This window comes from Acinetobacter baumannii (assembly GCF_009759685.1).
Taxonomy (GTDB): domain Bacteria; phylum Pseudomonadota; class Gammaproteobacteria; order Pseudomonadales; family Moraxellaceae; genus Acinetobacter; species Acinetobacter baumannii.
The window spans coordinates 1,037,228-1,959,973 of sequence record NZ_CP046654.1 but is presented as its reverse complement, the minus strand read 5'-3'; the positions used below and the strand labels follow the sequence as shown (position 1 = coordinate 1,959,973).

The 922,746-nt window shown below is 40.2% G+C and carries 836 protein-coding genes, 21 tRNA genes, 9 rRNA genes, 11 pseudogenes and 3 riboswitches (2 of these 880 only partly in view); of the genes and pseudogenes, 404 read left to right on the top strand and 473 right to left on the bottom strand.

Features of this window, described 5'->3' with window-relative positions; genetic code table 11:
- The 4 genes from GO593_RS09295 to GO593_RS09280 form a co-directional block, all read left to right on the top strand.
- Positions 1 to 728, top strand: partial view of an NAD(P)-dependent oxidoreductase gene (locus GO593_RS09295; RefSeq protein WP_001008368.1) — the 3' portion only. It extends 139 nt beyond the left edge of the window; only the last 728 of its 867 coding nucleotides appear in the window; its start codon lies beyond the left edge, outside the window; it ends in the stop codon at positions 726 to 728.
- 16 nt (positions 729 to 744) lie between these two features.
- Positions 745 to 1,539, top strand: a complete 795-nt coding sequence (locus GO593_RS09290) for a hydroxypyruvate isomerase family protein (RefSeq protein ID WP_000532984.1) — start codon at positions 745 to 747, stop codon at positions 1,537 to 1,539.
- 81 nt (positions 1,540 to 1,620) lie between these two features.
- Positions 1,621 to 2,022 (top strand): ribosome silencing factor, encoded by a 402-nt coding sequence (gene rsfS / locus GO593_RS09285; protein ID WP_001047580.1) that lies wholly within the window; start codon positions 1,621 to 1,623, stop codon positions 2,020 to 2,022.
- Positions 2,023 to 2,273: 251 nt separating this feature from the next.
- Positions 2,274 to 3,095 carry an SDR family NAD(P)-dependent oxidoreductase gene (locus tag GO593_RS09280; RefSeq protein WP_000697819.1) on the top strand — a complete coding sequence of 274 codons (822 nt, stop codon included), beginning with the start codon at positions 2,274 to 2,276 and terminating at the stop codon, positions 3,093 to 3,095.
- 52 nt (positions 3,096 to 3,147) lie between these two features.
- Here GO593_RS09280 and GO593_RS09275 read toward each other — a convergent pair whose 3' ends face one another.
- Genes GO593_RS09275 through GO593_RS09265 form a run of 3 tightly spaced genes read right to left on the bottom strand, consistent with a single transcriptional unit; the run spans position 3,148 to position 6,068 of the window.
- Complete coding sequence (locus GO593_RS09275; RefSeq protein ID WP_000394402.1) at positions 3,148 to 4,602, bottom strand: NAD(P)(+) transhydrogenase (Re/Si-specific) subunit beta; 1,455 nt, start codon at positions 4,600 to 4,602, stop codon at positions 3,148 to 3,150.
- Between the two features lie 12 nt (positions 4,603 to 4,614).
- On the bottom strand, positions 4,615 to 4,929 hold the full coding sequence (locus GO593_RS09270) for a proton-translocating transhydrogenase family protein (RefSeq protein WP_000230434.1): 315 nt from the start codon (positions 4,927 to 4,929) through the stop codon (positions 4,615 to 4,617).
- Between the two features lie 11 nt (positions 4,930 to 4,940).
- A complete protein-coding gene (locus GO593_RS09265) occupies positions 4,941 to 6,068 on the bottom strand; it encodes a Re/Si-specific NAD(P)(+) transhydrogenase subunit alpha (RefSeq protein WP_001165468.1) in 1,128 nt (375 codons plus the stop codon).
- Between the two features lie 238 nt (positions 6,069 to 6,306).
- On the opposite strand from GO593_RS09265, the gene GO593_RS09260 reads away from it, so the two are divergent.
- The 5 genes from GO593_RS09260 to GO593_RS09240 all read left to right on the top strand — a co-directional run bounded on the left by GO593_RS09260 (position 6,307) and on the right by GO593_RS09240 (position 10,909).
- On the top strand, positions 6,307 to 7,233 hold the full coding sequence (locus GO593_RS09260) for a DMT family transporter (RefSeq protein ID WP_000703577.1): 927 nt from the start codon (positions 6,307 to 6,309) through the stop codon (positions 7,231 to 7,233).
- A 67-nt stretch (positions 7,234 to 7,300) separates the two neighbouring features.
- Positions 7,301 to 7,708, top strand: coding sequence for a RidA family protein (locus tag GO593_RS09255; protein WP_001031025.1), 408 nt, complete (start codon positions 7,301 to 7,303; stop codon positions 7,706 to 7,708).
- Between the two features lie 18 nt (positions 7,709 to 7,726).
- Positions 7,727 to 8,911, top strand: a complete 1,185-nt coding sequence (locus tag GO593_RS09250) for an MFS transporter (protein WP_000106683.1) — start codon at positions 7,727 to 7,729, stop codon at positions 8,909 to 8,911.
- Positions 8,912 to 9,059: 148 nt separating this feature from the next.
- Complete coding sequence (gene dusA, locus GO593_RS09245) at positions 9,060 to 10,064, top strand: tRNA dihydrouridine(20/20a) synthase DusA (protein WP_001191168.1); 1,005 nt, start codon at positions 9,060 to 9,062, stop codon at positions 10,062 to 10,064.
- 335 nt (positions 10,065 to 10,399) lie between these two features.
- Positions 10,400 to 10,909, top strand: coding sequence for a hypothetical protein (locus tag GO593_RS09240; RefSeq protein WP_000587862.1), 510 nt, complete (start codon positions 10,400 to 10,402; stop codon positions 10,907 to 10,909).
- Positions 10,910 to 10,916: 7 nt separating this feature from the next.
- Here GO593_RS09240 and GO593_RS09235 read toward each other — a convergent pair whose 3' ends face one another.
- The gene (locus GO593_RS09235; RefSeq protein WP_000956773.1) at positions 10,917 to 11,810 is read right to left on the bottom strand and encodes a LysR family transcriptional regulator; all 894 of its coding nucleotides are present in this window, start codon (positions 11,808 to 11,810) and stop codon (positions 10,917 to 10,919) included.
- Positions 11,811 to 11,913: 103 nt separating this feature from the next.
- On the opposite strand from GO593_RS09235, the gene GO593_RS09230 reads away from it, so the two are divergent.
- Positions 11,914 to 12,036: a hypothetical protein gene (locus tag GO593_RS09230; protein ID WP_001984446.1), complete on the top strand. Its 123-nt coding sequence runs from the start codon at positions 11,914 to 11,916 to the stop codon at positions 12,034 to 12,036.
- A gap of 61 nt (positions 12,037 to 12,097) precedes the next feature.
- On the opposite strand, the gene GO593_RS09225 is transcribed toward GO593_RS09230, so the two are convergent.
- From GO593_RS09225 to GO593_RS09190, 8 genes are all read right to left on the bottom strand, one after another.
- A complete protein-coding gene (locus GO593_RS09225; protein WP_001281713.1) occupies positions 12,098 to 12,862 on the bottom strand; it encodes a tRNA threonylcarbamoyladenosine dehydratase in 765 nt (254 codons plus the stop codon).
- 124 nt (positions 12,863 to 12,986) lie between these two features.
- Complete coding sequence (locus GO593_RS09220) at positions 12,987 to 13,460, bottom strand: RidA family protein (protein WP_000532213.1); 474 nt, start codon at positions 13,458 to 13,460, stop codon at positions 12,987 to 12,989.
- 120 nt (positions 13,461 to 13,580) lie between these two features.
- Positions 13,581 to 16,337: an aconitate hydratase AcnA gene (gene acnA / locus GO593_RS09215; RefSeq protein ID WP_001151969.1), complete on the bottom strand. Its 2,757-nt coding sequence runs from the start codon at positions 16,335 to 16,337 to the stop codon at positions 13,581 to 13,583.
- A 124-nt stretch (positions 16,338 to 16,461) separates the two neighbouring features.
- The gene (locus GO593_RS09210; protein ID WP_000550001.1) at positions 16,462 to 17,274 is read right to left on the bottom strand and encodes a TatD family hydrolase; all 813 of its coding nucleotides are present in this window, start codon (positions 17,272 to 17,274) and stop codon (positions 16,462 to 16,464) included.
- Positions 17,274 to 18,215, bottom strand: coding sequence for an RsiV family protein (locus tag GO593_RS09205; protein ID WP_000958103.1), 942 nt, complete (start codon positions 18,213 to 18,215; stop codon positions 17,274 to 17,276). The genes GO593_RS09210 and GO593_RS09205 overlap by 1 nt, the downstream gene beginning before the upstream one ends.
- Positions 18,216 to 18,302: 87 nt before the next feature.
- On the bottom strand, positions 18,303 to 19,145 hold the full coding sequence (locus tag GO593_RS09200) for a hypothetical protein (protein ID WP_001054080.1): 843 nt from the start codon (positions 19,143 to 19,145) through the stop codon (positions 18,303 to 18,305).
- Positions 19,146 to 19,214: 69 nt separating this feature from the next.
- On the bottom strand, positions 19,215 to 20,807 hold the full coding sequence (locus GO593_RS09195) for a peptide chain release factor 3 (protein WP_000008538.1): 1,593 nt from the start codon (positions 20,805 to 20,807) through the stop codon (positions 19,215 to 19,217).
- 204 nt (positions 20,808 to 21,011) lie between these two features.
- Complete coding sequence (locus GO593_RS09190) at positions 21,012 to 21,875, bottom strand: iron-containing redox enzyme family protein (protein WP_000037619.1); 864 nt, start codon at positions 21,873 to 21,875, stop codon at positions 21,012 to 21,014.
- 330 nt (positions 21,876 to 22,205) lie between these two features.
- Here GO593_RS09190 and GO593_RS09185 point away from each other — a divergent pair, with 330 nt between their 5' ends.
- Positions 22,206 to 22,778 carry a TetR/AcrR family transcriptional regulator gene (locus GO593_RS09185; protein WP_000043988.1) on the top strand — a complete coding sequence of 191 codons (573 nt, stop codon included), beginning with the start codon at positions 22,206 to 22,208 and terminating at the stop codon, positions 22,776 to 22,778.
- 216 nt (positions 22,779 to 22,994) lie between these two features.
- Here GO593_RS09185 and GO593_RS09180 read toward each other — a convergent pair whose 3' ends face one another.
- The 5 genes from GO593_RS09180 to GO593_RS09160 all read right to left on the bottom strand — a co-directional run bounded on the left by GO593_RS09180 (position 22,995) and on the right by GO593_RS09160 (position 29,814).
- Complete coding sequence (locus GO593_RS09180) at positions 22,995 to 23,558, bottom strand: TetR/AcrR family transcriptional regulator (protein WP_001984454.1); 564 nt, start codon at positions 23,556 to 23,558, stop codon at positions 22,995 to 22,997.
- Positions 23,559 to 24,164: 606 nt separating this feature from the next.
- Positions 24,165 to 26,219 (bottom strand): bifunctional diguanylate cyclase/phosphodiesterase, encoded by a 2,055-nt coding sequence (locus GO593_RS09175; RefSeq protein ID WP_000510198.1) that lies wholly within the window; start codon positions 26,217 to 26,219, stop codon positions 24,165 to 24,167.
- 330 nt (positions 26,220 to 26,549) lie between these two features.
- Positions 26,550 to 27,566, bottom strand: coding sequence for a ketol-acid reductoisomerase (gene ilvC, locus GO593_RS09170; RefSeq protein ID WP_001165443.1), 1,017 nt, complete (start codon positions 27,564 to 27,566; stop codon positions 26,550 to 26,552).
- 32 nt (positions 27,567 to 27,598) lie between these two features.
- Positions 27,599 to 28,090, bottom strand: coding sequence for an acetolactate synthase small subunit (gene ilvN, locus GO593_RS09165; protein WP_001215920.1), 492 nt, complete (start codon positions 28,088 to 28,090; stop codon positions 27,599 to 27,601).
- Positions 28,090 to 29,814, bottom strand: a complete 1,725-nt coding sequence (locus tag GO593_RS09160; RefSeq protein WP_000422094.1) for an acetolactate synthase 3 large subunit — start codon at positions 29,812 to 29,814, stop codon at positions 28,090 to 28,092. The genes ilvN and GO593_RS09160 overlap by 1 nt, the downstream gene beginning before the upstream one ends.
- A 504-nt stretch (positions 29,815 to 30,318) precedes the next feature.
- On the opposite strand from GO593_RS09160, the gene GO593_RS09155 reads away from it, so the two are divergent.
- The 7 genes from GO593_RS09155 (at position 30,319) to GO593_RS09125 (ending at position 39,873) form a co-directional block, all read left to right on the top strand.
- Entirely contained in the window at positions 30,319 to 30,654 is a 336-nt protein-coding gene (locus GO593_RS09155) for a DUF4124 domain-containing protein (RefSeq protein WP_001054466.1), read from the top strand.
- A gap of 186 nt (positions 30,655 to 30,840) precedes the next feature.
- Complete coding sequence (leuS, locus tag GO593_RS09150; RefSeq protein WP_000155773.1) at positions 30,841 to 33,465, top strand: leucine--tRNA ligase; 2,625 nt, start codon at positions 30,841 to 30,843, stop codon at positions 33,463 to 33,465.
- Positions 33,466 to 33,492: 27 nt separating this feature from the next.
- Complete coding sequence (locus tag GO593_RS09145) at positions 33,493 to 34,002, top strand: LPS-assembly lipoprotein LptE (RefSeq protein WP_000549819.1); 510 nt, start codon at positions 33,493 to 33,495, stop codon at positions 34,000 to 34,002.
- Between the two features lie 19 nt (positions 34,003 to 34,021).
- Positions 34,022 to 35,011, top strand: coding sequence for a DNA polymerase III subunit delta (gene holA, locus GO593_RS09140; RefSeq protein ID WP_000762831.1), 990 nt, complete (start codon positions 34,022 to 34,024; stop codon positions 35,009 to 35,011).
- 107 nt (positions 35,012 to 35,118) lie between these two features.
- Positions 35,119 to 36,459 carry a MacA family efflux pump subunit gene (locus GO593_RS09135; protein ID WP_001124212.1) on the top strand — a complete coding sequence of 447 codons (1,341 nt, stop codon included), beginning with the start codon at positions 35,119 to 35,121 and terminating at the stop codon, positions 36,457 to 36,459.
- Between the two features lie 2 nt (positions 36,460 to 36,461).
- Complete coding sequence (locus tag GO593_RS09130) at positions 36,462 to 38,456, top strand: MacB family efflux pump subunit (RefSeq protein WP_000165905.1); 1,995 nt, start codon at positions 36,462 to 36,464, stop codon at positions 38,454 to 38,456.
- A gap of 22 nt (positions 38,457 to 38,478) precedes the next feature.
- Complete coding sequence (locus tag GO593_RS09125) at positions 38,479 to 39,873, top strand: efflux transporter outer membrane subunit (RefSeq protein WP_162540300.1); 1,395 nt, start codon at positions 38,479 to 38,481, stop codon at positions 39,871 to 39,873.
- Positions 39,874 to 39,942: 69 nt separating this feature from the next.
- On the opposite strand, the gene GO593_RS09120 is transcribed toward GO593_RS09125, so the two are convergent.
- The 3 genes from GO593_RS09120 to orn form a co-directional block, all read right to left on the bottom strand.
- Entirely contained in the window at positions 39,943 to 40,746 is an 804-nt protein-coding gene (locus tag GO593_RS09120) for an enoyl-ACP reductase FabI (protein WP_002027450.1), read from the bottom strand.
- A gap of 136 nt (positions 40,747 to 40,882) precedes the next feature.
- Positions 40,883 to 41,614 carry a Bax inhibitor-1/YccA family protein gene (locus tag GO593_RS09115; RefSeq protein WP_001191562.1) on the bottom strand — a complete coding sequence of 244 codons (732 nt, stop codon included), beginning with the start codon at positions 41,612 to 41,614 and terminating at the stop codon, positions 40,883 to 40,885.
- Positions 41,615 to 41,769: 155 nt separating this feature from the next.
- Positions 41,770 to 42,336: an oligoribonuclease gene (orn, locus tag GO593_RS09110; RefSeq protein WP_000099436.1), complete on the bottom strand. Its 567-nt coding sequence runs from the start codon at positions 42,334 to 42,336 to the stop codon at positions 41,770 to 41,772.
- Between the two features lie 125 nt (positions 42,337 to 42,461).
- On the opposite strand from orn, the gene rsgA reads away from it, so the two are divergent.
- The 4 genes from rsgA to secB all read left to right on the top strand — a co-directional run bounded on the left by rsgA (position 42,462) and on the right by secB (position 44,789).
- Positions 42,462 to 43,520 (top strand): ribosome small subunit-dependent GTPase A, encoded by a 1,059-nt coding sequence (gene rsgA / locus GO593_RS09105; protein ID WP_001173998.1) that lies wholly within the window; start codon positions 42,462 to 42,464, stop codon positions 43,518 to 43,520.
- Between the two features lie 97 nt (positions 43,521 to 43,617).
- The gene (locus tag GO593_RS09100; RefSeq protein WP_000443006.1) at positions 43,618 to 44,034 is read left to right on the top strand and encodes a rhodanese-like domain-containing protein; all 417 of its coding nucleotides are present in this window, start codon (positions 43,618 to 43,620) and stop codon (positions 44,032 to 44,034) included.
- Positions 44,035 to 44,045: 11 nt separating this feature from the next.
- Complete coding sequence (grxC, locus tag GO593_RS09095) at positions 44,046 to 44,303, top strand: glutaredoxin 3 (RefSeq protein ID WP_000729828.1); 258 nt, start codon at positions 44,046 to 44,048, stop codon at positions 44,301 to 44,303.
- Between the two features lie 27 nt (positions 44,304 to 44,330).
- On the top strand, positions 44,331 to 44,789 hold the full coding sequence (secB, locus tag GO593_RS09090; RefSeq protein WP_001288260.1) for a protein-export chaperone SecB: 459 nt from the start codon (positions 44,331 to 44,333) through the stop codon (positions 44,787 to 44,789).
- Between the two features lie 67 nt (positions 44,790 to 44,856).
- Here the strand turns inward: secB and GO593_RS09085 are convergent, their stop codons facing one another.
- The 14 genes from GO593_RS09085 to GO593_RS09020 form a co-directional block, all read right to left on the bottom strand.
- On the bottom strand, positions 44,857 to 45,513 hold the full coding sequence (locus GO593_RS09085; RefSeq protein WP_001085071.1) for a 4'-phosphopantetheinyl transferase family protein: 657 nt from the start codon (positions 45,511 to 45,513) through the stop codon (positions 44,857 to 44,859).
- A gap of 117 nt (positions 45,514 to 45,630) precedes the next feature.
- The gene (der, locus tag GO593_RS09080) at positions 45,631 to 47,040 is read right to left on the bottom strand and encodes a ribosome biogenesis GTPase Der (protein ID WP_000805592.1); all 1,410 of its coding nucleotides are present in this window, start codon (positions 47,038 to 47,040) and stop codon (positions 45,631 to 45,633) included.
- Positions 47,041 to 47,227: 187 nt separating this feature from the next.
- A complete protein-coding gene (bamB, locus tag GO593_RS09075) occupies positions 47,228 to 48,373 on the bottom strand; it encodes an outer membrane protein assembly factor BamB (protein ID WP_001072121.1) in 1,146 nt (381 codons plus the stop codon).
- Positions 48,373 to 49,071, bottom strand: coding sequence for a YfgM family protein (locus GO593_RS09070; protein WP_000058788.1), 699 nt, complete (start codon positions 49,069 to 49,071; stop codon positions 48,373 to 48,375). Before GO593_RS09070 ends, bamB begins: the two co-directional genes overlap by 1 nt.
- A 28-nt stretch (positions 49,072 to 49,099) precedes the next feature.
- A complete protein-coding gene (hisS, locus tag GO593_RS09065; protein ID WP_000095254.1) occupies positions 49,100 to 50,392 on the bottom strand; it encodes a histidine--tRNA ligase in 1,293 nt (430 codons plus the stop codon).
- Entirely contained in the window at positions 50,389 to 51,504 is a 1,116-nt protein-coding gene (gene ispG, locus GO593_RS09060; protein ID WP_000572095.1) for a flavodoxin-dependent (E)-4-hydroxy-3-methylbut-2-enyl-diphosphate synthase, read from the bottom strand. Before ispG ends, hisS begins: the two co-directional genes overlap by 4 nt.
- Before the next feature lie 21 nt (positions 51,505 to 51,525).
- Positions 51,526 to 52,317 (bottom strand): helix-turn-helix domain-containing protein, encoded by a 792-nt coding sequence (locus tag GO593_RS09055; RefSeq protein ID WP_000405163.1) that lies wholly within the window; start codon positions 52,315 to 52,317, stop codon positions 51,526 to 51,528.
- Positions 52,308 to 53,108, bottom strand: a complete 801-nt coding sequence (gene pilW / locus GO593_RS09050; RefSeq protein ID WP_001984465.1) for a type IV pilus biogenesis/stability protein PilW — start codon at positions 53,106 to 53,108, stop codon at positions 52,308 to 52,310. Before pilW ends, GO593_RS09055 begins: the two co-directional genes overlap by 10 nt.
- 15 nt (positions 53,109 to 53,123) lie before the next feature.
- Positions 53,124 to 54,356 (bottom strand): 23S rRNA (adenine(2503)-C(2))-methyltransferase RlmN, encoded by a 1,233-nt coding sequence (gene rlmN, locus GO593_RS09045; RefSeq protein ID WP_000093084.1) that lies wholly within the window; start codon positions 54,354 to 54,356, stop codon positions 53,124 to 53,126.
- Between the two features lie 122 nt (positions 54,357 to 54,478).
- Positions 54,479 to 54,910 carry a nucleoside-diphosphate kinase gene (ndk, locus tag GO593_RS09040; protein WP_000963851.1) on the bottom strand — a complete coding sequence of 144 codons (432 nt, stop codon included), beginning with the start codon at positions 54,908 to 54,910 and terminating at the stop codon, positions 54,479 to 54,481.
- Positions 54,911 to 55,023: 113 nt separating this feature from the next.
- Positions 55,024 to 55,224 (bottom strand): Fe-S cluster assembly protein IscX, encoded by a 201-nt coding sequence (gene iscX, locus GO593_RS09035; RefSeq protein WP_000524329.1) that lies wholly within the window; start codon positions 55,222 to 55,224, stop codon positions 55,024 to 55,026.
- A gap of 99 nt (positions 55,225 to 55,323) precedes the next feature.
- Complete coding sequence (locus tag GO593_RS09030) at positions 55,324 to 55,875, bottom strand: phosphatase PAP2 family protein (RefSeq protein WP_000669565.1); 552 nt, start codon at positions 55,873 to 55,875, stop codon at positions 55,324 to 55,326.
- Positions 55,876 to 55,899: 24 nt separating this feature from the next.
- Positions 55,900 to 57,198 (bottom strand): glycosyltransferase family 4 protein, encoded by a 1,299-nt coding sequence (locus tag GO593_RS09025; RefSeq protein WP_001984466.1) that lies wholly within the window; start codon positions 57,196 to 57,198, stop codon positions 55,900 to 55,902.
- Positions 57,199 to 57,336: 138 nt separating this feature from the next.
- Positions 57,337 to 59,520 (bottom strand): carboxy terminal-processing peptidase, encoded by a 2,184-nt coding sequence (locus GO593_RS09020; protein ID WP_000776302.1) that lies wholly within the window; start codon positions 59,518 to 59,520, stop codon positions 57,337 to 57,339.
- A 192-nt stretch (positions 59,521 to 59,712) separates the two neighbouring features.
- On the opposite strand from GO593_RS09020, the gene nagZ reads away from it, so the two are divergent.
- Both nagZ and GO593_RS09010 read left to right on the top strand, forming a co-directional pair.
- Complete coding sequence (nagZ, locus tag GO593_RS09015; RefSeq protein WP_000578589.1) at positions 59,713 to 60,732, top strand: beta-N-acetylhexosaminidase; 1,020 nt, start codon at positions 59,713 to 59,715, stop codon at positions 60,730 to 60,732.
- A gap of 325 nt (positions 60,733 to 61,057) precedes the next feature.
- Positions 61,058 to 61,900, top strand: coding sequence for a class I SAM-dependent methyltransferase (locus GO593_RS09010; protein WP_000191934.1), 843 nt, complete (start codon positions 61,058 to 61,060; stop codon positions 61,898 to 61,900).
- A gap of 53 nt (positions 61,901 to 61,953) precedes the next feature.
- On the opposite strand, the gene GO593_RS09005 is transcribed toward GO593_RS09010, so the two are convergent.
- On the bottom strand, positions 61,954 to 63,267 hold the full coding sequence (locus GO593_RS09005; RefSeq protein ID WP_001084487.1) for an alpha/beta fold hydrolase: 1,314 nt from the start codon (positions 63,265 to 63,267) through the stop codon (positions 61,954 to 61,956).
- A gap of 299 nt (positions 63,268 to 63,566) precedes the next feature.
- Here GO593_RS09005 and GO593_RS09000 point away from each other — a divergent pair, with 299 nt between their 5' ends.
- Positions 63,567 to 64,832 (top strand): glutamate-5-semialdehyde dehydrogenase, encoded by a 1,266-nt coding sequence (locus GO593_RS09000; protein ID WP_001154158.1) that lies wholly within the window; start codon positions 63,567 to 63,569, stop codon positions 64,830 to 64,832.
- A gap of 105 nt (positions 64,833 to 64,937) precedes the next feature.
- Here GO593_RS09000 and GO593_RS08995 read toward each other — a convergent pair whose 3' ends face one another.
- From GO593_RS08995 to edd, 5 genes are all read right to left on the bottom strand, one after another.
- The gene (locus GO593_RS08995) at positions 64,938 to 66,566 is read right to left on the bottom strand and encodes an NADP-dependent glyceraldehyde-3-phosphate dehydrogenase (protein WP_001072702.1); all 1,629 of its coding nucleotides are present in this window, start codon (positions 66,564 to 66,566) and stop codon (positions 64,938 to 64,940) included.
- Between the two features lie 172 nt (positions 66,567 to 66,738).
- Positions 66,739 to 67,251: a gluconokinase gene (locus tag GO593_RS08990; protein ID WP_001978744.1), complete on the bottom strand. Its 513-nt coding sequence runs from the start codon at positions 67,249 to 67,251 to the stop codon at positions 66,739 to 66,741.
- Between the two features lie 17 nt (positions 67,252 to 67,268).
- Entirely contained in the window at positions 67,269 to 68,627 is a 1,359-nt protein-coding gene (locus GO593_RS08985) for a GntT/GntP/DsdX family permease (protein WP_000450961.1), read from the bottom strand.
- Between the two features lie 195 nt (positions 68,628 to 68,822).
- The gene (eda, locus tag GO593_RS08980) at positions 68,823 to 69,443 is read right to left on the bottom strand and encodes a bifunctional 4-hydroxy-2-oxoglutarate aldolase/2-dehydro-3-deoxy-phosphogluconate aldolase (protein WP_000034283.1); all 621 of its coding nucleotides are present in this window, start codon (positions 69,441 to 69,443) and stop codon (positions 68,823 to 68,825) included.
- 20 nt (positions 69,444 to 69,463) lie between these two features.
- The gene (gene edd, locus GO593_RS08975) at positions 69,464 to 71,317 is read right to left on the bottom strand and encodes a phosphogluconate dehydratase (RefSeq protein ID WP_000365488.1); all 1,854 of its coding nucleotides are present in this window, start codon (positions 71,315 to 71,317) and stop codon (positions 69,464 to 69,466) included.
- A gap of 762 nt (positions 71,318 to 72,079) precedes the next feature.
- On the opposite strand from edd, the gene GO593_RS08970 reads away from it, so the two are divergent.
- The 4 genes from GO593_RS08970 (at position 72,080) to GO593_RS08955 (ending at position 77,920) form a co-directional block, all read left to right on the top strand.
- A complete protein-coding gene (locus tag GO593_RS08970; RefSeq protein WP_000236000.1) occupies positions 72,080 to 73,282 on the top strand; it encodes an acetate/propionate family kinase in 1,203 nt (400 codons plus the stop codon).
- A 43-nt stretch (positions 73,283 to 73,325) separates the two neighbouring features.
- The gene (pta, locus tag GO593_RS08965; RefSeq protein ID WP_001092294.1) at positions 73,326 to 75,470 is read left to right on the top strand and encodes a phosphate acetyltransferase; all 2,145 of its coding nucleotides are present in this window, start codon (positions 73,326 to 73,328) and stop codon (positions 75,468 to 75,470) included.
- A gap of 227 nt (positions 75,471 to 75,697) precedes the next feature.
- On the top strand, positions 75,698 to 77,224 hold the full coding sequence (locus tag GO593_RS08960; RefSeq protein WP_000207467.1) for a fumarate hydratase: 1,527 nt from the start codon (positions 75,698 to 75,700) through the stop codon (positions 77,222 to 77,224).
- 141 nt (positions 77,225 to 77,365) lie between these two features.
- A complete protein-coding gene (locus GO593_RS08955; RefSeq protein ID WP_000155518.1) occupies positions 77,366 to 77,920 on the top strand; it encodes a DUF2059 domain-containing protein in 555 nt (184 codons plus the stop codon).
- A gap of 24 nt (positions 77,921 to 77,944) precedes the next feature.
- On the opposite strand, the gene GO593_RS08950 is transcribed toward GO593_RS08955, so the two are convergent.
- From GO593_RS08950 to tig, 4 genes are all read right to left on the bottom strand, one after another.
- Positions 77,945 to 78,661, bottom strand: coding sequence for a DUF2846 domain-containing protein (locus tag GO593_RS08950; RefSeq protein ID WP_001269735.1), 717 nt, complete (start codon positions 78,659 to 78,661; stop codon positions 77,945 to 77,947).
- 147 nt (positions 78,662 to 78,808) lie between these two features.
- The gene (clpX, locus tag GO593_RS08945) at positions 78,809 to 80,122 is read right to left on the bottom strand and encodes an ATP-dependent Clp protease ATP-binding subunit ClpX (RefSeq protein WP_001289250.1); all 1,314 of its coding nucleotides are present in this window, start codon (positions 80,120 to 80,122) and stop codon (positions 78,809 to 78,811) included.
- A 101-nt stretch (positions 80,123 to 80,223) separates the two neighbouring features.
- Positions 80,224 to 80,829 carry an ATP-dependent Clp endopeptidase proteolytic subunit ClpP gene (gene clpP, locus GO593_RS08940; protein WP_000289452.1) on the bottom strand — a complete coding sequence of 202 codons (606 nt, stop codon included), beginning with the start codon at positions 80,827 to 80,829 and terminating at the stop codon, positions 80,224 to 80,226.
- Between the two features lie 192 nt (positions 80,830 to 81,021).
- Positions 81,022 to 82,356, bottom strand: a complete 1,335-nt coding sequence (gene tig, locus GO593_RS08935) for a trigger factor (RefSeq protein WP_001198432.1) — start codon at positions 82,354 to 82,356, stop codon at positions 81,022 to 81,024.
- A gap of 414 nt (positions 82,357 to 82,770) precedes the next feature.
- Here tig and GO593_RS08930 point away from each other — a divergent pair, with 414 nt between their 5' ends.
- The 7 genes from GO593_RS08930 (at position 82,771) to rdgB (ending at position 91,162) form a co-directional block, all read left to right on the top strand.
- A complete protein-coding gene (locus GO593_RS08930) occupies positions 82,771 to 85,002 on the top strand; it encodes a TonB-dependent receptor (protein WP_001984473.1) in 2,232 nt (743 codons plus the stop codon).
- 104 nt (positions 85,003 to 85,106) lie between these two features.
- Entirely contained in the window at positions 85,107 to 85,790 is a 684-nt protein-coding gene (locus tag GO593_RS08925; RefSeq protein ID WP_001984475.1) for a Fe2+-dependent dioxygenase, read from the top strand.
- 458 nt (positions 85,791 to 86,248) lie between these two features.
- Positions 86,249 to 87,946 (top strand): 2-isopropylmalate synthase, encoded by a 1,698-nt coding sequence (leuA, locus tag GO593_RS08920; protein WP_000978841.1) that lies wholly within the window; start codon positions 86,249 to 86,251, stop codon positions 87,944 to 87,946.
- An 83-nt stretch (positions 87,947 to 88,029) separates the two neighbouring features.
- A complete protein-coding gene (gene metX, locus GO593_RS08915) occupies positions 88,030 to 89,190 on the top strand; it encodes a homoserine O-succinyltransferase MetX (RefSeq protein WP_000009640.1) in 1,161 nt (386 codons plus the stop codon).
- Entirely contained in the window at positions 89,190 to 89,783 is a 594-nt protein-coding gene (gene metW, locus GO593_RS08910) for a methionine biosynthesis protein MetW (RefSeq protein WP_001217230.1), read from the top strand. Before metX ends, metW begins: the two co-directional genes overlap by 1 nt.
- A complete protein-coding gene (locus tag GO593_RS08905) occupies positions 89,780 to 90,367 on the top strand; it encodes a tetratricopeptide repeat protein (RefSeq protein WP_000751692.1) in 588 nt (195 codons plus the stop codon). The genes metW and GO593_RS08905 overlap by 4 nt, the downstream gene beginning before the upstream one ends.
- 168 nt (positions 90,368 to 90,535) lie before the next feature.
- Positions 90,536 to 91,162 carry an RdgB/HAM1 family non-canonical purine NTP pyrophosphatase gene (gene rdgB, locus GO593_RS08900; protein ID WP_000106725.1) on the top strand — a complete coding sequence of 209 codons (627 nt, stop codon included), beginning with the start codon at positions 90,536 to 90,538 and terminating at the stop codon, positions 91,160 to 91,162.
- 192 nt (positions 91,163 to 91,354) lie between these two features.
- Here rdgB and GO593_RS08895 read toward each other — a convergent pair whose 3' ends face one another.
- Positions 91,355 to 92,230, bottom strand: coding sequence for an AEC family transporter (locus GO593_RS08895; protein WP_001196406.1), 876 nt, complete (start codon positions 92,228 to 92,230; stop codon positions 91,355 to 91,357).
- A gap of 252 nt (positions 92,231 to 92,482) precedes the next feature.
- Here GO593_RS08895 and GO593_RS08890 point away from each other — a divergent pair, with 252 nt between their 5' ends.
- From GO593_RS08890 to GO593_RS08870, 5 genes are all read left to right on the top strand, one after another.
- Positions 92,483 to 92,701 (top strand): Sec-independent protein translocase subunit TatA, encoded by a 219-nt coding sequence (locus GO593_RS08890; RefSeq protein WP_000908081.1) that lies wholly within the window; start codon positions 92,483 to 92,485, stop codon positions 92,699 to 92,701.
- An 11-nt stretch (positions 92,702 to 92,712) separates the two neighbouring features.
- Positions 92,713 to 93,150 (top strand): Sec-independent protein translocase protein TatB, encoded by a 438-nt coding sequence (gene tatB, locus GO593_RS08885; protein WP_000887766.1) that lies wholly within the window; start codon positions 92,713 to 92,715, stop codon positions 93,148 to 93,150.
- The gene (gene tatC, locus GO593_RS08880; protein WP_001072722.1) at positions 93,147 to 93,917 is read left to right on the top strand and encodes a twin-arginine translocase subunit TatC; all 771 of its coding nucleotides are present in this window, start codon (positions 93,147 to 93,149) and stop codon (positions 93,915 to 93,917) included. The genes tatB and tatC overlap by 4 nt, the downstream gene beginning before the upstream one ends.
- 173 nt (positions 93,918 to 94,090) lie before the next feature.
- Positions 94,091 to 96,271, top strand: a complete 2,181-nt coding sequence (locus GO593_RS08875) for a PhoX family protein (RefSeq protein ID WP_000205462.1) — start codon at positions 94,091 to 94,093, stop codon at positions 96,269 to 96,271.
- A 208-nt stretch (positions 96,272 to 96,479) separates the two neighbouring features.
- A complete protein-coding gene (locus tag GO593_RS08870; protein ID WP_000137994.1) occupies positions 96,480 to 98,813 on the top strand; it encodes a PhoX family protein in 2,334 nt (777 codons plus the stop codon).
- Positions 98,814 to 98,856: 43 nt separating this feature from the next.
- Here GO593_RS08870 and GO593_RS08865 read toward each other — a convergent pair whose 3' ends face one another.
- Positions 98,857 to 99,636: an NRDE family protein gene (locus GO593_RS08865; RefSeq protein WP_000335016.1), complete on the bottom strand. Its 780-nt coding sequence runs from the start codon at positions 99,634 to 99,636 to the stop codon at positions 98,857 to 98,859.
- Between the two features lie 127 nt (positions 99,637 to 99,763).
- Positions 99,764 to 100,318, bottom strand: coding sequence for a DUF2726 domain-containing protein (locus GO593_RS08860; RefSeq protein ID WP_000062196.1), 555 nt, complete (start codon positions 100,316 to 100,318; stop codon positions 99,764 to 99,766).
- A 12-nt stretch (positions 100,319 to 100,330) separates the two neighbouring features.
- On the opposite strand from GO593_RS08860, the gene GO593_RS08855 reads away from it, so the two are divergent.
- From GO593_RS08855 to msrA, 16 genes are all read left to right on the top strand, one after another.
- On the top strand, positions 100,331 to 100,585 hold the full coding sequence (locus tag GO593_RS08855) for a hypothetical protein (RefSeq protein WP_001085092.1): 255 nt from the start codon (positions 100,331 to 100,333) through the stop codon (positions 100,583 to 100,585).
- A gap of 3 nt (positions 100,586 to 100,588) precedes the next feature.
- A complete protein-coding gene (locus GO593_RS08850) occupies positions 100,589 to 101,812 on the top strand; it encodes a replication initiation factor domain-containing protein (RefSeq protein ID WP_000611160.1) in 1,224 nt (407 codons plus the stop codon).
- Positions 101,802 to 102,113, top strand: a complete 312-nt coding sequence (locus GO593_RS08845; RefSeq protein ID WP_001159853.1) for a hypothetical protein — start codon at positions 101,802 to 101,804, stop codon at positions 102,111 to 102,113. The genes GO593_RS08850 and GO593_RS08845 overlap by 11 nt, the downstream gene beginning before the upstream one ends.
- Before the next feature lie 80 nt (positions 102,114 to 102,193).
- On the top strand, positions 102,194 to 102,370 hold the full coding sequence (locus GO593_RS19060) for a hypothetical protein (RefSeq protein WP_000283920.1): 177 nt from the start codon (positions 102,194 to 102,196) through the stop codon (positions 102,368 to 102,370).
- Positions 102,371 to 102,382: 12 nt separating this feature from the next.
- Complete coding sequence (locus tag GO593_RS08840) at positions 102,383 to 102,631, top strand: major capsid protein (RefSeq protein WP_000504297.1); 249 nt, start codon at positions 102,383 to 102,385, stop codon at positions 102,629 to 102,631.
- Between the two features lie 60 nt (positions 102,632 to 102,691).
- The gene (locus GO593_RS08835) at positions 102,692 to 104,041 is read left to right on the top strand and encodes a virulence factor TspB C-terminal domain-related protein (RefSeq protein ID WP_000248217.1); all 1,350 of its coding nucleotides are present in this window, start codon (positions 102,692 to 102,694) and stop codon (positions 104,039 to 104,041) included.
- Entirely contained in the window at positions 104,041 to 104,325 is a 285-nt protein-coding gene (locus GO593_RS08830) for a DUF2523 family protein (protein WP_000516239.1), read from the top strand. Before GO593_RS08835 ends, GO593_RS08830 begins: the two co-directional genes overlap by 1 nt.
- Before the next feature lie 65 nt (positions 104,326 to 104,390).
- The gene (locus GO593_RS08825; protein WP_000585018.1) at positions 104,391 to 105,506 is read left to right on the top strand and encodes a zonular occludens toxin domain-containing protein; all 1,116 of its coding nucleotides are present in this window, start codon (positions 104,391 to 104,393) and stop codon (positions 105,504 to 105,506) included.
- A gap of 469 nt (positions 105,507 to 105,975) precedes the next feature.
- Positions 105,976 to 106,968 (top strand): IS110 family RNA-guided transposase, encoded by a 993-nt coding sequence (locus GO593_RS08820; RefSeq protein WP_001199681.1) that lies wholly within the window; start codon positions 105,976 to 105,978, stop codon positions 106,966 to 106,968.
- A gap of 51 nt (positions 106,969 to 107,019) precedes the next feature.
- Positions 107,020 to 107,838 carry a prolipoprotein diacylglyceryl transferase gene (lgt, locus tag GO593_RS08815; RefSeq protein WP_000959084.1) on the top strand — a complete coding sequence of 273 codons (819 nt, stop codon included), beginning with the start codon at positions 107,020 to 107,022 and terminating at the stop codon, positions 107,836 to 107,838.
- 73 nt (positions 107,839 to 107,911) lie between these two features.
- Positions 107,912 to 108,271, top strand: a complete 360-nt coding sequence (locus GO593_RS08810; RefSeq protein ID WP_000889267.1) for a hypothetical protein — start codon at positions 107,912 to 107,914, stop codon at positions 108,269 to 108,271.
- Between the two features lie 10 nt (positions 108,272 to 108,281).
- Positions 108,282 to 108,644 (top strand): hypothetical protein, encoded by a 363-nt coding sequence (locus GO593_RS08805; RefSeq protein ID WP_000881947.1) that lies wholly within the window; start codon positions 108,282 to 108,284, stop codon positions 108,642 to 108,644.
- Between the two features lie 122 nt (positions 108,645 to 108,766).
- On the top strand, positions 108,767 to 109,609 hold the full coding sequence (gene thyA / locus GO593_RS08800; protein WP_001203165.1) for a thymidylate synthase: 843 nt from the start codon (positions 108,767 to 108,769) through the stop codon (positions 109,607 to 109,609).
- 44 nt (positions 109,610 to 109,653) lie between these two features.
- Positions 109,654 to 110,163: a dihydrofolate reductase gene (locus GO593_RS08795; RefSeq protein WP_000312546.1), complete on the top strand. Its 510-nt coding sequence runs from the start codon at positions 109,654 to 109,656 to the stop codon at positions 110,161 to 110,163.
- Between the two features lie 14 nt (positions 110,164 to 110,177).
- Entirely contained in the window at positions 110,178 to 111,233 is a 1,056-nt protein-coding gene (locus GO593_RS08790) for a DUF4105 domain-containing protein (RefSeq protein ID WP_000551512.1), read from the top strand.
- Positions 111,234 to 111,333: 100 nt separating this feature from the next.
- Positions 111,334 to 111,855, top strand: a complete 522-nt coding sequence (msrA, locus tag GO593_RS08785) for a peptide-methionine (S)-S-oxide reductase MsrA (protein ID WP_001183413.1) — start codon at positions 111,334 to 111,336, stop codon at positions 111,853 to 111,855.
- Between the two features lie 60 nt (positions 111,856 to 111,915).
- Here msrA and GO593_RS08780 read toward each other — a convergent pair whose 3' ends face one another.
- The 5 genes from GO593_RS08780 to GO593_RS08760 all read right to left on the bottom strand — a co-directional run bounded on the left by GO593_RS08780 (position 111,916) and on the right by GO593_RS08760 (position 115,762).
- Positions 111,916 to 112,320: an ExbD/TolR family protein gene (locus GO593_RS08780; RefSeq protein ID WP_000885431.1), complete on the bottom strand. Its 405-nt coding sequence runs from the start codon at positions 112,318 to 112,320 to the stop codon at positions 111,916 to 111,918.
- The gene (locus tag GO593_RS08775) at positions 112,320 to 112,940 is read right to left on the bottom strand and encodes a MotA/TolQ/ExbB proton channel family protein (RefSeq protein ID WP_001011663.1); all 621 of its coding nucleotides are present in this window, start codon (positions 112,938 to 112,940) and stop codon (positions 112,320 to 112,322) included. Before GO593_RS08775 ends, GO593_RS08780 begins: the two co-directional genes overlap by 1 nt.
- A 44-nt stretch (positions 112,941 to 112,984) precedes the next feature.
- Positions 112,985 to 113,740 carry an energy transducer TonB gene (locus tag GO593_RS08770; protein ID WP_001984490.1) on the bottom strand — a complete coding sequence of 252 codons (756 nt, stop codon included), beginning with the start codon at positions 113,738 to 113,740 and terminating at the stop codon, positions 112,985 to 112,987.
- A gap of 391 nt (positions 113,741 to 114,131) precedes the next feature.
- Positions 114,132 to 114,995 (bottom strand): formyltetrahydrofolate deformylase, encoded by an 864-nt coding sequence (gene purU / locus GO593_RS08765; protein ID WP_001057506.1) that lies wholly within the window; start codon positions 114,993 to 114,995, stop codon positions 114,132 to 114,134.
- Between the two features lie 74 nt (positions 114,996 to 115,069).
- On the bottom strand, positions 115,070 to 115,762 hold the full coding sequence (locus GO593_RS08760) for a TetR/AcrR family transcriptional regulator (protein WP_000056617.1): 693 nt from the start codon (positions 115,760 to 115,762) through the stop codon (positions 115,070 to 115,072).
- A 112-nt stretch (positions 115,763 to 115,874) separates the two neighbouring features.
- On the opposite strand from GO593_RS08760, the gene GO593_RS08755 reads away from it, so the two are divergent.
- The 4 genes from GO593_RS08755 (at position 115,875) to GO593_RS08740 (ending at position 119,752) form a co-directional block, all read left to right on the top strand.
- Positions 115,875 to 117,323, top strand: a complete 1,449-nt coding sequence (locus tag GO593_RS08755) for a coniferyl aldehyde dehydrogenase (protein WP_001088254.1) — start codon at positions 115,875 to 115,877, stop codon at positions 117,321 to 117,323.
- Between the two features lie 167 nt (positions 117,324 to 117,490).
- A complete protein-coding gene (gene rpmB, locus GO593_RS08750) occupies positions 117,491 to 117,727 on the top strand; it encodes a 50S ribosomal protein L28 (protein ID WP_000048256.1) in 237 nt (78 codons plus the stop codon).
- A 12-nt stretch (positions 117,728 to 117,739) separates the two neighbouring features.
- Positions 117,740 to 117,895 carry a 50S ribosomal protein L33 gene (gene rpmG, locus GO593_RS08745; RefSeq protein WP_001205031.1) on the top strand — a complete coding sequence of 52 codons (156 nt, stop codon included), beginning with the start codon at positions 117,740 to 117,742 and terminating at the stop codon, positions 117,893 to 117,895.
- Between the two features lie 147 nt (positions 117,896 to 118,042).
- Positions 118,043 to 119,752 carry a cation:proton antiporter gene (locus tag GO593_RS08740; RefSeq protein WP_001119808.1) on the top strand — a complete coding sequence of 570 codons (1,710 nt, stop codon included), beginning with the start codon at positions 118,043 to 118,045 and terminating at the stop codon, positions 119,750 to 119,752.
- Between the two features lie 37 nt (positions 119,753 to 119,789).
- Here GO593_RS08740 and GO593_RS08735 read toward each other — a convergent pair whose 3' ends face one another.
- From GO593_RS08735 to GO593_RS08690, 10 genes are all read right to left on the bottom strand, one after another.
- Positions 119,790 to 120,068, bottom strand: coding sequence for a hypothetical protein (locus tag GO593_RS08735; RefSeq protein ID WP_000027403.1), 279 nt, complete (start codon positions 120,066 to 120,068; stop codon positions 119,790 to 119,792).
- A gap of 112 nt (positions 120,069 to 120,180) precedes the next feature.
- Positions 120,181 to 120,684, bottom strand: coding sequence for a DUF6586 family protein (locus tag GO593_RS08730; protein WP_002027464.1), 504 nt, complete (start codon positions 120,682 to 120,684; stop codon positions 120,181 to 120,183).
- 80 nt (positions 120,685 to 120,764) lie between these two features.
- The gene (locus tag GO593_RS08725; RefSeq protein WP_001183876.1) at positions 120,765 to 121,124 is read right to left on the bottom strand and encodes an ASCH domain-containing protein; all 360 of its coding nucleotides are present in this window, start codon (positions 121,122 to 121,124) and stop codon (positions 120,765 to 120,767) included.
- 7 nt (positions 121,125 to 121,131) lie between these two features.
- Positions 121,132 to 121,371 carry an RNA recognition motif domain-containing protein gene (locus GO593_RS08720; RefSeq protein ID WP_000699342.1) on the bottom strand — a complete coding sequence of 80 codons (240 nt, stop codon included), beginning with the start codon at positions 121,369 to 121,371 and terminating at the stop codon, positions 121,132 to 121,134.
- 73 nt (positions 121,372 to 121,444) lie between these two features.
- Positions 121,445 to 123,424 (bottom strand): ATP-dependent helicase, encoded by a 1,980-nt coding sequence (locus tag GO593_RS08715; RefSeq protein WP_000050356.1) that lies wholly within the window; start codon positions 123,422 to 123,424, stop codon positions 121,445 to 121,447.
- 116 nt (positions 123,425 to 123,540) lie between these two features.
- On the bottom strand, positions 123,541 to 124,113 hold the full coding sequence (locus GO593_RS08710) for an HdeD family acid-resistance protein (protein WP_000859453.1): 573 nt from the start codon (positions 124,111 to 124,113) through the stop codon (positions 123,541 to 123,543).
- Positions 124,114 to 124,250: 137 nt separating this feature from the next.
- Entirely contained in the window at positions 124,251 to 125,009 is a 759-nt protein-coding gene (locus GO593_RS08705; protein ID WP_000265769.1) for a hypothetical protein, read from the bottom strand.
- An 87-nt stretch (positions 125,010 to 125,096) separates the two neighbouring features.
- Positions 125,097 to 127,733 (bottom strand): type I DNA topoisomerase, encoded by a 2,637-nt coding sequence (topA, locus tag GO593_RS08700; protein ID WP_000024260.1) that lies wholly within the window; start codon positions 127,731 to 127,733, stop codon positions 125,097 to 125,099.
- 35 nt (positions 127,734 to 127,768) lie between these two features.
- Positions 127,769 to 128,218 (bottom strand): hypothetical protein, encoded by a 450-nt coding sequence (locus GO593_RS08695; protein WP_000368721.1) that lies wholly within the window; start codon positions 128,216 to 128,218, stop codon positions 127,769 to 127,771.
- Positions 128,219 to 128,365: 147 nt separating this feature from the next.
- Complete coding sequence (locus GO593_RS08690; protein ID WP_001029769.1) at positions 128,366 to 128,743, bottom strand: winged helix-turn-helix transcriptional regulator; 378 nt, start codon at positions 128,741 to 128,743, stop codon at positions 128,366 to 128,368.
- A gap of 99 nt (positions 128,744 to 128,842) precedes the next feature.
- Between GO593_RS08690 and GO593_RS08685 the strand changes: the two genes are divergently transcribed.
- Complete coding sequence (locus GO593_RS08685; protein ID WP_000648638.1) at positions 128,843 to 129,853, top strand: zinc-binding alcohol dehydrogenase family protein; 1,011 nt, start codon at positions 128,843 to 128,845, stop codon at positions 129,851 to 129,853.
- 47 nt (positions 129,854 to 129,900) lie between these two features.
- On the opposite strand, the gene GO593_RS08680 is transcribed toward GO593_RS08685, so the two are convergent.
- Entirely contained in the window at positions 129,901 to 130,146 is a 246-nt protein-coding gene (locus GO593_RS08680; RefSeq protein ID WP_000165735.1) for a SlyX family protein, read from the bottom strand.
- 32 nt (positions 130,147 to 130,178) lie between these two features.
- Here GO593_RS08680 and GO593_RS08675 point away from each other — a divergent pair, with 32 nt between their 5' ends.
- The 4 genes from GO593_RS08675 (at position 130,179) to GO593_RS08660 (ending at position 135,284) form a co-directional block, all read left to right on the top strand.
- Entirely contained in the window at positions 130,179 to 132,089 is a 1,911-nt protein-coding gene (locus GO593_RS08675; RefSeq protein ID WP_000323468.1) for an ATP-binding cassette domain-containing protein, read from the top strand.
- Between the two features lie 141 nt (positions 132,090 to 132,230).
- A complete protein-coding gene (locus tag GO593_RS08670) occupies positions 132,231 to 132,863 on the top strand; it encodes a LysE family translocator (protein WP_000886290.1) in 633 nt (210 codons plus the stop codon).
- A 119-nt stretch (positions 132,864 to 132,982) separates the two neighbouring features.
- A complete protein-coding gene (gene lpxL, locus GO593_RS08665) occupies positions 132,983 to 133,918 on the top strand; it encodes an LpxL/LpxP family Kdo(2)-lipid IV(A) lauroyl/palmitoleoyl acyltransferase (RefSeq protein ID WP_000078880.1) in 936 nt (311 codons plus the stop codon).
- Positions 133,919 to 134,183: 265 nt separating this feature from the next.
- Complete coding sequence (locus tag GO593_RS08660) at positions 134,184 to 135,284, top strand: glycosyltransferase family 4 protein (protein ID WP_000867106.1); 1,101 nt, start codon at positions 134,184 to 134,186, stop codon at positions 135,282 to 135,284.
- 56 nt (positions 135,285 to 135,340) lie between these two features.
- Here GO593_RS08660 and gltP read toward each other — a convergent pair whose 3' ends face one another.
- Positions 135,341 to 136,627 carry a glutamate/aspartate:proton symporter GltP gene (gene gltP, locus GO593_RS08655; RefSeq protein WP_000787677.1) on the bottom strand — a complete coding sequence of 429 codons (1,287 nt, stop codon included), beginning with the start codon at positions 136,625 to 136,627 and terminating at the stop codon, positions 135,341 to 135,343.
- A 689-nt stretch (positions 136,628 to 137,316) separates the two neighbouring features.
- Entirely contained in the window at positions 137,317 to 138,438 is a 1,122-nt protein-coding gene (locus GO593_RS08650) for an endonuclease/exonuclease/phosphatase family protein (RefSeq protein WP_000639217.1), read from the bottom strand.
- A gap of 189 nt (positions 138,439 to 138,627) precedes the next feature.
- Here GO593_RS08650 and asd (GO593_RS08645) point away from each other — a divergent pair, with 189 nt between their 5' ends.
- From asd (GO593_RS08645) to truA, 5 genes are all read left to right on the top strand, one after another.
- Positions 138,628 to 139,746 (top strand): aspartate-semialdehyde dehydrogenase, encoded by a 1,119-nt coding sequence (gene asd / locus GO593_RS08645; protein WP_000862762.1) that lies wholly within the window; start codon positions 138,628 to 138,630, stop codon positions 139,744 to 139,746.
- A 148-nt stretch (positions 139,747 to 139,894) separates the two neighbouring features.
- On the top strand, positions 139,895 to 141,259 hold the full coding sequence (locus GO593_RS08640) for a type IV pilus assembly protein FimV (protein WP_000128063.1): 1,365 nt from the start codon (positions 139,895 to 139,897) through the stop codon (positions 141,257 to 141,259).
- Between the two features lie 59 nt (positions 141,260 to 141,318).
- Positions 141,319 to 142,578 carry a hypothetical protein gene (locus GO593_RS08635; RefSeq protein WP_000967563.1) on the top strand — a complete coding sequence of 420 codons (1,260 nt, stop codon included), beginning with the start codon at positions 141,319 to 141,321 and terminating at the stop codon, positions 142,576 to 142,578.
- Between the two features lie 58 nt (positions 142,579 to 142,636).
- The gene (locus GO593_RS08630) at positions 142,637 to 143,608 is read left to right on the top strand and encodes an asparaginase (RefSeq protein ID WP_000717069.1); all 972 of its coding nucleotides are present in this window, start codon (positions 142,637 to 142,639) and stop codon (positions 143,606 to 143,608) included.
- Positions 143,609 to 143,622: 14 nt separating this feature from the next.
- The gene (gene truA, locus GO593_RS08625; protein WP_001190102.1) at positions 143,623 to 144,420 is read left to right on the top strand and encodes a tRNA pseudouridine(38-40) synthase TruA; all 798 of its coding nucleotides are present in this window, start codon (positions 143,623 to 143,625) and stop codon (positions 144,418 to 144,420) included.
- A gap of 19 nt (positions 144,421 to 144,439) precedes the next feature.
- Here truA and GO593_RS08620 read toward each other — a convergent pair whose 3' ends face one another.
- Complete coding sequence (locus GO593_RS08620) at positions 144,440 to 145,450, bottom strand: AraC family transcriptional regulator (RefSeq protein WP_002009591.1); 1,011 nt, start codon at positions 145,448 to 145,450, stop codon at positions 144,440 to 144,442.
- A gap of 263 nt (positions 145,451 to 145,713) precedes the next feature.
- On the opposite strand from GO593_RS08620, the gene infA reads away from it, so the two are divergent.
- Entirely contained in the window at positions 145,714 to 145,935 is a 222-nt protein-coding gene (gene infA / locus GO593_RS08615) for a translation initiation factor IF-1 (RefSeq protein ID WP_001284370.1), read from the top strand.
- Positions 145,936 to 145,986: 51 nt separating this feature from the next.
- Here the strand turns inward: infA and GO593_RS08610 are convergent, their stop codons facing one another.
- On the bottom strand, positions 145,987 to 146,355 hold the full coding sequence (locus GO593_RS08610) for a lysozyme inhibitor LprI family protein (protein ID WP_000724603.1): 369 nt from the start codon (positions 146,353 to 146,355) through the stop codon (positions 145,987 to 145,989).
- Positions 146,356 to 146,523: 168 nt separating this feature from the next.
- Here GO593_RS08610 and GO593_RS08605 point away from each other — a divergent pair, with 168 nt between their 5' ends.
- Positions 146,524 to 146,931 carry a hypothetical protein gene (locus tag GO593_RS08605; protein ID WP_001098159.1) on the top strand — a complete coding sequence of 136 codons (408 nt, stop codon included), beginning with the start codon at positions 146,524 to 146,526 and terminating at the stop codon, positions 146,929 to 146,931.
- Positions 146,932 to 146,984: 53 nt separating this feature from the next.
- Here the strand turns inward: GO593_RS08605 and leuB are convergent, their stop codons facing one another.
- The 4 genes from leuB to leuC form a co-directional block, all read right to left on the bottom strand.
- Positions 146,985 to 148,064, bottom strand: a complete 1,080-nt coding sequence (gene leuB, locus GO593_RS08600; RefSeq protein WP_000043186.1) for a 3-isopropylmalate dehydrogenase — start codon at positions 148,062 to 148,064, stop codon at positions 146,985 to 146,987.
- Between the two features lie 31 nt (positions 148,065 to 148,095).
- Positions 148,096 to 148,686, bottom strand: a complete 591-nt coding sequence (locus GO593_RS08595; protein ID WP_001984507.1) for a hypothetical protein — start codon at positions 148,684 to 148,686, stop codon at positions 148,096 to 148,098.
- Between the two features lie 112 nt (positions 148,687 to 148,798).
- A complete protein-coding gene (gene leuD, locus GO593_RS08590) occupies positions 148,799 to 149,446 on the bottom strand; it encodes a 3-isopropylmalate dehydratase small subunit (RefSeq protein WP_000649450.1) in 648 nt (215 codons plus the stop codon).
- Between the two features lie 18 nt (positions 149,447 to 149,464).
- A complete protein-coding gene (leuC, locus tag GO593_RS08585; protein WP_000907601.1) occupies positions 149,465 to 150,883 on the bottom strand; it encodes a 3-isopropylmalate dehydratase large subunit in 1,419 nt (472 codons plus the stop codon).
- A gap of 237 nt (positions 150,884 to 151,120) precedes the next feature.
- Between leuC and GO593_RS08580 the strand changes: the two genes are divergently transcribed.
- The gene (locus tag GO593_RS08580) at positions 151,121 to 151,375 is read left to right on the top strand and encodes a DUF2061 domain-containing protein (protein ID WP_000244900.1); all 255 of its coding nucleotides are present in this window, start codon (positions 151,121 to 151,123) and stop codon (positions 151,373 to 151,375) included.
- Positions 151,376 to 151,492: 117 nt separating this feature from the next.
- Positions 151,493 to 152,353, top strand: coding sequence for a LysR family transcriptional regulator (locus tag GO593_RS08575; protein WP_001046500.1), 861 nt, complete (start codon positions 151,493 to 151,495; stop codon positions 152,351 to 152,353).
- 5 nt (positions 152,354 to 152,358) lie between these two features.
- On the opposite strand, the gene GO593_RS08570 is transcribed toward GO593_RS08575, so the two are convergent.
- A complete protein-coding gene (locus GO593_RS08570; RefSeq protein ID WP_000164722.1) occupies positions 152,359 to 152,595 on the bottom strand; it encodes a hypothetical protein in 237 nt (78 codons plus the stop codon).
- A gap of 95 nt (positions 152,596 to 152,690) precedes the next feature.
- On the opposite strand from GO593_RS08570, the gene GO593_RS08565 reads away from it, so the two are divergent.
- Positions 152,691 to 153,287: a hypothetical protein gene (locus GO593_RS08565; RefSeq protein WP_000114045.1), complete on the top strand. Its 597-nt coding sequence runs from the start codon at positions 152,691 to 152,693 to the stop codon at positions 153,285 to 153,287.
- 54 nt (positions 153,288 to 153,341) lie between these two features.
- Here GO593_RS08565 and GO593_RS08560 read toward each other — a convergent pair whose 3' ends face one another.
- Positions 153,342 to 153,992, bottom strand: coding sequence for an HAD family hydrolase (locus tag GO593_RS08560; protein ID WP_000761586.1), 651 nt, complete (start codon positions 153,990 to 153,992; stop codon positions 153,342 to 153,344).
- Positions 153,993 to 154,174: 182 nt separating this feature from the next.
- Here GO593_RS08560 and GO593_RS08555 point away from each other — a divergent pair, with 182 nt between their 5' ends.
- The 3 genes from GO593_RS08555 to katG all read left to right on the top strand — a co-directional run bounded on the left by GO593_RS08555 (position 154,175) and on the right by katG (position 159,712).
- Entirely contained in the window at positions 154,175 to 154,660 is a 486-nt protein-coding gene (locus GO593_RS08555; RefSeq protein ID WP_000567254.1) for an RNA pyrophosphohydrolase, read from the top strand.
- Positions 154,661 to 154,745: 85 nt separating this feature from the next.
- Positions 154,746 to 157,040: a phosphoenolpyruvate--protein phosphotransferase gene (gene ptsP, locus GO593_RS08550; protein WP_000069130.1), complete on the top strand. Its 2,295-nt coding sequence runs from the start codon at positions 154,746 to 154,748 to the stop codon at positions 157,038 to 157,040.
- Between the two features lie 515 nt (positions 157,041 to 157,555).
- Complete coding sequence (gene katG / locus GO593_RS08545) at positions 157,556 to 159,712, top strand: catalase/peroxidase HPI (RefSeq protein WP_000064289.1); 2,157 nt, start codon at positions 157,556 to 157,558, stop codon at positions 159,710 to 159,712.
- A 66-nt stretch (positions 159,713 to 159,778) separates the two neighbouring features.
- On the opposite strand, the gene GO593_RS08540 is transcribed toward katG, so the two are convergent.
- Entirely contained in the window at positions 159,779 to 160,831 is a 1,053-nt protein-coding gene (locus tag GO593_RS08540) for an MBL fold metallo-hydrolase (protein ID WP_000653392.1), read from the bottom strand.
- A 733-nt stretch (positions 160,832 to 161,564) separates the two neighbouring features.
- Between GO593_RS08540 and hcaR the strand changes: the two genes are divergently transcribed.
- Both hcaR and GO593_RS08530 read left to right on the top strand, forming a co-directional pair.
- Positions 161,565 to 162,464 (top strand): DNA-binding transcriptional regulator HcaR, encoded by a 900-nt coding sequence (gene hcaR, locus GO593_RS08535; protein WP_000423241.1) that lies wholly within the window; start codon positions 161,565 to 161,567, stop codon positions 162,462 to 162,464.
- A 263-nt stretch (positions 162,465 to 162,727) separates the two neighbouring features.
- Positions 162,728 to 163,405: a DUF1345 domain-containing protein gene (locus tag GO593_RS08530; protein ID WP_000232918.1), complete on the top strand. Its 678-nt coding sequence runs from the start codon at positions 162,728 to 162,730 to the stop codon at positions 163,403 to 163,405.
- A gap of 58 nt (positions 163,406 to 163,463) precedes the next feature.
- Here GO593_RS08530 and GO593_RS08525 read toward each other — a convergent pair whose 3' ends face one another.
- The 4 genes from GO593_RS08525 to GO593_RS08510 all read right to left on the bottom strand — a co-directional run bounded on the left by GO593_RS08525 (position 163,464) and on the right by GO593_RS08510 (position 166,491).
- The gene (locus tag GO593_RS08525) at positions 163,464 to 164,069 is read right to left on the bottom strand and encodes a glutathione S-transferase family protein (protein ID WP_000053842.1); all 606 of its coding nucleotides are present in this window, start codon (positions 164,067 to 164,069) and stop codon (positions 163,464 to 163,466) included.
- Positions 164,070 to 164,118: 49 nt separating this feature from the next.
- Positions 164,119 to 164,814: a helix-turn-helix transcriptional regulator gene (locus tag GO593_RS08520; RefSeq protein ID WP_000091410.1), complete on the bottom strand. Its 696-nt coding sequence runs from the start codon at positions 164,812 to 164,814 to the stop codon at positions 164,119 to 164,121.
- Positions 164,815 to 164,887: 73 nt separating this feature from the next.
- Positions 164,888 to 165,562 carry an HAD-IA family hydrolase gene (locus GO593_RS08515; RefSeq protein ID WP_000054127.1) on the bottom strand — a complete coding sequence of 225 codons (675 nt, stop codon included), beginning with the start codon at positions 165,560 to 165,562 and terminating at the stop codon, positions 164,888 to 164,890.
- Complete coding sequence (locus GO593_RS08510; RefSeq protein ID WP_001089412.1) at positions 165,559 to 166,491, bottom strand: RluA family pseudouridine synthase; 933 nt, start codon at positions 166,489 to 166,491, stop codon at positions 165,559 to 165,561. Before GO593_RS08510 ends, GO593_RS08515 begins: the two co-directional genes overlap by 4 nt.
- A 722-nt stretch (positions 166,492 to 167,213) precedes the next feature.
- On the opposite strand from GO593_RS08510, the gene GO593_RS08505 reads away from it, so the two are divergent.
- The 4 genes from GO593_RS08505 (at position 167,214) to GO593_RS08490 (ending at position 172,986) form a co-directional block, all read left to right on the top strand.
- A complete protein-coding gene (locus tag GO593_RS08505; RefSeq protein ID WP_000827321.1) occupies positions 167,214 to 170,546 on the top strand; it encodes an Rne/Rng family ribonuclease in 3,333 nt (1,110 codons plus the stop codon).
- 192 nt (positions 170,547 to 170,738) lie between these two features.
- Positions 170,739 to 172,580 carry a long-chain-acyl-CoA synthetase gene (locus GO593_RS08500; RefSeq protein ID WP_000084317.1) on the top strand — a complete coding sequence of 614 codons (1,842 nt, stop codon included), beginning with the start codon at positions 170,739 to 170,741 and terminating at the stop codon, positions 172,578 to 172,580.
- A gap of 232 nt (positions 172,581 to 172,812) precedes the next feature.
- Positions 172,813 to 172,888 (top strand) — tRNA-Lys (locus GO593_RS08495).
- A 22-nt stretch (positions 172,889 to 172,910) separates the two neighbouring features.
- A tRNA-Lys gene (locus GO593_RS08490) sits at positions 172,911 to 172,986 on the top strand.
- 63 nt (positions 172,987 to 173,049) lie between these two features.
- Here GO593_RS08490 and GO593_RS08485 read toward each other — a convergent pair.
- Positions 173,050 to 173,946, bottom strand: a complete 897-nt coding sequence (locus GO593_RS08485; RefSeq protein ID WP_000375496.1) for a LysR family transcriptional regulator — start codon at positions 173,944 to 173,946, stop codon at positions 173,050 to 173,052.
- Between the two features lie 112 nt (positions 173,947 to 174,058).
- On the opposite strand from GO593_RS08485, the gene GO593_RS08480 reads away from it, so the two are divergent.
- Positions 174,059 to 174,814 carry an SDR family oxidoreductase gene (locus tag GO593_RS08480; protein WP_000207243.1) on the top strand — a complete coding sequence of 252 codons (756 nt, stop codon included), beginning with the start codon at positions 174,059 to 174,061 and terminating at the stop codon, positions 174,812 to 174,814.
- Between the two features lie 51 nt (positions 174,815 to 174,865).
- On the opposite strand, the gene hemW is transcribed toward GO593_RS08480, so the two are convergent.
- Positions 174,866 to 176,020 (bottom strand): radical SAM family heme chaperone HemW, encoded by a 1,155-nt coding sequence (hemW, locus tag GO593_RS08475; protein WP_000279709.1) that lies wholly within the window; start codon positions 176,018 to 176,020, stop codon positions 174,866 to 174,868.
- 117 nt (positions 176,021 to 176,137) lie between these two features.
- On the opposite strand from hemW, the gene GO593_RS08470 reads away from it, so the two are divergent.
- Together GO593_RS08470 and abeM are read left to right on the top strand one after the other, a co-directional pair.
- Complete coding sequence (locus GO593_RS08470) at positions 176,138 to 176,599, top strand: DMT family transporter (protein WP_001984522.1); 462 nt, start codon at positions 176,138 to 176,140, stop codon at positions 176,597 to 176,599.
- A gap of 33 nt (positions 176,600 to 176,632) precedes the next feature.
- The gene (gene abeM / locus GO593_RS08465) at positions 176,633 to 177,979 is read left to right on the top strand and encodes a multidrug efflux MATE transporter AbeM (RefSeq protein WP_000073361.1); all 1,347 of its coding nucleotides are present in this window, start codon (positions 176,633 to 176,635) and stop codon (positions 177,977 to 177,979) included.
- Positions 177,980 to 178,013: 34 nt separating this feature from the next.
- On the opposite strand, the gene GO593_RS08460 is transcribed toward abeM, so the two are convergent.
- Together GO593_RS08460 and GO593_RS08455 are read right to left on the bottom strand one after the other, a co-directional pair.
- A complete protein-coding gene (locus tag GO593_RS08460) occupies positions 178,014 to 179,264 on the bottom strand; it encodes an acyl-CoA dehydrogenase family protein (protein WP_000205420.1) in 1,251 nt (416 codons plus the stop codon).
- 33 nt (positions 179,265 to 179,297) lie between these two features.
- Positions 179,298 to 180,545: pseudogene (locus tag GO593_RS08455) on the bottom strand (SfnB family sulfur acquisition oxidoreductase).
- A 257-nt stretch (positions 180,546 to 180,802) separates the two neighbouring features.
- Between GO593_RS08455 and GO593_RS08450 the strand changes: the two are divergent.
- From GO593_RS08450 to GO593_RS08440, 3 genes are all read left to right on the top strand, one after another.
- Positions 180,803 to 182,101, top strand: a complete 1,299-nt coding sequence (locus GO593_RS08450; RefSeq protein WP_001096917.1) for an ABC1 kinase family protein — start codon at positions 180,803 to 180,805, stop codon at positions 182,099 to 182,101.
- A gap of 101 nt (positions 182,102 to 182,202) precedes the next feature.
- A complete protein-coding gene (locus GO593_RS08445; RefSeq protein ID WP_001224256.1) occupies positions 182,203 to 182,457 on the top strand; it encodes a type B 50S ribosomal protein L31 in 255 nt (84 codons plus the stop codon).
- 252 nt (positions 182,458 to 182,709) lie between these two features.
- The gene (locus tag GO593_RS08440) at positions 182,710 to 183,042 is read left to right on the top strand and encodes a HopJ type III effector protein (RefSeq protein WP_000046495.1); all 333 of its coding nucleotides are present in this window, start codon (positions 182,710 to 182,712) and stop codon (positions 183,040 to 183,042) included.
- A 502-nt stretch (positions 183,043 to 183,544) separates the two neighbouring features.
- Here GO593_RS08440 and crcB read toward each other — a convergent pair.
- From crcB to GO593_RS08420, 4 genes are all read right to left on the bottom strand, one after another.
- Positions 183,545 to 183,925, bottom strand: a complete 381-nt coding sequence (gene crcB, locus GO593_RS08435) for a fluoride efflux transporter CrcB (protein WP_000291733.1) — start codon at positions 183,923 to 183,925, stop codon at positions 183,545 to 183,547.
- A 124-nt stretch (positions 183,926 to 184,049) separates the two neighbouring features.
- Positions 184,050 to 184,116, bottom strand: a riboswitch (Fluoride riboswitch).
- Positions 184,117 to 184,160: 44 nt separating this feature from the next.
- Positions 184,161 to 184,571 carry a GFA family protein gene (locus GO593_RS08430; protein WP_000075982.1) on the bottom strand — a complete coding sequence of 137 codons (411 nt, stop codon included), beginning with the start codon at positions 184,569 to 184,571 and terminating at the stop codon, positions 184,161 to 184,163.
- A 77-nt stretch (positions 184,572 to 184,648) separates the two neighbouring features.
- Positions 184,649 to 185,854, bottom strand: a complete 1,206-nt coding sequence (locus GO593_RS08425; RefSeq protein ID WP_000066776.1) for a TIGR03862 family flavoprotein — start codon at positions 185,852 to 185,854, stop codon at positions 184,649 to 184,651.
- The gene (locus GO593_RS08420) at positions 185,844 to 186,482 is read right to left on the bottom strand and encodes a class I SAM-dependent methyltransferase (protein WP_001984526.1); all 639 of its coding nucleotides are present in this window, start codon (positions 186,480 to 186,482) and stop codon (positions 185,844 to 185,846) included. Before GO593_RS08420 ends, GO593_RS08425 begins: the two co-directional genes overlap by 11 nt.
- An 87-nt stretch (positions 186,483 to 186,569) precedes the next feature.
- Here GO593_RS08420 and GO593_RS08415 point away from each other — a divergent pair, with 87 nt between their 5' ends.
- Positions 186,570 to 186,764 carry a DNA gyrase inhibitor YacG gene (locus GO593_RS08415; protein WP_001138289.1) on the top strand — a complete coding sequence of 65 codons (195 nt, stop codon included), beginning with the start codon at positions 186,570 to 186,572 and terminating at the stop codon, positions 186,762 to 186,764.
- Here GO593_RS08415 and GO593_RS08410 read toward each other — a convergent pair.
- The 5 genes from GO593_RS08410 to GO593_RS08390 all read right to left on the bottom strand — a co-directional run bounded on the left by GO593_RS08410 (position 186,761) and on the right by GO593_RS08390 (position 191,170).
- The gene (locus tag GO593_RS08410) at positions 186,761 to 187,405 is read right to left on the bottom strand and encodes an MBL fold metallo-hydrolase (RefSeq protein ID WP_000942275.1); all 645 of its coding nucleotides are present in this window, start codon (positions 187,403 to 187,405) and stop codon (positions 186,761 to 186,763) included. The two genes, GO593_RS08415 and GO593_RS08410, sit on opposite strands and share 4 nt — an antisense overlap.
- Before the next feature lie 23 nt (positions 187,406 to 187,428).
- Positions 187,429 to 188,445: a ferrochelatase gene (gene hemH, locus GO593_RS08405; protein ID WP_000007335.1), complete on the bottom strand. Its 1,017-nt coding sequence runs from the start codon at positions 188,443 to 188,445 to the stop codon at positions 187,429 to 187,431.
- A gap of 73 nt (positions 188,446 to 188,518) precedes the next feature.
- Positions 188,519 to 189,523, bottom strand: a complete 1,005-nt coding sequence (locus tag GO593_RS08400) for a DUF4062 domain-containing protein (protein WP_000887653.1) — start codon at positions 189,521 to 189,523, stop codon at positions 188,519 to 188,521.
- 120 nt (positions 189,524 to 189,643) lie between these two features.
- Complete coding sequence (murI, locus tag GO593_RS08395) at positions 189,644 to 190,510, bottom strand: glutamate racemase (RefSeq protein WP_000125347.1); 867 nt, start codon at positions 190,508 to 190,510, stop codon at positions 189,644 to 189,646.
- 48 nt (positions 190,511 to 190,558) lie between these two features.
- On the bottom strand, positions 190,559 to 191,170 hold the full coding sequence (locus GO593_RS08390) for a DUF1285 domain-containing protein (RefSeq protein ID WP_000248027.1): 612 nt from the start codon (positions 191,168 to 191,170) through the stop codon (positions 190,559 to 190,561).
- 186 nt (positions 191,171 to 191,356) lie between these two features.
- Between GO593_RS08390 and GO593_RS08385 the strand changes: the two genes are divergently transcribed.
- Entirely contained in the window at positions 191,357 to 193,069 is a 1,713-nt protein-coding gene (locus GO593_RS08385) for an electron transfer flavoprotein-ubiquinone oxidoreductase (RefSeq protein ID WP_000400008.1), read from the top strand.
- A gap of 95 nt (positions 193,070 to 193,164) precedes the next feature.
- Here GO593_RS08385 and tusA read toward each other — a convergent pair whose 3' ends face one another.
- Complete coding sequence (tusA, locus tag GO593_RS08380) at positions 193,165 to 193,422, bottom strand: sulfurtransferase TusA (protein WP_000003406.1); 258 nt, start codon at positions 193,420 to 193,422, stop codon at positions 193,165 to 193,167.
- 184 nt (positions 193,423 to 193,606) lie between these two features.
- On the opposite strand from tusA, the gene GO593_RS08375 reads away from it, so the two are divergent.
- Together GO593_RS08375 and lnt are read left to right on the top strand one after the other, a co-directional pair.
- Complete coding sequence (locus GO593_RS08375) at positions 193,607 to 194,446, top strand: HlyC/CorC family transporter (protein ID WP_001154809.1); 840 nt, start codon at positions 193,607 to 193,609, stop codon at positions 194,444 to 194,446.
- A complete protein-coding gene (gene lnt, locus GO593_RS08370; protein ID WP_001203085.1) occupies positions 194,443 to 196,002 on the top strand; it encodes an apolipoprotein N-acyltransferase in 1,560 nt (519 codons plus the stop codon). The genes GO593_RS08375 and lnt overlap by 4 nt, the downstream gene beginning before the upstream one ends.
- 1 nt (position 196,003) lies before the next feature.
- Here the strand turns inward: lnt and GO593_RS08365 are convergent, their stop codons facing one another.
- The 4 genes from GO593_RS08365 to gspF all read right to left on the bottom strand — a co-directional run bounded on the left by GO593_RS08365 (position 196,004) and on the right by gspF (position 198,910).
- Positions 196,004 to 196,342 (bottom strand): tRNA-binding protein, encoded by a 339-nt coding sequence (locus GO593_RS08365; protein WP_000434938.1) that lies wholly within the window; start codon positions 196,340 to 196,342, stop codon positions 196,004 to 196,006.
- A 145-nt stretch (positions 196,343 to 196,487) separates the two neighbouring features.
- Positions 196,488 to 196,832 carry a hypothetical protein gene (locus tag GO593_RS08360; RefSeq protein ID WP_000643174.1) on the bottom strand — a complete coding sequence of 115 codons (345 nt, stop codon included), beginning with the start codon at positions 196,830 to 196,832 and terminating at the stop codon, positions 196,488 to 196,490.
- A gap of 267 nt (positions 196,833 to 197,099) precedes the next feature.
- Positions 197,100 to 197,681, bottom strand: a complete 582-nt coding sequence (gene gspG / locus GO593_RS08355; RefSeq protein WP_000865306.1) for a type II secretion system major pseudopilin GspG — start codon at positions 197,679 to 197,681, stop codon at positions 197,100 to 197,102.
- Positions 197,682 to 197,704: 23 nt separating this feature from the next.
- Positions 197,705 to 198,910 (bottom strand): type II secretion system inner membrane protein GspF, encoded by a 1,206-nt coding sequence (gspF, locus tag GO593_RS08350; protein ID WP_001112089.1) that lies wholly within the window; start codon positions 198,908 to 198,910, stop codon positions 197,705 to 197,707.
- A 148-nt stretch (positions 198,911 to 199,058) separates the two neighbouring features.
- On the opposite strand from gspF, the gene GO593_RS08345 reads away from it, so the two are divergent.
- The 6 genes from GO593_RS08345 to GO593_RS08320 all read left to right on the top strand — a co-directional run bounded on the left by GO593_RS08345 (position 199,059) and on the right by GO593_RS08320 (position 206,443).
- On the top strand, positions 199,059 to 201,287 hold the full coding sequence (locus GO593_RS08345; RefSeq protein ID WP_000156661.1) for a primosomal protein N': 2,229 nt from the start codon (positions 199,059 to 199,061) through the stop codon (positions 201,285 to 201,287).
- A gap of 76 nt (positions 201,288 to 201,363) precedes the next feature.
- On the top strand, positions 201,364 to 203,205 hold the full coding sequence (locus GO593_RS08340; RefSeq protein WP_000008979.1) for a monovalent cation:proton antiporter-2 (CPA2) family protein: 1,842 nt from the start codon (positions 201,364 to 201,366) through the stop codon (positions 203,203 to 203,205).
- 165 nt (positions 203,206 to 203,370) lie between these two features.
- The gene (gene hslO / locus GO593_RS08335) at positions 203,371 to 204,246 is read left to right on the top strand and encodes an Hsp33 family molecular chaperone HslO (RefSeq protein WP_001281765.1); all 876 of its coding nucleotides are present in this window, start codon (positions 203,371 to 203,373) and stop codon (positions 204,244 to 204,246) included.
- Positions 204,247 to 204,383: 137 nt separating this feature from the next.
- The gene (locus GO593_RS08330) at positions 204,384 to 204,995 is read left to right on the top strand and encodes a LysE family translocator (protein WP_001105726.1); all 612 of its coding nucleotides are present in this window, start codon (positions 204,384 to 204,386) and stop codon (positions 204,993 to 204,995) included.
- 150 nt (positions 204,996 to 205,145) lie between these two features.
- On the top strand, positions 205,146 to 206,102 hold the full coding sequence (locus GO593_RS08325) for a DnaJ C-terminal domain-containing protein (RefSeq protein ID WP_001107918.1): 957 nt from the start codon (positions 205,146 to 205,148) through the stop codon (positions 206,100 to 206,102).
- Between the two features lie 11 nt (positions 206,103 to 206,113).
- Positions 206,114 to 206,443, top strand: coding sequence for a chaperone modulator CbpM (locus tag GO593_RS08320; protein ID WP_000207459.1), 330 nt, complete (start codon positions 206,114 to 206,116; stop codon positions 206,441 to 206,443).
- A 246-nt stretch (positions 206,444 to 206,689) separates the two neighbouring features.
- Here GO593_RS08320 and GO593_RS08315 read toward each other — a convergent pair whose 3' ends face one another.
- The 3 genes from GO593_RS08315 to rpsO form a co-directional block, all read right to left on the bottom strand.
- Positions 206,690 to 207,901, bottom strand: coding sequence for a magnesium transporter CorA family protein (locus tag GO593_RS08315; RefSeq protein ID WP_001198549.1), 1,212 nt, complete (start codon positions 207,899 to 207,901; stop codon positions 206,690 to 206,692).
- A gap of 84 nt (positions 207,902 to 207,985) precedes the next feature.
- Positions 207,986 to 210,073: a polyribonucleotide nucleotidyltransferase gene (pnp, locus tag GO593_RS08310; protein WP_001985790.1), complete on the bottom strand. Its 2,088-nt coding sequence runs from the start codon at positions 210,071 to 210,073 to the stop codon at positions 207,986 to 207,988.
- Positions 210,074 to 210,330: 257 nt separating this feature from the next.
- Entirely contained in the window at positions 210,331 to 210,600 is a 270-nt protein-coding gene (rpsO, locus tag GO593_RS08305) for a 30S ribosomal protein S15 (RefSeq protein ID WP_001229357.1), read from the bottom strand.
- 212 nt (positions 210,601 to 210,812) lie between these two features.
- On the opposite strand from rpsO, the gene GO593_RS08300 reads away from it, so the two are divergent.
- Positions 210,813 to 212,111, top strand: a complete 1,299-nt coding sequence (locus tag GO593_RS08300) for an EstA family serine hydrolase (RefSeq protein ID WP_000689275.1) — start codon at positions 210,813 to 210,815, stop codon at positions 212,109 to 212,111.
- 716 nt (positions 212,112 to 212,827) lie between these two features.
- On the opposite strand, the gene recD is transcribed toward GO593_RS08300, so the two are convergent.
- The 3 genes from recD to GO593_RS08285 all read right to left on the bottom strand — a co-directional run bounded on the left by recD (position 212,828) and on the right by GO593_RS08285 (position 222,025).
- Positions 212,828 to 214,579 (bottom strand): exodeoxyribonuclease V subunit alpha, encoded by a 1,752-nt coding sequence (recD, locus tag GO593_RS08295; protein ID WP_000369439.1) that lies wholly within the window; start codon positions 214,577 to 214,579, stop codon positions 212,828 to 212,830.
- A 108-nt stretch (positions 214,580 to 214,687) separates the two neighbouring features.
- Positions 214,688 to 218,386, bottom strand: a complete 3,699-nt coding sequence (locus GO593_RS08290; protein ID WP_001088734.1) for a UvrD-helicase domain-containing protein — start codon at positions 218,384 to 218,386, stop codon at positions 214,688 to 214,690.
- Between the two features lie 3 nt (positions 218,387 to 218,389).
- Positions 218,390 to 222,025 (bottom strand): exodeoxyribonuclease V subunit gamma, encoded by a 3,636-nt coding sequence (locus tag GO593_RS08285; protein ID WP_000511246.1) that lies wholly within the window; start codon positions 222,023 to 222,025, stop codon positions 218,390 to 218,392.
- 171 nt (positions 222,026 to 222,196) lie between these two features.
- Between GO593_RS08285 and GO593_RS08280 the strand changes: the two genes are divergently transcribed.
- A complete protein-coding gene (locus tag GO593_RS08280; protein ID WP_000687235.1) occupies positions 222,197 to 222,703 on the top strand; it encodes a hypothetical protein in 507 nt (168 codons plus the stop codon).
- A gap of 22 nt (positions 222,704 to 222,725) precedes the next feature.
- Here the strand turns inward: GO593_RS08280 and pap are convergent, their stop codons facing one another.
- Positions 222,726 to 224,144 (bottom strand): polyphosphate:AMP phosphotransferase, encoded by a 1,419-nt coding sequence (pap, locus tag GO593_RS08275; protein ID WP_000003544.1) that lies wholly within the window; start codon positions 224,142 to 224,144, stop codon positions 222,726 to 222,728.
- 207 nt (positions 224,145 to 224,351) lie between these two features.
- Here pap and GO593_RS08270 point away from each other — a divergent pair, with 207 nt between their 5' ends.
- The 14 genes from GO593_RS08270 (at position 224,352) to GO593_RS08205 (ending at position 240,308) form a co-directional block, all read left to right on the top strand.
- Positions 224,352 to 225,059, top strand: a complete 708-nt coding sequence (locus GO593_RS08270) for an FFLEELY motif protein (protein WP_000039805.1) — start codon at positions 224,352 to 224,354, stop codon at positions 225,057 to 225,059.
- Positions 225,060 to 225,207: 148 nt separating this feature from the next.
- Positions 225,208 to 226,155, top strand: a complete 948-nt coding sequence (ubiE, locus tag GO593_RS08265) for a bifunctional demethylmenaquinone methyltransferase/2-methoxy-6-polyprenyl-1,4-benzoquinol methylase UbiE (protein WP_000064213.1) — start codon at positions 225,208 to 225,210, stop codon at positions 226,153 to 226,155.
- Positions 226,156 to 226,166: 11 nt separating this feature from the next.
- Positions 226,167 to 226,835, top strand: a complete 669-nt coding sequence (locus GO593_RS08260) for a ubiquinone biosynthesis accessory factor UbiJ (protein WP_000269705.1) — start codon at positions 226,167 to 226,169, stop codon at positions 226,833 to 226,835.
- A 12-nt stretch (positions 226,836 to 226,847) separates the two neighbouring features.
- The gene (locus GO593_RS08255; RefSeq protein WP_000612218.1) at positions 226,848 to 228,467 is read left to right on the top strand and encodes an ABC1 kinase family protein; all 1,620 of its coding nucleotides are present in this window, start codon (positions 226,848 to 226,850) and stop codon (positions 228,465 to 228,467) included.
- A gap of 123 nt (positions 228,468 to 228,590) precedes the next feature.
- Positions 228,591 to 229,904, top strand: coding sequence for an FAD-dependent oxidoreductase (locus tag GO593_RS08250; protein ID WP_000856567.1), 1,314 nt, complete (start codon positions 228,591 to 228,593; stop codon positions 229,902 to 229,904).
- 153 nt (positions 229,905 to 230,057) lie between these two features.
- Positions 230,058 to 230,831, top strand: a complete 774-nt coding sequence (gene hisIE, locus GO593_RS08245) for a bifunctional phosphoribosyl-AMP cyclohydrolase/phosphoribosyl-ATP diphosphatase HisIE (RefSeq protein ID WP_001066569.1) — start codon at positions 230,058 to 230,060, stop codon at positions 230,829 to 230,831.
- Positions 230,832 to 230,840: 9 nt separating this feature from the next.
- Positions 230,841 to 232,343 (top strand): UvrD-helicase domain-containing protein, encoded by a 1,503-nt coding sequence (locus tag GO593_RS08240; protein ID WP_000065138.1) that lies wholly within the window; start codon positions 230,841 to 230,843, stop codon positions 232,341 to 232,343.
- Positions 232,344 to 232,366: 23 nt separating this feature from the next.
- The gene (locus GO593_RS08235) at positions 232,367 to 233,749 is read left to right on the top strand and encodes an AAA family ATPase (protein ID WP_000764512.1); all 1,383 of its coding nucleotides are present in this window, start codon (positions 232,367 to 232,369) and stop codon (positions 233,747 to 233,749) included.
- A gap of 314 nt (positions 233,750 to 234,063) precedes the next feature.
- A complete protein-coding gene (locus tag GO593_RS08230; protein WP_000381594.1) occupies positions 234,064 to 236,913 on the top strand; it encodes a monovalent cation/H+ antiporter subunit A in 2,850 nt (949 codons plus the stop codon).
- Entirely contained in the window at positions 236,910 to 237,278 is a 369-nt protein-coding gene (locus tag GO593_RS08225; protein WP_000624229.1) for a Na+/H+ antiporter subunit C, read from the top strand. Before GO593_RS08230 ends, GO593_RS08225 begins: the two co-directional genes overlap by 4 nt.
- Complete coding sequence (locus tag GO593_RS08220; RefSeq protein ID WP_000459268.1) at positions 237,278 to 239,089, top strand: monovalent cation/H+ antiporter subunit D; 1,812 nt, start codon at positions 237,278 to 237,280, stop codon at positions 239,087 to 239,089. The genes GO593_RS08225 and GO593_RS08220 overlap by 1 nt, the downstream gene beginning before the upstream one ends.
- Before the next feature lie 2 nt (positions 239,090 to 239,091).
- Positions 239,092 to 239,619: a Na+/H+ antiporter subunit E gene (locus GO593_RS08215; protein WP_001177205.1), complete on the top strand. Its 528-nt coding sequence runs from the start codon at positions 239,092 to 239,094 to the stop codon at positions 239,617 to 239,619.
- Positions 239,616 to 239,891 (top strand): monovalent cation/H+ antiporter subunit F, encoded by a 276-nt coding sequence (locus GO593_RS08210; protein ID WP_000154076.1) that lies wholly within the window; start codon positions 239,616 to 239,618, stop codon positions 239,889 to 239,891. Before GO593_RS08215 ends, GO593_RS08210 begins: the two co-directional genes overlap by 4 nt.
- Positions 239,892 to 239,903: 12 nt before the next feature.
- Positions 239,904 to 240,308, top strand: a complete 405-nt coding sequence (locus tag GO593_RS08205) for a Na+/H+ antiporter subunit G (RefSeq protein ID WP_001167533.1) — start codon at positions 239,904 to 239,906, stop codon at positions 240,306 to 240,308.
- 56 nt (positions 240,309 to 240,364) lie between these two features.
- Here GO593_RS08205 and GO593_RS08200 read toward each other — a convergent pair whose 3' ends face one another.
- The 8 genes from GO593_RS08200 to tpiA all read right to left on the bottom strand — a co-directional run bounded on the left by GO593_RS08200 (position 240,365) and on the right by tpiA (position 247,134).
- Positions 240,365 to 240,766 (bottom strand): ribosome-binding factor A, encoded by a 402-nt coding sequence (locus GO593_RS08200; RefSeq protein ID WP_000897046.1) that lies wholly within the window; start codon positions 240,764 to 240,766, stop codon positions 240,365 to 240,367.
- On the bottom strand, positions 240,766 to 243,465 hold the full coding sequence (gene infB, locus GO593_RS08195; protein WP_000130326.1) for a translation initiation factor IF-2: 2,700 nt from the start codon (positions 243,463 to 243,465) through the stop codon (positions 240,766 to 240,768). Before infB ends, GO593_RS08200 begins: the two co-directional genes overlap by 1 nt.
- Before the next feature lie 10 nt (positions 243,466 to 243,475).
- The gene (nusA, locus tag GO593_RS08190) at positions 243,476 to 244,960 is read right to left on the bottom strand and encodes a transcription termination factor NusA (RefSeq protein ID WP_000532248.1); all 1,485 of its coding nucleotides are present in this window, start codon (positions 244,958 to 244,960) and stop codon (positions 243,476 to 243,478) included.
- A 37-nt stretch (positions 244,961 to 244,997) separates the two neighbouring features.
- Positions 244,998 to 245,522, bottom strand: coding sequence for a ribosome maturation factor RimP (gene rimP, locus GO593_RS08185; RefSeq protein ID WP_000777730.1), 525 nt, complete (start codon positions 245,520 to 245,522; stop codon positions 244,998 to 245,000).
- Between the two features lie 215 nt (positions 245,523 to 245,737).
- Positions 245,738 to 245,814: transfer RNA gene (locus GO593_RS08180), tRNA-Met, on the bottom strand.
- A 42-nt stretch (positions 245,815 to 245,856) separates the two neighbouring features.
- Positions 245,857 to 245,941 (bottom strand) — tRNA-Leu (locus GO593_RS08175).
- 56 nt (positions 245,942 to 245,997) lie between these two features.
- Positions 245,998 to 246,327 carry a preprotein translocase subunit SecG gene (secG, locus tag GO593_RS08170; RefSeq protein WP_000555569.1) on the bottom strand — a complete coding sequence of 110 codons (330 nt, stop codon included), beginning with the start codon at positions 246,325 to 246,327 and terminating at the stop codon, positions 245,998 to 246,000.
- A 12-nt stretch (positions 246,328 to 246,339) separates the two neighbouring features.
- Positions 246,340 to 247,134, bottom strand: coding sequence for a triose-phosphate isomerase (gene tpiA / locus GO593_RS08165; RefSeq protein WP_000016932.1), 795 nt, complete (start codon positions 247,132 to 247,134; stop codon positions 246,340 to 246,342).
- A 290-nt stretch (positions 247,135 to 247,424) separates the two neighbouring features.
- Here tpiA and pilB point away from each other — a divergent pair, with 290 nt between their 5' ends.
- From pilB to coaE, 4 genes are read left to right on the top strand one after another with little or no spacing between them, the layout of a single operon-like run.
- Positions 247,425 to 249,137, top strand: coding sequence for a type IV-A pilus assembly ATPase PilB (gene pilB, locus GO593_RS08160; RefSeq protein WP_001274985.1), 1,713 nt, complete (start codon positions 247,425 to 247,427; stop codon positions 249,135 to 249,137).
- A gap of 29 nt (positions 249,138 to 249,166) precedes the next feature.
- On the top strand, positions 249,167 to 250,393 hold the full coding sequence (locus GO593_RS08155; protein WP_000279216.1) for a type II secretion system F family protein: 1,227 nt from the start codon (positions 249,167 to 249,169) through the stop codon (positions 250,391 to 250,393).
- Entirely contained in the window at positions 250,393 to 251,253 is an 861-nt protein-coding gene (locus GO593_RS19315) for a prepilin peptidase (RefSeq protein WP_001152283.1), read from the top strand. Before GO593_RS08155 ends, GO593_RS19315 begins: the two co-directional genes overlap by 1 nt.
- Before the next feature lies 1 nt (position 251,254).
- Positions 251,255 to 251,851 (top strand): dephospho-CoA kinase, encoded by a 597-nt coding sequence (gene coaE, locus GO593_RS08145; protein WP_000874125.1) that lies wholly within the window; start codon positions 251,255 to 251,257, stop codon positions 251,849 to 251,851.
- Here coaE and GO593_RS08140 read toward each other — a convergent pair.
- The 4 genes from GO593_RS08140 to GO593_RS08125 form a co-directional block, all read right to left on the bottom strand.
- Positions 251,848 to 252,762, bottom strand: coding sequence for a DMT family transporter (locus GO593_RS08140; protein ID WP_000075011.1), 915 nt, complete (start codon positions 252,760 to 252,762; stop codon positions 251,848 to 251,850). The two genes, coaE and GO593_RS08140, sit on opposite strands and share 4 nt — an antisense overlap.
- A gap of 35 nt (positions 252,763 to 252,797) precedes the next feature.
- Positions 252,798 to 253,547, bottom strand: coding sequence for a 23S rRNA (guanosine(2251)-2'-O)-methyltransferase RlmB (rlmB, locus tag GO593_RS08135; protein ID WP_001118149.1), 750 nt, complete (start codon positions 253,545 to 253,547; stop codon positions 252,798 to 252,800).
- A 101-nt stretch (positions 253,548 to 253,648) separates the two neighbouring features.
- Positions 253,649 to 253,975, bottom strand: a complete 327-nt coding sequence (gene ppnP, locus GO593_RS08130) for a pyrimidine/purine nucleoside phosphorylase (protein WP_000099685.1) — start codon at positions 253,973 to 253,975, stop codon at positions 253,649 to 253,651.
- 76 nt (positions 253,976 to 254,051) lie between these two features.
- Positions 254,052 to 255,362 (bottom strand): tetratricopeptide repeat protein, encoded by a 1,311-nt coding sequence (locus GO593_RS08125; RefSeq protein WP_000753285.1) that lies wholly within the window; start codon positions 255,360 to 255,362, stop codon positions 254,052 to 254,054.
- Positions 255,363 to 255,476: 114 nt separating this feature from the next.
- Here GO593_RS08125 and recN point away from each other — a divergent pair, with 114 nt between their 5' ends.
- The 3 genes from recN (at position 255,477) to ruvX (ending at position 258,265) form a co-directional block, all read left to right on the top strand.
- Positions 255,477 to 257,144 carry a DNA repair protein RecN gene (gene recN, locus GO593_RS08120; protein WP_000955432.1) on the top strand — a complete coding sequence of 556 codons (1,668 nt, stop codon included), beginning with the start codon at positions 255,477 to 255,479 and terminating at the stop codon, positions 257,142 to 257,144.
- Positions 257,145 to 257,270: 126 nt separating this feature from the next.
- Entirely contained in the window at positions 257,271 to 257,825 is a 555-nt protein-coding gene (locus GO593_RS08115) for a YqgE/AlgH family protein (RefSeq protein ID WP_001979301.1), read from the top strand.
- Positions 257,825 to 258,265, top strand: coding sequence for a Holliday junction resolvase RuvX (gene ruvX, locus GO593_RS08110; RefSeq protein WP_000127528.1), 441 nt, complete (start codon positions 257,825 to 257,827; stop codon positions 258,263 to 258,265). The genes GO593_RS08115 and ruvX overlap by 1 nt, the downstream gene beginning before the upstream one ends.
- A gap of 56 nt (positions 258,266 to 258,321) precedes the next feature.
- Here ruvX and GO593_RS08105 read toward each other — a convergent pair whose 3' ends face one another.
- From GO593_RS08105 to GO593_RS08095, 3 genes are read right to left on the bottom strand one after another with little or no spacing between them, the layout of a single operon-like run.
- Complete coding sequence (locus GO593_RS08105; protein WP_001072477.1) at positions 258,322 to 259,323, bottom strand: HlyD family secretion protein; 1,002 nt, start codon at positions 259,321 to 259,323, stop codon at positions 258,322 to 258,324.
- A gap of 39 nt (positions 259,324 to 259,362) precedes the next feature.
- Positions 259,363 to 259,569, bottom strand: coding sequence for a DUF1656 domain-containing protein (locus GO593_RS08100; RefSeq protein ID WP_000503613.1), 207 nt, complete (start codon positions 259,567 to 259,569; stop codon positions 259,363 to 259,365).
- Entirely contained in the window at positions 259,562 to 261,661 is a 2,100-nt protein-coding gene (locus tag GO593_RS08095) for an FUSC family protein (protein ID WP_000925021.1), read from the bottom strand. Before GO593_RS08095 ends, GO593_RS08100 begins: the two co-directional genes overlap by 8 nt.
- Before the next feature lie 495 nt (positions 261,662 to 262,156).
- Between GO593_RS08095 and GO593_RS08090 the strand changes: the two genes are divergently transcribed.
- On the top strand, positions 262,157 to 262,930 hold the full coding sequence (locus GO593_RS08090) for an IclR family transcriptional regulator (RefSeq protein WP_001018361.1): 774 nt from the start codon (positions 262,157 to 262,159) through the stop codon (positions 262,928 to 262,930).
- A gap of 194 nt (positions 262,931 to 263,124) precedes the next feature.
- Here the strand turns inward: GO593_RS08090 and GO593_RS08085 are convergent, their stop codons facing one another.
- From GO593_RS08085 to GO593_RS08060, 6 genes are all read right to left on the bottom strand, one after another.
- Positions 263,125 to 263,736, bottom strand: coding sequence for an alpha-ketoglutarate-dependent dioxygenase AlkB family protein (locus GO593_RS08085; protein ID WP_000171257.1), 612 nt, complete (start codon positions 263,734 to 263,736; stop codon positions 263,125 to 263,127).
- Entirely contained in the window at positions 263,733 to 264,587 is an 855-nt protein-coding gene (locus tag GO593_RS08080) for a methylated-DNA--[protein]-cysteine S-methyltransferase (RefSeq protein WP_001178159.1), read from the bottom strand. Before GO593_RS08080 ends, GO593_RS08085 begins: the two co-directional genes overlap by 4 nt.
- A 122-nt stretch (positions 264,588 to 264,709) precedes the next feature.
- A complete protein-coding gene (gene pgsA / locus GO593_RS08075; protein ID WP_000206941.1) occupies positions 264,710 to 265,297 on the bottom strand; it encodes a CDP-diacylglycerol--glycerol-3-phosphate 3-phosphatidyltransferase in 588 nt (195 codons plus the stop codon).
- Between the two features lie 118 nt (positions 265,298 to 265,415).
- Positions 265,416 to 266,210: a thioesterase family protein gene (locus tag GO593_RS08070; RefSeq protein ID WP_000055168.1), complete on the bottom strand. Its 795-nt coding sequence runs from the start codon at positions 266,208 to 266,210 to the stop codon at positions 265,416 to 265,418.
- Between the two features lie 120 nt (positions 266,211 to 266,330).
- Complete coding sequence (gene uvrC, locus GO593_RS08065) at positions 266,331 to 268,130, bottom strand: excinuclease ABC subunit UvrC (RefSeq protein ID WP_012300759.1); 1,800 nt, start codon at positions 268,128 to 268,130, stop codon at positions 266,331 to 266,333.
- Between the two features lie 133 nt (positions 268,131 to 268,263).
- On the bottom strand, positions 268,264 to 268,794 hold the full coding sequence (locus GO593_RS08060; RefSeq protein WP_000929586.1) for a CHAP domain-containing protein: 531 nt from the start codon (positions 268,792 to 268,794) through the stop codon (positions 268,264 to 268,266).
- Between the two features lie 139 nt (positions 268,795 to 268,933).
- Between GO593_RS08060 and GO593_RS08055 the strand changes: the two genes are divergently transcribed.
- Positions 268,934 to 269,305 carry a hypothetical protein gene (locus GO593_RS08055; protein ID WP_001092667.1) on the top strand — a complete coding sequence of 124 codons (372 nt, stop codon included), beginning with the start codon at positions 268,934 to 268,936 and terminating at the stop codon, positions 269,303 to 269,305.
- 347 nt (positions 269,306 to 269,652) lie between these two features.
- Here the strand turns inward: GO593_RS08055 and lpxO are convergent, their stop codons facing one another.
- Positions 269,653 to 270,567 (bottom strand): lipid A hydroxylase LpxO, encoded by a 915-nt coding sequence (lpxO, locus tag GO593_RS08050; protein WP_000598899.1) that lies wholly within the window; start codon positions 270,565 to 270,567, stop codon positions 269,653 to 269,655.
- Positions 270,568 to 271,138: 571 nt separating this feature from the next.
- On the opposite strand from lpxO, the gene fadB reads away from it, so the two are divergent.
- Together fadB and fadA are read left to right on the top strand one after the other, a co-directional pair.
- On the top strand, positions 271,139 to 273,292 hold the full coding sequence (gene fadB / locus GO593_RS08045; RefSeq protein ID WP_000580938.1) for a fatty acid oxidation complex subunit alpha FadB: 2,154 nt from the start codon (positions 271,139 to 271,141) through the stop codon (positions 273,290 to 273,292).
- Positions 273,293 to 273,304: 12 nt separating this feature from the next.
- Entirely contained in the window at positions 273,305 to 274,477 is a 1,173-nt protein-coding gene (gene fadA / locus GO593_RS08040; protein WP_000212712.1) for an acetyl-CoA C-acyltransferase FadA, read from the top strand.
- 43 nt (positions 274,478 to 274,520) lie between these two features.
- Here the strand turns inward: fadA and GO593_RS08035 are convergent, their stop codons facing one another.
- Positions 274,521 to 275,012, bottom strand: coding sequence for a hypothetical protein (locus GO593_RS08035; protein WP_001010132.1), 492 nt, complete (start codon positions 275,010 to 275,012; stop codon positions 274,521 to 274,523).
- A gap of 237 nt (positions 275,013 to 275,249) precedes the next feature.
- Positions 275,250 to 275,897 carry an RBBP9/YdeN family alpha/beta hydrolase gene (locus tag GO593_RS08030; protein WP_074162217.1) on the bottom strand — a complete coding sequence of 216 codons (648 nt, stop codon included), beginning with the start codon at positions 275,895 to 275,897 and terminating at the stop codon, positions 275,250 to 275,252.
- Positions 275,898 to 275,968: 71 nt separating this feature from the next.
- Here GO593_RS08030 and GO593_RS08025 point away from each other — a divergent pair, with 71 nt between their 5' ends.
- The gene (locus GO593_RS08025) at positions 275,969 to 276,334 is read left to right on the top strand and encodes a MerR family transcriptional regulator (RefSeq protein WP_001046658.1); all 366 of its coding nucleotides are present in this window, start codon (positions 275,969 to 275,971) and stop codon (positions 276,332 to 276,334) included.
- A 21-nt stretch (positions 276,335 to 276,355) separates the two neighbouring features.
- Here GO593_RS08025 and GO593_RS08020 read toward each other — a convergent pair whose 3' ends face one another.
- Positions 276,356 to 277,114 (bottom strand): hypothetical protein, encoded by a 759-nt coding sequence (locus GO593_RS08020; RefSeq protein WP_001255246.1) that lies wholly within the window; start codon positions 277,112 to 277,114, stop codon positions 276,356 to 276,358.
- A 177-nt stretch (positions 277,115 to 277,291) separates the two neighbouring features.
- On the opposite strand from GO593_RS08020, the gene GO593_RS08015 reads away from it, so the two are divergent.
- The 3 genes from GO593_RS08015 (at position 277,292) to GO593_RS08005 (ending at position 280,518) form a co-directional block, all read left to right on the top strand.
- Positions 277,292 to 277,996, top strand: coding sequence for a DsbA family oxidoreductase (locus tag GO593_RS08015; protein WP_001261850.1), 705 nt, complete (start codon positions 277,292 to 277,294; stop codon positions 277,994 to 277,996).
- A gap of 358 nt (positions 277,997 to 278,354) precedes the next feature.
- Positions 278,355 to 279,494 (top strand): hypothetical protein, encoded by a 1,140-nt coding sequence (locus tag GO593_RS08010; protein ID WP_000846675.1) that lies wholly within the window; start codon positions 278,355 to 278,357, stop codon positions 279,492 to 279,494.
- Between the two features lie 121 nt (positions 279,495 to 279,615).
- Positions 279,616 to 280,518, top strand: coding sequence for a hypothetical protein (locus GO593_RS08005; RefSeq protein ID WP_001984552.1), 903 nt, complete (start codon positions 279,616 to 279,618; stop codon positions 280,516 to 280,518).
- 83 nt (positions 280,519 to 280,601) lie between these two features.
- On the opposite strand, the gene htpG is transcribed toward GO593_RS08005, so the two are convergent.
- The 5 genes from htpG to GO593_RS07980 all read right to left on the bottom strand — a co-directional run bounded on the left by htpG (position 280,602) and on the right by GO593_RS07980 (position 286,485).
- Positions 280,602 to 282,521: a molecular chaperone HtpG gene (htpG, locus tag GO593_RS08000; protein WP_001294941.1), complete on the bottom strand. Its 1,920-nt coding sequence runs from the start codon at positions 282,519 to 282,521 to the stop codon at positions 280,602 to 280,604.
- Positions 282,522 to 282,623: 102 nt separating this feature from the next.
- Positions 282,624 to 282,977: a lysozyme inhibitor LprI family protein gene (locus GO593_RS07995; protein ID WP_001080202.1), complete on the bottom strand. Its 354-nt coding sequence runs from the start codon at positions 282,975 to 282,977 to the stop codon at positions 282,624 to 282,626.
- A 184-nt stretch (positions 282,978 to 283,161) separates the two neighbouring features.
- Positions 283,162 to 283,752: an OmpW/AlkL family protein gene (locus tag GO593_RS07990; protein ID WP_000475288.1), complete on the bottom strand. Its 591-nt coding sequence runs from the start codon at positions 283,750 to 283,752 to the stop codon at positions 283,162 to 283,164.
- A gap of 325 nt (positions 283,753 to 284,077) precedes the next feature.
- Positions 284,078 to 285,502, bottom strand: a complete 1,425-nt coding sequence (locus tag GO593_RS07985) for a Na+/H+ antiporter family protein (RefSeq protein ID WP_000994938.1) — start codon at positions 285,500 to 285,502, stop codon at positions 284,078 to 284,080.
- A gap of 104 nt (positions 285,503 to 285,606) precedes the next feature.
- Positions 285,607 to 286,485 carry an alpha/beta fold hydrolase gene (locus tag GO593_RS07980; protein WP_001984558.1) on the bottom strand — a complete coding sequence of 293 codons (879 nt, stop codon included), beginning with the start codon at positions 286,483 to 286,485 and terminating at the stop codon, positions 285,607 to 285,609.
- Positions 286,486 to 286,602: 117 nt separating this feature from the next.
- Between GO593_RS07980 and GO593_RS07975 the strand changes: the two genes are divergently transcribed.
- Positions 286,603 to 287,100: a DUF4442 domain-containing protein gene (locus tag GO593_RS07975; protein WP_000996189.1), complete on the top strand. Its 498-nt coding sequence runs from the start codon at positions 286,603 to 286,605 to the stop codon at positions 287,098 to 287,100.
- 28 nt (positions 287,101 to 287,128) lie between these two features.
- On the opposite strand, the gene GO593_RS07970 is transcribed toward GO593_RS07975, so the two are convergent.
- The 30 genes and pseudogenes from GO593_RS07970 to GO593_RS07825 form a co-directional block, all read right to left on the bottom strand.
- Positions 287,129 to 287,485: a YMGG-like glycine zipper-containing protein gene (locus tag GO593_RS07970; protein ID WP_001034851.1), complete on the bottom strand. Its 357-nt coding sequence runs from the start codon at positions 287,483 to 287,485 to the stop codon at positions 287,129 to 287,131.
- 213 nt (positions 287,486 to 287,698) lie between these two features.
- Positions 287,699 to 288,064 (bottom strand): hypothetical protein, encoded by a 366-nt coding sequence (locus GO593_RS07965; RefSeq protein WP_000738603.1) that lies wholly within the window; start codon positions 288,062 to 288,064, stop codon positions 287,699 to 287,701.
- Positions 288,065 to 288,230: 166 nt separating this feature from the next.
- Complete coding sequence (rpoC, locus tag GO593_RS07960) at positions 288,231 to 292,424, bottom strand: DNA-directed RNA polymerase subunit beta' (protein ID WP_000653927.1); 4,194 nt, start codon at positions 292,422 to 292,424, stop codon at positions 288,231 to 288,233.
- Between the two features lie 86 nt (positions 292,425 to 292,510).
- Positions 292,511 to 296,599, bottom strand: a complete 4,089-nt coding sequence (rpoB, locus tag GO593_RS07955) for a DNA-directed RNA polymerase subunit beta (RefSeq protein ID WP_000331899.1) — start codon at positions 296,597 to 296,599, stop codon at positions 292,511 to 292,513.
- A gap of 305 nt (positions 296,600 to 296,904) precedes the next feature.
- Positions 296,905 to 297,276, bottom strand: a complete 372-nt coding sequence (gene rplL, locus GO593_RS07950) for a 50S ribosomal protein L7/L12 (protein ID WP_001229360.1) — start codon at positions 297,274 to 297,276, stop codon at positions 296,905 to 296,907.
- A gap of 42 nt (positions 297,277 to 297,318) precedes the next feature.
- Positions 297,319 to 297,825: a 50S ribosomal protein L10 gene (gene rplJ / locus GO593_RS07945; RefSeq protein WP_001196213.1), complete on the bottom strand. Its 507-nt coding sequence runs from the start codon at positions 297,823 to 297,825 to the stop codon at positions 297,319 to 297,321.
- A gap of 319 nt (positions 297,826 to 298,144) precedes the next feature.
- Positions 298,145 to 298,840 (bottom strand): 50S ribosomal protein L1, encoded by a 696-nt coding sequence (gene rplA, locus GO593_RS07940; RefSeq protein ID WP_001096694.1) that lies wholly within the window; start codon positions 298,838 to 298,840, stop codon positions 298,145 to 298,147.
- A 3-nt stretch (positions 298,841 to 298,843) separates the two neighbouring features.
- Entirely contained in the window at positions 298,844 to 299,272 is a 429-nt protein-coding gene (gene rplK / locus GO593_RS07935; protein WP_001074682.1) for a 50S ribosomal protein L11, read from the bottom strand.
- Positions 299,273 to 299,380: 108 nt separating this feature from the next.
- Entirely contained in the window at positions 299,381 to 299,914 is a 534-nt protein-coding gene (gene nusG, locus GO593_RS07930; protein ID WP_000832994.1) for a transcription termination/antitermination protein NusG, read from the bottom strand.
- Positions 299,915 to 299,921: 7 nt separating this feature from the next.
- Entirely contained in the window at positions 299,922 to 300,362 is a 441-nt protein-coding gene (secE, locus tag GO593_RS07925; protein WP_000063880.1) for a preprotein translocase subunit SecE, read from the bottom strand.
- A gap of 75 nt (positions 300,363 to 300,437) precedes the next feature.
- Positions 300,438 to 300,513: transfer RNA gene (locus tag GO593_RS07920), tRNA-Trp, on the bottom strand.
- A gap of 60 nt (positions 300,514 to 300,573) precedes the next feature.
- Entirely contained in the window at positions 300,574 to 301,764 is a 1,191-nt protein-coding gene (tuf, locus tag GO593_RS07915) for an elongation factor Tu (RefSeq protein ID WP_001029610.1), read from the bottom strand.
- A 163-nt stretch (positions 301,765 to 301,927) separates the two neighbouring features.
- A tRNA-Thr gene (locus GO593_RS07910) sits at positions 301,928 to 302,002 on the bottom strand.
- A gap of 13 nt (positions 302,003 to 302,015) precedes the next feature.
- Positions 302,016 to 302,091, bottom strand: a tRNA-Gly gene (locus tag GO593_RS07905).
- Between the two features lie 37 nt (positions 302,092 to 302,128).
- Positions 302,129 to 302,212 (bottom strand) — tRNA-Tyr (locus tag GO593_RS07900).
- A gap of 56 nt (positions 302,213 to 302,268) precedes the next feature.
- A tRNA-Thr gene (locus GO593_RS07895) sits at positions 302,269 to 302,344 on the bottom strand.
- A gap of 98 nt (positions 302,345 to 302,442) precedes the next feature.
- Complete coding sequence (trpE, locus tag GO593_RS07890) at positions 302,443 to 303,936, bottom strand: anthranilate synthase component I (RefSeq protein WP_000209091.1); 1,494 nt, start codon at positions 303,934 to 303,936, stop codon at positions 302,443 to 302,445.
- A 108-nt stretch (positions 303,937 to 304,044) separates the two neighbouring features.
- Positions 304,045 to 304,713: a phosphoglycolate phosphatase gene (locus GO593_RS07885; RefSeq protein ID WP_000109461.1), complete on the bottom strand. Its 669-nt coding sequence runs from the start codon at positions 304,711 to 304,713 to the stop codon at positions 304,045 to 304,047.
- A gap of 65 nt (positions 304,714 to 304,778) precedes the next feature.
- The gene (locus GO593_RS07880) at positions 304,779 to 305,408 is read right to left on the bottom strand and encodes an FHA domain-containing protein (RefSeq protein WP_000219966.1); all 630 of its coding nucleotides are present in this window, start codon (positions 305,406 to 305,408) and stop codon (positions 304,779 to 304,781) included.
- 40 nt (positions 305,409 to 305,448) lie between these two features.
- Positions 305,449 to 307,719, bottom strand: coding sequence for a type II secretion system secretin GspD (gspD, locus tag GO593_RS07875; RefSeq protein ID WP_001196431.1), 2,271 nt, complete (start codon positions 307,717 to 307,719; stop codon positions 305,449 to 305,451).
- A 41-nt stretch (positions 307,720 to 307,760) separates the two neighbouring features.
- Complete coding sequence (locus tag GO593_RS07870; protein ID WP_000870031.1) at positions 307,761 to 308,597, bottom strand: type II secretion system protein N; 837 nt, start codon at positions 308,595 to 308,597, stop codon at positions 307,761 to 307,763.
- Positions 308,597 to 309,340 (bottom strand): type II secretion system protein N, encoded by a 744-nt coding sequence (gene gspN, locus GO593_RS07865; protein WP_000730343.1) that lies wholly within the window; start codon positions 309,338 to 309,340, stop codon positions 308,597 to 308,599. Before gspN ends, GO593_RS07870 begins: the two co-directional genes overlap by 1 nt.
- 332 nt (positions 309,341 to 309,672) lie before the next feature.
- The gene (locus GO593_RS07860; protein WP_000801427.1) at positions 309,673 to 309,999 is read right to left on the bottom strand and encodes an H-NS histone family protein; all 327 of its coding nucleotides are present in this window, start codon (positions 309,997 to 309,999) and stop codon (positions 309,673 to 309,675) included.
- A gap of 194 nt (positions 310,000 to 310,193) precedes the next feature.
- Positions 310,194 to 310,635, bottom strand: a pseudogene (locus GO593_RS07855) (acyl-CoA thioesterase).
- Between the two features lie 7 nt (positions 310,636 to 310,642).
- Entirely contained in the window at positions 310,643 to 311,836 is a 1,194-nt protein-coding gene (locus GO593_RS07850) for a membrane protein (RefSeq protein WP_000681780.1), read from the bottom strand.
- Between the two features lie 9 nt (positions 311,837 to 311,845).
- Positions 311,846 to 312,685 carry a hypothetical protein gene (locus GO593_RS07845; RefSeq protein WP_001230200.1) on the bottom strand — a complete coding sequence of 280 codons (840 nt, stop codon included), beginning with the start codon at positions 312,683 to 312,685 and terminating at the stop codon, positions 311,846 to 311,848.
- Positions 312,686 to 312,693: 8 nt separating this feature from the next.
- Entirely contained in the window at positions 312,694 to 313,461 is a 768-nt protein-coding gene (locus tag GO593_RS07840; protein WP_000897410.1) for a uroporphyrinogen-III synthase, read from the bottom strand.
- Between the two features lie 4 nt (positions 313,462 to 313,465).
- Positions 313,466 to 314,383 (bottom strand): hydroxymethylbilane synthase, encoded by a 918-nt coding sequence (gene hemC / locus GO593_RS07835; RefSeq protein WP_002159654.1) that lies wholly within the window; start codon positions 314,381 to 314,383, stop codon positions 313,466 to 313,468.
- Between the two features lie 100 nt (positions 314,384 to 314,483).
- Positions 314,484 to 315,224, bottom strand: coding sequence for a LytR/AlgR family response regulator transcription factor (locus tag GO593_RS07830; protein WP_000865988.1), 741 nt, complete (start codon positions 315,222 to 315,224; stop codon positions 314,484 to 314,486).
- A gap of 60 nt (positions 315,225 to 315,284) precedes the next feature.
- Positions 315,285 to 316,424: a sensor histidine kinase gene (locus GO593_RS07825; protein ID WP_000269792.1), complete on the bottom strand. Its 1,140-nt coding sequence runs from the start codon at positions 316,422 to 316,424 to the stop codon at positions 315,285 to 315,287.
- On the opposite strand from GO593_RS07825, the gene argH reads away from it, so the two are divergent.
- Together argH and GO593_RS07815 are read left to right on the top strand one after the other, a co-directional pair.
- Entirely contained in the window at positions 316,415 to 317,848 is a 1,434-nt protein-coding gene (gene argH, locus GO593_RS07820; RefSeq protein ID WP_000213740.1) for an argininosuccinate lyase, read from the top strand. The two genes, GO593_RS07825 and argH, sit on opposite strands and share 10 nt — an antisense overlap.
- Before the next feature lie 9 nt (positions 317,849 to 317,857).
- Positions 317,858 to 318,127 (top strand): oxidative damage protection protein, encoded by a 270-nt coding sequence (locus tag GO593_RS07815; RefSeq protein WP_000089996.1) that lies wholly within the window; start codon positions 317,858 to 317,860, stop codon positions 318,125 to 318,127.
- 314 nt (positions 318,128 to 318,441) lie between these two features.
- Here the strand turns inward: GO593_RS07815 and phoU are convergent, their stop codons facing one another.
- The 4 genes from phoU to GO593_RS07795 all read right to left on the bottom strand — a co-directional run bounded on the left by phoU (position 318,442) and on the right by GO593_RS07795 (position 322,178).
- Positions 318,442 to 319,164 (bottom strand): phosphate signaling complex protein PhoU, encoded by a 723-nt coding sequence (gene phoU, locus GO593_RS07810; protein WP_000075183.1) that lies wholly within the window; start codon positions 319,162 to 319,164, stop codon positions 318,442 to 318,444.
- A gap of 107 nt (positions 319,165 to 319,271) precedes the next feature.
- Entirely contained in the window at positions 319,272 to 320,618 is a 1,347-nt protein-coding gene (gene abuO, locus GO593_RS07805) for a multidrug efflux outer membrane protein AbuO (protein ID WP_001984569.1), read from the bottom strand.
- 80 nt (positions 320,619 to 320,698) lie between these two features.
- Positions 320,699 to 321,604 carry a DMT family transporter gene (locus GO593_RS07800; RefSeq protein WP_000624464.1) on the bottom strand — a complete coding sequence of 302 codons (906 nt, stop codon included), beginning with the start codon at positions 321,602 to 321,604 and terminating at the stop codon, positions 320,699 to 320,701.
- Positions 321,597 to 322,178: a TetR/AcrR family transcriptional regulator gene (locus GO593_RS07795; RefSeq protein ID WP_000999888.1), complete on the bottom strand. Its 582-nt coding sequence runs from the start codon at positions 322,176 to 322,178 to the stop codon at positions 321,597 to 321,599. Before GO593_RS07795 ends, GO593_RS07800 begins: the two co-directional genes overlap by 8 nt.
- A 110-nt stretch (positions 322,179 to 322,288) precedes the next feature.
- Between GO593_RS07795 and GO593_RS07790 the strand changes: the two genes are divergently transcribed.
- From GO593_RS07790 to gluQRS, 6 genes are all read left to right on the top strand, one after another.
- Positions 322,289 to 323,368, top strand: coding sequence for a hypothetical protein (locus GO593_RS07790; protein ID WP_000722618.1), 1,080 nt, complete (start codon positions 322,289 to 322,291; stop codon positions 323,366 to 323,368).
- A gap of 34 nt (positions 323,369 to 323,402) precedes the next feature.
- Positions 323,403 to 323,537, top strand: a riboswitch (TPP riboswitch).
- An 89-nt stretch (positions 323,538 to 323,626) separates the two neighbouring features.
- Entirely contained in the window at positions 323,627 to 325,504 is a 1,878-nt protein-coding gene (thiC, locus tag GO593_RS07785) for a phosphomethylpyrimidine synthase ThiC (protein ID WP_001072861.1), read from the top strand.
- Between the two features lie 75 nt (positions 325,505 to 325,579).
- On the top strand, positions 325,580 to 326,206 hold the full coding sequence (locus tag GO593_RS07780; RefSeq protein WP_000029221.1) for an NUDIX domain-containing protein: 627 nt from the start codon (positions 325,580 to 325,582) through the stop codon (positions 326,204 to 326,206).
- A 4-nt stretch (positions 326,207 to 326,210) separates the two neighbouring features.
- Positions 326,211 to 327,023: a 3',5'-cyclic-AMP phosphodiesterase gene (gene cpdA / locus GO593_RS07775; protein WP_000143915.1), complete on the top strand. Its 813-nt coding sequence runs from the start codon at positions 326,211 to 326,213 to the stop codon at positions 327,021 to 327,023.
- Between the two features lie 210 nt (positions 327,024 to 327,233).
- Complete coding sequence (gene dksA / locus GO593_RS07770; RefSeq protein ID WP_001262524.1) at positions 327,234 to 327,770, top strand: RNA polymerase-binding protein DksA; 537 nt, start codon at positions 327,234 to 327,236, stop codon at positions 327,768 to 327,770.
- A gap of 2 nt (positions 327,771 to 327,772) precedes the next feature.
- A complete protein-coding gene (gene gluQRS / locus GO593_RS07765; protein ID WP_000216736.1) occupies positions 327,773 to 328,705 on the top strand; it encodes a tRNA glutamyl-Q(34) synthetase GluQRS in 933 nt (310 codons plus the stop codon).
- A gap of 49 nt (positions 328,706 to 328,754) precedes the next feature.
- Here the strand turns inward: gluQRS and ftsW are convergent, their stop codons facing one another.
- The 5 genes from ftsW to GO593_RS07740 all read right to left on the bottom strand — a co-directional run bounded on the left by ftsW (position 328,755) and on the right by GO593_RS07740 (position 333,868).
- A complete protein-coding gene (gene ftsW / locus GO593_RS07760) occupies positions 328,755 to 329,951 on the bottom strand; it encodes a putative lipid II flippase FtsW (protein WP_000907680.1) in 1,197 nt (398 codons plus the stop codon).
- Positions 329,952 to 329,975: 24 nt separating this feature from the next.
- Positions 329,976 to 331,322, bottom strand: coding sequence for a UDP-N-acetylmuramoyl-L-alanine--D-glutamate ligase (gene murD / locus GO593_RS07755; protein ID WP_000908241.1), 1,347 nt, complete (start codon positions 331,320 to 331,322; stop codon positions 329,976 to 329,978).
- A gap of 160 nt (positions 331,323 to 331,482) precedes the next feature.
- The gene (locus GO593_RS07750; RefSeq protein ID WP_000942501.1) at positions 331,483 to 331,734 is read right to left on the bottom strand and encodes a DUF6587 family protein; all 252 of its coding nucleotides are present in this window, start codon (positions 331,732 to 331,734) and stop codon (positions 331,483 to 331,485) included.
- Positions 331,735 to 331,754: 20 nt separating this feature from the next.
- Entirely contained in the window at positions 331,755 to 333,608 is a 1,854-nt protein-coding gene (feoB, locus tag GO593_RS07745; protein ID WP_001278227.1) for a ferrous iron transporter B, read from the bottom strand.
- Positions 333,605 to 333,868 (bottom strand): FeoA family protein, encoded by a 264-nt coding sequence (locus tag GO593_RS07740; protein ID WP_002134273.1) that lies wholly within the window; start codon positions 333,866 to 333,868, stop codon positions 333,605 to 333,607. The genes feoB and GO593_RS07740 overlap by 4 nt, the downstream gene beginning before the upstream one ends.
- Positions 333,869 to 334,011: 143 nt before the next feature.
- On the opposite strand from GO593_RS07740, the gene xerD reads away from it, so the two are divergent.
- The 4 genes from xerD (at position 334,012) to thrC (ending at position 338,635) form a co-directional block, all read left to right on the top strand.
- Positions 334,012 to 334,932: a site-specific tyrosine recombinase XerD gene (xerD, locus tag GO593_RS07735; protein ID WP_000608735.1), complete on the top strand. Its 921-nt coding sequence runs from the start codon at positions 334,012 to 334,014 to the stop codon at positions 334,930 to 334,932.
- A gap of 146 nt (positions 334,933 to 335,078) precedes the next feature.
- On the top strand, positions 335,079 to 335,894 hold the full coding sequence (locus GO593_RS07730; protein WP_000011163.1) for a DsbC family protein: 816 nt from the start codon (positions 335,079 to 335,081) through the stop codon (positions 335,892 to 335,894).
- Positions 335,895 to 336,138: 244 nt separating this feature from the next.
- Complete coding sequence (locus GO593_RS07725) at positions 336,139 to 337,440, top strand: homoserine dehydrogenase (protein ID WP_000805827.1); 1,302 nt, start codon at positions 336,139 to 336,141, stop codon at positions 337,438 to 337,440.
- Positions 337,441 to 337,495: 55 nt separating this feature from the next.
- The gene (thrC, locus tag GO593_RS07720) at positions 337,496 to 338,635 is read left to right on the top strand and encodes a threonine synthase (protein WP_000063594.1); all 1,140 of its coding nucleotides are present in this window, start codon (positions 337,496 to 337,498) and stop codon (positions 338,633 to 338,635) included.
- Positions 338,636 to 338,743: 108 nt separating this feature from the next.
- Here thrC and pbpG read toward each other — a convergent pair whose 3' ends face one another.
- Complete coding sequence (gene pbpG / locus GO593_RS07715; protein WP_001984577.1) at positions 338,744 to 339,790, bottom strand: D-alanyl-D-alanine endopeptidase PBP7/8; 1,047 nt, start codon at positions 339,788 to 339,790, stop codon at positions 338,744 to 338,746.
- Positions 339,791 to 340,002: 212 nt separating this feature from the next.
- On the opposite strand from pbpG, the gene gacA reads away from it, so the two are divergent.
- Genes gacA through GO593_RS07700 form a run of 3 tightly spaced genes read left to right on the top strand, consistent with a single transcriptional unit; the run spans position 340,003 to position 343,662 of the window.
- A complete protein-coding gene (gacA, locus tag GO593_RS07710; RefSeq protein ID WP_000633799.1) occupies positions 340,003 to 340,638 on the top strand; it encodes a response regulator transcription factor GacA in 636 nt (211 codons plus the stop codon).
- 10 nt (positions 340,639 to 340,648) lie between these two features.
- Complete coding sequence (locus tag GO593_RS07705; protein ID WP_001160331.1) at positions 340,649 to 342,217, top strand: sensor histidine kinase; 1,569 nt, start codon at positions 340,649 to 340,651, stop codon at positions 342,215 to 342,217.
- A 23-nt stretch (positions 342,218 to 342,240) separates the two neighbouring features.
- Positions 342,241 to 343,662 carry a sigma-54-dependent transcriptional regulator gene (locus GO593_RS07700; protein ID WP_000840559.1) on the top strand — a complete coding sequence of 474 codons (1,422 nt, stop codon included), beginning with the start codon at positions 342,241 to 342,243 and terminating at the stop codon, positions 343,660 to 343,662.
- 3 nt (positions 343,663 to 343,665) lie between these two features.
- On the opposite strand, the gene GO593_RS07695 is transcribed toward GO593_RS07700, so the two are convergent.
- The 4 genes from GO593_RS07695 to lptF all read right to left on the bottom strand — a co-directional run bounded on the left by GO593_RS07695 (position 343,666) and on the right by lptF (position 348,709).
- Positions 343,666 to 344,850: a S41 family peptidase gene (locus GO593_RS07695; protein WP_000939110.1), complete on the bottom strand. Its 1,185-nt coding sequence runs from the start codon at positions 344,848 to 344,850 to the stop codon at positions 343,666 to 343,668.
- A gap of 15 nt (positions 344,851 to 344,865) precedes the next feature.
- Positions 344,866 to 346,413: a 2,3-bisphosphoglycerate-independent phosphoglycerate mutase gene (gene gpmI / locus GO593_RS07690; RefSeq protein ID WP_000128749.1), complete on the bottom strand. Its 1,548-nt coding sequence runs from the start codon at positions 346,411 to 346,413 to the stop codon at positions 344,866 to 344,868.
- Between the two features lie 125 nt (positions 346,414 to 346,538).
- Complete coding sequence (gene lptG / locus GO593_RS07685; RefSeq protein ID WP_000881094.1) at positions 346,539 to 347,609, bottom strand: LPS export ABC transporter permease LptG; 1,071 nt, start codon at positions 347,607 to 347,609, stop codon at positions 346,539 to 346,541.
- Entirely contained in the window at positions 347,609 to 348,709 is a 1,101-nt protein-coding gene (gene lptF / locus GO593_RS07680) for an LPS export ABC transporter permease LptF (RefSeq protein ID WP_000586912.1), read from the bottom strand. Before lptF ends, lptG begins: the two co-directional genes overlap by 1 nt.
- A 143-nt stretch (positions 348,710 to 348,852) precedes the next feature.
- Here lptF and GO593_RS07675 point away from each other — a divergent pair, with 143 nt between their 5' ends.
- The 4 genes from GO593_RS07675 (at position 348,853) to GO593_RS07660 (ending at position 351,727) form a co-directional block, all read left to right on the top strand.
- A complete protein-coding gene (locus GO593_RS07675) occupies positions 348,853 to 350,301 on the top strand; it encodes a leucyl aminopeptidase (protein WP_000673448.1) in 1,449 nt (482 codons plus the stop codon).
- Entirely contained in the window at positions 350,294 to 350,701 is a 408-nt protein-coding gene (locus GO593_RS07670) for a DNA polymerase III subunit chi (RefSeq protein ID WP_001151592.1), read from the top strand. The genes GO593_RS07675 and GO593_RS07670 overlap by 8 nt, the downstream gene beginning before the upstream one ends.
- A gap of 38 nt (positions 350,702 to 350,739) precedes the next feature.
- Positions 350,740 to 351,378 (top strand): cell division protein BlhA, encoded by a 639-nt coding sequence (blhA, locus tag GO593_RS07665; RefSeq protein WP_002037252.1) that lies wholly within the window; start codon positions 350,740 to 350,742, stop codon positions 351,376 to 351,378.
- Positions 351,379 to 351,508: 130 nt separating this feature from the next.
- A complete protein-coding gene (locus GO593_RS07660) occupies positions 351,509 to 351,727 on the top strand; it encodes a hypothetical protein (RefSeq protein WP_000354154.1) in 219 nt (72 codons plus the stop codon).
- A gap of 58 nt (positions 351,728 to 351,785) precedes the next feature.
- On the opposite strand, the gene GO593_RS07655 is transcribed toward GO593_RS07660, so the two are convergent.
- The 6 genes from GO593_RS07655 to glnK form a co-directional block, all read right to left on the bottom strand.
- Positions 351,786 to 352,445, bottom strand: a complete 660-nt coding sequence (locus GO593_RS07655) for a riboflavin synthase (protein ID WP_000493866.1) — start codon at positions 352,443 to 352,445, stop codon at positions 351,786 to 351,788.
- Positions 352,446 to 352,487: 42 nt separating this feature from the next.
- The gene (locus GO593_RS07650) at positions 352,488 to 353,780 is read right to left on the bottom strand and encodes a DNA adenine methylase (RefSeq protein ID WP_001083669.1); all 1,293 of its coding nucleotides are present in this window, start codon (positions 353,778 to 353,780) and stop codon (positions 352,488 to 352,490) included.
- Entirely contained in the window at positions 353,777 to 354,862 is a 1,086-nt protein-coding gene (gene ribD, locus GO593_RS07645; protein ID WP_001292503.1) for a bifunctional diaminohydroxyphosphoribosylaminopyrimidine deaminase/5-amino-6-(5-phosphoribosylamino)uracil reductase RibD, read from the bottom strand. The genes GO593_RS07650 and ribD overlap by 4 nt, the downstream gene beginning before the upstream one ends.
- 15 nt (positions 354,863 to 354,877) lie before the next feature.
- The gene (nrdR, locus tag GO593_RS07640; protein ID WP_000543541.1) at positions 354,878 to 355,336 is read right to left on the bottom strand and encodes a transcriptional regulator NrdR; all 459 of its coding nucleotides are present in this window, start codon (positions 355,334 to 355,336) and stop codon (positions 354,878 to 354,880) included.
- Between the two features lie 158 nt (positions 355,337 to 355,494).
- On the bottom strand, positions 355,495 to 356,892 hold the full coding sequence (locus GO593_RS07635; RefSeq protein WP_000738522.1) for an ammonium transporter: 1,398 nt from the start codon (positions 356,890 to 356,892) through the stop codon (positions 355,495 to 355,497).
- Between the two features lie 57 nt (positions 356,893 to 356,949).
- Positions 356,950 to 357,288: a P-II family nitrogen regulator gene (glnK, locus tag GO593_RS07630; RefSeq protein WP_000780326.1), complete on the bottom strand. Its 339-nt coding sequence runs from the start codon at positions 357,286 to 357,288 to the stop codon at positions 356,950 to 356,952.
- A 279-nt stretch (positions 357,289 to 357,567) separates the two neighbouring features.
- Between glnK and GO593_RS07625 the strand changes: the two genes are divergently transcribed.
- Both GO593_RS07625 and GO593_RS07620 read left to right on the top strand, forming a co-directional pair.
- A complete protein-coding gene (locus GO593_RS07625; RefSeq protein ID WP_000894500.1) occupies positions 357,568 to 357,795 on the top strand; it encodes an accessory factor UbiK family protein in 228 nt (75 codons plus the stop codon).
- 65 nt (positions 357,796 to 357,860) lie between these two features.
- Complete coding sequence (locus GO593_RS07620; protein WP_000010469.1) at positions 357,861 to 359,348, top strand: YifB family Mg chelatase-like AAA ATPase; 1,488 nt, start codon at positions 357,861 to 357,863, stop codon at positions 359,346 to 359,348.
- 14 nt (positions 359,349 to 359,362) lie between these two features.
- Here GO593_RS07620 and pdxR (GO593_RS07615) read toward each other — a convergent pair.
- Positions 359,363 to 360,797 (bottom strand): annotated as a pseudogene (gene pdxR / locus GO593_RS07615) (MocR-like pyridoxine biosynthesis transcription factor PdxR).
- A 111-nt stretch (positions 360,798 to 360,908) separates the two neighbouring features.
- Here pdxR (GO593_RS07615) and GO593_RS07610 point away from each other — a divergent pair.
- Both GO593_RS07610 and GO593_RS07605 read left to right on the top strand, forming a co-directional pair.
- Positions 360,909 to 361,685 carry an aldolase gene (locus GO593_RS07610; protein ID WP_000845035.1) on the top strand — a complete coding sequence of 259 codons (777 nt, stop codon included), beginning with the start codon at positions 360,909 to 360,911 and terminating at the stop codon, positions 361,683 to 361,685.
- Between the two features lie 15 nt (positions 361,686 to 361,700).
- Positions 361,701 to 362,579, top strand: coding sequence for a dihydrodipicolinate synthase family protein (locus tag GO593_RS07605; RefSeq protein ID WP_000772985.1), 879 nt, complete (start codon positions 361,701 to 361,703; stop codon positions 362,577 to 362,579).
- Positions 362,580 to 362,621: 42 nt separating this feature from the next.
- On the opposite strand, the gene GO593_RS07600 is transcribed toward GO593_RS07605, so the two are convergent.
- Together GO593_RS07600 and GO593_RS19365 are read right to left on the bottom strand one after the other, a co-directional pair.
- Positions 362,622 to 363,434, bottom strand: a complete 813-nt coding sequence (locus GO593_RS07600; protein ID WP_000975212.1) for a TorF family putative porin — start codon at positions 363,432 to 363,434, stop codon at positions 362,622 to 362,624.
- 56 nt (positions 363,435 to 363,490) lie between these two features.
- Entirely contained in the window at positions 363,491 to 363,661 is a 171-nt protein-coding gene (locus GO593_RS19365) for a hypothetical protein (RefSeq protein WP_001984583.1), read from the bottom strand.
- 697 nt (positions 363,662 to 364,358) lie between these two features.
- Here GO593_RS19365 and GO593_RS07595 point away from each other — a divergent pair.
- Positions 364,359 to 365,675, top strand: coding sequence for an OprD family outer membrane porin (locus tag GO593_RS07595; protein ID WP_000910009.1), 1,317 nt, complete (start codon positions 364,359 to 364,361; stop codon positions 365,673 to 365,675).
- Between the two features lie 104 nt (positions 365,676 to 365,779).
- On the opposite strand, the gene ppa is transcribed toward GO593_RS07595, so the two are convergent.
- A complete protein-coding gene (ppa, locus tag GO593_RS07590; RefSeq protein WP_000122443.1) occupies positions 365,780 to 366,307 on the bottom strand; it encodes an inorganic diphosphatase in 528 nt (175 codons plus the stop codon).
- Positions 366,308 to 366,434: 127 nt separating this feature from the next.
- The gene (locus GO593_RS07585) at positions 366,435 to 366,833 is read right to left on the bottom strand and encodes an MAPEG family protein (RefSeq protein ID WP_000546045.1); all 399 of its coding nucleotides are present in this window, start codon (positions 366,831 to 366,833) and stop codon (positions 366,435 to 366,437) included.
- Between the two features lie 106 nt (positions 366,834 to 366,939).
- On the opposite strand from GO593_RS07585, the gene GO593_RS07580 reads away from it, so the two are divergent.
- On the top strand, positions 366,940 to 367,323 hold the full coding sequence (locus GO593_RS07580; protein ID WP_001187000.1) for a hypothetical protein: 384 nt from the start codon (positions 366,940 to 366,942) through the stop codon (positions 367,321 to 367,323).
- Positions 367,324 to 367,361: 38 nt separating this feature from the next.
- Here GO593_RS07580 and GO593_RS07575 read toward each other — a convergent pair whose 3' ends face one another.
- The 6 genes from GO593_RS07575 to GO593_RS07550 form a co-directional block, all read right to left on the bottom strand.
- Positions 367,362 to 369,041, bottom strand: coding sequence for a long-chain-fatty-acid--CoA ligase (locus tag GO593_RS07575; protein WP_000411991.1), 1,680 nt, complete (start codon positions 369,039 to 369,041; stop codon positions 367,362 to 367,364).
- Between the two features lie 297 nt (positions 369,042 to 369,338).
- Positions 369,339 to 371,558, bottom strand: a complete 2,220-nt coding sequence (parC, locus tag GO593_RS07570; RefSeq protein WP_000202262.1) for a DNA topoisomerase IV subunit A — start codon at positions 371,556 to 371,558, stop codon at positions 369,339 to 369,341.
- Between the two features lie 153 nt (positions 371,559 to 371,711).
- Positions 371,712 to 373,031, bottom strand: coding sequence for a niacin transporter NiaP (gene niaP / locus GO593_RS07565; protein WP_000366688.1), 1,320 nt, complete (start codon positions 373,029 to 373,031; stop codon positions 371,712 to 371,714).
- Positions 373,032 to 373,113: 82 nt separating this feature from the next.
- Complete coding sequence (locus GO593_RS07560) at positions 373,114 to 373,758, bottom strand: trimeric intracellular cation channel family protein (RefSeq protein WP_000927792.1); 645 nt, start codon at positions 373,756 to 373,758, stop codon at positions 373,114 to 373,116.
- 45 nt (positions 373,759 to 373,803) lie between these two features.
- Positions 373,804 to 374,271, bottom strand: coding sequence for a YchJ family protein (locus tag GO593_RS07555; protein ID WP_000194000.1), 468 nt, complete (start codon positions 374,269 to 374,271; stop codon positions 373,804 to 373,806).
- A 71-nt stretch (positions 374,272 to 374,342) separates the two neighbouring features.
- The gene (locus GO593_RS07550; protein ID WP_000575779.1) at positions 374,343 to 375,935 is read right to left on the bottom strand and encodes a TerC family protein; all 1,593 of its coding nucleotides are present in this window, start codon (positions 375,933 to 375,935) and stop codon (positions 374,343 to 374,345) included.
- A gap of 326 nt (positions 375,936 to 376,261) precedes the next feature.
- Between GO593_RS07550 and GO593_RS07545 the strand changes: the two genes are divergently transcribed.
- The 4 genes from GO593_RS07545 to dinB all read left to right on the top strand — a co-directional run bounded on the left by GO593_RS07545 (position 376,262) and on the right by dinB (position 380,368).
- Positions 376,262 to 376,885: an LOG family protein gene (locus GO593_RS07545; RefSeq protein WP_001089658.1), complete on the top strand. Its 624-nt coding sequence runs from the start codon at positions 376,262 to 376,264 to the stop codon at positions 376,883 to 376,885.
- A gap of 198 nt (positions 376,886 to 377,083) precedes the next feature.
- A complete protein-coding gene (gene mdtD, locus GO593_RS07540) occupies positions 377,084 to 378,475 on the top strand; it encodes a multidrug transporter subunit MdtD (protein WP_000994604.1) in 1,392 nt (463 codons plus the stop codon).
- 77 nt (positions 378,476 to 378,552) lie between these two features.
- Positions 378,553 to 379,311, top strand: a complete 759-nt coding sequence (locus tag GO593_RS07535) for a glycoside hydrolase family 25 protein (protein ID WP_000163508.1) — start codon at positions 378,553 to 378,555, stop codon at positions 379,309 to 379,311.
- A gap of 1 nt (position 379,312) precedes the next feature.
- On the top strand, positions 379,313 to 380,368 hold the full coding sequence (dinB, locus tag GO593_RS07530) for a DNA polymerase IV (RefSeq protein ID WP_001226142.1): 1,056 nt from the start codon (positions 379,313 to 379,315) through the stop codon (positions 380,366 to 380,368).
- Between the two features lie 58 nt (positions 380,369 to 380,426).
- On the opposite strand, the pseudogene GO593_RS19230 reads toward dinB, so the two are convergent.
- Positions 380,427 to 380,489 (bottom strand): annotated as a pseudogene (locus tag GO593_RS19230) (hypothetical protein); the annotation flags it as partial.
- Between the two features lie 199 nt (positions 380,490 to 380,688).
- Between GO593_RS19230 and GO593_RS07525 the strand changes: the two are divergent.
- Positions 380,689 to 381,042, top strand: coding sequence for a RidA family protein (locus tag GO593_RS07525; RefSeq protein ID WP_000216804.1), 354 nt, complete (start codon positions 380,689 to 380,691; stop codon positions 381,040 to 381,042).
- Positions 381,043 to 381,187: 145 nt separating this feature from the next.
- Here GO593_RS07525 and GO593_RS07520 read toward each other — a convergent pair whose 3' ends face one another.
- The 4 genes from GO593_RS07520 to GO593_RS07505 all read right to left on the bottom strand — a co-directional run bounded on the left by GO593_RS07520 (position 381,188) and on the right by GO593_RS07505 (position 386,406).
- Positions 381,188 to 381,688, bottom strand: a complete 501-nt coding sequence (locus tag GO593_RS07520) for a DUF2726 domain-containing protein (protein WP_000291528.1) — start codon at positions 381,686 to 381,688, stop codon at positions 381,188 to 381,190.
- A 313-nt stretch (positions 381,689 to 382,001) separates the two neighbouring features.
- On the bottom strand, positions 382,002 to 384,380 hold the full coding sequence (locus GO593_RS07515) for a YgiQ family radical SAM protein (RefSeq protein ID WP_000102049.1): 2,379 nt from the start codon (positions 384,378 to 384,380) through the stop codon (positions 382,002 to 382,004).
- Between the two features lie 214 nt (positions 384,381 to 384,594).
- Positions 384,595 to 385,854, bottom strand: a complete 1,260-nt coding sequence (locus GO593_RS07510) for an esterase-like activity of phytase family protein (RefSeq protein WP_000039487.1) — start codon at positions 385,852 to 385,854, stop codon at positions 384,595 to 384,597.
- 147 nt (positions 385,855 to 386,001) lie between these two features.
- A complete protein-coding gene (locus tag GO593_RS07505) occupies positions 386,002 to 386,406 on the bottom strand; it encodes a helix-turn-helix domain-containing protein (protein WP_000351004.1) in 405 nt (134 codons plus the stop codon).
- Positions 386,407 to 386,487: 81 nt separating this feature from the next.
- On the opposite strand from GO593_RS07505, the gene GO593_RS07500 reads away from it, so the two are divergent.
- The 3 genes from GO593_RS07500 (at position 386,488) to GO593_RS07490 (ending at position 388,470) form a co-directional block, all read left to right on the top strand.
- Positions 386,488 to 386,973 carry a DUF2938 domain-containing protein gene (locus GO593_RS07500; protein WP_001098164.1) on the top strand — a complete coding sequence of 162 codons (486 nt, stop codon included), beginning with the start codon at positions 386,488 to 386,490 and terminating at the stop codon, positions 386,971 to 386,973.
- A 16-nt stretch (positions 386,974 to 386,989) separates the two neighbouring features.
- A complete protein-coding gene (locus tag GO593_RS07495) occupies positions 386,990 to 387,556 on the top strand; it encodes a flavodoxin family protein (protein WP_000859331.1) in 567 nt (188 codons plus the stop codon).
- A gap of 305 nt (positions 387,557 to 387,861) precedes the next feature.
- Positions 387,862 to 388,470, top strand: coding sequence for a lytic transglycosylase domain-containing protein (locus GO593_RS07490; RefSeq protein ID WP_000667181.1), 609 nt, complete (start codon positions 387,862 to 387,864; stop codon positions 388,468 to 388,470).
- Positions 388,471 to 388,525: 55 nt separating this feature from the next.
- Here the strand turns inward: GO593_RS07490 and cysK are convergent, their stop codons facing one another.
- The 8 genes and pseudogenes from cysK to GO593_RS07450 form a co-directional block, all read right to left on the bottom strand.
- Positions 388,526 to 389,524, bottom strand: a complete 999-nt coding sequence (gene cysK, locus GO593_RS07485) for a cysteine synthase A (RefSeq protein WP_000102368.1) — start codon at positions 389,522 to 389,524, stop codon at positions 388,526 to 388,528.
- 206 nt (positions 389,525 to 389,730) lie between these two features.
- Complete coding sequence (locus GO593_RS07480; RefSeq protein WP_001159740.1) at positions 389,731 to 390,273, bottom strand: GNAT family N-acetyltransferase; 543 nt, start codon at positions 390,271 to 390,273, stop codon at positions 389,731 to 389,733.
- A 163-nt stretch (positions 390,274 to 390,436) separates the two neighbouring features.
- A 5S ribosomal RNA gene (rrf, locus tag GO593_RS07475) occupies positions 390,437 to 390,551 on the bottom strand.
- Positions 390,552 to 390,735: 184 nt separating this feature from the next.
- Positions 390,736 to 393,628 (bottom strand): 23S ribosomal RNA (locus GO593_RS07470).
- 340 nt (positions 393,629 to 393,968) lie between these two features.
- Positions 393,969 to 394,044 (bottom strand) — tRNA-Ala (locus GO593_RS07465).
- 55 nt (positions 394,045 to 394,099) lie between these two features.
- Positions 394,100 to 394,176: transfer RNA gene (locus tag GO593_RS07460), tRNA-Ile, on the bottom strand.
- 59 nt (positions 394,177 to 394,235) lie between these two features.
- Positions 394,236 to 395,772 (bottom strand): 16S ribosomal RNA (locus GO593_RS07455).
- Between the two features lie 519 nt (positions 395,773 to 396,291).
- Positions 396,292 to 396,862 (bottom strand): annotated as a pseudogene (locus tag GO593_RS07450) (TetR/AcrR family transcriptional regulator).
- A gap of 87 nt (positions 396,863 to 396,949) precedes the next feature.
- On the opposite strand from GO593_RS07450, the gene GO593_RS07445 reads away from it, so the two are divergent.
- Positions 396,950 to 398,164: an oxygenase MpaB family protein gene (locus GO593_RS07445; RefSeq protein ID WP_001177956.1), complete on the top strand. Its 1,215-nt coding sequence runs from the start codon at positions 396,950 to 396,952 to the stop codon at positions 398,162 to 398,164.
- A gap of 69 nt (positions 398,165 to 398,233) precedes the next feature.
- Here the strand turns inward: GO593_RS07445 and GO593_RS07440 are convergent, their stop codons facing one another.
- From GO593_RS07440 to def, 4 genes are all read right to left on the bottom strand, one after another.
- Positions 398,234 to 398,440: a hypothetical protein gene (locus GO593_RS07440; RefSeq protein WP_000182542.1), complete on the bottom strand. Its 207-nt coding sequence runs from the start codon at positions 398,438 to 398,440 to the stop codon at positions 398,234 to 398,236.
- 53 nt (positions 398,441 to 398,493) lie between these two features.
- Complete coding sequence (locus GO593_RS07435) at positions 398,494 to 400,608, bottom strand: TonB-dependent copper receptor (protein WP_001120684.1); 2,115 nt, start codon at positions 400,606 to 400,608, stop codon at positions 398,494 to 398,496.
- A gap of 72 nt (positions 400,609 to 400,680) precedes the next feature.
- Positions 400,681 to 401,109, bottom strand: a complete 429-nt coding sequence (locus tag GO593_RS07430; protein WP_000231976.1) for a DUF2946 family protein — start codon at positions 401,107 to 401,109, stop codon at positions 400,681 to 400,683.
- A gap of 36 nt (positions 401,110 to 401,145) precedes the next feature.
- The gene (gene def / locus GO593_RS07425; RefSeq protein ID WP_001196539.1) at positions 401,146 to 401,676 is read right to left on the bottom strand and encodes a peptide deformylase; all 531 of its coding nucleotides are present in this window, start codon (positions 401,674 to 401,676) and stop codon (positions 401,146 to 401,148) included.
- Between the two features lie 122 nt (positions 401,677 to 401,798).
- Between def and GO593_RS07420 the strand changes: the two genes are divergently transcribed.
- From GO593_RS07420 to GO593_RS07410, 3 genes are read left to right on the top strand one after another with little or no spacing between them, the layout of a single operon-like run.
- Positions 401,799 to 402,953 (top strand): LysM peptidoglycan-binding domain-containing protein, encoded by a 1,155-nt coding sequence (locus tag GO593_RS07420; RefSeq protein WP_000755112.1) that lies wholly within the window; start codon positions 401,799 to 401,801, stop codon positions 402,951 to 402,953.
- 20 nt (positions 402,954 to 402,973) lie between these two features.
- Positions 402,974 to 404,104, top strand: a complete 1,131-nt coding sequence (gene dprA, locus GO593_RS07415) for a DNA-processing protein DprA (protein ID WP_001984977.1) — start codon at positions 402,974 to 402,976, stop codon at positions 404,102 to 404,104.
- A gap of 50 nt (positions 404,105 to 404,154) precedes the next feature.
- Complete coding sequence (locus tag GO593_RS07410) at positions 404,155 to 404,724, top strand: L-threonylcarbamoyladenylate synthase (protein ID WP_000633612.1); 570 nt, start codon at positions 404,155 to 404,157, stop codon at positions 404,722 to 404,724.
- Positions 404,725 to 405,115: 391 nt separating this feature from the next.
- Here GO593_RS07410 and GO593_RS07405 read toward each other — a convergent pair whose 3' ends face one another.
- Both GO593_RS07405 and GO593_RS07400 read right to left on the bottom strand, forming a co-directional pair.
- Entirely contained in the window at positions 405,116 to 406,036 is a 921-nt protein-coding gene (locus GO593_RS07405; RefSeq protein ID WP_000084546.1) for a DMT family transporter, read from the bottom strand.
- A gap of 105 nt (positions 406,037 to 406,141) precedes the next feature.
- Complete coding sequence (locus tag GO593_RS07400; RefSeq protein WP_001984979.1) at positions 406,142 to 406,792, bottom strand: TetR/AcrR family transcriptional regulator; 651 nt, start codon at positions 406,790 to 406,792, stop codon at positions 406,142 to 406,144.
- A gap of 136 nt (positions 406,793 to 406,928) precedes the next feature.
- On the opposite strand from GO593_RS07400, the gene GO593_RS07395 reads away from it, so the two are divergent.
- The 4 genes from GO593_RS07395 (at position 406,929) to GO593_RS07380 (ending at position 410,342) form a co-directional block, all read left to right on the top strand.
- The gene (locus tag GO593_RS07395) at positions 406,929 to 408,143 is read left to right on the top strand and encodes an MFS transporter (RefSeq protein WP_000372842.1); all 1,215 of its coding nucleotides are present in this window, start codon (positions 406,929 to 406,931) and stop codon (positions 408,141 to 408,143) included.
- 21 nt (positions 408,144 to 408,164) lie between these two features.
- Positions 408,165 to 408,929, top strand: a complete 765-nt coding sequence (locus tag GO593_RS07390; RefSeq protein ID WP_000786954.1) for an AraC family transcriptional regulator — start codon at positions 408,165 to 408,167, stop codon at positions 408,927 to 408,929.
- 122 nt (positions 408,930 to 409,051) lie between these two features.
- The gene (locus tag GO593_RS07385; RefSeq protein ID WP_000194678.1) at positions 409,052 to 409,597 is read left to right on the top strand and encodes a glutathione peroxidase; all 546 of its coding nucleotides are present in this window, start codon (positions 409,052 to 409,054) and stop codon (positions 409,595 to 409,597) included.
- 145 nt (positions 409,598 to 409,742) lie between these two features.
- Positions 409,743 to 410,342 (top strand): hypothetical protein, encoded by a 600-nt coding sequence (locus GO593_RS07380; RefSeq protein ID WP_000757143.1) that lies wholly within the window; start codon positions 409,743 to 409,745, stop codon positions 410,340 to 410,342.
- 61 nt (positions 410,343 to 410,403) lie between these two features.
- On the opposite strand, the gene GO593_RS07375 is transcribed toward GO593_RS07380, so the two are convergent.
- The 10 genes from GO593_RS07375 to GO593_RS07330 all read right to left on the bottom strand — a co-directional run bounded on the left by GO593_RS07375 (position 410,404) and on the right by GO593_RS07330 (position 418,579).
- The gene (locus GO593_RS07375; RefSeq protein ID WP_000224542.1) at positions 410,404 to 410,823 is read right to left on the bottom strand and encodes a F0F1 ATP synthase subunit epsilon; all 420 of its coding nucleotides are present in this window, start codon (positions 410,821 to 410,823) and stop codon (positions 410,404 to 410,406) included.
- 17 nt (positions 410,824 to 410,840) lie between these two features.
- The gene (gene atpD, locus GO593_RS07370; RefSeq protein WP_000094481.1) at positions 410,841 to 412,235 is read right to left on the bottom strand and encodes a F0F1 ATP synthase subunit beta; all 1,395 of its coding nucleotides are present in this window, start codon (positions 412,233 to 412,235) and stop codon (positions 410,841 to 410,843) included.
- A gap of 30 nt (positions 412,236 to 412,265) precedes the next feature.
- Positions 412,266 to 413,135 (bottom strand): F0F1 ATP synthase subunit gamma, encoded by an 870-nt coding sequence (gene atpG / locus GO593_RS07365; RefSeq protein ID WP_001284971.1) that lies wholly within the window; start codon positions 413,133 to 413,135, stop codon positions 412,266 to 412,268.
- 77 nt (positions 413,136 to 413,212) lie between these two features.
- Positions 413,213 to 414,757: a F0F1 ATP synthase subunit alpha gene (gene atpA / locus GO593_RS07360; RefSeq protein WP_001186635.1), complete on the bottom strand. Its 1,545-nt coding sequence runs from the start codon at positions 414,755 to 414,757 to the stop codon at positions 413,213 to 413,215.
- 46 nt (positions 414,758 to 414,803) lie between these two features.
- Entirely contained in the window at positions 414,804 to 415,340 is a 537-nt protein-coding gene (locus tag GO593_RS07355; protein ID WP_000818997.1) for a F0F1 ATP synthase subunit delta, read from the bottom strand.
- A 12-nt stretch (positions 415,341 to 415,352) separates the two neighbouring features.
- The gene (locus GO593_RS07350) at positions 415,353 to 415,823 is read right to left on the bottom strand and encodes a F0F1 ATP synthase subunit B (protein ID WP_001024691.1); all 471 of its coding nucleotides are present in this window, start codon (positions 415,821 to 415,823) and stop codon (positions 415,353 to 415,355) included.
- A 38-nt stretch (positions 415,824 to 415,861) separates the two neighbouring features.
- Complete coding sequence (gene atpE / locus GO593_RS07345) at positions 415,862 to 416,107, bottom strand: F0F1 ATP synthase subunit C (protein ID WP_000424060.1); 246 nt, start codon at positions 416,105 to 416,107, stop codon at positions 415,862 to 415,864.
- 84 nt (positions 416,108 to 416,191) lie between these two features.
- The gene (atpB, locus tag GO593_RS07340) at positions 416,192 to 417,067 is read right to left on the bottom strand and encodes a F0F1 ATP synthase subunit A (RefSeq protein WP_000718586.1); all 876 of its coding nucleotides are present in this window, start codon (positions 417,065 to 417,067) and stop codon (positions 416,192 to 416,194) included.
- A gap of 104 nt (positions 417,068 to 417,171) precedes the next feature.
- Positions 417,172 to 417,570, bottom strand: coding sequence for an ATP synthase subunit I (locus GO593_RS07335; RefSeq protein ID WP_000084237.1), 399 nt, complete (start codon positions 417,568 to 417,570; stop codon positions 417,172 to 417,174).
- Between the two features lie 169 nt (positions 417,571 to 417,739).
- The gene (locus GO593_RS07330; protein ID WP_000490209.1) at positions 417,740 to 418,579 is read right to left on the bottom strand and encodes a metal ABC transporter solute-binding protein, Zn/Mn family; all 840 of its coding nucleotides are present in this window, start codon (positions 418,577 to 418,579) and stop codon (positions 417,740 to 417,742) included.
- 127 nt (positions 418,580 to 418,706) lie between these two features.
- Here GO593_RS07330 and GO593_RS07325 point away from each other — a divergent pair, with 127 nt between their 5' ends.
- The 3 genes from GO593_RS07325 to znuB are packed head-to-tail and all read left to right on the top strand — an operon-like array spanning position 418,707 to position 420,778.
- Positions 418,707 to 419,204 (top strand): transcriptional repressor, encoded by a 498-nt coding sequence (locus GO593_RS07325; protein ID WP_000093118.1) that lies wholly within the window; start codon positions 418,707 to 418,709, stop codon positions 419,202 to 419,204.
- The gene (gene znuC / locus GO593_RS07320) at positions 419,177 to 419,965 is read left to right on the top strand and encodes a zinc ABC transporter ATP-binding protein ZnuC (RefSeq protein ID WP_001112013.1); all 789 of its coding nucleotides are present in this window, start codon (positions 419,177 to 419,179) and stop codon (positions 419,963 to 419,965) included. Before GO593_RS07325 ends, znuC begins: the two co-directional genes overlap by 28 nt.
- 3 nt (positions 419,966 to 419,968) lie before the next feature.
- Positions 419,969 to 420,778: a zinc ABC transporter permease subunit ZnuB gene (znuB, locus tag GO593_RS07315; protein WP_000970834.1), complete on the top strand. Its 810-nt coding sequence runs from the start codon at positions 419,969 to 419,971 to the stop codon at positions 420,776 to 420,778.
- Position 420,779: 1 nt separating this feature from the next.
- On the opposite strand, the gene GO593_RS07310 is transcribed toward znuB, so the two are convergent.
- A complete protein-coding gene (locus GO593_RS07310) occupies positions 420,780 to 421,406 on the bottom strand; it encodes a LysE family transporter (RefSeq protein WP_000058355.1) in 627 nt (208 codons plus the stop codon).
- Positions 421,407 to 421,564: 158 nt separating this feature from the next.
- Here GO593_RS07310 and GO593_RS07305 point away from each other — a divergent pair, with 158 nt between their 5' ends.
- Positions 421,565 to 422,485 (top strand): Dyp-type peroxidase, encoded by a 921-nt coding sequence (locus GO593_RS07305; protein ID WP_000126812.1) that lies wholly within the window; start codon positions 421,565 to 421,567, stop codon positions 422,483 to 422,485.
- A gap of 45 nt (positions 422,486 to 422,530) precedes the next feature.
- Here the strand turns inward: GO593_RS07305 and GO593_RS07300 are convergent, their stop codons facing one another.
- Entirely contained in the window at positions 422,531 to 424,228 is a 1,698-nt protein-coding gene (locus GO593_RS07300; RefSeq protein WP_000623106.1) for an NAD-dependent malic enzyme, read from the bottom strand.
- A 496-nt stretch (positions 424,229 to 424,724) separates the two neighbouring features.
- Between GO593_RS07300 and argS the strand changes: the two genes are divergently transcribed.
- Together argS and GO593_RS07290 are read left to right on the top strand one after the other, a co-directional pair.
- A complete protein-coding gene (gene argS, locus GO593_RS07295; RefSeq protein ID WP_001090284.1) occupies positions 424,725 to 426,515 on the top strand; it encodes an arginine--tRNA ligase in 1,791 nt (596 codons plus the stop codon).
- A gap of 153 nt (positions 426,516 to 426,668) precedes the next feature.
- A complete protein-coding gene (locus tag GO593_RS07290; protein ID WP_000467262.1) occupies positions 426,669 to 427,295 on the top strand; it encodes an SPOR domain-containing protein in 627 nt (208 codons plus the stop codon).
- 43 nt (positions 427,296 to 427,338) lie between these two features.
- Here GO593_RS07290 and GO593_RS07285 read toward each other — a convergent pair whose 3' ends face one another.
- The 7 genes from GO593_RS07285 to guaA all read right to left on the bottom strand — a co-directional run bounded on the left by GO593_RS07285 (position 427,339) and on the right by guaA (position 433,165).
- Positions 427,339 to 428,007, bottom strand: coding sequence for a glutathione S-transferase (locus GO593_RS07285; RefSeq protein ID WP_000626445.1), 669 nt, complete (start codon positions 428,005 to 428,007; stop codon positions 427,339 to 427,341).
- 112 nt (positions 428,008 to 428,119) lie between these two features.
- Entirely contained in the window at positions 428,120 to 428,527 is a 408-nt protein-coding gene (locus GO593_RS07280; protein WP_000127662.1) for an OsmC family protein, read from the bottom strand.
- Entirely contained in the window at positions 428,524 to 429,471 is a 948-nt protein-coding gene (locus GO593_RS07275; RefSeq protein ID WP_000069621.1) for a pirin family protein, read from the bottom strand. The genes GO593_RS07280 and GO593_RS07275 overlap by 4 nt, the downstream gene beginning before the upstream one ends.
- Before the next feature lie 156 nt (positions 429,472 to 429,627).
- Positions 429,628 to 429,933, bottom strand: coding sequence for a DUF3861 domain-containing protein (locus GO593_RS07270; protein WP_000809284.1), 306 nt, complete (start codon positions 429,931 to 429,933; stop codon positions 429,628 to 429,630).
- 60 nt (positions 429,934 to 429,993) lie between these two features.
- On the bottom strand, positions 429,994 to 430,521 hold the full coding sequence (locus GO593_RS07265; protein ID WP_001249783.1) for a PadR family transcriptional regulator: 528 nt from the start codon (positions 430,519 to 430,521) through the stop codon (positions 429,994 to 429,996).
- Positions 430,522 to 430,742: 221 nt separating this feature from the next.
- A complete protein-coding gene (ant(3'')-IIa, locus tag GO593_RS07260) occupies positions 430,743 to 431,531 on the bottom strand; it encodes an aminoglycoside nucleotidyltransferase ANT(3'')-IIa (RefSeq protein ID WP_001112624.1) in 789 nt (262 codons plus the stop codon).
- A gap of 65 nt (positions 431,532 to 431,596) precedes the next feature.
- Positions 431,597 to 433,165, bottom strand: coding sequence for a glutamine-hydrolyzing GMP synthase (gene guaA, locus GO593_RS07255; protein WP_000210750.1), 1,569 nt, complete (start codon positions 433,163 to 433,165; stop codon positions 431,597 to 431,599).
- A 387-nt stretch (positions 433,166 to 433,552) separates the two neighbouring features.
- Here guaA and GO593_RS07250 point away from each other — a divergent pair, with 387 nt between their 5' ends.
- The gene (locus GO593_RS07250) at positions 433,553 to 434,770 is read left to right on the top strand and encodes a DUF445 domain-containing protein (RefSeq protein WP_169518027.1); all 1,218 of its coding nucleotides are present in this window, start codon (positions 433,553 to 433,555) and stop codon (positions 434,768 to 434,770) included.
- A 59-nt stretch (positions 434,771 to 434,829) separates the two neighbouring features.
- On the opposite strand, the gene GO593_RS07245 is transcribed toward GO593_RS07250, so the two are convergent.
- Positions 434,830 to 435,267 (bottom strand): DoxX family protein, encoded by a 438-nt coding sequence (locus tag GO593_RS07245; protein ID WP_000483007.1) that lies wholly within the window; start codon positions 435,265 to 435,267, stop codon positions 434,830 to 434,832.
- A 193-nt stretch (positions 435,268 to 435,460) separates the two neighbouring features.
- On the opposite strand from GO593_RS07245, the gene GO593_RS07240 reads away from it, so the two are divergent.
- Positions 435,461 to 436,102 (top strand): DedA family protein, encoded by a 642-nt coding sequence (locus GO593_RS07240; RefSeq protein ID WP_000421341.1) that lies wholly within the window; start codon positions 435,461 to 435,463, stop codon positions 436,100 to 436,102.
- Positions 436,103 to 436,109: 7 nt separating this feature from the next.
- Here GO593_RS07240 and GO593_RS07235 read toward each other — a convergent pair whose 3' ends face one another.
- From GO593_RS07235 to GO593_RS07215, 5 genes are all read right to left on the bottom strand, one after another.
- A complete protein-coding gene (locus GO593_RS07235) occupies positions 436,110 to 436,700 on the bottom strand; it encodes a LysE family translocator (protein WP_000573143.1) in 591 nt (196 codons plus the stop codon).
- Positions 436,701 to 436,915: 215 nt separating this feature from the next.
- Entirely contained in the window at positions 436,916 to 437,302 is a 387-nt protein-coding gene (locus GO593_RS07230) for a hypothetical protein (protein ID WP_000677531.1), read from the bottom strand.
- A gap of 10 nt (positions 437,303 to 437,312) precedes the next feature.
- A complete protein-coding gene (locus tag GO593_RS07225) occupies positions 437,313 to 438,155 on the bottom strand; it encodes a ParA family protein (RefSeq protein WP_000957990.1) in 843 nt (280 codons plus the stop codon).
- Between the two features lie 76 nt (positions 438,156 to 438,231).
- On the bottom strand, positions 438,232 to 438,624 hold the full coding sequence (locus GO593_RS07220; protein WP_000338675.1) for a SirB2 family protein: 393 nt from the start codon (positions 438,622 to 438,624) through the stop codon (positions 438,232 to 438,234).
- A gap of 11 nt (positions 438,625 to 438,635) precedes the next feature.
- Positions 438,636 to 438,944, bottom strand: coding sequence for a BolA family protein (locus tag GO593_RS07215; protein WP_000051228.1), 309 nt, complete (start codon positions 438,942 to 438,944; stop codon positions 438,636 to 438,638).
- Positions 438,945 to 439,174: 230 nt separating this feature from the next.
- On the opposite strand from GO593_RS07215, the gene GO593_RS07210 reads away from it, so the two are divergent.
- Both GO593_RS07210 and GO593_RS07205 read left to right on the top strand, forming a co-directional pair.
- Positions 439,175 to 439,250, top strand: a tRNA-Gly gene (locus GO593_RS07210).
- Positions 439,251 to 439,295: 45 nt separating this feature from the next.
- Positions 439,296 to 439,371, top strand: a tRNA-Gly gene (locus tag GO593_RS07205).
- A gap of 98 nt (positions 439,372 to 439,469) precedes the next feature.
- Here GO593_RS07205 and GO593_RS07200 read toward each other — a convergent pair.
- The 9 genes from GO593_RS07200 to abaR all read right to left on the bottom strand — a co-directional run bounded on the left by GO593_RS07200 (position 439,470) and on the right by abaR (position 456,338).
- Positions 439,470 to 440,231, bottom strand: coding sequence for a 4'-phosphopantetheinyl transferase family protein (locus GO593_RS07200; protein ID WP_001286027.1), 762 nt, complete (start codon positions 440,229 to 440,231; stop codon positions 439,470 to 439,472).
- A complete protein-coding gene (locus GO593_RS07195) occupies positions 440,224 to 442,089 on the bottom strand; it encodes an alpha/beta fold hydrolase (protein WP_000369415.1) in 1,866 nt (621 codons plus the stop codon). Before GO593_RS07195 ends, GO593_RS07200 begins: the two co-directional genes overlap by 8 nt.
- A 53-nt stretch (positions 442,090 to 442,142) precedes the next feature.
- Positions 442,143 to 443,417 (bottom strand): hypothetical protein, encoded by a 1,275-nt coding sequence (locus GO593_RS07190; protein ID WP_000191725.1) that lies wholly within the window; start codon positions 443,415 to 443,417, stop codon positions 442,143 to 442,145.
- Complete coding sequence (locus GO593_RS07185; RefSeq protein WP_000256265.1) at positions 443,414 to 447,064, bottom strand: outer membrane lipoprotein-sorting protein; 3,651 nt, start codon at positions 447,062 to 447,064, stop codon at positions 443,414 to 443,416. The genes GO593_RS07190 and GO593_RS07185 overlap by 4 nt, the downstream gene beginning before the upstream one ends.
- A 24-nt stretch (positions 447,065 to 447,088) precedes the next feature.
- Positions 447,089 to 451,048, bottom strand: a complete 3,960-nt coding sequence (locus GO593_RS07180) for a non-ribosomal peptide synthetase (RefSeq protein ID WP_001060987.1) — start codon at positions 451,046 to 451,048, stop codon at positions 447,089 to 447,091.
- A complete protein-coding gene (locus GO593_RS07175) occupies positions 451,045 to 451,305 on the bottom strand; it encodes an acyl carrier protein (RefSeq protein ID WP_001030690.1) in 261 nt (86 codons plus the stop codon). Before GO593_RS07175 ends, GO593_RS07180 begins: the two co-directional genes overlap by 4 nt.
- Positions 451,302 to 453,077: an acyl-CoA dehydrogenase gene (locus tag GO593_RS07170; RefSeq protein ID WP_100223352.1), complete on the bottom strand. Its 1,776-nt coding sequence runs from the start codon at positions 453,075 to 453,077 to the stop codon at positions 451,302 to 451,304. Before GO593_RS07170 ends, GO593_RS07175 begins: the two co-directional genes overlap by 4 nt.
- Before the next feature lie 50 nt (positions 453,078 to 453,127).
- Positions 453,128 to 455,017: a fatty acyl-AMP ligase gene (locus tag GO593_RS07165; RefSeq protein ID WP_000279952.1), complete on the bottom strand. Its 1,890-nt coding sequence runs from the start codon at positions 455,015 to 455,017 to the stop codon at positions 453,128 to 453,130.
- Positions 455,018 to 455,621: 604 nt separating this feature from the next.
- Positions 455,622 to 456,338, bottom strand: a complete 717-nt coding sequence (gene abaR, locus GO593_RS07160; protein WP_000446781.1) for a LuxR family transcriptional regulator AbaR — start codon at positions 456,336 to 456,338, stop codon at positions 455,622 to 455,624.
- Between the two features lie 758 nt (positions 456,339 to 457,096).
- On the opposite strand from abaR, the gene GO593_RS07155 reads away from it, so the two are divergent.
- Both GO593_RS07155 and abaI read left to right on the top strand, forming a co-directional pair.
- Positions 457,097 to 457,513: a DUF4902 domain-containing protein gene (locus GO593_RS07155; protein WP_001984992.1), complete on the top strand. Its 417-nt coding sequence runs from the start codon at positions 457,097 to 457,099 to the stop codon at positions 457,511 to 457,513.
- A 63-nt stretch (positions 457,514 to 457,576) separates the two neighbouring features.
- Entirely contained in the window at positions 457,577 to 458,143 is a 567-nt protein-coding gene (gene abaI / locus GO593_RS07150) for an acyl-homoserine-lactone synthase AbaI (protein ID WP_001984993.1), read from the top strand.
- A 55-nt stretch (positions 458,144 to 458,198) separates the two neighbouring features.
- Here the strand turns inward: abaI and GO593_RS07145 are convergent, their stop codons facing one another.
- The 7 genes from GO593_RS07145 to GO593_RS07115 form a co-directional block, all read right to left on the bottom strand.
- Positions 458,199 to 459,551 carry an MFS transporter gene (locus GO593_RS07145; RefSeq protein WP_001193289.1) on the bottom strand — a complete coding sequence of 451 codons (1,353 nt, stop codon included), beginning with the start codon at positions 459,549 to 459,551 and terminating at the stop codon, positions 458,199 to 458,201.
- A 119-nt stretch (positions 459,552 to 459,670) separates the two neighbouring features.
- Entirely contained in the window at positions 459,671 to 460,696 is a 1,026-nt protein-coding gene (locus tag GO593_RS07140; RefSeq protein WP_001091037.1) for an enoyl-CoA hydratase/isomerase family protein, read from the bottom strand.
- Between the two features lie 12 nt (positions 460,697 to 460,708).
- Entirely contained in the window at positions 460,709 to 461,482 is a 774-nt protein-coding gene (locus tag GO593_RS07135; RefSeq protein WP_001198690.1) for an enoyl-CoA hydratase, read from the bottom strand.
- A 21-nt stretch (positions 461,483 to 461,503) separates the two neighbouring features.
- Positions 461,504 to 462,631: an acyl-CoA dehydrogenase family protein gene (locus GO593_RS07130; protein WP_001160765.1), complete on the bottom strand. Its 1,128-nt coding sequence runs from the start codon at positions 462,629 to 462,631 to the stop codon at positions 461,504 to 461,506.
- 11 nt (positions 462,632 to 462,642) lie between these two features.
- Entirely contained in the window at positions 462,643 to 464,292 is a 1,650-nt protein-coding gene (locus GO593_RS07125) for an AMP-binding protein (RefSeq protein WP_000969580.1), read from the bottom strand.
- Positions 464,293 to 464,373: 81 nt separating this feature from the next.
- A complete protein-coding gene (gene mmsB / locus GO593_RS07120) occupies positions 464,374 to 465,264 on the bottom strand; it encodes a 3-hydroxyisobutyrate dehydrogenase (RefSeq protein ID WP_001017299.1) in 891 nt (296 codons plus the stop codon).
- A gap of 11 nt (positions 465,265 to 465,275) precedes the next feature.
- Positions 465,276 to 466,793 (bottom strand): CoA-acylating methylmalonate-semialdehyde dehydrogenase, encoded by a 1,518-nt coding sequence (locus tag GO593_RS07115; protein WP_001092381.1) that lies wholly within the window; start codon positions 466,791 to 466,793, stop codon positions 465,276 to 465,278.
- Between the two features lie 165 nt (positions 466,794 to 466,958).
- Here GO593_RS07115 and GO593_RS07110 point away from each other — a divergent pair, with 165 nt between their 5' ends.
- Entirely contained in the window at positions 466,959 to 467,840 is an 882-nt protein-coding gene (locus GO593_RS07110; RefSeq protein WP_000861801.1) for a LysR family transcriptional regulator, read from the top strand.
- A gap of 57 nt (positions 467,841 to 467,897) precedes the next feature.
- Here the strand turns inward: GO593_RS07110 and GO593_RS07105 are convergent, their stop codons facing one another.
- The 5 genes from GO593_RS07105 to GO593_RS07085 all read right to left on the bottom strand — a co-directional run bounded on the left by GO593_RS07105 (position 467,898) and on the right by GO593_RS07085 (position 474,060).
- A complete protein-coding gene (locus GO593_RS07105; RefSeq protein WP_000178994.1) occupies positions 467,898 to 469,328 on the bottom strand; it encodes an amino acid permease in 1,431 nt (476 codons plus the stop codon).
- 370 nt (positions 469,329 to 469,698) lie between these two features.
- Positions 469,699 to 471,138, bottom strand: coding sequence for an amino acid permease (locus GO593_RS07100; RefSeq protein WP_000205436.1), 1,440 nt, complete (start codon positions 471,136 to 471,138; stop codon positions 469,699 to 469,701).
- 162 nt (positions 471,139 to 471,300) lie between these two features.
- The gene (locus GO593_RS07095) at positions 471,301 to 471,660 is read right to left on the bottom strand and encodes a RidA family protein (protein ID WP_000071347.1); all 360 of its coding nucleotides are present in this window, start codon (positions 471,658 to 471,660) and stop codon (positions 471,301 to 471,303) included.
- A gap of 10 nt (positions 471,661 to 471,670) precedes the next feature.
- The gene (gene alr / locus GO593_RS07090; RefSeq protein ID WP_001137876.1) at positions 471,671 to 472,774 is read right to left on the bottom strand and encodes an alanine racemase; all 1,104 of its coding nucleotides are present in this window, start codon (positions 472,772 to 472,774) and stop codon (positions 471,671 to 471,673) included.
- Positions 472,775 to 472,794: 20 nt separating this feature from the next.
- Positions 472,795 to 474,060: a D-amino acid dehydrogenase gene (locus GO593_RS07085; protein WP_001263981.1), complete on the bottom strand. Its 1,266-nt coding sequence runs from the start codon at positions 474,058 to 474,060 to the stop codon at positions 472,795 to 472,797.
- A 136-nt stretch (positions 474,061 to 474,196) separates the two neighbouring features.
- Here GO593_RS07085 and GO593_RS07080 point away from each other — a divergent pair, with 136 nt between their 5' ends.
- Positions 474,197 to 474,664 carry an Lrp/AsnC ligand binding domain-containing protein gene (locus GO593_RS07080; RefSeq protein ID WP_001247568.1) on the top strand — a complete coding sequence of 156 codons (468 nt, stop codon included), beginning with the start codon at positions 474,197 to 474,199 and terminating at the stop codon, positions 474,662 to 474,664.
- A gap of 40 nt (positions 474,665 to 474,704) precedes the next feature.
- On the opposite strand, the gene GO593_RS07075 is transcribed toward GO593_RS07080, so the two are convergent.
- The gene (locus tag GO593_RS07075) at positions 474,705 to 475,850 is read right to left on the bottom strand and encodes a DUF1624 domain-containing protein (protein WP_000051098.1); all 1,146 of its coding nucleotides are present in this window, start codon (positions 475,848 to 475,850) and stop codon (positions 474,705 to 474,707) included.
- A gap of 75 nt (positions 475,851 to 475,925) precedes the next feature.
- Between GO593_RS07075 and GO593_RS07070 the strand changes: the two genes are divergently transcribed.
- Entirely contained in the window at positions 475,926 to 478,016 is a 2,091-nt protein-coding gene (locus tag GO593_RS07070; protein ID WP_001216141.1) for a TonB-dependent receptor, read from the top strand.
- Between the two features lie 44 nt (positions 478,017 to 478,060).
- On the opposite strand, the gene GO593_RS07065 is transcribed toward GO593_RS07070, so the two are convergent.
- The 4 genes from GO593_RS07065 to GO593_RS07050 form a co-directional block, all read right to left on the bottom strand.
- Positions 478,061 to 478,441, bottom strand: coding sequence for a nuclear transport factor 2 family protein (locus GO593_RS07065; protein WP_000059268.1), 381 nt, complete (start codon positions 478,439 to 478,441; stop codon positions 478,061 to 478,063).
- Positions 478,442 to 478,469: 28 nt separating this feature from the next.
- Positions 478,470 to 478,844: a ribonuclease E inhibitor RraB gene (locus GO593_RS07060; RefSeq protein ID WP_001078193.1), complete on the bottom strand. Its 375-nt coding sequence runs from the start codon at positions 478,842 to 478,844 to the stop codon at positions 478,470 to 478,472.
- 110 nt (positions 478,845 to 478,954) lie between these two features.
- Positions 478,955 to 479,620 carry an RluA family pseudouridine synthase gene (locus GO593_RS07055; RefSeq protein WP_001130507.1) on the bottom strand — a complete coding sequence of 222 codons (666 nt, stop codon included), beginning with the start codon at positions 479,618 to 479,620 and terminating at the stop codon, positions 478,955 to 478,957.
- Positions 479,621 to 479,731: 111 nt separating this feature from the next.
- Positions 479,732 to 480,433, bottom strand: a complete 702-nt coding sequence (locus GO593_RS07050) for a DUF1003 domain-containing protein (RefSeq protein WP_000428563.1) — start codon at positions 480,431 to 480,433, stop codon at positions 479,732 to 479,734.
- A gap of 802 nt (positions 480,434 to 481,235) precedes the next feature.
- Here GO593_RS07050 and GO593_RS07045 point away from each other — a divergent pair.
- Positions 481,236 to 481,937, top strand: coding sequence for an SDR family NAD(P)-dependent oxidoreductase (locus tag GO593_RS07045; RefSeq protein ID WP_001063530.1), 702 nt, complete (start codon positions 481,236 to 481,238; stop codon positions 481,935 to 481,937).
- A gap of 48 nt (positions 481,938 to 481,985) precedes the next feature.
- Here GO593_RS07045 and GO593_RS07040 read toward each other — a convergent pair whose 3' ends face one another.
- The 4 genes from GO593_RS07040 to GO593_RS07025 form a co-directional block, all read right to left on the bottom strand.
- A complete protein-coding gene (locus GO593_RS07040) occupies positions 481,986 to 482,834 on the bottom strand; it encodes a hypothetical protein (RefSeq protein ID WP_000633325.1) in 849 nt (282 codons plus the stop codon).
- Between the two features lie 112 nt (positions 482,835 to 482,946).
- Complete coding sequence (locus GO593_RS07035) at positions 482,947 to 484,233, bottom strand: type VI immunity family protein (RefSeq protein WP_000107748.1); 1,287 nt, start codon at positions 484,231 to 484,233, stop codon at positions 482,947 to 482,949.
- 10 nt (positions 484,234 to 484,243) lie between these two features.
- On the bottom strand, positions 484,244 to 485,242 hold the full coding sequence (locus GO593_RS07030; RefSeq protein WP_000938194.1) for a hypothetical protein: 999 nt from the start codon (positions 485,240 to 485,242) through the stop codon (positions 484,244 to 484,246).
- A 2-nt stretch (positions 485,243 to 485,244) separates the two neighbouring features.
- On the bottom strand, positions 485,245 to 488,091 hold the full coding sequence (locus GO593_RS07025) for a type VI secretion system Vgr family protein (protein WP_001178477.1): 2,847 nt from the start codon (positions 488,089 to 488,091) through the stop codon (positions 485,245 to 485,247).
- A gap of 260 nt (positions 488,092 to 488,351) precedes the next feature.
- Here GO593_RS07025 and GO593_RS07020 point away from each other — a divergent pair, with 260 nt between their 5' ends.
- Positions 488,352 to 489,044, top strand: coding sequence for a tetratricopeptide repeat protein (locus GO593_RS07020; protein WP_000694318.1), 693 nt, complete (start codon positions 488,352 to 488,354; stop codon positions 489,042 to 489,044).
- Between the two features lie 9 nt (positions 489,045 to 489,053).
- Here GO593_RS07020 and GO593_RS07015 read toward each other — a convergent pair whose 3' ends face one another.
- A complete protein-coding gene (locus tag GO593_RS07015) occupies positions 489,054 to 490,280 on the bottom strand; it encodes a beta-ketoacyl synthase N-terminal-like domain-containing protein (protein WP_000442893.1) in 1,227 nt (408 codons plus the stop codon).
- Positions 490,281 to 490,946: 666 nt separating this feature from the next.
- Between GO593_RS07015 and GO593_RS07010 the strand changes: the two genes are divergently transcribed.
- Complete coding sequence (locus GO593_RS07010) at positions 490,947 to 491,231, top strand: hypothetical protein (protein ID WP_001985004.1); 285 nt, start codon at positions 490,947 to 490,949, stop codon at positions 491,229 to 491,231.
- A gap of 192 nt (positions 491,232 to 491,423) precedes the next feature.
- Positions 491,424 to 491,768, top strand: coding sequence for a hypothetical protein (locus GO593_RS07005; RefSeq protein WP_001110159.1), 345 nt, complete (start codon positions 491,424 to 491,426; stop codon positions 491,766 to 491,768).
- A 234-nt stretch (positions 491,769 to 492,002) separates the two neighbouring features.
- Here the strand turns inward: GO593_RS07005 and GO593_RS07000 are convergent, their stop codons facing one another.
- The 10 genes from GO593_RS07000 to GO593_RS06955 all read right to left on the bottom strand — a co-directional run bounded on the left by GO593_RS07000 (position 492,003) and on the right by GO593_RS06955 (position 501,847).
- Complete coding sequence (locus GO593_RS07000) at positions 492,003 to 492,308, bottom strand: hypothetical protein (protein ID WP_000710467.1); 306 nt, start codon at positions 492,306 to 492,308, stop codon at positions 492,003 to 492,005.
- A 369-nt stretch (positions 492,309 to 492,677) separates the two neighbouring features.
- Positions 492,678 to 493,253 (bottom strand): DUF4126 domain-containing protein, encoded by a 576-nt coding sequence (locus tag GO593_RS06995; protein WP_000447804.1) that lies wholly within the window; start codon positions 493,251 to 493,253, stop codon positions 492,678 to 492,680.
- Between the two features lie 122 nt (positions 493,254 to 493,375).
- The gene (locus GO593_RS19150; protein WP_001983336.1) at positions 493,376 to 493,510 is read right to left on the bottom strand and encodes a zinc ribbon-containing protein; all 135 of its coding nucleotides are present in this window, start codon (positions 493,508 to 493,510) and stop codon (positions 493,376 to 493,378) included.
- Between the two features lie 322 nt (positions 493,511 to 493,832).
- A complete protein-coding gene (locus tag GO593_RS06985; RefSeq protein ID WP_001212192.1) occupies positions 493,833 to 494,771 on the bottom strand; it encodes a PDDEXK family nuclease in 939 nt (312 codons plus the stop codon).
- A 255-nt stretch (positions 494,772 to 495,026) separates the two neighbouring features.
- On the bottom strand, positions 495,027 to 495,734 hold the full coding sequence (locus GO593_RS06980) for a DarT1-associated NADAR antitoxin family protein (RefSeq protein ID WP_001129309.1): 708 nt from the start codon (positions 495,732 to 495,734) through the stop codon (positions 495,027 to 495,029).
- A 9-nt stretch (positions 495,735 to 495,743) separates the two neighbouring features.
- The gene (locus GO593_RS06975; protein WP_000200802.1) at positions 495,744 to 496,361 is read right to left on the bottom strand and encodes a DarT ssDNA thymidine ADP-ribosyltransferase family protein; all 618 of its coding nucleotides are present in this window, start codon (positions 496,359 to 496,361) and stop codon (positions 495,744 to 495,746) included.
- A gap of 68 nt (positions 496,362 to 496,429) precedes the next feature.
- Positions 496,430 to 499,036, bottom strand: a complete 2,607-nt coding sequence (acnD, locus tag GO593_RS06970) for a Fe/S-dependent 2-methylisocitrate dehydratase AcnD (RefSeq protein ID WP_001093582.1) — start codon at positions 499,034 to 499,036, stop codon at positions 496,430 to 496,432.
- Entirely contained in the window at positions 499,036 to 500,193 is a 1,158-nt protein-coding gene (gene prpC, locus GO593_RS06965) for a bifunctional 2-methylcitrate synthase/citrate synthase (RefSeq protein WP_000097514.1), read from the bottom strand. The genes acnD and prpC overlap by 1 nt, the downstream gene beginning before the upstream one ends.
- A gap of 66 nt (positions 500,194 to 500,259) precedes the next feature.
- Positions 500,260 to 501,144: a methylisocitrate lyase gene (prpB, locus tag GO593_RS06960; RefSeq protein WP_001118924.1), complete on the bottom strand. Its 885-nt coding sequence runs from the start codon at positions 501,142 to 501,144 to the stop codon at positions 500,260 to 500,262.
- A complete protein-coding gene (locus tag GO593_RS06955; protein ID WP_001153627.1) occupies positions 501,137 to 501,847 on the bottom strand; it encodes a GntR family transcriptional regulator in 711 nt (236 codons plus the stop codon). Before GO593_RS06955 ends, prpB begins: the two co-directional genes overlap by 8 nt.
- A gap of 515 nt (positions 501,848 to 502,362) precedes the next feature.
- Between GO593_RS06955 and GO593_RS06950 the strand changes: the two genes are divergently transcribed.
- On the top strand, positions 502,363 to 503,577 hold the full coding sequence (locus tag GO593_RS06950; RefSeq protein WP_000486246.1) for an amino acid aminotransferase: 1,215 nt from the start codon (positions 502,363 to 502,365) through the stop codon (positions 503,575 to 503,577).
- A gap of 48 nt (positions 503,578 to 503,625) precedes the next feature.
- Here GO593_RS06950 and dld read toward each other — a convergent pair whose 3' ends face one another.
- The 4 genes and pseudogenes from dld to lldP form a co-directional block, all read right to left on the bottom strand.
- A complete protein-coding gene (dld, locus tag GO593_RS06945; protein WP_001193008.1) occupies positions 503,626 to 505,332 on the bottom strand; it encodes a D-lactate dehydrogenase in 1,707 nt (568 codons plus the stop codon).
- Positions 505,333 to 505,657: 325 nt separating this feature from the next.
- Positions 505,658 to 506,809 (bottom strand): FMN-dependent L-lactate dehydrogenase LldD, encoded by a 1,152-nt coding sequence (gene lldD, locus GO593_RS06940; protein ID WP_000587282.1) that lies wholly within the window; start codon positions 506,807 to 506,809, stop codon positions 505,658 to 505,660.
- Positions 506,806 to 507,539: pseudogene (gene lldR, locus GO593_RS06935) on the bottom strand (transcriptional regulator LldR). Before lldR ends, lldD begins: the two are co-directional and overlap by 4 nt.
- 37 nt (positions 507,540 to 507,576) lie before the next feature.
- Positions 507,577 to 509,244, bottom strand: a complete 1,668-nt coding sequence (lldP, locus tag GO593_RS06930; protein WP_171056823.1) for an L-lactate permease — start codon at positions 509,242 to 509,244, stop codon at positions 507,577 to 507,579.
- 366 nt (positions 509,245 to 509,610) lie between these two features.
- Here lldP and GO593_RS06925 point away from each other — a divergent pair, with 366 nt between their 5' ends.
- Positions 509,611 to 510,981 (top strand): phosphohexomutase domain-containing protein, encoded by a 1,371-nt coding sequence (locus tag GO593_RS06925; protein WP_000209960.1) that lies wholly within the window; start codon positions 509,611 to 509,613, stop codon positions 510,979 to 510,981.
- Between the two features lie 43 nt (positions 510,982 to 511,024).
- Here GO593_RS06925 and galE read toward each other — a convergent pair whose 3' ends face one another.
- From galE to tviB, 16 genes are all read right to left on the bottom strand, one after another.
- On the bottom strand, positions 511,025 to 512,041 hold the full coding sequence (galE, locus tag GO593_RS06920) for a UDP-glucose 4-epimerase GalE (protein WP_001062908.1): 1,017 nt from the start codon (positions 512,039 to 512,041) through the stop codon (positions 511,025 to 511,027).
- Positions 512,034 to 513,704 carry a glucose-6-phosphate isomerase gene (pgi, locus tag GO593_RS06915; protein WP_000045496.1) on the bottom strand — a complete coding sequence of 557 codons (1,671 nt, stop codon included), beginning with the start codon at positions 513,702 to 513,704 and terminating at the stop codon, positions 512,034 to 512,036. Before pgi ends, galE begins: the two co-directional genes overlap by 8 nt.
- Entirely contained in the window at positions 513,701 to 514,963 is a 1,263-nt protein-coding gene (locus tag GO593_RS06910) for a nucleotide sugar dehydrogenase (protein ID WP_000686128.1), read from the bottom strand. The genes pgi and GO593_RS06910 overlap by 4 nt, the downstream gene beginning before the upstream one ends.
- A 115-nt stretch (positions 514,964 to 515,078) precedes the next feature.
- Positions 515,079 to 515,954, bottom strand: a complete 876-nt coding sequence (gene galU / locus GO593_RS06905; RefSeq protein WP_000591441.1) for a UTP--glucose-1-phosphate uridylyltransferase GalU — start codon at positions 515,952 to 515,954, stop codon at positions 515,079 to 515,081.
- Positions 515,955 to 515,978: 24 nt separating this feature from the next.
- Positions 515,979 to 516,599 carry a sugar transferase gene (locus GO593_RS06900; RefSeq protein WP_000826956.1) on the bottom strand — a complete coding sequence of 207 codons (621 nt, stop codon included), beginning with the start codon at positions 516,597 to 516,599 and terminating at the stop codon, positions 515,979 to 515,981.
- A gap of 12 nt (positions 516,600 to 516,611) precedes the next feature.
- Complete coding sequence (locus GO593_RS06895) at positions 516,612 to 517,439, bottom strand: glycosyltransferase (protein ID WP_000493225.1); 828 nt, start codon at positions 517,437 to 517,439, stop codon at positions 516,612 to 516,614.
- 6 nt (positions 517,440 to 517,445) lie between these two features.
- Positions 517,446 to 518,480 (bottom strand): glycosyltransferase family 4 protein, encoded by a 1,035-nt coding sequence (locus GO593_RS06890; RefSeq protein WP_000697210.1) that lies wholly within the window; start codon positions 518,478 to 518,480, stop codon positions 517,446 to 517,448.
- A 3-nt stretch (positions 518,481 to 518,483) separates the two neighbouring features.
- A complete protein-coding gene (locus tag GO593_RS06885) occupies positions 518,484 to 519,524 on the bottom strand; it encodes an EpsG family protein (RefSeq protein WP_000053677.1) in 1,041 nt (346 codons plus the stop codon).
- Positions 519,525 to 519,606: 82 nt separating this feature from the next.
- Complete coding sequence (locus tag GO593_RS06880) at positions 519,607 to 520,698, bottom strand: glycosyltransferase (RefSeq protein ID WP_000697420.1); 1,092 nt, start codon at positions 520,696 to 520,698, stop codon at positions 519,607 to 519,609.
- Positions 520,699 to 520,789: 91 nt separating this feature from the next.
- A complete protein-coding gene (locus GO593_RS06875) occupies positions 520,790 to 521,953 on the bottom strand; it encodes a glycosyltransferase (RefSeq protein WP_000690116.1) in 1,164 nt (387 codons plus the stop codon).
- A 176-nt stretch (positions 521,954 to 522,129) separates the two neighbouring features.
- The gene (locus GO593_RS06870) at positions 522,130 to 522,696 is read right to left on the bottom strand and encodes an acyltransferase (RefSeq protein WP_000728108.1); all 567 of its coding nucleotides are present in this window, start codon (positions 522,694 to 522,696) and stop codon (positions 522,130 to 522,132) included.
- The gene (locus tag GO593_RS06865) at positions 522,693 to 524,045 is read right to left on the bottom strand and encodes a lipopolysaccharide biosynthesis protein (RefSeq protein ID WP_001238749.1); all 1,353 of its coding nucleotides are present in this window, start codon (positions 524,043 to 524,045) and stop codon (positions 522,693 to 522,695) included. Before GO593_RS06865 ends, GO593_RS06870 begins: the two co-directional genes overlap by 4 nt.
- 34 nt (positions 524,046 to 524,079) lie before the next feature.
- On the bottom strand, positions 524,080 to 525,159 hold the full coding sequence (locus GO593_RS06860) for a DegT/DnrJ/EryC1/StrS family aminotransferase (protein WP_000564784.1): 1,080 nt from the start codon (positions 525,157 to 525,159) through the stop codon (positions 524,080 to 524,082).
- Position 525,160: 1 nt separating this feature from the next.
- Complete coding sequence (wbpD, locus tag GO593_RS06855) at positions 525,161 to 525,739, bottom strand: UDP-2-acetamido-3-amino-2,3-dideoxy-D-glucuronate N-acetyltransferase (protein ID WP_000011808.1); 579 nt, start codon at positions 525,737 to 525,739, stop codon at positions 525,161 to 525,163.
- Positions 525,736 to 526,686 carry a Gfo/Idh/MocA family protein gene (locus tag GO593_RS06850; protein WP_000712681.1) on the bottom strand — a complete coding sequence of 317 codons (951 nt, stop codon included), beginning with the start codon at positions 526,684 to 526,686 and terminating at the stop codon, positions 525,736 to 525,738. The genes wbpD and GO593_RS06850 overlap by 4 nt, the downstream gene beginning before the upstream one ends.
- Positions 526,687 to 526,716: 30 nt before the next feature.
- Positions 526,717 to 528,012, bottom strand: a complete 1,296-nt coding sequence (gene tviB / locus GO593_RS06845; protein ID WP_001175092.1) for a Vi polysaccharide biosynthesis UDP-N-acetylglucosamine C-6 dehydrogenase TviB — start codon at positions 528,010 to 528,012, stop codon at positions 526,717 to 526,719.
- Between the two features lie 360 nt (positions 528,013 to 528,372).
- Between tviB and GO593_RS06840 the strand changes: the two genes are divergently transcribed.
- From GO593_RS06840 to GO593_RS06820, 5 genes are all read left to right on the top strand, one after another.
- Positions 528,373 to 529,473 (top strand): polysaccharide biosynthesis/export family protein, encoded by a 1,101-nt coding sequence (locus GO593_RS06840; RefSeq protein ID WP_000872595.1) that lies wholly within the window; start codon positions 528,373 to 528,375, stop codon positions 529,471 to 529,473.
- A gap of 4 nt (positions 529,474 to 529,477) precedes the next feature.
- Positions 529,478 to 529,906, top strand: a complete 429-nt coding sequence (locus GO593_RS06835) for a low molecular weight protein-tyrosine-phosphatase (RefSeq protein ID WP_001165994.1) — start codon at positions 529,478 to 529,480, stop codon at positions 529,904 to 529,906.
- A 19-nt stretch (positions 529,907 to 529,925) separates the two neighbouring features.
- Entirely contained in the window at positions 529,926 to 532,112 is a 2,187-nt protein-coding gene (locus tag GO593_RS06830) for a polysaccharide biosynthesis tyrosine autokinase (protein ID WP_001075976.1), read from the top strand.
- Between the two features lie 192 nt (positions 532,113 to 532,304).
- Positions 532,305 to 533,027 (top strand): FKBP-type peptidyl-prolyl cis-trans isomerase, encoded by a 723-nt coding sequence (locus tag GO593_RS06825; RefSeq protein ID WP_000030405.1) that lies wholly within the window; start codon positions 532,305 to 532,307, stop codon positions 533,025 to 533,027.
- 49 nt (positions 533,028 to 533,076) lie between these two features.
- A complete protein-coding gene (locus GO593_RS06820; RefSeq protein ID WP_000724216.1) occupies positions 533,077 to 533,772 on the top strand; it encodes an FKBP-type peptidyl-prolyl cis-trans isomerase in 696 nt (231 codons plus the stop codon).
- Positions 533,773 to 533,817: 45 nt separating this feature from the next.
- On the opposite strand, the gene murJ is transcribed toward GO593_RS06820, so the two are convergent.
- Together murJ and ampD are read right to left on the bottom strand one after the other, a co-directional pair.
- Positions 533,818 to 535,368 (bottom strand): murein biosynthesis integral membrane protein MurJ, encoded by a 1,551-nt coding sequence (gene murJ, locus GO593_RS06815; RefSeq protein ID WP_169518025.1) that lies wholly within the window; start codon positions 535,366 to 535,368, stop codon positions 533,818 to 533,820.
- A gap of 72 nt (positions 535,369 to 535,440) precedes the next feature.
- Complete coding sequence (gene ampD, locus GO593_RS06810; RefSeq protein ID WP_000810002.1) at positions 535,441 to 536,010, bottom strand: 1,6-anhydro-N-acetylmuramyl-L-alanine amidase AmpD; 570 nt, start codon at positions 536,008 to 536,010, stop codon at positions 535,441 to 535,443.
- Positions 536,011 to 536,181: 171 nt separating this feature from the next.
- Between ampD and nadC the strand changes: the two genes are divergently transcribed.
- Positions 536,182 to 537,027: a carboxylating nicotinate-nucleotide diphosphorylase gene (gene nadC / locus GO593_RS06805; RefSeq protein WP_000026927.1), complete on the top strand. Its 846-nt coding sequence runs from the start codon at positions 536,182 to 536,184 to the stop codon at positions 537,025 to 537,027.
- Here nadC and GO593_RS06800 read toward each other — a convergent pair.
- The 3 genes from GO593_RS06800 to GO593_RS06790 all read right to left on the bottom strand — a co-directional run bounded on the left by GO593_RS06800 (position 537,024) and on the right by GO593_RS06790 (position 540,966).
- Positions 537,024 to 537,191 (bottom strand): ABZJ_00068 family colistin stress protein, encoded by a 168-nt coding sequence (locus GO593_RS06800; protein WP_000938939.1) that lies wholly within the window; start codon positions 537,189 to 537,191, stop codon positions 537,024 to 537,026. The genes nadC and GO593_RS06800 overlap by 4 nt on opposite strands.
- Positions 537,192 to 537,612: 421 nt before the next feature.
- Positions 537,613 to 539,781, bottom strand: a complete 2,169-nt coding sequence (locus tag GO593_RS06795) for a phosphocholine-specific phospholipase C (protein WP_001081735.1) — start codon at positions 539,779 to 539,781, stop codon at positions 537,613 to 537,615.
- A gap of 156 nt (positions 539,782 to 539,937) precedes the next feature.
- Positions 539,938 to 540,966: an IS701 family transposase gene (locus GO593_RS06790; RefSeq protein ID WP_079255106.1), complete on the bottom strand. Its 1,029-nt coding sequence runs from the start codon at positions 540,964 to 540,966 to the stop codon at positions 539,938 to 539,940.
- A gap of 159 nt (positions 540,967 to 541,125) precedes the next feature.
- On the opposite strand from GO593_RS06790, the gene GO593_RS06785 reads away from it, so the two are divergent.
- The gene (locus GO593_RS06785) at positions 541,126 to 541,929 is read left to right on the top strand and encodes a DUF4942 domain-containing protein (RefSeq protein WP_001056778.1); all 804 of its coding nucleotides are present in this window, start codon (positions 541,126 to 541,128) and stop codon (positions 541,927 to 541,929) included.
- 117 nt (positions 541,930 to 542,046) lie between these two features.
- On the opposite strand, the gene GO593_RS06780 is transcribed toward GO593_RS06785, so the two are convergent.
- Both GO593_RS06780 and GO593_RS06775 read right to left on the bottom strand, forming a co-directional pair.
- Positions 542,047 to 542,550 carry a hypothetical protein gene (locus GO593_RS06780; RefSeq protein ID WP_001211019.1) on the bottom strand — a complete coding sequence of 168 codons (504 nt, stop codon included), beginning with the start codon at positions 542,548 to 542,550 and terminating at the stop codon, positions 542,047 to 542,049.
- 4 nt (positions 542,551 to 542,554) lie between these two features.
- A complete protein-coding gene (locus tag GO593_RS06775; protein ID WP_001015461.1) occupies positions 542,555 to 542,938 on the bottom strand; it encodes a hypothetical protein in 384 nt (127 codons plus the stop codon).
- Between the two features lie 551 nt (positions 542,939 to 543,489).
- Between GO593_RS06775 and GO593_RS06770 the strand changes: the two genes are divergently transcribed.
- The 5 genes from GO593_RS06770 to GO593_RS06750 all read left to right on the top strand — a co-directional run bounded on the left by GO593_RS06770 (position 543,490) and on the right by GO593_RS06750 (position 546,677).
- On the top strand, positions 543,490 to 543,897 hold the full coding sequence (locus tag GO593_RS06770; RefSeq protein WP_000067575.1) for a hypothetical protein: 408 nt from the start codon (positions 543,490 to 543,492) through the stop codon (positions 543,895 to 543,897).
- Positions 543,898 to 543,962: 65 nt separating this feature from the next.
- Positions 543,963 to 544,433: a hypothetical protein gene (locus tag GO593_RS06765; protein ID WP_001180368.1), complete on the top strand. Its 471-nt coding sequence runs from the start codon at positions 543,963 to 543,965 to the stop codon at positions 544,431 to 544,433.
- Positions 544,434 to 544,444: 11 nt separating this feature from the next.
- Positions 544,445 to 545,395, top strand: coding sequence for a hypothetical protein (locus GO593_RS06760; protein WP_000205465.1), 951 nt, complete (start codon positions 544,445 to 544,447; stop codon positions 545,393 to 545,395).
- A gap of 531 nt (positions 545,396 to 545,926) precedes the next feature.
- On the top strand, positions 545,927 to 546,286 hold the full coding sequence (locus GO593_RS06755) for a hypothetical protein (RefSeq protein WP_000916257.1): 360 nt from the start codon (positions 545,927 to 545,929) through the stop codon (positions 546,284 to 546,286).
- A gap of 13 nt (positions 546,287 to 546,299) precedes the next feature.
- Positions 546,300 to 546,677 carry a hypothetical protein gene (locus GO593_RS06750; RefSeq protein WP_000592534.1) on the top strand — a complete coding sequence of 126 codons (378 nt, stop codon included), beginning with the start codon at positions 546,300 to 546,302 and terminating at the stop codon, positions 546,675 to 546,677.
- 55 nt (positions 546,678 to 546,732) lie between these two features.
- Here GO593_RS06750 and GO593_RS06745 read toward each other — a convergent pair whose 3' ends face one another.
- From GO593_RS06745 to GO593_RS06710, 7 genes are all read right to left on the bottom strand, one after another.
- Positions 546,733 to 547,707 (bottom strand): hypothetical protein, encoded by a 975-nt coding sequence (locus GO593_RS06745; protein ID WP_000856068.1) that lies wholly within the window; start codon positions 547,705 to 547,707, stop codon positions 546,733 to 546,735.
- Positions 547,708 to 547,846: 139 nt separating this feature from the next.
- Complete coding sequence (locus GO593_RS06740) at positions 547,847 to 548,359, bottom strand: hypothetical protein (protein ID WP_001098394.1); 513 nt, start codon at positions 548,357 to 548,359, stop codon at positions 547,847 to 547,849.
- Between the two features lie 73 nt (positions 548,360 to 548,432).
- Positions 548,433 to 548,885 carry a hypothetical protein gene (locus tag GO593_RS06735; RefSeq protein WP_000891992.1) on the bottom strand — a complete coding sequence of 151 codons (453 nt, stop codon included), beginning with the start codon at positions 548,883 to 548,885 and terminating at the stop codon, positions 548,433 to 548,435.
- A 5-nt stretch (positions 548,886 to 548,890) separates the two neighbouring features.
- Complete coding sequence (locus GO593_RS06730; RefSeq protein WP_000145713.1) at positions 548,891 to 549,310, bottom strand: hypothetical protein; 420 nt, start codon at positions 549,308 to 549,310, stop codon at positions 548,891 to 548,893.
- A gap of 9 nt (positions 549,311 to 549,319) precedes the next feature.
- The gene (locus tag GO593_RS06725) at positions 549,320 to 549,691 is read right to left on the bottom strand and encodes a hypothetical protein (protein WP_000633833.1); all 372 of its coding nucleotides are present in this window, start codon (positions 549,689 to 549,691) and stop codon (positions 549,320 to 549,322) included.
- A 901-nt stretch (positions 549,692 to 550,592) separates the two neighbouring features.
- Positions 550,593 to 550,835, bottom strand: a complete 243-nt coding sequence (locus GO593_RS06715; protein ID WP_001229660.1) for a hypothetical protein — start codon at positions 550,833 to 550,835, stop codon at positions 550,593 to 550,595.
- 20 nt (positions 550,836 to 550,855) lie between these two features.
- On the bottom strand, positions 550,856 to 551,272 hold the full coding sequence (locus GO593_RS06710) for a DUF7673 family protein (RefSeq protein ID WP_000147519.1): 417 nt from the start codon (positions 551,270 to 551,272) through the stop codon (positions 550,856 to 550,858).
- 420 nt (positions 551,273 to 551,692) lie between these two features.
- On the opposite strand from GO593_RS06710, the gene GO593_RS06705 reads away from it, so the two are divergent.
- A complete protein-coding gene (locus tag GO593_RS06705; protein WP_000258666.1) occupies positions 551,693 to 552,304 on the top strand; it encodes a recombinase family protein in 612 nt (203 codons plus the stop codon).
- 20 nt (positions 552,305 to 552,324) lie between these two features.
- Here GO593_RS06705 and GO593_RS06700 read toward each other — a convergent pair whose 3' ends face one another.
- A complete protein-coding gene (locus GO593_RS06700) occupies positions 552,325 to 553,308 on the bottom strand; it encodes a Fic/DOC family protein (RefSeq protein ID WP_000006272.1) in 984 nt (327 codons plus the stop codon).
- Positions 553,309 to 553,363: 55 nt separating this feature from the next.
- A complete protein-coding gene (locus GO593_RS06695) occupies positions 553,364 to 553,564 on the bottom strand; it encodes a hypothetical protein (RefSeq protein WP_001083416.1) in 201 nt (66 codons plus the stop codon).
- Positions 553,565 to 553,755: 191 nt separating this feature from the next.
- Between GO593_RS06695 and GO593_RS06690 the strand changes: the two genes are divergently transcribed.
- From GO593_RS06690 to GO593_RS06675, 3 genes are all read left to right on the top strand, one after another.
- Positions 553,756 to 554,151 carry a WD40 repeat domain-containing protein gene (locus GO593_RS06690; protein WP_001084814.1) on the top strand — a complete coding sequence of 132 codons (396 nt, stop codon included), beginning with the start codon at positions 553,756 to 553,758 and terminating at the stop codon, positions 554,149 to 554,151.
- 187 nt (positions 554,152 to 554,338) lie between these two features.
- The gene (sul2, locus tag GO593_RS06680) at positions 554,339 to 555,154 is read left to right on the top strand and encodes a sulfonamide-resistant dihydropteroate synthase Sul2 (RefSeq protein WP_001043260.1); all 816 of its coding nucleotides are present in this window, start codon (positions 554,339 to 554,341) and stop codon (positions 555,152 to 555,154) included.
- An 86-nt stretch (positions 555,155 to 555,240) separates the two neighbouring features.
- Positions 555,241 to 555,543 (top strand): phosphoglucosamine mutase, encoded by a 303-nt coding sequence (locus GO593_RS06675; protein WP_000251875.1) that lies wholly within the window; start codon positions 555,241 to 555,243, stop codon positions 555,541 to 555,543.
- Between the two features lie 175 nt (positions 555,544 to 555,718).
- Here the strand turns inward: GO593_RS06675 and GO593_RS06665 are convergent, their stop codons facing one another.
- The 3 genes from GO593_RS06665 to GO593_RS06655 form a co-directional block, all read right to left on the bottom strand.
- Positions 555,719 to 557,212 (bottom strand): IS91-like element ISCR2 family transposase, encoded by a 1,494-nt coding sequence (locus GO593_RS06665; RefSeq protein WP_001120888.1) that lies wholly within the window; start codon positions 557,210 to 557,212, stop codon positions 555,719 to 555,721.
- A 210-nt stretch (positions 557,213 to 557,422) separates the two neighbouring features.
- A complete protein-coding gene (locus GO593_RS06660) occupies positions 557,423 to 557,647 on the bottom strand; it encodes a hypothetical protein (RefSeq protein ID WP_000743213.1) in 225 nt (74 codons plus the stop codon).
- A complete protein-coding gene (locus GO593_RS06655) occupies positions 557,644 to 558,381 on the bottom strand; it encodes a recombinase family protein (RefSeq protein ID WP_001366550.1) in 738 nt (245 codons plus the stop codon). The genes GO593_RS06660 and GO593_RS06655 overlap by 4 nt, the downstream gene beginning before the upstream one ends.
- 147 nt (positions 558,382 to 558,528) lie before the next feature.
- Here GO593_RS06655 and GO593_RS06650 point away from each other — a divergent pair, with 147 nt between their 5' ends.
- From GO593_RS06650 to GO593_RS06630, 5 genes are all read left to right on the top strand, one after another.
- Positions 558,529 to 558,861: an ArsR/SmtB family transcription factor gene (locus tag GO593_RS06650; RefSeq protein WP_000447876.1), complete on the top strand. Its 333-nt coding sequence runs from the start codon at positions 558,529 to 558,531 to the stop codon at positions 558,859 to 558,861.
- Complete coding sequence (gene arsH, locus GO593_RS06645; protein ID WP_001239389.1) at positions 558,858 to 559,625, top strand: arsenical resistance protein ArsH; 768 nt, start codon at positions 558,858 to 558,860, stop codon at positions 559,623 to 559,625. The genes GO593_RS06650 and arsH overlap by 4 nt, the downstream gene beginning before the upstream one ends.
- Entirely contained in the window at positions 559,622 to 560,128 is a 507-nt protein-coding gene (locus GO593_RS06640) for an arsenate reductase ArsC (protein WP_000140066.1), read from the top strand. Before arsH ends, GO593_RS06640 begins: the two co-directional genes overlap by 4 nt.
- Positions 560,125 to 561,192, top strand: a complete 1,068-nt coding sequence (arsB, locus tag GO593_RS06635) for an ACR3 family arsenite efflux transporter (RefSeq protein ID WP_001272375.1) — start codon at positions 560,125 to 560,127, stop codon at positions 561,190 to 561,192. The genes GO593_RS06640 and arsB overlap by 4 nt, the downstream gene beginning before the upstream one ends.
- Before the next feature lie 114 nt (positions 561,193 to 561,306).
- Complete coding sequence (locus tag GO593_RS06630) at positions 561,307 to 561,510, top strand: hypothetical protein (protein WP_000131871.1); 204 nt, start codon at positions 561,307 to 561,309, stop codon at positions 561,508 to 561,510.
- Positions 561,511 to 561,546: 36 nt separating this feature from the next.
- Here the strand turns inward: GO593_RS06630 and GO593_RS06625 are convergent, their stop codons facing one another.
- The 10 genes from GO593_RS06625 to GO593_RS06580 all read right to left on the bottom strand — a co-directional run bounded on the left by GO593_RS06625 (position 561,547) and on the right by GO593_RS06580 (position 569,187).
- Positions 561,547 to 561,771, bottom strand: coding sequence for a type I toxin-antitoxin system ptaRNA1 family toxin (locus GO593_RS06625; RefSeq protein ID WP_000211355.1), 225 nt, complete (start codon positions 561,769 to 561,771; stop codon positions 561,547 to 561,549).
- A 63-nt stretch (positions 561,772 to 561,834) separates the two neighbouring features.
- A complete protein-coding gene (locus GO593_RS06620) occupies positions 561,835 to 562,083 on the bottom strand; it encodes a hypothetical protein (protein ID WP_000213809.1) in 249 nt (82 codons plus the stop codon).
- Between the two features lie 4 nt (positions 562,084 to 562,087).
- Positions 562,088 to 563,515 carry a P-type conjugative transfer protein TrbL gene (gene trbL / locus GO593_RS06615; RefSeq protein ID WP_001405816.1) on the bottom strand — a complete coding sequence of 476 codons (1,428 nt, stop codon included), beginning with the start codon at positions 563,513 to 563,515 and terminating at the stop codon, positions 562,088 to 562,090.
- Positions 563,516 to 563,525: 10 nt separating this feature from the next.
- Entirely contained in the window at positions 563,526 to 563,762 is a 237-nt protein-coding gene (gene trbK, locus GO593_RS06610; RefSeq protein ID WP_000718002.1) for an entry exclusion lipoprotein TrbK, read from the bottom strand.
- Between the two features lie 12 nt (positions 563,763 to 563,774).
- On the bottom strand, positions 563,775 to 564,554 hold the full coding sequence (trbJ, locus tag GO593_RS06605) for a P-type conjugative transfer protein TrbJ (protein WP_000836966.1): 780 nt from the start codon (positions 564,552 to 564,554) through the stop codon (positions 563,775 to 563,777).
- Positions 564,555 to 564,694: 140 nt separating this feature from the next.
- Positions 564,695 to 564,883, bottom strand: a complete 189-nt coding sequence (locus GO593_RS06600) for a FitA-like ribbon-helix-helix domain-containing protein (protein ID WP_000024442.1) — start codon at positions 564,881 to 564,883, stop codon at positions 564,695 to 564,697.
- A 1,032-nt stretch (positions 564,884 to 565,915) separates the two neighbouring features.
- Positions 565,916 to 566,797: a replication protein C, IncQ-type gene (gene repC, locus GO593_RS06595; protein ID WP_000743064.1), complete on the bottom strand. Its 882-nt coding sequence runs from the start codon at positions 566,795 to 566,797 to the stop codon at positions 565,916 to 565,918.
- Complete coding sequence (locus GO593_RS06590) at positions 566,784 to 567,611, bottom strand: helicase RepA family protein (protein WP_001162384.1); 828 nt, start codon at positions 567,609 to 567,611, stop codon at positions 566,784 to 566,786. The genes repC and GO593_RS06590 overlap by 14 nt, the downstream gene beginning before the upstream one ends.
- A 4-nt stretch (positions 567,612 to 567,615) precedes the next feature.
- Positions 567,616 to 567,792 carry a helix-turn-helix transcriptional regulator gene (locus GO593_RS06585; protein ID WP_002035511.1) on the bottom strand — a complete coding sequence of 59 codons (177 nt, stop codon included), beginning with the start codon at positions 567,790 to 567,792 and terminating at the stop codon, positions 567,616 to 567,618.
- A gap of 192 nt (positions 567,793 to 567,984) precedes the next feature.
- Positions 567,985 to 569,187: a tyrosine-type recombinase/integrase gene (locus GO593_RS06580; RefSeq protein WP_000954590.1), complete on the bottom strand. Its 1,203-nt coding sequence runs from the start codon at positions 569,185 to 569,187 to the stop codon at positions 567,985 to 567,987.
- A gap of 97 nt (positions 569,188 to 569,284) precedes the next feature.
- Between GO593_RS06580 and GO593_RS06575 the strand changes: the two genes are divergently transcribed.
- The 3 genes from GO593_RS06575 to GO593_RS06565 are packed head-to-tail and all read left to right on the top strand — an operon-like array spanning position 569,285 to position 572,087.
- On the top strand, positions 569,285 to 570,157 hold the full coding sequence (locus GO593_RS06575; RefSeq protein ID WP_001095971.1) for a hypothetical protein: 873 nt from the start codon (positions 569,285 to 569,287) through the stop codon (positions 570,155 to 570,157).
- Complete coding sequence (locus GO593_RS06570) at positions 570,157 to 571,212, top strand: KfrB domain-containing protein (RefSeq protein ID WP_000763668.1); 1,056 nt, start codon at positions 570,157 to 570,159, stop codon at positions 571,210 to 571,212. Before GO593_RS06575 ends, GO593_RS06570 begins: the two co-directional genes overlap by 1 nt.
- On the top strand, positions 571,212 to 572,087 hold the full coding sequence (locus tag GO593_RS06565) for a hypothetical protein (RefSeq protein ID WP_002134726.1): 876 nt from the start codon (positions 571,212 to 571,214) through the stop codon (positions 572,085 to 572,087). Before GO593_RS06570 ends, GO593_RS06565 begins: the two co-directional genes overlap by 1 nt.
- A 198-nt stretch (positions 572,088 to 572,285) precedes the next feature.
- Here GO593_RS06565 and GO593_RS06560 read toward each other — a convergent pair whose 3' ends face one another.
- The 8 genes from GO593_RS06560 to GO593_RS06530 all read right to left on the bottom strand — a co-directional run bounded on the left by GO593_RS06560 (position 572,286) and on the right by GO593_RS06530 (position 579,305).
- Positions 572,286 to 572,462 (bottom strand): hypothetical protein, encoded by a 177-nt coding sequence (locus tag GO593_RS06560; RefSeq protein WP_005142541.1) that lies wholly within the window; start codon positions 572,460 to 572,462, stop codon positions 572,286 to 572,288.
- A 157-nt stretch (positions 572,463 to 572,619) separates the two neighbouring features.
- On the bottom strand, positions 572,620 to 573,126 hold the full coding sequence (locus tag GO593_RS06555) for a hypothetical protein (RefSeq protein WP_000350027.1): 507 nt from the start codon (positions 573,124 to 573,126) through the stop codon (positions 572,620 to 572,622).
- Positions 573,127 to 573,138: 12 nt separating this feature from the next.
- Entirely contained in the window at positions 573,139 to 574,227 is a 1,089-nt protein-coding gene (locus tag GO593_RS06550) for a DUF6685 family protein (protein ID WP_000887567.1), read from the bottom strand.
- A gap of 86 nt (positions 574,228 to 574,313) precedes the next feature.
- A complete protein-coding gene (locus tag GO593_RS19050) occupies positions 574,314 to 574,487 on the bottom strand; it encodes a hypothetical protein (protein WP_001985060.1) in 174 nt (57 codons plus the stop codon).
- Between the two features lie 634 nt (positions 574,488 to 575,121).
- Positions 575,122 to 576,099 carry a hypothetical protein gene (locus tag GO593_RS06545; protein WP_001228897.1) on the bottom strand — a complete coding sequence of 326 codons (978 nt, stop codon included), beginning with the start codon at positions 576,097 to 576,099 and terminating at the stop codon, positions 575,122 to 575,124.
- Between the two features lie 132 nt (positions 576,100 to 576,231).
- Positions 576,232 to 576,948, bottom strand: coding sequence for a ribonuclease PH (rph, locus tag GO593_RS06540; protein ID WP_001217232.1), 717 nt, complete (start codon positions 576,946 to 576,948; stop codon positions 576,232 to 576,234).
- 158 nt (positions 576,949 to 577,106) lie between these two features.
- Entirely contained in the window at positions 577,107 to 578,249 is a 1,143-nt protein-coding gene (locus GO593_RS06535) for a fatty acid desaturase family protein (RefSeq protein WP_085944000.1), read from the bottom strand.
- A gap of 30 nt (positions 578,250 to 578,279) precedes the next feature.
- Positions 578,280 to 579,305 carry a ferredoxin reductase gene (locus GO593_RS06530; RefSeq protein ID WP_000994548.1) on the bottom strand — a complete coding sequence of 342 codons (1,026 nt, stop codon included), beginning with the start codon at positions 579,303 to 579,305 and terminating at the stop codon, positions 578,280 to 578,282.
- A gap of 173 nt (positions 579,306 to 579,478) precedes the next feature.
- Between GO593_RS06530 and GO593_RS06525 the strand changes: the two genes are divergently transcribed.
- Together GO593_RS06525 and GO593_RS06520 are read left to right on the top strand one after the other, a co-directional pair.
- Positions 579,479 to 580,117 carry a TetR family transcriptional regulator gene (locus GO593_RS06525; protein WP_000027529.1) on the top strand — a complete coding sequence of 213 codons (639 nt, stop codon included), beginning with the start codon at positions 579,479 to 579,481 and terminating at the stop codon, positions 580,115 to 580,117.
- A 136-nt stretch (positions 580,118 to 580,253) separates the two neighbouring features.
- The gene (locus tag GO593_RS06520; RefSeq protein WP_001047027.1) at positions 580,254 to 580,901 is read left to right on the top strand and encodes a TetR/AcrR family transcriptional regulator; all 648 of its coding nucleotides are present in this window, start codon (positions 580,254 to 580,256) and stop codon (positions 580,899 to 580,901) included.
- Between the two features lie 78 nt (positions 580,902 to 580,979).
- Here the strand turns inward: GO593_RS06520 and GO593_RS06515 are convergent, their stop codons facing one another.
- The gene (locus tag GO593_RS06515) at positions 580,980 to 581,597 is read right to left on the bottom strand and encodes a thiol:disulfide interchange protein DsbA/DsbL (protein ID WP_000737567.1); all 618 of its coding nucleotides are present in this window, start codon (positions 581,595 to 581,597) and stop codon (positions 580,980 to 580,982) included.
- Between the two features lie 179 nt (positions 581,598 to 581,776).
- On the opposite strand from GO593_RS06515, the gene ubiG reads away from it, so the two are divergent.
- From ubiG to GO593_RS06455, 12 genes are all read left to right on the top strand, one after another.
- Positions 581,777 to 582,490, top strand: a complete 714-nt coding sequence (ubiG, locus tag GO593_RS06510; protein ID WP_000080759.1) for a bifunctional 2-polyprenyl-6-hydroxyphenol methylase/3-demethylubiquinol 3-O-methyltransferase UbiG — start codon at positions 581,777 to 581,779, stop codon at positions 582,488 to 582,490.
- Positions 582,487 to 583,188: an HAD family hydrolase gene (locus tag GO593_RS06505; RefSeq protein WP_000973871.1), complete on the top strand. Its 702-nt coding sequence runs from the start codon at positions 582,487 to 582,489 to the stop codon at positions 583,186 to 583,188. Before ubiG ends, GO593_RS06505 begins: the two co-directional genes overlap by 4 nt.
- A gap of 65 nt (positions 583,189 to 583,253) precedes the next feature.
- On the top strand, positions 583,254 to 584,000 hold the full coding sequence (locus tag GO593_RS06500; RefSeq protein WP_000877608.1) for a YciK family oxidoreductase: 747 nt from the start codon (positions 583,254 to 583,256) through the stop codon (positions 583,998 to 584,000).
- 217 nt (positions 584,001 to 584,217) lie between these two features.
- On the top strand, positions 584,218 to 584,628 hold the full coding sequence (locus tag GO593_RS06495; protein ID WP_000732883.1) for an RcnB family protein: 411 nt from the start codon (positions 584,218 to 584,220) through the stop codon (positions 584,626 to 584,628).
- Between the two features lie 221 nt (positions 584,629 to 584,849).
- On the top strand, positions 584,850 to 585,170 hold the full coding sequence (locus tag GO593_RS06490) for an RcnB family protein (protein ID WP_000724539.1): 321 nt from the start codon (positions 584,850 to 584,852) through the stop codon (positions 585,168 to 585,170).
- A 120-nt stretch (positions 585,171 to 585,290) separates the two neighbouring features.
- On the top strand, positions 585,291 to 586,646 hold the full coding sequence (argA, locus tag GO593_RS06485) for an amino-acid N-acetyltransferase (protein WP_001142458.1): 1,356 nt from the start codon (positions 585,291 to 585,293) through the stop codon (positions 586,644 to 586,646).
- Positions 586,647 to 586,979: 333 nt separating this feature from the next.
- The gene (locus GO593_RS06480; protein ID WP_001173275.1) at positions 586,980 to 587,948 is read left to right on the top strand and encodes a sulfonate ABC transporter substrate-binding protein; all 969 of its coding nucleotides are present in this window, start codon (positions 586,980 to 586,982) and stop codon (positions 587,946 to 587,948) included.
- Between the two features lie 71 nt (positions 587,949 to 588,019).
- Positions 588,020 to 589,003 carry a sulfonate ABC transporter substrate-binding protein gene (locus GO593_RS06475; protein ID WP_001164664.1) on the top strand — a complete coding sequence of 328 codons (984 nt, stop codon included), beginning with the start codon at positions 588,020 to 588,022 and terminating at the stop codon, positions 589,001 to 589,003.
- 26 nt (positions 589,004 to 589,029) lie between these two features.
- Positions 589,030 to 590,205 carry an FMNH2-dependent alkanesulfonate monooxygenase gene (gene ssuD, locus GO593_RS06470; protein ID WP_000689552.1) on the top strand — a complete coding sequence of 392 codons (1,176 nt, stop codon included), beginning with the start codon at positions 589,030 to 589,032 and terminating at the stop codon, positions 590,203 to 590,205.
- Positions 590,202 to 590,999 (top strand): aliphatic sulfonate ABC transporter permease SsuC, encoded by a 798-nt coding sequence (gene ssuC, locus GO593_RS06465; protein WP_000031022.1) that lies wholly within the window; start codon positions 590,202 to 590,204, stop codon positions 590,997 to 590,999. Before ssuD ends, ssuC begins: the two co-directional genes overlap by 4 nt.
- A gap of 13 nt (positions 591,000 to 591,012) precedes the next feature.
- Positions 591,013 to 591,813, top strand: a complete 801-nt coding sequence (locus GO593_RS06460; RefSeq protein WP_000183289.1) for an ABC transporter ATP-binding protein — start codon at positions 591,013 to 591,015, stop codon at positions 591,811 to 591,813.
- A 260-nt stretch (positions 591,814 to 592,073) separates the two neighbouring features.
- Positions 592,074 to 592,694 (top strand): TetR/AcrR family transcriptional regulator, encoded by a 621-nt coding sequence (locus GO593_RS06455; protein ID WP_001186827.1) that lies wholly within the window; start codon positions 592,074 to 592,076, stop codon positions 592,692 to 592,694.
- A 34-nt stretch (positions 592,695 to 592,728) separates the two neighbouring features.
- Here GO593_RS06455 and GO593_RS06450 read toward each other — a convergent pair whose 3' ends face one another.
- Both GO593_RS06450 and GO593_RS06445 read right to left on the bottom strand, forming a co-directional pair.
- Complete coding sequence (locus tag GO593_RS06450) at positions 592,729 to 593,295, bottom strand: 5'-methylthioadenosine/S-adenosylhomocysteine nucleosidase family protein (RefSeq protein WP_001090743.1); 567 nt, start codon at positions 593,293 to 593,295, stop codon at positions 592,729 to 592,731.
- A gap of 80 nt (positions 593,296 to 593,375) precedes the next feature.
- Positions 593,376 to 594,509 carry a TDT family transporter gene (locus GO593_RS06445; RefSeq protein WP_000828359.1) on the bottom strand — a complete coding sequence of 378 codons (1,134 nt, stop codon included), beginning with the start codon at positions 594,507 to 594,509 and terminating at the stop codon, positions 593,376 to 593,378.
- Between the two features lie 208 nt (positions 594,510 to 594,717).
- On the opposite strand from GO593_RS06445, the gene ribF reads away from it, so the two are divergent.
- From ribF to GO593_RS06420, 5 genes are all read left to right on the top strand, one after another.
- Positions 594,718 to 595,719 (top strand): bifunctional riboflavin kinase/FAD synthetase, encoded by a 1,002-nt coding sequence (ribF, locus tag GO593_RS06440; protein WP_000771824.1) that lies wholly within the window; start codon positions 594,718 to 594,720, stop codon positions 595,717 to 595,719.
- A gap of 61 nt (positions 595,720 to 595,780) precedes the next feature.
- The gene (ileS, locus tag GO593_RS06435) at positions 595,781 to 598,618 is read left to right on the top strand and encodes an isoleucine--tRNA ligase (protein ID WP_001281022.1); all 2,838 of its coding nucleotides are present in this window, start codon (positions 595,781 to 595,783) and stop codon (positions 598,616 to 598,618) included.
- Positions 598,611 to 599,141, top strand: coding sequence for a signal peptidase II (lspA, locus tag GO593_RS06430; protein WP_001133879.1), 531 nt, complete (start codon positions 598,611 to 598,613; stop codon positions 599,139 to 599,141). Before ileS ends, lspA begins: the two co-directional genes overlap by 8 nt.
- A 1-nt stretch (position 599,142) precedes the next feature.
- Positions 599,143 to 599,625, top strand: a complete 483-nt coding sequence (locus GO593_RS06425; RefSeq protein ID WP_000136002.1) for an FKBP-type peptidyl-prolyl cis-trans isomerase — start codon at positions 599,143 to 599,145, stop codon at positions 599,623 to 599,625.
- 133 nt (positions 599,626 to 599,758) lie between these two features.
- Positions 599,759 to 600,301, top strand: a complete 543-nt coding sequence (locus GO593_RS06420; RefSeq protein ID WP_000964178.1) for an NADPH-dependent FMN reductase — start codon at positions 599,759 to 599,761, stop codon at positions 600,299 to 600,301.
- Between the two features lie 45 nt (positions 600,302 to 600,346).
- On the opposite strand, the gene GO593_RS06415 is transcribed toward GO593_RS06420, so the two are convergent.
- The 8 genes from GO593_RS06415 to GO593_RS06380 form a co-directional block, all read right to left on the bottom strand.
- Positions 600,347 to 600,697, bottom strand: coding sequence for an ankyrin repeat domain-containing protein (locus GO593_RS06415; protein ID WP_001985065.1), 351 nt, complete (start codon positions 600,695 to 600,697; stop codon positions 600,347 to 600,349).
- Between the two features lie 121 nt (positions 600,698 to 600,818).
- A 5S ribosomal RNA gene (gene rrf, locus GO593_RS06410) occupies positions 600,819 to 600,933 on the bottom strand.
- Positions 600,934 to 601,117: 184 nt separating this feature from the next.
- Positions 601,118 to 604,010, bottom strand: a 23S ribosomal RNA gene (locus GO593_RS06405).
- A 340-nt stretch (positions 604,011 to 604,350) separates the two neighbouring features.
- A tRNA-Ala gene (locus GO593_RS06400) sits at positions 604,351 to 604,426 on the bottom strand.
- 55 nt (positions 604,427 to 604,481) lie between these two features.
- A tRNA-Ile gene (locus GO593_RS06395) sits at positions 604,482 to 604,558 on the bottom strand.
- 59 nt (positions 604,559 to 604,617) lie between these two features.
- Positions 604,618 to 606,154 (bottom strand): 16S ribosomal RNA (locus tag GO593_RS06390).
- 391 nt (positions 606,155 to 606,545) lie between these two features.
- The gene (locus GO593_RS06385; RefSeq protein ID WP_001985167.1) at positions 606,546 to 607,103 is read right to left on the bottom strand and encodes a peptidylprolyl isomerase; all 558 of its coding nucleotides are present in this window, start codon (positions 607,101 to 607,103) and stop codon (positions 606,546 to 606,548) included.
- A gap of 143 nt (positions 607,104 to 607,246) precedes the next feature.
- Positions 607,247 to 608,317 (bottom strand): alpha/beta hydrolase, encoded by a 1,071-nt coding sequence (locus GO593_RS06380; protein ID WP_000123590.1) that lies wholly within the window; start codon positions 608,315 to 608,317, stop codon positions 607,247 to 607,249.
- A 210-nt stretch (positions 608,318 to 608,527) separates the two neighbouring features.
- Between GO593_RS06380 and GO593_RS06375 the strand changes: the two genes are divergently transcribed.
- Positions 608,528 to 608,854, top strand: coding sequence for a hypothetical protein (locus GO593_RS06375; protein WP_001274776.1), 327 nt, complete (start codon positions 608,528 to 608,530; stop codon positions 608,852 to 608,854).
- Between the two features lie 173 nt (positions 608,855 to 609,027).
- Here the strand turns inward: GO593_RS06375 and GO593_RS06370 are convergent, their stop codons facing one another.
- The gene (locus GO593_RS06370; protein WP_000733015.1) at positions 609,028 to 609,258 is read right to left on the bottom strand and encodes a hypothetical protein; all 231 of its coding nucleotides are present in this window, start codon (positions 609,256 to 609,258) and stop codon (positions 609,028 to 609,030) included.
- 391 nt (positions 609,259 to 609,649) lie between these two features.
- The gene (locus tag GO593_RS06365; protein ID WP_000765229.1) at positions 609,650 to 610,516 is read right to left on the bottom strand and encodes an MBL fold metallo-hydrolase; all 867 of its coding nucleotides are present in this window, start codon (positions 610,514 to 610,516) and stop codon (positions 609,650 to 609,652) included.
- A 107-nt stretch (positions 610,517 to 610,623) separates the two neighbouring features.
- Here GO593_RS06365 and GO593_RS06360 point away from each other — a divergent pair.
- The 6 genes and pseudogenes from GO593_RS06360 (at position 610,624) to GO593_RS06335 (ending at position 617,157) form a co-directional block, all read left to right on the top strand.
- A pseudogene (locus GO593_RS06360) lies at positions 610,624 to 611,552 on the top strand (LysR family transcriptional regulator).
- Positions 611,553 to 611,680: 128 nt separating this feature from the next.
- A complete protein-coding gene (gene grpE / locus GO593_RS06355) occupies positions 611,681 to 612,235 on the top strand; it encodes a nucleotide exchange factor GrpE (RefSeq protein WP_001262789.1) in 555 nt (184 codons plus the stop codon).
- A 153-nt stretch (positions 612,236 to 612,388) separates the two neighbouring features.
- Positions 612,389 to 614,329 carry a molecular chaperone DnaK gene (dnaK, locus tag GO593_RS06350; RefSeq protein ID WP_001062605.1) on the top strand — a complete coding sequence of 647 codons (1,941 nt, stop codon included), beginning with the start codon at positions 612,389 to 612,391 and terminating at the stop codon, positions 614,327 to 614,329.
- A gap of 330 nt (positions 614,330 to 614,659) precedes the next feature.
- Positions 614,660 to 615,577 carry a matrixin family metalloprotease gene (locus GO593_RS06345; RefSeq protein ID WP_000714210.1) on the top strand — a complete coding sequence of 306 codons (918 nt, stop codon included), beginning with the start codon at positions 614,660 to 614,662 and terminating at the stop codon, positions 615,575 to 615,577.
- Positions 615,578 to 615,658: 81 nt separating this feature from the next.
- A complete protein-coding gene (locus tag GO593_RS06340) occupies positions 615,659 to 616,669 on the top strand; it encodes a M57 family metalloprotease (RefSeq protein ID WP_001237494.1) in 1,011 nt (336 codons plus the stop codon).
- 101 nt (positions 616,670 to 616,770) lie between these two features.
- Positions 616,771 to 617,157 carry a hypothetical protein gene (locus GO593_RS06335; RefSeq protein ID WP_001985173.1) on the top strand — a complete coding sequence of 129 codons (387 nt, stop codon included), beginning with the start codon at positions 616,771 to 616,773 and terminating at the stop codon, positions 617,155 to 617,157.
- A 49-nt stretch (positions 617,158 to 617,206) separates the two neighbouring features.
- Here GO593_RS06335 and GO593_RS06330 read toward each other — a convergent pair whose 3' ends face one another.
- The 4 genes from GO593_RS06330 to GO593_RS06315 all read right to left on the bottom strand — a co-directional run bounded on the left by GO593_RS06330 (position 617,207) and on the right by GO593_RS06315 (position 621,378).
- Positions 617,207 to 618,499, bottom strand: a complete 1,293-nt coding sequence (locus GO593_RS06330; protein WP_001252442.1) for a lytic murein transglycosylase — start codon at positions 618,497 to 618,499, stop codon at positions 617,207 to 617,209.
- 689 nt (positions 618,500 to 619,188) lie between these two features.
- Entirely contained in the window at positions 619,189 to 620,310 is a 1,122-nt protein-coding gene (locus GO593_RS06325) for a 5-(carboxyamino)imidazole ribonucleotide synthase (RefSeq protein WP_000361782.1), read from the bottom strand.
- Between the two features lie 9 nt (positions 620,311 to 620,319).
- On the bottom strand, positions 620,320 to 620,832 hold the full coding sequence (gene purE / locus GO593_RS06320) for a 5-(carboxyamino)imidazole ribonucleotide mutase (protein ID WP_000994663.1): 513 nt from the start codon (positions 620,830 to 620,832) through the stop codon (positions 620,320 to 620,322).
- Positions 620,833 to 621,015: 183 nt separating this feature from the next.
- The gene (locus GO593_RS06315) at positions 621,016 to 621,378 is read right to left on the bottom strand and encodes a DMT family protein (RefSeq protein WP_085943970.1); all 363 of its coding nucleotides are present in this window, start codon (positions 621,376 to 621,378) and stop codon (positions 621,016 to 621,018) included.
- A gap of 241 nt (positions 621,379 to 621,619) precedes the next feature.
- On the opposite strand from GO593_RS06315, the gene mpl reads away from it, so the two are divergent.
- On the top strand, positions 621,620 to 622,993 hold the full coding sequence (gene mpl / locus GO593_RS06310; protein WP_000550103.1) for a UDP-N-acetylmuramate:L-alanyl-gamma-D-glutamyl-meso-diaminopimelate ligase: 1,374 nt from the start codon (positions 621,620 to 621,622) through the stop codon (positions 622,991 to 622,993).
- Positions 622,994 to 623,062: 69 nt separating this feature from the next.
- On the opposite strand, the gene GO593_RS06305 is transcribed toward mpl, so the two are convergent.
- Positions 623,063 to 624,313, bottom strand: a complete 1,251-nt coding sequence (locus GO593_RS06305) for a low temperature requirement protein A (RefSeq protein WP_001266010.1) — start codon at positions 624,311 to 624,313, stop codon at positions 623,063 to 623,065.
- A gap of 135 nt (positions 624,314 to 624,448) precedes the next feature.
- Here GO593_RS06305 and GO593_RS06300 point away from each other — a divergent pair, with 135 nt between their 5' ends.
- From GO593_RS06300 to GO593_RS06265, 8 genes are all read left to right on the top strand, one after another.
- Complete coding sequence (locus tag GO593_RS06300; protein ID WP_000051341.1) at positions 624,449 to 625,045, top strand: phosphatase PAP2 family protein; 597 nt, start codon at positions 624,449 to 624,451, stop codon at positions 625,043 to 625,045.
- 318 nt (positions 625,046 to 625,363) lie between these two features.
- Positions 625,364 to 626,320, top strand: coding sequence for a TerC family protein (locus tag GO593_RS06295; protein ID WP_000447698.1), 957 nt, complete (start codon positions 625,364 to 625,366; stop codon positions 626,318 to 626,320).
- Positions 626,321 to 626,508: 188 nt separating this feature from the next.
- Positions 626,509 to 626,874, top strand: a complete 366-nt coding sequence (locus GO593_RS06290) for a hypothetical protein (RefSeq protein ID WP_001256724.1) — start codon at positions 626,509 to 626,511, stop codon at positions 626,872 to 626,874.
- Positions 626,875 to 626,895: 21 nt separating this feature from the next.
- On the top strand, positions 626,896 to 628,056 hold the full coding sequence (locus GO593_RS06285; RefSeq protein ID WP_000823197.1) for a glutathionylspermidine synthase family protein: 1,161 nt from the start codon (positions 626,896 to 626,898) through the stop codon (positions 628,054 to 628,056).
- A gap of 290 nt (positions 628,057 to 628,346) precedes the next feature.
- On the top strand, positions 628,347 to 629,402 hold the full coding sequence (locus tag GO593_RS06280; RefSeq protein ID WP_000991558.1) for an aromatic ring-hydroxylating oxygenase subunit alpha: 1,056 nt from the start codon (positions 628,347 to 628,349) through the stop codon (positions 629,400 to 629,402).
- Between the two features lie 56 nt (positions 629,403 to 629,458).
- Positions 629,459 to 630,784, top strand: a complete 1,326-nt coding sequence (guaD, locus tag GO593_RS06275; RefSeq protein WP_000052283.1) for a guanine deaminase — start codon at positions 629,459 to 629,461, stop codon at positions 630,782 to 630,784.
- A gap of 214 nt (positions 630,785 to 630,998) precedes the next feature.
- A complete protein-coding gene (gene hpt / locus GO593_RS06270) occupies positions 630,999 to 631,526 on the top strand; it encodes a hypoxanthine phosphoribosyltransferase (RefSeq protein ID WP_000214980.1) in 528 nt (175 codons plus the stop codon).
- Between the two features lie 172 nt (positions 631,527 to 631,698).
- A complete protein-coding gene (locus GO593_RS06265) occupies positions 631,699 to 631,950 on the top strand; it encodes a GlsB/YeaQ/YmgE family stress response membrane protein (protein ID WP_000269732.1) in 252 nt (83 codons plus the stop codon).
- A 53-nt stretch (positions 631,951 to 632,003) separates the two neighbouring features.
- On the opposite strand, the gene GO593_RS06260 is transcribed toward GO593_RS06265, so the two are convergent.
- Both GO593_RS06260 and dmeF read right to left on the bottom strand, forming a co-directional pair.
- Complete coding sequence (locus GO593_RS06260) at positions 632,004 to 632,702, bottom strand: DsbC family protein (protein ID WP_000592161.1); 699 nt, start codon at positions 632,700 to 632,702, stop codon at positions 632,004 to 632,006.
- A gap of 95 nt (positions 632,703 to 632,797) precedes the next feature.
- Complete coding sequence (gene dmeF, locus GO593_RS06255; RefSeq protein ID WP_001154496.1) at positions 632,798 to 633,772, bottom strand: CDF family Co(II)/Ni(II) efflux transporter DmeF; 975 nt, start codon at positions 633,770 to 633,772, stop codon at positions 632,798 to 632,800.
- A 57-nt stretch (positions 633,773 to 633,829) separates the two neighbouring features.
- Between dmeF and GO593_RS06250 the strand changes: the two genes are divergently transcribed.
- A complete protein-coding gene (locus GO593_RS06250) occupies positions 633,830 to 634,093 on the top strand; it encodes a metal/formaldehyde-sensitive transcriptional repressor (RefSeq protein WP_000018128.1) in 264 nt (87 codons plus the stop codon).
- A gap of 46 nt (positions 634,094 to 634,139) precedes the next feature.
- Here GO593_RS06250 and mnmE read toward each other — a convergent pair whose 3' ends face one another.
- The 5 genes from mnmE to rpmH form a co-directional block, all read right to left on the bottom strand.
- Positions 634,140 to 635,495, bottom strand: coding sequence for a tRNA uridine-5-carboxymethylaminomethyl(34) synthesis GTPase MnmE (gene mnmE, locus GO593_RS06245; protein ID WP_000556120.1), 1,356 nt, complete (start codon positions 635,493 to 635,495; stop codon positions 634,140 to 634,142).
- Between the two features lie 90 nt (positions 635,496 to 635,585).
- Positions 635,586 to 637,346 carry a membrane protein insertase YidC gene (gene yidC / locus GO593_RS06240; protein WP_001188089.1) on the bottom strand — a complete coding sequence of 587 codons (1,761 nt, stop codon included), beginning with the start codon at positions 637,344 to 637,346 and terminating at the stop codon, positions 635,586 to 635,588.
- A gap of 5 nt (positions 637,347 to 637,351) precedes the next feature.
- Positions 637,352 to 637,672 (bottom strand): membrane protein insertion efficiency factor YidD, encoded by a 321-nt coding sequence (yidD, locus tag GO593_RS06235; RefSeq protein WP_000251652.1) that lies wholly within the window; start codon positions 637,670 to 637,672, stop codon positions 637,352 to 637,354.
- Positions 637,673 to 637,682: 10 nt separating this feature from the next.
- Positions 637,683 to 638,075 carry a ribonuclease P protein component gene (gene rnpA / locus GO593_RS06230; protein WP_001240375.1) on the bottom strand — a complete coding sequence of 131 codons (393 nt, stop codon included), beginning with the start codon at positions 638,073 to 638,075 and terminating at the stop codon, positions 637,683 to 637,685.
- Between the two features lie 29 nt (positions 638,076 to 638,104).
- The gene (gene rpmH, locus GO593_RS06225) at positions 638,105 to 638,239 is read right to left on the bottom strand and encodes a 50S ribosomal protein L34 (protein WP_000831329.1); all 135 of its coding nucleotides are present in this window, start codon (positions 638,237 to 638,239) and stop codon (positions 638,105 to 638,107) included.
- 670 nt (positions 638,240 to 638,909) lie between these two features.
- On the opposite strand from rpmH, the gene dnaA reads away from it, so the two are divergent.
- The 5 genes from dnaA (at position 638,910) to cybC (ending at position 645,601) form a co-directional block, all read left to right on the top strand.
- A complete protein-coding gene (gene dnaA, locus GO593_RS06220; RefSeq protein ID WP_000964768.1) occupies positions 638,910 to 640,307 on the top strand; it encodes a chromosomal replication initiator protein DnaA in 1,398 nt (465 codons plus the stop codon).
- A 97-nt stretch (positions 640,308 to 640,404) separates the two neighbouring features.
- A complete protein-coding gene (dnaN, locus tag GO593_RS06215) occupies positions 640,405 to 641,553 on the top strand; it encodes a DNA polymerase III subunit beta (protein WP_001237350.1) in 1,149 nt (382 codons plus the stop codon).
- 14 nt (positions 641,554 to 641,567) lie between these two features.
- Positions 641,568 to 642,650 (top strand): DNA replication/repair protein RecF, encoded by a 1,083-nt coding sequence (recF, locus tag GO593_RS06210; RefSeq protein ID WP_000550807.1) that lies wholly within the window; start codon positions 641,568 to 641,570, stop codon positions 642,648 to 642,650.
- 52 nt (positions 642,651 to 642,702) lie between these two features.
- Positions 642,703 to 645,171 carry a DNA topoisomerase (ATP-hydrolyzing) subunit B gene (gyrB, locus tag GO593_RS06205; protein ID WP_000093729.1) on the top strand — a complete coding sequence of 823 codons (2,469 nt, stop codon included), beginning with the start codon at positions 642,703 to 642,705 and terminating at the stop codon, positions 645,169 to 645,171.
- 37 nt (positions 645,172 to 645,208) lie between these two features.
- The gene (gene cybC / locus GO593_RS06200) at positions 645,209 to 645,601 is read left to right on the top strand and encodes a cytochrome b562 (protein ID WP_000987632.1); all 393 of its coding nucleotides are present in this window, start codon (positions 645,209 to 645,211) and stop codon (positions 645,599 to 645,601) included.
- Positions 645,602 to 645,686: 85 nt separating this feature from the next.
- Here the strand turns inward: cybC and GO593_RS06195 are convergent, their stop codons facing one another.
- Both GO593_RS06195 and abc-f read right to left on the bottom strand, forming a co-directional pair.
- Positions 645,687 to 646,244, bottom strand: coding sequence for a VTT domain-containing protein (locus GO593_RS06195; protein ID WP_001009202.1), 558 nt, complete (start codon positions 646,242 to 646,244; stop codon positions 645,687 to 645,689).
- A gap of 249 nt (positions 646,245 to 646,493) precedes the next feature.
- A complete protein-coding gene (gene abc-f, locus GO593_RS06190; protein ID WP_000613973.1) occupies positions 646,494 to 648,425 on the bottom strand; it encodes a ribosomal protection-like ABC-F family protein in 1,932 nt (643 codons plus the stop codon).
- Between the two features lie 256 nt (positions 648,426 to 648,681).
- Between abc-f and GO593_RS06185 the strand changes: the two genes are divergently transcribed.
- From GO593_RS06185 to erpA, 4 genes are all read left to right on the top strand, one after another.
- Positions 648,682 to 649,686, top strand: a complete 1,005-nt coding sequence (locus GO593_RS06185) for a putative solute-binding protein (protein ID WP_000746542.1) — start codon at positions 648,682 to 648,684, stop codon at positions 649,684 to 649,686.
- Positions 649,687 to 649,941: 255 nt separating this feature from the next.
- Complete coding sequence (locus GO593_RS06180) at positions 649,942 to 650,949, top strand: putative solute-binding protein (protein ID WP_000724999.1); 1,008 nt, start codon at positions 649,942 to 649,944, stop codon at positions 650,947 to 650,949.
- A gap of 342 nt (positions 650,950 to 651,291) precedes the next feature.
- A complete protein-coding gene (locus GO593_RS06175; RefSeq protein WP_001212536.1) occupies positions 651,292 to 652,296 on the top strand; it encodes a putative solute-binding protein in 1,005 nt (334 codons plus the stop codon).
- Between the two features lie 124 nt (positions 652,297 to 652,420).
- The gene (gene erpA / locus GO593_RS06170; protein WP_000993572.1) at positions 652,421 to 652,756 is read left to right on the top strand and encodes an iron-sulfur cluster insertion protein ErpA; all 336 of its coding nucleotides are present in this window, start codon (positions 652,421 to 652,423) and stop codon (positions 652,754 to 652,756) included.
- A 55-nt stretch (positions 652,757 to 652,811) separates the two neighbouring features.
- Here the strand turns inward: erpA and GO593_RS06165 are convergent, their stop codons facing one another.
- Positions 652,812 to 653,657, bottom strand: a complete 846-nt coding sequence (locus GO593_RS06165; protein ID WP_000366392.1) for an alpha/beta fold hydrolase — start codon at positions 653,655 to 653,657, stop codon at positions 652,812 to 652,814.
- Between the two features lie 127 nt (positions 653,658 to 653,784).
- The gene (locus GO593_RS06160; RefSeq protein WP_001274588.1) at positions 653,785 to 654,912 is read right to left on the bottom strand and encodes an anhydro-N-acetylmuramic acid kinase; all 1,128 of its coding nucleotides are present in this window, start codon (positions 654,910 to 654,912) and stop codon (positions 653,785 to 653,787) included.
- Between the two features lie 61 nt (positions 654,913 to 654,973).
- Between GO593_RS06160 and tyrS the strand changes: the two genes are divergently transcribed.
- Positions 654,974 to 656,206, top strand: coding sequence for a tyrosine--tRNA ligase (gene tyrS, locus GO593_RS06155; protein WP_000335558.1), 1,233 nt, complete (start codon positions 654,974 to 654,976; stop codon positions 656,204 to 656,206).
- A 159-nt stretch (positions 656,207 to 656,365) separates the two neighbouring features.
- Here the strand turns inward: tyrS and GO593_RS19145 are convergent, their stop codons facing one another.
- Positions 656,366 to 656,698, bottom strand: coding sequence for a hypothetical protein (locus GO593_RS19145; RefSeq protein WP_228146349.1), 333 nt, complete (start codon positions 656,696 to 656,698; stop codon positions 656,366 to 656,368).
- A 503-nt stretch (positions 656,699 to 657,201) separates the two neighbouring features.
- On the opposite strand from GO593_RS19145, the gene GO593_RS06145 reads away from it, so the two are divergent.
- From GO593_RS06145 to GO593_RS06120, 6 genes are all read left to right on the top strand, one after another.
- A 16S ribosomal RNA gene (locus tag GO593_RS06145) occupies positions 657,202 to 658,738 on the top strand.
- A gap of 59 nt (positions 658,739 to 658,797) precedes the next feature.
- Positions 658,798 to 658,874: transfer RNA gene (locus GO593_RS06140), tRNA-Ile, on the top strand.
- Between the two features lie 55 nt (positions 658,875 to 658,929).
- Positions 658,930 to 659,005, top strand: a tRNA-Ala gene (locus tag GO593_RS06135).
- A 340-nt stretch (positions 659,006 to 659,345) separates the two neighbouring features.
- A 23S ribosomal RNA gene (locus GO593_RS06130) occupies positions 659,346 to 662,238 on the top strand.
- A gap of 184 nt (positions 662,239 to 662,422) precedes the next feature.
- Positions 662,423 to 662,537, top strand: a 5S ribosomal RNA gene (gene rrf, locus GO593_RS06125).
- 138 nt (positions 662,538 to 662,675) lie between these two features.
- Positions 662,676 to 663,275, top strand: a complete 600-nt coding sequence (locus GO593_RS06120) for a glutathione S-transferase family protein (RefSeq protein ID WP_000587892.1) — start codon at positions 662,676 to 662,678, stop codon at positions 663,273 to 663,275.
- A gap of 57 nt (positions 663,276 to 663,332) precedes the next feature.
- Here the strand turns inward: GO593_RS06120 and GO593_RS06115 are convergent, their stop codons facing one another.
- A complete protein-coding gene (locus tag GO593_RS06115; protein WP_000698067.1) occupies positions 663,333 to 664,025 on the bottom strand; it encodes a TIGR04219 family outer membrane beta-barrel protein in 693 nt (230 codons plus the stop codon).
- Between the two features lie 629 nt (positions 664,026 to 664,654).
- On the opposite strand from GO593_RS06115, the gene GO593_RS06110 reads away from it, so the two are divergent.
- Both GO593_RS06110 and GO593_RS06105 read left to right on the top strand, forming a co-directional pair.
- Positions 664,655 to 666,133, top strand: coding sequence for a sodium-dependent transporter (locus tag GO593_RS06110; protein WP_000132723.1), 1,479 nt, complete (start codon positions 664,655 to 664,657; stop codon positions 666,131 to 666,133).
- A gap of 12 nt (positions 666,134 to 666,145) precedes the next feature.
- Entirely contained in the window at positions 666,146 to 666,289 is a 144-nt protein-coding gene (locus GO593_RS06105) for a methionine/alanine import family NSS transporter small subunit (protein WP_001097630.1), read from the top strand.
- A gap of 42 nt (positions 666,290 to 666,331) precedes the next feature.
- On the opposite strand, the gene rsmB is transcribed toward GO593_RS06105, so the two are convergent.
- Both rsmB and fmt read right to left on the bottom strand, forming a co-directional pair.
- Positions 666,332 to 667,636, bottom strand: a complete 1,305-nt coding sequence (rsmB, locus tag GO593_RS06100; protein WP_000084722.1) for a 16S rRNA (cytosine(967)-C(5))-methyltransferase RsmB — start codon at positions 667,634 to 667,636, stop codon at positions 666,332 to 666,334.
- Positions 667,633 to 668,595 (bottom strand): methionyl-tRNA formyltransferase, encoded by a 963-nt coding sequence (gene fmt, locus GO593_RS06095; RefSeq protein WP_000691205.1) that lies wholly within the window; start codon positions 668,593 to 668,595, stop codon positions 667,633 to 667,635. The genes rsmB and fmt overlap by 4 nt, the downstream gene beginning before the upstream one ends.
- A gap of 348 nt (positions 668,596 to 668,943) precedes the next feature.
- Between fmt and ilvD the strand changes: the two genes are divergently transcribed.
- The 3 genes from ilvD (at position 668,944) to GO593_RS06080 (ending at position 673,186) form a co-directional block, all read left to right on the top strand.
- Positions 668,944 to 670,773: a dihydroxy-acid dehydratase gene (gene ilvD / locus GO593_RS06090; RefSeq protein ID WP_001113593.1), complete on the top strand. Its 1,830-nt coding sequence runs from the start codon at positions 668,944 to 668,946 to the stop codon at positions 670,771 to 670,773.
- 313 nt (positions 670,774 to 671,086) lie between these two features.
- Positions 671,087 to 672,376, top strand: coding sequence for a hypothetical protein (locus tag GO593_RS06085; protein ID WP_000055250.1), 1,290 nt, complete (start codon positions 671,087 to 671,089; stop codon positions 672,374 to 672,376).
- Between the two features lie 78 nt (positions 672,377 to 672,454).
- Positions 672,455 to 673,186 carry a sulfite exporter TauE/SafE family protein gene (locus tag GO593_RS06080; RefSeq protein WP_000143321.1) on the top strand — a complete coding sequence of 244 codons (732 nt, stop codon included), beginning with the start codon at positions 672,455 to 672,457 and terminating at the stop codon, positions 673,184 to 673,186.
- An 8-nt stretch (positions 673,187 to 673,194) separates the two neighbouring features.
- On the opposite strand, the gene GO593_RS06075 is transcribed toward GO593_RS06080, so the two are convergent.
- From GO593_RS06075 to GO593_RS06060, 4 genes are all read right to left on the bottom strand, one after another.
- Entirely contained in the window at positions 673,195 to 674,085 is an 891-nt protein-coding gene (locus tag GO593_RS06075) for a LysR family transcriptional regulator (RefSeq protein WP_001209840.1), read from the bottom strand.
- Between the two features lie 79 nt (positions 674,086 to 674,164).
- Complete coding sequence (locus tag GO593_RS06070; protein ID WP_000073454.1) at positions 674,165 to 675,460, bottom strand: solute carrier family 23 protein; 1,296 nt, start codon at positions 675,458 to 675,460, stop codon at positions 674,165 to 674,167.
- A gap of 300 nt (positions 675,461 to 675,760) precedes the next feature.
- Positions 675,761 to 678,445 (bottom strand): phosphoenolpyruvate carboxylase, encoded by a 2,685-nt coding sequence (gene ppc / locus GO593_RS06065; protein ID WP_000250585.1) that lies wholly within the window; start codon positions 678,443 to 678,445, stop codon positions 675,761 to 675,763.
- 170 nt (positions 678,446 to 678,615) lie between these two features.
- The gene (locus GO593_RS06060; RefSeq protein ID WP_001195320.1) at positions 678,616 to 679,239 is read right to left on the bottom strand and encodes a TetR/AcrR family transcriptional regulator; all 624 of its coding nucleotides are present in this window, start codon (positions 679,237 to 679,239) and stop codon (positions 678,616 to 678,618) included.
- Between the two features lie 149 nt (positions 679,240 to 679,388).
- Here GO593_RS06060 and GO593_RS06055 point away from each other — a divergent pair, with 149 nt between their 5' ends.
- From GO593_RS06055 to dnaJ, 4 genes are all read left to right on the top strand, one after another.
- Complete coding sequence (locus GO593_RS06055; protein ID WP_001985070.1) at positions 679,389 to 680,489, top strand: efflux RND transporter periplasmic adaptor subunit; 1,101 nt, start codon at positions 679,389 to 679,391, stop codon at positions 680,487 to 680,489.
- A gap of 2 nt (positions 680,490 to 680,491) precedes the next feature.
- On the top strand, positions 680,492 to 683,617 hold the full coding sequence (locus tag GO593_RS06050; RefSeq protein WP_000671288.1) for an efflux RND transporter permease subunit: 3,126 nt from the start codon (positions 680,492 to 680,494) through the stop codon (positions 683,615 to 683,617).
- A gap of 139 nt (positions 683,618 to 683,756) precedes the next feature.
- On the top strand, positions 683,757 to 684,134 hold the full coding sequence (locus GO593_RS06045) for a hypothetical protein (RefSeq protein WP_000529425.1): 378 nt from the start codon (positions 683,757 to 683,759) through the stop codon (positions 684,132 to 684,134).
- Between the two features lie 104 nt (positions 684,135 to 684,238).
- Positions 684,239 to 685,351 (top strand): molecular chaperone DnaJ, encoded by a 1,113-nt coding sequence (gene dnaJ / locus GO593_RS06040; protein WP_001119029.1) that lies wholly within the window; start codon positions 684,239 to 684,241, stop codon positions 685,349 to 685,351.
- Positions 685,352 to 685,465: 114 nt separating this feature from the next.
- Here the strand turns inward: dnaJ and GO593_RS06035 are convergent, their stop codons facing one another.
- Positions 685,466 to 685,813, bottom strand: coding sequence for a hypothetical protein (locus GO593_RS06035; RefSeq protein ID WP_000555687.1), 348 nt, complete (start codon positions 685,811 to 685,813; stop codon positions 685,466 to 685,468).
- Positions 685,814 to 685,997: 184 nt separating this feature from the next.
- Between GO593_RS06035 and dapB the strand changes: the two genes are divergently transcribed.
- Both dapB and GO593_RS06025 read left to right on the top strand, forming a co-directional pair.
- Complete coding sequence (gene dapB, locus GO593_RS06030) at positions 685,998 to 686,819, top strand: 4-hydroxy-tetrahydrodipicolinate reductase (RefSeq protein ID WP_001271383.1); 822 nt, start codon at positions 685,998 to 686,000, stop codon at positions 686,817 to 686,819.
- Between the two features lie 51 nt (positions 686,820 to 686,870).
- Positions 686,871 to 687,524, top strand: coding sequence for an START domain-containing protein (locus tag GO593_RS06025; RefSeq protein WP_001036017.1), 654 nt, complete (start codon positions 686,871 to 686,873; stop codon positions 687,522 to 687,524).
- Positions 687,525 to 687,564: 40 nt separating this feature from the next.
- Here the strand turns inward: GO593_RS06025 and GO593_RS06020 are convergent, their stop codons facing one another.
- On the bottom strand, positions 687,565 to 688,755 hold the full coding sequence (locus GO593_RS06020) for an MFS transporter (RefSeq protein WP_001097146.1): 1,191 nt from the start codon (positions 688,753 to 688,755) through the stop codon (positions 687,565 to 687,567).
- Positions 688,756 to 688,759: 4 nt separating this feature from the next.
- On the bottom strand, positions 688,760 to 689,563 hold the full coding sequence (gene dkgB / locus GO593_RS06015) for a 2,5-didehydrogluconate reductase DkgB (protein WP_001025231.1): 804 nt from the start codon (positions 689,561 to 689,563) through the stop codon (positions 688,760 to 688,762).
- A 120-nt stretch (positions 689,564 to 689,683) separates the two neighbouring features.
- Here dkgB and GO593_RS06010 point away from each other — a divergent pair, with 120 nt between their 5' ends.
- A complete protein-coding gene (locus GO593_RS06010; RefSeq protein WP_000843079.1) occupies positions 689,684 to 690,586 on the top strand; it encodes a LysR family transcriptional regulator in 903 nt (300 codons plus the stop codon).
- Here the strand turns inward: GO593_RS06010 and GO593_RS06005 are convergent.
- Positions 690,570 to 690,944: a hypothetical protein gene (locus GO593_RS06005; RefSeq protein ID WP_000770105.1), complete on the bottom strand. Its 375-nt coding sequence runs from the start codon at positions 690,942 to 690,944 to the stop codon at positions 690,570 to 690,572. The genes GO593_RS06010 and GO593_RS06005 overlap by 17 nt on opposite strands.
- Before the next feature lie 90 nt (positions 690,945 to 691,034).
- Here GO593_RS06005 and GO593_RS05995 point away from each other — a divergent pair, with 90 nt between their 5' ends.
- On the top strand, positions 691,035 to 692,459 hold the full coding sequence (locus GO593_RS05995; RefSeq protein ID WP_000143924.1) for an aminotransferase-like domain-containing protein: 1,425 nt from the start codon (positions 691,035 to 691,037) through the stop codon (positions 692,457 to 692,459).
- A gap of 2 nt (positions 692,460 to 692,461) precedes the next feature.
- Here the strand turns inward: GO593_RS05995 and ahr are convergent, their stop codons facing one another.
- The 8 genes from ahr to GO593_RS05955 form a co-directional block, all read right to left on the bottom strand.
- Positions 692,462 to 693,490 (bottom strand): NADPH-dependent aldehyde reductase Ahr, encoded by a 1,029-nt coding sequence (ahr, locus tag GO593_RS05990; RefSeq protein ID WP_000069843.1) that lies wholly within the window; start codon positions 693,488 to 693,490, stop codon positions 692,462 to 692,464.
- Positions 693,491 to 693,528: 38 nt separating this feature from the next.
- Complete coding sequence (locus GO593_RS05985) at positions 693,529 to 694,089, bottom strand: DNA-3-methyladenine glycosylase I (protein ID WP_000857017.1); 561 nt, start codon at positions 694,087 to 694,089, stop codon at positions 693,529 to 693,531.
- A gap of 30 nt (positions 694,090 to 694,119) precedes the next feature.
- Positions 694,120 to 694,365, bottom strand: coding sequence for a hypothetical protein (locus GO593_RS05980; RefSeq protein WP_001287365.1), 246 nt, complete (start codon positions 694,363 to 694,365; stop codon positions 694,120 to 694,122).
- A 9-nt stretch (positions 694,366 to 694,374) separates the two neighbouring features.
- On the bottom strand, positions 694,375 to 694,911 hold the full coding sequence (locus GO593_RS05975; protein ID WP_001252461.1) for a M23 family metallopeptidase: 537 nt from the start codon (positions 694,909 to 694,911) through the stop codon (positions 694,375 to 694,377).
- 47 nt (positions 694,912 to 694,958) lie between these two features.
- Positions 694,959 to 695,993 carry an A/G-specific adenine glycosylase gene (gene mutY / locus GO593_RS05970; protein ID WP_001113869.1) on the bottom strand — a complete coding sequence of 345 codons (1,035 nt, stop codon included), beginning with the start codon at positions 695,991 to 695,993 and terminating at the stop codon, positions 694,959 to 694,961.
- A 140-nt stretch (positions 695,994 to 696,133) separates the two neighbouring features.
- Positions 696,134 to 696,496 (bottom strand): HIT family protein, encoded by a 363-nt coding sequence (locus tag GO593_RS05965; RefSeq protein ID WP_000130110.1) that lies wholly within the window; start codon positions 696,494 to 696,496, stop codon positions 696,134 to 696,136.
- A gap of 185 nt (positions 696,497 to 696,681) precedes the next feature.
- Entirely contained in the window at positions 696,682 to 697,419 is a 738-nt protein-coding gene (locus GO593_RS05960) for a dienelactone hydrolase family protein (protein ID WP_000100765.1), read from the bottom strand.
- 171 nt (positions 697,420 to 697,590) lie between these two features.
- The gene (locus GO593_RS05955) at positions 697,591 to 697,749 is read right to left on the bottom strand and encodes a DUF1328 domain-containing protein (protein ID WP_000490267.1); all 159 of its coding nucleotides are present in this window, start codon (positions 697,747 to 697,749) and stop codon (positions 697,591 to 697,593) included.
- Positions 697,750 to 697,943: 194 nt separating this feature from the next.
- On the opposite strand from GO593_RS05955, the gene GO593_RS05950 reads away from it, so the two are divergent.
- From GO593_RS05950 to GO593_RS05940, 3 genes are all read left to right on the top strand, one after another.
- Positions 697,944 to 698,402 (top strand): YcgN family cysteine cluster protein, encoded by a 459-nt coding sequence (locus GO593_RS05950; RefSeq protein ID WP_000102818.1) that lies wholly within the window; start codon positions 697,944 to 697,946, stop codon positions 698,400 to 698,402.
- Between the two features lie 112 nt (positions 698,403 to 698,514).
- Positions 698,515 to 699,684, top strand: coding sequence for a PQQ-dependent sugar dehydrogenase (locus GO593_RS05945; RefSeq protein ID WP_074162152.1), 1,170 nt, complete (start codon positions 698,515 to 698,517; stop codon positions 699,682 to 699,684).
- Between the two features lie 105 nt (positions 699,685 to 699,789).
- Positions 699,790 to 701,055, top strand: a complete 1,266-nt coding sequence (locus GO593_RS05940) for a replication-associated recombination protein A (RefSeq protein WP_001285409.1) — start codon at positions 699,790 to 699,792, stop codon at positions 701,053 to 701,055.
- Positions 701,056 to 701,070: 15 nt separating this feature from the next.
- On the opposite strand, the gene GO593_RS05935 is transcribed toward GO593_RS05940, so the two are convergent.
- The 5 genes from GO593_RS05935 to dapA form a co-directional block, all read right to left on the bottom strand.
- Positions 701,071 to 701,910 carry a formate/nitrite transporter family protein gene (locus GO593_RS05935; RefSeq protein ID WP_000349489.1) on the bottom strand — a complete coding sequence of 280 codons (840 nt, stop codon included), beginning with the start codon at positions 701,908 to 701,910 and terminating at the stop codon, positions 701,071 to 701,073.
- 285 nt (positions 701,911 to 702,195) lie between these two features.
- A complete protein-coding gene (locus tag GO593_RS05930) occupies positions 702,196 to 702,399 on the bottom strand; it encodes a hypothetical protein (RefSeq protein WP_000418560.1) in 204 nt (67 codons plus the stop codon).
- Between the two features lie 192 nt (positions 702,400 to 702,591).
- Positions 702,592 to 703,311 (bottom strand): phosphoribosylaminoimidazolesuccinocarboxamide synthase, encoded by a 720-nt coding sequence (gene purC / locus GO593_RS05925; protein ID WP_000917863.1) that lies wholly within the window; start codon positions 703,309 to 703,311, stop codon positions 702,592 to 702,594.
- 37 nt (positions 703,312 to 703,348) lie between these two features.
- Positions 703,349 to 703,951 (bottom strand): hypothetical protein, encoded by a 603-nt coding sequence (locus GO593_RS05920; RefSeq protein ID WP_001177091.1) that lies wholly within the window; start codon positions 703,949 to 703,951, stop codon positions 703,349 to 703,351.
- A 15-nt stretch (positions 703,952 to 703,966) separates the two neighbouring features.
- On the bottom strand, positions 703,967 to 704,860 hold the full coding sequence (gene dapA, locus GO593_RS05915; RefSeq protein WP_000193600.1) for a 4-hydroxy-tetrahydrodipicolinate synthase: 894 nt from the start codon (positions 704,858 to 704,860) through the stop codon (positions 703,967 to 703,969).
- 329 nt (positions 704,861 to 705,189) lie between these two features.
- Between dapA and pncA the strand changes: the two genes are divergently transcribed.
- From pncA to GO593_RS05900, 3 genes and pseudogenes are all read left to right on the top strand, one after another.
- A complete protein-coding gene (gene pncA / locus GO593_RS05910) occupies positions 705,190 to 705,834 on the top strand; it encodes a bifunctional nicotinamidase/pyrazinamidase (protein WP_001985076.1) in 645 nt (214 codons plus the stop codon).
- A 54-nt stretch (positions 705,835 to 705,888) separates the two neighbouring features.
- Entirely contained in the window at positions 705,889 to 706,827 is a 939-nt protein-coding gene (locus tag GO593_RS05905) for a bile acid:sodium symporter family protein (protein WP_001275071.1), read from the top strand.
- Between the two features lie 178 nt (positions 706,828 to 707,005).
- Positions 707,006 to 708,348, top strand: a pseudogene (locus GO593_RS05900) (MATE family efflux transporter).
- A 9-nt stretch (positions 708,349 to 708,357) separates the two neighbouring features.
- Here GO593_RS05900 and GO593_RS05895 read toward each other — a convergent pair.
- Entirely contained in the window at positions 708,358 to 708,831 is a 474-nt protein-coding gene (locus GO593_RS05895) for a 2-thiouracil desulfurase family protein (RefSeq protein ID WP_000924611.1), read from the bottom strand.
- Positions 708,832 to 709,351: 520 nt separating this feature from the next.
- On the opposite strand from GO593_RS05895, the gene hppD reads away from it, so the two are divergent.
- Positions 709,352 to 710,407 carry a 4-hydroxyphenylpyruvate dioxygenase gene (gene hppD, locus GO593_RS05890; protein ID WP_000353163.1) on the top strand — a complete coding sequence of 352 codons (1,056 nt, stop codon included), beginning with the start codon at positions 709,352 to 709,354 and terminating at the stop codon, positions 710,405 to 710,407.
- Positions 710,408 to 710,472: 65 nt separating this feature from the next.
- Here the strand turns inward: hppD and GO593_RS05885 are convergent, their stop codons facing one another.
- From GO593_RS05885 to fahA, 4 genes are all read right to left on the bottom strand, one after another.
- Complete coding sequence (locus GO593_RS05885; protein ID WP_000568800.1) at positions 710,473 to 711,252, bottom strand: IclR family transcriptional regulator; 780 nt, start codon at positions 711,250 to 711,252, stop codon at positions 710,473 to 710,475.
- A 299-nt stretch (positions 711,253 to 711,551) separates the two neighbouring features.
- Positions 711,552 to 712,100 carry a VOC family protein gene (locus GO593_RS05880; protein ID WP_000141645.1) on the bottom strand — a complete coding sequence of 183 codons (549 nt, stop codon included), beginning with the start codon at positions 712,098 to 712,100 and terminating at the stop codon, positions 711,552 to 711,554.
- A 17-nt stretch (positions 712,101 to 712,117) separates the two neighbouring features.
- A complete protein-coding gene (gene maiA / locus GO593_RS05875) occupies positions 712,118 to 712,750 on the bottom strand; it encodes a maleylacetoacetate isomerase (RefSeq protein ID WP_000781233.1) in 633 nt (210 codons plus the stop codon).
- The gene (gene fahA, locus GO593_RS05870) at positions 712,737 to 714,044 is read right to left on the bottom strand and encodes a fumarylacetoacetase (protein WP_000435856.1); all 1,308 of its coding nucleotides are present in this window, start codon (positions 714,042 to 714,044) and stop codon (positions 712,737 to 712,739) included. The genes maiA and fahA overlap by 14 nt, the downstream gene beginning before the upstream one ends.
- A gap of 358 nt (positions 714,045 to 714,402) precedes the next feature.
- On the opposite strand from fahA, the gene GO593_RS05865 reads away from it, so the two are divergent.
- The 3 genes from GO593_RS05865 (at position 714,403) to zigA (ending at position 718,045) form a co-directional block, all read left to right on the top strand.
- Positions 714,403 to 715,791: an amino acid permease gene (locus GO593_RS05865; protein WP_000107088.1), complete on the top strand. Its 1,389-nt coding sequence runs from the start codon at positions 714,403 to 714,405 to the stop codon at positions 715,789 to 715,791.
- Between the two features lie 162 nt (positions 715,792 to 715,953).
- Entirely contained in the window at positions 715,954 to 716,637 is a 684-nt protein-coding gene (gene zrlA / locus GO593_RS05860; RefSeq protein ID WP_000833243.1) for a D-Ala-D-Ala carboxypeptidase ZrlA, read from the top strand.
- 142 nt (positions 716,638 to 716,779) lie between these two features.
- Positions 716,780 to 718,045, top strand: coding sequence for a zinc metallochaperone GTPase ZigA (zigA, locus tag GO593_RS05855; protein WP_000624547.1), 1,266 nt, complete (start codon positions 716,780 to 716,782; stop codon positions 718,043 to 718,045).
- A gap of 32 nt (positions 718,046 to 718,077) precedes the next feature.
- On the opposite strand, the gene GO593_RS05850 is transcribed toward zigA, so the two are convergent.
- The gene (locus GO593_RS05850; protein WP_001246949.1) at positions 718,078 to 719,190 is read right to left on the bottom strand and encodes an acyltransferase family protein; all 1,113 of its coding nucleotides are present in this window, start codon (positions 719,188 to 719,190) and stop codon (positions 718,078 to 718,080) included.
- 351 nt (positions 719,191 to 719,541) lie between these two features.
- On the opposite strand from GO593_RS05850, the gene hutC reads away from it, so the two are divergent.
- The 10 genes from hutC to murI (GO593_RS05800) all read left to right on the top strand — a co-directional run bounded on the left by hutC (position 719,542) and on the right by murI (GO593_RS05800) (position 731,732).
- A complete protein-coding gene (gene hutC / locus GO593_RS05845) occupies positions 719,542 to 720,294 on the top strand; it encodes a histidine utilization repressor (RefSeq protein ID WP_001138319.1) in 753 nt (250 codons plus the stop codon).
- Entirely contained in the window at positions 720,291 to 720,866 is a 576-nt protein-coding gene (locus tag GO593_RS05840; protein ID WP_000593445.1) for a HutD/Ves family protein, read from the top strand. The genes hutC and GO593_RS05840 overlap by 4 nt, the downstream gene beginning before the upstream one ends.
- 251 nt (positions 720,867 to 721,117) lie before the next feature.
- Positions 721,118 to 722,794 carry a urocanate hydratase gene (hutU, locus tag GO593_RS05835; RefSeq protein ID WP_000214181.1) on the top strand — a complete coding sequence of 559 codons (1,677 nt, stop codon included), beginning with the start codon at positions 721,118 to 721,120 and terminating at the stop codon, positions 722,792 to 722,794.
- Between the two features lie 87 nt (positions 722,795 to 722,881).
- Positions 722,882 to 724,420, top strand: coding sequence for a histidine ammonia-lyase (hutH, locus tag GO593_RS05830; RefSeq protein ID WP_000421600.1), 1,539 nt, complete (start codon positions 722,882 to 722,884; stop codon positions 724,418 to 724,420).
- A gap of 64 nt (positions 724,421 to 724,484) precedes the next feature.
- Complete coding sequence (locus GO593_RS05825; RefSeq protein ID WP_000081468.1) at positions 724,485 to 725,897, top strand: amino acid permease; 1,413 nt, start codon at positions 724,485 to 724,487, stop codon at positions 725,895 to 725,897.
- Positions 725,898 to 725,948: 51 nt separating this feature from the next.
- Entirely contained in the window at positions 725,949 to 727,154 is a 1,206-nt protein-coding gene (gene hutI / locus GO593_RS05820; protein ID WP_000737786.1) for an imidazolonepropionase, read from the top strand.
- 10 nt (positions 727,155 to 727,164) lie between these two features.
- Complete coding sequence (gene hutG, locus GO593_RS05815; protein ID WP_001016896.1) at positions 727,165 to 728,085, top strand: formimidoylglutamase; 921 nt, start codon at positions 727,165 to 727,167, stop codon at positions 728,083 to 728,085.
- 253 nt (positions 728,086 to 728,338) lie between these two features.
- A complete protein-coding gene (locus GO593_RS05810; RefSeq protein ID WP_000797605.1) occupies positions 728,339 to 730,165 on the top strand; it encodes a DUF885 domain-containing protein in 1,827 nt (608 codons plus the stop codon).
- A 104-nt stretch (positions 730,166 to 730,269) separates the two neighbouring features.
- Positions 730,270 to 730,908 carry an HAD family hydrolase gene (locus GO593_RS05805; RefSeq protein ID WP_000415727.1) on the top strand — a complete coding sequence of 213 codons (639 nt, stop codon included), beginning with the start codon at positions 730,270 to 730,272 and terminating at the stop codon, positions 730,906 to 730,908.
- Positions 730,909 to 730,931: 23 nt separating this feature from the next.
- Complete coding sequence (gene murI, locus GO593_RS05800) at positions 730,932 to 731,732, top strand: glutamate racemase (RefSeq protein ID WP_001063715.1); 801 nt, start codon at positions 730,932 to 730,934, stop codon at positions 731,730 to 731,732.
- 85 nt (positions 731,733 to 731,817) lie between these two features.
- Here murI (GO593_RS05800) and glmS read toward each other — a convergent pair whose 3' ends face one another.
- The 8 genes from glmS to GO593_RS05760 all read right to left on the bottom strand — a co-directional run bounded on the left by glmS (position 731,818) and on the right by GO593_RS05760 (position 740,079).
- Complete coding sequence (glmS, locus tag GO593_RS05795; protein ID WP_000334190.1) at positions 731,818 to 733,656, bottom strand: glutamine--fructose-6-phosphate transaminase (isomerizing); 1,839 nt, start codon at positions 733,654 to 733,656, stop codon at positions 731,818 to 731,820.
- A 12-nt stretch (positions 733,657 to 733,668) separates the two neighbouring features.
- Entirely contained in the window at positions 733,669 to 735,033 is a 1,365-nt protein-coding gene (glmU, locus tag GO593_RS05790) for a bifunctional UDP-N-acetylglucosamine diphosphorylase/glucosamine-1-phosphate N-acetyltransferase GlmU (protein ID WP_000108584.1), read from the bottom strand.
- Positions 735,034 to 735,049: 16 nt separating this feature from the next.
- Positions 735,050 to 735,565, bottom strand: a complete 516-nt coding sequence (locus tag GO593_RS05785; protein ID WP_000380673.1) for a phosphatidylglycerophosphatase A family protein — start codon at positions 735,563 to 735,565, stop codon at positions 735,050 to 735,052.
- Positions 735,543 to 736,460 carry a thiamine-phosphate kinase gene (gene thiL / locus GO593_RS05780; RefSeq protein WP_000807408.1) on the bottom strand — a complete coding sequence of 306 codons (918 nt, stop codon included), beginning with the start codon at positions 736,458 to 736,460 and terminating at the stop codon, positions 735,543 to 735,545. Before thiL ends, GO593_RS05785 begins: the two co-directional genes overlap by 23 nt.
- A 15-nt stretch (positions 736,461 to 736,475) precedes the next feature.
- Entirely contained in the window at positions 736,476 to 736,925 is a 450-nt protein-coding gene (gene nusB, locus GO593_RS05775) for a transcription antitermination factor NusB (protein WP_000084188.1), read from the bottom strand.
- Positions 736,926 to 736,928: 3 nt separating this feature from the next.
- Positions 736,929 to 737,399 (bottom strand): 6,7-dimethyl-8-ribityllumazine synthase, encoded by a 471-nt coding sequence (gene ribH / locus GO593_RS05770; protein WP_001007829.1) that lies wholly within the window; start codon positions 737,397 to 737,399, stop codon positions 736,929 to 736,931.
- An 11-nt stretch (positions 737,400 to 737,410) separates the two neighbouring features.
- Positions 737,411 to 738,532 carry a bifunctional 3,4-dihydroxy-2-butanone-4-phosphate synthase/GTP cyclohydrolase II gene (gene ribBA, locus GO593_RS05765; protein ID WP_001131388.1) on the bottom strand — a complete coding sequence of 374 codons (1,122 nt, stop codon included), beginning with the start codon at positions 738,530 to 738,532 and terminating at the stop codon, positions 737,411 to 737,413.
- Between the two features lie 239 nt (positions 738,533 to 738,771).
- On the bottom strand, positions 738,772 to 740,079 hold the full coding sequence (locus GO593_RS05760) for a hypothetical protein (protein WP_002000748.1): 1,308 nt from the start codon (positions 740,077 to 740,079) through the stop codon (positions 738,772 to 738,774).
- Positions 740,080 to 740,138: 59 nt separating this feature from the next.
- On the opposite strand from GO593_RS05760, the gene serB reads away from it, so the two are divergent.
- The 3 genes from serB (at position 740,139) to GO593_RS05745 (ending at position 742,840) form a co-directional block, all read left to right on the top strand.
- Positions 740,139 to 741,362: a phosphoserine phosphatase SerB gene (serB, locus tag GO593_RS05755; protein ID WP_001206799.1), complete on the top strand. Its 1,224-nt coding sequence runs from the start codon at positions 740,139 to 740,141 to the stop codon at positions 741,360 to 741,362.
- 409 nt (positions 741,363 to 741,771) lie between these two features.
- Positions 741,772 to 742,107, top strand: a complete 336-nt coding sequence (gene aciT, locus GO593_RS05750; protein ID WP_000255593.1) for a ciprofloxacin tolerance protein AciT — start codon at positions 741,772 to 741,774, stop codon at positions 742,105 to 742,107.
- Positions 742,108 to 742,360: 253 nt separating this feature from the next.
- Positions 742,361 to 742,840, top strand: coding sequence for a hypothetical protein (locus tag GO593_RS05745; RefSeq protein ID WP_000778126.1), 480 nt, complete (start codon positions 742,361 to 742,363; stop codon positions 742,838 to 742,840).
- Between the two features lie 39 nt (positions 742,841 to 742,879).
- Here GO593_RS05745 and dtd read toward each other — a convergent pair whose 3' ends face one another.
- The gene (gene dtd / locus GO593_RS05740) at positions 742,880 to 743,323 is read right to left on the bottom strand and encodes a D-aminoacyl-tRNA deacylase (RefSeq protein WP_001202018.1); all 444 of its coding nucleotides are present in this window, start codon (positions 743,321 to 743,323) and stop codon (positions 742,880 to 742,882) included.
- Positions 743,324 to 743,523: 200 nt separating this feature from the next.
- Between dtd and GO593_RS05735 the strand changes: the two genes are divergently transcribed.
- The 6 genes from GO593_RS05735 to GO593_RS05710 all read left to right on the top strand — a co-directional run bounded on the left by GO593_RS05735 (position 743,524) and on the right by GO593_RS05710 (position 750,280).
- Positions 743,524 to 745,047, top strand: a complete 1,524-nt coding sequence (locus tag GO593_RS05735) for a catalase (protein ID WP_000476843.1) — start codon at positions 743,524 to 743,526, stop codon at positions 745,045 to 745,047.
- 129 nt (positions 745,048 to 745,176) lie between these two features.
- On the top strand, positions 745,177 to 745,662 hold the full coding sequence (locus GO593_RS05730; protein ID WP_000639068.1) for an ankyrin repeat domain-containing protein: 486 nt from the start codon (positions 745,177 to 745,179) through the stop codon (positions 745,660 to 745,662).
- 140 nt (positions 745,663 to 745,802) lie between these two features.
- The gene (pncB, locus tag GO593_RS05725; RefSeq protein ID WP_000074557.1) at positions 745,803 to 747,017 is read left to right on the top strand and encodes a nicotinate phosphoribosyltransferase; all 1,215 of its coding nucleotides are present in this window, start codon (positions 745,803 to 745,805) and stop codon (positions 747,015 to 747,017) included.
- Between the two features lie 150 nt (positions 747,018 to 747,167).
- Positions 747,168 to 748,016 (top strand): sulfurtransferase, encoded by an 849-nt coding sequence (locus tag GO593_RS05720; RefSeq protein ID WP_000174475.1) that lies wholly within the window; start codon positions 747,168 to 747,170, stop codon positions 748,014 to 748,016.
- A complete protein-coding gene (gene asd / locus GO593_RS05715) occupies positions 748,013 to 748,864 on the top strand; it encodes an archaetidylserine decarboxylase (protein ID WP_000011220.1) in 852 nt (283 codons plus the stop codon). The genes GO593_RS05720 and asd (GO593_RS05715) overlap by 4 nt, the downstream gene beginning before the upstream one ends.
- Before the next feature lie 219 nt (positions 748,865 to 749,083).
- Entirely contained in the window at positions 749,084 to 750,280 is a 1,197-nt protein-coding gene (locus tag GO593_RS05710; RefSeq protein ID WP_000619874.1) for an alpha/beta fold hydrolase, read from the top strand.
- Between the two features lie 68 nt (positions 750,281 to 750,348).
- On the opposite strand, the gene phoR is transcribed toward GO593_RS05710, so the two are convergent.
- The 3 genes from phoR to GO593_RS05695 form a co-directional block, all read right to left on the bottom strand.
- The gene (gene phoR, locus GO593_RS05705) at positions 750,349 to 751,707 is read right to left on the bottom strand and encodes a phosphate regulon sensor histidine kinase PhoR (protein ID WP_000273193.1); all 1,359 of its coding nucleotides are present in this window, start codon (positions 751,705 to 751,707) and stop codon (positions 750,349 to 750,351) included.
- A gap of 9 nt (positions 751,708 to 751,716) precedes the next feature.
- Positions 751,717 to 752,427, bottom strand: a complete 711-nt coding sequence (phoB, locus tag GO593_RS05700; protein ID WP_000650776.1) for a phosphate regulon transcriptional regulator PhoB — start codon at positions 752,425 to 752,427, stop codon at positions 751,717 to 751,719.
- A gap of 255 nt (positions 752,428 to 752,682) precedes the next feature.
- Positions 752,683 to 753,354, bottom strand: a complete 672-nt coding sequence (locus GO593_RS05695; RefSeq protein WP_000224581.1) for a TetR/AcrR family transcriptional regulator — start codon at positions 753,352 to 753,354, stop codon at positions 752,683 to 752,685.
- 196 nt (positions 753,355 to 753,550) lie between these two features.
- Between GO593_RS05695 and GO593_RS05690 the strand changes: the two genes are divergently transcribed.
- Entirely contained in the window at positions 753,551 to 754,384 is an 834-nt protein-coding gene (locus GO593_RS05690; RefSeq protein ID WP_000787757.1) for an SDR family NAD(P)-dependent oxidoreductase, read from the top strand.
- Between the two features lie 56 nt (positions 754,385 to 754,440).
- Here the strand turns inward: GO593_RS05690 and GO593_RS05685 are convergent, their stop codons facing one another.
- The 5 genes from GO593_RS05685 to GO593_RS05665 all read right to left on the bottom strand — a co-directional run bounded on the left by GO593_RS05685 (position 754,441) and on the right by GO593_RS05665 (position 759,583).
- Entirely contained in the window at positions 754,441 to 755,808 is a 1,368-nt protein-coding gene (locus GO593_RS05685) for an MATE family efflux transporter (RefSeq protein ID WP_001135127.1), read from the bottom strand.
- A gap of 106 nt (positions 755,809 to 755,914) precedes the next feature.
- Positions 755,915 to 757,069, bottom strand: a complete 1,155-nt coding sequence (locus GO593_RS05680) for a pyridoxal phosphate-dependent aminotransferase (protein WP_000939864.1) — start codon at positions 757,067 to 757,069, stop codon at positions 755,915 to 755,917.
- 27 nt (positions 757,070 to 757,096) lie between these two features.
- Positions 757,097 to 758,407: a DUF445 domain-containing protein gene (locus tag GO593_RS05675; protein ID WP_001055481.1), complete on the bottom strand. Its 1,311-nt coding sequence runs from the start codon at positions 758,405 to 758,407 to the stop codon at positions 757,097 to 757,099.
- Positions 758,408 to 758,420: 13 nt separating this feature from the next.
- On the bottom strand, positions 758,421 to 758,984 hold the full coding sequence (locus tag GO593_RS05670) for a CC0125/CC1285 family lipoprotein (RefSeq protein WP_000876373.1): 564 nt from the start codon (positions 758,982 to 758,984) through the stop codon (positions 758,421 to 758,423).
- Between the two features lie 59 nt (positions 758,985 to 759,043).
- A complete protein-coding gene (locus GO593_RS05665; protein WP_000999596.1) occupies positions 759,044 to 759,583 on the bottom strand; it encodes a DUF924 family protein in 540 nt (179 codons plus the stop codon).
- A gap of 168 nt (positions 759,584 to 759,751) precedes the next feature.
- Between GO593_RS05665 and gshA the strand changes: the two genes are divergently transcribed.
- The 5 genes and pseudogenes from gshA to GO593_RS19140 all read left to right on the top strand — a co-directional run bounded on the left by gshA (position 759,752) and on the right by GO593_RS19140 (position 767,044).
- Complete coding sequence (gshA, locus tag GO593_RS05660; protein WP_000082284.1) at positions 759,752 to 761,329, top strand: glutamate--cysteine ligase; 1,578 nt, start codon at positions 759,752 to 759,754, stop codon at positions 761,327 to 761,329.
- Between the two features lie 14 nt (positions 761,330 to 761,343).
- Positions 761,344 to 761,859 (top strand): disulfide bond formation protein B, encoded by a 516-nt coding sequence (locus GO593_RS05655; protein ID WP_001240040.1) that lies wholly within the window; start codon positions 761,344 to 761,346, stop codon positions 761,857 to 761,859.
- A gap of 164 nt (positions 761,860 to 762,023) precedes the next feature.
- A pseudogene (locus GO593_RS05650) lies at positions 762,024 to 764,899 on the top strand (type VI secretion system Vgr family protein).
- Positions 764,900 to 764,902: 3 nt separating this feature from the next.
- Positions 764,903 to 766,501 carry a glycoside hydrolase family 19 protein gene (locus tag GO593_RS05645; protein WP_001038353.1) on the top strand — a complete coding sequence of 533 codons (1,599 nt, stop codon included), beginning with the start codon at positions 764,903 to 764,905 and terminating at the stop codon, positions 766,499 to 766,501.
- Positions 766,502 to 766,516: 15 nt separating this feature from the next.
- Positions 766,517 to 767,044, top strand: coding sequence for a hypothetical protein (locus GO593_RS19140; protein WP_000759831.1), 528 nt, complete (start codon positions 766,517 to 766,519; stop codon positions 767,042 to 767,044).
- Between the two features lie 56 nt (positions 767,045 to 767,100).
- On the opposite strand, the gene GO593_RS05635 is transcribed toward GO593_RS19140, so the two are convergent.
- Complete coding sequence (locus tag GO593_RS05635) at positions 767,101 to 768,444, bottom strand: alpha/beta fold hydrolase (protein WP_001139636.1); 1,344 nt, start codon at positions 768,442 to 768,444, stop codon at positions 767,101 to 767,103.
- Between the two features lie 212 nt (positions 768,445 to 768,656).
- Between GO593_RS05635 and GO593_RS05630 the strand changes: the two genes are divergently transcribed.
- The 3 genes from GO593_RS05630 (at position 768,657) to GO593_RS05620 (ending at position 772,389) form a co-directional block, all read left to right on the top strand.
- Positions 768,657 to 769,238, top strand: a complete 582-nt coding sequence (locus tag GO593_RS05630; RefSeq protein WP_001021725.1) for a YqiA/YcfP family alpha/beta fold hydrolase — start codon at positions 768,657 to 768,659, stop codon at positions 769,236 to 769,238.
- 14 nt (positions 769,239 to 769,252) lie between these two features.
- Positions 769,253 to 771,136, top strand: coding sequence for a DNA topoisomerase IV subunit B (gene parE, locus GO593_RS05625; RefSeq protein WP_000195980.1), 1,884 nt, complete (start codon positions 769,253 to 769,255; stop codon positions 771,134 to 771,136).
- Positions 771,137 to 771,594: 458 nt separating this feature from the next.
- Positions 771,595 to 772,389 carry an SDR family NAD(P)-dependent oxidoreductase gene (locus GO593_RS05620; RefSeq protein ID WP_000365670.1) on the top strand — a complete coding sequence of 265 codons (795 nt, stop codon included), beginning with the start codon at positions 771,595 to 771,597 and terminating at the stop codon, positions 772,387 to 772,389.
- A gap of 103 nt (positions 772,390 to 772,492) precedes the next feature.
- Here GO593_RS05620 and GO593_RS05615 read toward each other — a convergent pair whose 3' ends face one another.
- Together GO593_RS05615 and alc are read right to left on the bottom strand one after the other, a co-directional pair.
- Positions 772,493 to 772,996, bottom strand: a complete 504-nt coding sequence (locus tag GO593_RS05615; protein WP_002059459.1) for an ureidoglycolate lyase — start codon at positions 772,994 to 772,996, stop codon at positions 772,493 to 772,495.
- Complete coding sequence (gene alc / locus GO593_RS05610; protein ID WP_000212413.1) at positions 772,993 to 774,003, bottom strand: allantoicase; 1,011 nt, start codon at positions 774,001 to 774,003, stop codon at positions 772,993 to 772,995. The genes GO593_RS05615 and alc overlap by 4 nt, the downstream gene beginning before the upstream one ends.
- A gap of 199 nt (positions 774,004 to 774,202) precedes the next feature.
- On the opposite strand from alc, the gene hpxO reads away from it, so the two are divergent.
- Positions 774,203 to 775,360 carry an FAD-dependent urate hydroxylase HpxO gene (gene hpxO, locus GO593_RS05605; protein WP_001103529.1) on the top strand — a complete coding sequence of 386 codons (1,158 nt, stop codon included), beginning with the start codon at positions 774,203 to 774,205 and terminating at the stop codon, positions 775,358 to 775,360.
- Positions 775,361 to 775,413: 53 nt separating this feature from the next.
- Here the strand turns inward: hpxO and GO593_RS05600 are convergent, their stop codons facing one another.
- The 5 genes from GO593_RS05600 to puuE all read right to left on the bottom strand — a co-directional run bounded on the left by GO593_RS05600 (position 775,414) and on the right by puuE (position 779,542).
- A complete protein-coding gene (locus GO593_RS05600) occupies positions 775,414 to 776,139 on the bottom strand; it encodes an outer membrane protein OmpK (protein WP_001176275.1) in 726 nt (241 codons plus the stop codon).
- A 122-nt stretch (positions 776,140 to 776,261) separates the two neighbouring features.
- The gene (locus tag GO593_RS05595) at positions 776,262 to 777,629 is read right to left on the bottom strand and encodes a nucleobase:cation symporter-2 family protein (RefSeq protein WP_001016455.1); all 1,368 of its coding nucleotides are present in this window, start codon (positions 777,627 to 777,629) and stop codon (positions 776,262 to 776,264) included.
- A 24-nt stretch (positions 777,630 to 777,653) separates the two neighbouring features.
- Positions 777,654 to 777,977, bottom strand: coding sequence for a hydroxyisourate hydrolase (gene uraH / locus GO593_RS05590; protein ID WP_000626024.1), 324 nt, complete (start codon positions 777,975 to 777,977; stop codon positions 777,654 to 777,656).
- The gene (uraD, locus tag GO593_RS05585; RefSeq protein WP_000477669.1) at positions 777,974 to 778,477 is read right to left on the bottom strand and encodes a 2-oxo-4-hydroxy-4-carboxy-5-ureidoimidazoline decarboxylase; all 504 of its coding nucleotides are present in this window, start codon (positions 778,475 to 778,477) and stop codon (positions 777,974 to 777,976) included. Before uraD ends, uraH begins: the two co-directional genes overlap by 4 nt.
- 99 nt (positions 778,478 to 778,576) lie before the next feature.
- The gene (gene puuE, locus GO593_RS05580; protein WP_000004726.1) at positions 778,577 to 779,542 is read right to left on the bottom strand and encodes an allantoinase PuuE; all 966 of its coding nucleotides are present in this window, start codon (positions 779,540 to 779,542) and stop codon (positions 778,577 to 778,579) included.
- A 252-nt stretch (positions 779,543 to 779,794) separates the two neighbouring features.
- On the opposite strand from puuE, the gene GO593_RS05575 reads away from it, so the two are divergent.
- The 4 genes from GO593_RS05575 (at position 779,795) to dsbD (ending at position 783,472) form a co-directional block, all read left to right on the top strand.
- The gene (locus GO593_RS05575; protein ID WP_001019316.1) at positions 779,795 to 780,145 is read left to right on the top strand and encodes an HPF/RaiA family ribosome-associated protein; all 351 of its coding nucleotides are present in this window, start codon (positions 779,795 to 779,797) and stop codon (positions 780,143 to 780,145) included.
- Positions 780,146 to 780,303: 158 nt separating this feature from the next.
- Positions 780,304 to 780,849: an ankyrin repeat domain-containing protein gene (locus GO593_RS05570; RefSeq protein ID WP_000958427.1), complete on the top strand. Its 546-nt coding sequence runs from the start codon at positions 780,304 to 780,306 to the stop codon at positions 780,847 to 780,849.
- A gap of 12 nt (positions 780,850 to 780,861) precedes the next feature.
- A complete protein-coding gene (locus GO593_RS05565) occupies positions 780,862 to 781,629 on the top strand; it encodes a transporter (RefSeq protein WP_001258758.1) in 768 nt (255 codons plus the stop codon).
- A 28-nt stretch (positions 781,630 to 781,657) separates the two neighbouring features.
- A complete protein-coding gene (gene dsbD, locus GO593_RS05560) occupies positions 781,658 to 783,472 on the top strand; it encodes a protein-disulfide reductase DsbD (protein ID WP_000733817.1) in 1,815 nt (604 codons plus the stop codon).
- Here the strand turns inward: dsbD and GO593_RS05555 are convergent.
- Together GO593_RS05555 and GO593_RS05550 are read right to left on the bottom strand one after the other, a co-directional pair.
- Positions 783,464 to 784,657 carry a GGDEF domain-containing protein gene (locus tag GO593_RS05555; protein ID WP_000702287.1) on the bottom strand — a complete coding sequence of 398 codons (1,194 nt, stop codon included), beginning with the start codon at positions 784,655 to 784,657 and terminating at the stop codon, positions 783,464 to 783,466. The two genes, dsbD and GO593_RS05555, sit on opposite strands and share 9 nt — an antisense overlap.
- A 175-nt stretch (positions 784,658 to 784,832) precedes the next feature.
- The gene (locus tag GO593_RS05550; RefSeq protein ID WP_001025107.1) at positions 784,833 to 785,744 is read right to left on the bottom strand and encodes an alpha/beta hydrolase; all 912 of its coding nucleotides are present in this window, start codon (positions 785,742 to 785,744) and stop codon (positions 784,833 to 784,835) included.
- 149 nt (positions 785,745 to 785,893) lie between these two features.
- Here GO593_RS05550 and GO593_RS05545 point away from each other — a divergent pair, with 149 nt between their 5' ends.
- Complete coding sequence (locus GO593_RS05545; RefSeq protein WP_000717015.1) at positions 785,894 to 786,331, top strand: DUF2147 domain-containing protein; 438 nt, start codon at positions 785,894 to 785,896, stop codon at positions 786,329 to 786,331.
- Positions 786,332 to 786,368: 37 nt separating this feature from the next.
- On the opposite strand, the gene GO593_RS05540 is transcribed toward GO593_RS05545, so the two are convergent.
- Together GO593_RS05540 and GO593_RS05535 are read right to left on the bottom strand one after the other, a co-directional pair.
- Positions 786,369 to 786,719 (bottom strand): arsenate reductase, encoded by a 351-nt coding sequence (locus GO593_RS05540; protein ID WP_000913165.1) that lies wholly within the window; start codon positions 786,717 to 786,719, stop codon positions 786,369 to 786,371.
- A gap of 455 nt (positions 786,720 to 787,174) precedes the next feature.
- Positions 787,175 to 787,999: an exodeoxyribonuclease III gene (locus GO593_RS05535; protein WP_000612365.1), complete on the bottom strand. Its 825-nt coding sequence runs from the start codon at positions 787,997 to 787,999 to the stop codon at positions 787,175 to 787,177.
- A gap of 38 nt (positions 788,000 to 788,037) precedes the next feature.
- Between GO593_RS05535 and pyrE the strand changes: the two genes are divergently transcribed.
- Positions 788,038 to 788,688: an orotate phosphoribosyltransferase gene (gene pyrE, locus GO593_RS05530; protein WP_000211303.1), complete on the top strand. Its 651-nt coding sequence runs from the start codon at positions 788,038 to 788,040 to the stop codon at positions 788,686 to 788,688.
- Positions 788,689 to 788,737: 49 nt separating this feature from the next.
- Here pyrE and GO593_RS05525 read toward each other — a convergent pair whose 3' ends face one another.
- Together GO593_RS05525 and GO593_RS05520 are read right to left on the bottom strand one after the other, a co-directional pair.
- Entirely contained in the window at positions 788,738 to 790,927 is a 2,190-nt protein-coding gene (locus GO593_RS05525) for a TonB-dependent receptor (RefSeq protein ID WP_005143404.1), read from the bottom strand.
- Positions 790,928 to 791,155: 228 nt separating this feature from the next.
- A complete protein-coding gene (locus GO593_RS05520) occupies positions 791,156 to 791,368 on the bottom strand; it encodes a DUF1737 domain-containing protein (RefSeq protein ID WP_000781166.1) in 213 nt (70 codons plus the stop codon).
- Positions 791,369 to 791,528: 160 nt separating this feature from the next.
- On the opposite strand from GO593_RS05520, the gene gshB reads away from it, so the two are divergent.
- The 8 genes from gshB to lpxC all read left to right on the top strand — a co-directional run bounded on the left by gshB (position 791,529) and on the right by lpxC (position 800,765).
- Positions 791,529 to 792,473 (top strand): glutathione synthase, encoded by a 945-nt coding sequence (gshB, locus tag GO593_RS05515; protein WP_001265491.1) that lies wholly within the window; start codon positions 791,529 to 791,531, stop codon positions 792,471 to 792,473.
- Between the two features lie 237 nt (positions 792,474 to 792,710).
- Positions 792,711 to 793,808 carry an undecaprenyldiphospho-muramoylpentapeptide beta-N-acetylglucosaminyltransferase gene (murG, locus tag GO593_RS05510; protein ID WP_000132435.1) on the top strand — a complete coding sequence of 366 codons (1,098 nt, stop codon included), beginning with the start codon at positions 792,711 to 792,713 and terminating at the stop codon, positions 793,806 to 793,808.
- Positions 793,809 to 793,819: 11 nt separating this feature from the next.
- Positions 793,820 to 795,268 carry a UDP-N-acetylmuramate--L-alanine ligase gene (murC, locus tag GO593_RS05505; RefSeq protein WP_000075473.1) on the top strand — a complete coding sequence of 483 codons (1,449 nt, stop codon included), beginning with the start codon at positions 793,820 to 793,822 and terminating at the stop codon, positions 795,266 to 795,268.
- A 37-nt stretch (positions 795,269 to 795,305) separates the two neighbouring features.
- Positions 795,306 to 796,232, top strand: coding sequence for a D-alanine--D-alanine ligase (locus GO593_RS05500; RefSeq protein ID WP_000063661.1), 927 nt, complete (start codon positions 795,306 to 795,308; stop codon positions 796,230 to 796,232).
- 2 nt (positions 796,233 to 796,234) lie between these two features.
- Positions 796,235 to 797,089 (top strand): cell division protein FtsQ/DivIB, encoded by an 855-nt coding sequence (locus GO593_RS05495; protein WP_000057904.1) that lies wholly within the window; start codon positions 796,235 to 796,237, stop codon positions 797,087 to 797,089.
- A 60-nt stretch (positions 797,090 to 797,149) separates the two neighbouring features.
- Entirely contained in the window at positions 797,150 to 798,412 is a 1,263-nt protein-coding gene (gene ftsA, locus GO593_RS05490) for a cell division protein FtsA (RefSeq protein WP_001287630.1), read from the top strand.
- 164 nt (positions 798,413 to 798,576) lie between these two features.
- Positions 798,577 to 799,752, top strand: a complete 1,176-nt coding sequence (gene ftsZ / locus GO593_RS05485; RefSeq protein ID WP_000135734.1) for a cell division protein FtsZ — start codon at positions 798,577 to 798,579, stop codon at positions 799,750 to 799,752.
- 110 nt (positions 799,753 to 799,862) lie between these two features.
- Positions 799,863 to 800,765: a UDP-3-O-acyl-N-acetylglucosamine deacetylase gene (lpxC, locus tag GO593_RS05480; RefSeq protein ID WP_000240701.1), complete on the top strand. Its 903-nt coding sequence runs from the start codon at positions 799,863 to 799,865 to the stop codon at positions 800,763 to 800,765.
- A gap of 97 nt (positions 800,766 to 800,862) precedes the next feature.
- Here lpxC and GO593_RS05475 read toward each other — a convergent pair whose 3' ends face one another.
- Positions 800,863 to 801,303, bottom strand: a complete 441-nt coding sequence (locus tag GO593_RS05475) for a DciA family protein (RefSeq protein WP_000042455.1) — start codon at positions 801,301 to 801,303, stop codon at positions 800,863 to 800,865.
- 107 nt (positions 801,304 to 801,410) lie between these two features.
- Here GO593_RS05475 and GO593_RS05470 point away from each other — a divergent pair, with 107 nt between their 5' ends.
- From GO593_RS05470 to GO593_RS05450, 5 genes are all read left to right on the top strand, one after another.
- Entirely contained in the window at positions 801,411 to 802,103 is a 693-nt protein-coding gene (locus GO593_RS05470) for a M23 family metallopeptidase (protein WP_000557460.1), read from the top strand.
- A 250-nt stretch (positions 802,104 to 802,353) separates the two neighbouring features.
- Complete coding sequence (gene aceE, locus GO593_RS05465; protein ID WP_000896433.1) at positions 802,354 to 805,071, top strand: pyruvate dehydrogenase (acetyl-transferring), homodimeric type; 2,718 nt, start codon at positions 802,354 to 802,356, stop codon at positions 805,069 to 805,071.
- A gap of 2 nt (positions 805,072 to 805,073) precedes the next feature.
- Positions 805,074 to 807,056 (top strand): 2-oxo acid dehydrogenase subunit E2, encoded by a 1,983-nt coding sequence (locus tag GO593_RS05460; RefSeq protein ID WP_001166123.1) that lies wholly within the window; start codon positions 805,074 to 805,076, stop codon positions 807,054 to 807,056.
- A 148-nt stretch (positions 807,057 to 807,204) separates the two neighbouring features.
- Positions 807,205 to 807,477 (top strand): hypothetical protein, encoded by a 273-nt coding sequence (locus tag GO593_RS05455; RefSeq protein ID WP_000900282.1) that lies wholly within the window; start codon positions 807,205 to 807,207, stop codon positions 807,475 to 807,477.
- Between the two features lie 36 nt (positions 807,478 to 807,513).
- Positions 807,514 to 807,710: riboswitch (yybP-ykoY riboswitch) on the top strand.
- Positions 807,711 to 807,725: 15 nt separating this feature from the next.
- On the top strand, positions 807,726 to 808,301 hold the full coding sequence (locus tag GO593_RS05450; protein ID WP_001154986.1) for a TMEM165/GDT1 family protein: 576 nt from the start codon (positions 807,726 to 807,728) through the stop codon (positions 808,299 to 808,301).
- 58 nt (positions 808,302 to 808,359) lie between these two features.
- On the opposite strand, the gene GO593_RS05445 is transcribed toward GO593_RS05450, so the two are convergent.
- The gene (locus GO593_RS05445) at positions 808,360 to 810,516 is read right to left on the bottom strand and encodes a TonB-dependent siderophore receptor (protein ID WP_000194063.1); all 2,157 of its coding nucleotides are present in this window, start codon (positions 810,514 to 810,516) and stop codon (positions 808,360 to 808,362) included.
- Between the two features lie 227 nt (positions 810,517 to 810,743).
- Between GO593_RS05445 and GO593_RS05440 the strand changes: the two genes are divergently transcribed.
- From GO593_RS05440 to recJ, 6 genes are all read left to right on the top strand, one after another.
- Positions 810,744 to 811,541, top strand: coding sequence for an oxygen-binding di-iron domain-containing protein (locus GO593_RS05440; protein WP_000505322.1), 798 nt, complete (start codon positions 810,744 to 810,746; stop codon positions 811,539 to 811,541).
- A 91-nt stretch (positions 811,542 to 811,632) separates the two neighbouring features.
- Positions 811,633 to 811,998, top strand: coding sequence for a YkgJ family cysteine cluster protein (locus GO593_RS05435; RefSeq protein ID WP_000952246.1), 366 nt, complete (start codon positions 811,633 to 811,635; stop codon positions 811,996 to 811,998).
- A 135-nt stretch (positions 811,999 to 812,133) separates the two neighbouring features.
- Positions 812,134 to 813,600: an IMP dehydrogenase gene (guaB, locus tag GO593_RS05430; RefSeq protein ID WP_000956023.1), complete on the top strand. Its 1,467-nt coding sequence runs from the start codon at positions 812,134 to 812,136 to the stop codon at positions 813,598 to 813,600.
- A 149-nt stretch (positions 813,601 to 813,749) separates the two neighbouring features.
- On the top strand, positions 813,750 to 815,087 hold the full coding sequence (gene glmM, locus GO593_RS05425; RefSeq protein ID WP_000119871.1) for a phosphoglucosamine mutase: 1,338 nt from the start codon (positions 813,750 to 813,752) through the stop codon (positions 815,085 to 815,087).
- Between the two features lie 10 nt (positions 815,088 to 815,097).
- Positions 815,098 to 815,754 carry a pyridoxamine 5'-phosphate oxidase gene (gene pdxH, locus GO593_RS05420; protein WP_001286113.1) on the top strand — a complete coding sequence of 219 codons (657 nt, stop codon included), beginning with the start codon at positions 815,098 to 815,100 and terminating at the stop codon, positions 815,752 to 815,754.
- Complete coding sequence (gene recJ, locus GO593_RS05415) at positions 815,755 to 817,455, top strand: single-stranded-DNA-specific exonuclease RecJ (RefSeq protein WP_000161608.1); 1,701 nt, start codon at positions 815,755 to 815,757, stop codon at positions 817,453 to 817,455.
- A gap of 44 nt (positions 817,456 to 817,499) precedes the next feature.
- Here the strand turns inward: recJ and GO593_RS05410 are convergent, their stop codons facing one another.
- Positions 817,500 to 818,267, bottom strand: coding sequence for a putative porin (locus tag GO593_RS05410; RefSeq protein WP_000731728.1), 768 nt, complete (start codon positions 818,265 to 818,267; stop codon positions 817,500 to 817,502).
- A 392-nt stretch (positions 818,268 to 818,659) separates the two neighbouring features.
- On the opposite strand from GO593_RS05410, the gene prfB reads away from it, so the two are divergent.
- From prfB to GO593_RS05385, 5 genes are all read left to right on the top strand, one after another.
- Positions 818,660 to 819,755 (top strand): peptide chain release factor 2 gene (gene prfB / locus GO593_RS05405; RefSeq protein WP_096640204.1). Its coding sequence is split into 2 segments (ribosomal slippage): positions 818,660 to 818,731 and positions 818,733 to 819,755, totalling 1,095 coding nucleotides; the frame shifts between segments, so codons are not numbered across the junction.
- A 199-nt stretch (positions 819,756 to 819,954) separates the two neighbouring features.
- A complete protein-coding gene (locus GO593_RS05400; protein WP_000350419.1) occupies positions 819,955 to 820,257 on the top strand; it encodes an ArsR/SmtB family transcription factor in 303 nt (100 codons plus the stop codon).
- 28 nt (positions 820,258 to 820,285) lie between these two features.
- Positions 820,286 to 821,344 (top strand): alkene reductase, encoded by a 1,059-nt coding sequence (locus GO593_RS05395; protein WP_000819048.1) that lies wholly within the window; start codon positions 820,286 to 820,288, stop codon positions 821,342 to 821,344.
- Between the two features lie 168 nt (positions 821,345 to 821,512).
- Positions 821,513 to 822,805: a 3-deoxy-D-manno-octulosonic acid transferase gene (locus GO593_RS05390; protein WP_000224843.1), complete on the top strand. Its 1,293-nt coding sequence runs from the start codon at positions 821,513 to 821,515 to the stop codon at positions 822,803 to 822,805.
- Entirely contained in the window at positions 822,802 to 823,509 is a 708-nt protein-coding gene (locus GO593_RS05385; protein WP_001028401.1) for a 16S rRNA (uracil(1498)-N(3))-methyltransferase, read from the top strand. Before GO593_RS05390 ends, GO593_RS05385 begins: the two co-directional genes overlap by 4 nt.
- Here GO593_RS05385 and GO593_RS05380 read toward each other — a convergent pair.
- Both GO593_RS05380 and GO593_RS05375 read right to left on the bottom strand, forming a co-directional pair.
- Positions 823,489 to 824,469, bottom strand: coding sequence for a mechanosensitive ion channel family protein (locus GO593_RS05380; protein ID WP_000752853.1), 981 nt, complete (start codon positions 824,467 to 824,469; stop codon positions 823,489 to 823,491). The two genes, GO593_RS05385 and GO593_RS05380, sit on opposite strands and share 21 nt — an antisense overlap.
- 112 nt (positions 824,470 to 824,581) lie before the next feature.
- A pseudogene (locus tag GO593_RS05375) lies at positions 824,582 to 825,159 on the bottom strand (DUF805 domain-containing protein).
- 294 nt (positions 825,160 to 825,453) lie between these two features.
- On the opposite strand from GO593_RS05375, the gene acs reads away from it, so the two are divergent.
- Positions 825,454 to 827,403, top strand: coding sequence for an acetate--CoA ligase (gene acs / locus GO593_RS05370; protein WP_001002959.1), 1,950 nt, complete (start codon positions 825,454 to 825,456; stop codon positions 827,401 to 827,403).
- Positions 827,404 to 827,449: 46 nt separating this feature from the next.
- Here acs and GO593_RS05365 read toward each other — a convergent pair whose 3' ends face one another.
- Positions 827,450 to 827,992 (bottom strand): cysteine hydrolase family protein, encoded by a 543-nt coding sequence (locus GO593_RS05365; RefSeq protein WP_000806358.1) that lies wholly within the window; start codon positions 827,990 to 827,992, stop codon positions 827,450 to 827,452.
- Positions 827,993 to 828,097: 105 nt separating this feature from the next.
- On the opposite strand from GO593_RS05365, the gene GO593_RS05360 reads away from it, so the two are divergent.
- Positions 828,098 to 828,511 carry an Lrp/AsnC family transcriptional regulator gene (locus tag GO593_RS05360; RefSeq protein ID WP_001019413.1) on the top strand — a complete coding sequence of 138 codons (414 nt, stop codon included), beginning with the start codon at positions 828,098 to 828,100 and terminating at the stop codon, positions 828,509 to 828,511.
- Positions 828,512 to 828,602: 91 nt separating this feature from the next.
- On the opposite strand, the gene sfnG is transcribed toward GO593_RS05360, so the two are convergent.
- Together sfnG and msuE are read right to left on the bottom strand one after the other, a co-directional pair.
- Positions 828,603 to 829,715: a dimethylsulfone monooxygenase SfnG gene (sfnG, locus tag GO593_RS05355; RefSeq protein ID WP_000192764.1), complete on the bottom strand. Its 1,113-nt coding sequence runs from the start codon at positions 829,713 to 829,715 to the stop codon at positions 828,603 to 828,605.
- Between the two features lie 45 nt (positions 829,716 to 829,760).
- Positions 829,761 to 830,498: an FMN reductase gene (msuE, locus tag GO593_RS05350; RefSeq protein ID WP_000145706.1), complete on the bottom strand. Its 738-nt coding sequence runs from the start codon at positions 830,496 to 830,498 to the stop codon at positions 829,761 to 829,763.
- Between the two features lie 376 nt (positions 830,499 to 830,874).
- On the opposite strand from msuE, the gene GO593_RS05345 reads away from it, so the two are divergent.
- Positions 830,875 to 831,525, top strand: a complete 651-nt coding sequence (locus GO593_RS05345; protein ID WP_001023261.1) for a response regulator — start codon at positions 830,875 to 830,877, stop codon at positions 831,523 to 831,525.
- A gap of 42 nt (positions 831,526 to 831,567) precedes the next feature.
- On the opposite strand, the gene GO593_RS05340 is transcribed toward GO593_RS05345, so the two are convergent.
- Together GO593_RS05340 and GO593_RS05335 are read right to left on the bottom strand one after the other, a co-directional pair.
- Positions 831,568 to 832,335 carry a hypothetical protein gene (locus GO593_RS05340; RefSeq protein ID WP_001026735.1) on the bottom strand — a complete coding sequence of 256 codons (768 nt, stop codon included), beginning with the start codon at positions 832,333 to 832,335 and terminating at the stop codon, positions 831,568 to 831,570.
- Between the two features lie 393 nt (positions 832,336 to 832,728).
- Positions 832,729 to 836,226 (bottom strand): hybrid sensor histidine kinase/response regulator, encoded by a 3,498-nt coding sequence (locus tag GO593_RS05335; RefSeq protein WP_001089744.1) that lies wholly within the window; start codon positions 836,224 to 836,226, stop codon positions 832,729 to 832,731.
- A gap of 183 nt (positions 836,227 to 836,409) precedes the next feature.
- Between GO593_RS05335 and GO593_RS05330 the strand changes: the two genes are divergently transcribed.
- The 4 genes from GO593_RS05330 (at position 836,410) to GO593_RS05315 (ending at position 841,452) form a co-directional block, all read left to right on the top strand.
- Entirely contained in the window at positions 836,410 to 836,742 is a 333-nt protein-coding gene (locus tag GO593_RS05330) for a DUF485 domain-containing protein (protein WP_000372818.1), read from the top strand.
- A 1-nt stretch (position 836,743) separates the two neighbouring features.
- Positions 836,744 to 838,459: a cation acetate symporter gene (locus GO593_RS05325; protein WP_000871879.1), complete on the top strand. Its 1,716-nt coding sequence runs from the start codon at positions 836,744 to 836,746 to the stop codon at positions 838,457 to 838,459.
- A 167-nt stretch (positions 838,460 to 838,626) separates the two neighbouring features.
- On the top strand, positions 838,627 to 839,319 hold the full coding sequence (locus GO593_RS05320) for an ion channel (RefSeq protein ID WP_001256565.1): 693 nt from the start codon (positions 838,627 to 838,629) through the stop codon (positions 839,317 to 839,319).
- Positions 839,320 to 839,484: 165 nt separating this feature from the next.
- A complete protein-coding gene (locus tag GO593_RS05315) occupies positions 839,485 to 841,452 on the top strand; it encodes a BCCT family transporter (RefSeq protein WP_001139471.1) in 1,968 nt (655 codons plus the stop codon).
- Positions 841,453 to 841,509: 57 nt separating this feature from the next.
- Here GO593_RS05315 and omp33-36 read toward each other — a convergent pair whose 3' ends face one another.
- A complete protein-coding gene (gene omp33-36, locus GO593_RS05310) occupies positions 841,510 to 842,409 on the bottom strand; it encodes a porin Omp33-36 (RefSeq protein ID WP_000733005.1) in 900 nt (299 codons plus the stop codon).
- Between the two features lie 990 nt (positions 842,410 to 843,399).
- On the opposite strand from omp33-36, the gene GO593_RS05305 reads away from it, so the two are divergent.
- The gene (locus tag GO593_RS05305) at positions 843,400 to 845,106 is read left to right on the top strand and encodes a GGDEF domain-containing protein (protein ID WP_000016109.1); all 1,707 of its coding nucleotides are present in this window, start codon (positions 843,400 to 843,402) and stop codon (positions 845,104 to 845,106) included.
- Positions 845,107 to 845,139: 33 nt separating this feature from the next.
- Here GO593_RS05305 and uvrA read toward each other — a convergent pair whose 3' ends face one another.
- Positions 845,140 to 847,974, bottom strand: coding sequence for an excinuclease ABC subunit UvrA (uvrA, locus tag GO593_RS05300; RefSeq protein WP_000083355.1), 2,835 nt, complete (start codon positions 847,972 to 847,974; stop codon positions 845,140 to 845,142).
- A 296-nt stretch (positions 847,975 to 848,270) separates the two neighbouring features.
- On the opposite strand from uvrA, the gene GO593_RS05295 reads away from it, so the two are divergent.
- The 4 genes from GO593_RS05295 to GO593_RS05280 all read left to right on the top strand — a co-directional run bounded on the left by GO593_RS05295 (position 848,271) and on the right by GO593_RS05280 (position 850,667).
- Complete coding sequence (locus GO593_RS05295; protein WP_000826320.1) at positions 848,271 to 848,873, top strand: TetR/AcrR family transcriptional regulator; 603 nt, start codon at positions 848,271 to 848,273, stop codon at positions 848,871 to 848,873.
- A 3-nt stretch (positions 848,874 to 848,876) separates the two neighbouring features.
- Positions 848,877 to 849,854: a zinc-binding dehydrogenase gene (locus tag GO593_RS05290; protein WP_001256570.1), complete on the top strand. Its 978-nt coding sequence runs from the start codon at positions 848,877 to 848,879 to the stop codon at positions 849,852 to 849,854.
- A 65-nt stretch (positions 849,855 to 849,919) separates the two neighbouring features.
- Complete coding sequence (locus GO593_RS05285; protein WP_000580166.1) at positions 849,920 to 850,273, top strand: DUF1304 domain-containing protein; 354 nt, start codon at positions 849,920 to 849,922, stop codon at positions 850,271 to 850,273.
- A 52-nt stretch (positions 850,274 to 850,325) separates the two neighbouring features.
- Positions 850,326 to 850,667 carry a GlpM family protein gene (locus GO593_RS05280; RefSeq protein WP_000263327.1) on the top strand — a complete coding sequence of 114 codons (342 nt, stop codon included), beginning with the start codon at positions 850,326 to 850,328 and terminating at the stop codon, positions 850,665 to 850,667.
- 50 nt (positions 850,668 to 850,717) lie between these two features.
- Here GO593_RS05280 and tenA read toward each other — a convergent pair whose 3' ends face one another.
- On the bottom strand, positions 850,718 to 851,392 hold the full coding sequence (tenA, locus tag GO593_RS05275) for a thiaminase II (RefSeq protein WP_000899418.1): 675 nt from the start codon (positions 851,390 to 851,392) through the stop codon (positions 850,718 to 850,720).
- A 262-nt stretch (positions 851,393 to 851,654) separates the two neighbouring features.
- Here tenA and GO593_RS05270 point away from each other — a divergent pair, with 262 nt between their 5' ends.
- From GO593_RS05270 to GO593_RS05235, 8 genes are all read left to right on the top strand, one after another.
- The gene (locus GO593_RS05270) at positions 851,655 to 852,737 is read left to right on the top strand and encodes a DUF475 domain-containing protein (RefSeq protein WP_000680211.1); all 1,083 of its coding nucleotides are present in this window, start codon (positions 851,655 to 851,657) and stop codon (positions 852,735 to 852,737) included.
- 146 nt (positions 852,738 to 852,883) lie between these two features.
- Positions 852,884 to 854,248: an MFS transporter gene (locus tag GO593_RS05265; RefSeq protein WP_001985116.1), complete on the top strand. Its 1,365-nt coding sequence runs from the start codon at positions 852,884 to 852,886 to the stop codon at positions 854,246 to 854,248.
- Between the two features lie 51 nt (positions 854,249 to 854,299).
- Complete coding sequence (gene ssb, locus GO593_RS05260) at positions 854,300 to 854,881, top strand: single-stranded DNA-binding protein (protein ID WP_001215080.1); 582 nt, start codon at positions 854,300 to 854,302, stop codon at positions 854,879 to 854,881.
- Between the two features lie 155 nt (positions 854,882 to 855,036).
- The gene (locus GO593_RS05255; protein WP_002147669.1) at positions 855,037 to 856,263 is read left to right on the top strand and encodes a site-specific integrase; all 1,227 of its coding nucleotides are present in this window, start codon (positions 855,037 to 855,039) and stop codon (positions 856,261 to 856,263) included.
- Positions 856,256 to 857,812 (top strand): site-specific integrase, encoded by a 1,557-nt coding sequence (locus GO593_RS05250; RefSeq protein ID WP_000163911.1) that lies wholly within the window; start codon positions 856,256 to 856,258, stop codon positions 857,810 to 857,812. Before GO593_RS05255 ends, GO593_RS05250 begins: the two co-directional genes overlap by 8 nt.
- Positions 857,805 to 859,928 (top strand): hypothetical protein, encoded by a 2,124-nt coding sequence (locus GO593_RS05245; RefSeq protein WP_000369336.1) that lies wholly within the window; start codon positions 857,805 to 857,807, stop codon positions 859,926 to 859,928. Before GO593_RS05250 ends, GO593_RS05245 begins: the two co-directional genes overlap by 8 nt.
- 1 nt (position 859,929) lies before the next feature.
- Positions 859,930 to 860,349, top strand: a complete 420-nt coding sequence (locus GO593_RS05240; protein WP_000046992.1) for a hypothetical protein — start codon at positions 859,930 to 859,932, stop codon at positions 860,347 to 860,349.
- Between the two features lie 387 nt (positions 860,350 to 860,736).
- A complete protein-coding gene (locus GO593_RS05235) occupies positions 860,737 to 862,692 on the top strand; it encodes an AAA family ATPase (protein ID WP_000593543.1) in 1,956 nt (651 codons plus the stop codon).
- Positions 862,693 to 862,962: 270 nt separating this feature from the next.
- Here GO593_RS05235 and GO593_RS05230 read toward each other — a convergent pair whose 3' ends face one another.
- Entirely contained in the window at positions 862,963 to 863,283 is a 321-nt protein-coding gene (locus GO593_RS05230; RefSeq protein ID WP_001081101.1) for a type II toxin-antitoxin system Phd/YefM family antitoxin, read from the bottom strand.
- A 187-nt stretch (positions 863,284 to 863,470) separates the two neighbouring features.
- Between GO593_RS05230 and GO593_RS05225 the strand changes: the two genes are divergently transcribed.
- Entirely contained in the window at positions 863,471 to 865,684 is a 2,214-nt protein-coding gene (locus GO593_RS05225) for an AAA family ATPase (protein WP_000955310.1), read from the top strand.
- 299 nt (positions 865,685 to 865,983) lie between these two features.
- Here GO593_RS05225 and GO593_RS05220 read toward each other — a convergent pair whose 3' ends face one another.
- Positions 865,984 to 866,307, bottom strand: a complete 324-nt coding sequence (locus tag GO593_RS05220; protein WP_000082714.1) for an AzlD domain-containing protein — start codon at positions 866,305 to 866,307, stop codon at positions 865,984 to 865,986.
- Positions 866,304 to 866,999 carry an AzlC family ABC transporter permease gene (locus tag GO593_RS05215; protein WP_002147673.1) on the bottom strand — a complete coding sequence of 232 codons (696 nt, stop codon included), beginning with the start codon at positions 866,997 to 866,999 and terminating at the stop codon, positions 866,304 to 866,306. The genes GO593_RS05220 and GO593_RS05215 overlap by 4 nt, the downstream gene beginning before the upstream one ends.
- 68 nt (positions 867,000 to 867,067) lie before the next feature.
- On the opposite strand from GO593_RS05215, the gene GO593_RS05210 reads away from it, so the two are divergent.
- Together GO593_RS05210 and GO593_RS05205 are read left to right on the top strand one after the other, a co-directional pair.
- Positions 867,068 to 867,616, top strand: coding sequence for a helix-turn-helix domain-containing protein (locus tag GO593_RS05210; RefSeq protein WP_000081859.1), 549 nt, complete (start codon positions 867,068 to 867,070; stop codon positions 867,614 to 867,616).
- A 305-nt stretch (positions 867,617 to 867,921) separates the two neighbouring features.
- Positions 867,922 to 869,364 (top strand): amino acid permease, encoded by a 1,443-nt coding sequence (locus tag GO593_RS05205; protein ID WP_000718865.1) that lies wholly within the window; start codon positions 867,922 to 867,924, stop codon positions 869,362 to 869,364.
- Positions 869,365 to 869,424: 60 nt separating this feature from the next.
- On the opposite strand, the gene pdxR (GO593_RS05200) is transcribed toward GO593_RS05205, so the two are convergent.
- Positions 869,425 to 870,924 (bottom strand): MocR-like pyridoxine biosynthesis transcription factor PdxR, encoded by a 1,500-nt coding sequence (gene pdxR, locus GO593_RS05200; protein WP_002135142.1) that lies wholly within the window; start codon positions 870,922 to 870,924, stop codon positions 869,425 to 869,427.
- A gap of 155 nt (positions 870,925 to 871,079) precedes the next feature.
- On the opposite strand from pdxR (GO593_RS05200), the gene gabT reads away from it, so the two are divergent.
- Together gabT and GO593_RS05190 are read left to right on the top strand one after the other, a co-directional pair.
- Complete coding sequence (gene gabT / locus GO593_RS05195) at positions 871,080 to 872,372, top strand: 4-aminobutyrate--2-oxoglutarate transaminase (RefSeq protein WP_000380899.1); 1,293 nt, start codon at positions 871,080 to 871,082, stop codon at positions 872,370 to 872,372.
- Complete coding sequence (locus GO593_RS05190; RefSeq protein ID WP_000615686.1) at positions 872,369 to 873,817, top strand: NAD-dependent succinate-semialdehyde dehydrogenase; 1,449 nt, start codon at positions 872,369 to 872,371, stop codon at positions 873,815 to 873,817. Before gabT ends, GO593_RS05190 begins: the two co-directional genes overlap by 4 nt.
- Before the next feature lie 104 nt (positions 873,818 to 873,921).
- Here GO593_RS05190 and GO593_RS05185 read toward each other — a convergent pair whose 3' ends face one another.
- Both GO593_RS05185 and ycaC read right to left on the bottom strand, forming a co-directional pair.
- Entirely contained in the window at positions 873,922 to 874,896 is a 975-nt protein-coding gene (locus GO593_RS05185; RefSeq protein WP_000912180.1) for a LysR substrate-binding domain-containing protein, read from the bottom strand.
- 20 nt (positions 874,897 to 874,916) lie between these two features.
- Positions 874,917 to 875,543: an isochorismate family cysteine hydrolase YcaC gene (gene ycaC, locus GO593_RS05180; protein WP_000046156.1), complete on the bottom strand. Its 627-nt coding sequence runs from the start codon at positions 875,541 to 875,543 to the stop codon at positions 874,917 to 874,919.
- Positions 875,544 to 875,820: 277 nt separating this feature from the next.
- Here ycaC and GO593_RS05175 point away from each other — a divergent pair, with 277 nt between their 5' ends.
- From GO593_RS05175 to GO593_RS05160, 4 genes are all read left to right on the top strand, one after another.
- A complete protein-coding gene (locus GO593_RS05175) occupies positions 875,821 to 876,693 on the top strand; it encodes a pirin family protein (protein ID WP_000713961.1) in 873 nt (290 codons plus the stop codon).
- 439 nt (positions 876,694 to 877,132) lie between these two features.
- Positions 877,133 to 878,431 carry an NAD(P)/FAD-dependent oxidoreductase gene (locus GO593_RS05170; RefSeq protein WP_000350212.1) on the top strand — a complete coding sequence of 433 codons (1,299 nt, stop codon included), beginning with the start codon at positions 877,133 to 877,135 and terminating at the stop codon, positions 878,429 to 878,431.
- 4 nt (positions 878,432 to 878,435) lie between these two features.
- A complete protein-coding gene (locus GO593_RS05165; protein WP_000645062.1) occupies positions 878,436 to 879,263 on the top strand; it encodes an SAM-dependent methyltransferase in 828 nt (275 codons plus the stop codon).
- Positions 879,264 to 879,271: 8 nt separating this feature from the next.
- Positions 879,272 to 879,694 carry a GFA family protein gene (locus GO593_RS05160; RefSeq protein ID WP_000114353.1) on the top strand — a complete coding sequence of 141 codons (423 nt, stop codon included), beginning with the start codon at positions 879,272 to 879,274 and terminating at the stop codon, positions 879,692 to 879,694.
- A 642-nt stretch (positions 879,695 to 880,336) separates the two neighbouring features.
- On the opposite strand, the gene GO593_RS05155 is transcribed toward GO593_RS05160, so the two are convergent.
- Together GO593_RS05155 and sxtP are read right to left on the bottom strand one after the other, a co-directional pair.
- Positions 880,337 to 880,412, bottom strand: a tRNA-Thr gene (locus GO593_RS05155).
- A gap of 124 nt (positions 880,413 to 880,536) precedes the next feature.
- Positions 880,537 to 881,781 (bottom strand): multidrug efflux MFS transporter SxtP, encoded by a 1,245-nt coding sequence (sxtP, locus tag GO593_RS05150; RefSeq protein ID WP_001089015.1) that lies wholly within the window; start codon positions 881,779 to 881,781, stop codon positions 880,537 to 880,539.
- 138 nt (positions 881,782 to 881,919) lie between these two features.
- Here sxtP and sxtR point away from each other — a divergent pair, with 138 nt between their 5' ends.
- Positions 881,920 to 882,840, top strand: a complete 921-nt coding sequence (gene sxtR / locus GO593_RS05145; protein WP_000423156.1) for a multidrug efflux pump transcriptional activator SxtR — start codon at positions 881,920 to 881,922, stop codon at positions 882,838 to 882,840.
- On the opposite strand, the gene GO593_RS05140 is transcribed toward sxtR, so the two are convergent.
- Complete coding sequence (locus GO593_RS05140) at positions 882,837 to 883,724, bottom strand: DMT family transporter (protein ID WP_001061065.1); 888 nt, start codon at positions 883,722 to 883,724, stop codon at positions 882,837 to 882,839. The genes sxtR and GO593_RS05140 overlap by 4 nt on opposite strands.
- Before the next feature lie 228 nt (positions 883,725 to 883,952).
- Here GO593_RS05140 and GO593_RS05135 point away from each other — a divergent pair, with 228 nt between their 5' ends.
- Positions 883,953 to 884,696: a hypothetical protein gene (locus tag GO593_RS05135; protein ID WP_000597385.1), complete on the top strand. Its 744-nt coding sequence runs from the start codon at positions 883,953 to 883,955 to the stop codon at positions 884,694 to 884,696.
- A gap of 24 nt (positions 884,697 to 884,720) precedes the next feature.
- Positions 884,721 to 885,113, top strand: coding sequence for a hypothetical protein (locus GO593_RS05130; protein ID WP_000789137.1), 393 nt, complete (start codon positions 884,721 to 884,723; stop codon positions 885,111 to 885,113).
- A 45-nt stretch (positions 885,114 to 885,158) separates the two neighbouring features.
- Here GO593_RS05130 and GO593_RS05125 read toward each other — a convergent pair whose 3' ends face one another.
- Positions 885,159 to 886,160 carry an aldo/keto reductase gene (locus GO593_RS05125; RefSeq protein ID WP_000877463.1) on the bottom strand — a complete coding sequence of 334 codons (1,002 nt, stop codon included), beginning with the start codon at positions 886,158 to 886,160 and terminating at the stop codon, positions 885,159 to 885,161.
- Positions 886,161 to 886,271: 111 nt separating this feature from the next.
- Positions 886,272 to 887,174 carry a helix-turn-helix domain-containing protein gene (locus tag GO593_RS05120; protein ID WP_005143485.1) on the bottom strand — a complete coding sequence of 301 codons (903 nt, stop codon included), beginning with the start codon at positions 887,172 to 887,174 and terminating at the stop codon, positions 886,272 to 886,274.
- Between the two features lie 762 nt (positions 887,175 to 887,936).
- On the opposite strand from GO593_RS05120, the gene GO593_RS05115 reads away from it, so the two are divergent.
- Positions 887,937 to 888,488: a TetR/AcrR family transcriptional regulator gene (locus GO593_RS05115; RefSeq protein WP_000792722.1), complete on the top strand. Its 552-nt coding sequence runs from the start codon at positions 887,937 to 887,939 to the stop codon at positions 888,486 to 888,488.
- A 117-nt stretch (positions 888,489 to 888,605) separates the two neighbouring features.
- Here the strand turns inward: GO593_RS05115 and GO593_RS05110 are convergent, their stop codons facing one another.
- The 4 genes from GO593_RS05110 to GO593_RS05095 form a co-directional block, all read right to left on the bottom strand.
- Positions 888,606 to 889,346, bottom strand: coding sequence for an RloB family protein (locus GO593_RS05110; protein WP_000534315.1), 741 nt, complete (start codon positions 889,344 to 889,346; stop codon positions 888,606 to 888,608).
- Between the two features lie 14 nt (positions 889,347 to 889,360).
- Positions 889,361 to 890,599, bottom strand: a complete 1,239-nt coding sequence (locus tag GO593_RS05105; RefSeq protein ID WP_000582594.1) for an AAA family ATPase — start codon at positions 890,597 to 890,599, stop codon at positions 889,361 to 889,363.
- A 383-nt stretch (positions 890,600 to 890,982) separates the two neighbouring features.
- Positions 890,983 to 891,201: a DUF6500 family protein gene (locus GO593_RS05100; protein ID WP_001243392.1), complete on the bottom strand. Its 219-nt coding sequence runs from the start codon at positions 891,199 to 891,201 to the stop codon at positions 890,983 to 890,985.
- Between the two features lie 27 nt (positions 891,202 to 891,228).
- Positions 891,229 to 891,564, bottom strand: a complete 336-nt coding sequence (locus tag GO593_RS05095) for a winged helix-turn-helix transcriptional regulator (RefSeq protein ID WP_000128771.1) — start codon at positions 891,562 to 891,564, stop codon at positions 891,229 to 891,231.
- Positions 891,565 to 891,680: 116 nt separating this feature from the next.
- Between GO593_RS05095 and GO593_RS05090 the strand changes: the two genes are divergently transcribed.
- The 4 genes from GO593_RS05090 to GO593_RS05075 all read left to right on the top strand — a co-directional run bounded on the left by GO593_RS05090 (position 891,681) and on the right by GO593_RS05075 (position 894,243).
- The gene (locus GO593_RS05090) at positions 891,681 to 892,238 is read left to right on the top strand and encodes an NAD(P)H-dependent oxidoreductase (RefSeq protein ID WP_000753356.1); all 558 of its coding nucleotides are present in this window, start codon (positions 891,681 to 891,683) and stop codon (positions 892,236 to 892,238) included.
- Between the two features lie 173 nt (positions 892,239 to 892,411).
- A complete protein-coding gene (locus GO593_RS05085; RefSeq protein WP_000492966.1) occupies positions 892,412 to 893,368 on the top strand; it encodes an AbaSI family restriction endonuclease in 957 nt (318 codons plus the stop codon).
- On the top strand, positions 893,362 to 893,820 hold the full coding sequence (locus GO593_RS05080; RefSeq protein ID WP_000917503.1) for a hypothetical protein: 459 nt from the start codon (positions 893,362 to 893,364) through the stop codon (positions 893,818 to 893,820). The genes GO593_RS05085 and GO593_RS05080 overlap by 7 nt, the downstream gene beginning before the upstream one ends.
- Before the next feature lie 81 nt (positions 893,821 to 893,901).
- The gene (locus GO593_RS05075; protein WP_001017483.1) at positions 893,902 to 894,243 is read left to right on the top strand and encodes a DHCW motif cupin fold protein; all 342 of its coding nucleotides are present in this window, start codon (positions 893,902 to 893,904) and stop codon (positions 894,241 to 894,243) included.
- A gap of 63 nt (positions 894,244 to 894,306) precedes the next feature.
- Here the strand turns inward: GO593_RS05075 and GO593_RS05070 are convergent.
- Positions 894,307 to 894,396, bottom strand: a tRNA-Ser gene (locus GO593_RS05070).
- 118 nt (positions 894,397 to 894,514) lie between these two features.
- Here GO593_RS05070 and GO593_RS05065 point away from each other — a divergent pair.
- On the top strand, positions 894,515 to 896,392 hold the full coding sequence (locus tag GO593_RS05065) for a potassium transporter Kup (protein ID WP_001181658.1): 1,878 nt from the start codon (positions 894,515 to 894,517) through the stop codon (positions 896,390 to 896,392).
- A gap of 55 nt (positions 896,393 to 896,447) precedes the next feature.
- Here the strand turns inward: GO593_RS05065 and GO593_RS05060 are convergent, their stop codons facing one another.
- Complete coding sequence (locus GO593_RS05060; protein ID WP_000581860.1) at positions 896,448 to 896,891, bottom strand: hypothetical protein; 444 nt, start codon at positions 896,889 to 896,891, stop codon at positions 896,448 to 896,450.
- Positions 896,892 to 897,146: 255 nt separating this feature from the next.
- On the opposite strand from GO593_RS05060, the gene GO593_RS05055 reads away from it, so the two are divergent.
- From GO593_RS05055 to GO593_RS05045, 3 genes are all read left to right on the top strand, one after another.
- Positions 897,147 to 898,226, top strand: coding sequence for a DNA/RNA non-specific endonuclease (locus GO593_RS05055; protein ID WP_000157130.1), 1,080 nt, complete (start codon positions 897,147 to 897,149; stop codon positions 898,224 to 898,226).
- A gap of 96 nt (positions 898,227 to 898,322) precedes the next feature.
- Entirely contained in the window at positions 898,323 to 898,922 is a 600-nt protein-coding gene (locus tag GO593_RS05050) for a LysE family translocator (RefSeq protein ID WP_000458278.1), read from the top strand.
- Between the two features lie 45 nt (positions 898,923 to 898,967).
- Positions 898,968 to 899,210 (top strand): hypothetical protein, encoded by a 243-nt coding sequence (locus GO593_RS05045; RefSeq protein WP_000476054.1) that lies wholly within the window; start codon positions 898,968 to 898,970, stop codon positions 899,208 to 899,210.
- A gap of 178 nt (positions 899,211 to 899,388) precedes the next feature.
- Here GO593_RS05045 and aqpZ read toward each other — a convergent pair whose 3' ends face one another.
- Both aqpZ and GO593_RS05035 read right to left on the bottom strand, forming a co-directional pair.
- Entirely contained in the window at positions 899,389 to 900,078 is a 690-nt protein-coding gene (gene aqpZ, locus GO593_RS05040; protein WP_001045987.1) for an aquaporin Z, read from the bottom strand.
- A 132-nt stretch (positions 900,079 to 900,210) separates the two neighbouring features.
- A complete protein-coding gene (locus tag GO593_RS05035) occupies positions 900,211 to 901,215 on the bottom strand; it encodes an AraC family transcriptional regulator (RefSeq protein WP_001135866.1) in 1,005 nt (334 codons plus the stop codon).
- A 108-nt stretch (positions 901,216 to 901,323) separates the two neighbouring features.
- Here GO593_RS05035 and GO593_RS05030 point away from each other — a divergent pair, with 108 nt between their 5' ends.
- Positions 901,324 to 901,962 carry a hypothetical protein gene (locus tag GO593_RS05030; protein WP_000911637.1) on the top strand — a complete coding sequence of 213 codons (639 nt, stop codon included), beginning with the start codon at positions 901,324 to 901,326 and terminating at the stop codon, positions 901,960 to 901,962.
- A gap of 41 nt (positions 901,963 to 902,003) precedes the next feature.
- Here the strand turns inward: GO593_RS05030 and hisF are convergent, their stop codons facing one another.
- Positions 902,004 to 902,762 (bottom strand): imidazole glycerol phosphate synthase subunit HisF, encoded by a 759-nt coding sequence (gene hisF / locus GO593_RS05025; RefSeq protein WP_000880078.1) that lies wholly within the window; start codon positions 902,760 to 902,762, stop codon positions 902,004 to 902,006.
- Positions 902,763 to 902,874: 112 nt separating this feature from the next.
- On the opposite strand from hisF, the gene GO593_RS05020 reads away from it, so the two are divergent.
- Genes GO593_RS05020 through GO593_RS05010 form a run of 3 tightly spaced genes read left to right on the top strand, consistent with a single transcriptional unit; the run spans position 902,875 to position 904,899 of the window.
- Positions 902,875 to 903,825, top strand: a complete 951-nt coding sequence (locus GO593_RS05020; protein ID WP_000118178.1) for a homoserine kinase — start codon at positions 902,875 to 902,877, stop codon at positions 903,823 to 903,825.
- A 12-nt stretch (positions 903,826 to 903,837) separates the two neighbouring features.
- Complete coding sequence (locus GO593_RS05015) at positions 903,838 to 904,467, top strand: DUF1294 domain-containing protein (RefSeq protein WP_001205595.1); 630 nt, start codon at positions 903,838 to 903,840, stop codon at positions 904,465 to 904,467.
- Between the two features lie 36 nt (positions 904,468 to 904,503).
- Positions 904,504 to 904,899 carry a DUF4870 family protein gene (locus GO593_RS05010; protein WP_001088855.1) on the top strand — a complete coding sequence of 132 codons (396 nt, stop codon included), beginning with the start codon at positions 904,504 to 904,506 and terminating at the stop codon, positions 904,897 to 904,899.
- 32 nt (positions 904,900 to 904,931) lie between these two features.
- Here GO593_RS05010 and GO593_RS05005 read toward each other — a convergent pair whose 3' ends face one another.
- On the bottom strand, positions 904,932 to 905,834 hold the full coding sequence (locus GO593_RS05005; RefSeq protein WP_000075494.1) for a DMT family transporter: 903 nt from the start codon (positions 905,832 to 905,834) through the stop codon (positions 904,932 to 904,934).
- Between the two features lie 98 nt (positions 905,835 to 905,932).
- Here GO593_RS05005 and GO593_RS05000 point away from each other — a divergent pair, with 98 nt between their 5' ends.
- Positions 905,933 to 906,484 (top strand): helix-turn-helix domain-containing protein, encoded by a 552-nt coding sequence (locus GO593_RS05000; RefSeq protein WP_000083591.1) that lies wholly within the window; start codon positions 905,933 to 905,935, stop codon positions 906,482 to 906,484.
- Between the two features lie 68 nt (positions 906,485 to 906,552).
- Here GO593_RS05000 and hisA read toward each other — a convergent pair whose 3' ends face one another.
- From hisA to hisB, 5 genes and pseudogenes are all read right to left on the bottom strand, one after another.
- The gene (gene hisA, locus GO593_RS04995) at positions 906,553 to 907,284 is read right to left on the bottom strand and encodes a 1-(5-phosphoribosyl)-5-[(5-phosphoribosylamino)methylideneamino]imidazole-4-carboxamide isomerase (protein WP_000905538.1); all 732 of its coding nucleotides are present in this window, start codon (positions 907,282 to 907,284) and stop codon (positions 906,553 to 906,555) included.
- 94 nt (positions 907,285 to 907,378) lie between these two features.
- Positions 907,379 to 908,019, bottom strand: a pseudogene (locus tag GO593_RS04990) (3'-5' exonuclease).
- Between the two features lie 86 nt (positions 908,020 to 908,105).
- Positions 908,106 to 908,654, bottom strand: coding sequence for a DUF805 domain-containing protein (locus tag GO593_RS04985; RefSeq protein ID WP_001087821.1), 549 nt, complete (start codon positions 908,652 to 908,654; stop codon positions 908,106 to 908,108).
- Between the two features lie 153 nt (positions 908,655 to 908,807).
- On the bottom strand, positions 908,808 to 909,425 hold the full coding sequence (hisH, locus tag GO593_RS04980) for an imidazole glycerol phosphate synthase subunit HisH (RefSeq protein WP_000196732.1): 618 nt from the start codon (positions 909,423 to 909,425) through the stop codon (positions 908,808 to 908,810).
- Complete coding sequence (gene hisB / locus GO593_RS04975) at positions 909,425 to 910,018, bottom strand: imidazoleglycerol-phosphate dehydratase HisB (protein WP_000194096.1); 594 nt, start codon at positions 910,016 to 910,018, stop codon at positions 909,425 to 909,427. The genes hisH and hisB overlap by 1 nt, the downstream gene beginning before the upstream one ends.
- Before the next feature lie 102 nt (positions 910,019 to 910,120).
- On the opposite strand from hisB, the gene GO593_RS04970 reads away from it, so the two are divergent.
- The 3 genes from GO593_RS04970 (at position 910,121) to GO593_RS04960 (ending at position 910,887) form a co-directional block, all read left to right on the top strand.
- The gene (locus GO593_RS04970) at positions 910,121 to 910,504 is read left to right on the top strand and encodes a GNAT family N-acetyltransferase (RefSeq protein WP_001123235.1); all 384 of its coding nucleotides are present in this window, start codon (positions 910,121 to 910,123) and stop codon (positions 910,502 to 910,504) included.
- A gap of 105 nt (positions 910,505 to 910,609) precedes the next feature.
- Positions 910,610 to 910,685: transfer RNA gene (locus GO593_RS04965), tRNA-Phe, on the top strand.
- 126 nt (positions 910,686 to 910,811) lie between these two features.
- A tRNA-Phe gene (locus GO593_RS04960) sits at positions 910,812 to 910,887 on the top strand.
- Positions 910,888 to 911,058: 171 nt separating this feature from the next.
- On the opposite strand, the gene GO593_RS04955 is transcribed toward GO593_RS04960, so the two are convergent.
- The 5 genes from GO593_RS04955 to ompR form a co-directional block, all read right to left on the bottom strand.
- On the bottom strand, positions 911,059 to 911,490 hold the full coding sequence (locus GO593_RS04955; protein ID WP_000469967.1) for a GNAT family acetyltransferase: 432 nt from the start codon (positions 911,488 to 911,490) through the stop codon (positions 911,059 to 911,061).
- A 130-nt stretch (positions 911,491 to 911,620) separates the two neighbouring features.
- Entirely contained in the window at positions 911,621 to 913,135 is a 1,515-nt protein-coding gene (locus GO593_RS04950; RefSeq protein ID WP_000059345.1) for an acetyl-CoA hydrolase/transferase family protein, read from the bottom strand.
- A gap of 35 nt (positions 913,136 to 913,170) precedes the next feature.
- Positions 913,171 to 913,299, bottom strand: a complete 129-nt coding sequence (locus GO593_RS04945) for a hypothetical protein (RefSeq protein ID WP_085940424.1) — start codon at positions 913,297 to 913,299, stop codon at positions 913,171 to 913,173.
- 27 nt (positions 913,300 to 913,326) lie between these two features.
- Positions 913,327 to 914,784 (bottom strand): ATP-binding protein, encoded by a 1,458-nt coding sequence (locus tag GO593_RS04940; protein ID WP_000051217.1) that lies wholly within the window; start codon positions 914,782 to 914,784, stop codon positions 913,327 to 913,329.
- Positions 914,785 to 914,801: 17 nt separating this feature from the next.
- Positions 914,802 to 915,566, bottom strand: coding sequence for an osmolarity response regulator transcription factor OmpR (gene ompR, locus GO593_RS04935; protein ID WP_000060753.1), 765 nt, complete (start codon positions 915,564 to 915,566; stop codon positions 914,802 to 914,804).
- A gap of 655 nt (positions 915,567 to 916,221) precedes the next feature.
- Between ompR and GO593_RS04930 the strand changes: the two genes are divergently transcribed.
- Together GO593_RS04930 and GO593_RS04925 are read left to right on the top strand one after the other, a co-directional pair.
- Entirely contained in the window at positions 916,222 to 918,570 is a 2,349-nt protein-coding gene (locus tag GO593_RS04930) for a Tex family protein (RefSeq protein ID WP_000131195.1), read from the top strand.
- 303 nt (positions 918,571 to 918,873) lie between these two features.
- The gene (locus tag GO593_RS04925; RefSeq protein WP_001111065.1) at positions 918,874 to 921,063 is read left to right on the top strand and encodes a bifunctional SulP family inorganic anion transporter/carbonic anhydrase; all 2,190 of its coding nucleotides are present in this window, start codon (positions 918,874 to 918,876) and stop codon (positions 921,061 to 921,063) included.
- A 67-nt stretch (positions 921,064 to 921,130) separates the two neighbouring features.
- On the opposite strand, the gene GO593_RS04920 is transcribed toward GO593_RS04925, so the two are convergent.
- Positions 921,131 to 922,021, bottom strand: coding sequence for an SDR family NAD(P)-dependent oxidoreductase (locus tag GO593_RS04920; RefSeq protein WP_001035486.1), 891 nt, complete (start codon positions 922,019 to 922,021; stop codon positions 921,131 to 921,133).
- 273 nt (positions 922,022 to 922,294) lie between these two features.
- A protein-coding gene (locus GO593_RS04915) for an O-acetylhomoserine aminocarboxypropyltransferase/cysteine synthase family protein (protein ID WP_000221152.1) crosses the window boundary here: on the bottom strand, positions 922,295 to 922,746 show its final stretch. Its footprint extends 826 nt past the window's final position; 452 of the gene's 1,278 nt are visible here — the last part of the coding sequence; its start codon lies beyond the right edge, outside the window — the gene reads right to left on this strand; its stop codon occupies positions 922,295 to 922,297.

Below are 922,746 nucleotides of genomic sequence, written 5' to 3'. Positions count from 1 at the left end.
ATATTGGCGCGCATGCACTCGATCTTTCCAACATCGGACAGTACCCTCTCATTTTAACTTGCCTAGCCGACGATAAAGCTGTGCAAGCAGTATTTGATCAAATTCAAACAAACTTAAAAGCGGGTCAGGTCATTGTCGACTTCTCAAGTCTCTCTGTTGCTGCGACAAAAGTACTTGCTCAGGCTGCTGCTTCACAAGATGTGATATGGATTGACTCCCCCGTTTCAGGCGGTACAGCTGGGGCAGAACAAGGCACGCTAGTGATTTTTGCAGGTGGCGATGCTCAAACTATTGAAGCTTTAAGTCCTGTTTATAATGTTCTTTCCCAACGTGTCACACGAATGGGAGATACAGGCACAGGACAAGCAACTAAAATTTGCAATCAACTCATTGTGGCAGCAAACAGCGCCCTGATTGCCGAAGCAGTTGCACTGGCAGACCGCGCGGGCGTAGATACCACTTTATTCGCTCCTGCCCTAGCTGGCGGATTTGCCGACTCAAAACCTTTTCAAATACTGGCACCACGTATGGCGACTCATACTTTCGAACCTGTTCAGTGGAAAGTTCAAACATTATCGAAAGACCTTAACAACGCAGTAACATTGGCTAACAATGTTAATTTAGACATCCCCGTTGCACAAAAAGCTCTATTACAGCTACAAACTCACCAAAAAAATGGCTTTGCTGAGAAAGATTTAGCTACTATGATTCAAGTAGTAGAGCAATAATAAACGGAGTTTGTGTATGGGTCGTCTTGCCGTTAACTTATCCATGATTTTTACCGAAGTTCCTTTAATTGAACGCTTTGCATTAGCCCATGCAGAGGGCTTTGAACATGTAGAAATTCAATTCCCATACGAGCTTGCCATTTCTGATATTCAAGACCAACTTGAACGTTACAACCTAAATTTATGTTTAATTAACGTTCCTGCTGGTGACCTTATGCAAGGTGGAAATGGCTTAGCAGGTATACCGGGTCAAGAGGCAGCATTTCGTGAGGCATTACAGTTAGCGATTCGCTATGCCACAGCATTAAAAGTACCTCGTGTTAATATTTTGGCAGGTAAGCAACCTCAAGACTCTGACTTACTTCCTTGCCTTAAGACACTTGCAAGCAACTTAAAATTAGCCTGTGATTTACTGACAGAACACGATATTGAACCTGTATTTGAAATGATTAATGGCACAGATATGCCACGCTTTTTGGTACAGAACATTGCCCAAGCCCAAGAAATGCTAGAAGCAGTCAATCACCCTGCCTTAAAAATGCAATATGACTGTTACCATATGGCAATGATGGGTGAAGATGTACTTGAAGGGTTACAAGAAAATATTCACCAGATTGGCCATATTCAGTTTGCAGATTGTCCGGGACGCCATGAACCCGATACAGCTCAAATACCGTATGAGCAAATTTTTTCATGGATTAAGCAAAGTGCTTATGAGGGCTATATTGCGGCAGAATATAAACCTAAAAATGGCTCAAATCAGTCATTTACATGGAAAAAGAAATATTTTTCCGATGATGTAAATATATAAACTGTTACTAGTTTTGTTTGAAATTCTGAGTGAAAACCACTATATTAGATAGTGAGTAATTGTCAGGAAAATATACCCTATATGAATTTAGAACCATCGCCCAGCGTGTCTAATTCTCACGATTTCGCAATGAACACCTCAAATAAAGACGTACAAGCTTGTCTTAAAGTCGTCCATGACGCTTTAGTTGATGTAAAAGCAAAAGATATTCTACAGTTAGATGTTAGTTCTATTAGCAATGTTGCTGATGCTATTGTCATCGCGAGTGGTACTTCTACTCGTCACGTCAAAGCACTTGCTGACAATGTTGCAGAAGAAGCTCGAAAAGCTGGTTTCCGCCCGATTGGCGTTGAAGGCGAACGAGATGCCGAATGGATCTTAATCGATCTTGGCTTTGTTGTAGTACATGTGATGCTACCAACTGCCCGCAAATTCTATGATTTAGAAAGCTTATGGCGTACTGCTCCAGAGTCGGTCGCATAAAATTTTGCTTTTAAAAAAAGCGGCTCTTTTGAGCCGCTTTTTGTTTATACACTTACTGAAACTTTTATTATTTAAACACCCACCTTTACCCTCATGTTCTATGAAAAGCTGGTAACTCAACAAAACTTTAATAACACTAACAAGCAAGTCATCACTCTTATTTAAAATTGACATGACAAATTGTCAGAATTCCAGCACTATACCAATTCTTATAGTCTCATCAATAAATAGCATAACCGGAGCACTAAAAAGTGAAGATACTCATTACTGGCGCCAATACAGGTATTGGTTTTGCCACAGCAGAACAACTTGTAAAACAAGGACAACATGTCATTTTGGCATGCCGAAATCCTCAAAAAGCACAAGAGGCACAAAACAAACTACGCTCACTCGACCAAGGACAAGTCGATGTCGTTTCTCTCGACTTAAACAGCCTTGAATTAACTCAAAAAGCTGCAGAAGAAATTGCAGATAAATATGGCAGCCTTGATGTACTTATTAATAATGCCGGTCTATTTTCAAAAACAAAGCAACTCACCGTAGATGGGTTTGAACAGCAATTTGGCGTTAACTATTTAGGTCACTTTTTATTAACTCAAAAACTACTCCCCGCTCTAAAGCAGTCTCCTCAAGCACGTATTATTCATCTAGCGTCTATTGCTCACTGGGTTGGTTCAATTAAGCCTAATAAATTTCGTGCGGAAGGTTTTTACAATCCCCTGTTCTATTATGGACAATCCAAGCTTGCAAACTTATTGTTCAGCAATGCATTAGCTGAACAACTAGCAGACAGTTCAATTACCAATAATGCATTACACCCCGGTGGTGTTGCTTCCGATATTTATCGCGATTTACCAAAACCAGTTTATGCAGCCATGAAAGTAGGTTTAGTTCCAACATCGGTTCCTGCAAAGCTCATTACAGAAATGGCGACTGGTGACACATGGCACAACCGCAATGGTGAATATGTCAGTGCGCATATGCCAGACTGGAAATCTTCCCATGCCAAAAACCAGCAATTAGCACGCGACCTCTATCAGCAATCTATGTCTCTAGTGGAAAAGTTCCTCTAACCTTCAAAAAATAAAAAACCACCCGAAGGTGGTTTTTTTATATCAAAGCAACTTAGTGGCCTGTACCGTTAATTGCTTTCGTCATATCTTCAACAACTTTCTTAGCATCACCAAAGATCATCATTGTTTTTTCGTTATAGAACAAATCATTATCAAGACCAGCATAACCTGTCGCCATAGAACGCTTAATCACCATGATTGTACGTGCTTTATGTGCTTCAAGAATCGGCATACCATAAATTGGTGAACCTGGGTCATCTTTTGCAGCAGGATTCACAACGTCGTTTGCACCAATAACAAGTACTACGTCAGTTGCCGGGAAGTCTGAGTTGATCTCATCCATTTCCAAGATGTCTTCATATGCTACGTCTGCTTCAGCAAGCAATACGTTCATGTGACCAGGCATACGACCTGCAACCGGGTGAATTGCGAAACGGACGCGAACACCTTGTTCTTTTAGAATTTCACATAACTCTTTTACAGCATTTTGTGCACGACCTTGCGCCATACCATAACCCGGCACAATCACAACGCTGTCTGCATTTGACATTAAGAAGCCAGCATCATCAGCAGAACCTGAACGGTAGTTACGTTGAACTTGTTCACCTTTAGCAGCTGTAGAAACTGCTGCACCACCCATTGCACCACCAAACAATACGTTGATGATTGAACGGTTCATTGCTTTACACATGATGTATGACAGAATCGCACCAGATGAACCCACAAGTGAGCCCGCAACGATCAACATGTTGTTTTCAAGGGTAAAACCAATACCTGCTGCTGCCCAACCAGAGAACGAGTTAAGAAGCGATACCACTACAGGCATGTCACCACCACCTACCGGTGCAATCCATACCCAGCCAAATGCAAGTGCAAGTGCGGTCATTGCCCAGAAAGCAGTCATGTTGCCAGTTGTGAAGAAGTAGAAACCACAAGCCAACATCGCAACAAAGATAAGTGCTTGAACAGGTTTAACCCATGCACCAGAGATTGTTTTAGCCCATTTTTTCGCAGCCAATTTACCGTAAGCAAACACAGATGCTGTAAAGGTAATCGCACCAACGAAACAACCAACAAACAATTCAAATAGGTGAACCTTACTCATGTGTGCATGTTGCACGCCAGCCGCTGTTAATGCTGCCTCATTTTGAGCAAACAATGCTGTAAGCTGGTTGTTATGCAAAATTGCTGCAACTGCAATCAAAACCGCAGCCAAACCCACCAATGAGTGCATAAGTGCAACAGTTTCAGGCATTTGAGTCATGGGTACAGTACGTGCACGTGCAATACCCACAATCGCACCAAGCACCATTGCACCACCAATCATCCAAATAACTGGGTTATTGGCAACAAAGAAGGTTGTTACAACTGCAATCGCCATTGCGATCATACCGTAACGGTTACCTTGAATTGCTGTTTTAGGACCAGATAGGCCGCGAAGCGTCAAGATAAAGAGAATTGCGCCTACAAGGTACAACCAGTTTGCATTTGCTTGAATAAATTCCATGTCAAAGCCCTCTTATTTCTTTTGCTTAGGCTTGAACATTTCCAACATGCGTGCAGTTACTGCGAAGCCGCCGAAAATATTAATGCTTGCTAAAAATACTGCAATCGCACCAAGTACGCTCACAACATTCACACTTTGAAATGCAACATTTGCATCTACACCAAGTACAGGCAGGCCAACTGTTTGCAACATCGCACCAACAACAATAATCGATGACAATGCGTTGGTTACCGCCATAAGTGGCGTGTGCAAAGCTGGTGTAACACCCCAAACAACGTAATAACCTACGAAGATGGCAAGGACGAAAATTGTAATAGTTTCAACCATGAGAAATCTCCTTAACCACGCTTAAGCAGCACTTGACCGCCATGAGTGACCAATAGGGCTTTTTGGATTTCGTCTTCTTGATTAATCGCAAAGTTTTTCTCTTTGTCGAATAAAGTCTCTACGAAATTAAAAACGTTACGTGCATATAATGCAGAAGCTTCTGTCGCAACAGTGGCTGGAATATTTGGAATACCCAAAATTTTTACACCATTTTCAGTGACAACAGTTTCGCCAACTTTAGAACCTTCAACGTTACCGCCTGTTTCAACTGCCATATCTAAAATGACAGAGCCTGGTTTCATTTTGGCAACAGTTTCAGCTTTGATCAGACGCGGTGCATCACGGCCTGGCAACAATGCTGTTGTAATCACGATATCGGCATTCGATACAGCTTTATCTACAATCGCAGCTTGGTCTTTGATGTATTGCTCACCCGGCATCCAGCCATAACCATTTTTTGCTGCATCTGCTGCACGTTGCTGTTCTTCTTCAGACATTGGTACGTCTAACCACTTACCGCCTAAAGACTCAACCTGATCTTTTGCTGTTGGACGCAAGTCAGTTGCTTCAACAATTGCACCCAAACGTTTTGCAGTAGCAATCGCTTGAAGTCCTGCAACCCCAACACCCATAATCACAACACGTGCAGGCTTTACAGTACCAGCAGCAGTCATAAGCATTGGGAACATGCGTTGATATTCAGCAGCTGCAAGCAAAACTGATTTATAACCAGCTAAGTTTGCTTGAGAAGACAACACATCCATGTTTTGTGCACGAGAAAGCGTACGAGGAAGCAATTCCAGAGCAAAAGCAGACACTTGCTGATTCGCAAATTGGTCTAGCTCGGTATTACGATAAGGATCAAACATTGCTACAACAGTTGTATTTGCTGCAAGTTTTTGAATTTCCCCGCCTTGTGGCGCACGAACTTTCAAAATAATTTGACTACCCGTATAGGCATCATCCGTAATGGTTGCACCGACCTGTTCATAAGCACTGTCAATGTACGCAGCCTTTACACCAGCACCACGTTCAATCACAACGCTATGACCAGCGCTAATCAACTTCTTTACTGTCTCTGGCGTAGCAGCTACACGATTTTCACCGACGACAGTTTCGGTTGGGATTCCGATCTGCATGAGCGTTCCTCAAGCTAATTTCTCATTGTCAAAAACATTGCAACCCGCAATGTTTCCCCCATGTGTATTCTTTGTACAGAATTTGGATTCTAATTGAACTTTTTGAAAATACCACCCACTATTTATTTAATAAATACCCATATTTTGAACTGATGATTCACGATACTTGATATGAGGTGTAGTATAGGAAAATTTTTCTTTTTTTGCAGACAATAGTCTCTCTTATACAGTCCTGTATATGAAAATTTCTTTATCTTCGTTTCAAATTGGGTCTTTTTTTGCGCTTTGCTCTGCTTTTCTATTCAGCACAAAAGCGATTTTCATTAAACAAACTTATGCCCTTTCTCCATTAGTAGACGGTACAGTCCTGATGGCTTTACGGATGTTAAGCGCTTTACCGTTTTTTCTATTAATTTGCTGGTTCAATAGGCATCATAATCAGGGCATAAAAAAGAAGGATTGGCTAATTTTAATTTTTGCCGGTCTGTTAGGCTACTACTTTGCCAGCTGGCTCGATTTCATGGGCCTCATGTTTATTAGCGCTTCTTTAGAGCGAATCATCCTATTTTTATATCCCACACTTACCGTGATCGCTTCAAGTCTGCTCTACAAACAAAAATTAGATGTAAAAAGTTTATTCGCCATTTTTCTTAGTTATGGTGGAACCGTGTTAGTGATGCTGCAAGAGCACAACAATGCACCAATTCAGGGCAACTTTTGGCTCGGAACAAGTTTTGTATTTGCTAGCGCTGTAGCTTTTGCCGGTTATTTACTGCTGACTCCACCATTAATTAAAAAATTTGGTTCTTGGAATTTCACAGGCTTAGCTTTAACAGTTGCCTGTATAGGTACATTAACCCATTACACTTTAAGTACCCCTCACCCGTTTCAACTCCTATTACAACTTCCCTCAAGTGTAATTTGGTACGGGATTGGCTTAGGCTTTTTAGTCACTGTCTTACCTACCGTTATGCTTATGCAAAGCATTGAACGATTAGGTGCCTCTCAATCTGCAATGATTGCTTCGATCGGACCAGTTTTAACGATTTTGCTTGCCGTTGCTTTTTTAAATGAACACCTAAATATATGGCAATGGGTCGGTTGTTTCCTCAATATAGTCGGTGTAATGATGATTACTTTAAGAAAGAAAAGACTAAAACACTAAATGCTCTTGACCTCAACTTAAGTTGAGGTTGGATACTCATCTAAATTTTATTAAACGGTTGAGTTCCATGAACAAAGAAATTTTTAAAATCATAAATCCTTCTACTTTATATGACCCAACACCTAACGCTTATAGTCATGTCGCTGTAGTAAGCAATTTTAACAATATTATTCATATTGCAGGTCAAGGTGGCGAAGACCAACAAGGTCAATTAAGTTCTCATTTCAGCGAACAAGTCCTACAAACATTTGAAAATATTAAATATGCGTTAGTAGCTGCCAATGCAGAACTTACGGATATCGCCGTTTTAAGAATTCTAGTTGTTGACCATTCGGTAGAAAAACATGAGATTTTGATTAAAATTATGAAGGATTTATGGAAAAATCACCCTTTTCCAGCCTGCACACTCATTCCTGTGCCGCGTCTTGCACTAGAACATATGCTCATTGAAGTCGAAGCAACGGCATACACTTAATAAAATCGAGAGAACATCATGTCTACCCCTGAAGATATCAGTCAAAATAAACCTTTACTTTGGTTGATGGCAGCAGCATGTGGCCTATGTGCAGGTGTGAATTACTATTGCCAACCACTTATTCACTCTATTCAGCAAGATTTTGCTGTAACTCAAGCACAAGCTGCTTTAACAGTAACATTCGCTCAGGTGTCTTATGCCTTAGGTTTACTCTTTATTGTTCCGATGGGTGATATTGTCAATAAAGCCAAAGCTATTCCGTTTTTAATGATGCTTTGTGCAGTTGGCCTATTTACCTCTGCTTTTGCTGTTAACTTACCTATGCTCTGGATCGGTACAATTTTAGCGGGTTTGTTTTCAGTTGCAGCTCAAGTGCTTATTCCTCTTGCAACAATGACGGTTAAACCTGAAAAAACTGGTGAGATTATTGGCTTCTTAATGAGTGGCTTATTGGTCGGGATTTTACTCTCTACCAGTCTGGCTGGCTTATTTTCCAACCTTTTCCACTGGAAAGTCGTTTATGCCATAAGCGGTATATTAATGCTTTTGTTGGCCTATACCTTAAAAAGCCGCCTACCTTATGTCATGCGTATGAAACTGAACTATGGACAAATCTTTATTTCCATGGCTCAGCTTTTAAAAGAGGAAAAGCGTCTATTATTAAGAGCGCTTACAGGTGCTTTCGCCTTTGCAGCAGTAAGTATTCTATATTCCACCATCGCATTACTTCTCACCTCGGCACATCATTTACCCGATCTATTTATTGGACTGGTACCTTTAGTCGGTATCTTTGGTGCGTTATCAACACGTTATATCGGCAAATATGCCGACCAAGGCTACACACGTTTACTCACCTGGATGGGTTGCGGGCTATTTTTGGTAAGCTGGATTTGTTTCTATTTCGGACAAACTCTACTTTCAGCTTATGTTATTGGTTTTGCTTTAATTCAATTGGCACTTGCCCTTGTCCACACCAGCAACCAAAGTATTATTTTCCGTTTACGTCCCGATGCCAAATCTCGTATTAATGCTATTTATATGACTACTTATTTTATTGGTGGTGCAGCTGGTTCGGCATTAGGGATTTTTGCATGGAATCGTGGTGGATGGACCATGACTTGCCTAGCAGGTGTGGGACTCGTTGTGTTTTGTATTTTATTTAGCATGATTGATGCTTTCTTACAAAAAAAGCAAATGGCTTAGCTATAAGGTAATTTGTTAAAAATCATCTTTCTATATTTAACATTAGGGCGGTTATAAATTACGCAGTTAAATGCCACTGTCGATTCAGGGCTAAACCCCGTATAATGCTGCCCTTTCTTTAATTTAGCGACTTTTGGGTCTATCGGTTATGCAATCACTTCAATCGTTACAACCTCGTATTTCAGTAGCCCCTATGATGGACTGGACTACAAAGGACTACCGATTCTTTGCACGGTTGTTTAACCCAAACGTTGTACTTTATACAGAAATGGTGACTACGGGCGCGATTCTATTTGGCGATGCAAAACGCCATTTGGACTATAACGCTCAAGAACACCCGATCGTATTGCAGCTTGGCGGCTCAAACCCACAAGAGCTTGCCACTTGCACAAAAATGGCTGAAGACTGGGGTTACGATGAAGTCAACCTGAATGTAGGCTGCCCAAGTGACCGTGTACAGAACAATAAAATCGGTGCATGTTTAATGGCAGAACCAGACTTGGTCGCTGAATGTATTCACAGCATGCAAAAAGCCGTCAATATTCCGGTAACGGTAAAACACCGTATCGGTATTGATGACATGCAGTCTTACGAAGAAATGCTGCACTTTGTAGATACTGTAGCAGCAACAGGTTGTACTCACTTTGTTGTACATGCCCGTATTGCGATATTGAAAGGTTTGTCTCCGAAAGAAAACCGAGAAGTACCACCGCTACGCTATGAAGATGTTTACCGTTTAAAGCAAGAACGCCCGCATCTGACTATTGAAATTAATGGCGGTATTAAAACTTTTACCGAAACTCAAGCTCATTTACAGCACGTTGACGGCGTCATGATTGGCCGTGAAGCCTATCACAACCCTTACTTACTTGCTGAGCTCGGCCAACTTTGGAACCTAGAAGCACCGGATCGCTTCGATATTATGGAACAAATGCTACCGTATATTGAACAACGTCTAGCTGAGGGTGCGCCACTCTCTATCATTACGCGTCATATTTTAGGTTTATTCCAAAATTTACCGGGCGCTCGCAAATGGCGTCAGGCGCTAAGTGGTGGAAATGCAAAAACTTTAACTGATGTCGAGAATGCAATCCATAATATGCAAGCTGCCATTATCCGTACTGAAGAGTATTTAAAGGAACACCAATTTTAAGCCAGCCCATGTTTCTAAAATTGTAAGAAAATGTGGCATTTTAAATCAGAGACTTAGATTTTGAGTATATTCGCAAATGTTGGCTCGAAATATTCAAAATTAGGCTCTGATTAATTATTTATATTCAATAATATCAAAAACTTAATTTGTATGATTTCAAAAGCTCTTTTAATTAGCCCTTTTTTCCATAGCCAGAAATAAAAACTGGCAAAAAGATACGTTATTACATAACATAAACAAAACTTTTAAGTTTGGGCCATTAGTATCTCTGAACGCCACAGGTAGGTGGTGATTTTCTAAATACGGATATAGGTAGTACGGGTAGAGATTTCACGATGATTATTTATGACGGACAAGTAGCTGATAACTATATGTATCAGGATTCAAATCAGGCAGCCATTGTTGTATCCCACAGCACACCAAGCCTCCCTTATCCATTCACCATGAAACCCAATAATCACTCCACTGAAACCAACACTCCTCCAGCCATTGATGTAGAAAAATTCGTAGCTAAATTAGAAAGTATTACCTCTAGACGCAGTAAAGCGCGTTGTGCACGTAGCATCCGTATTGCGCTTGAGTCTGCTGGTGCCGATGTTGAAAACCATCCGATTGCAGCATCTGATTGGGGCGATACCCTCAAGAAAATTGGCTATAAAGAAATAAATCCAGCCTTTGATGAGCCACAAGAAGGCGACATTTATATCATTCACAGAACCCGCAACCATATTTACGGTCATATCGCTGGTTACACAGGAAGCGAATGGGTGTCGGACTTTAAACAAAGTAGTTATGACGTCTATAAAGATGATAACGTCACCTATACTTACTATAGATTAGGCTAATTCACTTCTAAGATAAAAACATTTGATGAATTTGCTCGGCGCAGTGCTGAATGATTTCATCATGGTCCTTTCTATAGACCAGCAAAACTTCCGAAAGAGATAGGGAATCTTCCAAAGGTATTAGTTTTACATTGGCGGGTAAGATTTGTTGAAACTCCGCAGGAACAATACCTACCCCTAAATTTGCCGCCACGAGCTGTAACTGTGAAATCTTACGCGACTGAATGGAGGTTTTTTGTGGGGTAAATCCTGCGGCTAAACACAGATTTGCGACCAAATAACTTAAGCCTCCTCTTTCGGCATGAGGTGTTGATACAAAACACTCATCTTTTAAGTCTTTTAAATAAACCTTTTCTGATTTAGCAAACTTGGCATGATCAATATGCACAGCCACCATTAAAGGCTCTTCATATAACTTAAGAGTATTTATACCATCTAAAGTATGCCGAACTGGTGGGCGGATCAAACCGATATCAATTTCACCATTTAATAACGCTAAGATTTGCTGCTCCGATGACAAGGTATTGATCTCAAAGCTCAAGTGCTGCGTTAAGCTAACTTCTTTTAATATCTGCACCTTTGTATTATCCACGACAATACTGCTGGAATGAGCAATTTTAATCTGTCGATTTTTCCCTTCCGAAACACTTTTAGAAAGATCAATAATTTCATTTAAATAAAGCAAGTTATCTTTTATTTTCTTATAGAAGACCTCTCCCGCTGGCGTGAGTCTTGCTCTTTTGTCCGTACGATCAAACAACTGAAAATCAATTTCTTCTTCTAATAGCTTCATTTGTCGACTTAAAGCAGACTGGGCAATAAATAGCTTTTCGGAAGCAGCGGTAAAACTCCCTTCTTCAACAATTTTTATGAAATATTGGAATTGTTTTAATGTGAGCATTATCATCTCAAAATTAGATCATTTGGTCTATTTTCTATATTAGATTAGATAGATTCCCTTCGCTAGAATTTTAATCAAGACCATTCACTTGATTGAATTCTTCATGAAGTATTTAAAAGGTTTCGCAATATGCACCATCGTTATTTTAATTTTATGGTGTTTTAAATTTTATGATCAGCAATTACCCACACAGCCCAAACAAGACAATATAGAGCTATATGATTAAATAGTTTTTCCCAAAAAAAAGCATGCCCCCCACCTAAGCGCATGCCTTTTCCATATTTAAATTAGGCTTTCTTTAAATCGAGCTTTTTCAAAACTTCGGCTACAGCAATCATGGCAAAGCTTGAAGTCACCACCACCGCTGAACCATAGCCCCCACAGCGCAACCCAGCCGATGGGCAGACATCTGCGCTTGAAAATGGATTGTCGATTGAGTAAATACAGGTAATGCCAAATTTCTCTTTTGGCTTTTTACAGATGCCGCGAGCGCGAAGCTGACTACGTAGCTTTGCTAACATTGGGTCTTGTTCTGTTTTTGATAGATCGGCCACACGAATTTTAAGTGGATCGAGCTTACCACCAGCTCCACCCGACACAATTAAAGGAATTTTATTAAAACGACAATGGAGCATTAAAGCCAGTTTTGCTTTAACGTCATCAATGCAGTCCAAAACAATATCCGGTACAGGGTTTAAAAGCTCTGCAACATTTTCAGGTGTTAAGAAGTCATCAATAATATTGACTTTAATGCGTGGGTTAATTTGGCGACAACGCTCCGCCATAATTTCAACTTTTTCACAGCCCAGAGTTGAGGTCATTGCAGGTAGCTGACGATTCACATTTGATGCTGCAACTACATCCATATCGACTAATGTAATCTCACCAATACCTGTACGCGCTAAAGCTTCTACTGCCCAACTGCCGACCCCGCCAATACCAATCACCATCACATGACTTTTTTCATAGTGCTGGAACGATGAATCACCATAAATTTTGGCTACACCTGCAAAACGGCGGTCATATTCATCATTTTGTGGTAAATCGGACATGGAAATGGCTTTCTCTAAAAAATCAAACCATATATTTTACTGTTTTTTACGTAGTGCGTCTTGCCGCTCTTACAAATAAAAATACCCAGTAAAATTGAAATAATTGAATTCCACCAACTTACTTTTATTTCAAAGCAAAAATGAAGTTGATTTCAACAGATGCATTTTTTGGAAGTTGGTACACGCTGACCGATGTACGTGTATGCCGTCCCGTATCTAAACCCAAAATTTCATAAAGTATTTCAGATGCTCCATCAGCAACTTCGCTTTGCTGTATAAAAGATGACGTTGAATGAACAAATACATTCATTTGTAAAACTTTTCCAATAACATCTAAAGTCCCATAGTGCTGTTTTAAAATTGCTAAAGCTCTCATGGTGCTAATACTTGCAGCAAGCTGTGCATCTGATAAATCAACATCTAATCCAACTTTTCCACAAATCTGTACCGTATCTCCCACTCTTGGAATTTGACCACTAATAAATACAAGTCCAGCGTGTTCAATTAATGAGGTATATTTACCTCCTATTTTTATATCCCCTGAAAAATCATATCCCAATCGAGATTCAACTTTTAAAAATACTGTATCTCTACCCATAATTGCTTCTTCTTATAACAAAAATTATTTTATTTATATTTAGCTTATCCATTAAATAAAGACAATAAAAAAGCCTCATGAATATAAGGCTTTTTTATATAGCTTTTGAAAAATAGACATTTATGAAGCAATCAAATTCCGAAGTACATAATGCAAAATACCACCTGCCTTAAAGTACTCAACCTCATTTAACGTATCAATTCGACATAACACATTAAAATGACTAGCTACTCCATTTGGCCCTTTCACATCAACCTCAAGAATTTCATGAGGCTGAATACCATCCGATAAACCACGAATCGAAATGACTTCATGACCCGTTAAGTTGAGGGACTGCCTGGTTTGGCCATCAACAAACTGGAGTGGCAACACGCCCATACCCACCAAGTTTGAACGGTGAATACGTTCAAAACTTTCAGCAATGACAGCTTTTACACCTAATAAGTTCGTTCCTTTGGCAGCCCAGTCACGTGAAGAACCCGTTCCGTATTCTTTACCAGCAATAATCACAAGCGGTGTATGTTCTTGTTGGTAACGCATTGCCGCATCATAAATGGCAAGCTTCTCACCACTTGGCACATGTATGGTATTACCGCCTTCTTCGCCGCCGAGCATTTCGTTCTTAATACGAATGTTAGCAAAGGTGCCTCGCATCATGACTTCATGGTTACCACGTCGTGAACCATAAGAGTTGAAGTCTTTTGGCTCAACACCTTGCTCTTGTAAATAGCGGCCAGCTGGACTGTCTTTTTTGATATTACCCGCTGGTGAAATATGGTCGGTTGTTACCGAATCACCAAGCACTGCCAAAATACGTGCTTGTTCAATATTCTTGATTGGTTTTGGTGGCTCACCAATACCCTCAAAGAACGGCGGATGACGAATATAAGTCGAGTCATCAGCCCATTCGTAAGTTTTACTTTTTGGAATCTGAATCGCTTGCCAGCTTTCATCACCATCAAACACCGCAGCATATTCTTTGTGGAACATGTCAGTATTTACTTTTTGTAAGACGGCATCAATTTCTGCCTGACTTGGCCAGATATCTTTTAAGTAAACAGGTTGCCCATCTTTACCTTGCCCGATTGGTTGAGTCGTTAAGTCTGTACGGATATTCCCAACTAAACCATAGGCAACCACAAGTGGTGGTGAGGCAAGCCAGTTGGTTTTAACTAATGGATGCACACGTCCTTCAAAGTTACGGTTACCCGAAAGTACAGATGCCACGTTTAGATCATGACACTGAATTGCATCTTCAATTGGTTCAGGTAAAGGACCTGAGTTACCAATACACGTTGTACAACCATATCCGACCAAGTTATAGCCCAACTCATCTAAATACGGCGTAAGCCCAGCCGCCAATAAATAGTCAGTCACGACTTTAGAACCAGGCGCAAGTGAACTTTTTACCCACGGTTTACGCTGCAAACCCTTTTCAATTGCTTTTTTAGCAAGTAAACCGGCTGCCAACATGACACTTGGGTTAGAAGTATTGGTACATGAAGTAATCGCTGAAATGACGACATCACCATGATTTAACGGATATTCTTGTCCTTCAATTACACAAGATGGGCTTTCATGCTGAATATTGGCTTTGGTCGCTTCTACAGCCGTACCGCCACCGCCTTCATTTTCTAAACGCTCTTTCGCTTCTTTAGCTGGCTTAAGCGTTAATTCCATGAGTGCATTAAAGGTTTTAGGTACTTCCGATAAAAGTACGCGGTCTTGAGGACGTTTTGGACCTGCCAAACTTGCCTGAACCGTACTCATATCTAAACTTAACGTATCTGTAAACACAGGTTCATCACCCGGATTACGCCATAAACCTTGCGCCTTGCTATATGCTTCAACCAATGCAATACGGTCACTTTGACGACCAGTTAATTTCAAATAACCCAAAGTCACTTCATCAATTGGGAAGAAACCACAAGTTGCACCATATTCAGGCGCCATATTGGCAATGGTTGCACGGTCAGCAAGTGGTAAATCGGCTAGACCATCGCCATAGAACTCGACAAATTTACCTACCACTCCTTTTTGGCGAAGCATTTGAGTAATGGTGAGCACCAAGTCAGTTGCCGTAATCCCTTCTTGTAATTTGCCGGTTAGTTTAAAACCGATCACCTCAGGAATGAGCATAGAAATAGGCTGACCCAACATGGCAGCTTCTGCTTCAATACCCCCAACTCCCCAACCTAATACCCCTAGACCATTAATCATGGTGGTATGTGAGTCTGTACCCACTAAGGTGTCAGGGAAAGCAAAGGTCTGTCCGTTGTCTTCACCTAGCCACACTGCTTGAGCCAAATATTCTAAATTGACCTGATGGCAAATACCGGTACCCGGTGGCACAACACTAAAGTTATTAAATGCAGATTGTCCCCAACGCAAAAATTGATATCGCTCGCCATTTCGCTGCATTTCAATTTGAACGTTTTCTTCAAAAGCCTGATCATCGGCAAAATGGTCTACCATCACAGAGTGGTCAATAACCAGATCTACAGGTGATAACGGATTAATTTTTTCAGGGTCGCCCCCCGCTTCAGCCATTGCAGCACGCATTGCGGCTAAGTCAACGACTGCCGGAACGCCAGTAAAATCTTGCATTAAAACCCGTGCAGGTCGATATTGAATTTCTTGATCTGAGGTACGGGTTTTTAGCCACTCAGCTAAAGCATAAATGTGTTCTGTTTTAACACTGTGCTGATCTTCAAACCGTAATAAGTTTTCCAACAGTACTTTTAATGATTTCGGCAGTTTGGCAATGTCACCTAGCTTTTTCTCGGCTTGGGTTAAGCTAAAAATCTGATAATTGCTGGAACCTACTGTTAGCGTCTGTAAAGCATTAAAACTATTGATATTGCTATACTTAGCCATTGGGTTATCCTCCCATGTCTGGCAATGTTATTTTTCACGTTTTTACATGTTGTTTTCTTACTTTAAGCTTCTTTTTTAATCGCTGTGTTTTGTTTTAGTTACTATTTCTAATCTTTGATTTTTATTACGATAATTTCAAAGCAGATAAAGAGTTTTTCCACAGCAAATCTGCTAATTCTGACTCTGCCATATTTAAATTTTCAGCCAAACTTTTTAGTACATAAGGTAAATTCACAGGCGTATTTCGAGTACGCTGCTCAGTTGAAGTTTGACAGCAAAGTGGCGTCATATCAGGACAGTCTGTTTCAATCACTAAATGCTCGGCACCTATAGTCTGCACAACTGTATGAAGCTTTTTCGCATTGGGGTTCGTGATTTGTCCCGTCACACCAATTTTAAAACCAAGTTTAATCAGGCCTTTTGCCTCCTCCACTCCGCCACTAAAGGCATGAGCAATGCCACCGAGTTTAAACTTATGCGTTTTTAATAGTGCGAGCACATCACCATGTGCTTTTCGTATATGAAGCAACACCGGTTTTTGGTATTGAGTTGCCAGATCTAACTGATCAGCAAAATACTGTTTTTGCTTGGCATATATATCGGGCTGCTTGTGTTCCTTTAAGAAGGTATCTAAGCCGATTTCTCCTACTGCGACGCAGTCTTCTTGCTGCAAAGTCTGTTCAAGATGAGAAAGATGCTCTGGTCTGTGCTGCTCAATATAAAACGGATGCAACCCCGGTGCTAAATAAGAAGTAGGCACGTTGTCCCACTGCTTGAGCTGATGATGGGTTTGTACCAACTCATCAAAACGTGACTGTAAAAAGCCAATTAACACCAAAGCATCCACACCCATTTTTTTAGCTTCAAGTGCTAATTGCTGCCGATCTTCATCAAAATCGGCAACATCAAAATGGGTGTGAGTATCAAACAGATGCATTAGCTGGTACTTTTTACGGCAGGTGCCGAAGCTGGTTTAGCTTTAGGCTGCGGCAGATATTCTTCTTTCAATACATCTTGTAATTGGACATATGGAATAACTAAACGAGGTAGCCCGACCACATAAGGTCCAATTTCATATTCGCCATATTGAAGAATCAAGCCTTGGTCACCTAACAGAAAATTTTCTGTGAGTTTAAACGGCCAAGCTTGCTCATATTCACTCACACTATTTGCAAGTTTTGAGTCTGTCACCCAAGCTTTAAACGCTTCATGTGCTAATTTTTCTAAAGCCGCTTTTTTCTCTGGACGTAACAAGTCTTCAAGTTTGACCTGCTTTTCTTTCTTTAAGTCAAAATTATAATATTGCTGCGCTGCCGAGCCATGTGCCCCGCCTAAATAGCTACTACTATTTACAACAACGGTTACGACTTTACCTTGAGACTGTATGATTTTAGGTTTCACCAACAGATTAATCTGGTGATTACTACTTAGAGCCTTTAACTCATTGTCCAAATCAATAAATGAATTTGCATAGCGCTGAACCTGAGCATCGAAACTATCTTGTTGCTCTGTAGCGGCAGCTGCTGAAGCTTCTGTCTTCTTATCAGCTTGTGCTGCTTTTGCATCTGGTTCTGCAATTTCAAGAATCTGACCGAGTGCTTTTAAAACTTGTTGATCAATAATCTTATCAATAAAAGGGAAATTACTTTGTAGGCGTTCTACCGTAAATTCAGGACAAGTTTTACCATCACAATCCGGTAAAGTCACTTTACTTGGAACTGTTTCTCCTTTCAAAGTCAGTTCTACAGGCTTTTGTTCAACCACAGCCGGTTTTTGCTGATCTTCCGACTCTTTAGGATCACTTTTAGGCTGACATGCCACCAAAAATATCGCAGAAGCAAGTAGCGTTAAACGTAGCGAAGCCTTAGAAGTTAACATCATATTTTGCCTTTATTCTGAGAAGATTATGCATAACTCATATGAAGTTAGCGCATCTACAAGTAGGTTGCAAATTCTGCTACTAACTTAAAACATTTGTTCATAAACCTGAGGTTGCAATATTTTTTTCGTTTGTTCTGTTGTTAAATAAATATCAAGTTGAGGCGCATCTTTCGTAATCTGATTTGCCTGATAGTGCAAACCTACCCCTTCACCATCAAAGAACCAGTCAGCTTGTCCCCAATATAAAGTTTTTGGGGCCTGTTTTTTGACATCGGCAGTTTGCTTTTTCAACCAGTCCTGATACGCGGTTTGAACAATTTGATGTACTGTCGGTTGCTGGTCTTTTTTAAGCACATCAAGCAACGTTAAGTTTTTATGCAGTTTACGATCAGCCACGAAAAAATAATAACGGTCTTTTATGGTGATTTCTTCTTGTTTACTGTCTAAAGCCAGTTGCAATAACACATACTGGTTACGCTGCGAGGCAATGCGTGTACGAATGTGTAACTCATAAGCACGATTTTTAGAATACTTATCTTGCCATTCATCCGACTTTTTCACGTAAGCATTAATCGCTTGTTGAAGGCTTAAATCTTTTTTCAAATTAATTTGAGCCTGAATAACTTTCGCCTGATTTTTTTCAATCCAGCTATTTAACCACGCATCTTGGGTTTTTATGGTTTGAATATCGACATCAATACAATTTTTCTTTTCACAAAACGGCACTGCATAACTTGCTTTGGTTTCGGTCAAATTTAAATAAGGTAAAACCTCTGCTTTCTCAACCGGATGGTCTTGAGTAGAAGCTGAATTTTCTTGAGAAGATGATGAAGACTGAGGCTTTTTCCAGACAAATACACAAATAGCCAAAATTAGAGCTATGGCTGCAACCACAAGCGCAATAATTGTCTTTTTACTCAAGTTCATTTCATCATCCTTTCTTATTTTTCAAAACAAAACAGCTTCTATTCGAAGCTGTTTGTCACATTTACATGATTAGTGTTCACGTGTGCTACGGAACTCAATATCAGGCCAACGCTCTTGCATAATCTGCAAATTCACTCGGCTTGGCGCAAGATACGTTAAGTGTCCGCCACCATCAATAGAAAGTTGGTCATGTGCCTTTTTCTTAAACTCGTTAAGAATCTTTTCATCATCACAATGAATCCAGCGTACCGTATTTACACTTACTGGCTCATAAACACAGTCAACTTTATATTCTTCTTTCAAGCGGTAAGCAACAACGTCGAACTGAAGTACACCCACAGCTCCCACGATCAAATCATTGCTAATTTGTGGCATAAATACCTGAGTTGCACCTTCTTCAGACAACTCTTTCAAACCTTTTTGCAACTGTTTTGACTTTAATGGGTCTTTCAAACGTACACGGCGGAACATTTCCGGCGCGAAGTGAGGAATACCTGTGAAGTGCAAGTTTTCACCGCTAGTGAAAGTATCACCAATCTGGATTGTACCGTGGTTGTGTAAACCAATAATATCGCCCGGCCATGCTTCTTCTAAGTGCTCACGCTCGCCTGCAAGGAAAGTCAACGCATCACTAATACGAACTTCTTTACCAATACGTACGTGATTCATTTTCAAGCCTTTCTCGTATTTACCTGAACAAATACGCATGAAGGCAATACGGTCACGGTGTTTAGGGTCCATGTTGGCTTGAATTTTAAATACAAAGCCAGAGAAACCTTCTTCTTTTGCTTCAACCATACGCTCTTGCGTTGGATGTGCTTTAGGTTCAGGTGCCCAGTTCATAAATGCATCGAGAACGTGGTCAACACCAAAGTTACCTAATGCTGTACCAAATAAAACAGGTGTTTGTTTACCTTGTAAGAAAAGTTCACGGTCTAATGGCTCATTTGCCATTTGTACAAGCTCAAGTGACTCTTCAAAAGAAGCCCACGCTAACTCACCAACTTTTTCACGAATATCAGCGTGATTATAGCCATCACGTACTTCAATATCGGTAATGGTTGAACCAAAACCTGCTTTGTAGACATACAATTTATCTTCAAGAATATTGTATACACCAGCAAAGTCACGACCCATACCAAGTGGCCATGTAATTGGTACACAGCGAATGTTTAAGACATTTTCAATTTCATCTAACAACTCAAGTGGCTCACGAATTTCACGGTCCATTTTGTTGACGAATGAAATAATTGGTGTGTCACGCATACGACACACTTCCATCAATTTGATGGTACGTTCTTCGACACCTTTTGCACCATCAATCACCATTAGTGCAGAGTCAACAGCAGTAAGGGTACGATAAGTATCTTCCGAGAAGTCTTCGTGCCCCGGTGTATCGAGTAAGTTAATCGTGTGACCTTTATATGGGAACTGCATAACAGACGTGGTGATCGAAATACCACGTTCTTTTTCCATTTCCATCCAGTCAGATGTAGCTGCACGATCAGATTTACGGCTTTTTACCATCCCTGCAACCTGAATCGCTTTACCCCATAACAACAGTTTTTCTGTCATGGTGGTTTTACCGGCATCGGGGTGGGAAATAATAGCAAATGTGCGTCGTTGAGCGACCTGTGCCGCTAACTCATCTTTAAAACTCATGAAATACACCTACTGCGGAGATTGCAGTGCCAAAGATCTAAAGTCGATCAAAATAAAAATTGGCGTAATTGTAGCAGATTTATAGGTCCTGTTTAGAGATTGTTGAGTTGTCTATCCGTGTTTTCATATTTGGAATATTTTTAATTGAGCCATTAAAAAAGCCTGTTCAATATCAACAGGCTTTTTACGAATAAACTGAACAGCTTATGCTAATTTCTTTTCTTCAATAAATTGGACATCGGCAATTTGTGCATCCCAAAACTCAGTCCACAATGCACAATAATCAAGACATAGTTGAGTCAAGTTTTCATAGTCATCTTTGGTAATGGCTTGAGCCAACGCAAACCAAAGGTCATCTTGATGGTCATCATCAGCAGCTTCAGCTGTTTCATCTGTTGAAACGCCATGTACATGGTAATAACCACCACCCTCAACATCGATATTTACAAACTTGGTTGCTTGTCGTAATGGCGGGCTAAAAAGAATGACTTCTTCTTCTGCCACCGCCAATAATGCCACCACATTAATATAACGATCGTAAGAAGCTTCTAAAAATGTTCTCACCTGATCTGCAATTTTTGAAGGTTTATAATTACGGCGGTCAGCCTCAGTCAAACCATAGTCATTTAGCAAATCTTCATATAATAGATAATGTGCATATTCAGGGTTGCCTAAATAATAATGATCTTTATCTAAACCCGGTCGAAAACCAAATTCATCTAATATATTTAAGCTCAACAACACCCGTGGAAACATTTTAGCGCCCGAGTGAAGCTTTGGCTCCAATTGTTTTGTCAGAAACTGCGCCTTTAATAAAGCATCGGTAAAAATCTGAACAATGGCATGACGATATTCTAAATGAATACGAGTCAGGGTTTGTTTATCAAGATAACCGTTATTTAATATTTCAATTGCAGGGTGTTTACTTACTGGTAATTGCGCAATTTTATTCCTTAATTGTTTGAGAAACTGTAAGTTTTCTTCCCATTGTGAAGCGGGAATACTATCTTTCATCCCCTGCAATGCTTTTTCTCTTGGATTATTAAAGTCTTCAATTTTTTTTGACATAATCATTCTCAATAAAAAGTTTTTCTTATAGTTAAGCTAAAGGCTATCCCTCTATTTCCATTACGTATTCAAACGTAAAAAGGATAAATTCCTTATACCCATACTTAACGAATTGATATTATGATTATTATCTCAACAAATCAATGGATTAATTAATATTATTTAAAAAAGTAAACTATTGCCAATAAAATATTTATTTCTTTATTTATCAAGGCAAACCAAGCTATTGAATAAATATAATTTTTTAAATATCATTAAATAAGTTTTATTTAAGCTTTCATACTTTACAATAGCAAAGTTAATCAAAAAATATCTATGACGGGGCAACCAATGTCAAAAAGAGAAACGATTATAACAACAGCAATGACCCTTTTTAATCAGAAAAGTTATACCTCAATTGGGGTAGACAAAATTATTGCTGAATCTAAAGTTGCAAAAATGACTTTTTATAAGTACTTCTCTTCTAAAGAAGTTTTAATTGAAGAGTGTCTTCGCCGAAGAATTTTAGAAGTCCAAACTTCTTTATTAGATAAAGTTAATAGTGTAGATGACCCATTAAATAAACTGAAAAGTATTTTTAATTGGTATATCGACTGGATTAACACTGAAGATTTTAGTGGTTGTTTATTTAAAAAAGCAACGATAGAAGTCCTGCAGCTCTATCCTTCTATTAAAAAACAAGTAAATAAATACCGTGAATGGATTTACAGTTTAGTTTTATCTATATTTTTAGAGTTAGAAATTGAAGATCCAAAAGTATTAAGCAGTCTTTTTCTTAACATTATAGATGGGCTTATTATTGACGGGACAATTAACAAACCAGAAATTAACTCTGAAGAAACATGGTCTTATATAAATAAACTCATTGAGCTTGAAACAAAACAAAAATATGAAGCTGCTTAAAAAATTTAATTATTACGGTTCCTTACCATATTATAAGTTTTATTTTGAAGATGAGAGGATCTGTAATACATGCTCTATCAGGTGATCAGATCTGTTTTTTTATCTGGTTCAATATAAAGTTCAGGCCGATATGTTTTAAAAGCACAACCGCCTGAACTCTATATAAATTTAGTTATTCTAAATATATCAATTAATAAACATATAGATTTTAATAAATTAATCTTTAAGAAAAATACCCTTTAAAATATAAGCGAATAACAGTTCTCTCGTATCACCCCTCGTTTCATCTAGCAGCTGAATAATGGCCCCCTCTAATGTAAATAAAAACATATCGCTATCGCTTTTCGTAGCATCTTTCTTCACAGTTAAAAGCAATTTATAAACTTCAGTAGTTAACCAATGCCGATATTGTATAACCACTTGATAGGCTGCGGGATAGAGTTTCTCAATTTCAAAAATAGCCCTAAATAGCAAGTGATAATAACCATCCAGACTGGTATGTAAAAAGAAAATCTTCTTGAGTTTTTCACGCAAGATTAAATCTTTTTGTATGTAAATGATTGAGTGCACTTGTTCTTTTAAGACGTCTTTTTGAAAGTGTAGGCATATTTCAATAAGCCGTTCTTTAGAGTGGAAATAGTTATAAAACGAAGCTTTTGGCACCTCTGCTTCTCGCACAATGCGGTCTACTCCTACGTTATGAAAACCATGTTTATTAAAAAGATATCGAGACTTATGGAGCACGCTTAACGCGCGAAATGAGAGATCTGAATATGGCATATAGTTACCGTTATAAAATAATTTCTTGTTGTGTTTAAAAGAGATAAAACGACTGCAACTTTTGCTCTAAGCAAAAAAAGCATGCAAAGGCCCCAAAGACTGCCCTAACGCATCTCAAGTTTTATTGTTGATATGATTTTTAGTCGTGAAGAACTGACGCCTGAAAACCTAAAGGTGATCAAACTGCATAAAGACTAACTGGGAGGGGTAAAAATAGTATGCATAGCCAACTCCTTATTTGGGGAGTTCTGCCAAAGCATTAATAAAAGATTATGGTGGCAGAACGAGCAAGGGTTCGCAGACTGATAGTAAAGAATCAGCACACCCAAAGGTGTCCCTCACTCGTCCTACCGCAACGAGCGAGGGACGATTGTACACACAAGACTACTCCTCAGAGGGAATAATCTGATGCCTTTACTAATCGGTCTGCGACAACCGGCTGGCAATGTAGGCCAGCAGGCAAAGGATAATCTGAGAGTTTAGAAGTGTCAATGTGGAATTTATGACAAGTTTTAAAAATTCTTATTATTTTTCATTAGATTAACTAAATTATTATTTTAGATATTATATTAAGTAGTAGTTTTTAAATTTAACCAAATATCTGGGTTAAACAAAATGAGCACCTTGCGACTGAATCAGTTGCCCTACATTTACAGGCATACCCAACAAATAACCTTGGAACTGCTGACAGCCCAAGCGTGTTAAAATCTCAACTTGTTGCTGTGTTTCCACCCCTTCGGCTGTTACGGTTAAACCTAACTTTTTCGCCAAATGAATAATACTTTCTAAAATGACTTCTTCTTTTGAGCCCGGTTTTAAATCGACAATAAATCCACGGTCAATTTTAAGTTCATCGACTGGTAAATCTTTTAAATATAAGAAGCTTGAGTGCCCTGTTCCAAAGTCATCAATTGCCACCCGAATACCCATATCGCGCAGTCGTTCACAAGCACGAATGCTTAAGTCGATATGCCGCATTGCGGTTGATTCGGTAATTTCAATAATGAGGTGATGAGGCTGAATTTGGTATTTTTTTAATAAGCCTTCGAGAGTACTAAAGAGCTTTTTATTTTCGAACTGCAAGGCCGATAAATTGACTGCAATAGGATAAAACTGCGTATTGCTACGTTCCCATTCCTGAATTTGTTGGCAAGCTTGCTCAAGCGCCCAATATCCCATTGGAATAATTAAACCTGTCTTTTCTGCGCCACCAATAAACATATGCGGTGTCAGCATACCTAAGGACGGATGGTTCCAGCGAATGAGTGCTTCTACCCCACAAATCTCAAGATTGGTATTAAATTTTGGCTGGTAGTAGAGAACAAATTGTTTTTCTTCGACTGCTTTGTATAAATCATTGATCAGTTTTGACTGACTTCTTGTTTCTTGTTGATGGGTAGAATAACTAAAGACGGTATAAGTATTGCGGCCCTGCTCCTTAGACATCAGCATGGCAGCATCGGCATTCATCAGCAGGTCTTGAACATTTTGCCCATGTTCAGGGAACAGTGCGATACCTAGACTTGCTGAAATATTAATTTCTTTACCGGAAATTTGGTAACTGTCTTGAATAAGATGTAATACTTTTTCAGCAAGTTGCATTGCCTCTTCAGTATCAGTGTTTTCAGCAATTAGTAAAAACTCATCCCCACCAATTCTAAGCAATTTACATTTTTCATTGAGTTGCCAATGTAAACGATTGGCCATTTGTATAAGCAGTTGATCACCAAAGTGGTGTCCAAACGCATCATTTACCGATTTAAAACGGTCTAAATCAATATAGAGAAAAGCAATTTTTTGGTCTTTATAACGGTGATCTGACAGGAGAACTTCGGCGTAATCCACTAAATAAAGTCGGTTTGGTAATTTAGTTAAGTTATCTTGAATAGAGAGGTTGGCTAATTCTTTATTGGCTTTGCGCAGTTCTAGATTTCGCTGGTTCAGTCGTTGTTCAAGCACGGCAACAATAAAACTCGCGACCAGCACCAGACAGGTAACTAAAATAATTGTAAATAACAGCAAGTCATGCTCAGCCTGATATTGGCTTACAAACTTATCAGTAATATTTGTCGAAATAAGTGCCGTATAGTGCATCCCCATAATACTTAGGGTCATCATCACTGCAAAGGCTAATTTTAAACTTATACGGTGACGTTCACTTTCTTTTAATTTATAGGCCAGCAAGAAAGCTAGTCCCGACCCGCTCATGGCAATTAAAACAGAAAATAAAATAAGAAAAGAGGTATAGTCTTTCTTATAAATATCAATATTCCAGCCTAACATACTCACATAATAAGAAGCAGAAATCCCAATTCCCATAATGATTGAGCTTAAAATGAGTCTAAATATAGGAAGTGTAAAACGAGAAGTCAGCCAAATTGCGACACTTGAAAGTACAGCACTAATTCCAAAAGCCAGTGTAATTAAAGGAACGTTCGAAGAAGCTGCTTCAAATAAATGGTAAGCATGCATGCCGACAATATGGACAATACTAATCGCTGCTGCGAGTAATAATCCATTGAGTAATAGAATAAACGGCTCAATCTTTTTATAAGTTTGCTTAAATATTAACTGCTCCATGGAAATCACAATATAGCAAATAGCGCCAGCCGCAATAAAAGAGCCGACGATCAATGTGCTATCGTAATCAACATGACCCATATTGGACTTCCATGATTATTCAATACTTTTTTTTATTTTGTTCAACTCATTGCACAAAATACAATTAAACACGTTAAAGAAAAATTAGTAAATTCGACTTTTTTAGTCAGTTATAAACAATAACATTATCTAACATTTGGTCAAGTATTTTTTACTTTAGAAATCAATAAAGTAAACAAAAATTAAGCATCCAATTATATGAAAAATATAGGATTTCTTAAGTCTAGGTCAATTGACCTTAATGATGTTTTTTTAAACTTGTTTTAGGGACTAATAAAATAAAAAACCCTGCATTTAGCAGGGTCCTTTTAAAAACAATAGAAAAGAGAATTAGTTTTTCTCTTTGTCTACGATCTTGTTCGCTTGAATCCAAGGCATCATTGCACGTAATTTAGCACCAGTTTGTTCAATACCGTGTGCAGCATTTTGACGACGACGAGCTGTCATAGATGGGTAGTTCAACGCACCTTCTTGGATGAACATCTTCGCGTATTCACCAGATTGAATACGTTTTAATGCATTACGCATTGCTTCACGAGACTGTTCATTGATTACTTCAGGACCAGTTACGTATTCACCGTACTCAGCATTGTTAGAAACTGAGTAGTTCATGTCAGCGATACCGCCTTCGAACATCAAGTCAACGATTAACTTAAGTTCGTGTAAGCATTCGAAGTAAGCCATTTCTGGTGCATAACCAGCTTCAACCAAAGTTTCGAAGCCCATTTTCACTAGTTCAACTGCACCACCACAAAGAACTGCTTGCTCACCGAATAAGTCAGTTTCAGTTTCTTCACGGAATGAAGTTTCGATAATACCTGTACGGCCACCGCCTACGCCAGAAGCGTAAGAAAGCGCAACGTTACGTGCATTACCAGAAGCGTCTTGGTGAATTGCGATTAGGTCAGGAACACCTGAACCACGTTGGAATTCTGAACGTACAGTGTGACCAGGAGCTTTAGGCGCAACCATGATTACGTCTAAGTCTTTACGTGGAACAACTTGGTTATATAGAACAGAGAAACCATGAGCAAATGCTAAAGTCGCGCCTTCTTTGATGTTTGGCTCAATCACGTCACGGTAAAGTTGTGATTGGAATTCATCTGGAGTCAAAATCATTACGAGGTCAGCTTGCTTAACTGCTGCTGGGACTTCAGCAACTTTAAGACCAGCGTTTTCAGCTTTCTTCCAAGAAGCTGAACCAGCACGTAAACCTACAGTTACGTCTACACCTGAGTCTTTAAGGTTAAGTGCATGAGCATGACCTTGAGAACCGTAACCAATAATCGCAACTTTCTTGCTTTGGATGATTGATAAGTCACAGTCTTTATCGTAAAAAATTTGCATTTGTGTTCTCCGCTAAAATACTTTTTAAAAAATTAAATGGCTAAAACTTTTTCGCCACGGGCGATACCTGATACACCTGAACGAACGACTTCAAGAATGGTGTTTTCTGCAAGCGCATCGATAAAACCATCTAATTTTTCAGTTGTCCCTGCTATTTGAATGGTATAGGTCGTTGGTGTCACGTCTACAATTTGCGCACGGAAAATATCCGCAGTGCGTTTAATTTCAGCACGTGAAGCACCTAATGCTTTTACTTTGATTAGCATAAGTTCACGCTCAATGTGTGAACCTTCTGATAAATCAACTACTTTTACCACCTCAACAAGCTTGTTGAGCTGTTTCGTAATTTGTTCGATCTTATGGTCATCGCCATAAGTCGTTAACGTCAAACGCGATAATGTCGGATCTTCGGTTGGTGCAACATTAAGTGTTTCAATGTTGTAGTTACGTTGACTGAATAAGCCCACCAAACGAGAAAGCGCACCAGCTTCGTTTTCAACGAGTACAGAAATAATATGTCTCATTAAATGCGCTCCCCTTTAGAAATCCACATATCACGCATAGATTGACCTGCAACCTGCATTGGATAAACGTGTTCGCTACGGTCAACCATAACGTTGATAAATACGCATTTATCATTGATTGCCATTGCTTCTGCAAGCTTAGATTCAAGTTCATCGGCATGATTAATTTGAATGCCTACATGACCATAAGCTTCCATTAACTTGGCAAAGTCAGGTAATGACTCAACATAAGAACTTGAATGACGACCTTCATAGTTCATATCTTGCCATTGTTTCACCATACCTAATGCACGGTTGTTCAAGCACAAGATTTTTACGTTCAAGCCATATTGTTTACAGGTTGAAAGTTCCTGAATACACATCTGAATTGAAGCTTCACCCGTAATACAAACAACTTGCTGGTCTGGGAAAGCAAGCTTCGCAGCCATTGCATAAGGTAAACCAACACCCATAGTGCCAAGACCACCTGAGTTGATCCATTGGCGAGGACGTTTGTACTTATAATAAAGTGCACCAAACATCTGATGTTGACCTACGTCAGAAGTAATAATGGCATCGCCATTGGTCACTTTATATAAAGTTTCAACAACCTGCTGTGGCTTCATAGTGCCATCAGATGGATTTTCATATTTCAAACCATGAACTTTGCGCCATTCATTGATTTGAGACCACCAAGCTGCAATTGCTTCAGGATTTGGTTTAGACACATTTAATTGTTTTAACTGTGCCAACATTTCTTGAAGAACTGGCTCTACTGCACCAACGATCGGAATATGAGCCATAATCGTTTTTGAAATGGTTGCAGGGTCGATATCGACATGAATCACTTTTGAGTTCGGGCAGAATTTGGCTGGGTTATTTGTTACGCGGTCATCAAAACGCGCACCAATCGCCAAAATTACGTCTGCATGGTGCATTGCCATATTGGCTTCATATGTACCGTGCATACCCAACATGCCAATAAACTGTGGGTCATCGCCCGGGAATCCGCCTAACCCCATAAGTGTGTTAGTTACCGGATAACCAAGTAAATGCGCAAGTTCGGTTAATAACGCAGAAGCATTCCCTTGTACGACACCACCGCCTGTATAAATAACAGGACGTTTTGCAGTTAGTAATTCATCAATTGCTTTACGAATTTGACCAGAGTGGCCGCGTGAAGGTGGTTGATATGAACGCATCTTCACTTTTTCAGGATATTCGTATGCAAACTTTTCTGCAGGGTTAGTCGCATCTTTAGGAATATCGACTACAACTGGACCAGGGCGCCCACTTGATGCGATATAGAATGCTTTTTTAATAATTGCAGGGATTTCACTTGCGTGGCGGACCTGAAAGCTGTGTTTCACGATAGGACGTGAAATACCAACCATGTCAGTTTCCTGGAAAGCGTCTTCACCAATCAGATGTGATGCAACCTGGCCAGACAAAACCACCATTGGGATTGAGTCCATATAAGCTGTTGCAATTGGAGTTACTGTATTGGTTGCGCCTGGACCAGAAGTGACCAGTACTACGCCAGTCTTACCTGTAGCACGCGAGTAGGCATCTGCCATATGACCAGCAGCTTGCTCATGGCGCACGAGGTAATGATTGATTTTGTCTTGTTGAAATAGCGCATCATAAATATGTAATACTGCGCCGCCTGGATAACCAAAAACATGTTCAACGCCTTCGTCCGCAAGAGCGCGAACGAGCATTTCACCACCAGATAAAAGTTCCAACGTGATTCACCCTAAAATCTTATATCACTATTTTATGGAAGGCATAAATAGTGTTTCATTCATTGAATTGTCTGCACTGTTATAGCACACATATTGTCTAGTTTTCGTTGCAATAGAAAAATTTCTGTTTTTCAGCCGTATAAGCTGTTTTAACATTAATAAAGCATGTCTGGATATACATACTTTAGTAAAATCAATCTCTCGGCTAGAGAGAATGTCTATTACAAAACATGACAGTTATTCGAAGGGTGATCGAGTAAATGCATATAAAACTAGAGAAAGCATTTTTGTTGTTTCTATATACAAAGTCAAGAATAAAGAAAAGGTTTTTCCATAAAAAAATTTAGCTGCTGCTTTTTTAATCTAATATTAAATCGTGAATTTACTCTTCTTAGCTCATTATTTATTAAAAATTCATTATTTTTATATAAAACGATCCATTCTAAATTGCTTATTTATAAAGTTTATTTAAATATAATCAGTTTACATTGGGGAAGAACTGACATGAATTTATCTTATTTAAAAACAAGCCTGTATACAGCCGCTACAACAGCAATTTTACTTTGCTCAAGTCAAAGTCAGGCACAGCAATATTATAAATGGATAGATCAAAGTGGGTCTACACATTACACCACGACGCCACCACCTCAAGGAGCGAAACATTTGAACAAAGTTTCGACTTACGGCAGTCAACCATTGTTGAAAAATCCAACATCAAACTCAGAACAATCATCTCAGGATAAAGATAAAGTCGTACAAGAAGTAACTAATGTAACAGTAGAAAAAGGTGCACCTGCTGTCCCAGTCCCACCTGCCCCGTCTGTATCGGCACCAAGATAATTAAAATGAGAGTGGTGAATATTTTTACCACTCTTCGTTTATTTAAAATAAACAAGAATGGATTGGGAAATTTTATAGCGCAGATTAAAAGATAAAATCCTGCTCTAAAAACTGACATTTTCCTCTATTTTGCGCTATGCTGTGCAGCAATCTTTCATTTCAATTTTCGTTGTATAGCTTACGTCTATGACTATTTCTCACATTGACCCAGAATATCAAGCAAACACGATTGAACCATCAGTCCAACAAGATTGGGAAAATCGTAAAGTCTTTAAAGTTGCCGACACTGTCGAAGGTAAACATCGCTACATCCTGTCAATGTTCCCTTACCCAAGTGGCAAACTGCACATGGGTCATGTGCGTAACTATACCATTGGCGATGTAATTAGCCGTTTTTACCGTTTAAAAGGTGAAACCGTATTACAACCTATGGGTTGGGATGCATTTGGTTTACCAGCGGAAAACGCTGCAATTGCCCATAAAGTTGCTCCGGCAAAATGGACATTTGAAAACATCGCTTACATGCGTGACCAATTAAAAAAATTAGGTCTATCTGTAGATTGGGACCGTGAATTTGCAACGTGTACACCAGAGTACTATCACTGGGAACAATGGTTGTTCGTTCAGCTTTATAAAAAAGGTTTAATCTACCGTAAACTTTCAACAGTAAACTGGGACCCGGTTGACCAAACAGTTTTGGCAAACGAACAAGTTGAAAATGGTCGTGGCTGGCGTTCAGGTGCATTGGTTGAAAAACGCGATATTCCAATGTACTACTTCCGTATTACGGACTATGCACAAGAATTATTAGACGACCTAGACACTCTACAAGACGGCTGGCCTCAACAAGTGTTGACCATGCAGCGTAACTGGATTGGTCGTTCTACAGGTATGGAAATTACCTTCCCATCTGCCAATACTGAAATTTATGCTGACGGCTTAACTGTTTATACAACACGTGCCGACACACTTATGGGTGTGACGTACGTTGCCGTTGCAGCAGAACACCCTCTTGCGCTTAAAGCTGCTGAAAATAACCCTGAATTGGCTGCATTTATTGAAGAATGCCGCATGGGTTCAGTTGCAGAAGCTGACTTGGCTACAGCCGAGAAGAAAGGTATGGCAACAGGTTTGTTTGTAAAACACCCTGTAACTGGCGAAGAGCTTCCTGTCTGGATTGCGAACTACGTATTAATGTCTTACGGTTCTGGTGCAGTGATGGCTGTACCAGCACATGACGAACGTGACTTCGAATTTGCTAACAAGTTCAACTTGCCAATTAAGCAAGTCATTGATGCCAAAGGTGCTGACGATGCAGACTACTCTGCTACCGAGTGGCAAGAATGGTACGGTTCTAAAGAAGGTAAACTTGTTAACTCTGGCGAGTTTGACGGTCTAGAATTCCAAGCTGCATTTGATGCATTCCTTGCGAAATTAGAACCACAAGGTTTAGCAAATTCTAAAGTTCAATTCCGTTTACGTGACTGGGGTGTTTCTCGTCAACGTTACTGGGGTTGCCCAATTCCAATGATTAACTGTGATACTTGTGGTCAAGTCACAGTTCCTGAAGATCAACTTCCGGTTGTATTACCAACTGACGTTGTTCCAGATGGTTCAGGTAATCCACTAAATAAAATGCCTGAATTCTATGAAACGAAATGTCCTTGCTGTGGTGGCGATGCACGCCGTGAAACAGATACATTGGACACATTTGTAGAATCATCTTGGTACTACGCACGCTATGCATCTCCAGACTTTACTGGTGGTATGGTAAAACCTGAAGCAGCTAAAAACTGGCTTCCTGTAAACCAATATATCGGTGGTGTTGAACACGCGATTCTTCACTTACTTTATGCACGTTTCTTCCACAAATTAATGCGTGATGAAGGTGTTGTACAAGGTAATGAGCCATTTACCAACTTGTTAACTCAAGGCATGGTGCTTGCAGATACTTTCTATCGTGAAGCAGAAAATGGTAAGAAAACTTGGTTCAACCCTGCTGACATCGAATTAGAACGTGATGAGAAAGGTCGCATCATTTCTGCAAAATATTCAGGTGATGGTCAAGAAGTGATTATCGGCGGACAAGAAAAAATGTCTAAGTCGAAAAATAACGGTATTGACCCACAAGCCATTATTGATCAATACGGCGCAGATACAGCTCGTGTATTTATGATGTTTGCTGCACCACCAGATCAATCTTTAGAATGGTCTGATGCAGGTGTTGAAGGTGCAAACCGTTTCTTGAAACGTGTATGGCGTCTGGTAGCAAGCTTCCTTGAAAAAGGAAACTCTGCAACAGCAATCGATAAAGCAAACTTGTCTAAAGATGCTCAAGATTTACGTCGTAAGACACACGAAACCATTCAAAAAGTAAGTGATGATATTGAGCGTCGTCATGCGTTCAATACTGCAATTGCTGCATTGATGGAATTGTTAAACGCAAGCAATAAGTTTGAAGCAAAAGATGACAATGACGTTGCTGTAGAACGTGAAGCAATCACCACATTGTTAACTTTACTTGCTCCATTTGCTCCGCATTTAAGCCAGACTTTATTGGCTCAGTTTGGTACGGACTTAACAGAAGCAACTTTCCCTGAAGTTGATGCTTCTGCATTAACCCGCAATACTCAAACGATTGTTGTACAAGTAAATGGTAAACTTCGCGGTAAACTTGAAGTTTCTGTTGATATTTCTAAAGATGAGTTATTAGCTCAAGCGAAAGCATTACCAGAAGTTCAGCAGTTCTTAACAGGACCAACCAAAAAAGAGATTGTGGTTCCAAACAAATTGGTTAACCTCGTGGTTTAATTACAGGTATTAATGAGAGGATCAAGCATGCACTTAGCCCAACGTTTAGCCGCTGTTGTTTTAACCTTAGGCCTTAGTGCAGGCTTAGTCGGGTGTGGTTTCCATTTAAAAGGAACTAACCCGACTGCGACTCCACTTGTTTATAAAAAATTAAGCCTTGAGTTACCGGCAAAAACCGATGACCTTGAAACACAATTAAAAGTGTATTTAACGGCAAATGGTGTTCAGCTCAGCAATGACAACGACGCCTACGTTCTTCGTGTTTTAGAATACACGCCTCGTCGTCAGCTTCTAAATGGTAAACTTACAGAAGTGTTATTACGCTTGACTGTAACTTTCCAAATCGAAGACCGTCAAGGTAATAAAATTACAGAGCCGCGTACTTTAACCGCAGCTCGTAGTTATCAATATGACTTGGCAACGGTCAACACTGAGAACCAGCAAGAGAGTTACTTGCAACGTATTGTAATTGATGACCTTGCACAGCAAATTACTCGTCAAATTTCAGCCAATCGCTTACCAAAAGCTCAACCATAGACATATCTTTTCTTAAGTAATGAAACTTGACTATTTACAAGCCCTCAAACGCATTCCGGAAGCTCGGGGTGCGTGGATCCTGCATGGACAGGAACCTTTATTAGAACAAAATTTACTCGACACTTTTCGCAAAAGCTGGCAGCAACAAGACATTGAAAGACAGCGCTACGATATTAGTAGTGTAAGTGACTGGAAAAATGTCTTTAATGCACTGAACAGCCTATCTTTATTTTCTCAGCAACTTGCGATTGAAGTTCACGGCAATATCAAGCCCGATGCCAATGGTTTAAAACAGCTAAAAAGTTATATCCAGCATAATGAAACTAACTTGCTGTTAATTGTTTTACCCAAACAAGACAGTAGCAGCTTAAAATCTGCTTTTTTCCAAGTTGTTGAAGCGAACGGTGTGGTGGTTGCCCTTACTGCTAACTATCCGCAAGACCGCCAACGAATATTAGCCGCTGAGGCTGAGAAGTTAGAAATTCAACTCGACAATGATGCTTGGCAGTGGCTCATGCAGCATCATGAGCATAACCTGCTCGCTGCTAAAAATAGCTTGATGCGGGTAAGAGATACTTTTCCAGACCAGAAACTAATTCAAATTGAACAGTTATATGCATGTCTACAAGATCAGTCTCGTTACACCACTTACGATTTAAGCGATGCGTTATTAGAAGGTAATCTTGCTCAGTCCATTAAGATCTTTCAATATTTAATCGGTTCCGGTGAACCGGAAAGCTTGATCTTATGGACATTAAGTAAAGAAATGCGTTTATTAATGCAGTTGTTTGAACAACCACATAATGCATTACAACTGGGTATATGGAAAACAAAAGTTAGCTTATATCAACAAGCATTAAGAAGACTCAATCCACAGCAATTTTTGGGATGGTCTGCTCTACTTTTACAAATTGATGCCGCAATCAAAGGCATGTCAAATGAGAATGCCCAACATTTAATGCAACAAGCCATTGCCGAGCTGTGTGGAAAAACATTATTTATACATTAGCGCAGCCAAATCATTTGCCTGCTTTATTGAAATATCATAAAAATTCACGTTTTATCCTCATTTGACTCTTATACTAAGTTAAATTTTAGACTTTTCGACCTCTCGCCATGCCAAAAATAAAGCCAATTAAACTCGTAATTATTGTCGTCTGTATCGCCATTATTGCTGTCTTAGCTTGGAAATTCTTAAAGCCTAAACAACAGCAGCCTCAATATATTACAGCAGAGGTAACTCGCGGGGATATTGAGAATAATGTACTTGCAACCGGTACACTTGATGCAACCAAGCTCATTAGTGTGGGTGCTCAGGTATCTGGTCAGGTTAAAAAGATGTATGTGCAGCTTGGTGATCAAGTAAAACAAGGTCAACTTATTGCACAAATTGACTCGACCACCCAAGAAAACAGTTTAAAAACATCTGATGCCAATATTAAAAATTTAGAGGCACAGCGTCTTCAGCAAATCGCTTCTTTAAACGAGAAACAACTCGAATATCGTCGTCAACAACAAATGTATGCTCAAGATGCAACACCTCGTGCAGATTTAGAGTCGGCTGAAGCTGCTTATAAAACTGCTCAGGCACAAGTTAAAGCATTAGATGCACAAATTGAGTCTGCAAAAATAACGCGTTCAACAGCACAAACCAATATTGGCTATACACGTATTGTTGCGCCAACTGATGGTACGGTTGTTGCGATTGTGACTGAAGAAGGTCAAACGGTAAACGCAAACCAAAGCGCTCCAACTATCGTCAAAATTGCAAAACTTCAAAATATGACGATTAAAGCACAGGTGAGTGAAGCCGATATTATGAAAGTGGAAAAGGGTCAGCAGGTCTATTTCACGACCTTAGGTGATGAAACCAAGCGCTATGCAACCTTACGTCAAATCGAACCTGCTCCAGATTCAATCTCTAGTGAATCAAACAGCACCACAAGTTCAACAACCAGCTCAGCCGTTTACTACAACGCTTTATTTGATGTTCCAAATACGGACGGCAAATTGCGTATTGATATGACTGCACAAGTTTATATCGTATTAAATTCAGCAAAAAATGCCTTATTGGTTCCATCTTCTGCGTTAAGTAGCAAACAATTTTCTGGCCAAAGAAAACAGGGGCAATCGGCAGATAAAGCAAGTTCTACTCCAAGTGCAGAACGCAAGCATCAAGGTAACGGCGCCCGTTTAGAACGCTTAAATTTAACTCCTGAACAAAAACAGCTTATTGAACAAGGCAAAGCAACTCTGAGTGTAGTTCGCGTTTTACAAGCAGATGGTACGACTAAACCAACACAAATTTTGGTAGGTATTAATAACCGTGTAAATGCACAAGTACTTGCCGGATTAAAACAAGGTGACCAAGTTGTGATTGCTGATAGTTCAGAAAACTCTGCAGCTTCTGCAAACAGTGGTAATAACCGTCGCCGTAGCGGTCCAATGGGAATGTAAGCATGACAAAACAAGCTTTGCTTGAAGTCAGCAATCTGGTCCGGGAATTCCCTGCTGGCGAAAGCACGATTCAAATTTTAAAAGGCATTGACCTGACTATTTATGAGGGTGAGCTGGTTGCCATCGTCGGTCAGTCCGGCTCTGGTAAATCAACGCTCATGAATATTTTGGGCTGTCTGGACCGCCCAACAAGTGGTAGTTATAAGGTTAATGGACAAGAAACCGGTAAACTTGAGCCAGACCAGTTAGCACAGTTACGCCGTGAATATTTTGGCTTTATTTTCCAGCGTTATCATTTACTGGGTGACTTATCAGCTGAAGGTAACGTTGAGGTTCCGGCTGTTTATGCTGGTGTTACTCCAGCAGACCGTAAACAGCGAGCTACTGCCCTGCTCACAGAGCTAGGTTTAGGTACTAAAACGCAAAACCGACCAAGCCAGCTTTCAGGTGGTCAACAGCAACGTGTATCAATTGCACGTGCCTTAATGAATGGCGGCGATGTGATCTTGGCCGACGAACCAACAGGGGCACTCGATTCACATAGCGGCGTTGAAGTGATGCGAATTTTGCGTGAACTCAACGCGGCTGGCCATACGATTATTTTGGTAACGCACGATATGCAAGTTGCAAAGAATGCAACGCGCATTATCGAAATTAGTGATGGGGAAATTATTAGTGACCGTCCTAATGTTCCAGACCAGTCTTTAGAAGAAGTTAAATCTGATCCAGATGCAGCACCTGCTTTACAAAATAAGCAGAAAAAAGGCAAAAGTATTTCGGCTTGGCGTTCAACTCTAGATCGCTTATCCGAAGCCTTTCAAATGGCTTTACTGTCTATGAATGCCCACCGCATGCGTACTTTCTTAACCATGCTGGGGATCATTATTGGTATTGCCTCTGTCGTAACGGTAGTTGCGCTAGGTAATGGTTCTCAACAACAGATTTTGAGCAACATTAGCAGTTTAGGCACCAACACAATTACGGTATTCCAAGGTCGTGGTTTTGGTGATAACTCCAAGACAGCCAATTTTAAAACGCTGGTTCCTGCCGATGCCGATGCATTAATGACACAGCCTTATGTCAGTGCAGTTAGTCCGATGGTCAGTACATCCAAGACCATGCGTTATCAACAAAATGAAGCAAATGCGACTATTAACGGTGTAAGTAACGATTATTTTGATGTAAAAGGTCTAGTTTTTAAAGACGGCCAAACCTTTGATCAACGAAGTGTCCGCGACCGTTCACAAGATGTAGTCATTGATACCAATACGCAAAAACAATTCTTTAGTGATGGTACTAACCCAATCGGGCAAGTCGTGTTACTGGGTAGCGTACCAGCTCGTATTATCGGCATTGTAGAACCTCAGACCAGCGGAATGGGTTCGGATGACACGCTGAATGTATATATGCCTTATACCACGGTCATGAGCCGTATGTTAGGGCAAGCCCATGTCCGTAATATTGTCGTACGTATTAATGATAAATACTCGACCAGTGCTGCTGAAAACGCCATTGTTAACTTATTAACCCAGCGCCACGGTGCCCAAGATATTTTCACCATGAACAGTGACAGTATCCGACAAACCATTGAGAAAACCACAAGTACTATGACTCTCTTAGTATCAGCAATTGCTGTAATTTCTCTGGTAGTTGGCGGTATCGGGGTAATGAATATTATGCTGGTTTCGGTGACTGAACGTACGCAAGAAATTGGTGTGCGTATGGCTGTGGGTGCTCGACAAAGTGATATTTTGCAGCAGTTCCTGATTGAAGCAATTTTAGTATGTCTGATTGGTGGTGTACTTGGCGTACTGCTATCACTTGGCTTAGGACAACTGATTAATAAGTTTGCCGGTGGCAACTTTGCTGTCGCCTATTCAACCACATCAATTGTTGCTGCGTTTGTGTGTTCAACATTGATTGGTGTCGTATTCGGCTTCTTACCTGCCAAGAATGCAGCAAAACTTGACCCTGTTGCAGCACTATCACGAGAATAAGGAAAATTGCATGTCTTTTTCTATGACTAAACTTAGCGCAGCACTTCTCCTCACTAGTTCTCTTGTGGGATGTGCCGCTGTAGTAAAAACACCTTACCAAGCACCAGCTGTACAAGTTCCGGGCAGTTTTCAGTACGATAAGGCTAAAGCTAAAACAGCATCGGTTGAGCAATATTCTGACCGTTGGTGGACATTGTTTAGAGATACACAGCTCAACCAACTCGTAACTAATGTTTTAGAGCGCAATAGTGATTTGGCTGTTGCGGGAATCACACTCCAGCAAGCACGCTTGCAAGCTGATTTAACCGCGAATAAACAAGGCTTACGGACCAGCTCTAGTGTTTCTACAGGGCATTCTTTCGACTTAAATTCGGGAGATGACAGTGCGAAAGGTTTATCAATGAGTGCTGGGGTGAGCTATGAACTTGATTTGTTTGGCAAGCTTGCTCGTCAAACTGAAGCAAGTAAATGGGAAGCGTTAGCAACCGAACAAGATCTTCAAGCTACTGGTCAAAGTCTGATTGCCACTACTGCGAAACTCTACTGGCAACTTGGTTATTTAAATGAACGGTATGCAACTGCACAGCAAAGCTTAGCCACTTCACAAAAGCTTTATCAGTTAGTTCAAACTCAGTATAAAGCAGGTGCAGTTTCAGGATTAGACCTTACGCAAGCCGAGCAGTCTGTTCAAAGCCAAAAAGCAAGTTTAAGCCAGATTGAGCAACAGCTTGTTGAAACGCGTACAGCCATTGCTGTGTTATTGCATGAGCCAGTACAGCAACTCAATATTCAAGAGCCACAGCGTTTACCACGTACAGCGCTGCCTGCTATTGGTGCGGGTTTACCAGCGGATATTTTGTCACGCCGCCCAGACTTGCAAGCAGCTGAGCTTCGCTTGAGAAAAGCACTAGCAACTAAAGATGCAACTAAAGCAAGCTACTACCCGTCAATTAGCTTAACCAGTAGTTTAGGTTCAAGCAGTACATCTTTAACGGAGTTATTACGTAACCCTGCCCTTACGCTTGGAGCGAGTTTAAGCTTACCGTTTTTGCAATATAACGATATGAAAAAAGATATCGCGATTAGCAACCTAGATTATGAAAAAGCGATTATTCAATATCGCCAAACGCTTTATCAGGCTTTTGCTGATGTAGAAAACGCGTTGTCGAGTCGTACAGAACTCGACAAACAAGTAGCTTTACAAGAGCGTAATGTCGAACTTGCAGAAAAAACTGAACGTTTAACTGAAGTCCGCTACCGTTATGGCGCTGTTGCATTAAAAACACTTCTTGATGCACAGCAAACTACACGTACTGCGCGCTTGAGTCTTGTTGAAACCAAACAAAGCCAATACAACGCTTATGTCACCCTTATGCAGGCATTAGGTGGTTCGCCTGTAAAAGAACTGCCGCAATAACTTGCGCCCAGTAAAAAAGCCGTAGTCCTTCAACTACGGCTTTTTTTATGTCTGAATAAATCTTAAGATTTATTCATCATCCATCATAGATTGGCTCATACCTACAGTATTGAAACCAGCATCTACATATAGAATTTCACCAGTAATACCTGAAGCCCAAGGTGAGCATAGGAATAAAGCTGCGTTACCCACTTCTTCAATGGTTACGTTACGCTTTAACGGCGCAACTTTTTCGTTAGCATCTAGCATTTTACGGAAAGATTTAATACCAGAAGCAGCCAAAGTACGGATTGGACCCGCAGAAATCGCGTTTACACGGATACCGTCAACACCAAGGCTTGATGCTAAATAGCGAACACCAGCTTCTAAAGAAGCTTTTGCCATACCCATTACGTTGTAGTTAGGCATAACGCGCTCAGAACCTTGATAAGTCAAAGTTAATAAACAACCTTGGCGAGCTTGTAATAAAGGTTTTGCAGCACGTGCCATTGCAACAAAGCTGTATGCGCTAATGTCATGAGCAATTTTAAAACCGTCACGGTCAGTCACGTCAGTAAAGTCACCGTCAAGCGTGTGTGCAGGTGCAAAGCCGATTGAGTGCACAACACCGTCTACGCCGTCCCAATGTTTTGCAAGTTCCGCAAATGCATTATCAATTTCAGCATCAACGGCAACATCACATGGAAACACAAGCTTAGAACCGAATTGCTCAGCAAACTCATCTACACGTTTTTTTAATTTTTCGTTTGGATAAGTAAATGCAAGCTCAGCACCTTCACGGTGTAATGCTTGTGCAATACCATAAGCAATTGATAATTTACTAGCAACGCCTGCAATCAAAAAGCGTTTACCTGCTAAAAGTCCTTGTGTCATGCCGATCTCACTCAAAATAATTTTCAGCATAATGCCAATATTCAACGTTTTTCGAAATTGCATAATGCATCTTTTTTCAAAAATCGCACGAAAAAAAATCGCTCCGATTTAGGAGCGACTTTTTACCAACTCATTTTTAGTCGTCAGACAATAAGCCAAGTAAACGTAAGAAAGAGATATACATCCATACTAAAGTTGCAAGTAAGGCAATACCACACAACCATTCCATGAATTTTGGTGCACGATATGCTGCATTGGTTTCGATCAAATCAAAATCTAAAATTAGGTTCAGTGAAGCAATCACTGCAACAAAAGCAGCGAAACCAATACCTAACCAGTTGCTTTCAAAAATATAAGGGATGCTTGAGCCAAACGCTAAACGCATCACCATCTGCACGATAAATACAATAAAGATCGCCAAAGATGCAGAGATTACAACTGACTTGAACTTTTCAGTTGCGCGTATGATTTGAAACTTATATAGACCAAACATCACCAAAGTCGTGACGAAAGTTGCCAATAAAGCTTGAAGAGGAACGCCCGGATATTTCAACTGGAAAGTAAAAGAAATACCACCTAAGAAAGCCCCTTCAAATAAAGCATAAGGAATTGCTAAAGTTGGTGCAGTCGTTGGTTTAAAAGTCGTAATTAAAGCTAAAACCAAGCCGCCAATTGCACCCACAATTGAAGCCGCATAAGCAATACCAACATTTGCAGTAAAGGCTGCATAAAAAAATAAAGCGACACCCACTGCGGCTGCAATGATGGTCAACATAACAGATTTTTGAATCGCACCTTGCACGGTCATCGGTTGACTATAGTCACTGACCGTTTCAACGCGTGTCAGTATCGGGTTATTACTTTGCATAAATGCTCTCTTTTTATAATAAATAAACTTAAAACATCATTTTAAGCAAAATGAATATGAAAGCCAAATTCCCACTTGGCATTATTGTAACAATGACCTTTAAACAATAAAAAAGGGAGCTTTCGCCCCCTTTTCTTCTTACTTGAATAACCTAATCAATCTTTACCGTCAGTATTCATAATGAAGAAGTATTCGCGGTAATACTTAAGCTCAGAAATGGAATCACGAATGTCATCCATCGCCAAATGTGATGCATTTTTTTTCAGACCACTCATAATTTCAGGACGCCAGCGTTTTGAGAGTTCTTTTACTGTTGATACGTCAAGATTACGATAGTGGAAATACTGCTCTAGTTCAGGCATAAGACGATGTAAGAAACGGCGATCCTGACAAATCGAGTTACCACACATTGGTGAAACTTTTGGATTTACCCATTTTTTTAGGAATTCTAAAGTCTGTAACTCAGCATCACGAGCGGTCAATTTACTACGACGAACTCGTTCAATTAAACCTGACTGGCCGTGCTGACGCGTATTCCACTCATCCATTGCATTTAAAATACGATCAGGTTGATGAATAGCCAAAACCGGACCTTCGGCAAGTACATTTAAATGATCATCTGTAATAATTGTTGCAATTTCAATAATCTGGTCGTTGTCGGTATCTAAACCTGTCATTTCCAGATCAATCCAAATTAATCGTGTATTTAAAGTACTGCTCATGAATGTACGTTCTAAAGTGCCGTAAAAACATCAATAGTAGCAAATTTCTTGCTTCTGCGCTGTAATTCGATACCAGCTTCGTGCTATTTTTGCGGTCTTCAAACAATGGTTTTTTTGGGATATGAATGGCTCTAATTCGTAAGCGTCGTTTAACTGAGCAACAGCAACGTCGTATTGAAAAACAGCATAAAACTCGCCAAGAAGAAGTCGATACTTCACAAGATCTAGATGGGCTGGTTGTACAGCACTATGGACGTCAACTTGAAGTACAGGCACTTTCTGTACCCGATCATCACCCAGAAAAACCGCAAGTCGCCGAAGGCGAACCAGAACCGTTTTGGAAACCCATTGAATTAAATAGCGTTTGGCGCTGTCACACCCGTACAAACCTTGAATTACTGGTCACTGGTGACCGAGTGAAGTGGCAAGCTGACCCTAATACAGGTTTAGGGATTATTACCGCAATTCATCCACGTACATCTTTACTTACACGCCCGGATCGCTATCACAAAGTAAAACCTGTAGCTGCGAATATCAGCTTAATCGTTATTGTTTTTGCCCCACTGCCAGAACCGGCACCTACTTTGATTGACCGCTACTTAGTGGCATGTGCAGATGCGAATATTCCGGCTCTTTTAGTGCTTAATAAATCAGATTTACTCACTGAAAATGACCCGATTCTCGACATGCTCAAAGAGTATGAAAATTTAGGCTATGAAGTCATGATTTGTCATTCTAAAGGTGACATCTCAGCATTGTCCCAGCGTCTTGATGGCGAGACAGTAGCTTTTGTAGGTCAGTCAGGGGTTGGGAAAAGCTCACTTATTAATGTGCTCATTCCAGATGCTGAACAAAAAACCAATATCATTTCTGAAAACTCAGCACTTGGACAGCACACCACAACTTCTACACGTTTAATCAACTTTGGTAAAAATGGCGCCTTGATTGATTCACCGGGAATTCGCGAGTTTGGGCTTTGGCATCTCGATTTAGATAAAATTCGTATGGGCTTCCCTGAAATCGAAGCACATTTAGGTTCGTGTCAGTTCCGTAATTGTACTCATACTCATGAAAAGAACTGTGGCTTAAAACAGGCTGTTGAAGCAGGTGAAATTTTACCACGCCGCCTAGACAGCTTTTTACGTTTAATCGATGAGATTCAAGAAGCGCAGCAAAAAAACTAATTTTCTACCCCATTTGCCCTTGAAGTGGTGATTTTGATCACCATCTATATACGCTATACTCTAGGTCAATTTTGTTTTTAATTTTTTTAGGTGACTTGTGGAACGCTGGTTAGAGTTTATGGGGAATCACCCCATTTTGTTTGGTACACTCGGAGTCTTGATCGTATTGTTCTTCATTTTTGAAGGTCAACGTAACGGTCGTAAAATTTCTCCACAGTCGCTTGGTATTTTAGTGAAAGCGAAAAATGCCCTTTTGATTGACTTACGCGATAGCAAAGACTTCCGCGAAGGTCACATTAGTGGTAGCCGCAATATTCCTTATAGCCAAATTGCAAGTCATGCTGATGAATTAAAAGCAAGTGACCGTCCATTGGTATTTATTTGCAACCTAGGCCAAGTTGCTGGTAGCGCTTTACAGAAAGTCGCTCACCATGACAGCTATCGCCTTGATGGTGGTATCAGTAACTGGAAAGCTCAAGGCTTACCTCTCGTTAAAAGCAAACCAAAAGCTTAAGGAGAATTGTTATGGCAGCAAATGTCATTGTTTACTCAACTTCTGTATGCCCGTACTGCGTTCGCGCGAAACAATTACTTGAGCGTAAAGGTGTTGCTTACAAAGAAGTAAATCTTTCTGTTGAAGCGCCAGAAGTACGTGCTGAATTAATGCAACGTACAAATCATCGCACTGTTCCACAAATTTTTATTAATGATCAGTTTATCGGTGGTTTTGACCAACTTTATGCTTTAGAGCGTGAAGGTAAACTCGACGAATTATTGGCTTAACATCGCATCCATATTAAGGAAAAAACAATGAGCGAAGAACAACAAGTTCAACCACAATTAGCTTTAGAGCGTATTTATACAAAAGATATTTCTTTTGAGGTTCCAGGGGCACAAGTTTTCACTAAACAATGGCAACCTGAACTTAACATCAATCTTTCTTCAGCTGCTGAAAAGATTGACCCAACTCACTTTGAAGTATCTTTAAAAGTTGTGGTTCAAGCCAATAACGATAATGAAACAGCGTTCATCGTAGATGTAACTCAATCTGGTATTTTCTTAATCGATAATATCGAAGAAGACCGTTTACCTTACATTTTGGGTGCATACTGCCCGAACATTTTGTTCCCGTTCTTACGTGAAGCGGTAAACGATCTAGTAACAAAAGGTAGCTTCCCACAGTTACTTCTTACTCCAATCAACTTTGATGCAGAGTTCGAAGCAAACATGCAACGTGCTCAAGCTGCTGCTGTTGAAGGTCAAGCTTAATTTTATAGCTTACCCTAAACTCAAAAAACCGCGTAATTCGCGGTTTTTTTATGAGAGTAATTTAGATTTAACGGTCAAGTGAATGAATCTGAATAGAAGGAAACTGGAATCCACGGCATGATTGCTCTGAACGCCATGCGACTGTTAAGATCATATTACCTAACACAAAGTTTTGGTAGGCAAATGTCCCAATAAGCTCATGCGAACATAATCCGCCCTGATTTGTAGGATGTGCTTGGGTGTTTAAGGTATTTAAATCTAAACGTATACCCAGACCCGATGCTTTTAAAACAGCTTCTTTAGTCGTCCAGACTTTAAACCAATATTCTCTATCTTGTTCTAGACTTTGCCACGTTGCATATTCATCAGAATGAAAAGCATGTTGTGCCAGACTATCCAGACGTACTTTACGATCAAGCTCTTCAACATCTATACCAATATCTTTAATTCGCTCACTCAGCGCTAAAGCATAATATTGTTGGCTATGGGAATGATTAAAATGCAAAGTGTGATTCAATAAATAAGGTTTGCCATGTTCATGCTTGGCAAACTCCAATTCCGTTGAAATGAGTTGTAGTTTCTCTACAATCAGTCTATTTCTGATACTCTTTATTTGCTGTTTTTTATACTCATTAAATGTACGAAAGTCGGGAAAGTCGTGTTGTTTTCGTTTTAAAAAATCATTGAGTTTTCCTATATAAATGTCCACATGTTTACTATTCATTTTATTAATCCGAACCATCCATAATTCACTGCTAGCATTAAAACCTTACTGATACCTGATTAGACAATACAATAAAAAGCCCAAAGAAGACTTTGGGCTTTTTCAATTAAAAACAGATTAACGTTTAAATTTCTTTTCTGCTTTTTTGAATTTCTGAATATAACGACGACGACGTGCAGCAGTACGCTCATCGACCTGACTCTTACGGCCTTCAAACGGGTTTTCAGAAGTCTTAAATTCAATTTTAACCGGTGTACCTTCAAGCTTATAAACCTTACGGAACACATTCTCTAAATAACGGCGATAATCTGCCGGAGTCTTATCCACCTTGTTACCGTGAATCACAATAGTCGGTGGATTTTGTCCACCCATGTGCGCATAACGCATTTTAATACGACGGCCTTGAACTGTCGGCGGCTGATGCTGATCAGTTGCATCATTCAAAATCTGCGTCAATTTCGCAGGAGATACCTTTAAGTTTGCAGACTCATAAGCACGGTGAATTGATGGATATAACTCACCCACCCCAGTACCATGTAGAGCAGAAATAAGGTGAATTCGAGCCCAAGGAATAAAGTCAAAACGGCGCTCAACATCAAGCTTACACTGCTTGCGGTCGTATTCACTCATGTTGTCCCATTTATTGATCGCAATGACCATGGCACGCCCAGCTTCCAGCGCATAGCCAATTAAATGTAAGTCTTGCTCAACAATACCTTCACGGGCGTCAACTACAACCACCACCACATGTGCGTCTTTCATCGCTTGTAAAGTCTTCACAATTGAGAATTTCTCAATCATTTCATCAACTTTACCTTTACGGCGTACACCTGCTGTATCAATTAAAGTGTATTTACGGCCTTCACGCTCGAACGGAATATAAATAGAGTCACGAGTTGTACCCGGTTGGTCAAACGCTACCACACGGTCTTCACCAAGTAAGCGATTTACTAACGTTGATTTACCTACGTTCGGACGACCAATAATTGCTAGACGCAATCCGGTATCTTTATCATGCTCTTCAGGATTTTCATCTTCTGGAATATCTTGAAGTACATCCTCAAGCATTTGTTGTACGCCACGGCCATGGCTCGCTGCAACTTGTAATGGTTCACCCATACCAAGCTTGTAGAACTCAACCAAAGCAGCTTCAGCATGAACACCATCAACCTTATTGGCAACAAGATAAATTTTCTTGCCTAAAGTACGTAATTCACGGGCAATTTGCTCATCGGAAGCTAACAATCCGGCACGCGCATCTACCACAAAAATAATAATATCTGCTTCATTGATGGCTGTTTTCGACTGCTCGGCCATGTAGTTATCGATACCGCCTTCACTTTCACCAATACCGCCAGTATCAACAACAATGAAAGACTTATTTTGATAAGTCGCATCACCATATTTACGGTCACGAGTCAAACCCGCGAAGTCGGCTACAAGTGCATCACGACTCTTGGTAATCTGGTTAAATAACGTTGATTTTCCGACATTCGGACGACCAATGAGCGCAATAACGGGTTTCATACAATAACCTTAATTCAAGACCAGCCATATCTCATGGCATGAGCATTAGAAACAGTACAGGAGATATATTTTAAGGTCAGATATGACCATAATAAAAGACGGGGCTTTGAACTGATTTAATTCAAACACCCCGATATTTTTAACAGCGTAATTTGTTAAGCGGCTATTTTAGCACAAGCGAACAAAATTAACGATTCTGCCAAATACTTAAATCGCCTTTTCGGGTCGAAACATAGAGCTGATTCTCAATCACACGTAATGTATTGACCTCACCACTTGTTTTAGAACGACCAATCAACTTACCTGTTGTCGGGTCGATTAGGTGTAAAACACCATCCAAATCACCAACAATAAGGTCCGATCCCAAGACGACAGGATTACTTAAATGACGGTTTAAGAGACTATCATTTTGCCAAAGCTGTTCGCCTGTTGTTAAGTCATAAGCAGTAAGCTTGCCATCAGTTGACGAAACAAACACTTTATTATCATAAACTTCTGGACGATTGGTGCTACTTGAATCTTCACTCCAAACCACACGTTGAGAAGCAAGATCAGTAACAGTTACTTGGCCTTGGAAACTAGTTGTTACCATGAGTTGACCCGCAACAACCGGATCACCATCAATGTCAATTAAACGCTGAATATCAGAACGCCCTTCACTTACTGCAACACGGCGTTGGAAGCGCGGAATACCACTAATCGTATCAATTGCATAAACATATGCATTTGCAGAAGCAATTAAAACAGTACGAGGATCAAGACTCACTGGCGATGGCTGACCACGTAAACTGAACTGAACATTTGGCAATTTATATGCCCAAACTTGTTGTCCTGATGATACATCATGTGCAAATACAGTACCGTCATTTGCAATTGTAATCACGCGGCCAGACTGAACTAAAGAAGGACTTAATAAAGCACCAGATAATTGTGCAGTCCATTTTTGTTCACCCGTTGCCTGATCTAAAGCAAATAACTGACCTTTACTGTTACCAACAACAACAATACCTTCAGCTGCTTCAACACCAGAGCTTAAGCCCAATTTACTAACTTTTTTCTCCCAAAGACGTTGTTTACCACGATATGCAGCAACTTCACCTTTAGGATCAAGGGTAAAAACGACACCTTCGCTAGCGTCAAGTTGTAAACGTAATGGATCTGCCTTATTCGTAGAAGAAACACTGCGTGAAAACACGGGCACCAAACTCTTATTTGACTCAGTCAATTTCGGTAGTGGATTTGGTTTTGCTTCTTTTACTTTGTTGCTAGAACATCCGACCAATACAGCCGATGCGATTGCAATTGCCAAAGGCAGTTTGAATTTCTGATTCATTAAGACTCTTCCACCTGTGTTTCCAAAATTGGGCGCTCAATCTGTGGATCTTCAACTAAAACGCCAACACTTTCGAGTTTAATTTGTAAAATTTGTCGCTCTTGTTTACGTTCCAGTAACGAATCCCATGCAGCTTGATATGCTTTTTTAGCAGAATCAATATCTTTCTTAGCAACAAAGATATCACCGCGTAACTCTTCTACTGTTGCTTTAAATGCCGGATCGACATCACCAGACAAGGTTTTTAGAGCTTCATCATATTTGTTTTGCGCCAATTGTGCATCTGCTAAACGCAATTTTACAACCTGAATCAGTCCTTCATCTTTTACTTTTGAATTCTCAACTTTTTTCAAAGCTTTTTCAGCAGCAGCATAATCTTGTTTTTCATATGCAAGTTTTGCCAATACAAATTGAGTTTGTATCGCCTGAACTGAATCAATATCGTCTTTTACAATCTTATCTGCCGAAGCTGTTATTGAAGCTAAAGCATTTGGATTATCGGCTGTTGCATTTGCTTCATCCATTAACTGCTGTACTTTTGCAGTTTCTGTCTGACTCGTTGCAAGGTTTCTTTTTTGCCAATATTCCCACCCGAAAAAGGCAATCAATGCAATGAGAATCCCGCTAATCATGGCAGAACCATATTTTTTGGCGAACGACTTTAAGCTGTCGAATTGTTCTTCATCACTTAAGCTCATGTGATTGTCCTTTTCCAGATGTTTCAGTTTATTTTGTAAATTTTTCAATTAAGAATGGTACGAGTTCAGCCAACGCAACTTGTGATTGCTCAGCTGTTGCCAACTCTTTTACAGCAAGCTGCTGTGCTTCCCACTCACGTTCACCCAAAATTATGGCGTAAACAGCCCCAGCCTGATCAGCTTTTTTCATCTGACTCTTCATGCTGCCTTGTGAACCCGTTTTAATGCGGATGTTACTATTCGCAGCTTCTAACTGGTCACGTAATTGTTCTGCTAGAACTAAAGCTTTAGATTGATAAGCAGGCTCCGCAACCAAGAACGCTTCACAGTCACGTACAATTTCAGCCTGTTCGACTTGCTCAAGTAGAAGCAATAAACGCTCCATCCCCATTGCAAAACCGACCGCTGGAACAGACTGATCAGCCTTACCTTTTAACTGGCCAACCAAACCATCATAGCGTCCACCTGCACATACTGTACCTTGCGACCCTAATGCTGTTGTTGTCCATTCAAAAACAGTTTTATTGTAATAATCTAGACCACGTACCAATTTTTGGTTAATTACAAATTTAATGCCTGCGGCAGTCAAATAATCTTGTAATTGCTGGAAGTGGCTTAAACTGTCTTCTTTTAAGAAGTCATGTAATTTCGGCGCATTTTCCAGAATTTTCTGAGTCGACTCAATTTTAGAATCTAAAATACGTAATGGGTTTGTTGTTAAACGGCGCTGTGAATCTTCATCCAAAGCATCTTTATGTTCATTTAAGAACGCAACCAAAGCATTACGATATTCCGTACGCTCATCTGTTTCACCCAAAGTATTCAACTCAAGTTGAACCATGTGATCAACACCCATACGCTTCCACAAACGCGCAGTCAACATAATCAATTCAGCGTCGATATCAGGAGTCGCTACACCAAAAGTTTCCACACCAAACTGGTGGAACTGGCGGTAACGGCCTTTTTGTGGTTTTTCATAACGGAACATAGGTCCCATATACCACACACGTGGCGTAGCACCACGCAACAAGTTATGTTCAACCAACGCACGAACACAACCCGCTGTTCCTTCCGGACGTAAAGTCAGTGATTCAGGTGGGTTTCCTTTATCGAAGAATGTATACATTTCTTTTTCTACGATATCGGTTGCATCACCAATAGCACGTTTAAACAGTCCCGTTTGTTCAACGATCGGCAAACGAATTTGTTGGTAACCATAAGCATCCATTAAAGATGCTAAATGCTGCTCGAGACGTCTCCACGCTGCTGTTTGCGTTGGTAAAACGTCGTTAAAACCTTTGATTGCGACAATTGAACTCATGATGAACTACGAATAATTTCTTTAGATTTAGCTTCTTCAAGCTCTTGGACACGTTGACGAACCATAGTTTCGATTTCATCAACCAATTGATTGGTATCAATTAAATGGCTTTTCTCACCATTACGATAAACCAATGAACGAGGTGCAGCCCCAACAACCCCGATATCTGCTTCTTTTGCTTCACCTGGGCCATTTACCTTACAGCCAATAACCGAAACGTCCATTGGTGTACGGATATCTTCTAAACGCTCTTCTAAAGCCTGCATCACCTGAATCACGTTAAATTCTTGTCGAGAACAACTTGGACAAGCAATAAAGTTGATACCGTTAGAACGTAGACCAAGCGATTTTAAGATATCAAAACCGATCTTGATTTCATCTTCAGGTTCAGCAGCAAGCGAAATACGCATCGTATCGCCAATGCCTTCCATTAATAACCCACCAAGAGCAATCGCTGATTTCACAGTACCTGTACGGTAAATACCAGCTTCAGTCACTCCAAGGTGTAATGGATTATCAATTTGTTGAGAGAGTAAACGATAAGCATCCATAGTTAAAAATACATTCGATGCTTTTACGCTGACTTTAAACTCATGGAAGTCAAGACGGTCTAAAATATCAATATGACGTAAAGCTGACTCAAGAAGTGCCTGCCCTGTAGGCTCGCCATATTTTTTCTGTAAATCTTTTTCTAGAGAACCCGCATTCACGCCAATACGCATAGAAATACCGTGATGACGTGCCGCAGCTACAACTTCACGAACTTTCTGGTCTGAACCGATATTGCCCGGGTTAATACGCAAGCAGTCCGCACCATAATCTGCAACTGCCAAAGCAATTCTATGGTCAAAATGGATATCAGCTACTAATGGAACTGAAACACGCTTACGGATTGCACCAAAGGCTTCAGCAGCTTCCATAGAAGGCACTGAAACACGCATAATATCTGCACCTGCATCAACACAACGCTCAATCTGAGCCACAGTTGCGTCAACATCGCAAGTTTCGGTATTTGTCATACTTTGCACACTAATAGGTGCATCGCCACCGACATAGACCGAACCAACACGGATTTTACGTGTTGGTCGACGTTTAATTGGGTTCTCTATCATTGTATCGCTCAACTCATGGTATTAGCGGGATAAACGGAATTCAGCTTTACCGTTTACCGTATATGGAGACAATGAAATCTGTTCTTGGTTTAGACTTAATGACACAGCCGTTGCATCATCAAGACGAATCTGGAATGGAGACTCACCATTTAAGGTTAAAGTCGATGCCTGACGACCCGTCGCTAAAACCTTCCCTGTTGCATCTACAATATGAACAGAAGTTGGACGGTTAAAGTTTAACACCAATTGGTCACCCACTGTTGCAGAGGTGTTCCCTTTCATAGGTAAAACTTCAACATTAGACTGATTTGCTTTTGGCAGCTCAGCATCTTCTTTGTTTGAGGTCCATTTTTGGACACCCATCACAATTAATGACACAACAGCAATAATCAAAATTGCAAGCAGTGCGCGCTTTAACCATTTTTTGTTACGATCACTATTAGAACCCGGTAATTTACCCATGATTTTAATTGGTGAGTTGTTTAAAGCATGATTTGGCAAAAGCCCAGTATCGTTTGCATAAATCTCATCAAAACGCTGGATAATTGCAGTTGCATCAGTATTTAAATACTTCGCATAAGAACGATAATAGCCTTTGATAAAAGTCGCTTCTGGCAAAGATTTATAGTCGTCTTGCTCTAACGCATTGAGCGTTTTCAGCGGCATATTTAAATCTGAAGATACTTGCTCTAATTCTTTTTTCTGAGAAACACGAATTTGACGTAAATACTCACCAGGACGTTGAATATTTCCTAAAGCAGAAGTCGGTAAGCTTGAGCCAGTTGGCTGCTGTGAATTAGGATTTATTTCCATACGGCCTCAGTACTATACTGTAATTGCAAATAACGTTGATATTCTGGACTTTCCGGGAATAAAGCACGTAACTGGTTTACTAAAACTTGCATTCCCATTTTATCCGCATTGGCTCGAGCCACTCTTAAACCAATCCAAAGTGCGCGTGCACCCTGATTTTTCTGCCCCACTGTACGAACATATTGTTCATACATTTGTGTAGCAGCCGGAATCTGCTGCTGCAAATAAAAAATTTCTGCTAACTCTAACATTGAAATATAAGAGTCGCGGTTAGCAAGAAGTGCTTGTTTGAATGTTTTTTCAGCACTCGCAATATCGCCTAGTTTTAAATAAATTCGCCCCAGATTTTCTAAAGCCTGGTAACGTTGATCATAGCCTAATGTTGCACCAGCAATACGAAATTGCTCAATAGCATCATTATAACGCTCCATTTGGTACAAATACGTACCATAATTATTACGTGCCTGAGCATTGTCTGGTTCAGACGAAATTGCACGCTTAAAGTAATGTTCTGCTTTTTCTAAATTGGATTTACTGCCTTCTTGTTGCAATAAAATACCCATCATCATATTTGCCGTTGCATCACGACTATCGACACTTAACGCTTGGTCAAGAGAACGCTTTGCAGAATCCAAGTCACCAGAACGAATGTATTCGGCAGCAAGCTGCGTACGCACTTTTACTGCTTTTTCCGGGTCCTTTTTAACCGTTTGCGAAGTCTGGCAACCACTTGCCAAAAGTGCAACAGCAACCCCCATACATAACATGATCTTCAACTTCGGAGTACTCAAAGTCTGCCCTCAATATTATCCTTGTGTACGTAAAATCTCTTGTCGTTGAGCCACTTTCTTTTGCCACTGCTCAGCACGACGCGTACGGTCAGCAACTTGGCCGACCAATTGTCCACATGCGGCATCAATATCATCGCCACGTGTTTGACGAATCGTACACACAAATCCTGCATCAGACAAAGTTTTTTGGAAAGAGATGATACGATTTCGACTTGAGCGTCCATATGGCGCATGAGGGAACGGATTAAATGGAATCAAGTTAATTTTACTTGGTAAGTTTTTAAGTAATTTAAGCAACTGCTGTGCATGTTCAGGTTGGTCGTTCACACCTTCTAACATGACATATTCAATGGTCACATGTTTACGCGCACTTTCATTACCATCTTTAGCAATATAACGCTGACATGCCGCAATCAACTGAGCCAATGGATATTTTTTATTAATAGGCACAAGTTCATTACGCAATTCATCATTTGGCGCATGTAGGGAAATTGCTAAAGCAACATCAATATCTTTTGCAAGTTGATCAATTTTTGGCACAACACCTGACGTTGACAAAGTCACACGACGTTTTGACATACCATAAGCAAAGTCATCGAGCATAATGTGCATTGAGCTTAATACGGCATCGTAGTTGAGCAATGGCTCACCCATACCCATCATCACGACATTGGTCACTGAACGCTCGCGCTCAGCAACAGGCACTTCTTCCATATAGGAATAGTTTGCCATCCAAAGTTGCCCAATAATTTCATCCGGCGTTAAATCGCGCTGAAAACCTTGCTTACCTGTTGAACAAAATGAGCAGTCCAATGCACAGCCCACTTGTGAAGAAATACACAAAGTTTTGCGTGAACCTGTTTTATCTTCGGCAGGAATTAATACAGTTTCTACTAAAGAGCCAGAACCTTCACCTACGCGAAACACCCATTTACGTGTTCCGTCTTTTGAATAATGACGGTGTACCACTTCAGGAGCTTTAATTTCACAAATTTGTTCAAGCTTTGCACGCAATTTGCCTGAAATATTAGTCATTTCAGCAAAATCAGTAACAAAGTATTGATGAATCCATTTCATAACCTGACCGGCACGAAACTTTTTCTCACCAATATCTTCAAAGAATTTTTCTAATTCAGCACGTGACATGCCGAGTAAATTCACTTTTTCGGCAGCAGGCGATGCTGGCGTGGACGAAGATTGCTGCTGTCCATCAAGATTTTCAGATGAAACGACCACTGCAGAACTCATGTGTATTTACCTAAACCATGTCAAAAAAAGAATATATTGTTCAAGAATCAAACAATATGCTCTTGAGAGAATAAAAAAACCAGATAAGTAGTATACCACTTATCTGGTTTGAATGCTTTCGATTAACGAGTGCGTGGGCAGATCTCGTTGTCAGCAAAGAAGTAAGCAATTTCACGCTCTGCAGAAGCAACTGAGTCAGAACCGTGAGCAGCATTTTCATCGATGCTTACAGCGAAATCAGCACGGATAGTACCAGGAGCCGCTTCTTTAGGGTTTGTAGCACCTAAGATTTCACGGTGAGCAAGAACTGCGTTTTCACCTTCAAGAACAGATACAACAACTGGACCAGAAGTCATGAATGCAACTAAGTCACCAAAGAAACCGCGTTCTTTGTGCTCTGCATAGAAACCTTCAGCATCAGCTTGAGAAAGGTGTTTCATTTTAGTCGCAACAATTTTTAAACCCGCTTTTTCGAAACGAGCAAAAATTTCACCGATGTGGTTTTTAGACACAGCATCTGGCTTTACGATAGACAAAGTACGTTCAATTGCCATGAGTGGCTCCTTTATTTTAAGATTTAAACTTTAAAAAATTTGCCGCATTATACCGATGTCATAGGCAATAATCAGCTTTGAATGTGTAAAAGTTGCGATTTTTTCCACTGTTTTTAGCGAACTTCATCCAACCAAGCCATCTGGATGGCTTCTAGCAATCCTTCGGTTGATTTATTTGGGTCATCACTAAAGTCTGGTAACGCACAAACCCATGCATGTAAATCGGTAAAACGAATCCATTGCGGATCAACTTCTGGATGTGCTTCTGACAATTCAATGGCAATATCAATCGTATCTGTCCAACGTAAGCCCATAGCGGCTCCTATCTGTTTAATCTGCTAAATCAAGAACTGTGTACTTTAGCAAATCCACAAACCTAATCGATAGCTTAAGCTGATAAAAATTACTGTTCGTTATAAAGCAATGCCCAATAATGGCGCGACAAAAATAATCAGACTTGCTACTGCTGCACCAATAAGTGCGCCCACAATCACATCACTCGGATAGTGAAGTCCAAGTACCATACGAGACAATGCCACAAGCACCATGAACGGCAACATCGCTGCAAGCAACACAGGTTGGATATACCCCAACACAATTGTCACCATGACAGCATGTAACGTATGACCTGATGGAAAACTAAAGTGATCGAGTGGTCTTTCACCGAGAACAATCACCTGATGTACTTGGTAAGGACGTGGACGCGTGGTTTTATGTTTTAAGAATTTATAAATTGCTGTTCCAACCGAACCACCAAGTAGCAAATAGATAATTTGCAAGCTATAGGTAATGCCCTGCATTCCCCATACAATCGCCAACATAAGGTACCAAAAAGGTCCGTCACCAGCACGGCTAATAATTTTGAAGAATAATGCCACACGCTGTGAATGAGAGAAATTATTGAGATATAAGCAGCCTCGTAAATCGAGATCGAGTATTTTTATTTTTGCATTCTTAAATTTCATGGTTGTTCTCCTATTTTAGGATACTTAGGTGAAGTCCGCCGAGGGTTCCTTCACTACCTGATAAAATGCCTGTTCTAATTGCTGTACCGGAAGTTGCCAACCGCTTTGCTGTACTTTATGACAGGCTTGTATGCCCATTTCTCTAAGTTGTTGTATTGAAGGAAGCTGATAAATTTGTTGTATAAAATGGTTCTTATGCCCAAGTGGGCTTAACCAACCGTTTACGCCATGTATTAAATACTGGTGTGCACATGCATAATCATACGCGATAACTGGCAAACCGCTCGCCATTGCTTCCAAAACTACGTTACCAAACGTTTCAACTTGGCTTGCAAATACAAAGACATCGGCACTTGCATATGCGACTGCCAAATCGTGCCCGCGCAAACTACCCGTAAAAATAACATTTTTCGCTTCAGGTAGTGCTTTTAATCGAGCAAGATCCGGGCCATCTCCCACCACAACCAGTTTAGTTTTCTGTTGCTGAATGTTTTGCATAGCTGCATAACTCTCAACGATCAGCTGGACTTCTTTTTCCGGTGATAAACGACCTACATACAACATGACACGTGTATCGGAATCAACGCCCCATTGCTGGCGTAAGTTTTCTGAGCGATGTTTTGGTGAAAAACGAGTAGTATCCACTCCTCGCCCAACAACGACTAGAGGACATGTAATGCCAATACCGCGTAAAGCCTCTTCCGTATCTTTACTTGGAACACAGGTCACTTGAGTATTGTTATGGAACCAGCAAAGGTATTTTTGAATCGGTTTCACCAAAAAGGCTAAATCGAAGAACCGGCTAAAATCTTGAAACGGCGAATGAAAACCGCTAGAGACCGGAATATCTTTAGCTTTTGCAGCTTGCATGGCTGTTAAACCTAACGGTCCTTCAGTCACAATATGTACGACATCTGGCACAAATTTTTCAAAAGCTTTTGAAACTTTTAAATATTGGGGCCAGCCAAATTGCAAAGTTGGATATTTTGGAATCGCTTGTGACATGACCAGACATTCTTGTTCTGGCAAAAAATCATGACATTTGGCTTTTTGCTCAGGTCGAACAAGTAGAATTTTATGCCCTTGTTTCTGTAAACCTTGGCATAACTGCAACAAAGAGAGTGCTACACCATTAATTTCAGGCGGCCATGTTTCTGTCACAATCGCAATTTTTAAACGAGGACGAACCAACTCGTGAAGTTGGTGCAATTCCTGAGTATTAGACAAATGCTGTTTTTGTTTAAAATAGAATTGGAAGCTTTCAGGAAGTTGCTGTTGTTTTAATAGTGCTGTCGCGTATGAGCCTTGCATAGCGCCATCCATCAGTATATTTATTTTCATGCTTAAAGATTAAGCAGCTTTCTTGACACTTTGATGATAAATGCATGACAGTTTACTGACATAAAAATTAAAAAAGCACGCTGAGAACAGCGTGCTTTTTCATAAAGCAGACAAGAGAACTTAACGGTTCTGCAATTTCGCATAATCCATCAATACATTCGCAGCTTCATTTACGAACGTTTCTTCTTCTGGCAACGCAGGACGTTGATTAGCTTTCATTTTGGCACGAGATTCAGCTAGAGCATCTAGAGAAGCCTGATAGCTTTCCCAGTTAGGGAAAGGTTTTTGACCTGTTGCTATACGACGTTCATTTTCAGCATCTAAAGTTTGCTTTTCTAAACTCAAAAGCTCTGCACGGCGCTTATCAATATCAAGCACAACTTGTTTCTGGTCACTCGTAACCTTCGCAATTGCCGTACGTTTATTTAAATACTTAAACTGTGGATCAACAGCAACACGTTGTTCCGAAAGTTGAGACAGCTTCGCTACATATGGCTGCACTGAACCTTCACGCTTAAATGGTGCAGTCGGAATCGTATCCCACTTCAACGCATTTTTCGATTTACGCTCACCAAACTCTTCGTTATAGATATCAACAAGCTTAATATCTGGCACTACACCTTTGTTTTGTGTACTACCACCCGTTACACGGTAGAATTTACGCTGAGTTAAGGTTGCTTGACCATATGCCAAAGTATCGAGTTGAACCTGAGCTGTACCTTTACCTGTGGTTGTACTACCAATGATAATGCCACGCTCATAATCTTGAATTGCAGCAGAGTAAATTTCACTTGCAGATGCTGATGCCAAGTTCACCAATACAGCGAGTGGACCTGTATAGATTTGCTGACCACCATCGTTGTCTTCAAATACACTTACGTTGCCATTGCCATCACGAATTTGCACAACTGGACCTGACTTAATCACTTGTCCGAGCATACGTGCAACTTCTTCTAATGAACCACCTGGGTCATTACGCAAGTCAATAATAATACCTTCAACTTTCTTGGCTTTTAATGCCTCAAACGCATTTGCAGTATCTTCAGAAACTGAGCGATATTGCTGACCAGCACGACGTGAACGATAGTCAAAATAGAACGATGGAATTTCAATCACACCTAATAGATGCTTTTTACCATCACGTGTCACTTCAACTGTACGTGAACGAACACCGGCATCTTCTTCTTGAATAACATCACGTACCAAAGTCACATTGCGTGCTTGACTCATTGATGCACCAGCACCAAGAAGCTTCAACGTTACTTTTGTACCGCGCTTACCACGAATCAACCCAACAATTTCCGAACTCGACCAGCCGACCACATCGATCATTTTGCCGCCCTCTTGAGCGACACCAACGATTCGGTCTCCTGATTTCACTTGACCAGACTTACTTGCAGGACCACCTTCTACAATGGTTTCAATCTTGGTGTAATCTTCATTACCACGTTCTGGGCGAATCGATACCCCAATACCTTCAAGTTGTAATGTTGTTTGGCGGTTCAGCTCTATCGCATCAATTGGCGGATAATAGTTACTGTGCGGATCATAAGTTGCCAACATTGCATTTAATGTTTTATCCAACACATCGTCGCTTTTCACACGACTAATTCTTTCAAGCTGACGTGTATAACGCTTAGTCAAAGTCTGAGCTGGCGTTAAATCTTCTGGGCCTGTTAAATCTTGACCATCAGCAAGTGAAGGGTTTTCTTTTAACGCCTTTTGTTTCGCCTGCTCTTCTTCACGGCTAATCGTTAAATTAATTAATTGAGAAACTAGCATTTTACGCCAGTGATTTTGCTGTTCAGCTGACGTTTTAAAATACGGTGCTTTTTCGCGGTCTACTTCAATAAAAGTATTTGGCTGTTTTAAATTTTGTGGTTTCTTCAACTCAGCAAGCATGAACTCATAAAACTGTTTTAAGCGCTCACGATATTGCTGGTGAATAGCAAATGGCCCAGTTAAATTCCCCGCTTTTAATGAAGCACCAAAATTTGAACCATAGAGCTTTTTATAGTTTTGAACTTCAGCGTCTAAAAATAATGAGTGGTCCGGATCAAGACTGTCTAAGTACATATCAAGAATACGGTTAGATGTGTTCGCATCCAGACGCATATTTAAATAATGTTGGCGGTCTACTAAAGTTGCCAGTTGACGAGCCACCAAGGCTTGCTCTTGCGTTGGCTGGATCGATTGAGAAACAGCAGCAGTATTGGTTGCTGCTCTTGCTTCGTTCATCGTATGAGAGAAGAATAAACCGCCAGTCGCGATTGCTACTGCACAAGCTATAGTTTGAAGTTTCATAAATTCTTAATACTTCCTTGGGTGTTCGTATCTTACACGCTCTGTTTTCGATATGAACTAAGCAGATTCAACATCTTAACCAACTAAATTGTTTATACCGTGTAGTTTTATCATATTCTGTACTGACAAAATGTAGCAAATCATTGCAAAATTCGCTTATTGTTTTTCAATCAAAATTCAAATGGAACCAATATGATTGGCGCGTTGATGCTGGACATAGCCGGCACAGAACTTACTCAAGAAGATATTGAACTATTACAAGCTCCGCAAGTCGGTGGCATGATTTTATTTGCACGAAATATTGAATCACCACAACAAGTCCGTGCTTTAACCGACCATATGCGCCAAGTTCGCCCAGATATTTTGATTGCTGTCGACCAAGAAGGTGGTCGCGTTCAACGTCTAAAATCTGGCTTTACATTATTGCCAGCCATGGGCCGTTTTGGCGAGCTCTATATCACTCAACCTCAAAAAGCACTTGAATTAGCTGAACAGTGCGGCTGGTTAATGGCAACTGAAGTTTTGGCTGTGGGGATCGATTTTAGTTTTGCGCCAGTTTTAGATCTGAATGCAATTAGCGATGTAATTGGTGACCGTGGCTTCTCTAAAAATATTGAAGATATCGCTCCGCTCGCTGGCGCATTTATGCGCGGTATGAAAAAAGCCGGCATGGCAAATACCGGTAAGCACTTCCCTGGTCACGGTTCGGTAAAAGCCGATTCACATGTCGCAGCTGCAATCGATAGCCGTAGCTATGACGAAATTTATAACCATGACATGCAAAGCTTTATTAAGCTTATGCCTGAGCTAGATGCGCTCATGCCGGCACATGTAATTTACGATCAGGTTGACCCAAATCCGGCAGGTTTCTCACCTTTCTGGATTCAAGAAGTCCTTCGTAATCGCTTGAATTTTAATGGCGTACTTTTCTCCGATGACTTAAGCATGCAAGCTGCTTGTGTCGCTGGGGGTGCAGATGCGCGTATTCAAGCGGCTCTGGCAGCAGGCTGTGATATGGGGCTAGTGTGTAATGACCGTAGTGCAGCATGTACAGCACTTGAAGGTATTGCAAACTTAGAACTACCAAATCAAGAGCGTTTAGAACGTATGCGTGGTCGAATTCCACAAATCCAAGTTGGTGAAACTTTATCGCTTGGAAATGACTGGCAAGCTGTCAAAACAGCCATTGAAGAGTTTAAGAATTCGATTTAAGTTAGTAAAAATTTTAATTGGCTACAAAAACCTATTCACTATCTGATACGCGGATAAGTCATACGCAACCTGCTCATCTGCTGAAGGATATTGATTGCTTCAATATATTTGATAGATGCAGAAAGTGAACAGGTTTTGCGTATGACAATGGTTTTGGTTACTTTTCCCGAAAGAAAAGTAACTCCAACTGAAAGTTCATCCCAGAATGCCAACCTAATTGACAGGACTCCGTCATGCAGGTTCATTCACCATCAATGCATTAGAACCTCTTCATTGTTATTAATAATGAAGATCACACAAAAACAATAAATCGAGTTCAGGACGAATGACACAACACCTTTCAAAACACCGCCACATCTCTTTTACAGCCCACTATACGGGTTATATCTGGTATCAAATGGGGATCTCACATGAAGCACTTGCCACCAGCAAAGGCAAATCACTGGCATATTTAGTTCACCCATTAGAGTCTTGGGCAGAGAAATATGTGGGCGGCAGCATGCGCACGACGCTTAAACAGCGCCATACCATGCTTGATCATGATTTAGAGAAGTTAATTCAAGAAAACCCTGATTTACAGGTGCTTGAAATTGCTTGTGGTTTATCACCACGTGGTTGGTGGTTTAGGCAGCATTATCCTTCCATTAGCTATCGAGAGCTTGATTTGCCCGATATGGCTCAAACAAAACAAAATGCACTACAACAAATTGAAAAAAATGCACCTGAAATTTTATCGGTCGATTTATTTACCGAAGCGTTTGCTCAAGCATTTGAAGTTTTTGACTCTAATCGCCCACTGGTTGTAATTAGTGAAGGTTTAATTAACTATTTTGATAAAGACTTATTAAAGCAACTGATCCAATCCATTGCCCACTATGGCGCTTCCTTTAAAAAGCTTCATTATTTAACTGACCTGTATCCTGAACCCGTTAAAAACAAACTTGCTAGTATTATCTGGAACAGCAGTAAATTACTTAAACTTATGTCTCGAAGCTCATTTAGTTTTCATTTTAAGACTCCACTAGAAGTTAAAGACTTTTTTAAAGATGCAGGCTTTAGTCAAGTTAACGTTGAACAACCTCAAATATTCTTTGGACAAGTTTCTAAAGACAGCGATGAAGAGCATTTAGGCGACTTAGTCTGGACTATCCATGCTCAATTAAAATAAAAAATGGAAGCCTCGTGAGTTTTGAGGCTTCCAAATCATAAAAGAATTAAACGTTAAGCTGCTTGTTTCTGGCGACCAATGAAGCGGCTTAAACGGTCAGCAAGCTCAAAGCTACCATGTTTAAATAAGGCACGGACTCCTTGTTCAGTAGCTTCAAAGATTAAACACTCAATCGAAAAAGCGCCCTCTTCATCTTCTAAATGTAAAGCCAAATCACGTGGATGTTCATTTACAAACTCAAGCTGTGCTACATCATCTAATTTCAAATACATTCCAAAAAAAGTCACGTCAACAATCGTCACTGGCACCTCTGTTTCACATTCACGGTGGCTCAGTTTCGTTTTAGGCTGGAGAACTGGTATACGCTCTTCACCTCGGCGTTCCATGTTTTGCATTTGCTCACGCGTCATTGGAATAATGCCATCCAGATTTTGGATAGATTCACCTTTCAAAAATGAAGTGAACAAACTCATAGTTTCTTTACGGCGCTGGAGCTGCGGCACATGGTCGGCGTTAGCAATCAGAGCAAATTCCATATCCGGACATTGCAAAGCAAAATTGGCATTTTCATGAGGCAAAGTAAAACTATCGTACTGCCCTGCTGCGACCAGTGTCTTACATTCTGGAATAGGTACATCTGTTAAACGCAAAAGGCGATTACAGTTAATTTCATAACGCTCTCGTTCAGTACCCGTAAATTCTGCCATTTGCCTAAAAAATAATTTTTTAGCTGTAGGCGACATACGTGTTTTATCTAATTTGGCATGATTCACCAAATATAAAATTACCGCTTGCCCAAACTCTTCCATACGATTTTCTTGCATGAGTTTGAGCGACTCTTCCAGTATCATCCGCCAGCTTTTACGGGTCTTTTGCATGACACCCATTAAAATCATGCGGTCCATCAAATCTGGACGATGATAAGCAAAACAAGAAGCAACAACTGACCCCAATGACATTCCCATTACAGAAACTTTTTGAATTCCGACGATATCTAACCAACGTCCTAACATTTCTGACAAATCAGGTAGTTCTAATGTTCCAGCAGAAATTCCGGTATCTCGATTGGTAATTTGTTGATTTGCACCCATTGATGGCAAGTCAATTAGAATGACCGGGCCACTTTCAAATAGTTGTTCAACACAATATTTATACGAGTTAAAATTTTGAAAAGCACCGCCAACAATCACAATCGGTGTTTTGTGAATCGTTTGTGGGTCTGCAATCGCCATGTATTCAATTTTCCAACCGTCAATCCATGTGGTACGAGCTGGCTGTTTAAAACTATCTCTATGGTAGATATCGAAAAACCCAAAACCGGCATAAGCTTGGTTTATCTCCGAATCCATTTGAATAATGGAATTCATATCCTTGCTTCCTCCTTGCTGTAATTTTTTTATGCTGCAAGAGTTCCTTCTTGAACATGTAATCTTTTATGCACAAATCTTTAAAATTTGTATTAGTTTGTATTGCACAAGTCCATTCTAAACAATTGTCTGAAATATACGCAATCGCTGAATTGACCGCTCATCCTGTTTAAGCCGCGAATAGTTTGCAAAATATTTAAATGTTTTTTTATAGCGGTCACATTTTTGAAAAAAAGCCATTCATTGTTCCGCATTTGACTGCTACTATCGTAGTCATTGGTAAATGATTAAAAAATGCTATGCAAGATTCAATTGAACAATATATGCAAAAAGTTGGGCAACAAGCACGTGATGCTTCACGCGTCTTAACAAGTGCTTCTACCTCACTTAAAAATCATGCACTCTCTGCTATTTATACTGCTTTGGAAAACAACCAAGCAGCTATCTTGGCGGCGAATCAAATCGACATGGAAAAAGGCCGTAGCAACCAGCTCGACAGCGCCTTACTTGATCGTCTTGAGCTTACGCCCGCACGTTTTAAAGGGATGTTGCAAGGTTTAAAAGATGTGATCGCGCTTGTCGATCCAATTGGGGAAATTACGGATCTTGCATATCGCCCCACAGGCATTCAAATTGGGAAAATGCGTGTACCTCTAGGTGTCGTTGGTATGATTTACGAATCACGTCCAAATGTCACACTTGAAGCTGCATCCTTAGCAATTAAATCGGGCAATGCCATTATTTTACGTGGTGGCTCAGAAGCACTTGAGTCAAATAAAGCAATCGCAGAAGCGGTGAAGCATGGCTTAAAAGTTGCTGGTTTACCTGAGCACTCAGTACAAGTGATTGAAACTTCTGACCGCGCAGCGGTTGGTCACCTCATTACTATGGCTGAGTATGTAGATGTCATTGTTCCACGTGGTGGCAAAAGCTTAATTGAGCGTGTAACCAACGAAGCTCGTATTCCTGTGATTAAGCATCTTGATGGTAACTGTCATGTGTTTGTAGAAGCTCAAGCAGACTTACAAAAAGCGTTACCAATTACCTTGAATGCTAAAACACATCGTTACGGCGTTTGTAATGCAATGGAAACTCTGCTCGTTGATGAAAAAATTGCAGAAGTTTTCTTACCACACATTGCTGAGCTTTATGCTGAAAAACAAGTTGAGCTACGTGGTTGCCCAGAAACACGTCGTATTTTAGGAAGCTCTGTAAAACCTGCGACAGAAGAAGATTGGTATACCGAATATTTAGGGCCGATTCTTGCCGTTAAAGTGGTTAGTGGTATTGATGAAGCAATTGACCATATCAACAAATATGGTTCGCATCATACCGATGCAATTGTGACAGAGAACTATACTTTGGCACGTCAGTTCTTGGCTCGCGTAGATTCAAGCTCCGTCGTAGTTAATGCATCAACTCGTTTTGCCGATGGCTTTGAATATGGTTTAGGTGCTGAAATTGGTATCTCAACAGATAAGATTCATGCACGCGGCCCTGTTGGCTTAGAGGGTTTAACTTCTCAAAAATGGATTGTGTTAGGTGACGGTCAAATTCGTCAATAAGCCTCCTACTTAAATAAAAACGCCTGATCCATATCAGGCGTTTTTATTTTGTTATTTCCCATAAAAAAGCCAGCCCGAAGGCTGGTTTTTTTAATTGTATATCAATTAGAAAATAAAGTCGGTATTCACAAATTTAGAATAGTGCTCAGACACCATAGAAGCCAGCATACCTTTACTGTCATCCGTCTGTTTAGCCGCAATCATAGAGCGAATCGAGAATGCACGAAGCGCATCATGCACAGAAAGTGTACCTTCTGCAGAATCTTTACGGCCACCAAATGGGAATACATCAGGACCACGTTGACACTGACAGTTGATGTTTACACGACAAACTTGATGTACGAGTGTGTCGACTAAATGGCCAATTTGCGCTGGGTCACTACCAAAAATACTCACCTGCTGACCATGATCAGAAGTAGTGACATAATCCAATACAGTTTCAATATCATCATAAACAGCAACTGGTACCACTGGACCAAACTGTTCTTCGCGATACAGTCTCATCCCCTCAGTCACTGGATAAACTACGGCTGGATAGAACATGGTTTTGCAGAATTCACCACCTTCCGGATTAACCACTTTTGCTCCTTTTGCCACAGCATCTTCAATCACTTCAGTCATGTAGGCTGTACGGTGCATGCCCGGTAGCGGCGTAATAGATACACCTTTTTCCCACGGCATACCTACTTTCAACTTAGCCAGCTCAGTCGTTAAACGGTTAACAAACTCATCGGCTATCGAACGGTGCACCATCAGCATTTTTAAAGCTGTACAACGCTGACCATTGAATGACAATGCACCCAACAGGCACTCTTTCACTGTCAGGTCCAAATCAGCATCTGGCAAAATGATAGCTGCATTCTTCGCATCCAACCCCAAAATCGCACGCAGACGGTGAGATTTAGGATGTTGCTTTTTCAAGTGGTCGGCCACTTTACTAGAACCAATCAGTGCCAGTACATTAATTTGCCCAGATGCCAGCAAATGCGGCACCACTAGAGAACCTGGTGCATAAATGGTATTGATCACCCCTTTTGGAAATGAATCACGAAATGCCTCTAACAATGGTTCAAATAGTAAAGTTCCAAATTGAGGCGGTTTAAAAATAATGGTATTACCCATCAGCATAGCTGGGATCAGGGTCGCGAAGGTTTCGTTTAGCGGGTAGTTGTATGGTCCCATACACAACACAACACCTAATGGAGTACGACGAATTTGACCAATGGTGCCTTCAGCAATTACAAAGCGGGAGTTGGCATTATCTAGATCTTTCAGGGCATCAATGGTTTGACGCATGTAGGTAATAGTACGATCAAACTCTTTCTCTGAATCAGCCAAGCTCTTGCCAATTTCCCACATGATCAGCTTAATAATCAGATCTCGTTGCTCTACCATGCGCTGAATGAAATTTTGCATACATGCAATACGCTCACTAACCTTCATCATTGGCCATTCGCCACGACCATTGTTATAAGCTCGTACCGCTGCTTCTAATGCTTCATCGCTTTCTTTTTCGCCCATGACTGGATAACTACCAAGTTCAACTTGCTGTAGGCTACCGTCAGGCTGCTGAATCCAGATCGGAGATAATGTTTTCTTGGTTGCACCAGCCCATAACTTCAACTCACCATCCACGAGTGAGACACGCTGATGAATTTGAGATGGCAAACGTACACTTTCAGGAATACCGTCCACTACTGGAAATTTATGCTGTAAATTATTTAACTGATTCATTCTTCTTAATACCTTATTATTTGTATGTCTTTATATATCCCCGAACCGTATACTGTAATCAGTTCTTCTTCGGATCAATACCACTATTATTATCAGTACTCACCTTGCTTGAACCGTAGACCACAAGGTGAATTCTTAAAGCATGGATAGTTTCGATATTTTCTAGTTGAATTTACCCCCGACACACACTATCAGTTACCCCTAGCTTCTGGATAACTTGTTCAATGATCTGTTCTGGTGTGAGAGCAATATCAATAGCAATTGCTTCATTCACATCAGGTTCCTCTAATGTATCTAGTTGGGTTTGTAACAATGCCGGATCAAAAAAATGACCAGATCTTTCTGCAAGTCTTTGCTGTAATAGTTCATAAGAACCTTTTAGGTATACAAACTTAACATTCTGGTCCTGCCCTCTTAAAATATCGCGATACATCCGCTTTAAAGATGAGCATGTAAACACAGCCGTTTCACCATCTCTTTGTTTTGCTTCAATTGCCTGACGAATAGCTTGCAACCACGGCAAGCGGTCTTCATCGGTTAAAGGGATACCTTGGCTCATCTTACTTTTATTTGCAGCTGAATGAAGCGTATCGCCATCAAGAAACTCACAAGCCAAACGCTCTGATAACAACTCACCAATAAGGGTTTTCCCTGTGCCACAAACACCCATTGCTATCACTATCATGGATTACCTACCTCTAATTACAAAACAGCACTAAGCAACAATGTGAAAGACAAACCAAGTACCGAAATAATTGTTTCCAGTACAGACCAAGTCTTCAGTGTCTGCCCAACTGTCATTCCAAAATATTCTTTGATTAGCCAGAAACCAGCATCGTTTACATGCGAGAAAATTAATGATCCAGAACCTGTCGCTAATACTAAAAGTTCAGGTCTAACGACTACACCTGCTGCTGCCGCAATAGGTGCAACAATGCTACAAGCCGTGGCCATCGCAACAGTAGCCGAACCTGTTGCCAGACGTATGAGAGCAGCAACAAGCCATCCTAATAACAATGGTGAAAGGTTTGCTTTCAAAGCAGTAGAGACGATTTCATTAGAAATTCCACTGTCTCTTAAAATACCGCCGAAACCGCCACCAGCACCAACAATCAGCAAAATACCCGCAATTGAAGCTAGACATCCACCACAGAATTTTTCAATTTGTTCACGGTTAAAACCCTGCATGGTGCCAAAAGTAATAAAGCTGACCAAAACAGCAATAAGCAATGCAATATCAGAAGTACCAATAAAGCGTAATAACTCATTTGGGAACGTTTTTGGTGCAAAGAAAACATCTGCCCAACTACCAACTAACATCAATGCAACCGGTAGCATGATCGTAAATAAGGTTATCCCAAAGCTCGGCAATTCACGTGTGTTGTTAGCATCTGCTTCAACAAACTGCTTTGCTAAAGGATTATTTTCAGGCAATTTGACATATTTGTTAATCCATAATGCATACAATGGACCTGCAACAACCGCCGTCGGGACGCCAACCAACAAACTGTACATAATGGTTTTACCGATGTCGGCATGGTAAGCCTGTACCGCAAGCAAAGCGGCTGGATGCGGTGGAATCAACCCATGTACGACCGATAAACCCGCAACCATAGGTAAACCAACAATTAATAATGATTTACCTGTACGTTTGGCAATATTGAATGCAATTGGAATAAGAAGTACAAAACCAACTTCAAAAAATACCGGAAGCCCTACAATTAACGCAATGAACATCATAGCCCAGTGAATATGTTTTTCACCAAACCATTTAATTAAAGTAATTGCTATTCGTTCTGCACCACCTGACTCAGCCATCATCTTGCCAAGCATGGTTCCTAACGCAATCACAATCGCAAGGTGACCTAGTGTTTTACCGGTACCTGCTTCATATGATTTAACAATCCCGTCCATTGGCATGCCAACTGCAAGAGCTAAACCAAGAGAAACAATAATAAGAACTAAAAAGGGGTAAATTCTAAACTTCGCGATCATGACAATCAAAGCAACGATCGCAATTAAAGTATAGACAAGCAACATGCCACCCTGAACCGTCTCCATGTGACACTTTCTCCTTGGAATAATGTTATCTAGGCACTGCCTAAATAAAAGCCTTCAACCAGAGATATACTCATTGTTGAAGCACTCATTTTTTATATTTAGTATGACTGGCAACCGCCAGTCACAGCATCACAAAAAATCTAAAGCACCTAAAAGACACTTTAGATTTTTAAACCACAATTACTTTCGTAAAACTCACAACTGACTTGCAATTTGGGCTAAACGGGTAATTTCAGCCCAATCTTGTGCAGCGACAACAGGTTTAGGCGTTAACCATGACCCACCTACACACACCACATTAGGTTGCTTTAAAAAATCTGGAGCTGTCTCTGCTGTAATTCCACCTGTTGGGCAGAAACGTAAGTTTGGAAATGGACCATAAAATGCTTTTAGCATCTCAACCCCACCTGCCTGTTGAGCAGGGAAAAACTTCACAATGTCGTAGCCCAACTCAATCGCTTGAATGAGATCACTCGGTGTCATTACGCCTGGTAAAAGAGGTAAACCTGCATCTTGTGCAGCCAAATGCAAGTCTTTGGTCAAACCAGGTGATACCCCAAATTTAGCACCAGCCTTTTTAGCTTGCGCACAATGCTCAGGCTTAGTAATCGTTCCTACACCTACCACAATGTCATCTGCTAACTGAGATGCACGTTCAATGGCAGCAAGCCCAGCAGCTGTACGTAAAGTAATTTCCAGTACCTTTACACCACCAGCATGCAACGCACGTGAGACATGTTCACCTTGTTCGGCAGAGTCAAAAGCCAACACCGGAATTACTGGACCTAATTTGACAACATCTTCAATCTTGCTCATTACTTTGTAATTCCTTTGTCTTAAATCTGCCCTTGTGGCTCTTCGCCAACAAGTGCACCAAACACAGATGCGCCATGTTCAGCAGGCGCTGCTGCCGCACGGAACACACCAAATAATTCACGGCCAAAACCAACTTCGTTTTCTGCCTGATGTTCTGGTTGAGCAACAGGACGTGACTGCCAAGTCTGCTCATCTAACTCAATATCGAGTACACCAGCTTCAGCATCAATGATTAACATATCTCCGGTTTGAACTTTGCCAATCGGACCATTCAATAACGCTTCTGGAGACAAATGAATGACTGCCGGTACTTTGCCTGAAGCACCAGACATACGACCATCGGTTACTAATGCAACATGGAAGCCTTGATCTTGTAAAACACCCAACACAGGAGTCAAGCGGTGCAACTCAGGCATACCATTAGCACGCGCACCTTGGAAACGAACAACCGCAATAAAGTCTCGGTGCAATTCACCACGATCAAACGCTGCCTGTACCGCTTCTTGCGAGTCAAAAACAATTGCCGGTGCTTTCACTTTACGGTGCTCTGGCGCAACCGCAGAAATCTTGATAACACCACGGCCAAGGCGACCTTGCATTAAGCGCAAGCCGCCATCTGGCTGAAACGGCGCATCAATGCTACGGAGTACTTTGTCATCAAGGCTTTGAACTACCCCGTCAACCCAAGTAAGCTTACCGTCAATCAATTTCGGTTCTTTGGTGTAATGCTGTAAACCTTTACCAGCGACGGTCGTCACATCGTTATGTAACAAACCAGCCTCAAGTAAGTTACGAATAAGGAAGGCTACCCCACCCGCAGCTTGGAAATGGTTTACATCGGCCTTGCCATTTGGATAGATTTTTGCGAGCAATGGAACAACTGCAGACAACTCATCAAAGTCATCCCAGTCAATTAAGATGCCAGCCGCACGCGCAATCGCAATCAGATGTAACGTATGGTTGGTTGAACCGCCTGTAGCCAATAAAGCCACAATACCATTAATAATGGCTTTTTCATCAATAACATGGCCAATCGGCGTGTAGTTGCCTCGCTCGGCAGTTAAGTCAAGTACACGTTTAGCAGCTTCGGCAGTGAGCGCATCACGTAATGGCGTATGAGGATGAACAAATGCCGCACTTGGTAAATGTAAGCCCATCACCTCCATCAACATTTGGTTACTGTTCGCAGTACCATAGAATGTACATGTGCCCTGACCATGATAGGCAGCCGATTCAGCTTCAAGTAAGGCATCGCGTCCTACTTGACCTGTCGCGAATTGCTGGCGGATTTTAGCTTTATCATCATTCGACAAACCGCTACTCATTGGCCCCGCAGGGACAAAAATGGTTGGTAGATAACCAAACTGCAAAGCACCAATCAGCAAGCCCGGAACAATCTTATCGCATACCCCGAGACACAATGCGGCATCGAACATGTTATGGGAAAGTGCAATCGCAGTCCCCATCGCAATGGTTTCACGTGAAAATAATGATAATTCCATACCGGCATTACCTTGAGTAATACCATCACACATTGCCGGTACACCGCCCGCAAACTGTGCAACACCACCATTTTCACGTGCAGCTGTTTTTATAATGTCAGGGAATGTTTTATATGGGGCATGTGCTGAAAGCATTTCATTATATGAAGACACAATGCCAATATTTGGTTCACGGCCAACTTTAATAATTAATTTTTCATTATCTTCCATGCCAGCAAAACCATGAGCCAGGTTGGCACATGAGAGTGCACCACGAGCTGGGAATTTGCCTTGGGCATGTTCAATACGTTGTAAATATGCAGAACGAGTTTTTTGGCTACGCGCAATTACACGTTCAGTAACTTTTGCCAATACTGGATTCGGCAAGTCCATGCTGGACGCTCCTGTACAACCGGATAAGCCGGAACATAAAAATAGACCAAATGATATATTTCATCATCATTTGATAAGGGGGAGGAACAATATTATTAAGGCAAAAAGCGACATGCAAGCCCTAGTCAACTTTACGGTAATACTCGAGCATCGGTATTAAATACAAATTATGTTTAAGTTTTAAACGAGAAGCTGGTTTTATTTTTGACTATATTTATTGGTATATCTGCCTCTATTAACTATGAGAAAATTCTCATAATATCAAAGCAATAAAATATTCTTATAAATGTATTAATACCGACTTTTTTATACTAAGTTTTATATTAAAAATGTTTATGATTTATTCATTTTAACCTATATATAAACGATTAAAATTTAATTTCATTTACGTATATTATTTGTAATACTCCCCTCTAGTTTGATTAAAATAACAGCACTTCTTTTTTCTTAAAAAATTTATACCAAATATTTGAAAAATACATTAAATAGAAATCTACCTTTCATAAATATATACAAAAAACTGTTTAATTCTTCTACAAAAAAACAATAAATACAGTGGTTAAGCTTTATACTGAGCGAATATTAGTTATAAAAAATTTAATGGTCGATAGTGCTTAAGTCTAATGGGCTAAAGTCTATCTTGGACAGAAAAACAACACATGTTAAAACATCACAACCTGCTCTTAATGCATCACACAATTAATGCCTTTTGATCAGGAAGTTAGGAAAACTATTTTTATATCAGGACTTGGGTATTTCAACGTGGCTACATCAGTATTAGTTATTAATTGCGGTTCTTCATCTATTAAATACGCACTGGTTTCAGAGCGTCGTGAAGATCGTATTTACGGTTTAGCAGAAAACTTAGGGGCAGCTGATGCTCGTATTAAAGGGATTACCGTCGGTGGAGAACCGCTAGAGCTTTCAATTCCTTATGCTGACCACGCCAAAGCTTTAGAAACTTTACTTGCACGTCTTGCAAACTATAAACCTCAAGCAATCGGTCACCGTGTCGTACATGGTGGAAGCCTTACCAAAGCTGAATTACTCACCCCTGAAATTGTAGAACGTATTCGTGCAGCCACTCCGCTTGCACCGCTTCATAATCCTGCTCACTTAATCGGGATTGAAGCAACGATGCGCCTATTCCCTGAATTACCTCAAGTTGCCGTATTTGACACCGCATTTCATCAAACTATGCCTGCACATGCATACCGTTATGCAATCCCTAAGTTTTTATATACAGAACATAATGTTCGTCGCTATGGTTTCCACGGTACAAGCCATGCTTATGTGTCTGACCGCGGCAGTGAACTGGCAGGAAAATTCCAAAAAGGCGGTTGGTTAACAGCACACTTGGGCAATGGTAGCTCGACTTGTGCAGTGTGGAATGGACAAAGTGTTGATACTTCTATGGGCCTTACTCCACTTGAAGGTGTTGTAATGGGAACACGTAGTGGTGATGTCGATCCAAGCTTACACAGCTTCCTTGCTAAAAATCTTGGCTGGGACTTAGCAAAAATCGATAAAGTTTTAAATAACGAAAGTGGATTACTTGGCTTATCACAACTCTCTAACGATATGCGTACAGTGATTGAAGCTGCTGAAAATGGCAATGAAGATGCTTGCCTTGCGATTGAAGTATTTAGCTATCGCCTTGCAAAATCACTTGCTGCCCTAAGTTGTGGTTTACCAAGTATTGATGGCTTGATCTTTACAGGCGGTATTGGTGAGAACTCAGCTTATATACGTGAAAAAACTCTAGCTTATTTACCTCATTTCGGTTTACAGCTCGATAAAGACCAGAACAACAATTTAAAACGTGGTACAGAAGGCCGTATTGATAGCGGCACAGGTCCACAAATCTGGGTGATTCCAACCGATGAAGAAGGCCGTATTGCCAAAGAAACTCGTCAGGTTGTAGAGGTTTCACAAAATACATCTCCTGAAGTAAGCCTTGCTTAATTACAGTAGTCAAAAAACGCTATTCATTTATTTATAGGTTTATATGAATACAATTTTATTAATTCCTACAGGTGAAGGGGTTGGTTTAACCTCTGCCTGCTTAGGTATGATTTATGCACTTGATTGTAATGGGATTAAAGCAGGCTTTTTAAAACCGTTCTCTCAGGTAGATCAAGAAAATTTAGACCGAACTACATCTTTATTTGGTCATTTATTTCAAAGCAAAACTGTTCAATCCATTTCTCATGAAAAGCTAACCCAACGCATTGCGGCTGGTGAAGTCGATGAGTTACTTGAAGAAGCAGTAAGTCTTCATCGCAGTATCGCAGCAGACAATAATGTGATTATTGTTGAAGGCTTATTACCAAATGGGCAAGACCATTTTGCCAGTGAACTTAATGCAAGCCTTGCTCAAGCGCTTGATGCTGAAGTGGTTTTAGTCAGTACAGCAGATATTCAAAACCCACGTAAAACAGCAGAGAAAGTTGAAGCTCACTTACGGCAGTTTGGTGGTGCAACCTCTAACCGAACAGCGGGCGTACTCTTTATGCGTACACGCGGGTTGTCTGAAGAGACAGCTCAAATACCTGTCGCATTTGACCCGTCGTTACGTCCAACTGAAGACATCGCAAAATTTACGGCAGAATTGCAAAAATATAACCGCTACTTTGGATCAAGCGATTTACCAATTATTGGTCTAGTTCCGTTTAGTAATACCTTAAGTGTACCTAGAACATTAGACATCGCGAGCGTGATTGATGGCCAATGGGTAAATCAAGGCGAAGCAAAAACACGTCGTATTTTGCACTCAAGTTTAATTGCCTCAAGCATTGAATATGAACTGAATAAATTCATTGCTGGTGAACTGATCATTAGCGCCTCTGAACGTACCGATGTATTACTGGCAAGTAGTCTCGCCACCAGTAATGGTATTCCACTGGCAGGCTTGGTGTTGACTGAGCGTGAAGCTCCTGCTCCCAAGCTTTTAGAGTTTTGCCAAAGTGCAATTAAACAAGGGTTGCCAATTTTACATACCCATTTAAATACACTAGAAACTGCGCAGCGCCTATCCGATTTTGGTAATGAAATTCCAACCGATGACACTGAACGTGCCGAACAAGTGACCCGATTTGTTTCAAGTCACATAGATGTCGAATGGCTTAAACAGCATAGTAATAACGGTGCTACACCACGTCTTTCCCCTTCTGCATTCCGTCATGAACTAGTGCAAAAATCAATTGCAGCTAAAAAACGGATTGTCCTTCCAGAAGGTGATGAGCCACGCACTATTGAAGCTGCTGCTATATGTCAGGCTCGTGGTATTGCGCATTGTATTTTGTTAGCAAAACCAGAAACTGTACATGACGTAGCAAAAGCACGTGGTATCGAGTTACCAGCCGGGTTAGAAATTATTGATCCAGATCAGATCCGTGACCAATATATTGCACCAATGGTTGAACTCCGCAAAGGCAAACTCAACGACCTACAAGCTAAAGAGCAATTACAAGATACTGTAGTTCTCGGCACCATGATGCTAGCTCTAGATCATGTGGATGGATTAGTTTCGGGGGCAGTTCATACAACCGCCAATACAGTGCGTCCAGCGTTCCAGCTGATTAAAACCGCGCCAGCGTACTCACTGGTTTCATCCATTTTCTTTATGCTTTTACCGGATGAAGTCTATGTCTACGGTGACTGTGCAATTAACCCGGATCCTACAGCCGAACAGCTTGCCGAAATTGCGATTCAGTCTGCTGACTCTGCAAAAGCGTTTGGAATTGACCCACGTATTGCCATGATCAGCTACTCAACTGGTACATCTGGAACGGGTGCTGATGTTGAGAAAGTACAGCAAGCGACTCAAATTGCACAGCAACGTCGCCCTGATTTACTGATTGACGGTCCACTACAATACGATGCGGCTTCAGTTGAAAGTGTAGGACGCCAAAAGGCGCCAGACTCACGCGTTGCTGGCCGTGCCAATGTGTTTATTTTCCCTGACTTAAATACGGGTAACACAACCTATAAAGCAGTACAACGTGCAGCAAATGTAGTTAGCGTTGGGCCAATGCTGCAAGGCCTAAATAAGCCAGTCAATGACTTGTCTCGTGGTGCTTTAGTAGATGACATCGTCTTTACTATTGCATTAACAGCCATTCAGGCCGAGCAGCAAGCTGCTGCCAAATAATTAATATCATTTAATCTTTTCTACCTCTCGCCATTTGATATCCGCTCAAATGGCTTTTTTTATTTTTTAAAAAATAAGCCTGATTCTAGGTTGTTCTTAATTTTAAATAACTTAGCCTTTGTGTTATTCGACTTTCGGTCAAAAGATCAACCAATCCCCCACAAGATTGTCTTTTTGTCATATAATTTAGCCCGCTAGCTAACAGCCCGCTCAAGAGATTTTTTGGTATGACAACGATTATCAAACAAGATGACTTGATTACATCAATCAAGGACGCCCTACAGTTTATTTCGTACTATCACCCGCAAGACTTTATCCAAGCGATGAGCCGTGCTTATGATCGCGAAGAAAACAAAGCTGCAAAGGATGCAATTGCACAGATTTTAATTAACTCTCGCATGTGTGCGGAAGGTCATCGTCCAATTTGCCAAGATACTGGTATTGTTAACGTTTTCCTTGAAGTGGGCTTAGATGTTAAATTTGATTTAACAATGAGCTTAGACGATGCAGTAAATGAAGGTGTTCGCCAAGGTTACCTTGAAAACAGCAACGTTCTTCGTGCATCTGTTCTTGCTGACCCTGCATTTGGTCGTAAAAATACAAAAGATAACACCCCTGCCGTTATTCACTACAAACTCGTACCAGGTAACAAAGTAGATATTACTGTTGCTGCTAAAGGTGGCGGTTCAGAAAACAAATCTAAACTTGCGATGCTTAACCCATCTGACTCGATTGTTGACTGGGTTCTTAAAACCGTTCCAACTATGGGTGCAGGCTGGTGTCCTCCTGGTATGCTCGGTATCGGTATTGGTGGTACTGCTGAAAAAGCCATGATGCTTGCGAAAGAAGCACTCATGGAAGAAATCAACATGGACGAATTACTTCGCCGTGGACCAGAGAACAAAATCGAAGAACTTCGTATCGAAATCTTTGAAAAAGTAAACGCTCTTGGTATTGGTGCACAAGGTCTTGGCGGTTTAACGACTGTTCTTGACATTAAAATCAAAGACTACCCATGTCACGCTGCTGGCAAACCAGTAGGTATGATTCCTAACTGTGCTGCGACTCGTCACGCTCACTTCCAGCTTGATGGTTCAGGTGTAGCTCATATTCAAGCACCAAAACTTGAAGACTACCCATCTGTAACTTGGGATGCTTCACAATCTAAACGTGTAAACCTTGATACCATTACTCAAGAAGAAATGGATTCTTGGAAACCGGGCGACACATTACTTCTTAGCGGTACAATGTACACAGGTCGTGACGCTGCACATAAACGTATGGTTGAAATGATCGACAACGGTGAAGAATTACCGGTTGATCTTAAAGGCAAGTTTATTTACTACGTTGGTCCTGTTGATCCGGTACGTGATGAAGTGGTTGGTCCTGCCGGTCCTACAACGGCTACACGTATGGACAAATTCACACGTAAAGTACTCGAGCATACTGGTCTATTCGGTATGATTGGTAAAGCTGATCGTGGTCCTACAGCAATTGAAGCAATCAAGGACAACAAAGCAACTTACCTTATGGCAGTGGGCGGTGCAGCTTACCTCGTATCTAAAGCTGTTCGCGAAGCTGAAGTGGTTGCATTTGCAGATTTGGGTATGGAAGCAATCTACAAATTTGTAGTGGAAGATATGCCTGTATCTGTTGCAGTTGATGTAAACGGTACATCAATTCACGCAGTAGCTCCAAAAATCTGGCAAGCGAAAATTGGTAAAATTCCAGTAATCGATGCCGCAGCTGGTTAATCAAGAAAAGCACCGGATTCGGTGCTTTTTTTATGCCTTTTAATATTTTTTTGAAATTGAAAAGAATTGTAACAATTGGTTCGCCAATCTGTGCTATTAATGAATATACCCACCCGCCCTACACTGCATATAGGTCATTTCATGACTATTCGCCCTATTCTTAAAAATCTTTCAATCAGTCTCTGTCTAAGCTGTATTACCACGAGCTTATTTGCTTCTCCTGCCAAGTTAAGTTCAGTAAAAGAACTCATGCAAATGAGCCAAATTGATTATCTATTGAAAGAATCAATCAATGAGTTAACGCCTTACTATGATCAACAAGCTGAACAGATCATTAGCAATATTACGGGCATCAAAACTTTAGGCCCGAAAGAAAAAGAGGCAGCGAAAAAGTTAGGCTTACTTTTAAAAGATTCGAGTAACCAACTGATTAGCAGCCCTAAAACGACTCAAGCCTTACAAGATATTTATTTAAAAACGTATACCGAAGAAGAAATCCAAGCAAATTTAAAGTTTTTGAAAACCCCAGAAGGCCAATCAATTACCCGTAAAAATGTACAGATTATGGGGCAAATTTCAGAATATATGATGGAATTGGGACAGCAAACTTTTAATGACCCTAAAGCACGAGATCATATGCAAGAAGAAATGCTAAAAATTATTGCACCATTAATAAAAGATAAAGAAAAGTCTTAACTTTTCTTTATCGACCTCAAATTGTTACCAAGTTAAAGGGTTCCACAATTTAAATGGTTTTATCAGATGTACATCTGACTTTTCATTATATTTAGCAGGTTTTAATTCTTGGGGTTTATGACATATTTTTCCTGAAGCATCTTCAGCAACAAAATTATAGCTAGAAGATTTAAGCTCGGTAAATGCAATTTCTCTACGACCAATATTATCTTGCATTAACATGAATGGACCCGTGTGCTCACTACGGTCCATTTTATTTTCTTCATCATACTTCAAATAATAAGATGCGCCTGCATCTACCGTAATATCGATATATTTAGGTTCTTGAAAATGAATCCCCAACAAAGGGCGGCTCGCTGAAATACGGTAAGTTCCTGCTGGCAGTTCAATCCAGTAATAATGGTTATGCAATAAACTTGGAATTCGTTTTCCATTTACAAATAAATTGATGGCTGCAATTTCTTGACGATTCCATTTCGTGTCTGGACGGTAAAGATAGACAACTGCTGCCTGCTCATTTTGGGGTTTAACTGGCGCAAATGTCTGACCTAACTTTTGATTTACCCATCCCCCTACAGTGAAGCCGCCTAAACGATATTGATCCAATAAACCGGGTTCTTTATCCACATCAACTTTAGGTAAAGTGGCGGTCAGCTCACCTGAATTCTTTTCTAAGTGTGATGAACTTTGGCAACCTGCAAGTAATGCGGCACAACTTAAAGCAATAATTAAATAACGCATGACATCCCTCAAAGCGTTTTCTTTTGATTTTTCTATATCGCAAAACTATGCGTATTTTGTTTTTTTAGATTAACACCACCTACATGAATTGAAAACAAAAAAAGCATGAATCACCGAGGCAATTCATGCTTTTTAGATGAATGAAATCTAAGCAGACTTCGAATCAATTACTTTTAAATCTGCCTTAGCAACACTTTCATGTGTTACAGCTTCTTTAGGCTGACGTTCTGACTTGTAGACAGGTTCAGCTTCACCATTAATAACTGCTTCATTAATGAAAACTGTTCCTACATCTGTACGGCTTGGCAAGTCATACATCGTTTCAAGTAGAACATTTTCCAAAATCGAACGTAGGCCACGAGCTCCGGTATTACGCTCAAGCGCTCGCTTAGCCACTGCACGTAAAGCTGAATCTTCAAATACGAGGTCAACATTTTCCATATTGAACAGGTATTGATACTGACGAGTTAATGCATTTTTCGGTTCAGTTAGAATTTGCATTAACGCTTCTTCATCAAGCTCTTCAAGCGTTGCAATCACTGGTAAACGGCCAATGAATTCTGGAATTAAACCAAATTTAACTAAATCAGTTGGCTCAACTTGACGGAATAATTCAGCAAGTTTTTTGGTTTCATCTTTGTTTTTAACATCAGCCGTAAAGCCAATTCCACCTTTCTCTTGACGCTGTTGTACAATTTTTTCCAGTCCAGCAAATGCACCACCACAAATAAATAGGATATTTGAGGTATCAATTTGAATGAACTCTTGCTGCGGATGCTTACGTCCACCTTGTGGTGGAATTGAAGCTACAGTACCTTCAATCATCTTAAGCAAAGCTTGTTGTACACCTTCACCAGACACATCACGAGTAATCGATGGATTTTCAGATTTACGTGTAATCTTGTCGATTTCATCAATGTAGATAATGCCCTTTTGAGCTTTTTCTACATCGTAATCTGCTTTTTGCAAAAGCTTTTGTACGATATTTTCAACGTCTTCGCCAACATAACCCGCTTCAGTCAAAGTAGTCGCATCTGCCATTGCAAACGGCACATCTAACAAACGAGCCAATGTTTGAGCAAGTAATGTTTTACCTGAACCGGTAGGCCCAATCAGTAGAATGTTACTTTTAGCAATTTCCACATCTTTAGACACATGACCAGATTGCCCGACTTTCAAACGCTTATAATGGTTATAAACGGCAACAGATAATGTCTTTTTGGCAAGATCCTGACCAATCACATATTGATCAAGCGCAGCACGTATTTCATGTGGTTTTGGCAATGCCTTGCTCGCCCAGTCACCTGCTTCAACCTGTTGGCTGGTTTGTACAAGGTCTAAGCAGACATCTACACACTCATTACAAATATATGCGTCCTCGCCCGCAATCAGTTTCCCGACTTCAGACTGCGTTTTACCGCAAAATGAACAATGTTTTTGTCCTTGAGGATGTTCGGACATATTCTCTCCACAAATAGAATCTTAAATATGAGGGCAAGCGATAGGGTTAAATGACTATATGGAGGCGTTTTCCAACAACTCAAGCCACTTAATATTTTCCCTTATGGACGCTTACTTAATACCTGATCGACCAAGCCATATTCTTTTGCTGCTTGTGCAGTCATAAAGTTATCACGATCGGTATCACGAGCAATCGTGTCATAGTCTTGACCACTGTGTTCTGCCATCAAACGGTTCAAGCGCTCTTTAATAAATAGAATTTCACGAGCATGAATTTCAATATCTGATGCTTGACCACGGAATCCACCTAATGGTTGGTGAATCATTACACGTGCATTTTCAAGGCAATAGCGTTTACCTTTAGCACCAGCATTTAATAAGAATGCGCCCATAGATGCAGCCTGCCCCATACAGTATGTCACTACATCAGGTTTAATAAATTGCATCGTGTCATAAATCGCCATACCAGCAGTGACCGAACCGCCTGGCGAGTTAATATAAAGATGGATATCTTTATCTGGGTTTTCAGCTTCCAAGAACAACATTTGGGCAACAATTAAATTTGCCATGTTGTCTTCAACTTCACCAGTTAGAAAAATGACGCGCTCACGTAAAAGTCGTGAATAAATATCAAAAGAACGTTCGCCGCGAGAAGATTGTTCAACCACAACAGGAACTAAAGCATTTTCAATTGTTGGAACATACATACGTTATTTATTCCTAAATTTTTTGTGACTTAACCTATGGCAACAATATGCGGGATAATTTCTCAAATTGCAAAAGGTTCGCACTGAAATATTATATTATTTATACCTAAGTACTTAAGACGTACTCAAATTAACCATATACCTAAAAATGAAAAAGGCGCCTAAAGCGCCTTTTCCTGACTTCTCAAAAGATTAGCCCATACGGCGAGCTTGTTGTTCTTTCAATAAATCTTCATAAGATACTGCTTTGTCAGTCACTTTAGCAGAAGCTAAGATGTGATCAACAACTTGATCTTCTAACACAACAGCTTCAATTTGAGCGCGTTGTTGAGCATCATTTTTGAAGTATTCAATCACTTCAGTTGGATCTTCATAAGAAGAAGCCATGTCGTCGATGTAAGCATCAACACGTGCTTGGTCAACTTCAAGTTTAGCATCAGCTAATACTTTGCTTACCAATACGCCAAGCTTAACAGAACGTTCTGCTTGTTCTTTGAACAATTCGTCAGGAAGCATGCTCTTGTCAAAAGATTGCGCGCCTGCACCACCAAATTGTTGAGTGAACTGTTGAACCATTTGTTGACGTTGACGGTCAATTTCTTGAGCAACCATTGCAGCTGGAACTTCAATTTCGTTAGCAGCAACAAGAGCATCAAATGCAGCTTGTTTAACTTGGTTACGTAAACCATTGCGAACTTCACGTTCCATGTTTTTACGAACGTCAGCTTTTAATTTTTCAATGCCTTCTTCTTCAGAAACACCGAAGATTTTTAAGAATTCAGCATCAATCTCTGGAAGTTTAGGCTTTTCAACTTGCTTCACAGTGATTTTGAACTGAGCTGCTTTACCCGCTAAGTTTTCAGCTTGGTAATCTTCAGGGAAAGTTACATCAATAACTTTCTCTTCACCAGCTTTCATGCCAATGATACCGTCTTCGAAGCCAGGAATCATACGGCCTGAACCTAACACAAGTTTAAAGTCTTCAGCAGAACCGCCTTCGAACTTCTCACCGTCGATAGAACCTTCAAAGTCAAAAGTCACTTGCATGTCTTTTTTCGCCATACCCTTGGTTACAGCCCAAGTTTGACGTTGCTTTTGCAAGTTTTCGATCATGGTGTCAACGTCAGCGTCTTTAATTTCAGCTGTTTTACGTTCAACTTCCAAACCGTCAAATGCTTTTACTTCAACTTCAGGATAAACTTCTACAGTTGCTTCAAAAACTAAAGCATCTTCTTTATGTTCAACTTTCTCAATGTTCGGCATACCTACCGCATTGATTTTTTCTTGTTGAATTGCTTCAAATACGCTGTCACGAATGATGTCATTCACAACTTCTTGATAAATACTTGCACCGTATTCGCGGCGAACAACGTTTGCAGGTACTTTGCCCGGACGGAAGCCGTTGATCTTCACAGTTTTGGCAGTGCGCTTCAAACGAGCTTCAAATTGCTCGTTAATACGGCTCGTCGGTACAGAAACATTTAAACGACGGGCAACGCCCGAAACCGCTTCAGTCGTTACTTGCATGGCTTCCTCGATAAAAATTAGTTAGTAGGAACAGTTTTTAAAAAAGTGCTGTATTATATGACAACTTTCAAGATATACAAAATTAACCGATCAGATCATAAAATTGAAGGACGTATTTTTAGGAAATTTCACAGTAATTTTATGATTTTTTAATTTTTTTTAATGCAACGTTAAGCAAAAGTAATTTTTTAACTATTCTTTACAAATCTAAAATTACAATTAATTTTAATAAAGTTATCGATTTTCCAAACAGTTAAGTTTAATCAAATAATTAGGGCCAATTTGCAACTAAAAGTGATTAAAACTTTCACATTTCCTTCATAATTCTATCGGCAAATCCAATTAACACAAACTGTACATATAAATAAGAATTATTATTATTCGCATAACGTTTATATTTAAGTCCTGAAAGTCATGTCATTGATTAGAACACGTAAAAAAATTGTTTCCTCTGCAATCGCCTCATCGCTCTCGATGATAGCAACAACTGCGATGGCGCAAGAAGCAGTTTCGCAATTACCAACTATCCATACTAAAGCGACTCAAGAAGAATCTTTAAAGGTTGATCAATCAGCAAACTCTAAATTTGTTGCTCCCCTTCTAGATACTCCTAAATCAGTATCAGTTATCTCAAAACAACTTATAGAAGATACAAAAGTAACAACTTTAGCAGATGCATTGCGTACTGTTCCTGGCATTACTTTAGGTGCAGGTGAAGGCGGTAATCCGAATGGTGATCGACCTTTCATCCGTGGTTATAGTTCAGAAAGCTCTATGTATATTGATGGTATCCGCAACTCTACCTCACAAAACCGTGAAATGTTTGCGGTCGAGCAAGTAGAGGTAACCAAAGGTTCTGCATCAGCAATGGGTGGTGCAGGTTCAGTTGGTGGCAGCATCAATATGATTTCCAAGGTAGCTAAAAAGGGTGATTTTCTAGAAGGCTCAGTAGCCGCTGGTACTGATAACTACCAACGTATCACTTTAGATGGTAATAAAGACTTTGGAAATGGCATTGCAGCACGTGTAGCTGTTTTGGGACATCAAAATGAAAAGGCTGGCCAAAGTAATGGGGCTGAATATAAACGTGTTGGTATTGCACCAAGTATTACTTTTGGCTTAGATACACCGACACGTGCAACTTTGAGCTACTATTATTTACAAACTGATGATAAACCTGATTCAGGTATTCCTTATTGGGATTCATCTCTTGGAAAAGCTCAAGGTAAACCGGCTGAAGTCAAACAAGGTACATATTACGGCTGGAAAGATCGAGATTTTCAAAAGCAAGAAAATCACATCGGTACAATTAAATTAGAACACGACCTTACCGACAATATAACTATTACTAATACGGCCATGTATGCCAAATCAAAAAATGATTATGTCTGGACAAACCCAGATGACTCAAAAGGTAATGTTGGCAAAGGTCTTGTTTGGCATCGTTTGAACTCAGCTATTACAGATAGTGAGACATTTACCGATCAATTAGCACTTACAGGTAAATTTGATACTGGCTTCTTAAAGCACAGATTTAATGTAGGAGCAGAGTACAGCAAACAAAAAACTGATAAAGGCGGCTATAACATTATTGATGCCAAAGGTAATGTTTCTAGTACTGGCTTCTATAGCGATTGTTCAGACTTATCAACAAATTGGTGTACTTCGCTCAATGGTCCAACTCAAAAGCCATTTGTTGACCGTTTACAAGCACGCCCAGACTTTGATGCAACTGTAGAAAGTACTTCTGTCTACTTACTCGACAATATTGAAATCACACCAAAATGGTTATTAGATCTTGGCCTGCGTTGGGATAAGTTTGAAGCTGAACAAAACTTCTTAGCTACTTCTAGTGCAGCGGCCTATACAGCAAAAAATAATTCAGATTTCGTGACCTATCAAGCGGGCATTACATTTAAACCAACAGAGAATGGCTCAATTTATACAAGCTATGCAACCTCAGCTAGTCCAGTCGGCTTAAATGCAGGTTGGGGGGATAATAGCGAAACAATTAATGCCAATAATCAAATGATTGATCCCGAAGAGGCACAAACATTTGAAATCGGTACGAAATGGGATTTCCTAGATAACCACCTAAATTTAACAGCTGCTATTTTCCGTACTGAAAAACAAAATACACGTGTACAAATCGACCCAACTACTTATGCAAATGTAGGTGAAAGTAAAGTTGATGGTTTTGAATTAGGCTTAAATGGTGAAATTACTGATAAATGGAACATTTCAGCTGGCTACACTTATTTAGACAGTGAACTAACCAAAAATGGTAAATCTTGCCGTAGCGGAAAATGTACTGACCAATCCATTTATAATGGCAACCAAATGCCAAACGTACCTAAGCAAGCTGCTACGTTATGGACTACCTATAAAGTACTTCCACAATTGACGGTAGGCGCTGGCGCTGTTTACTCTGACAAAGTATATGGTGATGTAGCAAATACTAAATGGGTTCCATCTTACGTACGTTACGATGCGATGGCACGTTACAACGTAAATAAAAATGTTGATCTTCAATTAAATATCAACAACCTATCTGATAAGCGCTATTTCACTAAAGCTTACGCTTCTCACTATGCAACAGAAGCAGAAGGCCGTAGTGCAGTTCTAGCAGTTAACTTTAAATACTAAGTTAACTTAGAATCCCATAATATTTTTATGGTTTCTGATATAAAATAGCCTCTCTTGTTAGAGGCTATTTTAATTTTCTACTATTATTACTCGCAGGTATCACCGTGATCCACCATATTCCCAATGTATTGAGTAAAGAACAGGTCCAATATTTTCGTAATGAAATGGACAAAATTGAATGGGTCAATGGCAAAGTAACCGCTGGTACACTCTCTGCAACTGTAAAACGCAATCAGCAATTACCTGAAGATCATCCGCTTACTCACCATCTGAGTAATATTATTCTTGAGGCATTAGGCACTCACCCATTATTTTTATCTGCTGCAATACCACTTGATATTATCCCTCCCCTGTTTAATCGTTATGAAAATCAGGAGTCTTTTGGTTTTCATGTAGACAACTCTATCCGTCGTATACGTGGTACAAACGAACGACTTAGAACCGATTTGTCATGTACTTTATTTTTAAGCGAACCTGAAGAATATGAAGGTGGTGATCTGGTCGTAGAAGACACTTATGGTTATCACGAAGTCAAACTTCCAGCAGGAGATATGATTTTATATCCATCTACCAGTTTGCATGAAGTGACAGCAATTACTTCTGGCTGTCGTATTGCTTCTTTTTTCTGGGTGCAAAGTATGGTGCGTGATGATGCCGAACGACATATGCTTTTTAACCTAGATCAAACAGTACAAAACCTAAGAATGCAGCTAGGTGACAATCATAGCGAAGTCATTAAACTGACCAACCTTTACCATAACTTGATGCGTAAGTGGGCTGAACTATAACTCTATTTATTTTTGCCTTATTTAGTCTAATCAATTATTTTTATCTCAATAAGGCAAAATAATGAAAATTATTTTCGATAAAATATAGAACAATGCAAAATTAGAAAATTATTTTCTGAACACTAAAATTAAAATGTGTATAAGACTTTTGCACAACGTGTAATCATTGTTTAGATGTGATATATCTAAACAATAAGCATATTAGCAAACCACCAAACTTACTATTACATGGTCTATAGATGAAAACGAATCACTTGTTTGCCCAGCCTACTCAAGCAAGACATCATCTCGAACTCCTGATGCTGCGCCTCGCGCGCGTATAAATTTTTGTCTGTATTTTAGAGCAGACCTTTTCAAATTCCCTTTAATTTTTCTGTATTAGATACCATATATAACTGTAGACGTTGCCTTTCACACGATACTTGACGCAACCGTGCTACGAGATAAGGAGTTTTCTCATGATGTTGGCTGACCCTAGCAAAAAATACCGCCGTATGTACCAGCGAGTCGATTTACCAGATCGCCAATGGCCAAATAATGAAATTACAAAAGCGCCAATCTGGATGAGCACGGATTTACGTGATGGTAACCAAGCAATTTTTGAACCGATGAACATGGAACAAAAGTTCAAAATGTTCAAAATGCTTGTAAAAATCGGTTTTAAACATATTGAAATCGGCTTCCCTTCTGCGTCTCAAATTGACTTCGATTTTACTCGTATGTTGATCGAAGAAAATCATATTCCTGATGATGTATACATTGAAGTATTGGTTCAGGCACGTGACCATTTAATTGAGCGTACTTTCGAAGCTTTAGCAGGTGCTAAGCGCGCAATTGTGCATATTTATAACTCTAACTCTCCAACCTTCCGTCAAAAAGTGTTGAATGTAGATGTAAATGGTGCAAAACAGTTGGCGGTGAATGCAGCTCAGAAAGTGAAAGAATATGCTGCGCAATATCCTGAAACTGATTGGATTTTCCAGTATAGCCCAGAATGCTTCTCTGCAACTGAATTAGAAGTAGCAAAAGAAGTCTGTGATGCGGTTACAGAAATTTGGGATGCACGCCCAGATCATAAAGTTATTTTGAACTTACCTGCGACTGTCGAAGTTTCCACACCAAATGTTTATGCAGACCAAATCGAATGGATGCATCGTAATTTGGCACGTCGTGATGGCGTCATTATTTCTGTTCACTGTCACAATGACCGTGGCTGTGGTATTGCTGCATCAGAACTTGCCATTATGGCAGGTGCCGACCGTGTGGAAGGCTGCGTATTTGGTAACGGCGAACGTACCGGTAACGTTGACGTTGCTGCTATCGCATTGAACATGTACACCCAAGGTGTAGCACCAGAATTAGATTTCTCTAATATTAATGAAGTCATTGCAACGGTTGAAGAATGTACTGGTTTACCTGTACACCCTCGTCATCCATATGCAGGTGACTTGGTATTTACTGCATTCTCTGGTTCGCATCAGGACGCAATCAAAAAAGGCTTTGAATACCAGAAAAACGAAGAAATCTGGGATATGCCTTACTTACCAATCGACCCAAAAGATTTGGGCCGCGACTATGATGCTGTCATTCGTGTGAATAGTCAGTCTGGTAAAGGCGGTATCGCTTACTTATTAGAATCAAACTATAACGTTGTATTGCCTCGTCGTTTACAAATCGAATTTAGTCAAGTTGTTCAACAATATACTGATGAGAATGGTACAGAGATTAGCGCTAAACAAATCTGGACCTTATTTAAAGACACGTATGTTGAAGTGAAAAACCACCATTACACGGTCAAAAACTATAAGTTATCTGACATTAATGGTACTCAAATTATTGAACTTGAGATTGATGTTGAAGGTGAAACTCAACAATTACGTGGCGAAGGTAATGGTCCTATCTCTGCATTCTTAAATGCACTTCAATTACCAATTGATGTATTGAACTACGAAGAACGCAGTATTAGTTCAGGTGCAAATGCCAAAGCATTAACCTTAATTGAACTTCAAGTGAAAGGTACAGGCAGAGGCTCATTTGGTGCAGGGGTTCACGACAATACAGTCACTTCATCTATTGAAGCTATTATTGCATGTACCAACCGTTTGATTGATCAAGGTGTTTTAAGTACAGATCAGGTTGTTGCCGCCGCTGTTTAATTAAAAAAAAGACTTTGGAAAGGATACCTAGCTTGGTATCCTTTCTTTTTATTCCTGAAAGATTTAAAAGGCGAAATGTTCCCGTGTCTTTTCCAGCTGACTCAGTGGGGTTAGTCACTCCGCAAAAGTTCCAATTTGAAGAACCCTTACATCTTGAATGTGGCCGTGTTTTACCGCGCTTTGAGTTAATGGTTGAAACTTACGGCACTTTAAATGCAGATAAATCAAATGCGATTTTAATCTGCCATGCCCTTTCCGGACATCATCATGCAGCGGGTTATCACCATGAAGATGATAAAAAAGCTGGATGGTGGGATAGCTGTATTGGCCCGGGCAAGGCAATCGACACAAATAAATTTTTTGTAGTTGCGCTTAATAATATTGGCGGATGTAGTGGATCAACCGGTCCAACTTCACCAAATCCTGAAAATGACAATCGCCCGTATGGTCCAGATTTCCCGTTAGTAACGGTCCGTGACTGGGTCAAAACTCAAGCCATGCTTTCTGACCGCTTAGGAATAAGTGTCTGGTATGCGGTGGTCGGCGGTTCTTTGGGTGGCATGCAGGCGTTACAATGGTCGGTAGACTACCCTGACCGTTTACAAAAATGTGTCGTTATTGCCAGTGCGCCAAAGCTTTCAGCACAAAATATTGCGTTTAACGAAGTGGCACGTCAGTCCATCTTGTCCGACCCAGACTTCCATCATGGCCGTTATTTGGAAAATGATAGCTATCCGAAGCGTGGTCTAATTTTGGCTCGTATGGTTGGCCATATTACTTATCTTTCTGAAGAAGCCATGAAACAAAAATTTGGTCGTGATTTAAAATCCGGCAAGTTTATGTACGGTTTTGATGTCGAGTTTCAGGTCGAAAGTTATCTCCGTTATCAAGGTGAACAGTTCAGTCGTAACTTTGATGCCAATACTTATCTCATTATGACCAAAGCTTTGGATTATTTTGATCCATCGCGTGAGTATGGCCACTCGCTTACAGAAGCGATGAGTAAAACCAAATGCCAGTTCCTGATTGTCTCATTCACCACTGACTGGCGTTTTGCACCAAGCCGCTCACAAGAAATTGTAGATGCACTCATTACCAATCATAAACCGGTAAGTTATCTTGATATTGATGCTGAACAAGGTCATGACTCGTTCTTATTCCCGATTCCACTGTATGTCAAAACACTGCGCGCTTTCTTAGGCGGTGAAGAACATTTAAAATCGACATCACTGGAGGCAAGCTAATGCGTATTGATCAACAACTGGCAGAAAAGTGGATTAAACCCGGCTCTAGCGTACTCGATTTAGGGTGTGGTGACGGTGAATTACTCGCTCATATGAGCCAAAAGCATCAAATTCGTGCTTATGGTTTAGAAATTGATCAAGAAAAGATTGCAATTGCCGTCAGTCGCGGGTTAAATATTATTCAACAAGATTTGAATCTCGGTTTAAGCCGTTTTGCCGACCAGTCTTTTGACTATGTGGTTATGGCACAGGCTTTGCAAGCCGTAGATGCACCCGATGTTTTATTAAGAGACATGGTGCGTGTGGGTAAACAGGCCATTATCACTTTTCCAAACTTTGCACACTGGAAGACTCGCTCTTTTCTAGCATTAAAAGGGATGATGCCTGTATCGGATGCTCTACCATATATGTGGTATAACACCCCCAACATTCATTTATGTACGTTTAAAGATTTCGAAGCACTATGTGCGGAAAATCAAATACAAATTATTAATCGACTCGCCGTCAATGGAAACCAGCAGGGAAGCCTGTTAAGCAAACATGTTCCGAATTTGTTTGGTGAAGTCGCTATTTATCGAGTGAGTGCACTATGAAAAAGACATTATTTAGCACACTAATTGCAGGACTGCTAAGTATGCAGGCTCATGCAGATTATATCGCCCAGCCACAATCGGTTGCGAGCCAAGCTGCGCGCTTCTCCACAATGGGGATTCATGACCTTCAAAAAGCGGCTCAAGCGGGTCAAGCTGGAGCACAGTTTTATCTTGGTACACGTTATCAATACGGCAAAGATGTAGCAAAAGACGATAAACAAGCATTTGCATGGTTTAAAGCTGCTGCTGATCAAGGTCTTTCACCTGCGCAATTAAATGTTGGCCGTATGTATGCTGATGGTATTGGCGTTAAGAAAGACGAAGCTATGGCTCGTAAATATTTCGAAAAAGCGGCAAGTAACGGCGATAACCGTGCAAGCTACAACCTTGCGATGATGGAAGAGCAAAAGAAAAACTACGTAGGTGCTTACCAGTGGTATGAACTTTCAACTCGTGATGGCATGCTCGACAATAAAGTGATTAGCTTATCTGAAGGTAAAAAGACGGCTCTTGCTGCAAACTTAACTCAAGAGCAAATCCGTATGGCACGTGACCGCGCGGATAAATGGATTCAAGCACAATAATAATCCAGCTTATACTTACTCGACTAAAACCACCTTATATCATCTATAAGGTGGTTTTAGTTTTTTAAGCTTCTAATTTTATATTCTATTTGTTTTGCTCTATATCCCCTTTCAAAAAACACGTAACATAGCTCACGTTCAATATTGGTTATAAAGTTTGGTTATCTTATGTCTACCCCACATTGGTTTGATCAGGGTTCTTTAGTCCTTGCAAGTAACAACAAAGGTAAAGTCGCAGAGTTTGAAAAACTTTTTGAACAGCTCAAGTTGCCTGTAGAAATTATTCCTCAGGGTCGCCTAAATATTCCCGATGCCATTGAAGACGGCTTAAGCTTTATTGAAAATGCCATTATTAAAGCGCGTCATGCCTCTAAAATTTCAGGGAAACCTGCTATGGCTGATGACTCCGGTATTTGTGTTCCGGTTTTAGGAGGTGCACCTGGTATTTATTCAGCACGTTATGCTGGAGAACATGGTGACGATTCAGCGAATAATGCCAAATTATTAAATGACCTTTTGCCATTTCGTAAAAATGGTGAAGCGATTGAAGGTATGTTTGTGTGCGTACTTGCTTTAGTGACTCATGCGGAAGATCCATTGCCACAAATTTTCCAAGGCATCTGGCATGGTGAAATTTTAGAAGCGCCACGTGGTGAAAATGGTTTTGGCTATGACCCACTGTTCTGGTTACCAGAGCTTCAAGTTTCTAGTGCTGAGTTGTCTAAAGAAGAAAAAAATAAGATTAGTCATCGTGGACAAGCGATGCAGTTATTTAGAGAGAGCCTGCAGAAGTAGGCTGATCACACGGCCAAACTATACAGCGTTAAAACAGATTAAACTTTGTATAGGCGAACCTTACTTTTCAAAGATGAAAAGTAAGCAAAAATCTTTTGTTAGACTGATGGCACTTCCCTGTGCCACAGTCTAACTGGCGGCATCCATGCCGCCTTCGCACAAGTAAATGTGGGGAAGAAAATTTAAAATTAATTATAATGCTACATGTAAAAACATCGCATAAATCGCAATACACACACAACTCACAATCGTCCCTGAAGCGATATAAGCAGCAGATCTACCCGTCCCTTGATAATGAGTTTCTAGAGCTACAATATTGGCTGCTGGCGGCAGACAGAACATTAAAAACATTACTCCAATTTGCTGACTTATATTTGGAATCGGTAAAAATCTATAACTTAATCCACAAAGTACAAATCCACAGGCCACTTTAAATGCTTGAGCTTTTGTACTGTAAATTAAATCTTTTGTATAAACTCTGGTACGGCGCAGCCACATTCCAAGCACACACATACCTGCAAAAGTCATTGCAAATTTAGCAACCTCATAAACCCAATGTATAGCAGGGCTTTCGATATGTTGGGCCCCTAAAAGTCTGAGCACAACAGCACAGAATATCGATATACAAGGCGGAGAAGTTAAAACCTTTTTTAATATATTGAGCTTACTTTGCGGTGCCGTAGTAACGGCAGTCACAGCCCAAGCATTGCCAAAAAGTGACATTCCAATATATAAAGCAACAATTGGAGCAGTTGCTTCAGGGCCAAATAAAGCCATAGCAAAAGGAAAACCAAGCCATCCCATGTTGGTATAACTTACGCAAAGCGCCAATAAGCGGTCTTTGAACAAAGCCAAATAAGCAAAGAAAATAATGAATGCCGAACCAAAACTAAAAAGCATTAAGCTCAAGCTTCCCGATTGATAAAAGACCATGTTGTAAATAATCACAATCGGAATCAAGAGTCGTGCAAGCCAAGCTGAGAGAATAGGTTTTACGGTTTCTGAAATGGAGGTCTGAGCAAGTAGAAGTCCTGTGATAAATGCCAATACAGGCAGTAATAATGCCACGCTCTCTCCTCTCGCTCGTCAAAATCAGCTTGTTATGCTACACCTTTTGATTTTGAAATGTATGATCTATTTCAAGTAAATTCGTCTAAGAACGAAGCTCGATAAAATTTAAAAATCCTCCCAAAAAATATCCTTAAAAATCTGGTCATAAGTGTCTACTTATAAATATTGTCTTAAAAATGAAATATAAATGTCACATTCCTGTCATGGCAACCTGTTGATATAAAGCGAACTAAAAAGAGGTATAAAATCATGGCTGGTTTATCTATTTGGCATGTCGTTATTTTCGCAATTGTCGTTATTTTATTGTTCGGTACATCTAAGCTAAAAAATATCGGTAAAGATGTAGGCGGTGCAGTAAGAGATTTTAAAAAGTCAGTTCGTGAAGAAGACGAAGCTGCATCTTTAAATAGCCCTCGTACAATTGATGCACAAGTTAAAACATCTGAAAGCACATCAGTGAAAAGCTAAAGGTTTGACCCATGCTTGATGTAGGAATGACAGAGTTACTCTGTTTTGCAATTATTGCAATTTTAGTTTTAGGTCCAGAGAAGCTTCCGGAAGCTGCACGCTTTGCAGGTCGCTGGTATGTTCGACTAAAACGCTATATTACGAATCTGCAAAACGAGATTGATCAGGAGCTACGTCTGTCTGAGTTCCGCAAAGAAATGCAAGAGGAACTTAACCGCATTGAAGCATTAGAACGTAAAGTACAACAACAGCTTGAAGAAATACAAAAACAGCAGGTTTCAGAAACTTTAGAAACAACTGAAACAGCTAAAACAACACAAAAGCCTATTCGGAAATGTACTCCTATATCGGGCCATTACAAAGTGCCGTATCTGACTAAAGTTACGCCTTTGGCTCCTCAAACTGATATTTCAGAAACATCTCCTGTTGAATTGAAGATTGCCGTATGAACCAACTGCCTTCAACCGCTGTAAATAGTCAAGAAAACCTAGACCAAATGCCAATCATGAATCATTTGGTGGTTTTAAGACGTCATTTATTTAGGATTGTAGGGGTAACATTATTCTTATTTTTTTGTTTATTGCCCTTTCGAAATCATACTTATCAATTATTATCTGAGCCTCTAAGGTTACAACTTCCTGCCTCATCTTCCATGATTGCAACGGATGTTACAGCAACCTTTATGGCGCCATTTAAACTTAATTTATTTGTTGCGCTCATGCTGGCAATGCCATTTATTCTTTATGAAATATGGTCTTTTGTTCGCCCGGCGCTTTATCAAAAAGAGCGTCATTTAGCGCTGCCGTTACTGATTGGTAGTATTATTTTATTTTATGCAGGTGTCGCTTTTGCTTATTACATTACCCTGCCTGCCATATTACATTTCTTTATTAGCGTTTCACCTGAAACAGTAGCCCCAATGACCGACATTAATAGTTATTTAAGCTTCTGCTTAAAGCTATTTTTGGTGTTTGGTGTCACTTTTGAAATTCCTATCGCGACCTTGCTACTCATTTTGATTGGTGTGGTAAATACGCAAAGCCTTGCTGAAAAACGACGTTTTATTATTGTAGGATGCTTCTTTGTAGCGATGTTTATTACCCCACCCGATGCGATTTCGATGGTGATGCTAGCAATTCCAATGTGGCTACTTTTCGAAATAGGTTTACTCTTCGGCAAAATTCTTGAAAAGAGAAAAACCCATTCTGCTGAATAAAAATAATATATAAAAGCCTGAACTTCTAAGTTCAGGCTTTTTTTATGTAGAACGCTTTTTAATCTACAAAGCAATAAACTGTCTTCAAAGTGACTTAAAAATGTAAGAAAAGTGTCATTTTCAATCCATAGAATCGACTCAACAAATATACACACAAAAGTTACGGATTTATTATGACCACTGCTTCTAACCACCCAACACGTCGCGATATTTTAAAATGGTTTACGGGGATCCCTTTTCTTCCATTAGGTGCGATGGCTACGGCAGCAACGTTAGCAGGTTGTAACGATAGCGATAACGACTCATCTATTGTCACTCCGTCAAAGCCAATTAACTTTAAGAATGCAACGTTCACTTCAATGCCAGCTCCTTCAACGGTAGCAGATATTGCCACAACAGCATGTGCATCAAAACTTGCTATTTCATGGGAAGACGGCAGCAAAACAGAATACCAACTCGCTTACAAACCATTCTTCTTAACAGGTACAGAAGTGCCTGATGGTAAAGGAGGAAAAGTCATCGCGGGTGGTTATTACGATATTAATAATAAGCCAATTATTGATAAATCAGTTGCAGGTAAAGAACGTCAATTCTTCTCTGACTGCCCAGATGGTAGTTCTCTCATTAGTTTCAAACAAGCAACAGGCAAAGATTTCACAGATGCTGACAAAAAAGCATTAGGTGTAACCGGTAACCCAGTGTTCCATGTGGTCCAATTTGAATATCTATCAAAAGACCAAAATGGTGGTGATACTTACGGTAAATTATCATCTCCGATTGCTGTCTTAACTTTAGATCAAGATCCAAAGACAGGTCACTTAACTTTAATTAAATACCATAACGTTGATACTTCAAGTGCACATGGGCTATGGATTACTTGTGGTGCAAGTTTATCTCCATGGGGAACTCATCTTTCTAGTGAAGAATACGAACCAGATGCTTTTGACCAAAAATTAGGTCAATCACTTTCAACACTTAAAGCCTTCAGTAAAAATATATATGGCGATGAAAACATTGCCAATCCATATAACTATGGCCACTTGCCAGAAATTACCGTAAATGCAGATGGCACTGGTCGCGTTACAAAGCACTATTGTTTAGGCCGTATTTCACACGAACTTGTACAGGTTTTTCCTGATAACCGCACTGTGTTAATGGGTGATGACTATACCAACGGCGGACTATTTATGTTCGTTGCAGATAAGGAGAAAGATTTATCTGCAGGTACACTCTACGTTGCAAAATATACAACAGTACTTAGTGATACAACGACTGGTCAGATTTCTTGGATCAGACTTGGTCATGCAACAAGTGCCGAGATTGAAAACCTCATCAAGAGCGGCATTAAAGGAACTGATATTTTTGAGTCAGTTCTACAAATTGCTAAATATCCAAGCGATGCAACAACAGCAGAGAAAGAGGCTATTGATGCAGGCGACAAAGGTACTCCTGAACAACAAGCTTTAGCCAAAGCTGCAAAAGAGCGTTTAAAACTACAACAAACTGCCCAAAAAGCAGAATTGGAAGCTCAAGGTTTTAAATTTACTTATTTAAGTAAAACTGGCGTATATCTCAAGCTTAAAGATAATAGCGACAGAACTAAACTTGCAGCGGCTTTCCTTGAAACACACCGTTATGCTGCTTACATGGGTGCTTCAATGGCATTGACCAAAAATGAAGGCACAACAGTCAATATTGCAGATAAAAAAGCTTATTCAGCTTTAGCTAATATTGTCGACTCAATGGTTGAAGGTGGTAGCGGTTATCTTGCTGAGCACAACGTTAAATTCCCGAAAATCACTGCTGGTGGTATTTTGGAGCACACATTAACTGGTGGACAGAAAGACAGCTCAAATGTTGCAATCAATAGTGAGTGGGTACCTAGCCAATCTAACCTTCTCATTAAAGGTAAAGATATTAGCTTTGACAGCTTAGGGAACACCGCTGACCCAGAGCAAATTGCTAGCCCTGATAACTTGAAGTTCTCAGAAAAGCTTCGCACTTTATTTATCGGTGAAGACTCTGGTAACCACTTAAATAACTTCTTATGGGCTTATAACGTTGATACCAAACAGCTCATCCGTATTTTATCTACACCGGCAGGTGCTGAATCGACGGGTCTACATGCAGTCGACGAGGTAAACGGTTGGACTTACATCATGAGTAACTTCCAGCATCCAGGTGACGAATGGAACCGTTTCTACAAAGAAAAAGATGGTGTTCGTACTGGTATTAGCGCAGATTTACTCGCTCAAATTGATACTGCAATTAATACAAATTACAGTAATAAATTTGCAGCAGCAGTTGGCTATATCACTGCCGACCCAATTGCACCATCTGTTGTGAAGAAATGATTTCTTTCAACACTATAAAAGAGGCCTGCTTTATGCAGGTTTCTTTTATTTTTAAAGTCTCATTAAAAAAATAAAATTCCTTCAACCTTTCACTAAACGGTCAAATATTTCATTAACTTATCATCAAAACGTCAAAGCCTCGTCACATTCACAAACTAAGCTCATGAAGACTTTTAGAACAATCTCTTTATTAACTTAGGAATTTCCCATGACAGAGCTGACGCCATATCATGAAGACCAAGAATTGGACAATAATACTTCTGACAATATCCACTTTCGTGACATTTTAGAACAACACATCAGTCGTCGTAGTTTAATCACCAAAGCAGCAAGCGGTGCAGTAGCACTGACTTTAGCTTCTACTTTAACTGGCTGTAATGATAACGATGATGACTCTGGCTCTAATAATGGTGGAACCACACCTGTAGACCCAAATAAAAAACCGGAAAAACTCACTTTTACGCCCGTAGCTAAAAATTTAAATGATATTGTGACTGTACCTGAAGGTTATGAAGCCAATGTTATCTACGCTTTAGGTGACTCAATCAATCCAAGAGTTGGAGATTGGGACGACAATAATATTCCATCTGGCCCAAGCTTCCAGTTTCGCTCTGGCGACTGCCATGACGGCATGCATTATTTTGGCTTAAACACATCAACAAACCGCTTTGACGAGACTGTGTCAGCACAAGGTTTGTTGGTGATGAATCACGAATATATTAATCAGACCTTCCTTCATCCCAAAGGTCCTACAAAAGTGGATGGACGTCGCCCTGAAGATGAAGTCATTCGTGAAACCAATGCACATGGGGTTTCTGTAGTTCATATTAAAAAAGATCCAACCACTCAAAAAGTAGAAATTGTTAAAAATTCTATTTTTAATCGTCGTATTACAGCTTCTACAGTTATGGAGTTTGCAGGTGCTGCAGCGGGTTCAAGCCTGCTTGCAACTCGCTTCTCACCTGCTGGACGTCAAACACGTGGCACTCATAATAACTGCGGTAACGGTTATACACCTTGGGGCACTTATTTAACCACTGAAGAAAACTTTATTGGTTATTTCCAACGTTCGGGTAGCGATGAATATGCACGTACAGATGCAGAAAAAATTGCATTAAAACGTTATGGTTTAGGCGTTAAAAAAGATGAACCTTATCTGTATGAGAAAGATGAAAAAGGTGCACCTAAAAAAGATAAAGATGGCAAGATCATTTACTTAAAAGATAAAAATGGTGAGTTAATCCCTAACGTTGATGAACAAGGGCGACAAATTTATTTAGGCACAAGTTCGCGTTACGGCTGGGAAACAGCAATTGGTCAAGTAGAGTCACAAGACTTGTATGATCGCTGGAATGCCGATGTAAAAGCAGCTCAAGCTACCCAAGATTACCGAAATGGGCCAAATACATTTGGCTGGATGGTTGAGATTGATCCATTTGATGGACGCCAAAATCCGGTTAAACGTACTTCATTAGGCCGTTTCGCACATGAAGACAGTGCTTGCCGTGCCGTAGTAGGTCAACCATTAGCATTTTATATGGGTGATGACTCTCGTGGTGAATACATCTATAAATTCGTTTCAACCGCTGTGTGGGACACCAAAGATATAAACGGTGGTTATACAGCTGGCGACAAATACATGAATGCAGGCAAATTGTATGTTGCTAAGTTTAATAACGATGGTTCAGGTCAATGGATTGAACTTGCTTATGGCAAAAATGGCTTAAATGAAAGCAACACCACCTACCCGTTTAAGTCACAGGCAGACGTTGTTACATTTGCACGCTTAGCAGCAGATTCTGTAGGCGCTACAAAAATGGACCGCCCAGAATGGTGTACGGTCAATCCATTAAATGGTGAAATTTATGTCACACTCACCAATAACTCAAATCGTGGTAAAGACTATGCAACTGATGCAGCTAACCCACGTAACTACACAGACCTATATGCAGGCACAAAAGAACAAAAAGGAAACGTAAACGGTCATATTATCCGTTTTAAAGAAACTGATGATAAAACGACTGCTGAAACCTTCAAATGGGATATCTATTTATTTGGCGCAGAAGCAGCAATGGCTTCAAACATCAACTTATCCGGCTTAACAGATAACAATGATTTTTCATCTCCGGATGGTATGTGGTTTGACCCACGCGGTGTTCTCTGGATTGAAACCGATGACGGCGCTTACACTGATGTTACTAACTGTATGATGCTTGCAGCTCTGCCGGGTCAAATCGGTGATGGTAGTACAGCAACAACTTCAAATGGTCAGCAGACCATAACAGGTGCCAAAGTTACAGACGCAACATTACGTCGTTTCTTAGTCGGACCAAAGCAATGTGAAATTACTGGTATTGCCATGACTCCTGACTACAAAGCAATTTTCATTAATGTTCAGCACCCTGGTGAAGATTCACCAAGTTACGCGAAACCAGAAAGTAACTGGCCTGCCACACAAAAAGACCCAAGCAATAAAACTGCGCGCCCACGCTCAGCAACTGTTGTGATTACCCGTAAAGATGGTGGCGTTATTGTCGGTTAATTGATTTACCCAAAAAAATGCCGATCACTTGATCGGCATTTTTCTAACGGTTTAAAAGCACCTGTTGCTGCACAATTTGACCACTATGTTCACCTTGCTGGGTCTTTTCCAACCATATCCATTCATTATTGGTCATTCTTAAAAAATTCGAACACCGTGTTCCATATACGGGGCTTTGAATAAAAGTCGATGACAATAATTCTTCCATTTCCGGCTGAATGCCCGTGTTTGGCAACAATGCTGTGGTGACCTTACGCTCATCTTCTAAAATATCCCACGCTGCATGCTGCAAACTTAACTCTTCTGTTTTGTGCTGATGCATAGGCAGGAACTCTTGCGTAAAACGTGTACGTAAATGTCTGGTTTTTTCCCAGTGATCGGACATTAAACCATTCGAAACCACATATACGCCGTTGGCTAATACTTGAGGAGCCTCACCGCGGTTACTTATATAGACCGCCTGATCAGCAGTTCCCATAAACAGGTTAAAACCAGCAAAGTTCTGTTGCTGTTGTTCTAATTGCTGAGCAAAGCGAATCGGTAACAAATCAGACTCTAAAAAAGCCTGAACCAAATGACCACGAGAGGTCTCATATTGTTTTTTATCACGTCCATCACGGAAATTGGTTAACACAGCCCATCGGCCCTGCGGCGTAACACCCATCCAAGTACCACCCGACTGTAAGTCTTGCCCTGCAATGATTGGCGTATGTTCCCATTGATGCAACAATGCGGTTGGTCGATGATAAAATTCATCACGATTTGAAATCAGACACAAGGGCATATCATCCAGAACATGCCATGCTAAAGCCACAATACACATTGATTCTTGTTCCCTATGTTTACACATTGAATGTACAACATTTTTCACATCATTCCGCTTGTATCTTGACTCCATGGTTTAGTGCAGTCGAATAGAGGCATGAATCTTCAACACTTAGAAAAATGTTCTACTTTAATTCGGGTGTTTGAACTGATAGATCATCCCTTTCAACAATAATTGAATCCGATACAAATTTCGTTTTAGTTTCTGGAATAGGGGGTAGAGTGGTTGATATGTTAGTAATGCCAAAATCTAAATGTACCTGTTCAGTTTCTGGAGTTCGTTTATACCGAATTACCTTAAAACCTGCCTCATTGATTAAAGCGTCTCTTTCAGCATCAGTATGCTCTTTTCCTTTATGGCTTGAATCATCTAATTCAACAATTGCAATAATATTGAAAGATTTATCAAGCACTACAAAATCAGCTACTTTACGATTAAATAAATTACGTGTTGTATATCCCTGTGCTGTCATAAAAGCACTGAATGCAACTTGTGCCAAAATAATGTGTTCTGGTAATGCTTCTCTTAACTTTAAAAATGTTGGTTGTTCATTCATTGTAATAATCCGCTTTCCTTTGATCGGATTGCGCGTTCCCCTTTTTGTTTCCCCTTTCTTTAAAACATTCATAACAGCAACAGCAATTATTACCAATAAGAAAATGCCAATCAGCATAGACATGAAGGTATCCCCGTGAATTCAAAAATTATTTTTCAAGATCAAGTCAGTTTTACGCAAGCTGCCTTCAATGAAGTAACTCGCATCATCTCTCAGCATGGCGTTTCTGTACTGGATTGTCTAGTCCCAGCTTTAAATACTCAGCAATGTTTAGAACATCTGGCATTTGTTGCATCTGAATATGGCTATGACTACTCATTTATTGATGCCCATTTAGAAACTTATAAAAAAGCAAATAGCGAATTTCAAGACGCTTACGGGGAAGAATAAAAAATGATCAATACACGTAAAAATACGGCAGAAATCACCCCCTTTTATAAGATGGGGGTAACGAATTCTCGCATGGCATCTGAAGAGTTCACTTTCCCTAGAAATCTCGATAATCAGAAATTAATTAAAACTGAAGATGGCGTATTGCCAGTATTACATTCAGTTCCATGCGATATTCATGGCATAGCTGCTGTTGATTGGGTGACTTTTAGTTTTGGTCAAGAAACCTTTGGCGAAAAATATGCATTCCTTGAACCAGAGGAAGTTGACGAATCGCTTACTGAAGCGATTGAAACATGGCTGGATCAGATTCTTTTTGAAATCTTTGGCTTTGGACTTGCCGTTAAACGTGACAAAGGTATGCATTTCCATACTTGCTCATACGAATTACAAGATAATTTGGGCATGGTCTTATATGGTCATGCTAACAAAAAGATTTCTGTACAAATCAACGGTACTGGTTGTGCCTTAGCTCGTAAAGGTTGGGAATCACAACTTTATAAATTCTTAATGCGTGGATGTAAACGTCCTAAGCTTAATAGAATTGACCTTGCTCATGATGATTTCGAAGGCAATCACTTAACAGTTGATTTAGCTGATTCATGGGACAATATTGATGGTTTCTGGTGTGGTGGTCGTGAACCTAATGTAGAGCATAAAGGTGCTTGGAAGCGTCCAAACGGTAAAGGTAGAACCCTCAATATTGGCAACCGTGATAGCGGTAAATTCTGCCGTATTTATGAACGTGGCAAAAAGGAAGGTGATGTACTAAGCCTTTGGACTCGTGCAGAGGTCGAATTTAAAGGTTCTGACCGCTTCATCCCTTTTGATGTTTTACTCAATCCAAGCTCATATTTCATTGGGGCTTACCCATGTTTTGAATGGCTTGCTAAAGAACTTACTCAAGAAATGATTTCACCAGAAAAACCTGAAATCGTTAAAAAGCAATCCGTGATTAATTTTGATAAATCAATCGAAATTATGAAACATCAGTTCGGCAAATATATTCGTCAATTCTCAAAAATTATTGCCAGTGATGAACTGGTAGCAATGCTTTCATCTTCAAAAGATGAAGTGCCAAAACGCCTTAAGTTTTCTCATGCTGCTGTGATGCAGTCGTTACGTATCAATCAACCTATTCAATCACTAAATGAAGACTACTCGCTATTCGTGGGTGTCCCTTTAGTTAATCAAACTCAATATAAGGATTTTATTCATGCAATTTAAAACTGAAATGATCATCTTGGGGGCAAAGTCATCTAAAGGTGAATTTAACGGTAAACCATATGATTCAACTACTGTGTTTTATCAAGCGGATTTGCAATCAGGCGAAAACTTTGTAGGTCAGGTTGGTGAATCAATTAAATGGGGTACATCATTTAATTTTGAGCGTATTAAAAATCTACCATTTCCATTTACCTGCACTGCCACAATGGAACAAGTTTCTAATGGTAAATCTTCAGTACTGATTTTGGTTGATTTAGACCTAAGCAAAGTTTCCCAATCCACTTCTGCAAAGTTAGCTTAGGCTATTTAGTATAACGACTAAAAGATTACTGATTTTTGGGGGCTTTAAAAGCAGATCAGTAAATAATAAAGGATTAAAAAATGTACCAATGTGCCCAACTAGACGAAGTCACAAATCAGTGCCTTACATGGGTACAAGTTGGTTTTCTAGGATTACCCGAAATCACTAACGGCCAAGCGGGTGATATAGCCATCAAGATAGGCATTTGTATTTGCTTAGCTTGGGGCTTTAAAAAAATTGGTCAACTGCTCAAATAAAGGGGAAAAACCATGGGCGAACTTACTACTGTTCAAACTCAACCACAAACTAAACGCCAAGGCGTTCCATCTCGTGCTTTAGCTACTTCACTTGTATTGTCTGCTTTAGCTATGGCAAATGCTGCTCACGCTGATATCGATGTAACACCAGTTACAACTGAATTAAGCGGTTTAACAACTCCGATCGGCTTGGTTGGTGCTGCATTCTTGGTTGTTCTAGTAACGATCAAAGGATGGAAAATTATCCGCCGAGCTTTGTAATAAAACAAGATGTAATCGGGGCACTAGTTGCCCCATCTTTCTTTGAGGGGTTTGTATGTCATGGTTAATCGTTATAGTTTTCGTAATTTGTCTTTTGATAATTTTAAATTAATTACATGGCTACAGATCTTCATTATAGCCATTGCGCCTAACTTCATTTTCTATCAATCAGCCAATGCAACCTCTGTCGCGGGTGAGGGTTGGTCTGTTACTAAACGCTTAGTTCAGGGTGCTACAACATTCTACGATGGCACTAAAAATATTGTTCTGAATGGCAAGAATTACGCTGCTACTGGAGCAGCTAAAATTACACCTGCGGCTAGTCAAGTTTCTAAAATGATTGTTAGAACTGGCGCTGTACTTGCTGTTGATTTGGCAATTAAAACTTTGATTGGTGCTGTTGATTACGTAATGGATCCTGCAAACAATCGCGTTAAATATTATGTTGAGCCTACTAGTAACACACCGCAACCCACTGATCTCTATATGTGGAAGTATGAAAGCAGTGTAACTGGTACAACTTATTTTCGTTATCCGGGTGTGCCTTCATCAATTTGTCAATCAATCCTTACTATGTGGTCTGGTAAAACTCCTTGGAAGTATGACAAAGTTGCTCTTTCATCATCTTCAACAACATCAGTTGTTTGTTATTTATCTAGTACAACAACTAGTTACGATGGTAATTCTGGTGTTGCTCGTGTCAATAACCCTGCATACAATCCAAACGCACAACCTAATCGAGAGGAAAGATATTTACCCTATGATGCTGTAGCTACTCAAATTGTAAGTGATGCCACAGCAGATAAATCTGAAGGCAAAGCTTATGTTTCTTCAGTCGCTGACACTGCACTAGAAGAAGACGAACAAAAACAAATCGTTCCTGCTAACGATATGATCCAACAATTAACCCAATCACAAGCAATTCCTACTACTGGTACGGGTACTGGTACTGCTGTACCTGCTCCAACAACTGGTGAGCCTACAACTGGTGATCCTGCTGCAGCTACTCCACCTTATGATATTAAATTAAATTTTCCTGTTTTCTGTGATTGGGCACCTGTTGTTTGTCAGGCTGCACAAGTTGCCATTAACTTCCCAACTACTGTCGCGGGCTATTGGACTACTTTTAATAAATGGATGAATGAGTCAGCTACAGATTCAACTGATACAAAACCAGAAATTAAGGATCTACAACTAAATTTTGACGATGGTGATCGTGTCTCTTTCGACCAGACTTGCCCACAAGCCGAACCTATAGAAATCACTATTAAGGGCGTTTCATCTGAGACGAATTTCTCTTTTGAACCTCTTTGTAATTTCATGATCATGATTAGACCTTTTGTGATTGGATCTGCCTATTTAATCGGAGCTTATATCGTTATGGGTTTATCAAGGGGGAATAGTGAGTAATGGGAAAAATAATCTATACAGCATTAACTTTACTGCTCGGATCTGCAATTAAGCGCCTCCTTTTAGGGGCAGGAATAGGCATCTTTACAACAAGTGTTGTACAGGGATTTATCAGCATGTATATCGCCCGTGCAACTTCAAATATGAGCTTTGGTCCTTCTACTGCACTTGCATTTTTGGGGATGTGTGGTGGGGATAAAGCAATTGGCATTCTCATAGGCGCTTTAAGCACTTATGCAATTATTAAATCTGCCCAAATAGGCATACAGAAATTATCAAGCTGATCTATTTCGTTTGGCGTGCCGTGCACGCACATAACGAAATAGATTAGCTTGGCGGAGTTTATAAAATGATAATTCTAGTCACAGGTACTCCAGGCTCGGGGAAAAGCCTATTTGTTGTTTCAAAGATATTAGAACTACAAAAACAATTCCCTGAACGTCAAATCTTTGCCGATATTGAAGGCTTACAGATCGATGGCGTTGAGAAGTCACCAGAAGATTGGAGAACTACTCCAGACAACTCAATTGTTATCTATGACGAAGCCCAACAACATGAGCGCTTTAGATCTGGAACATCAGCAAACAAAGACGAAGTAGTACAGAAATTACAAGTACATCGTCATACTGGTCATGATATTTGGTTCATCACACAAAGCCCACGATTCCTAAATGCATTTGTTTTAGATCTGGTCGGTGAACACTATCATTTACACCGTCCATATGGGGCAAAATTGGCAAGTGTTTACTACTGGAGATCTGTGCGTAAACAGCCCCAATCTTTATCGTCTCGAGAGCTAGCAGAGAACGAATTTTTATTTAAATACCCTAAAAACCTGTTCAGCTACTACAAGTCTGCAACTGCTCATCACGTTAAGCTGAAACTACCGAAAAAACTTGGGTGGGTTCTATTGGGTATTGCTTGTTTGGTGGGATATGGAATCAATGCATTCTTGAAGCCTTCCACTCAGAAAATGATTAACCCATCTGCTTTTACACAGTCAAAAGATGATAAAAAACCTAAGCAAATCGATGGGTCTGGATTAACTCCAGATCAACGCAAAGATCTTGAAAATCCAGATAAAAGAAATGCAGAGCTTCAAGCTAAAAACGATGTCCGGATGGAGACAATTGCGATTAAATATAATCCGAATAAACCCTTTGACGTTGACCAATCCCAAATCGAGTATACGGTCACTTCTAAGCCTGTTTTCAGTGGTTGTATTAAAAAGAATGGTCGTTATGTTGCATACACACAGCAAGGCACTATTTTGCACGATGTGGCGCAATCTGACTGTAAAAAGCTAATAGAACAGAATGATCGACCGTTTAACTATTTCGCTCAGTCTAAGACTCCTGAGCCAGTAGCTAGTGTTCATCAAGAACAACTTGCACAACCTGCATTAACAGAACGAGTGTCTACGAGTGAACAGACACAAGAAAAACCTTCAACCTTTTCTCTCTGATTACAAGCTCCCAGTTGAGCATAAACGAGTTTAACCGAGCTACGCTCGCCGAATATTTGGAGAATTTTATGAAACATTTTTTGTTGTATTTAATTATTTTTGCACCTATTTCTATTCTCATTTTAGGAGCTTTTTTGCATCAAGGGTCAGTAAGATAATTAGTGTCTGAACATTTGAGTAGGTTTTTAATTAATCCACTTACTATATTGAAAATTAAAGTTATTTATGGATTTTTGAGATTTTATTTAATTTTATATTCTCAAATTTCTGTTATATTAATTAAGTTGTAATTAGCTATTACAACTGTAGATTATTGAGTTTCGCATTCCGCTAAATTTAGTTTGTATTGTAGAAAAAACCATAATCTACTCTTTTCACACGAAAAAAACTGAATGGTATCTAAGCACATTTTTATGATGCTGTATTAACAAGCTAAGTAGTGTGAACGGTTTCTCTTGGGGATGTAATTGTGCAATATCTAGGTATAGATATTTCTAAAAATAAATTTGATTGTTGTATTTTTTTGAATAATCAAAAAAAGAAAACTAAAGTATTTGATAATAACCACTCTGGTTTTATTAAATTAAATGAGTGGTTACAAAAGTTAGAAATTGAGATATTAGAGTTAGTTGCAGTTATGGAAGCAACCTCTATTTATCATGAAAATTTAGCTTATTTTCTCTACTCTAATAACATTAAAGTTTGTGTTGCTAATCCCGCGCGAGTACGTAAGTTTGCTGCTGGTATCTCAGTTCTAACTAAAACCGATGAAGTAGATGCAGAAGTTTTGGTTAAATATGGTGAACTCGCTCCGTATAACATTTGGCAGCCTGATTCAGACCAACTTCGTTTATTAAAACAATTAATACTCCGTCGGGACGCTTATACTTCTGAATTAAATAGGGAGAAAAATAGATTAGATCAAGCATATTCAAACAATACGAATTCTAAACTTATTGAGATTATTCAATTAGATATTGAGAATATTAACAATAGGATTCAATATCTTGATAAATTGATAGATGAAACTATTAATGATGATATTTCTTTAAAACAAGATTTATGTTTACTTGAATCTATACCAGCTATTGGAAAACGTACTGCCTTGACATTATTAACTTTATTCAAAGGTAAAAGTTTTACAAATGCTGGTCAAGCTGCTGCATTTTGCGGTCTTGTTCCTCTACAAAGGCAATCTGGCTCTTCAATTCGTGGTGTTTCAAAAATCTCACGTTCGGGCTCTTCTAAAATTAGGTCTAAATTGTATATGGCAGCTGTAGTTGCAATTCGTCATAATCCTCATATTAAAATCGTATATGATCGACTACTAAGAAATGGCAAAGCAAAGATGGCTGCTCTTTGTGCTGCGATGCGAAAATTAATCCATATTGCGTTTGGTGTCCTCAAACACCAAAAGCCTTACAATGAAAATCTTATAGGTTTTGCAAAGATTCCTTGTTGACAGCCAAGATGGTATCTACAATCTGTCAAAACGTAAGATCAAGGAGCAGCAATGCTGACCTATCCTAATATCGATCCGGTCGCAATACATCTAGGACCTCTTCAAGTCCATTGGTATGGACTCATGTATTTATTGGCATTTTTATGTGCTTGGGGGCTTGCTTCCTACCGTGCCAAACAGCGTGATGGCTGGACATCGGACATGGTTTCCGATCTGGTGTTTTACGGTGCCTTAGGTGTTGTACTCGGCGGACGTATCGGCTATGTGCTTTTCTATGAGTTTGATAAATTCCTTGAAAACCCAATCTGGTTATTCCAAGTCTGGACAGGTGGTATGAGCTTCCACGGCGGCTTCTTAGGCGTCATGATCGCAATGCTATTCTGGTGTAAAAAATATCAAAAAACATGGTTCCAGACACTCGACTTTATTGCCCCTTGTGTACCGACAGGCTTAATGTTCGGACGTATTGGTAACTTTATTGGCGGAGAGTTATATGGCCGTGCGGTCACAGATCCAAATTATCCATTCGGAATGATTTTCCCAACCGATCCATTACATTTGGTTCGCCACCCATCACAAATCTATCAAGCACTTTGCGAAGGGCTATTACTCTTTATTATTTTGTGGTGGTTTAGTTCAAAACCACGCCCACGTATGGCTGTATCTGCCCTATTTTTAATGGGTTATGGTGTTGCACGCTTTGTGATGGAATTCTTCCGTCAGCCGGATGCCGACCAAGGTTTCATCTTGTTTGGCTGGATGACGAAAGGACAAATCCTCACCGTTCCAATGCTACTGATAGGCCTTTGGATGATGTGGTATGCCTACCAAAAGAAAATTTATGACTGGGGCCCTCAAAAGAACAGTTAACATCTAAATCAGAGGAGTTTCGGCTCCTCTTTTTTATGCTACAGTTTTTATCTCCCAAAAAAGAAGATTCGCCATGCTGGAATTCTGGTTTAATACGCAAGTCCCGACTTTTAAAAAATTAATCATTTTAATTATTACCCTCTTAATCTGTATTGGGTTATATCAATATCAACCATTGCCTTTAGATACCATTTTAATGTTTACAGGAACTGGGATTATTTTTTTAATCTGCCGTTACTTTAAATTGCATTTTGCTCAAAGTAACCCGACTGGTTTACTTTACCGCCTATTTACGTGGGTTCCTATCGCTCTTTTATTTGCACTTATCTTTGTAAAAACCATGCCTAACTTGCTGATCTGGGGCGTTCAAGGAATCGCATTTATGGCGCTTGCTGCTTTTATTTTTTCACCACAATCGTTATTTAACAAATAGGCTCATTTTTATGTTGGCTTATTGGTATAACGCACCGCGTCACATCAAACTCATCTTCATTATTGTCGTTTGTGCTGCAATTTATGCAGCCAATCAAGTACAGCCTTTATCGCCGACTTACACTGTTCTTAGTCTCGTGTTAGGGTCCGGGCTTCATTTCGGGCAATATTTACAAACAAAAATTCCAGAGCACAGTTCATATAAACTTAAGCTCCCGTATCTGCTTAGAATTTACCCTCTCATTATTGTTGCTATTATAATGTGGTTACTGCCCCCTCAACACAATTGGATTGCAACAATACAAGCTTTAGGCTTTGTACTGGATGGATTTTTTCTTGTTTCGATTTATCAAAATCGGGCCAAACGTTTTTAAACAGTAAATGTAGCTCTCTTTCCTACCTATCGTTAAAGCATGCTATTATCTTCCACGGTTTATTAATCCATGAACCGTCTCCCCTTTTATTTTATGGAAATTAATCCGAACTCGAGAGTGTTATGCGTGCATATTTAGACCTTCTACAACATATCCTTGATAATGGCGGTGACAAAGGCGACCGTACAGGCACAGGAACCCGTTCTGTATTTGGTCATCAAATGCGTTTTGATCTCTCTAAGGGTTTTCCTTTACTCACCACAAAAAAAGTTCACTTTCGTTCTATCGTGATTGAGTTACTTTGGTTCTTAAAAGGCGATACTAACGTTAAGTACTTACAAGACAATAAAGTCACCATTTGGGATGAATGGGCAACAGCAGAACAAACTGCCCGTTTCGGCCGCCCAGAACATGAGCTTGGCCCAGTTTATGGCCATCAATGGCGTAATTTCGGCGCAACTAAAAATGCCGATGGTACTTATAACCAAGATGGTTTTGACCAAATTAAATGGTTAATTAATGAAATTAAAACCAACCCAAATTCACGCCGTTTAATTGTCTCTGGCTGGAACCCAAATGAGGCCGGACAAGTTGCTTTACCGCCTTGCCATACGCTCTTCCAATTCTTCGTACAAGACAACAAGTTGTCATGCCAGCTTTATCAACGTAGTGCTGACGTATTCTTAGGTGTGCCATTTAATATTGCCAGTTATGCCTTACTCACTCATATGATTGCTCAAGTGTGTGGCTTAGATGTTGGTGATTTTGTTTGGACAGGTGGCGATACGCATCTTTATGCCAACCATTTTGAGCAGGCAAAACTACAATTGACGCGTGAGCCATTACCACTTTGCCAATTAAAACTTAATCCGGATGTTAAAGATATTTTCGACTTCAAATTTGAAGATATCGAGATTGTAGGTTACGAGTCACATCCGGCAATTAAAGCACCAGTTGCAGTATAACGACGGCTTAAATTTCATTAGATTACGGTTTAGAGAATAAGATTATGGCATGGCAAAATGTAGAAGTTGTCCACGTTGTCGCAATGGACAAAAATCACTGTATTGGTAAAGGCAATGCGTTGCCATGGCATATCTCTGCCGACTTAAAACACTTTAAAGAAATCACACAAGGTGGTGTGGTGATCATGGGCCGCAAAACGCTTGAGTCTATGGGCCGTGCTCTACCGAACCGTGTGAACTGGGTGATTACCCGTGACATTAACTGGCATTTTGACGGCGTAAAAATTGCGTATTCAATTGAAGATGCTTTAAATGCTGCTTTAGAAGATGCCAAAAATACCGAAAAGCAAGCTTTGTTCATTATTGGTGGTGGTGAAATCTTTAAGCAAACCTTGTCAATTGCAGACCGTCTTGAGCTCACTCATGTTGACTTAGATGTACAAGGTGATGCACATTATCCAACAATACCGAATGAATTCCATAAAACTGCAAGTGAGCAGCAAGTAGATGAAAAATCAGGAACTTCATTCGAATTTGCCACTTATAAAAAATAATTTTCTGGTCGCCTATGCACAATATCGGAACACGTGAATTTATTATCGCCCTCCTCTTCGGCGCTTTACATAGTTTATTCACGTTGTTTATTGTGCTTTCCAGCATTTGGGTATGCTTAGCCCTATGGGTCCAACAACCTTTTGGCTGGTTAGGCAGCCGTATTATTATTGGCATATGGATTGCCTTTGCTTTAAGTATGGCGGGTTTATATTTTAATGGGCATATCATTAGCCGTCGTACAGACGTTTTAATCTACCTGTTAGCTTTTGCCTGCTCTTTGGTTTGGTACTTTTCGATTACTGCACGTCAAGACCGTGACTGGAACCCTGAAGTTGCCAATATGCTAAGTTACGAAAAACACGGCGATGTTATTACTTTGCATAATGTCCGTAACTTCAACTGGCATCCTGATGGAACCTATGATGTTCGCTGGGAAACCCGTACTTTTGACCTGAACCAGTTAAATGGCATAAATATTATTACTTCTTACTGGATGGGGCCACAAATTGCCCATACGCTAGTCAGTTTCGAATTTAAAAATCAACAACCTTTAGTTTTTTCGATCGAAATTCGAAAAGAAAAGACCGAAGAGTTTTCAGCAATTGGCGGCTTCTTTAGAAAATATGAACTGAGCTTAATTGCATCTGATGAAAAAGATATTGTCTACACGCGTAGCAATATCCGTAAAGAGCAAGTTTATAATTTCCCAGTCAATATGCCTCGCTCTGAGCAAAAAGCGCTATTTTTAGAATATCTTAAAAAAGCAGATGAACTACGCGCAGAACCAAAGTGGTACAATACCCTCACAAGTAATTGTACAACTTTAATTTTTGATATGGTTCAAGCCATTAACCCATATCAGCTTCCTAAAGATTATCGGTTAATTGCCTCTGGTTACTTACCTAATTATTTATATGATCTTAAAGCACTCGATCAAAATATTAGCTTGAAACAGTGGTACCAAATTGCACACATTAACCCACGTACTGAACATTTTGAACAATTTGCAGACCAAAGCAGTGAGCATTTTTCTCAAATCGTTCGACAGGGTCTACCTAAAGTAAAATGAAATAAGTAATGCACTTTTCTTTACTTTTTTATACACGCTTTACTTTGTAATCTAACTAGATAAACCCTATTGTAATAGGCAGGAAATAGAGGAAAAAACAATGCAACAGGCATTATTTGGCGGCGGCTGTTTTTGGTGCGTCGAAGCCGTATTTTTACAAATACGTGGTGTAGAAAAAGTAACAAGTGGTTATGCTGGTGGGCATACAACTCACCCAACTTATGAGCAAGTATGTCAAGGTGACACTCAGCATGCTGAAGTGGTCCTTATCGACTTTGATGAACAACAAGTTACATATTCTCAGTTACTTGATGTGTTCTTTGCAACGCATGATCCAACGACTTTAAACCGCCAAGGTAATGATATTGGTACTCAATACCGCTCTGTTATTTACTATTTTAATGAAGAGCAAAAGCAGGCAGCAGAACACACCATTCAGACGTTAAAAGATGACGATCTTGATATTGTGACTGAATTATCTCCTGCTCCTACATTCTATCCAGCAGAAGACTATCATCAAAATTACTATGAAAAGAACCCTTCACAAGGTTACTGCAACTTTGCAATTCCACCTAAGCTATTAAAGTTACATAGTAAATTCCAACATCTCATGAAAAATTAATAAATGAGAAAATAAAAAAGCAACCGAATTGGTTGCTTTTTTATTACGTGAAACTAGATTTTAATTTTCACTTACAAAGGCAATATCGCTCAGTCCGGCTTCACTGGCGCGAGACATTACCTGAGCAACAGTATCGTACTTCGACTCTTTATCAGCGCGAAGTTGAACTGTCGGTTTAACCGCACCTTGACCTGCTTCTTGGAAACGTTTTTGAAGCTCATCAAGGCTAATTACTTGAGTATCCCAAGCCACTTCACCATTTGCATTGATACTAATCGTAATTGCTTTTGGTGGTGGATCAATAATTTCAGCAGTTGTTTTAGGAAGCGTTAATGGAATCGATGGGTTGGCAACTGTTGCTGTGACCAAAAAGATGATCATTAACACCAACATAATGTCGATTAGCGGAATGAGATTCATCTCATTCATGCCACTATCGTGGTCTTCACCCAATTGAAAAGCCATTAAGCTTGACCTCCAACATAACTTTGCTGTGCAGTTTTAACATCAGACTTTACAGTTGAGTCTTGCTGCAACATGGTGTCGATTAACAAACTGTGTGCTTGATCTTGTAAATCATGAGCAAGGCCACGATTCGCACGTAAACAGATGTTATAAGCCAATACCGCTGGAATCGCAACTGCAAGACCAAGACCAGTCATAATAAGTGCTTCACCTACTGGTGTAGCCACTTGAGCTAAACCTGCCTGTCCGCTCTTACCAACGGCAACTAACGCGTGGAAAATACCCCATACTGTACCAAACAAACCAACGAATGGTGCAATTGAAGCAATTGTTCCTAAAACTGAAATACCTTTATCAGCATTGGCTTTCTCAGCAGAAATCTGACGCAATAATGCTTGCTCTGCAACTGCTTTACGTTGTTCAAAACTCAAAGGTTGTAACTTTGCTTTGAGCGAAGTAATAGCCTGAGAGAGTTGAGCATAAGCTTGTTGTTTTAGTTGGCGAGTCCCCATCAAACGTAAGATGAAAACTGTCCAGGTAGCAATCGACATTGCCAATAAGATGAAATACAGGGTTTTACTCACTGCATCTGCATGTTGCCAATAGATTGAAAAGTTCATATTCGAACTCCTGATTAAGGTTAGCCGTTGGGACTCAAATTCGTTTAAGGGGTTAAGTCAAACGGTTGCTCTGCTTTAATTGGATAAGCAACACCGTTTTCCATATAAGGTTTAAATTTTGCAGTACGTACAGCACGGACTACTTTGTCATCTAGACTTGGAATACCGCTGCTACGGGTTACGCGCACGTTAGTAATCTTGCCTTTCTCATCGGCTTCAATAAGTACAACAACCGAGCGTGCTTCGCCCTGTAAATCTTTTGGTGAAACAGTCAAACGTGGTGAGCGGCTCCACTGTACACCTGAACCGCCAATTGAAACGCGTTTTGGCGATGGATCTGGAGCAGGTTGAGCTTTAGGTGCTTCTTGAACCACTGGCTTTGGCTTTTCAACGACTTTTTCAGTCACAGTAGTCGTTGGCGTTACTATTTTTGGTTCAACTTTAGGTTCTGTTTTTACTGTTTCTTTAGGTGTTTCAGCCTTTTTGACCTGCTGAATTTTTTCCACTTTCTTAGGTGGAGTTACAGGTTTCTCGACAACTTTAACCTCTTTCACTTCTTTTTTAGGCTCCGGCTTTTTAGGCGGTTCTTTTGGTTTTGGTGGTAAAGGTTTTGGTTGCTCTTGAATTTTTACAAAACGGACTTGTAAAGGTTTCTTTTCAATTGGCTTTAGTTCAGCAGGCTTAATGTGGCTGACTGCCCATAAGACCCCGATATGACCAATTGCAACCGCAATTAGTGCCGTGATGACTTTCTTTTTCATCGGATTGGGAGAGTTTAAGGCTGCGGAAGATTGACTCATAAGAATCTAATTACCTAATGGATGATGATTTCGGTTTTCAATTTATAGAAACGATTTCAAACATCGGATAGAACAATAAAGTGCCACAATAATAAATGAGAAGTGTTTTCATTTGCAACTACTTTTTTATGAAAACATTCCGCATTATCGCGAAGTCTAACTTGATAAAGTGATATCACCTTAGTTTTCTCATGCTTAGACAACGCACTAAAATTTGTAAGTTCCCTATTTTCACTTATCAGATCGCGCTCAGCTTAAAAAATAATTAAGTAGCTAGATATTAAAAGTATTCTATAGAGCAACAGACTCTAGTTATGTTATAACATTTTAAATTTATTTTAGCCATAAAAAAAGCACGCTCAAAAGCATGCTTTTAAAGGAATATAAGTTGTTAGAAAACAACAGTCTTATTGCCATCTACAATAATTCGGTCTTCTAAATGCCATTTAACAGCACGAGCTAATACATTACGTTCAACATCTTCGCCAAGCTCACGTAACTGCTCAACATTATAATCATGGCTCACACGTTCAACGTCTTGCTCAATAATTGGGCCTTGGTCTAGGTCAGCAGTCACATAGTGAGCTGTTGCACCAATCAACTTTACACCTTTTTCATATGCTTGCTTGTATGGGTTTGCGCCCACAAAAGCAGGTAAGAATGAGTGGTGAATATTGATAATTTTCATTTCCCATTTAGAAACAAAATCTTCGCTTAAAATCTGCATGTAACGTGCTAGAACTAATAAGTCATTGCCTTGCATCATTTCATGAATTTGAGCATAAGCTTCCGCTTTATTGTCTTTGGTTACTTTAATGACTGTAAATGGAATACCAAAGTTTTCAACCGCTTCACGTAAATCTTCGTGGTTAGAAATTACGTGGGTAATTTCACACGGTAAAGAACCACGTGCATGACGCCACAATAGCTCAAGCAAAGCATGGTCAACTTTAGAAACTAAAATACCAACCTTTTTAATATCATTAACAAAAGCAAGACGCCATTGCATGCCATAACGTTCCGCTACATTTGCTGCGAAAGTCTGAATTAAAGCATCTTTACGAGACTGTAAATGATCAAGTTCAAATTCAACACGCATGAAATAACGTCCGCCTTGAGCTTCCGTCGCATACTGATCAAGCGCGGTAATGTTTGCACCCTGATGGTACAAAAAGCTCGATACAGCCTGTACGATCCCAGGCTTGTCTTCACAAGTAATCAGTAAACGGGCTGTATTGGCAGTGGTCATATTCATTTGGTTAATATCACTTAATTGAGACAAAATTTTGATAAGCCGAGTATTCTAGCGCTCTAAATAAACAAGCACAACTATTCATCTTTTAGGGACGATAAGCTGGCAAAAAGATCAGAAGGTCCAAGCGACTCCAATAATTGCTCATAAGTCGCACGGCTTTCCCCCATTAAATAAGGGCCTTCTAAAAAAACCATTTGACGTAAAGCTTGCCAAACCCATTTTTCTTCAAGGTGGTTATTGTCACTAATGTGTCCGGACATATATAGAAAGTTGGTCCAGTTGGTTAAGACAATCCAGAGGTTAATAATGAGCGCTTCAATTTCCGATGGCGTCATTTTCATAAGCCCGGCATCAACAAAGGCCTGATAAATTCTTTGCCCTTGCTGCATGACCAGCCCTGCAAAGCGGGGATAGATCTTTTTAAAGTCTTCGTTACTTTCAACTAAATGATAAACATCACGGTGAATAAAACGATAGTTCCATAGCTGACCACTGAGTACCTGAAAATAATTAATTTTGTCATTGGTCGTTAATGGTCTGTCCTCAGGTAAAGAGAGCATTTCTAAAGTCTCGACCTGATATTGGTGCATTAATTCCTTAATGATTTCATGCTTGTTTCGAAAGTGATAATACAAGTTTCCAGGACTAATCCCCAACTCTGCAGCAATATGATTGGTAGTGACAGACCGTTCGCCACGCTCATTAAAAAGCTGCAAACTGATTTGTAAAATCCGGTCTTTTGTCTTCAGAGCTTTAGGTAGAGACATTTTAATAACCTTCGTTAATTCATATGGTTAAGACTTGCACACAGAAACCAACTTGACTATTTAGAGTATTTACTCTAAAAAATAAGTATATCAGTATATTTGGTAAGTACCGATGAACAGTCAAACAAAAACAAATCCAGAGACTCAGGTTCCTTATGATGTTAAGCATTTACATGATTTGCTTGAGCAGCAAAAGATTGCCTACTTACGTCATCCGGTACCCACTGCTAAAGAGCGTATTGATCGTTTAGCTCGTCTTAAAAGAGTCTTGGTAAAATATCAAGATCAGATTGCCGAAGCAATTAACCTTGATTATGGCAATCGTGCCATTATGGAAACCAAAATTGGTGAGTTACTTACCTGTCTTGAACAAATCAAGTATTACAGTAAGAACCTGACCGGATGGATGAAACCATCAAAACGCCATATCAGTGTATTACATCAGCCAGCAAAAGGTTGGGTACAATATCAACCAATGGGTGTTATTGGCATTATTACACCTTGGAACTATCCATTACTACTTTCCGTTGGCCCACTCATCTGTGCTTTGGCGGCTGGTAACCATGCCATGATCAAAATTTCGAGTGCTTCTCCAAATTTTGGACAGGTTCTTGAAAATGCTCTTTCTGAAGCTTTTCCACAAGAATTGGTTGCTGTGGTTAATGGCGGTGGTGTGATCTCTGATGCGTTTAGTCACCTGCCTTTTGACAAAATGATTTTCACAGGCTCGACTTCTGTCGGTAAAACAGTCATGGCGGCTGCAGCTCAAAACCTTGTGCCAGTCATTCTTGAGTTGGGTGGTAAATCTCCTGCGCTTGTACATGCTTCCGTAGACATGAAAGATGTCGCACAGCGTATTGCTGTGGGTAAATTATGGAATGCAGGCCAAACTTGCGTTGCGCCAGACCATATTTTCTTGCCGCGTGGTAAAACTGCCGAGTTCATTGAAAACTTTAAATTGATTGTGGCTGGAATGTATCCTCATTTTCGTAACAATCAAGACTACACTTCTATTATTAATGATAAGCAGTACAACCGTATTCAGGGTTATCTAGAAAATGCCCGTGATCAGGGTGCTCGTATTATTGAAATTAATCCTCAAAATGAAATTTTAGATGATGTCCGCAAAATTGCACCGACTCTGGTTACTGGTGTAACAACTGCAATGGATATTATGCAAAATGAAATTTTTGGTCCTGTTCTACCAATTTTAGAATATGACCAAATCGAAGAAGTCATCGAATTTATTAATAGTCGACCACGTCCTTTGGCGATGTATTATTTTGACTATGATCAGGCACGCGCCGATTATATCTCTCAGCATACTCATTCAGGGCATTTCGGAATTAACATGGTGATTACCCATGTAGCACAAGATGATTTACCTTTTGGCGGTATTGGTGCGTCAGGTATGGGTAAATATCACGGACCGGAGGGCTTTTTTGGGCTTTCGCATGAACGTTCGGTCATGTCAAATCCAAAACTTTATAGCTTGAAATATATTCTTCCACCGTTCAATAAACCGATTCATCGCTTCATTTCGAAAACCTTGTTGCGTTAACTGATCAAGGCATGATCTGTTATACTAGATCATGCCTCGTTTTTACCAATTTCGCTTGTCTTTTAATCGTATTTTTGGTATAAAACGCCCCTTGAATGAATTCATCCGTTTACATTTAGTATGACTGGCCACAGATTTGCTGTTGGCTAAATCAATGGAGTTACACCATGTCTAAGGTTTGCCAAGTTACCGGCAAGCGTCCAGTCGTTGGTAACAACGTCTCACACGCCAACAACAAAACCAAGCGCCGGTTCGAGCCGAACCTGCACCACCACCGTTTCTGGTTAGAAAGCGAAAAACGTTTTGTACGTCTTCGTTTAACCACTAAAGGTATGCGTATTATTGACAAATTGGGTATCGAAAAGGTTGTTGCAGACCTTCGTGCTCAAGGTCAAAAGATCTAAGGAGTCTGAGCAATGCGTGATAAGATTCGCCTCGTTTCTTCAGCTGGTACAGGTTACTTCTATACCACGACTAAAAACAAACGTACTATGCCGGAAAAAATGGAAATCAAAAAATTTGATCCAAAAATCCGTCAACACGTGATTTTCAAAGAAGCTAAAATCAAATAATTTTAGCCTCGAAAAAAACGACTTCTTTATGAAGTCGTTTTTTTTTGCATTTTTTTTATACCAGCCTTTTTGTTAAACTTTCCACATATTCCGCCTTGGCATTTTTTATGCTTGTCTTTAGCCTAACTCACGTAAAAGGAGTTTTTAGTGCCGCATGACGTAGATTTAATTATTTTACTTGCTGTTGGTTTCGGCGTTGCCCTGTTTTTTGGCTATATTGCCGCCCGACTACGACTTCCCCCTCTTATTGGCTATCTCATTGCCGGAATTATTATTAGTCCTAATACTCCTGGTGTTGAAGCAGATATTCATCTTGCAAACCAACTTGCTGAACTCGGTGTAATGTTCCTCATGTTTGGCGTTGGTATGCATTTTTCCTTAAATGATCTTTTACTTGTTCGCCGCATTGCCTTGCCAGGTGCAATCTTACAAATTGCTGTTGCAACTTTACTGGGTATTGGCGTTTCAATGTTATGGGGCTGGAGCTTTGGCTCCGCACTCGTTTTTGGCTTAAGCCTGTCATGTGCGAGTACAGTTGTATTATTAAAAGCTTTAGGAGACCGTGGTCTTCTAGATTCTGTAAACGGCAAAATTGCTGTGGGCTGGCTATTAGTTGAAGATTTAGTCATGGTACTTGTTTTGGTACTTCTTCCAGCTACAGCTGTTTTACTTGGCGGAAAAGCCCCAGCAGGCGCAGAAGGTAACATCTGGCTAACACTTGGAATCACCCTATTAAAGGTTATTGGCTTTATCGCCTTTATGCTGATTGTCGGTAAGCGCGTTGTGCCTATTATTATGCAGTTTGTTGCTCGCTTAGGTTCAAGAGAGCTATTTACGCTTACTGTAGTCGCTGCTGCTGTATCGATTGCCTATGGTTCTTATGCCATCTTTGGAGTTTCAATGGCATTAGGGGCATTCTTTGCCGGAATGGTCGTTAAAGAATCAGATTTTAGCCATCGCGCAGAAGAAGAAACGCTACCACTACGTGAAATTTTCTCGATTTTATTTTTCGTTTCAGTAGGAATGTTGTTTGATCCACATATCCTTATTGAACGTCCACTACATATCTTGGCTGTTATCGCGATTATTATGGTGGGTAAAACACTTGCTGCAATGGCCTTGGTTTTATTCTTCCGCTATCCAATCAATACTGCTTTAACAGTCGGGGCCAGCCTTGCTCAAATTGGTGAGTTTTCATTTATTTTGGCTACCCTTGGTGTCTCTTTAGGTCTACTAACGTTAGAAGCTCAAAACCTGATTTTAGCAGGCGCATTATTCTCAATTACACTAAACTCTTTCATCTTCTCAGCAATTGAGCCGGTACAACGTTGGATTCGTGAACGCTCTCATTTAGCACGACTTCTTGAACGTAGTGGCGACCCATTAGCCATGCTGCCCGATGAAGTCGATCAATCTTATCTACGCGATCAAGTGGTGATTGTAGGGTATGGTGGCGTTGGACGACGTATTACTGAAAATTTAATTAATCAAAATATTAAAGTCGTAATTGCAGAAGAGAATCGTGAAATCGTAGAAAAACTACGTCAGGCAAATATTGCAGCTGTAAGTGGTGTAGCAACCGAACCTGGCGTTTTAATTCAAGCACATATCATGCACGCACGACTCTTGGTAATTTCACCTATGGATATTTTAGATATTCATCGGATTGTAGATATTGCGAAGCAATTGAACCCTCAAATTCAGGTTTTAATTTGTGCAGAAAGTAAAGAAGAAGCCGCAGTGATTAGAGACGAACACATTGGTGAAGTATTCTATGCGAAAGAAGAAATGGCTAAGAATATGAGCCATCATATTTTAAATCAAATCGAACTTGCGCATCAGTCCACACATCATTAATGCATACAAAAAAAGCGTACTCAAGAGTACGCTTTTTTTAACTTAAGAATTTAGGCTGCTCATCCACAACTTCAGCCTGCCATTCATTGACCTGCTTTTCTAACAGCCCAAACAAAGCAGCTTGAATCATATGTTGTGCAACTATAGGCGTCTGTTCACCTAATATTGCCTTTAGTTCATCACTAAACTGAATTTTAACCAAGGGCTCTTTTTCAGAACCAGCATTACGCAAGGCGAGCTCACCACCTTCTAGTTGGACTAATTCCAACACTGCTTCTTGATTTCCAAATAACTCTTTCAATTGCTGTATAGACATATACTTCCTCCATGTTTCAACATGGTGGCAAAGCACCCTTGCACTTTGCATCTCTCGTCTTATTTATATAGGCGCACTGGGATTAAATTTCAAGCGCTCAGATAGTTTAATTTTAGAACTCGACCATTTCGTTACGAAAACCATCAATTAAATGACTTAACTCTCTATGCCATTCACGCAAAATTTTCACATCAGGTAACCATGATTGTGGTCCCTGAGTCACTTTAATGATCAAATTAGAAGAAGTTTCTTCTTCCGGTGTCGGTTCAGTTGGTTCCGGTGCATATTGGCACATACGGTAAGCACGTTTTAATTCTGCAACGAAGCCATCTTTTGCCAATTGCTGCAAAACAGAAACTTCCGGAGAAACTTGTCCTTTTGCCGCCATATGCTCTTCAATAGATTTTAATGTCGGTTGCAAGTCATTTAAACGGTAATAACGTACCAATTCTTGCAAAAATGCCAACATCGCACCATGTAAATGAAATACAGCTGCTTCACGATACGCTTGTACCTGCTGTACATGATCAGTTTGCTCTGCTTGTTGACACGCTAAGCGTGCAAAATAGAGTTTTTGATTGGTACGATCGGCATGATAACGAGCAACACGTGACATAACTAAACTTTCCTGTTCTAAAATTGCCATCTATATGGCTATTCTTAGCTTAACGACTCCATTGATAAAATCAACGTTATTTATGGTAAATCCAGAGAGACTTGATAAATTTTACGTTTAGCCGGAACTTTCAACTGTCGCTTCATAGGACGCACATTACTTAGAACCCAAGCAAAATATCCTTCACTCCAACCAGAGGCACAGGCAGGTTCAATCTCATCGTTTCGCCAAACATGAATAGAATCAACATCGACCAAAGCGACGGCAACTCCCTCTTCTTCATCACCATCATTTATTAAAAAATTTTGGTTCTCAACAATGAATAGATCTTTAAGAGGCAGCTGTGCAGGGACCCATGAACGAACTTCAAGTGTTTTTATTCCCTGAGCTATACGTGTTCCATTTGGAGCAACCACAGAAAGAGCTAAAAATTGTTGCATAAAAGCCTTACTCTTCAGCTGCCTTAACCCGAATACCGTAACCTTTTACTTTAAGTGTATTTAGACCTTTGATTGCTTTAATGGCTTCACGCGGATTCGGCATTTCGACAAAACCAAAGCCCTTTGATTTACCCGTATCTTTATCGGTTACAACGACACAAGACTCAACTTTACCATAAGCTTTAAACAGCTCTAAAACTTCAGCTTCAGTCACTGAACGATCTAAATTACGAACTAATATTTTCATTTTCCAACCTTCATTGACCATCAAAAGAAAGGCCAATATACATTTGAGTATTCACAGTGTCTTATACAGTAATTTAGTCAAGATCGATACCAAAACCTAAGTTTACTGTTCGTGAAGTATTCCATTGTTTTTTGGCAAATGGCTGTGGCACCTGACGATGAATTTTGGCCTGAACCAAATGGGCAGGTAAATCATTTAGAAAATAGCTTTCGATTTTGCGGCCTTGTTCGTCATACGTGTCTTGTGACCATGTATTGAGATTTTGCTTCGTCAAAATCAATTCATTTTCCGCACGTGTTAATGCAACATACAATACTCTGCGCTCTTCTTCGACTTCATCAAAATCGCCCTGTGCACGCGCATAGGGATATTGGTTTGGTGAGACATGCGGTACATAACACACTTTCTGTTCTGCACCTTTAGCGGAGTGAATTGTAATTAAGGTCACTAAATCATCATCACCCGCTTTTTCAATTTCAGAAATTGAAATTGGTTCAAGCACATATTCTTCAAGAAATTCACCAAGAGATGCATGTTTACGCGCAAGTTGTTTAACTAGGTCGAAATCCCTAGCACGACGTGACCAGTCTTTAGTTTTATAGTTTTGCTCTAACTGTTCACTTAATGCATCAAGTGCTAGACCAATACTTGCCTCAACATGCTGCTGTAGCACATCAAGCTGTTTCAAAATCAAAATGGCCTGTAAAGGAACTTTTCCATGACGCTCCAAACGCTGACAACGCTCTTCGACCTCACTAATGCTCATTAACTCTTGCGCTAACTTGCTGGCACCCACATCTCCAATTCCATCCCATAAGGTTAAAAAGCGCATCCAAGCCAAGTCATCCTGCGGGTTACTCACAATACGCAATAAACTGAGCACATCCTTTACATGCGCTGATTCAAGTAACTTTACGCCACCAATAAAACGATACGGAATTTCAGCGGCAATAAATGCTCCTTCCAAATAGCGTGCGCTATAGCCTGAGCGGACTAACACCATATGGTCGTACCAATTTGCGCCCTGTTGGTGTCGCTCTATTAAGTCTTGTGCAATCCAGTTGGCTTCTTCAAATTCATTACCAAACAAATGGAGTTGTGGCTTTTGTCCTTTGCCACGATGAGCCTGTAACTGTTTTTGATAATCGATTGGACTGTGGGAGAGTAACCAATTTGATAAATCTAATATTTCTTGAGTCGAGCGATAATTCAGATCCAAGGTATGAATCACTGCATCTGGAATACGTTCTTTAAAAGAATGAATGTTTTCAAAATCAGCCCCACGGAAACCGTAAATCGACTGGGCGTCATCTCCCACACAAAATAATTTCACCTTACCAATCAGTGGCTGCAAAAGTGCCCACTGTAAAGGGTTGGTATCTTGCATCTCATCAACTAACAAAGCTTGGCAGAAACCAGCAACCCAGTTCGTCAGTGCTTCCGAGTTTTGTAAATGAACAGCGACGATCGACAAAATGTCATCATAGTCTAAAAAATTACGCTCTCTTTTACGCTGTTCATAGGTTTTCATTAACTCAGCAATTTGTGATTTATATTCATATGCTTCAGGTAATTGCTTGAGTAATGCTTCAGAAAGCTTCGATTGCGTATTTCGGGCATAAGAATATAAATCACACAGCTCTGCCGCTTTAGGCAAAACATTATCTTTGTCTTTGCCTCTTAATAAGCGAAACATGAGTAACTGATCATCACGATCAATAATACTAAATTGGGTTAAACCAAACGCTTGCGGATTACGACGCAATAAATACATGCAAAAGGTATGGAAAGTGGATGCACGAAGACCTTTGGCTTGTGCTCCAACATGCTGTTCGACCCTTGCAACAATTTCACTCGCAGCTCGGCGGGTAAACGTTAAAATCTGAATTTGATTTGCAGGCAAACCTTGATCAATTAAATAAGCTGCGCGAGCAACAATAGTTTTCGTCTTGCCACAACCCGCTCCAGCCAAAACCAAACAGTTTTGAGCCATAGTCGTCGCTGCTTTTTTTTGCTGAGCATTTAATTCATTAATTAACTTTGCAAGACTCATAACACATATCGCTAAAACACCAAGGCTTAGTTTAACAGACCCATGCCATGAGATGGACCTTCGCTCACTAAAAACAAAAAAGAGCACCCTAAGTGCTCTTTTGTTCGTTATTTATTTTAAGAAACTGTTTTTGAGCTAGAAGGTAAATACTTAATCGCAGAAGCGAGTCCTAAAAAGTTAATGCCCTGAAATAAAATATCTACTGCCAAAAACATTCCTAACACCCAAAACGGAGAATCTTTAGACACTAAAATTAAAATACCTGTAGCAAGGGTTAATAATCCTGAAAATAAGGTCCAGCCCCACCCTGCAATTGGTCTTAATAAAAATGCATTTATAGTGCGGATTACTCCCGCAATAATCAGAGCAATTGATAATAAGCTTGTTAAAACCACAGCCGTAGTAACAGGCGTAGAAAATGCATAATAGCCTGCCATTAAATACAGCACTCCAAAAAGTGCCCACAGCCATCGGCTACCGCCTTTAAATACACTTAAGGCAGCAATTAAATGCAATACACCACCCACCATCATTAAAATACCAAACAGAAAAACAACCGAAAATGTGGCAAATGGCAGTGAGCTAAATAACACCAAACCAAAAATAATGAGCACAAAGCCTAATATTAGATACCATTTACGATCAGCATGTAGCTGATTACGAACCAAATCATTACCTACAGTTTTCATGACGGCGACTCTTATTATCAGGTATTAGGAAGTTTATATAATGTCATTATAGTGATGTACTTCACATTTATTGTCTGTATAAGATGTGCATCGTTTATTAACAATTGATGTGGATAAAATAGTATTTATCCACAATTTTATTTCAGCCACCCCACTTCTTGAGCTGTTGGTAAACCTATGACGGTTTCTTGTAAATCACTTGGCATTTTGCTGGTCTGCTCAGATAATGGCGTTCGACCACCCATGATTTCTGCTCGCTTTTGTGGATAAAGAGGTACTTTTTCAGGTTGTGCATATCCTAATGGATATATGGGCTGACCTGTTTTTAAATCATATTTATCTTTTGCCCCAAAGCCATGCAATAGCTCATGAACGATTACAACCCGATTTTGTAGTGCTTGTCCACGTGTAGCAAACAAATTAACACTACCAATACGGCCCTTTTCTAAAGCAGTCGAATGCACCAAAACTTTTTGATAATTGGGATCGTAATAATTTAAATAAAGTTTGAGTGATGCTCCATTATCTTCAGGCTGTTGTTGTCGCCAGGCATAAAAACGAAACTTTAAACTCCACCAAACCACATGAAAAATACCAGCATTTTGTGGCACCTCAGGTGGACGCTGCTGTAACTGTTGCCCCAAACGTATTTCAAAGTTTGCTGATTGCCCCCGATAATGTTGCGACCATTCACTTAAATAGCTTTTAAGCGTCTGGAAATCAGTGTTTTGTAACTGATGAATATAAGCTTGTGTGGTTTGTAAGCCATCTGCATTTATTGGGTGCAATACCACCACAATAGGCTGATTCCAGTCTTGGTTTTGGTCACGCCACGCTTGAACTGCAACGATTAATAAAACAATTAATAGACATAAAATCCGAATGTTTTTCCACATTCTTTTTCCCCATAAAAATTAATATTTTCTTTTATTGTTGTAGATGAAAAAAATGCTAGCTGAGCTAGCATTTTTTATCTGTCTTATTTAGCCTTCAATCCATTTACCGTCTTGATAAATTAGGCTCCATTTGGTTTGTTTACCTTCTGGTGTTTCAGAACCCACATATTGTGATTGGTTCTTACGACTAAACTTCACAATGGTTGGGTTACCTTCAGGGTCTACATCTGGAGCTTGTAAAATAAACTGGTATTTTGGATCAAGTTGATCAGCTACGCTACGAAGCTCAGCAACTTTTGGTGCACGTGTTTCACGAATTTTCGGGAACTTACTTGCAGCCAAGAACAGACCAGCCGCGCCATCACGTAACACAAAATAATCATCATGCTTGGTTGAACGCAAGTGTTCCATCTTGATTGGTTCTACACGTGGTGGCGCAGGTTGACCATTTTTCAAGACTTTACGAGTATTGTCACAGCTTGTACAAGCGAAATATGGGCCGAAGCGACCAGTCTTAAGCTGCATTTCACCATCACATTTATCACATGGAATGGTTGGGCCATCATAACCTTTGATCTTGAACTCGCCTTCTTCAAGCTCATAGCCATCGCAATCCGGGTTGTTACCACAAACATGTAACTTACGGCCACCATCAATGACGTAGCTGTCCATTGCTGTACCACATTTCGGACAACGATGTTTTGACATCAAGTCTGCTGTTTCAGCACTATCATCATCAGATAACGCTGCTAGAGACTCAACTGGCGTTAAGTTCAAGGTCCCTTTACAGCGTTCCTTAGGCGGCAAGTTATAGCCAGAACACCCTAAGAATACGCCTGTAGTGCCCGTACGAATCTGCATTGGACGTGAACATTCAGGGCAATGTACTGCTGGTACTTCAACTGGCTGGTTACGACGCATTCCCTGCTCACCTTGAGCATTGGTCAAACGCTTTTTAAAATCACCATAGAATGTGTCTAGCAATTCCTTCCAGTTACGCTCACCTGTTGCAACTTTATCGAGCTGACCTTCAAGGTCTGCTGTAAATGCATAGTTCATCAGGTTATTAAAACTTTCATCAAGACGATCCGTTACGATCTCACCCATTTTCTCAGCAAAGAGACGGCGATTTTCTAACTTAACGTAACCACGTTCTTGAATCGTAGAAATAATGGCAGCATAAGTCGACGGACGACCAATACCACGTTTTTCAAGTTCTTTTACTAAAGATGCTTCAGTAAAACGAGCTGGCGGTTTGGTAAAATGCTGACTTGGATCTAGCTTTTCGAGCTTTAAAATTTCACCCACTTTAATTGCAGGTAAAATGATATCGTCATCAGATTTATTGGCACCACGAACTTTAGTAAAGCCATCAAATACAAGCGTACGGCCTTTTGCCTTTAACTCCACATTGCCAGCTTCAACTGTTAAAGTTGAAGATAAATATTCTGCCGGAGTCATTTGGCAAGCTACGAACTGACGCCAAATTAAATCATACAAACGCTGAGCATCACGCTCTACACCAGCAAGTTGATCACCAGTCAGCGCAACATTTGATGGACGAATAGCTTCGTGGGCTTCTTGAGCACCTGCTTTATTACCATAGCGATTTGGCTTAGCTGGTAAATATTTTTCGCCATATTGGCTTTCAATATGCGCACGTACCATACTTACAGCATCATCACTCAAAAACGTTGAGTCAGTACGCATATAAGTAATGAAACCAGCTTCATACAAGCGCTGCGCCAACATCATGGTTTTCTTTACAGAGAAACCTAAACGTGTACTTGCAGCTTGTTGCAAAGTCGAAGTGATGTATGGGGCGCTTGGATTCACCTTAGTTGGTTTATCTTCACGCTGAGCAACTTTATATTCAGCGCCTTTTAATACATCTAACAGGGCATCTGTTTCAGCTTTATTTTTTAATTTAAGCGTTTTACCCGCCTGTTTAACAGCCTCAAGACGAATGTCATCTTTTTTAGCTTTAGTGTCTGCAAAGACTTGCCAATATTCTTCTGGAATAAAAGCACGAATTTCACGTTCACGTTCAACAACAAGCTTTACCGCTACAGACTGTACACGACCTGCCGATAAACCACGGGCAATCTTTTCCCATAATAATGGCGAAACCATGAAGCCTACTACACGGTCCAAGAAACGACGTGCTTGTTGTGCATTAACACGGTTTAAGTCGAGACGTGTTGGCTGTTTAAATGCTTCTTGAATGGCATTTTTAGTAATTTCGTTAAATACCACACGATGATAACGGCTATCGTCACCACCAATCACTTCGCGTAAGTGCCAAGCGATTGCTTCCCCTTCTCTATCCAAGTCCGTTGCGAGATAGATTGCATCTGCATCTTTAGCAAGTTTCTTGAGTTCAGCAACAACATTTTCTTTGCCAGGCAGAACTTCGTAATGCGCTTGCCATCCATGTTCCGGATCGACGCCCATACGATTGATTAAAGCCTGATTCGCTTTTTGTTCTTTTTCAGCCTCAGTGAGTTTTGTCCGGGCAGCCGGCTTTTTCTCTGTTGCTTTACTGCCACCTGTTGGCAAGTCACGTACGTGACCTACAGAAGACTTAACAATGTACTGCGAACCTAAATATTTGTTGATGGTTTTCGCTTTGGCAGGCGACTCCACAATCACTAAGGCACGTTTATGTGCAGCAGAGGCAGAAGATGCTGTGCTTTGAGATGCAGAGCGCGAGGTATTCGCCATATAAAATGTTATTCCTATACCAATAAATTTAAAAATCAGGCTTCAGCCAAGGCCAACAGATAAGCCTTCATCTCATCTAATTGCGTAGCTTTCAGGTCCGATTCCTCATCCCAATAAAGGCCTACACAGTTTGCCTGCATATCAATAGCATAAATCCCTTTTAATGCAATGGGAGAATCATTAAATTTCTCATCGCCTTGCACAACTTTTAATTTTCCGTCTATAACGCGAGCACGCATGAGCGGTAAACGAGCATCGGGGATTAATACACTATAGTAAGCAACCATGCTGGCACGCTTTTCAGTTGCCATCGGGACATGTGTCCATTCAGGTGCAGCAATTACGCGTGGATGTAGCCCCATTTTGCGGGCTTTGTCTCGCATAATTCCCAGCGCCTTTTCACGTGGACTCACTCTTAAACCAAAAATGGAGCCTAGCACGAAAAGAACAATGATAACGGTAACCCAAATTCCGATATTGTCCATAGCAAAACCTATTAATCTCTTTTATTAGAGTTGCATAAGCTGACCAGAAAACGCAAGTTACATCATAAAAATAATGTCCAATTAACCGACAAGGCTAAAAACTACAACATTTCCTCATAGATATTTTTAACAATCTAGGCAGAATATTTAGGCGCTCTTTTCAGTTTCAAGAGTAGTTAACTTACCAAACCGATCCAGATGCGCATCTCCCCAAGTTTTTAAAGCAAGAAGTATCTGCTCAAGCCCGCGCCCTAAATCAGTTAGACAATATTCCACTTTAGGAGGCACTTGAGGATAAACCTCACGATGAATAATGCCATCTTGTTCTAATTCCCGAAGCTGATTGGTCAGCATTCTTTGTGTAATGCTTGGAACTCGTTTACGAATTTCATTAAATCGTAAAGTTCCTTCATTTAATAAATGCCAAAGAATGACACATTTCCATTTGCCATCAATCAAACTTATTGCGGCCTCAACTGAACAACCTGGTGAGCAGTCAAAACTTGAATGTCGAGCTTTTGCCATTTTACAGTATCCTTTTTGACACTATGAGCGTTATTTGTCTGTAGTCACTATTTTTAAGCTTACGTTATGATCAAACTCTCAACAAGAGGAATGATGATTATGAAAGCTGTGGCATATCAAAAAGCGGGGCCTATTACATTGCCAGAGGCACTCGTAGATATTGAACTCGACACTCCAGTAGCTAAAGGACATGATTTACTTGTTCGTGTTCAAGCTGTATCAGTAAATCCAGTCGATACCAAAATACGTAAAAATGTAAGTGCTGAACAATCTGGCTGGAAAGTTCTTGGATGGGATGCTGTAGGCACGGTAGAAGCGATTGGCGATAAAGTTACTCAATTTAAAATTGGTGATGTGGTTTGGTATGCAGGTTCTTTAAATCGCCAAGGCAGTAATAGTGAATTGCAATTAGTTGATGAACGTATTGTCGGTCATAAACCAAAAACTTTAGAAGCGACTGAAGCTGCGGCTCTTCCTTTAACAGCAATCACAGCTTGGGAAATGTTATTTGATCGTCTCCAAGTTCCAAAGACTGCGCCTGCTAATACGACTATTTTAGTGATTGGTGGAGCTGGCGGTGTAGGTTCAATTACCATTCAGCTTCTTAAGCAATTAACTCACCTCACGATTATTGCTACAGCTTCACGCCCCGAAACAAAAGAATGGGTAGAACAACTAGGTGCTGATTATGTATTAGACCACCGTCAGCCTTTAGCTGCACAAATTAAACAATTAGGTTTAAGTGCACCTTTATATGTATTCTCAACCACTGAAACAGATCAACATTTATCAAATATTGTAGAGTTAATTGCTCCACAAGGTCATTTTGGACTTATTGATGACCCTGATCAGTTAGATATTAAACCGTTTAAATCTAAGTCTGTCTCAGTTCACTGGGAATTTATGTTTACGCGCTCAATGTTCCAGACTGAAGATATGGAAAAACAAAGTGCGCTACTAAATGAAGTCAGTAAACTGGTGGATGAAGGTAAAATCAAAACAACTGTAACTCAGGTTTTAAGCCCAATTAATGCTGAAAACTTAACACGGGTTCATGAGCAAATTGAAAGTGGTTCAACCAAAGGGAAAATCGTTTTACACGGATTTTAAGTTGCACTTACGAAAATAAATGGCAAGCGTAACGCTTGCCATTTTATTTAATAATGCGGTGGCTTATTCGTTAATGGATCAAAAGGTGCAACACCCTCTGATAAATCTGCAGATTCCACACGTTGATAAAGTAATTGCATTTGTTTTTTTAAATCAGCTATTTCTAAAGTTTGAATCGCGAGTTGCTGATTTAATTCCTCAACTAAATCATCTAAAAATGCAATTCGCACTTGCAAATCTTCAATGGGTGCGGAAAATGACGCTTGATCATCATGATATGGTGGTTTAGTCATTTAAGTCCTCATTTGAGATTTTGGAAAACATTATGGCCTATATTACTTTAAGGGATGTCCAACTTGCTTTTGGCGGACCTGCCCTGCTCGATGGCGCGAACTTCAACCTAGAACGTGGCGAACGAGTCTGTTTAATTGGTCGTAATGGTGAAGGTAAGTCTACTTTACTTAAACTCATTGAGGGAAGCCTACTACCAGATTCTGGTGAAGTTTCTGTCCAAAATGGTTTAACTGTTTCTATGTTAGCTCAGGATGTTCCAATGTCATCGGGCAAAGTTGCAGATATTGTAGCAGAAGGTGCAGGAGAAGCCGCTGCCGTACTTAAAGCCTATCATGAAGCAAGTGATGCCTGTGTACTTGGTGACATGGAAGCTTGCGATCGTATGGGATCTTTACAGCATAAACTTGACCAACTTGATGGATGGGCATTAGAAAATAAGGTCAACACGATTTTAGGTAAAATGGAGTTAGATCCGAATGCAGATCTAGCAGACCTATCAGGTGGTCGTAAACGTCGCGTTTTACTCGCCCGCGCCCTACTTACCCAACCAGATGTGTTATTACTCGATGAGCCAACTAACCACTTAGATGTTGAAAGTATTGAGTGGCTTGAGAAATTCCTGCTTGATCAAAATAATTTAACCTTACTCTTTATTTCGCATGACCGTTCTTTTGTAGACCGCCTTGCAACTCGTATTGTGGAATTGGATCGCGGCATATTACGCAGCTATGAAGGAAACTATTCTCGTTATCTTGACCTAAAAGCTCAGCAGCTTGAAGCTGAAGAAAAACAAAATGCCTTGTTTGAAAAGAAACTTGCCGAAGAAGAAGCATGGATTCGTCAAGGTATTAAAGCACGTCGTACACGTAATGAAGGTCGTGTTCGTGCCCTTAAAGCATTACGAGAAGAGTCAAAAGCTCGCCGTTTCCAACAAGGCAAAGTCAATATGGGCGTTCAAGAAGCACAGCGCTCAGGCAAACTTGTATTTGATATTGAACACTTAAGCGTAAGCTACGATGGACAAACCCTCATTAGAGATTTCTCTGCCATTGTTATGCGCGGTGACCGCATTGGTTTGGTCGGTGATAATGGCGTCGGAAAGACTACTTTAATTAAAGCGATCTTAGGCGAAGTTCAGCACGAAGGTGTTGTCAAAACAGGAACTCAGCTTGAAATTGCTTACTTCGACCAATTACGTAATCAGCTTGACCTTGAAAAGTCGGTTTCTGAAAACGTTTCTGAAGGTTCAGATTTCGTTGATGTAAATGGTCAACGTCGCCATATTCTCAGTTACTTACAAGACTTCCTATTCTCTCCGGAACGAGCTCGTACACCGGTAAAAGCACTTTCTGGTGGTGAGCGTAATCGTGTCCTGTTAGCAAAACTATTGCTCAAGCCATCGAACCTGATTGTAATGGATGAGCCAACGAATGACTTAGATATGGTCACACTTGAGCTACTTGAGGAGATGTTGTCTGAATATAAAGGTACTTTGCTTCTAATTAGCCATGACCGTGCTTTTATGGACAACGTTGTGACATCAACTTGGGTATTTGATGGCAAAGGCGGTATTGCAGAATATATCGGTGGTTATCAGGACTATTTGATTCAGCGTCCAAACGAGAGAGTCGTTGACCAAAAAGGCGATGTAAAAAAAGCTCAGGCTAAAGCAGAAGCTGAAAAAAATGCAGCTCAAACGAACGTAAAAAAGGTCAAACTAAGCTACAAAGATCAACGTGAACTTGAGCAATTACCGGCAGAAATTGAAAAGTTAGAAAATGAGCAAGCTGAACTTTCTGACAAACTTGCTGACGGCTCATGGTTCGTAACGGATGCCGATGCGGCAACCAAAGCAAGCCAGCGTCTAGCAGAAATTGAAGAGTTACTCCTTGAAAAGTTAGAGCGCTGGGATGAACTTGAGCAAATGAGTAAAGGGAATTAATTTTTTTACCTGCTGATTAATTTAAAAAGCCTCCTAGATTAGGGGGCTTTTTTAAATATAATTTAAGATATTTTTTCAAATAAGATTTATAAAAATAATTATGTTATACCTATCAGTATAATAATATTTAAGGATATTTCCATGCTAGATCTCTCTCAAATTTTGGCATTTGGATTCATTTGTCTGGCGATGGTACTCACCCCTGGCCCAAACATGATTTATCTTATCTCTCGTTCCATTAGTCAGGGCAAACTCGCAGGTTTTATTTCTCTCGGTGGCGTTGCGGTTGGTTTTGTATTTTATATGCTCTGCGCTTCTTTCGGGATTACGGCACTTGTGGTCGCAGTTCCATATGCCTATGACACTATTCGTATTGCCGGTGCGATGTACTTACTTTGGTTAGCATGGAAAGCTTTACGCCCCAATGCCACACCTATTTTTAATGTTAAAGATTTAGCGGTTGACTCACCATTAAAGTTATTTTTAATGGGCTTTTTGACTAATTTACTTAATCCTAAAATTGCGATTATGTATTTATCTTTATTACCTCAGTTTATTCACCCACAACAAGGCAGTATTTTAGCGCAGTCTATCCAACTCGGGACTATACAAATTTTTGTAAGCGTTTCAGTAAATGCGCTGATTGTATTTTCTGCTGGTAGCATTGCTCTTTTTCTACAAAAAAAACCACTTTGGGCAAGCATTCAACGCTGGGTCATGGGTACAGTATTAGCCGGCCTTGCGGTTCGTATTCTTCTAGAACACCGCCGATAACCCGCTTTATTTTTCTTTATCGCGTCTAAACCTTCAATTTACTCCTGTGTATTACGACGATAAATTCAGTTCGTGATACACTTTTGGCAGTTTTAACTTTTTAAATTCTTTATATCGTTATGAGCCAAAAGCAGCCTTATACGCCCGGTGAGTTTCAATGGTCCTTTTTGTTGCCTAAATATTGGGGTGTGTGGATTGCGATTACTTTCCTGATGCTTTTGGCTATTTTACCGTGGGCAGTTCAATGGCGCTTAGCTCATGGATTGGCAAACCTTGCTTGGAAATATTTAAAGTCTCGTCGTAAAACCACAATTCGTAATTTAGAAGTTTGTTTCCCTGAATGGTCACCTGAAAAAGTACAGCAACAAGCAAAACAAGTTTTTGTAGATATGATGCTTGGTATTTTTGAGACCTTAAATGCATGGTATAAACCTTACTGGTTTAAAAACCGCGTCACTATTGAAGGCTTAGAACACATTACCAATGCACAAGCTCAAGGCAAAGGTGTTTTATTGCTTGGTACACATAGTACTTTACTCGATGCAGGTGGTTATGTATGCGCCCAATATTTCGAGCCGGATGTTGTGTATCGCCCTCAAAACAACCCCCTCCTCGATATGCTAATTTATCGTTGCCGCGGCACAATTTATAAAGCACAAATTGATCATGATGACATGCGTGGTTTGATTCGTCATCTTAAAGAGGGTGATGCAATTTGGTATAGTCCCGATCAAGACTTTGGGCTTAAACAAGGTGTTATGGCACCATTTTTTGGAGTGCCAGCTGCCACTGTAACCGCTCACCGTCGTTTATTAAAAATTTCCAAGGCGGTTGCTGTGCCTTTATATTTTTATCGTCATGGCGATGTACAGAACCCTAAATATCATATCTTGATTGAGCCAGCGGTTGACAATATGCCAAGTGAAGATGAAGTCGATGATGCAACGCGTGTGAATAAGATTATTGAGAACCAGCTTCGTATCGCACCAACTCAATATATGTGGTTTCACCGTCGCTTTAAAACACGTCCAGAGGGATATGAAGAGATTTATTAAGATAAGGCTGTAATAATTTTAGATTAGTAATAGGCACAGCCTCGATTTAAAGTGATATTCAAAGACTTTCGGATAGGCAGACCTTACTTTTTAGGGATAAAAAGTAAGCAAAAATCCTTTGTTCCGCTGATGTTACATCCTTGTAACACAACGCAACAGCGACATCCATGTCGCTATCACGATAGTAAACTCTGGATAATGATTTAGTTTGAGATGATGTATCTATGGATGATCCATCTTTTATGAACGTATAAGGCAAAAAATAATGAAAGTGATGCAACTTCTCCCAGAACTCAATAGCGGTGGCGTAGAACGCGGCACACTGGAAATTGCACGTGCACTGGTTGCACAAGGTCATCAGTCTCTAGTTGTGTCTAATGGCGGGCGTTTGGTCTCACAACTTGAAGCTGAAGGTTCCACACACTTAACACTGCCGATTCATAAAAAATCATTGTCGAGCTTGTGGCAAATCCGTCCATTACGTCAGCTTATTGAAGAACACCAACCAGACATTGTACATGTGCGCTCTCGCGTACCTGCATGGCTAACCCACTTCGCTTTAAGAAAAATACCAGCGAATAAACGCCCTCACCTCATTAGCACGGTACATGGTTTCTATTCAGTTAATCGTTATAGTGCGATCATGACTCAGGCAGAAAAAGTGATCGCTGTTTCTGACAGCGTAGTTAAATACATCACAGGCCATTATAAAAACTGTCCACCACAAGATATTATCCGGATTTATCGAGGAATTGACCCTGCCGCTTTTCCGCATAACTATCAACCTTCAGCACAGTGGTTTAACCAAGTCTTTAACGACTTTCCCGAACTTGAAAATAAATTTTTACTTTGCCTACCTGGCCGTATTACTCGTTTAAAAGGACATGAAAGTTTAATTGAACTGATGCAGCAACTTCATTCGCAATATCCTCAACTGCATGCTGTTGTTGTAGGTGGGGCTGATGTAAAAAAACAAGCCTATTTAAGTGAGTTGCAAAACACCATTCAAAGCAAAGGACTTGCAGATAAAATTACATTTGTAGGACATCGCTCAGATATACGCGAATGGCTCGCTTTTAGCGATATAGTGCTCTCTCTATCCAATCAAGCAGAAACATTCGGTAGAACAGCATTAGAAGCGCTCTCTGTCGGTACGCCGGTCATTGGCTGGAACCGTGGAGGTGTTGCCGAGATTTTATCTCATGTGTACCCGCAGGGTCTTGTTGAAGCAGAAAATGAAAAAGCTTTATTAGAAATAGTAAAGCATCATATTGAACAACCTCAAACAGTCGCTCCTGTGACAATGTTTAGTTTAAAAGATATGTGTGACCAAACCCTTGAGCTATATCAAAGTGTATTGAAATAACCCAATAAAAAAAACCCGCGATGTTCGCGGGTTTTTTCGACTAAAAAACTTCTCTATTACTTAAGAGATGCTTCATAAGCAGCAGCTTTTTCATAGTCGTATTGTTTTTCCCATTTACTGATTACAAGTACAGCAAGCGCGTTACCTACAACGTTCAACGCAGTACGAGCCATATCCATGATACGGTCAACACCAGCAATAAATGCTAAGCCTTCTACAGGAATACCAACACTGCCTAATGTCGCCAATAACACAACAAATGATACCCCAGGAACACCTGCAATACCTTTAGAAGTAATCATTAACGTTACAACTAAAATCACTTGTTGGCTGATTGACATTTCAATACCGTAAAGCTGTGCAATAAAGATTGCTGCGATACTTTGGTAAAGCGTAGAACCGTCAAGGTTAAATGAATAACCAGTTGGGATTACAAAACTAGAAATCGCTTTTGGCGCACCATAAGCTTCCATTTTTTGCATAATACGCGGTAAAACTGTTTCCGAACTTGCAGTCGAATACGCCAAAATTAATTCATCTTTCAAAATCTTAAACAAAGTAAAGATATTGATGCTGAACATTTTTGCAGTAATACCTAAAACCACTAAAGCAAAGAATAAGATTGCACCATAAACCAATACAACCAATTTACCCAATGGAATAAGCGAAGCAAAACCGAAGTTTGCAACAGTTACAGCGATTAAGCCAAATACACCCACTGGCGCATATTTCATGATGATGTGTGTTACACGGAACATTGTTTCCGATACAGCATGAAATACATTTAATAATGGGTCTTTTGTTGTTGCTGGTAATGAAGATAAACCAATACCAAATAGCACAGCAAAGAAAATCACTGGCAACATTTCGCCATGCGCCATTGAACTAATAATGTTCGTTGGGATAAGCGATAATATCGTCTGGATAATACCATGAGACTGTGACTGTACTTCTTCAGTTGTATGCTTATATTGAGAAATATCAGTTTGTACCAGTTGAGACATATCAATGCCTGAACCTGGATGGAAGATATTCGCTGCAAACAAGCCAACCAAAATAGCAATAGTAGTAATAATTTCGAAATAGAGAATGGTTTTAAAACCAAGACGCCCTAGACTTTTTGTACTGCCAACACCAGCAATACCTAAAATCAATGTAGAGAAAACGATTGGGATTACAATCATTTTAATCAGGCTAATAAAGATCTTACCTAATGGAGTAAGAACGTTATTTACAATACTATCTTTGATTTCAGGCTGGTTATGTAAAACAGCCCCGACAACTATCCCTAGGATTAAAGCAATTAAAATTTGCCATGCAAGGCTAAATTTAAAATTCTTCATAAGACAATCCTTATGCACCGCAAAGTATCAAATATGAGAGGGAGAAGACCACTACTTTAGAGTGAAACCTCAATATGTACACGAATTTCCAAACAGAAATTTAAATGCACAAGCAAATCACAACCCGCCGATCCGGCGAAGTAAACAACAATGCCTGTTGACGATCCAACATGTCAACGATCGGCACATTCTATTGAGATTTGCCAATTAAACAAGTCCAATTTATATCTAAATAGGTCAAAGCCTAGATTTATCCGTCAATAATCTATAAAAACAAAAACTTAACAAAAAAGTTTTTTGTATCCATTTTCATTAAAAATTGCTCAGATATATAAAAAAATTTATGGACGATGACTTATAATTAAGTAGATTTTAAAATTAAGAATACCTTAAAAATATTGGTTTTATTTACAACGAATTAAATGATATATCTATAAAATATCAACCCGAGTTCTGCGTCCTGCAAAACTCGGGTAAATGAGGTTGTGCTTTCAGGGTATATAATTCTTTTTATCGCTTCCGTTCTAACATCTTATCCGTGATGTCGTTCCATATCAGCTTAGTGCATCCTTACTTGGGATTATCCATTCCCGCTTCCGTGTGCCGATGAATGTAGAATACGGGTTTTAACTCTGTCTGCCTATTGGACCTAGACTCAAATCTTTGTACGTTATTGCTTACAACTCACTTTATATATTTTTCTCTTTATAAGGCTGTGCAATTTCATCAGTCACGATTTTTTCTTCTTTTTCAGCTTTAGCAATACCTTCTTGTATCGCGGCTTGAGCTTCTTCTTCATCGGCTTGAGTTTGTTCTAATTCCTCGTGAATCTCTTCAAATATTCGACCTGTTTGTAAAACGACATAGACAGGAAAATGGTCTGATCCAATATGAGATAAACGCTGCATTTTTACTAAACCGAAGTCTGTACTATGAAAGATATGGTCAAGTGACCAGCGCAATAAAGGATAGTCCGCATGAAAAGTATTAATAAAATGTCGCCCCACTCGTGGATCGAGTAGCCCACTAATACGTTGAAATAAACGGGTTGTTCGTGACCACGCTACGTCGTTTAAATCCCCCATCACAATACAACTTTCATCAAGATCTTTAATTTGGTCTCCGACAATTAAAAGCTCAGCGTCACGCAGTGTTGAATCTTTTGCTTCAGTTGGGCTAGGTGGCTTAGGATGTAAACAGTAGAGCTGAACAGGCATGCCAGATCGCAAAATTACCGTGGTATGAATAGAAGGTATTTCATTACTTAAAATGAATTTAACCTCAGTATTTTTAAGCGGTAACCGGCTATATAAATGCATCCCGTATAAATTATCTAAAGGTACGGGCACACGGTATGGATAATCTTTCTCGATCTCTTTTAAAGCATTTTCCCAAGTTGTATCGCTCTCTAAAGTAAGCAATAAATCAGGTTTCAACGTCCGTACATGCTCAAGTAATAAATGATATTTATCATTCGGGGTGAGCACATTAGAAACTATCAGTGAAATCTGTTTTGTAGGATCTAGCTGATGCTGTTTGACCTTTTTAACCTGTTTTTTCCAAAACAGCGTATACGGTAAAACCATTTTAAGTTGGTAGGCAATCGCTGCGATGAGTACCGCAAGCAAAAGCTCACGCCATACATCCCATTCGGTCGGCCAAAACAACATACCAATTAAAGCAATTAAGCCAATAAACAGAATTTGTAATCTTGGAAAATCTGCACCTCGAAACCACCACTCATCACGAGGAATAAGTGACCAGAAGCTTAACCAAATCACCACTACTGCCAGTACTTCGATATAAATCATTGAAATTACTCTTTTAAGATGATTTGTTTTTTAATGTTTTTGTCATCTTTATCAATTTTGTATGTAACATAAACAAGATATTCTACTCAATAAAATTGCTGTTTTGATTCTGTAACGCTTGCAGTTGTGAGCACTTTTGATACACTCAACTCCCCCTTTAACAATTTTAACGCACCGAGGCAAAATGACATGAAAGTAGGTCTGGTCGGTTGGCGCGGGATGGTCGGTTCCGTCCTTATGCAACGTATGGTTGAAGAGAATGATTTTGCTCATATTGAGCCATTCTACTTCTCTACCAGTAATGCAGGTGGTGAAGCTCCTTCATTTGGTGGTAAGACTGCCCCAGCACTTATGGAAGCTACAGACATTACCAGTCTGAAGCAAATGGATGTCATTATTACCTGTCAAGGTGGTGACTACACGTCTGAAGTTTTCCCAAAGTTAAAAGCAACTGGTTGGGATGGCTACTGGATTGATGCGGCATCTACTTTACGTATGACTGATGATGCAATCATCGTTCTTGATCCGGTTAACCTTAATGTAATTAAAGACGGCTTAGCGAAAGGTACTAAAACTTTCGTTGGTGGTAACTGTACAGTATCACTCATGTTGATGGGTGTTGGCGCACTTTTCCAAAATAATTTGGTTGAGTGGATGACTGCAATGACTTATCAAGCGGCATCAGGCGCTGGCGCACAAAACATGCGTGAGTTGTTAACAGGTATGGGTTATTTATATAACAATACCAAGACTTTGTTAGACGATCCTAAATCTGCAATTCTTGATATTGACCGTCAAGTTGCCGAGTTACAACGCGGTGAAGGTTTCCCTTCTGCGAACTTTGGTGTGCCACTTGCTGGTTCATTAATTCCTTACATTGATAAACAACTTGAAAGCGGTCAGTCAAAAGAAGAATGGAAAGGACAAGTTGAGACCAACAAGATCTTAGGTAACTCTCAAATCGTTCCTATCGATGGTCACTGTGTTCGTATCGGTGCAATGCGTTGCCACTCTCAAGCATTAACCATCAAATTGAAAAAAGATGTTCCGCTTGATGAGATCGAAGATATGATTCGCAACTCAAACCAGTGGGCTAAAGTTGTACCAAATACACGTGAAGCATCAATGACTGATCTTACACCTGTTGCTGTAACTGGTACCCTAACTGTACCTGTAGGTCGTTTACGTAAACTCAATATGGGTAAAGAGTACCTCGGCGCATTCACAGTAGGCGATCAGTTACTTTGGGGTGCTGCTGAGCCTCTACGTCGTATGTTACGTATTTTAGTAGAATACAAAAGCTCATAATTTGATCTGAATTATTCAGTCAAAATAAAAAGCCGATCACATTTGATCGGCTTTTTCGTAACTGGTTTGTAAAAAATTAACAATTTATTTACATTCCATTATTGTATAATTTTGAACGACTTTACGACTGATCAGGTCATGGATTGAGATGACTGCATATAACAAATTAAAAATTGCCATTTTCACCATTATGTCTTCGCCTTCTATTTATGCGATTACATTAGATCCTATTCAAATTCAATCTGCACCTGGGGAATTACTTTATGCAGAAATGAATTTTCAGCAAGCAGATCCTAATACCCCATTGCAAGTCAGTTTGGCCACTCAAGATGATCTCAATGGTTTGGGAGTAACTCATCAACCTCCGGGTAACCTAAACTTTTATACACGCCAAAATGGTCAGGGTTCTGGCGTTATTGTGATTACCTCATCGCGTCCTATTATCGATCCTGAACTGAATATTGTCGTAAAAGTCAGTGAAGGTAACGCAACCCGTCTTCAACATATTAAAACCGTTTTAAAGCCATCGCCTATAAAAAAAGCCGCCATTAACGAAAGTCCACTTTCACCGCAATTTATCGTAAATGAAAAAGATATCGCACTAAATTTACCTGAAAGTACTCAGTACACACCTACTGAAAATACATCAAACGTGGCTGAAACCACAGGTAATGAACATAATCTAAATATTAGCACTGGTACTGCTCCAGCTTTGAATAGTTCTAGCCCTGCTCCTGTGGCTCCTTTTACCGAAAAACCTTCGACTCAAACACCTCAGCCAACTATAGCTACAATGAATATCGAATCATCGGCTGTAGAGAAACAACCCTCGACTTCACTCAAATCAAGTGGTGGCAATCAAACAACTACCGTCAAAAAAGCAGCGCAATCTAAAACTGCTCAACAAAAAAATGTATTAAGTAAAAATGCGTCGAAAAAGCAAAAAATTAGCACTTATAAAGGCCCGGCACCTACAGGTAAATATATCGTACAACGTAACGAGTCTTTATGGAGTATTGCCAATCGTATTGCAGCACAAACTAAACAACCTGTAGCTAAAGTCATGAGAGATATCCAAGCTCAAAATCGACATGCTTTTATTCAAGGCGATGTAAACCGTTTACGTCAGGGAAGTTCGCTAAACTTAACAACAAATACAACTAAAGCTTCCCATTTAAAACCTAAATCGAGTGAAGCTCACTTGGCAAAACCCTCTTCTGGCAGAGCTAAATATCGTTTACAACAAGCTGAAATGAGCATTGTGGCAGAGAACAGCCCAAATTTTGCTCATGGAAGTGCAAAAAAGAGCACACAACAAAGTCAAAACAATACTGAGTTAGCAGTAAAAGTTATGACAACTCGCAAAAAAACCGTTACATTACAAAGGAATGTAACCAAACTAAATCAAACTTTAAGTTTAAAAGACCAACGTATTCAACTCTTGAATGCGCGTTTGGCAGAGTTACAACAGCAATTACAGGCACAGCAACAAACTCACAAGCAAAAACATTAAGTTAAAACCAGAGTTAGCACGCTTTATATTGCAAATATTTATTTTTTAAGGGGAAAGTAATGTTATATGTGATTCCGTTTATCATATTACTCGTGGTCGCCGTTATTTTAAAAAAACGCGAGAATAGTCAAAAACAAGAGGCCACTTCCCCAAAAAATATAAATAGAAAATCCGGCAAAAAAGCGAGTGCTAAATCAAGCAAAAGCTCGCGTGAAAAAATAAAAGCCAAGGTCATTGAGGAAAATATTCCTGCTATCCCTCAAAGTAATCCTGTACCGGAAGCTTTACGACACAATATTCAACAGCTCATTCAAGAAAAACAGTTTTCAGCAGCTGAAGCTCAAGTCAATCAGGCGCTAAAAAAAGATAATACTCAACATGAACTGTATTTATTACTTCTTGAAATTCATATTGCTCAGAAAGATGAATTTGCAATTCAACAGTTGATTAGCCATATTCGTAGCTTAGGTTTAAATGAAATAGCAGCTCAAGCAGAAACTCGACAAAAAGAATATGAATCATCCAGACAACCTGATGCTATTGATTTCCCTCAAGCTCAAACATATGAAGAACCGAAAAACACAGACACAACGGCTCAGTTCGATGAATTAACAACAAGTTCTTCCGAGGCTTCTTTTGATGGCCTACAGAAAGACTATACGCCGGTAAAACAAGAACCTGCTGTTGAAATTGAACCTTTAGAGTTTAACTTTTCATTCGAACAGACTTCGGCTACGGAAAATACCAACCGACCAGCACAACAACCTGAGTTATCATCCACTCAAGAAACAAATGAGCTGGCCGATTTAGAGTTTTCTTTTGACTTGGCCCCTCTGCATGAAACTGAGGAAAAATCTCAAGCAGTAGAGGTAAAAGCAGACCAAGAAAATAGCATCAATGCATTAGATTTTAACCTTGACTTAAATCCTTCAAGTCCAGAGACGAAATCTGTTGAACAAGCTCCATCATTAGATGAAATTAAGCTCATAGAACAAACCCCATTAGAAGCGACTTCTATCGCACCTCTTGAGTTTTCATTAGATGAGCCTGCCTTAGTTACAGCGCCAGAGATTGAAATTCAAAATAATGAGGTAGTAAACGAAAGGGTTACTCAAACCCAAATAGAGGATCCGCTTTTAGAAGCTTTTCCAGAATTAAAACAAATAAATGAAAATGAACTCGATTTAAAATTAGCTGAACAATACATTAAGTTTGGAGCGAACCAAGCAGCGCGTAATTTACTACAGAGTAATGAGCAAAAATTCAACACAGAACAACAACAACATGCGAAAAACCTACTTAATCGCATAGCTTCTTAGAACTGTTCGATTTACCATAAGCAGTCAGAGATGACTGCTTTTTTATGCCTGCAAAAAGATGAAAAAAATAGCTTTATTTTATATGGGTGGTACTTTTGGTTGCATTGGTGAACCTTTAGCTCCTATGCCTTATGACCAATTCCTACCTCAACTTGAGAAAGTGATTCCCCCACACTTAACAGTTGATTGCTTTGCTGCGCCCAATATTGTCGATAGCAGTGCATGTACAGCACCTGACTGGTTACGCCTAATTCAACGCATACAACAACTACAACTAGAAGGCTATCAGCATTTTGTTGTGATTCATGGTACAGATACGCTCAGTTATGCAGCTGCGACTTTAGCTCGCTTTTTAGGGCAAAGCTGTCATATTGTGATTACTGGTAGCCAATACCCGTTACTCAATATTCAAGGTGATAACACCCGTGAATTTACTGATGCAATTGAAAACTTATATCTTGCATTAGAGAAGGTCATTGCACTTCCGGTTGGTGCTTATCTCGCTTTCCACCATCAAGTATTTCACGCACAAACTGCATTAAAAACGCATACCACTGAACTTGATGCATTTTCAGGGTTAAGTAGTAACGTTGAGTTTACGCCTCAGCAAAATGAATTGATCGTACAAGATGCTCAAATTGAAAAAGCTGCTTCCTTTCAGATTTTAAACTGGATGATGCAACCGATTGCAACACAGCATTTAGTACAACAATTACGTCATTTACTGCCTGCCCCACCACACTTTTTAGTGTTGCAAGGTTTCGGTACAGGTAATATCGCCGTAAACGATGAATTTTTGGCAACATTAGATGAACTCTATGCTCGTGGATGTGTACCAATTTTGGCGACACAAGTCACTTTTGGGGGTATTGACCAACGTTATGCAATTAGTGCTTGGGCCAAAATTGCAAAAATTGTCATTAATGATGCCCATAGCCATGCAGATCTCTATGCAAAAGCGCTTCAAATCTATTTAAAATACCCAACCCCCGAACAATGGTTGAACCATTGGAATGAAAATCTGCATTAAATAGAGGTGAAGCCATGCAACGTTATGCGGTCGGTATTGAATTTAGTGGTATTCAATATCGAGGTTGGCAAACACAACAGCCAGGCGTTGCCAGCGTTCAGGAAACTATAGAGCGTGTACTCAGCAAAATCGCGGATGAACCGATCACACTTCACGGTGCAGGTCGAACAGATGCAGGAGTACACGCAACAAATATGGTGGCCCATTTTGACACCAATGCAATTCGTCCAGAGCGTGGATGGATCATGGGAGCAAATAGCCAACTTCCTAAGGATATTTCAATTCAGTGGATTAAACAGATGGATGAAGAGTTCCATGCACGTTTTAAAGCCACTGCTCGTCGCTACCGCTATGTTGTATATAACGCTCCACATCGCCCTGCACTTTTACATAAACAAGTCACGCATATTTATCAAAAATTAGACGTGCAAAAAATGATTAAAGCTGCCAGCAAATTTGAAGGTACGCATAACTTTGAAACCTTCCGTGCAGCAGCCTGCCAGTCAAATCAACCTGTACGACATGTAAAGCATTGCCGTTTGTTTGAACATGGACGTTATTTGGTTTTAGATATTCAAGCTGATGGCTTTTTACATCATATGGTTCGAAACATTATGGGTTGCTTACTTGAAATTGGGCAAGGCATGTATGAAATCGACCATATTGATACAATGTTCGCAGCCGAAGATCGAAAGGCAGCAGGAATTACCGCCCCACCTGATGGTCTCTATTTTATTCAATGTTATTATCCCGAGCAGTTTGACTTACCACAACCACCGCTCGGGCCACATTGGTTAAACCTACCTGAGTAGGCTTAACCAATTTTTAGTTCTAACGATGTTGCTTACGCTTACGGTACTCAACCGGTGTTTCGTTAGTCCAGCGCTTAAACGCGCGGTAGAATGTACTCGGTTCAGAAAAACCTGTTAAATACACAATACGCTCAACACTCTCATTAGTGTTAGCTAAAAGTTTTTTAGCTAAACGACAACGGTAGTCAGAAAGTATTTGCTGGAAGCTGGTATTTGCTTCACTTAACTGCGTCCGTAAACGACGCGGCGTAATATTTAATTGTGCCGCTACGGTTTCTAGCGTCGTTTCTCCACTTTCAAGTGTCGAACCAATCGCACGACGAACCTCACCCACTAAATCATAACGGGCAAGTTCTTGTAACTTTTCAATCGCCAATTGTTCATGCAATTGAAGTAATTCAGGCTCTGCCTGCCAAAGCTGAAAATCTAAAATGGCAGGGTCAAAATATAGCCGTGTTTCTTTCTGCCCTAAGCTTACCGGACAGCCATAGACACGGAAGTATTCATCTTCAGAAGCACCTTCACTGAAATTAAAATCAATGAAGATCGGATGAAACTGGCCTTCGGTAATAAATTTGAAGAATCTGAGCACACCTGAAATCGCACATTCTGAAAAATGACGATTAACAAGGTTGTCTGCCCCTACCTGCTCACCATTGGTCAAATAGCAGCGTCCATCTTCAACCACCAGTTTTGCATCAAATGCATCACTAATGAGACGCTGGTAAGCCAAAGCTCGTTTAAGCCCTTCACCAAAAGTTTCACTACTAATAAATAAATGTTCAATCACCTGACCACGGTACAAAGGTAAATGCTCACCTAAATGCAAACCGATGTCTGGATCTTTACTGACTTCCTGAGCAGCAGTCCAAAAGGCATACTGCGCACTTAACGGAGTACGTGCGTTTGTATCGACCTGATTTAAAGCGACTCCCGCTTTAGTTAATATTTCTTCTGTTGGCAATCCTGCACGACGAATTGCTTGATAGCCAAAACGTAATACAACTGATGCATCTGTTAGCTGACCCACGCAGTGCCCTTCCATGTAGATACTTCATTGATACTTAGGAGCTGTTGACTCTTTATGCATGAACAGTCCCTAATAACTATGATTTTAGATTAGCGTTGATTGACCAAACTGACAACAGAATTAGAGTTCTTTTGTGAAAAAAATTACATCTTTTTTATTAGTCATACTTTAACCAGATGCTTTCACAAGAAGATGTCTATCTTGTTTTTTTTAAATAAATTGACTATAATTTGCGCCTTTCCAATTTGATCATCAGGTAGGCTATGGCCAATAAAGAGGAACTCATTGAGTTCGAAGGCGTTGTCACCGAAACGCTTCCTAATACGATGTTCCGTGTACGTCTTGAAAACGGTCACGAAGTTATTGCACACATTTCTGGTAAAATGCGTAAACACTATATTCGTATTCTTACTGGCGACAGTGTGAAAGTCGAAATGACTCCATATGACTTAACCAAAGGTCGTATTACGTACCGTGCTCGCTAATTAGTGAATGCAAAAAAGCCACTTCATCATGTGGCTTTTTTATTGCGTTTTTTATTCACTTAATCGACTGGTTTTACATCCCACCGTTTGGCATTCACGCAATCTTTCTTGCAGCCAATGGTTTCTTTCTTGCGTTGTCTGTAAACGACACTGCACGTCTACGCTATTTCTATTAGAATCTGTACATTCAGCATCACGTTGGCGTATCCAAGCAAGCTGCGACCTCTTAAGTGTATTTCTTTGTACTGTATTTAATTTCGCTCTTAATGCCTGATAATTCTTATTCAGGTCTGCATCAGCACTCGCATAGATTTTATTGGTACAGTAAATATCATCATAAGTATTACGAGCACTATCACAGTTATCAGCATAGACCGCGGTTATTCCGAAACACAAAAAGGCAAAAACTATTTTTTTCATACTCTTCTTCCTTAAGTTTTGGGCAATTATTATTAGTCTGTAAATATAAGAATAAGTCTAAAGGTAAACTCACCTTCTATTTATCATAATCCTGCTTTTTTACTTTACAAGTTAGCAAATCCAACCTATTGTTCTTTAATGATAAATATAATTCTATATAGAGAAAAAATGAATACATCTACCTTATGTCAAATGAGTTTGCTTTCATTCATGCTGCTTAATATTAACGGCTGTGCTAGTCATCCACGCCAATCTGTAGATTTGCAAGAATATTTAAAAAATTTTATAGGCAAATCATCTACAACGATTCAGCAAGATCTCAACTTACAGAGTCTTGGCTTTCAAGTCGCCCGCACACCACAAAAAACTTCTGATCAACTTATTTATACGATTTTACGGCCCTTAAGCATCCCAATTCCGATGGTGAGTAATGTCGATATGAGAGGTGGTTCTGTTCCCATACAATCAGGTAATTTGAGCGGCAACTCTTATGATATTAACTTTAATTGCAAGGTTATTTTTAAGCTCAAAAATGACATTGCCGAATCTATTCAATACGAAGGTAAAGCTTGCTAAACACAACCATAAAAAAACGCAGCTTTAAGCTGCGTTTTTTAGCAAAGTAGCGATTAAGCAAGAGCAGCAACAACTGCTTCACCCATCTCGGCTGTACCAACTTTAGTCATGCCTTCAGACATAATATCGGCTGTACGTAAACCTTGATCAAGTACTTGCCCTACTGCATCTTCAATTGCTTTAGCAGCAGCTTCTTCACGGAAGGTATAACGAAGCATCATCGCAACTGAAAGAATGGTTGCCAACGGGTTTGCAACGTTTTGCCCTGCAATATCAGGCGCTGAACCATGACAAGGTTCATACATGCCTTTGCCATTTTCATCTAAAGAAGCCGATGGCAACATACCAATTGAGCCGGTAAGCATTGCTGCTTCATCAGACAAAATATCGCCAAACAAGTTACCTGTCACGATTACATCAAACTGTTTAGGCGCACGTACAAGCTGCATGGCAGCATTGTCCACATACATATGTGAAAGCTGAATATTTGGATAGTTGGCTTGCTGTAAATCCGTGACCGTTTGCTTCCAAAGCTCTGTTACTTCTAAAACATTGGCCTTATCTACAGAACACACTTTACCGCCACGCAATCCTGCAAGTTCAAAAGCAACTTTTGCAATACGCTTAATTTCGCTTTCAGAATAAACGTCAGTGTTATAGCCCTGTTTTTCACCATTTTCGAGTTCACGAATACCACGTGGTTGACCAAAATAGATACCACCAGTCAATTCACGAACGATCAAAATATCTAAACCAGCAACTATCTCAGGTTTTAAGCTAGAAGCATCGGCTAATTGTGGATATAAGATTGCTGGGCGCAAATTAGCAAATAAGTTAAGTTCACTACGAATTTTTAAAAGACCGCGTTCAGGACGGATAGAACGTTCAATAGTGTCCCACTTTGGTCCGCCAACAGCACCTAATAAAATGGCATCAGCCTTCTTTGCTTGCTCGCTAGTTACTGCTGGGTACGGTTCTCCATGAGCATCAATCGCTGCACCACCTAACAAGCCATGTTCCCAAGTCAACGACAAATTAAATTTTTCATTTACTTTATTTAATACTTTTTCTGCTGCCCCAACAATTTCAGGACCAATCCCATCGCCAGCCAAAATTAAAATCTGTTTAGACATGAAGTTTTCCATTTTCAAAGACAAGACAGCGTTACGACTGCCGTGGTGTTAGTTTTTTCTGTTCGAGAAATTCACCTAGTCCTGTGGTGACATCAAATGGTCGACAAAAACGGCGAATTACCCGCCCATCCTGCTCTAAGTCAACACATAATGGATCTGGTACAGAAACATTCAGCAAACTACCCGAACGGTTAGATTTGTCTCGGTACATTTTAAACATATAGCGATGGTTAGCTTTGAATTGGTGAATAACATGAATCGTTTCAGCCCGATCTGGAGAAATCGGATAGTAACGAATCACCACTTCATATTGTTTGGCAGGCACAGATAGATACAAACTATTGCTTTGACTTAACACCGAACCATTTAATCTCACAATTCCTTGATGAATTGCCTGATTACTAATACGACGTGTCTGTGCATCAACAACAGTAATATCATTTAGCCGTTCAAATTCGCAACTTTTTGCGCCCGAACAATATATTGCTGCATTCTGCCCCAAATTTTCTTGTTCAGCCTGCTTAATACGAACAGTATCCACTACATTGTAAGTGCTCTGACAAGCACTTAGTGTTATCGCGCACAGGCTCAACAAAAAGCTATGAGTAACGTTCCTCTTCATTGTTCAAGCCCAATCCTCATCTAGTGCATAATTTTAAGCTGTTGTTATGCTTTAGCATGTTAGCAAGAGTTTGAACACGACGCCATGACTATGTTTAAAATGTACCGAAAGGTTAATTTATCTCTTGGAATACCCAAGGACGAACCTGTTTGGTTTTTTCTTCATAAGCGCGAATTGCGTCCGCATTTTGAAGTGTCAAGCCAATATCATCCAAACCATTTAACAAGCAATGCTTACGAAATGGATCCACTTCGAATTTAAATGCTTCTCCAGTTGGTGTACGAACTTCTTGCGCAGCCAAATCAATTGTTAATTGATACCCTTCTTGCGCAGCACATTCCTTAAATAACTGATCAACAATGTCTTCAGGCAAAATGACTGGCAACATACCGTTTTTAAAACAGTTATTAAAGAAAATATCAGCAAAGCTTGGCGCAATAACGGTACGGAAACCATATTCATTTAATGCCCAAGGTGCATGCTCACGGCTTGAACCACAACCAAAGTTAGTACGAGCAATTAAAACGGTTGCCCCTTGATAACGTGGCTGATTTAAAACGAAATCCGGATTTTTTGGACGTACTGAATTGTCTTGTCCCGGATAGCCTTCGTCTAAATAACGAAGTTCATCAAATAAGTTGTCGCCAAACCCAGTACGTTTAATCGATTTTAAAAACTGTTTTGGAATAATTAAATCTGTATCAACATTGGCACGATCTAATGGTGCAACGATACCTTGTTCAACTGTGTAAGCTTTCATGGTTTGCTCCAGACCGAATTAAAATGAACGAACGTCAACAAAATGACCTGCAATCGCAGCCGCTGCTGCCATTGCCGGACTGACCAAGTGAGTACGGCCACCATTACCCTGACGACCTTCAAAGTTACGGTTCGAGGTTGATGCACAATGCTCACCCGGTTGTAACTTGTCTGCGTTCATTGCTAAACACATTGAGCAACCCGGCTCACGCCATTCAAAGCCAGCTTCCAAGAAAATTTTATCCAAACCTTCTTTTTCAGCCTGTTGTTTAACTAAACCAGAACCTGGAACAATCATGGCTTGCTTAATGCTAGGTGCCACTTTACGGCCTTTAACTACTTCAGCAGCAGCACGAATATCTTCAATACGTGAATTCGTACAAGAACCGATAAAGACACGATCAAGCTGAATATCAGCTAATGCCTGACCTGCATTTAAGCCCATATACTGATAAGCACGTGTCCAGTCATTGCGTTGTACGTCATCTTTCGCTTGTTCTAAAGTTGGTACAGCTTTCGAGACAGGAATAACCATCTCAGGTGAAGTACCCCAAGACACTTGTGGTTCAATCTCCGCACCATTTAATTCAACAACTGCATCAAACACAGCATCATCGTCTGAATGCAATGTGTTCCAGTAAGCAACTGCTTGATCCCATTGCTCACCTTTTGGTGCATAGCTACGACCTTTTACGTATTCAATGGTTTTATCATCAACAGCAACCATACCCACACGAGCACCAGCTTCGATCGCCATGTTACATACTGTCATACGTCCTTCAATCGACATATCACGGAATACCTGACCACCAAATTCGATTGCATAGCCCGTACCGCCAGCGGTACCAATTTTACCGATAATGGCTAACACTACATCTTTTGGTGTTACACCTTTACCCAATACGCCATCGACGCGAACTAACATGTTTTTAGATTTTTTCTGAACCAAACATTGTGTTGCTAATACATGTTCAACCTCAGATGTCCCAATACCATGTGCCAAGCAACCGAAAGCACCGTGAGTCGCTGTATGTGAGTCACCACACACCACAGTCATACCCGGTAAAGTTAAGCCTTGTTCAGGACCAACAACATGCACAATACCTTGGCGAATATCATTAATACCGAATTCAACGATATTAAATGCCTTACAGTTATCATCTAAGGTCTGAACCTGAATACGAGATGTATCATCTTCAATACCAGCGATGCCCTGATCACGTTCTTTTTTAGAGGTTGGAACGTTGTGGTCTGGGGTAGCTACGTTTGCACTTAAACGCCATGGTTGACGACCAGCAAGTTGCAAACCTTCAAATGCTTGTGGACTTGTTACTTCATGCAATAAATGACGGTCGATATAAAGTAAGCACGAACCATCATCACGCTGAGTAACTACGTGGTCATCCCACAATTTGTCATATAAAGTTTTGCCTGCCATGTCGTCTTGCTCCATTGGACTGGGTAATTCTAATCTTTCTTCGATTATAGCCAGAGTTTTACATAAATCTAATTTATCATTTTTATAAATTAGAAAACTTTTAGGAATCATTCCTGAATGTTTTAATATCGGTCAAAATATATAAATCGGATTTGTTAATGATTATCATTTGCATAATCCATTTTTAATCTTATACTCTCATCTCTATACTAAAAATATCAAATACAGGTAGAGAGAATGGTTATGGCTAATATTCAAAAATTCGTTGTTAATAATCAACGTACATTAAAGAAAACCTTAAGTTACTACATAATGCATATTACGGTAGCCATGTTAGTTGCCTACTTTGTAACGGGTAATATTTGGATGGCTTTAACATTAAGTATGTTAGAACCAACAGTACAAGCTTTTGCATTTTTCTTTCATGAAAAAGTATGGGCAGCAAAAGACCGCCGTATATCAGCTTTAAGCGAAAACGAGACGACTGCTTAGATTAAGATTAATACGCTAAATCACAACTTTATAGAACGTTAAGCTGCAAGCATGATACGATTTTGGCTTGGCAACTTTAGCCTCTCTCGATTTTTCTATTCCAAGTAGAGTTGTATTATGAATCTTGCAGCCTTTGAAGCTTTTGTAAAAGTTATGGAAACAGGTTCGATCTCTGTGGCTGCGGATCAACTATTTATTACCCAACCTGCTGTCACCAAACGTATTCATAGCCTAGAAGAGTACTTTGGCGTAAAGTTATTTGAATCGGCAGGCCGTGGGGTTCAAGCAACTCATGCTGCGCATTCATTATTACCAAAAGTTAAAAGCTGGTTAAATGAACTTCGTGATATTCACCACACGCTAAGTCATGAACAAACCCAAATACAAGGTCGTTTAAAAATCGGGACGAGTCATCACATCGGTTTGCATCACTTGCCTGCTCCGCTTAAACACTTTGTTCAGCAGTTTCCTCAAGTCACGCTAGACGTACATTTTGTTGATTCCGAACAAGCACACGAACAGGTACTTGCTGGCGATTTAGAGTTAGCATTTTTAACACTCCCGCCCTCAGGTGATGAGCGTCTTAACTATATTACGATCTGGAATGATCCTTTAGTTTTTGTAGCTGCTCCATTTCATCCATTGGCTCAAAAAAAGAATTTAACCTTACAAGATTTAATTGAATATCCAAGTTTGCTACCTGCCGCACAGACTTATACAGCTCAAATCACTTTAGCTGAGTTTGAAAAACAAGGCCTTAAACCGAAAATTACCATGAGCAATAACCCACTAGAGTCAATTCGTATGTTGGTTTCTATTGGTTTAGGTTGGTCAGTTTTACCAAAAACTCTGCTGAATCAAGATATGCAGCAGCTTGATTTAAATGTCGAGATGAACCGTCAGCTAGGTATGGTATGGCATCCTGCACGTACTCAATCTAGAGCCATGCAAGAGTTGATTAAAATGATGCAAGAATAACGGTATTAATGGCTATATTTTTTAACAAGGATATAAATCAAAGCCGCGAAAGGTAGTAGTAAAAATAGAACGCCCCAACTGAAACATATAGCAGCGAAAATAATTCCGCCAAGTGCACTCATAAACAGTAAAGCAATGATATAAATAAGTAACTCACCAAAAATAGCGGTAATGAGCTGATCTATAAATTCTTGAAAGAAACCATTGCTACCTTTACTTTTAGTGCGCTTATTTTTAGTCATGCTATTTTAATTAATAAATTTATATATTGATTAGAAATAATACTATAAATATATACCCTTTACTCTACTATCATTATACTTTTCACTTAAGATTCATGAGCGTGAAGAATCAATATTCAAAGATAATTAAAATCGGTTTATATATATTTATAACTTTAGCTATCTTAGTTCTAGTTACATTTATTTGGTTTAAACCGATACGTGTTATTTTCGCCCATCACCTTTCATTGTTACATTGTGATGGTCAAGTCTGTGTAGATGATCCAAAGACACAGCCTCTTGCAAAGACACTTTATAATCAGGCATTAAAAGAGACCCAAAATAAAGTAGGTGCTTTTCATCAACAACCCACTATGGTTTTTTGCTCAACTCCACAATGTGCAAATACCTTTGGTATGGAAAAAGCAGCCGCTAAAGCGGTTGGTAATTTGGGGTTATTGGTTGCACCGCGAGGCTGGAAAGATTTCTATATCACTCATGAGCTTATTCATCATCGACAAGTAGAAGAATGGGGAAATATAGCAATGCTAACTAAACCTAAATGGCTGGTAGAAGGCATGGCTTATAGCTTAAGTGATGACCCACGACCTACTTTATCGGTTCCTTTTCAACAATGGCGAGCTCAATTCAAGCTTTGGCATCAACAAAATCCTGATTCAAATATTTGGCTTACCACAGAGAAAGTTAAATAATTTATTAGAGAGCTTCCGGAATATTACATTTTTCTAGGAAGCTCTTGCTTTAAATTAAATCGACCAGTCCTGAATTTCCCAGTTGTGCTCTTGAGCTAACTTTTCAAGGCGATCATCAGGGTTGACTGCAATCGCATGCGTTGCATATTCAAGTAAAAAACGGTCATTAATTGAATCTGAATAAGCCCAAGACTCAGAAACGCTACGACCGTCCAGCCATGCCTCAAGACGTGCAAGTTTGCCCTTTTGATAACACGCTAAACCCGCCACTTTACCTGTATATTTACCATCAGCAACCTCGGCGTTAGTTGCTAAGATTTCAGTAATTCCAAATTCACGGAAAATCGGCGCAGTAATAAAATCACTTGTTGCTGTAATACCTACAATGGTATGGCCTAAATCTTGATGTTTTTTGATTGCATCAAAACCTTTTGGTCGCATTTGAGGGCGGATCACTTTTTCCATAAACAACTGATGAAGCTCAGTTAAGTAGTTATTGTCATGCTTTGTTAAAAAGCCGAAAACAAACTCATTATAAGCATATGGATCTAGTTGCCCTGCTTTGTAGTCTTCATAAAATTTATCATTCATCTGACGATGATGAACCGGATCAACCAAACCTTCATTGACTAAAAATTCACCCCACGAGTGGTCTGAATCGGTATTTAACAAGGTATGGTCTAAATCAAACAACGCCAGTTTCATGAAAATTCTCGTTTAAACTGAAATTTAAGAAAAAAAATGTAAATCTATCTCCGCTAGTCGATAGAAATTCGTTAAGATCGTAACAATTTAAACATTTTACTTTGATCTTTTCGAGCTGGACATAAAAAAGTGTTTGTCCCCGTGATCGAAGTCAACGATATAGACAATATTTAGGTAGCCAAATGATCGACTCAGAAGGTTTCCGACCCAATGTCGGGATCATTTTGGCAAACGATGATGGACAGGTTTTATGGGCAAAGCGCATTGGTCACAATGCTTGGCAATTTCCACAAGGAGGCATCCAGTTTGGAGAAACCCCTGAACAGGCACTTTTTCGAGAACTGAGAGAAGAAATCGGCTTATTGCCCGAGCATGTCCAGATTATTGCGCAAACCAAAGGATGGCTGCGTTATCGTTTGCCACATCGGTATATTCGGTCAGACTCTGACCCCGTATGTATCGGACAGAAACAGAAATGGTTTTTACTGAAGTTAACTGCGCCTGCAAAAAACATTCAGTTAAACCTCGCCGACCCGCCTGAATTCGATGAATGGCAGTGGGTTAGCTATTGGTATCCTCTTGGTCAAGTGGTGAACTTCAAACGTGATGTTTACCGTAAAGCCATGGTGGAGTTGTGTACACAGTTGCCAGTGCAACAATTACCCTAAAAATCATTTATCTAGCAAATGATTTTTATTAAAAGTGCTGTTATAAATACATTCATAGTCTAAAAAAATACTGGAGTATACATCCATGTCAAACATGCAACTCGACACTCTAAGACGCATTGTCCAAGAGATTAATGCGTCCGTGAGTTTGCATGAATCGTTAGACATTATGGTCAATCAGGTTGCTGAGGCCATGAAAGTGGATGTTTGCTCTATTTATTTACTCGATGAACGCAATCAACGTTATGTATTGATGGCCTCAAAAGGCTTAAATCCAGAATCTGTTGGGCATGTTTCATTGCAGTTAGGTGAAGGCTTGGTGGGTCTGGTTGGGCAACGTGAAGAAATTGTTAACCTTGACAATGCGCCAAAGCACGAACGCTTTTTGTATTTACCTGAAACGGGCGAAGAAATTTATAACTCATTCCTTGGCGTACCCGTCATGTATCGCCGTAAGGTTATGGGTGTTTTAGTTGTCCAAAATCGACTTCCTCAAGATTTTAGTGAAGCTGCCGAATCATTTTTAGTCACCTTATGTGCACAGCTCTCAGGTGTTATTGCACATGCGCATGCGGTTGGAAATATTGATGTATTTCGTAAGCCAAGCAATGGGCCTGCCTATAAGACCTTTCAAGGCGTTTCCGGTGCAGGTAGGGTGGCTTTAGGTCGCGCTATTATTTTATATCCGCCTGCCGACTTAGGTTCAGTACCTGACCGCGAAGCAGAAGATATCAGCGATGAACTCCGCATTTTAGATCAAGCTATTTCATCGGTACGTTCAGAGATTCGTTCTTTAGATGAAAAAATGCATGACTCGCTCATGGCAGAAGAACGTGCTTTGTTTAGCGTATTCTTAAGAATGCTAGATGAAAATGCCTTACCTGCAGAAATTAAAGAACTGATCCGTGATGGGCATTGGGCACAAGGTGCAGTGCGCCGTGTAATTGAAAAACACACTGCCCTATTTGCACAAATGGAGGACGATTATCTTCGTGAACGCGTTTCTGACCTTAAAGACTTAGGGCGACGTATTCTAGCGTGCTTACAAGAAGAAGATTCAAGCCATCGTGAACTTAGCCCAGACAGTATTTTAATTGGTGAAGAAATTAGTACCGCTGCGCTAGTAGAATTACCAGTAGATAATATCGCAGCGATTGTGACGTCAGAAGGCGCAGCCAATTCGCATATGGTGATTGTTGCCCGTGCATTAGGGATTCCAAAGGTGGTCGGCGTAACCGAACTGCCTGTAAATACGCTTGATGATGCAGAAATGATTGTGGATGCCTATCAGGGCCGTGTTTTTGTAAACCCTCCACGTCGTTTACGTCAACGTTATAAAGAAATTCAAAAAGAAGACGAGCAAATCGCAAAAGATCTCAAACAATATGAGACCAAAGAAGCGATTACACCAGATGGTGTCTCTGTTCAACTGTTTGTGAACACGGGCCTCATGATCGATGTAGTCCGCGGTGTACAACGTGGCGCTCAAGGTGTGGGTTTGTACCGTAGTGAAATTCCATTCATGTTACGGGAACGTTTCCCGGGTGAAGAAGAACAACGTGCCATCTATCGCCAACAGTTGAGTCACTTTGCCAATAAGCCGGTAGTCATGCGTACCCTAGATATTGGTGCCGATAAAGACTTACCTTACTTCAGTATTGAAGAAGAGAACTCGGCATTAGGGTGGCGCGGTATTCGTTTCACGCTCGACCATCCGGAGATTTTCTCAGCACAAATCCGGGCAATGCTTAAAGCCAGTATTGGTTTAAATAATTTGCATATCCTATTGCCAATGGTAACGACAGTAAGTGAAGTCGAAGAAGTACTTTATTTACTTGAGCGTGACTGGATTGCAGTACAAGAAGAAGAACAAGTTAAAATTACTAAACCAAAAATCGGGATTATGGTTGAGGTACCGAGTGTACTGCTACAAATTGATGAGTTCGCAGAACTTGTCGATTTCTTCTCGGTTGGTTCAAATGACTTAACTCAATACTTACTTGCTGTGGACCGTAATAATCCGCATGTCGCAAACGTCTATTCACACTTCCATCCGTCTATTTTGCGGGCTTTAACTCGACTCGTGAAGGAATGTCATAAATACCAAAAACCGGTAAGTATTTGTGGTGAGATGGCGGGTGATCCGTTATCGGCAATCTTACTGATGGCCATGGGCTTTAATACCCTTTCGATGAGTTCAAGTAACATCCTGCGTGTCCGAAAAGCAATTTGCCATGTCCCAATGTCAGATGCCCAAAAGCTGCTTGATGATGTCATGAAAATGAATAATCCGCTTATTGTAAAAAGCTGGCTTGAGTACTACTTTAAAACTCACGGTCTAGCCGATATGGTTAAATCTAACCGCCTTGTAAGCGTATAAATATTTAAAAAAGGAGAGTCAAAAAGCTCTCCTTTTTCAATTCATCTATTTTTAAATTTTCTCTTCATTTTTAAGCTTCCACTTAGCGCACTCCTGATCTTTAATCCCCCAAAAATCGGTTTTACCAATTAATATGGACAATTTAATCCATTTGAAAAATAAACAATCAGATTCTAGTATATTTAAAGAACGAAATTGAAAGATATTGCGATGTTTCAATGATTAAGGAGCTCATGCTATGCGTCATTATTTGCAAAATTTGAACCATTTTCCCTCTTGTTTTTTAGCCTTCATGCAGTAAATTGAAGGAATAATAAACAAAGGAAACTCATGTATTGTTGAATAAAACTGATGAGCTGACATAACAGTGAAAAATTTTTAAAACGGTTTCTCTCACCATTTGTTCTCTCATTTCTTTATTCGATACGCATCATTTTTTTAACCCAGAAGTCCAGGAAAATGAGCCTTCAGTTTTATTAAGAGCTCAATAAATATTACCCAGAGAGAATATAATCATGTCAAACGAATCAAAATGTCCTTTTTCAGGTCATAACTCAAAACCGCAAGTAACAGTCGGTGGTGGCACGGCTAATTTACACTGGTGGCCAAATCAATTACGTGTTGACTTACTTAATCAACATTCAGAACGCTCTAATCCACTCGGTAAAGATTTTAATTACCGTCAAGAATTTAAAAAACTCGACTACTACGCACTTAAAGCCGATATCAAAAATGTATTAACCGATTCCCAAGACTGGTGGCCAGCCGACTGGGGAAATTATACGGGCTTATTTATCCGTTTAGCGTGGCATGCTGCCGGTACATATCGTATGGGCGATGGCCGTGGTGGTGCCGGTCGTGGTCAACAACGTTTTGCTCCATTAAATAGTTGGCCTGACAATGCAAGTTTAGATAAAGCACGCCGTTTACTATGGCCAGTTAAACAAAAATACGGTCAAAAAATATCTTGGGCCGATTTATTTATTCTTGCCGGGAACATCGCACTTGAGTCTTCTGGTTTCCGTACCTTTGGTTTTGGTGCCGGTCGTGAAGATGTTTGGGAACCAGACAACGATGTAAACTGGGGCGATGAAAAAGAATGGTTAGCTCATCGTAACTCTGAAGCATTGGCGGGCAGTAATCTTGCTGCAACCGAAATGGGCCTAATTTATGTGAACCCTGAAGGACCACAAGCGAGTGGTGACCCACGATCAGCAGCACCGTTTATTCGTGCCACTTTCGGCAACATGGCAATGGATGATGAAGAAATTGTTGCCTTGATTGCTGGCGGTCATACTTTAGGTAAAACTCACGGCGCTGCCTCTGCTGACCATGTCCAAGCAGACCCAGAAGGTGCACCAATTGAACAAATGGGCTTTGGTTGGGCAAACAGCTATGGCACAGGTGTCGGTAAAGATGCGATCACTTCAGGTTTAGAAGTTATTTGGTCACAAACGCCAACACAATGGAGCAATTACTTCTTTGAAAACCTCTTCAAATACGAATGGGTACAAGAACGTTCACCTGCTGGCGCAATTCAATGGGTAGCGGCAGATGCTGAAGCAATCATTCCAGATCCTTTCGACCCATCAATTAAACGTAAGCCAACCATGCTTACTACAGATTTGACCTTACGTTTTGACCCTGAGTTTGAAAAGATCTCTCGTCGTTTCCTTAACGATCCACAAGCCTTTGCCAATGCTTTTGCTCGTGCTTGGTTTAAATTAACTCACCGCGATATGGGACCAAAAGCACGTTATTTAGGTCCAGAAGTTCCTGCTGAAGATTTAATTTGGCAAGATCCATTACCTGCTGCTAGCGCTACACCATCTTCTGCAAGCATTGCTGATGCAAAAGCAAAAATCGTTGCTCTAGGGTTATCTGCTGGTGAGTTGGTTTCCCTTGCATGGGCATCTGCATCAACATTCCGTGGTGGAGATAAACGTGGTGGTGCAAACGGTGCACGTATTGCTTTATCACCACAACGTGAGTGGGAAGTAAACAAAAAAGCTGTTGAGACTTTAACTAAAATTGAAGAGCTCAAGGCATCAACCCAATTGTCATTGGCGGATTTAATCGTGTTAGCTGGTAATGTTGGTGTAGAGCAAGCTGCTCAAGCAGCAGGTTTCAATATTACCGTTCCGTTTGCCCCTGGTCGTGTTGACGCATTACAAAGTCAAACCGATGTTGAATCATTCCAATTACTGCTCGGTCTTGCTGACGGTTTCAGAAATTGGAAAAAACAGGGAGTCAACACACCAGCTGAAGTCTTATTAATTGATAAAGCACAACAACTGACTTTGACTGCACCAGAGTTAACTGCATTGATTGGTGGTTTACGTGTACTAGGCACTAACTGGGATGGTTCTCAACATGGTGTCTTCACTCAGCAAGTTGGTGTACTCAGCACAGACTTCTTCACAAACTTACTCGACATGTCGAATGTATGGGCACCTGTTGATTCAACAAGTGAAGTATTTGAAGGTAAAGACCGTAAATCAGGCACAGTGAAATTTACCGCAACACGTAATGATTTAGTCTTTGGTTCGAATTCTATCTTACGTGCATTAGCAGAGGTTTATGCTCAGGCAGATGGTAAAGAAAAATTTGTTCAAGACTTTGTTGCTGCATGGACTAAAGTCATGAATCTTGACCGTTTTGACTTAGCTTAATTTAAGCCAAAATAATAAAAAGCCAGTTCAAATTGAACTGGCTTTTTTAATACAAAACAATGAATTTTAGACAGTCAATTTATGCCCTTCTCGAATGCAATAAAAAGGATTAGCAAGCTTTGATGAAGCTTTAATGGCTTGAGCTAACGCATGTTCAGGATCTTCACGCCCCTCATCCGTTAACTGAAAAGTTCGATAGTGAATTGCCACAGACCGATGTGCTTGTAAATCTAAATGCGCATGAACTGCATCTTGCGGATTCATATGAACATAGCTCATTAATTTACGAGGTTCATAAGCTCCGATTGGAAGTAAGGCCACACGCGGCGCGCCATAGCGCGTATGAATTTGTTTGAAGTGGCCCGCATAACCGGTATCACCCGCAAAGAAACAATGTCCTGTTTTGGCCAAAACCGAAAAACCGCCCCAAAGTGCCTTATTTTGGTCACGTAAACCCCGCCCCGAGCCATGCTGAGCAGGTGTATAAACAATTCTTAATTCGTGATAAGGAATTTCCTGCCACCAATCCATTTCAATTACATGGAACTCTTTAGGTAAGTAAAATCCGTTGCCAAGCCCTGTATAAATCGGCATAGCAAACTTCTTATGCAGCCACTCAAGCGTTGCTAAATCCATATGGTCATAATGGTTATGGCTCAACAATACCCCATGAATGGTAGGTAACTGTTCTAAAGCAAAACCCGCTGGGCATACACGGCGTGGACCACGGCCATGTAAAGGACTTGCGTAGTCACACCATACCGGATCGGTAATAAAGTTATAAGGTCCAATTTGAATGAGTACCGTAGCATGCCCTACAAACCAAACTTGCCAATCATCTAAATCCGCATGTGGACGGTTTTGTGGTAAAGCAATTGGTGTATTAACACGTACATCATATTCATTCTGAATATCAACATTCCAAGTATAAGACTCACGAGTGACTAACCAACGCAATAACTCTTTCGATCCTCGTGCAGGCGATCTAGGCTGCTGATTATAAAAACGGGTATCATTTTCATGGCCCAGTTCAGGATGACAAAAAGGTGGTTTTATCCATGTATGCGTCCAACAGGACTGAGTCGGCAATTGATAAGTTAATGTCGGCTTGTCTTTCATGGGCTTATTCTATGGTTGTAGCATCAGGAGGATGAATCATTCAGTTTTCTATCTTAGCGATTTAAATAAATTAAGCTATGACACTTACACTTATTTATCATATAAATATCCCTTTTATTTTTGTCACAGCCGACATAGATCAATCTAAAGTGCCACAAAAAATGTTTAGATGTGTTGAGTTTGTGATTCGTTAATTACTATTCTTATTAAAAGCTACTGTATAACATAACAATAGAATATAATAAGCAAAGACTTACAACAGAGGTGAGCTAGTTTCTTTGTGGTTAATCTCTTATTTTTAAAACTGCTCAATTTTATCAATTTTGCTTCATATATAAACTATTAAACCAAGTAGCACATGCATTGAAAAAATTAAAAAAAATAGCAAGATGAACCGAAACATTTATTAACAAAATACTCCTTACACATTTTTTGTTAGAAATTAAGATTCTCAATTGTTAAATTAACAATACTTTTTTTCATAATATGAGAAAACTTTAAGTGAATTTCTGAAAAGTAATTTAAATTTCTTTTCTAAATTTAAAATCACTTTGGTTATGAATATGAATTAATATATTTTACAAATTAATAATTAAATAAAATTTCATATTAATTTCATAATGATTTATAAATTTTCATTTATTTTATAAATACCTAAAGCACCTTCACGCTATATAGTTTTATGCTTTATACTTTACTTAAATCATAGTAAGACATTTTTTGGATTAGTCTTATGGAATTACGCCATCTTCGATATTTCATTACAGTTGCTGAAGAATTAAATTTTAGTAAGGCCGCTCTCAAACTCTATACTGCTCAACCCTCCCTTAGCCAACAAATTAAAGATTTAGAAGAAGATGTCGGGGTACGACTTTTAAACCGCACAAAACGTAAAGTTGAGTTAACAGAAGAAGGTGAAGTATTTTTAGAGCATGCCCGTTTAACGCTTGCTCAAGCTGATAAAGCAGTAGCGATGGCCCGCCAAGTCTCAAAGGCTAAACAACAATTATTACGTATCGGTTTCGTCCCCATAGCAGAAATGAAAATTTTTCCATACGTACTTCCAAATCTGCGCTTACAACACCCTGACCTCACCATTGAATTATCAAGTTTAAATAACGCTGAGCAACTCAAAGCCTTAAAAAGAGGTGAACTCGACATCACGTTTACCCGTGATAATACTGAAAATGATGAAATCCAAAGCCAATTTGTCTTAACAGAACCTTTAATTTTTTTATTACCAAGAAACCATCCACTTGCGAAATATGACCGTATTCCGGTCAAAGCTTTGCATGGTATTGATTTTATTATTCCGGCAGCTGAACAATCTAATACACTACACAATACAATTTTAGAGTTTACTAAAACTCATGGTATTGACCTCAATATTGTACAAAAGGCCGATAGCATTTTACTTAATATAAACTCTATTGGTTCAGGCTTAGGTTGTACTATTTTACCTGCCTATGTCGCGCCTTTAGGGGTCTCTAACACTGTAGTTCGCCCTCTAGATGTCGAATTACCTTCTTTAGATTTATTTGTTAGTTATCGTAAAAATACAGAGTCAGTCGGTGTAAAAAGATTTATTGATCAACTCAACAAAGTATTTCATCTTGATAAAAATCTAGATTAAACACTTTAGGTATATTGACGCTTATTATTAAAGAATAAATGAGTTAGAAAATTTAAATGTATGTATAAATAAATGAAATTAAAATTTATTTAATATCTTTTATCGATTAATTAATTTGAGATAATTTTTATTATATTTTAGATTGTCACACTTAATAAAAACAAAAATGACGATCTAAAGTATAAAGGTTATATAAAACCTAATGTTAAATTAACCAAACAGTAAAAAATATATTTAAGATAACAGCAAGGAGAGTTAACAAGATGGTTGGACTATTTCAGCATTTAGGACGTAGTGTACAAAACCGCCCTCACTTCTTTATTGCTTTAATTTTTGGAGTAGTTGTTGCAAGTTTATTGGCATGGCTCACTTCATGGAAATGGTCTACCATTTTATTAGCAAGCTGGAATGGCTCGATCAGTTTATATTTACTCCATGTCTGGAAACTGATGAGAAGTGCCGACCATTCACAAATGCAACAGCAAGCCAAAAAACAGGACGAAAGTAAATGGGTCATTATGCTCATTGTTTTATTGGCCATCACAATGAGTCTAGTTGCAATTTTGGTACAACTTTCCCAGCTCCCTTCTGGGCATTATGAAAAGTTAGGACATGTAGCGTTAGCTTTACTCACCATTATTTCAGCATGGCTTTTCATGCATACCGTTTTCGCTTTGCATTATGCCCATGACTTTTATATGGCTCTATCCAGAAATGAAGAGAATGGTGGATTAGACTTCCCGGGTACCGAACATCCGACCTACCCTGACTTCTTATATTTTAGCTATATTATTGGCACCTCAGCACAAACCGCCGATGTTTCAATTACCAACAAACATATGCGTCTTTTAAACTTATTTCATGCTGTATTATCTTTTGGCTTCAACACGACCATTTTAGCGATTTGTATTAACGTTGCTGCTGGCTTTCTTACCAACTAAGACCTTTATTTAAAAACAAAAAAAGCCCCATTTAGAGGGCTTTTAAGAATAACTATACTTACAACAGTTGGCCCATACTGCTTTGTTTTAAGCCTTCGCGCTGTTTGATCGTTTCAACATAACGTGTAATAGCTGGGTGCGATTCAATCGTTTTCATTTTTAATTGCCATAATAGCATGGCTCCAACACTTACATCTGCAGCGGTAAATTGTTCACCACATACATACGGATTTGCTTCACTCAGTCCTTGAACTAAAGCTTGATAAGCATCGTTATAATCACCATAACCCACAAACATTTTTTGCTCAGGTGCGATTTCTATTCCTAAAGCTTTATCGACACCAGCAGCTTCCCAAGGACCCGCCATCATAAAAAGCCAACGATAGTACAAACCACGTTTCGGATCATCTAAAGCAGGTGCCAAACCTTTGTCACTAAATTTGTCTGCCAGATATGCACAAATTGCACCTAATTCATAAATAACGACATCGCCATCTACCAATACAGGCACTTTCCCAAACGGGTTAAGCTTTAAATATTCTGGTGATTTCATCTCGGTTCGGTATGCTACTTCAATACGTTCACATTCCACACCAAGTTCAACCAAAAGCCAGTCTATAACGACACCACGCGATTCATTGTTAGTATAAAGTTTAAGACTCATTCTTATTGCTCCTTGTTTATCGTGATTCCTAGTCTACAAATACCTTTTGTCAGTTTTTGTCAGTAGTCCTTTGCATTTCTTGTTTCCACCATCTTTGAAACAGATGTTTTTTAAATTCAGGATATATTTCCTCACTCATTTGCAAGTTATGAATACGATCTATCCGAAAATGGCGAAAGGCCTGCCGTAATTCACACCAAGCAGCAAGTACAACTTTGTCATGTAAATACCCTAAAGCAAAAGGCCAAAGAGAACGTTGACTCATACGCTTGTGTTCATCGCAATAATCGACTTTGATCTTTACTTGTTTACGAATCGCTAAACGTACTTGTTCTACTAAAGCTTCATCAACCGGATGCCAGTAATGTGTAACACCTAGCGTCATGTCATCGATCAAATATTTCCGGTGCTCTGGTAAAACTGCATAAAGTTTGGAATAAATTGAAACGGCTGCCGATTTCATTGCCTGATCTGGAACGTCTTTCAACCACTCTAAAGCTAAAAATAGAGCCTCGGCTTCATTCTCATTAAAAGTAACCGGTGGTAATAAAATGTCTTCTTTAAGCTGAAACCCCAAACCTGCCGATGCATCTATTCTCACACCTTGAGCACGTAAACTATCAATATCACGGTAAATGCTGCGAATACTAATTCCCAAGCATTCAGCCAAGACTTGAGCAGTAACGGGATAACGAGATTCACGGAGTTGCTGTAAAAGATTTAATAGACGAATAGAGCGGCTCATTTTTTCTCTTCTTATTGTTCTTTAGTTTTAAAAAGAAGGAGGAATAAATTCCTCCTTCTTACATCATTTTAAATTACGCTACGTCTACAGTAGATAACTTTGCATACTCTCTTAAAAAGTTGTGCAGCTCAGATACATCTTTAGCAATGGTTAAAGGCTGGAACTGTTGTAGAACTTCGACCGAGTGCACTCCATAGCCCACCCCAATACGAGGCATACCTAAACGCTGAGCCATTTCAAGGTCATAACTACTATCACCAATCATAACTGCCTGTTCGACACTTACTCCAGTTACAGTCAAGATTTCTTGTAACATGAGCGGATCTGGTTTTGAACGGGTTTCATTGGCTGCTCGAGTAACATCAAACAGATGAGTACTCTGTGTTTTTGCAATCACACGGTCTAATCCACGACGGTTTTTACCCGTCGCAACTGCAAGTTTTAAACCTTGAGCTTTTAAGTCATGAAGTAGTTCAGAAATACCTTCAAACCATGCATCATTTGTCGAGTTGGCAATATAGTGATCGCCATATGCTTTTAAAATCGAATCATGCAAATCAGGTACTTCTGGAAATAAGGTCTGCATCACTTCCGGCAAACCTAAACCGATAATACTCTTTGCGGCTTCATCAGTCAGAGTTAACTTATGCTCTTCTGCCGCATGCTGTAAACTTGCAACAATCTGACCAACAGAATTATATAAAGTACCATCCCAGTCAAAAATCACTAATTCGGTTTTCAGACTCATTTTGCTACTCTCAAAGCCTCTAATAACTGGGTCATGTCTTCTGGCAACGGTGCTTCAATCGTTGGATAACCCGGAATATCCAAACGCATGGCATGTAAACACAAACGGCGTGCTTCAGGCCCCGTATATGCAGTGTTGTGCCCATATTTATCATCGCCAACCAACGGATGTCCAATACTTAAACCATGTACACGAATTTGATGGGTACGGCCTGATAAAGGAGATGCATGAACTAAAGTGGCATTTTTAAAGCGCTCTGCAACCACCCATTCGGTTTTACTTGGCTTACCTTCTTTAGATACACGTACACGACGTTCGCCATTGGCTAACTCATAACGAAATAAAGGCGCATCAATGAGCTGTTTATCAAGACTCACCTGACCTTTTACAATCGCTGCATAGGTCTTACGAATTTTGTGTTCACGCAACATATCTTGTAGCAGTTTTAAAGTGCTACGCTTCTTACTAATCATAACTAGGCCAGAAGTATCGCGGTCAATACGGTGAATCAGTTCTAAATATTTTTTACCTGTTGCCGCACGTAGTGCCTCAATCAAACCATAAGCCACGCCACTACCGCCATGTACAGCAATACCTGATGGTTTATTTACAACTAATAGTCCTTCATCTTCATAGACCACACGGCTTAATAAACCTTGAGCCACACTGTCGCTTACAGGAACAGCAGTTTCATCTTTTTGTTCATAGCGAATAGGCGCAACACGAATCTGGTCCCCAATTGCAAGTTTGGTCTCGGCTTTAATACGTTTTTTATTCACGCGAACCTGACCTTCACGAATCAAACGATAAATTCGACTCTTTGGCACCCCCTTTAAACGTGAAAACAGGAAATTATCGATTCGTTGTCCTGCTTGATGCTCATCCACCTCAAACCAAGTGACACTTTGCCATTGCTGTGTAGAATTCATACTAATATTTAAACCTGAAATTTTACGAAATTTGATTAATAAATGACCGATTAGCTTAGTTTTTTCACAAGAAATCTAAGCTTAGCCCATAGGCAGATGCTGCAAGGTTTGATATAGTCAGCGCACGGATACCACCGTAAGTGAACATCTAAAGGGAAATTTCCCTGATTGAAACCTCAATCAAAATGATGCTTTCATCACCAGCTCGGACAGGTCCTAAAGAATTATGCCGACGCCGAAGGCTTATTATATCGGCAAAATGACAAACTGTTGCGTTTAATTCAGTTTGTTCAAAAAAATATGTTACCAACTCTAGTTGGTTATGGAACGTAAACTGATACACATCAGACAAATCGCTCCTTAATGTTGCCTTCAGGCTAAAGCGTTGATGCATTGGAACTGCCGAAAGCACCGATACGATGAGCATTCCGTATCAAACTTCCAATAAAGAAGTCACTTCGCGCCCAATGACAGTGAAAGTCATTAACCAATGCACCGCTCACCCGCCAGTGAAGCAAAAAGGAATTCCGATTTAAAGGTTGAAGCAGTATTGCCTACATCACAGACGAGAATCGAAGCTAAGGCTAAATGTAGCCGGTAACAGATGACTCAGACCACAAGTATTTTGAGATCTGGGAAATGATCCGTCATGTTCGATGTTCGTTCAGAACCTTTAAGTTTGTTTGGTTTGTTTGTGTGAGTCACTATTAGGTGTCACACCCATGAAACGTATGTTGATTAATGCAACTCATGCCGAAGAAGTTCGCGTTGCACTTATCACTGGTAATCGTCTTTACGATTTTGATTTAGAGAATCGTACCCGAGAACAGAAAAAATCCAATATCTATAAAGGCCATGTCACCCGCGTAGAACCATCTTTAGAAGCTGTTTTTGTTGAATATGGCGCAGGTCGTCAAGGCTTCTTGTCTATGCGTGAAATTGCGAATAGCTATTTTCAGGCAGACCCACGTCAAACTTCAAACATTCGTGAACTTATTACTGAAGGCACAGAGCTTTTAGTTCAGGTTGAAAAGGAAGAACGTGGTAATAAGGGTGCAGCACTTTCTACGTTTATTTCCCTTGCAGGCCGTTATTTAGTTCTTATGCCAAATAACCCGAAAGGTGGTGGTATTAGCCGTCAAATTTCAGGTTCAGTACGTGAAGAATTAAAAGAAATTTTAGCTTCTTTAAATGTACCTCGTGGTATGAGCGTGATTGTACGTACCGCAGGTATTGGGCGTACCCAAGAAGAATTACAACTCGATTTGCAACACTTGCTTGACCTTTGGGCACAAATCCAAGGTACAGCGAGCTCAGGCCCATCTCCAATGCTTGTTCATCAGGAAGCGGGTGTGGTAACACGTGCAATTCGTGATTACTTACGTGATGACGTTGCTGAAATCTTAATTGATAGCGAACAGGCTTATAACGAAGCATATAACTTTGTTAAAGCAGTGATGCCGCGTCAATTAGACAAATTAAAAACTTATACTTTAAACGAGCCATTGTTTGCTCATTTTGGTATTGAAAGCCAAATTCAAACTGCTTATGAGCGTGAAGTAAAACTTCCTTCTGGCGGTTCAATCGTCATTGACCAGACTGAAGCTTTAGTTTCAATCGATATTAACTCTGCGAAATCGACTCGTGGTCATGATGTTGAAGAAACTGCACTGAATACTAACCTTGAAGCAGCAGAAGAAATTGCTCGCCAGCTTCGTTTACGTGACATTGGCGGTTTAGTTGTTATCGACTTCATCGATATGACTAAAGAACGCAATCAACGTATGGTTGAAGCAAAACTTCGTGAAGCAACACAAAGCGATCGTGCCCGTATCCAGTTCGGTCAATTGTCTCGTTTTGGCTTAATGGAAATGAGCCGCCAACGCTTACGTCCATCGCTTGAAGAAGCAACTGGTTATGTATGCCCTCGCTGTCATGGTACAGGCATGGTTCGTGACTTACGTTCGCTTTCTCTTTCAATTATGCGTAAAGTTGAAGAGATTGCACTTCGTGAACGTCATGGTGAAGTTCAGGTTGAAGTTCCAGTTGAAATTGCAGCCTTCTTGCTTAATGAAAAACGCCATAGTCTGGTGTATTTAGAGCAAACTTCTGGTGTACGTGTGACTGTATTACCACACCCGCACTTAGAAACTCCACATTACGAAATTGCATATAACCCAGATGGCTTTGCTCCATCTAGCTATGAACGTACAGAAGCAACCCGTTCTAGCGAGAAAGAGTTAGGTTATGAGTCTTCTGAATGGCATTTAGAAGAAGCAGATCATGGCCATGCTCATGTAACTGCTACAGCTTCAACTCATGCTGCGGCTCAGAAAAAAGCAAATCATGCAACTCAACCTGTAGCACAACCTTCTGCTCAAAAAGCAGCAAGCCCATGTGCATGGTTAGAAAACCTGTTTGTTCAAAAACAAGCGCAAACAGTTGATCAATCTCGTTCAGCACAAAATGCTGCTGCTGCGATTGAGCAAATGGTGAATACAGGCGCAGTAAGCCGCGGACAGTTCGGTCAAGTAGCCGTACCTGCTGTTGCAGAAGTTGCGCCAGTTCAATCAAATAACGCTTATATTTCACAGTCACCTGTGAAACAAGACGTTCGTGAACATGTTGAAAAAGATGATAAATCTCAGCAACAACGTCAGAACAACAAAAAGCGTAAACATAAAGAGCAACGTGAACAACATCACCAATCACATGAACAGCAACATCAAGTTCATGAAGAAGTGGTTCAATTGTCACGCCAAGAACAACGTGAGTTAAAACGTCAGCAAAAACGTCAACAGCAGCAAGATCAGCAACATCAAAATAATGATGTACAACACACTGAAAATGCTGTGCCACGTCGTGACCGTAATAATCAACAACGTCCAAACCGTCCAAATCGCCACCGCGATCCAAGTGTATTAAATGAAAATCAAAATACACCGGTTGTTGTTGATGAAAAACAAATTAAGGTTGATGTGATTGATGCACCTAAGCATGATGTCATGAACACTGCTTTAATCATCAATGTTGATCAAGGTCAAAGTGAGATTGTTGCACTTACACCTGAGCGTCGTCACGTTGAGCGAGTTGAAACGACTTCTACTGAAGTTGCTCAAGAGCCAACTCCAGCTCCTGTTGTAGCCGAGAAAGCTGCTGTAGTTGAAACAAAAGAAGAAGCTCAGCCAAGCCAAGAAGCTGCTCAGCCACAAATCAAACGTGCTAGCAATGACCCTCGTATGCGTCGTCGTCAGCAACGTGAGGCTAAACACGCTAAGGCAGCTACGCCATCTATTGTGCCATCGCAAATTCCAACTTTGGCACAACACACAATCGGTAGTTTAATCCGTCATGTGTATGGTGAAGATTGCACCGTATTGATTGAACAATTTGGTCTAGTTCCAACGTTTAATCGTGCTTTGCAGAAATTTGCAGAACAGTACGCAAGTACGTTAGTAGTTGAAGTTACTGCTGAAACGGAAGAGAAAAAGCCGGTAACTCGTGATGCAGAACTTCCAAGCCACAAACCGGCTGAAGAAGCAGAACCTGCACCAGTACTTCCGCTTACTCCGCCACAAGCACCAGCTCCACGTGTTGCAAATGACCCGCGTGAGCGCCGTCGTTTAGCAAAACTTGCTGCGGAACAAGCATTTGAGCAAGTGAAACAACAACATTCTGCTCAAGAAGAAGTTGCTACTCCGGCTCCTGTAGCAGAAGAAACCGTTGCTGCTCCAACTGCTGAAACACAAGCAACAGTTGAACCAGCACAGCAACCGCTTGAACTTAATCAGTCAACTGAAGTCGTACAACCTGAAGCCGCTCCTGCAGAGGAAAAAGCTACAGAAGAAACAGTAGCTGAAGCTCCTGTGGCAAAGGAACCTGCGCCATCAAAAGCAGCAAGCAAAACGAAAGTAGCGGCTGAAGAAACAGTACCTCCGACTGAAGCAACAACTGATGCCGAATCAGAAGACGTTAAGGCAGATAAGGACAAACCGAGCCGCCCTCGTCGCCCTCGTGGCCGTCCGCCAAAAAAAGCTAATCCTGTAGCTGAGTAAGCCATTTGCTCAATTGCAGCTAATTTAAACAAACCTAGTCATTTCGATGACTAGGTTTTTTTTGTTATTTTTAGCCAATTAGGTTGATTGCACTAGAAGAAAAGTTTTAAAAGCATGGTGAACCATGAAAACTATTGGACTTTTTGCCCACACAACCTTTTTTGGATTGATCGAAAAATAAATAGGATTGATATGAGCCAGACAACACAGACCGATATCATTACGCTTGGTGATGTTGCCACAAGACTTCCTAGCTTCATTCCCAAAGTACCCCATATCCTAAATGGTCTTAAACAGGCTTATTTAAGAACATCAAATACTCCAACAGGTTTGGGTATTGCTTTTGAAAAAGCTGTTAAAAGAAATCCGAAAGGCACGGCATTATTATTTGAAGATCAAAGTTATTCTTATGAAGCTTTAAATGAATGGGCAAACCAGATTTCCCATTACTATCTTTCTCTCGGAGCGCGTAAAGGGGACGTCATTGCTGTAATGATTGAAAACCGCTCTGAGCTGATTGCAACAATTGTTGGTTTAGCCAAAATTGGTGTGACAATTGCACTTGTAAATACATCTCAAGTCGGTAAGGTTCTCGCTCATAGCATCAATCTTGTAAAACCTATTGCCGTTATTGCTGGTGAAGAAGTCCGAGCTGCTATTGATGAAATTCGTCAGGACTTAAATGTACCTAAAGACCGCTTCCACTGGTTCGCAGATCAGGCAACACGTCAAAACTCGGGTACAGCGCCTGAAGGCTATGTCAATCTTGCGGACCAAATTGATCAATTTCCAAAATTCAATCCGTCTACTACCCGTTCTGTCACTGGTAACGATGGTCTGTTCTATATCTACACATCAGGTACAACAGGTTTACCAAAGGCGGTTATTTTCAAACACAGTCGCTGGACATTAGCGTATGGTACTTATGGCCATATCTTAAACTTAGGCCCAGATGACGTTATGTACGTAACCTTACCGCTTTACCATGCAACAGGCGTGGTGGTTTGCTGGTGTGGCGTTATCGCGGGCAGTGCAACACTTGCGATTCGACGTAAATATTCAACTAGCGCATTCTGGAAAGATGTTCAAAAATTTAATGCATCTGCCATTGGGTATGTTGGTGAACTTTGCCGCTACTTGATGGATGCTCCTGTCACCGAGCTTGACCGCAACCATCGTGTAACCAAAATGATTGGTAATGGTATGCGCCCAAATATCTGGGACAAGTTCAAACAACGCTTTGGTGTTAAAGAGGTACTTGAGCTTTATGCATCGAGTGAAGGCAATGTTGGATTTAGTAATATTTTCAACTTTGACAATACGGTTGGCTTCTCTCCTACTCCATATGCCATTATCCAGTTCGATAAAGAGAAAAATGAACCAATACGCGATAAAAATGGCTGGTGCCAGAAAGTAAAAGCAGGTGAAGTTGGCCTACTCATCGGGAAAATTACCAGCCGCTCGCCATTTGATGGCTACACCGACCCTGAAAAGAACAAGTCTGTGATCTGGAAAGATGTTTTCAAGAAAGGTGATTCTTATTTCAACACAGGTGATTTGGTCCGTGACATCGGCTTCCGTCATGCCCAGTTTGTTGACCGCCTAGGTGATACTTTCCGATGGAAAGGTGAAAACGTATCAACGACTGAAGTTGAAAATATGGTATGCGAATACGACAAAATTGCCGAAGCTGTCGTTTATGGGGTAGAAATTCCAAATACCAATGGCCGTGCCGGTATGGCAGCGATCACTCTCGCAGATGGTGAAGAGCTAAATGATGCTGATTTAACCGAAATGGTGACCGTATTTAAGAAATGTTTACCTACCTATGCAGTACCTGTATTTTTACGTGTACAAAAAAAGGTCGAAACAACAGGTACATTTAAATATCAGAAGAATAAACTGAAGGAAGAAGCGTTTAATCCAAGCAAAACTTCTGAACGTTTACTCGCTTTATTACCTGGTGCAAGCAGTTATTGTGATATCACAACTGAAATTTTTGACAATATTCAGACGTATAAATACCGTTTTTAGTTTATTTTTTAGCTAAACAAGAGGAAATCGTGCTTTTTATAAGCAATCATGCAAATGTTTTTAAATTTCCTCTTGTGTTAGTTGAATAACTTGCTAAAATACGCGACATCAAAACGATACAGTGTTTAGAAGTGTTACTTCTCTCTGAGTTAGTTCGAGTTTGATTGCTAAAGAAAATTATAGATTTTCTCCTGCATTCAAGTAAAACAAGGTTTTACTTAATTCTCGCTCAGGGTCGTTAGCTCAGTTGGTAGAGCAGCGGACTTTTAATCCGTTGGTCCCGCGTTCGAGTCGCGGACGACCCACCACTTATTAGTTTTGAACCTATTTGGGTCGTTAGCTCAGTTGGTAGAGCAGCGGACTTTTAATCCGTTGGTCCCGCGTTCGAGTCGCGGACGACCCACCAAATTCTAAAAAGCCTCTCAGTTCGAGAGGCTTTTTTTATTGTTATCCTATTTTCTTTTTATGACTAAAAGATGACGATACATTTGCGATTTAAAACTTCCCCCACCCAATTCATAAAAACTTCTAGTCGCTTTGGAATATAACTCCTGTTGGGATACAAAATATTAAGTGGAAGCGATGGTGCACTGTAAGCACTCAGCACCTCAACTAAAATCCCCCGTTCAATTTTATCCTGAACATCATAATAAGGAAGTTGAATAATTCCCAAACCTGCACAAGCAGCGGCGATATAGGCCTCGGTATTGTTCACACTTAAAGCACTATCCATCATCACAGTTCCACCTTGATATATAAATTCTCCCTGCTTTTCTCCTACAGCTCCTGCGTAATTAATTAATTTATGCTGTTCAAGATCATTTAACTGCTCAGGAACACCATAATCTTGTAAATATTGCGGACTGGCACAATTCACCATCACTAAATGTCCAATAAATCTTGCAATTAAACTGCTGTTATCTAGCTCTCCTACCCGAACAACACAGTCAATTCCCTTTTCAATTAAGTCAGTCAGGTCATCAGAACTATTGAGCTGTAAATGAATATCCGGATAACGATGATAAAAATCAGGCAGCTCAGGAATAATCACTTGATGCACAATCCGGCTAGGCATCGAAATCTTTAATGTGCCCCTATAATGCTGTTTTTGTGTCTGGATCAACTGTTCTAATTGTTCATAATCAAACAACAGGTTTTGACATTCTGGCAATATTCGTTGGCCATCTTGAGTAAGACTGACTTTACGGGTAGTCCGATGAAATAAGCGTACTCCATAGTGAGTTTCTAACTGTTGAATGGCACTCGTCACTGTCGAGCGAGGTAGATCAAGCTGATTTGCTACCTCACTAAAGCTTTGTCGTTTAGCGACTTCTGTAAAAATATAAAATTGCTGCAACCGATCCATTTTAATTGTTCGTATTTTCCGAATAGTTAAACCAAACTAGCATAATTGATCACAAATTACTGCCAATCTAGACTTAAAAACACTAAAACAATTCATCATAGGAACAATCATCATGACAACTCATAGCCTCAAAGATAAAGTTGTATTGATTACTGGCGGTGCTAAAAACCTAGGCGGACTCATTAGCCGTAAATTTGCAGAACAGGGTGCAAAAATCGCAATTCATTATAATAGTTCGGAAACTCAGACAGATGCAGAGCAGACCTTAGCAGATGTTAAAGCATTGGGTGCAGATGCAATTCTAATTCAGGCAGATCTAACTCATATTGAAAATATTGAAAAACTGTTTATAGATACGAAACAACATTTTGGTGGTATCGATATTGCGATTAATACCGTCGGAAAAGTCCTTAAAAAACCGTTTTTAGAAACCACCGAACAAGAGTTTGATAGCATGAGTGATATCAACTCAAAAATTGCCTATTTCTTTATTCAATCAGCGGGTCGACATTTAAATAACGGCGGAAAAATCTGTTCAATCGTAACCTCTCTTCTTGCTGCTTACACAGGGTTCTATTCAACCTATGAAGGTTTAAAAGCACCTGTTGAGCATTACACCCGCGCTGCATCGAAAGAATTTGGAGATCGCCAAATTTCTGTGACTGCTGTTGCACCGGGACCAATGGACACACCATTCTTTTATGGTCAAGAGTCTGCCGAAGCAGTCGCTTACCATAAATCAGCTTCAGCTTTAGGTGGACTTACTAAAATTGAAGATATTGAACCTCTAGTTCGCTTCTTAGTCACCGACGGCTGGTGGATTACAGGTCAGACGATTTTCGCAAATGGTGGTTATACCACCCGCTAAAATTACAAAAGCCGCATCTCATCGTGCGGCTTTTTCTTTATAATGCTTTGATTATAAGAACTCTTCGAGTACCGAGTTTAAGAAAATATGCCCCTGCTCTGTACAAGCCAAACGACCGCTATCCTCTACCAATAACTCTCTCGAACGCAATGAAGTAAGCAGATCATTTAAATCATCTAAAATTAAGCCTGTGCGCTGTTCATATAACTCAGCTTTTACGCCATCATTTAAACGTAAAGCGTTCATCATAAACTCAAAAGGTAGTTCATCTGCTTCAATCTTTTTCATTTGCAAATGTTCGGCTGGAACCTTAGCCAAATAGTCTTTAGGTAAACGAGTCTTTTGAAAACGATATACACCATCCGGTCGGGTTACTTTGCCATGTGCTCCTGCACCAATCGCAAGATAATCACCAAATTGCCAATAATTTAAATTATGAGCTGAAGGCTGCTCTTTACGCCAAGCTGACACTTCATAATTGATAAAGCCATTTGCTTTTAGATAGGCTTCACCTTGCTCTTGAATATCTTCTAACACCTCATCTTGAGGTAAAACAGGCTGTGTTCGGAAAAATACGGTATTTGGCTCAATGGTCAGTTGATACCAACTGATATGTGTCGCACCATGCTCTACAGCCGTCTTTAAATCATAAAGTGCTTGCTCTAGTGTTTGTTCTGGCAAGCCATGCATCAAATCGACATTAACTCGCTTAAAACCTGCTTGTCGTGCCTGCTCAATTGCATCCATAGCATTGTTGGCTGAATGAATACGCCCAAGCTTTTGCAGGTGATCGGTATTAAAAGTCTGTACACCAATCGATAAACGATTAATTCCTGCTTCTAAATAGCCTGCAAACGGGTCATGTTCTAGTGTTCCCGGATTAGCTTCTAAAGTAATTTCACAGTCATCTTCAAAGTTAAGCAGCGATTTAAGCTGTTCAAATAGCCATGCATAACCTTTAGCAGAAATAAGTGAAGGTGTTCCACCACCAATAAATACACTGTGAATTGAACGTCCTTGTGCCATCTCGACTTGAGTTTCAAAGTCGGCTACCAATGCTTTTAAATAAGTTTGCTCGAGTTCTGCCGAAAGCGCACCATCAGGCACCGCATGTGAGTTAAAGTCGCAATAGGGACATTTACGCACGCACCAAGGCATGTGGATATATAAAGATAAAGGAACAGAAGCAGGATTTAATACGGCCAAGGAACAGGGTCCAATTTACACAATATTTCTATTTTAACATGACTGCATCAATGGGCTTATGAAAACATACCTTAATTGCTTTAGACTGTTTTTAAACATACTTAAATATTGATAAAAATGATGAAATTCTCTAGTCAACTTTTCCTGATCTTACCCTTAGCTATGGGAATCGGTGTTGCCATGGCTTTTCAGACTGCAATTAATGCTCAGCTTCGTGAGCAATTACACTCACCATTGCAAGCAGCATTGTTATCATTTTTCATAGGTACTATCGTCTTAGCCATTATGGTGTTCTTCCAAAGTGCCGAGAAACCGAGTTTAAGTGAAATATCCAATATTCCATGGCTTCTCTGGACCGGAGGATTTCTTGGGGTTTATGCAATTAGCATGAGCATTTATACTGCACCTAAGCTTGGTTTTTTAACCTTTACAGGGTTAGTCGTTTTTGGGCAATTGGTCATTTCTATGTTACTTGACCATTTTGGCTGGTTAGGTACCGAAAAGACACCTGTTACATGGCAACGGTTTCTAGGTGGAGTGGTCATCTTTGTTGGTGTATTACTTACCTTGCAACGCTAGTTTCATTTTTTATATTTATAAAGAGTACCTTTTGTGTCGAATGTCACGTCGTTTCGGTCTGAATTAAAACAACTCTTCCATTTAATGTTACCTATTTTAATTACGCAGTTTGCTCAAGCAGGGTTCGGGTTAATTGATACCATTATGGCTGGGCATTTATCTGCCGCAGACTTAGCCGCTATTGCGGTAGGTGTAGGCTTATGGATTCCAGTCATGCTCTTGTTCAGTGGCATCATGATTGCAACCACACCATTAGTTGCCGAAGCAAAAGGCGCTAGAAATACAGAGCAAATTCCAGTGATTGTCCGCCAATCATTATGGGTTGCAGTAATTCTAGGGGTATTGGCAATGCTCATTTTGCAGCTTATGCCATTTTTCTTACATGTGTTTGGCGTACCAGAAAGTTTACAACCTAAAGCCAGTTTATTCTTACATGCAATTGGTTTGGGTATGCCCGCTGTAACCATGTATGCAGCGCTCCGAGGCTATTCCGAAGCATTAGGCCATCCCCGCCCTGTCACGGTCATTAGCTTACTAGCCTTAGTGGTTTTAATCCCGCTTAACATGATTTTTATGTATGGCTTAGGACCAATACCTGCTTTGGGTAGCGCAGGCTGTGGTTTTGCAACATCCATTTTACAGTGGCTGATGCTCATTACGTTAGCAGGCTATATTTATAAGGCTTCGGCTTATCGAAACACATCTATTTTTAGCAGATTCGATAAAATTAGCCTGACTTGGGTTAAAAGAATTTTACAGCTCGGCCTGCCAATTGGTTTAGCTGTGTTTTTTGAAGTGAGTATTTTTAGTACAGGGGCATTGGTCCTTAGCCCTCTAGGGGAAGTCTTTATTGCCGCACACCAAGTAGCAATTTCAGTCACTTCGGTACTGTTTATGATTCCACTTTCTCTTGCCATTGCTTTAACCATTCGCGTGGGGACGTATTATGGTGAAAAGAACTGGGCTTCCATGTACCAAGTACAGAAAATTGGTCTAAGCACAGCAGTATTTTTTGCTCTATTGACCATGTCTTTTATTGCTTTAGGCCGTGAACAAATTGTCTCGGTTTATACTCAAGATATAAATGTTGTGCCGGTTGCCATGTATTTGCTCTGGTTTGCAATGGCATATCAATTAATGGATGCTCTACAAGTCAGCGCTGCCGGCTGTTTAAGAGGTATGCAAGATACTCAGGCACCGATGTGGATCACCTTAATGGCGTATTGGGTAATTGCTTTTCCAATCGGTCTTTATTTAGCGCGTTATACCGATTGGGGCGTAGCTGGTGTGTGGTTAGGTTTAATTATTGGTTTAAGTATTGCCTGTGTTTTATTGCTATCACGACTCTATTTGAATACCAAACGTTTAAGTCAAACCTAATAAAAAAGCCGATGAAACATCGGCTTTTTTTATTTTATGCAGATTTTGCCCGTGGGCTTGCTCCAATTTGCCAGACAAATGGTAAATCCGTACGGTTTACTTCCCAATCTCCAATCACTTTTTCTTTGTAAATAAGCGGATTATGTGAAGACACAGTCCGAGCATTACGCCAGAAACGGTCAAGTTGTTTCACTTGGCTACTCGCCGAGGCCCCTAAGGCATTAAATAACTGGCTTGTTAAATCGAGTACTAGATTAGAAATCACCACCTGTCCTTGTGCCGATTCAAGCTCGGCATCCACATTGAACTGATGCTCTTTCACTTCGGATTCAGCAAAATGGCTTTCATAGGCTTTTTGCAGTACCTCAGCGGTTTTTAAGGTAATTGCTTCACTTGCATACGCTTGAGCTGAGGCTTTGCCGACCACTTGTAAAACTTGTGGGTCGTGACGAACCAAGTCACCATTACCATGACTAAAAATACGTTTACGTTCACGAATTTCCTGACTAAATGTCTCAACCGCGGCACGCGCAATACCCGTTAAAGTTGCAAGATGCACCACCTGATAAAAAGCGGTCTGATATTTAAAACGTTGGTCAAATGGAATAAGGTGTGAAGCTGGCAAATGAACCTGATGTACTTTTAAAGTACCACTGCCCGTTGTCTTTTGACCAAAACCATCCCAGTCATCAATCACGCTCACCCCTGTTTCATGGCGGTAAATAGCAGCAATCACATGACGGTCATTTACTTCATCGTAAGCAAATAAATCAATCCAGTCTGCAAAAATACTTCCTGTTGAATAGTACTTTTCACCATTTACCACCAAGTTACCCGAAGCGTCTTTGGTGACACGAGTAACGACATCGCCGATCTGTACGTTTCCAACTTCTGTCCACGCATTCCCGACTAAATCACCTTGTACAAAGCGCTGAAACCAGACTTCCTGAGAATGCTCTTTATGAGCAACCAAGCGGTCTTCAACAAATGCGAAATGACCTCGTAAAGCTTGCACAATATTGGAATCAGCTTCTGCTAACTCTGCCAAAAGCTGGAACAGTTGAGGTAATGAAACCCCATCTCCACCATATTTACGGGGTATTCGTACAGCGCCCAACTTGGCTTCTTTTAACCACTGAATCGGCTCAAAAGGCAAGATTCGCTCTTTTTCCCGTTGAATTGCACCTTGTGCAATTTTTTCAAAAATGGGACGAAATCTGTTTGCAACCTTTTCGTAATCAGCACCGACCGACAGTTCTTCTAATTCAATTTGAGCTGTTGTCATCGTTATTCTCCTAATTTTGTTTTTTCTTTCAATTTAGCTCCATGCATGACGAGGTGGCTGAACTCCATTGAGATAATAGTTACCAACAATGTGATATTTCCAACGCACGGGGTCATGCAAAGTGTGGGTACGGGCATTGCGTCAGTGACGGTCAAGGTTGAGTTCAGATAAAGTAGAACGCGTACCCGACAACTCAAAAAGTTTATTGGCTGCCAAAATAGCAATTTCTGTGGTGAGTACTTTTGCCTCGGCAACCAATAGGGTGGCTTGGTTTACATGTTCTTCGGTGGTATCGGCAATGGCCTGATCAATTGCATCTCCAGCCAAATCCAATACCGCTTCTGCTGCACGCAGTTTGATTTTTAGGTCACCAATATTTGCAATTGTGTAAGGGTCATCACTGGCTTTTTCCAGACCTGAATCAATCCATGCACGGCTATGGTTTTTGACATATTGAATCGTTTCTTCAATTGCACCACGCGCAATACCGGCATCGACCGCAGCCTGAATAAACTGAGAAATAGCACCTGCTGGTGTTGGGCGCTCAAATGCTTGGTAAATTGGAACTAGATATTCTTCACGTACTGGCACCTGATTCAGCTCTACCGTGCCACTAGCTGTAGTACGTTGTCCAAAACCAGACCAGTCATTAATAATATTGACCCCAGATGTTTCACGTGGCACAAGTGCAGCATAAGGTTGTCCTAGTTCATTTACAGCAACAATTGGAATCCAATGTGCGAGCAAGGCACCCGTTGCAAAGAATTTCTTGCCATTAATTTCATAACCATGCTCGGTCTTTCGTAATGTGGTAGTGAGGTCTGCTACTGTCTTACTGTGTTTTTCGGAAAATGCATTGCCAAAACGAATTCCTCTTAACACCAAGTTAAAGAAGAACTGTTGCTGTTCAGGTTTCGCATCTAGTCTTAAATGTTCAATAAAAGCCAAGTGGTTTTGAGGCAACTGAGCAAGAGAAGGGTCAACACTCGCAATTGTTTTGATCACTTCCGCTAAAGTTCGATACTTGACTTGCGCCCCACCAAATTGCTTAGGTACTGTAATGGCCCACAAGCCACTTTGTGAGAACTGTTGAATTTCATTTAAGGGTAAACGGCGCTCTCTATCTCGATCTGATGCTTCTTGGGCAAATTCTTGAGCAAGTTGCTTGGCAATCTCTATTGCCTCTTCATCAGAACGAATAATATGTGCGTCTTTCGACTGCTCGAATACAGATAAAGGAACCGCTTGAGAGCGCCCATAGGACGAATTTAGACTGGTCATAAGTTTTATTGTCTCTATTTCTTATTTAACATGCCCTTCACCTTAGCACTAAAAAAACAGCGACTTTATAGATATTAAAGCTTTGTTTATGAAATGAATTTTCAAAAGCTTTTCATATTTTTTACTATAAAAATAACATTTTGTTTTTCGAAAATTTTCTTACAGGAGATAAACAATTTCTTATAGGCTTTTTAAGTTTTGTCACCTATGATCAAACCTAGGCAATATTATGTTGTAGTCAATGAGGTATCGAAGATATGGCAAAGAATGCAAGTTCACCTGGCAAACGATTTATGAAACTTGCAGGAATGACCGCGAGCATTGCAACAAAAACCGTTTCTAACTCGATTCGAAACCTGACTGCGGATGAAGAACAGAAACTGGCTGCAAAAACAAAATTATTTCAAGATATCGGACTTCAAATTGCAGACACCTTGGGAGAAATGAAAGGTGCGGTCATGAAGGTCGGACAAATTGCATCGCAATATAAAGATATCTTCCCGCCCGAAGTCGCCAAAGCGATATCAAAACTACAACGCCAAGCTCCAGCTATGCCTTTTGCAGCGATTCAGCAACAAGTTGAACGTGAGCTTGGCAAACCACTGAATGTTGCCTTTAAATCTTTTGAACAAGAACCTTTTGCTGCTGCATCGATTGGGCAAGTTCACAAAGCTGTTCTGCCAAGTGGCGAACAAGTTGTGGTTAAAGTTCAATATCCCGGTGTTGATGAAGCCTGTGAAAGTGATTTAAAACAAGTACGTTTAGCCCTTCGCTTAATGGGTGTACTTAAGATTGATAAAAAGCTACAAGATCAGCTTTTTGCAGAGATTCAAGATAGTCTATCAGCAGAGCTTAACTATGAAATCGAAGCTCAAAATCTTGAAGTCTTTAAAACTTTTCATAGTAAATTAGACGACAAAATTATTATCCCGACTGTTTATAAAGATTACTCTTCAAGACGTATTTTAACCTTAAGCCTTGAACAAGGTGACAGCATTGAAACTGCTAGTTCTTGGCCTATCGAAATTCGAAACACAATTGGCCGTCGTCTAATCCGCGCTTTAGGTCAAGAAATGTTCTTTTTAAAACGTTTCCACTGTGACCCCCACCCAGGTAACTTTGCCTTCCGCCAAGATGGTAGTGTGATTATTTATGACTATGGCAGTGTTAAAACACTTTCCAATGAAATTGTGTATAGTTTCAAACGACTGGTGAATGCAGCTCGCCATGAAGATATCGACTTAATTGAAACAGAATTACTCGAACTACATTCACTAGCAGAAAAAGGTAAATTCCCGAGCGATCTTTATAAACTCTGGATTGAAGTGTTATTGCGCCCGCTTACCACAACCTATGATTTTGCAGAGAACTCATCACATCATGATGGCATGCTACTCGTGAAGAAATCTTTAAAATATTGGGATGTCTTTAAGCCTTCACCAGATACATTAATGGTCAATAGAACCATTTCAGGACACTACTGGAACCTCATTCACTTAAAAGTGCATGACAATCTTAACGATCTATTTGAAGAGCTTGTACCACTTTCTAACTAACTTAATTTACTTATCAATGTAGCCTTTTTAGGGTTACATTGACTTATTTAATGTTATGTTATAACATTTCTTTAATCAAAAATAATTTAGGACAATTTCTCATGCGTAAAGATATTCATCCTGCTTACCAACAAGTGTTATTTCATGACACCAATGCAGACGTGTACTTCTTAATTGGTAGTACCATTCAGACTAAACAAACCAAAGAATATCAAGGACAAGTCTATCCTTATGTGACTCTTGATATTTCAAGTGCATCACACCCGTTCTACACAGGTGAAGTACGTCAAGCAAGTAATGAAGGGCGTGTTGCAAGCTTTAACAAACGCTTCGCTCGCTTTAATCGTAAGAGTTAATCTTACGTTAAGTTTTAACCAATACACTTAAACCATTGGAAGCCTAAGACTCATCTCCTCCACTTAGGCTTCTTTTTTTATGTGCATTTTTTAATGATTTTCTAAGGTGTGTATAAAGTTAAACTTATCCACAATTTTCACAAGAACGCTTCTGATTTTTCTCAACAACCCATCATTTTTTATAGCTCTCAAGCTTTCAAAACATGTATTCAATGCTATGCTTAAGCCCCATTTGATAGGAAGTTTAAGATTATGGCACAAGAGTTACTTGCCCAATTACAAGCAGGCACAGCAAAATTTTCAGATGTTTTAGCTTATATTGAAGCACGCTACCAACATACTCCAACAGCTTTTCAAAATGGCGCACAGCATAACGCTGCAACTGAAAATCAAGGCAGTGCGAAAGTTTTCTCTTTTGCCAAGTTACAAGGTTTAGACCAAGCACAAACTTTAAGTTTATTTGCAGAGCACTACGCATCTGTATTGGCTACCCCAGAGGGAACTGACCACCAAAATATTCGTCAGTTTATGCAAAATGGTTGGGATGGTGTGAAGTTTGAAGGTCAGGCTTTAACTGAAAAGTAATAGATTTAAATAAATAATAGAAACGACTTAATTTTTATTATGAGCACTGCCTTAAATGGAAGTGATATCCAAATGATGGATTGTATAGGCTAAGCTTACTTTTCAAGGATGAAAAGTAACAAAAATCCTTTGTTGCGCTGATGCTACATCCATGTAGCACAGCGAAACGACGGCATCCATGCCGTCTGTCACGATAGTAAATGCCTTATTTTTCTTAATTATTTTATTAGCCTCTTACATTTGATACGCGATAACGTCATTCGCAGCCTGCGTAGTGTCAATAAAAGATTGTTTTTGCAAAGCATAAGATAAATGGATTCAGTGAACAGGTTCTGCGAATGACAGATGCCTTTGGTTACTTTGGGCAAAACCAAAGTAACTTAATTAGCTGCTTCCATTAGATAACTCAACGATAAGACTCCGTCGTGAAAATCCTACCCAACACTCAACTTCGATGAGCTCTCACAACTTGAAATCATGGTCAATTCTTAAATATAAAAACTCAATGCCCCGCTACCCAATAACAAGTCGCCAACCCCAAACACGTAAAAATTAAAGACCCAATTAAATGAATAGAAATGGCCAACATTGCCATTCCCCACTTACCACTTTGTAATAAGGTGACGATCTCAATTGAGAAAGTTGAGAATGTAGTTAAAGCGCCACAAAAACCTGTGATTACGAAAAGTTTATAGTTCGGGCTCAAATCGCTATGAGCAAAATAAGCCATCGCAAAACCAATAATAAAGCCACCGACCAAATTAACAGTAACAGTACCCAACGGAATTTGCGGATAAATCGGGTTCAGTTTTAAACCTAAAAACCAGCGCAACCACGCCCCAAGAACTGAACCTAAGGCAATTGAAAGTAAAGGATAATACATAGAACCACCCCTTTAGTGAGATGCTAAAAGAGCAAACAAAAATGATGGGAAATGTGACATGGCGCACTCCAAAAATAAGCAGAGTACGCAATAACCTACGTACCCAGCGTTATAAATACATGAGGGTAACGTAGGCATCATTAGCCAATACGGCGGTTTTTCAAGGGAGGAATGCCATCTCCCTGTTTTAAGTATATTAAATCATCTACAATTTGATTAAAACATACTTTTTAAATCATGGACGTTCATCATATTGCGGTAAATCGTCATGAATGCATTCCCACTCTGCCTTTGAAGCAGCAAAAATATGCATTGTCGGCTTTTGGTCTAATGGTGTATCTAGTGTCCCAATTCTTAAACGATACAGTTCAGGCTGAGCATCACGCGAGCTAATAAGCGGTGAACCACATTCGCTACAAAACCAACGGTACACACCATTCACAGCAAATTTTTTGATAAGGTCTTCACCTTGCGTAATTTTAAAATCTGCACTATTGATAGGAGCATTCGTTGCAAATGCTGTTCCATTGGATTTTCGGCAGCGTTGACAATGGCATTGGATAATATCTCCGATATCGCCTTTAATTTCATAGCGAATACCCTGACATAAACAACTTCCCTGATAGACTGGCGATGCTTGAGACATACGATTCCGGCTCCTATTATTATTGATCGCTCAAAAATAACACTTTTCACATATCAAACATAGCACCGAATTCGTTGTTATTTCTCTAAGAATGAATGCACACCTTCACTAGCTGCTCGTCCCGTAGCAAAGCATGCTGTCAGCAAATATCCCCCTGTAGGAGCATCCCAATCCAGCATTTCGCCACAGCAAAAAACACCTGAGGTTTGTTTCAACTCTAAACTTTCAGTTAATGCATCTTGCTTAACACCACCAGCACAGCTAATCGCTTCTTCAATAGGCCTAAAGCCATCTAACTTAATTTGAAGTGCTTTCATTTTTTGCGCCATCGTCTCTGGTTGACTCCATAGTGCTTTATCAACCACTTCTCTAATTAAGTTAATTTTAGCTGTGTCTAAGCCTGCTTTACGCCAGATATTGGTGAGCGATTGCTTTTTGCTAGCCTGTAACTTTTTAACTAACTGTGTAAGCTCTACATCAGGCAATAAATCTAAAAATAGATTTAAGCTTTTTCCTTGTTTTTGTTGTTCTCTTAAGGCACGTCCGAGTTTATAAATGACCCCACTTTCTAAACCGTAGTGAGTAATCACAATATCACCATGAGTAACTTGGCTGGGTTCAACCCACGCATTGATACGCTTTAAAGGCTCACCAAAACAGCTTTCCATAAAAGCTGACCAAGTATGCAATACCCCTGCATTACTTGCTTGAAAAGGTTCAATACAAGATTGATCCATCCATTGTTGCCAAGCACCATCACTGCCCAATTGAGACCAAGAGACAGCTCCACAAGCCAACACGACTGCATCGTATTGCTGGGTAAAGGTTGCAGTGTTCTGTTTATTTTGGTTTTCTAAAGTCACTGTTGTACCTTGCAAATTAATACAACGATGACGATAAAAGAATTTAACCTGCTGTTCTGCTAACCGTTTTAACCAAGCGCGAAGCAAAGGAGCAGCTTTCATTTCAACAGGAAAAATACGACCGGAACTACCCACATACGAGTCTATTCCCAATCCTTTCATCCAGTTCTGAATCCAGACTGCATCCCATTTTTCAACCCACGGTTTGAGCCATTCTGCATGGTCATAACGTTCAATGAACTGGGGTAATGGTTCAGCATGCGAGATATTTAGCCCTGTTTTACCAGCCATCAGAAACTTACGCGCAGCCGAAGGTTTTTGCTCAAACACATCAATTTCATAAGCATACTGACTCAGTACCTCAGCTGCCATTAACCCAGCCGGCCCCGCACCAATAATGGCAATCCGCTTATTCGACATGTATTTGCCCTTGTAGCGGTGCAAACTCATCAAAACGAGTGTTATAACCTTCAGGCTTGGTCATAATAAGCTGCTGGCAAAGCTCGCCACGCTCTAAATATTTAATTTCAAAATGAGTACGTGCAGAAGTTTGCGCAATTTTTTCTTTTTGGTAAGGCAGCTTCCACACGTTTAATAACTGTTGTTCAGCTTCTTCAATATATTCAGGAATATTACTTGCCAATGTAATCGTTCCACCTGTTTTCAGGCGTGATAACAGGAACTCAAAAAATGGCATGTTCAACCAGCGTTGTGCCGGATTATGAGGTTCTGGGTTCGGATAGAGGATAAAGAAATGTTCTACTTGAGCAGGATATAGAGCATGTACAACCCAAGGTAAAGCATCTGCATGCACAGGGATTAAATTATCTCTTGGCTCCAAACCATGCTGCTTTTGCATGGCCAAGAATTTTTCTCTAGTTCGTTCAATTGCATATAACGTGTGCTGAGGATTTTGCCCACTAAATAGCAAAGCATGTTTACCTTTGCCTGCTCCAATTTCTACACAAATCGGAGTATTTTCAATTGGGGTAAAATCGCGAGGCGCTTGCATACGTTGTGCTTGAAATTGACGAATCTGCATAATCACATCAAACTAAATAAAAATCGGCACAAGTCTAACAAGTCACCTGACTTTTGCCTAATCTATTTCTCTTCACTTTGAGGTTACTGCTTTATGCCACGTACATTTCCCTGCCCACGCTGTGGTGAACCAAGTGTTTGGGAAGGTAATGAATTTCGCCCGTTTTGTTCTGAACGTTGCAAACTTATTGATTTAGGCGCTTGGGCAAACGATGAATATAGACTGCCTACCCAAGATGCTCCTCAGCAAGACAAGGGTAGTCAGCATGAAGATGATTATGAGGATTAACCCGCCTTACCTGCGACAAACGGGTTAAATTGTTTTTCATAGCCAATGGTACTCATTGGCCCATGTCCAGAAATAAACTGGGTTTCATCTGGTAAGCTAAAACACTCACGCTGAATTGATTCAATCAGTTGCTCATGATTACCACGTGGAAAATCTGTTCTTCCAATTGAGCCTTTAAACAGGACATCGCCAGTCCAGAGTAAACCATGATTCTTGTTATAGAACATGACGTGACCTGGTGTATGTCCTGGTGCAAAACGTACCTCAAACTCATCTTCACCCAGTTTTAGCACTTCACCGCCTTCAAGCCATTGATCGACTTTTACAGGCTGTGGGATTGGAAAACCATAACGTGCCGAAACTTCCTGAATCATATCTAGCCAGAACTGATCTTCTTTATGCGGACCAACAACAGGAACACTCCACTCTTTTGCGAGTTCACCTACAGCCCCAGCGTGATCTAAATGCCCATGAGTAAGCCATAACGCTTTTACTTTTAAACCTAAGGCTTCTACTTCTTTTTTCAAAACAGCAGCATCGCCGCCTGCATCAATCAAAACTGCTTCTTTTGTTTCACTGTCCCAAACTAAAGAACAATTTTGAGCAAAAGCAGTAACTGGAACAATTTTGACTTGCAGCATAAAAACCTCTGGCTAAAACGCAATTAACGGTGGGCTAAGGTATGGGTAAGGGCATCAAGATTAGCCTGAACTAAACCTGCAAGCAAATCAATATGCGCTTGATCACTGTTTAAAGCAGGGATGTAAGCATAGCTACCACCACCAGCTTGCTGAAATAACTCAGCATTTTGAATAGCGAGCTCTTCAAGCGTTTCTAAACAGTCAGCAGAAAAAGCTGGGCTTAAGACCTGAACAGACTTAACGCCCTGCTTCGCCCAATCTTGTAAAAGTTGATCAGTATAAGGTTTCACCCATTCTTGTTTGCCAAAACGTGATTGGAAACTAATTGCCCATTCATCATCTTTTAAATGCAAAGCTTCAGCGACTAACTTTGCTGTAATACGGCAACGGTCTGCATAAGGGTCGCCTTTGTCTGCATAAGGCTGTGGAATACCGTGAAATGACATCAACAGTTTTTCAGGTTTTCCATGTTGCTCTTGGTAAGCTAGAACACTTTCTGCCAACGCCTGAATAAACATTGGATGTTGATAATAATCTTTAATAATGGTCAGACCCGGCAAATTTCGCTGAGTAGGAATCCACTTAGCAAAAGCATCATATAATGGGGCAGTCGATGTCGCAGAATATTGAGGAAATAAAGGCAGTAAAATGACATGCTCTTGTGGATGAGCCGACAATTTTTCTAAAACTGCATCAATACCCGGATTACCATAAGTCATAGCGGGCAACACAGTTAAATCAAACTGTTTATTTTCACGCTCTAAATAAGCCTGCACACGTTGAGTTTGCTCAAATACAATTTCACGCATTGGTGAATCGGTAGACCATACCGAAGCATAGGCATGCGCTACTCTTTTTGGGCGAAAAGGCAAAACAAACAGATTTAAAATAATCCACCAAATGAATTTTGGAATTTCAATTACACGTGGATCAGATAAAAACTGTTTTAAAAAACGGCGCACCGCTGGGACAGTTGCCTCATCCGGTGTACCTAAATTCGCTAAAATGACAGTAACTTTCGGTTTTTGTTCAAACGACATGTGTAAATGCCTTTCAATTCATCTTATGACACTAATGTAACAGCTTTCATGGTCATATCTAAATTGAATCGCTCTAAGCTTTTAATCGAGTACTCCGATGATTCCATTTATAACTGAGCAAGAGCTTTTGGGCTTTGGTCGTTACTTTCCATAAACTATGTTGTTGATCAATCTTGGTTGGAACAATCCATCCTTGTGATTGCATTTGCTTTTTAATACGAAACAGGGCTTTATGATTAATTTGTGCACCTGCCACTGCATGGGCTCTAGGCAACTCTTGGCGAGCGTCTTCTAACCCGTCCTGATTTAAATACTCATTGAGGCAAGTCCCAAAGTTCTCTTCTGGCATGGCTGTCTCAAAATGTTTAGCCAAAATACTTAACAGTTGAGACCAAGTCATTTGTCTCTGGCGCTTAAGCTCTTTAAAGTTGCCATCTTGAAAAGCCTGAATTTGATATTCAAAAGCAAAAACATCTTGCGGTGCCACTTCATTTGCTTGAATTGATGATTCTGCTAGCTGTTGTTCTAGTTGTAAAACTTTACTTTTTAATCGATTAATTTCATCTTCCAAATGATGCGCTTGGCGTGCAGGCACCCAACCTTGTCCCATATATTGTTCAACCATTAAAGGCATATTTAAACGAACAGCAAGTTCTAAATCACGTGGGCTTTTAAAATAAAAAATATGATTCGCTTCATGTAATAACTTTTTTCGAAATGCCAGAAATTTCTCTTTAAGCTGCGGATGAGTCTCTTGTAAATGCTTATCACGACTTTCAGGTTGTTCATGCATAAAGACGACAATGGGCTTCGCGCGACTTAAGGCATATTCGTACTCTAAAGAAAAATAACTCGCCCCTGAAATTGATTGCTCCCCATACTGACTACCCAGCAGCAAAACAACATAATCCGACTCATCAATTTGCCGACGGGCAAGCGTCGTTGTTAGAGGATTTCTATATTCTAACCCCCAAGCAAAAAATCCCATATTGACTAAAGTTTGGGAAAGAACCATAAATTCAGGTTGCATCTCGCGACCTGAGGTTGAAATAAAAATCTGATAGCGTGTATCGAGCATAGCAATACCCTTATCGTCCCATAATCTTGATATGGCCTGAATCAGCCAAGATTATGAACCGCCCCAAATAAGAAAAATAAATATAAAAAAACGCTTTCTTCTGAATGCTTACAGTAGAGCTCAACTCAGATTGTGCAGCGTCCATGTCAATTCTTGTGGAATCATATTTTGTAAAACAGGTTGTAATGCATCTGCATTATTACCACTTACATAACATTCAATACGTGCAACATTCTGACGCGTTTGGTCACATAATAACTCATTTTTTATTAAAATACGGGCTGTTTGTCGGGCAACTGCCAAACCCGAATCAACCAGTGTGAATTGGTTATCAAAAAGATGATGAATAGCTTCATTTAAAAACGGATAGTGCGTACAACCAAGTACCAAATAGTCCGCGCCTTGCTCAACTGCAGGTTGTAAAACTTCTCTTAATGCATTTAAACAAACAGGGCTCATTTGCTGCCCTGCTTCTACACATGGGACAAGCTCTAAACTCGTTAGAGTCATCACTTTAACACCCGCCGGAACAGCAAACTTTTCGACAACATCTTTAATGAGTTGTCCACGAAAAGTAGCTGGTGTTGCCAGTACTGCAACTACTTTAGAACGAGTTTGTAATACGGCAGGTTTTAGTGCCGGTACCAAGCCAACAATCGGGAAATGTTCGCCATAATGTTCTCGTAAATGATCAAGGCTAAATGCGGAAGCAGTATTACAAGCTACGACCGCAATTTTACAGCCCTGACGATATAACCAGTCGACGGCACGAGCGGTCAGTTCCCTGATTTCTTCATCAGAGCGAGGACCATACGGAACATAGGCTGTATCTGCATAATATACAATACGTTCGTTTGGCAAATATTTGGCAATTTCTGCTGCAACCGACATACCTCCAATACCTGAATCAAAAATACCAATTGGGGCATCTGCTAATGCTTTAGGCATAGGTTCTAATTCAGTAAATAAAGGCTGTATGGCTGTCATGGCAGTACTAGAGAGTGTCGGAAAATTTCACTCTATAAAGCTTAAACCTCAAGTGCCTAATTGCAAGTGCAAATTACCACTTTTTAACTGCAAAATGGTTTCGCCTTTATCATTTTCGACCAGTGTTCCATAGTTCACGAGATGATAGAAAGCCTGACGTTGAATAAGCGCATTAATACCAAATCGAACATGGACATAAGGACGCAACTCCCCTGCATATTCCCGCATAAAAATCGGGTGTTCTGCATCAACTAAAATCACATCCTGATTGGTCGTCGTCAGTTGTAGAAAATCATCACCTGAAATTTCAATCTGATCTACCTGATTGACTAATAAAGGTTCATCTTCAACTTCGATTTCAATTTGTTCTACAGGGGTTTTCAGGTAGAATTTACCCTCTTCTTTCCATAGGACTTTGGTAAACAAATCCAATAGGGCTTGGCGCTTGATTAATTGACCTTCGTGCCACCATTCTCCATTGGCTTTCACCGTTAAATCCATTTTACCGCAATGCTTTGGATGCCATTGCTCTAAAGGTGGGATTGACCTTTTGTGACTTTGCTGTACACCTTTTAAGTATTGTGCAATGTTCATTAAGTTTTTATCATCAGATAACGGTATTTTTCCCATATCCGATGGGGAATTATTTTGATTTACCATAGTTTATGCCTTGCTGACGAAAAAATATGACGACTCAGCCAATTGGCTAGATCATGGTTTAAAACTATACTAGCCCAAACGATAAAAGGCACAATAGCATATTTGCGCCTATGGATTAAAACACTCACGGCAGCACCGGATGATCTGACATTACGGTTGCCACCTTTAAGTATTGAGGAGTCCTACATGGAACACATCGAACGTGAATCGATGGAGTTTGACGTTGTCATCGTAGGTGCAGGACCTGCAGGTCTATCTGCTGCGATTAAGATCCGTCAATTAGCGATTGAAAATAACTTACCCGATCTTTCAGTTTGTGTAGTTGAAAAAGGCTCTGAAGTAGGTGCGCATATCTTATCTGGTGCTGTACTTGAACCGCGTGCTATTAATGAACTTTTCCCGAACTGGAAAGAAGAAGGCGCGCCTCTTAACGTACCTGTAACTGAAGACAAAACATTCTTCTTGCTTTCAGAAACTACCTCTAAAGAAGCACCTCACTGGATGGTTCCTAAAACCATGCACAATGATGGTAACTATGTTATCTCGCTAGGTAACGTTGTTCGCTGGTTAGGTCAAAAAGCTGAAGAATTAGAAGTTTCTATCTTCCCTGGCTTTGCTGCATCTGAAGTGCTTTACCATGAAGATGGTACTGTAAAAGGTATTCAAACTGGTGACATGGGTATTGGTAAAGATGGCGAGCCTACACATAACTTTACTCCGGGTTATGAACTTCACGCCAAATACACTCTCTTTGCTGAAGGCTGCCGTGGCCACTTAGGTAAACGCCTAATTGCAAAATATAATCTTGATAAAGATGCAGATCCACAACATTACGGGATCGGGATTAAAGAACTTTGGGAAATTGACCCAGCAAAACATAAACCGGGTCTAGTGATGCACGGTGCTGGTTGGCCATTGTCTGAAACTGGTTCTTCTGGTGGTTGGTGGTTATACCACGCTGAAAACAATCAAGTGACTTTGGGTATGATTGTGGACTTGTCTTATGAAAATCCACACATGTACCCATTCATGGAAATGCAGCGCTGGAAAACTCACCCACTCATCAAACAGTATTTAGAAGGTGGTAAACGTATTTCTTACGGCGCACGTGCTGTAGTGAAAGGCGGTTTCAACTCTTTACCTAAATTGACTTTCCCAGGTGGTTGCTTAATTGGTGATGATGCAGGTTTCTTAAACTTTGCGAAAATCAAAGGTTCACACACTGCCATGAAATCAGGCATGTTATGTGGTGAAGCGGTATTTGAAGCAATTGCTGCCGGAGTTGAAAAAGGTGGTGATCTTGCGGTTGCCCGTGTAACCGAAGGCGAAGATTTATTCGTTAAAGAATTAACTTCTTACACAGACAAATTTAACAACAGCTGGTTAAAAGAAGAGCTTTATAACGCTCGTAACTTTGGCCCTGCAATGCATAAATTTGGTCAATGGATTGGTGGTGCATTTAACTTTATTGACCAAAACGTCTTTAAAGTACCATTCACTTTACATGACTTGAAACAAGACTTCGCTGTATTGAAAACTGTTGATGCAACGAGCTTCAAGCCAACTTATCCAAAACCAGATGGCAAACTGACATTTGACCGTTTATCTTCTGTGTTTATCTCAAACACTGTACACGAAGAAAACCAGCCAGCTCACTTGAAGCTTACTGATCCTTCAATTCCAGTGAACGTAAACTTACCGAAATGGGATGAGCCTGCACAGCGCTACTGCCCTGCTGGTGTTTACGAAATCATGGAAAATGATGACGGCTCTAAACGCTTCCAGATTAACGCAGCGAACTGTGTTCACTGTAAGACCTGTGATATTAAAGACCCATCTCAAAATATTACTTGGGTAACACCTGAGGGCGGCGGTGGTCCGAATTACCCTAACATGTAATTCCTTGCGCCGCTTTAGCTGCGGCTCATATCCTAAGATATAACAAAAAGCCCCGATTATTCGGGGCTTTTTATTCATTTACATATCGAACAACCTTACCCTTTCTGTACCAGATAACGGTATTCTTTATGGTTCTGCTCATCTAGAACTTCTTCTTTTAATAGGAGTTCATGTCCCAAATGCATACAAAACTTAGGGATATCCCAAGAAGTCGAAGGGTCAGTCGCCAACACTTCAACAACATCTCCTGATTTTGCTTTGCGAATCGCCTGATGCAACATCATGACAGGTTCCGGACAACGTAAACCACGCGTATTAAGTTGTACAGTAGGTGAAATAGGTTGTTCTGACATAACAAACTCGAACAAATAGAATTTTCACATTTTAGCATAAACCCATCACTGTCTTATGAACTGTAACTGGTGTTTACATAACAATATGTGTTTTGTCTTTTACTTTGTTTTATAGATGCATAAGGGCTTTTTCTTCGGTATGATCAGTGTATTCATTTGATACATTGAGTCTTTAGGAAAGATCATGCAAGAGGAACCGAGTCCGTCGTGGGGAATGCGAGGCTTACGAAAGTGGTTAGGTACAGCGCCAGAAACCCGAGATGAATTATTAAAACTAGTCCAAAATTCACGTCGTTTTTTAGAACCTGATACTGTTGCCATGCTTGAAGGTGTTCTTGACCTTCCTGCTACAAAAATTCGTGAAGTTATGACGCCACGAACAGCAATGATCAGTATGCAAGAAGATGATCAGTTACTTGATATTCTTCACGTATTGGTTGAGTCTGCTCACTCACGTTTTCCAGTTTTCTCAGCTGACCAGCCTGATAATGTTGTTGGTATTTTACTGGCAAAAGATTTACTACCATTTTTGACTGAACCAAATACTAAATTAGATATTGGCTCGCTTATGCGCCAGCCATTATTTGTGCCTGAAAGCGCACGTTCAGATCAAGTTCTTCGTATGCTCAAACATACCCAGACCCATATCGCGATTGTGATTGATGAATATGGATCAACAGCGGGACTGGTTACGCTTGAAGATATTCTTGAAGAGATCGTTGGTGAAATTGAAGACGAACATGATACTGCGGATGAAGATGCACAGTACATTGTTCCAGATAACGACCATACAATAGCGAATGCATGGATGGTGCAGGCACTTACACCAATTGAACACTTCAACACTGTTTTAGATGCTGATTTTTCTGACGATGAAGTAGAAACTGTCGGCGGTTTATTGCTTCAAGAAATTGGTCTAGTTAGTGATTTACAAGGTCAGACTGTTGAGCTTGGAAATTGGTTATTTACGATTGTTGAAGCAGATGCCCGCACTATTCATCTGATTCGAGCTGTACGTCAATGAGAGCATACTTTGAAAAGCTGTTAGATTCTTCGCAACAACAAAAACAGCTTCCTTTAATTTTTCCATTGCTCATTGCTTTATTTTCAGGTGCCATGTTCAGTTTTGCACTGGCACCTTATTATTGGTGGTGGCTGGCAATTTTGTCTCCTGCCCTACTCTATGCGACATTGCATAACCGCTCAGCCAAACAAGCATTTGCAATTGGCTGGAGTTATGGTTTTGGTTTATGGTTTGTAGGGGCTTTCTGGCTCTATACGTCGATCCATGTATATGGCGATACCAATGCTTTTCTAAGCGTATGTATGATTGCTGTTATGGCCCTTGTAATGGGCTTATTTACAGCATTTCAGACATGGGTTTATCGACGCTTCTTCCCTGAAACACCGCTAACTTTCGCCCCTCTCTGGATTGTTTTCGAATGGGCTAAAACTTGGGTATTTACTGGTTTCCCTTGGTTGTTTGTAGGTTATGCTTTTACTGAACGTTTACTCGATGGTTATGCGCCGCTATTTGGTATTTATGCAATTTCCTTTGTAGTCATTGTATTAGCATGTGCTTTAGTTGAAGTTCTACGTAAGCGTATTTTCTGGGTTATCCCTGCTGCCCTATTGGTTTTGGGTGCATGGGGAGCAACATATATTCAGTTTGTACAACCTAAAGCTACCAAACCGCTTAGCGTTTCGCTCATTCAAGGTAACATTCCACAAGATTTAAAATGGCTAACCGAATATCAAGTTAGAACATTAGAAATTTATGCTGGTTTGACTCAATCTGAATGGGGCCGTGACCTCATTGTATGGCCTGAATCATCAATTCCGCTCTTCCAAACCGACATTGAACCGTTTTTGGATGCAATGGATGCACAAGCGAAAAAGAACCATACTGCTTGGGTAACGGGCATTCCTTATTGGGATGTTGCGAAATCACATCAAGTTGGTAGCCCGCTGTATTACAACAGTATTATGGCTTCTGGCAGTGATTCAAGCGGACTCTATAAAAAGCAACGTCTTGTTCCATTTGGTGAATACATCCCTCTTTCAGGTTTACTCTCTTGGGTGTTACCAGCCATGCAAAATGATATCAGCATGAGCGGTTTTACACGTGGTGAGAGTGACCAGAAACCCCTCTTAATTAAAGGGCATGCACTTGCTGCTGCAATTTGTTATGAAGTGGCTTATCCGAACCTGACAAGACGTAATGCAGAAGACAGCGACTTCTTGGTTACTGTATCGAATGATGCTTGGTTTACGGGTACTGCTGGGCCTTGGCAACATTTACAAATGGTGCAGATGCGTGCGAAAGAAAATGGTCGCTGGTTTATTCGTGCAACTAACACAGGTGTAACAGCATTTATTGATCAAAATGGTCATATCACCGAACAAGCACCGATTGATAAAGAGTTTGTCTTGAGAGGCGATTTACCAGCCATGCAAGGTCAAACTCTCTATAACCGTCTAGGTGATTATCCAATTTTAGGATTTGCAGTATTACTGCTGGTTTTAGGTTGGATCTATCGTCCACGTAAAGTAGACGTGTCTTACAAATCACGTCGCTAAATTATAATAACTTTGTACCCAGAGGTACTTCAAACTCTGGGATACAAAGTGCTACGTCCCCATCTGCATTATGAAACCCCGTCACCAAACATTCCGATTGGATAGGACCAATTTGTTTCTTAGGGAAATTCACTACCGCAACAACTAATTTACCAATCAAATCCTGCGGTTGATAAAGTTTAGTAATCTGTGCACTCGATTTACGTACACCCAATTCTTCACCAAAATCTACATGCAAAATATAGGCAGGTTTTCGCGCCTTTTCAAAAACCTCAGCTTGAATAATTTTACCAACGCGCAGTTCTACTTTTAAAAAGTCATTCCACTCGATTTGTTCCATTTCATATTTCTCATCTTCTTAAATTGCTGATTTGAAGCATATAATATGTACAAATGAAGAAACACCCTGTTTTAAGTCCAGTTAAAAAAATAAAACGTAGATGTTGAGTCTACGTTTTATTTAAAAATTCGGTTTTAAAATAAGATTAAAAAGCAATCGATAATTGCAAAGATAAATAAGCAACTAAACTCGATAAAAAAACCATCGGCACATAACGATAAGCTTTAAAAAGCAATTGTTCGTATTTAGAAGCCATCTGTTTAGTTTGCCATACACTCGTTTTTAATGCGGTAAAGAAGCTCACCATTAACCAAGCGCTTACAATACTTAAGGCAAAGAAACCAATCATGATTTGGCTACTTCCCTCAGTACTCAACCATAGCTTTAATGAAACTTCAGCAATGGGTAATAATGCTAAAATCAATAGGACAGATTTAAGCATCGCCCAATGAAACTGATTCAGCTCATCAAGTACGAGAAATGCTTTCATTTAATCTCTCCCATTCATTGAATAAAGTGCTTTTTATTTATTATGCAAAGCTTTTATTTAAATATATAGCTTATTTTCTCTTATATTTTAACTTTCTTGTAACTATTAAATATGGGAATAATTCTTATTTTAAATCTCAAATTTAGATATTAACTTTTTTAATTTATTTTCAATGCATTATTATATTTTTTATGATTAAGAAAGATTATCAATTCGGATTATCGTTTTATCTTATTAACCGAATCGATAATCTCTCTTACATTTTAATTAAGGCTGATAATAAATATCGGCATCGTTACCTTCACCACCTTCTTTACCATCTGCGCCAAATGAATATAGATCAAAAGGATGGCCGTCTTTTCCAGGTACGACATATTGGATATCATTTTTCCAGCTATCTTTAGGATAACCACCTTTCACATAACCACCCGGCATCCAGTTTTTTGCTGTAGCAGGTTGATTAATAAGCGCATCTAAACCACCTTCTTGCATGGTTGGGAAATGCCCATTATCGAGCTTGTATTGATCTAAGGCACCCGCAACCCCTTTCAAGGTAATTTGAGTCGTATCAATTTTAGCTTTTTCACTACGGCCCATGACGTTCGGTACGATTAAAGCAGCCAACACGCCTAAGATTACAATCACGACCATAACTTCAATAAGGGTAAAGCCTGAGGCACGTTTCATTCGAGCACGGTTCGAACGTGTCGCAAGTCCGAAAGCACTTGAAGAGCAAACATCTGATATAGAGCTATGCTCGGAATGGCACGTTGGTTCAAACTGATTTGAAACCACAGATTCACTATGTTGTTTCATCGCTGTTTCGCTTTGAATATTTTTTACTTTCATCATTATCTCTAATATCAAAGTTATTAAATCATATTGTTCATATTTACGATTGGCAGCATAACCGCAATTACAATAACCAGTACGATGCTTGCCATTAAAACTAGCATTAGCGGTTCAAGTAATGCTAATAAGGTTGAAATAAATGTCGTCACCTCGCGGTCTTGCATGGTCGACGCACGTTCAAGCATACGGTCAAGCTCACCTGATGCCTCACCACTTCGAATCATTTGTACCATCATTGGTGGGAAATAACCACTGCGCTCCAGTTGCGTACCGAGGTTACCGCCTTCGGTAACACGTTCAGCCGCTTGGGAAATTGAATCACGGATGACCCAGTTATTGGTCACAGCAGCACCAATCTTTAAGGCATCTACCAATGGCACGCCTGAACGAGTCAAAATAGATAAAGTACTGGCAAAGCGCGCAGCATTAATACCACGTGATAGTTTACCGAATAATGGCAATTTGAGTGTTAATCGATCAAAAGCATAATGTCCCGCAGTAGTTTTTAAAAAACGGACAAAAGCTACCACCCCTACAATTGCAAAAAGAATAATAAATACCCATGCATGACGGATAAAATCACTCGCTTTCATTAAAGCAACTGTAATCCATGGTAAGGCATCTTTGCTTTGATCGAAGGTTTTTACAATCTCTGGGACCACATAAGTCATTAATCCCATCACAATACCGAAAGACATCAGCATTAAAATGATTGGGTAAATCATGGCACCTTGAACTTTCTTTTGCATGGCAAAACGGTTCTCGGTGTAGTCTGATAGCTGATCTAAAATGAGATCTAAATGCCCCGAACGCTCACCTGCAGCAACCGTTGCAATATAAAGATCAGGAAAACGCCCGGACTGTTGCATACCTTGTGCGAGTGAATGCCCTTCTAATACTTTTGAACGAACTGAGAGTAAAAGATTTTGCACATGCGCTTTTTCACTTTGTCTGCTCACGGCGCGGAGAGCTTCTTCTAAAGGAATTGCAGCAGCAACCAAAACCGAAAGCTGTCTGGTCATGAGCGCCAAATCGTAAGCACTAAACTTTTTTTGGAATAATCCGTGGCTTTGATGCTTATCTTTTTGTTCAACCGGGTCAACGCTAATCGGAGTCCATGCTTTATCGCGTAATTGTTGGCGAATCTGACGTGCCGAGTCTCCTTCAAGCACCCCCTTTTGCTGCTTCCCTGAAGCATCAATAGCAGTAAATTGATATGCAGGCATGGTAATGTTCTAATTTTCCAAAAATAATAGTCGCTGCTGTTGCATCTATGCTACGCAATCATTCATATTCATTCTATAGCCTGTGTAGAATACCCAAGTCCTCTTCACGACGCTATGCCGTTTTTTAAAATTGACGAAATGAGCCTCTATGACCATAACGCCAAAGCCTGATTCAGTTGTTTATCGTGTGCGTGTTGCCGTACCTGTGCATCTGTACGACACTTTTGACTATACACTCACCAAAGCACAATATGAACGGGCTCAAGTAGGTTCACGCGTCGCAATTTCATTTGGACGGCAAAACCTGATTGGTATCATTACTGAAAAAGTTGACCCACAAGAAACATTTACAGGTAACTTTCAGCTTAAGGCCATTTCTGAACTTTTAGATGATGAGCCTATTTTAGATGAACAAGTTTTAAATTTATTGACATGGTCAGCACAATATTACCAATTTCCGATTGGCGAGGTGATGCAGACTGCTTTACCTGCGTTATTGCGTCAGGGCAAACCCATGGATGTTTTATTTCATCTATGGAAAATCATTCCATGTGACAATGCCGAAGCTTTATTAAAACGCTCAATCAAACAGCAAGATGCTTATCAAATTTTAAAATTACATCCTGCCGGAACCACTGAAAATATTCTCAATTTAAGTGGTGTAGAAACTGCAACACTTAAAGCACTACAAAAGAAAGGTCTCGTAGACTGTACGCTTGAGCCTCATGACTTTAGTCCATCCCCTGTGCAATTGGCGCAAATGCCACTCACGCTCAATGAAGACCAAAAGAAGGCCACTCAGCACGTCCTTAATGCACAGCATCAATATCAAGCGTTTTTGTTGGATGGTTTAACCGGAAGTGGTAAAACTGAAGTTTATTTGCACATCATGCATGAAGTGCTAAAGCAAGGTAAGCAAGTACTGGTATTAGTTCCTGAAATTGGTTTAACCCCTCAAACTATTTCGCGCTTTAAGTCTCGTTTTAACTGCGACATTGCTTTATTACATTCGGGGTTAAATGACTCTAAACGCCTACAAGCCTGGCAACAAGCACAGACTGGAAAGGCCTCTATTATTTTAGGAACACGTTCAGCCATTTATACCCCGCTGCCACGTTTGGGCCTGATCATTTTAGATGAAGAACACGACCTGTCTTATAAACAACAAGAAGGTTTCCGTTACCATGCTCGTGATGTCGCGCTTTATCGAGGACATTTACAAGGCTGTCCTGTTCTTTTAGGTTCGGCAACCCCAAGCATTGACAGTTATCACTTAGTCGAAACTGGCAAGTTAACTGCGCTTCAGCTGAACCAACGTGCAGGCCATGCGCTTTTACCAAAAATGCATTTGATTGATCTTAAAATTGTCAAAAAACAGCATGGTATTAGTCAGCCTTTAATCGAACAGATTAAAAATACCCTGGCAAGAAAAGAACAGGTTTTAATTTTCTTAAACCGACGTGGTTATGCACCTGTTCTGGTCTGTGAAAGTTGTGGTTGGCAAGCGAATTGTCCTCATTGTGATGCACATTTTACGTTGCACACTCAGCCTTATTCTTACTTACATTGCCACCACTGTGGCACCGTTCATCGCCTGCCAGACCACTGCCCTGAATGTCAGCAAAAGAGCCTCAAAACTTTAGGTGCTGGCACAGCCAAGGTTGAAGAGCATTTACAAGAATTATTCCCAGATCATGATGTGATTCGGGTCGATCGTGACAGCACCAGCCGAGTCGGTAGCTGGCAAAAAATTTATGATCGCATTCAACAAAATAAACCTTCGATTTTGCTCGGTACGCAAATGTTGGCAAAAGGTCACCATTTTCCGCATGTGACTCTGGTTGCTATTTTAGACATCGATGCAGGTTTATTGAGTGTCGATATTCGGGCGCCAGAACGTACTGCTCAATTGATTGTACAAGTGGCTGGTCGTGCAGGTCGTGGAGAACACAAAGGTCATGTTTATTTACAAACATTAAGGCCAGATCATCCTTTACTCACCACACTCATCGAAAAAGATTATCGGGCAGTCGCGAAACAAACATTGGCTGAGCGTAAAGTTGCATTACTGCCGCCTTATCGCTATGCCGTACTTATACGCGCTGAATCGAAAGATCGCGACTATACCTTGCATTTTTTAAATGAAGCTGCCGAGCAACTTCGCCAAATAGCAGGTGATATTGTTGATATCTGGGGACCAATTCCAGCGCCAATGGAACGTAAAGCAGGACGTTACCGCGCACATATGGTGATTTTGTCTGCTGACCGCGCTCGTCTGCATTTTTACTTAAGACAATGGTGGGCTCAGTTGGTCCATGCACCAAGACAGCATCAACTCAGACTCTCAATTGATGTTGACCCGCAAGAATTTAGTTAGACGATTTGAATATCATGGTGTGAAGAACACTTTTTCCCTTTACACTTAAAAAAGATCAATACATTCGGGGCAATGAATGTCATTCCTACTGCAAGCAACTATTTTTCTTGGAGCATCTCTGATTTTAGTCCCTTTGGGCAAACGCCTAGGGATTGCAACAGTTTTAGGTTATTTATTTACGGGCATACTTCTTGGCCCGAGTGTGTTAAATATTGCCCATGACCCTGAGGCCATTATGGAGTTGGCTGAATTTGGGGTCATTTTACTTATGTTCCTGATTGGTCTAGAGCTCCGCCCGCAACGTTTGTGGGAAATGCGTGACTCCATATTTGTGATGGGAAGTTTACAAGTCGTGATTACGGGCATAATTCTCATGCTCACCGTATTACTGCTATTTCAACAACACCTCGCTGCCAGCTTTGTGATTGGTTTTGCGCTTGCGCTGTCTTCTACGGCCTTTGTATTACAGCTTCTGACTGAGAAACAACAACTCAATACCACCTATGGTCAGCAATCTTTTTCAATCTTGCTTTTCCAAGACATTGCAGCAATTCCATTACTTGCGGTGATTCCTCTTCTGGCAGGAACCGAATCTACCCATCATGGTATTGCTTATTTTGCAGCCATTATCGCGACGTTTACTGGTTTGTTCCTATTTAGCCGTTATGTCATGCGCCCATTTTTCCGTTTTGTCGCCAAGAGTGGTGCGACTGAACTGATTACGGCTGTAGGGTTATTTATTATTCTTGCCGTTGTGTTACTGATGGACACTTTAGGCATTAGTACAACATTAGGTGCTTTCCTCACTGGCGTACTTTTGGCCGACTCAGAATTCCGTCATGAGCTTGAAGCGAGTATTGCCCCGTTTAAAGGGCTATTACTTGGCTTATTCTTTATGACCGTAGGCATGACGACACAATTGTCGTTACTGATTGAAATGCCTTGGCTCATTATTGGTGGAGCAATCGGCCTACTCGTCATCAAAACCCTCGTTTTAACTGCCATTGCCCGCTATAAAAAGTATAGTTGGAACAATAGTTTGTTACTCGGGACTTGCTTGGCTCAAGGCGGTGAATTCGCTTTTGTAATTTTGAGCCTAGCAAAAAGTGAAAAGATTTTAACGGATGCCTTATTAGAGCCTGTCACGTTGATTGTGACCTTATCAATGGTCCTTACCCCAGTGATTTACTGGATCATGGCCTGTAAGATCATTCCCCTTTTTCATAAAGAATTGCCACCTGAATATGATGAGATTCCTCAGCAAGATAATCCAATTATCATTGCCGGTTTTGGGCGCTTTGGACAAATTATTGCGCGTATTGCCCGCTTACAGCATTTAGGCTTTACTGCCATCGATAACAATCTTCATCAAGTGGACTTTGTTCGACGTTACGGCGGTAAGCTCTATTATGGTGATGTCACTCAGCCTGACTTACTCCGCTCAGCAGGGATTGAAAAAGCGAAAGTATTTATTTTGGCAATTGATGATGTCGAAGATTCTATGAATGTCGCACGTCATCTTAGATTGAACTATCCAAACCTAAAATTACTGGCTCGTGCTCGTGACCGCCACCATGTGCACCTGTTAAGAGACTTAGGTGTTGAACATATTTGGCGTGAAACCTATTTATCATCATTAGGTATGGCTTATCGTGCTTTACGCGAACTCGGTATTTCCGATGAACAAGCTTATAACAATATCGAAATCTTTCGGGATTATGATGAGAAATTACTCATACAGCAGCAAAGCATTTATACCGATGAACAAAAGGTTTTTGAAACCCATCGTAATGCTCTGGCAGAACTTGAACACCTATTTGAAAGCGATGCTCAACAAGCCACATCGAAGCACGACGTTAACTTAAAGCGTCATTTACAACCAAATCGTATCGACATTACACGAGATCACGAAGAATAACTTGAGATTTCGCAAAATGGCTATATTAAGGACTTATTCACATTGCCTAAATGATTGCGACAATCGGTACAAGAGTTGCCGTTGTCCTGCTTGCAGCTTCGCTGCATTCCCTAAGCCTGATTAAACCGAAATTGTTATAATCTGCTTAGGGCCCTGGAGAATATTATGTCTGATTTACGCCAACGCTTTTATATAGAGGACTTTCCTGTTCGCGGTGAAGTGGTTCATCTAGAAGAAGCATTAAAAACTATTTTAGCTCAACGCGACTACATGCCTGCGGTTCAAATTCTATTAGGCGAGATGTTGAGCGCTACAGCATTACTTGCGAGTACTTTAAAAATCAAAGGTCGTATCAGCTTGCAAATCCAGGCTAACGGCTCTTTCAAATGGGCTATGGCAGAATGTAACCATTTAGGTGAAGTTCGTGCTTTAGCAGACTACGAAACAGATCCACGTTTTGGTGAAGCAACAGATAGCAGCACTGTTTTAGCGGCTTTGGTTAACCCTGTTTTATTTATTAATATCGAACCTGAGCATGGTGAGCGTTATCAAGGGATTGTACCTCTTGATCAAGCAAATTTAGCAGGCTGTTTAATGCAGTACTATGACTTGTCTGCACAAATTCCAACCCGAATTGTACTGGCAAGCACCGCACAGCGCTCAGGTGGTTTGCTCATTCAGTTATTACCTCGTCATGATGAGGAAGAGCAAAAACTGGTTGATGAAGATTTATGGCCACGTTTAACCATGCTAACTGAAACGCTTAAGTCAGAAGAACTGACAGAGCTTTCAGCAAATGAGATTTTGTATCGTCTTTATAACGAAGAAGAAGTACGTTTACCAGAAGTTGAACACTTAAAATTTGGTTGTACTTGTTCTAAAGAACGCTGTGCCAAAGCCCTCATTCAAATTGGTGTTGATGCTGTTCATGAAACATTGGAAGCACAAAACCCGATTCAAATGGATTGCCAGTTCTGTAACACCCGTTATGAGTTCACTGCTGAAGAGGCACTGGGTCTGTTTGGTGAACATTTGAGTTAATTACTTACTTTATAAAAAGGCGGGCAATCCGCCTTTTTATTTATCTATAATTTTTTGATGATAATTTTCAGCATGTTATTTTAAATCAGTTAATATGAGCTTACTTGATAACCCAATAAATAAGATGCTTATATCTCATGAATTATTTTGATTATTTTCTCTTTATTTTTAGTGTCATTATTATGATTGCGACCCCTGGCCCTGTCATGATTTTAGTGGCAAGTGCCGGACTTAAAGGTGGTTATAAAAAAGCACTGGAAACCATTTTTGGTACAAACCTTGCCTCTCTCGTTTTAATTTTTATTTCAGTACTCGTACTTAAAGGCGTATTGGGTATTAATGAAAACTATTTAAATATTATTCGTGTTTTAGGCTGCCTATATATTGGTTATTTGGGTTTTAGTATTCTCAAAGAAGTCATTCAAGCTCCTCATCCTGAAGCAATTCAAACCGTTTCTGCTCAAAATGGTGGTTTTAAAAAAGGCTTTTTAGTGGGTATTTCAAACCCTAAAGATATTATTTTCTTTTCAGCTTTCTTTCCGCAATTTGTTTCTATTTCACCTCATCTAGATTTAAGTTTAACTATTCTTACGCTGACATGGATAGTTTTAGACTTTTTAACGCTATCTTTAGTCTATATATTTTTCCGCCGCCTCTCGAACAGCCATTTATACCCGAAGATCCTCGGTTTATGCGGTCTATTACTGTTAGTTATTGCCGTTTACGGTTTATATCAGACATTCACTTAAACAATGAGAGGCATAGCTCTCACCTCTCTATGTCTCTTTTATTTTGCTCACCCTATTTCGCACGAGAACAACTCTTATACAATCTAGCTCATTGAAAGCTTTAAAAATCGTTTCATAATGAAATAAACAACACCATCGTGATAAAACATTATGGCCAAAAATTATTATGAAGAATTAGGGGTTAAACGAGAAGCCTCAGCTGATGAAATTAAAAAAGCGTATCGGAAATTAGCTCGTAAATATCATCCCGACATCAGCAAAGAAAAAGATGCAGAAGAAAAGATGCAGGCAATTAATGTTGCCTACGATACCCTAAGCAACCCTGAGAAAAAAGCTGAATACGACCAAATGTTAGACCATCCACAAGGTTTTAATGGTTTTGGTCAAGGGGCAGCTCAAGGTGGTTTCGATGGTGCCAGATTTTATCGTCAAGGTTTTACAGGCGGTGAGCAAGCAGACTTTAGTGGCTTTGAAGACTTATTTGGACGCTTTGGTACAGGCTTTGGCGGTGGACAACAGCAATATCAAAGACAACAACGTAGTTATCGAGGTGAAGACCAGCATGCCAGCATAGAGGTCGATCTTGATATTGCTTACCATGGATCAACACAACATATCACACTGCAAATTCCAACCATCAATGCTTATGGTGAACCAGAGGTACAACGAAAAACCTTACAGGTAAAAATACCTAAAGGCATGAAAGAAGGTCAGCAAATTCGCCTAAGTGGACAAGGACAAAGTGGTATTAATGGTGGTGCCAATGGCGATCTTTATATCGAGATTCAATATAAAGATACAGATCGTGTGCATGTCGAAGGCAGTGATGTATATTTGACTGTAGATGTAGCACCATGGGAAGCCGCATTAGGGCAAGGCATTGAAGTAAAAACACCTGCGGGACCTTTACACGTCAATTTACCTAAAAATGCAAAACAAGGACAACAGCTACGTTTAAAAGACAAAGGGATACCAAATAAAACGCCAGGCCATCTTTATTTAATTTTAAATATTGTATTCCCACCGGCGCATTCTGAAAAAGAAAAAGAAGCCTATCAGCAATTGGCAGAAGCCTTTGCTTCATTCGAACCTCGTTCATCTCATTAGGGAGCAAGATCATGACAACCATCCATTATCGAGAAATTGTATGTGACGGCCACACCTTTAGTGCTGAAGTCGTTGATGAACAATGTACATTTGACTTGCAACAGTTTGCTCAAGCCTGTGGTCAAAGCCCTGACTGGATTCTCCAGCTCATTGAGTACGATATTTTAGCGATTGATACACCACCTGAAAAACATCAGTTTATGGGTGAAGATGTTATCCGCGCTCGTAAAGCATATCGTTTGCAACGTGACTTTGACGCAAGCCTTGCAGCTGTTGCGGTGATGTTAGATTTGATTGATGAAGTGCAACAACTTAGAAAACAGTTGAAGCATTTTCATTGAGGAATAGCATTAATACAGCATAAAACCCTAGTTGAAATCTGATAGTCGAGAAAGCCATCTGCAACCTGCGTGGTATCAATCAGATAATGGTTTTGTAATACTGTTATTTAAAAATAGGTATTGAACAGGTTTTGCAGATGGTAATGGTTTTGCCTACTTTTGCCGAAACAAAAGTAGGTCGAACCGAAGGTTAATGACTATATTAAATAACAAGTTAGCGAGACCCAGTCGTGCAGAAATAAAAATTTACTTCAACCGAGTAATCTTTTCCACTTCCTTTAAAGTCTGCTTAATCGGTTCATATTCCAAAAACCAAAACAAGTTCATACGATCTTGGCGATGCTGCTGCGCCAGTAAATCAATCACACTTTTTTCACCACGCCCCACCAAATGCTGTCTATAAAAATAGTAGAGCAATAAAATGGTACTGAGCAGCATAACCCCAAGCATAATCCAAAAACCTACTGGTGATTTAAGCCCGGGAATAAACTCAAAGTTCATTCCATAAATACCCGTTAAAAGCGTAAGAGGCGCAAACACAGCAGTAATAATGGCAAGAATACGCATGTTCTCATTGGTCTGGTTAGCAATTGCCGAGAAATGCAAATCTATTGCCGATTGAATCGCACTACGTAAACGCAAGGTATGTTTTTGAATACGTTCGACATGACTCATTAAATCATTTAGACGCACTAATAAAAGGTCTTGAGAACTATGCGTCTTCTCACCAATAACATGATGATAGTTTTCTACAATTTCATCACGAAACTCTTGTAAGGTTTCAATTTGTTCTTCACATAAATTTTCGACCTGCTGAAAGGCCATATTTTCATGAAACAATTGATGCCACTGTTTAAACCGCCGATTCCCTTGTAATAGCTGTTGTTGCCAATGCTCGACCCTTCTGGTCAAAGGTGAACGAATATCAAGATAACCATCCACCATACTATTGAGCAGACGTAAACACAGATCTACAGGTGAATTAGGCAGCTTACGGGTTTTATTTTGCTCTTCGAGAGTTTTACATAAAATATTTTCAAGACGCTGAATATAGTTTTCAATCGACTTGTTGCCCTGCTCACGTACGCTAATAAGTACTTTAGGCGTAAAAATAAAACTGATTGGTGTGGTGGCTAAACCAAATACACTCTCATGTGATTCGCCATTTTTAATTTCATCATCCGGCGTTACGAGTTTTCTAAAAATAAGCAGGTCGTATTCTTCAAGCGTATCAAATGCACAAGGATGTTCGATATTCGCAATATCTCGCATATGAAACTCATTAATGGATACATCTGCAAGTTGCTGAATTTTTTGTTGCCATTCTTCATTCTGGCTCACAACATCCGATCTCACACTATCAATCCAGAAAAACTCCAGAATATGTTCAGTGTGCTTTTCACGGCTTAAAAAAACATAGCCGTCGTTTTGATGACGATAAAAATAATAAACCTGCATACTATGTCGATCTATTGGTGTATTACTTGCATCATGCCATAAAAAAAGCCCGCATCAAGCGGACTTTTTTAGTGAGTTAAGCAATTATGCTTGCTCAATATCTTTCATAGTCAATTTGATACGACCACGGTTATCAACGTCTTGAACCTGTACTTTTACTTCCTGACCTTCTTTAAGAACATCAGTTACGTTCGCAATACGCTCATTAGAGATTTGCGAAATATGAAGAAGACCATCAGTACCCGGCATGATGTTTACAAACGCACCGAATTCTACAATACGAATTACTTTACCGTCGTAGATCTTACCTGGTTCAACTTCAGCAGTAATTGCTTGAATTTTCGCAATTGCAGCTTTAGCAGCAGCTTTAGTTTCACCAAATACGCGAACTGTACCGTTATCTTCAATATCAATAGCAGCTTTAGTTTCTTCAGTGATTTGACGGATTGTTGCACCACCTTTACCAATTACATCACGGATTTTATCCGGATTAATTGTAATCACTTCGAATGTTGGAGCATGCATTGAAATTTCAGGACGAGCACGTGAAATTACTTTGTTCATTTCATTAAGGATATGCATACGACCAGCAAATGCTTGGTTTAATGCAACTTCCATAATTTCTTCAGTAATACCTTCGATCTTGATGTCCATTTGAAGTGCAGTAATACCGTTTGCAGAACCTGCTACTTTAAAGTCCATGTCACCAAGGTGGTCTTCGTCACCTAAAATGTCAGAAAGTACTGCGAAACGCTCGCCTTCTTTCACTAAGCCCATTGCGATACCAGCTACTGGTGCTTTAAGCGGAACACCTGCATCCATAAGTGATAATGACGCACCACATACAGAAGCCATTGAAGATGAACCGTTAGATTCAGTAATGTCAGATACAATACGAATAACGTACGGGAAGCGGTCAGCTGCAGGAAGAACTGCTTGAACACCACGACGCGCTAAACGACCATGACCAATTTCACGACGCTTAGGACCAGATTCACGACCTGTTTCACCTACTGAGTAAGCAGGGAAGTTGTAGTGCAACATGAAGTTGTCAGTTTTAGTACCAGCAAGAGTATCAACCATTAATGCATCACGAGTATTACCCAAAGTCGTTGTTACTAACGCCTGAGTTTCACCACGTGTAAATAATGCAGAACCGTGTGCACGCTCAAGTACGCCCACTTGTACATCTAACGCACGAACAGTTTTGGTGTCACGGCCATCAATACGTGGTTTACCAGATAAAATGTTGTCACGTACGGTACGGTATTTAAGATCTTCAAATAAGTAGTCTACTTCGTCAGCAATACCGTCTACATCTTCTTCAGGAACGAATTGAGCAACAGCTTCAGCATGAAGTGCATCTAATGCTGCATAACGATCTTGTTTTACTGCAATGGTATAAGCTTCTGAAATTTTTGCTTCAAATGCTTCTTTTAATTTTGCACGTAATTCTTCGTTGTGTGCAGGAGCAACCCAGTCAGATGGTTTCGCACCAGCAGCAGCTGCAAATTCATTGATCGCTTGAATTGCAATTTGCATTTCGTCATGACCAAAAAGAACCGCACCTAACATTTGGTCTTCTGAAAGTTCTTTCGCTTCAGATTCAACCATCAATACAGCAGACTCTGTACCAGCAACCACAAGGTCAAGGTCAGACTGAGCCATTTGCTCAAAATTCGGGTTTAAAACATATTCGCCGTTGATTAAACCAACACGTGCAGCACCGATTGGACCACGGAATGGAGTACCTGCAATTGCCAACGCAGCAGAAGTACCTAACATTGCTGCAATATCAGCTTCCATCGTTTTGTCAGAAGAAACCACAGTTGCAGTTACCTGAATTTCGTTGTAGTAACCTTCTGGGAACAATGGACGAATTGGACGGTCAATAAGACGTGAAATTAAAGTTTCAGCTTCTGAAGCACGACCTTCACGCTTACCATATCCACCAGGGATACGACCTGCTGCATATTGTTTTTCTTGATAGTTAACTGTTAAAGGGAAGAAATCCTGACCAGCTTTTGCTGTTGGAGCAGCAACTACTGCTACCAATACAGTTACACCACCCATTGTGATTAAAACTGTATTTGCTTGACGTGCAACGCGACCCGTTTCTAAAACGACTTGATGCTGACCGAATTGGAATTCTTTACGAACGATGTTAAACATTGACATGTATTGTATTTTCCTAATTTTATTCTAGTGAGACCCCTAAGGTTTGGCATTCAGGCTACAACTATCGGTAGGTAAATGACAAAGCTTAGAAGCCATCACACTAGACCAAAAATTTTAAATAATATTAAACGCAAAGAAGGAGCGCACAAGCGCCCCTTCTATAAATCGCCTAATGTTTTATTAGACGAAACTTTCTTTTCAGAAACAAAGCATAGCAACATGCGATAAACCGAAAACAAAGCAAAATCGAATTAACGACGTAGACCTAAAGCACCGATCAAAGCAGTGTAACGCTCGTGGTCTTTACCATTTAAGTAGTCAAGCAATTTACGACGCTGGTTAACCATACGGATCAAACCGCGACGGCTGTGGTGGTCGTGTTTGTGAGCTTTGAAGTGACCTTGTAAATCATTGATTTGAGCAGTCAATAAAGCTACTTGTACTTCTGGTGAACCAGTGTCGTTTTCAGCGCGAGCAAATTTAGCAATGATCTCTGCGCGGTCTGCATTAGTTAAAGCCATTCGATTTCTCCGAGATGCTTAAAAAATAAAATGATATGAATCAGTTGAGCGCAACTGACTGCCGTGCATCACTACAGCAAGTTGCCTATTTTAAGGTATCTATATATGGATTGCAAAATAGTTTTCTGTTACCTGTCATTTTAGACACTGACATCAGCCCCTTAACCCTGCACACTTGGCCTTGAATAAAAAGAAAGAAACGCGAGGGACGTGTGAAAATATTTTCGACCAATACCTGTCCGGTACCGAATGACCTTGAATCGGTCATTCATCACAAAGATGAAGTACCTGCCGAACTAGGTGGAATGAGTGAACAGCAAGTTCAAAAAATCTGGAAAAGTATTGAGTCACTCTATAAAACCGGAAACTATCCGCTCATTACTTTTTGCTTACGTCGACAGGGGAAAATTTTATTAAATCGAAGCATTGGCTATGCTCAAGGAAACTCGCCGGCTGGTCTGCAAGAGAATGCACTCATCGCAACGCCAGACACTCCCGTTTGTCTATTTTCAGCATCCAAGATGATTACTGCCATGTTAATTCATCTTTTAGATGAAAAAGGCGAAATCAACTTACTTGACCCGGTGAGCTATTATATTCCCGAGTATGGGGTGAACGGAAAGCGCCGCGCGACAATCTTTCATTTATTATCTCATCGTGGAGGCATTCCTTATGTTGATGGAGATGTCACACCTGAACTGCTTTTTGATAAAGATGAAATTTTAAGGCGCTTATACGCAGCAAGACCTGTTTCTCCAGCAGGAAATCACCTCGCCTATCATGCAGTAACGGCAGGTTATATCTTGGGAGAAATTATTGAACGGGTTACAGGGCAAGACCTTCGCAAATTCGTGCATGAGACCATCGAGAAACCGATGGACATGCCCTATTTTAACTATGGCTTAAAACCAGAATATCGTGCTGAAGTTGCTCTTAATTGTGCAACAGGTTTACATCCTCGCTTAGGAACAGATCATTATCTCAATCATGTACTAGGTGGAGGCTTACAACTCGCTGTAGATGTCACTAATGATAGCCGCTTTATGGATACCATCTGTCCCGCTGGTAATATTTATACCAGTGCAGAACAAGCTGGACGCTTCTTTGAAATGCTTTTAAGTGGGGGAAGCTACCAAGGCAAACAAATTTTAAGCGAGAAAACAATTTTTAGAGCAACACTCCCTACCACAGGAGTTAACATTGACCGAACTTTATTAATACCGATGCGCTACGCCTTAGGACCAATGCTAGGCAGTAATCCGGTAGGCTTATTTGGTCCAATGACTGGACAAGCTTTTGGTCACCTCGGTTTTTCCAATATTTTGTGTTGGGCCGACCCAGAACGTGATATCAGCGTTTCTTTGTTAACCACTGGCAAATCTGTGGTCGGTACCCACCTTCCTGCCCTAGCTAATCTGCTTTATCAAATTTCGACTCAATGTCCACGAATTCCTAGAGATCAACGCCGTTCACTATTTGGTAGTGATTCACATGAAACCGATCTGGTATAGCTAAAATCAACCTAGCGACAAAATAAAAAACCCAAGCATTTCTGCTTGGGTTTTTGGCGCTGTAGTTGTTGTTTATCGTGTTTATCGCTGTTCTTATTGTTATGTGTGAGATGCTTTCCACATCCTTCTTCTCGTTTTACTCACTTCCGTTGTTTTAGTTCTATTTCCTTATGGGATGTATTTTGTCATATCCAATTATGAAGAAAAGTAGTATTTTTCTTATCATCATGTAAGCGAAAACGTACAGGTCTGTCTAATATTTATCGTTTATCTGTAAATGCTAAATAACATACGGTTCTGTATAACATTTAACTTAACAATTCACGCGAAAAATGCTTATTTAAGAATCATATTACAAATAAATATATTAAAAATTATTGAGTTAAATAATTGATAACATAAGCAAGAAATAGGGAGAGTCATCTAAAGATTTATTCTGATATTTTGGTGGGGTTAAGACTTAAATATAAAAAAGCCCTGTAGTCTCTCCCAAAACTACAAGGCTTAGCGGCTGTAAGTTTCCTCTTTATTCACCTACATCATTGTAAGTTCGCAGTCTCTCGACTTAAGTTATTATTATTGTGCGATTTTGCCCGACATTCCTTGCCAAGCTCGTTGTGCGTTTATAATCTCAAAAACAGGGTGGGTTCTCTAGCAGCAAATATCTCGAATCCATGTAAGCTTTTTCTTACAAGGGTAAAAATATTAAGTTTGGCTTAACGAACTAACCGATTAACTTTTTCAACTAAACCGCTTTTTCTTGTCGTGCGAACTGTAAAAGATTGAAGTAACGCCTCTGGATCGACCAATAAACTCACTACTTTTTTGGCTCGTGTAATCGCAGTGTAGATCAACTCTTGGCTTAACAAATTCTTGGCAGCCTGATCAAGAACAACAGCTGTATGGGTAAATTCAGAACCTTGTGATTTGTGAATTGTTAAGGCAAATGCACTTTGAATACTTTTAGGTAGCCGATTTGCAGCAACCCACTTATTTAAACTTGGGAAATACACTTCAAACTGTTGCGGCTGGGCTCTATGTTCAAAACATAAACCAATGTCACCATTTGAAATGCCGAGTTGGTAATCGTTATAAGTCATCATAACCGGACGGCCAACATACCATCCTCCTAAAGTCACAATACCTAGCTGTTGTTGTAACCAGCGTTCGGCATATTGATTGAGTTGCTGCAAGCCAAATGGCCCATGACGTACGGCAGTTAAAATACGGTAGTCATCGAATGACTTAACGATATTTTCAATATGTTCAGTTGAACGATCATCTTGTAAATAAGCTTTTAAGCTTTGCACATAGCCTTGAAAACCCACCATCAATTTTTGGTAGTAAGTTTCTAGCGCTATAGGTGACTCTTCGGGTAAGTATTCAAGCTGAACCACATCGGGCATATCAGCTTCTAAAGGTATTGAACGTAACTCTGAAACTTGAACAATATCGATTTCAAATTGTTGTAAAACTTGCTCATGGTCAATTTGACTGGTTTGCATTTGAATAAATTGGGCAACCTGACCAATCAAAGCCCCTTCCGCAAAACGACGGCTGGTTTGAAGGTGAACACGGTTTTCAGACAAAGCCTCGATTTGCTGTAAATCTGCAAGTACCGCTCCGACGTCTACAGAAGCAAGCTGGTTGGCATCGCCTAATAAAATAATTCGGCAAGACTCAGGGACCGCTTCAAATAATACCGTTGCCAGATTTAAATCCAGCATAGAGGCTTCATCCACCACAATAACGTCATAAGGCAAAGGCTGTTTTTGATTAAACCGTGGAGTTTGACTATGCCCCATACCTAATAATCGATGGATAGTTTGGGTACTTTGGTTTCTTAGCTCGTCACTCATTAACCCCGACTCAAGCAGTTTTGGATCATTAAAGGAGTTTTGTAAGGCTTCTTGCATACGCTGTGCAGCTTTACCCGTTGGAGCAGCCATCGCTACACGAATATGTGGAATTGCCTGACTAAGCACAGCAATAATACGAGCGAGCGTATAGGTCTTACCTGTACCCGGCCCACCTGTAATAATACTTAAGCTCTGCCGAGTCACCATTTGCAAAGCAGCTTGCTGATGAGGATCTGTTAATAAGTCTAAATGCTCTTCACATGAAACAGGTTGAATTGGTTGTTGCTTTAATCGGCGAATTTGCTCAGCTAGACGTTGCTCTAGGTTCCAATATCGGTATAATGCCAACCCCTGCCCGTCGTGGACACAAGGGGCAACTTGAGACTTTGCTTGTTCAGCAGATATCACCAGTTGGCCAAGTGTTTCTATTTGCTCTGGGCTAATCTCAATACAACTGTCACCCTGCAAGCTCGCTTCAATCAGCTGCTGCAAAAAATAAGCTGCCTCTGGAGCTTGTGTCTGTGCAGTAAACGGGGCTTGATTTAGAAAGGTACTCCAAGTCGTTAACCAGCTTAAATCGCTTTGTTCAGGGCTATTTAGATTGTCCACACACTTATCCACCTAGTTTTCCACACGCTTGTCCACATGGTTATAGACAGGCTTATCCACACCCCAAGTATTTGTTAATTTTAAAATTAGATCATTTATCAGCATTTTTTATGCAATTTTATCCTCAGCAAAGTACCCTAAAATAGCATCGAGTCGTAGAACAAATTCTGTACTTGGCTGCCAATAATAATAACCCTGCTCAGCTTCGCCATTCATACCGCGCAAGTAAAGATAAGTCGCCCCACCTAAGTGTTGTTCAATATCATAATTCTGCATTTTGACTTTTAAATAACGATGTAATGCAACCAAATACAGGCCTGCTTGTAGCCAATAGCTGGCTAAAGACATACTTTGTGCAATACTTTCTACACTGTAATCAGCAAGGTTTTCACCCAAGTAGTTACTCTTATAGTCAGCAATGTGATAACGCTGTCCATCAAAATAAACCAAGTCTATCGAACCATTTAAATAGCGTGCAGAACGAGCCTCTAATAACTCTGGCATTTCCATACCATATTCAGCAAACAACTGCTGAATACGTTTCATGGCTAGTACACGATCTGACAGGGCCAAATAAAAAGGACACTCTGATAAATAGTGTTCTGGTTGTAACTGATTTAAACGAAAACCTTGATATAACGGCGTGCTTAAAATCTCTTGCAACCATTCGGCCACAGCGTGATAAAGCGAATATTCTGCTTCTTGTTCTTCGGGAAAGCTTTCTTGGTATTTGATTAATAAATCTTGCCACAAACTACTGTAGTCATTTTTAAAACGACGGCGTATTTCACTTACCCACTCATCTGAACATTGAAAATCAATATGCTCAAAAATTTCATGTAAGAAATTACCTGCGAGCGTCCCTCTTGGAAAATTGCTTTTGATCCAGCTAATTGGCTGTGCTGCGGGCGCCTCAACAGAAATAACCTGATCGAGCTCATCTTCGGCTAAAACAGCTTCATGGCTCTGACTCGCGAGTAAATCTGTACCTACTTTATGTCTTAAATGCTGTGCTAGATAACTAAAACTGGTTTTGCCTCTTGAATAAAAGCGCTGATCAGGAAAATGCTGCGCCTGTATCTCAATAATATTGATGTGTTGATTTAAATGTCTTGCAGCAGGTGGTTGCTCCAAAATTATTTCATCGGTACAACAACGGTGCTGGAATGGTTCAGCTCTGTTTTTCCAAAATGCCAAACCTGAAACAGACTTGCCATCCGTATCTTGTAAGAGCGCATAAACACGATGACTTGCCCGGGTTAAAGCAACGTACCATAGACGGTTTTGTTCCGCCAAAGCCCGTTCTTCATGCTGCTTCAGCTCGGTTTCGTTTAAATATGTTTTATCGGCAATCGCAACAACACGTTGTGTTAGAGTTTGAGCCGACTCCGAAACCGTTATATCTTGGGTCGAGAAGTTAAGTGTTTTGTTATTTTCCCGAAATGGCTTGTCGGCCCCGAGCAAAAAGACAATTTTAAACTCAAGACCTTTTGACTGGTGAATGGTCATGAGCTGTACGCCAGCTTCACTCGACAATCTACGCTCTAACTCCCATTCACGATCAAGCGGTGATTGTAATTGCTTGAGATACCAGTGATAGAGATTTTGCGCGCCCTGATATTTCTCGCTATGTTGGCTCAAAATTTCGGTCAAATGACGCAAGTTCACCACAACCCGCTCATTATCTTTACTCTGGACAGCAACCAGATTTTTCCAAATGCCAAATTGGTTTAAACATTGCTGCCATGCTACTAAAAAGCCCTGAGCTGACCACAATTCCCGAATAGTATCAAAACCCGTCATAAACTGGCTTAAACCTTCGGCCGTTTGTTCGAGTTGCAACAGCTGTTTAAGGTCCATAGCAAATAAACGGCTAATCAAAGCTCGTTTCACTTTGGCCTCATCGTAAGGATGAAGAATCGCAGTGAGTAAGGCCCCAACATCCTGAGCAATTGTGCAATCAAAAACACTTCGTTTTGATGGCCGATTAACTCGTATTCCTAAACGTTCTAATTCAAATTGAACTTTATCAAGACCATCATGATTACGCGACAAGACCGCAATATCATCTTCATTTAAGGTTTGAGTCTGAGCATCTTTTTGAAAATAAAGTTGTCCTGCATGTGACTGATTGAGTAAATCACGTATTTTCCACGCGACTTGCTGTGCTTCCGTTTCCTTGTCTTTTAGCATGAGCCAACGTAAAGGATGCGGATTAGGCTGGTTTTGATCAATTAAAACCGGATGAGGTCGAGTCCCTGCCCGAATCGGGTCATATTGAACCTGTTCACCAAAGTCGATTTGCCTTTGAAATAAGGCATCAACCACTTCAACCAAGTCAGCGACTGAACGGTGGTTATGAATTAACTTATATTCGCGACCATGCTTTGCCTGAATATCTTTATAGGCATTCAAGAAGGTGAGCATATCCCCACCACGGAAACCGTAAATTGCCTGCTTACGGTCACCCACCATAATCATGCAACCTTTTTGGTAACGTTCTGGATGACGCCAAATGCTGGCGAGCATGTCATCTTGGTCTTGGTTGGTGTCTTGAAACTCATCAACCAAAATTAAGGGGTATCGAGCCTGCACAAATACGGCGAAACGTTGCCCCTGCTCACCCTTTAAAGCTTCTGACAAAGTGCGAATTTGCTGAGAAAAAGTCGTCTCGCCCTTGTTTTGTAAAACCTGTGGTAAACGTTTTTTAACCTCTACACACAAATAGGCTTTTAAATAAATATGAAGCTGATCGAACTGTTCAGCATAGTTTTTCAGCACACCAAACAACTGCTGAATCTGCTGAATACAAGGATGCTGATAAAATCCATCCGAAATTTCGGCAGGACATTTCTTGAAAACTTTCTGATCGGCAAGCTGGCCTAAAAACTTAAAAACGAGTTCCCGTTGTATTGCCAAAGACCCATCAAAAACTAAAATACTGTCGCTTTGCTTTAAAACTTGTAATAACTGTGGCAAACATTCACTAAATAACTTATTAAATGCCCCATTACGAAATATTGTGCCGCTTACATGTTTATAGTGGTCGCCATCAAGCGAGTAATACGGTTCTAGAAGACTGATATCAATTTCTGCTGCCAACTGCTTGAGCTGAGCAAGCTGTTCAAACTGAATGGTAGGCTTTTCGGGAAGCTTAAAGTGAGCCGAACTAAAATTCAGTGAGTCTTCGACCAGTTTGACAAAACTGTCGACACTTTTTAACTCACCTGCCAGATACAATGCATCAATCACGGTTTGAGGCTGAGACTGTATCCATTCACGTAAAACATCATGAATCAGTTGTCGGCTATAGGTTTTAGCATCATCGGTAATTTGAGCACGTTCAATTTTGCCACTTTCAAAGGCAAACTCACGTAATAGCTTTTGGCTAAAGCTATCAAGTGTTCCGACAAACAGCTCATCTAACTGATCGATAACGAGCTTTAAACGCTCACAGGCATAGGCAATACGTGTCGCAAAATGCTTGAGAACATGTTGGAGTAATAAGTCAGATTCTTGCTCGGCCTGCAAAAGAATCTCTTTTTCAGTCAAGCTCCGCTTGGCATCTAAGTAACGGTAGGTTTCGACCAAACGTGCACGAATTCGGCTTTTTAACTCAGCCGCAGCCGCACGGGTAAAGGTGGTCGCAATGACTTGGCCCGGTAAATATTTCTCAAGAAAAATACGGACCATTAAACTCGACAGTGTATAGGTTTTCCCGGTACCCGCCGAAGCTTCAATTAAATGCAGTCCACTAAATTCAATATCAATAATAGGTTGATAAGACACCTGTACTCTTGAGTTCATGTCTTACTCCGAATGTTGAAATTGAAAAACCGGATGATACAGGTCATAGGCAAACTCATCACAAGCATGTTGAAGTAATGCTTGTGCATCTTGTTCTTGCAAAATGAAACGCCAGTCTTGATGTAACTTACACGCTTCATTTTGTGTCATATCAATAGAGGTAAATGTCCCCGTTTCATTCCAGTATTTTAACAGCTCCGCATAGCTCTTCTCATCCAGTTTTATTTTTTCTGTCAGATTTGTTGTTTCCCACTGATATGCTTTGGCTTTTTCAAGTGGCTTTAATAATAAAGCTGCTGGTAACACGAGTGGCTGCTGTTGAGCATAACGCCAGATTTTAAACCACGGTTGTAAATACTGCCGAGCTTGCTCTGAACTAATACCCTTACAGATGACGGTTTGGTCACTAAAAACCACAATACGGCGTCTTTCAGTTCCTGCACTTCCTTCATTTAAATAGGCCAACCAAAGCAGGTACTCTAACCAGACTTTTGCACGTCTTTTTGCCCGAGCACTTGATGCTTCCATACTGACCCAATCCTGAGTTTCAGATTTTGGTACCGTAATATTCATATGTAGCTGTTTGGCAATTCGCCACACACGCTGAGTCGTTTGTGTCATGGCTGGCGCGTAATGATGAAGGCGCTCAAGCAAACATTCCTGTTCAAAAATGCCCTGTTGCCATGCGCTGTATTGAACTTTGCCTACAGGCAACTGATCAAGTAGAACTTCAGGCTGTGCCTGCTGTTCGTTTTGCTGTAAAAAATGTCGAATGGTATAACGGCCCAAACCATCTAAAAGCAAAGGTTCATTCTGATCTAATACGCTTACATTTCCTAAGTTTTCTACGCCTAAAGTTTTTAAATATAAACGTGCGGGGAAAGTCACATCCTGTATCCACTGATGGCTGTCTAAAACCAACATGTCAGGTATTTCTAAAGGATAAGATATATTTGCCCAAGGCTTAAGAACACCGGAAGCTTGCTGAATTTGCATCGCAACGTTAAACCAGTGATCTTGATAACGAATATAGCGGTTCTCGGCCATAAAACCTTTCGGGTCAAACGGCTGTAAATAATGTAAGTGATAGAGCTGTTTTAATTGAGAGGGAATTTCAATACCTTCAATCACTTCTCGATCGGGTGCATTTGGTTCTGGCTTTACAATAAGTGCAAGATGCTCACGGAACTCTTGAAGAATACTAGAAGGATCTCTCACCTCACCGTCATTGACATCAAAGCCGTTATAAAACAGCCATAAGTTTTCTTGAGCTAAAAGTAAGGCGTCTAAGAAAGCGCCTTGGTCATCCTCAAGACGGGAACGGTCACCTAATTGTTGACGTAAGGCATCCATCAAATCAAATGGCACATGGGTGTCTCGATTTGGAAACTGCCCTGCATCAAGGTTCAACATCACAATTAAACGATAAGGCAAAGGACGAATTTGTCCAATCTGGGCAAAGGTAATCTGTCCAGTCGGTTCAGCTTGAGCTGTTTGATTTTCTAAAGTTCGCTGAACCTCATCTAGAATATAAGGCAAAGGCAAGGTGATTTTACGTAAGGTGCCTGTTTCTGTCTCGGCATAGTAGCTTGCGAGCGTTAACATACGCTCTTGTTTTTTTACAATTTCCCGCGCAGTTTTTAAAGCAGCAACACCAGCCTGCTCAAACTCGATAATATCTTGCGAGAGTATTTGCAGCCAGTATTCCACCGTATGACTTTTTTTCTGCTCATGCATAATGAGCCAGTCACGGCGTTCATTTAAATCTTGATAAATTTGAATGAGTGTACCAATAAGCTCAAAATCGCCCGGTTGAACCTTAGCGTAACTCAGCACCTGATTAAATGTAGCATGTTCGGGAATTGCTATGCCGAGCGCTAACCGCTCTAAAGCAAATTTAAAGCTATATCGATAATCATCATCGCCGTCACATAAACTACGTTTCAGATGTTCTGCATCAAGCCCACGTTTAAACCCTGCATCGGCAAGTAAATTTAAAATTCGCTCTACTTGAGCATATTCAAGTGCATAACGCTGTTGAGTCGCGTGTAAACCAAGCCAGTCAGCAAACTCATCAAAGCTAAATCGCCCTTGCATAAGGTGAATACGCCCAATCACGGCACGCCATGCATTAAGTGCATCGAGTGAGGCAATTCCTGCTATTTTGACAGGCAAATGCACGCCTTGCTCAGTCGCTGTAGCAGGAAAAACACTTCGTATTAAAGGCTCTACTTCTACCAAATTAGGAACTAAAACCAAAATATCATTTGGACGACGCGGCTGTTCGTGCGGTTTTGCCAACCAGCCAATCAATTGTTCTTTCAATACTTCAAGTTGCCGTAATGTCGAGTGGCAGACATGAATCTGAATTGAGTCATCGTTAGGGGCAAGCTCATACTGCTTTGCTTGGGGTTCCACCAAGTGCAAAATATCTGACTGAACTTTGCCAAGTAAACTTTCAGGAAAATCATCGACAAAAGCATCCACCCACTTACCTTCTTCACCTGTAGACAAGTTTGAGAGTAATGAGAAGTGGTCGCGGGCTTGTTTGCCCAATCTGGTTAACAGTGGATGTCTTGACTCACGCGCCTCAGCATTAAAATTAAGCGTAAATTTATTAAAGAAATCGGCAATTTCCGCATCGGTCGCTTGGGGGTTCTTCGCTATAAAACGCTCTTTTACCCCTAAGTCATAGCGCTGTTTCCAGAGTGGGTCGACACTATCGGCCCAATATTCTTGCGAAGGGTTATAGTGCAAAATCAAAACATCAATGTATTGCCCTAAACGACGTAAAAACTGAAGCTGGCTGGGCGGTAAATCCAGTAAAGTAAAAATGACAATTTGCTGTGGCAAACGAGACAGTGCTTTCTTCTGGCGCTCAGGATGCTCTAACTGTTGCCAAAACAACTCATCAATTTGCTGCATTTGCATAAAATCATCATGAAAATGCTGCTGCCATAACCAGCGCTGCCAACGTTCTAACTCTTGGGTTTGCTGCAAAGTAAATGCCGAAACTTCTTTATCTTTATGGGCAATATACTTTTCGATATCGAGTGATCGTCCTTGTCCCCATGCTGCTAACCAGTTATTTGGACAAGTACACATATTTTCACAACCACGCTGGCACTGTCCTCGATAGACCATGTAGTTACTAAATAAATCGGCAACCTGCTCGGCAACCCAATACAACATTTTTTGCTTTTTTAGCTGCTTCTCAATACCTTGTTCAAGCCGATCTGCGCTGTCATAAATACGTTGAACAATAGAATGCAGTGGATGAGAGCTATCTATGCTCATGACATCAGGCTGAATAAATTCCTGTAAGGCTTGATGTACACGCCATTTAAAAATCAAGCGTGGAATATTGGCTTTACGAACCTGCTCCTTATGTGCCGTGAGGACCTGTTGATAGGCATACCACTGAAACCCGCGCACACGTTGGTGAAACTGGTAATTGGCACTCATTCCTTGCTGTTCTGCAAGTTTTTGTATCAGCCACTGCTCGATGGCAGGACTTGGCACAATGAAATGCTGGGCTTTCAAAACCTGTAATGGATGCGTTGACGGCTGGGACGTAGATGCCAGTACGCCCTGCAACAACACATCAATACGTTGACTTTGAATAACATGGATACCCATTTATTTCATATCCTACTCGCATAATTTATGCACAAAATCATAAACATTCATTACTATACAACTGAATCTGACTATGTCACGTTGGTTTAAACACAGCATAATCTCATTTTAGGTGTCACTTACCTTGTGTTGGCAAGGCACCTTCAAGGAACACATTACAGGTAAAACATTATGAAAATTGATAACATTCCTGACTATATTGATCCTAGCCTAAATCTGGAACAAATTCGCGATGAGTGCCAAGAACTCATTCAGAAGAGAGCTTACGTCTCTGCTGGTGCAGCAATTGTACCCATTCCTTTTTTTGACGTGGTAGTAGATTTGGGAATTTTGTCACAGCTTATTCCCGATATTAATTCCCGTTTTGGTTTAGCGCCTGAACATGTCAGTGTCTATGATCCAAAAACAAAAACAATTCACTGGGATGAATTACGAAAACGCGGCTTTCAATTTTCAGGCTTTGTGGTCGCTCGCACTACCGTTAAAAAAACCTTTAACGGTTTCTTTGGAAAGATTGTTACCAAACAAGTGACAAAATTCGTTCCACTAGGTGGGCAACTTGTCGCAGCAAGTTTAGGCTATTTTATGATGAAAAAAATAGCCCAAACTCATCTAAATGACAGCTACAACCTTGCTAAACGTATTCAACAAAAAAGTCGTGGCGCGGTTGTAAACTAAAATCCAACTTACGGCTGAGAGTTTAATCTGCTCTCAGCTGTTTTAAAATAGCTCTTAACACTTCCAAGCGTGCAGTATATTTATCGTCTGTTGCGACAATATACCAAGGCGCATATTCGGTACTGGTCCGCTCAAACATATCTGCGGCCGCCTTTAAATAATCATCCCACTTATCACGGTTACGCCAATCTTCGGCAGTAATTTTAAAGCGTTTGTGCGGTGTCTCTTCTCTGGCTTTAAAACGTTGCTCTTGCTCATCTTTACTAATTGCCAGCCAAATTTTTACCACAATCGTTTGACTATCAAATAAGTCTTTTTCAAAGCGATTGATTTCATCATATGCCCTTTGCCATTCGATAGGTGAAGCAAATCCTTCAACACGCTCTACCAGCACACGGCCATACCAGGTACGGTCAAAAATGGTAATTTTTTCAGCTTCATTAATACGATTCCAAAAACGCCACAAATACGGGTGTCTTGCTTCGAAACGTTCAGGCGCCCCGATACAGTGAATATCATATTCACGCGGGTCTAAGTTTTTAACAATTCGCTTGATGGCACCTCCTTTACCCGCAGCATCCATCCCTTCAAATGCAATCACCACATTGCGTTTATCAAAGCGCATGGTATCGGCAATTTTTTTACTGAGTTTATCGAGCTCTTTTTTATATTCGGCTTTATCCATTTTTTCCTGAGCAGGTTTTAATAAACTCTCGGGAATTTTTGCCTGCTGCCATTTACCTTTGACTTCAGTTTCATGTTCAGGCAGCTGACGCATGTGTTGTAAAAGATACTGAGCAAAAAATTGATCGCGCTGTTTTTCATCTTCCCCATCAATAATGTACCAATCGTCGGTAAAGCGACGGCGTAGCTTTTGCAAAGTGTCATATTGTTTTTTATTACGCCAGTCTAGGCCGTGAAGCTTATGCCAATGCTGTTCAGATGGGTCTATTTTATCTAACCGTTTTTGGAGTGATTTCCACGAAAGATCAAACCAAACCTTAATGACATCGACATAGTTATTTTTTAGGTCCTGTTCAAACGCCCGCATATTTTCAACATAAGCATCAAAACGCGCATCATCCAAAGGTTCTGACACATGAGTTGCCGTAACCAACAAATCGCTATACCAGTTGCCAAACATCACCACAATTTGGCCTTCAGTCGGAATAAATGCTGAATAAGACTGCCAGAATGCTTCAGAGTCTGTCAGCACACGTGGTGCATCTGCTTTCACCCGCAGATATCTTGGATCTAGCCACTCACGAAGCTGTTTAACCGCCTCCCCTTTTCCAGCTAACTCGATACCACTCATTAAAATGAGTGTGCTTTTGGCATTGGGTTTTCCTCGGCTTTCTTTTAAAGCATATTGTGCTTCAATTAAATCAACTGAAAGCTGTTCTTCGTCTCGTATTTCAAATTTTGGTTGTTGTTCACTCATGGTCCACTGCTCTAATCTTTTTATTTAATTTCGCCATTATTTAACTTATGCGCTTGGGTGATGAATTGCTATACAAATTATGTCATTGCAACATGATTTAACCTGAAAATTGACGCATAAATCATTTTTTTTACATCTACTCGCCATAGTAGAAGGTTACAATGCCTCTTATGATTTTTTGTAAATAGCCCAATATTAGAGCCTTACATGTCTAAACTCGCTGCTTTTGATGAACTTTTACAACAATATAAAACATTTAATTATCACGACAATCCAGTGCTTGCCCAACGTTTGCAAGATGTACAAACATGGCTAAAAGAACGGATGAAAGAGACGCATCACGACTTTTTTAATTTGCCAGAACACAAACTGATGGCTCAGTACTTTTTAAACCGTTTATATGGTGGACCAGAGTTCGATGCGCTTGCAGCACAAATTGAACGTTTATTGAAATATGCACATAAAGCAGAAAAGGTTTTACCTGAAAACGCAATTAAGACAGGTACAAAGTCGGTAAGTTTGGCTGTACTTGCCACTCAACTTGATGAACAAGTAGCAATGCAGCTTCTTGAAGACTATCCGGCAGATACCGTACTTACCGACGAGATCATGCGCTTAACCTTAATCAAGCTTGATCAGGCTGAAGCCCGTTACCAACAGCTTGCCCTTCTTGACGATTTAGGAGTAGCACTCGATAAATACATGCGTTCATTTATGATCTTTACTGCTTTTAAAATGTGTAAAGGTATTGCACAAAAATATCACTTCGAATTGATGTATGATTTTATTCAAGATGGTTTTAGCGCAATGAAACCTTTAAAATCGGCTGAGGCCTTTATTAAAACTTTTACGGAAAAAGAACGCCAGATTGTTGAAAAAGTACATTCAGGACATCCGAATCCGTTTAGAGTGTGATAAGGTCGGCACATAGAAAAAACTCAACCTCACGAAGTTGAGATTTTATTCATTATATTTGCATGATGATGCCTGTAAAAATAGACAAAATCTGTCATTATGCAGAACTTATTCCGTTTCACTTGAGTTTGAGTCTAGGAGAGACAATATGTCTAACGAAAACCAAAAGCCAACATCTCCAACTGAGCAGGCACAAAGTTCAGACAAAGTTAGCCCATTCCTAAGCTCACCGTTACCGCAAGGTACCCCTCAAGGGCAACAACAATCTTTACAGCAAACCTTAACAGATACACCTGTTAGCGGTTCTGTACCGAAATACAATTTACCACGTGGTGCAGGCAACACTGGCAACGTTGGTGAAACAACACACTTTGGTTATTCAACAGTTCGAACTGAAGACAAAGCACAAAAAGTTGCTGAAGTTTTCCACTCGGTTGCAAGCAAATATGACTTGATGAATGACTTGATGTCATTTGGTATTCACCGCTTATGGAAACGCTTTGCAATTAACATGTCTGGTGTTCGCCGTGGTCAACATGTGTTAGACATTGCGGGTGGTACAGGCGACTTAGCAAAAGTATTTAGCCGTGAAGTGGGCCCGCAGGGTCATGTTGTACTTTCAGACATTAACGAATCTATGCTCAATGTTGGCCGTGATCGTCTAATTGATGCAGGCTGTACCAATGTCGATTTTGTACTTGCCAATGCTGAAACTTTAGAACCTTTTGCAGATAACAGCTTTGACCTTGTTACCATTAGCTTTGGCTTACGCAACGTGACAGACAAAGATGCTGCACTTGCTTCTATGTTCCGTGTGCTTAAGCCAGGTGGTCGTTTACTTGTTCTTGAGTTCTCTAAACCAGTATTTGAGCCATTCTCAAAACTTTATGACCTCTACTCATTCACTGCTTTACCGATTATGGGTAAATTGGTTGCCAATGACTCAGAAAGTTATAAGTACTTGGCTGAATCAATTCGTATGCACCCAGACCAACGTACCTTAAAAGGTATGATGGAAAATGCTGGCTTCCAGAACTGTGACTATCACAACCTGACTGGCGGTATTGTTGCTGTTCACCGCGGTTTTAAACTGTAAGGGATAACGATATGTGGTCGATTCTGGCACTCGGTGCAGTCGAACGTATCATTCATCATCTGATCGATTTGGATGCATTAACCCGCATTCAGCTCAATCAGCTACAGGGCAAAATGTTGCGTGTTATCATCGATAGCCCGCAACTTTCTGTTGATGTATTCTTTGACCAAGAAAAAGTACGTCTTGAACCTACCGTTACAGGGCACAGTGAAAAGCCATCTATTTTTGAGCAGCGCCCTTTTGATCCACAATTTAAAATTTCTGAAGCCACTGCAACTTTGCATGTCAAAGATGTCGTTGAACTGATCAAATTATTATTAAGCGATCCAGACCAAATTGGTAATATCCCGCTTCAAGGTGATTATCACCTCTTGCAGGATATTCAAAAAATTATGCAGCAAGCTGAACCTGATTTAGCTGCGCATCTATCAAAATGGGTTGGTCCTCAACTCGCTCACGAAATCGGTAAGATTCAACTTGCACCAAAACATTTAAAGCGCTCTCTTCAAAGTCATCTATTTTTTGCTGAAGATGCCTTAAAAGAAGACAGCGGTTTATTTGCCCCACGTTGGGAAATGGACGATTTAAATCAGGCTACGCGTAAGCTTAATCAAGACATTGATCGTCTAGAAGCTAAATTGCAGCAGCTCAATGCACAACTACAACCCACTCAAGACTAGGTAAGACTTTATATGATTCCGCACGTTTCACGTTTACTCGAACTTTGGCGTATTGCAGCGCACTATAGACTCGATACGTTGTTCCCTGCGGATGAATTACCTGTTAAAGCTAAGCATGCATTGAACATTATAAAAATGCATCCGGCAGCATGGTCTAGTCGTGAACGCAAAAATCCTTTAAAGCTTAAAGAAGCTTTAGAAGATATGGGGCCGCTTGCAATTAAGCTTGGACAACTCCTGTCAACCCGTCGTGATTTGATTCCACCTGAAATACTCGCCCAACTGGTTTTACTTCAAGATCAAGTCAAACCTTTTGATGGAGAAGTTGCCAAACAACGTATTCAAGATTCTTTAAAAGCAGATGTAAATACACTGTTTGCCCGCTTTGATGATCAACCACTTGCAGCAGCCTCAATTGCACAAGTCCATACAGCGGCGCTACATGATGGACGTGAAGTTGTTGTTAAAGTTACTCGTCCAGACATTCGTAGCCAGATTTTACAAGACTTTGAAATTCTGGCTTGGCTAGGCAACACCTTAGAAAGTCGTCTTGAAGCTGCCCGTGCATTACATTTATCTGAAATTATTCAAGACTACCGCCAAATCATTTTAAATGAGCTGGACTTAAGTATTGAAGCAGATAACACCCGTCGTATGCGTCATTACTTCACTGGTTCAACCATGATGTATGTGCCAGAAGTCTACATGGACACCAAAGATGTCATGGTGGCTGAGCGTATTACTGGTGTCCCTATTTCAGATACGGCAACCTTTGACCGTTTAGGTATGGACCGCGCACAACTTGCAGAAAAAGGGTTAACCATTTTCTTTACGCAAGTATTCCGCGATAACTTTTTCCATGCCGACATGCACCCCGGCAATGTCTTTGTAGAAACCATCAACCCAAGCAATCCACGCTTTATTGCACTGGACTGTGCAATTATGGGTGAGCTTTCTAAGCACGACCAAATGACGGTTGCCCGCATGTTGCTTGCTGTCATGAACAGCAACTTTATGCAGCTCATTCAAATTGTGCATCAAGCTGGCTGGATTCCACCGGGTACAGACCAAGACGCGTTAGCACGTGAAATGCGCCGTACTGTTGGACCAATGGTGTCTAAGCCAATGGACCAGCTTGATTTTGCGGGTATCTTAATTCAAGTGATGGATATTGCCCGTCGCTTCCATTTAGAAATCCCGCCACAACTCATGCTGCTACTCAAAACTTTGGTGCATGTAGAAGGCCTAGGTACGGACCTTTATCCGCAGCTCGACATCTGGAAATTGGCAAAACCAATTTTGACAGAATGGGTCAAATCTAATATGAACCCAGTCAAAAATGTAAAAGAGCTTGGTCAGCAATTACCAGACCTGCTTTTAGGCGCTCAAGATTTCCCAAGTTTAATTATTGATAGCTTAAATGGTTTAAAAAATCAGTCTGCTTGGCAAGATCGTCAGTTACGTGAAATTCAACAGCTTCGTTTACAAATGGAACACCAACAACGTCGTAGCTGGATGTTTGGCAGTACTATGCTGATTTTGCTAACCATTGCGATTATTAGCCCTTGGTTTGTATCTATTATTTTGATTGTGTTGAGCAGCTTATTGGCGCTGTGGCGTGTATTGAAATAACTTCCAAGTCCTTTGCTCATGCAAGGGATTTTTTATGGGTAAAACTTATAATTTAAAAAAATATAGATCGATTATCCGTTCATTGCTAAATTTAGCTTTATGAATGCTTGAAAAGAACAAACAATGAAAACACCTCATTTTGCCATTATTGGTGCAGGCACGGCAGGTTTAGCCACTGCGATTTTGCTCGCCCGTGAAGGCAACCACGTTACTATTTTTGAACAAATTGATGAGTTATCTCCAGTAGGTGCAGGTTTACTGCTACAACCTGCGGGCTTAGCCGTATTTGAGCACTTAGGTGTGCTCGACAAAGCCCTAACCTTAGGTGCGAAAGTCACAGGCTTAGAAGGACAACTTCCAGACAAGCGTCTTTTAGTTAACAGTCACTATCGCGAAGCATCAACAAATCTTTATGGTCTAGGTATACACCGAGCCACTTTATGTCACGTTCTCACTCAAAAACTTAGCGAATATTCAAGCCAGATTACTTGGTGCATGAATCATTCCGTTGAAAGTTTTGTAGAACATAACGATGAAGTTCGGCTATTCGGCAGTCATCAAAATCAAAAGTTTAATGCTTGCTTTGATGGCCTACTCATTGCCAATGGTGCTCGTAGTCAATTACGCCCTAAAGCGTGGGTAAAGGTTGACAAAGCTTATCCTTGGGGGGCTGCGTGGAGTATCGTGCCCGAGTGCCAAGTGCTCGATTCTGAAATTCTGCATCAATTTTATGATCGCTCGAAAATTATGATGGGAATTCTTCCTACGGGAGCGATTCCAACCGAACCTCAACAGCGCCTTTCAAGTGTTTTTTGGAGCTTACCTACGCCACAATTACAAAGCTTTTTGCAAGATGAGCAGGCTAAACAAGCTTGGTTAAAGCAAGTCTCAGAACGTTGGCCCAAAGTTGCAGAGTGGCTCAAAGAAATTTTGTATAACAGTCAAACTCAGCCCAAATGGCTATCTGCAAACTATCGTGATGTCGTCATGACTCAATTTGGTCAAGGTCGAATTGGAGTAATTGGAGATGCAGCTCATGCGATGAGCCCACAGTTGGGTCAAGGGGCCAATATGGCATTATTAGATGCTTGGGCTTTTTCTCAATCATTGCAACATGCTCAAAAAAACCAGAATATTGATTGGTCCCTGCTCTGGCAGCATTATCACCAGCTTCGCGGTTCATCTACCCAGTTTTATCAATTCCTTAGTCGCTTACTAACACCACTTTATCAATCTGACCATTGGTGGGCGGGAGGTTTAAGAGATTTAGTTTTCCCTTGGATGTATCAAATTCCTTATTTTCGAAAAGAAATGGCCATCACAATTTCAGGCTTAAAAACAGGGCCATTCCGCCATCTTGAATATGATCAAGTAGCTCAATTACCTAAAGAAAGCAGTGCGTTTCATTTAAAAAGTGAATCTCTGACTGATTTTTAAAAGTAGCCGAGCACAAGCTGCTCATTACGCTGGGAGAGACAAAAAGGACAAAGAATTTTTCCGCAAAGTGGCGTTGATGCCGTACACTATACAAGCTATTTTTAGCATCTGACTGAAATCAATTTATAGTTCATATTTCTTTGGTGATTCCTCATGAATAACACGCAATGGCTCGATGAAGTAAAATTTAACGAACAAGGTCTTATCCCTGCCATTGCTCAACATCATCAAACCGGACGTATTTTGATGGTGGCGTGGATGAACCGTGAATCACTTGCACTCACAGCAGAAAAAAATCAGGCTGTGTACTTCTCTCGCTCTCGCCAAAAACTTTGGCACAAGGGTGAAGAATCAGGCCATTTCCAAACGGTTTATGAAATTCGTTTAGACTGCGATGGTGATGTAATCGTATTACAAGTTGAGCAACACGGCGGTATCGCATGTCATACAGGTCGTGAATCTTGTTTCTACCGTAAACTCACCCCACAGGGCTGGGAAATTGTCGATGCACAGTTAAAAGACCCTACTGCAATTTATGGCGACAAAGCCAAAGCTGAAAGTCACGATCATGCTCATACTACTGAACAAGTGGATGTACTTGCTCACTTAGGGCAATTGATGCAAGAACGTAAGCAAGCAGAAGCAGACACATCATATGTTGCAAGCCTCTACAAAAAAGGCATCAATAAAATTTTAGAAAAAGTCGGCGAAGAAGGTGTAGAAACCATTATTGCTGCGAAAGACTACGCTGCTCAAAATACAGAAAGCAATTTAAATGACTTGATTTATGAAACTGCCGATTTGTGGTTCCATAGTATTGTCATGTTGGGTTATTTCGATCTTAATCCACAACTTATTATTGACGAGTTAGGTCGTCGTCAGGGTTTATCTGGTTTAGTTGAAAAAGCTAACCGCAATAAGGTTTAGAATCACTCAGTGTCGAATATCGAAAAACCTAAAGCCACCTATGAGCAAGCAATTGCCATAGATAACGCACGTCTTGGGCAATCATTTAAAGTGATTGCCTATGCGGGCACAGGTAAAACTACTACGTTGCAAATGATTAGTGATGCCATGCCTGAACGGCGTGGTATGTATTTGGCTTTTAACAAAGCCATTGCTGGTGAAGCTCAAAACAAATTTCATCGCAATGTAGACTGCCGTACTTTTCACTCACTCGCCTTTCGCAGTGTGCCACGTGGCGTAACTGATAAATTACGTTTACCTCGCTTAAGCCCAAGCTTTATTGCAAAAGAATATCGACTAGAACCGATTACCTTACGTCGAATGATGGGTGGACGTTATGAAAAATACGTCTTAATGCCAAGTCGCCTCGCAAGCCTTGTCGCCAATGCGGTGAGCTATTTCTGTTCGACCAGTTCTCAATATCCAGCTCCTCGACATATTCAGGCGCCAAACTGGTTACATCCAGACGATATTACTGCACTTCAAACTCACCTTTACCCGGCAGTAGAACGCCGCTGGTTAGAGTCCATTGACCCAAATCATCAAGCTGGAATTGGTCACGATATTTACCTCAAACTTTGGGCATTGTCTGAGCCTAATATTCCGGCCGATTATGTCTTATTTGATGAAGCACAAGATGCTGACCCTTTAATGCTGGGTATTTTGCTTCGTCAAAAAAGTACTCAGGTTATTTATGTAGGCGATGCACATCAGCAAATCTACGCGTGGCGCGGTGCAGTAAATGCCATGCAACAGCTGCCTTTGCCAGAGTCTCGCTTAACGACCTCTTTTCGTTTTGGGGAGGCAATTGCCGATGTCGCCAATGCGTTATTAGGTGGCTTAAATGAGACAGTTCCTTTGCTTGGTAATCCGAACCAGAAATCAAGTGTAGTCAATAAACCGCATACAAAAATGCGTGATGCGATTTTGTGTCGTACCAATGCTCGCGCAATGGAGCTGTTATTGGCAGGCTTAGTTCACGGCGATAAAGTGAGTTTGCAAGCTGACCATCAAAAACTAAACCGTTTTGTAGATGCTGCAAGCCTCTTAAAGCAAGGAAAACGAGTTACTGACGTTCCTGAGTTGGCATGGTTTAACTCATGGCATGATGTTCATGAGTACTGCGAAACCAATGAAGGAAGCGATATTAAACCATTGGTTAAGCTGGTAGATGATCACGGCACTGACCCATTAAAAAAAGCACTTGCAAAGATTACTCCCCTTGAGCAAGCTGACTATGTCATCTCGACTGCCCATAAAGCGAAAGGGCTGGAATGGAACCGTGTCCATATTGAAGACGACTATCAATTTAAAATTAATGGATTAGAGCATAAGATTACAGATGAAGAGTTAAGATTACTGTACGTGGCCTGTACTCGTGCTAAAGTAAGTCTAAATATCCATCATCTTTATGATCTGATACAACAATTAAAACTAAGGGCGCCTTTAAGTCTTCGTCAGTCGGTTGGTTGAAGCGCTCATAATTAGGTGAGCCTATGAAACTTGAATCTATCCAATTTAAACATATTGCTCTGTTTCATGACCTAAAAATACAGTTCCAATATGACAAACAACCGATTACTTTAATTTTAGGCGAGCAGGCGACTGGCAAAAGTATGCTACTCAAGCATATTTATCATGCTTTAACGTGGTTTCCTGCGCGCCTTAAAGATGCACGCACCCCAGGCATTTTCATGCCAGATCAGGACATTAGCCATTCTCGTTTGCAGTCTAAAATAGAAGTCAGCATCCAGATTCCACCGGAATTTGGACAGCTCCCTGAAACCACTTCAACCCAGCAAACCGACACATCTCTGTGTAGCTGGAAACTGTTCAAGACCTTAAATTCAAGTGGCGTAGGGATTAGTCAAGTTGAAACTCAGCAGCTCGATCAAACCATTACCCTTTATCATCAAGTCACAAGAAAAGACCCACTTCAAGGTCTTCCCTTACTCGCTTATTATCCGTCAGAGCGATTTGTTAACGATATAAATTTACTGAATAAAAATTTACCGGGTATTACTCAGTCTATTTCTGCTTATGACATTAGCTTCATTCCGTTTACTACCTTCGCCCGCTTTTTTGAGTGGTTACGTGAAATTAGCGATATTGAAAATGCACAAGCGGCTCATGTTGTGCAGCGAATTATTTCAAAACAATCCAATTCACAAGATCAAGAAGAAATTTTACGTCAGCTACAACTTGAATTGGCAGGACATCCTAAACAGCTTCCTTCACCTAATTTGTACGCATTAAAATCGGCATTAAAGATTATTTTTCCTGAGCTTGAAGACTTTTATTTGCAATATCACCCAAAACTTCAACTTATGGCACATTACAAGGGTGAAGTCTTGGCCTTTCAACAACTTTCTAACACCACTAAAACATGGATTGCACTCGTAGGCGATGTGGTTCGCAGGCTTTGTTTGCTCAATCCGTTGAGCTTAGACCCTTGTCTTGAAGGTGAAGGCGTTTTGTTAATTGACCAGATCGATTCACAACTAGATGCAGCACATTGCTCAGAAATTTTAAATCGTCTTCATCGCGCATTCCCACGCTTACAAATTATTGTGACCGGAAGCCGTGAAGAATTGCTTGAACATGCAGCCGCATATCAATGTTTTAAATTAGAGCATGGAAAAATCAGTCCACTTGATTTAAATACGACTCAGCAGCAACTCGAACATCTTTATACGTTATTACAACGAGATGAAGCGTTAACGCCACATATGGACCCCTTACCGCTTGATACCGAGCCGGCAACAGCTCAAATCGATAGTTTGTACCAACAAATCCAAAATCTAAATGAACAACAAAAAAATGAATTATTACGTATGATTCATGCAGGAGACACCTCGGAAGAAACCTCCTCTCTTTAAAATTTATTATCCATTTCGCTCAATTTTTATAATAAAACCGAATTCGCTAAATATATGATGAAATCTGGTTTTTTGAGCTGGAAAATCACTAGATGTTGTTACCACATGTAATAACATCAGATTTTTAATGATTTTTTAGTGTACAATAAATTTCATTTTGCGTTTTTATTATTCAAGTTGCGCAATACAACTTGTTTCTCGCTTTATTTTTCTAATTTGATCGGGTTTTCAGAATATAAGCTTTGGAAATCTCTTTGAATTCCTATCTATTCTGAAATGAAAATTTCACCTTTAGGCTTCGGTCTAAATTATATATGGATACGAGTGTGCTACCGATAATTATCTTATTACCGTTAATATTAGGCACCACCCTTGTTTCATTGCTTCAACGGTTTTCACGTGGAGTAACGGCTTTAGGGGCGATCGGAGTCAGTTTAACCAGTTTTGGTTTATTACTGACTCAGGCTAAAACTGTGCTTGGTGGTGCAAGCATTCAACAAAGTTGGGATTGGTTACCACAATTAGGAATTAATCTGAGCTTTAGACTTGATGCCCTTGGTTTATTATTTTCTCTTCTTATTACCGGTATCGGTACACTCATTTATATTTATGCCTATTATTATTTAGGCCCTAAAAATTCATTAAGTAAATTATATTTATTACTCATGCTGTTTATGGCAGCAATGCTCGGTATTTCTCTTTCTAACAATTTAATTATTTTATTAGTCTTTTGGGAACTTACCAGTATTTCATCCTTCCTATTAGTCGGTTACTGGAGTCATTACGAAGCTGCTCAACGTGGCTCGCGTATGGCACTTACCATTACAGGTATGGGGGGACTCGCCATGCTAGGTGGATTTGTCTTATTAGGACAAATCACAGGAACCTACGAAATTAATGATATTGTCGGAATGAAAGACCTCATTCAAAGTCACTATCTGTTTGTTCCGACGCTTTTGCTTATTTTACTGGGTGCATTTACTAAAAGTGCTCAGTTCCCGTTCCATTTTTGGTTACCCAATGCAATGGCAGCGCCCACTCCCGTGTCGGCCTATTTGCACTCTGCCACCATGGTAAAAGCTGGGATTTTCTTATTAGCTCGTCTTGCACCTATTTTTATTGGCGCTGCGCTTTATCACAACATTGTCACGTTTGTCGGCCTATTTACACTTTGTATGGCCGCATGCTTCGCAATTTTTAAAGAAGATCTAAAAGGACTGCTAGCCTATTCTACAATTAGTCATTTAGGTCTTATCGTTTGCCTGCTTGGTATTGGTTCACCTTTGGCTGTTGCTGCGGCAATTTTCCATATTATTAACCACGCAACCTTTAAAGCTGCCCTGTTTATGATTGCCGGGATCATTGACCATGAAACAGGTACACGTGACCTTAGAAAGTTAAGTGGGATTTGGCAACTATTACCGTTTACCGCAACACTGACTATGATTACAGCGGCATCCATGGCAGGTGTTCCTCTCACTAATGGCTTTATTTCTAAAGAAATGTTCTTTACCGAGCTATTAGCGAGCCTTTCAGGATCAACTGTTATCTTTGCCAGTATTATTGCAACGCTTGCTGGTATTTTTGCAGTCAGTTATTCAATTCGCTTAGTACATGGCGTATTTTTTGATGGCCCCGTAGGTAAACAAGTTCCAAATAAAAATGCCCACGAACCACCTATCGGCATGCGAGCACCAGCTATGTTGCTTGCGACATTATGTATTTTGGTCGGTATTTTCCCTGCCCTACTGGTCGAGCCTCTAGTTAACAGTGTGACACGTGCAAGTCTTATGCAACCTGATTTTGCAGGTACTCATCTTGCAATTTGGCATGGATTTAATGCGCCATTAATCATGAGTATTATTGCTCTGGTTGGCGGTACGCTTTTCTATTTTGCCCTAGCAAAAGATGGCATGATTCGTAAGATCGACCTTGACCCACGTTTAGGGCGCTTACAAGGCCGTATTTTATTTGACTTATTCTTAAAGCATTTATTATTAACAAGCCGAAAAATTAAACAAAAAACCGAAAATGGTTCTTTGCAAAGTTACCTGTTCTTAATCATTGCTTTTAGCATCGTCATGGTTACTCTGCCTTTGTTCAATCAGGGCCTTACCACAGGTACACGTGAGCTGACTCACGCACCATGGATTGCAGTAGTTCTTTGGCTGACCTTATTCTCAGGTTGCTGGATGATGCTTTGGTTCCACCATGAACGTATCAAGGCTGTACTCATTAGCGGTGCAATTGGTCTTGTGGTTACCATGGTATTTGTCACCATGTCGGCACCTGACTTAGCACTCACTCAAATTACAGTAGATGTAGTTACGACTGTTCTGTTGTTGATGAGCTTATCGTTACTCCCTCAACTTACGCCATATGAATCTCGTCGCTCAAGACGTTGGAGAGATGCTGCGTTAGCAATTATTGGCGGTTTAGGAATTGGTTGGATTACATGGCTTATTTTAACGCGTGATCATAATTCGATTTCATGGTTCTTTGCTCAGCAATCCTTACCACTTGGCGGCGGTTCAAACATTGTAAATGTTATTTTGGTGGACTTCCGTGGCTTTGATACCTTTGGTGAAATTACAGTACTAGGCATTGCTGCGATTGGTGCGCTATGCCTGATGGATGGCATGCGTGTACATGGCACCACCATGACACAAGGCCTCACCTACCGCTTTAACCCATCTCCGCTCATGTTCCGTATTACGGCCTCTTGGGTGTTACCTTTAGCATTGGTCGTAAGTGTCTATATCTTTATGCGTGGGCACAACTACCCGGGTGGTGGCTTTATTGCAGGTCTAATTACCTCAATGGCACTGATTATTCAGTACATTGCTTTAGGTCAAGATCAAGCAGAACAAATGTTAAAAGCCCAATCCGGTCGTCTTTACGAAATCTGGATTGGCTCTGGATTAACAATTGCAGGCCTTACTGGCATTGCCGCATGGTTCTGGGCACGTCCATTCTTAGCCAGTGCGCACGTCTATGTTGAATTACCAGTTTTAGGTAAGTTACATCTGGCTTCAGCAGCGAGCTTTGATCTGGGTGTGTATATCACCGTAGTAGGCGCTACCATGCTACTCATTTCTGTATTAGGGGACTCTCGCCACTCGAGTATGTCTGGTCCTGTACCTCATGGGGAGAAATCATCATGATCAGTTTAGAATTCTTACTGGCCTCTGCCATTGGGCTACTTGTTGCGACAGGCATTTATCTAATTTTACGTGCGCGTACCTTCCCTGTTGTGTTGGGCTTAGCAGTGCTGGGCTATGCGGTTAACTTATTTTTGTTTGCGATGGGTCGTTTGCAAGTCAGCTCACCAGCCATCCTAACCGAAACCACCAATATTACAGATCCACTTCCACAAGCACTTGTTTTAACAGCAATCGTGATCGGTTTTGCCACTACCGCTTTTATTGTGCAGCTCGCATTACGTAGCCGTTATGAATCCGGTAGTGACCATGTTGATGCCAAAGAAGATATTTCTCCAACATACGACCCACGTGAGGATGAGCCGTGATGTTTGATTTTTTATCTTTTTGGCAAGCTAATACACCAATTTTCAGTATCCTCATCCCGGCATTTACTGGTTTTATCCTATTGCTTCTAGGTAACCCTGGCGCTGGTGCATTAAAAGAAGATTGGCGACAACCTTGGCGCCGTGGCATTAGTTTGATCTCAGCAATAGCTGGGTTAATCACTGCTGTTAGTTATCTGCTTGTTGCAAACACTGGCCAAATTACGGTTTATCAGTTGAGCGAGTGGTCAGCTCCCTTTGGTATTGTGCTGGTACTCGACCGCCTTTCAGCTTTTATGCTGGTTTTAACTTATGCCTTAGCAGTTCCAGTTTTATGGTATGCCAGTGAAAACTGGGATACGAGAGGTCGCTATTTCCACGCCATATTCCATTTTCTTTTAATGGGGCTATGTGGCGCATTTCTCACAGGCGACTTATTTAACCTGTTCGTTTTCTTTGAAATCTTGCTCATGGCATCCTACGTCCTCTTATTACATGGACAAGGAAAACCGAGATTTCAGCTTGGTGTACACTACGTCATTATCAACCTTTTAGCCTCTGCCCTGTTCTTAATTGGTCTTGGCATGATCTATGGCAGTGTAGGTAGCCTCAATATGGCTGACGTTTCACGTTTGCTACCGACTTTAGATGCAGATCAACATAAATTAGCAGTTGCAGGTGCCTTACTCTTATTTGTCGTGTTTGGTATTAAAGCGGCCATGCTACCAGTTGGTTTTTGGCTACCAAAAACTTATGCCGTTGCAAGTACACCTGTCGCAGCAATTTTTACCATCATGACCAAAGTGGGGATCTATGCCATTTTGCGTGTCAATGGAACTGTATTTAATGATGCACTCAGCCAAGAAATCTTTAAAAGCTGGTTGCTTCCAATTGGTTTAGTGACTTCTTTATATGGCGTGATTGGCGCAATTGGTGCAGATCGCCTCAGACGTTTTGTTGGCTTTATGGTGCTGTCTTCAATTGGTACTTTATTGATTGCAATTGCCATGTCAAATACACAAGCGTGGTCTGGAGCATTATTCTATTTAGTCCACAGTACATTGATTGGTGCAGCATTTTACCTGTTCTGTGGCTGGATGACTTCACAGCGCGGTGATTTTAAAGATCATTTAAAGATTGCACCGAGAATTAAACAAGAAAAAGCAGCCATGCTGACTTATTTCCTGATTGCCATGATGCTCGCAGGCTTACCACCTTTTAGTGGCTTCTTTGGAAAAGTATTTATTTTGCAGGCTACTGTTGAAACTGCATATCAAGGCTGGGTTATTGGTATTGTTCTTTTGGTGAGCCTATTAAGTATTATTGCATTAACACGTGTCGGCTTTATTTTATTCTGGCGTGCATCACCACCAGAAGAAGACCCGATCAATCCTGCTTATATTATTTATCGTGCTTTACCTGAAAAAGCACCGCCACGTAACGATACAGTCATCTATATCTTGCTTGCCGGTTTAGTGGCTTATGTAGTATTTGCTTCACCTGTATTGCACTACACCACAAATACCGCACAGCAAATTCAAGATCATGCCCTGTATCAGCAATCTATTCTTAAAACTGATCAAAATGGCGAAGTTATTAGCGTTCAGCCATATGACTCAACTTATTTACCAGAAACAAAATATGGTGGTGAAGTTGAAGATCATAATGCCTATCTTATTCCTAACATTATTTCGAAAGATACTTTCAACGGTGAGCATATTTCTGAATATAAACACCGCCAAATTCAGCAGCAAGAAAAATTGCAAACCCCAACCATTGCTGATGAAAGTCAACTGAAACCTATGGAGCCATAACAATGCAGCTATCTAAATTGCTTGACCGCTGGTTTCCGCATCCATTTGTTTCTTTTTTGATTATCATCTTCTGGTTAATGCTCGCGCATAGTCTTGATGCGAGCGACCTGCTTATGGCTGTAATTTTGGGGCTTGTTATTCCTCGTCTAGTTCGTCCTTTTATTACCAGAACTCCGCATATCCATTGGAAACCTGCCATAAAACTGTGTTTTGTTGTCTTGTGGGATATTATTGTTTCCAATTTTCGGGTTGCTAAACTGGTATTAGGGTCACCGAAAAAATTACATCCTAAATGGTACCGTGTTCCATTAGAAACAGAACATGAACAAGTAAACTCTTTACTGGCAATGATTATTACCACAACGCCTGGCACGGTCTCTGCCGGTATTGATCAAGAGCGTGGTGATATTTTGGTCCACTCTCTTAGCACAGAAAATACTGAAAGTGATGTGCAAGACATCAAACAACGCTATGAGGCTCCACTCATGGAAATTTTTGATGTGAAAAGCAAATCGGAGGACAACGCATGACCATCCTACCTTATGCTCTTGGCATTAGCTTGATTGCTATCACAATCTCTATGTTGCTTTGCTTATTTCGAATGGTGATGGGACCATCTATTGTTGACCGCCTACTAGCGCTTGATACCCTATTTTTAAATGCGACCTGTCTCATTATTGTGTTAGGCATTTATTGGACAACCACCTCTTTATTCGAAGGGGCGTTGTTAGTCGCTATGCTAGGGTTTGTTTCAACGGCTGCTTTAGCTCGTTATTTTACAACCGGTCATGTAATCGATTAGGGGAAGGTCAAAATGCAAATTACAATGGAAATTATTGTTTCGATCTTTCTGGTTTTCGGTGCTTTTTTTATGTTAGTCGGATCTATCGGTATGGTACGTCTACCCGATTTATTCATGCGACTACATGCACCTACCAAGTCGAGTACATTAGGCTTAGGTAGCTTTTTAATTGCTTCAATGATCTTTTTTGCTTTTCAAGGCCGATTTGGCTTTGCCGAGTTACTTATTACACTGTTGGCTTTTATTACTGCACCTGTATCAGCCAACTTAATTGCTCAAGCCGCGCTACATTTACGTTTACGCTCATTGAGTGGTGAAGTTCCTGAAGCTATTGAACGTCCTCTACCGTGGGATCGGTATAAAATTGGGCAACGTTTTTCACAAAACAAACCACCCATGGAACCTCCTCAAGAATAAAAACTTGAACACATAAAAAAGCCACCCCAAGGTGGCTTTTTTATTTTGAGTATTCATTACTCTTCGTCATCTGACTCACGTTTCGGTAAATCTTGTACCGCTTTTTCGATAAGACCAAACATATAGTTACCATATGCATTGGTTTTATCGTAATGGAAACGCAAGCGAGGCGTGATGCGCGTTTTAATACGACGACTCAACTCCTGACGTAAAAAACCAGATGCTTTATTCAAAATATCTAGTGTTTCACGGTGAGCCACTTCGTTTTGGTCATCGCTTAATTCACGACCCATCACGGTCACATAGACATCGGCATAACCTAAGTCCGGACTGACTTTAACGCCTGAGATGGTCACAAGACCACCCAGACGCGGATCTTTCAACTCCTGACGGATAAGTTCAGAAAGCTCGCGCTGTACTGAATCCGCCATTCGCTTTAAGCGTTGTCCACCCGCCATTAAAGACTCCGTTTAACCATTTGAACATCATAAACCTCAATCTTATCAAGAGGTTTGATGTCGTTATAACCTTTCACGGCAAGACCACATTCCATACCGGCACGAACTTCATCAACGACATCTTTATAACGACGTAATGATTCAAGTTCACCTTGGAAAATCACAACATCATCACGTAAGACACGGATTGGTTTGTTACGGTGAATCACGCCTTCCATAACCATACAGCCCGCAGCAGCACCAAACTTACTAGAACGGAACACTTCACGTACTTGAGCAACACCCAAGATAGTTTCACGGTGTTCAGGAGCAAGTTTACCGCTCATGGCATCTTTTACATCATCAATCAATTCATAGATGATGCTGTAGTAACGAATATCGATACCGTCTTGGTCACTCTTCTGACGAGCAGCTGTATCAGCACGAACGTTGAAGCCTAACAATACAGCTTCTGAAGACTCGGCAAGAATTACGTCAGACTCAGTGATCGCACCAACACCAGAACTAATTACGCGAACTTTTACTTCATCAGTAGAGAGTTCATGTAATGCAGCATTCAATGCTTCTAAAGTACCACGAACATCTGTTCTTAAAACAACATTCACTGTAGGAACGTCTTTTTTGCCCATAGATGCCATGATGTTTTCAAGACGCATTGCGCTTTGACGTTCGATACGTTTTTCACGTTCACGGTCTGCACGAGCATCAGCAACTTCACGTGCCTTCTTCTCGTCATTTACTACAAGAACTTCATCACCCGCCATTGGAGCTTCTGGTAGACCCAAAATTTCCACTGGAATAGATGGTCCTGCTGACTTAATCGGCTTACCGTTTTCATCAGACATCGCACGAACACGGCCGTATGATGAGCCAGCAAGAACAAGGTCACCAATATTTAATGTACCGTTTTGAACAAGAATCGAAGTTACTGCACCACGGCCTTTATCAACACGTGCTTCAATAACAACACCTTGTGCAGCACCTTCAGCAGATGCTTTTAATTCCATCAATTCAGATTGAATCAGAATTAAATCAAGGAGTTCATCAATACCTTGGCCAGTATGTGCTGAAACCTTAGCAACCGGAACATCACCGCCCCATTCTTCTGGAACGATTTCTTTGGTTGTTAATTCATTTAACACACGGTCTGGATCAGCAGATTCTTTATCCATTTTGTTGATAGCAACAATAATTGGAGTTCCTGCTGCACGTGCATGGTCAATCGCTTCTGCAGTTTGCGGCATTACACCGTCATCTGCTGCAACAACCAATACCACGATATCCGTTGCTTTAGCACCACGTGCACGCATTGAGGTAAATGCTGCGTGTCCCGGTGTATCAAGGAATGTAATAATCCCTTTGTCTGTTTCAACGTGATATGCACCAATGTGCTGGGTAATGCCACCTGCTTCACCTGCCGCCACTTTAGAACGACGGATACGGTCAAGCAATGATGTTTTACCATGGTCAACGTGACCCATGATTGTAACAACTGGAGGACGGGTAGTTTGTTCACCACGTGCTTCTTCAGCTGCTTCAAGTAAGTTATCTTCTGCTTGTGTATCAGAAACTAGAACAGGGTTATGGCCCATTTCTTCTACAACAAGTGCAGCTGTATCTTGGTCAATTGTCTGGTTCTGGTTAACCAATTCACCCATTTTCATAAGTGTCTTGATAACTTCACGTACTTTAATCGCCATCTTCTGAGCAAGATCGGCAACAACAATGCTTGAACCGATTTCTACATCATAGACTTGCTTTTTAACTGGCTTTTCAAAACCATGCTTGTTCGCTTGGCTTGATTTTAAACCACGTTTGTTATGGTTAACGAAGCTTTGCTCTTCTTGACCACGACGACCGCCTTTCTTACCAGCGCGAGGGTTAGTTGTAGCACCACCACGTTTAATTTCACGGTCTTCTTGATTAAATGAATCTTCATAAGCTTGGCCAACAAGACCTGAAGCAAGAGGAGAATCATCAATCACACGAATAGTTGCAGTAGCATCATCATTTGAATATTTAGATGCCATCTTACGCATTTGTTCAAGCGTACGCTGCTGAGCTTCCTCAGCCGCTTTACGACGTGCAGCTTCTTCAGTTGCTTTCAACTGAGCTGTTTGTGCTTCACGCGCTTTCTTTTGCTCTAATGTTTCTGCTGGTTTTGGTGCAGGTTTTACTGTACCACCACCACGTTTTTTCACTACAACAGCAGCTTTAGGAGCTGACTGTGCAGCGCTATCTTGTTGATGAGCAGCACGCATTGCATCTAAAGTTGCTTTTGCTTTTTGCTCTGTTTGAAGACGCGCTTTTTGCTCTGCAGCTTCACGCGCTTGTTGTTCTGCACGCGCTTTAGCTTCTGCTTCTGCGCGCGCTTTAGCTTCTGCTGCAATTTGTTCTGGGTTTGGTTTAGCAAAAACCTGTTTTTTACGTACTTCTACGTTAATAGTTTTTGCTTTACCCGAAGTACTTGCAACTTTAGCGGTACTGGTTGTTTTACGTTTCAACGCAATTTTTCCTGTGTTACCACTTTCCTGACCATGCACCTTTTTCAAATAATTGACTAAAGTGTCCTGTTGTTCAGTGGTAATAATGTCGTCTGCTGTACGTTGAGGCAAACCTGCTTCACGAGCCTGTTCTAGGAGCTTCTCAACAGGACGTCCTACGCTGAGAGCTAACTCTTTAATCGACTTGTCCGTCATATTTCATCTCCTAGTTAAACCATGATTCGCGAGCTTTCATGATCAATTGACCTGCTTTTTCATGACCAAGACCTTCAATATCAGAAATATCGTCAGTTGCTTGATCTGCCAAATCATCAACAGTAATAATACCGCGAGCGGCTAGCGAGTAAGCGATCTCAGAGGTCATGCCTTCCATATTGAGAAGGTCTGCACTCGGTTCTTGAATATTTTCTTGCTGTTTCAATGCATCAGTTAATGCAGCTTCTTTTGCACGACTTTGCAATAACTCAACTAACTCAGCGTCAAGTTCAATTTCGTCAAAAGTTTCAGCTGGCACATAAGCAATCTCTTCTAAAGAAGTGAAGCCCATCTCTACCAACGCCATTGCCAAGTCTTCTTCAATATCTAAACGTGATACGAACATGTCGAGATATTGCTGAGCTTCATTCTGCTGACGAGCACGATACTCTTCTTCAAGCATCATGTCGAGTTTGTAGCCAGTTAAATCAGAAGCTAAACGAACATTTTGACCTTGCGAACCAATCGCACGTGCCAATTGATCATTGGTAGCAAAAATGATGTCTGCACTTTTTGCATCTTCATCAAGCACAATGCCTGATACATCAGCTGGTTCTAATGCACTTGCGATGTATTGAGCTGGATCATCAGACCAAACTACAACATCAATACGCTCACCATTTAACTCTTGCTGTACCGCTTGGATACGTGTTCCACGCATACCAATACATGCACCAACAGGGTCAATACGGTGGTCGTTCGTTTTTACTGCGATTTTTGCACGAACACCTGGTTGACGCGCCGCAGCTTTAATTTCAATAATTTCTTCAGAAATTTCAGGAATTTCTTTCTTCATCAAAGCAATAAGCATTTCAGGCTTAGCGCGTGATAATAGAAGCTGAGCACCACGGCCTTCACGGTTTACACTATATAAAATAGCATTTACACGTTGTTTTGGACGAAGAATCTCTTTAGGAATCATTTCTTCACGAGCTAAATAAGCTTCAGCATTGTCACCTAAGTCAATGATGAAACCATCTTTAGTTTGCTTTTTCACTTCACCGTAAATTAGCTCGCCAACTTTTGATTCATAAGCATCAGCAACTAATGCACGCTCTGCTTCACGAATTTTTTGTACGATAACCTGTTTCGCAATCTGCGCAGCGATACGACCGAACTCAATCGATTCTACTTCAAGCTCACGAACGTCGCCAATTGACCATTTTGCAGGATCAACATCAGAAATTGCGTCTTGGCATGCTGGCATTTCATGATCTTCATCTGCCACAACAGTCCATTGACGGAAAGTACGGTAATCACCAGTTCTACGATCAATTTCTACACGAAGCTGAGCTTCTTCAGAATTGGTACCCTCGTAAAATTTTTTCTTCGTTGCAGCAACTAGAGCTTGTTCTAAAGCTTCGAAGATCGCTTCACGACTAACACCTTTTTCATTACTAACCGTTTCAACAACGGTAAGAATTTCGCGGCCCATAAGTCACCTACCGATTTCTTATATAATTTAAATAAATTTAATCTTGATAGATCAAGTTTGCTTTATCGATATTGTTGCTGTCGATATCAAGCACATGCTTTCCTTCAACTTCAACCTGAATCTCTTCATTTTCAAGGTCTACAGCAAGGAGTTTTGCTTGAAATTTACGACGATTTTCTACTGCAGCAATCAAACGCAAAGCAACCTGTTGTCCAATGTAGCCTTGCAACTGTTCGAGTTGAAAAAATGGGCGATCCCAACCTGGTGAAGAAACTTCTAATGCATATTCACCTGAAATCGGATCATGGACATCCAGCATTGCGCCGACCTGTTGTGTAACACGAACACAATCTTCTACACCAATACCGCGGCCTTGCTCTACTTCACCATCTTCATTAATCACTGGTTCAGCATTTTCATCAACCGGTCTATCGATATAAATACGCAATAATGAACGCTTACCTTGTGGAAGGAATTCAATTCCCCAAAGGTCGACACCACATGCCTCCACTGCTGGAGCAATCATGTCATACAATGCTTGGGATTTATTTGATAATTTCATTTACTCTCGTCATTCTCGTGCGATTCAATCGGTTGTTTTAACCGACACAGACTTACTATAGTGAAGCATGACTATTTGACCAATTGATGTCGACACTACACGATAGCGATACGATAACCAATAAAAAAGGGCGTTAATCGCCCCTATATAGCACAGAAAACAATAGTCCACTGTGCAAAAAGGCCCACCTTGTCTGTGAGCCTCTTTAAGAAACTTGGTAGCGGGAGCTGGATTTGAACCAACGACCTTCGGGTTATGAGCCCGACGAGCTACCAGACTGCTCCATCCCGCATCAAAAACAAAACTGCTTGCACTCAACTTTCTGGTTCAAAGTTGGTGCGGAAGGGGGGACTTGAACCCCCACGCCCGAAAGCACTACCACCTCAAGGTAGCGTGTCTACCAATTCCACCACCACCGCAGCTTGTGGGACGCATTCTAGTCCTTTCAATTCCAAAAGGAAAGTCTTATTTCCAATTATTGGCCAGTTTTTGGTGCATTTGGTGAAGTTTCAGGCGATGTAGTCTGCGCTGGCGCAGTCGTTTGTACAGTTTTCAAACTATATGCTTCAGTCGTTTGCTTCTTGGCAAAAATAGCCAGAGTCAAACTGGTCACAAAGAATAAAGCTGTCAAAATTGCAGTCACGCGAGTCAAGAAGTTACCTGAACCAGACGCACCAAATACTGTTGCTGCGCCACCTCCACCAAAAGAGGCACCTGCATCTGCGCCTTTACCATGTTGCACTAAAATTAATGCAATCATTAGTACTGCTAAAATAATATGTACAACAAGTACAAAAGAGTGCATACCCTATCCTCGTTATTTGCTTTGCGCGAAGGCTTGTACAATTTGATAAAAAGATGCTGCATTTAATGAAGCACCACCCACCAACGCACCATTGATATCTGGACATGCAGCTAACTCAACAGCATTTTCAGCTTTTACACTACCGCCATATAAAATAGCAATATTTGAGCCTGCCGGTGTAAGTTGGCATAAGCCTTCACGAATTTTAGCGTGCATCGCTTGCGCATCTTGCGGAGAAGCTGTTTTACCTGTACCAATTGCCCAAATAGGTTCATAGGCAATAACCACTTGGTTTTGCCATTGTTCAGCAGTTACTACAGGTGCAATATCACAAATTTGCTGTAGAACAACTTGCTCGGCCTGACCTTGCTCACGTTGTTCAAGGCTTTCGCCCACACAATAAATGACAGTCATACCCGCATTTAATGCATTTTGGAGTTTTGCCTTCAAAATTTCAACGTTGTCACCAAAAATATCACGACGTTCAGAGTGTCCAACCAGTACGAAATTAATTTGGCTATCTTTTAATAGTTCTGCACTGACTTCACCAGTATAAGCACCTGTACCAGCAACACGTGATACATCCTGTGCAACCGTATGTACCGTTCTTGCAGCATCCTGTAATTGCGCTTGTACCGTTGTAAGGGCAATAGAAACAGGGGCAACGCCCACATGGCAGTTTTCATCTGCAATTTGGTTTTGTTGCAATAATTGTTTAAATTCTTCTATAAGTTGGTTGGCGTTGGCACGCATTGGATTCATTTTCCAGTTACCAACTACCCAAGGCGTAATCGTCGAACCCGACATACTGCTCACCTTTCATCAAAAATGCAGCACATTCTACACGCATTTATACAAATTTCAGATACTTTTCTTTAACGCGATTACTCATATCTTTTCTAGTGTTTGAAATTAAGAAAAAACTTTACTTTATTAAAAGTCCGACATTCTAAAAATTAATAAAGAAAAACTACGACTGGTTCAAGCTTTAATAGGCTGAGTAGGACCCGAGCAACACTTTCTAAGGTAGTAATTTTACATAACAAAAGTATAATTTTTCATATACCAATTATAAACACATTAACATAGGCAGGCAGATGTCAGCATTACATACATCTCCAAAATTTACGGGGTTTTTTCGACGTTTAGTCGAAGAAAAGCATGTGTCGGCAGCGACCATGCAAACTGCATTAGATGCAGCGAAAAGAGCTAAGCAGGACACAGTCGCATATTTAATTGAAGAGGTTCATCTCTCCCCTTCATTATTGGCTGAAACAATTTCTGCTGAGTTTGCTGAACCATATTTCGATCTGGATGTTTATGACACTTCTCAGATTCCTAAAGATCTGGTCGATCAGAAACTGATTTTAAAACATCGAATTTTGCCGCTCATTCAAAGAGGGCAAATTTTATATGTCGCGACCAGTAATCCAAGCAATATCGAAGCGATTGATGCAATTCGTTTTAATAGTAAATTGCTGGTTGAGCCCGTAATTGTGGAGCACCATAAACTCGAAAAAGTTTTAGGCCAGCATTTTGCAGAAGAAAGCAGCTTTGACTTCAATGATGAAGAGTTTGATCTCGATGTTAATCTTGATGGCCCTACCGCTCAAGAAGATGAAGATGAAGCTCCTCAAGGCGATGAAGCCCCAATTGTTAAATATATTAATAAGTTATTAATTGATGCCATTCGTATGGGTGCTTCAGACTTACATTTTGAACCGTACGAAAAATCCTATCGGGTGCGCTATCGTGTCGATGGCGTGTTACGTCAAATTGCTAATCCCCCTCTACAGCTTGCAAACCGCTTGGCATCACGCTTAAAAGTAATGTCTCAAATGGACATTTCTGAAAAACGTGTCCCACAAGATGGTCGTATCAAGCTCAAGCTGTCAAAAAGCAAAGCGATTGATTTTCGTGTGAACTCCCTCCCGACTTTGTTTGGTGAAAAGTTAGTTCTACGTATTCTTGACCCATCAAGCGCAATGCTAGGAATTGATGCACTAGGATATGAAGAAGATCAAAAAGCTTTGTTTATGGAGGCATTAGATAAACCTCAAGGCATGCTTTTAATTACCGGACCAACAGGTTCTGGTAAAACCGTATCGTTATATACAGGTTTAAATATTTTAAATACTGAAAGCTCCAATATTTCTACTGCCGAAGACCCGGTAGAAATTAACCTTGAAGGAATTAATCAGGTTAACGTAAACCCCAAGGTAGGGCTTACTTTTGCGGCCGCACTTAAATCATTTTTACGACAAGACCCTGACATTATTATGGTGGGTGAGATTCGTGACTTGGAAACAGCAGAAATTGCGATTAAGGCGGCTCAAACTGGCCACATGGTGATGTCAACACTACATACCAATAGTGCTCCGGAAACATTGACCCGTCTACGCAATATGGGGGTTCCTTCTTTTAATATTGCAACATCAGTAAACCTAGTTATTGCACAGCGTTTAGCACGTCGTCTTTGTTCTCAATGCAAAATACCTGCTGATATTCCTAAACAAAGCTTATTAGAAATGGGCTTTACCGAACAAGATTTAGCGCACCCAGATTTTCGGGTTTTTCAGCCCGTAGGTTGCCCTGAATGTCGTGAAGGCTATAAAGGCCGTGTCGGTATTTATGAGGTAATGAAAGTTACACCTGAAATTTCCAAGATTATTATGGAAGATGGCAACGCTTTAGAAATCGCAGCTGCTTCTGAGAAATTGGGGTTTAATAATCTACGTCGTTCAGGTTTAAAAAAGGTGATGCAAGGGGTGACCTCTTTACAAGAAGTCAACCGTGTCACCAGTGAATAAGACACTATTTAAAAAATAAGGATAATCTAATGGCTGTCAAAAAGGCACAAATGATGCCGACTTTTGCTTATGAAGGGGTTGACCGTAAGGGCGTAAAAATCAAGGGAGAACTTCCGGCTAAAAACATGGCTTTAGCCAAAGTAACCTTACGCAAACAAGGGGTGACTGTTCGAAATATACGTGAAAAACGTAAAAATATTCTTGAAGGTTTATTCAAGAAAAAAGTCACCACACTCGATATTACGATTTTTACTCGACAACTGGCGACCATGATGAAAGCTGGTGTACCACTCGTACAAGGCTTTGAAATTGTAGCTGAAGGTTTAGAAAACCCGGCCATGCGTGAGGTTGTACTCGGTATTAAAGGTGAAGTCGAAGGTGGTAGTACTTTTGCCTCAGCTTTAAGAAAATATCCTCAACATTTTGATAACTTGTTTTGTTCACTTGTTGAGTCTGGTGAACAATCAGGCGCACTCGAAACGATGCTGGACCGCGTTGCAATTTACAAAGAAAAAAGTGAGTTGCTCAAGCAAAAAATCAAGAAAGCAATGAAATACCCAGCAACAGTTATTGTAGTAGCCATTGTGGTGACCATTATTTTGATGGTTAAAGTAGTTCCCGTTTTCCAAGATTTATTTGCGTCTTTTGGAGCAGATTTACCTGCATTTACGCAAATGGTTGTGAATATGTCGAAATGGATGCAGGAATACTGGTTCATTATGATTATTGCGATTGGCGCAGTCATTGCTGCCTTTCTGGAAGCAAAAAAACGCAGTAAAAAGTTTCGTGATGGCTTAGATAAACTGGCGCTTAAGTTACCTATTTTTGGGGACTTGGTTTATAAAGCAATTATTGCCCGCTATAGCCGCACGCTTGCTACAACATTTGCCGCAGGTGTTCCACTTATTGATGCATTAGAATCGACTGCTGGCGCAACCAATAACGTGATTTATGAAAAAGCTGTGATGAAAATTCGTGAAGATGTCGCAACGGGTCAACAGCTTCAGTTTGCTATGCGGGTCTCTAATCGTTTTCCATCTATGGCTATACAAATGGTTGCAATTGGTGAAGAATCGGGTGCACTAGACAGCATGCTCGATAAAGTTGCCACTTATTATGAAAATGAAGTGGATAATGCCGTTGATGGTTTAACCTCTATGATGGAACCTTTAATTATGGCAATTTTAGGGGTGCTCGTAGGCGGTCTGGTAATTGCTATGTATCTTCCAATTTTCCAAATGGGCTCAGTTGTATAATGCAAGACATCATTGCGTATTTTATTCAAAACTTAACTGCACTTTATATTGCTGTTGCACTCGTGAGCCTATGTATCGGTAGCTTTCTTAATGTAGTAATTTACCGCACGCCAAGAATGATGGAGCAAGATTGGCAGCAAGAATGCCAAATGTTACTCAATCCTGAGCAACCGATTATTGATCATGAGAAGTTAACTTTAAGTAAGCCTGCTTCATCGTGCCCTGCATGTCAGCAACCGATCCGTTGGTATCAAAATATTCCTGTTATAAGCTGGCTTGTGTTAAGAGGAAAATGTGGTCATTGCCAGCACCCAATCAGTATTCGCTATCCAGTCATCGAACTACTCACCATGCTATGTTCATTAGTAGTCGTCATGATGTTTGGCCCAACCATACAAATGCTTTTTGGACTCGTCCTCACATGGGTACTGATAGCCCTTACTTTTATTGATTTCGATACACAATTATTGCCTGATCGCTTTACCTTACCTTTAGCTGCGCTCGGCTTAGGTATTAATACCTTTAATATTTATACCTCACCCAACTCAGCCATTTGGGGTTATCTCATTGGTTTCCTATGTCTTTGGATTGTCTATTACTTATTTAAAGTGATCACTGGCAAAGAAGGTATGGGCTACGGCGACTTTAAATTGCTTGCAGCATTAGGTGCATGGATGGGGCCATTGATGCTGCCGTTAATTGTGTTATTGTCATCGTTACTTGGCGCAATCATTGGCATCATTTTATTAAAATTAAGAAATGACAATCAGCCTTTTGCTTTTGGGCCATATATTGCCATTGCTGGTTGGGTTGCCTTTTTATGGGGTGATCAGATTATGAAAATTTATTTGGGAGGTTAAGATGGCTTTTATTCTGGGAATCACAGGTGGTATAGGCAGTGGTAAATCAGCTGCAACACAATGGTTTGAATCCCAAGGAATCCAAGTCGTCGATGCCGATATTGTTGCTCGCGAAGTAGTTGAAAAAGGGCAACCTGCCCTTCAAAAAATTCAACAAACCTTTGGAGATTGGGTGCTTCAACCCGATGGCAGTTTGGACCGCCGTGCCTTACGTGAATATATTTTTCAAAATCCACAAGCGCGTCATACACTCGAGCAAATTACCCATCCCGCAATCCGTCAATCTATTATTCAACAGCTACAAAATCCTAAAAGTCCGTATGTGATTTTAGTTTCGCCATTATTGTTTGAAACAAATCAACATGAACTAGTCAATCACACGCTACTGATTGATGCGAGTGAACAAACTCAAATTCAGCGTGCGAGCCAGCGCGATGGACAAAACCAAGAACAAATCCAGAAAATTATTGCTGCACAAATGCCACGCGAACGAAAACGTGAGCTTGCAAATGACATCGTGTTTAACGACGGATTACTCGAACATTTATATCAGCAATTAGAGCCTTTACATCAAAGCTATTTGAAGCGTGCAAACTAATTTTGTGTATTTTGCTGCTTAATCTTTTGTGTCAGGCTATCTTGTCTAAACCAACGCCAAGGCTGTAAAGCACCTATTCCCATACCTACTAAGCCCACTACAATTGATGGGCTTAATGATTCACCAAGTAAAGGTACAGCTAAAATAGCAGCAATAAACGGCGCCAAAGTTACAATACTTCCCGTTTTAAATGCGCCAAGACGCTGAATAGCAGCAACATAGGTTAATGTCGCAATAATAACGACAAACACGCCATGGAAAATACTTTGTACAGCTAAGTGCAAAGGATCTACATCCATAAAGTGCTTAGGTAAGAACAACAAATAAATCGGCAAATAAATAATTGCGGACCAGATTGCGACGCTTGCCATAGAATGCCAAGCAGAGAGCTTCCACTGTTTAAGTAGTACAGTAAAAATCCCCCACCAAATCGCACTGATAAACAGAAGTAAATCTCCAATTCCAAAAGCAGAGGTACTACTTTTCAACATCAATGCGCTCATGAGAGCCAAGGCAGTAATCATAATTGCCAGACTCACCCATGTATGTTTATCAAATGGCTGTCTAAATAAAATATAAGCAGCTATAGCAGTACAGATAGGAATACAGCCATTTAAAAATATTGCAGCATGGGCAGCTGGTGCATAAAGAAAAGCTGTATAAACCGTAAGGCAGTAAATGACTCCACCAATCAATGCCAAAATAACCGCATGCTTACTCCATAAAAAAGCGAGATCTTTTTTATAAATTAAGATAGGCATCAAAATTAGGAAGGCTATAGCAAAGCGTAGTGCGGCAATATCCCAAGCACTGATGTGCCATTGTGCATTTAAGCGGGCAAAAAGCGTAAACCCGCCCCAAATACACATGGTCACCAATACAAAAAAATAACCTTGCGTACGGGGAGACATATCAAGACTGCATAAAAACTAGGAAGGCAGCTAAATTATACCTCAGAACGCTGACGACAAGCTTCATAAAGTGCCATACCCGTTGCCACACTTACATTTAAACTTTGTAAGTTACCTGACATTGGAATATAGGCTTTTTGGTCACACTGTGCTTGAGTAATTGGACGTAAACCTGTGTCTTCTGCACCCATTACAATCACAACAGCACCCGAGAAATCACACTTCTGAATAGGTAATGCATTTTCATCAAGCATCGTACCGATCACACGGACATGAGTTGTCTCTTTAAGATGCGCTAAAGTACGAGCCAAATTAGTCACTTGAATAAATTTAACTTTTTCGGCCCCACCCGCTGCGACTTTACGAGCAGTTGGAGTTAAGCTTGCTGAGCGATCGCGAGGCACAATCACTGCCTGAACACCCATTGCAGCGGCAGTACGGATACATGCCCCTAAGTTATGTGGATCTGTCACCTGATCTAATGCCAGCAATAAGGCATCTGGAGTTTCAGCCAAGAGCTGGTCTAGATCTTTTTCATTTAAAGTCGGGTGCGGACGTACTGCTGCAACTACGCCTTGGTGAAATGGCAAACCCGCAAGCTTTTCGAGGCTATCACGGCTTGCTTTTTGTACACTAATCCCAAAAGGCTCGGCCAATTGCAGAATCTTCTGCAAACGCTGATCGTCGCGCCCTTTCAATGTAAACAGGGTCAGCACGCGCTCCGGCTCAAGTTCTAACAATGACTCCACTGAGTGAACGCCATAATAATATTCCGGTTTTGCCATGCATGACCTCTAACAACGTTTGAGCAAAAAATAAAAATCCTGTAAAGCCAACTTCACAGGATTTCTTTGGGCATAGTGTACCCGATTTAAACAGTAATTTCTTAGCCTTCTAAGTGGCAAACATAATCAAGCACTTCATCAGTCTCGATTTTGAAAACACTATTGCCTGGTACATAAAAAGATTGCCCAGCGCGGAACAATTCACTTTCATTGCTGTCTGCAATTTTAACGCGACATTCACCTGAAATAATTTCCATACGCTCAGGAACATGGGTTTCAAATGTTAAAGGCTGTTCAGTCGGCAAAATAACACCTAATGTTTTTTTCGTTCCATCTTCAAATTGCACGGTATGGCTGATACATGCTCCACCAAAATAAACATTTGATTTTTTGATGACCGTTACATGATCAAATTGGGTTGAACTCATGCACACTCTCCAGATAATGCCGCATTTATATAAATTATGATGAATGTAGTTTAATTGTGCCTAAATAACTAATCAATCAGTTTTCATACGGATAGACTTGTAATTTCCACTGCTGTAACTGAATTTTTTTAGCAAAAGCGTGGGGTAAATTCACTTCAATATTTCGACTCTTCGACACAATTGCATCATATCTGCAAACTTCATCGTGATTTTCATCGAATAAAATCCAGTAAACTTTTTCTGCCGTTGGATGATTAACCGCAGTTGTAACGACTGGTGAACCATTATCCATCCCTACATGAAAATTGTCTTGGTCATTTTGCATTGAAGTTAGATCATAAACCGGAAAATCGGCACTATTTTCATCAAATTGCTGGCTATCATGTACAAGCACACTTTGTTTTAAAGTCGGCCAAATACAATAACGCAGGTAATGTTGATCTATGACTCGATTGTCCGGATACCTTCCAGTGGCAACATAATCCCTGATATGTGCTTCAATATTATGAAAAATACCTGTACAACCGCCCCACATACCCGCCAAAATTAATTCAGTATGAGAATAGCTATCTCTCATTAAATGGAACCATTGATCACTCTTAAGCCAAGCATCAACAGCGGCTTTTTCACGATAAGACACGATAGAGTCGGCATCACGTACTAAAAACCGTTTAACCACCGGATCATCCATAACTAAAAAGCGCCAAAATAAACCTGATAACTGTTTTTGAGTGGGGCTGACATGTACGACTTGTGCACCATTTGCTTGTAACCGCTGTTGTACAAGTTCGGGAACGCTCTCATCCACATAGAATCGACACGTCCATTCAGGATAGATTTCTTGAGCTAACTTAGTATTTAAAATGGAAGTTTCACAGTACCGCGGATTTGCTCCAAATAGAGAAAAAGCAATAATATTTTCTTGTGGATTTGGGCTAAAGGGCACGGGTTTATGAGTGGGTATATTTAAAGTAGGCTCATTCTTTGTAAGTTCTTTTTTGGTTGAAATGGCTAAACGCCCAAATTTAATCTTCTCTTCTTTTTTATTTAAATGATGACAAACTTCGGTCAATCCATCGTATAAATTTGTATTAACGTTAGAACCACTTGCTTTAATGGCTTGCATATAATGTTGATATGCATCGTCATAACGGCGTAACCGTAGCTCAGTATAAGCTAAATCAGACAATGCTCCGGGATGCCCGGGAACCAGACTTACTGCTTTTTTTACATGTTGATATGCTTTGACGTAATCACCTTGTGCAGCAGCCTGTTTAAATGCATTAAAATGCTGATTTAAAATTTTATTCATTTCAGCAGGATTAATTTTTTTATGGCGGTTGATCATCCCTATTGGTGCTTTCGGTAAGCTTAATGTTTTTTTCATTGTAAAGATCCGCAATCTTGCTGTTCTATAATTTCAGTTAGAATAATAGATCACTTGTAGCAAATTCAAAACTTCTCTATCTTTAACCCATAATTTGGCGCGTTGGATGCGTTTATGCTCACACATTTAACTTTAATTAATTTTGCATTAGCTGATCATTTAGCTATTGATATAGAACAAGGATTTAATGTTCTAACAGGTGAGACAGGTGCAGGAAAATCATTATTACTGGATGCACTATCTGCCTGCTTAGGGGAACGTACAGATACAAATTATGTCCGCTATGGTTCGGACAAAGCGGATGTAACCGCAGTTTTTACTTATCAGGACAATAGCCCTGAAGCAAAATGGTTAAAAGAACATGAACTAGATGATGATTCAGGGGAAATTCATTTACGTCGGGTTATTTTCGCAACTGGCCGTAGCAAAGCATGGGTAAATGGCCGCCCAAGTAGTCTCTCTGAGCTTAAAGAATTAGGCCGCTTATTGGTTCAGTTGTATAGCCAGCACAGCCAACAACAACTACTTGAACCGCCTTATCCAAAGCATTGGCTAGACCGTTATAGTAATTTTTACGCCGAAGCAAATGATGTTCGTGAAGCATATAGTACATGGCAGCGTAATATCCGCCAGCATCAGGCTGCGCTCGACGCTCAAGCGACCCGTCTACAACGTATTGCGACCTTAGAGTTACAAATTGAAGAGCTTGAGGAAGTCATTCAAACCGATTACAAAGAAATCGAGCAAGAGTTCGATCGCCTTAGTCATCATGAACATATCATGCAAGACTGTAGCTATAGTCTAAATGCACTTGATGAAGCTGAACAAAACATTACTCAAGAAATGTCGTCGATCATTCGCCGTCTAGAGTCTCATGCGGGGCGTAGTGAGCAGCTTTCCGAAATTTATAATTCGTTATTAAATGCGCAAAGTGAAATTGATGATGCCACATCAAATTTACGTCAATTTATTGACCGTCAGAGTTTCGATCCTGAACGGATGGAAGAACTGAACTCCAAGCTAGAGGTTTTCCATCGACTTGCTCGTAAATACCGTACTCAGCCAGAGACGCTGAAAGAAGAGTACGAAACTTGGCAAAGTGAGCTTGAGCAATTACATCAGTTAGAAGACCCTGAAACTCGGGCTGAACAAGTAGAAAAGTCACATCAAGAATTTTTAGAAAAAGCCCAGTATTTAGACAATATTCGTCGTGAAGCTGCTGCCCCACTTGCAAAACAATTAACTGAACAGGTTAAACCTTTAGCGCTGCCTGAGGCACATTTTGAGTTTAAGTTTGAACCATTAGAACAACCAAATGCAGAAGGTTTAAGTTTTATTCAACTTTTATTTACTGCCAATAAAGGCATACCTCCTCAACCATTGGCACGTGTAGCATCTGGTGGTGAGCTTTCTCGTATTGCACTCGTTATGCAAGTCATGAATGCTGAAAAGACCGAAGCAGAAGTTTTGGTATTTGACGAGATTGATGTCGGAATTAGTGGTGGTACAGCTGAAGTGGTTGGACGTTTATTGGCCGACTTGGCTCAGCATGTCCAACTTCTATGTATTACCCACCAAGCACAGGTGGCTGCACAATCCGATCAACATTTGTTAGTCAAAAAACAACAAACTGATCCGGCAAGTAGTACTATTGTACAACTTGATGAAAATCAAATTATTTCCGAGCTAGCACGCATGTCAGGAGGTGTTGAAATTAATGAAACAACCTTGCAGCATGCTAAACAATTACGTCAACTTAAATTTCAGGCTTCTTCAACTTAATAAAGAAAATGAGAGAAAAAGATTGGCGAAATCCGATTAACTCTTGTATGTTGATAAAAAGAACCTATATAGATAAAAAGGGTCGAGAGACCCTATAGCGACATTTTTTGAGGGAGAACCGCTTAGGTGACCAAACAATATATGACTCACCGTTGTCTGATTGCCCCGCCAGAAATGGCAGATGACTTTTTTGCAAATACAGTAATTTATCTTGCCCGTCATGACGAAGAAGGTGCCCAAGGTATTATTATCAATCGCCCTGCTGGTATTCAAATTAAAGAGCTACTCAATGATTTAGACATTGATGCAGACAATGTAAATCCGCATGAGGTTTTACAAGGTGGTCCTTTACGCCCTGAGGCGGGCTTTGTTCTTCATACAGGCCAACCAACATGGCACTCTTCTATTGCTGTGGGTGAGAATGTCTGTATTACTACCAGTAAAGATATTCTCGATGCGATTGCGCATAACGAAGGTGTTGGTCGCTACCAAATCGCCCTTGGTTATGCGAGTTGGGGTAAAAACCAGCTAGAAGATGAAATCGCTCGTGGTGACTGGCTTATCTGTGATGCCGACATGGATCTGATTTTTAACTTGCCGTACGATGATCGTTGGGATGCAGCCTATAAAAAAATTGGTGTAGATCGTACATGGCTGGCTTCTGAAATCGGGCACGCCTAATGACCGCAACGCAATCAAAATCAATTATGGCTTTTGACTTTGGCACTCAAAAGATGGGAATGGCGATTGGTCAGTCTGCAATTGAAAGTGCTAACCCATTACCACTTTTTGTGATGAAAGATGGTATTCCCAACTGGGACCAACTTTTAAAAATTGTGAAAGAGTGGCAGCCTGATTTATTTATTGTTGGTCTTCCATTGAATATGGATGATAGCGAGTCAGAACTTTCAACACGGGCACGTAAGTTTGCACGTCGCCTACGCCATCAAACCAATATTGAAACGTGGATGGTCGATGAACGGCTCACCACTCGTGAGGCAAGAGAAGAACTTGGTTTTTATCAAGAACAAGGTCGTGCCAAGAAGTTATCAGCCGATAGTTTTGCCGCGGCTTTGCTAATTCAGAGCTGGTATCGCAATCCTGTTGGTTTAACGCCATAAAATAAAAAAGCATGTTTCAAACATGCTTTTTTATTGAGTTTAAAAATTTAAACTTTTTATTTTTCAATAATATGTACTGTAGCAGTACGGCCAGACACAAAAGCCAACTCATTTTTTGGTGCTTCGTCTAATACAATTTTTACAGGTACACGCTGCGCTAAACGAACCCAGCTAAATGTCGGGTTTACATTTGCAAGCAGTTTCGAACTACTTGAACGCTCACGGTCTTCAATACCCGATGCAATACCCTGCACATGGCCTTTAATTTTCTGTCTATCACCCATTAATTGCACAGTTGCTTCATCGCCAATATGAATACGGTCTAATTTTGTTTCTTCAAAATATCCCACAACATAAAGCTGCTTACGATCTAGCAATGCTGCAACCGCTTGTCCAACTTGAACATAATTACCCGGACGCAAATCAAAGTTAGATAATGTTCCATCTGCCGGTGCAACAACAGCCGCACGGTGCATATTGAGTTCTGCTAAATGTAAATTACTTGTTGCTGCTTCAACCAGTGCCTGTTGCTGTTTAATAGTCGCTTCAGCTTGTTGAATAGCAGCTTGGAGTTGCTCATGTTCCGCGTGTGATTGATCGCGAGTTGCAAAGACCTGATCTTGTTCCTGCTTAGAAATCGCACCATCCATTAAGTTTGAATAACGGTTTGCGTTTTTCTCGGCTAACTTAATGTTAGTACTCGACTTAATCAAGTTTGCTTTAGCTTGGGCTAGACCTGCTTGTGCTTGAGCATAGGCCGCTTTTGCTTTTGCCAAATCAGATTTTGCTTGCTCTACATCTAAAGCTCGGCGAGAGACATCAATTTTAAAAAGCACCTGACCTTTTTTTACAGTCTGGTTATCTTGAACCAATACTTCCGTTACAAGTCCTGCTACATCTGAAGAGACCTGAATAACGTCACCACGAACTCGACCATCACGTGTCCACGGCGCTGCATTATAGTAGTTCCATAAATGCACAATGGTATAGACAGCAATCATTAATGCGACAACCAAAATCACTGGACGGATGACTTTTTTCAACTCCAATTGATTCATTTTACTCACCTAACTCAATCTTTAATCTGGCAATCATCTTTAAGCACCTAACCCAACAAAAATTTGGTGTATCACCAAAAGTAGTAAAAGGTAAAAACACAAATTGAAAATACTGGGTAATGCAATCCAGCCTTGTGCAATCCATTTGTTGGTTAAGGGACTTAACCAGCGAAAACATATATATGCAAAAATGGCTTGGACGAGCAAAGCAGGCACGTAAATACCGTAGACATTAAACTCACCCATGCGCTGTGGCTCCTGTAAGCGTACGATCTGCATTCATTTGGTTTGATGAAACATGACACATGCTATAAGCAATATTATTTAGTGAAATAAATAATCTTTGACGCAGAGTCATATCTTCAATATTTGAAGCAAGTTGTTTAAGTTCAAATAAGGTTTGGTGAATGTGCTGTACCAATACATCACTTTCACCTTTTTCATTTTCTTTAGCTCTAAATAGCTCATCTAAATCTTGTTGCAAACGGCCAATGTGATGGGCCAATTCTGAAGATGTCGGAACTTGATTTGCTAGCTCTTGTAGTCGGCTTAAATCAATGATCGCACTTGATTCAACCAAAGCCTGTTGAATAGATTTTTTGATCTCTTCTGACTGAACCATTTTAGTATTTAAGACACCAACACGGTCTAACATCCCCCGTAAGTGAACTTTAAATTCAATACCATAAGGAATATATATGGCTTGGCGCATCGCACGGTAATGTAAAGCCAAAATACGGTTTGCACTGGTATCGGGTGACATGGCACGCACAACATCAATAACGACTAATGACACCAATACGCCCATGACCATACCAAATGAGCTATCTAAATAAGACACTGCGTCCATGCTGTAAGCATTGTGCAAGTTCAGCCCCATCATAGTATTAATACCTAGCACCATCCCGACCGGCATGAGTGCCTGATTCGCCATCATGGAAACCGCAAACAAGAACATTGGTAATAAAACGAGTCCAAGTTCCCAAAATGTTGTGACATGAGGAAAAATACCAAACGCGTAAATAAAAACTAAAACCGCCGAGGCCACACTGCCCCATATAAAAATACGCAAGACAGGAACTGGGTTATCTAGGGCCGTTAAGATACAGGCAGTTACTGCACCGATCTGTGCCATCATGAACCCAGCTTTCCAGCCAGAAAGAATCCACACACCAGTCACAATAAATGTAATCAGCACTGCACTAATACCACCTCTGACGGCTACGCCATGATCTCGGTGTAAACTTGGATAGGTCGTAGTCATTGGGGTAATGTTATCTGGAATCTCTTTATTACCTTGCTTGATGCGTTGCCATAAAACTTTTACAGCTAAAACATTACTAATGAAATGACGCACATCCATTTTCATGGCAGCCAATAACACTTGCTGATGTTCAGAAGCCGAATCATTTAAGTTCAAGAAATCATTTTCAAACTCGTCAGGTAACTGCAGAATATTTTCATCAGTCATCTGATCTTTTTGTTCCAGAAAATGAATCACATGCCCTGAAAGCTGCTTTAATTTATCTGAATGACTTTCAATAAAATTGAGTTCTTGCAGTTGTTTAATTCGTTCAGATAAGGCAACCAAGTTTGCAACCACCATCGACATTTGATGGAGCATTTCTTGCAAAGGTTTGGTCATACCATGCAACTCACCTTTTTCATAGCTCAAGTGAACTGCCAGAGCATGAATATCGGTTGTATCACGAGTAATAGCAGCTAAAAGCTGTGTATTGTTTTGCTGTTGATCTGCATTTAACAAATTAGCAAACAGGTTTTCTGTATCTTTGAGGGTTTTCGTTACACGCTGTTTGATTGCCGAACCAATATGCATGGGCAAAATAGTCGCAGACACAACCGCACTCGAAATCACACCAATTGAAATCTCAAGTACACGTGCCAAAGCAATATCAAAAATATTGTACTGATCAATATAAGTAATCGCGTTATACACAATCATTGCGGTTGAATAACCTGCCAACATAAATGCATAACTGCGAGGAGTCCGATCTAATAAAGACACATAAAGCGCAAAGCCCACCCATAGTGATAACACAACCGTAAAAATCCACGGCGTATTAATCAGATGCGGAGTAATGGTTAAGGCAATAATGGCCCCGCCTACCGTTCCCAATAAACGATAAACACACTTAGACGACACCATACCCGAATAAGGATTGGCGATAATCAGGACGGTACCGATCGACCACATTGGATTAATCAGGTCTAATTCGAACGAAACAAATAATGCCAACATACCGGCAATAAATGTCTTTATTGCAAAAATTAGATCAAGCTTACTCGGGCGGAAAGCCAGTATTTGCTTTAATAACATGAACTCATCTCAAATATAGATTTGAACTGATGAGCATGCTCATCAGTGTCCGTTTGCTTTTAAAAAAAGACAATACGACTTTGTCATTTGCCTATAAGACAAATGAGTTAATGAGAGCATCCTTCAATACAATGATTTTTCCTACATCTCTGCATGATGTACCGAGATGATTTCAGTTTGACCGCTATTTATACGACCAAGCTTAGGAAAGAAGAGACATCAAGAAAGCCGATAGAACAAACCACTTTCTCGATTAGATATTTTGTTGCACAATTTTTTCAAATTAAAGTGATTTAGTCAACTAAAATATCTTTATTTGATAATTTGATATGTTTTTAGTTAATCATATATGATGTGTGAATCAAGAGAACTTTTCTGATTCTGAGCGTAAAATATTTAAATCAGGCAGTTATCTTGGAATTGAGACAAAGCTTCAATTTTTCTGTTATAAGAACTCAAGTGTGACCCGTTTATTAAGGATACGAATAAGACATCATGGCAATTTCAAGTTTTGGCAAAATTTTAACCGTACTGGATTTATTTTCCGTTTCACGACCAGTGATTAATGTCGATATTATTTGCGAAGAACTTGGCTTGTCTAAACCGACCAGCTACCGTTATCTGAAAGAACTCGTATCAGCCGACTTATTAAAACGTATTAATGGTACTTCTGGCGATTACACTTTAGGCTCAAAAATAGCAGTTCTTGACTATGTATCTAGAACAACCGATCCATTGGTCCAAATCAGCACGCCATTTATGCGAAATATTGTAGAGCGTACTGAACTTTGCTGTTTACTCACCTATTTAAATGATGACTACTGCATTGATATTCATCATGAGATTTTTAAAGATACTGAATTACTTTCATATGGTCGAGGCTGCCCACGCCCAATTTATGTTGGGGCCTCACCAAAAACGATGGTTTCACATTTAAGCAAACAACGCATGCATGACTACTATGAACGTTTTCAACATGAGCTGTCTGAATCAGGTTTTGCTGTAGACGAACCTAGCTTTATTCAACGTATGCGTAAAATAAAAAAACAAGGCTTCTATTTCTCGCAAGGTGAGATTGATCCGAATGTTTCCGGGCTTGCTGTACCCGTTCGTTTTTCGAGTAAAGAAGTTCCTTTGGCTTTAACGTTAGTCGCATCAAAGAACCGCTTTGATTTTTTAAATATTGAAAAGTTGATTGAAATTTTGCAAGAAAACGCGGCATTGATTGAGCAGCGCTTTATGGAACTTTCAGAAAAGGGCGAGATCTAAAATAATATTTTTGATAATTTAAAGTTTTCTTACACTTTGAAGCATTGAAAATATCCAAATATTCTCATATTATGATTTTAGCACCTATTGATGATTCTTTTCATCAGCAGCTCATCAATAGTAGGCTCTCCCTCAGAGGAATAAGCTCATGTTGCCATCATGGGCTTTTTTCTTGCCCAATTTTTAGAAAAAACTTATGAAAATTTGAACTGACGAAAAGTCAGGTTAATCCGTGGTTGTAAAATTTTGGTTGAACGATTTAAACGGTGTTGCCAATATTGTTGAGTCTCACCACGCATCACAATAAGTTGACCCGGTTGTAACCACATCTCAACTTTTTCTTTGGTTTGAATATGCCTAAAAGAGAATTTCCGCGTTGCTCCAAAACTTAAAGAGGCAATTGTAGTGGTTCTAGCTAAAGACACATCCGAATCACTATGCCAAGCCATTCCTTGAGTTCCGTCTTCATAAAGATTTGCCAAGCAAGAATTAAATTTTTCTGAAAGGATCTGCTCTACTTGCTGTTTTAGCTGAGCAAGTGCTTTGTCCCACGGTAAAGAATCACGAAAGACACCAGAATATTTATATCGATAATGCTCATCTCCATACCAAGCAACTTTACGAGGTGTTATAAAGTGCTTGCCATATAGCTTCGCTTCATCATGTCGCCACGCCAAATGGTGGTACAAATAATGAAAATATTGTTCAGCTTCTTCGGCAGTTAAAATACATCCATAATCCTGAACCTCACCATCATAAGGCAATAAGTTTGAACAAGGTTCTGGAGAAAATAAATCTAGTGTCATGCAATCTTCCCTTGCTGCTTAGCCATCTCCCAAGCTAACAATGCCAGTTTACGCCCTTTTTGCCAATGGTACTCACCGACCATTCCTGTTGCGCGAATGACCCGATGACATGGAATTAAATACGCAATCGGATTTTGGCCAATTGCTGTAGCCACTGCTCTGACTGCCTTAGGTTTTCCAATTTGCTCAGCAATATCTTGATAGGTTCGTAACTGTCCTTCGGGAATAGTAAGCAGTGCCTCCCATACTTGTAGCTGAAATGGTGTTCCTGCAAGATTAAGCGGTAATTTCTGCTGTAAATGTTCTGAGAAATCTTGTCTAAACCACTGTGCAATCTGTTGATGCCAAATCGGAGAGTGATTTTTTAATTGAGCTTTCGGAAAATACTGTTTAACGATTTCTTGTATGTTCTTACTATTATCAACAAAGCGAACAGAACAAATCCCTTTATCACTACTTACTACCAATAAGTCACCAAATGGACTCGTTTCAACTGAATAATTCAGTTCAACGCCATCACCTTGCTGCTTGTATTCACCAGGGGTCATCCCTTCAAGCTGAATAAACAAATCATGTAAACGACCCGTACCCGACAGTCCAGTATTTAAAGCAGTATCTAATAAGCTACGTTGCTGCATTAAATAATATTTTGCTTGCTGCAAACTCATATATTGCACAAACTTCTTAGGGCTAATGCCTACCCATTCTTGGAACTGCCGCTGGATATAACTCGGGCTTAAATTCATATATGTAGCGACATCTTCTAAGCTTGGTTGCTGGTCTAGATGTTCATATAAATATTCAATAATTGTGGCAATCGCAGCAAATTGCCGAGAAGAAAGCATTTGCATCTGTCACCTCCTTAGTACTCAATCTTACTTTAAAGTAGCCAAGACACCATGACGACCCGATTCTTGCACTTTCCAATAAAAAAGCCTTTCGCAAGGAAAGGCTTTTGAAAATCTTTTTAATTTTATGGCTGCTTTAGGTATGGCCATGCAGCTTTTAAATAAATAAACATTGACCATAAAGTCAAAATAACGGCGGTATATAACAAAGCATAGGCCAATACTTCTAAAGGCTGCCAATTCAACAGGAATACACTAATCGCAATCATTTGAAATGCAGTTTTATATTTACCGACTGTTGATACGGCTACACTGGTCCGCGCGCCAAGTTCTGCCATCCACTCACGTAAAGCAGACACAGTAATTTCCCGTGAAATAATAACAATTGCAGCGAAAGCCATCGCAATTGTCGGTTTCCACTGCACTAAAACAATAAGTGCAGCTGCAACCATAAGTTTATCTGCAACCGGGTCTAGGAAACGGCCAAATGCTGAAGTCTGGTTTAAAGTTCGTGCTAAATAGCCATCAAACCAGTCGGTTACGGCAGCCAGCACGAAAATAGCCGTCAAGATAATATGACGTGTCATACTTCCTACGTGCTCACCAATACCTATTGCAGGCGGCCAATATGCAATCACCAAAAATACAGGAATAAGCGCAATACGCGCCAAAGTTAGGATATTTGGGATATTCAGGATTCGCCCTGTGGTCATAAACACCGCCAATTTAGTCTTCACGCATCTTTTAACAGACAAAGACACATACTTCAATATTGTATCTATCTGTAACAGCCACTTTATACGAAATATGTGAATCGAGAAAGTAGATTACTTAGGTAAATACCGTAACAGTTTGCCGCAAGATTGCAATTAAATGATCATTTTGATCCCAAAGATATGCATATTCTGTGGAGTACCCCTCAGCTGCATATTCAGTAGTTACTTTATATTTAAACCAGTCACACAACTGGTGCCGAACTGGATGAACATAAGTAATATGCCATGATAAAGAACTTGCAGGTGCAACTTGCTTAAACATAGGCAAAACACTCGGTGGCCAAATATCCATAAGAACAATCAAATCAGATAATGTCATTTGACGATTCGCATGCTGCTCTGGTGAGAACCTTGACCAGCCACCAAAGTCGGGTTGTTTACTTCCCGTTACCGGATAATTCCCCTCAGCCCAACAGACTTCAAAATGCTGAAAGCATTCAGGCATATGTTTCGCAAAAGGAATGACAGATAAATTTTCAGGTGATACATAAGCAGGGACGACTGGCTCTTGCTTTACCTCAATACTCGATGCACGAGAAGCCCCAAAACTTGCAACCAAAATCGTTTGTACCGCATCATCTTGCCATAAACGTGCTTCAAGCGTAGTGACTGACTTTCCTTCTCTTAAAACTTCAATAGTCAATCGGGCAGCGCCTTGTTGTACAGGGCCTACAAAAGTAACACTACAAGTTAATAATCTTTTATTTGAATCTTGAATATAGGAGCATGCTTTTTGCATTAATAACCCAGCAACAAGGCCACCAAAAACGGTACGGCCCTGTAACCATCCTGCGGGTATATCAATCCATTCATTTTGTTTTACATCTTCCCATAGTTGCAGTAATGACATTCATATCCCTAAATCATGCGCATGATTAAGAAATATCTTTCATCATTTTGACCAATATGTGAATGATCATTCAGCTATTAATTTACGAGCGCTTTTGTCACTCATCTTCTCAAGACATGACTACTCATGCAAAATTTTATAAATCGTTCTTGCCATCACTTCACCTAAGCCCGGCACGACTGTCAGTTCTTTTTCAGATGCTTTTAACACACCTTGGATACCACCAAAATGTGTTAATAAATCTCGGCGGCGTTTAGGTCCTAAGCCCGGAATTGCTTCTAAAACTGAAGTACTGCGGCGTTTATCACGTTTAGCTCGGTGTTTAGTAATGGCAAAACGGTGAGCTTCATCACGCACCTGTTGAATCAAATGTAGCGCCTTACTATCTTCAGGTAACTGGATTTTTGTGCCATCGGTAAAATGAAGCGTTTCAAGCCCCGGTTTACGGCCTTCACCTTTCGATACACCTACCATAAAAGCTTCTAACCCAAGCTCTTGCATTACTTCCATGGCCATATGGAGCTGGCCTTTACCACCATCAATTAAAAGCAGATCTGGTAACATTGCCTTTTTATAGCGACGCGTTAAAGCTTGGCGCATTGCTGCATAATCGTCACCCGCAGTAATATCTTGAATGGCAAATTGGCGATAGTCCCGTTTACGTGCTCCACCTTGGTCAAACACTACGCATGATGCGATCGGTGCTTCGCCCATGGTATGACTAATATCAAAACATTCAATCCGATCAATTGGACGGCCAACTACCTGCTCAAGCTGGTGGAAACGCTCATTGAGTTCTAAGTGGTTACTCAACTGCCCTTTAATTGCATGTTGAACATTCATTTCGGCAAGTTCTAACCATTCAGCACGTGTTTCTCGTACACTGCTCTTAATCTGGACTTTCTTTCCAAACTGCTGTGCTAAGGCTTCTTCCAGCTCTTTACGGTCAGGTAAGGCAGTATTCACAATCAGTTCGCTTGGTACTTCATCGGCAACCTGAAAGTAAAAGTTTGCCATGAAGTCACTTAGCATTTGACCAAGGTCATCGCCTAACATATCAGGGAAATAGCTTTTACCTCCCAACATACGTCCGTTACGTACATGCATAATCTGCACACATGTCACGCCAGCCTGATAGGCAATTGCCAAAATATCAGCTTCACCTTTCACTTTGAAAACAGCTTGCTGTGCTTGTACTTCGCGAAGTAAAGACAACCGATCTCGATAAAAAACCGCTTTTTCAAATTCAAGATCTGCCGCTGCCTGCTCCATTTTCGCAATCAGTTCCTGGTTTAACTCTTTGGTATCACCTTGTAAGAAACGAATACTGTTATTCACATCTTCTTTGTAATCTTCTGGTGAGACCAAGCCTACACACGGAGCCGAACAACGTTTGATTTGATATTGCAAACATGGACGTTTGCGCTGTGAAAAGTAACTATTTTCACACTGACGGACATTAAAAAGCTTTTGTAAAACCAGTAAGGTATCTCGGGCACTATAAGCACTTGGATAAGGCCCAAAGAATTTACCAATTTGGTGCTTACCTTTGCCACGTCCACTGGCAATTCGCGGATAAGGTTTATCTGCCGATACAAAGATATAAACATATGACTTATCGTCACGCAGCATAATGTTATAAGGCGGACGATGTTGTTTAATTAAGTTTTGTTCTAAAAGCAGCGCTTCGGTTTCTGAACGCGTAACTAGCGTTTCAATATCATAAATTCGAGCGACTAAAGCTTGAGTTTTCGGATGCTCAATGGTTTTAACAAAATAACTCGACACCCGATTTTTTAAATTTTTAGCTTTGCCAACATATAACAACTCCCCCTCTTTCCCTAGCATCTTATAAACGCCTGGAAGTTGGGTCAGATTAGCTAAAATTTTTTCAATATGGGGACGAGCGTTTTGATTCACTATTGGCATACATGGCTTAATATTGAATACCTAATGTGATGTTTTCACCTTTACTTTTCAAGTGCTTTACTGTGCCAGAAACTAAATTTGAAAAGGGATAGGAAACTAGCCCGACAAAGTGTGTCGTACTTCCTTAAGAATCGAGGCGATAGTAACTATATTTCACATCTTTTTCTTTATAAACCGCATAGGTTTTTTGACGGAAATCAGAGAACCAGCCATTGCCTGTGTAACCTGCAATATGACCATATGTGTGTCCACTTGTTCGCTCAATAATATAAATATCGCCTTCTTGTGGACGGTTAAAAGCAGGTTTAATTTTCTTATAACCGTTCTTCTCAAGTGTATGCCCCCAGTCTGAAGCTGCTACCGGATGCTTAGACACATCGGCACCTGCTGCTTGTAAAGCAATACGAATATTTTTGGCGCATTTCTCTTTACTATGGTTGGCAGATATACTTTCAAGCTTACTAGAGAACTTATGCAAATTAATATTTTGGTCTTCAGTTTTATGATTTTTAGTTCTAGATCGTTTAGATTTTTCAGTCGTCGAAGCTGCTTGTCTTAACATCACTTTTGTTTTTAAATCGCCTTGAGAACGGTCTTCTTTTCTCTCTTCGATATGATGAACATGTGCATGAGCTGCGTGATGAGCATGAGCCATTTTAAAACCTACTTCCGCTAACCAGTCTTCGAAAAAACCGCGCCATTGTAGAATCAAAATTGCCTATTGGCTTTTAATAGTTGTAACAAATTACCAGCACTGCGAAATGAGTCACAAAATTTAATAAAGGTTAATTTCTATGAATACTAAAGAATTTGTCAAAGAACTTATAAATACTATTTCAGACGAATATATCGATACTTATAAACAGATTTACTCCTCTACTTTAATCGATAATAAAATTAAAGAAGATCCCTACTGGTTTGATGCTCTCACTTTTTATCAATCTTTATCTCAAAAAGATAAGGAAACCTTATTTAAAATCATTAAACAGACGACTATTGATACTACAAGTATAATTCTAGGTATTATTGATGGTCCGGTGAGCTTAAATCAGATCCCTGGTGACTTTACGCTGACATATACAGAAAATGAGAAGACAGTAATTTTAAATGGAGATCTACAGGATAAATTCCTTACCAAAATAAAAGAAAGAGACAGATCACAATGATATATATGGAATTATAACGAGAGAAACATAATTATGAGATTAAAACAAAAGCTTATTTATAAAAACTCGAAAAAACGAAAAAATCAAATTAATACTCGAACCTTGGGCAGAAAAATATAATATTGAATCAAATTCTGAAGTAGAGATTATTGTTGAAGGCGATATAGAAAAAGGATATTTAATGATTGAATCAGAGATAGATCGTGTTGTCATCTATGGTTGGCAAGGAAGTCTTATTCAAGTCTTCAAAAATGATAAACTTATTGACTAATGATTTTATTAATAATCTATTCCTTATAACAGGTTATTTTAGCTTAAAACAAAAAACGCCCTTTCGGGCGCTTTCATTAAAACACGTATGGTCGAACAAAAATCAGGAAGAAAATTCCAAGCATGAGGAACCACTTCAAGAAGTAATACAATTTACGGTTTTTAGCTTTTAAAGCTTTAGCTTTAATACGAATTTGGTAAACATAACCAAAGGCTTTATTTAAGCCCCCTGTTTGGTCACCAGTTTCATTCGGTGAACTTGCCGCAGTCATCACATTACGACCAAACCAATGGTTGAAACGTTCCATCCATTTTACTTTCATTGGACGTTCAACATCGGCAAAGAAGATGATACGGTTTTGATCGGTCTTATTTTCAGCATAGTGAATATAAGTTTCGTCAAACACGACACTTTGTCCATCACGCCAAGAGTATCTTTCACCATCTACATCAATGAAACAACGGTCATCATTTGGAGTAATCAGGCCCAAATGATAACGGAGTGACCCCGCATATGGATCACGGTGTCTGACCAAACGGCTGTCAGGAGCAAGCTCTGTAAACATTGCCGCTTTAATGGTTGGTAATGTTTTGAGTAAAGCCGTTGTTTTTGGGCAAAGCTCAGCAGCAGAAGGATGGCTTGATTCATACCACTTGAGGTAAAAACGTTTCCATCCTGTTTTAAAGAACGAGTTAAAACCTAAGTCGTTATAGGTACTTGATGCTTTAATCCCACCTTGATCATATAAAGCTTTCGCTTCATCTCGAATCATTTCCCAATTTTCATCTAACACTTTTAAATCTTTAAAGTGTTGAGTGTCGATATAGGGTTGATTCGGTACCTTTGAAAAGATGTACATTAAAAAGTTAATCGGTGCGAGCAAGGTTGAATGGTCAAAAAATTGACGATAAAACGAGTGACGCACTTTGCCGCGATGTTGGATATACAATGCAGATATCACAAAAATCGCTAATATGATCCACTTAATCATATTGCTACTCTTTCAAAGTTTAGGGCAACCTTACCTTAATTTTCTAAGGTAATAGCAACCGGAAGTTTATTTAATTGCCGCAAATTTTAACAAAATTGACTTATAAAAAGCGAATGTAAAAAATTAAACATTGTATTTCGGAAAATTAAGAGGCCTTAATATAAAAAAGCGCTTAATTTGTGGTGGTGATCATTCATTAGAAAATTGTGACTTTGTAGTCGATTTTTTTAGACATTACACCAGAACAATTGACCTTTTTGACAAGAAGTGAATAGGATAAAATTCTCATTTTTTATATAAAAAATTAAAGATTTATACTTTTTATAAATAAAAACTTAAATTAAAACAAAAGCCTTTACTCAGCAGCTATCTCTATGATTTTCTTTATGCATTTAATTGGTATGAATTCAATTAAAAATAAGATGACCCTTGCGTCACGGCTTGATACAACTTGTCGGGTTCTTTTTAGATATAGTTATCGTAAGATTAGCGAAGCATAAATGTGTACCGGAGCTGTACACACGCTTCATAACATCAACTTAGAAATCCTCCAAAACTAAGGAGATCAGGCATGATCCACGCTGGCAATGCCATTACCGTCCAAATGCTTGCGGACGGAATTGCAGAATTCCGCTTTGACTTACAAGGTGAGTCGGTCAATAAATTCAACCGTGCAACAATTGAAGATTTCAAAGCTGCTATCGCGGCTGTAAAAGCTAATAACGATATTAAAGGCTTAGTTGTTACCTCGGGCAAATCTACATTCATTGTTGGTGCAGATATTACCGAATTTGGTCAAAACTTTGCACAAGGCGAAAAAGCGATTGTTGACTGGCTTATGCCTGTTCACGAAATCTTCAATAGCTTTGAAGATTTAGACCTTCCAAAAGTTGCTGCTATTAACGGCATGGCTTTGGGTGGTGGTTTTGAAATGTGTTTAGTTTGTGACTATCGCGTGATGTCAGAAGCTGCACAAGTCGGTTTACCAGAAATCAAACTCGGTATTTACCCTGGTTTCGGTGGTAGTGTTCGTTTAAGCCGTCTCATTGGTATTGATAATGCAGTTGAATGGATGGCAATGGCTACTCCAAAGAAACCGGCTGCTGCACTTAAAGATGGCGCTGTAGATGCTGTGGTTGCTGCGGACAAATTACTTGACGCTGCTACTGATCTGGTTAAGCAAGCGATTTCTGGTCGTTTAAACTGGAAAGCAAAACGCCAAGAAAAACTTGAAGCTGTAAAATTGAACCCACTTGAACAAATGATGGCGTTCAACACAGCAAAAGGTGCGGTACTTGCTAAAGCAAATCCTGCTCAATACCCTGCTCCAAAATTATTACTTGATTCATTACAAGCTGGTGCAAGCCTTGCACGTGATGAAGCGTTAAAAGCTGAGGCTGAAGGCTTTGCCAAAGCAGCCGTAACTCCTCAAGCTGAAGCATTAATTGGTTTATTCATTAATGACCAAGTTGTTAAAAAAGCATCTAAGCAACATGAAAAGGGTGCTCATCCTGTAAACCAAGCTGCTGTACTTGGCGCGGGTATCATGGGTGGTGGTATTGCTTACCAAGCGGCAAGCAAAGGCACTCCAATCATCATGAAAGATATTGGTAACCCACAACTTGCATTAGGTATGAAAGAAGCAAACAACTTGTTAACCAAGCAAGTTGAACGCAAGAAAATGAAACCTGCGCAAATGGGTGAAACACTTGCTCGCATCCGTCCTACTTTAAGCTACGAAGAGTTTAAAGAAGTTGACATCGTGATCGAAGCGGTAACTGAAAATCCAAAAGTAAAAGAAATCGTACTTGCTGAAACTGAGAAAAATGTTCGTGAAAACACGATCATTGCTTCTAACACCTCTACTATTTCAATTACACGGTTAGCAAAAGCATTACAACGTCCTGAAAACTTCGTTGGTATGCACTTCTTCAACCCAGTTCACATGATGCCACTTGTTGAAGTTATTCGTGGTGAGAAAACTTCTGAAGAAGCAATTGCAACTACGGTCGTGCTTGCTCAAAAAATGGGTAAAACACCAATCGTTGTAAATGACTGCCCAGGATTCTTGGTTAACCGTGTATTGTTCCCTTATTTCGGAGCATTTGACCTTCTTGTAAAAGACGGCGCAGATTTCCAGCAAATCGACAATGTAATGTCTAAGTTCGGTTGGCCAATGGGTCCTGCTTATCTGATCGATGTTGTAGGTATCGATACAGGTGTACATGGTGCTGAAGTGATGGCTGAAGGTTTCCCTGACCGTATGAAGCCAGACTACAAAGGCGCGATCGAAGCAATGTACGAAGCGAAACGTCTTGGTCAAAAGAATGATGTAGGTTTCTACAAATACGAACTCGACAAGAAAGGCAAGAAAGCAAAAACTGTTGATCCAACAGCGTATGAAGTAATTGCTCCATTCGTAACTGGCGAAAAACGCGAATTTGATAACCAAGAAATTATTGACCGTATGATGCTTGCTCTTTGCAATGAAACTGTTCGTTGCTTAGAAGACAACATTGTAGCGACTGCATCTGAGGCAGACATGGCAATGATTATGGGTATTGGTTTCCCTCCATTCCGTGGTGGTCCATGCCGTTACATCGACCAAACAGGTGTTGCTGAATACGTTGCACTTTGCGACAAATATGCGCACTTAGGTAAGGCTTATGAAGCGCCACAAATGTTGCGCGACATGGCTGCTAACAACAAAAAATTCTACGGTTAAGGAGCGACGTGAATGGCTACTTTAAATCCACGTGACGTTGTGATTGTTGATGGCGTTCGTTCTGCCATGGGCAAATCTAAAAACGGTATGTTCCGTAATGTACGTGCCGACAGTCTATCTGCTGAACTTGTACGTGCGCTCGTTGCCCGTAACCAGTTTGATGTAAATGAAGTTGAAGACCTGATTTGGGGCTGTGTAAACCAGACCCTAGAACAAGGTATGAACATTGGCCGTAACATCGGTTTATTGGCTGGCTTGCCTAAAACTGTGGCTGGTCAAACAGTTAACCGTCTTTGTGGCTCTTCTATGCAAGCGATCCACACTGCGGCTGCACAAATTGCAACAAACCAAGGTGATATCTTCATTATTGGTGGTGTAGAGCACATGGGTCACGTAGGCATGATGCACGGCATCGACCTTAACCCTGAAGCATCTAAACACTACGCTAAAGCATCTAATATGATGGGCTTAACTGCTGAAATGTTAGGTCGCATGAACGGCATTACCCGTGAAGAACAAGATGCGTTCGGTGTTGAATCTCACCGTCGTGCTTGGGCTGCAACTCAAGAAGGCCGTTTCAAAAATGAAATCATTGGTGTTGAAGGCCACGATGCAAATGGCTTTAAAATCCTTTGCGACATCGATGAAGTGATTCGTCCAGATGCAAACCTTGAAGCGTTCAAAGCATTAAAACCTGTATTTGACCCTAAAGGTGGTTCAGTAACAGCAGCAACATCTTCTGCTCTTTCTGATGGTGCTTCTGCAATGTTGCTTATGTCTGCTGAACGTGCACAAGCATTAGGTTTAAAACCACGTGCCGTAATCCGCTCTATGGCGGTTGCTGGTTGTGATGCAGCAATCATGGGTTATGGTCCAGTTCCAGCAACTCAAAAAGCACTTAAACGTGCTGGCTTATCAATTGCTGATATCCAGACTGTTGAGTTAAATGAAGCATTTGCTGCACAAGGCTTGTCTGTTCTTAAAGGCTTAGGTCTGTATGACAAACAAGACATCGTGAACTTAAATGGTGGTGCGATTGCTCTTGGTCACCCACTAGGTTGTTCAGGTGCTCGTATCACCACTACGTTGTTAAATGTAATGGAACAACAAGATACTCAAATCGGTCTTGCAACGATGTGTATCGGCCTTGGTCAAGGTATCGCAACAGTAATCGAACGTGTTTAATTAACACCAAGATAAAAAAATCCCCGCTCAATGCGGGGATTTTTTATCGGCCTTTTAAACCATCTTGAATTTGCTGCTGTAATTTCAAAATATCATCTAAATTTACTTTCATCGTACCTTCACGATAAGCATCGACATTACTTCGGTTAATTTGCAGAGGCTTTAACATTTCAAAAAGACCATTGGTTGGGTCAGAAGATTGGATTCCACCCGCTACAGCTAGAATATATTCTCGTAAAAATGGAGAAAGCTGAGACAAGTCTGGCTGTGCCATGACAGGTTGATAGTCTACTGTCGTCATACCTTCAGGGACTAAAGCATTCTGTATATCGTTATGAGTTTTATACTCACGATGTTGTAGAGCCTGACGCACTTTTTTATCTTCTTGAAATGGGACAAAGCCTACTTCTTCACGTAGCTCAGATTCGGCCATAACGCGAATTGTAGGTAAAGTAGCCACTTCTTCTGCTTGAACAGTTGGTAAACCCATAAAAGCAAATACAGCAATGAAGGCTGATTGTTTTAGAAAGTTCATAACTTGCTCCCAAAATCAGTCACCCTACGCGAACTCAAAATGATGACTAAATAAAATGTTCTATAAATAGGCTACAACAAAGTCATTTTTGATTCAGTAATGCTCAGATAAACGGTAAATATAATTAAAATTTTTAATGTAATAGTCAGGGATTTTTATCCATAGAAAACTGAATATATAGAATCACCCTATAAATTAAATATAACCATTTATAGGGTGGGGTTTATCTTATAAGTTTTATTCACTCTCTAACATTTCTTTTAAAGAATCGACTAATTGCGGAAATTCCGTATAACCTTCCCGACCTAAAAAGTGCCCACCATTAGGAACGGTAATATAAGGCGCATCAATATCCTTAGCCAATTGAATCGTTAGTTGTGGTGGAACCAAATCATCATTATCAGACAAATAAACCAGCTTTTTCTCTATGTCACGGAAATAATTAGTATCGACTTTACTCTTTGTTATATAAGGGCTAAGAGGTGAAGAATCTGAAATTGGACCAGAGAATCCAGATACTAAAATCATTCCTCCAATATTTTGATAATTATGTCTTTGTAAAAAGTGTAGTAAGGTAATTACCCCTAAACTGTGGGCAACAAAATAAGTATTTTCATTAACTGCAGGAATCTGCTCATCTAATACTTTCTGCCAAGCATCGACGTCCGGATGCTCAGAATCTGGAAATGGTATTAAAGTAACAGTTGTATTTTCATCTTCTATTTGATGTTTTAAGTCCAAAAACCAATGATCGTTAATAGAAGCTGAGTAACCGTGAAGCACAAATATTTGACGCATGTTCTTCTCCTGAAATTCAAGGGTTTTGGCATTTGTAACAAATGACATTAATCCGAATATCACCAATAAAATGAGTTTTCTAATCATGGAACAAGTACCATTTTGAAATATAAAAACATGCTAAACTATGACACCACTGTTAAGGTCAACCCCATTTTATGAACTTAGCTAAAGTTTCCGAGCTCACAAAAGTAAGCCCACGTATGCTGCGGTATTATGAAAATTTAGGGCTTATACAGCCTCATCGAGCGAGTAATAATTATCGAAGTTATACGCAAAAAGATATTGAAAATATTAAGAAAATTAAAATATTAAATGACGCAGGTATGAACCTGAAAGACATTCATGTTTTATTGCCATGTTTTGATTTAGATGAACGGGTATTTACGCTGTGTTCAGTGGTTCAAGAAAAACTACAAACAGAACTTAAGCATGTGTCCGATCAGTTAAACAAACTGCAAACTTCTCAAAGTTTATTACAATCTTTCTTGGCGAAAGGAAAAGCTGAGAGCACCAATATTTAAAAAGTGATGCTCCTCCTGTCGCTATTCTTTTAACTCCCCTTCCAAGGCAGCTACATTCTTTTTCTTAATTTTTTCAATTTTTGCATTAAGTTTTAAAACGTCTTGATACAGTGCATTAAACTTTTTGACCTGAGCATTTTCATGGAAAAGTATCATCTGATCTTTCTTTTGCCATGGATAAGTTTTTAAAAGCTTAAACATTTCTTCTGCTTTATCTAAAATTTGTAGCTCAATCATAAAAATTGCATGGTCCTGATCGGCTTTTTGCTGAGCTCCTAATTTTATTTCGAGGATTTGTCTCATCTCTTTATCAACAGACAGTTCCTGAATTTTTGCCAAGAAGGTTTTATGAATTTTTTCATATTCGGATTGATACTTATCTGAAGCTCTGCGAACATCGGCTAGCATTTTTTCGGTTTCAGCATATTTTTGTTTTTTATCATGATCTAAACGGTCAACATTTAAAAACGTATCCCATTTCGCAGCTTTTAATTCTCTTAAATATTCATTACGTGCATTTACATTTTGGACCCAATAACTCAAAAGAAACTCTGAGACTTGTTTGTAGTGTCCTGCCAGCCGTTTATCGTGAATATCAAGTTGTACAGGTTTAGTCCAGTCTTGGGCCTGATCATAAAGCTGATTCATTTTTTCAGTCATTACCACATCAAACATTTGACTGCTATCTTTGGCTTGCTGCTGTTTTATATGTTGATAGGTAAAAAAAACAATACTCGTAATAACAACCAGACTTGCAATTGCAATCAAAACTCGGCGCATAAACACCTCCTATTTCCATTCTTATAGTTTTGCTCTTTATAGTTATAAAATAGAGCTTATAGTTCTTTATATGCCATTTATTTCACAATACGCAACACTCTATTCTCCATTCAATGCTTTAAATCCGTGTACATCATCCCTATTATGATGGGTAAATTATATTTATGAGATTCTCCCATGCGTGTTGATGTCTGGTCTGATGTAGTATGCCCTTTCTGCTATATCGGCAAAAAACGCCTTGAACATGTCGCTGCCGAGGCAGGTATCGAGCTTGATATTCACTGGCATAGTTTCGAACTAGATCCTGATGCTCCCGCAAAACATGACACTTCAAATACTGAGCGTTTGGCTAAAAAATATGGCCGTACCTATGAAGAGATGGAAGAAATGGAACGCAACATTGCGGCCATGGCTGCTTCTGAAGGTATTGACTTCCAATGGCAAAAAGCCAATTCAGGCAATAGCTTTAATGCACACCGTATTATCCACCTTGCACAAAGTAAAGGTTTAGGAAACGAAGCAAAAGAAGCTTTTTTCCATGCTTATATGACTGAAGGTCTAGCTATTGGCGAACGCGAAGTTGTAGAAGAAATTGCTTCTCGTATTGGCCTTGATAATGCCGAAGTTGAATATGTACTCGATACAAATGAGTTGGCTGACTTTGTTCGTCATGATGAAAAAATTGCACATGAGCAACTCAATGTAACTGGCGTACCTTTTTTTGTATTTGACCAAAGAATCGCACTTGCAGGAGCACAACCTCGTGAAGTGTTTTTACAAGTACTAGAACAAGCACAACTCAAGGCAAATGCTGAAAATATCGAGCAAGATGACGCAGCTGTTTGTAATGATGAAACATGCGATATTCCACAAAATAAATAGGCTTAACGATAAAGTGTGAACGAGTCGTATGTTTTATCACCATTTTAGCAATAGAGCGTTCTAAAAAAAGAACTATTCAATTGTTTAAAATCGGTTTATGATTGCGGCTTAGAATATTCGCGCTGTAATGTTCTGTTTTTTATGTGTTTAATGATCGGAATTTGAAGTTTCCTTGATCAAAAACTCCCCCTAGTTTGGGGGATTTTTTTTGCTTAAAAATTATCGCTAATAGCTTAAACTTTTTAATTAATTTCAAATATGTAAGAAAAGTTAAATTTACTTAAGTTTTGTGTCGTCCTCTTGATTTTATTAGAAAAATCTACAAAAGTGACAATAACAACAAAACATAAAGATAGATATGAAAACATTTCACATCATTACATATCGGCAGCTTTTTGCCCTTTTGACCTTAGGATTTGGTTCAGTATGTATGGCTCATGCAGAAGTAAATTCTTCCTCAACCCAACAAATAAACGGTTTGTCATCTGGAGCACAAACTGAAGAAAATAAAGATGAAAATCTTTTAGACCAAATTCCAAGATGGATTGATGCAACCCCAACGATTTTCCCCGAGCAGTCCAACGAACCGATTGTTCCACCAACCGAGCAAACCGAAGATCAGACTTGGTTTGACCGTAAACAAAAGAAAATCCGTAATTGGGCCGATCGTACATCTGGAAAAATTGATAATTGGTTTGGTGAAGTTGACCCACAAAAACCTGCATCAGCCACCATTCGGGTCATGATCGATAACTATTGGAATGAATATGATAATTATGAAATCAAGCCCAGAATTCGCGGTAAGATTAAATTACCTACTCTAGAGAAGCGTTTAAGTGTGGTATTTGGTGATGACTCTTTAGATGACGAATTTAATAATAGCCCAGCCAATATCAATCAAAACCCAAATCAAGATCCAAATAAAAAGTTAGATGGTAAACGAACTCGAGATGACAACAGCTCAATCGCATTACGTTGGTCAAATTTCTCGAAAAAGCTACCTTTTGAAACAGACGCTGACTTAGGTATCCGTTCTGGCGATGATATTTATGTCCGTTTAAAAGCATCGAGAGACTGGCAGCTCCGTAATGATTTTAAATTTTATGCAGAACAAATTTATCGTTATGGCATAGATAGTGAAAATTACTTACGAACTAATCTTGAACTTACCCATGCTCGTCCAAATCAGCCGATCTTATCAAACCAGTTCAGCTTAACTTATGCCGATGATCAAGATGACGATTTAACATGGGAAAACCGTCTTTTCCGAGAACATAGCTTCTTTGCAAATAACCGTTTTAACTATGGCATTTATACAGGTGGCTACTACAATGACAACGATTTACGTTTAAACAGTTGGGGACCATTTGTATCATGGCGTCAGCCTGTTTTACGTGAATGGTTCTTTGTACAAGGCGACCTCAATTACTTTAATGACCATCGTGAAGATCGCAACCATTATGTGAGCACATTCTTACGATTAGAAGCCCTTTTCTAAGCTTAAAAATCACCTTGGATTCCCCATCCAAGGTGATGAATAATAAAATACTTTTAAATAAAAATTTAAGCTTTTCTTCTTACAATAACGAGCTAATTTTTGATTCCTGATCTTCAGAAAAATGAATCAATTCTCTTCTTTTTCATTTGAATACAGATCTACTGCCTTACTTTGCATTTATAGCTTAGGTATGCTGGTTTTAATTCCTCATATACAGCTTTTTCCTACCTCTTTGAAACACTCACGCTCTACAAGGCGAATCCTGTATTCGTCTGTGGTTACTCTCAAAACAAAAAGTCAGTCTGTATCTTTTTTACATTCACCATGCGAAGTAGAACCAAGTCATAGTTCAGATACCGCACTTATTCAGGACCTGATGGCTGTATTTGGAAATGATACGTTGTGGAGTCGCGCAGCCCAACGCAAACATCCTTATAAAACCTTTGGCAAGGTCAAGAAGAAAGCTTCAACTCTTCATGTTTCAGAAAATAATCCGCTCACAGCAAGTTGGAATACCATTTCAACCTGGATGCCGTTTGAAAATGATCTTGATCTAGGCTCAAACTCGGAAAGTGATGTTTATGTACAATTTCTTGCCAAGAAAAAATGGAATTTACGACATAACATTAGTCTAGATACTGAGCAAATTTTCCGATATGGTTCGACCAGCCGGAATTACACTGAAACGACGCTGAACTTAACGCAGAAAATGCAAGATAACACATTATTTTCCAATACATTTAATGTGAATAAGAGTGGAAAGGAAGATTACAACTGGGGGAATTGGACTTTCCAACAATTTGAATTTGTAAAAGATAATCGTCTGACTTACGGTATTTATAGCGGTGGTGTATATGTCAATAACGATATCCGCCTAAATAGTTGGGGACCTTATATTTCATGGCGTCAACCGATATGGAGAGATTGGATTTTTATGCAAAATGATCTTAATTTCTTTAACCATCTTGATGATGACCCCAAGCATCAGCTCAGTGTCCAAATGAATCTGGAAGCTAATTTTTAGACAAAAACCATCAAATTGTGGATAACTCTTTCTTTATCCACAAAAAAGCCCCTGATAATTCAGAGGCTTTTTCTATTGCAAAATTATTTTAGCAATAAGTTATTAATACGCTTCACATAAGCTGCCGGATCTTCCGGTAATCCACCTTCTGCAATCACCGCCTGATCAAAAATCACATTCGCCAAATCATCAAATTGTTCTGAACCTTCAAGTTTTTTCACTAAAGGATGCTCAGGGTTAATTTCTAAAATTGGCTTGATTTCAGGTACGGCTTGCCCTGCTTGTTTGAGCATACGAATAAGTTGAGGAGACAATTCCCCTTCGCTAGTCACTAAACATGCCGGAGAATCTACCAAACGAGTCGTTACACGGACTTCTTTGGTTTTAGCCTTCAATGAGTCACTTAATTTCTCAACAACAGGTTTAAACTGTTCAGCCGCTTGCTCAAGTGCCTTTTTCTCTTCAGCATCTTGCAAGTCACCTAAATCAACTGCGCCTTTAGATACATTCTTCAATGGTGTACCGTCAAACTCGTGAACAAAGTTCATTGCCCACTCGTCAACACGCTCTGCCATTAATAATACTTCAATGCCTTTTTTCTTAAACAACTCCAACTGTGGAGAGTTCTTAGCAGCAGCTAAACTTTCAGCAGTCACATAATAGATAGCTTTTTGGCCTTCTTTCATGCGTGCCTTATAGTCCGCAAAAGAAGTTGTTACTTCATCATTTGTTGAAGTTGCATAACGTAATAATTTTAAAATACGTTCGCGGTTACCGAAGTCTTCACCCAAACCTTCTTTAAGAACTGAGCCAAACTCAGTGTAGAACGTTTTGAATTTTTCTTGGTCTTTTTCATCTTCAGATTTAGCTAAGCCATCAAGCAAAGTGAGTACACGGCGTGCGTTACCTTCACGGATTGTCTTAACATCACGGCTTTCTTGCAACAACTCACGGCTGACATTAAGCGGTAAATCAGCGCTGTCCACGACACCTTGTACAAAGCGTAAATAGTTTGGAATTAGATTGTCCGCATCATCCATAATAAATACGCGTTTTACATACAGCTTAATTCCTGCTTTTGCTTCACGTGTAAAAATGTCATGAGGTGCTTTACTTGGAATATAAAGTAACTGGGTATATTCCGTACTACCTTCTACACGGTTATGTGCCCATGCAAGCGGAGCTTCAAAATCGTGAGTTAAGTTTTTATAGAACTCAACATATTGCTCTTCAGTCACTTCACTCTTGTTACGTGTCCATAGTGCACTTGCCGAGTTAATTGCTTCCCACTCATCTGTTTTGACCATTTGGCCGCCTTTAGGCTCCTCACCTTCAGCAACCTCTTCTTCTTGCCAAACTTCTTTTTGCATTTCAATTGGCAAGCTAATGTGGTCAGAATATTTATTAACGATTTGCTTAACTTTATAAGACTCTAAATAATCAAGCGCGTCATCACGCAAGTGAAGAATAATGTCAGTACCGCGTGAAGCTTTATCAATTTGCTGAACTTCAAACTCACCTGTACCGCCACTGATCCAACGCACCCCTTCAGAAGCATCTAGACCTGCGCGACGTGATTCAACTGTAATTTTATCGGCAACAATAAAACCTGAGTAGAAACCAACACCAAACTGACCAATTAACTGAGCATCCGCTTTCTGGTCACCCGTCAATTTTGACATGAAATCTTTAGTACCTGATTTTGCAATTGTACCCAAGTTATCAATAGCTTCTTGTTGGCTTAAACCAATACCGTTATCAGAAATCGTTAAAGTTTTATCTTCTTTATTTAAGCTGATTCGTACATGTAAATTAGGGTCATTTTCATAATATTCAGGATGATTAATTCCTTCGAAACGCAATTTATCACATGCATCTGATGCATTAGAGATAAGTTCACGTAAGAAAATTTCAGGGTTTGAATAGAGAGAATGCGTCACTAAATGTAAAAGCTGTGCTACTTCCGCTTGGAAACTATAATTTTGTGATGCTTGTTCACTCATAAATCACTCCTTAAATTTTGAAGTCTGTTTGTTCTCGAATGCTTTATGAATGGAGTACTTCTAGAATTTTTCAATCCTGAATATTAAAAAATTTTACTCTAATTAAAATGGTCCATGGCTTAAGACCCTATCTTGTAAAATAGTGTCTAGTTGTTTTTGTCTTTGCTGATATGCCTTAGAAATACAACTCACATTAGCTGCACAAGCATTTCTTTTTTTCAGCCATTGCTGCTGTGTATCTTTTTGATTATCACGTCCACCCATTGGTAGTGCATGTAAAACAATTTGATATGTCGTTGCCATTTTGACATCGGCATCATTTAAAGACCGGTTCTTACAAATACTGAGTTCAGTCTTTGTTTTTGCAGCATTGCAAGAGAAACTAGCAGCTTGCAAACTATGCGTAAAAGCTAAACCACTAAAAAGTGCTAGCCCCATGGCAAATTTTCTATTCATCATGTTATTCCTTTAAAAATGTATAAAAAATAGTTTAGAAATAAAGAGCGGTAAAATATGTATAAAACTGTCTATTTTATGCGTTTTTTAGTGAGAACCATGAAATAAAAAACCTCACATAAAAAGCTATGTGAGGTGCCTGAATCTAGGTTTATTATTATATTCTTTCTATTTATTATTATGCTTAGAATTTATAGCTATAACCTAAAGTGTAAACAAACGGGTTGATATCTAAATCAAACTTATAATTAGCTACTGAAGGATCAATTGTTACCTCTGGACTAATATCTGCATAACGCACATCTACAAATACTCCCCAATTTTTAGCATCAGCAGGTTGGAAATTAAAACCAACTTGGCCAGCGACACCAAAATCTTCTTTTACTTTTACAGCAACACCTTGTTCATCCCAAGGAATAAATGCTGTTGCCCCGATACCAATATACGGTGTAAAACGAGTCGAGTTTTTAAAATGATATTTTGCTGTAATTGTTGGTGGTAATTGTTTAATACGCGCTTTTTTTTCGCCATTGAGCAATACATCGTGATTAATAGGTGTTGCTAATAATAATTCTGCCGAAAATGGAGATTGGCCAAAAAAGTATTCTACTGATGGAGTAAATGCATATTCATGATCCGCCTTTACCACACCTAAAGGTGTTGTTGTATCTTCCGATGGAGCAATAACGCTGCCCCCAAATTTTACTTGCCAATTACCAGCAAAAGTAAATGAAGATACCCCCATTAATGCAACAACTAATACTTTTTTGAACACTTTAATATCTCCAACCCTATTTATATTTATAATAAACATTTATTTTAAATTGATGCAACACCCATTATAAAATTATTTTTATATTTATTTTTAAATAACTGTTTTAAATAAAATTATATATTAACCAACTATTTTAATTGGTTTTTATTCCAACCTAATTAATCAGAATTATTTTATATAACCAACCTTTTTAATAAACTTTAAATCCGAGTATTTTAATATAGTTTATTCTAAATACATGTTTTGTTTATACCACAAAAAAACCTCCTTAATCATTATCTCTAGATAAAAACTAAGGAGGTCTTTATTTAATATTTTATAAAAATTATAAAACCATGGCTGCAATCCAACCAAAAATTAATAGCGGAATATTAAAGTGAATAAATGTTGGTATCACAGTATCCCAAATATGGTCATGTTGCCCATCTACACCTAAACCTGCTGTTGGTCCTAAGGTAGAATCAGAAGCCGGAGATCCAGCATCACCTAAAGCAGCAGCTGTCCCGATAAGTGCAATTGTCGCTAACGGTGAGAAACCGAACTGGACACATAAAGGTACATAAATAACAGCTAATACAGGAACACTTGAGAAAGATGAACCTATACCAATCGTGACAAATAGGCCAATACAAAGCATTAAAAATGCAGCAAGCGCACGGTTATCACCAATGATTTCTACCACACCTTTAACCAACTGGTTAATATCTCCGGTATGAGTCATAACCGAAGCAAAACCGGCAGCAGAGATCATAATAAAGCCGACTAGAGCCATCATTCTCATGCCTTGTACAAAGACATCATCTGCATCTTGCCATTTAAAAATGCCTGCCGTAGAAAGCACTGCAAAGCCCACTAAACCACCCAAGATCATTGAGCCGGAATAAAGCTGCGCAACTAAAGTGAGTCCAATAGCCAGTAAAGCCATAAAAATTGTTTTTTTAGCAATAACAGGGCCTTGCTCTGCCTCATGTTTAAGTTCTTCTGCGTCTGCTTTTAAGTCTGCTGTTTCATCTTGTGCAGTTGCACGAAGAGGTTTATCTAAATCAATTGTAGTTACAGGGCTTATCGAACGGTCAGCATAAATTCGTGGCTTACGGTAACTGATAAATACCGCAACCAAGGTGCCTAGAACCATTCCCAAAACTGGAATTGCCATACCAATAGGCATCATGCCACGTTCTACATGTAAACCATAAGCAGCACCAATTTTGTTGATATTTCCCATCAAAATCTGTTCAAGGAAAATCGCACCAAAGCCAACAGGTAAGAAAATATATGTCCCAACCAAGCCTAAAGTAAGAACACAAGCTGCGGCGCGGCGGTCTAATTTTAAATGGTTCATTACCCGTAATAGAGGCGGAACCAATACTGGAATAAAAGCAATATGAACTGGAATAAGGTTCTGAGAGAAAATAGCTGCGATCAGTAAAATACCTAAGAGTAAATATTTCACCTTAGTTTCTCGGCTTTTCCCTGCTTCCATTCCCAATAAACCAATCAGTTTATGGGCAAGTAAATCAGGTAATCCAGATTTTGAAAGTGCCAGAGCAAATGCCCCTAACACTGCATAGGCAAGTGCAACCTCAGCACCATCACCAAGACCAGCGTTAAAGGCTTCAACAGTTTGAGAAAGGCTTAAACCCGCTACGAGGCCGCCCACAATGGCAGAAACCACTAAAGTCAGTACGACAGAAACGCGCGCCAGTGATAATAAGAACATCACTGCAATCGCAATAACGACAGCATTCATGAATAAGTTCAGAGCAAAACAAAAGGCGATATTCTACCAGATTCACCTCTATGAAGCCGAAAATATCGCCGAATTAACAGTTTTGTATATTAAACAGTCACTTATTAGCTCTGCGAGTCAATAAACTGGCGAATATGAACTGCCACTTTTTCAGCCTGACTCAAAATCGCCCAATGATTTGCTTCAAGCTCAACATATTCGAAGTTTTCAACCCATTTTGGCATCGCTTCTGTAATATATTCTGGGCTGACAAAAGTGTCATACTTTAAAATAATTGCTTTAACTGGACATTGCGCATAACGCTGACGAGGACGAGTTAAACGTGGAATAAAATTCGCACGATATAAGTTAATACCGTATTTCCCATCTGAAGAAATATTACTATTTAAAGGCAAATTATCTTTTCGCTCTAAGTCATTTAAGATCTTACCCCACTTCTCTGGACTAAACAGCGACCATACAGTTGGAGCAATTAGCGGTAAATGGAATGCTCCGATATACCATGATTTTGTGAGTATTTTTAGGATCTGTGCAGGTGATGTTTTGAACTTCTCTCTTAAGAAAAGTGCCGCATGATCCAAACATGGACCGGAAATTGTTGTATAAGAGAGTAAACGGCCTTTAAATTTAGGTTCTGTTGCAGATTCCCAAGACTGAATTGAACCCCAATCATGCGCAGCCATATGGAACTGTCGATTTGGGATTACCTCATCTACGACTTCCTGCAAATCTAAAGATAAACGTTCTAAACGGTAATCCCGTATCCGTTTAGGAATAGATGATAAGCCTGCCCCACGGACATCATAAGTCACAATATAAAAATCATTGATTAAATGCTCAATGACCGATTCCCATACTTCCTGATTATCTGGATAACCATGCACTAACACTAATGGAATATTTTTCTCATCACCCCAAGCCTTGGCACACAGGGTTTGTTGATCACTTGTCGTTACGGCATAAATCTTTGGCTGCATAATCATTTCCTATTTTGTTTTTCAATCGATCATGTCGTTAATCGGATAAAGCATTGCCATCAATATAAAAAAGATGATACTTATCTAGTATGACCAGTGTTGCAATAAAAAAAATTGACTATTATGGCTATTTTAAAAAAACTTCAGAACATTCCTTCAATTTCCAAATTCTTATTTAACCATTACCCACCTTACCGTGGAGCTGGTATTCATATTGAAGTCATGAATTTAGAGCTCTGTCATGTTCGGGTAAAAATGCCACTTACTTGGAAAAATCAAAATCTGGTAGGCACTCACTTTGGCGGAAGCCTTTATTCAATGGTTGACCCCTTTTATATGTTGATTCTTATGCATCATCTCGGATCAAAATATATTGTTTGGGATAAAGCAGCTGAAATTAATTTTTTATCACCTGGCCGAAGTACCGTTTATGCTGACATTCGCGTTGATTTAGCAGAAATTGAACAAATTCGTGAACTTGCCGAAAACTATGCTCCTGTTCTTAGAACATATCATTTAAATATTTTCGATGAATCAGGTGTGAGAATTGCTGAAGTCCAAAAGACACTTTATATCCGACGTAAAAAAGCAAAACCTTCTACTAATAAAATAAGCGCCTGAAGGCGCTTATTTTTCATTTCACTTATTTTTATTTCTTTTCTTCAATCGCAGCACCAGCACCGCCGCCGATTGCGCCACCAATTGCAGCACCTGTATCACCACCTATGATAGCTTTACCAACGACCGAACCAATACCTGCACCAATCGCACTCTTGGTTGTGGTTTGTTTACTGCCGCCTTGAGTATTAGAACCCACACCTGCACCTACCGCAGCACCTAAACCTGCACCGATACCGCCACCAACATGGTTACCCAGACCGCCACCCAATGCACCACCTGCTGCTGCTGCACCAATACGCTGGTCAGACGGACTCATATTTTGACAGCCGGTGAACATAACTGTTGATAATATGACAGTAGATATTAAACCAATTTTTTTATTCATGACCGTACTCACTCCTTTGGGCTTTAATCAAAGCATAGTCTTCTTTTATGGGGAATTTGATCAGTTTGTGTTATTGCACTGTCGTAATTAATAGATATTTTGTAAAGCCAATTTATGTGCAGTGATGAGTTAAATTTACATCTTTTAAAAGCAGATAAAAAAGAAGCTCTTAATGAAATAAGAGCTTCTTTTTTAATATAGTTAGAGGTAGTTTTAGTACTTACCTTTTTTCTCTTCATAGGCTGCACCAGCACTACCACCGAGTGCTCCACCTGCAGCAGCACCAGCGTCACCACCAATCACTGCACCACCTAAGATTGCCCCAACACCTGCACCAATGGCACTATTACGTACTGTTTTACTGCTAGAGCCTTTAGCATTAGCGGCAACACCAGCACCAAGCGCTGCTCCTAAACCTGCACCAATATTACCGCCTATATGTTTACCTACGGCACCACCTGCACCACCACCGATAGCTGCCGAACCAATACGTTTGCTTTCTGGGCTAGCATTTTGGCAACCTACAAATAGAGTAGTTGACATTAAACCAACACCTGCAATCATCATCATTTTTTTCATTAAAGCTACTCCTCTACTCAGTTGCGCCTAGAATAGTATGCTTTCATGGAGGGTTTTCCCCCATTAAGTAATAAATTAAGAGTGCTTTAATAGACTTTTTGTAAAAATGGCTTATTTTTTCCACAAAAAAGGCGCCCTAAGGCGCCTTTTTAATGCAAGTTTAAGCTTAGAATTGTTCTGAGTTTAAAGCTTGGCTAAATGCTTGGTCTACTTCGCTGAAGTCATTGTGAAGAGCATGTTCTGCTGCTTCCGCTTCTTGACGACGACGCTCTAAGTGGTATGCAAGACCAGTACCAGCTGGAATCAAGCGACCCACTACAACGTTTTCTTTCAAGCCACGTAAATCATCTTCTTTACCTGTTACAGCCGCTTCAGTTAACACACGAGTTGTTTCCTGGAACGATGCAGCAGAGATGAATGAGTCAGTAGAAAGCGATGCTTTCGTAATACCCATCAATTGACGTTCAAACTTCGCAGGGAACTTGTTCTGAGCCAAGACAGCTTGGTTCTCTTGAACAACACGGATGTAATCCACTTGTTCACCTTTGATGAAGCTTGTATCACCACCATCGATGATATCAACTTTACGCAACATTTGACGTACGATAACTTCAATGTGCTTATCGTTGATTTTTACACCTTGGAGACGGTAAACGTCTTGAACTTCGTTCACGATGTAGTTAGTTAAAGCAACTTCACCTTTCAAGCGTAAGATGTCATGTGGATTTTGTGGACCATCAGAAATGGTTTCACCACGGTTCACATGTTCACCTTCAAACACGTTGATTTGACGCCATTTTGGAATCAACTCTTCGTAAATTTCAGAACCGTCATCTGGAGTAATCACTAAACGATTCTTACCTTTGGTCTCTTTACCGAAGCTTACGATACCAGACACTTCTGCCAAGATCGCATGTTCTTTCGGCTTACGTGCTTCGAACAAGTCAGCAACACGCGGAAGACCACCGGTAATATCACGAGTACGTGAAGATTCTTGTGGTACACGACCGATAACGTCACCCACACCAATTGTTTCGCCGTCGCGAACAGTCACAATTGTGTTTTGTGGTAAGAAGTAGAACTGTTCACCGCCATCAGTTGTATCTAATACGATTGCTGGACGTAAATCTTTACCAGAAGCAGGACGTGCTGTTACAGGCAAGATTTCAACAGTTGTCATACCAGTTGCATCATCAGTTTTCGATGTTGCAGTTACACCATCAGCAATTTGGCTGAAACGTGCTTTACCAGCAACTTCTGTTACCAATGGATGCGTATGCGGATCCCATGTCGCAACGATACCACCAGCCTCAACAAGCTCACCATCTTTCAACAAGATGCTCGCACCGTAAGGAAGTTTGTAGCGTTCACGCTCACGGCCTAACTCATCGGCAATACCAATTTCACCTGAACGTGAAACTGAAACCAAGTGGCCTTTCGCATGTTGTACAGTTTTTACGTTATGGAAACGTACAGTACCTTTGTTACGTACTTGAACACTGTTTGCAGCAGAAGTTCGGCTTGCAGCACCACCCACGTGGAACGTACGCATTGTTAACTGTGTACCTGGTTCACCGATTGACTGTGCAGCCATTACGCCTACTGACTCACCTGGGTTTACCAAGTGACCACGAGCGAGGTCACGACCATAACATTTCGCACATACACCGAATGTTGATTCACATGCGATTACAGAACGTACTTTAACTTCATCGACACCAGCCTCTTCAAGCTGAGCTGCGATTTTCTCGTCAATTAACGTACCGCGAGGTAATACAACTTCATCATCAGATGCACGACGTACATCTTCAGCAGTTACACGACCTAATACGCGGTCACGTAATGGCTCGATGACATCACCACCCTGAATGAATGGAGTCATCACTAGACCACCACTTGTACCACAATCTGGCTCAGTAATTACTAAGTCTTGTGCTACGTCTACAAGACGACGAGTCAAGTAACCAGAGTTCGCAGTTTTCAATGCAGTATCGGCCAAACCTTTACGCGCACCGTGTGTTGAAATGAAGTACTGGAGTACTGTCAAACCTTCACGGAAGTTCGCTTTAATTGGAGTCTCAATAATCGAGCCATCCGGTTTTGCCATCAAACCACGCATACCTGCAAGCTGACGAATCTGAGCCGCACTACCACGGGCACCAGAGTCAGACATCATATAGATACTGTTGAATGATTTTTGCTTCTCGTCTTCACCTTGTTTGTTTTTCACAAGTGTATAAGACAAGTTATCCATCATTGCTTTAGCAACTTGGTCGTTTGTACGCGCCCAAATATCGACAACTTTGTTATAACGTTCACCAGCAGTTACGAAACCTTGTTCAAACTGTTGTTCGATTTCACGAACTTCTGTTTCCGCTTTGTCAATAATTGTGTGTTTCGTAGGTGGAATTAACATGTCTTCCATACCTACAGATACACCTGAACGAGTCGCTTGACGGAAGCCCAAGTACATTAATTGGTCAGCGAAGATAACTGTATCTTTCAAACCAAGTTTACGGTAGCAAGAGTTGATTAACTTAGAGATGTTCTTTTTAGTCATCTCAAGGTTGATCATGTCAAAGCTTAAACCTTCTGGAACAACTTCCCAAAGTAAGCAACGACCTGGTGTTGTATCAACAATGATAGTTTGCTGTTCACGCTCACCATTTTCATTGATAACCGTTTGATGCACACGTACTTTAACACGAGCATGGATCGCAACTTGACCAGTTGCAAGTGCACGGTTTACTTCGTGAGTATCCGCAAACACCATGCCTTCACCTTTCGCGTTTACTGCATCACGAGTGATGTAGTAAAGACCCAAGACAACGTCCTGAGAAGGAACGATGATTGGCTCACCGTTTGCTGGTGACAAGATGTTGTTTGTTGACATCATCAATGCACGAGCTTCTAACTGTGCTTCAAGTGTCAATGGAACGTGTACCGCCATTTGGTCACCGTCGAAGTCGGCGTTGAACGCAGCACAGACGAGCGGGTGAAGACGGATTGCCTTACCTTCAATAAGAATAGGCTCAAATGCTTGAAGACCTAAACGGTGAAGTGTTGGCGCACGGTTCAACATTACTGGATGTTGACGAATTACAGATGCAAGAACGTCCCAAACTTCCGGAGTCTCACGCTCAACCATTTTCTTCGCAGCTTTAATGGTGGTTGCCTGACCTGAAGCTTGTAATTTTGCGAAAATGAATGGCTTGAATAATTCAAGTGCCATTTTCTTCGGAAGACCACATTGGTGAAGACGTAAAGTAGGACCTACAGTAATTACCGAACGACCAGAGTAGTCAACACGCTTACCTAACAAGTTCTGACGGAAACGACCTTGTTTACCTTTGATCATGTCTGCCAAAGATTTTAATGGGCGTTTGTTAGAACCAGTAATTGCACGACCACGACGACCGTTATCAAGCAACGCATCTACAGACTCTTGTAACATACGTTTTTCATTACGTACGATGATGTCCGGCGCTGCAAGGTCAAGAAGACGCTTCAAACGGTTGTTACGGTTAATTACACGACGATATAAGTCGTTCAAGTCAGAAGTCGCGAAACGACCACCTTCAAGTGGAACTAATGGACGTAAATCTGGTGGAAGTACCGGAAGTACGTTCATTACCATCCATTCTGGCTTGTTGTTTGAGTCTTTGAATGCTTCCATCAATTTCAAGCGCTTAGACGCTTTTTTCAACTTCGTTTCAGAAGTTGTTTGAGGAATTTCTTCACGTAAACGTGAAATTTCAGCTTCAAGGTCGATGTCTTTCAACAAGTCTTGAACTGCTTCTGCACCCATTTTTGCAACAAATTCGTCGCCGTGCTCTTCTAGAGCAGTAAAGTATTCTTCATCATTAAGAAGTTGATACTTTTCAAATGGTGTCATACCAGGATCAGTAACAACGTATGATTCGAAATACAATACACGTTCGATATCACGAAGTGTCATATCAAGTAATAAACCGATACGGGATGGTAACGATTTTAAGAACCAGATATGTGCAACTGGAGAAGCAAGCTCAATGTGACCCATACGTTCACGACGAACTTTTGCTGTAGTTACTTCAACGCCACATTTTTCACAAATGACGCCTTTGTATTTCATACGCTTGTATTTACCACACAAGCATTCGTAATCTTTTACTGGACCAAAGATTTTGGCACAGAACAAACCATCACGTTCTGGTTTGAACGTACGATAGTTGATTGTCTCAGGTTTTTTAACTTCACCATGAGACCATGACTTAATCATTTCTGGTGACGCAAGACCAATACGGATACGGTCGAACTCAACTGGCGCATGACCATCTGAGTCCGTTTTCTTACGCATGATATCGAGCAAGTCTTTCAATTTTTTTCTCCGTGTGTCGGGAAGCCTCGCTTACCCGACTGGGTCACAAATATTGTTTTTACCTAAAAAATCGTGAGTCTTACGACTTAGTCACCATTTTTTAGTTCAATGTTGATACCTAAAGAACGGATCTCTTTGGTCAATACGTTGAACGATTCAGGCATACCCGGATCCATATAATGGTTACCATCTACAATATTCTTATAGATGCGAGTACGGCCTTCAACATCATCCGACTTCACTGTAAGCATTTCTTGGAGTGTATATGCTGCACCGTATGCTTCAAGTGCCCACACTTCCATCTCACCGAAACGCTGACCACCGAATTGTGCTTTACCACCAAGCGGTTGTTGTGTAACAAGTGAGTAAGAACCAGTTGAACGCGCATGCATCTTGTCATCAACCAAGTGGTTCAATTTAAGCATGTACATGTAACCAACAGTTACTGGACGGTCAAACTGTTCACCTGTACGTCCGTCAAACAATACTGTTTGACCCGTACGTGAAATGTCAGCCAATTCAAGTAAGTCTTTAATTTGACTTTCTTCAGCACCATCAAATACAGGAGTAGCTAAAGGCACACCCGCACGCAAGTTACCTGCAAGCGCTAGAATTTCTTCATCAGTCAAGCTATCAAGATCTTCTTGCTCACCGCCGACTTTGTTATAAATCTTGTCTAAGAATTCGCGCAGTTCTAAAACTGTACGTTGTTCTTTCAACATTTTTTCGATTTTGTCACCAAGCCCTTTAGCCGCCATACCCAAGTGAGTCTCTAGAATCTGACCCACGTTCATACGAGATGGTACACCCAGCGGGTTCAATACGATATCTACCGGCACACCGTTAGCATCATGTGGCATGTCTTCAACAGGTAAGATGTTAGATACAACACCCTTGTTACCGTGACGACCAGCCATCTTATCACCAGGCTGAATACGACGTTTAACAGCTAAGTAAACCTTAACAACTTTTAATACGCCAGTCGTTAATTCATCACCTGTGGCAAGCTTACGTTTCTTCTCAGCGAATTTCTCATCGATTTCTGCGCTCTTCTCTTTCAAGAACACTTGAATTTGAGTTAAACGCTCAGCGATTGCTTCATCTGCTGGTTGAATTTCAAGTAAATCAACAAGCTCTAAACCAGATAATAAATCTTCAGAAAGTTTATCACCACGTTTAGTTGAACCACCGCCATTAGACTCTTGGCCTTTAAGCAAACGAATTACACGCTCACGAGCCGCTTCTTCGAAGATCTTGTATTCTTCTTTCAAGTCTTTACGGTAAGAATCAAGCTGTGCTTTTTCAATTGCTAAAGCACGGTCATCTTTCTCTAAGCCATCACGAGTGAAGACTTGAACGTCAATAACTGTACCTTTAGTACCAGATGGAACACGTAAAGATGAGTCTTTAACGTCAGCTGCTTTCTCACCAAAAATTGCACGAAGCAGTTTTTCTTCAGGAGTTAACTGAGTTTCACCTTTAGGCGTTACTTTACCAACTAAGATGTCACCAGCAGTAACTTCAGCACCGATATAAACGATACCTGATTCATCAAGTTTAGAAAGCGCAGCTTCACCTACGTTAGGAATATCGGCAGTAATTTCTTCTGCACCTAACTTAGTATCACGTGCTACACATGACAATTCTTGAATGTGAATAGAGGTTAAACGGTCTTCTTGAAGTACACGCTCAGATAACAAGATCGAGTCTTCGTAGTTGTAACCATTCCATGTCATGAACGCTACACGCATGTTTTGACCAAGCGCAAGTTCACCCATGTCTGTTGACGGACCGTCTGCCAAGATGTCACCACGAGCAACTTTGTCGCCCAAGTTCACGATAACATTTTGGTTAATACAAGTATTTTGGTTTGAACGCGTATATTTGATGAGGTTATAGATATCTACACCCGCCTCACCTGCAACCATTTCATCTTCGTTTACACGAATAACGATACGAGAAGCATCTACATATTCAATTACACCGCCACGGTTTGCGATTACACACACACCAGAGTCACGTGCAACGTTCGCTTCCATACCTGTACCTACAAGCGGTTTATCCGCACGTAAAGTAGGAACTGCCTGACGTTGCATGTTTGAACCCATGAGCGCACGGTTTGCGTCATCGTGTTCAAGGAATGGAATAAGTGATGCAGCAACAGATACTACCTGCTGTGCAGAAACGTCCATATGCGTTACTTTTTCAGGCGGCATACGTACGAATTCACCTTGATGACGAACAGAAACGAATTCTTCTGTTAAGTTGCCATCTTTATCTACTGCAGAGTCGGCCTGTGCAATAACAGTACCTACTTCTTCAATTGCAGATAAATATTCAACATCATCAGTTACACGACCATCTACAACTTTGCGGTATGGTGTTTCCAAGAAACCGAAGTCATTCGCTTTTGCGTATACAGAAAGCGAGTTGATCAAACCAATGTTTGGACCTTCAGGAGTTTCAATTGGACAAACACGACCATAGTGAGTTTGGTGTACGTCACGTACTTCGAAGCCTGCACGTTCACGTGTTAAACCACCAGGACCAAGCGCAGATACACGACGTTTATGTGTAATCTCAGATAATGGGTTGTTTTGGTCCATAAACTGAGATAACTGGCTTGAACCAAAGAATTCTTTGATTGCAGCAGCAACTGGTTTTGCATTAATCAAATCTTGTGGAGACAAGTTATCTGTTTCTGCTTGGCTTAAACGCTCTTTAACAGCACGCTCAACACGAACTAAACCTACACGGAATTGGTTCTCTGTCATTTCACCAACAGAACGTACACGACGGTTACCTAAGTGGTCGATATCGTCGACTTCACCTTTACCGTTACGGATTTCAACCAATGTACGTAATACATCGATAATATCTTCGTGCGATAAAATACCTTCAACTTCGCGTGACTTCTGATCAGTACCAACTTCGTAAGGACGACCTAAACGACGGTTGAACTTCATACGACCTACTGGAGATAAGTCATAGCGTTCAGAAGAGAAGAACAAGTTATTGAATAAGTTTTCAGCAGCTTCTTTTGTTGGTGGCTCGCCTGGACGCATTACTTTGTAGATTTCTACTAATGCTTCTTCACGATCACGCGTCAAGTCAGCACGTAATGTATCAGCTACGAATGAACCACGGTCAATATCGTTAGTGAACAAGATATTAAATTGCTTAACACCGCCTTCTGCCAACTTCACCATTACTTCATGGCTTAACAGAGTATTTGCAGCAATTACTTCACCATCACGTAAAGTAATATCTTCAGCAGTGATACGCTCATATAAGTATTCATCAGGAACTGAAAGCTTAGTTAAACCTGCAGCTTCCATTTGACGTACGTGACGAGCATTAATACGTTTACCTTGCTCAACAATGACTTTACCTTCATTGTCAGTAATATCAAATTGAGCCATTTCACCACGTAAACGCTCAGGTACAAGGTCAATTTGATAGCTACCCATGTCAAGATACACAGGTACTTTTTCATAGAACAAATTCAAGATCTGTTCATTGTTATAACCTAGTGCACGTAACACAACTGTAGCAAGTAATTTACGACGACGGTCGATACGTACGTAAACTAAGTCTTTTGCATCAAATTCGAAGTCTAACCATGAACCACGGTAAGGAATGATACGTGCTGAATACAACACTTTACCACTTGAGTGGGTCTTACCTTTATCATGGTCAAAGAATACGCCTGGCGAACGGTGTAATTGAGATACGATTACACGCTCAGTACCGTTGATAACAAAGGTACCATTTTCAGTCATGAGCGGAATTTCACCCATATAGACTTCTTGTTCGCGTACGTCTTTAATTGATTTAGTTTCGCGATCTTTAATAATCAAACGAATTTTAACGCGCATTGGTGCCGCATAAGTCGAGCCACGAAGAATACATTCGCGTACATCGAACTCAGGTTTACCAAGGCTATACTCAACAAATTCTAAAGCAGCATTGCCAGAATAACTTTCGATAGGAAAAACTGAACGAAATGCGGCTTGGAGACCGATATCTTCGCGGTTTTTTGGTGATTTGCCATCTTGCAAGAATGTTCTGTACGAATCGACCTGAATCGATAATAAGTACGGTGCATCCATTACTTGGGGCAATTTACCAAAATTCTTACGGATCCGTTTCTTTTCGGTATATGAGTATGCCATCTGGAGTCCTCGGAAAGTAAACCAAGCCCGCCTGCAGAACGGGCTCAGAAGGAATTACGCAGGCCGATATGGCCACCACTGTTTACAAATGCTGCAATTTTTAGTGGTATAAAAACGCTTAACAATATTTTTAAAAATGAAAAATATTGGTAAGCATTTGAATTTATTTATTTTATTTAGGCTTTCTCTAAAAACCAAACAAAACTAACAAAAATCGAGCCGATTATTGTAACGCAAAAAGGCTGATGACCCAAGAGCCATCAGCCATTTTATGGAGCCGATTTAAAAACCGACTCCTTTTACAATTACTTAAGTGTAACTGTAGCACCAGCTTCTTCAAGTTTCTTCTTAAGTTCTTCGCCTTCTTCTTTAGAAACGCCTTCTTTAAGAACTTGAGGAGCGCCTTCAACTAAGTCTTTAGCTTCTTTAAGACCAAGACCAGTTGCTTCACGAACAGCTTTAATTACAGCTACTTTGTTAGCACCGAAAGAAGTCAACTCAACGTTGAATTCAGATTGTTCTTCAGCAGCAGCAGCAGCGCCACCAGCTGGAGCAGCAACAGCTACAGCAGCTGCAGATACGTTGAATTTCTCTTCGAAAGCAGAAATTAATTCAACAAGTTCAAGAACAGTTTTTTCAGCAACTGCATTTAAGATTTCTTCGTTAGTTAAAGCCATGAGAATAACTCCAAATGGATATTGAATGGTGTGTAAAATTGATTAAGCAGCTTCTGACTCGTTTTTCTCTTTGAGTGCTGTAATGAGGCGACCCAATTTCGAAATAGGAGCTTGAAGGACAGAGGCAAGCATAGTAAGCGCTTTCTCTTGGTTCGGAAGATTAGCAATAACGCTAACATCAGCACCTTGATAAACTTTGCCGTCAAATGCAGCAGCTTTTAATTCAAATGCTTTGTTAGTTTTAGCAAATTCTTCGAACAAGCGTGCAGCTGCACCCATGTCATCTTCAGAAGTTGAAAAACCTAGAATTGTTGGACCAACAAGGTTGTCGTTCAAGATATCAAACTGAGTACCTTGAAATGCGCGTTTAGCCAAAGTGTTACGTACAATACGTGTAGTTACACCTAACTTACGAGCTTCAACACGAAGTGTTGTTAATTGCTCTACGCTTAAACCTTGATAGTCAGCAACAACGGCTGCAAACGCTTTAGAAGCAACTTCACTTACTTCTGCAACGATCTGTTTTTTGTCTTCAATAAGAAGAGCCATTGTAAAACCTCCTAAGGTGATTTATGTACCCAATGGGCACACTCCCAGTTCGTAAGTCTTTCGACTTACACGCGGAGGAGGAACAAATCACACCACCGCGTCTACGCAGGCTGGTTTATTAAGAAAATCGCTATTCGAAAATAACGTCTTTTCGCCTGAGGTCTTTGACGCTGATAAATTCTCATTTATCAATTCAAAGTCCGCCTGATAAGTAATAGATAAAGCTTTACTCTACCGAAGCAAAAGCAGAAATAACTTTTCTGTTTTATGCTTAATCCTCATCAGGACTTTAAAATTCTTTACTTAACCAAGTTAAAACTTAGTTAGAAACGTTGTTTACATCAACAGTAAGACCAGGACCCATAGTTGAGCTCAAAGTGATCTTCTTGATGTATACACCTTTAGAAGTTGCAGGTTTTAACTTTTTCAAGTCAGCAACTAAAGTTTCAACGTTTTGACGGATTGCAGCAGCATCAAAGCCAACTTGACCAATCGCAGCGTGAATAATACCCGCTTTGTCTACACGGTAACGTGCCTGACCAGATTTAGCGTTTTTAACAGCGCCAGCAACATCAGGAGTTACAGTACCAACTTTAGGGTTTGGCATTAAACCACGTGGACCAAGAATTGTACCGAGCTTACCAACAACACGCATAGCATCAGGAGCAGCGATTACAACATCAAAGTCAAGGTTTCCACCTTGGATGCTTTCAGCAAGGTCATCAAAACCTACAACATCAGCACCAGCTTCTTTCGCAGCTTCTGCTTGCGCGCCTTGAGCAAATACAGCTACACGTACAGTTTTACCAGTACCTGCAGGTAATGTAGTCGCACCACGAACAACCTGATCAGATTTACGTGGATCTACGCCAAGGTTTACAGAGATGTCTAAAGATTCTTTGAACTTTGCAGCAGGCAAGCTGTTAAGAACCTGTACTGCTTCTTCCAAAGTGTAAACTTTGTTCGCTTCAACAGCAGCAGCAATGGCTTTTTGACGTTTAGTTAACTTTGCCATGTCTTATAGCTCCACTTCCAAGCCCATAGAACGTGCAGAACCAGCGATGGTACGAACACGCGCGTCTAAGTCAGCACCAGTTAAGTCTGGTTCTTTAGTAGTCGCGATTTCTTCTAATTGAGCACGAGTCAACTTACCAACTTTAGTTTTGTTAGGTACAGATGAACCCTTTTGGATACCAGCAGCTTTCTTAAGAAGAATAGAAGCTGGAGGAGTTTTCATGATGAATGTGAACGACTTGTCGTTGTACACAGTAATCACTACAGGGATTGGAAGACCTGGTTCAACTTTTTGTGTAGCAGCATTGAATTCTTTACAGAACGCCATGATGTTTACACCACGTTGACCTAGTGCAGGACCAATCGGTGGAGATGGATTTGCTTTACCAGCTGGAACTTGCAGCTTGATATAGCCGTCAATCTTCTTAGCCATTTTAAATACCTCTGGGTACAAACGCCGTTAGGCTCCCCAATTTCTACGTAACAATACTGTTACAACAACAATGCCCGATAAAATCGGGCGCTTTTCAACCAATTAAGATTAAATCGTTTTTTCGACTTGGCGAAATTCGAGTTCAACCTGAGTTGGTCGATTAAACACGTTAATCGTCAACGTTAAACGTGACTTATCGTATTGAACCTCTTCCACCACACCTTTAAAGTCTGTGAATGGACCGTCAATAACAAGTAATTCTTCACCTGGCTCAAACATCGTCTTAGGACGTGGGGCTTCACCAGTATTACGTACACGCGCAAGAATCGCATCTGCTTCACGTTGAGTGATTGGCGCAGGTTTTTCAGGTGTACCACCAATAAAACCTAATACTTTTGGACACTCTTTAACAATGTGCCAAGTATCGTCATTCATTTCCATTTCAACTAACACATAGCCAGGAAAGAATTTACGCTCAGATTTACGCTTCTTACCATCCTTCATTTCTACCACTTCTTCGGTAGGAACAAGGACATCACCAAAGCTATCGGCAACAGCGCTACGCTGGATTCGTTCTTTAAGTGAACGCATCACTTGTTTTTCATAACCAGAATAGGCATGAATAATGTACCAACGTTTCATAGCTCTTTTACCCGATAATCAACTTAATTAACCAACCCAAACCATAGTCAAAACACCATAAAACTAATGATGCAACAACTACAACCAATAGAACCTGCCACGATGTTGTGACTGTTTCTTGTTTTGTTGGCCAAGTTACTCGACGCAATTCGACTCGTGCATCTTTCAGCAAACGAACGAAGCCTTTACCTTGATGGGTGGCGTATAATAAACCTAAAGCCACAACGATACAAGCAAAAATTACCCCAACGCGCACCCAAACATCATTTGCAGGGGCCCAATACGCTGGTAAATGCTGATTCACCATGGTAGCCGAGAGCAATAATGCAATTGCTATCACCCATAGAACGATATCTAAAGGCGAACCAGAACGAACAACTTCAGCAGAATTATTTCTTTGAGGAATTGGCGCGTCGCTCAATGCGTCACGCGATTTATCATTCGACATTTTTGTACTCGTCGTAGAACTCGCGACTTATTATATGAACAACTAAGCCAGCATCAAGCTTTTTATTTCAAAATATGGCAGGTCAGGAGGGACTCGAACCCCCAACATTCGGTTTTGGAGACCGACGCTCTACCAATTGAACTACTGACCTATAAAGCAAGTTGAGAGCCAAAGCTCTCAACTTGAGACGTAATTCGTCACTATATTATGCTTATGCAGTTACTTTAGCAACAACACCAGCACCTACAGTACGACCACCTTCACGGATTGCAAAACGTAGACCTGGGTCCATTGCGATTGGGTGGATTAATTCTACTGACATTTCAACGTTGTCACCTGGCATTACCATTTCAACGCCTTCTTTCAACTGGATTGCACCAGTTACGTCAGTTGTACGGAAGTAGAACTGTGGACGGTAACCATTTAAGAATGGAGTGTGACGACCACCTTCTTCTTTAGAAAGTACGTATACTTCTGCGTCGAATTTAGTGTGCGGCTTGATTGTACCTGGTTTAGCAAGTACTTGACCACGTTGTACTTCTTCACGCTTAGTACCACGAAGTAAGATACCACAGTTCTCACCTGCACGGCCTTCGTCAAGAAGTTTACGGAACATTTCTACGCCAGTTACAGTTGTTTTAACTGTATCTTTAATACCAACGATCTCTACTTCTTCACCAACTTTGATGATACCAGCTTCAACACGGCCTGTTACTACTGTACCACGACCAGAAATTGAGAATACGTCTTCGATTGGCATCAAGAATGCTTTGTCGATTGCACGCTCTGGCTCTGGGATGTAAGAGTCAAGTGCTGCTACAAGAGCAAGAACTGATTCTTCACCGTAAGGACCAGCTTCACCGTTAAGCGCTGCAAGAGCTGAACCACGGATTACTGGAGTGTCATCACCTGGGAAGTCATAAGTAGAAAGAAGTTCACGTACTTCCATTTCTACTAATTCAAGTAATTCTTCGTCATCAACAAGGTCGCATTTGTTTAAGAATACGATGATGTAAGGTACACCTACCTGACGAGAAAGAAGGATGTGCTCACGAGTTTGTGGCATTGGACCGTCAGTTGCAGCACATACAAGGATCGCGCCGTCCATCTGAGCAGCACCAGTGATCATGTTTTTAACGTAGTCGGCGTGGCCTGGGCAGTCAACGTGTGCGTAGTGACGAGTTGGAGAATCGTATTCTACGTGTGATGTATTAATTGTAATACCACGTGCTTTTTCTTCAGGTGCTGAGTCGATTTGTGAGTAATCTTTCGCTTCACCGCCGTAAGTTTTTGCACAAATTGTTGCAATCGCAGCAGTTAAAGTTGTTTTACCATGGTCAACGTGACCGATTGTACCCACGTTTACGTGTGGTTTATTACGTTCAAACTTGGCTTTAGCCATGATGATCTTCCTCGTTTACGTCGAACCACCTACAAATGGCGCTGAGCTAACTCAGTTTATCGACATATCGCCTAAAAAAAACTAGACACCTAATACTTGAAAAGCAGACTATATAGCCTGCTTTTTGAAAACTTTGTGGAAATCCACATTAAACTTTAATATCTGGAGCTCTTATCGAGATTTGAACTCGAGACCTCTCCCTTACCAAGGGAGTGCTCTACCACTGAGCTATAAGAGCGACTATCCTTCGATGGAGCGGGAGACGAGGATCGAACTCGCGACATGCAGCTTGGAAGGCTGCCGCTCTACCAACTGAGCTACTCCCGCAACGTTGGTAATAACCACTTCACTCGAAGTTTAGAGATGGTGGTGAGAGAAGGATTCGAACCTTCGAAGCTTTCGCAACAGAGTTACAGTCTGCCCCCTTTGGCCGCTCGGGAATCTCACCAATATCGCACTTATCTACAGTGCCGTTCTTTACTCAATTAACTTAACACTTTAAAATGGTGCCGGCACACGGATTCGAACTGTGGACCTACTGATTACAAGTCAGTTGCTCTACCAACTGAGCTATGCCGGCGTTTCTTAGTGTTTCGTACGTTTCGTATCGGAACGGTGTGCAGTTTAGCAAAACTTCCAAACGATGCAAGCGGTTTTTTTAAAAAAACCGCTAAAAACTCATAAAATCAATCCGTTTGATGATAATTCAACCGCTTTGATCACTGCGCGAGCTTTTATTTGGGTTTCATTCCACTCAGATTCTGGATTTGAGTCAGCAACTAGCCCTGCACCAGCCTGTACATACACCTTTTTGTCACGGATAACACAAGTACGGATTGCAATCGACATATCCATTTCACCATGCCATCCCAAATAACCAACAGCCCCGCCAAAAACTCCTCTTTTCACAGGCTCTACTTCATCAATAATTTCCATTGCACGAATTTTTGGGGCACCTGATAACGTTCCTGCCGGAAAGGTGGCTTTAAATACATCAAGTGCATCGATATCATCACGCACTTCACCTTGTACATTTGAAACAATATGCATGACATGTGAATAGCGCTCGATCACCATTTGATCCGTAACTTGGACCTTACCTATTTTTGATACGCGCCCTACATCGTTTCGCCCAAGATCAATCAGCATTAAATGTTCAGCAATCTCTTTTTCATCAGAAAGCAAATCTTTTTCTAATGCTATATCTTCTTCTTTAGTTTTACCGCGCGGTCTAGTTCCTGCCAAAGGTCGAACTGTAGCAATACCATTTTCTAAACGAGATAAAATTTCCGGTGATGAACCAACAATATGAAATGGTTTTTTATCAGTAATCGTTTGTCCTTGAACCAAGAATAGATAAGGTGATGGATTTAAATGACGTAATGCACGGTAAACCTGTAAAGCTTCTCCATCAAAATCAGAAACCATACGCTGCCCAGGTACAACCTGCATCACATCGCCTGCACGAATATATTCTTTAACCTTCTCTACCGTCTCTAAGAATTTTGCTTTACCAGTAATTGATTCAAAATGCGGAGGCGTATGTGGTCGCGCTTGCAAACTAACTGGAGTCGCCAACAACTGTTCTAATTGATCTAATTTTTGTTGAGCGTCTTCATAAGCATTACTCTGCTCTGTATCCGCATGCACAATTAAAAATAGCGTATCTTTAAGATTGTCAAAAACAATGACTGTCTTTGAGAGCATCAACCATAAATCTGGCAGCGTAATCGGATCAGCCGCAGGTACATTCTTTAAACGTGGCTCGATGTAGCGGACAGCATCGTAGCCCAAATAACCCACCAAGCCGCCCGTAAAACTTGGTAAGTCTGGTAAGAGTTTAGCCGTAGGAACTTTAAATTGTTTTTGGAATTCGCGGATATATTGGAATGGGTCTAGACAATTTTGCTGTGTTACTGATCCGTTAGCATGTTGTATAGATAAAACGCCAGCGTTACAGGAAAAAACTGTTGTTTCCCCTAAACCAATCATAGAGTAGCGCGCCCAGTTTTCACCCCCTTCAACAGACTCAAATAAGTAAGCCTGTGTTTGATCCTTAAAACGAGCAAAAACAGATAATGGGGTTTCTGTATCCGCTAAACGTTGACGATAAACAGGAATAGTATTGTAACCAGCAGCCTTAAGTTGCTCGAATTGCGCTAATGTAGTCATGAATCTTCTCTAATATGGTTTCGATTTAAAAGTGTGTTTTTCTAGATTCGGTTTAGACACGCCATCGAAAAACCATACGCTTATTCATTCTTATCTCCATTTTCTTCATTAGACAATTAACTCAGCAAGACTATCAACAACTTGCTGAGGTTGGCAATCATAGATATTCTCTCCATGATTATAGCCATAGCTAACCACAATACAATCAATTCCAGCACGGCGTGCAGCTTCAATATCATTACTTGAGTCGCCAATCATTAATGATTGTGAAGCAGATATTTTTAGGCTTTCCATGCAATGCAATAATGGTAGTGGGTGCGGCTTTCTTTCAGGTAAGCTATCTCCTCCAAGTACAACTTGAAAATAAGAAGAAAGCTCTAGCGCATCCAGTAACCCTTGAGCAAGTTTGACAGGCTTATTAGTCACACATGCCATTTTAATATTCAAAGTTTGGCAATGTTTTAAAAACTCAGGTACGCCTGGGTAAATTTGAGTATTCACACACAGCTCCGCACCATATACCTCTACAAATTTCTGTAATAAAACTTCATGTTGTTCAACATCTAATTTTCCAAATATATGAAGCAGAACACTTTCACAAAGTTTTGAAGCCCCTTTACCTACCCATTCCCGTATTTGTGCTTCTGTTACCAATGGCCAACTGAGTGATTGCAGACTTAAGTTCATAGACCGATATAAATCGGCAGCGGAGTCAACCAACGTTCCATCTAGATCAAATAAAATTAAATCGCGCTTACTTAGTTGTGCAACAGACATTTTCTTCTACTCAAAATTAAAAAGGCATGCGTTTAGCATGCCTTGATTGTAAAAGCACCAACGAATTATTTAAAGAATAACCACGCCAATACAGCTAAAATCACTAAAATAATAATGGTCACTAGACCAATAGATGCATTCTTTTGCTGCTCTTTCTCTTCAGTAACCCGAGAAACTGGCTCCTCAATAGCAACAGGAGTTTGTTCTGGCTGAGCATGAATATCCACCCCTTCAGGAATCGGTGCGGGTTTTGGCACAGAAACTCGCTGAGGCATTCCATCACGACTCACTTCAGTTTCTGCTGCACGCTCCGCAATACTTGGCATACCTTGATCGCTTAAATCTTGTATCGGTGCAGTTTGTACTGGCTCCACCTCAATTTCAGGTAAATCAGTATTTTCTTGTGCAGGGGCGAAAACTGAAAATTTTAAACTTGCGAATTGAACAATATCACCATCATGCAACTGTTTTTCTTGCTCAATACGAATATCGTTTACAAACGTACCATTCGATGAATTAAGGTCTTGCACCCATAGCGCTTGATCTTTTAACAGCAATGCTGCATGGCGACGTGAAATTTCAGCAGCCTGTAGTAATAAATCAGCATCTTGATGACGTCCCACCAACATATCACGATCAACATTAATTTCTTGGCCAGTAAATTCACCAGTAATTGCTTGTAATTTCCAAGTCATGCCTATGTCCTATTCATTTTTTATTAATCATAACATGCTACTACGGCGCTGTGCTTGGACGCAGTGTCGTTGTTGTTACTGTATTTTTAGTACGATTAATTTCAGGATCAGGCAACTGTAGTGTTTGCTTTTGGACGGTAGGTTCTACAGCTACCGGCGTAGTTATGGTCGAACTTTTACCACCTGATGGAACCTGTTGGTAATTTTTTGGCTTAGAGGCAATACTCGGTGGGGTCATTTTTTGATTATAAATATCATCAACTTGCTCAGGTAATTTTGCAAAGTTGCCATTTTTATCCATAGCCAATTGCAAGCTATAAAGTTGATTATAGCGCTGCTGAGATAAACGGCGTACATCATTTGCATCGCCCACAATTGTTGGGTGAATAAAAACGAGAAGGTTACGTTTAGTATTGCTTCGAGTATCTGAGCGGAATAAACGTCCTAAATAAGGAATACTACTTAAACCAGGAATGCCCTGACGGTTAAACTCAACATCATCTGAAACTAAACCACCTAAAACTACTGTTTGGCCATGTTCGGCTAATACAGCCGTTTTAATAGCACGTTTATTGGTAATTAAGTCCGCTGCTTGTCCTTTACTTGCTTGAACATTTGAAACTTCCTGTTCAATTTCAAGGCGAACTGTACCATTCTCACCAATATGAGGAATGACTTTTAATGTTACACCGACATCTTTACGCTCCACAGTTGTATAGGGATTAATACCTGTACTATTGGTAGTAACCGAACCTGTTACAAATGGAACGTTTTGACCTACAACAATATAAGCCTCCTCATTATCCATAGTCACAATAGAAGGAGTAGACAATAAATTAGAAGCTGTATTCTCTTTTAAAGCTTGGATTAGAGCTCCATAAAGTTGACGAGAACCATCTGCACCTTCTTTATATTTTCCTAGTGCGATTGAGCTACCAGCACCAATTGCGCTTCCCAAACCAGCAGCTCCTCCTGTTAAATAGCCAGCTGCCAGCGAAGCTAAACTTGAACCCGCATTTGTAAAATTAATCAAGCCTATACCACTATTAATATCACCAAGAGCCCATTGCACCCCCAACTGATCCGCATCTTTACCAGAGACTTCAATAATTGCAGCTTCGATGAGTACTTGTTGACGGCGAACGTCAAGTTGCTGAATTGCAGACTCAATTTCACGCATTAATTGGGGATCAGCTTTAACTACCAATGAGTTCTGAGCATTATCTGCAATAATACTCACACCGTTTTGATTAAAGCTGGTGATATTGTTCTGATTACTACTGTTCGAATTACCGTTTAGGTTAATTGCAGGAGTTGAAATTGAGGTACCACTTGAACCGGATGTATTTGAACCAGAATTCTGGTTATTACCAATTAAACTATTAATCGGATTCGATGAGTTAGATGAATTATTACTATTATTCGATGAAGATACTGCCTGTCCTGTGACTAAGCCTTGCAAAATTTCAGACAAGTTTTTAGCACTGGCATATTTCAAACGGAAAACTTTTAAGCCACCTAAACGGTCTGCCGAAGGTACATCCAGCATCTCAATCATATGACGAATACGTTTACGTGTTTGCGGATCACCTTTTATTAAAATACGGTTTGTCCGATTATCAGCAATAATACGAATACGGGCACCACTAAAATCTTTAGATGCACCTGTTGCGCTCATCGCTTCAAGCTGGGTAATAATTTCTTCTGCTTGGCTCGACTGAAGCGTGATCGCTTCAATATCATTTTGCCCAGTTCCATCCAAGTTACGAATAATATTTTCAAGTTGATAAATATTCGCAGCTCTATCAGAAACAATAAGTGCATTGGTTCCTGCAATTGCCGCCATATGTGCAAATTGCGGCATTAAGGGACGGAGTGCTGGAATTAAGTCATTTGGATTAGTATTTTCCAGCCAAATCACACGTGTAACGATTTGATCACCACGGACCCTATTTCTAGAATCATAAGGAATTCCCGAGTTTTTAACATTGCTATCCGGTACAAGCTTAATGGTATTACCAGAAGGAATTGCAACCACCCCGTTTACATTTAAGACCCCAAGAAATAGGTCATAAACTTCATCTTTATTTAATGGCTTATTAGAAATAACCGTGACATTACCACGTACTCTCGGATCTACAGCGAAGTTCTTTCCTGTAATGTCTGCAACTTCATTAATAAAGGCAGTTAAGTCAGCATCACGTAAATTGATCTTCCATGTTTGGGCATAGGCACTGCTACTTACTGTCGCAATCAATGGGGCTGCTGCAAGTAATGCCCAAAGTGGACGTTGATGATTCAATAAAGCCATAACTCGCGATATTTCCTAACTCTTATGGTGACGTGTTATCACTAAAAATTTTGTTGTATGGTCATCACTTGATCACCACGTTTTATTTCTATTTTTACTTGCCCTGCTCGACGAGCCTGCTCAAGTAATTGCACATCCGTTTGCCCTTGCCCAACCGTTTGACCATTCAAAGAGACAATTCGATCGCCAGGTCTTAAACCTAACTTATTTCTAAGTGCAGTCGGTGTACGTTCTGTAACTTCATAGCCTTCACCTGAGTTACCACTTACCCCCATATCTCGGAGGTATTGCTCTCGGTTACCTTGCATCTGCTGGATCGCTTGTCCCAATGCCTGTTGGGCCGTATTCATAGGCTCTGTAGGTTGAGACGGTGTAGCACTTTGTTGTGAAGCATCCGGAGTCATCGGTTGATATAAACCATTTGGCAAACCTTTGAACTGAAGTTCACGGGTACTGCCATTTCCTTGACTCAACACAACATGATCCCAATACACCTCTGCCAATTGGTAAGAAGTTGAACCAATGGTTTCACCAACTCGATAACGCTCAGCAGTATTATCAATTTTAATAACAGCAGAGGAAAACCGGTTTGGATAGCCGACCATTACACCCTGCAATTCTAAATTCACGCTTTCTTGAGCCGCATTGGCAGAAGGTTCGTTAAAAAGTGAAAAAGTACTAATATTTGGTATTTGTGGTTGTTGAGAACCGAGTTCTACCCGATCAAATTGCATCAGTTGAGGAGGCGCAATCACCAACCAAAAAAATGAAGCGAGTTTCCAGCATAACCATAAAATTAAAATGGCAAGGACCACTACACTCAGTCGATCTAATTTTTGCCATTGCAATTGCTGTAATTTATCAATCCATACTTTCATTAGTTACCACCTTGTAATAATGGTTGGCGAGAACTAATGACAAAAGTATCCAAACCAGCTTTACCGTCATATGATGGAACATTGAGTAATAAACGCTGTGTGAGCTGAACATCCAGCATCATATTGGCATCTAGTAAAAGATTGGCCATTTTTTGATTACGCTGATCACGGATGTCCACTTGTAGCTGTCCGTTCTGGTCAGTTAATTGCCCACTTAAAGAAGGCATATTCATACGATCTTGACGATCACCAATATTATAAATGAGCGCCCCACCACCCCAATGCAATTGCCCATCAACTGCCGCAAAGCCTTGCTCTTTTTTATAATTAAATTGGATATCTTTAAGTTGAATACTGTTTACAGGCCATTGCCAATTTACAATTTGCTTCAGTGTTTCTGGAGCAATCTGGCCATTCATATCCCTTACAATAACTTTTTTTCCAAAACCATACGCCATAATCCCCGTTAATTGCGTATTACCACTATGAATATCAACATCTGCAGCAAAGCGTAATAAAAGTAAGTCTAGCGGTCTCGTTTTCCAGTGGATAGTGCCTCGTAACGCTCCACGGTGCCAGTCTGCCTGCCCCTGCCAGATGTTGCCACTTACATTATGGACAGTTTGATTATTCTTTGAAAATTTAGAGATAAGCCAAGTCGCCGGAATCTGTAAAATAATAAAAATTAAAAATGCAATGAGGGCAAAAAACCACCACTTCCATTGCTTAGACTTTTTCTTCATTCAGCCTTACCAACATGCAAATTATCATCCTTATATGAGAGTTCCTCTCTAGTCTGACATTATGCATACTTTTTCAACATCGCCAATTCACTTCATATAAAAAAACCAAGCAATCGGGCTTGGCGTCTCGCTAAAGACTATAAGTTGAACGTATGACAAAATCATGAAATTTACGATTGATCTTGCTAAATGAAAATTTAGTCTCAACAATGCTCTTAATTAGGAATTCAAGCACCTTATTGAATATTCATATTTAAAATAAAATTTTTTTAATTCTTTTTAAAAATAAAAAAGCCAAGCAGAATCGCTTGGCTTTTTAAGAGGCAATACAATTAGATTAAGAAATCTTCAAGTTTTGCACCTTTTTCAATTTCAGCAACTAACCAACGTGGTTGTTTACCGCGACCAGTCCAAGTCTCTTCAGCATTGTTTTTGTTACGGTAACGTGGTTCTACAGATTTACGTGTTGTTTTCTTACGTTTTTGAGCGCCAAATTCTAGAAGCTGTTCAACACTAAAACCTACATTTTCAGCAATTTCGATAATTTGATTATAAGCATCTTCGATTGCTTGATCTTTTTTGCTTGCAATTAAAGCTTCTGCTTCTTCTTGTAAGCGTTTTAACTCTTCAACAGATAATTCACTAATATCCGGTTTCATTAATAAATACTCCAGTCTTACTGACAATTCAAATAATACAGACAAAATTTAAAAACATTAAATCATAACCAATAGTATTTATAATCTATTCAATAAGCAATAGTTTGAAAGTCAAGTTCATCAGAATAACGCTATAAATTTACTTTTTAATTACATTAGTAATTATAATTGTAATATATTTTCTTAATATTTATTTAAGCTAAATGTATTAAATCATGCCCAACTGATTTTTCTAATTCAATAATTTTACTTTTTACTTCACTTGGTATTTCACATTTTAATCCTGTCATTTTATTCACACAAACCATAACTGCTTCACCTGTAGCAACGATTTGCTGCTGAGATTCACTCCATAATATATAAGCCATACGGAACGCGCTCTTACGTAGCTCTTCTACACGAACCCCTACTTTCAATACATCTGGATAAAACACAGGTTTTAAATATTTGCACTGACTTGAAGCAACAACAGTATATATATTTGGAGTCAATATATTTACATTTTCCATATATAAAATACGTGAGCTTTCAATATATCTATAATATTGCACATTATTGACATGACCAAAAGCATCCCATATCTCCCCATGCTACTTTCTGGTCGTATATTACAGGGTAGACAGACAGTTCTTTCATTTTTACCTCAGATTTTAAATTTTAAAAAATTCGCATCATTTTCAAAGATTAGGTTTAACTGTTTGATTAACTCATCATCTTCTTTTAAGGTTGATTTAATACGTAAATAGCTCATTAAAATATTATCTGGATATAAACTTAATAATATTTCTGCTTCAGCTTGACGACCTGTTGCCATGTAAACATGCCATTTTGCAAATGTTAAAACTGGCAAATTCATATATTGAGATTCAAATTGATTAATCTTTTCTTCGACATCGGCATAGTCAGGAACCTGCTTAAGCAATTGTTGCTGAAACCATAAGTAAAATACGTCCGGATCGAATTGCTCTTTGAGTAAATGCAAGGTTAATGCTTCATGCTGAATACTCATTTCTGGCATACGGGCCAAAAGTTTTAACCATAACAATTTACTGCTATAAGGTCTGGTTTGAATTTCTGACTCTAAATCCAGATAGCGCTGTTGCAGTGCTTGTAAATCATCAATTGAAGCTTGATCAAACTGTTGAAGTAATTGTTGTAACCATAAATCACGATGTTCAGCGTCCAACAAACCATATTTCATAGAACGCAAGTATACCCATGGTTGTTGTAAAGCAAGCTGGCCCCAAAGCGCCGTTAAACGTTGTTGATATGCTGTCTCAATCTCTTCAAGCCATGGCGATAACTGATGCTGATATAAAAACTCAAGATGGGTTAAGGCACGTTCAGCTTCGTTTTGTGCCAAGAATATTTCAATACGCTGTAATTCTGCTAACTCAAAAGCCATTGGTGGGGATTGATCCAAGGCCTCTAAAGCTTTTTGGTAATCTCCACTTAAAACTAGAAATTTGGCATCAATAATATTTTTTAGAAGGCCTGATTGAGTAAAAACACGTTCGATAAATACCCGTTGATCTTCAGCAGCCTCTAATAACCAGACAATACCTAATTGTTCATATGGATGAAGATTTTTAAACTGAAAAATATTCTCTCTCTTTCTTTGTTCCCGAGAAGAATAACGCTTAATCCAAAGCCATATCACCTGAGCAATAAAGCTCATCACAACAAACGTAAGGACTAATCCCCATACATTTGTTTGCAATTGCAATTGCCGCCAGTAAATATAGACATAACCCATACCATAGCCATAACTGAATAAGGCCAAGGCTGCAAACAGGACTAAGCTAATTAAAAAGTAAACCCACAGGAGATGCTTCATGTGTCCTCCTTATGAGCCGATTAGACCAAGTATCGATAATTTAGGAACAGGCACTACAGATAAATGTGCCACTTTAGCAATACGGTTTTTGAGTTGTTGGCTAGTTGCATCGGGTAATTCATTTAGTTTTTGCATTACTGTCTGCAACTCATTTTGATATTCAGCCATTTTTCCTTGGTTTAAAGCTTGCTCAGCAATTAATAGCCTTAATTGCACTTCTTTAAGCACTACACTTCGGTTCATTAAATTAATAGACGGCGTTTCTACTTTCTCAATACGGAACCATTTTTTCCACCATGACACAGCCTCGGATTGGTCCATCTCAAATTTAGGCTGCTTTAAGGCTTGCTGAATATTTTTATCAATATTCTGAAGTAAATCATCAATGAGTTGATGTCGCTGATTTTGAGCAAGTACAAATTGTTGAATGGCCTGCTTATCTTGCTCAAGAGCCTGATTTAAGCTGTGTTGTAATGCGGGAGCAATTCCATATTGTGGTAGGGTTTGCTGTAGTTGGGTTAGATGATCTACAGCATAAATAAATTGCTGTTGGTCAATTGCAAACTGGATTAACTCTAATTTTTGTTTAATTAATACGGTCGGTGCAATTCCGGTTTGAACAACTTCTGTCGTTGCTAAAGGCGTTGTTTTAGAATTATGACTTGGTTGATTTTGAATTTGTCTTTGTAAAGCAACCAATTGATCATTCAAATTGGCATATTGCTGTTCAGATTGCAGCAAGCTTTGCTGAAGTTCAGGAACGGTACGAGAAATTTGCCACATATCGTAGCTGAGCTTAGCCACCCAAGCAATGCCCAGCAAAATGATGATAGAAACAAGTTTTCTCATACGAATCCTTATAATGCCTGAATGTGATGAATCATCCCCGAAGGCGATAAATTTTCAAGTTGAATAATGTGAAAATGAGCTTGTTGCTGATCGCGATAGTCTTTAACAAGTTGAAAAAGGCGTGGTCCTAAAACTAAATATACGCAATCAGGTTGTGCCTTATTTTTTAAACAAAGCTCTAACCAGTATTTCCAGCTCGCCTCACTAGTAATTAAGACGAGCCATTTATCTAAATTATAATTTGAATTCTGTGTCAGATGTTTGAATGTCGAATATGAAGCTTGCGGACACTGCCGGCGATATAGAACAAAATTTAAAATCTGAATTCCTTGCTGTTGCAAAGTTTCCATCATAAATTGACGGCCGCCTTCACCTCTCCAAAAAGCCACGCTACCTGATTTTTGCATACGATGAAGGAGAGGTAAGTTAAGCATTCCCTCGGAAGTTTCAACCTCAGGAACATGCGCTTCAATCCCATAGTCGTGAAGACGATTAGCCGTCGCCTGTCCCACCGCAATCCATTGAATATGTTTTAGCTCATCTATTTTTAAACCACTTTGTGTTAAATACTGCATCCCCACATCAACAGCAGTAGGACTAACCACTACAATCGCTTGTGCACCAGTTAACTGCTGATAGAGTTGAGAGAGTGATTCTGAAAAAGGTTGAGCAACCAGTTCTAAAAGAGGTAAAGACTCGACCTGAAACCCCTTCTTCTGCAAAGCATGAGTTAATTCAGCCGCACGCGAATCAGGTCGGGTATTAATAAACAACATAGCGTTAGTAAAGGGCCTTTAATAAATCACCAGCGCCTTGATCAAGTAAGTTCCGAGCAAGGTTTTCACCTAATTGCTGAGCATTATTCGCTTCATCTGTAAGCTCAGCCCGTAATAATGTTTGCCCATCAACACTACCTACACGGCCTTCAATATGAATTTTACCATCTTGGAGTGTTGCATAACCTGCAATCGGCACCTGACAACCACCTTCAAGATAAGCATTGAATGCTCGCTCAGCACGTACACATACATCTGTCTCTGGGTGTAGAAGTGGCTGAATTAAAGCCAACACTTCTTGATCATCTGCACGGCATTCCAAACCAAGAGCGCCCTGACCAACCGCAGGCAAACTTACACTTGGCTCAATACAGTGGCGAATGCGTTCTGCCAATCCTAAACGTTTTAAACCAGCACTCGCCAAGATAATGGCATCATATTGACCATCGTCTAGCTTCGCTAAGCGGGTACCGACATTACCACGTAAATCAATAATTTGTAGATCTGGACGTTGTTTTAAAATTTGTGATTTACGACGTAAACTTGAGGTGCCAACTTTTGCTCCTTGCGGCAAATCAGCAAATTTTTCAAATTGATTCGAAACAAAAGCATCTAACGGATCTTCACGTTCGCAAATTACGGCCAAAGTTAAACCTTCTGGTAATGCCATCGGAACATCTTTCATTGAATGTACAGCAAGATCCGCACGACCATCTAAAAGTGCTGCTTCCAATTCTTTAACGAACAAACCTTTGCCACCAATTTTTGCTAAAGGTGTATCTAAAATTTTATCGCCCTGCGTGACAAACTTGACCAACTCCACCGTTAAATCTGGGTGAAGCTCCTGTAAACGGGCACGAATATGTTCTGCCTGCCAAAGAGCAAGTGGGCTTTGTCGTGTAGCAATTTTCAAGGTTTTCATAAATTCAAGCATGGGCTGGTCAAACAATACACCCTAAACTTAACTTGATCCCTTAAAATTGCAAGTAAAATCTCACAAGCAAAAATAAGATGAATACAGGTTAAAGTTGGTGTATCCGCTCTCTAAGGGTAGATAAATGACGGCGGCTTACGGAAAGTCTTTCATCTAAGCCACGTAAGCGAACCTGATATTGGCCCGAACTTACTAGCTCCAAACCATCTAAATAAGTAATCGAGACCAATGCATTACGGTGAATACGGATGAACTGATCTGCGAACTCAGTTTCAAGTTCTTTAAGTGTTTCGTCAATCAATACGCTGCCATTTTTATGACGTACCGTGACATATTTCTGATCTGCTAAAAAGTAATAGATATTTTCAACAGGAATTAGCTCAACCCCACGATAGGTTTTAGCAGCAATTTGATGACGTTGTGTTTTTAAATCCTGTAAAAGCTCAGGTTTAGGCAAAGCGCTGAGCTGCGCTTGCGTTAGCTGGGTTAATTGCTTAAATGTCTGCTCCAGCTCTTGAGGATCAATGGGCTTAAGAAGATAAGCTTGTGCTTGTGACTTAAATGCCTCCAATGCATGCTGATCATAAGCTGTGCAAAACACTATGGCAGGTCGAGGATTAAGTTGGCTTAATTGCTCAGCACAGACGAGACCATTCATACCCGGCATCTGGATATCAAGTAAAATCACATCTGGGTGATGAAGCCGTGCCTGTTCCAAGGCATCTTGGCCATGATGAGCTGCTGCAACAACCTCATGTCCCATCTTTGAAACTAAACGTGACAATCGTTCCACTGCAAGTGGTTCGTCATCACAAATTAGCACCTTCATTCATCCTCCTTGTCACCGTTAACTTGGTCCATTTTTTTATGGTTAACTCTGACTGACTTATTATTTTGATTGGTATTGATAGCTCATAATAGTGGTATATAAAGCCTCACCCTTATATACCTGGAATCTCACTGAATTCCCATAATACGCTTTTAAGCGCTGTTTAACATTTTCAAGAGCGATTCCATGCCCTTTCCGTGAATTTATTGTATCGTGTGTATAAGGGTTGGTAATGACTATACTGACCTGATTTTGCAATATTTCAACCAATACCCCAATGGTTGCTTTACCCATCATTGGCTCTACCCCATGAAAAATACTATTCTCTAATAAAGGTTGTAATGTCAATAAAGGAATAGTGACCTGTTTTAATTGCAAAGGTTCAATTTCCACTTTCCATTCGACTTTTAAACGCTCGCCCAAACGTATTTGCTCAATCATTAAATATTGCTTACTAAGCCCAATTTCTTCATGCAAGCTCACTAATTTTAATTCTTGAAAACTCGCCCGAAACAGTCGTGACAGGCTAATTAACATACTTTCTGCTTTATCTGGATCTATCGTTATTAAACTCACCACATTATTTAGACTATTAAATAAAAAATGAGGATGAATGCGAGCCTGCATTGCCTGAATACGGGCATTTAATTCTGCATATTGTTGGTGTAACCATTGTTCTCGAACATATAAATAACGCAGACAAAAGGCCCCTAATAATATTCCATAACTTAAATATAAAGGGACATTGGTAAAATAAATGCTCCAGTCCTGCGCTATAACAGATGTTTTTTTCAAAACTCCAAACTGAAAAAAATTGCTTATTATGGTGGTTACCACAACTATCGCTTGCAGCATAACAAAGCCAATTATCAAAGCATATTTTTGCTGTAGCTGACTAAAAAAATCCTGAAAATGTTCAACCAAGGCAAAAAAAGACAAAATCACCCAGTTAATAAAAACGATGTATTGTAAAAGACGTGAGCCGTTTAATGCATGCCAAGACTGTGCTTCAGCCAAAGCTAAAACCAGAGCTAAAACATTACTTGCGATAATTAATTCTAATAAATGTTGCCAACGATCAATTTTCGTAAAAAAATAGGAGGAATTTTGATTTCGATATGCTGTAGAAAACAACTTTGTTTGTTGAGCTTCGGCAAGTGATATACTCTTTTTTATTTTACTGAGCCACCATGACCACATCTTCAAATCCCCCTAATTCAGCAGCCCCAAACCAAACCTCAGGTATGTGGGGTGGCCGTTTTTCTGAAGCGACGGATGCTTTTGTAGCCGAATTTACCGCCTCTGTTCAATTTGACCAGCGTTTTTATAAGCAAGACATCGCTGGTTCTATTGCGCATGCTACCATGCTTGCGAAAGTTGGCGTACTGACAGAAGCAGAACGAGACGACATTATTGAAGGTTTAAGCACCATTCGTGCAGAAATTGAAGCTGGAACTTTTGAATGGCGTATCGATCTTGAAGATGTTCACATGAACATTGAATCACGTTTGACTCAACGTATCGGTATTACAGGTAAAAAACTTCACACTGGTCGTAGCCGTAACGACCAAGTTGCAACTGATATCCGTCTTTATCTCCGCGACGAAATTGACGACATTTTAGGCTTATTAGAGCGTTTACAAAAAGGTTTGTTGGGCTTGGCTGCCAAAAATGTAAATACTATTATGCCTGGCTTTACACACTTACAAACAGCTCAACCGGTAACTTTCGGCCATCACTTGTTGGCATGGTTTGAAATGTTAGTTCGTGATACTGAACGTCTTCAAGACTGCCGTAAGCGTGTTAACCGTATGCCACTTGGTTCTGCGGCTCTCGCTGGAACAACTTACCCGATTGATCGTGCTTATACAGCAGAGTTACTAGGCTTTGAAGCTGTATCTGAAAACTCTCTTGATGCTGTATCTGATCGTGATTTTGCTATCGAATTTAATGCAGCAGCATCTTTAATCATGATGCATTTATCGCGTATGTCTGAAGAACTTATTCTTTGGACTTCTGCACAGTTTAAATTCGTAAATATTCCTGATCGCTTCTGTACTGGTTCTTCAATCATGCCGCAGAAGAAAAACCCAGATGTTCCAGAACTCATCCGTGGTAAATCTGGCCGCGTATTTGGTGACTTAATTAGCTTACTTACGCTTATGAAAGGTCAACCACTGGCGTACAACAAAGACAACCAAGAAGATAAAGAACCTTTATTTGATGCCATTGATACCGTTCGTGGTTCACTCATGGCGTTTGCCGACATGATCCCTGCATTGGTTCCAAATGTTGAAATCATGCGTGAAGCTGCTCTTCGCGGATTCTCTACAGCAACTGATCTTGCTGACTACTTAGTGAAAAAAGGCGTTGCGTTCCGTGATGCGCATGAAATTGTAGGTAAAGCTGTTGCATTAGGTGTTGCTGAAGAAAAAGATTTATCTGAGTTAACACTTGAGCAATTACAACAATTCTCTGACCTAATTACAGCAGATGTATTTGATAAAGCTTTGACACTAGAAGCTTCGGTAAATGCACGTGATCATATTGGCGGAACTTCACCAAAACAGGTTGAAGCTGCGATTGCACGTGCCCATAAACGTCTAGAACAGTTATACGCTTAAGGATACAAAATGAGTCGACAAGTATTTTGCCGTAAATACCAAAAGGAAATGGAAGGATTGGACTTTGCTCCATTTCCAGGTGCCAAAGGCCAAGAATTTTTTGAAAATGTTTCTAAGCAAGCATGGCAAGAATGGTTACAGCACCAAACTACGCTAATTAATGAAAAGCGTTTAAACGTGTTTGAACCAGAAGCGAAAAAATTCCTTGAAGAGCAACGTGAGAAGTTCTTCAATAATGATGAGAGCGTTGAAAAAGCGGAAGGCTGGAAACCAGAATAACAGGTTTATTCCAAGCCCATCATTTTTTAAAAAGGCAGATTTATATACATAGACCTGCCTTTTTTTACGTGAAACTTACACAAACATATAAAGCCTTACATAGAGCGCACAGGACTCTACATGACATGAAATGGCTGAAACTTTAATATCAATTCATAGCAAGTAAGACACGATCCCTGTCGTGTTTTCTCTTAATGCACTTGATTTTCTGTCCTGAACTTCCCCCCAAAGTTCGGGACATTTTTTTATCTATTATTTAAAAAAATAAAAAAGCCTTGTCTGAAACAAGGCCTTTAAATATCTCAGCTCACATATTACTTTTCGTGTACTTTTGCTTCAATTTCTTCAATTTTGGTATGACGTGCATCAAAGCCTTTTGCCATGTAAATGACTTGTTCAGCAATATTACGAGCGTGATCACCGATACGCTCTAAAGAACGTAAAACCCACATGACATTAATCACACGAGCAATATGACGTGGGTCTTCAATCATATAAGTCATTAAAGTACGCGTTGCCGACTGATATTCACGGTCAATGTCAGCATCGGCTAAAAGTACACGTAATGCCTGATCTGCATCTAAACGTGCAAAAGCATCAAGTGCGTCATGAATCATGACGCGTACTTGGTTACCAATATGACGTGTTTCCATATAGCCACGAGGAGAACCGCCCTCTTCACATAGATTTTGCGCAATACGGGCAATTTTTGCAGCTTCATCCCCAATACGCTCTAGGTCAGTATTGGCTTTACTCATAGCAATTACCATACGCAAGTCAATTGCTGCCGGATGACGACGTGCCAAAATCAGCGTCAGCCCTTCATCAATATCACGTTCGTATTGATTGACCGCATTATCTTTAAATTGAACATCAATTGCTAAGTTCGCATCTGTATCAAGCAAAGAATGAATTGCATTGGCAACCTGTTGTTCGACCAAGCCACCCATGGTCATAAACTTTGTGTTCACATCTTGCAAATCTTCATTAAATTGAGAAGAAATATGATGGCTTAACACCGGATTACTCGGACTCAAGGGAAGCCTCCAACATGATGGCGCAGGGATAAAATGATTGAGCATTAAAACACATCAATCATTAAATTTTTATGACAAAATTAAATTTCAGATAAAAGCATTTTTTATTACTGATACGTTAACCAGCTGTTTAATTCAACTAGATCTTTTTCCCCTAGCTGACCTACAGCCGCTTTTAAACGTAATACATTTAATAAATAGTCATACTGAGCATTAAGATAATCCTGTTTTGCTGAAAAAGCATTACGCTGCGCCAATAAAACATCGACCATACTTTTTAAGCCTTCGTTATAACTTGCTTTTGAAGCTTGAGAAACAAGTGCTGAAGAGTCCATTGCTGCCTTTCTTGCTTCAAGTTTTGCTCGGTCAGTATCTACCTGCATAAAAGCACTTTTCACATCGACATTGGCACGGCGAATGGCCGCATCAAGTTGGGCTTGCGCTTTATTTAACTCCACACTGGCTTTTTTAATAGAAGTTCGAGTCCGGCCTCCATTAAATAAGTTCCAGTTCATCTCTACCCCGACCTGATCAAACTTCCCATCAGTCGAAATCAGCGTTTCGGGCGTTTGTTTGGTATAACCATAACTCGCCACTGCATCTATCTGTGGATAAAGTGCAGCTTTTTCCACACGACGTTGATCTTCAGCATATCGCTTTTGTAAACGTGCTTGCTGAATCTTTAAATTTTGCTGTTGGGCTAATCCTAACCACTCATCGAGCTGTGCCGGATAAGGTTTTTGAAAGATAAAATCACTTCTCAATACAGCAAGCCTATCTTGATAAGGACCAATATATTCAGATAGTTGCTCTTGAGCCAATAGAAGCTGCACATTGGTAGCAATACGGTTGGCTCGGGCATTTTGATACTGGGCATTTGCTTCACTCACATCACTACGTGCTACCAACCCTTCTTTAAGCTTGGCGTTCATCATATTGAGCTGTTCAAGCAAAGCTTTTTCTTCTTGTAAATATGCAGCGGTAAGTGCCTGTTGACGCAGTACATTAAAATAGGCTTCAGCTACATTTAAAACATGATCTTGTTTTTGCAGTTTTAAAGTAATTTCACTAAGAGCAACCGAAGTTTTAACCTGTTTATAACCTTCCCATGCATCCATACGAAAAAGAGGCTGACGGGCAGATAAAGTTGCTTGTTTGGTAGTCGATGTATTACTTACCAAAGCATCGGAAAGTCCTTCCTGATCAACACCGGGAAAATTTGAACGCTTTACCGTTTGTCGATTACGGGTAATATTTCCAGACAATGTAACTGTTGGTAGTAAAGCGCCTGTTGCTAAGCCTAAATTAAGCTGATCTGCTTCAAACTGTTGTTGATTCGCTTGCCACGTCGGATCATTTAGTTTTGCGCGCTCATAAGTTTCAACTAAATCTAGAGCAAAACTCGACGATGTAAAACTCCATAAACCCGCAACAAGCATTAATTTTATTTTCATTGTTTAAATCAACGATAAAACTTGGCTTTAAGACTAAGAAAAATTTAATTTAAACTCAAGCCAGTAAAAGTTTTCATTTTTTATGTATTTTCAGGCTTTGATAACATCAAAATACAAATGAAAATCAAAAACATGCCTGCCCACCCAATCCATGAGACACTCTCGCCAACCAAAACAATGGCAAAAATCGCTGCAACAAGAGGTTCAAATAAAGTTAAAGTGGTGGCTTTACTCGCATTTACAGTTTTTAACCCGAAACCAAAAAGTAAATAACCTAAAAACATAGGGATAAGCATCATATAGCCAGCAACAAGTAAATTTGTTGAACTTTGCAGTAACCCACCACCTGTAATTAATAAAGTTGGAAGCAAGATGACTGCACCACCTCCCATAATCATGCCCATTGCAGCTTTAGCTGCAATACCTCGGTCTATTAATCTTTTTGCAGCCCATGAATAAAGTGAATAGGTTGCACCCGCTACCAGCCCAAGAAAAATACCAAAAATTTTATTCCATTCATTTGTACTCTCTTGTGCTGCGTGGCTTTCGCCCATAGATAACAAACTTACCCCTACAACACCCAACACAAAACTTAGGAACCATGTTTTAGATAAAACTTTACGGTCAAAGAATCGCTCTAAAACTGCTGCAATGAGTGGAGCCGAACCAATTGAAACCACCGTACCAATCGTAATTCCGGCATAATGCATGGAAGAATAAAAAGCTAAGGGATATATCCCAACTGCCACAACACCTAAAAGAATAATAGAAATATTTCGCCCAATAAATTGTCTGTGTTCCCGAATGGCCTGAGATGCAATCAATGCCTGTAAAAGCCCACCTCCCCCCATAGCAACCGCGCCAATTGCAAGTGGTCCGAGTGTTGGGGCAAATGCTGCGGCTGTCCCCGTGGTTCCCCATAAGAAAGAGGCCACTAAAATTGCAATAGTGCCACCATAACTACTATTTTTAATAAGGCTAATCATGTTGGCATTCTCGATCTAAAATATCTTCTGCCATTTGTCTCGCTAATTGAAGTTGACGACTGTTACCTTCTAGCCCTGCTCTTGCCATAGAGCCTTCTAATAAAAAAGAAAGTTGTGAGGCGATATAGCTAACACGCTGTGAATCTTTTAATAAGCGATTTAAATGCTCGGCAACAATAGCCTCAACTTCTTCTTTATGTTGTTTTACCGAACTTCGCTCTGAACTATTCGCGGGAAACTCTGCGGCAGCATTTAAAAGCCCACATCCTCGAAAGCCCTTCTCATAGGCAAATTCCGCATGGTCTTGATAGGCATCAAATACGGCCAAAATAGCTTCTTTAGCTGTTTTTGTTTTTTCTAAACGCTTTTGATAAAGGTCTAACCACTCTTGATGTCGTGCAGCAATATAGGCATCAACAAGTTCACCTTTTGAAGAAAAATTATTGTAAAGCGACATCTTGGCTACATCTGCTTTAGCCGTAACCGTATTAATTCCTGTTGCAGTAATGCCATCGTTATAAAACAGTGTTGCCGCTGCATCGAGAATTTTCTGTCTTGCTGTTCTATCATTCATAGCTTTTACCTAAGTAGACCGACCTACCTAATAATAAAGATTTCTAACAGTGATGCAATCTTTTTAAGCGTTATAATTTGAGCCATATCAATTTCGATAAAAATATAAAGATGAAAAAAATTCTAATGATGAGTATGTGCGGCGCACTACTTTTAACTGGCTGTAATAAAACATCACAGCAAGATCAAACTGTATCTAAAGAGCAAAAATCAACTGCGCAAAAGGCCACCGAACAGCGAGACAGTAGCTGCTTACAAATTATGGTAGCCATGCACACGATTAATCAGAACAGTAAAATAGAAGACTTAAATCAAATTAATGAAAAGATTAAAACCTGTGTTCCTTCGTTAAAAAATGAGGAACAGCTTAAGCTAATTGAAGCTTCAACAGCCATGTATCAACGTTTTCTAAAACAAGACTACACTGAAAAAACAGGGAGAGCTTTTGAAGCATTTGGCTATGCTGTTTTAGAACAGAAACAAGACCTTAAAAAGGCCATGCAAAGTCAGAAAAAGCTCTTCGCCCAACTGAGCCCGCGTGATCAATATTTACTTCAACATGAAGACCAAGCCTATATTGACCTGCTCTATCAAGGTGAAGGTATGTTTACTTATCGCCGCCAGCCAAACTACTTAGTTGATGTTTTTTCTAAGGCTTTACCCGCTGACCAGAAAGAATTTTTATCTCGTATGGCAAAAGACAATCAAGACATTTTCTATAACGATGGTGCTTTGGCTGTTTCATGGAAAGAGCTTACTGAACGTGCTTTATTTTGGGAAAAGTTTATTCAAAAATATCCAAAGAGTTATTTTATTAATGATGCCAAATTACTCTTTAATGAATATCGATACTTCATTTTCTTTGGTCTAGATAACACACCTGTGTCAAATGAATATGCCCCGAACACATGGTTTGACCCTGATGCACTTCAGCAAATCCGCTTTTTATCAACTCAGAGCCAATCAAGTTTAGCGAAACCTGCCCAACAATTTCTTAAATTTATTGCCACCCCTGTCGATGAGCGCAATAAGCAATTTAAAATAGATTTAACTGATGAAAATGGGCAAAAGAAATCTACCTATCAGATTGTGCATGAACAACTTGAACAGTTATTAAAATTTGATTCGCCATGGAACACAGAAGTCTATCGTGACTGCCATATAGATGCGGTTTGTATAGATACAAATTGACAATGCCAGCCAACCTAAAACATGTTAGTCTTTAAATCGCTTGACGGAGCGCGAGTAATAGCTCGCTGAGATTGTGTAAATTTCGTGTTATCGCAACACCAGTTTGATCACAAGTACCGTTGAACCTGATCAGGTTAAGACCTGCGTAGGAATCAAGCCATCTGAAAACCTAAGCCCTCAATTTATCTAGTTCAAGATAAATCCGCCATCGTTTTTGGTCGTGCTTGATTCGTTGATGTTATTCATAAGGATCATGTGATGAACCAATTAACGAATCTCTCTTCTGCTGAAATTTCAGCACAACATGAACAAGATGCAAAAGACTTAACCCGCATCTTACCCGCTTCTAAAAAAGTTTATATTGAAGGCTCTCGCCCTGATATTCAGGTTCCAATGCGAGAAATTTCTTTAACCGATACCCCAACTGGCCTTGGTGGTGAGCACAACCCACCTATTATGGTATATGACACTTCAGGTGTTTATACTGACCCGAATGTTCAAATTGATTTAAACAAAGGTTTACCTTCAGTTCGTCAAAAATGGATTGAAGAGCGTAATGATACTGACGTTCTTTCTGGCCTAACTTCAAAGTTTGGACAGGAGCGTTTAAAAGATATTCGTACTGCTGATATTCGCTTTGCACATATTCAAAACCCACGCCGCGCTAAAGCAGGTAAAAATGTCACTCAAATGCACTATGCCAAGCAAGGTATTATCACGCCTGAAATGGAATATATTGCAATTCGTGAAAATCAGCGTCAACGTGAAGCTGTAGATATGCGCCAGCACCCAGGTCAAAACTTTGGTGCAAAAAACTTAAAAGAAATTACACCTGAGTTTGTTCGCCAAGAAGTTGCCGAAGGCCGCGCTATTATTCCTGCCAACATTAACCACCCAGAACTTGAACCAATGATTATTGGCCGTAATTTCTTGGTTAAGATTAATGCCAATATTGGTAACTCGGCGCTTGGTTCTTCAATTGATGAAGAAGTTGCGAAAATGACATGGGCAACCCGTTGGGGCGCTGACACCATTATGGACTTGTCTACAGGTAAGAACATTCATGAAACACGTGAATGGATTATTCGTAACTCACCAGTTCCAATTGGTACCGTACCAATTTATCAAGCACTTGAAAAAGTTGATGGTGTTGCCGAGAACCTGACTTGGGAAATCTTTAAAGACACGCTTATTGAACAAGCTGAACAAGGTGTTGACTACTTCACCATTCACGCAGGTGTTCTACTTCGTTATGTGCCACTTACAGCAAACCGTTTAACAGGTATTGTGTCTCGTGGTGGTTCAATCATGGCGCAGTGGTGTCTCGCTCATCATGAAGAGAACTTCTTATACACACACTTCGATGAAATCTGTGAAATCATGAAAGCCTATGATGTGTCATTTAGCTTAGGCGATGGCTTACGTCCAGGTTGTATTCAAGATGCAAATGACGAAGCGCAGTTCAGCGAACTTAAAACACTGGGTGAGCTGACTCACCGTGCATGGGAACATGATGTGCAGGTCATGATCGAAGGTCCGGGCCACGTACCAATGCACATGATTAAAGAGAACATGGACTTACAGTTGGAAGTGTGTAAAGAAGCTCCATTCTATACGCTTGGGCCTTTAACCACAGATATCGCTCCGGGTTATGACCACATTACTTCTGCTATTGGTGCAGCTATGATTGGCTGGTATGGTACAGCAATGCTTTGCTATGTGACACCTAAAGAACATTTAGGTTTACCAAACAAGAAAGATGTGAAAGACGGAATTATTACCTACAAGATTGCAGCACACGCAGCCGATCTTGCCAAAGGTCATCCGGGTGCACAGGTTCGTGATAATGCCTTGTCTAAAGCACGTTTCGAATTCCGTTGGGACGACCAGTTCAACCTAAGTCTAGACCCAGATACAGCACGCAGCATGCATGACGAGACTTTACCAAAAGAAGCGCATAAATCTGCTCACTTTTGCTCAATGTGTGGTCCAAAATTCTGTTCGATGAAAATCACCCAGAATGTACGTGACTATGCCAACAATCTCACCAATAGCGATTCAGAGGTTGAAGAAGGCCTCAAAGCGATGAAAGAGGTTTATCAAGAGCAAGGACAAAAACTGTATCATAAAGTGTAAATATTCAAAAAAAACACTTGCCTAGCCATGATTCTCGGTTAGGATGAAATAAATAGATTTCGTCCTGATCGAATCATGAGTATTGTCGAGCGTCCAAGTTATACATCTAAAGATGTCGAAGTAACATCACGTGAACCTCTGTTCAGTGGTTTTATTCAAGTTGAAAAAGTCAGCCTTCGACATCGTCTATTTAATCAATCTGAATATACTCCTGTATTGCAGCGCGAACTTGTGCATCGGCCTGAAGCGGCTGGCGTTCTACTCTACAATGATCAAAAACAACAGTTCGCCCTGATTGAACAGTTTCGTGTTGGTGCTTTAGATGACTCCCATTCGCCATGGCAACTCGAAATTATCGCAGGTGTATTAGATGGCAATGAATCACCAGAAAGTTGCATTCGACGCGAGAGTCTTGAAGAATCAGGCTGCGAAGTTCAGGATTTAGAACATCTATTTAGTTTTTACCCATCAGCTGGCGCCTGTTCAGAGTTATTTCATCTGTATGTTGCTGAAACCAATTTACCTGCTGTAGGCGGTGTTTTTGGGGTAGATAATGAGGGTGAAAATATTCAGCTGCATTTGTTTAGTTATAGTGAAATTCAAACACTACTCGACAGCGGACGTTTAAGAAATGCCCCTGTTATTATGGCATTACAATGGCTGGCTCAACACAGCAAAACGATAATAAATCCGAAGAGGTAGGACGGTGACTTTCCAAGTCTCAACACTTTCACAAAAAAATCATGTCATCATACAAATTACCGATACACATTTATTGGAGTATCCACAGCTAGAATTTGTGGGGATGAATCCTGAAGAAAGTTTCCACGCCATTATTCAACAGATACTAAAACAACATCCCGAAGCTGATGCGATTATTCATACCGGTGACCTCGCACAAGCGCCAACACCTATTACCTACAAACGTTATATCAATTTTATGCAAACCTTGGGCCTGCCTTTTTTCCAGACCCTCGGCAATCATGACAATGTCGACCACTTTCCTCTACATAACGAAAACCATCAACAACCTGTAGTTGTCGGTTTAGGAAACTGGCGTGTGATTATGCTAAATAGCGCGGTAAAGGGAAAAGTAGATGGTCATCTGTCTTCGGAACAATTAGAAAATTTAGCGAATTTACTTGAACAATTTGCAGATCATCCTGTTTTGCTGGCTTGTCATCACCATCCATTTGCCATGAAATCAAAATGGATTGACCACCATAAGCTTCAAAACTCAAATGCACTTTTAGATACTTTAAGTCCATTTCAAAACGTGAAGGCCCTAGTCTGCGGACATGTTCATCAAGATTCCCTTAATATCTGGCAAGGTATCGAGTTTTTTTCTACGCCTTCCACAAGTGTACAGTTTAAGCCGTTTAGTAATGATTTTGCACTCGACCAAAATGCACCGGGTTATCGTTACATTCGTCTGAATAACGATGGTAGTTTTGAAACAAAAGTGTTTCGCCTTGAAAATTTCAAAACCCGTATAAATACTGATATTTCAGGTTATTAGCCCTAAAGTTTATATAACCCAAAAGAATTATGACTAGGGTAAACACGTTTTGAAAATATTTACGGGACAGAATGACTATCATCTTGCAGGAAAAATCTATATGATGACGACCCGATGGAAAAATCCATCGATGGTTTTCTATAAAAACACTTGCATATCACCATATTTTTTGCGTATAGATAATACGTGTATGATGAGGAATGCCCTATTATGGCGAATGACAACCACAACCAAGTTTTGGATGAACATACAGAAGTTGTAGTAGAAGGTGATAAAGCTTCTGCAAAACGTGCACGTAAAGTGAAACCTAAAACTTCTGACGTAGGCTCAACTGCAAGTTTATTTGGTATTGCACCTTATCAACCTAAGAAAAATGAAGAGTACATGTCTGAAGGACAGCTCGAGCATTTCCGACAAATTCTGCAAGCATGGAAAGCTGAATTAATGTCTGAAGTTGATCGTACTTTAAATACGATGCAAGATGAATCAACTGCATTGCCAGACGTAAATGACCGTGCTACCCAAGAAGAAGAATTTGCAATTGAATTACGTACACGTGACCGTGAACGTAAATTAATTCGTAAAATCGAACAATCTCTTGAAGCGATTAAAAACGAAGACTACGGTTTCTGTGAAACTTGTGGTATCGAAATCGGCTTACGTCGTTTAGAAGCACGTCCAACTGCAACGTTATGTATTGACTGCAAAACTTTGGCAGAAATTAAAGAGAAGCAAAATAACGGTTAATTGTGACGGTTAAGAATTCTCCAGCCGAGCTTAGTTCGGCTCTTGCGAATCAGCGAAACGATGTTCCACTGATTCGCTACTCAGGTCGGTTTGCGCCCTCGCCAACCGGCCCTTTACATTTCGGATCACTCATTACTGCTGTTGCCAGTTACTGCGATGCCAGAGCCCATCAAGGCCGATGGTTCGTTCGTGTCGAAGATACAGATATCCCCCGCATCTACCCCGGTAGTGAAGACCATATACTCGCATCACTTGAAGCTTTTCAGTTCGATCCGGATGCCGAGATCATTTTTCAAAAAGACCGCCTAGATATTTACGAAAGTGTATTAGACCAACTTAAAAAAGAGGGTCTGGTTTACGCCTGTCAATGTACCCGTAAAATGCTCGGTTCAAACGCTATCTATGCAGGCACATGTCGAGATTTGCATCTCGACTTCCAACATCAAGCCATTCGGGTAAAAGTTCAAGATCAGCCAATCTGTTTCGATGACCGCCTACAAGGGATTCATTGTTCTAATCTAGAGCATGACCTTGGTGATTTTGTCCTTAAACGCCGTGATGGAATTATTAACTACCAGCTTGCTGTCGTCGTAGATGATTACCTACAAGGCATTACTCATGTTGTGCGAGGCGCAGACCTGTTAGATAACACTGAGCGTCAAATCTGGCTTGGTCAACTCCTCGGCTACCCTAAGCTGAGTTACATGCATCTTCCGCTCGCCATGAACGACCAAGGGCAAAAACTTTCAAAGCAAAACCTTGCCCATGCACTTGATTTAACTAAAGCTCCTGAGTTACTACAACAAGCCATACAAGCCTTAGGTCAACCAAATGTTGATTTAGATCGCCCCGAAGTGATGCTCAAGCAGGCGGTAACCCAGTGGAATGTAGATTTGATTCCTCATGGACAACAACTTTGCGGAACATATCTATAAATAATAAAAAGCCCGATTTGATATCGGGCTTTTTATAACGCTTCATGGTTTAGAAGTTTGATTCTTCCCTCTCAGGGTTCACTTCTTGAGTTGAAGCATCAATCTTTAAGATCAAGCTAATCATAGCTGCACACATCATTAAAGACGTACCACCATAACTAATAAATGGCAGAGTTAAACCTTTGGTTGGCATTAAGCCCATGTTCATACCCGCATTTACCAAAATCTGGAGTAAGAAAATAATACTAATACCGTAAGCCAAATAGCCTGCGCGAAGATAATGATGTTTCAAGGCACGGTGGCCGATTTTGATACAACATGCCAGCATCAAGAAAGATAAGCCAATGACAATCGAAATACCAAAGAAACCAAATTCTTCACCTAACACAGCCAACATAAAGTCAGTATGCGCTTCTGGTAAATAGGAAAGCTTTTGAACACTATGCCCCAAGCCTGTACCAAACCACTCACCACGACCAAAAGCCATTAACGCATTTGATAACTGATAACCCACACCTAATGGGTCTGCCCAAGGGTCAGTAAACGAAATCAAACGTTGGAAACGGTAAGGTTCAAATAAAATCAAAAACACAATACCCGTGACAATTGCACCAAGCATGATTAAGAATTGTGTTGGAGGCGCACCCGCTAGAAAGAACACACCGACCATCATCATGACAATAACCACCGTCGCACCCAAGTCAGGCTCGGCAATAATTAAACCTACCGTAATTGCCATAACGCCACTTAAACGAAGTAAGCCTTTCCAGTGGGTACGGACTTCTTTGGCACGGCGTACTACGTAATCTGCGGTAAAGATGGCCATCATAACCTTGGCAACCTCTGTTGGCTGCAAGGTAAAACCACCAATTTTAATCCAACGTGTGGAACCGTTAACTTCCGAACCTACAGCCAAAGCCGCAAGTAACAAAACCATGGTTAATAACCACAGTGGAAAGGTATTTTTAAACCATGTATTGAGTGATATTCGATAGGTTAAATAAGCCACCACGCCAGCAGCAACGATTGAGATCCCATGACGAATCACATAGTGAAATGGGTTTTCATGCATATATTCAGCATAAGGCATGGAAGCAGATGCGACCATCACCGAACCGATACATAACAATGCAACCACACAGAAAATCAAGACATTACGTGGCGTCACTTCCGCTGGCCATTTCGGCAATATCCGTTCATACCAATGATTGATTTTCTGGATTGTGGTCTGAGCTAAGCCTGCCATACTACATTCCTAATCATATTTTCTTTAAACCAACGAATTGACGCAGGCAACAAACTGCTGACCACGGTCATTATAACTTTTAAACATATCAAAACTTGCACATGCTGGTGATAGCAATACCACATCTTCAGCCTGTGTTTCACGTTGACACAGCTCGACAGCTTCTTTAAGCGTTGCTGCATGTAAAATTTTAGTTGCGCCTTGAATGGCTTGTTCGATGACAGGCGCATCTTCACCAATCAATACCACAACTTTGGCATATTTTTCGATAGAAGAACGTAAAGGAGAAAAATCTTGCCCTTTACCTTGGCCACCTAAAATAAGTGCAACCTTACCTTTTTTCACTTCAATGGCAGCACCTAAGCCATCAATTGCTGCAAGTGTAGCACCAACATTGGTACCTTTAGAGTCATTATAATAACGGACATCATGCACGGTTTTAACGTACTCACAGCGGTGCTCTAATCCTTTAAATTGTTTTAAAGTTTCAAGCATTGACTCCATAGGTAAACCAATTGCCTCCCCCAATGCTAAACACGCTAAAGCATTGGCTACGTTGTGCATACCTTGAATATATAAATCTGAACTTTTAATTAAACGCTGTAAACCACGAGCAAGCCAAAGCGTACCGTCGGCATCTCTTAAAACGCCATATTGATTTAAATCCGGTGCGTTTAAACCAAAGCTTTGCATTGGTGTCGTATCTGGAACAAGTGGACGGCTTAAAGCATCGTCTCGGTTAAATACAACTTTTTTAGCGCCTTGGAAAATACGATGTTTTGCTTGGTGATACCCCAGCATATTTCCATGACGGTCTAAATGGTCTTCACTCATATTGAGAACCACTGCTACCTCAGCGTTTAAGTGAGAGGTGGTTTCTAACTGAAAGCTTGATAACTCAAGCACCAGTAACTCTGGTTGATCTTTAAGTAAATCTAACGCTGGTCGACCAAGATTGCCACCTACTGCAACTTTCTTACCTGCATCCTTAGCCATTAAGCCAATTAAAGTGGTTACAGTACTTTTTGCATTGGAACCTGTAATCGCTACAATCGGCACATCAGTGGCACGGCGCAATAACTGGATATCGCCCACCACAGAAATACCTTTAGCAATAGCTGCCTGAATTTCCGGTAATTGTGGTGCAAGGCCTGGGCTTAAAATAATCTCTTCTGCTTGTAATAATAATTCTTGATCAAGCTGACCAAAACTGGTTTTAACGCCAGCCGGAATCTGATCGTGTCCGGGAGGTGTGGGGCGGGAATCCGTTACAGCAACTTGGTAGCCTTGTTCATGCAGGAAATTTACAGCAGAAACGCCTGATATTCCCAAGCCTGCTACAACTTTTAATCCACCACGTTGTATTAACATTTTTGCCCCACAATTTATCAATCGACAGAATGGCAAAAATGTTAGCACTTTGCTGTTTTGAATGCTTTTTCAGTTTGAACTTTATTCATCTTTTTTTGTGTCAGTGCGTAAAAAAGCCATCAATATGATGGCTTTTTATACGAAACAGGAATGGCTGAATTTACTGCCATTTAACTGGTTTAATTTCTTGAACTGTATTAGTGGGTTTATCTTCACTTGAGCAGCCACAGCCACCTGCACAACCAAAAGTCATTTTTGGTTTCAGCCATTTTGCTAAAGTTGCCCAACCCTGCTTTTCACAAAAAACGGATAGTGCTGAAAAGGCCGAGTTTGCTGTTTTTGGAAATACTTTCTTAAAAACAACAACAGCACTCCAAATCACTAAAACCGCAATAATCAGATATTGAAGCATATACAACCTCCTTTATTGCTTTAACCCCAATAGTGGGAAGCAATTTGATAGGTAACAAACGATGCAAAATAAGCTAAACCAAACAGATATGTAGTCATAGCTGCAACATGTTTCCATGAACCTGTTTCACGACGTACTGTTGCCAATGTTGCCAAACAATGCGGCGCATAAATGAACCACACTAAAAGCGATAAACCTGTTGCCAACGACCAACCTGTACCATCTGCACTAATTAAATGAGATAAACCTTGTGCTACCGCATCTTCATCGGTTGCCGACAAGGCATATACAGTACCTAATGCAGCGACCACAACTTCACGAGCTGCCATAGCCGGGATTAAGGCAATACAAATTTGCCAGTTAAAACCAACTGGAGCGAATAAAGGCTGGATAAGGTGTCCAAGCATACCTGCGAAACTATAATCTATAGCAGGCAATGTCGCCCCTTCTGGTGGCTGCGGGAAAGTACACAAGAACCAGAGCAAAATAGAAAGCGCAAAAATGATTCCACCGACGCGTTTCAAGAAGATCTTTGCACGATCTAACAAACCGATTCCCACACTTTTTAAATCAGGGAAACGATAACTCGACAGCTCTAGCAGTAAAGCGTGTTGAGACTTATCTTTTTGGAAAAATTTCATTAAGAATGAAACACACAGTGCACTCACAATCCCAGCCATATACAGACCGAAAAGCACCAGTCCTTGTAGGTTGAAAATACCCCAGACCATTTTCTCTGGAATAAATGCAGCAATCAGCAAGGCATATACGGGTAAACGTGCCGAACAAGTCATTAGTGGCGCAACCATAATCGTTGTAAAACGGTCACGAGGGTCACTAATACTACGCGTTGCCATAATTCCCGGTACTGCACAAGCAAAGCTTGAAAGTAACGGAATGAAAGCACGTCCACTTAAACCAGCTTGAAACATTAATTTATCAAGTAAAAATGCTGCACGCGGTAAATAGCCCGATTCTTCTAGTACTAAAATGAAGAAGAACAAAATTAGAATTTGTGGCAAGAAAACAACTACGCCACCTGCACCCGCGATAATTCCGTCAACCACCAGACTATGCAGTAGTGGCTGTGTAATCACAGAACCTACTACTTCACCCAGCCAGCCGAAGAAGCCTTCAATACCATCCATAAAAGGCGCTGCCCATGCAAAAACTGCTTGGAACACAATAAACATCATGATGGCAAGACTAAGTAGACCTAAGACTGGATGTAAGAAAATTCGATCGAGAAAATCAGTACGCTTGTCTTCCTGATCAACATAATGAACAACATCTTTAAAAATCATATCGATTTTTTGATGATGAGTCCCAGTTAAGCCACTCAGTTCAGTTTGTGGCACACTGTATTTTTCTTGATCAAGGGCATGTAATAAATTTTCAATACCCGCATTACGGACAGCTACTGTTTCAACGACTGGTACACCCAAACGTTGAGATAACTTTTGAGTATTAATCTGGATGCCACGACGACGCGCTTCATCCATCATATTCAGTACTAGTAAAATCGGACGACCTAATTCGATCATTTCGAGTACAAGGCCTAAATGCAATTTTAAGTTAGTCGCATCAACCACACATAAAAAAGCGTCTTGTTGCCCCTCTTCCGCTATTTTTCCTAAACAGACATCACGAGTAATTGCTTCATCCGGACTGGTCGCATTAAGACTGTATGTACCCGGCAAATCGAGCACTCGAACCGAACGGCCCGAAGGTAACTGAAAATGACCAACTTTACGCTCGACCGTTACACCGGCATAGTTGGCGACTTTTTGTCGAGTTCCAGTTAAATGGTTAAAAAGAGAGGTTTTACCACAGTTAGGGTTTCCCACAAGGGCAATACGTAACGCATCACTCATGCGGGTACTCCTTCTTCTATCTGAATTTCGATTTTTTCCGCTTCTGCTTTACGTAAAGCGAAACGAGTAAAGCCAATTTGGATTAAGATCGGATCACCACCAAAAACACCCTTGGTAATCACTTCCACTCGTGTGCCTGGTACAAAACCCAGACTTTCCAAACGAATTGCGACCAAATCTTGCTGCTCGGACTCTACTTCTATCCGATTCACTTTGGTGATGGTCGCCGCTTGCTTCACTTTCAACGCTGATAAACGCACCGCATCCGATCCTAAACCTTTTTTACTAGTATACATATAAATGAGAATAATTACCAAATAAGGTTAGATTTCAATTCTTATGGAGTTTAATCGACAAACCTTAAAGTTTCTTTTACAGTACAGTGGTTTAGAGGAAGTTGTTTATGATAAATAAAAAACCGCGTATTCCAAGCCCTGTTCAAATTCCTGAACATTTAAGCTTTTTACAAGGTTTTCGCGACTATCTGGTTGCACAGACAGTCAGTCCGCATACGCGCAATGCCTATTTATCCGACCTGATTCAATGTAGTGAACTTCATAAAAAAAATAGATTGCCAGATTGGACGAGCGATGACATTTCTGACGTCCTCATTGAACTTACCAAAGTAGGGAAAAGTCCACGTTCAATTGCTCGTTGCTTATCTGCACTACGTCAGTTTTATAAATTTCTACGTGAACAGAAATTACGAAGTGATAATCCTGTAGCTACTCACCATTCACCAAAAATTGGCCGAGCTTTACCTAAAGACTTGTCTGAAGAAGATGTAGAAGCGCTCATTCAGGCGCCAGACATTACAACGGCGTTGGGCTTACGTGACCGAGCAATGTTTGAAGTCCTTTACGCTTGTGGTTTACGTGTCTCTGAATTACTAAATTTACGCCTCGAACTTATTAATTTAAAACAAGGTTACTTGCGTATTACGGGTAAAGGTAACAAAGAACGTTTAGTGCCTTTAGGCCAATATGCCTGCGATTGGGTAGAACGCTACTTAAACGAGGCACGTCCACAACTTTATAAAAGTTCAACTGACTATTTATTTTTAACCCAGCACGGTGGAATTATGAGCCGTCAGAACTTTTGGTATGCCATTAAGCGTTATGCGCTACAGGCCAATATTCAGGCTGAACTTTCACCTCATACCTTACGTCATGCTTTTGCCACGCATCTACTTAATCACGGGGCGGACTTACGCGTAGTACAAATGTTACTGGGCCATAGTGATTTATCAACCACGCAAATCTATACGCATGTAGCACAAGTCAGAATGCAACAATTGCATGAAAAACATCACCCTAGGGGTTAAAATTTTTTAAAAGAATATTTTGGAATGCACCGAACAATCACTTGATTTCGTTCACAAAGGTTAAGAAAGTTTTAACAATACACACTAGATTTTTTGTTATGCTTAGCAGCTTCTGACTATAAATACTGATGAAATAAGGGTTATCTATGTCCTTTACCCGATCTCAAATTTTTCTTGCCTGTGCTTTGGCTTCTAGCCTGTTGTTCAGTGCTTGTTCTAAAGAAAACAAACCACAAAAAGAAGATGCGCTCACAGCGACCGCACCTGCTACAGGGGAAGCTTCAACCATTATTGAACGCAATGCTAAACAGCGTTTAATTGAAACTTTGCAAAAACAATTTAAGAATGCAAATATCAACGTCAAGATTTTAGATATTAAGCCTACCGAAGTTCCTAATTTATATTGGGTTAACCTTGAAGGAATGACGTCGGTTTATACAACAAGTGATGGTAAATACCTGATTCAAGGCGATGTCATCCGTTTAGGCGGTAAAGAACTTCATAATATCGGCGATAGCCTTCAAGCCTCAGAAAACAAAAAGCATCTTGCTGCTTTAAAAAATGAAGACTTAATTGTTTATCCAGCTAAAGGCGGTAAAGCTAAACATGTGATTTATGTGTTTACCGATGCAAGCTGTCCTTACTGCCATAAATTACATGAGCATTTAGCTGAGATTAATGAGAAAGGTATTGAAGTTCGTTACATTGCATGGCCACGCGGCGAACAGTTTATGCCAACTATGGAAGCGGTTTGGTGTAGTGCAGACCGTAAAGCTGCATTTGACCAAGCTGTACAGGGCATTAGTATTCCACCTGCTCAATGTAAAAACCCTGTTCGCGAACAATACCAACTTGGTCTAAACATGGGCGTAAATGGTACACCAGCTATTTATAATGTTGATGGTGAGTACTTGGGTGGCTACTTAACACCAGATGAATTGATTAAACGATTGGATAAATAACCCTCTCCAAGTTGATGAACACTTCATCATCCATCTTACAAATAAAGCGCTGATCTTATTGCAGCGCTTTGTTTTTTCAATAAATACTTCTTCTCATACCAGTGTTTAAAGAGTGATCTACTCTTCTTTTCCAAACATCGCACTCTAAATCACTGAACAGGCGCTAAAAGCGCTAGAGTCTGGCGTTTTTTTTAGCTATGATCTAGCTTCAATTAAATGATTCAATGATGATATGGAGTGTGACGTGAAACCAGTTCGCCTGGCAATACTCGGTCTAGGTACCGTAGGTGGAGGAGCCCTTAAACTACTACAAGAAAATGCCGCTGAAATTAAACGTCGCACCGGTCGAGAAATTCAAATTACCCACGTTGGAACACGTCGTCCTCGTCCAGATCTCGAATTGGAAGGGATTAAACAAAGCGCAGACTTACTTGATATCGTTCGTCAACCCGATGTGGATGTGGTTGTAGAAGTTATGGGTGGTATTCATCCTGCTTACGAAATCATTATGGAAGCGATCAAGCACGGCAAACAAGTCGTGACTGCAAACAAAGCATTACTCGCTGAACATGGTAATGAACTATTTAAAGCAGCAGAAGATAATGCTGTACAAATTGCTTATGAAGCAGCTGTTGCTGGTGGCATCCCGATTATTAAAGTAATCCGTGAAGGCCTTGCGGCAAACCATATCGAATGGCTTGCAGGCATCATTAATGGCACAGGTAACTTTATTTTGACTGAAATGCGTGAAAAAGGCCGCGCATTTGATGATGTATTAAAAGAAGCTCAAGAACTCGGTTATGCAGAAGCTGACCCAACTTTTGACGTTGAAGGTATTGACGCTGCACACAAGCTTACAATTTTAGCTTCTTGTGCGTTTGGTATTCCTTTGCAATTCGATAAAGTCTATACCGAAGGTATCAGCAAAATTACTGCACAAGATGTGAAGTATGCTGAGGAGCTTGGTTTCCGTATTAAACATCTAGGCATTGCCCGCCGTGCTGAAAAGGGTATTGAGCTACGTGTTCACCCAACACTTATTCCAGATGAGCAGCTTATTGCGAACGTAAACGGCGTTAAAAATGCTGTTTTAGTTCAAGCCAATGCAGTAGGTCCAACACTTTATTACGGTGCTGGTGCTGGTGCTGGCCCAACAGCTTCTGCAGTTGTTGCCGATGTAATTGATATCGTTCGTGATATTTCTTATACAGAAGATGGTGCAGGCACAATTCCTCAACTGGCTTTTGAAGCATTAACAAATATGCCAATTTTAAGCCGTGAAGAAATGACCACAGGTTATTACATCCGCTTAAATGCTGAAGATCAGACTGGTGTACTTGCAGATGTGACGACCATCTTAAGCCGTGCCGGAATCAGTATTGATGCCATCATGCAACAATCTCGCTTAAAAGACCTCATTCCAATTGTGATTTTGACTGATCCAATCGTTGAATCCAAAATGGATGACGCTCTTGCGCAAATTCAAGCATTACCTGCAATTCGTGGCGAAATCGTAAGAATTCGTTTAGAATCGCTCGATAGTTAATCAGGTTGAGGGAAAGATTCCCTCTCCCGCTTCACCTCATAATTGGAACACCATCATGTCTAATGCCAATCGTTATACTGGTCTTGTAGATCGTTATCGTGACCGTTTGCCAGTTTCGGCAACTACTCGTGCTATCTCTTTGGGTGAAGGCAACACCCCTCTCATTAAACTTGAGAATATTCCACGTATTATTGGCAAAGACGTTGAAATTTATGTGAAATACGAGGGCTTAAACCCGACTGGTTCATTTAAAGACCGTGGTATGACCATGGCTGTAACCAAAGCGGTTGAAGAAGGCTCTAAAGCAATTATCTGTGCATCTACAGGTAACACTTCTGCTGCTGCTGCTGCCTATGCTGCACGCGCCGGTATCAAAGCGTTTGTTTTGATTCCGGAAGGCAAAATTGCGATGGGTAAAATGGCGCAAGCCATGATGTATGGTGCGATCACTATGCAAATTCGTGGTAACTTCGATGATGGTATGCGTCTTGTAAAAGAAGTGGCTGATCAAGCACCTGTAACGATTGTAAACTCAATCAACCCTTACCGTTTGCAAGGTCAAAAAACTATTGCTTATGAAATCGTTGAAGCTTTAGGCCGTGCACCTGATTACCACTGCTTACCAGTTGGTAACGCAGGTAACATTACAGCTCACTGGATGGGTTATACCGAAGCAGTAGCTAACCAGCCTGCTGACCAATTTGAACAAGTTGTTTATGACGCTGCGACTGATCAATTCACTGGTCCAAAACCAGAAGGCTTACCAACAATGGTAGGTTATCAAGCTTCTGGCGCAGCTCCTTTCTTACGTGGTGCTCCAGTAGAAAAACCGGAAACAGTTGCAACTGCGATTCGTATTGGTAATCCACAAAGCTGGAACCATGCAAAAGCTGTAGTACGCGACTCTAAAGGTTGGTTCGATGAACTTCAAGACAGCGAAATTTTAGAAGCTCAACGCTTACTTTCTATGTATGAAGGTGTATTTGTTGAGCCAGCATCTGCTGCTTCTATTGGCGGTGCAATCCGTGACATTAAAGCCGGTAAGATTACTGAAGGTTCTGTCATTGTATGTACAGTAACGGGTAATGGCTTGAAAGACCCTGATACAGCAATTAAACAATGTGCTGATGCAGTGATGTTGTCAATTGATGCAACAATGGACCAAGTAAAAGATTCGATTTTATCTAATATGTAAAATCTGAGTTTTTATAAAAAGCGGCTGTTTAATACAGCCGTTTTTTTATGCTTTTTAAATGGCATAAAAAAACGCTTCTTAAAAGAAGCGTTTTTAAAAATAATTAAATTAAATACGTTTTGGCAAATTACTTAACCAACCAAGCAAGTTAGTTGCATCATTATTACGTGCCTGTGTACTTGGTTCACCCAATAATACAATCACTGCTGGACGTGAGTTCACAGTAGTATGCATAACCACACAACGGCCTGCTTCATTAATATAACCTGTCTTAGATAAGTTGATATTCCAACCACCATTACGGACTAAAGCATTTGTATTATTTGATTTAAGAACACGATAACCTAAATTAAAGTCATAGGTCGGTGTGGTTGAGAACTGACGAATCAAACCATATTGAGATGCTGTACTCGCCAAAATTCCCAAGTCACGTGCAGAAGATACATTACGCGGATCTAAACCAGTTGACTCATAATAATGAGTTGCATTCATACCTAAAGCACGCGCTTTAGCATTCATTGCCGCCACGAATGCAGCACGGCCACCCGGATAAGTACGCGCTAGAGCTGCTGCTGCCGGATTTTCTGACTTCATAAGAGCAAACAGAAGAACTTCTGCGCGGTTCATTTTATCGCCAACACGAAGTGTTGAGCTTGAGTTTTTCCCACCAGCCCCAGCAAAATCAATTTGCTCAAGTGTAATTTCTTCAGACATGTTTAAACGGGCATCTGCCGTTACAACTGCCGTCATCAATTTGGTAATAGAAGCGATCGGCACTGATGCGTTGGTATTTTTACTATAAAGTACCTCACCTGTTTGTGCATCCATTACAAGTGCAGCACGTGCACTGACACTTGGCTGGGCGTTATAACCCACAGTATCACGGATTGGAGCAACTTTAGGGGCAGAAGTAATAACTCTTGGCGCATTACTGCCACGCAAAGTTGTGGTTACAGAAGTTGAACCTTGCGGAGTCGGTTCATCATCTTCATCATTTAAAAGTTGACTAGCATCCGCTGCAGACCAATTTAAACTTGCAGTACCAGTACTCCCTGAAGACGGGTTATTGACGAGTTCTGCAAAGCTTGTTGAACTCAAACTAAGCAAAATAGACATGCTTAGCACATGCATTAAAGACTTTTTAGAATTTTTCACGGCACAATACTCGACTCAGGGTGACACACATTTGCGCTTACTATCATTATGCCTTACATTTGAGATATAAGGTATAAAGCTTTTACCGACACAATTGTGCACAACTATTCGCTCACTATAGAAGAATAGGATTGCTAATTTTGTCATTCCATTGCAAGCTTATTTTGCTTTATGTAACAAAAAACTTGTTTTTTGAAAGAAAGGAGGTCTTCTTGATTACAGTTTTAGTTGTCGATGACCATGAACTGGTACGTACGGGTATTTGCCGTATGTTAGAAGATCATGCCGATGTTGAGGTAATTGGACAAGCCGAATCGGGCGAAGAAGCAATTGCTATCGTTCGCCAACAACATCCGCAAGTCGTACTGCTGGATGTCAACATGCCGGGCATCGGTGGTGTAGAAACAACCCGTCGTTTATTACAGACGGCTCCAGAGACGAAAGTCATTGCTGTAAGCGGCCTTGCCGAAGAGCCTTACCCATCTTTATTATTAAAAGCCGGTGCAAAAGGCTATATCACTAAAGGCGCGCCAATTGCCGAAATGGTTCGTGCAATTAATAAGGTCATGCAAGGCGGTAAATATTTTAGTGCAGATATTGCCGAACAACTCGCGAGCTCATATTTATCCGACACTCAACAATCCCCTTTTGATTCATTATCGGAACGGGAAATGCAAGTTGCAATGATGGTCGTCAACTGTATTAGCGCCCAAGAAATTGCCGATAAACTTTTTGTAAGTGTGAAAACTGTAAATACTTACCGTTATCGTATTTTTGAAAAGTTAGGAATTGATAGCGATGTAAAACTAACACATCTTGCGATTCGTTACGGTTTGATCAAGCCATAACCAAACTTACATGCAATTTCCCTTAAATTCATCCTTGTCCCATACGATTTTTCGTTTGGGCACTTGGTATGGCTTATACCGTCTTATTATTGCGGTTAGCCTGAATATTATTTTAGTTTTAACCGATGCGCAAACTGATAACAGTTTGCAGCAACCTGCCTTATATTCCTACACACTACTCGGGTATTCCCTCTTAAGTCTTGTTCAGCTGTTATGCTTTAAATTTATTGCCACTCAAGCCACGCGACAGCTTATTTTATTTTTTATTGTTGATATTATTTGTTTGAGTTTACTGACTTTTTCTGTGGGTGAACCAAATTTACAACTCAGTTTACTCTATGTAATTGCCATCTTTACTTCGGCGATTTTACTCAGCGCAAGAATGTCTTTGCTGATTACATTGCTTGCGGTTATCGCTGTTATTTACCAACGATTTGTAGGTAGTCTATTTGACTATAACAATCTAAATACTATTGGTAATAGCGCTCTCTTAGCTTTTTTATTTTTTGTGGTTCACGGTATTGGCCAAATTGCTGTGCAGCGCTTTAAATTACTTGAAGCACTCACCTTTCACCAGTCAATTGAACTCTATCAACTCCAAAATATTAACCGTTATATCTTAGAACAAATTGAAGAAGGCTATTTAGTTTTAGATGAGAATTACGACATCGTTGTCAGTAATCCTGCAGCCTGTTCACTCTTGGGTATTCCCCCTCAATTTGCCAATGAAAAATATCCTTTAGCGAAGTGGCATGCCGATTTATTTGAAATTTTAAAGTTTGGCGACTTAAAAGAAGGTGACCGATTCATTTTTGAGTCTCGGCTATCGGCGTACTCCATCAACATTAAAGTGCAACACCTTTTGGTCCCACAACAAACGTTAACCCTGCTCATTTTACAAGATGCCCAACAAATTAATCAGCAAGCTCAGCAGCTTAAGCTTGCTGCGCTAGGGCAACTCTCAGCAAGTATTGCACATGAGATCCGCAATCCTCTCGCTGCAATCGTACAAGCAAATGAGTTACTGAAAGATAGCGATCCAGAACAACAAAATACTTTGCGTCATATGATTGGCAAACAAACCAAACGCATTGATAGTATTGTTCAAGATACTTTAGGGCTTGCTCGTAGCGAAAGAACACATCCTATCCAGATCGATGTAAAACACTTCATAGATACATTGCTCGAAGAAGATTTATTTGACGTTAAACATTCAATTCAACTTAAAATTTCGGATAGTTCTCTAAAATTTTTATTTGATGAAAAACAATTAAGACAAGTCATGATTAATCTGGTGAGAAATGCTTTACGGCATAACGCCCCCGACTCGCCGTACATTACGGTCAACATCCATTCACAGACAAATAAAATTTATATTGATGTGATCGATTACGGTGAAGGTGTTTCAAAACGTGATATATCTCAATTATTTAAACCATTTTTTAGTACCGAAATTAATGGAACTGGTTTAGGATTATATTTGTCTCATAGTTTTTGTGAGGCGAACCATGCAAAGCTCACCTATGTAGAGCAAAAACAAGGGGCATGCTTCAGAATAGAATGCCCAATAATATATTGATTTTTTATTAGGTTTTTGGGGAAATGGCAGAACAGCAACCACTGGTTTTGCTTGTAGACGATGAAGAAGATTTGTGCCTTTTAATGCAAATGACACTTGCACGAATGGGGATTAAAACACATCTTGCTTATCGGGTTGAACAGGCCAAACAACTCTTCACACAGTTTCATTACGATGCATGTTTAACCGATCTAAACTTACCCGATGGGAGTGGGTTAGACTTAGTCAAACATGTCTCTCAAAATTATCCCAACACTCCGATTGCGGTTTTAACTGCTTACGGCAATATGGATATTGCAATTGCAGCATTAAAAGCAGGCGCTTTTGATTTTGTAAGCAAACCGGTCAACCAAGTACATCTAGATCAATTATTACAAAAAGCCTTGAATCGGCAAAAAGTAGAGCATGATGCTACCGAGAATGCGTTAGAAAATAAATTATTAATCGGCCGTTCTCTACCCATCCAGCAGCTACGTATTGCAATTAAAAAAATTGCTCGCTCTCAAGCACCGGTATTTGTTACCGGTGAGTCTGGAACAGGTAAAGAAGTAGTTGCTAACTTAGTTCATCGGCTGAGTAACCGTAGTGAAGGCCCTTTTATTGCAATTAACTGCGGTGCCATTCCCACCGAACTCATGGAAAGTGAGCTTTTTGGGCATAAAAAAGGGAGCTTTACCGGAGCAACTCAAGATAAACAAGGCCTCATTTTATCGGCACACGGTGGCAGTCTATTTTTAGATGAAATTGCCGAATTACCTTTAAGTATGCAGGTCAAACTGCTCCGCGCAGTACAGGAAAAAAAGATCCGACCTGTCGGTTCAGATCAGGAAATCGATGTTGATTTCCGTGTGATTAGTGCAAGTCATCAAGACTTAGATTTATTAGTTCGACAGGGCAAATTCCGTCAAGATTTATTCTTCCGTATTCATGTTATGGACCTCATATTGCCACCTCTACGTGAACGTGACGAAGATGTCCTTTTGCTTGCCAATCACTTTATTCAGAAAATTTGTATGGAGTGGGAAACGCCACCTAAACAATTAACAGAAGCAGCCGAAACTTATCTGCTACAGCAACACTTTCCGGGTAATGTTCGCGAATTAAGAAATATGATTGAGCGCGCAATTACCTTAAGTGAAGACGCCACCATAGATATATCTCATTTACATCCTGCTCCTCTAAGAGCGAATATTTCTAATCCTTTTACTTCGGCTACTCAAAGCATACAAACCACTGTGGCGGCTCCTCAAGTCGTAAAAAAATTACCAAGTGAAGGCCTAGAACGTTATTTAGAAAATATTGAAAAAGATATTTTACTCAATGCACTCAATATGACTCATTGGAATCGTACTTTAGCAGCTAAAAAATTAGGAATGACTTTCCGCTCTTTACGCTATCGTCTGAAAAAATTTGGCTTAGATACGGAGACAGAACAGGAAGTATAAAATTTACTTTCTTTTTAGAAGGAGATCGGCAACACGATCTAGATAAACTTCTTCTTTCATTTCTGGAGGTAAGGGATAAGTTTGGTTAGGCTGAATACCTTGCCCCTCAATCATATTACCATTTGGTGTGTAGTAATGTGAGACTGTCATTTGTAGCGCTGCCCCACTCGGTAAAGGGAAAAGCTTCTGTACAACACCCTTTCCATAACTTTTTTCACCCATAACCCAAGCACGTTGATGCTCTTTCATTGCAGCAGTAAAAACCTCTGCTGCCGAGGCAGATCGGTGATTAATTAAAATACCAACTTTTATATTTTGAAAATCGTTACCCGGTAAAGCCTGAAATTGCTGGTTGCCTTCTGAACGACTTTTTGTAGAGACAATAATGCCATGATTTAAAAATAAATCGGCTGACTCAACAGCAGCAGATAACAAGCCGCCTGGGTTATTTCTTAAATCAATTAACACCGCTTTTAAACGCGAAGAACTATTTTCTTCAATTAAACGCTTAATCTCATTGGCGGTATCTTGTTGAAATACTCTAATTTTTAATACCAACACCTGATTGTGCAACATCACAGGCTCAATATCGGTTTCAATCTTTTTATTACGGACTAAACTAATTGGACTATTTGACTCTTCTGTTTGTACTTGAAGCGTCGAGCCTATCGATCCATAAAGCAAACCTAGCACCTGATCATGTGTCAGATTTTTAAGTTCCTGATTATCAATCTTTAAAATAGTTTGGCCATTTCTTAAGCCTAGTTTATATGAATCAGAACCCGTCTTAAGGTCACGAATCATCCATTTATGAACATGTGATTCGGGGCTTAGTACAAAATCAACTGAAGCAAGATCCCCTTCAGTATATTGAATGAGTTGACGGTATTCTTCAGCTGACAAATAGCGGGAGTAACGGTCTAGACCACTGACTAAACCTTTAATTGCCTGTAAAAATAAAGCATCGTCCGATTTTTCATCGACATAGTTATCACGGACGATTCCATATATTTGTACAAACTGTTGAATAGACTCAATAGGCACTTCTGCATAACTTTCTTCTGATTCTGGGGAATCAGGATGCAGAGGCGATAATTTTTCTTTTACAACAGGAGCTGCAAAAGTGAGCTGGCTGCAACACATCAATACGCTAACAAAAAAAGCTTTATATATATTGTGTTGCAGCATTTAGTCACCTATCGCTTAAGCAGACAATGTAATGAGATTACGACCTTGCATTTCAGCAGGCACAGGAATCTGCATTAAGTTCAGAATGGTCGGTGCAACATCAGCAAGCACACCACCTTCTGCAATTGTTGCTTGGGTTGGACCCACATAAATAAAAGGCACAAGCTCTGTTGTATGCTGAGTATGAACCTGACCACTTTCATAATCTTGCATTTGTTCAACATTACCGTGGTCAGCCGTAATAAGCATATGGCCTTTTTTCGCCATTACAGCTTCGTATACACGACCTAAACATGTATCAACTGCTTCAACAGCCTTAACTGCAGCATCAAATACGCCTGTATGACCGACCATATCACCATTGGCATAGTTCACAACAAGTAAGTCGTACTCACCCGAGTTAATTGCTTTGACTAGCTCATCAGTTACTTCATAAGCACTCATTTCAGGCTTTAAGTCATATGTCGCAACGTTTGGCGATGGGATTAAAATACGCTTTTCACCTGGATATTCGTCTTCACGACCACCACTAAAGAAGAAAGTCACATGGGCATATTTCTCAGTTTCAGCAATACGTAGTTGCGTTTTACCTAAAGAAGATAAATATTCACCAAGCGAGTTCTTTAACTCTTCAGGCATATATGCCACAGGTGCATCAATACTTGCCTGATAACGCGTCAACATGACAAATTTAGAAAGGTTCGGTACAACTTTACGCTCAAAACCTGCGAAATCTTTTTCAACAAACGCACGCGTAATTTCACGGGCACGGTCAGCACGGAAATTCATAAATACAACGCTATCGCCATCTTGAACTTTAGCGATCTCACCAATACGGGTTGCTTTTACAAACTCATCATTTTCATTTGCAGCATATGCAAGCTCTAAGCCTTCAACCGCAGTAGTTGCAGTACGAACAGCTTCACCTTCCGTTAATAAACGGTAAGCCTGCTCAACACGATCCCAACGGTTATCACGATCCATTGCAAAATAGCGACCAATCATGGTTGCAATACGGCCCTTGCCTTCATATTGAGCGAATAAAGCATCTAATTTTTCTAATGAAGGTTGAGCACTACGTGGAGGAGTATCACGACCATCAAGGAATGCATGTAAGTAAACTTTCGCACCGCGTTTTAAGGCAAGTTCACACATCGCCACAATATGATCTTCATGTGAGTGAACACCGCCTTCAGAGAGTAGGCCCATAATATGAACTGCGCCACCCGCTGCTTTTGCTTTTTCTACGGCATCAACCAATACTTCGTGTTCAAAAAAAGCACCAGTACGAATATCTTTAGTAATACGTGTGAAGTCTTGGTATAACACTCGGCCAGCGCCAAGGTTCATGTGACCAACTTCAGAGTTACCCATTTGTCCATCAGGTAAACCAACATCTTCACCAGAACCAGAAATGAGACTATTTGGATGCTTTGCTTTCATTGCAGTTAAATTCGGGGTTTTTGCTGCAAGAAAAGCATTATCTTCAATCGCTTCACGGTGTCCAACACCATCCATAATGACCAGAACGTGAGGGATCTTGCCAGCAGTTGCATCCGTCATAATCAATTTCTCTTTTGTCTACAATTTCATCGCAATATCTTACCGAATTTTCGGTGAAGACTCTATTTTTTCCTATGGCTTTCCCCAATGCTCCTCATTGAGAAAGCCATTCATATACTTTCAATTTAACGGGCCCGATAAAGCAAATAACTTCCGGCACCAAACATTAAAATAATAGGCATGAGTACAAACCAAGCTGGCGAAGGCGCGTATACCAAACTTGCGTAGCCCAAGAAGTCTTGTAAATAATAAAAGCCTAAACCAATGAAGAGTGCGATCACCAAACGGAAACCCATCGACTGTTGACGTAGTGGACCAAAAATAAAAGAACAAGCCACTAATACAAGAGTAATGAGTGAAAATGGAGAAGCGACTTTTTGCCAAAAAGCTAATTGGTAAGTTTTCGGCACTTGGCTATATTCGTCCATATAGCGCATAAAACTAATCAGCTGACTTGGAGACAAGTCCTCAGGGTCTAAAGTCACCATGTGTACATATTTAGGCTGTAGAGCCAAACCTAAAGACTGCTGATCATGATTATTTAGTATCGAATTACCATCTGTAAGAATGTCCATCTGGCTGGCTTTTTGTAAAGTCCATTGACCATCCTGGATAAACTTTCCTTGCTCTGCATTAATTAAAGACTGTAAATGGTAGTCTTTGTTAAAGTCTACGACCTGTATATCTCTTAAATTTCCTTGTGAGTTCGCATAATCAATATAAATAAAGCGTTGCCCTTCTCGTGACCAATAGCCTTTCACTTCACCTAAAGCAGCAACTGATCGATGGCTTTTGACACTTTGCGCTTTCTCATTTGTATAGGGAACAACCCACTCACTTAGAGCAAAAGATAAAACAATAAGCAGCAAAGCTGAGCGCATAACCCAACCTACAATACGCCATAAGCTAATCCCGACCGAACGCATCACGATCAGCTCACTATTGGATGCTAAAGCGCCTAACCCAATCACAGCGCCAATTAAGGCCGAGATAGGTAAAATTTCATATAGATAGCGAGGGGCACCCCATAACACATAGATAAAAGCTTGCCATGCATTATAGTCAGGTTTTAGCTCACCTAATTCACCCAGATAAGTAAACAGGATTTGCAAAACAGACAAAACAATGGTGGTACCAAACATTGCGAGCGCAGTGGTTTTCGTCACATATTTGGCGACTATTCGACGTGCTAACATTATAATTTCACTCGCTTAATCTGTTTCTTGATTTTCGGCCCTAATTTCTGCTTACGTGAAAATAAGGCAGCTGCGATTGCATAAACCAATAAAGCCACTGGATAAGCCCAAATATCCAGTTCTCCTTTACTTATACGAGTTTTAATTGCAATCATGAGTACGATCAAACTCGCGAAAATAAAGATAGATGGAATAAGACGATAATAACGACCTTGTCGCGGGCTTACTTCCGACAATGCCACAGATAGCATCAAGGCAATAATAATGGTAAACGGACCAAATAAGCGCCAGCCCAACTCACTTCTTACGACCGGATCATTTGCTTTAGAAAATAGTTTTGATGTGGAAAGTGCTTCTACATCGCCACTCTCAAACTTAACATCTTTGTCATTTTCTAAACGTAGACGATAAGACTGGAACTCTGCTTGTGTATATTTTGGTTGTCCCGGGAATATTTCATAGCGACGACCTTGAACGAGATCAACCACATTAGCTGTATCATTCGCGACCTCAACACGTGTTGCCTCTTTTGCCAAAATCATGACATCTGGCTTGCCTTCTTTGGCTGCACGCTGATAAAAGAAAATATCTTTAAGGTTTTTTCGATCTTCCGACAATGAACCTGCATAAATCGTATAAGGTCCAGAAGAAATAAACTCTCTTGGTCGCACCAAGTCAAACCCCGTACGCACTGCTTGGGTTGTAGTTAATTTTTCGAATTCACGAAGTCCCCACGGCGTCATCCAAAGCATAAGTACGGACTGACACACCATGTAAACCAGTGTCATTGGAATAAGTAAGCGCGCTAACTGATGACGACTTACCCCACTACCATTCAATACGGCCATTTCATGATCAACATATAAACGACCAAACACCAACATTAAACCAATAAAAAACCCAAGTGGTAAAATGAGGGTTAGAAATTCAGGTAAACGATATCCAATGATGCTAAACAAGATACTGGCATCTAGTCGCCCCTGTGCCGCCACACCAAAGTATTTGATCAGACGACCACCCATCATGATTAAGGTCAATAATGCAATGACCACCAATGAGGTAGAGACAACTTGCTTGACGAGATAACGCCGAATAATCAAATTAATACTTCCAAAAGGCTAATCGGGACGAACGCTAGTTTACCCGAATGTTAAAAATATAAAACCGCACATTGCAACGCTATGCTTGAAAGTGTTTCAATGTTTTAATCCAACATAACTTTCTATAGGCAATCACGGCAGCCATGAAATTTACAACTTATACAACTTTTCCTGAACAAACATCTAATGAATCTTTGTGGATTTTAGTTGATTCAGAACAGCTACAAAGCAATCTCAATACATATCAAATCAATAATCTAGAAAGTATTCTTACAGCAACTCAATTTAAAGCCAACTTCAATGAAACGTTGCCATTATTTGGTCAACTTAGCACTCAGCCCCATAGCCAATTACTTGGTTTAGGAAAAGCAGCTGAACTTCAAGCAGCTAAGTTAGCAAAATTGGCGCAAACCATTATCAAGTCGGCACAAAATAAATTTAAGCATATCGCAATTGATATTGCTGCGTTACCTGTCGAATACCATTATTTATTTGCATTAAGCTTAACTCAAGCAGCTTATGGTTATGATGAGTTTAAATCGAAAAAAAATGAATTTGTGTTACAACAAGTTGATTTAATTAGCTCACAAACCAACCTTGATGAAAATCAACTCGCTTTAGTACATGCCGTACAATCTGGTCAGTCTTATGCTCGTGACTTAGGAAACCGACCAGGTAATATCTGTTTCCCTGAATATCTGGCAGAACAGGCGTTAGCTTTAGCTGCAGAATTCCCAGACTTACTTAAAGTCACTGTCTTAAATGAGCAACAAATGGCTGATTTAGGCATGTATGCATTTCTTGCAGTCAGCAAAGGGTCTGAGCGTCCGGGCCGTATTGTGACTCTTGAATACCAAGCACAGCTTGAACAAGCTCCTGTCGTACTTGTTGGTAAAGGCGTAACTTTTGATACAGGCGGTATTTCTTTAAAACCAGGGCTTGGCATGGATGAAATGAAGTTTGATATGTGTGGTGCAGCTTCTGTACTCGGCACAATCCGTGCTTTATGTGAGGCACGTCTTCCAATCCATGTTGTGGGTGCGATTGCAGCTGCGGAAAATATGCCTTCAGGTAAAGCAACTCGCCCAGGCGACATTGTAACAACCATGAGTGGGCAGACCGTTGAAATTTTAAACACTGACGCTGAAGGCCGTTTGGTCCTTTGCGACACCTTAACGTATATCAAACGTTTCAATCCGGCAGTTGTGATTGATATCGCAACATTAACTGGTGCTTGCGTAGTTGCGTTAGGTAAAGTACTGAGTGGTTTATTTTCTCCGGACGATACTTTGGCAGCTGAACTCCAACAAGCTGGTGAGCAATCATTTGACCGTGTATGGCGCATGCCAGTGATTGATGATTATCAAGAACTATTGGACTCTCCTTTTGCAGACATCGCTAACATTGGTGGACCACATGGCGGCGCAATTACAGCAGCCTGCTTCCTTGAGCGTTTTACTCGTGACTATCGCTGGGCTCATTTGGATGTTGCAGGAACAGCATGGTTATCAGGCTCAGCAAAAGGCGCAACTGGTCGTCCAGTACCGCTACTTATGCAATTCTTGGCTAACCGTGTAAGTACGAATGGCTAAAGTTAGCTTTTATCTGTTTGAAACCAGTGAAGAACGGCAAGTCGATAGTGCTTGCCGTTTATGTCGAAAAATTTTACTGAAGCATTCACAAATCTGGTGGTATTGCCCAGATGTGCAGTTACAACAAACACTTGATGAAAAATTGTGGAGCTTTGATCCGACCAGCTTTATTGCCCATGGCGTTGATCAGGTAGATGCAGCAGTATGTATTTCGGCTAAACAACCTTCTGAACAAGGTTGGCTGGTATTTAATTTTAACAATCATGCACTTGAACAAGTGAATCATTTTAGCCACATTATAGAAATTGTTGAAAATAATGAAGCAGCCAAGCAAATTGGCCGAGAAAAATTTAAAATGTATCGTCGTTTAGGTATAGAACCTCGAACCTTTAAATTATAACGCGCTAAAATGTAAATACTGTTGAGCAAAGGAGAACTGTGGTGGCATTAAATGTCGGGCAAGATTTTAAAAAAAGATGGTTAAATGCGCCTGAAGCTGTCCGTCATGCTTATCAACAGGATTTGGCTCGTATTTGTGATTTATTAGAGCCTCAGACCCCTATTCAACTGTGGGTTTTAAATGACGAAAAAGCGCAATTAGAATCACAACAAAATATTGAAAAGGCATATGCTGACTTAAAGGCAGAGTTAATCGAGCAAGCGCGAATACGTCGCCAACTTGCTTTAGAAAAAGCTCTTGCAGATAAGCGCGCAAAGGAAGCAGCTTATGCTGCTGAATTACAAGCTGACGAAGTTCGTAAATTTAGTGAACAAACGGAAGCTTTGCAGGCTTTACGCAGTCATTTAGAACAAGAAGTTGCTGAACATACTGCACGTTATCAAAAAAACCCTGAAACGCCAGCAATTGACTATTCTTCTGGTACAAAACTTAGCATTACTGACGATCAAATCTTATCTGAGCTTGAAAGTGTACGCGTTCGCCTAGAACTTGAAGCTGAAAGCTTAATTGAACAGGCGGTAACAGTTTTCCGTGCCAAACTGCATGCTGCGGCTCAAGAAGAAATTGAATATATTTTAAAGAATTCTAACTTTTCTGATGAAAAAATAGAAAAGTAAAGTTTTAATATTCTTCCTGTCATAAAAATGACATTTAATTGTCACAAAATGGTCATGCATAATATTCTTATGGTTCAAGCAATTATAAGAATAAGTCATGATTATTTATGAAAATTAATGAGGGTAAGAAATGGACATTCCGCATCAGATTTCAACGCAAATTGAGCAACTTAATCAAGGCGAGCAATGGACCTTCTCAGCACAAGAACTTTATATGAGTCATAACGACTTTAATTCGCTTTCAATCTTACTCACACGAGCATCGGAAAAAGGCGAATTTTCAATTACTCGCACTCAGCATAATAAACCTTGGGTCGGCACACACTCAGTTACTCTCACCAAGCATTAATTTTTAAAATAAAAAACCGGAACGTATGTCCGGTTTTTCATTTTGGTAATTTAAAAGTTTATTTTAAAAAACCATTTTCAGCTAAGAAAGCCATACTAATATTTGATTCGGTTTTCTGTTCAGCAGCTTTATCACCTAGTAATAAGCGTTCGATATAACGTGCTAAAACATCAACTTCAAGGTTGACCTTGCTACCCACTTGCCACGTTCCAATATTAGTACGCTCTGCTGTGTGTGGGATTAGGTTTAAACTTAAAATATTACCGCGTAAATGATTAATCGTTAAGCTAATACCATCTACAGTTACTGAACCCTTCTCTGCCAGATATTTAGCAAGTTCTACAGGCGCAGTCACTTCAAAATAAATTGAGCGGGCATCTTCACGTACTAGGGTAATTTCACCTACACCATCAACGTGACCACTTACAATGTGTCCACCAAAGCGGGTAGTCGGTAACATGGCTTTTTCCACATTGACACGTTGACCAACTTTCCAGTTACCCAAAGTCGTGCGGTTTAAACTTTCACGGGACACATCAGCCGCATACCAGTTATCACCCCACTCAATCACTGTGAGACAGATCCCGTTAGTTGCAATTGAGTCACCCAAATGTACATCAGACATATCCAAATCGGTTTGAATACGTAAACGCACATCGCCACCTACACTTTGTAGGCTTTCTACTTTACCTAAACTTTCAATAATGCCTGTAAACATGGCTCAATCTCCAAATCTTTTACACTGCTTAAATTGCAGCGCTTACCAAAGTGCGAGCTGTGTACTATTACCTGATGTATCTACACCACCTAGCTCGGCAAAGTGGTAAAGCTGGCCTAACAATTGACGTAACGGTGGCCCTGGTTTGGCATGAGTATCTGTAATCACAATAAACTCAAGCACACGTGCACGCTCTGACTGACGTTGTTTACTTACGCGATAACGTGGAACATCTTGAGTAAGTAAAGTCACTTTTCCACGTTCCAGATTGGCCATCAGTAAATCTTTCGGCTCAATGTTACCATCGGTTGAATAACTGGTCAGAATATAACGTGCATTGATCGTTGAGAGTAATTTCTCATACGCATCTTTTGCATGTTTAGAAGAGTTGTATGGGCTTGGACGCTCTTTACGCCATGCACGGTCAATACCACTCTTATAACCCTTAGTGTCGGGTGGAGGTAGGTCGACTTGATCCCATAACGTCAATGCATTTAAAACGTGATAGTTACTACTGTAAGCATGCTGATTATAAGGTGGGTCAAGATAGGCTACATCTACTTCAAAACCGCTCATTTGATTTGCTAAATGCTGAGCATCTACACACCACATTTCAGCAGCGGGGCGTTTACGGTCGCCAATCTCACAGAAACGGCTCGGTGTTAACCAAAGTAGTGATTCAATCCGCTCTAACGCTGTTTGTGTACGTCCGCCCCACCCTTGGTGGAAGCTTTTAAATACACCACTAGTATTACTCACAAAACTTGCCGAATAGAGTAATGGCGCAAGCAAAGCACTCATTTCTACATCATTAATTGCACCCTGCGCTTGCCATGTTGCAATCTGCTGGCGAATCGCATCGATGCGCATACCATTGCGACGTTTAAAGAATAAACGATCACGAGATGGATCATAGACATCATCATTACGAGGGCAAAGGTTATGCGTTACCCAGCCTTTAACCTCGGGTAAGCGGTTTAAATAATCAATCGCTTTCTGATAGCCACCCAACTCTTTAAAAGCAGGTGCATCGACACACGCTAAAATTGCATGATTTAAAGCATGACTATAAGGTTCCCAATCATTGGCAATGACACGGTATCCATTTTGACGTGCTAAACGAGAAACCACTCCACTGCCTGCAAAAAAGTCAGCAAAAATCGGGGGGTTCTTTTTCTTGCTATTCAGCGTCCCTGTGATTTCCAGAGCTTCTAAAATCAAGTGGAGCAATCGGCGCTTGTTGCCCAAATACGGGACAAGCTGATGGAAAAGATATTCGTCTGTCGTGCGGGCTGCATGACGACGTTTGTGGTATACCGAAGGCTCTGAATTCATACTTTCTCTTGCGTAGGGATTAACCTTAAGCGTATATCTTGATCAAGTTGTATTACATCAAGAAGTTTAAAACGAAGTTGCTGTGCCATATATTCAAAATCTGCATTGAACATGGCTCTAGCACTTTGCCCCAATAAAGTTGGAGCCACATAACTGATCATTTCATCAATCAACCCTTCTTGCAAAAAGGCACTTGATAATGTCGCGCCAGCCTCGATCAACACATCATAAATTTGGTATTGCTTAGATAAGGTCTGTAATAACGTTTTTAAAGGTTGAATTTCTAATTGTATCACGCCTAAGTCAGCGAGTTCCTGACGATATGGCCCCATCACCATGACAGTTTCAGGATTTTCTAATATTTTAGCGGTGAGTGGTAAACGTCCTCTCCGATCTAGAATTACTCGTTTTGGCTGAGCAACCGTCTCGATATCAATATTATGGAGTGAACGTACATTAAGCTGGCAATCATCAGCAATTACAGTATCAATGCCTGTAATCACGGCGCCTGAAATGGCACGCCAATGTTGGACATCTTGACGGGCAGCAGAACCCGTAATCCACTTCGACTCACCAGATGCCATTGCAGTACGTCCATCTAGACTAGAGGCTACTTTTAAACGTACATATGGCATGCCCGTAGACATCGCTTTTAAAAAGCCTTGATTAAGTTTAGCGGCTAAGTCTTCACAAATACCGATTTCTACTTCAATACCGGCATTTTTTAATATCTGAACACCTTTACCTGCAACAAGCGGGTTTGGATCAGGACATGCCACTACCACTTTTTTAACTTGCGCCTTAACCAGCGCCTCAGCACACGGAGGGGTTCGTCCATAATGAGCACACGGCTCAAGCGTCACATAAGCAGTTGCGCCTTGTGCCTGTTCGCCTGCCTGACGTAATGCAAAAACTTCCGCATGAGGCTGACCAGCTTTAGGGTGAAAACCTTCACCAATTAACTGATCATCTTTGACAATGACACAACCGACATTTGGATTTGGTTTTGTCGAATAGAGTCCTCGTTTGGCAAGTTCAATGGCTTGCTGCATCCAGTATTGATCTTGTTTTAACTCAGACATAAAAATCTCAAATGATTAGTGCTCACGTTGTTGCATTTGCTCAATTTGGCGGCGAAACGCTTCAACATCCTGAAAATCTTGATAAACCGAAGCAAAACGAACATAGGCAACGTGGTCAAGTGCAAATAAAGATTGCATGACAATCTCACCAATCGTTCTGGATTTCACATCACGCTCACCCAAACGACGAATTTGCAACTGAATATCGCTGAGAACCGTCTCGATCTGCTCTTGTGTCACTGGACGTTTTTGTAAGGCATGCATAAGCGAACGACGTAGCTTCGCCTCATCGAACGGTTCATTTTTTCCATTCGATTTGATCACACGGGGCATCACCACTTCATAGCTTTCAAAAGTGGTAAAACGTTCACCGCAACTTACACACTCACGACGTCGACGAATCTGACAACCTTCTGCGGCTAGACGCGAATCGATGACTTTACTATCTGCGGCGTTGCAAAATGGACAATGCATAGCGGACTTAATAGGGTCAATTACTTTGACCTAGTGTAGCAAAATTTCTACACTTACAGAACCAGCATTCTATGAGACAAAAAAACAGTCCTGTCCGAGATCAAAGCATCGCTTTGATCACAGCACAAGACTGTTTTTGATATAAGAATTATTAGTGATTATTCAATACGTTCGCCATGTTGGCTTAAGTCCAGACCCATACGTTCATCATCGGAATTAACACGAAGTCCAATAATAAGGTCAATCACTTTAAGAATAATGAAAGTTGCGATACCACTGTAAACCATTGTCGCAAGCACACCTTCGACTTGTACCCACAACTGACCAGCGAATGTTGGTGCTAATGCTACGTTGGCTGCCTTAATGATTTCATCACTATAAAATACGCCAGTTAAAATCGCACCGACAATACCACCTACAGCATGTAAACCAAACGCATCCAAAGCATCATCGGCTTTAAGTAAGCGTTTAAGTGCCGTAATACCCCAGAAGCAGACTACGCCACCAATAAGGCCCATTACTAAAGCTCCGCCTACACCAACAAAACCAGCTGCAGGCGTAATCACAACTAAACCAGCAACAGCTCCAGACGCACCGCCCAATACAGAAGCTTTACCACGGATCATACGTTCTACTACCAACCAAGAGAACGCAGCAGCAGCGGCAGCAACTTGAGTCACTAAAATTGCCATACTTGCACGGGCACCAGCACCTAAAGCACTACCACCGTTAAAGCCGAACCAACCCACCCAAAGTAAACTTGCACCGATTACAGTTAAAGTTAAGTTATGTGGCGCCATAGATTCACGGCCAAGACCAATACGTTTACCAAGCATATAAGCAGCAACTAGGCCTGCAACACCGGAGTTAATGTGCACAACCGTACCGCCAGCGAAATCTAATGCACCTGCTTTAAATAACCAGCCATCTGCTGCCCACACCCAGTGAGTAATTGGCGCATAAACCACAAGTACCCAAATTGCAATGAATGCCATGAAAGCTGAATATTTCATACGATCAGCAATCGAGCCACTCAAAATTGCGACAGTAATGATGGCGAAAGTCATTTGGAAAATAACAAAGAGGCTTTCAGGAATTGTCCCACTTAGTGCATCAAAAGCGACGCCATTGAGCATTACTTTAGACAAATCACCGAAGTATGCACCTGTGCCAGAGAACGCGATTGAATAACCTGCAATCACCCAGAGCAAACTTACTAAAATTGCAGCAGAAAGGCTAAACATCATAGTGCTTAAGACATTTTTCTTACGGACCATACCACCGTAAAATAACGCCAAGCCTGGAATTGTCATCAACAGAACCAAAGCTGTTGAAATTAAAATCCAAGATGTATCACCGGTATCGAGTTTTGCAGTCGGTGTCGGAGCGGCCGGAGTTTCCTCAGCTGCTGGTGCCGCTGCAATTGTTGCAGGAGCTTCAGACGTTGATGTTGCTGTAACCTCAGATGTTGGTGTTGTTACAGTCTCTTCTGCCCAAGCGGCAGTACCACCCAAAAGTGCGCCGGTTAAACTCAGCGCCATAAGCATTTTTTTCATTCGTGTCCCCCAACCTCATTTGCGAGCTATTTATTGCTCAGCAAGCTTTGTGCCAATTTAGACAGCATCTGGTCCTGTTTCACCTGTACGGATACGGATGACTTGTTCCAGATTAGTCACAAAAATCTTACCGTCGCCGATTTTTCCAGTGCTTGCCACACGTGTAATTGACTCAATTACCGCGTCGACCATTTCATCACTAATCGCAATTTCGATTTTTACTTTAGGTAAGAAATCAACCACATACTCAGCGCCGCGGTAAAGTTCTGTATGTCCTTTTTGACGACCAAAACCTTTAACTTCAGTTACGGTAATCCCTTGTACACCAATGTCAGAGAGTGCTTCACGCACATCATCCAATTTAAACGGTTTTACAATTGCAGTTACAAGCTTCATGTTTGTTTCCTTCGGCTTCTTTTCACCAGTAAGGTTTTATGTTCAATTTTCATGCCAATATTTCAAAGGTTGGAGGATATGAATCTTTTGCATGAGCTTTCTTTATAACCTATTTAGTTATCAAGATGTAGATGAGCAACTAAAAATAAAATGAATTTTCAGTCCTGTTTTTATTTCAATTTATCGTTATGACATGGCTAAAAGCCAAGAAGCCTATATCCTAGATTCAAGCAGTGTTAAACTGGCGAGCATAAGGTAATACAACAGTTTGGATATCTCATGCTAGAAACTCTATTACAGGCCATCTTGGAACAAATTGACGAGCCTAAAAAAGATTTAGAAAAAAACTTACGTGCATTATTAAATGAAACTGTCGAGAAATTAGATCTTGTCTCTAAACAAGAAATCGAAAGACAAAAAACAGCCCTTCATTTAGCCAATCAACGTTTAGAAGCGCTACAAAAACAAGTCAGTCTATTAGAAGAAGCTTTAAAGAATAAAAAATAAGCACCAACGTAGCGCACTTATACTTTACAACGATTAAAAATGAAGCACCATAATGGAACAATAAGATGTCTTTTTCTAAAATTTATACTCGGGGACTTTTAGGATTACATGCGCCTCTCATTGAGGTTGAGGTGCATGTGAGTCAAGGCTTACCCTCTCTGACTATTGTAGGCTTAGCTGAAGCAGCAGTTAGGGAAAGTAAGGATAGGGTTCGCTCAGCTATTATTAACAGTGGATTTCAATTCCCAACTAAGCGGCTGACCATTAACCTTGCTCCTGCAGATTTGCCCAAAGATGGTTCACGGCTAGATTTACCAATTGCTTTAGGCATCTTAATTGCCTCTGGTCAAGTTCCGGAAAACTGCACAGAAGACTTTGAATTTATTGGAGAGTTAGCTCTAGACGGTCATGTAAGACCTGTGTCAGGCGCCTTAACTTTAGCAATGGCATGCCAGCAAGCTCAGCATAAAATCGTTTTACCCGTCGATAATAGCCAAGATATTAGCCATTTACCTAATCTTGAGTGTTATCCAGTTAACCATTTAAAAGAGGTATGCGAGCACTTTTTAGGCACACAAAAGCTAGCTTATGCGCAGCCAAGTGCCCATTCAAATGAAATGCCCTATAAATTTGACCTTGCAGATGTTAAAGGTCAGCTACGGCCACGGCGTGCACTAGAAATTGCTGCCGCTGGGGGACACTCCCTGCTCTTTAAAGGACCACCAGGCACAGGTAAAACTTTATTGGCTTCACGCCTGCCTTCCATTTTACCGCCACTTTCTACTCAAGAAACTCTTGAAGTTGCAAGTATTTATTCTATTTCAAATACACCACATACCTTTGGGCAGCGTCCATTTCGCGCGCCCCACCATACAGCATCAGCAATTGCACTGGTTGGGGGCGGTTCACACCCTAAACCGGGTGAAATTACTTTATCTCATTTAGGTGTTCTATTTTTAGATGAACTTCCCGAGTTTGACAGAAAGGTTCTAGAAGTCTTACGCCAACCGCTTGAGTCAAAAGAAATCATTATTTCACGTGCGGCTCGGCAAATTACTTATCCTGCGAACTTTCAGCTCATTGCAGCAATGAATCCTTGTCCATGTGGGTATGCATTTAATCAAGATAGCCGTTGTCAGTGTTCTCCAGAAAGCATTAAGCGCTATCAAAACCGCATATCGGGACCGTTACTTGACCGCATCGATTTACATATTGATGTACCGCCATTAAAAGCTCAAGAATTGCAAGACCCAACGCCTGCAGAAGATTCTACAACTGTGCGACAACGTGTGATTTATGCTTATGAACAACAAATGCAAAGACAGGGTTGTTTGAATCAGGCGCTCTCACCAAAACAACTAGAACAACATGCCGTTCTCGATAGTACTTCACAGCGAATGATTGAAATGGCTCAGCAACGTTTAAATTTATCTGCTCGTGCTTATCATCGTGTTTTACGGGTTGCTCGTACTATTGCCGATTTGGCCCAAAGTGAGGTCATTCAAAGTCCTCATCTTACAGAAGCACTCTCTTATCGAGGTAATCACTCTTAAAATAAAACAGCGGATTATGAGTCCGCTGTTCTTTTATTAAAGAGCTTCATTTAAGGTCTCAATTAGAGAGGTGATTTCTTTCTCTGATAAAGCTGCAAAACCAAAGCGAATACAATGATTAGCACACTCTTTCTGTTTAAACTTCTGCTCTGTATCAATGTTGAGTTCTTTTAACTTTATGAGCTGATCTTGAGTAAATGATTTCTGAAATTTTACCCACAAAGCCATTCCACCCGCAGGCGGTTGTATCTCAATACTTTCAGCAAAAACTCTTTGAAACTCAGCTAACGCATGGTCTCGACGTAACTGATAAATCTTTTTCATTTTACGAATATGCCGCTTGATCTCCCCTCGTTGCATTAAATCTGCTAAAGCGAGTTCCGTAATATTATTGCCCTGCCGATCAATCAATAAAATATCTTCAGTAATAGTTTGAATGATGGTTGGAGCTGCCACGATGTAACCCAAGCGAATACCGGGTGCAAAAACTTTAGACAATGAACCTACATGAATAACCAACTCAGAATAGGGCAAACTTGCTAAGGGTGGCATAGGCCGGCTGTCATAGTGGAATTCGTGGTCATAGTCATCTTCAATAATGTAAAACCCCCATTTTTTTGAAAGTTCTAAGAGTTGAAGACGGCGGCTCATTGTCATGGTAACGGTTGTAGGGTACTGATGATGTGGCGTTGTATAAATTGCTGCAACCGAGTGTTCTTTTAAAATCCGTTCGAGATCTTCAATAACAATACCTTGATCATCTAATTTGACAGAAACCACTTGAAAGCCATTTGACTGGAATGCTTTAAAAGCAGATGGGTAATATAATTCCTCAACGACGATGACACCCTGCCGATTGGGTAATGCACGAGAGGCAAGAAAAATTCCCATCTGGCTACCACGTACAATACAAATCTCATCTTCCGCAATATTCATGAAACGTTCCATCGACAACATTTGTTTTAAAGCCTGCCTTAGTTCAGCCATACCGCGTGGGTCACCATATCCCATGTACTGGTTTTGAGTAATTTTAATGAGTGCGTGCCGATAGGCCCTCGAAAACAATTCATAGGGAATAAGCCTCGGATCTGGCACACCATCGTTATGGGGCCGCTGAGCAACTTGTTGAATTATTGGTTTATCACTAACTTTTCGATCAGCTCTTGGCTCTATATGAGGCTTTTTTTCCGGTAAAACATCTGCCACAAATGTGCCTTTTCGAGGCCGAGTCACAAGCCAACCTTGTGCCTCCAATTCTTCATAAACTGCTTGTACCGTTTTTCGATTAATTCCCAATTCTTTTGACAGGCTGCGAGACCCCGGCAGCATAGTGCCCTGTACTAAACGGCCACTCAAAATTTCCTGACTAATCAAGTTAGTCAGTTTTAGAAAAACCGTTTTTTCTTCTCTTTCATCAATGCGGAAATGTATTTGCCAAGGTCTTAGCATATTCGCCCCATCTGGACCATATAACTTATAAAAACTGGATGTATTGATCCATCCAGTTGTTTTTTATTCTGCCTTCACCTACTTAATTTGGTCAACTGGACTGGAGAAGAGATGAAGACTGCTTCTGTAAACAAACACGACTTGATGCAACACGCACAGCAAGACATGCAAAAGTGGATGAGCGACTTAGATTTAACAGACCGTCAAAAGCTTGCACTGACTTGCCGTATTTTATTTGATCATGGGCATGATGCTGGTTTAGCGGGTCAAATTACATGCCGTAGTAAAAATAAAGAAACCTTTATTACTCAACGTTTCGGTTTAGGTTTTGATGAAATTACTGCTTCAAACTTGCTTGAGGTGAATCAGGACTTAGAACCCATCAATCAAGAAGGCATGGCAAACCCAGCCAACCGTTTCCACACATGGATTTATAAAGAACACCCAGAAGTGAACTGTATTATCCATACGCATCCAACGTATGTAGCGGCCCTGGCGATGCTACAGATTCCACTTATGATTTCCCAAATGGACGTCTGCGCACTTTACGAAGACTGCTCATTTGTAGGCCACTGGCCGGGAGTTCCTGTAGGTAATGAAGAAGGTCTTTTGATTTCTTCCGCGCTGGGTAAAAACCGCGCTGTTTTGTTGTCTCATCATGGTCAATTGGTCACAGGAAAAACCATTGAAGAAGCCTGCAACTTGGCGCTTTTAATTGAACGCGCAGCTCAACTGCAACTTTTAGCCATGTCTGCCGGACAAATCCAGCCTATCCCCCACGCTTTGGCAGCGGAAGCCCATGATTGGGTGTCTACCGATAAACGCAACAAAGTGAACTTTGCTTACTACGCACGTAAAGCTTTGAAAAAACATTCTGACTGTATTTAAAAAGAGACCTCGACCATGAAACTAAACGGCATTATTGGCTACCCTGTTACTCCCTTTTCTGATGACAACACCATCAATCTTCCTGTACTAAAACAAATGCTGGATTTGCTTATTGAAAATGGCTGCGACGCGATTGCACCTTTAGGCAGTACAGGTGAAAGCGCTTATCTTGAATGGGATGAATGGTGCTTAGTCGCGAAAACTTCAATTGAAAGCATTAATAAGCGCGTACCTGTCATTATTGGGATTTCAGAACTCACCACTGATCAAGCCATCAAAAAAGCCCAAATCGCGCAAAGCTATGGTGCAGATGCACTTATGGTGATTTCTGTATCTTATTGGAAGCTAACAGACCAAGAGATTTTTGAATATTACCAAGCAATTGCTCAAGCAACGTCTTTACCTATTATGGTGTACAACAACCCTGCAACCAGTGGTGTTGATATGTCTCCTGAATTAATGGTGCGCATGTTTAACAACATTGCAAATATTATGATGGTAAAAGAAAGCAGCGGCGATATTCAGCGCATGCATAAAATTTATGAGCTATCAAAAGGTGAACTTCCGTTTTATAACGGCTGTAACCCTCTAGCTTTAGAAGCTTTATGCGCAGGAGCAAGCGGTTGGTGTACAGCAGCACCCAATCTGTTAGGTCAACGACCTCAACAGCTTATTGAATATGTAAAAAATGGTGAATTGGAACAAGCCCAGAAGTCATTTTATCAGCAGCTTCCTCTATTACGCTTTATTGTAAGTGGTGGTCTGCCTAAAACGATTAAAGCAGGTTTACAACTAAAAGGTGTCGCTGCAGGAGCACCACGCAAGCCGTTGACCAAAGCCACGGATATTGAGCTTAATCAGTTAAAACAACTACTTTCTGAAATAGAAAACTAATAAAAAAGCGGGTTTATTGACCCGCTTTTTTAAAACCCCAACTTAGAATGTTTTAGTTAAACTAAACACTAAACCTGTGTCATAAGGTTTTTTCTGGGCATCAGTCATGCCAGAAGTACTAATATCTGTACCGACAACATCTAGCTCAGCAACAATACCCAAGATGTTATAGTTTACGCCGACTTTATAATCAATATAGCTATCATCTTCACCTGGTCCACCTGCAACTACAAGTAAAGAATCTTTATTTTTAAGCTTGTTATAACCAACTGAAGCAAGTCCAGTAAATCCTGTGTCTGCAATTGGTGCCGAATAACCCACGTTAAAATACCAGAACTCGTCAGAGTGGCCCCAATAATCGTTAGAATAATTCACGCCGACACTAAGGGCATCACCTTTAAATAAAGAATCTGCAAACGTTAATTTTCCGTAAAACTCGGTAAAGTCAAAACCAGTGTCACCATTGTATGGATTAGTGAATTTTGAATCAGAGCCAATATAACCATAACGGATCACACCAACATCATAAGTCGGTGCAAGTGTGTCTGACAGTTTTAAGGTGTTGGTATAACCTAACGAGATATCAGTTTCAGTTGAAACACCAGGTGTATTAAAGTCTACGCTTGACCCCCAAAGCGCAACATAAGCACCTGACTTATGAGAGAAAGTGAAGCCACCTTGAATAGCTGGATTATTTGAAGACTGCGTAATACCGCGGAAGCGATAATCTGTAGTAGCAGCCACACTACCAGTTGCGGTGATGCCGTAAAAAGATGGAGCATCTTCAGCCATAACCATGGTTGAACCTGCCGTGAGTACGCCGAATGTTACTGCTTTAAGTGCAAACTTCATCATTTTGATCTCCCCCACAATGAACGCACGATTTATATGACTTAAACAAATTTTGTTACTTAAGCTTTAGCAATTGCTGTGCCAAGTTCATATTTGGTATCGCTACACTTCATTAATTTAGAGACTAAAAAACTTATACAACGCGAAAAATAAAAATCTTCTAAATAATTATTTATATATATAACAATAAAGTATGAACATTTTGTTTGCGTAAAATATAAAGAAAACATGAGAAAACACCTTATCGGAAATAAACAAGCCGAGATCGGTAGTATTGAATGGTAGGGCGTAAAGTCTCTATTTCATTTCTATATAAAGAGATAAAAACTCCATAAATTTATTAGTACAGAGCCTCTTTATTTAACCCTTATTTTTATTTATGAACCATTTTGGGCTTTTTCCGCACGAAAATATAAATGAAAAATAAATTGCACAAATTTCATGCAAATTATCGCACTAAATTTGATCGATAGAGTCTAGGAGTTTTTTGGCGTTGCTTTCGTCTCTGTTTTAATCAATTTTTTGATACAAAAATGTTATAAAGTAACAATATAGAGTGAGATTACTAAAAATTGCTCAAGAAAATTGCTTAAAAAGAGATTAAAAAGTAAACATATCAAATAAAAAAGAGTAAAAATTGAACACAAAAATCAAGTATTTTTAAAATTTTCACATAAGAAAAAATGGTAAAATTCAACTAAAAAATAAATTACTTTTTTTATTTTAAACAATAAATTAACTATAAAAATTTAAAAATAAATCTAGTTAAACTTATCTACCACATTAATCAAATCCTGCATAGCATATATAAAATAAAATGAACAAAAATATATCTTTTTTATAGATTACTTATACAATTGATGGAAATCCTAGGCCCTGAATAATAACAAGGCACAGGATTTATCGTTTTTATGAGGTTCTTTAAATATGCTAAAAGCACAAAAACTTACATTAGCAGTTCTCATTTCTGCGGCAATAATTTCCTCAGCTCAGGCAAGCGAGCAAAGTGAGGCAAAAGGATTTGTTGAAGATGCGAACGGTTCTATTCTCTTCCGTACAGGTTATCTAACTCGTGACAAAAAACAGGGCGCGAAAGATACCAGCTCAGTTGCTCAATCAGCAATTGTAAGTATCGAATCTGGCTTTACCCCTGGTATCGTTGGTTTCGGTGTAGGCGTTGTTGGTGATGGATCATTTAAAATTGGCGAAAACAAAAACGCTGGAAACCAAATGATTCCAAAACACAACGATGGTTCAGCTTACGACCACTGGGCTCGTGGTGGTGGCAGCGTTAAGGCACGTTTCTCGAATACAACAGTACGTTACGGTACTCAAGTACTCGACTTACCAGTCCTTGCAAGTAATACAGGACGTATGGTTCCTGAATACTTCACAGGTACTTTATTAACTAGCCATGAAATCAAGAACCTTGAGGTTGTTGCTGGTAAATTTACTAAAGACCAAATGTCTGACCAAATCAATACCGATGCGGATGCTTCTGGCAGAGGTCTTGACCGTGCAATTGTTTGGGGTGCTAAATATAAGTTTAATGATAACTTAAATGCATCTTATTATGGCTTAGACAGCAAAAATGCTCTTGAACGCCATTATGCTAATGTTAACTTTAAACAACCTTTAGCAAATGACAGTTCATTAACTTATGATTTTAGTGGATACCATACTAAGTTTGATGCAAATGCACACACTTATTCAGCAACTGGAACTGTAGCACCAAATTATGCTGCGGATGGTATAGCTGGCGAAGAAAAGACCAATAATATTTGGGCTATTTCAGGAACTTATGCGACTGGTCCACATAGTGTGATGTTAGCATATCAACAAAACACTGGTAATGTTGGTTACGACTATGGCCAAAATGCTGATGGTTTCCAAAGTATTTATTTGCCAAACTCTTATATGTCTGATTTCATCGGTAACCACGAGAAATCTGCTCAAATTCAATACAATGTTGATTTTGGCAAGTTAGGCGTATTACCTGGTTTAAATTGGACCACTGCATTTGTATATGGTTGGGACATCAAGGTTAGAAATGTAACTGATGATGCTCAAGAACGCGAATTCTTTAACCAAGTGAAATACACAGTTCAAAGTGGTTTTGCTAAAGATGCAAGCCTTCGTATTCGTAACTCTTACTACCGTGCAAGTGATGCTTACCAAGGCGCTTACATCGGTGATACCAATGAATGGCGTATTTTCTTAGATATTCCTGTGAAATTATTCTAATTCACAGATTTATCAAGCATAAAAAAACCTACCTCTGGTCACACAGGTAGGTTTTTTATTAAGCCCAGAATCAATTGTGACACTCTAGGCTTAAAAATTAGAGCTTATTTTTTAGCAGCTTCGATTGCTTTCAATACTTCCGCTTTAGCAACGTCAGCACCTTCCCAACCGCTGATTTTCACCCATTTGCCTGGTTCTAAATCTTTATAGTGGCTAAAGAAATGCTCAACTTGGCTAATCAATAACGGAGGAAGATCTGTATATTCCTGAACGTCTTTGTAAAGTGGAGATAATTTTTCGTGTGGAACAGCGATTAATTTCGCGTCGATACCACCGTCATCTTCCATGTTTAATTTGCCCACTGGACGGCAACGAATTACAGAACCGGCAGCAACAGGATGTGGAGTTACAACAAGTACGTCTAATGGGTCACCATCTTCAGACAAAGTGTTTGGTACATAGCCGTAGTTTGCTGGGTAGAACATTGCTGTACCCATAAAACGGTCTACAAACAATGCATCAGAATCTTTGTCAATTTCATATTTAATTGGCGCTGCATTTGCAGGAATTTCAATGATGACATAGATGTCATTTGGTGCATCTTTACCTGCTGGGATATTGCTGTAACTCATATCAATACTCTTTCGTTATGAAGTCAGATGTAAAATCCACTCGATTATAACGTGGATATCATCAAAATGATGCCGATTATACAATGCGCACACGCGAAAGTTGATATGAATGGTGACAGAATGACACTCAAGTCAACTTAATTGTCACGATCAACAAGAATATTGGGCATAACAATGATAAAAACCAGACAATAGAGCGTAAAGTTGCCCAATTGCTTAAGTAACAAATGCCATAAATCACGCGTAAAATAATATAGGCCCAGCCCAATCTTAAAATAAAGTATTCAGGGACCACCATATATTCAGCCATCAAAATAGCTGTTAAAAATAAAGGTAAACTTTCAAAACTGTTTTGTTGTACTGCATTTGCCCGAGCAGCGATACCCTTTGTATTAGCAAGAAAGTCTCTTGGGTTCTGATTATCGACGGGCTGAAAACCACCGGTAAATTTTGCAATTACGGTAAATGCGTATGGCAGCAAACATGCCACTAAAATAATATAGATAATGCTGCTGATGCCGTGCATAGTGCCATCCATCACTGAAAATACTGTTGATCATGCTATCATAACTCATCGTTTTTACCTGAAATTTTATGCAACCGCATGTCATCACTGATTTATAGGGCTATGTATGCAACAACCTGATCAAAAAGAATTGTTCGAGGTCTTAGAAAAGCAAAAGAAGAACCAGCTTCAGGTAGATCGTATATTCAAAATAGTATTACCGATCGTCGCTTTTTTACTGAGTGTAATTTGTGCGAATTTCAATTGGCAATCTACACTGGGTACCTTCGTGATCTTAACAGTGACCTTTATTGCTGTGGGTGTCAAAAGACTTCCTTTGTGGCACTGGCTCATTGTGATTACCATATATTGTCTTGTAGATAATTACCTCAGTTATGGTCAACTTGATATAACTCACTTACGTCTACAACTCGGTACCATGTTAGTTTTTGTTGGTATGGTCGGAATTGGTCGTCCTTATGTAGATCGTTGGTTTATGAAAAACCATTAAAATAAAAAAAGCGCCTTACGGCGCTTTTTTATTCATCATTACGCAGGCTTACGTAAATCTTTACGTAAAATTTTGCCTACATTTGATTTTGGTAATTCATCCATAAACTCAACATAACGAGGGCGTTTATAGCCTGTTAAGTTTTCTTTAGCAAAGTTCAAAACCTCTTCTGTGGTTAAGCTTGGATCTTTCTTCACAATAAAGAGTTTTGGCACTTCACCTGATTTTTCATCTGGAACACCAATTGCAGCAACTTCCAATACTTTTGGATGTTTAGCAATCACTTCTTCAATTTCACTTGGGTAAACGTTAAAGCCAGAAACCAAAATCATATCTTTTTTACGGTCTACAATTTTGACGTATCCACGGCTGTCCATTACACCAATATCACCGGTACGGAAGAAACCATCTGCTGTCATGACTTTAGCAGTCTCATCTGGACGGTTCCAATAGCCTTTCATGACTTGAGGACCACGAATTGAGATCTCCCCTTGTTCACCCAAAGGTACTTCTTTTCCGTCATCATCTAAAATTGCAACCTCAGTTAACGGTAATGGAATACCAATGGTGCCACTAAATTCAGTAGATGCAGGTGGATTTGCAGTTGCAACTGGTGAAGTTTCTGATAAGCCATAACCTTCAATAATGGTGGTACCAGTAATTTTCTTCCAAGCTTCTGCTGTAGATGGCAGAACTGCCATACCACCGCCCATTGCCATTTTTAAGTTGCTATGGTCAAGTTGCTTGAACTCTTCATTATTCACCAAGGCATTAAATAATGTATTTACTGCAGGGAAGAAAGAAGGTTGATATTTACGTAATTCCTTAATCACAGCCGGTAAGTCACGCGGGTTCGGAATTAAGATATTTGCCTGTCCTTTGTACATACCGTACATCGCACAAACCATGAACGCAAAAATATGGTAAAGCGGTAATGCGCAAACAATACGATCGCCTTTAGCACCATCGTTTGCACCGAATTTGCTTTGGAAAATACCGTCACACTGTAAAAGGTTGGCAACCAAATTGCGGTGAGTCAGCTCAGCACCTTTTGAAACACCCGTTGTACCACCGGTATATTGAAGCACGGCAGTATCACTTAAAGTTAAAGTCGGACGTTTATAATTGCTTGGATTTTCTTTATTTAATGCACTGTTAAATTTAACATGCCCAGGAATATTCCAAGCTGGAATTTGTTTACGGACTTTACGTAAAACAAAGTTCACCAAAGTACCTTTCAGTGTACCTAGCATATCTCCGACAGAAGCAACAACTACATGCTTCACTGGAGTTTTACCCAAAATGCTTTGGTAAACACTTGCAAAGTTCTCGATAATAACGAGCACTTCTGCACCTGAGTCATTCAACTGATGCTCAAGTTCACGCGCAGTATATAGTGGGTTAACATTCACTAAAACCAAGCCTGCACGTAAGACTGCCAATGCCACTACAGGATACTGCAGCACGTTTGGCATCATTACTGCCACACGCGTACCTTTTGCTAACCCCAAATTTTGCAAATAGGTCGCGAACTTACGGCTTGCAAGCTCCAACTCGTTAAATGACATGGCTTTATCCATAAAGATAAAGGCATCACGAGAACCAAATTTTTGGAAATTACGCTCAAAAATATCAACAAGTGAGGTATTTTCTGCAGGCAATGCTACTGTTTCTGGAATCCCTGTCTTTTGGTATTCTGCAAACCAAATCTTTTCCATAATGCCATTATCTCCGATTCGTAATCCTTAGTAATAACTGTTATTCAATGCCCCAGCTATTCTTTAGCTTCTTGGTGCCAGAACATATTTAAAACTTATTGGCACATTCATGACACTTTCGAACAAGATTATGAGACAGAAGTTTTGACAATTTAAGCCTGCCAAATTTTTTGCATGGAGTACAAATTACGTACTCCAAATTGCTGCCCTTTTAATCATTATTCAATACCAACAAGTTCAGTTCATTGCTTGAACATGTTGCCATATATAGCGTATTTATGTTGCCAGACGCTAGCTTTATCTCTGAATCAACAGTTTATTTGCTTTTTGATATCCACGTGGTAAGAGCTGACCTTTCGAAGCACGTTTACCCATGTATTTTTGTAGATCATCACCTTTTAATTTGAGATGTTGTTGACCTGCAACCACCTGAATTATTTCATCTAAGTTCAGGGTTGTCATGGATAAAATTTGCTCTTTTCCTTCAAGTTGTATCAACTTATTACCTTTACCTTTATTTAAATTTGGTAGCTCTGCCAAATCTAAAATTAACAAACGCCCTGCTGAGCTCAGTACAGCCAAATGCGTCATGTTTTGGGCAGAAATGAGTGGTAAAGCCTTTGCCTTATCCGGAACCGTTAAGAATGTCTTACCGGCTTTCGCATTGGTATCTAATTGCTTGGTTTGCGTTTTAAAACCATAACCTGCCGAACTTGCAGCAATCAACTCAGACTCATCATCATCTAAATAAACCTGAATAAACGATACGCCACTTGCTGGTGATAATTTAGAACTTAATGGATCCCCCAAGCCTCTTGCTGAAGGTAAGTTACTAATTGGCAAGGCATAGCTGCGCCCTGTTTCATCAAGGAAGTAAACTCGCTGATTGGTTTTCCCGACAGCATGACTTAAATATTGGTCCCCAGCACGGTAGTTCAGATTTTCAGCATCCACATCCGCACCTTTTGCCGCACGAACCCAGCCTGCTTCAGATAAAACGACTGTTACCGTTTCAGCTGGCATTAAATCCTGTTCTTTAATTTGAACCGCTTCAGCACGTGCAACAATTGGAGAACGGCGCTCATCACCGAACTTTTTCGCATCTTCTTTTAATTCACTGATAATCAGGTTTTTTAAAGATTCAGGATTTTCGAGTTGTTCACGAATAATGGCAGCTTTCGCGGAAAGCTCATCTTGTTCATGACGAATTTCCATCTCTTCAAGCTTTGCCAAATGACGTAATTTAAGCTCTAAAATCGCTTCGGCCTGTATCTCATCAATATTGAAGTGTTCCATCAAGACTGGCTTAGGCTGGTCTTCTTCACGAATAATACGAATGACTGTATCAATATCGAGATAAGCAATTAAAAGACCTGCCAAAATATGCAGGCGCTTTTCAATACGGTTTAAATGGTACTGCAAACGACGAGTTACCGTTTTTTTACGGATCTCGATCCATTCAAGCAAAATACGACGAATTGATTTCACCTGAGGACGGCCATCTTCACCAATCATGTTTAAATTCACACGATAGCTTGATTCTAAATCGGTGGTCGCAAATAAGTGACTCATTACTGCTTCCGCATCAATACGGTTAGAGCGCAGTACAATCACGAGTCGTGTCGGGTTTTCATGATCCGATTCATCACGCACATCAACGACTAATGGCAGCTTTTTAGCCTGCATCTGGTCAGCAATTTGGGTAATTACCTTAGAACCAGAGACTTGATATGGGAGCTCAGTAATTACAATTTCATTTTTCTCAATGGTATATACCGCTCGCATACGGTAACTACCACGACCAGTGGTCTGGATTTTGAGTAATTCTTCTGGCGGGGTAATAATTTCAGCTTTGGTTGGTAAATCCGGAGCCGGAATATATTCAGCTAATTTTTCGTCCGAGGTTTGCGGATTACGGATTAAAGCAATTGTGCCTTTTACAACTTCACGCAAATTATGTGGCGGGATATCAGTTGCCATCCCGACAGCAATACCTGTCGTACCATTAAGAAGAATATTAGGTACACGTGCAGGTAAAGTGATCGGTTCTTTTAAAGAACCATCAAAGTTATCTTGCCATTCGCTAGTACCCTGACCTAATTCGCTCAGCAATAATTCACTATAAGCCGAGAGTTTGGCTTCGGTATAACGCATCGCAGCAAAAGATTTAGGATCATCTGGTGAACCCCAGTTCCCCTGTCCTTCAATTAGCGGATAACGATAACTAAATGGCTGAGCCATGAGTACCATGGCTTCATAACATGCCGAGTCACCATGTGGGTGGTATTTACCAAGTACATCACCCACTGTACGCGCTGATTTTTTTGGCTTGCCACTGCTTTTTAAGCCTAGCTCGCTCATGGCATAGACAATACGGCGCTGTACGGGCTTTAAGCCATCACTGATATGCGGCAATGCACGGTCCATAATGACGTACATGGCATAATTCAAGTAAGCCTGTTCAGTAAATTCGGCTACAGAGCGGTTTTCTGTCGCATGATGCGCAAGGCTGGTCATAGTCAGCTTATCTTCCAAATCAGTCGTTATTTTAAGTGTGTATTATGCTAAGTGGGCTATGTTACAGACACAAGGGGGACTCTGTCACCTGAGCGTCAAATTGTGTCTTATCTCTCTATATTTTTAGTTACTTGCTATAAAGTTAGGCAAAAACTATAACCCAATCGACTCTAGTCTTTTACCTTGAGTCTCTTCACCTAATATCAAAATCACTAAAGCTACGGCAAGTAAAACCACAGTAAACATCATAAAAACGTGACTAAAGCCGTTTTTAGCAACCATCATATGTGTCACGACCATTGGCGCGACAATTCCACCGATACGCCCCATTGCCGATGCCCAGCCTGACCCGAAAGCTCGAATATTGGCTGGGTATTGTTCTGGTGTATAGGTATATAAGACTCCCCATGCACCCAAATTAAAGAATGACATGAGACAGCCCCAAAACATAATGCTATTTACACTGTCGGCTTGTCCAAAGAAATATGCCGACAACGCACAAAAACCGATAAATGCGGCAAGTGTAATTTTTCGACCTAAACGCTCAACGAACCAAGCGGCCGCCAAGTAGCCCGGTAACTGCGCCAAAATCATAAGCAATACATATTCAAATGATTTGACAATGTCATAGCCTTGTTTCACCAATAAACTCGGCAACCACGTAAAGATGCCGTAATAGGAATACACAATGCCAAACCAGATTAGCCAGAGCATTAAACTTCTACGAGCAAATTGACCACTCCAGAGCTGTTTAAATGAAACTTTTTGTCGCATCGCCACAGGCACGACTTCAATATGGTGAACAATTTGCACACATGCTTCGGCTTCTAGTTTTTGTACCAGTGCATGCGCTTCTTCAATACGACCACGGTTAATCAAATACGGTATCGACTCAGGAACTTTTTTCCAAATCACTAAAATATAAATAAGTGGAAGACCGCCTATAAGAAAGGCAATATGCCAACCAAATTTAGGAATAATAAAATAAGAAATGAGCGCAGCAACTAGCCAGCCTAATCCCCAAAAACTTTCAAGTAGAACGATAAATCTTCCACGAACATGAGCAGGCACATATTCACTGACCAGCGTGACTGCTACAGGTAATTGACCACCTAGCCCCAACCCAACAATAAACCGAAAAATTAATAGCCACTTTAGATCAGGGGCAAAAGCACATAACGCAGTCGCAATACTATAAATTGCCATTGTCATCGCAAAGACAGTTTTACGGCCAAAACGATCTGCCAAGGCACCAGAACAAACTGCGCCTATAGCCATACCTACAAAGCCAATACTGACAATCCAGCCACTTTCAACTGGTGTTAATGACCAGTCTTTAACAAGGGTGGTCATAATAAAAGCGATAATGCCGGTATCCATCGCATCAAACATCCAGCCTAAACCCACTACCCATAAAAGCGTGTAGTGAAATTTGCCAATTGGAAGATTTTGTATACGTGAAACCAGATCCATAGGATTAACTCTACTGGAAAGAATAAGTGGACAAGACCATATATAGAATTGTTATATCATGCCCACATAAAATTCTGCATGATTAATGTTCGTCGGTTGAAGAAGCCGACTCCGCATCATCATCTTTATAAATAAATTTAGGCATTTCTAAACCAAAATAAATGGCAATTAAACGAAGCGTAAAACCAAATACTAAGGTTGAAATAACGGTAAGTTCTAAACTTAAACCTAAATCCAGACAGACCCAATAACAAATAACTGCAACAAAAGAAATACTTGCATAAAGCTCACGGCGGAAAACAAACGGGACATCGTTACATAAAATGTCACGTAAAATACCACCCGAAACTCCTGTTAAAACGCCTGCTACCGCCGACACAACAAAGCCATGTCCCATCTGTAAGGCAATCTGACAACCAATAATGGTAAATCCGATTAAGCCTAACGCATCGAGCACCAAGAAAATGTTATGTAAATGACGCATCCATTTAGCAATAACGATGGTAACAAATGCAGCACAACACGTTAAAACTAAATATTCAGGATGTTTTACCCACGTTAAAGGATAGTGTCCAAGTAGTACATCACGTACAGAGCCACCACCCAAGGCCGTCACACAGGCAATTAGTACAACACCGAACCAGTCCATACTCCGTCGCCCAGCAGACAATGCACCAGTCATGGCTTCGGCAGTAATCGCAATAATATAAATAACGGTGAGTAACATTGCCCTTTCCCTCAGGCCAAACGGTGGGCGTATTTTAAGATAAAGTTATAGGAATTGTGCACAGCATTGCTTAAATTTTTTTCCTGAACCACATATACAAGGTTGTTTCATGGTGACCTGCATATCGACCGTCGGATCAAGGAAAAACCATTGTTGCTGATGAAATACAAAATGTGAAACTTCATGATGAATTTGAGCGCTTTTACCATCATGATAATGGGCCTTGAACTCTACCTGTGCATGGGTTTTATCTAATTTTTCGTTGGCGTTAACCACCTCTAAACCCAACCATTGATTTTGTTTGCTCCATTCCGCAATAGCCTCTTTATCAAGAGTAGTTTGCTGACCTAAAGCCGTCGTTTGCACAATATAATCAATTTGCTGCAATGCAAATGCACTATAACGTGAACGCATAAGCTGCTCTGCGGTGAGTGCTTTTGCTGTGCCTAAATGTAAAGGTTCACAACATTCTGCATAGCTGCCTTTTCCGCATGGACAAGTTTGTTGGGTCATTTGGTACTTCTCAAATAAAAAATAGCTCAAAGTTGAGCTATTTTATGATGTTTCTAAATCTGACACGCAATTTAATCTTTCGATTCACCCTGTTCGATAGAAACAATATGAACTTTCTCGATTTTATGGCCTTCCATGGTTACAACTTCAAAGCGATAACCATCCGCTTCAACAGTTTCACCATTTTCAGGTAAACGACCTAAATGGAATAACAAATAACCCGATAAAGTAGAATATTGTTCACTTTCATCAACTAAGTCACGACCAAGTAAAAGCGATACATGGCGAATATCGGTTGAACCCTCAAGTATTAACGAACCGTCTTCTAAACTTTCTGCTGCTGCATCTAGTTCGTCTTCATCAGGGAACTCACCCGCAATTGCTTCTAAAATATCAATTGGTGTGGCAATACCTTCAATTGAACCATATTCATTTAGAACAATCGCCATTTGTAAAGGAGCTTGACGTAATTGCTCCATCACCATAAGCACTTGAGCATTTTCATGCACAATAACTGGCTCACGTAAGTGCTTTTGAAAATCGATAACGCCTGTTTCAATAAAGCCATTTAAAACTTTATGTGTAAGCGCAATACCTTCAATATTATCAAGTTCACCACGAGCAACAATTAAACGTGAATGTGTCATCGACATTAAACGTTCTTTTAAAACTTCTGGTTCTTCGTCTAAATCAATCCATTCAAGCTCAGGTCTTGGTGTCATCACTGACTTTACTGGACGTTCAGATAAACCAAGTACACCTTGTACAAGCACACTATGGTAAGCGCCATTTTCTTCATCAAAGACTTCATCAGCAAAAGCTTGAGTTGCCAATACATCTTCTTTATCAGCCGTTTGAGCGTCTGAAGTAGAACCGCTATTTTTACTGCCTAACATACGTAAAACCGCAGAAGCTGTGCGATAACGTAAATCTGTAGTAGTCACTAGCTTCTCTTGGTTGCGACGCATGGTTTGGTTGATCATTTCGACTAAAATTGAGAAACCAATCGCAGCATATAAATAACCCTTCGGAATATGGAAACCAAAACCTTCCACCACCAAAGAGAAACCAATCATCATCAAGAAGCCAAGACATAGAATAACTACTGTTGGGTGTTTATTCACAAAGTCCATGAGTGGTCTTGAAGCCCACAGCATAATACCCACAGCAATCACAACAGCAACCATCATGACTGACAGTTCTTTCACCATACCTACAGCAGTAATTACGCTGTCTAATGAGAATACGGCATCAAGCACAACAATCTGAACGATGACCATCCAGAACGCAGCATGAACAGGATTATCTTCTTTATGAAGTTGTTTACCTTCCATTCGCTCATGCAATTCCATGGTGCCTTTAAAGAGCAAGAACACACCACCGAACAATAAAATCAAATCACGGCCAGAGAATGGATGGCTAAAAATATGGAAAAGTGGTTGGGTGAGTGTCACGACCCAAGCAATTGAAGCTAAGAGGATAAGACGCATTCCCAAAGCGAGTATTAAACCCACTATACGTGCCTTAGTACGTTGTTCTGGTGGCAGCTTTTCAGCCAAAATGGCAATAAAGACGAGGTTATCGATCCCTAGTACGATTTCAAGAACAATTAATGTCGCTAGGCCTACCCAAGCAGACGGATCAGACATCCATTCAAAGATCATTGATCCTGCTCCTGTGCTGGGTGGATTTTATCTTTATTGGGCAACGCAAAAGGCATGCCTAGACAAAGGGGGAATAATGTTTTTTTAGGACAAGAAATTAAAACGGAGCGACTACAACCACTACCCATATTTGTTCATATGTTGTTAAACGAATTTTCAGTATAGGCAAGATTTAACATAAATTCATCATTTTTATTTGATCATTATATGTATTCACCAAACCCATACAAAACATGAATCTTTCCTATAAAACTGCTTATAAAGTTGTCATATTTTTTGCTTAGTGTAGACAAGAAATATGAACGTGATAAGGTGAAAATAAAGCAATGAATAGCGTATTAACAATGGCAGTAAATGATTCACCAATAACATCTGTAAAAACAACACAACCTCTTATTGCATTATATTGTGGCTCACGAGCAGGAAATAACCCGATTTATCGCGAAAAGGCAATTGAATTAGCCAGTGGAATTGCTGAACAAGGTTTTGGTTTGGTCTACGGCGGTGCCAGTATTGGTTTAATGGGACAAGTCGCAGAAAGTGTACTTGCACATGGTGGAGAAGCTGTAGGGGTCATTCCCGAATTTATGCTTGATTATGAAGTGGCGCATGCAGGACTGACCGAGTTGCATGTAGTAGAAACCATGCATGAGCGTAAAGCCATGATGGCAGAGCGCGCGAGTGCTTTTATCGCGCTACCTGGCGGTTTAGGTACATTCGAAGAAATTTTGGAAATTGCGACTTGGGGTCAACTCAACCAGCACCAAAAACCCATGATTTTATATAACGTAAATGGTTTTTATAATGCGTTAATTGCTCAGTTAGACCATGCTGTACAAGAAGGCTTCCTTCCTCTTCAGCATCGAGCTAAATTAATTGTATGTGAAGAAATCGACCAAATTTATAACGTCATTAAAAACTTAAAAATGCCAAAGAGATTTGTTGTTTAAGCTCTCTACCTCAACAAAAAAGCGGATTCTTCCGCTTTTTTTATTTTTATCTATTTATACTCATTCACTTGAAAGTCCGGTTATATAGCTGCTCTAAATAATAGAAGTTAAACTTACAAAGCGTTTATTCAACATTGACTTACTTTTTTTAAATTCAATTTGTTTTACACTAGGCGAAAACGTTAATTTTCAAATGTTATGAATGCCACGCCAACCCATCAAGCCTTGCAACCCGAATATCGCCTATTGGTTCTTTTGGTTTCCATTGGCTTTTTTATGCAGGCATTAGATACAACAATTGTAAATACTGCCATTCCTGCAATGGCACACCATTTAAATGAAGATCCATTACGTATGCATAGCGTAGTGGTGGCTTATGTTTTGTCTGTAGCGGCCTGTATTCCTTTAAGTGGATGGTTGGCTGACCGTTTTGGTGTTAGAAATACGTTTTTATCAGCAATCATTATTTTCACGCTTGCTTCCTTAGGTTGTGGCCTTTCTCAAAGCCTAAATCAGCTTTTATTTTTCCGTGTCATTCAGGGGGTAGGAGGTGCGTTATTACTCCCTGTTGGTCGTTTATCACTTTTAAAAATTATTCCCCGAACTCAATTTTTGGCAGCCATGAGCCTCATGAGTCTGGCAGGTTTACTAGGCCCTTTAGCTGGTCCAACACTCGGTGGTTGGCTCGTTGAAGTTGCAACGTGGCATTGGATCTTTCTTATTAATATTCCAATGGGAGTATTAGGTATATTAATGACATTAAAGGTCATGCCAAATGTAAAAGAGCCTACCGTTAAAACATTTGACCTTATTGGGTTTGTGCTCTTAGTCGTCGCAATGATTGGCTGGTCTTTGGGTATTGAACATCTTGCCTCACCTGAATATTCCAAATGGTTTAGTATTTCTTTATTAGTGGTCGGGGTAGTCGCAACCCTTTGGTATGCCTACCATTCACATACCCATAAAAATGCATTGTTCCGCAGCCGACTCTTTAGAAACAAGATTTACGCGATTGGTATTTTAGGTAATTTCTTTGCCCGCTTTGGTGGTAATGCCTTACCTTTTGTTTTACCGCTCATGCTACAGGTCGCTTTTGGCTTTGAGCCATTCATTGCGGGATTAATGATGATTCCGCTAGTGTTAGGGTCGCTTTTCTCCAAACCGATTGTTAGACCGATTATTCAGAAAATGGGTTATCGCCGCTTTCTGTTAATTAACACAACTTTAGTTGGTCTATGTATTGCGTCTTTTGCCATTATGACTGTCGACACCCCAACTTGGTTTAGAGCCTTACACTTTTTCTTATTTGGTACATTAAACTCATTACAATTTGTGGGAATGAATACACTTACCTTAAAAGATTTGCCTCAACAAGATGCAAGTAGCGGTAATAGTTTCTTATCAATGATTATGATGCTTTCAATGAGTATTGGTGTTGCACTGGCAGGTACACTCATTAATATATTTACTGATTACTATGGTACAGCACATGTGACAACTGCCTTCCATGTCACCCTCATTTGTTTAGGTTGTATTAATATCATTACCGCACTGATCTTTTGGCAAATTCCCAAAAATACGCCTGTGTAAGCAGTTGCATTTTTAGCGTGGTTTCTCATTCACGAATCACACTATGATGTGAGCTTCATATTGATACTGAGTTTTGCATGACCAAGCTGGCAAAAACCTTTTCTACACCACGCTACAACACCCTAATCGGGATTGTTTTAGCTTGTGTTATGGGGGTTCTCACCTACTTCGGTCTGTTCTACCAGCAAAAAGCTATTGCTCAAGATTATCCAGTTCAAGGCTTTGATGTCTCTCACCATCAAGAAAATATCAACTGGAAAAAAATATCACCCCAAAAATTTCAGTTCGTCTATTTAAAAGCGACCGAAGGTGGTGATTATAAAGATCCAAAATTTCAAGAAAACTGGTTAAAAGCACGCGAACATGGCTTTCATGTCGGGGCTTATCATTTTTACCGTTTATGTCGTGATGGTAAAACACAAGCTGAAAATTTTATTGCAACTGTACCCAACAAAGTTGATGCCCTTCCTCCCGTTATTGATCTGGAATATGACAGCAGCTGTATTAATTCCCATACCAAAGAACAATTACTTAAAGAAATAGGCATCATGCATGACAGCTTAAAGCATCATTATGGTAAACAGCCTATCTTTTATATTTCCAAAACTTTTTACCACATTGTATTAATAGGGAGTTTCCCTAATACTCCTCTTTGGGTCAGAGATTACGAAGGGAAACCTGAGCTGAAAGACAAGCGAAAATGGCTCTTTTGGCAGCATAGTAATCAAGGTAAAATTGAAGGCATGACCAAGCCAGTAGACTTAAATGTTTATGAAGGTTCAGTCAAAGAATGGCACCAATTTTTACAGCAGCAAGGCATCGTGAAAGCACAATAATATGCGCAAAATCATTCATATCGATATGGATGCCTTTTATGCATCGGTCGAATTGCGAGAACGTCCTGATCTAAGGCATCTCCCGGTAGTTATTTCATCGCATCACCCGCGCGCCGTAATTGCAGCTGCTTCTTATCCTGCTCGTGAGTTTGGTTTACGCTCTGCCATGTCCATGAGCCAAGCAAGAAAACTATGCCCTCAAGTTGTTATTATTGAGCCGAATTTCGAAAAATATCGTGCCATCTCGGCTCAAATTCATAGTATTTTTCAACAATACACTACTCTTATTGAGCCTTTATCTTTAGATGAAGCCTATCTTGATGTCACTGAAAATTTAAAACAAATCGCGAGTGCGACCGAAGTAGCTATGCATATTCGGGAAGATATTTTCAGGCAAACCGGACTGACAGCCTCGGCTGGTGTAGCACCTAATAAATTCTTGGCAAAAGTTGCGTCCGACTGGAATAAACCGAATGGCCTGTTTGTTATAAAACCTTCTCAAGTAGCCAGTTTTATTCAGGACTTACCCTTAAAAAAAATTCCAGGAGTAGGCAAAGTTACCCAAGAAAAGCTCCAACAGCTTGAGTTACATACGCTAGGTGACTTACAAAAAATTGAAGAAGCTGTTTTAGTTCACCACTTCGGTAAATATGGCCAACAGCTTTATTTATACGCTCAAGGCATCGATAACCGGCCCGTTCAAGCTGAACGTGCCCGACAGCAAATTTCGAAAGAAACCACATTTGATAGTGACTTTACTTTAGCTCAGTGCCAACCCTACTGGCATGGTCTAGCCGAAAAAGTCTGGCAAAGTTTAGAGAAAAAGCAACTGAATGCCCGAGGCGTAAATATTAAGCTCAAACTTAAGAATTTCCAGACTTTGCAACACAGTAAAAGTTTTAAAAACCCAATTCATTCTCAACAAGACCTGATTCAAGTTTTATTCTTACTTTTAAATGAGATGCATATTCCCGAAAACTTCCAATTTCGGCTCATTGGTATTGGAGTTTATCAATTACAAACTAAAGCTGACGACTTTCAGTTGTCCTTATGGTAAGTGTTGTTTTTTTATACAAAAGAACAAGTTTTAAACAAAAACAGTTCCCTTTTGCTTAAAGTTTGAAGTAATCTAATCAGCGCATATTCATTACCCATGTATTTGCAACATGCCAAAGCAACCTTTACTTTCGGCATATCGTCCTGTGATTGGCGTGACGACCAAATCCGAATATTACAGGGCACTTAAAGTACATGGAGCTTGCCCGTTCTTATAAATCACAACAATAATCTACTGAAATTCTTTTGCACTTGCTTGCACCTGCCTACGAACTATTCATAAAATCGAACTATTCAATAAAGACACTTTAGAGCATTTTTATGACGGTAAAACGCTTACACGTAACTTCAAGATATTGTGAAGTGGCGATTTCGGGTAATTTAGTCCATTTAGCAGGGCAGCTCGCTGATGACACCAGTGTAGACATTACGGCGCAAACTCAACAAACTTTGGACAATATTGATCGCTTACTTGCTGAAGCTGGAACTGACAAAAGTCATATCCTGTCTGTCATGATTTTTCTAAAGGATATTGATAAGGACTATGCAGCTATGAATGCAGTGTGGGATGCATGGATTAGCAAAGAGCATCCACCTGCTCGTACCTGTGTTGAATCTAAACTTTATGCACCTGATGTACTTGTAGAAATGACCGTTGTTGCGGTACTCCCTTAATTCTTATTAATTTTAATTAATAAAAACTGAGCAATATTGATCATGATAGTGCTCAGTTTTTTATATTTTTAAAGTTGATAATATCAGCATTTTTTAAAATCTTATTTAATGAGGCTTAAAATTAAATTACTGTAAGACCTAATTTTTAAGACTTTACAAAAGCATTTGAAATTCTTTCTAGCTGAGGCGTTGCATGTAAAGTTGCCATCTCTGATTCAGGGGTTAATAAGTCTCTTCTTAACTCATGATAATCTGGCACAGTGCTGTAACTTAATACACGATAGCCCGCAAGCTGTAATAAACGGCGTTCATATTGTTGATGTGCTCGGCGTAAACCACTTTCCTCAAGCATAACCACTACAACAACCTGATAATTTTGATCAAGCACAACAAAGTCAGCTGTCATATTTTGATATTTGCGACGAGTGTGAGCATATTTCGTTGTTAATAATGCATCAAATGAAACATGAGCTAACACAGTAAATTTAGGCAATACTGTCTGTAAACGAGTTAATGTCATTTGTTCATGACTACTTAACACGGCACGGCGCTTTAAAGCACTGTCTTGTTGATGCTTTCTTGAGAGGCTTTTCGCCGCCATAACAACGGTCAAAAATAGTAATAAGATTGTAATTAAATAGTACATGGGTCCATCCTTTAAGTTTTTTATAATGATTTTGCTAGATCACGCTTTGTTTTAATTGATAACGACACAGCCGTTCTTTAAAAGGTTCACTTAGTAATTTCACTTGTAGTTATCAAGCTTGGCTTAAATTTAGCCACCCTCACATTATTTATAAACACAGACTCAGCAACAATCAAGTGCAGCTCGTCAGATTTTTAGGATTTATCATTTTTCATTACACTTTTTACATAAAAAATGCTCAGAAATCTCACCATATGATTTATCCACTCACTTTAAAAATAAAAAAGGCTCTTAAACAGAGCCTTTTTTATCGTTATCCACGAGCTTTTGATTTTGGTTTACTTTTACCACCAAATGGTCTCTTTTCACCTGTCTCACGAGGTGGTAGACCCGTATGTTGAGTCAGTACCTGCCCTTTTTGCGGTCGTTTATGCTGATTTTTATTTTGAACTGTTTGACCTGAACGCTTCACTGAATCGCCCGCAACAGTCGAGTTCTTCTTACGTGCAGATTTATATTCTCCTTCCGCCCCTTTCGGTTGATAAGTTGGAATTAAATGTTGCTTTGAATTACCAATTAAATCAGCACGGCCCATTTCTTTAAGTGCTTCACGAAGTAATGGCCAGTTATTTGGATCGTGGTAACGTAAGAATGCTTTGTGCAGACGACGGCGTTTTTCACCTTTTACAATGTCTACATTTTCAGTGTAACGCGCCACTTTTGCGAGTGGGTTTTTCCCTGAATAATACATGGTTGTCGCAGTTGCCATCGGTGATGGGTAGAACGTCTGTACCTGATCGGCACGGAAACCATTCTTCTTCAGCCAGATCGCAAGATGCATCATGTCATAATCAGAAGTACCTGGGTGTGCAGCAATAAAGTAAGGAATTAAATATTGCTCTTTTCCTGCTTCTTTACTAAAACGATCAAACATTTGTTTGAAACGGTCATACGTACCAATACCCGGTTTCATCATCTTAGATAACGGGCCTTGTTCAGTATGCTCTGGTGCAATTTTTAAATAACCGCCAACATGGTGTTGTACTAGCTCTTTGACATATTCAGGGTTCAATACTGCAAGGTCATAACGTAATCCCGACCCAATCAGAATCTTCTTCACCCCTTTAATCGCACGTGCTTTACGATAAAGCTGTACTAAAGGTGCATGATCGGTATGCAAGTTTTGACAAACACCCGGATATACACAAGAAGGTTTACGACAGTTCTTCTCAATTTCAGGGTCTTTACAATGCAAACGGTACATGTTTGCTGTTGGACCACCTAAGTCTGAAATAATACCGGTGAAGTTCGGCGCTGTATCACGAATTTTCTCGATCTCACGTAAGATCGAATCTTCCGAACGGTTTTGGATAATACGGCCTTCATGTTCTGTAATCGAACAGAATGTACAACCACCAAAACAGCCACGCATAATATTGACCGAGAATTTGATCATATCAAATGCAGGGAAACGCGCATCTCCATATGCAGGATGCGGCAAACGTGCATATGGCAAATCAAATACATAATCCATTTCCTCTGTGGTTAGAGGAATTGGAGGTGGATTGATCCAGACATCACGCTCACCATGACGTTGAACCAAAGCACGTGCATTACCCGGGTTGGTTTCAAGGTGCAAAATACGGTTTGCATGTGCATAAAGTACTTGATCATTCGCCACTTCTTCAAAAGAAGGTAAACGAATTACAGCCAATTCTCGCGGAGGTAACTTGTGTTTAATCGCTTTTGACTGAGCAGGCTTTAGCTGAACAATCTGAGTATTTTCATCAAGTTGGTCGCCTTCACGTACAATCGGATTTGCAACAATTTCTTTTTGAAAACCTTGATATTGAGCTAGTGTGTTGCCTTTATCTTTCTCAATTTCACAACCATCAATATCTTCAGTCATGACATATGGGTTAATAATTGGGTCAACACGCCCAATCGTATCTACATCATTACTGGCAATTTCAACAAATTTTGCTTTAGCCGCTTTGTTATGTTTATTAATAATAAATGCTGTACCACGAACATCTGTAATCTCGTGGATTTTTTCACCTTTAGCCAAACGGTGCATCACATCAATAATGGCACGTTCACCATTACCATACATAAGCATATCGGCTTTTGAATCCATCAAAATTGAACGACGGACTTTGTCTGACCAATAATCATAGTGCGCAATACGACGTAAACTACCCTCAATACCACCTAATAGTACAGGTACATCTGGGAATGCTTCACGACAACGTTGGCAATAAACCGTTGCCGCACGGTCAGGGCGTTTATTTGGTTCGTTATTAGGAGAATATGCATCATCCGAACGGATTTTACGATCTGCCGTATAGCGGTTGATCATCGAATCCATATTGCCCGCAGTCACTCCCCAAGCAATCGTTGGCTTACCCAATACACGGAAACTTTCAACATTGGTCCAGTCTGGCTGTGCAATAATACCGACACGGAAACCTTGCGCTTCCAATACCCGTCCAATCACACCCGATACAAATGATGGATGATCAATATAAGCATCGCCACAGACTAAAATAAAGTCACACGCATCCCAGCCGAGTTGGTCCATTTCTTCTCGTGACATCGGCAAAAATGGCGCTGGTTCAAAACACGACGCCCAATATTTGTCGTAATCAAACAACGCTTTTGGCGCAGTTTGCATAGTATAAGCGGTAGACATGGCTTGCGAATCTCGGCTAGCAGATGGAGGAGAGACATCTAAAGATGAAAGCCGATCATTTTAACATGAATTTCATTCATTTTCCTTGTTTATAAAACACGCGAAAACAACAATATAGAAATTAATTTGATTAAAGTTTACTCAATATTTTATTCTTAGATTAAATACGGCGGAATAAAATCCGCCGCAGATCGAACTCATTTATTTATATGACTTAGAAGAGAGCTTTTGGTAAACGAATCTGAATAATCTCGTTATCATCGGCCAACTTTGCATTACGTCCCGTCGACCCAGGGAAGTTATTATCATTGAAAACCGTCAGTGTTGTACCATTTTCAATAATTACATCTTCAATGGTTTCAAATGGGAAGGCAAAAACCTGTCCCGTACTAATATCCCCTGCTCTAGCTGTGCCATACAACATATTCGGGTTAGCAATTTTAATTAAATCGACTAAGTCTTCGCGGCTGACCAGCTGGCCTGACTCAATTAATTTAATACGAATTAATTTTTTATAGCCGCCTAAATTATTCTGCGTGGCATCACGTTCAATAATAATACCCTCATTATTATTAAAAAGTTGGAAATCACCAATATTGGTTGCTTTACTGTCTAACTGGAACCAATAATATTTTCCTGTATACGCTTTTTTCTTAATATCGAATTGGGAAATCAACAGTTGTCTTTCTGTTTCCCGAATTGATTTAATTGGCTTTTCTATAAGCGGATAGAGATATTGTCCATCTGGTGAAATCGCCATTCCTTCAAAACCGCCACTTTGTTGAACAAGAGGTTCCACAAAATTAATTTGTGCTTTATTAAATTGATTTTGTGGTGAACGTAATTCTTGAGTTGGATTTAATGGATTTGGTAAAGGAATCGGAGCGTCTAAAAGTACACCATCTGCTGAGAAATGGAGTAAGTATGGACCAAATTCATCTCCAATCCAGTAAGTCCCATCACTAGTACGCTGCATCGACTCTGGGTCAAAATCAGCACCCGTTAATAAACGCTCAGGCGTATTACCATTGATGATATTAAATGGAATTAATTTATTCGGATCACGCAGTTGGATAAAACTTTGTACAGTAACTTGACCGGTGCCTTTAGTTTTAGTTTTGAAATCAGGCTTTATTTTATAAATACGAAGTAAAAAGTCTGATGAATTATCTTGAGTCCCAAAACCGTTATCGGCCATTGCCATATAACTGCCATCTTCATTTTTTAATGCAGCAGAAAATCCCTGTACAGGTTGACCTTTAAACGGAGGATAAATTCCATTTGCACCTTTCACATATGCCCCTGAGTCTGGTCCAGCAGCATAAGTTTCTACAGGTAACTTAGCAAAAGAAATTAGAGTTGGTTCGGTAACGTTTTCAGTAGGCGAAGTTTGATCTTGATCGTTATCATCGTTACATGCCGTCAATCCTAAACTGGCACAGCATAATAATGCGATTAAAGTTTTTTTGCTCATGATTTTATACAATTGGTAAAAAATTAAGCAAATTTAATCAAGCTTGTATGAAGTTTTTGCTTCAAAAATATGAAATCTTTATGGCGAAAATATGACAAGCCTATTGTTTAGCACCCAATAGAAAACTGAACTTGTTAGTAAAGCTAATTAAAGTTTTGTTGGCTGATATTCTCCAGCAATTGCTGCTTTTAAAAATTTTTGGAAAGTGGGACATTCCATATGATTTTCAGCAGGACATACAGCAGCGTGTTCTAATCCCTGGCTGATAAAATGCAATCGCTTTGCCATTTGCTCTAATTGTTCAGCTTTATCTTTTAGTTTTTGACGGTCAAGATCAGGCTTACCATCTTGCCCAAACATTGTAGCAATTTCATTTAAAGAAAAACCTGCAGCACGTCCTAAAGCAATAAGTGCCAGTTGATCAAGCACCTGCTTACCATACTGCCGACGCAAACCTTGCCGCCCTATCGATTTAATTAGTCCTTTCTCTTCATAAAAACGTAGTGTAGCGGTTGTGACTTTTGCCTTTTTAGAAACTTCACCAATATCCATAACATCCTCTTGACTTCAAGTGAACTTGAACTTGCACAATAAATTTATCACGTTTCATACGTATAAAAGCAAGGTGTAAAAATGAATACCTCCACTCTGTTCTTTCAAGCTTTATGTCTTGGTATTGGTGCAACCATCGTTCTGGATATATGGCTATTAATACTAAAAATATTTAATGTCCCGACTTTAAACTTTGCCTTTCTTGGACGTTGGGTGGGCTGGATATTTCAAGGAAAACTTGTCCATCAATCTATTGCTAAAAGTCCTCCAATGAAGGGGGAATATTTATTAGGCTGGATTGCTCACTATAGTGTCGGAATTATCTTCGCATTGAGCTTTCTTTTAATTGTAGGTTCGACTTGGCTCGACCACCCTCAGTTTTACTCAGCACTACTGTTTGGTTTGGTCACCGTTCTTATTCCTTTTTTTATTATGCAACCAGCTATGGGTAGTGGTTTTGCCTCATCAAAAACACCTCATCCTTTTTTGAACTGTCTGAAAAGTTTGCTGAACCATAGTGTTTTTGGCTGTGGTTTATATCTCACTGCAAAACTATTTCAAATTTAAATAAAGGGAAACTTCCATGAAAACTGTTGCCATTATTTACCATAGCCGCCAAGGCCATACTCAATTTATTGCTCAGCAAATTCAAATTGGCGTCTTGAGCCATCACAATATTAAAGCAGATTTACTCAATGCCGAGGATCTTATCGAGCGCTCAGGAATTCTTATCCAATATGACGGATTAATTTGGGGATCTCCCACTTATTTAGGTGGTGTATCTTCCAAGTTAAAACAGCTCATGGATGCAACTGGTCCATTATGGAAAAAACAAAGTTTTAAAGGAAAATTAGCGGCTGGGTTTACCGTTTCATCTCTTCCTGCTGGTGATAAACAATCCACACTAATTTCAATTTTTACTTTTTGCATGCAACACGGCATGTTATGGGTAGGTAACCCAATTCTACCAGAACAGCATCAAGGTGTTGCCTATACACAAGCAGCTAACCGACTCGGTTCATGGTCAGGTTTAATGGCTCAGGCTGAACATGCTAGTAATGCAGATGGTTTTGATGAAGGAGATATTAAAACTGCTCAACAATTTGGTGAAAATTTTGCATTGACCTTAAATGCTTATCAAGGGACTTAACACCATAGTTGAAAAATACCTGTAAGTTAAAACGTACAAAATTTGGGGTCATTAACGGATATTCAACTTGAGTATTTTTTCATAACATATAAATCATAGAGAGACAGGAAGTCTCATTGAAGAAGAATAAGAACGCAGGAAGCGGTAGTTGACAGGAGTTAGCTACATAAAGCTGAATACGAAGAAACCTCGACAGGATGTCGGGGTTTTTTCATTTCAATAATACAAAAATCTTACTTTTTGCTTGGGCTGAGCAACAGAACTTATATTGATCCGATAAATACGGCTGAATACCATCATTTCATTTGAAATTTGATTATTGGTTTTGTATTTTGCTTACCTCATCTTTAGCTCAAGATCATTTTGCACCATCACAATTACAGCGCCTTAGTCTCAAATTTTTTATTATTGCGTTGATGACAATAATGACGGGATGTACAAGTTTAGGCCCTAATAGCGGTTCATTTTCTTGGCGCTCAAGTAAGCTTTCGTCTGGCTTACAAAAAGCTTATTCCGTTCCGCCAAGTACAGCAAATCGCCTATCTCCAATGATTATTCAAAGCGCTGATAGATATAATGTTCCACCGCTTTTATTGGCAGCCGTGATCAGGCAAGAGTCTAGCTATAATAGTAATGCTCGCTCTCCCACCGGGGCTATTGGGTTAACACAAATTATTCCCAGTTATTGGCAACAAACTTGTGCTGGTAACTTGTATGATGAATCTACCAACATCCAATGTGGTGCTTATATTTTAAATCATTACTATCAGACAGCAGATAGCTGGTTCAAAGCGACAGCATATTATAATGTTGGTCCAACAGGATATGAACGAAGTTTCTGGACACGCCACAAAGCAAAAAAATATGCTCGATCTGTGAAACGTCATCAGAAAACTTTAAAAAGTGCTTTATAAATTAAGATTAAATAAAAAAGCCCATTTATTCATGGGCTTTTTTATACGATTAATTTTATTCGTCAAATAAACCTTCAAATAAAACAGAAGATAAATAGCGTTCCCCACTATCTGGAAGAATAACAACAATTGTTTTACCTGCATTTTCAGGACGTTCTGCAATTTTAGCCGCTGCTGCCAATGCAGCACCACTTGAAATACCCACTAAAATACCTTCTTGGGTGGCACAATTTCTCGCCCATTGAATTGCTTCTTCACTACTCACTGGTAAGACTTCATCAACCAGATCTAAATCAAGATTCTTTGGAATAAAGTTTGCTCCAATTCCCTGAATTTTATGCGGTGCTGGTGTAATGTTCTCACCTTTTTTTGTTTGAGTAATAATTGGAGACTCAGCAGGTTCAACTGCTACTGAGTACAATGGCTTATTCTGAACTTGTTCAAAATAACGAGAAATACCCGTAATCGTACCTCCTGTACCTACACCAGCTACCAAGATATCAACTTGCCCACCTGTTGCTTGCCAGATTTCTGGTCCAGTTGTATCAACATGAATTTGTGGATTAGCTGGGTTTTCAAACTGTTGTGGCAAGAAATAAATTTCTGGCTGTTCAGTTGCTAATCGCACAGCTTCATCAACTGCACCTTTCATTCCCTTCGCTGGTTCGGTTAGGACTAAATTAGCACCGAGTGCTTTTAACACTTTTCTACGCTCAAGGCTCATGCTTGCAGGCATAGTTAAAGTAATGGAATAACCTTTTGCCGCCGCTACGAACGCCAAAGCAATACCAGTATTACCACTGGTTGGTTCAACAATATGCATGCCTTCTTTTAGCACACCACGTTTTTCCGCATCTGCAATAAGCGCCGCCCCGATACGACATTTCACAGAAAAAGCTGGGTTACGACTTTCTACTTTGGCTAAAACGGTTGCGCCCGTTTTAATCAAACGGTTAATACGTACTAAAGGTGTATTACCAATAGCTTCGGCATTATTTGAATAAACTGCGATACCTAAATTATTGGGTGTTGGGAATTGTGGATCAGTAGACATGTTATATCCTTATTAGATTTGGAATGATTCTGAATCATTATAGGCTTGTCAGTTAAACAGGAAAGTAGAAAAAGTGAAGTAAAATAAAAAATGGAATTTACATTAAAAATAAAAAGATATAAAAATAGTAAAATCAAATACTTAAAATATATAGTATCCAATCCAAAGTAAACTTTCGCTGCAGCATTAAAGCCCAAGTATAATTACTACCAAAGTTCACCTTCTCGCCAATCTGCACAAATAGTGTCCTCTTCTGAACTATTTGATAGCTGGTCTTTCATCTGAATATTTAAAGAATATAGCATAATTTCATACTCATCCGTTAGATAACTGAAAGTGTTTTGTTTGATAGATAAATTTCCTTTCCAAACAGTCCATCCTAATTTTTCATAAAATGCTTCATCTTCTGGTTGTAATGCAGCAAGCCCATATTCCAGATGAGTTAATGTGTCTACTAAATATTTTAATAATTGTGATGCAAGCCCCTTACCTCTCATCGTGTAATCAGTGGTCACATACTCTACATAAGCAGTTTTCACATCGGAACTACCATTTATGGTAAAAACTCTATCCGTCCATAAGGCATGTGAGACAATTTGATTGTTTAATATACCAGCGACATGAATAGCTTTTTGCATAAAAGCATATTGAGTCCAAGGATCTTCATCAAAAGCAGAAAAACATAACTCAGCAATCTGATGACGTTGATTTCTATCTAGATCTTGGGCTGCGATAATTTTGAACTGCATAGATGAAAACTCAATTTGAACTATTTATAGATTAAGCAAATATTGGAATATTATGAAATTATTCTTTATTCCATTATTTTAGTTTTAATAATTCTTTATTGATTGCTTTCCCATATAAAAAAACACCCCAACCTCTTTTGAGATTGGGGTGTTTAGAATAATGAGCTGGCGATGACTTACTCTCACATGGGTAATCCCACACTACCATCAGCGCTAAGAGGTTTCACTTCTGAGTTCGGGAAGGGATCAGGTGGTTCACTCTTGCTATGGTCGCCAGCACAACTGTTTATGGATACTTGCTTGGGTCTTATTTGATGCCGAAGCGTTTTCCAAATCTGTAACAGACTGGGCTGATTGAATCTTACTTTATCTGTTCATTTTAGCTAGAGGTATAACTAAATCAAGTTGTCTTGCATATTTAAGAATCGATTGATGCTTCATATACAACTGCTTGGGTGTTGTATAGTCAAGCCTCACGAGCAATTAGTATTGGTCAGCTTCACATATCACTATGCTTCCACATCCAACCTATCAACGTCCTAGTCTCGAACGGCTCTTTAGAGGACATAAAGTCCTAGGGAAATCTTATCTTGAGGTAGGCTTCCCGCTTAGATGCTTTCAGCGGTTATCCCTTCCGAACATAGCTACCCGGCGATGCGACTGGCGTCACAACCGGTACACCAGAGGTTCGTCCACTCTGGTCCTCTCGTACTAGGAGCAGATCCTCTCAAATTTCCAGCGCCCACGGTAGATAGGGACCGAACTGTCTCACGACGTTCTAAACCCAGCTCGCGTACCTCTTTAAATGGCGAACAGCCATACCCTTGGGACCTGCTTCAGCCCCAGGATGAGATGAGCCGACATCGAGGTGCCAAACACCGCCGTCGATATGAACTCTTGGGCGGTATCAGCCTGTTATCCCCAGAGTACCTTTTATCCGTTGAGCGATGGCCCTTCCATACAGAACCACCGGATCACTAAGACCTACTTTCGTACCTGCTCGACTTGTGGGTCTCGCAGTTAAGCGCGCTTTTGCCTTTATACTCTACGCGTGATTTCCGACCACGCTGAGCGCACCTTCGTACTCCTCCGTTACTCTTTAGGAGGAGACCGCCCCAGTCAAACTACCCACCAGACACGGTCCTCGTCCCGGATCACGGGACAGAGTTAGAACCTCAACATTACCAGGGTGGTATTTCAAGGACGGCTCCACTGGAACTAGCGTTCCAGCTTCAAAGCCTCCCACCTATCCTACACAAGTAAGGTCAAAGTTCAGTGTCAAGCTGCAGTAAAGGTTCACGGGGTCTTTCCGTCTAGCCGCGGGTACACTGCATCTTCACAGCGATTTCGATTTCACTGAGCCTCTGCTGGAGACAGCGCCGCCATCATTATGCCATTCGTGCAGGTCGGAACTTACCCGACAAGGAATTTCGCTACCTTAGGACCGTTATAGTTACGGCCGCCGTTTACTGGGGCTTCGATCAAGAGCTTCGCTTACGCTAACCCCATCAATTAACCTTCCAGCACCGGGCAGGCATCACACCCTATACGTCCACTTTCGTGTTTGCAGAGTGCTATGTTTTTAATAAACAGTTGCAGCGGCCTGGTTTCTGCGGCTGTCGTCAGCTCAGGAAGCGAGTTCCATCACCAACAACAGCGTACCTTCTCCCGAAGTTACGGTACCATTTTGCCTAGTTCCTTCAGCAGAGTTCTCTCAAGCGCCTTGGTCTACTCGACCTGACCACCTGTGTCGGTTTCGGGTACGATTCCTGTGTAACTGAAGCTTAGAGACTTTTCCTGGAAGCATGGCATCAACCACTTCGCTGTACAAGTACAGCTTGCTATCAGATCTCAGCATAGAGTACCCCGGATTTGCCTAAGATACATGCCTACATCCTTTCACCTGGACAACCAACGCCAGGCTGATTTAGCCTTCTCCGTCCTCTCATCGCATTACACAGAAGTAATGGAATATTAACCATTTTCCCATCGACTACGCCTTTCGGCCTCGCCTTAGGGGTCGACTCACCCAGCCCCGATTAACGTTGGACTGGAACCCTTGGTCTTTCGGCGAACGGGTTTTTCACCCGTTTTGTCGTTACTCACGTCAGCATTCGCACTTCTGATACCTCCAGCATGCTTCTCAACACACCTTCATCGGCTTACAGAACGCTCCCCTACCACGTATACAAAGTATACATCCGCAGCTTCGGCACATAGTTTTAGCCCCGTTACATCTTCCGCGCAGGCCGACTCGACTAGTGAGCTATTACGCTTTCTTTAAAGGGTGGCTGCTTCTAAGCCAACCTCCTAGCTGTCTATGCCTTCCCACATCGTTTCCCACTTAACTATGATTTTGGGGCCTTAGCTGGCGGTCTGGATTGTTTTCCTCTTGACTACGGACGTTAGCACCCGCAGTCTGTCTCCCGGATAGTACTCATAGGTATTCGGAGTTTGCATCGGTTTGGTAAGTCGGGATGACCCCCTAGCCGAAACAGTGCTCTACCCCCTATGGTATTCGTCCGAGGCGCTACCTAAATAGCTTTCGGGGAGAACCAGCTATCACCAGGCTTGATTAGCCTTTCACCCCTATCCACAAGTCATCCCCTGGCTTTTCAACGACAGTGGGTTCGGTCCTCCAGTTAGTGTTACCCAACCTTCAACCTGCTCATGGATAGATCGCCTGGTTTCGGGTCTATACCCAGCAACTAAACGCCCTATTAAGACTCGATTTCTCTACGGCTCCCCTATACGGTTAACCTCGCTACTGAATATAAGTCGCTGACCCATTATACAAAAGGTACGCAGTCACACCACAAAGGTGCTCCCACTGCTTGTATGCATGCGGTTTCAGGATCTATTTCACTCCCCTCACAGGGGTTCTTTTCGCCTTTCCCTCACGGTACTGGTTCACTATCGGTCAGTCAGGAGTATTTAGCCTTGGAGGATGGTCCCCCCATATTCAGACAAGGTTTCACGTGCCTCGCCCTACTCGTCATCATTATGTGTGCCCTTTCGTGTACGGGAATATCACCCTCTACGTTCGCACTTCCCAGAGCGTTCCACTAAAACACACATAACTTAATGGGCTGATCCCCGTTCGCTCGCCGCTACTGAGGGAATCTCAATTGATTTCTTTTCCTAAGGGTACTGAGATGTTTCACTTCCCCTCGTTCGCCTTGCAACACTATGTATTCATGTTGCAATACCTACCTTAAAGTAGGTGGGTTCCCCCATTCAGACATCTCCGGATCAAAGGATATTTGCCGCCTCCCCGGAGCTTTTCGCAGGCTATCACGTCTTTCATCGCCTCTGACTGCCAAGGCATCCACCACATGCACTTAATTACTTGACTATACAACCCCAAACAGTCGATGTTACCTACAAGTTAGTAACTTCAACATTTCAGTTTAGAGCACTGTGCACTTAAGCACTGTACAGCTTCAATCTAAATTCACATACCAAAACGCTTGATTCAGTTAATTTGCTAGTTCTCAATTCATCTAGATTAATTGCTTAACCTAAACTCTTGAGTGAACAATTTATTTCAGACTCAATTTTGCCAATCTGTTAATGAGTTAATGTGTCTTCGTCAGATCACACTAATTACCGTGATAATGAAATCACAGAAGTTAATAAACCAAGATCTCAATCTTTATTTACTAATTTCTGTAATCCGAACTTATCTTAAGTTCTGGTGGAGACTAGGAGAGTCGAACTCCTGACCTCCTGCGTGCAAAGCAGGCGCTCTACCAACTAAGCTAAGTCCCCAGCTTACATCATCAATCATGTATCTTTTATCTATAACTTCAACCAGTCAAAGTCATGGTGGGTCTGACAAGACTTGAACTTGTGACCCCACGCTTATCAAGCGTGTGCTCTAACCAACTGAGCTACAGACCCTCAGATACATCTATGAAGAACAACTTGTTGTGGATTCTTACCAATCGTCAATCTTTCGTTAAGGAGGTGATCCAGCCGCAGGTTCCCCTACGGCTACCTTGTTACGACTTCACCCCAGTCATCGGCCACACCGTGGTAACCGCCCTCTTTGCAGTTAGGCTAGCTACTTCTGGTGCAACAAACTCCCATGGTGTGACGGGCGGTGTGTACAAGGCCCGGGAACGTATTCACCGCGGCATTCTGATCCGCGATTACTAGCGATTCCGACTTCATGGAGTCGAGTTGCAGACTCCAATCCGGACTACGATCGGCTTTTTGAGATTAGCATCACATCGCTGTGTAGCAACCCTTTGTACCGACCATTGTAGCACGTGTGTAGCCCTGGCCGTAAGGGCCATGATGACTTGACGTCGTCCCCGCCTTCCTCCAGTTTGTCACTGGCAGTATCCTTAAAGTTCCCATCCGAAATGCTGGCAAGTAAGGAAAAGGGTTGCGCTCGTTGCGGGACTTAACCCAACATCTCACGACACGAGCTGACGACAGCCATGCAGCACCTGTATCTAGATTCCCGAAGGCACCAATCCATCTCTGGAAAGTTTCTAGTATGTCAAGGCCAGGTAAGGTTCTTCGCGTTGCATCGAATTAAACCACATGCTCCACCGCTTGTGCGGGCCCCCGTCAATTCATTTGAGTTTTAGTCTTGCGACCGTACTCCCCAGGCGGTCTACTTATCGCGTTAGCTGCGCCACTAAAGCCTCAAAGGCCCCAACGGCTAGTAGACATCGTTTACGGCATGGACTACCAGGGTATCTAATCCTGTTTGCTCCCCATGCTTTCGTACCTCAGCGTCAGTATTAGGCCAGATGGCTGCCTTCGCCATCGGTATTCCTCCAGATCTCTACGCATTTCACCGCTACACCTGGAATTCTACCATCCTCTCCCATACTCTAGCTCACCAGTATCGAATGCAATTCCCAAGTTAAGCTCGGGGATTTCACATCCGACTTAATAAGCCGCCTACGCACGCTTTACGCCCAGTAAATCCGATTAACGCTCGCACCCTCTGTATTACCGCGGCTGCTGGCACAGAGTTAGCCGGTGCTTATTCTGCGAGTAACGTCCACTATCTCTAGGTATTAACTAAAGTAGCCTCCTCCTCGCTTAAAGTGCTTTACAACCATAAGGCCTTCTTCACACACGCGGCATGGCTGGATCAGGGTTCCCCCCATTGTCCAATATTCCCCACTGCTGCCTCCCGTAGGAGTCTGGGCCGTGTCTCAGTCCCAGTGTGGCGGATCATCCTCTCAGACCCGCTACAGATCGTCGCCTTGGTAGGCCTTTACCCCACCAACTAGCTAATCCGACTTAGGCTCATCTATTAGCGCAAGGTCCGAAGATCCCCTGCTTTCTCCCGTAGGACGTATGCGGTATTAGCATCCCTTTCGAGATGTTGTCCCCCACTAATAGGCAGATTCCTAAGCATTACTCACCCGTCCGCCGCTAGGTCCGGTAGCAAGCTACCTTCCCCCGCTCGACTTGCATGTGTTAAGCCTGCCGCCAGCGTTCAATCTGAGCCATGATCAAACTCTTCAGTTAAAATCATTTTGCACCTTATTTATAGACAAGGTGCCAATTCTGGCTCATCAATTACTGACTTAAATTTCGCTCAAATAAACTTCGAGTAATTTAAACCAATCAATCAATGAAAATTATTTCGATTAATCAATCAGTAAAAATCCACACAAGTTGTTCTTCAATTCTCTTAATGATCTTCTTACTGGTTCGTCACCAGCAAGCTAGGTCGGCTATATTACTCTTAATCTCTTAAAAGTCAACAGGTAATTTCGATATTTTTAAAACTCATTCTCTAAACCAACTTACCATCAAATTCATCACTTAAAGCAACCAATCTAATCACAAGTAACTGTTTTTCAACAAGTTTCTATCTGCATCACCGCCGATGGATGTGCATTATAGACCATCTCTCTCCCTTTGCAAGCGAAAATTAAAATTTAATGACTCGAGCGTTTATTTTTAAATCAACACCAATGTTAAGCCTTTGTTTTATATAAATAATTATTTTAATTTTTTATTTTTGACTTAAATAAGCCAGTATCATGCTTGATAATTCTCGCTTAAGTTGTTGTTCTGAGATAAGAAAATTGTTTTGGCTTACATAACGCATCATCGTAAAAAGCGTACTATTAATAATTACAAAGGATTTATACTTTACCTGTTCGAAGTCCCACTGATGAGGATTTCTACTGAATGTATATAGCCCTACTTCAAAAAAATGCTTTTCTAAAATCTGAGCAGCTTGCGAATGACTATAGTCATGCCAGTGTTTCAGCACTTCTATAAAAAATCCATGATCGGCTTTTAATGCATTAAATCCCAACTCTATTGCTAAGGGAATGAGCAGCTCTAAAGGAATATTTCCTTGTCGCACAACTAATTCTTTAAGTTGTTGCCCCAGCAATTCGCTTTTACGGCGCAATAGTTCTTCTATGATTTGATCTTTATTCTCAAAGTATTGGTAAATCGACCCAACACTTACTCCAGATTTCTCTGCAATTTTAGGTGTCGTCGTATGTAGTAATCCATACTGGGCGATACACTGCTGTGTCGCCTCTAAAATATGGTCAACAATAATTTTTGAACGCTGTTGCTGTGGGACTTTTCTCATCGTTTTTTATTCGTTAAATGCGAATTGAATGCGAATAATTATTCATATTAGCCTATTTATTATTCAGTTCAATAAGTAAGTAACGATATGCAAATGATTAGCCCGACTCGACTTGCTTCTTTTAATGACATGCAAGACAGTAATTTCTTTACTCAGTTTTTAAATATCTGTTGTGAAAAACCAGTACAACCAAGCTATACGGAATATGTGTCTTTACAACATGCCCTTTATGAAGGGGATATTGAAATGGACAAGGTGATTGATTGGATTATGCAAAATCCCAAAGATCACCGAATAATTTTTGAGAAGATATTATTTCAAGGCCGTGATGAACTCTCTGAGCCTATACCTACTGAGTTAGAGAATTTCTTTAATTACATTGAACAAAAGCCTGAATGGTTAGATCAGCGCCAAATCGATGAGGCTGTTAAATTTACCCATCGTTTAGGAATAAATAATGGTTTTATTCTTAGAGATTTATCCTTAATGGCGGGATATTTATATCCAGGATTTAATCAACCCCTAATTTTAACGGGTGCATTAAAAAAAGAAGCGGGAACACGTTTAGCAGAAACCACAAAATGGTGGGTGGATATTACTGAACCCCAAGGGCTTTCTCGTTTGAGTGCAGGTTTTACGTCAACGATTTATGTTCGCTTTATTCATGCACTCGTTCGCCGGCAATTAAAAAAGTCTGACCGTTGGGATAGTGAGGTTTGGGGAATTCCTCTTAATCAATTTGATTTAGCAATGACTAATTTGGCTTTTAGCAGTGTCGTTTTACTCGGTATTAGAGCTTTAGGTATATGGCCAACAAAACAAGAGGCAAAGAGTTTTTTACATTTCTGGCGTTATGTTGGTTGGTTAATGGGTATTGATGAAAAATGGCTTATTCAGTCTGAACCTGAGGGTTGGAGGTTACTTTACTGGATGCAGTTTGCTCATCCCCGCTCCGATCACAGCAGTATTGAATTAGGATTGAGCTTGTCGAAAGAACCTTTTGAGAGAAAATATCTGCATTTACGCTCTTTACAGCAGAAACTTGCTTATCGACAACATTTAGAACTTACCCAATTTTTTATTGGTAAGAAAAGAATGAAACTACTCGGATTGCCTCAGCAATCTGCCTCATGGTTTGCTTATTATTTAATTGTGCGTAATTTACTACTTTATAATGGCGCAAAGCTTTCACCAAAAGTTGAAAAGTTTTTATCTAAATCAGGCCGTAATATACAAAAACTTGGCTTAACGCTTTATCAGAATCAAGGTAAGGCAAAAACCTTAGCAAGTATGCATCAATAATTCTGGAATCTAAAAAAGCAAAAAATGGAAGCCCGTTATCCAGACTTCCATTTTCAACTATTAAGAACCTTATTGAGCTGATGAACTATGCATTTCAGCGTGATTCATTTGCTCATGTGACTCCATCATCTGCTTCTTTTTTTGACTTGGCATGTAGTCAGGCTCATTGTTGATGGCCAAGTAAAAAATAATCATAAACAATACACTCAAGATAGAAGCCACAATAAGTAACTTCCATCCCCACCAAGACTGTTCAGGCGATAATTTATTAGTCATTTCATTTCTCTCATTAAATTAATAATTTCAGTTCTTTAATTCGCTAAAGCTTATTAAAACTTCATACTCATACGAACCCAGTAATTTCTTCCGATATTGTTAAACTGCTCTTCGCTCGCAAATCCAAAGCCTGCACTACCCGCTTTATTTAAGTGTTCGGTATAGGTCTTATCTAATACATTATCAATGCCAACAGAGACATCAATATCTTTACGAAGGTTATAACTTCCGTTTAAAGAAAGTGTTGAAAAACCTTTACTTGGTTTTAGGTCATATCCCACGATATTACCTTGATGTAGACTCACACGTTTTTGCTCAGCAACAGCTCGCCATAACAGACCTAAGTTATATTTGTCAGCCACATAGCGAATATTTAAACGACCTTCTAAAGGTGAAATTTGAGGTAGAGGTTTGTCATCTGTGGTGTTTTTGCCCCACGCATACATCGCACTCAAATCTGCCTGAATACGGTCAGTGAATTGGTACCCAATACCCGCTTCTGCACCAGCGATGGTTGCATCGACATTTTTGGCTCCCGCAGTAATATCATGGCTCATATCATGTCCATCCATTCCCATACTTGGGTGATGGTGGTAACTCATTAATATGTAGTCATCTACTAAACCTGCATAGGCAGAAGCCCATGTGTTTAAAGCACCATGTTGTTGCTGAAAACCCAGGTCCAACTGTAGTGTTTTCTCAGGATTCACACCGTTAAAAGTATTGGTTGAACCCGCATTACCATGTTTAGGCGAGAAAAGTTCCCAATAATCAGGCATACGCTCTACATAACCTAAACCAATATAACTTTTTAGGTCATGCTCAGGATGTTGATTTTCCCAGCGAACAAATGCGCTTGGCAAAGTCTTTTCAAGCTTCGTGTTAAAGCCTTTTGCTTGAGAATCAGTACGTTCATCTTCAACTGTGACTCGATCTAAACGTGCACCTGTAACCAGCTTATTTTGATCGTTCCATTGATAACCAAGTTCACCAAAAGCGCCGTATGATTGAAAACGCATATCTTGACGATATGGAACATTCATAGAAGGCATTGTTGGCGATGACATGCTGCCACCATGTTTATTAAATTGAGAGTCAACGCCTGTGGTCAAACTCCATTTGTTCCATTCAGAAGTCATTGCCAAACGTGAGTTTAATGTACGGCGTGTCACTTGCATGGCCATTGCATTTGGCATCAGCATGGTCATACCACCATGATTCATTTCAACTAATGGTGGTGTACGCAAGCTAAAGTTATCCATAATATGGTCGTTATAGCTATAGTTCACTTGCCCTTCAATTTTCTTGATCACATCAGTGATATTTTTCTTTTCAAAACGAAGCCCTAAACTTTCACGCGCAAACTGAGAACCATCCATTGAACGTCCAGCATAAAGCGATTCACCATCAGATTTCCCACCCGTGATTTCGACCCACGTGTTTTCATCTGGAGTAAAGCCAAGCGCTACATCAGCATTCCACTTTTTCCATGCTGATGGCACGGTATTGCCATCACCATCTTGATAACTATTCGATTCTGAACGGTTGGCATTTAAACGGATATATTTTTTCTCATCGCCAATGGCCGCTTCAACATTATGGTCAATACGCCCATATGAACCTAGCAAGACACTCGCTTGACCGCGATAAGGTTTTTCAGAAGTAAGCTTTTCAGGCTGACGTTCAAATAGAACTGTTGCAGCTGAACCAGTATTGGCATATTGAACCGTTTGTGGTCCCTTAATCACAGAAATCCGGTCATAACTTTCTGGTGAAATATAAGAAGTTGGAGCATCCATTCGGTTTGGGCAGGCGCCCAAGTTCTCTGTGCCATCCGTTAGAATTTTAATACGTGAACCAAACATACCTCGGAATGTCACATCACCATTTGTTCCACCGCTTTGAATTGAATTAAAACCCATAATACTTTGCAGATAGTCTGCGCCATCTGTGGCAGGGACTGGCTGAATCGGTTGCTTTGGATCTGCGTGTACGATCAAACCGTTTGCATCATTGCCTTGCTGTGCTGTAACAACAATAGGTGCTAATGAATGAAGTGTGTTGGTTTCGGCATCATTTTTTTCTGATTCGGCAAACACTAGACCCGAATGAGAGACAGCAAGCATCGCAACCCATAAAGGTTGTAGTAAAAATTTAGAATGTGGCATTTTTTATACGCTCTAAAACATAAATAAAGTGATATCGAAGTCAGTTAAGACCCCAACAAAAATTGCTTTTATTTATGCAAATAGAGGCGGCGCACGTCCTTGCGGGAGTAGGAAAAGTCGCTGTAGCGCAAAGTAAACATGCCGGAAAGCTTGTTGATACGCGACTAAGCGAACTTGTATACGAACAAGCACCTCTTTTACGCCAAATTCAGGTGGTAAAACCAGATTGGCATAAACGGTACAATATTGACACTGATGGTTCGCATCATGGTGATCATGATGGTCAGGTACTTGTGCCTGTTCGATATGATGCTGGTGATGTGAATGGTGCATGGCATGTGACATGGCTTCCGACTGTGCTTTAGGTTTAAGCAAAGCACGGGTAATAGTTTCACAGACCGGAGCAATTTGATATTGCTTCGGTAATAGCGGCTGTAGAAATACCGCAATCTGTAAAAATACTGCTGCACAGGCAAGCAGCAAACCACTACGAAAAACCAAAAATCACATCCACACTATATTGGTGTTTGAAAAATATTAACGTTTTACCGCAACTTTTTCACGTTCGCGTTGGCGAACAATTTTTTCGACTTTTTCACGCGCACGCTGACGCTTAAGTGGCGACAAATAATCCACAAACAATTTGCCATTTAAGTGATCCATTTCATGTTGGATACAAACAGCGAGAAGTCCGTCAGCTTCTATCTCAAATGCTTGACCTTCAAGGTTAATTGCCTCAATTTTCACGCGTGACGGGCGATCAACTTTGTCGTATATTTGTGGCACTGATAGACAGCCTTCTTCGTACGGCTGCGTCTCTTCAGTCAGCGGAGTTACTTTGGGGTTAATGAAAACCATAGGTTCATCTTTAGATTCAGACAAATCCATGACGATAAGCTGAATATGACGATCGACCTGAGAAGCTGCTAAACCGATACCTGGTGCCGCATACATGGTTTCAAACATATCTGCTGCAAGTTGACGAATTTCATCAGTAACTTCTTCAACGGGCTTAGCAATGGTACGAAGACGGGGATCAGGAAAACTTAAAATAGGTAATAAGGCCATACTGTCGTCCTCACTTATGCCATTGATTGAAAAACCAAATGAAGGAAATACTTCATCGAAAAATTGTGTGTAAGCCGCCCATTATAACGCAACTGCACACATAATTTTTAGGAATTATCATAATGAAAAAGGTTTTTGACGGCATGGTTAATTTTCATGCCTTGGGGATAAAGAAGCATTTACTTGCTTTGGCGCTCTGTACAGGTGTCACAATCGGTACGATAGCAGAGGTTCATGCAACCAGTCCGAACCATAATCCACCCTCACTTAAAAGTAATGCACCCAATGTATATGTTGTAAAACGTGGGGATACTTTATGGGATATTTCAGGACATTTTCTAAATAAACCATGGCGTTGGCCTGAAATCTGGGCGAGCAACCAACATGTTAAAAATCCACACTGGATCTATCCGGGTGACCGATTACTATTATGTAACCTAGATGGGCGTCCTTTAGTCGGTAAAGATGAGGGCGATGGTTGTGTCGGTATTATTCGCCGCTATACAGGTCAAACCACAAACCTACAACCACAAGTTCGCGTCGAAGCATTAAATAATAGCGTTCCGGTTATTCCACTTGAACATATTAAACAGTGGTTAGAGAACAGTACTATTTTACCAGCCGACTCAATTACCAACACACCTTATATTGTTGGTACAGCCGATCAACGTGTTCTTGCAGGAAAAGGCCAGACTATTTATGCACGAGGACAAGGCTTAATTAATGGGCAGCGTTATGCAGTCTACCGAGAAGGTGAACCTTACTATTTCACAGACAATAAAGGTAAAAAGCATAGTTTAGGGATTGAGTTACTACAGGTTGCTTCAGGTGTTGCGGTATCTTCTGAAAAAGATATTACTACATTAGAACTAACAGATAGTTATAACGCTGAAGTTCGTCGTGGTGATCGTGTTATGCCTGAAGAGCAAGCTACTTTGCCAACATTATTTTACCCAGTAGATGCGAAGCAAGTGACGGATAGTGGCAAGATTATTCGTGTCATGGGTTCAATTGGTAGAGCTGCAAAAAATAGTGTAGTGACTTTGGACCGCGGTACAACCCAAGGCGTTCAAGTAGGCCAAGTTTTTGATATTACCCAACAAGGTGAATCAATTCGCGACCCTAAAACCAAAGAAGTAATTCAACTTCCTGGCCAACAAATTGGCAGTCTAATGGTTTTTAGAACTTTTGATCAGCTAAGTTATGCTTATGTTTTAGAGAGCGATTTACCAATTAAGGTTGGTTCAAGCATTCAGCCACCTCAATTTAATGATTAATGCTGGATGTACCTTTTACAATGCTCACTCAACTTTCTTCACACCACTACCACACACTTAAAGTGTGGTATTTGGTGCAGCACTCTTTAGTCAGCTTTAAAAAAATTATTGATTATTTTGGAAATTGTGAAAAAGCCACTCAACCTGATGGTTTAGCAAAGTGGTCCTCTCTGGGGCTACATGCTAATCACTTAAAGCGTGTAAACGAATTTCAAACGCCCCAAGGTCAAGCGCAGTTTGAACAACTTGTACAACAAGTTCGTCAGCATACGGATTTTATTTTAACGCCGGATGACTCTGGCTATCCCACTCAATTACTTCCTTATACAGATCACCCACCTATTATTTTTGGGAAAGGTCAAGCGCAAGCTTTATTGCAACCTCAAATTGCGATTGTCGGTAGCCGAAAGCCAAGCCCACATGGACGACAGGTCGCTTATGATTTTGCTTACTACTTAAGTGAAAAGGGCTTTTTCATTAGTAGTGGTCTGGCTTATGGCATTGATGAAGCCGCTCATCAAGGTGCATCTACTCATCAACGTACCATTGCAGTGACGGGTACGGGCTTAGACACTACTTATCCAGCTCAAAATAAAAAACTTGCAGAACATATTTTGGCTCAAAACGGCGCCATTATTACTGAGTTTTTACCGGGTACACCGCCATTACAACAGCATTTTCCACGTAGAAACCGAATTGTCAGCGGTTTGAGTTTAGGCGTTTTGGTGGTAGAAGCGACATTAAAAAGTGGCTCACTCATCACGGCCAATAAAGCTGCTGAACAAGGTAAAACCGTATTCGCGATTCCGGGCCATATTTATAGCGAGTTTCATCAAGGATGCCATCAACTTATCCGTGAAGGTGCAATTTTAATCGACCATCCTGAACAGATTATTGAGGATCTTGCTTTACCAACCCAATGGCAAAGTCAGCAACAAAATCAAACTGAAGAAGCTAATACGAATACTCCAGAAATTCCTGAGCATTTGATTGACCTTTATCAGTCTTTAGACTGGGTGGGACAAAATATTGACCAACTTGTAGTTCACCATAATATTCCAGTTTCTGAACTGACCTCTTCACTAATGGAACTAGAACTACTCGGTTTATGTATGCAACAATCAGGGCTGTATTTACGTTGTCGTTCTTAGTATTAGAGCGCACAATAGCGATTCTGTTTGATTGAAAGGAAAGTATTACCATGATTACGACCTCAGTGACCGAAGCAGCCGAATGTTTACAACAAGGTCAAGTTTTGGCATATCCAACTGAGGCAGTCTGGGGACTAGGCTGTGATCCATTTAATGAACAAGCTTTTCAAAAAATTCTTGAATTGAAACAGCGTCCTATTGAAAAGGGCGTCATTTTATTGGCTGGCCATATTAGTCAAGTAGAACATCTACTAACTTCCTTACCGCAAACTACTCAGCAAGAAATTATTGATTGCTGGACAAACCATCAACCATCAGAAAGAGCCACAACTTGGCTATTACCTGCTGATCAACACATCCCCTCATGGATTAAAGGCGAGCATCCTCTTGTTGCAGTACGTGTAACGACACATCCTTTATGTGTCGCTTTATGCAATGCTTTTCATGGTTTTATTGTATCGACGAGTGCCAACCCTAGTGGACAAGAACCTGCACATTCTTTACAAGATGCCTGCCAATACTTTGGTTCACAATTAAACTATCTCAATGGTGATTTAGGCCAAAGCCAACAGCCAAGCCGCATCATTAACGCCTTAACTGGTGAAGTGATACGTCCTTAATTCCAGACAAAAAAAAGCTCAGTTATATAGGGATAACTGAGCATAAAAAAGGATGGGTATATACCACATCCAGAGGGTTTGGATATCTCTGGAACGAAAGAAAAATTGCTTAAAAGAGCATCTTTCGTAGTGGTCGCTATTATGTGGCAAGAGACTTAATGTGAGAAATATATTATTTCTCTAAAAAAAGCATGAAAAGTGTAGGGAATTTGGCGTTTTTAGCAGTTGAATTAAAATTATATTAATATTTTTATTGGCCTTTTTTAATATTTATGTTACACAATCTTTTCATAAATATATTTATAAATCATATAGAAAAGCTTAGATTGATAAAAAACTGGCATATTTTCATCACTTTTTTTAAAAATATGCCATAGTTTTTTTATGATTCTTAATTTTGCTCTGGCAAAAGATCTGATTTTTTAGAATTAACCTTCTTTTGTGCCATGATAATGCCCACCAGAATCATAATTCCGCCGAAGGTGTGATATATGGTCCATTGTTCAGATAACCAGATACTTGCAATAATGGCGGTGAACACTGGCACAAGATTCATAAAGATACTGGTTCTATTTGGCCCAAGTTGTTGTACGGCTAACATCCAAACTAGCGGCGCAATGAGTGAAGCAAATACACCGGCATAAATTGCACTTGGCGCATTTTGTGCATTTAAGGCATCCAGACCAAACCAGAAAATTAAAGGAAGATGGAACAGCACGGAAAACCCAATCTGAACGTATAAGCTTGTCATAATTGGAAGTGGGAGCTGCCATTTCTTTAAGAAAACTCCATAAAATGCATAGAAGAATACGGCAATAATCATCAATGCATCGCCAAGGTGCCCGCCACCACTTAAAAGCTTATTAATATTTCCTTGGGACATAACGTATAGCAGACCAGCAAAAGACAAAATACTGCCAAAAACTGCAAAGCGATTAGGCACATCTTTTAAAATGGCAAGCGAAACAAAGATCGTAAAGATGGGAATAAATGCATTCACAATCCCCATATTGGTTGCACTAGTATAATGGGCAGCCGTATAAGCCAAGCCTTGATAAAGCACCATCCCAAATGCACTTAACACAGCAAGCTTAGGTAAATAGGGTATTACTAGTCGTCTTTGTCTCCAAACAGACAAAAACATAAATGGAGTCAAAATAATAAAAGCGATTAACCACCGATAAAAGCTGATACTTACCGGAGAAATATAGTCCGAGACATAGCGGGTGACTACAATATTTAAAGACCAAATCAGTACTGCCAGAATGGGAAAAATAAATGCCCATTTGTGATATTTCATGACCTGACTCATAGTAATACACCAACTACAAAAGAGACTTTATTTTGAAGAATGTCTTAATAAATTGAAATATCGTATTTCCGACATTGATATTGAACTTAAGACATCATTTATTTTTTAAAATAATGTCCAAGCTTTCATGGCATGTTCTACCACTTTATGTAATTGTTCGGTACTTGCACCATCTCTGGCCTGAATGGTAAGCCCCTGAATAACAGTCGCATAAAAATCAGTCATTTCTTGTAGAGGGGCATTAGTAGGCAAATCGCCCTGCTCTACACCTTGTTCGAGACGTTTTAATAATTTTTCTTTGGTCTTTATTCGCTTATCTAAAAGATTTTGCTGTACCTCTTGTGTGGCATCAGAACAGTTCATAGCAGCAACTACCAACATACAACCTGCTGGCTTATTAGGTTGAACCAATCGTTTTACATTGTCATAAAGATATAACTCAAAAGCAATTTTTGCAGTTTTTGCTTCTAAAAATATCGTTTCAATAGGACATGCTTCATGAGCGAGATAGTAGTCAATACTTTTGTAAAACAAACCTGCCTTATCGCCAAAAGCACTGTATAGGCTCGGCGCTGTAATTTCTAAAGCATGTGTTAAGTCACTAATAGAGGTGGCTTCATAGCCATGTTCCCAAAAAAGTAACATAGCTTTCTCTAACACTTGCTGCTCATCAAAGCATTTAGGGCGTCCACGCTTCTTTTTTAACGTGTCCTCATTAACAAGATCTGTTTCATGCCTATTTGTCATAAAGATCACATCTATTTTTATAACAATCGTTATTAAATTAATTGACGTTCAATTTTTTATCAACTATTTTATTTTCATAATGATCGTTAGTTAATTATAAATTTGCCTTTCTTCACTTCGAATTTAGCAAAGTAAGGATTTCTTTATGGACCAATCTACTACCTCTAAAGCACGACCCATGACTTCCACACAAGGGAGCTGGTTTGCTATTTTGGCTGTTGCCATCGCAGCCTTTGCCTTGGTAACGAGTGAATTTTTACCTGTTGGTGTCTTAAATAGCGTTGCAGCCGATTTACACATTTCTGTAGGTACAGCAGGTCTTATTATTACAGTACCCAGCATTATGGCAGCGATTGCAGCCCCTCTATTACCCGTTTCAGTAAAGCAACTCGACCGTCGTTATGTGCTTATTTTACTGACTGCTATTATGGTGATTGCCAATACCATTACGGCTTTTGCAGAAAACTTTCATGTTTTATTATTGAGCCGTTTGATTTTAGGGATTTCAATTGGTGGCTTCTGGGCAACAGCAATTGCCTTAAGCGGTAAGCTCGCACCTGCAAATTTACCTATTGCCAAAGCAACTGCTGTAGTAATGGCTGGTGTAACTTTCGCCACTGTACTAGGTGTACCGATTGGAACATGGTTAAGTGAGTTTTATGGGTGGCGCAGTGCCTTTGGAATTACAGCTGCTATCGGTCTTGTTGTATTAGTGCTTCAGCTTATTTTCTTACCAAAACTTTTACCAGAGTCAGCAATACATATTCGCGATTTACCTGCATTATTACGCACACCTAAAGCACGTAGCGGCATGCTTATTGTTTTATTAATTGGGCTTGCTCACTTCTGTGCATATAGTTATTTAGCCCCTTTCTTTAAAAATGTAGCCGGGTTTAATGGCACAACTATTAGCTCATTATTATTGCTTTACGGAATAGCCGGTATTTTTGGCAATGCATTTGCAGGGTACAGTGGTAATTTAAATGTTCGGTATACCTTAGCTTTCGTTGGAACATGTTTTGCCATTGTATTCTTTGGCTTCCCAATCTTTGCTATCCATGAGTTTGGTGCCATTGTCCTTACAGCATTATGGGGCTTCGCATTTGGCGCATTCCCTACCTCTGCCAATATTTGGATGTTTGTACACGCACCTCATGCTGTAGAAAAAGGTATGCCGCTTTTTGTTGGTATGTTCCAAGTCATGATTGCTACAGGATCATTATTAGGTGGTTATGTAGTTGATCATTTCAATGAAAATACTCTAATTTATGGGGTATTAAGCTTCGTTGCCTTAGCTTTAATTAGTACATTTACCTTAGCCAAAGGTTTAAACAATCCCAAAGCAACATGTGAAAATTAGAATATTACTTAGAGTAGACCCATGAAAAATGAGGACCAACAATTTTCTTTATTAGAGAGTATAGAAGTTCATGAATTTCTATACGAGAAAGAAGATATTGTTCGTCCTCATGCTTCACTATGGGGCGATTTCAATTTTAGTTTAAATGGTATTTTAGAAATACAGGTAGAAGAGCAAATATACTTGTCTCCTCCAAGCTATGGGCTTTGGATTCCCCCTCAAACGGTTCATCAATCTACCCATATCGATCATGAAATTCATTATATCTGCATTCGTTTACATCCTCGGCTTTGCTCTATTTTAGGAGATATCTGCCGATGCTTTAGTATTCAGCCCTTCTTTCGAACCTTAGTTTTACAAATATTGGAACAGCAAAAACAAACGGAAAAGCCTGAATATTTAGAACATCTTTTACAGGTTTTATTCGATCAATTACAACAAGCACCCGCCTATTCTCATTATTTACCACAAACACGGCATCCTGTTTTACTGCCAATTTTAGAAAAGCTTTCAGACCCATTACTTTTTAATCTCTCTTTACAGCAGCTACTTCAGAACTTTTCTGTCAGTGATCGTCATTTATTACGCTTAAGCCAACAAGAACTACAACTTTCACTATCCGAATGGCGTAATCGAGCCAAAATTGTTTACGCCATTCATCAGATCCGTCAAGGAACACCGATTAAACGCCTAGCATACGATTTAGGATATCAACACAGCTCAAGTTTTATCGAATTTTTTAAAAGATATACAGGCCAAACACCTGTTCAAATCAGAAATAATTAGATAGTAAAACTGCTTTTGTATATCTTTTTATTTTTTGAACACGAATATTATTGCACTACTCAAGAATAGCAGTTAAAACAAATGCGTTACTTGATATCAATTACAATCTTCAGGAAAGACTCATGACTCAATCTGTATATCATATTCCAGTAAAAGCTATTTCAGGCGAAACGGTTGACCTTGACCAATATAAAGGGAAAGTTTTATTAATCGTAAACACAGCGTCTAAATGTGGTTTAACTCCACAATACGAAGGTTTAGAAAAGCTGTATCAAGCAAAGAAAGATCAAGGTCTTGAAATCTTAGGCTTCCCTGCAAACAACTTTAAAGAACAAGAGCCTGGTTCGGATGAAGAAATTCAACAGTTCTGCTCATTAAACTACGATGTTCATTTCCCACTTTTCTCTAAAATCTCTGTAGCTGGCGAAGATAAACATCCACTTTATCAAGTGCTAACAACAGCTCAACCAGAACGTATTGGAGAAGGTCCTTTCCGTGAGCGCTTAGAAGGTTTAGGTATTCCTACTAACCCTGCCCCTGAAGTGTTATGGAACTTCGAGAAATTCCTAATAAATAAAAACGGTGAAGTTGTTGCGCGTTTTGCTCCTAACTTAACGGCAGACGATGAACAAATTGTAAAAGCAGTTGAAGCGGAATTAGCTAAATAATTTTTGCATCAAACTAATAAAAGGAGTGCTATAGCACTCCTTTTTTATTGTCTACTCAAAATGTTGTTCATTTGCAACAATACCTTATTTCTACATATTTTATGCATATAGTACCTACTTGCTTCAGTTGGTATTGTTTGTAGTTATGAAAAAAGTTTTACAAGGTGCATTTTTCCCATTTGTGATTTTTGCTTCAGGTATGTTGTTACTTGGATGTGATCAGGCACAAGACCATGCAAAGGAACAAGAATCCGTTCAGACTAACGATCAAATATCAGAACAAGCTGATGACTCTCAACAAGAAATCACAGCTACACAAAATAAAACTGAATTAAAAAATGGTAATGTTTTTTATATCGTTCGTGATGCCGCTAACTTACAGTTAAAGGCTGGCGACTATATCGAAAAGCTCAAGGACACTCAACTTGACGTTGAACAAGCCATTCAAGATAAAGATCAGCATGAGCTAAAAACAACTGTGACGACTTTGAAAGCACAGTTAGAAGGTTTAAACCAAGCTTTACTTGGTTTAGATATCAGAAGTCAGGAAGTTGAAAATATCCGTCAAAGCCTACTACAGGCAAACCAGCAAGCTTTAAGCATGCCTTTATTAAATGGGAAATTAGAGCAAATTAATTTCGACCAAATTGAAAAGCAACTTAATACCATCCAAATGGATATGGTCAAGCTCGCTGCTATGATTATGGCAGGAGATGAAAAATCAGATTCAAAAGCTGATTCTTAATTTTCTTTTTAGCAATAAAAAAAGCCACCGAAAGGTGGCTTTTTCAATCTCGAACCGCGTCTTATTGAGCGCGGTTTTTGATTTTACGGATAGTTTCAAGCTGTGCAGCGGTTTCTGCCAAGGCAGCCAACGCAGCAGCTGAGTCCAAATCACTCTTTTGGTTTGCAAGCAATTGTTCAGCATTTTTACGTGCTTCTAAAATTGCAGCTTCATCCAAATTGTCAGCACGGATTGCAGTATCTGCAAGAACCGTCACAACATGAGGTTGAACTTCTAAAACACCGCCAGATACATAGACGATTTCTTCTGTACCATTTTCCAACAGAACACGAATCGGGCCCGGTTGAAGCAAGGTTACAAGTGGAGCGTGACCAGGCAAAATACCAAGTTCACCACCTGCACCTTTCGCGATTAACATCGTCACTGCGCCAGAGTAAATTGACTCTTTAACACTTACGACATCACATTGCATAGTCGCCATGAGATGATCTCCTTAAATTAGAGTTTCTCAGCTTTAGCAATCACTTCGTCAATACCACCAACCATATAGAACGCTTGTTCTGGGATGTGATCGTATTCACCAGCTAATAGACCTTTAAAGCCACGAATCGTTTCTTTAAGTGGTACTAATTTACCAGGAGCACCAGTAAATACTTCAGCTACGTGGAATGGTTGAGAGAAGAAACGTTGGATTTTACGCGCACGGTAAACAACCAATTTATCTTCTTCTGCCAATTCATCCATACCCAAGATTGCGATGATGTCTTTAAGCTCTTTATAGCGTTGCAATACGTTTTGTACTGCGCGCGCAATTTCATAGTGCTCTTGACCAACAACTAATGGGTCTAACTGACGTGAAGTTGAGTCAAGTGGATCGATCGCTGGATAGATACCAGAAGATGCGATGTCACGGCTCAATACTACTGTTGCGTCTAAGTGAGCAAATGTAGTTGCAGGCGATGGGTCTGTTAAGTCATCGGCAGGTACATATACTGCTTGGATCGAAGTGATCGAACCAGATTTAGTAGATGTAATACGCTCTTGAAGAACACCCATTTCTTCTGCAAGTGTAGGTTGGTAACCTACCGCAGATGGCATACGACCTAACAATGCTGATACTTCAGTACCTGCAAGTGTATAACGGTAGATGTTGTCGACGAATAATAATACGTCACGACCTTTACCGTTTTCGTCTTTTTCATCACGGAAGTATTCAGCCATAGTCAAACCAGTTAACGCTACGCGTAAACGGTTACCTGGTGGCTCGTTCATCTGACCGTAGACCATTGCTACTTTGTCAAGAACGTTAGAATCTTTCATTTCGTGATAGAAGTCATTACCTTCACGAGTACGCTCACCAACACCAGCAAACACAGATAAACCTGAGTGTGCTTTCGCGATGTTGTTGATCAATTCCATCATGTTAACGGTTTTACCAACACCAGCACCACCGAATAAACCAACTTTACCACCTTTCGCAAACGGGCAAAGTAAGTCGATGACTTTAATACCAGTTTCTAAAAGGTCAGTAGAAGCTGCTTGTTCAGCATAAGAAGGCGCTTGACGGTGAATCGGCAAACGTTCTTCAGTCGCAACAGGACCTGCTTCATCGATAGGACGACCTAAAACGTCCATGATACGGCCAAGAGTGGCTGTACCAACTGGAACAGAGATCGGTGCGTTTGTGCTAGTTACAGTAAGACCACGTTTAAGACCTTCTGTAGAACCCATTGCGATGGTACGAACAACACCATCACCAAGTTGTTGCTGAACTTCTAAAGTAGTTTCAGTACCGTCAACTTGGAGAGCGTCATAGATCTTTGGAACGCTTGTGCGCTCAAACTCGACGTCGATAACCGCGCCGATGATCTGAATGATACGACCGCTACTCATTGCTGTCTCCTCAATTCAAACTTAATAATGTTAAACGGCAGCGGCACCACCAACGATCTCAGAGATTTCCTGAGTAATCGCGGCTTGACGCAGCTTGTTATAGATGAGTTGTAAGTCTTTGATAAGCTGACCTGCGTTATCTGTCGCTGCTTTCATTGCGACCATACGTGCAGATTGCTCACATGCGACGTTTTCAATCACACCTTGATAAACCATAGACTCGATATAGCGAACTAATAAACCATTTAGCAATTCTTCTGCTTCTGGTTCATAGATGTAATCCCAACCATAAGTACGGTTGAGGTCATCGCCTTCTTCTGCTGGTGCTAAAGGAACAAGTTGCTCAACTTTAGGCTTTTGTGTCATTGCATTGACGAAACCATTTGATACGAGATAGATACGATCTAATTCGCCTTTATCAAATGCATCAAGCATAACTTGCACTGAGCCAGTTAACTGTTCCAAACTAGGGGCATCACCAATTTGAGTGGTTGCACCCAGCACTTTACCGCCGTAATTCTTAAAAAACGAAACCGCTTTTTGACCAATCAAAGCAAATTGAACTTCAATTGACTGCTCTTGTTGTGCTTTGACATGCTGCACAACTTTCTTGAACAAGTTAATGTTCAAACCACCTGCCAAACCGCGATCTGAAGATACAATGATGTAACCAACACGCTTAACTGGGCGGTCCACCATATAACGGTGTTTGTATTCAGGGTTTGCTTGTACCAAGTGAGCAATTACACGGCGCATATTATCGGCATACGGACGGCCCTGAGCCATGCGCTCTTGCGCACGACGCATTTTTGAAGCAGCTACCATTTGCATCGCGCGAGTAATCTTTTGCGTGCTCTTGATACTAGCTACTTTGGCGCGAATTTCTTTTAAATTTGCCATACGCTTAACCTAGTATTCGAAAGCCCTTTCGAGCTTCCGAAGGTTGATCCGTGAACCAAACTTAACTAAAACTGAACTTAGTAAGTTTGAGTCGCTTTAAAGCTTTCAATACCAGCTTTGATTGCTGCTTCGATGTCTTTGTTGTAGTCACCAGTTTCATCGATTTGTTTCATCAACGGAGCATATTCTGAACGGAAGTAAGCAATTAACGCAGCATCAAAGTCTACGATTTTCTTAACTTCTACGTCAGCCATATAGCCTTCGTTAGATGCATAAACAGAAACAGCTTGGTCAGCAATTGAGTAAGGAGCATATTGTTTTTGCTTCATTAACTCAGTTACACGTTGACCATGTTCAAGTTGTTTACGAGTTGCTTCATCAAGGTCAGAAGCAAACTGAGCAAACGCAGCCAATTCACGGTATTGCGCTAAAGCGGTACGGATACCACCAGACAATTTTTTGATGATCTTAGTTTGAGCAGAACCACCAACACGAGATACAGAGATACCCGCGTTCACAGCAGGACGGATACCTGCGTTGAATAATGATGTTTCTAAGAAGATCTGACCGTCAGTAATCGAAATTACGTTTGTTGGTACGAATGCAGATACGTCACCTGCTTGAGTTTCAATAATTGGCAATGCAGTTAAAGAACCAGTTTTACCAGTTACTGCGCCATTAGTGAATTTCTCAACGTATTCAGCAGATACACGTGAAGCACGTTCAAGAAGACGTGAGTGAAGATAGAATACGTCACCTGGATACGCTTCACGACCTGGTGGACGACGTAAAAGCAATGAAATTTGACGGTAAGCAACAGCTTGCTTAGACAAATCATCATAAATGATAAGAGCGTCTTCACCGCGGTCACGGAAGTATTCACCCATTGTACAGCCAGAGTACGGAGCTAAATACTGCATTGCAGCAGGATCAGCAGCCGCAGCAGCGACAACAGTTGTATACGCCATAGCGCCAGTTTCTTCTAGCTTACGTACAACGTTTGCAATTGTTGATTGTTTTTGACCAATCGCAACGTATACACATTTAATGCCAGAGTTTTTCTGAGCGATAATCGCATCGATCGCCATTGCTGTTTTACCAGTTTGACGGTCACCAATAATCAACTCACGCTGACCACGACCCACAGGAATCATGGTATCAACTGATTTATAACCAGTTTGAACAGGTTGGTCTACAGATTGACGCCAAATTACACCTGGTGCTACTTTTTCAACAGCATCAGTTAATTTTGCATCAATTGGGCCTTTACCATCAATTGGGTTACCCAAAGCATCTACGACACGGCCAAGAAGTTCAGGACCAACTGGAACTTCTAAAACACGACCTGTACAACGAGCTTTTTGACCTTCTTGAAGGCTTAGGTAGTTACCTAAAACAACGGCACCCACTGAATCCTGTTCTAGGTTCAGTGCCATACCAAATAAGCCGCCGTCGAATTCGATCATTTCACCGTACATTGCATCAGCAAGACCGTGAATACGCACGATACCGTCGGATACCATAACAATGGTACCTTCGTTTTTAGCGGTCGCGCTGGTGTCCAGATCTCCGATACGCTGTTTAATGAGCGCACTGATCTCGGATGGATTCAGTTGTTGCATTGCGCTATTCCTCAATCTTTTATTAGTTCAGTCTTCATCATTTGCATTATGCAAGAAGACGAGTACGCATTTTTTCAAGCTTGTTAAGCGCAGAATCATCTATCACTTGATCGCCTGCACGAATTACAACACCTGCAATAAGCTCAGGTTTAACTTCAACTGAAACAGTTACTGTGCTGTTAAAACGCTTTTCTAAAGCAGATTTCAACAGTTGCTCTTGTTCAGCAGTTAACGGGAAAGCCGATTCAATCACGACATCCACATTGTTGTTATTCTGTGATTTAAGCTGTTCATATTCTGCTGCAATTTCAGGTAACAACACTAATCGATCGTTATCTGCAAGAAGTGTCAAAAAGTTAGACACTGCTTGAGACTGATCTTCACCTAAAACTTTAGCAAAAAGCTTCACTTGCTCCGCAGGAGTAAGTTCAGGGCGATTTAAATAAGCGGAAAATGCTTCGTCTTGCACCGCAGCACTGAGCACTCGTAACGCATTCGACCAATTGTCTGTTGCACCTTGCTCAGAAGCATAAGCAAATGCTGCTTTGGCATACGGACGTGCCAACGTCAAGAGTTCAGCCATAATTCGCCTCGCTTAAAGTTTAGCAGCCAGCTGAGACAGCATGGCGTTATGAGCTTCTGCATCAACTTGTTGGTTCAGGATCTTTTCTGCACCAGTTACTGCCAAGGCAGCTACTTGTTGACGTAATTCTTCGCGAGCAGAATTGATTTCCTGATCAACAGCTTCTTTAGCCTGTTGACGAATACGCTCACCTTCAGCCGCAGCTTGAGTACGAGCTTCTTCGATCAATTGCGCTGCACGACGGTTCGCTTGTTCGATCAATTGAGCCGCTTGTGCTTTAGCCGCATCAAGCTCTTGCTTTACTTGCGCTTGTGCATCGGCAAGGTCAGCTTTCGCTTTTTCTGCTGCATTTAAGCCATCAGCGATTTTGCGCTGACGCTCACTAATCGCATTGATTAGTGGTGGCCAAACAAACTTCATGCAGAATGCGACAAAAAACGCAAACGCAATCGCTTGACCAATCAATGTGAGGTTGATATTCATTGCAATTCCTCAAATAGTGGATTTAGGAATTAAGCTGATTAACCTACAAATGGATTAGCGAAGATGAAGAACAAGCCAATACCAACACCGATCATAGGCACAGCATCAAGAAGACCCGCGATTAAGAACATACGAGTTTGAAGTTGTGGAGCTAATTCTGGTTGACGAGCAACAGCTTCTAAAAAGCGACCACCCAAAAGACCAAAACCAATCGCAGTACCCAAAGCACCGAAAGCGATCAAGATAGCAGATGCAATTGCAACTAGACCTAAAGTGAGTTCCATGAAAAATTCCTCAGAGGTTAGGTTATTACCAAATTAAATTAAAAAAATTCAGCCCAACCATCGTTTGACAGTTAGGCAATACCATTAATGTTTTTCGCTTGCCATGCTCAAGTAAACGATGGTAAGCATCATAAAGATGAATGCCTGCAACGTGATTACAAGAATGTGGAAGATCGCCCAAGGCACAGATAACGCCCATTGAATCCAGAACGGCAATAATGCGATCAGGATAAAGATCAACTCACCGGCATACATGTTACCGAATAGTCGGAGAGCCAATGAAATAGGACGAGCAAGGAATGTTACCAATTCCAAAATCAAGTTCACTGGAATAAGCAACGCTTTTGCAACTGGATTACTTGGGTTAAATGGGTTAAGTGCCAACTCGCCTACGAAACCGCCAACACCCTTTTCGCGGATGCTGTAGAACAAGATAAGTACAAACACAGATAAAGACATACCAAGGGTAATGTTTGGATCTGTAGATGGAACGATCTTGAAGTAAACGTGGTGAGGGTCCATACCAAATACGTTAGCACCCACAAATGCAGCAACTTGAGGAATCCAGTCAACTGGGATCAAGTCCATTAAGTTCATGAGGAAAATCCACACGAAAATAGTGAGTGCAAGTGGAGCGATTAAACGTGATTTGCCATGAAAAGTATCACGGACACTTGAGTCAACAAACTCAATGATCATTTCAATTGCAGATTGGAATTTTGTTGGAACGCCAGCATTTGCAGCTCTCGCAACTATCCAAAATAACAAACAGAAAATCACACCAAGGCCAATTGACCAACCCATTGAATCCAAGTGAATTGCAGTGAACCCCATCGAATGAGCTTCTTCAGCAGTCTCAGCCAATTTCCATGTACCATCTGGCATTTTGCCATAGGTCATATTGGTCAAGTGATGCTTGATATACTCTGTCGAAGTGAGGGCATGTTCTTCAGCAGCCATAAATCACACCTGGTCAATGTCAATTACTAAAAAGAAGGGAAACGAACATCGGCGTACTGTCGATATCTCGCCACCCTCCAAAAAATCTTCAATTCTTCTTGTTTCTATACCCGTTTTTGTAGACGTGACACCCAAAAAGGAGCAACCCACGACATCGCTTGAACGAGAATAAAACCAAACAGCAATGCTAACGGTGATAAAGGTTTAACATTGCTCAAAATCAAAATAAATCCAACGATCATGATTGCAAATTTGCCTAACATGCCCCTATACATGTTAGACAGCACTTGTTTAGATGCTCTCGCACCTGCAGTTCTGAAGGATTGCCACGCAAAATAGCTCGTAGCAAGCCAGCAGACCAATGCACCAAGTGCCGCACTTAATGCTGCTGTCATGTCTTTTATGCTCCACGCCACAAGTGCGGAAACAGGGATCATGCATGCTTGTAAGAAGACCAAAGCTTTTGCTAATCGTCGGTCAATCAAGCGACTAGTTTGGCTCATTTTTATCCACTCACAGCATAAATGCTTGACAAGTTTAGCTGATGATCGCTTTTAATCGCAGGCATTATAGAGTTACACCCCTGAACATGCAATCTTTTCCCGACTTTAGTCGGGGTTTTTCGTGACAGGTGGTGCTGACGCTACAGTCAGCCTTTGTTTACTTTTTATCTCACTTTTGCGTATTTAATACACATTTATCAGTTTTTATCGCCAGTTTCTTCCATGCTGTTACAAAATTATCTTCATTATTCATACTTTCATCAACGGGTTGGAAGGTAATACTACCCAGTTTTTGATATTGCCCTTTTGTTGTAAAACTTTCTGCAAGTAAACACATCTGAGCTTTTGGTCGACTATCATTAAGGTACTTTATTTGTGCCGCTGTAGGAGCTACATGCGGATCATCCGTTAAGGCACCCGCAAACTTTAAGTTTAGCGAACGCTCCAAATATTGATAAGCATCATGATAAGACCAATACGGTTTACCGTTGCTTGAGCTATCGTAAGCTTGAGCCGCCTGTAACATATTTCGTGCAAATGTATTCGCATTATTCCAATACTTCGCTTTGTTTTCAGGATGCTGTTGTGAACGTAAAGCTGCAATAAAAAAGCCAATACGTACTGCATTGTTTGGTTCTAGCCAGACATGCGTATCCACAGTATTTGGTAGCGCAGCCCCCCGTGTATTGCGCTGCGGCAAAATAGAAAGAATACCGCTATCTAACAAAGCAATTGCTTTCTTATTGTTACTTAGCAATTTGTTGAGCGGAGCTTCATGAGCTTTTCCTAACCAGATCACTAAAGAAGCATCGTTAATTGCTTTACGGTGTGCCGGTGTTAACTGTACATCATGCCCACTTTGCCCTTGAAGCAATAACTGGGGTTCTTCAACTCCTTTGGTAATTTCTTTTGCAATCAAATAGATTGGGTGCGTAGAGACAACCAAACCCTGACTCCAACCTAACGTACTCATAAGAGAGAACATACTGAAAACAAAAACGCGGAACATGACAGACCATCAATTAGTAATAGCTCGAAGCATGTTATAATATAACAAAGTTACAAAAATACCTAAGATTAATCGAATGAAGCACCGCTTCATGCTAATATTCCATTAAAAATTTGAGGTTATGTCTATGAGTTCTTGCATGCATGAACATCATGATTCTTTGCATGGTGTACATGATCACCATAATGTCGCAAGTCGTTTAGCTGAAGCAGAAACTTTATGTACTGCGGTCGGTGCACGCCTTACGCCTTTGCGTAAAGAAGTTCTTGAACTCATTTTAAATGCTTCAGGTCCTATGGGTGCCTATGACTTATTAGCACGTATTAAAAGTCAAACAGATCGCCCTGCCGCCCCTCCTACTGTTTATAGAACTTTAGACTTTTTATTAGAAAAGGGTCTTATTCATCGCTTAACATCTATTAATGCTTATATACCATGCTGTCACCCACGTGAAGGTCATCAGGCTGCATTCCTGATTTGTACCGAATGTCACACGGTTAAAGAAGCATCTTCACAAGGTCTAACCCAACAACTTGACCAACTTGCAGCTTTAGATGATTTCGCAGCACAACACAGCATTATAGAAATTTCGGGGAAATGCCAGCAGTGCCGCACAGCTCGCTAAATCCTGTATTGATTCAACTTGAACAGGTCTCTGTTCATCGTGATCAACGGGATATATTAAAAAAAGTTGATTTTGCCCTGCATGAAAATGAAATTGTGACCTTAATTGGTCCCAATGGCGCAGGTAAATCAACTTTAATTAAAGTTCTACTTGGTATTTTAAAGCCAAGTAGTGGACGCGTCATAAGCAATAAAAAACTAAAAATGGCTTATGTGCCTCAGAAATTTAATCCATCTCATAGTCTTCCTTTACGGGTACAAGATTTATTAGATCTTGAAAAGTGTAGCCCTGCCCTTCGTCAGGAAATTATTCAAGACACCGGTATTGCCAAACTACAACAATCAAAAGTTCAGCAACTTTCTGGTGGAGAGCGCCAACGTGTACTGCTAGCACGTGCTTTACTTAGAAAGCCAGATATCCTCGTTCTTGATGAGCCCATGCAAGGCTTAGATATTCAATCAGAAGCTGAGCTTTATGAATATGTACGTAGTCTGCCGGAGCGTTATGGTTGTGCTATTTTAATTGTTTCCCATGATTTACAGTGGGTCATGCAGGGAACTCAACGCGTTGTCTGTTTAAACAAGCATATATGCTGTAGCGGCTTACCAGAAAGTATTCAGCAGCATCCTGAATACCAAGCAATATTCGGTACTCAGCGAGTTTTCTATCAACATCATCATGATCACTGTGCGCATGGTGACGCTGCACACCCCTGCCCTCACAATAGCAGACCTCACATTCACCCGGAACCGGAAGCTTAAGCCATGATGGAATGGTTACAATTATTGTTACCCGCATGGATTATGGGAACCTTATTAGTCTTTTTGACTGCACCACTTGGTTGTCTCATGCTATGGAGACGTATGTCTTTTTTTGCAGACACCATGGCACATGGAACCTTACTTGGGGTAGCAATTGCTGGTGCTTTAAGCCTTCCCCTCTGGCTTGGCGTGGCAGGTACAGCAATTTTATTAGTCGCTATTTTGTGGGCCTTACATGACAATCGTTTACCAAACGATGCTTTGCTTGCCCTATGCTCAGCAACATTACTATGTAGTGGCCTCCTGTTTATTCAACATGTTCCAAGTTTAAGACCGGAGCTTTTAAGTTATTTGTTTGGTGACTTACTAAGTATTGATTGGCCAGACCTACCTGTTTTCACATTAATTATTGCGGTATCACTCGCCATTCTTTATCGCTTTTGGCAGCCTCAAATTCAAATTGCCATTGATCCAGACATTGCGATTAGTGAAGGGGTAAATGCGAAATGGCAGCGTCTCATTTTTATGTTACTGCTAGCCTTATTTACCGTATTAGCTTTACGTGCAGTAGGTTCACTTTTAATGGGGGCACTACTGGTTATTCCAGCATTGAGCGCTCGATTACTCGCTCACTCACCAAAGCAGATGGTTATTTGGGCCTTTGTTTTAGCTCAACTCGGTGTCAGTGTTGGCCTATGGTCAAGCGCAGCACTTAATATTTCGACTGGCCTCAGTATTGTTTTATGTATGGCGTTGAGTTTTGCACTTATCTTTATGGTTCAAAAAATCAAAAATCAAACTCAAGCGGCCTAAATCAGGCTGCTTGATGGACCGTACTTAGCAATAACGCTGCACAACTAAACATGACAGCAAAACCACGGTTCAAATATTTTTGTTGCTTAGGAGAACGTAGCAATCTTAAAACTTTAGAAGCTAGCCCTGTATAACCAGCCATTACAATCAAATCAATCGTAACCATAGTGGCTGCCATAATCAGGTATTGTATCCATTGGGGTTTGCTTAAATCTATGAACTGAGGCAAAACTGCCAATAAAAATACGATGGCTTTAGGGTTACTGATATTGACCACAAATCCATTGAATAGCAGAGCAGGAACAGATTTATCCTTTTTTTCGTGTTGAATTTTTATGTCTTTTACAGGTGCTGTCCACTGCAAATAGGCTAAATACAATAAATAGGCTACCCCAAACCACTTAACGGCTTGAAAAGCCAACGGTGTCGTTGCAAATAAAACACCTACACCTGCAGCCACAATCATGATTTGAATTAACAAGGCGATTTGCAAGCCAATTGCATTCCAGTAGCCATGTCTAAAGCCATAATTTAAGCCGCTCGACATAGAAGCAATAGCCCCTGCTCCCGGAGAAATACTAATGACCCAACAGGCCAACATATAAGCAAACCAAACTTGCAAAGACATAGCGAAAATAGACAATAAAAGTGGAATTATACCGTTTTATAAAACTATCGCGGCGATAATTCAAACAATAAAATCAATAAATAGACTACTAACAGCTCTTCGCATCAGGCACAATAATTAAAGCTCATACTAAATTATAATTGAGGAGAGATCTTCTAATGACTGCTCAATCTGTCATTTTGCCATTACCATCTGATCATGCCCGTTTTATTGTTCTTCGTTTAAAAGATCTAACAATTGCTGAATTAAAAGAACAACTCGAAGCTTTATTCGAAACACGTGACCGTCTCATTACTCAGCATTCAGACGCGCAAATTAAAACAGCAGTCGCTTTTGGTCCAGAACTTTGGAAACAGCTTTACAGTCAATCTCCTGCTGGCTTTAAACAACTTGAACCAGAAAATGGTGCATTCAACATGCCCGTCGTACCAGCTGATGTGCTTATCCACATTGCCAGTATGCGTTCTGATATTTGTTTTGCTTTAAGCCAAGCATTTTTTGAAGGTATTAAAGATAAAGTTGAAGTTTTGGATGAACGTGTTTGCTTCCGTTATTTCGATGGTCGCGATATTACTGGCTTTATAGATGGTACTGAAAATCCTCAATTTCCAGACGACCGCGCAGAAACCGCCCTCCTCCCAGAAAGTGCTGGAGTATTTACAGATGGTAGTTTCATCTTTGCGCAGCGCTATGCACACGACTTGGAAAAATGGAAAAAACTTAAAGTCGACGCACAAGAAAATGTCATGGGCCGTACCAAGCTTGAATCTATTGAATTAGATGATGATGTTAAACCGGAAAATGCCCATGTCGCTCGTACTGTCGTTGAAGATGATGAAGGCGAAGAAATGGAAATTTTACGTCACAGCTTACCTTACGGTGACGGTCGAGGTGATCAAGGCTTATTCTTCATTGCCTACACCAAAGACCTGAACATTATTGATGCCATGTTAAAGCGTATGTTTGGTACAAGTGGGGATGGCATCCATGACCGCTTACTGCACTTCGTGACACCACTAGACGGCGCATATTACTTTGCACCAAGTGAAGAATTGCTAGAAGAAATTTTAGAGGCTTAAAAGATAAAAAGAGGAGCTTAAGCTCCTCTTTTTATATTCTCATTCTTAGAAAGGAATACGCTTATATTTCCGGTATTCTGGCTTCCAGAATGATTGATCAATCTTCTGCTTAAGCAAATCATCACTAATGGTTACAGCCACGCCGTCTGCCATTGCAGCTTTTGCCACTTCAAATGCAATCACTTTAGACACTTGTTGAATTTCGCCTAAAGGTGGCAATAAGTCAGCTTGTGGATCTTTCAGCAACGGTGAACAGTCTGCTAATGCACTACTTGAAGCCATAAGCATGTTTTCTGTAACACGTTTAGCACCTGATGCTACTACACCTAAACCAATACCAGGGAAGATGTATGAGTTATTGCACTGCGAAATATTGTAAAGCTTGCCGTGATGATTTACAGGCGCAAATGGACTACCCGTTGCAATTAGTGCCTTTCCTTCAGTCCACTCCACAATATCAGCTGGTACAGCTTCCACACGTGAAGTCGGGTTAGATAACGGCATCACAATTGGTCGTTCACAATTGGCAGCCATGGTCTTAATAATTTCTTCGGTGAATAGGCCTGGCTGACCAGAAACACCGATTAACACTGTAGGCTTGGCATTTTTAACCACATCAAGTAACGAAATTACTTCTTCAATGTTGCCCCACTGATCTACTACTTCAGCTTTTTGAGCTAACTTACGCTGGAAGTCTAATAGGTTCGGCTGGTTTTCAGTGATTAAACCAAAACGATCTACCATGTAAACACGAGCACGTGCTTCAGCATCGGTTAGACCTTCTGAAACCATTTGTGCAACGATTTGCTCTGCAATACCACAACCCGCTGAACCCGCACCTAAGAAAGCAATTTTCTGATCTTTTAATTGTTTGCCTGCTGCACGGCTTGCAGCAATTAGACTACCAACAGAAACTGCCGCTGTTCCTTGAATATCATCATTGAAACAACAAATTTTATCGCGATATTTTTCTAATAGCGGCATCGCATTTTTTTGTGCGAAATCTTCAAACTGGATGAGTGCTTTTGGCCAACGACGTTTTACAGCTTCAATCACCATATCTACAAATTCATAATACTCATCACCACTAATACGTGGTTGACGCCATCCCATGTAGATCGGGTCATTTAATAATTGAGGGTTATTCGTCCCTACATCAATTGTGATTGGCAATGTGTACGCAGGGCTAATACCACCACATGCGGTATAAAGCGAAAGTTTCCCAATTGGAATACCCATGCCGCCAATGCCTTGATCACCAAGACCTAAAATACGTTCACCATCCGTAATCACGATGACTTTAACGTTATTTTTATTAACGTTCTGCAAAATATCATCAATCACATCGCGATCTGGATATGAAATAAAAACACCACGATGACGGCGATAGATATCAGAGAAACGTTGACATGCCTCACCTACGGTCGGCGTGTAAATAATTGGCATCATCTCTTCAAGATGATTTTCAATTAAATGGTAGAACAGAGTTTCGTTGGTATCTTGGATATTACGTAAATAGATGTGCTTATTAATATCATCATTGAAAGCGCAATATTGCTGATAAGAGCGTTGGCTTTGCTCTTCAATAGTTTCAATAATATGTGGAAGTAACCCGTGTAAGTTAAAGTTACTTCTTTCTTCTTGAGTGAAAGCGGACCCTTTATTTAAAAGGGGTAACTCTAAAAGTGTATAGCCTGCATAAGGGATATAAAGGGGATGTTTACTTGGGTGACCTGATATCATTGCCTATCTCATTTTCCAGCTTAGAACTCAGAAAAGTACAGTTTCAGCACTCTCTAAAGCTCGTTGTATGCGTAAGCTTAAGACTATTTAATACAAAATAGGTATTTTAAACTGTGATATTGAAATTAAATACTATTTAGAAAAAATATATAACAAAATTAATATTAAAAATTAATTACTTACATTTTTCATATTTTTTTAAATTATTCTTTCTCAACTCTATATCTGACTTAGAATCTTATATTTTTACCCTATCTTACATTTCCATAAAAAATACCAAGTGTTTTACTATCTTATAATTTCAAAAATATTACCTAAAAAGCCTGTATTTACGTATTTTTAGAATTTAATTATGTTCATTTTTTAATATTTACAAAAAAAATAGTTCCATGAAACTTCAAGAAAGAAATTAAATGAAAGCGTTAAATGCACTCCCCTAACTCATAGGAAATTTGCTATATTTGACGTTTTTCTGCGACATCTATTTTCGATTGATATGAATACGGCAATACAAGCAGCTCTCGACCATGCAGTGCAAACCCTTCAGCAAGAAGGTGTGCTTCCTTCGGATTGGAATAATTCAAGCAATTTAACACGCACCAAAGACCGAAGCCATGGCGATTTTGCTTCTAATATTGCCATGATCGGCTCTAAAGCTGCTGGTATGAAACCACGCGATTTAGCTGAGAAAATTCTAGCAGCGCTACCAGAAGTTGCAGACATCAGCAAAGCTGAAATTGCAGGCCCTGGTTTTATCAATTTCTTTTTAAATGCAGATCAACGTTTTGCAATTCTTGACCAGATTCAGGCTCAAAAAGAAAGCTTTGGTCGTAGCCAATCAAATGCAGCTAAAAAGATTCAAGTTGAATTCGTTTCTGCAAACCCGACGTCTAGCCTACACGTAGGTCATGGCCGCGGGGCTGCTTATGGTATGACTGTTGCAAACTTGCTTGAAGCGACAGGTGCTAAAGTTGATCGCGAATATTATGTAAATGATGCTGGCCGTCAAATGGATATTTTGGCGACTTCTACTTATTTACGTTATTTGGAATTACTTGGACAAAACCTTGTATTCCCTAAAAATGCATATCAAGGCGATTACGTTAAAGAAATCGCACAAGGCATCATTGATAAAGATGGCGATGCTTACGTTCGTGAAGTTGCGAATGTTTATAAAGATGTACCAGAAGACGTGCAATATGCTGAAGAGCTAGATAGCGAAGGCAACAAAGTCGTATTATCTGGCGACAAAGAAAAGCATATTGATGGCCTAATTGCCAATTCACAACAATTATTAGGTGAAGGCTACCGCGTATTCCATCAAGCAGCACTTCATGCCATTTTAGATGATATTAAAGATGATCTTGCTGACTTCGGCGTAACCTTTAACCAATGGTTTAGTGAAGCATCTCTTAGCGCAAAAATTGACGAAGCGTTAGAAACACTTGATCAACGCGGCTTCTTATATGAAAAAGATGGCAACATCTGGTTTAAATCGACTGAATTTGGTGATGAAAAAGACCGTGTTGTGAAGCGCCGTAATGGTCAAACGACTTACTTTGCATCTGACATTGCATATCACTTAAATAAACTACAACGTGGTTATACTGACCTTGTTGATATTTGGGGTTCTGACCACCACGGTTATATCTCTCGCGTAAAAGCTGCGATTGATGCAATGGGTTATGACTCGAAAAAATTAACTGTTCTTTTAGTTCAGTTCGTAAGCTTATGGCGCGGTGGTGAGATGGTTCAAATGTCATCTCGTTCAGGTCAGTTCGTGACTTTACGTGACTTGCGTAAAGAAGTCGGCAATGATGCAGCTCGTTTCTACTACGTGATGCGTAAAAGTGAACAACACATTGACTTTGACCTTGACCTTGCTGTTTCACAAAGTAAAGACAATGCGGTGTATTATATTCAATACGCTCATGCACGTATTTGCCGTATGCTAGAAAAAGCAGCAAGCACTGGCTTACAATTTGAAGTAAGTGCTGCTCGTTCACATGCTGCACGTTTATCACTTGATGCAGAAACTGAAATTCTTGCTAAACTGGCTGCATATCCAGACGTTGTGTTACGTGCTGCTAATGCATATGAACCACACCAAGTAGGTAACTACTTAAAAGAATTAGCTGCGCTATTCCACGGTTGGTACAATGAACACAAAGTTTTAAGTGATGATGCTGAACTTACACAAGCACGCTTATTACTTTCAATCAATGTACAGCAAGTATTGCGCAATGGCTTAGAATTACTCGGTGTTTCTGCACCTGAAGCCATGTAAGTTAGTGTTGGGGTGTTTGGTCAAAGCCATATACCCCTTCATGTTGTAAGAAATAACGCTTTGCAAGGAAATCTATCTATGCGAAGCGATGTTTTAAAGTAAACGAGAACTAAACTCGAAATAAAACAATCAAAATACAGAGGAATAATCCACGTGTTTGGCAAAACGCAACGCGGTGTATCTGAAAGACCTAACAAGCCTAAAAAGCCTTTAATTCCTAAATGGTTAGGGACACTTGTCGCTATTTTAGCGGTCTTATGTATCGCAGTAATGCTCATGCTTTGGAAACCGTGGCAACCTGTTTCCTCAAAAAACCAGATTACTTCTGAGCACTATAAAGAAGAAGAAACCAATAAAGATTACCGCTTTTATGATCTATTGCCTCAACAGCAGGTCACTCCTATTCCGGAACAGGCAATTCCAGAAAGTAAAAATCAGGGTACTGCCATGATTGTAGAAGCACCTAGTACAGCTCAACCTGCCGCTTCTGAACCTGCAAGTGTAAGCACTGACGACACTACTGACTCAACAGCTGCTATACCTCAACAACCAAATTATATTTTACAAGTTCGAAGCTATACTGACCCCGATCAAGCAGATGCTCGACGTGCAGAAATCATTTTAAATGGCTTATCGGCTGATGTAATTAAAAGCTCTGAGAATGGAAAAACTTGGTATCGTGTTATTTCTGGTCCATATGACACTCAAGAAGCTGCTCTCGCTGCTCAACAAACATTGCAGCATAGCGGTATTGACTCTATTGTGATTAAACGCAGATAAAGATTAAGCAATAAAAAAGGAACAAATATTTGTTCCTTTTCTTTTATATATCAGCACAATTTCTTTCGTTTGACCCTAAACCTTTCTGTCTCGCTTTTTGAAAAGCTGGTCTTTGCTGAATCCGATGTAAGAATGCTTGAATATGCGGATATTTACCTTGAAGACGTGACTGTAAAGCCTCTAGTGGAAAACTCATTTGAATATCTGCAAATGAAAAATCCCCTGCAAAATATTCATGCTCAGCCAAATAATTTTCTAAAAAACTAATATGATCTTTCATACGTGGACGAACAAAATTTGCTTTAACCCCTTCTGTAATTTTCTTTGCTACAGGCTGAATTAGCCAAGGTACATGTTTATTGACGTTGTTCATGACCAAAGTCATCACTAATAACGGCATAAGTGAGCCTTCGGCATAGTGCATCCAGTAAATATACTGCTGTAAATCCTGAGCTTGCTTAGGTTTAAACTGCTGTTTTTGATCATATCGCTGCTGCAAATACTCTAAAATAACAGCCGATTCTGCGATAACTTGCTCATCATCTGTCAAAATAGGTGCCTTGCCAAGCGGATGAATACATTTCAATGTTTCTGGTGCTGAATAGTTCGGAAGACGTTGATAAAAATGAATATCATAATCCAAGCCTAACTCTTCTAAAGCCCATAAAATCCGAAACGATCGCGAACATTCCAGGTGGTGTACACTAATCATGGTATTGCCTACTTTTATTTTTCTTTTTTACATAAAAAACAGCATGTGATCATGCTGTTTTATTCCATTTTTGGGATGGATATAAATCATCCACCGCAACAAAATAGCATTTTTATGCTGTAACAAGCACAGTATGAATGTCTAAACTACGTAACAAAGTTTTAGTGACTGGGGTTTTACTGCATATGGTTAAGATTTTTTGCTGAAGTTCTTCGTTTGGAAGTTCTTTAAAAACAATACGACGCTCGATATGTTCTTCATGCTCTCGATTGGTATGAAAATCAATTTCAACCGAGTACTCACCAAAATCATAACCCTTATGTTTTGCATACATTCTTAAAGTAATAAGTGTACATGCTGCCAGACTTCCGGTAAGCAAATCATAAGGTGCAGGCCCTTGATCATGCCCTTCTAGCTTTTCAGGCTCATCACAAAAGTATTGATGACGGCCGCTGGTAATTTCACCTTTCCATTGTTCTGCAAGAGGCTTTGCTTTACTGCTCGCAATTACTGCTGTCATTTTGATGCTCTCATTTGATCTGGAAGAACTGGTGCTTCTAAGCGGGCACCCACATAATCTGGAATTTCACCAAAACGCACGTCATGATTAACCCATTGCTCACGTGCTTCTTTTAAATCGTCCATCGTACGTGCAACGAAATTCCACCATAATAAGATCGGAGTTTCAAAAGGTTCACCACCGATTAATAGCACACGGTTCCCTTTCTTTACTTCAATCTCAATTTCGTTCAAACCTGTATCTAATACAACCATATTGTCAGCAGTAAGTTCATGGCCATTCACATGAGCTACGCCATCTAATGCCATAAAACCATATTCAAATTCAGGATTTAGTGGAATACGTGTTTTAGTATCTTGGGTAGCAATGAGATCAACCCCTACTAACGGTGTATGAACCACAACTGGAGAAGTCGTCTCTAAATATTCACCCACCAGTACAGTAAATTCCAGGCCGTCTTTTTCAACAACAGGAAGATCGGGATAATGTTCAAATTTCGGATCTATGTTGCGCTTATGGTCCGGCAATGCAATCCAGAGCTGTGCCGCATGCATTTGAGTTTCAGTATCAGGTGCAACCTCGGTATGAGAAATACCATGTCCTGCTGTCATCAAGTTTACCTGTTTAGGGCGAATTAATTGCTTTGACCCTAAACTATCGGTATGCATCATGGTCCCTTCAATCATCCAAGTGAAGGTTTGCAAACCAATATGTGGATGAGGTCCTACATCTAAACCATTGCCAGCAGGAAATGTTACTGGTCCTGCATGATCTAAAAAGCACCACGCCCCAATCATTCTTTTTTGTCGACTAGGTAAAGCCCGCTTAATCACCGTCCCCTGTCCAATTTCGGCAGAGCGAATTGGAAATTCCTGAATAAATTGATTGGCAAATTTTTCGCAATCCTTTGAATCCGAAATATCGTAATCGTTATTATTGCTCATGATATTACTCTCTTTTACCTATGCTTGTGCAATGAGTCGTTATACTGATCTTAACAATACACTCATTATTCAATATAGTCTTTTAGTAATACACAGGGTGCCATGAATGAGACAATCAATTTTTAACAATCGAAAATTTAAAGGTATATGGCCAACTTAAGGTGATTGAGTCTTAACTTGTTGTTTTAAATTCTTCATAAATTGCCCAAACTGTGGCAAGAATTCTTGAAACAATGGATGGTCTCGATTTTCTAACATGACTTCACTAAATAACTTTAGACCGACCGCAAAAGACTTTGTGGTTTGATCATCAAAAAATTCTGCGTTCTTTAACTTTTCAACAATCTCAAAAATATCGTCATGATTACCAGTATAGAACTCGAGCCTTTCCGTATAGGTAGAAACTTCCCCTTTGGCATCTTTTAAATGTTGTACCGTAACGTGATATTGATGCTGTTTCATACATAAACTCTCTATTAAAGTTGATAGTTTTTAAATAATTTCAACCTGTTTAAGGTCCACTTATAGGCGCCCAATCGCAACAGCAGCCTGATCAATTTTTTCAGCAATTTGATAGATCTGCTCTTGCTTCAACTCAGTGGTATTCAATTTCAAACGTAAAGCCGTCTTTAAGTTTTCCATGGCACGGTGAATTTCGATTAATTGATCATTACTGTGAATTTCACGTCTCAAACGCAATTTCTCTAACAACCCACTTAGCTTGTCTTGGTGTTCATTTAAATAAGCTTCCCCAAATTCCGTAATTTGATATTGTTTACGCTCTACATCTAGCAAGTTAATGAGGTTCATTTCTTCCAGGCTAGTTAAAGTCGGATAGATTGTTCCTGCACTTGGCGTATAGCCATCGCCTACCAAATCACTTATTTCTTTAATAATTTCATAACCATGCTTAGGGCTTTGCTGAATAAGATGAAGGACTAAAAGTTTCATACGTCCAGCTTCAAAAAGTCTCCCACGACGCCCCGAACGGTGATGGCCGTGATGATGGTCATTATATTCAGCATGATGATGTTCTGATTGTTGTCTCATCTTTGGAAGTTCTCTGATATACCCAACTTATAACCATTAAGATATATCTTAATGTATCTTATATCAAGAAAAAGTAATAAAAGCCAATCTATTACTTTGATAATTATTAAAATTAATATTATTTTCTTTAAATGTTAAGTAATAAAAAAAGAGTGCTTAAGCACTCTTATATAGCCGTATGTTTAGTAAAGTCGGTAAAAAAGCCAGAATCTAAAAAATTATTATGTGATCAAATTTCTTTTCTGCTCAAACTGCTCTTCAATTTTTGAACTCAGAAAATTAACAATAGGCTGCAAAGCATAATGTTCCTCTTGCCAATTTTGTTTGCCTATTTCCCCTCTATATTCCTGTATAAGCCGCTGCAATACGAATTTCTGCTCAGGAGGAAGCTGAGGCATAACCCATCGAGCTGCATTGTCTTTTGAAGCAATATCCTTCATGACTAAACTAAAATAGATCCGGCATAAAGCTAAAATCTGGTTTCTTTCATCTGCATCCTCATCCCAATGAGCTACAATTTCGGGATAAGTATCAGACATTGCTTGCCATAGTTCTTGATCAGAAATTTCAGGTGCCCATTGGTCCAAAGCTGGACCAAATAAAACTGTATGATGAAATCTCGCTTTTCTAAGCAATATACTAATATCTGGGTCTTTCTGCGAACTTAATGTTCCACCTTCTTTAAGTTCTTCACGTAGCCATTCACCAAACTGCATTTCATAACTTAAAGGATAATTTCCAGCCTGAATCTCATCTTTTAATAAAATAGTAACTTCTAATGGTCTTTGTAATTCCCCAACAGGCTGTGAAATTTTTAGTAATTCTTGTGCAAGCTGCTCGCGTAAAGCAGATGTTAATGGTTGAGTAACCACGACCAGAACATCAAGGTCACTTTCTGGCCCTAAGCCACCATCAACAGCTGAACCATAAAGATAGATTGCAAATAATGATTCCGCTAAAAGTTGCTGTAATTTTTCTTGTAGATATTCTAACTGAATGAAATCAGGCATCTCTCACCTCCTTCGGAAGAAACAGATATAAAAAAGGCAGGATTTAATCCTGCCTTTTCATTTGATTATTCCCACTCAATCGTTGCTGGTGGTTTAGATGACACGTCGTATACCACACGTGATACATCTTTAATTTCGTTCATAATGCGTGTTGAGATTTTATCAACCAATTCGTATGGTAAATGTGCAAAACGAGCTGTCATAAAGTCAACTGTTTCAACTGCACGAAGCGCAATCACCCATGCATAGCGACGGCCATCACCGACTACACCTACTGATTTAACAGGTTGGAATACAGCAAATGCTTGAGCTGTTTTGTCATACCAGCCGCTGTCACGAAGCTCTTGCATAAAGATATCATCAGCAAGACGAAGAATATCTGCATATTCTTTTTTCACTTCACCCAAAATACGAACGCCTAAACCTGGGCCCGGGAATGGATGACGGTAGATCATGCTATGTGGCAAGCCAAGTGTAGTACCTAATTTACGTACTTCATCTTTAAACAAGTCACGTAAAGGCTCAACCAATTCAAATGCTAAATCGTCTGGTAAACCACCCACATTGTGGTGAGATTTAATAACGTGTGCTTTACCTTGTTTGCTTGCAGCAGATTCAATTACGTCTGGGTAAATTGTACCTTGCGCCAAGAATTTCACGCCATCAAGTTTACGTGCTTCTTCAGCAAATACTTCAATAAACTCACGACCAATAATTTTACGCTTTGCTTCAGGATCGGTAACGCCAGCTAGGGCATTTAAGAAGCGCGCCTCTGCATCTGCACGAATAACACGAATACCCATGTTTTCAGCAAACATTTGCATCACTTGGTCACCTTCGTTTAAACGAAGTAAACCATTATCAACAAATACACATGTTAATTGGTCACCAATCGCTTTGTGTAAAAGCGCAGCAACAACAGATGAGTCAACACCACCAGAAAGACCTAAAAGTACTTTCTCGTTACCAATTTGCTCACGTAACTGCTCTACACGCAAATCGATGATGTGTTCAGGTGTCCAAAGGCCACCACATCCACAAATTTTGTGAACGAAATTAGAAAGTAGCTCTTCACCTTTTGCCGTGTGTGTTACTTCTGGGTGGAACTGAACACCGTAAAAACGGCGTGTTTCATCACTTACAGCAGCAACTGGACAGCTTGGTGTGCTTGCAGTAATCGTAAAACCTTCTGGAATCTGGCTCACTTTGTCGCCGTGGCTCATCCAAACGTGTAGTTGGTTTTCGCGGTCTTGTAAGTTGCCAATGAGTTGGTCACGTTTAACGATATCAACTTCGGCATAACCAAACTCATGTACAGTACCCGGCTCAACTTTACCGCCTAACTGTTCAGACATGGTTTGTAAACCATAGCAAATACCCAATACTGGAACGCCTAATTCAAACACCACTTGCGGTGCGCGAGGGCTGCCCTCTTCATGCACACTCTCAGGTCCACCTGATAAAATGATACCGTTTGGCTTAAAAGCACGGATGTCTTCTTCAGACATATCAAAGGCATACATTTCAGAGTAAACACCAGCTTCACGTACACGACGTGCAATGAGCTGACTATATTGAGAGCCGAAATCCAGGATCAGGATACGATCTTCAGTAATTTGAGTATTGGTAGTCATGACAAACCACTAAATGGCAAAAGAATTAAGCGCGCCATTTTAACATTTTTCACGCTTCAACGCACCGCAAATCATCATATATCTTATTTTTTTCATATTAGAATCATTTTAATAGTTAGAATAATCGATATAAAATATTATTTATTTATATTTATCAACACCCTAAAAGTTACTTTAGAACTTCATGCACATTGATAAATTCATCACATTCTATGCAACATCATAATGAATTTGATGTTAAGATGACCCGATAAAACAGGCATTACCATGGAAAGGTAAATACCATTAAGCGATATTTGTCTGACCTTAAACAGTTATCCGTTTTTTATGGCTTGTTGCCCCATATCAAAATCAATAGAAATCTAAGGAACAACAATGCTTCAAACTATGATTGCAGATTTCCAGCAACATTTTTGGTTGTATGTCTCTATTCCTTTCATGAGTGGTTTAATTGGCTATGTCACTAAAGTGATTGCCATTCAAATGATGTTTTCACCACTTGAATTTAAAGGTATTAAACCGTTTTTTGGCTGGCAAGGTATTGTGCCTCGTAAAGCCGAAAAAATGGCAACGACTGCTGTAGAGCTTATGACGGCTAAGCTCATTAAGCCCGAAGAAATTTTTGCTCGCCTTGACCCAAAGCGTATTGCTAAAGAAATTGAAAAACCATTAATGGCAGCAGCAGAAGATATTACCCGTGAGGTTGCTCAAGAATATCAACCAGGCTTATGGGAAGGCATGCCTGAGTTTGCCCGCCAAAGACTGATCCGCAGAGTGCAATCAAAAGCCCCGGAAATTGTCGAGCACATCATGAGTGAAGTGCAACGTGACGTAAATCGATATTTTGATATTAAACATTTAGTCATTAGTAATTTACTTAAAGACAAACGCCTACTGAACAATATTTTTAAACGTGTAGGCAAACAAGAGTTTAAGTTTTTCAGTAACGTTGGTTTTGTATTTGGTTTTGGTATTGGTGTGATCCAGATGCTCTGCTGGATTGTCACACAAGGAAAATATCCTTGGATGCTACCTCTGTTTGGCGGATTTGTAGGTTTTTTTAGTGACTGGATTGCCCTACAAATGATGTTTAGACCCCTCTATCCGAAAAAAATATTGGGCTATACATGGCAAGGTCTATTTATTAAACGTCAAAATGAAGTGGCAGCTGACTATGCAGCTTTAATTTCCAAACAACTTTTGACTTCACGTCATATGATGGAAGAGTTGTTTTCAGGTACACACTCTGCACGTGTTATTGAGCTGGTTAACCGTCATGTCAAACAGGAAATTGACATGCAAGCAGGTGTAATCCGCCCACTCGTTGTTTATGCAATTGGTGGAGAAAAATACCAGAATATGAAAACTCAGGTTGCGGAACGTATCATGCAGCAACTTCCAGAGACCATGAAATATGTTGAGTCTTATGCAGAAGATGCCATGAATATTCGCAATACCCTGATTGAGCGTATGCAGAAATTAACGCCTTCGGAATTTGAAGGTATGCTACGTCCAGCCTTTAAAGAAGATGAGTGGGCACTCATTGCAGTAGGCGCAGTACTTGGTTTTGTTGTTGGTGAGCTACAAATCCAGTTTATGCTTTAATTTTTAAATATAAAAAAACCGGATGAATGAATCATCCGGTTTTTATTTTGCTTTAGATATTATTTTTCAATTGCATGGTCGAGGCTAATACGTCCAGCACCGTGAAGCATCAAGAAGAATAAACCACCTGCCATTGCAAGATTTTTCATAAAGTGGATGCCATTGTTATATTGTGCTGCTGCATCAGCCCCACCTTGGTGAAATAAGAACGCAGTTAAGATGCTAAAGATCCCAAGACCAAAAGCTGCGAAACGTGCTTGGAAACCAAATAACAACGCTAAACCACCACCGAACTCAACCAGAATAACTAATGGTAGAAGTCCACCTGGAACACCCATTGCTTCCATATATCCTGCAGTTGCTGCATAACCGGTAATTTTCCCCCAACCAGCAGCAAGAAAGATATAAGCGATAAGAAGACGAGCAACAAGGCTAATAAAACTGTCTGCGCCTGGTTGCGTCACGATATTTTTGACCACCACATTTGGATTAAACATATTGCCACCTTTATTTAATGCTTATTTGTTGATGAACTTATTCTAGGTTTGGGACATTGATAATTAAATACTCAAAATCCATATATATCGTTGCACAAATAGGATGATCAATTTGTATATTTTTGATGTTTTATACTGACTTTCTATAGGCTCGCTGCTAGGATTTGAGCACGGTTTACCACTTAATCATCTCATGGAACTTCTTGATTTTATTCTACACGTTGATCAGCATCTCGCCGAATTTATCACAAATTACGGGACGTGGATTTATGGCATTTTATTTTTAATTATTTTTGTCGAAACCGGTTTAGTGGTTATGCCGTTCTTACCGGGTGACAGCTTACTGTTCGCAGCAGGTGCTTTAGCGGCTTCTACAGGCACAATGGACCCTTGGTTACTGGGCATTCTACTCTTCATTGCCGCGGTTTTAGGCGATACAGTGAACTATCATATTGGGCGTTTTATCGGTCCACGTGTATTTGAGATGAATTCACGCTTTATTAATAAGCAACATTTAATTAAGACTCATGAATTCTTCGCCCGTCATGGTGGCAAGACTATTATTTTTGCACGTTTCATTCCATTTGCTCGTACCTTTGCACCTTTCGTTGCTGGCGCTGGCAGCATGAATTATAAGTTTTTCTTAACTTATAACGTAATTGGCGCATTCTGTTGGGTAGCTTCTTTTGTCACTTTAGGCTATCTCTTCGGTGGACATCCACTTGTAAAAGATAACTTTACCCACCTTATTTTTGGCATCATTATTATTAGTATTTTACCGGGTGTGATCGGCTTCATACGTCAAAAGCTAAAAAATCGAAAAGCTAACGTTTAAAGAGCAATTAGAAAAAACGGAATACCACCGGAAGCATACATAAAATAAGTAACATGGCCGATCCTTTATATAGATGATCGGCCTTTATTTTTTTCATTGATCCCGTCAATAAAGCACGTCCGAAAAACATCCAGAAACTTGCTGCTGGAATAAGAATCAAAGTAAAAGCAGCCAGAACCATGAGAAAATTTTCAGGCGAATTCCATGTTTCAGCGGGGAAAATACCTGCGGCAAAAAGTAAAGACTTAGGATTTTTTAAAGTTGAGAAGAATAATTGACGTGGGCGAATATTACGATGATTTTGGCTAAATTGTTGTAAATGCGTGGTTTTCCATAAGCGGAATGCCATCCAGAATACATATAATACGCTAGTGATGTGCAAAATAAGCAGTAGTGCAGGCCAAACCGGATCTGCCAAATGAATGAACACCGCCCAAAAACTAATGCCATAAGCGTAGCCCAACCATTCCATTGGAATAAGCCAGAATGTTTTAGATAAACCTTGTGAGTGAGCGGCGGTTGCAAGTAATGCGTTTGTCGGGCCCGGAATAAGTAAAACAGCCAACATTGCTAATACAAAAAACCAGCTCTCAATCATATAATTTCCACATTAGTAAAGATGCGGCAACATTAAACGAAATGGGCAAAATATAGCAAGTTTAGAGCGTATTCTGATTAGAAAGAATACAAGTTATTCTAAGGCTTATCTTTAAAAAATTATTGATTTATAATAATTTTATTATGAAACATTTTGCTAAACTTTATTCATCACAATATGCAATTAGTTAGCATATTGTGATGCAAAACCGATGATTAATTCGTCTTTTTCCGAACAATAATTGGACAATTCTTGAACTGAGCAGCCTGAACAATGGCTTCTTGTTGACCTAATACACGTGAAAGTTCGGTGTTTTTGGTTGAAGAAGATTGTCCCATATTGACAGAGATGGATGGGCCGAATCCCCAACCGCCTCGTCCCCAGCCACCGCCAAGCCCGAGCCCAACGCCCATACCTGTACTTTTTGGTGTCTGTACACCATTGTCGATATATTGTTGAATACGGTTATATTCACTTTGTAGTTGCTGGCAACTCAAAGATTGATACTGCGTCGGAGACACATAAGTCGGTTTTACCGTTGTAGCACAAGCGCTCAATAGTAAAGTGGCCGCTGCCAAAGGCACAATATATAAGCCTTTCATCATTTTTCTCTTATCGTTTTGGTTCAATTTCGCTGAACAATGCCTCATAAGACTGAGTCAATTTGTGTTCTGGCGCTAAGTGAGCCAAAGGTAAATTTTTCTGATGTGATTCTTTCATCAAAATCGAAGGCGGTAACATGCTATTGAGCACGGGTAACCCTTCATCTTTTAACTGTTGAACCACTTCCCGAGGTAGCTTTGCTTGGGACTGGAACTGATTCACCACAATTCCTTCAATTTCCAAGCGATCATTATGATCATCTTGCGTTTCGAGAACATTTTCAATCAATGTTTGTAAAGCACGCTTTGAAAAGACATCACAGTCGAAAGGAATCAGGACCTTATCTGCTGCAATTAATGCAGACAATGTGAAAAAGTTAAAGGCTGGAGGTGTGTCAATATAAATGCGGTCATAGCGCCCAACCAAGCTTTGAATAGAGTCACGCAATTTATAAATTTTATGTTTGCTTTCAAGTGCATGTTCAAGAGCACCGAGCGTAGGGCTAGCCGGAAGCACATCTAATTTTGCAAAGGATGTAGAGTGTACAAAACTGTCGAGATCTTTGTTGCGTGGAGCTTTTAGAATTGAGCCCAGTGCGTTCCCAATTAAACCTTTTTGTTGATTATTTCCCAGCACATCTTCAAAGAAGTTTTCAATATTTGGTTCTAAAACTGCTTTATCAGCAGCGTATGTTGCTTCTTCGCCTAAAAGGTATTGGCTTGAATTGGCTTGAGGATCAAGATCGATAACCAAGGTCCTTAAGCCATGTTTGGCACTAATGGCAGCCAAATTTACAGTAATACTTGATTTCCCTACACCGCCTTTTTGGTTAAACACCACACGAGTTAACATGTTTCCCTCTACATATTTTTTTACTGTATGCAGTTTAACCTAGAGCTTACGCAAAAAGGCAAAGAATGTAGAACAATTAAGCAAAAACAGGTTTCACTATCACCAGAATAATAATGGCAACAAATGCGATTGCACTAATGACCAAACCCGCACGGCGCTGAGCTAGTAAAATAGTGTCATCCTTTTTAAAGGCTTTCATTAAAGATGATAAGAGCACTAAAAATAAGATAATTTTAGCGTAGAACCATGGCTGTACCTGAAAGTTCTTCATCACCAGTAAAATTGCTCCGGTAATGAAAACCACGGTAAATGACAAATGCTGTAAAGCAACTAAAGCTTTACGCCCTGCTGGGTTAGGTTGTTCACCTTGTACACCAATAAATAGTGTAGAAGCGCGTAATACAAAAACCATAAGTGCGGCTGCTACCGCAGTCATATGGATAATTTTAGTGAGTAAATGTGCATCCATAAACTAAGCCCTTAGCTTTTAGGTGCATGTGCACATTCTGGACTCGCTGGCGCTTGGCCTTGCCACTCACTTGGTAAATAAGCGTGGATTGCTAAAGCATGAATTTGTCCTGGATTCATTAAATCAGAAGCCAAGGCATAAACTTTTTGATGACGCTGAACCAAACGCAAGCCGTTAAATTCTTCACTCACCACAATCACTTTAAAGTGGGATTCTTTACCAGGAAAATAACCACCGTGGCCGGCAGACTCATTAATGACTTCTAAATGGCTAGGTGCAAGGGTCTGTAACCGTTCAATCAACTGTTGCTCAAGGCTCATAGCTTTTCCTTTTACGATTATTCGTATATTTAGACCTAGTATACCCTGTCTACACATAAACAAAAGTTGCTCTTGTACGCTTTGACTGCAAACAAAATGTCTATTTATTCGGCAACTTATCAATAAAAATAACTCTAAATACTCAATTCTGTTTTTATTTTATGCAATCAGCATAATTATTTGCATAAAGTTGTTGACCCTTGTTTTGCTTAATGTATTATAAGCGGCACGCGGGAATAGCTCAGTTGGTAGAGCATAACCTTGCCAAGGTTGGGGTCGCGAGTTCGAGTCTCGTTTCCCGCTCCAGATTGGTTTTTTTTGAGAAAGTTTTAGTAAAAACTGCTCATACATGCGGGAATAGCTCAGTTGGTAGAGCATAACCTTGCCAAGGTTGGGGTCGCGAGTTCGAGTCTCGTTTCCCGCTCCAAATTCAAAAGGCACTTATCGGAAGGTAAGTGCCTTTTTCTTTTGATCTGTTTATATATTTAGAATTTCAAAATCGCTCATTGCAGTGATTTAAGTTAGTTATTGTTCGCAAGGTTCTAGAGTTATTCGATGTGTAGATATATAAGGTAATAATTGAAAACAATCTATATTAAAGCTTTCTAGGCAATGACTCTGCTGTAAACATAGGGAAAAGATAAAACTATAATTGTAGATATAACTTTTAAAATGATACTGCTCGGTTCTTTGCACATCATTCTTGGTTAAATCGCAAAATTGTATATGTTCAGGTGATACATGAAAGTTGAGCTTCTTTAAATGACGGCTCATTCCTTCACCAGTACATTTAATATAGGATTCTTTTAAGGTCCATATTTGAAAAAAACGCTGATATACACTAGTTGGATTAGTCCATTCATTTTGCTGAATCCATTCAATTTCACTTGGCGCTAACACGCTATCGACACGCCTCCATTCGAACTCATGGTTCATTCTTTCAACATCGACTCCTATTTCTCCTTTTTCTGTCACAGCAAGGACAATAAGGTCCGCTGAGTGACTAAGATTAAAATAAATAGCCTTATTGCCTCGTACAAATGGTTTGCCGTTAGGTTGTAATTGAATGATGACCTCATGGGGTGAGATACCCAACTTATCTGATAAAACAGACTTCATTAACACACGAGAAATTAAGAAAAGTCGTGCAGCATGAGGATGATATTGATCATATCTCAGCTTTTCTGCCGCATTGAGAAAGCTGAGATAATGACTCAATATGAGATGGTTGTCTGGTACCCGTGAAATTGGGCAAACATAAACCTGTACGTTCGCTACATCAGACATCACTAAGCTGTGCTGTAGTGCTGATGTACTTTGTCAGAACTGGTGTAAGGTAATCATAAACCGCTTCTACATGGGTAACGTGTGGATTATGACCTGCACCAGCGATGATATGTACCGGGATATCTGGACTGATTGGGGTAACAATTGGATCTTTCTCTCCCACAATAATCTCGATTTTAGATCGAAGCTCAGAAAGCAAAGCTGTCTGTGCTGCGCGCTGCTGCGGTAAATTAATGTGGTGCATGTACTCACTAATATGCTTAGACACTGACATGCGGCGTAGTGAATCCATCGCATATCTCACTGACAGATTTTGTTGCCCCTCTGGATGTAAATCTTTAGCAATCACATCTTTCGGCACAAAACGGAAAATGAGTTTAGATATCGCTTGTATCTGAAACATTTTTGCAGCCTGTGCCTGAACAAAATAAGGTGATATAAGGATAAGGCGTGCAACTTTATCTGGATATTTCTTTGCAAGATTTAATGCAAAAAGACATCCTAATGAGTGGGCAATCACCACACTATTTGGTGCCAAAAGCTCTGCCGCAGTATCAATAAATTGATGGTTATTATCTTCCATCATTTCATAACTACCTGAACGCCCAAGTCCCGGTAAGTCCATCATAGCGACCTGATCATAAGTAATTTTATTGATGATTGGAGACCAACATGCACTATCAAATGGAATGCCGTGTAAAAATAATGCAGAAACTTTTTCTGAACCAACTGGCTGTTTAGTATAAATTTCTGTCCAATAGCGGTTCTGATAGCTAAAAGAATTAGGTGTTGGTACTTGCATACGACCAAAACGTGTAAACACCAAGCGATCAATCCAGCGAGAAAAATAAGGCATGATACTGATCAGGTCTGCGATGCCCATCTTCGCCGCCATCGCCTCTGCCCCAGCAACATGGTAGTGCTCGGTAGAAATGAAAGAAAGTTGCTCTTTAGAACCGTCAAGTAATACCTCTGGTAATTTCTCGAGCAAAACTTTAGGTATTTGTAAATGTGGTGAGCTAACTCCCAAATGCTCAGCAGCTAGGTGAACTAGGCGATGAAATTTGGGTGTCGCAGGATCAAGCAGCATATATTCCTGAGCAATAGTTTCAGGATAAGACATCGTTCGGATCAGAAAGCTCACGATATATTGCATATTGCATAGTGGCAGGAATGTGTCACGGCCACCAGGTAATGCCAGTAAACGTCCCTGATAGAGCTTATCAATCATGTCAGCAATACCGATATATTGCATATCGCCATAATTATAAAAACCATCAATGACTGTCGCCGGATTTATTGCAGTCCATGGCACATTTAAACGCTTACAGGCCTCGATGAAAGCTTGATGCCCTAGAATTTTAGAAGCCTCATAACCACCATGTTTGCAATACAATTCATCAGCCGATTCTTGCGGCGGCGCAGCCACACGATACCCGCCAATCCAGATAAATCGCTCAAGCTGCTTCAATGTTGCAGCCCACTCAATCAAAGCAAGCCCTGATTTAATATTGGTACGCTCAGCTTCAGCTTTGCTAATGCCCCAATTAAATGATGCTGCGAGATGATAAATTACATGGATTTTTGTCTGGGCGTCCGATAATAGAGAGTCCAGCTTAAAATCGCGGCTTAAATCATATTCAACAAAAGATATAGATGGATCAGCCAGCCCTTGGGTTGCAATGAAACCTAATAGCTTATCTTTCTTGGTTGCAGCATTACGCAGCGCAGCAATCACCTGATGACCTTCACGCAGAAGTTCAACGATCAATCTGCTGCCAATAAAACCTGCTGCACCTGTTACTAATATGGTCTTCCGTGAAAAATTATCTTTTTTTGCGTTATTTAAATTATCCATAAATCACCTTATTAGGTACTGGGCACTCCAGCATTGTTTTGAAGCGAGTTATCTTAAAAGTTATATCGAACCTGGGCATACACCAGACTGTTATCTCTAAATTGTCCTAGTACCGTATCATTTCTGCCCCAGAAGCGATCTCCACCTGCATTTAACTGCCAGTGATCATTGAGGTTGTAGTTAATACGTACTCTCAACAACTCATTAGGCTCTGGTGCAAAATAGAATCCTGTAAACTCTAACTTTAAATTTTCATTCAATAGGTTAAGCGCATAACGCAGCATAGCTCCATACTGATCTTGCTCATATTGGTCGCTGATTGTTTGCTGATAACGGTAAACTTCTCTCAATAATGGATTTGTTAGGCTATCGGCGGACTTCACATCCTCCGTATGTTTGTACACGCCTACTAAACTCAGCGTAGAATTTTTTAATGACCATTCCGGCCCCATAACCACAGTTAAATTATTTTTCTTATGGGTAAGATCTTCGCTGTCATTTGAGTCAGTCTTTGTATATGCAGCTTCACCGCGCCACACGAGATCGTTATGGTTATAACTGAAATCAAACCCATAGACGGACATAGGGTTATTTTTCAGTTGCAATGTGGCCTCCCCTGTTGGAGACGCTGAAAGAACTGACAGATCAGGCATATGATCTAAACCTGAGAAATACGATGCCCCTACATCTAGACCATCTACAGAATAATCCCAACGCATTGCAAATGCAGGACGGCTCTTACGGTCTATGTCATACTGAACACCAGCAATCTGACGCAATGGAATCACATCTGAACGACTACGCGGATACCACAATGCCGTCCATTTATTGGTTCCAGATTCAGGAATATAAGTCAATTTGATTGCATCATTTCCTAGACGTTGATCTGTCTCGTCTGGTACTAGACGCGTATAGTCACGGGGCGATAGGTTATCCGTTGGGTTAATTCCATCTGCTCTCCCCCAGACGACAATCTGACGACCAACATCGACATAGACGGTCTGGTCCCAATTATATGACGAATACAACTCACGTAAGTTACGATTTACCTTACTCACCTGATCTGGGTTTACAGTGTGGTCCGTTTCGTCTGAAACCACTATGTCGTAATGCAGCTTAAATGCAGGGTTAAATTTGAGTGTACCATTGGACCAGAAACTTGCTTGCCCAATGTTTTTTAACGAACTTAAATCACGATCTGATGACCACACATCGAGTCTAGCTGAGTTTTGGCTCACAAAACTCATTTCGCTGTCATCTGCATAAGTATGCTGCAGTAGCATAAAGCTACTGCAGCAGACAAATACCCAATAGGCACCTTGCGTCATTTCTCAAGACTCTGCGGTGAGAAAAGCTTATCGGACAAGGTTTTTTCTGCCGCAAAATCATTGACGATCACTTGTGTCATATGTTGAGTTTGCAGATTCTTCGCCATAGATTTCATGGCTTGCCATCTTGGTTTCACTTTGCCATAAGGACGGATATCGGTGAATTCAATATGTTTTAATGGTTTGCCTGCTGTATCCCAAATGTCGATGGTTGCTGTAACAAAGTTGTCTTTGAGTATGCACATACGACGTTTGCTATAACCAAAGTCACTTTTCACCGTATTATTAATTGGCGTTGCTTCAATCATGTAGCAATCTTTGCCATTAAATTTGCTATCTGCCAGTTTCGTGTATTTCCAGTCACTGAGCTTATAGCCAAGAACATCACCATAGCTAAAGTCCGTACCAATAAAAGCATCACCTTTATTCGCCGATGCAAGACGGCGTACTTTTTTCAATGCAGGCAAATAGACAAACATACTATCGCTGCCTTTTGCATTTTCAATTAACAGCGTCGTGGTTCCTTGGACATCTGCTGGCGAGATAAACTCAGTCAAACGCATGTTGTTCTGAGTATTTCCAGCAAGCTTGGTCATATTTTTAGTTAAACGTACACGTTGCTCGCCATTTTTAGAGGTCAAAATAAATTTGGCGCTAGCTGTTGAAGACAAGAACTTAGAGGCATCATCACTACGATTAACAATATCTTGAACTTCATCTGCATGAGATGTTTTAGGCATCGACATTGTAAGCGCCGTACCTAACAAAAGGCTTGTCACCACAGTTTGTGCAACAGGAATGCTCTTCTTCTTTGAAGAAAAGATAAAACGAGGTTTTAATATTAGAATCATTGTAGGTACCATAATTAAGGTTGTAAATACACTGAAAAGCATCGCAATCACAATAAACATCGCGAGCCATTGATGGACGTGGAAGCCTTGTGATAAGGACAATACGCCATACCCACCGGCAACCGCAGTCGCGACAAAAAGAGAAGCCTTACCAGCAGTACTTAAAGTTTTACGAATAGCGTCTTTGATATCGCCGCCTTCTTCGCGCAAGATTTCACGCAAGCGGTAGAGGAAGTAAATGGCATAATCCGCACCAATACCTACAGCCATGGCCGAGATGAGAGAGTTCGGAATATTGAGCGGAATGTCGAGCCAGCCCATCACGCCAAAGATGGCAAGAATTGAGAACAGAAGTGGAGTCAGAACAATCAGTCCAGCTGAAATCGAACGGAAAACCAGTGCTGAAATAAAGAATACGGCAAATGAAATTTGTAGAATGTTCATGAGCTTGCCGTGAACCATCGTTTCAGTCAAAGCAATGGTCTGCGTTACATCACCACCAAAACTTACTACAGCCTTATCACCCAATTGACCCGCCATATACGTTTTTAGCGATTCAAGAATTTCTTTAATACGATGATTACTGCCTGTTTTCAGAAGAATCGTGATCTTGGCATAGCGCTGAGTGGTATCAATGTATGAATCAAAATCAGTCGGCTCACCAGACATTGAATACAACAGCAGATACTGAGCAACAACGTCTTTGGTTGCAGGAACCTGAAATGCCTGTGGTTGATCGGCATTCATTGCCTGATTCATTCGTTTGATATAGTCCACGATAGAGATGGTTTTACCGACCTCTGGAATTGAGTTCGCGAACTTTTCTGTATTATCAATCGCTTTTAAGATTTCAGGGTTTTCAATACCATCACGAACTTTGGTATCAACCATAATGTAAAGGCTGTTTGTGCCACCAAGAGACTGATTCAAGAATCTGTCGTCTTGTTGCATTGGTAAGTCGCGAGAGAAGAAATTACGGCTATCGTTGTCTACCACAATACGGCTCGTGCCGATAGCAAGGAAGATGCCCATTGCCGCAATCGCAGTCATTAACATCATTCGTGGACGAACTGACAAAATGACATCACCAATACGGTTTGGAATCCAATCCCAAATTGGCAAGCCTTTGCGTTTGACCTTCACAACCGAAGGTGGTGGCAACATTGAGCGGAGTGCCGGAATAAAAGTCATCTCAATCACCAGCGTACTGATGATCCCGATCCCTGTAAAAATACCGAATGAACGAATCGTTGGAATGTTGAAGGTCAACAGAGAGAAGAATCCAGCCGCTGCAATACCACCAGCCAACACCATAACCGGACCAACACGAACCAAAGACTGCACTACAGCTTCGCTATTGGCAGCTTTAGGTTCCATCCCTTGAGCAATCAGACGATCAAAATCTTCATAGTAGCGCTTGAGCAACTGCACGGCGTGCCCTGCTGCAATCGCTAGAATCAGAATTGGTGTAGGCGAGTTAAAGATATCCATTGGCTGTTTGAACAAGCCCATCATGCCCATACCCCATGCCACAGCCAACAAAGCTGTAACGAGCGGCAGAATCAAACCTTGCTTGCTGCGGAATGCTTCAAAGTGCAATAAACCAATCACTAATACGGCAATCGGGAACAAGATATTGATACGCTTAGAGTAGTCTTCAGCTTTATCCAGATACACAGGATTGCCACCGACACTGATGGTCATATCTTTAGATTGTTCGCTTTCTACGATTTTATTAATCGGGCCCATCATTTTCTGGAAGCCCTCTGGACTTTCCTCAAGCTCAAGCAAAATCGCAGCAGTTTGTTGATCTTTAGATACCACTGAATTCATATAGGTTGGATTCAGTGCCAGCAGTTTTTTCAGGTGATCGATATCTTCTTGAGTGACTGAACTACTCGGCAATAGTTTCTTGGCATCGAACCCTTCTGCATTCGCCTCGATACCTTTTGCCTGACGTGCAGCCAGACTCATCATCGTGGAACGGACCACGCCCGGTGCATTATCAACTTCTTCGGTAATGCGTTTGACTTTCTCCAATACTTGCGGCTGATAAATATCACCCTGCTTCGGGGTAATACCAATCACGACCATATATTTGGAGCCGAATTTCTTTTCAATCAGCTTGGTCGAGGTGATGTAGGGATGCCCTTTAGGCGCAAGTGCATCTGGGTCAATAATAATTTTTACACCAGATGCCAGATATGCCAGAGCAAGTGTTAAGAGCATCACCACAGTCAAGACAATACGGCGGTGGCTAAGAATCCAACGCGCGTATTTCTCCATCATTTGTTGAGTCTTACGAGGTGGTTTATTGGCCTCGTGAGTTGGTTTATTTTCATTGCCAACCGACTCATAGGCTTCACCCTTCTGAGCCAATGCTTGAAGATTGTCGACATCTTTTTTGAACTGGGCGAGCACCATCTTTTTTAGCAGTGCTGGCGGCAATACACCAAAAAAACTACCTGGCTCTGCTTCAAACACCCATTCAATCCATGTACCTTCCGGATGTGGTTTGAAACGGTAAGTACCTGTGTAGTGAAAGGGCCCCTCCACTACTTTAAACGCATACAATTCGTTCGGTACCAGATGTGTAATTTCACCTTTAAAGGACATTTCACGACCAATAAAGTTAAAACCGATTTCGTACTTACTGCCCACACGCGGAGTACTGTCTAGCAATTCAGAATGCTTACACGACAATTGCCAACCTGCATCATTGGCCGGGTTTGCAAGGTAGTTGAAAACCTTGTCAATCTTGGCCGGTATGAGGAAAGCATGTTCTATGGTCACCATAGTGGTTCTACCTTCTTATATTTCTTATGCAGGAATTGGGTACATCTGATCAATGGTCTGGGCTACAGCCACGACATTCTCAGCGTACATAATTGATGAGTGGTCACCAGGCAAATCGACTTGTGTCAACGTGTCTTTGACCAGTTGATCCCAACCTAGACTTTCTCCAAAGTCTTCCTGCTCATCTTTGGCCTTGACCAAAAGTATTGGAAAATCTTCAGGTTCTGGGAAATAGGTCTGGAGTGCGATGCCATTCGCCAAATAGGTATCAAAGTAAAGTCGGAAATCTGATGGGTCTGCATCGAGAGGCAGAACATTAATGGCCTTAGCTTCTTTAAGTACATGATCAAACATTTGATCTGGACTCAACTCACGCAAATATTGCGCTGGAATCGTCAACTTTTTGCCATAAGGTGCAGCCAAATCACGGGCGAACCAAGACAAAAGCATGGCATCGTCGGCATCTTCAGGTACATTTTCTGGAATTGGAGCACGCGTATCGATCATGACTATTCCTGTGACCTGTTGTCCCATTTGACGCAACTGACGGCTAATCTCGTAGGCAATCGCACCACCGAAACACCAGCCACCGAGGAAATAAGGCCCTTGAGGCTGCATCTTTCGCATTTCAGCAATATAGAGCGTCGCCATTTCTTCAATCGCCACTTCCGCAGCATCGGCTTCAATCAGTCCAGGAGACTGAATGGCACGTAGGGTACGATTCGGATTAAGATGACGCGAAAGCTCCATATAACAGAAGGTACTGCCACCAATCGGATGGAACAGCCATAGCGGTTGTTCATAGGTTCCACGGCGCAGCTCAATTACGATGGATGGTTTAATTTCTTTATTTTCACGAATGATCTCACCCAGACGTTCCACAGTGGAGTACTGTGCCAACAAAGCAACTGACAGTTCGGTACCGAAAGCCTTTTTGAGATGATTGACAAGCTTCACAGCTAATAGTGAATGCCCACCTAATTCAAAGAAATCATCATGTATACCAACTCGCTTGACCGACAAGATCTGCTCAAAGGTAGTACACAGTTCGATTTCAATCGGATCACGCGGTGCAACATAATCATTGCTCTGCTCAAAGATCGGCTCAGGAAATGCCTTACGATCCAACTTATTGTTGGCCGTCATTGGAAACTCATCCAATCGGATAAACGCACTTGGCACCATATAAGCTGGAAGATGGATTTGTAGGGTCTTTTTCAAACCAGCAATATCAAGCTCTTGTCCAGTTACATACGCCACCAGTTTCTGGTCGTTGTCAGCTGTAGTTTTAACTAGCACTACTGCGTCTGTAATACCGTCGATTTGTTTGAGAACATTCTCAATTTCACCTAGTTCAATACGGAACCCACGAATCTTGACCTGAAAATCCAGACGTCCGTGATGAGTCAAGCGTCCATCTGTACGCAGGCAGACTTTATCCCCTGTACGGTAGAGTCGACCGGCATTTGGTAGAGATGGCAATGTTCTAAATTGGGCATCTGTCAGTTCAGGGCGATGCCAGTAATCAACTGCCAGACCATCACCGCCAATCCAAAGCTCACCCATAACGCCTGGTGGAACTAAACGCTGCTTTTCATCAAGGACATAAAGCTGGGTATTCGCCAGTGGTTCGCCTAAATCAATATACTTTGCATCGGTGATACGAGCTGCACTAGACCACACTGTAGTTTCGGTCGGTCCATAGACATTCCAGAGACAGCCAACTTTACCTAGCAGTTTTTCTGCCAGAATAGTATCTAACGCTTCGCCTCCACAGAGTGCTGTCAATCCCGCATTGCCGCTCCACTCGCTGTCTAAGAGCATTTTCCAAGAAGCCGGTGTTGCCTGCAGAATATTGATAGACTTAGCATTTAGATAATCCACCAATTGATTGCCATCTTGTGATACCTCACGTGGGCAAACATGCACCACACCGCCGTACATCAGCGGAATGAGTAATTCAAGAATTGAAATATCAAATGCATACGTGGTGATTGCTAACAACTGAGTTTCAGTCGTTACTTGCAATCTATCATTCATAGATAGCAAGAAATTGATAATTGAAGGATGCCCAATACGGACACCTTTAGGCTTACCTGTCGAGCCTGATGTGTACATCACATAAGCAATGTCGCCAAAGGCAAGCGTCTCGCGCACCTGTTCAAGTGCCACAACACCAGCTTGATTGATATCTAAGCGAGGCACAGTAACGTTAAGAGCATCCCTTAACTCGGTTTGAGTTAAGATGACTTTAGGTTCAGCATCCTCAATGATGTTCTGTAGACGTTCAGTTGGGAAATTAGGATCCAGTGGCACATAAGCTGCACCTGCCGCCCAGATCCCAAGGATTGCTGCTGGCAATAACGCCGTGCGATCTAACATCAGACCTACACGATCACCGCGTGTAATGCCGTGTGCACGCAAATATTCAGCAATACCAGCAATATATTGACCTAAGTCACGATAGCTAATCGTATGATCGTTTGAGGTTAAAGCATGATTTTCACCACGCTCTTCAATCTGCTTTAGAATCATTCCAAGTAGATCATGCTGAGCATAATCAGTCACCTTTCCACGGAGGGCCTCGAACTGGATACCATCTTTATAATCAGGAGCGATATCTAGCTCAACAATCTTGCGTTCAGGATGGGCCACCATCTCTGCGAGTACAGCTTGCAACAGTTGCACCATATTCTCGGCAGACTGCGCAGAAAATAGATCAGTGTTGTATTTCAATACGCCAACGAGTTCACCTTGATATTCACCGCCCATTTCCAGCGTAATATCCAACTGTCCTTCTTGCTGGCGAACCGGAAAACTTCCTAATGTCAAATCTTGTCCAACTAAAGTGGCCGGAGTCTGGATTGGTAGGAGTAGTTCTTTAAACTCATCCATACCACCTAGACGTTCCCAGAACATTCCTATCTGAGCCAATGGATTAATACTGCCATCACGTTTTGGTGAGACAGCTTCAACTACTCTAGAAAAGGCAACTTTTTGATGCTTAAGGCTCTGTCTTAATTGTTCCTGAACCTGTTGCGTAAATTGACGTAAAGTCTGATCAGCATCGATGTCCATGTAAATAGCAATCGTGTTGACAAACTGCCCCAATGCATTACGTAAAGAACGTTCAAGTCGACCTGCTACGGGTGTAGCAATCACTAGATTATTTTCATTAGAGAGTTTGTGCAGCAAAATATAAAAGCCAGATAGCACAAGCCCGAACAATGTGATCTCATAATTTTTTGCTAAGTTTACAAGACCAGATGACACTGACTCAGGCACACGGAAAACCAGTGAACTACCTTTATGATGCTGTACGGCTGGACGAGGATAATCAAGCGGAATGCTATGCACATGTGGTGCATGCTTCAGTGCATTTTTCCAGAAAATTAAGCTCTCATCAGTATCATCAATCACGCTGCTCTGCTGCTTATCGGCATACTGTGCAAACTCGATTCCGTTCACTGCATCCGACTCTGCAACGAGTCCAAAACGTTTACTGACATCTCGCAGCAACAAACCAATTGACCAAAAATCCATGAGCGCATGATGAATCACAAATGCGATCACATAATGATTTTGACCGCGTTCATAACAATGAATACGCCACAACGGTGGCTGAGTCAGGTCAAATGGCTGCTTGGTGTCCTGTTCAACCAATTGCGTCAAATCAGAAGCTTCAATATGACGAGCATCAGAAAAGATGATATTTGGATATACGCGATCCCAGATCAGTTGCTCAATTCCCTGATCATTGGCAGGCATACTTACACGTAGTAGCGGATAATCATGCATTACCGCTTCTAGTATCTCTATTGGCTTGTTACCCAATGACTGGTTGACCTTCACATCAAAGGCCACCACCATATTGTAGGCACTGCAAGTTGGCTCAAGACGCTGGATATACCAAATGCCAAGCTGCTCTGCAGAAATCGCATGACGAGACAGAACTTCCGGTTCTAGTCGTGCAAGGTTGTTCATGAAGCAACTCCCTGCTGCAGCTCAGAAACAAGATATTCAGCCAACGCATTGATTGTTGGGTAATCCCATAATAGTGTCGGCTCAAGTTCTAATTTCGTCAGATCTTCTAAATCCCCAGACACAGACAAAGCAACAATCGAATCAAGACCATAACTGGTAAATTTTTGATCTGGATCAATCGTCTCAGGCTCTACGCGCATTTCTTTAGCAACTAGCGTACGAATGATTGCGCTCCAGTAAGCTTTATCTTTATTCATGGGGTAATCTCCTTTTTAACCGGTTTGGCATCACGCGGTGCCAGTGCAAAATCGATGACAGATAACATGTGATTGGTTGAAATTCGGTCCAGCAGATCTGCCAATGTGCTTTCACGTAGTGACGTCATAGGAGGAGCTGTCTGCCCTTCAGCAGCATTTAAGAAAATGATCAGCCATGCACCATCCTGTAAAGCAGGCCTTAAACCATGGCGGTTAAAAACCCAGAAACCCAACACAGCAATACGAGCGAATAACTCGGCATAGTTACGGGCAAGACTGAAGCGCATCGTTTCAAACTCCTTGCTTTGCTCAGAATTTGAAAAGTAGTCCTGAATTTTTTGATCCAATGAACGCTGTTCAACAAGAAGCTTGTTTGCTCGCTCATGTAGCGTAGCTAGCGTCTCAGCAGACAACCCAACTGTGACATTAGAGTCGTTGAGCATTTCGATGATTGTTTCGAGTGACTCCATCACCAAGTCACCATCTCGGTTGAAAATCTCAAGCTCACGGAAATCAATAGCACCTGTCTCTACCTGTAAGTCATATAACTGGCGATAGCGTGCTTTCGCTTCAGCTTGATTGAGATGGTCGGCTTTTTTGCTGCGCCCTTTATTGGCAGATTTGAGCTGAAAACTCAGACTGTCTAGACAGACGGTGCTACTACCGTCAAACACACTGACAATCAGATGGTCCCTGAATGCTTTCTGAAACATTCCATCTGCATATGCATTTCTTAAGAAAAAACGTGACCCAAGCACTGAGGATGTGATTTTGGCAAGCGACTCTACATATTCAGGCACCAGTACCTTGACGATTGGTGACCATGTACTGAATTGATTGATACAAACGTGTAACCCTCGCGCACCAACAAGTGATAACACCTCAGCCGCTAAAAGGTAGGCATAAGCTGTAGCGAGTTGCTCACGTACCAACGGTATGCTTATTACTTTTTTGTTATATAACTCGCGTTCAATCGCGAACTCGGTTGCGATGCGTAGCATCGTATCGCCGGCACCTAGAGAGAAACTACTGCAATATGCACGCGTTACCTGTAGAGTTTTGAGTCCAAGTTCCAACCCCTGACCTTCTTCACCGATCAGGGCATCTTTATGAATTTCAGCGTTGTTAAAGCCAATACCGCTGATATCTAGACCACGCATACCTACTGTTGGAAGACGGTTCAGGCTATACGTTCCTTTAGAAGCCATATGACGCTTATCGAGCCAGAATGCACTCAGGCTACGGGGTCCACGATCATTTGACGTTTTAGCGATTAGACTTAAAGAGTCACCTAGAGTGGCGCGATTGATCGACCATTTCTCACCATTTAAGACGTACTTACTGTCGGAAGGTTGCGCAGTCACTTCACTAGATAACAGGTCAGCACCATGCGCTTTCTCACTATAAGCCAGCGCTGGAGCAGCCCCACTCAAAATTCGGTTAGCGATGTTTTGACATTGATTCGCATTACCACCGATCCATACGATCACAGACCAAGCATTCGTGCTATAGGTCGAATTGATGGTCAGATCGCGTCGTGCCAACACGCGATGCAGATATAACAACTCTTCACCAATTTCCATACGGCCTCCAAGCTCTGAAGGCACATAGAAACGGTTCATACCCACCGCATTCAGAAAATCAACAGCTCGCTGTGGATATTGCTCTTTCTCATCACGCTCGATAGCTGAGGACCAAGAAAAATCATTATTGGTATCATGTACGGAGCCTAAAATTTGCTCCAGACGAGCAGCAGATTGAAACTGCCGCAAATTGGACGTAAGTAACATGGATTTTCACTCAAAGATTTAAAAGATAAGGGTTAAAACAAAGCACTTTTCAGACGATTAAAAATCAGCGTGCGTACTTCACGTTCCTTGATCATTGAGTTGAGTAGATTGGAGCTATAACGAATCAGCTGCCCCCGCTGCTCACGATCACGGATGACGTCTAAGCCGTTCTTGACATAGTTTCGAGCAATCACCGTTCTACGGTTTGGATGGGTTAAACAGACCAGTTGACCGCGTTCGATCTGCTCTCTAATTTTTCTTCTTCTAATTTTGCCGCTAGTGGTCTTATTTATTCGGCCTTGGTGCAGTAAATAGACACCGTCTACAGGCAAGCCAATATCAGCCGCCACTTGTTCTTTAACTTGAGTTCTGATGGTTTCAAAATTAAGTGTTTTATCTAAGGACTTTTTCTTAATCTCAAGTACAACCGTAACCCCTTCAGAATCAGCAAAGTTCACTGCTGCAACACAACCTTTACGAACAGCAGGATGTGCCATTTCAACAGAGCATTCGATATCTTGCGGATAATAGTTTTTGCCACGAATGATAATCACATCCTTAAGGCGGCCGGTTATATAAAGGTCTCCGTTTTTGATAAAGCCCATATCACCCGTTCTTAAGTAGTGTACTTGGCTAGGTTGTCCCGCTTCATTAAGGATCGTTGCTTCAAAGGTTTCCTGATTAACTTCCGGCTTTTGCCAGTAACCCGCAGTGACACTCTCACCTGCTAGCCAGATTTCACCGACTTCATGAGCCGCTACCTCTTTACGGGTATGAGGATTAACGATACGACAATCAATATGTTTCGAGATCTTGCCACAACTCACTACTTGCACGGCTGTCTGATCTTGGCTGGTCTGTACCAAATGGGCATTTAACTTGTCACGATCAAGTGAAATTGTATTGAGAGGGCCTGTTACGCCACTGACTAAGAGCGTCACTTCTGCCAAGCCATAACATGGCAAGAAAGTATCAAGTCGGAGCTTCGATTGTGTATTGAACTTCTCCATGAAGCGTTGCATAACATGGGCCTTGATCGGCTCGGCACCATTAAACAGCACACGCACACGGCTTAGATCAAGCGCTGCAGCCTGCTCATCAGTGATGCGATGTAGGCACAATTCATAGGCAAAGTTTGGTCCACCACTAATCGTGACGCCTTTTTCACTAATAAATTGTAGCCATTTAAGAGGTTTTCGAATGAAGTCCAGCGGCGACATGACATAACAAGTCAGTCCCACATATACGGTTTGCAAAACCGAGCCGATCAACCCCATATCGTGGTAAACAGGCAGCCACGTCAGGCCAACATCTTCTGGTTGTGTACCAAAAGCTTCGGCAATCATGACTTCATTGGCCATAATATTTTTATGAGTGACAATTACGCCTTTAGGCCAGCCTGTTGAGCCTGAAGTATATTGAAGGAAGCAGATATCTTTTTCAGTAATAAGCGGAAAATCCTTTTCCACCAAGTCACGCTGCAATTCGGCATCAACAGCATGTAATATCAAATTTTCATTTTGAGCTTTTAGTGTGATAAGACCTGCTAGCTCAAGAATCTTTTTTGTTGTGAGTACAATCTTAGGCTCACAGTCATTCATAATATTCAAAATATTAGAAAAACCATTACGGTTAAACGGTAAGCTGACTGGTACTGCAATAATTTTAGCTTTCAGACAGGCAAAGAACGATACGATAAAGTCCAACCCAGGTTCGAACAGCAATACGGCACGGTCACCACTGTCTACAAGATTCATTAATATTTGGGCTTGATGTTGAACTCGCTCATTCAAATCTGAATATGTCAGAGATTGAATACCACCAGACTGGCGTCCCAAATACTCAAAAGCGATCTTATTTCCATTTAATTTTGCGTGGGATTCCAAAGTTGCAATGATATTATCCGTACACATTACAGCCATAACTTACTCCGATTAATTATAATTAACCTTTAAAATCTGCTAATTCAGAAACGACATTTCTTGCTAGGTTTCTTAATAAAAGAATAAATATACTTTTTATTTAAAATATAAATTCACATTATATTTTATGTGTGAGTGTTACTTATTACACCTGTAAGTGTTTACAGGTTAGTGGTCTCTTATTGAAAATTAAGAAGCTAAATCCTTTATATGAATCATTTTTGTTCAGTTATATATTTTTAATTTCTTATCATTATTTTAAATTAATGCCTCACCTATTCCTAATTTAGATACGCATAAGCCAAGTCTTTGAAGGTTTTTACTCTTAAACAGTTGCATCATTATTTTTTAACTCTAGAGTAAATATTTTTAAAAAATATATAAAAAATAATATAAATTAAAAATTAGATTATTATATTTATATAGATACTTATGAATATAATATAAAAGCAAATAAATGGATATTTTTATTTTAATATTAAAAATCAATTTATTATATTTCCTTAAATTTAAAACATTTGATTAACTTAAATCAAACATATAAATCTTAAAATTATTTATTCCATTTAATTTTAATATTAAATTCCTGTGTTATTTATACTCTCTACAAAAGCCCTAGCATTACAGCTCGAATAGCTGCTGAAATTTTATTATTTACATTTAACTTTTGCATGGAGTTACTGAGATGGAAATTTACGGTTCTTTCAGTTACTCCAAGAATCTGAGCTATTTCTGCTGACGTTTTGCCTTCGGCAGTCCAACGTAGCGCCTCTTTTTCCCTGTTCGTTAAATAAAGATTGAATTTAGCAAACTCTACATCATTTACTATTTTAGCAATGCTGGAATGCACTGTTTGAGTCAACCAGTACATATTCGTATATTGTGCTTTTTGCTCTTTTTCTGATAACTGGTCATTGGATCTTGCCAGTGTTAGCATTCCTCGGGTCCCAATAAAATCACGGCTTGACTGAGCCCAACCGACATTTAAACCATAAGAACGCGCTTCCTCCCAAAAATCTTTTTCTGCCTGTGTCTTTGCAGATTGACTCGACCAAACAAGAGGTTGAAGTGATGCCATACAATGCTGCACAGTTGGATCTATCTTCACATATTGCCGTTCCACATAACGTTTCTGCCATGCTTCTGGATAATTATTCAACATAATCGTTTTTGGTTCAGCAATAGATAAGGGTGATTGCATACCATAAGCGCAATAGTCAAATCCGAGCCTTGATGCGGTAGATTTAACGATCTCAAACAACTGGTATTCATTTTTTACCACCAAAAATGCTGATAATAAATCCTCTTGCCAACTTTCCATTTGCTCTCATTAGACTCCATTCACAGACTATTTTTTATTCGGTTGCATATTGTGAATCCAAGCAATCAAATTGAAGTGTAGGTCTAATCTTTTACCGTAATTTCCATAAAGTCCTTCAAAAATCTAAAAGATTCTGAAGTTGCTAAATATATTTTCGGTGCCTACTCTTCTATTAGAGCTCTCAATTAAAGATTTTGAATTCATCATCCAATTAACAACACTTTTAAGCCCAAAATGGTTGCAAATTATTCAGATAAACTAAATGTCTGAAAGCTTTCAAGGTTGTTATATTTCATGCGCAGATTATGCTTTAAAAATTAAAATTTACACGATGCATTTTATTCCAAAATATATATTTTTTTAATTTATAAAGAGGTCGACTACTTAATCTTTATAGTATGCTTTTATTAATTTAATTAAATAATATTGTCTATCAATTATTCGATATCTCCAATTTTTTTAGTTTTTATATATAAAAACTAAAAATAATTATAATACTTTAAAAACCAATCAATTAAAGTAAAAATCCTCATACTTATAATTAGTATTTAAGTAGTAGCAATATTGACTATCTAATAAGCTCCATCGAAGGTTTCTCTTTAAAAAAATAATTTTTATCTAAAAATCTCTCTAATAAGAAGAGCTTAAAGATGTGCTAACAAATTACAGTTAACATGTTAAATATAACAGTATTTTATTGGCAAAAATTTATGTTATTTATTCATTAAATCTTAATTTAGGGTACTTAAGCAGGTAGCATGGTTAGCATACCCCCTCATTTCTCTATCTCAACAGATGGTTTTATTCGAATGAACGAAAACCAACTCATGAGTTATCCTCTCCGACATATCATCTCTACCGTTGAATCTAGACATACTGAAGCGTCTCAAATTTTCTATTATGGTTTTACTGAATGGGCAACTTCACAAACTCCAGCTTTAAGTACCGGATGGGATTGGGAACTCATTGAGAATAATGGCATCACTACCGTAAAACGAGTGGGGTTACCTCGAAGCAATATCATGATTGTTGACGTATCTGGTATGGATATCGGATTTGATATTAATGAAACATTACTCGAGAAAAAAATAGATACTTTGTTCTGGGAACCGTTTATTTATGCCCAAATCAATACGTCATTAACCAAGTCTTCATTAAGTCAAACCTTCTCTTAGAAACCTGTAAATTCTTACAGTTACCGCCTTTCCAGCTGTTCAGTAAAGTCACTTGAAAAATAAGTGGAAGCACTTGTAATGAATATTATTGCTGGATTTCAAAACAATTTTTCAGAAGGCTTATATACCAAATTTAAAAGTTACCGCTACAGGGTATTTGTTGAATATTTGGGTTGGGAGTTGAACTGTCCAAACGATGAAGAACTAGATCAATTTGATAAAATCGATACAGCTTATGTCGTGGCTCAAGACAGAGAATCCAATATCATTGGTTGTGCCAGACTACTACCCACCACACAACCCTATTTACTCGGGGCAATATTTCCCCAACTTCTCAATGGAATGCCTATTCCCTGCTCACCAGAAATTTGGGAATTATCAAGGTTTTCAGCCGTAGATTTTTCAAATCCGCCTTCCTCTAGCAGTCAGGCTGTGTCATCACCGGTCTCAATTGCAATTCTGCAAGAAGCAATCAACTTTGCAAGAGAACAAGGCGCAAAACAACTCATTACGACTTCTCCTCTTGGAGTAGAACGTTTATTACGTGCTGCGGGTTTTCGTGCCCATCGTGCAGGTCCACCAATGACGATTGATGGATATTCGATGTTTGCATGCTTGATTGATATCTAATTTCTTATATAGGACTCATGCCTATCCGTGGGGTATGAGTCCTAATTTTTACATATCAATCAATCTTGGTTTTTAGATTTAGGTTTGCTTTCTTATAATAAGTCTCATCCTTTTTATAGCTCCAATCACGCGGCATAAATGATGTCGATATAATCGCAACTACAGCCATACTTCCGATATAAAACATAATTAAATATGGATTGCCTTGCCCAATACTGAGCAGTTTAGTGGCAATCATAGGGGCTAAACCACCACCCAAAACACCTGCCAACTGTACCGAAATCGAAATACCGCTATAACGAATTTCAGCAGGAAATTGACGCGCAAAAAGCTGAGCTTGTGGCGCATACATAATCGGAAACACCACACCAATTGCCAAAACAATTGCCGTCCAGACCAGTACCGGATCTTTGGTATTGAGCATGCTAAAAAATGGATAAGAATAAAGTGCCAATACGCATAGACCAAACATAAACATATTGCGTTGACCGACTTTATCGGACAAATGTCCGCATAACGGCGTCATAAATAAAATCACGGCTGCACCGCAAATGGTGGCAAACAAAATGTCTTGTCGTGGAATACCTAATTGTGTGGTGGTGTAAGCTAACGTAAAGGTTGAAGCAATATAGAACCATGCATTTTCAGCAGCTCTCGCCAAAATAATGGTGATGAGTTGCTTTGGATGATTTTTAAAAACCTGAAAAGCCGGAACTTTGACTTCTTCGGACTGTTGTTTTACTTTTTCAAAGTCTGGTGACTCAGGCACTTTTACACGAATATACCAACCCACTGCCAGTAAAATAATGCTGGCAAGAAATGGTAATCGCCAGCCCCAGCTAAACAATGCTTGCTCAGGTAATAACGACACCAGTCCTAGTGCGATTGAGGCGAGCATTAAGCCCCCACCGGTACTGGCTTGAGGCAAACTTCCCCAAAACCCTTTACCACCTTCGGGTGCATGTTCTACTGCCATAAGCACGGCACCGCCCCACTCACCGCCCATGGCCATACCTTGAATAAATCGCAAGATCACCAAGCCAATTGCAGCCCAATATCCAATTGATTCGTAAGTCGGTAAGAGGCCAATCAGTACGGTTGGAATCCCCATGAGCATCAGCGTTAGCAACAACATTGACTTACGGCCAATCTTGTCACCGAAATGGCCAAAGACTAACCCCCCTAAAGGCCGCCCAATAAACCCAACAGCATAGGTTGCAAATGCTGCAAGCACACCTGTAAGTGGGTCCAGATTTGGGAAAAATAACTTGTTAAAAATGAGGGCTGCTGCTGCACCATAAACAAAAAAGTCATACCACTCAATCGTGGTGCCGACCATGCTAGAGATGCCTGCTAATCGATGTGACGACTTTTTAGGATGTGAACCGTTTCCATGTATTGTTTGCATCGTAATGTCCTTTTTAGATTTTCTTGTTTTGTCTTTTTATGCTTATGATCTGTCCTGACCATAAGCATGTTCAGGTCTCGCTTGATCTCCTTAAGCTTTTTATGTGTTTAAAAAATGGTTTAGCTTAGTTTTTCTAAAATTTGTTCCAGCTCAGGATTACGTTCTTGCCACCGTGGTTGTTTATCTTTATCAACAATGAGCGCACGAACGCCCTCAATAAAGTCACCATGCTCAAACCAGATATCCTGTAAGTCACGCTCAAGCTGCATACACTGCTGTAGTGAAAGTCCACGGCCTAAATGTTGCAGTTTCAAGCTGGTTTGTTTGGCAATAAATGAACGCTGCTGCAAAATACTAAGCATCTTACTCGCCCAAGTCTTTAAGCTCTCATCCTTTTCATTTTCAAGGCTTTGTTCGATCTCATCTAAATGCTGATATCCGAAGTGTTTACGGATACCTTCTGCCAACTGTTTGAGCTCACTTTCGGCAGGACGAGTAATAAATCGGGTAATGATGTGTTCAATTCCCTCTTTACTTAAGCTTGGCGCTTCGACGAGAGCGTCTTGTAAAGCTTGTAACTGATCGCTTGGCACATGGTAGTCAATTAAGTCGAGATAGAGCGCATCGCTACTGCTGATCTGCTCACCCGTAATTGCCATATAAACGCCAATATCATCAAGGCGAGACAGGAAATGAGTTGCGCCAACGTCCGGGAAAAAACCAATCGCTGTTTCAGGCATGGCAAATCTGGACTTTTCACTGCTTACCACAATGTGACACGCCTGAGCCAAGCCAAAACCACCACCTAATACATAGCCATCAAGCACAACGATGATTGGCTTTTCATATTCGCGCAGTGTATTGAGCATTTTATATTCGGCACTAAAGTAACCTTTGTAATCGGCTGTGCCATTTTTATAACTGTCATAGAGATAGCGAATATCGCCACCTGCACAGAAGGCTTTTGGGCTATTTGATTTAATTAAGATCGCCTGAACAGCAGCATCATTTCGCCACAACTCCAATTGGGCGCCAATTCCTTCAATCATATCTAACGACAATGCATTGAGATGAGTCACACGATCTAAGGTGATCACGCCAAGCTTACCTTGTCGCTCAATCATTAAGTGATTTTCTGTATTCATTTTATTGATCTCTTACTGATTTTTAAAATTTGCCTGCCGTTTTTCAACAAATGCCTGCATGCCTTCTTTTTGGTCCGCAGTTGCAAAAATGGAGTGGAACATGCGACGTTCAAAACGTAAACCTTCGGTAAGGTTCACCTCAAAAGCTCGGTTAATGGTTTCTTTGAGCATCATATTTGCAGTTAAAGACCGTGCTGCGATTTTTTCAGCGGCTTGCAAGGTTTGTTCAAGTAATTCTTCTTTACTAAACACACGTGCAACCAAACCACTTTGTTCTGCCTCTACTGCACCCATTTGACGAGCGGTAAGGCACATTTCCATTGCTTTCGCTTTACCAATGGCATGGGTTAAACGCTGTGTCCCACCAATACCCGGAATTACCCCTAAAGTGACTTCGGGTAAACCAAACTTGGCGTTATCAGCACAATAAATAAAGTCACACATGAGTGCTAATTCACAGCCACCACCCAATGCATAACCACTCACCGCAGCAATTAAAGGTTTACGGCGCTGTGCAATACGGTCTGCAAGATGGAAAAAGTCATCTAAATAAATATCGGGGAAAACCAAATCGGCCATTTCTTTAATGTCAGCCCCTGCGGCAAAAGCTTTTTCTGAGCCTGCCAATACGATGCAGCCAATTTCGCGATCTTTCTCGAGTTGATCTAATGCCTGATTAATTTCACTAATTAATTCACTATTTAAGGCATTGAGCGCTTGAGGGCGATTTAAGGTAATCAATCCAACCCCATTACGCTTTTCTAATAAAATACTTTGCCACTGCATTATTTATTCCTTGTTCTGGTTTTATAGACTACGTGCGATGACTAAACGTTGAATATCACTTGTGCCTTCGTAAATTTGACAAATACGGGCATCACGATAAATACGTTCAATTGGGAAATCTCTGAGATAACCATAGCCACCAAACACTTGTAAGGCATTTGAGCACACACGTTCCGTCATTTCTGAAGCAAATAGTTTGGCCATTGAAGCTTCATTCAAACACGGTTGGCCTGCTTCTTTGAGACGTGCAGCGTAGTGAACCAGTTGTCTCGCTGCTTCAATTTCAGTTGCCATGCTAGCAAGGCGAAACGCGATGGTTTGATGCTCAAAAATTGGTTTTCCAAAAGTAATACGCTCTTTGGCATAACGAGTTGCTTCTTCGAGCGCCGCACGTGCTAGACCGACTGCTTGTGCAGCAATACCAATACGTCCACCTTCTAAATTGGCGAGAGCAATTTTCAGGCCTTCACCTTCTTTACCCAGCATGAGACTTTTATGGATGCGTACATCTGTCAGCGCAATTTGGCAGGTATCTGAAGCATGCAGACCTAACTTTTCTTCTACACGAATCACTTCATAACCCGGTGTCTCGCGTGGGACTAAAAATGCACTAATCCCCTTTTTACCTGCGCTCGGATCGGTCACAGCAAACACGATAATGACACCGGCATTATTACCCGAGGTAATAAACTGCTTGGCACCATTTAAAATGTAATCGTCGCCATCTTTTACCGCACGGGTCTTGATGGCTGCTGCATCTGAGCCAGTATGCGGTTCGGTTAAGGCAAAAGCTCCTATCATTTCACCTTGTGCCAAAGGTTTTAAAAAGCGCTCTTTTTGCTCGTCAGTCCCAAATTTTAAAATAGGCACACAACCAACCGAGTTATGTACACTCATAATGGTCGAGGTTGCCCCATCCGCTGCTGCAACTTCCTCGAGTGCCAGTACATAGGCTAAGTTACCCGTGTCTGAACCACCCCATTCCTCTGAAACAAGCATTCCCATAAAACCGAGTTGTCCCATTTGAGTCAGAGTTTCTTTTGGAAAAGTTCCATCTCGATCCCAATCACTGGCATTAGGCTTGATTTGTTCTTGGGCGAAACTTTTCGCCATATCACGAATGAGTAATTGTTCTTCGGTAAATTGCATTATTATTTCCTTTACCCTGCTTTAGCTTGTTGTTTAGCAATTTCTTGATTACGCAATAAAAAGCGCTGAATTTTGCCACTTGGAGTTTTAGGTAATTCACTCACAAATTCAACTAATCGTGGGTAAGCATGAGCAGAAAGTCGTCTTTTAACAAACTGGCTGAGTTCTTCAGCAAGCGCATCTGAAGGTTGTACGCCCGCAGCTAAAATTACAAAAGCCTTAACCACTTCAGTGCGATCCGGATCAGGCACGCCTATTACTGCGGCTTCAATCACAGCGTCGTGTTCAAGTAGTGCGCTTTCTACATCGAAAGGTCCAATACGATAACCCGATGTGGTGATCACATCATCGCTACGGCCGACAAAGCTCATACTGCCATCGGCATGTAGCTCGGCAGTATCACCCGTTAAATAGTAATGACCAATGAAAGGTGATTTACGACTTTCTTTATAGCCACCAAACCACATCATTGGAGACTGGCTAATGTCGACTGCTAAAATTCCCGGTGTGTCTGGCGGAAGTTCTTCACCTTGTTCATTAACAATTGCAACACGATAGCCCGGACTTGGAAAACCTGCTGAACCAGCATGAATTTCATGTTTTAAACCATGATGATTACACACCACCATGCCCACTTCAGTTTGCCCATAATGGTCATAAATTGGAGCATCAAGGACTTGTTTAAACCAACGAATTACTTCTGGGTTAAGCGGCTCGCCTGCACTACTCACCACACGGAATTGTCCTTTTAACGGCGCCATTTGTGCCGGATCAGCCGCCATCATCATGCGGTAAGCCGTTGGTGCACCTGCCAAGTTGTTAACTTTATAATCTTTCACAATTTGGCATAGGCTATCGGTACTAAAACCGCCTTCATAGAACAAAGTGGCATGGCCTAAAAATAACGGTCCAGTAATCGCATAGTACAGACCATAAGCCCAACCCGGATCGGCAATATTCCAGAATGAATCCTCTTCGGTTAAACCAATGGCATCTTGCATATATCGACCAAAAGCAATCAATGCTTTTAGTGGCACTTCCAATGGTTTCGCTGGTCCTGTAGTGCCTGAAGTAAACATAAGCAAGAAAGGATCTTGGATGCTACGCATCACCAGATCACATTGATCGGACTGCTGCTTCACTTCATTCCAGAAATTAAAATCACCTGCTTTAAGCGGAGTACCTTGTGCGTCGGCCACTGTCATAATTGCAGGGCACTTTTCAATTTCGTCGAGCTTGCTACGGTTGCCCATATCGGTCACCACCAGCTTACTTTGAGCAAGTTGAATACGGTGCTCAATCGCTTTGGGACCAAAGGCAGTAAATAGGGGTTGGTACACCGCACCAATTCGCCAAGCTGCCAAAATGGTCACAATCAGTTCAGGTGTTCTCGGTAATAAGCCTGAAATACGGTCTCCCGCTTTCACACCTTGTGATTTTAAAAAGTTAGCAAACTGACTCGACCATTCTTTTAGTTCACGGAAGGTATATTGTTCTTTGCGACCGTCTTTTCCTTGCCAGTACAGCGCGATCTTGTCGCCATCTGCATGTCTATCACAACATTCATAACATGCGTTCAGTGCATCGAGTGAACCTGACAACATCTGTTTAGCAGTGCTTTCCAAATCGAAAGCCTGTACAGCATTTTGATAATCCATCATATCTTTTCCCTCAGTCCGGATTTGTTGTTATTCACGACAGGGTTTGATTTATTCGTTTAAAGCCATCCTTTGGCTTTACCGTTATGCCTCTTGTGGCAGGTATTGTTGAATAATGCTCGAGAAATCGAGATGAGCATTACCACGCATACACATTTGCTGATAAAGCTGTTGCACCATACCACCTAACAAAACCGGCTGTTTGACTTGGCCTGCGGCTTCTACAGCGAGTCCTAAATCTTTGAGCATTAACTGAGTTGCAAACCCATCTTGATAGCCTCGAGATGCGGGCGCATTTTCATTAATATGTGGCCATGGGTTACACACATCCGAACTCCAGCAACGGCCACTTGAAGTATTAATTACACCTGCCAATGCTTGTGGGTCGATGCCTAGCTTCACACCGAGTGCCATGCCTTCGGCCACCGCAGCCATTGAAATTCCTAAAATCAGGTTATTGCAAATTTTGGCAATTTGGCCTGCACCGACATCACCACAATGAACAATATTTTTGCCCATGTGACTGAGCACAGGTTTCACCTCATTAAAGGTTTGCTCATCGGCACCGACCATGAAGGTTAAGGTTCCTGCTTGAGCACCAATGGTTCCACCAGAAACGGGTGCATCACAAATTTTAATATTTTTGCTATGTGCAACAGCAGCAATGTCTTTAATAGTTTGCGGGTCAATGGTGCTGCTATCAATGCATAAGCTACCTGCTTTTAGCACTTCCAAGACACCATTTTCGCCTAAGTAAACCTCTTTAACATGCTTCGCCGCAGGCAACATGGTAATGACTACATCTGCTTGTTTAGCTGCGTCCTGTGGGCTGTCGCAAACCACACCACCTGCCTCGGCGAAGTGCTGAATCGCGACTTCACTGAGGTCGTAACCATAAACTTTGAGTCCGGCTTTTAGTAGGTTTTGGGCCATTCTGCCGCCCATATTCCCTAGACCGATAAAGGCGATATTCATCCGTGATCCCCTTAACGTAAACTAATGGTTGTATTTACACCACCAACTTCATGGCTATCTTCAAACCAGCGACTGGTAATCGTTTTGGTTTGGGTATAGAACTGCACAGCCTGTTTGCCGTATGGCCCCAAGTCGCCAAGTTTTGAGCCTCTTGAACCGGTAAAACTAAAGAACGGCACTGGTACAGGAATTGGAATGTTGATACCGACTTGACCAATATCAATAACGTTTTGGAAAGTACGTGCAATGGCACCGCTTTGTGTGAATAGACCTACACCGTTACCAAATGGGTTGGCATTGATCAAAGCGATTGCTTCATCGAGTGTATCTACACAAATAATTGAAAGTACCGGGCCAAAGATTTCTTCTTTATAAATACGCATATCGGTATTTACACCACTAAAAATCGTGGCGCCCACAAAGTTACCTGACTCATAATCTTGTACTTGAACATTGCGACCATCGAGTAGTAACTCTGCGCCTTGCTCAACACCGCTATTAATCAAGTCAATTACACGCGCTTTGGCACGTTTTGAAATCACTGGACCAATGTCAGTATTTGGTTCATGGCCTGCATTTACTTTTAGAGTTTTGGCTTTTTCAACTAACTCTTGAATCCACTGTTTACTGTCACCAACCATCACTGCAACCGACAATGCCATACAGCGTTGTCCCGCTGCACCGAATGCTGCACCTACTAAAGCGTTTAAGGTTTGTTCCTTATTGGCATCCGGCATCACAACCACATGGTTTTTTGCACCCATCATGGCTTGCACACGTTTGCCATGCTGCCCTGCAAGGTTATAAACATGTGTTCCAACCGCTGTTGAACCTACAAATGAAATTGCTTTAATGTCTTTATGGGTACACAAACGGTCAACCACTTCTTTACCGCCATGCACAACGTTCAGCACACCTGCCGGAATACCTGCTTGAATCGCAAGCTCAACCAACATCATGGTCGATAATGGATCTTGTTCTGAAGGTTTTAAAACAAAAGTATTGCCGCACACGATTGCCATTGGGAACATCCAAAGCGGGATCATGGCTGGGAAATTAAACGGCGTAATACCTGCACAAACGCCCAAAGGTTGCTGCAAGGTATAGGTGTCGACACCACGTGCTACACCTTCAACATATTCACCCATTTGTAAAGTACCAACTGAGCAGGCATGTTCAACCACTTCTAGACCACGTTGAATATCACCTTCGGCATCTGCCAAAGTTTTACCTTGTTCAGCCGTCAATACTTGTGCAATGTCTTTCATGTTGGCACGGATCAAGTCTTGTAGCTTGAGCATGATGCGCATACGTGCCTGAATTGGGGTCTGGCGCCATGAAGCAAAAGCATCTTGTGCAGCCTGAATAGCAGCGTCGACTTCTTCAACCGTTGCAAAAGGCACGCGGCCAATCACTTCCTGAGTTGCAGGGTTAACAATGTCTTGCCATTCTTGTGTTTTAGATTCGATAAACTGTCCGTTAATAAGTAATTTAGCGGTGTCCAATTCGATTTTCTGGATTGTGTTCATAACCTCTCCGTAGGTCATATTTTTATTGTGTTCAGTTATTAGAAAATACTTTTCTATGTATTTTCTTTATTCAGGTTTTATTTGAGACTAACAAAGAAATCTTTGACCACCAACGCAAATTCATGCACGATTGTTGTGCAAATATGCACAGGGACAATAACAAAAATGAAAGTGGATTGGGATCATCTACAGTTTTTTCTGGTTTTAGCACGCACTAAAACTCTAACCAATGCTGCACGTATTATCGGTGTCGAGCACAGTACGGTGGCTAGACGGATTCAGGCTCTAGAACTTGCTTTAGGTACTACGCTATTTAAACGTGAAGCAACCGGTTATGAGTTAACTCTCGAAGGGATGGCACTTGTCCCTCGAGTTGAACAAATGGAACAAGCTTTCTTACAAATTGAAAAACCGCACCAACCTTTGCAAGGTCGTGTGCGAATTGGCACACCTGAGGGCTTTGGAACCGCATTTTTAGCCCGCTTACTGGCTGAGTTCTCCATCCAGTATCCTCTGCTTACCATCGACCTGATACCCGTACCAAAAATGATTAAGCTCTCGCACCGTGAAGCAGATATTGTGGTATCGATTGAACGCCCAACCTCAGGGCCTTATATCATTACGCGCTTGTCTGATTACTGTTTAAAAATTTACGGTAGCCAAAACTATCTAGCGCAAAACCCACCAATTCGCCGACTGGAAGATTTAACCCAGCACCGCTTTGTGAACTATATTGATGATCTGGTGTATAGCCCCGAACTGTATTGTCTAGAACGCTTACCTTTAAAGCTTAACGCGAACTTTCGCAGTAGCAGCATTTTGGCGCAACAAATTGCGGTCAGCGCAGGCGCAGGTCTTGCAATTTTGCCCAAGTTTTTGGCAGATGATAAGCCTGAGCTTGAAGAGGTGTTAGAACAACAGGTTCGTTTTACCCATACCTTCTGGATGCTGACCTTCGTTGATTTACAGCATGAGCCGCGCATTAAACTGGTCTGGGATTACTTGCGTAAACAGGCCGATAAATACCAACATTTACTGGTTGATTAAATAATAAATAAAAAGCCAATCATATGATTGGCTTTCTGGTAAATCGAGACAGGTTAATTAAAAGATTTCTTGACCTAATTTTCTCATACGCGGCTTATAGAACGCATAATAGGTCACGCTTAAAACCACTAACCATACTGGGCTAACGTATAACGCTTTTAAGGTATCTGGCTCTAATGCCAAAATCACCAAGGTAAACAAGAAGAATGCAATAACCGCATACGCCATCAACACACCGCCCGGCATTTTGAAGGTAGATGCTGCATGTAACTCTGGGCGAATTTTACGATAACGTAAATAACATGCCATGATTAAAATCCACACGCTAATGAATAAAATCACACAGAGCGAACTTGCCAAAGTAAATGCTTCCATTGTGTTTGGAACAAAGTACTGAAGCACTGCTCCGCCCATAATGAAAATACATGAGAAGATTAAGCCATTTGACGGTACAGCACGTTTTGATAAACGTCCCAAGATACTCGGTGCCTGACCATCTTTTGATAAACCAAACAACATACGGCTCGTTGAAAACACGCCACTGTTCATCGAAGACATGACCGACGACAGCACAACCAAGTTCATAATAATTGCAGAAATAGGAATACCTGCATTTAAGAACAACTCAACAAACGGGCTTTTATCGGCACGAATATGATCCCAAGGTGTTACAGACATCACCACAAAAAGTGCTAACACATAAAACAGAATAATACGTACCGGAATCGCGTTAATTGCTTTTGGTAAGTTAGTTTGCGGATCTTTCGTTTCAGCCGCTGTGGTACCAATCAACTCAACACCAATAAAGGCAAACACGGCAATCTGGAATCCGGCTAAAAAACCACTTACACCTTTTGGAAACAGACCACCATGCGACCAGACATTACTGATGCTGACAACGTCACCATGAGGAGCTTGGAAATGAGTGAGAATCATGTAGCCACCCACACCAATTAAGCCAATAATTGCCAAAATCTTAATGAGTGCGAACCAGAATTCTACTTCACCAAACAACTTGACCGTAAGCAAATTAAGTCCTAACACGAATAGTACACAGCCCGCACTAATCATGGCCTGTTGCATTGGTGAGAAACTGGCACCCTCGGGCAACCAGAAACTTAAATAATTAATAACTGCTGATAGATCGGCAATACCGACCAATACCCAGCCTAGCCAATAGGTCCAGCCAATATAATAGCCAGCCCATGGGCCGATTAAGTCATAGGCCATATCAACAAATGACTTGTAGTGTAAATTAGCAAGCAGTAATTCACCTAATGCACGCATAAGGAAAAAGAACATACCGCCAATTAACATGTAAATAACGAGAATCGAAGGACCTGCGAGGGAGATGGTTTTGCCCGAGCCCATAAATAGACCCGTACCAATTGCACCGCCAATTGCAATGAGCTGTAAATGGCGATTACTTAATTTCCGTTGTAAATGATCAGGGGAACTTGCCTCATCTGAATGATGAACCATTGTCATATTAGAAGTCCTTTTTATATTTGCTTAATTTCAATCAGCAACATATAGGGAGAAAACGAACCGTATATCGTGGGTTGCTGAGTCTATACATCGGGACAAGATGTTCAAGTATATTTTTTCCTTAATTGATCTATCTTTTATCCCTATTTTTTTAAATTGCATTATTTATGTACTGCCTTCACGGCAATTTTAATTATCCAATCTCAATTCACCAGATGAGCCGAAGTGTAGCATGCGATATTGTTCAATGTCGCTTTCCCACCCCCTTCAAAACTGCACTGATGACTCAAAAATAAACAATATTATTCCGATAAAAAACCTAAAGAAAATAAAAAAAGCCAATCATGTTAGATTGGCTTTTTAATAAAACTTAATGGTCGTTGACGAGTTCACGTCCTAGTCTTTTCATGCGCGGTTTATACAGCACATGATAAGTCACACCTAAAATGATCAACCATACTGGACTGACATATAGCGCTTTTAAGGTATCAGGCTCTAATGCCAAGATTACCAAAGTGAAAAGCATGAATGCCAAAACAACATAACTCATCCAAATGCCGCCCGGCATTTTGAATGTAGATTTTTCATGTAATTCAGGACGTAATTTACGATAGCGTAAATAGCACACCATAATGAGACTCCACACACTAATGAAGAGAATCACACAGAGTGAACTTGCTAATGTAAATGCCTCCATTGTGTTTGGAACAAAGTACTGAAGCACTGCCCCGCCCATAATGAAAGTACAAGAGAAAATCAAACCATTTGAAGGGACTGCGCGTTTTGATAAACGTCCAAATGCTCCCGGTGCCTGCCCGTCTTTTGATAAACCGAACAGCATACGACTGGTTGAAAAAACACCGCTGTTCATTGAAGACATGACCGAAGATAGCACCACCAAGTTCATAATGATCGCAGAAACCGGAATACCTGCATTTAAGAATAACTCAACAAACGGGCTTTTATCTGCACGAATGTGATCCCACGGTGTTACCGACATCACAATAAATAACGCCAATACATAGAACAAAATAATACGTACAGGAATCGCGTTAATTGCTTTCGGTAAGTTCTTTTGTGGGTCTTTCGTTTCAGCAGCTGTCGTACCAACCAATTCAACCCCGACAAATGCAAAAACGGCAATCTGGAATCCTGCCAAGAAGCCTTCTGTACCTTTCGGGAATAAACCGCCATGTGACCAAACATTACTAATGCTGGCAACAGCGCCTTGCGGAGCTTGGAAATGGCTGAAAATCATATAGCCACCCACGCCGATCAGGCCAATAATTGCCAGAATCTTAATAAGGGCAAACCAGAATTCAATTTCACCAAATAGACGTACTGTAAGGAGGTTAAGACCCATCACAAACAACACACAGCCTGCACTAATCATGGCCTGCTGTATTGGTGAGAAGCTTGCACCATCGGGTAGCCAGAAGCTCAAATAGTTAATGACTGCTGAAAGGTCCGCAATACCGACCAGCACCCAACCTAACCAATAGGTCCAACCCAAATAATAACCAGCCCAAGGACCAATCAGGTCATGGGCCATATCAACAAAAGATTTGTAATGCAGATTTGCAAGGAGTAACTCACCCATTGCACGCATTAAGAAAAAGAACATTCCTCCAATAATCATATAAATAAAGAGAATTGAAGGACCTGCGAGGGAGATGGTTTTACCTGAGCCCATAAATAGGCCAGTTCCAATTGCACCGCCAATTGCAATCAGTTGTAAATGACGGTTAGACAGTTTTCGTTGCAGATGATCGGGAGAATTTTCCGTATCTGAATGACGAGCCGTTGTCATATTAAAATTCCTTTTTGAATTCCTTTGTTAAGATCAGCAACCTATGGCGAAAATTGAACCGTATGCCATAGGTCACTGAATCTGTTCACCAAAAAACGACTGGTTAAACCGTATCTATCTTCCTTCTGTTAGATACATCATCATTTTTGGAGTAAAGCCGAATTACTTTTGTGCTGCCGTCACGGCAATTTCAATTAACCAATCTGGATTGACCAAATCGGCCTGAATTGTGGCACGCGATGGAGCAACACACCCTTTTAACCAGTCAACCCAAATTGCATTTACAGTTGAAAAGTCAGAAAGATTTTTCAAATAGAGCTGCGCAGAGAGCAAGCGAGATTTATCGGTATTGGCTAATGCCAAAAGTTCATCAATTGTTGCAAGAATTTCACGGGTTTGACCTGCCACGTCCTGCTCGGTATTTTTAGGCACCTGACCTGACAAATAAACCACTTTGTTAAAAACAGTCACGGCGCTCATGACTTCGTTAGTGTTAATCTTTTGTATATCTGAATTAGACATTCGGATTTCCTTATACCTGATTAATAAATTGAACACGGGCGGTGACGGCACACATCAGTTCATAACCCACCGTACCGGATGAAACTGCAACATCGTCAATAGATAGAACGACGCCTGTACTTGACTGACCCCAGAGCACCACTTCACTACCAACTTTGGCACTCTCAATACCCGTTAAATCGACTGCCAACATATCCATACTGACGCGGCCAACTGTACGTGTGCGTACTGAGTCCACTAAAACTGGAGTACCTGTTGGCGAAATACGTTGATAACCATCGGCATAGCCGCAAGCCACAATCCCAATCGTTATGGGTTGCTCTGCGACAAAGTTTGAGCCATAACCTACGCTTTCATTCGGCTCCAAATGCTGAACGGAAATAATTTCACTACGTAAGCTCATGGTCGGCTGCAAGCCCCAATCCGCAATACTATGGGTTGGGTAATCAGGCGAGCTGCCATAAAGCATGATGCCGCTACGGACATAATCTGATTTGAGCTGGTCTTGATAACGCAGAATTGCCGCACTATTACTTACCGATCTTTCACCCGGTAAATCCTTCACAATTTCTTCAAAGGCAGTAATTTGATAATCAATACCTTGCTGACCGAAACGATCACCATCTGCATCCGAAAAATGCATCATGTGGGTAATCTTGGCGACATTTGCCAAATTATTTAAACGTTCCCAAGCCTGCACATAATGCTGTGGTTTAAAACCAAGACGGTTCATACCACTGTTCATTTTCAAAAAAACATCAAATTGAGCAGGATAAGGATGCTGTTCTACCCACTCGATTTGCGCTTCACTATGAATGGTGAAACTAAGCTGATACTGCACACAATCAAATAAATCTTGAGGAGAAAAAATCCCTTCGAGCAACAAAATCGGACCCGTCCAACCTAGAGCACGAATTCGTTTTGCTTCTTCAAGATCCAGTAAGGCAAAGCCATCTGCTGCTTTAAATGCTTCATAGACACGTTCAATTCCATGTCCATAAGCATTGGCTTTGACAACGGCAAAGACCTTACTGTTTGGCATAGCCTTGCGCACCACCGCCAAGTTATTTTGTAAGGCTTGACGGTGGATCACTGCGGTAATAGGACGAGGCATGATTACTTTCCTAACGTCCGTTAAGCCGCATGTGCGTGTGAATAACGCTGAATTGAAAGGCCATCGGTACTGATATCAGTCTTATGATTCAATACGATGTCACTGATTAATTTTCCTGAACCGCACGCCATGGTCCAACCTAAAGTGCCATGACCTGTATTCAAGAACAGATTTTTAAAGCGAGTCGCACCAATAATTGGAGTACTGTCTGGTGTCATTGGACGTAAACCTGTCCAGAAAGATGCTTGTTCCATATCACCACCCGGGAACAAGTCTTGAGTCACCATTTGCAAGGTTGCACGGCGGTCTTCGTTCAGACCTAAGTTAAAGCCACTTAACTCAGCCATTCCACCTACGCGAATACGTTGGTCAAAACGAGTAATCGCGATTTTGTAAGTTTCATCCAGCACGGTAGATTGTGGAGCAAAAGCAGGGTCAACAATAGGAATCGTCAACGAGTAACCTTTTACAGGATATACAGGTAACTGTAGATCAAGCGGTTTCAAGAAATCACGTGAATAGCTACCAAAGGCTAGAACATAACGATCTGCGGTTAAAACCTTGCCATTTACCTGTACGCCTTTAATTTGATCGCCTTCGACAATCAATTTTTCTACGTTCTGATTAAACTGGAAGTTAACGCCTAGCTCTTTAGCAATTTGAGCTAAAGCATTGGTAAATAAATAGCAGTCGCCTGTTTCATCATTTGGTAAGTGTAAACCACCCACGAGTTTATCTTGTGCATTTGCTAAAGCTGGTTCTACACGACCAAGCTCGTTGCCATTTAATAATTCGTAGCTTACGCCGCATTCTTCAAGCACGCTAATGTCGCGTTGAACCGCTTCCATTTGTGCTTCTTTACGGAATAACTGCAACGTACCTTTAGCGCGGTTTTCGTAGTGAATACCCGTGTCTTTTCTAAGTTCGCGTAAGCAGTCACGGCTGTATTCAGCCACACGCATCATACGTTCTTTGTTCACAGCATAACTCTGCGGATTACAGTTTTTCAGCATTTGCGCCATCCACTGTAATTGCCACATGCTGCCATCTAAATTAATCGCAAGCGGTGCATGGTGTTGGAACATCCATTTCACAGCTTTAAAAGGAATTCCTGGTGCTGCCCAAGGGGTCGAATACCCAGGCGAAATTTGACCTGCGTTACCAAAACTTGTTTCTTCAGCAGGACCTGACTGGCGATCGAGAACAGTAACCTCGGCTCCTTGTCGAGCCAGATAATAGGCACTTGCCACTCCAATAACGCCGCTACCTAGTACAATTACGCGCATTTCCATTCCCTCACGCACACCAGTTTATTTCACTAGTATATTTCTGCTTCAATAGTTTATTTCACTGTTTTTCAGGCTATAATCTAGGTAAATTTATGTTTTTCTCGCGAGAATTTAAAAAAAAGAGGAAATATCTATGCGCCCCTTAGATCGTATAGATCGCATGATTCTGGATATTTTGCAGCGTGAAGGACGAATTGCGATTAGTGAATTGGCATCAAGAGTCAACCTCTCTACCACCCCTTGTTCAGAGCGTGTAAAGCGCCTTGAGCGCGATGGCATTATCATGGGTTATTACGCACGGCTAAACCCCGCCTACGTTGACCGTAACCTGCTTGTCTTTTTAGAAATTAAGTTATCTGCCAAATCTGGCGATGTATTTGATCAGGTGGCTAGAGACTTAGTTGAGATTCCTGAAGTGCTCGAATGTCACCTCATTTCAGGTGAATTTGACTACCTTGTAAAAGCGCGTTTAAAAGAAATGAGTGCATACCGTCGCTTGTTAGGAGATCTATTAAAGAAACTCCCAGCTTCGGCATCTTCACACAGTTATGTGGTCATGGAAGAAGTGAAAGAAACTCTGTATTTAGATGTAAGCAAGTAAAGCGAGCATTATTGAACTCGCTTTACTCGTGTTTTAAAAATTAGAAATATTTTAAAATCGAAATATGTTTGTTTTGATGTTTAAATTTCGAGAACCATTTCACCGCTGGATAGAGTACAAAAGACAATACAATCGTGGTTAACCATAACATCCACACATGATTGACCGACAAATAGTTTCCGTAGTTAGCTCCCCACACACTGAGTGCCAACACATACATCAGTTTCAACACATATAAGTGCAGTAAATAAAAGAACATCGGCACCGAACCAAACACGACCAATGGTTTTAGAAATGAATATTGCTGCATACGTTCAAAAGCAACGAGCACAAGCAAGCCAATTCCAACATTCAGCAAAATAAATAATAAAGACGGCGGATACTTGGTGAGGTTAAAAAAGCTCATGAGGCTCAGTTGTAATGACTCAAAATGTTGCCACGGCTGGTCACCATAGACATTGATAAAACGCAGTAAAACAAATAACCCGATACTTGCTAAACCAAGACTGAGTAAAGCGCGGATTCTTTGATTTGCTGAATATTTTGAACTAAAGAACTGACCTAATACGTAGCCTAATAAAATCACCCCAATCCAAGGTAAAACAGGGTAACTTGTACGAAGCTTGATGCCTGCAATCTCAAGCCAGCCACGTTCGTGTAAAACGAACCATATATTCTGTAGGATGCCTTGTGAGAAGTGCACAGAATCTAATAAGTTGTGTCCAAAAATAATCACCAACGCTACACTAGCAAGAACAGGCAAAGGCAAACTTACACAGCACGCTAGCACCACCATGCTAATACCAATCGCCCAGATCACTTGTAAATAAATGACTTCAGGTGGAAAAGTTGCTGTCCATGCAAAGTTCACCAGCGTGAGCTCTAGTGCAATCAAAAATAAGCCACGCTTTAATAAAAAAGCACGTGTTTGCTGTAAATCTTGTTTTTTTGACTGAAATAAAAAAGCAGAAATACCGGTTAAAAGTACAAAAACCGGAGCACAAATATGGGCCAATAATCGACTGCCAAATAAAGCCGGTTCTGTTACTGTTACGTCCATTGGGTCGGTAACCTGTTTATGTAAATAGAAAGTTTCTCTTACATGGTCGAGCAACATAATGATGATCACCAAACCACGCAATGCATCAATCGACTGTAAACGTTCAATATTCTTTTCTAAAGACATAGCAGTAATCAACAAAATAATGTAACGTTATACTATTACATTTAATTCCTTTTGTCTTTTTATGGCTGATTATTTATGCGACACAAATTAGGATTGTTGTCTTCGTTAGGTCTATCATTTATATCGACACTCACTTGGGGAGAGGAAACGTCAACGGTACTTGAGACCATACGTGTTCAGGCTGAAAGTACCCGAGAAGATGTGAGCCAAAATAGCTCGGCAACTAAATTTACTCACGATGTTTTAGATGTCCCTTTTAACCGTGCTTATCTTTCTAAACAAATAATGGAACAGCAAGACGTGCAACGGATTGATGACGCATTAACTTTAGTCAGTGGGGTTTTTCATCAAAATAGTTTTGGTGGTGGTTTTTGGGATAACTACTCATTTCGTGGCTTTAGTACCGACCCCAATTTAGGTGCGGCTATGATCCGTAACGGTTTGAGTGTTAACCGAGGAATTAATGCTCCAAAAGATGTAGTAAATATTGAATCTTTAGAATTTTTAAAAGGACCAATGGCGGCGCTATATGGTCGCGGCGAAACAGGAGGTTTGCTGAACCTCAACAGTAAAAAACCACAGTGGGAAAGCGAAAGTGAACTTAACCTACGTGCCAATACCCAAGAACAATATCGAATTAGTCTGGAGCATACCGCGCCTATTAACGATGAACTCGCCTATCGTTTAGCAGTGGCTCATGAAGATAATCAAAGCTTCCGTGATCATGTCAGCAGTGAACGCTGGTTCTTTTCACCACAGCTTACATGGAAAATTTCAGACCAAACGCAACTCGACTTTGACAGTGAATTTACTGAGCATAAAGGAACCTTTGACCGTGGGGTCAGCACAGTCAATCACCAGTTTGTGATGGACCCGAAAACCTTTACAGGTGAACCTGACGACGGCGATTTGAAAATAAAAGATTACTTTTACCAATTACGTCTTAGTCACGAATTTAACCCTGACTGGAAACTAAATAGTGCGGTCAGTTATAAAGATGCACAAATGGTCGGCTTTGCGACCGAACCTCGTCGTATGCAAAACGATGGACGTACTTTAGAGCGTCAACGTCGCTATCGTGATTATACGAGTGAAGATGTTCTGGCTCAGACAGAGTTACTTGGCAAGCTTGATACGTCTTGGGCTCGTCATGAAATTCTACTTTCAACCGAACTTGGTCAACTCGACTACAAACAAAACCAGCTTCGTCGCAACCACAGCACAGACTCACCAAACACAATTGATATCTACCAACCTGAATATGGCAAATATTTACCGAATCTCACTCCGTTTACCGACACCAAAGAGCGCCAGCGTTACTTCGCGCTTAATGTACAAGATCAGATCTTTTTCAATGACCAGTGGAGCGTGTTACTCGGTAACCGTTTTGATCAGGTCGAACAAGACTTTAAAAATCATATAAAACAGACCGAAGATAACCAGACACTTCACCAGAATAGTCCACGTTTCGGAGTAAATTTTAAAGCCTCTGAGCAATGGGCGTTTTATACAAACTATGGTCGCTCATTTGCCATGAATAGTGGTATGAACCGAAATGGACAAACCTTCGCTCCTGAAAAAGGCGAAAGCTATGAAGTCGGTACCAAATATAAAATAAACGACCAAAGTGTGCTGAGCCTCGCTTTGTTTAAAATGAAAAAACGAAATGTACTCACAACTGACCCAATCGACAGTAACTTTCAAACCGCAGCAGGCGAAGTGAGCAGTAAAGGGATTGAGTTTGACTTAAATAGCCAGATCAATGACCGCTGGTTCGTCAATGCCAACTATAGTTATACCGATGCTCAAATTGAAAAAGACCAAGACTTGGCAAAAGGCGCACGGCTGAGCAATGTTCCAAAACACCAAGGTGCTATAAGCACTAACTATGAGTTTCTACAAGACGGTGCAAGAAAAGCAGGCGTAGGTGCCAATCTCACTTATGTGGGTGAGCGTAGCGGGCATAACCTAGATAACGGTTTTAATTTACCAAGTTATACGCTGGTCAATTTAAATGGCTACTATGCACCATCTGACCGTTTACGCTATCAGCTGAATATAAATAACCTATTTGATAAGACCTACTATGTCTCAAGCTATAGCGATTTATGGGTTCAACCGGGTGAACCACTGAACGCCTCAATTTCGGCACAGTGGAAGTTTTAATTCTTCTATAAAATAAAAAAGCCCGAATAGTTTCGGGCTTTTCACTAGAACATACCATTTTCATTAACGAGTGGATCGGGCTGTATTTGCCCAATATCCCAAAACTCCGCAATTTTTCCATTTTCAAAACGGCATATATGAACCACAGCTAAAATTGTTAGCTTGTCATTCATTTGCATTTCCAGTTTCGAATGTACTGCAACTAAAGCACCATCCTCAATGACATGCTGAACTTCAAGAACTTTGTTTGGAGTTTCAATTGCACTTTCACGCATCCCTTCCTTTAAAGAAGTCTTATCACCAGCATAATAAGGATTGTGATGCTTAAAGTTTGGGGCGGTGTAATTGCCGTAGGCTTCATCGACCTCGCCAGCGGCAGCAAGCTCTAAAAAACGTACCGCAATTTCTTTTTGAGATAAGCTCATTGTAGAACCTCCCGGCTATATTTAGGCTTTACTGTAAAATGTCATCTTCTTCTTCGTCGAAGACATAAGCCATGCATCCCCACCCATCATATTCGCCGTTAAATTGCTCAGCGATTGTCGAAAACCACTGCTCCAGATCAACAATATCTGAATACTCTGGTTCCATCGTAACAAAGATGGTAATGATCCATTCATTCGGTTCAACGGAATCATCTTGGAAAAGAGAAATTTTTTGCTCTTGATAGAGTAAATGCATCGCGCATTGCTCTGCATTTTGCTGATCTTGAAATGCAATTGAAAATTCAATTTCATGAAGCTCGGTTAAATCATCCCCGTCTTCAACCATTTGCCAAAGTACATTGCCGTTATCATCATCTGGAAATTGTTCGTAATCGCGGTTCATTAGATTGTCCTTGTTGTTGCTCTATTTGTATTATTCGGCATTAAGAATAACCGACTTTTATTGCAGTTTGGATATGTATTCAGTTGCGAATTGCATCAAATTTTAATTTTTTAAAAAGGCACTTGTGACTCAATCACCACATCTGTTCCCTTCAAGGGGTGTTGAAAAGCAAGATATGCAGCGTGTAAAGCCATACGATTCAAATGAAACCGTTTAGGTTCAGGATGATATAACTTGTCCCCCATAATCGGATGCCCAATATGCATCATATGTACACGTAACTGATGCGAACGCCCTGTCACAGGTTCCAGCAACACACGACTTTGATCTGTTGTTGCATCATAAACCAATGGTTGAAACAAGGTTTTAGCATGTTTACCTAATTCAAAATGTACAATTTGTCTTGGGCGATTTTCCCAGTCAGTAATGAGTGGAACTTCAACACTGCCCTCTTGTTTTACTTGGCCTTGCACCAAAGCAATATAATGTTTTTTGACTGTTCTGGCCTGAAACATTTTACTTACCGCAACTTCTGCATCGCGATGTTTGGCAAACATAAGTAAACCTGAGGTTGCCATATCTAAACGGTGCGTAACCTTTGCTAAAGGGAACTTTTCCAATACCCTTAAATACGCACTGTCATGATGTTCAGGTAACCGACCCATGACCGACAACAAACCCGCAGGTTTATCAACCACAATTAAATCGTCATCTTCAAATAAAATTGAAAGCGGATCTTGTGGTGGAGCGTAAACAAAGTTGTCGTTTAAAGGCATGGTCGTAGAAGCAGCAATGGAGCATGGCGGCAAATCATAAAGAAATTTCAGACCTACCGCAAAATAATCTATAGCGCCCTACTTATGTTCCACGTGAAACTCGGAAAATCTTTATCGTTTTTTATTCATTTCAGCTAAAAGATCGAGCTGAATTTCTTGAATATGTGCAAGCCTTTCCCACTGATGCGATAAAAGATGGTCCATTTTTTCATGTAAATGGCGAATCTCAAGCTCGGCTTTTAAATTAATTTGATAGTCATGTTGCGAACGCAAACGGTCTTTTGCTTCTTGGCGGTTTTGACTCATCATAATAATAGGTGCTTGAATTGCAGCTAAACATGACAACACTAAATTCAGCAAAATAAAAGGATAAGGGTCGACGGGACGGACCACCATCACAACCGTATTTAAAACAATCCACCCCGTTAAAAATAAAGCAAAACAAATAAGAAAAGCCCAGCTACCACCAAATGATGCGATTTTATCTGCCAGTTTTTCTCCAAACGTCCAGTTTTGATCAAAATCTGACTCTGTATTTCGGCTAATCAGTTCATGCCGTTGCATACTGCCAATCACTTCATTTTCTAGGTTAGATAACTCGCCCTTTTCCGAGCGTAATAATGACTGCACATATTTAATTCGATAATCTGCCAGATCGGCCCGACAAATAAAGCTTGAGTAGCTCCAATCTGGATGGTCTTTTAAAATTTCATCACTAATCACGTTACGGATGACTTCACCCGATACTAAATCTTTTAAAGGAAAGCTCTTTCCACATACGGCGCATTGGCGACACTGATTTTTATTCTCCATATTATCCAGCTCGCAATTGATCTTAAAATTAGTATATAAACGATTTTGATTGATCGCATCGTAAATAAAAATAGCGCTCTAACCTAAAATCTGTAAAGTCGCTGAAACTATTTTTCGGTGGGCAGAAATCACAGGCTTCATATAATGAGATTTAAATGTCAGGAGTAGCGCAGAAAGATTAGGCTTATTCATAAATTATATTCTTGTAAAATATCATTTTTATTATTGAGAATTTTTTAGGGTGTCAAGGGAAAACATCTATGGTTTACTTCAACAATCATAACTTTGTAAGTTATAACTTTGTGCCTATAAACTTTTGATCTATAGCGTCCTAAGCCGAATCGAGACCTTTTGGGTGAGTACACACTAACGTTATACGTTTCGGTGCATGCTACTCTTTTCGATCCCTATCACACCCTTGAGATATAGTTTAGCCAGCACTCTGCGGGATTGTTTTTCTAAGAAAAGCGAATTTTTATTATTTTTGGGAATTTTTACGCCATTAGGAAAATTTAAAAGAATATATTCCCATTTACCTATAATTAGTTAAATTTAAATTCCACTTTATTTGTATTTTTCGGTTTATTTTACCAGTCAAAAAATTTGTAGACCAAATTGGAAGTTCTTTCAACAGCCTATATTTAGCCGAATAACTCATGTAAAGCTGACTCCCTAATCCCCGCTTTTAAGCATTTTTATTCTTTGGGCACTATTCTTAGAGATAACTTTTGCGCTTGAATACATTATAAAAACATATTATAAACTATTTCTAACCAAATGATTGGTTTTTTGGAACTTTATAATGAACAACAATATTATAATTTTTGGTTATGGAACGGGTATTTCCCAAGCTGTAGCACATAAATTTGGTAAAGAAGGCTATAAAATCGGGTTAGTGGCACGAAACGCCCAAAAACTTGAAAAGGCTATTCTAGAACTTAAGGCACAAGGTATTGAAGCTTACGCTTTTGCATGTGATTTAGCTGTTCTTGAAGATATACCAAATCTTATTAAACGCATTAAAGATCGATTAGGAGAGATTAAAAATATTCATTGGAATGCTTTCCATGATATTGAAGGCAATATCTTAGAAACCCCTCCACTAGAGCTTACCAAAAGCTTTCATATTCGCGTGTCGAGCTATATTGCGACGGTACAGGCTTGTCTAGGCGATTTAGAGAAGAACCACGGTAGCATTTTATCGACAAACGGAATTTTTGCTTTCGATGCAGTGGGCATCGACTTGGTTGCCAAAGAGTATTCATCGTTAGCAACTACTGCTGCCGCTCAATACAAAACCACCAACTTGCTTGTCCATAGTCTTGCTGACTCAAATGTTTATGTGAGCCAAGTGATTGTAAATGGTTTCGTAGATGGCAGACCTGAAGCCAAAGATAAAACCTACACGGTACACCCAGAAACAGTTGCGGAGCAGTTCTGGTACTTACACCAACATAAACAAGAAACAGTTTCTCTTTGTGGAGAAGCCATTCAAGCTGCTTAAACTATTTCTGATGTGAGAAGAAGCGTAATCAGTTACGCTTCTTACAACTTATTGTACATAAGGCCAAATATCTGGGTCTATATAGCTCTCATCTATATGGTAACCCTCTTTTTTCATATTATTTTCTTCAGTTTTACGGGCTTTTTTATTATTAGCAACTTCAGTTTCAAATGCTTGCTTTAACTGCTCTGAATTCATCTTATCTGAATCAGAGATAGCATTTCGCCCTGCATATTTAAAGTTTTCAAAGCTGTACCTCACCATATACTGTTCTTTTTTATCATCTTTATAGGTCCGTCGAAGACTAATACCCAACTCCACATCCCCATTATACAAATTAAATACCAACCTATTTGTTTTCGAAAGCACATCCTGCCATTCTTTAAAATTTAAGATATAAGTTGGATCTATAACCTCCCCCATAGTTTCAGTCATATGCTTTAGATTATCTTGTTTATCAATTCGAGCACTAAAAGGTAAAAAATACTGCTTCCATTGTTTGTCATTAATCTGATGTACTAATTTAGTATAAGCAGTATAAGCCTCTTGGCTCGTAGTATATTCATTTGGATGCAAGCTAGCATTAATGTCCATGATTTGAATACCATCATTGCTTCGTCGAGCTACTTGTGTACCTAGCACACTGATTACATTTTCAATTTCTAAATTACTCTTTTCACTAAATACACGCACTCGACCTAGTTTCGGTGGAGTCCAATCTAATGATAAAAAATTCATCCCTGCAGGCTGACGATCAACTGGTGTAGTACTATTTTTACTAAAATCTTGCATCCCTTGTTCACCAAAATGGAGGGCTATTACATCTTGATTTTGGTTCATTCGGTTATTACTTGCTGGTTTACTACATGCAACTAAAAAGAGACATGTAGTGATCATAAGAAAAATAAATTTCAAAACAATTTTCCATTTATTAGAAAGTGTAATTTGATAGCACTATTAAATGATTGGATTTAATTTATAAAAGAAAATGCCCCGAAGGGCACTTTAGTTATTCTGTTTTATTTGTAACTTCCAAATACCAAATCGTTTCGCCCCAAGGGTTATCTTTAATCTCAGGCATGATTTCACCTTCTGCAAAGTAGCGCTTCTTCATATTATTTGCAGGGCTATACCATTCACCTGTTTTCGGGCAAATTTCACCGCCTAGTACCTTAATTGCATTTTGCTCTAGCAATACCGCATGAATTTTATTGACTCGTTTTCCTTCAGGCCAATGGCTATCCTCATCGAAACGAGCAATCCATTGCGGAGAGTTGTCTATATCAAATCTTGGATTTGGATCATCATCCCATGCATCTAAAGTCGTTAATTTTAAATCATTACAACGAATTGGCTTAATAAGTTCATTTGCCATCACCAGTAAATCTGGAACACCCTCTTCAATTGGATAAAGTGATAATTCTCCAAGTCGAATCCATAGACTGTATTTTTCAGGGTCTGCTGGATCTGGTAATTTGGTAATCTCGATTCGTGGATCATTGAGTTTTAGGCGGATTTGCTCCTCGCTTAACCCTAGCTTTTCTATCCAATAAGGTGAAAGCAAAAAACACCATGTTGGGGTTCTTATTCCTGCAGCTAAAGAAGGGGTATAAATAAGACCACTAGGATCATCATGAGAGAAACTCATATTACTTGGATGATCAATATCCAAACCATAGAAGTAATCACTAAAAATTCGCTCTACTGTTTCAAATTCAGGTGATACACAATTAAAGCTTTGTGGACTACCAATCTCATACCCACTATAAGCCTGAATCGGATTAAGTTTTATTAGACAATTTTCAACAAATGCATACCATTTTTTCTTATTTTCTCTAAACCACTTATCGCCAAATGAAATTTTTAGGCTAGTATATCTTAAGCCATTATCTCGAATAATTGCCTGTAAAGCCCAACGTGCACTTTGCCCCCCCGAATCCCCCGTTGTAGCCCCAATAAAATAAACAAAATACTTTTTATAACTCTCATGCATTTCATCTAACATTACTTGTCTTGACGGTCGCCATTTATTCGCATTTTTCCATACTCCCGTATCTCTGTATCTTAACTTAAAGGGCTTATCAATTATTTCATTTTCAAATTCTTCATACAGATCGATAATTTTATTAGCTACCTCATCTACTTCATTATCTTGATGATAAATATAAAAGGTAATGTATGGACAAATACCAAACTCTTGATCTTCCTCACCATAAATAATTGAAGTATCAAGTGGAATATCCCGTACTAACTCAAAAATCTCTTCATCATTTAAATACGTTTCAGAAGTACTCATGTAATATTCCTTAATTGGTTTTACGCTTTTTATTCATTGTAGCTGGCTTAGAGTCTTTAGCTTCTGTAGTTGATGCATCTTCAGGATAGCGGAACAATGATAGTTTAAAACCCTCACTTCCCGTAATCTTACCCGCATGCTTGACATCAGCACACTGTTTTTTCAAGTCGTTATAATTATTAAATTGTTTTTCATCAATCCGGTCATTCTGAAATTTAATTTCAACCAATGCAAAAATATTAGTCAAAGTTAAAGGCTCACCACGATATTCAGGAATAATAATATCTGCACCAATTACACCTTTACCTTTATAAGGCATTGGCCAAAATGGATTTAATTCTGAACCTACTCTTTTAATACGTGTCTGACCATCTAATTGAGGCGCTAAATATTTCCTAGTTTTTATATCATAACCGAAACATACTTCTGATTTTAAAGGACTACGCCATTTTAAAAGCTCATCCATAAACTCAAACATGAAGTTTACGGCAAGCTGCTTTAATCTAATAATAATATATTCATCAACACTTGCACCTGCTAATTCTTGAGCAGTCATCTTCAATAGCTTTGCGACGATATCCACCTTACTCTTCGGTATAACATCTTTTAATTTTTTACCTTTTTGTTTTCTTAACTGGATCATCGGCAAATGATCTGCTTTTTCACATATTTGACTAATAATAGGCCTAAAGGGAATTTTCTGCTTTATGGCAGCAGTAATTACATTACTTTTTACTTGTGGTCTTCCAGAAGCAGACTTTGTACTGTTAGTTTGTTTATCACCTGTGGTCAAGGTCGTTAATAATACTTTCTCACGTTGCCGATCAATTTTGTCAGTGATCTCCTTATCAAGATTTTTCATTATTTTCTTGATTTCTTCTTTTGCCTTTTTAATATTATCTTGATAGTTTTTGACCTCATCATAAGCATTTGCTGCTGTACGATATAATTCATATGCCGTTATTGCATATCCAGCTAGTTCAATTATTCCAATCACTACAGGAAGCATAATTATTTTCCTACTGAACTCATTTTATTAGCTACCTGTTCTAACTTTGCTTCCCAATTCTCAGTAATACGCTCACTTTCTCTCATTACAGATTTATAACCTATGATTCTTTCTTTACTCTCTGTCACTACTTGTTCAGTAAAACCTTGATTATCAGTAATACCTTGCTTTATTAAATTATTTTTTGAATCATGGATAAAATATTTATATCCTTGGAAATTTCTACCATCTGCTTTAAATAATTGATATTGAGCAGAATACGGAGATTGAGCAAACTCCAATTTAGGCAATGCAGGAACATTAGCATTCGCACTCCCGCCTCCCATAAACACATGCTGTCCAGCCTTCACCTCAAACTTGCCGCTTGTAGTCATAAAAATACCTGAACCAGTAATTTTGACTTGAGAGCCGCCTGCGGTAAGAACAATTTCTTTGGCTGCGGTCGCTTCGATTTTGTCTTCAGTCGAAATCACCTGAACAGCTTTACGGGCAATTAAATCAGCTCCATCGCCTTGCGCCTGTATTTCGACTTTACCTTTGCCTGCATACAGTCTTGCCCCTTGTTGCGCTGCAAAAAGGCTAATCTTATTTTGGGCATGTGCAATCAAGTTCTTTTGAGTAGACAGATTAATGCTATCTCCGGCAGTTTGGTTGAGCTGACCATCTGCACTTAAGTGAATGTCTTCGTTACTGGCTAGAGCAATACTGTTAGGCGCAGTTAAAATCATCAAAGCTTGCTTAAAAGCAGCAGCTTTGTCTTGATCTTTCTCTTCAATTTGCTCTATGAACGTTTTTAAGTTCTCAAGCATTTCCAATGGATCAGTTTGCTGATTTTTAGCAACTTCACTGAGTGCCTTGGCATTATTGAGGCCGCCTTCGATTTGTTGCTTGGCCTCATTTGCATCAAGGTGTACACCTTGAGCCTGATCCTGTTTGTGGGTACTAATGAGTAAGCCGCTACCAGCTCGAACCGCGCCCCACTGGTCAGTTCTAAGTTCAAAACCTTCCCCACGACCATCGCTTTCCGCCTTGTCTTTTGGATAGCTTAAGTTACCCAAGTTTAGCTGGCTGGCGGCATGGCTACTTTGTAGCTGGGCACTGATTTGGCCTGTGGTGTCATCAAAACGGAGCTGGTTAAAGCCTTTGCCATCAACTTCTTCTGAACGGATACCGCTGAGTTTTTTAGTGTCAGGTAGCTGACCTTTCTGGTCAAACTGGGTCGGGTGGCGCTCGGCTTCATGAATACGCCCCACCACAAACGGGCGGTCAATATTACCGTCAAAGAAATCGATGACAACGATCTCGCCCACGCGAGGCAAGAAACGTGCGCCATAACCTGCCCCTGCCCATGGGGTTAGCACATCGACCCAAGCCGAGTCGGTGTCATTGTCGTTACTTCCAGCTCCACCATCATGACTGTGGTCATCAGCTCGGGTAAACAGGAAACGGACTTTAATGCGTCCCCACTGGTCGACATGAATGCTTTCACCCTCTAAACCCACCACTCTAGCGCGCTGTGGGTGAGCGGCTGGTCGGTGCTCTAGCGGGTTATATTCAGGCACAGCTTTGATGTTACGACGAACAATGTTCAGTTCAGCAAAGTGGCGCTGCTCAGGGTTTTGACTGTCGAGTTGGGCTGCCTTGAGTTTGCCTTGTGGTAATAGGCGCTCAAGTTGCTGTTGTAATTCTTTCGGTAAATTATTCTGGTTATAGTAGTGTTTGCTTAAGATTAAGAACTCTTTATCAGCACTGTCATGTTGGTCAAGTTCCGGATGGTCATTGAGTTCAAACCAGTAACCTACCTGTGCATCACGGACATTCCCTGCAACAGTAAACTGTTTAGAACTCAAGTGATGGTAAGCATTGATGTGCTGGTTAAGCTGTTCAATCTGGCTATTGCCTGAAGCGGTGGCTTGATCTTCCCCGTTTAAATCCTGCATCCACGCTGGGCTAACATGCCATGCATCTTCAAGGTTCAGGCTTGCATTGTCATAGTGTTCGCTGTGCTTTTGGGTGCCTTGTACGCTGCCGCTACCTTCTTCTTGTTGCAAAGCATCGGCTTGCCAGCGTTGCACATGAACCGAGGTTGGTTGTAAACGACGCTCAGCTTTGACTTGGGTAATGGTATCGAACTGCTCTGTCGCACTGCTGCGTTGATAGCGGATGCTACGGCGTTCAAGTGCCTGATAATTTTGGTTATCGTCAATTAAACGTAAGACTTGTGGCTGGATAGAAGCATTTGGGTCAGCGACAAAAAGCTGTGACTCATCGACCAGCCAGTTAATGCCTTCACTACGCCACAAACGGGTTAAAAAGTCATAATCGCTTTCGTTTGACTGCATCACAAATGGACGCACATCGTAGTCTTTAGTTAAGCCAGATGTATCGAGCGTTATGCTTGAGGCAAATAACGGGCTTTTTCCCTGCCATTCCTTAAACAGAATTTCACTAATATCGCGCACGCTTTTATTCATAAACACGCGACTATTACGGCGCTTATGCCAGAGTGCAGTTGGGTCTTTTAAAGTTAAATTATAAATAGTGAGTGAGCCGTCGCTTTGCCCTTGGCTGGCTTCGGTAATAATACCTGTCGTTCTAAAAAACTGGCCTGTATCGGTGACCTGATCGACGGCAACCTGACAGCCAATAAACTGTTTTAATGCAATATGGGCGTTCGTCGACAGACACAATAACTCAGCAACGCTGCCCTGATTAAGCGTATGTTCGCCTTCAATACGTTGTAAGAAGACTTGCTGATTTAAAGACTGATTTGAGAATTGGATATGAACAGCACGATTTTGTGAAACAAGGCCTAAACGTTCCAATATACTCGACACACTCATCTGCATTTTTATTATCAATCAAACTTATATTTAAGCCATATTTTAATTAAAAAAAGACTAATCTGTCTATCTATACTCATTTTCAAAATGTAACTAGTCTAAATATGCAGTTTTACGTTAATTTCTTATTAAATAGGTATTTAAACCGTAAAAGTCGAACATTTTAAAGTACTATAAATCATAGAGGTATTATTAAATTTTTTAAATAAAAATCAAACATATAGCAAGAAATTAAATTTTAAGATTAATAAAATTCAGGATGAGATATGAAAATAAAAAAGTCTGCTTTTTATATATTTACCATGATTTTTTCGCTTCATTCTTCAGCATTTGCTGAGCCGAGTGTTGCTGATGTTCAATATCGTGCACAGCAAGGACAACCGATTGCGCAATATCATCTTGGCATCATGCTTTTAACTGGTGAACAAGGTGTCGTTAAAAACTATGAACAAGCTTTTAAATGGTTAACTGCTGCTGACCAAAATGGAAGCGTGGGGGCAAAATATAGTTTAGGAATGATGTATTTCACGGGTACAGGCGTGGAAAAAGACATGAAACGCGCTTTTGAATATTTTGCTAAAGCTGCGGATAAGGGCCATGCCAAAGCGCAATATAACTTAGGGGTGTTATATGACAGAGGTGAAGGAACTGCGCAAAATTATGAGCAGGCTTTTGAATGGTATAGTCGTGCTGCAGAGCAAGGCTATCCGCCCGCAGAATATAATTTAGCTCATCTATATAAAAAAGGTCACGGCGTCGCTCAAAGCGATGAGCAAGCCCTTAAGTGGTACACCAAAGCGGCTGAGCATAATGAAAGCGATGCCCAGTACAACTTGGCCCAGATGTATTTAAATGGTGAAGGCACGCCGAAAAACCTACAACTGGCAAAGAAATGGTTCCAACAAGCTGCCGATGCAGGTGATTCGGATGCGAAAGAAATGCTTAAAAGTTTAGATTGAATAAGACAGTCATTCCCATTTTCTAAAAACCAGACAAGTATTTACGCCACCAAAACCAAAGCTATTACTCATAACTGTTTTTAGTTCGGTTTCTCGGCTTGTTTGAACAATATCGAACTTTTTAGCTTCTTCGCGCAGTTCGGCAATATTAATACTCGGCGCAATAAAGTTATTTTGCAGCATTAAAATAGAATAAATAGCTTCGTGTACCCCTGCGGCCCCCAAACTATGGCCAGTCATCGACTTGGTTGAACTCAGCGGCGGTACTTTTTCACTACCAAAAGCTCGCTCTATGGCCAATAGTTCAGGAATGTCGCCTGCTGGCGTTGAAGTACCATGCGTGTTGATATAGTCGATGGTGTCTGAACCATTTTGCTTAGCTTCTGCGAGTGCCAGTTTGATGCAGCGAGTCGCCCCTTCACCACTTGGGGCAACCATATCGACACCGTCACTATTGGCAGCGTACCCAACCACTTCTGCTAAAATTTTTGCTCCGCGTTTTTGGGCATGGCTTAAAGACTCCAAAACCACCATGCCACCGCCGCCAGCAATCACAAAGCCATCGTTATCGACTGAATATGGGCGTGAAGCGGTTTCAGGCGCATCGTTATATTTAGAACATAAGGCACCCATCGCATCGAATATTGCGGTTTGGGACCAATGGTCTTCTTCGCCACCGCCCGCCAGCATCAGGTCTTGTTTGCCAGCGGCAATAAGGTGATATGCATAACCGATTGCATCGGCTGAAGTCGCACAGGCACTCGCGACTGATTGAGATACGCCTTTTAGGTTGAAAGCACGTGATAAGTTAGAGCTAATGGTGCTGGTGAGGTAGCGTGGTGCTAAATCGGGTGATACTTCGCTTGCGCCTTTTTCTTTTAGGGTATGCAGCATGTCGATGATAGACGCTGTAGAGGTGCCGCCTGTTCCCCCAATCACGCCATATTTTGGGTTGTTGGCAATGTCAGTTACATCAAGCTTGGCATGTTGTAGCGCATCGAGTGCCGAGTTATAGGCATACATCGCGCAGACGCCCATGTGTTTTTTTAGCTCAGGATCAATATTTTCAAAATTCATTTCGGCAGTGGCGCTCACATGACTTCGAAAGTTCAGTTTTGCATAGACTTCGTTATAGCGAATGCCTGAGCGGCCTGCTTTTAAGGACTCGGTTACTTTCTCTAATGTATTTCCAATACAAGAATTAATTCCCATACCTGTGATGACAACACGTTCCATTCTTATCTCTATAAAAACGACAAAAATAGATCTTAACAATCAAGTTCTTTTTTGGAACTGGCAAAATATTTCTATATTTATTATTTTTTCTCATCAAATATAAATAAAAAGTTAATAATAAAATTTTTATTTTAAAATCTATTTAGTTTTATTATTAAATCAAAAATATTTTAAATATTAAATTGACGTATTTAAAATCACCGATTATTATTCCGTTGCTGGCCTACATTGCCAGACGGTTTTGACAGACCGTAACTCGTAGCGAATTGTAGTTCTACTATAATTCGTTAGACCCTTGCGTCCCCTTTCTTTGCGGTAGGACGGGAGGGGGACGCCCCGCGCGTGCTGGTTCTACGAGTCCAGTCTGTCAACCCCCTTTCGTTCTACCACCCTAATTAATTCGCGGTAATCTGGTGGTAGAACTCCATTTTTAAGGAGTTGACTATGCCATTTTTCAAACTCATTTTCTCTCTTATTTAACTATTTTATTGATTTAAAATTTGGTTTTTTACGCCCTATTTTTTAAATTTATAAATTATTTTTTATTTTAAAATTTTATTTTCCTGTATGCATAGGAGGATTAATTATTACCTAAAAAATTATTTTAATTTTTAAACAGATTATATTTTTATTCTACGCATAGATACAAATCATTATGAGAATAATATGACAATTTATAAACCTTTTTTGGCTTTAAGTTTTGTTCTAGTTAGCTTGGGTATTTCAGGCTGTAACCTCCACACTCAGCAAGAGTTTGAAAAAATTTGCCTGTCGAGTGGGCATAGCAAGACCAGTTGCGAATGTATTTACCAGCGACTCGAACAAACCTATTCCCCGAAGCTTATGCAGCACCTAGAACATGTCAGTTTGCAAAGTCCTGTTCTCCCACGGGACTTTGCCCCTACTTTTTTAAGCACCATGCAGCGGTGTGACAAAAGTAGTCTGGGCTAAGCGTTGGCTTAGCTCTTTATCTCTGTGTCGCAATGGTGTTGTACTTTAAATCAGCGCAAAAAATTAAAGTCTGTTGTGACACAGAGGCCTAAGTTTTTTGATTTGCCGATCTAGCATTTTGAAAAATCAGATCAATTTTATAACCAATCAAGTTATGCTGTGCTTACATTCAACTTTTGAACATTTATTAGAATGAATTACACATGGGATGAATTTGAGCAAAGACTTATCACATATAGAGATGCATGGATTGATCTGGCAAGAATTTTAGATGCGTATGAGCATCAAATAAAAGAACTTCTTCAACAAATTCAATTATTAACTTATGAAGATTCTTTGCCTGTATTTAATCAATTATATGAAATACAAGATCATTTAGCTACTGCCAAGTTTCGCTATGACCTCGACTTAAATGAAGCTTTAGATATATTCGTTTATCATTTCGATAGAGATGACAAAGCGCTGATAAGCCAATATTGGTACAAAAAATTCAAGCAAAACAAAGATATTCTTTGGCCTTTACCCCAAGATGAATAGTAGCTTGTACGTTTTAACCTACAAACTTTTAAGGTTTTTGCGGATTGGCGATACTCTGCTTTTTTCCTAATATGAAGTCATACAGGAACAGGATGTTCCGGAACACAAAACAACAATAATACGTTCAAGCACCAGGAGCGTGAGATACGACAGGAGTCATATCTAATCACCAAATACGAAAAAGCCCGACAGGATGTCGGGCTTTTTTTATGTTTATTATCCTAGCTTAAATAATTACTTAAACCATCTTTCATAAAGAAGATTATTACAGCGAAAAGCTATTGCACCAAAAAACCATACCTCTGCGGCCAAAGCTAATAAAATAGTTCCGACTGAGATACCCAATATATCTATATGTGCTTGCTTGTTCACAGCTCTAATAAAGTCTGGAGTCACTTCGGTTACAACGAATCCCCAATAACTCGAAATCAAAAAGGCTGAAGCACCGAAAATAACTAATAGATAGTCAGGCATTTCTTTAAATTCACGCTTTTTAAGTTTTTTAAACTTTAAAACTATATTTTTATAGGCCTTCTTCATAGGATAGTTCTCCCTAAATTTTAGAGTTATTCATTTTTATATTGAGCATATTTTTATCAAAAATCTACTGCTACTTTTTACAGGGTATTCAATATATATTTACAATAATTAAGATTCCACAAGCCACTTTCTAATGTACGTTTTATCCTACAAACTTTTAGGGTTTTTGCGGATTGGCGACATCCCTCTTTTTTCCTATTATGAAGTCATACAGGAACAGGATGTTCCGGAACATAAAACAACAATAATACGTTCAAGCACCAGGAGCGTGAGATACGACAGGAGTCATATCTAATCACCAAATACAAGAAAGCCCGACAGGATGTCGGGCTTTTTTTATGGTCATTTAAAAATGATATTTACACTCACCTATAGCGGGGTATGTGCCTGTTCTTGCTTTTTATGGCGAATCCAACGCACCACCCAAATAACCGCAATCAGCACCACTATTGCAACAAGCGCAGGCACCAGCATAGCTGAAACTGAAAGTAAGATTGCTCCAATCCACTCCCCTGTCGCAACGACAAAATTACCCAAGCCACCCGTGGTTGCAGTTGAAACACCACGTGCAGCAACGGTACTCATTTGCACTACGCCAGCCGTACCACCACCGACAATAATGGCTGCTGCCCAACTGGCAAACTGAGACATTTCTCCACTACTGACCGCCATTGTCGCTAACGTACCCGCGATCATGGCCGCAGGGGTTGCGACTGTGTCTAAAGCATTATCGACCCACGGGATATAGTAAGCCGCGACTTCACACACCGTTGCCACACCTAAAGCCAAACACACCGATGGCAGAGCTAACCATTCAAAGCCTTTTGATGGCTCGAACCATCCCATCATGGTGGCAATGCTCATAACCAGTAGCGGCACAAACACGCGAAAACCGCAGGCAGCGCTCAGGCCCACACCAATACATAAACCCAATATTGTTTCCATAACGGTTTCCTTTTAATGCCCATCACGGGTCTTGTTATGTAAGTCTTATTTTTAAATTAACAAAAAGCCCCATCGGGTGACAGGGCTTTTTGTTAAATGCGAACGCAAATATTATTTCATTCTTAACGTTTAAATTGCGTGCAGTAGCATTTTGTGCAAGGTGGTAAAGGGTCGGTATTAATTTCTAAAAACACTCTATGTCCGCACTGAGCACAGAAATAGAAGCCTGTTCCGGGTTTTTCGCCAGCTGTTACCATGATTACATTCCTATAATCGTATATATATTAAACAGGAATATAACCCAGTTAGAGTGATTGTCAATTGTCCATTTCGCCCGATGATGATGGCATAAATGCAAAAAATGTTATTTGTACGATTTATCTTACACAGATTTAGGGATTTAGCGGATTGGCCGTCCCCTGCTTTTTTTCTAATATGAACTCATACAGGAACAGGATGTTCCGGAACATAAAACAACAATAATAGGTTCATGCATCAGGATCGTGAGATACGACAGGAGTCATATCTAGCAACCAAATACGAAAAAGCCCGACAGGATGTCGGGCTTTTTTTATTGATCTAAGATAATTGCGGAACTTCGATTAAGTTAACCGTAAATAAATTTAGAATATCTTCTCTGTCCATAAAGATTATTTGACTTCTCTTATTAGCATCAAGTTTATTTCCCAACCAATTTCTTGCTGCTTTAGTAATTTCTCCACCTGCAATGATATAAGCATGATCAACTAAAACTCTTTTATTTGTTTCTGGATCAAAAATCTCATGTCCTAACATCATTGTAGTTTGGTTATAAATTTCAGCAATATTATGATTCCCTGCTTTAGTCATTCCAGAAGAATCTAATTTTCCTTTCTTAACTTGTATCCCAAAATAAATTATATGTTGGGTGGGCAGCGTAAATTTCATCCAAATATCTTTCCCATATTCTAAAGCTTTGTCTCTATGTCCAGCTACCGTAATTCTTTGAAAACCCAATATTCTAAATAAAGGTAATAAAATTTTTTCAATTAACTCATCTTCTGAACATCGCTCTAAAAAGTTTATAAGTAATTCTCTTTTCTTTAGCTCATCTTCTGTGAATGGTCTATGTGGATTTTCACTTGGTTTTATCAAATTATTGGTTCTTATATTTCTTACATATAAAATATTATCGTTTCCATAAAAAGCTTCGAATCCCTCCCGACTTAATGGTTTATTCAATTCAATTAATGCATTTATTCTTTCAGGATCATCTTCTGTTGCATCAGACTTATACATTAATATCCTAAGCAGATTGATAAATTTCTCAGGTAAAGAGTCTTTTGCACAAGGTTCTTCCAATAATTCCTTTAATCTTTCTGCTGTCCACCACCATCTAGTACTACCATCATGTACATAAGGTAAATCACACTCATCAAAAAACTGTGTAATATAAAAACTACTTCTATAAGGAAAATATTGCCTGTCACCCACAATACAGTCTGCAATATCTTTTAAATTTCTATCTCTAAACCTCATAAAAGCCTCTAAAAATAAAGAAACCTACTCTAAAGTAGGCCTTTTGTTAAATAGAATCAATTACTTTAACTTAGGTAGTATGACAATAAGCACACCCATTAATTCTAGCGCTATTGTATTCTAGCTTTGCATAAGCAACAGCTTCTCTACAGGATGGAAATTCTCCAAGTGGAATTTGATTATTTGCTAACGGTATAAATCTAATTATTGAAACATACCGCATAACAAACATCCCCCTAACTAAGAATTTTTGAATTAAAAAAGATTTCCTGCTTGAGAATTGTTTTGAATAGCAAAATAAGCATTATTTACTTTAAAATCACTATAAAACTTAAGAAATTCTTTAGGATTTCTAACTTTATCTAACAGATTTCTTTTTGATAAAGCTACAAACATTGCAATTGAATAAGCCTGACAATTTATTGATTTTTCAGGATTAAACTCAATATCAGTAAACGCTTCATATGCTAAGAGTTCTTGATGATACTCAGCATTAAAATTTAATGCGTTAATATATAACCAATCATAGAATGCTGTTAATGGATCTAAAGCCCAATCAATTCCATAAAAAGTAAACTTTTTTAACTGTCCTGAAGTTTTTAATCTTTCGTCCTTTTTCGCTTCTCTTGAAGTAACGTTTAAAAGATCCAAAAATGGGCCTCCATTTTGAAAAACTTTACTACTTTGAAAAGCACATTCAACACTAAATTTTTGATGTGTTTTTTTATCAAACATCATTAGATTAAAAGCACTAAGAGCCACCCCCAACTCTACCTCTGATTTACTAGATATTTCCAAAATGTTGAAAATATCTAATTTATCTCGAATACTGTCATGTAGCGAATTAATAGATTTTTGCTTTTGAACAACTGCAAAACCTGAATGATATTGAAAATCTATCATTTTTGTATCAACAAGTGTAGAACCACTAGAATTAGGAATAAAAACAGGTCGTTTTGCCATTTCACACCTCTAATAGCCCCAAAGGAAAGCTTTTCTTGTATTAAATACTTGTCTTCCTGAATGACAGTGGACGAATTTAATGTTTGGAAATCTTTTAGAAAAAAATTCTACTAAATCCTTTTCACTCAAAATACAACCTTTCAAATTTTCCATAGTAACTATTCCAGGAATCATTACTTCTGCCTGAACATCTGTAGGATCACATGCTCTAAGAACACTTTCACGACTCTCGGCAGAATAAGTAAACATTCTTTCCAATGCTTGCCCTCCACGGAACATATCTACTGGTGATCTACTAACATTAGATGACGCCGCATTCACAGGGTAAAATAAACAATTGTTTGTAGTTAATAAATCAGATTTGAAAACTAAAATAGCCCATTTGCTTTCAGGAACAGCACATCTCAATCGATAAAACATTAGATGATTTGGAAAACTTATACTGAAACTACTATAGTCTAATTTTCCATCAGCTCTTACAGTATCATTAAATATCGATGTTTTATTGGATAAATTATTTCTTGGAATTATTCCGTTTGTTAAAATATTATTAAGATTTTCAACCCTCGTAAAATGAAAAATAGATTTAATTTCTCTTTTATTGATGACTTCTTGAATACTTGTCAATGTATAAACCCCAAGCTAATTTAGCTTTTACTTGGGGTTTATACTATTAAATTTCAACAACTTTTTTATTAAGCCACTTGGCCTTCTAAAAAGTCTTGCGCAAAACGCTGTAATACACCGCCCGCTTCATATACAGAAACTTCTTCTTCTGTATCTAAACGGCAAGTCACAGGCACTTCAAGAATCTCTTCTTTACCATCCGCTGTGGCACGTTCAATAACCAAAGTTAAAGTCGAACGCGGCGCAATATTACCAATCACGCTATAAAGCTCTGTACCATCTAGTTTTAAAGTCTTGCGGTTTACACCCGGTTTAAACTCAAGTGGTAACACGCCCATACCCACCAAGTTGGTACGGTGAATACGCTCAAAACCTTCTGCTACAATCGCTTCAACACCTGCAAGGCGGACACCTTTTGCAGCCCAGTCACGGCTTGAACCCTGACCGTAGTCAGCACCCGCGATAATAATTAACGGTTGCTTACGGTTCATGTAGGTTTCAATTGCTTCCCACATGCGCATCACTTCGCCTTCTGGCTCTACACGCGCTTTTGAACCTTGCTTAATGGTACCGTCTGAACGGCGAACCATTTCGTTATACAGTTTCGGGTTTGCAAATGTTGCACGTTGTGCAGTCAAGTGGTCACCACGGTGCGTTGCGTATGAGTTGAAGTCTTCTTCTGGTACGCCCATTTTGTGAAGATATTCACCCGCAGCCGAGTCCATCAAAATCGCATTTGAAGGTGACAAGTGATCGGTGGTGATGTTGTCACCCAAAATCGCAAGCGGACGCATGTTCGCCAAAGTACGTGGTGCAGCCAACGCCCCTTCCCAATATGGTGGACGGCGGATGTAAGTACTTTGCGGACGCCAGTCGTAAAGTGGGCTTTTCGCTTGCTCCACTTCGCCCAAGTCAAACATTGGAATGTAGACTTTACGGAACTGTTCAGGCTTCACGGCTTCTTTAACTAAGGCATCAATTTCAGCGTCGGATGGCCAGATGTCTTTGAGGTAAATCGGGTTACCTTCTTTGTCATAACCTAACGCATCTTTTTCGATGTCAAAACGAATCGTACCTGCAATTGCATATGCCACAACAAGCGGTGGAGATGCCAAGAATGCTTGTTTTGCATAAGGATGGATACGGCCATCGAAGTTACGGTTACCAGAGAGTACTGCGGTTGCGTACAAGTCACGGTCAATAATTTCTTGCTGGATAGCTGGATCTAACGCACCAGACATACCGTTACACGTCGTACAAGCGTAAGCCACAATACCAAAACCAAGTTTCTCTAAGTCTTTTAGAACACCTGCTTCTTCAAGGTAAAGTGCGGCCGCTTTTGAACCCGGTGCAAATGATGATTTCACCCAAGGTTTACGAACCAAACCTAGCTCATTTGCCTTACGTGCCAACAAACCTGCCGCCACAGTGTTACGTGGGTTAGAAGTGTTGGTACATGAAGTAATTGCAGCAATAATGATTGCGCCATCTGGCATTAAGCCATCAGAACGGTTTTCAACTACACCTGCAATGCCTTTTTCTTTTAAGTCCGCAGTTGAAACACGTGCATGTGGGTTTGAGGGGCCAGCAATGTTACGTGTGACTGTTGACAGATCAAAACGTAGTACACGTGGGTACTCTGCTTTGGTCATTTCAGATGCCCAAAGGCCAATTTCTTTTGCGTACTGTTCAACCAATGCCACTTGAGCATCTTCACGGCCTGTTAGGCGTAAGTAGTCGATTGTGTTTTGGTCGATGTAGAACATCGCAGCCGTAGCGCCATATTCTGGTGTCATGTTCGAAATGGTTGCACGGTCACCCACAGACATACTGTCAGCGCCTTCACCAAAGAACTCAAGGTAAGCACCAACCACGCGTTCTTTACGTAAGAATTCAGTTAGAGCAAGTACGATATCTGTTGCAGTAATGCCTGCCTGACGCTGACCTACAAACTCAACACCAATAATGTCTGGCAGACGCATCCAAGATGCACGGCCTAACATTACGTTTTCAGCTTCTAAGCCACCCACGCCCACAGAAATTACGCCCAAAGCGTCTGTATGTGGTGTGTGTGAGTCTGTACCGACACATGTGTCTGGGAATGCTACGCCATCACGCGCCTGAATCACCGGAGACATTTTCTCTAGGTTAATCTGGTGCATAATGCCGTTCCCCGCAGGGATCACATCAACATTTTTAAATGCAGTTTTGGTCCACTCAATAAAGTGGAAACGGTCTTCATTACGGCGGTCTTCAACAGCACGGTTTTTTGCAAAAGCGTCTGGGTCAGCACCACCATATTCCACTGCTAAAGAGTGGTCGACAATGAGCTGTGTTGGTACAACTGGGTTAACCTTAGATGGGTCACCGCCCTTCTCAGCAATCGCGTCACGCAAACCTGCAAGGTCAACCAATGCAGTTTGACCCAAAATGTCATGACACACCACGCGCGCTGGATACCAAGGAAAGTCCAAGTCCTGACGGCGTTCAATCAACTGCGTTAAATAAGCAGTTAAGTTCTCGGCATCGGCACGGCGTACCAATTGCTCAGCGAGTACTTTAGAGGTGTAAGGCAGTTTTTCGTATGCGCCTGGCTGAATATCTTCAACGGCTTGACGCACGTCGTAGTATTCAAGCTGGGTACCTGCCAGCGGTTTACGGTATTTTGTGTTCATTAACCACGCTCCGCCAATGGTTTAAATTCGAGGTTTTCAGGGCCTGTGTAGTTCGCGCTTGGACGAATGATTTTGCCGTCTTGACGTTGTTCAATCACGTGCGCTGACCAACCTGCTGTACGTGCAATTACGAATAACGGTGTAAACATTGCAGTTGGAACACCCATTAAGTGATAACTCACCGCACTGAACCAGTCGAGGTTCGGGAACATGTTTTTCACTTCTTTCATCACTGCTTCCAAACGCTCAGCGATGAGGTACATTTTGGTGTTCTCTTGCGCTTCTGCTAAGTCATGCGCCACTTTCTTGATCACTTCGTTACGTGGGTCAGAAACTGTATATACAGGGTGACCAAATCCGATTACGACTTCTTTATTTTCAACACGTTTACGGATGTCAGCTTCTGCTTCGTCTGGATTGTCGTAACGTTGTTGAATCACGAATGCAACTTCGTTTGCACCACCGTGCTTAGGTCCGCGAAGTGCACCAATACCGCCTGTAATTGCCGAGTACATGTCAGAACCTGTACCTGCAACCACGCGTGAGGTAAATGTAGATGCGTTGAACTCATGCTCAGCATACAAAATAAGTGATGTATGCATCGCTTGAATCCACTCTTCACATGGTTTTTCGCCATGAAGTAAGTGCAAGAAATGCGCTGCAATTGAGTCATCATCTGTTTCAACTTCAATACGACGACCGTTGTTGCTGAAGTGATACCAATAGAGCAGCATTGAACCTAAGCTTGCCATTAATTTATCAGCAATGTCTTTTGCGCCCGCTTCATTGTGGTCTTCGTGTTCTGGAGTTAAACAACCTAGTACTGAAACACCAGTACGCATCACATCCATTGGGTGTGCAGATGGTGGTAATTGCTCAAGTGCAGTTTTAAGTGCTGCCGGTAAGCCACGAAGTGCTTTTAATTTTGCTTTATATGCTTTGAGTTCAGCTTTGTTTGGTAATTTGCCATGTACGAGCAAGTGAGCAACTTCTTCAAACTCGCTACCTGCCGCAAGGTCAAGAATGTCATAGCCACGATAGTGCAAGTCGTTACCGCTACGTCCTACGGTACAAAGTGCTGTGTTGCCTGCAACTTGTCCGCTAAGTGCAACTGATTTTTTTGGTTTGAAGCCTGTTGTTGTTTCATTTGAGCTCATAAGATTGTCCTTTCCTATCTATTTAAATTATTTGGGGAACACGGCATATGTACCGTGTTTTACTTCTTATTTCTTTTTAGCAAATGCGTTGTCTAAGTAGTCTTCAAACGCGTAGTAGTTAATGCGTTCATATAACTCTTTACGCGTTTGCATAATATCAACCACATTCTTTTGCGTGCCTTCTTTACGCAAGGTTTCATACACAGTTTCGGCTGCCTTGTTCATGGCACGGAAAGCAGAAAGCGGATAAAGCGCAAGGCTTACATCGGCAGATGCTAACTCTTCAGTGGTAAACAGTGGTGTCGAGCCAAACTCGGTAATGTTTGCCAAAATTGGTACGCCTGTCTTCTGAGCAAATTGCTTGTACATATCAAGCTCGGTAATTGCTTCAGGGAACAACATGTCTGCGCCTGCCTCAATATAGGCACCCGCACGGTCAATGGCAGCTTGTAAGCCTTCAACCGCTAACGCATCGGTACGCGCCATAATCACGAAGCTGTCATCACCACGCGCATCGACCGCAGCTTTAATACGGTCAACCATTTCTTCTTGAGTCACAATGGCTTTGTTCGGACGGTGACCACAACGTTTTGCACCCACTTGGTCTTCAATGTGCATTGCCGCAGCACCAAACTTGATAAGTGATTTCGTAGTACGGGCAATGTTAAATGCAGAAGCACCAAAACCTGTGTCAGCATCGACCAATAATGGAAGATCACATACATCAGTAATTCGGCGTACATCAGTCAACACATCATCAAGGTTACTGATTCCCAAATCAGGTAAGCCTAAAGAACCAGCTGCTACACCACCACCTGATAAGTAAATCGCTTTATAACCTGCACGTTTTGCCAAAAGTGCATGATTGGCATTGATGGTTCCCACCACTTGTAATGGCTTTTCTTGGGCTACGGCATCGCGAAATAGCTGACCTGCGGATTGTTTAGCCATTGTTATGTTCTCCTTGTGCTTGTAGCAGTGTTTGCTCAATAATTTTGTAAGAAGCATTGATATGTCGATGCATGAGCAGCTCGGCAAGTTCACCATCGCCTTCTGCAATTGCATCTAAAATACGGATATGTTCGTCCCAAGCTTTGCTTGGACGATCGGGTGTGTTTGAAAACTGAATTCGGTACATACGGATGAGATGATAAAGCTCATCACATAGCATTTTTTCTAGGGTTTTATTGCCACTACTTTTGATAATGCAGTAGTGAAAATCGTCCTGCCCTTCTTGCAAGTAATATCCTTTACCTGCTTTAAAGTTTTCATCTTCGGCATGCATACGTAAGACATCACGTAGCGCCAAAATTTGCTTTTTATCAATATGCTGTGCCGCAAGTTTGCAAGCTAAACCTTCTAATGACGCACGAATCTGGTAAAGCTCTTTAAACTGTTGCAGTGAGAGCGAAACCACACGCGCGCCCACATGTGCAGTACGCTCAACCAAACGTTGCCCTTCAAGGCGATGAATTGCTTCACGCAAAGGCCCACGGCTAATGCCGTAAGTGCGCGCCAGTTCAGGCTCGGAAATTTTGCTACCTGCCGGAATTTGACCTAAAACAATCGCCGTCTGTATTTGTTTAAATACATTCTCGGTCAGTGTTCTTCCCTGACTTTGTAGTGGCTCTGGTGCGAAGGTCAAATCTTGCATATTGTCGACAATTTTTAATCAATTATGAGTTTTATAGCGGTATGAATGAAAAAAATCAAGGTGATTGTTGACACTTTACAGAACGTATCAGGTCAATTTTTATCGTTTGGCCTGTTCTCTCACCTTATATTTAGAGCATTACACCACTTGCCAGTTAATATTTATAAAACAATAATTTAGTGTCAATTTATCTATAGTTTTATGACTCTTTCTTAGTTACTTTTTAGTCATTAAACTTTTGTTTCAAACTTTAGTCTACAACCAATGTATTACAGCAAGATTGTAGACAATCTGCTTGAATGAAAGCATGAGTTAGAAATTAGTTTCTATTTACCGTAATTTCTTTTAAATCTTTTTATCATTTTCATCCAGAAAATATCGATATTAGTGAAATTATCAGGTGCTTCACGGTAGCTTTATTGATACATTATTGAGCATCGACATAGTTGTAGCGTATTTTTCGAGACAGAAAAAACCCAGCACTATGCATATTGTTGAATGAAAGGACTTTTTTGATGTTTCAACATATCCCCCCATACGCAGGCGATCCAATTCTCTCTTTAATGGAACAGTTCAATGCTGATACTCGTTCTGAAAAAGTAAACTTGAGTATTGGTCTTTATTATAACGAAGACAGCATTGTTCCTCAGTTAGAGACCATTATCGAGGCACAAAAGCGTATTGAGCCTAAGAACGGTAAAACCAAACTTTATTTGCCAATGGAAGGCTTCAAACCTTACCGTGAAGCAATTCAAGCACTTTTATTTGGTGCAAACAGCCCAGCAGTTAAAGCTGGCCGTGCTGTAACCATCCAAACGCTTGGTGGTTCAGGTGCATTGAAAGTTGGTGCGGATTTCTTAAAAACTTATTTCCCAAATTCAGACGTTTGGGTGAGCCAACCAACTTGGGATAACCACGTTGCGATTTTCAATGGCGCTGGCATTAAGACTCATTTCTACCCATATTTCGATGCAGAAACGCGTGGTGTAGATTTTGACGGTATGCTTTCTACACTTAAAACTTTGCCTGAGCAAAGCATTGTGTTGTTGCACCCATGCTGCCATAACCCAACGGGTGCTGATTTAAACCCAGCGCAATGGGACCAAGTAATTGCAGTATTAAAAGACCGTAACCTTATTCCATTCCTAGACATCGCTTACCAAGGTTTTGGTGACGGTATGGAAGAAGATGCGTATGCAATCCGTGCTTTAGACCAAGCGGGTCTAAACTTCATTGTGAGCAACTCGTTCTCTAAAATCTTCTCTTTATATGGCGAGCGTGTTGGCGGCTTAACTTTCGTATGTGACGATGCAGAAGCTGCTCAGTGCACATTCGGTCAGTTAAAAGCGACTGTACGCCGTATTTACTCTAGCCCTCCTACAACAGGTGCTTGGCTAGTTGATGAAGTGTTAAATGACGCTGAACTTAACCAACAATGGCAAGGTGAAGTGAAAGAGATGCGTGAGCGTATTATCAAAATGCGTAGCATCTTGAAAGACGAACTCACTAAAGCATTACCAGACCGTGACTTTAGCTACCTTGTAAACCAGAAAGGTATGTTCAGCTACACAGGTCTAACTGCTGAGCAAGTTGATATCTTGCGTGAAGAATATGCAATCTACTTAGTACGTAGTGGCCGTATTTGTGTAGCAGGTTTAAACATGAACAATGTTTACACTGTTGCTAAAGCGATGGCTGAAGTGCTTGCTAAATCTGTAGAAGCTGCATAAATCATCTATAAAAAAAGGCGCTTCGGCGCCTTTTTTTATGTCTCGATATTACGATTTAGCCTTGCCCCAATATTTCAGTTTTGAGGTATGTCCAATCCCCACATTAAAGCTATTGGTTGGGTCGAGTTTTTGATAAAAGTTGGCTAAGGCAGGCTTGGCAATATAAAGATGCCCGACATTATGCTCTGCCGGATATTCAGCACGGCGCGCATCGAGTAATTTCCACATTTGATGTTCCATTTCTAAAGGGTCATTGCCCTTTTTAAGAATATAGTCTTGATGGAACACATGACAAAAGAAATGCCCATAATAGAGTTTATAGAGAATTTTGTTTTCCATCTCGGCTGGTAGTTGCTCTACCCATTCGCGGTCATTACGACGTAACGCAATATCAAGCGCCACAATATCTTCAACTTCACTACGGTGTGTATCGCGATAACGAATTGCAGCTCCTGCAATCGCAAAACGGTGTAAGAACGCCTTTCGACCTTCCTCTTCACTACATACGAAATAGTTGCCTGACTGATGCACTGCAAAATATTCTTTTAAAAACTGCTCGGTCTGAGCTTTTGAATTATTTTCAACACGTAACACTAAATGGTGCTCATAACGATCTCGATATTCGGTCATACGCTTAGGCAAATGACTCGGTAAAAAGAAGGTAATTGCCTGTAAAATCTGGTCTGTTAAACCTTTAATTTTAAATTTTTCTAAAAAGCCATCGACTTTGTCTTTCATCGCGAAAGCTTTTGGAACATTGGCTGTACCAAACTTTTCAATAAATAAGAAGGTGTCTTTTCCGTACTTTTCACCAATCAAATAAGCATCACGGTGAATATATTCGCCCGCAATTGGCAAGCTTGGCAGTGAGGTCAGTAAGTAGCGACGAATAGCCGTTAAATCATCGGCATCATTACTACCAATATAAAAAACACTGCTCTCTACTTTTTCATAGGTATCAAGGCGTACAGCAAACACACAGACTTTACCTGCCGAACCTGATGCTTCAAATAATCGTGACGGGTCTGCATTAAAACGAGCAGGCGTATCCTCATCCACTTGCGTCACATCGTGCGCATAACGATGGTCAGACGCCTGCTTTTCGCTATCATCTAAAATATCTACGGCTTTGTATTGCTGCTTCTCTAAACGAGTCAAAATTTCTTCGGGTGTCGAGCCCAAATTTACGCCTAAATGATTCACCAGCTCTAATTGACCAGCAGAGTTCACCTGAGCATATAACGCCAGTTCCGTATACGCAGGACCACGGCGTACCAGTGCACCACCAGAGTTATTACACACACCGCCGAGTACCGATGCACCAATACAAGATGAACCAATCACCGAATGTGGTTCACGATTATAGCCTTTTAAAATTTGCTCTAAATTATCTAAGGTCGCACCCGGTAAACAAATGACTTGCTTGCCGTCATGGATGACTTGAATACCCTTTAAACGGCGGGTACTCATCACCAAAACAGGACGATCATAGTCATCGCCATACGGAGTTGAACCACCGGTCAATCCCGTATTGGCCGCCTGCATAATCACAATACAGTCTGCCTCAATTGCAGCTTGGAGCACCTGCCATTGCTCTAGCAAGGTCCCTGGTACAACCACTGCAAGCACTTTCCCCTCACCAAAACGACGACCTTGACGGTACTGACGCGTACTTTGATCATCGGTCAAAACATAAGAACGCCCTACAATATTCTGTAAACGTTCGATCACTGCTTTAGGAGAAAATGTTTGCATGATGGTTTCCTTTTGGTCATCCATACCACATAGTTTTTTTAAATTTAGAGCAACACGACGTAGTCTTACAGGGAAAACTTCGATGTAAGCAGCTCATTGACGCTTAGCACCAGCAGCTAATCTCTAGGTATTAGATTTAATGCAAATTGGCGACGCATTGGCGGCAGGGATGCCGCCTGTTGAGCAACCGTACAAGGAAGTACGGTTTGCTCAACAAAAGGTTTTTGGTTACTTTTGACCTTTCAAAAGTGACAAATGCCTATACGTAAAACATCAGCAAATCACCAAATTTTGAGGCTGTGCTTACTGCTTCACTTACTATGTTTTAAAGTCCTTGTTTAATCGCCTGTACTAAACAATCCGCATTAATATCCGAAATCGACTTAGCACCCGTGAGCGTCATCGCAACACGCATTTCTTTATCAATCAAATCAAGCAAGTTCGAAACCCCTTGCCCACCTGCTGCTGCCAAGGCATACACAAACGCACGACCAAGTAAAACCGTATCGGCACCGAGCGCCAACATACGCACCACGTCTAAACCATTACGAATGCCTGAGTCAGCCAAAATGGCCAAATCACCTTTCACGGCATCGGCAATTGCAGGCAATGCACGAGCAGATGACATCACGCCATCTAACTGACGACCGCCGTGATTCGATACCACAATACCATCTGCACCAAAACGCACAGCATCTTTGGCATCTTCAGGGTCTAAAATGCCTTTAATCACCATTGGGCCATCCCAAAACTCACGAATCCACTCAAGGTCTTTCCATGAAATCGATGGGTCAAAGTTCGAGCCTAACCAGCCGATATAGTCTTCAAGCCCAGTCGGTTTACCTAAATATTTAGAGATATTACCCAAGTCGTGCGGACGACCCATTAAGCCAACATTCCATGACCAATGCGGATGAAATACTGATTGCATATAACGACGCATCGCAGCATTTGGCCCACTCATACCCGAATGGGCATCACGGTAACGTGCACCCGGCACAGGCATATCTACGGTAAACACCAGTGTTGAACAACCCGCTGCTTTTGCACGTTCCAAAGCATTACGCATAAAACCTCGATCGCGTAATACATAAAGCTGGAACCACATCGGACGGTTAATTGCAGGTGCAACTTCCTCAATCGGGCAAACAGAAACCGTTGAAAGCGTAAATGGAATACCTTTTTTATCGGCTGCCATTGCGGCTTGTACTTCACCACGGCGTGCATACATACCTGTTAAACCCACAGGCGCCAAGGCAACTGGCATCGACAGCGTTTCATTAAACAGTTTTGTCTCTAAACTCAACGCGGACATGTCATTCAGCACACGCTGACGCAATGCAATTTCTGACAAATCTTGTACGTTACGCTTTAAGGTATATTCCGCATACGCACCACCATCAATGTAGTGAAATAAAAATGGGGGTAAGCGACGTTGTGCCGCAGCACGATAATCATTGCCAGAAGAAATAATCATTTTGAATCAACTCTATTTAAACGATTTGCACGTTTCTGGCGAGCTTCATCTTCATCCAGAGAACGCACATGATTAATCACAAATTCAATATGACCGCAGACAGCTTGGCGTGCGGCCTCGGGATCTTTACGATCAATAGCATCCATCACCTGAAAATGCTGCTCGCTCAGCAAGTCACCATTTACGGGGTCGTTATAAACTTTCTTACGCCCTAACAAGACGTTGTATTGCAGCAAATCAAATAGACTTCGCATCATTTGAATCAGCACCACATTGTGAGATGCTTCAGCAATCGCTAAGTGGAATTCAGCATCCGCGACCGCAGCCTGTGCTGAGTCACCCGCATTTTGATGGCGACTAATTTCATTAAAATAATGATGAATTTTGGCGCGATCCTCAGGCGTTGAACGTAATGCGGCATACCATGCAGTCCCCCTTCGAGTACCAAACGCGCCTCTTGCACATCAAAACGGTATAACGGATCTTCTTCAATCAGGTTGCTGATTGGGTTCACAATCAGTTGCTGGGGCCATTGTTCAGGTAATTGCTGAATATAAGTTCCATCGCCACGGCGACTAATCAGTACACCTTGACTATTGAGCTGTTGAATTGCTTCACGTAAGGATGGACGAGAAACTCCTAAGCTAGTTGCAAGCTGGCGCTCGGCAGGCAAACGATCACCTTTTTTCATATGACGCTCTTCAATTAATGCCTGCAATTTCATGACCACTTGATCGGAGATTCTCATCGCGTTTCCTTCACTGGAGTTATGGAATCATCCACGGAACCAGATAAGCCTGAACCGTGATAATGATGCCAACAAAGACAGTGAATATGATGCTATGTTTTACCGTGAAACGGAACAAGTCAGACTCTTTTCCAACTAAGCCTACTGCGGCACAAGCAATCGCAATCGACTGTGGCGAAATCATTTTACCTGTCACACCACCACTGGTATTCGCAGCGACCAATAACACTTCCGGAATACCAATTTGCTGAGCGGTGGTTGCCTGTAATGCCGAGAACAAAGCATTTGAAGAAGTGTCTGAACCAGTAAGGAACACACCAAGCCAACCCAAAAATGGCGAGAAGAAAGTAAACGCATGACCCGTATGCGATAGAGCCAAAGCCAAAGTTGCAGATAAACCTGAATAGTTCGCAATAAAAGCAAATGCCAACACCATACCAATCGAGTAAATCGGTGTTTTTAACTCATTGAGCGTTTCACCGAAGGTTGTTACTGCCTCACTTGCTTTCCTTTTTAAGAAAATAACTGTGATGATCGCAGCAATAAAAATTGCAGTACCTGTTGCAGAGAACCAGTCAAACTTATAAATTGCTTCGTATGGTTTTATCTCGGACACAATCGGCGGCATTTTCTCGACCAATTTATGTAAATACGGCACTTCAAGTTTAAAAATCCAGTGTTCAAGAGCACCATCTTTTGCAAATAATGCTTTAAATGGCTTAACGCTCCAGATCGTGACCATTACCGTTAAAATAGCAAATGGAGACCATGCCTTTGCAATTTTGCCAATGCTATAACGTTGAACTGTTGTAGGTTGCTGAGTCAAAGTCTGACCTGCTTCAGGTTCAAAACGGAAAATATGTTTTGGTTTCCAAACACGGAATAACAACGTCAGGCTGACCAATGAAGCAATTGCTGCGGTAATGTCTGGTAACTCAGGGCCAATAAAGTTAGAGGTGAGATACTGAGCAATCGCAAAAGCACCACCACCGACCAATACCGCAGGCCAAGTTTCCTTAACACCACGCCAGCCATCCATAATCGCCATAATCCAGAACAGCACAATAATGGTTAAAAATGGCAACTGACGACCCACCATCTGGCTAATTTCCATAGTGTCTACACCGGAAACCTGCCCCGCCACAATAATTGGAATACCCATCGCACCAAATGCCACTGGCGCTGTATTTACAATTAAACATAAACCAGCAGCGTAAAGTGGCTTAAACCCTAAACCGACAAGTAGTGCAGCGGTAATTGCGACAGGAGCACCAAAGCCCGCAGCTCCTTCAAGGAAAGTACCAAATGCAAAACCAACGAGTAACATTTGCAGACGTTGGTCTTCGGTAATAGATAGAATGCTTGAGCGAATAACCTCAAACTGGCCTGTTTTTACCGAAATCTTGTATAGAAAAACTGCCCCGATAATGATCCATGAAATTGGCCATAGACCGTAGAAGAAACCGTAAATGATTGACGCAAAGGCCATTTGACCAGGCATTTGATAGAAAAATAGCGCAATCAGTAATGCAATAATAACTGTGCCCGTACCCGCGATACTGCCTTTTAAACGAAAAACAGCCAAGGCCAAAAAGAAGAAAATAATCGGGATTAATGCAACCGCACTAGACAGCCAAATATTATTTAAAGGGTCATAAAGTTGTTGCCACATATTGAGCATTGTCATCTCCTTGAAATGCCGGGGCGAATTTTTGTACCTTAAAATTTCAACATTCAACACAAATTGGTATGACCAATTAAAATTTAAGTGCAAATGTTTTTCCTTAAACCACAATGCGCATCATAAACACAGTTATTGGTAAGATCAATGATTAAATAATTACCATAATTGGTATGACCAATATAACTAAGAAAAATCAAGCTATTTCTAATTTATTTATTCGACTAAAGTCGTAAAAAAGCTTCCTTATAAACTTAAATATGACCTACAGAAATGAAGTGCAAAATTTGAATATAAAAACTATAAACGTACCAATTTGATGATCTATGTATAATGTGCACACAACTCAAACCACATGTATTGAATTGAATAATGACTACTTTAACGTGTTTTAAAGCTTATGATATCCGAGGCAAACTCGGCACCGAATTGAATGAAGAAATCGCCTATAAAATTGGCCGCGCTTACGGACAAATCTATAAACCAAAAACTGTGGTTGTAGGTTGTGATATTCGTCTAAGCAGTGAGGCTTTAAAACAAGCGACCATCCGCGGTTTAAATGATGCGGGTGTGAATGTGCTTGATTTAGGCATGACGGGTACTGAAGAAGTGTACTTTGCCGCTTTTCATTTAGACGTACAAGGTGGTATAGAAGTAACTGCGAGTCATAACCCAATGGACTATAACGGTATGAAATTGGTTCGAGAAAATGCTCGTCCAATTAGTGCCGATACTGGTTTAAAAGAAATTCAGGCTTTAGCAGAGACCAATAACTTTGAAGAAGTTAGCCAAAAAGGTACAACGCAAAGCTATAACATTTTGCCTGAGTTCGTTGACCATCTACTGACTTATATTGAACCTGCAAAAATCCGTCCATTAAAGTTAGTGGTAAACGCGGGTAATGGTGCAGCTGGTCATGTGATTGATGCCATTGAAGAAAAATTTAAAGCGCTTAATGTACCGGTTGAATTTATTAAAATTCATCATGAAGCAGATGGTACTTTCCCAAATGGCATCCCTAACCCAATTTTAATTGAAAACCGTGACAGTACCCGAAATGCTGTTCTTGAGCATAAAGCAGATATGGGTATTGCATGGGACGGCGACTTTGACCGCTGTTTCTTGTTCGATGAAAAAGGACAATTCATTGAGGGCTACTATATTGTTGGCCTATTGGCTCAAGCTTTCTTAATCAAACAGTCAGGCGAAAAAATTGTGCATGACCCACGTTTAGTGTGGAACACATTTGATATCGTCGACGAATACAAAGGTGTTGCTGTACAGTCAAAATCGGGGCATGCATTTATTAAAGATGTTATGCGTGAACACAATGCCGTATATGGCGGTGAAATGAGTGCTCACCACTATTTCCGTGATTTTGCTTACTGTGACAGTGGTATGATTCCCTGGTTACTCACCATTGCTCTACTCTCTGAAACAGGACAATCTCTCTCAACACTCGTTGAAAATATGATTGCCAAGTTCCCTTGTAGTGGTGAAATCAACTTTAAAGTAGTCGATACGCAAACTACGATTCAAAAGATTTTCGACTTCTATGCGAATCAAAATCCACAAATTGACCGTACCGATGGGGTAAGCCTCGACTTTGGCACATGGCGCTTTAACGTCCGTGCTTCAAATACTGAGCCTTTGTTACGTCTTAATATTGAAAGCCGTACAGATAGTCAAGCTCAGCCAATGCAATATTATGTAGATGAGTTGACTGGATTAATTCAGAACTAATTAAAAATAAAAAAGGAGCAAATCGCTCCTTTTTTATCCGAATTTAATTGTAGCCATTAGGATTCTGCTTTTGCCAATTCCAGCTATCCTTAAGCATATCTTCTAAGCCATATTGAGGTTTCCAACCCAACTCAGCAACTGCGCGAGCATTGTCCGCAAAAGAAGTCGCAACATCCCCTGCTCTACGTGGAGCGAACTCAAAAGCAACAGGTACACCATTCACTTGTTCAAAGGTATTTTTGACTTGTAAAACAGATGAACCATTACCTGTACCAATATTCCATGCACGGCAACCTTGCGCCTGTAAGCGGTTATTTAAAGCACATAAATGTGCATTCGCCAAGTCAACAACATGGATATAATCTCGCACACCTGTACCATCTATTGTATCGTAATCATTACCATAAATAGATAGTTTCTCACGGCGACCCACAGCAACTTGAGTCACATAAGGCATTAAATTATTTGGAATACCTTGAGGGTCTTCACCAATACGCCCACTCTTATGTGCACCTACAGGGTTAAAATAACGTAGTAAAGCAATAGACCATTTAGAGTCAGCTACTGAAAGTTTTTGTAATAATTGCTCAACAATTAGTTTTGTATATCCATAATTATTACTTGGCATACCTGTTGGCATTTCTTCATTCAGCGGAGAGGTATTTGCCTCATCATATACGGTCGCAGAGGAGCTAAATACTAATGTATAAACACCAGCTTTCTCCATTGACTTCACCAGTTGAATACTGCCTGCAATATTATTATCAAAATAAATAAGCGGTTTTTCCTGGCTTTCACCTACTGCTTTTAAACCTGCAAAATGAATAACCGCATCAATTGCATGCTCTTGAAACACTCGGTCAAGCTCACCAGAATTCCGAATATCACCCTCTACAAAAGTTAAACCTTTTTGAGTGATCTCTTGAACTCTATTTAAAGATTCTTTTGAACTATTTGAAAGATTATCAAATACAATAACTTCATGACCTGCTTCTAAGAGCTCTACACAAGTGTGCGAACCAATATAACCTGCACCACCTGTAACTAAAATTTTAGCCATCGACTTTTCCTAATAAAATTTTAATCAAACCACGTGTTGAAGCATCAAGTGTTGAAAGATCATTTTGAGCACCGTTTAAAATTGGAAGTAACTGATCAGCAATCTGCTTACCTTTTTCAACCCCCCATTGATCAAACGGATTAATATTCCAAATTACCGACTGAACAAATACCTTATGTTCATATAAGGCAATCAACATTCCTAAACTATATGGATTAAGTTCTTTTAAAAGTAATGTCGAGCTTGGCTGATTACCTTCATATTGTTTATAAATTGGTAAATTCTTTAATTCAGCTGAATCCAAAGCTTCATTGCCAAAAGCCAATAAACGTGATTGCGCCAAACAATTTGATAATGCGAGGTGATGTTGTTCAAACAATGCCTCAGCATTCTCTACATACGTAAAGTGATCTGCATTATAGCGTTGAATCGGTGCTATGAAATCACAGCTTACTGCCTGTGTTCCTTGGTGGAGTAACTGGTAAAATGCATGTTGTGCATTTGGGCCAACCTCACCCCATACAATCGGACAAGTATCTAATTCAACTTTTTGGCCATCACGTTGTACTGACTTACCATTAGACTCCATTTCAAGCTGCTGCAAATAGGCAGCAAAATACTTTAATCTTCCGTCATAAGGTAATACCGCATGGGTTTGAATATTTAAAAAATTATTATTCCAGATACCGAGTAATGCCATGAGAACCGGTATATTTTGCTCAAAGCTTGTATTTTGAAAGTGTTCATCGACAGCATGTGCGCCAGCTAAAAGCTGTTGAAAGCCATCTATACCAATCGTCAGAGCTATAGGGAAACCAATACAAGACCAAAGAGAATAACGACCACCTACCCAGTCCCAAAGCAACAACTGATTTTCAGGAGCAATACCCCAATCAGTCATTTTTTCAGCTTTTGTAGATACACCAATGAAGTGACTTTTTACAACGCGGTCATGCTTTCCTAAAGCTTTTTCAAGCCACTGACGAACTGTTTGTGCATTTGATAAGGTATCAATAGTACCAAATGACTTTGAAGAAATAATAAATAAAGTTGTTTCCGGACGCAGTTGATGGAGTAAGTCTGATAACTGGCTACCATCCATAGTCGAAACAAAGTGTACATTAAGTGGTTTGGCAGTTTTTACTTTAAAATCGCATAGTGCATGGGTCACCATTTGAGGCCCTAAATCGGAACCACCTACACCAATATTAACGACATCCTGAATCACTTCACCCGTAGCACCGCGGTATTGCCCAGCATGGATTTTTTCAACCAAAGCGTACATACGCTGTAATTGAGTATGAACCTGTTTTGTGAGTTCAGGAAATTTAGAATATTCCGATGGTAAACGCAAAGCCCAGTGCATAGCTGCACGCTGCTCAGTACAGTTGACTTTGTCTTGGGAAAATAAGCGCTCAATCCAGTGAGTTAATTGTTTCGTCTTTGCTAAAGCAAACAATTGTTCTAAAACACTTTTTGTTATACGGTGTTTACTATAATCAAAAACCAATTGATCGAACTTTACCGAATAGTTTTGAAAGCGGTCTTGCTCGGCTGCAAATAATTCTTTGATATGTAATTTTGAATTCTTCTCAACTAATGAATGAAGCTGTGCTATAGGCGAGACTAACTCTTTAGGAAACTTCTCGATAGATTTACTCATAATCGACCTACTCCTTCATAAGCGAAACCTTTTGCTTTCACATATGCCGGATCGTAAATATTACGCCCATCCAAAATAAGAGGATGCTGCATTACTTGTTGTAACTGTTTAAAATCAGGGCTCCAATATTGTTTCCATGCTGTCACTAAGCATAAAGCATGAGCTCCCTGTGCAGCTTCATATTGGTCAGCACATAAAACCAGATCTTCACGGTCTCCATAAGTTGTTGCGATCTCATCTAAGGCTTGTGGGTCATGCAAACGCACTTTTACCCCTTGTGCCCATAATGCAGCTAACAAAATATGAATAGGTGAGTTATGAGTGCTAGAGGTGTTTTCCTTAAATGAAGCCCCCCAGATCGCAACAGTTTTACCGCTCAAATCACAGTGATAATAATTCCATAATTTACGGAATAAAATTTCTTTTTGTTGCTCATTAATCGCCCACACTTGCTCTAGCAACCGACTTTTAGCCCCTGTTCCAGATACAGTACTCGAAAGCGTTAAAATATCATGTGAAAAGTTTTCACCACCAAATCCAACACCTGCCGACAAATAGGCTGCACCAATACGTGTATCTGCAGCAATACCATGTTTTACATTAGCAATATCAATACCGAGTTTTTCGGCCACCATTGCCAAATCATTCATGTAGCTAATACGGGTTGCCAACATTCCCGAAATGCTGAGCTTTGTAAATTCAGCATCTAAAATTGGCATAAATAAATATTGATAGCTAAAACGGAAAAAAGGACGTAACAGCTCTTGCATAGTGTCTTGAGCATAGCTCGATTCAACACCAACAATCACATGCTTTACATTCAGCACACTATTAATTGCATTTCCTTCTTGAATCACATCAGGAAAATAAACCCACTCATCTTTTGGCAAATGTTGTTTTAATTGATCCGTACCATGTAGACCAAAAGTAGAGCCATTGATCATTAAACGTGGATGAACTATCGGACGCTCGCTCAACTTTTCAACTGTTTTTAAAGCAAGCTCGATTTGTGTTGGGCTAAAACAAAATAAATAAACTTCAATATCTAAAGGAATTTCAGAAAAAGGACTTTCTTTTAAAAAACCTGCTTTTCTCTGTTTATTTAAATAATGATTAACTTCTTGATCTTGATAAGAAAGTATAGAAATGTTTTCTTCACAGGTGACACTTGTACACCAATAGATCTGATTGCCATATTCAGCTAATAATGCTGCCATTACACCAGCATGTAAGGTGGTTCCAAATACCGCGATTTTCATTGTACACCTGATTTTAATATTCTATAAAATTCTCTTCCCTTTACAGGAAGAGAATATATTGCTCTGCTCATATATTCATTCGTTTTTACAAATAGTTAAGCAGAGCTACAAAATTTTATAATTTAAGTTCCTGAATTAACTGTTTAAAATCATTTCCTAACTTAGGGTGTTCAACTCCATAGTGTAGTACAGCTTTTAAATAGCCAATCTTACTACCACAATCAAACGTTTGACCTTGCATACGATAAGCTTCAACAGTATCTGTTTCTTGAAGCATTGCAATTGCATCAGTTAACTGAATTTCATTACCCGCACCTTTCGGCGTGTTCTCAAGTAATTGCATAATCTTGGCAGGTAACACATAGCGGCCAACCACAGATAAGTTTGATGGTGCAGAGCCTACTGCAGGCTTTTCAACAATACCCTGCATAGCAATACTTTCGCCTTCATTTGGACTATGTTTTACATCCACAATCCCATATTGATCCACTAAATGGTCTGGCACTGCTTCAACCATGATTTGAGCAGCTTGGCTTGAGTTATAGCGAGCAATCATACGAGATAGATCATTTTTTCCAGAGCTATCTTTCACTAGTACATCTGGTAATAGCACTGCAAAATCAACTTGACCAACAACACTCTTTGCACATAAAACAGCATGCCCTAGGCCTAAAGGCTGAGGTTGTCTAACACTTACTACACTCACATGCTCAGGCACAATTTGAGTAATCTCTGCAAGTAAATCGAATTTTTTCTTTTGCTCTAGAGTGGTTTCCAACTCAAAGTTACGATCAAAATAATTTTCAATTGATGCTTTCGATGAATGAGTAACCAAAATAATTTGCTCAATTCCAGCTTCTACCGCTTCTCGTACTACATATTCAATTGCAGGACGATCAACAACGGTAACCATTTCCTTTGGAATAGACTTACTTGCGGGTAGAAAACGTGTACCTAAACCGGCTACTGGTAAAACTGCTTTTTTAATCATAAGAAAGATTTCAAGATATAAAATTTACTTAACAGAAGAATCAATATTTTCTTGGGTATCATTACCTTTAAATAAAGATGGCCCAACATGCCCTGGAGCATTGATTCCTTCACGTTTTAACATCACTTTGACTGTTTTAAACATGATTTTGAAATCAACCCAAATGTTGTGGTTATCTACATACCATACATCACACTTAAATCGTTCTTCATAATCAAGTTCATTACGACCACTTACCTGAGCTAAACCCGTCATTCCTGGGCGAACTTCTAAACGACGAGCTTGTTCGGGTGAATATAAAGCAACAAAGTCTTTTAACATTGGACGCGGACCCACTACGCTCATGTCACCTTTCAGTACATTAATGAGCTGCGGCATTTCATCCAGACTAGTTGAACGCAATTTTTGACCAAATGGTGTAATACGAGCTTCATCTGGCAATGGATTTCCTTGAGCATCAAATGCATCTTTCATAGAACGGAACTTAATCATTTTAAATAATTTTCCGTCCTTACCAGGTCTTTCTTGGTAAAAGAATATTGGTGAACCTAAATTTTTACGGACTTTATAAGCAACTATCAGAAATATTGGCGACAGAACAGTTAAAGCTATTAAAGAAATGACTATGTCTACTAAACGCTTCATATTTTCATTCACTCATTTTTTAATATCTTTACGAAGAAAGGTATTATAAATTGTACCTAATAAATTCGCTGGTAACAGTCTAAACGCAGACCGTACCAGAAACAGCATGTTAGCATATAGAGGATTTTGTAACTTTAGTTGTTTTTTTAAATCTAGTAACTGTTTTTCACTTTTAATATATTGTAAACCTTTGCGGCGACCATGCATACCATTATCAATACGTGCATAGACCAATACATCTGGTAAGTTCTCAATTTTATACCCTTTAGCAATCACCCGTAAAAAAAGGTTATAGTCTTCCATCCATAAATGATGTTGATAACCACCAACCTCAAGGATATGTGACTTTCGATACGTAATAGTCATATTATTAAACGGACTTTGCTTTTTTGCATAATTTCTTAACTCCTCATTTGATAGAGGAACTTTACGCATTCCTACCGGATTTCCAATATCCTCAATAAATTCAAAAATTTGTCCTCCAACAATAGAAATTTCAGGATTTTGTTGTAAAAATTTAATCTGTTTTTCAAAACGTTCAGGGACATAAATATCATCTGTATCAACAATAGATACAATGTCATAATTACATTCTTGTAATCCAATATTTTTTGCCTTTCCTGTACCTACATTTTTCTCAAGTTTAGTAACTCGTAAAACATTCCCAAGTTTTTTTTGCCACTGAGCAATTACTTGATCTAATTCAGGAGTTAAAGGGCCATCTTCGATTAAAACAATTTCTGTAGGTTTTAAAGTTTGATTATCCCAAATGCTTTCCATACAAGTATTGAAATGTTCCGGTTGTTCTTTATGATAAATAGAACTTAATACAGAAAACATAAAAATTTATCCTTCTAAAACCTTTTCAATCCAGATATTTAAAATCTGTTCAGGCTGATATTTTTTGGAATTTAACAATGAACTTTGAGAAAACTGTTCTAATAGCTGAGGAGATAAAGCAAGTTTTAAAATCGCTGCAGCTAACTCTTCCACATTTTGATCTTCAACTAAAAAACCGTTTTTACTATCGCGAATGACATCACTTGGACCATAAGGACAATTATATGACACAATAGGTAAACCGAAGCTCTGAGCCTCAATTAGCACCATTGGTAAACCTTCATATTTGGATGACATTACAAAAAAGCTAGATTGTTCATAAACTTCTTTTACATTTGAGGTACTACCCTTCAAACTCACATTTTTAAGAGAATGTTGTTTAATATAATCTTGCAACATCTCCTCATGCTCACCTTCACCATAAATATTAAGCTTCCAATCCGGAATAGATTGATATATTTTCTTCCAAGCTTGAAGTAAATGAATATAGTTTTTCTGATCAGTTAAACGGCCAATCGTTACAATTTGTTTATTATTATTTTGTGGTTGCGAAGCGATAGAAAAGGGAGAAAAATTAGGAATGACAATTACATTTGAATGAAACTTATCAAATTGTTCTTTATCATTTTGGGTTAGTGTTACCACTTGATCAATATTACGATATAAGAACTTACTTAGAATTTGTATTTTTTTAGGGCGACTAATAAAAGAAACATGTTCCAAAACTACTAATTTCTTTATATTTGGAACAAAAGCACATAGTAGGGATAATTTACCCATATTATGTACAACTACAACATCATAATTATTAGAAGAAATCTGTTTTTTAAGCTTTTTATAAAACTCAAATAAACTGCCAGATAAAGCAATTACTTCTACATTATCTGCAATTGGGTAAGCTGCATTTTCTTTTATAGATTCCCTATTCAAAAGAGTAATATTATAGCTTCCTATTGCTGCCATTTTATTAGCCAGCTCAACTGCAACTCGTTCAGAACCAGATTTACTCTTCAAAGAATTAATTAAAAAAAGAATTTTCATATCTTAACTCAATGGTAGGAAATAGTTATTTTTTATAAACTCTGAAGCTTGGAATGTCCATGTAACATAAAAAATCACTAAAAAGTATAATAAAAAATATATATACAAATAAATTTTATTTAATCTACTACTTAGTAACATAGGCATTAGAAAAACTTCAATTAGTAAAAATGTATTTGATAGTCTACCACTTAATATACCAAAATCATAAAAAGCCACGCGTAATGACAAACCAACTGTAAAAATAAATACAAAAAAAACTATAAATTTATTTAATAACAACCTATTATTCAATAATAAAAAAATTAAAAAGAATTCTATATAAAATTTTATATTCGAAAGTGAAAAAAAGCCAACACTTTCAGCATAATCAGTAGTAGAATAGGCCTCTAATCTTTGAAAATAATCCATAGCAGCGTCTAAAAGTATAAATCTTGCCACAATAAATCCGAAAACTAAAATCAAAATATTAATTATAAAAAATTTAAAAACTGAAGTATTTATTTTCAAAAAATTATTAAAGAAAAGATAAGAAATAAAAATAAGAATAAATGCTAAAGAACTTTGATGAAACAATATAGCCAAAATAAAAAAAACCAATGAAATATATTTTTTACCAGATAAATATAAAACACTACCGTAAATAACCAATGGAATAGCAAAACCTTGCCTAATTTGCATAAACTGTTGCATCATAAAGAAACCAGTGGGCAAATAATACAACATTACATATAGAAATTTGATTTCTACTAATCTAGATATTCTATAAAAAGTAAAAAAAGTAAAAAAAGAAAAAATGGTAAAAAGAACTACAGGAGAATCTGAAAACAAGGAAATAATTTTACTATATAACCCCCAACCAATCTCTACTCCTGTTTCATTATAAAAAAGAGAAAAATTTGTAAGATCATAGGATCCTATATTCTTAAAAATCATATAATATGTAATTGTATCATTAGTATTCCCCCTAAATCCTACAAGTAATGATAAAAATGAGGAAAGAATTAAAAAAATGAGCAACTCTTTTCTTATTTTTAAACTCACATTATCACCTTAAGAAATAGACTTCAAATACAACTTACATTTTATACTAGACGAAATAAAGAATGTATTAATTTTACATGGTTTAACTCTTTTCTTCCAGAAGTTGTTCATACAATTCTTTTAGAAGAATTTTCTTATCAATAAATTTTATTGCGGCTTGCTTTACTTCAGATTTACTGACTTTTCTCATTAAATGGGCAAAAGACAAGATATCAACAAATTTTGGTTCTCCAAATTTATAGTATTCAAATTCCTCTGGAAATATATCCTTATGACCAGAATAAATAGGCAAACCATAATTTAAGTATTCCCTTACTTTTAATGTACAGGCTTCTTTCATTCCTTTTCTAAATAAACCAAATGATGCTAGCCCAATCCACATTTTTGACATCAATTGTGAAATTTCGATATTATTCAAATGTCCATGTAAGATGACACGACTATCCTTCTTTGCTAAAAGTTCATCCTCCACACTAACATCGCCAACTATATGCAATATAAAATCATCATTTATCGAACTTAGATTGTGAAGCAATAAATCTAAACCATGCCAACCATTAAAATAGCTAGCAATAAAAACAATTTCTGGAATATTATCATTACGGTCATCTAAAATAATATCATGTTGACTTATAATTCCATTAGGATAAACTATTTCTTTTTTAAACTTCCCATTAACTCTTGAATTTTCATATAGAAAAATTTCTTTAGTTACTGCAACAATCCCTTTTGAATAAGAAATAGATTTTTTACCAAAATAAATTTCCATCAAACTTTTGATTTTAGTTTTAACTCCATAATTATATGAATAAAGTTCATCTATTTCAAAAGTATGATGCATAATATATACAGGTTTGATCATTTTTCTTATAAAGAATGGCTCAAATGGATCACATAAACTATGCCTAATTATAAGCACATCATACTCTTGCATAATCCCTTCTAGCCAAGAATAATAAGACTTTTTCGCTTTAAACCATTTTTTTAACTCTCCCCCCATAATATCATTACATACTGTAACAATTTCATTATTATGAAATCCATTAGGATTTTGTACAAATAAAATGGATTTCCAAGAAATCCCAAGCTCTTTAGCAGCCTCTTGTTCCCAATACATTTGATTAACAATACCTGAGGAAGCATCTTTCATATAAGCAGCATGTAAAATTTTCATATAAAGACCGGAAAAGTTAAACTTATATATTATAACTAAATATTAGCACCTACGACATCATTATTAGGTACATTAATAACAAGATAACATATTAAATACCAATAGTATAAACACTCTTAATTTTATCATTATAATAATCAATAGAATGTTCTTTTTTAATACGATTCAATGATTCAACACCTTTATTAATAACAACATTAGGATTTTCATATGCACTGAGAATATGCTTCTTCAACTGATCAATAATAGTTCTTCTGCATAAGTCTTTCTTTGAATAAGAATCAACTACAATCTCACCATATTTATTTTTATCAACATTAATTAACCAACCAATATCGTTATTATTAATTTCCGACAATGCTCTAACATCCGTTGAAATTACAGGGCAACCACAAGCTTGGAACTCTAAAACAGAATATCCAAATGTATCTGCCCATGTCGGTAAAAGGCCTATATGATGCTCTCTAATCATTTCAATTACTTTATTATTGTCCACATTAGAATATATTTTAATATTTTTTCTGTTCATAATTATGGTATTAATATTTTTTGAAAAATCAGAATCATCTTGATAAATACCAAAGGAATAATTATGGGTCCGATTTAAAATTCCTACAACTGTCAACATAATTTCATTTTCAGAAATTATCCCCTCTTCAAGTAACTCATTAATCGCTAATATACATTCTGCACCACCCTTTAAATAAAAATCATTTCCAACGAAAATTAATTTTAATGGTTTTAAGACTTTTTCTTCAATCTCATGTTGAGTAGTATATATTTTTTGAGGAGGGTACAAAACGAACATTTTTTTTTCAATCTTATCTCTTACTTTTGGATAAGCTTTTAGAATATCTGATTGAATTTTTTTTGCGCTTTTTGACAATGCAATAACACCTAAACAATTATCCCTTGCAACAACTTCCAAATATTTATTTATTTCATCATTATAAATATATTCAGGATTCAAATTCTTATGATTACTCAAAATATCCAAAAACCGTGGTAACATTGTCTCGAAAGTAACCACCCATTTATTATTTGTTAAACAAATATCATTAAAAGAATGTATTACATCTACATTTTTTACAGAAATAGGTTTAAACAAAAAACGATGAAAATAATTCTTAATGACTGGTATATTATTAAAATAATAATAAATATTATATTTTTTTAAATTTATATAGTCATTTTCCTGCGAAGTTGTAACACATCTAATTTCCGGATAATTAAATTTTGTCAATCCAATTTTCATATAGTAACCTTAAAAAATAGTTAAATTCACTATCTAAAAAAACATATAAAAATTTTTAGATAGTTCAGCTTTAAATAAACATTTAAAATCAACTTGAGAAACTCAATCCAACCATTCATCTAAATAAAGCCATAATAAATTGATATCTTATACCTAATATTATTATAACTTTACTATTACTTAATCTCCTTAATAATTTTTGCAGGCACTCCAGCAATTACGATATTACCCTGTTTAAAACTTTTTGTTACGACTGCTCCAGCAGCAACTATTGTTCCATTACCTAAAACAACACCTGGCAAAATTACACTATTCATGCCTATCCAACATTTGTCACCAATAACTACATCTTTGCCTTCTGTATGGCTTTCCAAATCAGCAAGATCATGATTTGAAGTAATTATTCCAACATTTGGAGCAATATAAGAACCTTTACCAATATATATGTGAGCACTAAAATTTTGAAAATACGTTCCAGGTGATTGAAAATTATTTAAATCATCTGGATGAAAGTGAATGTTATAAGGATTTGAAATCGAACAAGTTAAAGCCGTAGGAAAAGGGGTAGGCTTGCTTAATCTCAGTATATTTTTCACCCAAATAGATCTTACAGCCCAAACATAACCACTTAAACTTTTAGAAAAAAAGCGTCCTTCTAAGTATTTTCTTTTAAAAAACAAATTTAAAAATAGACGAATACAAGGCAATATAAAATAGATTAGTTTCCGAAGTTTTTTTTTCATAGACCCAACACTCTTAAAGTTATATTCACCATTACGCCCAATGAAGTTATAAATATTAATAAGAAACCAACTTTCTTAACCAATAGAATATGATCTTTAACTTCAAGGCCAGCAGAATTAGAAAAAACGATATAACAAATTCCATAAAATATCCCTCCTGAGATTGCATATGCCTCTAATAAATAGGTAGGATTTAAATAGAACTGTCCATATAATATACCTATACGTAATATAAAACCTGTTAGAGTCAATAAAAGCATTTGTTTCTGACGACCAACAATATGCATAATCATTGATATAGGTGAAGCTATTAGTTGGAAAGCAAACCACGGTATCATCCAGCTTATAATTAAACCGACCTTTTCCCATTCGTAGCCAAATATATATTTAGCCAAGATGGGGCTAACTAGACCTATAAAAATTAAACTACTTACACCATATTTAAATAAATTTTCCAATATATTTGTAGTGTAATGAGCAATAGTTTTTTCTTGCACAGCCGCAGGGGCATGAGCTAAATATACTTGCGAAACTGCCCCGCCAATTAACTGAATAGGCACCGCCAATACTTGCATTGCTATCATTAAATAACCAGCTTCAGAACCTAAAGCAAGTGTAGCAATAATAATTATAGGAAGTTGAGCTCCTGCAGAGTTAGCTAAAGAATCAAGAGTTGAATATTTAGGGAATTGATCATTTTTTTTAAAAACATTATACAATTTTATAATTGTTATATTTCTTATAAAAACTTCTGATTCCTTCCAAAAGTTCTTAGCTAACTTTCCGATCCCGAAGGAAACCTTAATAATTTGACCGAGAGCTAGCCCCAAAGCTGCTGTACCCCAAAACCCCAATATTATTTGTGTAGCTACCCCACTTATCGACTGTACAACTCTTGTTCTAGCAATTACAGTAAAATTTTTCTTTCGGGTAGCCCAATATTGAAGCGCTGTATATATTCCTGAAAAAAAAACGCCCAAAGGGATTAACCAAATTATATGATTAAAATTAGGTTTTTTTAATAAAGAAATAATTTCTACATGAAATACCCAAATTAAAAGTCCAGTTAATATACTGATAGCAAGATTACTAATTAATGCCAATATAACTAATATTGCTGCTTCCTCATCTTCAGAAGGAATTGGTATAGCAATTTCAAAACGCAAACAGCTAGCTACTGTCACAATACCTAATATAGATGCATAAACAGCAAATATAGAAAAATCACTAGGACTATATAATCGTGTTATAAAAGGCAAAGCTATTATAGCCAAACCTTGAGCAAAAGCTGTACCTCCGACTAGGACTGACACGGCTTTTAAAAAGCCTCCCTGAGCATTTAACCTCATATTAATCTTTTCAAAAAGGCTTTTCACAGCTTAATCAACCAAAAGCCTTAACAATTTTTAATTGATCATCAATAACTAAGTAGGGATGCATAGGTAAGCTCATTACTTTCTCCGCAATCGCATCTCCAATAGGGAGATGAATGTCACTATCCGCTACAGCAGGTTGCTTATTAAGTGGTATTGGATAATGCACTGCTGTTGGAATACCTTGAGCTTTTAATTTCTCTTGTACTTCTGCACGGTTATCAACCTGAATCGTATATTGAGCCCATGCACTGGTATTATACGATTCAATATACGGCGTAGTATGAATCCCTACATCGTTAAATAGTCGGTTATAAACTTCCGCTACTCTTTGACGTGCTTGCATTTCATCATCCAAAATTTCTAATTTTGGTAATAAAATTGCTGCCTGCAAGGTATCTAAGCGGCTGTTCACACCAACACGGATATGGTGATAACGCTTATCTTGTCCATGACGTGCAATCTGACGAATCACTTTAGCTAGTTCATCATCATTGGTAAAAATAGCGCCACCATCACCATAACAACCTAATGGTTTACTTGGGAAGAAACTCGTACAAGCAACTGTACTTAGGTTACAGCTTTTACGACCTTTATATGTGGCCCCAAAGCTTTGGGCAGCATCTTCAATTACAGGGATACTATACTTTTTAGCAATTGCATTGATTGCATCAAAGTCTGCACATTGGCCATATAAACTCACAGGAATAATAGCCTTAGTTCGAGGTGTAATTGCAGCTTCTAATTTTTCAATATCTAAATTATAAGTCTTCGGATTTACATCAACATATACAGGTTTTGCACCTAAGAGTGCAACTGTTTCAGCAGTAGCAATATAAGTAAAACCTGGTGTAATCACTTCATCACCAGGCCCAATACCGAAAGCCATTTGTGCAATTTGCAGGGCATCTGTGCCATTTGCACAAGTAATACAGTGCTTAGCACCCACATACGAAGCTAGCTTTTCTTCTAACTCAATTACTTCCGGCCCTAAAATGTATTGACCATGTGTCAATACATTTTGAATACCAGCATTAATTTTATCTTTAATTCGATTTTGTTGTGCTTTTAAATCAATAAAGTCAATCATATTAACCTTGCTTTGTTAGTGTTGTTCCATCGAGTTGATAAACCGCTCCTGTATGAGAACAGATAGCCTGAGCTTGTCCCTGCAAAGGTAAATCAAGCTGTTCACCAAATTCACTCATCCAACCGATTTGTTTAGCAGGTACACCCACCATCAGCGCATAAGCAGGAACATCTTTATTAACAACTGCACCCGCCCCAACGAAAGCATAAGCACCTATAGTAATGCCACAAACAATGGTACAGTTTGCACCAAGCGTAGCGCCCTTTTTCACCAAGGTGTCTCGGTATTGATCTTTACGCTCAATGAGGGAACGCGGGTTATAAACATTCGTAAATACCATGCTTGGGCCACAAAAAACCCCTTCTTCCAAAGTAACATTATCGTAAACCGATACATTATTTTGGACTTTACAATGGTCACCAATTACAACTCGGTTACCAACAAATACGTTTTGACCTAAAGAAACACCCTTGCCAATTTTGGCCCCACCACAGACATGAACAAAATGCCAAATACGCGAACCGTCACCAATTTGTGCACCATTATCGACTATCGCAGTTTCATGTTGATAAAAGCTCATGCTTTTTTCACCTTTGCTAATAGTGGATGTGGATTTTCAGGATTTTCAATAATTGGAGAAACTCGGATCACCTCGACCGTTTCAATTGCCGCGCGGTTCTCCTCAACACCGTAGCCTTTACCTTCTAATACACGTTGATAGCTCTGAGTATGTAAATCGGTAAAACCACCAGAGAATTCAAGTTCTTCATTTTCAATAGTAATGCTACGGTAAGTTAATTTTTCACCTTGCACCGCATTTTCTGGTAGATTATTAGCATCAATTGATAAGAACCAACGTACACGTGCACGCTCATATTCTAAATAACCAGATGCAGTTTTCTCATCGCGATAATGCACTTCATTTTTTACAATTTTTCCAAAAATAAAATGCAACATATCGTAGAAGTGCACACCAATATTTGTCGCTACACCACCAGATTTGTTATCAACGCCTTTCCATGACTTTAAATACCATTTACCACGAGAAGTTAAATAGGTAAGGTCAACATCAAATACTTTATGGGCTGGGGCAGCTTGAACTTTATCACGCAGTGCAATAATAGACGGGTGTAAGCGTAGTTGTAGAATCGAGTTTACTTTCGCACCATATTGCTTTTCATATTCAGCTAGCATATTTAAGTCTTCTGAATTCAAAACTAATGGCTTTTCACAAATAACGTCTATACCATTTTTTAAAGCATATTTCATATGTGGCGCATGTAAATAATTAGGTGAGCAAATTGCTACATAGTCTAGCTTTTCACCTTTTAACTTTTGATCTTCTACATATGCTTCAAATTCTTCAAATTCTGTAAAAAACTCAGCCTCAGGAAAATGACTATCCATAATCCCAACAGAGTCATTTACGTCCATCGCAACCGCTAAAGTATTACCAGTTTCTTTAATTGCTTTTAAGTGACGCGGTGCGATATAACCAGCAGCACCAATTAATGCAAATTTTTTCATGTTTAAAACTTCAATTTAATATAAATAAAATTAGAGACGGAATACAGTAAAACCAACATCTGACATTTGTGTACGGTCAAAAAGACTCTTCACATCAGCTAAAACTGGTTTTTCAGCTTTTACGTAGCTACGTAATTCACTGGCAGAAAGAGAACGGAACTCACTATGGCCTACTGCGACAATCAAACTATCAACTGGATTTTGAGCATTCACGGTACCAAGCTCAACACCATATTCATGCTTAACTTCTTCTGCATCAGCCCAAGGGTCTGCAACCACAACCTGTGCACCCCAAAATTCGAGCTCTTTAATTAAATCGGCTACTTTACTATTACGAATATCAGGACAGTTTTCTTTAAATGTGACACCTAATACCCCTACTTTTGAGCGCGGTACATCAATACCATTTTGAAGCATTAGTTTAATCGTATTACGAGCAACATAGCGCGCCATATTGTCATTAATACGACGACCAGCAAGAATTACCTGCGGATGATAACCTACCTCTTCTGCTTTATGGGTCAAGTAGTAAGGGTCAACACCGATACAGTGTCCACCTACCAGACCAGGACGGAAAGGTAAGAAGTTCCACTTACTACCCGCTGCTTCCAACACATCTAAGGTATCAATACCAATACGGTCAAAAATTACCGATAGCTCATTAACCAAAGCAATATTTAAATCACGCTGAGTATTCTCAATAACTTTTGCTGCTTCTGCGACTTTAATACTAGAAGCTTTATGAGTACCTGCAGTAATAATGCTGGCATACACTGCATCCACCGTATTAGCTACTTCTGGTGTGCTACCACTCGTAATTTTTTTAATTTTGGTTAGTGTATTAACCTTATCTCCCGGGTTAATACGCTCAGGACTATATCCTGCAAAAAAGTCCTGATTAAATTTAAGTCCCGATACTTTTTCCAATATTGGAATACATACTTCTTCAGTAGCACCTGGATATACCGTTGATTCATAAACAACAATATCGCCCTTTTTTAGAGCTTGACCAACTGTCTCACTTGCCTTTTTTAAAGGGGTTAAATCTGGTCGGTTAACTTGGTCCACAGGTGTAGGAACTGTTACAATAAAAAAATTACTCGTTTTTAAATCATCTAAGTTTGCACTAAAACTTAATTGTTCTGCTTTTTGAAGCTCTTCTGGAGAAACTTCTAAAGTATGGTCTTTTCCACTCTTTAATTCATCAATACGATTTTGATTAATATCGAATCCAATTACTGGCCCTTTTTTGCCAAACTCAACTGCCAATGGCAAGCCTACATATCCTAAACCTATAATCGCTATTCTTAAATCGGCAAGTTGCATAAAAGTTAGCCTTTTTCCTTACAAGATTGTATCTATTAAATATATGTTGCATGTTAACTGGATATAGTCGAGCGTAACTATAGCAGTTTTTTTTTATTCTCCGTAATGCAATTGTATAAAAGTGTTTACAGCATTTACTAATAAGACGGTTTAATTTTTTTGAAATGTTTTTCATATTTAGTGTTAAACTTTTTCAACGGAAAAATAGCCGTTCGGATAAACTAAACATACAAAGCACTACGATTTTTCGATGTTTTTTGATTTCTTTTCAGCTAGAATCTGTGCATCCTGCGTTTAATAGACACTTGTTAATACGCAGTAGAAAATATCAATTAAAGATAAATACACAAAGGGTCGCGTGTGAAGTATTGCCAGTTTTTCTCTGTTCTTGCTTTAAGCTTAAGTGCTGCCAGCTGTGCGGTTACTTCCGGTTTACAAACTTATGATATTCCTAGTGAGGGTGTTTATAAAACGGACCTCGGAACTACAGTTAATGTAGTTAAAATTTCTCAAGAAACATTACCGGCAATTCAGCCTGCTCAAATTGACTATCAACGCGACTACGCATCATTATTTAAAACGCAGCAGTCTATTTATCGTTTAAGCCCTGGCGATATTCTTTCTATTCAGCTTTGGGCATATCCAGAAATTACTCCTCCAGTTAATGGTATTAGCAGCGAACAATCTATTCAAGCCAATGGCTACCCAATCGATCAGAGTGGTTATATTCAGTTTCCGTTGGTTGGACGCTACAAAGCTGCTGGTAAAACACTTGCTCAAGTCAACCGTGAGTTACACAACCAACTCGCCCGCTTTTTAAAAAATCCTGATGTTATTGTTCGCGTGCTTTCATATGAAGGGCAGCGCTTCTCTGTTCAAGGTAGTGTTACCAAAGGTGGCCAATTTTACCTAAGCGATCAACCGGTGAGTATTTATACTGCATTAGGTATGGCAGGTGGCGTCACTACGACAGGTGATAACACTTATATTCAACTGATTCGGAATGGCCGAACTTATAACCTAAATACGATTGATTTAGAGAAAGCAGGCTATTCACTTCATAAACTTCTGGTTCAGCCAAACGATACTATTTATGTAAGCACACGTGAGAACCAAAAAATTTATGTGATGGGTGAGTCAGGTAAAAATCAAGCTTTACCAATGCGTGATCAAGGCATGACTTTAACTGATGCTTTGGGTGAAAGTTTGGGCATTAATCCAAACTCTGCAAGTGCAAGCCGTATATATGTTGTACGGACTAATCCAAATGATCATGTTACTGAAATTTATCATTTAAATTTAATGAGTCTCGGTGATTTCGGCTTAGCCAATCAATTTAGACTACGTAGTAATGATATTGTTTATATTGATGCGACTGGCTTGACACGTTGGCAACGTGTGGTTAATCAGATTATCCCGTTCTCAAATGCTTTATATAACATAGACCGTTTGGGACAATAATTTTATGCAAATTAAAAATATTTTGGTGGTTTGTATTGGGAATATTTGCCGTAGCCCTATGGCAGAATATTTATTAAAACAGCAATATCCTCAACTCAATATTGAATCTGCGGGTATTTCGGGGTTGATTGGGCATCAAGCCGATGAAAAGGCGCAGCTCTGTATGCAGCGTTTAGGCATTGATATGCAGCCTCATATTGCGAGAAAGCTCAATGCCGAGCTCATCAAAAAAGCTGATCTTATTCTAGTGATGAGCAGTAACCAACAAAAGCATATTGAACAAACTTGGCCCTTTGCAAAAGGAAAAACTTTCCGTTTAGGTCATTGGCAAAATAAAAATGTGCCCGATCCCTACCAGCATGAGCAAGCTGTATTTGATGAAACTTGCCAGCTCATTCAGCAATGCGTGGCTGACTGGAAACCTTATATTTAACGTATAGATTTTTAAGCATATGAACCAACAGAATACTAATACCGAAGATACAATTGACTTAAAAGAATTGTTTTTTTCACTGATTGCTCAGTGGAAACTCATTGCTCTATGCGTTATTTTAAGCGTTGTATGTGCCCTACTCTATTTACGTGTAACGCCAGATACCTATTCGGTAGATGCTTTAGTTCAGGTTGAGGACAGTAAAGGGGCTTCTGCTGCACTTTTAGGTGATCTCTCACAAATGATTGAGCAAAAATCACCAGCTCAAGCAGAAATAGAAATTTTAAAATCTCGTTTGGTTTTAGGCACGGTCATTAAGGACTTACATCTAAATATACAGGTCTCTAGCACTGAAAATACACTTACCCATCGCTTATTAAGTGATACTGACTATAAAACTGAATACACTAAGAAATCAGTTTTATTTAAAGATGACTTAAAAAGTTTTGAAGTACGTGAATTTGAAGTTCCAGCTTACTATCTTGACAGAAACTTACTTCTTAATTTTGATAAACAGTCTTTACGTTTAACAGATCCAGATACTGAAGAAGTCATCTTAACTGTTCCATTAAACCAAGCTAATCACGTTGCTGGTCCTCATGGTTTATGGAAAGTTGCTATCTTTACGAAAGATCAATTTGACGCGACCTATAATATTAAAAGTCAATCAATACCAGCTGCTGTAAATGCACTTAGCACAAATTATTCAGTAGCAGAACGCGGCAAGCTTACAGGAGTGTTAGGTCTTAACTATCAAGGTCAAGACAAAGAGCATATTACCAAAGTTCTCAATGCGATTTTAGCGACCTATAGTGCACAAAATATTGAGCGCCGTTCAGCAGAGTCTGCTCAAACCTTAAAATTTTTAGATGAACAACTACCTGATCTGAAAAAACAGCTAGATGATGCAGAACGTCAATTTAATAAATTCCGTCAACAGTATAATACCGTTGATGTGACTAAAGAGTCTGAGCTTTATTTAACCCAAAGTATTACTTTGGAAACTAAAAAAGCAGAGCTTGAGCAGAAACAAGCTGAAATGGCAGCTAAATATACAGCTGAACATCCAGCAATGCGTGAAATTAATGGCCAGCTCGCTGCGATTAATAAGCAAATTGGTGAGCTCAATAGTACTTTAAAACAATTACCGGATGTTCAACGCCAATATTTACAGCTTTATCGTGAAGTTGAAGTTAAGACACAACTCTATACAGCCCTTTTAAACTCATACCAACAACTTCGTATTGCCAAAGCTGGTGAAATTGGTAATGTACGTATTGTTGACACTGCAGTTGAGCCAGTTGAACCAATTAAACCGAAAAAGTTGTTAGTCCTTATTTTATCGGTATTTGTGGGTGGCTTTATTGGAGCTCTAATAGCCTTATTACGTAATATGTTACGTACAGGTATTAAAGACTCTGGTCAAATTGAAAATGAAATGGATTTACCGGTTTATGCAACCGTTCCTCGTTCTCCAATTCAAGAAAGCCGTATCAAGATTTTAAAGAAGAAGAAGAGCATTCCTATTCTTGCGGTTAAAAACAGTGATGATATTGCCATTGAAAGCTTACGCAGTATCCGTACAGCTATTCACTTTGCATTAGCAAATGCAAAAAATAATATCATTATGATTGCTGGTCCTTCTCCTGAAGTGGGTAAATCGTTTATTTCAACTAACTTGGCAACTATTTTCGCGCAAGGTAATAAACGAGTACTATTGATCGATGCCGATATGCGCCGTGGTTATATGCACAAATATTTCGATGTTGATGTGAAACCAGGTCTATCAGAACTTTTAAGTGGACAAGCTGATTTACAAAAAGTATTGCACAAAACTCAGGTAGCCAATCTTGATGTGATCACTCGTGGTAAGAGCCCAACAAACCCTTCAGAGATCTTAAGCTCAAACCAATTTAAGGAATTACTTGAGCAGCTACAAAGCCAATACGACCACATCATTATTGATACTCCACCAGTGCTTGCAGTAACCGATGGTATTATTATTTCGCAATATACTGGTGTGAACTTAATTGTTGCACGCTACGCCAAGTCACAAATGAAAGAGCTTGAACTAACTGTTAATCGTTTTGAACAGGCGGGTGTTAAAGTCAACGGCTTTATTCTCAATGATATTCAACGTGCTAGCGCTGGCTATGGTTATGGCTATAACTATGCTTATGCCTATAAGGCACAAAAAGAAGACTAATTAAAACTCTTCATAAAAAACCGGATCAAATGATCCGGTTTTTTATTTGCTTTTTAAGTTTTGCCACATTAAAACTAACTAAAATATATAAAAAACCACTCGTTTTTTTTGTTAAACATTCTATGCTTAAGTCGAAGCATGCTAAGATCGAAGCAGCCTTTTAGACTCAAATGATTATTTTTGGAACCCTTTATGAGTAAAGCCTTACCCATTGCTGTCGCTGTAGTTTTAGGCGGTGCTGCACTTGTACCTGTATATTATGCAACTCAACATCCGACCACAGAAGTCGGACGTAAAGCAGACAAAAATGCTTCTCCAATTCAAAAAATCAGTTATGTTCTTGGGTATGAAGTTGCTCAACAAACCCCTCCTGAGCTGGATACCAAAGCATTTGTTCAAGGGATCCATGATGCGCGTAATAAGCAGCCTAGCGCTTATACTCAAGAAGATTTAAAAGCTGCCGTTGCTGCTTATGAAAAAGAGTTACAACAAAAAATGCAGCATCAAGACAAACCTGAGCAAGCAGGTACAGCTACTGACTCTGCAGATGCACAGTTCCTTGCAGAAAATAAAACGAAAGCTGGTGTAAAAACTACTGTATCAGGTTTGCAATATATCATTACTAAAGAAGGTACTGGTAAACAGCCAACTGCTCAGTCTATTGTTAAAGTACATTATGAAGGCCGCTTAATTAATGGACAGGTTTTCGATAGTTCTTATAAGCGTGGTCAACCAGTAGAATTCCCGCTTAATCAGGTCATTCCGGGTTGGACTGAAGGTCTTCAACTCATGAAAGAAGGTGGAAAAGCGACTTTCTTTATACCATCAAATCTTGCATATGGCCCACAAGAGCTTCCTGGAATTCCAGCAAACAGTACACTGATTTTTGATGTAGAACTCATTTCAGTGAAATAATAACAATCCAGGAGAGTCGTTATACTCTCCTGTTTTTTTGGAAAATGACATGAAAAAAATCAGTTTGGTTATTGCAGCGTCAACGATGAGTTTATCTGTTTTTGCTGCTGCACCGATAACAAATAAAAGTCCGGCAAAAGATCAGTTTAGTTATAGTTATGGTTATTTAATGGGCCGTAATAATACTGATGCGTTAACAGATTTAAATCTTGATATTTTTTACCAAGGTTTACAAGAAGGTGCTCAAAATAAGACAGCACGCCTAACTGATGAAGAAATGGCGAAAGCAATTAATGATTATAAAAAAACATTAGAAGCTAAACAGCTAGTCGAATTTCAAAAACAAGGTCAACAAAACGCTCAGGCTGGTGCAGCTTTTCTGGCAGAAAATGCTAAAAAATCTGGTGTGATTGCGACTAAATCAGGTCTGCAATATCAGGTATTAAAAGAAGGCACTGGTAAAACACCTAAAGCCACCTCTCGTGTAAAAGTAAACTATGAAGGACGTTTACTCGACGGAACTGTATTTGATAGCTCAATTGCACGTAATCACCCTGTTGATTTCCAGTTAAATCAAGTGATCGCTGGATGGACCGAAGGCTTACAAACTATGAAAGAAGGCGGTAAAACCCGTTTCTTCATTCCAGCAAAACTTGCTTATGGTGAAGTTGGCGCTGGGGATAGTATCGGTCCAAATAGTACTTTAATTTTTGATATTGAGTTGCTACAAGTTTTGCCAAAATAATTTTCGAAGATAAAAAAAGCGATCTAAATTGATCGCTTTTTTATTTTAGTGTTTTAAATCTCTCGGTCTAAAGCCTGTCAGTAATAAGCCAATTAAGTAAGCGATCACACCTACAACGCATAAACCTACCACCTCTGCAACACGAACCCATTGAGAGAGTTCTCCGTTATACCAATTTAACCCGAACCAAAGCGCTGCAATCATCGCAAGGTTGGCCAAGCCATATTGAAGTGCCAGTTTTTTCCAATGTGCACCAAATCGGAAAATATTACGCTTATGTAGGTAGAAATAGAGCAAACCTGCATTTACTAAAGCTGAACCAGAAGAGGCTAATGCAAGCGCCATATGCTCTGCATGCCAATTGATTAATTTAAAGAAACCAATGAATACAACGTTTAAAATCGCATTGGCAGCAACCGACATTAAACCCACACGGACCGGTGTTTTTGTATCTTGCTGCGCATAGAAACCTGGTGCAAATACTTTAATTAACATAAAGGAAATTACGCCTGCACTCATACATTGCAATGCAAGTGCTGTCATTTGTGTATCGCGTAAATCAAACTCACCACGCTGGAACAATGCCTGAATAATCGGTGTAGAAAGCATAAATAAAGCAATACTTGCTGGCAAACCAACCAACACAATCACTTTTGCTGCCCAATCGATCATACTGCGAAACTTCGCTTGGTCTTGTTCAGCATGACGTGCTGACAGTGAGGGTAAAATCACTGTACCAATCGCAACACCGATTAATCCTAAAGGTAACTCAGTCATACGTTCGGCACTGTAGAGCCAAGATACTGAACCATCTTGCATGAAAGATGCCCAAATCGTATTTAGCAATAGGTTAATCTGAGTCACAGATACACCAAATAATGCTGGAAGCATTAATTTTAAAATACGTTCTACACCTTCATGTTTAAAATCAACTTTCGGTGGGATCAGTAAGTTTTTACGCCATAACTCAGGAATTTGTATCGCTAACTGTAAAATACCAGCCGCAACAACCGACCAACCTAAAGCTTTGATTGGCTCAGCCATATACGGTGTAAGCCACCAAGCCCCTGCAATCATTGCTACGTTCAGTAAAACAGGTGAAAAAGCTGGCGAGGCAAACGAGCCATAACTGTTTAAGATGCTGCTGGCAAAAGCCGTAAGCGACATAAACATTAAATAGGGAATGGTCAGACGGAACATACTGACCGCTAAATCAAACTTTTCAGGGTCATTATGGAAACCCGGCGCATACATATAGATAATTGCTGGAGCTAAGACCATAGCCACGAAAGTCAGTAAAGTCATGACTGTCAGCAAACAGCCAAATACTCGACTAATTAAGATCTGTACTTCTGCATGCGCACGACCTGTTTTATATTCGGTCAATACCGGAATAAAAGCCTGTGAAAAAGCCCCTTCGGCAAACAACCGTCGAAAGAAGTTGGGAATACGAAAAGCCACAACGAAGGTATCGAAATCTTTACCCGCACCAAACACGTTGAGCAATACGACATCTCGTACTAAGCCCAATACCCGTGACAACATCGTCATCGCACTGACAATAAAAGTCGATCGCCATAATGCCATCGTACTCACCTACAGCTATATTCGAAAGTCGCTATTGTAATGAAACTAGAAAATCTTTTCGTTGTGAAATGATGAATGAACTCAAGTTTTTTTCTGTGCTAACAACTGCCTAAAGTGCTGCCATTTAAAATAAGGTCCTGGATCGGTTTTTCGGCCCGGTGCAATGTCTGAATGCCCTGCAATATGGTTTTTAATTTCAGGATAGGCCTGACGAATAGCATTAACAACGTCAGTTAGCACTTCATATTGTACGTCTTCAAAAGGTAAATCATCACTTCCTTCAAGCTCAATACCAATTGAATAATCATTACATTCAACTTTGGCTAAGTAGCTTGAACGCCCTGCATGCCATGCACGATCATTAAAGTTAACAAACTGTAGGACTTCACCTGTTCGTAAAATTAACAGGTGTGTAGAGACTTGCATACCTTCAATAGTCTGAAAATAGGGATGAACGGACCAATCTAATTTATTTTGGAAAAACTGTTCAATATAGCCTCCCCCAAACTGAGAAGGCGGCAAGCTAATATTATGAACCACAATCATTTGTATTTCGGTACCAGCGGGACGCTGGTTAAAATTTGGAGAAGGTACTTGTCTCGCCCCTTTTAATTGTCCATCTATAACTTCATACGGTGTGATTTGCTTCATTGAGATGCCAATAAATTGCTTGCCAATTGTTTTAGTTTAAAACAGTTAATTGCTTTTCAGAGTAGTCAGCATGATTGTTTATCGCGATTAATCTGATAAAACAGCTTATTTTTAAAGTCGACGGTGCTAATATATCGCAAGTTTTAGGGTCATCGACAAAATGGAAACCGTATGAGCATACCTCAGTCTTTGCTTGAACAGTCAATTCAAATCAATATTCAACAAGCATTACAAGAAGATATTGGGGACGGTGACATTACCGCCATGCTCACACCTGAAGATGAACAAGCTACCGCAACTATCATCAGCCGTGAAGATATGGTTTTAGCTGGACAGCCGTGGGTGAATGCGCTCATCTCAGCGTATGACAACACTGTACAGGTGACTTGGTTAAAACAAGAAGGTGACCGTGTTGCTGCAAATGAAGCCTTTTTAAAGCTTGCTGGTTCTGCACGTAGCTTACTGACTGTAGAGCGCCCTGCTTTAAACTTTATTCAAACATTATCGGCTGTTGCAACAAAAACTGCTGAATATGTTCAGCATCTTGAAGGTTTAAACACAAAGCTTCTCGATACACGTAAAACTTTACCGGGCTTACGTATTGCACAAAAATATGCCGTAACCGTCGGTGGCGGACAAAATCACCGCCTCGGTTTATTTGATGCATTCTTAATTAAAGAAAATCATATTATGGCAGCGGGCGGTATTGCCCAAGCGATAGCAAAAGCACATCAAATTGCGCCGGGTAAACCTGTTGAAGTCGAAGTTGAAACTTGGGATGAGCTAAACCAAGCGCTTGAAGCAGGTGCAGACATTGTCATGCTCGACAATTTTAGCCAACAACAAATGATTGATGCTGTAAAACACGTGGCGGGACGCTGTAAACTCGAAGCTTCGGGCAATATCACTATTGAAAACTTACGCGAAGTAGCGACTACTGGTGTCGACTATATTTCTATGGGCGTGTTGACTAAAGATGTCAAAGCCGTTGATTTATCAATGCGTTTTAATGCCTAAATAAAATCAGCATCATTATTGGTATTTTTTTGCGACTTGGTCATGTCTGCCGCTTGTGTTTTTTGCCATGCTGACTGAGTCGCTTGTGCCCCACTATCCCGTGGATCGGCAGCCATTAAAACAAAAGTAACTACTGCTAATAATACAATAAAACCTTGTAGCATAAATTTTCCCCATCACTTTAAAAAATTAGGGTTTCAAGGTAAAAGATAAATATGACCAGGCTTAGGAGATTCTGTTACAAAAGGTAAGTCTTTATTTTTATTATTCATCTATACGAAAAGTTATTACCTGTCTTCATTTATATTTCCCAACATTAGATTGTGCGAGATGTCATCTACAACCTGAGCAAGACAAAGCGATTATAGCTTTGTCGAAGCGCACGAATGTTATTAAGCCAACTGTTGTCTTTCGATACGTAATAAAGATTAATTAATCTTTATTACGTACTTTACTTTGGGCGAAACCAAAGTAACGAATTAGCTACTTCCACTGGATGAATAAACGATAAGACTCCGTCGTGCTAACTAATTTAAAATAACTATTAACTAAGACTTCAGCTTAATATTCATGCATTACAGCAACTTAAGACTCTAAATATCCCATATATGGATCAGAAATTGAATCTTCTTGAGTTTCTATACGTCCTGCAAAACGGCGACTAAACGTCGCATCGTCCGCTAATGTCACCGTAAAATCATACCAACCACCAAATTCAGACATATCCCAAACCAGTTCTTTTTCAACACTATTGGTTTCTATCACCCATGTCTTGTTTGGTAGATAAGCATTAGCTTTGACGTTGAGCTTGACTGTCTTATTACCATCATGACGCACTTTTAAATATAAATTCGCATCACATTCTTCTACACATACTCTAATTTCCGGTAATGCTTGAGTCTGATTAGCTTGACTTAAATTACCTTTAAACGCACGGTGAAAACCATTTGGTCCAAGGACCCATAAATCATACTGTCCATTGATAGTATTCCACACGTCATCAAGCTGTTTGCCCGCCTCAACCATATAGCGGCGTGGAATTGCCGTAAGATCTAATCGATTATAGACATGGAAAACGGCTGCCTGTTTACCCGTATTGGAGAACATCAGCTTAACCGTTTTTTGAGTGGCATCGACTTTGGCACTAGTGTGCAAAATATAAGGTAAAGCACGCGAAGGTCGAATTCCTATTTCCTGCTGAGGAAATTGTTGCTGGCTCGGAACAGAAACTTGCGGCAATAGTTCTTGAGCGACACGAATCGCATCGGCTTCGGCTTTTGTTTTCTTCCCATCTAGTTCAGCAACAGGCAAAAGATTCGGTGTTTTAAAATTAAATGCCGTTGTTAAATCACCACATACAGCACGGCGGTATGGGCTAATGTTAGGTTCTTGCACATCAAAACGTTTTTCTAAGAATTGTAAAATAGAAGTATGATCAAAGACTTGAGAATTTACCCATCCTCCACGGCTCCACGGCGAAATCACATACATTGGAACGCGTACACCTGGGCCATACACCCGTCCGTCTGTTTCGGGTTGAGATTTTGAAGTCGCTACTGCTGGATGGTTAAAGTATTCAAAAGATACTTGTTGGTCCGTTAAAGTAGTTTTTCCATATACAACACCGTTTATATCTTTAGAAGGTGCGCTTGGTGAAGGAACATGGTCAAAGAAACCGTCATTTTCATCGAAGTTCACCAATAAAACGGTTTGACTCCACACTTGAGGGTTTTCAGTTAATACATTTAATACTTCCTGAATATACCAAGCGCCTTGTACAGGACTAGATGGCCCCGGATGTTCACTGTAAGTTGCAGGAGCAACTAACCAACTCACTTGCGGTAATTTACCCTGCGCAATATCAGCTTTAAAAGTTCCTAGAAAACCACCGTCTGGCATGGTATTGGCAATACCTTTGTAAAGTGGTTGAGTCACATCAATCTTTTCATCATATGCTGGACACGTTAGTGTGTCGTTACTGACAGGTTGACCAGATTGCTCATTTGCACGGCGATATTGCTTGAAACCAGCTAAAGGGTTATCAGTAAAGTTATCCGGCATGTTTTGATAAACTTTCCATGTCACGCCAGCCTGCTGTAAACGCTCAGGATACGTCGTCCATTCATAACCTTCTGTTGATGGTCCAATCCCATCAAATTCATTGACCACACTCGCAACACCTGCACCTGTAGGTCCATTGGTTCCCGTCCAGATAAATTTACGGTTCGGGTTAGTTCCCGCGTGCATGGCACAGTGGTAGGCATCACAAATCGTAAAAGCATTCGCTAAGGCAAATTGATATTCAACTTCTTGTTTTTTGTAGTAGCCCATCGACTGCGGTTGTTTATGCGTTACCCAATCACTCATACGCCCATTATCCCAAGCACCTTGACCATCTGACCATGAATGATTTGTACCAGTAACACGCTGAGCATTTCCTAAATGACTATCTAAGTGGTATGGCAATACTTTCTTTTTGTTGGCGTCATATTGTTCCCAAACCTTTCGGCCTTCTGTCATAGGAATGGTAAAACGGTCGCCGAAACCACGTACACCTTTTAGTGTTCCAAAATAATTATCAAATGAACGGTTTTCCTGAGTCAAAATCACAATGTGTTTAACATCTTGAATTGTTCCACTTTCAACTTTGGCGTCAATTGCTAACGCTTTTTGAATACTCAGCGGGAAACTCGCTAGAGCAGCTGTCCCAAACATTGTTTTTGTAGAATTTAAAAGAAATTCGCGACGATTCATTAGTTCTATCCTGAGTTCTTATTATGGTGCACAGTGCATTTTGCAATTACTGGTAGGCGGTGTTGTTGGCGATGAATTATCTGAGTCGTTATCATCGTTACAAGCACTGAGCATGAGTGCTAAAGATGTAATTAATAAAATAGGACTTACGCACTATTATTTATAGATTCTCTGTGGTAGCAGATGATTTTTATCGAGAATAAAGTCATCAATGAAGTTTTTGATAACTGGTCTAAATAATTTCTTCTGCCAACGATATACATTTTCAAAGATCCGCTCAAACTGGTTCTTTTGTATCTCAACGTAGGCCATCAAGGCTGAAAAAATATGATTCAAAATCAGTTTAGATCGTCTTACTTGAAACTTTTCAATATGACAAACCTGTTTAATCACCCGGTGATATTGCTCTATTTTCCAATGACTTGAATGTAATTCATGAAAACCCTCAAAGGACAATAAATCATCTTCATCTTGATGCACAATATAAAACCTCTGCTGTTCTTTTAACTGAGTCTTAAATAATTGTACAAAGCCAAAATCTTTGAGCCAGACCACTTGACCCTGATGGAAATCTGGCAATAAACGCAGTTGAAACCATTGTCCTTTTTCTGGGGAAACCTTACGGTTACAGTCGATACCAAACATAAATCGAATACCATATTTTCTTATGGTTTTTAGATTTCCAGTCGATGAATACCAACTATCACCTGTAATAAATTGAATCTTTGCACCCCAACTGAGTACTTCACTTAACATATCCATAAAGTAATCATTCTTGGTTTTACTTTCAGATTTGTCATAAATTCGGAAATTAATTGGAATATTTTGACCATTTTGATCTGTCGCATACAAGGTAATGAGATTAATACCCTTGACGGATCGGTGGTGTTTGCCTGACCAAAAATAGCTAACCAAGTCCATATGTTGACTATATGGTTTATCTAAAACAGTATCATCAATACTGACTATAAGTTTATTATTATCAATATGTTGAATTGATTCTTGATATAGGTCGTGCGGTGTGTAGTCTTCACGCTCTAGAAAGCGATTTACACTATCATGCGAGATATTATAAGTCTCGGCAAGTTGTGTGCAGCTAATAGAGTTCGGTTCTGTCATGAGAAAGCCCATATAAATGGGTAATGTACAAGTTGCTGTAGAAGCATGTTTAATTCGTCTGATCACAGATACTTTATAAAGTATTTTAATACTTTTTTGAATCCGTCAATGCGTAAGTCCTATTATAGTGGAAAAGTTAGCTTATAAATTTTTTAAAAAAAATTTATAACCGTGGTTTTTATTAAAATATCTATATAGACAATTAAGCTAATTAAGTGGGTAATTATGAATATGTTGGTAAATATAAAAAGAGAAGTGCAAGCATCTGAATTAGACTTTGTTGAAGTCAAAAAGCTAATTTTGCAATGCGAAAAAGCAAAATCGTCAATAAAGGTCATTTATGAATCCATCAAAGATATTGAACTTGATGCTTATCAGATTGTGAGTGCAATCACCCGAAAATCATATTCATCATCATTCAACACTGAAGAATCTGCTTTAAAACAAATATCATCATGCTTCTGGAGGAAGTTAACTGAGATCATCAATCTTAGAAACTTCATATCTGAAAAAGAATATGATGCGTTGCAAGATAAAATTGCTCGTCATGCAATTGAAGATTTCACGATGGATAACGTGAATGTATTTTTAGAATCTATCTGGTCTACACGCCACATGGCATATGCACGTAAAGTTGATTCATTGTTTAGTCAATTATCAAGCAAATACAAAACCAATCTTGGTGCTGGTATTAACCCGTGCGTGATCATTCATCACAATAGCTACCATTCTTATTGCAGACGAGATAATTTAGTGGAAGAAGTACGCTTTATAGCAAGGCAGTTATTTGGCAAGCCTTTAGACCACACCAGATTAGATAAACTCAGGTTACACCGTGGTATCTGGCATAGCATTGATGATAATTTATTACGCATTAAGATCTACGAAAACGGTAACTGTCATATCTTGTTTAATCAATGCGTAGTTGATCGCATTAACCAGGTATTAAACCTGTTATATCCAAATCAAATTGGCATAGATCCAAATGTAAAACACAAACGCCGTGCGTATGATGAACCTATTTTGTAAAGCACATTAAAAAACCCTCAATTGTTATTGAGGGTTTTTTTTAGCGATATACGGTACTAGTTTTGCGATCGTGCCACTGGTGAACATACACTGACCATCAAGCAAAACCCACGGCGTTTATAACTGGCTCAAGAGCTTGCTCCGTTCCGCAGCTGCTTTGTCTTCAGGTGAAAGTTCTTTAGGTCTTAAATCTACAATCATGCGTTGAATAGCTATGTATTCAGCATTGGTGATTATGCCATCCTCTTTTGCTTTGACAATAAAGGTCTTTAACGGTTCAAGTTTTTTGAGTTTTTGAAACTCAGGATCTTCAATCATTAATTTCAGATCTGCATTGTCCATAGGTAAAGTGAGCCGGAGTGTTTCTTGTCTAACTAGTGCTTGTTGTTTATCAGTGCTTTCTTTAAACGTTAATGGGCATTCCCAACCCCACTTTTGTTCAAAAGCTTTCGTATACATGCCAGCACTATTACGGTCATCTGGCAAACGTTGGTATATACAGGCAACACCATCGGCATTTCTTTTGCTGAAAATGGTACCTGAACGAAGTACATCAACTTGAGAGCAACCAGCCCCAAAACTAGTGATCAGAGCGATTGTGATTGGTTTAATAAAACGCATAGGACTACGCCCCCTTTTGGTTTGTTGCTGTAAGCCACATTTCAATAAGATCTTGTTCAGGTGTATCAGCAAGCACCGTCACGTTATAGCCACCGCTAAACTGGTGTAATTCAGCACAGTGCTCAACATCAGACGCCGTGAGTACCAATTCAACATCAAAATATTGAATCACTTTAAGCACCTGGTACTTAGCTTTAAAGAATCCATTGTTTTCAGCTAATTTCATCGCTTCAGCAATGGTGATGTTTTCAAGTACAAGACGGTCTTGAGCTGGTTTATCTTCATATGTTTTAAAACTTAAAAATGATGCGTTTTCATCAACGATATAAAGGTTGGCACATAACGCACGTTGCTTGATATGTTCGATTTTATATTCATGGTGATTCATATTTAGGATACTAGGATCTAATAACAACAAGGCTATTTTAACTATGTTTTTAGGTTGTGAATTTTTTTCACAAAAATACAATTCGACAGGATTAATCACTCAATCTATAAAAATTTTAATGTCAGGAATACCACTTTTAAGCAGTTGTACAAATCATTTTTATATAGCGCCATACAACACCAAAATAAAATGCTGTATCCCCTGAAGCTGGATAAGGTACAGGTGAATAATTTTTTTTGTATGGCAGGGGCAAACAATGAGTAAAAATTGGTATATACCACCAATTCTAGAAGACGGCTTAATGTTCTTCTTATTCTAAGTAAACATGAAAGTAATTAAGCATAATTAAACGAACTAATTAACCCTTTAAGTATTATTAATGAATTACGATGATTCATCTAATAGAAAAGCTTATTAAGACGCATACGATATTTTTTAATTGATTAAAAAAATATTGGAAATCTTATTTTTCGAGGAAAGTTAGCCAGGTTGTTTTTGCTCATAAAATAGAACTATCAAAAGCAGAAAGCTTAAAACTTGGAGTGAACAGCATGTCAAATTTAAACGCTCAATCAGTACAGTTACAAGGCACTTTATATATCGGTTTCCCTAAAACTTTTAGCGGTGCTCACATGGAAAAATTGTTTGATGAAATATCAGATTACATCGACAACAACTGTGATTTAACCCTTGCTGATCTTCAAGCTGATAGTGACTATGCTCAACTTCAATTTCAACAGCACAAGCCGACATTGGCAGATAAAACAAATTTCTTCTTCATGGACGTTGAAATCTACGTTGCAACATTAAAAGAAAACTTTGGTCATACATCAGTACTCGACCAAGTTACCTCAGTAAATATCTTTGGCAAAAACCTTGAAGACATTTGCACGTTAATGGCTCAAAACGGCTACGCATACGACCGTATAGAAGATTGTTGGTCACGCGAACTTTCTTAATTCAATTCACCCATACGCACGGATAACGTGCGTATGCCACTGAATCACATTTGAGGATATAAACAATGCAAAACCTAATTACAGCGCATTGCGAGCTAACCATCAAACATGATGAAAAACAGCAAAAAAATGTCGGGCCTGTTGTTGTGACGTTTGGGGCGATCTTTACTGCTGAGTCGGTTAATGAACTGTTTTGCGCTATATGCCAAGACGGAATCAGATTTAAAGCAATCTATAACCCCGACAATATGTATTTTTTACGCCATGAACTAAGCCCAATTGCTGATTTGTCAGTTAAGACAGACCAAGACGGCAACATTATTGTCAGTGTGATTGCATCCACTAGCCCATATTTTGAGATCAAAGTACTAAAAAATGGTTTTACCAACTCAGACACCTTAAACAGTTCTGCAATTCGCACGTTGGTTCGCAACCATCAAAGCCCATTCCAAGAGCAAATTTCTAACTACTTTGAAACAGACCCAATTTTTAAAACCATGCAATCAATTTTTGCACACACGTATTTAAGTCGATAAGGAACTTCACCATGACGACCGCTACTGCTACCGCTGAAAAGACCGTGTTCAAACGTGAAACGTTGGAGCTGAAGAACATCCATGTTTACACCCAAAACGACCGCATTAACCAAGACAGTCGCGTTGGCGACCGTGCATACGACAAAGGATTAGTGAAAGACATCCTGTTCAGCCCTATGCTTTGGGCTACCCCTGAATTTTCATCTAGCTATGTCACTCAGATTCAAATTAAAGGCACACGCATTTATGATTCACTTTGCAGTTATACGGGCGTTCGCACCTATTTTTATAAGTTGGCAAACAGTGAGTTTGGGTGCATGTATCAAAAACGTCCGTATCCACAAAACGACTTTCTCTTAATTTTTGCAAACTTAACGCAAATGTTTAACGATGCAGTTTGTTACTTTGGAAACAACAGTAATAAAAACGCTTTTCAAGGTCTAAATTTTGACATCGAAAGTGGTGTTTCACGGTTCAATTTACAGCAACGCTTATTAGAGTTTTATAAGAAGTCTAAACGCCAATTGACCATCAGTGAAACAACAAGAGGGATGCTTGGTGACTCGAATCTTCGCTATAACATCTTTGTTCGCAACCAACCAAAATTGGACAAACACGGCAAGCCGTTAAAGTGCGCCAAAAAACTCATTAAGCTTTACAAAGAGCGTGGCACAGTTGCGATCTATGGCGGTGACTGCATTTCACCACTGAAGCTCGTTAAACACCAACAAATCAAGGTAGAGAGCGAAAATGGCAAGGTTTCATATACGACTGACTTCATTACGTTGTACTCAGTAGAACAAGACATGTACACCTTATATATTCCCTATTCAGTACTTGATGAAAGCTACGGAACAACTAATAAATTTTATGGTTTGCATCTCACCCAAGAAGAAGCAGAAAAAATCATCCCGAAATTATTAGAACGTACTCAAAAGTATTTAAACCATAAAAAAGGTTAATACCCTTGCGTTGATCAGCTAATTGATCAACTGCTAGTTTTATAAACGCAAACGATGTTTTTTTAATTGATTAAAATAATCTAAAACTTAATTTTGCTAATTCAGCACCCATAATTCTACTAATGCATTTCCATCAAGCCTTAATTCAAACCATATTCAATTAACAATGAATTAACACCACTACGGCGTTATTTCTTAAATGTGGTATATGGCTTTACCAATACCCTACTCGTCTATGGCTAATTGTTCCAATGTCAGTCAAAAATGAAATATATTTTATTCGCAAAGAATGAGAATCCTGTTCACAAATGGGAACGCTAAGCAGCCTTATTTTTAAAATACCGGTTCATCTAGACTAAAGTTGAGTAAGTCTGATTAATATTGAATAAAAACCTAAGTTTTTCGCCGTATGTATTAATCTTCAAGGGTTTAACTTTAATCAAGTTTTTTTTAAATAAACTAATTTAGTTGGTTTTGATCGTTATAATGGTTTTATCTCGAGGCATATTGCCTTAAACTTGGAGCCGTGTGATGTTAAAACTATCTAGTATCTTTTCTCATGAAGCTAGTATTGAATCCCTTGTTATTCAATTTGAAGCCGATTATCAAACTGCACTAAAGCAGGGATTAGATATTTACTTTGGCGTTGGCTATACAACTACTGAGGATAGTCAATCTATACAGGCGTATCTTGTGAAAGATAAGGAGATTTATAAAAAGCATTACTGGAGTTGGGAATACCCAAGAACACCACACAAAATTGAAAAAACTAAAGCTGAGCACCGCCATTGGTTAAACCTAGCTGATGTACGAAACGCTGCGCTCGAGGCGAATATTACAAATGAAGCAGATCTACAATCTGTTTTACAACGTTCATTCGCTACAATATAAAAAGGTAAACTAAATGATTAAAAAAAATGTGGATTTTGAACGTGCTTCTGATGTTCAAGCCATCGTTTACTCAGTAAAAGATGGATCTGCAGTTTTTGTCGTACCAAATGGCTTTGTGTTGCTGGAGGTTCCATTGTCACAAACTCAAGCCGAGTACTTCAAGATGTATGAGAAGTCACCTAATGTTTTTGTGTTGCACGGTAAGGCAAAATTCCATTACGTGTGTGATTGTGAAGTTGAACTGGTTGGCTTTAGTATGGAAAGATCTAAGCTAACAAATCAATTGGTCAATCCAAGCTTATTTAGCCACATTGATAAACCTGCAGTCAGTATAGATTGCATCTATGATGATATGTCTGCACCAACTATAAGCCCTGGCTTTTATTGTTAATTAGCTGGTGAAAAAAAAGCCCGAAATTCGGGCTTTTAATTTGTCTGAAGACAAGTTATTTCAACTCGCACGGCGCTTTAATTCTGATGTTATTTGCCCAAGAATAAACATCCGAACCTTTTTGTGGGAAAGGCTGACTCTTAGAATACTGCAACCAACACACCGAATTATGGGTTGGATCTAGTGCTTTACGTTTTTCACGTAATTTAATCAGGCTTTCTCTTAACGCTGCAGTATCGTATTTTGGATCAAGTGACATAAAACCTACCGCAAACAGATCCGCATAAGATTCTCGCCATAGTTGAGTTTTACCGCTACTTTCAGCCGTTACAAAGGTAGATACATCATCCATCTTTACTTTGGACCGATCAGACGGCGCAATTGAATTTAATGCTTTAAGTGGCTGGCCAAGTTCACCAGGCACATCGGTCGCACGATCTAAACAGTGAGATAACTCGTGCGCTAATATCAGCATTTCCCAATCGTTGTAGCTTACATCGGTTTTTGCTGCTTTATACATGGTGTTCATGCTGGTTTTAGACATATTCACCAGGCAATATCCTGTACTAGATCTTAATGAAGCTGGAGAAGCTTGCGGTATATCCAAGGAAGTTAAAGCCCAACTTTCGTTAAAGTCACCTAACACAAGTGGCGCGTTGTAGTTTTCCTTGGCAAACTTTTGTAGTTGATTGAAGTTGCTACCCGGTAGCATCGCAGCAATATGGTCATGGTTGAACTGTTTCTTTTCTAGCGTTTTGAAACACCATATAAAACCATATGACAGTAGAAACATTAGGAATGGAACAACAGCAACAGAGAGCATAAGTAGCATAAAGTTTTCGTCTAGTCGCTTGGTTCGGTCTTTGGTCTTAATATAAGGTGTTGCCAAGCACCAGCTGAGCACTACTGTCATCAAGATTAAAATAACAAGAAAAGTCATGGTGTAGCCAACTGGTTGAATAAACGTAAAGGCAATCCACGCAAAACAAGTTAGGACGGTTAAGGTCCACAAAATGATGTTTGTTTTCACGCCGTTGGCATCCCTAATCTATAAAAATAAATGTGGCCCATTAAACGGGCCATATTGAGTCTGTTCTCTTCATCATCGCCAATGTGGTCGATATAAATATATTAATAAACCATCAAAGCTAAAAACTTTTCTTAAAAATTTAAGATGCCTGCACACCAGGATAATCGTTGTAGTTGCCATCTATTAATTGATTGGTAGACTTACTAACAACATCATACCAAATCGGCATGCATTTCGACTTGTCACTTTGATCGATGGCCATGTATGGAAGTCCTAATTCGTTTTGAATCAATTCAGCATCCATAAATGGCTCAAGAACCTTCATAGGAATGGAAAACAAACACTCAACATACCCATTATCATGAATGACCTTCCGACTGGCTTTAGAAGCACTGTCAAAGCGCAATGCATTCCACAAGTGAGAAGCTTCATTGATGGTATGTGGTTGTTTTAGGTAATTAGGATTTTCAGACGCATAGATCGACAGTGTATTCACATCAATCATCAGCTTAAGTACACCTGAACCGACCATATGTTCAATCGGTATATACAGCATGATAGCGCCGTATCCTAAGCTTCGTTTTTTAGCATCTGGATGTTCACCAATACCACCAATAACGCTATGAATAAGAATAGGTAGAGTTGTGTTCATTTTATAAACCTTTCAATAGTTTTGCTTAATTTGGTTTTGCTGACTCATATTACTCACCATTAGATTACAGCCATTAATATTGATTAATGACTTCATCCATCACATAAATTGAGTAGTTGTACTGGTCTAAGCGATATTTGCTTTCTTCAGTATGTTCACTGGCCAATGCTTGTAGTTGAGTTTCGTTCATGGAGGAAGCATAGCGGTTACGGATTGATTTAAGCTGGCTCAATTCTAAACGTCCAGTACTCTTGGTCAGATTGCTGACAGTTGTGAATAGATCCTGATCATATTCTTGCAATTCACCATACAGCCAAGCAAGGTGTTCTGCATTGATGTATGGGTTATTTTTTTCATAGTAGTTTTTCAGTTTCAATAAACTCAAACCACATATGAACAAAGCAACCATAAGGCTAATGACAAGCCCCTCACCGAGTTTAAGTAGGTACAGGAATATAAAGATACTAATCACGCCAATGGCAATAGAGATATATCGCATGGTTTGATTTTGGAACATTTCTAACATGGCAATTACTCACTTTTTGTAATGTTGTTTTGATAAAGATGGTCTATTTGAGCGATGGCAAGTTTCATGCGTTCCGTGGTGCAAGTCAGGTCGTCATCAAAACGATGGTTGAATTCAACAATCCCCTGTTCTTCCATGTCTTGCATTTCACGCTTAGCATTACTTAAGCCTTTTTCTATACCAACCAGATTCAAGTTAAAGAAGTCTTCTAGTAACTTTTCACTCTCAATGATTTGTTTGAGCTCAGTGACATAGACTTCAGTTTTCTTTTTGCTGATTTCCGCAGCCATCGCATAACGAAAGTTGCCGTTTACAACAACAGTTTTGAGATCTGGTGAATATTCGTTGTATTCACTTGGAATTCGACTAACGGACTGGACGGCGTGACTCCAGCCATACTTCTGAAAATATTCAATTCCCGTCATGGTATATACCTACGATTGTTCTTTTTTAAGTTCAATAACAGCCAATAACGCTTTGTTTTGGCGTTCCAATTCATATTGTTTTTGGCGGTCTATATTTTGGCGATCGAAAAGTTCTCTAATCTGCTGTTTGTAGTGGTTGTCATAGTACGAATAGGCTTTACGTTCTGCTTTTCTACGTGCAAGGCGAACTTTGGGATGCCAGTTGAATTCTTTGTCGTCTGCATAACCCCTCATGAACTCAACCAGTTTGCTATCACCACGCATTTTACAAACCTTAATGAAGCCCATTTCTAAAACTGTAATTGGCGCACGGCGCGGATCTCCAAACTCCCAACGCCGTTTAATCCCAAAGCCACACATCTCTATTTGAACAGTAATCATGGTTTAACCTTTATCAAATGTTTGAGCTTCTGGATCTTCGACATTAAATCTGGACCATCACTTTCATGGTAAACAAGGTGTTCATTAACGTATGTGATAAAAGCATCCAATTCAGTTTGAATCGTTGCCAATTGATTACGTAACCACTGGCATGTGGCTTCATCTTGTTTTATCGCCGTTTCTATATGAAAGCAATAAAGTGTCATACTATGTTGTGTATAAGTGTTTTATTTTATTGATATTAAATTTAAATGATATTTATTGAAGTATCATACTATACGCAAAAACTAATCTAAGTATAATTCTATTGAAATAAAAAAAGTTTCATACCAAAATTCCAATATGCTGAAAATAATAAATATATTTTCTTTTTTTTGAAAATTGGTATGAAACTTTTTTACTAAGTATTACTGTTTATTATTTAGTATTGAACTTTATTACTCAAAAACACCAGGTACATTCGGCCTAATTTTCTTTTTTGGTGTCTGTTATCTCATTTCTCAAATTTGGAATGCTATTGAGAACTGGCAGCTATACGAAGCCCCAGCTAAATATGTACTTTTCATTTATCACTATATGGTTTATGAGCCTTTAGCATTTGGAAAAACTATAAATGACTTTTTAATTGTAAATACCCTCACCCCTTTTGATAATTTAAATTTTGTTATTAAGTGGGCCTTTGTAATTCTTTATTATTTTGGATTATTTTGTGTTTATCTGAAATATGTAAGTTTTCTTAAAAATGTGGGTTATAAAAAGTATAGATTTTTAATTCTGCTTTCCCCAGCTATTCTTTTAATGGTTTATTATTCTATTGAATGGCTATTTAGTTAAATTATTTTTTCTAAATCAGACCATTCAACTATATTTTTATTTGCCATTCTCATTTTTTAACTCCAAATTAATTAACATTATTAACTTCCCAACCATCCCATTTTCCACCACTTTCCATGATGCCTAACAAAGATTTTTCTTGGTTATTCCAATCCCATTTACCCCAATATTTTTTTATCTCACTAGGACAGCCTTTATCAATAAAAACCCCAAAACCGAAAAGCATTCCTTGAGATTGTTTTACAAAAACTTTACAGCGATCATCATTTTCGTCATAAAGTAAATGACCATTATCTATAACCAGTGCCATTAAAATTCTCCTATTACCTGTCAATCAGTAGAGCTAAAATTTTTAACTGTCTTAGCCCATTGTTCAAACAATGCGCCACCATTCACCAACCCCTTATATTCAGGCCCATCTAAATACTCATGCACTTCTCTTGTTGGAGAGCGATCCATAGCTAGGATAGCCATGCAGTCTTGAAACAGGTTCAAGTCAAGTTGACGAAAATCTGTTAAGTCAAATGGAAATCTTTGACCGTCATAGCAGCCAAGCAGAAATTTACGAACTACAAGGCTTTGCCCTGTATCAGATTTTGCCACTTCAACTAATCGTTTTAGGATCGGTACACCCTTTGCTTGGGCATCTTGTTTAAACGATTCTTCCTGGTTCAATCGCTGGAACAATTTGCCTTTCATTGCGTCTAGGTCTTGCTGTGTTGGTTGAAATAGTTTAGGGCCAGTCATATAAATTATCCTTTTGGAGTTATTAATTTTACGATATTGATAAGACTAAAAAACCCTCTTTATTGAACAATGCGACAGGGCATGTCGCATAATTTAATTTTAGTTATATCGTGCTATATAATTATACTTTTAAAAACTCTATCAATAAACTATACCTAAATGAAAATCCTATTTAATGATAGATTTCTCTATCATTTAAGTATTTATAATAGCTAAATGATTCATTTATCATAGAACTTATGTTATTAATGCTTAATGATAGAGTTTGACGCAAATAAAAACGGATCTTTTCAGATCCGTTGATTCTATACGGAAAGATACAGAGACGTGAGAATCCTCAGTATTCTCCACACAAAGCCAAAAGTCAAGTTTTGCGTATTTTTTTACGCAATAAATATACACATAGAGGAACACTGTTAAATGGTAACTAGAATTTATGTTAGAGCTAGTACAAAAGATCAAGATGCAGAACGTGCTTTACAAATGCTAAAAGACTTTACCACTGGCGAATTTTCAACCTACATCGAGAATTATACTGGAACAAAATTAAATCGGCCCATCCTGAATAAATTACTAGAAGAATCTAATCAGGGGGATATTCTGCTTGTTGAATCTGTAGATCGGCTTTCAAGATTAAGCCAGGACGATTTTTCCATACTCAAGGAAAAGATTAAATCAAAAGGTCTCAAGTTAATTATTCATGATCTACCAACCACACATATCAATAATGAGACCAGCGATAAAATGACAAGCGAAATATTAAATGTCATTAATTCAATGCTTATCGACTTACTAGCAACAATGGCCCGACTAGACAATGAAAAAAGGAAAGAGCGAATTAAGCAAGGCTTAGAACGAGCTGGCCATAAACCAACAGGGAAAAAACCTAATCTCAAAAAACATGAACGGATTAAAGTGCTACTGGCTCAAGGAGCTATGACCAAAGAAGAAATTGCATTAGCTGTAGGCGTAGGAGAAGCAACCGTATATCGAGTACAAAAACAATTAAACCCAAGTGTGCAAGAGCAATAAAGTACACTCATACACCAAAATTAACGTTTAATTTCTTTAGATTTAGATAACTCTTTATTTTGCATATTTTCTACCTTTGCAGTATTAGTATCAGCCTTATGCGTAATTGAAACCACTTCATTAACTTTAGGTGTTTGATCAAAACTTTTCTTTTCATGGACTACAAAGTGTTTACTGTAATCCCCTAACCTTTGGGCAACAAGATTTTCTGTTTCAGCAACTATACGCCCCTCATATCTTCCAGGACTTGCTTTGTGTACCTGGGCGTTAGGCGCTAAATCAAGTGCTGTTTTTTTTAATGTTTTTTTCTCATCAATAACATTATCTTGTTTTATTTGTAAGGAATGCACAATTTTAGTCATTACATCCTTTAGCAACTGAATATCCTTTAGCATTCTAATCTGATCCGAGCCATGAAAAAGTGTTTGATCACTCAAAGCTCGTTTACACGCATAGTTCCACTCACGCTTTTCCACCTGGTCAAAATTGACCTGATACCCAGCTTCATTCGCCAACTGCTTCATCATCAACTTAGTTGCCCGACCATTCCCCTCCTCAAAAGGGTGAATCTCATTTATGTTGGCGTATAAGTTTGTAAATTTATCAATGAATTGTTCTTTATTCAGCCCTTTTAATGAATTGCTATCTTTAATTTCTTTTGTGAAGTCTTCAAAAGAAAAATGAATATCTTTAGCCTTTAAGAAGTACCCGACTTCCTTTTTCCCCTCTGGTGAGGGTATTGCTTTATAAATATCAAAGTGTCTTTGTTTCCCAGCAAAATCTTGAATCCCATCAAATAACTTATGATGTATTTGCGACAAATGATTAAAATCGTAATTTCCCTTGATTGGGTTAATTTCAAGGGCCTCAGTACGGTTTTTGGTAATTAGATATTCTAGTTGAGTATTGCTATCAGCCTGTTCTCTCGATGTAACAGGTTCATTTAATATTTCTTTTACTTTTGCGTAAAATTCTTGTCGTTCTTGATCTGAATACTCGCTCACTTTCCTCTCCTAATAAAAAAATCAGCATAATCGCTGACTTTTTTAATCATTCTTTCTACTTGGAAGCATTAAGTCTTTTCCATTCCGCCATTAATGCAGCATCTTCCTGTTCAAAGGTTGTTTCGCCATTCAAAATACGTTGCTGTCTTGCCTGATCCGCAGCCTGGCAAGCATCAATAACTTCCTGGGAAAATTCGTGATCTACGATACCTTTAGCACTTCGGAAAGCTTCTTCTAACTTAACTGCACTATTCATAGACAAACATCCTCTTGGTTATACCGATATTATACTTGATTTTTCATTTTTCGTATCCGAAAATTTGTATGTAATTGTAAAGTGTTATTGTAAATAATTTAACTCATTTAATATACTTACAAACACACTGGAATTATGGAAATATCCATAAATAAGGCATAATTAACGCAATTTCAAAGCAGTAGTTTAATATGAACAGCATTAGAGAAGAATTTGCAGTCACGTCCCTGGCAATGGACTTGACCAAAGATTTAATAGCCACTGGTTGCTACTCCGAAAACAAGATCCACTTTTGGAATGTAAGCAACCAAACAAAAATCAAAACAATTCGCTTCGATAAAGCATTTAACCCTATTAATTCAATACTTTTCTTTAAGAACAATATTGCTTTCATTGCCAATTCAGCTGCAAATGCGGTAATCCTGCACGGTGAAAATTTCAACGAAATACAAAAGCTAAATCGTAAAGAAAACCCACTCTATTGTAAACAAGACATTTTTATCTTTTATATTCAATGGCTTATTTTCCTGCTAATTGGTAATACCATGAAAAATACCATGCTCAGAAAAGGCTTAACAATATTTTGAAAAATTGCCTACTGAGCGCTGCCGCACAGCTCCATAGGCCGCTTTCCTGGCTTTGCTTCCAGATGTATGCTCTTCTGCTCCTGCAGCTAATGGATCACCGCAAACAGGTTACTCGCCTGGGGATTCCCTTTCGACCCGAGCATCCGTATGAGACTCATGCTCGATTATTATTATTATAGAAGCCCCCATGAATAAATCGCTCATCATTTTCGGCATCGTCAACATAACCTCGGACAGTTTCTCCGATGGAGGCCGGTATCTGGCGCCAGACGCAGCCATTGCGCAGGCGCGTAAGCTGATGGCCGAGGGGGCAGATGTGATCGACCTCGGTCCGGCATCCAGCAATCCCGACGCCGCGCCTGTTTCGTCCGACACAGAAATCGCGCGTATCGCGCCGGTGCTGGACGCGCTCAAGGCAGATGGCATTCCCGTCTCGCTCGACAGTTATCAACCCGCGACGCAAGCCTATGCCTTGTCGCGTGGTGTGGCCTATCTCAATGATATTCGCGGTTTTCCAGACGCTGCGTTCTATCCGCAATTGGCGAAATCATCTGCCAAACTCGTCGTTATGCATTCGGTGCAAGACGGGCAGGCAGATCGGCGCGAGGCACCCGCTGGCGACATCATGGATCACATTGCGGCGTTCTTTGACGCGCGCATCGCGGCGCTGACGGGTGCCGGTATCAAACGCAACCGCCTTGTCCTTGATCCCGGCATGGGGTTTTTTCTGGGGGCTGCTCCCGAAACCTCGCTCTCGGTGCTGGCGCGGTTCGATGAATTGCGGCTGCGCTTCGATTTGCCGGTGCTTCTGTCTGTTTCGCGCAAATCCTTTCTGCGCGCGCTCACAGGCCGTGGTCCGGGGGATGTCGGGGCCGCGACACTCGCTGCAGAGCTTGCCGCCGCCGCAGGTGGAGCTGACTTCATCCGCACACACGAGCCGCGCCCCTTGCGCGACGGGCTGGCGGTATTGGCGGCGCTGAAAGAAACCGCAAGAATTCGTTAACTGCACATTCGGGATATTTCTCTATATTCGCGGTTCAGCAGGCATGTCCCCTTTGAGGGCGACCCGACGACAGGATAATCGACCTTATGGTGCGCAAATATTTCGGCACAGACGGTATTCGTGGCAAAGCCAACGAAGGCGCGATGACGGCGGAAACCGCCTTGCGCGTCGGCATGGCGGCTGGCCGTGTCTTTCGTCGCGGTGACCACCGCCATCGTGTCGTGATCGGCAAGGATACGCGCCTGTCGGGCTATATGCTTGAACCCGCGCTCACAGCCGGTTTCACCTCGATGGGCATGGACGTATTCCTTTTTGGCCCGCTGCCGACAACGTATAGGAAGAATAAACGCCCTTTTCACCCAAGTCCAACAGCTTTGGACCGCAGTTGACTCTTTCGACACCCCTGCGATGCAACCCAATCCGGCTGACGGGGAGCCAGCAACGCTGAAAATTTACCCTCCTCTTTCCCACTAGCGGCTCCTTTTCCGACAACCAGCACGGCGGATCCCTGCCGCGGCGCTGTGAACGCAGCATTTTGATTGGTATCGTTGGCCTTCAGGCTCGTCAGTCAAACAGACCCAGGAGCAGCTCAGCCGGTGGCGCCCGGCTTTCGGGTAACGCCCTGGTCCCGCTGGTTTCGGCTTTGTGCTTCAGGTGATCAAGGATCTGCTTGATCACTATAGGGTCTTCAATGCAGGCGATGACTTTCATGGCGCCGCCGCAGCCGCTGCAGGTCTCGATGTCGATATTGAAAACACGCTTGAGCCGTTGCGCCCATGTCATCGACGCTCGCCGTTGTGCTGGTGTTGCCGGTTCATCAGCCACCCTGACCTTGTTGCCCCTGCCCCGTTTTGCCGGCGTGACCAACGCCCGGTGCCGACTGTTGGGTGCGAACACCCCGTGGAAGCGGGTTAGGTTGACTCTGGGCTTCGGTACCAGGGCGGCCAGCCTTGCAATGAAATCCAATGGTTCGAAAATGACGTGCGTGGTGCCGTCCCGGTACGGCGTCTTGAGCTGGTAGCGCACGTTGCCGCCTCGTGTTAACGACAGCCGCTTCTCGGATACCGCCGGGCGGCTGATGTACCGGCACAGCCGTTCGAGCTTCTTGCGTTCATCGGCCCTGGCCGCCACGCCGGCGTGCAGGCTGGACCCGGCTACCTTGCCAATCCCGTCACCGAACGGATCACCACTGGTCGGCAGAGTTTGCAAAGTGAACACCTTTCGCCCCGCCTGTGAACCGACAGCGATACGGTAAGTGATCGAGTGCCCCAGCAGGGGTGTCATCGGGTCGTCATCCACCGCATCCGAGGCCAGATAGCTGTTTTCGACATCCCGTTCCAGCAGGCCTTGCCGTTCCAGATAGCGACCCACCCGGTGGGCGATGGTGTGCGTCAGCTGGGTGAGCTCTGGGCTGGTCGGCGCCTTGACCCAGCGGAAACGCGCTGAGCCGTGGGATTGCTCGACATACACACCGTCGAGAAACAGCATGTGGAAGTGAACATTCAGATTGAGCGCCGATCCAAAACGCTGGATCAGGGTGACCGCGCCCGTCTTGGCCACTTGGTGGGTATGGCCCGCTTTCTTGACCAGGTGCGTGGCAATGACGCGGTAAACGATGCCCAGCACCCACCCCATGATCTCGGGCCGGCTGGCAAACAGGAAACGCAGCTGAAACGGGAAGCTCAACACCCACTGACGCATGGGTTGTTCAGGCAGTACTTCATCAACCAGCAAGGCGGCACTTTCGGCCATCCGCCGCGCCCCACAGCTCGGGCAGAAACCGCGACGCTTACAGCTGAAAGCGACCAGGTGCTCGGCGTGGCAAGACTCGCAGCGAACCCGTAGAAAGCCATGCTCCAGCCGCCCGCATTGGAGAAATTCTTCAAATTCCCGTTGCACATAGCCCGGCAATTCCTTTCCCTGCTCTGCCATAAGCGCAGCGAATGCCGGGTAATACTCGTCAACGATCTGATAGAGAAGGGTTTGCTCGGGTCGGTGGCTCTGGTAACGACCAGTATCCCGATCCCGGCTGGCCGTCCTGGCCGCCACATGAGGCATGTTCCGCGTCCTTGCAATACTGTGTTTACATACAGTCTATCGCTTAGCGGAAAGTTCTTTTACCCTCAGCCGAAATGCCTGCCGTTGCTAGACATTGCCAGCCAGTGCCCGTCACTCCCACTCGATTGTAAACAAGCACACAAAACCCTTTAGTGACAACAATTTGCAAGAACTATCAGGCTCAGTGCCATGAAAAATACCATGACCAGATCATGAGGTTGAACACGGCTTGCGCCGGCAGCGTTCACGCTCCTGGTCGGCGATCTCGCCCGGCTGCAATGCTAGCTCAGCATCGGTCATGCGCTCCAGCACGTCGCGTAGGCGGATGGTGCAAGGAATGGGCGGCAGCTCGAACTCATAGCCGCCGGCGATCATTTCGGCCGCAATCTCCTCGGTGATGAAAAACGGCTCGTCGTCTTGGTTCGGCTTCTTCATGCCCTTTCCTCCTGGCGCTCATCCTGGCCGACAGCGGCCAGGGCATCGGCTTCCGTCAATGCGTCCTCCACGAACGCGCCGTGCTGCTTCGCTTCGGCCTGGCTGACCTCGGCCCATATCCGTTTCACCTGGGCCGCACTGTACCCGGCCAGCTCGGCGGTCTTGTTGATGCTGTAGCCGGACTTGCGCAGCGCGACAACTTGGGCGCGGCGCTTCGGATCAGCACGGCGGCCCTTGTACCGCCCGGCCTGGCGGGCCAACTCAATGCCTTGGCGCTGGCGTTCGCGCCTGTCCTCGTAGTCGTCGCGGGCCATCTGCAAGGCCAGGCGAAAAAGCATGATCTGCACGGCTTCCAGCACGATCTTGGCGACGCCCTGGGCCTCGGCCGCCAGGTCGGATAGATCGACCACGCCAGGGACGGCCAGGCGTGCGCCTTTGGCCTGTATCGAGGCCACCAGGCGCTCGGCCTCGGGCAAAGGTAGGCGGCTGATGCGGTCGATCTTCTCGGCAATGACCACCTCGCCGGGCTGTAGGTCGCCGATCATGCGCAGCAGCTCAGGCCGGTCGGCGCGTGCGCCGGATGCCTTCTCACGGTAGATGCCGGCGACGTAGTAGCCGGCGGCCTTCGCGGCCGTAGTGATCGCCTCTTGGCGTTCCAAGTCCTGCGCGTCGGTGCTGACGCGCAGATAGACCCGCGCCACCATCGGCGCGGCTACTGGCTTCGTCCTGCGCATACTTGCGGGCTCCTTTGGGCATACTCAAATGCACCCATCTTAAACTGGCAGGCCAATTTATCACATATCGATCTAAATGCGCCTAGCTCATTTTTACAGCTTAAATGAGCTATTGAGCACACTCCATATTTCGACTATTATTGAAACATGGAAACGATAAATGCTGTAGCCGCCCTGGCGGCCATCGCTCAAGAATCGCGCCTCGCGGTGTTCCGGCTTCTCGTCCAGGCCGGCCCCGCCGGCATGGCCGCCGGAAAAATCAGCGAAGCGGCCGGCATCCCGCCGTCTTCGCTATCCTTCCACCTGAAAGAGCTGGCACACGCCGGCATGGTCACGTCGCGGCAAGAAGGCCGATTTGTGATCTACGAGGCGAACTTTTCGACGGCCACTAACCTGGTGGCCTTTCTCACGGAAAACTGCTGCGGCGGCCAGGTGTGCAACCTGTCTTGCACCACGGAAGCCGGGAAGGTGTTGGCATGAGACTTCGCCATCTTTCCGACCCCGATTCTTTGCCCGCTTTGGACAAATCCTTTGCCATCGAGCGCCCGGCGCTCGGGCTGGCACCCGACGCCCCGCCGGTGCGTATCCTGCTGCTGTATGGCTCGCTGCGCGCCCGCTCGTTCTCACGGCTGGCCGTCGAGGAAGCGGCCCGGCTGCTGCAATTCTTTGGCGCAGAAACACGCATCTTCGACCCGTCCGATTTGCCGTTGCCCGATCAAGTGCAAAGCGACGATCACCCGGCCGTCAAGGAGCTGCGCGCCCTGTCCGAGTGGTCAGAGGGACAAGTCTGGTGCAGCCCGGAACGCCACGGTCAGATTACCAGTGTCATGAAGGCGCAGATTGACCATCTGCCGCTTGAAATGGCCGGCATCCGGCCGACCCAAGGCCGCACCCTGGCCGTGATGCAGGTATCCGGCGGCTCGCAGAGCTTCAACGCCGTGAACACCTTGCGTCTGCTCGGCCGCTGGATGCGAATGTTCACCATTCCGAACCAGTCGAGTATCGCCAAAGCGTTCCAAGAGTTCGACGCGGCGGGCCGCATGAAGCCCTCGCCGTACTACGACCGAATAGCCGATGTGATGGAAGAACTGGTGCGCTTCACGGCGCTGGTACGGCCGCACCGTGAAGCACTGACAGACCGCTATTCCGAACGGAAAGCGGCCGGCCACGTCATCGACGAGGCCACCGATCTTTCATCCATCGCCATTGCTCCCCAGCCACTACCAGAAAGCGAAACATCATGACCGAAAGAATCTATAACGTCCTCATCCTCTGCACCGGCAATTCGGCGCGCAGCATCATGGCCGAAGCTCTCATCAACACGATGGGGCAAGGGCGCTTCCGCGCCTACAGCGCCGGCAGTCACCCAACCGGCAAGGTCAATCCCTTCGCCGTCGAAAAGGTGGAGTCGGTGAATTACCCGACCGAGAATCTGCGCAGCAAGAGCTGGGACGAGTACGCCACGCCCGACGCACCGAAGATGGACTTCATCATCACCGTCTGCGACAACGCCGCCGGCGAAATGTGTCCGGTGTGGCCTGGTCAGCCGATCTCGGCGCATTGGGGATTTGAAGACCCGGCCGCCGTCGAAGGCACTGACGCCGAGAAGCGCCGGGCCTTCGAACAAACCTTCCGGCACATGATGAACCGCGTCCGCCTGTTCGTGAATCTGCCTCTCAAAATGCTTGACCAGACGGCCATCAAGCGCGAGCTGGCGAACATCGGCAAGACCGAGCAGGAAGCATGAGCGCCGGCGCACAGGCCATCGCCGCGAAGCCGCGCCAGGCCCCGATGAGCGGCTTCGAGCGTTACCTGACGCTGTGGGTGGCCCTGTGCATCGTCGCCGGTGTTGCGCTCGGCCAGGGCCTTCCTGACGTGTTCCAGGCCATAGGCCGCATGGAAGTGGCCCAGGTCAATTTGCCGGTGGGCCTGCTGATTTGGGTAATGATCGTCCCGATGCTGGTCAAGATCGACTTCGGGGCGCTGCACCAGGTCAAAGAGCATTGGCGCGGCATCGGCGTCACGCTGTTCGTGAATTGGGCCGTCAAGCCATTCTCGATGGCCCTGCTGGGGTGGCTGTTCATCCGACAAGTGTTCGCTCCGTTCCTGCCGGCCGATCAACTGGACAGCTACATCGCGGGCTTGATCTTGCTGGCCGCCGCGCCCTGCACGGCAATGGTGTTCGTGTGGAGCCGCCTTACCAACGGCGACCCGCTTTTCACGCTCTCGCAAGTGGCTCTGAACGACGCCATCATGATCGTGGCCTTCGCGCCCATCGTCGGCCTGCTGCTGGGCATGTCCTCGATCTCGGTGCCTTGGGACACGCTGCTGATTTCGGTCGTGCTCTACATCATCGTGCCGGTGATCCTGGCGCAGCTCTTGCGGCGGCATCTGCTCAAGCAAGGACAGGCCGCCTTTGAACGGGCCATGCAGAAGATCGGGCCGTGGTCGATGGCCGCGCTGCTGCTGACGTTGGTTCTACTGTTCGCCTTCCAGGGCGAGGCCATCATCCGGCAGCCGTTAGTGATCGCCATGCTAGCCGTGCCGATCTTGATTCAAGTGTTCTTCAATTCCGGGTTAGCCTACTGGCTGAACAAGCGGGCGGGGGAAAAGCACTCTGTCGCCTGTCCTTCGGCCCTGATCGGTGCCAGCAACTTCTTCGAGCTGGCCGTGGCGGCCGCCATCAGCTTGTTCGGTCTGCACTCCGGCGCTGCATTGGCAACCGTGGTCGGCGTCCTGGTCGAAGTGCCGGTGATGCTGCTGGTCGTGCGCGTGGTGAATCGCTCGAAGAGCTGGTACGAACGAGGTTGAACATGAGTAGGAAAAAACTGAGGAAATGATTGCAGATTGCCGCGCCGGCCGCTTCCTGGCGCATTCGATCACTGACCTGGAACACCTAGTATCCATGCTTGCTGAGGTCGCCCGATGACAGACCCAAAGAACCTAGAGAACAGGCTGCATGAGAAGGCCGACCCGGCCCGCGCCGTTTCCACTGGTCGGGTGCGCTACACACTGGCCGAACTACTGGCCGACGCGGAAGCATCCGGGGCTTACCCGCTGCCGCCGGAGGAACGCGAATGGATGGATGCGCCGTCTGTGGGTCGGGAATGGCCAAACAGTGAAGATTGAAAAAGGCGGCCAGTTCGAGTGGCCGCCCTTTCGTCATTAGCTGCACGCTTGGCGCAAGGCGTTCATTGCTTCTTGAAAATCAGCCTGTGTCGCCCGGCCCGTTTCAGCTTGGTAGTACACCACCATAAAAGCATTAGCGACGGCTTCGGCCAATGGCCCAAGGCTCCGCGCTTCCGCTTGGTTGATGTACTCCAAAGAAGAAAGAATAGCCGCTGCTTGATGCACTGCTTGCCCTGGTTCGATAATATGTTGTGTTGTCATAATTCACCTCTCCAGTAGGTGTTGATTGAAAGTGCCGGGCTGGTTGTGGCCAGCCCGGTGCGCCTACAGGTACAGCCCCGCCGCCTCCGCGAATGCTGACCGCTCATTCCTGCCGCCATTAACCTCAATACTTATCGGCTTAGTTTCGCTCTCTCTCATAGGGTCTGGCCGTGATACAAAAGCGGCTGTTTCTGTCTCTGCATCGACCTCGGTCGATTGATCACCCAGCGGCGAAATAAATACCTGGCTGACTTCTTCCCTTGGCGCTTCATCCAGGGCCGCCAATGCGGCCATGTATGTTGATGTCGTCATCGTGCTAACTCCTGACTTCGTTACTATCTGGGCCAGAATCGGCGCCCAAGCTATTGCCCTCGAACTGGCCAGATTGGCTTGCTTCTTTCGGCTCCATGCTTTCGCGTATCGAAGCAGCCAGTTTTCCGCCTGTGGTTTCGCTCACTCGCTCCTGGAATCCCTGCTTCACTTGAGAGCCGACACCCTTGGCTAACTCGGAGGCCGTGCCTGTGGCCAGCTTCGCGGCCTTGGCAAAGCCGCCACCGCTTGAGCTACTGCCGCTGTCACCAAAGCCAGCCGCTTGGGCGAATGGGCTACTGCCAGCAGTACCCGCTTCACCACCACCGTTTCCGCCACTGCTGACAACTGACCCCATGCTGGACATGTCACCGCCGGTTTCCATACTCGCTGATGCTTTCTGAAAAGCCGCTTGGAGTGCACTTGCACCTCCGGCTGCACCGGCTGCGGCACCCATAACCGCTTTACCTGCCAGGGCAGCGCCGCCAGTTGCCATACTGGCCGCCGTCACCGCCGCCCCAACTGCCGCACCCGCACCGAAGTTTCCAATTCCACCGGCTGCGCCAATACCACCACCAGACACAAGACCAGAAATCATCGGCGGAACTTTGTTGACCAAGAAAAGCAAGATGACCGATATAACCAACATCACGGCCAGTTCCTGGGATGCCATGTTCTCGCTGATTTGCGTGTAGTAGTGATTGATGAACTCTTTGCCAATCGCAACCAGAAGCACCATTGCCATAAGCTGTGCGGCCAGGCCCAGCACGGTCTTGTAGTAATTGATCGCCATGTCGGAAGTCCAACGACTTCCACCAAAGCCAAGGAAGAACACACCGGCATACAACAGAATCCAGGCTGATGCGAGCAACAGCAACAGGTTGACCGCAATCAACGCCAGGACAAACAAAACAGCCAGGGCCATTAGCTCCATGACCAGAGCAGTTGCCATCTGCCGCCATCCCAGCTCCGAGGTGGCCTGTACTGTGCGGTTGTATAACTCGAAACCAAGATCAAGGATGCTGGAGGGCCCAAGATTGCTATTGGAAAGTCCCCCCGCCTGCGCGCCCAGAGTTTGCAATGACTGAACAATCGTACCGGCGATATTCATGCCCTGGTTCGCATTCGTCAGCAACCACCAGAAAAAGCCGGTGAAGATCGTGAAGCGAACGAACTCCGCGAAGAACTCGCCAATGTCGGCCTTGCGCAAAGCCATCATGCCGAATGTCCAGACCATCGAAATCACAACCAGCGTCCAGAACAAACGCGATGCAGCGGACTCAATAGCTGGCCCCCATGTTGCGGCAGCATCATGAAAACGCTTGAGCACATCATTCATAACACCGCTGCTACTTAGCTCCTGCGCCATTGCAGGTTCAGCCAGCACCATTGTGGCGACCATCATCAAGCCACCTAGAGCAATTTTCTTTCTCATGGCGACCACCTCAATAATCATCTTTAGGGCTGGGCTTGAACTCCCACTGACGCATCTGCTTGGCCTTCTGGAATGCTCTGCATTCCTCGGTAAAGGCCTCTCGGTTCGCTTCGCTGCGCATTTCATTCAGTGCTGCCTGGAACGCATCGGGGGCACACGTCGCCGCATTTGGTTCGGGCATCCTTTCCTGTTCACATCCAGCCAACAACAGCAACGTAGCCGCGGTAGTAAAAAAGATTTTTTTCATCTCACCGCCTCCCTAGTAGTTGTCTGCCGGACTCGGGCGAAACGTCCAGGTACGCATTTGCTCGGCCCTGGCATCACCTCGCGCCTCGGCATCGAGTTCTGCTGCAATCCGGGCTGCCTCCGCGTTGTGTTGGGCGGTCAACATGGTGCGAATCTGCAAGAGCTGATTGGCCTGCTGGCTGGCGAGCTGGTTGGCGTAGCCGATGGCCTGTAGCTGGCCAGTTGCACCCTGGGCCGCGCCTTGCAGCCGCTCCAGGGTACGGGCGTCATCCTTCAAAGCCTTTTGCTGGTCGGCAACGGTCTGGAACAGGGCATCGTTGGCCTTCTTTTGCGACTCTGACGCCAGGCGGCGGTTCTCTTCCATCGCTGCCTTTTCGGCCGGCGTGCATCCGCCGCTGCCGTTGAAGCATGGCGAGCTGCGGTAATAGGCCACGTCCTGAAACTTGGCCAGGTAACGATCCAGGCTGCCTAGCTGGTTCTCGTAATAGGCCAGCGTGTTTTGCGCGGCAATCAGCCGGTTGATCGTAGTCTGCGCCTGATCCCAGATATACGCGGCTGGGGCCATCGTGTTCTGGAGCTGATTTTCGTACTGCTGCAACTGGGTCTGGTACTGCTCAATCTGCTTGAGCGTCTGCGCCACCGACTCGATGGCCGTCATGATGTTCTGGGCCAGGTTGCCGCCGTCGATGACGGGGATACCAGCTTGCACAGGGGCGGTGGTAGTGGTGATAAAGCCGGTTGCGAGTGCAACGGCTAGAGCGGTTTTTTTAGCCGCTAAAATTTTGGACTTCATGGTCGTACTCCGTCGATGAAAAGAAGGCATTGCCTTGACCAAGCGTTGTGCTTGTTCTCGGCAACGTTTCATCGAAGAGCTACGCCACTAGCTGATCGGTATTGCCCTTGGCGCTGAGGCCCGGACTTACAAACGTAAAACTACTCTGTTTTTTTATCGCTTTCGGACAAGCCAACTTCCCGGCCAATCTCTTCAAGCTCTAGCGGCTGTACTGCCGCCGTCAGTATTTCGCGTATTTCCGCGTCGGTGCTCCTATCGTTGAGCGCTGCTCGAACTTTCAACGCACGGTGCACCTCGGCGGGTAAATTCCTGATAAGCACATTTGCCATATCAATACCCTTTTGGTGTACCCGACAACCATGCTATCAAAGATATTAAAAATAGCAAGACCTATACTCTTGCAACCGGCGGTAGCCGATCAGCCCCGCAGGGCAGGATTCCCGTTGAGTGCCCCCGGCGCGAATAAGGGACAGTGAAGATAGATAACCGGCTTGCCGGTTAGCTAACTTCACCCATCCTGCCCGCATTTCACCCACTATTGAAAATCTAGCGCATATCGAACGTAAAGCGTTTTATCGTCAAACAAACACCGATTCTTGGCAACATAACCGTAATCGTCACCAAATCGGCCTGCAATCGACATAGTCGCTTCAAAATCGCTGCTCAATCGGCTTTAAATCGGAACCTAAAATGCCAACAATCGACACAAACCATTCGCCCCGATGGGGCGAGTTGGACGCCAAAAAAGAAGGGCATAACCCGCCCCTCAAGTGTCAATGAACACAAGAAATTTGCCTCCCCTCCCGTCATACCACTAAGGCGACGTATTGATACTTGAGGGGCAACCTTTCCTGATGTTGACACCTTCACGCAGGTTACTGGTTATGGGCGTCCAACACACACGGCTCATTCCTGCTTGGTAATAATAAGAATAATAATCTTCTTATTATTCTTACCGAACGAATGGGCACTGCTTAGCCATTTCACGTTTCGAGCCAAGGTTTCAGTACAGATAACTACAAGTGCACACAGCGGCCCTCCAGCACCGTTAGACGCAGATTCTGCTTCAGCTCATGGAATAAGGGACTCCGGGTTGTTTTCCCCTCTCACAAGGCGTTTCAGCGGCCACTGAAGCCGCCTTCTCTTCTTGGCGTTAAACCATCGGCCTATGGCCGATTGATAAAGCCCGCCAGGGCTTTATTGGCAAGGTCAGAACGCGCCCTCAAGGCGCGAGCTGCACCGCGCATGATGGATTATCTTTAGATAATCTTGGATGGATTTCCCAAACTGCCCGCAAAGCAGCGCACCGTCTGGGTTTTCCAAATTGGGACGGGGAACGTTACGACGGCAGAAGGGGAGCGTTACGACGGTAACAAGGGAACGTTACGACGGTAAACGGGTGCAGTTGCCGTGGGGCCAGGCCTCTTGATCTCCCATTTTCCCTTGGCGTATTCGTTCACTACCCAACCCACGGCGGCAAGTTCGGCCAGTGCCTTCCGGGCAGTCTGACGGCGTTTTTTCATAGCTTCGGCATTGGCTTCATCTGGCCAGACATAGCCGCAAAGCGTGTCCAGTTCCACGCGCCCGGATTTGCCGGGGTCGATCCAGCCGCATAGCCGTTGGTGCATCAGCCGTGCCGGATCAGTCTGTAGCACCCGCACTTCCGCCATGTCGATACGGGCATATGGACGATGCCCCAGGATCGCTTCGGCAATACGCGGATTCAGGGCAACCCATAGCCTGCCGTCCGTCTCGTCAAAAGCATGACTCATCAGGTGGAACGCGGCTTGCCGCCGTCCCTTCGTCACAAGGATGGTGACGTTCGACATGCGCAGCAGGCTGGCTTTGAGCGCCTTGATGTTGTCGCCGCTATCCGTCATGCCCGTTTCTGAGAGCAGTTTGGTCAGGCTCTCACGAACCACCAAGCCGTCTTGCTCAATGGCTTCGAAACGGGGTTCAAGGAATAGCCGTAGCTGTCGCCCCGTCTCACTGGTCGGTTCCGGGGTTAGCAAGATGCCGTTCGGGCCGCCAAGGGCCACGATGCCTTGCAAAAGACGCATATCATCGGCCCCGAGAGGTTCGAATCCGACGAAACGCATGGATTCGTCCTCGCCAAAGGTGTAGGTCACGTCCAGCTTGCAGCGTTTGCGATCGCCACGCTTGAGGCTGCGGAACAGGCCAGGTGCCAAACAGTGCGCGGGATCATGTCGGACGTGGGTCAGGTCATGCTTAGGCTTCTTCACGCTGTCTCCTTTTCACCTTGCACTGCCGCTCCAGTACAGCAGGCTTCAACACGCCGCCGTCGTGCCGTCTAAACCAGAGTTCTTGAAAAGGTGCGCCATAGTTGGCCTTGCTGACGCCAAAGCGGACAAAATACCCACGCTGACAATCATCGACCCCCAGTATCTCGGCCTCGCCTTGCGTCATGCCGGATAGGTACGATTGCCAACGGATGTTATCAACCAGTACGGACGATCCACGACTGGCCTGCTGTTGATCGCCCGACCCCATCATGGCTGCGCTTTTACTCGCGTGGTGCAGAAACACAATGGAGCAGCCTGTATCAGCGGCTATGGCCTCCATGTGCCCAACAACCTGCGCCATCGGCCCGCTAGCGTTCTCCTCCTCAATGTGGAAGCGCCGCAAAGTGTCCAAGATCATCAAGCGACGACCTTCAGCGGCTCGTTTGAGAGCATCGAACCAGCTAGCAGCCATGATGTTTGGGCATTTACCGATCAAGGGTTCAATGAGCAAACCATCAGCCACGGCTTGCCGTTCCGCTGCGCTGAGGTGTGCCCCAAGGGCGTGCAGACGATGGTGAATAGCGGCCGGTGGATCTTCAGCAGGCAGATAGACCACTTGCCCGGTGGGAAACTCGCCTATTTCAAGTAAATCAGGCCCGCCTGCAATCTGTGCAGCCAATTGAAGGGCCAACATGGATTTACCAGCCCCACCAGGCGACACAAGAGCACCAACAGTGCCAGCAACCATATTAGGCAGAACATAATCAATGGGTGGCGGCAATTCCGTGAAAGCCGCCATAAGATCAAGAGCCATATAACTAGCCCTCTATAGGGCCAGGTCGCGCAGCTTGATCACCCGATGATTTACGTGCCTCAATCCACTCTTCGACCTCTGACAAATCCCAGGCGACATTTCTACTGGTTAACGCGATACGGCGTGGAAAATCCCCTCGCTGCTCCAGGTTATAAATTGTTCGTGTCGAAAGCGGGATCATCTCCAGGAGCTTCTTCCTGTTGATGAGGGTCTTTATATTTTGCATGGGTCAATACCTCTCAAATGAATAGTTGCTATTCATCGAGTAGCTGCGCGAAGCAGCTAATCGGTAATTGACCTGCCCGATGCCAATGGCGGCCTTATTTATAAATTCACGGCATCAACTTCAATGCTATCAAAGATAGCAAAAACATCAACCCTTACTGCCTCCCGAAGTCCACTCATCAATCATATCGGCCCAATCCTGCAACATCGCCGCCCGCTGCTCGCGGTACTCAGCCTTGTTGTAGACAGCCCTCACGCCCTTCTGCTCGTGCGCCAGGCACTTCTCGATCCAGTCGGTGTTGTAGCCGGCCTCATGCAACAGCGTGCTGGCTGTGCGCCGCAAATCATGCGGTCCGAACTTGGTAAGTGACTTCCCATCTTTCTGCGCCGCCTTGTAAGTCAGCGTCAGCACCTGGTTAAGTGTGGCAGCGCTCATCGGCGCATCCGAGTCGTACCGTGATGGCAAAACGAAGTCGGAACCACCGGCAAAGGTTTTCATGGCAATGAAAATATCCAGAGCCTGCTGGGACAGAAATACCAGGTGCGGGTTACGGCGTTTCATCCGCTCCTTTGGAATCGTCCACAACGCTTCGCTGAAATTGATCTCGCTCCAGGTCGCATTGGTCAGCTCGCTCTTGCGCACCATCGTCAGCAATAACAGCTTGGCCGCCGCACGGTTTGTTGGGCTTGTGCCCACTCGCTCCATGTACTGGTACATCAGCCCAATTTCTTCTGGCGTCAACGCTCGGTCACGTGGCTCGAATCGAGCGATGCTTGTTGGGCGCACCAGTTCTGCCGGGTTTTCGACCTTCTGCCCACGCTCGATGGCCCAGCGAAATACCTGCAACACGATTTCACGCACATGAACGGCGGTGGCCGGTGCGCCTCGCTCAACAATGGCATCAGCCAGCGCCCGCAAGTCTTCGTGGGTGATCTCCACCAGCTTCTGATTGCTGAATTTCGGCTTCAGCTCACGCTCATAAACCGAGCGGCGCATATCGCGGGTGGAGTCGGCCATCTGGTAGCCACGCAGCCACTTCTCCGCCCAGGCACCGAACGTCTCTGCATCTTTCACCCGCGCCTTGTCTCGGGCTTTCTCCTTGGCCGGCGACTTGCCCGCCGCAACCATCTTCTTGGCGTCACCCAACAGCTCGCGGGCTTCGGCCAGGGTGATGCCACCGACACCATAACGCCCAAAGGTGATGGTCTCCTGCCGACCGTTGATTGAGTAGTTGTAACGGAACGAGATGGAGCCGGCTGGAGTCACTGCCACATAGAGACCTTCCCGGTCATTCACTTTGTAGAGTTTGTCCCTGGGCTTGAGATTGCGCAGCTTGGTATCGGTCAGCATGTACCTTGTCCTTCTTCGTCTCCGATACCATGCTGAAAAAATCTCGAATTTATCGTATTTTTTCTTACGAAACAGTAACTTATAGAATATTAATACCATGAACACACAAAAGAACGCAGCATGGTATCGGCATCAATCATGGCATCGCCAAACCATAATACCAGCTTTAATGCCATGCTCAAACGGTGCTTGGCGCTTCCTCCCGTTGCCAGATCGTGCCAAACACAAACAAAAAAAAGCCCGCAATTACGCGGGCTTAGCGGCATTTCATGCCATCAGGTGCCTGGCTGTGCCAGACGCGGAATCATTCCGAGAAATTGTTGCCATTTCACACTCTAAAGATAATTTCATGGTGGCCTGTCAACGCCCACTACTTCAAACATTAAACGGAAAAATTGCAGAAGATATTTTTATTTACGATTCTAATGACTGGACATTAAAACAGACCGTTTCTAGCAACTCCCTTATGTTTGATGCAAAAGTATCTAATCAATTACTGCTTACAATCGCATTAGATGATCAAGACGGCCTTTTTAAGCTTGCCGTGAGGGATTTGACCAGCTCACAGGTAAACACGCTAGAATTGGGCAATGACGCTTATACAGCGCAACTAGCAACAAACGATCAAAGCCACATCATTTCTGTTATTTTAAGAATCAATAATGATGAAGATGGATCAATGTTAAATACATTGTTCATTATCGACTTAAACACCAAAGAAATTATTTATAAAAATACTGTTACCAATGGCGACGACTATTTAAATTGCCAAGTAATTAATAACAATAAGCTAATTATTGATTTCTATGATCATGCTGTACAAACATCCTATTTGAAATTAATAAATAGCCAGGGAATGGAATTATCCAAGCGCAAAGTCAATGGCATCACAACCTACGGTATAGCTACAGCAGAAAACATAGTTGCTTTGGCTGTAAATAACTATATTGAATTTATGGAGCTAGGCTAATGGCTGATATTCGGGATTTAGTACAAATTACTCAAAATACCTATCAACGCTTAACCGATCCAACAGGAAGCAAAGATTTAAAGATAAGTGGCAACTTAGATTTTGTCGGCTATGCAAAGGATGAACGTTCTGATCATGGTGGCATTGCTTATTATGACAAGGCAAAAAAAGAGGTTGTTATTGGTAATCGTGGAAGCGCTACAGCAAGAGACTGGTTAGTGACTGACCCTCAGATTGTATTAGGTGTACGTGAGACATTGGCAGATATAGCAGCAAAACGTTTTGCTGATAAAGTTATCAATGACCTAGATCGAAAGAACCAAAAGATTGAAACAATTACGTGTGTGGGCCATAGCTTAGGTGGACACCAAAGCCAAATGGTTTTAGCTCACCTAACCGACATTGCTATTCCTAATGTCGAGTGTCAAAGCGTAACGTTCAATAGTCTTGGCGTACATAAAAGTCTTAAACAGGAAAATACAGAATACAACCATGTCAATTTGCAAGTTACAGGTAACGGAAAAATTGCATTTGCTTCAACAGACCTTGTAAGCGAAATCAGAACACAGTTAGGTCAAAATTTTAATGTTCCCCTAAATGTTGGTAATCCAATATCAGCCCATAAAATGACTACAGCAGCAAAGATGCTGGATGAATATCCTGAAACCAGTAAACTTACAGCAAAAGAAATGCTCAAACTCATTCAACAAGGCATGAACATAAAAACGATTGAACAACACCAAAATAAAAATCAGGTTTATGCTGGCAACCAAACCCTACAAACCACCGTTGCAACCGCCCCCCTTTCCAACGTAACGCTTATTCCAGCTACACCAGGACTACATACAGGCAACATCATATCTGAAAACAAAACACAGATATTTCAGCAGTTAGAGAACTCTCAGAAATATGTCATTGTGCATGAAAAAGATAAGTTAGATCACATACCTAAAGTTGGTGAAAAAGTAAGCATTAGACATAATGCAAATAGCCAAATCAAATCTAAAGTTGAGAAAGTGGAAGCAAATGAAAATACAAAAACTAGAGGGCGTTAATGAAAAATATTAGTCAAATTATTTTAGTATTTACCGCAATCACAGCATTAGTTATATCCTCAGTTTTATTCGCAATTATGACCCTTTATATTCAGCCAAGCTTTTATATGCTTGGCCTGAATATGGCAATCATAGCAATATCTTTTTTATACATTGTCCATTTTATACACAAATTACTAGGAAATACTGTTAGTGATAAAAACAGTACCCCCTATGCCGTTTATTGCATTATGGCTGTGCTGGCTGGAACACTTATATTCTTCTCATTATTTTTTGGCGGTTTATATCATTTAAGAGATCAAAAGAAATTTGAAGCATCAAATTTTAAAGAACTGCAAAGCAAAGAGTTAAGCATTATAAAAGATTTAGGGAAACAAAATAATGTGTACGTTCGCTATGGTAACAAGAACACATCATGGGCCAATACAAGGCTTGTCATTCCGAATAGCTCAGGTGCATCGTTATATATTATGAATGGATATTGCGCTTTAAATTACACAGATGGATCAATCACAGGAATGAAAAAAAATCTAGTTAAAAATATTTCTAAAAGCGATTTACAGGCGCAGAAAATAGACGTGGCAAAAATTGCTATCATGGCCCATGAGCTGGCTCATTGTCTTGATATAAAAAGAGACTTTGCCACGTTCAACCTAGATAAAATTGAAAACGCAAAATCGCCAATCATAGGAAACCAGGCTATTGCACCAAAGCTAAGAAAAAATATCGTAGATATGGAAACTTATCTCGATGCAGGCGGTACGTTAGATTCAACTTTATGGAAAGAGACTTTCGCAGACCTTTACGCCATAGGCTATTATATGAAAGCAATAAAGTGTCATACTATGTTGTGTATAAGTGTTTTATTTTATTGATATTAAATTTAAATGATATTTATTGAAGTATCATACTATACGCAAAAACTAATCTAAGTATAATTCTATTGAAATAAAAAAAGTTTCATACCAAAATTCCAATATGCTGAAAATAATAAATATATTTTCTTTTTTTTGAAAATTGGTATGAAACTTTTTTACTAAGTATTACTGTTTATTATTTAGTATTGAACTTTATTACTCAAAAACATCTACTTCACTTTGCATCCAACCATCACGAAAAGCTTCCCATTTCGCCTGATGCACCCAAGAAGAATAATTGCCACTGGCCAACAGACTACCGACCAGGCCGTATTTATTTTCAAAAGCGTTACGAGCTTCAATTTCTGAAGCAATGTTTTCATTCATGTTCATTGTTATTCACCGTCCGTAATTCAATTTCAGTTGAAGTGGCTAAACGGATGGTACGCTTGGCATATGCGATGCATCCATAAAAAGTGGAACCGTGCGGATTGATTAGGTCCACGTACAAATGGCGAGTGGTGATACGGTTGATCTAGAGCAATGCGTATCAATCATGCTGACTATTCCCATGAAGCAAAGGCACTTGTAATGAGATTTTTGTTTCCTTCATCTCATGAAGTTTTTGAATCGCACGTTCTGGATCTATCACCCATGCATCAAAGAGCAGTTGTGTGACAAAAGAAAACTTCTCACCAACTTTGCGGAACGGTGTGTCGTGGCTATTCAGGAATTGTTCAAACACAAGATATTGCTGTTCGATGGCCTGGTTAAGTTCAAACAGGTCAATACAGCCCTCTATCAAGTTGTACTCACCTAAAGCATTAGGCATAAACTTCCATTTACGCTCATGGGTTAAGCCATCTACATGTAGGTAGGCATGTTTGTTGAGGCTAGTCCACTCAGGTTTCATCATGACGTAGGTGTTGTACTCGTCATCTTCAAGATAGTTGTAGTGGGTAGCATCAACGGGTTTCTTTGCTAAAACAGAAATGGCCTGTTCAAGTGTCAGACCGAGAATGAGTGCATGTGGTGTAGTTGATGATTGGTGATCCATTTTCCCTACCCCTTAGATTATCGGGCTAGTCGGTTTAGGACCACTCAAACAAATTTCGTTTTGAACGTGATTGTAGATCTCAGCCAAGTGAGGTCGTGTGCTAAAGAATTGATCTTTTGATGTATCAGAGAGGTTAGCACTCATGATGGTGAGTAGTGCTTCATTTTTGAGTTGCGCTTGAACCGCCGTCTTTAATGCACCATTCAATGAAGCATGCAGATTGTTGAATAGCGAAATAATACGGGCATTCTGATCATTTTTTTTGAAGAAGATAAAATTAACTTCACGTTCACGGAAAAACACCAGCTGATATTCAAGCCCTGATTCAGATAAATCATTCCCCATATCAATCAATGCATCATGTGTCACGGCGAACGCAGCGTATTTTGAATCAAAGTTTTGAAGTGCTTTATTTGAGATAAGATTCAAACTTACTTTGCCTTGAATCGGCACACATTGGCTCAGTTTCTTAGCCAAGTAATGTGCAGCAGCCATGTGATGTGATCCACCAGCATTTTGAACAAAAATCTTAGGGCTCCAGCCGTAGATAAAAAATTGATCAGTGGTTGTATCTGGAGAGTTCAATAAACGGATTTCTGGCCATAACAACATTTGATCTAAATTTTCCATACTCACATCACTAATGTAATCAGGGCATGCGTTTTTTACAAAATCATCAATGCTACGGTACTGGCTTAAATCCGACTTGGAATTTGAGAACCCCCCAATTTCAGATAGGTCAAGTAAGCATGGTGTTTCAAGATGAATGGTTTCTGCAAAAATCGGGTTAAATACTTCAGCCAATTCTTCAGCAAAGGTAGAGATGTAGAACGGCTTATGATTTTGCGTATCTTGACCAAGGTAGCTGATGGAATCGTTATCTTTGGCATGTGGATTCAAAACAATGTTTTGGCCTGGTACAAAATTAGTAGGAGATATACCAGTCATACAAAGAGAATCTTTGATTTGATGAAAAGGGAAAACATCGGTCATGGCGATGCTGTCAGAATTGACTAAATAGGTATCAATAAAGGGTTTTAGCTTGAGATTCTTATAAAGCTTATGTTTTGGTGAAAATACCGAAAGTAAAGTGTCTAACATTTTAAGCACTCCATTGATTAATGCTTTATTAAAACTAATAAAGACATATTAATACAGAAAGTGCTTATAAGTATTTTTTTGGAAAATTAATTTAAGAATTGCGTTTGAGTGGTATTAGTTGCAAGTGGTTGTACGGCGTTGTTATCGACAGACTTTGAGTACTGTTGCACTTCAATAATTCGCACACCTTTAACGTGTAAACGTGTTTTATAGTCAGTCATTCCAAGTGTTTGTAAGTCGTCTAGCTGTTCTTTAGTCATTGCCTATATCCTGTATATTAGATGTGATTTAAGGGCAATTTAATTGATGTATTAAGGATTGTAAAGGGTAAAACACAGTTCATTAAACTTTTTATGAAATGGTATATACCGATTAAGCCTAAAACAAAATAAGGTTTTAAGAAGTGGTTTAGTCATGTTTAAGAATATGCACGTTAAAACTAAGTTATTTTATTAAAATGAATCTATACTAGGGTTAAAACCAAACTGGATGCCAATATGTGTTCAAACATTGAAACTTACGCCGTGAACCTATCCAATGTACCTAAAGCTATCTCTTGCTTGAATATGTATGACTTTCAAACGTTAGCACTAGGACCAACCTTTTACCCGGATTTACACTTGCAGATCGCCACATTCCATATACGGCGTTATTGGTTGCATTTGATGTGAATGCGTCTGAAAAGTTTCGCTTACTCGAAATGATAGTGCCTGAAGCCATTCCGCTGTCGCAGTTGTTGTTATTAGCCATATTCAATGAAACGCCGTATAAGAGCGAATATTAAATAGCCCAATACATGCCGAGTGATGAATTAAGGCGTATTAAGTACAAACAGCTCACCCAAAAAAAACTAAAGGCTGGATAACCAGCCTTATGTCTTCTACATGGATGCGTTTAGTCATCCTTTTTTTTGATTGTAATGCCTGATCGTAATGAAGCTGAAGAACCTTTTGAACCAAGTATCACCAACAATTTTTCAAAAGTAACGCATTCGTGCGAGAACGGGTTTTTCATCAAAGCTTTTTCAAACTTAGCTGCATACTGTTGTTCTACGAATTCCATTTCATTTTGAGTGCTATGTGAGATGGCTTGATCAAGACTGGCTTTGTTTTCCGCAATGTATTGTGTCTGATCTTCAGGTTTTACATGGCGTGGCATCTGAACAAGCTGATATTCAGTAATTGGCGCAACGGTTAAGTCATATCCTGTTAGGATCTCTTTCAATTCATCATAGTAGCTGTCTAGGTTCATTGGTGTGATTAAGGCGCGAGTCACAGCTTCAACATCACTTTCCTGTTGAGCCTGTTCAGGTTCGCTTATACGTTCACCATAGATATTAAATTCAGCATCAAGATCCGCATTGTTGTAAGCACCAGCTTGTACTTGAGGTGAAATGTCAGAATCTTTACCGAAGTACTGGAACTGTTTTCGCTTCTCAATAATCTGGTCTTTAATGTTTGCTTCTTTTTGTGCTGAAACAATACTTTCACGGTGTTTTTGTTCTTTGGAGATTTCACCTTTCGCCGTGGACGAAGACATTACTGTTCTTTGTCCAGGTGCCATCCCTTCAGGTGTGATGGATTCAAGACGTCTTGCTTCAAGAATCTGATGTACAAAATCTTGAGTAAAGTCTTTTACCGTGTTGTTGTTTTCGTACAAGGTGTTATTGAGCTTTCTGCAGATCTCAAAATCACCAAGCGCCGTGACATTGGCAGATGAATTGTTGTCTGTCAGTAGCGTATGTTTTTCCTCAATCTCATGAATGAAGTCTTCAATTTTTAAAGTAGGATCGTAGATTTCAGATTTTTGGATATTGAAGATTGGGCAAAGGTCATTTAAGCGTAAGTACTTTAAAATTGAAAGTTTTCGCATTGGTTTTTCCCAAACGGTTTAAATGCGAACTACTAATAAAGCGAAAAGGTGACAGGCAAGTGATGTTTTTATGTCGATTTGATGAAGGCATAAAAAACGCATCCGAAGATGCGTTTTTTAGAAAACTTAAACTTACCAGCCTAAAGCTTCTTGTTGCTTTTTAATGAGCTCGGCAATTCCTTTTTCGGCCATTTCTAACATGGCATTGCTTTGAGCACGGGTAAACGGTTTGTCTTCGGCAGTACCTTGAATTTCAATAAACTCGCCTGCTTGTGTCATCACGACATTTAAGTCAGTTTGACAGTTCGAGTCTTCTTCATAACAAAGATCAAGCAATACTTCGTCTTGATACATGCCTACAGAAATTGCAGCAACTAAGCCTTTAAGTGGATCTTGCTTAATTTTTTTCTGTGCAAGTAAAACATTCATCGCATCAACCAATGCTACAGCAGCACCAGTGATTGAAGCAGTACGTGTACCACCATCTGCCTGAATGACGTCACAGTCGATGGTAATAGTATTTTCACCAAGCTTTTTCAAATCAACCATCGCACGTAAGCTACGACCAATGAGGCGTTGGATTTCTTGAGTACGACCAGTTTGTTTGCCACGAGCAGCTTCACGATCACAACGTGAGTGTGTTGAGCGCGGTAACATGCCATATTCTGCTGTTACCCAGCCTTGACCTTGGCCTTTTAGAAAGCGTGGCACTGAGTTATCAATGCTTGCAGTACAAAGGACTTTGGTGTGACCAAATTCGACCAGCACAGAACCTTCAGCATAACGGGTGTAGTTTCGTGTAATTTTCACTTCACGTAATTGGTCTAATGCACGTTGGTCAATACGCATAATCCTTCCTAAATTCTCTTAAATACAAACTTGGGCATAGTATAGCAAAGGATTTTGACAGGTTGAGTTTATTCCCTACTTTCAAATGTAAGTCTGCACTTTTCATGACTTAAAAATAAAAATAGCCCCTTTTTAGGAGCTATTTATTGGTCTATCTATTAGGCAAATTTGAATTTTGCTTTTAATTTTTCTAATGTCTGCATCACTTTTGCAGTGGTGTGGTTTGGTAATGAGCATTTTGCTAAACGCACCCATACACTCCAGAACTGACGCATGAAATTAGCTTCATTGTAGTTAATGCCGTATTCTGCACAGAGTGCCTTAATTTTCGGTGCTACTTCTTTATAGCGGTTGGCAGGCATATCTGGAAATAAATGGTGTTCGATTTGATGGCTTAAATTACCACTCATAAAATGAAGCCATTCTGTACCACTAAAATTACTTGAACCACGAATCTGACGTAAATACCACTCTGCCTTAGTTTCAGTGTCGGTATTATCCGGCTCAAACGTTTCTGCATCTTCAGTAAAGTGGCCATTAAAAATCACAGCAGATGACCACAAGTTACGAATAATATTAGCAACTACATTGCCTGCAAAAACCGGTAAAAACATAGGACCAGAGATCACAGGGAAAAACACATAATCCTTTAAAACTTGGCGTGTTGCTTTTTTACGGACCTTAGCCGCATCTTTCCACACCTGTTTCCAGCTTTTGGTTTTATAAACTAATGCATCTTCAAGATGTAGATTTTGTACACCTACATACCATTCAAAGAAAAACATTAACTGTAGAGCCAAAGGAATATTAAATAGGTGACGAGGTTCCCACTTCTGTTGATCGCTTACTCGCAAAATGCCATAACCGACATCATGATCTTTACCGACAATATTGGTATAGGTGTGATGTACATAGTTGTGTGTTTCACGCCAGTCATCACCAGAGGCAATGGTATCCCAATCATAGGTATTACCATTCAGACTTGGTTCATTTAACCAGTCAAACTGACCGTGCATAACGTTATGACCAAGTTCCATGTTTTCTACAATTTTAGAAATACCCAGTAAACCTGTACCCAATAACCAGACAGGAGGAATCCAGCCACCAAACATCAACATGCCACGTGAGGCGATTTCGGTATAGCGAACAAAGTTACGGACTTTGTAGATATATTTTGCATCTTGCTCACCAAGACTTTGCATAACATCTTGACGAATCTGCTCAACACGGCGGCCAAATTCTTCAATTTGCTCAGGGGTTAAATGAGCAGATTTAGAAGCTATAGAAACTTTTAATGCCATATTCATAGGGTTAATCCTCTGTAATTCTTTTTATAGATCAATCGTGACTGGGCTTAATGCCTGGCTCACGCATAGTTTAATTGGACGGTTCGGTTGGTCTTCAATTTCACCTGTTAACAGGTTTTGAGTAACTCCGCTCACTTTGGTACAACTGCATTTATTACAAACACCCATACGGCAGCCATGTTGCGGGCGTAGTCCCGCCTGCTCTGCACTGCTCAGTAAATTTGTTTCAGCTAAAAATTCGTGTTGAGCACGGCGGAAAATAACAGGCTGTGCTGCATGTGTACCAGTCACTTGAAGTGGTTGGAAATATTCTTGATGAAGCTGAGACTGAGCACCTTTTTGCACATAAATTTCATTCGCCTGCTGCATCATGCCGTGGTGCCCACATATATAGGTCGCAGTCTGCGCAAAATCTGGAACCAACTTTTGCAGTAAGCTTTCAGTTAAATGCTGCTTTTGCTCGCTGGTATTAAAAAAATGATATTGAAGCTGTGGATGCTGTTCTGCCAAAGCTTTTAATTCAGCATGAAAAATTTCCGCACGATTAAAATAAATGACATGAATTTGTTCAAGCTGCTGTTTCAAAGCTTGCTGCAAGAGTGAATAAATTGCAGTAATACCGCTTCCTGAGGCAATCAAAATCGCAGGCTGCTGACCTTGATGCAAAGTAAAATCACCTTGTGGCTGTGAAATCTCAACACACTCGCCTACATGTAATAGTTGAGCTGCACGAGACACCAAGCCTTGTACTTTAATACCTAAAGCGATTTCACCTTGAGTGGTTACTTCAATAATCGAATAGCTACGTTGTTGGTAAACGCCATCGATAAGCAACGTCAGTAGAATGCTTTGTCCCGCACAAACCTGTTCGAAATTAAAATTACGATTTGGTTTAAGTTTTATCAGTACCATATCGGTATGAAGTGGCTGAACAGCGGTAACTTCTGCAAGTACCCTTTTCCAAGCCCAAGTCGCGTTAATTTTCTGCAAAACAAAATCAACGAAATCTTCTCGAACCCAATGTGGTTGATAGTTAAGTGTTGCGTTCATACGTTCCTCTTTTGTTTCTGGCTATTTATTTGAGTGAACACATGTTCGTATAGTGAACATATGTACACTATATTTATAAGTGTTCACTCAGTCAACACTTGTTCACTATTTTTTTTATGAAAGTTTGCTCTTTTTTGTTAGACTTTGGCTCACGGTTTAAATAGGTTTTTTTAATGTCGATACGGGATGAACGAAAACAGCAAAGTCGTCAGGCACTTCTGGATGCAGCCTTGCATCTGAGCACGTCTGGGCGTTCGTTCAGTAGTATCAGTTTGCGTGAAGTTGCACGTGAAGTGGGTTTAGTGCCAACAGCGTTCTATCGTCATTTTCAAGACATGGATGAACTCGGGAAAGAGTTGGTTGACCAAGTTGCCCTACATTTAAAAAGCGTTTTACATCAACTTGGCCAGAGTTATTTACAGCACAAGTCTGCAAAAACCCAAACCAGTATTGAGCTATTTGTGCAGGCAGTGAATCATAGCCCTAAACAGTGGCAATTTATGATTGCTGAACGTTGGGGTGGTTCAGAGACGGTCCGTGCAGCCATTGCTAGAGAAATTGAATTTTTGATTGAAGATCTCACAACAGATCTGACTAAACTCGAAAATTTTAAACATATTCAAAATCCTCAAGACTTAAATGTCTTATCTACCATTTTGACCAATATGTCATTTACATGGGCAATGACGTGGCTCAACCTCGCCAAACAATATCAAGGTGAGCAACTTAAACAGCAACAAACTGCATTTATTGAAAATGCGTCTACACAAGTTCGCTTACTGTTTAGAGGCATTGCTAACTGGGAACGGTAAAACTGGCAAATGACAAAAAACAGGTTATGTGTTAATACGTAAAGAGTGAAAGAAAAAGGCGAAAATTTCGAGAAAAGTCTTTTTCTTTTTACAGGAAGTAAACTATTCGTTAGGCCAAACTGGTGTGGGAATACCTATGAATCTTGATCGTCATACACAGTTTTTGATGCGCAAAGAAAAAATTCTAAGCGTTGCAGAAAAATTGTTACTAGAAAACAATCAGGAAATTACTCTAGATGAATTAGTGGCCGAGCTAGATATTGCAAAAGGTACGCTTTATAAGCACTTTAGAAGTAAAAATGAACTTCTGCTTGAATTGATTATTCAAAATGAAAAACAAATTTTAGAAATTTCTCAAAAATATAATACTGATTTTAAAGAGTATGCACCACGGTACATGCTCCACCATTTGCTCACACCGGGAAAAACGATTTTATTGCATCAACTTGAAGAAAATCTGACGATGACAGAGTCTAAGTTGAAGCATCTTTTTGAAGAGCTTTATGAAGTTCGTCAACAACGTATTCTAGCGATTAAAGATATTACAGAAAGTTATTTAAAATCATTAAATTATGACATGTCGATTCGTGACTATTTATCTTATATCTGGTCACTCACTTACGGTGCATCGTTGCTTTTAAACTCAACTTATTATCAGCGTTCGATTGGTTCTCGCCAAAAATTAATTAATTTATATATTAATCAAGCATTATCACTACCTACCCAAACCACCAATTTTGATGCGCTCAATTTTCAGATTGAAGACGAGAATTCTCAAAATTAATTGAATTATTTCGTGATTATGAAATAAATTTTATAAAAAAAGGGCTTCTTATGAAGCCCTTTTTAAAGCAATAAACTATTATTTTGCCTTACGTTCTTTTTCAATTAAGTAATTAAGGACTTGAGTAACTTTACCATCTTCACCCTGTACAACATATTTACCATTAACGACAACTGCTGGAACACCTGTTAATTGGTACTGTTGAGCAAGTTTATTTGACTCGGCAACTTTTGCAGTTACAGCAAATGAGTTGTAAGTGCTATTAAATTTTTGTTCAGGCACACCGTAACGAGTAAAGAATTTAGCCGCAGAAGCCTGGTCAAAAATCTGCTGACCATTCACCTGAATTGCATGGAATAATGGTAAATGCGTGCGCTTACGTACACCTAATGCCTCAGATGTATAGTAAGTACGTGCCCCTTGTTCCCATACTTTGTTCATGGCTGCTGGCGTACGCACAAAACGTACATCACTCGGAATTTGTTTTAACCACGTTTGCATATGTGGTTCAAGTTTAAAACAGTGCGGACAGCCATACCAAAAGAACTCACGAACTTCGATTTTCCCCGGTACTTCCACTTTGCCTGGATTGGCGATTACGGTGTAGTCTTTACCAGCAACAAAATCTGCTGCCATTGCACTACCCGATACGGCCATAATTGCTGCACTCAAACCACCCAAAACCAATTTTTTCATTGTTACAGCTTTTCCTCTAAGTTGTTATGCATTAGCTTATGCCCTAAATATAAAACAAATATGCTAAATTCGTTTTGCTTCTGTGAAGTTTTTTATTGGGTTTATCGCTTTTTTCCCAATAATCGCTACACTAACGGCGAACTACATCAAAAAGATAACCCAAGTTTAGAGGTGACACCATGTCGCAATTGAATGTTGATTTACAAGAAATCGCAAAATTTGAAGCACTTGCTGCCAAATGGTGGGATCAACATTCTGAATTTCGCCCACTTCATCAAATCAATCCTTTACGCTTGAACTGGATTGATGAACGTGCAGGTGGCCTTGCCGGTAAAAAAGTACTTGATGTCGGCTGTGGCGGCGGTATTTTGGCTGAAAGCATGGCACGTCGTGGAGCAGATGTACTGGGCATTGATATGGGTGAAGCGCCTTTAGCCGTAGGCCGTTTGCATGCTCAACAAGAAAATGTTCAAAATATTGAATATCGTCAAATTCCAGTTGAAGAGTTGGCGCAAGAACAAGCAGGCCAATATGATGTGGTCACTTGTATGGAAATGATGGAACATGTTCCAGACCCGGCATCCATTGTGAAAGCATGTCAGACTTTGGTTAAACCAGGTGGCCATGTGTTCTTCTCGACCATCAACCGTAACCCGAAATCTTATTTATTCGCCATTATTGGTGCTGAATATGTACTGCGCATGCTGCCAAAAGGTACGCATGATTATCACAAGTTTATTCGCCCATCTGAAATGGCACATGACATTCGTAATGCAGGCTTAACTTTAAAAGAAATGACAGGCTTGCACTACAACCCAATTACGAAGCGTTATTGGTTAGCACCAAATGTTGATGTTAACTATATGGTTCATACAGTAAAGACAGGTGCATGATGAAGGCTGTTTTATTTGATTTAGACGGCACTCTCATCGATACGGCTGCCGACTTTATTCGTATTATTCAACAAATGTGCCGTGATGCAAGACGCCCTGTTGTAGAAGCCGATCTTATTCGTACACAAGTGTCTGAAGGTGCCCGTGCCATGGTCAAATTGGTCTACCCAGAGCTGGATGTGACTAATCCAATTTTCTTGGCACATCGACAAAATTTTTTAGATTTGTATGGCAATAATATTGTTGTCGATACTGACCTGTTTGAAGGGATGTATCCACTTTTAGAAGAGTTAGAAGCTCAGCAAATTCCGTGGGGTATTGTCACCAATAAACCACGTGGTTTAAGTGAATCTCTTCTAGAAAAGTTAAACCTGACAGAACGCTGTGCGGTTTTGGTATGTCCGGAAGATGTTTCTAAAACCAAGCCAGACCCGGAACCTATGTATTTGGCTGCAAAGCAGTTAAATATCCCGGCAAATGAAATCATCTATGTTGGGGATCACCCACGTGATATCGATGCTGGTCGCAATGCTGATATGTATACCATCTTGGCAGCTTATGGCTATTTACCTATCGAACATCGGGATGATTTAAACGCTTGGCAAGCCGATTCGATTGTAAATACGGTGACAGAATTACACGAGTTGTTACGTCAAAAGCTTCCTGCTCTACAGGAAAATCAGCGTATGATAAGTTAACACAAGAGTTTTATAAGCTTTTTTAACGGTTACTTATATCAATATAAAAAGAAGGAGGTTTACCAATGAAATATTCAGAATATCAACCTCGTCCGGATCTACTCAAAGATCGAATTATTTTAATCACTGGTGCTGGTGATGGAATTGGGCGAGCTGCGGCCCTCAGTTATGCTTTACATGGTGCAACTGTCGTCTTGCATGGTAGAACCTTAAATAAACTTGAAGTAATTTATGATGAAATTGAAGGTTTAGGCGCACCTCAACCTGCTATTTTACCCCTCCAGCTTTCGAGTGCTTCCGATCGCGATTATGACTTTTTAGTAAGTACACTAGAAAAACAATTTGGTCGTCTGGATGGCATTTTGCATAATGCGGGTATTTTGGGTGAGCGGGTAGAACTTGCACATTATCCAGCAGAAGTATGGGATGATGTGATGGCAGTCAATTTACGTGCACCTTTTGCTTTAACCCAAGCTTTATTACCGCTATTACAAAAGTCAGAAAACGCTTCTGTCGTATTTACCAGCTCAGGTGTAGGCCGTGAGGCACGCGCGCTCTGGGGTGCGTATTCTGTCTCGAAAGTCGCGATTGAAGCGGTGAGCAAGATTTTTGCGGCTGAGCATACTTATCCAAATATTCGCTTTAATTGTATTAACCCAGGGGCTACACGTACTGCCATGCGTGCTAAAGCTTATCCTGAAGAAGATCCGAAAACATTACCAACACCTGAGTCCATCATGCCGGCTTATCTTTATTTAATGGGTGAAGATAGCTTAACGCTCAATGGACAAAGTATTGATGCACAGGATTAAATAATTACAGATGAAAAGCTAAAATAATTTATAGCCGATCATCACATCTGGCTTGGCTATACCTGAAAAGATATATACAAGCCTTTTTTATTATTGAGAAAAACGCTGGATTTATCCGTAATTTTAATTGAAGCATTAAATGATCTTCACAGTTTCTCTGCATTTTGCGCGTACAGTATTCAACATGAGAGACATCAGATGTAAACGAGGATGCATCATGAAAAAGTTGTTCACCATCTTAGCCCTTTGCATCACTGTACTGTCCACCAGTATGGCAAGCTTTGCTGATCCTCCTTTTGACCGAGGACATGGCCCGAAAGGTCCTAAAGGCGGACCTCGTGGTGAATGGAATGATCGTGGGCATAAATTTGACCGTGACGATAATGGTGATCGTGTTCGCGATGAACGCCGTATGCGTGAGGAACGTGGCTTTGAGCGTCTGAAACAACATCGTTGGCAGCCAGGTTATGTGATGCCACAGCACTATCGTGGTAATGGTTATAAAGTCGACTATAAAGACAATAACTTACCTAAACCCGATCGTAACCAGCAGTGGTACAAAATTAACAATGACTATATTTTAGTCGACACGGACTCTAACAGTATTGTGAGTATTCGCGGTTTCTAAGATAGATAGCTCCTCACTATCGCTTAGTAGGAAAGGATAAAGCTGATCGGCTTTATCCTTTTTTATTTTTATATCAATATGATATAGAAATTTAAATCTTCTAAATTTCTTCTTATTTCATAGAAAATTTTCACATTTATTATTCTTCGCCTTCACGATTTATCTGTAATTTTTCACTAATCTTCAATTATCGAAATTTAATAGATCATTCGAGGTTTACGATGAAAAAGATAACAACAGCAATTGTTCTTTCAATGAGTGGTTTAATCGCAACAACAGCAATGGCTGCGCCTCACGACCATTATCACCACCAAGGATATGAGACAAAAACCGTTAAAGTCATTCATAAAGATGACCATGCGAATATCTGGCGTGCAGGCCAAGTCGTACCGCATCAATACCAACATCCACGTTATGTCATTGACTACCGCTCACACCAGAAATTGACTAAGCCAGGTCGTTATCAAAAATGGTATAAGGTGAATGGAAATTATGTACTCGTAAATGAGCAAAGCCATAAAATTATTAAAGTAATTCGTTAAGTTCATAAAACATCTAACACCCAAAGCTAATTTGGGTGTTTTTTTATCTAAAACATGCGACTTTGAGCTTTTTTGTTTAGAATCCTCTTTATATCTTTTTGCTGTTGATTCGAGATCGGTATGCCAACTAAGTCTTTAGAGAAATCACATAATAATACCCAGCATTATGTACATTGGTTCCGACATTCAGCACCCTACATCAATGCGCATCGTGATAAAACTTTTGTTTTAATGTTTGGCGGTGAAGCAGTCCGCGATCCTAATTTCGAACATATTATTCACGATATTGCCTTATTACATTCTCTTGGCATTCGCTTAATCTTAGTGCATGGCGCACGTCCACAAATTAATCACAACCTTAAAGAAAAAGGGATTGAAACCCCTTTTTATGATAACTGCCGTATTACTACACGCGAATCTTTAAGCTGTGTTATGAGTGCTGTAGGATCTATTCGGTTAGAAATCGAAGCATTGTTATCTATGGGTTTAGCTAACTCTCCAATGTATGGCGCTCGAATAGATGTCGTATCAGGTAATTTTGTAACCGCTAAACCTTATGGTATTCGTGAAGGAATGGATTTTCAGCTTACAGGCGAAGTTCGTTCAATAGATACAGACGCGATTGAACGTCATCTTGATAACAATAATATTGTTTTACTTGGTCCAACGGGCTATTCAACCACAGGTGAAGTATTTAATTTAAGAGCTGAAGAAGTTGCAACCAAAACTGCGACTTATTTAAAGGCAGATAAATTAATCTTTTTAGGTGAGCGACAAGGTTTACCTAACGAAGATGGGCAATTACTGCGTGAATTAAGCCCACACCAGCTTGATTACTATATTCAACAATACCAAACCACACACCCAACCCTAACCCTACATTTGCAAGAAGCAAAAAAAGCATCTTTATCGGGTGTACATCGTGTCCATCTAATTTCTTATTCTTATGATGGTGCCCTTATTGAAGAACTCTTTACGCGTGATGGTGTGGGTACCATGATTACCGATGCGCATTATGAAGAAGTCCGTATGGCACATATTCAAGATGTCGGCGGGTTAATGAACCTTTTACGCCCATTAGAAGAAGAAGGCATTTTGGTGTATCGCTCACGTGAGCGTTTAGAACAAGAAATTAACCAGTTCGCTGTCATTGAACGAGACGGTATGATTTTGGCCTGCGCTGCCCTTTATCCGATTCCGACTGAGTTTAATGAAACACGTTCAGCAGAAATTGCTTGTGTGGCAGTACACCCGAGCTATCGTAAATCGAACCGTGGCAGCCAAATTCTGCAATTTCTCGAAGAAAAGGCCAAACAACAAGGTATTCGTCAATTGTTCGTTTTAACCACCCGTACCGCGCACTGGTTCTTAGAACACGGTTTCCATCAGGTGAGTGTGGATGACTTACCAAATGCCCGTCAGGCACTTTATAACTATCAAAGAAATTCTTTAGTCTTTAAAAAATTGCTTCCCTAGACTATGCATTTTTTAAGATATTCTTATTTCAGATAAGCTTAGTCTAAAAAGTACAACCATAAAGGTAATTAATGTATGGTTGTACTTTTTTTAAATCTTTAAATTTTTCTATTTTAATAATTTTTATTTTATTTACATATACTTAAATATCTTTTTATAAATATTATTCTGTTCAATAAATCATTTTTTTGCATAAGTTTATCGCCGAAAGTTTTTAGCTTTTTTTTGCATAAATAAAGACTGAATATTTATTTTTTACGAAATAAAAATCCCTTTAGGGTATCTGCTCATCCAATTATTTTTCTTTTTCTCTTTCGGGGAGCACGAAACCACATGGCACTTTTTAATTCCACTTCATGGGCAAAATATTCAGTCATTGCTGCCAGTCTTGCGGGAGTGATGATGCTAGGTGGTTGTGCCAAAAAAGAGGAGCACACCACGACAACTTTAAATATCGGCTATCAGAAATATGGCATCCTTCCTATTCTAAAAGCACGTGGTGACTTGGAAAAAGCGCTCAAAGATCAAGGCGTACAAGTGAAATGGGTTGAGTTTCCTGCAGGACCTCAATTACTTGAAGGCCTAAATGTAGGAAGTGTTTCGTTAGGCGAAGCAGGTGAAGCACCACCTATTTTTGCTCAAGCAGCCAATCCAAATTTAGTTTATGTTGCAAATCAACCTGCTGCACCAAAAGCAGAAGCGTTATTGGTACAAAAAGATTCTCCAATCCAGTCTATTAAAGACTTAAAAGGAAAACGTGTCGCACTGAATAAAGGTTCGAATGTTCACTACCTTTTATTAAAAGTCTTAGAAGCAAATCACTTGAGCTTAAGTGATATTCAACCTGTTTATTTACCACCATCAGATGCGCGTGCAGCCTTTGAAAAAGGAGCTGTCGACGCATGGGTGATTTGGGATCCGTTCTTTGCAGCAGCTGAACATCAAATTCAGGCCCGCGTTCTGGCAACAGGTGAAAACTTGGTAAGCAATCATCAGTTCTACTTAGCTGATCGTAAATTTGCAGAAAATAATCCAAAAGTTCTGAACACGGTTGTACAAACGCTAAACCAGACAACTGAATGGGTCAGCACACACCAAGATGAGGCTGCCAAGCTACTCGAAAAACCTACGGCACTTGAGTTTGATGTACTCAAAACATCCATTTCACGTATGGGTTTTGGAGTTCAGCCAATATCTGACAAGGTAGCTCAAGAACAACAATATGTAGCTGATGCCTTCTACGCGCAAAAGCTCATTCCCAACAAGCTCACCATTCAAGAAGCCATTTTAAAACTGAAATAAACCCAGCTTGGGCACAGCTTAAATAACGATATAAATGCTGTGCCTTGTGTTAAGGGAACAAGGATATCAATATGCAACATCAGTCATTATTTAATAAGAGTCAGTGGACTCAGTTAGTTAAGCACTTTAGCGCGGTCGCTGTATTAGGTTTAACAATCGCAGCACCTGCTTGGGCAATTGACCCAACAGTGAAAGAACTTCGTATTGGTTTTCAAAAAAGTTCGATTAACTTCGCGATTGCCAAACAGCAGAAACTATTTGAACAAGAATTTCCAAATGCCAAAATCACTTGGAATGAGTTCCCCGCTGGCCCTCAAATTTTAGAAGCCTTAGCTGTTGGCTCACTCGATGTTGGCGTTACTGGAGACACGCCCCCGGTTTACGCTCAAGCCGCTGGCAAGCCTTTATATTACATTGCTTATGAAGCAGCCAAACCATTGGCCTCGGCAATTTTAGTTCCCAAAAACTCACAACTAAAACAGCTTAAGGACCTAAAAGGTAAACGTATTGCGCTACAGAAAGGTTCTAGCTCACATTACCTACTCGTTCAGGCCGTACGTAAAGCAGGCTTAAAATGGAGCGACATTACCCCAATTTGGCTCACACCTGCCGATGCTCGCGCTGCATTCCAAAAAGGAGCCGTTGATGCATGGGCAATATGGGATCCGTACTACGCTTCAGCACAATTAGAAGACCAAGCTCGTGTTCTTGCATCTGGTAAAGGCCTAAGCCCGAACTATACCTTTTACTTAGCCGCTCCAAATTTTGTTAAGCAATATCCAAAAGCTGTTCCAGGACTCATCAAGCAGATCAATCAAGCTGACAAATGGGTTCAAAGCCATCAAGCAGAAACTGCAAGTGCGATTGGCCAAAGTACAGGCCTAAAACCTGCGACCAGTGACTTATTTATTAAACGCCGTCCACGTCCATCATCGGCAGCTCCACTTAACAGCAAAGTCATTGCTGAACAACAGCAGCTTGCAGACATCTTTACTCAACAAGGCATCATCCCTAAACCAATCAGCATTAAACAAGCTGTTTGGGGTGCCAAGTAATTTCAATAGATATATAGGTAATGCACATGAAAATTTTCTGGTTTATTCCTACCCACGGTGATAGTCGCTATTTAGGTACAAGTAAAGGCGCTCGTCAGGTTGACCATGCCTATATGAAGCAAATTGCTGTGGCAGTAGATAACTTGGGTTACGAAGGTGTACTTATTCCAACGGGCCGTTCATGTGAAGACCCATGGATTACTGCGGCAAGCCTAATTGATGCAACTCAACACCTTAAGTTTTTAGTTGCATTACGTCCGGGGGTAACAACACCAGCGTTGGCAGCTCGTATGGCTGCAACATTTGACCGCTTGTCGAATGGTCGTGTTCTACTCAACTTAGTGACAGGTGGCGATGAAGCAGAACTACGCGGTGACGGTTTATATGAAGATCACTCAACGCGTTATCAAACAGCCAATGAATACGTAAAAATCTGGCGTGAAATTTTGACGCGTTCACATACGGGTGAAGCTTTTACATTCCACGGTGAACGCTTACAAGTAGATGATGCAAAACTACTTTACCCACCTGTTCAAAAACCTTATCCACCTCTTTGGTTCGGTGGTTCTTCAGATGTTGCTGTTGAACTCGCGGCTGAGCAAGTCGACACCTACCTGACTTGGGGTGAACCACCTGCAGCCGTGAAAGAAAAGATCGAACATGTTCGTGCCAAAGCTGAGGCTAAGGGCCGTAAATTAACTTATGGCATTCGTTTGCATGTCATTGTTCGTGAAACCAATGAACAAGCATGGGCAGCAGCTAACGAGCTTATCCAATATCTGGATGATGCAACTATTGCTGCAGCACAGAAAAAATTTGCACAAATGGACTCAGTGGGTCAGCAACGCATGGCGGCTCTACACGGCGGTAATCGAGACAAACTTGAAGTATCCCCAAATCTTTGGGCAGGTATCGGTCTAGTCCGCGGTGGTGCAGGTACAGCACTTGTCGGCGATCCTGAAACCGTTGCTGCACGTATTCAGGAATATGCGGATTTAGGTATCGATACCTTTATTTTCTCAGGCTATCCACACCTTGAAGAGTCAATCCGTTTTGCAGAGTTAGTATTCCCATTATTACCAATCGAGACCCGAGCTAAACTTGCTCAACCAAACTTAACTGGTCCATTCGGTGAAATCATTGCCAACAACTATGTTCCAGACGAGAAGAAACAAAATAGTTCCGTCAAGGAGCCTGCATGAGCAAAGATATAAATATTGTTTCACGTGGAACGAAACAAGTCGGGCAGCGTCTGCTGCCTTGGATTTTCCCGATTGTTCTATTGGTTGTTTGGCAAATTGCGTCAAGTTCAGGCCTTTTAGAAAATCGTATTCTGCCGGCTCCTACGGCTGTCGTTTCTGCTTTTTGGCATCTACTCATTAGCGGCGAGCTTTGGCAGCACGTTAAAGTCAGTGCAGGACGGGCCTTACTCGGACTATTTATTGGGGGTGGTTTAGGTTTGCTATTGGGTCTGCTCAATGGGTCTTCACGTTTCGCCTCTACCCTGCTCGATACAACCTTGCAAATGATTCGTAACATCCCAGCATTAGCACTTATTCCACTGGTTATCTTGTGGTTCGGTATTGATGAAACAGCCAAATTATTTTTGGTGGCGGTCGGAGTCTTCTTCCCTATTTATATCAACACCTATCACGGTATCCGTTCAGTCGATCCACAATTAATTGAGATGGGTAAAAGCTATGGTCTTTCACGTTGGCAGCTTTACAAAGAAATTATTCTACCAGGTGCGATGCCCTCGATTTTAGTTGGTTTACGTTTTGCTTTAGGACTGGTTTGGGTGCTGCTCATTGTAGCTGAGACTATTTCAGCACAAGCAGGTATTGGCTATATGACTATGAATGCACGAGAGTTTTTGCAAACAGATGTAGTTCTGGTCGGTATTCTTCTTTATGCCCTATTAGGCAAATTAGCCGATGTTCTAGCGCAACTTTTGGAACGTTATTTACTACGCTGGCATGCCGGTTATCAAAAATAAAGGAGCTTAGAATATGACAAATCTGAATTTAAATATTAATCAGAATGACGTAGAGCTCATTCCAGAAAACCATTCAGAGTCACAAGAACCTGTGGTAGGCGCAGAGATTCTGATTGAACAGCTTTATAAGTTTTATGGTGAAGTTAAAGTTCTTGAAGATCTTAACCTTCATATTCAACCGGGCGAATTTTTAGCTATTGTTGGTCGTAGTGGCTGCGGTAAAAGTACTTTATTGCGCTTAATTGCCCAACTTGAAAAAGCCAGTTTTGGAGAAATCAAATTTAAATCTGCCCGACATTTGCGTGAAGGTATTACTAACGATGACATACGGGTTATGTTTCAAGACCCACGGTTACTTCCTTGGAGAAATATTCTTCAGAACGTTCAACTTGGGCTACCAAAATCGCAACATGCTTTGGCAGAAGAATTATTAGAGAAAGTAGGTTTAAAAGAAAAAGCGGGACAATGGCCTTCACAGCTCTCTGGTGGACAACGACAACGTACTGCCCTAGCCCGTGCGTTATCTCATACTCCCCGTATTTTATTGTTAGATGAACCTTTGGGTGCATTAGACGCGTTAACTCGTCTTGAGATGCAAAGCTTGATTGAACGTTTATGGAAAGAGCAAGGTTTTACTGCCATTTTAGTTACACACGATGTAAGTGAAGCAGTGCAACTGGCTGACCGCATTATATTGTTAGATAAAGGTCAGATTGCTCAAAGTTTTCAAGTTAATTTGCCGCGTCCACGGAAAAAGAGCATTACTTTTGCTCAGCTTGAACAACAAGTACTCGATGCCGTTTTAGCCACTTAAGGTTGAGATGAGTAATGAGAACCATTCAACCGAAAAATGCCCAATTAACGAGCAATAAAACTGATGATTTATTGCTCTTTTTTAGGGCGAAGATTAAAAAATATTTTTAAGAATAACAATAAACTAGTGAATCTCTCTATTTTTTGCACAATAGTATATCTATTGCTCAAATAACTATCCGTTTTTTCACTAAAAAAGTGAGACACCTGTGCACAAATCAAACGATTTACCTTACAATGGGAACACTATCTTTTTAATTTATGCAGCAAATGGAACAAAAGAAGAGTACCCAAAAGCGCAATCAGCTTCTTGCTGCCGCCCTTGATGTGTTTTCACTATATGGGTTCAGTGGCGCAAGTCTGGATGAAATTGCCCAACTCGCTGACATGCATAAGTCGAATATTTTCTATTACTATGAAAATAAAGAGTCTTTATATGTGGAAGTGCTGACCACAGTTTTACAAAAATGGCTAGCTCCCTTACAAACCTTAGAAGCTGAGTTAGAACCAGCCGAAGCCTTGTCTCATTATTTAATTCAAAAAATCGAACTTTCTCGTAGCCAACCAAAAGCTTCGCGACTATTTGCTTTAGAAATTATTCAAGGGGCACCGCATATTTTGCCTATACTGAAAGGGCCCTTGAAAAAGCTATTTAAGCGCAAAGCTAAGGTCATTCAAACTTGGCAAGAGCAAGGAAAAATTTCACCGGATATCGACCCGGAACTTTTAATTCTCAATATTTGGGGTCTTACGCAAAACTATGCCGATTTTGCAACTCAAATGGAAATGGTAACCGGGAAAACGCTTCGTAACCGCAGTATGTTCCAGCGTTCGATTGAGCATACGGTACATATGATGCTCTACGGCGTATTACCTCGCTAAAATAAAAAAGATCGGCAAATTTGCCGATCTTTTTTTAGAAATGATTTTGATAAAGTGCTAAAAGCTTTTGTGCACCCAATAATAAGTTTTCTTCCCAATCCAAATGGGCCGTATCATCTGCCCCATCAGTAATATATTTCACCGAAATTAAACGTACACCTAACTTGTGGCAAACTTTTGCTAACGCATAGCCTTCCATATCGACCACATCACAAGCGACCTTCGGCTGACCCGTTTCAAATGAGTCCCCTGTCCCACAAATTCCTTTTGGTAAATCCGCAAAATGCGTTTGGAGATGAATTTCAGCCGCCAAGTGGTCATCTAACGGCGTTACCCCGACTTCAAATCCTAAAGGTGAAACGTCCATATCACGTTGTACAAAAGTTTTTATTTCTACTAAATCGTGCCGATTAAAAGATGAACTTCCTGCTGTACCTAAGTTAATTAAAGTTTTACAGCCTGTTTTTTGAATAACCTCAAACGCTTTAAAAGCAGCATTGATCTTACCAATACCACTGTAATGGACTTCGATACCTGCTTGCTCGAATAAACCTTTAGATTCGTTGGGAAGTGCCATAATTAAAGCGGTATCAGTGTTCATTCAAAAAGCTCAAATCAGAATTAACAAAATTAGAAAGTAAGTATAAATCAGGTGCAAAAGCTTTTTGCACCTTTTCACCTTTACTGCATTCTTTGTTGTAAAGCCACCAAACATGGAGAGAAGAATAGCTTGCCACTGTATGCTCCGGCTAAGGTTTTCTTCATTACCACGCTCCACATCACTAATAATAAAATACTGAATGCCACAGCGACGTATTGTAAAAATACAACTTCAATCTGATGACCTAAATTAAATAAAGCCAAAATAAACACACCAAATGGGAAGGTTAAACCCCACCACCCCAAGTTAAACGGAATACCTGTCTTTGCATGACGAAGTGTTGTTAAAATCGCAAGGCCAAGCCACCATAACCCAAAGCCTAAAAGTACCAGACTACCCACAACACCCAAGGCTTGAAATACATGGGCCAACTCAGGAAAGCCAACATTTACAAATACTCTTTGTGCCTGCTCACCTAGCAACAATAGACCTAAAGCACCTGTCCCAATCGGACCTAAAGAAAGCCAGCTAGAAATCGCGACTTCTTTTTCTGGTAACTGATGCAAAGCCATACGCAACATTAAAATCGTTAAAATGGCAAATGCAGGTAAAACAGAGATTCCCCAAAGTACGTAACCCGCTAACAATAAATGAAAGCTATGCACATCTGCTGGTAAATGTGCAACCAACATGCCCGCAGAACTTGCTGCGACTTCACATGCAACCACCGGTAAAAGCCAAATTGCAGTCATGGTATGTAGTTGATGATTCTGACGGCTAAACATGCAAAATGGGATGATCCACGCAATAGCCAGTGCTAAAAAGACGTCGATATACCATAAAGCTTGGGCGATATGAACTGCCACTTCGCCGTAAAGCCCGATTCCGAAGCTTAAAAAGCCATTTAGTATGGTTGCAAGCCCCATCGGTATAGCACCTAAAAACAAGCTCATATTTGGATGATTAAATATTTGCTTCGCTTCATGAGGGAAAAGAAACCACCGTAATAAATAGAGAACTGAAAAAACACTAAATAGAACAATATTAAATTGCCATAACAGCGTAGCCAGCATAAATAAAAATGATTTGGCAAATGGAAGCTGAATTAAAATCATACTGACCACGCCAGTACCCATAGTTGCTGTAAACCAATTTGGGGTAAAATGCCGTATAACATCTTTACTTTGATTTAATTGGTAAAAGGGTCTTTTCATCTTAAGTCTCTAATCAAAGAGTGGATGAGGCTATAGTAGGATAAATTAATAATAAGAAAAATTGATTTATTTTTATTTAATTCATCATTTTTTTAGATATAGAAAGTATTCGTATTGAAAAATACCTGAGTAAAAACACAACAACAAGACGAATCTGTGAGATTATGGCAATATATAGCCCTTGCAAAAATAGCCATATTTTAAGTTCATGAAACTGCTTCGTCTTAATGCGTTATCGCCCAATTTCCAGTTACCACAAACAGCGGTAACTATTGGTAATTTTGATGGTGTCCATTTAGGTCACCAAGCGATGATTGCTCAACTCAAAAAAATTGCTGCAGCACAAGGCTTAAAAACATTGGTCATGATTTTTGAGCCCCAACCGCTTGAGTTCTTTAAAGGCTACGATGCCCCACCTCGTATTAATTCATTACGGGAAAAAGTTGAATATCTAGCTGAACTTGGGGTGGATTACATTGCGGTTGCCAAGTTTGACCAGCATTTCCGTAGCATGAGTGCTTCTGAGTTTGCAGATTTATTAAAAGACAAATTAAATGCTCAAGCTTTGGTTTTAGGAGATGACTTTCATTTCGGCAAAGACCGTCAAGGCAATAGCGAATTTTTAAAGAATTACGGCTTTCAAGTCACAAATTTACATACGATTGAACTCGAAGGTGAACGCGTCAGTTCAACTCGTATTCGCCAAGTGCTTCAAGTGGGTAATCTCGCTTTAGCAGCTAAATTATTAGGCCGTCCGTACAGTATTACCGGACGTGTTCAATATGGCGACCAAATTGGACGAACTTTAGATTTCCCAACGATTAATGTTCGTCTCAACCGTCATAAGCCTTGTTTAAATGGTATTTATGGCGTTGACGTCATTTGCGAAACAACTTCGCTAACTCAAAAAGTGCTTCAGGATAATCCTGAAAAGCCCGGAATTGCCGGATATCATGAAAACAGCCTCTATGGTGCAGGTCATGTCGGTACACGTCCAGCCATTCAGCAAGAACATCCAGAGTGGAGATTAGAAGTACATTTCCCTGATGTTTCTGCTAATCTGTATGGCTTATTTATGCGGGTGACTTTTCTTCACTATCTTCATGGTGAATTGAACTACCCTTCGCTTGAAGCACTTAAGGCAGGAATTGATAATGACGTGCAGCAATTACGACAATATCGTAACGACACGACACAATTTCCTTTTTAATTCGAATTTTGATTGTAAAACATGTCGGCTCCCAAGCTGATTAAACTGGAAGACAACTTGCATGAGCGATAAGCAAACTACTGAAAATGCAGTGGACTACAAAGCCACGCTAAACCTGCCGGATACTCAATTTGCAATGAAAGCAAATTTGGCAGTACGTGAAGTGAAATGGTTAGAAGAGTGGTATACCGACAACATTTATCAGCAGATTCGTGCATCGCGTATTGGCAAGAAAAAATATATTTTGCATGATGGCCCTCCATATGCGAACGGTACAATTCACTTGGGCCATGCGGTTAACAAAGTACTTAAGGACATCATCGTAAAAAGCCGTACTTTGGCAGGTTTCGATGCGCCATATGTACCAGGTTGGGACTGTCATGGTTTGCCAATCGAACTAAAAGTTGAAGAAAAAGTAGGTAAAGTGGGTGAAAAAGTTGATGCAGCCACTTTCCGTAAACACTGCCGTGAATATGCGCTAAAGCAAATTGATTTACAGCGTACTGACTTTAAACGTCTTGGTATTTTAGGGGACTGGGATAATCCTTATCTCACCATGAACTACAAACAAGAAGCCGATATCGTTCGTGCTTTAGGTTTAATCCAAAAAAATGGCCATATCCAGCCGGGCTTAAAGCCAGTGAACTGGTGTATGGACTGTGGCTCAGCACTTGCTGAAGCTGAAGTTGAATACGAAGATAAAAAATCAGACGCAATTGACGTTGGTTTTGGCGTTGTAGATTTAAAAGACTTAAGCGCTCGTGTAAATGTAGATATTCAAGATCCAACGGATATCGTGATCTGGACCACTACACCTTGGACGTTACCAGCGAACCAAGCAGTTGCATTGCATGCCGAAATTGAATATCAATTGGTACAAGTGACTACTGAACGTGGTAAGCAGAACTTTATTCTTGCTAAAGACTTAGTTGCTTCTGCAATTGAGCGTTACAAGCTTGAAAACCCAGTTGTTTTAGCTGACTTTACTGGTTCAGCTCTTGAGAACCTTACCCTACAACATCCTTTACTTACCGATCGCCAAGTTCCGGTTATTTTAGGTGAGCACGTTATCGCAACAAGCGGTACAGGTGCGGTACACACTGCTCCTGGCCACGGTGCAGATGACTATAAAGTAGGTCTTCAATACAACCTTAAAGTTGAAAACCCAGTGGGTGGTAACGGAGTTTACTTACCAACTGCACCAATCTTTGCTGGTGAGCACATCTATAAAGCCAATCCAAAGATTATTGAAGCTTTAGGTGCTGTAGGTCGCTTGTGGGCTCATCAACCGATTAAACACAGCTATCCACACTGCTGGCGTCATAAGACTCCGATTATTTTCCGTGCTACACCACAATGGTTTATCAGCATGGATCAAAAAGGTTTACGTGACGGTGCGCTTAATGCCATTGAAAACGATATCGAGTTTGTACCGAACTGGGGTAAAAACCGTATTGAATCAATGATCGAAGGCCGTCCGGACTGGTGTATCTCACGTCAACGTACTTGGGGTGTACCAATTCCTTTCTTCGTTCATAAAGATACGAACGAATTGCACCCTCGTACGCCTGAGCTCATCGAAGAAGTTGCAAAACTTATCGAACAAGAAGGTATTGATGCATGGTTTAACCGTGATGCGAAAGACTTCATTGGTGAAGATGCTGAACAGTACAATGCTGTTCGCGATACGCTTGATGTATGGTTTGACTCTGGTACAACGCATTATGCTGTACTTGAGCAACGTGAAGAATTAGAAAGCCCTGCTGACTTATATTTAGAAGGTTCAGACCAACACCGTGGCTGGTTCCAATCTTCTTTATTAACGTCTATGGCAATTCATAACCGCGCGCCATACAAAGCCTTGTTAACTCATGGTTTTACAGTTGATGAGAATGGCCGTAAATTATCAAAATCTCTAGGCAACTATATTCCGCTTGAAGAAATCATCAAACAACTTGGTGCCGATGGTTTACGTTTATATGTAGCATCTAGCGACTATCGCTATGAAATTGCAGCATCGAAAGAAATCTTTAGCCGTGTAAGTGATAGCTACCGTCGTATTCGTAATACGCTACGCTTCTTGCTTGCAAACTTAAATGGTTTCAAACCAAGTACTGATGCTCTGGCAGTAGATGATCTTATTGCTCTTGATCAATACATCTTGCAACGTGCTAATGAAGTACAACAGACCATTATCGCGGCCTATGAAGAAATGAACTTCCACGTCGTGTGTAGTGCGTTAACAAGCTTCTGTATTAATGACTTAGGTGGTTTCTATCTAGACATCATCAAAGACCGTCAATACACCACTAAGGCTGACTCACAAGCACGTCGTTCCGCACAAACAGCGCTTTACCATATCGTACAAGCATTTGTTCGCTGGATGAGCCCGATTCTAAGCTTCACAGCTCAAGAAGCTTGGCCACTTATCCCAGAACAAACTGACAAGTATGTATTTACAGCTGAATGGTATGACCTACCTGTTTCATCAAAAGCAAACTTGCTTTCTGAAGCAGATTGGCAAACATTGATTAGCGTAAAATCTGCAGTAAATAAACAGATTGAATCAGCTCGTAACGCTAAACTTGTCGGTAGTAATCTTTCAGCCAAAGTTGAACTTTGGGCAAATGAATCATTACAAACAGTTTTAAACCAACTGGCTGATGAACTCCGTTTTGTTCTTATTACTTCGCAAGTAGTAGTACATCCATTTGCTGAACAAGGTGAAGCAACTGAAATGGAAGGCTTACGTGTACAAGTATCTGCAGCTGAAGGTGAAAAATGTGCACGTTGCTGGCATGTCCTTCCGGATGTAAATACACATGCCGATCATCCTGGTTTATGTGGTCGTTGTATTGTGAACGTCACTGGTCGTGGCGAAGTGAGAAAATATGCCTAATTCACAAGCTAAAAAAGGCTTATTCCAGTTTTATCCTCACAACCTCATTTGGCTTGGACTTTCTGTCCTTGCCATTGTGTTGGATCAATGGACAAAATGGATTGCAAGTACACATCTGAACTACGCAGATCCTGTACCTGTGCTTCCATTTTTAAACTGGACACTATTACATAACTATGGTGCAGCTTTTAGCTTTTTATCTGATGCTGGAGGATGGCAACGCTATTTCTTCACATCTTTGGCAGGCTTAGTTTCAATACTTTTTGTATTTTGGTTGCTACGTATGCCTAAAAAAATGGTGGTGCTACCTGTAGCTATCGCTTTAATTTTAGGTGGAGCACTTGGTAATCTAATTGACCGTATTACTTTAGGGTATGTGGTCGATTTTATTCATGTTTATTACCAAAATCATCACTTTCCAGCTTTTAATATTGCGGACAGTGCCATTACTCTAGGTACCATTTTGCTACTCATCGATACATTCTTCCTTGAGAAGCAAAGACCTAAAAATTCGGATGCATAATATGACCGAAATTATTCAACCTAATGAAGAAATTCGTATTACTGACGGTTCTAAAGTTGACCTACACTTTTCTGTTGCTATTGAAAATGGTGTAGAAATTGACAATACACGTAGCCGTGAAGAACCTGTTAGCTTGACTATTGGCGACGGTAACTTGTTACCAGGCTTTGAGAAAGCGCTTCTTGGCTTACGTGCAGGCGATCGACGTACAGTACATCTACCACCAGAAGATGCTTTTGGTCCGTGGAATCCTGAAAATATACAAACTTTTGATACGGTTAAATTCGAACAACGGCCTATTCCTGGTCATATGATCGAGTTTGAAGATAAAGCAAAAGCAACTTTATTTGGTGTTGTGAAGTCAGTAAATGATGATATTACTGAAATTGATTTCAACCATCCTCTAGCCGGCAAAAATATTACTTTTGAAGTAGAAATATTTAAAGTGACTCCAGCTGGTCAGCAAGGCATTAAGATCATGTAAAAAAAGCCCTCGATTGAGGGCTTTTTTATTATTTAACTTTTATTGATGACATAAGAATCCTTACAAATTCTATATTCTCACGCACCTATATAATGAATTAAGTTATAAAGATAAAAATCCTTAGGAAAAACATATGCTGGTCTATATTATCGTCGGAAGTGTTCGCGAAGGGCGCACAGCTATTAAAATTGCCAATTGGTTAGAAACAACAATACCCTCTTTTAATCTAAAAGATTTTCAAACAGAAGTAATTGATTTAAAAGAATGGAATCTACCCTTATTTTCAGGTTCTCACCCACCTGCTACAGGGATTTATGATCAACCTAAACAACAAGAATGGGCTGATAAAATTGCCCAAGCTGATGCATTTATCTTTATTAGCCCAGAATACAACCACGGTTACAGCCCAGCTTTAAAAAATGCACTGGACTATGTTGGTAAGGAATGGAGCGGTAAACCAGCCGCATTTATAGGTTATGGCTCAACAAATGGTTCTCGTTCTATTAGCCAAATACGCCAAGTCACTTCAAGTTTAAGTATTGTTGACCCAAATGCTGTGATCGAAATACGAGATATCTTCAAACGCAATAAAGATGAAAAGTTTGAAGCCAATGAATTTGAAGTAAAAGGGCTTCAATCAATTGTTGAGAAACTACAGAAATATCATTTGTCTTAAATTGAACAAAAAGCCTCTTTTTCAAATAAAAGGGGCTTTTTAATTTTATAAACTTTTTAAATAATTCACTATATCAGTATTACCCGCCATTTCTGCAAGCTGTAGTGCTGTATATTCACTTTTATAAGTGACATGCGCTCCTTTTTCAACTAATAGCTTCACTATCTCTAAATGATCATTCTCAGCCGCTGCTTGCAAAGCACTATACCCTTCATTATCAGTCTGATTATGATCTTCTCCATCTATTAATAATTGTTTTACTTGCTCTAGATCACCTAAAGATGCCCAATAAATCAGTTCTGGAAGAGAGAGTTCTTCATCGTCTTCAGGTATGGGAGAGAAAGAATTAATTTTCACGGGGACACCAAAAATAAAAAACTTCCTCATTATATCCATAGAATCGAGCAAGCATCCAAAAATGATTTGTAGTTCTATATTTAAATAATTCTTTATTGATTGATTTCCCATATAAAAAAACACCCCAACCTCTTTTGAGATTGGGGTGTTTAGAATAATGAGCTGGCGATGACTTACTCTCACATGGGTAATCCCACACTACCATCAGCGCTAAGAGGTTTCACTTCTGAGTTCGGGAAGGGATCAGGTGGTTCACTCTTGCTATGGTCGCCAGCACAACTGTTTATGGATACTTGCTTGGGTCTTATTTGATGCCGAAGCGTTTTCCAAATCTGTAACAGACTGGGCTGATTGAATCTTACTTTATCTGTTCATTTTAGCTAGAGGTATAACTAAATCAAGTTGTCTTGCATATTTAAGAATCGATTGATGCTTCATATACAACTGCTTGGGTGTTGTATAGTCAAGCCTCACGAGCAATTAGTATTGGTCAGCTTCACATATCACTATGCTTCCACATCCAACCTATCAACGTCCTAGTCTCGAACGGCTCTTTAGAGGACATAAAGTCCTAGGGAAATCTTATCTTGAGGTAGGCTTCCCGCTTAGATGCTTTCAGCGGTTATCCCTTCCGAACATAGCTACCCGGCGATGCGACTGGCGTCACAACCGGTACACCAGAGGTTCGTCCACTCTGGTCCTCTCGTACTAGGAGCAGATCCTCTCAAATTTCCAGCGCCCACGGTAGATAGGGACCGAACTGTCTCACGACGTTCTAAACCCAGCTCGCGTACCTCTTTAAATGGCGAACAGCCATACCCTTGGGACCTGCTTCAGCCCCAGGATGAGATGAGCCGACATCGAGGTGCCAAACACCGCCGTCGATATGAACTCTTGGGCGGTATCAGCCTGTTATCCCCAGAGTACCTTTTATCCGTTGAGCGATGGCCCTTCCATACAGAACCACCGGATCACTAAGACCTACTTTCGTACCTGCTCGACTTGTGGGTCTCGCAGTTAAGCGCGCTTTTGCCTTTATACTCTACGCGTGATTTCCGACCACGCTGAGCGCACCTTCGTACTCCTCCGTTACTCTTTAGGAGGAGACCGCCCCAGTCAAACTACCCACCAGACACGGTCCTCGTCCCGGATCACGGGACAGAGTTAGAACCTCAACATTACCAGGGTGGTATTTCAAGGACGGCTCCACTGGAACTAGCGTTCCAGCTTCAAAGCCTCCCACCTATCCTACACAAGTAAGGTCAAAGTTCAGTGTCAAGCTGCAGTAAAGGTTCACGGGGTCTTTCCGTCTAGCCGCGGGTACACTGCATCTTCACAGCGATTTCGATTTCACTGAGCCTCTGCTGGAGACAGCGCCGCCATCATTATGCCATTCGTGCAGGTCGGAACTTACCCGACAAGGAATTTCGCTACCTTAGGACCGTTATAGTTACGGCCGCCGTTTACTGGGGCTTCGATCAAGAGCTTCGCTTACGCTAACCCCATCAATTAACCTTCCAGCACCGGGCAGGCATCACACCCTATACGTCCACTTTCGTGTTTGCAGAGTGCTATGTTTTTAATAAACAGTTGCAGCGGCCTGGTTTCTGCGGCTGTCGTCAGCTCAGGAAGCGAGTTCCATCACCAACAACAGCGTACCTTCTCCCGAAGTTACGGTACCATTTTGCCTAGTTCCTTCAGCAGAGTTCTCTCAAGCGCCTTGGTCTACTCGACCTGACCACCTGTGTCGGTTTCGGGTACGATTCCTGTGTAACTGAAGCTTAGAGACTTTTCCTGGAAGCATGGCATCAACCACTTCGCTGTACAAGTACAGCTTGCTATCAGATCTCAGCATAGAGTACCCCGGATTTGCCTAAGATACATGCCTACATCCTTTCACCTGGACAACCAACGCCAGGCTGATTTAGCCTTCTCCGTCCTCTCATCGCATTACACAGAAGTAATGGAATATTAACCATTTTCCCATCGACTACGCCTTTCGGCCTCGCCTTAGGGGTCGACTCACCCAGCCCCGATTAACGTTGGACTGGAACCCTTGGTCTTTCGGCGAACGGGTTTTTCACCCGTTTTGTCGTTACTCACGTCAGCATTCGCACTTCTGATACCTCCAGCATGCTTCTCAACACACCTTCATCGGCTTACAGAACGCTCCCCTACCACGTATACAAAGTATACATCCGCAGCTTCGGCACATAGTTTTAGCCCCGTTACATCTTCCGCGCAGGCCGACTCGACTAGTGAGCTATTACGCTTTCTTTAAAGGGTGGCTGCTTCTAAGCCAACCTCCTAGCTGTCTATGCCTTCCCACATCGTTTCCCACTTAACTATGATTTTGGGGCCTTAGCTGGCGGTCTGGATTGTTTTCCTCTTGACTACGGACGTTAGCACCCGCAGTCTGTCTCCCGGATAGTACTCATAGGTATTCGGAGTTTGCATCGGTTTGGTAAGTCGGGATGACCCCCTAGCCGAAACAGTGCTCTACCCCCTATGGTATTCGTCCGAGGCGCTACCTAAATAGCTTTCGGGGAGAACCAGCTATCACCAGGCTTGATTAGCCTTTCACCCCTATCCACAAGTCATCCCCTGGCTTTTCAACGACAGTGGGTTCGGTCCTCCAGTTAGTGTTACCCAACCTTCAACCTGCTCATGGATAGATCGCCTGGTTTCGGGTCTATACCCAGCAACTAAACGCCCTATTAAGACTCGATTTCTCTACGGCTCCCCTATACGGTTAACCTCGCTACTGAATATAAGTCGCTGACCCATTATACAAAAGGTACGCAGTCACACCACAAAGGTGCTCCCACTGCTTGTATGCATGCGGTTTCAGGATCTATTTCACTCCCCTCACAGGGGTTCTTTTCGCCTTTCCCTCACGGTACTGGTTCACTATCGGTCAGTCAGGAGTATTTAGCCTTGGAGGATGGTCCCCCCATATTCAGACAAGGTTTCACGTGCCTCGCCCTACTCGTCATCATTATGTGTGCCCTTTCGTGTACGGGAATATCACCCTCTACGTTCGCACTTCCCAGAGCGTTCCACTAAAACACACATAACTTAATGGGCTGATCCCCGTTCGCTCGCCGCTACTGAGGGAATCTCAATTGATTTCTTTTCCTAAGGGTACTGAGATGTTTCACTTCCCCTCGTTCGCCTTGCAACACTATGTATTCATGTTGCAATACCTACCTTAAAGTAGGTGGGTTCCCCCATTCAGACATCTCCGGATCAAAGGATATTTGCCGCCTCCCCGGAGCTTTTCGCAGGCTATCACGTCTTTCATCGCCTCTGACTGCCAAGGCATCCACCACATGCACTTAATTACTTGACTATACAACCCCAAACAGTCGATGTTACCTACAAGTTAGTAACTTCAACATTTCAGTTTAGAGCACTGTGCACTTAAGCACTGTACAGCTTCAATCTAAATTCACATACCAAAACGCTTGATTCAGTTAATTTGCTAGTTCTCAATTCATCTAGATTAATTGCTTAACCTAAACTCTTGAGTGAACAATTTATTTCAGACTCAATTTTGCCAATCTGTTAATGAGTTAATGTGTCTTCGTCAGATCACACTAATTACCGTGATAATGAAATCACAGAAGTTAATAAACCAAGATCTCAATCTTTATTTACTAATTTCTGTAATCCGAACTTATCTTAAGTTCTGGTGGAGACTAGGAGAGTCGAACTCCTGACCTCCTGCGTGCAAAGCAGGCGCTCTACCAACTAAGCTAAGTCCCCAGCTTACATCATCAATCATGTATCTTTTATCTATAACTTCAACCAGTCAAAGTCATGGTGGGTCTGACAAGACTTGAACTTGTGACCCCACGCTTATCAAGCGTGTGCTCTAACCAACTGAGCTACAGACCCTCAGATACATCTATGAAGAACAACTTGTTGTGGATTCTTACCAATCGTCAATCTTTCGTTAAGGAGGTGATCCAGCCGCAGGTTCCCCTACGGCTACCTTGTTACGACTTCACCCCAGTCATCGGCCACACCGTGGTAACCGCCCTCTTTGCAGTTAGGCTAGCTACTTCTGGTGCAACAAACTCCCATGGTGTGACGGGCGGTGTGTACAAGGCCCGGGAACGTATTCACCGCGGCATTCTGATCCGCGATTACTAGCGATTCCGACTTCATGGAGTCGAGTTGCAGACTCCAATCCGGACTACGATCGGCTTTTTGAGATTAGCATCACATCGCTGTGTAGCAACCCTTTGTACCGACCATTGTAGCACGTGTGTAGCCCTGGCCGTAAGGGCCATGATGACTTGACGTCGTCCCCGCCTTCCTCCAGTTTGTCACTGGCAGTATCCTTAAAGTTCCCATCCGAAATGCTGGCAAGTAAGGAAAAGGGTTGCGCTCGTTGCGGGACTTAACCCAACATCTCACGACACGAGCTGACGACAGCCATGCAGCACCTGTATCTAGATTCCCGAAGGCACCAATCCATCTCTGGAAAGTTTCTAGTATGTCAAGGCCAGGTAAGGTTCTTCGCGTTGCATCGAATTAAACCACATGCTCCACCGCTTGTGCGGGCCCCCGTCAATTCATTTGAGTTTTAGTCTTGCGACCGTACTCCCCAGGCGGTCTACTTATCGCGTTAGCTGCGCCACTAAAGCCTCAAAGGCCCCAACGGCTAGTAGACATCGTTTACGGCATGGACTACCAGGGTATCTAATCCTGTTTGCTCCCCATGCTTTCGTACCTCAGCGTCAGTATTAGGCCAGATGGCTGCCTTCGCCATCGGTATTCCTCCAGATCTCTACGCATTTCACCGCTACACCTGGAATTCTACCATCCTCTCCCATACTCTAGCTCACCAGTATCGAATGCAATTCCCAAGTTAAGCTCGGGGATTTCACATCCGACTTAATAAGCCGCCTACGCACGCTTTACGCCCAGTAAATCCGATTAACGCTCGCACCCTCTGTATTACCGCGGCTGCTGGCACAGAGTTAGCCGGTGCTTATTCTGCGAGTAACGTCCACTATCTCTAGGTATTAACTAAAGTAGCCTCCTCCTCGCTTAAAGTGCTTTACAACCATAAGGCCTTCTTCACACACGCGGCATGGCTGGATCAGGGTTCCCCCCATTGTCCAATATTCCCCACTGCTGCCTCCCGTAGGAGTCTGGGCCGTGTCTCAGTCCCAGTGTGGCGGATCATCCTCTCAGACCCGCTACAGATCGTCGCCTTGGTAGGCCTTTACCCCACCAACTAGCTAATCCGACTTAGGCTCATCTATTAGCGCAAGGTCCGAAGATCCCCTGCTTTCTCCCGTAGGACGTATGCGGTATTAGCATCCCTTTCGAGATGTTGTCCCCCACTAATAGGCAGATTCCTAAGCATTACTCACCCGTCCGCCGCTAGGTCCGGTAGCAAGCTACCTTCCCCCGCTCGACTTGCATGTGTTAAGCCTGCCGCCAGCGTTCAATCTGAGCCATGATCAAACTCTTCAGTTAAAATCATTTTGCACCTTATTTATAGACAAGGTGCCAATTCTGGCTCATCAATTACTGACTTAAATTTCGCTCAAATAAACTTCGAGTAATTTAAACCAATCAATCAATGAAAATTATTTCGATTAATCAATCAGTAAAAATCCACACAAGTTGTTCTTCAATTCTCTTAATGATTTTTCTGCTCCTCATCAGAGACAGAATTCAACGCAATACAAAACCCTCATCTTAACCCTGTAAGCTAAGATATTCTCGTGTATCGCGTCGGGATGAGTGCATTATAGGGAAAAAAAACCGGTACGCAAGCACTTTTATAAATATGCGCGCTCGACCGGTTCTTTTTCAGCCAAATAAAATCTTAAAAATAATTAAATAACTGATTTATATGGTTAATTTATTTTTGAGAATTTTTGATTTTTATATCTACTATCTTTATAGGCTGTTTTGGTACGTTTTGATGCATGCCATAGTTTGATGTAGGAGCCTGAACAATACGGTCAACTACATCCATTCCTTTGACCACTTTACCAAAAACGGCATATCCCAGATTTCCTGGTGAACGGTTAAGAAAGTTATTGTCTGCAACATTTATAAAAAACTGGCTAGTTGCTGAATCAGGATTTGTAGTACGGGCCATCGCCAAAGTACCTCGTGTATTTGCAATACCATTTCCTGCTTCGTTTTTAATAGGTGCTCGTGTTGTCTTTTCCTGCATGTTCACAGTCATTCCGCCACCTTGAGCCATAAATCCTGGAATGACACGGTGAAAGATGGTCTCTTTATAAAAACCAGATTTTATATAGCCTTTAAAGTTATTCACACTCATTGGTGCTTTATCATCGTATAACTCTATTTCGATGTTGCCTAAATTTGTTTGCATCTCAACTAAGGTATTCGCCCACACTGAGTGACTACTTACTCCTAAACACAACAACATCAGTAATTTTTTCATATTGCCCTACAACAACTTTATAAATAATTAACCGTTAAATCTAATCGCCTACGGCAAACAATTCTAGTGAGTATTTATTAATAGCTTTATATAGCTTTTATATTAATCCACGTTCCACGTGAAACATGGATTAATCAGCTTACTTAACTATTTTTATCCCAAAACTTTCTAAAGTTTTTACTAATTTCGATCGTATAACGTTTTGCTTTTCTAGAAATCGGAGTCAGGTTAATAAAGCCATGAGTCTGATCCGGAAATTCTTCATAATACATTTTCACGCCATTTTGTCTTAACTTATGACTATATATTTTAGCTTCATCATGTAAGACATCATGCCCCGCTGTAATCACAAAAGCGGGCGGGTTTTTCTTTAGATTGCCATAGGTAGGTGAAATTATTGGATCATCAAGTTCTACATTATGATGAGTTGCATAATATTGAGTGACATAGTCAATATCAGTATTTGTTAAGACTAGCCCTTCGTTATAAGCATAGAATGAAGGATGTCTGCTTTTGAAGTCGACTGTAGGATAAATCAATAATTGTGCCTGCGGAGCATAAGCTTTATTTACTGATCTTTGCGCCACGACAGTACTAATATTTCCGCCAGCGCTATCCCCTGCGACAGCAATTCTACTTTTTAATATTTTTAATTGTCTGCGGTTTTGATAAACCCAAGCTAATGCATCTTCACATGATTGAATTAAATGTTGTGGTGAAACTTCAGGTGCTAAAGGGTAGTCGATACTGAGTACTTGTACTTTTGCATATTTTGCTAATAAGCGACAAACCTCATCATGAGTATCTAAACCACCTACAACAAAACCACCTCCATGATAAAACACGATTAAGGGCAGTTTTTTATTAGGGGCAGGATGATAATGCCTAGCAAAGATAGTTCCGCTTTGTAGGGGTAAGCGAATATCTTCTACTAACTCAATATCAGTTGGTTTTTGGCGTATGGCCTGCATTTGTGCATCGAATGCTCTTCTTGATTCAATTGGGTCTGAACCAATAAATCCCACTCTCCCCTGTTTAATTTGCACAGCCATCATGCATTTCGTAAATGAATCGAGATCTGGATATTGATAAGAGTATCCTAAAATTTTAGCGAGAGACTCTTGAGCTAGTCGAGGTAACCTATCAAGTGCTCGAGCAGCAGGACCTTGCCCCTTATCTAGTAATGTTTGAATTTTTTGATTAAATGCTGTCATGCCTGTCTCCTTGAATCCCTCTTATCCTTCATATTTTCTACAGAATTCTTTGTTGTTTGACTATATTCGCATACAACTCATGCAATCAAGATACAAAGGTAAAAACCAATCTACGCTAATCTGATTTATAGCAAATGTCATTAACAAATCTGTCGTTTAAAACAGGACTTTTTTGCCAATTATTGTTAACAGACAAAAAGAGGTACTGCTATGTCAGCAAAACTAGTTGTTACTTTGTTAGCAACCAGTCTTTTAACTGTAGGCTGTGTTGCTTATACAGATGATCCTTATTATCGCGGTGGTTATGGTTACCATGATCATGACGACGATCGTTATGACCGTAACGATGGACGTCGATATAGTGAGTGGGAACGCAAACGTTGGGAAGAGCGTAAAAGATTATATGAACAACAACGCAAAGATATTCGCGAACAGGAAAAGGATCGTCGTGAATGGGAAAAACGACACCGTGAATGGGAGAAGAAACGCTTAGAAGACCGAGATCATGATCATAGAGATTATCGTCATGATGACTAAACATACTACTTCTATATAAAAAGCCCCAAAGCAATAAGTCTCTTGGGGCTTTTTTGAGGAATATAAATTCTCTCTAATTTATAGAAAAATGAGTAGCAGCTCATTTCATATATGTATCGGCATCTTGAACATATACGTTCTATAAACTCATATCTCTTATTTTTAGCAGCAAATTACTGAGCAGTTGCAGAACCTGAAACTGAACCAGAAGCGCCAGCATCAACTTGACCTGGTTGAGCTTGACCAGAAACACCTGCATCTACACCAACACCAGCTTGTACGCCAGATGGGCTAGCACTTGTTTGAGCAGAACCAGAAGCGTTTAAACCAGCTTCTGATGCACAACCAACAGCTGTAAATGCAACACCAGCAAGTACTACAGAGATAAGACCTAATTTTTTCATGATAGCTTTCCTTTCATTACGACAAACATTTAAATGCAAAGTTCATCTTCGCGCTGCCTATAATTCACAATTTTTTTTCTCAACGTGCGTATCATTGGTTGTCTTTTGTAGTAATAGCGGTACAAATTCTGCAATTTTTTATTAAAATTACTTTCTTAAATCAACTATATTATTTTATAAATGAAACTATAGATAAGCACTTGTTTAATTTTATCAATTTTTTATTTTTTCTCTAGTTGACAGATATATTCAAAATATTTCCCTTTATAGAAACACAATACAAGTTGCGTAGATTGTTACAGAGCTTTTTGACTTTTAAAATCGATTTCTCTGTAAAAAAGCCGTGAATTGTCACGGCTTTCTTGAAAGTTAATATGGCTTAAACATTAGATTATGGCCACTGCATTTCACCTTTTACCACTTTAGCGCCGAGCTCTAAGCTATCAACACTTTGAAGCGTTGGGTATTGCTTCTGCATGAGCTTGCTCAGCTCACTAGCATTTTTAGTTGCTTTAGCTGCTTTTTCATAACTATTTAAATAGTTAATTGAAAAGTTAACAGCATCTAGACCTTGTGGAGCTCCCTCAACCATATGAGCAGGTACAACAATTTTAGGTTGTAGTGCTTTGATGCTTTCTAAAGATTGAATGACTTCCACACGATCTTTGGTTTTAGGTGTATCTGCCATCCATAAATGAATACCTGAAGATACCGGAATACCCCCCACGACTGCTTTTGCAGAAGGAACCCATAAATAAGTAAGCTCTTTTTTACCTTTAATTTCGATTGACTCATTCTCAAGTTTTAAAGTTTTAGCAGTGTAAGCTTGAGGCACAATAATTTGGCTAGGTGCATTTGCACCCATTTGTGGCCCCCAATATTTAACTTTAAGCGCTTGAGTATCCTGAATATGCTTTACTGTTTCCGGCGTAGCAATGATCTGTACATTCGGGAAATACTGTTTAAATACATCTAAGCCGAAATAATAGTCCGGGTCGCCATAGCTTACGAAAATAGTTTTTAATGTTTTACCGCTATCGAGAATATTTGCAGCAATACGTAATGCTTCAGATTTTGAGAATTGTGCATTAACCAGTAAAACTTCTTTGTCGCCTTCTATTAAGGTTGAGGTGACACCAAAGTGCTCTGGTTTAGCCAGAAAACTCTGAATTTTCAGATCTTGAGCAAAAGCTGACTGAGCCATAGTTAATGCTGTAGCAGTAGCAAGTGCGGAAGCGGATAATTTAAATAATTTCATTAGGTATTCTCCTGTTTCATGAAGAACACTTTAAATTGCAATTTATGTAAGATAAACGCACTAAATTAAGATAAACTGTTGCATATATTGTAATAATAGCTAGACATATGGATACTTTAAAAGCCATTCAGGTCTTTGTTTCTATTGCACAACACGGTAATTTAACTAAAGCCGCAGAGCATCTTAATTATTCTCGTGCAATGGTTTCGCGTTATCTTGAGCACCTTGAACATACGTTCTCAACTCGACTATTTCAGAGAAATACCCGAAAAATATCTCTTACACCCGCAGGTGAAAAAGCCCTGCTCTACTGCGAAAATATTTTACAGCAGCAACAACTTTTACAAGAACTCGCAGCACCTGAACAACACAACGGTACAATCCGTTTTACATGCGGATTATTTCTATTTGAACTTGGGGTTGCGGAATGTATTCGGCAATTTAAGAGACAGCATCCTCATATTCAGTTTGATGTGTACCTGACTGAAAGCACGATGGATCTTATAGATGCACAAGTGGACTTGGCACTACGCATTACTCAAAAAGTCGCAGATGGTTTAATTGCACGGCCAGTTTGTCAAATCGAATCCGTTTTCTGTGCTCATCCTGATTATTTAAAACAGCACAGTCCCCTACTCCATCCTCGTCAACTCATTCAACATGAATGTATTGCACATCATAGCCAACATCAATTCTGGACACTTTTTGATAATGAGCAACAACCTCAGAACTATCCTCTAAATGTCACTTTTAAAAGTAATGATGTGAATGCACTTTACGATATGTGCTTACATGCACAGGGAGTCGCAATGTTGCCTACATTATTAGTTGAGAAAGATTTAAAAGAAAAACGCTTAAAAGCTTTATTTAAAAATTTTACGGCCCCCGAGTTAAGTTTGTCGGTCGTGTATGCTTCTAGACAACATTTACCCCGAATCACTCAAGAATTTATAGCTTTTATGATCGAAAATTTAGATTTTTACTTAAAACCGCAAAATTAAAAGCTTTAAATTGCCGTGTACGCTTGAATTTTTAGGCAATGCCCATACTTCATCCCTATTAATGAATTACAGCATATGCATGGCAGTTCAGGTTTTACACAGTAAATACTGATGCCAAAAAGGACTGTACATGTTTAAAAACCCATTTAAACGGAGATCATCAATGGCTAATGAGCAAAACGAGCAAGCTCAAGACATTCAAAATGAGCAAGTTGAGCAATCTAACGAGCAAACTCAGGCTGAAGGTGTAGAGCAAGCAAACGACGTTACCGTTGAATCTTTACAAGCGCAAATCACTAAACTAGAAGAAAATCTTAAGCTTGAAAAAGCTCGTACTGCCAATGCAGTTTACGAAGCACAAAAAAGTGTAGAGCGTATTCAGCGTGAGTCTGAGAAGCATAAAGAGACTGTGCTTGAGAAATTTGCAAAAGAATTGTTGGACTCTGTCGACAATTTAGAACGCGCAATTCAGGCAGCTGGCGATGAAGAAACGCCTGTACTTGAAGGTGTTAAGTTAACCTTAAAGTCACTTTTAACGACTCTTGAGAAATTTGGCGTTGTAGAAGCTGATACTCAAAATGGTTTCAACGCAGATTTACACCAAGCTGTTGGCATTGATCCAAATGCAAAAGCAAATGAAATCGGTACCGTTTTACAAAAAGGCTATACCTTAAATGGCCGCTTATTGCGCCCTGCTATGGTTATGGTTGGTCAATAAAATGAGCAAAAGCAAAGCATCTCTTTGCTAAAAGCCCAAGAATTTGAGAGTTTTTTGATTTTTTTTCATAAAAATGCTTGAAAAAAACCGATTGACTCTCATATCGAATAACAAGCAAAAACATTGCAACAGAATTTTAGAGGAACACACCAAATGGCAAAAATTATTGGTATTGACTTAGGTACTACCAACTCATGTGTTGCTGTACTTGAAGGCGATAAAGTAAAAGTAATCGAAAACGCAGAAGGCGCACGTACAACTCCATCGATCATTGCATATAAAGATGGCGAGATCTTAGTGGGCCAAAGCGCTAAGCGTCAGGCAGTAACAAACCCTAAAAATACATTATTCGCGATCAAGCGTTTAATTGGTCGTCGTTATGAAGATCAAGCAGTACAAAAAGACATCGGTCTTGTACCTTATAAAATCATCAAAGCAGACAACGGTGATGCTTGGGTTGAAGTAAACGATAAAAAACTAGCACCTCAACAGATCTCTGCTGAAATCTTGAAAAAGATGAAAAAAACTGCAGAAGATTATTTAGGTGAAACAGTAACTGAAGCGGTAATTACCGTTCCTGCTTACTTTAACGATGCTCAACGTCAAGCAACTAAAGATGCGGGTAAAATCGCTGGTTTAGATGTTAAACGTATCATTAACGAACCAACTGCTGCTGCACTTGCGTTCGGTATGGACAAAAAAGAAGGCGACCGTAAAGTTGCAGTTTACGACTTAGGTGGTGGTACATTTGACGTATCTATCATTGAAATCGCGGATCTTGATGGCGACCAACAAATTGAAGTGTTATCAACTAACGGTGATACTTTCCTTGGTGGTGAAGACTTCGATAACGCGTTAATTGAATACTTGGTTGAAGAATTCAAGAAAGAACAAAACGTAAACTTGAAAAACGATCCACTTGCGTTACAACGTTTGAAAGAAGCTGCTGAAAAAGCAAAAATCGAGCTTTCTTCTTCGAATGCAACTGAAATCAACCTTCCATACATCACTGCTGATGCGACTGGTCCTAAACACTTAGTGATCAACGTAACTCGTGCAAAACTTGAAGGTTTAGTTGCTGATTTAGTTGCTCGTACGATTGAACCTTGTAAGATTGCTCTTAAAGATGCTGGTCTTTCGACTTCTGACATCTCTGACGTCATCTTAGTTGGTGGTCAGTCTCGTATGCCACTTGTACAACAAAAAGTACAAGAATTCTTCGGTAGAGAGCCACGTAAAGACGTGAACCCTGACGAAGCAGTTGCAATCGGTGCTGCAATTCAAGGTGCTGTATTGTCTGGTGACAAGAACGACGTATTGCTTCTTGACGTAACACCATTAACTTTAGGTATTGAAACAATGGGTGGTGTATTAACACCAATCATTGAGAAAAACACGACGATTCCTGCGAAGAAATCACAAGTGTTCTCTACTGCTGCTGATAACCAACCAGCGGTAGATATTTCAGTTTACCAAGGTGAACGTAAGATGGCTCAACAAAACAAATTGTTGGGTAACTTCCAGTTAGGTGACATCCCACCTGCTCCACGTGGTGTGCCACAAATTGAAGTATCTTTCGATATTAACGCTGACGGTATCTTGAAAGTGTCTGCAAAAGACAAGAGCACTGGTAAAGAGCAATCGATCCAGATTAAGGCAAACTCAGGTTTATCTGATGCTGAAATCGAAGCGATGATTAAAGATGCAGAAGCAAATGCTGAAGAAGACCGTAAGTTTGAAGAACTTGCAAAAGCTCGTAACGAAGCTGATGCATTAATTTCAAGCTCAAACAAAGCTGTTAAAGATCTTGGTGACAAAGTAACTGAAGATGAAAAAACAGCGGTAAATACAGCAGTTTCTGAACTTGAAGCAGCAACAAAAGAAAATGATGTTGAAGCAATCAAAGCGAAAACTGAAGCTTTACAAAACATATTAATGCCGATCACTCAACGTGCTTATGAACAAGCGCAACAAGCTGGCGGTGCTGAAGGTTTCGACCCAAATGCATTCCAAGGTGGTGATGCTGGTCAACAAAAAGCAGACGATGGCGTTGTAGATGCTGAGTTCACTGAAGTAAAAGATGACAAAAAATAATTTGTCTCTTTAAAAAAGACCGCGCGAAAGCGCGGTTTTTTATTATTTACAAAAAGTAACAATAATATTTTTTATATATTTTCATAAACTTAATAGGCATAATAGTCAATTATAAAAATTAACTATTTATTATTTATAGATATTTTAAAAAATTAAAATCACTGTTATGAAATCCATTAATTTTTCCATTAATGCCAAACACATGTATTTATTTATTCTCTTTCTTTAGCAAGTTCACAAAACAATCGCTATCTCTGGTCATTTTTATCACTTTGACGAATAAGGATTACATCCTAACAATAAGAATTTATTTATATTTTTATTTTTGCCATGAAAAAATTTCTATGGTGGGAAATAAGTTTATACTTCAGTATAAGCTTACAGGTAGCTGCTTTTGCTCAAAGCAATTTATCAAATATTTCTTTTAATCAGCCTTTAAAATATAGGATTGATTATATAGATCCACGTTTTGAATTAACGAAAGAACAATTTATTCAAATTGGTAAAGAAGCAGCTGAAATTTGGCAAAAAGAAACTGGGAAAACCTATTTTATTTATGATTCTCAAGCAGAGCTTACTATTAATTTAGTATTGGACAACCAACAAGCTACTCAAAATGAAAGAAAAAATAGTATAAATGAGCTATTAAAGCAGCAGGAAGAATGGAGAGAGAAAAATAAAGCTATTCTTTTATTTAAACAACAAATTGATCAGGAAACTACTCTTTTGAATAAAGAAAAAGAGAATCTCAAGTATAAATTCGAACAATATCAAAAAGATGTATCTCTTTTTAATCAAGGAAACTATGGGCAATTTACTCAAAGCAGTTTAAACAAACGCCAAGCTGAGTTAAGCCAGCTTTCGTTAGAATTACAAACAAAGTTTTCTCAACACAGCAATAAAATAGAAATGCTTAATAGACAAATTAAGCAAATAAATCAACAACAAAACCTGCTTAATCAATCTATTGAGCAATTTAATTTGAGCACGACTTCTGGCTCAAAAACTTTTCATAAAGGCTTGTTTAGTCAAAACCAAATTCAGATTTATGGCTTTACTTCATTCGATGATTTGCGCCTAACACTTGCTCATGAGTTTGGACATGCATTAGGTTTAAAACACACCGATGATCCTAAATCTTTGATGTACCCTCTTTTAAGAGAGCAGGATATTCATAACTTCAAATTAACAAATTCAGATTTAGATCTATTGGCTACATTATATGGTTCAAATGACGAAAATCATTAAAACTAACTGATTAAATAAACTAAATAAAATAAAAACTATTCAATTTTTACTAAAAAATAATTTGGCATTTGGTAAAAAATAATGAGACTCAAGTCTCATTATTTTATCGAAATTGTATATTTTTTGATTGATTTTTCATTTTATATTCTTATAATACGTTTTTTTTCAAATCTCCCCCCTTTGATTATGCGTTTAACTTCTTTGTTATTAGGCATGGCCTTTGCTTTTTCTAATTTTCAGGCTAATGCTAATCTTGCGACTCCCCTACACACCCAAGTTCAGCAAAAAAATGTTCAACATTTGACATATAAAATTGCTGAAGTTGACCCTCGTTTTGGTTTAAGTCAAGAGCAATTGATCCAGATTACACAGCAAGCTGCTGATATTTGGAAAGAAGGTACAGGTAAAAATTACTTTACTTATGACCCAAATGCAAAGTTAGAAATTCGTCTTGTATACGATGACAGCCAAAATCGTTCAGCAGAGCGTCAAAAAATCGCTTCTCAGTTCAAACAAGACCAACAACGTGTAATTGATGAGCAACAACAAATTAAACAGTTGAAGCAAAATTTAAGTCAAACTCAATCGGATCTTGAAAATAAAAAACAGATCTTAAATGAGAAATTGAAGAATTTTGATCAACAGATGATGCAGTTTAAGGAAGGAAAATTAGCACCTGAATACACCGCAAAATCCCTTTCGAAAACTCAGAAAGATTTACAGAAACAGACAGTTGCTTTAAAGAAAGATATCGCTGCTTATAATCAGCAAGCTGCAGACTTAAATAAAAAGGTTACTCACTTTAACCAGATTAATGATGAATTCAATCAATCATTAAATCAGTTTAAGCAAAATGCCCAAGCTGATGTATTTAAGAAAGGTATTTATAACGGTAAACAAATCATGATCTATGAATATAGTTCTATTGATGATTTACGTTTAACAATTGCTCATGAATTAGGCCATGCACTTGGCTTAAAACATAGTGATCAACCGGGCGCTTTAATGTACTCAGTTCGAAAAGATAGCGATAAAAAAAGTAATATTTTAACTGATGCTGATCGTGATCTATTAAGCGCTTTACCTCAATAATTAGATACTGAACTCATACGATGTATCTATTTTATAAATAGATACATCGAAATTCATGTCAAAGTCATGTTATTGTGGTTGTAAGAGCCGTCTAAAATAGAATGGAGATCAAGATGAGTTATTATCATATCCTGATTGAAGTAAATGATCACATTAGTACGATTGAGCAAACTCGAGATATCGAACTATTTGATATTATTGAACTTAAACCTTATCTTCATTCTATTTTATTACCTTACTTCAATGAGCAAGAAATTGAGCTTGAAGATGAAAATATTGAATATAAAGATATTTTACATCTGGAAGTTAAGCAGACATTATTGCCTATCGAGCACCTAATTGAAGAAGAACAAAAGCAGCTACCAAGTGATACAGATGTCACAATTACTGCTTATGAAATCTTTAATGACCGTGATTTAAGCCAAGATGTCACCTCAGTTATTTTTGATATATTGGAAGCAGTTAAGCTAGATCAATCTATAGTTTAGTTGTTAAATAAAAAAGGTCTGCATATGCAGACCTTTTTTATTTAATATTTTATTGCATCATTTTTCGTGCTTGTTCTTGGCGGAATGCACGTAAAATTTGTTGCCCTGCCCGTCCTGTTGGATTTAAACCTAAACGGGTTTGCTCCTGACGAATAGCAACACGGGTTTTATCGCCAATCAATCCATCAACAGCACCAATATCATAACCACGATTAATCAAAAATTGCTGAATTTCACGACGCTCTGCACGTGAAGTACCAGGGTCATCAGTTGGCCAAGAGCTAACAAATGGACCTGCTCCTCTTAAGCGATCAGACAAATGTGCAATTGCAAGCCCGTAACTTTCCGCAGCGTTGTAACTATAAATAGCATCAAAATTCTTAAATACTAAAAATACTGGTCCACTTGGTCCTGCTGGAGCCATTAAACCGGCTGGCGTACTACCAGACAAAGGACCTTGTATTAGTGGCGAACCATCAATCCGTGTTACTCCTCGCGAACTCCAACTGCTTAATGGTTTTTTCGATCGTCGTCCTTCTCCATCAATTGACATGCCTGCTGGAATTTGAACTTCAAAACCCCAAGGCATACCCGTCTGCCAACCTGCTTTATTCAAGAAATTAGCCGTTGATGCCAATGCATCTGCAGTACTCGATACTAAATCGCGTCGGCCATCTCCATCAAAATCAACCGCTAAGCGTTCATAAGTTGATGGCATAAATTGAGTATGACCAAATGCTCCTGCCCATGAACCTTTAAGTTGATCTTCGGTTAAGTCACCACGCTGTAAAATACGCATTGTGGCAAAAAACTCGGTACGGAAATAACTTTGCCGGCGCCCTTCACAACTTAAAGTCCCAAGCGCTTGTAATAAAGGATATTTTCCAGAGATATCACCAAAATTACTTTCAACGCCCCATACTGCCACAATGGTTTCCGCAGGCACACCGTACACTTGAGAAGCACGATTTAAAACATCACGGTGTTGTGCAAGTTTTTGTTTTCCAAGTGCAACACGTTCTTCATCTACCAGACCAGACAAATAATCCCAAATCGGTGTCGAAAACTCTGGTTGGTAATTTAACTTATCAATCACCGAGTAATCTGGTGTTAAATTTTGCGTATAGCGATCATAAGTGCTACCTGAAACACCAGCAGCAATAGCCTGTGAACGTAAATTTGCCAAACAGCTCTGGAAATTATTATTAGGCGTATAAGTATCACTATTCGTTACTGGAACAGTCGCATTACTAGATATTGTAGAACCATTAATTACCAGCTCTGCTTGAGCCTGGGTCATCGCCAAAAATACAGACCCAACAATACAAGAAAAACGTCGCATATTATCCTAGTTCAATTTTTAAATTTAAATTTGTAAGTACCATACCATTATGGACTCAAATTTTTCAGAGAGAAATCGTAAATTTGAATTCATAATTACTTCTTTAAATTCATTTCCAGAGTTTTAAATTCAAATCTCCCCTCTATTTTTGAATTTAAAACTTTCCTCACAAGATGAATTAATTTTTAAATTCAAAATCCGCCCTCTAATTTAAATTCAAAAACTTCATTTTAAATTTAAAAATCCAAGCCCCATCCACTTGTGGATAACTTATAAAACCACACACCTAAAGCACCTTACACACTATATTCTTTATGCTTTTCATAACTCTTGTGAAGTACAAACCCTTGGCTACTCATGAATATACGTTTTAAATTTAAAAGTCAGGCGCAGTTTTGAATTCAAAATATCATTCAGACGACATACATCTTTTTAAATTCAAAACAAACACAAGCTGGAGTACCAGATTTAAATTCAAACTTTAAGTATTGGGGATAACTTATTTTAAATTCAAAAACTCTCAAAACAACTTATTTCATTTTTAAATTCAAAATTATGGCCTATATTTAAATTCAAAAGCTCAACAAAAGTTATCCACAGTGAGCAAATAACAGGTTTTTAATATTTTTTTAAATTTAAAAGACAAAAAAAAGCGATCCGAAGATCGCTTTTTAGAAAATTTAACTTATTTAAATGATCATATCATCTGTTAAAGCGAGTGGTTCTGGCAAAATTTTCGCTAACTGACGGCATAAATTCGTCAATTCATTACTATCCACAGGCATTAACGTAATGTGGCCTAACTTACGGCCAGCACGTTCCGATTTGTTATAAAGGTGCAGATGAGCGCCATTTAGTGCCAAAACATCTTCAGTTTTAGGATGCTGACCAATAATATTGATCATAACCGTTGGTCGAACAACGTCTGTTGACCCCAATGGTAGTCCTGCAACAGCTCGAATATGGTTTTCAAACTGTGAACATACGGCACCTTCAATTGACCAGTGACCTGAGTTATGCACACGTGGTGCCATCTCATTTGCACACAAGCCTTGTTCTGTCACAAATAGCTCGAGAGTTAGCACACCGACATAGTTGAGATGATTTAACAAACGCGTAATGTAGTCTTGAGCAACAGGTTGTAGAGCTTCACTATTCGGTGCAGGTATGATTGAGTGCGACAAAATACCGTTGTGATGGTGGTTTTCAGCCAATGGCCAGGTCTTCACTTCACCATTTTGACCACGTACTGCAATAATCGAAACTTCGCGAGAAAATTTCACAAAACTTTCAGCCACTAAGCTTTTTGCAGGACCAAGCTCTGCCCAAGCTGTATCAATTTGGTCTTCAGAACGAAGTACAAACTGACCTTTACCGTCATACCCGCCAGTTGCAGTCTTAAGTACAATTGGTAAACCAAGCTCAGCAACAGCTTTTTTCAAGCTTTCTAGGCTATCTACAGCACGATACGGCGCAACAGGAATCGCAAGTTCATCAAACAATGCTTTTTCTGACAAACGATTTTGCGCAGTTGCTAAAGCAATACGGGGAGGGTGCAGTGTTTTAGTTTGTGTTAACACATCTACATCTGCAACAGGTGTATTTTCAAACTCAAGACTGAAAACATCAGCGCTTTCAATAAACTGCTTTAAACCTTGTTCATCTTGACTAGAAAAAACTTGGCCTAAAACACCTGCTGGACAATCTGTATTTGCTTCAAAAAAAGTACATTGAATATTTAATGGTAAAGCTGCTTGCGCCATCATACGGCCCAATTGCCCACCACCAAAAATACCGATAGTTTTATCCATTTCAGCCTCTTAAACCTGTCCCGGAATATTGTTGCTTGCAACTTTATCAGTTTGTGCAGCACGGAAATCTGCAACATTTTTTGCGATTTCAGGACGAGTTAAACCTAAGATTTGAGCAGCCATAATCGCAGCATTGGTCGCACCAGCCGGACCAATTGCCAAAGTACCTACAGCGATACCTGCTGGCATTTGTACAATTGAAAGTAATGAATCTACGCCATTTAAAATTGATGATTTAACTGGTACACCCAACACAGGTAAATCAGTTTTTGCCGCACACATACCTGGTAAATGCGCAGCTCCACCAGCGCCTGCAATAATCACTTGAATACCACGATCACGCGCAGTTTCTGCATATTCAAACAAACGGTCCGGAGTACGGTGAGCAGATACCACTTCCGCTTCAAATGGGACACCAAGTTGTTTAAGCATATTGGCAGTATGTTCAAGCGTTGCCCAATCGGACTGGGAACCCATGATAATTCCGACTAAAGGTTGGGTATCTGTTGCGACCGCGTTCATTGGCATTTCCAAAGCGTAAAAATGGTAAAAACTCGACTTGTACCAAGCCAAGCATGAGAGAAAAAGATGAGGCCAATATTATAGCTGTTTTTTCACTCACCCCAAAGCCCAAGTTTATGTGGAAAAAGCATGATTCCGATGGATTTAACAACGATCTGTCTGAAAACCCAATTTCAGATAATTTTACTGGCTTCTAAATACAAAATAGACACAACCAAACAGGCATAACATAGCCCAAACATAGTCTAGCTTGAACGGCTGCTTAAATAGCAACACCATAAATGGAACAAATACAATAAGCGTGACAACTTCTTGGGTAATTTTCATTTCACCCAAAGTCCAACCTTGGTCACTCAAGAGTCGAGTTGCCGGAATCATAAAACTATATTCGAGCAGGGCAATAGCCCAACCGAATAAAATCGCTTGCCAGAATGGTGCGTGGTGCAAAAACTTAAGATGCCCATACCATGCAAGTGTCATAAAACAGTTAGAAATAATTAACAGAACGAAAGCTAAAACCGTTGGGCTCAAAGGCACATCCTTCATCATCACGATGATGTAAGTATTAATATGGATCGAAAATATTATAAAAGATAAAACTGTAATTCAGCTTAAATCTAAAAAATAAAGCTGTACTTTTATGAACGCCTCAAACACATAGAACAACAACGAATTTTGACTATCTTTTCCAGTTGAGCCTTGCTATCGTTGCTGGCAAATTTATCAATAATGAAAACACAGTAATTCACATTAATACTGTGTACAAAAGCAGTGGAGAAGGCGAGCAATGCATCTGCATATCTTGGGTATTTGTGGCACTTTTATGGGCTCTTTAGCACTTTTAGCTCGTGATTTAGGACATAAGGTAACAGGTTCCGATTCAAACGTTTACCCGCCAATGTCTACCCAGTTAGAAAATGCAGGTATTGAACTCATGCAGGGCTATGACCGTAGCCATTTACAGCCTCATCCGGACTTGGTTATTGTCGGCAATGCCATGAAACGTGGTATAGATGCTGTCGAATACATGCTAAATGAAGGTCTGCCATATATTTCTGGTCCACAGTTCCTTGCTGATCACGTTTTACAAGGTAAACATGTGCTTGGTGTGGCGGGTACTCACGGGAAAACAACTACGACAACCATGCTCGCTTGGGTACTTGATCAGGCGGGTTTAAACCCAGGCTTTTTAATTGGCGGTGTTCCACTTGGTTTTAGTGAAAGCGCTCGTTTAGGCGGTGGCAAATACTTTGTGGTTGAAGCCGACGAATATGACTCAGCTTTCTTCGATAAACGTTCTAAGTTTGTTCATTATCATCCAAAAACGGCGATTTTAAATAACCTTGAATTTGACCATGCCGATATTTTTGATGACCTAGCAGCGATTCAAAAGCAATTCCATCATCTGGTTCGTACTATTCCAAGTGAAGGCCGTATTATTGCGCCAATTACTGAAACACATATTGATGAAGTACTTGAAATGGGTTGCTGGACACCAGTGATTCGTACAAGTTTAGAAGCAAATGAAAAAGCGGCTTTGTCTGCCGAATTAATTTCAATTGATGGCAGCCATTTTAAAGTACTCGAAAATGGCAATGTTGTTGGCGAAGTAAAATGGAGCATGACAGGGCAGCATAGCGTAGCGAATGCATTGGCAACGATTGCAGCCGCTCAGCATGTGGGCGTTTCGCTTGAAAAGGCATGTGAAGCTTTGTCTAACTTTGGCGGTGTAAAACGCCGTATGGAGTTACTCGGCACGATCAATGGTATTGAGGTTTATGATGACTTCGCTCACCATCCAACAGCAATCGACACGACTTTAGATGGCGCACGTAAACGTTTAGGCGAACGTCGTTTATGGGCCATTATTGAGCCACGTTCAAATACCATGCGCATGGGTAGCCATAAAGATGGCTTAGCACATTCTGCTCGTTTAGCAGACGAAGTGATTTGGTATCAGCCAGAAGGCCTAGATTGGGATTTACAACCTGTGATTGAAGCTGCGACTAACCATGCCCAAGTCAGCCGTTCACTTGATGAAATTATTGACCGTATTGTCAATGAAGCAGGTGAGGGTGATGCCGTTGTAATTATGTCGAATGGTGGTTTTGGTGGCTTACATCAAAAACTTATGAGCGCATTAAAAGCAAAAGCTGCTTAACTTGCGCTCCAGATGATTCAATAAAAAACGGGTTTCAAATTGAAACCCGTTTTTTAGTTTAATTATTTTTTAAACCTGTTTTGGCTCTATATTTTCCATAAATTTATTCGAGATGAATAAACGTAACGTATAGACAATACCCATCGCAAACACGCTATATCCCACGTTATTACAAATAAACGGAATACATAAAATAATGAGTGCAGTAATAGGATAAAACCATTTAGTAATTCCAGATAAGCACTGAAACTCGTAAAGTATCCATATGCAGCTGGTATAAAGCACCACACTCACCGCGACAATTACACCCATGTATAAATCAGAAATATGGGCATGGTGGGTGGTAACATCCACAGCAGCAGCAAGGGCAGCACCTACGGCAGCAACACTCACAAAAACAAAATAATGGCCATATCCCCAAACAAACGGACGTACACCTTTAATATGATGATGCTGTTCACTACGGTCAAAGTAAGCCCACCACATTGCAAACATCAACATTAATCCGCCAATCATTAAAAAAACAGCCGGAATATTAATAGATTGAGCCGCAAGCGCATCACGAATGGCATTAAAGCTACCTACGATGGATTCCCCTAAAACGATAATAGTAAGAAGGGCATAGCGCTCTACAATATGATGAGGATGCCACGGCGTAGGAGAATATTTTTCTGCATAGATAGGAACAAATAACTCGACCACAACCAGAAGTAAAAATAAAGGAATTGAAAGAGCATGAGCAAAGTTAGCAACAAGCCAACCAATTTGTACCAATACGATACCTACGGCATAACGATACGCCGTAATTCGCCGTTCAGGGTCATGTTTTGCGGCTCTTAGCCACTGGGTGACTAAAGCCAAACGCATAATCACATAGCCGACAATAATGATGTCAAAATCCTGACTATGGAACACATCAGGAATACCTGCGGCCATGACCAATGATCCTACAATCTGTACAAAGGTAAGACACCGATACAATGCATCGTCATTATCGTAAGCCGAAGCAAACCATGAAAAATTCATCCATGCCCACCACAGCGCAAAAAATACCATCAGGTAACTTGGTAATGCATGCCATAGATGATTTTCAATAATTGCATGATGTAGCTGCTGACCAGCTGTTGCAATCGCGACTACAAAAATTAAATCGAATAATAATTCGAGGGGAGTTGCTGCTCTATGCGGCTGTTCTGGATCTCTTGGAGATAGGGGCCTCAAACTTAATTTTTTCTGTTTTTCTTGAGTAGTCATAAAATAACGTTCTCGAATAAAGTGCCAACACGTTAACACTTTAATATTAACGCCCCGAACACGCATTAAAAATTATCTAGCTTTACTGTCTATTATTTACTCACAAATAAACTATATTTCATTTTTGTGACAATTCTTTATCAAGACCTTAAGCTTAATTCTTTATCATAGCTCACGTTTTTGTTCTTGTTTGGAATATGAATGTCTTTAGAAACACTCAACCTTAGCTTATTCCATGTCATTAATGGGGCTCAGGATGCGAGTCAATTTATCATTCGTCTTGCTATCTTTTTTGCTAATGATCTCCTCTATATTCTTTTATTCATACTTACATTTTTATGGTTTTATGGCGATCAAGATTTAAAAAATAGGGTCATTAAATCTGTCTTTCTAACCTGTGTATCGCTTTTAGTCGGTTACGTTATTTCTCTGTTTTACCATCACCCAAGACCGTTTGTGATGGGTGTGGGCACCACCTTTCTTGAACATGCGCCAACAGCGTCTTTTCCAAGTAATCATATGCTAATTTTTAGCACCATTGCCCTGTCTTATTTATTTGCTCAGCGCAAAATGATTGGAATTATTCTTTTATTTTTGTCATTTGTGGTGGCGTGGTCACGTATTTATTTAGGTGTGCATTTCCCTTTAGATATGTTGGGTGCTTTTATTGTCGCGTTACTGGTCAACACAGCCGGTTATTACTTCTGGAATGTTTATGGTACGCCTTTAACAGCATTCTTTATTCACCTTTACCAGATTATATGCAAACCGCTTTTAGACCGTGGTTTGATTAAATAACCTCTAGAGCTTTTATGTAGTAAAACCACCACATGAAGTTCAGTTGCGTAATACAAAAAAATCTGCCATTCTATGTGGACTTGGATATGTTTTATCCAAAACAGAATTTAGTTTGACAAGGGGAGTAGCCTCCTCCAAACATAACAGCAATGTTATGTGTCAGATATCGTCAATACACTTTTATTAAAAAGTCGGTATCTGAGCATCGTGAAATTCATGGTGTAGGCAAGACCTTGATCATGTTGATACAGATGTTTAATTCATCTGGCAACTGGTCGAGGTTTTTTTATGCCCAATTGCCGGATGTATGGAGGATTTATGGAAACAATCGGCAATTTATGGCTGTACGTAGCATTCTTTGGCATAGTCATTGTGATGCTTCTGATTGACTTCTTGGGCTTTAAGCAAAAACAAGGTCAAGATGTTTCAATTAAGCAAGCTGCTTACTGGAGCGTGGCGTGGGTAAGCGTTGCAGCTTTATTTGGTGGTGGTTTATGGCTTTACCTACAACAAACAGTTGGGGTGACCTTAGCAAACCAAAAAACCATGGAATACTTTGCAGGTTACTTACTCGAAAAGTCCCTCGCAATTGACAACGTTTTCGTCTGGTTAATGATTTTCGCAGCGTTTGCTATACCGGCTGCGCTACAACGTAAAATTTTGCTCTACGGCGTATTGGGCGCAATCGTATTGCGTACCCTCTTTATTTTTATTGGTGCATGGTTCGTTCAAGAGTTTTCTTGGGTACTTTATATCTTCGGCGCGTTCTTGGTATATACAGGTTTTAAGTTCTTAAAAGGCCAAGAAGAAGAAACCAATATTGAAGATATCAAGCTTTTAAAATGGTTACGTAACCATATGCGTATTACACCGCAGCTTGAAGGTGACAAGTTCTTTGTACGCCAAAACGGTTTATTATGGGCAACACCGTTATTTCTAGTTTTGATTTTGGTTGAAGCTTCAGACGTGATTTTCGCAGTAGATTCTATTCCTGCTATTTTCGCGGTAACTAGCGACCCGTTTATTGTTTTAACGGCGAACTTAATGGCAATTTTAGGTTTACGCGCAATGTTCTTTTTACTTGCTGGCGCTGCGACTAAATTGCATTACTTGCCATACGGCTTAGGCATTATCTTATTGTTCATTGGTGCAAAAATGTTGTTGCTTGATGTATTCCACATGCCAATCTGGATCTCATTAAGCTTTATCGTCATAGTGTTAGCAATCACTGCTTACCTCTCTTTACGACACAACAAAAAGCAATTGCAGTCTTAGTTCATCACAACAAGGCATCTACATGTAAGATGCCTTGTTATCTAAATCTTCAAAAGAGACTGTACTTTAAAAAAACAGGTTAATATCATATGCCAACCTAAAATTTATCTTTCCTAATCAGAAACATAATAGATAACAGCTAATCGGTATTTTATGCCGAACATACTTATTAAAATGTGTGGAGTCTCATGCGTTCTAAAAAAATTAATCTTGTCGTTGTCCCGTTATTACTCACGGCATGTAGCCATAATGATGGTCCTTTGGTACAAGACGTATATAACAACCAATATGACTGTGCTCGCGACTGGAATAATGAAACATGTAAACAAGAAAATAGCTCAAGTGGACATGGGTCTAGCTATGTTGGAAGCCGCTATTTAGGGCCTGCGTATTATCAAAATAATCGGGAAGTTTCTTTTCACGGAAATACCTTACATCCTTACAGCAATTTGAGTGTAGGTCGCCCCATTATCTCAAGTACGGCGAAAAGCGCGTCTTCTTCATCCCCAATACGTGGGGGGTTTGGTCGTAGTGGTTTCTCTTTCGGCGGCTAAGTCTTTAGGCATTCACTTAATATGAAAAGAAAAATATTTACTCCACGTCCAGACTGGCAAGTGGAGCATCAAAATATTGGTTTTGATTATTTTAATTTACCTTCTCTCGATGGCTCAATTTACTGGTCTGAAGGGGTTGCGTATGAGTTTACCCTTAAACAGATTGAACAACTCGAAGATGCGGCAAATGAACTGCATCAGATGTGTTTATCGGTAGTAGGAGACCTCATTCAACGAGGAAACTATCCTGCTTACTTTCAAATTCCAGAAACAGCCATAAACCATATTGAACATTCATGGAAACAAAATGCTCCCATGCTGTATGGCCGCTTTGATTTCGCTTACGAGGGGCGAAATATCAAAATGCTGGAATATAACGCCGACACACCGACTGGCTTACTTGAAGCTTCTGTCGCGCAGTGGCTGTGGATAGAACAAGTCTCGGGCATTGCAAACCGAGACCAGTTTAATAGCATTCATGAAGACCTGATTAAACGCTGGAAAACAATTTTACCGCGTGGTAGCCATGTACATTTTGCTGCCTGTCAGGAGGCTGGAAGGGAAGACTGGGGTAATTTAGAGTATTTGATGGATACCGCTTACCAAGCTCATCTACAAGTTTCCGAGCTTTCTATGGAGAACATAGGCTGGAACGGGCAAGATTTTGTTGATCTCCATAATCAGCCCATTCAGAACATATTTAAACTCTATCCATGGGAATGGATCTGGGAAGAAGCATTTTCTCAATATATCCACCCACAAACACAGTGGATTGAACCTTGCTGGAAAATGTTACTTTCAAATAAAGCGATTCTGGTTGAGCTTTGGAAGCGTTATCCCAATCATCCATTATTGGTTGAAACCCATACCTATGACCCGCAACAAGCTTTGTCCGGTAAATGGGTGAAAAAGCCGATTTTAGCAAGGGAAGGGGCCAATATTCGGGTTTTACAAGACGGCCATGACCAAGGCGCGGCTTCTGGTAGCTTTTATTTTGATGACTATGACAAATATGGTTATGTCGTACAGAAATGGGTAGACACCCCATTATTTTCAGGACAACTACCTACTCTTGGTTTATGGATGGTTGCACATCAATGTGCAGGCATGTCTATTCGTGAAGATTGTTATGACATCATTGGTAATGATGCCCACTTTGCAGCACATTATTTTGTCGAGTAATAAGCGAATAGAGATTTAAAAAAGCACTGTTTAGGTGCTTTTTTATTGTGCCTCCGACGCAGTCAATCAGTGCATTTTAAATATATAGCGAAGAATCAATGTTCGCTTTTAAAGCTAAATTAGAACAAAAATTCAAAAATATAATGATTTAACTCTATGTATTTTAAATTTTTTATTCTGGTTTACTTTATTAAAATTCAATATTGGCAAGCTCTTTGCATCTCCTAAAAAGAAAAAAGCCTAGATTTTAAGGGCTCGCGAGAGCCCTGATTTTTTTAAGGAGTGATGCCATGAATGCGATTCCAACTTTAACTCCCCTTGCCATGCCGTGTAACAGCAGTTTTGAAGCAAAAGATTGGGAAATTCTATCTACTCACTGGTATCCCGTCGCACGTATTCAAGATGTCTCTAATGCGCCTCAAAGAGTCACACTACTAGACGTCAATATGGCACTCTACAAGACAGAAAGTGGCGAAATTCATCTGGTCCGAGACATTTGCCCACATCGTGGCGTGCCTTTAACCAAAGGTTGGGTCGATGGTGAGGAGATTGTGTGTCCTTATCATGGTTTACGCTATAACGCTGAAGGGAAATGTACCCAAATACCAGCTCAGCCCGAGTTAACCAAAATTTCTGATCGTTTTTCTCTGACCAAATTTCCGGTTGTGCAAAGATACGGCCTCATTTGGACCAGTATTCATGGTCGTGATGTTACTCAAGCCAATATTCCTGTGTTAGATACTTGGGATGATGCAGAACATCAAGCGATTTTGCCACCTTTTGTAGATATTGGTGGTTCTAGTGGTCGTCAGCTTGAAGGGTTTATTGATGTCGCTCATTTTGCATGGGTGCATCACAACGCCTTTGCGAATCGTGATAATCCCATCGTCCCTAAATATCACACTGAACGTACCAACTATGGCTTAAAAACGGTCTATATCAGCAATGTCAGTAATTATCCGCATGAACTGAAACATCTCGAACCAGAAGGCTTTTTGTGGAAGCGTACCTTTGAGGTTTATCCACCATTTTCTGCCGTACTTACTGTCGATTTTCCAGAAGGTGGGATCTTAAAAATTTTAAATGCTTGTTGTCCTATCTCAAGTAATAAAACCCGCTTATTTGTTCCACTCACCCGTAACTTTGACCAAACAGGTGATTTAGAAAAGGTATATGCATTTAATGCGCAAATTTTTGCCGAAGACCAAGACATGGTCGAATCACAAAAACCAGAAGAACTGCCGCTTGATCTAATGATGGAAGCACATTTTGAAGCAGACCGTTCATCAACGACTTATCGAAGGATTTTGGCTGAATGGGGACTAAGTAAACGTTATACCGTTTAAATCTTGGCTAACTGGGGTACAATCAATCGAAAAAAGTGAAAATATATAGGCTTTCCATGTCATTGATCGCAAATACCACCGTTGTGCGTGGTCGTTTTTTAGATATTCAACAAACTGTCTCTGAGCCAACTGATATTCCAAATCAAATACGTTATTTGGAAGATGGTGTATTGATTAGTGAACATGGAAAGATCAAATGGTTTAGTGCATGGGAAAATGCTCAACAGCATCTACCTGCTGGAGTTGAGGTTCAACATTATCCAGAACAATTGATTGTACCCGGCTTTATTGATACCCATATTCACTTTCCGCAAACCGAAATGGTGGGAGCTTACGGCGAGCAACTTTTAAGCTGGCTTAATACTTATACTTTCCCAACTGAAATCCAGTTTCAAGACAAAACATATGCAAACGAAATTGCCCAGTTCTTTGTTCAGGAACTCTTAAAACACGGTACAACCACGGCCCTCGTTTTCTGTACAGTTCATCCCGAATCTGTGGATGCCTTATTTGAAGCCGCAGAGCGCGTTCAGATGCGTTTAATTGCCGGCAAGGTACTTATGGACCGTAATGCGCCTGAAGCGTTGTGTGACACGCCAGAAACGGCTTACAGCGACACTAAAGCGCTCATTGAAAAATGGCATGGTAAAGGCCGTGCTCTGTATGCAATTACGCCACGATTTGCGCCGACTTCTACGCCTGAGCAATTAGAAAGAGCAGGGCAGTTAAAACAAGAATTTCCGGATGTGTATGTCCATACGCATTTAAGTGAAAACAAAGATGAAATTGCTTGGGTGAAATCTTTATTCCCGGAACAAGCGGGCTATCTAGATGTTTATCAACATTATGGTCTGACTGGTAAGCGTTCTGTGTTTGCGCATTGCGTTCACTTAGAAGATGAAGAATGGCAATGTATGCATGATACACAATCGGCTATCGCATTTTGCCCAACTTCAAACCTGTTCTTAGGCAGTGGTTTATTTCCATTGAAAAAAACTTGGGAAAAACAAGTGAAAGTAGGCTTAGGGACAGATATTGGGGCTGGCACATCGTTTAGCTTACTGCAAACTGTTAACGAGGCTTATAAGGTTCAGCAGTTACAAGGTGATAAACTCTCAGCTTATGAAGCGCTTTATCATGCAACCCTAGGCGGAGCAAAAGCACTCGATTTGCAGGATCAGTTAGGCAACTTCAACGTCGGTAAAGAAGCAGACTTTGTGGTACTAAACTTAAAGCCAACAGCATTACAGGAACTTCGCCAGTCTAAATCTAAATCTGTTGAAGATTCACTGTTTGCATTATTCACTTTAGGTGATGACCGTAATATTGAGGCGACTTATATTTATGGAAACCGTGCTTATCAAAAAGAAACAGCCAAATAAAAAAGGTATTGTTAAGTTTTTGTTATTATTTGGAATATGTGCTATTGCGTTAAAGCGTGATCGACATATTCCGCAAAATGATAAAATTTCACAGCCATCAAAGGGTGCATGAAACGTCATTTTGCTTTAAAATTTTACCATTAACTCAGATTTTCGAGGTGTTGCTGGTCAACACCTTTTTTATTTTTTCTTTTATATCTTGTAGGAATCTGCCATGACTGTTGCAATGAGCATCATGATTTCAACCGAAGAAATTCAAGCAAAAGTCAAAGAGCTCGGCGAGCAAATCAATTCTCACTATGCAAATAGTGACAAAGAATTGGTTCTGATTGGTCTACTTCGTGGTTCTGTTATTTTCATGGCAGACTTATGCCGTACGATTACCAAACCACATGAACTCGACTTTATGACAGTGTCTAGCTATGGCGGCGGTACCACTTCAAGTCGAGACGTTAAAATCTTAAAAGATCTTGATGGTGAAATTCGTGGTAAAGACGTGCTTGTGGTTGAAGATATTATTGACTCAGGCAACACCTTAAGCAAAGTCGTGGAAATGTTGCAAACTCGCGAACCAAATTCGATTCAATTGTGCACATTAGTGAGTAAACCATCTCGCCGTGAAATTGATTTAGAAGTTAAATTTTTAGGTTTTGAAGTTGAAGATAAATTTATTGTTGGTTATGGCTTAGACTACGATCAGAAATATCGTCACTTACCATTTATTGGTGAGATTGGCCTATAAATTTTATAAAAATGGCACCGTAAGGTGCTATTTTTTTATATAAAGGCTGAGCTTTGAACAAAAAAGACACAAAAAGTCGCAATCTGCTACAGACAAAACAGATCCCTCTACCGCACGATAGAATATGAAGCAAAATCATTAACTTCATCAAAAAAACAACTGGAGAACAAATATGTGGTCACTTATTGTTGCTATTGTGGTTGGTTTCTTCGCTGGCTTAATCGCTCGAGCTTTACACCCAGGTGATGATAAAGCAGGTTTTATTGTTACTACTTTAATTGGTATTGCAGGTTCACTTCTAGCCACTTATGGCGGTCGCTTACTTGGTCTTTATGGAGAAAATTCAGCGGCAGGCTTTATTGCTTCTGTCATTGGTGCAGTCATTATTCTCTTTATCTATAACCTAATTGCACGAAAAAGCTAAGTAGTAAATTTAATTTAAAAAAAAGCACCGAAAGGTGCTTTTTTTAAGTCATTTTATAAACCTAACTCTTTCCAAACTGCCTGAATTTCTTCAGCAGAGCGCGCTCCGACGAGTTTAAATCCGTTAGCAAAAATGAGAGTAGGTGTGCCATTAAAACCTAATTTTTTCCCTAATTCCAAGTTGCGGTCAATCGGGTTTGTACAGCTCGCAACCGTTGGTTTAACACCTTGCTCAATTAATTTTTTCCATGAATATGATTGATTCGGTGCACACCAAACTTGTCTAGAAACCACAATAGACTGAGGTTTTAAAGGATAGATAAAAGTGTAAATAGTGACATCTTTAAGCTTGTCGAGTTCAGGTTCAAGCTGCTTACAATAAGGGCAATTTGGATCAGAAAATACTGCTAAAACATGCTGACCATTACCTTTGACTGTTTTAATGGCATCTTTTAAAGGCAACTGTTTCCAATCAATTGAGTTCTGCCCTAAAACCAGATCTTTAGTTAAGTTCTTCTGGTCTTTTAACCGAATCATAGAGCCTACAAACATGTGCTGCCCATCTTCACCAAGATAAATAATTTGCTGGTCCAGATTAGCACTATATAGCCCAGGCATTTCGGTTTTCTGAATATTACTAATTTTCAAATTAGGATATTGTTTTTTAATATTTTCCCGAACAGTATCTACATTAGCGAAACTCAAACTTGTAGTTAAACTAAATAACGCCAATATTCCTAATTTTTTAATCATAAAACCGACTCGGAGGCAGGAGAGAAGAACATTTTAATCAGTTCCGTTAGTGAAAACAGAACTGATTACCGAGTTATAACCAAACTTCTACTCAGTTACGCCAATGTTTCACGTGGAACATAAACAGGTTTTAAGGTATTAATTTCTACTGAAATATGCACAATTTCATCATGAATCGATAAAGCATCACGAATCTGGTCTGCATTTAAAGAGATATCATCAGTTTCAAGTGCCAAAATACAAGAAAATTTACCTTTTGCGACTTTCCAGACATGAATATCTGTAATTTCCGCATGTTTCGGAAATTCAGCTATTACTTCCCGAATTTCATCAACTACAGGATGGTCCATTTCAGCATCTAGAAGAGTTTTTCCTGTCTCTTTCATTAAGCCAAAAGACCACTTTGCAACTAAAATAGCACCTAAAATTCCTAAAAGTGCATCTAAAAAATCCCATCCAAAATATTTACCTGCGAAAAGCGCTACAATTGCAAAAACAGAAGTCACTGCATCTGCAACCACATGTAAAAACGCAGCTTTTTGGTTTAAATCATGGTGTTGATGCCCATGGCCATGCTCGTGATGGTGATGGTGATGGTGATGGTGATGGTGATGGTGACCATCATCATGAAGTAACCAGGCACAAATCAAGTTAATAACCAAACCTAAAATTGCAATTGGAATAGCTTCATTATAAAAAATTTCAACCGGGTTAAATAAACGTTGAATTGACTGAAAAGCCATAAAAATAGCCACAACCATCAACAAAATTGCGCTGCTATAGCCGGCTAAAATCTCAATTTTCCAAGTTCCAAAGCTAAAACGATGATCATTGGAATAATGACGGGCTGCACGATAGGCAAAGTAGGCTAAACCAAGGGCCAACATATGTGAACTCATATGCCAACCGTCGGCCAATAGTGCCATTGAATTGAAGAACCACCCACCAAATACTTCCAGTACCATCATGGACGCCGTTAAAATGGTTGCAATCAAAATACGTTTTTGTGCAAGTGGATTTCCTTCATCAAACTGATGTTGATGATGACGTGATACACTATAATCCTGCATAAAATTTAAACCCAATATACTCCCTACCAGTATATTAAATTGTACAAGAGAAAACAGATGAGTCACATTGGTCAGGATAAAAAAATTGTTAATCGTGTAAAACGACTAAAAGGGCAAATCAACAGCATAGAAAATGCGATAGAACAACCAGAATCTTCATGTATAGATATTTTGCAGCAAGTTGCAGCCATAAAAGGTGCAATAAACGGTTTGATGAGTGAATTAATGGAACAGCACTTACATCATCACGTACTTAAAGGCGCAGAAGTCGATCAAAATGAGTTAGATGAATTTTTAAAAGTTTTAAAGAGATACGGCTGAGAAAAGTACTGGATGACATAGCACTCTACATCATCCAGTTTTTTTATTATTTTCCGATACAGAACGAACCAAAGATTTTGCCTAATAGGTCATCGGCACTAAAGTCACCCGTAATTTCACCTAAAGCATTTTGAGCAAGACGTAGTGATTCAGCAACGAGTTCACCAGCGTTAAATACAACAAGTTGCTCACGTGCCTCTGCCAAATAGAGCTGAGTGCGCTTCATTGCGTCTAAATGACGTGTTCTCGCAATAAATGTATCTTCCTCAGGGTGAAAGCCTGCATGCGCTGTAATCGCATCTACGAGGCCTTGTACGCCCATCTCTTGTTTTGCTGAAACTGTGATATGACGGAACCCTTGATAATCGCTTATTTCGGCTGATTGACCAGTTAAATCACATTTATTGCCAATTAACATGAGACGACGCGGTTCAATATGTTCGGCAAAGTATTCTTGAGCCAGTTTTAAAGGATCATCGCCTTGATTTAAATCGTAGACCAATAACAACAAATCGGCCTGCTCAATTTCTTTGATTGCACGTCGAATGCCTTCTTTCTCGACTACATCTCCCGTTTCACGAAGACCCGCAGTATCCGTTAAGGTGATTGGTAAACCATTTAAGCTAATTTTTTCATGTAAAACATCACGAGTTGTGCCAGCAATATCAGTCACAATTGCACGCTCAACACCAGCAAGTGCATTCAACAAGCTCGACTTACCTGCATTTGGTTTACCCGCAATAACAACCTGTAGACCTTCACGGAGTAATTGCCCTTGTCGTGCAGAGGTTTGAACAGCATGTACAGACTGCTGAACGTCTTCAAGTAAAGCTAAAATTTTGCCATCAGCCAAAAAATCAATTTCTTCTTCTGGAAAATCAATCGCAGCTTCTACGTGCAGACGTAAATGAATCAGTTTTTCTAAAACTGTATTAATTTTTGTTGAAAAAGCGCCTTGTAAAGAACGGACTGCCGAACGAGCCGCAGCTTGAGAGGTCGCATCAATCAAATCGGCAATTGCTTCAGCTTGTACCAAGTCCATTTTGCCATTTTCAAAAGCTCGCATGGAGAATTCCCCAGCTTTTGCAGCAATTGCCCCAAGCTCAAATAAACGGCCAAGTAAGGCATTTTGAATGACAGGGCCACCGTGGCCTTGAAGTTCTACAACATCTTCACCGGTAAAAGAATGTGGATTTGGAAAGCACAAGACAATGCCTTCATCCATAATACTTCCATCAGCATCATAAAACTTACGGAAACCCGCCATCCGAGCTTCAGGTAAGTTTTTTTGCGTCAGTTTTTGAGCAATATCATAAGCCTTAGGTCCCGATAAGCGAATCACGCCCACTCCACCACGCCCTGGTGGCGTTGCAATTGCGGCAATTGTGGTTTGACTATGCATATTATTCACCTAAAAACCTAAAATACAGCCAAAGAAAAATCCGCCTAAGATTACCATCTTAAGCGGATTGATTCAGCAAAAGTTCAAGGATTAAGATGCCGATTCAGCTTTACTGATACGACTTTTCTCAACGCTCTTGTTAATAAACCATTGCTGTAAGATTGTAATACTGTTGTTCACAATCCAGTACAACACAAGACCCGCAGGGAAGAACAACATAAATACCGTAAACATAATCGGCATAATGCGGAATACTTTCGCTTGCATTGGATCAGCTGGTTGCGGGTTCAACATTTGCTGAGCAAACATTGTCGCACCCATAATTAATGGCAAGATGAACCATGGGTCCATCGCAGACAAGTCTTGAATCCAGCCTAACCACGGTGCATGACGTAATTCCACACTTTCCATGAGTACCCAGTACAAAGCAAGGAAAATTGGCATTTGTAGCAATAACGGTAAACAACCAGAAAGCGGGTTAACCTGTTCACGTTTGTAAAGCGCCATCATTTCTTGCGAGAAGCGCATACGGTCTTCACCGAATTCTTCTTTCATGCGTTGCATTTCTGGTGCAATCACACGCATTTTCGCCATAGAACGATAACTTTTTGAAGATAAAGGCCATAAAATCATCTTCACCATAATGGTAAGTAAGATAATTGACCATCCCCAGTTGCCTACAATGCTATGGAAGAATTGAAGACCTAGGAACAATAACTTCGCAATTGGCCATAACCAACCATAGTCAACAGTCTGGTTTAAACCTACCGCTAAATCTTTTAATTCAGATTGTACTTTTGGACCTGAATAAAGCTTCGCATCGACTTCCATCGAAGTACCCGCCGGAACATTAATTACTGGCGAAGTAAAGCCAATAATATTCATATGATCCGCAGACTGACGAGATTCAAGTTTAGCGACATAAGGCTGACCATTTGCTTGAGTCAGTTTAAGGTTTCCTGGAATCCAAGCACTTACAAAGTAGTGCTGAACCATTGCAACCCAACCGCCTTTAGCTTCGGTATTGAGTTTTTCTTCAGAGAAATTCGCAAACTTAAGTTTGTTGTAGTGAGCATCTGGGGTACCCCATGCACCACCTAAGAACGTACCTAAAGTGAAAATACCCTGAGAAGACTTACCTGGATCTTCCGAATTATCACGTTTCAACTGTCCAAACATCTGACCTTGCCAGTTTTGTTGGCTACGGTTAACAACTTGATGTTTGACAACAATTGGATATTGACCTTGAGTAAATGTAAAAGTTTTAATAATTTCAACGCCTTCTGGTGTCTTAAACACCATAGGAACTGTTAAAACTTTCTCAGAATGTCCACTTTGATCTTGTACCCCTTTAGCATCAGCTAAAGTATATGATGTTTTTTCAACAGCATATAATGGGCGACCACCACGACTGCTATCTGGTCCATTCAAACCAATTAAGCCAGACTGAGCAACATAAGTACGCTTGGCATCATTTTCAAGCATAACAAATGGTTGATTACTGTCTTTGCTCTTGTCGTGAGAGAGTAATTCAATACGAACAATATCACCACCTTTTGGATTGATCCAAAGATGATAAAGGTCAGTTTGTACTGAAATAAGCTGTTGATTCACAGGTGCAGTTGCATCTGTGGTTTGTGACTGCGCAATATTTGCTTGTGGCACATCGGAAGCCACTGTTGCAGTTTTAGCATTTGGCAAATCAGCAGATACTTCATGTGAACTTACAGCCGCCGCTTGTTGTTGCGGTGCAGTTGCAGCATTTCCATAATCTTTTTGCCAAGCCAAAATGAGCAAATATGCGGTGACAAACATGGCCCCGAGAATTGCAAACCTGGCCCATTGTTGCATATCTATTACCCCAAATGGTTAGAGAGATTTTGCTTCATTAAACGATCACGAAAGGGTACAGCAACATGATGCGTTTGAGAATCTATTTGATGAAACGAAATAAAACGAATTGCTTTAGGCGGTACCGGATCGTATCCAGAGCCTCCCCACGGATGACAACGACAAATACGTTTAGAAGATAACCAAACGCCTTTGATTGCACCATGAGTTTGTAATGCTTCTAGCGCATATTGGGAACAAGTTGGGATATAACGACAACGGGGTCCAAGAAGCGGACTAATCGCAATTTGATACAGTCGAATGAACCAACGCAAAATACGAACCATTGGTCATCTCTTAATTCTGCGAGGTTGGGACAACTTTAAAATGTTTTTTCGCTAAGCGTTGTAATTTTTGCCAAGCAAAATCTAATTGTTGATATAGCTCAGCATTCGTAATCGTTTCTATACCAACTTTAGGCATCACAACAACATCTATGTCTGACCCAAATTTCGGCTGATGTAGACGAAAGCTCTCACGAGCAAGACGTTTTATTCGATTTCTTTCATGCGCACGACGCACTTTTTTCTTAGCAACAACAATACCCAAACGGCTGTTAGGCTGTTCGGTTAATTTTGCAAGAAATAAAAAATGGGGTTGATGCACTTTAAAAAGCGCACCATCAAATACACTTTTATAATCTGCAGCACAGCGTATACGAAGATCTGTGCTAAAACTGTAAAGTGCCATCACACCCAAGTCTGGTCAGCGTAACAGTATTAAACAGTTAAGCTATGACGACCTTTTGCACGACGACGAGCTAATACTTGACGACCAGCTTTAGTTGCCATACGAGCACGGAAACCATGAACGCGTTTACGCTTTAATTCAGATGGTTGGAAAGTACGTTTCATATCGAAACTCCCAAAAATGATCTTTCTATAAAGGTCCGCGATTTTATTGTGCAATGTTTACGCTGTCAATGAAAAACCGTGAAAGTTTTGTATTTAAGTCAAATTTTTAACTTTTTATCTTCTCTTTATATTTAGCCTATTTTTCTTATTTAAAAGTTATGCACAAAGTAATTGTTTATTTTTATTAAGACTTTTAAGATATACACTTCTTATTTACATACTTATCAACAAACCTTGATGTGAAGTTGGTTTTGATTTGGTATATTTGAATTTAAATTCATATTTTTTAGTTATCCACAATTTGGATCAGCCCTATTAAATAAATTCAAATTTTAAAATTTAAATTTATTCTTATTAGTGTGGACTTTTCTTGTGGATTTCACAGTTTTAAATTTAAAAAACATATATTTGAACTGTTGATAACTCTGTTTTTATTGTCTTTATGGATTGTGGATAAGTTAATGTGATAATTTATCCACAGGATGTGCAAAAAGTTATTCACAATTGATTTTGAATTTAAATTTATTCACAAGAGATTTCTTTTTAGGCAAAATCAAACGAAATCGTCATGACAGATGTGGATAACTTGGGTAGAATGGCGACCCCTTCTCATCAGGAAGGGTTAATCTTTAAATGATTTGAATTTAAAACGCAGACATAGGGGATACACATGCTTTGGACAGACTGCTTAACTCGCTTGCGACAAGAGCTCTCTGATAACGTCTTTGCGATGTGGATTCGCCCTTTAGTAGCTGAAGAAGTAGAGGGGATACTACGTCTCTATGCTCCTAATCCTTATTGGACGCGTTATATTCAAGAGAATCATTTAGAGTTAATTTCTATATTGGCTGAACAATTGTCAGAAGGGCGGGTGCGTCAGGTTGAAATCTTGGTAGATTCTCGTCCTGGTAGTATTTTGTCCTCTAGTGAACAGCCTGCAACAACTACAGCAGCTTTACAAACTGCCCCTATACCTCAACCTGCTAAGGTTAAAAGAGAACCGGAACCTGTTGCTAATACTGCAGTTAGTTCTAAGAGTTCAAAAAAGAAACTATTAAATCCACAATTTACTTTTTCACTATTTGTTGAAGGCCGTTCTAACCAAATGGCAGCAGAAACCTGTAGAAAAGTATTAACACAGTTAGGTGCTTCTCAACATAACCCTTTGTTTTTATATGGCCCGACAGGTCTAGGTAAGACTCACTTAATGCAAGCAGTTGGTAATGCCTTACTGCAAGCGAAGCCGAATGCAAGAGTCATGTATATGACTTCAGAAAGTTTTGTACAAGATTTTGTGAGCTCATTACAAAAAGGAAAGGTTGAAGAGTTTAAGAAAAATTGTCGTTCTTTAGACTTGTTATTAGTAGATGATATTCATCTTTTGGCAGGGAAAGAAGCAAGTCTTGTTGAATTTTTCTATACATTTAATGCCTTACTTGATGAATCTAAACAAATTATTTTAACGTCAGATCGATATCCTAAAGAATTAACAGAACTTGATCCTCGTTTGGTTTCTCGTTTTTCCTGGGGGCTATCAGTAGGTGTTGAACCACCTGATATTGAAACTCGAATCGAAATTCTGCTTAAAAAAGCTGAAAATAGTGGCGTTGATTTACCTAGAAACTGTGCGTTGTTTATTGCCCAACAAGTCGTAGCGAACGTACGTGAACTTGAGGGTGCACTGAATAAAGTTGTCGCAATTTCACGTTTTAAAGGTGCTCCAATTGATCTTGATGTCGTACGGGAATCTTTAAAAGATGTTTTAGCGATCCGTGCTCGTACAATTAGTGTAGAAAATATCCAGCGTGTAGTGAGTGAATATTTCCGAATTCCATTAAAAGAGCTGGTAGGTCCAAAGCGTACCCGAATTTATGCTCGACCACGTCAGTTGGCGATGGGGCTTGCCCGTGAATTAACGGGGGATAGTTTTCCTGAAATTGGAATGGCTTTTGGTGGGCGTGATCACAGTACAGTGATGCATGCTTGTGAAAAAGTCGTCAGTTTACGGGAAGAAGACCCAATCTTTGATGAAGATTATAAGAACTTATTACGTTTGCTTCAAAGTTAATGAAATAATAAGACGTTGTTGCAAAGTCTACGTAAGTGCAGCATAGTACACAGCTAAAAAATGAAATGTTTGCTCCAAGTTGCTAGAGGAATGAATCGTGCGTTTGAAAATCGCTAAAGAAAGTTTACTCAATGTTTTATCGCATGTGGTCGGTGCGGTAGAACGTCGTCATACCTTGAATATTCTTTCAAACGTCAAAATTCAGACTAATGCTCAAGCGCTCACTATTACGGGTTCCGATTTAGAAGTTGAACTCGTAGCGAGCACCGCTTTATCAGAAGGGGCGTGCCTTGAGGCAGGCGAGACAACTGTTCCTGCTCGTAAATTGATGGAAATTTGTAAATCTTTGCCTACAGCTGCATTGATTGATTTACAAATTACTGAAGATCAAAGATGTATTTTAAAGTCTGGTAATAGCCGTTTTGTGCTAGGTACACTACCGGCTGAAGATTATCCATTGTTAACCACTGAGAATAGCCAAGGTACGCAAGTACAGGTGACTCAACGTGAATTAAAGCGTTTATTTGAAAAAACTGCTTTTGCAATGGCTGTACAAGACGTACGTTTTTACCTCACTGGTACTTTATTAGAAATTGATGAAAATCAATTGCGTGCAGTAACAACTGATGGTCACCGTTTAGCACTTTGTGAAATTTTGGCTTCCTCTACTTCATCTCAGTTGGTACAAGCGATTGTGCCTCGTAAAGCTGTGGGTGAATTACAACGTTTACTCAGCATTGAAGATGAACAACTCACATTGCTTATTGGACGTGAATTATTAAATGTAACGATTAATACGCCAAGCCGTGATAAAGAACAAGGTGATATTACAGTTCGTTTTACAACTAAATTGATTGATGGGAAATTCCCTGATTATCGCCGTGTTATTCCACGTGGTGGTGATAAACATGTTTTGATTGGTCATGACGTATTTAAACAATCATTACAACGTGTAGCAATTTTAAGTAATGAAAAATTGCGTGGTGTTTTCCTAAACTTCAATCAGGATTCTTTACAGCTTCGTGCAAATAACCCTGAACAAGATGAAGCAATTGAAGATTTAGCGATCCAATATCAAAGTGCCCCATTAGAAATGTCATTTAATGCTCAATACCTACTCGATGTGTTGGGTGTATTAGATGGTGATGATGTAAATATGAGCATGACTGAGGCGAATCAGTCTGTATTGGTTCAAGATCCGGCTCATCCTGACCAGACCTATGTAGTTATGCCGATGCGTGTTTAATCTGGTTTAACTATATGCATCTTACGCGCTTAAATATTGAACGTGTGCGTAATTTAAAAACGGTTGCACTCCATGGGTTGCAACCGTTTAATGTCTTTTATGGCGCAAACGGTTCGGGTAAAACATCAATTTTAGAAGCGATCCATTTGCTTGCAACAGGTCGCTCATTCCGTACACATATACCCAAAAATTATATTCAATATGAAGCTGACGACGCGATTGTATTTGCTCAGTCAGCAACTGAAAAAATTGGTATGCAAAAACTCGCTTCTGGTGAGCAACTCATGAAAGTGAATGGCGATACCGTTGCGACTCAAGGTCAGCTCGCAAAGTTACTTCCTTTACAGCATATTGATCCACAAAGTACGGATATTATTGATCATGGTGCCAAGCCAAGAAGACAACTTTTAGATTGGCTTATGTTCCACGTGGAACCTGAATTTTATTTTGCGTGGCAATATTACTCTCGTGCGCTAAAGCAGCGTAATACCTTACTCAAAACACGGCGTAATCTTTCCTTAGCTGATTTAGAACCGTGGAACAAAATGTTGAGTGATTATGGCGAGATTTTGCACTCACAGCGTTTAAGTATTGTCGAGCAATGGAATGTTTATTTCCAAAATGACTTAAGCCAATTACTGCCTGATTTGGAGATTGAGCTGGAATATAGCCCAGGTTTTCATACAGAGCAGGGGCTTATGCAAGACTTGCTGAATCAGCATCAAAAAGACATCGAGAGGCGTTATACCGAGTATGGTCCGCATCGGGCAGATTTGCGCTTAAAAACGCCATTTGGACATGCTGATGATGTTTTATCAAGAGGTCAGAAAAAACTCTTGATTATTGCCTTAAAACTGTCACAAATTGCAATGTTGCATGCGAGTAATAAGGAAACTGTGGTATTATTAGATGATCTGACAGCAGAATTAGACTTAACCGCACAACAACGTTTAATTGAACGATTAAGCCAACTTGGTAGCCAGGTTTTTATGACAACTTTAGATCATGCATCGGTAAAAAAACATTTACATGATCTGTCTATTTCATATCAATTATTCAGTGTTGAATCCGGTCAAGTTAGTCTTGCTGCACCATAATTTTTTGATGTTACCCATCTTTGAATAAACCTATATTTGCTAGGGAGAAACCATGAGTTCAGAGTCTCAATCAGCCTCTCAAACAGAACAAACCAATGAAAAGGCTTATGATTCCTCTAGTATTAAAGTATTACGTGGATTAGATGCAGTTCGTAAACGTCCGGGTATGTATATTGGGGATACAGACGACGGTACCGGTTTACACCATATGGTGTTTGAGGTTGTCGATAATGCAATCGACGAAGCTTTAGCTGGCCACTGTGATGAAATTATTGTCACGATTCACGAAGATGAATCGGTCAGTGTTTCAGATAATGGCCGCGGTATTCCGACCGATATTCACCCTGAAGAAGGGGTTTCTGCTGCAGAAGTAATTTTAACGATTTTGCACGCAGGCGGTAAGTTTGACGATAATAGCTATAAAGTTTCAGGTGGCTTACACGGCGTAGGTGTTTCGGTTGTTAACGCACTTTCAAGTAAATTGCATTTAACGATTTACCGTGCTGGTCAAATCCATGAGCAAGAATATCATCATGGCGATCCGCAATATCCATTGCGTGTGATCGGTGAAACGGATAATACCGGAACAACTGTACGTTTTTGGCCAAGTGCAGAAACATTCAGTCAAACCATTTTTAATGTTGAAATTCTAGCACGCCGTTTACGTGAGCTTTCTTTCTTGAATGCTGGTGTACGTATCGTTTTACGTGATGAACGTATTAACCTTGAGCATGTGTATGACTATGAAGGCGGCTTATCTGAGTTTGTAAAATACATCAACGAAGGTAAAAACCATCTCAACGAAATCTTCCATTTCACAGCCGATGCTGACAACGGCATTGCTGTAGAAGTTGCATTGCAATGGAACGATAGTTACCAAGAGAATGTTCGCTGTTTCACAAATAACATTCCACAAAAAGATGGTGGTACACACTTAGCAGGTTTCCGCGCAGCTTTAACACGTGGCTTAAATCAGTATCTTGAAAATGAAAATATTCTCAAGAAAGAAAAAGTGAATGTGACTGGTGATGATGCGCGTGAAGGTTTAACAGCGATTATTTCTGTTAAGGTTCCTGATCCGAAATTCTCGTCTCAGACAAAAGAAAAATTGGTATCAAGTGAGGTAAAACCAGCGGTAGAGCAAGCAATGAACAAAGAGTTCTCTGCTTACTTACTTGAGAATCCACAAGCTGCAAAATCAATTGCAGGCAAGATTATTGATGCTGCACGAGCACGTGATGCTGCACGTAAAGCGCGTGAAATGACACGCCGTAAGAGTGCATTAGATATTGCAGGTTTGCCTGGTAAATTGGCTGATTGTCAGGAAAAAGACCCAGCGCTTTCTGAATTGTATCTTGTCGAGGGTGACTCAGCGGGTGGTAGTGCCAAACAAGGCCGTAACCGTAAAATGCAGGCTATTCTACCTTTAAAAGGTAAGATCCTGAACGTTGAGCGTGCGCGCTTTGACAAAATGATCTCTAGTCAGGAAGTAGGTACATTAATTACAGCACTTGGCTGTGGTATTGGCCGTGAAGAATATAACCCTGACAAGCTCCGTTACCATAAAATTATTATTATGACCGATGCCGATGTCGATGGTTCGCACATTCGTACATTGTTATTAACATTCTTCTTCCGTCAAATGCCGGAGTTGGTGGAACGTGGTCATATTTATATTGCACAGCCACCTTTGTATAAGCTCAAAAAAGGTAAGCAAGAGCAATATATTAAAGATAACGACGCATTAGAAACTTACTTGATTTCAAATGCGATTGATGAGCTTGCTTTACATATTAGTGCTGATGCGCCTGCAATTACAGGTGAAGCGCTGGCAAAAGTAATTCAAGACTATCAAGTTTCACAAAAGAGCTTACAACGCTTAACGTTACGTTATCCAGCAAGCTTACTGGATGCATTACTCGAAGTCGACGCATTTAAAGCAGATCAAAACCATGATCAAGCTTATGTACAACAATGGGCAGATCAAGTACGTGAAGCTGTACAAAGACTACAGCCAAGTTTGCGCCCTGAAATTACGCTTGAAACATTTGAACGCGAGAATGCTCAAGGCGAGAAATCTGCGCATTACTGGCCACGTGTAACTGTATATGTTCATAACTTGCCACATGCTTACTTACTTGACGCAGGTTTATTGAATTCTGCGGAATATGCTCGTTTATTGAAGAACTCGAAGAGTTGGTTCAAGTTAATTGAAGATGGCGCATACTTACAAAAAGGTGATCGTCGTATTCAAGTCGCTAATTTCCATCAGGTATGGCAGCACATTCTGCAAGATTCACGCCGTGGAATGATGATCCAGCGCTATAAAGGTCTGGGTGAGATGAATGCTGAGCAGCTTTGGGAAACCACAATGGACCCTGAAAACCGTAATATGTTACAGGTGACTATTGATGATGCAATTGAAGCTGATCGTATGTTCTCATGCTTAATGGGCGATGATGTTGAACCACGTCGTGCCTTTATTGAAGAAAATGCATTAAATGCGGATATTGATGCTTAATTGATAGCAAGATTCTAAATCAGTCTAGGGAGAGAAGATGATGAGTCAAAAAATTCTAGCAAGTATGCTGATTTCATGTGCGGCTTTAGTGAGTCATTCTGCATTTGCAGCAGACTTGGAAGCCGACATGAAAACTTTAGCGAAGAGCACTAAAGCCTTTGCTGAAGCAAAAGATATCGATAACGCTAAACAGCAGCTTGTGATTATGCGTCAGGCAGCATTATCTTCAAAATTATCTTTACCTCATAAGTTGGAAGGTTTACCCCCTGAAAATGTACAGGTAAAAGAGTACCAAGCGGGTTTAGATCAGTTGGTTGCTGAAATTGATCGGGTTACAGTTTTTGTTGATAAGGGACAATTGGACCAAGCCAAAACTGAAGCAATTAATCTGGTAAATATTCGTAATGAAAACCACAAAAAGTTTAGATAAAGTTACTTTGATCTAAATCAAATAAAGGGAATGATTGATTCATTCCCTTTATTTTTGGCTATACAAATTTATTTAACCAAATATATTAATTCTCTACAAAATCTGTAACTTGAATGAGTGCATGGCCAAATAGGTAGCCAGCCGTTAAGAGGATGCAGATCCACAAAATAGCTCCTGCCACATTGTAAATCAAAAATTTTCCATAGCTCATATTGCTTGAGCCGGCAGCGAGGGGTGCAAAAGAACGTGCGAAAGGTATAAAACGTGCTAAAAGAATAGTTTTACCGCCATGTTGCAAGAAATAGCGGTTCGTTTTATTCAAATATTCTTTTTTAATAAAACGTGATTTTGCTTCAAAAATACGGTTTCCAAAATGGCGACCAATAGAATAATTGACGATATAGCCTAATGTTGCTGCAACGGTGAGCAGAGTAATCATATAACCAAGATGCATCAGTTCAACCACCGAGCACAGTGCACCTACAGTTAAAAGTAAGCTATCTCCAGGTAAAAAGAACATAAACACAAAAGCGGTTTCAGAAAAAATAATCAAAAAGAGTATGGCATAAACCCATGCACCATACTCCTGAATCAAAATAGGTAAAAATTGTTCAAAATTAGTAATAAAATCAATAAAATTCATTCAGTTTGTCTGATCCCGAATTAAATACCTACTCAAGAAGGGTAAAACGAAGTTACAGAATTTAGTTAAATTATCTGTGTATGGCAACCCTTAAGATGTAGCTTAAGTTTTATATGTTATCAAATTTGAATCTATCTCAAAAATTTAACAGCTGAATGAAACTTTATTAGAGATCGTTCATATTTTTATAAGCTAATAAAAATAAAAGCCAGTACAGATACTTAAATATACGAGTACTGGCCAAGATATTTAGTTTTCAAATGAGGCTTCCATTTCCTCAAGTTCCATCATGAGTTCTAAGAGTTGCTCTTCATATTGTTCAAGCTTAGCTTTGAGTTCGGTTTGCTCATTCATCAGTTTAAGCAAATCGTCCTTACGATTAGCTTCATATAATGAAGTATCTGCTAAAGCTTCTTCGATTTCAGCAAGACGTGGCTGAAGCTTTTCAATTTGAGATTCAACCTTTTCAATATTTTTACGGATTGGTCGAGTTTGTTCACGACGGCGAGCTGCTTCTTTACGCTGTGCTTCTTTATCGACTTTAGCGGGAGCTGGAGCGGCAGAAGATGAATTATTTTGTGCTACAGCAGTCTGAGCATTGATTTGTTGCTGGCGTGCTTCACGTAGCCATTTAGCATAATCCTGCAAATCACCTTCAAACTCGGTACATTTGCCACCGTGTACCAAAAGGAGTTCATCACAAACGCTGGCAATAAGTTGACGTTCGTGAGAAACCAGAACAACTGCACCCTCAAAATCTTGTAAGGCCATACTAAGCGCATGACGCATATCAAGGTCTAAGTGGTTCGTTGGTTCATCCAGAATTAAAACATTTGGGCGCTGCCATACGATGAGTGCGAGGGCCAAACGAGCGCGCTCACCCCCAGAGAAGCTTTCACATGGAGTATCCATGCGTTCGCCACTAAAGCCAAAACTACCTAAAAAAGAACGTAATGTTGCTTCACTAATTTGTTTATCGGCTATCCGGGCGAGTTGAAGCATTGGGCTGGCATGACCATCTAAGGCGTCCATTTGGTGCTGCGCAAAGTAACCAATGTTGAGTAGCTCGGAAGCTTTACGTTCACCTGCCAGTAATGGTAAATCACCCACCAAGCTTTTAATCAATGTTGATTTACCCGCACCATTCATACCAAGCAGGCCAATACGCGAGTTTGGCGTAATTTGAAGTTTAATTTTTTCAGCAATTTTTTTATCGCCATAACCTATGCTGGCATTTTCTAGGGTCAGCAACGGTGAACTCATTTTGGTAGGTTCACGGAAACTAAAAGTAAACGGTGTATCTACATGAGCAGGTGCAAGTTGCTGCATGCGTTCAAGTTGCTTAATACGACTTTGTGCCTGACGAGCTTTAGTGGCTTTAGCCTTAAAGCGATCAATGAACTTTTGTAAATGAGCACGGGCTTCTTGCTGTTTTTCAAAAGCTTGTTGTTGTTGTGCTAAACGTTCACTTCGAGTGGTCTCAAATGTGGAGTAGTTACCCGTGTAAAGAGTAAGTTCCTGATTCTCAATATGAAGAATATGGTCTGTAATTGCATCTAAGAAATCTCGGTCATGCGAGATTAAAATGAGGGTGCCCTCATAAGCTTTGAGCCAATCTTCTAACCATAAAATTGCATCCAAATCTAAGTGGTTGGTTGGCTCATCCAATAAGAGTAAGTCAGAACGACTCATCAATGTACGCGCCAAATTTAGACGCATACGCCATCCACCAGAAAAACTAGCAACGTTTAAACGTAATTGATGTTCTAGAAACCCTAAGCCAGCCATCAGCTGAGCTGCTTTAGATGGCGCAGAATAACCATGAATTTCATCAAAACGGCCATGTAATTTAGCCAAATCCGAGTCTGTTAATTGTTCTGGTTGAGCAAGTTTATTTTGAATATCCCAATATTCTTCATCACCAGAAAGGACAAAGTCGATAGCAGGCATGTCTAGGGCTTTAACTTCTTGCGCCATATGCGCCACAGTCCATACAGAAGGACGAGTAAGCGAGCCTTCATCTGCTCCTAAGCTACCGAGTAATGCTGCAAATAGTGTTGATTTACCTGCACCATTGACCCCAGTCAGACCAATCTTCCAACCTGGGTGTAATTGCATAGACGCTTTTTGAAATAGAACACGTCCACCGCGGCGTAAAGAAACTTGGTCAAATTGAATCATCTTGTCTTATCGAGGTGAGTTAGGGATGCTGTATTTTAAAGAGAACTGATCATGAAGACAAAACTTTCGGAGTTTTAGTTTATAAATACTGAGATTGCATGGTTTCACTGATCCCGATTAAAGCTATTCGTCTGAAAATATCCAAATTTTGAGCAAGATAGGCCACATTTAGAAAAATATGGCTAAAATAAAAACAATTTAAAACTTGGTTGATAAATGAGCTACTAACTAATAAAACCAGACTAAGGAAAGTCAAATGAAAAAAAGATTGGGGATAGTAAGTGCAGTCATTTGCTGTGCTATGGGGACAACACACGCGGGGCAAAACGTATGTGTATTCGATTTATTGGGTAAATCAGGTGAATCCTACAAAATGATGGAAGAATGGGCTCTTGCGGCAAAAAGTTGGCAAGCGGACATTACATTAATTCCATTTCAAGATGAAGCTCTGGTAGATCGTAGGCTGCGTGAGGGTAAATGCGATGCAGCTTATATGACTTCAATGCGAGCACGAAACTACAATAAATTTGCAGGCTCGATTGATGCGATTGGGGGCGTGACAAGTAATGCTATTGCTCAAAAGGCAATTAGTTACGTTTTAGATCAACGTAATAAACATCGCATGCTAACCACACAAAATGGAACAAACTATGAGGTGGTTGGAATTGTCCAGATTGGACTAGCATACTTATTTGTAAGAGATAGAAACCTCAACTCAATTGAGAAAGTACGTGGGACTAAGTTTGCTATTTTGCAATATGACGCAGCCCAGAAAATTATGGTTGAAAGTGTAGGTGCCCAGCCTATTCCTTCTGAGATTACCGATTTTGTGAAAAAGTTTAATAGTGGCCAAGTCGAGGCAATTGCTGCACCTGCTTATGCTTATAAACCTTTAGAAATTGGTAAGGGGATTGGAGCAAATGGAGCTATGTTTACTTTTCCTGTGGTGAACGTCACAGGGGATTTAATTGCAAGAAGTGATAAGTTTCCGGCCAATTTTGGAATGAAGTCTCGTGAATGGTTTATTAAACAGTTGCCACAGAACTTCGCAATGGTAAAACGGTTAGAAACCGGGATTCCTCCTAAAATTAAATTAAATTTTTCAGCCGAAGATAAGTTGAAATATCAGAAAATATTACGTGAAGGTCGCCTTGGCTTAACAAAACAAGGTGTATATGACGCGACAATGATGAGTGTACTCAAGCGCGCACGATGCACCATTGAACGGACAAATTTTGAATGTACGCTGACTGGAGAGTAGTTTGTTTTTTAATCACAAAAACCCTACAGATATTTCAAAGCTGAATATGGGTATGAAAATTGTGAATATAAAAAATAACTTACGGAAAATTAGCGATTTTTCATTTTAATAAATAATTTAAATCGAACAAACAATGGTTCAATGAGATAAAAATATTTGAGTAAAAGCTCTATTTTTTTCTAAAAAACATGATTAATATCTGTGTTTGAAAGGAAACTTCAAACAAAAAATCTGTTCCGTGGAAGGATGAAGAAAATGAAAAAAATCGTACTTGCTATGGCTGCCGCTTCTGTTGTTGGTTTTTCTGCTTCAGCGCAAGCAGCGAGTACCGTGTGTGTATTCGACCTCTTAGGAAAAGCAGGCGACTCATATAAAATGATGGAAGAATGGGCTCTAGCTGCAAAAGGCTGGGGTACTGAAATTAACTTAGTTCCTCGTCAGGACGAGGCTGTTGCAGATAATGATTTTAAAGCTGGTAAATGTGATGCCGTAGCAATGACAGCTATGCGTGCTCGTCAATATAACAAATTTGCCGGATCAATCGACTCGCTTGGTGGCGTTCCTAATAACCAAATTGCACAACGTGCTATTACTTATGTATTAGATGCACGTAATGCTGCAAAAATGACAACTAACCTTGGCGGTAAAAAATACGAAGTTGCTGGTATCTCTCCGTTAGGTTCAGCGTTCATTTTTGTACGTGATAAAAACATCAACTCAGTTGAAAAAGCTGCTGGTAAAAAATTCGCCGTGTTAGGTTATGACGATGCACAAAAAATTATGGTGCAGCGCGTAGGTGCTCAGGCAGTTCTTTCTGATATTTCAAACTTTGCTGCTAAATTTAATAATGGTCAGGTAGATATGGTAGGTGCGCCTGCTTATGCTTACAAACCATTAGAATTGAACAAAGGTTTGGGTGCAAACGGTGTAATGTGGAACTTCCCAGTATTACATGTAACGGCTGATTTAGTATTGCGTGCTGATAAATTCCCAGCAGGCTTTGGTCAAAAGTCTCGTGATTGGTTCGTGAAACAATTACCAAAAAGCTTTGCAATGATTAACCGTTTAGAAGCACAAATTCCAGGTAAATACAAAATGAACCTAAGTGCTGAAGACAAACTGAAATATCAAAAAATGTTACGTGATGGCCGTATGGATTTAACTAAACGCGGTATTTACGATGCAGGTATGATGTCTGTATTGAAAAAAGCACGTTGTTCTGTAGACAAAGCTAACTTTGAATGTTCAATGCCTGGTGAATAATTCATTTTGAACTTAAAAGCCTAGATTTATTCTAGGCTTTTTTGCTTTCTATAGACTGTCAATTCAGCCATTGTGATTCATTAAAAAGACGCTAATCTAAATTGAGGATAAAACTTCATCTGGATATATGAAGATATTAGAAAATAGAACAAGGAAGTGAGTCATTAAAAGAGCTAAGGGAATTTAACCCGTTATTTTTTATTGAGCTCGGATAAACAGAATTGATCATAACAATATCTAAATTGTGAATCTTAGATGAAGCGTATCTCATGAGAATCATGCCAACCAGCGTGAAATTTCTTGATGCCAAAAACAAAAAATTTACAAGGAAAGGAAAAGAATATGCGATTTTCCAAAACGCTTTTACTTGCGATGGGACTCACAACAATTTCATTTGCAGCCGAGGCCAAACAAACCATATGTGTTTTTGACTTTGTTGGTAAAAATGGCGATGTCTACGCACTCATGAAGGACTATCAGCTTGCAGCGAAAAACTGGGGAGCTGATATCGAACTAAAAGTAAACCAGAATGAAGCAGTGATTGCTGAAGATTTTAAAGCGGGCAAATGTGATGGTATTAGTGTATCAGGCATGCGCGGACGTCAATTCAACTCATTTACGGGATCATTAGATGCAATTGGTGCGATTCCAGATCTCAAACTTGCTGTTAAAGTCATGCAAGGTTTAGCAAGCCAAACCTTTAGTAAATATATGGTCAATGGCCGCTATGAGGTAGTAGGTGTTATTCCGGTAGGAGATGCTTACCTTTTAGTAAACGACCGTAGTATTAATACCGTAGCGAAAGCTGCGGGTAAAAAAATCGCCGTATTAGACTATGATGAAGCACAAAAAATCATGGTTCAGCAGGTGGGAGCTCAGGCAGTGAGTGCAGATGTGACTAACTTCGGGGCCAAATTTAACAATCATCAGGTCGATATTATTGGTGCACCCGCTGCAGCGTTTAAACCTTTAGAGTTACAAAAAGGCTTAGGTACAAAAGGGGCAATCGTTAACTATCCAATCTTACAGGTGACTGGAAATATTATTATTCGTCCAGACAAATTCCCAGCTGGTTTTGGTCAGAAATCTAGAGAGTGGGTGGCTGGTCAGTTACCGCGTGCTTTTACTATCTTGGGTAAAATGAAAGCGGATATTCCGCAAAAATATTGGATGGAAGTACCAGCTGCCGATAAACCGGGTTACCAAAAGCTCATGCGTGAGTCTCGAATTAACCTTACACAACGCGGTGTTTATGATAAACGGATGATGAAACTATTATGGCAATTCCGTTGTAAGCAAGACGCGAAAAACTTTGAATGTGGCTTACAAGATGAGAATTACAAATAATCTTGATAAAAATACTCAAGATTCGCTTTAAACTTCGAAGACAGACCCTATATTGATTATGCTATACTCAATATAGGGTCTTTTTTATTTTGAAAGGCACAGCAAAATCCGAGGAACAATCATCATGAATGCCCAAGCTCTAGTTTTGACAGATAATGCTGCCAATAAGGTACGCCAACTCCGTGATAGTGAAGGGAATGACGATCTCATGTTACGTGTATATGTAACCGGAGGCGGGTGTTCAGGGTTTTCATACGGCTTCAATTTCGCCGAAAGCGTAAATGAAGATGATGCTGAATTTGTAAATGGCGATGTAAAGATGCTGGTTGACTCGCTCAGCTATCAATACTTAGTTGGCTCAGTGGTTGATTATGTTGAAGGCCTTGAAGGTTCACGCTTTATTGTGCAGAACCCGAATGCGACAACAACCTGTGGTTGTGGTTCTTCATTCTCAATTTAAAAAGAATTTTAAATAAAAAAACCTCTCATTATAGAGAGGTTTTTTATTTATAAGATTATGCTTGATCATGTATAGATTCTAAAAAGCATTGTACGAGTTCAGGTGCATTTTGATAAGGAATCCAATGAGAGGCATCCATAAAAATAGCCTTATAATTATTTTTAAAATAACCTGAATTTAACTTGGCACTTTTTTCTGTTACTGCAATATCATGCTTACCCCAAATAAAAAGAGTGGGAACGTCTATTGCTTTAAAAGGATTTTCAGGTTTGTCCCAAAAAAAGCCACGATACCAGTTTAATGCCGTAGTTAGCCTATTTTCTTTTATAAACTCAGTCTCGAATATTTTAATTTGCTTTTCGGTCATGCCAGATGATTTAAGAAAGTTACGGCCTAATTTAGGCATTTTCTTAAATAAAAGTTCGGGCAAAATAGGAAGCTGAAAAACTGCAAAATAATAAGATTTTAGTAGTTGATTGCTACTTAAGCAGGCTTTTAAAAAAGCAGCTTGATGGGGTACGGAAACTAAAGTGAGATGTTGAATATACTGCGGATACTTCATAGCTACACTAGACGCAACTACAGAACCCCAATCGTGCCCAATTAAATAAACTGGTTGACCAAGTCCCTTAATAAAAACTACGACATCTTCAGTTAGTTCACTTAAAGCGTAATGAAAGCGGCTTTGAGGTCTAGCATTTAGACTATAACCACGTTGATGGATCGCAAATGTTCTAAATTGATGCTCATGCAATAATTCCGAAGTCTGCTCCCAACTATGGGCAGTTTCTGGAAAGCCATGTAATAAAACCACGAGAGGGCCATCTATAGGGCCTGAATCAATGACATCGAATGTCCAAGCCCCACGTGTGTATTGATGAATACGTTTGGTCAGATCCATAACAACATGCCTTACTTATTTTTGTTGGCATTTATCATGAATTTTTATGACCAATTTAATAACATCATTTCGGGTCAGGAAATGTGTTATGAGGTCGAATCAGTCCAATTAAATCGAATAAGTAGCTTTATACCGCCGTGATCGTGCCTAAGATTCTAAAATCTGAGGCTCCTGTTACCGCAGGTAAATTACCACTTAAACCATCCACAAAACGCATTGCTAACCATGCAAATGCTGTAGCCTCAACCCAAGTAGGGGAGAGTCCTAAAACATCAGTGGTTTGAACTGACCAATTGTGCTTACGTAAACGCCAGCGTAATTGTTCTAATAAATAAGAGTTATAAGCCCCACCACCGCATACATAAACTTCACCTGTTTCCATATTAGAACGATAAATCGCTTTTTGAATAGCACGCACAGTAAGTTTTAATAAGGTTGCTTGAATATTTTCTGGTGTATCTTCTAACTCATCGTAAGTTAAATCATTACGCCAATCGATTAACTGATCATCTAACCAGTCAATATTGAAATCTTCACGTCCCGTACTTTTAGGAGGTTCTTTAGAAAAATACTCATGAGCATAAAGACGGTCGAGTAACGAACGAATAGGATGACCATAAGCTGCCCAGTCACCATTTTCATCATATGGATGGCCTGTATGGCGATGGCACCATGCATCCATCAAAATATTGGCAGGTCCCGTATCAAAACCAAAAACGCCGTCCGGATTGTTAGCTGGCAACATACTTACATTGGCAATGCCACCCAAATTCAAAATCACTCGATGAATGCTTGGATGTTGAAATAATGCCTGATGAAATGCAGGCACTAATGGAGCGCCTTGACCACCTGCTGCCATATCTCTACGACGAAAATCTGAAACAACCGGGATTTGAGTGATCTCAGTAATAATGTTTGGATCGCCAATTTGTAGCGTAAAACCATGCTCTGGACGATGACGAATGGTTTGTCCATGTGACCCAATCGCTTTAATTTGACTACGATCTAATTGGTGCTTTTCAATGAGAGAATTAATCCCATGACCAATCATTTTGGCTAGAGCAACATCAGCTTTACCCATGCGGTCAATTTCATTGTCATCGGGTAAAGTTAATGCCATAAGCTCATCACGTAACTCGGGTTCGAATGGAACTGTAAGTGTGGCATGAAGCTGTAGTGGCTCAAATGAAGCCGCAACAATATCCACACCATCCATACTAGTGCCAGTCATTACGCCGATATAGATTGCGCTCATATGCAACTTCCCCTGCAAGACGCTGAAAAAATGTTAGTATATCGCACAAATTGAATAACTGATGTGTTTAGGTTTTGTGATGTCAAATTTCTTGCCCGCCGAAGAACAGCTTGCCCTCATCCAACGAGGCACGCACGAAATTATTTCAGAAGAAGATTTACTGAAAAAGCTTAAAGAGAATCGTCCTCTTAAAATTAAAGCTGGTTTTGACCCTACAGCTCCAGATTTACATTTAGGACATACGGTTCTTATTAATAAACTAAAAACGTTTCAAGATTTGGGTCATGAAGTTACTTTCTTGATTGGCGACTATACCGCCATGATTGGTGACCCAACGGGTAAAAGTGCAACTCGTCCGCCGTTATCACGCGAACAAGTTGAAGCTAACGCTAAAACTTATCAAGAACAAGTTTTCAAAATCTTAGATCCGAATAAAACAAAAGTACGTTTTAACTCAGAGTGGTTTAACCAAAAGTCTGCTGCGGATCTTATTCAGTTGGCAAGCCAGCAAACAGTATCACGTATGTTAGAGCGTGATGATTTCACTAAACGTTATAACAACCATCAGCCAATTGCGATTCATGAGTTCTTATATCCTTTAGTTCAAGGTTATGACTCTATCGCACTTGAAGCAGACGTTGAGTTAGGTGGTACAGACCAAACCTTTAACTTACTCATGGGCCGTACGTTACAAAGCCGTTATGGCCAAGAATCACAAGTGTGTATCACTGTACCAATTCTAGAAGGTTTAGATGGCGTAAATAAAATGTCTAAATCTTTAGGTAACTATATTGGTGTTTTTGATGCGCCAGGTGCAATGTACCAAAAAGTATTATCAATGCCTGACTCTTTAATCGAACGTTATTTCGATTTATTAAGTTTTAAATCTCTAGATGAGATCAAAGCTTTATTAGATGAAATCGCGGCTGGTCGTAATCCACAAGAAGTAAAACGTATTCTTGCACTCGAGTTGGTTGAACGCTTCCATGATGCTGAAGCTGCTGCTAATGCTCATAAGAGTGCTGGTAACCGTATTACAGAAGGTGAGGTGCCGGCAGATACTCCTGAAGTAACTATTTCACGTGGTGAGTTTGGTGGTGAAATCTTTATTGCCACGATTCTTCGCGTAGCAGGATTAAATCCAAATGCAGCAGCTGCAAAAGATGCTGTTGCACGCGGTGCAGTAAAAGTAGACTGGAATGTAGTAGATGCAAGTTTCTCTGTAAAAGAAAACGGGACTTTCATTATTCAGTCTGGGAAAAAAGCAATTGCACGTGTAACTTTCACTGACTAAAAGTTATGTAGTGATAGAAAAGCAGGAGTAATCCTGCTTTTTTTATTTCAGGACCATAAAACCAATTAAGCGTTCCACGTGGAACCATCTAAGTATTATTAAGAATAAAATAAATTAAAAAAATAAGAAGAAATATAAAGTGAGGGTAGAGTATTTGCTCTAATATTTCTTTGGATTCTTTGGATTCTTTGGATTCTTTGGATTCTTTGGATTCTTTGGATTCTTTGGATTCTTTGGATTCTTTGGATTCTTTGGATTCTTTGGATTCTTTGGATTCTTTGGATTCTTTGGATTCTTTGGATTCTTTGGATTCTTTGGATTCTTTGGATTCTTTGGATTCTTTGGATTCTTTGGATTCTTTGGATTCTTTGGATTCTTTGGATTCTTTGGATTCTTTGGATTCTTTGGAATAAAAAAGCTTATAGAGGAATAAGAACCATATAAAAGACTCCCTAACTCTAAAATGATTATATAGCTAAAGATAAAAACCAATAAAAAATAGTAAAAATGCCTAAAAAAAAGCCATATATATCACTTTTTTCGCAAAATAGTAGAAAAAAACGGCACTCAAGTGAAAAAGGGATAAATACCCCTTGCAAAGGGAAAGAGATGGTCTATAATGCACATCCATCGGCGGTGATGCAGATAGAAACTTGTTGAAAAATAGTTACTTGTGATTAGATTGGTTGCTTTAAGTGATGAATTTGATGGCAAGTTGGTTTAGAGAATGAGTTTTAAAAATATCGAAATTACCTGTTGACTTTTAAGAGATTAAGAGTAATATAGCCGACCTAGCTTGCTGGTGACGAACCAGTAAGAAGATCATTAAGAGAATTGAAGAACAACTTGTGTGGATTTTTACTGATTGATTAATCGAAATAATTTTCATTGATTGATTGGTTTAAATTACTCGAAGTTTATTTGAGCGAAATTTAAGTCAGTAATTGATGAGCCAGAATTGGCACCTTGTCTATAAATAAGGTGCAAAATGATTTTAACTGAAGAGTTTGATCATGGCTCAGATTGAACGCTGGCGGCAGGCTTAACACATGCAAGTCGAGCGGGGGAAGGTAGCTTGCTACCGGACCTGGCGGCGGACGGGTGAGTAATGCTTAGGAATCTGCCTATTAGTGGGGGACAACATCTCGAAAGGGATGCTAATACCGCATACGTCCTACGGGAGAAAGCAGGGGATCTTCGGACCTTGCGCTAATAGATGAGCCTAAGTCGGATTAGCTAGTTGGTGGGGTAAAGGCCTACCAAGGCGACGATCTGTAGCGGGTCTGAGAGGATGATCCGCCACACTGGGACTGAGACACGGCCCAGACTCCTACGGGAGGCAGCAGTGGGGAATATTGGACAATGGGGGGAACCCTGATCCAGCCATGCCGCGTGTGTGAAGAAGGCCTTATGGTTGTAAAGCACTTTAAGCGAGGAGGAGGCTACTTTAGTTAATACCTAGAGATAGTGGACGTTACTCGCAGAATAAGCACCGGCTAACTCTGTGCCAGCAGCCGCGGTAATACAGAGGGTGCGAGCGTTAATCGGATTTACTGGGCGTAAAGCGTGCGTAGGCGGCTTATTAAGTCGGATGTGAAATCCCCGAGCTTAACTTGGGAATTGCATTCGATACTGGTGAGCTAGAGTATGGGAGAGGATGGTAGAATTCCAGGTGTAGCGGTGAAATGCGTAGAGATCTGGAGGAATACCGATGGCGAAGGCAGCCATCTGGCCTAATACTGACGCTGAGGTACGAAAGCATGGGGAGCAAACAGGATTAGATACCCTGGTAGTCCATGCCGTAAACGATGTCTACTAGCCGTTGGGGCCTTTGAGGCTTTAGTGGCGCAGCTAACGCGATAAGTAGACCGCCTGGGGAGTACGGTCGCAAGACTAAAACTCAAATGAATTGACGGGGGCCCGCACAAGCGGTGGAGCATGTGGTTTAATTCGATGCAACGCGAAGAACCTTACCTGGCCTTGACATACTAGAAACTTTCCAGAGATGGATTGGTGCCTTCGGGAATCTAGATACAGGTGCTGCATGGCTGTCGTCAGCTCGTGTCGTGAGATGTTGGGTTAAGTCCCGCAACGAGCGCAACCCTTTTCCTTACTTGCCAGCATTTCGGATGGGAACTTTAAGGATACTGCCAGTGACAAACTGGAGGAAGGCGGGGACGACGTCAAGTCATCATGGCCCTTACGGCCAGGGCTACACACGTGCTACAATGGTCGGTACAAAGGGTTGCTACACAGCGATGTGATGCTAATCTCAAAAAGCCGATCGTAGTCCGGATTGGAGTCTGCAACTCGACTCCATGAAGTCGGAATCGCTAGTAATCGCGGATCAGAATGCCGCGGTGAATACGTTCCCGGGCCTTGTACACACCGCCCGTCACACCATGGGAGTTTGTTGCACCAGAAGTAGCTAGCCTAACTGCAAAGAGGGCGGTTACCACGGTGTGGCCGATGACTGGGGTGAAGTCGTAACAAGGTAGCCGTAGGGGAACCTGCGGCTGGATCACCTCCTTAACGAAAGATTGACGATTGGTAAGAATCCACAACAAGTTGTTCTTCATAGATGTATCTGAGGGTCTGTAGCTCAGTTGGTTAGAGCACACGCTTGATAAGCGTGGGGTCACAAGTTCAAGTCTTGTCAGACCCACCATGACTTTGACTGGTTGAAGTTATAGATAAAAGATACATGATTGATGATGTAAGCTGGGGACTTAGCTTAGTTGGTAGAGCGCCTGCTTTGCACGCAGGAGGTCAGGAGTTCGACTCTCCTAGTCTCCACCAGAACTTAAGATAAGTTCGGATTACAGAAATTAGTAAATAAAGATTGAGATCTTGGTTTATTAACTTCTGTGATTTCATTATCACGGTAATTAGTGTGATCTGACGAAGACACATTAACTCATTAACAGATTGGCAAAATTGAGTCTGAAATAAATTGTTCACTCAAGAGTTTAGGTTAAGCAATTAATCTAGATGAATTGAGAACTAGCAAATTAACTGAATCAAGCGTTTTGGTATGTGAATTTAGATTGAAGCTGTACAGTGCTTAAGTGCACAGTGCTCTAAACTGAAATGTTGAAGTTACTAACTTGTAGGTAACATCGACTGTTTGGGGTTGTATAGTCAAGTAATTAAGTGCATGTGGTGGATGCCTTGGCAGTCAGAGGCGATGAAAGACGTGATAGCCTGCGAAAAGCTCCGGGGAGGCGGCAAATATCCTTTGATCCGGAGATGTCTGAATGGGGGAACCCACCTACTTTAAGGTAGGTATTGCAACATGAATACATAGTGTTGCAAGGCGAACGAGGGGAAGTGAAACATCTCAGTACCCTTAGGAAAAGAAATCAATTGAGATTCCCTCAGTAGCGGCGAGCGAACGGGGATCAGCCCATTAAGTTATGTGTGTTTTAGTGGAACGCTCTGGGAAGTGCGAACGTAGAGGGTGATATTCCCGTACACGAAAGGGCACACATAATGATGACGAGTAGGGCGAGGCACGTGAAACCTTGTCTGAATATGGGGGGACCATCCTCCAAGGCTAAATACTCCTGACTGACCGATAGTGAACCAGTACCGTGAGGGAAAGGCGAAAAGAACCCCTGTGAGGGGAGTGAAATAGATCCTGAAACCGCATGCATACAAGCAGTGGGAGCACCTTTGTGGTGTGACTGCGTACCTTTTGTATAATGGGTCAGCGACTTATATTCAGTAGCGAGGTTAACCGTATAGGGGAGCCGTAGAGAAATCGAGTCTTAATAGGGCGTTTAGTTGCTGGGTATAGACCCGAAACCAGGCGATCTATCCATGAGCAGGTTGAAGGTTGGGTAACACTAACTGGAGGACCGAACCCACTGTCGTTGAAAAGCCAGGGGATGACTTGTGGATAGGGGTGAAAGGCTAATCAAGCCTGGTGATAGCTGGTTCTCCCCGAAAGCTATTTAGGTAGCGCCTCGGACGAATACCATAGGGGGTAGAGCACTGTTTCGGCTAGGGGGTCATCCCGACTTACCAAACCGATGCAAACTCCGAATACCTATGAGTACTATCCGGGAGACAGACTGCGGGTGCTAACGTCCGTAGTCAAGAGGAAAACAATCCAGACCGCCAGCTAAGGCCCCAAAATCATAGTTAAGTGGGAAACGATGTGGGAAGGCATAGACAGCTAGGAGGTTGGCTTAGAAGCAGCCACCCTTTAAAGAAAGCGTAATAGCTCACTAGTCGAGTCGGCCTGCGCGGAAGATGTAACGGGGCTAAAACTATGTGCCGAAGCTGCGGATGTATACTTTGTATACGTGGTAGGGGAGCGTTCTGTAAGCCGATGAAGGTGTGTTGAGAAGCATGCTGGAGGTATCAGAAGTGCGAATGCTGACGTGAGTAACGACAAAACGGGTGAAAAACCCGTTCGCCGAAAGACCAAGGGTTCCAGTCCAACGTTAATCGGGGCTGGGTGAGTCGACCCCTAAGGCGAGGCCGAAAGGCGTAGTCGATGGGAAAATGGTTAATATTCCATTACTTCTGTGTAATGCGATGAGAGGACGGAGAAGGCTAAATCAGCCTGGCGTTGGTTGTCCAGGTGAAAGGATGTAGGCATGTATCTTAGGCAAATCCGGGGTACTCTATGCTGAGATCTGATAGCAAGCTGTACTTGTACAGCGAAGTGGTTGATGCCATGCTTCCAGGAAAAGTCTCTAAGCTTCAGTTACACAGGAATCGTACCCGAAACCGACACAGGTGGTCAGGTCGAGTAGACCAAGGCGCTTGAGAGAACTCTGCTGAAGGAACTAGGCAAAATGGTACCGTAACTTCGGGAGAAGGTACGCTGTTGTTGGTGATGGAACTCGCTTCCTGAGCTGACGACAGCCGCAGAAACCAGGCCGCTGCAACTGTTTATTAAAAACATAGCACTCTGCAAACACGAAAGTGGACGTATAGGGTGTGATGCCTGCCCGGTGCTGGAAGGTTAATTGATGGGGTTAGCGTAAGCGAAGCTCTTGATCGAAGCCCCAGTAAACGGCGGCCGTAACTATAACGGTCCTAAGGTAGCGAAATTCCTTGTCGGGTAAGTTCCGACCTGCACGAATGGCATAATGATGGCGGCGCTGTCTCCAGCAGAGGCTCAGTGAAATCGAAATCGCTGTGAAGATGCAGTGTACCCGCGGCTAGACGGAAAGACCCCGTGAACCTTTACTGCAGCTTGACACTGAACTTTGACCTTACTTGTGTAGGATAGGTGGGAGGCTTTGAAGCTGGAACGCTAGTTCCAGTGGAGCCGTCCTTGAAATACCACCCTGGTAATGTTGAGGTTCTAACTCTGTCCCGTGATCCGGGACGAGGACCGTGTCTGGTGGGTAGTTTGACTGGGGCGGTCTCCTCCTAAAGAGTAACGGAGGAGTACGAAGGTGCGCTCAGCGTGGTCGGAAATCACGCGTAGAGTATAAAGGCAAAAGCGCGCTTAACTGCGAGACCCACAAGTCGAGCAGGTACGAAAGTAGGTCTTAGTGATCCGGTGGTTCTGTATGGAAGGGCCATCGCTCAACGGATAAAAGGTACTCTGGGGATAACAGGCTGATACCGCCCAAGAGTTCATATCGACGGCGGTGTTTGGCACCTCGATGTCGGCTCATCTCATCCTGGGGCTGAAGCAGGTCCCAAGGGTATGGCTGTTCGCCATTTAAAGAGGTACGCGAGCTGGGTTTAGAACGTCGTGAGACAGTTCGGTCCCTATCTACCGTGGGCGCTGGAAATTTGAGAGGATCTGCTCCTAGTACGAGAGGACCAGAGTGGACGAACCTCTGGTGTACCGGTTGTGACGCCAGTCGCATCGCCGGGTAGCTATGTTCGGAAGGGATAACCGCTGAAAGCATCTAAGCGGGAAGCCTACCTCAAGATAAGATTTCCCTAGGACTTTATGTCCTCTAAAGAGCCGTTCGAGACTAGGACGTTGATAGGTTGGATGTGGAAGCATAGTGATATGTGAAGCTGACCAATACTAATTGCTCGTGAGGCTTGACTATACAACACCCAAGCAGTTGTATATGAAGCATCAATCGATTCTTAAATATGCAAGACAACTTGATTTAGTTATACCTCTAGCTAAAATGAACAGATAAAGTAAGATTCAATCAGCCCAGTCTGTTACAGATTTGGAAAACGCTTCGGCATCAAATAAGACCCAAGCAAGTATCCATAAACAGTTGTGCTGGCGACCATAGCAAGAGTGAACCACCTGATCCCTTCCCGAACTCAGAAGTGAAACCTCTTAGCGCTGATGGTAGTGTGGGATTACCCATGTGAGAGTAAGTCATCGCCAGCTCATTATTCTAAACACCCCAATCTCAAAAGAGGTTGGGGTGTTTTTTTATATGGGAAAGCAAAATATTATGGAAGTGTTGTGTTATAAACAATAAGAAAATTATATATTTAAATATGCAGAATAAGGGGGTAAGTACCTATGATAATCTATGGTGATGTAGATTCAGGTAATTGTTATAAAATCAAACTGTTACTATCCCTATTAAATATATATCATAGATGGATTCATGTTGATATTTTAAATAAAGATACTCTAACGGCAGAGTTTCTATCTTTAAATCCTAATGGGAAAATACCTGTATTAGTTTTAGATGATGGACGGGTTCTAAGTGAATCTAACGCTATTCTAGGCTACTTGGCTGAGGGAACGGAATTGATTCCTGCAGATCCTTATATGAAGGCAAAAATGTATCAATGGATGTTCTTTGAACAATATAGCCATGAACCATTTATTGCAGTTGCTCGTTTTATTAATAAATATCTAGGATTACCGCCAGAAAGAATAGAGGAATATCATAAATTACAACCAAAAGGCCATAAAGCGTTATCTATTATGAATAAAGCTTTAGTAGAGCACGACTATCTTGTTGGAAATAAATTTACAATTGCTGATATTGCTTTATATGCATACACGCATGTAGCTGAGGAAGGCGGCTTCGATTTAAAGTTATACCCAAATATTCAAGAATGGTGTCAACGAATTCAAAAATGTCCAAAATATGTGAGTATGGTTGAATAAAAAAGAACTCTTATAGAGTTCTTTTTTATATGGGGAAGATCAAAATTCTATTTTAATTTAGAAATGTGCTTCTAAGCCCACATAAGGCCCTTTAAATTCAAATTTAAGGTCATTGTTATCGTAATCATCTAAATCGATATTGAGGATACGATAACCAGCTGTTAAGCCTAAATCGATTAATAAATTATCGGCAAACTTATACTTTGCTTCTACTAACGCATCTGTAATTTTTGCATCATCAAAGTTTGTATATGTTGCTTCACCTTTAGCGCTTAACCCTGTAAATGGAAGTTTTACTTCACCTGATAAATAAGCAATCGGATATGTCTTATCAATATCTACACGTTTACCGGTATAGGCAGTAATATCTCCATTTAGTACAGTTGCACCAAGACCTGCATCTACACTGACAATATTATCTAGTAACTCATAGTAGAGAATAAAATCACTATGATCTAAATCAACGTTATAGTTAGCTTGACCCAAAGTTTCTGATTTAGTTTGAGTATCTAAATTAACATAACGAATTTTTGCATTTGGAATAAATGGGATTGGGTGCTCAAAAGCTAATGAAAGTTGAGCACTACCTTTTCGGTCTAGATCTTGATCTTCAGGAGATTGTGAAGACATATTAGCTTTGCCGTCATAAAACCAGTAGCCAACGTCTCCTTTTACGCCTATAAAATCTGCTTGTGCGAATCCGCTAAGACCCATCCCGAGTACTAAAAAAGATAGTTTTAATATTTTCATCATCAATCCTAAAAAAGAAAATCTTTGAACGCATGATATAGATATCTTTGCAGTTATGCATTGATGAAAAATGGTGAATATAAAGCTTCTATATCTTCAATTTTTAATATTCTTTTATTTAATTAATTTTCATATAAAAATTAATTACTTATAGTGAGTTGAGTTTTAGAGGTTTTAGTATAAATTTTGTGTAAGGGATCGATAATACTTTGATATTTTACTCATCTACAAATTAGTTGATATATCTACTTTATGGATGGGAATGAAATTTTAATGGTAGAAAATATCATTGAATGTAAGAAGGTAATAATATGCTTTAAAACAGGAATATTAGCTAAAAAATAACCAATCTAGATAAGAATCTCTAAAAAAACGTAAATTTTCAGACGGAAATTACAGTAAAAAGAAATAAAAACAGGTATTGTTCAGCTATATAGGGGCAAAAAATGGACAAAAATCTTTAAGGAAGAATTTTCTATTTTTGCTTGTTTGTTAAGGGAATAAAAATACTCAAAAGGTGCATTTTATTTTCTACAAACACAAAAGTATTTTTTGGTTCTTTTTTTGCATGCGGAATAACAATCAACAATAGCAGTAAAAATAAGTAATCTTTTAACATTAGGTGTTCTATGACAGATACTCGTGAAAACTGGACGTCACGATCTGGTTTTATTATTGCAGCCGTTGGTTCGGCTGTAGGCTTAGGTAATATTTGGCGCTTTCCGTACGTTGCGTATGAAAATGGCGGTGGTGCGTTTCTTATTCCCTATCTATTAGCACTCATTACTGCTGGTTTACCGTTATTATTTTTAGATTATGCGGTAGGCCATCGTAGTACTGGTTCACCTCCTAAGGCATATCGTGCCTTATTTAAAGGTGGTGAAACACTAGGGTGGTGGCAGGTTTGTGTCTGTATCATCATTGGTTTGTACTATGCAAGTGTACTTACATGGGCTGGTAGCTATGTTTACTTCTCTATTGGCCAAATGTGGGGAAGTGATCCGGAAGGTTTCTTCTTTAATACCTATTTGCAGACCACAAAAGCAACCGGCTTTGATCTACAGTTTGTAGGTCATTTATTCTGGCCGATTGTTGGGATTTGGGCACTTACTCTCATCATTCTTTATGGTGGTGTGAAAAAAGGTGTGGAATTATCAAATAAGATTTTCATGCCTTTATTATTCATTCTCTTCACTATTTTAGTTATTCAATCGTTACGTTTACCAGGTGCGGTACAAGGTTTAAATGCATTCTTTACACCGAACTGGTCTGCAATGATGGATTATAAAGTTTGGTTAGCTGCCTATGGCCATATTTTCTTTTCACTCTCAGTTGGTTTCGGGATCATGGTGACCTATGCATCCTATTTAAAACCAAAAACGAATTTAACTGGTTCTGGTTTAATCGTTGGTTTTGCAAATGCATCAACAGAGATTTTAGCGGGTATTGGTATCTTCGCAGCGCTTGGCTTTATGGCACATGCCGCAGGTACTGAAGTTAAGGATGTTGTGAGTGGCGGTATCGGACTCGCATTTATTGCTTTCCCTAAAATTATTTCAAGTTTAGGTTCTGGTGCTGATCTATTCGGTCTTTTGTTCTTCTCTTCATTATTTGTTGCTGGTATTTCTTCAATGGTCAGTATTTTGGAAGTGCCTATTGCAGCCATGCAAGATAAGTTAAAGTGGGGACGTAAGAAAGCGGTAACGATTATTGGTGGTGGTAGTGCACTGGTTTCAATTATTTTATTCTCAAGTGTAAACGCAATTAAGCTCGTTGATATTGTTGATCACTTTATTAATAACATTGGGATTATTGGTGGGGCTTTATTATCAATTATTAGCGTAGCTTGGTTTAAACGTTCAGCACTTAAAGAGCTTCGCGACCATGTAAACCGTATCTCAACCATTCAATTGGGTAAAGGCTGGGACTTCACTTTAACAGTCATTACCTCTTTAATCTTATTAACAACACTCTGTATGACTGTTTTTAATTTGATCAAAAATGGCTATGATACTTATAGTATGAGCTTACAAGGTGTCTTTGGCTGGGGCAGTGTGATTTTCTGTGCAGTCGTTGCTATCGTGTTAAGTAAAATGAAAGATCGCTAGGAGGATAAAATAATGAATACTTCGGCAATCGTGATGTTAATAATTTCGATGGTATTTGTATGGGGTGGATTAGCACTATCCATCTTACATTTAACAAAGCATCCTGAAGAGTTAGATGAAGTTTTAGAAGAAGTAAAAGATCAGCATACGCTTTGATATTCTGATCTAGTAAAAAAGCAGGCATAACGCCTGCTTTTTTTATGTAATCTTTTGAATTTTACAATAATAAAATCCATCACCAGATTGTGCTTCTGGCAACAGTTGTCTGCCATGAACTTGTTCAATTCCCCAATCTGCCTCGATTTTCACTTCTTTTGCATCAGGATGTTCTGTGAAGAAGTTAATCATCTGCTGTTCGTTTTCAGATTTTAAAATTGAGCAGGTGATATAAAGCAATGTACCGCCAACTTTGAGTTGCTGCCACATGTGCTCTAAGATCTGCTTTTGTAGCTCAATGGTTTGGGCTATGTCACTAGATTGGCGCAATAGGCGTATGTCAGGATGACGTCGAATCACACCTGTCGCAGAACAAGGAGCATCAAGTACGATACAATCTACAGGTTGAACAGGATTCCACTTGGTTGCATCGGCTGCCAAAATTTCCGTATGGCTTTGATCGAGTGCTAAGCGATTTAAGTTTTCAGTCACGCGGACTAAACGGCTTGGGTCCTGATCAATGGCGATGAGCTGTGCTGGTTTAAACTTTTCAAGCAAATGAGCCGTTTTACCCCCTGGGGCAGCACAAGCATCAATAACCGTTTTATTGTTTAAATCAGGCAACAAGGTGGCACATAGCTGTGCATGTTCATCTTGTACAGAGAACCAGCCTTGTTCAAAACCCGGTAACTGAGTGATTTGTACAGATTGCTCAAGGACAATACCAGCTTCGGAAAACAAACACGCACGTGCCTGAATGTCTAAACTTTGTAGTTTTGCTAAATAAGCATCTCGACCAATATGACGTTGGTTCACCCGTAAAGTTAAAGGCGCGGCTTGCTTTAACGATTGGCAGAGAGCTTCTGTTTGTTCTCCCCAATCCTTTTTTAACCGTTTAAAAAGCCAACTTGGTAAGCCATGTGCTTGCTGTAAACCTTGCTGAAAGTCATCAGTTTCACGAGTTGCTCGACGCAAAATTGCATTAACAATACCACTGAGTGCAGGGAAACCAAGTTGTTTAGTTGCATCGACTGTTTCCGAGATGGCAGCGTGCGCTGCAATACGCGTGCATAAAACTTGATAAAGGCCAACGTATAGGCAGGTTTCTACAGTCTCATTGTTTAAAGGTTTGCTGAGTAAAGGCAGGCTAATTGACTTAAGTGCGAACCATTGGCGCAATGTACCTAAAACAAGTTCATGAAATAGTGCACGATCACGCTCTGCTACTTGATTCAGCTGTGTATTTAAAATACTAGCGAGCGATTGACCTTGCTGAACTTTTAGCAAGGTCTGGACGACTTGAGCGCGCAGGTTAAAACGTGATGAATTTGAAGTAACCTGACTCATGGCAGAATCTGTCCTACGTGAAGTTTTTGAGTTTGTGCAATTTGTTGAGCATTTAATGCTTTACCACCCGGCCACTGCACACTCGTTAAACAAATAAATGTATTTTCACCGCAAGCGACATGTACACCCTGTTTATCGATTGCAATAATTTCACCAGCTTGAGCATCTGCTTTGTTTTGATTAGAAATTGTTGAATTCCAAACACGCAGCGCATTATTTTCATCAAGTTGAATAAAGGCAACAGGCCATGGGTTGAATGCACGGATATTGCGGTCAACTTGAACTGCATTCATAGACCAATCAATACGAGCTTCTGATTTCACGAGTTTATGCGCATAGACTGTTAAGCTTTCGTCTTGAACTTCGCGTTCTGCTAAATATTTTTGTAGAGTTTCTTCTGACTCAAGTACCGCACAAATTGCTGTTGCACCTTGAGCTGCAAGTTTGTCATGCAACGTCGCTGATGTATCTTCGGAAGTGATTGGACAATAGGTTTTATACATCATATCGCCTGTATCTAAACCCGCCGCCATTTGCATGATGGTGATACCAGTTTCGTCGTCACCTGTTGCAATTGCACGCTGAATCGGTGCTGCACCGCGCCAGCGTGGTAATAATGAGCCGTGAATATTTAAACAGCCATATTTAGGTGTATCGAGCACAGCTTGTGGAAGAATTAAGCCATATGCTGCAACTACCATGACATCAGCGCCTAAATCAGCAAGTTCTTGTTGAGCTGCCAAGCCTTCTTCAGTTGAAGCTTTGAAGTGAAGCGGTTGATAAACAGGAATATTATGTTCCAGCGCAAGCTGTTTTACAGGAGACGGTGTTAGTTTTTGTCCACGACCTGCTTTACGGTCTGGTTGAGTATAAACCGCGATAATTTCATGGGAAGTTTTTAGTAGAGCCGCCAATGCTGTTGCAGCAAATTCGGGGGTGCCAGCAAAAATAATTTTCACAAATGCAATCCAAAAAAAGTTTAACGCTAGTATACGTGAAAAACGATTGAAGCCCTAAATCGAGGTACAAAGGAGAGCTAAAGCCATAAATAGTGAACAAAAAATTATTCAAAAACTTTTATTGATAAAAAAAGGTTATAAAAAAATAAAAAATTATTCATGTAAGTTTTGCTAAATATTGACTGAGTATTATCGTTCTTGGCTTTCCCAATATTATTTGCTTCTATAGAATGGACAATGATCAAATTATGATGATGAGTCAATATTCCGACTGATCTAACGCTATATCAGTATCATTCAGCCAGAGTGGAAGTCATTTCACTCAAGCACAACTTGTTGGAAACACAAATGCCTGACTATCGTTCAAAAACATCGACACACGGAAGAAATATGGCTGGCGCACGTGGCTTATGGCGTGCAACAGGAATGAAAGATGAAGATTTCGGCAAACCGATTATTGCAGTGGTCAATTCATTTACCCAATTTGTTCCAGGCCACGTCCATCTGAAAGATTTAGGACAGCTTGTCGCGGCAGAAATTCAGGCAGCAGGTGGTGTTGCTAAAGAGTTCAATACAATCGCGGTGGATGACGGTATCGCAATGGGGCATGACGGCATGCTTTATTCATTACCATCACGTGATTTAATTGCGGACTCAGTTGAATATATGGTGAATGCACATTGCGCCGATGCGATGGTGTGTATTTCGAACTGTGACAAAATTACTCCGGGAATGTTGATGGCTGCGATGCGTCTAAATATTCCTGTGGTATTTGTGTCTGGCGGACCAATGGAAGCAGGTAAGGTTAAATTCCGCGGTGATGAAAAAGCAATTGACCTTGTAGATGCTATGGTTGTTGCAGCTGATGACAGCTACACAGACGAAGAAGTTGCAGAATTTGAACGTTCAGCATGTCCAACTTGTGGTTCGTGTTCAGGTATGTTCACTGCGAACTCAATGAACTGTTTAACAGAAGCGCTAGGTTTATCGTTACCGGGCAATGGTTCTATCGTTGCAACGCATGCAAACCGTAAAAAATTATTCTTAAAAGCAGGTCAGCTTATTGTTGAATTGGCCAAACGCTACTATGAGCAAAATGATGCAAGTATTTTGCCTCGTTCAATTGCCACTAAAGCTGCTTTTAAAAATGCGATGACACTTGATATTGCCATGGGTGGTTCAACCAATACAGTTCTTCACTTGTTAGCTGCGGCAAATGAAGCTGAAGTTGATTTTACGATGGACGATATTGATGAATTGTCACGTCGAGTACCAGTGCTTTCAAAAGTAGCACCAGCAAAACAAGACGTACATATGGAAGATGTACATCGTGCAGGCGGTATCATGGCCATTTTAGGCGAGCTTGATCGTGCGAATCTACTTGATGTATCTGTACCAACTGTACATGAGAAAACATTAAAAGATGCGTTAGATAAGTGGGATATTATCCGTACTGAAGATCCAGATGTATATGAGTTCTATCGCTCGTCTCCGGGTGGCGTTCCAACTCAAGTTGCATTCTCACAAAACCGTTACTACTCAACTTTAGATGGCGACCGTGAAAAGGGTGTGATTCGTAATGCAGAACATGCATTCTCTAAAGATGGTGGTTTAGCTGTTCTTTACGGCAACATTGCGCTTGATGGATGTATTGTAAAAACTGCGGGCGTTGACGAATCTATTTTAAAATTCACAGGTTCAGCACGAGTTTTTGAGAGCCAAGATGCAGCGGTAGAAGCAATTTTAGGCAATGAAATTAAAGCTGGTGATGTGGTTGTTATTCGCTACGAAGGTCCACGTGGTGGTCCGGGCATGCAAGAAATGCTTTACCCAACCAGCTATCTTAAATCGAAAGGTTTAGGAAAAGACTGTGCGTTAGTTACAGATGGCCGTTTCTCTGGTGGTTCATCAGGTCTTTCAATTGGTCACGTTTCGCCAGAAGCTGCTGAAGGCGGTGCGATTGGTTTGGTTGAAGATGGCGATACCATCGAAATTGATATTCCAAACCGTACCATTCACTTGAATATTGATGATGCGACTTTAGCGCACCGTCGTACAGTTCAAGAAGCGAAAGGTTGGCATCCGAAGGAAGAACGTAAACGTAAGGTATCAAAAGCGTTAAAAGTTTATGCAATGCATACCACAAGTGCAGCAAAAGGAGCTGTACGCGTTCTATAAAATATTCAATTTTAATAATTGAGTAGGAAACATGCACCCATTAACACGATGAATTGTTATCATGTTAAGGGTGCATTTTTTATGTCTGGTAAAAAAAATCCGCTTGTAGAAAAAGGTGGTTTCAGATCATTCTATGGGTTTGCCATAAAATGGTGATAAAATCTTCACCTACGCAGAAACTCGCGAAATAACATGACATATTTTCTGCGCGAACTCAGGTAGTCATTTTTCCATCTCGACTACTGTTTCACCTTGCACTATGATCAAAATAACTTTTGATCTCGCTTAGGATTTATTTTTAGAGGCACTACTCATGTCACTGCTACGCCGTTGGTTTGACCCTATCCGATCGAGCTGGTTTTACCAAAAGCCTTCTCGTCAAGCGGTGTTACCCACGGAAAATGGTTTAAGTATTTATTTACGACTTGATGATGTGTATAGCTATCTGGCTGTTCAGCAATTGTCTCAGCTAGATGAAATTTTAAGTGATGAACTTAAACCTTTAAAAATTATTATTTCCCATACGGCTTCTGAACCTCCAAATAGCATGACGCATGAGGAGTGGCAGCATTATTGTTTAAATGATGCCAAAATTTTAGCAAATCAGCACCGGTTTGCTTTTGATGAGTTTCCAGAAATCCCAAGTCCAGAATCTTTAAAACAAGCCGCTGTCATATTAAAAAGAACCCCATTACAAGGTCAGAACTTCTTACATTTACTTGAAGATATCTTTCACATGCTTTGGCAACAGCAATATGGAAAATTGCGTACTCTACATGCCATGGCGGTCAAGCATCAGGTTCCTCAGCATTTTCCAGAACGTATTTTTACGGATGAACCTGTTCGAGCGGCATACTTTGAGTTTGGTGGACGTAAATATCATGCAGTAGATGATTTATTACGTTTAACCAGACGTTTAAAACAACAAAAGTTACTGACAGGTAATCCGATATTTTTAATTAATCATATCGAATGGCGTGAACATTTGATTAATGATGCTGAGGCGTTAAATGAAATTCAGGCTTTGCATCCTGAACTTGATGTATTTATCGCTTTAGAAGACCCGATGAGCTGGTTGTTGCTTGCCTATATTAAAGAAGAGCTCGCAGACTATTATGATATTCAGCTAAAAGTTTATCCTTTGAGTTATCGGGGCCGAGACTGGTTTGACTGGAGCTTGGCAACACGTGTGTCTAAACGTACCGAGGTTGCTTTTACACCTTTTTGCCGACCTACAGAAGAAAGTACGCTTGGGATGGCAAAGCTTTTCTATAGTGTACCGGAAAATCAGCAACTTGATACAATTTTCACTATTTTGCAGGCTGTTTGGACGAAAGGAAAAGATCTATCTTTCCAGAAGCATTTCCAACAGTTGCAGCAGCAACTGGGTATTGAGCAGTTAACTGAACAGGATATACAGTCGGTTTTAGCGCAAAATGATGCACTTTGCCAAGACAAGCATCAACCTGATTTGCCGGTTTTAGAATTGCGTATCGATGGACAAAGCTATGTATTTAATAGCCTGTATCGGGTTTGGATGATTGAAAGTATTTTTAGCAATGTTTTAGAAGAAAAATACAAAACGGCCTCAACTTCTAATTGAGGCCTACTCCTAAAAACAAGAATAGGGCAAAGCCTGTTTTTTCCGTAGCATAACCTTGTAGGGAATCGGAGATAAACAGTGACATTTCTAGCAATTATTATGATGGTGTTTGCCTTTGCGGGCATGATTAAAGGCATGATCGGCTTAGGCTTGCCTGCGGTATCAATGGGCTTACTCACCATCGCAATGAGTCCTTTTCAGGCTGCATCTCTTTTAATTGTTCCTTCAATGGTCACCAACGTCTGGCAGCTTTTTGCCGAAGGACATGTCTGGGCTTTTATTCGCCGTTTCTGGACGTTGCTCGCAGGTATTGTGGTGGGCTCAATATGGAGTTTTCTACCTACCTTAAGTCAAAGTCATGGTCAAAGTAGTGAAATTTTATTAGGTTGCATGTTGGCCTTATATGGGCTTTATGGTCTATGTGTGAAGAAACTTCCGCATTTAGGAAAGCATGAGCGCTGGTTATCACCCATTATTGGATATATCGGTGGGGCAGTGACTGTAGCAACAGGCGTTATTATTATTCCTATTGTGCCGTATTTGCAGTCTTTGCATTTAAAACGTGATGAGTTGGTACAGGCTTTAGGATTAACGTTTACGGTCTCTACCATTTGCCTTGCTGTGTTTTTACACCATAACCCGATGTCAGGGATAACACTGGACTATCGTTTATCTTTCGCTGCGTTGTTAGCTGCGCTCATTGGAATGTGGATCGGTAAAAAAATCCGCTATCGACTGAATGAGCAGATTTTTCGCCGTATCTTTTTTATAGGCTTGATGTCATTAGGACTTTATATGATTTTGCATTAAGTTAATTTTTAAGGACGATGCTGCAATAAAAAGTCTGCAAACTGTTGGTAACTACTAGGCAACTGATTGAAACTTTGTGTGGCCAAAAGTAGTTTACGGTTTGCCCATGCGCCTAGCAGTTGAATTGAATGGAAATCATAGTCTGATTGTAGGCGCTGTGCAGCACGGGCAGGCATAATCGCAATTCCCACACCTTTGGCGACTACCTCGGCAATTGCGCCAAAGTTAGGTAAGCGCAACCGATACTGTATGTTAAAACCTAATAATTTGGCTTGGGTTTCAATGGACTGTTGTAAAGAGTGATGCGATTTGAGTCCAATAAAACCATAGCTTAAAGCATCTACTAAATTTAGCTCTTTGTAGTGGGCTAACTCATGTGTCACAGGGCAAATAAGTACTAATGGGTCGCTTGCAAACTCTTTAGTTTGCAAATGTCGGGTATTGAAAAAACTCGAGACTAGGCCAAGACTTGCAATCCCTTGGGTTAATGCATCTACAATTTCTGAACTTTCTGCTTCATGCAAATCGATATTCATTTCGGGATGAAGCACTAGATATTGCGGTAATAAGGTAGGTAGATATTCACTTTGAGCAGATGAGTTACACCAAAGTGTTAATGCTTCTGTTGTCGGCTGTCTGAACCGCTGCATTTCGTGTTCGAGTTGATCTTTTTGAGCTAAAAGCTGACGAGCATGCTCTACAAATGCATGTCCAGCAGTAGTGAGTTCTACGCCTGTGGTTTGTCGAATAAATAAGGGGGTCTCAAAATACTGTTCAAGTTTTTTTATACGTTCACTCGCCGCCTGAAGTGAAATCGCAGAGCGGTCAGCGCCTTTGGTGAGGCTACCAGTCGAGACAATATGAAGAACCAGCTGTAAATCAAAAAAATCAAAACGCATGATAGGAACGTATTGAAATGCAAAAATTCATCATACTAAATCGGAATGAAAAAAGGCAGCTTGCGCTGCCTTTTAGAATTTAGGTTTTATCTTTTAAACTAAACAGCCAGTTTAAAATAATGGCTGCAAACGTTGCTGTACCAATACCACCTAAATTGAAATTACCGAACAATAATTCAAAGTTTCCAGCACCCAAAATAATGGTTACTGAAGCCACAATCAGATTTTTATTGTTAGAAAAATCGACTTTGTTTTCAATCCAGATTTTTGCACCGGCAATGGTAATTAAGCCAAATACCACAATAGATGCACCTGTAAGGACTGCACTTGGAATGGTACTAATGACAGCGCCAAATTTTGGTGATAGACCTAAGAAAATAGCAAAGATGCCTGCAATCACAAATACAATGGTTGAGTACACACGAGTGACTGCCATCACACCAATGTTTTCACCATAAGTCGTCATCCCTGGCGCACCAACACTACCAGAAAGTGTCGTAGCTAAACCATCAGCGACAAAGGCTTTGCCTAATTGTGGAGTTAGGTTTTCTCCAGTCATTGCACCTACTGCTTTGATATGGCCTAAGTTTTCTGCTACTAAAATCAGTGCAACCGGTGCAATAATTAAAATAGCCTTGGTATCAAAAGTAGGATGTGAAAAGCTTGGAATACCGAACCACGAAGCTTGTGAGATCTGGCTAAAATCGATCGGTTTACCTAAACCTAGACCGTTTGTCGCAATCGCATAGATTACATAAGCCAAGATCAAACCTACCAATAGAAGTAGACGCTGCAATAAGCCTCGTGTAAAAACTGCAATACTGCCCATACAAAGTACAGTAATTAAGGCCATCCACATTTCAAATGGCTGTCCTGCAACGCCTTTAATGGTAACAGGGGCAAGGTTGAGACCAATAATCATCACAATTGCACCAGTCACCACAGGTGGCATGAGTTTTTCAATCCAGCGTGTACCCGTGAGCATGACAATAAAACCGATGAGTGCATAAAAGATACCGCACGCTACGATCCCGCCCAACGCAATAGAAAGATTTGGATTGGCCCCTGAACCTGTGATATGCCCCGTGGCTGCTGCAACAACCCCAATAAAGGCAAAACTCGAACCTAAATAACTAGGAACACGACCACCTGTAATTAAGAAGAACAGGATGGTACAGATACCTGACATTAAAATAGCAAGGTTAGGGTTAAAGCCCATGAGTAAAGGTGCTAAAACAGTTGCTCCAAACATGGCAAATGCATGTTGGATACCTAAAATAGCACTTTGAACTGGAGGGAGATATTCATTGGTAGAGACCGGTCGATGGTCAACATCACCTTGGTAAGGCTGCCATTTGGGAAACCAGTTGGACATAAAATAAGCTCATTATTCTTTAATTGGTGCAATGATACTCTTTCTTGTAAAAGCATTTAATCTCTTGTATTGAATATGAAAGTGAAAAGTAATTATTTTTTAACGATCGGTATAATTTTATAAATTCTAAATATAAGGAATTAGGTGTTTTTTTCTGATAAAAATTAATTTTATGATTTTTAAAAAAATATTCTAAAAAATGAAAAATCGGGGAAAATTTGAGAAAAACAAGGAATTTTGCAAGTAAAAAGCAGCACATCCGAGATGCACTGCTTTAAGAAAGTGGTTAGTAAAATGAGCTTAGCCTGTATTACGTAAACCAGCAGCAATTCCGGCAATACTTACCATAAGTGCATGGTCAACAGGGGTATGTTCTGCCTGACGTTCAGCAAGATAATCACGGCGGCGTTTCATGAGTTCAGCTTGTAAAAGATGCAAAGGCAGTAAATAAGGTTTACGAACTTGCATAGACTGATCCAAAACTTCATTGTCGCTTAATAGTTTTGATTCATCTTTTAACGTAAGTAAGGTTTCCACAGCATCTTTTAGACGTTGGCGTAACTGATTGCCAAGCACTTTTAAATCTTCATCTTCAGTTAAATGAGACTCGTAGTAGAGTGCAATATTGGCATCGGCTTTAGACAATACCATTTCCAGCATATCAATGAGTGTCTGGAAATAAGGCCATTGCTGAAGCATTTCATCAAGCGTTGCTTTTTGCTGATCGGCAATCACTTCATTAATCGCCGCACCTGTACCTAACCATGCAGGTAACATCAAACGGATTTGTGTCCAAGCAAATACCCATGGAATAGCACGTAAAGATTCGATACCACCACTTACTTTACGTTTTGCCGGGCGTGAACCTAGCGGCAACATTTGTAATTCAAGCTCAGGAGTGACAGTCCGTAAATATTTCACAAAATGCGGGTTTTCACGCACTGTTTGACGATAAACCTTCACAGAATGATCTGTCATACGGTTCATAAGTTCACGCCACTCAGCCTTAGGCTCTGGTGGTGGTAATAATGTCGCTTCAAGCGTTGCTGCGGTATAGATTTCAAGGTTTTGCATGGCAATACCTTCTAGACCGAATTTGAAGCGGATCATTTCACCTTGTTCTGTCACACGAATTGCACCAGAGATTGAGCCCGGTGGTTGCGAAAAGAGTGCTTGTTGCGTTGGAGCACCACCACGGCTAATTGAGCCGCCACGACCGTGGAACAGAGTCAACTGTACGCCGTGTTTACGAGCAATTGCAGTCAGCTCTTCTTGAGCACGGTATTGAGCCCAGTTGGCAGACATGAAACCGGCATCTTTTGCTGAATCCGAGTAGCCGATCATGACTTCATGTTTACCCTGAATGTGCTGCTTATACCAATGCATATTAAACAACGTATTCATGGTAGTTGCTGCGCCATCTAAATCTTTTAAAGTCTCAAATAAAGGCACTACACGTAAAGGATGCTGAATACCGGCTTCTTTTTGCAATAACAATACAGCTAAAACATCACTTGGATATTCAGCCATAGAAATAATATAAGCCCCTAAAGACTCAGGTGGTTGGTCTGCCAAAGTACGCATGGTTGCAAATACTTCTTGTACATCTGGGTGACCAATCAAACTCCCTTCAGGTTCATTAATATATTTCGGTAAAAGTGGGCGTTTACTTTGTAATTCTTGAATGAGAAAGTTTTGGCGCGCTTGCTCAGTCCATGACTCAAAATTACCTAAACCTAAATACTCAGTAATGGCTGAAATGGCTTGGCGATGACGGCCTGATTCTTGGCGAATATCGAGCTTAAGTAGTTCAATACCAAAACAGTTCACACGGTAGATAAAGTCGAGTAGTTGACCATTCGCGATTTCAGGTAGATTACTGTCAATTAGAGAGCGATAGCACAGCAATAATGGTTGTAACAGTTCATCTTTGCTTTTAATGACATTGCTGTCATCAGCTTCTAAGCCTTGTAGGCGCTGAGCTAACCAATGACGAGTTGCTTTTAAACGCTCACGTGTTGCACGTAAATACTCACGATAAGGCTCTGGATGAGGACTACCAATGGCTTGAACCATTTCTTCGGAACAAGACTGAATTGATAGTTCCCAACGTAAGTTTTCGATATCTCTTAGATAGAGGTCGGCAGCTTGCCAGCGTGATAACCATAATACTTCTTGGGTAATTTGATGAGTAACGTTCGGGTTACCATCACGGTCTCCACCCATCCAAGATGCAAAACGTACCGGAGCAATATGAAGTGGTAAGTTTTGTTGGCAATTGTCTTGAACCAGTTCATTTAGCTCACGGATAAATTTAGGAACAGCATTCCAAAGTGTTTGCTCAATTGTGGCAAAGCCCCATTTTGCTTCATCTACCGGGGTCGGGCGGTGCTGCCTGATTTCATCTGTTTGCCAAGCCGAACTAATTTGTTGTTTTAAATTGGCAAGAGCATTTTGTCGTTCACGCGGAGTAAGTTTTTGCTGATCAAGTTGTGATAGACAAGCATTGATATCGTCATATTTTTGAATCAGGGTACGACGACTCACTTCTGTTGGATGCGCCGTAAGTACCAATTCAATCTTAAGATCACAAATTTGCTGGAACAGTTTTTCCGTCGAAATATTTTTATCTTTAAACTTTTTAAATAAGTGAACAAGGGGATTCGGGGAGTTTGCATCCGGATCGAACTCTGCCTGTCTGCGGCTACGTACCACATGATATTGCTCAGCAATATTGGCAAAATTGAGGAAGTGAGAAAAAGCGCGGGTAAGAGGCAATAGCTCTTCATCGGGCAATTCTAAAAATAATTGTTCTAATTGCTTTTCGGCTTCAGCTTGACCATCACGTGCACCTTTGGCAAGAGCACGGATTTGCTCGATCTGATTAAACAGTTCTTGTCCTGCATGCTGTTTTAGGGTTTCACCTAATAAATTGCCAAGTAAGCGGACATCCTCACGCAGTGGCGCATCGATTTGCTGAACCATGCTATTTTCTCCTGTTCTTATTCTTTTCGAATATAGCGCGATTAACGAACATTCCAAGCTTTGAGCGTAAGAAAATGTGAATTTTTGCTTAAAAAATAACATTTAAATCGCTTATAACGCTTTAAAAGTCGACATGCACCCGTTGCAAATTTTGGCAATCGGACTTTGGTTTAATGCCGATATTTGAGTAGAAATAAATCAATAGCATCCCGAATAAACCGATCTATCTCTTGAGTATTCGGTACAGGAATAATTCCAAGTAGAACCTTGTGATGGCGTACACCAAGCAATAAGGTCAAAAGCAGCTCTGTTTGATATAGCGGATCATCGGCCTGAATAAAACCTAATTGAGCAGCTTTTTGAAAAAACTCAACTAACTGATTTTGCAGACGGGTATGGGATGCATTAAAAAACTGTAGGGCGAGTGGACTTTGCTCTGCTGCAAGTTCAAATAATACATGCTCGAGTTTAAGTGCTTCGGGGGAATAAATAATCTGCAAGGCACGTGAACACACCATATAAAGTGTTTGATAAAAGTCTGCCGATGCATCTAATTCAAATGGTTTAGTGCCTAGAGTCTCTTCACAAGTTTCTGTAATGGCACAGATAAACAGGTTTGCTTTGTCTTGAAAGTGATTATAAACCGTGAGTTTAGTAACGCCTGCTTCCTGTGCAATCAGGTTCATGCTGGTACCGTGATAACCGGACTTTAAAAAAATAGCTTTAGCGGCCTGTAAGATACGAGCACGCTTTTCCAGATCTTTGGGGCGACCACTTTGATTAACTGTTTGCACGAAACCCTCTAATAAAACTATATAAAAATAAATACTTATAAGTTTCTCTTTAATTAATGTACCGTTGGGTATATTAATTAAAAAACAAACAAACTATGATGCAAATATATTGTGCCTTAAAAAACCAGTTTGAATAAGAGCGATAAGATATGAATCTGTTAAAACCTCTCATCATGAGTATGATGATTGTTTGCATGGTCACATTAACGGGGTGTAGTAAAGAGGCTCCCAAAATAGAAGAAATACCCTATGTGATGGTGACCCAGCCTTCAACCACACTTCACGAACAGAAAAGCTATGCTGGAGATGTACAGGCTCGACAACAAACTGCCTTGGCATTTCGGGTGGGTGGACAAGTTACGGCTCGCTATGTGGATGTAGGTGACCGGGTTAGAGTTGGGCAAGTATTAGCAAAACTCGATGTGGCAGATGCACAGCTACAATTAAATGCTGCCAAAGCTCAATTAGAAAACGCACAGGCAGCAGCAAAAACAGCCTCAGATGAGCTTAAGCGGTTTCAACAATTATTACCCATAAATGCCGTGAGCCGTTCGCAATACGATACGGTAAAAAATCAATATGATGCGGCTCAGGCAGCATTACAACAAGCTCGTTCTAATTATGAAGTTTCTGCCAACCAGACTGGTTATAACCAACTTGTTTCTAATAAAAACGGTGTTATTACAGCGCGTAATATTGAAATTGGACAGGTGGTTGCAGCAGGGCAAGCGGCTTATCAACTGGCAATTGATGGTGAACGTGAAGTGGTCATCGGCGTACCGGAACAAGCGGTTAGCGAGATTAAAGTTGGCCAAGCGGCATGGATAACTTTGTGGTCTAAACCGAAAGAACGATTTGCCGGATATGTACGCGAAGTTTCTCCAGCTGCTGACCAGTCCCGTACATTCACAGTTAAGGTGGCACTCAAAGAAGGTCAGTCTGCTATTCAGCTTGGACAAAGTGCACGCGTATTTTTTAGTTCGACTCAAACTAATGTCATGAGTGTGCCACTTTCGAGTGTATCTGCAACAGATAACCAACCTTATGTATGGGTGGTGAATGCGAATCAGACCTTACGTAAAGTGCCTGTAACGATTGGTGCTTATGGCAGAGATAGTGTGCCGGTATTATCGGGTTTAACACCAAATGATTGGGTAGTGATTGGTGGTGTGCACTTGCTGCGCGATAAACAGAAGATTCACCCGATTGATCGTGAAAATCGTGCAGTGAAAATTCAGGGAGCCAAATAACCATGAAATTTAATCTCTCTGAATGGGCACTGAACAATAAAGGTATTGTCCTTTATTTCATGCTCTTGCTCGGCATTATTGGTGCAATTTCTTATTCAAAACTCTCACAAAGTGAAGATCCGCCATTTACCTTTAAAGTCATGGTCGTACAAACCTACTGGCCAGGCGCGACAGCCAAAGAAGTTTCTACTTTAGTTACGGACCGTATCGAAAAGGAACTGATGACCACAGGTCAGTATGACAAGATTATGGCGTATTCCCGTCCAGGCGAGTCGATGGTGACTTTTGTTGCTAAAGATTCTCTCACTTCTGCGCAGATTCCTGATGTTTGGTACAACGTTCGGAAGAAGGTCAATGACATTCGCCATGAACTCCCAAGTGGGGTGCAAGGTCCATTTTTTAATGATGAATTTGGCGATACCTTCGGTAATATTTATGTACTGACAGGCAAAGACTTTGACTATGCGCTTTTGAAAGAATATGCCGATCGTTTGCAATTACAACTACAGAGAGTCAAAGATGTAGGCAAAGTTGAGCTGATTGGGCTGCAAGATCAGAAAATCTGGATTGAAATTTCAAACACTAAAGCGGTTCAGCTCGGTATTCCTGTTTCTGCCATACAAGAAGCCCTACAAAAGCAAAATAGCATGGCAAGTGCAGGCTTTTTTGAAACTGGAACGGATCGTATTCAAATTCGAGTAAGTGGCCAACTACAAAGCGTAGATGACATTAAAAAAATGCCTTTACTGGTAGGCGATAAAACCATTCAGCTTGGTGACGTTGCTGATGTCTACCGTGGTTTTAGCCAACCTGCTCAGCCGCGTATGCGTTTTATGGGTGACAATGGTATTGGTATTGCCGTATCTATGCGTAAAGGCGGCGATATTATTGCCTTAGGTAAAAATCTGGAAACTGAATTTGCCCAACTGCAAAAAACATTACCTCTAGGTATGAAACTACAAAAAGTATCTGACCAACCGGTAGCGGTACAACGTAGTATCCATGAGTTTGTCAAAGTACTTGCTGAAGCAGTCATTATTGTCTTGTTAGTGAGCTTTTTCTCATTAGGTTTCCGGACGGGTTTAGTTGTCGCTTTTTCCATTCCTTTAGTTTTAGCAATGACTTTTGCTGGCATGAATTTATTCGATGTCGGGCTGCACAAGATTTCGCTTGGTGCCCTAATTCTAGCTTTGGGTTTGCTTGTAGATGATGCCATTATTGCGGTCGAGATGATGGCCATTAAGATGGAGCAGGGGTATAGCCGAATTAAGGCCGCCGGATTTGCATGGAAAACAACAGCATTTCCGATGTTGACGGGGACATTAATTACCGCCGCAGGCTTTTTACCTATTGCTACGGCTCAGTCCAGTACAGGTGAATACACACGCTCTATCTTTCAGGTCGTGACGATTGCTTTATTGGTGTCTTGGGTTGCCGCAGTTTTATTTGTACCTTATTTGGGTGAAAAACTACTACCTGATTTTACCAAGACAGGTCATCAAGCACCTTGGTATGTCCGTTTATGGGCAAGAATAACTAAAAAACCGCAACCGCAAACTGTGGCCATTTCACAGGACCATCATTACGATCCTTATCAATCAAGTTTCTATTTACGTTTTCGGAAAATGGTCGAGTTTTGTGTGACCTACCGTAAAACCGTGATTGCAACAACGGTGGGGATTTTTGTGCTGTCTGTACTCATGTTTAAGATGGTGCCACAGCAGTTTTTCCCGCCTTCAAACCGCGCTGAAATTTTAGTCGATTTAAAACTCGAAGAAGGCGCATCGTTAACCGCTACAGAGCAAGCGGTGAAAAAGGTTGAACAATTCCTGTCTAAACAAAAAGGGATTGATAATTATGTAGCCTATGTCGGTACAGGTTCACCACGTTTTTATTTACCTCTAGACCAGCAATTACCACAAGCCAGCTTTGCGCAGTTTGTTGTTTTGGCATCGTCGCTTGATGATCGTGATGAAATTCGCCGTTCTTTAGAAACCCAAATTAAGCAGTTGCTCCCACAAGTCCGTACTCGCGTGTCATTACTCGAAAATGGCCCACCTGTTGGTTATCCATTGCAGTATCGTGTGTCAGGTGAAGATTTAAATCTGGTACGTAAAGAAGCACAGCAGGTTGCTAGGGTAATTAGTGAAAACCCGAATACCACCAATGTGCATTTGGATTGGGGCGAGCCAAGCAAGATTATTTCCATTCAAATTGATCAAGACCGTGCGCGACAAATGGGTGTGTCCAGTCTCGATTTAGCCAACTTCTTGAACGCCTCAATTACAGGTAGTGCGATTGAACAGTATCGTGAAAAGCGTGAGCTGATCGAAATCCGATTACGTGGTGATAAAGCTGAGCGCGTTGAAGTAGCTTCACTGGCGAGCCTTGCAGTACCAACAGCGAATGGAACAACTGTACCTTTAGCCCAGATTGCGAAAATTGAATACAAATTTGAAGATGGTCTGATTTGGCACCGTAATCGGTTACCGACAATTACTGTTCGTGCAGATATTCGTACCAATTTACAGCCAGCTACCGTTGTTGGAGAGTTAGCTGAATCAATGGACAAGTTACGCGCTGAGCTGCCAAGTGGCTACCTCATTGAAGTGGGGGGAACAGTGGAAGAGTCGGCACGCGGACAAAGTTCGGTCAATGCTGGTATGCCACTCTTTTTGGCAGTGGTCATGACATTACTCATGATTCAGCTGAAGAGTTTGTCTCGGGCAACAATTGTATTTTTGACTGCACCATTAGGCTTAATTGGCGTTGTTTTATTCTTACTTTTGTTTAATAAACCATTTGGTTTTGTTGCCATGCTAGGAACCATTGCCTTATCCGGCATGATTATGCGTAACTCACTCATTCTGATTGATCAGATTGAACAAGACAGACAGGCAGGGCATCCAACGTGGGAAGCAATTATTGATGCAACAGTACGTCGTTTCCGTCCGATCATTCTCACGGCATTGGCAGCAGTACTCGCCATGATCCCTCTTTCGCGGAGTATTTTCTTCGGTCCAATGGCTGTTGCGATTATGGGCGGGCTCATTGTTGCTACCTTGCTGACATTATTTTTCTTACCTGCATTGTATGCAGCGTGGTTTAAGGTGAAAAAAACAGCATAAAATACATAAATTTTTTGTGAATAAAGGTGCGAAATATTGAAAAGTCCAATATAGTAGCACCTGTCTTTACACAAAAAATACAGGATTATTTCGCTGCATAAAAAATAGGCATAATGCAGTGAATTGAGGTGAAATACAGATGGGGCAAGACCATATCGAACAGCATCGCCGTTATATTGTAATTTCTTATGCGTTCATGTTTCTTGCATTGTTTACGGTTATTTTTGCGGCCTTTGCATATCTGGTCGCTCGTAAAGTAGCTGTTGTGGATGATGCGGAAGTTTGGATTCATGCTCATGCGCTATGGATTATGCGCAATGGTATTCTATTCCTCCTCATGTCAGTTTTTGCTGTGGTCTGGTTTATTCCTCTCTTCTTTTTTGCATGGGATAGCAACCTTTGGGTAACGGCTTCAACAGTTGCTGGTGTAGTTTTTAGTGCTATTGCTTGGTTATTTTTATTAAATGCATGGTTAAAAGGCTTGTCTAAATATTTAAAAAATAAGGCAGTTTTTTAATATATCTGTTTTTTGAAAGTTTTCCCCTTGTAAATTCGGCTAAAGCCCCCCATTTAGTCGGCAATAGAGTATTGATAAAATTTCCGTGAGGAGCACCGCCAAACATGGCTAAACGTGATTATTATGAGGTTTTAGGCGTTTCAAAAACCGCAAGTGATGATGAGATCAAAAAAGCCTATCGTAAATTGGCGATGAAATATCATCCTGACAGAAACCCTGACAATGCCGAGGCTGAAGAAAAATTTAAAGAAGCTTCTGAAGCTTATGAGATTTTATCGGACAGCGAAAAACGCAGCATGTATGACCGTATGGGACATAATGCGTTTGAAGGCGGCTTTGGTGGCGCTGGTGGTGGCTTTGGCGGTTTCAGTGCAGAAGATATTTTTAGCCAGTTCGGTGATATCTTTGGTGGAGCGTTTGGTGGCGGCGGACGTCAGCAACGCCAACGTCGCGGTTCAGATTTACGCTATGTAATGGAACTTACCCTTGAGGAAGCTGTAAAAGGGGTTAAAAAAACAATTACCTTTACTGCTCCAGCACCATGTGATGTGTGTGATGGTAAAGGCTCTAAAAATCCAAAAGATGTAGAAACTTGTAAAACTTGTCACGGTTCAGGACAAGTGCGTATGCAGCAAGGTTTCTTCTCTGTACAACAAACTTGTGGCACATGTCGTGGCCAAGGCAAAATTATTAAAAACCCATGCCATGCATGTCATGGTTCAGGTGTAGCAGATCGTCAGCAAACATTAGAAGTGACGATTCCTGCAGGTGTGGATAATGGTGACCGCGTTCGTTTAAGTGGTAAAGGCGAGGCTATTCGTGATGGTCAAGCTGGTGACTTATACGTTGAAGTGGTTGTTCGTGAACACGAAATTTTCCAACGTGATGGTGCCGATTTATATATGGACGTACCAGTAAGCATCGCTGATGCTGCACTTGGTAAAGAAATTGAAATCCCGACTTTGGAAGGCCGAGTTAGCTTGAAGATTCCTGAGGGAACTCAAACAGGTAAATTATTCCGTTTACGTGGTAAAGGTGTGCGCCCTGTACGTAGCAGTATGGTGGGTGATTTACTTTGCCGTATCGTGGTAGAAACACCGGTTAACCTAACCTCTCGTCAACGTGAATTACTTAAAGAATTACAAGCATCTTTCGATGGTGAAGACAGTGCTTCTTCACCAAAGAAAAAATCTTTCTTTGATCGCTTATTCGATTAATGATTGATTAGATCAGAAATTAAAAAGAAGGCGGATATTGATAAAATATCCGCCTTTTTATTGCGCTGATTCATCTTATTATTTTTATTCTGCTTTAAAGAAAATGACTAGTAATTATTCTGTAGGATGAGCGACATCAATATCATCAACACTTACGTTGAGTTGACTTGATGCAACTGGAGCCACTATAGCTTCGACAGTAGCTTGAGGAGCAGGTTGTACAGCTGCTTTTAGGGCTTCTTCAGTTTTTTCTTCAATGATTGGATCAATATCTTCAACTTTAACCTCAGCGTTAGCATCGCTTGTTTGCGCTGTAGGCGTTGCTGCAGTATTTACGTTTGTTGTAATACGTGCTTTAGATAAGCTCTCTAATGTTTCTCCTGGCTGGATTGCAGGTTCTGCAAATGCCACTGAACTTATTATCCCCATAATGGCGATTAGGCCAATAATTTTCGAATGCATGCTGAACTCCTTATAGTCATCTTTTTTTCATTCGTGGCTCAGTAGTGTGCAGATCAATTCTTTAACTTTTGTGAAAACAGATTAAATTCCGGTTCCCTTTAAAAAATATTTTTTACCTTTTATTGTGGGCAAAGAGTTTTGATATAGTAAGCCAATTATGTAAAACAGAAGATTGGGAAGGATTATGTCAGCAGCTCCACGCATTGGTATTTTGGGTGCAGGCGGCCGTATGGGTCGTACACTTATTCAGGCAGTTCAACAAGCAGGCTATCAATTGGCTGCGGCAATAGAGCGTCCAGAAAGTAGTTTGGTCGGCACAGATGCTGGTGAACTTGCAGGAATTGGTTCAGTGGGTGTGAAGGTTTCAGGAAGCTTGGCTGATGTACTTAAAGATTGCGATGTAATCATTGATTTTACTGCACCAGCTGCAACCGCCCAGCATTTAAAGCTATGTCGTGAAGCTGGGGTGGCTATGGTGATTGGCACCACAGGGATGTCTGATGAGCAAAAGGCTGAATTGGATGAAGCAGCAACGCATACACCTGTTGTATATGCTGCGAACTACTCTGTTGGCGTAAATGTATCAATCAAGTTACTTGAGCTTGCAGCAAAAGTATTTGGCGATACAGTAGATATTGAAGTAATTGAAGCTCACCACCGTCATAAAGTAGATGCACCGTCAGGTACTGCATTAATGATGGGTGAAGCAATTGCGGATACGTTAGGCCGTAACTTAAAAGAAGTTGCTGTTTATGGTCGTGAAGGGCATACCGGTCCACGTGATCGTCAAACCATTGGTTTCGAAACCATCCGTGGTGGCGATATTGTAGGGGAACATACGGTCATGTTTATTGGTGAGGGTGAGCGTGTTGAAGTCACTCACAAAGCCACTAACCGTATGAACTTTGCTGCCGGTGCAGTACGAGCTGCTGCATGGGTTGTGGGCCGTGAAGCGCGTAAATATGATATGAAAGATGTTTTAGGGTTGAACGACGTACAGGTGTAAACCATCTGTACACTTCCCATATGTGGCGAGAAAAACAAGATAGAGCAGAACATGAATAAAAAACAAATTGCTTTGACCACTCTTCTTTGCTTAAGCAGCCTCTATACAGGGGCTGCCTCTACAGACAAGGCTAAACTCAGCCTGGACCGTAATCATATTAAAGTGTGGACCTATCAAAAAGCAGATAACCCAGTCTTTCAATATAAAGCGGAAACAACGTTTGATGTACCCCTTGAACGCGCTGTGGCGGTAATTTTAGATGTAGATCGTGCAGCTCAATGGGTGCCTTATATGGGCAAGGTCCAAATGCTTTCTCAGGATGAAAAGAAAGGCGAATTCACTTTATATATGGTGTTAGATTTTCCTTTTCCGCTAAAAGATCGCGATGTAGTGGTTAAAGGAAAAATGAGTAAAGCTGCCAATGGCCTAATTACTATTAAAAATACGGCAGTTAATAGTAACTATCCTATACAACCCGATGTCGTGCGCCTAACACGCTATGAAGGGGACTGGACATTTCAGAAACTTGCCAATAATAAAGTCAAAGTCACCACTAGTGGCTATGCTGATCCAGCGGGTGCAATTCCGTTGAGCTTCGTCAATATGTTTGTTCAACAGCAACCTTATCAGATGCTGCTTAAAATGAAACGGGAAGTAATGAACCCGATTTATGAGCAACCTAAGTTGCCGGAAATTTTAAAATAAATAAGCTAAAAAAAGCGCCTGATCTCAGGCGCTTTTTTTATTAGTCTGAACACTGTTGTAGGGTTTGAGCGGGGCTGCTTTCTCGTTTGATTTGGAATAAAACCAATAACAAACCTAGTCCCGCCAGTAAGGCACCAGCAAATGATACTGCGCTATAACCCCAACCTAAATCGAGTACTAACGCACCTGCTGCTGCACCGACTGCATTACCTAGGTTAAACGCACCGATATTTACTGAAGAGGCAAGCCCTGGAGCTTCATGAGCGACTGACATGACACGCATTTGTAATGGCGGTACTAAAGCAAAGGTTGCTGCACCCCATATCACCAACGCAATGGCTGCTCCAATCTGGCTTTGAGCAAGAATTGGGAAAGTCACCATCATCACGATCAACAATACCAAGAAACCAATCAGAGTTTTGTTGATGGACAAGTCTGCAAAACGGCCACCTAAATGGTTACCAATCGAGAAACCGACACCAATCAACACCAACATGAACGTAATGAAGGTCGGTGAGGCATGTGTAAACTCAGTCAAACTTGGCGCAATATAGGTGTAGAGCGTAAACATTGCACCTGCACCGAGTACGGTAGTGAGTAATGCGAGAACCACGGGGGTACGCGTTAATACTTTTAACTCGGCCTTCACGTTTGGTTTTTGGGCAACCATACCTTGCGGTAATGCTTTCCACAAAGCGAGCATAGTAATAATGCCGAGCACGGAAATCGCAAGGAAAGACATACGCCAGCCAATGTTTTGCCCAACCCATGTTGCTAAAGGCACACCACCAATATTGGCAATGGTTAAGCCCATAAACATGGTTGCCACTGCACTAGCCTGTTTATGCGCTGGTACAATACTCGCTGCCACAACAGAACCAATTCCGAAAAAGGCACCGTGGTTCAGGCTTGTAATGAGACGTGCACCTAATAAGCTCATATAATTTGGTGAAAACGCTGCAATCAGGTTACCGACCGTAAAGATCGCCATCAAAAAAATAAGCGCATTACGTCGTGCAAAACCACCAAACCACAGGGTCATAAACGGTGCACCTAGCATTACGCCAAGTGCATAGCCTGTAATTAACATACCGGCTGTTGGAATTGAAATCCCTAAATCATTAGCGATGTTCGGAAGTAACCCCATTGGAGAAAATTCCGTGGTGCCAATGGCAAAGGCACCAATTGCCAATGCCAATAACGAGAACGCCGTATTTGATTGAGTGTTCATGAGTTTAGTCCCAAACTGGTGCCCATGGCTCTGGGCTAACTTCACGACTGTTACGGTCGAGTTCGGCAATCATTTGCATTTCAGCCGCAGTTAACTCGATATCCTGTGCTTTTAAATTACTAATCAGGTTTTCACGTTTAGTCGAAGATGGAATGACTGCAAAACCACGCTGCAATGCCCATGCTAATGCAATTTGCGCTGTCGTTGCTTTATGAGCTGCTGCAATCTCCGCTAAAACAGGGTCTTGAAGCACTTTGCCGTATGCAAGCGTCATGTATGAAGTGACATCAATATTCTTCTCTTGTAAAAAATTCACAAGTTTATGGTTTTGAAGATAAGGACTCAGCTCAATCTGGTTCGTTGTAATATGCTCTACACCAATTGTGTCAATTGCTTGTTGGGTAAGTGCAATATTGAAGTTTGAAATACCAATTTGTTTGGTTAAGCCTTGTTGTTTTGCTTCAAGTAAAAGCTGCATGATTTCAGGAATTGAAACGCCTAAATCCGGTGCTGGCCAGTGAATCAAAGTTAAATCGACATGGTCAGTACGAAGCTTTTGTAAGCTCTCTTTTAAGCTTGGAATAAACTTCTCTTGAGCAAAATTATCTACCCAGATTTTTGTAGTTAAAAACAAGTCCTGACGTGATACGCCACTTTCAGCAATCGCTTGACCAATTGCTGCTTCATTTTCATAGATTTGAGCAGTATCAATTGCACGATAACCGACATCTAGCGCATTTTTAACAGAATCAATCACAGCTTGTTCTTTAAGGCGGAAAGTTCCTAGACCAAAACGTGGGATATTCATGTATTCACCTGAAATTAAATAATTGTTTAACTTGAGGTGCATTTTGCTTTTTTTATTGTTGCGAAAAAATAGATGAATAAGCAAAATATCTTTGATGTTTAGTCAATAATAGAATAAACCATGAAATCAACAATTGAAGAACTTGTTGCCTTTATCACAATTGTTGATACAGGTTCATTTGTGGCAGCAGCAGAACATTTAAAGCAAACACCTTCGGGGGTGAGCCGATCTTTAACCCGCTTGGAAGCAAAGTTAGATGTGACTTTGCTAGAGCGAACAACGCGTAAATTGAAATTGACTCAAGAAGGGCAACAATTTCTTATAAAGGCCCGTAAAATTTTAAATGAGCTGAATGCGGCCGAAGAAGAACTACAAAAGTCTGATCAAGGTACTGCCGGTCTTATTCGGGTTGATTCTGCCACACCGTTTGTTTTGCACGTGATTGCACCATTAATGCATAAATTCCGTGAGTGTTACCCCGATATTGAAATCGAATTAAATAGCAATGATCAGGTGATTGACTTACTTCAGCATAAAACCGATGTCGCATTTCGATTTGGGGAACTTAATGACTCTAGTCTGCACGCCAAGTTGGTATGTAAGAGCCGTTTATATATTGTGGCAAGTCCTGACTATCTAGCTCTTAAGGGAACGCCAACACAACCTGAAGAACTTGAACAGCATGATTTGATTGGTTTTACTAGACCTACTTATATCAATAGTTGGCCAATTAAAGTTGGCGATGAATATTTTTTTGCCCAATCAAAAATTAAAGCATCGAGTGGGGAGACCGTACGCCAACTGACGATTAGAGGACACGGCATTGCGCGACTATCTGAATTTGAAATTTGGAAAGATATGGAAGAAGGGCGATTGATTGCATTATTTGAAGACAAAATTGAGCATCAATATCAAAGCATCCATGCTGTATATTATCAACAAGAGCATCTACCAAAACGAATCCGTTTATTTATCGAATTTTTGGCAGAACAATTAAAAGATGGTTTTAAAAACGCTCTCTAAAGGTCGTATAACTATCGGTTGGAATATGAACTTCTAAAATAGGTGTCGTTTGTCCTTCTGCCGAATGTTGAGACAGAAAATAGCTTTTTTGCTGTTCTCGGCAGCTAAAATATAGTTTGGAATAGACTGAATTCACCATTACAACTTCATTTGAGCTATTTCGTTTATATTGATAATGAGAAATCGCACTGGTCTCGTCATCAGTCCGTTGCTCCATTTTGTAGTCTTGCTGGTTGGTCATTTTTAAATAACCTTCAATCAAACTTTGGCAAACCGTGTGTCTGTACTGTTCATTTTTTGGTTGTGGTTGGCAACCTGCTAAAACAATAGTAAATAACAATATAACTTTTAATTTCATTGGCTTGCTACTCTCTGAGTTGATTTCCATAGCCTAAAGGTGTTCTATAAACCAGTACAGATACAGAAATTTTTAAAAAAGCAGCACAGAATGACTTTTCAATATCAGGTTCTTGCCAATCAATTAGCACATCGTATTTATCAAGATGAACTTAAACCTCATCAAAAGCTCATTTCCTTACGAGATTTTGCCCGACAACATGGTATTAGTTTAAGTACAGCAAAAAGTTGCTATGAATTGCTTGAGGCGAGGGGACTCATTTATGTAAAGCCGAAGTCGGGTTATTTTGTAGTTGCTCGTACCCCATCTAGCCCTATTCCGGATAGTCCGGATTTCTTATCTTTGCCTCGGCATGTCTCAAATCTGGAGTTGCATAACCAAATTCAGGAAGCTGCCTTACAAAGTCATCTTGTACCTTTGGGATCGATTCAGTTAACGCCGCACTTTATTCCTGTAGAAGGTTTACGTCGTTCTATTCAACGTGCTTTAAAAAATTGTCAGCCTCAAGATTTTCTTTATTGTAATAAACAAGGCCATGAACAATTAAGAAAAGCGCTATCCGATCATTGGCGTGAAGATGGTATTTATATCGCTCCAGAAGATATTTTTATTACCAATGGCTGTATGCCGGCTCTGTCTTTAGTGATTCAGAAGCTTACTGAAGTGGGCGATAGTATTCTTATTCCTACACCCACCTACAATGGTCATTTACAGTTATTAGCAAGTTTAAAACGACAGATTGTTGAGATTCCGGCAGATCATCGCGGAATTGATCTTGAGCGCTTAGAGTCCTTAATGCAGCAAGGTTTGGCGAAGGTTTGCTTAATGACAGCGAACTACCAAAACCCTTTAGGATATTGCTTTAGCAACACGGAGAAGCAGAAGATTGCTGAATTAGCTGCAGAGTATCAGTGTTTTATTATTGAAGACGATATTTTTGGTGAATGTGGCTACAGTAGCGAGCGACCATTACCCATTCGATATTGGGACCGCGAAGGTTATGTGATTTGGTGTGGTTCGGTTTCTAAGTCTTTGTCGAGCGCGTATCGAGTAGGATGGTTTTGTTTAACGACAAAGTTAGAGCATTTAAAACTTGAACTGCTGGTAAGTAATATTGGCGTGAATACGCCCTTACAGTTAGGTCTAGCTGATTTTATTTATAGTCGTGGTTATCGAGAGCATTTAGAGCAGTTAAGACCCAACTTGATGCGACAAGTCGAAGAATACCGTAGCTGTATTTTAAAAGCCTTTGAAGGTATACCAATTGCATTGAGCCAGCCCGAAGGCGGATATGCATTATGGATACAGTTACCTAAGTGTGTAGATGGTTTAGCGCTCTATTACACTGCCCAAGCTCAGGGAATTACTGTAGTACCGGGTCATGTTTTTGGTGAGGATGAACGCTATCGACATTTCATTCGTTTAAACGCAGGCCATGAGTTAACAGCAGATGTCCGCCAAGCAATTATGAGCTTGGCAGATTGGTCGCGACAACAGATGCAAACAGTGAGTTAGTTTTATTCTGCAAAGTCTGCTTTAAGCACAATGCGGTAGCGTGCTTGACCTGAGTGTAGACGTTCAATTGCTTCATTGAGCTGTGACATTGGAAATAGCTCAATTTGAGGCGCAATTTTTTTGCGTGCGGCAAACTTTAAAAGTTGGCGTAGAGCGGCAGGTGAACCTGTAGGTGAACCAGTTACTGATTTGGCACCATCAATGAGAGAACCTACAGAAACAGGAACAGGTTCTAGTGTAAGTCCTAAGAAGTGCAAAGAACCGTTTGGTGCTAGCGTAGAAATGAAAGCACGCCAATTTAAAGACACATTTACGGTACTCAGCAATAAATCAAATTTACCCTTTTGAGCTTTTACCGCTTCTGTATCGCGGCTATTCACCACATGGTCGGCTCCCATAGCTTTGAGTTCTTCGGTTTTATCTGGGTTAGAACTAAAAGCCGTAATTTCACAGCCCCACGCTTTAAGGAGCTTAATGGCGATATGACCCAAACCACCAATACCAATCACACCCACGTGATGTGTTGCCTGAATTTTGTGTTTGAGTAATGGGTCAAAAACGGTAATTCCGCCGCAAAGTAAAGGGCCTGCACTTTCGGGGTCTAAATCTTCGGGAAGGGGAATGGCCCATTGCCAACCAGCACGAACCTTATCGGCAAAGCCACCCGCATGTCCCACGATTGTTGCGACATTTTCGCCCGTACAAAGAACTTGCTGACCACCAATACACTCATCACAGGCTTGGCAACTCTCAGCGGTCCAGCCAATACCGACACGTTGCCCAATTTGTAGTCCTTTGGCTTCTGAGCCTAAAGCAACAATTCGTCCAATAATTTCATGGCCTGCAACTACAGGGTACACGGTTGAGCGCCATTCATTATTTAAAACAGAAATATCAGAATGACACAAACCACAGTATTCAACTTTTACCTCAACCTGATGCGGTTGTAATTCACCTGCATCAAATTGGTATGGGACCAGTTTTTCACCTGCCTGCATTGCAGCATAAGCCTGAATCGTATTATTGCTCATCGGAAACTCCTTAAGCGGATTTGAACCGTTCTGGTGGGTTATGAAGCTTTAAATTGACAATCATTTTCATGGTCATTGACCATACCCACTGCCTGCATAAACGCATAGCAGGTGGTTGGACCAACAAATTTGAAACCATTTTTTTTAAGCGTTTTGGAAAGTTTTAGGCTGAGCTCAGTTTGAGCAGGGGCGTTGCGATAATCTACAACATCATTGTGTTGAGGAGTGGCATCTACAAACTGCCAAAGCCATTTAGAAACATCACCAACTTGGGCTTTAAGGGCTTGCCAAGCAATTGCATTATCACGAATGGCTTTGAGTTTGCCTAAGTGACGAATTAAGCCTGCATCGGATAGTTTTGTTTCTAAAAAGTCATCCGTAAATGCGGCAATGTCAGCAATAGGATGATTAAAAAAGTGCTGGCGGTAGCTTTCTCTTTTTTTCAGTACGGTAATCCAAGATAGACCTGCTTGTTGTCCTTCAAGACAGAGCATTTCAAATAATCGGGCTTCGTCGTGTTCTGGTTTGCCCCATTCTTCATCATGGTAAGCAATATAGAGTGGATCATCGGAACACCATCCGCAGCGTTGAGTTTTCATGATGATGCTCCTTATATTTATCTTGGTATTTTAGAGTTTGAATGGTACCCATTCATTTGGGCGAGTATCCCAATAATACAGTTCAGCTTGAGTTAAGTCTTCAAACTTTAGCCAAAAGTCTTTGCCAACTTTATCTGAAAAACCGGTACTGATCAGTAGGGCATCATCACTGATTTCCATGATCCAGCCTTGATAGCTATTGCCATTTAAAATGATCTTTTGCTGGTTGCCAGACTCGGCAAACTCTACTAAGCGATTGATCAGCGCTTCCGACATAAAATGTTCCTAGCGTAAATATGAATAAGGATTAACAGCACCACGACCTTTACCATCTAAGTAAAGACCATAATGAAGATGAGGTGAAGTATAACGTGCATTGCCCGTGTTGCCGACATAGCCAATTAAATCACCTTTTTTGACATAGTCACCTACGTTTAAGCCACGTTTATGTCCATCAAGATGAGCATAATAATGCCATGTTCCTGCCGGGCCTAAAATCCAGATGACTTTGCCACCGAGGTTATTATTACGAAGATCGGCAATGAGCCCTTCAGTTGCACTGTACACTTTGGTTCCACGTGGAGCCAAAATATCAATTCCTTCGTGGCTACGGCCCTGACTCCGAGCAGCTCCCCATGTGTCTTTTAACTCATCTCGATCGACACCTTTTACCGGAACAGGAAGCCGACTTGGAAGCTGCATACTCTTGAGTTTGCTAACTTGAGCTGGTGAAAGCGGGGCAGGTTTTTTAGGTGCACTGGCACAGGCTGCCAATAGAATAATGAGAAAACCAAGTGAGAGATGGGAAACAAAACGTCGCACAAAATACTCCCTGTCACAGCCATATCAAAATTATTTTGCTCACTATGTCATGAACGGCTTGTCGAGATCAATTTTTTCATAGCAGTTGGGACACCTTTAGCAATAGCTTGTTCTGGGCTTAACCATTGGCCTTCAAGTTCAATCGCCAGATGTTCTTTTTGATCAGGTTCCACGTGGAACACATGAGTATTAAGTAACCATGTGAAGTGAGTAAAGCTATGACTGATCTGAAAAGTTTGTGGTTGAGGTTGTAGCTTAAATTGCTGACTTAATTTCAAGCGTTCATGTTCATTTTCTAAAATAGGTAAACAAAATAAACCGCCCCATAGACCATGAGCTTGGCGTTGCTGCCAGAACCATTCATCTGCGCACTGAATAATAAGAACATCTGCCGTTTTAACAGGTGGTGTTTTTTTTGGTTTTTTAAAAGGTAATTCTTGCTCTAAACCTTGCTTGTAAGCCTGACAATGAGCTTGCATTGGACAATATAAACAAAGAGGCTTTTTAGGCGTACAGATGGTTGCACCCAAGTCCATAATTGCTTGAGTGTAGTCATGATTACGATGAGTAGGGCAAAGTTCTTCAGCTAGTTTCCACATTTCACGTTCGTGTTGTGGCTTGCTTAAGTCATCTTCAATAGCAAAGAAACGGGCTAAGACACGTTTCACGTTGCCATCCATAATCACGCCATACTGACGTAAACCCAAAGACATGAGTGCACCTGCGGTCGAGCGACCAATGCCCGGTAGTGCAATCCATTCTTCTAGGGTTTCAGGAAATTTACCTTGCTGTGCTACAAGGCCAGCGGCTTTATGCAAATTGCGGGCACGAGCGTAATAGCCAAGACCTGCCCAATAAGGAGCTACTTCATCCCAAGTTGCATAGCCTAAAGCTTCTACAGTTGGGAAGCGTTCCATAAAGCGGTCAAAATATTGCAGAACTGTTTTTACCTGAGTTTGCTGTAACATAATTTCAGAAACCCAGACTTTGTATGGATCATCTGCGACTTGCCAAGGCAAATCATGCCGACCATGTTGATCGAACCAGTTTAAGAGGGCATCAGAAAAAGAAAATTCAGGCATGAACAGCTATAGAAGAAAAGTAAGGGCTAAATTATAGCTGAAATTTGGGTGAAATTTTGTTTAAAGCAACCGAAGAAAATGGACATATGAAAACAGGGACTACATCAAAAATGTAGTCCCTATTCTATGAGTAAAAAGGATTAATCCTTTTGTACACCCCAACGTTGATCAAGTTTCAACGGTTGATTTTTGTAATATGGGATGACATGAATGTGGAAATGGTCAGAAGTCTGTCCAAACACTTCACCATCATTAAAGCCAATATGGAAACCGTCTGGCTGATGGCGAAGCTGGGTTTCATGACGGGCAATTTCAAGAAGTGTCAGTAAGCCTTGGTGCTCTTTAGACGTAATATCAAAAAACGAGCTGACATGGCGTAGTGGAGTCACTACACAGTGACCTTTAGACAACGGATTTGGGTCTGGTAAAATTACAGCAAATTCATTCTTATCAATGATGTCATATTCATCAAAATCGCAATACGGACATTTCTTGTCAGTCATTGTTGTATCCTCTCATGTTATTCCATTAAACCCCGAGTGCGGGAAATAAGACTAGGCTTTGCTCTAGCTCAACGGGAGTATATTTATTGAAGTATGGTTTAAAAAATACAGTAAAAATATTGCAAAGTCATAAACATTTAAGGGAGCAAATGCGAAAAATGCCATTTGCTCCAAATTTGCTTCTTTTATTTTAAAGTACGTTCTAATAAAGCGTACATTTTAGCAAGGCCTTGTTTCTCCGCTTCGCTGTTGTAGCCAAGGTCTACACCATTCGCTTTAGCTCTTTCATCTGCAAGCGGGTTACTAAAGCCATGTTTAGCATCTTTTAAAACCACTACCTCATGTTTAACCTCAGCAGCTTGCATCTCTTTTTCAAAATTAGCAACATCTTCTAAGGTGACCATGCTGTCTAGTTCACCATGTAGAACCAATACCTCACCTTGAATGTTGCCTTTTTGAGCAGGAGCCTTAGGAGCTAATGTACCATGAAATGTCGCAGTTGCTTTGAGGGGAGCACCTGAACGAGCTAGATCGAGTACCACTTTGCCACCATAACAAAAACCTACCGCTGCAAGTTTTTCACTATTTACTTCCGGTTGAGCAGCCAAAGTCTGAAGACCTGCGTTGGCACGATCAGTCACAGTGTCTAGATCTTCAAATGTCTGCATCATCCATTCATAAGCTTGAGCTGCAGTCGTTGTTACTTTTTTATCGCCATACATGTCAATTGCAAGTGCAGCATAACCGTGTTCAGCAAGTTCACGCGCACGTTGTTCAGTGTATTCGTTACGACCCCACCACTCAGGACCAATAATGATACCTGGTACAGGTGTTTCACTTTCTGGAGCCGCAAAGTAACCAATTAAATGGCTACCATCTGGTGCAGTATATTGAATTTCACGGGTTTTAATTGCTGTACTCATGACATTAATCCTGAAATTAAATTCGATTTAAATACGCTTGATTAAAGCATAAAAAATAAAAGCCATATAAATAACTATGTAAAAAACTACATCAAAAGAAAAGCATAGAAATATTTATGCAATAAAAAAAGAAGGAACGAGTTCCTTCTTTTTGATATGGTCATGATTAAATTAAGTTCGGCCTCGCGAAATAAAACCAATAACAGCGAGAATTACAGCTATCACTAATAAAATCACGGCAAAGTCTTTAGATAACCCTGCAACACCACCAAACCCTAATAGACTGGCAATGAGTGCAATCACTGCAAAAATTATTGCCCAACGGAACATATGCTGTCCTCCTTATTTTTCATTGTCTTTTTACTATATAGCGTGTTTTTTGCACGAAATGTGTCGTTTATGTGGTTGAAATGTATATTAAACAATCATTTTGTGATGCCAAAAATACGGCTTCTTTTCTTAAGACCAGCGTACTTCAATGCTATAATCTGATTTTGCTTGATCTATATAGCCGTTAAAATCTTATGTCTACCGAGACCTCACTTCGTCCATTGTTTTGGAAAAATTATACGCTAGAGCAGCTGACTCAGGCTGAGTGGGAGGCACTATGTGATGGATGCGGATTGTGCTGTTTGGTCAAGCTAGAAGATGAAGATACACATGAAGTTGCGTACACCAAAGTGGCGTGCAAGTTGCTTGATTGCAATACTGGACGTTGTTCTGACTACCCAAACCGTCAGCAGCAAGTACCCGACTGTTTACAACTAACACCGGAAACTTTAAAAACCATAAACTGGTTGCCATCGAGCTGTGCCTATAAACGTTTGAATGAAGGCAAAAATTTACCTTCTTGGCACTATTTAAATACGGGTTCCAGACAAAGCGTAGTGAAAGCGAAAAAGTCGGTAGCAGGGCGTTGTATTCCTGAAACTGATGTACATGAAGATGATATCGAAGATTATGTGGTGCGTTGGGTACGTTAATACGCTCCCGATGGGCATTTTTAATTACAGCGTATAATAAAGTAACATTTTTATCGTAAATTTTTTAATCATCTCCGTTATATAAAAATAAAAGCAAAAGGAGATAAAAATGATGAGACGATTAGCAGCCCCCTTATTATGTAGTAGTTTCTTCCTGTTAATGGCCTGTGGCTCTAATAATACTAATTCAAAAAATCCTGAACAAAATACAACTGCAAAAACAGAGCAGACCAGCGCTGCCAAACAAATTTATCAGGTCGAGGCAGTCGCACATTTTAAAGAGCCTTGGGCGATCACCAGTTTGCCTGATCAACGCTTATTGGTGACTGAACGGCAAGGTAAGCTAAAAATTTTTAATCCACAAAATAAACAGATGTTGGATGTCCAAGGTATTCCAGCCGTAAGTTATGGTGGGCAGGGCGGTTTAGGTGATGTAGCCTTGCACCCGGACTTTGCCAAAAACCACTGGATATATCTTAGTTATGCAGCCAAAGGGCAAGGTGGGTCTGGTGCAGTGATTTCACGTGCGAAACTAGATTTATCTAATCCTAATCAGCCAAAACTCACCGATATAAAGCAGATTTGGCAGCAAGTACCTAAAGTCTCAGGACAGGGCCATTATGGGCATCGCATGCTTTTTGGTGCAGATGGTAAGCTTTGGGTCAGTTCAGGCGAGCGTCAAAAGTTTGAGCCTGCCCAAAATATGAAAAGCAACTTGGGCAAAATCTTGCGTTTAAATGACGACGGTTCAGCAGCCTTAGGTAACCCTTTTTATGAGCAAGGCGGTGTCACTGCTGAAATATGGTCACTTGGACATCGTAACCCATTAGGAATGGGCTTTGATCGTAAAGGACAGCTATGGGTGGTTGAGATGGGGCCTAAAGGTGGTGATGAGCTTAATATTATTACCAAAGGCGAAAACTATGGTTATCCGATTGTTTCAAATGGAGATCATTATTCAGGTCAGCCTATTCCAGATCATCACACGCGCCTAGAGTTTAAAGCGCCAGAAATTGACTGGACCCCTGTAATCTCACCGTCGAGCTTAATTATTTATCGCGGACAACAATTTCCCGCATGGCAAAATAAAGCTTTAATTGGCGGGTTATCTTCAGAAGCAATTGTAGTTGTAGATTTAGAGCATAAACCCGTAAAAGAAGTGCAAAGATTAGAGATGAAGCAACGTATTCGTGGGTTACATGAAGCACAAGACGGTTCAATTTGGGTAATTGAAGATGGCCCCAATGCTCGTTTACTCAAGCTGAGTAAGAAACCCTCTTAATGCTAGGAAATACCCTGTCAATAAAGGATGTGTCTCATAGATTCAAATTGTAGATTTCTGTGAGACACAATAGACTATAGTGAAAAGACGATAAAGCTATTTGAGATGTCAGACACCCATATTCCACTTCCTGAACGCCTGCGCCCGAGAGACTTGTCTGAAATTATTGGGCAAGATCATTTGTTAGGTGAACATGCGCCCTTACGTCAAATGATTGATCAGGGGCATTTGCCTTCTATTATTTTTTGGGGGCCGCCAGGCGTCGGTAAAACGACAATTGCTTTGCTTTTAGCTCAGGCAATAGATCGTCCATTTGTGAGCTTATCTGCGCTGAATACGGGCGTAAAAGAATTACGTGAAGTGATTGCAGAAAGTGGTGACTTACTGACACCAGTAGTTTTTATTGACGAAATCCATCGCTTTAATAAATCACAGCAAGATGCATTATTAGGTGCCGTAGAAAAAGGTAAAATTACCTTAATTGGCGCCACCACTGAAAACCCGTCTTTTGAAGTCAATAGTGCACTTTTATCACGCTGTCAGGTCTATACCTTAAACAGTTTAGACAGTGAGGCAATTCAAACGCTACTTAACAATGCACTCCAAAACGATAAATTTTTAAAAGAACGCTATATTCATATTGAAGAATATGATGCTCTTTTACAGTTTGCAGCAGGTGATGCTCGTAAAGCACTCAATTTACTTGACTTAATTGCAAGTACTTTTGAGCCAGAAGTTGAAAATACCATTACCAATGCGGTTGTAGTAAAAGTCGCTCAGCAAAATATTGCGCGTTATGACAAATCGGGTGAACAGCATTACGACCTCGTTTCCGCCTTTATCAAATCGATTCGTGGTAGTGATCCGGATGCGGCTTTGTACTGGATGGCGCGGATGCTTAAAGGTGGGGAAGATCCGGTTTTTATTGCAAGACGTATGTTGATTGCCGCTTCAGAAGACATTGGAAACTCGAATCCAAATGCATTATTGCTTGCAGGTGAATGTTTCCGTTCTGTACAGGCGGTGGGAATGCCTGAGGCTCGAATTATTCTAGGTCAAACAGCAGTTTATTTAGCGACCAGTGCAAAAAGTAATAGTACTTACCTCGCGATTAATAAGGCCTTGGAACTTGCTGAGAAAACGGCAAATTTACCAGTACCTTTACACTTGAGAAATGCGCCAACCAAACTGATGAAACAGCAAGGTTATGGAATTAATTATCTCTATCCTCATGACTACCCTGAGCACTTTGTACTGCAAGATTATTTGCCGCCTGAGTTAAAGGGAACCAAACTCTATGAGTCGGCAAGAAACAAGCGTGAAGTTGAAGGTGAACGCCTACAACAACGCAGATGGCAGCAGGAACAATAGTTTTATTGTTTCCTGCTATTGTTCCAATTCTTCAGTCACTTGACCATAAATCAGCAGGGTAAACACGCCTGTACCACCAATAATATTGCCAATGGTGGTTGGGATTAGGAAATTAAACAGATATTCACCAAGAGAAGCTTCTCCTTGCCAGACCAGATAGGACATTTCCGTAGAGCCAACGACCACATGGGTAAAGTCGCCTAGTCCTATTAGATAAGTCATGAAAAAGATGACTAGGAATTTATTGCTAACAGAGGGTAACATCCAGACCAATGCAGCAATTAAAAGCCCAGACATAACTCCTTTAAGCAGATTTTGGGTGGCGGAAAAAGACGCAACATGATGTGCGAGTTCATCTAGGGCTTTGTCAATGTTTGGAGTAAACAGGTCGGTGGTCAGGAAGAATAAACTCGCCAAAGCTGTTCCAATGATATTGCATAGAAACACGATTCCCCATAGACGGCCTACAGCTCGTAATTTGTCTAAGGTAAAGGGCTTAAATAGGGGCACAACTGTAGTAATGGTATTTTCGGTAAAGAGCTGCATGTGTCCTAAAATAGCGATCAGGAATCCAATGGTATAACCGAAATTGGTAATTAAATCGGTCCAGATGGCATCAGTTGGGATATAAGAAGCAATAATTGCCTTAAATACAAATGAAAAACTGATGACGAGACCTGCTGCAATGCCTGAAAAGATGAGCGCGGCTGTCGGGCGATCTAACTCTTCGGCACCATCACGGCGAATAATTTCATATACTAAACGGGGCGACAGTTTCTCGTGTTCTTCAACTGCCATTTTTTCACGCCAGCTTAGGGTTTGATCGACTTTCTCTTCTTCTAGTTCATGGTCCATCGGGTTTACTCCTCACTGAATAAATAATTTATATTTATCGTTTTTTATTTATTGTTAAGGCAGTGTTCAGGATAAATCTAGAAGATTCCTACCAGCTTTATGTGTTTTTTTATAAATTGAACACTCTGGGGGTAAGCGAACTAGAACAATAATGCATGAAGAAAAGAATCGACCAGACCTGAGAGAAAAGTTAAGTATAAGAAAAGATAGCAAACTCAATCAGCCTGCTATAAAAAGTGTAACGTTGAAGTTAAGCGCTTGTAGTCATGAAAATGGCAACAATAATTAAAACAAGGTATATGCTCTCAAGGTACGTATGAGTTTCATATAGTCGCCTTGGGAAGCTTCAGAAATGACAGTTTCGACTTCAGCTTGGCTCCATCCCTGCTTTAAGGCAGAGTGGCTAAAATTAGATAAAATTACTAATGGATTTTCACCAAAATGGATTGGATGATTCATTAATCTCTTTTCAGGCTTAAATAGTTCCATAGACTCATCCTATTTAAAAATTTAATTATTGTGATGCAATTTATATTTTTTTTGATTTTAGTGCCTTGTTTTGAGATTGTGCAAGTCATAATTTAATTAAATATACAAATCTGTCTACTTTTCCTAAATTCTAGGGTGCTGAAAATAAAAAAACCGAGCTGAAATGCTCGGTTTTTTATAAAGTTGAGCTGATTAGATGTCAGATAAATCTACGCCTAAACGAGCAGCAACTTCTTCATAAGCTTCAACAACACCGCCTAAGCCTTGACGGAAACGGTCTTTGTCGAGTTTTTTCTTAGTATCTTTGTCCCATAAACGGCAACCGTCTGGAGAGAATTCGTCACCAAGTACGATACGATCATGGAAAACACCAAATTCAAGTTTGAAGTCCACCAAAATCATGTTGCCTTCAGCAAATAATGCTTTTAATACATCATTTACTTTATAAGTTAACACTTTCATTTGTTCTAACTGTTCAGCAGTTGCCCAACCTAAAGCAATCGCTTGAGATTCGTTAACCATTGGATCGCCTAGGCCATCATCTTTGTAGAACAATTCAAATGTAGGAGGAGTTAACTCTTTACCTTCTTCTACACCTAAACGACGGCATAGAGAACCTGCTGCATAGTTACGGATTACACATTCAACAGGAATCATTTGAAGTTTTTTAACAAGAACTTCAGTTGGAGAAAGCAATTTTTCAAAATGCGTTTCGATACCCGCTTCAGCAAGTTTTTCCATGATGAAGGCGTTAAAACGGTTGTTCACCTTGCCTTTACGATCTAGTTGTTCGATTTTTTCGCCATTGAACGCAGAGGCATCATCACGAAAGACTAAAATCAGATGGTCGGCATTGTCTGTTTCATATACAGATTTTGCTTTACCAGTATAGAGCAAGGTTTGTTTTAACATGAGGGAACCTTTTTTAAAAAAAATGCCTAGTAAACGACTAGGCTGGCCAATTTTGGTAAATCTGGTTTAACACTTCTGCGGCAACATCAGGGCTAGCAAAAGTGTTATCTGGATTAAATAGAGCAAGGCTATGACTAGAGCCAACACCAGTGAGCTTAAGCACATATGTATTGTCATTTACTTTAATCGTCGCTTGATTGTTACCTTGAGCGATGACGTTGTAATTTAACGTGCTTAACGTAGCTTTGGTGTATTGCCAAATCTCGGCAGTACTTCCATCAATTTTTAACAGTGGATTTTTATTACCATCTGTCACAAGTTGAGGGCGACCAAGCGCACTACCTGTTTGAGCAGATGCATCTGCTGTCGTATCAGTTTGAAGTGGTTCAGGACGTGGCAATGCAAAACGATTGCCACGCTTGTTTTCAAACTTCGGTGCGTGATCGATAGCAAGCTGGTCTACTGTTGGTGCAGGATACAAAGGTGTCGCTGGTCGTACAGTTGCATCGGCAGGGTACTCAAGTGGGGCGAGTTGCTTTGCATTTTTATAATCTAAAGAGTGATTATTGAGTGCGAAGCGACCACAGCCAGCTAAACTTAAGGCTGAAACTGCAAGGACTAAACCAAGACGTAATTGCATCATAAATTGCTCTTATTAAATAATTCCCGCATCTTTTAGGGCATTGCGGAGAGGTTCGCGATATTGCTCAGCGAGAGGAGTGAGTGGTAAACGAATACCAGTATCAATCAGTCCCATCTCATGTAGTGCCCATTTCACAGGAATTGGGTTTGATTCGCAAAATAGAATATTGTGTAAATTTGCAATCTTATTGTTAAGCGTCTTTGCTTGTTGCTCATCTTTTGCAATTGCAACCGCACATACTTCGCTCATTGCTTTAGGTGCAATGTTTGCAGTAACCGAGATATTACCGTCTGCGCCAAGAAGCATAAGTTCCCATGCAGTTTCATCGTCACCTGAGTACACAGCCATCTTGCCGTTTAAAGCATCAATTAAAGCTTTACCGCGCGGTACGTCACCTGTTGCATCTTTAATGCCGACAATATTTGGAATTTCCGCTAAACGAACAGCTGTATCGTTTGACAAATCTACACCTGTACGACCAGGTACGTTGTAAAGAATAAGCGGTAATTCAACAGCTTCAGCAATCGCTTTATAGTGTTGGTAAAGGCCTTCTTGAGTCGGCTTGTTATAGTATGGGGTTACAAGTAAAGCTGCATCTGCGCCAAGGTCTTTGGCAGCTTTAGTTAATTCGATTGCTTCACGGGTTGAGTTTGCACCAGTACCGGCAATAATTGGAATACGTTTGTTGGCTACACGAATAATTTCTTTAATAACCTGTGTGTGCTCTTCCATGCTCAATGTTGAGGCTTCGCCGGTTGTACCGACGGCTACAATACTGTTTGTACCTTGTTCTATGTGCCACTCAACCAGCTTCTCAAGACTCTTCCAATCTACACCGCCATCTTTCAACATGGGAGTGACGATTGCGACGATTGAGCCTTGAATGGTCTGTGCTTGCTGAGTCATTTTAAAAAATATCCTATTTATCCATCCGAATCTGAGGTAAGAAAAACAAAATGTGGGATGGTTGCAGTATTTTGATTGTCCAGTTCTAACAATAACAGATTGTTGAATGACAATTATGCAAATTATGACTGATCAGACGCATAAGAACAATATGCTTGACTGATAAACCCTATGTAAACTTGAGCAAAACATAGAATGCCAATTTGATCATTTCAAGTAAAAGACATTAAAAATGAGAATATGGTGCAATTCTTCCAACCTCTACTTAACACGGTCTTTTTTATGGCAAGATAAAATGCATATTTTTCCCGAATGGGACTTAAGATGGCATGAAAATGAATAAACAACCACAAAATTCGGCTTTAGTCGTAGTTGACGTGCAAAATGGTTTTACCCCTGGTGGAAACCTAGCAGTTGCCGACGCCGATACGATTATTCCAACCATTAACCAATTGGCAGGTTGTTTTGAAAATGTAGTCCTCACTCAAGACTGGCATCCGGATAATCATATTTCTTTTGCAGCCAACCATCCGGGCAAGCAGCCATTTGAAACGATTGAACTGGATTATGGATCACAGGTGCTTTGGCCTAAGCATTGTATACAAGGCACTCATGATGCCGAATTTCATCCGGATTTAAATATCCCGACAGCTCAACTGATTATCCGAAAAGGTTTTCATGCTCATATTGATAGTTACTCGGCTTTTATGGAAGCTGACCACACCACAATGACAGGTTTAACGGGATATTTAAAAGAACGTGGTATCGATACGGTCTATGTGGTCGGAATTGCTACAGACTTTTGTGTCGCATGGACTGCTTTAGATGCGGTTAAGCAAGGCTTTAAAACTTTAGTGATTGAAGATGCGTGCAAAGGTATTGATCTTAATGGTTCATTAGAACAAGCGTGGCAAACTATGCAGCAACAAGGTGTTGTCCGTATTCAATCGACTGATCTGTTGAATGAATGCTAGAGATACTGATTTTGATGCTTGGACTTTAATTGCGATTTGGTATGGATGAACAGTATGTCTGCATTACTCCGTTTTACTCAGTTTGTTCAAAAGACGTTTGCCCTATGGGTAATTATTTTTGCAGCTCTGGCGCTATGGCAGCCTGAATTTTTTGTTTGGCTGAAAGCTTATATTCCATGGATTTTGGGCATTATTATGCTTGGCATGGGAATGACCATGACCGTTGATGATTTTAAAGGGGTACTACAAAGCCCTAAAGCCGTGTTAATTGGGGTTGTTGCGCAGTTTGTAGTGATGCCGGGCTTGGCATTTATTTTATGTAAATTATTTAATTTGCCTCCTGAAATTGCGGTCGGCGTTATTTTGGTAGGTTGTTGCCCAGGAGGAACAGCTTCAAATGTCATTACCTATATGGCCAAAGGCAATGTGGCTTTATCGGTCGCCTGTACCTCTGTATCAACACTCTTGGCTCCTGTGTTAACACCTGCAATTTTCTATCTACTCGCCAGCCAATGGCTAAAGATTGACGCGGCTTCGATGTTTATTTCGATTTTGCAGGTCGTACTACTTCCGATTGTGATTGGGCTGATTTTGCGAACTTGGCTTAAACGTCAGGTTGAATCCTATATTCAAGTCATGCCATTAGTTTCAGTGATTGCAATTGTAGCGATTGTGGCAGCCATTATTGGTGGCAGTAAAGCAGCTATTTTACAGTCGGGTTTGCTCATTTTGGCGGTAGTGATATTGCATAATGGGCTTGGATATTTATTAGGTTTTGCCGCAGCGCGTTTCTTTAAATTGCCTTATGCGGACAGTAAAGCAATTGCGGTAGAAGTAGGAATGCAAAACTCAGGCTTAGGCGTGGCGCTTGCAGCAGTGCATTTTGCGGCTTCCCCGATTACTGCCGTACCAAGTGCTATTTTCAGCCTTTGGCATAATATTTCTGGTCCTGCACTTGCGACTTATTGGGCAAGTAAACACAAACAAGAATAACTGTATAAACAACATACATGACAAAAGAAGACCAAACAGATAGTTTGGTCTTCTTATTTAAAGCACTTTTTATTTGAGCTGAATTTAAAACTGGTATGTCTTTTGCTTCGAATTGATGCACTAAAAATAACGTGAATATCAACATAAATCGCAAAGAAAAAAATAAGGCATTTTTTTGATGAACCAGATTTTTAAATTATTTATTCCCATGCTCTCTAGCAATTTAATTGTAGTTTTAAGTGGATTGATTGATATTGCTTATGTAGGGCATTTTAGTAATGACCATGTTGCCGCCTTATCGGTGACCTTATCTTTATATACAGTGGTTTATGTCATTGGAATGGGGATACTGCAAGGTGTGATGCTTAAGCTCTCGGAAGCTTATGGTTGCCATGACATACCACGTATTCGTCAAATTTTTATTCAAGGCGTTTGGCTGATGTTATGTTCGGCATTGGTGAGTATTGCCTTGCTTTACTTGTTCCGTGATTTACCAAAATTATTTGGTGCATCTGAGCATGTCGTTTCAATTACTAAAAACTGTATTTGGGCTTTGGTATTTATTTTACCTGCCCATTTATTGATGCGCTTATTTACAGCTTTGTCTCAGGTCACTGAAAATGCGTATAAGGTTTTATTATCAGATAGTCTTTTCTTCATTCTTAAAATTATTTTGTCCTATCTTCTGATTTATGGTGTTGCTTTATTTTCAATTCCGCCACTCGGGGCGATAGGGGCGTTGTTAGCCACTATCATTGTACGGTGGTTTATGTTGGCCGTTTATTACCTGTTTTTTCTAGAGAAAAGGTACATCTTTATTGAACATCCAGAACAGTCAGTTGAAGATAGCTGGCAAAGTCTGCGTATGATTTTAAAAATAGGGATACCCACAGCGATCATGGCATTGATGGACGTTATTGCATTTTGTTCAGTTGCTATTCTGATTTTACCTTTTGGGAGTGTGGTATCTGCAGCCCATCAAATTGTCGCGAGCACTGGCGGTTTCATGTTTATTTTTCCTTCATCAATTGCCTCGGCTTATAGCATTTTGGTGTCAAGAACTATGGGCAGCGGCAATATGAAAGAAGCAGACAAAATTGCCAGACAAAGTATATGGGTAATTATGGCAGTGAGTGGCAGTTTATCCTTGTGTTTAGGTTGGAGAGGGGCTTAATTGTCACGTTCTATTCAGATGATTTGGCTGTACAGATTTTGGCTGCATCACTGCTCTTGATTGTCTGCATGACTCATTTTCTCGATGGTGTAATGACGTTACTAACATCTTTGCTGCGTTGTTGGGATGTGTCGATTTTACCTATGCTGATTTTTTTAGTCGTGGTGCTATGTTTCGGATTGGGCGGTGCTTGGTGGATGGCTTATAAAGGGCTGCACTGGGGGAGTCACTCTATATCTGCAATGGGAATTTATGGTTTCTGGAGTATGGCGGCCATAAGCTATTTAGTAGCTTGTGTATTGAGTGCCTTCTGTTTTCGTTTTAGAAAGCAATTAAGAGGTTTTTGATTAGGTAGATCAACAAAGAGGATGTGCTGCTAACCATTCTTCAATCTCATTTTCAGAAATCACTTCAAAACCATGGCGCTGTAACAGTGCCGTGGTAATCCCAACACCCGTAATTTTCTCGCCTTGAAAAGTACCGTTATAAATTTTTTGACTACCACAAGACGGACTGTTTTCTTTTAAAACCACACAAGTTGCTTGTATTTGCCGTGCAATGTCTAAAGTACGGTAGGCGCCTTTTAAATATAGCTCAGTCACATCTAAACCAGATGAATCTAGGATTTTTGCCTTACCATTAAGCACATCTTGCCCCGTACCCCCAACAATTTCTGCAGGTAACCTTGGAGTAGTAAAACCACCTATTAACTCCGGACAAAGTGCATGCGCTTTTTTATTTAAAAATAACTGCTTAAGTGTAGTGTGTAAGCAAGAGCGTCCATCGTAGCGTACAGGCTCCCCAATTAAACAGGCACTGATTAAAAGCATGTTTTTCCGCCCTTAGAACTTTAAAAGCCATGTGAGTGTACCCAATGATTTAAAAATATGAAATCTAAAACAAGCACAAGCAAACAGAGTAATTTGATTAATAAATTACACAATTCATAATTAAATTATGTATTGCATAATTTAATTGTTTTTAGTAGCATCTGTTTTAAGGTAAATGGCCATTGGAGGTCCAACAAGGATGTTGGCCTCCATAAATCTAGGAATAACTTTAGGAAAAGACGATTTTTAAAGGTTTATTGAAAAATCTCAATCGTACTTTTAGATAAGAAAGGACAGTGTGTATGGAAAACAAACACCATATAGAAGGGAAATTAATCATCGGCTTTGCGCTCACTCAATCTTCGTTTTAGTTATTGGTTTTTTTCTCATAGGATGCGTTGGGCTAAGGCATTTTGACGGTTCAAACATACTCCCAGCAAATGCGTATTCTATAGAGAAAGGAGCTGACCAGATCAGCATGAGAAGTAAACGGATCAGGTAATTACCAGAGGGAAACTAGATGGATATTTTAGAGAACCCATTAGAATTATGCGGTTTTGCATTTATTGAGTTTGTTTCAAAAGAAAATGAATTAGATCCAATTTTTGAAACAATCGGCTTTTCAAAAGTAGCCAAGCATAAATCGAAAAAAGCGTACTTATGGCGTCAAGGAAATATCAATATTATCCTGAATTATCAGCCAGAATCTTATGCTTCATTCTTTTTTAATGAGCATGGTCCATCTGCTTGTGCGATGGGATTCAAAACTCGTGATGCAGCAAAAGCTTTTAAAAAGGCGGTTGAGCTTGGTGCAGAACCAATGTACTCAAAAGTTGGGCCAATGGAGCTTAACATTCCGGCAATTAAAGGTATTGGTGGCATGCCAATCTTCTTGGTTGACCGCGATATTTATGAAAATGACTTTGTTTTCTTCGATGATGCGCAGCGTAACCCTGAAGGTGCGGGTTTAAAAGAAATCGATCACTTAACGCATAACGTCTACAAAGGACGTATGGAGTATTGGGCAAACTTCTACGAGAAGATTTTCAACTTCCAGGAAATTCGTTATTTCGACATTAAAGGTGAATATACAGGTTTAACCTCTAAAGCATTAACTGCACCAGATGGCATGATTCGTATTCCTTTAAATGAAGACTCAGACAAGGGTAACGGCCAAATTGCAGAATTCTTAGCTGATTTTAATGGCGAAGGTATTCAGCATATCGCGTTTATTTGTGATGACTTAATTTCGACTTGGGATAAGTTAAAAGGCCTTGGTCTTAAGTTTATGACACCACCGCCAAATACGTATTATGAAATGCTTGAAGAGCGTTTACCTGAACATGGTGAACCAACTGAAGAGTTAAAACAACGCGGTATTTTATTAGACGGCAGTACTAAAGATGGCCAGAAGAAGCTTTTATTACAAATCTTCTCTGAAAATATGATTGGGCCAGTCTTCTTCGAATTTATTCAACGTAAAGATGACGACGGTTTCGGTGAAGGTAACTTCAAGGCATTGTTTGAATCGATTGAACGTGACCAGATTCGCCGTGGTGTGCTCGAAGCAAAATAAGTTTTGCTTTGTCTCTAATCTAAAAAAACCAAGAGCAATGCTCTTGGTTTTTTTATGGCTATTGATTAGCGGCTTTTAATATATTGATTAATTGAATTAATCTCATTTTTAAGTGTTTCAATAATTTTACTTTGTGGGTCAACAGGTAAAAACATTTCGCTATCAAGCGCCACAATACAAAACTCAATCCCTTGGTTTGAGTTAAATACTGGCAGGCCTACTGCGTTAATACCGGTAAGTAAATCACCTTTCGCCGCAGACATTTGTTGTTGGCGGATCGTCTCTTTAAGTTCTAAAAATTCTTCCCAGTTATGTGGCGCAATGTTTAGCCCAAGTTCCTGATGTTTTTGCCACTCAGTTTCTAATAAAGGACGAACAAAATGCTCAGGAAGGTAAGAAGCAAATAAACGCCCAGCAGCAGAATTGACTAAAGGCATAATTGAGCCGACTTTGGTCACAATCGAAATTGGGTGGTTAGATTCAATCGATTGAACCACGACAGGGCCTTTGGGTGACCACTTACTAATTTGAATACCACAGCCAATTTTGCTTTGTAAGTCGTAAATTAAATGTTGTACTAACTGTAAAGTATCGCTGTGCTGAATGCAGTTTAAGCCTAAACGCCATGCTTGATCACCTAAGGCATATTGGCCATCTTCAAGTTGTTTGGCGTAATCCATGCGAATTAAGCTCACCAAGTAGCGGTGTACTTTGGCAGGATGCATCTCAAGCTTACTAGATAAGTCTTTGAGAATAATGGGTTGATTGTGCTCTAAAAGGGCATTTAGTACGGATAAGCCAACTTCAAGTGATTGAACCCCCCCAGATATTTTTTCTTCAATCATTTAAATACCCTTAATCGATTTACTTCAGCAGTTAAACAGTTTTGTTCAGAACATAAATTGGCATTGATGCGTTTTACATCATGCCTGAGCCTATAGAAAAATAGAAATCACCTTTTTCTATTAGCGAAATTCACATGTTTAATAATCCACAATTTTTACAAACACCTTCATCTTACATTTATAGCGTAAATTGATAGAGGTTTAGTAGATTTAAACAATATAAATCGGCATTGATATAGAACAGTTCATTCAAACTATTCCCATCAATGCCGACTTTTAAAACGATTGCTTTGAAAGAATTACGCGCCTAATTCTTCTTCATGCAAGAAATGAGTATGGTGTGGAGCGCGTTTGGTTTTGCTCCATTCCTCTAACATTTCAGTTTTCATTTCTTCAGTAATTTTTGCAATTTTTTCTTCAGCATGTGCATCGTTATAAGTCAGTTCTAAACGATGTCCATTTGGGTCAAAGAAATAAATTGAGTGGAAGATACCGTGGTTGGTAATACCTAATACTTTAACACCGTTGTCTTCCAAATGTTTTTTGGCAGCTAAAAGGGCATTTAAATCTTCAACTTCAAAGGCAATATGTTGCACCCATTGAGGCGTATTTTCATCACGGCCCATTTCTGGTTGGGTTGGCAATTCAAAAAATGCTAAAACGTTGCCTTGACCTGCATCTAGGAATAAATGCATATACGGGTCAAAAGCTTTCGTTGAAGGTACATGGTCTTCTGCAAAAGCTAAGATAAAGTCCATGTTGAGCATTTTTTTATACCACTCAACAGTTTCCTTCGCATCCTTACAGCGATATGCAACGTGATGTATTTTTTTAATGGCAAATGTCATGTTGAAACTCCTTTTTACTATTCCCAATCTGGTTGTTGTTCTGGCGCCGCGTTATAGAAGGCTGGGATAGACAAACAATGTTGATAAATTGATTCAATTTTTGGAAACGCCGACAAATCAATCTTGAAGCGTTTCGCGTTGTAAACCTGTGGAATTAGGCAGCAGTCGGCAATGGTTGCGTGTTGTCCAAAGCAAAATTGTCCATTTGAATCTTGAAGTTGCTGTTCGAGTGTTTGAAAGCCTTCAAGAATCCAGTGCTGATACCAGTAATTTTTTTCTTCATCCGAAACATTTAAATCATTTTTTAAATATTTCAGCACGCGTAAGTTATTTAACGGGTGAATATCACAGGCAATCGCCTGTGCAAAAGCACGGATTTTGGCTCTTTCTTTCACATCATTTGGAAGTAATTTGGTTTGAGGATATTGTTCATCCAGATATTCCAAAATACTTAATGACTGTGACAGGGTTAAATCGCCGTCCACTAAAGTTGGTACTAAGGCACTGCGATTTAACTTTAAATAGTCTTCGCTTTGCTGCTCATTTTTAACCAAATGAACGGGTACAGTTTCATAAGCGAGATTTTTAAGGTTGAGACCAATCCGTACTCTGTAAGCTGCAGAGCTACGAAAGTAACTATACAGCTTCATAATTAGGCTCCGAAGTTTCTGCAAAATCAAAAGTTAATGCAGGAAGTACAGTATTTCGGACTTCACCAAAACCAATACGGATACCATTTTTCTCACAGTGGCCTTTCATGATGAGTGTGTCGCCGTCTTGCAAGAAACCACGAGTTTCACCATTCGCAAGTGTTAGAGGCTTGGTGGTGTTCCAAGTCAACTCAAGCAAGCTACCATACGAATCTGGTGTAGAACCTGAAATGGTACCTGAACCCATTAAATCACCGACCTGAACGTTACAGCCTCCAATGGTGTGGTGAGTCAACTGCTGAGCCATAGACCAATACATATATTTAAAATTAGTACGGCAGATCACATCAGGTTGTGCTGATTTCGGGCTTTGGATTTCAACACTTAAATTAATATCGTAAGTATTGGCGATATTTTCTTGTAAATAAGCAAGTGGCTTCGGTTCTTGTTTCGGACCTTCAACTTTAAATGGCTCAAGAGCTTCAAGTGTGACGACCCAAGGAGAAATCGAACTTGCAAATGTTTTAGCGTTGAAAGGGCCAAGTGGAACATATTCCCATTGCTGGATATCACGTGCTGACCAGTCGTTTAGCAAAACCATGCCAAAAATATGATCCCATGCATCTTCAATGGCGATTGGTTGACCTAATTGAGTTGGTTTCCCCACAATAAATGCAGTCTCAAGTTCAAAATCGAGCTTGCGAGTTGCTGAGAAAACCGGACGTTCTTCATTTGGAAGTTTAATCTGACCAGAAGGGCGTACGACGTGAGTTCCACTTACTACAACAGAGCTAGCACGGCCGTTATAACCGACAGGCAACTCGCTCCAGTTTGGAAGTAAGGCATTTTTAGGGTCGCGGAACATACAGCCTACATTGGTGGCATGTTCTTTAGAAGAATAGAAATCGGTATAACCAGATACTTGAAGTGGTAAATGCAAAGTAACACTGTCTTGCTTAACCAAAACTTCTTGGCGTAATGCTTCATTTTCTTGAAGCGTTAAATTATCAACTGAAAGAAGAGACTGTAGCGTTTTACGAACTTTAGACCAATTGGCTTTGCCCGATTCAATAAATTTATTCAGTGTAGGCTGGTTAAAGTAGGTGTCTTGATCTGAAAGTTTTAAAAGACCATGCTTTTCAAGAGCAGCGAGATCAATGACCCAATCACCGATAGCTACACCGACCTGACGCTCGCCTTCGGCTGTTCTACTAAAAATACCATAAGGCAAATTATGAATAGTGAAATCAGATTGAGGTGAAACTTCAATAAAAGAGTTTAGTTTTTGTTCCATTTTCGCTTCCTTGTCTTCATCTCGCGTCTTATACAAATAAAAGTTCGGTCTAGGGACTGAGCTACTCAATAAGTTTTAACCGTTATTTAGATCATCTTTTTACTTATGAGTTTGATAGAGACCGAGAACAACCAATTACTTCATGGTTCTTATAATACTGAATTCATCAAATTACGCAATACATAATTTAATTACACATTGCATAATAATTGTTATTTCTTGCATTTTCTGTTTTCATGCGCGGTTGTGAGAAAAGTAACGCAATTATTTTTTCATCAATCTCTATGAAAATCCGATCAATTTATGATATACGTAATTTATTGGAAAAAAATTACGTGACAAGGATGAGAATAATCATATGTCAACACAAGAGCAAGGAAACCTGAAACATGGTTTGAGTAATCGTCACATCCAGCTGATTGCGTTGGGTGGAGCGATTGGTACAGGGCTGTTTCTTGGTATATCACAATCGATTAAATTGGCAGGTCCATCGGTAATCTTGGGTTATGCGATTGCAGGATTTATTGCTTTTTTAATGATGCGCCAGCTCGGTGAAATGGTCGTAGAAGAACCTGTAAGTGGTTCTTTTAGCCACTTCGCTTACAAATATTGGGGACCTTTTGCAGGCTTCATGTCAGGATGGAATTACTGGGTACTCAATGTACTTGTGTGTATGGCGGAGTTAAGTGCAATTGGTCTTTATATTCAATATTGGTGGCCGCAAATCCCAACGTGGGCATCTGCTCTAACGTTCTTTATTCTCATTAATGGTATCAATTTACTGCATGTTAAGTTTTTTGGCGAAATGGAATTTTGGTTTTCCATTGTCAAAATCTTAGCAATTTTAGCCATGATCGGTTTCGGTTCATATTTACTTGCAACCGGCACAGCAGGGCCTCAGGCCAGTATTTCTAACCTTTGGGCATTGGGCGGTTTCTTCCCATTTGGTATTGAAGGCTTGGTTATGGCAATGGCTGTGATTATTTTTGCTTTTGGCGGTATTGAGCTTTTCGGTATTACTGCTGCTGAAGCGCGTGATCCAGACAAAACTTTACCTAAAGCTGTAAACCAGATTATCTATCGTATTTTGATTTTCTATATTGCGACACTTTTTGTTTTATTCTCATTATTTCCATGGAATCAAATGGCAGAAGGTGGCAGTCCTTTTGTGATGGTCTTTGCCTCTTTAGACAGCCAAGGTGTTGCGACATTATTAAATTTCGTTATTTTGACAGCTGCAGTTTCCGTCTATAACGGAACCAGTTATTGCAGTAGCCGTATGCTTTTAGGTCTTGCCCAGCAAGGTAATGCACCGAAAGCTCTTGCCCGTATTAATAAACGCGGTATTCCAACCAATGCGGTTCTAGTCTCTGCATTTGTGACGGTATTGTGTGTTTTACTCAATTATATTTTCCCTGAAAAAGCATTCGGTTTACTCATGATGCTTGTCGTAGCAGCGATTGTAATTAACTGGGTTGTGATTTCATGGACACATTTAAAATTCCGTAAATTTATGCAACGCCAAGGTCAAACGACTAAATTCCCAAGCTTTATGTATCCATTTAGTAACTATCTTTGCATGGCATTCATGCTTGGAATTTTAGTTGTGATGTCTTTAACGCCAGACATGCGTGTGGCAGTTATGATGATTCCAGGATGGATTTTGTGTTTGATGGTGGCTTATCAATTTAAGCGCCGTAAAATAAAAGCTGAGCAGCCTGTACATGCTTTAGAAGCAGATATGTAATCAGGTCGTAGTTAGAAGCTAAAGAGGACGTATAAATACGTCCTTTTTTATTTTTTAAAATTTACAACAGAAATTAAAGGATTTAATAATTGTTATATTATAACATTTCTGAAATTAAATGATTAAAGGCTTCCAGATGTTTAGGGAAGATAGAATATATTTATGAAGCGTTATTTAGGTTTACTCGTATTATCTCTGGCCGCTTGTAGTACTCAAACACCCCAGCCGACGATTACTCATCGCTCTCCCTCTTTGCCTCAACCATCTAAAACTGTGGTTAAAATCAAACAACAGCCTGAAGATTATGTCGTTTGGATCGCAACTGCAGATCACAGACAGTCTGTACAAGCTTATAAGCAATTTCTTAAGCAAAAAGGACTTGCCGATTTAGTTCCAGACCACGAGTTATTACGTTCAGCCCGAGACTGGCAAAAATGTGGAGTTGAGCCTTACGCAGTTCCACCACGCGAGATTTGGTCCAATATTGTTCCGACGCTCAATATATTAAAAGCATTGGTTGACGAAGGCGTAATTAACGATTTTGAAGTGACTTCGGTCTATCGAGCTTTAGCTTTAAACCGTTGTGCAGGTGGTGCTGATGCTTCCCGACATGTCTTTAATGCAGCACTTGATTTTAGAATTGGGCCAGAACAGCCTAGCGACTTAGACCAGTTCAATATTCAACAAACTAAAACCAAGCTTTGTCAGTTCTGGGCGACTAAAGGCCAAGCGTTTAATATGGGACTGGGTGTTTATGCTTCAGGACAAATCCATATTGATAGTCAAGGTTTTAGAGCATGGGGGCCAGACCATCACTATAGAACCTCAATTTGTCAGGGGCTATAAAAGCAACTTTTTCAAAGACTAAGTGATTTGGCTTAGATAAAACTGGAATAAAAACTTGATCAATGGTTATGTTATAACATAACATTATTGTGGTTTAGAAATAGATTACGCCTGTGATCTGGCCATATTTAAATGGCCAGCCATGATCAGTTTAAATATTATTCAAAGAGATCAAGCCATGCACACTGCAATCGCCAACTCATTTGCCAAGCTTCCCGTCACTGTTTTATCGGGCTTTTTGGGTGCAGGAAAGACCACATTACTCAACCATATTTTAAATAATCGCGAAGGCCGCCGTATTGCCGTGATTGTCAATGATATGTCTGAGGTGAATATTGATGCGGCATTAGTACGTGAAGGTGGGGCAGAGCTTTCAAGAACGGATGAAAAGCTGGTTGAAATGAGTAATGGCTGTATCTGTTGTACGTTACGAGAAGACTTATTGGTTGAAGTGAGGCGTTTAGCCGATGAAGGACGCTTTGACCAATTGGTGATTGAGTCAACAGGCATTTCAGAACCTTTACCTGTGGCAGAAACTTTTACTTTTGAAGATGAAGATGGAAACTCACTCAATGAGTTCGCTCGACTCGACACTATGGTTACTGTGGTCGATGCTTTTAATTTTCTTAAAGATTACAGTTCAGTCGACTCACTGCAACAACGTGGTGAGTCCTTGGGCGAGCAAGATGAAAGAACTGTAGTCGATCTTCTCATTGATCAAATCGAGTTTTGTGATGTGATTGTACTGAATAAAATTGATGTGATTGACCGGGCTCAGCAAGACCAGCTTATCGCCATTTTAAAAACTCTAAACCCGCGTGCTCGAATTGAAATTGCTCAATTTGGAAAGGTCGCTTTAGACAAAATCTTAAATACACAGCTATTCGATTTTGATGAAGCTGCCCAAGCACCGGGCTGGTTAAAAGAGTTACGCGGCGAGCATACACCTGAAACTGAAGAGTATGGCATTAGTAGCTTTGTTTACCGTGCCCGCCGACCTTTCCATCCAGAACGTTTTTATGATTTGGTACAGGCTGAATGGCCGGGAGTCGTGCGTTCCAAAGGCTTTTTCTGGTTGGCTGCCGAACCGACATTGGCTTATTCATGGTCACAAGCGGGAGCAATGGCTCGACACGGTTTAGCTGGTTATTGGTGGGCGGCCGTTGCAGAAGAAGACTGGCCGAGTGACCTCGCCAGTATTGAACAAATTAAGAAAAACTGGGATGCCCGCACAGGTGATGCGCGTCAGGAGCTGGTTTTAATTGGTATGCAAATGGATGAGCAAGCTTTAATACAACGCTTGGATAGCTGCTTGTTAAGCGATGAAGAAATGGCTTTAGGTCCGCAAGTTTGGCAGAGCTGGTCTAATCCTTTTAAGCAAGATGATGAAACGATGTTGATTGCTTAATAAAAAAGCCCCTATTTTCAAGGGGCTTATTTTTATGATTTATCTTTAATAAAAACCTTTCGAATGTAGCTGTTAAGCGGGGTGGAATAATATTTTTCAATCGCTGCACTGATGATAAAAGTCAAAACCAGATAGCTAATTAAAAGCATAATTTTGATACTAGAGTCGGTTTGAGCAGGAATAAACACAACTTTTATAAGGCCCAATACAACCAGATGAAACAAATAAGTTTCGTAACTTCTTTGCCCCAACCAGACCATCACTTTGGTAAATAGATTATGTGCTTGTGTTTCGGAAGGATGTTGGAAACACAGAATGAGTAGACCTGTAGCAAAAGCAAATAAGCTGATACCCCATGTACTCACTTCTTTAATTGGTGCATATAAATATAGAGCGGCCATACTCAAAATAATCAACCATGAAAGAGGTTTTTTATAGGGCCAATTTGGCTGATATTTATGAGAAAAAATGGCAGTTAAACAGCCCACCGCTATACCATCAAAACTTGAAAAATAATGATATAAATAAGCGCCGCTTTCTTCTCCAAAATGGAGAGACCTAAAATAAGGCCCATATAAAATTACACCAACAAGTACAGCAACAAAGATCTTATTACTACGCGTAAGTAGACACAATAATGGAAAAACAAAGTAAAAAACTTCTTCTACAGATAGCGACCACAACACGCCCAAAGCGTAGTTTACCCAACCAAATTTAATAATCAGGATATTCATCCAGAAGGTTAAGGCTGCAAATATGGTTAAAGGATAAGAGACCTCAATGCCATTCGGTGCTTGGTTCATAAAGGGTTTTAAGTCAAATGAACCAAGTATGCTTACACCTAAAATGAGTAATACCAGACACGGTAAAATACGCGCTGCTCGTCGGATATAAAAATGTTTGAAGTTAATTGCAGAAAATTGTTTGTCTCGTTTTAAAGTGTGATGGGTAATTAAAAAACCCGAAATCACAAAAAACATGGTGACGCCATAATTTCCGTTTCTTGCGATGACTGTGCTAAATGCTTCACCTAAGAAATCAAAACCTAACCATGTATCTTTAAGTTTATAGGGAATATTAAAATGATGTAAAAGAACCAAAAGGATAGAAATTCCTCGAAGAATATCTATTTTATAATTACGCATTCGATGTGCTTCCAGTTTTATTAATATACTGTGTGGCAGAAGAATACTATCGATCAGTTATTTTAAATAAAAAATTAAGCATCATTTCGTAAACCAGAAAAAATGATATTTTTGTTTTCTAGGATGAGACACTGGCTTAGCAGAAATAACTATTAAATAAATATTGATAAAGCCTTTATATATTTGAATTTCTCTACATAAAACTTTAAATTAGCTTTTACCGAGCTATGTTTATTTTTTAAACTTTTTAAAATCTATTTAATTCATAAATTAACATGTTGTATGTGGTTGTATATACATAGCATGTCAACTAAAATACCTTTTTGCCTGCTGCCTTTTTGAGTATTTGTTATGCCCAGAACATCAAAACAAGAACATACTGAGCTTTCGATTGAAGCTGATAGTCCAGTTCCTTTATATCAGCGCGTAAAACAGCTGATTTCACAGAAGATTTATGAAGGCTCTTGGGCTGTAAATAAAAAAATTCCTTCGGAAAGTGAACTCGTTAATCAACTCGGCTGTAGCCGTATGACGGTAAACCGTGCGCTACGTGAGTTAACAACAGAAGGCTTACTTGTTCGAATTCAGGGTGTTGGTTCTTTCGTTGCTGAAGGGCAAGGCCGAACTGCACTTTTTCAAATTAACAATATTGCCGATGAGATTATTGCACGAAACCATAAGCACCATGCTGAAGTTTTAGTCTTAGAACAAATTTATGCAAATGCAGAGCAAAGCGTGTTAATGCAGACTCGCGAAGGGCAAAAATTATTTCACTCGATTATTGTGCATTATGAAAATGATGTACCTGTTCAGGTCGAAGATCGTTTAGTTGACGCAGCACTGATTCCAGATTATTTAGAACAAGATTTTAAAACCATTACCCCAAATGCTTACCTCATGGCAAAAGCACCCGTGACAGAAGGTGAACACATTGTTGAGGCCGTTTTAGCATCACCTCAAGAGTGTAAGTGGTTAAAGATTACTAAAGCTGAACCGTGTTTACTGATCCGTCGTCGCACATGGTCAAACAAGCAACTCATTTCAAGTGCACGATTGATTTATCCAGGCAGTCGCTATTATCTCGAAGGGAAATTTAATCCATGATTAAATTGATCAGGGCCGATCAATATACAAAAATGCTTTGGAAAAATGGTGCAGGCTTTACTTTAGAAATTGCTCGCAGCCAAGGTGAAGCCGACTTTGAGTGGCGCATTTCGATGGCAGATGTAACAACTTCCGGACCATTTTCGTTATTTCCCAATAAACAACGCCTTATTAGCGTACTTGATGGGCAGGGCATGGTACTGCATGTCGATGACCTTCCTGCCAAAAAGCTGAAACAGCGCGATATTTTTGCTTTTCATGGTGAAAGTCAGGTCCAAAGTGAACTGGTAGACGGTGCAATTCGGGATTTAAATTTAATTTATGATCCTGCAAAGTTTCATGCCCGTTTTCAGTGGTTGAATGAGGCAGCGGAGCAGGCATTTATAAGCTCGGCAGACCTGATTTTTATTTTTAATCAGGGTGGTGAAACGGAAGTGAACGTTGATGAGCATTCCGTTCAGCTTGCTGCTCATGAGACGCTAAAAATTGAGAAAAAATCTGGTGTCACATCAATCAATTTTCCAAAAAAACAGCTCAAAAGTTGCTATATCATTGAGTTAATACAACGTTAAAAAGATATAGTTTACTGATTAAAAAGCACATGTCTTGTTAGAAGATATGTGCTTTTTTTATGTCAGATATAAAAATAAATTAATTTAATTCATAAACTTATTCAACTTTTTAAAAAAAATACGAGCAAGCCTCTTCACGCCGAAAAATATTTGTGTAGTATATAGATGTATATACAAGTTAATACATTACTATACAAATGCAGAAACAAGTGATGTTCTGCTGATGTAAGCTCAAAGGAAGGAGTCCGACTGTGACAACAACGACAACAAAATTTCGTGATGTAGAAATTCGTGCACCACGCGGCACTGAATTAACGGCTAAGAGTTGGTTAACTGAAGCCCCATTGCGTATGTTGATGAATAACCTTGATCCGGACGTTGCAGAAAACCCGAAAGAATTGGTGGTATACGGTGGTATTGGCCGTGCAGCACGAAACTGGGAATGTTTCGACAAAATTGTAGATACGCTAAAAAATCTTGAAACTGACGAAACTTTATTAGTTCAATCAGGCAAACCAGTAGGTGTATTTAAAACTCATAAAGATGCGCCACGCGTTTTAATTGCAAACTCAAACCTTGTACCGCACTGGGCGAACTGGGAACACTTTAACGAATTAGACGCTAAAGCTTTGGCAATGTACGGTCAAATGACAGCGGGTTCGTGGATCTACATTGGTAGCCAAGGTATTGTACAAGGTACTTATGAAACTTTCGTTGAGGCAGGTCGCCAACATTACAATGGTGATTTAAAAGGTCGTTGGGTTCTTACTGCTGGTTTAGGCGGTATGGGTGGTGCTCAGCCTTTAGCTGCAACACTTGCAGGTGCATGTTCTTTAAACATCGAATGCCAACAAGCAAGTATCGATTTCCGTTTACGTACTCGTTATGTAGATGAACAAGCGACTGATTTAGACGACGCTTTAGCACGTATTGATCGCTATACAAAAGAAGGTAAAGCAATTTCAATTGCACTTCATGGTAATGCTGCTGAAATTTTACCTGAGCTTGTACGCCGTGGTGTACGTCCAGACATGGTGACTGACCAAACAAGTGCACACGATCCACTTAATGGCTACTTACCAGTAGGCTGGACTTGGGATGAATACCGTGAACGCGCGAAAAAAGAACCGGAAGCTGTTGTAAAAGCTGCGAAACAGTCGATGGCAAAACACGTACAAGCCATGCTTGATTTCCAAAAAATGGGTGTTCCAACATTTGACTATGGCAATAACATCCGTCAAATGGCGAAAGAAGAAGGCGTAGCAAACGCTTTTGATTTCCCGGGCTTCGTACCTGCATACATCCGTCCATTGTTCTGTCGCGGTATTGGTCCATTCCGTTGGGCAGCGCTTTCTGGTGATCCGGAAGATATTTATAAAACAGATGCCAAAGTTAAAGAGTTAATTCCTGATGATGAGCATTTACATCATTGGTTAGACATGGCTCGTGAACGTATTAGCTTCCAAGGCTTACCAGCGCGTATTTGCTGGGTAGGTTTGGGCTTACGTGCAAAACTTGGTTTGGCATTTAACGAAATGGTTCGTAGCGGTGAATTGTCTGCACCGATCGTGATTGGTCGTGACCACTTAGACTCAGGTTCGGTTGCAAGTCCTAACCGTGAAACTGAAGCAATGCAAGACGGATCAGATGCAGTATCAGACTGGCCTTTATTAAATGCATTGTTAAATACAGCAGGCGGCGCAACTTGGGTGTCTCTACATCATGGTGGTGGTGTAGGTATGGGCTTCTCTCAACACTCAGGCGTTGTGATTGTGTGTGACGGTACAGATGAAGCTGCTGCACGTATTGCTCGCGTACTAACCAATGACCCTGCAACAGGTGTTATGCGTCATGCTGATGCAGGTTATGAAATTGCGATTAACTGTGCCAAAGAGCAAGGCCTACACTTGCCAATGATCACGCAATAAAAATACATGGAAGAACTGGCGGTGCTTTTTGCAATTGTGAAAAGCACCGTCTCAGCAGAATATAGTGCAAAAAATTAGGAAGCCAACATGGAATTACTGATCCAACCGGGAAAACTGACCTTAGCCGATTTACGTCAAGCTTACCTCAACCCAATTAAAGTTAAATTAGATGAAAGTGCTTCATCTGCAATTAATGCAAGCGTGGCTTGTGTAGAGCAAATTGTAAATGAAGGACGTACAGCTTACGGTATTAATACAGGTTTTGGTTTACTTGCTTCAACTAAAATTGCGCCTGAAGATTTAGAAAAATTACAGCGTTCTTTGGTGCTTTCCCATGCCGCAGGTGTAGGTGAAGCACTTGATGATGCAATGGTTCGTTTAATTATTCTATTGAAAGCAAATAGCTTGGCACGTGGTTTCTCTGGTATTCGTCGTAAAGTCATTGATGCTTTGTTGGCCTTAATTAATGCTGAAGTTTACCCACACATTCCACTTAAAGGTTCAGTAGGGGCTTCTGGCGACTTGGCACCACTTGCACACATGTCTTTAGTTTTACTTGGTGAAAGTAAGGCACGTTATAAAGGTGAATGGTTACCAGCAGTTGAAGCTTTAAAAATTGCAGGTTTGGAACCAATTTCTTTAGCGGCTAAAGAAGGTTTGGCACTTTTAAATGGTACGCAGGTTTCGACGGCTTATGCTTTACGTGGTTTATTTGAAGCAGAAGATTTATTTGCTGCCGCAACAGTTTGTGGTGGCTTAAGTGTTGAAGCAATGCTTGGTTCACGTGCACCTTTCGATGCGCGTATTCACGAAGTACGCGGCCAACGTGGTCAAATTGATGTAGCTGCGGCTTATCGCGATTTATTGACTGATTCGAGTGAAATCTCTCGTTCACATGAAGAATGTGGCAAAGTTCAAGACCCATATTCTTTACGTTGCCAACCACAGGTGATGGGTGCATGTTTAACTCAAATCCGTCAGGCTGCTGAAGTATTAGAAATTGAAGCAAATGCCGTATCTGATAACCCGCTTGTATTTGCTGAACAAGGTGACGTGATTTCTGGTGGTAACTTCCATGCAGAACCTGTTGCAATGGCGGCCGACAATTTAGCATTGGCAATTGCAGAAATTGGTTCACTATCTGAACGTCGTATTTCGATGATGATGGACCGTCATATGTCACAGCTTCCACCGTTCTTGGTAGCAAATGGTGGTGTTAACTCGGGCTTTATGATTGCTCAAGTGACAGCTGCTGCTCTTGCGAGTGACAACAAAGCGCTTGCACATCCTGCAAGTGTGGATAGCTTACCGACTTCAGCCAACCAAGAAGACCATGTATCGATGGCTCCAAATGCTGGTAAACGTCTTTGGTATATGGCTGATAACGTCCGCGGCATTTTAGCTGTTGAATGGTTAGGCGCTTGTCAGGGTCTAGACTTCCGTGAAGGTTTAAAAAGCTCGCCTAAACTTGAACAAGCTCGTAAAATCTTGCGCGACCAAGTTCCTTACTACAGTGAAGACCGTTTCTTTGCTCCTGATATCGAACAGGCTAGTGAATTGCTTGCGAGTGGTTGCCTAAACGAATTACTCATTCCAAAACTACTCCCTAGTTTATCTGAAGTGTGATTGATAAAACGGTCACATGGAGTGGCCGAATCCAACTAAATTTCCTCAAGGATTGGAGATTATAATGTCACAAAACTCCACACTACAGCGGGGCTTAAACACCCGCCACATTCGTTTCTTGGCATTGGGCTCAGCAATTGGAACTGGGCTTTTCTATGGTTCGGCAACTGCTATTAAAATGGCAGGGCCTTCAGTATTACTTGCGTACATCGTTGCAGGGATTGCAATTTATATTGTGATGCGCGCACTGGGGGAAATGGCAGTCCATAACCCTGTCTCTGGCTCATTTAGCCACTATGCTTCTCAATACATTGGTCCTTTGGCCGGCTTTACGACAGGCTGGACTTATGTTTTTGAGATGGTGATTGTTGCAATTGCCGATGTCACTGCGTTTGGTATTTATATGGGGTTCTGGTATCCCGATGTCCCACGGTGGATCTGGATTTTGTCTCTCATCATGTTCTTGGGCGCAATTAACCTCATTCATGTGAAAGTCTTTGGTGAACTCGAATTTTGGCTCTCAATTGTCAAGGTGAGTGCCATTGTTGCCATGATTTTAGGTGGCTTAGGTTTGATGTTCTATGGCTTCCATGTTGACCATAGCAGTGTAGTGCCGGGGATTCAAAACTTATGGATCTATGAAGGCTTTATGCCACATGGCATTGCAGGCTTGGTTGCATGTTTATCTGTAGTGGTATTTGCTTTCGGTGGTATCGAAATTATTGGTATTACAGCAGGTGAATCACAAGACCCGAAAACTACTTTACCTAAAGCAATTAATGCTGTTCCGGTACGTATTTTACTTTTCTATGTACTTACTATATTTGTACTCATGTCGATTTTCCCATGGAACCAGATTGGTAGCCAAGGCAGCCCGTTTGTACAAATTTTTGAAAACTTAGGCATTAAATCTGCTGCAAATATTTTAAATATTGTGGTGGTAACTGCTGCAATTTCGGCAATTAACAGTGATGTGTTTGGTGCAGGCCGTATGTTGTACGGTATGGCAAATCGTGGTCAAGCACCTCGAATTTTCCAAAAATTATCGCGTAATGGTGTGCCTTGGATGACTGTTGTGGTTATGGCTGGCGTGCTGTTAATTGGTGTGGTGCTGAACTACCTGATTCCTGAAAATGTGTTTGTCATCATTGCATCAATTGCAACGTTTGCAACTGTTTGGGTATGGCTCATGATCTTGCTTTCGCAAGTGGCTATGCGCCGTAAATTATCTACTGCTGAAATTAAGGCACTTGATTTCCCTGTATTTGGCTGGCCATATGCCCCTGCTTTTGCAATCGGTTTTATGGTGTTCATTTTAGTGATGATGGGCTACTTCCCAGATTCGCGTCCTGCAATTTATGTAGGAATCACTTGGCTTGCTCTCTTAACTATTGCTTATCGTATTTGGGTAAAACCAGAGCAAAGCTTGGGAAAGGAAAGTGAGCCTGTCCAGCAAAACATAGAAATGGAAAGCTAACAAATCAGCTGCCCAATAGTTTTACTGTTGGGCAGTTTCGAGGATAGGCTAATGAAAAAACTTTGGCAAAACTGCCATATTGCCACCATGCAAAATGGGCAATATTCCTACATTGAAGATGCTGCAATTGTCACAGAAGGGCATCTCATCCACTGGATTGGAAAACAACAACAACTTCCTGCCGACACTTATTCCGAAACAGTTGACTTAAATGGCGCTTGGGTAACCCCGGGGTTCATCGACTGTCATACGCATAGCGTATTTGGTGGTAACCGTAGTGTTGAGTTTGAAAAGCGCTTACAGGGCGTGAGTTATGCTGAAATTGCTGCAAGTGGTGGCGGTATTGCTAGTACAGTACGCGCAACCCGAGAAGCCAGTGAAGAACAATTACTGAAATCAGCCCTTAAGCGTATTCGATGCATGCAACAAGACGGTGTAACCACCATTGAAATTAAGTCTGGCTACGGACTCAACTACGAAAACGAGCGCAAGATGCTGTGTGTGATCCGTCAAATTGGTGAAGCTTTACCAATGACGGTAAAAAGTACGTGTTTAGCTGCACATGCTTTACCGCCAGAGTACAAAGACCAAAGCGATGCTTATATCGAGCATATCTGTACAGAAATGCTGCCTAAACTGCATGCTGAAGGTTTAGTCGATGCTGTTGATGCTTTCTGCGAGCATTTAGCATTTTCGCCAGCTCAGGTTGAACGTGTTTTTAAAACGGCACAATCATTGGGGCTACCCGTTAAACTTCATGCCGAACAGCTTTCATCGCTAGGTGGCTCAAGCTTAGCAGCACGTTATCATGCTTTGTCGGCTGACCATTTAGAGTACATGACCGAAGATGATGTCAAAGCCATGGCAGAGTCGGGCACGGTTGCAGTGTTATTACCGGGTGCCTTTTATTTATTGCGTGAAACACAATACCCGCCAATTGAAAGTCTTATTAAACACGGAGTGCGTATTGCGCTGTCGAGTGATTTAAATCCGGGTACATCCCCAGCACTTTCTTTACGTTTAATGCTGAATATGGGCAGTACGTTATTCCGTTTAACGCCTGAGCAAGCATTAGCAGGTGTCACTATTCATGCTGCACAAGCGCTCGGTTTAGAGCAAACACACGGTAGTTTGGAGCAAGGTAAAGTCGCTGACTTTGTGGCTTGGGATATTGAGCATCCATCTGAAATTGTTTACTGGCTGGGCGGAGATTTGCCTAAGCGAGTCGTTCAGCATGGACAAGAAGTTATTTTTTAAACGGTGTCACATGAATCACACATTTAAATGGCAAGGCCGACATGATGGCGAGGGTGAAGCACATCAACGTATTTACCATATTGTGAACACCACCCAACATGCTGAATTTGCCCTGATTGGTTTTAGCTCTGATGAAGGCGTGAAACGTAATAAAGGCCGAGTTGGTGCTGCCGACGCACCAGATGCGATTCGTACCCAACTTGCTAACTTACCGATTCATCGTCCAGTCAGTATTGTCGATTTGGGGACGGTGACCTGTGAATATGGCAATTTAGAGCAAGCACAAAGCGAATTAGCTGAACAAGTCGCAAATAGCCTAGAACATGGCTTAAAACCTGTTGTATTGGGCGGTGGACATGAAGTTGCATTTGGCAGCTTTAGCGGTCTGTTCCAATATGTACAAGCCCACGCACCAAATAAAAAAATCGGCATTATTAATTTCGATGCCCATTTTGATTTGCGTGAAGCAGAGCATGCCACCTCTGGAACACCTTTTTTACAGGCAGCTCGACTTTCAGAACAGCATCAAAAACAATTTAATTATTTATGTATTGGGGTTGCCAACCATGCCAATACTAAAATTTTGTTTGATACTGCCGATGCGCTGAATTGTTCATATTTACGTGATCATGAGGTTAATATTTTTAACCTAAACAACGTGCTCGTAGCGGTTGATGCTTTTATTGAAAAAGTAGACTGCTTGTACGTTACGATTGATCTAGATGTCTTCACGGCTGCGGTTGCACCGGGAGTCAGTGCACCTGCTGTAAAAGGAATTGATTTAGCGACTTTTGAAGCAATTTTTAAGCATATTCAAGAGACTGGAAAAATCAAACTTTTAGATATTGCTGAGTGCAATCCAAAATTTGATTTAGACAATAGAACTGCAAAGTTGGCTGCCTATATTGTTTATCAATATTTGTTTTCTTGAGAAACAATTTTTAATGTAGAAATGAAAAAGTGCACTGAGATCGCTCATGTGCGCTTTTTTTTGACTTTCTGGTAAATTAAAGTCAGATACGGAATATAGATAGCAACTATAAATAATATAATTAAAAAGAAAATTAATTTATAAAATCATTGAGTTAAAAAATACTCGATTTTTACACTATTTTATATGCTGCTTGGCACGTAATTTGTTTTGTCTTTATTTTAAACTTCGTTAAATATGTTTGGATAATTAAATGAAAAACAGAACCTTACATTTTGCTTGTATCAGTGTTTTATTTTGGATGTCTCATTCTTCTAATGCTGCAACCCCCGAAATAAATACAAATAGCATCGAAAAATCACAATCTAAACAAAAGAGTGATGTCTCTGTTCGGGTGAAAGCTTTAAACCAACTTTTACAGGAACTGTGGGAATATACTTTGAAAAATAACCCTGAAACTGCAACGACTTTAGGCGATTTACGCTACAACGATCGATGGACCGAGTCTTCAAAAAGTCAGATTGAGAAAGATAAAAAAACTACTCAAAATTTTTTAAAACGTTTCGAAGCAATTGATAGCACAGGGTTTTCAGCAACTGATCAATTAAATAAAGATTTAATGATTTATCAGTTGAAAGAAACACTTAAAAATTATGATTTGAAATTGTATGAGATGCCTTTTAATCAAATGTGGGGGCTACATTTACAATTTCCGGGATTCATTAGTGCAATTCCATTTGATAATACTAAGCAATATCAAGACTATATTGCTCGTTTAAAACAAATTCCTCTTATTCTTGATCAAGGTATTCAGTTAGCGAAACAAGGACAAAAAGACGGATTGATGCCACCCAAATATTTAATTGAAAAGGTGGCAAAGCAGATTGATAGCATTGCAACTCCAGCAGGGAAGGACAGTGTGTTTGCCTCTCCATTAAAGCAATTTCCAAAAAATATTTCGAAAGCAGAACAAGAGCGTTTAAGCCGTGAAATACTACAGACTATAGATCAGAATGTTCGGCCTGCTTATCAAAAACTCGGGGCGTTTATTCAAAAAGATTACTTACCCCATGGACGACAACACGAGGGTATATGGAGTTTGCCAAACGGTGACGAGCTCTATCGCTTTTATGTAGAAAATAATACGACAACCTTGGAAAGCCCTGAAAATATTCATCAGCTCGGGTTAAAAGAAGTTGCTCGTATAGAAGCGGAAATGCTAAAAATTGCCAAAGCACAAGGTTTCAATGACTTAAAAAGCTTCCAACAATCTTTAAAAACAAATCCTGCGGTTTTCCCAAAATCTCGTGAAGAAATTTTAGAGATTTATCGTGGATATATTGCCCAAATGCAACCGGAGTTGCCGAAGCTGTTTGGTTTGTTACCAAAAAATAAAGTTGAAGTTTTGCCTGTAGAGCAATATCGAGAAAAAGAAGCGGCAGGTGCGGAATATCACCAAGGCACGCCTGATGGTTCACGTCCCGGACAAGTATATGTAAATACTGGCGACTTCTCTGAACGTTCCAAAATATCAATGGAAGCGACTGCTTACCATGAGGCAATTCCCGGCCACCATATGCAGATTGATATTGCCCAAAACCTGCCAAATTTGCCGATGTTCCGTAAGCAACCCAACCACACTGCCTACATTGAAGGATGGGCACTTTACGCAGAGCAACTGGGTAAAGATGTTGGTTTCTATAAAGACCAGCTTTCAGACTATGGAAGACTCTCGAGTGAGTTGTTCCGTGCTTGTCGGTTAGTGGTGGACACTGGCGTACACTATAAAAAATGGACCCGTCAGCAAATGATTGATTTTATGCGAGAACACTCAGCTTTAGATGAACCCGATATTCAGGCAGAGGCAGACCGATATATCGCTATTCCTGCACAAGCATTGGCATACAAAATGGGTCAACTCAAAATTTTAGAGCTACGGGAGCTTGCAAAACAGGAGCTTGGAGATCGTTTTGATATCAAAACGTTTCATGACATGATTTTAAATGCAGGAACATTGCCTTTAAATATACTCGATGCCCGTATTAAAAATTGGATAAACGAACAAAAAGCGGCAGCTTAAAACAAAAATCAAAATTTAGGTCAGGTCCTCGTAGGGCCTGATTTAAAAACCAATAGAAAACAGAATATAATTATAAAAAATATATTTTATTTCAGAACTTTAAAATGGAAAAATCTTTAAAAGAATACCAAGCTATTATTTTTGATATGGACGGTACTTTAGTCGACTCCTTTAGCTTCTTTTTAGGGGCATTAAATCAGCTTGCCAAGAAGCATAAATTTAAATCTGTAGAGCTACATGAAGTAGAGCAGTACAAACATCTTTCACCAAAAGAAATTATGAAAGAGATGAATGTTTCTAGGTGGAAACTGCCTTGGATTGCCAAAGATTTCATTCGTTTAATGAAAGAAAGAGATCAAGAAGTTTACATGTTTGAAGGCATGCGGGATCAGCTAATAGAACTACATAAGCGGGGATATACGCTCGCAATTATTACTTCAAACTCTAAAGAAAACTGTCAAAGTATTCTTGGTACAGAACTATGTGAACTTTTTAGCCATATTGATGGTGGCTCGTCTATATTTGGTAAAGCTAAACGAATTAAGCGTGTTCTAAACATTTTGAATTTAAATAAAGAGCAGGCTATTTATGTTGGTGACCAAACGACTGATGGCGAAGCTGCACATAAAGCAGGCATTGATTTTGCTGCGGTAGGTTGGGGTTATACATCGGCTGAAAAATTAAAAACCATTCAGCCCAAAGTCGTGCTAACAGACTTGGCAACCATGAAAAAATTTTTCTGAATATATGAAATGCAGGACAAACCATGAATAACAATAACAACCCGATTGGAATGATTGATTCTGGTTTAGGTGGGTTGTCTCTTTTTAAGCATATTCGGCAGGCCCTTCCGAATGAAGACATTATCTATTTCGCTGACTCGAAATATGTCCCGTATGGAGACAAAGAAAGCGACTGGATTGTTTCACGAACCACGCATTTAATTTCAAACTTAGTTGCTCAGGGCAAATGCAAAGCGATCGTAATTGCTTGTAACACCATGACGGCTGTAGCGATTGAAACGATTAGAGCGCAAATTAATGTGCCACTTATTGCAATAGAACCCGCCGTAAAACCGGCAGTAGCAATCACTCAAAGTAAGCATATTGCGGTTTTGGCAACTGCCACCACGGTAAAGGGTAAAAATTTAAAAAGTTTAATTGAAATGTATGCGCAAGATATTAAAGTGTCTTTAGTGCCTTGTATTGGCTTAGCTGAAAAAATCGAAACGGGCAAAGCACATACCGCGGAAGTTAAAGATTATTTAAAAAATATTTTGGCGCCGTTGGTCGAGCAAAAAGTCGATACGATTATTTTAGGATGCACACACTATCCATTTGTCTCAGATACGATTCAGGAAATTGTAGGCCGTGATATTCAAATTATTGAGCCTTCGGAAGCTGTGACAGCGCAATTAATACGGCAGCTCAATCAATATCATTTAAGTTCTGAAAGTCCAAATGAGGGGAATCATATTATTTGGACCAGTTCAGACCCGTTGGAAGTTGCGGACGTTACTTTTTCTTTGTTATCTGAGAAATTGTCTGTAAAAGCTGTAGAGCTATAAAAAGCCCAATAGGCAATTAATGCATATCGGGCTTAATAAATCAGTTATTAAAGCAGGTGATGCCTTAATAATGATCTTTTTTGAATTACTCTACAGTTACTGACTTCGCCAAGTTACGTGGCTGGTCAACGTCTGTACCACGTAATACAGCAACGTGATAAGACAACAACTGAACTGGTACGCTATAAATGATTGGTGCAAGCCATTCGTTTACTGTTGGAATTTGTACAACGTGTTGACGATCTTTTTCGACTACACCGCTATTTTCATCAGCAAAAACGAATAACTCACCGCCACGCGCCTGAACTTCTTCCATATTCGACTTAAGCTTATCAAGCATTTCGTCATTTGGCGCAAGAATCACGATTGGCATTTCAGTATCAACAAGTGCCAATGGGCCATGTTTTAACTCACCAGCCGCATAACCTTCTGCGTGAATATATGAAATTTCTTTAAGCTTTAATGCACCTTCCAAAGCGATTGGATAGTGTGTGCCTCGGCCTAAGAATAAACAGTGTTGTTTTTCAACGAACAATTCTGATAAACGTAAAATTTCAGCATCTTGCTTAAGCGTATCAAGAATGACTTTCGGGCTGTGCCACAATTCACGAGCAAGCTCTTCAATCATCACATTGCTAATACGCTGTTTCACTTGACCAATTTTCAAGATTAACAACATTAATGCAGCAAGCTGAGTCGTGAACGCTTTTGTTGATGCAACACCAATCTCTGGGCCTGCAAGCGTCAATAAGTGGTGATCAGTTTCACGCACCATTGAAGAAGTTGCGACGTTACAGATCGTTAAAGTCTGAATGTCGATATTATTTGCTTTAGCACGTTTTTGAGTTTCACGTAGTGCAGCTAAGGTATCCGCTGTTTCACCTGATTGTGAAATACAGATGTAAAGTGTATTTTCCACAATCACTGGTGAGCGATAACGGAATTCACTCGCAATCTCAACTTGGCAAGGCACACCAATCAATTGCTCAAACCAATATTTAGCGATCATTCCTGAGTGATAACTTGTACCACACGCAATAATTTGAACACTTTGAAGTTTACTGAAATCTGCATCAGCATCTTTCAAGAAATCATCACGTAAATTGTTGCCATCAAGCGCTTGAGAAATTGTTTGTTTGATTGCTTCAGGCTGCTCATAAATTTCTTTGAGCATGTAGTGTTTATATTCACCTTTTGAAGCACTGCTTACAGTTGCATCAAGTTCTTTAACTGGACGTTCAACACGTTCACCTTTTACAAATACTTCAATTGAAGTACGAGTAAGACGGGCAATATCGCCTTCTTCTAAGTAAATAAAACGGTTTGTTACTGGTAAAAGAGCCAATTGGTCTGAACTGATAAAGTTCTCGCCAATACCCACACCAATTACAAGTGGTGAACCTTCACGTACAGTAATGAGTTCATCTGGGTAATCGCTGTGAATAATACCTAATGCATAGGCACCTTTAAGCTGAGGAACTACAGATTCTACTGCTTCAAGTAAACTATCAGTATTTTTTAGAGCTTCTGCAACTAAATGGGCTACCACTTCAGTATCTGTTTGAGAAGTAAATACATATCCTAAAGCTTGAAGGTCATCTTTAAGCTCTTGATAGTTCTCGATAATACCGTTGTGAACGACTGCTACCTTGCCTGACATGTGCGGGTGAGCATTATTTTCGGTCGGTTTACCGTGTGTTGCCCAACGGGTATGCGCAATACCAATTGCTCCAGTAAGCTGGTGTTCTGAAACAGCGTCTGCAAGATTGGCAACTTTACCAACACGGCGTTCACGTAAAATTTGCTGGTTATTGAGTAAAGCAACGCCTGCCGAATCATAACCACGATATTCAAGACGTTTTAAACCTTCAATTAAAATCTCGGTTACACAACGTTCTGCAACGCCTCCGACGATACCACACATATTTCAATCCTCTTATTTTTTAAGCTTTTGGGGACGTTGATAATTTGCTTTAGAAATTTGTTGAGCACGCTCAAAGGAGAGACTTTGTTCAGCCACATCTTTCGTAATCACAGAACCCGCACCGACTGTTGCTCCATTACCAATAGTCACAGGCGCAACCAGCGAGCTATTAGAACCGATAAAAACTGCATCGCCAATAGTGGTTTTGTGTTTATTTGCACCATCATAATTGCAGGTGATTGTACCTGCCCCAATATTTGATTCAGCACCGATCTCGGCATCACCTAAATAGGTGAAATGGTTAGCTTTACTGCCTAGACCGATCGTTGTATTTTTGACTTCAACAAAGTTGCCGATATGTACTTCATTTGCCAATTTAGCACCTGGACGTAAGCGTGCGAATGGACCAATTTGGGTATTTTCCCCAACAACTGCTCCATCAAAAACGCTGTACGCTTGGACTTTAGTGCCCGCTGCAATGGTTGTATTTTTTAAAATACAGCCCGCACCGATTTCTACAAAGTCACCGAGTTCACAGTCGCCTTCAATAATGACATTCACATCAATACGGACATCATGACCAACTTTTACTGTACCACGTAAATCAAAACGTGCAGGATCAGCAAAAGTTACGCCTTGCTGCATAAGTTCTTTTGCTTGTTGCTTCTGAAATTCACGCTCAAGTGCTGCAAGTTGCAGGCGGTCATTTACACCTTCAACTTCAAATGCGAGCTCTGGTTGAATTGAGGCGATTTCTAAACCATCAGCAACAGCCATCGCAACGATATCAGTTAAATAGTATTCGCCTTGTGCATTTTCATTTGAAAGCTTAGGCAACCACTCATGCAGTTTTGCATTGCTGACACAGTAAATACCTGTGTTGATTTCTTGAATTTGACGCTGAGCTTCGGTTGCGTCTTTATGTTCAACAATTGCTTGGATTTTACCGTCTTGGCGGACAATACGGCCATAACCTGTTGGGTTATCGACATGTAAAGTAATCATGCCAATACCGGTTTTATTTGATACTTCAATCAGTTGTTCAAGTGTTGTTTGACGGACTAAAGGAACATCACCGTATAAAATTAATGAAATGCCGTCTTTAGGAAGTACAGGTAAAGTCATCTGTACAGCATGACCGGTCCCTAACTGTTCTGCTTGTTCAACCCACTGAATATTTTCTTGTGCGAATGTCTTTTTTACGTGATCGCCACCATGTCCATAAATGGTAATGATGTTTTCTGCTAATAGTTGTTTTGCTGTTTTAATAACATGTCCTAGTAGCGGGCGACCAGCTAAAGGTTGTAGTACTTTAGGGAGCTGAGAACGCATTCGCGTTCCTTTGCCTGCAGCAAGAATAATGACAGTAGTTGACATGAATAACTCGAATGATTTAACTCAAATGGATAATAATTAGTGTACAAAGAGCAGCCCATACACCGGCAATAATATCGTCAAGCATAATACCAAAACCACCGTGTACTTGGCGATCAATGACGCGTATAGGCCAAGGTTTCCAAACATCGAAAATTCGAAATAATATAAATCCTGTAATTACCCAAATCCAATTTATTTGTTGTAAATAGAGCAGAGGAAGAAAGGTAATAGATTGACCTGCAAATTCATCCCACACAATTCGACCATCATCATGAACATCAAGGATTTTTGCAGTTTGACCGCAAATATAAATACCCACCACTGACATGATGAGAATAGCGATTAAACTTAAAGTAAACCCGAGAGATAACCAGATGGGAACAAAAAGTAAGGCGAAAGCAGAGCCAAAAGTACCAGGTGCTTTAGGAGCAAGACCAGATCCAAAACCAACCCCACAGAAAACGATGCAGCGGTTGAACCAAGACATGTCTTTAAAATGAATCGGCGGTTTATGCAAAGTGTTGGTATCCATGAATTTGCAATGGGTAATCTGAACCCAAATGCTCAAAAGTTAGTTTTGTTTGCTCAACGATCTGTCCGATCATTGTAATCTTAACGTCTAGTTGTTTTTGCAAAAGTTTTTCATAATTTTGCGGTGTTATTGTAAAACATAATTCGTAGTCATCACCACCTGCCAAGGCATATTGCCAACGTTGTCGTTCTTCTAGTTGTTGCAGTACAGGATCGACAGGTAATTTTTCCAGGATGAGTCGTGCTCCAACCTTGGATGCTTTTAAAATATGTCCTAAATCTTGAGCTAAACCATCTGACACATCGATCATGCTAGAGGCGAGCCCTTTTAGCTCTTCTCCAAGCTTACAACGTGGCGTCGGATAGTCCAGTCTTTGTTGTAGGGAATGTCCTAAATGCTGAAGCCCATAAGCAGCATCACCAATCTGCCCACTTACACAAACATAATCACCGACCTTAGCACCTGAACGTAATACAGCTTTTCCTGTTTCAATCCAGCCCATGGCTGTGACGGTAATGGTAAGGTGCGGACCTTGAGTGGTATCTCCGCCAATTAAGGCAACTCCAAATTGATTACAACAGTCATAGAGTCCCTGACTAAATCCTTCAAGCCACTCATGGTCAACTTGAGGCAAGCTGATCGCAAGTAAAATACTATGTGGTTTGGCACCCATTGCAGCAATATCAGACAGATTTACGGCAACACTTTTCCAGCCAATCGCATGGGGCGAGGTTTCAAGAGGGAAGTGACGTCCAGCAACAAGTGTATCTGCACAGATCACCAGTTGTTGATTTGGAGGGGGAGTAATTAAGGCTGAGTCATCACCAATACCAAGCGCAACGTCAGGATGTGACTGACGATTAAAGTATTGATCAATAATTGAGAACTCAGCCATAGAACATCAAGCCTATTATTTTGCTTGTTGTTTTTCTGCGCTACGCAGTGTCGAACTTAAACGGTCTAATACACCATTGATGTATTTATGACTGTCTGCTCCGCCAAAATGCTTAGCAAGTTCGATTGCTTCATCAAGTACCACACGATATGGAATTTCTAGATGATCACGTAACTCGTAAGCACCTAAACGCAAAGTTGCGAGCTCTACACCATCTAGCGCGTCAATTTCACGGTCAAGTACCGGAATAAGTAACGCATCAAGGTCTTCGTGCTGAGCGATAACTTGAGTAAGTAGTTCGTGATAATAGTTCAAGTCTACCTTGTGCATTGCATTTTCAGCACGTGTACGCGCTTCAATTTCATGTACAGGGTTGTGACTCATTTGCCACTCATAAATACCTTGTACAGCAAAACGACGTGCTTTACGTTTTGCTGCATAAGCGGCTTGCAGTGTTTGAGACATGCTTTAAATTGCCTTTAATAAATTAACCATTTCAATTGCAGTTAAAGCAGCTTCGCTACCTTTGTTTCCTGCTTTTGTACCTGAGCGTTCGATTGCTTGCTCGATGCTGTCAGTAGTTAATACACCATTGATAACAGGCAAGCTGCTTTCTAACGCAACTACACCTAAACCTTTCGCACATTCACCAGCAACAAAGTCAAAGTGAGGTGTGCTACCACGAATGACTGCACCGAGTGCAATGATGGCATCAAACTGGTTTGATGTAGCTAATTTTTTAGCAACGATCGGTAGTTCCCATGCGCCTGGAGCGTGAATAACAGTAATGTTATCTTCATTTACGCCATGACGTTTTAACGTGTCGATCGCGCCTTCTAATAAGTGTTCAACAACAAAACTGTTGAAACGACCCACTAAAATCGCATAACGACCTTCGCTTGCGAGATGTAATAAACCTTCAATACGGCGAATTGCCATAGCAACCTCGATTATTTCGTTGTGATTTGATCAGCAGTGACATATTCCACTACTTCTAAATTAAAGCCAGATAAGGCATTGAAACGCAATGGTGAGCTCAGAAGCTTCATTTTTTCAACACCTAAATCACGCAAAATTTGAGCACCAACACCAATGGTTTGATATTGATGTGAAAGTGCTGCATTGGATTTCACCGGTTTTGGCTTAGTTAAATCATCCAACGCTGGTCCCAAGTCTTGCAAATGATCTTGTCCGATCCAGACTAAAACGCCGCGGTCACTTGCTGCAATCGTTTGTAGCGCACGGTCTAGATTCCAAGCCGGTTCACCGTCAGCTTTATTTAGCTTAAGCAAATCGCGAACAGGACTAAAACCATGTACACGTACCGTTGTAACGCCTTCTTTTGGCTCACCTTTGACTAAAGCCAAATGAATGTCAGGGTTACCTATCTCACGATAGCGATAGAGCTCAAATGAACCATATTCTGTTTGAATCGTTCTTTGATCCAAACGTTCTACAGTTTGCTCATTGGTCATACGGTAGTGGATTAGGTCGGCAATTGTACCAATTTTTAGGCCATGCTTCTCAGCAAAAATTTCTAAATCTGCGCGGCGTGCCATTGTGCCATCTTCTTTGATGATTTCACAAATGACAGATGCAGGCTCAAGACCTGCCAGTCGTGCTAAATCACAACCTGCCTCGGTATGACCTGCACGGTGTAATACACCACCTGGCTGTGCCATGAGTGGGAAAATATGACCCGGTTGTACAATATCGTTTGGTTTGGCATGTGCTGCCACAGCAGCTTGAATCGTGTGAGCACGTTCTGCTGCCGAAATACCTGTGGTAATACCTTCAGCTGCTTCGATAGATAACGTAAAGTTAGTACCATGCTGGGCACCGTTCTGGTCAACCATCAGCGGGAGGTTTAATTGTTTACAACGTTCACGGCTTAAAGTTAAGCAAACTAAACCGCGTGCATGTGTAATCATGAAGTTAATATCTTCAGGGCGTACATGCGTTGCTGCGATGACAAGGTCACCTTCATTTTCACGGTCTTCGTCATCCATTAAGATGACCATTTTGCCTGCACGGATATCGGCGACAAGTTCTTCAACACGACTCAGCGGCATTTGCTTTCACCTTTTTTTGTCGTAAGACAATTTCTATTGAATAAATTTCGCATAGTTTACGCTGTTTATAGAATTTTGCCTATGATTCTGATTTATCCAAATTTACGACTCAACATCATAGAACCGGATTTATTTAGATAAATAAATCATAAAGAAATAAAATTATTTAAAATAAATACCATAAATTTAGATAAAAAAACCTAGCCGGATGGCTAGGTTTAAATGCGCGCAATAAATTTTTAAGATGCTGCACTACTCGGGCTGTCATTTTGAGGAATTGATTTTTTACCCATCAAAATTTCAGTTCGAATATTTTGTGCAAGCTCTGCACATTCAGCATTCATACCATTGATCATAAATGCATGACGAGTCATGACATTACTTGGGTTAGGCATTGCAACAAGCTGATAGCTGTCTTGAATTGCTTTAAGCTGTTCATTATCAAGGTAGAGTGCAGATTCTTTCGCATGAAGATGTTGCGCTAAACGTTGAGCAGCTTCTTTGGCATCAATTTGCATTGCTTCTACGGCATTACACACGGCACTGCGAGTTTGTAGTGCAAAGCGTTTATCTTCACGGTAACGCTTATATAAAACATCTGAAAGCAATTGAAAAACCGTACCTACCATAAGTAGACACTCTACAGCGTGTGGATGTGAAGTCGAAATGGCAAGTGTTGCGCCCTCTGCATGAAACTCATCTACAACATCAATATCAGTTGCTTTCAAATGATAATGCTTTGTACATAGCTCAATACTCTTATTTAAAAAGAGCTGACAAAGTTTAAAGTACGGTACCGAAACAGACTGGTTAACACTACTTAATAATTGTTTAGGGTCATAAAATTGAATATTAAGTGCCAAGGTATTTTGGTCTGTAGACTCTAAGCTTTTTTCTGGTTGCGAGCGAACAATTGGTTTAGCTTTAGCTTGCTGCTGAGCTTGGGCTACCAAGGTCACTGTATTTTGTTTTTCAAGCGCGAGAGCTTGAGTTAACTCTTGAATTTCATGTTTTAAACGGTTTTCTTCATTAATACGAGCTAAGTATTCGCTACGCGTTGGGCGAGCGATGGCACGGTAAGCAAGCCATAATAAAACATGTAAGAACAGTGAGGCTAAAATCGCAAGCCATTGGGTACGAAGAATTTCCCCAATACTTGGTTGAATTAGTGTGATTTCAATAGAACCGACTTTTTTCTCGTTTTGAAGCGCATCACGAACAAAAATTTCACCTTGGCGAGTTTTTGACATGCCGCTTGTTGCCAAAACTTGTTTATTGGCGTCAAGAATACGGATAGATGCCACACTTGGATTGGTCGCATAGCGATTGGCAATCAGAGCTAAAGAGACCGTATTGGCAGGTTCAAGCTCAGATAAGCTGTCTGCAACGAGTTGACTGGTCATGAGCTGACCTTGACTCGCACGGTTTTCATTGAGCTGGTGTGTCGTTGCAATCACCAATAAAAAGGTATGCAATGCAAAACTAATGATCAGTAGGCTAGCAAATAGCCCTTGTCTAGGCGCAATCAAGTTAAACTTCCAAGGCAATTATATTGAAATTCGATTATGATTCTTACAATAGTTGTCACTCAGACTAGAGTCAATTCATGCGAGAAATCATTCTTATATCCTTTTTAGGACCGGACCAACCAAACCAGTTTACCCGATTAATGCAAGTACTATCCGTACATTCATTGCAAATACTGGATGTAGGTCAGGCTGTTATTCATAATCAACTTACATTGGGCATTGTGGTCGCCTCTGAAAATGAAACCGCGACCGCGTTGGCAATGAAAGAGATTTTGATTTTAGCACATGATATTGGCTTAACAGTGCGCTTTAAACCTATCTCGGGCGCAGAATACGATCAATGGGTCAGCGAAGGTGGACGAACTCGTTATATCGTCACGGCTTTAGCACCGGAACTCACTGCCGCACATTTACAAGCCGTTACACAAATTGTGTCTAGCCAAGGCTTTAACATCGAAACTGTAACTCGTTTATCAGGCCGTGTAGATCTTGAAAAAGATAGCACATTGCCTCGCCGTGCTTGTGTACAGTTTGGTTTAAGCAGTGGTCCGACTCTAGATGCTCAAGCTATGCGTGCAGCTTGTTTGCTTCTTTCAAGCGAATTAAATATTGATGTGGCTGTTCAGGAAGATAATGCTTACCGACGTAACCGCCGTTTAGTCTGCTTCGATATGGATTCAACTTTAATTGAACAAGAAGTGATTGATGAATTGGCGCTTGAAGCAGGGGTGGGCGAGCAAGTTGCTGAAATCACTGAAAGAGCGATGCAAGGTGAGTTGGACTTCCAGCAAAGTTTCCGTGCGCGGGTTGCTTTACTCAAAGGTCTTGATGCGTCAGTTTTACCTAAAATTGCCGAGCGATTGACAATCACCGAAGGTGCCGAGCGCCTCATTTCGACTTTAAAAGCCCTCGGATATAAAACGGCAATTTTATCTGGTGGCTTCCAATATTTTGCTGAATATTTACAAGCTAAATTAGGTATTGATGAAGTTCACGCTAACGTTTTAGATGTACAAGATGGCGTTGTGACTGGTGAAGTAAAAGGTGTAATTGTTGATGGTGCCCGTAAAGCGGAGTTGCTGCGTGAGCTGGCGAACAAACTCGGTATTTCACTAGAGCAAGCGATGGCTGTTGGCGATGGCGCAAATGATTTACCGATGCTTGCGATTGCAGGACTTGGCGTAGCATATCGTGCTAAACCACTGGTGCGTCAAAATGCAAATCAGGCGATTTCAAGCGTTGGTCTAGATGGAGTACTGTATTTACTCGGTATGCATGATAAAGATTTAAGCCGTGCTTAAATAATAGTGAACAATCATTAAGCGCTGCTCAAGAGTAGCGCTTTTTTTATGCAGAATAGTCATAAAAACAAGCAAGTTATGACAAAATTATGCACAGAAAAAAGGCAATAAAAAAAACTGAAAAAAACTTATTTTGAGGCAAAAAAACAGCATAGTTTTTTGTAATGACACGCCAGAATTGATGCCATATAGGAAGTAGAACTTTTTTAAATTTACAAAAATGTAATGACAAAAGAATGTTGCGACAAAGTATGTCGCATCGACAAATAACAGGTCTTTTTTTCTAAAAAAAAACATCCATAATGCTTTCTAAGCTTCAACACAAATCATGAATTAAAGTTGTTTTTGGAATGAGGTCTGGTGTTCAGACCGAATGTTTTTAGACGTTTTCATTAAGACGGAGGTTTCTATGGTAACAGCGAATTTTGCCGCTATCGCCGGACTCAGCTTAATTGCTGTCGCGCTTGTTGCTGTGTTCTTTTCTCCTTACCGTCGTTGGCTTGGTTTTATGCTTGCAGGGATGTTTTTTTGGGGGCTATTGGAAGTGGTCCGTTTTGGAGTTCAAGTCACTTTTGAAATGCCAGTCACATATAGTTATTTAACTGCACTAAGTCTAGCGATGGTAATGGTTACATTTGTTTTATTACGTGAGGATAAACAGGCACAGAAGGCTTTGGCAAATCGCCAATATATAGAACACACGCCAGTATATGAAGATGATCAGCAGCAATGTTCTAGCCGATAATTCAATTGTTATCTAACGGTAAAAAGGTATGCACAGCATGCCTTTTTTATTTACGAAAACATGATTTTTATTATACAAAGCATTTATTAAAAAATAGCCAGTTATGCTACGATAGACTGGTCTGTTGACGTTTCATATATAGATTGCGTTGCCAATTAGAATATCATCAGTCGATGCACGAAACAGGCAATGGTGAGTCCTTGCTGAGTTTTGCCCCAAGGTTTTCATAAAAATACAATAGGCGTGAATGTTCATGAAACTTTCTTCTATACCTGTAGTCAAGTTACCACTTGTTGATGTCAGTACAGACCCGTTAGATTTATTGGTAGCAGGTTTGGCGCTGCGTATGAAACAGTTGGCACGTACAAGTCCTAAGTTTATTGAGCTAGTGCATGACCGCGCATTCCGCATTCAAATTGGTACTGATTTAGGTGTGGCTCGCCAAATTATTATTAATCATGGTCACATCGATACAGTTGCTGGATCACCTGAAAAAGCTGACTTTATTTTGCAGTTTGCAGATAGCGAACAAGGCGTAAAAACTTTACTTAAAGGTGACCCAACAGCATTTATGACGGGTATGCAAGACGGCAGCATTAAAATGGAAGGTGATTTCAGCTTGCTCGTTTGGTTTAACCAAGCAGCTAAATTGATTCCACCAAAATTACCAAAACCAGTAAAAGATAAAGTACGTCAAGCACGTGCTTTTATTAAAGAAAAAACTGGTCGTTAAGATCTAACAAAAAACTCCCGATCGGGAGTTTTTTTATATCTATGCTTCAACTTCTAAATTGAAAGTGACCGGTCCATCATTAATCAAATGAACTTTCATGTCCGCAGCAAAAATACCTGTTTGAACATTTTCAAACTGTGAACGAGTATATTCTACTAACTGTTCATATAGTGCTTTTGCGTCGCTAGGTGGCATAGCCGGACCAAAGTCTGGACGTAGTCCTTTTTGAGTTTGAGCCATTAAAGTGAACTGTGAAACAAGCAGGACTCCGCCATTTGCCTGAGATACATTCCAGCCCATTTTGCCTTGCTCATCATCAAAAATACGATATTTCAAAATCTTGTCGATGAGCTTTTGTCCTTTCTCTAAAGTATCTTCTTTTCCTAAACCTAAAAAAACCAATAAACCTTTCTTAATTTCACCTGTTGTTTGACCATCGACCTCAACTTTGGCTTCGAGGACTCTTTGAATTAATGCACGCATAGAGGGATTTAAAACTAAGTATTCAGTAATTTCAGTAGTCTAGCAGAATTCATGTACTTATAGAGACAGTGAGCTACGAGTTTATAAGCTTTGATCTTACTTTTCGATTGGTTTAATTAAAATAATCATTTTTATCTATTGTTAAAAACTTTGTATAGTGACCCTGCAGGAAAGGCATTTATACTTTTGGATTTAACATTATGTTTAAACGAACATTTTTATTTACAATAATTGCGGCAACGCTAAGCACAGTGTATGCAGCACCTTTAACAAAAGATAATGGCGCACCTGTAGGTGATAATCAGAATTCAACAACAGCTGGTGCTAATGGTGCAACGCTGTTACAAGATGTACAACTTATTCAAAAACTACAACGTTTCGGACGTGAACGCATCCCTGAGCGTGTCGTGCATGCTCGAGGTACAGGTGTATATGGCGAGTTTGTGTCTACTAAAGATTTGTCGGATTTAACGCTGGCTTCTTTGTTCAAAGCAGGAACGAAAACACCTGTATTTGTGCGATTTTCAACGGTAATTCATCCGAAAGGTTCACCAGAAACTGCACGAGATCCACATGGTTTTGCTGTGAAGTTTTATACCCAGCAAGGTAATTGGGATTTAGTAGGTAATAATTTGCCTGTTTTCTTTATTCGTGATGCGATTAAGTTTCCAGACTTTGTACATGCAATGAAACCTGATCCTGTCACTAATGTTCAAGATCCAAACCGCATTTTTGATTTCTTACAAAGCCAACCATGGTCGATTAATATGTTGACCTATGTTTATTCGAATTTGGGTACGCCCGAGAGTTATCGGACTTTAGATGGCTTTGGTGTACATGCATTTAAGCTCTATAACGACAAAGGTGAGTATAAATACGTTAAATTTAACTGGCGTTCTCAACAAGGCGTAAAAGGCCTGAATTTAGAACAACTTCGGGAAGTGCAAGGCCGTGATTGGAGTCATTTAACCAATGATATGTATAAGAACATCTATGCTGGAAATTACCCGAAATGGGATTTGTACATTCAGGTACTTGATCCAAAAGATCTCGACAAATTTGATTTTAATCCGTTAGACGCAACTAAAATCTGGCCGAATGAGCTGGTTCCTGAATTTAAAGTCGGTACATTGACCTTAAATCGTATGCCGAAAAACTTTTTCCAAGAAACTGAGCAATCTGCCTTTGCGCCTGGAAATTTAATTCCTGGTATTGAGCCATCTGAGGATCGTTTATTGCAGGGTCGTGTTTTCTCTTATTCTGATACGCAATTGTATCGTTTAGGTGCTAATTATCAGCAAATTCCTGTCAATCGTCCACGAGTTGCAGTCAACAACAATAATCAAGAAGGCTTTATGAATATGGGTCAAACTGAATCCCATGTGAATTATGAGCCAAGTCAGATCGAGCCAAAACCAGCGACCGAAAAAGCCAGAGCTGTTCAAACACCACTAGAAGGTACGGTGATGCAACATGCAATTCAGAAACAACAACCATATAAACAAGCTGGTGATTTATATCGTAGCTATTCAGCACTAGAGAAAAAAGACTTAATCCGTAATCTAGCTGCAGACTTAGGGCAAGTGAAGAATGTTGAAACTAAAACGGTCATGCTGTCCTATTTCTATAAAGCAGATGCAGATTATGGTACTCGTCTTGCCAAAGCAGTAGGTGTAGATCTGAAAATGGTGCAAGCCAAAGCAGCCCAACTAAAAGATGAATAATATCTTTTAATCTATGTGGTAACAGGTGCTTGAATGTTACCTCCAGAAAGTCCTGTAACCTCAATCGCCTTTCCTGCACCTAGGGCGAGTGTTACAGGCACTTCTTATTGAGATTTTGAGGGTATTGTTATGATCTATTTTCGCTCGGTATTTCTTGCAACTTGTCTGTTGTGTAGCAGTATAGGAGCTTCGGTTTATGCAGCAATGCCATCTTCACAGGACAATGGTTCAGCAGAAGTCATTGAACTGTTTTTTTCAGCAGCTAAAGTCGGCAATGTTGAAGTTTTACAAGAATTTTTAAGTCATGGTTTTCCGATTGATGTTCAAGATCATTCGGGTTATACCGCGTTAATGATGGCAAGTTATTATGGGCAGAAAGATGCAGTAAAAGTGTTGCTAGAACAAGGTGCCAACCGTTGTCTTAGAGATAAACGTGGACATACTGCATTAATGGGGGCCATCGTAAAAGCAGAATGGGGTATTGCTAAACAATTGCGTCAAGTCGACTGTGATGCCAATGCCGCTAAAACAGGACTGTTGACTGCAGAACAGTTTGCTATTCAATTTGGACAACAGCAACGTTTAAAAGACATCCAACCGTCAACAGAAAAATAGTAACTGTTTTAGGTAGGTATTTGAATTTAAATAGATACAATGCTTTCAGCTTTATGAAACATAATCAATTGCAATAGATAGAGCCATTTCCTAGAAAAAGTGTGCTTTAATGCTAAGAAGCAAGCGAATAATCATTGACTATGTCTCCAATTATCCATTCTTTACTTGATACAGACTTGTACAAATTTACGATGCTACAAGTGGTTCTGCATAAATTCCCGCAAACGCATAGCGTCTATCACTTTCGTTGCAGAAATTTAGAAGATACTGTCTATCCATTAGTGGATATTTTGGATGACTTAAACGAGCAACTCGACCATTTATGTAATCTCAAATATAAAGAAGACGAACTACAATATTTAAGAAAATTACGATTTATTAAAAGCGACTTTGTCGATTATTTAGAATTATTTCAACTCAAACGCCGTTTTATTCATGCGAGTATAGATGAAGAAGGTCGATTAGACATCCGTATTGAAGGGCCAATGGTTCAGGCCATGATGTTTGAGATTTTTGTTTTAGCCATTGTAAATGAATTATATTTTAGCCGGATTAAAACAGATGAAGTCTGGGCTGAAGGCGAGCGTCGTTTACAGGCAAAACTTGAATTAATTCAGCAATACGAAAAAGCTCAACAACCGAATGATCCACCATTTTTAGTTTCTGATTTTGGTACCCGCCGTCGTTATAGTTTTGAATGGCAAAAACATGTAGTTGCTGCATTCCATAACACTGTGCCAAATGTGTTCCGTGGTACAAGTAACGTCTTGCTTGCCAAAGAGTTAAATATTACGCCAATTGGAACCATGGCCCACGAATTCCTACAAGCGTTTCAGGCGCTTGATGTTCGCTTACGTGACTTTCAAAAAGCTGCTTTAGAAACGTGGGTTCAAGAGTATCGTGGAGACTTAGGAATTGCTTTAACTGATGTTGTGGGTATGGACGCTTTCCTCAGAGATTTTGACTTGTATTTTGCCAAATTATTTGATGGCTTACGTCATGACAGTGGTGATCCGTACGAGTGGGGTGATAAAGCATATGCACACTATCGTAAATTAAAAATTGATACCAAAACCAAAATGTTGACCTTTAGTGATGGCCTTAATTTACCAAAGGCTTGGGAGCTACATCAATATTTCAAAGACCGTTTCCAGGTGAGTTTCGGTATTGGTACTAATTTGACCAATGACATGGGCCAAACACCGCTCAATATTGTATTGAAACTGGTTGAGTGTAATGGTCAGTCTGTTGCTAAAATTTCGGACAGCCCTGGCAAAACCATGACTGATAACGATACATTCTTGGCCTATTTACGTCAGGTTTTCCAAATCGAAGAGCTGGATGAAGCAATTTAATTACAATAGAGCTTAAGCGCTTGGCAGCCACTTAAGACTTGAGAATTTTAATATCTGATTTTCTGCTAAACACTAGCAGAAAATCAGAGTTTGATAGATATAAGCTTATGCTAAGATGAAATTAAGCTGGTATAAAAAGTAACCATGACGATGACACTCCCTGATTTTAAACTCGATTTATTAATAGAAGCAGAAGAGTTAGTGCCTTATTTAGGCAATGAATATATCCGTATTGTTGATTTGAGCCGTGCATCAGTTTATGAGCAACTCCATGTTCCGCATGCTATTCACTTACAGCCTAAATGGTTAGTTGCTCAACATGAAGAAGCAACAGGTGTTTTACCGGATGAAGCAGGTTTACAAGCGTTAATTGAAAAATTGAATATTTCACCAAATCACCACGTGGTGGTCTATGATGATGAAGGTGGAGCATGGGCAGGGCGTTTAATCTGGAATCTCCATTGCTTAGGTTTTACCCGTACAAGTTTAATTAATGGCGGAATTCATGCATGGCTTGGTGCAGGTTTACCCACCACAGCCGAGGTTGAAGAATTACCTCGAGTTGATAACTTAATTCAGATCGATTTATCACATGCTGCTCAGTTCCGAGTGAACTATGAAGAACTACGCAAACAAGTTGAGCAAGAAAGTGTGCAATTGTGGGATTGCAGAACCAGTGATGAATATAGTGGCGTCCGTTTAGCAGCGCGACGCGGTGGTCACATTCCAAATGCCCTCCATTTTGAATGGAGTACTGCACTTAATCGTCAAAATCATCTAAAATTGCATCCGCTTGAACGCACGCGGCAGCGTCTTGAACAACTTGGGTTCGATTTAAAACAACCTGTAGTCGTATACTGCCAGTCACATCACCGTTCTGGTTTGGCTTATATTCTGGCTAGACTTTTAGGTTGGGAAGCAAAAGCCTATGATGGTGCGTGGAGTGAATGGGGCAATCGCCTCGATAGTCCTATCATTACTGGAGAATCGCCGTCTTGAGTTTTACATCTCGCTTAAAAAAAGAATTATTTATTAAGGCACAAAATCTTGTTCCTCAGCATCAGTTAAGTCGTGTAGTGGGCAAAGTTGCTGCAAGTGAAAATCCAATTTTAAAAGCTGCTGTTATTCATGCATTTAAAACCAAATACGGCATTGATTTATCGATTGCTGAACAAGGCAATGCACTGAAATATAAATCTTTTAATGATTTCTTTACCCGTGCATTGAAAGACGGCGTACGTTTAGTTGATGAAAATCCGGATAGTATTGTTTCACCAGCGGATGGCGCGATTTCTCAAATTGGTAAAATCACTGCGGGCGAAGTATTTCAAGCAAAAGGCCAAAGTTTCTCTGTAGAAAAGTTAATTGGCGATCCACAACTTGCTCAGCCTTTCCAAGAAGGTGAGTTTGCAACGGTTTATCTTTCTCCACGTGATTATCACCGTGTTCATATGCCATTTTCAGGCACATTAACTGAAACGTTATATGTACCGGGTGAGTTATTTTCAGTAAATCAGGTGACTGCTGAAAATGTACCGGGATTATTTGCCCGTAATGAGCGTATGGTTTGTTTGTTTGATACTGAGCTTGGTCGTATGGCCGTTGTTTTGGTTGGCGCTATGATTGTGGCAGGTATTGAAACTGTGGCAACAGGTAAAGTAAAACCATCGGGTCGTATTGAATTACAGCATCATGAGTTGAAGTTAGAGAAAGGTGCTGAGCTTGGACGTTTTTATTTAGGTTCTACTGCAATTATTTTATTTGAAAAAGATAAAATCGAGTGGGAAAAACGTTATAAAGCCGAGTCCGTTGTTGTCATGGGCGAACGTATGGGCCATACGCTTTAACCCATCAATAGATTTAAAAAAGAGAGCTTTTGCTCTCTTTTTTTATTTTCTATGGATTGGCATTTCTAAGCTTAAAGTCTAGATTTAGTGGGAATAGTCATCTATGTTGGTATGTGAGTTCTTTCATTTGCCTCTTGTTAGGTTCTTTATATGCAATAGGGGGCATATTTTTTATAAAACTAATTTGAAATGATGATTAGAAAGTAGAGGAGTAATCCCTTGATTAGAAAAAGTAATTCTTTATTAAAAATTTTATTTAGCAGTATTTGTTTGATATCTGGTTCTGCTATGGCTGCTCCAATTACAGATTTGAGTAAGCAAATTGTGAGTGAAAAACCGGGCTCAATACTTTCTATAGCGCAACAAGATGTGACGGATTTATTTCTGCATGCAGATCAGCGCTTATTAGTAAATTATCGTAGTCGAGGTGTGAATAACGAGCCTATCGTTGCCTCAGCGTTTATTTTATTACCGAAAGGAACACCATCAAAAAATGGCTGGCCCGTACTAGCTTGGGCGCATGGTACAACAGGAGTAGCCGATACTTGTGCACCTTCGGGTGATTATGCCGGTGGACCAGTTCATTCATATCAGGAAGTTGCTTCAAAAGCGTTAGATGGTTGGCTTGCACGAGGCTATGCAGTAGTCGCACCTGATTATCAAGGTCTGGGTACTTTAGGTGCACATCCTTATATGAATGCAAAGAGCCAATTACATACAGTAGTAGATGCAGTGCGTGCATTGCATTTGCTTAAGCCCAAGAGCTTTAATAAACAGTGGTTGGTGATGGGGCATAGTCAAGGCGGGGCTGCTGCTATTACAGTGGCGGCTTATGGTCAAAAAGATGCTCCCGAACTAGATTTAAAAGGGGCAATCGCTCTTGCGCCAGGCGGCTATCAATATGAAGGCATTGCAGAATATGTGCAGAGTAATCCAAACCCAGAACCAAGTGTGGTAGCATTTTTCCCAATTGTGTTATTGGGAGCACAAGCAGCAGAACCAAGCATTGTTCCTGAAAACCTAGTCAGTCCAGAAATGAATACGGTGCTAACTCAAGCGCGCAGTCGTTGTTTATCTGAACTTCAATCTGATTTGAAGAAGTCTCCTTCTAGCATATTTCGCCCTAACGCAGACTTAAAACCTCTTTTGGCTTATCTTAAAAAGCAGTCCATTGAAAATATGGTGCCGACCGTGCCATTAATGATTGTTCAAGGCTCTAAAGATCATTTAGTCGACCCTAGAGGGACATCTGCTTATTATCAACAGCTATGTAAATTAAAAAAACCAACTATTTATCAAACGATTGATGGTGGTGATCACCGTGATGCATTACGCCAGAGCAATACTTTTGCAACTAGTTTTTTAAACGTAATAGAGAAAAATCAGACAAAATCGTATTGCTCTAATTTTAAGTAAATTGGGTTTAAATCATACAAAAAAGCCGACTTTTCATTAGTCGGCTTTTTAAATGTGAGAGGGCAACTTTAGGTCATGTTATATAGTCTTTCTTTTGGAAAAACAGCGGTAAATGTTGATCCTTCGTTTTCTTTAGACTGCACATCTAAATAAGCGCCGTGTTGCATCAGCACATGTTTTACAATTGCTAAGCCTAAACCTGTACCACCTGTTTGACGACTTCGGTCGCTATCAACACGATAGAAGCGTTCAGTCAGTCGTGGCAAATGTTTAGGGTTAATCCCGATGCCTGTATCTTGCACGCTAAAGTAAGCATGTTCACCATCATCATGCCAGCCAATGGTAATGGTTCCGCCTTTTGGCGTGTACTTAATGGCATTGGTAATTAGATTACTAAATGCACTGGCAATTTCCATGTCAGAACCAATCAGGTCACAGTGGCTATCAATGTGTAAATTGAGCGTGTGTCCATAATCGGCATTGTAGGCCTGAGCATCATCAAACAATTGATTCATTAAGCTCGGCATTTCAATAATCTGATTTTTTGCAATTTTCTTATTATTTTCTAAATTAGATAACAGCAGTAAATCATTGACCAACGCATTCATACGCTTGGTTTGAGATTGCATCTGGTCAAATGCACGTTTCCAGCGTGGGCTAATATCTTCCTGATCGGTAAATGTCTCGATATAACCACTGAGTACGGTTAATGGCGTACGAAGTTCATGTGAAATATTATCAACAAAGTCTTTACGCATTTGCTCAAGGTTATGCATACGCGTTACATCGTATGCCACAAGTAAGCGACTTTCCCCACCAAATCGTGTGAGCTTAACCTGTACATAACGGTCATCATCAAGATTTGAATGGAGTTTAATCCCATCGGGTGCCTGATCAATATTGTTAAAATATTCAATAAAAGTTGGCTGGCGCAAAATGGTTAATAAGTTGCGACCACGGTCAAGTGGACTAATTCCTAGTAAACGCTCTGCGGCTGGGTTCCACCATTCAATTTGATGTTGATCATCAATCAAGACTACCGCTTCGGCGAGTGCAACTAATGAAGATTGAGCGCGGTCAATAAGTCCTACCATTTCCGCTTGAACGATACGTTCTTGGCGCTGGGCACGGTAAACGTTAAATAATAATGCCCCCCAAATTCCGTTGAGGTTCGGAGGGACATCGTATGGATTATTGGCAATCCAGTCATTGACCAAATATAAAGAACGCAACTGAAGTGTAAAAAACACCACAAAGGCAATAAAAATACAGCTCCAGAAATACCCAATTCCTAAACCGACTAAACCTGCAATAATCAGGAAAAATAATAAAAGTCGTAAATCTTGTTTAGCAAACGTCCATAAACTACTGTAGCGGGAAAGCTTTTGTTCACGTACCTGTTCGGGGACGGGGTAGGGTTCATACATAAATTTTGGTTAACCTGCGGCTAAATCTGCACGTGTTGAGAAACGATAACCTGTACCACGTACAGTCTGAACAAATCGGTCTACACCAAAAGGTTCTAAGACTTTACGCAAACGACGGATATGCACATCGATGGTACGATCTTCGATGTATACATTACCGCCCCACACCTGATCGAGCAACTGGGCACGTGTATAGGCACGTTCCGGATGGGTCATAAAAAATGCAAGCAGACGGTATTCTGTTGGTCCCATATCTAAAATACTGTTACCAAAGCTTACGCGTTGGCTTACAGGATCAAGAATTAAACCATTGGCATCAATTGTTTTTTCACCGCTTAATGCATTTGCGCGGCGTAGAACAGCTTTAATACGAGAAACCAGTTCACGGGTTGAAAATGGTTTGGTCATATAGTCATCTGCACCAGCATCCAGGCCTTGTACTTTGTGGTCTTCTTCACCGCGAGCGGTCAACATAATGACAGGAATTTCTGCTAAGTTTTCATCTCGTTTTAAACGGCGACATAAGTCGACCCCACTTACGCCCCCGGGTAACATCCAATCGAGCAAGATAAGCGCCGGACGTTGGTCGACGATAATTTGATGAGCCTGTTTGGCATCTTCTGCCTGTAAACACTGAAAGCCTGCCATGTCCAAAGAGGTATGGATCATTTCGCGGATAGGAAGCTCATCATCGACAATTAAAATATAGTCATCTTTCACAGCGTAATACCTTGTAGATTTTAACGGTGAACCGTTTTGTAGTTATGACAGGCTTATTACAAAGATTAATTATGACAATTTCATTGCAGAAAAGTCTATAAAAACGAATTTAGCAATAATTTGTGACAAAAATACGGCAAGCGCATGACCAAATGATGACAGGTAGGTATAAATTTTCTTAAAACCATTCAGTGTGTTACAAGCTTATCTCAAACGAGGTTTTTAAAATAAAAACAGTGTCAAAAAACTTTAATATTATTTTGAAACTTTCGCGAGCAAAGCTAAAAAAACGATACGGCAGGCCGCTAAAACTTGCTCTAGAGACTGCTTAAACCCGCCCATCACCCATCGAACGGCAATTTGTGTCACGTATCCATTTAAACCAGTAGCGATTAATGAGAGTTCATTTTCGTTATGCTGGATTTGCGGCATGGTTAGCATCACAAAAGCTTGAATCATACGATCAAACTGGGCGAGAGTTTCCTGAATGGTGGCTTGATTATGTAATTCTTGGACCAAAATTGCATCGACATACACAATACGAGCCAAACGAGGGTCGTCTTTTAAAGTACTCAGTAGAGCACGTAAACCAGCATCGACCATTTGCTCAGGATCTGGAGCCGCTTTAATGACGGCTTGCATCAAGTTTTGCTGTAATTCTTCAATCATTTTTAAAAAGATAGTCTGGAATAAATCTTCACTCTTTTTAAATGATTCATAAAAATAACGTTCGGTGAGTTTTGCTTCTTGGCACACATCTTTTACCGTCACGGAAAAAAAGCCAAGGGTTCCATAAGTTGCAATACCGGCTTCAATGAGTTTTTCGCGGCGTGCCTCTTTGCGCTCAGACAGAGATAACCCTTTGAACTGACGTTCTTTACTCACAGTTTTTGTTTTCTTTTTACTGGTTGAGTCGTTTGTCGCCATAAATAAATGGTTTCCTAATTTATCGGTTTTTCGGCAAATATGAGCCCTATGATAAAGCCGTCAGCAGAATTGTGCCAATCTATCTGAAATTACAGTGTACTATATTGACAATGTATATTGTCAAAATTATATTGAAAGAGTCTAAATTGCACATGCAATGAACCAGTTGTGCAAATCGAAAAACAAAGGATGGACAATGAAAAATTTTAAAAACAAAGTCGCTGCAATTACGGGTGCGGGTTCTGGCATTGGGCAACAATTAGCAATTCTTCTGGCAAAGCAGGGCTGCCATCTTTCATTAAGTGACATTAATGAAAAGGGCTTAGAGAAAACTGTTGAGCTATTAAAACCGTACAGTAACATTACTGTAACAACCAAGAAGTTAGATGTTTCTGACCGTGAGGCTGTAAGGCAGTGGGCACAGGAAACTGTTCAAGATCATGGCTGTGTTAACCTGATTTTTAACAATGCTGGTGTAGCTTTAGGCTCAACTGTAGAAGGCGCAACCTACGAAGATTTAGAGTGGATTGTGGGAATTAACTTCTGGGGCGTGGTTTACGGTACTAAAGAATTCTTACCGTTCATTAAGCAAACACAAGATGGCCATATTATTAATATTTCTAGCTTATTTGGTTTAACGGCTCAGCCAACCCAGTCTGGCTATAATGCAACTAAATTTGCGGTACGCGGTTTTACTGAGTCATTGCGTCAAGAATTAGATATTGAAAAATGCGGCGTAAGTTCGCTATGTGTACATCCGGGCGGTATTCGTACCAATATCGCTAAAGCTGCAAAAATGAGTGATAGCTTGAGTAGTTTGGGTATGGACCCAACTAAATCGATTCAAAACTTTGACAAGTTATTGCGTACCCCACCAGAGGAAGCAGCTCGTCAAATTTTAGATGCAGTTTTGAAAAATAAACGCCGTTTACTCATCGGTAGCGATGCAAAAATTCTGGATGCATTCCAGCGTTTATTCCCAACGGGATATCAACGTGCTTCAACCATTGTAACCAAATGGATGAAATAAGGTTTAAAAGAAAAAAGCCATCAATTGATGGCTTTTTTTATAAGGTTTAATGCATTCTAAATAAGAACTTTGATCTTCTTTTTCTTCCAAATAAATTGATAATACAAGCCTTGAATAATACATAAACTGACAAATGCCAAGGCATAGGCGACCCAAATGCCTTTAAGCCCCCACATCGAACTAAACCAGTAAGCACATGGCATTTCAATAAATAAAATGGCAGAGATGTTAATCAGCATTGGTACGGTTACAGCCCCACTGGCACGCATAATTGATGCAAAAATGGCACCTGCACCAAAGAATAAAATTGCCCAAAGTACAATAAATAAAAGCTGTTGCCCTAACACCACCACAGTTGGATCTGTGATGAATAAAGCCATCAAATATTTTGAAAATAGATAGCCGAGTGCAATTAAGGCACCTGTAAATAAAAAGTTCATTCCCAAAGCGGTGCGTGTAACACGTGCGAGTAGGTCCGACTTACCAGCACCAATCGCTTGTGCTGCAAAGATTGAGGCCGCGATAGAGATCGAAATCGCTGGAAACTGAATATAGTTGAGTACCTGATTCACGGCACCATACGCAGCTGTGGCATGAGCTCCGAAACGGTTCACTAAACCCACAATGACTAAACCGGCCATTGAAGTGGTAATCATTTGAATACCGGTTGGAACACCTAGGCGTAAAATGATTTTACTTAATTCCGAATTATGACGGATATGTTGCAAAAGCTGACGGTTTGGCCGAAGTGGATGCTTTTTCTTATTTAGATAAATCGCAAGAAAAATTAAGATGGCAATATAACTAATAATTGACGCTATAGCCGGTGCAATAATACCGAGGGCAGGAAAGCCAAAATAACCTTTCAGCAGAATTGGTGTAATAATTACGCCGATCACGCTGGTTAAAGCCAGTGCAAGTAAAGGGGTAGTACTATCTCCTACACCACGTAAAATTGAGGTATAGATAATATAAACAAAGAGAAGAGGACTACCTGCCAACATCCATTGCACATAAGGCAAAGAGAGGTGCATCACCTTCGGGTCCGTACCTAAAAGTTCTAAAATGTCGTGGGCAAAAAACACACCAATGATTGCGGTAATGATACCGCCAATGATGGTCATAAATAGGGTAGAACCCACCACACTTTGAACCTTTTCTATGTCTTGTGCGCCCCAAGCCTGACCCACTAAAACAGTGGTACCCGTTGAAATACCGATAATAAACGCAAGCAGTAAAAACAAAATGGGGAAATATACAGAAACTGCAGCAATGGCATCGACCCCCATCATTTGTCCAACAAAGATGGTGTTAATGGTACCGGACAGGTTTTGCAAGATATTGGTTGCAATCAGGGGCAATAAGAAAACAAAAAATGTTTTCCAAAGATTTTGCTGATGAATTAAAGACTGTCTTGGTGGCATGTATTCTCCATCGCCCATCTCTTTGATGAGCGGGTCGGATATTCAACTTAGCATAGTTGTAGGGAACTTCTTGTAGTATTTTTACTATGCTAAGTGACTAAATTTATTAACATTGATTCAGAATTTCTCCTGCTTTTTGCAGTGTTTCATCATTTTTTGCAAAGCAGAAACGAATCAAGCGTAAAGACTCTGGGGCTTGTTGGTAAAACACCGAAACAGGAATAGCAACAATCTTATGTTGCTCGGCAAGAAACTGGCACATTTCCACATCGTTTAAGTCAGGTCTAATCTGGCTGTAATCAAGGTTTTGGAAATAAGTTCCTTGCGATGGTTTAAGCAAAAAACGGCTATTGTGAATCGCCTGATTAAATCGGTCTCGTTTAGCCTGATAAAACTGTGAAAGTTCCTGAATATGTTCTGGGTGTTGCTGCATATATTGCGCAAGCGCAATCTGACAAGGTGTTGTGCCACAGAAATTAACATATTGATAAATCTGGCGGAACAAACGCATTAAATCAGGTGAAGCAACGCAGTAACCGGTTTTCCAACCTGTGACATGGAAGGTTTTTCCAAAAGAACCAATCACAAAACTACGTTCTCTAAGCTCAGGGAAATGCAACGCGCTAAAGTGTTGCTGACCATCAAAAACTAAGTGTTCGTAGACTTCATCAGATAAAACTACAATATTTTTATCCTGAATTAGTTCAATGAGTTCTAACCAGTCTTGTTTGGACCAGATTGTACCTGTTGGATTGTGGGGAGTATTTACCACAATCATACGGGTTTTATCGTTAATTCGATCTTTAACTTGTTGCCAGTTCACCTTAAAGTCAGGTGCTTGCAAGGCAATATGTACTGCTTTACCACCTGCTAACTCGACAGAAGGTCCATAGCTGTCATAACTCGGGTCAAAAATAATGACTTCATCACCTGTGTTGATGCAGGCTTGTATGGCACAGAAAATTGCTATGGTTGCACCGGGCGTAATCGTGATTTGAGTTACAGGATCAAGTTGAAGCTGATCACGTTGTTGAAATTGTAAAGCGAGCTGTTCACGCAGTGCGAGAATGCCATCACCAGGTGGATACTGATTGTGTCCAGCCAAAGTTGCCTGAGATAGGGCTTCGAGCAAAGCAGGGGGTGCAGGAAAATCCGGGAAACCCTGTGAAAGGTTAAGTGCACCCAAGCGCTGTGCCATTGCCGTCATCGTACTAAAAATAGTCACCCCTTGTGCGGGCAATTTGGACTGAAGCTGTAGCATATTGTTCTCTTAAGGAAATTATTAACGTTATAAAATTGATTCAATCGCTGCTCGTATTACACCTAGAGTTAAGCCGATAAATGCACCTACCACAACGCCATTCACACGAATCATGTGTAAGTCGCCACCGACTTCGTTTTCAATTTTTCCAATCATTTCACGTGAGTCCCACTCATGAATGCGCTCACTCACATAGCGTATGATTTTATGGCTATATTGGTCCGTAAAGTTCATGGCAAGTCCTGTCATTTCTTTGTTGAGAACTTCACGTACTTTTACATTTTGGACAAGGTTTTCGCCCAACTGCTGAATGGCAGCTCTGAGGTTCATTGCAATACCAGAGTCTTCTTTCATTAAATCTTCTTTAATGGCATCGCATAAAATAGTGACAGCACCACTAATGAAATTTAGAACTTGAGGACTATCTAGCAACGCATCTTTGCCACTATTTAGACGTTGGCTGGCAATACTCTCAGGGTTTGCCAACTCCAGCATGAGCGAGTGGGCAATAGTTTCAATTTCCTGTCGCCATGGGTGTTCATGGTCAGCCAGCATTGATTCTACTTTTTCAACCAGTGAATCAATGGTGCGCTGCTGAACATCAATACCGATCCAGCTTGCACCTTTTGCAAGAGACCAGACGCCCAGCGCTTTAAACATTTTTCTTGTCAATTCGCGAGTTTTATCCGGATTTTGTACCACCCACTCATGCGCGATATCGAGACCACGTTGCAGTACATCTTGGTGGAAATCATTTTCCAATACTGCACGCAGCATTTCACTCGCAAGTTTATTGACTTGAGTGTTACGCACCCATTGCACACTGTTGTTTTGCACGAAATTGGCAATTTGTTCTTGGCTAACAAATTCAAAAACTTTAGGTACAGTTTGCTGAATGAGTTGTACCACTTGCGTATTGTTTTGTGGACTGGCAAGCCATTGGCCAATGGCAAGACTTAAATCGGTTTTTTCTAGGCTTCGTTCGACCACCTGAGGCGACAGGAAGTTTTCCTGTACAAATCGACCCATTGATTCGGCAATACGTGCCTTATTACGTGGAATAATTTCGGTATGATCACGTAAAAACTTAGGGATAGGAAGCTTACCAAATGGGTTTCGAAACAGAACGGTAATCGCATACCAATCTGCTAGTCCACCCACTACACCAGCTTCGGCACCTAGCATTAAAATATGAATTAAGTCTGTGTACTCTGGCAGAAAGCGATTGGCGATCAATAACCCAATCCACAGCACCACCACAATAATAAGTGCCATCGTAGCGAAATATTTGCTGCGCTTCAGATTGGGTGCATGGTGTACTTCTTCTGCCATATTCATACGGTCATCCTATTCATTTTTGTTTTACTGGCGGCTCAGGTGGCGGCAACAATTCTCCTGTCGGGCTTAAACCATATTTTTGTCCGATAGATTTGAGAATTAACGTTGCATCAAAGGCATCTTGAGGAGCCTGCTTTTGATCCCGATAACATTCAATAGTATACGACACTTGAACAGGGTCGATATTGACCACTTGTGGGAAATCATAGAACGGATCATGCCAGAAACCCGGATAGCGGCGGTAGTAACCATATGGGTAAAAGCTTGGTGCAGATGGGTAAACTACAGCTTGACGCGGTGGCTTTTGGCTTTGATTACTTGGGTCGTTCAGCACTTTAAAAAAGCGGAAACCTTTTTGTACTGTAGTCTGTGCTGATTTCACTAAAGTAATTTCTTCGGCTGCTCCATAGCTCATGTTTGAGTCAGCTTGGAAGCTGATTCGAAACGTTTGAGCATTTAACGGATAGGCCGAAAACTGGCCAAGCTGATCGAAAGTTTTTGGTTTGCTGGGTACAGTTGAACAAGCACTTAAAGTTATGGCAGTGCCTAAGGCTAAACAAAGAGAGAGATATTTCATGATGAACTCCCAGCTGAGCATAAAAGAATGGATGCGTCAGCATTAAAAATAGAGAAGTCTTAAAAACTACTGTTCGGTTCTAATAAAAATTCGGTTTCCTCTGGTGTTGAGACACGTCCAAGGATGGCATTGCGATGAGGATAACGTCCAAAGCGATCTATAATCACTTTATGTTTTTTCTCAAAGCTTAAATTAATTTCATTGCCGAGGCGTTGAAATAATTTTAAAGCAAACTCATGAATTAGCTTCGATTCACTATGCATAAATGGCATGTACAAAAACGAGCGCTGTTCTGGGTTAAGTTGTGCATCGAGTTGCAAGCTAATTGCTTCTTGTGACAAGGCTAAAGCAAGGCCGTCATAAGCAAAAGATTCGGGTTGATCACGATAAATGTTGCGAGAAAACTGATCTAGCACAATAATCTCTGCAAGACGACCTTCTGGTGTTTTCCGCCAAGACCAAAGTTCTGCTCGAGTTGCCTGTCGATGAACGTCTGCAAATTGATCACGAATTTTTGCGTCAAAATCCTCACTTTTTGCAAACCAGAGTGAACGTTGTTCAGGTGAAAACCAGAAGTTTAAAATGTCTTGATCGTTCATGATATTGACAACTCTTTAGCAATTATTCTTCAATAAAATCACAATTCTTTCGTGTCTTAAATAACAAGATTGTGATAAAAATTGCCAAACTGAAATGATGTGATCATATCAATAGCCGTATCATGTCACGATTTTGTATATAGTGATCTTTTATAAGCGAGCAAATGCATGAGTCAACCCACTACACCATCTCAATCAGTTATTCCTGCTTGGGTGGATTCGTCGCTACTACAAGGCATGTTACGTGGAATAGAACGTGAAAGCCTACGTATGCAAAGTAATGGGTTCTTATCACAAGAGTTACATCCAAAGGCATTAGGTTCAGCTTTAACACATCCGAAAATCACCACAGATTATTCTGAAGCGTTGATGGAGTTTATTACTTCACCACAGCCAACCATTGGTGATGCCTTGCATGAGCTCACCGATATTCATGCGGTTGTGCACCGTCATTTAGAAAATGGTGAAAAGCTCTGGCCGTTGTCTATGCCATGTATGCTAGATGACAATGAAGAACGTATTCGTCTAGCTCAATATGGCACTTCTAATATTGGCCGTTTCAAGACGCTTTATCGCCGTGGTTTAGGTATTCGTTATGGTCGCCGTATGCAGACGATTTCGGGCGTACACTATAATTTATCTTTCCCTGATTCTCTTTTTTCTGCTTTGCAGGCACATGAAACTGACGAAAAATTAAAAGCACTTAGTCTGCAAGATTATCGTAGTCATCGCTATTTTGGACTTATCCGTAACTTTATTCGTTTAACGCCACTAGTTATGTTTTTAGTGGGAGCGAGCCCATCGGTTTGCCGTTGTTTTCTGACGGGTCATGAACATCATTTGTTGCCTTTAATCAAAGGGTCATATTATTTACCGTATGCTACAGCTCTGCGTATGGGACGTTTAGGCTACCAAAACTCGGCACAAAAAAGTTTAGGCATTCACTATAACAACTTAACTGGTTATCTGGACGGTTTACAAAAAGCAGTACATTCTCCATATCCGCCATTTAGCCGTTTAGGGTTAAATGATGCCTCTGGTGAGCCATTGCAAATTAATGATCATGTTTTACAAATCGAGAATGAATATTACAGTCTCGTGCGTCCAAAACAAGTTCCTCAAGCGGGTGAAACACCATCTCAGGCCTTGAAAAATCGAGGGGTGGGTTATGTTGAACTTCGTGCAGTGGACGTAAATCCATATTCGGCAATTGGCGTCAATGAAACAACAGCAGGTTTCCTTGAGGCATTAGCGCTTTATTGTTTATTAAGCGATAGTCCTGAACTGTTATGCCCTGAGCAAGATTTGATTGAGAAAAACCAAACAGAAGTGGTTAATCGTGGTCGAGCACCAAATGCAACTATTACTGATTTAAACGGGTCTTACCATATTGAAGATTGGGCACGTCAGTATATTTCTAAAATGCAGGATTGTGCTCGCTTACTCGATCAGACCTATGCAACAGATCTATACAGCTCGGCTTTGGCTGTGATGCAAGAACGTATTGATGAAGTAGATGAAACATTATCTGCTCATGTGATTGATGACACATTAAAGCATGGTGGAACCTGGAGCTTTGGTAGTCATATGGCACAATTACATGCTGAAACTTATGAAAAGCATGAGATTAGTGCAGAGACTTTGCAATATTTTGAACAATTGGCTGTGCAATCTTTACAGCAGCAAGAACAACTTGAGCAAGATAGTCAGATCAGTTTTGATCAATATCTTGAACAATATAGATAAAAACGAGGTTTTACATGCGATTAAGTTACCGTTTGGTGAGTGGACTGCTTGTTCTGGCAAGCATTGTCGGCATGTCTTTTGCGTTGTATTTGGAACATGTAAAAGGGTTGGAGCCATGTCCGCTCTGTATTTTTCAACGTGTTGGCTTAATGGCAATGGGTTTTGTGGCTCTTATTGCGTTTTTGCATAACCCGGTTTCCAATGCGATTAAACGCTTTTATGCATTTTTGGCAGGTGTTGCAATTTTATGGTCAGTGGGGGTGGCGGGCCGACATGTTTGGCTACAGCATTTACCACCAGATCAAGTACCAAGCTGTGGTCCGGGTTTAAATTACCTCATTGATGCTTTACCAATGAAAACCGTTTTACAAGAAGTACTTTCGGGCTCAGGTGAGTGTGCGGCAATTGACTGGACTTTTTTAGGTCAGTCTTTACCAGTTTGGTCATTGGCCTATTTCCTTTTACTGTTACTGGTTTGTTTATGGCAGTTATTCCGTTTTTATCCAGTGTTTAAGACGGCTAAAAAGTAAGTTTAAAGTAATTAAAAAAGCTCAACTTAAGTTGGGCTTTTTTTATAACTTTCGAATAAGTGAAAATATAAAAAAATTGATAGAAATAACGCATAATTTTGTAGACAGATAGTTCTGTTTTTTATAAAGTGCAGCCGTTTATATATCCTTATGATTATAAAAAAATGCTTTTTAATATATTTAGTGTCTTGGAAAAAATAGGGCTAAATGCTCAGAAACGTGCTATCCACGTACAATTTTCTAATGAACTACTCAATCATCAAGTATTCTTACAACGTATAGAAGGCCAACATCAGCTAAATGGTGGCCTAATGGCAGAATTGATCTGCCTTTCAACCAATGCCCAAATTGCATTGAAGCAATTTATTGGTGTTCAAGTCGCTGTTGATCAGGTCACTGATTCGGGGCAATTGTTCCGAACTACAGGTATTGTGACTGAGGCCAGTTATGGACAAAGTGATGGCGCTTTAACGCTTTATAAGCTGACTATAGAAGATGCGACAAATTTATGGCACAAACGCCGTAATAGTCGTGTTTTTATGAATAAAAGTATTGTAGAAATTACCGAAGTTCTATTTAAAGAATGGCAAGAAAAAAGTCCACTGTTTGCTGCGAGTTTAAGTCTTGATTTGGGTGGGTTAAGTCAAAACTATGATATTCGTCCGTTCACTATGCAGCATAATGAGTCAGACTATGACTTTCTCACACGTTTGTGGCGAAGTGAGGGGGTTAGTTGGCTCATTGATGAATCAAAGCTTTTTGTCCCTCATTTTACTGCACCAATACAAGGTCAAAAACTAAGATTAATTGATGACAATAACCAATACCAAGCTTTAGCACGTCGTAGTATTCGCTATCACAGAAGTAGCGCAACCGAATATCAAGATAGTATTACAGGCTTTGTTGCAGTGCGAAGTCTGCAACCGACTGCCGTACATGTACAGCGTTGGCAGCCTGATGCGTTAGCACAAGAAGAGGGTAATGGTTCAGTTGTTACTACCCATACACACTCAGATAACTTTGATTCGGCCACTTTAAGTCTTGAGCAAGCATGGCACGTAAGCCCCGCCTGGATGCAAGATTTAAAAGGGGAAGATCAGGCAACCGCTTCAAGCAGTAGCCAATTAGAAAAATTAAATCAACACTTCACCGACATGCATGCGAGTCGGGCCAAATACTTTAAAGCCTACAGTAGTGTGCGCGATACCCAAGTCGGCTATTGGTTTAATCTACGCGAACACCCTGAAATTGATCAGCATGAAGGAGCAGATCAAGAGTTCCTAATCATTGCCAAAAATTTCTATAACCAAAATAATTTACCTAAAGATTTACATCAGCAAGTTAGCCAGTTATTAACCCAAAGTCGTTGGGATCAACATAGTTACGATGATATCGAACGTCAAAGTAATGAGCTGACGTTAATACGCCGTCAAATCAAAACGGCACCTGAATACAATCCGGAACAGCATCGACCAATTGCCTACCCACAAAGAGCGAAAGTCGTGGGACCTGAGGGAGAAACTATTCATGTCGATGAATGGGGACGCATTAAAGTACGTTTTTTATTTACTCGGAGTGATGATCATGGCCATGATGGTGGCGCAGGTAGTAATGACAATGATACTGACTCGGCTTGGGTGGATGTACTGACTCCTTGGGCAGGAGAAGGTTATGGTGCACGTTTCTTGCCACGTATTGGTGAAGTGGTTGTCATTGACTTTTTTGATGGCAATATTGACCGTCCATTTGTGACGGGTCGAATCCATGAAGCACAGCGTTCACCAACTAAATTCGATGTAAAAGGGCAGCTTCCTGATACTAAAAAGCTAAGTGGCATACGCAGTCAGGAAATCAATGGAAGTGGCTTCAACCAATTACGCTTTGATGACACAACAGGGCAGATCAGTACTCAACTCCAAAGTAGCCATGCGGCAACACAGTTGAATTTAGGTAATTTAAGCCATCCTAAAGAACAAGCGACAAGCCAAGGCCGTGGTGAAGGCTTTGAGCTTAGAACAGACGCTTGGGGAGCTGTGCGGGCGGGTAAAGGTTTATACATTAGTACGCACAAACAAGATCAAGCTCAAGGATTTCACCTTAATGCGAATGAAACCAAACAGCAGCTTGAAGGTGGATTAAACAACAGCAAAGCTCTAAGTGAAGTTGCTAAAAATCAGCAGACAGATCCGTTGGAAGTTCTTGATCATTTAAAAACCTTTTTAGACCAGATTGAACAGCGAGACAAAGATAAAGCTGCTGCATTTAAACAAGCGATTATGGTGTTAAGTGCGCCAAATAGTATGGCCCTTACCAGTAATGAAAACATCCATGTGATTGCAGATGGACAGATTAGCCAAACTGCTGATGATAGTATTAACCTGAGTACTCAAAAGAATTTTATTGCTCATGCCCAAAATAAGATAAGTTTTTTGCAGCTCAAGATGGAGCAAGAATGTATGCGGGCAAGGGCAAAATTGAGTTACAAGCACAAAGTGATGGTACAGATATCATTGCACGAAAAGGGGTACAGATTATTTCAACAGAAGATAGAATCGAAATAACTAGCCCAAAAGAAATTATACTCACTGCGGACGGTTCACAACTCAAGATTAATAGTTCAGGTATTTTCCCTGTAACTGGGGGCAAGCTTGAGGTTAAAGCAGGTCAGCATTTATTTATGAGCGGCGCAAATATTGTTGTTCCCAAGATAAGCTTACCTACTATAAAAACACCTTTTAGTAATAAAATTAACTATAACTGGAATATAAATTCAGAGGGAAAAAAAGAACTATTTATTATAAATAAAAAGAATAATATTCTTATAAGAAGCCATAAAAATGAGCTTGATAAGAATAATAATTTAAGTTCATTACGTTTTTATACACCAGAAGAAGTAGACTTTACTGCAATGATTTTTAATTCGGATTATATTCAGTTAAAGCAAAATATACCTGATAGTGAAAATATTGATGAGCTTTTCGAAGAAACACTTTTGTATGACGAAGAAAATGATGATGTCTATACAGAAGAGGAGTTTTGATTAATGAATAAATTAGTCACTATTACTACTAAATTCTATGATAAATCTGGAAATCGGATTATTAATTTAAATGTACAATCAAGATACAAAGGATCATTAAAAGCTAATAGCCAAAAAACTGATAAGCTCGGTCTGTTTGTATTTCAGGCTTCGCCAAATAGAACTGTTGAGATATTAGCAAAGCCTCCTAATCAAAAAGACTATACAGTATTTAAAACGATAAACTCATCTATGAATTCCTCGGAAATACATCCGATAAAAGTTCAATTACCAAAAACAATTGATGAATATAAACAAGTAAAGCAATCCAAATCAACCAAAGGAATCGTAAGTACTTTTTTTAAAATTTTTGATATGAATGGAAAGGTTATGAAAAATTTTCCTATTCAATCACGACCAAAAGGTAAAGGAAATTCGCCCGATAAATATACAAATGATGAAGGCATAGTAGAAGTACGCTCATCACCTAATAGAGATATAGAGGTCTTAGTATTAACATCAAATGATACATTTGTTTTAAAAAGTTCAATAAATTCTGCTAATGGCAGTTCACAACCAGTTCTTATTAAATTAGATGAGCCTTATGAAAAATTTAAAAGTGCATCTACGATTAAAATTCTAGATCGAGATGGAAGTGACTACATTGTAGAAAAGACTAATGTGAAAATGTTAGTTGTAGAGAATGGTAAAAAGCAGCTTTTTAGTATATCAAATGGAAAATTGTCATTACAAAGCATGATAGGGCAGAAACTAGAATTTACGGTGTATAAGCCTGATGGTAAGCCTTTAAAGACACAAACCTATATGGCAACACGAGTCAAAAACAACCTTATTGAGTTCCATCTGGACGTAGATATAACAAAAGGTAGTACGGCACAAAATGATCCAGAAATTAATAAGAAAGTTAAAGTTGATATATTAATTACAATGGAACAAATGAAAAAAATGTGGCCAAAAGCTTTGGCTACAAAAATGCAACCAATTTTAGATGAACTAAATAGCGATTTATTAGGTTATAAATTAGATACTAGATTGAGACAAGCCCATTTTATGGCTCAAGTTAGGCAAGAAGTAGGTAGCTCTTTTTCATTAAGAGAGCAAGTCGAATATATGGGTCCAACAGCTTTGAAACAAATAGGCTATTATAGAACTCATCCTAAACAAGCAGAGATTGATGGATATAAAAGAGGACAAGGTCCAGCAAATGGTGAAGTAATTGCAAATCGTATGTACGATGATAATTATCGGAGCGCTAAATATAAATTAGGTAATACTTCTCCTGGTGATGGTTGGAAATATTTAGGCCGAGGCCTAAAACAATTAACAGGGAAGAATAATTATCAAGATCTAACGAATATGTATTCAACTCTATGGCCAGGAGAAAAAGTTGATTTCGTAAAGAACCCTGAATTAATTGAACAACCCAAATATGCAGTAAGATCTGCCATTAGATTTTGGCTAAAATTTAAGCTTTATGAGGTTGCAGATAGAGGAGCTAATGGAGAACAGGTAGATGCTATTACGAAAGTAATTAATGAGGCTACAAATTCATATGCTGATCGAAGAGCACATTTTGTTCAGGCACGAAAGATTTTTATTTAATATAGTGTTTATGTAATGAAAAAATATTTTACTACTGTTCTGTTAATAATATCTTCTTTAATATATTCTCAGAATATTTTTGCAAATGATCAATGTAATATTGAAGAGACAGTAAATTTAACTATTTTTAAGAAAAATGATTATAAATTCTATAATTATATGTGTGACTCTGTAGAGGGTTCTTATCTAAAAGGTTATCTAGGATCTCAAGAAAAAAAAATATTTGTTAGTGATTACTCTGATTTTGCAGCTAAAGAAAGCCCTAAACTTTTAGCTGTCAGTATCTATAAATCAAAAAAAAGAAAACCACCTATATTAATTACCCTTAATTCATCTTATTACTGTTGTACTCCGCAAATGGAGGGTGAAATGTATCAAGTTAATTTATATCAAATTAGTGAAAATAAAACCTTAAATCTGAAAAATATAACTAATATATTGGGTGTTAATGCAGAGGGTTTTGAAGGGAGAGCGGAAGGAAAAGTCTATTATAAATATAAAAATATTTCTGAAATTAAAAAATGGTTAGATAAAAATTATTGATGGGTTTATATTCTTGAAAAATAATTTAAAAAAACCCAACATAAGTTGGGCTTTTTTTACGTCTCTACAATTCCTTCTAAATCTTCGAGTGTATAGTTCGGCATATCAATAATATGGGTTTGAATACCGTCTTGCACATAATCATTCACATGAGGATATAACCAGCGAGTAATCTGTTCGGCAACACTTGAGTGATACTGAATTTCAAAGTGATTTAAGCCATAAAACACCGCTTTATGTGAATCTGGAACTTTAAGCTGAAAACGTGGATTAGGATGTTCGCCCAGTGCGCTTTTTACACTCACTAAGTAATCGCCAATCACGGTAAGCGCTTTATTACGCACCTTTTCAAACTCGAGTGTTCCTGCCACTAAAAAGGTATTGATATGGGAAGGTAGAGGAGCCGGAGCACGGTTGTCATCCATCATACCAATACGGGCATCCATGTATTCCCAGTCATCATCTCGAACACTACCATGGCGTAGGTCTAAAATCCCATTACTACGGATGTTAACCAACTGACCAATTAGGCCAACAAATGGAAAAGCGCCTAGCCGATCTTGTAGTGCAAATCCAAAACGCTCAAGCACTGCACCGTGGTGGGGAGATCCAATACAGACGAGGTTTTCGACCATATGAATCCATTGGTACATATTTTGTTTACCGTAAAACAGTGCGCTACGGGAAACCAGTCCACCCATACTATGACCAATTAAATCAATGCTAGTAATTCTTGGATTACGCTGTACTAAATCTTCTAATAAATTTGAGAAACTGCGGCCATTGGCTGAAATACGGCGGCCTGTATTGTAATTTAAATACAGCATCGTGTTGTGATCACGCTGTGCTAACAGACGCTCACCAATCCCGCCATAATGCGCATTTGACCAAGTAAGATGGTTCATGCACAAACCATGAACCAAAATTACAATACGGCCTGCAAGTTCGCCTTGTTGGATTGCACCGTAGTGGTCGTATAGAACCATTGGCAAGGCGAGGGGACTGTGCTGTTTAAGTAGATAGTCTCCGAAAATACCATTTAACACTCCTACTAAAAAATGAAGGGTTGGTGTTAATGGCTTCTCATGAAGAGTTGGAAATTTTTCAATAATGCGACGTAACCCTGGTGCTAAAAAACAACTACCATATTTTTGTAAGGCACCATAAGAAAACTGATATGCCTTTTGGACAGAAGGCCGTTTTTGGAAATTTTTAGCATTTTGGGCACTAATACCAAAAGCATTTTTTAATACTTCAATATTAATGACTTGTATTAATTCATGTACACCATTTAAGCTGGTACTGAACAGTTGAGCTAAACCTTCTAGTACGTCGGCCTGACTAGGTGGCGTACGATCCCATTTACAATAAGTTTCATGTAACGGTGTTAAGCTCGGCATATCTTTTCCCCATTTACGTTATAACCGACGTTTTAAGCTGTACTTTTTATCAACGGCAGCTAACGTTTCCATCTTAGTAGTTTAAATAACACATGTTTTTAAAATACTGATGAATGGTAAGTTGAGTGGTTTTTCTTGTCTGACAATAGTGTTTTTATATACAAACTGAGAACAAAAATGTGAGTTTATTCTCAATTTAGAGGGAAAAATATATGAATATTATCTACCTCCATGGCTTTAATAGTAGCTCTTCTTCAATTAAAGGGCTCAGCCTTAAGCAGTATTGTAGCGAATTGGGCATAAATGTGCATTTGCCAGATTTAAATAGATCTCCGGAACAGGTAGTAGCACAGGTTTCAGAGTTGATTGAGTCTTTACAAGAGGTGGCTTTAGTCGGCAGTAGTCTTGGTGGTTTTTTTGCGACATATTTTGTCGCGAAATATAATATTCCGGCTGTACTGATTAACCCTGCTATGCAACCATGGAAGCTGTTTGATGAGTTATTTCAAGTTGAAAGCATGCCTTATAAGGTGAATGATCAATGGTCAATTGATCATGTTCAGTTACGACAGTTAGAACAACTGGAACTGAAACAGCCTGAAAATGCTGACAAAATACTCGTCTTGTTGCAACAAGGCGACGAAATTTTGGATTATCGTCAAGCACAACGCTATTATAGTGCTGCAACACCATCCTCATTGATTTTGACGGATGCTCATGGCAATCATGCCATGGAAGATTTTGAAGAAAAATTACCCTTAGTGATCGAATTCTTTGCGCACACCATCAAATAAGGAAAACGTACAACGTGACACAATATACGGCTCAATCGCTTGAAGTTCTTTCCGGTTTAGACCCTGTTCGTCGTCGTCCGGGGATGTATACCGATACTTCTCGTCCTAACCATTTAGCCCAAGAAGTTATTGATAATGCTGTCGATGAAGCCTTAGCCGGTCATGCCGACAAAATCTGTGTCACGGTTTATAAAGATGGTTCGTTGTCGGTTGAAGATAATGGCCGTGGTATGCCAGTCGATATTCACCCTGAATATGGACAAAGTGGTATCGAAATCATTTTAACCAAGCTGCATGCTGGCGGTAAGTTTAGTACCGATAACTATCAGTTTTCAGGTGGTTTACATGGTGTGGGGATTTCGGTTGTAAATGCTTTATCTACACGTGTTGAAGTAGAAGTTCAGCGTCAGGGTAATTTATACCAGATGGCATTTGAGCAAGGTGAACCTGTTGCTCCTTTAGCGGTGTTAGAAGGTAAAGCACCTAAACGTGCGACAGGAACTACGGTACGTTTCTGGCCTGAAGCCAAATATTTTGATAGCCCAAAATTTGCTTTAAAAGCACTCAAACATAATTTAAAAGCCAAAGCTGTTTTAGCTGCTGGTTTAAAAATCACTTATATCGATCAAATTAATGATGAAAAAATCGAATGGCAATTTGAAAATGGTCTTGTCGATTATTTGATGGATGAATTACAAGACCGCGAAATTTTGCCAAACCCTGTATTTGTAAGCAGTGGGCAAGCAGACCGTGCGGCATGTGAATTTGCGATTTGCTGGAATGTAGAGGGTGGCGAACAGGTTCAAGAAAGTTATGTCAACCTGATTCCAACTGCACAAGGTGGTACTCATGTGAACGGTTTGCGTTCGGGGGTGACTGAAGCGCTACGTGAATTCTGTGAGTTACGTAATTTATTACCACGTAATCTTAAACTTTCGGCTGAAGATGTTTGGGATGGCGTGAACTATATTTTATCGCTTAAGTTCCAAGAACCACAGTTCTCTGGTCAAACCAAAGAGCGTCTTTCGAGTCGTGAAGCTGCCAATATAGTTTTAAATATTGCTAAAGATGCGTTTGCGCTCTGGCTCAACCAGCATGCTGAAATTGCCATGCAACTTGCTGAAATGGCAATTTCTAAAGCAGGGCGCCGTTTAAAAGCTGCAAAAAAAGTTGAGCGTAAAAAGATTGTTTCTGGCCCGGCTTTACCGGGTAAGCTGGCGGACTGCGTGGGCCAAACACGTGAAGAAAGTGAACTCTTTATTGTTGAGGGTGACTCTGCGGGCGGTAGTGCCAAGCAGGCGCGTGATAAGAACTTTCAGGCCATCATGCCAATTCGTGGAAAAATCTTAAATACATGGGAAGTTTCTTCAGATGAAGTACTTGCTTCTCAGGAAGTTCACGACATTGCGATTGCAATTGGTGTAGACCCAGGCAGTGATGATTTATCTGAATTACGTTACGGCAAAATCTGTATTTTGGCCGATGCCGACTCGGACGGTTTACACATTGCGACTTTGCTTTGCGCTTTATTCGTTAAACATTTTCCAGCATTGGTTGAAGAAGGGCATTTGTATGTAGCAATGCCACCATTGTTCCGTATCGATATTGGTAAAGATGTTCATTACGCGCTAGATGATGAAGAGCTTGAAACCATTTTGAAAAATGTTAAAGGCAATAAGAACCCGCAAATTACCCGATTCAAAGGGTTGGGTGAGATGAACGCAATTCAACTACGTGAAACAACAATGGATCCGAACACCCGTCGTTTGGTTCAGCTTGATCTAGATGATGCACATTTAACGGCAGGTTTACTCGACAAGCTCCTTGCAAAAAAACGTGCAGCAGATCGTAAGCAGTGGCTTGAGCAGAAGGGTAACTTAGCTGATATCACTGTTTAATTAAAGTGTGCAGGATAATTTTTTATAAAATTATCCTGCACCTGACAACTCATATACTTTATTGAAAATAACTAATTTATGAGTAATTTTCTTAATTTTAGGCAATCCTTTATCTTTTGATAGCCATACTTCTAAAAAAGCTGTCTTATTCTGTTCTTTAAAGAACAAATGTTTTCCTTTGGCGGTTGTTTATCCCCTCTGCTGCTAACCATACACTTCATATAAATCATCGTTATGGTGTTTTAGTCATCTCAGTTTTTCCATGAATTTATGTAATTAATTTGCAAAACGTATTGGAACAGGATGAAAGGGAATTTAGTAGTACTTTAGCTCTCTTTACATCTCATGTGGTGACTCATCGCTAATAGGCCCTTGATCCGAACTTGGCTAGATCTGGTATAGCCAAAGAATGATTAAAGCGTCTGCACACCATCTTTAAATATGAAAAGGAAAAAGCTATGGATCTCCAGCTGAAAGGTAAAACAGCTATTGTAACTGCGGCAACAGCAGGCATCGGTCTAGCAATTGCGAAAACTCTGGCTAAAGAAGGAACTGATGTCATCATTACGAGCCGGACCCAAGACAAATTGGCGGCGGCGGTAGCCGAGATAGAAGCAAATGCTCCCTTGGGCAAAGTATGTGGTTTTTTAGCTGATCTTAGTACATCAGAGGGAGTTGAGACATTAATTTCACAACACCCTTACACTGATATTTTAGTAAATAACTTGGGATATTATGAAGCCAAACCATTTACTGAGATTACAGACGAAGACTGGTGGCATATGCTTAATGTGAATGTTATGTCAGGTGTACGCTTATCTCGTCACTACTTTCCAAAAATGTTAGAAAATAATTGGGGAAGAGTGATTTTTATGTCGAGTGAGGTAGGAGCATTCACTCCACCAGATATGGTGCATTATGGCGTAAGTAAATCTGCGCTATTGGCTGTATCACGTGGAATGGCCGAGTTAACAAAAGGCACAGGAGTGACGGTGAACAGCGTACTTCCTTCTGCCACACGTTCCGAAGGTATTATGGACTATTTACGTCAAACTGCTCCTCGTCCCGACATGACAGATCAGCAGATTGAAGCACATTTTTTTGAGACATATCGTCCAAGCTCATTGATTGCAAGAATGATTGAAGCTGATGAAATCGCATCTATGGTTGCGTTGTTAGCAAGTCCCTTGGGATCAGCATCTAATGGCGCAGCAGTTCGTGTTGAAGGCGGAACCTTCCGTTCCATTCTGTAATACTCAAAGCTTAGGTTGGCGTTTGAAGCGCACGACTCTGTTCTTACGCGGCCATTGGCATTTTGATCACTAAATTAAAATAGACAGATTTGTCTATTTTAATTTAGACAGTAATTTTTATCGGATGGGGAAATTGAAAAATATCGCAATTTGCACCGCCTCCAATTCGATCCACTACTGCAAAATCACTCGGCGCTTCAAAGGTAAGCAAAGGATGATGCCAAGTACCTGCCCGATAATTGATACTTTGCTTGCCATCCGAAACAAAAGCACATAGTTTTGAAATATCAGGAGTATTTTCGTCTAAAGCAGGGGCCACAATAATTAAAAATTTTTGTTGCTGTAATGGAATGAATGCTTGAGAGCCTTTCGGATGGCGCTCTAGCATTGAAATTTCCATAGGTAACACACTGGCCTTAATATTTCGGAAAATACTAATTCCTGCCTTTGCTTCGCCTTCAATTTCAGTTTCGACGAGCGCATGGTAGCGTTCGGTGTGTGCATCATTAATATGAAAAAAATCATGCCCGTCACAACAAATGACTTCTCCGAAGGGCTGAAAGTTCTCAATGGTTAAAGGCTGAATTTGAACATTCTTCATGATCATGACTTGGCAATTTTTCCCCATAAACGGACACGGCTAATACCACCATCCGGAATCATGTTAATACGGATATGAGAGATTTTTTCATGCTTTAAAATCTCATTCACATATTCATGAATATGGTCCATTTGCATAGGTTGGGCTTCAAGTAAGTAAGACCAAAACATACTTTGTGGAATCAGCTGTGCATCGGTTGCATTTTCGAGGTAGACCGCCTGAATAGAAACTTCAGCAGGAAAGTTACCTTTAAAGTGCGCCGTATCAATTTCAATTTTTTCAATTTTTCCGCTTTTACCCAGTGCAAGAATACACCAGTCATAACCTGGTGCGCGGCGGCGTTTGGTTTCCCACCCATCTCCCATGTTGACGCCACGGCCTAGGTTAATCAAATTACGTGGATGTCCAAAGTGCGCATCGCTATAAGCAATTACACGACCGCCATTTTCTAAGGCCAATAAATCGAGAGTCTGCTCGTGGTCGGTCACCTGAATATGAACGTCACCATAAACGCGTAAACGGGCAACACCACCATCTGGGAAAATATTGAGGCGTATATGCGTGAAAATTGCATCATTATTGACCATAAAAATATGATGTTGACTCGGCCCTAGCTCGGTATTTTCTAAAATACTCTGCCACTTTGCCCCAGTAAGGTCACCATTTGGTGCATAACATGCCTCTAATGAGGCAGAAGCAGGATAATTTCCTGTAAAAAACGTGGTGTCGATATCAAGTGCACTGATTTTTCCACTCACACCTAGTTTCACAATACACCAGTCATAGCCTGTATGACGCTTACGGCGGGTCTCCCAACCGTCCATCCATTTGCCATGATCATCAAATTTATCTTCAACAAAAATAGGTGCTTCAAATTGCAGCATACGCTTTGCTTCTGCAAAGAAATCATCTGAACACTCAATCACTTGTGCACCAATTCGGGCATCTGCCAAATTCGTTTTAGTATTCAAAATTTCAGGAAGTTCAAAAGCAGGAGCGTGCAATGTTGCCATAATGGAGTATCCGTATTTCTTGTTAAAAACATGATTTTTCATTTAAAACTGCACTCACACTGAGCGTGTTGAGATGAGTTTTATACATAAATATATAAGCATGGTGCATGCCAGTTTTGTGGAAAAGCTAAATAAATTTTGAACGATGGCATGTTTTTAGCATAAGCACCCTATAGGTGAATATCTATAGGAGCGTGTTATGAATGTGGTGATTATTGGTGCGGGAATGGGAGGTCTAACCACAGGCATTGCATTAAAGAAATTTGGTCACCAAGTTCGTATTTTTGAGCAAACTGAAAAGATTCTTCCGGTCGGCGCCGCAATTTCGCTGTGGTCGAATGGGGTGAAATGTCTGAACTATCTGGGATTAACTGACAAAATCGCCAAACTTGGTGGACAAATGGATGACTTGGCCTATGTAGATGGTTTAACTGGAGATGTGATGACACAATTCAGTTTACGACCATTAATTGAAGAAGTAGGACAACGCCCTTATCCGGTTGCACGTGCCGATTTACAAAATATGTTAATGGATGAGTTTGGTCGGGATCAGATTTATTTAGGCAAAAAAATGGTCAGCCTTGAAGATAAAACTGATTTTGTAGAGGTTCATTTTGCTGATGGTAGCTCAACACAGGCTGATTTACTCATAGGGGCAGATGGTACGCATTCAATGACTCGGGCCTATGTGTTAGGTCAGCAGGTACAACGTCGCTATGCAGGTTATGTGAACTGGAATGGTCTGGTTGAAATATCCGAAGATTTAGCACCAGCTCAGCAATGGACGACTTATGTAGGAGAGGGCAAGCGCGCGTCTCTGATGCCAGTTGCGGATGGACGTTTTTATTTCTTTTTAGATGTACCTTTACCAGCAGGGTTAGAGAATAATCGGGATGAATATAAAAAACTTTTAAAACAATATTTTGCTGATTGGTGTCAACCAGTGCAGCAGCTTATTGAGCGCTTAGACCCGCAAAAAACCAATCGGGTAGAAATCCATGATATTGAACCGTTCACACAGTTTTATAAAGGTCGTGTGGTGATTTTAGGTGATGCTGCACATAGCACGACACCTGATATTGGGCAAGGCGGTTGCCAAGCTATGGAAGACGCGATTTATTTAGCGCGGTCTTTGCAAATTAACACTTTGGGACTAGAGGATGCTTTACGCCGCTATCAAAACAAGCGTAATGAACGTGCCAATGAATTGGTGCTTCGTGCGCGCAAACGCTGTGACGTAACGCATATGAAAGATGAAACGGTCACGCAGGCATGGTATGCGGAACTACGCCGTGAACAAGGCGGACATATTATGCAGGGAATTATTAGTAATATTGTGGGTAATCCACTTGATTAAAAACAAAAACAGCAAGGAGTTTTCCTTGCTGTTTTATCTTCTAAATAAAAATTTTAGAAGTGGTATTTAACCAAAGCACTGACGTTATTTTCGTCGGCCCCTTTAATACCAAATTTGTTATTCCACACAGAGTGCTCGATACCGAGGTATAGACGTGTATCAGGAGAAATGTGTTTACCTACATTCCATTTCCATTGAGTGGTCCAGTTCAACTCGCTTGCATGGTCATCTTCAGCGGTTGACCAGTCAAGGAAACCATCTACCAAGAAATCTTCAGATCCTAATTTTAATGGGATGCCGTAAACGAATGTCATTTGATAATCGTCGTCAGTTTTCTCATTATTCGCACGGTAGAAGTTTAAATTCGCATATTGGAAATATGGGATATCTAAATCAACTGCAAAACCATACAAGAAGTTGTCAAAGTTATTGCCGTTTTCGCTATTACTTTCCCAAGTGGTACTAATGAGTACATCTTTAATTGGGCCGTACGCCAGTTTTTTGCCAGACACTTCGCCTAAGCTTAAACGTGGTGATAACTCAAAATAAGTACTCTTATGGTCATTTTCGCCACGCATGCGGTCCATAAAGAAAAATACATCAGCATATTTAACTTTTGCTGCATATTCCAAAGTAATCGTAGTTTCTTTGTCATCTACGACTTCATAGTTTTCACCATAAAGTCCAGTCACGCTAAAATCTTGCCAGATTGGTTTTGCCTGAACCATGGCAGTTGCAGATAACAAGGCACAAGTCGCCGCAAGTTGCTTTAATTGCATTTAAATGATCTCCCCCCAAATAAAGCACGCTAAGGATACAGGGTCTTAAGCAAAAATGAAGCCAAATTTGATCAACGGTTAAAAAAAAGCCCACCGAAGTGGGGCGCTAAAAAACTAACTCATTAATGTGTATTTCGTGTGTTTATTGTTTGGCTTAAATGAGGGGTACGCGAGCTGCGAAATGAAGGTAAGTGATTAAATAACAAATTCAATAAGATAGCAAAGATACAAGTCGAACTAATACCCGAATGGAACAAAGTTTGTACCCAAACTGGGAAATGAGCATAAAATTCATGGTTAATAATTGGAATCATCCCAGCTGATAAAGCAGTTGCCACAATAATCAAATTTTTCTGATCGTTATAATCAATTTTTGCCAAAGTGCGAATACCACTCGCTGCAACCGAACCAAATAAGACCAAACCCGCACCACCAAGTACTGGCATAGGAATTGCCGCAATAAGGCGGCCCATAACAGGTAATAGACCTAAAATAATCAGAATGACTCCGCCTGCTGCCACGACAAAGCGGCTTTTGATACCTGTAATTGCCACCAGTCCAACATTTTGGGCAAAAGCACTTTGCATGAATGAACCAAAGATAGGAGCTATCGCACTTGAAAACATATCTGCACGTACGCCGTTGGCGATACGTTTTGAATCGACTTCAGTTCCTACAATATCTCCGACAGCAATAATATCGGCTGTAGTTTCCGTCATAATCACCAAAGTAACGATTAGCATCGATAAAATTGCACTTAGCTCGAAAGTTGGTAAACCAAATGCAAATAAGTGCGGAAATTGCAGCCATGCGCCTGAGCTCACCTGACTAAAATCTCCAAAACCCATAAAGTAGGCAAGGGTAGTACCAGCAACAATAGCCAACAAAATTGATAAACGGCGAATACTTGCCTGTGGCAGCATATTTAGAATAATCACAATGCCTAAGGTCAGCAAAGCTAAAGAGATATTCTCGACGCTACCCCAATCAGGTGCTTTGTTGTTGCCACCCATCATCCAGCGAATCGCAACAGGCAACAAAGAAAGACCAATAATCGTGATAACGCATCCCGTCACAACAGGTGGGAAAAACCGAATAATTTTTGAAAAGTAAGGCGCAAGGCATAGTCCAATTAAAGAGGCTGCAATAACCGCGCCGTAGACAGCAGGTAAACCACCGCCTGTAGTGATAATAGCAACCATGGTTGCCACACCAGCAAAAGACACACCTTGCACCAGAGGTAATTTTGCCCCTAGATATTTGGTTCCGATGGTTTGTATGAGAGTTGCCAACCCGCCTACAAATAGGGCCGCTGCAATGAGCATTCCGACTTGTGCTGCGCTTAAGCCAGCTGCTGTTCCAATAATCAGCGGCGGGGCTACAATGCCCCCATACATGGTGAGTACATGCTGTAAGCCGTAAGCAAAACTTTTGGAAATTCCTAAATATTCATGCTCTGGAGAAATCGCATTCTTTTGCTGATGATTCATATTTTTCTCCTATTTATATTTGAGTTAGCTGCCGCGATAAGTGGAATAAGCAAACGGGCTGATCAGTAATGGAATGTGGTAATGCTGATTGGTGTCTTCTATGAAAAATTGAATACAAACACGGGGAAAAAAGGTTTTGATTTGCTGTGATGAAAAATAAGGGGCAACTTCAAATTCAAGTTGATAAGCACCTTTACCTAAGTTTTTTATTCCAAAATCACTCACTCGCCCATCTTGGTTGGTAATTGCAGTCGCTATCAGTTCATGAGTGGCTGCATAAAACAACTTTACTTCGACCTGTGCAGCTGGTTTACCTAAATTCGTATCTAAAATATGAGTGCTGATCATGCTTGTACTTCCTGAGATAGACGTAATAGAGCAATTGCAGCGAGTTGCTCATGTACAATTGTTTTTTCAATAGCTAAGTTGTTTTGAAGACGTTGATGGAGTTTTTTTAAAATCTCGTCGCTACTGAGGCCTGCGGCTTTAATTAGAAAAATAAAACCAAACTTCTGCTCATACTCGATATTACCTTGCAGCAGGGCTTGTTGTGTTTGTTCATCTAAGGAAATGCCAGCTTGTTCTTGGGCTGAAAAATTTTGCTCTTTTGCATTGAGCTGTTTTTTTGCCTGTCTTTCACCAATTTTTGGATGGGTGGCTAATGCGGCCTGAATCTCTTGCCATGACCATGTGTGGCTTAATTGTTCTGCATACCCTAAAAGTACTGATGTTGATGAGTAGGGACGTTCTGAAATAATTTTTTCGGCCCATACAGGAATATGGACGCAGTTGTTTAACAGAGTCTTGAGTTGGTCGGGCGGGGCTTGATTAAACTCGGCTAAAAACACTGTTATTCCTAAACTCGTTGTCGTGATATAGAGTTTTAGCAATAACAGTGCCAAGAGTGATGTGAGATTTGCTTAAGAATTTGGAAAATTAATAATCAATTATTGATTTATGTGATTTTTATACCAATATTCTGCAATATCCTGACGGCGACATACCCAAACACGATCATGCATTTCAATATAGTCTAGGAATCTTTGTAATGCTTTAAAACGACCCGGACGCCCTAAAATACGGCAGTGCATTCCAATAGACATCATTTTTGGTGCAGTTTCTCCCTCGGCATACAGCACATCAAAACTATCTTTTAAATATTGAAAAAACTGTTCTGAGCTATTAAATCCACCTGGGGAGCAGAACTTCATGTCGTTACATTCTAAAGTATAAGGAATAATCAGATGAGGTCGTGATGCACCCGCCGTATCGGTAAGTGTGGTCCAAAAAGGCAGGTCATCACCATAGTAATCAGAGTCGTATTGAATTTGTGGGAACTCTGCAAGCAACTGACGCGTATTGGGGCTATCACGTCCGGTGTACCAACCTATAGTTTTATTTCCAAACAAGTTTTCTAAAACAGATAAGGCTTGCTCCATATGCTGTTTTTCGACTTCAAGATCTGTTTCTTGATAATGAAGCCAGCGGTAGCCATGAGAAACCACATCGTAATCGGCCTGTTTAATTGCCTCTACAATATAAGGGTTACGAACAAGCGCCATTGCTACTCCAAAAATGGTCATGGGGAGCTTGCGCCGTTGAAACTCATTATGAATGCGCCAAAAACCAGCACGTGAACCATATTCGTACATAGAGTCCATCGACATATGTTTGGCTGGGTAACTTGCAGCGCCAATAATCTCGGATAAAAACTGCTCTGAACCTTCGTCGCCGTGTTCAATATGTTTTTCGCCACCTTCTTCATAATTCAGCACAAATTGCACGGCAACCTTAGCATTATTAGGCCATTTCACCTCTGGAGGCTGTCCGTGATAACCGATTAAATCACGTGAATAAGGAGACTTTTGAATCTGCTCAATAAGTTCTACTCCAGATAGATAAGATTCGGACACAATTGCTCTCCTTTTGTTCAATTTTTCATAAAAATTTAAAAAATCAGCTTGCATATTTTTATAGATGGACTGATATTGAAGGTATGAAGATCTTCAAAATAAATTAAAAGCAGTACGTTTAAGTCAGGAGATAACAAACCATTACACCATCAAAATGTACAATTGAAGTCAGTTCATGCATGCTTAAAACATGCCAACATAAAAAAGTTTTGCATAGAAAAGATCCACAGTAAGAAAGAGAGGATGGTATTTATGAATATTGAAATCCGCACAGATAAAAACATCCATAATAGTGAACGTTTAATTACTTATGTACGTGCAGAACTTACTCAAGAATTCCAACGTCATAGCGAACGTATTACACATTTCTCGGTTCATTTTAGTGATGAAAATGGGGATAAAGGTGGAGACAAAGATATCCACTGTATGATCGAAGCACGTCCTTCTGGCTTAAAACCAGTTGCAGTGCACCATAAAGCAGGAAATATTGACGCTTCAATTCATGGCGCGATTGAAAAGCTAAAACGTAGCCTTGAACATACCTTTGAGAAAAAAGAACACCCGAGAGGTGGTCAACCAGAATTCATTGATGATGAAGTTTAAAAAACACTAAAAAGCCCTTCGGGGCTTTTTTTATGAAGACGTAAAAAGACCAATAAAAACTCTTCACAACTTTAGGTTTGCAATGCAATAGCGTTGACCTCTAAAATCTTCAGTAGAGATTAGGCATAATAGCGCTAATATATTTTTGAGAGATGGTCATGTTAACCACCCAACAGCAGGCTTTAATTAAAGCCATAGAAGAATTAGAACTCGCGCAAGTACAAAAATTACTTGCTGAGGGTCTTGATCCGAATTTCATTGATCCGGAACAAGGACCGCCAGTGTCCATTATTTGTGATGGAATTTTTAAATGGTGGGAAGACGTCTCTGAAGCGTATGAAGCGGGGACTCCATTATCACAAGAAGAAAAACAGCAAGCCCTGCAAGTTTATCTCGATATTCTTGAAGCCCTCATTCAGGCAAAGGCAAATGTTCATCTTTGGGATGCAGAAGAGTTTTATGGTCCACTATGGGATGCAGCAAGTTCGGCATGTGCACCAGCAGTTCAGCGCTTGCTAGATGAAAAAGTTGATCCAAACACACGTGATGAAGAAGGACTCACCATTTTATCTTCAATCAGTCAGTTGTTCTTTGATTGTGATTTTGATGAAATAGATTGGTCAGAAGCGCTTCAAGAAGAGCGTGAAACACTAGAGTTATTGCGCCGTCACGGAGCAAAAATGTCAAAAGAATTAACTACTTGATTGGATAATAGAATGAGAACATTTCAAATTTTAACTTTTGCTCTGACCGCTGTTGCTGCAGGAAGTACTTTTGCCGCAGAGTTCTCGTTTGATCGTCCGGGTTCAGGCTTTGGAACAGGCATTACGCCAGTTGGTAAATTAGCATGGGAACAAGGCTTACCAAGTGCAACCTATACAGAGACAACTGTTGATGGCGTTAAAGAAAAAACAGTTACTGTAAATGAGGATATGTTATTCCGTACAGGTTTAGCTGATGGTTTGGAATTGCAATTAGGCTGGCAAGGTCCGGCATGGACTCAAACTAAACGTGCTGGTAAAAAAACGGATAACTCAGGTTTTGGCGATGTAAGCATCGGCTTAAAAAAAGCGATTGATTTAAATGATGAAAATTTAACAATGGCTGTATTGGCTGAAGCTGTTATTGCAACAGGTAATGATGAGTTTACTGCCCATGACGATATATATAGTTTAAGTTCAGCAGTAGCTTATAAATATAATGATTTGTTGGATACTTCTATTACCATGCGTTATGAAGTACAAAACAGTAACTGGGCAGTGACTGCAATTCCAACTATCAATTATAAGATTGCGGGCAAACTCTCAGGATATTCTGAATTTGTTTATCGTAAAGCTGAAAGCCAAGACTACCAATATGGTTTAGGAACAGGTTTAGTTTACGCAGTAAATAACCGCACTCAACTTGATGCAAATATTGGTGTGGACTTAGAAGGTCAAGATAAGAGCTACAAAGGTGGCTTAGGCATGGCATTCTTATTCTGATCAGACTAACTTGAACTCATTATTATTGATGAAAAAGCTTATTTCTCAGGGAATTATTTATTTTCTAGTAGCCGCTACTTTTGTATTGAGTCAGTTTGTCTTTGCAGAAGATAAGTTATTGTCACCCGAACAGGCTTTTTCATTTTCGGTTGAATCGCCACAATCGCATACCGCAAAGTTATCGTGGCAGATTCAGCCGAATTATTATTTATATCAACATAAATTTACCGTACAACAGGGCAATCAGCCTTTAACTTTAAAATTGCCTAAAGCGGTTTCTCAATATGATGAGAACTATGGCCAAAGCCAAGTTTATTACCATCAAGTCAACTTCCAGATTAAAACCAAGCCTTCAGAGCACTACACTGTAACTTGGCAAGGCTGTGCCAAAGACCGTATTTGTTATCCTCCACAAACTATTGAGTTTCAAACTGACGCAGATGGTCTGGTCGGTCTGCAAAATCAGGCTAGTGCAGCACCAAAACGCTTATTAGATTTGGCAAATACCCAAGCATCAAGCTCTACGGAGTCTTTAGAGAATCAGAGTTCAGCTACTCAAGCAGAAGGAGCTGCTCCAGAGATTGCCCAAGATCAGGTTTGGTCAGCAAAGTTAATTGAACACTCGCTTTGGTATGGTGTTTTATTATTTTTAGGTTTAGGCATGCTGCTTGCATTTACGCCATGTTCTTTACCAATGCTGCCGATTTTAACTTCATTAATTATCCGAGATCACAAAGGTTTAAAAGCTTGGACGATTGCACTTACTTTTGTGTGTAGTATGGCATTGGTCTATGCAGGTCTAGGCTTGATTGCTTCTTCAGCGGGTTTAAATTTCCAACGCTGGCTACAACAGCCTGCTACTCTTATTGCGTTTAGTGTGTTGTTTGTGATTTTTGCGCTAAATCTGTTTGGGCTTTTTGAGCTTCGGTTACCGCAAACTTGGTTAAATCGCCTTGATCGTATTCAGTCTATGCAACAAGGCGGCACTTTAGTTGGTGCAGGCGTTATGGGCGTGGTTTCTGCGCTCTTGGTTGGCCCATGCATGACTGCGCCTTTGGCTGGAACTTTATTATTTATTTCTCAAACCCAGAACCAATGGCAAGGTGCTTTGCTTTTATTCTGTCTCGGTTTTGGCATGGGAATACCTTTACTCATCGCGAGTGTTTTAGGTGCAAAGTTCTTACCTAAAGCGGGCGACTGGATGCATCAGATTAAAGTGATTTTTGCTTTTCTGATGTTGGGGTTAAGCCTTTATTTCATCCGTCCTTTATTACCAGATTGGGGGATGCAAGCACTTAGTTTTGTACTTGGGTTGGCTTTTATTATCTATGCGCTGTATCAGTTCTTTTGGAAAAAAGGACAGTTACAGTGGCTTTATGCGCTCCTACTTTTATTGGTAACGCCATTTGTGGTTTATAACCAGTATCAACATATTCAAAATCGTAGCTTACAAAATTCTGAGCATATGGCTGAGTGGCATGTGGCGACCACGGCAGCAGACTTTCAAAAGATTTTAGCAGCAGCTCCTGCTGATCGGGCTATTGTTGTTGATGTCTATGCCGATTGGTGTGTGGCTTGTCAGCCTATTGAACATCGTATTTTAAAAGCATCTGAGGTTCAGACGGCTCTTGCACCTTACTATCTCATTAAACTTGATTTGAGCCATTATGATCAATCACATGAAGCTCTACTCAAGCAGTGGAATATTCTTGGGCCACCTACATATCTCTTTTTAAACAAGCAACAGCAAGAAATTCGTTCTTTACGTTTAACAGGTGCATTTAGTCAGCAAGAGCTTTTACAACAACTGGCAAGCTTATCAAAAGTTAAAGATTCAAATTGATTTGATCTGAGGTAGTTGGTGAAAAGTGCGTACTTGATTACGCCCAGAGGCCTTTACCGCATAGAGGGCTTGATCGGCTTGTCTAATCACAAGATAGGGGTCATTTGCAAAAGCAGAACTGCTGATGCCAAAGCTGGCACTTACATGAATTTGGATATTTTGATTATTGAAGATAGTCAATTCTTGTAAAGCTTGTCGGCAACGTTCAGCAATTTTTTCTGCTTGAATAATATCGGTATGAGGAAGTAATAAAATAAATTCTTCTCCACCAAAACGTCCAATAATATCTTCATTACGTAAGTTTTCAGAAAGACATCGAGCAATTTCAATCAAAACCTGATCACCTTGGTGATGTCCGTATATATCATTAATTTTTTTAAAATGATCGATATCAAGAAGTATCACTGCATAATCAAATCGTTGCTCATGAAGTGCTTCAAGATGGGTATTTAAGCTTCGTCTATTTAAGACATTAGTTAACGGGTCGATTTGGCTTAAACGTTGAATATAGGTTTCTCGTTGACGCCATTGGGTTAGCAATATTTCAAATAAAATAAAACACGCCACTAAAATGGGCATAATAAAAAACAGCATACTTCCTAGCCAAAATGGATTGGTTTGAGCATGTTCCATAGCCTTAAAATTAAATAGAGGGGCATAAGGCACAGTACCGCTCATACTTAAATATGTACATACCGCTAGAATAATAGTTGCAGGTATAAAAGCGCTATAAACAATTTTTCTTTCAAATAAAACCAAACCTACGCCAATAGTGCCTACGTAACCCACCATTGTGGCAGGGCTGATACTACCAATTAAATATCCATCGTGGCACAACATCAACATAAAGGCTTGTACACTAATTAAAGGCACAATTTTTTGCGCCCAAGCTTGGTCTTTGTAGCGATAACAAGGAATAATGAGTACAGCTAATAAAAATAAGGTCAGTAAATTCAGCCAGATTTGTGATTCAACTAAAGATAGGTTTGCCCATTGCCAAACACTAGGAGTAATTAAAATATAGCCTTTCCATAAAATCCAACTGAAATTCATTGCGCAGGCGAGGGTAAGCATTAGTGCGCTTTTTTGTAATGGGGTCCAGTTAATAATGTGATTGTGATGGATGAAATCGAGAATCACCTGTTTTATTTTATTTATAGGACGAGTGATTAAACGAATTTTCATAATAATAAAGGAGCTCCTAAATAGAGATGTCTCTTCGTCAGATCATCCTAAAGAGGGAGAGTTTGAAGGATTCATAACCTAAACATACCATGATTCATAAATTAAACCTCATGATTTGGATTGTGAAAAATAAGAAGAAGTGACAAATTTTAAATTTGTCACTTCTTCATTTTGATTACGTCTTATCAAGTTCATGAGCAAACTCAGCAATATCCGCCATCGCCTGTTTTGCTTCTTCGAACCAAGCATTAAACATTTGGAAGTTATGCCACATGCCTGTGTAAAGTTTAAAGTGTACTTTGACACCTGCTTCTTCAGCTTTCTCTCTAAAACGTTTGGCATCGTCTAATAAAATTTCTTTTGAACCGACCTGAACTAATGTTGGTGGTAAACCTTCTAAGTTGTCGAAAATAGGTGAAACACGCGGGTCGTCTGCCGCAATATGATTGCCAATATAATGTTGAATACCGATCTGAAGAGCTTCAAGAGAAAGTAGGGCATCATGTTTTTGGTTAAATCTTAAAGACTCACTGGTTAGGGTTAAATCTAGAAAAGGTGACAATAAAATCAGGCCACTTGGCATAAGTTCGGGTTGTTCTTTTAAACGTAAGCAAAGTGCCAAAGCTAAATTAGCTCCACAAGAGTCACCAGATAAAATAATATCTTTAGGCTGGATACCTTGAACTAATAACGATTGATAGACGTCATATAAGGCCTCAGTTGCTTCAGGATATGGATGCTCGGGTGCAAGTGGATAGTCCACATGAATAATTTGCATTTGGGTACGAGCAGCCAAATCTGTCATAAACGCATGATGTGTTTTTAAACTTCCTAAAAAAAAGGCGCCGCCGTGAATATGAAAAATAAGCTGGGTCGCTGAATCTTGGGCTTTAATTTCTTCACCCTTAATACCAGCCAGACGGATTGGTCGAACGGTTACATTTTTTTGTTTTGGAAAGGCTCGGCAAAGTTGTTCAAGCATAGGGCGCAGAGCAGTTGGAGGTAAATTCAACTGACTTGGTTTGCGAATTGCTGTTTTAAGAAATGTTTCTGTGAAATAATATTTTAAAACATTAGGTATATTCATATAGTATCCGCTTATGTTAATTACTTGTTTCCCTATAAATTTTATTTTTCAAGGTTACAAGGTTACACGAAACAGTCACATTCAAAAATTGCAATATCGTTGCGAGTTTTGAATACTGAAGTCTTGGAAGACCCAAGGATATTACAAAAATGAAAAAGATTGCTTTAGCTTTAGGACTTGTTGGTATGGCTGCATTTGCCAATGCGGCTGACCCACTAAACGGAACGGTATGGAAAACGATTGATGACCAAACCAATAAGCCCAAAGCCGTAGTAAAATTTACGGAACAGAAGGATGGAACCTTAACTGCAACCATTCAAAACATTTTGACACCAGGTGAAGAAAACGCTTGTACAAAATGTGAAGGTCCGTATAAAAACAAACCGCTTAAAGGTGTGACCATTGTACATAATCTAAAAAATGTAGGTGGCAACAGTTATGAAAACGGTACAATTTTAGACCCTAAATCTGGCAAAACTTACAAATTAAAAGGTGAGTTGGCTGAGGGCGGTAAGAAGCTTAAATTACGTGGTTATATTGGCGTTTCAGCATTGGGCCGTAACCAAACTTGGATTCGTGCGAACTAAAAGCCTAAATAAAAAACGAGCCATTGGGCTCGTTTTTTTATGCGCTTAAGTTTTGATAGGCCGTTTCATCAAAGCCCACAAGAAACCCTTTAGAGGTCTGTAGAACTGGTCGCTTGATTAAGCTTGGCTGAGCAATTAGCGCCTCAATAAGATGATCTTCACTGCTTAAAGCACGCGTTTGTTCTTCTTCAGATAGTTTTTTCCACGTAGTACCTTTCTTGTTGAGCACCGTATCTTGTCCAATTTCTTTTAGCCAGATTTTTAGAGTATCAGCATCGATCCCTTGTTTTTTATAATCGTGAAATTCGTAGCTCAAACCTTTTGCTTGTAAAGCATCAAATGCTTTTTTCATCGAGTTACAGTTTTTAATACCATAAATTTTTAACATTTTATCGGACCATGTCAAAAAGAAAGAACACACAGCCTAACCCAAAATGCATTTGAGCACTACTTTATACAGATACTTTTAAAACAAATGAAAAATAATGATTAAAACAATAAAGAATGTCATGTTATTGTCATAAGACAAGGTAATAATGAGCTTAATAAGAATAAATTAAAAACTAAAAGAACGTAGCGCAAAAAATAAGAGATAGAAAAGAGAAAACCCGCATTTAATCATCCTGATCATGCGGGTCTCATTTCAACGTCCATTGTCACATCCTTGCAAATAAACTTATCTTAAGTTTATTTTATCTTCCTACGGCGTCCTATCCTTTTGCGTCATCCTGACTGCTTCCCTGTGCCGTGGGGCTATAATGCCGTTAAACATGTGTAAGAAAAATACTCAAAAGCGACATGTGTTGTAAGCAAAAACGACAATGTAAGTGAACATGTGTTCACTTATTCTTGAATTTTATAGTCGATAATAACTGGAGCATGGTCACTAAACCATTGATCTTTATAGACCCATGCATTTACAGTGCGCGCTTTCCAGTCTGGTGAACATGCGTGGTAGTCAATACGCCAACCTACATTTTTCGCACGCGCTTGTCCGCGATTTGACCACCATGAATACAATTCCGCTTCTGTTCTTACAACACGGAAGGTGTCTACATAGCCAAGTTCATCATAAATATGATCAAGCCAAGCACGCTCATGTGGTAAACAGCCAGAAGACTTTTGGTTGCCAGACCAGTTTTTAATATCAATTCGTTTATGAACAATGTTGTAATCGCCACAAATAATGATGGACTTATTCTCATCACGCCATTGTTTCAAGATTTTGGCGTATTCACCTAAAAATAAATCTTTACGTGCTTGCGCTTCTTCACCACTTGAGCCTGAAGGTAAGTATAATGATGCAATATGTACGGGATGTGACAAACCTAAATCGAATTCGGCAGAAATGAAGCGGCCTTGGCTATCGGCCAATTCAAACCCTAAACCATCTTTAATAGAGACAAAGGGTAAGCGGCTATAAATTGCAGTACCTGCGTAGCCTGCACGCTCTGCTGGAAAGAGATGGGTATGCCATCCCTCGGGTCTAAATTTCTCAGTCCATTGTTCATGGGTAATGCGGCTTTCCTGCATGCATACGACATCGGCATCTGATTGTTCTAACCATTCAAGTAAGCCTTTCGTCACTGAAGAACGTAAGCCATTTACGTTAATGGAAACGACTCGAAGAATTTTTACATCACTTGGATACTGATCCTTTGGTATCATGCGAAAATTTAACCTCAATTGTGAATTTGGAGCACCTCATGACAACGCCTGTGTCATTTCACCCGCAAGCATTTATCGAACTCGCATTATCACGCGGTGTGCTTAAATTTGGTGAGTTTACTTTAAAATCTGGACGCGTGAGTCCTTATTTTTTTAATGCAGGCCTACTCAACGATGGTGAAGCTTTATCTCTTTTAGCACAAGGCTATGCCGATAAATTAACACAATGTGAAAATGTTGATGTGATTTTTGGACCAGCTTACAAAGGTATTCCGTTTGTAGCAGCGACTGCTGTTGCTTTGTCGCAGACACATAACAAAAGTGTGCCATGGGGCTTTAACCGTAAAGAAGCGAAAGATCATGGTGAAGGCGGTGTTTTAGTCGGTGCTGCAGTTGAAGGTAAAAAAGTCTGGATCATTGATGACGTGATTACCGCAGGCACAGCGATTCGCGAAGTGGTAACGATTTTGAAAAATGCCGGTGCAACTATTGCGGGTGTGTTGGTTGCGCTAGATCGTCAAGAACGTGGGCAAGGTGAACTTTCTGCAATTCAAGAAGTTCAAAAAGAATTAGAAATTCCTGTGCACGCATTGATTACCATGAAAGATTTAATGGATTATTTAGAAGCGAAAGGCGAAAAAGAAGCGCTAGCAAACATGCAAGCTTACCGTGAAAAATACGGTATCTAAAAATAAAAAGGCATACCTCTAAAATAGGGTATGCCTTTTTAATATTTACTTAAAACTGATAATTCAAACGTAATAACACATTACGTGGTGTGCCTGGCATGCTGTCCGAACGCCAGTACTCTTTATTGGTTAGGTTATTTACCGCAAGTGTGACATTCCAAGGGTCGGCACTGTAGCCAATTGCTGCATCGACACGATTGAAGCCTTCCATTTTTACTTGATTATTAATATTTGGATAATAAGACCCGACATAGGTCACGCCCACTTCGGTATACCACTGTTCAGTTGGTAAATAGCGAACAAATAAATTACCCGTATTTTTAGAAGTGTTGGCTAAATAATTGCCTTCTCGCTCAGGGTTTTGATTGTCTTCTTTAACTTTGGCATCGGTATAGCCATACCCACCGCGAACAAAGACATTATCAAGTACACGGCCAATAAAACTAAATTCGAGACCACGAGATTGATGTTGACCAGCAGTTGCCCATACCTCTGGTTCACTGTCAGGGTTCGGTTTATAGCGAATATTATTTTTACGGATATCAAAGACAGAAAATTGAGTATTTAAACGATTATCGAGCCATTCACTTTTTACCCCAACTTCATATTGCTCGTTATATTGAGGCTCTTTATCCATTTTCGCGACATCGGTACTTCCAGTAACTTGGTTGACACCCATTTGTCCACCAAACGGTGCGAAGCTTTTAGAGTAAGACGTATAAAAGCTATGTTCAGGAACTGGTTGCCATACCAAGCCAACATTTGGGCTAAAAGTACTGTCTTTTACATTACGATGTTCATTCTTAATTTTGTTAGTAGTTGAAAAGTCGAAGTAATCGTAGCGGAGTCCCATCATAAGTTTAAGTTGGTCATTTAGACCAATTAAATCTTGCATAAATACGCCGTAAGTTGTGCCTTCATTATAGTTATGCTGACTAATCTTTAATGGGCCATTGCCACGACTGTACTCTCGTTCACCAGTGATTGGATTAACGTAACCATAAATAGCTGACCCATTTTGAGTTTTATTGGCTAGACGTGGTTCTCGTTGTTCATAAGTCCAGTCTGTACCGACCATAATTTGGTGTTCAAGCTGGCCTGTCTTGAACTTTCCTTTAATATCGAATGTATTGGTTGTGGTCTTGTTGCTGGTTTGTTGCCAGTAGTAAATTTGATCGATGTAACCTTTTTTTGTACACGCCTCATTCTTTGAGTTTTTTCCATCTAAACCACAATAAGTTCCAAAATAAAAGTGGTCAAAGTTCTGTTCTGCTTGTCGGTAACTCGCCGCCCAGTGGAAGTTCCAATCAGGCGCATATTCATAATTCACATCGGAGCGAACGACTTGCAAAATATCATCAACATAATCGCCGTCTTGGGCAAATCCCATTTTAATTGAAGTTCCCGCAGGCAAGTTGTCACGTGTTGGCCCACGGTCAGGAACTCGATTCAATTTGTCATAGGTATATTGTGTGGTCCAGGTCAGCTTTCCATCGTCATTCTTATAGGTAAAGCTTGGGGAAAACATCTCAATCTTATTTTCAATACCAGAGCGGAAGCTGCCTGCCTCGCCATATTCTCCAGTCAAACGCACTGCTAAATTGTCATTAAGTACTTGGTTGATGTCAGCGGTTGTTCCGTAGTTATCGTATGAACCCGCATATGCGCCAACTGAACTTTTAGAGTCAAAATTGGCGAATTTACTCACCATATTTACAACCCCGCCGCCAGCACTACGGCCATATAAAACCGAAGCAGGGCCTTTTAAAATTTCTATACGTTCGATATTGGCTGTACTGCGGCGTACTTGCCCGCTTTCACGTATGCCATCACGGTAAATATCGCCTGTGTCGGCACCAAAACCACGAATCGTGATCCCATCACCACGCATATCGTAACTGGTTGATACACCTGGTGTACCTTGCAGCATGACGCTTAAATCATTCGATCCATAAATTTTATATTTCTGAACATCAATGGTATCAACGGTTTGAGGGATATCTTTTTTATCTAAACCATTACGAGTGACATTGGCTTTGTCATAATCGATATAGCTTTTAATCGGGTCGAGCTCACTCATGGCCTCGATTTTTATGGTTGGCATAGTGGCTGCGGCTTTTGATGAGGAGTCAATCAATTCCTCGGCGTTAGCACCTTGAATATTTAAAATCATTAAACTGAGTAAGCTGAGCGGGAATGAACCCTTAATTTGGGGAGATGATATAGAAATTCTTAACATAAAAATAAAATCAATTAACAAAAATAAAAGTATAAATGATAATTATAATCATTTAATTGTTTAGAATAAAAGAACTATTAACTTAAAAAATGGCATATTTATTTTTTATTAACTGATTTTTAGGAAGTTAATTAGCAAATTAAAGGACTTATTGAGTTGACTCATTAGTTTTTCTTGTTAATTAGGTTTTAGAGGGGGCTTTTTATTGATAAAAATGCCCCTCTAAAATCACGCATTATTTTTGAGAACATCTAAAATATCCATTTCTGGATCATAATTTTCGTCAATTGTTTTGCAAATCGCTTGGCCTACAATGACTTGAGAGCCATTAAAAGTCATAGTAGGTGCTTCATAGAGCTCCCAACCATGATTAAGTGCTTTAGTCACTCGTGCACAAAAAGCAGAGTCATCAGGTCCGGTTAAATAGCGATAAAGTTTCATCTTTAGCCTTTAAAAATAATATTTTATGATCATAGTTTAACTGAATTTACCTTAATTCAAGATAAAGAAATAACCGATAAGGTTTTACTAAAATTAAGAAAAACGAGTGAAAAATCTCAGCTATACTCATGCTAATTTAAATTTTAAGAAGAGCTTGAGCATGCGTGTACTTGTCGTCATGGATCCGATTGAAACCGTAAATCTGAAAAAGGATTCAACCATGGCAATGTTGTGGGCGGCGAGCCGTCGTGGACATGAGTTAGGTTATGCATTACAACAAGATTTATATATCGATCAAGGTAAGGCTTACGGTCTCATCTCTCCGTTAAAAGTTTTCGAAGATTACAACCATTATTATGAGTTAGGCGAAAAGAAAAAAGAATCAATCGCGGCTTATGATGTTGTACTGATGCGTAAAGATCCGCCTTTTGACATGAACTTTGTCTACACAACTTACGTGCTCGAACAAGCTGAGCGTGAAGGTTCATGGATTATTAATAAGCCTCAATCACTGCGTGACTGCAATGAAAAATTGTTTGCTACGCAATTTCCTGAATTACAGGTGCCGACACTAGTAACATCGCAGCAGAGCTTGATTCGCGAATTTATTACCGAGCACGGTGATGTGATCGTTAAGCCACTTGATGGTATGGGTGGTATGGGTATTTTCCGTTTATACCAAGACGGTGTAAATATTGGTTCTACCTTAGAAATGCTTACAGAATTAGGCACCCGCCCAATTATGGCTCAGCGCTACATTCCTGAAATTGTAGAAGGGGATAAGCGTATTTTAATGGTAAATGGCGAGCCTATTCCTTATTGTCTGGCACGTATTCCGCAAAATGGTGAAGTGCGCGGGAATTTAGCAGCTGGTGGCTTAGGTCAAGCGCGTCCACTCACAGAAAATGACAAACTCATTGCTGCTAAAGTTGGTCCTTTCTTACGTGAAAAAGGTTTGGTATTTGTAGGTCTTGATGTAATTGGGAATTATGTCACTGAAATTAATGTGACAAGTCCAACCTGTATTCGTGAAATTGATGCGCAATTTGGTACTTCAATTGCCGATGATCTATTTGATGTATTAGAAGCTGGTCGTCCAGCATAAGGGTCTAGTTAGGGTGGTTTTCTAAGCTTATTATTGGAAATCACCCGAAAATATATGAATTAATAAAATCACAATACCAAATACACCATAGCTTTGTAGGCATATTTTCAAAAAAGCACATCTTTCTGTTATAAACGAGTGAAATTCGCTTTTCGTTAATGAAGCTTTAGGATTAAAATAAACGGCTACAAAAATAGATGACAATTTCCATTGTTTTTTGAGTTGAAGAATTAGACCGTGACCGATTCACAGCAAAGCAAACCTAAACATGTCATGATGATGGCTGCCGGTACTGGTGGACATGTTTTTCCAGCCCTCGCCGTAGCCAAACAACTTCAACAACAAGGTTGTCAAGTTTCATGGTTAGCCACGCCAACAGGTATGGAAAATCGTTTATTAAAAGATCAAAATATTCCAATTTATCAAATTGATATTCAAGGTGTGCGTGGAAACGGAGTGATCCGTAAACTTGCTGCACCTTTTAAAATTTTAAAAGCAACTTTTAGTGCAATGCGCTATATGAAACAGCTTAAAGTGGATGCTGTTGCAGGCTTTGGGGGATATGTGGCAGGCCCGGGTGGGCTAGCAGCGCGTTTATTAGGTATTCCTGTTCTCATCCACGAGCAAAATGCGGTTGCAGGATTTACCAATGCACAGTTATCCCGTGTTGCTAAAGTGGTATGTGAAGCGTTTCCAAATACATTTCCTGCTAGCGAAAAAGTAGTGACAACCGGCAATCCGGTACGTCGTGAAATCACTGATATCTTAAGTCCAAAGTGGCGCTATGATGAACGCGAGCAAGCGGGTAAGCCGTTAAATATTTTAATTGTGGGCGGATCTTTAGGTGCAAAAGCACTGAATGAACGCTTACCTCCGGCATTAAAACAACTTGAAGTTCCACTGAATATTTTCCATCAATGTGGTCAGCAACAGGTTGAAGCAACTCAAGCTTTGTACGCAGATGCGCCAGCAAATTTGACCGTACAGGTTTTGCCGTTTATTGAAGATATGGCGAAAGCTTATAGCGAAGCAGACCTGATTATTTGCCGTGCTGGCGCTTTAACTGTGACAGAAGTAGCAACAGCTGGTGTTGCAGCAGTTTTTGTACCGCTTCCTATTGCGGTGGATGACCACCAAACTGCAAATGCCAAATTTCTGGCTGATGTCGGTGCTGCAAAAATTTGCCAGCAATCGACTATGACACCAGAAGTTTTAAATCAATTGTTTACTACGCTGATGAATCGCCAATTACTTACAGAAATGGCAGTGAAAGCGCGTCAACATGCCCAACCAAATGCAACTCAGCATGTGGTTGATCTTATCCAAAAAATGTAATCGGATTTACTATGTCTCCAACAACAGCTGCGAACCAAGCAAAAAAACTGATTAAAGTGCCTGAAATGCGCCGTATCAAACACATTCATTTTGTGGGAATTGGCGGTGCAGGTATGTGTGGTATTGCTGAGGTGTTAGCTAACCAAGGATATAAAATTTCCGGTTCAGATATTAAGGCATCAAAAACCACACAACAATTAGAAGAAAATGGCATTAAGGTCTATATCGGACACGAAGCAGAAAATATTAAAAATGCAAATGTGCTTGTCGTGTCAACAGCAATTGACCCGGAAAATCCGGAAGTTAAAGCTGCCATTGAACAACGTATTCCGATTGTACGTCGTGCAGAAATGCTCGGTGAACTTATGCGTTACCGTCATGGTATTGCTGTGGCAGGTACACATGGTAAAACTACAACCACAAGTCTTTTGACGACAATGTTGGCGGAAGAAAACCTCGACCCAACTTATGTGATCGGTGGTTTACTTAACAGTACAGGTGTAAATGCAGCGCTTGGTGAAAGCCGCTTTATTGTTGCTGAAGCTGACGAATCGGACGCATCTTTCCTTTATTTACAGCCAATGGCAGCGATTGTAACCAATATCGATGCTGACCATATGGATACCTATGAAGGCAGTTTCGATAAATTAAAAGATACCTTCGTACAGTTCCTTCATAACTTACCATTCTACGGCTTGGCTGTGGTTTGTGGCGATGATGCGAACATCCGCGAGATTTTGCCACGTGTAGGCCGTCCGGTTATTACTTATGGTTTTAATGAAGATAATGACATCCGTGCGATTGATGTAGAGCAAGATGGTATGCGTTCGCACTTTACGGTATTACGTAAAGGACGTGAGCCGTTACGTCTAACTATTAATCAACCGGGTTTACATAACGTTTTAAATGCTTTGGCTGCAATTGGTGTTGCAACTGATGAAGGCGTTTCAGATGAAGCAATTAGCCGTGCATTAAAAGGTTTTAGTGGTGTTGGACGTCGCTTCCAAGTACAAGGTGAATTTGAACTTGGTGAAGGGAATGTAAAATTAGTCGATGACTATGGACACCATCCTAAAGAAGTGGAAGCTACGATTAAAGCTGCTCGTCAGAGCCATCCTGATCGTCGTTTAGTTATGCTTTTCCAACCACACCGTTACTCTCGTACACGTGATTGTTATGATGACTTTATTGAGGTTTTATCTCAAGTCGACCAATTATTATTACTAGAAGTTTATCCGGCTGGGGAAAAACCAATTGTTGGCGCAGATAGCCGTACTTTGGCGCGTAGTATTCGCTTGCGTGGTCAGGTTGAACCGATTTTGATTGATCCGGTTGAAGGTAATTTGCAAAACATCATGCAAAATGTGTTACAACCAAATGACTTGTTATTAACGCAAGGTGCAGGTAACGTGGGAGCAATTTCAGTAGAACTTGCACAGCACCATTTGTATGTGAAATAAACAAAAAGTATTGAATTATCGGGTTAAGGATTTAAACGTGTCAAATGCTACAAAATTCGGCAAAGTTGCCGTGTTACTTGGTGGGAAATCGGCTGAGCGTGCTGTGTCTTTAGATAGTGGTCAGGCAGTTTTGGACGCTTTGTTACGTTCAGGTGTTCAGGCTGAGGCATTTGATCCGCAAGACCGTAGCGTAACTGAACTTGTAAACTATGATCGTGCATTTATTGTATTGCATGGTCGTGGTGGCGAAGACGGTCAAATCCAAGGTGTGCTTGAGTGGTTGAACATCCCTTATACAGGAACGGGTGTACAAGGTTCTGCCATTGGTATGGATAAAGTCAAAACCAAGCAAATCTGGCAAGGAAGTGATTTACCAACTGCACCGTATCGCATTATTACTAAAGAAACTGACTTGGATTCAGTGATTGCTGAATTGGGGTTGCCTGTCATTATCAAGCCTGTACATGAAGGTTCAAGTGTAGGCATGAGTAAAGTTGAGAAAGCTGAAGATTTTGCGGCAGCAATTGAAAAGGCAACTCAGCACGATGCTGTAGTTATGGCAGAAAAATGGATTACAGGACGCGAATTTACGATTTCATTCTTAAATGGTCAGCCTTTACCAGTTATTCGTTTGCAGCCACCAGCAGATGTTGCTTTCTATGACTACGAAGCAAAATATCAACGTAATGATGTTGAGTATGGCATTCCTTGTGGTCTTAGCGAAACTGAAGAGAAAAAACTACAAGCTCTATGTTTACGCGCTTTCCAGGCTGTAGGTGCAGAAGGCTGGGGACGTATTGATGCAATGCAGGATGAGCAAGGTAACTTCTGGCTTTTAGAAGTAAATACTGTGCCAGGCATGACCAGTCATTCGCTTGTACCAAAGGCTGCTAAAGCAGTAGGTTATAGCTTTGATGAATTGTGTGTTGCAATTCTTGAGCAAACATTGGAAGGTACGGCTTAAATATGGCACAACTTCCGGCATCCATGCGCCGTAAACGTGCGGCAATTACCTCCATTCATGAAAAACCGCCTACGCGCAAGCAAAAACTTGCCAATGCTGGCGGATGGGTGTTGCTGGTTATTGCCTTTTTAGTCTTGGCGGTCGGAATTTACGGACTATATAAAGTTATTACTGATGCAACTGTTGCAAAACTTGAAGTTGTAGGTTCAACAACTCCAGTTGAGACTCAGCAAGTGATGCGATATGTGCAGCCGATTGTAAAAGATAACTACTTTACATCTGATTTAGAGCAGATTCGTGATAAAGCATTAGAAATTTCTTGGGTAGACCGAGTCGTCGTATCTCGTGCTTGGCCCAATGGTATTCGCGTTCGTGTTATGCCTCGACATGCTATCGCCCGTTGGGGAACAGGTCGCTTATTGAGCGATGGTGGCGATGTATTTAGTGAAGCAGAGCCGAGGCTTCATCCTGAGCTTCCGTTACTACACGGTCCGGTAAGTCAGTCTAAAATGATGATGCGACGCTATAATGAAATTAATCAGTTATTCCATCCTGTTAATTTGCGTTTAAAAGAGTTATATCTAACAGAGCGAATGACTTGGTTTATGCAGTTTGACTCTGGTTTACGAATTATTGTTGACCAAGATCAAACAATGAATAAATTGCAACGTTTAAGTCATTTGGCACAATCTGACCTAAAACCTGTGTGGACGAAAATCTCAGCCATTGATTTGCGATATCGTAATGGATTATCTATTCAATGGAAGAATGCAACCCCACCTAAAATCGTGAATGGTCAGTTTGTTGTAACGAGTGATGACACAAGCATTGCAGGTGGTACAAAAGCAAAGCCATAATACGTGGCTTTAAAATAGGCAATTTGCCTGGTATTAGACAACAAAGAAATGGTATGAGTGATGAGTGAAGCTGTTCCCTCAGTTGTTGCGATTGACATTGGGACGCATAAAGTTTCAGTTTTGATTGGAAAAATTCATGCGCCGGATAACATTCAGGTTATCGGTATGGCAACTGCTCGCAATCGAGGCATGAACAAAGGAAAAATTGTAAGTCTCGATAAAGTCATTGCTGCGATTAAAAACGCTGTTGCTGAAGCGGAAAATATGGCCGAATGTCGCATTCATAGTGCGTGGGTATCTATTCCGAGTACCGAGCTACAAAGTTTCTATGCTTCTGGACGCACACCTGTTGCTAACCCGGCACATGTGATTACAACCAATGAAGTTGTACGTGCATTAGAGTTGGCAAAAGCAAGCCATGTGACTTCTGACTATTATCTAGCGAGTGCAGTCCCATTAGGATTTGAATTAGGCGACTCATCTGAATGGGTTCAAAACCCAATCAATATGACCGCTCACAGCATGACTGGTCATTATCAGCTTATGATGATGCCGATTGCCACTATGCAAAACCTTGATCGTGCCATGAAAGGCGCGAACATTGGAGTTGAGAAAATGGTGGTTTCTTGCTTGGCTACGGCTGAGGCAAGTTTGCTTAAAGATGAAAAAGAATATGGTGTCTGTCTTGTCGATATTGGTGCAGGTATTACCAATCTGGCAGTTTATTTAGATGGCCGTTTGGCTTTAGCACGCACCTTACAGCGTGGTGGTGAGCATGTGACACGTGATATTGCTGCCGTGTTACAAACAACCACTGAAGAAGCTGAACGTATTAAGATTCTGCATGGCTGCGTTGATCTAAGTGCTGTTAAGCCTGACCATATGATTCAAGTACAGGGTATTGATGGTCCGCAAACGATTAGCCGAATTGAGTTAGCGGAAATTATTATTGCTCGTTATGAAGAGATTTTCAGCCAGATTCGCGAAGAACTCGAACAAAGCGGTGCAATCCATGGTCTATATCATGGTGTTGTATTGACTGGTGATGCTTGCCAGATTGAAGGTATGGTAAGTTTGGCGCGTCGTATGTTAGGTGTGTCTGCCCATCTAGGTAATCCGCCATTACAGGTGTATGCTGATGATCAGCATCAAGCTGCATTACGCCGCTCAATGTATGCAACAGCAGCTGGTTTACTTATGTTTAGCCAAAGTGAATTACAAGAAGCTGTTGAGGAGCCTGAAGAGGGAAATGACCGTTCGGTATGGGAACGAATGGTGAATGGCTGGAATGCTTTTAATAGCAAACTTAAAGCCATTTTTTAGGATGTATGTATTTATTGGTAGAATTGTTAGGAAGTTGTAAGAGAAAACCACTGTACTTGACAAGGTTGGTATTGCACAGCATTCTTAAAATTAGTTATTTTTGAAAATCAAGGCAGTATACGGGCTGAAGTGACTGCCATAATGTATTAGGAACCCTAAAGGTCATGGCCTCATTTGAATTTATAGAAGATGAACTAAACGATGGCAACGGTCAAGCCCGTTTCACTGTATTTGGTGTAGGTGGCGGTGGCGGTAATGCCGTTCAGCACATGGTACAGTCTGATATTCAGGGTGTTAAATTCGTTTGTGCTAATACAGATAAACAAGCACTTGACTGTATGAATGCCCCTTTCAAAATTCAGTTAGGTGAGCAAAGTACACGTGGTCTAGGTGCAGGTGCTAACCCTGAAGTAGGCCAGGTAGCAGCAGAAGAAAGCCGTGAAATTATTCGTCAGCACCTTGAAGGGACTGACATGGTGTTTGTAACCGCTGGTATGGGTGGTGGTACAGGTACTGGTGCAGCTCCGGTTGTTGCCGAAGTTGCTAAAGAAATGGGGATTTTGACTGTTGGTGTTGTAACAACTCCATTTAACTTTGAAGGCCGTCGTCGTCAAAAGTCTGCTGAGCGTGGTATTGAAGCGCTGGAAGCTCATGTTGATTCATTGATTATTATTCCTAACCAACGTTTATTAAGCGTTTATGGTGATATTTCAATGAAAGATGCCTATAAAAAGGCAGATGACGTATTGTTAAACGCTGTACGCAGTATTTTTGACCTTGTAGTTAACCGTGGTCATATTAACCTTGACTTCGCGGACTTGAAAACTGCAATGAGTACTCGTGGTTACGCAATGATGGGTGCTGGTTTGGGCCGTGGTGAAGACCGTGCGCGTCAAGCAGCTGAACAAGCTATCCGTAGCCCATTGCTTGATAATGTAAACATTATTAATGCGAAAGGCGTGTTAATTAACATTACTGGTGGCGATGACATCACATTGCGTGAAACAGAAATCATTACTGACGTTGTTAACCAGATTGTTGACCTCGATGAAGGTGAAATCTTCTACGGTACAGTATTTGACCCAGATGCACGTGATGAATTACGCGTAACTGTGATTGCAACTGGTTTAACACGTAATGCAGCTGATGCAGAGCCAAGAAAGCGTAATACAGTTAGCCATACATCAACTCAATCTGCACAATCTGTAGATGAAGATGACGTTCCTGCAATTAATAAACGCCAAAATGCTGAAAATGACGTGAATAATGCGCCAAGTTCAACACCGCGTTCTTCGCCAATGAGTATTCAAGATTACTTGAAAAATCAGCAACGTAAGTAATTTAGCGTACAATCTATTGAAAGGCAGTGTATAAACACTGCCTTTTTTTATTTTTGATCAATGACTAAATATGCTAACGTATAGCGGTTTTAAAAAAGAAGTTACAAAGCATGGTGAAACAGCGTACTCTCAATCGTGTGGTAAAAGCGAGTGGAATAGGTCTTCATAGCGGTCAAAAAGTGATGATCAATTTCATTCCACATACCGTGGATGGAGGTATTGTATTTCGCCGTATCGATTTGGATCCACCTGTCGATATTCCTGCTAATGCATTGCTGATTCAAGAAGCATTTATGTGTTCAAATCTTGTCACTGGCGATATTAAAGTCGGGACAATCGAACATGTGATGAGTGCGATTGCAGGTTTAGGAATCGATAACTTAATTGTGGAAGTGTCTGCTTCTGAAGTTCCAATTATGGATGGTAGTGCTGGTCCATTTATTTATTTGCTCATGCAAGGTGGCCTGCGTGAACAAGATGCTCCTAAGAAATTTATAAAAATATTAAAGCCAGTTGAGGCTTTAATTGATGATAAAAAAGCAATATTCAGCCCGCATAATGGCTTTCAGCTTAACTTTACGATTGATTTTGATCATCCTGCATTTGCCAAAGAATATCAGTCTGCAACTATCGATTTTTCTACTGAAACGTTTGTGTATGAAGTCAGTGAGGCACGAACTTTTGGTTTTATGAAAGACTTGGATTACCTTAAAGCAAATAATTTAGCTTTAGGAGCAAGTCTAGATAATGCAATTGGCGTAGATGATACGGGTGTTGTGAACGAAGAAGGTTTACGATTTGCCGATGAGTTTGTTCGTCACAAAATTTTAGATGCAGTTGGTGATTTGTATTTACTTGGTCATCAAATTATTGCCAAGTTTGATGGCTATAAATCAGGACATGCCTTAAATAATCAGCTATTACGCAATGTTCAAAGCGATCCGAGTAATTATGAAATTGTAACATTTAATGACGAGAAAGACTGTCCAATTCCATACGTGAGTGTGACATAAGTCATTGTCTTTATTTGGCTATGTTATAATGTAACATTAGTAAGTGTGATTTTTATCACATATTAAGAACGATTCTAATTAAGAAATAGAAAGCTCATCATTTTTTATTGCTTGCCAAACGTAGTAAAGCTTGGCTAAGCTTAGGGTCGCTCACGAAGTCGGCGGCACTACGTAACATTTCTTGTGTTTCCGGGGGGATGGATTTAGAAGGCTCAGATGAGGTCGTTACAGGAATAGTTTTATTTCTTAAGCGAACTTGAATTCTTTGTAAGTCTTTTAATCCTTCAAGTTGAGATAATTTAGATACATATTGGCTCTGTAAATAGCTGAGTTGACTAATCATTGCCTGATTTTCACCAGTAATAATTAAAGAGCCATTTTGATAACACACGACTTGCCATTGTTCCGGTTGGGGCAATAAGGGTTGGATTATTTTCGTAAGTCTTTGCCATTGCGCGACTTGCGTTGTTAGAAACGTAAGGTTTCCTGTTTTTATGTGTTTTCCGGTTTGTTGAAAAACGTTATCGGGTTTAGACATTGATCATTCTCAAATGGTTTCTTGTCCTAATCTTAAGCGTTCATTTCAACCGATATCAAGGAAGAGATCATAAGGAACTTGAGTAAGAACAGTTTCAAGAGGTTTTTATGCACACGCGTCGTATTTTATTAGCGTTTTCACTTGCCGCTTCGGCAGCATCGGTTGCTTTTGCAGATTATCAAAATATTAACCAATCTACTGATTCAGATCGATTGGAACAGTTATCAAAAACACTATCTCAAGGCTCATATACTCATCCTGATGATTTAGATCTTCCGGCGAGTGCAAAAGTTTCAGTGACTTTACGTGAGAAAACAGTTGAACTCAACAATGATTCACTGGCAAAGAAATACGGCACTACGACAGCTAAAAACTCATTTAAAACCTCTTCTTCAAATCCTTATTCTTGGTTAGTTTCTCATCCTCTTCCTGATACAGTACGTGTTTCTTCTAACTTTGGTGGTCGTACCATGGGTGGTCGTGCAGAGCATCATGGTGGTTTAGATATGGCTGCACCAAGTGGTACGCCAATCTATGCGACTGGCCCGGGTATTGTGACTAAATCAGGCTGGGGCACAGGTTATGGCCAATATGTTGAAATTAACCATGGTAATGGTTATTTAACACGTTACGCGCATGCTTCACGCTTAATGGTTCGAGTAGGTGATCAGGTTTCTGCTGGTGACCATATTGCTAATGTTGGTTGTACAGGTCGTTGTACTGGTCCACATTTACATTACGAAGTAGTTAAAGATGGTCAACGTAAGAATCCATCAACTTACTTGGCAATGTTGCCTTAATTGCATTGCCTCAAAGGTCAAGGTTATTAAATTTATGAATTTGAAATTAACTTAAACCTTTTTTAACGTAATGATTGTATAAAAAAACGCCTTTATTGGCGTTTTTTTGTTATTTTGTTTACTGCTCGGTCAATGACTATTCATTCAGAAAATAATAGGCCCCCCCCACATTCACCCGTGGCAATAACTTGAAAGGGGTAAAACGTGGTAAAAATACAAAGTAGATTAGAGAACAAGGAACAGGTGAATTATGGCGTTTTACGGTGACTCCGACGCACAAGAAACCCAAGAATGGCAAGATGCATTCGATTCAGTTTTACAACACATGGGAACTGAGCGAGCGGCATTCTTGTTGGAAAAACTTTACCAACAAGCAATTGCTAAGCATGTTCCAATTCAACGTCTCAATACACCTTACTTAAATACAATTTCTGTTGAAGAGCAACCTGCAATGCCAGGCGACCAAGATATGGAACGCCGTATTCGTGCATTGATTCGTTGGAATGCCTTAGCAATGGTACTTCGCGCGAATAAAACAGGTGATGATTTAGGTGGTCACTTGGCGAGCTTCGCATCAAGTGCAACATTATATGACGTAGGTTTTAACCATTTCTTCCGCGCTAACAGTGATAACTTTGGCGGAGATATGATTTATTATCAAGGACACTGTGCTCCTGGTATTTATGCACGTTCATTCCTTGAAGGACGTTTAACTGAAGAACAGTTAAGTAATTTCCGCCGTGAAGTTGGCGGTAACGGTTTACCAAGCTATCCACATCCATATTTAATGCCAGACTATTGGCAATTCCCAACTGTATCAATGGGTCTTGGTCCAATCATGTCGATTTATCAAGCGCACATTCAAAAATATTTGATGAACCGTGGCTTGATCAAAGAAGAAGATCGTAAAGTTTGGGCATATCTCGGTGATGGCGAGATGGATGAGCCAGAAAGCTTAGGCGCGATCTCACTTGCTGGTCGTGAGAAGCTTGATAACTTAATTTGGGTAGTTAACTGTAACTTACAGCGTCTAGATGGTCCTGTACGTGGTAACGGTAAAATTATTCAAGAACTTGAATCAATCTTCCGTGGCGCAGGCTGGCGTGTCATTAAAGTAGTATGGGGTCGTCATTGGGATCCATTACTAGCTAAAGACACAAGCGGCGCATTAAAAGCACGTATGGAAGAAGCTGTTGATGGTGACTATCAGCGTTATCAAGTAAAAGGCGGCGCATATACACGCGAAAAATTCTTTGGTAAATACCCTGAAGCTGCGGAACTTGTAAAAGATTTAAGCGATGAAGATATCGATAATCTTAACCGTGGTGGTCATGACCCTTACAAGGTTTTTGCTGCATATGCAGAAGCGATGAAGGCAAAAGGTCAACCAACAGTAATCTTGGCGAAAACCATTAAAGGTTACGGTTTATCTGAAGAAATTGAAGCGGTGAACAAAACTCACCAAATCAAAAAGATGCAAATTGACTCTTTAAGATATGTACGTGACCGTTTCAATCTTCCATTCACAGATGAGCAATTAGAAGAGCTTCCATTCTATCGCCCAAGTGAAAACTCTCCAGAAATGAAATATATGAAAGCGCGTCGTGAAGCGTTAGGTGGTTACTTACCTGCACGTCGTCGTGAGAGTGAATCTTTAGCGATTCCTGATTTATCTGTATTTGATGCAGTGTTGAAAGGTTCGGGTGGCAAAGAGCAATCAACCACTATGGTGATGGTTCGTTTAATTGCTGCTTTACTTAAAGAAAAAGCAATTAAAGACCGCGTAGTGCCAATCGTTCCAGATGAAGCACGTACTTTTGGTTTAGAAGGTATGTTCCGTCAGCTTGGTATTTATGCCGCTCATGGTCAAAAATATACACCGGAAGACCAAGAACAGTTAATGCATTACCGTGAAGCAAAAGACGGTCACATGTTACAAGAAGGGATTAACGAAGCAGGTGCGATGAGTGCATGGGCTGCGTTAGCGACAAGTTATTCAACCAATAACTTGCCAATGATTCCAATGTACATGTACTACTCAATGTTTGGTTTCCAACGTATTGGTGATATTGCATGGGCTGCGGGTGACGCACAAGCTCAAGGTTTCTTGTTAGGTGCGACTGCGGGTCGTACAACATTGAACGGTGAAGGCTTACAGCACCAAGACGGTCATTCTCACATCTTGGCGAATACGATTCCAAACTGCGTATCTTATGACCCATGTTTTGGTTATGAGTTAGCTGTCATCGTACATGACGGTTTACAACGTATGTATGTGAACCAAGAACGTGTGTTCTATTACTTAACTGTAATGAATGAAAACTACGAGCATCCTGCAATGCCAGAAGGCGTTGAAGAAGGCATTAAACGTGGTATGTATTTATTCGAGAAAGATGAAAAAGCAACTGTTCAGTTACTTGGTTCAGGTGTAATTCTTCGTGAAGTGATTAAAGCTGCGAAAATCTTACGTGATGAATACCAAATCCATTCAAACGTTTGGAGTGTAACAAGCTTCAATGAATTGGCACGTGATGGTATGGCATGTGAAGAATACAACCGCCTACACCCGCTTGCTGAAGAAGTTAAAGAATCTTGGGTATCTAAACAATTACGTGGTACGGAAGGTATCGTAGTTTCTGCTACCGACCATATGCGTGCTTACAGTGAGCAAATCCGTGCTTATCTTCCAGATGGTCGCCCATTTGTTGCATTGGGTACAGATGGTTACGGCCGTTCAGATACACGTGCGAACTTACGTAGTTTCTTTGGTGTTGATGCTGCACACATCGTTGTTGCTACCTTGAAAAAATTAGCTGACGAAGGTGAAGTAGACGCACGTTTAGTGAAAGACGCAATTTCTAACTTTGAGCTAGATACTGACCGTCCGGTTGCATGGGCGCCGCAAGCACATCCGGAAGTTCAGCCAGTTGCTGAATACAATGAAACGCAAACAGGTGAGGGGAACTAAGCATGCAAATTAAGACCCCTGATATTGGTGTAGATAAAGCAAACGTCGCTGAAATTTTAGTAAAAGTTGGCGACCGTGTTGAAGTTGACGACAGTATCGTTGTGCTTGAGTCTGATAAAGCAACTGTTGAAGTGCCTAGCACTTCAGCAGGCGTCGTAAAAAGTATCTTGATTAATCAAGGTGATGATGTGACCGAAGGTGTTGCTTTGATTGAGATCGAAGCAGAAGGTGCGGCACAAGCAGCTCCGGAACCAACACCAGCTCCTGCGGCTGAAAAGCCAGCTGCTCCAGCACCTGCGCAACAAACTCAAGCTTCAGCTCAACCTTCTGCTGCTACATCAAGTGCAACTGTTGAAGTGACTGTACCTGACATCGGTGTTGAAAAAGCATTGGTTGGTGAAATCCTCGTTAAAGTGGGTGACCAGATCGATGTTGAACAAAGTATTGTGGTTGTAGAGTCGGATAAAGCGACTGTAGAAGTTCCAAGTAGCGTTGCTGGTACTGTAGAAAGTATTCAAGTAAAAGAAGGCGATACCGTTAAAGAAGGTGTTGTTCTTATTCAAGTGAAAACAGCAGCTGCATCTAATGCGCAAGCAGAAGCTCCTGCTACTACACCAGCTCCAGCTGCGGTAGCAGAACCGGTTGCTGCAAAGCAAGAAACTGTGGCAGCGGCTCCAGCTCAGTCTGGTTCAGTTGATATCAATGTTCCTGACTTGGGTGTAGACAAAGCTATTGTTGCTGAAATCTTGGTTCAAGTTGGCGATAAAGTTGATGTAGACCAAAGCCTTGTTGTTGTTGAGTCAGATAAAGCAACTGTGGAAGTTCCAAGTACCGTTGCTGGTGTTGTAAAAGCAATTCACTTGCAAGCAGGTCAACAAGTTTCACAAGGTGTATTGCTTGCAACAATTGAAGCTGAAGGTCAAGCACCTGCTGCTGCACCAGCGGCAAAAGCAGAAGCAGCCCCAGCTCCACAGGCAGTAGCACCTAAAGCAGCCGCTCCTGTTGCAACTCAGTCTGCACCTGCGGCGCCTACATCTGGTACTGATAAGTTAACGAAAGAGCAAGAAGCAGAAAACGCTAAAGTGTATGCTGGTCCTGCTGTTCGTAAGCTGGCTCGTGAACTTGGTGTGATCTTGTCACAAGTTAAAACTTCTGGTGAGCATGGCCGTGTTGTTAAAGAAGATATCTTTGCTTATGTGAAGAGCCGTTTAACTGCGCCGCAAGCTGCACCAGTGGCTCAAGCTACTGCTGCTCCGGCTGGATTGCCGTCATTACCTGACTTTACTGCTTTTGGTGGCGGTGAAGTGAAACCAATGACGCGTTTACAGCAAGTTTCTGTACCGCAGTTGTCTTTAAATAACTACATTCCACAAGTAACTCAGTTTGACCTTGCGGATATTACTGAGCTAGAAGCTTGGCGTGGTGAGCTGAAAGACGGCTTTAAGAAACAAGGTGTGAGCCTAACAATTTTGGCATTTATTGCAAAAGCAGTAGCACACTTGTTGAAAGAAGAGCCTTATTTCGCGGGTCACTTAGCAGATGATCAGAAATCTGTATTGCTCCGTAATGAAATCCATATGGGTATTGCGGTTGCAACTCCAGATGGTTTGACCGTGCCTGTACTACGTAATCCTGACCAAAAATCAATTAAGCAAATTGCTGTTGAATTAGGTGAGTTGAGTAAAAAAGCGCGTGATAAGAAATTAACGCCGAAAGATTTACAAGGTGCTAACTTCACGATCACAAGCTTGGGCTCAATTGGCGGTACAGTATTTACGCCACTAGTTAACTGGCCACAAGTTGCAATTTTGGGTATTTCACCTGCAACGATGCAGCCTGTATGGAATGGTAAAGACTTTGATCCACGCTTAATGTTGCCGTTGTCATTGTCTTATGACCACCGTGTAATTAATGGTGCGGATGCAGCGCGCTTTACAAATAAACTTACGAAACTTCTTAAAGATATTCGTACTTTATTAATCTAATGCTTTGAAAGAACATACTAAAACCTCGCTTCGGCGGGGTTTTGTTTTAATGTCTATTTGACTTAATTTTAGGTTAATCTACAGATTAAGCAGGACTTATCGAGAGTGAGGAGACATTTCTCGTTATTACGTAAAGGAGAAATAGTAAATGTTGGGTTTTCTGAAAATTATGTTGCCCTTGTTGTTGGTTGTATTTTTATTGATGGGAATATGGGTCAGTATTTTGCACTTCCCTTGGGAGTGGATGACTTATGTTGTCATGGGGATTGAAGTGTTTGTCGCTACTCTGATTTTACCCCTTGATTATCAAACTGGAACAAGTAGCAGCCATATTGGTTTTATCAGTATAAGTGCTTGTTTTGCAGTGCTGTTAGGAATAGCCCGTTTATTCGTGTGGACATGGGTAAAATTTTTTGCCTGAATATTTGAAAAATAGATTTAGTCGAATATAATAAGCCCATACTTCATTGGGGAGTAGCCGCTATTCACAGCAAATGTGAATAGGTGATGGTCAACATAATTGTTCAACAGAACATGGTCATCATAGCTTAAACGTCTCATCGTTCCTGAGTTGGCAAGACCTTTGATTTACCACTCTGCAATCATTTTATGATATTTGGCTAGCAGGAGGGGTAGGTCATAGGCATTTATGCTAGCCAGAGAACCGACATGCAAGAATTTCTGATTTCTACCTCGATTGTTGCCCTCGCTGAAATGGGCGATAAAACTCAATTGTTGGCACTTTTATTATCTGCTCGTTTTCGTAAGCCAATCCCTATTTTAATCGCGATTCTTTTAGCAACTTTAATTAACCATGGTATTTCTGCTGTGCTTGGGCAGTGGATTACAACAGTTTTAAGCCCTGAAATTTTAGTCTGGGTACTTGCAGTTGGTTTCATTGGTATGGCGTTCTGGATGCTTATTCCGGATGAGCTTGATGATGAAACAGCGAGTATTAATAAATGGCAAAAGTTTGGCGTTTTTGGCGCAACCTTTATTTTATTTTTCTTGGCGGAAATTGGCGATAAGACCCAAATTGCAACAGTCGCTTTAGCTGCACGTTATGACAGCATTTTCTGGGTAATGTTAGGCACAACTTTAGGAATGATGATTGCCAACGCACCAGCTGTATTTATTGGCAACAAATTGGCTGAACGTTTATCTATCTCGCTCATTCATAAAATTGGCGCTGCTATTTTCTTCATTGTAGGTGTTTCTACGCTCGTACAGCATTACTTCTTCTAACGCATTTAAAGCTACCAAAAAAACGCACTCATTAAGAGTGCGTTTTTTCTAACGAGTATTAATAATTAAATTTCACGGTAAAGTTAATTTGGCGTGGGTTGCCGAGTGTTACCAAATTTTCGTTGAGAGCTCCCGCATAGTAATCTTTATCAAATAGATTACGGATCACAAGTTGGGCACCCCAACGCTCAGCATCATAACCCGCTTCGGTATCGAATACTGTATAGCCTGGAACATGCACATCTAAACCATCAACGGTTTTATAAGTTTCACCTCGGAAACCACCACCTACATACCAACCAAGTTTTGATGATGGATCAAATTTGTAACGAGCTGACAAGCTATAAGCGTGTTCAGGAATATTGTCGAGCGCTTTCCCTACATTGCTTGCATTTGCATCTTTACTAATTTCTGCATCAATTGTGTAGGTATATGCAGCCGTTAATTTTAAACCTTCTAAAATTTCTGCACTAAGTTCAGTTTCAATACCGCGAGTTAACTGTTCACCACGTTGTACTTTATAGCCACTATTCGCAGTATCAGTAACCAAAACATTCTGACGTTTTAGATCATACCAAGCGATAGCACCTTGAATTCGTTGAACCGGACTTTGTAATTTCATCCCGACCTCAACCTGTTTTCCTTTTTCTGGCTTAAATGGGTTGCTATTTACATCAGTACCACTATTTGGGGTAAATGAAGTAGCGTAGCTCACATAAGGTGCCACAATGTCATTGAGGGTATACATGACAGAAGCACTGCCCGTAAATGCATTATCTGATTGTTTACTCGCATTGCCAGTTACTAAACTTGTAGTTTGGGTTTGTGCCCAATCTTGACGTCCTGATAAGCTTAAAAGTAATTGATCATTAAGCTGAATACGGTCGCGTAAATAAAGCCCCAGATATTTGAGACGGTTGATATCACGTACATTTTGCTTCAATGTCACGTTCTGACCATAGACAGGGTTATAGATATTTAAATCACCAATATCATATTTATCATTGGTGTAATCACTTTTTTCCTGAAAAGCATCGACTCCAATATTAATGTCGTGCTGCATGCCATATAGATCAAACTGTTTATTTAAACGGTTATCGATGGCGAAGCTTAGGTTATCAATAACTTGGTGTCGGCTGTTATTTCTACGGCTGATAGTCGTGTAATCAATTTCACCTTGTTTATCTTTTGCCCAAAAGTTACTACCTGTACGAGCAAAGACTGCTTTGCCATCCATTTCAGTTTTTTGTACGGCAAAATTCTGGTTAAAGTTCCAGCCATTATCAAAAGTATGTTTAAACGTATAACCAGTGCGATAAACATCTGCCTCATATTTACCGAAATTAGGATCGCCAATATATAAACTACGATCTATACGTCCGTTAGGGTTGTCTTTTAATGTCCCAATTACAGGTAAACCTTGCTGACGAATATATTCGCGGTGTTGATAGCTTGCGATTATAGAGAGGTCGGTGTTATCACCGAGGTCAAAATTATAAGAAGGCGAGATATAAAAATTTTTAAAATAAACATAATCGGTCGGATCATCTTGATCAGAGATACGTCCATTTAAACGGAAAGCACCTTTTTCGCTATTGTTTGGGCTGTAGTTTAAATCGAATGTTCCTTCTTTAAGGCTGTAACTACCATAAGTCATGCTAGCACGTGCAAAGCTTTCTGCTTCTGGTCTTTTAGTCACTAAATTGACCATACCACCCGGAGCAACTAAACCGAAATTAATAGAAGCAGGACCTTTTAAAATTTGTACCTGATCCATACCAGATAGTTCGGTGGCAACATAAGTATTTTGGCCTACCCTTAAACCATCGACATAGACCGAATCAGAAGAAGTTTGGCCTCGAATAATAAAGTCGTCCCAACCACGACGACCAAGTTTCCCAGCTTCTACGCCTGCAACACCTTCAAGTGCATCTGCTAAAGTTCTTGCTTGTTTTTGGTCAAGTTGTTCACGGGTGACGACAGAAACTGATTGAGCAGTTTTAAATAGAGGTGCATCTGATTTTAAAGCTGAGTTTGCTTTTGTTGCGACATAAGAAGTGGGATTTTCTTTTTGTGCTTGAATAGAAATAGTGGGTAACACATTGGTTGAATTTTGCTGTTCTGCCGGTTCTTCAGCATGACTTGTTGTCATTGAAGTAAAAATAGCAACTGCTAACAAAGTTTTTGAAGTTGAAAAAGCAAAGCGTTGAGTCATGGGAGGCCTAAACAGCGCAAAAAGTAAATTTGATAATGAGAATTATTTTAATTTATTGCAGTTTAATTTTAAATAACATTATGATTCATTTATAAAATAAGAAAACCAAAATCAATTTTAAAATATTATGAGAAAAATAAAGTAATTCATTGCATGAGTTATTGAATCCCATTATTTTATTATGGAAATAAAAATATCTAATATTTAAAGTTTTTTTGGGGAATTTTATGGGGTTTGAAAAAACAACATCACAGATATTATTTGATAATGGCGTACACAAATGTATTAGTTTTACCAGTTTGGTCAAAGGGGAAGGCATACAAGCCAATCAATTTTTAATTATTGATCATGAGCGTGCTGCCGTGATCGACCCGGGTGGTGATTTGACCTATGTTCCGCTGACAATGGAACTTAATAAATATACGCGCCTTAAAAATCTTGATTATGTGATGGCTTCGCATCAGGATCCAGACATTATCACCTCAATGCCCCGCTGGTTGGTTTATACCGATGCTAAAGTGGTGGCCTCAAAATTATGGGCACGGTTTTTACCTCACTTAAATTCATCATTTATGAGTGAGCGTATGAAAGGGAATTGGGAAGACCGTTTGATTGAGCTGCCTGATCGTGGTCAAGTGATTCAATTAGGTGAATCGAAACTTGTAATCGTTCCAGCGCATTTCCTACATTCGGTGGGTAATTTTCAGTTTTATGATCCCGTTGCTAAAATTTTGTTTTCGGGCGATATGGGAGCATCCATTGTAGATGATGCAAGTCAGCCTCTAAAAGATTTTGATAGCCATGTGATGAAAATGAAAGCTTTTCATCAACGTTATATGTGTTCAAATAAAGTCATTCGCTTATGGGTCAACATGGTTCGTCAGATGGATATTGAAATGATTGTCCCTCAGCACGGTAGTCCATTTATTGGTAAAGAGATGATTAATCAGTTTTTAGACTGGATTGAAACATTGCCATGCGGTGTAGATTTAATGACAGAACAAATTTTTAGCTGTCCAACATAAAAAATAATGTTCGACATATTGAGTCCAATTTGAAATTTTTTTAGGATTTCGCGTCGCAGAAAAATTTTTGATGACGAGAATTTGAATAAAAATGTTATCTCAAGTTGCGGCTCCAGATGAATGCCTACGCTGTGGGGCATGTTGTGCACATTTTCGGGTTTCATTTTACTGGGCTGAGGCCGAGTTAATGGAAGAACATCTAGTTGAACCTTTGACACCTGTCTATTCATGTATGCGTGGAACTAATCAGCCTGAGCCCCGATGTCAGGCTTTGACGGGTGAAATTGGTAAAGAGGTGGGTTGTTCCATCTATACGGTGCGTAGTTCTACCTGTAGAGAAGTGCAGATTGCGGATGAGCAGTGTAATAAAGCTCGTTTAGCGCACCAGCTTATTCCTCTTATTCAAGTTAGCCCGGCAGATTCAGAGAATGATCACGACTATGATCAGGTGAGTTAAATATAAGCTAACACAATAATAAGTGGGAAATATTTAGAGTAGGCGAATATCTATTGCTGAAAAAGGCAAAGATAATATGAAAATTGCATCGAAATTTGTTTATAATAGCTCACGGAATTTACCAGTGAGATTGTTATGCTGACCATCGTTCAAGAAGCGCTAACCTTCGATGATGTCTTATTACTTCCTGCCTACTCTACTGTTCTCCCAAAAGATGTCTCTCTAAAGACACGTTTAACTCGCGGCATTTATTTAAATATCCCATTAGTTTCAGCTGCAATGGATACAGTGACTGAGTCACGTATGGCGATTGCAATGGCGCAAAATGGTGGTATCGGGATTTTGCACAAAAACATGGATATTGCTGCTCAAGCTGCAGAAGTACGCCGTGTGAAAAAATTCGAAGCGGGTATGGTGAAAGACCCTATCACTGTAAGCCCTGAAACTACAGTACGTGAACTGATTGCAATTACCTCTGCTAATAACATTAGTGGTGTACCTGTTGTTAAAGACGGCAAGGTTGTTGGTATTGTGACAGGCCGTGATACGCGTTTTGAAACCAATTTAGAACAACCTGTTAGCAACATCATGACAGGCCAAGATCGTTTAGTCACTGTACGTGAAGGCGAGTCTAAAGAAAATATTCAAGCATTATTGCAAAAACACCGTATTGAAAAAGTCTTGGTCGTTGGCGAGAGCAACGAACTTAAAGGCTTAATTACAGTGACTGACTTCCGCAAAGCTGAGAGTTATCCAAACAGTTGTAAAGATGATCTTGGTCGTTTACGTGTTGGTGCTGCGGTAGGTACAGGTGCTGATACACCAAGTCGTGTGGAAGCATTGGTTGAAGCTGGTGTTGACGTCATTGTTGTTGATACAGCACATGGCCACTCTGCTGGTGTAATTGAACGTGTACGTTGGGTGAAACAAAACTTCCCTCAAGTACAAGTGATTGGTGGCAACATTGCAACTGGTGATGCTGCATTAGCATTATTAGATGCAGGTGCAGATGCTGTAAAAGTGGGTATTGGTCCTGGTTCTATCTGTACAACACGTATTGTGGCTGGTATCGGTATGCCACAAATTTCTGCAATTGACAGCGTTGCTAGTGCACTAAAAGATCAAATTCCTTTAATTGCAGATGGCGGTATCCGCTTCTCTGGCGATATGGCAAAAGCGATCGGTGCGGGTGCAAGTACGATCATGGTTGGTTCATTACTTGCAGGTACTGAAGAAGCGCCGGGTGAAGTTGAGTTTTTCCAAGGTCGTTACTACAAAGCATATCGTGGTATGGGTTCATTAGGTGCAATGGCGGGAGCAACTGGTTCTGCTGACCGTTATTTCCAGGATTCAAAAGCGGGTGCTGAGAAGTTAGTACCAGAAGGAATCGAAGGCCGCGTTCCATATAAAGGCCCAATGGGTAACATCGTTCATCAAATGATGGGTGGTTTACGTTCATCGATGGGTTATACAGGTTCAGCTGTGATTGAAGATCTTCGCCAAAATGCGAAATTTGTGAAAATTACTTCAGCAGGCATGTCTGAGTCACATGTTCATGATGTAACGATTACTAAAGAAGCTCCGAACTATCGTGTTGGTTAGATTTTGGTAACCAAAACAATCAAGAAAGCCGTCAGTACACTGACGGCTTTTTGTTTTTGGTGTAAAGTAAATCCGATGAAAAGAGATATGGCGGAATAGCCATATATGAAATGAGCCACGGCTGAAGTGGCGTAAAAATGAGATAAGCTATGAGTTATTTTGGAACGGATGGTATTCGTGGAAAATTTGGGCAAATGCCGATTACGCCAGAGTTTGCTTTAAAACTCGGTTTTGCTGCAGGGAAGGTATTAAAACGAACGAGTCCGAAAAATAAACCACTTGTTGTATTAGGAAAAGATACTCGTTTATCCGGTTATATTTTAGAGTCTGCTTTGCAGGCGGGATTAAATGCTGCTGGTGTATATGTTCACTTACTTGGACCATTACCGACACCAGCAATTGCACATCTTACCCGTGCCTTACATGCACATGCAGGGATTGTTATTTCTGCATCACATAACCCATATTTTGATAACGGGATTAAGTTCTTCTCAAGTGAAGGTAAAAAATTACCAGATTCATTGCAGGAAGAAATTAATAAAGAATTAGAAAAAGATTTATTTATCGAAGACACTGCAAACTTAGGTAAAAGTGTTCGTGTGACCGATGCAAATGGTCGTTATATCGAATTTTGTAAATCTACATTCCCATATCATTTTGATTTAAATAATTTAAAAATTGTTGTGGATTGTGCTCACGGCGCTGCTTACAGCGTTGGCCCTTCAGTTTTCCGTGAACTCGGCGCTAAAGTTGTCGCTTTATACAATGAGCCAGATGGTTTAAATATTAATGAAAACTGTGGTTCAACTCATCCAGAGAGCTTACAAAAAGCGGTTGTGGAACATGGGGCTGACTTAGGTATTGCCTTTGATGGTGATGCTGACCGTGTAGTGATGGTTGATAAGTTCGGTAACTTAATTGACGGTGACCACATCTTATATATTTTAGCGACTCAGGCAAAAAACAAGCCAGCAGGTGTTGTTGGTACGGTAATGAGTAACATGGCACTTGAAGTGGCACTTGAAAAAGCAAATGTTGGCTTTGTCCGTGCAAAAGTCGGTGACCGTTATGTGTTACAAGCCCTAGAAGAAAACGGATGGGTAACAGGTGGTGAGCCTTCTGGTCATATTCTGACTTTAGACAAGAGCACAACAGGTGATGCGATTATTGCAGCATTACAAGTGTTAACCGTGATGGTTGAGCAGAACAAAGCGCTGCACGAATTGGTTAACGGCTTTAAACTGTACCCACAAGTTCTTGTAAATGTACGTTTGGAACAAATGCTTGATCCATATTCTATTCCTGCATTAGTTGCTGAGTTCAATAAAGCTGAAGAGCAGCTCAAAGGACGTGGACGTATTTTAATTCGTAAGTCTGGAACTGAGCCAGTCATTCGTGTCATGGTTGAAAGTGATAACGAGCAAGAAGTGAAAACTTTAGCTGAACATTTAGCAAATGCAGTTCGTTCACAGGCACAAGTCGCATAAGGTGTATGGCATGAGTGATGTCATTAAAGACTTAAGTGAATTGCGCTTAAGCTATGAACAAGGTGAGTTGTACGAGACTCAAGTTGCTAGCAATCCCCACGAGCAATTTCTAGGTTGGTTTAATCATGCTTTAGCTGCTAATTTGCATGAACCGTATGCAATGTCATTAGCAACTGCGAGTGCTAGTGGTCGTCCGCATGTCAGAACTGTGTTGTTACGCGGTGCGACAGAAGCAGGTTATGATTTCTATACCAACTATGACAGCCAGAAAGGTATAGATTTGGCAGAAAATCCATATGCTGAATTGTTATTTTATTGGCCAAGTCTAGAGCGTCAGGTACGAGTAGGTGGGCATGTTGTAAAAATTCCTGAACAGGAATCTACAGACTACTATCATAAACGTCCACGTGATAGCCAGATCGCAGCTCATATCAGTACCCCCCAAAGTGGCAAAATTGAAAGTCGCGAATTGTTACAACAGCGTTTTCAAGACTTGCAACAACAAGTTCAAAGCCACGAAGTACTCGATAAGCCGGAGTTCTGGGGTGGATACCGTCTACAGCCGGATTATTATGAATTCTGGCAAGGGCGACCAAATCGTTTACATGACCGCTTGAGTTATGAAAAAATCGACGGTCAATGGACGTTGCACCGACTGATGCCTTAAATGACAAAAATACAAATTAAACAAAGACCTTTATTGACACGTCCTGAACAGTTTCAGGGCGTGCCTCCGTTTATTGCCGAAATTTTGGCAAGACGGGGCGTACAATCCGAGCAAGAACTAGAGTTAAAGCTTAAGAATTTATTGGCTCCTGAACTCAAGGGGCTGGACGCTGCTGTAGCATTAATGGATCAAGCCATCGATGAGCAGAAAAAAATAGTTATTGTGGGGGACTATGATGCTGATGGCGCAACCAGCACTGCTTTAATGATGCTCGTGCTTCGCGATATGGGAGCACAAGTCGACTATCTGGTACCGGACCGTTTCAAATATGGCTATGGTCTTACTCCTGCCATTGCTGAGCTTGCTCATCACACCTATCAACCCGATCTATTAATTACAGTAGATAATGGAATTTCTAGCCATGCTGGTGTTGATGCAGCACATGCTCTAGGCATGCAAGTGATTATTACTGATCATCACTTAACGACCAAAGAAACACCACTTGCAGAAGCAGTTGTTAATCCAAACCAATTAGGATGTGAGTTTCCAAGTAAGGCACTTGCCGGTGTTGGCGTTGCTTTTTATGTACTTGCCAATTTGGCGAGTCTACGCAATAGACAGGGTAAAAGCACAAGTAAAGTGACTCAATATTTAGATTTAGTCGCTTTGGGAACTTATGCCGATGTTGCTGTTTTGGATTATAACAACCGTATTTTGGTTGATGCCGGTGTAAAACGTATTCAGCAACATCAGTGTCGAGTGGGAATCTTAGCCTTACTCGATATCGCTGGTCGGGAAGCTACTTCAATACGTGCTCAAGATTTAGGTTTTGTGCTCGGACCGCGCATTAATGCTGCTGGACGTATGGAGAGTATGCGTATTGGGATCGAGTGTTTATTAGCTGACACGATGGAAACTGCATACCCCATTGCTCAGCAATTAAATCAGTTAAATATCGATCGCCGTCAAATTGAAGGGGAGATGAAGCAACAAGCTTTATCTGCTTTAGACAGTTTACAACTCTCACAACAAGATATTCCCGCGGCGCTTGTTCTGTTTGAAGAAAACTGGCACCAAGGTGTAATCGGGATTGTCGCGGGACGTTTAAAAGAACAGTTTCATCGTCCAACGATTGTGTTTGCCCCAGATGAAGATGGTATTCATATTAAAGGCTCAGCACGTTCCATTGATGGGGTGCATATTCGAGATACCATTGAACAAGTTGCCGAACAACATCCTGAGCTGGTGAGTCATTTTGGTGGACATGCGGCAGCGGCAGGCTTAACGATTCGTAAAGAAAACTTTGAAGCTTTTAAAAACCTATTTAATGATTGTGTAGCTGCTATGGATGAATCAGTCTTTCAAGCGACTTTATGGACCGATGGTGAGCTACCTCTCTCTGCTTTGCAATTAGATACCTTAAACTGGATTGAGCAATTAGGTCCGTGGGGACAAAAATTTCCACTGCCTCAATTTGAAGGACATTTTAAAGTTATCGATTTTCGTTGGCTCAAAGAGACACATTTAAAGCTTAGATTAGCGATAGACCAATATAGTTTCGATGCTATTGCTTTTAATGCGGCAGGTCGTTTCGAGTTTGATCCGATGCGTGACCATGTGCATTTGGTTTATGAAATAGACCGTAATGTCTTTAATGGTAATGTGAGCTTACAGCTACGCATTGTGCATTTAAATCAATAAAAAAATCCGCTCAATTGAGCGGATTTTTTTTAATCTAGGTTAGATTAGAAGCGGTATGCTGCACGAACACCATAAGTGTTGTCGTTATCACCGAATCCAACACGACCTTCAACACTTACTTGCTGATTTAAGAATTTTTTAGCATTGATACCAAATTCATCTTTATCAGTTAAGTCGTTGTTGTAGTAGTCCACACCTAAACTTAAAGTTTTATCGATGTAGTAGTCACCACGAACTTTATATTCGTCAAGGTCACCAAACGCACCATAAGCTTCAAGGTTTACGTCATGTTGACCAACTTGGGTTACATACTTAGCACGAACGGTAGGATCTGCACCGTCTTTACCGTCTTTCTCGTCGTAACCTTTAACACCTAGAGCAAGTAATAAACCAGGAGCTGGTAAATAACCTACTTCTGCAGCATAAGTAGTCACTTTACTGTCGATATTAGTGTTGTCGATTTCACGTTCGTTTCTGCCTACATCACCGCTAAGGTAAAAGTCAGAGTTAGGAACGAAGTACTCAACGCCTACGCCATATTGAGTGTCTTTTGTACCGCTGTTATCGCCATAGTTAACATGTGCGTTAACGTTACTTGCACGGTTTAAGAATGCTGCTTCTGCAAGCGGTGCATTACGTGTTTGAACAGGGTTGAAATAATAAGTCCCATCAACACCGAATTTGCTTACGCTGCTGCCGTTATCTGGATCAAGATAATTGTAAGAACCACCAACTTCAGCTTGGTAAGCGTTTGCTGCGCCACTTACTGCAAGAGCAGATAAAAGAGCTGATGCAATTGCTAGTTTTTTCATGGAATCTCTCCCCTCTAAAAACGATTTTATAAATGTTTTGTTACAACTTTCAGTCTAGAGCAAAATCATTCATCGTCAATCTTGTCCAAGTAACTGGACTGTAACCATGTGCTTTTTATGTAACTATATTTAATTTAATATATTGATTTTAAATAATAAAAAAACAATGTTTTATTTTATTAAAAATGAGGAGATTTTGTGTAGAAACTTAAAAATGCTGGAAAAGTACCCAATTTTGTATGGGGATGTTACAAGTTAAGCTTAAAATCTACTGAAAGAAAATTAGCAAACTTATTCAATGAAATAAGAGTTAGCGATTAAAGCAGGTTCGAAGATAACCGTAGCTATGATAAAATATTCGACTGTTTATCTGCTTTTATGGGAACACTCGCGTGGAAATTAATCCTTATCTAAACCAATTGAAAGACTTAACTGATCGTAGCCAAACACTACGGGGGTATCTTTGACTACGATCTAAAAAAAGAACGTTTAGAAGAAGTTTTACGTGAGTTAGAAGACCCTGCGATCTGGAATGATCAAAACCGTGCTCAGGCAATGGCGAAAGAAAAGGGCGAACTAGAAAACGTTATTAATGTATTAGATGGCTTATCTACACAGCTTGAAGATGCAAAAGCAATGTTGGATTTGGCTGTAGAAGCTGATGATGAAAGCTTGCTTGAAGATGTTCAGTCTGAACTGAGTACTGCTGAAGAAGAATTAGCAAAACTTGAATTCCGCCGTATGTTTAGCAATCCAATGGACCCGAATCCTTGCTATGTCGAGATTCAGGCGGGTTCAGGTGGTACAGAAGCACAAGATTGGGCTTCAATGCTATTACGTATGTATATGCGCTGGATTGAACGTCATGGTTTTAAAGCAGAACTTATGGAAGTCTCTGACGGTGACGTCGCAGGTATCAAATCTGCTACGATTCGTGTTGAAGGTGAATATGCGTATGGTTGGTTACGTACAGAATCTGGTGTACACCGTTTAGTACGTAAATCACCATTTGACAGTGGTAACCGTCGTCATACTTCTTTCTCTGCGGTATTTATTTCTCCAGAAGTTGATGACAATATCGAAATTGATATTAATCCTTCAGATGTTCGTACTGATACTTACCGTGCATCTGGTGCAGGTGGTCAGCACATTAACAAAACCGACTCGGCTGTGCGTTTGACGCATATTCCGACTGGTATTGTAGTGGCATGTCAGAACCAACGTTCACAGCATGCGAACCGTGATCATGCATGGAAACAGTTACGTGCAAAATTGTATGAATTAGAAATGCAAAAACGTAATGAAGCCGCTCAAGCACTTGAAGACTCGAAGTCTGATATTGGTTGGGGTAGCCAAATTCGTTCTTATGTACTTGATGACTCTCGAATCAAGGATTTGCGTACGGGTGTTGAAAATTCAAATACTGGTGCGGTTCTTGATGGTGACCTTGATCGTTTTATTGAAGCGAGTTTGAAACAGGGGTTATAAGAGTCTTTTGAACTTTTAATTCTGTATAACTCTTAAATTTTTAGCGATTAAAACGGCAAAGCAGTTCAGTGTTTGGAAGTTAATCGGAAAAACACGATATGAATATCGATAAAAATAGATATGAATATCGTCAAAATACGATATTATGTTTTCGAAATGCTGAACAAAGCTTTGTTCGTTTACAAGACGTGTTGAGCCTATGGATATTGATGCAATTAGCAAAGCCCTAGCCAATCCTCTGCGTCGGCAGATTCTGCAATGGTTAAAAGAACCGGAGCATTATTTACCGGTAGAAGAGTGTGGTGGTAGTTTTGAAAAAGGGGTTTGCGCAGGTCATATTGAACGTTTGGGTAAAGTAGCTCAGTCTACAATGTCCAATCATTTGTCTGTATTACAGCAGGCGGGTCTCATTCAGGTCCAAAAATATGGACAATGGTCTTATTTTTCACGTAACGAAGCTTTGATTCAGCAATATATCGAACATTTAAAACAAACACTTTAAAACAAATAAAGTGTAAGTCGAGGCGATCATGGCTGAACTCAATACTCCCTTAACAGTTGGTGATTTTGAAATTAAAAATCGACTGGTAATGGCCCCATTAACACGTGCGCGTAGTGGCGAAAGCCGTGTTCCAAACGATTTAATGGTGGAATATTATCAGCAACGTGCAAATGCCGGTCTCATTCTCACTGAAGCAACAGTGATTGGTTCAAAAACCGTAGGTTATGCAGATACTCCGGGACTATGGTCACAAGAGCAAGCACAAGCATGGAATAAGATTATTGAAGCAGTTCATGCTCAAGGTTCAAAAATTGTAGTTCAACTGTGGCATGTGGGTCGTATTTCACATCCAGAGCTTTTAGATGGCGATATTCCTGTTGCACCGAGTGCGATTCAACCTGCGGGTGAAGTAAGTTTATTACGCCCTAAACGTCCATATGTAACGCCACGTGCGCTTTCAATTGAAGAAATTCAGGAAATTGTTGCTCAATATAAGCATTCAGCTGAATTGGCTAAAGCAGCAGGTTTTGATGGCGTTGAGCTACATGCAGCAAATGGTTATTTAATTGACCAGTTCCTTCAAAGTAATACTAACCAGCGTGATGATGAGTATGGTGGTCCGGTTGAAAACCGCGCTCGCTTGTTATTAGAAGTAGTTGATGCCTTTATTGAAGTGTGGGGCGCTGGCCGAGTAGGTGTGCATATTGCACCGCGTGGCGACTCGCATGATATGGGTGATGAAAACCCGCTAGCGACATTTGGTTATGTGGTTGAACAACTCAGCCAACGTAATGTGGCTTTCATTTTCTCTCGTGAATATGAAGCAGCTGATAGTATTAGCCCACAATTACGTAAAAAATTTAATGGTGTATGGATTGCCAATGAAAATCTGACACCAGAGTCAGCAAAACGTATCTTGCGTGAAGGTCAGGCAGATGCTGTATCTTTTGGTAAAGCATATATCGCTAACCCAGATCTATTACAGCGTTTAGAACAAGGCTTACCATTAAATGAACTTCAACCAACGACTTTATATGCTAAAGGCGCTGAAGGATATACAGACTATCCGGCTTTAGAAGCTTCATAAGTTCATAATATTATTTAAATTTACTATATGCTGAACTTGCTCTTTCGTGAGTTCAGTAAATGACTTTTCTTGTATATGGTAGAGTTTAGGTATCGAAACTCTGCCATTTTTTTTATCTATGTTATATTTTCCGCAGTTTTTGAATTTTGACTATTTGAGGCAAACCGCTTGGCGACCCCATTTTGGTACAACACCGCACTTCATTTATTAAAACCGTTTTATCGTTGGCGGATAAAAAGACGTGCAGAAAGTCTAGAATTATATCAGCAGGAATGTCTGGAAAGATTTGGGCCATTTGAAGCACCGAAGAATGTAAAAGCGATCTGGTTTCATGCTGTTTCAGTCGGGGAAACCAATGCTGCACAGCCCTTAATTGAATATTACCTAAAACTTGGGCAGCCAGTCTTAGTGACCAATACCACGAAAACAGGTCAGGCTCGTGCCAAGTCACTTTTTCTAAAAGAACCATATTTAGATTTATTTCAAGCCGTTTATTTGCCTGTAGACCAGAAGCCTCTTTTAAAAAAATTTTTTGAGTTATATCAGCCAAAGCTTTTAGCACTGGTTGAAACTGAACTCTGGCCAAATTTAATCGATCAAGCCAAATTACAGCATGTACCTTGTTTGCTGCTTAATGCTCGGTTGTCAGAAAAATCTGCAAAAGGATATGGCAAAGTCTCGGGTTTAACCGCAGGTATGTTAAAACAGCTGGACTGGGTGTTAGCTCAAGATAGTGCAACTCGTCAGCGTTATGTTGAGCTTGGTTTAGACGAACACAAAAGTCAGGTCGTTGGTAATATTAAGTTTGATATTCATGCGCCAGAGGCTTTTATTAAACAAGCTGCCCAATTGCATCAGCAATGGTATCTGGAAAATCGGCAGGTTGTGACGATTGCCAGTACACATGCACCCGAAGAACAACAAATTTTGGAAGCACTCGCACCTTATTTAAATTCAGATCGTGAGTTGGTGTGTATTGTGGTGCCTCGTCATCCTGAGCGTTTCGATGAAGTATTTGAAATTTGCCAAAATTTAAATTTAATTACGCATCGTAGAAGTATGGGCCAAAGTATTCATGCCAGCACGCAAGTTTATCTCGCTGACAGTATGGGTGAGCTCTGGTTATGGTATGCCTTAAGTCAGGTGTGTTTTGTAGGCGGTTCTTTAAATGAGCCGGGTGGGGGGCATAATATTTTAGAACCTATGGTTTTAAATGTACCTACTGTAGTTGGACCGCGTTATTTTAACTTTCAAACGATTGTCGATGAGTTCATTGATGAAAATGCTGTGCTTATTGCTCAAGATGCGCAGCAGGTCGTTGATATCTGGTTAGCATGTCTGGCAGAACTTGAGGCGACTGAACAGTTAGTGATACAGGCGCATAAAGTGTTGCAACGTAATCAAGGTTCCTTACAAAAACATATCGGGGTGATTAATCGCTATCTGGCCGAAAAATCATGAATATTGTTTTACTAGAGCCTGAAGATGTTCAGTCGGATACATGGTCTATCCATTCAAAACGTCAATTACAACATTTGCGTGAACATCTTGATATTACAGTCGGCCAGAATCTAAAAGTTGGTATTCGTAACGGCGCCCGTTATATCACTGAAATTGTTTCGATGAATGAGCATGAAGTCCGTATACGGCCTATTCGTGAAGAACTACTACCAGCAAAACTTCCGGTTCATTTAATTGTAGCTTTACCAAGACCTAAAGTTTTACGCCGTCTAATTATGGACAGTGTGACTTTAGGTGTTGAAAGGATAAGCCTGATTCATAGTTATCGTGTTGATAAAAGCTATTGGCAAACTCCTTTTTTACAGCAAATAGACAACTACGTTACGCTGGGACTTGAGCAAGCAGGCGATACAATTGTTCCTGAAATTCAACTCTATAAACGCTTTAAACCTTTTGTTGAAGACGTCTTGCCAAATTTAATTACGCAGGAAACACCTGCCTATGTGGCTCATCCTTATGCTGAGCAACGTATGCCAATTAATATTAGCCATGCTTGTAGTGTAGTGGTCGGACCGGAAGGGGGATTTATTCCTTACGAAGTAGATTTGCTCATAAAAAACGGCTGCCAAGCTATGAGCTTAGGCAACCGTATTTTAAGAACCGAAACGTCTATTTCTTATATTTTAGGTCGTTTGTTTAGCTGATGTTTCAGGGTTTAAAGCTGGTGGATTAGATACCATTTTTAATTCCTGAATTGGGTAAGGAATATCAATATCATTTTCATTGAAAGCTTGTTTTACTTGAGCTTGAATATTACTAATAGATGAAGAAATATCAGTTTCAGTGGTATCAACCCACCAGCGTACAGTCAGGTTAACCGAGAAATCTGCTAAAGCTGTGACATTAACCGAAAACGCAGGCTGACTCAGTACATTTCGGTCATTGTTGAGAATATCTAAAATAATCTGTTTTGCTTTTTGCTCATCATCGTCATAGCCAATTCCGACTACAAACTCGCAGCGTCGTTGTTGATAAGCAGTATTAACAGTTAAGGCACTTGTATAAACCGTTGCATTTGGAATAACAATACGGCGACCATCCGGTGAGCGTAGGAAGGTTGCACGGATCTGGATGTCTTCTACAGTTCCTTCAAGTGAATTCACCACAATTGAATCGCCAATACGGAATGGCTCGCTCAATAAAATCAAAATACCTGAAAGTAGGTTTTGGAAAATATCTTTAAATGCAAAACCAATGGCGACCGAACCGATACCTAGCGCACTCATAAGCTGGCCTGGTGTGAACCCCGGAATCATAATGACGAGAGCTATTAAGAAACCAAAGAATAAGATCGCTGTACTACCGACACGGTTTAAAACTAAAACAAGATTTTGACGAGTATAAGAGCGATTTTCTAAAGTCTTACGAACAAAGAACTTGAATAATTTGGTCAGTAGCCAAAAAATAAGAAAAACAACAATCGCAATGCAGATATAAGGTACACGTTCCCAAAAACTATCTACGATTTTGTCGATAGTGGTATAGGCATCATGGTATTTCTCGGTATGCGCTAAAACTGTTTGAGTGGTTTTAGTACCTGCTTCTTGCAAAAGTTCGCCTGTATTTTTTGCAACATCCGTTAAGGATTTTTGTTCATCAGCCACGACAAGTCTCTAATTGAATAAATTCAGAAAGCCTTTTCAGCTTCCATCATAGTAGGAGATAAAATGTGCGCCTACTATAATGAGTTCATCTAAATAATAAAGTGTTTTTTAATTAAAAGTATTCCGTTCCTTTTTGTAAGATTTGTGTCGGGGTTTGAATAGTATCGGTACCAGAGAAGTAGTAAAAAAAGCCTGCTGTAGAAATAAGGCTAATTAAAATAGCGATTAAAATAAGCCAAGCCATCAGTTTTTCTATAAACGTTGAAGGCCGAACAGGACCATATTGATTAGTGCCCACTGTACCAGAAGCAAGCAGTAAATAAAGCATAAAAAAGAACTGAACGACTGGAATAAATAACAGTAGTCCCATCCAGCCACTTTTATTTAAATCATGTAGGCGTCGAACGACCAAAATAATGTTGAGATAGATCAGAAATAGCCAGAAAGCCCAGACCATTAAAGCACTTATACCGGAGAGAGAGCTGTAAAACTCAAAATTAAATAGATCACTTGAAAGCTGAAAACTTCCAAGAAACGAAGCCAGTATAAAATAGCCCACGATTGTGACTAAATAAATCAGAGGCCATATCCACCCAAATAACTCATTCGGTTAAAGCGGCCATGAATTGAAAAAGGGCTGTCTTTAAACGGGAGTTGAGGTGGACGTGAAGAGGGAGTTTCGGCAAACATCTTATTTTATTCCTGCACTGCTTCTAAAAGCTAAAATAAACTTTGTTGATGGTCAAAACCATCAAAACTTAAAAAAATTATAAAAGTAAAAGCTATAGACAAATGTTTTAAATCAACTTAATTTTATAAAAATGTTCACAATTTCGTATGCTTGAGTAAGTGATTAATATATGACCAAAGTCGCATTGTCTAGGCTTTGAAAGAGTCATCATACTGAAAAGGCAAACAAATAAGATCCAGTAAAATAATAGCCACAGTCTCGAGATGGGATGCACAAGATCAAGGAAGTTGCGTATGAATGAGATCTATCCAGTACCAGAGGAATTTAAAAAAACTGCTCGTACTGTTGAAGCAGACTACTTTAAACGTTATCAACACTCTATCGAGAACCCAGATGAATTCTGGGCAGAGCAAGCTAAAATTGTCGATTGGATAAAGCCATTTACCCAAGTTAAAAATACCAGTTTTGACAAAGACAATTTCAAGATTGAATGGTTTGCTGATGGTGAGTTGAACGTATCAGCAAACTGCTTGGACAGGCATCTTAAAGAACACCCTCACAAACCTGCAATTATTTGGGAAGGTGACCATCCTTCTCGTCATAAAATCGTTTCTTATAAAGAATTACACGACGAAGTCTGCCGTTTCGCCAACGTTTTAAAGAAATATGGCATTGGTAAAGGTGACCGCGTTGTGCTGTATATGCCAATGGTGACTGAGGCTGCAATTGCCATGTTAGCCTGTGCCCGTATTGGTGCGGTGCACTGCGTGGTATTTGGTGGCTTCTCACCAGACTCGTTGGCAAGTCGTATTGAAGATAGCCAAGCTAAACTTGTGATTACGGCTGACTCAAGCCTACGTGCCGGTAAGTTGTTACCACTTAAAGAAAATGTTGATTTGGCTCTAGCATTGCCGGGCACAGAGTGCGTTGAAAATGTGATTGTGGTTTACCGTAATGCAAACCCAATCGAGATGAAGCCGGGTCGTGATTTGTGGTATCACCTTATTATTATGGAGGTGGATGCAAACTGTCCTCCAGAACCAATGAAGGCCGAAGACCCTTTATTTATTCTTTATACCTCTGGCTCGACAGGTAAACCTAAAGGAGTGTTGCATACTACAGGTGGTTATCTGGTGTATGTGGCGAGTACCTTTAAAGAAGTTTTTGATTTAAAACAAGATGATGTGTACTGGTGTACCGCTGATGTCGGCTGGATTACAGGTCATAGTTATCTAATCTATGGGCCACTGGCAAATGGTACGACGACCTTAATGTTCGAAGGTGTGCCTCAGTATCCAACATGGGCACGTCTTGGTCATGTGGTCGATAAACATAAAGTCTCTATTTTATATACAGCGCCAACCGCGATTCGTGCCATGATGCGAGAAGGTGATTCGTATGTACGCGAAAGTAACCGTAGTAGTTTGCGTTTGTTAGGTTCAGTGGGTGAACCTATTAACCCAGAGGCTTGGAACTGGTACTACAACGTTGTTGGTGAAGGCCGCTGTCCAATTGTTGATACATGGTGGCAAACCGAAACAGGTGGTATTTTGATTGCGCCATTACCGGGGGCAACAGCTTTAAAACCCGGTTCGGCAACGCGTCCTTTATTTGGTATTCAACCAGCGATTGTCGATGGTGAAGGCAATGAACTAGAAGGCGCTGCCGAAGGTAACCTTGTGATTAAAGATTCATGGCCGGGCCAGATGCGTACCATTTGGGGTGACCCAGATCGCTTTATTGAAGCTTACTTCTCGACCTTTAAAAATACTTATTTTACAGGTGATGGCGCCCGCCGTGATGAAGATGGCTATTACTGGATCACAGGCCGTGTTGACGATGTCTTAAACGTTTCAGGCCATCGTCTAGGTACGGCTGAAATTGAAAGTGCTCTTGTATCGCATGAAGCGGTGGCAGAAGCTGCTGTTGTGGGTATGCCGCATGATATTAAAGGGCAGGGTATTTGTACTTTTGTGACCTTGCAGGCGGGTGTTCCGGAGTCGGAAGAACTGCGAAAAGAGTTAATTAGCTGGGTACGTAAAGTACTTGGACCAGTGGCTTCACCAGATGCACTGCACTGGGCACCTGCATTACCTAAAACCCGTTCGGGTAAAATCATGCGCCGTATTTTAAGAAAAATTGCAGCGAATGAACTGGATAGTTTGGGCGATACCTCAACCCTAGCTGAACCGGCAGTGGTGGATCAACTGATTGCAACAGTTTATCCCGATAGACAAAAATAACGTTTTTATAAAAAAGCCCCGATAGGGGCTTTTTTATTAAGCCTGTTTAAGATTTTGCTAGAAAGTCAGCAGTATTTTGTACGCTTGCAAACATACCAAGAGCAGCTAAAAAAGCAGTTTGTACATCTTCGGCTTTAACAGTTTTTCCGTTATGGCTTAAATCACGGGTCGCAGTGGCATCTCCAATTAAGATGGGTTGATAACCTAACTCTTTGGCTGCACGTGTGCCAGAATCAATACAAATATGTGTCATCATGCCTGTGATCACGAGTTGTTCAATTTGATGTGCTTTTAAAAGTTCTTCTAAATTGGTTTCTAAAAAACTGTTTGGATAATGCTTTGTCACGATTAATGAATCACCGCCAGCACTAAGTTCTGGATGAAGTAAAACACCTTCAGTATTTTCTTGAAAGAAGCTGGCTTGTGGCGGGTTAATATGTTGCACATAAATAATTGGTAAATCTTTTTCATTAAAATATTGCTCGAGCTGTTTTATTTTATCGAGCGCTTGATCTGGTCCAACCAATTCCATTTTGCCATTTTTAAAATAATCATTTTGTACATCGATAACTAATAGTGCTTGTTTCATGAGAATACTCTTGTTGGTATAAGATAAAACAAGGTTATTCTCTGCCCGCAAAATCGGCTATAGTCCTATGAAAGCATTATCGCCAGTTTTCTTTCGTTATGAAAAATGAATATTGAATTAGACCCTATTGATCTAAAAATTATTGCATTGCTCAAGCAAGATTCTCGCTTAACAAATAAAGAAATTGGGCAGCGTGTTCATCGGACAGGGCAGGCAGTAGGTGCTCGAATTGCTCAGTTAATGGATGCAGGTGTTATTAAAAATTACACCATTGCCGTGCAATACAGGCATAAACAATTTATTCATTTGCATTTAAATGAACTGCGCTCCTTTGAAGAAATTGAAAATTTAGTAAAGCAATATGAACAAATCGATGAGTGCTTTAAGGTTATGGGTAATGCGTGTTATATGATCGTTAGTCATTTCGAACCAGCAGAACTCAATGCTTTTATTGAAGTCCTCTCAAAATGGTGTCGTTACTCAGTTGAAACTGTTATTCGAGAAGTAGAGAAAGCTTAAAAAATAAAAGCTCCAAGCCGAGTCTTGGAGCCAATATGTCTTTATTTTTATTTATTGTTTTTATTGTCTTGCGCTGTTTTAACTGGAGGTTTTAGGCTGATTTAGCTTGAATTTCTACCTCCTTTTCCTGTTGTAGTTCTAACTGACGAACGAGCGGCAGAACTTTTTCACCAAAGTATTCCACCTCTTCAATAAAGTGTAAGAAACCTGAAAGAACCAAGTCGACACCTACATTTTTAAGCGCCACAATCCGCTCCGCAATTTGCTGAGGTGTACCAATTAAATTGGTTTTAAAGCCATCGTTATATTGAACTAAATCTTCAAAAGTTGATTTTGCCCAGTTGCCTTCTTGTTCTGGTGAAGCAGCACCCGCTTCACGAGTTGCATCGCCAAACGCATTTACTGCTTCAGTGTTGGCTTTATCAATAATTTCTTGAAGTACTGCTTTTGCTTCTTCTTCGGTATCTCGAGCAATAATAAAAGCATTTACCCCAATTTTAACTTGATGGTTATTGGCTTTTGCTTTGGCTCGGATATCTTCGACCTGTTTTTGAATTTCTTCGACGGTATTGCCGTTGGTGAAATACCAGTCAGACACTCGAGAGGCCATGTCACGTGCGGCACGTGAACTACCACCTTGAAAGACTTCAATATGTGGTTTTTGCAGAGGTTTTGGCTTAAGTGTGTAGTTCTGGAATTGGTAATACTTACCATCGAAACTATAGTTATCTGTGGTCCAGATTCCTTTTAGCGTGCGAATAAACTCTTCAGAGCGGACATAACGTTCATCATGCTCAGGCCATTCTTCGCCAATAGCATCAAACTCACCTCTGAACCAGCCACTTACCACATTAATGGCAATACGGCCTTGAGTTAGATAATCAATCGTTGCGAGTTGTTTAGCTGCAAGTGCCGGTTTCCAAGGGCCGGGCAGAATAGCCGCAATCACTTTGAGTTTCTCAGTTTTTGCAAGTAATGCATGACTGAAACTCACAGACTCATGCTGGTTTTCTGCCCCGTACCCTGCCGTAAAACGAATTTGGGTGAGCGCATATTCAAAACCATTGTTTTCGGCAGCCTGTGCAAGTCGAACATTGTAGTCATAACTCCAGTCTGTACGCTGTTCGATGTTACTTACGACAAGGCCACCGCTTACATTTGGTACCCAATAAGCAAATTTAATTGGTTGTTGTAATTGCGTCATGGTGCTCTCTCCCAATTTCGTTATTTTTATTTAGCTATATTGCATTTAGGCAACATGCGTTAATGATTTACCGGACTTATGATGCAAACGAGATTCTGCTGCATCGAGATTTGGTACAGCTGCTGAAGGCAATACTTCTTCTTGCTCAATTTGCTTGTTAATACCAAGCTCTTGATTTGCTTGCTGAGATTTAGGTTTAACCACTTCAGCACGTTTACCTTTCGCTGGTGCCCATTCTAAAATTGGCAATGCGCGTGCTACTGCTAGCGTAATACGGTCAGATAACTGTTCACTTTTCACCGTATATTCAGGAGTAAAGTCGCGATCTGTTGCGTATACGCCAATTGGTAAAGTTTGCGCCTGAAAGAAGCTAAACAATGGGCGAAGCTGATGCTCTAGTACGAGTGCATGACGATCACTACCACCTGATGCAGCTAAAAGTACAGGTACATCTACTAATGCAGTTTGTTCAACGAAGTCAAAAAAGTGTTTAAAAAGACCTGTAAAAGAAGCACGGTAAACAGGCGTACCAACAATTAAGGCATCTGCTGCTTCAACCGCTGCAAGGTCATCTTGTACGCGCTGTGGAAGCTGGTTGCGATAAAATGCGCCGCCTAATAAGGGCCCGATTTCACTCAATTTAATAAATTGAACTTTAATATCAATTGCTTCAGATAACTCATCAAGAATGGCCTGAACCAGACTTTCGGTTTTAGATGGCGTATTCAAACCACCAGAAACAGCAACAATATTTAAGGGTTTTGATGATGCGATACCAGTCATGATTTGGTTCCTAAGCCTAAAAAAGAAGATTGGACTTATTAATCAACAATGCTGGCGAACTGTAAAATAACGAAATTGGTCAACCTTATCAGTTTTAAATATAAAACCCGAATAGTTGATTTTTATTATTTAATAGTGAGTTAAATAACTGTTTTTATTTTATATAATTATTTATGATATATTTTTTAGAATAAAAATAAAGCTTATATAAAAAACAGATTAATTTTGATTAAAAGGTAAAAAACATCCGAAAATCGAAGCAAAGGTCTGTATTTAACAACATTTTGCATAAAAATGGATAAGATGAGCATATCTTTCATCTAAATAGTAGGGTTACAATAGGCCATACTTATGCTCAAGATTACTTTAATCGCTTATGAATATTTTAATCGTTGATGATCATCCTTTGTTTCGTCATGCTTTGATTCAAGCAGTACGTTATAGCCTGCCGCAGGCACAAATTCATGAAACAGCTTCGGTTGATGAGTTTTATGAGCGTTTGGAAAATGGGGCAGAACCTGATCTGGTATTACTTGATTTAAACTTACCGGGTGCTTCAGGCTTTTCGGCTCTGGTCTATGTAAGAGCACAATATCCATCTATTCCTATTATTGTGGTTTCTGCACACGAAGAAGCGTCAATTATTCAACGTGCAATTGCGCATGGTGCAATGGGTTATATTCCTAAATCGGCTCATCCAAGTCATATTGGCGAAGCAATCCGTCAAGTGTTAGATGGGGAAATCTGGTTACCGCCAAACTTGCCATCAAATATTAATCTTGACCCGAGAGCGGCAGATGAAACTGCTTTGGCTGAACGTATTCAGTCGTTAACGCCTCAGCAATTCCGAGTTTTGATGATGGTTGCAGAAGGTTTATTAAATAAACAAATCGCTTATGAACTCGATGTTTCAGAGGCTACCATTAAAGCGCATGTAACCGCTATTTTTAGAAAACTAGGCGTACAAAATCGTACACAGGCTGTATTGGCAATTAGTGCATTAAATATTGAAGATAAAAAAATCTAAAATAAAAAAGACCTCAATTGAGGTCTTTTTTATATGTTCCACTTAGGCAAGGCAATCTTGCTTAGGTGTTAGGCTGTCGCAGTACAGTGGGTTAAGCGCACATTGCAAATCATCAATTTGTTCTTGGGTCACATAGCCTTTGCTTTTTAAATATTCAGCCACGCGGTCATCACGCAAGCTTAAGAAAGCCGCATCATAAACACCTAAATCAACAAAGAGAGCTGCGGTTTCTAGGCTATTGAACCGATCAAGGAAAATATCATTGCCATACATTAAGAAGATATGGTCAAGTTTTGCTTTTTCATCTACATGCAAACGTTCAGCAAGTTGATGTGGAGGTGTCTTAATAAACAGCAAGTCAGAAAGCTCATCGAATTGAGTCATATCTAACTGGTTTTCTCCAAGTTTGACATGACCAAGCCAAGCCTTGAAAACCAGAACAGCACCACCGCGTAGAAGCATACTCCAGATTTGATGGCGTGTTTCATGGTCAAGGTTTTCACTTTCAGCAGTAAGAACTTTTAAGAAGTTCTCTTCTTGTTGGGCTAATTTATCAAATAAACCCAAGCCTTGCGGATGATAAGCAGCAGGCGCAAATACATCAAAATTTAGATCATGAAATACATTGAGTGCGAGAGGTACAGCACACTGATAAATAGTATTGAGTGCTTTGATATGTGCTTCGCTAAGCTTGCTATGCGGAAAAATACTTTGCCAATCTAACTCAGGAAGTAAGGCATTGGCACTGTATTGACGATAAAATTGTTGAGACGAGAGTTGCCCTTGGGGGGTGTTATCAGAAATATTCATGGCAGTTATCCTTTGCATTCATTCTAGAGCAGTGAAGCTATATAGATTGGAAATCGATTTGATAATTCGTTATACAATTTAAAAATTCGTTTTGAATATTTATGTGTCATGAAGAATGCAAGTAGAATACGACTAAAGTCGTATAAGGTGATTTTTCGCAAATAATCTATAATAAAAACAATTAATTATTAAATTGTAACTAAGTATACAAGTGTTCACTTACAAAAAAGGTGGGCTTTGCCATAGAAAAAAAGGCATTGGAAATTTTGGTCAATGATTTACCGGGTAAAAGTAGACTTTTTGAGCAGTTCTGCCTATTGGCTTAAATTCAGTCAAACATTTTTGCCAAGAACCGCTCCCCAAACTTATCAAAGGTTGGGAAGCGATAAATGATTAGTCTGTCGTGCTGGCAATTTTAAGCCCAGATAACCATGCTCTTAATGAAGCTGGTTTTAATGGCTTTTTGAGTAAAACAATATTCAGTTCTTTTAATTGCTGCGGTAATTCAGGGTGCGAGTCCGCTGTAATTAAGGCAACAGGAACATCTTCTTGACGATTTTGAGTAATAAAATCAACCCCAAGTTGATTGTGGTTTAAATGCTGGTCAATGAGCCAAACCTGAATATTCTCTTTTTGAATAATTTCTAGTGCCTGTTCAGGCTCAGTCGCTTTGAAAACTTGATAACCCCATCTTCCTAATAAACTACTCATTCCTTCAAGAATAGTTTCATCATTGTCTAGGCACAAAATACGGTAGGCTTTAGTTTTTAAAGGTACGGCTTGTACAGCTGGTGTTGCAACTTTTGGTGGCTCGACAATAGGTACTTCAATCATAAAGCATGAGCCTTTGCCCAACTCTGAGTAAACATGAACAGGGTAATTTAGCAAACCTGTCATACGTTGTACGATGGCAAGTCCTAGCCCTAAACCTTGTTCACCCCAAGGTGATAAATGCCCACAGCGCTCAAACTCTTGGAATAGCTTAATCCGTTGTTCTTCGGCAATACCTGGTCCAGTATCCCAAACCCCAATTCGAATATGTCCAGACTGCTGCGCAGAGCGGAGTACACCTACCACAACTCGACCTTTAGCGGTATAACGCAAAGCATTACTGACAAAGTTCTGAATAATACGACGAATCCACTGCGGGTCGGTATCGATCCAGAAAGACACATCGTGGACTTTCAGTGAGATATTTCGCTGAGCAGCGATCGATTTAAACTGCAACTCAAGATCACTGAGCAAATCATGCAACGGATAAGGTTGTCTTTTTGGCTGTATGGTACCGCCTTCCAAACGTGCAATATCGAGTAGGGCAGAGAGCATACTTTCTGCACCATAGAGTGCTCGGTCAAGCTGTTGTAGGGTCTGGCGGTCTTCTTCGGTCGAAATACTTTGCTCAAGAACAGTACTAAACAGACGAGCAGCATGCATAGGCTGTAATAGATCGTGACTTGCCGCGGCAATAAATCGACTTTTTGACATATTGGCCATATCAGCTTGTTCACGTGCAAGCTGTTGTTCAGTTAAGGCATCGGCAAGCTGTTGTGTTCTATCTTTTACGCGGGCTTCAAGCACGGCTTCGTTCGCACGGAAGGCCGTAATATCTGCAAATGTCGTTACAAAGCCTCCACCTGCAATCGGATTTCCTCGCATTTGAATTACACGGCCATCTTTACGAATACGTTCAAATTCGTGAGCACTTCCCACTTTCATCCAGTGAAGACGTTTACGCACATGTTCTTCAACTGAACCGGGGCCACATTCACCGCGTTCGGCGTTATAACGGATGAGGTCGGCAATTGGGCAGCCTACATAAACGAGGTCTTTTGGGTAACCAAACAGTTTTAAATATTGGTTGTTCCATGCGACCAAACACATATTTTTATCAACCACGCTTACCCCTTGGGTCATGTGGTCAATCATGGTCATAAGAAGGTTCTGATTAAAACGTTGCCACTGCGATGCTTGGTCTAAAATATTAGCCACTTGTCCTAAAGCGAGGCCGTTATTAATCATTGCTGTTGTGAGCAACGTACGTGCAGAAGCGGCACCGATAATACCGGCCAGATATTGCTCGGTAAAACGCCACCACATGCCATTGGCAATACTATTTGGGTTGAGGGTGAGGTGATTTTGCTCACAAAAATTTTCGAACGCTTGCGTAGTGGGTTGCTCACCCGTAATTCTTTTGGCTAGGGCAAATAAATCACCCACTTTTAAGCGGGCCGCATCATGAGGAAGATAGGTTAAATCAGTAGAGGTGTGCGGTGATGGTAAAGGCTTTGTTTCATAATAAAAGAAGCTTTCTGCCTGAATTTGCTCAGCGACGCTTGGCCGATAAATTTTTGAAATCCAGATATATAAAACAATATTTAAACCGAGTGACCAAATAACACCGTGAGTTAAAGGTGCAAATGACTCAAAACCAAATAAAGATTCCGGGCGTAGGGCATTAATGCCGAAAGGACCGAAAAGTAAAATACTTTGAGCCGTTTCCTGATAGGCTTCAGGCAAGCTACGCAAAATAGTTGGAAATAATAATGTATAACTCCACATTAAAAATCCAATAATAAGTCCTGCATAGACGCCTTGACGGCTTCCGCCACGCCAATACAAACCACCAATCAGTGCAGGTGCAAACTGTGCTACAGCACTAAAAGCCAATAAGCCGAAAACTGAAAGTTGGTTAATGTCATTAAAGAAATGGAAGAATAAAAAGCCAAGCAGCATCACCGCAACAATACTGATACGGCGGCTAAATTTAAGAACTTTAGGTAAATGCTTATCGTGACGTGACAGCAACTTAAATCGCCATAGAGCAGGCATAATCAAGTCGTTACTGAGCATAATAGACAATGCTACTGATGACACCAGTAACATACCTGTTGATGCAGAGAACCCGCCTAAAAAGGCCAGTAATGCCAGCCACTCTTGGTTATAACTTAAAGGCAATGACAGCACAGCCACATCAGGCACAGTCAGAAACTTCGGTGCGGCATGTAAAGCCCAGCTTGCAATCGGAATAATGGCAAGAATAGTTAAAATGAGATAAACCGCGAACCATTTACGAGCACCGCGAATATGCTTCTCATCGCGGAGTTCGACCACAGCCACGTGGAACTGACGTGGTAAGCAAATAATGGCTAAACCTGCCAATAATGTTTGAATCCAGAAAGTTTCGGGTACACCAAAGAGCTGAACTTCCTGAAAAGTCTGGTTTACATCAGAGGTCATTTGGCTCAAGTTGGCCGGTGATTCAAAAATAAAAAATAAAGCGACACAAAGTAAGGCAAATAACTTCACAAATGATTCAAATGCAACCGCAAGCATGAGGCCACCATGCTGCTCAGTGTTTGCAATCTGCCGTGTACCAAAAATCATGGCCAAAATTGCAAGCACACTGGTGAGCAATAACACACTGTTGGTCGTCGTATGAATATGCGAGCTTTGCTCCATAATGACCGAGGTACTTAACGCAATCGCACGCAGCTGTAACGCGAGGTAGGGGATAATCGCAATAACTGCAAGAATAGTCACCAACGATGCGAGTACACCACTTTTACCATAGCGTGCCGCGACAAAGTCAGCGATTGACGAAATCGCATGATGCTGACGAACTCGACCTAGACGCCGCCAGATGTCATAACCAAACCAGACAAATAACAGTGGACCTAAATAAATAGGTAAAAAGATGACACCTTCACGTACGGCAGCCCCAGTTGCGCCATAGAATGTCCAAGAGGAACAATAGACACCTAAAGTTAAGCTAAATAAAAACATACGGCCACGCGTGCTAAGACGACTGGCATGCTTCTCACCAAAAAAAGCACAGACAAATAAAAGCGCAATATAAAGAGTGAGCACCCCAATAATCAGCCAGCTGTTCATATGACCTACATAAGTGAAACCTTATGCCTATCATAACCCAAGCCGAAACAAAGCTATAAATTGATTAAATTTTAACGACCAAAGTCTAAGTTACGACTGAGCTGGAATCTTGCTAACTTTAATAATGAAAAAATACATTAAAAAAAAGTGACCAAGGTTGGGCACTATGTAAGGAGTTTGGTTATGGATCAAAGCCAAGTAGAACAGATTCTACGTAATCCAAAGTTTCAAAAAATGGTCAAGAAAAAAAGTGCATTAAGCTGGACGCTCACAATCATCATGTTAGTGCTTTATGTGGGCTTTATGCTACTTGTGGGCTACAACAAAGAATTTTTGATGAGTTCCTTTAGTGGTGGTGTAACGACATGGGGGATCCCGCTAGGTTTAGGAATTATTGTTTTATCTTTCCTACTTTGTGGTGTGTATTCCTATATCGCAAATAATACCCTTGACCAATTGAGTGAAGAAGCGTTGAAGGAAGTTGAAGCCATCACGCATGAGAAAGGACTACACTAATATGAAATGGAATTCATTCAAAGCGAAAGCCTTATTGGCAGCAGCATCGCTATATTCAACTGTTGCTATGGCAAGCCCGGACTTAGGTGAAGCAGAACAGCAAGCCACCAACTGGCATGCCATTATCATGTTTATCATCTTTGTTGGCTTTACCTTGTTTATTACCAAATGGGCGGCTAAACAAACTCAATCGGCGCAAGACTTCTATACTGCTGGTGGTGGGATCAGTGGTTTCCAAAACGGTTTGGCGATTGCGGGTGACTATATGTCAGCAGCGTCATTTCTTGGTATTTCTGCAATGGTGTTTAGCTCAGGTTTTGACGGCTTGCTCTATTCACTCGGGTTCATGGTCGGTTGGCCAATCGTTTTATTCTTGGTGGCAGAACGCTTACGTAACCTTGGTAAATATAACCTTTCAGATGTAGTGTCATTCCGTCTTGAAGAAAAACCAGTTCGTACTTTAGCTGCTTTCAGCTCGCTTGTTGTAGTCGCGTTCTATTTGATTGCACAAATGGTAGGGGCAGGTCAGCTCATCAAACTATTATTTGGTTTGAACTATAACATTGCAGTTGTGATTGTCGGCTTGCTCATGATGGCATACGTTATTTTCGGCGGCATGCTAGCAACCACATGGGTACAAATCATTAAAGCAGTGATGTTATTAAGTGGTGCAACGTTCATGGCCTTTATGGTGATGAAAGCGGTTGGTTTCAGCTTTAGTAATATGTTCACCCAATCAATTGAAGTGTTCAGTAAAGTTCACGACGTAAGCTTTGAAGATGCTGCAAAAATTATGGGACCAGGTAAACTTGCCGCAAACCCGATTGATGCCTTATCTCTTGGCTTGGCACTCATGTTTGGTACAGCAGGTCTTCCACACATTCTTATGCGTTTCTTCACGGTAAAAGACGCAAAAGAAGCGCGTAAATCAGTTGTCGTTGCAACAGGTTTTATTGGTTACTTCTATCTTTTGACTTTTATTATTGGTTTCGGTGCGATCCTTTTCGTATCAAACAACCCGCAATTCCTTGATGTTGCGAAAATGGCAATGACCGGCAAACTTGAGCTTGTTGGTGGTAACAATATGGCAGCCGTGCATTTAAGTGACGCTTTAGGCGGTGACTTATTCATGGGCTTCATTTCAGCAGTAGCGTTCGCAACGATTCTTGCAGTTGTTGCTGGTTTAACACTTTCAGGTGCATCTGCGATCTCACACGATTTATACGCTAACGTATTTAAAAAAGGTCAAACCACGCCAGCTTCAGAGCTTCGCATGTCAAAAATCGCGACGCTTGGTTTAGCAATCTTTGCCATGATTTTAGGTATTTTGTTTGAAAAGCAAAACGTAGCATTCATGGTAGGTTTAGCATTCTCTGTAGCGTGTTGTGCAAACTTCCCAATTCTTGTTCTTTCAATGTTCTGGAAAGGTTTAACAACTCGTGGTGCGGTCACTGGTGGCGTAGTTGGTCTTGTAACAGCGGTTGTACTCATTATTCTGTCTAAAGCAGTATGGGTAGATACTTTAAAAATCTCTGATACCCCAATTAACCCGTTCAATGGTCCTGCATTATTTGCAATGCCTTTGTCGTTCCTTTGCTGCTGGTTCTTCTCGGTAACTGACAGCTCAGCACGTGCGAAAAAAGAACGCGCTTCTTTCGACGCTCAATATGTTCGTTCAATGACAGGTATTGGTGCTTCTGGCGCATCAGATCACTAATCAAAATATATTGAACATCTCAAAAAAGCCCTACGGGGCTTTTTTTATTTATCTCATAAAGTGTATTGAAAGAAGCTCCTTAATAAAGAACAACTTGTTTATCCTATTTTTTGTACAGTATGATTTTCTATAATCCAAAACATAATGAAAAAATGGAAAATAATTAAATGCGATCTATCATTGAATTCTGGTCGAGCTTTCGATTGTTGCCTTCTGCATGGCTGCTGTTGGTGCAATTCATTTTACTTATTCTGGCTATGCTGACTTTTGATAATGAGGCTTACAGGACCTTAACTTGGGCGCTAGGGGTACTTGCATTACTCATTATTGCCAAAGTTATTCGCCAAACACCCATGTTCACTTTTCTCGGTCTCGCATTTGTCAGTGGGGCAATTATAGCTTCGGTCTTTATTTTATTAGGCTATAGCAATTTAACCATCCAGATTTTTGCCCATAGCTGTGAAGCCTTAGCTTACTTTTCGGCTGCTTATGGTTTATTTCGCTATATGTTTGCTGACCGATATTTAACCCGCGATGAGTTGTTTGCAGCTGCCGCAGTTTTTACCTTGCTGGCTTGGGGATTTGCATTTTTATATAACATTTGTCAGTTACTCATTCCTAATAGCTTTCAAAATCCAAACCACATCCATCACTTACAAACTTGGTTAGATTTACTGTTTTTAAGCTTTAGTTTGCAGTCAGCTACGGGACTGTCTGATTTAATGCCCCTTAGTCCACCAGCACGTGTTTTAGCGATGTTACAGATGTTTTGTGGTGTGATGTATTTGGCCCTAATAGTTACGCGTTTAATCGCTTTACAATATATCAAGCACACGCCTAAAAAGAATTCTGATAAATAAAGAAGGAGGTGTTTTAATTTATTTACACCTTTGTAACTGCAATATTATTTAAGTTTATTTAAAGTATTATCGGCTTTCTCTATTGAAAGATAAAACTTTGTTCATTCCTGAATGTCTTTATTGGCTTTAAGCCTGTCATTTTCATTAAAATAACATGGAGGATTTATGCCTTCCAAACAAGCGAGTTGGTTCGCAAATGTTAATCCCAATGTCTTTTTGGGTACGGTCATTATTATTGCTTTGTTCTTAGCAGTTGTTGTGATCGCTCCGAGTTCTTTTGAACTTCTCACGCAACAGTTAAAGCAGTGGATCACTGATTCTTTTAGTTGGTTCTATGTCTTATCGGTTGCCTTCTTTCTTATCCTACTCATTTATATTGCCTGTTCTGCGATTGGACGTATTAAATTAGGCCCTGACCATAGCCAGCCCGAATATAGTAACGGATCATGGTTTGCCATGTTGTTTACTGCGGGTATGGGTATTGGCTTAATGTTCTTTGGTGTGGCTGAACCTGTCATGCACTATGTCAACCCACCAAGTGGTGAGCCACAGACAATTGAGGCAGCACAACAAGCTTTACGTGTAACCTTTTTTCACTGGGGCTTACATGCATGGGCAATTTACGCCGTGGTCGGTTTAGCATTAGCTTATTTTGCTTATCGGCATAATTTACCGCTAAAAACCCGTTCAGCACTGTATCCACTGATTGGTAAAAAGATTTATGGACCGTGGGGTGACAGCATCGATATATTTGCGACCATTGGTACGGTATTTGGTGTAGCGACTTCTCTCGGATTTGGTGTTACCCAGATTAACTCTGGTTTACATTATCTATTTGGTATTGAGCAAAGCACCACTACTCAGGTTTTACTCATTATTTTTGTGAGTATTCTCGCTTCATTATCTGTGTTCTTAGGACTAGATAAAGGGGTCAAACGTTTATCAGAGCTAAACTTAGTATTAGCTTTAATATTATTAGTATTCGTTTTTATCGCTGGCCCTAGTATTTATTTACTTCAGACCACTATTCAAAACACTGGGCAGTATATCTCTAACCTTTTTACCATGACATTCAATTTATATGCTTATCAGCCGAATGGATGGATTGGGGGATGGACGATTTTATATTGGGCTTGGTGGATTTCTTGGTCGCCATTTGTAGGTATGTTTATCGCAAGGGTTTCACGTGGTCGTACTATTCGAGAATTTATTGTCGGGGTACTCCTCATTCCAACAGGCTTTACCATTATCTGGATGGGATTTTTAGGAAATGCCGCGTTATTTAGCATTATCCATGAGCATCAAACCACTTTAATTCAGGCTGTTCAGCAAGACTCGTCAGTTGCTCTATTTGAGTTTTTAGGACACTTGCCATGGTCTGGTGTCATGAATATTCTGGCGACTATTTTGGTGGTTTTATTCTTCGTGACTTCGGCGGACTCAGGGGCACTCGTTACAGACTACTTAACTGCAAAAACTGAAAATTCACCTACTTGGCAGCGCCTGTTCTGGACAGTACTTATGGCGGTGCTGGCTATTATTCTACTCTTGGTGGGCGGTCTTGCGGCGCTTCAGTCTTCAATCATTATGAGTGCGTTGCCTTTTACCGTAGTCATGCTGTTAATGAGTTGGGGCCTAATAAAAGCCTTACATCTTGATGTCACTAAAATGATAGCAATTCAAGAGGCTCGCATTACACCACGCGCCATTCATAACCCTAGAAGCTGGCAGCAGCGTCTTGGTTTAATCATGCATTATCCTCATAGTGAAGAAGAGGTGAAGAAATATATTGAAAAGCAGGTTTCACGTGCTTTTGAAAATATTCAGCATGAGTTTAGACGCCGTCATCTTGAGGTGTCGATTAGTGAAGTGGAAGATGGTATGCAGCTTCGAGTCGATCATCATCATGAAATTAATTTTATTTATAAAGTTGTTTCACGTGAAACAGTACCTCCAAGTTTTTTAATTGGTCGTACAGAAGCAGAAGACGGTCAATATTTTCAAGCTGAGGTATTTTTGAGAGAAGGCGGACAAAACTATGATGTAATGGACTGGACTCAGGAAGATTTGATTCAGGATATTATTGATCAGTACGAACGTCATTTACATTTCTTAAATATCGTACGCAGTTAATAGCCATAAAAAAAGGACTCAATTGAGTCCTTTTTTTAATTCAATTTCTAAATTAAATTAGAAACGGAATTTAGCATTTAAGCCGATAGTTTGTGTATCGTAGCTAGACTTTTTAACGTCAGCTTTCATGTAAGATGCACCAACTGCTAAAGCAGGAGTGATGAAGTAGTTTACGTTACCACCCCAAGCTTGGCGGAATTCACCAAGGTCATTACCTTTGATGTCAGCTTCGCCATCGTTACCAACGAAAGTAGCACCAACACTTAACTTAGGAGTTAAGTAAAGGTCAGTTTTTAAACCGTATTGGTTTTCTTGACCGAATGCACCAGCAGCTTCAAAACCGATTGCCATGTTAGTTCCATCGATTGGACCAACATATTTAGCACGTGCTGTAACAGCATCTTGGTCGTTTTGGATAGCAGCAGTTTGGTTAACAGCAGAGTAGATACCGTTACCGATGATACCGAAGTTATCTAAAGCGAATTGGTTAGCAACACTTGTATAACCAACAGTCATTAAGAAGTTAGGTAACAACATAGCACCAACTTCTAATGCATAACGGTCACCGTTGTCATCTTTAGAGAAGTTGTTTTTACCATCAACATCAGTGTGGTTGTAAGTTGCGCTAGCATATACAGGAAGGTAAGGAGTTGGAACGTATGCCTCACCTTTAACACCGTATGTACCAATGTGGTAGTTTACGTTGTTTTGGTCATATTGTTGATAGCTATAACCTAAAGACACGCTAGAAGCTTGGTTTAAGAAAGCTGCTTCAGCTAAAGGACCCTTAGCTGTATCAACATTTTTCAAATAGAATGTACCAGCAACGTCACCAGTGAAGTTTTTATCATTTGCAGTTGTGTCAACATATTCAGATTGACCTTGAACTTCAAATTGATAAGCATGAGCACCGGTCATGGCTAATAATACAGCAGTGGCTAAACCAAGTTTTTTCATAATCATTTCCAGCATTAACAAGAGATAAAGCTGGGGTCATTGTATTGTAACAATTTATGAAGTCAATAATAGATGAAACGTAATGTTAAGGAAATTTGACACTTATGTTAAAAATGGTTAAAAAAACAACAATTGAAGTGTATTATGTCAACCTGCTAAAAAAATGAACATTAACAAGAGTCTAAACCTTAAGTTTCATAGGGAATTGACACTAAATAGTTTAAAAATAATTACATTTACAATTGGAAAAAGCGATTTTATTAATCGGTTTTAACGTTAATTTATTTGTCGACTTGTCTAATAAATAGCCACTCAAACATTATTCTTTTTTCAATTTTGCTGTATTTTGAGTAATAGTTAACACTATTTTGATAAGTTCATCTAAATAATCTATCTATTTTGAATTATTATATAATTGAATAAAGCAAAGAAAACATGTTTTTAAACTAAAAAAACGATTAAAAAATTAATTCTGATCAATTTAATCAACTTTACAAAATTAGAGATAAGTCACACAATTCAATTGCAAAGTTCACTATCTAACATTTTTAGAGTTGGAAGTGCTTTCCCAGATACGATGTGTTATCACATCAGACTTTACGAGCTCAGCTTTCCCCAAGGTTGAGCTTTTTTTTATCTATAAGAAAACATTAATATTTATTAAAAAATACATGAAATTTCTTCTATTGAGTGTGTATAAAAAAGAACCCAGCTGAGGGCTGGGTTTAGGATGCTGGGAGAAACATCCAAGAGGAAAAAGAAGCTAATTATAGGATTGCGAAATTTACATCATCTGTAAAATGGAGTTTTGCTATAGCCATCATTTGCTCTTTCGATCAAATTTTTAAGAAATAGAAAAGATGAAAGCGTATATTGCGTTAATCGAACTTTGTTGCTGAACTTCTGTTCAGTAAAGTGCTAGGATGCGGATTAATTACTTCATTCAATAGTAGTGATCATGGTAGGACATTTACGGAGTACCAGCTAGAAATGTCAGGATTACGTTCAGAACATATCAGTAATCGACTGTTTTTCTTCATGTTGGTCATTATTTTGTCCTTACTGTTTATGGCGGTTCCGCTTATTGTCAGCAGTTATCAAGAGTACTTAAAAACTAAACAGGCTTTGGTTGAAATTAAAAGCTTAAGATCAATTGCTGAAGTTGCAAATAAAGTATCTAAAGAACGTGCGCCCGCAAATAAATTAATGTCGAGTAACGCTGCCGACTTTTTAAAAAATCAAAAAAACTTAAAAGAATATCGCCTTTCTGTTGATCGCCAACTTAATGAAACTATTCATATTTTAAAAGAAGAAGGTTATACCGATTTAGCAAATACTTTAGATACTAAATTTAGAGATGATTTAAAACAAGCTCGCGCTGTAGTTGACTATTATGTTGCAACTCCTGAACAAGCGAGAAGCTCTATACAATTCGATAATGCAATTTTGGCTATGTTTGGAGCTTGGGATAGCTGCCGAGAAGTTTTACAAAATTTGATGCTACAGTTAAAAAGTAAAGATAGCCAAATTAACAATTACTTTACTTTGATTGTGGTGTTGACCGATATGCGGGATCAAGCTGGTCGTACCGCATCTAATGTTATTGCGCCTGTGACCTTTAAAGAAACCATACCTAATGATAATCGGGCGCGGTCTTTGCAGACTCAGCAGCAAGCACGCTACTTATGGGCACTTGTAGACACACTACAGTCAGAGCAAGCTAAAACTCCGGAATATCATCGCCTTTACTCAAGGGTTAAAACTGAATTTTTAGATAAAGGCGTACCTATTGTGGGTCAGCTTTTAGATGAAAGCCAAAAGCACCAAGCCTATCATTTAAACGGAACAGAACTGACAGACCAGATCGTTGATAAATTTACCACGGTTATTGATTTGCAAAAGTTTTTACTTAATAAAAGCGTCTTGATTGCATCTCAAGAAAACTATTTAGCAAAAAAGAAGTTTTTCCTTACTTTACTCATTTCAAGCATATCCTTAGCAGCAGCGTTACTTACACTAATTTATGCAAAGAGAAGGGTGTTTGAGCCTCTTATTCAGGCCCGTACCTTAATTCTTGATTTATCTCATAGCACAGATTATCCAATAGATGAGTTGAAACCTAAAAAAGGCGAATTTATTTCGTTGTTCGAAGCTATTGATCGTTTACAAAGGATGCTCAAGCAGCGAGATGCTTTTGAATTCCAGCTTAAAAATATTGCCAATACAGATCCATTAACGGGTGTATCCAATCGTTTGGCTTTATCTGAGTATTTAAAAATTGTTGAGAGTTACCCTCAAAAATTTTCTCAAACTTGTTTGATGATTATTGATATTGATCGCTTTAAACACGTGAATGATCAATATGGTCATATTGTGGGTGACCAAGTGATTCGGCGTATCGCAGATCAATTAAAAGCAAATGTACGGGCTTCTGATTTAATTGTTCGTTATGGTGGTGATGAGTTTTTAATTTTGTTAGAACAAGTGCAGTTTTTAGATGCACGTCTCTTGGCCGAAAAAATTCGTATTGCAATTTCTCTAGAGGAAATTGATCTATCTGGTACGCAAGAAAAATTGCATGTATCGGTCAGTATTGGGTTTGCGATTGGAGCGACAAGCTGGATGGAGTTATTAGAGAACGCTGATCGTTCACTCTTAAGAGCTAAAGCTCGGGGACGAAATGTAGTAGAGGGATAAAAAAAGCCGGAAAATAAATTCCGGCTTTTTGTTTTATTGTTTCAACATCGGTTTCAAGAAGCGGCCAGTATGGGAAATTTCAACCTCGGCTACTTGTTCAGGTGTACCTTCGGCAATGATCATACCACCGCCCGAACCACCTTCTGGACCTAAGTCGACCACCCAGTCTGCTGTTTTAATGACATCAAGGTTATGTTCAATCACCACAATGGTATTACCCTTGTTGCGTAGCTCATGCAAAATATCGAGTAACTTGGCAATATCATGGAAATGCAGACCTGTTGTTGGTTCATCCAAGATATAAAGCGTTTTACCCGTATCACGTTTCGCTAACTCACGAGCCAGTTTGACACGCTGTGCTTCACCACCCGATAAAGTAGTAGCCGCCTGACCTAAACGAATATAGCCTAAGCCAACCTGAGTTAAGGTTTCTAAGCGGCGGTGAATAACTGGAATAGCACTAAAGAACTCAGCAGCATCTTCAACCGTCATTTCTAAAACATCAGAAATGTTTTTGCCTTTATAACCGACTTCAAGTGTTTCACGGTTATAACGTTTGCCATGACAAGCATCGCAAGGTACATACATGTCTGGTAAGAAGTGCATTGCGACTTTAATCATACCGTCGCCTTCACACGCTTCGCAGCGTCCGCCTTTTACGTTAAACGAGAAGCGACCCGCACTATAACCACGAGCTTTCGCTTCTGGTGTTTGAGCAAATAACTCACGAATTGGCGTAAATAGACCCGTATAAGTCGCTGGATTAGAGCGCGGTGTACGGCCGATTGGGCTTTGGTCAATATCAACGACTTTATCCAGATGTTGAAGACCATCAATTGAATCAAATTTTTCAGCGGTTAAGGTTGTTGCACCGTTGAGCTGTGTTGCAGCCAGTGGGAGTAACGTACGGTTAATCAGTGTTGATTTACCTGAACCTGAAACACCCGTGACACAGGTCATAATGCCAAGTGGGATGGTTAAATCGACATTTTTTAAGTTATGACCCGCTGCACCTGAAAGTTTAATTTTTTCTTCAGGTTTAGGTGGTTGAGTTCGCTGTTTTGGCACTTCAATTTTGAGTTTGCCTGAAAGATATTGGCCTGTGAGTGAGTCGGCATGTTTAGCCAGCTCATCATACGTACCTTCAGCAATGACAACGCCACCATGCACACCAGCACCAGGGCCGATATCAATAATATGGTCAGCTGCACGGATTGCATCTTCATCATGTTCAACAACTAATACCGTATTACCTAAGTCACGTAAGCGAATTAGCGTTTGTAATAAACGGTCATTATCACGTTGATGGAGACCAATTGATGGTTCATCAAGGACGTACATGACACCCATCAAACCTGCACCAATTTGCGAAGCTAGACGGATACGCTGGGCTTCACCACCCGATAGTGTTTCGGCAGAACGAGCCAGACTTAAATAGTTCAGGCCAACACTCACCAAGAAGTGTAAGCGCTCACGAATCTCTTTAAAGATTTTATCTGCAATTTCACCTTTGGCACCTTCAAGGTTTATACCTTGATAGTAACTTTCGGCATCTCCAATCGACATGCGGGTAATGTCGGCAATGGTTTTATCTTTTACACGAACATGACGTGAAATTTCATTGAGACGTGAACCGCCACATGCATCACACGCTGCATTAGAGAGATATTGAGCTAAATCGTCTCGTACATAGTTACTTTCAGTTTCACGGTAGCGGCGCTCAAGGTGGGGCAAGATTCCCTCAAACGGTTGTACGCGAGTATGTTTACGGCCGCGTTCATCGATATAACTTAAATCGATTTTTTCTTTGCCAGTACCTTGTAAGAATTTCTTTTGCGTGTCTTTATCTAACTGATTCCAAGGTGTATCAAGTTGAAAACCGAAATGGTCGGCAACTTTTTGCAGCATTGAATAGTAATAAGGACGTTGACGATCCCAACCACGAATAGCACCTTCACTAATTGCAAGCTCAGGGTTAGGAATGAGTTTTTCAGGGCTAAAATGGCTACGTGTACCTAAGCCATCACAGACAGGGCACGCACCGAACGGGTTATTAAATGAAAATAAACGTGGCTCAAGCTCTGCGACTGCGCGATCACATTCAGGGCATGAGTGTTTTGCAGAAAAAACGCGATCTGGGTGTTCGCCATTCATCCACGATAAAACGGCAATATCGCCACCTAAACGCAGTGCAGTTTCAAATGATTCAGCAATACGGTTGCCTAAGTCATCACGTACTTTAAAGCGGTCAACAACGACTTCAATGGTATGTTTTTTCTTTTTGTCGAGTTCTGGTGGTGTATCAATATCAATGATTTCACCATCAACACGCGCACGAACAAAACCTTGACCTTGTAGTTGTTCGAACAAGTTGCTGTATTCACCTTTACGCTCACGAACAACAGGGGCAAGCAACATAAGTGCTGTACCTTCCTCAAGGTTCTTTACCGCATCGACCATTTCAGAAACAGTTTGCGCAACCATAGGTAAGTCGTGTTCAGGGCAATAAGGCGTACCGACACGTGCATAAAGCAGACGTAAATAGTCATAAATTTCGGTAATCGTACCAACGGTTGAACGTGGGTTATGACTGGTAGACTTTTGCTCAATGGCAATGGCTGGTGATAAACCTTCAATCGAGTCAACTTCAGGTTTTTCCATTTGCGATAAAAACTGACGGGCATATGCCGAAAGTGATTCGACATAACGGCGCTGTCCTTCGGCATACAAGGTATCAAAGGCAAGAGAAGATTTTCCTGAACCTGATAGCCCCGTAATTACCACAAATTTGTCGCGTGGAATATCGAGTGACACATTTTTTAAGTTATGGGTACGTGCGCCTCGAATACGGATATGACTTTGGCTCATAAAACATCTCAATTGTGTATTGATGAAAATTTAGGTGTTGAGTGATCAGCCGCAGGGAGGTGTGACTGGTTATAAACAACAGACCCTATATATGATAACGATTTAAAATTGTTCAAGTGGTATAAAATGATTTAAAGCGACAAATTGTGACGGTTAAACGACAAACGACAAAATTTGTTTAATTAAGCAGGTTGTATTTTTAACATTCCTCATTCTACATTTCTACTCTAAGCAAATTTTAACCAGCAACATAATTTTACTAGACGACTGGTCTAATAGTTGTTTATGATGAATGCATGAAACGATTAAATAAAAGCGAAACCACACGACAACACATTCTAGATACCAGTTTTGAACTGGTACTACATAAAGGTTTTGTCGGTGTTGGTTTGCAAGAAATTTTAAAGGCTTGTGACGTACCTAAAGGTTCGTTCTATCACTACTTTGCTTCAAAAGAGGCGTTTGGCTGTGCGTTGCTCGAGCAATACATGGCCAATTATAAAGTCCGTATGGAACAGCTTTGGCAGCACAGTGAGCAAAGTGCCCATGCCCGTTTAATGGCTTTATGGCAAGCGTGGATTGATGATCCGGTACATGGTAGCTGGGCTGAAAACTGCTTGATTGTGAAATTGGCAGCCGAAGTTTCGGACTTGTCAGAAGATATGCGCCAAATTCTCAATGACGGTGTGCACAAACTAACCCAACGTTTGGCTTTACTACTCAAAGAAGGGCAACAAGAAGGATCAATTCCAAAACATATTGAACCTTTGAAAACTGCGCAAGTCATGTATCAGTTATGGTTAGGTGCTGCTTTACTCACAAAATTGTCGCAAGACAAAGCACATCTACATCTAGCCTTAGAAACCACCCAACAACTCTTAAAACCGATAGAGGAATAAAGCATGCGAAGTATTATCCATCGTAATTTTGGCGAACCTGTAGACGTTTTAGAGCAGGCGGATATGCCAAAGCCTGAACCAAAAGCAGGCGAAGTGCGTATTAAAACCATCATGTCTCCGATCCATAATCATGATGTATGGACAGTACGCGGTAGTTATGGCTATAAACCAACCTTACCTGCGATTGGTGGCAGTGAGGCAGTTGGTATTGTAGATGCGTTAGGTGAAGGTGTTGAACATGTACAGGTAGGGCAACGTATTGCAGTTGCGGCTGTGCATGGCAGTTGGGCTGAATACTTTATTGCGCCTGCTCATGGGATTATTCCACTCAATAATGAAATTGATGATGAAACAGCAGCACAACTGATTGGTATGCCAATTAGTGCACTTATGCTACTCGACTTTGTAAATGTTCAACCGGGTCAATGGCTCATTCAAAACACGGCGAATGGTGCAGTCGGTAAAACAGTTGCCATGATTGCACAGGCACGTGGCTTACCTGTGATTAATCTGGTTCGTCGTACTGATGCAATTGCAGAAATGCAAGCATTAGGTATTCAACATGTAGTTGCAACCGATCAGCCTAACTGGAAAGAGCAAGTTAAACAGATTCATGGCGACCAACCTCTGATTGCCGGTGTGGACTCGATTGGTGGAAGTGCAAGTGGCGAAATGCTGCACTTACTCAGTGAAAATAGCCTGCTCGTTTCGTTCGGTAGTATGACTGGCGAAACCATGCAGATTTCATCGGGTGATCTAATTTTCAAACAAGCGACAGTAAAAGGTTTCTGGGCGAGTGTAGTTAATAAAGAAATGCCAGCAGCTCGTAAAAAGGAACTGATCGTTGAGCTGCTAACATTAGCGACTCAGAAAAAATTAATCCTTCCTGTAGAAGGTGTATTTAGTTTTGATGAGATTAAAACTGCGGCTCAAAGAGCAACGCAAGGCGCTCGTCAAGGCAAAGTATTATTAAAGCCGTAAAACACTAAAAGATCAGTCGAGAGACTGATCTTTTTTCATATCTTTAAAATAAAAAGGAAAATTGTATGATTGGACAAATATTGATTGCGCTTATCGCAATATTACATGTCTATATTTTAGTGTTAGAGATGTTTTTATGGGACAAACCTTATGGCATGAAAGCCTTTGGAAATAATGCAGAAAAAGCAAAACTCACCAAAGTCATGGCACAGAACCAGGGTCTTTATAATGGCTTTTTAGCAGCAGGTTTATTTTGGTCTTTATTGGCTGATGCGTCATTTGCAACATCAATTGCCAACTTCTTTTTAGGCTGTGTACTGATTGCTGGTATTTATGGTGGTCTGACTGCCAGTAAAAAGATTATTTATATTCAGGCGGTTCCGGCATTGATTGCTTTAGTCGCTGTTAATTTTCTTTAAAAAGCGCAAAATACAGCGTTTTGAAATGGATATGACCAGATAGGATCAGCGCATGTGGGCGTTATTTTTAAAGTGTATGTTGGGGGCTGGAGTTGTCCTCATTATTTCGATTTTATCGAAAAGTAAGGCATTTTATATTGCGGGTTTAGTCCCGCTTTTTCCTACCTTCGCTTTAATTGCTCATGTGATTGTTTTTCAGCAAAAAGGAGCCGAAGCGTTACAAAAAACGGCTTTGTTTGGTCTATGGTCACTTATTCCTTATGCCATTTATTTAGTTGCTGTTTATGTGCTGGCAACTCGTATGTCGATGTGGTCTTGTTTAGGAGTCGCAACACTATGCTGGGTTGTGGCTGCGGCAGGTTTGATTTACGGCTGGCAATTGTTTCAAAGTTAAATTAAACACTGACCATTTAATGAACTAAATGGTCAGAACTCATCTTATTTTTAGATCTGATCTAAACCTAACCATTGTCTTTGATGGTAGGCACTATCCCAAAATAACCATTCAAGTTTTGCACCCATGGTATAGGCTGCATGCATTTTCTCTAAAGTATCTGCATCACAACGTGCGGCAACTTTATCTACCGTCGCAATCACATTACGAACGGCGGTATGGAATTCTTCACCTGCGTAGGTATCGATCCATGCCTGATAAGGATTGTTTGGGACAGACTTACTCACAATGTCTTTACCGACTTCGGCATAAATCCAGAAGCAAGGTAATAGAGCAGCAAGTACAACAGGGTAGCTTTCAGACCAAGCAGTTGCTGTCAAAAATGAAGTGTAATGATGGCCTGCCAAGGTCAATGGGGTATTTTTAAATTCTTCTTTAGTTACCCCAAAGTTTTTCATAAAGTCGTCATGCAAACTGCGCTCGACCACAATTGCAATTTTAGCTGCATCTGAAAACTGCATAATATCGTCAGCATCAAAAGCTTTAGCTGCTGCAACAGCCAGCACACGGCCATAGGCCACTAAATATTGAGCATCTTGAATAACATAATGACAAAAAGCTTCTTTATCTAAAGTACCGTTAGCAAGTTCCTGATTAAAAGGCAGGTCGAGAATTTTTTGATATAAATTTAAATTACGTTGCCAAAGTTCTTGAGAAAAAAGCATAAAAACATTCCATTTAAAATAAGACAGCTAAACCCGATTTTAAATCAATTTTAAAATACAAAAATAATAATGATAGATATATCGCAAGAAAATATTTAATACGATTAATAAGTTAATGAAATATTATAAATTTCTTTATTAAACAGTGAGATAAAGTAAAGTGAATAACGGCACAAAACAACATCGTTTTGTGGTTAATTATCGATATAATAGCCGCGGTTTTAAGAAAGATTAAATTTAGTTCTTGGTATAGGTCTGATCCATGAAGCATTTCCGATTTTCGATATTTTTTACGGTGGTGTGTTTAGCACTATCCGCTTACTGGGGTTTTACCCATGGACCTGAAGCGGGCGTGTCAACCATGCTTAAAGCTTTAACCATTACCGCGATTTTAGCTGTGATGGAAGTTTCTTTATCTTTTGACAATGCGGTCGTGAATGCATCGGTTCTCCGTAATTGGGACCCGTTCTGGAAAATGATCTTTTTAACGGTAGGTATTTTAATCGCCGTTTTTGGTATGCGTCTGATTTTCCCAGTCGTGATTGTTGCAGTGACTGCTGATATGGGTGTTATCGAAGTAGCCAAAATGGCACTTAATGATCCGAAAACCTACTCTGAACGTTTAATGGCTCATCACGCTGAAATTTCGGCTTTTGGTGGAACATTCCTATTACTGGTGTTCTTAAACTTCTTCTTTGATGACGAAAAAGAAACGCATTGGTTTAGATGGCTTGAATCTAAACTTGCAAGCTTGGCAAGCGTACCAGCAATGTCTGTATTTCTTGCTTTGATTGCCTTAATTGTGATGGCAGGTTATGTCGATGACCATCAACGTTTAGCTGTAACTATGGCCGGTATTTGGGGCATTGTGGTTTATATTGGCGTTGAAGTGCTCAGTCATTTGTTGGGCGGCGAACCTGAAATTGATGAAAATGGTAATGCTGTATTACAAGATGGATCAGGCGCTGCTTCTGGTGTTGTAAAAGCCGGTTTAGGTGGTTTCTTATATCTTGAAGTGTTAGATGCATCATTTAGTTTTGATGGTGTAATTGGTGCATTTGCCATTACTAGCGACGTTGTCGTGATTATGCTCGGTCTTGCAATTGGTGCTATTTTTGTCCGTTCAATGACAGTTTATCTTGTAGAAAAAGGCACACTAGATGCCTATGTGTTCTTGGAACATGGCGCGCATTATGCGATCGGTGCTTTAGCATTCATTATGATTGCAAGTGGTACAGGCGTGCATGTGCCGGAAGTTGTTACAGGTTTAATTGGTGTAGCGTTCATTGTTTGGGCGGTTATCGCTTCAATTCAATATTCGAAGCGCGAGCAACAGTCGCCTTAAGCTAATTTTCAGCAAACTTCGATAAACTAAAGAGGCTAAACGCCTCTTTATTTTTTTAAGCCCAAATCGTTATTTTAAATAAGGTGTCCCGTATTTTTAGAAACGAATCGGCTTATAATTTACTTAGTTTGATAACGTGTATTGATATGATGAATGCTTTGGAACGTCGCTCAACTTTTGCCTTAAGTAGTATTTTTGCACTACGCATGTTGGGCTTGTTCATGATTATTCCTGTCTTTTCTGTAGTTGGGCAGTCATATCAATATGCGACTCCAGCACTCATTGGTTTGGCTGTAGGTATTTATGGTTTAAGTCAGGCCATTTTACAAATTCCATTTAGCTTACTTGCTGACCGTTTTAGCCGTAAACCGCTTGTGGTCTTTGGTCTGTTACTCTTTGCTATTGGTGGTGCAATTGCCGGATTATCTGACACCATTTATGGCGTAATTATTGGCCGTGCTATCGCTGGGGCGGGTGCAGTTTCGGCAGTAGTTATGGCACTTTTAGCCGATGTGACGCGTGAAGAGCAGCGTACTAAAGCCATGGCTGCCATGGGGATGAGTATTGGCTTGTCTTTTGTAGTCGCTTTTAGTCTTGGGCCTTGGCTCACAAGCCTTGTAGGTATTTCTGGTTTGTTCTTTGTGACAACCATCATGGGTTTGATCGCGATTGCGATGTTATTGCTGGTGCCTAAAGTCACTCGTCACCATCGTAATTACCAGCAAGGCTACATGGCACAGCTTAAACAAGTCATTCAAATGGGTGATTTAAACCGTTTACACGTTTCGGTTTTTGCATTGCATTTATTGCTGACCGCCATGTTTATTTATGTGCCGTCACAGCTTATTGAGTTTGCGCATATTCCTTTGGCGAGCCACGGTTTGGTGTATTTGCCACTTTTGGTTATTAGTCTGTTTTTTGCATTTCCTAGCATTATCATCGCTGAAAAATATCGCAAAATGCGCGGCATTTTCTTAACAGCAATTACAGGTATTCTTGCAGGTTTACTATTACTGATATTTGGTTATCAGTCTAAATATGTCTTGCTTGCAGGCTTAGGTATTTTCTTTATTGCCTTTAATGTCATGGAGGCTTTATTACCTTCTTGGCTGTCAAAATCAGCTCCAATCCAGTCGAAAGCTACCGCTATGGGGGTAAATGCCAGTAGCCAGTTCTTAGGTGCCTTTTTTGGTGGCACACTAGGTGGTCAATTATTGATGTTACATAATACTGCGATTGGATGGAGTGTCTTAGCAGGGATTGCTATAATATGGCTGCTAATTAGTTTTGGTTTAGCTCAGCCGCGGTATTTGTCATCTATTGTGCTGCCATTGCCGCAAGTGCAACAGGTGAATGAGTGGACCACACAACTATTGGCAATTCGTGGTATCGAAGAAGTTGTGGTGATGCCTGACCAGCAAGTTGCTTATATTAAAGTCGATAAACAGTCTCTTGATGACGCTTCGCGACGTGATTTAACGCAGTTGTTCGGTAAAGAGGTAGCCATTTAAGCATAACTCTTATAAAGTAAAACATAGAAATGTATAGGATGAAGACAGCTAATGCGTGGTGTAAATAAGGTTATTTTGGTTGGTACTTTGGGTCGTGATCCTGAAACAAAAACTTTTCCAAATGGGGGCTCGTTGACCCAGTTTTCTATCGCAACAAGTGAAGTTTGGACCGATAAAAATACAGGTGAACGTAAAGAACAAACAGAATGGCACCGTATTGTTTTGCATAACCGTTTAGGGGAAATTGCTCAGCAGTTTTTACGTAAAGGTTCTAAGGTTTATATCGAAGGTTCATTACGTACACGTCAGTGGACAGACCAAAATGGTCAAGAACGTTACACTACAGAAATCCGTGGCGACCAGATGCAAATGTTAGATGCTCGTCAACAAGGTGAACAAGGTTTTGCTGGCGGTAATGATTTTAACCAACCACGTTTTAACGCGCCTCAACAAGGTGGCGGCTATCAAAATAACAACCAAGGTGGGGGCTACGGCCAAAACAATGGTGGTTATGGTGGCCAAGGCGGTTTCGGTAATGGTGGCAATAGCCCACAAGGTGGTGGTTTCGCTCCTAAAGCGCCACAACAACCAGCATCTGCACCAGCTGATTTAGACGACGACTTACCGTTCTAGTACACCCTATAGCCCCCATTTTGTTAAATTTTAATATTTTTTATTATTTAACAATAAATTAAATAAAAAATTTACAGATATTAGAAATAATTCTGTAAATTTTTTTACTTATATTCTATGGTATTTAATACTTAGATTTTTTGTTAATTTTAGCCATGATGTCTGTTAAAAGATTTGTAATGAGTAGTGGCGAGCGATTTGCTGTTCTTTTGGATAGTGATGGTATTCCTATGACTTATCCAAATTTATATACGATTATTCATTTAAGAAATCGTGGTCAATCAATTAATACAATTTCAGCTAATTTGGAAGATATTAAGTTACTCTTCCAGTTGTTAGATAAGTTAGGAATTGACTTAGAACAAAGGATAAAAAGTAAAGACTTTTTGGAATTAAATGAAATCGAAGCTATATCAAATTTAGCCAGTTTTAGTCGTAGCCGATTAGATGGAATGACTCCAAATAAAAAAATTATAAATTTTCCAAAAGGTAATAACAGAGAGCGATCTAGAGCAAAATTGGTTGTTACTCAGGACTATGTGTCCAAACAATTAATATATAGGCGTTTAACTAATTTTGCTGAGTATATTGGATGGTTAGAGACATATTTTCATTCATCAGCAATAACAAACACAAAACGCTTGTTTACATCTCGTAGACCTCGAAAGTCCATGGATATTGAGTCTGAATATAAGTCCTTTGATAGTGAGCAATTATATAAAATTTTAAAGGCGGTTGATCCTGATACTCAGAATCGTATTTGGATTTCAGATTATATTACTTATAGAAATGAGCTGATTATCTATCTATTTTTGTATCTAGGATGTCGTAAAGGGGAATTATTAAATTTAAAAATTACAGATATAACATCCCAAAAGAATGGTGCTGTATATCTTACTATAAGACGTAACCCTCACGATGGGAGTGATTCTAGACTATATCAACCCTTGGTGAAAACTAGAAGTCGATCAATTGCAGTCAATAAAAATCTAAAGAAAAAATTAGAAACTTATATTTTAAATTATAGGTCAACCGTGCCGAATGTAGAACTTACGGACTATTTAATTTTATCAAATAAAGGCCAGCCACTTTCAATCAATGCTCTTGATAAAATCTTTTCTGAAATTTCGAGAACTGTTGCATTTAATGTACATGCACATGCATTTAGACATACTTGGAATGATAAATTTTCTGAGAAATCTCAAATTTTAGTGGCAACAGGTAAAACAACTGAATTTAAAGTAGAAAATGATCGTGCATATCTGATGGGATGGATACCTAACTCACAAAGTGCGAGAAGATATTCAAGACGTGCAGAAAATAAACGAGCTATAGAAGTAGGTTTAAGTATTCAAGAAAAATTTGAGGATGAAAATGACTAAATTACTTCAAGTTGATAGTTTAGATAAACCGCCAAATTCTTTTATTTCATTCAAAGGCTTTGAAGTTGATATTTATGATCATACATGGGTTTTAGATATTAATCACACAGTTAATATGTTGAATCTCTCAAAATTTTCGGAGAAAGTTAGGGCGGATGTTTTAAATACCTTTATACATTTTGCTAAATATAGCTCAAGCACACATGCTAAAGAAATGATCCGCTATGCTCTTAAATATCCTGTTTTGACAGGAGAGTCAGAAATTACTTTAAAAGGAATTTTAGAATATAAAAACTATTTTAATGATAAACGGTACGAATATAAGTTAGCGAAGTTTAGAGTCTTTTTAAAAAAACTCTACAATTTAGGATACTCTTCAGTAGATGATGAAATTTACGATTTAATAGATTCATGGAGATTAGGTGGGAATGAAAAAGGTACAGCCGTTCTTTCTCTTGATCCAGATGAAGGCCCATTTAGCCCATTTGAATTCCAAGCAATTATCACTAAAACTAACGAATATTTAGCAGAAAATAAGATTTCCTATTATGAGGCTGCTTTAATTCGTGTTTTTTGTGCGACTGGTAGAAGACCCATCCAAATTTCAGGACTAAAGGTTAAAGACCTATACGTGTCTGATAAATATAGTTTTAATGATAAAAATGCAGTTCATATCCTTAAGATTCCGAGAGCTAAAATTAGAGGTGCTAGTGGATTCCGATTTGCTTTTAGTGAAGTAGGGATTCGAGAAAGCATTGCAAAAATTTTATTTGAACATATTCAAATTCTAAAGCAAAAATTAACTAAACAAATAAAGAGAGAGCTATCTGAACAAGAGTTTACAGAGCTACCACTATTCTATGATTTTGAGAAGTTAGTTAATTTGGATTGGGGAAATCAAAATGAAATTTCAGAGATTTTGACAAAAGAAATTATTCATATACCGAGCAATAAATTAACCCAAATTTTGAAAAAAGCTATTCAAAAACTTGGTATCCGCTCTAGAGAAACTGGTAAACCAATATCTGTAACTGCATATCGGTTTCGTTACACGCTTGGAACTAATGCCGCTCGACAGAAAGCAGGTGTGAATGTCATTGCAAAGCTATTAGATCATCATGATACCCAGAATGCACATTGCTATGTACAAAGTGTTCCTGAAATTGCACAACAAATCTCTTCCATTATGGATGAGAACTTACGCAAATATGCAGATGCTTTTCAAGGAAGAGTTGTAAAGGATGAGATAGAGGCTCAATCACAAATTAAAGATGCTAATCGAATATCTTGTGTGGAACAGGACTGTGATGTTGGCTCATGTGGAACACATCAATATTGTAGGGATCATGCGCCAATAGCATGTTATCTGTGTAGCAAGTTTATGCCTTGGGCAAATGCACCCCATCATCTAGTTCTAGAGCAATTAATTAAAGAACGAGATGATCTAATAGCAATGGGATGTAGCCTTGAAGTCGCTGCTGTGAATGACCGAGCGATTATTGCCGTTCAGCAAGTAATTGCTGCTTGTAAGGAGTTTAATCATGGATAATTTAATATATTTTCCATCAGACAAAATCCAGTCTCCTTACTTCGAAATTAAGCGGTTTATTGATTTTGTTAAACAGTTATCAGAATTAAATGAAGATATTAGATTTGATGAGAATTATTGGAAAGGCGAAGTAAACTTTGTCAAATCAGGTGTGCCATCACAAGACAGACGACCTGAAAATCTCTTGGATCATTCAATTCTAGAATTTGCCAAGGCGTATGTTAAGTATCAAAGAATTAATAGTAAGTTAAAAACCCAAGATACGATTTTGGGAATTCGGGTATTAGAAAAAATATGCTTAGATCGATATGGTGAAGTGGATTTATCTAAATTAGTTATTGCTGATTTTGATTTAGCGGCTGAGAATGCAAAGAAAAGTTATAAAGCAAGTTCTGCTTATCATGTGGGAAGACACTTAAAGATTCTCTTGGATTTTATTCGCCAATTAAAAATAGTGAATTTACCAGAGTGGAAAAATCCAATTAAAAAGCCTGCTGATAAGGTAATTCTGCTAGATAAAGAGTCAGAAGAATATAGATCATCTAAGCTTCCAGATGAAGATGCTATTTTTGCATTGGCTGATATTTTCTCACGAAAAGATTCAGAGTTGTCAAATAGAGATATTTTTGTCACCAGTGCTGTGAGTTTGCTTCTAGCTGCGCCTGAACGTGCATCAGAGCTGTTTTTCTTAAAGCATAATTGTATCTACGAGGAAGAAGTCCCAAGGCGTTCTAAGAGCAGTTTAGAGCTTGCAGAAGATGGTTCGAATATTGAGAAAGTATTAGGTATTAGATGGTATGCACAGAAAAATTATGGGTATGATATTAAATATATTCCGAGTGTCATGATTCCAACGGTTAAACGGGCTATTGAACGTTTGATTAAGATGTCAGAACAGCCTAGACATTTAGCATATTTGCTTGAGACAAGCGATAAGTTTCCGAGACATAAGTTCTGTCCTAAAGTGCCTGATGATCAATTATTAAAACGTAGTGAAGTATTGTCGGCAATGGGATTTGATGTGTCGCTATATGATGAGACTAGTAAAGAAAAAAATAGTGGCAAAAGTTTTTTAATAACTCGTGAGATTCCTATTAGTGATTACGCAGTCTGCCTGAATGATTTAAATATTATTCTGCGTAATAGACTGCCTCAGGGCTTTCCTTATATACCTTTTAGAACTGGTAATGGAGTTCAGATTAAGTGGTCAGAAGCTCTATTTGCATCTTTTCATAATCAATTTCATTCAAATAAGATAACTATCTTTTCAGAATTATGGATTCCAACAATTAATAACTTAAATGAAGATTTATCGCCCACAAGAAGAAATTTAAAAGGAAAACGCCAATTATGTAATATGAAATCTATTTTTCAGCGGTGGGGACATGGTAATTATAGTATGACAACTCATCAATTCCGACATTTATTGAATACCATAGCAAATACGAATGGAATGGATAGCTTGTTACTTGCTAAATGGTCGGGACGAGCTGATATGAAGCAAAATCGAGTATATGACCATACCACGGTTGAAGATCGTAATTATGGCTTAATTGAGATGCAGAAAAATGAGGTTGGTATAGTAAATACTGATAGTACATTTACATTTCAGACCGCTACACCTCGAACTCTACAGGAGTTAAATACCAAAACCACGTTGTCTATGCACACTACGGAATTTGGACTTTGTACACATTCGTATATTGATGAACCCTGCTTAAAGTATAGAAACTGTTTGAATTGCACTGAGCATGTTTGTATTAAAGGTGATGTAGAAAAGAAAAAACGGCTTCAAGATAGACTAAAAAAAGAAAAAATCTTATGGGCAAAGGATAAAGAGTCTGTTAGTAAGAATGTTACTGGTGCAACGGTGTGGTTGGAGATGAGAGAATTAACGATTAAACGTTGTGAACAGATGATTGCACTATTGAACGATCCAAACATTCCTGATGGTACACCTTTGAGCCTTCCATCTTCTGAAGATATCCCTCATCTTGATTTAGCGTATCAAAAGGCAGGTCGTAAACGCATTCCTACTATTGAGAATACTCAACGTAAACAGATTGAAAAACAGCAAGTTTTGCATGAATCTTTGTTAATGGATTTATGGAGTTAACATGGCACAACATTTAACGGATCAGAATATTCAAGATATTGTTGAAATTCTTGATTATTGGTCACCAAATGAAAAGTTAACGTGGGAACGATTATGCAAAGCGATTGAAGTGCAACTAGAACTTGTACCTGCACCCACTCGTCAAACACTACAGAAATTTGCAAGAATTAAGAACGCTTATGATCTAGGAAAAAAATCTCCAACAGCTTTAAAAATATTGAAATCAAAACAACAAAAGCTTCCTGCAAGCTTGAAAATTGCTCAAGCTAGAATTGAGAGTTTGGAAGCCAAGAATACCAGATTGGAAAAAGAAAACGCTATGTTGTTAGAACAGTTTGTAGTGTGGCAATATAATGCTCATAAGTATGGGCTAAGTATTGCTAAATTGAATGAGCCGATGAACAAAAAAAGTTCAGATTGATTTTGAAAAGTAAATTATTAGGTGGTTTAACTTTTTATTTTTACCATAAGGTAGTCTTTTTTTATTAAAGTCATGTAAAACTAAAAAAGAGGAATAAGGGTTTTAGTTTGTTAGTGAAAAGATTTCTAAAGCTTATATTTTAAAATTTTTTAAAATATATTAAATTCCTCATCAATAGATTTTGTAAATTTAAGTGATAAAAATACTTTATAAATTGGAACTTGGTTTGATGTTGGCTTTAATAAATTTACTTCAATTAATTGAAATAATGGGTGATGCCCAATATCCATTAAAACTGTTTTTTGCGAGTTGTCATAGTAAACTTGGAAACAATGAAATTGTTAATCTTTATCAATGTTATATATTTAATTTTAGGGAGAAATATTTATGATTAAACTTAAAAATATTGAGATATTAAAATATAAGTCATTTACAACTCCTCAATCAATAAACATTGAGGAAGATATAACTGTTTTAGTAGGAATGAATGAATCGGGAAAAACTTCTGTTTTAGAATGTTTAGCTAAAACTAATTATTTTGAAGATGATGAAAAGTTTAAATTTAACGAAACGTTAGACTATCCTCGAAAAGAACTAAAAAGTATCAGTAAGTCGGATAGCAAACCTAAAGCAATTATTTGCACTTATCATATTTCAGATGAACTAATTGGCTTAATCGAAAATAGGTTAGGTAAAGGAACTTGGCAAGGAAGTAATGAAATCACCCTAACAAGTTCTTATGGTGATTCATCTACATTAATAAGTGGTGTATCGATAAATTTTGAATTATTTTTAAAACACTTAAATTTATCTGATATTGGTGATGATGTAAAAACTGAGTTGAAGTTGGCTCTAACAGAAGAGAAATTTGATCAAATATTAAAGAAGTTCCCAGATGAAACCGAAAGGTTAGAGCCTTTAAGAAAATATTTCTTCAAAAGTTCTACATGGATGACTTTTATTGAAAGATATGCATATAGTGTTTTAATAAAAAGACATTTACCAAAATTTATTTACTATGATGAATATTATCAACTCCCATCAAGGATTATTCTAGAAAGTTTTTTAGATGATGATGTTGATCTATCGGATGATCTAAAAACAGCAAAGGCACTCTTAGATTTATCCGAAATTAATGTGAATGAACTTATTAATGCAGACGATTTCGAAGACTTTATTGCTGAATTAGAAGCAACTGAGGCTTTGATTTCTGACACACTATTTCAATATTGGTCTGCAAATCAGAACTTAAATATTGAATTTAAAATTGATAAAAAAACAGCTACTGTGAAAAGGCAAGTAAATACAAGTTATGGCAGTGCTACAACGGTCGATACAAATATTGTTGAACATGTCTTAGATATTCGAGTAAAAAACTCGAAAACGAGAGTTTCTTTACCTCTTCAGAATAGAAGTAAAGGATTTAATTGGTTTTTTTCATTCTTAGTTTGGTTTAACAAAATTCAGGCTGATTCAAATTCAAAATATATTCTACTCTTAGATGAGCCAGGCCTTAACTTGCATGCAACTGCTCAAGCAGATTTACTACGTTTTTTAGAAAGTTTAGTTGATAAGTATCAAGTTATTTATACAACTCACTCACCTTTCATGGTAGAAACAACGAAATTAAATCGGGTCAGAACGGTATTTAGTGACTCCGATAGCTCTATCGTTAGTGATAGTATTCAACAAAAAGACCCTAATACACTTTTCCCTTTACAAGCTGCTTTAGGGTATGATGTTGCACAGAATTTATTTATTTCTAAAAAAAATCTATTGGTAGAAGGTGTCTCAGACTTACTATACTTGACCACAATTTCAGAATATTTGAATGCGAATAAACGAACTGGCTTAAATGAAGATATTACAATTGTGCCTACAGGCGGTTTAGATAAAGTTGCTAGTTTTATTTCATTACTTCGAGGTTCAAAACTATCAATTTTCTGCCTATTAGATTCGTTTACTGACCAAAAGTCTCAGGCAAGATTTGATAGTCTAACTATTCAAAAAATTATATCTGATAAAAATATAAAATTTTTCCATGATTTTTTGGATAATAGAAAAAAAGCTGATATTGAAGATATATTTACTATTGATGAATATCTGCAACTTTTTAATATTTCTCTCTCATCTACCCATGCTGAAATTAAGGTGGAAGAATTAAGTACTGAAATTGAAGATATATTATCAAAAATTAATAAAGTTATTAAAAAGAATAGATTTAATCATTATTTACCTGCAAAAGAATTTGCTAGTAATAAGGATTTTGTTAATAGCCTTTCAGAAGCTACTTTATCAAGATTTGAAACTATCTTTAAAGAGGTCAATAAGAATCTTAAATAGTTTTTGGTTTAATAGACTTGCCTATTAGGGTGAGTCTATTACTTTACCCAGTACGTTATTTAATATAATTTTATAGACATCCAAGTGTTCTTTTTAATTTTCAATAAAATTAGTCAACTCTATGATGTCAGTGCTACTTAACTTACGAATATGTTTTCCACTTCTTAGTATTTTACGAAAATAAAAGCTCATTGTTCAACGAATATAAATATAAGATGACTTTTAAATCAGCTTGTCTCTAATCTCGAATCCGTTAATATCCTCAAAAAGCTATTTTTCTTGTCCATTTACTTCTTCAAATACACCTTTTGGGTTCAAAAGCATGTGTTTGATCGGTTGACCAGTGAGCTGATTAATATCCAAAAGATCATAAACCATTTGTTGTCCTAGCTGTTCACGCCGGACAGCTTCAATAATTTCCTGCATTTTTTGAAATTCTTCAAAACTCAGAACAACAGCTTCGGGCGCATTCTTCGTATAAACAAAAACAGGTTTATGACTATCTTTGACACATTGAACAATTTTGCTCCAAGATTTGCGAACATCAGTCGCAGAAACAATCGCACCGTTTATAAAAGTTAATCGATTCATATCTAAGACCTTATACGGGATAGCAAAAATTAAATCATTTCAGAATCTTGTTCCGAATGTAAGAAAACGACCGTTATTTATTATGGGACGATTTTATATTTCTAAAATTAGTAGATGATATTTGTATGTAACTATATAATCTAAAAAAATAAATTTTAAATCGTGCAAATTAAAAATAGGGAAATCTATGCTTACTGGAGTCTATATAAATAATGTTGCTACTTATAGTGTACCAACACAATTAGATGGGTTAAAGCAAATAAATTTTATATTTGGGGCAAATGGGTCCGGAAAATCTACAATTGGTAGAATCATAGATCAATCATCAGGCTACACACATTGTTTACTTCAATGGCTTGGTGGAGAACCAATAAAAACTCTCGTCTATAATAAAGATTTTATTGATCGTAATTTCAATCAAGAAAATACCGTTAAAGGAGTTTTTACCCTAGGTGACGATCAAGTTGAGGCAGAACGTCAAATTGCTTTATTACGTCCACAAATCGATAAAGTAAAGGATGAGATACGTAGGTTAAATATTCAACTTAATGGTGAAGCCAGCCAAGGTGGTAAAGTCGCTGAGAGAGCAGCATTAGACCCTGAAATACAAGCAAAATGTTGGAAAAAAAAACAAAAGTATGACTCGTATTTTCAGGATGCTTTTACTGGATTTAGAAATAGTGCGGAAAGATTTAAAGATAAAGTTCTACTGGAAAAACAAATCAATCAATCAATTCTTTTATCATTAGAAGAGTTAAAAGAGAAAGCCTCAACAATATTTTCACGTAACGTCGAAAGATACAATTTTATTCCAGTTTTTAATGCTGCTACACTTATCGAAGTAGAAAACAACCCGATTTTGCAAAGAATAATTATTGGTAATCAAGATGTTAATATCTCTAAGCTTATAGAAACTATAGGTAATAGTGATTGGGTTAAACATGGACGTAAACATTTTGAAAAAAGTTATCCCCAATGCCCTTTTTGCCAACAAATAACTTCGCCAAGTCTTTCTGATGAATTACTTAAATTTTTTAGTGAAACATATGAGCAGGAAATAGGCATTGTTGAACAAATATTTAGTCAATATCTAGATACATCTGAAATGGTATTAAATGCAATTCAATTCATAAGTAGTCAAAATATACCTTTTTTAGAAATAGACCTTTTTCAAGCAGAAGCTCAAATACTCAATGAGCGTTTGGAGCGGAACAAAGGTATCTTACAAAGGAAATTGTCAGAACCGAGCCTAAAAGTTTCTCTAGAACCATTAGAACCTATTATTAGTAAAATCTTAGGTATGATCCAAGATGTAAATCAAAAGATTATGCTCCACAATCAAGTTGTCCAGAACCTCTCGACTGAAAAGCAAAACCTTACAAATCAAGTTTGGAAATACATTATAAATGAGTTAGATAGTGACTTGAGTAGTTATTTAAAAAATAAGACGAGACTCGAATCTACCATTAATGGAATGAACAATAGCTTAAAACAAAAAAGAGAAATTTTAGGCAATTTAGAAGCTCAACTAAAAGTATTTGAAAAGAAAGCTACGTCAACAATACCGACAGTAAATGAAATAAACGATCTTCTCAAATCATTCGGCTTTACCTCATTCTATATAAGCCCTGTAGATGAACAAGGTCATTATAGAATTTGCCGAGCAAATGGAGATGATGCTAGCCGATCTTTGAGTGAAGGAGAAAAGACATTTATAACTTTCCTCTATTTTTATTCACTTATAAAAGGCTCCCATTCTTCATCAGGAATTACCGAAAATAGAATTGTAGTCTTTGATGACCCTATTTCTAGTTTAGATAGTGATATTCTCTATATTGTAAGTAGCCTCATAAAGCGTGTATTTGATCATGTTCGCACTAATAATGCTTTGATTAAACAAGTTTTTGTTTTGACCCATAATGTCTATTTTCATAAAGAAATTACTTTTAATAACAGACGAAGTCAGAATCAGATCATGGGCGATGAAACCTTTTGGATGGTCAAGAAAAATTCTAGCGGCTCTACTATTGAAAAATGCTCTGAGAATCCTATTCGTTCAGCCTATGAGCTACTCTGGTCAGATATTAAAACCAATAATCAGTCAAACCTAACTATTCAGAATACATTACGTCGAATTCTTGAAAACTATTTCACAATGTGGGGTAGTATGAAAAAAGATGAAATTTGTGATCTTTTTGAAGGGAATGAGAAGCTAATTTGTCAGTCGTTATTTGCATGGGTCAATGATGGTTCACACTCAATCCATGATGATTTGTATATTAACCACGGACAGCAAACTAATGAATCATATTTAACTGTTTTTAAAGAGATTTTTAATAAGTCTGGTCAAATAGGTCATTATCAAATGATGACAGGTAGTTTAACAGATAGTACATCTTGATTAGAAATGGTTATAGTTTTTTATGCAAAATACTGAGTATGGCAACCACTCTTTCATTGAGGAGTATAAACCGTGTCCAATATGCATTTAAAATTTAATCTATTTTATTAATATCAAAAATTACATTCAGCTATTCTGTATATGAAATACTTAAAAATGTTAAATATAAAGAAATTAATTTAACAGACTATTTAACATATTTATTTAATTTATTGTAATTTAAATATTTATTTTTTTTTAGTATGTATATCCGTTTTAATCAAAGTTTCAAAAAAGGCGAGTTTATCTCGCCTTTTTTATTATTCAATTCCAAGTAAACGTACCAGTGCTGTGCCAGCCGCCGCCAGACAAATCACCAATAAAAGCGGGGCTTTTTTCCAAACCAAGAAAAGTGCCAAACCCACCCCAAATATACGTGCGAAACCTGCGAAATGTTGGCCTTCAAAAAATGTAGTGGTCACAGCAATGGCACAGAGCAAAACGGTTGCGCCGTTTGAGAGTAAAACTTGGTATTTTTCAGAAAATGAAAACTTGGCACCTAAGTGGAAACCAGCAAAACGGATACTGTACGTACCCAGTGCGAGTAGAGCTATCCCTACAATAATCAGTAACTGTTGACTCATTTTTTTCTACCCCATATCAAGCCAAAAAGTGAAATCAGAATCGGAAGTCCTGCGGCTAAAAAGGGTGTGGTTATCAACGCTAAAGTTGATCCGGCAAATGCAGCTTTTCGAGTCACCTTATTCTTTAAAGCAGAAAAAGTAAGAGCAATTAAAATAGCTGGGAAAATCGCATCTAAGCCAAATGTTTTAGGGTCTGGAATAGCACTCCCAATAAAATAACCAGCAGTGACGCCGAGTGGCCAACTGAGCATGATGCCTATACCACATAGCCAGTAAGCAGCCTTTTTGGTTTCGAAATCAGGCTGTGCCATACCAAACAAAACGCTTTCATCGTTCATGATATGAGACCCAAAATATTGAGAGAATTTGCCTCGAATCAGTTCATTGACCGCAATGCCAAAAGGTAGATGTCTTAAATTGACGAGTAGTCCTGCAATTGCAGCCGCAATCGGGCTACCACCTACCGCCAAGAATCCAATAAAAATAAATTCAGCAGTTCCCGCGAGCACAAATATGGACAGGCAAAGTGGGATCCAGAGTGCTAAGCCATAACTTGCGGCGAGTGAACCTAAGGACATACCAACGATACTCGTTGCTAGGCACACAAAGAAAATCGAGCGAGTAGTATCTTTACTAAGTTTTCTAATAAGAGCGTATGTAGTCATGGCATGATATAGCGAACGATTTTCCATTATAATGAATAAGTCTGATTGTTTTGTCAAAACGAACGATCGTTTTTTTTATAGAACGGATAGAATGAATGTCTCAGCCAATCGAAATTATTGCCAAAGGTTTAACGCGTGAACGCCAAAGAGCAGGGCTTTCATTGGCAGAGGTTGCGCGCCGTGCAGGTGTTGCCAAATCTACACTTTCTCAATTAGAGGCAGGGCAAGGTAATCCAAGTATTGAAACCTTATGGGCACTTTGTGTGGCACTCAATATTCCATTTGCACGTCTGATGGAAGAACCGAGCAATCAAGTGCAAGTCATTCGCTGTGGCGATGGGCCAACGGTGAGTTCGGAGATTGCCAATTACAAAGCAATTTTGTTGGCGACCTGTCCACCCCATGCGCGCCGAGATGTGTATTTATTGATTGTTGAACCGGGCGAAGATCGACTTTCAGAACCACATCCAGTTGGTTCGGTAGAACATATTATTGTAGTGGAAGGGCGAGCTTTAGTGGGTTTAATTGATGAAGCGGTTGAGCTGGGTGTTGGAGACTATATTTGTTATCCAGCCGATCAAAAACATATATTTAGAGCTTTGGAAACAGGCACAAAGGCGTTATTAATTTCTGAGCAAAACTAAAGAAATTCAATCTGATTAAAATAAAAACAAAAAGCCATTTACCAGCATCTTCTATAAAAAGGGCCAATTTTGCGTATAAATTTTGCAATTGGCTCTCTCTTTTATTACAAAAATGGCTCTCGTTTCTTGAGTGCCGAAACGACAAATTAAAGCCATTGGAAGTATGCATACGGAAGCGCCGGATAAGCTCAGTGAATTTTCTGTTTTAGGAATTGGGCAGAACGGCTAAATTTTTAGGGGATATTTTTTGGCTTCGGAGGATTTCCGAGACTAGCCGATATCCTCCATATATTAAGGAAAATGATATGGCAGCTCATCAAAATGGTTCTGAAGCCAATCACTCCCAAAGTTTAAAACATGGACTTAAATCACGCCACTTAACCATGATCTCGATTGCAGGGGTTATTGGTGGCTCTCTCTTTGTTGGCTCAGGCAGTATTATCTACAACACCGGCCCTGTAGTTTTTCTAACTTATGCTTTAGGTGGCCTCCTAGTTTGGTTCATCATGCGTATGTTAGGCGAGATGGCCGTTTTAAATCCCGACAGTGGCTCTTTTTCAACTTATGCAGACCGTGCGATTGGTCGTTGGGCAGGGTTTTCAATTGGTTGGTTGTACTGGTGTACGCTGGCGATGCTCATGGGCTGGGAAGCTTATGTAGCAGGAAAAATTTTAAACAACTGGTTCCCGTTTATTCCGATCTGGGTTTATATGACCGTCGTCATTGTTGCACTGGTTGTTGTCAATTTACAAAACGTCAAGAACTATGGTGAATTCGAGTTCTGGTTTGCGCTCATCAAAGTCATCGCGATTGTTGTTTTCCTTGTGATTGGTAGTTTAGCCATTATGCATTTGTGGCCTTGGGGCAATCCAGCTGCATCTGGTATAAGTAACTTAACCTCTCAAGGCTTTATGCCAAATGGCGGTTCGTCAGTGATTACCGCCTTGCTTGGGGTGATGTTCGCCTATATTGGCGCTGAAATTGTTACCGTAGCAGCAGCAGAGTCTGCAAATCCATCTAAAGAAATTCGTAAGGCATCAAACTCGGTGGTTTGGCGTATTATTTTATTCTACGTTGGTTCAATGTTCGTTGCTGTATGTCTTATTCCTCACAACAATGAACTTTTAAAAGATTCGACTTGGGGTACTTATAGTGTAACTCTGTCTGCACTTGGTATTCCGGGTGCGCGCCATATCGTAAATTTTGTAGTTCTAACATCGGTATGTAGTTGCTTTAACTCAGCGCTTTACACGTGTTCACGGATGCTATTCTCGTTGTCTAAACGTGGTGATGCACCAAAAAGTTTTGGTTCTGTAAACAGTAAAAGCAGTCCTTGGGTGGGTGTGATTGTGTCATGCTTCTTCTCTGTAATTGCGGTAATTTTAACTGCAACAGAGAGTATGAATGTTTATGACTTCTTCATGCTAACAACAGGTGCAGCAACACTATATGTGTACCTGACCATTGCTTATTCTCAGCTTCGTATGCGTAAAAAATTAGAAGCTGAAGGTGTGAAAATTGACTTTAAAATGTGGATGTTTCCTTACCTAACCTATGTGGTGATCTTTGCAATTATTGGTGCAATTCTTACCATGTTGATTGAAGGCACCTATTTTAAAGAAGTGATTTACACCACAGCATTGTTCGGCATTATTGTGTTCTTCGGATTGTTGTCTGAAAAGCTAGGTTGGGGTAAAGAGCGTCGTGCAACCCATTTAACTCATAGCCATGAAGAAAAGTTAGTTTAAATTTTTAAACCAAAAGAGCCTCACAATGAGGCTCTTTTTTATTTTGCTCAGATAAAAAGATCAATTCAGTGTGGGTACATCTGCTTCACGTAAGCACTGGAGCAAGACACCAAAAGCCATCACCATGTCTTTTTCATTTACACAGGCAAAACCCATCAGTAAACCACGCTCTGCATGTGCATGCGACTGCATGTAGTACTGAGACAGTGGACGAACTTTAACACCACGTTCAAGTGCAGTCGCCGCAATCGCGACATCATCGCAAGAGTTTGGCAGTTTTAAAACCAGATGTAATCCTGCCGCTTCGTCATATTCATGAATAAATTCGGGGCCAAGATAGCGTTGAATTAAGCTCACCAAGTAATCGCGGCGTTTACCATAGAGCAGTCGCATACGGCGAATATGCGCTTCATAATGGCCTTCACGAATAAATTCAGCGAGGGCTTTTTGCTCAAGCAAGTGCCCACCACGATAAAGTTCGGCCGCAACAATACGTAGCGATGAAAATAACGGCTTAGGGACGACCAAATAGCCAATTCTTAAAGATGGATAAATAGTTTTACTAAACGTGCCCATATATAAAACAGGTGCGTTATTTTCTAAGCCTTGCAAAGATGGATAAGGCTGGCCCGAGAAACGGAACTCACTGTCATAGTCATCTTCTACAATCCAGCTATTGTGCTGACGTGCAATCTGAATCAATTGTCTGCGACGATCAAGGCTTAAATGTGAGCCAAGCGGATATTGATGTGATGGTGTGACAAAAATGAGTTTAGGCGGTACTGCCGGATTTTCTTCAGGAATAATGCCTTCAGCATCGACAGGCATGGGCTGAATATCGAGGCCATTAATACGTAACGTATTACGCATTCCCCAATAAGCGGGATCTTCAATCCAGACTTTATCTCCCATATCACTCAGTGCGCGTGAGACTAAATCAATGGCTTGGTGAATGCCTTCGGTAATAATAATCTGGTCCGCATCGCACTGGACTGAACGCGCAACACGTAGGTAATCTGCCAACGCACTTCGGAGCTCTATGCATCCACCTGCGTTGCTATAAATCAGGCGGTTAATATCCGGTTCGCGGCTTAAGCGTGCTTGAATACGACTAAAAATATGATGTGGAAACTCGGTAACATCGGGTGCTCCCGGAACAAAGGCTCCCCATTGATGTGGCGAGGCTGCGGCATAGCCCAATAAGTTTGAGCCACGCTGTGAGAGGGCGTAAGAACTTTGAACATTTGGGCTAGAAACTACTTTTTTCTTGTTTTGTGTATTTAAAAAACTCTCTGGTAACTTTTCGGCAACCCATGTGCCATGTCCTGTCCGTGCTTCTAAATAGCCTTCGGCCTGTAGTTGTTCGTAGGCACTAAGAACGGTATTTCTCGAAACATGAATTTCACTGGCTAAATCGCGTGATGCAGGTAGACGAGTCTTCGGCTGGATCACTCCATCAATAATGGCACCACGCAGGCAACGGAAAAGGCGTTGATGTAGTTTCCCTTCAGTGTCCTGTTGGAGTCGTTGCAGCAAATGATCTCCAAGTAAACTACGCAATTGGCTCTCTCCTACAGTTAAAAAGTGGCTCTCGTCAGTTGCCATCAGACGAGCGAAATTACATGCATAGGCAGTCGTTGTAAAGCACCCTGAAAATTAAGCACAGGATGCAAAAACCAAAGCTGCAACTGATGATGAAAATATGAGGGAATCAAATGGATACTCAACATTCTGCACTTAACGCACGTAAACAGCAAGCAACTCCACGTGGTGTAGGCGTGATGTGTCAGTGGTATGCGGAAAAAGCTGAAAATGCCACGATTTGGGACAAGGAAGGCAACCAATTTATCGATTTCGCTGGTGGTATTGCAGTTTTAAATACAGGCCATCGCCACCCTAAAGTCATTGCAGCGGTGACTGAACAACTTACTAAATTTACTCACACTGCTTATCAAGTTACGCCATATGAAAGCTATGTGGCTTTAGCTGAACGTATTAATGAACGCGCGCCAATTGCTGGTCCTGCGAAGGCAGCTTTTTTCACAACAGGTGCAGAAGCAGTTGAAAATGCAGTGAAGATTGCTCGTTGTTACACAGGTCGTCACGGTATTATCACGTTTGGTAACGGTTTCCACGGCCGTTCATTTATGACCATGGCAATGACAGGTAAAACAGCACCTTACAAACGTGATTTCGGTGTAATGCCAGCGGGTGTGTTCCACGCACGTTATCCAGTACCTGCAAAAGGTATTTCAGTAGATGCGGCAATTGAAAGCGTTGAAGATATTTTCAGTGAAGATATTGCGCCACATGACGTAGCAGCAATTGTACTTGAGCCAGTACAAGGTGAAGGTGGTTTCAATGTGGTGCCAGCCGAGTTCTTAAAACGTTTACGCGCAATTTGTGACAAGCACGGTATTTTACTTGTCGCTGATGAAGTTCAATCTGGTTTTGCTCGTACTGGTAAGTTATTTGCAATGAATCATTATGAAACTAAAGCAGACCTCATCACGATGGCGAAAAGCTTGGGCGGCGGTTTCCCTATTTCAGGTGTTGTGGGCCGTGCAGAAGTGATGGATGCACCAAACCCAGGTGGACTAGGTGGTACTTACGCAGGTAGTCCGATTGCGGTTGCTGCTGCGCATGCGGTTATTGATGCGATCGAAGAAGAAAACTTGTGTGACCGTGCAAATGAATTAGGTGCAGAGTTAGTCGCTACCCTTAAAGATATTCAACAAGCAACAGGCGACGTCGTAACTGATATTCGTGCATTGGGTTCAATGGTTGCAGTAGAGCTTGAAACAGCTGAACAAGCAAAAGTTGTACAAAACTATGCAATGGAAAACGGGTTGTTACTTCTTACTTGTGGTAAATACGGTAATGTAATTCGTTTCTTATATCCATTAACCATTCCTGCTGAGCAGTTCCGTCAAGGTCTTGATATCTTGAAACAAGGTTTTGCAACACTCAAAGCAGGTAGTGCAAAAGCAATGGAGCAATCTGCATGATTCAAAATAATTTGCAGTATTTATTAAAACATCCTGATATTTCATTAGAAGCACCTGCATCAAATGACTATATCGAGGTGAATGATGCTGCTACGGGTGAAACTTTGGCATGGGTAAAAACCTATGACCGTGCAGGGGTTGAAGCCGCAATTAACCGTTCGGCAAAAGCGCAAGCTGCTTGGAAAAAGCAAACTGCCTTGGCGCGTGCTGATGTGTTATTGGCATGGTACAACCTCATGCTAGAGCACAAAGAAAATCTGGCACAGATTTTAACAGCTGAGCAAGGTAAACCATTGGCAGAAGCACGTGGTGAAATTGGTTATGCAGCATCATTTATTCGCTGGTTTGCCGAGCAAGCGCGTCGTATTGATGGTGAAGTCTTAACACCTACCTTGCCAAACCAACGTCTGCTCGTGATTAAACAAGCGATTGGTGTTACAGCTGCAATTACGCCGTGGAACTTCCCGGCTGCCATGATTACGCGTAAAGCAGGTCCAGCCATTGCTGCGGGTTGTTCAATGTTGGTTAAACCGGCAGAACAAACGCCGTTAACCGCTTATGCGCTTGAAGTATTGGCGTTACAGGCAGGCTTACCAGCAGATGTTTTGATTAACATTAGTGGTGATGCAGTTGAAGTGGGTAAAACCCTATGCGAAAGCGATATTGTTCGTAAGTTAAGCTTTACTGGTTCAACGCAAGTTGGCCGTATCTTGATGCAACAATGTGCGCCAACCATTAAGAAACTTTCACTTGAACTTGGTGGTAATGCACCAGTTGTAGTATTTGACGATGCCAATCTTGAACAAGCAGTTCAGGGCATCATGGCAAGTAAATATCGTAACAGCGGTCAAACCTGTGTGTGTGCTAACCGTATTTATGTTCAAGACGGTATTTATGATGCATTGGCAGAGCGTTTGGTTGAAGCTGTGTCTAAGCTTAAAGTTGGCGATGGCCGTCAAGAAGGTTCAACTCAGGGGCCTTTAATTGATGAAGATGCGATTGCTAAAGTGCAGTCTCATATTGCTGATGCTACTGAGAAAGGTGCAACTGTTCGTATTGGTGGTCAACGCTCGGCACTTGGCGGTACATTCTTTGAACCAACTGTATTAACTGGCGTAACGCAAGACATGAAAGTATCTAAAGAAGAAACTTTTGGTCCACTTGCCCCATTGTTCCGCTTTAAAACTGAAGATGAAGCAGTGGCAATGGCGAACGATACCGAGTTCGGTTTAGCTGCTTATTTGTTTACTCAAAGCACAGCTCGTCAATGGCGAGTAGGTGAGGCACTTGAGTACGGTATGGTCGGCATTAACACGGGCGCGATTTCAAACGAAGTTGCTCCGTTTGGTGGCGTAAAACAGTCAGGTCTAGGTCGAGAAGGTTCAAAATTCGGCATCGAAGAATATGTCGAAATGAAATACCTCTGCGTAGACTTATCTGAGTAAGGGATAAAGCGAGTTCGCTTTGTTCTGAACGAAAACATGCAGTTATACTGCATGTGATGTTTCACAAAAAAACCGGTCATGCCCATTCATGACCGGTTTTTTATTTAAGTCGGCAAATATCCTTCATGGCTTTCGGGTAAACGACGAAGCTCATCAATGAGGGTTTCAATGAGTTTTTCGACCACAAGGCGTTGGCCTTTTCGGGACACATAAACCAGTTGTAGCATGCCAATATTCGACTTCCAGTCAGGAAGTATATGGACCAGTGTTCCTTTACGAATTTCCGATTCAACGGTTAAAAAAGGAAGGTCGGCAATACCTAAACCGTCCATTACGGCATAGTAAACACCTGCCAAGTCATTACTTTTAATTCGTGGTTGATAAGGCACATCAACCGATTCACCATTACGTATATTGCATAAATGCCAAATATAATTTTGCTTTTGTGTGCCTAAGCTAATACTTGGAAAGTCCTGTAATTCGGAATAATGCTTAATGGTGCGATCTTGCAGTAATTCAGGCGAAGCCACCAGACAATGATCGGTTTTAATCACATCACGAACAATTAAATTTGAATCTTCATTCGGTTCAAAATTGGTTCGAATCGCAAGGTCGATGTCATCATGCAAGATATCTACTCGACGGCTCGTTAGCTCAAGAGATATTTCAACTTTAGGGTAGGTTTTTAAAAACTGATTTAAAATTTTTCTAATTTGAAAATGCATCATTAAAGGCGGGCAGCTTACTTTTACCAAACCTTGAGGCTCACTTTTTTGCTTTAATAACACGTTCTCTGCACATTCAACTTGAGCAATGACTTTGCAGCATTCCTCGTAAAATTCTTGACCTAAATCGGTCACTTTAAAATGGCGGGTTGTTCTTTGAATCAGGCTGACATTAAATTTATTTTCAAGGTCAATAATGCGTCGGCTGAGCTTGGATTTACTAATATTTTCGGCCTCACTGGCCGCACTAAAGCCGCCGTGTTTCACGACCAAATAGAAATAATAAAAATCATCAAAAGAGCTTATCAATGTCCGTTCAACCCATTTAAATTCAAGATTAGAATGCTTAAGCATTCTAATCTTGGCAGTAGAACTTATTTTTGGCTAGTGTTGTGATTGTAACTTGAAATCAGGTTACGGTAGTCAGGGATATGATTTGAGAACAATGTACCCAAACCTTCAATATCATTACGCCAGTCACGGTGTAATTCACACGCCATACCGAACCAAGTCATCAGCTGAGCACCTGCTTTAGACATACGGTCCCAAGCTGCATCACGTGTTAATTCGTTGAAAGTACCAGAAGCATCAGTAATCACGAATACTTCAAAGCCTTCTGCCAAAGCAGATAGTGCAGGGAATGCTACACACACTTCAGTTACAACACCTGCAATAATCAGTTGTTTTTTACCGGTTGCTTTAACCGCTTTTACGAAATCTTCATTGTCCCACGCATTGATTTGGCCTGGACGTGGAATAAAAGGTGCATCTGGGTGAATTTCTTTTAACTCAGGAACTAAAGGACCGTTTGGACCAGTTTCAAAACTGGTTGTTAAAATTGTTGGAAGATTGAAGTATTTTGCTGCATTTGCAACAGCAAGTACGTTGTTTTTAAATTTATCCGGATCGATATCTCGAACTAAAGAAAGTAAACCTGCTTGATGGTCAACTAAAAGAACCGCAGCATTATCCTTGTCTAAGCGTACATAATCTTGAGCCATTTTTTATGTCCTCATGTTATCAAATTGAATAATCAAAAATTATTGAGTAGGGCATCAGTGCCTAAAATCATGCTAGATGAGTTTGTTGTCGTAATTAAGTCTAAAAAATAGGATTAAGAATTTTAAAAATAGGACGATCTCTTCAACAAAACATCAAAATTTATGATTGTCTCATAAATGCAATAATGTGTTGCTAATCCTGATCTATAAACTGCAATTATTGAGGCGTAAAATCAATCTCAGTTCAAGAAAATCCTACATATATAGGAGAGATCAGATGAAGAAATTTCTTGGTGCATATCAAAATAACCACATGCATTGGGTTGGTGATGGTTTCCCTGTATATAACCTGTTCTCTTATGACCGTTTAGGCCAAACCCTAAGCCCATTTTTGTTACTGGATTATGCAGCGCCATATAACTTCTCACCAACCACTGAACAACAAGGTGTAGGTTCACATCCTCACCGTGGCTTCGAAACAGTTACTATTGCCTATCAAGGTGAAGTGACTCATAAAGACTCAAGTGGTGGTGGCGGAACTATTAAAACCGGTGACGTGCAATGGATGACTGCGGGTGCAGGGGTGTTACATGAAGAGTTCCATTCTCCTGAATTTGCAGAGCATGGCGGTCTTTTTGAAATGGTGCAATTGTGGGTAAATTTACCTTCGCATTCAAAAATGACCCCTGGAAAATATCAAGCCATTGAAGCTAAAGATATTCCGGACATTGCACTAGACGAGCACGGTAGTCATTTGCGTGTGATCGCAGGTGAATATGCAGATGCAAAAGGTGCAGCAAGTACATTTAGTCCATTAAATGTATGGGACGGTAAATTGGTAAAAGGCCAAAAACATACCCTGTATGTACCTGAAGGGCATACTACCCTTGTTGTTGTGCTAGAGGGTGCGGTTGTGGTCAATGATACAAACCGTCTTGAAGGCAAAACTGTTGCGATTTTATCTCGTGAGGGCGTTGAGTTTAGCTTAAATGCTGAAGAAGACACTAAATTCTTGGTGTTGACTGGCCAACCATTGAATGAGCCAATCGAAGGTTATGGTCCATTTGTCATGAATACCAAAGCCGAGATTATGGAAGCGATTAACGATTTTAATCGTGGAAAATTCGGTTCAATCATGCAAGAAGGATAAATTGCTAAGCTGTGCTTAATGATCTTTAAAAGCAAAGTAATAAAAAGCCCGCTATCAAGTGTGAATAGCGGGCTTTTTCGCTGTAAAGTTTCTGTTTTTATGATGGATATCATTATTGTGTCGGCATTGTTTTGTGTGATTTAGTTCTCATTATTATGCCACCATGATACCGCAAAAAATGATACTTGTAAAACGAATGATATAAATACAGTTAAATTATCTTATTTTATTTAAAAGAATTTTTTTAAATTTTTAAAAAATATAGATTTTTATACAGTCATCCTCTTTTGTAAAATTTTATGAAAAACTTTTGGGCTTATCTTTTAAAATTTTTCTATATAAATTGATGCAAAAAATAAAAATCTGGTAGTTTTTAATACGGTGTTTTTTTAGGGTATGAGTGATAATCAAAAAAATTCTCGAAAAATGGGACATCATTTTGGATATCGCAATTATTGGCAGTGGAATGGCAGGACTTGCAGCAGCAAGAATTCTGAAAGATGCAGGACATACAATCACGATATTTGAAGCACTTCCTGGCCGGGGAATGGACAGTCATAGCATTGAGTTCGATGGTGGGATTATTGATGCACCATTGCGTGTTATGAACCCGCATCTATGGAAAAATACACTCAGCCTTGCTGCACACTTAGGCATTAAAACCTTTCCGGTTCGTACCTATATGTCTTGTAGCTGGTTATTTGAAGATCGTACTGAAACATGGTTAACCACATCTCGTAGCCGTATTGGTAATTTCCCAATTATCAATAACCGTAAAGGTATCCAGCAATATGGCTGGCGTCTGGTAAAAGGGATGCTGCAATTAAAAACTGCGATTCACCAGTTCTTTAAATCTAAAAATCAAGATATTACTCTCGCTGAATTTATTAATCAGAACGATATTGAAGAAGTATTCTGGCATGGTGTAGTTATGCCGGTGCTTTATACGATTTGTACATGTAACCCAAAAACAATTGGTGATTGGCCTGCGAAAAACCTTCTTGAGTTTTTGCGTCATTTAACTGATGGTGACATGTTGTTGCGTATGAAAGGCGGTACACCTGCATTTGTAGACAGCTTAATTAAAGGCATTGATATCCATAGCGGTTCGGCAATTAAAAAAGTTGAGCTACAAGGTGAAAAAGTACTGGTCGAAAATGAAAAAGGTGACCAAGGTACATTTGACCGCGTTATTGTGGCGACACCGACATCTAAACTTGAAGAGTTCTTAAACCCTGAACAGTTTGCAGAAGATATGAATCTACTTAAACAGTTCCGCTTTGAACAAGGCGACTTGGTTATTCATACAGATGCAACAGTAATGCCACCACGCCGTAAAGACTGGTCAGTGCTGAGCTATATGATGGACCGTAAGTTTACTCGTCAGCAGTTTACAGTTTGGATGAATGCCGTTGAGCCATCACTAGTAGGTAAAAATCCTGTATTCCAAACTTGGCGTCCAGTAGTTGATATTGACCCTAAAAAAGTCATTTCAAAAGTGACCTTAACGCGTGCAGTTGTAGACTCGCAAACTATTGCTTTAAACAAAGAGCTACAACAACGTCACTTAGAACCAAACCGTAAAGTATTCTACTGTGGTTCATGGTCATGTGATGGTTTGCCAATTTTAGAGTCAGCAGTGACTTCTGCGATGCATATTGCTGAAATTTTAGGTGCACCTTTACCATTCGTGGGATTAAAGCCTAAGGTCGAAGTTGCCCCTGAACTCGGTTACTAAAATTGTGAAAGCAAAAGTTCGAGCAGCTCTTTCTCGATTTATCCCTCATAAATATGCAATTGATGCATCAAGTTTGGGGGATAGTGAAGAGCTTGCTTGGACAAACTTGGGTTTTTGGAAAAATACCCAAACCTACCGTGAAGCTTGTCGCCAATTGGCTGATCATTTGGCACAAGCTGTCAATTTAAATTCAAAAGATCATCTCTTAGATTTAGGTTGTGGGCAGGGTGCAAGTTTATTGCACTGGTTACAGCACTATCACCCCAAAAGCCTCAGTGCTGTTGAACTACAAGCCTCATGTGTTAATAAAATTCAAAAATTTATTCCTGAAATAAGTCAGATTTTCTGTGGTTCATTTTTAAATTTAAAACAATTTGAATTTAAACAACGCTTCGATGTGGTGCTCTGTATCGATGCGGCTTATCACAGTCATTTAAATTCATTGCTGGATTCGGTTACTCCCATTTTAAATTCAAAAGGACGATTAGGTTTTCATTACTTGATGCGTGCCGACTCATGTCACAACATGACCATGCTACAAGAACAAAAGCATCGTTACTTACTTAAAGCAGCCGATGTCACTTGGGATGCCTTACTCACGGAAGAGATACTGAGAACTACCTTGGAACAACAAGGTTTTACAGATATTAAAATCGAAGATTTATCAGAACAGGTATTATTAGGTTTTTCACAGTATATTCAAAATCAACAAGCACAAAGCCATAACCGAGGGTTGGCAAATTTTAAAATCCAAATGACTGCAAAGTTATGCCAACAACTCTATCAAAATGGGTATGTACGTTATATTCAAATAACAGCAATAAAAAAATAGGGTGAGCCATGTCAGTTAAATATCAAGGATCATGTTTATGTGGAGCTGTGAGCTATCAAAGTGATGCAGAGCCACGTTATAGTTTTAATTGCCATTGTCGAGATTGCCAAAAGGCAACAGGTTCGGCCTATGCGCCAATCGCTTTTTTTCATCAATCTGAATTGAAAATAAGTGGCGAACTTAAATATTTTGAGACTTTAGGTTCATCTGGTCGCCCCATTAAAAGAGCTTTTTGCCCGACTTGTGGTTCTCAACTTTTTGGCTTACCTGAACTTGTTCCTGAAATGATTTCAATACGCGCAGGTACTTTGGATGACCCAAGTCTCTATCATCCTAAAGCGGAGGTTTTTGTGAGCCAGACCTATGCTTGGGACATGCTGAATCCAAACCTTAAACACTTTGAAAAAATGATAGAGAAGAGCAAGAAATAAGGCTTAATTAAAGAAGCCAAATATTGCCAAAGCACAGATTAAAGTAAGACTGCCAAGAGCTAAAAATAATATGGTTTTTCTAAATTTTAGCTGAGGCATTTTACTTACAAGGATAATAAGGCATGCAAGTATGATCACTAAAGGTTGAAAAAGATTTGATGGTAGATTAGACATGTCGTTCCTTGTTGTTTTTAAATTTATTTTAGAAATAAAGTAATAAACTCATTATATCTTTTTCTTATTTAATTGAAGAACAGAACTTCTTTATAAATTCATATTTTTTATTTCAATGATGGGTAAATCAAGTTTTAAATTTAAAAGAACTATGTACGCTTTTTCCTACATCCATTCAGGAAATTATCGTCTTTCTATGATCTCACGAATTGCCTATGATGAACTCATCAGGAACAGGAAGTTCCAAAACGTAAAACAACAATAATAAGTTTAAGCACCAGGACGTGAGGTATTACAGGATGTATGCCTAGTAACGAAATACGAAAAAAGCCCAACAGGATGTTGGGCTTTTTTCATTTCTTATTAACGAATTTCTTTACCACCTAAGGCGGCACAGTCAAAAGGTCTATTCCAAAACCTACAGACAACAAAAAACCCCATAAATCAAATATTCATGAGGTTTAATGATGGTGCCGGCACACGGATTCGAACTGTGGACCTACTGATTACAAGTCAGTTGCTCTACCAACTGAGCTATGCCGGCGATGTGGAGTGAATTTTACAGTTTCTTAAAAAAAATACAAGCCAAAAAATGAGCATTTAAATTTTTTCTTATGATTTTTAAATGCTCATTGAGTTTAGCCTAAAAAAGTTAAGGTTTTACTACATTAATGCGCTTTGGCATGTGATGTATAAATCGCTAAAAATATTCCAATTAAAGACAAGAACACGGTTAAACCGACAATCGCACTCCAGCCACCGTGTAACCAGAACCAACCGCCCGCCGAGCCGACAATACTTGAACCCATATAGTAAAACAGTAAGTACAGCGAACTAGCATGAGCTTTCGCTTGTTTACTTTCGGCACCCACAGAACTACTCGTAAGTGAGTGGGTAATGAAGAAGCCTGTGGTAATAAATGCGATGCCAATAATAATACCGAAAAGAGAGCTGAGCAGGGTCATGAGACTACCCAAGATCATAAGCGCAAAGCCACTCATCATCATGGTTTTCTTGCCGAAGCGATCGGCTAAGCTACCTGCCAACGATGAAGACACCATACCAAAGCTATACGACAAGAAAATAAGGCTAATTTGTGTCTGACTGAGTGAATAAGGTGCGCCGCTTAAGCGGAAGGTCGCATAGTTAAATAAGGTGACAAAAACACTGGTAAGCAAGAAACCAATCGCAAAAAGGCGTAATAATTTAGTATTGCTTAAATGAGCACGCCACATTTGTATGTGAAAGCCTAAATTCAGCCCTTTTTTCTGCACAAAATTACGCGATACGGGAAGTAATTTTAAAAATGCAATTGAGCAAATAAAACAGATTGCTCCAAGTAGGCCTAAGGCGGTGCGCCATGAAAAATATTCAACCAAAATACCCATACCGACACGGCCCATCATGCCACCAAAGGCTGTCCCTGCAATATATAAACCCATGGTTTTACCGAGGTGTTCAGGTGCAATTTCTTCGGCAATCCAAGCCATAGTCACTGCGGGTACGCCACCAAGCAGTAAACCTTCTAACGCACGCGCTATGAGTAAACTGTGCCAGTTCGGTGTAAACATCGAGACAATATTTAAAATTGCTGCACACAGCATTGATGTAAAAATCACACCGCGACGGCCAATCGCTTGTGAAAAGGCACTCGATAGCACAATTGAAATCGCTAAAAATGCAGTGGTTAAAGACAGTGCTAAAGAGCTACTCGCAGGGCTAATCTGGAAGCTTTGGCTAAATGCAGGCAACAGCGGCTGTACACAGTAAATCAGTGAGAAGCTAGCAAAGCCAACCAGAAATAAAGCAAATCCTGCATGTTTATAGGCTTTAGTCCCTTTGTGAATCCACTCACGGGAAAGAACAGACGTTGCCTCAGTGTTTAAGGTACTGGGTGTAGATGAAGAGTTCATATCATGACCATGACAGAAAAAAGAGCAGTGCCTAAAGGCATGCTGAATCGAGAAAATTCGATAAATTAAAATTAGCAATTTAGAAGGTATTTTTCTAATATATTTAATAATGGGACACGATATGTTTTATATATAACAATGGAACTCAGGCATATACGCTACTTTTTGGCAGTAGCAGAAGAAAAAAACTTTACCAAAGCTGCGCAGCGCTTAAACATGAGTCAGCCGCCTTTAAGCATGCAAATACGAGACTTAGAAGAAGAACTCGGTGCAGATTTATTTATTCGTTCGCCTCATGGGGTGGAGCTGACCGAAGCTGGGCTTGCCTTTTTAAATGCAATTCAGCCAGTACAGCAGCGTGTAGAAGATGCAGCAAACCTTGTTAAACAAGTGGCAAATGGCGAAGTGGGTCAATTACGGTTAGGCTTTACAGGTACTTCAATGTTGAACCCTTTAATTCCTAAATGCGTTCGCTATTTCCAGCAGCAATACCCGAAAGTAAATTTAAAGCTTGAAGAAGCCAATACCTTACTACTCATCGATTTATTACTTGAAGACCGTTTAGATGTCGCAATTATTCGTTCGCCACGCAATATGCCGGACAGTCTTATACTTCAAGAATTATTAGCTGAGCCGCTCATTGCTGCCTTACCTTCCGAGTCTTTTAATCTAGACGATGTATCACAAGAAATTGATTTAACTGCGCTGCGAGAGCTTGATTTTATTGTCTCGCCACCTTCAGTGAGTGCAGGGCTTTTTGATGCGATTAAACAGGCCTGTCATGAGCGTGGCTTTGAACCGAAAATTGGACAAAATGCCCCGCAAATTGTGTCAATTTTATCGTTGGTGTCTGCAAACTTAGGGGTGTCTTTGGTTCCCGAGTCGACCAAACAATTGCAAATACAAGGTGTGGCTTATCGCTCTTTGAAAGCGCCTGTACCTACGGTGGGTTTAGGGCTTGCCTATAAAAAACATGCCCCTTCACAGATGGCGATTAACTTTGCCAGTGTGGTGCAAGTGGCTTGTCACCACGCCAACGAAATAAATGAAATCAGCTAGTTTGATTTCGGCGCTCTGTTCATTAAAAAGATGCCTGAAATAATAAAAATCGCGCCATATAAAAACGATAAAGTCGGCTGTTCATGAATGAAAACCCAAGCCATAAGCGCTGCAAAAATAGGTTCTGAAAGCTCGGTCACTTGTACCTTTGCGGCACTCATATAAGACAACGCTTTAGTGGTACAGAAAAAGCCGAGTATGGTTGGTAGAACAGCTAAACCAATCAAACCTAAAATGATGTCACTATTAAAAGTAATGCTATGCAAGTTTATTAAAAACGGAACTGCAAGATAAACACTACCAAACAGTAGTAAGTATTTAGTCAGAAACAGGCCGCCGTTTAATTTGAACTTTTTCACTAAAACCGAAAATAAGCCATAACCCGTACCGGCAATAGAAGCGTTGATCAGCATTAAAAGGCTATTTTCCCCTTTCCACGAAATAATGCTAATCCCAGCAACCGCCAATAATGTTCCAATAAGCGAATGAATGTAGATGCTTTCTTTTAAAATGAACCTCCCAAAAAATAGGGCAGAGATGGCAGCCGAAGCCATGAGTACCACCACCACATGGGCCGCAGCACCGTGGTTATAAGCAATGGTCTCAAAAAAGAATAGCGAGAAAATACCTAAAAAAGCACAGATAGCAATTTGAGCAAAAACGCTGAGTTTACTTGGCGTGCTGCTAATAAATGCAATCTTTTGGCTGACAGGCACTTTAAATAAAAACACACTTAAAAAGAAAAAGGCGATAATGGTTTTTAAAAAGGCAATGTCTTGCGGGTTTAAACCACTGTGCATGAGTAATTTACTAATGACGCCAATAGATGCATTTAAAGCCGCTGCACACAGTGCAAATAGGGTTCCAATAATTAAATTATTCACTCTTATAATTCTTCCTAATTTTTACGCATGCAGTCTACATTATTTTTTGGTTGAATATTCAATTAAAATAACCAGTTAACGCTTAACATCTTCCATGATTTATTCTGTATTGATTTAACCAGTTTTATAAAAACATAAACTCTTCTAAGAGACTTTTGTTTCAGAGAATTGTGATTTATAGCGCCAACTCATATTATATAATTAGTTAATTATTAAAGAATTTTAAAAATGATTAAATCAATTATTACAGGCTGCGCGGTTCTTACACTTTCAGCTTTAACGGTAACTCATGCAGAGTTTTCTTATGAACAAGAATTACAGCAAGGCTGTAATAAAGTGAAGCAATACGCGAGCTTAGGTAAGAAATTCTACGATCAAAAACAATATAAAAAAGCGCTCGAAAATTTCCAGAACCAAGCCTCTTGGACTGCATTTTGTAAGGCCAATGCAGACGAAACCACAGTTAAATTTACCGACCGTGATATTGAAGTTGCCAACAATAACGTGGGCTTAGCCTGTGCCAAATTGGGTCAACCACTTTGGGCAAGAGCATGGTTTATGCTCGATGAAAAATCCAAATCTAGTCAATTTAACCTTAAGCAGTTACCAGCCCCTAAAGCATCAAATGATTTGTCGGGTGAATACGTCCGTTACTCAGGTTTTGGTGAGTGGGATCACATCACGGTAAGTCGTAAACAGGGTCAATATACCATTGGCTATTCGGGCGTTTATATGGGCTTACGAAGCTTAATTTACGGCCCAAATATGGGTGAGTTTGGCACGACAATGCCGACCAATGCCAAGCAAACTATTTATAAAGATCAAGACTGCCGTATTCAGCTCGATTTTAGAACCAATGCGAAATTAGGAAATTATATTCAGGTTAAACAAAGCGAAGGTGAGTCGGGGTGTGGCTTTGGACATAACGTTTATGCCGATGGAACATATTTAAAAGTTGAGTCTGGAAAATAAGATTAAACATATAGGAACACAATAATGAAAAATATATTTGCACCTTTACTACTTTTTTCAACGGCTATTTTTTCTGCTCACATTTATGCAGAGCCGACTAGTACCTGTAAGGAAGTGAAATTCCAAAAGGCCGATCAGGCTTGGAGTGGGCACTATTATTTACATGGTGTGATGGAAGTCGGTTCAGAGCTTTTACTTCAGCCAGATGGCAAGTTTCAATGGATGCTTGCTGTGGGTGCTTTAGACCAATATGCCGAAGGCACATGGTGGAAAAATGGAGACTGTATTGGCTTAAAACCAGAGGCTAAATTTAAAAAGGATTTAAGTATTTTCCCTGAAAGCCTAACGATTTCAGATAAATCCTTAGATGCAATCTGGGAAGGTGGACGCCAGCAAGGCACATATAGCAAAGACTAAACCAAAAAGTCCGACACTGAGTCGGACTTTTTTATAGCTTAGATTTTAGTGGTTCACCGCAGCAAGTTGCTGAGCGTTATAGCGTGCGCCCATGTTTGGGTATCTCGCAATAATCGCGTCGATTTCTGCCAAATCTGCCGCTGTTAAATGAAGGTCTACAGCGCCAGCATTTTCAACAAGTCGCTCGATTTTACGCGTACCCGGAATTGGAATAATGTCATCACCTTGCGCCAAAATCCAAGCCAAAGCCAGTTGAGCTGCTGTCGCATTTTTGCTTTGAGCAAACTCGCTAAATGCTTGCGCCAAGCTTTGGTTATTTTTCCAGTTATCGCCTTGGTAGCGTGGTAACTGGCGACGGAAATCATTTTCGTCTAAGTTATTTACATCAAGCGTATTGGTAATTAAACCACGCGATAAAGGTGAATAAGGCACAAGGCTAATGCCTAACTCACGAATGGTTTGCAAATGGGTTTGCTCAAACTCACGGGTAAGTAGCGAATATTCATGTTGAACCGCTGCAATCGGGTGAATCGCATGTGCTTTACGAATAGTTTCAGCCGACGCTTCACTCAGCCCTAAATAACGCACTTTACCTTGTTTGACCAAGTCAGCCATTGCGCCAATGGTATCTTCAACTGGAACATTTGGGTCTATGCGGTGCGCATAATACAAATCAATCACGTCTGTATTTAAGCGTCTTAAGCTGTTTTCGACCGCGACTTTAATCCACTCTGGAGAACCGTCGATATAAGACTCTAAAGAGTTTTGTGGGTTAAGGTTGTCTTCTTTATAGCGAAAGCCAAATTTGGTCGCCAAAAACACTTTGTCGCGGTGTTTTTCTAAAACTTTTGAAAGCAAAACTTCATTTGCGCCGTTGCCGTACATGTCGGCGGTGTCCCAAAAGTTAATACCGAAGTCTAAGGCCTTTTCTAGAGTTGCAATGCTTTGTGTGTCGTCTGAGGCACCATAGGCAAAGCTCATTCCCATGCAACCTAAACCAAGTGCTGATACTTTTTCGCCTGTTTGTCCTAAAGTTCTATATTTCATTTTTCACACTCTTTTTGCAAAATCACTTGAGTAGAAAAACTATAAAATGCTTTGGCTCAAACTGACGTATAACATTCAAACCAATAATTATAAAATTCAAACAATCTGTTTTTAGGCCACACAGTCTTCGCGGAATTTTTTAGGCGAAAAACCGGTATTTTTCTTAAAGAAATTGGTGAAATATGCTGAATATTCAAAGCCTAAGCTATAGGCAATTTCGGAAATGTTCCAACTGGTGTGTTGTAGCAGCGCTTTGGCTTCTTGCGTAATGCGCGAGCTAATATGCTCAGACGTAGTTTTACCTGTGGCTTCTTTTACAGCTCGGTTTAAATGGTTGACATGCACAGACAAGCCATAGGCAAAGTCATTTGCAGTTTTGAGTTTAAGCTGAAAATGTGGCGAGTCGATTGGGAACTGGCGCTCTAATAATTCAAAGAACAAATGGCAAATGCGTACCGAAGCATTACTATGTTTTTCAAACTGTTGGGTCGGTTGCATTTTCATGGCTTCATGCACAATCAGATGCAAATAATTTCTTAAAACGTTGTATTTATGAATGTAGTCTGAATTTATTTCATTCATCATCTTTTTGAAAATAAATGAAATTTCTTCAACCTGTGGGTCGTTTAAAAAATATAGCGGGTCGCCGTCGACTTTAAATAGGGGCGAGTCTTTTAAAAAGCTTTGTCGCGATTCTTGGTTTACAAACTCTTCGGTAAATAGACAAAACCAGCCTGCCTGTTCGGGCGAATTAATTTCCCATGCATAGGGCACCATTGGGTTTGAAAACAGTAAAGCAGGGCGGTCGACTCGTATCCAGCGGTTGGCATAGTGAAGTTCACCTGTGCCTAAAACCAGTGAAATTTTATAATAATCGCGGCGGCTATAAGGTGTGAGAAACGAGCAGGCATCGCGTTGGAACACGTTAAAATGTCCAAACGAAGTCGATGGAACCGAGTAATCGCTATCTCTGGTTAAAGAAAAGCGGCGATAAAAATCATGTATGGTTTCCATGTTTTTGCCTGCATGCATTATCAATTTATTTAAAGTTATAAAATTCAAACTTTATTTACTGTAGCTTTTATTTATAGCGCGATCAATCTGTTCATTTAAGCGGTTTGAAAATGAACGATAAATTAACAATGAAGTGACCAGAAAAACTAAACTTTAAGAAAATATATTCTTAAATCACTAGGCTAATGAAAAATAAAAATAATCTTTATAAATGAATAGCCAATATCACATTGACACTCCAAAACACGCGGATTATCCTTTGCCTGCTGGTCACATTGCCAGTGGGTTTTAGCAGACCCTTTTACACAAGAGTACTAAAAGCTTGCTTTTCAGTACTGGATCCTTACGTCCCCCTTTTTTCTATGGTAGGACGGAGGGGGACGCGCTTGCGCGTGCTGGGTCCTTGTGTACCAGTCTGCTAACCCCCTTCGTTCTGCCACCATTATTTAGCAGTAATCGTGGTAGTTCTTCTTTAATACACAAGGAGTTCGCCATTATGCGTACTATTTCATCTCTCTCATTGGCAACCTTCGCCAAAATCTTTGACTCTATACCCAACTGGTCTTTAAAACGGTTTAACCGACTCTAGGTTTTAAGCCATAGGTCATTACGACTAAAAAATCATAGCAACAATAAAACCCGAGATAGGCGAGCACACCATTTTTGTGCGGCTTTTGCGTGCCTGTTTTTAGCGCTCAATTTAAGAGCGACGGCATTTCTATCTCTTTTATTTACAACAAAAAATTATTTTAAGCGATATACATGAAAAATTTAGAAGCTTCATTTAGAGCATTGCGAGTGCTCCACACGGCAAAAAATTTATTTAACCAATACGGGTTTCATAAGGTAGGGGTAGACCGAATTATTGCCGACTCCCAAATTCCCAAAGCCACCTTTTACAACTACTTCCATTCAAAAGAAAGACTCATCCAGATGAGCTTAACTTTTCAAACAGACGCTTTAAAAGAAGAGGTATTTTCCACGATCTATTCGTACCGTGAACTGATGGTGTTCGATAAACTCAAGAGAATTTTCTTTTTACATGCTGACTCAGATGGGCTTTATCGTTTACCTTTTAAAGCAATTTTTGAAATAGAAAAGCATTATCCGTCGGCTTATAAAGTGGTTATTGATTATCGAAACTGGCTTATTCAGGAAATTCATAAACTACTTTTAACTGTAAAACCTGCCGCTACAGTTGAAGATGCGCATATGTTCTTGTTTGTGGTCGATGGGGCGATGGTGCAGCTTTTAGGCTCAAATCAAACTGATGAAAGGGAATATTTAATTGATTATTTTCTAAGTCGGGTTTGATGGGGGAGGGAGGCTTAAACCAATAAGGTTTGAGCCTTTAAAAGCCTTTTAATATAATAAAAATATAAAATATTTAAAAAGTCTATTCTGGGGTAAATTTTAATTTATTTCCATATATTAAATATTTTCTTGAATGAAAGATTGATAGACATCTTCATATACATAATTCTGAGATCTTTCAGAAATATTTTTTAGCAAAGTTATTAAAGCATGCATATTGGTAATTGGATTAATTGAGTTTACTTTAGATTGTTGATTGCACAGTCGAATTGAGTTGTATATAGCCCGTTCATAGTCAGGAACCAAACTTTCAATGACATTTTTATTAGTTTCTGTATAATCTGGTGCATAAGTACTTTGAAAATAATCTTTAATTACTTCACCAATAGATTTTTTTCCTTGCGAATTAAATGGACGAGTAGTGCATTCAAAATGTAAAAGAAACCAGATTTCTATACATGGAAAAGAATAAATAGGAATAATTCTTGTGAAATTAGAATTCATTCTTGCTAGATAATCTAAATGAGTACGATTTTTTACTGTATCTAAATCAAAAATACAAAAAATATAATTTAACTCATTATCAGTTTCATTGCTTTTTAAAGCTTCACTTTCTGCTTCACCTAATATTCCATTGCAATCAGTACTAATACTTTTCCTCGATTTAACAGTATTTAAACTAAGAATACGAATTAGTTCTTTAAAATATATATCTTCTGAGTATCCCTCCGTTAAAATCAGAATATTAGGAATTAGAGTACGATTACCAACATTACGTATTTTTCGGTTTGTTTTCTGAAGATTACGTCTTTCTCGATTCGCAGCTATTCTTTTCTTAGCTATATCATCACTGCCCATACTAAATTCTCAACTTATCCGAAGAAAGGAGTGGCCCCATATCTTCCTGATAAGTATCTTAACTCCCAGTTTTCTCTATCATTTCTTGGATTGAATTCTAGCAGAGAATATAAAGAAGAAACTTGTGATTTATCTTTTTCAACAAAATAAATTTGATCTTTTCTTAAGCATTCTTGATTAATAAGATGTGTATCATGTGTTACACAAATTAATTGATTAAATGTAGTATGATTAAATTCCTTTAAAAAATTCTTTACTAAAAGCGGATGTAAAGCTGAACTTAGTTCATCAACATAAAATGTTTTCTCAAATTTTTTATAATTATTTAGTAGCAAAGAGGAAAGCGCGAAAAGTTTACGAGTACCTTGGGATTCTAATTCTAAATCAAAAGGTTCTAGCTCATTATCGGAGTTTCTATGATAAGTTTTAATATCATAATAATAACGATTTTTTAAATCTTCTAAGATTTTTTCCTGAACTTCAGGCGTAAAATTATTATTTTTGATAATTTGTTCAGCGAGGGATCCTTTGTCGACATTAATATCAACAATATCAATATCCTGATTCTCTAAGAATTTAAGAAACCTTTTTTTAAAGTTCTCATCTGAATGAATACTTTTAGCTGTGTCTTCTAAAGAAAATTGTTCAGAGAGGGTGTTTGAAAACCAGTCATAAATAGGTTTTAAAAATTGACTATTTTCCTGAACCATCTTAGAAAGAAAAAGGACATTAGGTAAAGTTTTTAATGCTGTATCTTCATAAATTCTTTTAGGTTTTAGATCTGTTCCAATACTATATTCATACTCACCTAAATTATTTAAATCTCTGCTGAAAATATTTTTTTTATATTTTTTTGGGTAGTAATTAAGATGTTCATGGAATACTTGAGATTTATCTAGTACTAAACTATAATTATATCTAATCTCATTGCAAAAGAAGTTAATATCAAAACTAGTAGCAGAATTCTTTAATTCTTTATCTAAAAGGAAAGGAATGAGATCGAATTTTTCATCAGGCTTATTTTCAGCTGAATTAAGAATTAACTGTTTGAGGAAATGAATAGCAGATAGAAAGTTTGACTTACCAGAAGCATTCGCTCCATAGATAACAATAGTTTTTAGTAGTTTTAGATCTTTCTCTGGCGTATCTAACAAATGCTCTGGATGAATATCATACGGAGGCTCTGCAACGAAACTTAAAGTTTGTTGCTCTTTGAAAGATAGAAAATTTTCAATAGAGAAGTCAATAATCATGCTGAAACCTTATTATTTTGGATAATTTATCCATAAAGTTATTATTCTTTATATCATAAGATATATCAAATGAATTTTTCTACCGTCTTTATTTTTTTATACTTTTTTTATAGTTTGTTTAGAATTAGTAGATAATTTTTCTATACTATCATAAGCCTTCAATTATCAATTAATATTTAAAATAATTTAAATATATGTTTTATTTAGAATTTTTTTATAACAATCATTTGCTCCATAACGACCCTTTAGTATAGATAAAGTGTTTGCAGGTAAATTCGAATTTTCAGTTCATAACTTCCTAATAAATTTTATATATTTGAGTTTGCTTAATAGTATTTTCTCTCAAAAAACTATGAAAAGCTCTGTTCAAATAACTCTATCTTTTAGCTTTCCATCAAAACCAATTCTTTAATCTTAACTGCCTTCTCGAAGTGATCTAGCTTATGCTCCATAATCCACCAATGGGCTGCTTCCATAAGTAGCTCAGGGTTATCATTCTTATTTTTAAAAAAAGCATAAAAAGACAGACCAACATTGTCTCCCTTCTTTTCAATTTTATCGTCGCATCCCTTAACAAAAATTTCTCTTAATTCATTTCTCATATTGAGTATCACTTCAAGTCTATAAAACTAAGACGGCTTATTTTGCTCACCCCATTGGCACATCATATCTAGCAAAGGAATTAAAGACTGTCCTCTTTCAGAAAGACGGTACTCAACCTTTGGTGGAATTTGAGGATATTCCTTACGAATAATCAGTTCGTCTCTTTCTAACTCTTTAAGTGTATTGCTCAGCGTTCTAAATGAAATATTGCCAATACAGCGCTGCAACTCATTAAAACGCATAACGGTTTTTCCATACAGCCAATACATGATGATCATCTTATATTTGCCATTAATTAAAGAAAGAGTGTAGCCAAAACCTGTTTCTTCTAATGGCGTATTTGATGGAAGGCAGTCAGTCATTTTTAAAATCTACACTATCTTTTGGTATAGTATATAACAAAAATTACCGTACTTATATTTAGGAAAGCACACTTCTATAATCGATTTATCTACTTTTCGATAAGAGTGTTTTTATAATGAAAAAGACATTAGTGATCGTTGCACATCCTCACATAGACCAGTCTGTAATTAATAAAAGATGGGTAGAGGAGTTAGAAAAATATCCCGACCAATTTACAGTTCACCAGATTTATCAAGCCTACCCAGATGGCGTAATTGATGTTGCCAAAGAACAAGCGCTTGTAGAAGAACACGAAAATTTAGTCTTTCAGTTTCCAGTGTATTGGTTTAACTGTCCGCCACTTTTGAAACAATGGCTTGATGAAGTTTTGGCGTATGGTTGGGCTTATGGTTCAACAGGTGACAAGCTTAAAAATAAAAAATTTATGTTGGCGGTGTCTGCAGGTGCTCAAGAAAAAGTTTATTCAGAGCAAGGTGAATATAAGCTTTCGTTAGAGCAGATTTTTAGTTCTTTTGAACTCACCGCTTTATATGTTGGGGCGGTCTATCAACCGCTTTACGCATTTTATGGTTTAGACACAAACCCTTCACCAGATGATGCTATTCCAACTCACCAAGAAATAGATAACAGTGCCGTTCAGTATGTTCAGAAGTTATTAGCATTGTCTGAATAAGTTTTAAAGGAACAGGCCTAAACATGAGGGTTTGGGTCTTTCCTTACAAATAAATAGTTTCAGTGTAAGATATCTTTATGATTTAAATAATTATTATTTTTTCAATTAAGCGACAATGGAAATTTAGAGGAGTAAAATTACAGCTTTACTTATAGATTACTAAAAATTCAGTTATGTTCAGTTCAGATTTAACAGATTATGTCATTCGACAATTAGGTCGGACTAAAAATAAACGTTATGAAGCATATGTAGTTAGTCGAATTATTCATTTACTTAACGACTTTACTTTAAAATTTGTCACTCAACAGTTTGTTAGATTATCAAATAAGAAAATTGCTTTAACTGATTTATATTTTCCTCAACTTGGTATTCATATTGAAGTTGATGAAGGGCATCACTTTTTAAGAAATAGTAAAATGGAGTATTCACTCAACCAAATAGATGAGCCTCTTTATAGTATCTCTCAAACAGAAAGTGACGCTATGAGAGAAGAAGATATTATTAGTATTACTGGACATAAAATTTTTAGGGTAAATGTTTTTAAAAATCAGGAAGGTCAACCTCAAAATTTAGAGAGCATCCATCAACAAATTGATAAAATTATAGAAGAAATTAAGACTGCAAAGAATAAGCTAATAGAGGCTTCTACTTTTAAAGAATGGAATATAGAAACAGAATATAACCCTCAAACTTATATTGATTTAGGACGCATCAGCCTAGCTGACAATGTAGTATTAAAAACAACAAAAGATGTCTGTAATTGCTTTGGTTATAACTATAAAAATTATCAGAGAGGTGGAGCACTTCATCCATATGAAAAAGATACCTTAATCTGGTTTCCTAGACTTTATGAAAATAAGGATTGGATAAATACTATATCGCCTGATGGCTTAACAATTACTGAAAAGTCGACAGATGAAACTATTACACTTAAAAAATTAGAAGAGTGGAAAAATGGCCCACAGAAAAGAATTGTCTTTGCAAGAGTTAAAGATAATTTGAGTAGTCGGGCTATGTACCGTTTTATGGGCTTATATGAATTTCAAAAAGCGGATTTAAAAGATGGAGCGGTATGGAAACGGGTGAAATGTGAAGTCCAAACGTATTCTCCCAAGGAAACCAAATGCTAAAGCCTAGAATCTTTATAACTATCGGATTTCTTCTTGCTGGATTAATTTTATTTGCAGTCCTTGAGGCATACGAGAAAAAGACTAACGTTGAAAAAGAACAGGCAAGTCGAGTTGCTATTTCCTTTTTTAATTCACTTTCTAATGGAGACTCAGCTACAGCATACAAATATGTTTGGTCAGGCGAGAACTTAAATATTCGAAATGCTGAAATACCCCAAATTTATAAAGACTCAAAAGTTCTAGAAGTGCTAAAAGTTCGTTACGACTCGGCAAAAAATAGACCTGATTACTATCAACAATTTTATAAAATGATTTCACTTACCATAAAGATAAAAACAGTACATGCAGATCTTGCTGGTAACCCTGCGGGAACCTATATCGTGTTTGTAACTGTTGTAAAAAAAGATCCAAAATCTAATTGGCTCGTTACTGAGCTGGGCAGTGGGGGCTAATAAATAATTATTTTTAAATCGTTTGCAAAAACCAATTTTGTCTATAAGTTGAAAACACAATAATACGTCTTTGGAAAAACTATGAATATCGCACCTTTTCCATTTCAAATTACAAATTGGGAAGAAATAGAAGTCACTGAATATAGCGGTGAAACAGGAAAAGCTTATTGGAAAACGCAATTTTTTGGTGAAGAAACAAATAAGATTAGAGTGAGACTTGTCGAGTACTCTTCAAACTACTTGGCAGACCATTGGTGTGAAAAAGGACATATTTTATTTTGCCTAGAAGGTGAGTTAGAAAGTAGATTGAAAGATGGAAGAACATTTACTTTAACTTCAGGCATGAGTTATCAAGTAGGGGATAACTCGGAGCCACATCAGTCTTATAGCTTGAATGGTGCGAAGTTACTTATCGTTGATTAAGTTGATTTTATTTAAGTTAAATAAAAAGACCTAAATCAAAAAGATTTAGGTCTTTTAAAATTCTGGCGGTGAGAGAGGGATTCGAACCCTCGATACGCGTAAACGTATACACACTTTCCAGGCGTGCTCCTTCAGCCACTCGGACACCTCACCAAGGCGTGCGATAGTAACTAAAAAAACGAGTCCTGCCAAGATTTAAGACGAGCTTTACAGAAAAAAAATAATAGAGGTGATAAGATTGCGCTAAAAATCATATTGGTTTAATTACACAATGCAAAATACGGCCAAAAAAGCGACCTTGCCTGCCACGGCTTTGGCAGCTCTTGGAGTGGTCTTTGGAGACATCGGAACAAGTCCGCTCTATGCCTTGAAAGAGTCCTTCCATGCAGCGCATGGGTTGGGAATTCAGCCTGCAAACGTATTAGGAATTTTATCCATTATTTTTTGGTGCTTAATGCTGATTATTAGCATCAAGTATGTCGCAATCGTGATGCGTGCAGACAACAATGGCGAAGGCGGCATCATGGCCTTACTCGCGTTGAATTTGCGTAAAGCGAAAATTGCCGACAACAAAAAAATCTACATGATTGCGATAGGCTTTATTGGGGCATCACTGTTCTTTGGTGACGGTATTATTACCCCAGCCATTTCGGTATTGTCTGCGGTCGAAGGGTTGTCTATTGCAACCGATGTGTTTGACCCGTTCATTATGCCTATTGCAATTGCCATTATCGTCACGCTGTTTTTGGTGCAAAAGCACGGTACGGCGTTTGTAGGTAAGTTTTTTGGTCCAATTACGCTTGTGTGGTTCTTATCTTTAGGAATCTTGGGTATTCACAGTGTCATCCAAACACCTGTGGTACTAGGCATGTTTAGTCCGCATTGGGCGATCCAGTTTATCTATCACCATCCGATCATGACATTTTTTGTGATGGGTGCTGTGGTGTTAACAGTGACTGGTGGTGAAGCGCTATATGCCGATATGGGACATTTCGGACCAGTTCCGATTCGTCTGGCGTGGTTCTTTGTGGTATTGCCATGCTTGGTTTTAAACTACGCAGGACAGGGCGCATTATTACTCAGAGACCCAGCGGCAATTGAAAACCCGTTCTATTTACTGGTGCCGCAGTGGGCCTTGTACCCAATGATTATTATGGCAACCATGGCAACAGTCATTGCTTCTCAAGCCGTAATTTCTGGGGTGTTTTCTCTTGCGCGCCAAGCGATTCAATTGGGTTATTTACCACGTTTAAGTATTAAACATACGTCTGAGTCCGAAGAAGGTCAGATTTATGTACCTTTCTTAAACTGGTTACTCTTAATCGCAATTATTATCTTAATTTTAATCTTCAAAACCAGCTCGAACTTGGCAAGTGCATACGGTTTGGCCGTAACTTTGACCATGCTCTGTGACACGATTTTGGTTGCTGTATTTATCTACTCGGCGTGGAAGTGGAGCCTGCCAAAAGTGCTTCTCCTGATTATTCCGTTCTTTATTTTAGAGTCGGTATTGGTCGGTGCAACTTCACTTAAAATCTTGTCTGGCGGTTGGGTGCCATTATTGATTGGTGCGATTGCGGTGACCATTTTAATGACATGGAAACGTGGCCGTGAGCTTACTTTTGCTAAGCTTGAACACGATACTTTGTCACTCGATTTGTTTGTAAAAAGTATTGGTAATAGTGTGCACTGGGTGCCGGGCGATGCTGTATTTATGACGGGTACGCCAAATGTTGTGCCACATGCCATGCTGCATAATATTAAGCACAATAAAGTACTGCATCAGCGTAATATCTTGGTCACTGTAGTGATTGAAGATGTACCGTTTGTTGCACCTGAAGAGCGTATTACGACAGAAACCTTAGCTGAACATTTCTTCCGTATTAAAATTTTCTACGGTTTTAAAGATGAAATGAATGTACCGAAAGCATTGATGCAAGCCTATGAACAATTAGGCCTTGAATATGACTTGATGCATATCAGCTTCTTTATTTCGCGTGATCGTATTGTTCACTCTGTGGGTGACGGCATGTCGCCATGGAGAGAAAAGCTGTTTATTTCAATGCAGCGTAATACCAGCCCGGTCAGTGATTTCTATCAAATTCCAACTAACCGCGTTGTTGAATTAGGTAGTCAAATCGAAATATAAAATTTGATGTAATAAAAAAACCAAGACATAAGTCTTGGTTTTTTTATGGCTCGGATTATTGAGCTTGTGGCATAGGTGCATCTGCTGGTAACGCCCCATCTTTTGCCATTGGGTCTGCTGATTGGTTCGGGTTAGCAGCTGGCGGTGGAGTGTTCGGATCTTGTGGCGCTGGAGCCGCTTGATTCGGTGCAGGTGGCACTGCATCAGTTGGTGCAGCTGGAGGAGCCATTTCACCGCCCGCTGGAGGTGCTGGTGGAACATCTGCCGGAATAGGAGCACCGGTAGGCGCTGCGCTTGTTGGTGCAGCAGAAACTTGCTGTACTTGTCCGCTATTGACCAAATCGCTAATAGAACCTGGTTGGCCGTTGACGGTTGTAGTCACTTTTACTTTAGATAAGCTTTCTAAAGTATCACCTGGCTGGACTGCTGGTTCAGCCAAAGCAGCCATACTACACAATCCTGTGATTACGCCAATACCAATAATCTTTGAATGGATCATTAAATGGACTCCGATTATATTTTTATCCAAATTTGTGGAGCTAACCATGTCATAAGCCATAAGTGCATTTCAACGAAAGATACGCAATTGGCGCAATTCAATAGCCAAAGGCTCTCATAATGCCAACAGACTGTTACGTAAAACCGATTAGAGTTACAAAAAAGATGACCATGTTTTAACCATTTGAAAGATAAGCGATATACTTAAAAAAGCAGGATTGTTAAGCTGCGTGTGGACAGTGGTATTGATAGAAACATGGCAAGTAAAAAACGTAGTAAAGGTACAAATTCATTTTCTCTAAGTGAGCATTTTGGCAAGATTATTCTTGCATGTATTGCAGCCGGAAGCTTTGCAATTGCTTTCGGCAGTGAAAAGATTTCGCAGTGGTTTTCGCCTTTAAGTACTAACTCGACTTGTCTTAACCAGTTTTATCGTGAAGTTCCGCCTGCGTTAAATAAAGAAAGCTTAAAAAAAGACAGCTATCCGCTGTGCTTTAACGGTTTTAATGTCCTCTATTCTGGCATTTCTAAAACACCATTATGGTCGGCCGAGCATTTAGATGCAGAACGTTTAAGTGTCAAAATTAAACGTGAAGATAACTTCCATGAAGAAACGCGTGTTCCTCAAAGGCACCGGGCGTTGTTAAGTGACTACCGTGGTTCAGGGTATGACCGTGGGCACATGGCACCAAATGGCGATATGCCAAATAAAGAATCACAGTCTGATAGTTTCTCGCTTAGCAACATGGTGCCGCAAGCGCCTAAAAATAACCAAGAAGTCTGGCGTAAACTTGAAGAAGCAACTCGTGCCATTGTCACCAAGCAAAAACAAGATGTATATGTCGTGACAGGACCTGTTTTTGAGGGTAAACGTCTCAAAACGATTGGACAGGGTGTGATTGTACCAACCGCAGTTTATAAAGCGGTGTATATGCCAAAAACTGGCGCTATTGGGGCTTATTACGCACCTAACAATAACTCGCAGCAAGTGAAGGTAGTGAGTGTTTGTTATATAGAAGAAAAGCTTGGTATTAACTTATTTCCACAGCTTACAGAACAGCAAAAACGTAACGTTTATCGCTTACCATTAACCGCTAGCCAAGTTAAACCCAACCAAAAGCTCGACTATTTGCATTGGGATGGTGAAAGCCAGTGCGAACAAGACCTAAGCGCAGAACAAATTCAAGCGTTACAAGACCAATTTAAAAAGCAAAAAACTGGTTCTTCTGAACCGATGGAAGCAAAAGTTCCAAGTATTGATGAAGAAACTAGAAATGCCATTGTGAAACAATTGGTTGAAGCTTTGGTGAACTATTTCTTGCAGATAATGAAATAAGACCCTTCTAGCACTGTTGTGAAGCCTGAATCGATACAATAAGATGAACAGACAGATCTGTCTGTTCAACTATTTATTCGAATAAGGATAATAACAATGTTTGCCTCGATGTTTCTTTTTTCCTTTGCAATGTCGATTACACCCGGTCCCGTCAATACAGTTATTTTATCGACCAGCTTAAATCATGGTTTAAAAAGATCACTTCCCTATATTTTAGGTGCCACCATTGGCTTTACCTTACTTTTGATTTTTATGGCTTTTGGCCTTCAAAGTGTATTAACTCAGTTTCCAGTTGTCTTAAAAATTCTTGCAGTTTGTGGAACGCTCTTTGTGTGCTATATCGGCATAAAAATTATTCTTTCTGCTGCCAATATTTCAATTTCAAGTGCACATGTAGAGCACATGCTTATTCCCAATTTTAAAGATGGTTTCTTATTACAGTGGCTTAACCCAAAAGCGTGGTTGGCTTGTGTGTCGGGTATTACCATGTTTACTAGCATTGAAAACCCGCAGTCGTTGCCGATCTTTATTATTATTTATTTCTTCACGTGCTATGCATGCTTGTTCTTTTGGGGACTATGTGGCGATAAATTTTCAGTGGTACTGAATCAGGGCAACCGTTTGAAATATTTTAATATCCTGATGGGCGCTTTCTTAATTTTGTCGGCTCTTTTAATTTTGATTGATTTTTTTTAAATTGGTCGTATTACACTGTGAAGATATAACAACGAGACAACAGCTATGTTTAAGCCATTTGAAAAGGGTACTGAGTCTTCTTCAATTGAAGATTTAACATTAGAAAATGATGTCGATTGCGTGAGCATTTATGGCAATTTGCAAATTACCAAAGACAAAGTCGGGTTAGAGCAGGCAAAGGCATTGCAGAGTTTTTTAAACGATATAGTTGCAGCTTTGGAAAAAGAAGAATTGCCTGAGAAAATTGAACGTCCAGCTGAACAAGAAGTTAATAATCCGTTTTTGTAATAAATATATTTTACTCAATTTGCTATCGCGACGGCGGCACGGATGCCGCCTGTTTCACTGCGTTACATGGAAGTAACGTCAGTGAAACGAATGAGTTTTGTCACTTTTGCTCACTCAAAAGTGAGGCATTACCTATATAACTACAACTTGAGTGACCGTGGTATTTGCGGTTGTGCAGTTAATCCTTATCCCCAGCAACTACCTTATAAATAATTGCCCCAATCACAGCCCCTAAAATCGGCGCTACCCAGAACAACCACAACTGACTTAAAGCAGCCGTTTCAGCAAAGAACGCAACACCTGTACTACGTGCAGGGTTTACCGAAGTGTTCGTAACCGGAATACTGATTAAGTGAATGAGTGTTAAGCCTAAACCAATCGCGATAGGAGCGAAGCCAGCAGGTGCACGGCGGTCAGTTGCCCCTAAAATAATGATTAAGAAGAAAGCAGTAAGAACCACTTCAATAATGAAAGCAGAACCTAAACCAAATTTATTTGGTGATAAGTCACCAAAACCATTGGTTGCAAACCCGCCAACACCACTAAAGCCTGCTTGGCCTTGAGCAATAATATAAAGAACAAATGCAGCAGCAGTCGCACCAACCACTTGCGCAACAATATACGGAATTAAATCTTTAACATCGAAGCGGCCACCGACCCAAAGGCCAACACTTACCGCGGGATTGAAATGTCCACCTGAGATATGCCCTAGAGCATAAGCACCTGTGAGTACGGTTAAACCAAAGGCAAGGGCTACACCTGCAAAGCCAATACCAAGTTCAGGGAAAGCTGCGGCTAAAACTGCGCTACCGCAACCACCAAAGACTAGCCAAAATGTACCTAGGAATTCAGCAAAATATTTATTCATTGTGATTACTCATCTATTGATCTATTTTTTAATTAATGTGAAATACGTCACAAAAAATTAAGCATGTGACTATATGAAATTTTTGTTTTCAGTGTTGTTTTAATCAAGAAAAGATTTGTAAGTTTTGGTTGGTTATTCTTTGTTTAAAAATTGATCTCTCCACTGTTGTGGGGTTTGCTTGGTCCAATGCTTAAATGCTCTTTGAAAGGCACTTTGTTCTGAATAACAAAGTAAAAGCGCAATCTCTTGCAGGCTTAAATGTGGGTCTTTTAAATATTCGGTTGCCAGCATAAAGCGTACTTGTTGAACGCGCTCTTGAAAGGTGGTGCTTTGTTGTTGTAAGTGCCTTTGGAGCTGTCGAACTGATAGGCCTAATTGAGCTGCAATATATTCAATTTGATATTGATTCTTTTGCAGACCAGTCAAAATTGAATGCTGTAAACGCTGATCGAGTTGGGTTGAATTGGGTAACTGTTCTAAAAGTGCTTGGGCCTGCTGAACCAATAGTTGCTGTAATGTGTGGTCTGCGCTGCTAAGCGGTTTATGAATTTCCGTAATTGGAATGAGTAACTCTGTACGGGGCTGGCTAAAACGAACTGGACATTGAAAATACTGCTCATAAACTCTGATATTTTTAGGGGCCACATTTAAGAAACGCACTTCATGTAACTGCACATCTTCATGAGACATAAAAAGACGTAAGAATTGAATCACCAACGCAATCGCGATTTCATCGGTAAGCTGGGTAGGGTGTAACTCTGGTGCCTCCCAACGAATAGAACCATATCTCCCTTGTAGCTCAACCACTAATGGGCTCCCGTCATAAATCAGACGGTGAAAGTCATGGTAACGAATTAAGGCTTCACCTAAGTTATCGCAAGAAAGAGCAAGGTAGGCAATAATGCCTAAATGTTTGGGTTGTACATATTTGGCAATTTCTAGGCCTAATCCCGGCTTTGGATCTAGTTTATAAATCACTTCTAATAGGTCACGCCAAACCACATAGTCAAAGCGTTCCAGATTTTGGATTTGTTCTAATTGTTCAGGAATAGTTAACTCATTGGCTTCGCAATAAGCCTTTAACAGATGCCCCAGTCCTCCATATACCGAGCCTGTATAATTTTTTAGTTGTGGCATCCTTGACACCTCTTTCTTGTCGTGATTTGTCAATGAAACCATAAATTCTGGTCAATACCTAGCATAACGAATTTTATATGCTGAATAAAAAGAAAAAGGAGTAAAGCGATGTTAAAAGGGTTTATTGCCGGAATTGCAGTTGCGAATGCATTTGAATGGGTGGCACACAAATATATTTTGCATGGTGTACACCGTGCCGGACAACCGCGTTATAGCCCAGTACCAAGAAGCATGGAGTCCCATTGGGCACACCATCGTGAAGTCCGTAAACAACAGTTTCATGATGATTGTTATGTTGAGGGCGTTGGAAACTGGCGAACCAAAAATGAGTTAATTTCACTTGCCGTGGTGGCAACCGTTTCAAGTGCAATTTTCTACCCGTTTTCAAAAGGCATGGCACTTGCAGCTTGGTACAGTGCTGGTAATTATTATTATATTCATCGCCGTGCACATTTAGAGCCTGACTGGGCAAAGCGTAAAATTCCGTGGCATTACGACCACCATATGAACTCTAATCAAGATGCTAATTGGTGTGTGACCAAACCTTGGTTTGACTATGTGATGGGAACACGTGTGGTGTCTTCAGCAGATTTAAAAGAACAAAATCCTTTGGGGATACGGTTACCTACTGCGCTTGCTAGGCCACTCTCTCAAGCTGTAGAAAAAATCTTTCCAGCAAAATGGGTCGAGAAAAAAGAACAGCCTAAACTCGTTAGTGATGTAAATGCGATAGAAGGTGCTGCATAAAAAATTAAAGGGGCATCTTGCCCCTTTAAATATAAATAAACTTACAAGCGCATTTCGATACCTTGTTCAGCCAAATATTGTTTAGCTTCTGGAATCGTATATTGGCCAAAGTGGAAAATACTTGCTGCCAATACAGCATCGGCACCACCTTGTAAAATACCATCTGCAAGGTGTTGTAAGTTACCTACACCGCCTGAGGCAATCGTTGGGATGGTAACGCGGTCATTAATGGCACGCATTAACGCAATATCGTAACCTGCTTTAGTACCGTCGGCGTCCATACTGGTAATGAGTAGCTCACCCGCACCATAGTCAGCCATTTTCACAGCCCATTCAATGGCATCAATACCCGTTGGTTTACGGCCACCGTGAGTAAAGATTTCCCATTTGTTGTCACCAGTTTTTTTGGCATCAATCGCAACCACAATACATTGTGCGCCAAAATGCTGAGAAGCTTCTTGAACAAATTCAGGGTTAAATACGGCAGCCGAGTTAATACTCACTTTATCTGCACCTGCATTTAATAACGCACGAATATCTTCAACCTTACGTACACCACCACCGACAGTTAATGGCACAAATACAGTCTCGGCCATACGTTCAACAGTACGGTAAGTGGTATCGCGGCCATGATGTGTAGCGGTAATGTCTAAGAAAGTAATTTCGTCTGCACCTTGTTCGTTATAGCGACGTGCCACTTCAACTGGGTCGCCCGCATCACGAATATCGAGGAATTGAACGCCTTTAACTACGCGTCCGTTATCAACGTCTAGGCAAGGAATAATACGTTTAGCAAGCATAGCTTTTTCCAAAAATAATCGCCGTTGGTGAAAGTTCCTACACAGGCGCTACACCTTCATGGAGGGAAGAGGTATTCTATCAAACTTCACAGATGTTTTTTGCAGGTTTTCCATGTCGGTTTATACCCCGTTGAGTTTAGATGAAGTTCGCACCTTTGCTGCACCTTATGGATTAGAGGTGTTGGAGCTGAACCCAATTCAGGGAGGTATTCAAAACACCAATTATTTTCTGGTTGATGTAAACCGCAAACAATATGTACTCACCGTATTTGAAGAGTTAGATGCACAAGGTGCAGGTGAACTTATTCCTGTACTTGAGCAGTTAGGTACTCATGATGTACCCGTTGCCGTGCCATTAAAGCACAGCGGCCAAGCGGTTCACTTTATTGCGGGTAAGCCTGCACAAATTGCACCACGTTTAATGGGACACCATCCCATGCAAACTACAGTAGCCCAAGTTGCTGCAATTGCAGATGCACAGGCGAAGCTACATGTAGCTTTACAAGATTTTCCGCTTGAACGCGAATATCGCCGTGATCATCAATACTGGACAGGTGTTGCAGAGCAGCTTAAACCAAATATGACTCAAGATGACCAAACGTTACTTGAGCAGGTTTATCAAGCCTTTAATGCGAAAACAGCGCAGTATTCAAATCGACCGACAGGTTTTATTCACTCAGATTTGTTCCGTGACAATACTTTGTTTGAAGGCGAGCAACTACAAGGTATTTTAGATTTTTACGAGTTAAATCAAGATGAGTTGCTTTTTGATATTGCGATTACCATTAATGATTTTTGTACCGAATATCCAGCAGCGCATTTAAACTCAGACAAAGTAGACGCTTATTTAGAGGCATACCAAAAAATTCGTGCGCTGACTTCAGATGAACTTGAATGTTTAGATGTATTCTTGGCAATGGCGGCTTGCCGTTTTTGGTCAATGCGTTTACAAGTTGCTAAAAAAAATAAAGAAGAAGGACGTACCGGCGATGACATCTTGCAAAAAGACCCGCAAGAAATGCGAGCAATGATGCAAGACCGTTTAAGCCATGTAAAAGCATAAAAGGGAATAAAGATGCGAGATCAGGGGCGTTTAGTCGAATGGTTCGACGAAAAGGGTTATGGCTTTATTCAGCCGGATGATGCTGAAAAAGAGCGAGTCTTTTTGCATATCAAAGATTTTGCACGCCCCGGACCTCGGCCAATTATTGGTTGTGCACTGGAATATCTGGTAATCCTTGATGAACGAGGCCGTTTTCGTGCTCAGCAGGTCACTTATTTAAAGGCATCTCAAACTCGAAAAGCATCCAAGCCTGCAAAAACACAATCTTCTTTTCAGGCGAGCCCATGGTCTGCTATGCAAATGGGAATTGTGTTTTATTTCGTTTTAATGTGCATTATGAGTTTTATTCATATTTTGCCAGCTTATACCTTATTGTTTGTCTTAATGATGAATGTCTTAAGTTATTGGCTATATTCACAAGATAAAGAAGCAGCGCAATTGGGCAATCGCCGTGTTCCTGAGCAGACTTTGCACATTGTCAGTTTCTTAGGAGGCTGGCCAGCTGCGTGGTGGGCACAACAAAAACTGAGACATAAAACACAAAAACAACCATTTCGTAAGATTTATTTTTGTACCATATTCTTTCATTTACTTTTGATTTTGTGGCTAATTTCTCCTTTAAACGTTTTGCGGGGATCATAAAAGTAAATTGTTTTATTAAACTTGAGAGGTATAAAAATGAATAGTTCTATCGACCAAGATCCAAATCGTACTTTAACACTTATTTTATATGTACTTTATATTGTTGCCATTTTTACAGGCGGCTTACTTGCGATTATTGCTTTAATTATTAACTATGTAAAACGCTCAGATGTACAGGGTTCAATTTTTGCGAGCCACTTTACATGGCAAATCAGAACATTCTGGTGGTACTTGGCTTGGAATATTATTGCCTTTTTGCCATTTATTTTCTTGTTCTTCACGGGTGAAAATACCGATCTGTTTGCAGGTGTTGCTATCTCATCGACTGTGTTCTGTGTGGGTGTTATCGCAGCAGCATGGATCTGGATTGTATATCGTGCAATTCGCGGTTTGATTGCGTTAAATGATAACCGTCCGATGTATCAACCTTAATAAATAAAAAAGAGAGCGTTAAGCTCTCTTTTTTATTCTCGGACTCTTTTGTTTTTCTTAATCGGCAGCTTAATTTTTAACTCACTGACTAAAACACCTAACACCACTAAAGCACCCCCAAAAAGGGCAATAACTGGTAAACGCTCACCTGCAATTCGACCAATAATGCCTGCCCAAACAGGTTCTCCTGCATAGATAATTGCAGCACGCGAAGGGTCAACCACACGTTGAGCCCAGTTCATTACAAATTGAATGAGTGCACTTGCTAAGCCTAATGCAACAGCAATGAGTACTAGAGGCCATGAAAATGCTGGAATTGTATGTTCACCTACTATAGGCATAATAGCAAAAGAAAGTAGAGAGGCGACACCAAGTTGAATAATGGTGACGCGACGCAAATTTACCTTTCCAGCAAAGTAGCTAATAAAAATAATTTCTAAGGCAATCGCAATGGCGCCGAGCACTGTTAAAAGCTGTCCAAAACTCAAAGAAATTTGCTTAAAACCATTACCCGTCAATAAAACAAGGCCAGTAAAAGCAAGAGCTGCTCCCACCCAAGTCATGATATGTGGAGTTTTTCTAAATATGAGCCACATTAAAATAGGAACAAGCGGAACATACAGCGCCGTTAAAAAAGCTGATTCACTACTCGGAATAGTTTGCAGGCCGATTGTCTGCGTGCCATAGCCAGCCGCAATCACAAGACCAATTACACTGCCAGCGCCCAAGTCTTTTAATGTAACGCCTTTCATGCTCTTTAATGAAATAAGTAATAGCGTTAAGGCAGCTACGGCAAAACGGCAGCCGACAAAAAACATAGGTGATGAAAAATTCAGTGCGTACTGCACAGTAAGAAATGTTCCACCCCAAATGACCGTAATCAAAATGAGAGCTAATTGAGGAACTTTGCTTGAACTCAGATAAGTTGGTGACATACTCAAACTAAAGGGAATTGTGCAATATACTGCACATATTGCGCTATTCTTCTGTTTTGTGCAATATATTGCTCAAATTTTCTTTATTCATCTATTTTATGAGCCAGTCGAGTAGCGTTTTACAACATGTAGGCACAAATATCCGTTCATTAAGAGATGAGCACAGTTTAAGCCAACAGGACTTGGCTGATCGGGCAGGTGTAAGTAGACGTACCATTGCTGCTTTGGAAACAGGCCAAGTCAACATTAGCTTAGCTAAACTCGATGCGATTGCGGCAGTGTTGGGAGTAGATTTTAGAACAATTGTGAGTGCGCCTGAGCATAAAGAACATGCCTTAGTAAATGCACTCGCTTGGCAAGGTGAAAAGGAAGAAAGCAAGGCAACTTTTCTTGCTTCAGTTCCTTCCCGTTCTCAAATTGAACTTTGGACATGGTCTTTGGCTGTTGGGGAGTCTTATGTTGCTGAAGCCGATGCCGAAGGATGGCAAGAACTGATTTATGTGTTAGAAGGCGAATTGACTATACAATTTACAGACAGCTCAAGAACCATTGCGGCTGGTTCATCTTTTATTTTTGCCAGTTCAGTGACTTATACATATATCAATAGCGGTAGCCAAGTACTTAAATTTATTCGTAATGTGGTGTATTGATTCGAAATATATTTTCATATCAGCAATAAAAAAGAGCCTAATCAGGCTCTTTTTTACATCTTAAAAAATTAAAGACGGTTTTCATCTAACAAAAGCTGAGCTTCACGAAGGTTTAAAGTACCTTCATAAATTGCACGGCCTGTGATTGCACCTAAAATGCCCGGTTGGCCTTTTAAGTTACGAACGTCATCAAGGTTGGTTACACCACCTGAAGCAATGACTGGTAAGCCTGAGTATTGAGCCAAGTTTACAGTTTGCTCAACATTTACACCTTGCATCATGCCGTCACGCGCAATGTCTGTATAAACAATGCTAGACACTCCTGCATCTGCAAAGCGTTTTGCTAAATCAGTTGCTTTCACGTCGGTAACGTTTGCCCAGCCGTCAGTTGCAACCATACCATTCATGGCATCAATACCAACAATGATGTGGCCTGCAAAGCGTTTACATGCTTCTTCTACAAATTCAGGCTCTTGAACGGCTTTAGTACCGATAATGACAAACGTCACACCAGCTTCTAAATAGTGTTCAATGGTTTCTAATGAGCGGATACCGCCACCAATTTGAATTGGTAATTCTGGCTGAGCTTTTGCAATTGCTTCAACAACAGGTTTATGAATAGGCGTACCTGCGAAAGCACCATTCAAATCGACCAAATGCAAACGTCGTGCGCCTTCATTTACCCAATGCTGGGCAGTTGCAACCGGATCGTCAGAGAAAACGGTATCGTCTTCCATACGCCCTTGTTTTAAACGCACACATTTACCATCTTTCAGGTCAATTGCTGGAATGATTAGCATGCTTTCGCTCCTTGCTTCATCATGTTTATGAAATTGTGCACATCTTAGCAAAGTATTGATCAATCGCTAAGCCTTAGAAAAGACTTTTATAACTTTACCCTTGAAGTGCGGTTTGAATTTTTCAGAAATATGTATTGGTAATACCTTTCGTTTTTTAAGCTCGAGAAATACCAATAGGGCAGCATAGGCGTCAGCAGCTGCATAACTGATTTGTTGTGAAGTAAGCGGTTTTCGCGCCCAATTTGAAGTTCCGACTTTCTTCGACTTGGCAAGATACTGACCAAGTAATAGTGCTACGGCTTTTTGTAAACCCATTTGTTGTTTAAAACCAAAGTGGCTAAAACCTTTAGCAAGGTCAACGCAGCTTTCAAGTTCTATGCCTTTTTTGTGAAAAATATGCTTATCATTTTTAAGCCCAAAGCCGACTTTAATTTGTTTTGGATTAGACAAAATGGGCTGTAAAAATTTTAAAGTCGATGAATTGACATGAAATAAATAGGCTTTGTGTTCTGTAGCCAGCTGAATCAAATGTGGGCCAGTTGATACTTCACCTACCTGAAAAGTAGGTTTAGATTCAGAATCAAATCCTAAAAAGGTCGCTGCCCTTAATTCTTCTTCAATAGTTTTGCATTGCTCGCTATTTTCAATCACCACAATATTTTGATAGTTAAGATTTTCAAAAGGAGGGAGCTGCTGAATAGAAGTTTTATCAAGAAGGGCAGAGGCTTCAGACATATTTAACAGCGTACAAATGAATAGGGCTATTCACTTTATATATGAATAAAGCCTAGAGAACTAGGCTTTATGTACATCTTTAAAAATTATTCAGACTGAGATGGGCTACCAATTACAATACTTTCGCTTTTCTCGACATAACCTTCATAGGTTGGAGCCATAATTACGGCAATAACACCAAAAATTAATGCAAGCGGGATAAGCACAATATAAATCCAGCCTAAAACACGCTCCCAGCTTGGCGTTGGACGCTTAGGTCCATAATCATTAGGACCTTCAGTTCCTTTTGCACAGAATAAATAAATGGCAAGGCCAATATTCACGACTGGTACTAGCATCAGTAAAGAGAGCCACCCTGTATTATTGCGGTCATGCAAACGGCGGATAGTAAATACGAAGTTAATATAAATACCGACTATATAAAGAATTGCTATACAGATTAAGCCAGGCGTAGAAAAGTCTGGGGCACCTTCAGGGTTTGTAAAACCAAAAGTAAACATAATAAGTAGAATGGCGGTAACAAGGACTAGCGTAAATAAGAATGTCCAAGCTGCATAAGAGAGTCGTCCAAAACGACCATTTGCCTTAAACGGTGAATCTTGTTGAAGTGGTTGATTTTCAAAAGGTGAATTCATTGTGTTTATCCTAATCATTTGATTTTATTTAAAAGTATGAATATTCAATATTTTGTTGAATAAAATATCATTATATAAATGATTGGTTATTATTATAAATAAAAAAACAGATCAGGCTATCTTGACCTGATCTGTTTTAGTTTTTGAATTGAATTAAATATTCCATTCCACAAAGTTTTTCAGTAACTGCAAACCAGCAGTGTGACTTTTCTCTGGGTGGAATTGAGTCGCGAATAAATTATCTTTGTGAATTGCTGTGCAGAAGTTCACGCCATACTCACATGTTGCAGCCACAAGATTTTCATCTTTAGGTTCAACATAGTAGCTGTGTACAAAGTAGAAGCGGGCATCTTGTTCAATGTTGTTCCACATCGGGTGACTTGGGTCCATTTGATGAACTTGGTTCCAGCCCATGTGTGGGACTTTTAAACCTTCCATTTGAGGAAAGTGTTTTACTACCCCGTCAAAAATACCTAAGGCATCTACACCGCCGTTTTCTTCTGAGCTTTGTAGTAGTGCCTGCATGCCTACGCAAATTGCAAGAACAGGCTTATTAAAAGCTGCTTTGCGTACAACTTCATCAATACCTGCTTCACGCATGCCTTGCATACAGTCACGCATTGCCCCAACACCCGGGAAAACAATTTTGTCGGCTTGTGCAATTAATTTTGGATCATTTGTCACATCGACGGTTGCACCTACATATTCAAGTGCTTTAGCGGCTGAGTGCAGATTACCCATGCCATAATCAAGCAATGCGATACGTGTCATTAGAGGCTACCTTTTGTCGATGCAATCGTGTTTTCAGCACGTGGATCAATTTCACATGCCATACGTAAAGCACGTGCTAGTGCTTTAAATACACTCTCGATTTGATGGTGGCTATTTTTACCTTTCAAGTTATCGATGTGTAAGGTCATAAGCGCATGGTTTACGAAACCTTGGAAAAACTCGGAAAATAAATCTACGTCAAAGGTACCAATGCGCGCGCGAGTAAATGGAATATCCATAAATAAACCCGGACGACCAGACAAATCTACAACCACACGAGATAAAGCTTCGTCTAATGGCGCGTAAAAATGCCCATAACGACGTAAACCTTTTTTATCACCTAAAGCTTGTGCAAAAGCTTGTCCAAGCGTGATACCGCAGTCTTCTACGGTATGGTGATCATCAATCTCTAAGTCTCCATCACAATGAATATCGATATCAAATAAGCCATGTCGCTTGATTTGATCAATCATATGGTCTAAAAATGGAACTCCGGTGTTTAGTGTGCCTTGACCAGTACCATCGAGATTTAAACGAACTCGAATTTTGGTTTCATTGGTATTTCTAACCACTTCACTGATACGTTGCGTCATGGACACGTTCCTCAAAAAACGTCAAAAATGATTGGATGTTAACGACAATTTCGCTGTGACGAATTCGTGACAGCATCATAGTTTGCTCAGGAGGGTTAATCAATGCCTATTACCGTACATGCTTATAGTTCTCTAGATAATTCAGAGATCCGCGATCAGCTTGAGCGACTGTATGACACAAGTCCGGAGTTTGGTGACGGGCACGATGCGATTGAACAACTTGAACAAGATTTACAACAGTATACCACGCTATACACTGCCGAATTTAACACCAAAATTATAGGTGCAATCTGGTGTTCAGGACAAGGTGAAAGCAAGGTGCTTGAATATATAGTTGTACACCCTGCAAATCGTGGACGCGGAGTAGCAGAGCGACTAGTTGAAGAAGCTTGTCGTATAGAAGAAGCAAAAGGCGTTAAAATTTTTGAGCCAGGTTGTGGTGCAATTCATCGCTGCTTAGCTCATATTGGTAAATTGCACAGTTAAAAACTTATTTTTGAGGCACTTGTGATTTAAAATTAAACACTTGTTACAAAAAATGCGGAAGTTGCTTGACGTCCTCCTATAAACATTGTTTAATACGCCCACTTCGGCGTGATAGCTCAGTTGGTAGAGCAACGGATTGAAAATCCGTGTGTCCCCAGTTCGATCCTGGGTCTCGCCACCATTATTTGTGTTTTCAATCCCTGATCCCATCAGGGATTTTTTTTGAGTATAAAAAATACTCATTTAAATCAAAAACTCAGGATAATTGTTGACTATTGTTCTGAGATACGGCTTAATACAGGCCATCGGCGTGATAGCTCAGTTGGTAGAGCAACGGATTGAAAATCCGTGTGTCCCCAGTTCGATCCTGGGTCTCGCCACCATATTCGAAAAAGCCCCATACTTTAAGTATGGGGCTTTTTTCATGCCTATTTATTTGATACGTGAGTAGAATGACTTCACCTGTGTATAACCCTCATTTTATCCACAAGTAAAGTGAGTTATCCCAAGGTCTGGCTTTATTTCCTAAAGGCTCTTCATTTGAAAAGGCGCCTTTAGTCATGAGGGTTGTCACTAATAAGACGTTTTCCTAAACATACCGCTTCTACTTCGTCATAGCCCAGCTGCTCGTAAAAATTCAATACATTCAGATTATCTTTACGCACTAATAATTGTAATTTGGGGCAGCCACGCGCCATAAGCCGCTTCTCAAGCTGTTGAACAAGCGCTGTGGCTATTCCTAGGCGTTGTTGATGGGGGTGAACAGCCAGATAATTAATCCAGCCTCTATGGCCGTCGTAGCCGCCCATAAGCGTGCCAATCAGTTGCTCATCCTTAATAGCAACGAGGAATAAATCATCCTGCTGCGAAACTTTCCTGAAAATATCCGTTTCAGGGTTATTCCAAGGGCGAGTTAGGCCACAGCTTTCCCATAAATTGACCACATCATCCAGATCTGCATTTGTAAATTGGCGAATAATGAACATATGGATTTCTACTTTTTGTTTTGATGTATTGAAAAGATAAAATAAAAATTCGAACTTGAGCAGTAGTTTGTGAATAATTTACACAAATAAAAAAGCACCCCCGAAGGAGTGCTTAAATTAAAAGTATGGCTTAAGCTGATTTTGCAACCGGTGTTGGTTGAAGCATTTGGCCTGTTTCTTCGAAGTTTGCATGCCAAGACAATGCTTCACGAAGTAAGTGAGGTGTATGTCCGCCTTTAGCACATGCACGATCAAAGTAGTCATTTAATGCATCACGGTAAAGCGGGTGTACGCAGTTGTCGATAATAGCGCGAGCACGTTCACGAGGTGCTAAACCACGTAAGTCTGCTAAACCTTGCTCTGTCACTAAAATATCAACGTCGTGTTCACTATGATCAACGTGACTCACCATTGGCACGATAGAAGAAATATCGCCGCCTTTAGCAATAGATTTGGTTACAAAGATTGCCAAGTGCGCATTACGAGCGAAGTCACCTGAACCACCAATACCGTTCATCATTTTAGTACCACACACGTGAGTTGAGTTCACGTTACCGTAAATATCAAACTCAAGCGCAGTATTAATACCGATAATACCTAAACGACGTACAAGCTCAGGGTGATTAGAAATTTCTTGTGGACGAAGCACTAATTTGTCTTTGTAAGCTTCGATATTGCCAAAAACTTTTTCACCACATTTTGCTGAAAGCGTAATTGAACTACCAGAAGCAAATTTCATTTTGCCTGCATCAATTAGTTCAAAAGTACAGTCTTGTAGTACTTCTGAGTACATGATGAGGTCTTCAAAATTAGAATCTTTTAAACCTGTTAGTACAGCGTTTGCAATTGAACCGATCCCTGCTTGGAGTGGACCAAGGTTCTTCGGTAAACGACCTTCAGCTACTTCTTTTTCAAAGAATGCGATAAGGTGATTGGCAATGCCTTGAGTCTCATCATCCGGTGGAGTGACTGTCGATGGAGAGTCATGTGTATCGTTAAAGACAATACCAACAATTCTCGAAGGATCGATTTGGATAGCTGTTGTACCAATACGTTCATCCACTTTTGTTAATGGAATTGGCGTACGTGTTGGACGGTAAGTTGGAATATAGATATCGTGCAAACCTTCAAAGCTTTCGCTTAAAGAAGTGTTGATTTCAACAATTACTTTTTCGGCAAAAATTGCAAAACTTGCAGAGTTACCAACAGAAGTTGTTGGAATAATGCCACCATCTTCAGTAATCGCAATTGCTTCAATGACCGCAACATCTGGACGTTTAAGTTGCTGGTTACGCATTTGCTCAACAGTTTCTGACAAGTGTTGGTCAATAAACATGACTTCGCCGTTGTTAATTGCGCGGCGTAAAGTGTTATCCACTTGGAATGGCATGCGACGAGATAAAACACCTGCTTCCGTGAGTTGTTTGTCTAAGTCATTACCTAAGCTAGCACCCGTAATTAACGTGATTTTTAACGGATTCTTTTTTGCAAGCTCTACAAGTGCTTGTGGAACAGCTTTAGCTTCACCGGCACGAGTAAAACCACTCATACCAACGGTCATTCCATTTTCGATGAATTGCGCAGCTTGTTCAGCACTGATGACCTTGTCATGAAGAGAAGCTAGGCGAATACGACTTAAAGACATTGGACATCCTCAATATTGTCAAAACATAACGGATTTTAGCTATGAAAAAATGAAAAGTGCATAGGTGTTAGGCTAAGGTCTAATTTTTTAAATAAATGCGGGTATAACTTATTTTTATGATTTTTAATATATTGATTATTATTGGCTTTTTTGAGGTTTAAAATAGCGCTTTAAATATTCAATTGCTCAAATTAAAAGCGCTCACTTAAAGTTTGTTTGATTTTTTCTAAAGGATTGTGCGTTGTATTTTCTTCAGGAGCGGGTTTTGGAATTGGTAAAGAAATAATTACCTCTAAACCGCCTTGTTCACGATTGTGAATCTGGATTTCACCTTGGTGAATATCGACAATACGTTTAACAATGGCAAGACCCAAACCGCTTCCCTGAATCGTTCTAGCCGAGTTGCCTCTTACAAAAGGCTGCATTAATTCTTCTATTTGATCTTCAGGAATGCCTTCACCATGGTCAGCAACCGTAATTAAAATATGTTCATTTTCAACCTTTGCACTGAGTTCGATTGGTTCAGCACCATAACGCTTTGCGTTATTAATGAGGTTGGCAATAAGTCGTTTTAAAGAGAGGCTGCGTGCAGGAATAATGGGAACATCCTGCATGTTAAAGCGAATATCAAGGGGTTTAAACTGAACCACCAATTCTTGCAAAAGAATATTGATATTGGTGTCTTTTAATTCCTCATCTGAACCATCACGCATATATGAGATGAATTGATTTAGAATCGCATCCATATCATCTACGTCATAAACCAGACCTTCACGTAGAAACTCATCAGGTAGCATCTCTGCAGTTAAACGAATACGTGTAAGGGGAGTCCTTAAATCATGTGAAATTCCCGCTAGCATGATTCGTCTTTCACGCTCCGTTTGTTCAAGCGTATATACCATACGGTTAAATGCTTGGTTTACTTGGCGAATTTCTAAAGGGCCATGGTTAGTATCTAAATAAGGTGCAGTTCCAGACTTACTGTATTCGTTGGCAGCATTTTGCAAACGACGTAATGGTCGGTTCATTTGTCGAACCAAAATTAAAATAATGATGGCCGAAACTAATGGGACACCCACAACCCAGCCTACCAGTAGCTCGGGGCTATAGTTGGCATAGGTTTTTAAAGGTTCACGAACCCAGTTACCATGCATTTCTGGCGTTTGAATCCAGATACGTGGGCTAGGTTTAAATTGGAAATAGACAGTAACGTCTTTTGCGCCAATTTCATTTGCCAGTTTTTGCTCAACTTGGTTGGTAAAAAACTCGGCAATAATTTTATCGCGAACACTTGGATATTCTTTGGGGTTCGTGACATATTCAATGCCAACCCGATTACGTAACCATGTGTCGACGTCAACTTCGCTATCGCGATGAAAAATACGAATATTAGGGTTATTTACCAGTTCTAGTTCAACTGCTAGATAGCGTGCATGTTGCTGAATTTCAGGTAAATAGAGGGTTCGCCAAAAAAACCACAATGACATAAATAAGCTAAAGAGTACCACCAGCAGTACCAAAATTGTGGTACGCATGGCCGCAGAACGTGGCTTAATCTTATCGAGAAAACGTTCCCATCGGGTCCGTTTACGCTCTGAGTACGCAACGTAGTCGGTAAAGGTTTGCGGTGGTATTGGCTCTAAACTCACTCTATTTTATCTCAAGCTTATTCAGCACCATCCGGAACAAACACATAACCTACGCCCCATACAGTTTGAATGTAACGTGCGCGTGCCGGGTTATCTTCAATTAAGCGGCGTAGACGAGACACTTGAACATCAATAGAACGTTCCATTGCACCCCATTCACGGCCACGAGCCAAGTTCATGAGCTTGTCGCGTGTTAAAGGTTCACGTGGATGCTGTACCAAAGCTTTTAATACGGCAAATTCACCTGTAGTCAATGTAACGATTTGTCCTTCACGAGTTAGTGTACGTGTAGATAAATCTAGAGACCATGGACCGAAGCTAACCACTTCAACTTGTTGGCTTGGCGCACCCGGAACTTCACGTACCTGACGACGCAATACTGCGCGAATACGTGCTAAAAGTTCATTTGGGTTAAATGGTTTTGGTAAATAGTCATCTGCGCCGGCTTCAAGACCAGCAATACGGTCAGAGTCACTACCACGTGCAGTTAACATGATAATTGGAGTATCAATATTTGACTGACGTAAACGACGACAAATACTTAAACCATCTTCAACGGGCAACATAAAGTCGAGCACGATAAGTGAAAATAACTCACGTTGTAATAAACGATCCATTTGTGAGGCATCATGGGCAGTTTTTACAACAAAGCCTTTATCTTCCAAAAAACGTTGCAAGAGGGTACGTAAACGCACATCGTCATCGACCACTAAAATGCGCTCGACACGATCCGTTTCGTTATGTACGGTTTCAGGATGTTCAGCAGGTACAACTAAACTCATGATGTACTCCCTTTTAAAGTCATAATTTATATATTATTGGATCGGTTAGGCTTATTGCCAACAAGCCCTCAGTATAATGCCGATGTTCTTGTTAAGACTATGTATCAATTTGCTCAAAATTACAATTTTCGTAGGGGCTTGAAACCAAAAAACAACATCTTATGCCCATAATTTAGCAAAGCCTTAAAGAAAAACTCAAATATTTAGCTATTTACCTGTTTCTCATCGATTAAATTCTAATAAATATTTGTTTCAAATAAATTATTTTAAAAATGAGTTTCAGTTTTTAAGTTCTAACTTTTAATTTATTCATTCACGGTTTAAGTATGAGAACTTAATAATTTATTTAGAAAGATAAGAAAAACTATATTTTGATCGTTCTGGCAATGTATCAATATGTTCTTTTTCTCATAATTTATATTAAAAATTTTCTTTAATTAAAGAAGAATCTATAAATTTCATATTTTTTAAAAGGTAAAAGGCTAGCTTAAAGGCCCAAATGAGTCACAGAAAAAACTTTTTTACAGCCATAAGAATGTGAAAAATTCATAGTCAATACAAAAAAACGTTTTGAATACGCAAACAAGTGTGGATTTTATGGTCTTGGTCTTTATAATCAGTGCTTTTAAACTTTATCCTTGTGGGATCAAACACGATGACTGACTTAGTTCAGCAGTTGGCAAGTGAGCTTGCCGTACGTCCAAACCAAGTAGAAGCTGCCATCCGCTTAATTGATGAAGGTGCCAGTGTTCCATTCATTGCCCGTTACCGTAAAGAAGTAACACAAGGTTTAGATGATACGCAGTTACGCCAATTAGATACTCGTTTAGCGTATTTACGTGATTTATATGAGCGCCGTGAAAAGGTCATTCAGTCATTGCAAGAACAGAATAAATTGAATGATGACTTGTTGGCGCGGGTGAATGCAGCCGAAACAAAAAATGCTTTAGAAGAAATTTATGCGCCGTACCGTCCTAAACGTACGAGCAAATCTTTCAAGGCGAAAGAAGCGGGCCTTGGACCAATTGCCGAAAAAATTATTTCAGAACAAATTGATCCGACAGAAGCATTGGCTGGTTTTAGTCATGAAGACTATCCGGACGTTGAAAGTCAATTAGACGCAATCCAGCATATTCTGATTGATGACTGGGCACAAAACATTCCTCTTACTACAGAATTAAAAGCGACTTTTGCAAAAACAGCAGTATTAAAAAGTACTGTTGCATCTGAAGAGAAGAAAGAAGTGGGCAAAAAGTTCCGCGATTACTTTGAATTCTCGGAAGGCCTAAACAAATTACCATCACATCGTTTATTGGCGATGTTACGTGGCCGCCAAGAAAACGTACTCGGTTTAAAAGTTGATGGCGAAGATGATGCACCATTGGCTCGTATTGAAACTGAATACAACCTTGATCAGGTTCAGCCACAAACACGTCAAGATTTTTTAAAACAAACTGCAAAATTATTCTGGTTAGGTAAAGTTCGTCCTCAAATCGAGCATTCATTACTTACAGAAAAACGTCTTGCTGCTGAAGCAGAAGCAATGCAGGTGTTTGCTGAAAATCTTCGTCACTTATTGTTATCAGCGCCAGCTGGTAGCCGTACGACTTTGGGTGTCGACCCTGGTATTCGTACTGGTGTGAAACTAGCTGTGGTAAGCGAAGCTGGTGATGTACTTGCACATAGCACGATTTATCCATTTGCGCCTAAAGAAGATAAAGAAGGCTCAATTGCTGAGCTTGCACGTCTATGTCGTGAATACAATGTCGAGCTTATTGCTATTGGCAATGGTACTGCGAGCCGTGAAACAGAAGCTGTTGTAGCTGAAATGATGGCTGCAAATACAGATCTTAAATTAACTCGCGTAACCGTAAGTGAAGCAGGCGCCTCTGTTTACTCTGCAAGTGAACTTGCTGCGGCGGAACTGCCAGAGCTTGATGTTTCAATCCGTGGTGCAGTTTCTATTGCGCGCCGTTTACAAGACCCGCTTGCTGAGCTTGTTAAAATTGATCCGAAGTCGATTGGCGTAGGTCAATATCAACATGATGTGAACCAAACTGGTTTAGCAAAAACACTTGATGCAGTTGTAGAAGACTGTGTGAACGCTGTTGGGGTAGATGTAAATACTGCTTCACCAGCAATCTTGGCTTATATTGCAGGTTTGAATAAAGCAATTGCACAGCAAATTGTTGAATACCGTAAAGAGCATGGCCGTTTTGACACACGTCAGGCACTTAAAAATGTACCGCGTCTTGGCGAACGTACTTTTGAACAGGCTGCTGGTTTCTTACGTATCCAAAATGGTTCAGAGCCATTAGATGCATCTGCTGTTCACCCTGAAAGTTATGGTCTTGTTGAGAAAATTGTTGCAGCAAAAGCTACAACGGTAAAAGACATTATTGGTAATACCGAAATTATTCGTCAGGTTAAAGCAGAAGAGTTTGTTGATGACAAATTCGGTTTGCCAACTATTCAAGACGTTTTAGCAGAACTTGAAAAACCGGGCCGTGACCCTCGTCCAGAATTCCGCACAGCTAAATTCCGTGAAGACATTACTGAAGTTGCTCAGTTGACTGAAGGTATGCAGCTTGAAGGTGTTGTGACGAATGTGACGAATTTTGGTGCTTTTGTTGATATTGGTGTGCATCAAGATGGTTTGGTTCATATCTCTGAATTAGCCAATGAGTTCGTTTCTGACCCGCATAAAGTGGTAAAACCAGGTCAGATCGTACAAGTGCGTGTTATGCAAGTTGATGTTGAACGTAACCGTGTGAACTTGAGTATGCGTGCAGAAGGTGCGGCACCTGTGAAAGCACAGCGTCCACCACGTCGTGAACAAAATAACGAACAGCGTTCTGAGCGTAAACCACAAGGTAAACGTCCACAACCGCGTAAAGATCAAGTTGAACGTCCGCAGCGTAATAAGCAAGAAAAACCACAAGAGCAGAAAATTGGTGGTTTTGGTGCATTATTATTGCAAGCAGGAATTAAGGGTTCTAAATAAGAGCCTTTAGAGAACCTAAAAAAGCCTCCTAAACGGGAGGCTTTTTTTATTGTTTTTAAATCGTCTTCTAAATGGCTAGTGCCATGTTTTATTAAAACATCACGCTCATAAAGATGAGGTGAATCTTAAGATCAACAAAAACGTCGTGAAATCTACAATCAACTATACAACGTTATAGCATAACTCAACTTTAACCCGATTCAGTTGTCAGACAATATCGATAAAGCCTTGAAGTAAGTTCCTCACTTTCAGGCAGTTACATTAAAAATTGATTGTTTTTTTATATTATAAATGGTTGTTTTTATGCCGGCTTTAGAACTGAAAAATAGATTTCACGTAAACGACCTCCTTTCGGGAGTGGTCGTATTTCTCGTGGCCTTACCCTTATGTTTGGGTATTGCCTTAGCCTCAGGTGCTCCAATTATTTCTGGCATTATTGCTGGAATAGTGGGTGGAATTATTGTTGGCCTGCTGAGTGGCTCTCACATCAGCGTTTCTGGCCCAGCAGCAGGGTTGACTGCGGTCATCCTTGTACAACTCGATCAATTAGGCGGCAATTATGCCGCCTTTTTATTGTGTATTGTATTTGCAGGAATTTTACAAATTCTGTTTGGTGTATTTAAGTTGGGTTTCTTTGCCAACTTTATTCCAAACAATGTCATTTTAGGATTGTTGGCAGCCATTGGTGCCATTCTGATTGTGACACAGTTACCTTATTTATTTGGGTTGACTGATTTTTCATGGAAAGAAGTTTGGACTGCTACACCGGATACGTTTATCCAAAAATTTGATGCTGGAGCAGCATTGATTGGACTGCTGAGCTTATTTTTAATTTTAGCTTGGGACAGTAGCCCACTTAAAAAGTTAGCGTTGCCTTCTGCCTTAATTGCCGTGGTACTCGCAGCAGTTTTTAACTTTGTTTTAATAAGTATCGGTTCTTCATGGGCTGTGCAAAGTAATAATTTGATTCAACTACCAAATATATTACAAGCACCAGAAGAGGTATTGGTTTTTCCTGACTTTAGCTATTTAGCTGAACCATTAATTTATACTGGAGCCATTACACTTGCGATCGTGGCATCTTTAGAAACATTACTAAATTTAGAAGCAGCCGATAAGCTTGATCCTCAAAAGCGTTCATCTCCACCTAATCGTGAGTTATGGGCGCAAGGAGCAGGTAATATTGTGTCGGGTTTGATTGGCGGAATGCCAGTGACCTCAGTGATTGTCCGTAGTTCTGTAAATGCCAATACAGGTGCACGTAGTAAATGCTCAACCATTATTCACGGTGTGTTGTTACTGCTTGCCATTCTATTTTTTGTCCCACTCATGAACATGATTCCTTTGTCTGCACTTGCAGCAATTTTGATCGTGACTGGTTTTAAACTGACTCATCCAAAGTTATTCAAGCAGCTTTACCAAAAAGGTTGGAGACAGTTTTTACCATTCATTATTACCTTGGTTGCAATCTTGCTGACAGATTTATTAACCGGAATCTTGGTGGGGCTATTTACCAGTAGTGCATTTATTTTATATGGCAACTTCAATAAAGGTGTTCGTGTTTATAAAGAAAAGCATTTACATGGAATCGTGACGCGTATTGAGCTTCCTTCACAAGTGACTTTTCTGAATCGTTCCGCACTCATTTCTGCCTTGGAACATGTTCATAAAGATCAACAGTTGATTATTGATGCCACTCAATGTGATTCGATTGATCCGGATATTTATCAAGTCATTCAAGACTATCAAAATGAGACGGCAGTTAAACGCCAAGTCGACCTTAAGCTTATTGGATTTAAGCAGCACTATGAAGAGGTAGATGATGCAGTACTGGATATCTACATTAGTACGAGAGATCTACAACGTAAATTAAGTCCACAGCAAGTCATTACTTTACTTAAAGAAGGAAATGAACGTTTCGTTAAAAATGAGCGCTTGCAACGTGATATTTATCGCCAAATTCGTGTTACTGCAGATGAAGGCCAGCACCCAATTGCTGCTGTTTTGGGATGTATGGACTCACGTGCTCCAACTGAAATGATTTTTGACGTGGGTATTGGTGATCTATTTAGTTTAAGGATTGCAGGTAATATTGCAGGTCAAAAGGTATTAGGCTCGCTTGAGTTTGCTTGTCAGGCCAAAGGCTCAAAAGTCATTTTAGTTTTAGGCCATACTGACTGTGGTGCAGTGACGAGTGCATGTCAGTTACGCTTACAGCAAAAGCAAATCTCCGATGTCAAAGAGATGCCGCATATTCAATATGTGCTTGGTCCGCTCATGCATTCGGTAGAAAGCGTATATGACATTATGCAACCCCGTGAATTAAACAAGACCTTCGTAAATCAGGTAACTGCTATGAATGTTCACTACAATATCCAATATATTATTAATAACAGTACGGTACTTAAAGACTTACTGGATCGTGGTGAAATAGCGATTGTTGGCGCGATTTACGATGTCAAAACAGGGCATGTCGAATTTTTAGATGCGTAAATAGAACCAAATAAAAAAGCGCCTTTCATGAGGCGCTTTTTTATTTAAGCTTGCTGAATATTTTAAATTACCAATGCTCACCAGGGAAAATGCGTGCATATGCTTTTTGCACCCAGTTAAGTTTTTCAGCTTTTTTGCCTTTTGCGGCGTCTGAACTTGGAAACAGACGGAAACCAATCGACATAAACATATTGTTAATGCCAGGGGCCACTGAATAGGTCATAGAAGCCAAACGGCCTAAGTTAGTTGCAATACGTTTTGGACGTTTCACAATCGCATAAGCAATTAAATCGGCTGCTTGCTCAGGTGAGAGAGTCGGTACATATTTATAAATCTTGGTCGGCGCAATCATTGGTGTACGCACTAAAGGCATATAAATTGAAGTGATTGCAATTTTATGTGCATGAACTTCTGCTGATAGACAACGGCTAAATGCATCAAGCGCAGCTTTAGAAGCAACATAAGCCGAGAAGCGGGTTGCATTTGCTAATACACCAATCGAACTAATATTGATAATTTGCCCATCTTTGCGTTGAATCATGTGAGGCAAAATATTGAGCACTAAACGTACAGCGCCAAAGTAGTTTAATTGCATAGTACGTTCAAAGTCGTGGAAACGATCATAAGACTCATGAACGGCACGACGAATAGAGCGACCTGCGTTATTAATTAAAATATCAATATGGTCAACAGAAGCTAAAATCTCTTTAGAAACCTGATCAATCATTTCCATGTCGTTCAGATCACATGGGAAAATTGATGCCTGACCGCCACGGCTTTCAATATCTGCTTTGACTTCTTCTAATGTTTCTTGAGTACGGGCAACCAGTAAAACATGCGCACCAGCGTCAGCAAGTTTATTGGAAATCGTTAAACCGATTCCACTTGAGGCGCCTGTCACTAAGATGACTTTACCTTGTACCTTTTCCTGGAACAGAGCTTCTAATTTTTTATTCACAGCATTTTACCTAAGTAGGGGCAGGGGCTATTTATTCCGGTATGTAATTTTTATTTTTACAACCGTTGGTTCATCCTGATGAACTCCTAAATATTGCCTTATCTTAATAGATGTTTAAAAATTGTCTAGTATGTAAATATATGAAATTTAACAATTTATTTAGAGTAAAAACTCTAAATTACTACCCTAATCCATTAATTATTCTTAATAGTTAAATCACTTGAAAATAAAAAAGCCTCTAAATTCCAGAGGCTTGTTAGATGAGTTTAAAATTTATACGGATGAAAGTGCTTGTTCTAAATCGGCAATGAGGTCATCAACATGCTCGATACCAATTGAAAGACGTACCATATCTTCACTTACACCAGCAGCTTTTAGTTCTTGTTCGTTGAGTTGGCGGTGAGTTGTGGTTGCAGGGTGACACGCCAGACTTTTCGCATCACCAATGTTCACAAGGCGGGTAAATAGCTGGAGGGCATCAATGAAGCGAGTACCGCCTTCACGGCCATCTTGAACCCCAAAAGATAAAATTGCAGAAGGTTTACCTTTTACATATTTTTGCGCAAGTTGGTGTTGTGGATGATCTTTTAAGCCTGCGTAATTGACCCATTTTACTTTCGGATGATTTTGCAAATATTCCGCAATTCTTTGTGCATTTTCAGTATGACGTTCCATCCGTAAATTAAGCGTTTCTAGACCCTGTAAAATTAAGAAAACACTGAGCG

Bases quoted from the DNA above. Each gene is read 5' to 3' on its own strand.
- GO593_RS09290 (WP_000532984.1), top strand. From the start codon at position 745: ATGGGTCGTCTTGCCGTTAACTTATCCATGATTTTTACCGAAGTTCCT.
- rsfS (WP_001047580.1), top strand. From the start codon at position 1,621: ATGAATTTAGAACCATCGCCCAGCGTGTCTAATTCTCACGATTTCGCA.
- GO593_RS09275 (WP_000394402.1), bottom strand. From the start codon at position 4,602: ATGGAATTTATTCAAGCAAATGCAAACTGGTTGTACCTTGTAGGCGCA.
- GO593_RS09270 (WP_000230434.1), bottom strand. From the start codon at position 4,929: ATGGTTGAAACTATTACAATTTTCGTCCTTGCCATCTTCGTAGGTTAT.
- GO593_RS09265 (WP_001165468.1), bottom strand. From the start codon at position 6,068: ATGCAGATCGGAATCCCAACCGAAACTGTCGTCGGTGAAAATCGTGTA.
- GO593_RS09260 (WP_000703577.1), top strand. From the start codon at position 6,307: ATGAAAATTTCTTTATCTTCGTTTCAAATTGGGTCTTTTTTTGCGCTT.
- GO593_RS09255 (WP_001031025.1), top strand. From the start codon at position 7,301: ATGAACAAAGAAATTTTTAAAATCATAAATCCTTCTACTTTATATGAC.
- GO593_RS09250 (WP_000106683.1), top strand. From the start codon at position 7,727: ATGTCTACCCCTGAAGATATCAGTCAAAATAAACCTTTACTTTGGTTG.
- dusA (WP_001191168.1), top strand. From the start codon at position 9,060: ATGCAATCACTTCAATCGTTACAACCTCGTATTTCAGTAGCCCCTATG.
- GO593_RS09240 (WP_000587862.1), top strand. From the start codon at position 10,400: ATGATTATTTATGACGGACAAGTAGCTGATAACTATATGTATCAGGAT.
- GO593_RS09235 (WP_000956773.1), bottom strand. From the start codon at position 11,810: ATGCTCACATTAAAACAATTCCAATATTTCATAAAAATTGTTGAAGAA.
- GO593_RS09230 (WP_001984446.1), top strand. From the start codon at position 11,914: ATGAAGTATTTAAAAGGTTTCGCAATATGCACCATCGTTATTTTAATT.
- GO593_RS09225 (WP_001281713.1), bottom strand. From the start codon at position 12,862: ATGTCCGATTTACCACAAAATGATGAATATGACCGCCGTTTTGCAGGT.
- GO593_RS09220 (WP_000532213.1), bottom strand. From the start codon at position 13,460: ATGGGTAGAGATACAGTATTTTTAAAAGTTGAATCTCGATTGGGATAT.
- acnA (WP_001151969.1), bottom strand. From the start codon at position 16,337: ATGGCTAAGTATAGCAATATCAATAGTTTTAATGCTTTACAGACGCTA.
- GO593_RS09210 (WP_000550001.1), bottom strand. From the start codon at position 17,274: ATGCATCTGTTTGATACTCACACCCATTTTGATGTTGCCGATTTTGAT.
- GO593_RS09205 (WP_000958103.1), bottom strand. From the start codon at position 18,215: ATGTTAACTTCTAAGGCTTCGCTACGTTTAACGCTACTTGCTTCTGCG.
- GO593_RS09200 (WP_001054080.1), bottom strand. From the start codon at position 19,145: ATGAACTTGAGTAAAAAGACAATTATTGCGCTTGTGGTTGCAGCCATA.
- GO593_RS09195 (WP_000008538.1), bottom strand. From the start codon at position 20,807: ATGAGTTTTAAAGATGAGTTAGCGGCACAGGTCGCTCAACGACGCACA.
- GO593_RS09190 (WP_000037619.1), bottom strand. From the start codon at position 21,875: ATGTCAAAAAAAATTGAAGACTTTAATAATCCAAGAGAAAAAGCATTG.
- GO593_RS09185 (WP_000043988.1), top strand. From the start codon at position 22,206: ATGTCAAAAAGAGAAACGATTATAACAACAGCAATGACCCTTTTTAAT.
- GO593_RS09180 (WP_001984454.1), bottom strand. From the start codon at position 23,558: ATGCCATATTCAGATCTCTCATTTCGCGCGTTAAGCGTGCTCCATAAG.
- GO593_RS09175 (WP_000510198.1), bottom strand. From the start codon at position 26,219: ATGGGTCATGTTGATTACGATAGCACATTGATCGTCGGCTCTTTTATT.
- ilvC (WP_001165443.1), bottom strand. From the start codon at position 27,566: ATGCAAATTTTTTACGATAAAGACTGTGACTTATCAATCATCCAAAGC.
- ilvN (WP_001215920.1), bottom strand. From the start codon at position 28,090: ATGAGACATATTATTTCTGTACTCGTTGAAAACGAAGCTGGTGCGCTT.
- GO593_RS09155 (WP_001054466.1), top strand. From the start codon at position 30,319: ATGAATTTATCTTATTTAAAAACAAGCCTGTATACAGCCGCTACAACA.
- leuS (WP_000155773.1), top strand. From the start codon at position 30,841: ATGACTATTTCTCACATTGACCCAGAATATCAAGCAAACACGATTGAA.
- GO593_RS09145 (WP_000549819.1), top strand. From the start codon at position 33,493: ATGCACTTAGCCCAACGTTTAGCCGCTGTTGTTTTAACCTTAGGCCTT.
- holA (WP_000762831.1), top strand. From the start codon at position 34,022: ATGAAACTTGACTATTTACAAGCCCTCAAACGCATTCCGGAAGCTCGG.
- GO593_RS09135 (WP_001124212.1), top strand. From the start codon at position 35,119: ATGCCAAAAATAAAGCCAATTAAACTCGTAATTATTGTCGTCTGTATC.
- GO593_RS09130 (WP_000165905.1), top strand. From the start codon at position 36,462: ATGACAAAACAAGCTTTGCTTGAAGTCAGCAATCTGGTCCGGGAATTC.
- GO593_RS09125 (WP_162540300.1), top strand. From the start codon at position 38,479: ATGACTAAACTTAGCGCAGCACTTCTCCTCACTAGTTCTCTTGTGGGA.
- GO593_RS09120 (WP_002027450.1), bottom strand. From the start codon at position 40,746: ATGACACAAGGACTTTTAGCAGGTAAACGCTTTTTGATTGCAGGCGTT.
- GO593_RS09115 (WP_001191562.1), bottom strand. From the start codon at position 41,614: ATGCAAAGTAATAACCCGATACTGACACGCGTTGAAACGGTCAGTGAC.
- orn (WP_000099436.1), bottom strand. From the start codon at position 42,336: ATGAGCAGTACTTTAAATACACGATTAATTTGGATTGATCTGGAAATG.
- rsgA (WP_001173998.1), top strand. From the start codon at position 42,462: ATGGCTCTAATTCGTAAGCGTCGTTTAACTGAGCAACAGCAACGTCGT.
- grxC (WP_000729828.1), top strand. From the start codon at position 44,046: ATGGCAGCAAATGTCATTGTTTACTCAACTTCTGTATGCCCGTACTGC.
- secB (WP_001288260.1), top strand. From the start codon at position 44,331: ATGAGCGAAGAACAACAAGTTCAACCACAATTAGCTTTAGAGCGTATT.
- GO593_RS09085 (WP_001085071.1), bottom strand. From the start codon at position 45,513: ATGAATAGTAAACATGTGGACATTTATATAGGAAAACTCAATGATTTT.
- der (WP_000805592.1), bottom strand. From the start codon at position 47,040: ATGAAACCCGTTATTGCGCTCATTGGTCGTCCGAATGTCGGAAAATCA.
- bamB (WP_001072121.1), bottom strand. From the start codon at position 48,373: ATGAATCAGAAATTCAAACTGCCTTTGGCAATTGCAATCGCATCGGCT.
- GO593_RS09070 (WP_000058788.1), bottom strand. From the start codon at position 49,071: ATGAGCTTAAGTGATGAAGAACAATTCGACAGCTTAAAGTCGTTCGCC.
- hisS (WP_000095254.1), bottom strand. From the start codon at position 50,392: ATGAGTTCAATTGTCGCAATCAAAGGTTTTAACGACGTTTTACCAACG.
- ispG (WP_000572095.1), bottom strand. From the start codon at position 51,504: ATGATAGAGAACCCAATTAAACGTCGACCAACACGTAAAATCCGTGTT.
- GO593_RS09055 (WP_000405163.1), bottom strand. From the start codon at position 52,317: ATGGAAATAAATCCTAATTCACAGCAGCCAACTGGCTCAAGCTTACCG.
- rlmN (WP_000093084.1), bottom strand. From the start codon at position 54,356: ATGAGTTCTGCAGTGGTCGTTTCATCTGAAAATCTTGATGGACAGCAG.
- ndk (WP_000963851.1), bottom strand. From the start codon at position 54,910: ATGGCAATTGAACGTACTTTGTCTATCGTAAAGCCAGATGCTGTGTCT.
- iscX (WP_000524329.1), bottom strand. From the start codon at position 55,224: ATGGGCTTACGTTGGACAGATACGATTGATATTGCCATTGAATTGTCA.
- GO593_RS09030 (WP_000669565.1), bottom strand. From the start codon at position 55,875: ATGAAATTTAAGAATGCAAAAATAAAAATACTCGATCTCGATTTACGA.
- GO593_RS09025 (WP_001984466.1), bottom strand. From the start codon at position 57,198: ATGGATGGCGCTATGCAAGGCTCATACGCGACAGCACTATTAAAACAA.
- GO593_RS09020 (WP_000776302.1), bottom strand. From the start codon at position 59,520: ATGAAACTTCAAACTATAGCTTGTGCAGTAGCAATCGCGACTGGCGGT.
- nagZ (WP_000578589.1), top strand. From the start codon at position 59,713: ATGATTGGCGCGTTGATGCTGGACATAGCCGGCACAGAACTTACTCAA.
- GO593_RS09010 (WP_000191934.1), top strand. From the start codon at position 61,058: ATGACACAACACCTTTCAAAACACCGCCACATCTCTTTTACAGCCCAC.
- GO593_RS09005 (WP_001084487.1), bottom strand. From the start codon at position 63,267: ATGAATTCCATTATTCAAATGGATTCGGAGATAAACCAAGCTTATGCC.
- GO593_RS09000 (WP_001154158.1), top strand. From the start codon at position 63,567: ATGCAAGATTCAATTGAACAATATATGCAAAAAGTTGGGCAACAAGCA.
- GO593_RS08995 (WP_001072702.1), bottom strand. From the start codon at position 66,566: ATGAATCAGTTAAATAATTTACAGCATAAATTTCCAGTAGTGGACGGT.
- GO593_RS08990 (WP_001978744.1), bottom strand. From the start codon at position 67,251: ATGATAGTGATAGCAATGGGTGTTTGTGGCACAGGGAAAACCCTTATT.
- GO593_RS08985 (WP_000450961.1), bottom strand. From the start codon at position 68,627: ATGGAGACGGTTCAGGGTGGCATGTTGCTTGTCTATACTTTAATTGCG.
- eda (WP_000034283.1), bottom strand. From the start codon at position 69,443: ATGAGCAAGATTGAAGATGTTGTCAAATTAGGTCCAGTAATTCCGGTG.
- edd (WP_000365488.1), bottom strand. From the start codon at position 71,317: ATGGACTTGCCGAATCCAGTATTGGCAAAAGTTACTGAACGTGTAATT.
- pta (WP_001092294.1), top strand. From the start codon at position 73,326: ATGAATACAATTTTATTAATTCCTACAGGTGAAGGGGTTGGTTTAACC.
- GO593_RS08960 (WP_000207467.1), top strand. From the start codon at position 75,698: ATGACAACGATTATCAAACAAGATGACTTGATTACATCAATCAAGGAC.
- GO593_RS08955 (WP_000155518.1), top strand. From the start codon at position 77,366: ATGACTATTCGCCCTATTCTTAAAAATCTTTCAATCAGTCTCTGTCTA.
- GO593_RS08950 (WP_001269735.1), bottom strand. From the start codon at position 78,661: ATGCGTTATTTAATTATTGCTTTAAGTTGTGCCGCATTACTTGCAGGT.
- clpX (WP_001289250.1), bottom strand. From the start codon at position 80,122: ATGTCCGAACATCCTCAAGGACAAAAACATTGTTCATTTTGCGGTAAA.
- clpP (WP_000289452.1), bottom strand. From the start codon at position 80,829: ATGTATGTTCCAACAATTGAAAATGCTTTAGTTCCTGTTGTGGTTGAA.
- tig (WP_001198432.1), bottom strand. From the start codon at position 82,356: ATGCAAGTAACGACTGAAGCGGTTTCGGGCGTTGCCCGTCGTTTAAAT.
- GO593_RS08930 (WP_001984473.1), top strand. From the start codon at position 82,771: ATGTCATTGATTAGAACACGTAAAAAAATTGTTTCCTCTGCAATCGCC.
- leuA (WP_000978841.1), top strand. From the start codon at position 86,249: ATGATGTTGGCTGACCCTAGCAAAAAATACCGCCGTATGTACCAGCGA.
- metW (WP_001217230.1), top strand. From the start codon at position 89,190: ATGCGTATTGATCAACAACTGGCAGAAAAGTGGATTAAACCCGGCTCT.
- GO593_RS08905 (WP_000751692.1), top strand. From the start codon at position 89,780: ATGAAAAAGACATTATTTAGCACACTAATTGCAGGACTGCTAAGTATG.
- rdgB (WP_000106725.1), top strand. From the start codon at position 90,536: ATGTCTACCCCACATTGGTTTGATCAGGGTTCTTTAGTCCTTGCAAGT.
- GO593_RS08890 (WP_000908081.1), top strand. From the start codon at position 92,483: ATGGCTGGTTTATCTATTTGGCATGTCGTTATTTTCGCAATTGTCGTT.
- tatB (WP_000887766.1), top strand. From the start codon at position 92,713: ATGCTTGATGTAGGAATGACAGAGTTACTCTGTTTTGCAATTATTGCA.
- tatC (WP_001072722.1), top strand. From the start codon at position 93,147: ATGAACCAACTGCCTTCAACCGCTGTAAATAGTCAAGAAAACCTAGAC.
- GO593_RS08875 (WP_000205462.1), top strand. From the start codon at position 94,091: ATGACCACTGCTTCTAACCACCCAACACGTCGCGATATTTTAAAATGG.
- GO593_RS08870 (WP_000137994.1), top strand. From the start codon at position 96,480: ATGACAGAGCTGACGCCATATCATGAAGACCAAGAATTGGACAATAAT.
- GO593_RS08865 (WP_000335016.1), bottom strand. From the start codon at position 99,636: ATGTGTATTGTGGCTTTAGCATGGCATGTTCTGGATGATATGCCCTTG.
- GO593_RS08860 (WP_000062196.1), bottom strand. From the start codon at position 100,318: ATGTCTATGCTGATTGGCATTTTCTTATTGGTAATAATTGCTGTTGCT.
- GO593_RS08850 (WP_000611160.1), top strand. From the start codon at position 100,589: ATGATCAATACACGTAAAAATACGGCAGAAATCACCCCCTTTTATAAG.
- GO593_RS08845 (WP_001159853.1), top strand. From the start codon at position 101,802: ATGCAATTTAAAACTGAAATGATCATCTTGGGGGCAAAGTCATCTAAA.
- GO593_RS19060 (WP_000283920.1), top strand. From the start codon at position 102,194: ATGTACCAATGTGCCCAACTAGACGAAGTCACAAATCAGTGCCTTACA.
- GO593_RS08840 (WP_000504297.1), top strand. From the start codon at position 102,383: ATGGGCGAACTTACTACTGTTCAAACTCAACCACAAACTAAACGCCAA.
- GO593_RS08835 (WP_000248217.1), top strand. From the start codon at position 102,692: ATGGTTAATCGTTATAGTTTTCGTAATTTGTCTTTTGATAATTTTAAA.
- GO593_RS08830 (WP_000516239.1), top strand. From the start codon at position 104,041: ATGGGAAAAATAATCTATACAGCATTAACTTTACTGCTCGGATCTGCA.
- GO593_RS08825 (WP_000585018.1), top strand. From the start codon at position 104,391: ATGATAATTCTAGTCACAGGTACTCCAGGCTCGGGGAAAAGCCTATTT.
- lgt (WP_000959084.1), top strand. From the start codon at position 107,020: ATGCTGACCTATCCTAATATCGATCCGGTCGCAATACATCTAGGACCT.
- GO593_RS08810 (WP_000889267.1), top strand. From the start codon at position 107,912: ATGCTGGAATTCTGGTTTAATACGCAAGTCCCGACTTTTAAAAAATTA.
- GO593_RS08805 (WP_000881947.1), top strand. From the start codon at position 108,282: ATGTTGGCTTATTGGTATAACGCACCGCGTCACATCAAACTCATCTTC.
- thyA (WP_001203165.1), top strand. From the start codon at position 108,767: ATGCGTGCATATTTAGACCTTCTACAACATATCCTTGATAATGGCGGT.
- GO593_RS08795 (WP_000312546.1), top strand. From the start codon at position 109,654: ATGGCATGGCAAAATGTAGAAGTTGTCCACGTTGTCGCAATGGACAAA.
- GO593_RS08790 (WP_000551512.1), top strand. From the start codon at position 110,178: ATGCACAATATCGGAACACGTGAATTTATTATCGCCCTCCTCTTCGGC.
- msrA (WP_001183413.1), top strand. From the start codon at position 111,334: ATGCAACAGGCATTATTTGGCGGCGGCTGTTTTTGGTGCGTCGAAGCC.
- GO593_RS08780 (WP_000885431.1), bottom strand. From the start codon at position 112,320: ATGGCTTTTCAATTGGGTGAAGACCACGATAGTGGCATGAATGAGATG.
- GO593_RS08775 (WP_001011663.1), bottom strand. From the start codon at position 112,940: ATGAACTTTTCAATCTATTGGCAACATGCAGATGCAGTGAGTAAAACC.
- GO593_RS08770 (WP_001984490.1), bottom strand. From the start codon at position 113,740: ATGAGTCAATCTTCCGCAGCCTTAAACTCTCCCAATCCGATGAAAAAG.
- purU (WP_001057506.1), bottom strand. From the start codon at position 114,995: ATGAATATGACCACTGCCAATACAGCCCGTTTACTGATTACTTGTGAA.
- GO593_RS08760 (WP_000056617.1), bottom strand. From the start codon at position 115,762: ATGTCTCTACCTAAAGCTCTGAAGACAAAAGACCGGATTTTACAAATC.
- GO593_RS08755 (WP_001088254.1), top strand. From the start codon at position 115,875: ATGAACAGTCAAACAAAAACAAATCCAGAGACTCAGGTTCCTTATGAT.
- rpmB (WP_000048256.1), top strand. From the start codon at position 117,491: ATGTCTAAGGTTTGCCAAGTTACCGGCAAGCGTCCAGTCGTTGGTAAC.
- rpmG (WP_001205031.1), top strand. From the start codon at position 117,740: ATGCGTGATAAGATTCGCCTCGTTTCTTCAGCTGGTACAGGTTACTTC.
- GO593_RS08735 (WP_000027403.1), bottom strand. From the start codon at position 120,068: ATGTCTATACAGCAATTGAAAGAGTTATTTGGAAATCAAGAAGCAGTG.
- GO593_RS08730 (WP_002027464.1), bottom strand. From the start codon at position 120,684: ATGTCACGTGTTGCTCGTTATCATGCCGATCGTACCAATCAAAAACTC.
- GO593_RS08725 (WP_001183876.1), bottom strand. From the start codon at position 121,124: ATGCAACAATTTTTAGCTCTTTCTGTGGTTGCTCCAAATGGAACACGT.
- GO593_RS08720 (WP_000699342.1), bottom strand. From the start codon at position 121,371: ATGAAAATATTAGTTCGTAATTTAGATCGTTCAGTGACTGAAGCTGAA.
- GO593_RS08715 (WP_000050356.1), bottom strand. From the start codon at position 123,424: ATGAGTCTTGCAAAGTTAATTAATGAATTAAATGCTCAGCAAAAAAAA.
- GO593_RS08710 (WP_000859453.1), bottom strand. From the start codon at position 124,113: ATGAAAACTGTAGGTAATGATTTGGTTCGTAATCAGCTACATGCTGAT.
- GO593_RS08705 (WP_000265769.1), bottom strand. From the start codon at position 125,009: ATGTGGAAAAACATTCGGATTTTATGTCTATTAATTGTTTTATTAATC.
- topA (WP_000024260.1), bottom strand. From the start codon at position 127,733: ATGGCGAATACCTCGCGCTCTGCATCTCAAAGCACAGCATCTTCTGCC.
- GO593_RS08695 (WP_000368721.1), bottom strand. From the start codon at position 128,218: ATGGACAATATCGGAATTTGGGTTACCGTTATCATTGTTCTTTTCGTG.
- GO593_RS08690 (WP_001029769.1), bottom strand. From the start codon at position 128,743: ATGGCAAAAGCTCGACATTCAAGTTTTGACTGCTCACCAGGTTGTTCA.
- GO593_RS08685 (WP_000648638.1), top strand. From the start codon at position 128,843: ATGAAAGCTGTGGCATATCAAAAAGCGGGGCCTATTACATTGCCAGAG.
- GO593_RS08680 (WP_000165735.1), bottom strand. From the start codon at position 130,146: ATGACTAAACCACCATATCATGATGATCAAGCGTCATTTTCCGCACCC.
- GO593_RS08675 (WP_000323468.1), top strand. From the start codon at position 130,179: ATGGCCTATATTACTTTAAGGGATGTCCAACTTGCTTTTGGCGGACCT.
- GO593_RS08670 (WP_000886290.1), top strand. From the start codon at position 132,231: ATGCTAGATCTCTCTCAAATTTTGGCATTTGGATTCATTTGTCTGGCG.
- lpxL (WP_000078880.1), top strand. From the start codon at position 132,983: ATGAGCCAAAAGCAGCCTTATACGCCCGGTGAGTTTCAATGGTCCTTT.
- GO593_RS08660 (WP_000867106.1), top strand. From the start codon at position 134,184: ATGAAAGTGATGCAACTTCTCCCAGAACTCAATAGCGGTGGCGTAGAA.
- gltP (WP_000787677.1), bottom strand. From the start codon at position 136,627: ATGAAGAATTTTAAATTTAGCCTTGCATGGCAAATTTTAATTGCTTTA.
- GO593_RS08650 (WP_000639217.1), bottom strand. From the start codon at position 138,438: ATGATTTATATCGAAGTACTGGCAGTAGTGGTGATTTGGTTAAGCTTC.
- asd (WP_000862762.1), top strand. From the start codon at position 138,628: ATGAAAGTAGGTCTGGTCGGTTGGCGCGGGATGGTCGGTTCCGTCCTT.
- GO593_RS08640 (WP_000128063.1), top strand. From the start codon at position 139,895: ATGACTGCATATAACAAATTAAAAATTGCCATTTTCACCATTATGTCT.
- GO593_RS08635 (WP_000967563.1), top strand. From the start codon at position 141,319: ATGTTATATGTGATTCCGTTTATCATATTACTCGTGGTCGCCGTTATT.
- GO593_RS08630 (WP_000717069.1), top strand. From the start codon at position 142,637: ATGAAAAAAATAGCTTTATTTTATATGGGTGGTACTTTTGGTTGCATT.
- truA (WP_001190102.1), top strand. From the start codon at position 143,623: ATGCAACGTTATGCGGTCGGTATTGAATTTAGTGGTATTCAATATCGA.
- infA (WP_001284370.1), top strand. From the start codon at position 145,714: ATGGCCAATAAAGAGGAACTCATTGAGTTCGAAGGCGTTGTCACCGAA.
- GO593_RS08610 (WP_000724603.1), bottom strand. From the start codon at position 146,355: ATGAAAAAAATAGTTTTTGCCTTTTTGTGTTTCGGAATAACCGCGGTC.
- GO593_RS08605 (WP_001098159.1), top strand. From the start codon at position 146,524: ATGAATACATCTACCTTATGTCAAATGAGTTTGCTTTCATTCATGCTG.
- leuB (WP_000043186.1), bottom strand. From the start codon at position 148,064: ATGTCTAAACAGATTTTAATTTTGGCTGGCGATGGGATTGGTCCTGAA.
- GO593_RS08595 (WP_001984507.1), bottom strand. From the start codon at position 148,686: ATGAAGAGGAACGTTACTCATAGCTTTTTGTTGAGCCTGTGCGCGATA.
- leuD (WP_000649450.1), bottom strand. From the start codon at position 149,446: ATGAAAGCTTACACAGTTGAACAAGGTATCGTTGCACCATTAGATCGT.
- leuC (WP_000907601.1), bottom strand. From the start codon at position 150,883: ATGGCAGGCAAAACTTTATATGACAAATTGTGGGATGACCACGTAGTT.
- GO593_RS08580 (WP_000244900.1), top strand. From the start codon at position 151,121: ATGGTTATGGCTAATATTCAAAAATTCGTTGTTAATAATCAACGTACA.
- GO593_RS08575 (WP_001046500.1), top strand. From the start codon at position 151,493: ATGAATCTTGCAGCCTTTGAAGCTTTTGTAAAAGTTATGGAAACAGGT.
- GO593_RS08570 (WP_000164722.1), bottom strand. From the start codon at position 152,595: ATGACTAAAAATAAGCGCACTAAAAGTAAAGGTAGCAATGGTTTCTTT.
- GO593_RS08565 (WP_000114045.1), top strand. From the start codon at position 152,691: ATGAGCGTGAAGAATCAATATTCAAAGATAATTAAAATCGGTTTATAT.
- GO593_RS08560 (WP_000761586.1), bottom strand. From the start codon at position 153,992: ATGAAACTGGCGTTGTTTGATTTAGACCATACCTTGTTAAATACCGAT.
- GO593_RS08555 (WP_000567254.1), top strand. From the start codon at position 154,175: ATGATCGACTCAGAAGGTTTCCGACCCAATGTCGGGATCATTTTGGCA.
- ptsP (WP_000069130.1), top strand. From the start codon at position 154,746: ATGTCAAACATGCAACTCGACACTCTAAGACGCATTGTCCAAGAGATT.
- katG (WP_000064289.1), top strand. From the start codon at position 157,556: ATGTCAAACGAATCAAAATGTCCTTTTTCAGGTCATAACTCAAAACCG.
- GO593_RS08540 (WP_000653392.1), bottom strand. From the start codon at position 160,831: ATGAAAGACAAGCCGACATTAACTTATCAATTGCCGACTCAGTCCTGT.
- hcaR (WP_000423241.1), top strand. From the start codon at position 161,565: ATGGAATTACGCCATCTTCGATATTTCATTACAGTTGCTGAAGAATTA.
- GO593_RS08530 (WP_000232918.1), top strand. From the start codon at position 162,728: ATGGTTGGACTATTTCAGCATTTAGGACGTAGTGTACAAAACCGCCCT.
- GO593_RS08525 (WP_000053842.1), bottom strand. From the start codon at position 164,069: ATGAGTCTTAAACTTTATACTAACAATGAATCGCGTGGTGTCGTTATA.
- GO593_RS08520 (WP_000091410.1), bottom strand. From the start codon at position 164,814: ATGAGCCGCTCTATTCGTCTATTAAATCTTTTACAGCAACTCCGTGAA.
- GO593_RS08515 (WP_000054127.1), bottom strand. From the start codon at position 165,562: ATGAGTCTGAAAACCGAATTAGTGATTTTTGACTGGGATGGTACTTTA.
- GO593_RS08510 (WP_001089412.1), bottom strand. From the start codon at position 166,491: ATGAATTCTACACAGCAATGGCAAAGTGTCACTTGGTTTGAGGTGGAT.
- GO593_RS08505 (WP_000827321.1), top strand. From the start codon at position 167,214: ATGAAACGTATGTTGATTAATGCAACTCATGCCGAAGAAGTTCGCGTT.
- GO593_RS08500 (WP_000084317.1), top strand. From the start codon at position 170,739: ATGAGCCAGACAACACAGACCGATATCATTACGCTTGGTGATGTTGCC.
- GO593_RS08485 (WP_000375496.1), bottom strand. From the start codon at position 173,946: ATGGATCGGTTGCAGCAATTTTATATTTTTACAGAAGTCGCTAAACGA.
- GO593_RS08480 (WP_000207243.1), top strand. From the start codon at position 174,059: ATGACAACTCATAGCCTCAAAGATAAAGTTGTATTGATTACTGGCGGT.
- GO593_RS08470 (WP_001984522.1), top strand. From the start codon at position 176,138: ATGATGAAATTCTCTAGTCAACTTTTCCTGATCTTACCCTTAGCTATG.
- GO593_RS08460 (WP_000205420.1), bottom strand. From the start codon at position 179,264: ATGACAACAGCTCAAATTGAATTAGAAGAACTGTCGGTCGGTGCTGAT.
- GO593_RS08450 (WP_001096917.1), top strand. From the start codon at position 180,803: ATGGCAAAGAATGCAAGTTCACCTGGCAAACGATTTATGAAACTTGCA.
- GO593_RS08445 (WP_001224256.1), top strand. From the start codon at position 182,203: ATGCGTAAAGATATTCATCCTGCTTACCAACAAGTGTTATTTCATGAC.
- GO593_RS08440 (WP_000046495.1), top strand. From the start codon at position 182,710: ATGGCACAAGAGTTACTTGCCCAATTACAAGCAGGCACAGCAAAATTT.
- crcB (WP_000291733.1), bottom strand. From the start codon at position 183,925: ATGTATTATCCTTTACTTTCAATTGCCTTAGGTTCAGTTCTTGGGGCG.
- GO593_RS08430 (WP_000075982.1), bottom strand. From the start codon at position 184,571: ATGTCTCAAGCATCGCCAGTCTATCAGGGAAGTTGTTTATGTCAGGGT.
- GO593_RS08425 (WP_000066776.1), bottom strand. From the start codon at position 185,854: ATGTCGAATAAGCGGATTGCCATTATTGGTGCGGGGCCGGCTGGGTTA.
- GO593_RS08415 (WP_001138289.1), top strand. From the start codon at position 186,570: ATGCCACGTACATTTCCCTGCCCACGCTGTGGTGAACCAAGTGTTTGG.
- GO593_RS08410 (WP_000942275.1), bottom strand. From the start codon at position 187,405: ATGCTGCAAGTCAAAATTGTTCCAGTTACTGCTTTTGCTCAAAATTGT.
- hemH (WP_000007335.1), bottom strand. From the start codon at position 188,445: ATGTCGTTTGAACAAAAACCGAAAGTTACTGTCATTTTAGCGAATTTA.
- GO593_RS08400 (WP_000887653.1), bottom strand. From the start codon at position 189,523: ATGCTCGATACACGCTATCAGATTTTTATTTCAACCTCAGGTCGCGAG.
- murI (WP_000125347.1), bottom strand. From the start codon at position 190,510: ATGACAGCCATACAGCCTTTATTTACTGAATTAGAACCTATGCCTAAA.
- GO593_RS08390 (WP_000248027.1), bottom strand. From the start codon at position 191,170: ATGGTAAATCAAAATAATTCCCCATCGGATATGGGAAAAATACCGTTA.
- GO593_RS08385 (WP_000400008.1), top strand. From the start codon at position 191,357: ATGGAACACATCGAACGTGAATCGATGGAGTTTGACGTTGTCATCGTA.
- tusA (WP_000003406.1), bottom strand. From the start codon at position 193,422: ATGTCAGAACAACCTATTTCACCTACTGTACAACTTAATACGCGTGGT.
- GO593_RS08375 (WP_001154809.1), top strand. From the start codon at position 193,607: ATGCAAGAGGAACCGAGTCCGTCGTGGGGAATGCGAGGCTTACGAAAG.
- lnt (WP_001203085.1), top strand. From the start codon at position 194,443: ATGAGAGCATACTTTGAAAAGCTGTTAGATTCTTCGCAACAACAAAAA.
- GO593_RS08365 (WP_000434938.1), bottom strand. From the start codon at position 196,342: ATGGAACAAATCGAGTGGAATGACTTTTTAAAAGTAGAACTGCGCGTT.
- GO593_RS08360 (WP_000643174.1), bottom strand. From the start codon at position 196,832: ATGAAAGCATTTCTCGTACTTGATGAGCTGAATCAGTTTCATTGGGCG.
- gspG (WP_000865306.1), bottom strand. From the start codon at position 197,681: ATGAAAGTAAAAAATATTCAAAGCGAAACAGCGATGAAACAACATAGT.
- gspF (WP_001112089.1), bottom strand. From the start codon at position 198,910: ATGCCTGCATATCAATTTACTGCTATTGATGCTTCAGGGAAGCAGCAA.
- GO593_RS08345 (WP_000156661.1), top strand. From the start codon at position 199,059: ATGACCATAACGCCAAAGCCTGATTCAGTTGTTTATCGTGTGCGTGTT.
- GO593_RS08340 (WP_000008979.1), top strand. From the start codon at position 201,364: ATGTCATTCCTACTGCAAGCAACTATTTTTCTTGGAGCATCTCTGATT.
- hslO (WP_001281765.1), top strand. From the start codon at position 203,371: ATGTCTGATTTACGCCAACGCTTTTATATAGAGGACTTTCCTGTTCGC.
- GO593_RS08330 (WP_001105726.1), top strand. From the start codon at position 204,384: ATGAATTATTTTGATTATTTTCTCTTTATTTTTAGTGTCATTATTATG.
- GO593_RS08325 (WP_001107918.1), top strand. From the start codon at position 205,146: ATGGCCAAAAATTATTATGAAGAATTAGGGGTTAAACGAGAAGCCTCA.
- GO593_RS08320 (WP_000207459.1), top strand. From the start codon at position 206,114: ATGACAACCATCCATTATCGAGAAATTGTATGTGACGGCCACACCTTT.
- GO593_RS08315 (WP_001198549.1), bottom strand. From the start codon at position 207,901: ATGCAGGTTTATTATTTTTATCGTCATCAAAACGACGGCTATGTTTTT.
- pnp (WP_001985790.1), bottom strand. From the start codon at position 210,073: ATGTTTAACATCGTTCGTAAAGAATTCCAATTCGGTCAGCATCAAGTC.
- rpsO (WP_001229357.1), bottom strand. From the start codon at position 210,600: ATGGCTTTAACTAATGCAGACCGCGCAGAGATCATTGCTAAATTTGCT.
- GO593_RS08290 (WP_001088734.1), bottom strand. From the start codon at position 218,386: ATGAACTCAAGAGTACAGGTGTCTTATCAACCTATTATTGATATTGAA.
- GO593_RS08285 (WP_000511246.1), bottom strand. From the start codon at position 222,025: ATGGGTATCCATGTTATTCAAAGTCAACGTATTGATGTGTTGTTGCAG.
- GO593_RS08280 (WP_000687235.1), top strand. From the start codon at position 222,197: ATGAAAATTGATAACATTCCTGACTATATTGATCCTAGCCTAAATCTG.
- pap (WP_000003544.1), bottom strand. From the start codon at position 224,144: ATGAGTGAACAACAACCAAAATTTGAAATACGAGACGAAGAACAGCTT.
- GO593_RS08270 (WP_000039805.1), top strand. From the start codon at position 224,352: ATGTCTAAACTCGCTGCTTTTGATGAACTTTTACAACAATATAAAACA.
- ubiE (WP_000064213.1), top strand. From the start codon at position 225,208: ATGTCTAACGAAAACCAAAAGCCAACATCTCCAACTGAGCAGGCACAA.
- GO593_RS08260 (WP_000269705.1), top strand. From the start codon at position 226,167: ATGTGGTCGATTCTGGCACTCGGTGCAGTCGAACGTATCATTCATCAT.
- GO593_RS08255 (WP_000612218.1), top strand. From the start codon at position 226,848: ATGATTCCGCACGTTTCACGTTTACTCGAACTTTGGCGTATTGCAGCG.
- GO593_RS08250 (WP_000856567.1), top strand. From the start codon at position 228,591: ATGAAAACACCTCATTTTGCCATTATTGGTGCAGGCACGGCAGGTTTA.
- hisIE (WP_001066569.1), top strand. From the start codon at position 230,058: ATGAATAACACGCAATGGCTCGATGAAGTAAAATTTAACGAACAAGGT.
- GO593_RS08235 (WP_000764512.1), top strand. From the start codon at position 232,367: ATGAAACTTGAATCTATCCAATTTAAACATATTGCTCTGTTTCATGAC.
- GO593_RS08230 (WP_000381594.1), top strand. From the start codon at position 234,064: ATGGATACGAGTGTGCTACCGATAATTATCTTATTACCGTTAATATTA.
- GO593_RS08225 (WP_000624229.1), top strand. From the start codon at position 236,910: ATGATCAGTTTAGAATTCTTACTGGCCTCTGCCATTGGGCTACTTGTT.
- GO593_RS08220 (WP_000459268.1), top strand. From the start codon at position 237,278: ATGTTTGATTTTTTATCTTTTTGGCAAGCTAATACACCAATTTTCAGT.
- GO593_RS08215 (WP_001177205.1), top strand. From the start codon at position 239,092: ATGCAGCTATCTAAATTGCTTGACCGCTGGTTTCCGCATCCATTTGTT.
- GO593_RS08210 (WP_000154076.1), top strand. From the start codon at position 239,616: ATGACCATCCTACCTTATGCTCTTGGCATTAGCTTGATTGCTATCACA.
- GO593_RS08205 (WP_001167533.1), top strand. From the start codon at position 239,904: ATGCAAATTACAATGGAAATTATTGTTTCGATCTTTCTGGTTTTCGGT.
- GO593_RS08200 (WP_000897046.1), bottom strand. From the start codon at position 240,766: ATGGCGGGTGGACAACGCTTAAAGCGAATGGCGGATTCAGTACAGCGC.
- infB (WP_000130326.1), bottom strand. From the start codon at position 243,465: ATGACGGACAAGTCGATTAAAGAGTTAGCTCTCAGCGTAGGACGTCCT.
- nusA (WP_000532248.1), bottom strand. From the start codon at position 244,960: ATGGGCCGCGAAATTCTTACCGTTGTTGAAACGGTTAGTAATGAAAAA.
- rimP (WP_000777730.1), bottom strand. From the start codon at position 245,522: ATGAAATTATCAAATAAATCCCAAGCATTGTATGACATGATTGCTCCA.
- secG (WP_000555569.1), bottom strand. From the start codon at position 246,327: ATGCACTCTTTTGTACTTGTTGTACATATTATTTTAGCAGTACTAATG.
- tpiA (WP_000016932.1), bottom strand. From the start codon at position 247,134: ATGTCGGGTTCGACGATTACGCCTTGGGTAGTTGGTAACTGGAAAATG.
- pilB (WP_001274985.1), top strand. From the start codon at position 247,425: ATGTCAGCATTACATACATCTCCAAAATTTACGGGGTTTTTTCGACGT.
- GO593_RS08155 (WP_000279216.1), top strand. From the start codon at position 249,167: ATGGCTGTCAAAAAGGCACAAATGATGCCGACTTTTGCTTATGAAGGG.
- GO593_RS19315 (WP_001152283.1), top strand. From the start codon at position 250,393: ATGCAAGACATCATTGCGTATTTTATTCAAAACTTAACTGCACTTTAT.
- coaE (WP_000874125.1), top strand. From the start codon at position 251,255: ATGGCTTTTATTCTGGGAATCACAGGTGGTATAGGCAGTGGTAAATCA.
- GO593_RS08140 (WP_000075011.1), bottom strand. From the start codon at position 252,762: ATGTCTCCCCGTACGCAAGGTTATTTTTTTGTATTGGTGACCATGTGT.
- rlmB (WP_001118149.1), bottom strand. From the start codon at position 253,547: ATGGCAAAACCGGAATATTATTATGGCGTTCACTCAGTGGAGTCATTG.
- ppnP (WP_000099685.1), bottom strand. From the start codon at position 253,975: ATGAGTTCAACCCAATTTGATCATGTAACGGTCATCAAAAAATCAAAT.
- GO593_RS08125 (WP_000753285.1), bottom strand. From the start codon at position 255,362: ATGAAAAAAACATTAAGCTTACCGAAAGCACCAATAGGGATGATCAAC.
- recN (WP_000955432.1), top strand. From the start codon at position 255,477: ATGCTCACACATTTAACTTTAATTAATTTTGCATTAGCTGATCATTTA.
- ruvX (WP_000127528.1), top strand. From the start codon at position 257,825: ATGACCGCAACGCAATCAAAATCAATTATGGCTTTTGACTTTGGCACT.
- GO593_RS08105 (WP_001072477.1), bottom strand. From the start codon at position 259,323: ATGAATCAATTGGAGTTGAAAAAAGTCATCCGTCCAGTGATTTTGGTT.
- GO593_RS08100 (WP_000503613.1), bottom strand. From the start codon at position 259,569: ATGGGTGAGTTTAATGTCTACGGTATTTACGTGCCTGCTTTGCTCGTC.
- GO593_RS08095 (WP_000925021.1), bottom strand. From the start codon at position 261,661: ATGTTATTAAAGCAAATACTGGCTTTCCGCCCGAGTAAGCTTGATCTA.
- GO593_RS08090 (WP_001018361.1), top strand. From the start codon at position 262,157: ATGGCAATTTCAAGTTTTGGCAAAATTTTAACCGTACTGGATTTATTT.
- GO593_RS08085 (WP_000171257.1), bottom strand. From the start codon at position 263,736: ATGACACTAGATTTATTTTCTCCAGAACCTTGTTCAAACTTATTGCCT.
- GO593_RS08080 (WP_001178159.1), bottom strand. From the start codon at position 264,587: ATGCAAATGCTTTCTTCTCGGCAATTTGCTGCGATTGCCACAATTATT.
- pgsA (WP_000206941.1), bottom strand. From the start codon at position 265,297: ATGACCACAGGGCGAATCCTGAATATCCCAAATATCCTAACTTTGGCG.
- GO593_RS08070 (WP_000055168.1), bottom strand. From the start codon at position 266,210: ATGTCATTACTGCAACTATGGGAAGATGTAAAACAAAATGAATGGATT.
- GO593_RS08060 (WP_000929586.1), bottom strand. From the start codon at position 268,794: ATGGCTCATGCTCATCACGCAGCTCATGCACATGTTCATCATATCGAA.
- GO593_RS08055 (WP_001092667.1), top strand. From the start codon at position 268,934: ATGAATACTAAAGAATTTGTCAAAGAACTTATAAATACTATTTCAGAC.
- lpxO (WP_000598899.1), bottom strand. From the start codon at position 270,567: ATGATTAAGTGGATCATATTAGCGATTTTTGTGATATCTGCATTGTAT.
- fadB (WP_000580938.1), top strand. From the start codon at position 271,139: ATGATCCACGCTGGCAATGCCATTACCGTCCAAATGCTTGCGGACGGA.
- fadA (WP_000212712.1), top strand. From the start codon at position 273,305: ATGGCTACTTTAAATCCACGTGACGTTGTGATTGTTGATGGCGTTCGT.
- GO593_RS08035 (WP_001010132.1), bottom strand. From the start codon at position 275,012: ATGAACTTTCTAAAACAATCAGCCTTCATTGCTGTATTTGCTTTTATG.
- GO593_RS08030 (WP_074162217.1), bottom strand. From the start codon at position 275,897: ATGATTAGAAAACTCATTTTATTGGTGATATTCGGATTAATGTCATTT.
- GO593_RS08025 (WP_001046658.1), top strand. From the start codon at position 275,969: ATGAACTTAGCTAAAGTTTCCGAGCTCACAAAAGTAAGCCCACGTATG.
- GO593_RS08020 (WP_001255246.1), bottom strand. From the start codon at position 277,114: ATGCGCCGAGTTTTGATTGCAATTGCAAGTCTGGTTGTTATTACGAGT.
- GO593_RS08015 (WP_001261850.1), top strand. From the start codon at position 277,292: ATGCGTGTTGATGTCTGGTCTGATGTAGTATGCCCTTTCTGCTATATC.
- GO593_RS08010 (WP_000846675.1), top strand. From the start codon at position 278,355: ATGAAAACATTTCACATCATTACATATCGGCAGCTTTTTGCCCTTTTG.
- GO593_RS08005 (WP_001984552.1), top strand. From the start codon at position 279,616: ATGAATCAATTCTCTTCTTTTTCATTTGAATACAGATCTACTGCCTTA.
- htpG (WP_001294941.1), bottom strand. From the start codon at position 282,521: ATGAGTGAACAAGCATCACAAAATTATAGTTTCCAAGCGGAAGTAGCA.
- GO593_RS07995 (WP_001080202.1), bottom strand. From the start codon at position 282,977: ATGAATAGAAAATTTGCCATGGGGCTAGCACTTTTTAGTGGTTTAGCT.
- GO593_RS07985 (WP_000994938.1), bottom strand. From the start codon at position 285,502: ATGAATGCTGTCGTTATTGCGATTGCAGTGATGTTCTTATTATCACTG.
- GO593_RS07980 (WP_001984558.1), bottom strand. From the start codon at position 286,485: ATGATTATGCAGCCAAAGATTTATGCCGTAACGACAAGTGATCAACAA.
- GO593_RS07975 (WP_000996189.1), top strand. From the start codon at position 286,603: ATGGCTATTTTAAAAAAACTTCAGAACATTCCTTCAATTTCCAAATTC.
- GO593_RS07970 (WP_001034851.1), bottom strand. From the start codon at position 287,485: ATGAATAAAAAAATTGGTTTAATATCTACTGTCATATTATCAACAGTT.
- GO593_RS07965 (WP_000738603.1), bottom strand. From the start codon at position 288,064: ATGAAAAAAATGATGATGATTGCAGGTGTTGGTTTAATGTCAACTACT.
- rpoB (WP_000331899.1), bottom strand. From the start codon at position 296,599: ATGGCATACTCATATACCGAAAAGAAACGGATCCGTAAGAATTTTGGT.
- rplL (WP_001229360.1), bottom strand. From the start codon at position 297,276: ATGGCTTTAACTAACGAAGAAATCTTAAATGCAGTTGCTGAAAAAACT.
- rplJ (WP_001196213.1), bottom strand. From the start codon at position 297,825: ATGGCTCTTCTTATTGAAGACAAAAAACAGATCGTTGCAGAAGTAAGT.
- rplA (WP_001096694.1), bottom strand. From the start codon at position 298,840: ATGGCAAAGTTAACTAAACGTCAAAAAGCCATTGCTGCTGCTGTTGAA.
- rplK (WP_001074682.1), bottom strand. From the start codon at position 299,272: ATGGCTAAGAAGATTGACGGCTATATCAAGCTGCAAGTTCCAGCTGGT.
- nusG (WP_000832994.1), bottom strand. From the start codon at position 299,914: ATGAAACGTTGGTACATTATTCATGCCTATTCTGGTTATGAAAAACAA.
- secE (WP_000063880.1), bottom strand. From the start codon at position 300,362: ATGTCGAATGATAAATCGCGTGACGCATTGAGCGACGCGCCAATTCCT.
- tuf (WP_001029610.1), bottom strand. From the start codon at position 301,764: ATGGCTAAAGCCAAGTTTGAACGTAATAAACCACACGTAAACGTGGGT.
- trpE (WP_000209091.1), bottom strand. From the start codon at position 303,936: ATGACTACATTAGCGCAATTCGAGCAACTTAAGGCTGCTGGTTACAAT.
- GO593_RS07885 (WP_000109461.1), bottom strand. From the start codon at position 304,713: ATGTCTGTTGCACAACTAAGTAAGCGCGATTTAATTTTATTTGATCTA.
- GO593_RS07880 (WP_000219966.1), bottom strand. From the start codon at position 305,408: ATGACTTGGAAATTACAAGCAATTACTGGTGAATTTACTGGCCAAGAA.
- gspD (WP_001196431.1), bottom strand. From the start codon at position 307,719: ATGGCTTTATTGAATCATCAACGTCCACTTTGGGCATTACTTGCAGCA.
- GO593_RS07870 (WP_000870031.1), bottom strand. From the start codon at position 308,597: ATGAAAGTATGGATTGATAAATTACAGCAATTGCAATGGCAAAAATTA.
- gspN (WP_000730343.1), bottom strand. From the start codon at position 309,340: ATGAAGAAAAAGTCTAAGCAATGGAAGTGGTGGTTTTTTGCCCTCATT.
- GO593_RS07860 (WP_000801427.1), bottom strand. From the start codon at position 309,999: ATGAAACCGGATATTAGTGAATTATCTGTTGAAGAGTTAAAACGCTTA.
- GO593_RS07850 (WP_000681780.1), bottom strand. From the start codon at position 311,836: ATGAAGCATCTCCTGTGGGTTTACTTTTTAATTAGCTTAGTCCTGTTT.
- GO593_RS07845 (WP_001230200.1), bottom strand. From the start codon at position 312,685: ATGAGAAAACTTGTTTCTATCATCATTTTGCTGGGCATTGCTTGGGTG.
- GO593_RS07840 (WP_000897410.1), bottom strand. From the start codon at position 313,461: ATGTTGTTTATTAATACCCGACCTGATTCGCGTGCGGCTGAATTAACT.
- hemC (WP_002159654.1), bottom strand. From the start codon at position 314,383: ATGAAAACCTTGAAAATTGCTACACGACAAAGCCCACTTGCTCTTTGG.
- GO593_RS07830 (WP_000865988.1), bottom strand. From the start codon at position 315,224: ATGAAGGTGCTAATTTGTGATGACGAACCACTTGCAGTGGAACGATTG.
- argH (WP_000213740.1), top strand. From the start codon at position 316,415: ATGACCACATCTTCAAATCCCCCTAATTCAGCAGCCCCAAACCAAACC.
- GO593_RS07825 (WP_000269792.1), bottom strand. From the start codon at position 316,424: ATGTGGTCATGGTGGCTCAGTAAAATAAAAAAGAGTATATCACTTGCC.
- GO593_RS07815 (WP_000089996.1), top strand. From the start codon at position 317,858: ATGAGTCGACAAGTATTTTGCCGTAAATACCAAAAGGAAATGGAAGGA.
- abuO (WP_001984569.1), bottom strand. From the start codon at position 320,618: ATGAAAATAAAATTAATGCTTGTTGCGGGTTTATGGAGTTTTACATCG.
- GO593_RS07800 (WP_000624464.1), bottom strand. From the start codon at position 321,604: ATGATTAGCCTTATTAAAAATAGTAGTTATGGTGGCACTATTGCAATT.
- GO593_RS07795 (WP_000999888.1), bottom strand. From the start codon at position 322,178: ATGAATGATAGAACAGCAAGACAGAAAATTCTCGATGCAGCGGCAACA.
- GO593_RS07790 (WP_000722618.1), top strand. From the start codon at position 322,289: ATGAAAAAAATTCTAATGATGAGTATGTGCGGCGCACTACTTTTAACT.
- thiC (WP_001072861.1), top strand. From the start codon at position 323,627: ATGAACCAATTAACGAATCTCTCTTCTGCTGAAATTTCAGCACAACAT.
- GO593_RS07780 (WP_000029221.1), top strand. From the start codon at position 325,580: ATGAGTATTGTCGAGCGTCCAAGTTATACATCTAAAGATGTCGAAGTA.
- dksA (WP_001262524.1), top strand. From the start codon at position 327,234: ATGGCGAATGACAACCACAACCAAGTTTTGGATGAACATACAGAAGTT.
- ftsW (WP_000907680.1), bottom strand. From the start codon at position 329,951: ATGGCAGGCTTAGCTCAGACCACAATCCAGAAAATCAATCATTGGTAT.
- murD (WP_000908241.1), bottom strand. From the start codon at position 331,322: ATGTTAATACAACGTGGTGGATTAAAAGTTGTAGCAGGCTTGGGAATA.
- GO593_RS07750 (WP_000942501.1), bottom strand. From the start codon at position 331,734: ATGCTTCAATATCTGATTATTGCGGTTTTAGTGATTTGGAGTGCTGTT.
- feoB (WP_001278227.1), bottom strand. From the start codon at position 333,608: ATGAGTGATGCGTTACGTATTGCCCTTGTGGGAAACCCTAACTGTGGT.
- xerD (WP_000608735.1), top strand. From the start codon at position 334,012: ATGATAAATAAAAAACCGCGTATTCCAAGCCCTGTTCAAATTCCTGAA.
- GO593_RS07730 (WP_000011163.1), top strand. From the start codon at position 335,079: ATGTCCTTTACCCGATCTCAAATTTTTCTTGCCTGTGCTTTGGCTTCT.
- thrC (WP_000063594.1), top strand. From the start codon at position 337,496: ATGTCTAATGCCAATCGTTATACTGGTCTTGTAGATCGTTATCGTGAC.
- GO593_RS07705 (WP_001160331.1), top strand. From the start codon at position 340,649: ATGCAATTTCCCTTAAATTCATCCTTGTCCCATACGATTTTTCGTTTG.
- GO593_RS07700 (WP_000840559.1), top strand. From the start codon at position 342,241: ATGGCAGAACAGCAACCACTGGTTTTGCTTGTAGACGATGAAGAAGAT.
- GO593_RS07695 (WP_000939110.1), bottom strand. From the start codon at position 344,850: ATGCTGCAACACAATATATATAAAGCTTTTTTTGTTAGCGTATTGATG.
- gpmI (WP_000128749.1), bottom strand. From the start codon at position 346,413: ATGACGGATGCAACTGCTGGCAAGATCCCTCACGTTCTGGTCATTATG.
- lptG (WP_000881094.1), bottom strand. From the start codon at position 347,609: ATGTTAGCACGTCGAATAGTCGCCAAATATGTGACGAAAACCACTGCG.
- GO593_RS07675 (WP_000673448.1), top strand. From the start codon at position 348,853: ATGAAATTTACAACTTATACAACTTTTCCTGAACAAACATCTAATGAA.
- GO593_RS07670 (WP_001151592.1), top strand. From the start codon at position 350,294: ATGGCTAAAGTTAGCTTTTATCTGTTTGAAACCAGTGAAGAACGGCAA.
- GO593_RS07660 (WP_000354154.1), top strand. From the start codon at position 351,509: ATGGACATTCCGCATCAGATTTCAACGCAAATTGAGCAACTTAATCAA.
- GO593_RS07655 (WP_000493866.1), bottom strand. From the start codon at position 352,445: ATGTTTACAGGCATTATTGAAAGTTTAGGTAAAGTAGAAAGCCTACAA.
- GO593_RS07650 (WP_001083669.1), bottom strand. From the start codon at position 353,780: ATGAATTCAGAGCCTTCGGTATACCACAAACGTCGTCATGCAGCCCGC.
- ribD (WP_001292503.1), bottom strand. From the start codon at position 354,862: ATGTCTGAGTTAAAACAAGATCAATACTGGATGCAGCAAGCCATTGAA.
- nrdR (WP_000543541.1), bottom strand. From the start codon at position 355,336: ATGCATTGTCCATTTTGCAACGCCGCAGATAGTAAAGTCATCGATTCG.
- GO593_RS07635 (WP_000738522.1), bottom strand. From the start codon at position 356,892: ATGAAAAAAATGCTTATGGCGCTGAGTTTAACCGGCGCACTTTTGGGT.
- glnK (WP_000780326.1), bottom strand. From the start codon at position 357,288: ATGAAGCTTGTAACTGCAATTGTAAAACCGTTTAAATTGGATGATGTG.
- GO593_RS07625 (WP_000894500.1), top strand. From the start codon at position 357,568: ATGCTAGAAACTCTATTACAGGCCATCTTGGAACAAATTGACGAGCCT.
- GO593_RS07620 (WP_000010469.1), top strand. From the start codon at position 357,861: ATGTCTTTTTCTAAAATTTATACTCGGGGACTTTTAGGATTACATGCG.
- GO593_RS07610 (WP_000845035.1), top strand. From the start codon at position 360,909: ATGAAGACTGCTTCTGTAAACAAACACGACTTGATGCAACACGCACAG.
- GO593_RS07605 (WP_000772985.1), top strand. From the start codon at position 361,701: ATGAAACTAAACGGCATTATTGGCTACCCTGTTACTCCCTTTTCTGAT.
- GO593_RS07600 (WP_000975212.1), bottom strand. From the start codon at position 363,434: ATGATGAAGTTTGCACTTAAAGCAGTAACATTCGGCGTACTCACGGCA.
- GO593_RS19365 (WP_001984583.1), bottom strand. From the start codon at position 363,661: ATGTTTTCTTTATATTTTACGCAAACAAAATGTTCATACTTTATTGTT.
- GO593_RS07595 (WP_000910009.1), top strand. From the start codon at position 364,359: ATGCTAAAAGCACAAAAACTTACATTAGCAGTTCTCATTTCTGCGGCA.
- ppa (WP_000122443.1), bottom strand. From the start codon at position 366,307: ATGAGTTACAGCAATATCCCAGCAGGTAAAGATGCACCAAATGACATC.
- GO593_RS07585 (WP_000546045.1), bottom strand. From the start codon at position 366,833: ATGCACGGCATCAGCAGCATTATCTATATTATTTTAGTGGCATGTTTG.
- GO593_RS07580 (WP_001187000.1), top strand. From the start codon at position 366,940: ATGCAACAACCTGATCAAAAAGAATTGTTCGAGGTCTTAGAAAAGCAA.
- GO593_RS07575 (WP_000411991.1), bottom strand. From the start codon at position 369,041: ATGGAAAAGATTTGGTTTGCAGAATACCAAAAGACAGGGATTCCAGAA.
- parC (WP_000202262.1), bottom strand. From the start codon at position 371,558: ATGACCAGCCTTGCGCATCATGCGACAGAAAACCGCTCTGTAGCCGAA.
- niaP (WP_000366688.1), bottom strand. From the start codon at position 373,031: ATGGATCTGGTTTCACGTATACAAAATCTTCCAATTGGCAAATTTCAC.
- GO593_RS07560 (WP_000927792.1), bottom strand. From the start codon at position 373,758: ATGTTACTCACCGTTATTTATATTATTGCGATTACTGCCGAAGCCATG.
- GO593_RS07555 (WP_000194000.1), bottom strand. From the start codon at position 374,271: ATGACCCAACAAACTTGTCCATGCGGAAAAGGCAGCTATGCAGAATGT.
- GO593_RS07550 (WP_000575779.1), bottom strand. From the start codon at position 375,935: ATGATCTTTGAATGGATGTCTGATCCGTCTGCTTGGGTAGGCCTAGCG.
- GO593_RS07545 (WP_001089658.1), top strand. From the start codon at position 376,262: ATGAATAGCGTATTAACAATGGCAGTAAATGATTCACCAATAACATCT.
- mdtD (WP_000994604.1), top strand. From the start codon at position 377,084: ATGAATGCCACGCCAACCCATCAAGCCTTGCAACCCGAATATCGCCTA.
- GO593_RS07535 (WP_000163508.1), top strand. From the start codon at position 378,553: ATGACCAAGCTGGCAAAAACCTTTTCTACACCACGCTACAACACCCTA.
- dinB (WP_001226142.1), top strand. From the start codon at position 379,313: ATGCGCAAAATCATTCATATCGATATGGATGCCTTTTATGCATCGGTC.
- GO593_RS07525 (WP_000216804.1), top strand. From the start codon at position 380,689: ATGACGGTAAAACGCTTACACGTAACTTCAAGATATTGTGAAGTGGCG.
- GO593_RS07520 (WP_000291528.1), bottom strand. From the start codon at position 381,688: ATGTACTATTTAATTACAATCTTATTACTATTTTTGACCGTTGTTATG.
- GO593_RS07515 (WP_000102049.1), bottom strand. From the start codon at position 384,380: ATGTCTACCGCTTATACTATGCAAACTGCGCCAAAAGCGTTGTTTGAT.
- GO593_RS07510 (WP_000039487.1), bottom strand. From the start codon at position 385,854: ATGAGCAAAAAAACTTTAATCGCATTATTATGCTGTGCCAGTTTAGGA.
- GO593_RS07505 (WP_000351004.1), bottom strand. From the start codon at position 386,406: ATGGATATTGGTGAAGTTTCTAAAAAGGCAAAAGTCACAACCGCTACA.
- GO593_RS07500 (WP_001098164.1), top strand. From the start codon at position 386,488: ATGAATACCTCCACTCTGTTCTTTCAAGCTTTATGTCTTGGTATTGGT.
- GO593_RS07495 (WP_000859331.1), top strand. From the start codon at position 386,990: ATGAAAACTGTTGCCATTATTTACCATAGCCGCCAAGGCCATACTCAA.
- cysK (WP_000102368.1), bottom strand. From the start codon at position 389,524: ATGTCTACTGATCCACAATTCCCAACACCCAATAATTTAGGTATCGCA.
- GO593_RS07480 (WP_001159740.1), bottom strand. From the start codon at position 390,273: ATGCAGTTCAAAATTATCGCAGCCCAAGATCTAGATAGAAATCAACGT.
- GO593_RS07445 (WP_001177956.1), top strand. From the start codon at position 396,950: ATGCAAATGATTAGCCCGACTCGACTTGCTTCTTTTAATGACATGCAA.
- GO593_RS07440 (WP_000182542.1), bottom strand. From the start codon at position 398,440: ATGACTAATAAATTATCGCCTGAACAGTCTTGGTGGGGATGGAAGTTA.
- GO593_RS07435 (WP_001120684.1), bottom strand. From the start codon at position 400,608: ATGCCACATTCTAAATTTTTACTACAACCTTTATGGGTTGCGATGCTT.
- def (WP_001196539.1), bottom strand. From the start codon at position 401,676: ATGGCCTTATTACCTATTTTAAGTTTTCCTGATCCCCGTCTTCGTACC.
- GO593_RS07420 (WP_000755112.1), top strand. From the start codon at position 401,799: ATGAAAAAGGTTTTTGACGGCATGGTTAATTTTCATGCCTTGGGGATA.
- dprA (WP_001984977.1), top strand. From the start codon at position 402,974: ATGCTCACTCAACTTTCTTCACACCACTACCACACACTTAAAGTGTGG.
- GO593_RS07410 (WP_000633612.1), top strand. From the start codon at position 404,155: ATGATTACGACCTCAGTGACCGAAGCAGCCGAATGTTTACAACAAGGT.
- GO593_RS07405 (WP_000084546.1), bottom strand. From the start codon at position 406,036: ATGAGTCAGGTCATGAAATATCACAAATGGGCATTTATTTTTCCCATT.
- GO593_RS07395 (WP_000372842.1), top strand. From the start codon at position 406,929: ATGGACCAATCTACTACCTCTAAAGCACGACCCATGACTTCCACACAA.
- GO593_RS07390 (WP_000786954.1), top strand. From the start codon at position 408,165: ATGAAAAATGAGGACCAACAATTTTCTTTATTAGAGAGTATAGAAGTT.
- GO593_RS07385 (WP_000194678.1), top strand. From the start codon at position 409,052: ATGACTCAATCTGTATATCATATTCCAGTAAAAGCTATTTCAGGCGAA.
- GO593_RS07380 (WP_000757143.1), top strand. From the start codon at position 409,743: ATGAAAAAAGTTTTACAAGGTGCATTTTTCCCATTTGTGATTTTTGCT.
- GO593_RS07375 (WP_000224542.1), bottom strand. From the start codon at position 410,823: ATGGCGACTATGCAATGTGATGTCGTAAGTGTTAAAGAGTCAATTTAC.
- atpD (WP_000094481.1), bottom strand. From the start codon at position 412,235: ATGAGTAGCGGTCGTATCATTCAGATCATCGGCGCGGTTATCGACGTC.
- atpG (WP_001284971.1), bottom strand. From the start codon at position 413,135: ATGGCAAATTTAAAAGAAATTCGCGCCAAAGTAGCTAGTATCAAGAGC.
- atpA (WP_001186635.1), bottom strand. From the start codon at position 414,757: ATGCAACAACTGAATCCATCCGAGATCAGTGCGCTCATTAAACAGCGT.
- GO593_RS07355 (WP_000818997.1), bottom strand. From the start codon at position 415,340: ATGGCTGAACTCTTGACGTTGGCACGTCCGTATGCCAAAGCAGCATTT.
- GO593_RS07350 (WP_001024691.1), bottom strand. From the start codon at position 415,823: ATGAATATCAACCTCACATTGATTGGTCAAGCGATTGCGTTTGCGTTT.
- atpE (WP_000424060.1), bottom strand. From the start codon at position 416,107: ATGGAACTCACTTTAGGTCTAGTTGCAATTGCATCTGCTATCTTGATC.
- atpB (WP_000718586.1), bottom strand. From the start codon at position 417,067: ATGGCTGCTGAAGAACATGCCCTCACTTCGACAGAGTATATCAAGCAT.
- GO593_RS07335 (WP_000084237.1), bottom strand. From the start codon at position 417,570: ATGAGCCAAACTAGTCGCTTGATTGACCGACGATTAGCAAAAGCTTTG.
- GO593_RS07330 (WP_000490209.1), bottom strand. From the start codon at position 418,579: ATGTTCCGCGTTTTTGTTTTCAGTATGTTCTCTCTTATGAGTACGTTA.
- GO593_RS07325 (WP_000093118.1), top strand. From the start codon at position 418,707: ATGAGTTCTTGCATGCATGAACATCATGATTCTTTGCATGGTGTACAT.
- znuC (WP_001112013.1), top strand. From the start codon at position 419,177: ATGCCAGCAGTGCCGCACAGCTCGCTAAATCCTGTATTGATTCAACTT.
- znuB (WP_000970834.1), top strand. From the start codon at position 419,969: ATGATGGAATGGTTACAATTATTGTTACCCGCATGGATTATGGGAACC.
- GO593_RS07310 (WP_000058355.1), bottom strand. From the start codon at position 421,406: ATGTCTTTGCAAGTTTGGTTTGCTTATATGTTGGCCTGTTGGGTCATT.
- GO593_RS07305 (WP_000126812.1), top strand. From the start codon at position 421,565: ATGACTGCTCAATCTGTCATTTTGCCATTACCATCTGATCATGCCCGT.
- GO593_RS07300 (WP_000623106.1), bottom strand. From the start codon at position 424,228: ATGATATCAGGTCACCCAAGTAAACATCCCCTTTATATCCCTTATGCA.
- argS (WP_001090284.1), top strand. From the start codon at position 424,725: ATGAATACGGCAATACAAGCAGCTCTCGACCATGCAGTGCAAACCCTT.
- GO593_RS07285 (WP_000626445.1), bottom strand. From the start codon at position 428,007: ATGATTAGTGTACACCACCTGGAATGTTCGCGATCGTTTCGGATTTTA.
- GO593_RS07280 (WP_000127662.1), bottom strand. From the start codon at position 428,527: ATGACAGCAGTAATTGCGAGCAGTAAAGCAAAGCCTCTTGCAGAACAA.
- GO593_RS07275 (WP_000069621.1), bottom strand. From the start codon at position 429,471: ATGAGCAATAATAACGATTACGATATTTCGGATTCAAAGGATTGCGAA.
- GO593_RS07270 (WP_000809284.1), bottom strand. From the start codon at position 429,933: ATGAAACAGCATCAATATCACGTTACGGTACAACATTTAAAAGATGCC.
- GO593_RS07265 (WP_001249783.1), bottom strand. From the start codon at position 430,521: ATGAGACAACAATCAGAACATCATCATGCTGAATATAATGACCATCAT.
- guaA (WP_000210750.1), bottom strand. From the start codon at position 433,165: ATGACTACCAATACTCAAATTACTGAAGATCGTATCCTGATCCTGGAT.
- GO593_RS07250 (WP_169518027.1), top strand. From the start codon at position 433,553: ATGATTGCAGATTTCCAGCAACATTTTTGGTTGTATGTCTCTATTCCT.
- GO593_RS07245 (WP_000483007.1), bottom strand. From the start codon at position 435,267: ATGTTTAATCCAAATGTGGTGGTCAAAAATATCGTGACGCAACCAGGC.
- GO593_RS07240 (WP_000421341.1), top strand. From the start codon at position 435,461: ATGGAACTTCTTGATTTTATTCTACACGTTGATCAGCATCTCGCCGAA.
- GO593_RS07235 (WP_000573143.1), bottom strand. From the start codon at position 436,700: ATGATTGAGAGCTGGTTTTTTGTATTAGCAATGTTGGCTGTTTTACTT.
- GO593_RS07230 (WP_000677531.1), bottom strand. From the start codon at position 437,302: ATGAAAGGCTTATATATTGTGCCTTTGGCAGCGGCCACTTTACTATTG.
- GO593_RS07225 (WP_000957990.1), bottom strand. From the start codon at position 438,155: ATGTTAACTCGTGTGGTGTTTAACCAAAAAGGCGGTGTAGGGAAATCA.
- GO593_RS07220 (WP_000338675.1), bottom strand. From the start codon at position 438,624: ATGGATGCACATTTACTCACTAAAATTATCCATATGACTGCGGTAGCA.
- GO593_RS07215 (WP_000051228.1), bottom strand. From the start codon at position 438,944: ATGAGCCTTGAGCAACAGTTGATTGAACGGTTACAGACCCTTGCACCT.
- GO593_RS07200 (WP_001286027.1), bottom strand. From the start codon at position 440,231: ATGTCTGATGTAGCGAACGTACAGGTTTATGTTTGCCCAATTTCACGG.
- GO593_RS07195 (WP_000369415.1), bottom strand. From the start codon at position 442,089: ATGGATAATTTAAATAACGCAAAAAAAGATAATTTTTCACGGAAGACC.
- GO593_RS07190 (WP_000191725.1), bottom strand. From the start codon at position 443,417: ATGACGCAAGGTGCCTATTGGGTATTTGTCTGCTGCAGTAGCTTTATG.
- GO593_RS07185 (WP_000256265.1), bottom strand. From the start codon at position 447,064: ATGGTGACCATAGAACATGCTTTCCTCATACCGGCCAAGATTGACAAG.
- GO593_RS07180 (WP_001060987.1), bottom strand. From the start codon at position 451,048: ATGAACAACCTTGCACGACTAGAACCGGAAGTTCTGTCTCGTCATGCG.
- GO593_RS07175 (WP_001030690.1), bottom strand. From the start codon at position 451,305: ATGAATAAAGATAAAGCTTACTGGAGCGCAATCATTCGTACGCTAGTT.
- GO593_RS07165 (WP_000279952.1), bottom strand. From the start codon at position 455,017: ATGGCTGTAATGTGTACGGATAATATCATTGCAACTTTGGAATCCCAC.
- abaR (WP_000446781.1), bottom strand. From the start codon at position 456,338: ATGGAAAGTTGGCAAGAGGATTTATTATCAGCATTTTTGGTGGTAAAA.
- GO593_RS07155 (WP_001984992.1), top strand. From the start codon at position 457,097: ATGGTTAGCATACCCCCTCATTTCTCTATCTCAACAGATGGTTTTATT.
- GO593_RS07145 (WP_001193289.1), bottom strand. From the start codon at position 459,551: ATGCAAACAATACATGGAAACGGTTCACATCCTAAAAAGTCGTCACAT.
- GO593_RS07140 (WP_001091037.1), bottom strand. From the start codon at position 460,696: ATGAATACAGAAAATCACTTAATGATTGAGCGACAAGGTAAGCTTGGC.
- GO593_RS07135 (WP_001198690.1), bottom strand. From the start codon at position 461,482: ATGCAGTGGCAAAGTATTTTATTAGAAAAGCGTAATGGGGTTGGATTG.
- GO593_RS07130 (WP_001160765.1), bottom strand. From the start codon at position 462,631: ATGCAATTTACCGAAGAACAATTACTCATTCGTGATATGGCGAAAAGT.
- GO593_RS07125 (WP_000969580.1), bottom strand. From the start codon at position 464,292: ATGATGGATTATCAAAATGCTGTACAGGCTTTCGATTTGGAAAGCACT.
- mmsB (WP_001017299.1), bottom strand. From the start codon at position 465,264: ATGAATATCGCCTTTATCGGTCTAGGGAATATGGGCGGCAGAATGGCC.
- GO593_RS07115 (WP_001092381.1), bottom strand. From the start codon at position 466,793: ATGAACACAATCCAGAAAATCGAATTGGACACCGCTAAATTACTTATT.
- GO593_RS07110 (WP_000861801.1), top strand. From the start codon at position 466,959: ATGAAAGTGGATTGGGATCATCTACAGTTTTTTCTGGTTTTAGCACGC.
- GO593_RS07105 (WP_000178994.1), bottom strand. From the start codon at position 469,328: ATGACAATGGTTCATCATTCAGATGAGGCAAGTTCCCCTGATCATTTA.
- GO593_RS07100 (WP_000205436.1), bottom strand. From the start codon at position 471,138: ATGACAACGGCTCGTCATTCAGATACGGAAAATTCTCCCGATCATCTG.
- GO593_RS07095 (WP_000071347.1), bottom strand. From the start codon at position 471,660: ATGTCTAATTCAGATATACAAAAGATTAACACTAACGAAGTCATGAGC.
- alr (WP_001137876.1), bottom strand. From the start codon at position 472,774: ATGCCTCGTCCTATTACCGCAGTGATCCACCGTCAAGCCTTACAAAAT.
- GO593_RS07085 (WP_001263981.1), bottom strand. From the start codon at position 474,060: ATGCGCGTAATTGTACTAGGTAGCGGCGTTATTGGAGTGGCAAGTGCC.
- GO593_RS07080 (WP_001247568.1), top strand. From the start codon at position 474,197: ATGCGCCCCTTAGATCGTATAGATCGCATGATTCTGGATATTTTGCAG.
- GO593_RS07075 (WP_000051098.1), bottom strand. From the start codon at position 475,850: ATGTCTTTAGAAAAGAATATTGAACGTTTACAGTCGATTGATGCATTG.
- GO593_RS07070 (WP_001216141.1), top strand. From the start codon at position 475,926: ATGCGACACAAATTAGGATTGTTGTCTTCGTTAGGTCTATCATTTATA.
- GO593_RS07065 (WP_000059268.1), bottom strand. From the start codon at position 478,441: ATGAGCTTATCTCAAAAAGAAATTGCGGTACGTTTTTTAGAGCTTGCT.
- GO593_RS07060 (WP_001078193.1), bottom strand. From the start codon at position 478,844: ATGAACCGCGATTACGAACAATTTCCAGATGATGATAACGGCAATGTA.
- GO593_RS07055 (WP_001130507.1), bottom strand. From the start codon at position 479,620: ATGCCTTTAAACGACAACTTTGTTTACGCTCCACCACAAGATCCGCTT.
- GO593_RS07050 (WP_000428563.1), bottom strand. From the start codon at position 480,433: ATGGAGAATAAAAATCAGTGTCGCCAATGCGCCGTATGTGGAAAGAGC.
- GO593_RS07045 (WP_001063530.1), top strand. From the start codon at position 481,236: ATGAACAACAATATTATAATTTTTGGTTATGGAACGGGTATTTCCCAA.
- GO593_RS07040 (WP_000633325.1), bottom strand. From the start codon at position 482,834: ATGATCACTACATGTCTCTTTTTAGTTGCATGTAGTAAACCAGCAAGT.
- GO593_RS07035 (WP_000107748.1), bottom strand. From the start codon at position 484,233: ATGAGTACTTCTGAAACGTATTTAAATGATGAAGAGATTTTTGAGTTA.
- GO593_RS07030 (WP_000938194.1), bottom strand. From the start codon at position 485,242: ATGCTTCCTGTAGTGATTGGAATAATTGAACTAGCTGGATATGCAATA.
- GO593_RS07025 (WP_001178477.1), bottom strand. From the start codon at position 488,091: ATGCAGATGAGTGTGTCGAGTATATTGGAACGTTTAGGCCTTGTTTCA.
- GO593_RS07020 (WP_000694318.1), top strand. From the start codon at position 488,352: ATGAAAATAAAAAAGTCTGCTTTTTATATATTTACCATGATTTTTTCG.
- GO593_RS07015 (WP_000442893.1), bottom strand. From the start codon at position 490,280: ATGGAACGTGTTGTCATCACAGGTATGGGAATTAATTCTTGTATTGGA.
- GO593_RS07010 (WP_001985004.1), top strand. From the start codon at position 490,947: ATGACAATTTATAAACCTTTTTTGGCTTTAAGTTTTGTTCTAGTTAGC.
- GO593_RS07005 (WP_001110159.1), top strand. From the start codon at position 491,424: ATGAATTACACATGGGATGAATTTGAGCAAAGACTTATCACATATAGA.
- GO593_RS07000 (WP_000710467.1), bottom strand. From the start codon at position 492,308: ATGAAGAAGGCCTATAAAAATATAGTTTTAAAGTTTAAAAAACTTAAA.
- GO593_RS06995 (WP_000447804.1), bottom strand. From the start codon at position 493,253: ATGGAAACAATATTGGGTTTATGTATTGGTGTGGGCCTGAGCGCTGCC.
- GO593_RS19150 (WP_001983336.1), bottom strand. From the start codon at position 493,510: ATGGTAACAGCTGGCGAAAAACCCGGAACAGGCTTCTATTTCTGTGCT.
- GO593_RS06985 (WP_001212192.1), bottom strand. From the start codon at position 494,771: ATGAGGTTTAGAGATAGAAATTTAAAAGATATTGCAGACTGTATTGTG.
- GO593_RS06980 (WP_001129309.1), bottom strand. From the start codon at position 495,734: ATGGCAAAACGACCTGTTTTTATTCCTAATTCTAGTGGTTCTACACTT.
- acnD (WP_001093582.1), bottom strand. From the start codon at position 499,036: ATGAACACAAAATACCGTAAACCGCTGGCAGGTACCCAGCTTGAATAC.
- prpC (WP_000097514.1), bottom strand. From the start codon at position 500,193: ATGAGCTCAAATGAAACAACAACAGGCTTCAAACCAAAAAAATCAGTT.
- prpB (WP_001118924.1), bottom strand. From the start codon at position 501,144: ATGGCTAAACAATCCGCAGGTCAGCTATTTCGCGATGCCGTAGCCCAA.
- GO593_RS06955 (WP_001153627.1), bottom strand. From the start codon at position 501,847: ATGCAAGATTTGACCTTCGCACCAGAGCCACTACAAAGTCAGGGAAGA.
- GO593_RS06950 (WP_000486246.1), top strand. From the start codon at position 502,363: ATGTTTCAACATATCCCCCCATACGCAGGCGATCCAATTCTCTCTTTA.
- dld (WP_001193008.1), bottom strand. From the start codon at position 505,332: ATGCAAACATTTTCTCCTAAAGCAGTGATCGAACGTTTACAGAATATT.
- lldD (WP_000587282.1), bottom strand. From the start codon at position 506,809: ATGATTATTTCTTCTGGCAATGATTATCGTGCTGCGGCACAACGTCGC.
- lldP (WP_171056823.1), bottom strand. From the start codon at position 509,244: ATGACAATGCTCAATATGTGGCAACAACTTTATGACCCTTTAAATAAT.
- GO593_RS06925 (WP_000209960.1), top strand. From the start codon at position 509,611: ATGACTACTTTAACGTGTTTTAAAGCTTATGATATCCGAGGCAAACTC.
- galE (WP_001062908.1), bottom strand. From the start codon at position 512,041: ATGGCTAAAATTTTAGTTACAGGTGGTGCAGGTTATATTGGTTCGCAC.
- pgi (WP_000045496.1), bottom strand. From the start codon at position 513,704: ATGAGTAAATCTATCGAGAAGTTTCCTAAAGAGTTAGTCTCGCCTATA.
- GO593_RS06910 (WP_000686128.1), bottom strand. From the start codon at position 514,963: ATGAAAATCGCGGTATTTGGAACCACCTTACATGCTGGTGTAATGGCA.
- galU (WP_000591441.1), bottom strand. From the start codon at position 515,954: ATGATTAAAAAAGCAGTTTTACCAGTAGCCGGTTTAGGTACACGTTTT.
- GO593_RS06900 (WP_000826956.1), bottom strand. From the start codon at position 516,599: ATGAAGCGTTTAGTAGACATAGTCATTTCTTTAATAGCTTTAACTGTT.
- GO593_RS06895 (WP_000493225.1), bottom strand. From the start codon at position 517,439: ATGTTTTCTGTATTAAGTTCTATTTATCATAAAGAACAACCGGAACAT.
- GO593_RS06890 (WP_000697210.1), bottom strand. From the start codon at position 518,480: ATGAAAATTCTTTTTTTAATTAATTCTTTGAAGAGTAAATCTGGTTCT.
- GO593_RS06880 (WP_000697420.1), bottom strand. From the start codon at position 520,698: ATGAAAATTTTACATGCTGCTTATATGAAAGATGCTTCCTCAGGTATT.
- GO593_RS06875 (WP_000690116.1), bottom strand. From the start codon at position 521,953: ATGAAAATTGGATTGACAAAATTTAATTATCCGGAAATTAGATGTGTT.
- GO593_RS06870 (WP_000728108.1), bottom strand. From the start codon at position 522,696: ATGAAAAAAAAACTTCGGAAACTAATCTATTTTATATTGCCTTGTATT.
- GO593_RS06865 (WP_001238749.1), bottom strand. From the start codon at position 524,045: ATGAGGTTAAATGCTCAGGGAGGCTTTTTAAAAGCCGTGTCAGTCCTA.
- GO593_RS06860 (WP_000564784.1), bottom strand. From the start codon at position 525,159: ATGATTGACTTTATTGATTTAAAAGCACAACAAAATCGAATTAAAGAT.
- wbpD (WP_000011808.1), bottom strand. From the start codon at position 525,739: ATGAGCTTTTATCAACATGAAACTGCGATAGTCGATAATGGTGCACAA.
- GO593_RS06850 (WP_000712681.1), bottom strand. From the start codon at position 526,686: ATGAAAAAATTTGCATTAATTGGTGCTGCTGGTTATATCGCACCGCGT.
- tviB (WP_001175092.1), bottom strand. From the start codon at position 528,012: ATGCAACTTGCCGATTTAAGAATAGCGATTATAGGTTTAGGATATGTA.
- GO593_RS06835 (WP_001165994.1), top strand. From the start codon at position 529,478: ATGCAAATTAAAAATATTTTGGTGGTTTGTATTGGGAATATTTGCCGT.
- GO593_RS06830 (WP_001075976.1), top strand. From the start codon at position 529,926: ATGAACCAACAGAATACTAATACCGAAGATACAATTGACTTAAAAGAA.
- GO593_RS06825 (WP_000030405.1), top strand. From the start codon at position 532,305: ATGAGTAAAGCCTTACCCATTGCTGTCGCTGTAGTTTTAGGCGGTGCT.
- GO593_RS06820 (WP_000724216.1), top strand. From the start codon at position 533,077: ATGAAAAAAATCAGTTTGGTTATTGCAGCGTCAACGATGAGTTTATCT.
- ampD (WP_000810002.1), bottom strand. From the start codon at position 536,010: ATGAAGCAAATCACACCGTATGAAGTTATAGATGGACAATTAAAAGGG.
- nadC (WP_000026927.1), top strand. From the start codon at position 536,182: ATGAGCATACCTCAGTCTTTGCTTGAACAGTCAATTCAAATCAATATT.
- GO593_RS06800 (WP_000938939.1), bottom strand. From the start codon at position 537,191: ATGCTACAAGGTTTTATTGTATTATTAGCAGTAGTTACTTTTGTTTTA.
- GO593_RS06795 (WP_001081735.1), bottom strand. From the start codon at position 539,781: ATGAATCGTCGCGAATTTCTTTTAAATTCTACAAAAACAATGTTTGGG.
- GO593_RS06785 (WP_001056778.1), top strand. From the start codon at position 541,126: ATGAATATGTTGGTAAATATAAAAAGAGAAGTGCAAGCATCTGAATTA.
- GO593_RS06780 (WP_001211019.1), bottom strand. From the start codon at position 542,550: ATGCGTTTTATTAAACCAATCACAATCGCTCTGATCACTAGTTTTGGG.
- GO593_RS06775 (WP_001015461.1), bottom strand. From the start codon at position 542,938: ATGAATCACCATGAATATAAAATCGAACATATCAAGCAACGTGCGTTA.
- GO593_RS06770 (WP_000067575.1), top strand. From the start codon at position 543,490: ATGTCAAATTTAAACGCTCAATCAGTACAGTTACAAGGCACTTTATAT.
- GO593_RS06765 (WP_001180368.1), top strand. From the start codon at position 543,963: ATGCAAAACCTAATTACAGCGCATTGCGAGCTAACCATCAAACATGAT.
- GO593_RS06760 (WP_000205465.1), top strand. From the start codon at position 544,445: ATGACGACCGCTACTGCTACCGCTGAAAAGACCGTGTTCAAACGTGAA.
- GO593_RS06755 (WP_000916257.1), top strand. From the start codon at position 545,927: ATGTTAAAACTATCTAGTATCTTTTCTCATGAAGCTAGTATTGAATCC.
- GO593_RS06750 (WP_000592534.1), top strand. From the start codon at position 546,300: ATGATTAAAAAAAATGTGGATTTTGAACGTGCTTCTGATGTTCAAGCC.
- GO593_RS06740 (WP_001098394.1), bottom strand. From the start codon at position 548,359: ATGAACACAACTCTACCTATTCTTATTCATAGCGTTATTGGTGGTATT.
- GO593_RS06735 (WP_000891992.1), bottom strand. From the start codon at position 548,885: ATGTTAGAAATGTTCCAAAATCAAACCATGCGATATATCTCTATTGCC.
- GO593_RS06730 (WP_000145713.1), bottom strand. From the start codon at position 549,310: ATGACGGGAATTGAATATTTTCAGAAGTATGGCTGGAGTCACGCCGTC.
- GO593_RS06725 (WP_000633833.1), bottom strand. From the start codon at position 549,691: ATGATTACTGTTCAAATAGAGATGTGTGGCTTTGGGATTAAACGGCGT.
- GO593_RS06715 (WP_001229660.1), bottom strand. From the start codon at position 550,835: ATGGCACTGGTTATAGATAATGGTCATTTACTTTATGACGAAAATGAT.
- GO593_RS06710 (WP_000147519.1), bottom strand. From the start codon at position 551,272: ATGACTGGCCCTAAACTATTTCAACCAACACAGCAAGACCTAGACGCA.
- GO593_RS06705 (WP_000258666.1), top strand. From the start codon at position 551,693: ATGGTAACTAGAATTTATGTTAGAGCTAGTACAAAAGATCAAGATGCA.
- GO593_RS06695 (WP_001083416.1), bottom strand. From the start codon at position 553,564: ATGAATAGTGCAGTTAAGTTAGAAGAAGCTTTCCGAAGTGCTAAAGGT.
- GO593_RS06690 (WP_001084814.1), top strand. From the start codon at position 553,756: ATGAACAGCATTAGAGAAGAATTTGCAGTCACGTCCCTGGCAATGGAC.
- sul2 (WP_001043260.1), top strand. From the start codon at position 554,339: ATGAATAAATCGCTCATCATTTTCGGCATCGTCAACATAACCTCGGAC.
- GO593_RS06675 (WP_000251875.1), top strand. From the start codon at position 555,241: ATGGTGCGCAAATATTTCGGCACAGACGGTATTCGTGGCAAAGCCAAC.
- GO593_RS06665 (WP_001120888.1), bottom strand. From the start codon at position 557,212: ATGCCTCATGTGGCGGCCAGGACGGCCAGCCGGGATCGGGATACTGGT.
- GO593_RS06660 (WP_000743213.1), bottom strand. From the start codon at position 557,647: ATGAAGAAGCCGAACCAAGACGACGAGCCGTTTTTCATCACCGAGGAG.
- GO593_RS06655 (WP_001366550.1), bottom strand. From the start codon at position 558,381: ATGCGCAGGACGAAGCCAGTAGCCGCGCCGATGGTGGCGCGGGTCTAT.
- GO593_RS06650 (WP_000447876.1), top strand. From the start codon at position 558,529: ATGGAAACGATAAATGCTGTAGCCGCCCTGGCGGCCATCGCTCAAGAA.
- arsH (WP_001239389.1), top strand. From the start codon at position 558,858: ATGAGACTTCGCCATCTTTCCGACCCCGATTCTTTGCCCGCTTTGGAC.
- GO593_RS06640 (WP_000140066.1), top strand. From the start codon at position 559,622: ATGACCGAAAGAATCTATAACGTCCTCATCCTCTGCACCGGCAATTCG.
- arsB (WP_001272375.1), top strand. From the start codon at position 560,125: ATGAGCGCCGGCGCACAGGCCATCGCCGCGAAGCCGCGCCAGGCCCCG.
- GO593_RS06630 (WP_000131871.1), top strand. From the start codon at position 561,307: ATGACAGACCCAAAGAACCTAGAGAACAGGCTGCATGAGAAGGCCGAC.
- GO593_RS06625 (WP_000211355.1), bottom strand. From the start codon at position 561,771: ATGACAACACAACATATTATCGAACCAGGGCAAGCAGTGCATCAAGCA.
- GO593_RS06620 (WP_000213809.1), bottom strand. From the start codon at position 562,083: ATGACGACATCAACATACATGGCCGCATTGGCGGCCCTGGATGAAGCG.
- trbL (WP_001405816.1), bottom strand. From the start codon at position 563,515: ATGAGAAAGAAAATTGCTCTAGGTGGCTTGATGATGGTCGCCACAATG.
- trbK (WP_000718002.1), bottom strand. From the start codon at position 563,762: ATGAAAAAAATCTTTTTTACTACCGCGGCTACGTTGCTGTTGTTGGCT.
- trbJ (WP_000836966.1), bottom strand. From the start codon at position 564,554: ATGAAGTCCAAAATTTTAGCGGCTAAAAAAACCGCTCTAGCCGTTGCA.
- GO593_RS06600 (WP_000024442.1), bottom strand. From the start codon at position 564,883: ATGGCAAATGTGCTTATCAGGAATTTACCCGCCGAGGTGCACCGTGCG.
- GO593_RS06590 (WP_001162384.1), bottom strand. From the start codon at position 567,611: ATGGCTCTTGATCTTATGGCGGCTTTCACGGAATTGCCGCCACCCATT.
- GO593_RS06585 (WP_002035511.1), bottom strand. From the start codon at position 567,792: ATGATCCCGCTTTCGACACGAACAATTTATAACCTGGAGCAGCGAGGG.
- GO593_RS06580 (WP_000954590.1), bottom strand. From the start codon at position 569,187: ATGCTGACCGATACCAAGCTGCGCAATCTCAAGCCCAGGGACAAACTC.
- GO593_RS06575 (WP_001095971.1), top strand. From the start codon at position 569,285: ATGAACACACAAAAGAACGCAGCATGGTATCGGCATCAATCATGGCAT.
- GO593_RS06570 (WP_000763668.1), top strand. From the start codon at position 570,157: ATGGCTGATATTCGGGATTTAGTACAAATTACTCAAAATACCTATCAA.
- GO593_RS06565 (WP_002134726.1), top strand. From the start codon at position 571,212: ATGAAAAATATTAGTCAAATTATTTTAGTATTTACCGCAATCACAGCA.
- GO593_RS06560 (WP_005142541.1), bottom strand. From the start codon at position 572,462: ATGAACATGAATGAAAACATTGCTTCAGAAATTGAAGCTCGTAACGCT.
- GO593_RS06555 (WP_000350027.1), bottom strand. From the start codon at position 573,126: ATGGATCACCAATCATCAACTACACCACATGCACTCATTCTCGGTCTG.
- GO593_RS06550 (WP_000887567.1), bottom strand. From the start codon at position 574,227: ATGTTAGACACTTTACTTTCGGTATTTTCACCAAAACATAAGCTTTAT.
- GO593_RS19050 (WP_001985060.1), bottom strand. From the start codon at position 574,487: ATGACTAAAGAACAGCTAGACGACTTACAAACACTTGGAATGACTGAC.
- GO593_RS06545 (WP_001228897.1), bottom strand. From the start codon at position 576,099: ATGCGAAAACTTTCAATTTTAAAGTACTTACGCTTAAATGACCTTTGC.
- rph (WP_001217232.1), bottom strand. From the start codon at position 576,948: ATGCGTATTGACCAACGTGCATTAGACCAATTACGTGAAGTGAAAATT.
- GO593_RS06535 (WP_085944000.1), bottom strand. From the start codon at position 578,249: ATGGCATTAAAAGTTTCTATAGCTTCTAAATCTGCTCATTTAACCCCT.
- GO593_RS06530 (WP_000994548.1), bottom strand. From the start codon at position 579,305: ATGAACGCAACACTTAACTATCAACCACATTGGGTTCGAGAAGATTTC.
- GO593_RS06525 (WP_000027529.1), top strand. From the start codon at position 579,479: ATGTCGATACGGGATGAACGAAAACAGCAAAGTCGTCAGGCACTTCTG.
- GO593_RS06520 (WP_001047027.1), top strand. From the start codon at position 580,254: ATGAATCTTGATCGTCATACACAGTTTTTGATGCGCAAAGAAAAAATT.
- GO593_RS06515 (WP_000737567.1), bottom strand. From the start codon at position 581,597: ATGAAAAAATTGGTTTTGGGTGGTTTGAGTGCAGCAATTATGGCCGTA.
- ubiG (WP_000080759.1), top strand. From the start codon at position 581,777: ATGTCGCAATTGAATGTTGATTTACAAGAAATCGCAAAATTTGAAGCA.
- GO593_RS06505 (WP_000973871.1), top strand. From the start codon at position 582,487: ATGATGAAGGCTGTTTTATTTGATTTAGACGGCACTCTCATCGATACG.
- GO593_RS06500 (WP_000877608.1), top strand. From the start codon at position 583,254: ATGAAATATTCAGAATATCAACCTCGTCCGGATCTACTCAAAGATCGA.
- GO593_RS06495 (WP_000732883.1), top strand. From the start codon at position 584,218: ATGAAAAAGTTGTTCACCATCTTAGCCCTTTGCATCACTGTACTGTCC.
- GO593_RS06490 (WP_000724539.1), top strand. From the start codon at position 584,850: ATGAAAAAGATAACAACAGCAATTGTTCTTTCAATGAGTGGTTTAATC.
- argA (WP_001142458.1), top strand. From the start codon at position 585,291: ATGCCAACTAAGTCTTTAGAGAAATCACATAATAATACCCAGCATTAT.
- GO593_RS06480 (WP_001173275.1), top strand. From the start codon at position 586,980: ATGGCACTTTTTAATTCCACTTCATGGGCAAAATATTCAGTCATTGCT.
- GO593_RS06475 (WP_001164664.1), top strand. From the start codon at position 588,020: ATGCAACATCAGTCATTATTTAATAAGAGTCAGTGGACTCAGTTAGTT.
- ssuD (WP_000689552.1), top strand. From the start codon at position 589,030: ATGAAAATTTTCTGGTTTATTCCTACCCACGGTGATAGTCGCTATTTA.
- ssuC (WP_000031022.1), top strand. From the start codon at position 590,202: ATGAGCAAAGATATAAATATTGTTTCACGTGGAACGAAACAAGTCGGG.
- GO593_RS06460 (WP_000183289.1), top strand. From the start codon at position 591,013: ATGACAAATCTGAATTTAAATATTAATCAGAATGACGTAGAGCTCATT.
- GO593_RS06455 (WP_001186827.1), top strand. From the start codon at position 592,074: ATGCAGCAAATGGAACAAAAGAAGAGTACCCAAAAGCGCAATCAGCTT.
- GO593_RS06450 (WP_001090743.1), bottom strand. From the start codon at position 593,295: ATGAACACTGATACCGCTTTAATTATGGCACTTCCCAACGAATCTAAA.
- GO593_RS06445 (WP_000828359.1), bottom strand. From the start codon at position 594,509: ATGAAAAGACCCTTTTACCAATTAAATCAAAGTAAAGATGTTATACGG.
- ribF (WP_000771824.1), top strand. From the start codon at position 594,718: ATGAAACTGCTTCGTCTTAATGCGTTATCGCCCAATTTCCAGTTACCA.
- ileS (WP_001281022.1), top strand. From the start codon at position 595,781: ATGAGCGATAAGCAAACTACTGAAAATGCAGTGGACTACAAAGCCACG.
- lspA (WP_001133879.1), top strand. From the start codon at position 598,611: ATGCCTAATTCACAAGCTAAAAAAGGCTTATTCCAGTTTTATCCTCAC.
- GO593_RS06425 (WP_000136002.1), top strand. From the start codon at position 599,143: ATGACCGAAATTATTCAACCTAATGAAGAAATTCGTATTACTGACGGT.
- GO593_RS06420 (WP_000964178.1), top strand. From the start codon at position 599,759: ATGCTGGTCTATATTATCGTCGGAAGTGTTCGCGAAGGGCGCACAGCT.
- GO593_RS06415 (WP_001985065.1), bottom strand. From the start codon at position 600,697: ATGGATATAATGAGGAAGTTTTTTATTTTTGGTGTCCCCGTGAAAATT.
- GO593_RS06385 (WP_001985167.1), bottom strand. From the start codon at position 607,103: ATGAAAAAATTACTGATGTTGTTGTGTTTAGGAGTAAGTAGTCACTCA.
- GO593_RS06380 (WP_000123590.1), bottom strand. From the start codon at position 608,317: ATGACAGCATTTAATCAAAAAATTCAAACATTACTAGATAAGGGGCAA.
- GO593_RS06375 (WP_001274776.1), top strand. From the start codon at position 608,528: ATGTCAGCAAAACTAGTTGTTACTTTGTTAGCAACCAGTCTTTTAACT.
- GO593_RS06370 (WP_000733015.1), bottom strand. From the start codon at position 609,258: ATGAAAAAATTAGGTCTTATCTCTGTAGTACTTGCTGGTGTTGCATTT.
- GO593_RS06365 (WP_000765229.1), bottom strand. From the start codon at position 610,516: ATGAAATTATTTAAATTATCCGCTTCCGCACTTGCTACTGCTACAGCA.
- grpE (WP_001262789.1), top strand. From the start codon at position 611,681: ATGGCTAATGAGCAAAACGAGCAAGCTCAAGACATTCAAAATGAGCAA.
- dnaK (WP_001062605.1), top strand. From the start codon at position 612,389: ATGGCAAAAATTATTGGTATTGACTTAGGTACTACCAACTCATGTGTT.
- GO593_RS06345 (WP_000714210.1), top strand. From the start codon at position 614,660: ATGAAAAAATTTCTATGGTGGGAAATAAGTTTATACTTCAGTATAAGC.
- GO593_RS06340 (WP_001237494.1), top strand. From the start codon at position 615,659: ATGAGACTCAAGTCTCATTATTTTATCGAAATTGTATATTTTTTGATT.
- GO593_RS06335 (WP_001985173.1), top strand. From the start codon at position 616,771: ATGGAGATCAAGATGAGTTATTATCATATCCTGATTGAAGTAAATGAT.
- GO593_RS06330 (WP_001252442.1), bottom strand. From the start codon at position 618,499: ATGCGACGTTTTTCTTGTATTGTTGGGTCTGTATTTTTGGCGATGACC.
- GO593_RS06325 (WP_000361782.1), bottom strand. From the start codon at position 620,310: ATGGATAAAACTATCGGTATTTTTGGTGGTGGGCAATTGGGCCGTATG.
- purE (WP_000994663.1), bottom strand. From the start codon at position 620,832: ATGAACGCGGTCGCAACAGATACCCAACCTTTAGTCGGAATTATCATG.
- GO593_RS06315 (WP_085943970.1), bottom strand. From the start codon at position 621,378: ATGAAGGATGTGCCTTTGAGCCCAACGGTTTTAGCTTTCGTTCTGTTA.
- mpl (WP_000550103.1), top strand. From the start codon at position 621,620: ATGCATCTGCATATCTTGGGTATTTGTGGCACTTTTATGGGCTCTTTA.
- GO593_RS06305 (WP_001266010.1), bottom strand. From the start codon at position 624,313: ATGCGTGTTCGGGGCGTTAATATTAAAGTGTTAACGTGTTGGCACTTT.
- GO593_RS06300 (WP_000051341.1), top strand. From the start codon at position 624,449: ATGTCTTTAGAAACACTCAACCTTAGCTTATTCCATGTCATTAATGGG.
- GO593_RS06295 (WP_000447698.1), top strand. From the start codon at position 625,364: ATGGAAACAATCGGCAATTTATGGCTGTACGTAGCATTCTTTGGCATA.
- GO593_RS06290 (WP_001256724.1), top strand. From the start codon at position 626,509: ATGCGTTCTAAAAAAATTAATCTTGTCGTTGTCCCGTTATTACTCACG.
- GO593_RS06285 (WP_000823197.1), top strand. From the start codon at position 626,896: ATGAAAAGAAAAATATTTACTCCACGTCCAGACTGGCAAGTGGAGCAT.
- GO593_RS06280 (WP_000991558.1), top strand. From the start codon at position 628,347: ATGAATGCGATTCCAACTTTAACTCCCCTTGCCATGCCGTGTAACAGC.
- guaD (WP_000052283.1), top strand. From the start codon at position 629,459: ATGTCATTGATCGCAAATACCACCGTTGTGCGTGGTCGTTTTTTAGAT.
- hpt (WP_000214980.1), top strand. From the start codon at position 630,999: ATGACTGTTGCAATGAGCATCATGATTTCAACCGAAGAAATTCAAGCA.
- GO593_RS06265 (WP_000269732.1), top strand. From the start codon at position 631,699: ATGTGGTCACTTATTGTTGCTATTGTGGTTGGTTTCTTCGCTGGCTTA.
- GO593_RS06260 (WP_000592161.1), bottom strand. From the start codon at position 632,702: ATGATTAAAAAATTAGGAATATTGGCGTTATTTAGTTTAACTACAAGT.
- dmeF (WP_001154496.1), bottom strand. From the start codon at position 633,772: ATGCAGGATTATAGTGTATCACGTCATCATCAACATCAGTTTGATGAA.
- GO593_RS06250 (WP_000018128.1), top strand. From the start codon at position 633,830: ATGAGTCACATTGGTCAGGATAAAAAAATTGTTAATCGTGTAAAACGA.
- mnmE (WP_000556120.1), bottom strand. From the start codon at position 635,495: ATGCATAGTCAAACCACAATTGCCGCAATTGCAACGCCACCAGGGCGT.
- yidC (WP_001188089.1), bottom strand. From the start codon at position 637,346: ATGCAACAATGGGCCAGGTTTGCAATTCTCGGGGCCATGTTTGTCACC.
- yidD (WP_000251652.1), bottom strand. From the start codon at position 637,672: ATGGTTCGTATTTTGCGTTGGTTCATTCGACTGTATCAAATTGCGATT.
- rnpA (WP_001240375.1), bottom strand. From the start codon at position 638,075: ATGGCACTTTACAGTTTTAGCACAGATCTTCGTATACGCTGTGCTGCA.
- rpmH (WP_000831329.1), bottom strand. From the start codon at position 638,239: ATGAAACGTACTTTCCAACCATCTGAATTAAAGCGTAAACGCGTTCAT.
- dnaA (WP_000964768.1), top strand. From the start codon at position 638,910: ATGCTTTGGACAGACTGCTTAACTCGCTTGCGACAAGAGCTCTCTGAT.
- recF (WP_000550807.1), top strand. From the start codon at position 641,568: ATGCATCTTACGCGCTTAAATATTGAACGTGTGCGTAATTTAAAAACG.
- gyrB (WP_000093729.1), top strand. From the start codon at position 642,703: ATGAGTTCAGAGTCTCAATCAGCCTCTCAAACAGAACAAACCAATGAA.
- cybC (WP_000987632.1), top strand. From the start codon at position 645,209: ATGATGAGTCAAAAAATTCTAGCAAGTATGCTGATTTCATGTGCGGCT.
- GO593_RS06195 (WP_001009202.1), bottom strand. From the start codon at position 646,244: ATGAATTTTATTGATTTTATTACTAATTTTGAACAATTTTTACCTATT.
- abc-f (WP_000613973.1), bottom strand. From the start codon at position 648,425: ATGATTCAATTTGACCAAGTTTCTTTACGCCGCGGTGGACGTGTTCTA.
- GO593_RS06185 (WP_000746542.1), top strand. From the start codon at position 648,682: ATGAAAAAAAGATTGGGGATAGTAAGTGCAGTCATTTGCTGTGCTATG.
- GO593_RS06180 (WP_000724999.1), top strand. From the start codon at position 649,942: ATGAAAAAAATCGTACTTGCTATGGCTGCCGCTTCTGTTGTTGGTTTT.
- GO593_RS06175 (WP_001212536.1), top strand. From the start codon at position 651,292: ATGCGATTTTCCAAAACGCTTTTACTTGCGATGGGACTCACAACAATT.
- erpA (WP_000993572.1), top strand. From the start codon at position 652,421: ATGAATGCCCAAGCTCTAGTTTTGACAGATAATGCTGCCAATAAGGTA.
- GO593_RS06165 (WP_000366392.1), bottom strand. From the start codon at position 653,657: ATGGATCTGACCAAACGTATTCATCAATACACACGTGGGGCTTGGACA.
- GO593_RS06160 (WP_001274588.1), bottom strand. From the start codon at position 654,912: ATGAGCGCAATCTATATCGGCGTAATGACTGGCACTAGTATGGATGGT.
- tyrS (WP_000335558.1), top strand. From the start codon at position 654,974: ATGTGTTTAGGTTTTGTGATGTCAAATTTCTTGCCCGCCGAAGAACAG.
- GO593_RS06120 (WP_000587892.1), top strand. From the start codon at position 662,676: ATGATAATCTATGGTGATGTAGATTCAGGTAATTGTTATAAAATCAAA.
- GO593_RS06115 (WP_000698067.1), bottom strand. From the start codon at position 664,025: ATGAAAATATTAAAACTATCTTTTTTAGTACTCGGGATGGGTCTTAGC.
- GO593_RS06110 (WP_000132723.1), top strand. From the start codon at position 664,655: ATGACAGATACTCGTGAAAACTGGACGTCACGATCTGGTTTTATTATT.
- GO593_RS06105 (WP_001097630.1), top strand. From the start codon at position 666,146: ATGAATACTTCGGCAATCGTGATGTTAATAATTTCGATGGTATTTGTA.
- rsmB (WP_000084722.1), bottom strand. From the start codon at position 667,636: ATGAGTCAGGTTACTTCAAATTCATCACGTTTTAACCTGCGCGCTCAA.
- ilvD (WP_001113593.1), top strand. From the start codon at position 668,944: ATGCCTGACTATCGTTCAAAAACATCGACACACGGAAGAAATATGGCT.
- GO593_RS06085 (WP_000055250.1), top strand. From the start codon at position 671,087: ATGTCACTGCTACGCCGTTGGTTTGACCCTATCCGATCGAGCTGGTTT.
- GO593_RS06075 (WP_001209840.1), bottom strand. From the start codon at position 674,085: ATGCGTTTTGATTTTTTTGATTTACAGCTGGTTCTTCATATTGTCTCG.
- GO593_RS06070 (WP_000073454.1), bottom strand. From the start codon at position 675,460: ATGTCCAACTGGTTTCCCAAATGGCAGCCTTACCAAGGTGATGTTGAC.
- ppc (WP_000250585.1), bottom strand. From the start codon at position 678,445: ATGGTTCAGCAAATCGATGCGCCACTGCGTGAGGATGTCCGCTTACTT.
- GO593_RS06055 (WP_001985070.1), top strand. From the start codon at position 679,389: ATGAATCTGTTAAAACCTCTCATCATGAGTATGATGATTGTTTGCATG.
- GO593_RS06050 (WP_000671288.1), top strand. From the start codon at position 680,492: ATGAAATTTAATCTCTCTGAATGGGCACTGAACAATAAAGGTATTGTC.
- GO593_RS06045 (WP_000529425.1), top strand. From the start codon at position 683,757: ATGGGGCAAGACCATATCGAACAGCATCGCCGTTATATTGTAATTTCT.
- dnaJ (WP_001119029.1), top strand. From the start codon at position 684,239: ATGGCTAAACGTGATTATTATGAGGTTTTAGGCGTTTCAAAAACCGCA.
- GO593_RS06035 (WP_000555687.1), bottom strand. From the start codon at position 685,813: ATGCATTCGAAAATTATTGGCCTAATCGCCATTATGGGGATAATAAGT.
- dapB (WP_001271383.1), top strand. From the start codon at position 685,998: ATGTCAGCAGCTCCACGCATTGGTATTTTGGGTGCAGGCGGCCGTATG.
- GO593_RS06025 (WP_001036017.1), top strand. From the start codon at position 686,871: ATGAATAAAAAACAAATTGCTTTGACCACTCTTCTTTGCTTAAGCAGC.
- GO593_RS06020 (WP_001097146.1), bottom strand. From the start codon at position 688,755: ATGAACACTCAATCAAATACGGCGTTCTCGTTATTGGCATTGGCAATT.
- dkgB (WP_001025231.1), bottom strand. From the start codon at position 689,563: ATGAATATCCCACGTTTTGGTCTAGGAACTTTCCGCCTTAAAGAACAA.
- GO593_RS06010 (WP_000843079.1), top strand. From the start codon at position 689,684: ATGAAATCAACAATTGAAGAACTTGTTGCCTTTATCACAATTGTTGAT.
- GO593_RS06005 (WP_000770105.1), bottom strand. From the start codon at position 690,944: ATGAAATTAAAAGTTATATTGTTATTTACTATTGTTTTAGCAGGTTGC.
- GO593_RS05995 (WP_000143924.1), top strand. From the start codon at position 691,035: ATGACTTTTCAATATCAGGTTCTTGCCAATCAATTAGCACATCGTATT.
- ahr (WP_000069843.1), bottom strand. From the start codon at position 693,490: ATGAGCAATAATACGATTCAGGCTTATGCTGCAATGCAGGCAGGTGAA.
- GO593_RS05985 (WP_000857017.1), bottom strand. From the start codon at position 694,089: ATGAAAACTCAACGCTGCGGATGGTGTTCCGATGATCCACTCTATATT.
- GO593_RS05980 (WP_001287365.1), bottom strand. From the start codon at position 694,365: ATGTCGGAAGCGCTGATCAATCGCTTAGTAGAGTTTGCCGAGTCTGGC.
- mutY (WP_001113869.1), bottom strand. From the start codon at position 695,993: ATGCCTGAATTTTCTTTTTCTGATGCCCTCTTAAACTGGTTCGATCAA.
- GO593_RS05965 (WP_000130110.1), bottom strand. From the start codon at position 696,496: ATGACTGACAAGAAATGTCCGTATTGCGATTTTGATGAATATGACATC.
- GO593_RS05960 (WP_000100765.1), bottom strand. From the start codon at position 697,419: ATGAGTACAGCAATTAAAACCCGTGAAATTCAATATACTGCACCAGAT.
- GO593_RS05955 (WP_000490267.1), bottom strand. From the start codon at position 697,749: ATGTTCCGTTGGGCAATAATTTTTGCAGTGATTGCACTCATTGCCAGT.
- GO593_RS05950 (WP_000102818.1), top strand. From the start codon at position 697,944: ATGTCTACCGAGACCTCACTTCGTCCATTGTTTTGGAAAAATTATACG.
- GO593_RS05945 (WP_074162152.1), top strand. From the start codon at position 698,515: ATGAGACGATTAGCAGCCCCCTTATTATGTAGTAGTTTCTTCCTGTTA.
- GO593_RS05940 (WP_001285409.1), top strand. From the start codon at position 699,790: ATGTCAGACACCCATATTCCACTTCCTGAACGCCTGCGCCCGAGAGAC.
- GO593_RS05935 (WP_000349489.1), bottom strand. From the start codon at position 701,910: ATGGACCATGAACTAGAAGAAGAGAAAGTCGATCAAACCCTAAGCTGG.
- GO593_RS05930 (WP_000418560.1), bottom strand. From the start codon at position 702,399: ATGGAACTATTTAAGCCTGAAAAGAGATTAATGAATCATCCAATCCAT.
- purC (WP_000917863.1), bottom strand. From the start codon at position 703,311: ATGTTAAAACAAACCTTGCTCTATACTGGTAAAGCAAAATCTGTATAT.
- GO593_RS05920 (WP_001177091.1), bottom strand. From the start codon at position 703,951: ATGCAATTACGTCTTGGTTTAGTCCTTGCAGTTTCAGCCTTAAGTTTA.
- dapA (WP_000193600.1), bottom strand. From the start codon at position 704,860: ATGACTCAGCAAGCACAGACCATTCAAGGCTCAATCGTCGCAATCGTC.
- pncA (WP_001985076.1), top strand. From the start codon at position 705,190: ATGAAAATGAATAAACAACCACAAAATTCGGCTTTAGTCGTAGTTGAC.
- GO593_RS05905 (WP_001275071.1), top strand. From the start codon at position 705,889: ATGTCTGCATTACTCCGTTTTACTCAGTTTGTTCAAAAGACGTTTGCC.
- GO593_RS05895 (WP_000924611.1), bottom strand. From the start codon at position 708,831: ATGCTTTTAATCAGTGCCTGTTTAATTGGGGAGCCTGTACGCTACGAT.
- hppD (WP_000353163.1), top strand. From the start codon at position 709,352: ATGGATATTTTAGAGAACCCATTAGAATTATGCGGTTTTGCATTTATT.
- GO593_RS05885 (WP_000568800.1), bottom strand. From the start codon at position 711,252: ATGATTGAAGAAAAAATATCTGGGGGGGTTCAATCACTTGAAGTTGGC.
- GO593_RS05880 (WP_000141645.1), bottom strand. From the start codon at position 712,100: ATGACATTTGCCATTAAAAAAATACATCACGTTGCATATCGCTGTAAG.
- maiA (WP_000781233.1), bottom strand. From the start codon at position 712,750: ATGAAGCTGTATAGTTACTTTCGTAGCTCTGCAGCTTACAGAGTACGG.
- fahA (WP_000435856.1), bottom strand. From the start codon at position 714,044: ATGGAACAAAAACTAAACTCTTTTATTGAAGTTTCACCTCAATCTGAT.
- GO593_RS05865 (WP_000107088.1), top strand. From the start codon at position 714,403: ATGTCAACACAAGAGCAAGGAAACCTGAAACATGGTTTGAGTAATCGT.
- zrlA (WP_000833243.1), top strand. From the start codon at position 715,954: ATGAAGCGTTATTTAGGTTTACTCGTATTATCTCTGGCCGCTTGTAGT.
- zigA (WP_000624547.1), top strand. From the start codon at position 716,780: ATGATCAGTTTAAATATTATTCAAAGAGATCAAGCCATGCACACTGCA.
- GO593_RS05850 (WP_001246949.1), bottom strand. From the start codon at position 719,190: ATGCGTAATTATAAAATAGATATTCTTCGAGGAATTTCTATCCTTTTG.
- hutC (WP_001138319.1), top strand. From the start codon at position 719,542: ATGCCCAGAACATCAAAACAAGAACATACTGAGCTTTCGATTGAAGCT.
- GO593_RS05840 (WP_000593445.1), top strand. From the start codon at position 720,291: ATGATTAAATTGATCAGGGCCGATCAATATACAAAAATGCTTTGGAAA.
- hutH (WP_000421600.1), top strand. From the start codon at position 722,882: ATGGAATTACTGATCCAACCGGGAAAACTGACCTTAGCCGATTTACGT.
- GO593_RS05825 (WP_000081468.1), top strand. From the start codon at position 724,485: ATGTCACAAAACTCCACACTACAGCGGGGCTTAAACACCCGCCACATT.
- hutI (WP_000737786.1), top strand. From the start codon at position 725,949: ATGAAAAAACTTTGGCAAAACTGCCATATTGCCACCATGCAAAATGGG.
- hutG (WP_001016896.1), top strand. From the start codon at position 727,165: ATGAATCACACATTTAAATGGCAAGGCCGACATGATGGCGAGGGTGAA.
- GO593_RS05810 (WP_000797605.1), top strand. From the start codon at position 728,339: ATGAAAAACAGAACCTTACATTTTGCTTGTATCAGTGTTTTATTTTGG.
- GO593_RS05805 (WP_000415727.1), top strand. From the start codon at position 730,270: ATGGAAAAATCTTTAAAAGAATACCAAGCTATTATTTTTGATATGGAC.
- murI (WP_001063715.1), top strand. From the start codon at position 730,932: ATGAATAACAATAACAACCCGATTGGAATGATTGATTCTGGTTTAGGT.
- glmS (WP_000334190.1), bottom strand. From the start codon at position 733,656: ATGTGTGGTATCGTCGGAGGCGTTGCAGAACGTTGTGTAACCGAGATT.
- glmU (WP_000108584.1), bottom strand. From the start codon at position 735,033: ATGTCAACTACTGTCATTATTCTTGCTGCAGGCAAAGGAACGCGAATG.
- GO593_RS05785 (WP_000380673.1), bottom strand. From the start codon at position 735,565: ATGGATACCAACACTTTGCATAAACCGCCGATTCATTTTAAAGACATG.
- thiL (WP_000807408.1), bottom strand. From the start codon at position 736,460: ATGGCTGAGTTCTCAATTATTGATCAATACTTTAATCGTCAGTCACAT.
- nusB (WP_000084188.1), bottom strand. From the start codon at position 736,925: ATGTCTCAAACACTGCAAGCCGCTTATGCAGCAAAACGTAAAGCACGT.
- ribH (WP_001007829.1), bottom strand. From the start codon at position 737,399: ATGGCAATTCGCCGTATTGAAGGTTTATTACATCTCGCAAGCGAAGGT.
- ribBA (WP_001131388.1), bottom strand. From the start codon at position 738,532: ATGCCGCTGAGTCGTGTTGAAGAACTTGTCGCCGATATCCGTGCAGGC.
- serB (WP_001206799.1), top strand. From the start codon at position 740,139: ATGCGAGAAATCATTCTTATATCCTTTTTAGGACCGGACCAACCAAAC.
- aciT (WP_000255593.1), top strand. From the start codon at position 741,772: ATGGTAACAGCGAATTTTGCCGCTATCGCCGGACTCAGCTTAATTGCT.
- GO593_RS05745 (WP_000778126.1), top strand. From the start codon at position 742,361: ATGAAACTTTCTTCTATACCTGTAGTCAAGTTACCACTTGTTGATGTC.
- dtd (WP_001202018.1), bottom strand. From the start codon at position 743,323: ATGCGTGCATTAATTCAAAGAGTCCTCGAAGCCAAAGTTGAGGTCGAT.
- GO593_RS05735 (WP_000476843.1), top strand. From the start codon at position 743,524: ATGTTTAAACGAACATTTTTATTTACAATAATTGCGGCAACGCTAAGC.
- GO593_RS05730 (WP_000639068.1), top strand. From the start codon at position 745,177: ATGATCTATTTTCGCTCGGTATTTCTTGCAACTTGTCTGTTGTGTAGC.
- pncB (WP_000074557.1), top strand. From the start codon at position 745,803: ATGTCTCCAATTATCCATTCTTTACTTGATACAGACTTGTACAAATTT.
- GO593_RS05720 (WP_000174475.1), top strand. From the start codon at position 747,168: ATGACACTCCCTGATTTTAAACTCGATTTATTAATAGAAGCAGAAGAG.
- phoR (WP_000273193.1), bottom strand. From the start codon at position 751,707: ATGTATGAACCCTACCCCGTCCCCGAACAGGTACGTGAACAAAAGCTT.
- GO593_RS05695 (WP_000224581.1), bottom strand. From the start codon at position 753,354: ATGGCGACAAACGACTCAACCAGTAAAAAGAAAACAAAAACTGTGAGT.
- GO593_RS05690 (WP_000787757.1), top strand. From the start codon at position 753,551: ATGAAAAATTTTAAAAACAAAGTCGCTGCAATTACGGGTGCGGGTTCT.
- GO593_RS05685 (WP_001135127.1), bottom strand. From the start codon at position 755,808: ATGCCACCAAGACAGTCTTTAATTCATCAGCAAAATCTTTGGAAAACA.
- GO593_RS05680 (WP_000939864.1), bottom strand. From the start codon at position 757,069: ATGCTACAGCTTCAGTCCAAATTGCCCGCACAAGGGGTGACTATTTTT.
- GO593_RS05675 (WP_001055481.1), bottom strand. From the start codon at position 758,407: ATGAATATGGCAGAAGAAGTACACCATGCACCCAATCTGAAGCGCAGC.
- GO593_RS05670 (WP_000876373.1), bottom strand. From the start codon at position 758,984: ATGAAATATCTCTCTCTTTGTTTAGCCTTAGGCACTGCCATAACTTTA.
- GO593_RS05665 (WP_000999596.1), bottom strand. From the start codon at position 759,583: ATGAACGATCAAGACATTTTAAACTTCTGGTTTTCACCTGAACAACGT.
- gshA (WP_000082284.1), top strand. From the start codon at position 759,752: ATGAGTCAACCCACTACACCATCTCAATCAGTTATTCCTGCTTGGGTG.
- GO593_RS05655 (WP_001240040.1), top strand. From the start codon at position 761,344: ATGCGATTAAGTTACCGTTTGGTGAGTGGACTGCTTGTTCTGGCAAGC.
- GO593_RS05645 (WP_001038353.1), top strand. From the start codon at position 764,903: ATGAATAAATTAGTCACTATTACTACTAAATTCTATGATAAATCTGGA.
- GO593_RS19140 (WP_000759831.1), top strand. From the start codon at position 766,517: ATGAAAAAATATTTTACTACTGTTCTGTTAATAATATCTTCTTTAATA.
- GO593_RS05635 (WP_001139636.1), bottom strand. From the start codon at position 768,444: ATGCCGAGCTTAACACCGTTACATGAAACTTATTGTAAATGGGATCGT.
- GO593_RS05630 (WP_001021725.1), top strand. From the start codon at position 768,657: ATGAATATTATCTACCTCCATGGCTTTAATAGTAGCTCTTCTTCAATT.
- GO593_RS05620 (WP_000365670.1), top strand. From the start codon at position 771,595: ATGGATCTCCAGCTGAAAGGTAAAACAGCTATTGTAACTGCGGCAACA.
- GO593_RS05615 (WP_002059459.1), bottom strand. From the start codon at position 772,996: ATGATCATGAAGAATGTTCAAATTCAGCCTTTAACCATTGAGAACTTT.
- alc (WP_000212413.1), bottom strand. From the start codon at position 774,003: ATGGCAACATTGCACGCTCCTGCTTTTGAACTTCCTGAAATTTTGAAT.
- hpxO (WP_001103529.1), top strand. From the start codon at position 774,203: ATGAATGTGGTGATTATTGGTGCGGGAATGGGAGGTCTAACCACAGGC.
- GO593_RS05600 (WP_001176275.1), bottom strand. From the start codon at position 776,139: ATGCAATTAAAGCAACTTGCGGCGACTTGTGCCTTGTTATCTGCAACT.
- GO593_RS05595 (WP_001016455.1), bottom strand. From the start codon at position 777,629: ATGAATCATCAGCAAAAGAATGCGATTTCTCCAGAGCATGAATATTTA.
- uraH (WP_000626024.1), bottom strand. From the start codon at position 777,977: ATGATCAGCACTCATATTTTAGATACGAATTTAGGTAAACCAGCTGCA.
- GO593_RS05575 (WP_001019316.1), top strand. From the start codon at position 779,795: ATGAATATTGAAATCCGCACAGATAAAAACATCCATAATAGTGAACGT.
- GO593_RS05570 (WP_000958427.1), top strand. From the start codon at position 780,304: ATGTTAACCACCCAACAGCAGGCTTTAATTAAAGCCATAGAAGAATTA.
- GO593_RS05565 (WP_001258758.1), top strand. From the start codon at position 780,862: ATGAGAACATTTCAAATTTTAACTTTTGCTCTGACCGCTGTTGCTGCA.
- dsbD (WP_000733817.1), top strand. From the start codon at position 781,658: ATGAAAAAGCTTATTTCTCAGGGAATTATTTATTTTCTAGTAGCCGCT.
- GO593_RS05555 (WP_000702287.1), bottom strand. From the start codon at position 784,657: ATGAAAATTCGTTTAATCACTCGTCCTATAAATAAAATAAAACAGGTG.
- GO593_RS05550 (WP_001025107.1), bottom strand. From the start codon at position 785,744: ATGAATATACCTAATGTTTTAAAATATTATTTCACAGAAACATTTCTT.
- GO593_RS05545 (WP_000717015.1), top strand. From the start codon at position 785,894: ATGAAAAAGATTGCTTTAGCTTTAGGACTTGTTGGTATGGCTGCATTT.
- GO593_RS05540 (WP_000913165.1), bottom strand. From the start codon at position 786,719: ATGTTAAAAATTTATGGTATTAAAAACTGTAACTCGATGAAAAAAGCA.
- GO593_RS05535 (WP_000612365.1), bottom strand. From the start codon at position 787,999: ATGATACCAAAGGATCAGTATCCAAGTGATGTAAAAATTCTTCGAGTC.
- pyrE (WP_000211303.1), top strand. From the start codon at position 788,038: ATGACAACGCCTGTGTCATTTCACCCGCAAGCATTTATCGAACTCGCA.
- GO593_RS05525 (WP_005143404.1), bottom strand. From the start codon at position 790,927: ATGTTAAGAATTTCTATATCATCTCCCCAAATTAAGGGTTCATTCCCG.
- GO593_RS05520 (WP_000781166.1), bottom strand. From the start codon at position 791,368: ATGAAACTTTATCGCTATTTAACCGGACCTGATGACTCTGCTTTTTGT.
- gshB (WP_001265491.1), top strand. From the start codon at position 791,529: ATGCGTGTACTTGTCGTCATGGATCCGATTGAAACCGTAAATCTGAAA.
- murC (WP_000075473.1), top strand. From the start codon at position 793,820: ATGTCTCCAACAACAGCTGCGAACCAAGCAAAAAAACTGATTAAAGTG.
- GO593_RS05495 (WP_000057904.1), top strand. From the start codon at position 796,235: ATGGCACAACTTCCGGCATCCATGCGCCGTAAACGTGCGGCAATTACC.
- ftsA (WP_001287630.1), top strand. From the start codon at position 797,150: ATGAGTGAAGCTGTTCCCTCAGTTGTTGCGATTGACATTGGGACGCAT.
- ftsZ (WP_000135734.1), top strand. From the start codon at position 798,577: ATGGCCTCATTTGAATTTATAGAAGATGAACTAAACGATGGCAACGGT.
- lpxC (WP_000240701.1), top strand. From the start codon at position 799,863: ATGGTGAAACAGCGTACTCTCAATCGTGTGGTAAAAGCGAGTGGAATA.
- GO593_RS05475 (WP_000042455.1), bottom strand. From the start codon at position 801,303: ATGTCTAAACCCGATAACGTTTTTCAACAAACCGGAAAACACATAAAA.
- GO593_RS05470 (WP_000557460.1), top strand. From the start codon at position 801,411: ATGCACACGCGTCGTATTTTATTAGCGTTTTCACTTGCCGCTTCGGCA.
- aceE (WP_000896433.1), top strand. From the start codon at position 802,354: ATGGCGTTTTACGGTGACTCCGACGCACAAGAAACCCAAGAATGGCAA.
- GO593_RS05460 (WP_001166123.1), top strand. From the start codon at position 805,074: ATGCAAATTAAGACCCCTGATATTGGTGTAGATAAAGCAAACGTCGCT.
- GO593_RS05455 (WP_000900282.1), top strand. From the start codon at position 807,205: ATGTTGGGTTTTCTGAAAATTATGTTGCCCTTGTTGTTGGTTGTATTT.
- GO593_RS05450 (WP_001154986.1), top strand. From the start codon at position 807,726: ATGCAAGAATTTCTGATTTCTACCTCGATTGTTGCCCTCGCTGAAATG.
- GO593_RS05445 (WP_000194063.1), bottom strand. From the start codon at position 810,516: ATGACTCAACGCTTTGCTTTTTCAACTTCAAAAACTTTGTTAGCAGTT.
- GO593_RS05440 (WP_000505322.1), top strand. From the start codon at position 810,744: ATGGGGTTTGAAAAAACAACATCACAGATATTATTTGATAATGGCGTA.
- GO593_RS05435 (WP_000952246.1), top strand. From the start codon at position 811,633: ATGTTATCTCAAGTTGCGGCTCCAGATGAATGCCTACGCTGTGGGGCA.
- guaB (WP_000956023.1), top strand. From the start codon at position 812,134: ATGCTGACCATCGTTCAAGAAGCGCTAACCTTCGATGATGTCTTATTA.
- glmM (WP_000119871.1), top strand. From the start codon at position 813,750: ATGAGTTATTTTGGAACGGATGGTATTCGTGGAAAATTTGGGCAAATG.
- pdxH (WP_001286113.1), top strand. From the start codon at position 815,098: ATGAGTGATGTCATTAAAGACTTAAGTGAATTGCGCTTAAGCTATGAA.
- recJ (WP_000161608.1), top strand. From the start codon at position 815,755: ATGACAAAAATACAAATTAAACAAAGACCTTTATTGACACGTCCTGAA.
- GO593_RS05410 (WP_000731728.1), bottom strand. From the start codon at position 818,267: ATGAAAAAACTAGCAATTGCATCAGCTCTTTTATCTGCTCTTGCAGTA.
- GO593_RS05400 (WP_000350419.1), top strand. From the start codon at position 819,955: ATGGATATTGATGCAATTAGCAAAGCCCTAGCCAATCCTCTGCGTCGG.
- GO593_RS05395 (WP_000819048.1), top strand. From the start codon at position 820,286: ATGGCTGAACTCAATACTCCCTTAACAGTTGGTGATTTTGAAATTAAA.
- GO593_RS05385 (WP_001028401.1), top strand. From the start codon at position 822,802: ATGAATATTGTTTTACTAGAGCCTGAAGATGTTCAGTCGGATACATGG.
- acs (WP_001002959.1), top strand. From the start codon at position 825,454: ATGAATGAGATCTATCCAGTACCAGAGGAATTTAAAAAAACTGCTCGT.
- GO593_RS05365 (WP_000806358.1), bottom strand. From the start codon at position 827,992: ATGAAACAAGCACTATTAGTTATCGATGTACAAAATGATTATTTTAAA.
- GO593_RS05360 (WP_001019413.1), top strand. From the start codon at position 828,098: ATGAATATTGAATTAGACCCTATTGATCTAAAAATTATTGCATTGCTC.
- sfnG (WP_000192764.1), bottom strand. From the start codon at position 829,715: ATGACGCAATTACAACAACCAATTAAATTTGCTTATTGGGTACCAAAT.
- msuE (WP_000145706.1), bottom strand. From the start codon at position 830,498: ATGACTGGTATCGCATCATCAAAACCCTTAAATATTGTTGCTGTTTCT.
- GO593_RS05345 (WP_001023261.1), top strand. From the start codon at position 830,875: ATGAATATTTTAATCGTTGATGATCATCCTTTGTTTCGTCATGCTTTG.
- GO593_RS05340 (WP_001026735.1), bottom strand. From the start codon at position 832,335: ATGAATATTTCTGATAACACCCCCCAAGGGCAACTCTCGTCTCAACAA.
- GO593_RS05335 (WP_001089744.1), bottom strand. From the start codon at position 836,226: ATGAACAGCTGGCTGATTATTGGGGTGCTCACTCTTTATATTGCGCTT.
- GO593_RS05330 (WP_000372818.1), top strand. From the start codon at position 836,410: ATGGATCAAAGCCAAGTAGAACAGATTCTACGTAATCCAAAGTTTCAA.
- GO593_RS05325 (WP_000871879.1), top strand. From the start codon at position 836,744: ATGAAATGGAATTCATTCAAAGCGAAAGCCTTATTGGCAGCAGCATCG.
- GO593_RS05320 (WP_001256565.1), top strand. From the start codon at position 838,627: ATGCGATCTATCATTGAATTCTGGTCGAGCTTTCGATTGTTGCCTTCT.
- GO593_RS05315 (WP_001139471.1), top strand. From the start codon at position 839,485: ATGCCTTCCAAACAAGCGAGTTGGTTCGCAAATGTTAATCCCAATGTC.
- omp33-36 (WP_000733005.1), bottom strand. From the start codon at position 842,409: ATGAAAAAACTTGGTTTAGCCACTGCTGTATTATTAGCCATGACCGGT.
- GO593_RS05305 (WP_000016109.1), top strand. From the start codon at position 843,400: ATGTCAGGATTACGTTCAGAACATATCAGTAATCGACTGTTTTTCTTC.
- uvrA (WP_000083355.1), bottom strand. From the start codon at position 847,974: ATGAGCCAAAGTCATATCCGTATTCGAGGCGCACGTACCCATAACTTA.
- GO593_RS05295 (WP_000826320.1), top strand. From the start codon at position 848,271: ATGAAACGATTAAATAAAAGCGAAACCACACGACAACACATTCTAGAT.
- GO593_RS05290 (WP_001256570.1), top strand. From the start codon at position 848,877: ATGCGAAGTATTATCCATCGTAATTTTGGCGAACCTGTAGACGTTTTA.
- GO593_RS05285 (WP_000580166.1), top strand. From the start codon at position 849,920: ATGATTGGACAAATATTGATTGCGCTTATCGCAATATTACATGTCTAT.
- GO593_RS05280 (WP_000263327.1), top strand. From the start codon at position 850,326: ATGTGGGCGTTATTTTTAAAGTGTATGTTGGGGGCTGGAGTTGTCCTC.
- tenA (WP_000899418.1), bottom strand. From the start codon at position 851,392: ATGCTTTTTTCTCAAGAACTTTGGCAACGTAATTTAAATTTATATCAA.
- GO593_RS05270 (WP_000680211.1), top strand. From the start codon at position 851,655: ATGAAGCATTTCCGATTTTCGATATTTTTTACGGTGGTGTGTTTAGCA.
- GO593_RS05265 (WP_001985116.1), top strand. From the start codon at position 852,884: ATGATGAATGCTTTGGAACGTCGCTCAACTTTTGCCTTAAGTAGTATT.
- ssb (WP_001215080.1), top strand. From the start codon at position 854,300: ATGCGTGGTGTAAATAAGGTTATTTTGGTTGGTACTTTGGGTCGTGAT.
- GO593_RS05255 (WP_002147669.1), top strand. From the start codon at position 855,037: ATGATGTCTGTTAAAAGATTTGTAATGAGTAGTGGCGAGCGATTTGCT.
- GO593_RS05250 (WP_000163911.1), top strand. From the start codon at position 856,256: ATGACTAAATTACTTCAAGTTGATAGTTTAGATAAACCGCCAAATTCT.
- GO593_RS05245 (WP_000369336.1), top strand. From the start codon at position 857,805: ATGGATAATTTAATATATTTTCCATCAGACAAAATCCAGTCTCCTTAC.
- GO593_RS05240 (WP_000046992.1), top strand. From the start codon at position 859,930: ATGGCACAACATTTAACGGATCAGAATATTCAAGATATTGTTGAAATT.
- GO593_RS05235 (WP_000593543.1), top strand. From the start codon at position 860,737: ATGATTAAACTTAAAAATATTGAGATATTAAAATATAAGTCATTTACA.
- GO593_RS05230 (WP_001081101.1), bottom strand. From the start codon at position 863,283: ATGAATCGATTAACTTTTATAAACGGTGCGATTGTTTCTGCGACTGAT.
- GO593_RS05225 (WP_000955310.1), top strand. From the start codon at position 863,471: ATGCTTACTGGAGTCTATATAAATAATGTTGCTACTTATAGTGTACCA.
- GO593_RS05220 (WP_000082714.1), bottom strand. From the start codon at position 866,307: ATGAGTCAACAGTTACTGATTATTGTAGGGATAGCTCTACTCGCACTG.
- GO593_RS05215 (WP_002147673.1), bottom strand. From the start codon at position 866,999: ATGGAAAATCGTTCGCTATATCATGCCATGACTACATACGCTCTTATT.
- GO593_RS05210 (WP_000081859.1), top strand. From the start codon at position 867,068: ATGTCTCAGCCAATCGAAATTATTGCCAAAGGTTTAACGCGTGAACGC.
- GO593_RS05205 (WP_000718865.1), top strand. From the start codon at position 867,922: ATGGCAGCTCATCAAAATGGTTCTGAAGCCAATCACTCCCAAAGTTTA.
- gabT (WP_000380899.1), top strand. From the start codon at position 871,080: ATGGATACTCAACATTCTGCACTTAACGCACGTAAACAGCAAGCAACT.
- GO593_RS05190 (WP_000615686.1), top strand. From the start codon at position 872,369: ATGATTCAAAATAATTTGCAGTATTTATTAAAACATCCTGATATTTCA.
- GO593_RS05185 (WP_000912180.1), bottom strand. From the start codon at position 874,896: ATGCTTAAGCATTCTAATCTTGAATTTAAATGGGTTGAACGGACATTG.
- ycaC (WP_000046156.1), bottom strand. From the start codon at position 875,543: ATGGCTCAAGATTATGTACGCTTAGACAAGGATAATGCTGCGGTTCTT.
- GO593_RS05175 (WP_000713961.1), top strand. From the start codon at position 875,821: ATGAAGAAATTTCTTGGTGCATATCAAAATAACCACATGCATTGGGTT.
- GO593_RS05160 (WP_000114353.1), top strand. From the start codon at position 879,272: ATGTCAGTTAAATATCAAGGATCATGTTTATGTGGAGCTGTGAGCTAT.
- sxtP (WP_001089015.1), bottom strand. From the start codon at position 881,781: ATGAACTCTTCATCTACACCCAGTACCTTAAACACTGAGGCAACGTCT.
- sxtR (WP_000423156.1), top strand. From the start codon at position 881,920: ATGGAACTCAGGCATATACGCTACTTTTTGGCAGTAGCAGAAGAAAAA.
- GO593_RS05135 (WP_000597385.1), top strand. From the start codon at position 883,953: ATGATTAAATCAATTATTACAGGCTGCGCGGTTCTTACACTTTCAGCT.
- GO593_RS05130 (WP_000789137.1), top strand. From the start codon at position 884,721: ATGAAAAATATATTTGCACCTTTACTACTTTTTTCAACGGCTATTTTT.
- GO593_RS05125 (WP_000877463.1), bottom strand. From the start codon at position 886,160: ATGAAATATAGAACTTTAGGACAAACAGGCGAAAAAGTATCAGCACTT.
- GO593_RS05120 (WP_005143485.1), bottom strand. From the start codon at position 887,174: ATGGAAACCATACATGATTTTTATCGCCGCTTTTCTTTAACCAGAGAT.
- GO593_RS05115 (WP_000792722.1), top strand. From the start codon at position 887,937: ATGAAAAATTTAGAAGCTTCATTTAGAGCATTGCGAGTGCTCCACACG.
- GO593_RS05110 (WP_000534315.1), bottom strand. From the start codon at position 889,346: ATGGGCAGTGATGATATAGCTAAGAAAAGAATAGCTGCGAATCGAGAA.
- GO593_RS05105 (WP_000582594.1), bottom strand. From the start codon at position 890,599: ATGATTATTGACTTCTCTATTGAAAATTTTCTATCTTTCAAAGAGCAA.
- GO593_RS05100 (WP_001243392.1), bottom strand. From the start codon at position 891,201: ATGAGAAATGAATTAAGAGAAATTTTTGTTAAGGGATGCGACGATAAA.
- GO593_RS05095 (WP_000128771.1), bottom strand. From the start codon at position 891,564: ATGACTGACTGCCTTCCATCAAATACGCCATTAGAAGAAACAGGTTTT.
- GO593_RS05090 (WP_000753356.1), top strand. From the start codon at position 891,681: ATGAAAAAGACATTAGTGATCGTTGCACATCCTCACATAGACCAGTCT.
- GO593_RS05085 (WP_000492966.1), top strand. From the start codon at position 892,412: ATGTTCAGTTCAGATTTAACAGATTATGTCATTCGACAATTAGGTCGG.
- GO593_RS05080 (WP_000917503.1), top strand. From the start codon at position 893,362: ATGCTAAAGCCTAGAATCTTTATAACTATCGGATTTCTTCTTGCTGGA.
- GO593_RS05075 (WP_001017483.1), top strand. From the start codon at position 893,902: ATGAATATCGCACCTTTTCCATTTCAAATTACAAATTGGGAAGAAATA.
- GO593_RS05065 (WP_001181658.1), top strand. From the start codon at position 894,515: ATGCAAAATACGGCCAAAAAAGCGACCTTGCCTGCCACGGCTTTGGCA.
- GO593_RS05060 (WP_000581860.1), bottom strand. From the start codon at position 896,891: ATGATCCATTCAAAGATTATTGGTATTGGCGTAATCACAGGATTGTGT.
- GO593_RS05055 (WP_000157130.1), top strand. From the start codon at position 897,147: ATGGCAAGTAAAAAACGTAGTAAAGGTACAAATTCATTTTCTCTAAGT.
- GO593_RS05050 (WP_000458278.1), top strand. From the start codon at position 898,323: ATGTTTGCCTCGATGTTTCTTTTTTCCTTTGCAATGTCGATTACACCC.
- GO593_RS05045 (WP_000476054.1), top strand. From the start codon at position 898,968: ATGTTTAAGCCATTTGAAAAGGGTACTGAGTCTTCTTCAATTGAAGAT.
- aqpZ (WP_001045987.1), bottom strand. From the start codon at position 900,078: ATGAATAAATATTTTGCTGAATTCCTAGGTACATTTTGGCTAGTCTTT.
- GO593_RS05035 (WP_001135866.1), bottom strand. From the start codon at position 901,215: ATGCCACAACTAAAAAATTATACAGGCTCGGTATATGGAGGACTGGGG.
- GO593_RS05030 (WP_000911637.1), top strand. From the start codon at position 901,324: ATGTTAAAAGGGTTTATTGCCGGAATTGCAGTTGCGAATGCATTTGAA.
- hisF (WP_000880078.1), bottom strand. From the start codon at position 902,762: ATGCTTGCTAAACGTATTATTCCTTGCCTAGACGTTGATAACGGACGC.
- GO593_RS05020 (WP_000118178.1), top strand. From the start codon at position 902,875: ATGTCGGTTTATACCCCGTTGAGTTTAGATGAAGTTCGCACCTTTGCT.
- GO593_RS05015 (WP_001205595.1), top strand. From the start codon at position 903,838: ATGCGAGATCAGGGGCGTTTAGTCGAATGGTTCGACGAAAAGGGTTAT.
- GO593_RS05010 (WP_001088855.1), top strand. From the start codon at position 904,504: ATGAATAGTTCTATCGACCAAGATCCAAATCGTACTTTAACACTTATT.
- GO593_RS05005 (WP_000075494.1), bottom strand. From the start codon at position 905,834: ATGTCACCAACTTATCTGAGTTCAAGCAAAGTTCCTCAATTAGCTCTC.
- GO593_RS05000 (WP_000083591.1), top strand. From the start codon at position 905,933: ATGAGCCAGTCGAGTAGCGTTTTACAACATGTAGGCACAAATATCCGT.
- hisA (WP_000905538.1), bottom strand. From the start codon at position 907,284: ATGCTAATCATTCCAGCAATTGACCTGAAAGATGGTAAATGTGTGCGT.
- GO593_RS04985 (WP_001087821.1), bottom strand. From the start codon at position 908,654: ATGAATTCACCTTTTGAAAATCAACCACTTCAACAAGATTCACCGTTT.
- hisH (WP_000196732.1), bottom strand. From the start codon at position 909,425: ATGACACGTATCGCATTGCTTGATTATGGCATGGGTAATCTGCACTCA.
- hisB (WP_000194096.1), bottom strand. From the start codon at position 910,018: ATGACGCAACGTATCAGTGAAGTGGTTAGAAATACCAATGAAACCAAA.
- GO593_RS04970 (WP_001123235.1), top strand. From the start codon at position 910,121: ATGCCTATTACCGTACATGCTTATAGTTCTCTAGATAATTCAGAGATC.
- GO593_RS04955 (WP_000469967.1), bottom strand. From the start codon at position 911,490: ATGTTCATTATTCGCCAATTTACAAATGCAGATCTGGATGATGTGGTC.
- GO593_RS04950 (WP_000059345.1), bottom strand. From the start codon at position 913,135: ATGTCTTTAAGTCGTATTCGCCTAGCTTCTCTTCATGACAAGGTCATC.
- ompR (WP_000060753.1), bottom strand. From the start codon at position 915,566: ATGAGTTTAGTTGTACCTGCTGAACATCCTGAAACCGTACATAACGAA.
- GO593_RS04930 (WP_000131195.1), top strand. From the start codon at position 916,222: ATGACTGACTTAGTTCAGCAGTTGGCAAGTGAGCTTGCCGTACGTCCA.
- GO593_RS04925 (WP_001111065.1), top strand. From the start codon at position 918,874: ATGCCGGCTTTAGAACTGAAAAATAGATTTCACGTAAACGACCTCCTT.